The 922,746-nt window shown below is 72.2% G+C and carries 730 protein-coding genes, 9 tRNA genes, 3 rRNA genes, 114 pseudogenes, 3 CRISPR repeat arrays and 5 riboswitches (2 of these 864 cut by a window edge); of the genes and pseudogenes, 499 read left to right on the top strand and 357 right to left on the bottom strand.

The features are described from left to right. The 6 genes and pseudogenes from ACEXOX_RS12175 to ACEXOX_RS12150 form a co-directional block, all read left to right on the top strand. A protein-coding gene (locus ACEXOX_RS12175) for a CitMHS family transporter (protein ID WP_406520484.1) crosses the window boundary here: on the top strand, positions 1–528 show its final stretch. Its footprint begins 1,014 nt before the window's first position; the window shows 528 of its 1,542 coding nt (coding positions 1,015–1,542); its start codon lies beyond the left edge, outside the window; it ends in the stop codon at positions 526–528. A gap of 3 nt (positions 529–531) precedes the next feature. Beyond that, complete coding sequence (locus ACEXOX_RS12170; protein ID WP_406520482.1) at positions 532–1,917, top strand: MFS transporter; 1,386 nt, start codon at positions 532–534, stop codon at positions 1,915–1,917. A gap of 74 nt (positions 1,918–1,991) precedes the next feature. Then, the gene (locus ACEXOX_RS12165; protein WP_406520480.1) at positions 1,992–2,762 is read left to right on the top strand and encodes a class I SAM-dependent methyltransferase; all 771 of its coding nucleotides are present in this window, start codon (positions 1,992–1,994) and stop codon (positions 2,760–2,762) included. 137 nt (positions 2,763–2,899) lie between these two features. Next, positions 2,900–4,318, top strand: a complete 1,419-nt coding sequence (locus tag ACEXOX_RS12160; protein ID WP_406520478.1) for an aldehyde dehydrogenase family protein — start codon at positions 2,900–2,902, stop codon at positions 4,316–4,318. 109 nt (positions 4,319–4,427) lie between these two features. Then, positions 4,428–5,509 (top strand): annotated as a pseudogene (locus tag ACEXOX_RS12155) (Zn-dependent alcohol dehydrogenase). A 128-nt stretch (positions 5,510–5,637) separates the two neighbouring features. Further along, the gene (locus tag ACEXOX_RS12150; RefSeq protein WP_406520476.1) at positions 5,638–6,084 is read left to right on the top strand and encodes a hypothetical protein; all 447 of its coding nucleotides are present in this window, start codon (positions 5,638–5,640) and stop codon (positions 6,082–6,084) included. Here ACEXOX_RS12150 and ACEXOX_RS12145 read toward each other — a convergent pair. The 3 genes from ACEXOX_RS12145 to ACEXOX_RS12135 all read right to left on the bottom strand — a co-directional run bounded on the left by ACEXOX_RS12145 (position 5,975) and on the right by ACEXOX_RS12135 (position 8,791). Next, positions 5,975–6,898, bottom strand: a complete 924-nt coding sequence (locus tag ACEXOX_RS12145) for a hypothetical protein (protein ID WP_406520474.1) — start codon at positions 6,896–6,898, stop codon at positions 5,975–5,977. The two genes, ACEXOX_RS12150 and ACEXOX_RS12145, sit on opposite strands and share 110 nt — an antisense overlap. 112 nt (positions 6,899–7,010) lie before the next feature. Next, a complete protein-coding gene (locus ACEXOX_RS12140) occupies positions 7,011–8,078 on the bottom strand; it encodes an urea transporter (protein ID WP_406526313.1) in 1,068 nt (355 codons plus the stop codon). 65 nt (positions 8,079–8,143) lie between these two features. Then, a complete protein-coding gene (locus ACEXOX_RS12135; RefSeq protein ID WP_406520473.1) occupies positions 8,144–8,791 on the bottom strand; it encodes a TetR/AcrR family transcriptional regulator in 648 nt (215 codons plus the stop codon). Positions 8,792–8,897: 106 nt separating this feature from the next. Between ACEXOX_RS12135 and ACEXOX_RS12130 the strand changes: the two genes are divergently transcribed. From ACEXOX_RS12130 to soxR, 4 genes and pseudogenes are all read left to right on the top strand, one after another. Continuing rightward, the gene (locus ACEXOX_RS12130; protein ID WP_406520471.1) at positions 8,898–10,049 is read left to right on the top strand and encodes an acyl-CoA dehydrogenase family protein; all 1,152 of its coding nucleotides are present in this window, start codon (positions 8,898–8,900) and stop codon (positions 10,047–10,049) included. A gap of 200 nt (positions 10,050–10,249) precedes the next feature. Continuing rightward, on the top strand, positions 10,250–10,876 hold the full coding sequence (locus ACEXOX_RS12125) for a TetR/AcrR family transcriptional regulator (protein ID WP_406520469.1): 627 nt from the start codon (positions 10,250–10,252) through the stop codon (positions 10,874–10,876). A 144-nt stretch (positions 10,877–11,020) separates the two neighbouring features. Further along, positions 11,021–11,482 (top strand): MaoC family dehydratase, encoded by a 462-nt coding sequence (locus ACEXOX_RS12120; RefSeq protein ID WP_406520467.1) that lies wholly within the window; start codon positions 11,021–11,023, stop codon positions 11,480–11,482. Between the two features lie 135 nt (positions 11,483–11,617). Next, positions 11,618–12,133: pseudogene (gene soxR, locus ACEXOX_RS12115) on the top strand (redox-sensitive transcriptional activator SoxR); the annotation flags it as partial. 202 nt (positions 12,134–12,335) lie between these two features. Here the strand turns inward: soxR and ACEXOX_RS12110 are convergent. The 8 genes and pseudogenes from ACEXOX_RS12110 to ACEXOX_RS12075 form a co-directional block, all read right to left on the bottom strand. Further along, a complete protein-coding gene (locus ACEXOX_RS12110; protein ID WP_406520465.1) occupies positions 12,336–13,778 on the bottom strand; it encodes an amidase in 1,443 nt (480 codons plus the stop codon). A 187-nt stretch (positions 13,779–13,965) separates the two neighbouring features. Beyond that, positions 13,966–15,354: an OFA family MFS transporter gene (locus ACEXOX_RS12105; protein ID WP_406520463.1), complete on the bottom strand. Its 1,389-nt coding sequence runs from the start codon at positions 15,352–15,354 to the stop codon at positions 13,966–13,968. 253 nt (positions 15,355–15,607) lie between these two features. After that, positions 15,608–16,321, bottom strand: a pseudogene (locus tag ACEXOX_RS12100) (3-keto-5-aminohexanoate cleavage protein); the annotation flags it as partial. Positions 16,322–16,411: 90 nt separating this feature from the next. Further along, positions 16,412–17,029, bottom strand: coding sequence for a hypothetical protein (locus ACEXOX_RS12095; RefSeq protein WP_030023818.1), 618 nt, complete (start codon positions 17,027–17,029; stop codon positions 16,412–16,414). Between the two features lie 508 nt (positions 17,030–17,537). Continuing rightward, entirely contained in the window at positions 17,538–18,872 is a 1,335-nt protein-coding gene (locus ACEXOX_RS12090; RefSeq protein ID WP_406520461.1) for a serine-threonine protein kinase, read from the bottom strand. A 159-nt stretch (positions 18,873–19,031) separates the two neighbouring features. Next, positions 19,032–20,345 (bottom strand): MFS transporter, encoded by a 1,314-nt coding sequence (locus tag ACEXOX_RS12085; protein WP_406526312.1) that lies wholly within the window; start codon positions 20,343–20,345, stop codon positions 19,032–19,034. A gap of 156 nt (positions 20,346–20,501) precedes the next feature. Continuing rightward, a complete protein-coding gene (locus ACEXOX_RS12080) occupies positions 20,502–21,515 on the bottom strand; it encodes a methyltransferase (protein WP_406520459.1) in 1,014 nt (337 codons plus the stop codon). A 110-nt stretch (positions 21,516–21,625) separates the two neighbouring features. Next, a pseudogene (locus ACEXOX_RS12075) lies at positions 21,626–22,986 on the bottom strand (exo-beta-N-acetylmuramidase NamZ domain-containing protein). Positions 22,987–23,237: 251 nt separating this feature from the next. On the opposite strand from ACEXOX_RS12075, the gene ACEXOX_RS12070 reads away from it, so the two are divergent. The 3 genes from ACEXOX_RS12070 to ACEXOX_RS12060 all read left to right on the top strand — a co-directional run bounded on the left by ACEXOX_RS12070 (position 23,238) and on the right by ACEXOX_RS12060 (position 26,477). Further along, the gene (locus ACEXOX_RS12070; RefSeq protein WP_030021410.1) at positions 23,238–24,032 is read left to right on the top strand and encodes an SDR family oxidoreductase; all 795 of its coding nucleotides are present in this window, start codon (positions 23,238–23,240) and stop codon (positions 24,030–24,032) included. 77 nt (positions 24,033–24,109) lie between these two features. After that, positions 24,110–25,765, top strand: a complete 1,656-nt coding sequence (locus tag ACEXOX_RS12065; RefSeq protein WP_406526311.1) for a class I adenylate-forming enzyme family protein — start codon at positions 24,110–24,112, stop codon at positions 25,763–25,765. Positions 25,766–25,847: 82 nt separating this feature from the next. Beyond that, on the top strand, positions 25,848–26,477 hold the full coding sequence (locus tag ACEXOX_RS12060; protein WP_406526310.1) for a TetR/AcrR family transcriptional regulator: 630 nt from the start codon (positions 25,848–25,850) through the stop codon (positions 26,475–26,477). A gap of 30 nt (positions 26,478–26,507) precedes the next feature. Here ACEXOX_RS12060 and ACEXOX_RS12055 read toward each other — a convergent pair whose 3' ends face one another. The 9 genes from ACEXOX_RS12055 to ACEXOX_RS12015 all read right to left on the bottom strand — a co-directional run bounded on the left by ACEXOX_RS12055 (position 26,508) and on the right by ACEXOX_RS12015 (position 33,918). Beyond that, entirely contained in the window at positions 26,508–27,395 is an 888-nt protein-coding gene (locus ACEXOX_RS12055; protein ID WP_406520458.1) for a GNAT family N-acetyltransferase, read from the bottom strand. 108 nt (positions 27,396–27,503) lie between these two features. Beyond that, positions 27,504–28,718, bottom strand: coding sequence for an acyl-CoA dehydrogenase family protein (locus ACEXOX_RS12050; RefSeq protein WP_406520456.1), 1,215 nt, complete (start codon positions 28,716–28,718; stop codon positions 27,504–27,506). A 9-nt stretch (positions 28,719–28,727) separates the two neighbouring features. Further along, a complete protein-coding gene (locus ACEXOX_RS12045; protein WP_406520454.1) occupies positions 28,728–29,786 on the bottom strand; it encodes a phosphotransferase family protein in 1,059 nt (352 codons plus the stop codon). 195 nt (positions 29,787–29,981) lie between these two features. Continuing rightward, entirely contained in the window at positions 29,982–30,320 is a 339-nt protein-coding gene (locus ACEXOX_RS12040; RefSeq protein ID WP_406520453.1) for a DUF202 domain-containing protein, read from the bottom strand. A gap of 3 nt (positions 30,321–30,323) precedes the next feature. Then, on the bottom strand, positions 30,324–30,734 hold the full coding sequence (locus ACEXOX_RS12035; protein ID WP_406520452.1) for a YidH family protein: 411 nt from the start codon (positions 30,732–30,734) through the stop codon (positions 30,324–30,326). Positions 30,735–30,843: 109 nt separating this feature from the next. Next, positions 30,844–31,377 carry an NUDIX hydrolase gene (locus ACEXOX_RS12030; RefSeq protein WP_406520450.1) on the bottom strand — a complete coding sequence of 178 codons (534 nt, stop codon included), beginning with the start codon at positions 31,375–31,377 and terminating at the stop codon, positions 30,844–30,846. Positions 31,378–31,505: 128 nt separating this feature from the next. Next, positions 31,506–32,270, bottom strand: a complete 765-nt coding sequence (locus tag ACEXOX_RS12025; RefSeq protein WP_030021419.1) for a glucose 1-dehydrogenase — start codon at positions 32,268–32,270, stop codon at positions 31,506–31,508. A 32-nt stretch (positions 32,271–32,302) separates the two neighbouring features. Then, entirely contained in the window at positions 32,303–32,959 is a 657-nt protein-coding gene (locus ACEXOX_RS12020; protein WP_406520448.1) for a TetR/AcrR family transcriptional regulator, read from the bottom strand. A gap of 101 nt (positions 32,960–33,060) precedes the next feature. Continuing rightward, the gene (locus tag ACEXOX_RS12015; protein ID WP_406526309.1) at positions 33,061–33,918 is read right to left on the bottom strand and encodes an MBL fold metallo-hydrolase; all 858 of its coding nucleotides are present in this window, start codon (positions 33,916–33,918) and stop codon (positions 33,061–33,063) included. Between the two features lie 526 nt (positions 33,919–34,444). On the opposite strand from ACEXOX_RS12015, the gene ACEXOX_RS12010 reads away from it, so the two are divergent. The 4 genes from ACEXOX_RS12010 (at position 34,445) to ACEXOX_RS11995 (ending at position 40,966) form a co-directional block, all read left to right on the top strand. Beyond that, positions 34,445–36,100: an FAD-binding dehydrogenase gene (locus tag ACEXOX_RS12010; protein WP_406520446.1), complete on the top strand. Its 1,656-nt coding sequence runs from the start codon at positions 34,445–34,447 to the stop codon at positions 36,098–36,100. Between the two features lie 218 nt (positions 36,101–36,318). Further along, a complete protein-coding gene (locus tag ACEXOX_RS12005) occupies positions 36,319–37,272 on the top strand; it encodes a hypothetical protein (RefSeq protein WP_406520445.1) in 954 nt (317 codons plus the stop codon). Positions 37,273–37,387: 115 nt separating this feature from the next. Further along, complete coding sequence (locus tag ACEXOX_RS12000; protein ID WP_406520443.1) at positions 37,388–39,004, top strand: APC family permease; 1,617 nt, start codon at positions 37,388–37,390, stop codon at positions 39,002–39,004. A 3-nt stretch (positions 39,005–39,007) separates the two neighbouring features. Continuing rightward, positions 39,008–40,966 carry a primary-amine oxidase gene (locus ACEXOX_RS11995; protein ID WP_406520441.1) on the top strand — a complete coding sequence of 653 codons (1,959 nt, stop codon included), beginning with the start codon at positions 39,008–39,010 and terminating at the stop codon, positions 40,964–40,966. A 36-nt stretch (positions 40,967–41,002) separates the two neighbouring features. Here ACEXOX_RS11995 and ACEXOX_RS11990 read toward each other — a convergent pair whose 3' ends face one another. The 3 genes from ACEXOX_RS11990 to ACEXOX_RS11980 form a co-directional block, all read right to left on the bottom strand. Next, a complete protein-coding gene (locus ACEXOX_RS11990) occupies positions 41,003–41,278 on the bottom strand; it encodes a hypothetical protein (RefSeq protein ID WP_406520440.1) in 276 nt (91 codons plus the stop codon). Further along, entirely contained in the window at positions 41,254–41,898 is a 645-nt protein-coding gene (locus ACEXOX_RS11985; protein WP_406520438.1) for a phosphotransferase, read from the bottom strand. The genes ACEXOX_RS11990 and ACEXOX_RS11985 overlap by 25 nt, the downstream gene beginning before the upstream one ends. 84 nt (positions 41,899–41,982) lie before the next feature. Beyond that, positions 41,983–42,384: a hypothetical protein gene (locus tag ACEXOX_RS11980; RefSeq protein ID WP_030021429.1), complete on the bottom strand. Its 402-nt coding sequence runs from the start codon at positions 42,382–42,384 to the stop codon at positions 41,983–41,985. A 34-nt stretch (positions 42,385–42,418) separates the two neighbouring features. Between ACEXOX_RS11980 and ACEXOX_RS11975 the strand changes: the two genes are divergently transcribed. Then, positions 42,419–43,798: a cytochrome P450 gene (locus ACEXOX_RS11975; protein ID WP_406520436.1), complete on the top strand. Its 1,380-nt coding sequence runs from the start codon at positions 42,419–42,421 to the stop codon at positions 43,796–43,798. 456 nt (positions 43,799–44,254) lie between these two features. Then, positions 44,255–45,889 carry an ABC-F family ATP-binding cassette domain-containing protein gene (locus ACEXOX_RS11970; RefSeq protein ID WP_406520434.1) on the top strand — a complete coding sequence of 545 codons (1,635 nt, stop codon included), beginning with the start codon at positions 44,255–44,257 and terminating at the stop codon, positions 45,887–45,889. Positions 45,890–45,973: 84 nt separating this feature from the next. Here ACEXOX_RS11970 and ACEXOX_RS11965 read toward each other — a convergent pair whose 3' ends face one another. Further along, positions 45,974–46,684: an HAD family hydrolase gene (locus ACEXOX_RS11965; RefSeq protein ID WP_406526308.1), complete on the bottom strand. Its 711-nt coding sequence runs from the start codon at positions 46,682–46,684 to the stop codon at positions 45,974–45,976. A gap of 189 nt (positions 46,685–46,873) precedes the next feature. Here ACEXOX_RS11965 and ACEXOX_RS11960 point away from each other — a divergent pair, with 189 nt between their 5' ends. Further along, positions 46,874–48,085 (top strand): DUF6314 family protein, encoded by a 1,212-nt coding sequence (locus tag ACEXOX_RS11960; protein ID WP_406520432.1) that lies wholly within the window; start codon positions 46,874–46,876, stop codon positions 48,083–48,085. 72 nt (positions 48,086–48,157) lie between these two features. On the opposite strand, the gene ACEXOX_RS11955 is transcribed toward ACEXOX_RS11960, so the two are convergent. Continuing rightward, on the bottom strand, positions 48,158–49,051 hold the full coding sequence (locus ACEXOX_RS11955) for a DegT/DnrJ/EryC1/StrS family aminotransferase (RefSeq protein WP_406520430.1): 894 nt from the start codon (positions 49,049–49,051) through the stop codon (positions 48,158–48,160). Continuing rightward, positions 48,991–49,392 (bottom strand): annotated as a pseudogene (locus ACEXOX_RS11950) (DegT/DnrJ/EryC1/StrS family aminotransferase); the annotation flags it as partial. The gene ACEXOX_RS11955 and the pseudogene ACEXOX_RS11950, both read right to left, overlap by 61 nt. 297 nt (positions 49,393–49,689) lie before the next feature. Here ACEXOX_RS11950 and ACEXOX_RS11945 point away from each other — a divergent pair. The 5 genes from ACEXOX_RS11945 (at position 49,690) to ACEXOX_RS11925 (ending at position 55,584) form a co-directional block, all read left to right on the top strand. Beyond that, on the top strand, positions 49,690–50,514 hold the full coding sequence (locus tag ACEXOX_RS11945) for a class I SAM-dependent methyltransferase (RefSeq protein WP_406526307.1): 825 nt from the start codon (positions 49,690–49,692) through the stop codon (positions 50,512–50,514). A gap of 248 nt (positions 50,515–50,762) precedes the next feature. Then, positions 50,763–51,860 carry a phenazine biosynthesis protein gene (locus ACEXOX_RS11940; protein ID WP_406520429.1) on the top strand — a complete coding sequence of 366 codons (1,098 nt, stop codon included), beginning with the start codon at positions 50,763–50,765 and terminating at the stop codon, positions 51,858–51,860. Between the two features lie 363 nt (positions 51,861–52,223). After that, positions 52,224–53,432, top strand: a complete 1,209-nt coding sequence (locus tag ACEXOX_RS11935) for an aldehyde dehydrogenase family protein (RefSeq protein ID WP_406526306.1) — start codon at positions 52,224–52,226, stop codon at positions 53,430–53,432. Positions 53,433–53,665: 233 nt separating this feature from the next. Then, the gene (locus ACEXOX_RS11930; RefSeq protein ID WP_406520428.1) at positions 53,666–54,700 is read left to right on the top strand and encodes a DUF1611 domain-containing protein; all 1,035 of its coding nucleotides are present in this window, start codon (positions 53,666–53,668) and stop codon (positions 54,698–54,700) included. A gap of 41 nt (positions 54,701–54,741) precedes the next feature. Beyond that, positions 54,742–55,584 (top strand): SMP-30/gluconolactonase/LRE family protein, encoded by an 843-nt coding sequence (locus ACEXOX_RS11925; RefSeq protein ID WP_406520427.1) that lies wholly within the window; start codon positions 54,742–54,744, stop codon positions 55,582–55,584. 20 nt (positions 55,585–55,604) lie between these two features. Here ACEXOX_RS11925 and ACEXOX_RS11920 read toward each other — a convergent pair whose 3' ends face one another. The 3 genes from ACEXOX_RS11920 to ACEXOX_RS11910 are packed head-to-tail and all read right to left on the bottom strand — an operon-like array spanning position 55,605 to position 57,936. Continuing rightward, positions 55,605–56,927, bottom strand: a complete 1,323-nt coding sequence (locus ACEXOX_RS11920) for an MAB_1171c family putative transporter (RefSeq protein ID WP_406520425.1) — start codon at positions 56,925–56,927, stop codon at positions 55,605–55,607. After that, entirely contained in the window at positions 56,924–57,487 is a 564-nt protein-coding gene (locus ACEXOX_RS11915) for a toxin (protein ID WP_406520423.1), read from the bottom strand. Before ACEXOX_RS11915 ends, ACEXOX_RS11920 begins: the two co-directional genes overlap by 4 nt. Before the next feature lie 8 nt (positions 57,488–57,495). Then, positions 57,496–57,936, bottom strand: a complete 441-nt coding sequence (locus tag ACEXOX_RS11910) for an XRE family transcriptional regulator (protein ID WP_406520421.1) — start codon at positions 57,934–57,936, stop codon at positions 57,496–57,498. Between the two features lie 367 nt (positions 57,937–58,303). Between ACEXOX_RS11910 and ACEXOX_RS11905 the strand changes: the two genes are divergently transcribed. Then, positions 58,304–58,480 (top strand): hypothetical protein, encoded by a 177-nt coding sequence (locus ACEXOX_RS11905; RefSeq protein WP_406520420.1) that lies wholly within the window; start codon positions 58,304–58,306, stop codon positions 58,478–58,480. Between the two features lie 148 nt (positions 58,481–58,628). Here ACEXOX_RS11905 and ACEXOX_RS11900 read toward each other — a convergent pair. Beyond that, positions 58,629–58,715 (bottom strand) — tRNA-Leu (locus ACEXOX_RS11900). A gap of 234 nt (positions 58,716–58,949) precedes the next feature. On the opposite strand from ACEXOX_RS11900, the gene ACEXOX_RS11895 reads away from it, so the two are divergent. The 3 genes from ACEXOX_RS11895 to ACEXOX_RS11885 all read left to right on the top strand — a co-directional run bounded on the left by ACEXOX_RS11895 (position 58,950) and on the right by ACEXOX_RS11885 (position 61,694). Further along, positions 58,950–60,275 (top strand): M20/M25/M40 family metallo-hydrolase, encoded by a 1,326-nt coding sequence (locus ACEXOX_RS11895; protein WP_406520418.1) that lies wholly within the window; start codon positions 58,950–58,952, stop codon positions 60,273–60,275. A 189-nt stretch (positions 60,276–60,464) separates the two neighbouring features. Then, positions 60,465–60,698 (top strand): chaplin, encoded by a 234-nt coding sequence (locus tag ACEXOX_RS11890; RefSeq protein ID WP_031010739.1) that lies wholly within the window; start codon positions 60,465–60,467, stop codon positions 60,696–60,698. 144 nt (positions 60,699–60,842) lie between these two features. Continuing rightward, positions 60,843–61,694 (top strand): chaplin family protein, encoded by an 852-nt coding sequence (locus ACEXOX_RS11885; protein WP_406520416.1) that lies wholly within the window; start codon positions 60,843–60,845, stop codon positions 61,692–61,694. Positions 61,695–62,078: 384 nt separating this feature from the next. On the opposite strand, the gene ACEXOX_RS11880 is transcribed toward ACEXOX_RS11885, so the two are convergent. Beyond that, positions 62,079–62,267, bottom strand: a complete 189-nt coding sequence (locus tag ACEXOX_RS11880) for a DUF5703 family protein (RefSeq protein WP_018537156.1) — start codon at positions 62,265–62,267, stop codon at positions 62,079–62,081. Positions 62,268–62,314: 47 nt separating this feature from the next. On the opposite strand from ACEXOX_RS11880, the gene ACEXOX_RS11875 reads away from it, so the two are divergent. After that, positions 62,315–63,016 carry a hypothetical protein gene (locus ACEXOX_RS11875; RefSeq protein ID WP_406520414.1) on the top strand — a complete coding sequence of 234 codons (702 nt, stop codon included), beginning with the start codon at positions 62,315–62,317 and terminating at the stop codon, positions 63,014–63,016. A gap of 76 nt (positions 63,017–63,092) precedes the next feature. On the opposite strand, the gene ACEXOX_RS11870 is transcribed toward ACEXOX_RS11875, so the two are convergent. Together ACEXOX_RS11870 and ACEXOX_RS11865 are read right to left on the bottom strand one after the other, a co-directional pair. Beyond that, positions 63,093–65,858, bottom strand: coding sequence for a helix-hairpin-helix domain-containing protein (locus ACEXOX_RS11870; protein WP_406520413.1), 2,766 nt, complete (start codon positions 65,856–65,858; stop codon positions 63,093–63,095). After that, complete coding sequence (locus ACEXOX_RS11865) at positions 65,855–66,838, bottom strand: aldo/keto reductase (protein ID WP_406520411.1); 984 nt, start codon at positions 66,836–66,838, stop codon at positions 65,855–65,857. The genes ACEXOX_RS11870 and ACEXOX_RS11865 overlap by 4 nt, the downstream gene beginning before the upstream one ends. Before the next feature lie 197 nt (positions 66,839–67,035). Between ACEXOX_RS11865 and ACEXOX_RS11860 the strand changes: the two genes are divergently transcribed. After that, positions 67,036–68,091: an LLM class F420-dependent oxidoreductase gene (locus ACEXOX_RS11860; protein WP_406520410.1), complete on the top strand. Its 1,056-nt coding sequence runs from the start codon at positions 67,036–67,038 to the stop codon at positions 68,089–68,091. A 381-nt stretch (positions 68,092–68,472) separates the two neighbouring features. Then, on the top strand, positions 68,473–69,114 hold the full coding sequence (locus tag ACEXOX_RS11855) for a ferritin-like domain-containing protein (protein WP_406520408.1): 642 nt from the start codon (positions 68,473–68,475) through the stop codon (positions 69,112–69,114). Between the two features lie 13 nt (positions 69,115–69,127). Here ACEXOX_RS11855 and corA read toward each other — a convergent pair whose 3' ends face one another. Continuing rightward, positions 69,128–70,111 (bottom strand): magnesium/cobalt transporter CorA, encoded by a 984-nt coding sequence (corA, locus tag ACEXOX_RS11850; protein ID WP_406520407.1) that lies wholly within the window; start codon positions 70,109–70,111, stop codon positions 69,128–69,130. A 111-nt stretch (positions 70,112–70,222) separates the two neighbouring features. On the opposite strand from corA, the gene ACEXOX_RS11845 reads away from it, so the two are divergent. The 4 genes from ACEXOX_RS11845 (at position 70,223) to mshC (ending at position 74,087) form a co-directional block, all read left to right on the top strand. Continuing rightward, on the top strand, positions 70,223–70,921 hold the full coding sequence (locus ACEXOX_RS11845; protein WP_406520405.1) for a histidine phosphatase family protein: 699 nt from the start codon (positions 70,223–70,225) through the stop codon (positions 70,919–70,921). Positions 70,922–71,050: 129 nt separating this feature from the next. Continuing rightward, complete coding sequence (locus tag ACEXOX_RS11840; protein WP_406520403.1) at positions 71,051–71,641, top strand: DUF3090 domain-containing protein; 591 nt, start codon at positions 71,051–71,053, stop codon at positions 71,639–71,641. A 185-nt stretch (positions 71,642–71,826) separates the two neighbouring features. Then, positions 71,827–72,645 carry an SCO1664 family protein gene (locus ACEXOX_RS11835; RefSeq protein WP_406526305.1) on the top strand — a complete coding sequence of 273 codons (819 nt, stop codon included), beginning with the start codon at positions 71,827–71,829 and terminating at the stop codon, positions 72,643–72,645. Positions 72,646–72,857: 212 nt separating this feature from the next. Further along, positions 72,858–74,087 (top strand): cysteine--1-D-myo-inosityl 2-amino-2-deoxy-alpha-D-glucopyranoside ligase, encoded by a 1,230-nt coding sequence (gene mshC / locus ACEXOX_RS11830; RefSeq protein ID WP_406520402.1) that lies wholly within the window; start codon positions 72,858–72,860, stop codon positions 74,085–74,087. Positions 74,088–74,200: 113 nt separating this feature from the next. Here the strand turns inward: mshC and ACEXOX_RS11825 are convergent, their stop codons facing one another. Then, positions 74,201–74,812 carry a TetR/AcrR family transcriptional regulator gene (locus ACEXOX_RS11825; protein ID WP_406520400.1) on the bottom strand — a complete coding sequence of 204 codons (612 nt, stop codon included), beginning with the start codon at positions 74,810–74,812 and terminating at the stop codon, positions 74,201–74,203. Between the two features lie 129 nt (positions 74,813–74,941). Between ACEXOX_RS11825 and ACEXOX_RS11820 the strand changes: the two genes are divergently transcribed. Then, positions 74,942–75,940 (top strand): NADP-dependent oxidoreductase, encoded by a 999-nt coding sequence (locus ACEXOX_RS11820; RefSeq protein WP_406526304.1) that lies wholly within the window; start codon positions 74,942–74,944, stop codon positions 75,938–75,940. Between the two features lie 170 nt (positions 75,941–76,110). Here the strand turns inward: ACEXOX_RS11820 and ACEXOX_RS11815 are convergent. Then, positions 76,111–77,339: pseudogene (locus tag ACEXOX_RS11815) on the bottom strand (PAC2 family protein). Between the two features lie 326 nt (positions 77,340–77,665). Between ACEXOX_RS11815 and ACEXOX_RS11810 the strand changes: the two are divergent. From ACEXOX_RS11810 to ACEXOX_RS11770, 9 genes and pseudogenes are all read left to right on the top strand, one after another. Continuing rightward, positions 77,666–79,002 (top strand): annotated as a pseudogene (locus tag ACEXOX_RS11810) (enolase C-terminal domain-like protein); the annotation flags it as partial. Then, a pseudogene (locus ACEXOX_RS11805) lies at positions 78,998–79,812 on the top strand (SDR family NAD(P)-dependent oxidoreductase). The pseudogenes ACEXOX_RS11810 and ACEXOX_RS11805, both read left to right, overlap by 5 nt. A gap of 85 nt (positions 79,813–79,897) precedes the next feature. Further along, a complete protein-coding gene (locus ACEXOX_RS11800; RefSeq protein WP_406520399.1) occupies positions 79,898–80,920 on the top strand; it encodes a sugar ABC transporter substrate-binding protein in 1,023 nt (340 codons plus the stop codon). After that, positions 80,874–82,606: pseudogene (locus ACEXOX_RS11795) on the top strand (sugar ABC transporter ATP-binding protein). The gene ACEXOX_RS11800 and the pseudogene ACEXOX_RS11795 overlap by 47 nt, the downstream one beginning before the upstream one ends. Next, positions 82,603–83,636: pseudogene (locus ACEXOX_RS11790) on the top strand (ABC transporter permease). Before ACEXOX_RS11795 ends, ACEXOX_RS11790 begins: the two co-directional pseudogenes overlap by 4 nt. Before the next feature lie 104 nt (positions 83,637–83,740). Next, positions 83,741–84,757: an aldo/keto reductase gene (locus tag ACEXOX_RS11785; protein ID WP_406520397.1), complete on the top strand. Its 1,017-nt coding sequence runs from the start codon at positions 83,741–83,743 to the stop codon at positions 84,755–84,757. Positions 84,758–84,852: 95 nt separating this feature from the next. Further along, complete coding sequence (locus ACEXOX_RS11780; RefSeq protein ID WP_406526303.1) at positions 84,853–85,647, top strand: amidohydrolase family protein; 795 nt, start codon at positions 84,853–84,855, stop codon at positions 85,645–85,647. Positions 85,648–85,677: 30 nt separating this feature from the next. Continuing rightward, positions 85,678–86,070 (top strand): hypothetical protein, encoded by a 393-nt coding sequence (locus ACEXOX_RS11775; protein WP_406520396.1) that lies wholly within the window; start codon positions 85,678–85,680, stop codon positions 86,068–86,070. A 286-nt stretch (positions 86,071–86,356) separates the two neighbouring features. After that, a pseudogene (locus tag ACEXOX_RS11770) lies at positions 86,357–87,102 on the top strand (SDR family NAD(P)-dependent oxidoreductase). Positions 87,103–87,141: 39 nt separating this feature from the next. On the opposite strand, the gene ACEXOX_RS11765 reads toward ACEXOX_RS11770, so the two are convergent. The 6 genes and pseudogenes from ACEXOX_RS11765 to ACEXOX_RS11740 form a co-directional block, all read right to left on the bottom strand. Next, the gene (locus ACEXOX_RS11765; RefSeq protein ID WP_406520394.1) at positions 87,142–87,813 is read right to left on the bottom strand and encodes a FadR/GntR family transcriptional regulator; all 672 of its coding nucleotides are present in this window, start codon (positions 87,811–87,813) and stop codon (positions 87,142–87,144) included. A gap of 182 nt (positions 87,814–87,995) precedes the next feature. Continuing rightward, a pseudogene (locus ACEXOX_RS11760) lies at positions 87,996–89,338 on the bottom strand (amidohydrolase). Then, positions 89,335–90,090, bottom strand: a complete 756-nt coding sequence (locus tag ACEXOX_RS11755) for a purine-nucleoside phosphorylase (protein ID WP_406520392.1) — start codon at positions 90,088–90,090, stop codon at positions 89,335–89,337. Before ACEXOX_RS11755 ends, ACEXOX_RS11760 begins: the two are co-directional and overlap by 4 nt. Before the next feature lie 133 nt (positions 90,091–90,223). After that, entirely contained in the window at positions 90,224–90,748 is a 525-nt protein-coding gene (locus ACEXOX_RS11750) for a class II aldolase/adducin family protein (RefSeq protein WP_406526302.1), read from the bottom strand. Between the two features lie 245 nt (positions 90,749–90,993). Continuing rightward, positions 90,994–91,695, bottom strand: a pseudogene (gene mtnC, locus ACEXOX_RS11745) (acireductone synthase); the annotation flags it as partial. Further along, complete coding sequence (locus tag ACEXOX_RS11740) at positions 91,692–92,288, bottom strand: 1,2-dihydroxy-3-keto-5-methylthiopentene dioxygenase (protein WP_406520390.1); 597 nt, start codon at positions 92,286–92,288, stop codon at positions 91,692–91,694. The gene ACEXOX_RS11740 and the pseudogene mtnC, both read right to left, overlap by 4 nt. A 242-nt stretch (positions 92,289–92,530) precedes the next feature. Between ACEXOX_RS11740 and ACEXOX_RS11735 the strand changes: the two genes are divergently transcribed. Further along, positions 92,531–94,027 carry a GMC family oxidoreductase gene (locus ACEXOX_RS11735; RefSeq protein WP_406520388.1) on the top strand — a complete coding sequence of 499 codons (1,497 nt, stop codon included), beginning with the start codon at positions 92,531–92,533 and terminating at the stop codon, positions 94,025–94,027. A gap of 74 nt (positions 94,028–94,101) precedes the next feature. On the opposite strand, the pseudogene ACEXOX_RS11730 reads toward ACEXOX_RS11735, so the two are convergent. The 4 genes and pseudogenes from ACEXOX_RS11730 to ACEXOX_RS11715 all read right to left on the bottom strand — a co-directional run bounded on the left by ACEXOX_RS11730 (position 94,102) and on the right by ACEXOX_RS11715 (position 99,083). Further along, positions 94,102–95,711, bottom strand: a pseudogene (locus ACEXOX_RS11730) (FAD-dependent oxidoreductase). Positions 95,712–95,713: 2 nt separating this feature from the next. Next, the gene (gene glpK, locus ACEXOX_RS11725; RefSeq protein WP_406520386.1) at positions 95,714–97,255 is read right to left on the bottom strand and encodes a glycerol kinase GlpK; all 1,542 of its coding nucleotides are present in this window, start codon (positions 97,253–97,255) and stop codon (positions 95,714–95,716) included. Positions 97,256–97,295: 40 nt separating this feature from the next. Further along, on the bottom strand, positions 97,296–98,084 hold the full coding sequence (locus ACEXOX_RS11720; protein ID WP_406520384.1) for an MIP/aquaporin family protein: 789 nt from the start codon (positions 98,082–98,084) through the stop codon (positions 97,296–97,298). 225 nt (positions 98,085–98,309) lie between these two features. Beyond that, a complete protein-coding gene (locus ACEXOX_RS11715) occupies positions 98,310–99,083 on the bottom strand; it encodes an IclR family transcriptional regulator (protein ID WP_030021479.1) in 774 nt (257 codons plus the stop codon). 310 nt (positions 99,084–99,393) lie between these two features. On the opposite strand from ACEXOX_RS11715, the gene metH reads away from it, so the two are divergent. The 4 genes from metH (at position 99,394) to ACEXOX_RS11695 (ending at position 107,502) form a co-directional block, all read left to right on the top strand. Further along, the gene (gene metH / locus ACEXOX_RS11710; RefSeq protein ID WP_406520382.1) at positions 99,394–102,903 is read left to right on the top strand and encodes a methionine synthase; all 3,510 of its coding nucleotides are present in this window, start codon (positions 99,394–99,396) and stop codon (positions 102,901–102,903) included. 158 nt (positions 102,904–103,061) lie between these two features. After that, positions 103,062–103,763, top strand: coding sequence for an HAD family hydrolase (locus ACEXOX_RS11705; protein WP_406520380.1), 702 nt, complete (start codon positions 103,062–103,064; stop codon positions 103,761–103,763). 374 nt (positions 103,764–104,137) lie between these two features. Further along, positions 104,138–105,748, top strand: a complete 1,611-nt coding sequence (locus ACEXOX_RS11700) for an ABC transporter substrate-binding protein (RefSeq protein ID WP_406520379.1) — start codon at positions 104,138–104,140, stop codon at positions 105,746–105,748. Positions 105,749–105,912: 164 nt separating this feature from the next. Then, positions 105,913–107,502, top strand: coding sequence for an ABC transporter substrate-binding protein (locus ACEXOX_RS11695; protein ID WP_406520378.1), 1,590 nt, complete (start codon positions 105,913–105,915; stop codon positions 107,500–107,502). 111 nt (positions 107,503–107,613) lie between these two features. Here the strand turns inward: ACEXOX_RS11695 and ACEXOX_RS11690 are convergent, their stop codons facing one another. Beyond that, on the bottom strand, positions 107,614–108,285 hold the full coding sequence (locus ACEXOX_RS11690; RefSeq protein ID WP_003981597.1) for a response regulator transcription factor: 672 nt from the start codon (positions 108,283–108,285) through the stop codon (positions 107,614–107,616). A gap of 75 nt (positions 108,286–108,360) precedes the next feature. After that, positions 108,361–109,122, bottom strand: a pseudogene (locus ACEXOX_RS11685) (RecB family exonuclease); the annotation flags it as partial. Positions 109,123–109,764: 642 nt separating this feature from the next. Here ACEXOX_RS11685 and ACEXOX_RS11680 point away from each other — a divergent pair. The 3 genes from ACEXOX_RS11680 (at position 109,765) to ACEXOX_RS11670 (ending at position 113,197) form a co-directional block, all read left to right on the top strand. Beyond that, positions 109,765–111,075 carry a site-2 protease family protein gene (locus ACEXOX_RS11680; protein ID WP_406520376.1) on the top strand — a complete coding sequence of 437 codons (1,311 nt, stop codon included), beginning with the start codon at positions 109,765–109,767 and terminating at the stop codon, positions 111,073–111,075. 393 nt (positions 111,076–111,468) lie between these two features. Beyond that, positions 111,469–112,377, top strand: coding sequence for a tRNA (adenine-N1)-methyltransferase (locus ACEXOX_RS11675; protein WP_003981600.1), 909 nt, complete (start codon positions 111,469–111,471; stop codon positions 112,375–112,377). Positions 112,378–112,603: 226 nt separating this feature from the next. Further along, a complete protein-coding gene (locus ACEXOX_RS11670; RefSeq protein WP_406520374.1) occupies positions 112,604–113,197 on the top strand; it encodes a hypothetical protein in 594 nt (197 codons plus the stop codon). 15 nt (positions 113,198–113,212) lie between these two features. Here the strand turns inward: ACEXOX_RS11670 and ACEXOX_RS11665 are convergent, their stop codons facing one another. After that, entirely contained in the window at positions 113,213–113,500 is a 288-nt protein-coding gene (locus tag ACEXOX_RS11665) for a ferredoxin (protein WP_030017428.1), read from the bottom strand. A 241-nt stretch (positions 113,501–113,741) separates the two neighbouring features. On the opposite strand from ACEXOX_RS11665, the gene arc reads away from it, so the two are divergent. The 6 genes and pseudogenes from arc to prcA all read left to right on the top strand — a co-directional run bounded on the left by arc (position 113,742) and on the right by prcA (position 119,823). Continuing rightward, positions 113,742–115,508 carry a proteasome ATPase gene (gene arc, locus ACEXOX_RS11660; RefSeq protein ID WP_406520372.1) on the top strand — a complete coding sequence of 589 codons (1,767 nt, stop codon included), beginning with the start codon at positions 113,742–113,744 and terminating at the stop codon, positions 115,506–115,508. A gap of 276 nt (positions 115,509–115,784) precedes the next feature. Then, positions 115,785–117,296, top strand: a complete 1,512-nt coding sequence (gene dop / locus ACEXOX_RS11655; protein ID WP_406520371.1) for a depupylase/deamidase Dop — start codon at positions 115,785–115,787, stop codon at positions 117,294–117,296. A gap of 178 nt (positions 117,297–117,474) precedes the next feature. Continuing rightward, positions 117,475–117,693 carry a ubiquitin-like protein Pup gene (locus tag ACEXOX_RS11650; RefSeq protein WP_030017432.1) on the top strand — a complete coding sequence of 73 codons (219 nt, stop codon included), beginning with the start codon at positions 117,475–117,477 and terminating at the stop codon, positions 117,691–117,693. 304 nt (positions 117,694–117,997) lie between these two features. Continuing rightward, positions 117,998–118,177: pseudogene (locus tag ACEXOX_RS11645) on the top strand (endonuclease domain-containing protein); the annotation flags it as partial. Further along, the gene (gene prcB, locus ACEXOX_RS11640; protein WP_406520369.1) at positions 118,129–118,974 is read left to right on the top strand and encodes a proteasome subunit beta; all 846 of its coding nucleotides are present in this window, start codon (positions 118,129–118,131) and stop codon (positions 118,972–118,974) included. The pseudogene ACEXOX_RS11645 and the gene prcB, both read left to right, overlap by 49 nt. 63 nt (positions 118,975–119,037) lie before the next feature. Then, positions 119,038–119,823 (top strand): proteasome subunit alpha, encoded by a 786-nt coding sequence (gene prcA, locus ACEXOX_RS11635; protein ID WP_406520367.1) that lies wholly within the window; start codon positions 119,038–119,040, stop codon positions 119,821–119,823. 151 nt (positions 119,824–119,974) lie between these two features. On the opposite strand, the pseudogene ACEXOX_RS11630 reads toward prcA, so the two are convergent. Then, positions 119,975–121,032 (bottom strand): annotated as a pseudogene (locus ACEXOX_RS11630) (LacI family DNA-binding transcriptional regulator). A 121-nt stretch (positions 121,033–121,153) separates the two neighbouring features. Here ACEXOX_RS11630 and ACEXOX_RS11625 point away from each other — a divergent pair. From ACEXOX_RS11625 to ACEXOX_RS11575, 11 genes and pseudogenes are all read left to right on the top strand, one after another. After that, positions 121,154–122,421, top strand: a pseudogene (locus ACEXOX_RS11625) (MFS transporter). A gap of 9 nt (positions 122,422–122,430) precedes the next feature. Further along, on the top strand, positions 122,431–123,792 hold the full coding sequence (gene pafA / locus ACEXOX_RS11620) for a Pup--protein ligase (protein WP_406520365.1): 1,362 nt from the start codon (positions 122,431–122,433) through the stop codon (positions 123,790–123,792). Between the two features lie 197 nt (positions 123,793–123,989). After that, positions 123,990–124,982 carry an FKBP-type peptidyl-prolyl cis-trans isomerase gene (locus ACEXOX_RS11615; RefSeq protein ID WP_406526301.1) on the top strand — a complete coding sequence of 331 codons (993 nt, stop codon included), beginning with the start codon at positions 123,990–123,992 and terminating at the stop codon, positions 124,980–124,982. A gap of 57 nt (positions 124,983–125,039) precedes the next feature. Then, positions 125,040–125,413: pseudogene (locus tag ACEXOX_RS11610) on the top strand (FKBP-type peptidyl-prolyl cis-trans isomerase). A gap of 196 nt (positions 125,414–125,609) precedes the next feature. Beyond that, positions 125,610–126,598 (top strand): annotated as a pseudogene (locus ACEXOX_RS11605) (helix-turn-helix transcriptional regulator). Positions 126,599–126,619: 21 nt separating this feature from the next. After that, on the top strand, positions 126,620–127,570 hold the full coding sequence (locus ACEXOX_RS11600; RefSeq protein ID WP_406520363.1) for a helix-turn-helix transcriptional regulator: 951 nt from the start codon (positions 126,620–126,622) through the stop codon (positions 127,568–127,570). A gap of 21 nt (positions 127,571–127,591) precedes the next feature. Next, positions 127,592–127,852, top strand: coding sequence for a hypothetical protein (locus ACEXOX_RS11595; RefSeq protein ID WP_406520361.1), 261 nt, complete (start codon positions 127,592–127,594; stop codon positions 127,850–127,852). Positions 127,853–127,939: 87 nt separating this feature from the next. Then, complete coding sequence (locus tag ACEXOX_RS11590; protein WP_406520360.1) at positions 127,940–128,143, top strand: hypothetical protein; 204 nt, start codon at positions 127,940–127,942, stop codon at positions 128,141–128,143. A gap of 207 nt (positions 128,144–128,350) precedes the next feature. Next, entirely contained in the window at positions 128,351–128,638 is a 288-nt protein-coding gene (gene tatA / locus ACEXOX_RS11585) for a Sec-independent protein translocase subunit TatA (RefSeq protein ID WP_361154066.1), read from the top strand. Between the two features lie 68 nt (positions 128,639–128,706). Beyond that, positions 128,707–129,663, top strand: a complete 957-nt coding sequence (gene tatC, locus ACEXOX_RS11580) for a twin-arginine translocase subunit TatC (RefSeq protein WP_406520358.1) — start codon at positions 128,707–128,709, stop codon at positions 129,661–129,663. A gap of 294 nt (positions 129,664–129,957) precedes the next feature. Continuing rightward, on the top strand, positions 129,958–132,771 hold the full coding sequence (locus tag ACEXOX_RS11575; RefSeq protein WP_406520356.1) for a DEAD/DEAH box helicase: 2,814 nt from the start codon (positions 129,958–129,960) through the stop codon (positions 132,769–132,771). 62 nt (positions 132,772–132,833) lie between these two features. Here the strand turns inward: ACEXOX_RS11575 and ACEXOX_RS11570 are convergent, their stop codons facing one another. Then, complete coding sequence (locus ACEXOX_RS11570; protein ID WP_406520354.1) at positions 132,834–133,724, bottom strand: methyltransferase domain-containing protein; 891 nt, start codon at positions 133,722–133,724, stop codon at positions 132,834–132,836. 28 nt (positions 133,725–133,752) lie between these two features. On the opposite strand from ACEXOX_RS11570, the gene ACEXOX_RS11565 reads away from it, so the two are divergent. After that, complete coding sequence (locus ACEXOX_RS11565; RefSeq protein WP_406520352.1) at positions 133,753–135,246, top strand: PLP-dependent aminotransferase family protein; 1,494 nt, start codon at positions 133,753–133,755, stop codon at positions 135,244–135,246. Positions 135,247–135,567: 321 nt separating this feature from the next. Here the strand turns inward: ACEXOX_RS11565 and ACEXOX_RS11560 are convergent, their stop codons facing one another. From ACEXOX_RS11560 to ACEXOX_RS11550, 3 genes and pseudogenes are all read right to left on the bottom strand, one after another. Continuing rightward, a complete protein-coding gene (locus ACEXOX_RS11560; protein WP_406520350.1) occupies positions 135,568–136,509 on the bottom strand; it encodes an ADP-ribosylglycohydrolase family protein in 942 nt (313 codons plus the stop codon). A gap of 21 nt (positions 136,510–136,530) precedes the next feature. Next, a complete protein-coding gene (locus ACEXOX_RS11555) occupies positions 136,531–137,388 on the bottom strand; it encodes a siderophore-interacting protein (protein WP_406520349.1) in 858 nt (285 codons plus the stop codon). Between the two features lie 48 nt (positions 137,389–137,436). Further along, positions 137,437–138,349: pseudogene (locus ACEXOX_RS11550) on the bottom strand (5'-3' exonuclease H3TH domain-containing protein). Between the two features lie 255 nt (positions 138,350–138,604). Here ACEXOX_RS11550 and ACEXOX_RS11545 point away from each other — a divergent pair. From ACEXOX_RS11545 to ACEXOX_RS11535, 3 genes are all read left to right on the top strand, one after another. Beyond that, positions 138,605–139,966: a glycine betaine/L-proline ABC transporter ATP-binding protein gene (locus ACEXOX_RS11545; RefSeq protein ID WP_406520347.1), complete on the top strand. Its 1,362-nt coding sequence runs from the start codon at positions 138,605–138,607 to the stop codon at positions 139,964–139,966. Then, positions 139,959–142,556, top strand: a complete 2,598-nt coding sequence (locus tag ACEXOX_RS11540) for an ABC transporter permease/substrate binding protein (protein WP_406520345.1) — start codon at positions 139,959–139,961, stop codon at positions 142,554–142,556. Before ACEXOX_RS11545 ends, ACEXOX_RS11540 begins: the two co-directional genes overlap by 8 nt. A gap of 98 nt (positions 142,557–142,654) precedes the next feature. Continuing rightward, complete coding sequence (locus tag ACEXOX_RS11535) at positions 142,655–143,401, top strand: helical backbone metal receptor (RefSeq protein ID WP_406520343.1); 747 nt, start codon at positions 142,655–142,657, stop codon at positions 143,399–143,401. Here ACEXOX_RS11535 and ACEXOX_RS11530 read toward each other — a convergent pair. Continuing rightward, positions 143,373–144,599, bottom strand: a complete 1,227-nt coding sequence (locus ACEXOX_RS11530) for a TDT family transporter (RefSeq protein ID WP_406520341.1) — start codon at positions 144,597–144,599, stop codon at positions 143,373–143,375. The two genes, ACEXOX_RS11535 and ACEXOX_RS11530, sit on opposite strands and share 29 nt — an antisense overlap. Before the next feature lie 71 nt (positions 144,600–144,670). Here ACEXOX_RS11530 and ACEXOX_RS11525 point away from each other — a divergent pair, with 71 nt between their 5' ends. Further along, entirely contained in the window at positions 144,671–145,618 is a 948-nt protein-coding gene (locus ACEXOX_RS11525) for a LysR family transcriptional regulator (protein WP_406520339.1), read from the top strand. A gap of 27 nt (positions 145,619–145,645) precedes the next feature. On the opposite strand, the gene ACEXOX_RS11520 is transcribed toward ACEXOX_RS11525, so the two are convergent. The 5 genes from ACEXOX_RS11520 to ACEXOX_RS11500 form a co-directional block, all read right to left on the bottom strand. Next, the gene (locus ACEXOX_RS11520) at positions 145,646–145,831 is read right to left on the bottom strand and encodes a hypothetical protein (protein WP_406520338.1); all 186 of its coding nucleotides are present in this window, start codon (positions 145,829–145,831) and stop codon (positions 145,646–145,648) included. Then, positions 145,828–146,184, bottom strand: coding sequence for a hypothetical protein (locus tag ACEXOX_RS11515; protein WP_406520337.1), 357 nt, complete (start codon positions 146,182–146,184; stop codon positions 145,828–145,830). Before ACEXOX_RS11515 ends, ACEXOX_RS11520 begins: the two co-directional genes overlap by 4 nt. Positions 146,185–146,370: 186 nt before the next feature. After that, positions 146,371–147,066 (bottom strand): gamma-glutamyl-gamma-aminobutyrate hydrolase family protein, encoded by a 696-nt coding sequence (locus ACEXOX_RS11510; RefSeq protein WP_406520335.1) that lies wholly within the window; start codon positions 147,064–147,066, stop codon positions 146,371–146,373. 57 nt (positions 147,067–147,123) lie between these two features. Beyond that, positions 147,124–148,596, bottom strand: a complete 1,473-nt coding sequence (eat, locus tag ACEXOX_RS11505; protein ID WP_406520333.1) for an ethanolamine permease — start codon at positions 148,594–148,596, stop codon at positions 147,124–147,126. 113 nt (positions 148,597–148,709) lie between these two features. Next, complete coding sequence (locus ACEXOX_RS11500) at positions 148,710–149,468, bottom strand: FadR/GntR family transcriptional regulator (protein ID WP_406526300.1); 759 nt, start codon at positions 149,466–149,468, stop codon at positions 148,710–148,712. A 94-nt stretch (positions 149,469–149,562) separates the two neighbouring features. Between ACEXOX_RS11500 and ACEXOX_RS11495 the strand changes: the two genes are divergently transcribed. From ACEXOX_RS11495 to ACEXOX_RS11480, 4 genes and pseudogenes are all read left to right on the top strand, one after another. Continuing rightward, positions 149,563–150,930 (top strand): glutamine synthetase family protein, encoded by a 1,368-nt coding sequence (locus ACEXOX_RS11495; RefSeq protein ID WP_406520331.1) that lies wholly within the window; start codon positions 149,563–149,565, stop codon positions 150,928–150,930. A gap of 13 nt (positions 150,931–150,943) precedes the next feature. After that, a pseudogene (locus ACEXOX_RS11490) lies at positions 150,944–152,313 on the top strand (aldehyde dehydrogenase family protein). Next, positions 152,310–153,122, top strand: a complete 813-nt coding sequence (locus tag ACEXOX_RS11485) for a 3-oxoacyl-ACP reductase (RefSeq protein WP_406520330.1) — start codon at positions 152,310–152,312, stop codon at positions 153,120–153,122. The pseudogene ACEXOX_RS11490 and the gene ACEXOX_RS11485 overlap by 4 nt, the downstream one beginning before the upstream one ends. Before the next feature lie 129 nt (positions 153,123–153,251). Beyond that, positions 153,252–154,550, top strand: coding sequence for a haloacid dehalogenase-like hydrolase (locus ACEXOX_RS11480; RefSeq protein ID WP_406520329.1), 1,299 nt, complete (start codon positions 153,252–153,254; stop codon positions 154,548–154,550). Positions 154,551–154,589: 39 nt separating this feature from the next. Here the strand turns inward: ACEXOX_RS11480 and ACEXOX_RS11475 are convergent, their stop codons facing one another. Beyond that, positions 154,590–155,807: an amino acid deaminase/aldolase gene (locus ACEXOX_RS11475; protein WP_406520328.1), complete on the bottom strand. Its 1,218-nt coding sequence runs from the start codon at positions 155,805–155,807 to the stop codon at positions 154,590–154,592. Between the two features lie 223 nt (positions 155,808–156,030). On the opposite strand from ACEXOX_RS11475, the gene ACEXOX_RS11470 reads away from it, so the two are divergent. The 4 genes and pseudogenes from ACEXOX_RS11470 to ACEXOX_RS11455 all read left to right on the top strand — a co-directional run bounded on the left by ACEXOX_RS11470 (position 156,031) and on the right by ACEXOX_RS11455 (position 161,014). Continuing rightward, entirely contained in the window at positions 156,031–157,506 is a 1,476-nt protein-coding gene (locus tag ACEXOX_RS11470; protein WP_406520327.1) for a hypothetical protein, read from the top strand. Then, a pseudogene (gene mycP / locus ACEXOX_RS11465) lies at positions 157,503–158,668 on the top strand (type VII secretion-associated serine protease mycosin). Before ACEXOX_RS11470 ends, mycP begins: the two are co-directional and overlap by 4 nt. A gap of 764 nt (positions 158,669–159,432) precedes the next feature. Then, the gene (locus tag ACEXOX_RS11460) at positions 159,433–160,188 is read left to right on the top strand and encodes an SseB family protein (protein ID WP_406520326.1); all 756 of its coding nucleotides are present in this window, start codon (positions 159,433–159,435) and stop codon (positions 160,186–160,188) included. A gap of 98 nt (positions 160,189–160,286) precedes the next feature. After that, positions 160,287–161,014, top strand: a pseudogene (locus ACEXOX_RS11455) (MIP family channel protein). A gap of 176 nt (positions 161,015–161,190) precedes the next feature. On the opposite strand, the gene ACEXOX_RS11450 reads toward ACEXOX_RS11455, so the two are convergent. Then, positions 161,191–161,589, bottom strand: coding sequence for a DUF1844 domain-containing protein (locus ACEXOX_RS11450; protein WP_030017693.1), 399 nt, complete (start codon positions 161,587–161,589; stop codon positions 161,191–161,193). Positions 161,590–161,975: 386 nt separating this feature from the next. On the opposite strand from ACEXOX_RS11450, the gene infC reads away from it, so the two are divergent. From infC to ACEXOX_RS11400, 10 genes are all read left to right on the top strand, one after another. Beyond that, positions 161,976–162,608 (top strand): translation initiation factor IF-3, encoded by a 633-nt coding sequence (gene infC, locus ACEXOX_RS11445; RefSeq protein WP_078623950.1) that lies wholly within the window; start codon positions 161,976–161,978, stop codon positions 162,606–162,608. Positions 162,609–162,729: 121 nt separating this feature from the next. Then, positions 162,730–162,924, top strand: a complete 195-nt coding sequence (gene rpmI, locus ACEXOX_RS11440; RefSeq protein ID WP_030017691.1) for a 50S ribosomal protein L35 — start codon at positions 162,730–162,732, stop codon at positions 162,922–162,924. Between the two features lie 103 nt (positions 162,925–163,027). Then, positions 163,028–163,411, top strand: a complete 384-nt coding sequence (gene rplT / locus ACEXOX_RS11435) for a 50S ribosomal protein L20 (RefSeq protein WP_406520324.1) — start codon at positions 163,028–163,030, stop codon at positions 163,409–163,411. 102 nt (positions 163,412–163,513) lie between these two features. Next, positions 163,514–164,368: a TrmH family RNA methyltransferase gene (locus ACEXOX_RS11430; RefSeq protein WP_406520322.1), complete on the top strand. Its 855-nt coding sequence runs from the start codon at positions 163,514–163,516 to the stop codon at positions 164,366–164,368. A gap of 40 nt (positions 164,369–164,408) precedes the next feature. Further along, positions 164,409–165,542: an ATP-binding protein gene (locus ACEXOX_RS11425; protein WP_406520321.1), complete on the top strand. Its 1,134-nt coding sequence runs from the start codon at positions 164,409–164,411 to the stop codon at positions 165,540–165,542. Positions 165,543–165,683: 141 nt separating this feature from the next. Further along, positions 165,684–166,808 carry a phenylalanine--tRNA ligase subunit alpha gene (gene pheS, locus ACEXOX_RS11420; protein WP_406520319.1) on the top strand — a complete coding sequence of 375 codons (1,125 nt, stop codon included), beginning with the start codon at positions 165,684–165,686 and terminating at the stop codon, positions 166,806–166,808. After that, a complete protein-coding gene (pheT, locus tag ACEXOX_RS11415; protein ID WP_406520318.1) occupies positions 166,808–169,336 on the top strand; it encodes a phenylalanine--tRNA ligase subunit beta in 2,529 nt (842 codons plus the stop codon). The genes pheS and pheT overlap by 1 nt, the downstream gene beginning before the upstream one ends. Positions 169,337–169,642: 306 nt before the next feature. Further along, entirely contained in the window at positions 169,643–170,869 is a 1,227-nt protein-coding gene (locus tag ACEXOX_RS11410) for a PP2C family protein-serine/threonine phosphatase (protein WP_406520317.1), read from the top strand. 133 nt (positions 170,870–171,002) lie between these two features. After that, on the top strand, positions 171,003–172,340 hold the full coding sequence (locus ACEXOX_RS11405) for a transcriptional regulator (RefSeq protein ID WP_406520315.1): 1,338 nt from the start codon (positions 171,003–171,005) through the stop codon (positions 172,338–172,340). A gap of 49 nt (positions 172,341–172,389) precedes the next feature. Further along, entirely contained in the window at positions 172,390–172,920 is a 531-nt protein-coding gene (locus ACEXOX_RS11400; protein WP_030017683.1) for an NUDIX domain-containing protein, read from the top strand. Between the two features lie 33 nt (positions 172,921–172,953). Here the strand turns inward: ACEXOX_RS11400 and ACEXOX_RS11395 are convergent, their stop codons facing one another. Both ACEXOX_RS11395 and ACEXOX_RS11390 read right to left on the bottom strand, forming a co-directional pair. Beyond that, positions 172,954–173,211 carry a hypothetical protein gene (locus ACEXOX_RS11395; protein WP_406520313.1) on the bottom strand — a complete coding sequence of 86 codons (258 nt, stop codon included), beginning with the start codon at positions 173,209–173,211 and terminating at the stop codon, positions 172,954–172,956. A 584-nt stretch (positions 173,212–173,795) separates the two neighbouring features. Then, positions 173,796–174,653 (bottom strand): 3-hydroxybutyryl-CoA dehydrogenase, encoded by an 858-nt coding sequence (locus tag ACEXOX_RS11390; RefSeq protein WP_406520312.1) that lies wholly within the window; start codon positions 174,651–174,653, stop codon positions 173,796–173,798. 179 nt (positions 174,654–174,832) lie between these two features. Here ACEXOX_RS11390 and ACEXOX_RS11385 point away from each other — a divergent pair, with 179 nt between their 5' ends. Continuing rightward, the gene (locus ACEXOX_RS11385; RefSeq protein ID WP_406520311.1) at positions 174,833–176,149 is read left to right on the top strand and encodes a glycoside hydrolase family 10 protein; all 1,317 of its coding nucleotides are present in this window, start codon (positions 174,833–174,835) and stop codon (positions 176,147–176,149) included. A 14-nt stretch (positions 176,150–176,163) separates the two neighbouring features. Here ACEXOX_RS11385 and ACEXOX_RS11380 read toward each other — a convergent pair whose 3' ends face one another. Continuing rightward, complete coding sequence (locus ACEXOX_RS11380) at positions 176,164–176,364, bottom strand: DUF1918 domain-containing protein (RefSeq protein ID WP_030017679.1); 201 nt, start codon at positions 176,362–176,364, stop codon at positions 176,164–176,166. A 135-nt stretch (positions 176,365–176,499) separates the two neighbouring features. Beyond that, positions 176,500–177,381: a DMT family transporter gene (locus ACEXOX_RS11375; protein ID WP_406520310.1), complete on the bottom strand. Its 882-nt coding sequence runs from the start codon at positions 177,379–177,381 to the stop codon at positions 176,500–176,502. A 212-nt stretch (positions 177,382–177,593) separates the two neighbouring features. Here ACEXOX_RS11375 and ACEXOX_RS11370 point away from each other — a divergent pair, with 212 nt between their 5' ends. Continuing rightward, a complete protein-coding gene (locus ACEXOX_RS11370; RefSeq protein ID WP_406520309.1) occupies positions 177,594–179,063 on the top strand; it encodes a PLP-dependent aminotransferase family protein in 1,470 nt (489 codons plus the stop codon). 83 nt (positions 179,064–179,146) lie between these two features. Next, positions 179,147–179,647, top strand: coding sequence for a GNAT family N-acetyltransferase (locus ACEXOX_RS11365; RefSeq protein WP_406520308.1), 501 nt, complete (start codon positions 179,147–179,149; stop codon positions 179,645–179,647). 16 nt (positions 179,648–179,663) lie between these two features. Here ACEXOX_RS11365 and ACEXOX_RS11360 read toward each other — a convergent pair whose 3' ends face one another. The 6 genes from ACEXOX_RS11360 to ACEXOX_RS11335 all read right to left on the bottom strand — a co-directional run bounded on the left by ACEXOX_RS11360 (position 179,664) and on the right by ACEXOX_RS11335 (position 187,035). Then, the gene (locus tag ACEXOX_RS11360; protein ID WP_406520306.1) at positions 179,664–181,061 is read right to left on the bottom strand and encodes an alpha-glucosidase/alpha-galactosidase; all 1,398 of its coding nucleotides are present in this window, start codon (positions 181,059–181,061) and stop codon (positions 179,664–179,666) included. Next, entirely contained in the window at positions 181,058–182,059 is a 1,002-nt protein-coding gene (locus ACEXOX_RS11355; RefSeq protein WP_406520304.1) for a carbohydrate kinase family protein, read from the bottom strand. The genes ACEXOX_RS11360 and ACEXOX_RS11355 overlap by 4 nt, the downstream gene beginning before the upstream one ends. A gap of 95 nt (positions 182,060–182,154) precedes the next feature. Then, on the bottom strand, positions 182,155–182,964 hold the full coding sequence (locus tag ACEXOX_RS11350) for a carbohydrate ABC transporter permease (protein ID WP_406526299.1): 810 nt from the start codon (positions 182,962–182,964) through the stop codon (positions 182,155–182,157). Between the two features lie 107 nt (positions 182,965–183,071). Beyond that, entirely contained in the window at positions 183,072–184,049 is a 978-nt protein-coding gene (locus ACEXOX_RS11345) for a carbohydrate ABC transporter permease (RefSeq protein WP_406526298.1), read from the bottom strand. A gap of 320 nt (positions 184,050–184,369) precedes the next feature. Further along, a complete protein-coding gene (locus ACEXOX_RS11340) occupies positions 184,370–185,788 on the bottom strand; it encodes an extracellular solute-binding protein (RefSeq protein ID WP_406520303.1) in 1,419 nt (472 codons plus the stop codon). Positions 185,789–186,141: 353 nt separating this feature from the next. Further along, a complete protein-coding gene (locus ACEXOX_RS11335) occupies positions 186,142–187,035 on the bottom strand; it encodes a hypothetical protein (RefSeq protein WP_406520301.1) in 894 nt (297 codons plus the stop codon). A gap of 102 nt (positions 187,036–187,137) precedes the next feature. Here ACEXOX_RS11335 and ACEXOX_RS11330 point away from each other — a divergent pair, with 102 nt between their 5' ends. Further along, a complete protein-coding gene (locus ACEXOX_RS11330; protein WP_406520299.1) occupies positions 187,138–187,653 on the top strand; it encodes a GNAT family N-acetyltransferase in 516 nt (171 codons plus the stop codon). 43 nt (positions 187,654–187,696) lie between these two features. Here the strand turns inward: ACEXOX_RS11330 and ACEXOX_RS11325 are convergent, their stop codons facing one another. After that, positions 187,697–188,647, bottom strand: a complete 951-nt coding sequence (locus tag ACEXOX_RS11325; protein WP_406520297.1) for an inositol monophosphatase family protein — start codon at positions 188,645–188,647, stop codon at positions 187,697–187,699. Between the two features lie 137 nt (positions 188,648–188,784). Between ACEXOX_RS11325 and ACEXOX_RS11320 the strand changes: the two genes are divergently transcribed. Together ACEXOX_RS11320 and ACEXOX_RS11315 are read left to right on the top strand one after the other, a co-directional pair. Continuing rightward, complete coding sequence (locus ACEXOX_RS11320) at positions 188,785–189,846, top strand: AsnC family transcriptional regulator (protein WP_406520295.1); 1,062 nt, start codon at positions 188,785–188,787, stop codon at positions 189,844–189,846. A gap of 183 nt (positions 189,847–190,029) precedes the next feature. Continuing rightward, positions 190,030–190,406: pseudogene (locus tag ACEXOX_RS11315) on the top strand (VOC family protein); the annotation flags it as partial. A gap of 553 nt (positions 190,407–190,959) precedes the next feature. Here the strand turns inward: ACEXOX_RS11315 and ACEXOX_RS11310 are convergent. Both ACEXOX_RS11310 and ACEXOX_RS11305 read right to left on the bottom strand, forming a co-directional pair. Beyond that, complete coding sequence (locus ACEXOX_RS11310; protein ID WP_406520294.1) at positions 190,960–191,700, bottom strand: DUF4097 family beta strand repeat-containing protein; 741 nt, start codon at positions 191,698–191,700, stop codon at positions 190,960–190,962. 199 nt (positions 191,701–191,899) lie between these two features. Then, positions 191,900–192,823: a sigma-70 family RNA polymerase sigma factor gene (locus ACEXOX_RS11305; RefSeq protein WP_406520292.1), complete on the bottom strand. Its 924-nt coding sequence runs from the start codon at positions 192,821–192,823 to the stop codon at positions 191,900–191,902. 92 nt (positions 192,824–192,915) lie between these two features. Here ACEXOX_RS11305 and ACEXOX_RS11300 point away from each other — a divergent pair, with 92 nt between their 5' ends. Then, positions 192,916–193,491, top strand: a complete 576-nt coding sequence (locus ACEXOX_RS11300) for a carboxymuconolactone decarboxylase family protein (protein ID WP_406520290.1) — start codon at positions 192,916–192,918, stop codon at positions 193,489–193,491. Positions 193,492–193,554: 63 nt separating this feature from the next. On the opposite strand, the gene ACEXOX_RS11295 is transcribed toward ACEXOX_RS11300, so the two are convergent. Both ACEXOX_RS11295 and ACEXOX_RS11290 read right to left on the bottom strand, forming a co-directional pair. Then, entirely contained in the window at positions 193,555–194,187 is a 633-nt protein-coding gene (locus ACEXOX_RS11295) for an AAA family ATPase (protein WP_406520288.1), read from the bottom strand. A gap of 122 nt (positions 194,188–194,309) precedes the next feature. After that, the gene (locus ACEXOX_RS11290) at positions 194,310–195,533 is read right to left on the bottom strand and encodes a beta-ketoacyl-[acyl-carrier-protein] synthase family protein (protein WP_406520286.1); all 1,224 of its coding nucleotides are present in this window, start codon (positions 195,531–195,533) and stop codon (positions 194,310–194,312) included. A gap of 359 nt (positions 195,534–195,892) precedes the next feature. On the opposite strand from ACEXOX_RS11290, the gene ACEXOX_RS11285 reads away from it, so the two are divergent. After that, on the top strand, positions 195,893–198,115 hold the full coding sequence (locus tag ACEXOX_RS11285) for an NADP-dependent isocitrate dehydrogenase (RefSeq protein ID WP_406520284.1): 2,223 nt from the start codon (positions 195,893–195,895) through the stop codon (positions 198,113–198,115). Between the two features lie 147 nt (positions 198,116–198,262). Here ACEXOX_RS11285 and ACEXOX_RS11280 read toward each other — a convergent pair whose 3' ends face one another. Then, positions 198,263–199,375, bottom strand: a complete 1,113-nt coding sequence (locus ACEXOX_RS11280) for an FAD-dependent oxidoreductase (protein ID WP_406520282.1) — start codon at positions 199,373–199,375, stop codon at positions 198,263–198,265. 137 nt (positions 199,376–199,512) lie between these two features. Here ACEXOX_RS11280 and ACEXOX_RS11275 point away from each other — a divergent pair, with 137 nt between their 5' ends. Then, a complete protein-coding gene (locus tag ACEXOX_RS11275) occupies positions 199,513–200,139 on the top strand; it encodes a TetR/AcrR family transcriptional regulator (protein WP_406520280.1) in 627 nt (208 codons plus the stop codon). A gap of 58 nt (positions 200,140–200,197) precedes the next feature. Here the strand turns inward: ACEXOX_RS11275 and ACEXOX_RS11270 are convergent, their stop codons facing one another. Next, a complete protein-coding gene (locus ACEXOX_RS11270) occupies positions 200,198–200,974 on the bottom strand; it encodes a LysR family transcriptional regulator substrate-binding protein (RefSeq protein ID WP_406520279.1) in 777 nt (258 codons plus the stop codon). 58 nt (positions 200,975–201,032) lie between these two features. Between ACEXOX_RS11270 and ACEXOX_RS11265 the strand changes: the two genes are divergently transcribed. Then, positions 201,033–201,464 (top strand): DUF5997 family protein, encoded by a 432-nt coding sequence (locus tag ACEXOX_RS11265; protein WP_406520277.1) that lies wholly within the window; start codon positions 201,033–201,035, stop codon positions 201,462–201,464. Between the two features lie 147 nt (positions 201,465–201,611). On the opposite strand, the gene ACEXOX_RS11260 is transcribed toward ACEXOX_RS11265, so the two are convergent. The 3 genes from ACEXOX_RS11260 to ACEXOX_RS11250 form a co-directional block, all read right to left on the bottom strand. Then, positions 201,612–201,746: a hypothetical protein gene (locus ACEXOX_RS11260; RefSeq protein WP_406520275.1), complete on the bottom strand. Its 135-nt coding sequence runs from the start codon at positions 201,744–201,746 to the stop codon at positions 201,612–201,614. Between the two features lie 299 nt (positions 201,747–202,045). Then, positions 202,046–202,264 (bottom strand): hypothetical protein, encoded by a 219-nt coding sequence (locus ACEXOX_RS11255; RefSeq protein ID WP_406520273.1) that lies wholly within the window; start codon positions 202,262–202,264, stop codon positions 202,046–202,048. Further along, positions 202,222–202,563 carry a hypothetical protein gene (locus tag ACEXOX_RS11250; RefSeq protein WP_406520271.1) on the bottom strand — a complete coding sequence of 114 codons (342 nt, stop codon included), beginning with the start codon at positions 202,561–202,563 and terminating at the stop codon, positions 202,222–202,224. The genes ACEXOX_RS11255 and ACEXOX_RS11250 overlap by 43 nt, the downstream gene beginning before the upstream one ends. Before the next feature lie 213 nt (positions 202,564–202,776). Here ACEXOX_RS11250 and argC point away from each other — a divergent pair, with 213 nt between their 5' ends. The 6 genes and pseudogenes from argC to ACEXOX_RS11220 all read left to right on the top strand — a co-directional run bounded on the left by argC (position 202,777) and on the right by ACEXOX_RS11220 (position 209,058). Then, on the top strand, positions 202,777–203,805 hold the full coding sequence (gene argC / locus ACEXOX_RS11245) for an N-acetyl-gamma-glutamyl-phosphate reductase (protein WP_406520269.1): 1,029 nt from the start codon (positions 202,777–202,779) through the stop codon (positions 203,803–203,805). After that, positions 203,802–204,956 carry a bifunctional glutamate N-acetyltransferase/amino-acid acetyltransferase ArgJ gene (gene argJ / locus ACEXOX_RS11240; RefSeq protein WP_406520268.1) on the top strand — a complete coding sequence of 385 codons (1,155 nt, stop codon included), beginning with the start codon at positions 203,802–203,804 and terminating at the stop codon, positions 204,954–204,956. The genes argC and argJ overlap by 4 nt, the downstream gene beginning before the upstream one ends. Further along, positions 204,953–205,945 (top strand): acetylglutamate kinase, encoded by a 993-nt coding sequence (gene argB, locus ACEXOX_RS11235; RefSeq protein ID WP_406520266.1) that lies wholly within the window; start codon positions 204,953–204,955, stop codon positions 205,943–205,945. The genes argJ and argB overlap by 4 nt, the downstream gene beginning before the upstream one ends. 5 nt (positions 205,946–205,950) lie before the next feature. Next, complete coding sequence (locus ACEXOX_RS11230; RefSeq protein ID WP_406526297.1) at positions 205,951–207,207, top strand: acetylornithine transaminase; 1,257 nt, start codon at positions 205,951–205,953, stop codon at positions 207,205–207,207. 43 nt (positions 207,208–207,250) lie between these two features. Further along, positions 207,251–207,756: pseudogene (locus ACEXOX_RS11225) on the top strand (arginine repressor); the annotation flags it as partial. Between the two features lie 132 nt (positions 207,757–207,888). Further along, positions 207,889–209,058: an amidohydrolase family protein gene (locus tag ACEXOX_RS11220; RefSeq protein WP_406520264.1), complete on the top strand. Its 1,170-nt coding sequence runs from the start codon at positions 207,889–207,891 to the stop codon at positions 209,056–209,058. A gap of 28 nt (positions 209,059–209,086) precedes the next feature. Here ACEXOX_RS11220 and ACEXOX_RS11215 read toward each other — a convergent pair whose 3' ends face one another. Together ACEXOX_RS11215 and ACEXOX_RS11210 are read right to left on the bottom strand one after the other, a co-directional pair. Next, on the bottom strand, positions 209,087–209,284 hold the full coding sequence (locus ACEXOX_RS11215; protein ID WP_406520262.1) for a hypothetical protein: 198 nt from the start codon (positions 209,282–209,284) through the stop codon (positions 209,087–209,089). After that, positions 209,281–209,667, bottom strand: coding sequence for an ATP-binding protein (locus ACEXOX_RS11210; RefSeq protein WP_406520261.1), 387 nt, complete (start codon positions 209,665–209,667; stop codon positions 209,281–209,283). Before ACEXOX_RS11210 ends, ACEXOX_RS11215 begins: the two co-directional genes overlap by 4 nt. Before the next feature lie 132 nt (positions 209,668–209,799). Between ACEXOX_RS11210 and ACEXOX_RS11205 the strand changes: the two genes are divergently transcribed. Next, positions 209,800–211,035: a helix-turn-helix domain-containing protein gene (locus ACEXOX_RS11205; protein WP_406520259.1), complete on the top strand. Its 1,236-nt coding sequence runs from the start codon at positions 209,800–209,802 to the stop codon at positions 211,033–211,035. Between the two features lie 29 nt (positions 211,036–211,064). After that, positions 211,065–211,370, top strand: coding sequence for a hypothetical protein (locus ACEXOX_RS11200; RefSeq protein WP_406520258.1), 306 nt, complete (start codon positions 211,065–211,067; stop codon positions 211,368–211,370). A 93-nt stretch (positions 211,371–211,463) separates the two neighbouring features. Here ACEXOX_RS11200 and ACEXOX_RS11195 read toward each other — a convergent pair. After that, a tRNA-Pro gene (locus ACEXOX_RS11195) sits at positions 211,464–211,537 on the bottom strand. A gap of 161 nt (positions 211,538–211,698) precedes the next feature. On the opposite strand from ACEXOX_RS11195, the gene ACEXOX_RS11190 reads away from it, so the two are divergent. The 7 genes from ACEXOX_RS11190 (at position 211,699) to ACEXOX_RS11160 (ending at position 219,653) form a co-directional block, all read left to right on the top strand. Next, positions 211,699–212,070 carry a DUF488 domain-containing protein gene (locus tag ACEXOX_RS11190; RefSeq protein ID WP_406520257.1) on the top strand — a complete coding sequence of 124 codons (372 nt, stop codon included), beginning with the start codon at positions 211,699–211,701 and terminating at the stop codon, positions 212,068–212,070. A gap of 147 nt (positions 212,071–212,217) precedes the next feature. Further along, positions 212,218–213,411: an argininosuccinate synthase gene (locus ACEXOX_RS11185; RefSeq protein WP_030999539.1), complete on the top strand. Its 1,194-nt coding sequence runs from the start codon at positions 212,218–212,220 to the stop codon at positions 213,409–213,411. Positions 213,412–213,588: 177 nt separating this feature from the next. After that, complete coding sequence (gene argH / locus ACEXOX_RS11180) at positions 213,589–215,016, top strand: argininosuccinate lyase (protein ID WP_406520255.1); 1,428 nt, start codon at positions 213,589–213,591, stop codon at positions 215,014–215,016. A gap of 172 nt (positions 215,017–215,188) precedes the next feature. Next, positions 215,189–215,740 (top strand): TetR/AcrR family transcriptional regulator, encoded by a 552-nt coding sequence (locus ACEXOX_RS11175; RefSeq protein ID WP_406520254.1) that lies wholly within the window; start codon positions 215,189–215,191, stop codon positions 215,738–215,740. Next, on the top strand, positions 215,737–217,329 hold the full coding sequence (locus tag ACEXOX_RS11170) for an MFS transporter (protein ID WP_406520253.1): 1,593 nt from the start codon (positions 215,737–215,739) through the stop codon (positions 217,327–217,329). Before ACEXOX_RS11175 ends, ACEXOX_RS11170 begins: the two co-directional genes overlap by 4 nt. 363 nt (positions 217,330–217,692) lie before the next feature. Continuing rightward, positions 217,693–219,060, top strand: a complete 1,368-nt coding sequence (locus ACEXOX_RS11165; protein ID WP_406520251.1) for a bifunctional metallophosphatase/5'-nucleotidase — start codon at positions 217,693–217,695, stop codon at positions 219,058–219,060. 41 nt (positions 219,061–219,101) lie between these two features. Further along, positions 219,102–219,653, top strand: coding sequence for a 5'-nucleotidase C-terminal domain-containing protein (locus ACEXOX_RS11160; RefSeq protein WP_406526296.1), 552 nt, complete (start codon positions 219,102–219,104; stop codon positions 219,651–219,653). A 110-nt stretch (positions 219,654–219,763) separates the two neighbouring features. Here the strand turns inward: ACEXOX_RS11160 and ACEXOX_RS11155 are convergent, their stop codons facing one another. Then, positions 219,764–220,432 carry a lysophospholipid acyltransferase family protein gene (locus tag ACEXOX_RS11155; protein WP_406520249.1) on the bottom strand — a complete coding sequence of 223 codons (669 nt, stop codon included), beginning with the start codon at positions 220,430–220,432 and terminating at the stop codon, positions 219,764–219,766. Positions 220,433–220,684: 252 nt separating this feature from the next. On the opposite strand from ACEXOX_RS11155, the gene ACEXOX_RS11150 reads away from it, so the two are divergent. Together ACEXOX_RS11150 and ACEXOX_RS11145 are read left to right on the top strand one after the other, a co-directional pair. Next, positions 220,685–221,833: a glycerophosphodiester phosphodiesterase gene (locus ACEXOX_RS11150; protein ID WP_406520247.1), complete on the top strand. Its 1,149-nt coding sequence runs from the start codon at positions 220,685–220,687 to the stop codon at positions 221,831–221,833. A gap of 769 nt (positions 221,834–222,602) precedes the next feature. Continuing rightward, the gene (locus tag ACEXOX_RS11145; RefSeq protein WP_406520245.1) at positions 222,603–223,121 is read left to right on the top strand and encodes a GNAT family N-acetyltransferase; all 519 of its coding nucleotides are present in this window, start codon (positions 222,603–222,605) and stop codon (positions 223,119–223,121) included. Positions 223,122–223,161: 40 nt separating this feature from the next. On the opposite strand, the pseudogene ACEXOX_RS11140 reads toward ACEXOX_RS11145, so the two are convergent. Continuing rightward, positions 223,162–223,613: pseudogene (locus ACEXOX_RS11140) on the bottom strand (hypothetical protein). Then, positions 223,606–223,973 (bottom strand): annotated as a pseudogene (locus tag ACEXOX_RS11135) (hypothetical protein). The pseudogenes ACEXOX_RS11140 and ACEXOX_RS11135 overlap by 8 nt, the downstream one beginning before the upstream one ends. Before the next feature lie 240 nt (positions 223,974–224,213). On the opposite strand from ACEXOX_RS11135, the gene ACEXOX_RS11130 reads away from it, so the two are divergent. The 9 genes and pseudogenes from ACEXOX_RS11130 (at position 224,214) to ACEXOX_RS11090 (ending at position 237,103) form a co-directional block, all read left to right on the top strand. Next, entirely contained in the window at positions 224,214–224,861 is a 648-nt protein-coding gene (locus ACEXOX_RS11130; protein ID WP_406520244.1) for an HAD family hydrolase, read from the top strand. A gap of 398 nt (positions 224,862–225,259) precedes the next feature. After that, positions 225,260–226,321 (top strand): methionine ABC transporter ATP-binding protein, encoded by a 1,062-nt coding sequence (locus ACEXOX_RS11125; RefSeq protein WP_406520242.1) that lies wholly within the window; start codon positions 225,260–225,262, stop codon positions 226,319–226,321. Continuing rightward, complete coding sequence (locus ACEXOX_RS11120; protein WP_406520240.1) at positions 226,318–227,097, top strand: methionine ABC transporter permease; 780 nt, start codon at positions 226,318–226,320, stop codon at positions 227,095–227,097. The genes ACEXOX_RS11125 and ACEXOX_RS11120 overlap by 4 nt, the downstream gene beginning before the upstream one ends. Before the next feature lie 105 nt (positions 227,098–227,202). Next, the gene (locus ACEXOX_RS11115) at positions 227,203–228,063 is read left to right on the top strand and encodes a MetQ/NlpA family ABC transporter substrate-binding protein (protein ID WP_406520239.1); all 861 of its coding nucleotides are present in this window, start codon (positions 227,203–227,205) and stop codon (positions 228,061–228,063) included. Between the two features lie 193 nt (positions 228,064–228,256). Then, on the top strand, positions 228,257–228,892 hold the full coding sequence (locus tag ACEXOX_RS11110) for a GNAT family N-acetyltransferase (RefSeq protein ID WP_406520237.1): 636 nt from the start codon (positions 228,257–228,259) through the stop codon (positions 228,890–228,892). A 320-nt stretch (positions 228,893–229,212) separates the two neighbouring features. Further along, the gene (gene cbiE / locus ACEXOX_RS11105; RefSeq protein ID WP_406520235.1) at positions 229,213–230,427 is read left to right on the top strand and encodes a precorrin-6y C5,15-methyltransferase (decarboxylating) subunit CbiE; all 1,215 of its coding nucleotides are present in this window, start codon (positions 229,213–229,215) and stop codon (positions 230,425–230,427) included. 237 nt (positions 230,428–230,664) lie between these two features. Further along, positions 230,665–234,759, top strand: coding sequence for a nicotinate-nucleotide--dimethylbenzimidazole phosphoribosyltransferase (gene cobT, locus ACEXOX_RS11100; RefSeq protein WP_406520233.1), 4,095 nt, complete (start codon positions 230,665–230,667; stop codon positions 234,757–234,759). Positions 234,760–234,992: 233 nt separating this feature from the next. Continuing rightward, on the top strand, positions 234,993–236,216 hold the full coding sequence (cobA, locus tag ACEXOX_RS11095; RefSeq protein WP_406520231.1) for a uroporphyrinogen-III C-methyltransferase: 1,224 nt from the start codon (positions 234,993–234,995) through the stop codon (positions 236,214–236,216). Between the two features lie 45 nt (positions 236,217–236,261). After that, positions 236,262–237,103: pseudogene (locus ACEXOX_RS11090) on the top strand (TrmH family RNA methyltransferase). A gap of 166 nt (positions 237,104–237,269) precedes the next feature. Here ACEXOX_RS11090 and ACEXOX_RS11085 read toward each other — a convergent pair. Beyond that, a complete protein-coding gene (locus ACEXOX_RS11085) occupies positions 237,270–238,628 on the bottom strand; it encodes a serine/threonine-protein kinase (RefSeq protein ID WP_406520229.1) in 1,359 nt (452 codons plus the stop codon). 197 nt (positions 238,629–238,825) lie between these two features. On the opposite strand from ACEXOX_RS11085, the gene ACEXOX_RS11080 reads away from it, so the two are divergent. From ACEXOX_RS11080 to ACEXOX_RS11065, 4 genes are all read left to right on the top strand, one after another. Then, entirely contained in the window at positions 238,826–239,086 is a 261-nt protein-coding gene (locus tag ACEXOX_RS11080; RefSeq protein ID WP_030017271.1) for a hypothetical protein, read from the top strand. Positions 239,087–239,287: 201 nt separating this feature from the next. Beyond that, positions 239,288–239,494, top strand: coding sequence for a hypothetical protein (locus ACEXOX_RS11075; protein ID WP_406520227.1), 207 nt, complete (start codon positions 239,288–239,290; stop codon positions 239,492–239,494). Between the two features lie 208 nt (positions 239,495–239,702). After that, positions 239,703–240,803 (top strand): phosphotransferase family protein, encoded by a 1,101-nt coding sequence (locus ACEXOX_RS11070; protein ID WP_406520225.1) that lies wholly within the window; start codon positions 239,703–239,705, stop codon positions 240,801–240,803. Between the two features lie 64 nt (positions 240,804–240,867). Continuing rightward, entirely contained in the window at positions 240,868–241,155 is a 288-nt protein-coding gene (locus ACEXOX_RS11065; RefSeq protein WP_406520224.1) for a zf-TFIIB domain-containing protein, read from the top strand. A 79-nt stretch (positions 241,156–241,234) separates the two neighbouring features. On the opposite strand, the gene ACEXOX_RS11060 is transcribed toward ACEXOX_RS11065, so the two are convergent. The 5 genes from ACEXOX_RS11060 to ACEXOX_RS11040 form a co-directional block, all read right to left on the bottom strand. Continuing rightward, positions 241,235–241,306 (bottom strand) — tRNA-Val (locus tag ACEXOX_RS11060). A gap of 34 nt (positions 241,307–241,340) precedes the next feature. Next, a tRNA-Val gene (locus ACEXOX_RS11055) sits at positions 241,341–241,412 on the bottom strand. A gap of 47 nt (positions 241,413–241,459) precedes the next feature. Next, positions 241,460–241,531: transfer RNA gene (locus ACEXOX_RS11050), tRNA-Val, on the bottom strand. Position 241,532: 1 nt separating this feature from the next. After that, a tRNA-Cys gene (locus ACEXOX_RS11045) sits at positions 241,533–241,606 on the bottom strand. A gap of 34 nt (positions 241,607–241,640) precedes the next feature. Next, positions 241,641–241,713 (bottom strand) — tRNA-Gly (locus tag ACEXOX_RS11040). A gap of 177 nt (positions 241,714–241,890) precedes the next feature. Here ACEXOX_RS11040 and ACEXOX_RS11035 point away from each other — a divergent pair. From ACEXOX_RS11035 to ACEXOX_RS11025, 3 genes are all read left to right on the top strand, one after another. Further along, a complete protein-coding gene (locus tag ACEXOX_RS11035) occupies positions 241,891–242,895 on the top strand; it encodes a chorismate-binding protein (protein WP_406520223.1) in 1,005 nt (334 codons plus the stop codon). Between the two features lie 64 nt (positions 242,896–242,959). Then, positions 242,960–243,784, top strand: a complete 825-nt coding sequence (locus ACEXOX_RS11030) for an aminotransferase class IV (protein WP_406520222.1) — start codon at positions 242,960–242,962, stop codon at positions 243,782–243,784. Positions 243,785–243,819: 35 nt separating this feature from the next. Continuing rightward, a complete protein-coding gene (locus ACEXOX_RS11025) occupies positions 243,820–244,650 on the top strand; it encodes a GNAT family N-acetyltransferase (protein ID WP_406520220.1) in 831 nt (276 codons plus the stop codon). Between the two features lie 36 nt (positions 244,651–244,686). Here the strand turns inward: ACEXOX_RS11025 and ACEXOX_RS11020 are convergent, their stop codons facing one another. After that, positions 244,687–245,211: a DsbA family protein gene (locus ACEXOX_RS11020; protein WP_406520218.1), complete on the bottom strand. Its 525-nt coding sequence runs from the start codon at positions 245,209–245,211 to the stop codon at positions 244,687–244,689. A gap of 219 nt (positions 245,212–245,430) precedes the next feature. On the opposite strand from ACEXOX_RS11020, the gene ACEXOX_RS11015 reads away from it, so the two are divergent. Both ACEXOX_RS11015 and ACEXOX_RS11010 read left to right on the top strand, forming a co-directional pair. Further along, positions 245,431–245,895, top strand: coding sequence for a hypothetical protein (locus ACEXOX_RS11015; RefSeq protein WP_406520216.1), 465 nt, complete (start codon positions 245,431–245,433; stop codon positions 245,893–245,895). Positions 245,896–246,159: 264 nt separating this feature from the next. Continuing rightward, a complete protein-coding gene (locus tag ACEXOX_RS11010) occupies positions 246,160–246,321 on the top strand; it encodes a hypothetical protein (protein WP_406520215.1) in 162 nt (53 codons plus the stop codon). Positions 246,322–246,366: 45 nt separating this feature from the next. On the opposite strand, the gene ACEXOX_RS11005 is transcribed toward ACEXOX_RS11010, so the two are convergent. Both ACEXOX_RS11005 and ACEXOX_RS11000 read right to left on the bottom strand, forming a co-directional pair. After that, entirely contained in the window at positions 246,367–246,933 is a 567-nt protein-coding gene (locus tag ACEXOX_RS11005) for a CGNR zinc finger domain-containing protein (RefSeq protein ID WP_406520213.1), read from the bottom strand. A gap of 237 nt (positions 246,934–247,170) precedes the next feature. After that, on the bottom strand, positions 247,171–247,584 hold the full coding sequence (locus ACEXOX_RS11000) for an SsgA family sporulation/cell division regulator (protein ID WP_003987206.1): 414 nt from the start codon (positions 247,582–247,584) through the stop codon (positions 247,171–247,173). Positions 247,585–247,774: 190 nt separating this feature from the next. Here ACEXOX_RS11000 and ACEXOX_RS10995 point away from each other — a divergent pair, with 190 nt between their 5' ends. From ACEXOX_RS10995 to ACEXOX_RS10980, 4 genes and pseudogenes are all read left to right on the top strand, one after another. Next, entirely contained in the window at positions 247,775–248,242 is a 468-nt protein-coding gene (locus ACEXOX_RS10995) for a TIGR02611 family protein (protein ID WP_406520211.1), read from the top strand. Positions 248,243–248,327: 85 nt separating this feature from the next. Then, positions 248,328–248,399, top strand: a tRNA-Val gene (locus ACEXOX_RS10990). A gap of 86 nt (positions 248,400–248,485) precedes the next feature. Next, a pseudogene (locus ACEXOX_RS10985) lies at positions 248,486–248,845 on the top strand (SRPBCC family protein); the annotation flags it as partial. Between the two features lie 190 nt (positions 248,846–249,035). Continuing rightward, a tRNA-Val gene (locus tag ACEXOX_RS10980) sits at positions 249,036–249,107 on the top strand. A gap of 104 nt (positions 249,108–249,211) precedes the next feature. Here ACEXOX_RS10980 and ACEXOX_RS10975 read toward each other — a convergent pair. Beyond that, complete coding sequence (locus ACEXOX_RS10975; protein WP_406520209.1) at positions 249,212–249,937, bottom strand: exonuclease domain-containing protein; 726 nt, start codon at positions 249,935–249,937, stop codon at positions 249,212–249,214. A gap of 187 nt (positions 249,938–250,124) precedes the next feature. Between ACEXOX_RS10975 and ACEXOX_RS10970 the strand changes: the two genes are divergently transcribed. From ACEXOX_RS10970 to ACEXOX_RS10945, 6 genes are all read left to right on the top strand, one after another. Continuing rightward, the gene (locus tag ACEXOX_RS10970) at positions 250,125–250,691 is read left to right on the top strand and encodes a DUF4365 domain-containing protein (protein WP_030024204.1); all 567 of its coding nucleotides are present in this window, start codon (positions 250,125–250,127) and stop codon (positions 250,689–250,691) included. Beyond that, the gene (locus ACEXOX_RS10965; RefSeq protein ID WP_406520207.1) at positions 250,691–251,881 is read left to right on the top strand and encodes a hypothetical protein; all 1,191 of its coding nucleotides are present in this window, start codon (positions 250,691–250,693) and stop codon (positions 251,879–251,881) included. Before ACEXOX_RS10970 ends, ACEXOX_RS10965 begins: the two co-directional genes overlap by 1 nt. A 178-nt stretch (positions 251,882–252,059) precedes the next feature. Continuing rightward, positions 252,060–254,039: a threonine--tRNA ligase gene (thrS, locus tag ACEXOX_RS10960; protein ID WP_406520206.1), complete on the top strand. Its 1,980-nt coding sequence runs from the start codon at positions 252,060–252,062 to the stop codon at positions 254,037–254,039. Positions 254,040–254,114: 75 nt separating this feature from the next. Further along, entirely contained in the window at positions 254,115–254,672 is a 558-nt protein-coding gene (locus ACEXOX_RS10955; RefSeq protein ID WP_406526295.1) for an HIT family protein, read from the top strand. A gap of 87 nt (positions 254,673–254,759) precedes the next feature. Then, positions 254,760–255,584, top strand: a complete 825-nt coding sequence (locus tag ACEXOX_RS10950) for a polysaccharide deacetylase family protein (protein WP_406520204.1) — start codon at positions 254,760–254,762, stop codon at positions 255,582–255,584. Further along, positions 255,584–256,789: a YncE family protein gene (locus ACEXOX_RS10945; protein ID WP_406520202.1), complete on the top strand. Its 1,206-nt coding sequence runs from the start codon at positions 255,584–255,586 to the stop codon at positions 256,787–256,789. The genes ACEXOX_RS10950 and ACEXOX_RS10945 overlap by 1 nt, the downstream gene beginning before the upstream one ends. A gap of 192 nt (positions 256,790–256,981) precedes the next feature. On the opposite strand, the gene ACEXOX_RS10940 is transcribed toward ACEXOX_RS10945, so the two are convergent. Both ACEXOX_RS10940 and ACEXOX_RS10935 read right to left on the bottom strand, forming a co-directional pair. Beyond that, complete coding sequence (locus tag ACEXOX_RS10940; protein WP_406520200.1) at positions 256,982–258,652, bottom strand: hypothetical protein; 1,671 nt, start codon at positions 258,650–258,652, stop codon at positions 256,982–256,984. Positions 258,653–258,807: 155 nt separating this feature from the next. Further along, positions 258,808–261,005, bottom strand: a pseudogene (locus tag ACEXOX_RS10935) (elongation factor G-like protein EF-G2). A gap of 277 nt (positions 261,006–261,282) precedes the next feature. Here ACEXOX_RS10935 and pgsA point away from each other — a divergent pair. The 15 genes and pseudogenes from pgsA to ACEXOX_RS10860 all read left to right on the top strand — a co-directional run. Then, positions 261,283–261,940 (top strand): annotated as a pseudogene (pgsA, locus tag ACEXOX_RS10930) (phosphatidylinositol phosphate synthase); the annotation flags it as partial. After that, positions 261,933–262,919 carry a phosphatidylinositol mannoside acyltransferase gene (locus ACEXOX_RS10925; RefSeq protein ID WP_406520199.1) on the top strand — a complete coding sequence of 329 codons (987 nt, stop codon included), beginning with the start codon at positions 261,933–261,935 and terminating at the stop codon, positions 262,917–262,919. The pseudogene pgsA and the gene ACEXOX_RS10925, both read left to right, overlap by 8 nt. Further along, positions 262,916–264,076, top strand: coding sequence for a glycosyltransferase family 4 protein (locus ACEXOX_RS10920; protein ID WP_406520197.1), 1,161 nt, complete (start codon positions 262,916–262,918; stop codon positions 264,074–264,076). The genes ACEXOX_RS10925 and ACEXOX_RS10920 overlap by 4 nt, the downstream gene beginning before the upstream one ends. A 661-nt stretch (positions 264,077–264,737) precedes the next feature. Next, positions 264,738–265,283, top strand: a complete 546-nt coding sequence (locus ACEXOX_RS10915) for a hypothetical protein (RefSeq protein WP_406520195.1) — start codon at positions 264,738–264,740, stop codon at positions 265,281–265,283. Between the two features lie 84 nt (positions 265,284–265,367). After that, complete coding sequence (gene pdxS, locus ACEXOX_RS10910; protein WP_372498467.1) at positions 265,368–266,309, top strand: pyridoxal 5'-phosphate synthase lyase subunit PdxS; 942 nt, start codon at positions 265,368–265,370, stop codon at positions 266,307–266,309. Positions 266,310–266,364: 55 nt separating this feature from the next. After that, entirely contained in the window at positions 266,365–266,952 is a 588-nt protein-coding gene (gene pdxT / locus ACEXOX_RS10905; RefSeq protein WP_406520194.1) for a pyridoxal 5'-phosphate synthase glutaminase subunit PdxT, read from the top strand. Positions 266,953–267,054: 102 nt separating this feature from the next. Continuing rightward, entirely contained in the window at positions 267,055–267,807 is a 753-nt protein-coding gene (locus ACEXOX_RS10900) for a YebC/PmpR family DNA-binding transcriptional regulator (protein WP_030023505.1), read from the top strand. A 147-nt stretch (positions 267,808–267,954) separates the two neighbouring features. Continuing rightward, positions 267,955–268,578: a crossover junction endodeoxyribonuclease RuvC gene (ruvC, locus tag ACEXOX_RS10895; RefSeq protein WP_406520191.1), complete on the top strand. Its 624-nt coding sequence runs from the start codon at positions 267,955–267,957 to the stop codon at positions 268,576–268,578. Further along, positions 268,575–269,195 carry a Holliday junction branch migration protein RuvA gene (ruvA, locus tag ACEXOX_RS10890; protein WP_406520190.1) on the top strand — a complete coding sequence of 207 codons (621 nt, stop codon included), beginning with the start codon at positions 268,575–268,577 and terminating at the stop codon, positions 269,193–269,195. Before ruvC ends, ruvA begins: the two co-directional genes overlap by 4 nt. A 124-nt stretch (positions 269,196–269,319) precedes the next feature. After that, a pseudogene (ruvB, locus tag ACEXOX_RS10885) lies at positions 269,320–270,419 on the top strand (Holliday junction branch migration DNA helicase RuvB). A 162-nt stretch (positions 270,420–270,581) separates the two neighbouring features. Beyond that, positions 270,582–271,154, top strand: a complete 573-nt coding sequence (gene yajC, locus ACEXOX_RS10880) for a preprotein translocase subunit YajC (protein ID WP_406520188.1) — start codon at positions 270,582–270,584, stop codon at positions 271,152–271,154. Between the two features lie 149 nt (positions 271,155–271,303). Next, a complete protein-coding gene (secD, locus tag ACEXOX_RS10875; protein WP_406520186.1) occupies positions 271,304–273,076 on the top strand; it encodes a protein translocase subunit SecD in 1,773 nt (590 codons plus the stop codon). Between the two features lies 1 nt (position 273,077). Next, a complete protein-coding gene (secF, locus tag ACEXOX_RS10870) occupies positions 273,078–274,220 on the top strand; it encodes a protein translocase subunit SecF (RefSeq protein WP_406520185.1) in 1,143 nt (380 codons plus the stop codon). After that, entirely contained in the window at positions 274,217–274,765 is a 549-nt protein-coding gene (locus ACEXOX_RS10865; protein ID WP_406520183.1) for an adenine phosphoribosyltransferase, read from the top strand. The genes secF and ACEXOX_RS10865 overlap by 4 nt, the downstream gene beginning before the upstream one ends. Before the next feature lie 217 nt (positions 274,766–274,982). After that, positions 274,983–277,499, top strand: a complete 2,517-nt coding sequence (locus tag ACEXOX_RS10860) for a RelA/SpoT family protein (RefSeq protein WP_406520181.1) — start codon at positions 274,983–274,985, stop codon at positions 277,497–277,499. A gap of 57 nt (positions 277,500–277,556) precedes the next feature. Here the strand turns inward: ACEXOX_RS10860 and ACEXOX_RS10855 are convergent, their stop codons facing one another. Further along, the gene (locus ACEXOX_RS10855; RefSeq protein WP_406520180.1) at positions 277,557–278,789 is read right to left on the bottom strand and encodes a DUF349 domain-containing protein; all 1,233 of its coding nucleotides are present in this window, start codon (positions 278,787–278,789) and stop codon (positions 277,557–277,559) included. Positions 278,790–279,042: 253 nt separating this feature from the next. Further along, positions 279,043–279,867, bottom strand: a complete 825-nt coding sequence (locus ACEXOX_RS10850) for a peptidylprolyl isomerase (RefSeq protein WP_406520178.1) — start codon at positions 279,865–279,867, stop codon at positions 279,043–279,045. 155 nt (positions 279,868–280,022) lie between these two features. Here ACEXOX_RS10850 and ACEXOX_RS10845 point away from each other — a divergent pair, with 155 nt between their 5' ends. From ACEXOX_RS10845 to ACEXOX_RS10825, 5 genes are all read left to right on the top strand, one after another. Next, positions 280,023–280,760 (top strand): MBL fold metallo-hydrolase, encoded by a 738-nt coding sequence (locus tag ACEXOX_RS10845; RefSeq protein WP_406520177.1) that lies wholly within the window; start codon positions 280,023–280,025, stop codon positions 280,758–280,760. A 10-nt stretch (positions 280,761–280,770) separates the two neighbouring features. Continuing rightward, on the top strand, positions 280,771–282,033 hold the full coding sequence (gene hisS, locus ACEXOX_RS10840; protein ID WP_406520176.1) for a histidine--tRNA ligase: 1,263 nt from the start codon (positions 280,771–280,773) through the stop codon (positions 282,031–282,033). A gap of 206 nt (positions 282,034–282,239) precedes the next feature. Further along, on the top strand, positions 282,240–282,884 hold the full coding sequence (locus tag ACEXOX_RS10835; RefSeq protein ID WP_406520174.1) for a vitamin K epoxide reductase family protein: 645 nt from the start codon (positions 282,240–282,242) through the stop codon (positions 282,882–282,884). 90 nt (positions 282,885–282,974) lie between these two features. Further along, a complete protein-coding gene (locus tag ACEXOX_RS10830) occupies positions 282,975–284,330 on the top strand; it encodes a replication-associated recombination protein A (protein ID WP_030023490.1) in 1,356 nt (451 codons plus the stop codon). 270 nt (positions 284,331–284,600) lie between these two features. Further along, positions 284,601–285,116 (top strand): 2,4'-dihydroxyacetophenone dioxygenase family protein, encoded by a 516-nt coding sequence (locus ACEXOX_RS10825; RefSeq protein WP_406520172.1) that lies wholly within the window; start codon positions 284,601–284,603, stop codon positions 285,114–285,116. A gap of 86 nt (positions 285,117–285,202) precedes the next feature. Here the strand turns inward: ACEXOX_RS10825 and ACEXOX_RS10820 are convergent, their stop codons facing one another. Continuing rightward, a complete protein-coding gene (locus ACEXOX_RS10820) occupies positions 285,203–285,961 on the bottom strand; it encodes a DUF2470 domain-containing protein (RefSeq protein WP_406526294.1) in 759 nt (252 codons plus the stop codon). Between the two features lie 185 nt (positions 285,962–286,146). Here ACEXOX_RS10820 and rpsD point away from each other — a divergent pair. Continuing rightward, positions 286,147–286,757, top strand: a pseudogene (gene rpsD / locus ACEXOX_RS10815) (30S ribosomal protein S4). Between the two features lie 59 nt (positions 286,758–286,816). Here rpsD and ACEXOX_RS10810 read toward each other — a convergent pair. Then, positions 286,817–289,098: pseudogene (locus ACEXOX_RS10810) on the bottom strand (ATP-binding protein). Positions 289,099–289,266: 168 nt separating this feature from the next. On the opposite strand from ACEXOX_RS10810, the gene ACEXOX_RS10805 reads away from it, so the two are divergent. From ACEXOX_RS10805 to ruvX, 4 genes and pseudogenes are all read left to right on the top strand, one after another. Next, entirely contained in the window at positions 289,267–289,704 is a 438-nt protein-coding gene (locus tag ACEXOX_RS10805) for a DUF948 domain-containing protein (RefSeq protein ID WP_208870221.1), read from the top strand. 8 nt (positions 289,705–289,712) lie between these two features. Continuing rightward, positions 289,713–290,081 (top strand): DUF6167 family protein, encoded by a 369-nt coding sequence (locus tag ACEXOX_RS10800; protein WP_030023484.1) that lies wholly within the window; start codon positions 289,713–289,715, stop codon positions 290,079–290,081. Further along, positions 290,081–292,749: pseudogene (alaS, locus tag ACEXOX_RS10795) on the top strand (alanine--tRNA ligase). Before ACEXOX_RS10800 ends, alaS begins: the two are co-directional and overlap by 1 nt. Positions 292,750–292,762: 13 nt before the next feature. Next, positions 292,763–293,226: pseudogene (ruvX, locus tag ACEXOX_RS10790) on the top strand (Holliday junction resolvase RuvX). Between the two features lie 418 nt (positions 293,227–293,644). On the opposite strand, the gene ACEXOX_RS10785 reads toward ruvX, so the two are convergent. Next, on the bottom strand, positions 293,645–294,016 hold the full coding sequence (locus tag ACEXOX_RS10785) for a hypothetical protein (RefSeq protein ID WP_406520171.1): 372 nt from the start codon (positions 294,014–294,016) through the stop codon (positions 293,645–293,647). Here ACEXOX_RS10785 and mltG point away from each other — a divergent pair, their 5' ends adjacent. The 12 genes from mltG (at position 294,017) to nusB (ending at position 305,636) form a co-directional block, all read left to right on the top strand. Continuing rightward, positions 294,017–295,291: an endolytic transglycosylase MltG gene (mltG, locus tag ACEXOX_RS10780; protein WP_406520169.1), complete on the top strand. Its 1,275-nt coding sequence runs from the start codon at positions 294,017–294,019 to the stop codon at positions 295,289–295,291. It abuts the gene before it with no gap. Positions 295,292–295,421: 130 nt separating this feature from the next. Further along, the gene (locus ACEXOX_RS10775; protein ID WP_406520168.1) at positions 295,422–296,261 is read left to right on the top strand and encodes a shikimate dehydrogenase; all 840 of its coding nucleotides are present in this window, start codon (positions 295,422–295,424) and stop codon (positions 296,259–296,261) included. Between the two features lie 116 nt (positions 296,262–296,377). After that, positions 296,378–297,562 carry a chorismate synthase gene (aroC, locus tag ACEXOX_RS10770; RefSeq protein ID WP_406520166.1) on the top strand — a complete coding sequence of 395 codons (1,185 nt, stop codon included), beginning with the start codon at positions 296,378–296,380 and terminating at the stop codon, positions 297,560–297,562. After that, positions 297,559–298,140: a shikimate kinase gene (locus tag ACEXOX_RS10765; protein ID WP_406520164.1), complete on the top strand. Its 582-nt coding sequence runs from the start codon at positions 297,559–297,561 to the stop codon at positions 298,138–298,140. The genes aroC and ACEXOX_RS10765 overlap by 4 nt, the downstream gene beginning before the upstream one ends. Continuing rightward, positions 298,137–299,228 carry a 3-dehydroquinate synthase gene (gene aroB / locus ACEXOX_RS10760; RefSeq protein WP_406520162.1) on the top strand — a complete coding sequence of 364 codons (1,092 nt, stop codon included), beginning with the start codon at positions 298,137–298,139 and terminating at the stop codon, positions 299,226–299,228. The genes ACEXOX_RS10765 and aroB overlap by 4 nt, the downstream gene beginning before the upstream one ends. Further along, on the top strand, positions 299,225–299,662 hold the full coding sequence (aroQ, locus tag ACEXOX_RS10755) for a type II 3-dehydroquinate dehydratase (RefSeq protein ID WP_406520160.1): 438 nt from the start codon (positions 299,225–299,227) through the stop codon (positions 299,660–299,662). Before aroB ends, aroQ begins: the two co-directional genes overlap by 4 nt. A gap of 278 nt (positions 299,663–299,940) precedes the next feature. Continuing rightward, positions 299,941–300,801 (top strand): AAA family ATPase, encoded by an 861-nt coding sequence (locus ACEXOX_RS10750; RefSeq protein ID WP_406520159.1) that lies wholly within the window; start codon positions 299,941–299,943, stop codon positions 300,799–300,801. A gap of 907 nt (positions 300,802–301,708) precedes the next feature. Next, positions 301,709–302,857, top strand: coding sequence for an MFS transporter (locus tag ACEXOX_RS10745; RefSeq protein WP_406520157.1), 1,149 nt, complete (start codon positions 301,709–301,711; stop codon positions 302,855–302,857). An 11-nt stretch (positions 302,858–302,868) separates the two neighbouring features. Then, positions 302,869–303,186, top strand: a complete 318-nt coding sequence (locus ACEXOX_RS10740) for a hypothetical protein (protein ID WP_406520155.1) — start codon at positions 302,869–302,871, stop codon at positions 303,184–303,186. 272 nt (positions 303,187–303,458) lie between these two features. Next, positions 303,459–304,565, top strand: a complete 1,107-nt coding sequence (locus ACEXOX_RS10735; RefSeq protein WP_406520154.1) for an aminopeptidase P family protein — start codon at positions 303,459–303,461, stop codon at positions 304,563–304,565. A gap of 67 nt (positions 304,566–304,632) precedes the next feature. Next, the gene (gene efp, locus ACEXOX_RS10730) at positions 304,633–305,199 is read left to right on the top strand and encodes an elongation factor P (RefSeq protein WP_406520152.1); all 567 of its coding nucleotides are present in this window, start codon (positions 304,633–304,635) and stop codon (positions 305,197–305,199) included. A 2-nt stretch (positions 305,200–305,201) separates the two neighbouring features. Next, a complete protein-coding gene (gene nusB, locus ACEXOX_RS10725; RefSeq protein WP_406520150.1) occupies positions 305,202–305,636 on the top strand; it encodes a transcription antitermination factor NusB in 435 nt (144 codons plus the stop codon). A 250-nt stretch (positions 305,637–305,886) separates the two neighbouring features. Here the strand turns inward: nusB and bldD are convergent, their stop codons facing one another. Next, entirely contained in the window at positions 305,887–306,387 is a 501-nt protein-coding gene (bldD, locus tag ACEXOX_RS10720; protein ID WP_003982726.1) for a transcriptional regulator BldD, read from the bottom strand. 222 nt (positions 306,388–306,609) lie between these two features. On the opposite strand from bldD, the gene pyrR reads away from it, so the two are divergent. The 13 genes and pseudogenes from pyrR to metK all read left to right on the top strand — a co-directional run bounded on the left by pyrR (position 306,610) and on the right by metK (position 321,138). Beyond that, positions 306,610–307,185, top strand: a complete 576-nt coding sequence (gene pyrR / locus ACEXOX_RS10715; RefSeq protein ID WP_030024535.1) for a bifunctional pyr operon transcriptional regulator/uracil phosphoribosyltransferase PyrR — start codon at positions 306,610–306,612, stop codon at positions 307,183–307,185. 94 nt (positions 307,186–307,279) lie between these two features. After that, positions 307,280–308,257, top strand: a complete 978-nt coding sequence (locus ACEXOX_RS10710) for an aspartate carbamoyltransferase catalytic subunit (RefSeq protein ID WP_406520148.1) — start codon at positions 307,280–307,282, stop codon at positions 308,255–308,257. Positions 308,258–308,259: 2 nt separating this feature from the next. Then, on the top strand, positions 308,260–309,549 hold the full coding sequence (locus ACEXOX_RS10705) for a dihydroorotase (protein ID WP_406520147.1): 1,290 nt from the start codon (positions 308,260–308,262) through the stop codon (positions 309,547–309,549). Then, positions 309,546–310,127, top strand: coding sequence for a hypothetical protein (locus ACEXOX_RS10700; RefSeq protein ID WP_406520145.1), 582 nt, complete (start codon positions 309,546–309,548; stop codon positions 310,125–310,127). The genes ACEXOX_RS10705 and ACEXOX_RS10700 overlap by 4 nt, the downstream gene beginning before the upstream one ends. Beyond that, a pseudogene (gene carA / locus ACEXOX_RS10695) lies at positions 310,124–311,304 on the top strand (glutamine-hydrolyzing carbamoyl-phosphate synthase small subunit). The gene ACEXOX_RS10700 and the pseudogene carA overlap by 4 nt, the downstream one beginning before the upstream one ends. Further along, positions 311,297–314,608 (top strand): carbamoyl-phosphate synthase large subunit, encoded by a 3,312-nt coding sequence (carB, locus tag ACEXOX_RS10690; protein WP_406520144.1) that lies wholly within the window; start codon positions 311,297–311,299, stop codon positions 314,606–314,608. The pseudogene carA and the gene carB overlap by 8 nt, the downstream one beginning before the upstream one ends. A 175-nt stretch (positions 314,609–314,783) precedes the next feature. Beyond that, positions 314,784–315,895, top strand: a pseudogene (locus tag ACEXOX_RS10685) (quinone-dependent dihydroorotate dehydrogenase). A gap of 35 nt (positions 315,896–315,930) precedes the next feature. Next, a pseudogene (gene pyrF / locus ACEXOX_RS10680) lies at positions 315,931–316,768 on the top strand (orotidine-5'-phosphate decarboxylase). Positions 316,769–316,960: 192 nt separating this feature from the next. After that, positions 316,961–317,284, top strand: coding sequence for an integration host factor (locus ACEXOX_RS10675; protein ID WP_030999380.1), 324 nt, complete (start codon positions 316,961–316,963; stop codon positions 317,282–317,284). Positions 317,285–317,322: 38 nt separating this feature from the next. Next, positions 317,323–317,916: a guanylate kinase gene (gene gmk, locus ACEXOX_RS10670; protein WP_033040058.1), complete on the top strand. Its 594-nt coding sequence runs from the start codon at positions 317,323–317,325 to the stop codon at positions 317,914–317,916. A gap of 38 nt (positions 317,917–317,954) precedes the next feature. Further along, positions 317,955–318,227, top strand: a complete 273-nt coding sequence (gene rpoZ, locus ACEXOX_RS10665) for a DNA-directed RNA polymerase subunit omega (protein ID WP_003982715.1) — start codon at positions 317,955–317,957, stop codon at positions 318,225–318,227. Between the two features lie 163 nt (positions 318,228–318,390). Further along, the gene (coaBC, locus tag ACEXOX_RS10660; RefSeq protein ID WP_406520142.1) at positions 318,391–319,698 is read left to right on the top strand and encodes a bifunctional phosphopantothenoylcysteine decarboxylase/phosphopantothenate--cysteine ligase CoaBC; all 1,308 of its coding nucleotides are present in this window, start codon (positions 318,391–318,393) and stop codon (positions 319,696–319,698) included. A gap of 231 nt (positions 319,699–319,929) precedes the next feature. Beyond that, on the top strand, positions 319,930–321,138 hold the full coding sequence (metK, locus tag ACEXOX_RS10655) for a methionine adenosyltransferase (protein WP_406520140.1): 1,209 nt from the start codon (positions 319,930–319,932) through the stop codon (positions 321,136–321,138). 105 nt (positions 321,139–321,243) lie between these two features. Here metK and ACEXOX_RS10650 read toward each other — a convergent pair whose 3' ends face one another. From ACEXOX_RS10650 to ACEXOX_RS10630, 5 genes are all read right to left on the bottom strand, one after another. Then, positions 321,244–321,762 carry a Pycsar system effector family protein gene (locus ACEXOX_RS10650; protein ID WP_406520139.1) on the bottom strand — a complete coding sequence of 173 codons (519 nt, stop codon included), beginning with the start codon at positions 321,760–321,762 and terminating at the stop codon, positions 321,244–321,246. A gap of 96 nt (positions 321,763–321,858) precedes the next feature. After that, on the bottom strand, positions 321,859–324,210 hold the full coding sequence (locus ACEXOX_RS10645) for a DUF4407 domain-containing protein (RefSeq protein ID WP_406520138.1): 2,352 nt from the start codon (positions 324,208–324,210) through the stop codon (positions 321,859–321,861). 57 nt (positions 324,211–324,267) lie between these two features. Then, complete coding sequence (locus ACEXOX_RS10640) at positions 324,268–326,439, bottom strand: hypothetical protein (RefSeq protein WP_406520136.1); 2,172 nt, start codon at positions 326,437–326,439, stop codon at positions 324,268–324,270. Further along, positions 326,432–327,310 (bottom strand): hypothetical protein, encoded by an 879-nt coding sequence (locus tag ACEXOX_RS10635; RefSeq protein WP_406520134.1) that lies wholly within the window; start codon positions 327,308–327,310, stop codon positions 326,432–326,434. The genes ACEXOX_RS10640 and ACEXOX_RS10635 overlap by 8 nt, the downstream gene beginning before the upstream one ends. Before the next feature lie 91 nt (positions 327,311–327,401). Next, positions 327,402–328,169, bottom strand: a complete 768-nt coding sequence (locus ACEXOX_RS10630) for a Crp/Fnr family transcriptional regulator (RefSeq protein ID WP_406520132.1) — start codon at positions 328,167–328,169, stop codon at positions 327,402–327,404. A gap of 167 nt (positions 328,170–328,336) precedes the next feature. Here ACEXOX_RS10630 and ACEXOX_RS10625 point away from each other — a divergent pair. Further along, a pseudogene (locus ACEXOX_RS10625) lies at positions 328,337–330,458 on the top strand (primosomal protein N'). Between the two features lie 126 nt (positions 330,459–330,584). On the opposite strand, the gene ACEXOX_RS10620 reads toward ACEXOX_RS10625, so the two are convergent. Further along, a complete protein-coding gene (locus ACEXOX_RS10620) occupies positions 330,585–331,127 on the bottom strand; it encodes a hypothetical protein (RefSeq protein WP_406520130.1) in 543 nt (180 codons plus the stop codon). 245 nt (positions 331,128–331,372) lie between these two features. On the opposite strand from ACEXOX_RS10620, the pseudogene fmt reads away from it, so the two are divergent. The 11 genes and pseudogenes from fmt (at position 331,373) to ACEXOX_RS10565 (ending at position 341,367) form a co-directional block, all read left to right on the top strand. Beyond that, positions 331,373–332,303 (top strand): annotated as a pseudogene (gene fmt / locus ACEXOX_RS10615) (methionyl-tRNA formyltransferase). 148 nt (positions 332,304–332,451) lie between these two features. Next, entirely contained in the window at positions 332,452–333,882 is a 1,431-nt protein-coding gene (locus ACEXOX_RS10610; protein ID WP_406520128.1) for an RsmB/NOP family class I SAM-dependent RNA methyltransferase, read from the top strand. 370 nt (positions 333,883–334,252) lie between these two features. After that, complete coding sequence (locus ACEXOX_RS10605) at positions 334,253–334,702, top strand: RICIN domain-containing protein (protein ID WP_406520126.1); 450 nt, start codon at positions 334,253–334,255, stop codon at positions 334,700–334,702. Between the two features lie 271 nt (positions 334,703–334,973). Beyond that, a complete protein-coding gene (rpe, locus tag ACEXOX_RS10600) occupies positions 334,974–335,657 on the top strand; it encodes a ribulose-phosphate 3-epimerase (protein ID WP_406520124.1) in 684 nt (227 codons plus the stop codon). A 230-nt stretch (positions 335,658–335,887) separates the two neighbouring features. Beyond that, positions 335,888–336,877, top strand: coding sequence for a sugar-binding transcriptional regulator (locus tag ACEXOX_RS10595; RefSeq protein ID WP_030999354.1), 990 nt, complete (start codon positions 335,888–335,890; stop codon positions 336,875–336,877). A gap of 171 nt (positions 336,878–337,048) precedes the next feature. After that, entirely contained in the window at positions 337,049–337,504 is a 456-nt protein-coding gene (locus tag ACEXOX_RS10590) for a ribonuclease domain-containing protein (RefSeq protein WP_406520122.1), read from the top strand. Positions 337,505–337,562: 58 nt separating this feature from the next. Continuing rightward, positions 337,563–337,949 carry a barstar family protein gene (locus ACEXOX_RS10585; RefSeq protein ID WP_406520120.1) on the top strand — a complete coding sequence of 129 codons (387 nt, stop codon included), beginning with the start codon at positions 337,563–337,565 and terminating at the stop codon, positions 337,947–337,949. Positions 337,950–338,002: 53 nt separating this feature from the next. Next, positions 338,003–338,377, top strand: coding sequence for a DUF2809 domain-containing protein (locus tag ACEXOX_RS10580; protein ID WP_406520118.1), 375 nt, complete (start codon positions 338,003–338,005; stop codon positions 338,375–338,377). Between the two features lie 249 nt (positions 338,378–338,626). Continuing rightward, positions 338,627–339,970, top strand: a complete 1,344-nt coding sequence (locus ACEXOX_RS10575) for a hemolysin family protein (protein ID WP_406520116.1) — start codon at positions 338,627–338,629, stop codon at positions 339,968–339,970. Further along, positions 339,967–341,013, top strand: coding sequence for a hemolysin family protein (locus ACEXOX_RS10570; protein WP_406520114.1), 1,047 nt, complete (start codon positions 339,967–339,969; stop codon positions 341,011–341,013). The genes ACEXOX_RS10575 and ACEXOX_RS10570 overlap by 4 nt, the downstream gene beginning before the upstream one ends. A 222-nt stretch (positions 341,014–341,235) precedes the next feature. Then, positions 341,236–341,367 (top strand): hypothetical protein, encoded by a 132-nt coding sequence (locus ACEXOX_RS10565; RefSeq protein WP_406520113.1) that lies wholly within the window; start codon positions 341,236–341,238, stop codon positions 341,365–341,367. Here ACEXOX_RS10565 and ACEXOX_RS10560 read toward each other — a convergent pair. Beyond that, positions 341,323–342,276: pseudogene (locus ACEXOX_RS10560) on the bottom strand (PP2C family protein-serine/threonine phosphatase); the annotation flags it as partial. The gene ACEXOX_RS10565 and the pseudogene ACEXOX_RS10560 overlap by 45 nt on opposite strands. Positions 342,277–342,772: 496 nt before the next feature. Between ACEXOX_RS10560 and ACEXOX_RS10555 the strand changes: the two are divergent. The 4 genes from ACEXOX_RS10555 to ACEXOX_RS10540 all read left to right on the top strand — a co-directional run bounded on the left by ACEXOX_RS10555 (position 342,773) and on the right by ACEXOX_RS10540 (position 347,091). Continuing rightward, complete coding sequence (locus tag ACEXOX_RS10555; RefSeq protein ID WP_406520111.1) at positions 342,773–344,212, top strand: GuaB1 family IMP dehydrogenase-related protein; 1,440 nt, start codon at positions 342,773–342,775, stop codon at positions 344,210–344,212. A 439-nt stretch (positions 344,213–344,651) separates the two neighbouring features. Then, entirely contained in the window at positions 344,652–346,043 is a 1,392-nt protein-coding gene (locus ACEXOX_RS10550; protein ID WP_406520109.1) for an amino acid permease, read from the top strand. A gap of 19 nt (positions 346,044–346,062) precedes the next feature. After that, positions 346,063–346,512 carry an Lrp/AsnC family transcriptional regulator gene (locus tag ACEXOX_RS10545; protein ID WP_406520107.1) on the top strand — a complete coding sequence of 150 codons (450 nt, stop codon included), beginning with the start codon at positions 346,063–346,065 and terminating at the stop codon, positions 346,510–346,512. A gap of 123 nt (positions 346,513–346,635) precedes the next feature. Further along, on the top strand, positions 346,636–347,091 hold the full coding sequence (locus ACEXOX_RS10540) for a VOC family protein (protein ID WP_406520105.1): 456 nt from the start codon (positions 346,636–346,638) through the stop codon (positions 347,089–347,091). A gap of 25 nt (positions 347,092–347,116) precedes the next feature. Here ACEXOX_RS10540 and ACEXOX_RS10535 read toward each other — a convergent pair whose 3' ends face one another. Further along, on the bottom strand, positions 347,117–348,121 hold the full coding sequence (locus ACEXOX_RS10535) for a YdcF family protein (RefSeq protein ID WP_406520103.1): 1,005 nt from the start codon (positions 348,119–348,121) through the stop codon (positions 347,117–347,119). Positions 348,122–348,680: 559 nt separating this feature from the next. Between ACEXOX_RS10535 and ACEXOX_RS10530 the strand changes: the two genes are divergently transcribed. After that, positions 348,681–349,478 carry a carbon-nitrogen hydrolase family protein gene (locus tag ACEXOX_RS10530; protein WP_406520102.1) on the top strand — a complete coding sequence of 266 codons (798 nt, stop codon included), beginning with the start codon at positions 348,681–348,683 and terminating at the stop codon, positions 349,476–349,478. Positions 349,479–349,587: 109 nt separating this feature from the next. Beyond that, positions 349,588–351,288, top strand: coding sequence for a flavin monoamine oxidase family protein (locus ACEXOX_RS10525; RefSeq protein WP_406520100.1), 1,701 nt, complete (start codon positions 349,588–349,590; stop codon positions 351,286–351,288). A gap of 77 nt (positions 351,289–351,365) precedes the next feature. Here the strand turns inward: ACEXOX_RS10525 and ACEXOX_RS10520 are convergent, their stop codons facing one another. Beyond that, complete coding sequence (locus ACEXOX_RS10520; protein ID WP_406520098.1) at positions 351,366–352,124, bottom strand: DUF5995 family protein; 759 nt, start codon at positions 352,122–352,124, stop codon at positions 351,366–351,368. Positions 352,125–352,338: 214 nt separating this feature from the next. On the opposite strand from ACEXOX_RS10520, the gene ACEXOX_RS10515 reads away from it, so the two are divergent. Next, positions 352,339–352,791 carry a phospholipase gene (locus tag ACEXOX_RS10515; RefSeq protein ID WP_406520097.1) on the top strand — a complete coding sequence of 151 codons (453 nt, stop codon included), beginning with the start codon at positions 352,339–352,341 and terminating at the stop codon, positions 352,789–352,791. Between the two features lie 9 nt (positions 352,792–352,800). Here ACEXOX_RS10515 and ACEXOX_RS10510 read toward each other — a convergent pair. After that, positions 352,801–354,230 (bottom strand): annotated as a pseudogene (locus ACEXOX_RS10510) (uracil-xanthine permease family protein). A 289-nt stretch (positions 354,231–354,519) separates the two neighbouring features. Here ACEXOX_RS10510 and ACEXOX_RS10505 point away from each other — a divergent pair. Continuing rightward, positions 354,520–354,990 carry an acyl-CoA thioesterase gene (locus ACEXOX_RS10505; protein WP_406520096.1) on the top strand — a complete coding sequence of 157 codons (471 nt, stop codon included), beginning with the start codon at positions 354,520–354,522 and terminating at the stop codon, positions 354,988–354,990. 97 nt (positions 354,991–355,087) lie between these two features. Here ACEXOX_RS10505 and ACEXOX_RS10500 read toward each other — a convergent pair whose 3' ends face one another. Then, on the bottom strand, positions 355,088–356,266 hold the full coding sequence (locus ACEXOX_RS10500; protein ID WP_406526293.1) for an MFS transporter: 1,179 nt from the start codon (positions 356,264–356,266) through the stop codon (positions 355,088–355,090). Between the two features lie 184 nt (positions 356,267–356,450). Here ACEXOX_RS10500 and ACEXOX_RS10495 point away from each other — a divergent pair, with 184 nt between their 5' ends. Continuing rightward, positions 356,451–357,719 carry an ROK family transcriptional regulator gene (locus ACEXOX_RS10495; RefSeq protein WP_406520095.1) on the top strand — a complete coding sequence of 423 codons (1,269 nt, stop codon included), beginning with the start codon at positions 356,451–356,453 and terminating at the stop codon, positions 357,717–357,719. A gap of 123 nt (positions 357,720–357,842) precedes the next feature. On the opposite strand, the gene ACEXOX_RS10490 is transcribed toward ACEXOX_RS10495, so the two are convergent. Next, a complete protein-coding gene (locus ACEXOX_RS10490) occupies positions 357,843–358,661 on the bottom strand; it encodes an SDR family oxidoreductase (RefSeq protein ID WP_406520094.1) in 819 nt (272 codons plus the stop codon). 169 nt (positions 358,662–358,830) lie between these two features. After that, positions 358,831–358,961: riboswitch (FMN riboswitch) on the top strand. 189 nt (positions 358,962–359,150) lie between these two features. On the opposite strand from ACEXOX_RS10490, the gene ribD reads away from it, so the two are divergent. The 10 genes and pseudogenes from ribD to ACEXOX_RS10440 all read left to right on the top strand — a co-directional run. Then, complete coding sequence (ribD, locus tag ACEXOX_RS10485; protein ID WP_406526292.1) at positions 359,151–360,245, top strand: bifunctional diaminohydroxyphosphoribosylaminopyrimidine deaminase/5-amino-6-(5-phosphoribosylamino)uracil reductase RibD; 1,095 nt, start codon at positions 359,151–359,153, stop codon at positions 360,243–360,245. Between the two features lies 1 nt (position 360,246). Next, complete coding sequence (locus ACEXOX_RS10480; RefSeq protein ID WP_406520093.1) at positions 360,247–360,930, top strand: riboflavin synthase; 684 nt, start codon at positions 360,247–360,249, stop codon at positions 360,928–360,930. Positions 360,931–360,994: 64 nt separating this feature from the next. Continuing rightward, the gene (locus ACEXOX_RS10475) at positions 360,995–361,579 is read left to right on the top strand and encodes a nicotinamide riboside transporter PnuC (RefSeq protein WP_406520092.1); all 585 of its coding nucleotides are present in this window, start codon (positions 360,995–360,997) and stop codon (positions 361,577–361,579) included. After that, on the top strand, positions 361,576–362,877 hold the full coding sequence (locus tag ACEXOX_RS10470; RefSeq protein ID WP_406520091.1) for a bifunctional 3,4-dihydroxy-2-butanone-4-phosphate synthase/GTP cyclohydrolase II: 1,302 nt from the start codon (positions 361,576–361,578) through the stop codon (positions 362,875–362,877). The genes ACEXOX_RS10475 and ACEXOX_RS10470 overlap by 4 nt, the downstream gene beginning before the upstream one ends. 75 nt (positions 362,878–362,952) lie before the next feature. Further along, the gene (gene ribH, locus ACEXOX_RS10465) at positions 362,953–363,438 is read left to right on the top strand and encodes a 6,7-dimethyl-8-ribityllumazine synthase (protein ID WP_003986918.1); all 486 of its coding nucleotides are present in this window, start codon (positions 362,953–362,955) and stop codon (positions 363,436–363,438) included. 35 nt (positions 363,439–363,473) lie between these two features. After that, a complete protein-coding gene (locus ACEXOX_RS10460) occupies positions 363,474–363,746 on the top strand; it encodes a phosphoribosyl-ATP diphosphatase (protein WP_406520090.1) in 273 nt (90 codons plus the stop codon). Between the two features lie 74 nt (positions 363,747–363,820). Then, positions 363,821–364,669 carry an ATP phosphoribosyltransferase gene (hisG, locus tag ACEXOX_RS10455; RefSeq protein WP_030017416.1) on the top strand — a complete coding sequence of 283 codons (849 nt, stop codon included), beginning with the start codon at positions 363,821–363,823 and terminating at the stop codon, positions 364,667–364,669. 91 nt (positions 364,670–364,760) lie between these two features. After that, positions 364,761–365,225: a PH domain-containing protein gene (locus ACEXOX_RS10450; protein ID WP_406520089.1), complete on the top strand. Its 465-nt coding sequence runs from the start codon at positions 364,761–364,763 to the stop codon at positions 365,223–365,225. Between the two features lie 192 nt (positions 365,226–365,417). After that, positions 365,418–366,764, top strand: coding sequence for a hemolysin family protein (locus ACEXOX_RS10445; protein ID WP_406520088.1), 1,347 nt, complete (start codon positions 365,418–365,420; stop codon positions 366,762–366,764). Next, positions 366,761–367,790, top strand: a pseudogene (locus ACEXOX_RS10440) (hemolysin family protein); the annotation flags it as partial. The gene ACEXOX_RS10445 and the pseudogene ACEXOX_RS10440, both read left to right, overlap by 4 nt. A 334-nt stretch (positions 367,791–368,124) precedes the next feature. Here the strand turns inward: ACEXOX_RS10440 and ACEXOX_RS10435 are convergent. After that, positions 368,125–370,026 carry an AAA family ATPase gene (locus ACEXOX_RS10435; protein WP_406520087.1) on the bottom strand — a complete coding sequence of 634 codons (1,902 nt, stop codon included), beginning with the start codon at positions 370,024–370,026 and terminating at the stop codon, positions 368,125–368,127. Positions 370,027–370,489: 463 nt separating this feature from the next. Then, a pseudogene (locus tag ACEXOX_RS10430) lies at positions 370,490–371,097 on the bottom strand (uridine kinase). Between the two features lie 249 nt (positions 371,098–371,346). Between ACEXOX_RS10430 and ACEXOX_RS10425 the strand changes: the two are divergent. Further along, positions 371,347–372,704, top strand: a pseudogene (locus tag ACEXOX_RS10425) (peptidase C39 family protein). A gap of 86 nt (positions 372,705–372,790) precedes the next feature. On the opposite strand, the gene ACEXOX_RS10420 reads toward ACEXOX_RS10425, so the two are convergent. After that, complete coding sequence (locus ACEXOX_RS10420; protein ID WP_406520086.1) at positions 372,791–372,943, bottom strand: hypothetical protein; 153 nt, start codon at positions 372,941–372,943, stop codon at positions 372,791–372,793. A 15-nt stretch (positions 372,944–372,958) separates the two neighbouring features. Between ACEXOX_RS10420 and ACEXOX_RS10415 the strand changes: the two genes are divergently transcribed. The 3 genes and pseudogenes from ACEXOX_RS10415 (at position 372,959) to ACEXOX_RS10405 (ending at position 374,451) form a co-directional block, all read left to right on the top strand. Next, positions 372,959–373,813, top strand: a complete 855-nt coding sequence (locus tag ACEXOX_RS10415) for a hypothetical protein (protein ID WP_406520085.1) — start codon at positions 372,959–372,961, stop codon at positions 373,811–373,813. 11 nt (positions 373,814–373,824) lie between these two features. Continuing rightward, entirely contained in the window at positions 373,825–373,977 is a 153-nt protein-coding gene (locus tag ACEXOX_RS10410) for a peptide deformylase (RefSeq protein WP_406520084.1), read from the top strand. Between the two features lie 73 nt (positions 373,978–374,050). Continuing rightward, positions 374,051–374,451: pseudogene (locus ACEXOX_RS10405) on the top strand (NUDIX hydrolase). Positions 374,452–374,548: 97 nt separating this feature from the next. On the opposite strand, the gene ACEXOX_RS10400 reads toward ACEXOX_RS10405, so the two are convergent. The 4 genes from ACEXOX_RS10400 to ACEXOX_RS10385 form a co-directional block, all read right to left on the bottom strand. Next, the gene (locus ACEXOX_RS10400) at positions 374,549–374,989 is read right to left on the bottom strand and encodes a hypothetical protein (protein ID WP_406520083.1); all 441 of its coding nucleotides are present in this window, start codon (positions 374,987–374,989) and stop codon (positions 374,549–374,551) included. A 40-nt stretch (positions 374,990–375,029) separates the two neighbouring features. Beyond that, a complete protein-coding gene (locus tag ACEXOX_RS10395; RefSeq protein WP_406520082.1) occupies positions 375,030–375,200 on the bottom strand; it encodes a hypothetical protein in 171 nt (56 codons plus the stop codon). Positions 375,201–376,174: 974 nt separating this feature from the next. Beyond that, positions 376,175–376,618, bottom strand: a complete 444-nt coding sequence (locus tag ACEXOX_RS10390; protein WP_406520081.1) for a hypothetical protein — start codon at positions 376,616–376,618, stop codon at positions 376,175–376,177. A gap of 18 nt (positions 376,619–376,636) precedes the next feature. Beyond that, entirely contained in the window at positions 376,637–377,125 is a 489-nt protein-coding gene (locus ACEXOX_RS10385; protein WP_406526291.1) for a restriction endonuclease fold toxin-2 domain-containing protein, read from the bottom strand. 245 nt (positions 377,126–377,370) lie between these two features. On the opposite strand from ACEXOX_RS10385, the gene ACEXOX_RS10380 reads away from it, so the two are divergent. From ACEXOX_RS10380 to ACEXOX_RS10370, 3 genes and pseudogenes are all read left to right on the top strand, one after another. Continuing rightward, positions 377,371–377,769 carry a hypothetical protein gene (locus ACEXOX_RS10380; RefSeq protein WP_406520080.1) on the top strand — a complete coding sequence of 133 codons (399 nt, stop codon included), beginning with the start codon at positions 377,371–377,373 and terminating at the stop codon, positions 377,767–377,769. Positions 377,770–379,447: 1,678 nt separating this feature from the next. Then, positions 379,448–379,594, top strand: a pseudogene (locus tag ACEXOX_RS10375) (peptidase C39 family protein); the annotation flags it as partial. A gap of 144 nt (positions 379,595–379,738) precedes the next feature. Then, the gene (locus ACEXOX_RS10370; RefSeq protein ID WP_406520079.1) at positions 379,739–380,257 is read left to right on the top strand and encodes a hypothetical protein; all 519 of its coding nucleotides are present in this window, start codon (positions 379,739–379,741) and stop codon (positions 380,255–380,257) included. A 30-nt stretch (positions 380,258–380,287) separates the two neighbouring features. Here the strand turns inward: ACEXOX_RS10370 and ACEXOX_RS10365 are convergent, their stop codons facing one another. The 5 genes and pseudogenes from ACEXOX_RS10365 to ACEXOX_RS10345 form a co-directional block, all read right to left on the bottom strand. Beyond that, the gene (locus ACEXOX_RS10365; protein WP_406520077.1) at positions 380,288–380,983 is read right to left on the bottom strand and encodes an HAD family hydrolase; all 696 of its coding nucleotides are present in this window, start codon (positions 380,981–380,983) and stop codon (positions 380,288–380,290) included. Positions 380,984–381,014: 31 nt separating this feature from the next. Then, complete coding sequence (locus ACEXOX_RS10360) at positions 381,015–381,710, bottom strand: phosphatase PAP2 family protein (protein WP_406520076.1); 696 nt, start codon at positions 381,708–381,710, stop codon at positions 381,015–381,017. Positions 381,711–381,914: 204 nt separating this feature from the next. After that, positions 381,915–382,853 carry a M56 family metallopeptidase gene (locus ACEXOX_RS10355; RefSeq protein ID WP_406520075.1) on the bottom strand — a complete coding sequence of 313 codons (939 nt, stop codon included), beginning with the start codon at positions 382,851–382,853 and terminating at the stop codon, positions 381,915–381,917. 78 nt (positions 382,854–382,931) lie between these two features. Beyond that, positions 382,932–383,522 (bottom strand): DUF5134 domain-containing protein, encoded by a 591-nt coding sequence (locus ACEXOX_RS10350; RefSeq protein WP_406520074.1) that lies wholly within the window; start codon positions 383,520–383,522, stop codon positions 382,932–382,934. Positions 383,523–383,721: 199 nt separating this feature from the next. Beyond that, positions 383,722–384,113: pseudogene (locus tag ACEXOX_RS10345) on the bottom strand (VOC family protein). Positions 384,114–384,253: 140 nt separating this feature from the next. Here ACEXOX_RS10345 and ACEXOX_RS10340 point away from each other — a divergent pair. After that, the gene (locus ACEXOX_RS10340; protein ID WP_406520073.1) at positions 384,254–384,787 is read left to right on the top strand and encodes a GNAT family N-acetyltransferase; all 534 of its coding nucleotides are present in this window, start codon (positions 384,254–384,256) and stop codon (positions 384,785–384,787) included. 89 nt (positions 384,788–384,876) lie between these two features. Here the strand turns inward: ACEXOX_RS10340 and ACEXOX_RS10335 are convergent, their stop codons facing one another. Further along, entirely contained in the window at positions 384,877–385,560 is a 684-nt protein-coding gene (locus ACEXOX_RS10335; RefSeq protein ID WP_406520072.1) for a glycerophosphodiester phosphodiesterase, read from the bottom strand. Between the two features lie 976 nt (positions 385,561–386,536). Between ACEXOX_RS10335 and ACEXOX_RS10330 the strand changes: the two genes are divergently transcribed. The 5 genes and pseudogenes from ACEXOX_RS10330 (at position 386,537) to ACEXOX_RS10310 (ending at position 390,305) form a co-directional block, all read left to right on the top strand. After that, positions 386,537–387,877 carry a DUF6421 family protein gene (locus ACEXOX_RS10330; protein WP_406520071.1) on the top strand — a complete coding sequence of 447 codons (1,341 nt, stop codon included), beginning with the start codon at positions 386,537–386,539 and terminating at the stop codon, positions 387,875–387,877. Positions 387,878–387,924: 47 nt separating this feature from the next. Beyond that, positions 387,925–388,685, top strand: a pseudogene (locus ACEXOX_RS10325) (SDR family NAD(P)-dependent oxidoreductase). Then, complete coding sequence (locus ACEXOX_RS10320) at positions 388,682–389,752, top strand: threonine aldolase family protein (RefSeq protein WP_406520070.1); 1,071 nt, start codon at positions 388,682–388,684, stop codon at positions 389,750–389,752. Before ACEXOX_RS10325 ends, ACEXOX_RS10320 begins: the two are co-directional and overlap by 4 nt. A gap of 93 nt (positions 389,753–389,845) precedes the next feature. After that, positions 389,846–390,123 (top strand): annotated as a pseudogene (locus tag ACEXOX_RS10315) (transglutaminase); the annotation flags it as partial. Next, entirely contained in the window at positions 390,051–390,305 is a 255-nt protein-coding gene (locus ACEXOX_RS10310) for a transcriptional regulator (RefSeq protein ID WP_406526290.1), read from the top strand. The pseudogene ACEXOX_RS10315 and the gene ACEXOX_RS10310, both read left to right, overlap by 73 nt. 221 nt (positions 390,306–390,526) lie before the next feature. Here ACEXOX_RS10310 and ACEXOX_RS10305 read toward each other — a convergent pair. Further along, a pseudogene (locus tag ACEXOX_RS10305) lies at positions 390,527–391,239 on the bottom strand (lysophospholipid acyltransferase family protein). Between the two features lie 331 nt (positions 391,240–391,570). Here ACEXOX_RS10305 and ACEXOX_RS10300 point away from each other — a divergent pair. The 6 genes from ACEXOX_RS10300 (at position 391,571) to ACEXOX_RS10275 (ending at position 396,282) form a co-directional block, all read left to right on the top strand. Next, complete coding sequence (locus ACEXOX_RS10300) at positions 391,571–391,903, top strand: thioredoxin family protein (RefSeq protein WP_406520069.1); 333 nt, start codon at positions 391,571–391,573, stop codon at positions 391,901–391,903. Positions 391,904–392,113: 210 nt separating this feature from the next. Next, the gene (locus ACEXOX_RS10295; RefSeq protein ID WP_030017773.1) at positions 392,114–392,638 is read left to right on the top strand and encodes a flavin reductase family protein; all 525 of its coding nucleotides are present in this window, start codon (positions 392,114–392,116) and stop codon (positions 392,636–392,638) included. Between the two features lie 262 nt (positions 392,639–392,900). Beyond that, entirely contained in the window at positions 392,901–393,689 is a 789-nt protein-coding gene (locus ACEXOX_RS10290; protein WP_406520068.1) for an electron transfer flavoprotein subunit beta/FixA family protein, read from the top strand. 57 nt (positions 393,690–393,746) lie between these two features. Then, a complete protein-coding gene (locus tag ACEXOX_RS10285; RefSeq protein ID WP_030017771.1) occupies positions 393,747–394,709 on the top strand; it encodes an electron transfer flavoprotein subunit alpha/FixB family protein in 963 nt (320 codons plus the stop codon). Between the two features lie 203 nt (positions 394,710–394,912). Continuing rightward, positions 394,913–395,428: an ATP-binding protein gene (locus tag ACEXOX_RS10280; RefSeq protein ID WP_406520067.1), complete on the top strand. Its 516-nt coding sequence runs from the start codon at positions 394,913–394,915 to the stop codon at positions 395,426–395,428. Next, a complete protein-coding gene (locus ACEXOX_RS10275; protein WP_406520066.1) occupies positions 395,428–396,282 on the top strand; it encodes an RNA polymerase sigma factor SigF in 855 nt (284 codons plus the stop codon). Before ACEXOX_RS10280 ends, ACEXOX_RS10275 begins: the two co-directional genes overlap by 1 nt. Before the next feature lie 79 nt (positions 396,283–396,361). On the opposite strand, the gene ACEXOX_RS10270 is transcribed toward ACEXOX_RS10275, so the two are convergent. Next, on the bottom strand, positions 396,362–396,577 hold the full coding sequence (locus ACEXOX_RS10270; protein WP_406520065.1) for a DUF5133 domain-containing protein: 216 nt from the start codon (positions 396,575–396,577) through the stop codon (positions 396,362–396,364). Positions 396,578–396,837: 260 nt separating this feature from the next. On the opposite strand from ACEXOX_RS10270, the gene ACEXOX_RS10265 reads away from it, so the two are divergent. Next, positions 396,838–398,091 carry an FUSC family protein gene (locus tag ACEXOX_RS10265; protein WP_406520063.1) on the top strand — a complete coding sequence of 418 codons (1,254 nt, stop codon included), beginning with the start codon at positions 396,838–396,840 and terminating at the stop codon, positions 398,089–398,091. Beyond that, positions 398,063–399,070 carry a PP2C family protein-serine/threonine phosphatase gene (locus ACEXOX_RS10260; protein ID WP_406520062.1) on the top strand — a complete coding sequence of 336 codons (1,008 nt, stop codon included), beginning with the start codon at positions 398,063–398,065 and terminating at the stop codon, positions 399,068–399,070. Before ACEXOX_RS10265 ends, ACEXOX_RS10260 begins: the two co-directional genes overlap by 29 nt. Before the next feature lie 34 nt (positions 399,071–399,104). Here ACEXOX_RS10260 and ACEXOX_RS10255 read toward each other — a convergent pair whose 3' ends face one another. The 3 genes from ACEXOX_RS10255 to ACEXOX_RS10245 all read right to left on the bottom strand — a co-directional run bounded on the left by ACEXOX_RS10255 (position 399,105) and on the right by ACEXOX_RS10245 (position 403,652). After that, a complete protein-coding gene (locus ACEXOX_RS10255) occupies positions 399,105–399,620 on the bottom strand; it encodes a DinB family protein (protein WP_406520061.1) in 516 nt (171 codons plus the stop codon). A 142-nt stretch (positions 399,621–399,762) separates the two neighbouring features. Beyond that, on the bottom strand, positions 399,763–400,419 hold the full coding sequence (locus tag ACEXOX_RS10250) for a WD40 repeat domain-containing protein (RefSeq protein WP_406520060.1): 657 nt from the start codon (positions 400,417–400,419) through the stop codon (positions 399,763–399,765). After that, the gene (locus tag ACEXOX_RS10245) at positions 400,350–403,652 is read right to left on the bottom strand and encodes a helix-turn-helix domain-containing protein (protein ID WP_406520059.1); all 3,303 of its coding nucleotides are present in this window, start codon (positions 403,650–403,652) and stop codon (positions 400,350–400,352) included. Before ACEXOX_RS10245 ends, ACEXOX_RS10250 begins: the two co-directional genes overlap by 70 nt. A gap of 320 nt (positions 403,653–403,972) precedes the next feature. On the opposite strand from ACEXOX_RS10245, the gene ACEXOX_RS10240 reads away from it, so the two are divergent. Both ACEXOX_RS10240 and helR read left to right on the top strand, forming a co-directional pair. Continuing rightward, positions 403,973–405,256, top strand: a complete 1,284-nt coding sequence (locus ACEXOX_RS10240; protein WP_406520058.1) for a DUF6986 family protein — start codon at positions 403,973–403,975, stop codon at positions 405,254–405,256. Positions 405,257–405,575: 319 nt separating this feature from the next. Then, positions 405,576–407,753: an RNA polymerase recycling motor ATPase HelR gene (gene helR / locus ACEXOX_RS10235; protein WP_406520057.1), complete on the top strand. Its 2,178-nt coding sequence runs from the start codon at positions 405,576–405,578 to the stop codon at positions 407,751–407,753. Between the two features lie 80 nt (positions 407,754–407,833). On the opposite strand, the gene ACEXOX_RS10230 is transcribed toward helR, so the two are convergent. Continuing rightward, the gene (locus tag ACEXOX_RS10230) at positions 407,834–408,187 is read right to left on the bottom strand and encodes a hypothetical protein (protein ID WP_406520056.1); all 354 of its coding nucleotides are present in this window, start codon (positions 408,185–408,187) and stop codon (positions 407,834–407,836) included. A 42-nt stretch (positions 408,188–408,229) separates the two neighbouring features. After that, complete coding sequence (locus tag ACEXOX_RS10225) at positions 408,230–409,096, bottom strand: ALF repeat-containing protein (protein ID WP_406520055.1); 867 nt, start codon at positions 409,094–409,096, stop codon at positions 408,230–408,232. 692 nt (positions 409,097–409,788) lie between these two features. Here ACEXOX_RS10225 and ACEXOX_RS10220 point away from each other — a divergent pair. After that, complete coding sequence (locus tag ACEXOX_RS10220; RefSeq protein ID WP_406520054.1) at positions 409,789–410,529, top strand: TolB family protein; 741 nt, start codon at positions 409,789–409,791, stop codon at positions 410,527–410,529. Between the two features lie 11 nt (positions 410,530–410,540). Beyond that, positions 410,541–410,927 (top strand): hypothetical protein, encoded by a 387-nt coding sequence (locus ACEXOX_RS10215; RefSeq protein ID WP_406520053.1) that lies wholly within the window; start codon positions 410,541–410,543, stop codon positions 410,925–410,927. Positions 410,928–411,003: 76 nt separating this feature from the next. On the opposite strand, the gene ACEXOX_RS10210 is transcribed toward ACEXOX_RS10215, so the two are convergent. Beyond that, positions 411,004–412,047: a LacI family DNA-binding transcriptional regulator gene (locus ACEXOX_RS10210; protein WP_406520051.1), complete on the bottom strand. Its 1,044-nt coding sequence runs from the start codon at positions 412,045–412,047 to the stop codon at positions 411,004–411,006. Positions 412,048–412,393: 346 nt separating this feature from the next. Here ACEXOX_RS10210 and ACEXOX_RS10205 point away from each other — a divergent pair, with 346 nt between their 5' ends. Together ACEXOX_RS10205 and ACEXOX_RS10200 are read left to right on the top strand one after the other, a co-directional pair. Further along, positions 412,394–413,350 carry an ROK family protein gene (locus ACEXOX_RS10205; protein ID WP_406520050.1) on the top strand — a complete coding sequence of 319 codons (957 nt, stop codon included), beginning with the start codon at positions 412,394–412,396 and terminating at the stop codon, positions 413,348–413,350. Between the two features lie 89 nt (positions 413,351–413,439). After that, positions 413,440–415,554: a protein kinase domain-containing protein gene (locus ACEXOX_RS10200; protein WP_406520049.1), complete on the top strand. Its 2,115-nt coding sequence runs from the start codon at positions 413,440–413,442 to the stop codon at positions 415,552–415,554. A 157-nt stretch (positions 415,555–415,711) separates the two neighbouring features. On the opposite strand, the gene ACEXOX_RS10195 is transcribed toward ACEXOX_RS10200, so the two are convergent. After that, positions 415,712–417,805: an NPCBM/NEW2 domain-containing protein gene (locus ACEXOX_RS10195; RefSeq protein ID WP_406520048.1), complete on the bottom strand. Its 2,094-nt coding sequence runs from the start codon at positions 417,803–417,805 to the stop codon at positions 415,712–415,714. 270 nt (positions 417,806–418,075) lie between these two features. Here ACEXOX_RS10195 and ACEXOX_RS10190 point away from each other — a divergent pair, with 270 nt between their 5' ends. The 5 genes and pseudogenes from ACEXOX_RS10190 (at position 418,076) to ACEXOX_RS10170 (ending at position 422,764) form a co-directional block, all read left to right on the top strand. Continuing rightward, entirely contained in the window at positions 418,076–419,335 is a 1,260-nt protein-coding gene (locus ACEXOX_RS10190; protein ID WP_406520046.1) for an ABC transporter substrate-binding protein, read from the top strand. A 46-nt stretch (positions 419,336–419,381) separates the two neighbouring features. Then, a pseudogene (locus ACEXOX_RS10185) lies at positions 419,382–420,281 on the top strand (carbohydrate ABC transporter permease); the annotation flags it as partial. Between the two features lie 10 nt (positions 420,282–420,291). Continuing rightward, on the top strand, positions 420,292–421,245 hold the full coding sequence (locus ACEXOX_RS10180; RefSeq protein WP_406520045.1) for a carbohydrate ABC transporter permease: 954 nt from the start codon (positions 420,292–420,294) through the stop codon (positions 421,243–421,245). A 118-nt stretch (positions 421,246–421,363) separates the two neighbouring features. Then, on the top strand, positions 421,364–421,657 hold the full coding sequence (locus ACEXOX_RS10175) for a hypothetical protein (protein WP_030023639.1): 294 nt from the start codon (positions 421,364–421,366) through the stop codon (positions 421,655–421,657). Positions 421,658–421,730: 73 nt separating this feature from the next. Beyond that, positions 421,731–422,764 (top strand): annotated as a pseudogene (locus ACEXOX_RS10170) (NUDIX domain-containing protein). A 207-nt stretch (positions 422,765–422,971) separates the two neighbouring features. Here the strand turns inward: ACEXOX_RS10170 and ACEXOX_RS10165 are convergent. Continuing rightward, entirely contained in the window at positions 422,972–424,345 is a 1,374-nt protein-coding gene (locus ACEXOX_RS10165; RefSeq protein ID WP_406520043.1) for a dipeptidase, read from the bottom strand. A 191-nt stretch (positions 424,346–424,536) separates the two neighbouring features. On the opposite strand from ACEXOX_RS10165, the pseudogene ACEXOX_RS10160 reads away from it, so the two are divergent. From ACEXOX_RS10160 to ACEXOX_RS10150, 3 genes and pseudogenes are all read left to right on the top strand, one after another. Then, positions 424,537–425,738, top strand: a pseudogene (locus ACEXOX_RS10160) (geranylgeranyl reductase family protein). Between the two features lie 336 nt (positions 425,739–426,074). Next, a complete protein-coding gene (locus tag ACEXOX_RS10155; RefSeq protein WP_406520042.1) occupies positions 426,075–427,334 on the top strand; it encodes a sensor histidine kinase in 1,260 nt (419 codons plus the stop codon). Further along, complete coding sequence (locus ACEXOX_RS10150; RefSeq protein ID WP_406520041.1) at positions 427,331–427,996, top strand: response regulator; 666 nt, start codon at positions 427,331–427,333, stop codon at positions 427,994–427,996. Before ACEXOX_RS10155 ends, ACEXOX_RS10150 begins: the two co-directional genes overlap by 4 nt. 323 nt (positions 427,997–428,319) lie before the next feature. On the opposite strand, the gene ACEXOX_RS10145 is transcribed toward ACEXOX_RS10150, so the two are convergent. From ACEXOX_RS10145 to ACEXOX_RS10135, 3 genes are all read right to left on the bottom strand, one after another. After that, the gene (locus tag ACEXOX_RS10145; protein WP_406520040.1) at positions 428,320–428,583 is read right to left on the bottom strand and encodes a DUF6332 family protein; all 264 of its coding nucleotides are present in this window, start codon (positions 428,581–428,583) and stop codon (positions 428,320–428,322) included. Between the two features lie 148 nt (positions 428,584–428,731). Further along, the gene (locus tag ACEXOX_RS10140) at positions 428,732–429,514 is read right to left on the bottom strand and encodes a maleylpyruvate isomerase family mycothiol-dependent enzyme (protein WP_406520039.1); all 783 of its coding nucleotides are present in this window, start codon (positions 429,512–429,514) and stop codon (positions 428,732–428,734) included. Further along, positions 429,501–429,884, bottom strand: a complete 384-nt coding sequence (locus ACEXOX_RS10135; protein ID WP_406520038.1) for an SCO4225 family membrane protein — start codon at positions 429,882–429,884, stop codon at positions 429,501–429,503. Before ACEXOX_RS10135 ends, ACEXOX_RS10140 begins: the two co-directional genes overlap by 14 nt. A 342-nt stretch (positions 429,885–430,226) precedes the next feature. Between ACEXOX_RS10135 and ACEXOX_RS10130 the strand changes: the two genes are divergently transcribed. Both ACEXOX_RS10130 and ACEXOX_RS10125 read left to right on the top strand, forming a co-directional pair. Next, the gene (locus ACEXOX_RS10130) at positions 430,227–431,471 is read left to right on the top strand and encodes an ROK family protein (protein ID WP_406520037.1); all 1,245 of its coding nucleotides are present in this window, start codon (positions 430,227–430,229) and stop codon (positions 431,469–431,471) included. A gap of 1,024 nt (positions 431,472–432,495) precedes the next feature. Then, complete coding sequence (locus tag ACEXOX_RS10125) at positions 432,496–433,905, top strand: lamin tail domain-containing protein (RefSeq protein ID WP_406520036.1); 1,410 nt, start codon at positions 432,496–432,498, stop codon at positions 433,903–433,905. Here the strand turns inward: ACEXOX_RS10125 and ACEXOX_RS10120 are convergent. The 4 genes from ACEXOX_RS10120 to ACEXOX_RS10105 form a co-directional block, all read right to left on the bottom strand. Next, entirely contained in the window at positions 433,895–434,635 is a 741-nt protein-coding gene (locus tag ACEXOX_RS10120) for an aspartate/glutamate racemase family protein (RefSeq protein ID WP_406520034.1), read from the bottom strand. The two genes, ACEXOX_RS10125 and ACEXOX_RS10120, sit on opposite strands and share 11 nt — an antisense overlap. A gap of 99 nt (positions 434,636–434,734) precedes the next feature. Beyond that, the gene (locus ACEXOX_RS10115) at positions 434,735–435,763 is read right to left on the bottom strand and encodes a phosphotriesterase (RefSeq protein WP_406520033.1); all 1,029 of its coding nucleotides are present in this window, start codon (positions 435,761–435,763) and stop codon (positions 434,735–434,737) included. Further along, on the bottom strand, positions 435,760–436,344 hold the full coding sequence (locus tag ACEXOX_RS10110) for a DUF4865 family protein (protein ID WP_406520032.1): 585 nt from the start codon (positions 436,342–436,344) through the stop codon (positions 435,760–435,762). Before ACEXOX_RS10110 ends, ACEXOX_RS10115 begins: the two co-directional genes overlap by 4 nt. 116 nt (positions 436,345–436,460) lie before the next feature. Beyond that, the gene (locus ACEXOX_RS10105; RefSeq protein ID WP_406520031.1) at positions 436,461–437,042 is read right to left on the bottom strand and encodes a TetR/AcrR family transcriptional regulator; all 582 of its coding nucleotides are present in this window, start codon (positions 437,040–437,042) and stop codon (positions 436,461–436,463) included. 223 nt (positions 437,043–437,265) lie between these two features. Between ACEXOX_RS10105 and ACEXOX_RS10100 the strand changes: the two genes are divergently transcribed. Next, on the top strand, positions 437,266–437,580 hold the full coding sequence (locus tag ACEXOX_RS10100) for an SHOCT domain-containing protein (protein ID WP_406520029.1): 315 nt from the start codon (positions 437,266–437,268) through the stop codon (positions 437,578–437,580). A gap of 76 nt (positions 437,581–437,656) precedes the next feature. On the opposite strand, the gene ACEXOX_RS10095 is transcribed toward ACEXOX_RS10100, so the two are convergent. Together ACEXOX_RS10095 and ACEXOX_RS10090 are read right to left on the bottom strand one after the other, a co-directional pair. Next, positions 437,657–438,205 (bottom strand): ATP-binding protein, encoded by a 549-nt coding sequence (locus tag ACEXOX_RS10095; RefSeq protein ID WP_406520028.1) that lies wholly within the window; start codon positions 438,203–438,205, stop codon positions 437,657–437,659. Positions 438,206–438,377: 172 nt separating this feature from the next. Further along, positions 438,378–438,668 (bottom strand): hypothetical protein, encoded by a 291-nt coding sequence (locus tag ACEXOX_RS10090; RefSeq protein WP_030023665.1) that lies wholly within the window; start codon positions 438,666–438,668, stop codon positions 438,378–438,380. Positions 438,669–438,912: 244 nt separating this feature from the next. Between ACEXOX_RS10090 and ACEXOX_RS10085 the strand changes: the two genes are divergently transcribed. Next, positions 438,913–440,070 carry a PLP-dependent cysteine synthase family protein gene (locus tag ACEXOX_RS10085; RefSeq protein WP_406520026.1) on the top strand — a complete coding sequence of 386 codons (1,158 nt, stop codon included), beginning with the start codon at positions 438,913–438,915 and terminating at the stop codon, positions 440,068–440,070. A gap of 31 nt (positions 440,071–440,101) precedes the next feature. Here ACEXOX_RS10085 and ACEXOX_RS10080 read toward each other — a convergent pair whose 3' ends face one another. Beyond that, positions 440,102–440,947: a DeoR/GlpR family DNA-binding transcription regulator gene (locus ACEXOX_RS10080; protein WP_406526289.1), complete on the bottom strand. Its 846-nt coding sequence runs from the start codon at positions 440,945–440,947 to the stop codon at positions 440,102–440,104. Positions 440,948–441,436: 489 nt separating this feature from the next. On the opposite strand from ACEXOX_RS10080, the pseudogene ACEXOX_RS10075 reads away from it, so the two are divergent. Beyond that, a pseudogene (locus tag ACEXOX_RS10075) lies at positions 441,437–443,697 on the top strand (hypothetical protein). Between the two features lie 7 nt (positions 443,698–443,704). Here ACEXOX_RS10075 and ACEXOX_RS10070 read toward each other — a convergent pair. Then, complete coding sequence (locus tag ACEXOX_RS10070; protein WP_406520025.1) at positions 443,705–446,164, bottom strand: right-handed parallel beta-helix repeat-containing protein; 2,460 nt, start codon at positions 446,162–446,164, stop codon at positions 443,705–443,707. Positions 446,165–446,422: 258 nt separating this feature from the next. Then, positions 446,423–447,028, bottom strand: a complete 606-nt coding sequence (locus tag ACEXOX_RS10065; RefSeq protein ID WP_406520024.1) for a hypothetical protein — start codon at positions 447,026–447,028, stop codon at positions 446,423–446,425. A gap of 47 nt (positions 447,029–447,075) precedes the next feature. On the opposite strand from ACEXOX_RS10065, the pseudogene ACEXOX_RS10060 reads away from it, so the two are divergent. Continuing rightward, positions 447,076–447,927, top strand: a pseudogene (locus tag ACEXOX_RS10060) (CBS domain-containing protein); the annotation flags it as partial. Positions 447,928–448,127: 200 nt separating this feature from the next. Here ACEXOX_RS10060 and ACEXOX_RS10055 read toward each other — a convergent pair. The 4 genes and pseudogenes from ACEXOX_RS10055 to ACEXOX_RS10040 all read right to left on the bottom strand — a co-directional run bounded on the left by ACEXOX_RS10055 (position 448,128) and on the right by ACEXOX_RS10040 (position 451,068). Further along, on the bottom strand, positions 448,128–448,541 hold the full coding sequence (locus ACEXOX_RS10055) for an ATP-binding protein (protein WP_406526288.1): 414 nt from the start codon (positions 448,539–448,541) through the stop codon (positions 448,128–448,130). A 38-nt stretch (positions 448,542–448,579) separates the two neighbouring features. Then, positions 448,580–449,422, bottom strand: coding sequence for an MEDS domain-containing protein (locus tag ACEXOX_RS10050; protein WP_406520023.1), 843 nt, complete (start codon positions 449,420–449,422; stop codon positions 448,580–448,582). A 247-nt stretch (positions 449,423–449,669) separates the two neighbouring features. Then, positions 449,670–450,508: pseudogene (locus tag ACEXOX_RS10045) on the bottom strand (MOSC domain-containing protein). Positions 450,509–450,600: 92 nt separating this feature from the next. After that, positions 450,601–451,068, bottom strand: a complete 468-nt coding sequence (locus ACEXOX_RS10040; protein WP_406520022.1) for a DUF6643 family protein — start codon at positions 451,066–451,068, stop codon at positions 450,601–450,603. Between the two features lie 251 nt (positions 451,069–451,319). Here ACEXOX_RS10040 and ACEXOX_RS10035 point away from each other — a divergent pair, with 251 nt between their 5' ends. Further along, positions 451,320–452,708, top strand: coding sequence for a TerD family protein (locus ACEXOX_RS10035; protein WP_406520021.1), 1,389 nt, complete (start codon positions 451,320–451,322; stop codon positions 452,706–452,708). 7 nt (positions 452,709–452,715) lie between these two features. Here the strand turns inward: ACEXOX_RS10035 and ACEXOX_RS10030 are convergent, their stop codons facing one another. After that, on the bottom strand, positions 452,716–453,882 hold the full coding sequence (locus tag ACEXOX_RS10030) for a glycosyltransferase (protein WP_406520020.1): 1,167 nt from the start codon (positions 453,880–453,882) through the stop codon (positions 452,716–452,718). Between the two features lie 121 nt (positions 453,883–454,003). Here ACEXOX_RS10030 and ACEXOX_RS10025 point away from each other — a divergent pair. The 3 genes and pseudogenes from ACEXOX_RS10025 to ACEXOX_RS10015 all read left to right on the top strand — a co-directional run bounded on the left by ACEXOX_RS10025 (position 454,004) and on the right by ACEXOX_RS10015 (position 456,045). Continuing rightward, positions 454,004–454,803 (top strand): annotated as a pseudogene (locus ACEXOX_RS10025) (glutamate racemase). Positions 454,804–454,862: 59 nt separating this feature from the next. After that, positions 454,863–455,479, top strand: a pseudogene (locus tag ACEXOX_RS10020) (hypothetical protein). Between the two features lie 83 nt (positions 455,480–455,562). Further along, positions 455,563–456,045: an NUDIX hydrolase gene (locus tag ACEXOX_RS10015; RefSeq protein WP_406520019.1), complete on the top strand. Its 483-nt coding sequence runs from the start codon at positions 455,563–455,565 to the stop codon at positions 456,043–456,045. Between the two features lie 65 nt (positions 456,046–456,110). Here the strand turns inward: ACEXOX_RS10015 and ACEXOX_RS10010 are convergent, their stop codons facing one another. Continuing rightward, positions 456,111–456,731: a hypothetical protein gene (locus ACEXOX_RS10010; protein WP_406520018.1), complete on the bottom strand. Its 621-nt coding sequence runs from the start codon at positions 456,729–456,731 to the stop codon at positions 456,111–456,113. 138 nt (positions 456,732–456,869) lie between these two features. Beyond that, positions 456,870–457,973 carry a hypothetical protein gene (locus tag ACEXOX_RS10005; RefSeq protein WP_406520017.1) on the bottom strand — a complete coding sequence of 368 codons (1,104 nt, stop codon included), beginning with the start codon at positions 457,971–457,973 and terminating at the stop codon, positions 456,870–456,872. Positions 457,974–458,210: 237 nt separating this feature from the next. On the opposite strand from ACEXOX_RS10005, the gene ACEXOX_RS10000 reads away from it, so the two are divergent. Together ACEXOX_RS10000 and ACEXOX_RS09995 are read left to right on the top strand one after the other, a co-directional pair. Next, complete coding sequence (locus ACEXOX_RS10000) at positions 458,211–458,414, top strand: CsbD family protein (RefSeq protein ID WP_406520016.1); 204 nt, start codon at positions 458,211–458,213, stop codon at positions 458,412–458,414. A 101-nt stretch (positions 458,415–458,515) separates the two neighbouring features. Then, on the top strand, positions 458,516–458,716 hold the full coding sequence (locus tag ACEXOX_RS09995) for a hypothetical protein (RefSeq protein ID WP_406520014.1): 201 nt from the start codon (positions 458,516–458,518) through the stop codon (positions 458,714–458,716). A 50-nt stretch (positions 458,717–458,766) separates the two neighbouring features. On the opposite strand, the gene ACEXOX_RS09990 is transcribed toward ACEXOX_RS09995, so the two are convergent. After that, entirely contained in the window at positions 458,767–459,591 is an 825-nt protein-coding gene (locus ACEXOX_RS09990) for an SAM-dependent methyltransferase (protein ID WP_406520013.1), read from the bottom strand. A gap of 343 nt (positions 459,592–459,934) precedes the next feature. Here ACEXOX_RS09990 and ACEXOX_RS09985 point away from each other — a divergent pair, with 343 nt between their 5' ends. The 5 genes from ACEXOX_RS09985 (at position 459,935) to ACEXOX_RS09965 (ending at position 465,878) form a co-directional block, all read left to right on the top strand. Further along, positions 459,935–460,516 carry an RNA polymerase sigma factor gene (locus tag ACEXOX_RS09985; protein WP_406520012.1) on the top strand — a complete coding sequence of 194 codons (582 nt, stop codon included), beginning with the start codon at positions 459,935–459,937 and terminating at the stop codon, positions 460,514–460,516. 3 nt (positions 460,517–460,519) lie between these two features. After that, positions 460,520–461,236, top strand: coding sequence for a hypothetical protein (locus ACEXOX_RS09980; protein WP_406520011.1), 717 nt, complete (start codon positions 460,520–460,522; stop codon positions 461,234–461,236). Positions 461,237–461,604: 368 nt separating this feature from the next. Then, the gene (locus ACEXOX_RS09975; protein ID WP_406520010.1) at positions 461,605–462,753 is read left to right on the top strand and encodes an NAD(P)/FAD-dependent oxidoreductase; all 1,149 of its coding nucleotides are present in this window, start codon (positions 461,605–461,607) and stop codon (positions 462,751–462,753) included. Between the two features lie 27 nt (positions 462,754–462,780). Further along, positions 462,781–464,241: a 2-oxoadipate dioxygenase/decarboxylase family protein gene (locus ACEXOX_RS09970; protein ID WP_406520009.1), complete on the top strand. Its 1,461-nt coding sequence runs from the start codon at positions 462,781–462,783 to the stop codon at positions 464,239–464,241. A gap of 101 nt (positions 464,242–464,342) precedes the next feature. Further along, a complete protein-coding gene (locus tag ACEXOX_RS09965) occupies positions 464,343–465,878 on the top strand; it encodes an aldehyde dehydrogenase family protein (protein WP_406520008.1) in 1,536 nt (511 codons plus the stop codon). A gap of 36 nt (positions 465,879–465,914) precedes the next feature. On the opposite strand, the gene ACEXOX_RS09960 is transcribed toward ACEXOX_RS09965, so the two are convergent. From ACEXOX_RS09960 to ACEXOX_RS09950, 3 genes are all read right to left on the bottom strand, one after another. Continuing rightward, on the bottom strand, positions 465,915–466,268 hold the full coding sequence (locus ACEXOX_RS09960; RefSeq protein ID WP_406520007.1) for an STAS domain-containing protein: 354 nt from the start codon (positions 466,266–466,268) through the stop codon (positions 465,915–465,917). Positions 466,269–466,502: 234 nt separating this feature from the next. Then, positions 466,503–466,697 carry an antitoxin gene (locus ACEXOX_RS09955; RefSeq protein WP_406520006.1) on the bottom strand — a complete coding sequence of 65 codons (195 nt, stop codon included), beginning with the start codon at positions 466,695–466,697 and terminating at the stop codon, positions 466,503–466,505. A gap of 288 nt (positions 466,698–466,985) precedes the next feature. After that, positions 466,986–467,498: a DUF5949 family protein gene (locus ACEXOX_RS09950; RefSeq protein WP_406520005.1), complete on the bottom strand. Its 513-nt coding sequence runs from the start codon at positions 467,496–467,498 to the stop codon at positions 466,986–466,988. 347 nt (positions 467,499–467,845) lie between these two features. Here ACEXOX_RS09950 and ACEXOX_RS09945 point away from each other — a divergent pair, with 347 nt between their 5' ends. Continuing rightward, the gene (locus ACEXOX_RS09945; RefSeq protein WP_406520004.1) at positions 467,846–468,286 is read left to right on the top strand and encodes a hypothetical protein; all 441 of its coding nucleotides are present in this window, start codon (positions 467,846–467,848) and stop codon (positions 468,284–468,286) included. Between the two features lie 32 nt (positions 468,287–468,318). On the opposite strand, the gene ACEXOX_RS09940 is transcribed toward ACEXOX_RS09945, so the two are convergent. Together ACEXOX_RS09940 and ACEXOX_RS09935 are read right to left on the bottom strand one after the other, a co-directional pair. Next, positions 468,319–468,906, bottom strand: coding sequence for an AAA family ATPase (locus tag ACEXOX_RS09940; protein ID WP_406520002.1), 588 nt, complete (start codon positions 468,904–468,906; stop codon positions 468,319–468,321). A gap of 175 nt (positions 468,907–469,081) precedes the next feature. Then, a pseudogene (locus tag ACEXOX_RS09935) lies at positions 469,082–469,773 on the bottom strand (TetR/AcrR family transcriptional regulator). Between the two features lie 226 nt (positions 469,774–469,999). Between ACEXOX_RS09935 and ACEXOX_RS09930 the strand changes: the two are divergent. Further along, complete coding sequence (locus tag ACEXOX_RS09930) at positions 470,000–471,691, top strand: CocE/NonD family hydrolase (protein ID WP_406526287.1); 1,692 nt, start codon at positions 470,000–470,002, stop codon at positions 471,689–471,691. On the opposite strand, the gene ACEXOX_RS09925 is transcribed toward ACEXOX_RS09930, so the two are convergent. Next, positions 471,649–472,035 (bottom strand): nuclear transport factor 2 family protein, encoded by a 387-nt coding sequence (locus ACEXOX_RS09925; RefSeq protein ID WP_406520001.1) that lies wholly within the window; start codon positions 472,033–472,035, stop codon positions 471,649–471,651. The genes ACEXOX_RS09930 and ACEXOX_RS09925 overlap by 43 nt on opposite strands. Before the next feature lie 165 nt (positions 472,036–472,200). Between ACEXOX_RS09925 and ACEXOX_RS09920 the strand changes: the two genes are divergently transcribed. The 7 genes and pseudogenes from ACEXOX_RS09920 (at position 472,201) to ACEXOX_RS09890 (ending at position 476,716) form a co-directional block, all read left to right on the top strand. Beyond that, a complete protein-coding gene (locus ACEXOX_RS09920) occupies positions 472,201–472,560 on the top strand; it encodes an ArsR/SmtB family transcription factor (protein ID WP_406520000.1) in 360 nt (119 codons plus the stop codon). 110 nt (positions 472,561–472,670) lie between these two features. Then, positions 472,671–472,916, top strand: coding sequence for a hypothetical protein (locus ACEXOX_RS09915; protein WP_406519999.1), 246 nt, complete (start codon positions 472,671–472,673; stop codon positions 472,914–472,916). Continuing rightward, positions 472,913–473,398 (top strand): monovalent cation/H+ antiporter complex subunit F, encoded by a 486-nt coding sequence (locus ACEXOX_RS09910; RefSeq protein WP_406519998.1) that lies wholly within the window; start codon positions 472,913–472,915, stop codon positions 473,396–473,398. Before ACEXOX_RS09915 ends, ACEXOX_RS09910 begins: the two co-directional genes overlap by 4 nt. Further along, positions 473,391–473,684: a DUF4040 domain-containing protein gene (locus ACEXOX_RS09905; RefSeq protein WP_406519997.1), complete on the top strand. Its 294-nt coding sequence runs from the start codon at positions 473,391–473,393 to the stop codon at positions 473,682–473,684. Before ACEXOX_RS09910 ends, ACEXOX_RS09905 begins: the two co-directional genes overlap by 8 nt. Then, a pseudogene (gene mbhE, locus ACEXOX_RS09900) lies at positions 473,681–474,406 on the top strand (hydrogen gas-evolving membrane-bound hydrogenase subunit E); the annotation flags it as partial. The gene ACEXOX_RS09905 and the pseudogene mbhE, both read left to right, overlap by 4 nt. 67 nt (positions 474,407–474,473) lie before the next feature. After that, the gene (locus ACEXOX_RS09895) at positions 474,474–474,821 is read left to right on the top strand and encodes a sodium:proton antiporter (RefSeq protein ID WP_030017529.1); all 348 of its coding nucleotides are present in this window, start codon (positions 474,474–474,476) and stop codon (positions 474,819–474,821) included. Next, positions 474,818–476,716, top strand: a complete 1,899-nt coding sequence (locus tag ACEXOX_RS09890) for a complex I subunit 5 family protein (protein ID WP_406526286.1) — start codon at positions 474,818–474,820, stop codon at positions 476,714–476,716. Before ACEXOX_RS09895 ends, ACEXOX_RS09890 begins: the two co-directional genes overlap by 4 nt. A 42-nt stretch (positions 476,717–476,758) precedes the next feature. Here the strand turns inward: ACEXOX_RS09890 and ACEXOX_RS09885 are convergent, their stop codons facing one another. From ACEXOX_RS09885 to wecB, 6 genes and pseudogenes are all read right to left on the bottom strand, one after another. Continuing rightward, complete coding sequence (locus tag ACEXOX_RS09885) at positions 476,759–477,175, bottom strand: PTS-dependent dihydroxyacetone kinase phosphotransferase subunit DhaM (protein WP_406519996.1); 417 nt, start codon at positions 477,173–477,175, stop codon at positions 476,759–476,761. Positions 477,176–477,179: 4 nt separating this feature from the next. Further along, the gene (dhaL, locus tag ACEXOX_RS09880) at positions 477,180–477,752 is read right to left on the bottom strand and encodes a dihydroxyacetone kinase subunit DhaL (RefSeq protein WP_406526285.1); all 573 of its coding nucleotides are present in this window, start codon (positions 477,750–477,752) and stop codon (positions 477,180–477,182) included. Between the two features lie 183 nt (positions 477,753–477,935). Next, a pseudogene (gene dhaK / locus ACEXOX_RS09875) lies at positions 477,936–478,926 on the bottom strand (dihydroxyacetone kinase subunit DhaK). 184 nt (positions 478,927–479,110) lie between these two features. Further along, complete coding sequence (locus ACEXOX_RS09870; protein ID WP_406519995.1) at positions 479,111–481,417, bottom strand: hypothetical protein; 2,307 nt, start codon at positions 481,415–481,417, stop codon at positions 479,111–479,113. A gap of 17 nt (positions 481,418–481,434) precedes the next feature. Then, positions 481,435–483,741: a hypothetical protein gene (locus tag ACEXOX_RS09865; RefSeq protein WP_406519994.1), complete on the bottom strand. Its 2,307-nt coding sequence runs from the start codon at positions 483,739–483,741 to the stop codon at positions 481,435–481,437. Positions 483,742–483,951: 210 nt separating this feature from the next. After that, positions 483,952–485,148, bottom strand: coding sequence for a non-hydrolyzing UDP-N-acetylglucosamine 2-epimerase (wecB, locus tag ACEXOX_RS09860; protein WP_406519993.1), 1,197 nt, complete (start codon positions 485,146–485,148; stop codon positions 483,952–483,954). 828 nt (positions 485,149–485,976) lie between these two features. On the opposite strand from wecB, the gene ACEXOX_RS09855 reads away from it, so the two are divergent. Beyond that, on the top strand, positions 485,977–487,362 hold the full coding sequence (locus ACEXOX_RS09855; protein WP_406519992.1) for a glycosyltransferase: 1,386 nt from the start codon (positions 485,977–485,979) through the stop codon (positions 487,360–487,362). A 409-nt stretch (positions 487,363–487,771) separates the two neighbouring features. After that, a CRISPR array of direct repeats spans positions 487,772–488,595; the repeat unit is 29 nt; unit sequence GGGACCACCCCCGCACGCGCGGGGACCAC. Positions 488,596–489,105: 510 nt separating this feature from the next. On the opposite strand, the gene ACEXOX_RS09850 is transcribed toward ACEXOX_RS09855, so the two are convergent. Then, a complete protein-coding gene (locus ACEXOX_RS09850) occupies positions 489,106–489,912 on the bottom strand; it encodes a hypothetical protein (protein ID WP_406519991.1) in 807 nt (268 codons plus the stop codon). Positions 489,913–490,097: 185 nt separating this feature from the next. On the opposite strand from ACEXOX_RS09850, the gene ACEXOX_RS09845 reads away from it, so the two are divergent. The 12 genes and pseudogenes from ACEXOX_RS09845 to ACEXOX_RS09790 all read left to right on the top strand — a co-directional run bounded on the left by ACEXOX_RS09845 (position 490,098) and on the right by ACEXOX_RS09790 (position 510,062). Continuing rightward, entirely contained in the window at positions 490,098–495,731 is a 5,634-nt protein-coding gene (locus ACEXOX_RS09845) for an amino acid adenylation domain-containing protein (protein ID WP_406519990.1), read from the top strand. Positions 495,732–495,948: 217 nt separating this feature from the next. Next, positions 495,949–496,848, top strand: coding sequence for a hypothetical protein (locus ACEXOX_RS09840; RefSeq protein WP_406519989.1), 900 nt, complete (start codon positions 495,949–495,951; stop codon positions 496,846–496,848). Positions 496,849–496,955: 107 nt separating this feature from the next. Then, entirely contained in the window at positions 496,956–497,348 is a 393-nt protein-coding gene (locus ACEXOX_RS09835) for a cupin domain-containing protein (RefSeq protein ID WP_406519988.1), read from the top strand. 837 nt (positions 497,349–498,185) lie between these two features. Further along, positions 498,186–498,665: a B12-binding domain-containing radical SAM protein gene (locus tag ACEXOX_RS09830; protein WP_406526284.1), complete on the top strand. Its 480-nt coding sequence runs from the start codon at positions 498,186–498,188 to the stop codon at positions 498,663–498,665. Continuing rightward, the gene (locus tag ACEXOX_RS09825; protein ID WP_406519986.1) at positions 498,665–499,105 is read left to right on the top strand and encodes a hypothetical protein; all 441 of its coding nucleotides are present in this window, start codon (positions 498,665–498,667) and stop codon (positions 499,103–499,105) included. The genes ACEXOX_RS09830 and ACEXOX_RS09825 overlap by 1 nt, the downstream gene beginning before the upstream one ends. A gap of 194 nt (positions 499,106–499,299) precedes the next feature. Further along, the gene (locus ACEXOX_RS09820) at positions 499,300–501,174 is read left to right on the top strand and encodes an ABC transporter ATP-binding protein (protein ID WP_406519984.1); all 1,875 of its coding nucleotides are present in this window, start codon (positions 499,300–499,302) and stop codon (positions 501,172–501,174) included. Next, positions 501,171–502,880, top strand: a complete 1,710-nt coding sequence (locus ACEXOX_RS09815) for an ABC transporter ATP-binding protein (protein ID WP_406519983.1) — start codon at positions 501,171–501,173, stop codon at positions 502,878–502,880. The genes ACEXOX_RS09820 and ACEXOX_RS09815 overlap by 4 nt, the downstream gene beginning before the upstream one ends. 17 nt (positions 502,881–502,897) lie before the next feature. Next, a complete protein-coding gene (locus ACEXOX_RS09810; RefSeq protein WP_406519982.1) occupies positions 502,898–505,156 on the top strand; it encodes a condensation domain-containing protein in 2,259 nt (752 codons plus the stop codon). Continuing rightward, positions 505,060–505,658: pseudogene (locus ACEXOX_RS09805) on the top strand (AMP-binding protein); the annotation flags it as partial. The gene ACEXOX_RS09810 and the pseudogene ACEXOX_RS09805, both read left to right, overlap by 97 nt. A 591-nt stretch (positions 505,659–506,249) precedes the next feature. Further along, positions 506,250–507,554, top strand: coding sequence for a phosphopantetheine-binding protein (locus tag ACEXOX_RS09800; RefSeq protein WP_406526283.1), 1,305 nt, complete (start codon positions 506,250–506,252; stop codon positions 507,552–507,554). Next, on the top strand, positions 507,551–508,372 hold the full coding sequence (locus ACEXOX_RS09795) for a thioesterase II family protein (protein WP_406519981.1): 822 nt from the start codon (positions 507,551–507,553) through the stop codon (positions 508,370–508,372). The genes ACEXOX_RS09800 and ACEXOX_RS09795 overlap by 4 nt, the downstream gene beginning before the upstream one ends. Before the next feature lie 95 nt (positions 508,373–508,467). Next, positions 508,468–510,062, top strand: a pseudogene (locus ACEXOX_RS09790) ((2,3-dihydroxybenzoyl)adenylate synthase). Positions 510,063–510,160: 98 nt separating this feature from the next. Here ACEXOX_RS09790 and ACEXOX_RS09785 read toward each other — a convergent pair. Next, positions 510,161–510,826: a TetR/AcrR family transcriptional regulator gene (locus tag ACEXOX_RS09785; RefSeq protein WP_030020154.1), complete on the bottom strand. Its 666-nt coding sequence runs from the start codon at positions 510,824–510,826 to the stop codon at positions 510,161–510,163. A 182-nt stretch (positions 510,827–511,008) separates the two neighbouring features. After that, entirely contained in the window at positions 511,009–511,716 is a 708-nt protein-coding gene (locus ACEXOX_RS09780; protein WP_406519980.1) for a TetR/AcrR family transcriptional regulator, read from the bottom strand. Positions 511,717–511,851: 135 nt separating this feature from the next. Between ACEXOX_RS09780 and ACEXOX_RS09775 the strand changes: the two genes are divergently transcribed. Together ACEXOX_RS09775 and ACEXOX_RS09770 are read left to right on the top strand one after the other, a co-directional pair. Beyond that, entirely contained in the window at positions 511,852–513,393 is a 1,542-nt protein-coding gene (locus tag ACEXOX_RS09775) for an MFS transporter (protein ID WP_406519979.1), read from the top strand. Between the two features lie 811 nt (positions 513,394–514,204). Then, positions 514,205–514,945 (top strand): annotated as a pseudogene (locus ACEXOX_RS09770) (chorismate-binding protein); the annotation flags it as partial. A gap of 20 nt (positions 514,946–514,965) precedes the next feature. Here ACEXOX_RS09770 and ACEXOX_RS09765 read toward each other — a convergent pair. Continuing rightward, complete coding sequence (locus ACEXOX_RS09765; protein WP_406526282.1) at positions 514,966–515,193, bottom strand: hypothetical protein; 228 nt, start codon at positions 515,191–515,193, stop codon at positions 514,966–514,968. Between the two features lie 141 nt (positions 515,194–515,334). Next, positions 515,335–516,612: an NAD(P)/FAD-dependent oxidoreductase gene (locus ACEXOX_RS09760; protein ID WP_406519978.1), complete on the bottom strand. Its 1,278-nt coding sequence runs from the start codon at positions 516,610–516,612 to the stop codon at positions 515,335–515,337. Between the two features lie 371 nt (positions 516,613–516,983). Here ACEXOX_RS09760 and ACEXOX_RS09755 point away from each other — a divergent pair, with 371 nt between their 5' ends. From ACEXOX_RS09755 to ACEXOX_RS09705, 11 genes and pseudogenes are all read left to right on the top strand, one after another. Continuing rightward, positions 516,984–517,925, top strand: coding sequence for an SMP-30/gluconolactonase/LRE family protein (locus tag ACEXOX_RS09755; protein ID WP_406519977.1), 942 nt, complete (start codon positions 516,984–516,986; stop codon positions 517,923–517,925). A gap of 31 nt (positions 517,926–517,956) precedes the next feature. Continuing rightward, positions 517,957–518,250, top strand: a complete 294-nt coding sequence (locus tag ACEXOX_RS09750; protein WP_050502094.1) for a DUF5133 domain-containing protein — start codon at positions 517,957–517,959, stop codon at positions 518,248–518,250. A gap of 347 nt (positions 518,251–518,597) precedes the next feature. Continuing rightward, positions 518,598–521,036, top strand: coding sequence for a SpoIIE family protein phosphatase (locus ACEXOX_RS09745; RefSeq protein WP_406519976.1), 2,439 nt, complete (start codon positions 518,598–518,600; stop codon positions 521,034–521,036). 165 nt (positions 521,037–521,201) lie between these two features. Beyond that, positions 521,202–521,600, top strand: coding sequence for a hypothetical protein (locus tag ACEXOX_RS09740; RefSeq protein ID WP_406519975.1), 399 nt, complete (start codon positions 521,202–521,204; stop codon positions 521,598–521,600). Beyond that, entirely contained in the window at positions 521,597–522,031 is a 435-nt protein-coding gene (locus ACEXOX_RS09735; RefSeq protein WP_406519973.1) for a winged helix-turn-helix domain-containing protein, read from the top strand. Before ACEXOX_RS09740 ends, ACEXOX_RS09735 begins: the two co-directional genes overlap by 4 nt. Beyond that, complete coding sequence (locus ACEXOX_RS09730; protein ID WP_406519971.1) at positions 522,018–522,530, top strand: DinB family protein; 513 nt, start codon at positions 522,018–522,020, stop codon at positions 522,528–522,530. Before ACEXOX_RS09735 ends, ACEXOX_RS09730 begins: the two co-directional genes overlap by 14 nt. A gap of 255 nt (positions 522,531–522,785) precedes the next feature. Further along, positions 522,786–523,646: a hypothetical protein gene (locus ACEXOX_RS09725; protein WP_406519970.1), complete on the top strand. Its 861-nt coding sequence runs from the start codon at positions 522,786–522,788 to the stop codon at positions 523,644–523,646. Between the two features lie 420 nt (positions 523,647–524,066). Further along, a complete protein-coding gene (asnB, locus tag ACEXOX_RS09720) occupies positions 524,067–525,911 on the top strand; it encodes an asparagine synthase (glutamine-hydrolyzing) (RefSeq protein WP_406519969.1) in 1,845 nt (614 codons plus the stop codon). Positions 525,912–525,940: 29 nt separating this feature from the next. Continuing rightward, the gene (locus tag ACEXOX_RS09715) at positions 525,941–526,369 is read left to right on the top strand and encodes a MarR family winged helix-turn-helix transcriptional regulator (RefSeq protein ID WP_406519968.1); all 429 of its coding nucleotides are present in this window, start codon (positions 525,941–525,943) and stop codon (positions 526,367–526,369) included. Between the two features lie 770 nt (positions 526,370–527,139). Continuing rightward, positions 527,140–528,357 carry an acyl-CoA dehydrogenase family protein gene (locus ACEXOX_RS09710; RefSeq protein ID WP_406519967.1) on the top strand — a complete coding sequence of 406 codons (1,218 nt, stop codon included), beginning with the start codon at positions 527,140–527,142 and terminating at the stop codon, positions 528,355–528,357. 132 nt (positions 528,358–528,489) lie between these two features. After that, positions 528,490–530,732 (top strand): annotated as a pseudogene (locus ACEXOX_RS09705) (tetratricopeptide repeat protein). Between the two features lie 104 nt (positions 530,733–530,836). Here the strand turns inward: ACEXOX_RS09705 and ACEXOX_RS09700 are convergent. After that, complete coding sequence (locus tag ACEXOX_RS09700; protein ID WP_406519966.1) at positions 530,837–532,174, bottom strand: glycoside hydrolase family 27 protein; 1,338 nt, start codon at positions 532,172–532,174, stop codon at positions 530,837–530,839. 147 nt (positions 532,175–532,321) lie between these two features. Between ACEXOX_RS09700 and ACEXOX_RS09695 the strand changes: the two are divergent. Then, positions 532,322–533,913, top strand: a pseudogene (locus ACEXOX_RS09695) (phytoene desaturase family protein). A 12-nt stretch (positions 533,914–533,925) separates the two neighbouring features. Here ACEXOX_RS09695 and ACEXOX_RS09690 read toward each other — a convergent pair. Then, positions 533,926–535,104: an FAD-dependent oxidoreductase gene (locus tag ACEXOX_RS09690; RefSeq protein WP_406519965.1), complete on the bottom strand. Its 1,179-nt coding sequence runs from the start codon at positions 535,102–535,104 to the stop codon at positions 533,926–533,928. A gap of 289 nt (positions 535,105–535,393) precedes the next feature. Here ACEXOX_RS09690 and ACEXOX_RS09685 point away from each other — a divergent pair, with 289 nt between their 5' ends. The 4 genes and pseudogenes from ACEXOX_RS09685 (at position 535,394) to ACEXOX_RS09670 (ending at position 540,715) form a co-directional block, all read left to right on the top strand. Beyond that, positions 535,394–536,506: an NAD(P)H-dependent flavin oxidoreductase gene (locus tag ACEXOX_RS09685; RefSeq protein ID WP_406519964.1), complete on the top strand. Its 1,113-nt coding sequence runs from the start codon at positions 535,394–535,396 to the stop codon at positions 536,504–536,506. 42 nt (positions 536,507–536,548) lie between these two features. Beyond that, the gene (locus tag ACEXOX_RS09680; protein ID WP_406526281.1) at positions 536,549–538,102 is read left to right on the top strand and encodes an acyl-CoA synthetase; all 1,554 of its coding nucleotides are present in this window, start codon (positions 536,549–536,551) and stop codon (positions 538,100–538,102) included. Positions 538,103–538,143: 41 nt separating this feature from the next. Next, positions 538,144–539,742, top strand: a pseudogene (locus tag ACEXOX_RS09675) (fatty acyl-CoA synthetase); the annotation flags it as partial. A gap of 178 nt (positions 539,743–539,920) precedes the next feature. Further along, entirely contained in the window at positions 539,921–540,715 is a 795-nt protein-coding gene (locus tag ACEXOX_RS09670; protein WP_406519963.1) for a VOC family protein, read from the top strand. A 143-nt stretch (positions 540,716–540,858) separates the two neighbouring features. Here the strand turns inward: ACEXOX_RS09670 and ACEXOX_RS09665 are convergent, their stop codons facing one another. Next, positions 540,859–541,548, bottom strand: coding sequence for a hypothetical protein (locus ACEXOX_RS09665; protein ID WP_406519962.1), 690 nt, complete (start codon positions 541,546–541,548; stop codon positions 540,859–540,861). 666 nt (positions 541,549–542,214) lie between these two features. Between ACEXOX_RS09665 and ACEXOX_RS09660 the strand changes: the two are divergent. After that, positions 542,215–542,376: pseudogene (locus tag ACEXOX_RS09660) on the top strand (TetR/AcrR family transcriptional regulator); the annotation flags it as partial. A 381-nt stretch (positions 542,377–542,757) separates the two neighbouring features. On the opposite strand, the gene ACEXOX_RS09655 reads toward ACEXOX_RS09660, so the two are convergent. Next, positions 542,758–543,117: a DUF4240 domain-containing protein gene (locus ACEXOX_RS09655; protein WP_406526280.1), complete on the bottom strand. Its 360-nt coding sequence runs from the start codon at positions 543,115–543,117 to the stop codon at positions 542,758–542,760. A 153-nt stretch (positions 543,118–543,270) separates the two neighbouring features. Further along, positions 543,271–544,593, bottom strand: a complete 1,323-nt coding sequence (gene paaK / locus ACEXOX_RS09650; protein ID WP_406519961.1) for a phenylacetate--CoA ligase PaaK — start codon at positions 544,591–544,593, stop codon at positions 543,271–543,273. A 149-nt stretch (positions 544,594–544,742) separates the two neighbouring features. On the opposite strand from paaK, the pseudogene ACEXOX_RS09645 reads away from it, so the two are divergent. The 5 genes and pseudogenes from ACEXOX_RS09645 (at position 544,743) to ACEXOX_RS09625 (ending at position 550,351) form a co-directional block, all read left to right on the top strand. Beyond that, a pseudogene (locus ACEXOX_RS09645) lies at positions 544,743–545,440 on the top strand (alpha/beta fold hydrolase). 607 nt (positions 545,441–546,047) lie between these two features. Continuing rightward, positions 546,048–547,136, top strand: coding sequence for an RNA polymerase subunit sigma-70 (locus ACEXOX_RS09640; protein WP_406519960.1), 1,089 nt, complete (start codon positions 546,048–546,050; stop codon positions 547,134–547,136). Between the two features lie 80 nt (positions 547,137–547,216). Further along, positions 547,217–547,681, top strand: a complete 465-nt coding sequence (locus ACEXOX_RS09635) for a hypothetical protein (RefSeq protein ID WP_406519959.1) — start codon at positions 547,217–547,219, stop codon at positions 547,679–547,681. A 152-nt stretch (positions 547,682–547,833) separates the two neighbouring features. After that, on the top strand, positions 547,834–549,513 hold the full coding sequence (locus tag ACEXOX_RS09630; protein ID WP_406526279.1) for an adenosine deaminase: 1,680 nt from the start codon (positions 547,834–547,836) through the stop codon (positions 549,511–549,513). Between the two features lie 145 nt (positions 549,514–549,658). Beyond that, the gene (locus tag ACEXOX_RS09625; RefSeq protein ID WP_406519958.1) at positions 549,659–550,351 is read left to right on the top strand and encodes a chorismate mutase; all 693 of its coding nucleotides are present in this window, start codon (positions 549,659–549,661) and stop codon (positions 550,349–550,351) included. Positions 550,352–550,381: 30 nt separating this feature from the next. Here ACEXOX_RS09625 and ACEXOX_RS09620 read toward each other — a convergent pair whose 3' ends face one another. Both ACEXOX_RS09620 and ACEXOX_RS09615 read right to left on the bottom strand, forming a co-directional pair. After that, on the bottom strand, positions 550,382–551,638 hold the full coding sequence (locus tag ACEXOX_RS09620; protein ID WP_406519957.1) for a cytochrome P450: 1,257 nt from the start codon (positions 551,636–551,638) through the stop codon (positions 550,382–550,384). A 451-nt stretch (positions 551,639–552,089) separates the two neighbouring features. Then, positions 552,090–553,724 carry an acyl-CoA synthetase gene (locus ACEXOX_RS09615; RefSeq protein ID WP_406519956.1) on the bottom strand — a complete coding sequence of 545 codons (1,635 nt, stop codon included), beginning with the start codon at positions 553,722–553,724 and terminating at the stop codon, positions 552,090–552,092. Positions 553,725–553,936: 212 nt separating this feature from the next. Here ACEXOX_RS09615 and ACEXOX_RS09610 point away from each other — a divergent pair, with 212 nt between their 5' ends. From ACEXOX_RS09610 to ACEXOX_RS09590, 5 genes are all read left to right on the top strand, one after another. Next, positions 553,937–554,737 carry a crotonase/enoyl-CoA hydratase family protein gene (locus tag ACEXOX_RS09610; protein ID WP_406519955.1) on the top strand — a complete coding sequence of 267 codons (801 nt, stop codon included), beginning with the start codon at positions 553,937–553,939 and terminating at the stop codon, positions 554,735–554,737. A gap of 163 nt (positions 554,738–554,900) precedes the next feature. After that, positions 554,901–555,878, top strand: a complete 978-nt coding sequence (locus ACEXOX_RS09605; protein ID WP_406519954.1) for a Zn-ribbon domain-containing OB-fold protein — start codon at positions 554,901–554,903, stop codon at positions 555,876–555,878. Beyond that, positions 555,878–556,954, top strand: coding sequence for a thiolase domain-containing protein (locus ACEXOX_RS09600; protein ID WP_406519953.1), 1,077 nt, complete (start codon positions 555,878–555,880; stop codon positions 556,952–556,954). Before ACEXOX_RS09605 ends, ACEXOX_RS09600 begins: the two co-directional genes overlap by 1 nt. 86 nt (positions 556,955–557,040) lie before the next feature. Further along, positions 557,041–558,207, top strand: coding sequence for a thiolase domain-containing protein (locus tag ACEXOX_RS09595; protein WP_406519952.1), 1,167 nt, complete (start codon positions 557,041–557,043; stop codon positions 558,205–558,207). Between the two features lie 85 nt (positions 558,208–558,292). Further along, the gene (locus ACEXOX_RS09590; RefSeq protein WP_406526278.1) at positions 558,293–558,517 is read left to right on the top strand and encodes a DUF397 domain-containing protein; all 225 of its coding nucleotides are present in this window, start codon (positions 558,293–558,295) and stop codon (positions 558,515–558,517) included. An 87-nt stretch (positions 558,518–558,604) separates the two neighbouring features. On the opposite strand, the gene ACEXOX_RS09585 is transcribed toward ACEXOX_RS09590, so the two are convergent. From ACEXOX_RS09585 to ACEXOX_RS09570, 4 genes are all read right to left on the bottom strand, one after another. Further along, a complete protein-coding gene (locus ACEXOX_RS09585; protein ID WP_406519951.1) occupies positions 558,605–559,819 on the bottom strand; it encodes an RICIN domain-containing protein in 1,215 nt (404 codons plus the stop codon). A gap of 254 nt (positions 559,820–560,073) precedes the next feature. Then, a complete protein-coding gene (locus ACEXOX_RS09580; RefSeq protein WP_406519950.1) occupies positions 560,074–560,763 on the bottom strand; it encodes a hypothetical protein in 690 nt (229 codons plus the stop codon). 289 nt (positions 560,764–561,052) lie between these two features. Then, positions 561,053–561,856 carry a DUF2637 domain-containing protein gene (locus ACEXOX_RS09575; RefSeq protein WP_406519949.1) on the bottom strand — a complete coding sequence of 268 codons (804 nt, stop codon included), beginning with the start codon at positions 561,854–561,856 and terminating at the stop codon, positions 561,053–561,055. 65 nt (positions 561,857–561,921) lie between these two features. Next, complete coding sequence (locus tag ACEXOX_RS09570) at positions 561,922–562,167, bottom strand: hypothetical protein (protein WP_406519948.1); 246 nt, start codon at positions 562,165–562,167, stop codon at positions 561,922–561,924. A 545-nt stretch (positions 562,168–562,712) separates the two neighbouring features. Here ACEXOX_RS09570 and ACEXOX_RS09565 point away from each other — a divergent pair. The 7 genes from ACEXOX_RS09565 to ACEXOX_RS09535 all read left to right on the top strand — a co-directional run bounded on the left by ACEXOX_RS09565 (position 562,713) and on the right by ACEXOX_RS09535 (position 571,242). Further along, positions 562,713–564,290 carry a cytochrome P450 gene (locus ACEXOX_RS09565; protein WP_406519947.1) on the top strand — a complete coding sequence of 526 codons (1,578 nt, stop codon included), beginning with the start codon at positions 562,713–562,715 and terminating at the stop codon, positions 564,288–564,290. Positions 564,291–564,304: 14 nt separating this feature from the next. After that, positions 564,305–565,489 carry a terpene synthase family protein gene (locus tag ACEXOX_RS09560; RefSeq protein WP_406519946.1) on the top strand — a complete coding sequence of 395 codons (1,185 nt, stop codon included), beginning with the start codon at positions 564,305–564,307 and terminating at the stop codon, positions 565,487–565,489. Between the two features lie 157 nt (positions 565,490–565,646). Further along, on the top strand, positions 565,647–566,054 hold the full coding sequence (locus ACEXOX_RS09555; protein WP_406519945.1) for an FAD-dependent oxidoreductase: 408 nt from the start codon (positions 565,647–565,649) through the stop codon (positions 566,052–566,054). After that, a complete protein-coding gene (locus ACEXOX_RS09550; protein ID WP_406519944.1) occupies positions 566,048–567,022 on the top strand; it encodes an FAD-dependent oxidoreductase in 975 nt (324 codons plus the stop codon). Before ACEXOX_RS09555 ends, ACEXOX_RS09550 begins: the two co-directional genes overlap by 7 nt. 264 nt (positions 567,023–567,286) lie before the next feature. After that, positions 567,287–570,217 carry an ATP-binding protein gene (locus ACEXOX_RS09545; protein WP_406519943.1) on the top strand — a complete coding sequence of 977 codons (2,931 nt, stop codon included), beginning with the start codon at positions 567,287–567,289 and terminating at the stop codon, positions 570,215–570,217. Between the two features lie 42 nt (positions 570,218–570,259). Beyond that, positions 570,260–570,760 (top strand): hypothetical protein, encoded by a 501-nt coding sequence (locus ACEXOX_RS09540; RefSeq protein ID WP_030018143.1) that lies wholly within the window; start codon positions 570,260–570,262, stop codon positions 570,758–570,760. After that, on the top strand, positions 570,757–571,242 hold the full coding sequence (locus tag ACEXOX_RS09535; protein ID WP_406519942.1) for a hypothetical protein: 486 nt from the start codon (positions 570,757–570,759) through the stop codon (positions 571,240–571,242). The genes ACEXOX_RS09540 and ACEXOX_RS09535 overlap by 4 nt, the downstream gene beginning before the upstream one ends. A 68-nt stretch (positions 571,243–571,310) precedes the next feature. Here ACEXOX_RS09535 and ACEXOX_RS09530 read toward each other — a convergent pair whose 3' ends face one another. Beyond that, positions 571,311–573,302, bottom strand: coding sequence for an N-acetylmuramoyl-L-alanine amidase (locus tag ACEXOX_RS09530; protein WP_406526277.1), 1,992 nt, complete (start codon positions 573,300–573,302; stop codon positions 571,311–571,313). 253 nt (positions 573,303–573,555) lie between these two features. Then, positions 573,556–574,686: pseudogene (locus ACEXOX_RS09525) on the bottom strand (aminoglycoside phosphotransferase family protein). Between the two features lie 260 nt (positions 574,687–574,946). Between ACEXOX_RS09525 and ACEXOX_RS09520 the strand changes: the two are divergent. After that, positions 574,947–576,456, top strand: a pseudogene (locus ACEXOX_RS09520) (hypothetical protein). 168 nt (positions 576,457–576,624) lie between these two features. Here ACEXOX_RS09520 and ACEXOX_RS09515 read toward each other — a convergent pair. After that, positions 576,625–578,106 carry a PP2C family protein-serine/threonine phosphatase gene (locus tag ACEXOX_RS09515; protein ID WP_406519941.1) on the bottom strand — a complete coding sequence of 494 codons (1,482 nt, stop codon included), beginning with the start codon at positions 578,104–578,106 and terminating at the stop codon, positions 576,625–576,627. 323 nt (positions 578,107–578,429) lie between these two features. On the opposite strand from ACEXOX_RS09515, the gene ACEXOX_RS09510 reads away from it, so the two are divergent. The 3 genes and pseudogenes from ACEXOX_RS09510 to ACEXOX_RS09500 all read left to right on the top strand — a co-directional run. Next, a complete protein-coding gene (locus ACEXOX_RS09510) occupies positions 578,430–579,854 on the top strand; it encodes a hypothetical protein (protein WP_030018138.1) in 1,425 nt (474 codons plus the stop codon). Between the two features lie 168 nt (positions 579,855–580,022). Beyond that, entirely contained in the window at positions 580,023–581,150 is a 1,128-nt protein-coding gene (locus ACEXOX_RS09505) for a glycosyltransferase family 4 protein (protein WP_406519940.1), read from the top strand. Continuing rightward, positions 581,147–582,370 (top strand): annotated as a pseudogene (locus ACEXOX_RS09500) (glycosyltransferase); the annotation flags it as partial. The gene ACEXOX_RS09505 and the pseudogene ACEXOX_RS09500, both read left to right, overlap by 4 nt. A gap of 9 nt (positions 582,371–582,379) precedes the next feature. Here ACEXOX_RS09500 and ACEXOX_RS09495 read toward each other — a convergent pair. The 3 genes and pseudogenes from ACEXOX_RS09495 to ACEXOX_RS09485 form a co-directional block, all read right to left on the bottom strand. Beyond that, positions 582,380–583,435: a bile acid:sodium symporter family protein gene (locus ACEXOX_RS09495; protein ID WP_406519939.1), complete on the bottom strand. Its 1,056-nt coding sequence runs from the start codon at positions 583,433–583,435 to the stop codon at positions 582,380–582,382. After that, positions 583,428–583,877 carry a hypothetical protein gene (locus ACEXOX_RS09490; protein ID WP_406519938.1) on the bottom strand — a complete coding sequence of 150 codons (450 nt, stop codon included), beginning with the start codon at positions 583,875–583,877 and terminating at the stop codon, positions 583,428–583,430. Before ACEXOX_RS09490 ends, ACEXOX_RS09495 begins: the two co-directional genes overlap by 8 nt. Before the next feature lie 15 nt (positions 583,878–583,892). Then, positions 583,893–584,755 (bottom strand): annotated as a pseudogene (locus ACEXOX_RS09485) (oxaloacetate decarboxylase). Between the two features lie 331 nt (positions 584,756–585,086). Here ACEXOX_RS09485 and ACEXOX_RS09480 point away from each other — a divergent pair. Next, positions 585,087–588,730: pseudogene (locus tag ACEXOX_RS09480) on the top strand (hydantoinase B/oxoprolinase family protein). 66 nt (positions 588,731–588,796) lie between these two features. On the opposite strand, the pseudogene ACEXOX_RS09475 reads toward ACEXOX_RS09480, so the two are convergent. From ACEXOX_RS09475 to ACEXOX_RS09465, 3 genes and pseudogenes are all read right to left on the bottom strand, one after another. Further along, positions 588,797–589,593, bottom strand: a pseudogene (locus ACEXOX_RS09475) (biotin-dependent carboxyltransferase family protein); the annotation flags it as partial. Then, positions 589,593–590,225, bottom strand: a complete 633-nt coding sequence (pxpB, locus tag ACEXOX_RS09470; RefSeq protein WP_406526276.1) for a 5-oxoprolinase subunit PxpB — start codon at positions 590,223–590,225, stop codon at positions 589,593–589,595. The gene pxpB and the pseudogene ACEXOX_RS09475, both read right to left, overlap by 1 nt. 50 nt (positions 590,226–590,275) lie before the next feature. Beyond that, positions 590,276–591,100 (bottom strand): LamB/YcsF family protein, encoded by an 825-nt coding sequence (locus ACEXOX_RS09465; protein ID WP_406519937.1) that lies wholly within the window; start codon positions 591,098–591,100, stop codon positions 590,276–590,278. 202 nt (positions 591,101–591,302) lie between these two features. Here ACEXOX_RS09465 and ACEXOX_RS09460 point away from each other — a divergent pair, with 202 nt between their 5' ends. From ACEXOX_RS09460 to ACEXOX_RS09430, 7 genes are all read left to right on the top strand, one after another. Then, positions 591,303–592,037, top strand: a complete 735-nt coding sequence (locus tag ACEXOX_RS09460) for a GntR family transcriptional regulator (protein ID WP_406519936.1) — start codon at positions 591,303–591,305, stop codon at positions 592,035–592,037. A gap of 113 nt (positions 592,038–592,150) precedes the next feature. Then, positions 592,151–592,858: a DUF969 domain-containing protein gene (locus ACEXOX_RS09455; protein ID WP_030018127.1), complete on the top strand. Its 708-nt coding sequence runs from the start codon at positions 592,151–592,153 to the stop codon at positions 592,856–592,858. Further along, entirely contained in the window at positions 592,855–593,823 is a 969-nt protein-coding gene (locus ACEXOX_RS09450; RefSeq protein ID WP_406519935.1) for a DUF979 domain-containing protein, read from the top strand. The genes ACEXOX_RS09455 and ACEXOX_RS09450 overlap by 4 nt, the downstream gene beginning before the upstream one ends. Positions 593,824–593,940: 117 nt before the next feature. Next, positions 593,941–594,594 (top strand): pyroglutamyl-peptidase I, encoded by a 654-nt coding sequence (gene pcp / locus ACEXOX_RS09445; protein ID WP_406519934.1) that lies wholly within the window; start codon positions 593,941–593,943, stop codon positions 594,592–594,594. Positions 594,595–594,649: 55 nt separating this feature from the next. Beyond that, positions 594,650–596,191: a membrane protein gene (locus ACEXOX_RS09440; RefSeq protein ID WP_030018124.1), complete on the top strand. Its 1,542-nt coding sequence runs from the start codon at positions 594,650–594,652 to the stop codon at positions 596,189–596,191. 141 nt (positions 596,192–596,332) lie between these two features. Then, positions 596,333–597,217 (top strand): hypothetical protein, encoded by an 885-nt coding sequence (locus ACEXOX_RS09435; RefSeq protein WP_406519933.1) that lies wholly within the window; start codon positions 596,333–596,335, stop codon positions 597,215–597,217. 90 nt (positions 597,218–597,307) lie between these two features. Then, positions 597,308–602,095: a hypothetical protein gene (locus ACEXOX_RS09430; RefSeq protein WP_406519932.1), complete on the top strand. Its 4,788-nt coding sequence runs from the start codon at positions 597,308–597,310 to the stop codon at positions 602,093–602,095. On the opposite strand, the pseudogene ACEXOX_RS09425 reads toward ACEXOX_RS09430, so the two are convergent. The 5 genes and pseudogenes from ACEXOX_RS09425 to ACEXOX_RS09405 all read right to left on the bottom strand — a co-directional run. Continuing rightward, positions 602,073–603,212, bottom strand: a pseudogene (locus ACEXOX_RS09425) (aromatic ring-hydroxylating dioxygenase subunit alpha); the annotation flags it as partial. The gene ACEXOX_RS09430 and the pseudogene ACEXOX_RS09425 overlap by 23 nt on opposite strands. Next, entirely contained in the window at positions 603,209–604,420 is a 1,212-nt protein-coding gene (solA, locus tag ACEXOX_RS09420) for an N-methyl-L-tryptophan oxidase (protein ID WP_406519931.1), read from the bottom strand. The pseudogene ACEXOX_RS09425 and the gene solA, both read right to left, overlap by 4 nt. Before the next feature lie 51 nt (positions 604,421–604,471). Continuing rightward, positions 604,472–606,942 (bottom strand): annotated as a pseudogene (locus tag ACEXOX_RS09415) (FAD-dependent oxidoreductase). Further along, a complete protein-coding gene (locus tag ACEXOX_RS09410) occupies positions 606,939–608,024 on the bottom strand; it encodes an S-(hydroxymethyl)mycothiol dehydrogenase (RefSeq protein WP_406519930.1) in 1,086 nt (361 codons plus the stop codon). The pseudogene ACEXOX_RS09415 and the gene ACEXOX_RS09410 overlap by 4 nt, the downstream one beginning before the upstream one ends. A 267-nt stretch (positions 608,025–608,291) precedes the next feature. Continuing rightward, positions 608,292–609,098, bottom strand: a complete 807-nt coding sequence (locus ACEXOX_RS09405) for an IclR family transcriptional regulator (RefSeq protein ID WP_406519929.1) — start codon at positions 609,096–609,098, stop codon at positions 608,292–608,294. Between the two features lie 173 nt (positions 609,099–609,271). On the opposite strand from ACEXOX_RS09405, the gene ACEXOX_RS09400 reads away from it, so the two are divergent. Continuing rightward, positions 609,272–609,616, top strand: a complete 345-nt coding sequence (locus tag ACEXOX_RS09400; protein WP_406519928.1) for a bifunctional 3-phenylpropionate/cinnamic acid dioxygenase ferredoxin subunit — start codon at positions 609,272–609,274, stop codon at positions 609,614–609,616. Beyond that, positions 609,613–610,839 (top strand): NAD(P)/FAD-dependent oxidoreductase, encoded by a 1,227-nt coding sequence (locus tag ACEXOX_RS09395; RefSeq protein WP_406519927.1) that lies wholly within the window; start codon positions 609,613–609,615, stop codon positions 610,837–610,839. The genes ACEXOX_RS09400 and ACEXOX_RS09395 overlap by 4 nt, the downstream gene beginning before the upstream one ends. Here the strand turns inward: ACEXOX_RS09395 and ACEXOX_RS09390 are convergent. Further along, positions 610,748–611,257, bottom strand: coding sequence for a hypothetical protein (locus ACEXOX_RS09390; RefSeq protein WP_372498418.1), 510 nt, complete (start codon positions 611,255–611,257; stop codon positions 610,748–610,750). The genes ACEXOX_RS09395 and ACEXOX_RS09390 overlap by 92 nt on opposite strands. Before the next feature lie 278 nt (positions 611,258–611,535). Here ACEXOX_RS09390 and ACEXOX_RS09385 point away from each other — a divergent pair. The 4 genes and pseudogenes from ACEXOX_RS09385 to ACEXOX_RS09370 all read left to right on the top strand — a co-directional run bounded on the left by ACEXOX_RS09385 (position 611,536) and on the right by ACEXOX_RS09370 (position 615,898). Further along, positions 611,536–614,279: pseudogene (locus ACEXOX_RS09385) on the top strand (nitrate- and nitrite sensing domain-containing protein). After that, the gene (locus tag ACEXOX_RS09380) at positions 614,276–614,725 is read left to right on the top strand and encodes a roadblock/LC7 domain-containing protein (protein ID WP_385239728.1); all 450 of its coding nucleotides are present in this window, start codon (positions 614,276–614,278) and stop codon (positions 614,723–614,725) included. The pseudogene ACEXOX_RS09385 and the gene ACEXOX_RS09380 overlap by 4 nt, the downstream one beginning before the upstream one ends. 26 nt (positions 614,726–614,751) lie before the next feature. Further along, a complete protein-coding gene (locus ACEXOX_RS09375) occupies positions 614,752–615,162 on the top strand; it encodes a DUF742 domain-containing protein (RefSeq protein ID WP_030018109.1) in 411 nt (136 codons plus the stop codon). Positions 615,163–615,286: 124 nt separating this feature from the next. Next, positions 615,287–615,898, top strand: coding sequence for an ATP/GTP-binding protein (locus tag ACEXOX_RS09370; RefSeq protein WP_030018108.1), 612 nt, complete (start codon positions 615,287–615,289; stop codon positions 615,896–615,898). A gap of 124 nt (positions 615,899–616,022) precedes the next feature. Here the strand turns inward: ACEXOX_RS09370 and glpK (ACEXOX_RS09365) are convergent. The 5 genes and pseudogenes from glpK (ACEXOX_RS09365) to ACEXOX_RS09345 form a co-directional block, all read right to left on the bottom strand. Then, positions 616,023–617,551: pseudogene (gene glpK / locus ACEXOX_RS09365) on the bottom strand (glycerol kinase GlpK). Positions 617,552–617,609: 58 nt separating this feature from the next. Continuing rightward, on the bottom strand, positions 617,610–618,377 hold the full coding sequence (locus ACEXOX_RS09360) for an MIP/aquaporin family protein (protein WP_406519926.1): 768 nt from the start codon (positions 618,375–618,377) through the stop codon (positions 617,610–617,612). A gap of 248 nt (positions 618,378–618,625) precedes the next feature. Further along, a complete protein-coding gene (locus ACEXOX_RS09355) occupies positions 618,626–620,335 on the bottom strand; it encodes an EAL domain-containing protein (protein WP_406519925.1) in 1,710 nt (569 codons plus the stop codon). A 303-nt stretch (positions 620,336–620,638) separates the two neighbouring features. Further along, a complete protein-coding gene (locus ACEXOX_RS09350; RefSeq protein ID WP_406519924.1) occupies positions 620,639–621,829 on the bottom strand; it encodes a lipid-transfer protein in 1,191 nt (396 codons plus the stop codon). 70 nt (positions 621,830–621,899) lie between these two features. Then, positions 621,900–622,346, bottom strand: a pseudogene (locus ACEXOX_RS09345) (Zn-ribbon domain-containing OB-fold protein); the annotation flags it as partial. A gap of 763 nt (positions 622,347–623,109) precedes the next feature. On the opposite strand from ACEXOX_RS09345, the gene ACEXOX_RS09340 reads away from it, so the two are divergent. Next, a complete protein-coding gene (locus ACEXOX_RS09340) occupies positions 623,110–625,137 on the top strand; it encodes an FG-GAP-like repeat-containing protein (RefSeq protein WP_406519923.1) in 2,028 nt (675 codons plus the stop codon). A gap of 99 nt (positions 625,138–625,236) precedes the next feature. Here the strand turns inward: ACEXOX_RS09340 and ACEXOX_RS09335 are convergent, their stop codons facing one another. From ACEXOX_RS09335 to ACEXOX_RS09325, 3 genes are read right to left on the bottom strand one after another with little or no spacing between them, the layout of a single operon-like run. Beyond that, positions 625,237–626,085, bottom strand: coding sequence for a M15 family metallopeptidase (locus ACEXOX_RS09335; RefSeq protein ID WP_406519922.1), 849 nt, complete (start codon positions 626,083–626,085; stop codon positions 625,237–625,239). A 58-nt stretch (positions 626,086–626,143) separates the two neighbouring features. Continuing rightward, a complete protein-coding gene (locus ACEXOX_RS09330; protein ID WP_406519921.1) occupies positions 626,144–626,605 on the bottom strand; it encodes a hypothetical protein in 462 nt (153 codons plus the stop codon). Continuing rightward, complete coding sequence (locus tag ACEXOX_RS09325) at positions 626,509–628,677, bottom strand: TIM-barrel domain-containing protein (RefSeq protein WP_406519920.1); 2,169 nt, start codon at positions 628,675–628,677, stop codon at positions 626,509–626,511. Before ACEXOX_RS09325 ends, ACEXOX_RS09330 begins: the two co-directional genes overlap by 97 nt. Positions 628,678–629,139: 462 nt before the next feature. On the opposite strand from ACEXOX_RS09325, the gene ACEXOX_RS09320 reads away from it, so the two are divergent. Together ACEXOX_RS09320 and ACEXOX_RS09315 are read left to right on the top strand one after the other, a co-directional pair. Next, positions 629,140–631,179 carry an acetoacetate--CoA ligase gene (locus ACEXOX_RS09320; protein WP_406519919.1) on the top strand — a complete coding sequence of 680 codons (2,040 nt, stop codon included), beginning with the start codon at positions 629,140–629,142 and terminating at the stop codon, positions 631,177–631,179. Between the two features lie 101 nt (positions 631,180–631,280). Further along, positions 631,281–632,213, top strand: a complete 933-nt coding sequence (locus ACEXOX_RS09315) for a hypothetical protein (RefSeq protein WP_406519918.1) — start codon at positions 631,281–631,283, stop codon at positions 632,211–632,213. A 157-nt stretch (positions 632,214–632,370) separates the two neighbouring features. Here the strand turns inward: ACEXOX_RS09315 and ptsP are convergent, their stop codons facing one another. Together ptsP and ACEXOX_RS09305 are read right to left on the bottom strand one after the other, a co-directional pair. Then, positions 632,371–634,041: a phosphoenolpyruvate--protein phosphotransferase gene (ptsP, locus tag ACEXOX_RS09310; protein ID WP_406519917.1), complete on the bottom strand. Its 1,671-nt coding sequence runs from the start codon at positions 634,039–634,041 to the stop codon at positions 632,371–632,373. A gap of 78 nt (positions 634,042–634,119) precedes the next feature. Further along, positions 634,120–634,569, bottom strand: coding sequence for a PTS glucose transporter subunit IIA (locus ACEXOX_RS09305; protein ID WP_030018096.1), 450 nt, complete (start codon positions 634,567–634,569; stop codon positions 634,120–634,122). Positions 634,570–635,185: 616 nt separating this feature from the next. Between ACEXOX_RS09305 and ACEXOX_RS09300 the strand changes: the two genes are divergently transcribed. From ACEXOX_RS09300 to ACEXOX_RS09240, 13 genes and pseudogenes are all read left to right on the top strand, one after another. After that, a 16S ribosomal RNA gene (locus tag ACEXOX_RS09300) occupies positions 635,186–636,714 on the top strand. Positions 636,715–637,016: 302 nt separating this feature from the next. After that, positions 637,017–640,137 (top strand): 23S ribosomal RNA (locus tag ACEXOX_RS09295). Positions 640,138–640,213: 76 nt separating this feature from the next. Beyond that, a 5S ribosomal RNA gene (rrf, locus tag ACEXOX_RS09290) occupies positions 640,214–640,329 on the top strand. Together the 16S, 23S and 5S rRNA genes form the textbook arrangement of a ribosomal RNA operon. 268 nt (positions 640,330–640,597) lie before the next feature. Beyond that, complete coding sequence (locus ACEXOX_RS09285; protein ID WP_030019924.1) at positions 640,598–641,206, top strand: CDP-alcohol phosphatidyltransferase family protein; 609 nt, start codon at positions 640,598–640,600, stop codon at positions 641,204–641,206. Between the two features lie 117 nt (positions 641,207–641,323). Continuing rightward, positions 641,324–643,819, top strand: a complete 2,496-nt coding sequence (locus tag ACEXOX_RS09280) for a sugar phosphate nucleotidyltransferase (protein ID WP_406519916.1) — start codon at positions 641,324–641,326, stop codon at positions 643,817–643,819. Positions 643,820–643,935: 116 nt separating this feature from the next. Beyond that, positions 643,936–644,849: pseudogene (locus tag ACEXOX_RS09275) on the top strand (DUF881 domain-containing protein). After that, entirely contained in the window at positions 644,846–645,178 is a 333-nt protein-coding gene (locus ACEXOX_RS09270; RefSeq protein ID WP_003984969.1) for a small basic family protein, read from the top strand. Before ACEXOX_RS09275 ends, ACEXOX_RS09270 begins: the two are co-directional and overlap by 4 nt. Before the next feature lie 152 nt (positions 645,179–645,330). Further along, positions 645,331–646,164 carry a DUF881 domain-containing protein gene (locus ACEXOX_RS09265; protein WP_406519915.1) on the top strand — a complete coding sequence of 278 codons (834 nt, stop codon included), beginning with the start codon at positions 645,331–645,333 and terminating at the stop codon, positions 646,162–646,164. A gap of 147 nt (positions 646,165–646,311) precedes the next feature. Continuing rightward, on the top strand, positions 646,312–647,127 hold the full coding sequence (locus ACEXOX_RS09260) for an FHA domain-containing protein (protein ID WP_208870149.1): 816 nt from the start codon (positions 646,312–646,314) through the stop codon (positions 647,125–647,127). Positions 647,128–647,144: 17 nt separating this feature from the next. Then, positions 647,145–647,891 (top strand): MerR family transcriptional regulator, encoded by a 747-nt coding sequence (locus ACEXOX_RS09255; RefSeq protein WP_030019929.1) that lies wholly within the window; start codon positions 647,145–647,147, stop codon positions 647,889–647,891. Positions 647,892–647,944: 53 nt separating this feature from the next. Further along, a pseudogene (locus tag ACEXOX_RS09250) lies at positions 647,945–648,417 on the top strand (bifunctional nuclease family protein). Between the two features lie 186 nt (positions 648,418–648,603). Continuing rightward, entirely contained in the window at positions 648,604–649,206 is a 603-nt protein-coding gene (locus ACEXOX_RS09245) for a MerR family transcriptional regulator (RefSeq protein WP_030019930.1), read from the top strand. A 337-nt stretch (positions 649,207–649,543) separates the two neighbouring features. After that, the gene (locus ACEXOX_RS09240; protein ID WP_406519914.1) at positions 649,544–651,223 is read left to right on the top strand and encodes a DNA polymerase IV; all 1,680 of its coding nucleotides are present in this window, start codon (positions 649,544–649,546) and stop codon (positions 651,221–651,223) included. Here ACEXOX_RS09240 and ACEXOX_RS09235 read toward each other — a convergent pair. Beyond that, positions 651,127–651,516, bottom strand: a complete 390-nt coding sequence (locus ACEXOX_RS09235; protein ID WP_030019932.1) for a PRC-barrel domain-containing protein — start codon at positions 651,514–651,516, stop codon at positions 651,127–651,129. The genes ACEXOX_RS09240 and ACEXOX_RS09235 overlap by 97 nt on opposite strands. A 114-nt stretch (positions 651,517–651,630) precedes the next feature. After that, positions 651,631–651,728, top strand: a riboswitch (glycine riboswitch). Positions 651,729–651,915: 187 nt separating this feature from the next. Here ACEXOX_RS09235 and gcvP point away from each other — a divergent pair. After that, positions 651,916–654,801 (top strand): aminomethyl-transferring glycine dehydrogenase, encoded by a 2,886-nt coding sequence (gcvP, locus tag ACEXOX_RS09230; protein ID WP_406519913.1) that lies wholly within the window; start codon positions 651,916–651,918, stop codon positions 654,799–654,801. A gap of 160 nt (positions 654,802–654,961) precedes the next feature. On the opposite strand, the gene ACEXOX_RS09225 is transcribed toward gcvP, so the two are convergent. Beyond that, positions 654,962–655,168: a DUF5999 family protein gene (locus tag ACEXOX_RS09225; protein ID WP_030019934.1), complete on the bottom strand. Its 207-nt coding sequence runs from the start codon at positions 655,166–655,168 to the stop codon at positions 654,962–654,964. A 364-nt stretch (positions 655,169–655,532) separates the two neighbouring features. Further along, the gene (locus tag ACEXOX_RS09220) at positions 655,533–656,120 is read right to left on the bottom strand and encodes a hypothetical protein (protein WP_406519912.1); all 588 of its coding nucleotides are present in this window, start codon (positions 656,118–656,120) and stop codon (positions 655,533–655,535) included. A 620-nt stretch (positions 656,121–656,740) separates the two neighbouring features. On the opposite strand from ACEXOX_RS09220, the gene ACEXOX_RS09215 reads away from it, so the two are divergent. Both ACEXOX_RS09215 and ACEXOX_RS09210 read left to right on the top strand, forming a co-directional pair. Then, complete coding sequence (locus ACEXOX_RS09215; RefSeq protein ID WP_406519911.1) at positions 656,741–658,267, top strand: glutamate--cysteine ligase; 1,527 nt, start codon at positions 656,741–656,743, stop codon at positions 658,265–658,267. Positions 658,268–658,736: 469 nt separating this feature from the next. Next, positions 658,737–659,515, top strand: a pseudogene (locus ACEXOX_RS09210) (CPBP family intramembrane glutamic endopeptidase). 175 nt (positions 659,516–659,690) lie between these two features. On the opposite strand, the gene ACEXOX_RS09205 reads toward ACEXOX_RS09210, so the two are convergent. Together ACEXOX_RS09205 and ACEXOX_RS09200 are read right to left on the bottom strand one after the other, a co-directional pair. Further along, positions 659,691–660,515 (bottom strand): PhzF family phenazine biosynthesis protein, encoded by an 825-nt coding sequence (locus tag ACEXOX_RS09205; protein WP_406519910.1) that lies wholly within the window; start codon positions 660,513–660,515, stop codon positions 659,691–659,693. Positions 660,516–660,806: 291 nt separating this feature from the next. Then, positions 660,807–661,610: an aminotransferase class IV family protein gene (locus ACEXOX_RS09200; RefSeq protein ID WP_406519909.1), complete on the bottom strand. Its 804-nt coding sequence runs from the start codon at positions 661,608–661,610 to the stop codon at positions 660,807–660,809. 160 nt (positions 661,611–661,770) lie between these two features. Here ACEXOX_RS09200 and ACEXOX_RS09195 point away from each other — a divergent pair, with 160 nt between their 5' ends. Next, entirely contained in the window at positions 661,771–662,118 is a 348-nt protein-coding gene (locus tag ACEXOX_RS09195) for a MerR family transcriptional regulator (protein WP_030019940.1), read from the top strand. Between the two features lie 417 nt (positions 662,119–662,535). Here ACEXOX_RS09195 and ACEXOX_RS09190 read toward each other — a convergent pair whose 3' ends face one another. Together ACEXOX_RS09190 and ACEXOX_RS09185 are read right to left on the bottom strand one after the other, a co-directional pair. Continuing rightward, positions 662,536–662,697 (bottom strand): DUF2199 domain-containing protein, encoded by a 162-nt coding sequence (locus ACEXOX_RS09190; RefSeq protein WP_406526275.1) that lies wholly within the window; start codon positions 662,695–662,697, stop codon positions 662,536–662,538. An 87-nt stretch (positions 662,698–662,784) separates the two neighbouring features. Next, positions 662,785–662,842: pseudogene (locus tag ACEXOX_RS09185) on the bottom strand (hypothetical protein); the annotation flags it as partial. Positions 662,843–663,175: 333 nt separating this feature from the next. On the opposite strand from ACEXOX_RS09185, the gene ACEXOX_RS09180 reads away from it, so the two are divergent. The 4 genes and pseudogenes from ACEXOX_RS09180 (at position 663,176) to ACEXOX_RS09165 (ending at position 667,147) form a co-directional block, all read left to right on the top strand. After that, entirely contained in the window at positions 663,176–663,778 is a 603-nt protein-coding gene (locus ACEXOX_RS09180; protein WP_406519908.1) for a PadR family transcriptional regulator, read from the top strand. Between the two features lie 277 nt (positions 663,779–664,055). Further along, a pseudogene (locus ACEXOX_RS09175) lies at positions 664,056–664,585 on the top strand (Clp protease N-terminal domain-containing protein). A 303-nt stretch (positions 664,586–664,888) separates the two neighbouring features. Next, positions 664,889–665,953, top strand: a complete 1,065-nt coding sequence (locus tag ACEXOX_RS09170; RefSeq protein ID WP_406526274.1) for an EamA family transporter — start codon at positions 664,889–664,891, stop codon at positions 665,951–665,953. Positions 665,954–666,205: 252 nt separating this feature from the next. Further along, on the top strand, positions 666,206–667,147 hold the full coding sequence (locus tag ACEXOX_RS09165; protein WP_406519907.1) for a DMT family transporter: 942 nt from the start codon (positions 666,206–666,208) through the stop codon (positions 667,145–667,147). A 119-nt stretch (positions 667,148–667,266) separates the two neighbouring features. On the opposite strand, the gene ACEXOX_RS09160 is transcribed toward ACEXOX_RS09165, so the two are convergent. Both ACEXOX_RS09160 and ACEXOX_RS09155 read right to left on the bottom strand, forming a co-directional pair. Then, positions 667,267–667,908, bottom strand: a complete 642-nt coding sequence (locus ACEXOX_RS09160) for an FMN-binding negative transcriptional regulator (RefSeq protein ID WP_406519906.1) — start codon at positions 667,906–667,908, stop codon at positions 667,267–667,269. 11 nt (positions 667,909–667,919) lie between these two features. Then, positions 667,920–668,594 (bottom strand): pyridoxamine 5'-phosphate oxidase family protein, encoded by a 675-nt coding sequence (locus ACEXOX_RS09155; protein WP_406519905.1) that lies wholly within the window; start codon positions 668,592–668,594, stop codon positions 667,920–667,922. A 35-nt stretch (positions 668,595–668,629) separates the two neighbouring features. Between ACEXOX_RS09155 and ACEXOX_RS09150 the strand changes: the two are divergent. Beyond that, positions 668,630–669,960: pseudogene (locus ACEXOX_RS09150) on the top strand (aminotransferase class I/II-fold pyridoxal phosphate-dependent enzyme). A gap of 190 nt (positions 669,961–670,150) precedes the next feature. Next, positions 670,151–670,786 carry a GNAT family N-acetyltransferase gene (locus tag ACEXOX_RS09145; RefSeq protein ID WP_406519904.1) on the top strand — a complete coding sequence of 212 codons (636 nt, stop codon included), beginning with the start codon at positions 670,151–670,153 and terminating at the stop codon, positions 670,784–670,786. Here the strand turns inward: ACEXOX_RS09145 and ACEXOX_RS09140 are convergent. Next, the gene (locus ACEXOX_RS09140) at positions 670,783–671,925 is read right to left on the bottom strand and encodes a DMT family transporter (protein WP_406519903.1); all 1,143 of its coding nucleotides are present in this window, start codon (positions 671,923–671,925) and stop codon (positions 670,783–670,785) included. The two genes, ACEXOX_RS09145 and ACEXOX_RS09140, sit on opposite strands and share 4 nt — an antisense overlap. 75 nt (positions 671,926–672,000) lie before the next feature. On the opposite strand from ACEXOX_RS09140, the gene ACEXOX_RS09135 reads away from it, so the two are divergent. Next, positions 672,001–672,909 (top strand): LysR family transcriptional regulator, encoded by a 909-nt coding sequence (locus tag ACEXOX_RS09135; RefSeq protein ID WP_406519902.1) that lies wholly within the window; start codon positions 672,001–672,003, stop codon positions 672,907–672,909. Positions 672,910–672,969: 60 nt separating this feature from the next. On the opposite strand, the gene ACEXOX_RS09130 is transcribed toward ACEXOX_RS09135, so the two are convergent. The 5 genes from ACEXOX_RS09130 to ACEXOX_RS09110 form a co-directional block, all read right to left on the bottom strand. Then, entirely contained in the window at positions 672,970–673,215 is a 246-nt protein-coding gene (locus tag ACEXOX_RS09130; protein WP_406526273.1) for a GNAT family N-acetyltransferase, read from the bottom strand. Continuing rightward, on the bottom strand, positions 673,119–673,433 hold the full coding sequence (locus ACEXOX_RS09125) for a hypothetical protein (RefSeq protein ID WP_406526687.1): 315 nt from the start codon (positions 673,431–673,433) through the stop codon (positions 673,119–673,121). Before ACEXOX_RS09125 ends, ACEXOX_RS09130 begins: the two co-directional genes overlap by 97 nt. 139 nt (positions 673,434–673,572) lie before the next feature. Beyond that, positions 673,573–675,174 (bottom strand): carboxyl transferase domain-containing protein, encoded by a 1,602-nt coding sequence (locus tag ACEXOX_RS09120; protein ID WP_406526272.1) that lies wholly within the window; start codon positions 675,172–675,174, stop codon positions 673,573–673,575. Between the two features lie 247 nt (positions 675,175–675,421). After that, complete coding sequence (locus tag ACEXOX_RS09115) at positions 675,422–676,876, bottom strand: acyl-CoA synthetase (protein WP_406519901.1); 1,455 nt, start codon at positions 676,874–676,876, stop codon at positions 675,422–675,424. A gap of 168 nt (positions 676,877–677,044) precedes the next feature. Continuing rightward, the gene (locus tag ACEXOX_RS09110; RefSeq protein ID WP_406519900.1) at positions 677,045–677,518 is read right to left on the bottom strand and encodes a pyridoxamine 5'-phosphate oxidase family protein; all 474 of its coding nucleotides are present in this window, start codon (positions 677,516–677,518) and stop codon (positions 677,045–677,047) included. Between the two features lie 191 nt (positions 677,519–677,709). Between ACEXOX_RS09110 and ACEXOX_RS09105 the strand changes: the two genes are divergently transcribed. Further along, positions 677,710–678,387, top strand: coding sequence for a cysteine hydrolase (locus tag ACEXOX_RS09105; RefSeq protein ID WP_406519899.1), 678 nt, complete (start codon positions 677,710–677,712; stop codon positions 678,385–678,387). Here the strand turns inward: ACEXOX_RS09105 and ACEXOX_RS09100 are convergent. The 3 genes from ACEXOX_RS09100 to ACEXOX_RS09090 form a co-directional block, all read right to left on the bottom strand. After that, the gene (locus ACEXOX_RS09100; RefSeq protein ID WP_406519898.1) at positions 678,374–678,952 is read right to left on the bottom strand and encodes a Rieske (2Fe-2S) protein; all 579 of its coding nucleotides are present in this window, start codon (positions 678,950–678,952) and stop codon (positions 678,374–678,376) included. The two genes, ACEXOX_RS09105 and ACEXOX_RS09100, sit on opposite strands and share 14 nt — an antisense overlap. Positions 678,953–679,103: 151 nt before the next feature. Continuing rightward, a complete protein-coding gene (locus ACEXOX_RS09095; RefSeq protein WP_406519897.1) occupies positions 679,104–679,502 on the bottom strand; it encodes a prolyl oligopeptidase family serine peptidase in 399 nt (132 codons plus the stop codon). Positions 679,503–680,065: 563 nt separating this feature from the next. After that, entirely contained in the window at positions 680,066–681,016 is a 951-nt protein-coding gene (locus ACEXOX_RS09090) for a DPP IV N-terminal domain-containing protein (RefSeq protein WP_406519896.1), read from the bottom strand. Positions 681,017–681,556: 540 nt separating this feature from the next. On the opposite strand from ACEXOX_RS09090, the gene ACEXOX_RS09085 reads away from it, so the two are divergent. From ACEXOX_RS09085 to ACEXOX_RS09075, 3 genes are all read left to right on the top strand, one after another. Further along, positions 681,557–681,976 carry a helix-turn-helix domain-containing protein gene (locus ACEXOX_RS09085; protein ID WP_406519895.1) on the top strand — a complete coding sequence of 140 codons (420 nt, stop codon included), beginning with the start codon at positions 681,557–681,559 and terminating at the stop codon, positions 681,974–681,976. A 10-nt stretch (positions 681,977–681,986) separates the two neighbouring features. Further along, positions 681,987–682,403, top strand: coding sequence for a VOC family protein (locus ACEXOX_RS09080; RefSeq protein ID WP_406519894.1), 417 nt, complete (start codon positions 681,987–681,989; stop codon positions 682,401–682,403). A gap of 246 nt (positions 682,404–682,649) precedes the next feature. Further along, the gene (locus ACEXOX_RS09075) at positions 682,650–683,639 is read left to right on the top strand and encodes a ferric reductase-like transmembrane domain-containing protein (RefSeq protein WP_406519893.1); all 990 of its coding nucleotides are present in this window, start codon (positions 682,650–682,652) and stop codon (positions 683,637–683,639) included. A 126-nt stretch (positions 683,640–683,765) separates the two neighbouring features. Here the strand turns inward: ACEXOX_RS09075 and ACEXOX_RS09070 are convergent, their stop codons facing one another. The 8 genes from ACEXOX_RS09070 to ACEXOX_RS09035 form a co-directional block, all read right to left on the bottom strand. After that, on the bottom strand, positions 683,766–684,584 hold the full coding sequence (locus ACEXOX_RS09070; protein ID WP_406519892.1) for an ABC transporter ATP-binding protein: 819 nt from the start codon (positions 684,582–684,584) through the stop codon (positions 683,766–683,768). Next, positions 684,581–685,681: a FecCD family ABC transporter permease gene (locus ACEXOX_RS09065; RefSeq protein ID WP_406519891.1), complete on the bottom strand. Its 1,101-nt coding sequence runs from the start codon at positions 685,679–685,681 to the stop codon at positions 684,581–684,583. Before ACEXOX_RS09065 ends, ACEXOX_RS09070 begins: the two co-directional genes overlap by 4 nt. Continuing rightward, complete coding sequence (locus ACEXOX_RS09060) at positions 685,678–686,646, bottom strand: ABC transporter substrate-binding protein (protein ID WP_406519890.1); 969 nt, start codon at positions 686,644–686,646, stop codon at positions 685,678–685,680. The genes ACEXOX_RS09065 and ACEXOX_RS09060 overlap by 4 nt, the downstream gene beginning before the upstream one ends. 109 nt (positions 686,647–686,755) lie before the next feature. Continuing rightward, a riboswitch (cobalamin riboswitch) is annotated at positions 686,756–686,945 on the bottom strand. 89 nt (positions 686,946–687,034) lie between these two features. After that, positions 687,035–687,784: a class I SAM-dependent methyltransferase gene (locus ACEXOX_RS09055; protein WP_406519889.1), complete on the bottom strand. Its 750-nt coding sequence runs from the start codon at positions 687,782–687,784 to the stop codon at positions 687,035–687,037. Next, complete coding sequence (locus ACEXOX_RS09050) at positions 687,753–689,087, bottom strand: MFS transporter (protein WP_406519888.1); 1,335 nt, start codon at positions 689,085–689,087, stop codon at positions 687,753–687,755. Before ACEXOX_RS09050 ends, ACEXOX_RS09055 begins: the two co-directional genes overlap by 32 nt. Beyond that, entirely contained in the window at positions 689,080–690,177 is a 1,098-nt protein-coding gene (locus ACEXOX_RS09045) for an ATP-grasp domain-containing protein (RefSeq protein WP_406526271.1), read from the bottom strand. The genes ACEXOX_RS09050 and ACEXOX_RS09045 overlap by 8 nt, the downstream gene beginning before the upstream one ends. A gap of 34 nt (positions 690,178–690,211) precedes the next feature. Beyond that, complete coding sequence (locus ACEXOX_RS09040) at positions 690,212–691,441, bottom strand: cysteine synthase family protein (protein ID WP_406519887.1); 1,230 nt, start codon at positions 691,439–691,441, stop codon at positions 690,212–690,214. Then, positions 691,438–692,334: a hypothetical protein gene (locus ACEXOX_RS09035; protein WP_406519886.1), complete on the bottom strand. Its 897-nt coding sequence runs from the start codon at positions 692,332–692,334 to the stop codon at positions 691,438–691,440. Before ACEXOX_RS09035 ends, ACEXOX_RS09040 begins: the two co-directional genes overlap by 4 nt. A gap of 218 nt (positions 692,335–692,552) precedes the next feature. After that, positions 692,553–692,776: riboswitch (cobalamin riboswitch) on the bottom strand. An 811-nt stretch (positions 692,777–693,587) separates the two neighbouring features. Between ACEXOX_RS09035 and ACEXOX_RS09030 the strand changes: the two genes are divergently transcribed. The 4 genes from ACEXOX_RS09030 to ACEXOX_RS09015 all read left to right on the top strand — a co-directional run bounded on the left by ACEXOX_RS09030 (position 693,588) and on the right by ACEXOX_RS09015 (position 696,955). Then, positions 693,588–694,919 (top strand): cytochrome P450, encoded by a 1,332-nt coding sequence (locus ACEXOX_RS09030; protein WP_406519885.1) that lies wholly within the window; start codon positions 693,588–693,590, stop codon positions 694,917–694,919. Between the two features lie 97 nt (positions 694,920–695,016). Then, positions 695,017–695,949 (top strand): bacteriocin fulvocin C-related protein, encoded by a 933-nt coding sequence (locus tag ACEXOX_RS09025; RefSeq protein ID WP_406519884.1) that lies wholly within the window; start codon positions 695,017–695,019, stop codon positions 695,947–695,949. A gap of 146 nt (positions 695,950–696,095) precedes the next feature. Continuing rightward, complete coding sequence (locus ACEXOX_RS09020; protein ID WP_406519883.1) at positions 696,096–696,524, top strand: alpha/beta fold hydrolase; 429 nt, start codon at positions 696,096–696,098, stop codon at positions 696,522–696,524. Continuing rightward, entirely contained in the window at positions 696,521–696,955 is a 435-nt protein-coding gene (locus ACEXOX_RS09015) for a hypothetical protein (protein WP_406519882.1), read from the top strand. The genes ACEXOX_RS09020 and ACEXOX_RS09015 overlap by 4 nt, the downstream gene beginning before the upstream one ends. A gap of 51 nt (positions 696,956–697,006) precedes the next feature. Here the strand turns inward: ACEXOX_RS09015 and ACEXOX_RS09010 are convergent, their stop codons facing one another. Beyond that, positions 697,007–697,450 (bottom strand): hypothetical protein, encoded by a 444-nt coding sequence (locus ACEXOX_RS09010; RefSeq protein WP_406519881.1) that lies wholly within the window; start codon positions 697,448–697,450, stop codon positions 697,007–697,009. Beyond that, positions 697,447–697,947: a DUF6232 family protein gene (locus tag ACEXOX_RS09005; RefSeq protein ID WP_406519880.1), complete on the bottom strand. Its 501-nt coding sequence runs from the start codon at positions 697,945–697,947 to the stop codon at positions 697,447–697,449. Before ACEXOX_RS09005 ends, ACEXOX_RS09010 begins: the two co-directional genes overlap by 4 nt. Before the next feature lie 277 nt (positions 697,948–698,224). On the opposite strand from ACEXOX_RS09005, the gene ACEXOX_RS09000 reads away from it, so the two are divergent. Both ACEXOX_RS09000 and ACEXOX_RS08995 read left to right on the top strand, forming a co-directional pair. Beyond that, complete coding sequence (locus tag ACEXOX_RS09000; protein ID WP_406519879.1) at positions 698,225–698,620, top strand: hypothetical protein; 396 nt, start codon at positions 698,225–698,227, stop codon at positions 698,618–698,620. A gap of 146 nt (positions 698,621–698,766) precedes the next feature. Further along, the gene (locus ACEXOX_RS08995) at positions 698,767–699,933 is read left to right on the top strand and encodes a serine hydrolase domain-containing protein (RefSeq protein ID WP_406519878.1); all 1,167 of its coding nucleotides are present in this window, start codon (positions 698,767–698,769) and stop codon (positions 699,931–699,933) included. A 62-nt stretch (positions 699,934–699,995) separates the two neighbouring features. Here the strand turns inward: ACEXOX_RS08995 and ACEXOX_RS08990 are convergent, their stop codons facing one another. The 3 genes from ACEXOX_RS08990 to ACEXOX_RS08980 all read right to left on the bottom strand — a co-directional run bounded on the left by ACEXOX_RS08990 (position 699,996) and on the right by ACEXOX_RS08980 (position 707,142). Then, positions 699,996–702,485, bottom strand: a complete 2,490-nt coding sequence (locus tag ACEXOX_RS08990; RefSeq protein ID WP_406519877.1) for a SpoIIE family protein phosphatase — start codon at positions 702,483–702,485, stop codon at positions 699,996–699,998. Positions 702,486–702,563: 78 nt separating this feature from the next. After that, the gene (locus ACEXOX_RS08985) at positions 702,564–702,989 is read right to left on the bottom strand and encodes a response regulator (protein WP_406526270.1); all 426 of its coding nucleotides are present in this window, start codon (positions 702,987–702,989) and stop codon (positions 702,564–702,566) included. Positions 702,990–703,002: 13 nt separating this feature from the next. Further along, positions 703,003–707,142, bottom strand: coding sequence for a HAMP domain-containing protein (locus ACEXOX_RS08980; protein ID WP_406519876.1), 4,140 nt, complete (start codon positions 707,140–707,142; stop codon positions 703,003–703,005). Between the two features lie 831 nt (positions 707,143–707,973). Here ACEXOX_RS08980 and ACEXOX_RS08975 point away from each other — a divergent pair. From ACEXOX_RS08975 to ACEXOX_RS08960, 4 genes and pseudogenes are all read left to right on the top strand, one after another. Then, positions 707,974–710,403, top strand: a pseudogene (locus ACEXOX_RS08975) (type I polyketide synthase); the annotation flags it as partial. A gap of 117 nt (positions 710,404–710,520) precedes the next feature. Continuing rightward, positions 710,521–711,117 carry a hypothetical protein gene (locus ACEXOX_RS08970; protein ID WP_406526269.1) on the top strand — a complete coding sequence of 199 codons (597 nt, stop codon included), beginning with the start codon at positions 710,521–710,523 and terminating at the stop codon, positions 711,115–711,117. Further along, a complete protein-coding gene (locus ACEXOX_RS08965; RefSeq protein ID WP_406519875.1) occupies positions 711,108–711,833 on the top strand; it encodes an HAD family hydrolase in 726 nt (241 codons plus the stop codon). Before ACEXOX_RS08970 ends, ACEXOX_RS08965 begins: the two co-directional genes overlap by 10 nt. Positions 711,834–711,865: 32 nt before the next feature. Next, complete coding sequence (locus ACEXOX_RS08960; protein ID WP_406519874.1) at positions 711,866–712,540, top strand: LysE family translocator; 675 nt, start codon at positions 711,866–711,868, stop codon at positions 712,538–712,540. 35 nt (positions 712,541–712,575) lie between these two features. Here ACEXOX_RS08960 and ACEXOX_RS08955 read toward each other — a convergent pair whose 3' ends face one another. After that, positions 712,576–713,271: a hypothetical protein gene (locus ACEXOX_RS08955; protein WP_406519873.1), complete on the bottom strand. Its 696-nt coding sequence runs from the start codon at positions 713,269–713,271 to the stop codon at positions 712,576–712,578. Between the two features lie 680 nt (positions 713,272–713,951). Continuing rightward, a CRISPR array of direct repeats spans positions 713,952–714,408; the repeat unit is 29 nt; unit sequence GGGACCACCCCCGCGTGCGCGGGGACCAC. Positions 714,409–714,732: 324 nt separating this feature from the next. Further along, complete coding sequence (locus tag ACEXOX_RS08950) at positions 714,733–715,059, bottom strand: hypothetical protein (protein WP_406519872.1); 327 nt, start codon at positions 715,057–715,059, stop codon at positions 714,733–714,735. 229 nt (positions 715,060–715,288) lie between these two features. Between ACEXOX_RS08950 and ACEXOX_RS08945 the strand changes: the two genes are divergently transcribed. The 3 genes from ACEXOX_RS08945 (at position 715,289) to ACEXOX_RS08935 (ending at position 716,131) form a co-directional block, all read left to right on the top strand. Then, positions 715,289–715,435, top strand: a complete 147-nt coding sequence (locus ACEXOX_RS08945) for a hypothetical protein (RefSeq protein ID WP_406519871.1) — start codon at positions 715,289–715,291, stop codon at positions 715,433–715,435. A gap of 86 nt (positions 715,436–715,521) precedes the next feature. Further along, positions 715,522–715,794 (top strand): hypothetical protein, encoded by a 273-nt coding sequence (locus tag ACEXOX_RS08940; protein WP_406519870.1) that lies wholly within the window; start codon positions 715,522–715,524, stop codon positions 715,792–715,794. A 118-nt stretch (positions 715,795–715,912) separates the two neighbouring features. After that, positions 715,913–716,131, top strand: coding sequence for a hypothetical protein (locus tag ACEXOX_RS08935; protein ID WP_406519869.1), 219 nt, complete (start codon positions 715,913–715,915; stop codon positions 716,129–716,131). Positions 716,132–716,144: 13 nt separating this feature from the next. On the opposite strand, the gene ACEXOX_RS08930 is transcribed toward ACEXOX_RS08935, so the two are convergent. Continuing rightward, complete coding sequence (locus tag ACEXOX_RS08930; protein WP_406519868.1) at positions 716,145–716,807, bottom strand: restriction endonuclease; 663 nt, start codon at positions 716,805–716,807, stop codon at positions 716,145–716,147. A gap of 265 nt (positions 716,808–717,072) precedes the next feature. Between ACEXOX_RS08930 and ACEXOX_RS08925 the strand changes: the two genes are divergently transcribed. Beyond that, positions 717,073–718,176 carry a hypothetical protein gene (locus ACEXOX_RS08925; protein ID WP_406519867.1) on the top strand — a complete coding sequence of 368 codons (1,104 nt, stop codon included), beginning with the start codon at positions 717,073–717,075 and terminating at the stop codon, positions 718,174–718,176. A 604-nt stretch (positions 718,177–718,780) separates the two neighbouring features. Here ACEXOX_RS08925 and ACEXOX_RS08920 read toward each other — a convergent pair. Further along, positions 718,781–719,514, bottom strand: a pseudogene (locus ACEXOX_RS08920) (alpha/beta hydrolase). 433 nt (positions 719,515–719,947) lie between these two features. On the opposite strand from ACEXOX_RS08920, the gene ACEXOX_RS08915 reads away from it, so the two are divergent. Both ACEXOX_RS08915 and ACEXOX_RS08910 read left to right on the top strand, forming a co-directional pair. Then, the gene (locus tag ACEXOX_RS08915; protein ID WP_406519866.1) at positions 719,948–720,313 is read left to right on the top strand and encodes a hypothetical protein; all 366 of its coding nucleotides are present in this window, start codon (positions 719,948–719,950) and stop codon (positions 720,311–720,313) included. A gap of 149 nt (positions 720,314–720,462) precedes the next feature. Next, the gene (locus tag ACEXOX_RS08910; protein ID WP_406519865.1) at positions 720,463–720,789 is read left to right on the top strand and encodes a helix-turn-helix domain-containing protein; all 327 of its coding nucleotides are present in this window, start codon (positions 720,463–720,465) and stop codon (positions 720,787–720,789) included. Positions 720,790–721,452: 663 nt separating this feature from the next. Here the strand turns inward: ACEXOX_RS08910 and ACEXOX_RS08905 are convergent. The 4 genes from ACEXOX_RS08905 to ACEXOX_RS08890 form a co-directional block, all read right to left on the bottom strand. Then, positions 721,453–721,824: a toxin Doc gene (locus ACEXOX_RS08905; RefSeq protein ID WP_406519864.1), complete on the bottom strand. Its 372-nt coding sequence runs from the start codon at positions 721,822–721,824 to the stop codon at positions 721,453–721,455. Position 721,825: 1 nt separating this feature from the next. Then, positions 721,826–722,083 (bottom strand): hypothetical protein, encoded by a 258-nt coding sequence (locus ACEXOX_RS08900; RefSeq protein WP_406519863.1) that lies wholly within the window; start codon positions 722,081–722,083, stop codon positions 721,826–721,828. A 305-nt stretch (positions 722,084–722,388) separates the two neighbouring features. Beyond that, positions 722,389–723,978: a hypothetical protein gene (locus ACEXOX_RS08895; protein ID WP_406519862.1), complete on the bottom strand. Its 1,590-nt coding sequence runs from the start codon at positions 723,976–723,978 to the stop codon at positions 722,389–722,391. A 623-nt stretch (positions 723,979–724,601) separates the two neighbouring features. Further along, positions 724,602–725,075, bottom strand: a complete 474-nt coding sequence (locus ACEXOX_RS08890; protein WP_406519861.1) for a hypothetical protein — start codon at positions 725,073–725,075, stop codon at positions 724,602–724,604. Positions 725,076–725,137: 62 nt separating this feature from the next. Here ACEXOX_RS08890 and ACEXOX_RS08885 point away from each other — a divergent pair, with 62 nt between their 5' ends. The 9 genes from ACEXOX_RS08885 (at position 725,138) to ACEXOX_RS08845 (ending at position 731,558) form a co-directional block, all read left to right on the top strand. Then, a complete protein-coding gene (locus ACEXOX_RS08885; protein WP_406519860.1) occupies positions 725,138–725,281 on the top strand; it encodes a hypothetical protein in 144 nt (47 codons plus the stop codon). A 12-nt stretch (positions 725,282–725,293) separates the two neighbouring features. After that, positions 725,294–725,614: an asparagine synthase-related protein gene (locus ACEXOX_RS08880; RefSeq protein ID WP_406519859.1), complete on the top strand. Its 321-nt coding sequence runs from the start codon at positions 725,294–725,296 to the stop codon at positions 725,612–725,614. 5 nt (positions 725,615–725,619) lie between these two features. Beyond that, a complete protein-coding gene (gene sbnB / locus ACEXOX_RS08875) occupies positions 725,620–726,630 on the top strand; it encodes a 2,3-diaminopropionate biosynthesis protein SbnB (RefSeq protein WP_406519858.1) in 1,011 nt (336 codons plus the stop codon). 104 nt (positions 726,631–726,734) lie between these two features. Further along, positions 726,735–727,040 (top strand): hypothetical protein, encoded by a 306-nt coding sequence (locus ACEXOX_RS08870; protein ID WP_406519857.1) that lies wholly within the window; start codon positions 726,735–726,737, stop codon positions 727,038–727,040. Next, on the top strand, positions 727,040–728,020 hold the full coding sequence (locus ACEXOX_RS08865) for an MFS transporter (RefSeq protein WP_406519856.1): 981 nt from the start codon (positions 727,040–727,042) through the stop codon (positions 728,018–728,020). Before ACEXOX_RS08870 ends, ACEXOX_RS08865 begins: the two co-directional genes overlap by 1 nt. A gap of 758 nt (positions 728,021–728,778) precedes the next feature. After that, the gene (locus tag ACEXOX_RS08860; protein ID WP_406519855.1) at positions 728,779–729,423 is read left to right on the top strand and encodes a DUF5994 family protein; all 645 of its coding nucleotides are present in this window, start codon (positions 728,779–728,781) and stop codon (positions 729,421–729,423) included. After that, positions 729,420–729,809 carry a hypothetical protein gene (locus tag ACEXOX_RS08855; RefSeq protein WP_406519854.1) on the top strand — a complete coding sequence of 130 codons (390 nt, stop codon included), beginning with the start codon at positions 729,420–729,422 and terminating at the stop codon, positions 729,807–729,809. Before ACEXOX_RS08860 ends, ACEXOX_RS08855 begins: the two co-directional genes overlap by 4 nt. Further along, positions 729,806–730,249, top strand: a complete 444-nt coding sequence (locus tag ACEXOX_RS08850; RefSeq protein ID WP_406519853.1) for a DUF5994 family protein — start codon at positions 729,806–729,808, stop codon at positions 730,247–730,249. The genes ACEXOX_RS08855 and ACEXOX_RS08850 overlap by 4 nt, the downstream gene beginning before the upstream one ends. A gap of 991 nt (positions 730,250–731,240) precedes the next feature. Further along, on the top strand, positions 731,241–731,558 hold the full coding sequence (locus ACEXOX_RS08845; RefSeq protein WP_406519852.1) for a hypothetical protein: 318 nt from the start codon (positions 731,241–731,243) through the stop codon (positions 731,556–731,558). 433 nt (positions 731,559–731,991) lie between these two features. Here the strand turns inward: ACEXOX_RS08845 and ACEXOX_RS08840 are convergent, their stop codons facing one another. The 4 genes from ACEXOX_RS08840 to ACEXOX_RS08825 all read right to left on the bottom strand — a co-directional run bounded on the left by ACEXOX_RS08840 (position 731,992) and on the right by ACEXOX_RS08825 (position 734,149). Continuing rightward, on the bottom strand, positions 731,992–732,159 hold the full coding sequence (locus ACEXOX_RS08840; protein WP_406518927.1) for a CsbD family protein: 168 nt from the start codon (positions 732,157–732,159) through the stop codon (positions 731,992–731,994). Between the two features lie 96 nt (positions 732,160–732,255). Next, complete coding sequence (locus ACEXOX_RS08835) at positions 732,256–732,399, bottom strand: hypothetical protein (RefSeq protein ID WP_406519851.1); 144 nt, start codon at positions 732,397–732,399, stop codon at positions 732,256–732,258. Positions 732,400–732,576: 177 nt separating this feature from the next. After that, a complete protein-coding gene (locus ACEXOX_RS08830) occupies positions 732,577–732,948 on the bottom strand; it encodes an STAS domain-containing protein (protein ID WP_406519850.1) in 372 nt (123 codons plus the stop codon). Between the two features lie 469 nt (positions 732,949–733,417). Beyond that, a complete protein-coding gene (locus ACEXOX_RS08825; protein ID WP_406519849.1) occupies positions 733,418–734,149 on the bottom strand; it encodes an ANTAR domain-containing protein in 732 nt (243 codons plus the stop codon). Between the two features lie 398 nt (positions 734,150–734,547). Between ACEXOX_RS08825 and ACEXOX_RS08820 the strand changes: the two genes are divergently transcribed. The 4 genes and pseudogenes from ACEXOX_RS08820 to ACEXOX_RS08805 all read left to right on the top strand — a co-directional run bounded on the left by ACEXOX_RS08820 (position 734,548) and on the right by ACEXOX_RS08805 (position 736,828). Beyond that, on the top strand, positions 734,548–735,297 hold the full coding sequence (locus ACEXOX_RS08820; RefSeq protein WP_406518956.1) for a GAF and ANTAR domain-containing protein: 750 nt from the start codon (positions 734,548–734,550) through the stop codon (positions 735,295–735,297). Then, positions 735,287–736,015, top strand: coding sequence for an ANTAR domain-containing protein (locus ACEXOX_RS08815; protein WP_406519848.1), 729 nt, complete (start codon positions 735,287–735,289; stop codon positions 736,013–736,015). The genes ACEXOX_RS08820 and ACEXOX_RS08815 overlap by 11 nt, the downstream gene beginning before the upstream one ends. A 121-nt stretch (positions 736,016–736,136) precedes the next feature. Next, positions 736,137–736,532, top strand: a pseudogene (locus tag ACEXOX_RS08810) (GAF domain-containing protein); the annotation flags it as partial. Between the two features lie 155 nt (positions 736,533–736,687). Then, complete coding sequence (locus ACEXOX_RS08805; protein ID WP_406519847.1) at positions 736,688–736,828, top strand: ANTAR domain-containing protein; 141 nt, start codon at positions 736,688–736,690, stop codon at positions 736,826–736,828. 228 nt (positions 736,829–737,056) lie between these two features. On the opposite strand, the gene ACEXOX_RS08800 is transcribed toward ACEXOX_RS08805, so the two are convergent. Beyond that, positions 737,057–737,902 (bottom strand): GAF and ANTAR domain-containing protein, encoded by an 846-nt coding sequence (locus tag ACEXOX_RS08800; protein ID WP_406519846.1) that lies wholly within the window; start codon positions 737,900–737,902, stop codon positions 737,057–737,059. An 807-nt stretch (positions 737,903–738,709) separates the two neighbouring features. Beyond that, positions 738,710–739,222, bottom strand: a complete 513-nt coding sequence (locus ACEXOX_RS08795; protein ID WP_406519845.1) for an STAS domain-containing protein — start codon at positions 739,220–739,222, stop codon at positions 738,710–738,712. 534 nt (positions 739,223–739,756) lie between these two features. Here ACEXOX_RS08795 and ACEXOX_RS08790 point away from each other — a divergent pair. Beyond that, the gene (locus ACEXOX_RS08790) at positions 739,757–740,158 is read left to right on the top strand and encodes an STAS domain-containing protein (protein WP_406519844.1); all 402 of its coding nucleotides are present in this window, start codon (positions 739,757–739,759) and stop codon (positions 740,156–740,158) included. A 115-nt stretch (positions 740,159–740,273) separates the two neighbouring features. Here the strand turns inward: ACEXOX_RS08790 and ACEXOX_RS08785 are convergent, their stop codons facing one another. After that, positions 740,274–741,053: a chaplin family protein gene (locus ACEXOX_RS08785; RefSeq protein WP_406519843.1), complete on the bottom strand. Its 780-nt coding sequence runs from the start codon at positions 741,051–741,053 to the stop codon at positions 740,274–740,276. Positions 741,054–741,644: 591 nt separating this feature from the next. On the opposite strand from ACEXOX_RS08785, the gene ACEXOX_RS08780 reads away from it, so the two are divergent. Both ACEXOX_RS08780 and ACEXOX_RS08775 read left to right on the top strand, forming a co-directional pair. Next, positions 741,645–741,971, top strand: a complete 327-nt coding sequence (locus ACEXOX_RS08780; protein WP_406519842.1) for a lamin tail domain-containing protein — start codon at positions 741,645–741,647, stop codon at positions 741,969–741,971. Positions 741,972–742,793: 822 nt separating this feature from the next. Next, on the top strand, positions 742,794–743,126 hold the full coding sequence (locus tag ACEXOX_RS08775) for a nuclear transport factor 2 family protein (RefSeq protein ID WP_406519841.1): 333 nt from the start codon (positions 742,794–742,796) through the stop codon (positions 743,124–743,126). Between the two features lie 244 nt (positions 743,127–743,370). Here the strand turns inward: ACEXOX_RS08775 and ACEXOX_RS08770 are convergent, their stop codons facing one another. Then, entirely contained in the window at positions 743,371–743,994 is a 624-nt protein-coding gene (locus ACEXOX_RS08770) for a sigma-70 family RNA polymerase sigma factor (RefSeq protein WP_406519840.1), read from the bottom strand. On the opposite strand from ACEXOX_RS08770, the gene ACEXOX_RS08765 reads away from it, so the two are divergent. The 11 genes from ACEXOX_RS08765 (at position 743,896) to ACEXOX_RS08715 (ending at position 751,598) form a co-directional block, all read left to right on the top strand. Continuing rightward, complete coding sequence (locus tag ACEXOX_RS08765; RefSeq protein ID WP_406519839.1) at positions 743,896–744,321, top strand: ANTAR domain-containing protein; 426 nt, start codon at positions 743,896–743,898, stop codon at positions 744,319–744,321. The genes ACEXOX_RS08770 and ACEXOX_RS08765 overlap by 99 nt on opposite strands. A gap of 445 nt (positions 744,322–744,766) precedes the next feature. Beyond that, positions 744,767–745,084, top strand: coding sequence for a hypothetical protein (locus ACEXOX_RS08760; RefSeq protein ID WP_406519838.1), 318 nt, complete (start codon positions 744,767–744,769; stop codon positions 745,082–745,084). Further along, on the top strand, positions 745,084–745,257 hold the full coding sequence (locus ACEXOX_RS08755) for a hypothetical protein (protein WP_406519837.1): 174 nt from the start codon (positions 745,084–745,086) through the stop codon (positions 745,255–745,257). The genes ACEXOX_RS08760 and ACEXOX_RS08755 overlap by 1 nt, the downstream gene beginning before the upstream one ends. Further along, on the top strand, positions 745,254–745,391 hold the full coding sequence (locus ACEXOX_RS08750) for a hypothetical protein (protein ID WP_406519836.1): 138 nt from the start codon (positions 745,254–745,256) through the stop codon (positions 745,389–745,391). The genes ACEXOX_RS08755 and ACEXOX_RS08750 overlap by 4 nt, the downstream gene beginning before the upstream one ends. Before the next feature lie 429 nt (positions 745,392–745,820). Beyond that, positions 745,821–746,645: a HipA family kinase gene (locus ACEXOX_RS08745; protein ID WP_406519835.1), complete on the top strand. Its 825-nt coding sequence runs from the start codon at positions 745,821–745,823 to the stop codon at positions 746,643–746,645. After that, positions 746,642–747,037 (top strand): DUF3037 domain-containing protein, encoded by a 396-nt coding sequence (locus ACEXOX_RS08740; protein WP_406519834.1) that lies wholly within the window; start codon positions 746,642–746,644, stop codon positions 747,035–747,037. Before ACEXOX_RS08745 ends, ACEXOX_RS08740 begins: the two co-directional genes overlap by 4 nt. 220 nt (positions 747,038–747,257) lie before the next feature. Next, positions 747,258–748,019, top strand: coding sequence for a 3-oxoacyl-ACP reductase FabG (gene fabG, locus ACEXOX_RS08735; RefSeq protein WP_406519833.1), 762 nt, complete (start codon positions 747,258–747,260; stop codon positions 748,017–748,019). A 17-nt stretch (positions 748,020–748,036) separates the two neighbouring features. Further along, on the top strand, positions 748,037–748,807 hold the full coding sequence (locus ACEXOX_RS08730; protein ID WP_406519832.1) for an SDR family oxidoreductase: 771 nt from the start codon (positions 748,037–748,039) through the stop codon (positions 748,805–748,807). Positions 748,808–749,029: 222 nt separating this feature from the next. Beyond that, complete coding sequence (locus tag ACEXOX_RS08725; protein ID WP_406519831.1) at positions 749,030–749,995, top strand: aldo/keto reductase; 966 nt, start codon at positions 749,030–749,032, stop codon at positions 749,993–749,995. Positions 749,996–750,138: 143 nt separating this feature from the next. Then, the gene (locus tag ACEXOX_RS08720; RefSeq protein WP_406519830.1) at positions 750,139–750,816 is read left to right on the top strand and encodes a uracil-DNA glycosylase; all 678 of its coding nucleotides are present in this window, start codon (positions 750,139–750,141) and stop codon (positions 750,814–750,816) included. Positions 750,817–750,926: 110 nt separating this feature from the next. Then, complete coding sequence (locus ACEXOX_RS08715; protein WP_406519829.1) at positions 750,927–751,598, top strand: hypothetical protein; 672 nt, start codon at positions 750,927–750,929, stop codon at positions 751,596–751,598. A 6-nt stretch (positions 751,599–751,604) separates the two neighbouring features. On the opposite strand, the gene ACEXOX_RS08710 is transcribed toward ACEXOX_RS08715, so the two are convergent. Then, positions 751,605–751,823, bottom strand: a complete 219-nt coding sequence (locus ACEXOX_RS08710; protein WP_406519828.1) for a hypothetical protein — start codon at positions 751,821–751,823, stop codon at positions 751,605–751,607. A gap of 562 nt (positions 751,824–752,385) precedes the next feature. Between ACEXOX_RS08710 and ACEXOX_RS08705 the strand changes: the two genes are divergently transcribed. Continuing rightward, a complete protein-coding gene (locus tag ACEXOX_RS08705) occupies positions 752,386–753,291 on the top strand; it encodes a Gfo/Idh/MocA family protein (protein ID WP_406519827.1) in 906 nt (301 codons plus the stop codon). Positions 753,292–753,327: 36 nt separating this feature from the next. Here ACEXOX_RS08705 and ACEXOX_RS08700 read toward each other — a convergent pair whose 3' ends face one another. Continuing rightward, positions 753,328–753,936, bottom strand: a complete 609-nt coding sequence (locus ACEXOX_RS08700; protein WP_406519826.1) for a TetR/AcrR family transcriptional regulator — start codon at positions 753,934–753,936, stop codon at positions 753,328–753,330. 77 nt (positions 753,937–754,013) lie between these two features. Between ACEXOX_RS08700 and ACEXOX_RS08695 the strand changes: the two are divergent. Beyond that, positions 754,014–754,555, top strand: a pseudogene (locus ACEXOX_RS08695) (SDR family oxidoreductase); the annotation flags it as partial. A 20-nt stretch (positions 754,556–754,575) separates the two neighbouring features. Here the strand turns inward: ACEXOX_RS08695 and lnt are convergent. From lnt to ACEXOX_RS08675, 4 genes and pseudogenes are all read right to left on the bottom strand, one after another. Then, the gene (gene lnt / locus ACEXOX_RS08690) at positions 754,576–756,159 is read right to left on the bottom strand and encodes an apolipoprotein N-acyltransferase (RefSeq protein WP_406519825.1); all 1,584 of its coding nucleotides are present in this window, start codon (positions 756,157–756,159) and stop codon (positions 754,576–754,578) included. 141 nt (positions 756,160–756,300) lie between these two features. After that, positions 756,301–756,849, bottom strand: coding sequence for a nuclear transport factor 2 family protein (locus tag ACEXOX_RS08685; protein WP_406519824.1), 549 nt, complete (start codon positions 756,847–756,849; stop codon positions 756,301–756,303). A 263-nt stretch (positions 756,850–757,112) separates the two neighbouring features. Next, positions 757,113–759,028 (bottom strand): annotated as a pseudogene (locus ACEXOX_RS08680) (ABC transporter ATP-binding protein). A 304-nt stretch (positions 759,029–759,332) separates the two neighbouring features. Beyond that, a pseudogene (locus ACEXOX_RS08675) lies at positions 759,333–761,311 on the bottom strand (heavy metal translocating P-type ATPase). A 332-nt stretch (positions 761,312–761,643) separates the two neighbouring features. On the opposite strand from ACEXOX_RS08675, the pseudogene ACEXOX_RS08670 reads away from it, so the two are divergent. Continuing rightward, positions 761,644–761,999 (top strand): annotated as a pseudogene (locus ACEXOX_RS08670) (ArsR/SmtB family transcription factor); the annotation flags it as partial. Positions 762,000–762,206: 207 nt separating this feature from the next. On the opposite strand, the gene ACEXOX_RS08665 reads toward ACEXOX_RS08670, so the two are convergent. After that, a complete protein-coding gene (locus tag ACEXOX_RS08665; RefSeq protein WP_406519823.1) occupies positions 762,207–763,562 on the bottom strand; it encodes an NAD(P)/FAD-dependent oxidoreductase in 1,356 nt (451 codons plus the stop codon). 174 nt (positions 763,563–763,736) lie between these two features. After that, positions 763,737–764,285: a GNAT family N-acetyltransferase gene (locus tag ACEXOX_RS08660; RefSeq protein ID WP_406519822.1), complete on the bottom strand. Its 549-nt coding sequence runs from the start codon at positions 764,283–764,285 to the stop codon at positions 763,737–763,739. A gap of 104 nt (positions 764,286–764,389) precedes the next feature. On the opposite strand from ACEXOX_RS08660, the gene ACEXOX_RS08655 reads away from it, so the two are divergent. Further along, positions 764,390–765,760: an SLC13 family permease gene (locus tag ACEXOX_RS08655; RefSeq protein WP_406519821.1), complete on the top strand. Its 1,371-nt coding sequence runs from the start codon at positions 764,390–764,392 to the stop codon at positions 765,758–765,760. A 583-nt stretch (positions 765,761–766,343) separates the two neighbouring features. After that, entirely contained in the window at positions 766,344–766,802 is a 459-nt protein-coding gene (locus ACEXOX_RS08650; protein ID WP_406519820.1) for an STAS domain-containing protein, read from the top strand. Between the two features lie 7 nt (positions 766,803–766,809). On the opposite strand, the gene ACEXOX_RS08645 is transcribed toward ACEXOX_RS08650, so the two are convergent. The 5 genes from ACEXOX_RS08645 to ACEXOX_RS08625 form a co-directional block, all read right to left on the bottom strand. Beyond that, positions 766,810–767,298 carry a glutathione peroxidase gene (locus ACEXOX_RS08645; protein ID WP_406519819.1) on the bottom strand — a complete coding sequence of 163 codons (489 nt, stop codon included), beginning with the start codon at positions 767,296–767,298 and terminating at the stop codon, positions 766,810–766,812. Between the two features lie 277 nt (positions 767,299–767,575). Continuing rightward, positions 767,576–767,809, bottom strand: a complete 234-nt coding sequence (locus ACEXOX_RS08640; protein ID WP_406519818.1) for a hypothetical protein — start codon at positions 767,807–767,809, stop codon at positions 767,576–767,578. A gap of 2 nt (positions 767,810–767,811) precedes the next feature. Then, positions 767,812–769,041, bottom strand: coding sequence for a WXG100 family type VII secretion target (locus ACEXOX_RS08635; protein ID WP_406519817.1), 1,230 nt, complete (start codon positions 769,039–769,041; stop codon positions 767,812–767,814). Beyond that, entirely contained in the window at positions 769,038–769,388 is a 351-nt protein-coding gene (locus ACEXOX_RS08630) for a WXG100 family type VII secretion target (RefSeq protein WP_406519816.1), read from the bottom strand. Before ACEXOX_RS08630 ends, ACEXOX_RS08635 begins: the two co-directional genes overlap by 4 nt. Before the next feature lie 1,520 nt (positions 769,389–770,908). After that, on the bottom strand, positions 770,909–772,099 hold the full coding sequence (locus tag ACEXOX_RS08625; protein ID WP_406518466.1) for an IS110 family transposase: 1,191 nt from the start codon (positions 772,097–772,099) through the stop codon (positions 770,909–770,911). Between the two features lie 240 nt (positions 772,100–772,339). Between ACEXOX_RS08625 and ACEXOX_RS08620 the strand changes: the two genes are divergently transcribed. The 10 genes and pseudogenes from ACEXOX_RS08620 to ACEXOX_RS08575 all read left to right on the top strand — a co-directional run bounded on the left by ACEXOX_RS08620 (position 772,340) and on the right by ACEXOX_RS08575 (position 786,024). After that, the gene (locus tag ACEXOX_RS08620; protein ID WP_406519815.1) at positions 772,340–774,790 is read left to right on the top strand and encodes an ArnT family glycosyltransferase; all 2,451 of its coding nucleotides are present in this window, start codon (positions 772,340–772,342) and stop codon (positions 774,788–774,790) included. A gap of 309 nt (positions 774,791–775,099) precedes the next feature. Beyond that, the gene (locus ACEXOX_RS08615; protein WP_406519814.1) at positions 775,100–776,479 is read left to right on the top strand and encodes a M20 family metallopeptidase; all 1,380 of its coding nucleotides are present in this window, start codon (positions 775,100–775,102) and stop codon (positions 776,477–776,479) included. Then, positions 776,476–777,174 (top strand): aldehyde dehydrogenase family protein, encoded by a 699-nt coding sequence (locus ACEXOX_RS08610; protein ID WP_406519813.1) that lies wholly within the window; start codon positions 776,476–776,478, stop codon positions 777,172–777,174. The genes ACEXOX_RS08615 and ACEXOX_RS08610 overlap by 4 nt, the downstream gene beginning before the upstream one ends. Further along, positions 777,075–777,950, top strand: a complete 876-nt coding sequence (locus ACEXOX_RS08605; RefSeq protein WP_406519812.1) for an aldehyde dehydrogenase family protein — start codon at positions 777,075–777,077, stop codon at positions 777,948–777,950. The genes ACEXOX_RS08610 and ACEXOX_RS08605 overlap by 100 nt, the downstream gene beginning before the upstream one ends. Positions 777,951–778,004: 54 nt before the next feature. Then, positions 778,005–778,817, top strand: coding sequence for an SDR family NAD(P)-dependent oxidoreductase (locus ACEXOX_RS08600; protein ID WP_406519811.1), 813 nt, complete (start codon positions 778,005–778,007; stop codon positions 778,815–778,817). Between the two features lie 124 nt (positions 778,818–778,941). Next, a complete protein-coding gene (locus ACEXOX_RS08595) occupies positions 778,942–781,344 on the top strand; it encodes a penicillin acylase family protein (RefSeq protein WP_406519810.1) in 2,403 nt (800 codons plus the stop codon). Between the two features lie 149 nt (positions 781,345–781,493). Continuing rightward, positions 781,494–782,474, top strand: a pseudogene (locus ACEXOX_RS08590) (RNA polymerase sigma factor); the annotation flags it as partial. Between the two features lie 831 nt (positions 782,475–783,305). After that, entirely contained in the window at positions 783,306–784,277 is a 972-nt protein-coding gene (locus ACEXOX_RS08585; RefSeq protein ID WP_406519809.1) for a hypothetical protein, read from the top strand. A gap of 89 nt (positions 784,278–784,366) precedes the next feature. Further along, entirely contained in the window at positions 784,367–784,927 is a 561-nt protein-coding gene (locus ACEXOX_RS08580; RefSeq protein ID WP_406519808.1) for a hypothetical protein, read from the top strand. A 108-nt stretch (positions 784,928–785,035) separates the two neighbouring features. After that, positions 785,036–786,024, top strand: a pseudogene (locus ACEXOX_RS08575) (alpha/beta fold hydrolase). Positions 786,025–786,133: 109 nt separating this feature from the next. On the opposite strand, the gene ACEXOX_RS08570 reads toward ACEXOX_RS08575, so the two are convergent. Continuing rightward, a complete protein-coding gene (locus ACEXOX_RS08570) occupies positions 786,134–787,606 on the bottom strand; it encodes an amino acid permease (protein WP_406519807.1) in 1,473 nt (490 codons plus the stop codon). A 570-nt stretch (positions 787,607–788,176) separates the two neighbouring features. Between ACEXOX_RS08570 and abc-f the strand changes: the two genes are divergently transcribed. The 6 genes and pseudogenes from abc-f to ACEXOX_RS08540 all read left to right on the top strand — a co-directional run bounded on the left by abc-f (position 788,177) and on the right by ACEXOX_RS08540 (position 795,573). Further along, positions 788,177–789,847 (top strand): ribosomal protection-like ABC-F family protein, encoded by a 1,671-nt coding sequence (gene abc-f, locus ACEXOX_RS08565; RefSeq protein ID WP_406519806.1) that lies wholly within the window; start codon positions 788,177–788,179, stop codon positions 789,845–789,847. A gap of 357 nt (positions 789,848–790,204) precedes the next feature. Beyond that, a pseudogene (locus ACEXOX_RS08560) lies at positions 790,205–791,346 on the top strand (Vms1/Ankzf1 family peptidyl-tRNA hydrolase). 217 nt (positions 791,347–791,563) lie between these two features. Continuing rightward, positions 791,564–791,953 carry a GntR family transcriptional regulator gene (locus ACEXOX_RS08555; protein ID WP_406519805.1) on the top strand — a complete coding sequence of 130 codons (390 nt, stop codon included), beginning with the start codon at positions 791,564–791,566 and terminating at the stop codon, positions 791,951–791,953. Next, complete coding sequence (locus tag ACEXOX_RS08550) at positions 791,950–792,843, top strand: ABC transporter ATP-binding protein (protein ID WP_406519804.1); 894 nt, start codon at positions 791,950–791,952, stop codon at positions 792,841–792,843. Before ACEXOX_RS08555 ends, ACEXOX_RS08550 begins: the two co-directional genes overlap by 4 nt. After that, positions 792,840–793,847 (top strand): ABC transporter permease, encoded by a 1,008-nt coding sequence (locus ACEXOX_RS08545; protein ID WP_406519803.1) that lies wholly within the window; start codon positions 792,840–792,842, stop codon positions 793,845–793,847. Before ACEXOX_RS08550 ends, ACEXOX_RS08545 begins: the two co-directional genes overlap by 4 nt. A gap of 493 nt (positions 793,848–794,340) precedes the next feature. After that, the gene (locus ACEXOX_RS08540; protein ID WP_406519802.1) at positions 794,341–795,573 is read left to right on the top strand and encodes an amidohydrolase; all 1,233 of its coding nucleotides are present in this window, start codon (positions 794,341–794,343) and stop codon (positions 795,571–795,573) included. On the opposite strand, the gene ACEXOX_RS08535 is transcribed toward ACEXOX_RS08540, so the two are convergent. Next, on the bottom strand, positions 795,537–795,746 hold the full coding sequence (locus ACEXOX_RS08535) for a hypothetical protein (protein WP_406519801.1): 210 nt from the start codon (positions 795,744–795,746) through the stop codon (positions 795,537–795,539). The two genes, ACEXOX_RS08540 and ACEXOX_RS08535, sit on opposite strands and share 37 nt — an antisense overlap. A 308-nt stretch (positions 795,747–796,054) precedes the next feature. Between ACEXOX_RS08535 and ACEXOX_RS08530 the strand changes: the two genes are divergently transcribed. After that, on the top strand, positions 796,055–796,174 hold the full coding sequence (locus tag ACEXOX_RS08530) for an LPFR motif small protein (RefSeq protein WP_280526800.1): 120 nt from the start codon (positions 796,055–796,057) through the stop codon (positions 796,172–796,174). A 69-nt stretch (positions 796,175–796,243) separates the two neighbouring features. Here the strand turns inward: ACEXOX_RS08530 and ACEXOX_RS08525 are convergent, their stop codons facing one another. Then, positions 796,244–798,391, bottom strand: coding sequence for a catalase (locus tag ACEXOX_RS08525; protein WP_406519800.1), 2,148 nt, complete (start codon positions 798,389–798,391; stop codon positions 796,244–796,246). Between the two features lie 351 nt (positions 798,392–798,742). Between ACEXOX_RS08525 and ACEXOX_RS08520 the strand changes: the two genes are divergently transcribed. Further along, complete coding sequence (locus ACEXOX_RS08520; RefSeq protein ID WP_406519799.1) at positions 798,743–799,582, top strand: SigB/SigF/SigG family RNA polymerase sigma factor; 840 nt, start codon at positions 798,743–798,745, stop codon at positions 799,580–799,582. Between the two features lie 51 nt (positions 799,583–799,633). Next, positions 799,634–800,467, top strand: a complete 834-nt coding sequence (locus ACEXOX_RS08515) for a VOC family protein (RefSeq protein ID WP_406519798.1) — start codon at positions 799,634–799,636, stop codon at positions 800,465–800,467. Positions 800,468–800,538: 71 nt separating this feature from the next. Here the strand turns inward: ACEXOX_RS08515 and ACEXOX_RS08510 are convergent, their stop codons facing one another. From ACEXOX_RS08510 to ACEXOX_RS08460, 11 genes and pseudogenes are all read right to left on the bottom strand, one after another. Beyond that, on the bottom strand, positions 800,539–801,297 hold the full coding sequence (locus ACEXOX_RS08510) for a trans-aconitate 2-methyltransferase (protein ID WP_125048521.1): 759 nt from the start codon (positions 801,295–801,297) through the stop codon (positions 800,539–800,541). A gap of 127 nt (positions 801,298–801,424) precedes the next feature. Continuing rightward, positions 801,425–802,636 (bottom strand): aminotransferase class V-fold PLP-dependent enzyme, encoded by a 1,212-nt coding sequence (locus ACEXOX_RS08505; protein ID WP_406519797.1) that lies wholly within the window; start codon positions 802,634–802,636, stop codon positions 801,425–801,427. Between the two features lie 6 nt (positions 802,637–802,642). Beyond that, positions 802,643–803,995 (bottom strand): pyridoxal-phosphate dependent enzyme, encoded by a 1,353-nt coding sequence (locus tag ACEXOX_RS08500; protein ID WP_406519796.1) that lies wholly within the window; start codon positions 803,993–803,995, stop codon positions 802,643–802,645. Next, entirely contained in the window at positions 803,992–805,542 is a 1,551-nt protein-coding gene (locus ACEXOX_RS08495) for a Y4yA family PLP-dependent enzyme (protein WP_406519795.1), read from the bottom strand. The genes ACEXOX_RS08500 and ACEXOX_RS08495 overlap by 4 nt, the downstream gene beginning before the upstream one ends. Before the next feature lie 169 nt (positions 805,543–805,711). Beyond that, positions 805,712–807,282: pseudogene (locus tag ACEXOX_RS08490) on the bottom strand (APC family permease). A gap of 382 nt (positions 807,283–807,664) precedes the next feature. After that, complete coding sequence (locus ACEXOX_RS08485) at positions 807,665–809,995, bottom strand: collagenase (protein ID WP_406519794.1); 2,331 nt, start codon at positions 809,993–809,995, stop codon at positions 807,665–807,667. A gap of 260 nt (positions 809,996–810,255) precedes the next feature. Continuing rightward, a complete protein-coding gene (locus ACEXOX_RS08480; RefSeq protein ID WP_406519793.1) occupies positions 810,256–810,990 on the bottom strand; it encodes a GntR family transcriptional regulator in 735 nt (244 codons plus the stop codon). 127 nt (positions 810,991–811,117) lie between these two features. Further along, positions 811,118–812,418 (bottom strand): annotated as a pseudogene (locus tag ACEXOX_RS08475) (ATP-binding protein). 495 nt (positions 812,419–812,913) lie between these two features. Continuing rightward, entirely contained in the window at positions 812,914–813,126 is a 213-nt protein-coding gene (locus ACEXOX_RS08470) for a hypothetical protein (protein WP_406519792.1), read from the bottom strand. A 2-nt stretch (positions 813,127–813,128) separates the two neighbouring features. Next, positions 813,129–813,377 carry a hypothetical protein gene (locus tag ACEXOX_RS08465; RefSeq protein WP_030021841.1) on the bottom strand — a complete coding sequence of 83 codons (249 nt, stop codon included), beginning with the start codon at positions 813,375–813,377 and terminating at the stop codon, positions 813,129–813,131. A 461-nt stretch (positions 813,378–813,838) separates the two neighbouring features. Further along, positions 813,839–814,417 (bottom strand): TetR/AcrR family transcriptional regulator, encoded by a 579-nt coding sequence (locus tag ACEXOX_RS08460; RefSeq protein ID WP_406519791.1) that lies wholly within the window; start codon positions 814,415–814,417, stop codon positions 813,839–813,841. Between the two features lie 100 nt (positions 814,418–814,517). Here ACEXOX_RS08460 and ACEXOX_RS08455 point away from each other — a divergent pair, with 100 nt between their 5' ends. After that, positions 814,518–814,976 carry a nuclear transport factor 2 family protein gene (locus ACEXOX_RS08455; RefSeq protein ID WP_406519790.1) on the top strand — a complete coding sequence of 153 codons (459 nt, stop codon included), beginning with the start codon at positions 814,518–814,520 and terminating at the stop codon, positions 814,974–814,976. A gap of 192 nt (positions 814,977–815,168) precedes the next feature. Here the strand turns inward: ACEXOX_RS08455 and ACEXOX_RS08450 are convergent, their stop codons facing one another. The 3 genes from ACEXOX_RS08450 to ACEXOX_RS08440 form a co-directional block, all read right to left on the bottom strand. After that, positions 815,169–816,719, bottom strand: a complete 1,551-nt coding sequence (locus ACEXOX_RS08450) for a M4 family metallopeptidase (RefSeq protein ID WP_406519789.1) — start codon at positions 816,717–816,719, stop codon at positions 815,169–815,171. 489 nt (positions 816,720–817,208) lie between these two features. Beyond that, positions 817,209–817,736, bottom strand: a complete 528-nt coding sequence (locus ACEXOX_RS08445) for a DUF4232 domain-containing protein (RefSeq protein ID WP_406519788.1) — start codon at positions 817,734–817,736, stop codon at positions 817,209–817,211. Positions 817,737–817,946: 210 nt separating this feature from the next. Further along, positions 817,947–819,101: a right-handed parallel beta-helix repeat-containing protein gene (locus tag ACEXOX_RS08440; protein WP_406519787.1), complete on the bottom strand. Its 1,155-nt coding sequence runs from the start codon at positions 819,099–819,101 to the stop codon at positions 817,947–817,949. Between the two features lie 418 nt (positions 819,102–819,519). Between ACEXOX_RS08440 and ACEXOX_RS08435 the strand changes: the two genes are divergently transcribed. The 4 genes from ACEXOX_RS08435 to ACEXOX_RS08420 all read left to right on the top strand — a co-directional run bounded on the left by ACEXOX_RS08435 (position 819,520) and on the right by ACEXOX_RS08420 (position 822,498). Next, the gene (locus ACEXOX_RS08435; protein WP_406519786.1) at positions 819,520–819,834 is read left to right on the top strand and encodes a hypothetical protein; all 315 of its coding nucleotides are present in this window, start codon (positions 819,520–819,522) and stop codon (positions 819,832–819,834) included. A gap of 180 nt (positions 819,835–820,014) precedes the next feature. Continuing rightward, positions 820,015–820,560 (top strand): hypothetical protein, encoded by a 546-nt coding sequence (locus ACEXOX_RS08430; protein WP_406519785.1) that lies wholly within the window; start codon positions 820,015–820,017, stop codon positions 820,558–820,560. A gap of 149 nt (positions 820,561–820,709) precedes the next feature. After that, positions 820,710–821,327 carry a flavin reductase family protein gene (locus ACEXOX_RS08425; protein ID WP_406519784.1) on the top strand — a complete coding sequence of 206 codons (618 nt, stop codon included), beginning with the start codon at positions 820,710–820,712 and terminating at the stop codon, positions 821,325–821,327. Positions 821,328–821,508: 181 nt separating this feature from the next. After that, complete coding sequence (locus tag ACEXOX_RS08420; protein WP_406519783.1) at positions 821,509–822,498, top strand: endonuclease/exonuclease/phosphatase family protein; 990 nt, start codon at positions 821,509–821,511, stop codon at positions 822,496–822,498. Here ACEXOX_RS08420 and ACEXOX_RS08415 read toward each other — a convergent pair. Next, positions 822,447–822,746: a DUF2277 domain-containing protein gene (locus tag ACEXOX_RS08415; protein WP_406519782.1), complete on the bottom strand. Its 300-nt coding sequence runs from the start codon at positions 822,744–822,746 to the stop codon at positions 822,447–822,449. The genes ACEXOX_RS08420 and ACEXOX_RS08415 overlap by 52 nt on opposite strands. Before the next feature lie 119 nt (positions 822,747–822,865). Between ACEXOX_RS08415 and ACEXOX_RS08410 the strand changes: the two genes are divergently transcribed. Then, positions 822,866–823,351 (top strand): pyridoxamine 5'-phosphate oxidase family protein, encoded by a 486-nt coding sequence (locus tag ACEXOX_RS08410; RefSeq protein WP_406519781.1) that lies wholly within the window; start codon positions 822,866–822,868, stop codon positions 823,349–823,351. A 128-nt stretch (positions 823,352–823,479) separates the two neighbouring features. Here the strand turns inward: ACEXOX_RS08410 and ACEXOX_RS08405 are convergent, their stop codons facing one another. The 3 genes from ACEXOX_RS08405 to ACEXOX_RS08395 form a co-directional block, all read right to left on the bottom strand. Continuing rightward, entirely contained in the window at positions 823,480–824,148 is a 669-nt protein-coding gene (locus ACEXOX_RS08405; protein ID WP_406519780.1) for an alpha-ketoglutarate-dependent dioxygenase AlkB family protein, read from the bottom strand. Between the two features lie 136 nt (positions 824,149–824,284). Then, a complete protein-coding gene (locus tag ACEXOX_RS08400) occupies positions 824,285–825,253 on the bottom strand; it encodes a GNAT family N-acetyltransferase (RefSeq protein ID WP_406519779.1) in 969 nt (322 codons plus the stop codon). Between the two features lie 143 nt (positions 825,254–825,396). After that, complete coding sequence (locus ACEXOX_RS08395; protein WP_406519778.1) at positions 825,397–825,558, bottom strand: hypothetical protein; 162 nt, start codon at positions 825,556–825,558, stop codon at positions 825,397–825,399. A gap of 524 nt (positions 825,559–826,082) precedes the next feature. On the opposite strand from ACEXOX_RS08395, the gene ACEXOX_RS08390 reads away from it, so the two are divergent. The 3 genes from ACEXOX_RS08390 to ACEXOX_RS08380 all read left to right on the top strand — a co-directional run bounded on the left by ACEXOX_RS08390 (position 826,083) and on the right by ACEXOX_RS08380 (position 828,310). Beyond that, the gene (locus ACEXOX_RS08390; protein ID WP_406519777.1) at positions 826,083–826,289 is read left to right on the top strand and encodes a hypothetical protein; all 207 of its coding nucleotides are present in this window, start codon (positions 826,083–826,085) and stop codon (positions 826,287–826,289) included. Positions 826,290–826,596: 307 nt separating this feature from the next. Next, positions 826,597–827,100, top strand: a complete 504-nt coding sequence (locus tag ACEXOX_RS08385; RefSeq protein WP_406519776.1) for a hypothetical protein — start codon at positions 826,597–826,599, stop codon at positions 827,098–827,100. A 124-nt stretch (positions 827,101–827,224) separates the two neighbouring features. Next, positions 827,225–828,310, top strand: coding sequence for a VanZ family protein (locus tag ACEXOX_RS08380; RefSeq protein ID WP_406519775.1), 1,086 nt, complete (start codon positions 827,225–827,227; stop codon positions 828,308–828,310). A 466-nt stretch (positions 828,311–828,776) separates the two neighbouring features. On the opposite strand, the pseudogene ACEXOX_RS08375 reads toward ACEXOX_RS08380, so the two are convergent. Both ACEXOX_RS08375 and ACEXOX_RS08370 read right to left on the bottom strand, forming a co-directional pair. Beyond that, positions 828,777–829,663 (bottom strand): annotated as a pseudogene (locus ACEXOX_RS08375) (undecaprenyl-diphosphate phosphatase). Between the two features lie 182 nt (positions 829,664–829,845). Further along, a pseudogene (locus tag ACEXOX_RS08370) lies at positions 829,846–830,546 on the bottom strand (TVP38/TMEM64 family protein). A 219-nt stretch (positions 830,547–830,765) separates the two neighbouring features. Between ACEXOX_RS08370 and ACEXOX_RS08365 the strand changes: the two are divergent. From ACEXOX_RS08365 to ACEXOX_RS08350, 4 genes and pseudogenes are all read left to right on the top strand, one after another. Next, positions 830,766–831,068 (top strand): hypothetical protein, encoded by a 303-nt coding sequence (locus ACEXOX_RS08365; RefSeq protein WP_406519774.1) that lies wholly within the window; start codon positions 830,766–830,768, stop codon positions 831,066–831,068. Positions 831,069–831,190: 122 nt separating this feature from the next. Next, positions 831,191–832,365 (top strand): annotated as a pseudogene (tuf, locus tag ACEXOX_RS08360) (elongation factor Tu). Positions 832,366–832,638: 273 nt separating this feature from the next. Then, positions 832,639–833,169: pseudogene (locus ACEXOX_RS08355) on the top strand (patatin-like phospholipase family protein); the annotation flags it as partial. A gap of 586 nt (positions 833,170–833,755) precedes the next feature. Then, positions 833,756–834,547, top strand: coding sequence for a spermidine synthase (locus ACEXOX_RS08350; RefSeq protein WP_406526268.1), 792 nt, complete (start codon positions 833,756–833,758; stop codon positions 834,545–834,547). A 180-nt stretch (positions 834,548–834,727) separates the two neighbouring features. On the opposite strand, the gene ACEXOX_RS08345 is transcribed toward ACEXOX_RS08350, so the two are convergent. Further along, positions 834,728–836,170: an MFS transporter gene (locus ACEXOX_RS08345; protein WP_406526267.1), complete on the bottom strand. Its 1,443-nt coding sequence runs from the start codon at positions 836,168–836,170 to the stop codon at positions 834,728–834,730. A gap of 130 nt (positions 836,171–836,300) precedes the next feature. Here ACEXOX_RS08345 and ACEXOX_RS08340 point away from each other — a divergent pair, with 130 nt between their 5' ends. Next, on the top strand, positions 836,301–836,765 hold the full coding sequence (locus tag ACEXOX_RS08340; RefSeq protein WP_406519773.1) for a DUF4442 domain-containing protein: 465 nt from the start codon (positions 836,301–836,303) through the stop codon (positions 836,763–836,765). A gap of 380 nt (positions 836,766–837,145) precedes the next feature. Then, positions 837,146–837,790: a DedA family protein gene (locus ACEXOX_RS08335; protein WP_406526266.1), complete on the top strand. Its 645-nt coding sequence runs from the start codon at positions 837,146–837,148 to the stop codon at positions 837,788–837,790. 15 nt (positions 837,791–837,805) lie between these two features. Here ACEXOX_RS08335 and ACEXOX_RS08330 read toward each other — a convergent pair whose 3' ends face one another. Beyond that, the gene (locus tag ACEXOX_RS08330; RefSeq protein ID WP_406519772.1) at positions 837,806–839,536 is read right to left on the bottom strand and encodes a LuxR family transcriptional regulator; all 1,731 of its coding nucleotides are present in this window, start codon (positions 839,534–839,536) and stop codon (positions 837,806–837,808) included. Positions 839,537–839,864: 328 nt separating this feature from the next. Here ACEXOX_RS08330 and ACEXOX_RS08325 point away from each other — a divergent pair, with 328 nt between their 5' ends. Next, the gene (locus tag ACEXOX_RS08325; RefSeq protein ID WP_406519771.1) at positions 839,865–840,890 is read left to right on the top strand and encodes an alpha/beta hydrolase; all 1,026 of its coding nucleotides are present in this window, start codon (positions 839,865–839,867) and stop codon (positions 840,888–840,890) included. A 155-nt stretch (positions 840,891–841,045) separates the two neighbouring features. On the opposite strand, the gene ACEXOX_RS08320 is transcribed toward ACEXOX_RS08325, so the two are convergent. Further along, positions 841,046–841,204: a hypothetical protein gene (locus ACEXOX_RS08320; RefSeq protein ID WP_406519770.1), complete on the bottom strand. Its 159-nt coding sequence runs from the start codon at positions 841,202–841,204 to the stop codon at positions 841,046–841,048. 9 nt (positions 841,205–841,213) lie between these two features. Between ACEXOX_RS08320 and ACEXOX_RS08315 the strand changes: the two genes are divergently transcribed. The 3 genes from ACEXOX_RS08315 to ACEXOX_RS08305 all read left to right on the top strand — a co-directional run bounded on the left by ACEXOX_RS08315 (position 841,214) and on the right by ACEXOX_RS08305 (position 842,988). Further along, positions 841,214–841,366 carry a hypothetical protein gene (locus tag ACEXOX_RS08315; RefSeq protein ID WP_406519769.1) on the top strand — a complete coding sequence of 51 codons (153 nt, stop codon included), beginning with the start codon at positions 841,214–841,216 and terminating at the stop codon, positions 841,364–841,366. Between the two features lie 63 nt (positions 841,367–841,429). Beyond that, entirely contained in the window at positions 841,430–842,392 is a 963-nt protein-coding gene (gene ligD / locus ACEXOX_RS08310) for a non-homologous end-joining DNA ligase (RefSeq protein ID WP_406519768.1), read from the top strand. 296 nt (positions 842,393–842,688) lie between these two features. After that, positions 842,689–842,988, top strand: coding sequence for a hypothetical protein (locus tag ACEXOX_RS08305; protein WP_406519767.1), 300 nt, complete (start codon positions 842,689–842,691; stop codon positions 842,986–842,988). A 319-nt stretch (positions 842,989–843,307) separates the two neighbouring features. On the opposite strand, the gene ACEXOX_RS08300 is transcribed toward ACEXOX_RS08305, so the two are convergent. After that, the gene (locus ACEXOX_RS08300; protein ID WP_406519766.1) at positions 843,308–843,640 is read right to left on the bottom strand and encodes an STAS domain-containing protein; all 333 of its coding nucleotides are present in this window, start codon (positions 843,638–843,640) and stop codon (positions 843,308–843,310) included. 66 nt (positions 843,641–843,706) lie between these two features. Continuing rightward, a complete protein-coding gene (locus ACEXOX_RS08295; RefSeq protein WP_406519765.1) occupies positions 843,707–844,750 on the bottom strand; it encodes a Ppx/GppA family phosphatase in 1,044 nt (347 codons plus the stop codon). Positions 844,751–844,899: 149 nt separating this feature from the next. Between ACEXOX_RS08295 and ACEXOX_RS08290 the strand changes: the two genes are divergently transcribed. From ACEXOX_RS08290 to ACEXOX_RS08280, 3 genes and pseudogenes are all read left to right on the top strand, one after another. Then, positions 844,900–845,706 (top strand): ANTAR domain-containing protein, encoded by an 807-nt coding sequence (locus ACEXOX_RS08290; RefSeq protein WP_406519764.1) that lies wholly within the window; start codon positions 844,900–844,902, stop codon positions 845,704–845,706. A gap of 176 nt (positions 845,707–845,882) precedes the next feature. Beyond that, a complete protein-coding gene (locus tag ACEXOX_RS08285; RefSeq protein WP_030020099.1) occupies positions 845,883–846,278 on the top strand; it encodes a DUF2795 domain-containing protein in 396 nt (131 codons plus the stop codon). Between the two features lie 141 nt (positions 846,279–846,419). Then, positions 846,420–846,889 (top strand): annotated as a pseudogene (locus tag ACEXOX_RS08280) (DUF5709 domain-containing protein). 94 nt (positions 846,890–846,983) lie between these two features. Here the strand turns inward: ACEXOX_RS08280 and ACEXOX_RS08275 are convergent. After that, positions 846,984–848,036 carry a Ku protein gene (locus ACEXOX_RS08275; RefSeq protein ID WP_406519763.1) on the bottom strand — a complete coding sequence of 351 codons (1,053 nt, stop codon included), beginning with the start codon at positions 848,034–848,036 and terminating at the stop codon, positions 846,984–846,986. Positions 848,037–848,190: 154 nt separating this feature from the next. Here ACEXOX_RS08275 and ACEXOX_RS08270 point away from each other — a divergent pair, with 154 nt between their 5' ends. After that, on the top strand, positions 848,191–849,075 hold the full coding sequence (locus ACEXOX_RS08270) for an SDR family oxidoreductase (RefSeq protein ID WP_406519762.1): 885 nt from the start codon (positions 848,191–848,193) through the stop codon (positions 849,073–849,075). 33 nt (positions 849,076–849,108) lie between these two features. Then, positions 849,109–850,149: an SDR family oxidoreductase gene (locus tag ACEXOX_RS08265; RefSeq protein WP_406519761.1), complete on the top strand. Its 1,041-nt coding sequence runs from the start codon at positions 849,109–849,111 to the stop codon at positions 850,147–850,149. A gap of 24 nt (positions 850,150–850,173) precedes the next feature. Here the strand turns inward: ACEXOX_RS08265 and ACEXOX_RS08260 are convergent, their stop codons facing one another. Further along, complete coding sequence (locus ACEXOX_RS08260; protein WP_033037713.1) at positions 850,174–850,785, bottom strand: NAD(P)H-dependent oxidoreductase; 612 nt, start codon at positions 850,783–850,785, stop codon at positions 850,174–850,176. 145 nt (positions 850,786–850,930) lie between these two features. Next, positions 850,931–851,421, bottom strand: a pseudogene (locus ACEXOX_RS08255) (DUF6328 family protein). A 140-nt stretch (positions 851,422–851,561) separates the two neighbouring features. On the opposite strand from ACEXOX_RS08255, the gene ACEXOX_RS08250 reads away from it, so the two are divergent. Further along, complete coding sequence (locus tag ACEXOX_RS08250; RefSeq protein ID WP_406519760.1) at positions 851,562–852,386, top strand: acyltransferase; 825 nt, start codon at positions 851,562–851,564, stop codon at positions 852,384–852,386. Positions 852,387–852,417: 31 nt separating this feature from the next. Here ACEXOX_RS08250 and ACEXOX_RS08245 read toward each other — a convergent pair whose 3' ends face one another. After that, positions 852,418–853,197 carry a Mut7-C RNAse domain-containing protein gene (locus tag ACEXOX_RS08245; RefSeq protein ID WP_406519759.1) on the bottom strand — a complete coding sequence of 260 codons (780 nt, stop codon included), beginning with the start codon at positions 853,195–853,197 and terminating at the stop codon, positions 852,418–852,420. Positions 853,198–853,427: 230 nt separating this feature from the next. On the opposite strand from ACEXOX_RS08245, the gene ACEXOX_RS08240 reads away from it, so the two are divergent. Then, positions 853,428–854,393, top strand: coding sequence for a DUF3048 domain-containing protein (locus ACEXOX_RS08240; protein ID WP_406519758.1), 966 nt, complete (start codon positions 853,428–853,430; stop codon positions 854,391–854,393). Between the two features lie 45 nt (positions 854,394–854,438). Here the strand turns inward: ACEXOX_RS08240 and ACEXOX_RS08235 are convergent, their stop codons facing one another. The 3 genes from ACEXOX_RS08235 to ACEXOX_RS08225 form a co-directional block, all read right to left on the bottom strand. After that, a complete protein-coding gene (locus ACEXOX_RS08235; RefSeq protein WP_406526265.1) occupies positions 854,439–854,600 on the bottom strand; it encodes a hypothetical protein in 162 nt (53 codons plus the stop codon). 134 nt (positions 854,601–854,734) lie between these two features. Further along, positions 854,735–855,952, bottom strand: a complete 1,218-nt coding sequence (locus ACEXOX_RS08230) for a cytochrome P450 (RefSeq protein ID WP_406519757.1) — start codon at positions 855,950–855,952, stop codon at positions 854,735–854,737. A gap of 53 nt (positions 855,953–856,005) precedes the next feature. After that, entirely contained in the window at positions 856,006–856,332 is a 327-nt protein-coding gene (locus ACEXOX_RS08225; RefSeq protein WP_406519756.1) for an STAS domain-containing protein, read from the bottom strand. Between the two features lie 65 nt (positions 856,333–856,397). On the opposite strand from ACEXOX_RS08225, the gene ACEXOX_RS08220 reads away from it, so the two are divergent. The 3 genes from ACEXOX_RS08220 (at position 856,398) to ACEXOX_RS08210 (ending at position 858,687) form a co-directional block, all read left to right on the top strand. Continuing rightward, positions 856,398–857,081: a TetR/AcrR family transcriptional regulator gene (locus tag ACEXOX_RS08220; RefSeq protein WP_406519755.1), complete on the top strand. Its 684-nt coding sequence runs from the start codon at positions 856,398–856,400 to the stop codon at positions 857,079–857,081. Between the two features lie 90 nt (positions 857,082–857,171). Beyond that, positions 857,172–857,738, top strand: coding sequence for a YbaK/EbsC family protein (locus tag ACEXOX_RS08215; RefSeq protein ID WP_406519754.1), 567 nt, complete (start codon positions 857,172–857,174; stop codon positions 857,736–857,738). Between the two features lie 283 nt (positions 857,739–858,021). Then, complete coding sequence (locus tag ACEXOX_RS08210) at positions 858,022–858,687, top strand: RICIN domain-containing protein (protein ID WP_406519753.1); 666 nt, start codon at positions 858,022–858,024, stop codon at positions 858,685–858,687. 30 nt (positions 858,688–858,717) lie between these two features. Here the strand turns inward: ACEXOX_RS08210 and ACEXOX_RS08205 are convergent, their stop codons facing one another. The 3 genes and pseudogenes from ACEXOX_RS08205 to ACEXOX_RS08195 form a co-directional block, all read right to left on the bottom strand. After that, positions 858,718–859,215 (bottom strand): GNAT family N-acetyltransferase, encoded by a 498-nt coding sequence (locus tag ACEXOX_RS08205; RefSeq protein ID WP_406519752.1) that lies wholly within the window; start codon positions 859,213–859,215, stop codon positions 858,718–858,720. 37 nt (positions 859,216–859,252) lie between these two features. After that, a pseudogene (locus ACEXOX_RS08200) lies at positions 859,253–859,530 on the bottom strand (arsenical-resistance protein); the annotation flags it as partial. A gap of 41 nt (positions 859,531–859,571) precedes the next feature. Then, entirely contained in the window at positions 859,572–859,979 is a 408-nt protein-coding gene (locus ACEXOX_RS08195; protein ID WP_406519751.1) for a CoA-binding protein, read from the bottom strand. Positions 859,980–860,132: 153 nt separating this feature from the next. Between ACEXOX_RS08195 and ACEXOX_RS08190 the strand changes: the two are divergent. Beyond that, a pseudogene (locus ACEXOX_RS08190) lies at positions 860,133–860,752 on the top strand (YigZ family protein). Positions 860,753–860,824: 72 nt separating this feature from the next. Here the strand turns inward: ACEXOX_RS08190 and ACEXOX_RS08185 are convergent. The 4 genes from ACEXOX_RS08185 to ACEXOX_RS08170 all read right to left on the bottom strand — a co-directional run bounded on the left by ACEXOX_RS08185 (position 860,825) and on the right by ACEXOX_RS08170 (position 863,882). Further along, the gene (locus ACEXOX_RS08185; protein ID WP_406519750.1) at positions 860,825–861,916 is read right to left on the bottom strand and encodes a serine hydrolase domain-containing protein; all 1,092 of its coding nucleotides are present in this window, start codon (positions 861,914–861,916) and stop codon (positions 860,825–860,827) included. Continuing rightward, positions 861,913–862,848: a DUF6895 family protein gene (locus ACEXOX_RS08180; protein ID WP_406519749.1), complete on the bottom strand. Its 936-nt coding sequence runs from the start codon at positions 862,846–862,848 to the stop codon at positions 861,913–861,915. Before ACEXOX_RS08180 ends, ACEXOX_RS08185 begins: the two co-directional genes overlap by 4 nt. A gap of 108 nt (positions 862,849–862,956) precedes the next feature. Then, positions 862,957–863,694 (bottom strand): hypothetical protein, encoded by a 738-nt coding sequence (locus ACEXOX_RS08175; protein WP_406519748.1) that lies wholly within the window; start codon positions 863,692–863,694, stop codon positions 862,957–862,959. Further along, the gene (locus tag ACEXOX_RS08170; protein WP_073762481.1) at positions 863,691–863,882 is read right to left on the bottom strand and encodes a hypothetical protein; all 192 of its coding nucleotides are present in this window, start codon (positions 863,880–863,882) and stop codon (positions 863,691–863,693) included. Before ACEXOX_RS08170 ends, ACEXOX_RS08175 begins: the two co-directional genes overlap by 4 nt. Positions 863,883–864,122: 240 nt before the next feature. On the opposite strand from ACEXOX_RS08170, the pseudogene ACEXOX_RS08165 reads away from it, so the two are divergent. Continuing rightward, a pseudogene (locus ACEXOX_RS08165) lies at positions 864,123–865,517 on the top strand (APC family permease); the annotation flags it as partial. 100 nt (positions 865,518–865,617) lie between these two features. Here ACEXOX_RS08165 and ACEXOX_RS08160 read toward each other — a convergent pair. Further along, complete coding sequence (locus ACEXOX_RS08160) at positions 865,618–866,163, bottom strand: isochorismatase family cysteine hydrolase (protein WP_406519747.1); 546 nt, start codon at positions 866,161–866,163, stop codon at positions 865,618–865,620. 1 nt (position 866,164) lies between these two features. Next, positions 866,165–867,643 (bottom strand): aminotransferase class I/II-fold pyridoxal phosphate-dependent enzyme, encoded by a 1,479-nt coding sequence (locus tag ACEXOX_RS08155; protein ID WP_406519746.1) that lies wholly within the window; start codon positions 867,641–867,643, stop codon positions 866,165–866,167. A gap of 419 nt (positions 867,644–868,062) precedes the next feature. Here ACEXOX_RS08155 and fdh point away from each other — a divergent pair, with 419 nt between their 5' ends. From fdh to ACEXOX_RS08135, 4 genes are read left to right on the top strand one after another with little or no spacing between them, the layout of a single operon-like run. Beyond that, a complete protein-coding gene (gene fdh / locus ACEXOX_RS08150) occupies positions 868,063–871,311 on the top strand; it encodes a formate dehydrogenase (protein ID WP_406519745.1) in 3,249 nt (1,082 codons plus the stop codon). Then, positions 871,308–872,318, top strand: a complete 1,011-nt coding sequence (locus tag ACEXOX_RS08145; protein WP_406519744.1) for a 4Fe-4S dicluster domain-containing protein — start codon at positions 871,308–871,310, stop codon at positions 872,316–872,318. Before fdh ends, ACEXOX_RS08145 begins: the two co-directional genes overlap by 4 nt. Continuing rightward, positions 872,315–873,394, top strand: a complete 1,080-nt coding sequence (gene nrfD, locus ACEXOX_RS08140) for an NrfD/PsrC family molybdoenzyme membrane anchor subunit (RefSeq protein WP_406519743.1) — start codon at positions 872,315–872,317, stop codon at positions 873,392–873,394. Before ACEXOX_RS08145 ends, nrfD begins: the two co-directional genes overlap by 4 nt. Beyond that, positions 873,391–873,777, top strand: coding sequence for a hypothetical protein (locus ACEXOX_RS08135; protein ID WP_030020066.1), 387 nt, complete (start codon positions 873,391–873,393; stop codon positions 873,775–873,777). Before nrfD ends, ACEXOX_RS08135 begins: the two co-directional genes overlap by 4 nt. 556 nt (positions 873,778–874,333) lie before the next feature. Here ACEXOX_RS08135 and ACEXOX_RS08130 read toward each other — a convergent pair. The 3 genes from ACEXOX_RS08130 to metE form a co-directional block, all read right to left on the bottom strand. Further along, positions 874,334–874,888, bottom strand: a complete 555-nt coding sequence (locus ACEXOX_RS08130; protein ID WP_406526264.1) for a hypothetical protein — start codon at positions 874,886–874,888, stop codon at positions 874,334–874,336. A 91-nt stretch (positions 874,889–874,979) separates the two neighbouring features. Then, positions 874,980–875,159, bottom strand: a complete 180-nt coding sequence (locus tag ACEXOX_RS08125; protein ID WP_406519742.1) for a hypothetical protein — start codon at positions 875,157–875,159, stop codon at positions 874,980–874,982. Positions 875,160–875,165: 6 nt separating this feature from the next. After that, the gene (gene metE / locus ACEXOX_RS08120; RefSeq protein ID WP_406519741.1) at positions 875,166–877,484 is read right to left on the bottom strand and encodes a 5-methyltetrahydropteroyltriglutamate--homocysteine S-methyltransferase; all 2,319 of its coding nucleotides are present in this window, start codon (positions 877,482–877,484) and stop codon (positions 875,166–875,168) included. A gap of 163 nt (positions 877,485–877,647) precedes the next feature. After that, positions 877,648–877,877, bottom strand: a riboswitch (cobalamin riboswitch). Positions 877,878–878,263: 386 nt separating this feature from the next. Between metE and ACEXOX_RS08115 the strand changes: the two genes are divergently transcribed. The 3 genes from ACEXOX_RS08115 (at position 878,264) to ACEXOX_RS08105 (ending at position 880,147) form a co-directional block, all read left to right on the top strand. Beyond that, positions 878,264–878,686, top strand: coding sequence for a cupin domain-containing protein (locus ACEXOX_RS08115; protein WP_406519740.1), 423 nt, complete (start codon positions 878,264–878,266; stop codon positions 878,684–878,686). A 46-nt stretch (positions 878,687–878,732) separates the two neighbouring features. Then, positions 878,733–879,482: an SDR family oxidoreductase gene (locus ACEXOX_RS08110; RefSeq protein WP_406519739.1), complete on the top strand. Its 750-nt coding sequence runs from the start codon at positions 878,733–878,735 to the stop codon at positions 879,480–879,482. Between the two features lie 170 nt (positions 879,483–879,652). Then, entirely contained in the window at positions 879,653–880,147 is a 495-nt protein-coding gene (locus ACEXOX_RS08105; protein ID WP_406519738.1) for a GNAT family N-acetyltransferase, read from the top strand. A 99-nt stretch (positions 880,148–880,246) separates the two neighbouring features. Here the strand turns inward: ACEXOX_RS08105 and ACEXOX_RS08100 are convergent, their stop codons facing one another. Next, on the bottom strand, positions 880,247–881,149 hold the full coding sequence (locus ACEXOX_RS08100) for a LysR family transcriptional regulator (protein ID WP_406519737.1): 903 nt from the start codon (positions 881,147–881,149) through the stop codon (positions 880,247–880,249). A 99-nt stretch (positions 881,150–881,248) separates the two neighbouring features. Between ACEXOX_RS08100 and ACEXOX_RS08095 the strand changes: the two genes are divergently transcribed. Next, entirely contained in the window at positions 881,249–881,995 is a 747-nt protein-coding gene (locus ACEXOX_RS08095) for an SDR family oxidoreductase (RefSeq protein WP_406519736.1), read from the top strand. A gap of 70 nt (positions 881,996–882,065) precedes the next feature. Here ACEXOX_RS08095 and ACEXOX_RS08090 read toward each other — a convergent pair. Further along, positions 882,066–882,678 (bottom strand): annotated as a pseudogene (locus ACEXOX_RS08090) (helix-turn-helix domain-containing protein); the annotation flags it as partial. Positions 882,679–883,434: 756 nt separating this feature from the next. Between ACEXOX_RS08090 and ACEXOX_RS08085 the strand changes: the two are divergent. Beyond that, on the top strand, positions 883,435–884,193 hold the full coding sequence (locus ACEXOX_RS08085; protein WP_406519735.1) for a class I SAM-dependent methyltransferase: 759 nt from the start codon (positions 883,435–883,437) through the stop codon (positions 884,191–884,193). 814 nt (positions 884,194–885,007) lie between these two features. Here the strand turns inward: ACEXOX_RS08085 and ACEXOX_RS08080 are convergent. The 12 genes and pseudogenes from ACEXOX_RS08080 to ACEXOX_RS08025 form a co-directional block, all read right to left on the bottom strand. Continuing rightward, complete coding sequence (locus tag ACEXOX_RS08080) at positions 885,008–885,166, bottom strand: hypothetical protein (RefSeq protein ID WP_406519734.1); 159 nt, start codon at positions 885,164–885,166, stop codon at positions 885,008–885,010. Positions 885,167–886,061: 895 nt separating this feature from the next. Continuing rightward, the gene (locus ACEXOX_RS08075) at positions 886,062–886,685 is read right to left on the bottom strand and encodes an HNH endonuclease family protein (RefSeq protein WP_406519733.1); all 624 of its coding nucleotides are present in this window, start codon (positions 886,683–886,685) and stop codon (positions 886,062–886,064) included. A gap of 1,098 nt (positions 886,686–887,783) precedes the next feature. After that, positions 887,784–890,494: direct repeats of the CRISPR family, unit length 29 nt; unit sequence CGGAACACCCCCGCGCCTGCGGGGAGGAC. 17 nt (positions 890,495–890,511) lie between these two features. Continuing rightward, positions 890,512–890,829 (bottom strand): type I-E CRISPR-associated endoribonuclease Cas2e, encoded by a 318-nt coding sequence (gene cas2e / locus ACEXOX_RS08070; RefSeq protein WP_406519732.1) that lies wholly within the window; start codon positions 890,827–890,829, stop codon positions 890,512–890,514. After that, positions 890,829–891,755, bottom strand: coding sequence for a type I-E CRISPR-associated endonuclease Cas1e (gene cas1e, locus ACEXOX_RS08065; protein ID WP_406526263.1), 927 nt, complete (start codon positions 891,753–891,755; stop codon positions 890,829–890,831). The genes cas2e and cas1e overlap by 1 nt, the downstream gene beginning before the upstream one ends. A gap of 56 nt (positions 891,756–891,811) precedes the next feature. Further along, positions 891,812–893,233: a type I-E CRISPR-associated protein Cas5/CasD gene (gene cas5e / locus ACEXOX_RS08060; protein WP_406519731.1), complete on the bottom strand. Its 1,422-nt coding sequence runs from the start codon at positions 893,231–893,233 to the stop codon at positions 891,812–891,814. Beyond that, positions 893,230–894,356 (bottom strand): annotated as a pseudogene (gene cas7e / locus ACEXOX_RS08055) (type I-E CRISPR-associated protein Cas7/Cse4/CasC). The gene cas5e and the pseudogene cas7e overlap by 4 nt, the downstream one beginning before the upstream one ends. Continuing rightward, positions 894,353–895,009, bottom strand: a complete 657-nt coding sequence (gene casB / locus ACEXOX_RS08050) for a type I-E CRISPR-associated protein Cse2/CasB (protein WP_406519730.1) — start codon at positions 895,007–895,009, stop codon at positions 894,353–894,355. Before casB ends, cas7e begins: the two are co-directional and overlap by 4 nt. A gap of 58 nt (positions 895,010–895,067) precedes the next feature. Beyond that, entirely contained in the window at positions 895,068–896,021 is a 954-nt protein-coding gene (gene casA / locus ACEXOX_RS08045) for a type I-E CRISPR-associated protein Cse1/CasA (RefSeq protein WP_406519729.1), read from the bottom strand. A 110-nt stretch (positions 896,022–896,131) separates the two neighbouring features. Further along, positions 896,132–896,668 (bottom strand): annotated as a pseudogene (locus ACEXOX_RS08040) (type I-E CRISPR-associated protein Cse1/CasA); the annotation flags it as partial. Between the two features lie 466 nt (positions 896,669–897,134). Next, a complete protein-coding gene (gene cas3, locus ACEXOX_RS08035; protein ID WP_406519728.1) occupies positions 897,135–898,916 on the bottom strand; it encodes a CRISPR-associated helicase Cas3' in 1,782 nt (593 codons plus the stop codon). 14 nt (positions 898,917–898,930) lie between these two features. Next, positions 898,931–900,004 carry a CRISPR-associated endonuclease Cas3'' gene (locus tag ACEXOX_RS08030; protein ID WP_406519727.1) on the bottom strand — a complete coding sequence of 358 codons (1,074 nt, stop codon included), beginning with the start codon at positions 900,002–900,004 and terminating at the stop codon, positions 898,931–898,933. Between the two features lie 203 nt (positions 900,005–900,207). Next, the gene (locus ACEXOX_RS08025; RefSeq protein ID WP_406519726.1) at positions 900,208–900,375 is read right to left on the bottom strand and encodes a hypothetical protein; all 168 of its coding nucleotides are present in this window, start codon (positions 900,373–900,375) and stop codon (positions 900,208–900,210) included. Between the two features lie 330 nt (positions 900,376–900,705). On the opposite strand from ACEXOX_RS08025, the gene ACEXOX_RS08020 reads away from it, so the two are divergent. Beyond that, a complete protein-coding gene (locus tag ACEXOX_RS08020) occupies positions 900,706–902,307 on the top strand; it encodes a nucleic acid/nucleotide deaminase domain-containing protein (protein WP_406519725.1) in 1,602 nt (533 codons plus the stop codon). An 820-nt stretch (positions 902,308–903,127) separates the two neighbouring features. Here ACEXOX_RS08020 and ACEXOX_RS08015 read toward each other — a convergent pair. Next, a complete protein-coding gene (locus tag ACEXOX_RS08015) occupies positions 903,128–903,541 on the bottom strand; it encodes a hypothetical protein (protein ID WP_406519724.1) in 414 nt (137 codons plus the stop codon). A 99-nt stretch (positions 903,542–903,640) separates the two neighbouring features. Here ACEXOX_RS08015 and ACEXOX_RS08010 point away from each other — a divergent pair, with 99 nt between their 5' ends. Then, positions 903,641–904,411: a transposase gene (locus ACEXOX_RS08010; RefSeq protein ID WP_406519723.1), complete on the top strand. Its 771-nt coding sequence runs from the start codon at positions 903,641–903,643 to the stop codon at positions 904,409–904,411. Between the two features lie 125 nt (positions 904,412–904,536). After that, positions 904,537–905,817, top strand: coding sequence for an IS701 family transposase (locus tag ACEXOX_RS08005; protein WP_406519722.1), 1,281 nt, complete (start codon positions 904,537–904,539; stop codon positions 905,815–905,817). A 415-nt stretch (positions 905,818–906,232) separates the two neighbouring features. On the opposite strand, the gene ACEXOX_RS08000 is transcribed toward ACEXOX_RS08005, so the two are convergent. From ACEXOX_RS08000 to mpaB, 21 genes and pseudogenes are all read right to left on the bottom strand, one after another. After that, complete coding sequence (locus tag ACEXOX_RS08000) at positions 906,233–906,460, bottom strand: hypothetical protein (protein WP_406519721.1); 228 nt, start codon at positions 906,458–906,460, stop codon at positions 906,233–906,235. Positions 906,461–906,806: 346 nt separating this feature from the next. Then, positions 906,807–907,417 (bottom strand): annotated as a pseudogene (locus ACEXOX_RS07995) (dTDP-4-dehydrorhamnose 3,5-epimerase family protein). Further along, positions 907,405–908,310 (bottom strand): dTDP-4-dehydrorhamnose reductase, encoded by a 906-nt coding sequence (gene rfbD / locus ACEXOX_RS07990; RefSeq protein ID WP_398749938.1) that lies wholly within the window; start codon positions 908,308–908,310, stop codon positions 907,405–907,407. Before rfbD ends, ACEXOX_RS07995 begins: the two are co-directional and overlap by 13 nt. Then, the gene (gene rfbB, locus ACEXOX_RS07985) at positions 908,307–909,278 is read right to left on the bottom strand and encodes a dTDP-glucose 4,6-dehydratase (protein ID WP_406526262.1); all 972 of its coding nucleotides are present in this window, start codon (positions 909,276–909,278) and stop codon (positions 908,307–908,309) included. The genes rfbD and rfbB overlap by 4 nt, the downstream gene beginning before the upstream one ends. 45 nt (positions 909,279–909,323) lie before the next feature. Next, a complete protein-coding gene (locus ACEXOX_RS07980; protein ID WP_406519720.1) occupies positions 909,324–910,391 on the bottom strand; it encodes a glucose-1-phosphate thymidylyltransferase in 1,068 nt (355 codons plus the stop codon). Further along, positions 910,388–911,464 carry a glycosyltransferase family 2 protein gene (locus ACEXOX_RS07975; protein ID WP_406519719.1) on the bottom strand — a complete coding sequence of 359 codons (1,077 nt, stop codon included), beginning with the start codon at positions 911,462–911,464 and terminating at the stop codon, positions 910,388–910,390. The genes ACEXOX_RS07980 and ACEXOX_RS07975 overlap by 4 nt, the downstream gene beginning before the upstream one ends. Position 911,465: 1 nt before the next feature. Further along, positions 911,466–912,428 (bottom strand): lanthionine synthetase C family protein, encoded by a 963-nt coding sequence (locus tag ACEXOX_RS07970; RefSeq protein WP_406519718.1) that lies wholly within the window; start codon positions 912,426–912,428, stop codon positions 911,466–911,468. Next, positions 912,425–914,017, bottom strand: coding sequence for a class III lanthionine synthetase LanKC (gene lanKC / locus ACEXOX_RS07965; protein WP_406519717.1), 1,593 nt, complete (start codon positions 914,015–914,017; stop codon positions 912,425–912,427). Before lanKC ends, ACEXOX_RS07970 begins: the two co-directional genes overlap by 4 nt. A gap of 59 nt (positions 914,018–914,076) precedes the next feature. Continuing rightward, positions 914,077–915,735, bottom strand: coding sequence for a daptide biosynthesis intramembrane metalloprotease (gene mpaP, locus ACEXOX_RS07960; RefSeq protein WP_406519716.1), 1,659 nt, complete (start codon positions 915,733–915,735; stop codon positions 914,077–914,079). 13 nt (positions 915,736–915,748) lie between these two features. After that, positions 915,749–915,970, bottom strand: coding sequence for a hypothetical protein (locus ACEXOX_RS07955; protein WP_406519715.1), 222 nt, complete (start codon positions 915,968–915,970; stop codon positions 915,749–915,751). Next, positions 915,958–916,491 carry an ABC transporter permease subunit gene (locus ACEXOX_RS07950; RefSeq protein ID WP_406519714.1) on the bottom strand — a complete coding sequence of 178 codons (534 nt, stop codon included), beginning with the start codon at positions 916,489–916,491 and terminating at the stop codon, positions 915,958–915,960. The genes ACEXOX_RS07955 and ACEXOX_RS07950 overlap by 13 nt, the downstream gene beginning before the upstream one ends. After that, positions 916,484–917,230, bottom strand: a complete 747-nt coding sequence (locus tag ACEXOX_RS07945; protein ID WP_406519713.1) for an ABC transporter ATP-binding protein — start codon at positions 917,228–917,230, stop codon at positions 916,484–916,486. The genes ACEXOX_RS07950 and ACEXOX_RS07945 overlap by 8 nt, the downstream gene beginning before the upstream one ends. Beyond that, complete coding sequence (locus tag ACEXOX_RS07940) at positions 917,227–917,421, bottom strand: hypothetical protein (RefSeq protein WP_406519712.1); 195 nt, start codon at positions 917,419–917,421, stop codon at positions 917,227–917,229. The genes ACEXOX_RS07945 and ACEXOX_RS07940 overlap by 4 nt, the downstream gene beginning before the upstream one ends. A gap of 136 nt (positions 917,422–917,557) precedes the next feature. Continuing rightward, complete coding sequence (locus tag ACEXOX_RS07935; protein WP_406519711.1) at positions 917,558–917,710, bottom strand: daptide-type RiPP; 153 nt, start codon at positions 917,708–917,710, stop codon at positions 917,558–917,560. A 46-nt stretch (positions 917,711–917,756) separates the two neighbouring features. Next, complete coding sequence (locus ACEXOX_RS07930; protein WP_398749628.1) at positions 917,757–917,909, bottom strand: daptide-type RiPP; 153 nt, start codon at positions 917,907–917,909, stop codon at positions 917,757–917,759. A gap of 43 nt (positions 917,910–917,952) precedes the next feature. Further along, positions 917,953–918,117, bottom strand: coding sequence for a daptide-type RiPP (locus ACEXOX_RS07925; RefSeq protein WP_398749626.1), 165 nt, complete (start codon positions 918,115–918,117; stop codon positions 917,953–917,955). Positions 918,118–918,207: 90 nt separating this feature from the next. Then, complete coding sequence (locus ACEXOX_RS07920) at positions 918,208–918,387, bottom strand: daptide-type RiPP (protein ID WP_406519710.1); 180 nt, start codon at positions 918,385–918,387, stop codon at positions 918,208–918,210. Between the two features lie 67 nt (positions 918,388–918,454). Then, on the bottom strand, positions 918,455–919,654 hold the full coding sequence (gene mpaC / locus ACEXOX_RS07915) for a daptide-type RiPP biosynthesis dehydogenase (RefSeq protein WP_406519709.1): 1,200 nt from the start codon (positions 919,652–919,654) through the stop codon (positions 918,455–918,457). Next, entirely contained in the window at positions 919,651–920,931 is a 1,281-nt protein-coding gene (gene mpaD, locus ACEXOX_RS07910; RefSeq protein ID WP_406526261.1) for a daptide-type RiPP biosynthesis aminotransferase, read from the bottom strand. The genes mpaC and mpaD overlap by 4 nt, the downstream gene beginning before the upstream one ends. Positions 920,932–920,951: 20 nt before the next feature. Then, entirely contained in the window at positions 920,952–921,764 is an 813-nt protein-coding gene (gene mpaM, locus ACEXOX_RS07905; protein ID WP_406519708.1) for a daptide-type RiPP biosynthesis methyltransferase, read from the bottom strand. Between the two features lie 8 nt (positions 921,765–921,772). Further along, a protein-coding gene (mpaB, locus tag ACEXOX_RS07900; RefSeq protein ID WP_406519707.1) for a daptide biosynthesis RiPP recognition protein crosses the window boundary here: on the bottom strand, positions 921,773–922,746 show its 3' portion. The gene runs 109 nt beyond the window's last position; the window shows 974 of its 1,083 coding nt (coding positions 110–1,083); the start codon falls outside the window, past its right edge; the stop codon is at positions 921,773–921,775.

Genomic DNA, 922,746 nt, shown 5'->3' with positions numbered 1-922,746 from the left:
GTGCTCTTCCTCCTCGGCGCCGCCACCGCGCTCACCGTCAACTTCCCCCACATGCCGGACCAGAAGGCCCGTATCGCCGCACACTCCGAGAACGTCCTGAACGTCTCCGGCATGGTCTTCGCCGCCGCCGTCTTCACCGGCGTCCTCACCGGCACCGGCATGGTCGAGCACATGGCCCGCTGGCTCGTCGACAGCATCCCGGACGGGCTCGGCCCGCACATGGGCATCGTCACCGGCGTCCTGAGCATCCCGCTCACGTACTTCATGTCCAACGACGGCTTCTACTTCGGCATCGTCCCGATCCTCGCCGAGGCGGGCGCCGCGCACGGCGTCGGCGCCCTGGAGATCGCCCGCGCCTCCCTCGTCGGCCAGGCCCTTCACATGTCCAGCCCGCTGGTCCCCGCCGTCTACGTCCTCGTCGGCATGGCGAAGGTGGAGTTCGGCGACCACACCCGCTTCACCGTGAAATGGGCGGTACTGACCTCCCTGGTCGTCCTCGCGGCCGGCCTGCTGTACGGGATCATCTGACCCGTGGACGCCGCGACGCCCGGCCGGGGCTGGCTGCTGCGCCTGGTCATCACCTTCACCTTCGCCCAGGCCGCGGTGAGCATGGCCCGGCCCGCCGTCTCCTACCGGGCGCTCGCGCTCGGCGCCGACGAGCGGGCGGTCGGCGTGATCACGGCGGTGTACGCGCTGCTGCCGCTGCTGGTGGCCGTACCGCTGGGCCGCCGTACCGACCACGGCCGCTGCGCCCCGCTGCTCGTCGCCGGCGTCGCGCTGATCGCGGGCGGCTGCGCGCTCAGCGGCGTGGCGGGTTCGCTGCCCGCGATGGCCGCCTGGAGCGGGGTGATGGGCCTGGGCCACCTGTGCTTCGTCATCGGCGCCCAGTCCATCGTCGCCCGCCGCAGCGCCCCCGACGCACGCGACCGCAACTTCGGCCACTTCACCATCGGCGCCTCCCTCGGCCAGCTCGTCGGCCCGGCCGCCGCCGGACTGGTCGTCTCCGGGCACGACGGCGCGATGGCGGCCACCAGTGCCACCGCGCTCCTGGCCGCGGGCGCCCTCGCCGCCTTCGCCTACCTGTCCCTGTGGCGCCTCGAACACCGCCCGGCGGCCGCCTCCGGAGCCGCGCGTCCCGCCCGGGGACGTACGAGAACGGCGGCACGCACGCCGGTACGGAGTGCCCTGGGCACCCGGGGACGTACAACACCGGTGGCACGGACGCCCGTACGGAGCATCCTCGGTACCCGGGGCGTAGCGGCCGGCATCTTCATGAGCCTCGCGGTGCTCTCCGCGACCGACATCCTCACCGCCTACCTCCCCGTCATCGGCGAGGACCGGGGCATCGCGCCCGCCACCGTCGGACTGCTGCTCAGCCTGCGCGCGGCGGCCACGGTCGCCTGCCGGCTGGTCATGACGCCCATGATCCGGCTGCTCGGACGCACCGCCCTGATGGCGGGCAGCTGCGCGCTCGCGGGCCTGCTCTGCGCCGGGCTGACCCTGCCCGCGCCGGCCTGGACGCTGGCTGTGATGCTCGGCGTCCTCGGCTTCTGCCTCGGTGTCGGCCAGCCGCTGTCCATGACCACGGTCGTCCAGGCGGCCCCGGCGGCGGCCCGCAGTACGGCCCTCGCCCTGCGGCTGACCGGCAACCGCCTCGGCCAGGTCGCGGCGCCCGCGACGGCGGGCCTGCTGGCCGGACTGGCCGGTACCGCGGCGCCCTTCGCGCTGCTCGGCGTCCTGCTCCTGGCCGCGGCAGCCGTGGCCGCCCGCCCGCCGCGCGGGACGTCGGAGCCCGTACGTCCCGAAGGCGCTGTCAGCGCTCCAGGGAGTACGGGCGGTCCCTCGGCGCCTGCCCCCGGGAGCACCGGCGGCCCTCCGGAGCCCGCCCCCGGCAACGGGGCCCCCGCCAACCGGTGAAGGCCCCGCGCCGCCCGGCGACGGAACCCGCGCCACCCGGTGAAGACCCGCGCCCGCCGCACTATCGTGACCCCATGCCGGACCCGCCGTTGGAACGATTCTTCGACCAACTCGCCCCGACGTACGACCTGCTGTACCCGGACTGGACCACCGCCGTGTCCCAGCAGGGCCGCGCCCTCGACGGACACCTGCGCGCCGCGCTCGGCGACCGCGCGCACCGGGTCCTGGACTGCGCCTGCGGCATCGGTACGCAGGCCATCGGCCTGGCCGCGGCCGGGCACGCGGTCACCGGTACGGACCTGAGCCCGGTCGCGGCGGCCCGCGCCACGGCCGAAGCCGCCGCCCGCGGCCTGCGTCTGCCGACCGCCGCCGCCGACATGCGGAACCTCCCGTTCCGCGACGCCCTCTTCGACGCGGTGGTGTGCGCGGACAACTCCCTCGCCCTCCTCACCACCCCCGAGTCGGTACGCGCGGCCCTCGGCTCCATGTGGCGGGTGCTGCGCCCCGGCGGTCAACTCCAGCTCGGCATGCGCGCCTACGAGGAAGCGCGCCACGAACGCCGCGAAGTGCTGCCGGCTCGCGTCACCCGCCTCCCCGACGGCGGCCGGGCCGTCACGCTCCAACTGTGGGAGTGGCACGACGACGGCGAGCACTACGACTTCGACCTGGTCCAGCTGCTGCCGCGCGGCGACACCTGGGAGGTGCGCAGTCAGCGGGCGACCTCCTGGGCGCTGACCCGGGACCAGGTCACCGCCTTCGTCACGGCCGCCGGTTTCGAGCGCCCCGCCTGGCACGAGCCGGAGGAGGACGGCTATTTCCAGCCGCTGCTGACGGCCCGCCGCTGAGGGCCGGGCCGGACGCCGGCCGGCGCCTTCCCGGGTGGCCGGTACGGGGGCTGGCGCCGGAAAACTACCACCGCTAGTTTGGCCCGGCGAGTACCTTCGGGCTCACGGGACAGCAGCCGGCACGGGAGGGCGACGACGTGAAGCAGCACGACGCCATGTACATCGACGGAAGCTGGCGGCCCGCCGCCGGACCGGACACCATCGAGGTCGTCAACCCGGCCGACGAACGGGTCATCGCCACCGTCCCCGCCGGGACCGCCCAGGACGTGGACATCGCGGTACGGGCCGCCCGCGCCGCCCTGCCCGGCTGGGCCCGCACCGCGCCCGCCGAGCGCGCCGCCCGGCTGACCGCGCTGCGCGACCAGCTCGCCGGGCGCGCGCAGGAGATCGCCGAGACGATCACCGCCGAGCTGGGCGCGCCGCTGGCGTTCAGCAAGGCGGTGCAGGCCGCCGTCCCGGTCATGGTCGCCGGCTCGTACGCCGAACTGGCCGCCACGTACGCCTTCGAGGAGAAGATCGGCACCTCCACCGTCCTGCACGAACCGGTCGGTGTGGTCGGCGCCATCACCCCCTGGAACTACCCCCTGCACCAGATCGTCGCCAAGGTGGCCCCGGCGCTCGCCGCGGGCTGCACGGTCGTCCTCAAGCCCCCGGAGGACACCCCGCTGACAGCCCAGCTCTTCGCCGAGTGCGTGCACACGGCGGGCGTACCGGCCGGCGTCTTCAACCTCGTCACCGGGCGCGGCCCGGTCGCCGGCCAGGCCCTGGCCGAGCACCCGGACGTCGACCTGGTCTCCTTCACCGGATCGACCGCCGTGGGCAAGAAGGTCGGCGCCCTGGCCGGCGCCGCCGTCAAGCGCTGCGCCCTCGAACTCGGCGGCAAGTCCGCCAACGTGGTGCTGCCCAGCGCCGACCTCGGCAAAGCCGTCGGCGTTAACATCGCCAACGTCATGGCCAACTCCGGACAGACGTGCAGCGCCTGGACCCGGCTGCTGGTCCCCGCCGACCGGTACGACGAGGCCCTGGAACTGGCCGCCGCGGCCATCGCCAAGTACGTGCCGGGCGACCCGCTGGACGGCGCCAGCCGCCTCGGCCCGGTCGTCAGCGCCACCCAGCGCGACCGCGTCCGCGGCTACATCGAGCGCGGCATCGAGGAGGGCGCCCGGGTCGTCGCGGGCGGCCCGGAGGCCCCCGAAGGCCGCGAGCGGGGCTACTACGTCCGCCCGACCCTCTTCGCCGACGTCACACCCGGCATGACCATCGCCCAGGAGGAGATCTTCGGCCCGGTCGTCGCGGTCCTGCCGTACGCGGACGAGGAGGAGGCCGTACGGATCGCCAACGGCACGGTCTACGGCCTGGCCGGCGCGGTCTGGGCCGGCGACGAGGACGAGGCGGTCGCCTTCGCGCGGCGCCTGGACACCGGCCAGGTCGACATCAACGGCGGGCGCTTCAACCCGCTGGCGCCGTTCGGCGGCTACAAGCAGTCCGGCATCGGCCGGGAACTGGGCCCGCACGGCCTGAGCGAGTACCTCCAGACCAAGTCCCTCCAGCTCTGAGCCCGCCCCGGCCCGGGACGGCCGCCCCCGTAGCCGCCCCGCCCGGTGCCCGCGCCACCCCGCCCCCGTACCCGCCCCGTACGCCCACCGACCAGGGAGCCACCCCCGCATGACCCGTGCCGCCGTACTGACCGCCGTGGGCGCCCCGCTGGAGGTCGCCGAGATCGAACTGCCCGGGCCCGGCCCTGGCCAGGTGCGCGTCCGCCTGGCGGCGGCCGGCGTCTGCCACTCCGACCTGTCGCTGTCCGACGGGACCCTGCGGCAGCCCGCGCCCGCCGTCCTCGGGCACGAGGGGGCGGGCACCGTCACCGCCGTCGGCGCGGGCGTCGACACCCTCGCCCCCGGCGACCAGGTCGTCCTGAACTGGGCCCCCTCCTGCGGAAACTGCCACTTCTGCGGACTGGCCGAGCCCTGGTTGTGCGCCGACGCCGGCAAGGCGGCCGGCATCCCGTACGCCAAGCTCGCCGCCGACGGCAGCGACCTCTACCCCGGCCTCGGCACCGCGGTCTTCGCCGAGGAGACGGTCGTACCGGCCCACGCGGCGCTGCCGCTGCCGGCCGGTGTGCCGCTCACCGACGCGGCGCTGCTGGGCTGCGCCGTGCTGACCGGGTGGGGCGCCGTGCACCACAGCGCACGGGTACGGGCGGGGGAGTCGGTGGCGGTGTTCGGCGTGGGCGGCGTGGGCCTGTCCACCCTCCAGGCCGCGCGGATCGCGGGGGCGGGCACGATCGTGGCCGTCGATGTGTCCCCGGCCAAGGAAGAACTGGCACGCGCCGCGGGTGCCACCGCGTTCCTCGTCGCCTCCGACGACACCGCCAAACGCGTCCGCGGACTCACCGGCGGACACGGCGCGGACGTCGCGATCGAGTGCGTGGGCCGGGCGGAGACCATCCGTACGGCCTGGTCGTCCACCCGGCGCGGCGGGCGCACCACCGTCGTCGGCATCGGCGGCCAGGACCAGCAGGTCACCTTCTCCGCCCTGGAACTCTTCTACTTCGGCCGTACGCTCTCCGGCTGCGTCTACGGCAACAGCGACCCGGCCGCCGACCTGCCGCGCATCGCCGAACACGTCCGCAGCGGCGCGCTCGACCTGTCCGCCATGGTCACCGGACACATCACCCTCGACGACATCCCCGCCGCCTTCCAGGCGATGCGGGAAGGCAAGGAGGGCGCGCGCTGATCGTCTTCTGACCCGGCCGGCCCAGCGGACCCACCGTGCCGGGCCAGCGGTCATCACCTCCATGACCTGAGAGGTCATTGAGGCTCCGCCCCGGCCACGGCATCGTCTTCCGCACCGGCCACGCCAGGAGGAGACGCGTATGACCACCACGACGACCACCACGACCGGCACCGCGACCCGCCCCGCTCCGGCGGCCGGCCGGGAGCTGCTGCGCACGGTCCTGAGGATCGACAGCTGGAGCACCGCCGCGTTCGGCGTCGTCCTGCTCGCGGGCGGCAAGCCGCTCAGCGCACCGCTCGGCATCCCGACCACCTGGTCCCTCCCACTCGGCATCGCCATGCTCGGCGGCGCCGCAGCCCTCGCCCTGATCGCCGGCTACCCACGCATCCCGAAGGGCCCGGCCACGGCCGTCGTCGTGGGCAACGCCCTCTCCTTCGTGGCGATGCTGCTCCTGGTCGTCTCCGGTCTGCTGCCCCTCACCGGTCTGGGCAGCGTCTTCCTGCTGATCGGTGCGGTGGTGGTGGCGGTGTACGCGGTGCTGGAGTACGTGGGGCTGCGGCGGTATGCGGGTGCGGGGCAGGGCTGACGGCCTCGTGTGCCAGGACCGCGTCCCGGTAGGCCGCGAGGACCGGCTCATGACGGGCGCGGCTCTGCTGTTTCGCCTGCGTGCCGCGTCGAATCCAGTGGCTGCCGAGCAGCAGCCCGCCTGCTGCGAGGACATGCCCCAGCGTGTACGCCGACCAGTCGTCCCCCTTGGTGAAACCGCCCGGCAGCGAGCCGTTGAACCAGGCCCCGCCCACGGCGATCGCGGTGAGAACGCCGACCATGAGGGCGAAGAACGCCCCGACGACGAGCCGGTCCCGCTTGGCGCGCAGTCTGCGTACGCCGTCTTCCGCCGTCTTGAGGGTCGCTTCGTCCAGTGGGTCGAAGCCGTCGCGTTCGCGCGACCATGCGGCCACCTGGCGCGCCGCGGGGCTCTGCCGCACTTCCTCCGGGCGGGGGCCGCCCCGGACATCCAGAGCCGCTGTGGAGCCTGGCCGGGTGCCCTTCCGGTAGAAGAGCCACAGCCCCTTGGTCCCGTGTGTCTGCCGGGCGAAGCCCACCTCGCCCGCCACCCTTTCGGCTTCGGCCGTGGTGATGGCGGGAAAGTGTCCTGGGGCGACACGCACATGCCCTCGGGCATTCGGAGCCTGCGCCCGCAGCTCTCTTCTCAGCGCCTCCACCTGTTCGGCCCGCGGAATCTTCGTACGCTGCCGTCGGGTGTCCCAGGCGGCGTACAGAGCGAACACGGCGAACAGGGCGGTGACCAGCCAGACCCACCAGGGGAACCCCCACCCGATGTCGGCGCCGGGCGGAGCGGCCAGTGGAAGGTGGCAACGGTGGCCGTCGCAACGCACCATGATGTTCTCCCCGGTCGGCAGACAGAGTCCTGCTCATTCGCCGACCAGACTTCCCGGCACACCGTTCTCGAACGTACACGACGCACCGTCCGTGCCGCCCGGGGTGGTCGTGTCAGCGGCCGTCGGCGAGCGCCGGGCCGCCCGGACGTTCGTCCTGCTCCGGCCCGGCGGCTGCCGCCGGTTCCTCGGCCTTCCGCAGCCCCGGGAACGCTGGCGCCGCCGCCAGGAAGACGAGGGTGGTCAGGACGAACGGCCAGGTGAAGGTGTGGCCTCCGGACGGGGCGGTGAGTGCGGTCAGGGCCGGGGTCAGGGCCGTCGCGGTGGCCGCGCCGGCCACCGCGTACGCCGCGGTCCGGCGGCCGGACGGGAGGAACACCCCGCACAGTGCCATCGCGACCAGCACCGCGTTGTAGCCCGCCGCGCCGGACGCGATCTGGGCTGCCGGGGCGCCCAGGGCCCAGGCGGTGGCGATGCCGGTCACGCTGCCGACGACCGCCATCGTGCCCGCCGTGCGGTTCGCGACGAAGATGCCGGCGAGGAAGAGCGCGCCGACGTACCACTGCGGCATGAAGAAGATCTGGGCGACGTCGGCGAAGAGGGCGTGCCACAGGTCGGTGAAGGTCAGGGCGGTCGGTGGGCCGGCCGGCCCAGGGAGGGCGGCGGGGGACGCGGCCTGGTGCCAGACGCGCGTGAAGCCGGGGGCCGCGGTCGTCAGCGCGGTCGCCACCAGGCAGAACGGGAGGGTGAGCGTCGGGAGCCGCCAGGTGTTCAGTACGCGTGCGGTGGCTGCGGTGACGACGGTGACCACCACACTGCCGCCCACCGCGAGCAGGGCCGTGGACAGGTGCCCGGCGCCGAGGAAGACCGCGGAACCGACGGCCACCAGGCAGGCGTTGAAGCCTTCGAGTCCGGCGGTGACGCGTTCGCGGTCCACGCCCAGCAGGTGGGCCGTGGCCGTGCCCACCGCCGTGCCGAGGAGCCCGTACAGGCCGTACGCCCAGCCCGCGGCGAACAGCGCGACGGAGAAGACCGCGCCGGTGACCGCGCTGGGCAGGAAGTCGACCTGGGCCTGGCCGCGCAGGACGTGGCGCAGGTACCGGGGGCCGGGGCGCCGGGTCCAGGGGTGGTCCGGTCCCGCAGCGCGGCGATCGGGTCTCGCACGTCGTCTCCCCTCAGGCATCCGGAGCACGCCGTCGGGCCGTACGCGCTCCGCACCGGGACCACCCGGGCGGATGCACCCTACAGCTATCTGTGCGGGGGCGGGACGGATTCCGGGTGCCGCAGCGCCAGCCCGTCGACCAGCGCCAGCAGGCCCGTCTCGAACGCCCCCTCGTCGACCCGCTGCTGATGCTCGGCGAGCAGATGGGCCTGGCCCAGGTGGGGGTAGTCGGCCGGGTCGTAGGCGCTCGGGTCGGCCACGAAACCGCGGGCGAAGGAGCCCAGCGCGGAGCCCGCGACGAAGTACCGGACCATGGCGCAGATCCGGGTCGCCTGGGCCGGCGGCCAGCCGGCCTCCACCATGCCGCCGAAGGCCGCGTCGGCCATCTTCAGGCCGGCCGGGCGGCGGCCGGGGCCCTGGGCGAGGAACGGGACGATGTTCGGGTGCGCGGCGAGCGCCGCGCGGTAGGAGCGGGCCCAGGCCAGCAGGCCGGTGCGCCAGTCCGCGCCGGTGGCGAGGGCCGAGACGTCCACCTCGGCGATCACCGTGTCGGCGACCGCGTCCAGGAGGGCGTCCTTGGTCGTGAAGTGGTTGTACAGGGACGGCCCGCTGACGCCCAGTTCGGCGGCCAGCCGCCGGGTGGACAGGGCGGCCAGACCCTCCGCGTCGATGAGCGCGAGCGCGGTGGCGACGATGCGCTCCCGGCTCAGGAGGGGCTTGCGGGGTCGGGCCATGCCGCACATAGTAGAGGCTGCCGCCCGAAAACTAGCAGTGGTAGTTAATGGGTCGTCCGGCCGTTCCGGGCGGTCCGGCTGCCGCGTCCCTGCGCGAGGGGTCTTGATGAACCTGGAGTTGAGCGAGGAGCAGGCTGCCGCCCGGCGGCTCGCCGAGGACTTCGTGGACCGCGAGATCGCACCGCACGCCGCCGCCTGGGACCGCGCCGAACGCGTCGACCGGGGCATCGTGAAGAAGCTCGGCGAGGTCGGCTTCCTCGGCCTGACGGTCCCCGAGGAGTACGGCGGCTCCGGGGGCGACCACCTCACCTACGCGCTGGTGACCGAGGAACTGGGCCGCGGCGACTCCGCGGTGCGCGGCATCGTCTCGGTGTCCCTGGGCCTGGTCGCCAAGACGGTCGCGGCCTGGGGCGGCGAGGAGCAGAAGCGGCGGTGGCTGCCCCCGCTGACCTCCGGCGAGGCCATCGGCTGCTTCGGCCTGACCGAGCCCGGCACCGGCTCGGACGCCGGCAGCCTGACCACCCGCGCCGTGCGGGACGGCGACTCCTACGTCGTCAACGGCAGCAAGATGTTCATCACCAACGGCACCTGGGCCGATGTCGTGCTGCTCTTCGCGCGCACCGGCGACGCCCCCGGCCACAAGGGCGTCAGCGCCTTCCTCGTCCCCACGGACACGCCCGGTCTGGAGCGCCGCGAGATCCACGGCAAGCTGGGGCTGCGCGGCCAGGCCACCGCCGAACTGGTGCTGCGGGACGTGCGGGTGCCCGCCGACGCCCTGCTGGCCTCGGAGGGGAAAGGTTTCTCCGTCGCGATGTCGGCGCTGGCCAAGGGCCGGATGTCGGTCGCCGCCGGCTGCGTGGGCATCGCGCAGGCCGCGCTGGACGCCGCCGTCGGGTACGCCACGGAGCGCGAGCAGTTCGGCCGGGCCATCGCCCACCACCAGCTGGTGCAGGAGCTGATCACCGACATCGCCGTCGACGTGGACGCCGCGCGCCTGCTGACCTGGCGGGTCGCCGACCTGATCGACCGCGGCGAACCGTTCGCCACCGAGGCGTCCAAGGCGAAACTGTTCGCCTCCGAGGCGGCGGTACGCGCCGCGAACAACGCGCTCCAGGTCTTCGGCGGCTACGGCTACATCGACGAGTACCCGGTCGGCAAGCTGCTGCGGGACGCCCGGGTGATGACCCTGTACGAGGGCACCAGCCAGATCCAGAAGCTGCTCATCGGGCGGGCGCTCACCGGGGTGTCGGCGTTCTGACGGCGGGGACGGCGCGGGGTCGCCGCGGGGCCACTGAGAGGTCGCCGCGGAGCCGCCGGGGGGTCGCTGTGGGGTCGCTGTGGGGTCGCTGTGGGGCCCGCACGCCCCGCCCCGGCGGTTCTAAGCGCTTGCTCACCGGCGGAGTAAGGTGTTCGGTCCGTCGCGGATGGCCCGTGGCGGGCCGAGGATCGGGGTGCGCGATGGTCACGGAGGCGGAGCAGGCGGACGGCTCGGCGGAGGACTGGGCCGACGTGTCCCCGGAAGCGGCCCGCCGTCTGGTCCGTGCCGCCGTCGAGGCGTTCGCCGAGCGCGGCTACCACGCCACCACCACCCGCGACATCGCGGGCCGGGCCGGCATGAGCCCCGCCGCGCTCTACATCCACTACAGGACCAAGGAAGAGCTGCTCTTCCGGATCAGCGGCATCGGCCACGAGAAGGCCCTGCGGATCATGGAGGAGGCGGCCGGTGCCGACGGCGGCCCCGCCGAGCGGCTCGCCGCCGCCGTCCGCACCTTCGCGTGCTGGCACGCCCGGCACCACACCACCGCCCGGGTCATCCAGTACGAGCTTCAAGCGCTGAGCCAGGAGCACTACGCACACGTGGCCGGCCTGCGGCGGCGCACCGACCGTGCGCTGCGCGGCATCCTCCAGGACGGCGCGGACGCCGGGGAGTTCACGGTCGGCGACGTGCCGGGCACGACGCTCGCGGTGTTGTCGCTGTGTGTGGATGTGGCCCGTTGGTTCTCCGCCGAGGGCGCCCGTACGCCCGAGGAGGTGGGCGATCTGTATGCCGGACTGGTGCTGCGGATGGTCGGCGCGCGGGCGTAGGGCCAGGGGCGGCGGGGGCGGGCCTGTGGGGGCCGGGAGGGCATTGACACGGGAGGGCTTGCCGCACATGCTGAGCAAGCGCTTAGTCGGTGGGCGGGCCGATGGCACGGCCCGCGTCTGCGGAGCCTGAGGAGGCATACGGACATGGCAGAGCCCCGGGTGTTCGGATCGCTCGACGCACTGCGGAACGCGGTCGGCGAGGACCTCGGCACCAGTGACTGGCTGGAGATCGACCAGAAGCGGATCGATCTGTTCGCCGACGCCACCGGCGACCACCAGTGGATCCACGTCGACCCGGAGCGGGCCGCGTCCGGGCCGTTCGGCACCACCATCGCGCACGGTTACCTCACACTGGCGCTGCTGCCCGCCCTGGTACCGCAGCTGCTGCGGGTCGACAACGTCAAGATGGGCATCAACTACGGCGTCGACAAGGTCCGTTTCCCCGCCCCCGTCCCGGTCGGCTCGCGGGTGCGGGCGACGGCCCGTATCGCGGGCGTGACGGAGGTGTCCGGCGGCGTGCAGCTCGCGACGACGGTGACCGTCGAGCGCGAGGGCGGCGAGAAGCCGGTCTGCGTCGCGGAGACGCTCAGCCGCTTCTACCTGTGACCCTGGGCCGGGTGGCCGGGTGGCCGGGTGGCCGGGTGGCCGGGTGGCCGCGCTGCCGCCGGCCGGGCGCCGGCGCCGCCCGTGGCCGGGACGTCCCCCCGGCCCACCGGGCCTGCCCACGGTTAGGGTTGTCCCGTGCCCCAGCTTCCTTACAAGGTCCACGAGCTCACGGTCGGCCAGCTCTCCGCGCGTAGCGGCGCGGCGGTCTCCGCCCTGCACTTCTACGAGTCCAAGGGACTGATCAGCAGCACCCGGACCGCGGGCAACCAGCGCCGCTACACCCGCGACGCGCTGCGCCGGGTCGCCTTCGTGCGCGCCGCCCAGCGGGTCGGCATCCCGCTCGCCGTCATCCGCGACGCGCTCGCCGAGCTGCCCGACGAACGCACGCCCAACCGGGACGACTGGGCCCGGCTCTCCGAGGTCTGGCGCGAGGAGCTGGAGGAGCGCATCACCCAGCTCGTCGAGCTGCGCGACCGGCTGACCGACTGCATCGGCTGCGGCTGCCTGTCCCTGCAGAACTGCGCGCTGTCGAACCCGTACGACGAACTCGGCGAGCAGGGCCCGGGTGCGCGGCGGCTGCGGGTGGACCGGGCGGCGGGCCGACCCGGGCGCGCGGTGGCGCGTCCGGGAACGGTGGGGCCGGTGGGACCAGTGGGGCTGGCGGGCGGGAGGGGCGCCGGGGCAGCGGCCGGGAGAGTGGAACGCAAGGCTCCGGTACGGCCGGTGAGGCCGACGCGCGGGACGAGAACCGCTGCGCGCGCCGCTGACGCTCACCACATCCGGGGCCGCCGCACTCGGGGCCGCCGCACCCCGGAGCACCGCACCTCGGGCCCCCGGGCCCCCGCGCCCCGGATCACCACACCCCGGGCTTGCGCCCCGCCCACGGCCGGGCCTCCTCCAACTGCGCGGACAGCGCGACGAGCGTCGCGTCCTCTCCGTACCGCCCGCCGAGCATGACACCGATCGGCAGACCCGCCGCGTTCCAGTGCAGCGGGATGCTCACCGCGGGCTGACCGGTGGCGTTGTACAGCGGGGTGTACGGGGTGAAGGCGCCGACGGCGGCGAACTCGGCCTGCGGGTCAGCGTCGTTGCGCAGCGCGCCGACGCGCGGCGGCGGCTGGGCGACCGTCGGGGTCAGCACCACGTCGAAACCGCCGTCCCGCGGCATCACGTGGTCGGCGATCAGCTGCCCCAGCATCCGGAACGCGTACAGCGCACGCGCGTACTCGACCGCCGGGACCTCCGCGCCGCGCGCCCGCAGGTAGCGGGTCAGCGGCATCAGGTCCGCCTCGTCCTGCGCCGGCACCGGGCGGCCGGCGGCGATCACCGACCAGACGCGGGTGAAGGCGTGCCGGGAGCTGTCGTCGGCGGGCAGCGTCAGCGCGTCGACGTCGTGGCCGAGGTCCGCCAGGAGCGCGGCCGTCTCCGCGACGGCGGCCCGGCAGTCCGGGTGCACCTCGGTACCGGGGAAGGGCGCGTCGGTCAGCCAGCCGATGCGCAGCCGTCCCGGGTCGCGTCCGGCGTACGCGGTGTACGTCTCGCCCGGCGGCAGCGCGAGGGCCGCGTACGGGGCGCCGGGCATCGGGCCGGCCATCGCGTCCAGCAGCGCGGCGGCGTCCGCGACCGTACGGGCGAGCGGTCCCGAGGTGCCCACGCCCGTCACGTCGTGGAGCAGCGGCCCGGAACTGATCAGGCCGCGGCTCGGTTTGATCCCGTACAGCCCGCAGACCGAGGCGGGGATGCGGATGGAGCCGCCGCCGTCGCTGCCGTGCGCCACGGGGGCCAGCCCGCCGGCCACCGCGGCGGCGGCGCCGCCGCTCGAACCGCCCGCCGAACGCTCCAGGTCCCACGGGGTGCGGGCGGGCGGCGCGAGGAGGTTCTCCGTGTAGCAGGGCAGACCGAACTCCGGGGTGTTGGTCTTGCCGAGCAGGATCGTGCCTGCCTGGCGCAGCTTGGTGACCACATGGTCGTCCACCTGCGCCACGTTGCCGGCCAGCGTCCGCGACCCCATCGTGCAGCGCACACCGGCGACCTGGTTCAGGTCCTTGACCGGTACGGGCACGCCGTGCAGCGGTGGCAGCGCCCGGCCCTCGCGGCGTGCGGCGGTGGCCTCGGCCTCCGCGGCCGCCGCCTGCTTGCGCGCGATGTCGGGGGTGCGGGTGAGGAACGCGCCGAGTGCGGCGTCCAGTTTCTCGGCGCGGGCGAGGTAGTGCTCGGTGATCTCGACGGGGGACAGTTCGCCGGTCCGCACCCCCGCGGCCTGCTCCAGAGCGGTCAGGTCGTGCAGTTCTGCCATGGACGTCCGCCTTCGCGTGTGCCGGTGGTCAGGCCGGGACCGGAGGGACTCCGGTCCGGTGGATGTCGTGCGCGATCTCATCCCGTGAAGAGTTGTCTCAGTTTCAGGGCCAGTTCGTAAAGGCCGTATCCGAACGGCAGGCCGACCCACAGCCAGGCCAGGACGAGCAGGGCGGTGCGACGGGCGGTCACGGAGCGTCTTCCTTCGGGGCGGCGGGCGCGGTCGGTGCGGGTTTCGCGGATCGCGGCCCGGCGGACGGCGGTTCGTGGTGCCGGGGATGCACGGGTCGTACCAGCTCGTTGGCGGCGAACCCGACGACGAGCAGACCGATCATGACGAAGAAGGACGTCGTGTAGAGGTCGGAACCGGTGTGCCCGGAGGCGCGGCGCGCGTCGGCGACGGCGTTGACGATCAGCGGCCCCAGGACGCCCGCGGTGGACCAGGCGGTGAGCAGCCGGCCGTGGATCGCCCCCACCTGGTACGTGCCGAACAGGTCCCGCAGATAGGCCGGTACGGTGGCGAACCCGCCGCCGTAGAACGACAGGATGACCGCCGCACACGCGAGGAACAGCGGTGTGGAGGAGTCCCCGGCCAGCGCGATCAGCAGATACATCAGCGCGCCCACGCCCAGGTAGAGGCGGTAGACGTGCTTGCGGCCCGCCAGATCCGAGGTGGCGGACCAGACGATCCGGCCGAGCATGTTGGCGAGCGAGAGCAGCCCGACGAAGCCCGCGGCGGCCGACGCGCTCACCGGCGCGGAGCCGCGGGCGAAGAAGTCGGAGACCATCGGCGCGGCCTTCTCCAGGATGCCGATCCCCGCCGTGACATTCGTGCACAGCACCACCCACAGACACCAGAACTGCGGAGTCCGTACGGCGTTACGGGCCGAGACCTGCGCGGTGGTGACCAGCGGGCGGGGCGCGGGGGCCGCCCGGCCCGCGCCGGGGGCGTCCGGCCCGGCGGGCGGAACCCGTACCAGCAGCACGCCGAGCGTCATGAAGACGGCGTACGCCAGCCCCATGACCAGGAACGTCCGGGCGATGCCGGAGGAGTCCCGGCCCAGGGCGTCCAGCAGCCCGGCGGACCACGGAGAAGCGATCAGGGCGCCGCCCCCGAAGCCCATGATGGCGATGCCGGTGGCCGTGCCGGGCCGGTCGGGGAACCACTTCAGGAGTGTCGAGACGGGAGAGATGTACCCGATGCCCAGGCCGATGCCGCCGATGAAGCCGTAACCGAGGACGACGAGCCAGTACTGCCGGGTGGCCGCGCCGAGCGCCGCCACCAGGAAACCCGAGGAGAAGCAGACGGCCGAGACGGACATCGCCCAGCGCGGGCCGTTGCGCTCGACGAGGGTGCCGCCGAACGCGGCGGACAGCCCCAGCATCACGATGGCCAGCTGGAAGGGCAGCGCGGAGGCCGTGCCGGACAGCCCGAGCGAGGACTCCAAGGGCGGCTTGAACACGCTCCAGGCATAGACCTGGCCGATGGCGAGATGGATGGTCAGCGCCGCGGGCGGCACGAGCCAGCGGCTCCACCCCGGCGGCGCGACGGTACGGGAACGGGCGGGCGCGCGCATGACGCGGAACGTACATCGTTCACCTACCCCGGGGAAGGGCGCCACGGCCACCGCGGGGTGCGTCGCGGCCACCGCGGGGTGCGCCGTTCCCACCAGGAGGTACGCCGCTCCCACCGCAGGGTGCACCGTTCCCACCGGGAGGTGCGCTGTGGTCGTTGAGGGGTGCGCCGTCCCCACCGGGAAGCCGGCCGCCCTCTTCGCCGCGCACGCTGCCACCGCTCCCGGTCGCCGTACCGCGTTCCGACGGTCCCGGCGCCAACTCCCGCAGCGCCGCCCGCACCAGCTCCGCGTTGGAAGCGGCGGGCGACCCGTCCGGCAGCAACAAGGTGTCCTCGACGCCGATCCGGGTGGCCAGGCCCAGCTCCCCGGCGAGCCGCAGCACCGGCCAGGCCCCGCCCTCCTCGCCGTGCAGCAGCACCGGACGGCCGTGCGCACCGTACGCGTCCAGCGCGCGCAGCAGGCCGCGCGCCGTTTTGCGCGCCGAACCGGCACACGGGTCCATGACCTCGGCCAGCACCCGCAGCACCCGCGGCCCCAGCGGCGAGGCCGCGAAGCGCTCCGCGCCGTCCGTACCCGACCAGATGCCCGCCTCGACGCCGACGCCGCGCTCCAGCAGCGCGGCGGCGACCGCCTCGGCCCCCGGCTCGTGCCAGTTCACCGAGGCGTGGTCGGGCAGCACCGGCCAGGCCCGCACACAGGCCACCCGGCGCTCCGGGTCCGGCTCGGCCCACGCGCCGGTGGTGACTCCCACCGGCACGTCCACCACGGCCCGCACCGCCTCCAGCACCGGCGTCAGCACACCGGACGCCAGGGACTCCCGTCCGCACGGCGACCTGGGGTGGACGTGGATGTCCCGGGCGCCGGCCGCGACCGCCTTCCCCGCGGCATCGGCCAGCTCCGCCGGGACCCTCGGCACCACCCCGGAACCGACGGCGTCCCGGGAGCCGTTGAGACATACCTGCACCACCTGCACCATGCCCACGAGCATGACAGCAGGGTCTGACAACGGACGGCGTCGCGCGGCGGGCGCCCCGCGTCCTTCCCCGGCCCGCCCGGTTCAGGCCGCCACGTACAGCCGCCGCACGCGTGAGGACTCCCGCGCCTCCGCCAGCGCCTCACGGGTCAGCACCGAGAGCGGCGCCACGATCCCGCACTCCTGGCAGACCGGCCCGGCCACCGGGAAACGTTCGAGGTCCGTACGCCACACGAAGCGCCGCGTACCGCACACCGGACAGCCGGACCGCGGCGTGCCCGACTCCATCGCCCGGATCATGCTGCGCAGCACCGCGGCCAGCGGCGCCGCCGGATGCCGGTCGGGCGCCTCGCACGGCACGATGTCACAGCCGCCCCAGGTGCGCCGGTGCCAGTCGTCGAGCGCGCTGGGCTGCCGGATGCCGTCGTGCTTCTCGCGGCGCCGACGGGCCGCGAACTCCTTCTCGTACCCGAGCCAGACGGCGCGGGCCTCCTCCAGTTCCTCCAGTGCGGCCATCAGGCGCGCCGGGTCGGGTTCGCGGTCCTCGGTCGCGATGCCCGCCCTGGTGCACAGATGGTGCCAGGTCGCGCGATGCCCGTACGGGGCGAAGCGTTCCAGGCACTTGCGCAAGGCCGTACGCCGCTGCGTGGCGACGAGACGGGGGTTGCGCACCTGTTCTGCGAGAGCTCTGAAACCGGCCAATTCATCCCACCTCCGTGGGGAGGACCCGACTGGACAGGGAATGGACGTAGCGGACCGCCCGCCGGATCCATCGAACTGTCTTGCGGATACGTGGTGGCGACACTCGCGCCGCACCGGAAGCGCCACTCGCTCCCGATGCCCCCGCGGCGCTCGGCGCGCCTCGTGTGCATCATCCACCGTACATCTGTGGGGATTTGAGAAAGTTAAGGTCGTCCGCCTTCCGGCCGCGGCGCGCTACCGGCAGCCCGTACGAGAGATGCGCCGGTGACTGCTGGTACCCACACCACGGCCGGTCGATCCGTCCCGCGGCCGACTTGGCTTCTTCCGGTCCGATACGGTCCAGTACGGACCGGAGCCGCTCGCTACCGGGCGGAAACGGACGGCGGGGTACGTGACCGGAACCGACCGGACCGTTCCGCTGACGGCACCACTGATGGCAGCACGAACGGTTCCGCGCACGGCACCACGAACGGCTCCCCCTCCCGCCCTCCGGCCCTCCCGCCTACTTCTACTTCGTCACCACCCGCCCGGCGGTGAGAACCACGTGCGCCAGTTCCCCGTGGCAGACGTCGCTGTGCGCGCCGACGGGCGGCGAACCGTCGCGCACCACCGAGGACGCGTCGATGCTCACGCATCCCTCACCGGGCACCGCGGCGCCCAGCCGCAGCCGCCGGGCGCCGTCCACGGCCTGGATGCCGTCGTGGCCGACCGCGCCCCACCGGTCGAACAGCCCCTGGAAGCTCGCTGAGTCGCCGGAGAGCCGGGAGGCCAGCGGGTACAGCATGCTCAGCGCCGAGTCGTGCCGGGAGTAGCAGGCCACCACCGGGCCGTCCACCCGCTGCTGCACCCCCTGCAGCGCCCCGCCGCGGTCCGGGTCGTGCGGCAGCCGGGCGGCGAACGCGTAGTGGGAGAAGGCCCCTTGCAGCAGGGTCATGGACTTCACCCCGGTCACGCCGGGCGGCATGCCGCGCAGCCCGTACGCCACCAGGCGGGCACCGAAACTGTGCCCGATCAGATGGATCCGGATACCCGGCGCGCCCTTGACCAGCTTGCCGAGCGCCGGGCCCAGCCCCAGCTGGCCCACCACGCCCGCGCGCCGCTTCATGGCGTAGTAGGCCGTCTGCCGCAGGAACTCCTTGGCCCCGTTCCACAGCCGCTTCAGCCCGTCACCGAACAGCTCCTGGTGGCCGCACTTCTCCAGCGCCGCCGTGAAGATCTCGCACACCGCCATCGGGTCGTCGGTGAGCATCGCGGGCGTGCCGGCTCCCGTGTCCTCGGCCAGCCGCTGCGCCGGGCTGTTCTCGCGCACCGTCACCAGTTCGCGTCCGAGGCGCGCGAACTCGTCGAAGGCGGAGCGGGCCGCCGGCTGCTCGGCGAGCAGCTCCTGGAGGCGCCGCAACGTCAGCTCCCGGCCGGGGAAGACGCGCGCCAGCGCGCGCAGTGACGCGTCGTCCAGCAGCGGCGGCCCGGCCGTACCGGGAGATTCGGCGGCTGCGGACGGTCCCGGCGCCACCGCCGGGTCGAAGTCCGGAATCGGCTCGTCCGTGAAGCGCATCGCGGGCCAGATCACGCCCGTGTAGCCGAGCCGTACCCCGTTCCCCGCCATACCGGGGAACGGGCCGAAGAAGCGCCCGTACAGGCGCGTGGCCATCGACCGGTCGTTGTTCCAGCCGTGCGCGAACACCAGCAGGTCGGTGACGCGCTGCTGCGCCACCCCGGCCACCAGCCGGTCCCGCTGCCCGGCGTCCGGATCGCCGTCGGCGTCGAACGTCAGCTCCCAGTACGGCTGTACGCCGATGTTCCCGGCCGCCGCTGCGCCGGAACCGCTCGCTGCATCCGTCATGACGACCCCCTGAGCGGCGCGCCGGGCCACGCTGCCGGGCCGGAGTTCGCGAAGCCGCGCCGCGGTGTGCAGCGCATCGTCCTGCGGGCGGGCGGATCCGGCCATACGCCACGCATGGCCCGTTCGCGGCAGTCGGCGCCCGGCGCGGGCCGCGCCCCCTCAGCCCAGCTCCCGCTCCCGCGTCTCCGGCAGCGCCAGCACGCACACCAGCGACACCACCGCCATCGCCGTCACGTACCACCCCACCGAAGCCGACCCGAAGGCCGCCTGCAGCCGGGTCGCGACCAGCGGCGAGACCGCGCCGCCCAGCACCCCGCCCAGGTTGTACGCCAGTGAGGCGCCCGAATACCGCACGGTCGTACCGAACAGCTCCGGCAGGTACGCGCCCATCGGCCCGTACACCACACCCATGCAGAACAGCGCGCCGCCGATCGCCGCCGCGATCAGCACCGGCTGCCCGGTGTCCAGCAGCGGAAAGAGGATCAGCCCCCAGACCGCCGAGAGCACCGTCCCGATGAGGACCAGCTTGCGCCGCCCGGCGCCGTCCGAGCGGGTGGCGGCGAGCCAGGTGCCGGCCGCCAGGAAGAGGCAGGCGACGAGGGAGAGGCCGAGCATGGTGTTGCGGGAGACGCCGAGCGTGCCGGTGGCGTACGCCAGGCAGTACGTCGTCGCCGTGTAGAACAGCCCGTACGCGATGATCATGCCGCCCGCGCCGAGCAGCAGCTCGCGCGGATGCCGGCGCACGACGTCCAGCACGGGCGCCCGGCTGGCCTCGTGCGCGTCCATCACCTTCGCGAACACCGGCGTCTCGCTGATCTTCAGCCTTACGAACAGCCCCACCCCGACCAGCAGGAACGACAACAGGAACGGCACCCGCCAGCCCCACGACCGGAACGCGCCGTCGTCCAGCACCGCCGACAGCAACCAGAACACCCCGGTCGCCGCGAAGAACCCGACCGAGGGCCCGACCTGCGGGAACGCCGCGTACAGCCCGCGCCGCTGCTTCGGCGCGTGCTCCACGGCCAGCAGCGCGGCCCCGCCCCACTCACCGCCGAGCCCGATCCCCTGGAGGAACCGCAGCAGGATCAGCAGCAACGGCGCCCATGTTCCGAGCGTCCCGTACCCCGGCAGCAGCCCGACCAACGCCGTCGACAGCCCCATCAGCAGCAACGAGGCCACCAGCACCGACTTCCGCCCCACCCGGTCCCCGAAGTGCCCGAACACCACCGACCCGATCGGCCGCGCCGCGAACGCCACCGCGTAGGTGGAGAACGACGCGAGGGTGGCGTTGACCGGGTCGAGCGTCGGAAAGAACGCCTGGTTGAGGACGAGCGCGGCGGCCGTCCCGTAGATGTAGAAGTCGTAGAACTCGATGGCCGTCCCGATGAACGAGGCCACGGCCACCCGCCGGAGACTCTCCGGGCTGGTGGCAGCCCCGGACGCCGCGGCGCCCTCGCTCGGGGGCGTGTCCACCACGTCCGGATTCCCGTCCGCCGGAACGGCTGCTGATGTCGCGTCACTGTGCACGAGGCGCACTGTCACGCGGGTTGGCGGGGCAGTCAATAGGTGGGATGGACTGTCTTGATGTGTGAGACGAGGGGGAGGTGATGTGGGGCTTCCCCCGGCCCTTCACCCCGCCACCGCCTCCACGATCGAAAGCGTCGACTCCGTGGGCAGCGTGCGGGCCGGTGCGAAGCCGGCGGTGGTGAGCAGGTGGTGGAAGGCGGGTTCGTCGCGTTCGCGGCCGTTGAGGGAGGTCATCATCAGGACGTCCATGGTCTTGCCGGGATGGGCGGCGTTGCCCTGGGGGAGGACCGCGTCGACGATCAGGAGGCGGCTGCCGGGGCGGGTCATGGCGGTGCGGCAGGTGCGCAGGATGCGGAGGCAGTCGTCGTCGTGCCAGTCGTGGAGGATGCGCTTGAGGAGGTAGACGTCGGCGCCGGGCGGGACGGCGGTGAAGAAGTCGCCGGTGTGGGTCTGCCAGCGGCCGGTGAGCTCGGGGCGGTCCAAGGTGTGGTGGCGGAGGACGGCTTCCTGGTCGTGGAGGATGCCGGTCAGGCCCGGGTTGCGGAGCAGGACCTGGCGCAGCAGGCCGCCGCGTCCGCCGCCGATGTCCACGACCGTGCCGGTGGCGGGGAAGTCGTAGGCGGCGGCGACCGGGTCGTTCTCGCTCTCGGCGAGGCCGGCCATGCCGGTGTCGAAGACGGTGCCCGCTTCCGGTACGCGTTCCAGGTGGCCGAAGTACGGTGCGCCGAATATCTCCTCGAAGACGGTGCGGCCGGCCCGGACGGTGTCCGCGAGCTGTCCGGCCGGGCGCCAGAACGGCTCGTCGGTGAGCATGATGACGGCGTCCCGCATGGAGGACGGGGCGTCGGAGCGGAGGGATTCGGCCGCGGGGGTGAGGTGGAAGGTGCCGTCGGGGCCCTCGCGGAACACGTCGCGGGTGGCGAGGAGGCGCAGCGCGCGGCGCAGGTGGGCGGCGTCGGTTCCGGTGGCGGTGGCGAGTTCCCCGGCGGTGCGGGGGCCGTCGGCGAGGTGGTCGGCGACGCCGAGGAGGGCCGCGGCCCGCAGTGCGGCGGAGTGGAGGTAGGCCAGGGCGTGTTCGGTGAGCTGGACGGCGGGGGAGTGCGGCGTGGTGGCCATCGGGGCGCGGTCCTTCCACGAGCGGCGGTCGGGGATTCCGGGGTTTCCACCATGGCGGTACGTCACGGGCGTCACCAGGGCAGATTGCGTCGCCCGTGTCTCTGAGGGCGTCACCGGTAGCGGAGATACCCGCGGCGCACCCGCCGGAAGCGTGCCAGGCCGTCCTGCCAGGCCGCGGCCACCTCGGCCACGCCCGCGCCCGCGTCGATCATCGTGCGTACGCGGGGGTGCCGGTGAGCTTGTCGATCCAGTGGTCCGGGCGCCAGGCGAAGCCGGGCCAGACGCGTCGGGCGGTGATCAGGAGGGCGATGCCGGTACGGACCGGGTCGAAGGCTTCGCGGTCGTGGACGTGGAGCTGGACGCCGCCGATGGTCCTGCCCTGGAACTTGGAGAAGGTGGGGGCGAAGTACGCCTCCCGGAAGTGGACGCCGGGGAGGCCGGTGTCGGTGGCCAGCTGGGTGACGGCGGCGGCCCAGCGGCGGTCGATGCCGTCGGCGCCGAGCAGTTCGAAGGGGCGGGTGGTGCCGCGGCCCTCGGAGAGGTTGGTGCCTTCGAAGAGGCAGGTGCCCGCGTAGACGAGGGCGGTGTCGGGGGTGGGCATGTTGGGGCTGGGCGGGACCCAGGGCAGGCCCGTGGCGTCGAAGAAGTGCGGGCGGCGCCAGCCTGTCATGAGGACGGTTTCCAGGTCGGCCGGGCGGCCCGCGGCGCGGGGCAGGAACTCGGCGTTGAACAGGAGGGCGAGTTCGGCCACGGTCATGCCGTGGGCGAGGGCGATCGGTTCGCGGCCGACTCCGGACGCCAGGGCGGGGTCCAGTACGGGGCCCGTCGCGGCGCGGCCGGTCACCGGGTTGGGGCGGTCGAGGACGACGAGACGTTTGTCCGCGAGGACGGCGGCGACCATGCAGTCGTACAGCGTCCAGATGTAGGTGTAGAAGCGCGCGCCGACATCCTGGATGTCGAAGACGACCGTGTCCACGCCGGACCGCGTGAAGACGTCGGCCAGCGCGCGGCCGCTCTTGCCGTACGTGTCGTGGACCGGCAGCCCGGTCGCCGGGTCCTTGTAGCTGCCCTCCGAGCCGCCGGCCTGGGCCGTGCCGCGGAAGCCGTGCTCGGGGCCGAAGACGGCGGTCAGGTTCACCCGCTCGTCTGCGTGCATCACGTCCACGATGTGGCGTACGTCCGGGGTGACGCCGGTGGGGTTGGTGACGACGCCGACCCGGCGGCCGGACAGGAGGGTGTAGCCGTCGGCGGCGAGGCGGTCGAAGCCGGTACGGGTGCGGGGGCGGGGATGGTGGGAGCCGTACGCCGCGGCCCCTGTCGGTCCGGCCCCTGTCGGTCCGGCTCCGGTCGCTCCGGTGCCCGTGGAGCCGTGTGCCGTGTCCGCCGCCCTCGCCTCGCCCGTCATCGCCGTCGCGCCCGTCACGCTCGTGACCGCCGTCGCGGCCAGCAGATTCCGTCTGGACAGGGTCATGCGTCCACCTCCGCCGTCGGAGCGGTCTCGTGAGCCGTCTCGTGAGCTGAGTCGTGAGCCGTGTCGTGCGCACGCTAATGCCCGGAAGCCCGCGGGGGAACGCGCCGGACGGCGTGCCGCGCGCGGCTGCCGCGTCCGGCCCACGGTGCGCCGGTGCCCGTCCGCCGCGGGTCCGCGCCCTTCCGCTCCGGCATACCGACTGGTTAGTCTGCCTGGCAGTCGAGTCAGGGGCCGACCGAGGGAGACCGCAGGTGGAAGCCGTACGGGACAAGACAGTCGTGGTGACCGGGGCGGGCGGTGGCATCGGGGCCGCGCTGGCCCGCCGCTTCGCAGCCGAGGGCGCGCGGGTGGCGGTCAACGACCTGGACGCGGCGAAGGCGGAGCGGACCGCCCGGGAACTCGGCGCCGTCGCGGTCCCCGGGGACGCCTCCGACGTCGTACCGGCGGCCCGGGCGGCGCTCGGCGGGACCGTCGACATCTTCTGCGCCAACGCCGGGGTCGGCACCGGCGGCGGACCCGAGGCGCCGGACGCCGACTGGGAACTGGCCTGGGACGTCAACGTCATGGCGCACGTACGGGCCGCCCGCGCGCTGCTGCCCGAGTGGCTGGAGCGCGGCACGGGCCGGTTCGTGTCCACCGTGTCGGCGGCGGGCCTGCTCACCATGGTCGGCGCGGCCCCGTACAGCGTCACCAAGCACGGCGCGTACGCCTTCGCGGAGTGGCTGTCGCTGACGTACCGGCACCGGGGGATAGCGGTGCACGCCATCTGTCCGCAGGGGGTGCGCACCGACATGCTCGCGGGCACCGGCGCGGCCGGGGACCTGGTGCTGACGCCGACGGCGATCGAGCCGGCCGCCGTCGCCGACGCGCTCTTCGCGGCCATGGCGGAGGAACGGTTCCTGGTGCTGCCGCATCCGGAGGTCGGCGAGTACTACACCGTGCGGGCGGCCGACACCGAGCGGTGGCTGGGCGGGATGAACCACCTCCAGCGAAAGCTGGAGCAGGCCGGGAGCCGTACGCCGGAAGCCGAGGTGACGCCCCGATGACCACCCACGAGGACGGGACCCCGATGGCCACCCACGAGGACAAGGCCCGGACGACCGCCTCCGAGGACAGGCTCCCGATGTCCACCTACGAGGACAAGCCCTGGCTGGCGCAGCTCACCGACGCCCAGCGCGCTCCCGTCGACCCGCACCCCTCCGCCCTGCACGCCTTCCGGGACGCCGTCCGCCGCGCCCCGGACCGCACGGCCCTCGCCTACTTCGACGGGCGGCTGTCGTACGCCGAGGCCGACGCGCTCAGTGACGGCGTGGCCGGGCACCTGGCGGCCCGTGGCTTCCGGCCCGGTGACCGTGCCGCGATCATGCTCCAGAACACGCCGCACTTCGTGCTCGCGCTGCTCGGCGTCTGGAAGGCGGGCGGCATCGTCGTCCCCGTCAACCCCATGTACAAGTCGGCCGAGATGACGCACGTCCTCACCGACGCCGAGGTCACCGCGCTGATCTGCGCCGACCGCACCTGGGACGCCTTCCTCCGCGCGACCGCCGCCGCGGCCCTCTCCGTACGGATCGCCCTGACCGCCTGCGAACTGGACCTCCAGACGCGCGACGACGCGCGCGTGCTGCGCGGCGAGCGGCTCGGGCCGCGCGAGGGCGCCGACGACCTGCTGGCCGCGGCCCGCGCGTACGAGGGCAAGCCGCCCGGCGTGACGCTGCCGGACACCACGGACACCGCCCTCATCAGCTACACCTCCGGCACCAGCGGCACCCCCAAGGGCGCCACCAACACCCACGGCAACATCGCCTACAACGCCGAGCGGCAGCGCACCGGCCTGGCGCTGCCCGACGGCGCGACGTACTTCGCGCTGGCGCCGCTGTTCCACATCACCGGCATGGTCTGCGAACTGGCCGCCTGCCTCGCCAACGCCGGAACCCTCGCCCTCGCCTACCGCTTCGAGCCCGGCGTCGTCCTCGACGCCTTCCTGGAGCACCGGCCCGCCTACACCGTCGGCCCGTCCACCGCCTACATGGCGCTGGCGGCACAGCCCGGCGTCACCCGCGAGCACTTCGCGTCGTTCTCCTCGCTCTCCTCGGGCGGCGCGCCGCTGCCGCCCGCGCTGGTGGAGAAGTTCCGGGCGGCCTTCGGCCCGTATCTGCACAACGGCTACGGGCTGACCGAGTGCACCGCGCCGTGCGCCAGCGTCCCGCCCGGCCGCGAGGCGCCCGTGGACCCGTCCTCCGGGACGCTCGCCGTCGGCGTGCCGGGCCCCGACACGGTCGTACGGATCATCGACGGCCAGGGGCGGGCCGTGCCGTTCGGCGAGCAGGGCGAGATCGCGGTGCGCGGCCCCCAGGTGGTACCCGGCTACTGGCGCCGCCCGGACGCCACCGCCGAGACCCTGCCGGACGGTGAACTGCGCACCGGCGACATCGGCTTCATGGATGCGGACGGCTGGCTGTACGTCGTCGACCGCAAGAAGGACATGATCAACGCGTCCGGGTTCAAGGTGTGGCCGCGGGAGGTCGAGGACGTGCTGTACGGCCATCCCGCGGTGCGCGAGGCGGCGGTGGTCGGCGTGCCGGACGCCTACCGGGGCGAGTCGGTGAAAGCGTATGTGAGCCTGCGGCCGGGGCAGCGGGCCGAGCCCGCCGAGCTGGCCGGTTACTGCCGGGAGCGGCTGGCCGCGTACAAGTGTCCGCGGCAGGTGGAGATCCTGCCCGAGCTGCCGAAGACCACCAGTGGCAAGATCCTCAGGCGGGAACTGCGCGGGCGTGGCTGATCACTGCCCGCCGCCCGCGGCAGGCGGCAGGCAGCGATACGACGCACGCAACGTATGAAGTACGCAACGCATGACGCACGAGATGCACGAGATGCACGAGGGACAGGTGAGGGCGATGGCCGGCACGAAGGACGGCGGGAGCGGTAAACCCGTGGCGCAGCGGCTGCTGGCCACCGCCACCCGGCTCTTCGCCGAGCGGGGCTACGACCGCACCTCCGTACAGGAGATCGTCGAGGCCGCCGGCGTGACCAAGGGCGCCCTTTACCACTACTTCGGCTCCAAGGACGACCTGCTGCACGAGGTGTACGGGCGGGTGCTGCGGCTCCAGCAGGAGCGGCTGGACCGCTTCGCCTGCGCCGACGCGCCGGTGGAGCAGCGGCTGCGGGACGCGGCGGCGGACGTGGTGGTCACCACCATCGAGAACCTCGACGACACGAAGATCTTCTTCCGCTCGATGCACCATCTGGCGCCCGAGAAGGACAAGCAGGTACGGGCCGAGCGGCGGCGCTACCACGAGCGGTTCCGCGCGCTGGTCGAAGAGGGCCAGCGCGCCGGGGTGTTCAGCAGCGCCACCCCGGCCGACCTGGTCGTGGACTACCACTTCGGGTCGGTGCACCACCTCGGCACCTGGTACCGCGAGGACGGCCCGCTCGCCCCGCAGCAGGTCGCCGACCACCTCGCGGACCTGCTGTTGCGGGCCCTGCGGCCGTGAGAGGGATGTCGGGCGGGGGCCAGGGAGTCCTCAGGCCCCGCCGATCCGCTTCTCGAACCAGTGATGGGCGTACGGCTCGTCGTTGAACGCCCCGACCTCTGCGAAGCCGTACGAGCGGTACAGGGCGATCGCGTCGCCGAGCACCTTGTTGGTGTCCAGGCGGAGGACGCCGCGGCCGTGCTCGACGGCCCGCGCCTCCAGGCCGGCCAGCAGCCGGCGGCCGAGGCCGAGCCGCCGGGCGTGCGGGGCCACCCACATGCGTTTGATCTCGGCGGAGCCGTCCGGCAGCTTCAGGCCCGCGCAGGCGACGGGCTCGCCGTGCAGCCGGGCCACCAGGAACAGGCCCTTGGGCGCGCGCAGTTCGCCCGCGTCGGGCAGCAGGCTCCGGGTGGGGTCGAAGCCCGTCTCGAACCGTTCCCGCATCTCGGTGAAGTAGGACCGCAGGCAGTGCCGGGCGTCCGGGTGGTCCGGGTCGACGACGTCCAGCGTCACCGTCGTGGCGGTCAGCAGCCGGTCGACCTCGGCCATGGCGGCCACCAGCCGGGCGCGCTGGGCGTCGTTGAGCGGTGCCAGCAGGGAACCGGCCAGCTCGTCGCTGCGGCCGTCGAGCACGGCGTGCTCCGCGCGGCCCGCCTCGGTGAGCCGGACGGTGCGTACCCGCCGGTCCTCGGGCTGCGGTTCCACCGTCACCAGGCCGTCGGCCTCCAGGGAGCGCAGCAGCCGGCTCAGGTAACCGGAGTCGAGCCCCAGGCGCTCGCGCAGCCACCGTACGTCCTGCCCCTGCCCGCCGATCTCCCAGAGCAGCCGGGCCTCGCCGATGGGCCGGTCGAGGCCGAGGTAGTGGTCGTGGAGCACGCCCACGCGCTCGGTGACCGTGCGGTTGAACCGCCGTACCTGGCTGAGCTGTCCCGCGTCCATTCCCTGACCTTAGTCAGGGAAAACGGGGCGGGGCAAGAGCAGGGGAAGGGGCAGGGGCAGGGGCAGGGGCAGAGCGGGGGCACGGGCACGGGGCCGTACGCCGCCGTGTCACCTGTAGCGCTTCAGCTCCCGGCGCGCCAGCGACCGCTGGTGCACCTCGTCCGGGCCGTCCGCGAGCCGCAGTGTCCGGGCCGCCGCCCACAGCTCCGCCAGCGGGAAGTCCTGGCTGACGCCGCCCGCGCCGTGCAGCTGCACCGCCTGGTCGAGGATGTCCACGACCGTACGCGGCGTGGCGATCTTGATGGCCTGGATCTCCGTGTGCGCGCCCTTGTTGCCGACGGTGTCCATCAGCCACGCGGTCTTCAGCACCAGCAGCCGCAGCTGTTCGACGGCCACCCGCGCGTCCGCGATCCACCCCTGCACGACGCCCTGCTGCGCCAGCGGCTTGCCGAACGCCTCACGGGACACCGCGCGGCGGCACATCAGCTCGATGGCGCGCTCGGCCATCCCGATCAGCCGCATGCAGTGGTGGATGCGGCCGGGGCCGAGGCGGGCCTGGGCGATGGCGAAGCCGCCGCCCTCCTCGCCGATCAGGTTCGCGGCCGGCACGCGCACGTCATGGAAGACCACCTCGGCGTGGCCGCCGTGGTAGTGGTCCTCGTAGCCGTACACCTGCATGGCGCGGCGGACTTCGAGGCCGGGGGTGTCGCGCGGGACCAGCACCATCGACTGCTGGCGGCGCGGGTCGGCGCCGTCCGGGTCGGTCTTGCCCATCACGATGAAGATCTGGCACAGCGGGTTCATCGCGCCGGAGATGTACCACTTGCGGCCATTGATGACGTAGCTCTCGCCGTCCCCGTCGATGCGGGTCTCGATGTTCGTGGCGTCCGAGGAGGCCACGTCCGGCTCGGTCATCGCGAACGCCGACCGGATTTCGCCCGCCAGCAGCGGCCGCAGCCACTGCTTCTTCTGCTCCTCGGAGCCGAACTGCGCCAGCACCTCCATGTTGCCGGTGTCCGGTGCCGCGCAGTTCAGCGCGGTCGGCGCCAGTTGCGGGCTACGGCCGGTGATCTCGGCCAGTGGCGCGTACTGGAGGTTCGTCAGCCCGGCGCCGTACTCCTCGTCCGGCAGGAACAGGTTCCACAGGCCCTGCTTGCGCGCCTCGGCCTTGAGCTCCTCCACCACCGCCGGGGTGTCCCACGGCGAGGCGAGGGCCGCCCGCTGCTCGTCGGCGACCGCCTCGGCCGGGTACACGTGCTCGTCCATGAAGGCCAGCAGCCTGCCCCGCAGCTCTTCGGTGCGGGCGTCGAATGCGAAGTCCATCAGCGTGCCTCAGCCTTCCTTGGCGGTCGTCAGGGTGTGGAGGGTGGCCAGGCCGCGGTCGATGAAGACCGGCACCAGCTCGCCGATCCGGTCGAAGCCCGCGCCGACGGTCTGCCCGAGGGTGAAGCGGTAGTGGATGCCTTCGAGGATCACGGCGAGCTTGAAGTACGCGAACGCCGTGTACCAGGCGATGCCGGACACGTCCCGGCCGGACCCGGCCGCGTACCGCTCGATCAGCTCGGCCGCCTCCGGATGGCCGGGCGCGCCGCGCGTCGTGGCGATCGGGGAGCCGGGCACGTCCTCCTGCTCGCTGTACATCACCAGCAGTCCGAGATCGGTCAGCGGGTCGCCAAGGGTGGACATCTCCCAGTCCAGTACGGCCGTGATCCGGTCGTCGGCGCCGACCAGCACGTTGTCCAGCCGGTAGTCACCGTGCACGACGGCGGCCGCGGGGGAGGCGGGCAGCGCCGCGCCCAGCGCCTCGTGCAGCGCGTCGATGCCCGGCAGCTCGCGGTTCTTCGACGCCGCCAGCTGCTTGCCCCAGCGGCGCAACTGCCGCTCCAGGAAGCCGTCCGGCCGGCCGAAGTCCGCCAGGCCGACCGCCGCCGGGTCCACGGCGTGCAGCGCCACCAGCGTGTCGACGAGGGACAGCACCACACCGCGGGTCCGCTCCGGGCCCAGCCCGGCGAGCTGTTCCGCCGTGCGGTACGGCACGCCCTCGACCAGCTCCATCACGTAGAACGGCGCCCCGAGGACCTCCTCGTCCTCGCACAGCAGCAGCGCCTCGGGCACCGGCACCGCCGTCGCGTGCAGCGCGCTGATCACCCGGAACTCGCGCCGCATGTCGTGCGCGGTGGCCAGGACGTGACCGAGCGGCGGGCGGCGGACGACCCACTGGCCGGTGCCGTCGGTGACCCGGTAGGTGAGGTTGGACCGGCCGCCCTCGATCAGCTCGGCATCCAGCGGGCCCCGTACCGCGCCGGGCAGTTCCCGGTCCAGGTGGGCCCGCAGCCGCTCCAAGTCCAGACCCGGGGGTGCGGAACGCGGGGGAGGGGTGCCGTTGCTCATCGTGCTCCTCCGTACGGAAGGGACGGCCGCTCCGGACGGACGGCCGGTACGATCATGCCGACTAGTCGGTATGGCGTCCAGAGGGCGAGTATGGGGTGTGGGTCACCTGGCCGGAAAGGGCTGGTCGGCCCTCGGAGGAAGATCGCCCTCGGAAGAATGGCCCTCAAGGACGACGGCCCTCAGAGGAGGACGCCCTCAGAGGAGGATCGCCGCCCCCAGCACCGCCAGTGCACAGACGCTGCCGGCCAGGGCCAGTGCCGTACGGGTGGACAGGACCGGCGGCCGGCCCGCGCACATCGCCCGCATTCGCAGGTGCGCCGCCGCCAGGAACGCGACCCACACCAGCAGTACCAGCGCCCCCGCGACGACCACCACGGGCCCGGGGCCGTGCTGCTGCACCACCTGCCGCCCCGCGAGGATCGCGACCAGCGTGCAGGACAGGGTGGTGCGCCGCCAGGCGAGGCGGGTGCGTTCTGGCTGGAGCCCGGGGTCGCGGGCCGGGCGCGGCTGCTCCCGTGGCAAGGAACCGGCCATCGGTCAGCGCGTCCAGCCGATGACGACGAGGACGACCATCGCGGCCGCCAGCAGGCCGACCGCGACCGCCAGTACGGCCGGGAAGCGGGACGCGGGCAGGTCCTCGCCGCGGCGCATCGCCCGCTCGCAGCGCACCCAGTGGTTGACCGCCCGCACCGCGCACAGCGCGCCGCCCACCAGCAGGACCACCGTGAACGTCACCCGCAGCACGTCGTGCAGCCGGGGCAGGAACTGGTCCACCGCGAAGCCGCCGCCCACCAGGGCCAGCCCGGTCCGCAGCCAGGCCAGGAAGGTCCGTTCGTTGGCGAGGGAGAAGCGGTAGTCGGGCGTCGTGCCCTCCTCGCGGACGCGCGCCGGCATGAACCACAGCCGTACGCCCGCGCCGATCGACCGCAGTCTGTCGGTGAGGATCATGGCCAGAACCCTACGTGGTGACCGTCGGGCGGGCCCGTGCCCGGGCCGTCCGGCGGCCGCCCTCCCCGCGCCGGCCGCCGGGGCTGCCGTTCCCGTGCGGTCACCGGCGCTACCGCTTCCGCTCGGCCCGCCGTTCCAGCAGCCGCTGCCAGGCGGACATGCCGTCCGGCGTCCACTCCCACTCCGGCAGACGCCGCGTCAGCTCCTCCTCGGTGAGGAAGGCGTGCCAGTCCACCTCGGACTCCTGCGGCTTCACGGGCAGCGTGCAGCGCACCTCGTAGACCGTCGACCACCAGGTGTGCTCGGGCGTCTCGTACAGGAACTTGAACAGCGGGACCGGCCGCGGCAGACCGGTCACGCCCAGTTCCTCCTCCGCCTCGCGCAGCGCGGTCCCGTCGTACGTCTCGCCCGCGCCGACCACGCCGCCGACGAACATGTCGTAGTGCGCGGGGAAGACCAGCTTCCGCGCGGTGCGGCGGTGCACGAAGATCCGGTCCTCGGCGTCGCGGGCGAGGACGAACGCGCAGCGCGTCCGCAGCCGATGGGCGTAGGCGTCGCCCCGCCGGGCCTGTCCCACGACCTCGTCGCTCTCGCTGACGACGTCGACGATCTCGTCCGCGCTCAGTTGCTGTTGTCCGTCCATGACTCCATGCAATCAGCCCGCCGGCGCCGGTGTGGCACGGGCCCCGCGGCGCGTGTCACCGCCGCCCGCGTCACGCTCGCCGCATAGCGCCTCCTGCGTCCCGCCCTCCCCGCGTCACGCCTCCTGTGTCACTGCCCCATGACGTAGCGCACGGTCGGGCCGGAGGTCCAGCCGCCGTCCACCGCCAGTTCGGCCCCGGTGACGTAGGACGCCGCGTCGGACAGCAGGAAGACCACCGCCCCCGCGATCTCCTCGGCCTCGCCGACCCGCCCCATCGGCGTGTTGGGGTACTTGCCCTCGCCCGTCTCGATGCCGGCCTGGGCGGTCATGGGGGTGTGGGTCATGCCGGGGTGTACCGAGTTCACCCGGATCCGCGCCGTGCCCAGCTCGACCGCGCCGATCTTCGTCAGGCCGCGCACGCCCCACTTGGAGGCGCCGTAACCGCCGGTCAGGGCCAGGCCCATGAGGCCCGCCGCCGAGGAGATGTTCACGATCGACCCGGCGCCGCGCTCGCGCATCGCCGGAATCACCGTCTTCATGCCGATGAAGACGCCGGTGAGATTCACGTCCAGGACCTTGCGGAAGAAGTCGACGGAGATCGAGTCCAGCGGCTGGCCGGTGGCTATGCCCGCGTTGTTGACCAGGCCGTCGATGCCGCCGAACGTCTCGGCCGTGAAGTCCGCCGCCCGCTGCCAGTCGTCCTCCGACGTCACGTCGTGCGCGAGGAACCGGGCGCGCTCGCCGAGCCGTTCGGCCGTGGCCCGGCCCTCGTCCTCCAGGATGTCGGTGAGGACGACGTGGGCGCCGGCCGCGACCGCCTGCTCGGCGGCGGCCGCGCCCAGACCGCGCGCGCCGCCGGTGACGATGATGTTCTTGCCGTGCAGGTCGGGCATGGCCGGCTCCTTGCTTCGGGGGTGGGGTGGTCTCACGGGTACGGGACAGGGGCAGGGGCCAGCAGGAACGCCGCCGTGGTGCCGACGAGGTCGGCGAGGAACGCCTCCTCGTACGTCAGCGGCCGGACGCCGTCCAGGTACTGGCGGGCCCGGTCGGCCAGTGCCGCGCCGATCAGCGTCAGCGCCAGCTCGATCCGTTCCAGCCGCAGCGCCTCGGGCAGGCCCGCCGCGGCGAGCGCCGACTCCGCGAGTCCGATCAGCCGCCAGGTCGCGGTGCCGTCCAGCGTCGGGTGCGGCGTACGGGTCCGTACGCCGCTCTCGTGGGTCAGCTGGGCGGAGACGCGCAGACAGCGGCGGCCCCGGTCGTCGCGCAGCAGGCTCGCCTCGGCGGTGACCAGCGCGCCGACCAGCGCGGACAGACCGGGACCCGCCGCGCCGGCCTGCGCTTCGACGGCCGCCAGCCGGGGCGCGAGCACGGCCTCCGTACGGGCCAGACGCCCGGCCAGCACCGCGTCCAGCAGCCCGGCCCGTGAACCGAAGTGGTACTGCACGGCCGACGGGTTGCTCTGTCCGGCCAGCCGGACGATGTCCCGCGTCTGCGCGCCGTCGACCCCGTGCGCCGCGAACAGTTCCTCCGCGGCGCGCAGCAGCCTCTCCCTGGTCCCGGCCCCTGCCGTCGTACGTGCCATGCGGGCACTTTAATGCTGGGCATTATTAGAGTCGAGATCGCGCAGGCCCGTGTCGAGATCCGCGTCAGGAGCGATGCCGGCTCTCGGGCCCGGGACGCGTCTCACCACCGCATCGCCGTGAAGTCGACCGGCCGCGGCCGCAGCTCCCGCGCACGAGCGGCCAAGCCTCGCATCCGGGCGGCCATCTCGTCCGCGGGCAACTGCTTGCGTCCGCCGTGGCCGGGCAGCAGCCACTCGAAGCGCAGCCCGGCGACGGTACGGGCCAGGGAGGCGGCCAGCGCTTCGATGGAGTACCAGGTGACGGTGTCCGCCACCTCGACGTCGCCGGTCGTGCGCGACCAGTAGAAGCTGTCCCCGCTGAAGCAGTACCGCTCGTCGGCGACGTAGAGCACGCTGCCCTCGGTGTGGCCGGGCAGCGGATGGGCGATCACGCCTTCGGCGATCTCCGTGGCCCGGGTGCCGCGCAGTACGTGATCCGCGTCGGGCACGGCCTCCAGGTCCCCTTCGTGGATCCACAGCCGGGCCCCGAAACGGTCGGCGTAGCGGCGGCCGTGCGCCACGTGGTCCCGGTGGGTGAGCAGTACGTCGGTGACCGGCCCGAGGGCCTCGTACCGGGCGGCCAGCGGCTCGCTCCAGCGGGGCGTGTCCACCATCATCAGCGTGCCGCCGGGGCGGCGCAGGAGGTAGGAGTTGGCTCCGGCGGTGTGCGGGGAGTTGTGCCCGCACAGCAGGACGTCGGTGGCGCCGAGCCGCAGGGGGTACGGGTCCTGGGCCGGGTCGAGCCGGCGGGCGGGGTGGCGGATCGAGCGGGTGGGGCACGCGAACGCCGCGGCGTACAGCTGCCGTTCCTCGGCCGCACCGTGTGGCTGCCGTACGACCTCGGAGCGGCCGCCGGTCTCGACGATCAGGTCGGGGGCGAGCTGCCGGGCGACGTCGCAGTTGGTGCAGCGGTCGTCCACGTACCAGGCGTCGGGGGTGTGGTGGGGGCCGAGTGTGTCACGGGTGTCGTAGGTGTCCCGGGTGTCCTCCGGGACGGGTCGGGCATCGTTCACGGCATGCCTCACTCTTCGGACGTGGGATGGCTTGTACGGGATGCGTACGGATGCGGGTGCTCAGCAAGAGGTAACGCGCCGGGCCGCGGAAGGGGAAGGGGTGCCAGGTCTTGTTTCTCCTGTTCAAGGGGTATCTCGCAGAGTGCGACTGCGTGAGGTGAGCATGCCAATTTGACGTCGCGGTGGGGGAGGGACGGCCGGCTCCCGAGCCGACGGCCGCCCTCCCTCGCCTCACCCGCAGCCCTCTCACCCCACCTGCAACTCCCGCCCCCGCTCCGGCCGCCCGCCCTTCGGCACCGGGCGCGCCCGGGTACCCCGCCCGAGTGGTGCCGGAACCCGCGGTTGACGCGCGGTCCGCCCGCGCTGAGGATCGGTAGCCACGATGGCGGCCGGGCCCTCCGGCGCGCCGCGGTGCGGAGGAAGACTGGCGGTCATGGCCTACGACGCTGATGTGATCGTGATCGGAGCGGGTCTGGCGGGCCTCGCGGCCACCGCCGAGCTCGCCGAGGCGGGACGCAAGGTGATCCTCCTGGACCAGGAGCCCGCGAGCGGCCTCGGCGGCCAGGCGCACTGGTCCTTCGGCGGCCTCTTTCTCGTCGGCTCGCCCGAGCAGCGGCGGCTGCGCATCCGCGACAGCCACGAGCTGGCCTGGCAGGACTGGCTCGGCGCGGCCGGCTTCGACCGCCCCGAGGACCACTGGCCGCGCAAGTGGGCCGAGGCGTACGTCGACTTCGCGGCGGGGGAGAAGCGCCCCTGGCTGCACCGGCAGGGCGTACGGTTCTTCCCGGTCGTCGGCTGGGCCGAGCGCGGCGGCTACGAGGCCACCGGGCACGGCAACTCCGTACCGCGTTTCCACATCACCTGGGGCACCGGGCCCGGCCTGGTCGAACCCTTCGAACGGCGGGTGCGGGCCGGTGTCGCGCGCGGCCTGGTGGAGCTGCGCTTCCGGCACCGTGTCACCGGTCTGGCGCGCAGCGCGGGCGCGGTCGACACCGTCACCGGCGAGATCCTGGAGGCGTCGGACGCCGAGCGCGGCACGCCCAGCAGCCGCGAGGTGGCCGGCGCCTTCGAATTGCGCGCCCAGGCCGTGATCGTCACCTCGGGCGGCATCGGCGGCAACCACGACCTGGTGCGCGCCAACTGGCCCGCCCGCCTCGGCACACCGCCGGAGCACCTGTTGTCCGGGGTGCCCGCCCATGTGGACGGCCTGATGCTGGGCGTCACCGAGGCGGCCGGCGGCCGGATCGTCAACCGGGACCGCATGTGGCACTACACCGAGGGGATCGCCAACTGGAACCCCGTCTGGCCCCGGCACGGCATCCGCATCCTGTCCGGCCCGTCACCGCTGTGGCTGGACGCGCACGGCAAGCGGCTGCCGGTGCCGCTCTTCCCCGGCTTCGACACGCTCGGCACCCTCGCCCACATCATGCGGACCGGCCACGCCCACACCTGGTTCGTCCTCACCCAGAAGATCATCGAGAAGGAGTTCACCCTCTCCGGCTCCGAGCAGAACCCGGACCTGACCGGGCGCAGCGTCCGGGACGTGCTGAAGCGCCCGCTGCCCGGCGCCCCCGGCCCGGTGCAGGCGTTCATGGACCGGGGCACGGACTTCGTCGTCGAGCGCTCCCTCGGTGATCTCGTACGGCGGATGAACCAGCTCACCGACAAGCCGCTGCTCGACGAGGCCGCGCTGCGCCGCGAGATCGTCGCGCGCGACCGCGAGATCGCCCACTCCTTCACCAAGGACCTCCAGGTCACCGCCGTGCGCGGAGCACGCAAGTACCTGGGGGACCGGCTGATCCGCACCGCGTCCCCGCACCGGCTGCTGGACCCGAAGGCTGGCCCGCTGATCGCCGTACGGCTGAGCATCCTCACCCGCAAGACGCTCGGCGGCCTGGAGACCGACCTGTCCTCACGGGTGCTGACCGAGGGCGGCGAGCCCCTGCCGGGCGTGTACGCGGCGGGGGAGGCGGCGGGCTTCGGCGGCGGTGGCGTGCACGGCTACCGGTCGCTGGAGGGCACCTTCCTGGGCGGCTGCATCTTCTCGGGACGCACGGCGGGACGGGCGGCGGCGAAGGCGGTGGGCTGAGCACCGGGGGCCGCCGCGCCCCGGTGCTTGTTGACAAGTGTGTTGACGGGCAAGGGAGTTGGCTTTTCGGTCAATCTCCGAACCGCCTTGACGCGAAGCCGCACCGGCCGGTTTGCTGTGCGTGACCTGTTGGTGTCGATCAGTGCACCGATTCTGCACACACGCGCCCGGGATGCGGCGCGTCCGGAGGTGAAGCGCGTAGTGGAGTGTTCCTGCCCGTGACCCCTCCGCCACCTCTGCCGCTCGGCCGGTCCCGCCGCAAGGACGCGCCGGTCCTCGACCCGGCCCTGGACGACGTCCAACTCGCCGCCTCCGTCGACGCCCTGGCGCACGGACGCTGGGTCCGGGTACGGACGCTGCTGGCCGACACCGGCACGGACTGGGACCTGCGGGGCCACCGGCTCGTGGTGCTCGCCGAAGGCGCGGCCAGTGCCGCCTGGGCCGGTGACTGGCGTCTGGCCGAACCGGACAGCGCCGACGCCGCCGCCCTGCTGGCCTGCGCCCTCGTCTTCCAGACGCTGCGCGGCCGGAGCGACCGGGACGCCGCGCGCGAGGCCTGCCGGCTCGCCGCGGCCATGGCGCCCCGCGACCCGACCCCGTGGCTCGGCCTGCTGCTCCTCGCCCGCCGCACCGGCACCCCCGACGAACGCGAGCACGCCTTCGACCAGGTGCGGGCCCGGCACCCGGACCACCATCACGCCCACCACCTGATGGCCGCCTGCCTGGCCGAGCAGCAGCAGAACGGCGCCGACGACCCGCTGCACCAGGTCTACGACTTCGCGTACTGGGCCGCCGAACAGGCCCCCGCCGACTCACCGCTGGCGATCCTGCCCGTCGTCGCCCACGCGGAGCGCTACCGCGCCCTGGCCGCCGCCGGCCTCGAACCGGCGGACCCGGCCGCCTCCGGCCACTGGTCCACCCGCCGCGCCCGTCAGGTCATGAAGGCGGCCTTCGACTGGTGGCTGGAGTGGGAGGGCGAGGACCACCCGCGCCGCAAGGTGGACCTCAACTTCCTCGCGCACGCCAAGTACCACGAGGGGAGGATGGCGGAGGCCGCCGCGCTCTTCCACCGCATCGGCCCGCATGTCACCGCCGCCCCCTGGTCCTACCCCGACCGGGACGCCCGCAAGGCCTTCAAGGCGGCCCGCGCCACGGCCTTCCGTACGGCCTGACCCCGGCGCCCGCACCACGTGCACAGCACGACCGGTACGACGTACGCAGCACCACCCGCACCACGCACGACGCGCACCCCGCCTCCGCGTTCCACGGAAAGGACACCTCCGCGCCATGCTGACGAGCAGTACGGGTAACAAGAGCCATCGGGGACGCACAGGCCGCACGGGCCGAACGGGCCGTACCGGAGGTCCGGGCGGTCCCGGGGAGATCAGCACCTTCAAGGGCCAGGAACGGGCCCTGCGCGCCGGCCGCATCGGCACCGCGGGACTGCTGCTGTCCGTGCTGGCCGCCAGCGCGCCCCTGATGGTGGTGGCCGGCGTCATGGTCACCACGTACCAGGTCATGGGCATCGTCGGGCAGCCGCTGCTGTTCGTCATCCTGGGCGTGGTGATGGCGCTGTTCAGCGTCGGGTACGCGGAGATGAGCCGGCACGTGCACAACGCCGGGGCCTTCTACGCGTACATCGCGCGCGGCCTCGGCGGCACGGCGGGCGCCGGAGCCTCCTTCGTCGCGCTCGCCGCGTACAGCGCCCTGCAGTTCGGCATCTACGGCATCTTCGGCTTCGAGGTGACCGGGCTGCTCGACAAGCATCTCGGCGTCACCGTGGCCTGGTGGGTGCCCGCGCTGCTCGGCGTCGCCCTGATCGGTGCGCTCGGCGCGCTGAAGATCGACCTGAACGCCAAGGTGCTGGGCGTCCTGCTCGCGGTCGAGGTCGTCCTGATCGCCGTCTTCGACCTCGCCTTCGCCGCCGAACCGGGTCCGCAGGGCCTGTCGCTGCAGGCCTTCGACCCGGCCACGCTCGGCGGCGCGGGCCTGGGCACCGCGCTGTGCTTCGCCGTCGCCGCGTTCGTCGGTTTCGAACAGGCCCCCGTCTACGCCGAGGAGACCAGCCGGCCGCAGACGGTCGTGGCGCGGGTGATGTTCCTCGCCGTCGGCTTCGTCGCGGTCTTCTTCGCGCTCAGCTCCTGGCTGATCGGTGTCGCCACCGGCCCGGACCAGGTCGTCGCCACCGCGGGCAAGGAGGGCCCCGGCCTGATCTTCGCCCTCACCGGCCCACGGCTCGGCGGCACGTTCACCGACATCCTGCACCTCTTCTTCGTGACCGGCATCTTCGCCTCGATGCTCAGCTTCCACAACGTGGTGGCCCGCTACGCCTTCGCGATGGGCCGCGAAGGCCTGCTGCCCGCCGCGCTCGGCCGTACCGCCAGGTCCAGCGGCGCCCCGGCGCTCGGCTCGCTGCTCCAGTCCGTCATCTCGCTGCTCGTCGTGGGCGCCTTCGCGCTCACCGACCGCACCCCGGACGGCGACCCCACCACCCCCGTACTGAAGCTGTTCACCTGGGGCGGCAACGTGGGCGCGCTCGGCGTGATCGTGCTGATGGCCACCGCGTCCGTCGCCGTCATCGCGTTCTTCGTACGGCGCGGGGCGGGCCGGGCGCAGGCCGGGCGGCTGCTGGCCGCCGGGCTGGCCGCGCTGGCGCTGCTGACCGTACTGGTCTACGCGGTCAAGGACTTCGGCGTCCTGGTCAGCGCGGCGGAGGGCTCGGCGCTGTCCTGGGTGCTGCCCGGCGTCATCGGGCTGGTGGCGGTGCTCGGGCTCGGGTACGGGCGCGTGCTGCGCGCCCGGCGCCCGCAGGTGCACGCCCGTATCGGCCTGGGCAACGAGGCGTTCCAACTGGAGAAGGCGGCGAGCACGCCGTCCCCGTCGTCCCCGCGTGAGGAGAGCTGACCGATGGCACACAGCACGCCGGAACCCCAGCCGCCCGCCCCCGCCCCGCACCCCCTCGACCCGCTCACCGCCGACGAGATCACCGCGGCCCGCGACGTCCTGCACGGCGCGGGCCTGGTGGGGGACACCACCCGGTTCCCGCTCGTCCTGCCGGACGAGCCGGACCGGCACACCGTCGCCGCCCACCGCCCCGGCGACCCGGTCGTCCGCAGGCTGCGCGTGACCCTTCTGGACACCGCGACCGGCGCCGCGGCCGAAGCGGTCGTGGACGTCAGCGCCCGCGTCCTGCTCGCCCACCGCCCGCTGGACCCGGTGGCGGACGGCCAGCCGCCCGTCCTCTTCGAGGAGTACGAACGCTGCGACGAGATCGTCAAGGCCGACCCGGGCTGGCGCAAGGCCATGGCCGAGCGCGGCATCACCGACACCTCGCTCGCCGTCTGCGCGCCACTGGCCGCCGGCAACTTCGGCCGGGCCGCGGAGACCGGGCGCCGGATGCTGCGCTCGCTGACGTTCCTGCGGTGCGAGACGGCCGACAACCCCTTCGCGCACCCCGTGGGCGGTCTGGTCGCCGACGTGGACCTGACCGAGCGGCGGGTCGTCCGGCTGATCGACACCGGAGCGGTGCCGGTGCCCGCCGCATGCGGGCGCTACGAGGCCGAGTTCAACGGCCCCGCGCGCACCGACCTGAAGCCCTTGGAGATCAGCCAGCCCGACGGCCCCTCCTTCACCCTGGACGGACACCGCCTGAGCTGGCAGAACTGGTCACTGCGGCTGGACTTCAACTCCCGCGAGGGCCTGGTCCTGCACGAGCTGTCCTACCGCGACGGCGACCGCGTACGGCCCGTACTGCACCGCGCCTCGCTCGCCGAGATGGCCGTCCCGTACGCCGACCCCGGTGCGGACCGCAACTGGATCTGCTACCTGGACGTCGGCGAGTACACCCTCGGCCGCAACGCCAACGCGCTGCGGCTGGGCTGCGACTGCCTCGGCGAGATCCGGTACGTGGACGCCGTCGTCCCCGACGACCACGGGCTGCCGCAGACGCTGCCCAACGCCGTCTGCATCCACGAGGAGGACCACGGTCTCCTGTGGAAGCACACCGACATGTTCAGCGGGTTCACCGCCGAGAGCCGCCGCTCCCGCCGCCTGGTCGTCTCGTACATCGCCACGCTCGGCAACTACGACTACGGCTTCTACTGGTACCTGTACCAGGACGGCGGCATCGAGTTCGAGGTCAAGTCCACCGGCCTGGTGCAGACCTCGGCGTCCGAGCCGGGCACCGTCTCCCCGTACGCCACCGAGGTCGCCCCCGGCCTCCAGGCCCCGTACCACCAGCACCTGTTCTGCGCCCGGCTGGACCCGGCGGTGGACGGCCACGCCAACACGGTGGAGGAGGTCGACATCGTCCGGATCCCCATGGGCCCCGACAACCCCAACGGCAACGCCTTCACCGTCCGCGCCACCCCCGTCACCGACTCCGGGGAAGCGGGCCGGCTGGCCGACCCGGCCGTCGGACGCCGCTGGCGGATCACCAACCCCGCCGCCCGCAACCGCACCGGACAGCCCGTCGCGTACACCCTGACCCCGCAGCCGTCCGGCCCGCCGCTCCTCGCGCAGCCCGGCTCCGCGGTCGCCGCACGGGTCGCCTACGCCGCCAAGCACCTGTGGATCACCCGGAGCGCGGCCGGCCGCCGCTACCCGGACGGTGACTACCCCAACCAGCACCCCGGGGGCGCCGGCGTCCCCGAGTGGTCACGCCCCGGCGAGTCCCTGGAGAACACCGCCCTGACCCTCTGGCACTGCTTCGGGCCGACGCACCTGCCGCGCCTGGAGGACTGGCCGGTGATGCCGGTCGACCGCTGCGGCTTCGCCCTCCGGCCGACCGGGTTCTTCGACCGGAACCCGACCCTCGACCTGCCGCGGGAGAGCGGCGGCGGGCACTGTCACGCTCAGGAGAGGTGAGCGGTCCGCCGGGTGGAGCGGGCCGGTGCCGGGCCCTCAGGCTCCCTCCGGCCCGTCGAGCGGCGTCGGCTCCCAGGCCCGCCGCAACTGCGCGCGCAACAGCGGAAGTGGACTGTCGTCGATGCCGCGAAGCCGGTCGGAGAGGAGCGTCAGCGTGTCGCAGCGGGCCAGTTGCAGCGCGCGGGCGCACCCGCCGCGGTCGAATCCGGCGGCCTCCGCGATCCGTACGGCGGCCACCGCGCCGACCGAGATCGCCAGGCCCGCGACGTCCTCGGCGGGATCGCCGGTCACCGCGTCCGTCCAGTCCAGCACGCCGCTGATCCGGCCGTCCTCGGCGACGAGCAGGTGCTCCCCTTGAGGTCGTTGTGCACCAGCGTGCCGGGTGCGGTGGCGCTCTCCGCCCCCGGCACGTGCAGCCTCGGCAGCCGGTCGGCCGCGAACTCGCCGCGCGCGGCGACGGCCTCGGCGGCTGCCGTGGCGCGGCGCAGCAGCCCCGGCATGTTGCGCGGTGCCTCCGGCGGCACGCCCAGCGCCTCGGCGGACGCCACCGGCACCTCCGCGAGCAGGACGAGCAGCCGCGCCAGCTCGGCCTCGCCCGCCGCCGTCACCGGGCGCAGTTCGGCGGAGACCCCGCTCAGCCGGGTGTCCAGGGTGAAGGCGCGGCCGCGCGCCCACTCACCGCTCGCCACACTGACCGGCACCGGCACACCGATCCGCTCCCCGATCAGCTCACGCACCGCGACCTCCCGGCGCAGCCGCTCCGAGCCGCCCCGGTCCAGCGCGCAGCGGGCCACATGGTCCGGTCCCACCCACCAGGACGCGTGGTCGCCGCCCTCGCCGACGGGCCGGACATCGGCCGCGGTCGCGCCGGGAACGGCGTCCTGGGCCAGCCCGGCCACCTCTGCCGCCTCCGGCCAACGTTCATCCGTCATGATCGCCATCATGCCGCAGTGGGCCGCCGGCGCGTGGCGGATGTCCGGCCGACGCCACCCGCGCGCCGTTCCCCCATGCCGCCCTCAGTCCTCCAGCGCCTCCCGCACCCGGCGCGACACGGTGAACGTGTACAGGTCCAGCACCCCCGGCGGCTCCGCGACACCGGGGCCGCCGGCCTTGATCCAGGCGGCTACGTCGTCCAGCGCCCCGTCGTCGTTGACCAGGCCGAGCCATACCGGGCGCCCGCCCGCGGCCCGGCCCGCGCGCGACGGCTGGACCACGACGACGTTGGCCTGGTCGCACACGTCCAGGCAGTCCGAGGCGCGGACCTCGGCCGCGCCCGCCAGCGCGGCCCGCAGCCGGGGTATCTGCGCCGCGTGGTCCACGCCCGGGACCTTGCGCGGATCACCGCAGCAGCAGCCGCGGCAGACGGTGACGCGGCACGGGGTCTCGGCGGGCGCGCGGCCGGAACGCTTATTGATCATTCGGCCCATGCTACGCGGGGTAGGTATCGCCCCCATGACCTCCACGACGCACCCCGCCCCGCCCATACCGGGCCCCAAGGGAGTCCCGTTCCTGGGCTCGATGTTCGACCTGCGGCGGTCCACCCTCGACACGTTCACGCGCGCCCGGCGCGACCACGGCGACATCGTCCGCTTCGTGGCCGGGCCGCCCGGCCTGCGCAGCGTCTTCCACGCGGTCTTCTCACCCGAGGGCAGCCAGCGGGTCCTGGCGTCCGAGGCCGCGAACTTCCGCAAGGACCACCCGTTCTACGAAGAGGTCCGGCAGTCCTTCGGCAACGGCCTGCTGACCAGCCAGGACGCCGACTACCTGCGCCAACGCCGCATCGTGCAGCCGCTGTTCACCAAGCGCCGGGTGGACGGGTACGCGGGAGCCGTGGCGTCCGAGGCGCAGGCCGTCGCCGACCGCTGGCGCACCGCGCCCGGCGGCGCCGTCGACCTGGTGGGCGAGATGAACCGGCTCGCGCTGCGCACCGTCTCCCGCATCCTGTTCGGTACGGACGTGGAGGCCGCGGTCGCCACCGTGCACCGCTGCTTCCCGGTGATCAACAAGTATGTGGTGCGGCGCGGCTTCGCGCCCCGCAACCTGCCGCGCCACTGGCCCACCCCAGCCAACCGGAAGGCCGCCGCCGCGACGGCCGAGCTGAACGCGGTCTGCGACCGGATCGCCGCCGGCCGGCGGGCCGCCGGGGCGCCCGGGGACGGCGCGGGCGCGGACCTCCTCTCGCTCCTCACCCGCGCGGGCACCGCGGAGGACGGCGGCCTGGACGCCACCGAGATCCGCGAGCAGGTCCTGGTCTTCCTGCTGGCCGGGCACGAGACGACCGCGACCTCGCTGGCCTTCACCCTCCACCTGCTCGCCCGGCACCCCGCGGAACAGGCCCTCGTACGGGAGGAGATCGACGCCGTACTGGCGGGGCGCGACCCCGAGGCCGCCGACCTGGACCGGTTGCCGCGGCTGACCATGGCCCTCAAGGAGGCGATGCGGCTGTACCCGGCGGCGCCGGTGGTCAGCCGGCGCGGTGTCGCGGCCATCGAGATCGACGGGTACCGCATCCCGGACGGCGCCGACGTGATCGTCTCGCCCTGGGTGACCCACCGGCACCCGGATCTGTGGGAGGACCCGGAACGCTTTGATCCGCTGCGCTTCACGCCGGAGCGCGAGGCGGCGCGCCACCGCTACGCGTGGTTTCCCTTCGGCGGCGGCCCGCGGGCCTGCATCGGACAGCACTTCTCGATGCTGGAGTCCGTGCTGGCGGCGGCGGTCCTGCTGCGGTCGTACGAGCTGACGGCGGTGGACCGGGACGTGCCGCTCACCGCGGGGATCACCTTGCAGGCGACCGGCCCGGCGCGGGTGCGGCTGCGCGCGCTGGGGTGACGGGCGGGGGAGGGGCGACCGTACGGGCAGGGGCGGGGAGGGACGGACCTGCAGCCGGGGCCAGGAGGGGACGGAGTACGCCCGCCGGGGCGGTCGTGGGCCGGGCACGCGCGGCGGTGTGAGCGTGCCGCGCCGCCGAACGCGACGAAAATCGCGTTGCCGTCCCGGCGGCGCCCCTCGTACCGTTCTTCCCGTTCCCCTCCCCGTTGCCGCCGACAGGAGAAGGCCGTTGCTCGTCTGAGGTCCTGAGACACCGCGCCCACGGCGCGAGGTGCGACAGCGCGCGCAGAGCGCGCCGGCACCCGCCGTGCGCCCCTGTCCGCGACCTCGGCGATCCGTGTCACCGGCCCGCCCTCTCCGCCCTGGCGCACCGCTCGGTGCCCCCGGCTCTCGTGGACTTCCCGTGGTGTCTCCCGCGCCGTCCCCGTACCTTCGCCGCGCACCGAGGAGACCCGTATGACCACCTCTTCCCCCTCATCCGCCACTCCGGCCACCGCCGCCTCCGTCGTCTGCTCCGGCCTCGGCTTCGCCTGGCCCGACGGCACCCCCGTCCTGGAGGACCTCCACCTGACCGTCGGCCCCGGGCGCACCGGCCTGATCGGCCTGAACGGGTCCGGCAAGTCCACCCTGCTGGAGCTCTTCGCCGGCCGGCTCCAGCCGTCCGAAGGTTTCGTCAAGGTGGCCGGCGAGATCGGCTACCTGCCGCAGACCGCCGCCCTGGACACCGGACTGCGGGTGGACGCGGCCCTCGGCATCGCCGGGACCCGCGCCGCCCTGCACGCCATCGAGAACGGGGACGCCGACGAGGCCCACTTCACCGCCGTGGGCGACGACTGGGACGTGGAGGAGCGCGCCCGCGCCACCCTCGACCAGCTCGGCCTGCACTCCATCGGCCTCGACCGCACCATCGGCGAGGTGTCCGGCGGCGAATCGGTCCTGCTGCGGCTGGCCGCGCTGCTGCTGCGCCGCCCCGACGTCCTGCTGCTGGACGAGCCGACCAACAACCTCGACCTGCCCGCCCGCCAACGGCTGTACGCCGCGGTGGCGGGCTGGCCCGGCGTCATGATCGTGGTCAGCCACGACCGGGAACTGCTCGGCCTCGTGGACCGGATCGCCGATCTGCGCGGCGGCGAAGTCCACTGGTACGGCGGCAACTTCAGCGCGTACGAGGACGCTCTCGCCGTCGAGCAGGAGGCGGCCGAACGCATGCTGCGCGTCGCCGAGGCCGATGTAGCCCGCCAGAAACGCGAACTGGCCGACGCGCACGTCAAGCTGGCCCGCCGGGCCCGGTACGCCGACAAGATGTACGCCCAGAAGCGCGAGCCGAAGATCATCATGAACCAGCGCAAGGCCGCGGCCCAGGTCTCGGCCGGCAAGCACCGCATCATGCACACCGGAAAACTCAAGGAGGCCAGGGAGAAACTGGACGTGGCCGCCGAAGCGGTACGGGACGACGACATGATCCGCGTCGACCTGCCGCACACCGAAGTGCCGCCGGGACGCGCCGTACTGACCCTGCGGGGCCTGCGCGTCCGCTACGGCGCGCACGCCGGCATCGAGCTGCGCGGCCCGGAACGGGTGGCGCTCACCGGCCGCAACGGCTCCGGCAAGACCACGCTGCTGCGGACCCTGGCGGGCGAGATCCCGCCCGAGGAGGGCGAGGCGGAGATCCACGTACCGCACCGCTTCCTGCCGCAGCGGCTGGACATTCTCGACGACGGGCTGACCGTCGCCGAGAACGTCGCCCGGTTCGCCCCGGACGCCACCGTCAACCGGGTACGGGCCCGCCTGGCGCGCTTCCTGTTCAAGGGTGCCCGCGCCGACCAGCGGGCCGGCACGCTCTCCGGCGGCGAACGCTTCCGCGCGTCCCTCGCCGCCCTGATGCTGGCGGAGCCCGCGCCCCAGCTGCTGATGCTCGACGAGCCGACGAACAACCTGGACATGGCCTCGGTACGCCGGCTCGTCACGGCGCTGGAGTCGTACCGGGGCGCCCTGATCGTGGTCAGCCACGACAGGGCGTTCCTCCGCGAGATCGGCATCACCCGCTGGCTCGCCCTGGACGGCGGACTGAAGGACACCGACCCGATGTGAACCGGCACGGGCGGCGCGCGGCGCCACCGCCGCGCGCCGCCCGTGCCCGTACGCCCTTCCCCACGCCCTTCCCCGGCGTGCCGCTCAGAAGTGCCGCAGCAGCTCGGTGAACGTCTCCAGACGCAGCACCTGTTCGTCGGACGGGTCGAGGACGCCGTGCTCCAGCACCCAGGTGTGGTCGTTCGGGATGAACACCGCGTTCAGGCCCGCCTGCCGGGCCGGCAGGATGTCCGACTTGGGGGAGTTGCCGATCATCCAGGTGTCCGTCGGCGTCAGCACGCACGTCCGGATCAGCTCCTCGTACGTGCCGGTGTTCTTCTCCGGCACGATGTGCACCCCGCGGAAGTGGTGCTCCAGCCGGGACGCCGTCACCTTCGCGCGCTGCTCCTCCGTGTCCCCCTTCGTCAGCATCAGCAGCTCGTGCCGCCCGGCCAGCTCCGCCAGGGTCTCGGCCACCCCGGGGATCAGCTCCACCTCGTCCGCCTCGAACGCCCGCGCCCAGCCCGCGATCCGCGCCAGCTCGGCCTCACTGGCGTCCCGCAGCCGTACCCGCCGCACACACTCGCCGAGGCTGCGCAGGAACACCTTGCTGCCGTAACCGTGCACCACGGCGTTGGCGGCCTCGATCTCGTCCAGCAGGGCCCGTACGCCGTCCCGGCCCAGCTCCGGGTGGTCCAGCCAGGTCAGGAACTCCTCGATGACCCGCTCGAAGATCACGTTGTTCTGCCACAACGTGTCGTCGGCGTCGAAGACCAGCACCTGCCGCGCCCGGCGCGTCCCGGGCCCGCCGTCCACTGCGCTCACACCGTCTCCTCGTTCGTACATGTCGCCGCCGTCCAGGCCGGAAGACACCCCGGCCCCGCGGCACCCTACTGACCGGGTACGCGCGTACGCACCGCGATTCCGCATGCACCGCAATTCCGCGCTGCCCGGAACGCTCGGCCCGGCCGACGGGCGCGTGCCCTCGCCGGGGACAATGGCCGTATGCCCACAGAGCCCGACGCCCCGACCGTACCCGGAGGTCTGTACGGGGTCCCCGACGCCGCGGTGTACCTGGCCGGCTGGTGGACGGTCGACCGTACGGTGCTGGACGTCCGTACCGGTACGCAGGGGACCTTCCGCGGCACGGCGCACTTCCGGCCGGAAGGCACCGGAGCCGCGGACGGCCCGGAGGCAACGGACCGCTCGGAGGCAACGGACGGTCCGAAAGGCCCGGACGGCTCCGAGGGTGGGACCGCGCCCGGTGTACTGCTGCACGTGGAAGAGGGCGAGCTGACCTGGAACGGCACCACCGTCCCGGCCACCCGCACCCTGCGCCTGCGCCCGCGCCCGGACGGCACCGCCGACGTCACGTTCGCCGACGGGCGGCCCTTCCACGACCTCGACCTGCGCACCGGCCACTGGACCACCCGCCACCCCTGCGCCGCCGACCGCTACGACGGCGAGTTCACCGTCGTCTCGCCGGGGAGTGGCACCTGCGCTGGCGGGTGGGCGGCCCGGCCAAGACCCAGGTGCTGTGCTCGGTGTACCGGAAAAACGTTCGCCCGCAGCCGTGACGGTGGCCTACCGTCCGTCCCCGTGACCGAAGCCCCCAAAGACCTGGTCCGGCGCGGCTACGACGCCGTCTCGTACGCCTACCGTGCCGACGACGCCGGGGACGACACGTACGCCCCCTGGATCGCCGCCCTGCTCGACCGCCTGCCCGGCCGGGCCGACGTGCTCGACCTCGGGTGCGGGTGCGGAGTCCCCGTCGCGCGGTCCCTGAGCGCCGCGGGCCATGCCGTGACCGGTGTGGACCTGAGCGAGGTGCAGGTCCGGCGGGCCCGGGACCTCGTACCGCAGGCCACTTTCCACCGCGCCGACGCCGCCGGCCTCGATCTCGCCGACGCCTCCTTCGACGCCGTCGTCTGCCTCTACATGCTCATCCATCTGCCGCTCGACGAGCAGCCGGCCCTGCTCTCCCGTATCGCCGGCTGGCTGCGACCCGGCGGCACCCTGCTCGCCGTCGCCGGTCACGGGGCCTGGACCGGCACCGAGGAGAACTGGCTCGGGGCCGAAGCCACCATGTGGTGGAGCCACCCCGGCGCGGACACCTACCGGGAGTGGATCACCGCGGCCGGGCTCACCGTGGACGCCCAGGCGTTCGTGCCGGAAGGCGCCGGGGGCCACGCGCTGTTCTGGGCGCGGCGCCCATAGGGCCGGACAAGGCGAAGCTCCCGGGCACGGGTTTGGAGTGCTGCTTAGCGACGGCCCGCGTCCCCGCTGCCCTCACGGCCCCGGCGCGGTCTCCTCGCCCTCCGGAACGAGCGCGGCCGCCATCCGGTCCAGCGCGCGCTCCGGCATACCGGGCCGCAGCGGCAGGCACACGGCCTGGCGCACGAAGTGCGCCGCGGTCCGCGCGCCCTGCTGGCGGCCGGGCGGTGCCGGTACCGCGCCCAGCGAGGTCGGCCGTGCCGCGTCGAAGCCGGCGGACCGCAGGCGGGCGATCGTCGCAGCGGGGTCCGGGGTGGGCACGGCACACAGCCAGTACGTGTGCACGGGCGCGCCCGCGCCGTACACCAGCGACGGATCGGGCAGCCGCGCCACCAGCCGTCGTGCCGTCGCCGCCCGCAGGGCCACCGCCCGCGCCGTGTCCGTGGCGCGCAGCCGCCGGTCCAGCAGGGCCAGTAGCGCGGCGCCCGGGCGATGCCGGATCGCGGGCATGAGATCCGTACCGGCGAAGGCGCCCACGGTGTCCTGGAGGCCGCTTGTGTGGTCGCGGCCCAGCGCTCTGGCGGCAGCCACCACCCCGGTGTAGACCGGCCGCGTCGTGAGCAGCGCCAGCAGGGCGTACTTGGCGACCCGCCGGGCCCGCGCGTCCTGTCGCTGCACCGGCCACTCCCGGTGCAGCGCGCGCATGACCGTCAGCAGACCGGGATCGCGGACCACCGCGACCGCGCCGCCCAGCGCGGTCGCGGTTTTGATCGGGCCGAAGCTGAACAGGGACACGTCCGCGCCCGGATCGCCCCGAAAGTCCGGTCCGCTGTACGCCTGGGCGCAGTCCTCGACCAGCAGCCAGCCGCGCCGTGCGGCCAGCTCCGCGAGGGCCCCAGCGGCGCCTGGGTACCGAGGAGATGAGCGACGACGACGGCCTTCGTCCGTGGGGTGGCGGCTGCCTCCCACTGCCCGGCGCCGGGCAGCAGGGTGCTCGCGTCCAGGTCCACCGGAACCGGCACCAGGCCGTGTTCCGCCACGATCCGCCACATGTCGGGAATCGTGACGGCGGACATCAGCACCTCGCTGCCACGGGGCAGCGCGGCGGCGCGCAGCGCCAGGTCCAGGGCACTGCGCACGGAAAGCGTCGCCAGGCACCGGGTGCCGCCGCCTCTCGCCTCGCGCCCGCTCCCGTCCGTACCGCCGTCTCCGGCCCCGTGCGCGCTCCCGCCCGTACCGCCGTCCCCGAACCGCCGCTCCACGGTGGCCGCCCACCGCCCGGCGTCCCCGTCCCGCCCGCAGGCCGCCATCCCGTACGCGAGATCCGGCCAGCCGATGTCGAAGCCCTTCGGTGGGTACACCCCGCACCACCTCCTTCTCACCGGGACAGACGCAGGCCGCCGCCGCGCACCTGACCGGCCGGGGCCCGCGGGGACCGCTGCCGGGCATCCGGCCGCGCGCCGCCGGGTAGGGACGCCGTCGTGACTACTCAGGACAGCACACCTCATCGGACGAACGCGCCGCACCAGCACACCGCACCTCCTCAGGACACCGCACCTCCTCAAAACAGCGCCCCTCCCCAGGGCAGCGCCCCCACGACCGACGCCATGCTGCGGGCCAACCGGGAGAACTGGGACGCCCGTACCCCGGTGCACGTGGCCAGCGCCTTCTACGGACTGGACGGTTCGCGGACCGCCGACGACTGGTTCGCCCCCTTCGAATGGGACGACCTCGGACCTCTGGCGGGCCGGGACGTCCTGCACCTCCAGTGCCATCTCGGCACCGAGACGCAGGCGTTCGCCGAACGGGGCGCGGCGCACACCGTCGGCCTGGACTTCTCCGGCGCCGCGCTGGCCCAGGCACGCCGCCTGGCGGCCCGCGGCGGACGGGACATCGAGTTCGTCCAGGCCGATGTGCACCAGGCCGCCGAAGCGCTGGGCGGCCGCCGCTTCGACGTGGTCTACACGGGCAAGGGCGCGCTCTGCTACCTGCCCGACCTGTCCCGCTGGGCCCAGGTGGTCGCCGGGCTGCTGCGGCCGGGCGGCATGCTGTACGTGGTCGAGTTCCACCCGCTGCTCAACTCCCTGGGCCCCGCTCCCGACCCCGGCCAGGACCCCGAGGACACGCGGCTGCTGCTGGCCCACGACTACCTGGAGGGCCGGGGCGTGCACCGCAGCGACACGCCGCACACGTACACCGACGGGCCACCGGTGGAGGGCGCGACGACCAGCTACGAGTGGCGGCACGGCCTCGGTGAGACCGTCAACGCGCTCGTCGGCGCGGGGCTGACCGTCGACCGGCTGCGGGAGACGGACCTGCTGCCCTGGAAGCGCTTCGCGACGATGGAGCAGGCGGACAACGGCTGGTGGCGACTGCCCCCGCAGGAACCGCGCATTCCGCTGCTGTTCGCGCTGCGGGCCGTCCGGTCCTGAGGGGCACGGCGGACTATCCGGAACCCGCGGACCGGGGCCGAGGAGGCCCCACCACCACCCCGACCAGCAGCGGGGAAACGGTTTTGGCCAGCCCCCGTCCGCTTCAAGCCGGAATGCCCAGGGCCGCATTGCACGGACAAACATCCCATGATCCGGTGGATCCACCGGACGGGCCCGGCCCGGGGCACCCCCTTACGCCGGGGCCGCCCCGCGCCCGAAGGCACCCAGCCAGTAGAGAGGTGAACCAGATGCGCGACGTGGATGCCGTACTCGGCACGCCCTGGCACGAACTGCCCTCCGCCGACGCCGTCGTGGCCGCGGCCATGGAATGGCACTTCGACCCGGCCACCGGCTCCCGGTTCTGGGTGGAGCGCGCCGCGTCGCTGCCCTTCGACCCGCGCAAGGACATCACCACCCTCGCCGACCTGAACCGCTTCCCCGACGTCAGCGCCGAGTGGCGGGACGTGCCGGTCGAGGACCTGGTGCCCGCGGGACTGCGCGGCCTGGGCAGGCTGCCCGCCGTCTGGGAGAGCGGCGGCACCACCGGCGCCCCCAAACGGATCGTCGACCTCGGCCAGTGGGAACGCAACACCCGCTGGTGGTCCGAGGTCCTCGACCAGCACGGCTTCCCCTCCGGCGACGGCAACCTGCTCTTTCTCGGCCCCACCGGCCCGCACGTCGTCTCCGACGCGCTGCGCGGCCTCGCCCGGCTGCGCGGCGCGGTGTTCTTCCCGGTCGACCTCGACCCGCGCTGGGTACGGCGCTGCCTCCAGGACGGCCAGAGCGACATCGCCCGGCACTACGTCGACCACATCCTCGACCAGGCCGAGTGGGTGCTCACCTCCCAGAACGTCTCCCTGCTGTACGCGACCCCGCCCCTGCTGGAGGCCATCGCCGAACGCCCGCGCCTCGCCGGACTGGTCCGCGACAAGGTGCGCGGCATCATGTGGGGCAGCACCTCCATCGACCCCGAGACCCTGCGGCTGCTGTCCAGCGAGGTCTTCCCCGGCGCGGCCGTCAGCGGCCTGTACGGGAACACGATGATGGGCGCGGCACCCCAGCGGCCGGCCGCGCCCGGCGACACCGAACCCTGTGTCTTCCAGAGCTTCCACCCGTACGTGCACCTGTCCCTGCTCGACCCGCACGACCTGTCCCGCGAGGTGGCCTACGGCGAGCGCGGGCGGGTGTGCATGCGCCAGCTGAGCCCGGAGGTGCTGCTGCCGCACGTGCTCGAACGGGACACCGCGGTCCGCGTCGCGCCCGTGCCGGGCTTCGAGGGTGACGGGGTGGCCGACATCCAGCCGTTCACCGACGGCGGAAAGAAGATCATCGAAGGGGTGTACTGACATGGCCGGCCGTCCGGAAGCGGAAACGGCCACCGGGACCGGCCCAGGTGCCGCGACCCCCGGTACCGGCCACGCCGTCGCGACCCCCGGTACCGGCACCCCCGCCGAGGACATCACCGTCGAACGGCCCTCGGGCCCGTACCGCTCCGCCACCCGCACCGCCTTCACCGACGCCACCGGCAGCCCGGCGGGCGAGCTGTCGCTCGCGCCGCCGCTGCTGATCCGCCAGGTGATCAGCGAGATGCGCGCCGCGCCGGAACAGCCCACCGCCGAACGCCTCGCGGCCCTCGCCAGGGCGGGCGAGCTGTTCGCCACCGCCACCCTGGAGGGGAGACACCCGACGCGTACTGCCGCCGCCAGGCCCTGGTCTCCGGGCTGCCCGTCTCCGTCGCCCGCCGCACCCTCGACCGGGTGGCGCGGACCGGCCGCGCCGCGGTGGGCACCCTGGCCGCGCAGCGCCCCACGGGTGCCGTGCCCCTCGACGCGCTGTCCGCCGGCGCCACGACGGCGGTCTGGGTACGCAAGGGCGACGTCCTCGGCGTGCTGGCGCCCGGCAATCACCCCGCCACCCACCTGGAGTGGCTGGGCGCCCTCGCCCTCGGCTACCGCGTCGCCGTCCGCCCCTCCCAGCGTGACCCGTTCACCCCGCGGCGGCTGGTCCGCGCGCTGCGCGAGGCCGGGCTGGCACCGGCGTACACGGCGCTGCTGCCGACCACCCACGAGCACGCGGAGACCCTGGTCGAGCAGGCCGACCTCGGGCTGGTCTACGGCGGTGACGGCGTCGTCGCCCGCTACGCCGACAGCCGGCGGGTCCTCGCGCAGGGGCCCGGCCGCTCCAAGGTCCTGATCACTCGGGACGTGCCCTGGCGGGACCACCTGGACACCGTCGCCGACGCGGTGGCCGCCGACGCCGGGGTGCAGTGCCTCAACGCCAGCGCCGTCCTGTGCGAGGACGACTCGCGGGGCCTCGCGCGGGCGCTGGCCGACCGGCTCGGGCGCCTCCCGCTGCTGCCGCCGGACCATCCCGGCGCGGCGCTGCCCGTACGGCCGCTGGACGAGGCCCGCCGCCTCGCGGAGCAGCTGCGCGACACGGTCGGTACGCAGCTGGCGGCCGCTCCGGACACGGGCCCGGCTGAACGGTTCTTCACCGACCTGGGCGACGGCAGCGCCGTACTCCGTCCGGTCGTCGTCGCCCTCGACAGCCCGCGGGACCCGCACTTCGGCGCCGAACTGCCCTTCCCCTACGTGGCCGTGGCGCCCTGGCGGCCGGACCTGCGCCCGGCCGCGTTCGGCCGGACCCTGTCCCTCATGGTGCTGAGCGAGGACGCCGCCCTCGTACGTGAGTGCGTCGCGAGCCCGCGGATCCGCAACGTCCACCAGGGGGATGTTCCCACCCACTGGACCCGCCCCGGTCTGCCGCACGACGGTTCGCTCGCCGAGTTCCTGATGGAGTCGAAGACGTTCGCCGCCGAGCTCGCAGAATTCTCACAGTCCGCCGAGTCCGCCGAGTCCGCCGAGTCCGCCGAGTCCGCCGAGTCCGGGGCGGCGGCCGCCCGGAACCCGGCCGGATGACGGCCGGTCACCGCCGCCCGGCGGTACGGACCGGCCCCCGCCGTACCGCTCCCAGGGGAATCCGGCCGGCGAAACGCCCGGGACCGCACACCGGGCGCAGGGCCCCGGACACCGGACGCCGGGCAGGGTGCGGGCCCGTGCGGGAGCCACCTCCGGCGTTCCGCGAAAAAGATCAGGTGAGTAGGGTTCCGCTCATGGTCCTCTCCGGATTTCCGCGGCTTCCGCTCCGCGCCGTGCTCTTCGCCGACGGAGTCTTCGCCCGTCTCGAAGGCAAGACCGCCCAAGGGGTGCTGCGGCACAGCACCGTCCTCGACACCGTGGCGGTCGTCGACCGTCTGCATCCGTCCGGCAGCACGGCGTCCGTGGTGCCCGGAACCGACGTCCCGGTCGTCGCCTCACTGGAGGAGGCCCTGCCGTACGGGCCGGAGGCGCTGGTCGTGACCGTGACCGAGTCCGACCACGTGGAGGTCGTGGACGGCGAGGTGCGGCACGCGCCGCGGCCGCCGGGCGACCTCCCGGCGTTCTGGTGGGAGCAGATCGCCACCGCCGTACGCAACGGCCTGCACGTCATCTCCTGCCTCCACCTCCAGCTGCGCCACTCCGAGTTCGCCGGCAAGACCGCGAACGGCCAGCAACTGGTCGACGTCCGGCGCCCGCACGACGAACTGCCGAAGTACTCGGGCCGGCTGCGGCGCACCCGCGCCCGGCTCGTCCACGTGGCGGGCAGCGACTGCGCGGTGGGAAAACGGACCGTCGCCCTGCAACTGCACCGGGAGGCACGGGCCCGCGGCATCGCCTCCGGGTACGTCGGCACCGGCCAGACCTGCCTGCTGGCCGGCTGCACGGAGGGCGCGATCATCGACCGTACTCCCGTCTTCCAGGCGGCCGGACTCGTCGAACACCTGGTGCTGCGGGCCGACCCCCGGCACGACCTGCTGTTCATCAAGGGCCAGGCGTCCGTGCGGCACCCCGCCTTCGGCGGCCTGGCCACCGCGATCCTCCAGGGCTCGCAGCCCGACGCCGTCGTCTTCGTGCACGACCCGCGCCGCACCCACCGCTACCACTGGGAGCACCTCCCGGTGGCGGATCCGCGCAGCGAGATCCGTACGGTGGAGGAGCTGGGCGGCGCCCCTGTCGTCGCCGTCGCCACCCGGGGCCGGGACAGCGTGGCGAGCCTGCGCTCGCTGGGGCTGCCGGTCGTCGACGTCCTGGACGGGGACGGCACCGCCGCACTGATGGACGCGCTCGGCCCCGTACTGTCCCTGTGACCCCTGACCCCGCATTCCCTGTGACGAGGAGACCGTGCACCGTGAGTGTTGAAGTGGCCCTGGCCGTACGGGCGCACTTTGCCGAATGCCCGGCCTGGGACGCCGCCGACGGCACCCTGCTGTGGGTCGACATGAACGAGGGCGGGGTGCACCGCTACCGCCCCTCCGACGGCGGCGACACGGTCACCGTCGTCGACCAGCCGGTGGCGGCGGCGCTGCCCCGGGCGGGCGGCGGCCTGGTGCTGAGCCTGCGCGACGGCGTCGCGGTGACCGGACCGGACGGGGCCCGCCGGTGGCTCACCGGATGGGCGGAGGAGGGCGTGCGCGGCAACGACGCGGGCATCGACGGCCGGGGCCGCCTGTGGGTGGGCACCATCGCCGGCGAGACCTCCCCGGGCTGGCTGGCGCGCATCGACGCCGACGGCACCGCGCACACCGCGGCGACCGGCATACAGCTGAGCAACGGCATCACCTGGAGCCCCGACGCGACCCGGATGTACTACGTGGACACCCGCACCCGCCGGATCGACGTCTTCGACTACGACCTCGACACCGGCAAGGCGGCCAACCGCCGCCCGCTCACCGCCGTCACGGACACCGACGGCCTCCCGGACGGCATGTGCACCGACACCGCGGGCGGCATCTGGGTGGCCCTCTTCCGCGGCGGCGCGATCCGCCGCTACACCCCGGACGGGCGGCTGGACCGCGAGATCACCCTGCCCGCCTCGCTGACCACCTCGTGCGGCTTCGGCGGCCCGGACCTGACCGACCTCTACGTCACCTCGGCCCGCCGCGACCTCGGGGACGTGGAGCCGGAGGCCGGGAACCTCTTCGTCGTACCCGGCGTGGCCCAGGGGCTGGAAAGTGTGCCGTTCGCCGGGTGACCCGGCCGGTCCGTACGGGGTTACTGTCCGGTTCGCGCCGTCGCGGGCCGGAGGCGGGCGAACGCCCGGGACACCTTGACCAGCCACGCCACGTCGGCGGAGAAGTCCGGCCCGCCGACCGCCACGGACGCGGGCGCCCCGCCCGTACCCGCGGGGTCCTGCGTGGCGTCACCGGGACCGTCCATCATCAGGCCGCCCGTCGTCGCACCGTCCACCGCCAGACCGTCCGCCGCCGGGCCGCCCGTCGTCAGGCTGTCCGCCGCGTCCCCGTCCGGCACCGTCGCCGGCACCTGCCCTTGCCCCGGCGCCCGGGGCCCGGCCGCGAGCGCCGCCGCGATGTGCGCCGCCTCCGCCTCGGCGTGCCGCTGCTCGGCGGCTCCCTGCCCCGGCGCGAGCCCCGCGCCCGGAACGCCGTGGTGCCCGCGCAGCGCCAGACAGCCGTCCCGGATCTCGATCACCCGGCGGTGCAGATGGAACCGCAGGTCGTACAGGGCCGACAGGTCGCTGCCGGTGCTGGAGGGCAGCGAAATCTCCGGATGGGCCTGGTGCAGGGCCAGCCACAGCGGGCGCAGCAGCCGGTAACTGCGGTAGTCCGCCAGCCAGCCGCGGGCGGCGGAGACCCGCGGCCCCCACAGGGGCGCGGTCCAGCCGACGATGTTGAGGACCATGCCGATCGTCAGCGTCGTACGGGACACGTCGGACCATTGCAGCGGATTCCAGCCGTACTGCGTCAGGAAGACATCGGCGTACCGACCGGCCGGATAGACCAGCTCGACGGCCGCGCCGGCCGCCGCGATACGCAGCCCGCGGCGCACCCACGCATGGTCGGTGAGCTTGGCGAAGTGCCAGCACGCGCGGGCCACCAGGACCTTGCCGACCACGAACGCGGTCAGGTAAGCGGCCTGGTAGGCGACGAAGAACGGCTGGTCGCCCAGGTGTGTGAAGACGTTGCGCGGCGGGCCCTGGAGGGTCGCCAGGAAGAACAGCACCGCCATCGTCACCGGCACCACCGCGAGCAGCGACAGCCGCCGCCTGGCGCGCACCCGGGCCTCGTCCTGCGGGTACATCCAGTGGATCAGCAGGATCTGCTGGCTGGCGAGCACCGCGATGATCCACAGCTGGACCGAGACGTTGTACCAGGTGATGGTGCCGAACAGGGTGCCCGTCCAGCGGGCGGGGGTGGACATCGCCAGGTACATGCCCTGGCACCCGAAGGAGACGCACAGCGCCGTCAGCCCCGCGTTGCGGCGGTGCCCGCGCAGCAGCGGTACGAGGGTGTAGGCGAACGCGATCCAGCAGGCGAGCGCGGCGATCGGATAACGGATGTGGGTGATGCCGGTCATGAACCGTCCTCACGGCGCCAGTTCAGCGAACCGTGCACCCGGCCCAGCGCGCTGTCCGGGTCCGGCGCCGACGCGCCACCGCGTGGAGCCGCGCGCAGCGCCTCCCCGAGGAGAAAAGCCATGACCTCCGCTTCCTGTTCCTGGGCGTCCGAGTAGTTCTCGCGGTACAGCAGATCCTGTACGAGGGAGGGATCGAGGTCGGGGAAGAGCAGACTGCCGGGATCGGTCCCGGGGACGCCGACTCCGTGGTGACCGCAGATCATGTGGGCCAGTTCGTGGGCGATGATGTGTTCCTGGTGGTGGCGGCTGGTGTGCGCCTCGTAGACGACGTAGTCCGTACCGGGGAAGGACAGCCACAGGCCGCACGGTCCCGAGGTCTCCATCGGCATGGCCACCAGTTCGAGTTCCCGGCCCCGTACCCGGACCAGGTGGTCGCACAGTTGCGGGAGGTCGTAGCAGGCCGGAAGTCCGAACGACGCCAGTTTGTCCCGGCATCGCCGGCGCATGGCCTTCATTCCGGAAGGCCCGTTGCCGCGGCGGCCACGCCAGGGGAAGGGCATCCGGAGCACTACTCCTCGCCGTCGGCCGAACGGCTCGGCTGCCGGCCACGCGCCGCGCCGTTGGTGGCGTGCAGCAGGCTGACCTCGCGGATGATGCGGGCCAGCGACTTGCGGCCGGAGTCGTCCATGCTCATGGCGCGCAGCGCGATGTCGCGGACCTCCGCGTTGCCCATCGCCGAGGCGAGGGCGAGCTGGGAGTCGACGCGGTCGGCGGTGTCGTCGTCGAAGAAGTAGGCCACCGGTACCCGGAAGAACGCGGCGAGCGCCTCCAGATGGCGCTTGGTGGGGTTGGTGCGCTGGCCGGTGCGCAGCTGCCAGACGTAGGTCTTGGAGAACGTGCCGCCACTCAGTTCGCTGCACCCGCGTGCGACTTCCTCGTAGGTGTACTCACGGCCGTTCGCGCGGATCGTGGTGAACAGCTTGTCGACCTTCCCGGCCAGTGACGACATCAGGTCTCCTTCGTGAACGCGCCGGGGTGAGCTGCCTGGAGTGCCAACTCATCCTAGTTGACAGGACTCTTGCGTGCACTTACCGTCGGAGCGCGTTAGCGGAGATGAACAGAGCAGTTCCGATGTCCACTCACGCGGACGACGGGGGTGTCCGCCTGAGGGAGAGCTCGTCGCGACGGCGGCCGGTTGCCACGGTCGCGCGGCGCCGGCGCGATGAGCCGCTGCCACCCGGCGGCGCGGACTGCCGTTCAGCCGCCCCCCACCCACGCCGGCCCGTGACCACCGACGCGCCACGGGCCCTTCGGCCCCCGCGTCACCCCTCGGTCAGCCTGCCGCGCCACTGCTCCACCGTCGCTTCGAGCTGACGGTGAAGAGGCGTCGCCTCGGCGGCGGACGCGGCACGGAACGCATCGGCGCATCGGAGTCCGTCACGAACGGCCGGTCGAACTGGTACTGGACCTCCCGAAGTTCCCGCACCATGGGCGAGACGACCGACGCGGCACGCAGCACCGCGGACGGCAGCCGCGCGGTGGCCGGGCCGTGACCTGTGACGAGGTGAACACTCGTGCGCGCAGGGTAGTGAGTGGAGATCGGTCGGACGCCGTCGGTCCCGGTCGCATTCCGTCGACGGGTGATCGGTGGGGCCCATGCCACCGAACGCGAAAGAACCCCAGCTGAGCTGGGGTTCCTGCTGGTGTCCGAGGGGGACTTGAACCCCCACGCCCGATAAAGGGCACTAGCACCTCAAGCTAGCGCGTCTGCCATTCCGCCACCCGGACCAGGTGTTTGCCGGTGTGGGCCGCTGGGCCGTTCCGACATGGAAAACAATAGCAAACGTTCAGGGGTGGTCGATCACGGCCGTCCGGCGCCAGGGGTACGCCTGTGACCAGCGCATGTCGGGAGTATTGCGGCCTTGGGCGCAGGGCCGCCGAGAGAGAGGATGGCGGTGGACCCCCGCCGCGGTCCGGGCCCCTTCGGGAGGACGGCGCGGCCGTGAACCATGAGGAGGCAGTGTGAGCGAGTCGCAGCCGGCCCGTACGGTCACCGGCGAGGACGAGGTCGTCGACCTGTGCCGGGACCTGATCAGGATCGACACGAGCAACTACGGCGACCATTCCGGCCCCGGTGAGCGCGCCGCCGCCGAGTACGTGGCGGAGAAACTCGCCGAGGTCGGCCTGGAGCCGCAGATCATCGAGTCGCACAAGGGTCGCGCCTCGACGGTGGCCCGCATCGAGGGCACGGACCCGACGCGGCCCGCGCTGCTGATCCACGGGCACACCGACGTGGTGCCGGCGAACGCGGAGGACTGGACCCACCACCCGTTCTCCGGGGAGATCGCGGACGGGTGTGTGTGGGGCCGCGGCGCGGTCGACATGAAGGACATGGACGCGATGACGCTCGCGGTCGTCCGCGACCGGCTGCGTTCCGGGCGCAAGCCGCCGCGCGACATCGTGCTCGCCTTCCTCGCCGACGAGGAGGCCGGCGGCGTGTACGGCGCCCGGCACCTCGTCGACAAGCACCCCGGGGTCTTCGAGGGGGTGACGGAGGCCATCGGCGAGGTCGGCGGCTTCTCCTTCACCGTCAACGAGAACCTGCGGCTGTACCTGATCGAGACGGCCCAGAAGGGCATGCACTGGATGCGGCTGACCGTGGACGGCACGGCCGGTCACGGGTCGATGACCAACAGCGACAACGCGATCACCGAGCTGTGCGAGGCGGTCGGACGGCTGGGGCGGCACAAGTTCCCGGTGCGGGTGACCAAGACCGTACGGTCCTTCCTCGACGAGCTGTCGGACGCCCTGGGCACCGAGCTCGACCCGGAGGACATGGAGGAGACCCTCGCGAAGTTGGGCGGCATCGCGAAGATCATCGGTGCCACGCTGCAGAACACCGCGGCACCGACCCAACTGGGCGCCGGCTACAAGGTCAACGTCATCCCGGGCCAGGCGACCGCGGCCGTCGACGGCCGGTTCCTGCCCGGCCACGAGGAGGAATTCCTCGCCGACCTGGACCGGATTCTCGGCCCCCGGGTCAAGCGCGAGGACATTCATGCCGACAAGGCACTGGAGACCGGTTTCGACGGCCCGCTGGTGGCGGCCATGCAGTCCGCCCTGAAGGCCGAGGACCCGATCGCGCGGGCCGTTCCGTACATGCTCTCCGGCGGTACGGACGCGAAGTCCTTCGACGACCTCGGTATCCGGTGCTTCGGATTCGCGCCGCTGAAGCTGCCGCCGGAGCTGGACTTCGCCGGGATGTTCCACGGCGTGGACGAGCGGGTGCCGGTCGACGGACTGAAGTTCGGTACGCGTGTACTCGACCGGTTCATCGAGCAGAGCTGACCGGCGAACTGCCGCGGCGCGGCGCCGAAAACCGGGCTCTGACGTGGTAAGCCACCCGGACTGTCGGCCAGGTGTGCGTATGTAGCCGGAACGGGTGAATGGCGTCATAGGCTCGTAGCTTCATCACCTTCTCCTCGTTGCAGAGGGTGCGGTCCGCGGCTGGGACCGCATTGCCAACAAGGAGGAATAATGATCAAGAAGGTCGTCGCTGCCGCGGCTGCCACCGGCGGTCTGGTGCTCGCCGGCGCGGGCCTGGCCGTTGCCGACTCGGGGACGCAGGGCGCCGCCCTGAACTCCCCGGGTGTCATTTCGGGCAACGCCGTCCAGGTCCCGATCCACGTGCCGATCAACCTGTGCGGCAACACGATTGACATCATCGGGCTGCTGAACCCCGCCTTTGGCAACACCTGCGTCAACGACTGACGCGGTGCCTGAATCCGTAAGGCTGTAACCCCGGTCGGCTCCGGAGTGCGCGCCATGCACTCCGGAGCCGACGGTTGTTCCGGCCCGCGGCCGTGCGACGCGCCGCGGGTCATTCGGAAGTCAGAGGCAGGGGAGAGCGAACCTATGCGACAGGTCGCGAAAAAGGGCCTGATCACGATGGCGGCAGCGAGCGGTGTCCTGACCGTCGCGGGCAGCTACGCGCACGCGGATTCCGGTGCGCAGGGGAATGCGGCGCATTCCCCGGGGGTGTTGGCCGGCAATGCCGCCCAAATCCCCGTGGACATCCCGGTGCAGGCCTGCGGGAATTCCGCGAACGTCGTCGGACTGCTGAATCCCGCCATGGGAAACCGCTGCGAAAGCGGCGGCGGCGCGTCCGGCGGACGGAGCCACGGAGCCAACGGGCGCGGCGGCGGTGGCGCCGGCGCCCAGGGCTCGGCGCAGGGCTCGCCCGGCGTCGGATCGGGCAACCAGGTGCAGGCGCCGATCCACGCGCCCGTCAACGCCTGCGGCAACTCCGTGTCGGTCGTCGGACTCGGCAACCCCGTCAACGCCAACGGCTGCGCGGAAGAGGGCGGCAGCACCGGCGACGGCACCGGTACGGGCACCGACCACGGTTCGACGCCGGACGCCCCGGCCGGGCAGGACCCGCGGCCGTCCGACGGCCGGCCGGACCCACGGGCTCCGGGCGGTTCCGCATCCCCGGCCGAGGACCGAGCGGGCGAACCGGCCGGCCCGGCCGCCCCGGGGCACCGGCCGCACACGACGGACACGGCGGGCGCCGTACAGGAACGGGCACCGCAGCTCCGCGAAGAGGAGTCGACGCCGCGTACACGGATCGACACCCCGCCCGGGGACGGGGAGCACTTCCTCGCCCAGACCGGTGCGGGAGCGCTCGGCATCGCGCTGCCGGCGAGCGCGGGCCTGCTGATCGGCGGTGCGGTGCTGTACCGCCGCGCGCGTTCCGCACGGGCCTGACCGTCCGCGGGCGCTCCGCCCGGGACCGGCCCGGCCGCCGGGCGTACCGGACGGGCGGCGGGCGAACGGCCGGCGGCAGTGGCGGCGGTGGCGGTGTCGGCCGGTTGTTCACCGGCCCGGCCGCGCCGTCAGGCCGGCACGGCAGAGCGGGCCCCGCGCCGGCGGGGCCCGCTCTGCCGTATGCGGAGAGGCCGGGGAGGGGGCTGACGGTCGACGGCCCGGCGTTCCGGAGCCTGCCGTTCCGTAATTCGCCGTTCCGGAGCCTGTCGTTCCGGATCCTGCCGTGCGCGGGGCTGTCCGGCACCGGCGCGTGCGGATCGTGCGGAACCAGGGATTCCGGGGATGGTCATACGATCCGGACCGTGCCGCGGCGGTGGTGACCGGTCACCAGGTCGCCCGGAGCTGGCGGATGATACGGCGGCGCAGCCGCACGCGGCGGCTGCCGTCAGGGTTGAGGCGCAGGCGGTCCAACTCCCAGTGTCCGTACTCGGCATGGTCGGTCAGCAGGCGTGTGGCGGCCTTGCGGGAGACCCCTCGCGGCACATACACATCGCAGAATTCGTATTCCGGCATCGCATCTATTGTGCGGGAACGGCCCCGGTACGGATAGCGTCTGCACTATGTCTGATGCTGCGCAGCCTTCCGCTGCCGAGGTACGTGCCGCCGCCGAGGCGGTCAAAGCCGCGCTGGACCGTCACCTCGACGCGGTCGAACACCGCTCGGGCCAGGACGACCCCGCCGTCTACACCGCGTTCGACGAACTCGCCGCGGCGGCTGAGGCGTACGACGAGCTGCTGTACGACACCTATGACGAGGTCACTCCCTTCGAGATCCCCGGCAACGACACCCTGCCCGCCTACGCGGGGCCGGAGGAACCCAGCGCGCTCAGCGTGCTGATCCGGCGCGACTACGCGGTGGCCGAACCACAGCGGCTGCTGTCGCAGGCCCAGCGGATCGCCGATCTGGACCCCGAGTCGGCCGCCGACGCCGCGGCGCAGGCCAGGGCGGTCAACGGCGGCACGGGATCGGTGGCCGGCGTGGTCGGCAGCAGCGTGCACGCGGCGCTGGGGGTGCTCTTCGGGGAGTTCGAACCGGACGAGATCGCCACCCGGCACAAGGAGTTCGGTCTGGAGGAGGGCGACTCCACCCTGTGGGTCGTCGCCGCCGACGAGACGCCCGAACCAGGGGAGTGGCTGTCCGCGCCGTTCGACCAGGCCGATCCGCAGCGGGTGGTGTGCCGCTTCGACGTCAGCTCCGTCTTCGACGAGGAACTGGGCGCCGATGATGACGACGTACTGGAGACGCTCGACGGGGAGCGCTGACGGCGTACGGGCATCCGCCGGGAGGCCGTACGACGGTGCCGGGGCGGCGCGTCGCCCCGGCACCGGGCGTCCTGGGTCAGCCGGCCGACGCGTCCGCCGTGGCCTGGGCCGTGTGCAGCTGGAGCAGCGTCCGCAGGCGGGTGGTGCGCTCCTTCGCCGGAATCTCGGCGACCGCGCGCGGCAGCGCCTGGTCCACGCCCTGCACGACGGACAGATGGCGCTCGGCGCGGCTGAAGGCGGTGTACACCCAGGAGCGGGTGAGCCCTTTCGCGGCGTCGCCCGGCAGCACGGCCACCACGGCGGGCCAGCGCGCCCCGGCCGCCTGGTGGGCGGTGACGGCCCAGCCGTGCCGCACGGTCTCCGGGCTCACCCGCTCACGCGGTACGACCACGGGGGAGCCGGCGCAGTCCAGGTGCAGTCCGGCCGCGTCGGCGCCGGTGACCTGGCCGGTGACCGTACGGCCGGGGGCGGGCGAGTAGGCGACGCGGTCCCCCGGGTCGAAGCCGCCGAACCGGCCGGGCCCCGGGTTGAGCCGTTCCTTGAGGGCCGCGTTGAGCGCGCGGGTGCCCGCGGCGCCGCCGTGGCCGACGGTGACGACCTGTGTTTGCTCGGCGGGCACACCGATCGCCCGGGGCACCGAGTCGGCGACGAGCTGGACGGTACGGTGCACCGCCTCGCCGGGATCGCGCGCCGGAATGATCACCACTTCCTTGCCGGGGGCCTCGACCTGGTTCAGCTCGCCGATGCCGATGCCCGAGACCAGCTCGCCGACCGGCCCGAAGTCCGGGGTGCGGGAGGCGACCTGGGGGCAGCAGCGGGCGGCCAGCACGTCCGCGAAGAGCCGGCCGGGGCCGGCCGACCACAGCAGGGCGGGGTCACCGCTGAGCACCAGCCGGGCGCCGTCGGCCAGCGACTCCACCAGCATCGCGGCGGTCTCCAGGTCCAGTTGCGGCGCGTCCAGGACGACGAGCAGGTCCAGGGCGAGCGCGCCGTCCGCGTCCCGGCCGGGGCCTTCGCGGCCGGCCAGCAGCCCGGAGAGCGTGACGGCGGCCTCGGAGGCGTCACCGGGCGCCGGGGCCGCGGCGAGGCCGGTGTACGCGTCGGCGGCCGCGGCGAGGTGCCGGGCCAGGCGGGCACGGCCGTCCGGGGCGTGGGTGGCGCCGCACGCCCGCAGCCCGAGCGCACGGGCCGCGGCGATCAGCGCGGCGGGCTCGGCACGGGCGGCCTCGGCGCCGGTGTGCGCGATCAGGCCGCTGCGGGCGGCCGCACGGATCAGCTCCGCTGCGGAGGGCGAGGGGGCGGCCGTGGCGGCCGCTTCCCACGCGGTGGCGGAGGGCTGCCGGACGGCCTGTACGGGGAGGTCTTCCTCCTCCTGCGGGCTGTCGGACGGGGCGGAGGGGCCGGATGGGTCCGAGAGGTCGGACGGGGCCGGCGCGGCCTCCGGGGGCGACGCGTCGTCCGGGGCCGGCGTGCCGTCCGGGGCCGGTGCGTCGCCCGTGGCCTGCTGGGCGTGCGTGGAGGCGGCGGCGTCGTCCGAGGGCCGGCCGTGGTCCGTCTCGGTGGCGGCGTCCGAGGCCTGCTCCCCGTCCGTTTCGGTGGGCTCCTCGAAGGTGTTGAGCAGCCGCGCCAAGCCGTCCGCGACGCTCTCCTCGGCCATGGCGAACCGGTCGAGCCCGAGCAGGATCCGGACCGGCTGCTCCTCGTCCTCGTCGCCGGCCGGCGGCCGGGCTCCGCCGGGCGTCTCGACGGCGTCCTGGAAGACCAGCACGGCGCCCTCGGCGATGGCCGTCTGAAGGGCTTCGTCCGGGTCCGGTACGGACCGCTGGGCGAGCGCGGCGCGCAGCGCGGGCGCCTCCAGCGCGGAGTGCCCCGCCAGGGCGGCCTGCTCCAGCAGCCAGCCGACCAGGGCCTGAGCGCGCCGGTCGTCGCCCGGCCCGCAGCCCGGGCCGAGCAGCGCCCGCGCGAAGCCGTCGGCCTGCTCGGGGCGGACGCCCGGCACGGCGAGCAGTTGCCACGGGTCCTCGCGCAGCGCCTCCGCCGCGCGCTCACCCAGCGTCTCGGCGGTCTTCTCGGCCAGCGCCTCCGGGGCGCCACCCGCCGCCAGAACCTGCCGTACGCCGTCGAGGCCGGGGGCAAGATCCGCGGTCGTGGCCGGATGGGGTGTCGTGTGCGCGGCGAGGGCGGGGCGGCCGCCGCCGTCACCACCCGGGGCCGTACGGGTGTGGCCGGCGGCGCTGTCCTGGTGCGGCCCGGCGGCGGCCTGCGGCGGGGCGGCCGCCGGACCGCCGTGCTCCGGGGCACCCACCGGGCCGCCGGGCTGCGGGGTGCCCGTCGCGGGGGCCGGTACGCCCCCTTGGGGCTTCCGGGCGCCCGCCGCACCGGCACCGCCCGACCGGGGCGACCGCTCGGTGAAGAACGAGTCCGCCGACCGCTCCCCGCTCTCCACGGCCCGCACGGCCGCCGCCAGCGCGGCGGCGCTGAGCGCCCCGCCCCGCCCGGCGGCCCGGCCACCGTCCGCCGCCGCCGACTCGTGCGCACCCGCCTCCGGACCGCCCGCAGCCACGGCCGCCGTCACGTCCCCGGCCGTCGGCGCGCTCTCGGCCGCCACCGTGCCCTCGGCGCCCGCAGCGTCCCCGGACACTCCGTCCGCGTCACCGTCCGTCTCAACGTCCGGGTCACCGTCCGGGGCGCCGCTCGCGTCACCGTCCGTGCCACCGCCCGAGGCGCCCTCCCTCCCGGCTGCCTCCGGGGCAGCCGTCGTGGCGGCCTCCTCGGGGGCGGTCTCCGGGCCGGGCGCGGTGGGCTCGGGCGCGTCCTCGTCGGAGAGGCGGTCGGTACTCACAGCGTGCTCCAGTCGTGGTCGGGGTAGTGGTGCACCGGGGCCGAGACGTCGTCCAGGGCCCGGCAGATCTCGTCTGGAAGACTAAGGGTCTCCACTGACAACGCGGCTCTGAGCTGCTGTGCCGTGCGGGCGCCGACAACCGGGGCGGTGACGCCCGGCCGGTCGCGCACCCAGGCGAGCGCCACCTGCAGCGCGGTGACGGCGAGCCCGTCGGCGGCCGTGGTGACGGCCTCGACGATCCGGCCCGCCGTGTCGTCCAGGTACGGGGCGACGAACGGCGCGAGCCGCTCCGAGGCGCCGCGCGAGTCGGCCGGGGTGGCGTGCCGGTACTTGCCGGTGAGCACCCCGCGGCCCAGCGGCGACGAGGGCAGCAGGCCGACGCCCAGGTCGCGCGCCGCGGGCAGCAGCTCCCGTTCGATGCCGCGCTGGAGGAGGGAGTACTCCATCTGGGTGCCGGCCAGCCGCGTGCGCAGGGTCGGGGCGGAGAGCTGCCAGGTCGCCGCCTTGGCCAGCTGCCAGCCGGAGAAGTTCGAGACGCCGACATAGCGCGCGCGGCCGGTGGCGACGGCGATGTCGAGCGCCTGGAGGGTCTCTTCGAGCGGGGTGTGCGGGTCGAAGGCGTGCAGCTGCCAGAGGTCCACGTAGTCCGTGCCGAGACGTTCCAGCGAGGCGTCCAGCGCGTCCAGCAGATGGCGGCGGGAGCCGTCGACGCGGCGGTCCGCGTCCAGGACGCTGCCCGCCTTCGTCGCGACGACCAGGTCCCGGCGCGGCACCAGGCCCTCGCAGAGCCGGCCGAGCAGATACTCCGCGCCGCCGTCGGCATACACGTCCGCGGTGTCCACGAGGGTGCCGCCGGCCTCCCAGAACGCCTTGAGCTGCTCGGCGGCGTCGTGCTCGTCGGTGTCCCTGGCCCAGGTCAGGGTGCCGAGACCGAGACGGGACACGCGCAGACCCGTACGGCCGAGGTGCCTTTGCTCCATGGGCCCTGAGGTTACTGGCCCGTCGCCCGGCGCACGGGACCCTGTGGACAACCGGCCGCACGATGCGGCGCCGGCCTGTGGACAACCCCGCGGCCCGCCGCGCGGGCGGCCCGTGACCGGCCGGCCGGTGACGGCCGGCGCCACCCCGCGCTAGAGTCCCCGGAACACCGACGTTACTGATCAGTAAGGGGAGCGGTATGAAGCTCGGGATCAACCTCGGCTACTGGGGCGCCGGGATGGACGCGGACAATCTGGCCGTCGCGCAGGAGGCCGACCGGCTCGGCTACGCGGTGTGCTGGGCGGCCGAGGCGTACGGCTCCGACGCCCCCACCGTGCTCTCCTGGGTCGCCTCGCGGACCGAGCGCATCGACGTCGGCTCGGCGATCTTCCAGATCCCGGCCCGTACGCCCGCGATGACCGCGATGACGGCCGCCACCCTCGACTCGCTGTCCGGCGGCCGCTTCCGTCTGGGCCTCGGCGTCTCGGGGCCGCAGGTCTCCGAGGGCTGGTACGGCGTGAAGTTCGACAAGCCGCTGGCCCGCACCCGCGAGTACGTGGAGATCGTCCGCAAGGCGATGACCCGCGAACGGCTGTCCTACGAGGGCCGGCACTGGACGCTGCCGCTGCCCGGCGGCCCGGGCAAGCCGCTGAAGCTGACGGTGCACCCGCAGCGCGAGCACATTCCGCTCTACATCGCCGCGATCGGCCCCAAGAACCTCACCCAGACCGGTGAGATCGCCGACGGCGCGCTGTTGATCTTCCCGTCCGCCGACCACCTGGAGGAGACGGCGATCACCCACATCCGGGCCGGCCGGGAGAAGGCGGGCAGGACCCTGGAGGGTTTCGACGTCTGCCCGACGCTGCCGCTGGCCGTCGGCGCCGACCAGGACGTCAGCGCGCTCGCCGACACCTTCCGCCCGTACACGGCGCTGTACGTGGGCGGCATGGGCAGCCGCAAGCAGAACTTCTACAACCAGCTCGCGCAGCGGATGGGCTACGAGAAGGAGGCCGCCGAGATCCAGGACAAGTACCTCTCCGGCGACAAGCAGGGCGCGGCGGCCGCGATCCCGCAGAAGCTGATCGACCAGACCACGCTGCTGGGCTCCGTCGAGCGCATCGCGGACCGGATGCAGGCGTACGCGGCGGCCGGCGTGACCACGCTGACCCTCGCGCCCGCCGGTTTCACGCTGGAGGAGCGCATCGCCTCGCTGCGGGCGGGCACCGAGGCCCTGGAGCGCGCGGGGCTGGCGTAAGGGGCGCGGGAGGCGCGGAACGGGCCCGGGCGGCGCGGGGGCGCCGGGCCGGGCACCGGCCCCGGGAAGCCTGCGGCCGTGGTGGGGGCTCGGGGGTCTTCCCCGCCACGGCCGTCACCCGGCACAACGCGGGGACGGCCCGCCTGGTTACGCCGCGGTGCTCCGTCCGGCCGCCGGACCGTCTCCGCGTCCACCTCCGGGACCGTCTCCCGACCGACCCCACACCTGTCTTCCGGACTACCCCCTGATCCGCCTACGGGCCCGCCCCCGGCCATCCGCCTTCTCACCTGTTCGGGGGACATGGCCGACGCCATGGTTGCCACCTTCGCCGTACCGCACTTCCCTTTTCTTCTGCGGATGCGGTGTATCGGAGGTGTCCCGGTGCTCTCGGCCAGAAGCCTGTTCCAGGAGATTCTCGACCACGACGAGTCCTACCGGCTCTTCTGCTCCATCGCGGCCGGCGGCGAGGCCCAGGGCGGCTGGGAGAACGGCCGGATCGCCGCGCTGATCCCCGGGTCGCTGCGCGAGCCGGCCCCCAAGGCCGCCCGGCACGGCGCCGACGAGGACAAGCACGGACGGCTGTTCCACGCCCTGCTCCGCAAGCGCGGCCTGGACCCGGTCCCCGTCCCCGGAGCCGCCGACTACACCGTCCTGCTGGAGCACCCCGACATCGGCCGGGCGGTCCTGATGATCGCCCACGACGAGGAGAACCACCTCGCCTACTGCCACGAGGAGCTGTTGCGGCTGGCGGAGCGGGGCCACGGCCCGGCGATCCGGCGCACGCTGCGCGACGCGGCGCGCGTCGAGACCGAGGTCTACCGCGACGTCAGCCTGGCCGTGCCGGACCGCATGGGACGCATCCTGGGCCGGCCGCGGCCGAAGTCCGCCCTCCTCGCCGCAGGCATCCGCGCGGTGTACGTCTACGAGCGGCTCGCCGGGTGGCGCCGGATGGTCTCGCTGCGCCTCCCGGAGCGGCGCGACGCGCTGGGCGGCCCGGCCGCCCCGGTGCCCGGGTCCGGCTGAGGCGGGTGGCCGCTCACAGCCAGTCGCGGCGCTTGAAGAGGCGGTACAGGGACAGCTCGATGATCACCATCAGCAGCAGGATGCCGTAGTAGCCCCAGGACCATGTCAACTCGGGCATGTGCTCGAAGTTCATGCCGTAGACGCCCGCGATCAGCGTCGGTACGGCCGCCAGGGCCGCCCAGGCGGAGATCTTGCGCATGTCGTCGTTCTGGCGCACGCCCATCTGTGCCAGGTGGGCGCTGAGGATGTCGGACAGCAGCCGGTCCAGGCCCTCGACGGACTCGTTGGCACGGGCGAGGTGGTCGCTGACGTCCCGGAAGAACGGACGGGCCGCGTCGTGGACGAAGGGCACGCCGGGGTTCTGGAGCCGCAGCATCGGCTCCACCAGCGGATTGGTGGCCCGCCGGAACTCCAGCACCTCACGCTTGAACGCGTAGATCGCGGCGGCGGTGTTGCCGCTGTCCGACCGGGACGGCGCGAACACCTCCGCCTCCAACTCCTCCAGGTCCACCTGGAGTTCCGTGGCCACCTCGATGTAGTGGTCGACCACCGCGTCACTGACCGCGTACAGCACCGCGGTGGGACCGTGCCGCAGGACGTCCGGCTCGTGCTCCAGGCGGCGGCGTACGGCGGCGAGCGGGCTGGCCGCGCCGTGCCGGACGACCACGACGAAGGAGTCCCCGAGGAAGATCATCAGCTCGCTGGCGGAGACGGAGCCCGCCGCGTCGTCGTAGGTGATCGGTTTGAGCACCACGAACAGGGAGTCGTCGTACACCTCCAGCTTCGGCCGCTGATGGGCCTTGAGCGCGTCCTCCACGGCGAGCGGGTGCAACCCGAACTCCCTGCTGACATGGTCGAACTCCTCCCTGGTGGGCTCGTGCAGCCCGAGCCACAGGAAGGAGTGCCCCTCGGCGCGCGCCGCTTCGAGGGCGTCGGAGAAGTCCTCCGGCCCCTCGGTGCGGCGGCCGTCCTGGTAGATGGCGCAGTCGACGATCACACAGGGAATTGTCACTCGCCGTGCCGCGTCGTGCCAGGAGCCCGCTGCCCGCGCTCCCGGGGCGGTGGTCCCGTGTCCGGCGCCGCCGCCCTGGAACGTAGGCTGGCTGCCATGCCCACGCTGATCCTGGTGCGGCACGGCCGCTCCACCGCCAACACGTCCGGCCTGCTCGCCGGGCGAACCCCCGGGGTGACCCTCGACGAGCGGGGTGCCGCCCAGGCCGCCGCGCTCCCCGGCCGTCTCGCGGACCTGCCGCTCGTCGCCGCCGTGAGCAGCCCCCTGGAACGCTGCCTGGAGACCCTGCGACCCCTCCTGGACGCCCGGCCCGGCCTGCCGCTGCACGTCGAGAACCGCGTCAACGAGTGCGACTACGGTGACTGGTCGGGCCGCAAACTGGCCGAACTCAACGACGAGCCGCTGATGGAGGTCGTGCAGCAGCACCCGTCCGCCGCCGCCTTCCCGGGCGGCGAGTCCATGCGTGCCATGCAGGCCCGTGCCGTGGACGCGGTGCGCGACTGGAACGCCCGGATCGAGGCGGAGCACGGCCCCGAGGCGGTCTACGCGATGTGCTCGCACGGCGACATCATCAAGTCCCTCGTCGCCGAGGCCCTCGGTCTGCACTTCGACCTCTTCCAGCGGATCTCGGTCGAGCCCTGTTCGCTGACGGCGATCCGCTGGACCCGGCTGCGGCCCTACCTCGTACGCCTCGGCGACACCGGCCACTTCGGCGGGCTGGCGCCGCGGGCGGACGGCGGCACGGCGGCGGACGACCGGGACGCGGCCGTCGGCGGTGGCGCGGGCGGAGCGTGATCAGCGGGCGCAGTAGGGTGGTGCGACGGCGCTGCCTGCCACACCTCCTGCGTTCCGGACCCGGAAGCCACACCCACAGGAACCGCAGCGACCGCAAAGACCCCGCAGTCGAGAAAACGGAGCAGGACGTTGTCCCGTCAGGTGTTCTTCTACGACGCGCCGGACCGCTTCGTGGCCGGTACGGTCGGGCTGCCTGGCCGCCGTAGCTTCTTCCTCCAGGCGACGGCTTCCGGCCGTACCACCAGTGTCGCCCTGGAGAAGACCCAGGTCGCCGCGCTCGCCGAGCGCGTCGACGAGTTGCTGGACGAGGTGGTGCGCCGCAGCGGCGGCAACGCGCCCGTCCCCGCGGTGGCCCCCGCCGAACTGTCCGACACCGCTCCGCTGGAATCGCCGGTCGAGGAGGAGTTCCGGGTCGGCACGATGGCGCTCGCCTGGGACGGCGACGAACAGCGCATGATCATCGAAGCCCAGGCGCTGGTCGAGCTGGAGGCCGGCACCGACGAGGACCTCGCCGAGGCCGAGGAGCGGCTGCTCCAGGACGACGAGAACGGGCCGCCGATGCTGCGCGTGCGCCTCACCGGCACGATGGCCCGCTCCTTCGCGAAGCGGGCCCTGGAAGTCGTCAACGCGGGGCGCCCGCCCTGCCCCCTGTGCAGCCTGCCGCTCGACCCGGAGGGACACGTATGCCCGCGTCAGAACGGATACCGGCGGGACGCGTGATGCCGGGGGAGGAGACGGTGACGGCGGGCGGCGGACCGGCCGGCCGGGCGGCGGGCCAGGTGGCGGGCGGCCGTACGGGTGACGGCCGGGACGACGGCCCGGGAGGCGGCCCGGACGAGCAGGCGAACGGAGGCGGGGCACCGGACGGGACGAACGGCAGCGGGAACGGCAGTGCGGACGGCGGTATATCCGCCCGCGCCGCGAGCCGCCCGGGGCAGCTGACCGCCGACGCCCTCACCCACGGCGAGCTGACCGTACGCGGACAGGTCCGCGAGGCCTCCAACGCCGTCCTGTACTGCACGATCACCCACGAGGACGTCAGCGGCACCTGCGTCTACAAGCCCGTCGCCGGTGAGCGCCCCCTCTGGGACTTCCCCGACGGCACCCTCGCCCAGCGCGAGGTCGCCGCGTACGAGCTGTCCCGGGCCACCGGCTGGGACCTGGTCCCCACCACCGTGCTGCGCGACGGCCCGTACGGGCAGGGCATGGTCCAGGAGTGGATCGAGGCGGCGCCCGAGGGCGCGGAGCTGCTGGCGCTGGTCGAGGGCGAGGAGCCGGGGCCCGGCTGGAAACCGGTGGGTTTCGCCGAGGTCGGCGAAGGACGTACGGCACTTCTGGTACACGCCGACGACGAGCGGCTGCGGCGCCTGGCGGTCCTGGACGCCGTGATCAACAACGGCGACCGCAAGGGCGGCCATCTGCTGCCCGCCGACGGCGGCCGGCTCTACGCCATCGACCACGGTGTGACCTTCAACGCCGAGGACAAGCTGCGTACGCTCCTGTGGGGCTGGGCGGGGGAGCCGCTGACCGAGGAGGCCCGCGAGGTGCTGGGGCGGCTCGCCACGGCGCTGGAGGAGGGCGCTCCGCTCGCCGCCCGGCTCGCCGGGCTGATCACCGCCGCCGAGCTGGCGGCGCTGCGCGCCCGGGTGGCGGACCTGCTGCGCACCGGTGTGCACCCGCACCCCGGAGGGGACTGGCCGCCGATCCCTTGGCCACCGGTCTGAGACGCGGTGGCGGCGGCCCGCGGCGTCCGCCGGATGGCCGCTGCAAGCCGTCCGGGAGCCCGCTGTAGCGCGTCGTAGCAGGCCCGGGGCCTTACCCGGGCCCTGGCAGCGGCTCCGTATGCACAGATCACCCCTCGGCACAAGAGTGCCTTCTCGGCCAAGATCCGAGGTCCGGTTCGTATGCGGAACATGCATCCGGTTACGCTCAAGACATGCATGCATGGCCCGCTTCTGAGGTCCCCGCCCTGCCCGGTCAGGGCCGCGACCTGGAGATCCACGACACCGCGACCGGCGGACGGGTGACCCTCGCCCCCGGTCCCGTCGCCCGCATCTACGTCTGCGGCATCACGCCGTACGACGCCACCCACATGGGGCACGCGGCGACCTACAACGCGTTCGACCTGGTTCAGCGCGTGTGGCTCGACACGAAGCGCCAGGTGCACTACGTGCAGAACGTCACCGACGTCGACGACCCCCTCCTGGAGCGGGCGCTGGCCACCGGCGACGACTGGACCGCCCTCGCCGAGCGCGAGACCGCCCTGTTCCGCGAGGACATGACGGCCCTGCGGATGCTCCCGCCGCGCGAGTACGTCGGCGCCGTCGAGGCCATACCGTGGATCGTCCCGATGGTCGAGCGGCTGCGCGACAGCGGCGCCGCCTACGAGCTCGAAGGCGACATCTACTTCTCCGTCGAGGCCGACCGGCACTTCGGCGAGGTCTCCCGGCTCGACGCCGAGGCGATGCGGGTGCTGTCCGCCGAGCGCGGCGGCGACCCGGAGCGCCCCGGCAAGAAGAACCCGCTCGACCCGATGCTGTGGATGGCCGCCCGCGAGGGCGACCCCAGCTGGGACGGCGCCTCGCTCGGGCGCGGCCGTCCTGGCTGGCACATCGAGTGCGTCGCCATCGCCCTGCGGCACCTCGGCATGGGCTTCGACGTGCAGGGCGGCGGCTCCGACCTCGCCTTCCCGCACCACGAGATGGGCGCCTCGCACGCCCAGGCCCTGACCGGCGAGCACCCTTTCGCCCAGGCGTACGTGCACGCCGGCATGGTCGCCCTGAACGGCGAGAAGATGTCCAAGTCCAAGGGCAACCTGGTCTTCGTCTCCAAGGTGCGGCGCGACGGCACGGACCCGGCGGCGATCCGCCTGGCCCTGCTCGCGCACCACTACCGGGCCGACTGGGAGTGGACGGACGCGGTCCTGGACGAGGCCGTGGAGCGGCTGGCGCGCTGGCGCGCCGCGGTCTCCCGTCCGGACGGCCCGTCGGCCGACGCGCTGCTGGCGGAGATCCGTACGGCGCTGGCGGACGACCTGGACTCGCCGGCCGCGCTCGCCGCGGTCGACCGCTGGGCCGCCGCGCAGGCCGCGGACGGCGGCAGCGACGAGGGCGCGCCCGGCCTCGTCTCGCGGGCCGTGGACGCGCTGCTCGGCGTCGCCCTGTGACGCGCTGACGGACCGCGGCGAAACGGTTCGTCGCTCCTTTCTCCCGGGGCGTTCCCTCTCACGAGGGAGCGCCCCGGTTCGCTTGTGCGGACAGGGGTTGAGGGACACCCGTGTCAGATCGAGCGCTGAGCCTTCGTCTGCCGTGCGCTCGCACCGTCGGCGGTGCCCCGGTCGCCGCCCGCGCTCGCCAGGACGGCGCTTGCGACGATGTCGAAGAGGTGGTCGGCGCGCGATGCGAGGGCGGGCTGGTCGCCGGCCCAGGCGAGCATGGCGATCAGCGCGAACAGGTCGTCGCCGTCGATGTCGTCCCGGGCCGCACCTGCGGCCTGGGCCCGGCCGAGGAGGCGGGCACCGGCTGCGCGCAGCGTGACGCACGAGGAGTGCAGCGCGGAGTCGGGATCCTCGATGGCGGCTGCCATCAGCACCGTCACCCCGCGGTACTCGGTCGTCCAGGCAACGCAGTCGCGCACCCATGAGACGAGAGCGTCTCCGGCCGCCCGCGCTTTCTCCAGCTCGTCCGCTTTGGCCGTCAGGTCGCCGAAGCTCGTGTGCAGCAGGGCTTCCAGCAGTGCCTCGCGCGTCGGGAAGTGCCGCAGCAGCGTCGCGAGCCCGACGTCGGCCGTGCGCGCGATGTCGCGCATCGACACATCGACGCCCTGCTCGGCGACGGCGGTGCCCGCCACGGCGAGCAGATGGTCACGGTTTCTCTTGGCGTCGGCCCGCATCGGATCCCTCGGTTGACGAAACGGTTCACTGATCCATATATTCGGATCAGTGAACCGCTTATATGGTTCGCTGATCCAGATTAGCGTGTTCCGCGCTGTGGCAGGAGGAAGGCCGTGCCGATCCACACGATGAAGGCGATCCGGCTGCACGAGTTCGGCGGCCCCGAGGTGCTGCGCCACGAGGAGGTGCCGGTCCCCGCACCGGCGCCGGGCGAGGTGCTCGTCCGGGTCCGCGCGGTCGGTCTCAACCCGCCCGACTGGTACGTACGCGAGGGCATGCCCGGCATCCCTCCCGCATTCCGGCCCCCGTTCGACCTGCCCCTCGTCCCGGGAACCGACATCTCGGGCGTCGTGGAAGCCGTCGCCGCCGATGTCCAGGACTTCGCGGCCGGGGACGAGGTGATGGGCCTGCTGCGCTTCCCCGACCTGTTGCAGAGTGGCGCGTACGCCGAGTACGTCACCGCACCGGCCGCCGACCTCGCCCGTAAACCGGCCGGCGTCGACCACACGCACGCCGCCGGGCTGCCCATGTCGGGGCTGACGGCATGGCAGTACCTCATCGAGGTCGGGCACGACCACCCCTCCCCGTTCCAGGAGGCCAGGCACCGCCCCAGGGCGCTGGGCAGCGACACCACCGTGCTCGTCAACGGCGCCGGCGGCGGAGTGGGCCACCTCGCCCTGCAACTGGCCAAGTGGCGAGGGGCCCACGTCATCGCCGTGGCCTCCGGCGCCCACGAGACGCTCCTGCGCGACCTCGGCGCCGACGAGTACATCGACTACACCCGGCAGCGTCCCGAGGACATCGTCCGGGACATCGATCTCGTCCTGGACACCGTCGGAGGGCCCGCCAGCCGACGTTTCCTGCCCACCCTCAAGCGCGGCGGCGCGCTGTACCCGGTGTACTTCGGGGAGTTCGACGACCAGGAGAACGCGGAACTGGGCATCACCGTCACCGGCACCCAGGTTCGCGCCGACGGCGCCCAACTCGCCGAACTGGGGCGCCTGCTCGACACGGGCGCGATCCGCGTCACGATCGACAGCACGTTCCCGCTCGCGGACGCCCGAGCAGCGCACGAGCGCGCCGCCCGGGGGCACATCCAAGGCAAGATCGTACTCACGGTTCCTTAGGGCGCCCCGCGTCTCAGCGTCTTCCCGGCGCGAAGACCGCCTGTGCGGCTTCTCCGGCATCGGTTCACCCATGGTCACCGATGAGGAGGAGCCCGCCCCGGCCGCGCCCCGGGGACGGCCCGGAGGCCGCCCCCGGCGTCGTCAGTCCTTGGAGACGTCAGCCCTTGGAGTCACCCGTCCCCGGAGTCGTCCGCCCCCCCCGAATCGTCAGTCCTCGGAATCGTCCGCCCGGCCGTCCACCCGGTCGTCCGCCCTGTCGTCCCCTCGGCCGTCTTCCGGCCCGGAGGCGTCCGGCTTTCTGGACTCCGGCCTTCTGGACTCCGACTTGCTGGTCTCCGGCTCCGCGGTGTCCGGCCCCCGGACTCCGGCCCCGTGGCCTCCGCCGGGCTGCCGGGCTCGCCGTGCGGACCCTTGGCCTCCCGGGGCTCCTTCGGCTCCTTGGGTGCCGGTTTCGGCGGGCGGGTGCGGCCGCTCGCCGTGTCGCGCAGGTACGAGCCGTCGCGGCCGTCGGCGACCCCGCCCTCGGTCGCCAGGCCGGGCCCGGCCTGCGGGTCCCGGCGTCGCAGGTAGCGCTCGAACTCCCGGGCGATGGCCTCGCCCGACGCCTCCGGGAGGTCGGCGGTGTCCCGCGCCTCCTCCAGCGACTGGACGTACTCGGCGACCTCGCTGTCCTCGGCCGCCAGCTGGTCGACGCCCAGCTGCCAGGCGCGCGCGTCCTCGCTCAGCTCGCCCAGCGGGATGCGCAGGTCCAGCAGGTCCTCCAGGCGGTTGAGCAGGGCCAGGGTCGCCTTCGGGTTGGGCGGCTGCGAGACGTAGTGCGGGACCGCCGCCCACAGGCTGACCGCCGGGACGCCCGCGTGGGTGCACGCCTCCTGGAGGATGCCGACGATGCCGGTGGGGCCCTCGTACCGGGTCTCCTCCAGGTCCATCGTGCGGGCCAGGTCCGGGTCGGAGGTGACACCGCTGACCGGCACCGGCCGGGTGTGCGGGGTGTCGCCGAGCAGCGCGCCCAGCACCACCAGCATCTCCACGCCCAACTCGTGGGCGAAGCCCAGGATCTCGTTGCAGAACGAGCGCCAGCGCATGCTGGGTTCGATGCCGCGCACCAGTACCAGGTCACGTGGCTTGCCCTTGCCGTTCGCGTCGGCGATCCGCACGACGGAGAGCCGCGTCGTGGGCCACGTGATCTTGCGGACGCCGCCGTCCAGCCAGACCGTCGGGCGGTTGACCTGGAAGTCGTAGTAGTCCTCCGCGTCCAGCGCGGCGAACACCTCCCCTTCCACTCCCGGTCCAGGTGCGCGACCGCGGCGGAGGCGGCATCGCCGGCGTCGTTCCAGCCCTCGAACGCGGCCACCATGACCGGGTCGATCAGCTCGGGAACTCCGTCGAGCTCGATCACCCAGCGCCTCCTTCCGACCGGCGCCGCCTCCTCGGGACGGTCACCGGCAGCAGTTCCATTGCGTGCGCCCCCAGCCTACGGCGTCCGCGGGACCCCGACGCAGCCCCTGTGCACGAACGAGTGTGCATACATCCGACGTGTTCGTATTCCGTCCGGCTCGCCTCCCGTCCGCCGCCCGCGGACGGGAGAACCCCGCCCCGTGTCCGGGTTCGGACCGGAGCGGGCAACTTCGCCGCGTCCTCTGGACGGTGGTGCGAGAGCGGCGCTATACATCGGAGGTCCGGGAAAGGTCCGATGTCCGTCCGCACCTCGCCGGAGGCGTACGCATGGCCGTCACCGCACCCGCACCCGCACCCGTGCTCGTCACGGAGGTCGAGGTCCACGACGTCCGCTTCCCCACCTCGCGGCGGCGCGAGGGCTCGGACGCCATGAATCCGGACCCCGACTACTCCGCCGCCTACGTCGTCCTGCACACCGCCGACGGCGGCCGGGGGCACGGCCTGTGCTTCACCATCGGCCGCGGCAACGACCTCGCCGCCGCCGCGATCCGTGTCCTCGCCCCGTTCGTGACCGGCCGCCCGGCCCCCGCGACAGCGGCCGGCCTGGCCGCCCTGCACCGCGATCTGACCCACGACTCGCAGCTGCGCTGGCTCGGCCCGGAGAAGGGCGTGACGCACATGGCGGCCGGGGCGCTCGTCAACGCCGCCTGGGACCTGGCCGCCACCCGGGCCGGCCTGCCGCTGTGGGCGTACCTGGCCGCCATGTCGCCCGAGGAACTGGTCTCCTCGTCGACTTCCGCCACCTCACCGACGCGCTGACCCCCGACGAGGCGCTGGCGATCCTGCGGGCCGCCGAACCCGGCCGCGAAGAGCGCGCCGCCCGGCTCCGGGCCGAGGGCTATCCCGCGTACGCCACCTCGCCCGGCTGGCTCGGCCACGACGACGCCACCCTCGTACGGCTGGCCGAGCGGGCGGTGGCCGACGGGTTCGGGCAGATCAAGCTCAAGGTGGGCGCCGACCTCGACGACGACCTGCGGCGGCTGCGGCTGGTCCGGGAGGCCGTCGGGCCCGCGGTGCGCATCGCGCTCGACGCCAACCAGCGCTGGGACGTGGCCGACGCGGTGCGCTGGATGACCGCGCTCGCGCCGTACCGGCCGTACTGGATCGAGGAGCCGACCAGCCCCGACGACATCCTCGGGCACGCCGCCGTGCGGGCCGGCCAGCCGGTCAAGGTCGCCACCGGGGAGCACGCCGCCAACCGCGTCGTCTTCAAGCAGCTGCTCCAGGCCCGGGCGGTGGACTTCGTGCAGATCGACGCCGCCCGGGTGGCGGGCGTCAACGAGAACCTGGCGATCCTGCTGCTCGCCGCCAAGTACGGCGTGCCGGTGTGCCCGCACGCGGGCGGAGTCGGGCTGTGCGAGCTGGTGCAGCACCTGGCCATGTTCGACTACGTGGCGGTGTCCGGGACCCGGGAGGACCGGGTGATCGAGTACGTGGACCACCTCCACGAGCACTTCACCGACCCGGCCGTCGTCGCGCGCGGCCGCTACCGGGCGCCCACGGCCCCCGGCTTCTCGGCCCGCATGAAGCCCGCCTCGGTCGCTGCTTACCGCTTCCCGGACGGGCCGGTGTGGCGGGCAGGGGAGAGGAGGGCGCGGAATGAACGCCGCCACTGGACCGTACGCATCCCCGGCCCTTACGGAAGGACGCGACTTCGCCGGTATGGCGGCGCTCGTCACCGGAGGCGCCTCCGGCATCGGCGCCGCCACCGCCGCCCTCCTGCTGCGCCGCGGCGCCCGGGTCGCCGTACTGGACCGCGACCCGTCCGGGGCGCCGCCCGGCACCGTGCCCGTCACGGCCGACGTGACCGACGACGCCGCCGTTCGGGCAGCCGTCGCGGCGGCCGTGGACGCGCTGGGCGGTGCGCTGGACACCCTCGTCGGCAACGCGGGCATCGGCGCCGTCGGCACGGTGGAGGACAACACCGACGCGGAGTGGCGGCACGTCCTCGACGTCAACGTTCTGGGACTGATGCGCACCGCGCGGGCCGCCCTGCCGCACCTGCGGCGCACGGCCGCCGCCCGGCCCGGCCGCGCCTCGATCACCCACACCTGCTCGATCGCCGCCACGGCCGGACTGCCGCAGCGCGCCCTGTACAGCGCCAGCAAGGAGCCGTGCTCTCCCTCACCCTCGCCATGGCCGCCGACCACGTCCGCGAGGGCATCCGCGTCAACTGCGTCAACCCCGGTACGGCCGACACCCCCTGGATCGGACGGCTGCTGGACCAGGCCCCCGACCCGGTGGCCGAGCGTGCCGCGCTCGACGCCCGGCAGCCGACCGGCCGGATGGTCACCGCGGACGAAGTGGCCGCCGCCATCGCCTACTTGGCGTCCCCGGCGGCCTCCGCCATCACGGGTGCCTCGCTCGCGGTCGACGGCGGGATGCAGGGGCTGAGGCCGCGCCCCGCCACCTGAGCCGTAGGAGAGGAACGCGAGTCGTACGGAAGCGGGTGACGACGCGGCACGGCCGTACACCTCGACCAAGGACGGGACCGGAACCATGAGACTGCGTACGACCGGCGCGGCGGCCTGTGCCGTACTGCTCGCCGCCGCGCTCACCGGCTGCAACCGCGGCAGCGACGCGCGGGGCAGGATCGGCATCGACCTGCCGCGTACGGACACCGACTTCTGGAACTCCTACCAGGAGTACCTGGAGCGGGAGCTGGCCTCGGGGACGGTCCGGGCGCTGCCGCTGTCCAACTCCCAGAACGACATCGCCAAGGTCGTCTCCAACGTGCAGGCCCTGACCGGCCAGGGCGCCGAGGCGGTCGTGATCGCCCCGCAGGACACCGGCGCGATCACCGCCGAACTGCACCGCCTCGCGGCGAAGAAGATCCCGGTGGTCAGCGTCGACACCCGGCCGGACGAGGGCGCCGTCTACATGGTCGTACGGGCCGACAACCGCGCGTACGGGCAGAAGTCCTGCGACTACCTGGGCCGGAAACTGGGCGGCCGGGGCCGGGTCGCCGAACTCCAGGGCGACCTCAGCTCCGTCAACGGCCGGGACCGCTCCGAGGCGTTCGCCGACTGCATGCGGCGGAAGTACCCCGGGATCGCCGTGCACGAGCTGCCCACCGACTGGAAGGGCGAGGTCGCCTCCGCCAAGCTGCAGAGCCTGCTGGCCCAGCACCCCGACACCGACGGCGTCTACCTCCAGGCCGGCGGTGCCTTCCTCCGGCCCGTCCTGTCCCTCCTCGAACAGAAGGGACTGCTCAAACCGGCCGGTACCGCCGGGCACATCACCATCGTCTCCAACGACGGCATCCCCGAGGAGCTGGCCGCGATCCGGGCGGGGACGATCGACGCCACCCTCTCCCAGCCCGCAGACCTCTACGCGAAGTACGCGCTGTACTACGCCCGCGCCGGCCTGGAGGGACGGACCTTCCGGCCCGGTCCGACCGGTCACGGCTCGAAGATCGTGAAGATCCCGAACGGCCTGGAGGACCAGCTCCCGGCCCCGCTCGTGACCCGGGCCGATGTGGACGACCCGAAGCTGTGGGCCAATCAGCAGGCGGGGAGGTAGGGCGGTGGCGGCCGTGCGGAACGCGACGGAGGAGACGGCGGGAGAACCGCCCGCCGTACACGCCGAGGGCATCGTCAAACGCTACGGCCCGACCGTCGCCCTCGACGGCGCCACCCTGACCGTACGGCGCGGCGAGGCGCACGCCCTCGTCGGCCGCAACGGCGCCGGCAAGTCCACCCTGGTGTCCGTCCTCACCGGCCTGGCGCGGCCGGACGCGGGACAGGTCACCTTCGACGGCCTCCCGGCACCCCGCTGGGGCGACACCGCCGCCTGGCGGCGCCGGGCCGCCTGCGTCCACCAGCGGCCGATGACCGTCCCGGAGCTGACCGTCGCCGAGAACCTGTACCTCGACCGGTTCCCGGACGGCCGCGTCATCCGATGGCGGGCGCTGCGCGCGCGGGCCGCCCGCCTGCTGGCCGAGTACGGCGTCGAGGCCGACCCCGCGGCCCGGATGAAGGACCTCGGCGTCGAACAGCGGCAGTTCGTCGAGATCGCCCGCGCGCTGTCCGACGGCGCCCGCCTCGTCATCCTCGACGAGCCCACCGCCCGGCTCGACGCGGGCGGCATCGCGCGCCTCTTCACCAAGCTGCACGCCCTGCGCGCCACCGGCGCCGCGTTCCTGTTCATCTCGCACCACCTGCACGAGGTGTACGACCTGTGCGACACCGTCACCGTCCTGCGCGACGCCCGCCCGGTGCTCACCGCCCCCGTGGCCGGGCTGGCCGAGGACGACCTGGTGGCGGCGATGACGGGAGAGCAGGCGGCACCGTCCGGCCCTCCGGCGCGCTCCGCCCGGCGGCCGCCGGGGAACCGGTGCTGCGCGCCGAAGGGCTGGCCCTGCGCGGCGCGTTCGCGCCCCTGGACCTGACCGTACGGGCGGGCGAGGTGGTCGGACTGGCCGGGGCGGCGGCCGGCGGCACCACCGCCATCGGCGAGACCCTGGCCGGGGTGCGGACACCGGACCACGGGCGGATCGCGGTGCGCGGACGGCCGGTACGGACCGGCAGCGTGCGGCACGCGATCGCGGCGGGCATCGGATACGTACCGGAGGACCGGCACCGCGACGGGCTGGTACCCGGCCGCAGCGTCGCCGAGAACACGACCCTGGCCGTCACCGACCGGCTCGGCCCGCTCGGCACCGTGCTGCCCTCCCGGGCCCGCGCCGTCGCCCGGCGCATGATCAGCGCCCTGGACATCCGGACGGCCGGCCCCGGGCAGCCGGTGTCCGGGCTCTCCGGAGGCAACCAGCAGAAGGTCGTGGTCGCCCGGGCCCTGGCCCGTGGCCCGGCCGTCCTGGTCGCGGTCCGGCCCACCAACGGGGTCGACGTGAAGTCCAGGGAAACGCTGCTGGGCGTCGTACGGGAGGTGGCCGCGGCGGGCAGTGGCGTACTGATCGTCTCGGACGAGCCGGCCGACCTGCGGATCTGCGACCGGGTGCTGGCGGTGCACCGCGGACGGGTGGTCGCCCGGTTCGGACGGGACCGGGCGGAACGGGAGCTGGTGGCGGCGATGGAGGGAGTGGGGGCCGGGGAGTGCGCCGGGGAGAGTCCGGACCGCGCGCCGGGCCCGGCCGCGCCCACCGACAGGCCCACCGACAGGCTCACCGACAGGCCCACCGACAGGCCCACCGACAGGGACGTCAGGCCCCAGGCCGTGACCGAGACGGACGGAGGCCCCAGGCCATGACCGACACGGCACAGCATCGGCCCACCGGCCGGGCGGGCGCGCTCGCCACCGGCCGCCGCCCGCACCCCGCGTTCGCCCGCTGGCGCGACGTCTCCCTGGTCCCCGTGATCTTCGTTCTCGGCGTCGCCGGCTTCATCGTCTCGCCCGCCTTCCTCACCCGGGACAACCTGATCGGCGTCGTCCAGCAGTCCACCGAACTCGGCCTGCTCGTCCTCGGCGAGGCGCTGATCCTGATCAGCGGCCGGATGGACCTGTCGCTGGAATCGACCATCGGCCTGGCACCGGTCGCCGCCCTGTGGCTCGTGACCCCCGCGCACGGCGGGCGCTTCGAGGGCCTGGAACTGCTCCCCGCCTGGACGGCCGTACCCTGTGCCTGGCCGTGGGCGCCGCGATCGGCGCGGCCAACGGCTTCCTCATGCTGAAGCTGCGCGTCAACGGCTTCATCGCCACCCTCGGCATGCTGACCATGCTGCGCGGCCTGCACCTCGGTCTCTCCGAAGGCCGGTCGATCGGCGACGTCCCGGAGTCCTTCGCCTACCTGGGCAAAGCCGTCTGGCTGGGCGTCCCGGCCGCCGTCTGGCTCTGCCTGGCGCTGTTCGCCCTCGGCGGCGCGGCCCTCGGGTACCTGCGGCACGGCCGCGCGCTGTACGCGATCGGCGGCAACCCGGAAGCCGCGCGCTCGGCCGGGATCCGCGTGGACCGGATCACCTGGGCCGTCCTCGCCGTCGGCGGCCTGCTGGCCGCCTTCGCGGGCATCCTCTACACCGGCCACTACGGGGCCGTCTCCGCCAGTCAGGGCAACGGCTGGATCTTCCAGGTCTTCGCCGCCGCCGTCATCGGCGGCATCAGCCTCAAGGGCGGCCGCGGCACCCTCTTCGGCGCGCTCACCGGCGTGCTGACCCTCCAACTCGTCATCAACGTCATGACGCTGGGCGGGGTACCACCTCTGTGGACGCAGTTCCTGAACGGACTGATCATCATCATCGCGCTGGTCATCTCCCGCTTCACCGGCGGCGAAAAGCAGGACTGAGAAACAGACCTGAGAAACAGACCTGAGAAACAAACAGACCTGAGAAACAGGCAGAAGAGCAGGCCCGGGAAACGGAACCGAGCAGCAGCTCCAAGGAGGCCGACATGCCGTACACCCCGCACGGACGACGCCGGCTGGGGCGCACGCACGTGACCGTACCGCCCCTCGGACTGGGCTGCGCACCCCTCGGCAACCTCTACCGGCCCCTCACCGAGGAGCGCGCCGAGCAGACCGTGCGCGCCGCCCTCGACACCGGCGTCCACCACTTCGACACCGCACCGCACTACGGACTCGGCCTGTCCGAGGAGCGCCTCGGCCGCGTGCTGGCAGGCCGCGACCGCGCCTCGTACGTCCTGTCCACCAAGGTCGGCCTGCGGCTGCGGCCCCTCGCGCCGGGCGAGGCGGTGGACGGCCAGGGCTACACCGCCACCCCGCCGCGCGCCCGCGTACGGGACTACACCCGCGACGGCATCCGCCGCACGCTCGACGCCTCCCTGGAACGGCTCGGCGTCCCCGCCGTCGACATCGTCTACCTGCACGACGTCGAGGGGCAGGAGGCCGCGGTGTACGCATCAGGCTTCCCCGCCCTCGCCGAACTGCGCGCGCAGGGCGTGGTCGGCGCCATCGGCTTCGGCATGAACCGCAGCGGCCCGCTGGCCCGGTTCGTCGCCGATCTCGACGTGGACGTGGTGCTGTGCGCCGGGCGCTGGACCCTGCTCGACCGGTCGGCCCTCGACGACCTGCTGCCGGTCTGCGTGCGCCGCGGTACGTCGGTCGTCGTCGGCGGTGTCTACAACTCGGGGCTGCTGGCCGACCCGTCGCCCGGCGCGCCGTACGACTACACGCCGGCCCCCGCCGTGCTGGTGGAGCGGGCGCGGCGGCTCGGGGCCGTGTGCGCGGAGTTCGGCGTCCCTCTCAAGGCCGCGGCCCTGCGCTTCCCCTTCGGTCACCCCGCCGTGGCGGGAGCGCTGGTGGGCGCCGCGTCAGCGGAGGAGGCCCGGGAGAACGCGGAACTGTTCACGTACGACATTCCCGACGCCCTCTGGCACGCGCTCACCGACCGCGGACTTCTCGACACGGGCCTGCCGCTGCCCACCACCGACCCCGGAACCCCCTCGTGACCGCCCCCGCCACCGGGCCCGGTCAGCCGCCCCCGGCCGTCCGCATCGACGCCCACCACCACCTCTGGGACCTGACCCGCCGCCCGCAGCCCTGGATGGACGGTGCCTGGGCCGACCCGATCCGCCGTACCCACACCCTCGACGACCTGACCCCGCACCTCGCCAGACACGGCATCGACGGCACCCTCCTGGTCCAGTCCTCGGCCTCCGCCGCCGAGACCGCCGAACTCCTCGCGCTCGCCGCCCGCGCACCCGCCGTCAGGGGTGTCGTCGGCTGGGCCGACCTCACCGACCCCGGGCTGCCGGACCTCCTGGCGGCGATGCCCCCGCACCTGGCCGGCCTCCGCCACCAGGTGCAGGACGAGCCCGACCCCGACTGGCTGGCCCGGCCCGCCGTACGGCGCGGACTGGCCGCCGTCGCGGACGCCGGACTCGTCTACGACCTTCTGATCACCCGGCACCAACTGCCCGCCGCGACCGCCGTCGCCCACGCGCTCCCCGGCCTCCGCCTCGTCCTCGACCACGCCGCCAAGCCCGCGATCGCGGCCGGCGCGTGGCAGCCTTGGGCCGACGGCCTGGCCGCCCTGGCCCGGCTGCCGAACACCGCGTGCAAGCTCTCCGGCCTGGTCACCGAGGCCCCTTGGTCGACATGGCGCCCTGTCGACATCAGCCCGTACGCCCGGCACGTCCTGGACACCTTCGGCCCGCACCGCGTCCTGTTCGGCTCCGACTGGCCGGTCTGCACCCTGGCCGCCCCGTACGACGACGTCGTGACCCTCGCCGGGACGGCCACCGCCCACCTCACTCCGGACGAACGGGCGGCGGTCTTCGGGGGAACGCGGCGCGGGTGTACGGGGTGTGACCGCGCGGCCGTCGGACCGGTGTGGTGATGCTGTCCGCCGGGACGATCGACTGGGGTCATGAGTCTTTCGGCCGATGTGTTCATGGTCGGAGCGGACGGGAAGTGGGACGTGCTCGACGTACCGCCCGGAGTCTCGGACCTCGCGGGCTTCGAGAGCTGGCGCCGGACGGTGTGGGGCTCCCCGGCCGTACGGTCGCTGGGCGCGCGGTTCCTGCCCCGGCTGCTCGACGACTGCCGGGTACAGCCGCGGGAAGTGGGGGAGTTCACCGAAGAGTGCCTGCTGCTGCGTGATCACCTGGGGACGGTCGCCCGGGCCGTGCTGGAGGCGGACGGCAGTGCGCCGTCCACGACGTACGAGGCACTGCCGCTCGGGCTCGGACAGCGGCTGGACAACATCATCGACGCGGCTCGCCGGGCCCGGGAGGCGGGCGGCGGAGTGATCATCTGGTGAAGTGCGCGGGGCGCGGTGCGGGCTGCCGGACCGTCGCCCGCTCCGATGCGTAAGGCCGTACCGCCGCTCACCCCGACGCGTAAGGCCGTACCGCCGCCCCGGACCGAGCGGCCCCCTGATGCGCCGTCCGGATCCCGCCAGCTTCGCCGTCCGCCGCGCACGAGTATCGAGACAGGTCGTCGAGGCGACACATCACAGCATGTAAGTGGATCTCCATGTATCTCAGTGGATCCCCGTGCATCTCGGTACATCGCGCGACAGGCGCGGCGAACACGAAGGGGCGGACATGACGACCGCACAGCTCGACGGCAAGGTGGCACTGGTGACCGGCGGCAGCCGGGGATCGGGGAGGCCGTCGCGGTGCGGCTCGCCGCCGACGGGGCCGATGTGGCGTTCACCTACCGCGATGAGGAGGTCCGCGCCGCGAAGGTGGTGGTCCGGATCGAGGAGCTGGGGCGGCGCGCCTGGGCGGTGCGGGCCGACAGCGCGGACGCGGCGGCCGTACGCGCGGCCGTCGACGGCACCGTGGAGCGGTTCGGGCGGCTGGACATCCTCGTCAACAACGCGGGTGTCGGCGTGCTGGGGCCGATCGAGGAGATCGCCGAGGAGGACGTGGACCGCGTGCTGGCCGTCAACGTCCGCGGGCCGTTCCTGGCCGCGCAGGCCGCGGCCCGCCGGATGGGCGACGGCGGGCGGATCATCGGCATCGGCAGCTGCATGGCCGAGCGTGCTCCCTTCCCCGGCGGCACGCTGTACGCGACGAGCAAGGCCGCGCTCACCGGCCTGACCAAAACCCTGGCCAGGGAACTGGGCCCCCGCGGTATCACCGCCAACCTCGTCCACCCGGGCCCGGTCGACACCGACATGAACCCGGCCGACGGCGAGAGCGCGCCGGTGCAGGCCCGGTTGACCGCGCTCGGACGCTACGGGCAGCCGTCGGACATCGCGGCGGCCGTGGCGTTCCTGGCGGGGGAGGGCGGCCGGTACGTCACCGGCGCGTCGATCGCGGTGGACGGCGGGTTCGCCGTCTGACCGGGAAAGGCCGGACCGCTTTCGGGGGAGCGGCCCTCCTCACAGCGTCGAGCGCAGCCACTGCTCGACGCTGGCGATGTGCACCGTCGCCCAGGCCCGCGCCGCCTCCGCGTCCCGGTCGCGGAGGGCGCCGAGAATCGCCCGGTGCTCGGCGAGGGTGCGGCTCACGGCGTCCTTCTGCGTCAGCCCGCGCCAGACCCGGGCCCGGGTCGTCGGCCCGGACAGGCCGTCGAGCAGGGAGCACAGCACCGAGTTGCCGGCGGTGGCCACGATCCGCCGGTGGAACTCCAGGTCGCAGACGACCAGGCCCTCCACCGGCGGATGCGGGCCGAGCGCGTCCAACTGGCGCTCCAGATCGTCCAGTTCGGCGGGCCGGATGCGGCCGGCCGCCATCGCGGTGGCGGCCGGCTCCAGGATGCGCCGGACGGCCAGGAACTCCAGGACCGTGTCGTCGCGGTGAAAGTCCACCACGAAGCTCAGCGCTTCGAGGAGGAGCTGCGGGTCCAGGCTGGTGACGTAGGTGCCGTCGCCCTGGCGGACGTCCAGGATGCGGATCAGCGACAGGGCTCGTACCGCCTCGCGCAGCGAGTTGCGGGACAGGCCCAGGTCCGCGGCGAGTTCGCTCTCCTTGGGCAGCCGGTCGCCCGGCCGCAGCGCACCGGAGACGATCATCGCCTTGATCTTCTCTATGGCCTCGTCCGTGACCGCCATGCCGCAGCCTCCCGCTCGCGCCGCCGCCGGATGCCCGCAGACATCCGATGTCTGCGTCATTATGGCCACGGAAGCACGGCCTCGGGAGCCTGATGCGGACCGCGCCGGAAAGTCCGCGCCGGGTGAACTCCCGGGCCGCGTAAGGGAAGCGCGTCCCGCGGCCCGGGAGTTCACCGTCGCACTCAGACGGCCCGGACGAGCGCCTCCGCATCGGCCGACACGGCCGCCTCGTCCAGCGTCGTCAGCCGCCGGCCGCGCATCAGCACCCGGCCGTCGACGACCGTGTCCCGGACGTCACCGGCCCGCGCCGAGTACGCCAGCGTCGACCACGGGTCGTGCCGGGGCGCCAGGTGCGTACCGCCGAGGTCGAGCACCGCCAGGTCCGCGCGCTTGCCCACCTCCAGCGAGCCGAGCTGCCCGCCCAGCCCCAGGGCCCGCGCCCCTTCGATCGTCGCCATGCGTACGGCCTGCTCGGCACCGACCGCCGTGGGGTCGCCGCCCGCCTTGTGCACCAGCGCGGCCAGCCCCAACGCCCCCACCATGTCCAGGGAGTTGGAGCTGACCGCGCCGTCCGTGCCGAGTCCGACCCGGACGCCCTGCCGCAGCAGCTCCGGGACCGGGGCGATGCCGCTGCCCAGCTTGAGGTTGGAGACCGGGCAGTGCGCGACGCCCGTACCCGTCGCGGCCAGCGCGGCGATCTCGGCGGCGGTCAGCTCGACCGCGTGCGCGAGGAGCGTGTCCGGGCCCAGCAGCCCCAGGGACTCCAGCAGTTCGACGGGGCGTTTGCCGTGCCGCTCGCGCACCGTCGCCACCTCGTTGGCGTTCTCCGCGGCGTGCAGGTGCAGCAGCGCGCCGTGCTCCCTGGCCAGCGCCGCGATGTCCGTGAGCTGCGCGGCGTCCAGGGTGTAGGCGCCGTGCGCGAAGACCACCGGTCGGGTGCCGGGGGAGGGGTGCGGCCGTCGAGGTACCCGCTCGCCCATGCCATTCGGTTCCCGTACGGCATCCGGTCGGGCGGCCCCGGCACGTCCATGAACGTCGGGCCGGACAGCAGCCGCCAGCCGGCGTCCCGCGCCGCCCGTTCGGCCGCCTCGTGGAACCAGTACATGTCCAGGGCGGTGGTCACCCCGCCCCGTACGCTCTCCGCGACGGCCAGTCGCAGGCCCGCGGTCACCGCCTCCGGGGACAGCAGCGCGTTCTCCCGCGGCACCACCCGCCCCAGGAACCCCTGGAGGTCCAGGTCGTCGGCGTGGCCGCGCAGCAGCGTCATCGCCAGGTGGGTGTGGGTGTTGACGAGCCCGGGCAGGACCAGGCACCCGGCGGCGTCGATCTCCTCCGCGGCGCGGTACGCGGCGCGGAGCCCGGCGGCCGGACCCACCGCGACGATCTCCCCGTCCCGTACGGCCACCGCGCCGTCGGTCAGCACGGTGCCCGCAGCGTCGACGGTGAGCACCGTACCGCCGTGCACCAGCAGATCGGCCGCCGCCGGGACGCCTCCCGCCGCCTCCGTGTTCCGTACCGCGCTCACCGGGCCTCCTCCGCCAGCGTCCGCAGGGCCTCCAGCGCGACGACGGAGCCGCGCGCCACACCCTCGGCGACGGCGTCCCGGTGCGGGTCGTACCCGCCGGTGGCCGCGTCGTCGACCAGCTCGTCCGCGTTCACCCCGTCGATCACCAGGACCGCGCCGGCCGTCAGCCCGCGCAGCCCGGCGGTCACCAGCAGCGCGGACACCTCCATCTCGATCGCCGCCACGCCCGCCGCGGTGTACGCCGCCACCGGCAGCGGCAGCAGCCCCGGCTGGAACGCCGCACGGGTCCACACCACCCCACGGTGGTACGGCGCCCCGGCCCGCGCCGCCGCCTCGGCGAGCGCCAGCACCGCCTCCGGCGCGGCCACGGCCGGGTACTCCGGCGGCACCAGCTGCTGCGTCACCCCGTCGTCCCGCACCGCCGCCTCGGCGATCACCAGGTCGCCGTCGCCGATCCCCGGACGGACCGCCCCGGCCGTACCGAGGCGTAGGAAGGTGCGTACGCCCGCGTCGGCCAGCTCTTGGAACAGCAGCACCGCACCGGGCGCGCCCACGCCGTGCGAGGCGACGACCACCGGCAGGCCCTGCCAGCTGCCGGTGAACGTCCGGTACTCGCGGTGGTACGCGATCTCCGCGGCGTCGTCGAGCAGCTCGGCCACGGCGGCGGCACGGGCCGGGTCGCCGACCACGACGGCCTGCGGCGGCAGCCCGCCGCGCGGCAGGCGGGCAAGAGGGGACAACTCTGGGGACACGGGTCGGCTCCAAGGGCTCGGGCGCACGGCCCGGGACACGGGACAATGCGGACGGGACGGCGGTCGCCCCCAACCTACGGGCCCGCTCCGGCGCGCCCGCAACGTGGTCCTGCGGGGCCGCCCCGGCAGGCGCTCATCCCCGCCCCGACGCCACCTCCAACTCCAGCAGCCACTGCACGACTTCGGCGTGGTGCCGGGCCTGGAGCAGGTCCGCTCCCCACACGTACAGGCCGTGCCCCGCGACGACCACGGCAGGCATCCGCGGTTCCCTGGCCGCCTCCAGACGCTCTCCGAGCGCGTCCATGTCCTGGCTGTTGGCGATGACCGGCAGCCGCACCGCCGTCCCCTCGGCAGGCAGGCCGAGCCCCTTGAGCATCTCCAGGTCCCGGAAGACGATGCCGCCGGGCCGCCGCCGTCCCATCGCCACGGCGGCGACCGTGTGGACGTGCACGACCGCGCCCGCCCCGGTCAGCCGCACCACCCGCGCGTGCAGCCCGGCCTCGGCGGACGGCTTCCCGGACCCGGCCACCGTGCCCGCAGTCCCCGCAGTCCCTGCCGTCCCCGGTGTCCCTGCCGTCCCCGGTGCCCCTGCTGTCCCCAGTGTCTCTGGTGTCTCCGCTGTTTCCGCGACGGCGGCGCCCCGGCCGTCGACCAGCACCACGTCGTCCGCGGTCAGCTCCCCTTGTCCCGGCCGCTCGCGGTCACCGCGAGCCGCAGCGGATCGCGCGCCAGCACGACCGACAGGTTGCCGGACGTGCCGCGCATCCAGCCGAACCCGGCGAACCGCGCGGCCTCGGCGGCCAGCCGGGCCCCGGCCCGCCGCACCGCGTCGGCGCCGACACCCGGGCCGTCCGGCGCCGCGGCCACGGCCCCGGCCGACGCGCGGGCCCCGTCTCCCGTACGGATCTCCAGCTCCGCGAAGGACGCCACCTCGGGGTGATCGCCCACCCCGCTCTCGTAGTAAGGCTCACCCGGCCGCCGCACCCCGGCCGTGCGCCAGCCCGCCGCCCGCGCCGCGTCCAGCTCACCGGGCCGGTCGGACAGGAACAGCACCCGCCCCGGCGCGGCCCCCAGGTCCGCGGTGATCGCCTCGTACGACGCGGCCGCCAGCTTGGGCCCGGCGTTCTCCGTGTCGTAGAACTCCCCGGCCAGCGGCCGCAGATCGCCCTCCGGACTGTGCCCGAACCACGCCCGCTGCGCCGCCACCGACCCCGACGAGTACACGTGCAGCCGGACGCCCGCCGCGTGCCACTCGCGCAGCCGGGGCAGCACGTCCGGGTAGAAGTGCGAGACCAGCTCCCCGCTCGCGAAGCCCTCGGCCCACACGATGCCCTGGAGGGTCTTCAAGGGCGTGGCCTTGCGGTCCTCGTCCAGCCACGCGCCGAGCGCCCGCTCGATCCGTGCCGCGTCGGCGGCCGGTTCGTCCAGCATCGCCCGTATCTGCCCGACGGCCCGCCGCACCTCGGGTTCCGCGGCCCGCTCGGTCAGCAGCCGCCCGAACCGCTTGCGCGCATACGGGTACAGCTCGCCGACGACGAAACCCGTCGCGCTGGTGGTGCCCTCGATGTCGAGCACCACATGGTCCACGTCGAACGTGTGCGTCACACCGCACCCCGTTCCGCCCGGCCGGCCGTGAGCGTGTCGAAGTCCGGGAACCGCAGCGCGATGTCGTCGCCCGTGAACGTGCCGATCCAGCCGTCCTCCTCGTGGAAGAAGCGCAGGGCCGTGAACGACGGGCGGGTGCCCATGTCGAACCAGTGGGTGGTGCCCCGCGGCACACCCAGCAGATCGCCTTCCTCGCACAGCACGGCGTGCACCTCGCCGCCCGCGTGCAGATAGAACACCCCGGACCCGGCGACGAAGAACCGCACCTCGTCGTCGTCCTCGTGGGTGTGCTCGGCGAGGAACTTCTCCCGCGCCGCCTTCGCCTGGTCCGGCCACGCCGGGTCGTCGCAGGGGTGCAGGGACGCCACGTCCACCGTCGCGAACCCCTCCTCGGCGGTCAGCGTGCCGATCTCCGCCCGGTACGCCGCGAGGACGGCCGCGGGCTCCGCGTCCGGTGGTACGTCCGTACGCACCGGCCACCGCTCGTACCGCACCCCGATCGGCGCCAGCGCCGCGGCGATCTCCGCGGGCTCGGCCGTGCGCCGCAGCACGGTCTCCGGGCCGCTCTCCGGCCAGGTGGTCAGCAAGGTCATGAGGATCTCCAAGGTCGGTGACGGGCTGGAGAAACACGGGACGCGGGACACGCGCCGCGGGAGCGGCCGGGCCCCTGCCTGGCGATGCTAGTGCGGGCGTACGGAGCCGGACCCTCGGATACGGGCCCGTCCGCGCCCTCTTCGCGACGGCCCGCCCGGTACGTGTGCGATCTCCGCCCGGCGGGTACCTCAGGGAGCCGGAAGCGGACGACGAAACCGACAGGAGGCGGAGAGCGCAGGTCATGGACGCATGGGACGTGATCGTCGTCGGCGCGGGCTCGGCCGGAGGCGTACTGGCCGACCGGCTCACCGAGGACCCCGGACGGTCCGTACTGCTGCTGGAGGCCGGGCCCGACCACGGCAGCTCGCCCGACGGCCTGCCCGACGACGTGGCCACCAGCCCCGCCGCCACGCACAGCCACGACTGGGGGTACGTCAGCGAGCCCGGTGCCCTCGGCCGGTCCGTGGCGCTGCCCCGCGGCAGACTCGTCGGCGGCTCCTCGGCGATCAACTCCGCGATCGCCCTGCGCGGGCACCCGCGGGACTACGACGCCTGGGCCGCCCAGGGCAACGACGGCTGGTCGTTCGCGGACTTCCTGCCCAGCCTGCGCCGCGTCGAACGCGACCTGGACGCCGGGCCGCCCTGGCACGGCACGGACGGGCCGGTCCCCGTACGGCGGTACGGCAAGGACGAGACGAACCGGTGGCAGCGCGCCTTCCACCACGCCTGCACCGCTCTCGGCCACCCGCCCGTCGCCGACCACAACGCCCCAGGCTCCCGCGGCGTCGGCCCGGTCCCGGTCAACCGGGTCGGCGGCGTCCGGCAGAGCACCGCCCTCACCTACCTCGCCCGGGCCCGCGACCGGGACAACCTCACCGTGCGCGGCGACGTCCTGGTCGACCGGGTCGCCCTGCGCGACGGCCGGGCGGTGGGCGTCCAGCTCGCCGACCCTGACCGTACGGTGCTGCCCGCCCGGCAGGTCGTGCTCGCCGCCGGCGCCTACGGCAGCCCGCCGGTCCTGCTGCGCTCCGGCATCGGCCCGGCGGACCACCTGCGCGGCCTCGGTATCCCCGTGGCGGCCGACCTGCCCGGCGTGGGCGAGAACCTGCGCGACCACCCCGCCGTCACCCTCAGGTACGCCACCGACGCCCCACCGCCCGGCCCGCGCGACCCGGTGCTGCAAACCTTCCTGACCTGCGACCTCAGCGGCGGCGACGGCCCGCCCGACCTCCAGGTCTTTCCCTCGGGCCCGGAGACGGACGAGGACGGGACCACGGTGCTCACCTTCTGGGTGGCGCTGCTGCGGCCCTCCTCCTGCGGCCGACTGTGGCTGCGCTCCGCCGACCCCCGCGACGCCCCGCGCATCGACGTAGGCTTCCTGCGCGACCCGGAGGACTCACGCCGCATGCTGACGGGCATGCGGCTGGCCCGCTCCCTCGCCCGTACCGCACCCCTGTCCGGACTGCTCCGCGAGGAGCGCGCGCCGGGCCCCGCCGTCACCACCGACGCGCAACTGGCGGAAGCGCTGCGGCAGACCGTCAGCGGTTACCAGCACGCTGCCGGGACCTGCCGGATGGGCCCGGCAGCAGACCCGGGAGCGGTGGTCTCCGCCACCGGCGCCGTGCACGGAATCGAGGCCCTGTACGTCGTCGACGCCTCCGTGATGCCGACGCTGCCCGCCGCCAACACCAACCTCACCGCCATGGCCGTCGCCGAGCACTGCGTGCGGGGACTCTGAGGGTCCTCCGGCACGCCGAAGGGCGGCTCCCCGGCGGGGGAGCCGCCCTTCAGGACGACAGGGGAGGCAGCGGGTCAGCCGCGCTGCTCCAGTATCGACTTGGTCCGGGCGCGGACGTCCTCCGTGTCCAGGCCGCGGATGGTCAGCGTGGTGCGGCGGCGCAGCACGTCGTCGACCGTCTCCGCCCACTCGTGGTCACGGGCGTAGACGACCTGGGCCCAGATCTCCGGCGCGTCCGGGTGGATGCGCTCGGCCAGCGCCGCGTCCTCGTTGGCCAGCCGCGCGATGTCGAAGGACAGCGAACCGTAGTGGGTGGCCAGGTGGCGGGCGGTCTCCGGCGCCATGCGCGGGCCGGGGGCCGAGCCGTCGACCAGCAGGCGGTGGGCGACCGCGTTGGGGTTGGCGATGCCCGGCAGCGGCAGCTTCTTCGGCAGGTGCGCGATCGGCTCCATGTCCTCGGCCAGCGGCTGGCCGGGCAGCGCCGCCAGCTTGTTCATGACCGTACGGCCGATGTGGCGGAAGGTGGTCCACTTGCCGCCCGCGACGGAGAGCATGCCGCCCGCGCCCTCGGTGACGACCGTCTCGCGCTTGGCCTTGGAGGTGTCGCCGGGGCCGCCCGGCAGCACCCGCAGGCCCGCGAAGGAGTACGTGATCAGGTCACGCGAGAGCTGCTGGTCGCGGACGGAGAAGGCCGCCTCGTCCAGGATCTGCGCGGTGTCCTTCTCGGTGACGCGGACGTCCGCCGGGTCGCCCTCGAACTCCTCGTCGGTGGTACCGAGCAGCAGCATGTCCTCCCAGGGGAGGGCGAAGGTGATGCGGTACTTGTCGATCGGGGTGGCCAGCGCGGCCTTCCAGGGGAGGTGCGCTTGAGGACCAGGTGCGCGCCCTTGGACAGGCGGATGGAGGGCGCCGCGTTGGGGTTCTCCATCTTGCGCAGGTGGTCGACCCACGGGCCGGTCGCGTTGAGGACCAGGCGCGCGTTGACACCGAACTCGGAGCCGTCGGTGCCGTCCTTCAGCTCGGCACCGGTGACCCGGCCCTGGGTGAAGCGCAGGCCGGTGACCTCGGCGTGGTTGAGGACGGTCGCGCCGGCCTCGACGGCCGCGCGGACCGTCATCAGGGCCATCCGCGCGTCGTTCATCTGGTCGTCGCCGTACACCGCGACGGCCTTGAGGTTGTCCGTCCGCAGCTCCGGCACGTCGCGCTGGGCCTTGGACGGGCTGATGACGTGACCGACACCGTCACCGAAGGCGGACAGCGCGGAGTAGGCGAAGACGCCCGCGCCGAGCTTGGCCGCGCCGTGCGGGCCGCCCTTGTAGACCGGCAGGTAGAAGGTCAGCGGGTTGGCGAGGTGGGGGGCCACCTCACGCGAGACCGCACGGCGCTCGAAGTGGTTCTCCGCCACCAGCTTGACCGCGCCGGTCTGCAGGTAGCGCAGACCGCCGTGCAGCAGCTTGGAGGAGGCGGAGGAGGTGGCGCCGGCGAAGTCACCGGCGTCCACCAGCGCAACCCGCAGCCCCGACTGCGCGGCGTGCCAGGCAGTGGAGATGCCCAGGATGCCGCCGCCGATCACCAGGAGGTCGTACGTCGCCTTGGAAAGCTGCTCCCGGGTCTCGGCGCGGCTCTGGGGCGAACCGTCGGCCGGGTGCGTCCCGAGGGCCGGGACGCTCTGCAGGGTGCTCATGATTACTCCTCGTCCTCGATCCAGCCCATGGTCCGCTCGACGGCCTTGAGCCAGCTCTTGTACTCGCGGTCGCGGGTCTCCGCGTCCATGCGGGGGGTCCACTCGGCGGCCCGGCGCCAGTTGGCGCGCAGCGCGTCGGTGTCCGGCCAGAAGCCGACGGCCAGTCCGGCGGCGTAGGCGGCGCCGAGGCAGGTCGTCTCGGCCACCATCGGGCGCACCACGGGGGCGTCCAGGAAGTCCGAGATGGTCTGCATCAGCAGGTTGTTGGAGGTCATTCCGCCGTCGACCTTCAGCGAGGTCAGGTCGACGCCGGAGTCCTTGGTCATGGCGTCGGTGATCTCGCGGGTCTGCCAGGCGGTGGCCTCGAGGACGGCGCGGGCGATGTGCGCCTTGGTGACGTAGCGGGTCAGGCCCGCGATCACGCCGCGCGCGTCCGAGCGCCAGTAGGGGGCGAACAGGCCGGAGAAGGCCGGCACGAAGTACGCGCCGCCGTTGTCCTCGACGGTGCTGGCCAGCGTCTCGATCTCGGCGGCCGAGTTGATCAGGCCCATCTGGTCGCGCATCCACTGCACCAGCGAACCGGTGACGGCGATCGAGCCCTCCAGGGCGTACACCGGCGGCTCGTCGCCGATGCGGTAGCCGACCGTGGTCAGCAGCCCGTTGTAGGAGTTGACGGGCTCGTCACCGGTGTTCATCAGCATGAAGGTGCCGGTGCCGTACGTGGACTTGGCCTCGCCCTTGTCGTAGCAGGTCTGGCCGAACAGCGCGGCCTGCTGGTCGCCCAGTGCCGAGGCGACCGGCACGCCGGCCAGCGCGCCCGCGGCGGCGGTGCCGTACACCTCGGCCGACGAGCGGATCTCCGGCAGCACCGCGGCCGGGATGTCGATGGAGTGCAGGATCTTCTGGTCCCACTCCAGCTTGCGCAGGTTCATCAGCAGGGTGCGCGAGGCGTTGGTGACGTCGGTGACGTGCACGCCGCCCTCGGCGCCGCCGGTCAGGTTCCAGATGACCCAGGAGTCCATGGTGCCGAAGAGGATGTCGCCGGCCTCGGCGCGCTCGCGCAGGCCCTCGACGTTGTCCAGCAGCCAGCGGATCTTCGGGGCGGCGAAGTACGAGGCCAGCGGCAGGCCGGTCTCGCGGCGGAAGCGGTCCTTGCCGACGTTGCGGCCCAGCTCGCGGCAGAGCCCGTCGGTGCGGGTGTCCTGCCAGACGATGGCGTTGTGGACCGGCTCGCCGGTGTTCTTGTCCCACATCAGCGTGGTCTCGCGCTGATTGGTGATGCCGATCGCCTTGACGTCCTTGGCGGTGATGCCGGCCTTCTCGACGGCACCGGCCACGACCTGCTGGACGTTGGCCCAGATCTCCTTGGCGTCGTGCTCGACCCACCCCGGCTTGGGGAAAATCTGTTCGTGCTCCTTCTGGTCGACCGAGACGATCCGGCCGTCCTTGTCGAACACGATGCAGCGGCTGGACGTGGTGCCCTGGTCGATGGCCGCGATGAACGGTCCGTGGCCGTGCGAGGCGGTGCTGTGGTTGTCGCTCATGGTGTGTGTGCTCCAAAAATCTTCGGTCGGGCGGCGCGGCTCAGGCGAACGCGAGGTTGTAGATACCACCGGCGATCGCGCCGCCGATCAGCGGACCGGCGACCGGGACCCACGCGTAGCCCCAGTCCGACCCGCCCTTGTTCGGCAGCGGAAGCAGCGAGTGGACGATACGCGGACCGAGGTCGCGAACCGGGTTGATCGCGTAGCCGGTCGGGCCGCCGAGCGACAGACCGATGCCGACGACCACGAACGCGGTCAGCAGTGCTCCGATGACGCCGACGCCCTTGCCGTCGTCACTGAGGCCCTGCGTGAGGATCGCCAGCACGAGCACGATGGTGGCGATGACCTCCGTGGTCACGTTCTGCACCGCGTTGCGGATCTCGGGTCCGGTGGAGAAGACCCCGAGAACCGGGCCGGCCTTGGGAGCCGCCGCCTTGTCGACCATGCCTTCCTGGCCGCTCTGCCCGCCCACGATCTCCGGGTCGGTCAGATGGGCCTTGAAGTGGCCGTAGTACGCGAGCCACACGAGCACCGCGCCGATCATGGCGCCGAGCAGCTGCCCGGCGAAGTAGACCGGTACGTCGCCCCACGGCGTGCCGCCCTTGACGGCCAGTCCCACGGTGACCGCCGGGTTGAGGTGCGCGCCGGACTTCGACGCGATGTACGCGCCGGTGAGTACGGCGAAACCCCACCCGAAGGCGATGGCCACCCATCCCGCTTCGAATGCCTTCGAGCGCTTCAGCGTGACGGCGGCGCAGACGCCACCGCCCAGCAGGATCAGAACAGCGGTACCGATGGTCTCGCTGATGAAGATGTCGGAGCTGGACACCCGCGACTCCTTTGTCCTTCGTCCAGGGGAAGGCGGACCCCGGGTCTCTCCGAGGTCCGCGCCCTCCGAGAGGGCGTTGGTCGGCCTCCGGCACTGTCCACCATAACCAATATTGTCGTTTGGTGTTCGACAATGCCGACCGACGAACGGCAGTTTTCTTCACACGTAGGACCCCGTCAAGGGTTCTGTGACTGAAAACTTAGGTGAACATATGGGATGGAAGGGTCAGAATCGCCCTGCGCCGAGGTCCCGGGACACCGCACGCGCGCAGTCCCGCACGGCAGCGACGATTTCCGGCCGCAGCTCACCCGGCTCGCCGTCCCGGCAGACCCGCTCCACCGCACCGGTCACCCCGACCGCCCCGACCGGCATCCGGCGCCGGTCGTGGATGGGCGCGGCCACCGACGCCACGCCCTCCCAGGTCTCCTCCACGTCGGCCGCCCAGCCGCGCGCCCGGGTGAGATCCAGCACACCCTCCAGATCCTCCAGCGCGGTCACCGTGCGCGGCGTGAACGCCTGCCGCTCGGCCTCCGCCGCCTCGCTGTGCGCCACCGGGTCGTACGCCGTCAGCACCTTGCCCAGCGCCGTGCTGTGCAGCGGGTGCATCGCGCCGACCTCCAGCACCTGGCGGCTGTCGTCGGGCCGGAAGACGTGGTGCACGATCAGCACGCCCTGCTGGTGCAGCACCCCCAGGTAGACGCTCTCGCCGCTGGAGCGCGCCAGGTCGTCCGTCCACACGAGCGCGCGGGCGCGCAGCTCGTGCACGTCCAGGTAGCTGTTGCCGAGGCGCAGCAGCTCGGCGCCCAGCTGGTAGCGGCCGGACGCCGGGTCCTGCTCGACGAAGCCCTCCTGCTGGAGGGTGCGCAGGATGCCGTGCGCGGTGCCCTTGGCCAGGCCCAGCGCGGACGAGATGTCGGAGAGGCCCAGCCGCCGCTCACCGCCGGCCAGCAGCCGCAGCATCGCGGCGGCACGTTCCAGTGACTGGATGTTCCGTGCCATCGGGCAACCTCCGGTGAAGCGGTGAAGCGGGTGACATGGTGCGGTGTACGGCAGCGCGATCGGCCCAGGAGGGCGGTTCGGCAATGCTGAACGATATCGGTGAATGCCGACCCTGTGGCAGTCGACCGACACCTGTCAATGATCTTGACCAAGTCCGGAGCCGGCCCGGAACCGGGCATGACACGGCCGGTGAACCGTCCACGCCGTGGGACACCCGGGCCACCGGCAGCCACGCCCGCTACCCTGACCGGGTGCGCCTTCTACCGGAAGACGCAAAGCCGACAGCCGTCGCAACCAGGGGAGCACCTCCATGGCCTCGTACACGCCATCGTCCACCCGCACATCCCGCACCACGGCACTCCGCGAGGCCCTCGCCTCCCGCGTGGTGGTGGCCGACGGGGCGATGGGCACGATGCTCCAGGCACAGGACCCCTCGATGGAGGACTTCCAGCAGCTGGAGGGCTGCAACGAGATCCTGAACATCACCCGTCCGGACATCGTCCGTTCGGTCCACGAGGAGTACTTCGCGGTCGGTGTCGACTGCGTCGAGACCAACACCTTCGGCGCCAACCACGCCGCGCTCGCCGAGTACGACATCCCCGAGCGGGTCTTCGAACTGTCCGAATCGGGCGCCCGCATCGCCCGCGAGGCCGCCGACGCGTACACCGCCTCGACCGGGCAGCAGCGCTGGGTCCTCGGCTCGATGGGCCCCGGCACCAAGCTGCCCACCCTCGGCCACGTCGACTACGCCACCCTGCGCGACGCCTACCAGCAGAACGCCGAAGGCATGATCGCCGGCGGCGCCGACGCGCTGCTCGTCGAGACCACCCAGGACCTGCTCCAGACCAAGGCCGCCGTCCTCGGCGCCCGCCGCGCCCTGGAAGCCACCGGCACCGACCTGCCGGTGATCTGCTCGGTGACCGTCGAGACCACCGGCACCATGCTGCTCGGCTCGGAGATCGGCGCCGCGCTGACCGCGCTGGAGCCGCTCGGCATCGACATGATCGGCCTGAACTGCGCCACCGGCCCCGCCGAGATGAGCGAGCACCTGCGCTACCTCGCCCGCAACGCCCGCGTGCCGCTGTCCTGCATGCCCAACGCCGGTCTGCCCGTCCTCGGCAAGGACGGCGCCCACTACCCGCTGTCCCCGGGCGAGCTGGCCGACGCCCAGGAGACCTTCGTCGCCGAGTACGGGCTCTCGCTCGTCGGCGGCTGCTGCGGTACGACGCCGGAGCACCTGCGCCAGGTCGTCGAGCGGGTACGGGGCCTGGCCCCCACCGAGCGCAGCCCGCGCCCCGAGCCCGGCGCCGCCTCCCTCTACCAGACCGTCCCGTTCCGCCAGGACACCTCGTACCTGGCCATCGGCGAGCGCACCAACGCCAACGGCTCCAAGAAGTTCCGCGAGGCCATGCTGGAAGGCCGCTGGGACGACTGCGTGGAGATGGCCCGCGACCAGATCCGCGAGGGCGCCCACCTGCTCGACCTGTGCGTGGACTACGTCGGCCGGGACGGCGTCGCCGACATGCGGGAGCTGGCCGGCCGCTTCGCCACCGCCTCCACCCTGCCCCTGGTGCTGGACTCCACCGAGGTCCCGGTGCTCCAGGCGGGGCTGGAGAAGCTCGGCGGCCGCGCGGTCATCAACTCCGTCAACTACGAGGACGGCGACGGCCCCGAGTCGCGGTTCGCCAGGGTCGCCGCGCTGGCCCGGGAGCACGGCGCCGCCCTGATGGCGCTGACCATCGACGAGGAGGGCCAGGCCCGTACCGTCGAGCACAAGGTCGCCATCGCCGAGCGCATCATCGAGGACCTGACGACCAACTGGGGCATCCGCGAGTCGGACATCCTCATCGACTGCCTGACGTTCACGATCTGCACCGGTCAGGAGGAGTCCCGCAAGGACGGCGTCAACACCATCGAGGCCATCCGCGAGCTGAAGCGGCGGCGCCCCGACGTGCAGACCACGCTCGGCCTGTCCAACATCTCCTTCGGCCTCAACCCGGCCGCCCGCATCGTGCTCAACTCCGTCTTCCTGGACGAGTGCGTCAAGGCCGGACTGGACTCGGCGATCGTGCACGCCTCCAAGATCCTGCCGATCGCCCGCCTGGAGGAGGAGCAGGTCAAGGTCGCCCTCGACCTGATCTACGACCGGCGGGAAGAGGGCTACGACCCGCTCCAGCGGCTCCTGGAGCTGTTCGAGGGCGCCACCGCCAAGTCGCTGAAGGCCGGCAAGGCCGAGGAACTGCTCGCGCTGCCCCTGGAGGAACGGCTGCGGCGTCGCATCATCGACGGCGAGAAGAACGGCCTGGACGCCGACCTGGAGGCGGCGCTCGCCGAACGCCCGGCCCTGGACATCGTCAACGACACCCTGCTCGAAGGCATGAAGGTGGTCGGTGAGCTGTTCGGCTCCGGCCAGATGCAGCTGCCGTTCGTGCTCCAGTCCGCCGAGGTCATGAAGACCGCGGTGGCCTACCTGGAGCCGCACATGGAGAAGACCGACGCCGACGGCAAGGGCACCATCGTCCTGGCGACCGTCCGCGGCGACGTGCACGACATCGGCAAGAACCTCGTCGACATCATCCTGTCCAACAACGGCTACAACGTCGTCAACCTCGGCATCAAGCAACCGGTTTCGGCCATCCTGGAAGCCGCCGAGGAACACCGCGCCGACGTCATCGGCATGTCCGGCCTGCTGGTCAAATCCACGGTGATCATGAAGGAGAACCTGGAGGAGCTCAACCAGCGCAAGATGGCGGCCGACTTCCCCGTCATCCTCGGCGGCGCCGCCCTGACCCGCGCCTACGTCGAACAGGACCTGCACGAGATCTACGAGGGCGAGGTCCGCTACGCCCGCGACGCCTTCGAGGGCCTGCGCCTGATGGACGCGCTGATCGCCGTCAAGCGCGGCGTGCCCGGCGCCACCCTGCCCGAGCTCAAGCAGCGCCGCGTCCCCAAGCGCGACGTCGAGATCAAGGAGCCGGAGCAGGAGGAGGGCACCGTCCGCTCCGACGTGTCCACCGACAACCCCGTCCCCGCCCCGCCCTTCTGGGGCACTCGCGTCGTCAAGGGCATCCAGCTCGCCGACTACGCGTCCTGGCTGGACGAGGGCGCCCTGTTCAAGGGCCAGTGGGGCCTCAAGCAGGCCCGTACGGGGGACGGACCCTCGTACGAGGAACTGGTCGAGTCCGAGGGACGGCCCCGGCTGCGCGGCTGGCTGGACAAACTCCAGACCGAGAACCTCCTGGAGGCCGCCGTCGTCCACGGGTACTTCCCCTGCTACTCCAAGGGCGACGACCTGATCCTGCTCAACGAGGACGGCACCGAGCGCACCCGCTTCACCTTCCCGCGCCAGCGCCGCGGCCGCCGGCTGTGCCTGGCCGACTTCTTCCGCCCGGAGGAGTCCGGCGAGCGGGACGTGGTCGGCCTCCAGGTCGTCACCGTCGGCTCGAGGATCGGCGAGGCCACCGCCGAACTGTTCGCCTCCGACTCCTACCGCGACTACCTGGAGCTGCACGGCCTGTCCGTGCAGCTCGCCGAAGCCCTCGCCGAGTACTGGCACGCCCGCGTCCGCGCCGAGCTGGGCTTCTCGGGCGAGGACCCCGCGGACGTCGAGGACATGTTCGCGCTGAAGTACCGCGGCGCCCGCTTCTCGCTCGGCTACGGGGCCTGCCCCGACCTGGAGGACCGCGCCAAGATCGCCGACCTGCTGCGGCCGGAGCGGATCGGCGTGCAGCTCTCCGAGGAGTTCCAGCTGCACCCGGAGCAGTCCACCGACGCGATCGTCATCCACCACCCGGAGGCGAAGTACTTCAACGCGCGGTAGTACCGGGACCGGCGGGGCCACGGAAGTTCCCGCGGGCCACGCGCGTCCCCCGCACCGTCGTACACTGGTCGGTCCGGTAGCGGCCGGTCGCTCTCCTTCGCGGGAGAGCGGCCGGCCCTTTCGTCCCTCCGGGGACGCGCGAGTACGGAGGTGCACGGATGACCAGCAGCATCCCCGCGGTAGGTACCCGTACGGCCGACGGCGCCACCCTCCAGGCCGTCTTCCTCGACCTGGACGGCACCCTCGTCGACACCGAGGGCTTCTGGTGGGAGGCGGAGGCCCAGGTCTTCGCCGAGCTGGGCCACGTACTGGACGACCACCACCGCCAGGTCGTCGTCGGCGGGCCGATGCAGCGCAGCGCCGCCTACCTGATCGAGGTGACCGGCGCCGACATCGGCCTCGACGACCTGAGCGTGCTGCTCAACGCCCGGTTCTCCGAGCGCATCGCCCGCGGCGTGCCGCTGATGCCCGGCGCCCGCCGGCTGCTCGCGGAACTGTCCGCGCACGGCGTGCCCACCGCCCTGGTCTCCGCCTCGCACCGCACCGTCATCGACCGGATGCTGCACTCCCTGGGCCCCGAGCACTTCCGCCTGACGCTGGCCGGCGACGACCTGCCCCGTACGAAACCCCACCCGGACCCCTACCTGACCGCGGCCGCCCGGCTCGGCGTGGACCCCCGGCGCTGCGCCGTGGTGGAGGACACCGTCACCGGTGTGACGGCGGGGGAGGCGGCCGGCTGCCAGGTCGTCGCGGTGCCGTCGGTGACCCCGATCGGTCCCGGCGCGGGCCGCACCGTGGTCGGATCGCTGGAAGAAGTCGATCTCCCATTTCTCCGGTCGCTCATCACGGACGGCCGGTGAGGTGTGCACTGAGCGTGTTCCGCTGAAAACGGAAGAAACTGTAAGGAGCGGCCCGCTCATTTTCCGTGACGAATGCGGCGGCTGAATTCAGCCGGACGATCACCTCAATGGCGGAGTGACGTTTCTCACGCGCAGACCCGTCGACAGTGTGGCGCGCGGTCGTTCCAAGGGGGCTTTCGCCTGGTTTCCCTGGGGGTAAGTGTCCGGATTGATGGGGGCACGTACGGTTCGTTCCACCGTCCGGATATCGATCACCGGGCATCCGTTATCCGGGCGTGATATCCGTTCAGCTCTGTTGTGTCCCGGAGGCCCTGGCCGTTCCTACTAATGTCAACGCGAGCAACACCTCTGCGCTGATAAGGAACCTGCCGACGATGAATCGCAAGACCTTGGTGCTGCCGGCTCTGGCCGGTCTGCTCGTCCCCACACTCGCCGCCTGCGGCAGTTCGGACGGCTCCGGCGAAGGCGGCAAGCCGATCAAGGTCGGCACCACCGCCCAACTGGAGGCCACCAAGGACGCGCCCGCCCCGCTCGACCCCGCCCAGGCGTACGACGTCGACGCGTGGAACGTGCTGCGCGGAACCCTGCAGACGCTCATGCGCCTGCCCCGGAGCGGCACCGCGCCGGTTCCCGAGGCCGCCGAGTCCTGCGGTTTCCGGGACACCCAGAACGAGCAGTTCCGCTGCAAACTCCGCGACGGACTGAAGTTCTCCAACGGGCACGCCCTGACGTCCAAGGACGTGAAGTTCTCCATCGACCGGATGCTGGCCATCAAGTACGACCGCGGCCCCATCTCCCTGGTGGACAACGTCGACAAGGTCGAGACGCCCAGCGAGACCGAGGTGGTCTTCCACCTCAAGAAGCCGGACGCCACCTTCCCGCAGAAGCTCGCCACCCCGGCGGCGGCCATCGTCGACAGCGAGGTGTATCCGGCCAAGGGCCTCTACAAGGGCTTCGAAGTGTCCGGCTCCGGCCCGTACACCGTCAAGGTCGAGCACAGCGGAGAGCGCATCAGCAAGGCCGTCTTCACCAAGAACCCCGACTACCAGGGCGGGATCGAGGCGAAGAACTCCCACGTCGAGATGAAGTTCTTCGAGGACTCCGACGGCATGGAGAAGGCCCTGCGCAAGGGCGACATCGACCTGATGAACCGCAGCCTGGCCCCCGACCAGATCAAGGGCCTGGAGAACGCCCGCGACGAACACGTCGCCCTGACGGCCGTACCCGGCTCCGAGATCCGCTACCTGGCCTTCAACACCGACGACCCGTCGGTCTCCGACAAGGCCGTCCGCCAGGCCATGGCCCAGCTGGTCAACCGCTCCGCGCTGGTCCGCGACGTGTACTCCTACGCCGGCGACCCGCTGTACTCCCTGGTGCCCAAGGGCCTCACCGGCCACATCAACTCGTTCTTCACCAAGTACGGCAACCCGAGCGTCCCCGCCGCCCGCAAGATCCTCCAGCAGGCGCACATCAACACCCCGGTGAAGCTCACCCTCACCTACACCGCGAACCACTACGGCTCCAGCACCGCCAAGGAGTTCAAGGAACTCCAGTCCCAGCTCAACAAGAGCGGCCTGTTCGACGTGGAGATCAAGGGCGTCGACAACTGGACGCAGTTCCGCAAGGAGCAGTCCGAAGGCAAGTACGCCGTCTACGGCATGGGCTGGTTCGCCGACCTCCCCGACGCGGACAACTACATCGCGCCGTTCATCGGCAAGGGGAACTTCCTCAACTCCCCGTACCGCAACAACAAGATCGAGTCCCAGCTGATCCCCACCACCCGGCAGCAGACCGACCGCAACTCCGCCGCCGAGGGCTTCAAGCAGGCCCAGGACATCATCGCGGACGACGTACCGGTCCTCCCGCTGTGGCAGGGCAAACAGTACGTCGCCTCCCGCGACGACATCACCGGCGCCGAGTGGGCCCTGAACTCCTCCTCGGCCCTCCAGATCTGGGAACTGGGCCGCGGCGTGAGCAGCAACTGACGACGACTTCCGGCCGGCGCCACCGCGCGCCGGCCGGCTGCCGCATCCCCGAGACGGCGCGCACCACCACAACCGATGACGGCACCCTGCCGGCACACCGACACCGGCACCCGCCGGCGCGGACACACCGCTGAACCGCCAGGACGACTGTGAGGAACACGCACGTGAGGAAACGCGACCAGTGGCTCGCCGCACCGCTGGGGGCAGGGCTCGTCGCCGCTCTGCTCAGCGGCTGCGGAACCGGCGAGGGCCCGGACGGCGGGAGCGGGGAGCCCGTGGTGATGGGCATGACCGACAAGGTCGTGTCCACCGACCCCGCCGCCGGCTACGACCCGGTCTCCTGGCTGCTGTTCAACAACGTCTTCCAGTCGTTGCTGAGCTTCCCCAAGGGCAGCACCACCCCCGAACCCGAGGCCGCCGACTCCTGCGGCTTCGTCGAGGGCGGCAGCACCGTCTACAAGTGCACCCTCAAGGACGGCCTGAAGTTTAGCAACGGCGACAGCCTCACCTCCGAGGACGTCAAGTTCTCCTTCGACCGGATCAAGCAGATCAACGACAAGCGCGGCCCCGCCGTGATGTTCGCCGGTCTGGAGAAGGTCGAGGCCCCCGACGCCCAGACCGTCGTCTTCCGCCTCAAGACCCCCGACGCGACCTTCCCCATGAAGATCGCCTCCGGTGCCGGCTCCATCGTCGACCACCGTGAGTACGCGCCCGACAAGCTGCGCACCGACGACAAGGCCGTCGGCTCCGGCGTCTACACCCTCAACGAGTACGACGCCTCCTCCCAGGCCGTCTTCGGCGTCAACGGCTCCTACAAGGGCCCCGCCAAGGTCAAGAACTCCGGCATGACCATGAAGTTCTTCACCAGCCAGGACACGCTGAAGAAGGCGGTCCAGGACGGCTCCATCGACATCGCCTACCGCGGTCTGGCCATGAAGGACATCGCCTCGCTGGACCAGGCGTCCGACAGCCAGACGCACGGCGTCCAGGTGGTCGAAGGCAAGAGCGCCGAGGTCATGCACCTGGTGTTCAACATGCGCGACCCGGTGGCCGGCAAGCTCGGTGTCCGCAAGGCCATCGCCTACCTGCTGGACCGCTCCACGCTCGTCCGCGACGTCTACAAGCGCACCGCCGAACCGCTGTACTCGATCGTGCCCGCCGGCATCACCGGCCACAACACGGCGTTCTTCTCCACCTACGGCGACCGGCCGCAGACCGACAAGGCCCTCGCCGCCCTGCGCGACGCCGGCTACAACAACAAGAAGGTGCCGCTCACCCTCTGGGCCACCCCCGTCCGCTACGGCCCCGGCACCGTCCCGGCCTTCCAGGAGATCGCCCAGCAGCTCAACGCCAGCGGCCTCTTCGACGCCAAGGTCAAGAGCGTGCCCATCGAGGAGTTCGAGCAGGGCGTGGAAGCCGGGAAGTACGGCGCCTACGTCAAGGGCTGGGTCCCCGACTACCCGGACCCCGACAACTTCACCCAGCCGTTCTTCGGCAAGGACAACGTCCTGCGCAACAACTACGACGCCAAGCGGATCACCTCGAAGCTGCTGCCCGGCACCGCCGGCCAGCCCGACCGGCAGGCGACCAAGACCGCCTTCCGCGAGGTGCAGGATATCGTCGCCGAGGACCTGCCGGTCATACCGGTGTGGCAGGGCAAGCAGTACGCCGTCGCCCGCCAGAACGTCGACGGCCTCCAGTGGACGCTGGACGCCACCACCGTCTTCCGCTTCTGGGAGCTGAAGAAGGGCTGACGTGCCCGCTCACCACGGCAACGGCCCGGCCCGCCACCGTTCCTTCCGGGAGCGGGGCGGGCCGGGCCGTTCTCGTGGCCACCTCGGGCGGGCGGCGCCGGCGGGCCGGGACTACTGGGCCCCGGGGCGCACCAGCCCGCTCTCGTACGCGTACACCGCGGCCTGCACCCGGTCCCGCAGCCCCAGCTTCGTCAGCACGTGCCCGACGTGCGTCTTGACCGTCGTCTCGCTCACGAACAGATCCGCGGCGATCTCCGCGTTCGACAGACCGCGCGCCACCAGCTTCAGCACCTCCACCTCCCGCTCGGTGAGGGTGTGCAGCGTGTCCGGCACCGGCTCCTCACCGGACGGCAGGTGACCCGCGTACTTGTCCAGCAGACGGCGCGTGATGCTCGGCGCGAGCATCGCCTCGCCCGCCGCCACCACCCGGATCGCCTGCACCAGCTCCTGGGCCGGCGCGTCCTTCAGCAGGAAGCCGCTGGCCCCTGCGCGCAGCGCCTCGACCACGTACTCGTCCAGGTCGAAGGTGGTCAGTACCAGCACCTTCGCCGGACCGTCCTTCGCCGGCCCGGTGATCTGCCGGGTCGCCTCGACCCCGTCCATCCGCGGCATCCGGATGTCCATCAGCACCACGTCGGGCTGCAACGCCCGCACCTGCTCCAGCGCCTGCAGACCGTCCCCGGCCTCGCCGACGACCGCGAGATCCTGCTCGGCCTCCAGGATCATCCGGAAACCGGTACGCAGCAGCGGCTGGTCGTCGACCAGCAGGACGCGGATTGCCACAGGAACTCCTTCGTTAGACCAGGTCCATTCTGCCCTGCCCCGCCCCGGACGCCGCCAGGGGAGCGCCCGGCCGGGCCCCGCGACCGGCAGCGGATACGGCGGGGGAGTACCGCCGAACTCCGGGCACACCGCCTGGTGGTCGCACCACCCGCACAGCTTCGTACGGCGCGGCCGCCAGTCACCGGTCTCCGTCGCCCGCTGGATGGCGTCCCACAGCGCCAGCAGCTTGCGCTCCACACCCCGCAGGTCGGCCTCGGTCGGGTCGTACGTCAGCACGTCACCACTGCCCAGGTACACCAGCTGCAACCGCCGCGGCACCCGGCCGCGCAGCCGCCACATCACCAGCGCGTAGAACTTCATCTGGAACAGCGGACCGTCGGCGTACTCCGGGCGGGGCGCCTTGCCGGTCTTGTAGTCGACGAGCCGCACCTCGCCCGTCGGCGCCACGTCCACGCGGTCGATGAAGCCGCGCAGCCGCAGCCCCGAGTCCAGCACCGTCTCCACGTACAGCTCGCGGTCGGCGGGCTCCAGACGCGTCGGGTCCTCCAGCGTGAACCACCGCTCCACCAGCGCCTCGGCGTCCGCCAGCCACGCCGCCAGCCGCTCACCCGACGGGTCGTCCTCGAACAGCCCGGCCAGCTCGGGACGCTTCGCCAGCAGCTTCTCCCACTCACCCGGCACCATCGAGCGCGCACCGCCCGCCGTGCGCTGCGCCGCCGGAGCGTCGAAGAGGCGCTCCAGCACCGCGTGCACCACCGTGCCGCGCGTCGCCGCGGGGCTCGGCTTCTCCGGCAGCTTGTCGATCACACGGAAGCGGTACAGCAGCGGGCACTGCATGAAGTCGCCCGCCCGTGACGGTGAGAGGGCGACGGGACGGGCGGCGGGCGGGGGAGCGGGGGTGCCGGTGGCTGTGTTCGTACCGGCTGTGTCGGTGGCGGCCGTTTCCGTGCCGGTGGCGGCCGTGCCGGTGGCGGTCGTGTCCGTACCGGTGTCCGTCGTGGCTCCGGCGGCGATGGCCGGACCGGCGTCCGGCGCGGGAACGGTGACTGCGGCGGATGTCACAGCGAGGCCGGGCGCGCCGACCGCCTTCGGGTCGTCAGGCTCGCCGACCGCCGCGGGCTCACCGGGCGCTCCGCTCTCCCCGGCGGCTCCGGATGCCGGGGCTGCCCCGGACGCCCCGTCCTGTCGGCCCACCGGGCCCACCAGGCCCTGCCCGCCCTGCCCGCCCTGTTCGCCCTGACCGCCGTCCGCGGCGTCCGGCCCGGCCTCTTCGGTGCTCGTTCCCATGACACCCGACCCTACGGCCCGCCACTGACAGCTACCGCAACCCAGGGATCACAATGGGAGACCGAGGCGGGGTGCCGCGAAGCGCTCCGCATACCATCGACGCCAGACCCCTTCGCCCCGCATGATCGACATGCCGTACCGGACAGCACCCGGACGGACAGGAGCGAAGGCCGCAATCGACGAGGGGACGCCGTGGACGAGAGTGGGAAGCCGCAGGACCCTGAGGAGTCCGCGCACCACGGACCGCCCGACCCGCCCGGACCGTCCGACCCGGCCCGCGCCACCGGCCGTACGAGGCCGTCCGGGAACCGCCCCTCCCCGCAGCGCCCGGCCAAGGGCGGCCAGGGCAGGCGCACCGGCGGCGGGATCCTCATGGGCCGCCCCTTCGGGGTACCGGTCTACGTGGCCCCCAGCTGGTTCGTCGTCGCCGCCCTGATCACCTGGGTCTTCGGCGGCCAGCTCGAACGGATCCTGCCGGAGCTCGGCTCCGCCCGCTACCTCGTCTCGCTCTTCTTCGCCGTCGCCTTCTACGCCTCGGTGCTCGTCCACGAGCTGGCGCACACCGTCGCCGCGCTGCGCTTCAAGCTTCCCGTGCGCCGTATCCAGCTCCAGTTCTTCGGCGGCGTCTCCGAGATCGAGAAGGAGTCCGAGACACCCGGCCGCGAGTTCATCCTGGCCTTCGTGGGCCCGCTGCTCTCGCTGGTCCTCGCGGGCGTCTTCTACGGCGGGATGAAGGTGGTCGAGCCCGGCACCGTACCCGGTGTGCTGCTCGCCGGACTGATGATCTCCAACCTCATCGTCGCCGTCTTCAACCTGCTGCCCGGCCTGCCGCTCGACGGCGGCCGGATGCTCCGCGCCGTCGTGTGGAAGCTCACCGGCAAGCCGATGACCGGTACCGTCGCCGCCGCCTGGGTCGGCCGCGCGCTCGCCGTCTCCGTCCTGATCGGCCTGCCGCTGCTCACCCACACCGGCGCCCTGGGCAACGCCCCCACCGACTTCGGCGGCGCCGACTCGATCACCGACGCGCTGCTCGCCGCGATCCTCGCCGCGATCATCTGGACCGGCGCGGGCAACAGCCTGCGCATGGCCCGCCTGCGCGAACGCCTCCCGGCCCTCCAGGCCCGCACGCTCACCCGGCGCGCGGTCCCGGTGGAGGCCGACACCCCGCTGTCCGAGGCCCTGCGCCGCGCCAACGACGCGGGCGCCCGCGCCCTGGTCGTCGTGGACCGGGTGGGCCGGCCCACCGCCGTGGTCCGCGAGACCGCCATCGTCGGCGTCCCCGAACACCGCCGCCCCTGGGTCGCCGTCAGTGGCCTCGCCCAGGACCTCAAGGACGGCATGCGGGTCTCCGCCGAACTGGCCGGCGAGGACCTTCTGGACTACCTGCGCGCCACCCCCGCCACCGAGTACCTGGTGGTCGAGGAGACCGGCGAGATCTACGGCGTCCTGTCCACCGCCGACGTCGAGCGCGCCTTCATGGCCGCCATGGCCCGCCCGTCCTGACCCCGCCGGCCGCGGGCTTCGCGCCCCCCACCCCTGGGTAAGCCCTCGCTGGGGGACGATCGCGTTCGATTCACCCCGTAGGGCGACCGCCCGCGCCGCCCGGCCTGCCGCCCGCGCCGCCCGGGTTGCGGGCCTGTCTCTCGGGCTCCGGCCTGCCTCCCTTCCCCGGGTTCCGGCCTGCGTCCCTCCCGTAGGGTCCGGCCTGCCTAACGGGGCTCTGCCCTGGGCCCTGACCCGGCCCCGCTCGGCGGCATGTCGTCCGCCGCACTTGGGTAGACCCCCGGTGGGGGATGTTCGGGTTCTGCCCCGTATGGCGAGCGACTGCCCCGGGCTCCGCGCCCGACCCCCACCGCCTTGGTAAAGAGCACCCCCATCGCCCGGTACGCTGGTCACATGTCCGAACCGACCGGTGCCGCCCGCCGTCGCGGGCCCTTCAAGGTCGGGGACCAGGTCCAGCTCACCGATCCCAAGGGACGCCACTACACGTTCACGCTCGAAGAGGGCAAGAGCTTCCACACCCACAAGGGAGCCTTCCCCCACGACGAGCTGATCGGTGCTCCCGAGGGCAGTGTTGTCCGTACCACCGGGAACGTCGCCTACCTCGCGCTGCGCCCGCTGCTCCCCGACTATGTCCTGTCCATGCCCCGCGGTGCCGCCGTGGTCTACCCCAAGGACGCGGGGCAGATCCTGGCGATGGCCGACATCTTCCCCGGCGCCCGCGTCGTCGAGGCGGGGGTGGGGTCCGGCTCGCTCAGCAGCTTCCTGCTGCGCGCCATCGGCGACCAGGGCATGCTGCACAGCTACGAGCGGCGCGCCGACTTCGCCGAGATCGCCACGCAGAACGTGGAGCGCTACTTCGGCGGCCCGCACCCCGCGTGGACGCTGACCGTCGGTGACCTCCAGGACAACCTCTCCGACACCGACGTCGACCGGGTCATCCTGGACATGCTCGCCCCCTGGGAGTGCCTGGAGGCCGTCTCCAAGGCGCTCGTCCCGGGCGGCATCCTGTGCGCCTACGTGGCCACCACGACGCAGCTGGCCCGTACCGTCGAGGCCATCCGCGAGCACGGCACCTTCAACGAGCCGTCGGCCTGGGAGACCATGGTCCGCACCTGGCACGTCGAGGGCCTGGCCGTCCGTCCCGACCACCGCATGATCGGTCACACCGGCTTCCTGCTGACCGCCCGCCGCCTCGCGGACGGTGTCGAGCCGCCGCTGCGCCGCCGCCGCCCCGCCAAGGGCGCGTACGGCGAGGACTACTCCGGTCCCGGCAGCTCCAGCGGGGGCGCGGAGCGCGGCTGACCCGGCGCACGCCCCGGCGTAGCGCGGCCGACGCGCCTCGCACGCCCCCTCGAACCGTCCGGCGCCGCCGACCAGTTCCCGCCCCGCGGGAACCGTCGGCGGCGCCGACGCGTTCAGCGGGTGGAGGCCCGGCGGGAAACCCCGCCCGAGTGTTCCCCGGCGGCCCGGCCTGTGGAACGATGCTGGGCACTCCCACCGCCACAGCTCTTCACAGGAGTTACCCCGCGTGCAGTTCACGGCCGGCCAGGACCTTCCGCACACCCGCACCCGCGCCCTGCACTGGCTCGCCACCGCTGCCGCCCTGGCCGCGGTCGTCGCGGCCGCGTCCTTCGTCCAGCCTCCCGACGCCACGGCCACCACCGACGCCGCCTCCGCCGCCCGCGCGGCCGCCGCCCCGGCTCCCGACCCGCGCGCCGCGTCCTATCCGGTGGACTGCGGCCCGAACCGCCTCGACGTGGTCGACAGCGCCACCGGCGACCTCGACGGCGACGGCAGCCCCGAGACGGTCGCCGTGGTGCGCTGCCACACCGAGACCGGCACCCCTCCCAGCGGCGTGTACGTCCTCACCGGCCCCGCGGCGGGCAAGGCGGGCCGGGGTGCCCCGCGGGTCGTCGCGACCCTTCTCGCGCCCGCACAGCAGCGCAGCGTGGACGGTTTCGCCGTACGCGACGGTGCGGTCGCCGCGACACTCCTGGGCTACTCCTCGACCGGCGTGCCGCGCTGCTGCCCGGACGTCCGCGTGCGGACCAAGTGGCAATGGAAAGGCGGGAAGTTCGTCCAGAGCGAACTTCCCGCCTCGTCCGACACCGAGGGTGTGTGATCGGTCACACGGTGACTACTCCGCGTCCGGGCCGTAGACCTCCACCCGGTCCGCTACGCGGCGTACGTGGATACAGTCGCCCGGGCATTCCTTGGCGGAGTCCCGTACGTCATTGAGCAGCGGCAGGGGGACGGGGGTGGTGGCCCCCTTGTCCTGGAGCAGCTCGTCGTCGGCGCTTTTCACATAAGCCAGACCGTCGATGTCGAGTTCGAAGACCTCCGGCGCGTACTGCGCACAGATGCCGTCGCCGGTGCAGAGGTCCTGGTCGATCCAGACCTCCAGTGCTTCGTCCTGCGCCGTCATCTCGCCTGCCGTTCCTGCGTACGTGAATCAAATGGGGCCCACCCTGACGGGTGTTGACCGTCTCGACGATACAACCGGTCGCTTTCTGATGTTGTTGGGTGGGTATCCCCCTGAGGTGAGGACGTGCGCAAGGGTGAAGATCGGACACACCCCGACAGTCTTTTCGATCTAGGGGTTTCAACCTGCACCGGCCCAGGTAGGGTCAGGAAGCGTCCAGCTCCCCTTGGAGGAGGTGAGGACCGTGGCAGCCCACGACGACGACATCAACCGCGGCATCCGGCCGGGGCGGGGGTCTGACGACCCTGCCGGCCAGGTTGCCTATCTTGAGCAGGAGATCGCCGTCCTGCGACGCAAGCTCGCCGACTCTCCGCGTCACACGAGGATTCTCGAAGAGCGGATCGTCGAGCTGCAGACCAACCTGGCCGGTGTTTCGGCACAGAACGAGCGACTCGCCAACACACTGCGCGAGGCGCGCGACCAGATCGTGGCCCTCAAGGAAGAGGTCGACCGGCTCGCGCAGCCGCCGGCCGGTTTCGGCGTCTTCCTGAAGGCGAACGAGGACGGCACGTCCGACATCTTCACCGGAGGCCGAAAACTCCGGGTGAACGTCAGTCCCAGCGTCGACCTCGACGAGCTCCGGCGTGGCCAGGAGGTCATGCTCAACGAGGCGCTCAACGTGGTCGAGGCCATGGAGTACGAGAACGCCGGGGACATCGTCACCCTCAAGGAGATCCTTGAGGACGGCGAGCGCGCCCTGGTCATCGGGCACACCGACGAGGAGCGGGTGGTGCGGCTCGCCGAGCCGCTGCTGGACATCAACATCCGCGCCGGCGACGCCCTGCTCCTGGAGCCCCGCTCCGGCTATGTCTACGAGGTCATTCCCAAGAGCGAGGTCGAGGAGCTCGTCCTCGAAGAGGTCCCGGACATCGACTACACGAAGATCGGCGGTCTGGGCGGCCAGATCGAACTGATCCGCGACGCGGTCGAGCTCCCGTACCTCTACCCCGATCTGTTCAAGGAGCACGAACTGCGCCCGCCCAAGGGCGTCCTGCTCTACGGACCGCCCGGCTGCGGCAAGACGCTCATCGCCAAGGCGGTCGCCAACTCGCTCGCCAAGAAGGTCGCCGAGGTGACCGGCCAGCCCGCGGGGAAGAGCTTCTTCCTCAACATCAAGGGCCCCGAGCTGCTGAACAAGTACGTCGGTGAGACGGAGCGGCACATCCGCCTCGTCTTCCAGCGGGCCCGGGAGAAGGCGAGCGAGGGCACCCCCGTCATCGTCTTCTTCGACGAGATGGACTCCCTCTTCCGCACCCGCGGGTCCGGGGTCAGCTCGGACGTGGAGAACACCATCGTCCCGCAGCTGCTCTCCGAGATCGACGGCGTGGAGGGCCTGGAGAACGTCATCGTGATCGGCGCCTCCAACCGCGAGGACATGATCGACCCGGCGATCCTGCGCCCCGGCCGGCTGGACGTCAAGATCAAGATCGAGCGTCCGGACGCCGAGGCCGCCAAGGACATCTTCTCGAAGTACCTCACCGAGCGCCTGCCGCTGCACGCCGACGACCTCGGCGAGCACGGCGGCTCCCGCAAGGCCGCGGTCAGCGCGATGATCCAGTCGGTCGTCGAGCAGATGTACGCGGAATCCGAGGAGAACCGCTTCCTGGAGGTCACCTACGCCAACGGTGACAAGGAAGTCCTGTACTTCAAGGACTTCAACTCCGGCGCAATGATCGAAAACATCGTCGGACGCGCCAAGAAGATGGCCATCAAGGCATTCCTCGAACACAACCAGAAGGGTCTTCGCGTCGCCCACCTGCTCCAGGCGTGCGTGGACGAGTTCAAGGAGAACGAGGACCTGCCCAACACCACCAACCCGGACGACTGGGCCCGCATCTCCGGCAAGAAGGGCGAGCGGATCGTTTACATCCGCACCCTGGTCACCGGCAAGCAGGGCGCGGACACCGGCCGCTCCATCGACACGGTGGCGAATACCGGCCAATACCTGTAACACCGCCGACCGGCTGCGGATGTCCTGTACGGGGCGTCCGCAGCCGGACGCATTTCCGGGACTCCGCGGGTGATCCCCGGAAGGCCGCGACGGAGCAGGTGAAAACCGGACTGGAGCAATGACTGTAATGATCTCCCCAGCGCCGCAAAGGCGTTCTAGGCTCTTCGGTACCGCCGCGTCGCGCACTGCGGAAGCGGGGGCCGCACACGGACCGGAAGCGCAGCGGTACTTGAGCGCCGACCCCATCAGGGGGCGCCGCCGGGCAAGGAGGGCCGCATGACCGTACGGCGAGTAATGGGAATCGAGACGGAGTACGGGATCTCCGTCCCCGGCCACCCGAACGCCAATGCCATGCTCACCTCGTCCCAGGTCGTCAACGCCTACGCGGCGGCGATGCACCGGGCGCGACGCGCCCGCTGGGACTTCGAGGAGGAGAACCCGCTGCGGGACGCCCGAGGCTTCGACCTCGCCCGCGAGAACGCCGACGCCAGCCAGCTCACCGACGAGGACATCGGGCTGGCCAATGTGATCCTCACCAACGGGGCACGTCTGTACGTCGACCACGCGCATCCGGAGTACAGCTCGCCGGAGGTCACCAACCCGCGCGACGCGGTGCTGTGGGACAAGGCCGGGGAGCGCATCATGGCCGAGGCCGCCGAGCGCGCGGCCCAGGTCCCCGGCGCCCAGCCCATCCACCTCTACAAGAACAACACCGACAACAAGGGCGCCTCCTACGGCACGCACGAGAACTACCTGATGAAGCGGGAGACCCCGTTCTCGGACATCGTGCGGCATCTGACGCCCTTCTTCGTCTCCCGTCAGGTCTACGCCGGCGCCGGCCGGGTCGGCATCGGCCAGGACGGCCACGAGCACGGCTTCCAGATCAGTCAGCGGGCCGACTACTTCGAGGTCGAGGTCGGCCTGGAGACCACCCTCAAGCGGCCGATCATCAACACCCGCGACGAGCCGCACTCCGACGCCGAGAAGTACCGCAGGCTGCACGTGATCATCGGAGACGCGAACCTCTCCGAGATCTCCACGTATCTGAAGCTGGGCACCACCGCGCTGGTCCTGTCCATGATCGAAGACGGTTTCATCGCCGTCGATCTCGCCGTCGACCAGCCCGTACGCGCCCTCCACCAGGTCTCCCACGACCCGACGCTGCGCCACCTGATCACCCTGCGCAGCGGCCGGACCCTGACCGCCGTACAACTCCAGATGGAGTACTTCGAGCTGGCGCGCAAGTACGTGGAGGACCGGCTCGGCGCGGACGCCGACGAGCAGACCAAGGACGTCCTGGCCCGATGGGAGGACGTGCTGGGGCGCCTGGAGCACGACCCGATGAGCCTGTCCGGCGAGCTGGACTGGGTGGCCAAGCGGGAGTTGATGGAGGGCTACCGGCGCCGGGACGGCGTGGAGTGGGACGCGGCCCGCCTCCACCTCGTCGACCTCCAGTACGCCGACGTACGGGCCGACAAGGGCCTCTACAACCGTCTCGCGGCCCGCGGCAAGATGAAGCGCCTGCTGACCGACGAGGAGGTCACGCGGGCGGCCCAGGCGCCGCCGGACGACACCCGGGCGTACTTCCGCGGCCGGTGCCTGGAGCAGTACGCGGACGACGTGGCGGCGGCCTCCTGGGACTCGGTGATCTTCGATCTGCCGGGCCGTGACTCGCTGCAACGGGTGCCTACGCTGGAACCGCTGCGCGGTACGCGCAACCACGTGAAGGAACTCCTCGACCGGTGCCGTACGGCCGAGGACCTGGTGCGGGTCCTGTCCGGAGGGTGACCGCGGATTCGATCGGGCACGCGAACCGGGGCTGAAAGGTCTCCCGGCCGGGAATCATCGGGGTGACTCCCGGACGTTGTACGAAGACGACCGAGAACAGGGCCGATGTCAGACCTTCCTTGTAGGGTCTGATCTTGACAGTCACATCGAGCGGGGCGAACCGAGCGGGGTGAGGGACATGGCGACCAAGGACACCGGCGGCGGACAGCAGAAGGCGACGCGTTCGACCGAGGAGGCCGAGGAGCAGTCGCAGGACGCGCAGGCCGCGGACGATCTCAAGGAGCGGCAGGAGAAGCTGTCCGACGACGTCGACTCCGTGCTGGACGAGATCGACGACGTGCTCGAAGAGAACGCCGAGGATTTCGTGCGGTCGTTCGTGCAAAAGGGCGGACAGTAACGGATCGCCGGGTTCCGTCGGCAGCCGGTGCGCCGGAGGCACGGGCGCAGCGGGCCGCGGTCCGGGCGGTCCGTGCGCACCGCCCGGTCCGTGCGCGCCGCGCGGGCCGTGCACACGGACCGGCGTGACGGTTTCCGGCTCCGGCTCCGGGGGCGCGCGGCCGCACAGGCTGCCGCGCGCTTCCGGACTTGCCGGTACGCGCTCGGCGAGCGCGTACGCACAGGCCGTCCCGGGCGTCGGCGCACGACCGCGGGGGCGGGAGGCGAAAGGCCGCCGCTGCCGTCGTCCGGTCCGTTTCCGCGTGCATGTGGATCATGAGCGCAGGACAGGTAAGGTCCGGGGACGTACTGTGCTTCAGCTGCAACGCAGCGCTGGGCCAATTCAAGGATCGGCCGGACGTCTTGGGGCGGCGGCCGAATATCCGGAAGGAAACGTGTGGAAGCCAACACTCGTAACGCCGGGCATCTACCAGCTGCCTTCCTGACGCCCGGGTCATCGTCGTTCATGGACTTCCTCGGGGAGCACTCGCCGGAGCTGCTGCCGGGCCGGCGCCCGCCGCTGCCCGTGCAGGGTGCCGTCGAGGCGCCGCACGGCACGACGATCGTCGCGGCGTCGTTCCCCGGCGGCGCGGTGCTCGCCGGCGACCGCCGCGCGACGATGGGCAACGTCATCGCGCAGCGCGATATCGAGAAGGTCTTCCCGGCCGACGAGTACTCGGCCGTCGGCATCGCCGGCACGGCCGGTCTCGCGGTCGAGATGGTCAAGCTCTTCCAGTTGGAGCTGGAGCACTTCGAGAAGGTCGAGGGTGCCCAACTCTCCCTGGAGGGCAAGGCCAACCGTCTCTCGACGATGATCCGCAGCAACCTCGGCATGGCCATGCAGGGCCTGGCCGTGGTGCCGCTGTTCGCCGGCTGGGACGTGGACCGCGAGAAGGGCCGCATCTTCTCGTACGACGTGACCGGCGGGCGCTCGGAGGAGCACGGCTTCGCCTCGACGGGCTCCGGCTCGGTCTTCGCGCGCGGCGCTCTCAAGAAGCTCTACCGCGAGGACCTCACGGAGCACCAGGCCGCCACGGCAGTGGTCCAGGCGCTGTACGACGCCGCGGACGACGACTCGGCGACCGGCGGCCCGGACATGGCCCGCCGGATCTACCCGATCGTCACGGTGATCACCGAAGAGGGCTTCAAGCGGTACACCGAGGCGGAGGTGTCGGAGATCGCCCGTGCCATCCACGAGCGGCGGCTCGACCAGCCCGACGGCCCGCGTGCCGCGCTGCTCTGAGGGCGGGAGACCGTCATGCACGCGCCACTGAGAGAGTCATTGACAGAAAGGGACGGATAGCCGGTGTCGACGCCGTTCTATGTCTCACCCCAGCAGGCCATGGCCGACCGGGCGGAGTACGCCCGCAAGGGCATCGCGCGCGGCCGCAGCGTCGTGGTGCTGCAATACGCCGACGGCGTGGTCTTCGTCGCCGAGAATCCCTCCCGGGCCCTGCACAAGGTCAGCGAGATCTACGACCGCATCGCCTTCGCGGCGGTCGGCAAGTACAACGAGTTCGAGAACCTGCGCATCGGCGGCGTGCGCTACGCCGACCTGCGCGGCTATACCTACGACCGCGCGGACGTGACCGCGCGCGGCCTTGCCAATGTCTACGCCCAGACCCTCGGCTCGATCTTCTCCAGCGCCGCCGAGAAGCCCTACGAGGTGGAGTTGATCGTCGCGGAGGTGGGCAACGCCCCCGAGGACGACCAGATCTACCGCCTGCCGCACGACGGTTCGATCGTGGACGAGCACGGCTCGGTCGCGGTCGGCGGCAACGCCGATCAGATCAGCAGCTACCTCGATCAGCGGCACCGCGACGGCATGACGCTGGGCGAGGCACTGAAGCTGGCCGTCGAGTCACTCTCCCGTGACAACAACGGTGGCGAACGCACGCTGGCCGCCGACCAGTTGGAGGTCGCGACCCTGGACCGTACGCGTCCGCAGCAGCGGAAGTTCAAGCGGATCCTGGGCCGTCAGCTCTCCCGCCTGCTGGAGGAGAACGGCACCGCCGCCTCCGACGACGCCGCGGACGACGCCTCGGACTCCGAGGGCACTTCCGGCTCCGAGGGCGGCTCCGGCACGTCGTGACGCGACGCGGGCGGCGTACGGCGGGACCGCGGGCCGCCGCCCGGACGCGCTGCGGTCCGTACGGCCACAGGCCTTCACGCGCCCCGGTGGGTATGTACCCGCCGGGGCGCGCCGCGTTCCGGGACCGCTGTGGCCGTCTCGCCCGCGTCCCCTACGGCGGCGGCGCCGTCGAGCCGCGCACGAGCAGTTCGACGGGCAAGGTCACGGTCTCCGGCGCGCCGCCGTCCAGGGCGGTCATCAGGGCGCGCATCCCGGCCGCCCCGACGTCCTCGGCGGGCAGCCGCACCGTCGTCAGTTCCGGTTCCACGGCCGTGGCCAGAGCCAGATCGTCGAGGCCGGTGACGGAGACGTCCTCCGGCACCCGCAGGCCCAGCCGGCGAGCCGCCTTGCAGGCGCCGGCCGCCAGCAGGTCGTCGTCGCACAGGAGGGCGGTCGGGCGGGGGCCCGGCCGGGTCAGGGCCGCGTGGGCCGCGTGCAGGCCGGCTTCCACGCTGAGCGCGGCAGGCTCGCTGCGTACGTCCGCGTCCGGGACGCCGCGCAGCGCCTCGGCGAAGGCGGCGGACCGTACGTGGAAGGTCCAGGAATCGATGGCGGCGGCGAGGTGGGTGATGCGGCGGTGGCCGAGGGCGAGCAGATGCGCGGTGAGCCGCCGGACACCGTCGGCGATGTCGGGGTTGACGGTCGCGGTGGCCTGGGCGTCGTCCGGGTCGCTGTCGAGCATGACCAGCGGCAGTTCCTCGCCGCGCATGGCGGTCAGGGCGTCGGTGGCCATGGAGGAGGCGATGACGCCGTCGAGCGCCGCGCGCGCCGAGGCGAACGGGTCGCGGGCCGGGCCGATGCCCTCGGGGAGGGGTACAGGACGACGCCGAAGTCATGGTCGGCGGCGGCGCGGGCCGCGCCGGTGTAGACGCGGGCGAAGTAATCGCTGGTCAGGGCGGGGACGACGAGCAAGACGGTGCGGGTGCGGCCCATGCGCAGATTGCGCGCGGCGAGGTTGGGGCGGTAGCCGAGGTCGCGCGCGGCGGTGCGGACCGCGTCGGCCTTGTGGGGTGAGACACGGCCGCGCCATTTGCCGCCCAGCACGAGGGAGACGGCGGCCTGCGAGACGCCGGCGGCGCGGGCGACGTCGCGGCTGGTGACGCGGGGTGCGGCGGTGGCGCCGGGACGCGTCGCCGCCGGCTGCTCGTGGGTGGTTTCGTGGGCGGTCACCGGGGCCGGGCTCCTCGCGTCGTACGTCGCGGTGTGGACCCGCGGGATGGGCCCATGGTACGTATGACGCCGCACGTTATACGTAACACGTCCTGGCCGGGCCAGGGGAGATGAGGCGGGCATGGCCGCTGGGTACGCGGAACTGCTGAGGACGCGCCACGCGGCCCGGCTGCTGGCCGGAACGCTGATCGGACGGCTGCCGAACGCGACCGGACCGCTCGCCGTCGTGCTCTTCACCCGTGCGGAGGGCGGCAGCTACGTCCTCGCGGGCGTGCTGTCCGCCGTCTACGGGGTGTGCAACGCGATCGGGCAGCCGCTCCTGGGGCGCGCGGTGGACGTGTACGGGCAGCCGCGCGTGATGCTGCCCTCGGCCGTGATATCCGCCCTGGGCATGGCGCTGCTGGCGGTCGTCGGCCTCGACCCGCTGCCCGTGGCGTACGCGGCCATGGTGATCGCCGGGTTCTTCACGCCGCCGCTGGAGGGCGGACTGCGGGCGCTGTGGCCGGGCGTGCTCAAGCGCGCTGACCGGGTCCACGCCGCATACGCGCTGGACGCGGTGGCGCAGGAAGTGCTCTTCGCGGTGGGTCCGTTGCTGGTGACGACGTGTGTGGCGCTCTGGTCGGAGCGTTGGGCGCTGCTGGTGATCAACGTGATAGGGGTGCTCGGGGCGCTCTCCGTGGTCGCCTCCCCGCCCTCGCGCCGGTGGCGCAGCGCGCCGCGTGAGGCGCACTGGCTCGGGGCCCTGCGGTCCTCCGGGATGCTGGTGCTGATCGCCTCGTTCTTCTTCGTCGGGCTGGCGCTCGGGTCCATCGCGGTGGCGGCGGTCGCGTACGCCGACGAGCACGGCGGCGGCATGGTCTCCAGCTACCTGCTGTCCGCGCTCGGCGTCGGCGCCCTCCTGGGCGGGGTGGTGTACGGCGCGCGGCAGTGGCCGGGGCACCCGGAGAACCGGCTGCGGCTGCTGGTGGCCCTGCTGGCGCTGGGGTACCTGCCGCTGGCGCTGGCGCCGGGCGTGGTGGGGATGACGCTGCTGACAGGGGTGGCGGGTGTGTTCCTGGCGCCGGCGCTGGCGTGCGCGTTCGTCGTCGTGGACGGGCACGCGCCCAGGGGGACGGTCACCGAGGCGTTCTCCTGGCTGGTGACGACCTTCGGGGTCGGGTCCGCGCTGGGGATGACGGTGGTCGGGCCCGCGGTGGAGCGGGGCGGCCCGGCCGCCGGGTTCGGCGTGGCGGGGGCGGGCGGCGTCGCCGCACTGCTCGTACTCCTGTCGACAAAGCGCTTTCTTTCCCCGGCGGACGGGGCGTCGTGAGCGATGCTGTGCAGGCCACGGCGGAAAATGATCGGAACGAGGCCGCCCAACCCGGTTTCAGAGCAGGCCATCAGGCGTAATGTTCAGTCATGGACCGCCGCATTTTCGGGCTGGAGAACGAGTACGGCGTCACATGCACGTTCAGGGGACAGCGCCGACTGTCTCCTGACGAGGTGGCTCGGTACCTCTTCCGCCGTGTCGTGTCATGGGGCCGCAGCAGCAATGTCTTCCTGCGGAACGGCGCCCGCCTGTACCTGGACGTGGGATCGCACCCGGAATACGCAACCCCCGAGTGCGACAACGTGACCGAACTGGTCACCCACGACAAGGCCGGCGAGCGCATTCTCGAAGGTCTGCTGGTCGACGCCGAGCGCCGCCTGCACGAGGAAGGAATCGCGGGCGACGTCTATCTCTTCAAGAACAACACCGATTCCGCCGGAAACTCCTATGGTTGCCACGAAAACTATCTCGTGGCCCGGCACGGGGAGTTCTCCCGGCTCGCGGACATTCTCATTCCGTTCCTGGTGACCCGTCAGCTGCTCTGCGGCGCGGGCAAGGTCCTGCAGACACCGCGCGGGGCCGTCTACTGCGTGAGCCAGCGCGCCGAGCACATCTGGGAGGGCGTCTCCTCGGCGACCACCCGCTCCCGTCCGATCATCAACACCCGCGACGAACCGCACGCCGACGCCGAGCGCTACCGCCGGCTGCACGTGATCGTCGGCGACTCCAACATGTCCGAGACGACCATGCTGCTGAAGGTCGGCGCCACCGACCTCGTACTGCGCATGATCGAGGCGGGCACGGTCATGCGCGACCTGACCCTGGAGAACCCGATCCGGGCCATCCGGGAGGTCAGCCACGACATAACGGGCCGGCGCAAGGTGCGCCTGGCCAGCGGCCGGGAGGCATCGGCCCTGGAGGTCCAGCAGGAGTACTACGAGAAGGCGGTGGACTTCTGCGAACGGCGCGGTATCCGCACGGGTACGGTCGAGCGGGTCCTGGAACTGTGGGGCCGTACGCTCGAAGCCGTACGCGACGAGGACCTCGACCGGATCTCCACCGAGATCGACTGGGTGATGAAGTACCAGCTCATCGAGCGTTACCGCGCCAAGAACAACATCACCATGTCGCATCCGCGGGTGGCGCAGATAGACCTCGCCTACCACGACATCCACCGCCGCCGGGGCCTGTACTACCTCCTGGAGCGCAAGGGGCAGGCGACCCGTATCTGCAACGACTTGAAGATCTTCGAGGGCAAGTCGGTGCCGCCGCAGACCACCCGGGCCCGGCTGCGCGGTGACTTCATCCGCCGCGCGCAGGAGCAGCGCCGCGACTTCACCGTCGACTGGGTGCACCTCAAGCTCAACGACCAGGCGCAGCGCACGGTGCTGTGCAAGGACCCGTTCCGGTCCGTGGACGACCGGGTGGAGAAGCTGATCGCCGGAATGTGAGTCCGGTTCGTCACCGTTTCCGGTGTATCACCGGATACGGTGACGGCCGGCCGTGGCAGTGCCGGGAGCGCCCGCGCTCCCGGCACTTCGCCGTTCGGCGCCGCTGTGTCGTCGTGCCGCGCAGGGAAACGCACCCAGGGTCAGGTCGTAGAGTGGCGGGCATTGCCCACCCACCCCACGACCCCGAGTTGGACTTCATGAACTTCACGAAGAACACCCGCCGCGCCGCCACCGCGGCGCTGACCGTTCCCCTCCTGCTGTTCACCGCCGCCTGTGGGTCCGATGACGGCAAGGGGTCGTCGGCCGCCGCGGTCGCCAAGGTGGAGGGGAAGCCCGGGGAGCAGCCCAAGATCACCGTACCGAAGGACGCCAAGGCGCCCACGGAGGCGGTCACCCAGACGCTGCACGAGGGCTCGGGCGCGGAGGTCAAGAAGGGCGACTACGTCCGGCTGGACTTCGCGGCGCAGACCATGAAGACCGGCCAGAACCTCGGGAGCACCTGGACCAAGCAGCCCGGCGCGGACGCGAAGGCGCCGCGCACGCAGATCGTCGGCGAGGTCAGCGACCAGCCGACCCAGCAGCAGCTGCCGCAGAAGGTCATGGAGGCGGTCGCGGGCCAGAAGGTCGGCAGCCGCTTCGAGATCGAGGGCACCGCCAAGGCGCTGGTCGGCGACAACCTGAACCCGCAGTCCGGCATCAAGCCGGAGGACGGCCTGGTGTGGGTCGTGGACGTGGTCGGCGCGGGCAAGGCCGACAAGAAGGGCAAGTCCGAGGGCGAGCAGGCGGCGCCGGAGGAGGGCATGCCCGAGGTGAAGTCGGAGGGCGAGAAGGCCGCGACGATCACTATCCCCAAGGGGGAGAAGGCGCCCGGCGACCTCAAGGAGCAGGTGCTGGTCAAGGGCAAGGGCCAGAAGGTCAAGGCCGGCGACGGGCTGATCGCGCAGTACACCGGTGTGAAGTGGGAGGACGGCAAGAAGTTCGACTCCTCCTGGGACCACGGTGGCGCCACCGCCTTCCAGATCGGCACCGGTGCCGTCGTCAAGGGCTGGGACCAGGCCCTGGTCGGCAAGAACGTCGGTGACCGGGTGGAGATCGTGATCCCGCCGAAGCTGGGCTACGGCGCGAACCCGCAGAGCGAGCTGGCAAAGAACACCCTGGTGTTCTCCGTCGACATCGTCGGCACCGTCTGAGCATGATCTGCCAGACTGTGCAGGTAGCTGTGCAGTTTCTTTCGTAGGAGCACTTTCGTGAACATCGACAAGCCCGAGATCGACTTCCCTGAGGGCCCGGTCCCCTCCGACCTGGAGATCGTGGACCTGTGGGAGGGTGACGGGCCGGCCGCCAAGGCCGGGGACTTCGTCAAGGTCCACTATGTCGGAGTTTCCTACAGCTCCGGCGAGGAGTTCGACGCCAGCTGGAACCGCGGCAAGCCGCTGGAGTTCCAGCTCGGTGCCGGCCAGGTCATCTCCGGCTGGGACCAGGGCGTGCAGGGCATGAAGGTCGGCGGCCGCCGCCGGCTGACCATCCCCCGCACCTGGCCTACGGCGACGCGGGCGCCGGCGGCGGCCGTATCGCCCCGGGCGAGACGCTGATCTTCGTCTGTGACCTGATGTCCGTCTGAGGACGACGGCAGCCGGCCGCGGCACAGCGGCGGCCGGCCTGCACCAGAGGGCCCGTGCCACCCGGCACGGGCCCTCTTCCTCGCCCGCCCGGCGCCCGCCGCCCCCGCCGCCCGTCACGGTCCGGACCCTCGGCTTTGCCGCAGGTCCCCGGAGCGGTACGGTCATCGGTCGGGAGTCCGACAAGAAAGGGCGTCGATGGCCATTGCCAAGGCCGAGCGGCTGATGAATCTGGCGCTGTGCCTTCTGGGTACCCGTCGCCCGCTGACCAAACGTGAACTGCGGTCCTCCATCGAGGCGTACGTGGAATCGTTCGGCTCCGGGGACGCCGGTACGGGCAGCGACGACTCCTTCAACCGGATGTTCGAGCGCGACAAGGACGACCTGCGCGAACTCGGCCTGGTCATCGAGACCGTCGAAGGACTGGACGGGGAGACCGGCTACCTCGCGCGCCGGGACAGCAACCGCCTCCCCCGATCACCCTGGACGCGGCCGAGGCCGCCGCCCTGGGACTCGCCGCCAAGATCTGGCAGCAGGCCCGGCTGGCCGGCGCGGCCAGCGGCGCACTGCAGAAGCTGCGCGCGGCCGGCGTGCCCTTCCAGGACGACGGCAGCTTCGAGGCGCAGCAGCCGCACAGCGCCCTGGAACCCCGCATCCCCGCCCACGAGGCCGCCTTCGAGCCGCTGATGCTCGCCTGCCGCGACCGCCGGCCCGTCGTCTTCGACTACCGCAAGTCCAACGCCGCCCGCCCCGAGCAGCGGCAGGTGGAACCGTGGATACTGGAGTGCTGGCGCGGCCACTGGTACCTGGCCGGCTGGGACCGCGAACGGCAGGCCGAACGGGTCTTCCGGCTCTCCCGCATCACCGGCAAGGTCCGCTCCCGGCAGGGGAAGTTCACCGCCGAGGTGCCCGACCACGTCACCGTCCGCGAGACGGTGGAGAGCTGGGCGGGCGAGACGGCCACCGGCACCGCCCGCATCAGGCTGCGCACCGACCACGGCTACCCGCTGCGGGCCCGCGCGCTGAGCATCCGTGAGCTGGGCGACGGCTGGGACGAACTGGACATCCCCTACGGGCACGGGCTCGACGCCTGGCTGGTCGAGTTCGGCCCCGACGTGGTCGTACTGGAACCCGCCGAGCTGCGGGCGGACGTCGTGGACCGGCTGCGCGCCGTGGCCAAGGGCTGAGAGGGACGGGACGCACACTCCATGGCCACCAACGCCATCGACCAGACCCGGCGGATGCTGTCGCTGGTCACCTATCTCCGCGAGCGCCCCGGCGCCCGTGTCTCCGACGTCGCCCGCGCCTTCGGCATCACCGAGGACGAGCTGATCGGCGACCTCGACGTGCTGCCGATGTGCGGTACGAGCTTCCGCGGCGGCGACCTGCTCGACATCGACACCGACGGCGACCGCATCTGGTGGCACAACCCCGACGACGTCGCCGAGCCGCTGCGGCTGGCCGCCGACGAGGCGACCGCCCTGCTGGTCGCGGCCCGCGCCGTATCCACCCTGCCCGGCCTGCGCGAAGGCGACCGGCAGGCGCTGCTGCGCGCCACCGCGAAGCTGGAGGCCGCGGCGGGCGAGGCGGCCGGCGCCAGCTCCCGGGTGTCGGTCACCTTCGAGTCGGAGGGCGGCGTCTTCGCCGACGTCGACCGGGCCATCGCCGAGCGCCGCCGGCTGTGGCTGCGCTACTACTCGCCCGCGCGCGACGAGCTGACCGAGCGCGAGGTGGACCCGATCCGGCTGTTCGCGGTGGGCCACACCTACGTCGAGGCCTGGTGCCGCCTCTCGGAGGCCCGCCGGACCTTCCGGCTCGACCGGGTCGCCGAGATCAAACTGCTGGACGCCCCCTCCGACCCGCCGCCCGTCGAACTCCGCGACCTGTCCGAAGGGCTGGTGCAGCCCGCGGCCGAGGACCCCGAGGTCGTCATCGAGGTGGCGCCCGGCGGACGCTGGGTGGCCGAGTACTACCCGCACGACAGCGCCGAGGAGCTGCCCGACGGCGGCCTGCGCATCACCCTGCGCACCCCCGACCCCGCCTCGCTGCGGCGGCTCGCGCTGCGCCTGGGCCGGGACGGTCACATCGTCGCGCCGCAGGCCCTGGCCGACAGCGCGCGCCAGGCGTCCCGGCAGGCGCTCGCGGCGTACGGCGAATAGGACGCGGAGGGCGGCGGCAGGATGACGACGACCATGGCGGGCGCGATGCCCACGACCCTGACCGGCCCGGTGCTCTTCAAGGCGGCCTGCCCCGTCTGCCGAAGCTGCTTCGAGCTGGCGTCGGACGCGCTGCGCCTGGCCATCGGCGCCAGCAGCCGCACCACCTTCTACTCCTTCACCTGCCCGGACTGCGGCAGCGCGGTCCGCAAACCGGCGGGGGAGCGGATCATCGAGCTGCTCACGGGCGGCGGGGTCCGGACCTTGCGGCTGCACTCCGGCTGACGGGCCCGGCCGCCGAGCCCATCCGTCCGACATGACCCTCTATGTGTGTCATCTGTCACGCTCGTCCCCCTCGATAGGCTTCGCCCCATGCTCTGGCCCATGATCGCCATCGCCCTCGGCTTCCTCGGCATCGCCGTCCTCGGCGTCCTCGCCATCCGCGTCTTCGTGGAGGTACGGCGGCTGGCCCGCCAGGTCGGTCAGACCTCGGAGCGCATCCAGCGGGCCGCGCAGGACCTGGAGCGGGCGGCCGTACCGCTCGCCGCGCGGGCCCACGAATCCTCTCGGGACTGATACCGCACCCTGCTGCTACGGGTGTGCGGGCGGTACGCTGCTGTTCGCAGTCCAGACCGCGAGGCGGCGGCGGAAACCCACGGTACGCACGCCCATTGCCACCCGTTCACCGCCGAACGTTACGATCGCTGTCAGCACTGGCACGCCCGTCCGACCCCCACGGCAGGCACCGAAGTAGACGCCGCCCCGGCGAGAAGGTAGTCGCACATGCTCAGCAACCTCAGGGCCCCCGAGATCATTCTGATCCTCGTCGTCATTGTGCTGCTGTTCGGCGCGAAGAAGCTCCCGGACATGGCACGTTCGCTCGGCAAGTCGGCCCGCATCCTCAAGAGCGAGGCCAAGGCCATGAAGAAGGAAGGCGGCGACGGCGAGGCCGCCGGCAAGGACGCCTCCTCCGCCGACTCCCAGGCCGCGCCGCGCACGATCCAGGCGGCCCCGGGCGACGTGAACAGCTCGCGCCCCGTCGCCGAGCCGAACCGCACCACCCACAGCTGACCGGAGCCGACCCAGCTCCGCCGGCCCGGCCGGCCGGTGGGGGCTGATGCACGAGACGAGGACGTGGGTTGCTCAAGTCTGCCCGCAAACAGCAGAGGGATCCCGAGGGGCGGATGCCGCTCGCGGAACACCTGCGTGAGCTGCGCAACCGGCTGCTGAAGTCGGTACTGGCGATCGGTGTGGTCACGGTCGTGGCCATGTTCTATTACAAGGACATCGCCCAGTTCATCACGGGTCCGGTCATCGACTCCGTCGGCTGCCCACGCGGCACGCCCGCGGGCACTCCGACGCCGGGCCACCCCTGCGCGGAGATCACGGCGCAGGGCATGCTGGCGCCCTTCACGATCCTGCTCAAGGTGTCGCTCACCACGGGCGTCGTGGTCGCCAGCCCGGTGTGGCTCTACCAGCTCTGGGCGTTCCTCGCCCCCGGACTGCACAGCGGCGAGAAGAAGTACGCCCTCAGCTTCGTGGCGGCGGGTGTCCCGCTGTTCCTCGGCGGTGCCTACCTCGCGTACGCGGTGCTGCCGACCACGGCCGCCGCCCTGGTCGGTCTGACCCCCGAGAACTGGTCCAACCTCTTCCCGGCGGACGAGTTCCTGGACATCGTCACGCGCATGGTCGTCGTCTTCGGCCTGGGTTTCGAGCTGCCGCTGCTGCTGGTCCTGCTGAACTTCGGCGGCGTGATCACCGGACGGCGGGTGCTGAGCTGGTGGCGCTTCATGGTGCTCGGCATCACCGTCTTCGCCGCGATCGCCACGCCCACCGGCGACCCGCTGACCATGGGCCTGGTGGCCGCCCCGATCGTGATCCTGTACTTCGCCGCCGTGGGAATCTGCCTGTTCAACGACCGCCGTCGCGGACGTGCCGACCCCGACCGCGAACTGAGCGACGACGAAGCCTCCCAGCTCGACCTGACCCCCGAGAGCATCGACGGACTCGACCCGGCCACCGGCCACCGGATGCTTCCGGAACAGTCCACCGGCGGCCCGGCTCCGCGCCGGAACGGCTTCGACGACGCGACGTAGGGGTGCGACGGCGCCGCGCGGTGAGGCTGACGCCTCGTAACGGGGGCAGGGGCGCGACCTGAGGGACACGGCCAAGGGCGGCGGAGCGCAGGGCGCACGCCGCCCTTCGGCCTGTGTACAGGGCTTCGCCGTGCACTGTCCGGCCCGCCCCGCCGTGCTCACAGCGGCGTTCCCGGTGGCCCCGGCGCCCCGGTGGCCGGGCGTAGGGAAGTGGTGTGTGCGGGGGAGGGCCGGTAAAGCCCGTCCATAATGATCGGCTCGTTGTCAGAGGTGGCCGGTAGGCTCGTAAGCACGATGACCGAGGACATGTCCCCTGCTGAGCGCTACGCCGCCGCCAAGCTGCGGGCGGCCGAGCAGGCCACCGCACTCGCCCCTTTCCGTGAGATGTACGACTTCGCGCTGGACCCGTTCCAGATCGAGGCGTGCCAGGCCTTGGAGGCCGGTAAGGGCGTGCTGGTCGCGGCCCCGACCGGATCCGGCAAGACGATCGTGGGCGAGTTCGCCGTCCACCTGGCCCTGGAGCAGGGCCGTAAATGCTTCTACACCACGCCGATCAAGGCGCTGTCGAACCAGAAGTACCAGGACCTGGTGCGGCGCTACGGCGCGGACCGGGTCGGCCTGCTGACCGGTGACAACAGCGTCAACTCCGAGGCGCCGGTGGTCGTGATGACGACCGAGGTGCTGCGGAACATGCTGTACGCGGGCTCCCAGTCGCTGAACGGCCTCGGCTATGTGGTGATGGACGAGGTGCACTACCTCTCCGACCGCTTCCGCGGCGCCGTCTGGGAAGAGGTGATCATTCACCTGCCGGAGTCCGTGACGCTGGTGTCGCTGTCCGCGACGGTCTCCAACGCGGAGGAGTTCGGCGCCTGGCTGGACACGGTGCGCGGTGACACGGAAGTGATCGTCTCCGAGCACCGCCCGGTCCCGCTGTGGCAGCACGTGCTCGCCGGGCGCCGGATGTACGACCTCTTCGAGGAGCGCGAGGGCCGTTCCGGTGCCGGGCGCCGGGAGGTCAACCCGGACCTGGAGCGGCTGGCGCGGATGGAGAACAGCCGCCCGACGTTCGGCCGGGACAAGCGCCGCGGCCGCAACCTGCGGGAGGCGGACCGCGAGCGCGAGCGGCGTCAGCGCAGCCGCATCTGGACCCCGGGCCGTGCCGAGGTGATCGACCGGCTGGACAACGAGGGCCTGCTGCCGGCGATCACGTTCATCTTCAGCCGGGCGGGGTGCGAGTCCGCCGTCCAGCAGTGCCTGTATTCGGGGCTGCGGCTCAACGACCAGGAGGGTCGGGCCAAGGTCCGCGCCATCGTCGAGGAGCGTACGGCCGGCATCCCGGACGAGGACCTGCACGTCCTCGGTTACTACGAGTGGCTGGAGGGGCTGGAGCGGGGCATCGCCGCGCACCACGCCGGCATGCTGCCGACCTTCAAGGAGGTCGTGGAGGAGCTGTTCCTGAAGGGGCTGGTCAAGGCCGTCTTCGCGACGGAGACGCTGGCGCTGGGCATCAACATGCCCGCCCGTTCCGTCGTCCTGGAGAAGCTGGTCAAGTGGAACGGCGAGCAGCACGCCGACATCACCCCCGGCGAGTACACCCAGCTCACCGGCCGTGCCGGGCGCCGCGGTATCGACGTCGAGGGCCATGCGGTGGTGCTGTGGCAGCGCGGCATGGACCCGGGCGCGCTCGCCGGCCTGGCGGGTACGCGTACGTATCCGCTGCGCTCGTCCTTCAAGCCGTCGTACAACATGGCGGTCAACCTGGTCTCGCAGTTCGGGCGGCACCGTTCGCGCGAGCTGCTGGAGATGTCGTTCGCGCAGTTCCAGGCGGACAAGTCGGTCGTCGGCATCTCGCGGCAGGTGCAGAAGAACGAGGAGGGCCTGGACGGCTACAAGGAGTCCATGACCTGCCACCTCGGCGACTTCGAGGAGTACTCGCGGCTGCGCCGGGAGCTGAAGGACCGGGAGACGGAGCTGGCCAAGCAGGGCGCCGCGCAGCGCCGGGCCGCGGCCGCCGCGGCGCTGGAGAAGCTCCGGCCGGGCGACGTGATCCACGTGCCGACGGGCAAGTACGCGGGGCTGGCACTGGTGCTGGACCCGGGCATGCCGTCGGGGCGGACCAACGGCCACCGCGGCTACGACGCGCACGACGGGCCCCGGCCCTTGGTGCTGACCGCCGAGCGGCAGGTCAAGCGGCTGGCGTCGATGGACTTCCCGGTGCCGGTGGCGCCGCTGGACCGGATGCGCATCCCGAAGTCCTTCAACGCGCGCAGCCCGCAGTCGCGCCGCGACCTGGCGTCCGCGCTGCGCACGAAGGCCGGGCACATCGCGCCGGAGCGGCACCGCAAGCAGCGGTCGGAGGCGGCCGACGACCGGGAGATCGCGCGGCTGCGTACGGAGCTGCGGGCGCACCCCTGCCACGGCTGCGACGAGCGCGAGGACCACGCGCGGTGGGCCGAGCGGTACCACCGGCTGCTGCGCGACACGCGGCAGCTGGAGCGCCGTATCGAGGGCCGTACGAACACCATCGCACGCACCTTCGACCGGATCTGCGCTCTGCTGACCGGACTTGACTACCTGGAAGGTGACACGGTCACCGACGAGGGCCGGCGGCTGGGGCGGCTCTACGGCGAACTGGACCTGCTGGCGAGCGAATGCCTGCGCGCCGGCGTCTGGAACGGTCTCGGCCCCGCCGAACTGGCCGCCTGCGCCTCGGCGCTGGTCTACGAGGCCCGGCAGGCGGACGACGCGGTGGCGCCGAAGCTGCCGTCGGGCAAGGCGCGGGACGCGCTCGCCGAGATGGTGCGGATCTGGGGCCGGCTGGACGCCCTGGAGGAGGACCACAAGATCAACCAGGCGGAGGGCGTCGGCCAGCGCGAGCCGGACCTCGGCTTCGCCTGGGCCGCGTACCGCTGGGCCTGCGGCTTCGGCCTGGACGAGGTGCTGCGCGAGGCGGAGATGCCGGCCGGTGACTTCGTGCGCTGGTGCAAGCAGCTGATCGACATCCTCGGCCAGATCGCGGCCGCCGCACCGCCGGAGGTGGCGCGCAACGCCCGCAAGGCCGTGGACGCGGTGCTGCGGGGCGTGGTGGCGTACTCGTCGGTGGGGTGAGGGAGACGGGCCGGGGCTGTTCCCCGGCCCGCCCCGGACTCCGGGCGTACGGGCGCTCCGCCTCACCCGCCCGGATTGACGGCGGTGGCCTTGAAGAACGTGTAGTGGAACGTTCCGCCGTCCTCCGCCGTCCGGCGCAGCTCGCGGATGCCGCGCTCCCACTCGGCCTCGGTGGTCAGCCCGGCGGCCAGCGCGTCGTCCCGTACGGCCGCGATCATCGCGATGAACGTGCCGCGGGTGAAGCTGTCGACCAGGCCGGGCCGGGTCGCGTCGGCGCAGACCGTACGCGGCCGGACCGCCACCTCTGCGTACCCGGCGGCGGTCAGCAGCGGCTGCAGCCGTCTGCCGAGCAGGGCGTCGCCGCCGGCCGCGGCCTGCAGCCGGACCTGGTGGCCGATCACGGCGTGGGCGTGGGCACTGTCCGGGTGGAAGAACGCCGATCCGTGGTCCCCCTCGATGACCGTGATGCCGCCGCCCGGCCGCAGGACGCGCCGCAGGTCCGCCAGTGTCCGTGCGGGGTCGGGCAGGTGTTCCAGGACGAAGCAGACGAAGAGGTGGTCGAAGGAGGCGTCGGGGTACGGCAGGCCGGTCAGATCGGCCTGTTGCCAGCGCACCGTCGCCGCGTGCGGACGGGCGGCGAGGTGGGCGCGGGCCTGGTCGAGCGAGTCCGCGCGGATGTCGACCGCGGTGATGTGGGCCCCCGGGCTGGCGGCGGCCAGATGCACCGTCTGGGCGCCGACCCCGCATCCGGCCTCCAGGACCCGGCTGCCCGGCTCGTACACCGTGCCCGCGTGCAGGAGCGCTGCCAGGGTGTCCGCCTGGTCGGTGAGCCGCCGGGCCTCATGGCTCGAATATCCGTGTACGTAAGGGCGTTCGCGGGGTGTGGTGATGTGGCGCGGGCGGCTGTCCTCGTGTGTGCCGCCGGTCGTCTGCTCCGTCGCTGCTGTTCTCATGCCGCCACTCTGGGCCGACAATGGTCCGGTGCCCAGGTCCAAAGATGCGACGACCGACCGGTCCATAACGTCCGGGTCCGACTTCCTCCAGCTGAACACCGCCGACGCGCCGGCGGGCGGCCTGTCCGACTGGCTGGCACAGCGCCTGCGGCTCGCCGTCTCGGACGGCCGCCTCGCGGTGGGCGACCGGCTGCCGGCCACCCGCACGCTCGCGGCGGAACTCCGGGTCTCCCGGGGCGTCGTCACCGAGGCGTACCAGCGGCTGATCGAGGACGGGCACGCGGTCGGACGCGGCCGCGGCGGCACGGTCGTCGTGGCCGCTCCCGTCGCGGCCGCGGCAGCGGTCACAGCGCCGGCGCCCGCCCGCCCGGCCCAGGGGCCACCGGCCGGCGCGGTGTTCACCACCGAGCCCGCGGCGGACGTCTTCGACGCGGTACGAGCGGCGCCGGCCCGCATCGACCTCAGCCCCGGCACACCCGACCTGGCCTCGTTCCCGCGTACCGCGTGGTCGCGCGCGGAACGCCGGGTGCTCGGCACGCATGCCGCCCCCGGCTTCGGGTACGGGGACCCGCGCGGCGCTCCGGAGCTGCGGCGCGCCGTCGCGAAGTGGCTGGCCCGCAACCGCGGCCTGTCGGTCGCCCCGGACGAGGTGCTGATCGTCTCCGGCACCGCGCAGACGCTCGGTCTGCTGGCCCAGGTGCTGGGCCGCCGGGGCGTTCGCGAGGTGGCGGTGGAGGACCCGGGGTCGCTCGGGGCCCGCCAGCACCTTCAGTACTGGGGAATGCGCACCCCGCCGGTGCCGGTCGACGCCGACGGCATCCGCGTCCGGGAACTGCGGGCCTCCGGTGCCCCCGCCGTCCTGGTGACACCGGCGCACCAGTTCCCGACCGGGGTGGTGCTCGGCGGAGCACGGCGCCGGGAGCTGATGCGGTGGGCGGCCGACGGCGACGGCCTGATCATCGAGGACGACTACGACGCCGAGCACCGCTACGACCGGCCGCCGGTCCCCGCGCTCCGCGCCATGCTGCCCGAGCACGTCTGCTACGCCGGAAGTGTCTCGAAGCTGCTGGCACCGGCGCTGCGGACCGGATGGGTCGTCGCACCCCCGGAACTGCACGGCGCGCTGGTGGAAGCCAAGCGGTTCACCGACCTCGGCAACGCCGTGCTGCCGCAACTGGTGCTGGCCGACCTGATGGAGAGCGGCGAGCTGGAACGCCGGCTGCGGCAGCTCCGCAAGCGGCACCGGGCGCGTCGTGACGCGATGATCCGGGCCATCGGCACGCACCTGCCGGGAGCGGCCGTGCAGGGCGCGGCGGCGGGCCTGCACCTGACGATCACCTTCGACGCGGACTTCGCCGACACGGACCTGGCGGCGGCCGCGCTCGCCCGGGGCGTCAAGGTGCAGCCGCTCTCCTGGCACCGGCAGAGCCCTGGGCAGCCGGGGCTGGTGCTGGGTTACGCCGCGAGCACAGCGACCGAGATCGCTGAGGGGGCCGCGGTCATCGGGAGTGTGCTGGAGTGAGCGCGGCGCGGGCGTTCGGTTCGCGCGGAGTGCGTCGGCCCGTAGCGCGCTACAGGGGGTTCGGGCGGGCGTGTCGGCACGTGGTCGCCGTGTCGGACCGGCGTGTCGCGCGCGTCGCGGGGGCCCGTCCGACACGCCGTGCGTGACACCCGTTGCGCAGCGAGGACGCGGGGTGGCGCGGCTGGGACCGTGAGGGTCCGGCGGACGAGCACGGTCCTGGGGGCCGCGCCGCTCTTGGAACGCCAGGCGGTACGGGGTGGAGGGCACCGTTCCGTAAGGAGACGCGCCGCCTGGCCATCACCCGTACGGACCCGGCCACGGTCAGCACGGGCCGACCGCGGTGCACACCAACTCCTCGGCCAGTGCCCGCAGTTCGCCTACCCGCAGGACCCGGCTCCCGAACCCGGGCAGCGGTACGTGCAGCTCCCGCGTCCAGTGCTCGGGGATCGCGTCGGCCCCATAGACCGCTCCGGCCAGGCCTCCGGTGACCGCGGCGACGGTGTCGGTGTCACCGCCCAGGTCGACGGCGGCCCGCAGCGCGTCCTCGTACGAGCCGGTGGTGCGCAGCGCCCAGACGGCGGAGCCGAGGCAGGGCCGGACCGCGCCGTTGAACCCGGCGGCCTGGTCCGGGTGCCAGTCGGGCGTCAGGACGGAGGCGTAGCGGGCGCGGTGGGCGGGATGGACGTGGGAGAGGGCGTCCGGCAGGGCGTCGAGCGGGTCGTCGCCTCGCAGGGCGGCGTGCAGCAACGCGTGGAACAGCGCCACTTCCTCCCCGGCCGCCGGGTCCCCGTGCGTCAGCGCGGACAGCCGGCGGGCGGCGTCCATGGACACCGCCCGGCCCGCCGCGGCGAAGTACACGGCGGCGGGCGTGGCGCGCATCAGCGAGCCGTTGCCCGCGGCGCGCCGGTTGACCTGGAAGTGCCGGGCGGTGGCCCGGCCCCACGGCTCGCCGTTGCCGAGCATGTCATCGGTCCGCAGACCGATGTCCTTCGGCTCGGCCAGGGCCCGGCGCTGGAACCTGCGGAAGACGTCCGGGAGGTCGAGTCCGCCGCGTTCCAGCAGCGACTCGGCGGTCAGTACCGCCATCTGCGTGTCGTCGGTGGCTTCGCCGGGGTCCCGGCCGCCGCCTCCGCACATGGTTCCCCGGCCGTCGGGGAAACGGTCCGTGTACGCGCCCGGCACGCCGAACTCGAAGGGCGCGCCGAGGGCGTCCCCGGCGGCCGAGCCGACCACGGCACCGACCGCCCGCTGCACGGATTCCACCACCGGCCCCCCGGAAGCACGTCAGGAAGCGGCAGACCGGGTGGTCTCCTGCTCGGCCTCGACCTGCTGGTTCCACTGCTGCTTGGACGCCTGCCAGCCGTCCTCGTCGTGGCCGTTGCGCCAGTAGCCGGAGATCGACAGGTCCTCGCGCGGCACCTCCCGCTCGACGCGCAGCAACTTGCGCAACTCCTTCACGAAGCCGGCCTCGCCGTGGACAAAAGCGTGCACCCGGCCCGCGGGGAAGTCCAGCGCGCGGACGGCCTCGACCAGCCGCTCGCCGACCGGCGCGGCACCGCGGTGCAGCCAGGTGATCTCGGCACCGGCCGGAGCCTCCAGCTTCTGCTCCTCCTCCGGGCCCGCGACCTCGATGAAGGCGTGGACGGGTACGTCCTCGGGGACCCGGGCCAGGGAGGCGGCGATGGCCGGCAGGGCGCTCTCGTCGCCGGCGAGCAGGTGCCAATCGGCGTCGGGATTCGGGGCGTACGCGCCGCCGGGGCCGAGGAGCAGGGCCTCGTCCCCCGGCCGGGCGTGCGCCGCCCACGGCCCGGCGAGGCCGGAGTCGCCGTGCACCACGAAGTCGACCGCCAGTTCCCGCGTGTCCGGGTCCCAGGTGCGCACGGTGTAGGTGCGGGTCCTGGGCCACTGGTCGCGGGGGAAGGCGGCGCGGATCTCGGCGATGTCCAGCGGCCGCGGGTAGTCCACGCCGGGTACCGGGAAGACCAGCTTGACGTAATGGTCGGTGTACTCGCCCGCCGAGAACTCCGCCAGGCCGTCACCGCCCAGCACCACCCGCACCATGTGCGGCGTGAGCTGCTCGGTGCGCAGTACCTGTGCGTGAATGAGCTTGGGCTTCTTGCGGGCCGGACGCTCTGCTGCCACGACGATCTCCCCTGCCACAGTCTTGTTAGGTTTACCTAACCTAACAGTTCAGGGGCGTAGCGTCGCCAGAAGCCGCTGCAAAGAACCGCCCAGCCCCCACTGGTCGGCGAGCGCTTCCAGCCGCTCCGGGTCGGCCGGCTCGCCGGGCAGCGCGGTGTCGACGTCCGGCACCGGCACGTCGGCGGCCACCCGTACGACCTTCGGCGCGACCTCGACGTACGGGCGGGCCTCGGTCAGCCGCTTGCGCTGCGAGGGGTGAGCTTGGACGCCGGGTCGTCGGCCGCGGCCATGATCCCCGCCAGATCGCCGTACTGGGCGAGCAGCTTGGCGGCGGTCTTCTCGCCGATGCCCGGTACGCCCGGCAGACCGTCGCTGGGGTCGCCGCGCAGCAGCGCCAGATCGGCGTACCCGCTGCCGTCCACGCCGTACTTCTCCCGCAGCAGGGCCTCGTCGGTCATCTGGAGGGTGCCGACGCCCTTGAGCGGATACAGGATGCGGACGCCGCGCGCGTCGTCGGCCAGCTGGAACAGGTCGCGGTCGCCGGTGACGATGTCGACCGGCCCGGTGGCGCGGGCGGTGAGCGTGCCGATGATGTCGTCCGCCTCGTACCCGGCGGCGCCGACCCGGGCGATGCCCAGTGCGTCGAGCACCTCCTCGATCACCGGGACCTGCGGGGAGAGGGTGTCCGGAATCTCCTCGGCGTCCGGCTCGGGGAGCCGGCCGGGGCCTCCTCGGCGACGCGGTGCGCCTTGTACGAGGGGATGAGATCGACCCGCCACTGGGGGCGCCAGTCGAAGTCCATGCAGGCCACCAGGTCGTCGGGCTGGTGGTCCTGGACGAGCCGGGCGATGAAGTCCAGCAGTCCGCGCACCGCGTTGACCGGCGTGCCGTCCGGAGCCCGGACCGACTCCGGCACGCCGAAATAGGCCCGGAAGTAGAGGGAGGCGGTGTCGAGGAGCATCAGGCGTCGAGTCACACCCCGATGATGCCGTACCCCCGGCGGCGCGGCCGGGCGGTGCCGCGGAGGCGGGGCGGGCGGATGTGTGAACTGGGTCACCAATGTGTTTGTCATTTTCAAAAGGGGGCAGGCGCGCGGCCGGAGCGGAGCCGGTGGATTTTCAACATTTCCACCGGTTAACGGCGGGCCCGACCCGTACCGCGCCACGACCTGCCGACGGGGGAGGTGGGTCGTACCCAGTCAATTCGAGAGGTGTATGTGGCCAGGCTGCAAGCCGAGCACGTGTACAAAGTGTTCGGGAGACGACCCGAGGACGCCGTACGACGGCTCGAAGACGGTGCGAGCCGCGAGGAGCTACGGGCCGACGGAACGACCGCCGCGGTGATCGACGCGTCGTTCTCCGTGGACGAGGGCCAGATCTTCGTCGTCATGGGTCTGTCCGGATCCGGTAAGTCCACTCTGCTGCGGACCCTCAACGGGCTGCTGGAGCCGACCGCCGGAAGCGTCCGGTTCGACGGTCAGGACCTGACCTCGCTCAGCGACAAGGAACTGCGCAAGGTCCGCTCCGAGAAGATCTCCATGGTCTTCCAGCACTTCGCGCTCTTCCCGCACCGCAGTGTGCTGGAGAACGCCGCGTACGGGCTGGAGGTCCAGGGCGTACCGCGGGCCGAACGCGACAAGCGCGCCACCGAGGCGCTGCACCTCGCGGGCCTCGAAGGCTGGGAGAAGTCCTGGCCCGACGAGCTGTCCGGCGGCATGCAGCAGCGGGTGGGCCTGGCCCGCGCGCTGGCCACCGACGCCGACCTGCTGCTGATGGACGAGTCCTTCAGCGCGCTGGACCCGCTGATCCGCCGCGACATGCAGGACCAGCTCCTGGAGCTCCAGAAGACGCTGAAGAAGACCATCGTCTTCATCACCCACGACCTGAACGAGGCCATGCGCCTCGGCGACCGGATCGCCGTGATGCGCGACGGCCGCATCGTGCAGACCGGCAGCGCCGAGGACATCCTCCTGCGGCCCGCCAACGACTACGTGGCCTCCTTCATCCAGGACGTCGACCGCTCCCGGGTGCTCACCGCCGGAGCCATCATGGTCGACGCCGGCGAGGTGCTGGGCAGCACGGCGGACGACGGCGAGACGATCCGTACGGCCGAGGACTTCCTCGCCGCCACCCCCGCCACCGTCCACCTGGACACCCCGGTCGCGGAGCTGTTCGGCCCCTGCTCGGCCGGGACCGTACCGGTCGCCGTCGTCGACGCGGACGGCGAGCTGGCCGGCGCGGTGCCGGTGCGGCGGCTGCTGTCCGTCCTCGCCGAGGGCGGGCAGGCGGGCGGGACCGCCGGGCAGGCGGACGCCACGGACACGGAAGCCACGGACACGGAAGCCGCTCAGGCCCGTACCGAGGCCCGGGCCCCCGAAGACGCCACCCCCGAAGACGCCGCCCCCACCGGCGGCAAGAAGGCGGAGCCCGTGGGCGGGAAAGCCGACGCCGGCGGCAAGAAGACGGCCGCCGACCGCGAGGACACGGCCGCCGACGGCAAGGCGGACGTCCAGCCCGACGGCAAACCTGACGGCATGACGGGCGGCAGGCCCGAGGGCAAGGTGATCGCCGGTGCCTAGGATCGACGTCGGCTCCTGGGCCAACACCTGTGTCGAATGGCTTCGCAACCACCTCACGTGGTTCTTCGACTTCGTCTCGCACGTCCTCACGGACATGTACAACGGCATCGAGACGGTGCTCTCCGCACCGCAGCCGTTCCTGCTGATGGGCATCTTCGCGGTGCTCGCCTGGTGGCTGCGCGGCCTGCCGGCCGCCGTCCTCACCTTCGCCGGCTTCGCGCTGATCGACTCGATCGAGCAGTGGCAGGCCACCATGCAGTCCCTGTCGCTGGTGCTGGTCGCCTGCATCATCACCATCGTCGTCGCGGTGCCGCTCGGCATCTGGGCGGCCCGCAACCGCGCCGTCGGCGGCGCGCTGCGCCCGGTCCTGGACCTGATGCAGACGATGCCCGCGATGGTCTACCTGATCCCCGGCATCCTCTTCTTCGGCATCGGCGTGATGCCCGGCATGGTGGCGACCATCATCTTCTCGATGCCGCCCGCCGTCCGGATGACCGAGCTGGGCATCCGCCAGGTCGACGGTGAACTGGTCGAGGCGGCCGAGGCGTTCGGCACCCACCCGCGCCGCACCCTCTTCCGGGTGCAGCTGCCGCTGGCGCTGCCCACGATCATGGCCGGTATCAACCAGGTCATCATGCTGGCGCTGTCCATGGTCGTCATCGCCGGCATGGTCGGCGCGGAGGGCCTGGGCTCCTCGGTCTACAACGCGGTCAGCTCCGTGAACGTGGCCCTCGGCTTCGAGGCCGGTCTCGCCGTCGTCATCCTCGCCATGTACCTGGACCGGATGACCGGCGCCCTCAACGAGCGGGTCTCGCCGCTGGGCCGCCGCGCGCTGGCCAAGGCGCAGGCCGCGCTGGGCGGCGCGAAGTTCCTGTACTGGAAGCCCGCCACCTCCGTCGCGATGGTCGGCGTGGTCGTGCTCGCGCTGGTCGCGGGCGGTCTGAACGTCTTCGGCAAGGAAGGCGGGAAGACCGACGGCGGCGGCCGCCCGATCACCCTCGGGTACGTCAACTGGGACGAGGGCAAGGCCACCACGTACCTGTGGAAGGAAATCCTCGAACAGCGCGGCTTCAAGCCGAAGGCGCAGGCGCTGGAGGCCGGCGCGCTGTTCACCGGGCAGGCCCGCGGCGACATCGACGTGCAGACCAACGCCTGGCTGCCCACCACGCACGCCGAGTACTACAAGAAGTACCAGGACAAGCTGGAGGACCTGGGCGCCTGGTACGACAAGACCTCGCTGGAGATCGCGGTCCCGTCGTACATGAAGGACGTCAAGACGTTCGACGACCTCAAGGGCAGGGCGGGGGAGTTCGGCGGCAAGATCACCGGCATCGAGCCGGGCGCCGGCGAGATGAAGATCCTCAAGGACAAGGTCCTGGGGGCCTACGGCCTGGAGGACGAGTACAAGGTCGCCGAGTCCAGCACCGCGTCCATGCTGACCGAGCTGGACCGCGCGTACGCGGCGAAGAAGCCGATCGCCGTCACGCTGTGGTCGCCGCACTGGGCGTACGACAAGTACGGCCTGACCAAGCTGGAGGACCCCAAGGGCGCCTTCGGCTCCGGTGACAGCCTGCACCTGCTGGGCCGCAAGGGCTTCGCCCAGGACGAGCCCGAGGTCGCCAAGTGGATGAAGAACTTCCACCTGGACGAGAAGCAGCTCACCAGCCTGGAGAACGAGGTCAAGAGCGCCGGCGAGGGCCACGAGCAGGACGGCGTGCGCGACTGGCTGAAGAAGAACCCGGGCCTGGTCGACAGGTTCGCCCCGTCGGCGAACGCCACGTACACCAAGGGCAAGGACGCCGGCGCGGCCCCGAACATCGGCTACCCGGCGTGGGACGAGGGCATCGCCACCACGTACCTGTGGAAGAACGTCCTGGAGAAGCGCGGCTACCAGCCGAAGATCCGCAACCTGGACGTCGGCCCGATGTGGACCGGTCTGTCCAGCGGGCAGATCGACGTCGAGTTCGACGCCTGGCTGCCGGTCGCGCAGAAGCAGTACTGGGACCAGTACAAGGACGATCTCGTCGACGTCGGCGCGTGGTACGACAAGACGTCGCTGGAGATCGCGGTGCCGTCCTACGTCAAGGACGTCAAGACGCTGGACGACCTGCGCGAGCACCAGGACGAGTTCAAGGGCAAGATCATCGGCATCGAGCCGGGCACCGGTGAGATGAAGCGCCTCAAGGACACCGTCGCGCCCGCGTACGGCCTGGAGGACTTCCAGGTCACCGAGGCCGGCACCAGCTCCATGCTGGCCGAGCTGGACCGTGCCTACGCCAAGAAGGAGCCGATCGCGGTCGTGCTCTGGTCGCCGCACTGGGCGTACAGCAAGTACGACCTGACCAAGCTCGCCGACCCGAAGCACACCTGGGGCGACAACAACCAGATCAAGTCGCTGGGCCACAAGAGCTTCCCGGAGAAGTTCCCGGAGTTCAACGGCTGGCTGAAGAACTGGAAGATGTCGCCCGAGGAGCTGGGCAGCCTGGAGAAGGAGATCCAGGACGCCGGCAAGGGCCACGAGAACGACGGTGTCGAGAAGTGGATCGACGCCCACCCGGGCATCGTCGACAAGATGGCGCCGGTGAAGTGAGGCGCTGAACGCACCATACGGGCCCCGCCCCCGGCAGTACGCCGGGGGCGGGGTTTCGTCTGTACGGCCCGCTCGTCCGCCATGCCGCGTACGGTGGGATGATGACGACCGGTCAGCACCGCGCCCCGCGCGTGGTCTCCCTCGTGCCCTCGCTCACCGAGGCCGTGGCCGCCACCGCGCCCGACCTCCTGGTCGGCGCCACCGACTGGTGCAGTCACCCCGCCGGGCTGGACGTGCCGCGCGTCGGCGGCACCAAGAACCCGGACGCCGCCCGGATCGCCGCCCTCGCGCCCGGCCTCGTCCTGGCCAACGAGGAGGAGAACCGCGCGCCCGACCTCGCCGCGCTGCGGGCCGCCGGGCTGGACGTCCTGGTCACCGAGATCCGGGACCTGGATGAGGCGCTGCGCGAACTGGAACGGGTCCTGGTGCGCGGCTGCCGGCTGCCCAGGCCCGGCTGGCTGGACGACGCGGCGGACGCCTGGCGGGACGTACGGGCCGAGGCGGCGGGCGCGCGCGGCGCGGTCGTGCCGATCTGGCGGCGGCCCTGGATGGTGCTGGGCCGGGACACCTTCGCGGGGGACCTGCTCGCCCGGCTCGGTGTACGGAACCTCTACGCGGACCACGCCGAACGGTATCCGCGCGTCCCGGTCGAGGAGCTGAACGCGCGCGGCGCCGACCTGGTGGTGCTCCCGGACGAGCCGTACCGCTTCACGGCGGACGACGGCCCCGAGGCGTTCCCGGGGCTGCCGTCCGCGCTGGTCAGCGGGCGTCATCTGACGTGGTACGGGCCGTCGTTGGCAGAGGCGCCGGCGGTGCTCAGGGCCGCGCTGGAAGCGGCTCGCTGAGGGGCGCCGTCCCGGGTGCCGCCTCCGGTGCCGGCACCGGGGACATCTCCGGCGCCGTCGCCGGCTTCTCCGGCGGCGGTACGAGAAGCCGGCCGCGCGCCAGCCCCAGCGCGGTACGGGTCCCGGCCACCAGCCACGCCGCCACCAGTACGGCGAACAGTCCCACCGCGAGCCAGCCGAAGGCCGCGAGCCCGGTGTGCCGCGCCAGGCCCGCCGCGCCCGTCACGCACGTACCGACCGGGAAGGTGAACGCCCACCAGGTCATCGAGAACGTCATCCCGGCCCGGAAGGCCCGGACGACCAGGGCCGTCGCCAGCGCCAGCCACAGCAGCGCGAAGCCGGTGACCGGCACGCCGTACAGGAGCGCGAAGCCGCTCATCGCCCGCGCGTACCCGGCGCCGACCGCCCCCGGCGCGGCGTCCGCGAGGTTGTTGACCGCGGTCGTGGACTGGCCGAGCGGCCCGAGGACGAGGAACAGGGTCGGGCTCAGCGCGAGCGGCAGCGGGCCGTGGTGGATCAGCCGGGCCAGGACCAGCGGCAGTACCAGCAGGGTGGCCAGCAGCGACATGCCGAACATCGCGTAGCAGGCGAGCAGCATCGCCTCCTGCCACTGCCCGGCCGGCAGGTGCGGCACCAGGCCCGGACCGAGCGCCGCCGAGACCATCGGCGCGACCAGCGGCAGGATCCACACGGGGGAGGCGGTACCGGGCTCGATCCGGTGCCGGGCCACCATCAGGTACGGCACCGCCGCGGCCGCCGCGAGGCCCACCGCCGTACCGGCGCACCACAGGACCGCGTCGGCGGCGACGGCGGCCCGCTCGCCGAGCACGTCCGGGCCGACGGCGAGCGTCCCGCCGCCGACCGCCAGCAGGGCCATCGCCAGGCAGCCGTAGAACGGCGCCACCGCCGGGTCGAGGAGGTGGCGCCGCGCCTGGTCGGCGTGGCGGAGCCAGTGGACGGTACGGGCGGCCAGCAGGGCCGTCAGCAGGACGCCGGACAGGGCCCAGACCACGACGTACGCACCGCGCAGGCCGGGGGAGCGCAGCGGCAGGGTCGCGCCGGCGTTGGCGACGATGGCGGTGCCCATGACGGCGGCATACCAGTTGGGACCGAGGTGACACAGGGCCGGGGAAGTGGCGCGGGAACGGGCGGGGGGACGGGGGCCGGTGCGGGCGGAGGGCCGCGTCAGGGTTGCCATGTCTTCCAGGGTCGGCCCGCGCCCCGCCTTCCACCAGGGACCTCGCCCCTATGAGCCCATAAGGTGGGGTTATGGGTTCAGGAAATGCAGGACAGTCGGCGGCGGACCCGGTGGTTCCGCTCGCGCATCGGGTACCGGACCTCGGCGCGCTGGAGCTGCTGCTCGCCGTCGCCCGGCTCGGCAGCCTCGGGCGGGCGGCCCGCGAGCGGGGCATCAGCCAGCCCGCCGCCAGCAGCCGTCTGCGCTCGATGGAGCAGCAGCTGGGTGTCGCCCTCGTCGAGCGCTCACCGCGCGGCTCGCGCCTGACGGACGCGGGCGCCCTGGTCACGGACTGGGCCCGGCAGGTGGTGGAGGCCGCCGAGGCGTTCGACGCGGGCGCGCAGGCGCTGCGCGGGCGGCGGGACTCGCGGCTGCGGGTCGCCGCCAGTATGACGATCGCCGAGTATCTGCTGCCCGGCTGGCTCATCGCGCTGCGCACACAGCGTCCGGACACCGCGGTCTCCCTGCTGGCCGGGAACTCCGCCGCCGTCGCCGAGCGGCTCCTCGCGGGCGAGGCCGACCTCGGGTTCGTGGAGGGGCTCGACGTGCCCGCCGGGCTGGACGGTGCGGTCATCGGCCATGACCGTCTGGTGGTGGTCGCCGCGCCCGCCCACCCGTGGGCCCGGCGCCGCAGGGAGCTGACGGCGGCCGAACTGGCCGCGGCCCCGCTGATCCTGCGCGAGCGCGGTTCCGGTACCCGCCAGGTCCTGGACGCGGCACTGGCCGGGCACGGCGGGCTCGCCGCGCCGCTGCTGGAGCTGGCCTCCACGACGGCGGTCAAGGCCGCCGCGGTGAGCGGCGCCGGGCCGTCGGTGCTGAGCGAACTGGCCGTGGGGGAGGAGCTGGCGGCGCGGCGGCTGGTCGAGGTGCCGGTGCTGGGCACGCGCTTCGGCCGCGATCTGCGGGCGGTCTGGCCCGCCGGGCAGCGGCCCGCGGGCCCGGCCCGACACCTGCTGGGGCTGACCCGCGCCCTGCCGTGACCGGGACCGCGACCGGCCGGGACCGGGTCAGCGGTCGGCCTGGTACGCCCCGTCCGCGCCGGTGACGCTCCGGCCGTCGGGCGCGGTGTAGGTGAGGGTGCGGTCGCCGCGGATCTGGAAGACGTTGGTGGGACGCTGACGGTTCCGCGGGTTGCAGACCGACACCGGGACGGTGAAGACGGTCCGGTAGCGCGCCCCGTCGGCCGTGGTCACCCGTGTCGCGAAGGTGACCACCCCTTCTTGGCGGGGTGGCTGCCGTTCGGCGCCTCGTGGAACCAGAACCCGTCCGCGGTCGACGAGGAGTCCGTCGGCTCGACCGTGACCGAGTTGTCCGCGTTGAACCGCACGGTCCGTACCTTCGTGCCGTCCTGGGTGTACGGCTTGGACAGCTCGAACCGCGCTCTGCCGCCCTCCTGAGGGGCCTGGATGTAGTCGTTCGCGCTGCCGCCGCACTGGCCGGGGGCGGCCACGGCGGATCCGGGCTGGGTGAGGAGGGTGAGGGCCAGGGCGGCGGACAGCCCCAGGGCGGCGGACTTCAGGTGGCGTCGGTGGTGTCGGTACGTCATGGCGAAACCCACTTCCGTCGGAAGGACAGCACGCGGCCGGGCTCCGCCGAAAAGGCCGAGCCCCCGGCGTTGACGCAGGTCACCGCCGGTACAGCGAGCGTATCCAGGCTCCGGGGGAGATGGCATCGCTGAATCGGATGGGTTTGCCGCCGCAATTTGCAGCGAAGGGAGCGTGGGTCCGGGCCCTCAGGAACCGCCCGCCGCCCGCACCAGCGCGTCCATCACCCGGGTGTCGTCCCCGGCCTCCGGATGCCACTGCACGGACAGGACGAAGTGCTCGGCGCCGGGCAGTTCCAGGGCCTCGACCGTGCCGTCCGCCGCGTGGGCGGACGGGCGCAGGCCGCTGCCGAGCCGGTCCACGGCCTGGTGGTGGTACGTCGGCACGGACACCGCCTCGGGCAGGATCCCGCCGAGCAGCGTGCCCGGTTCCGGCTTGACCTCGTGGCGGCCGAAGATGCCGACCGGGCCCGCGTGCCCGTCGAGGTGCTGCACGAGGGTGCCGCCGAGGGCGACGTTCAGCAGTTGCAGGCCCCGGCAGACGCCGAGCAGCGGCACGCGTGCCTCCAGCGCCGCGTCGATCAGCGCCAGCTCCCAGACGTCCCGGTCGCGGGCCGGCGGGCCGGTGCGCGGGTCGGCGTCGGCCCCGTACCGTACGGGTTCCACGTCCGGGCCGCCCGCGATCACCAGGCCGTCCAGCCGGGCGACGGCCGCGGCCGCGGTGCCCGGGTCGCCGGGCGGCAGCAGCGCGGCAAGACCGCCGCAGCGCTGGACGAGCCGGTGGTAGCCGGCCGGGAGCACGGCGGCCGGCAATGCCCAGACGCCCCAGCGGGCGTCGTCGGCGACGTAGGTGGTGACACCGATGAGGGGCGGGGTAGTGGGCACTGGTCCTCCGGAGGATGCGGTGGCGGACGTCGAGGTGACGGTCCGGCGGGCTGCCGGTCAGTCGCGATCCAGTTCGGCCTCGGCCGCCGCGAGCGCCGCGAACTCCTCCTCCGGGGCCGCCGCGACCAGCCGGTGCCGGGAGTAGAACGCGAAGTACGCCAGGGCGACCCCGTACACGCCGAGGGCCATGAAGGCGGCCTCTTTGTCGACGAGGAACGTCGCCACCAGCGCGGCGCAGGCCAGGACGAAGGCGACGGACGAGGTGAGGGTGCCGCCGGGGGTGCGGTACGGGCGGGGCAGCCGCGGCTCGCGGCGGCGCAGCACGATGTGCGAGAGCGACATCAGGGCGTAGGAGATGGTGGCGCCGAAGACGGCGATGTTGAGCATCCGGGCGCCGTCGCCGGTCGCGGCGGCCAGCGCGAAGCCCAGCGCGCCGGGCACCAGCAGCGCCAGGTACGGGGCCTTGCGGCGGCTGGTGAGGGACAGGAAGCGGGGCAGGTAGCCGGCCCGGGAGAGGGCGAAGAGCTGCCGGGACCCGGCGAAGATGAGGGAGAAGAAGGACGCCACCAGGCCCGCCAGGCCCGCGTAGTTGACGATGCGGGAGACGGTGGTGGGCTCGCCGTGCGGCTGGAGCGCCTGCACCAGCGGGTCGCCCACCGACTGGACGGCGGCGGAACCCCGTGCGCCGGTCGCGGCGACGAAGGTGACCAGCGCGAGCAGCAGCAGGATGCCCATCGCGGCGGCCATCGCCTTCGGCAGCGTACGGGCCGGGTCCTTGGTCTCCTCGGCGGCCAGCGGCACGCCCTCGACGCCCAGGAAGAACCACATGCCGAACGGGAACGCCGCCCAGATGCCGAGAATGCCGAACGGCAGCCACGAACTCGCGCCGAACGCACCGGAGTCGACCGGGATGTCGTCCAGCGCGCCGACGTGGAAGTCGCTGAACGCGCCGACCGCGAAGACGACGACCGCGGCGACCGCGACGGCGGTGACGACCAGGCTGAAGCGCAGGGCCTCGCCCACGCCCCACAGGTGGATGCCGATGAAGACCACGAAGCAGGCGAGGTACACGGGCCAGCTGGAGGTCAGGCCGAACAGGCCGAGGGATTCGACGTAGTCGCCGATGAAGAGGGAGATCGCGGCGGGCGCGAGCACGTACTCGATGAGGATGGCCGTGCCGGTCAGGAAGCCGCCCCAGGTGCCCAGCGCGCGCCGCGCGAAGCCGTAACCGCCGCCCGCCGTCGGCAGGACGGAGGCCAGTTCGGCGAGTGCGAAGACGAGACAGGTGTACATCAGGCCCATCAGGACCGCGGCGATGGCCAGCCCGCCGAAGCCGCCCTGCGCCAGGCCGTTGTTCCAGCCGGAGAAGTCGCCGGAGACGACGTACGCGACGCCCAGGCCGGTGAGCAGGAGCGGGCCCGCGCTGCCGCGCCGCAGGGTGCGCTTTCGGAGGTAGGCGTCCTGGGGCGCGGAGCCGCCGGGTGAGGTGGCCGCGGGCGGTGCGGTACGGGGGTCCGTGCTGTCGGCCATGAGCCGCTCCTGCCTCGCCGAGGGGTGAGTGAGGGGGAAGTGCAGTAATGGTTTAGCCACGTACCTTTGCGTCGTGGTGCGGCCGAGCGCAAGCCCCCTGCGTAAAAGACTGGTTACGCCGGCGGGCCCGTCAAGAACCCCCGCAGCAGCGCCGCCGTCCCCGCGCAGTGTTCGCGCATCACCTCCCGCGCGCCGTCCGCGTCACCCTCCAGTACCGCCTCGACCAGCGCGGTGTGCTGCGCCTGGGAGTGCTCCAGGTTGCGTACCAGCAGCGGGATGCAGTCGAGCAGTTCGTTCACGCCGGCCCGCACCGCGGCGTACTGCGCCGCCAGCGACGGCGAACCGGCCAGCTCGGCCAGCGTCAGGTGCAGCAGCGTGTCGCGCCGCCGGTAGTCCGCGAGCGGCGCGTCGTGGGTGGCCGCCAGCGCCTCCCGCAGCCGCCGCGCCTGCGCGTCGTCCAGGCCGTGCGCGGCGCACAGTCCGGCGGCGCCCACCTCCAGCACCTCGCGGAACCGCAGCGCGTCCTCGACGTCCACCTTCTCGACGCGGCGCCGCAGCTCGTCCTCGCCCGCCGTCTCCGGGCGCGGCCGGACGAACGTACCGCCGTAGCGGCCGCGCCGGCTCTCCACCAGCCCCTCGTCCTGGAGCACCTTGAGGACCTCGCGCAGCGTCACCCGGCTGATGTGCAGCCGCTCCGCCAACTCCCGTTCGGCGGGCAGGCGTTCACCGCCCTGGACCAGGCCCAGCCGGACGATCTGGAGTATCTGCTCCAGCGCCTCCTCGAACCCGTTGCCCGCCCGCACCGGGCGCAGTACGGGCGCCAGCCGGTCCGCCGGGCGCCTCGCCGGACCGCTCTGCGCGGAGCCCGCCACGCCGTTGTCCGCACCGTCCACCGGAACCCCTTCCCAACCAATGGTTCGTGGGCCTACCTTATGACCTCCGGATGCAGCGACAGGAGGCACCACCGTGGCAGACCGCACGCCCCCGCTCGCCGTCGAGGAGCTGACCAGGCTCGTCGACGCCGGGGAGATCGACACCGTCGTCCTGGCCTTCACCGACATGCAGGGCAGGCTCACCGGCAAGCGGTTCGCGGCCCGCCACTTCCTCGACGAGGTGCTGGAGCACGGCACCGAGGGCTGCAACTACCTCCTCGCCGTGGACGTGGACGTCAACACCGTCCAGGGCTACGCGATGTCCTCCTGGGAGCACGGCTACGGCGACTTCGCCATGCACGGCGACACCGCCACCCTGCGCCGCACCCCGTGGAACCCCGGCACCGCCCTGCTCACCGCCGACCTCGCCTGGCACGACGGCTCGCCGGTCGCCGCCTCCCCGCGGCAGATCCTGCGCCGCCAGCTCGACCGGCTCGCCGAGCGCGGCTGGAGCGCCTACGCGGGCACCGAGCTGGAGTTCATCGTCTTCCGCGACACCTACGAGGACGCCTGGAACCGCGGCTACCGCGGCATGACCCCCGCCAACCAGTACAACACCGACTACTCCGTCCTCGGCACCGGCCGTGTCGAACCCCTGCTGCGCCGCATCCGCAACGAGATGGGCGCCGCCGGGATGACCGTGGAGTCCGCCAAGGGCGAGTGCAACCTCGGCCAGCACGAGATCGCCTTCCGCTACGACGAGGCGCTGACCACCTGCGACCAGCACTCCGTCTACAAGACCGGCGCCAAGGAGATCGCCGCCCAGGAGGGCATGGCGCTGACCTTCATGGCCAAGTACGACGAGCGCGAGGGCAACAGCTGCCACATCCACCTCTCGCTGCGCGACGAGGCCGGGCAGCCCGTGATGGCCGACGACTCGGGCCCGTACGGCATGTCGACGGTCATGCGGCACTTCCTGGCAGGACAGCTCGCCGCGCTGCGCGACTTCACCCTCTTCTACGCACCCAACATCAACTCCTACAAGCGCTTCCGGCCCGGCTCCTTCGCCCCCACAGCTGTCGCCTGGGGCCCGGACAACCGCACCTGCGCACTGCGCGTCATCGGCCACGGGCACGGCCACCGCCTGGAGAACCGCCTGCCCGGCGGCGACGTCAACCCGTACCTCGCCGTCGCCGCCATGGTCGCCGCAGGTCTGTACGGGATCGAGCACGAGCTGGAGCTGCCAGAGGCGTGCACCGGCAACGCCTACACCGGCGACGCCGCGCACGTGCCCGCCACTCTGCGCGAGGCCGCCGCCCTGTGGGAGTCCAGCCCCATCGCCCGCGAAGCGTTCGGCGACGAGGTCGTCGAGCACTACCTCCACATGGCCCGCGTCGAACAGGACGCGTACGACGCCGCCGTAACGGACTGGGAGCGCTTCCGCTCCTTCGAGCGCATGTAAGGAAAGCTGCGACGTGTTGCAAGAGCTGCGCATCATCAACCCGGCGACCGAGGAACTGGAAGCCGTCGTCCCCGTCACCACCCCCGCCGAGGTGGACGAGGCGGTCCGGCGGGCCGCCACGGCGCAGGAGAAGTGGGCCGCGCTGCCGCCCGGCGACCGGGCCCGCCTCCTGCGGCGGTTCGCCGGGGTCGTCGAGGAGAACAGCGAGGCGCTGGCCAGGCTGGAGCTGGCCGAGGCCGGCCACCCCTGGGCAACGCCCGGTGGGAGGCGAACAACGTCGTCGACCTGCTGCACTACGCCGCCGGGGGAGTGGAGCGGCTGACCGGCAGCCAGATCCCCGTCGCCGGCGGCCTGAACATCACCGTCCAGGAGCCGCTCGGCGTCGTCGCCGTCATCGCGCCCTGGAACTTCCCGATGCCGATCGCCGCCTGGGGCTCGGCCCCCGCGCTCGCCGCCGGCAACGCCGTCCTCCTCAAGCCCGCCGAGACCACCCCGCTCACCGCTTTGCGCCTCGCCGAGTACGCGCTGGAGGCGGGCCTGCCCGAGGGCCTGTTCCAGGTCCTGCCGGGCGAGGGCGCGGTCACCGGCGACGCCCTGGTGGAACACCCCGGCGTCGCCAAGGTCGTCTTCACCGGCTCCACCACCACCGGCCGCCACATCGCCGCCAAGTGCGCCGCGCGGACCAAGCGCCTGACCCTCGAACTCGGCGGCAAGAGCCCCAACATCGTCTTCGCCGACGCCGACCTCGAACGGGCCGCGGCCGCCGCCCCCGGCTCCTTCCTCGACAACACCGGCCAGGACTGCTGCGCCCGCAGCCGCATCCTGGTCCAGCGCTCGGTCTACGACCGCTTCATGGAGCTGCTGGAGCCCGCCGTGAAGGCGTTCGTCGCGGGCGACCCCGCCGACCCCGCGACACAGATGGGTCCGCTGATCTCCGCCGCCCAGCGCGAGCGCGTACGGTCGTACGTCTCCGAGGACGCGCCCGCCGCCATCCGCGGCGAGGCCCCCAAGGGCAAGGGCTTCTGGTACCCGGCCACCGTCCTGGAGGGCAGGCCGGACGACCGTACCGCCGTCGAGGAGATCTTCGGCCCGGTCGCCGTCGCGATCCCCTTCGAGGACGAGGCCGACGCCGTACGGCTCGCCAACGCCACCGACTACGGCCTCTCCGGCTCCATCTGGACCCGCGACGTCGGCCGCGCCCTGCGGGTGTCCGGCGCGGTCGCCGCCGGGAACCTCTCCGTCAACTCGCACAGCAGCGTCCGCTACTGGACCCCGTTCGGCGGCTACAAGCAGTCCGGCCTCGGCCGGGAACTGGGCCCCGGCGCGCTCGCCGCCTTCACCGAGACCAAGAACATCTTCATCAGCACCGAGGAGCAGCAGTGACCGACCAGACCACCGCGGCCGCCGACGGCAGCGCGACCCCCGTGTGCCGTCGCCTCGCCGGCCGTACCGCCGTCATCACCGGCGCCGGCAGCGGCATCGGCCTGGCCACCGCCCGCCGCCTGGCCTCCGAGGGCGCGAACGTGGTCTGCGCCGACATCGACGAGAAGGCCGGCAAGGCCGCCGCCGAGGAGGTCGGCGGCACCTTCGTCCAGGTCGACGTGACCGACTCCGACCAGGTCGAGGCGCTGTTCAAGGCGGCGTACGACACGTACGGCTCGGTGGACGTGGCGTTCAACAACGCCGGCATCTCGCCCGCCGACGACGACTCGATCCTCACCACCGGGCTGGACGCCTGGAAGCGCGTCCAGGAGGTCAACCTCACCTCCGTCTACCTGTGCTGCAAGCACGCGCTGCCCTACATGCAGCGCCAGGGCAAGGGCTCGATCATCAACACGGCGTCCTTCGTGGCCGTGATGGGCGCCGCCACCTCGCAGATCAGCTACACCGCGTCCAAGGGCGGCGTGCTGTCGATGTCCCGCGAGCTGGGCGTGCAGTTCGCCCGCGAGGGCATCCGGGTGAACGCGCTGTGCCCGGGGCCGGTGAACACGCCGCTGCTGAAGGAACTGTTCGCCAAGGACCCGGAGCGCGCCGCGCGCCGCCTGGTGCACGTCCCGGTCGGCCGGTTCGCCGAGCCGGAGGAGATCGCGGCCGCGGTCGCCTTCCTCGCCAGCGACGACGCCTCCTTCGTGAACGCCGCGGAGTTCCTGGTGGACGGCGGAATCGCAGGGGCGTACGTCACACCCGTGTAGGCCGCAGCCTTCTTCGCGGATACAGTCCGAAGATCACCACCGGGACCGGCGCCCCGGCGCGCCGGCCCCGGTGTGCTTTTGCCCGCAGGAACGTCACTGCCGACATTCCGCCCCAACCACCGGAGAACCATGCGCACCAGACACGCCCTCGCCCTGGGACTCGCCGCCGCCGCGACCGTCACCACCCTCGCGGCCACCGGCCCCGCGGTCGCCGCGCCCGCACACCCCGCGAAGGCCCCGGAGCGTACGAGCTGTCCGCAGCTCTCCAAGAACATCACGTGGTACGGCAACAACCGCGCCAAGATCCAGCGCATGATCGACGAGCGCGGCATCTGCTCCCACCCGAAGCCGGGCCCCGAGGGCCGCCCCGTCGCCGCCTTCGACTGGGACAACACCGTCGTCAAGAACGACATCACCGACGCCACGCTCGCCTGGTCCCTGAAGCACGACAAGATCCTGCGCCCCAAGAGCTGGAAGGCCACCAGCCCCTGGATGACCAAGGCCGCCGACCGCGCCCTGACCAAGGCGTGCGGCACCTCCGTGCCCGCCGGCCGCCCGCTGCGCACCTCGAAGAACGCCGCCTGCGCCGACGAGATCATGGAGATCCGCGGCACCGCCCGCACCATGGACGGCAAGGCCGCCTTCGCGGGCGAGTGGAACCACCGCCGCACCAAGCCCGAGTACGCCTGGGTCCCGCAGCTGTTCGCCGGCCTGACCCCGGCCCAGCTCACCTCGTACACCCGGCAGGCCCGCGCCGAGGCCCTCGCCGCGCCCGTCGGCGCCAAGCAGACCGTCGGCACCCACCAGCTGGCCGGCTACATCCGCTACTACGACCAGCAGAAGGACCTGATCCGCACCCTCAAGGCGGCCGGGTTCGAGGTCTACATCGTCTCCGCCTCCTCGGAGACCGTCGCCGAGGCGTGGTCCGGCGGCGTGGGCGTCGACCGCGCGCACACCATCGGCGTCCGCAGCCTGATGAAGAACGGCCGGTTCACCACCGGCATCCGCGGCTGCGGCGACGTCAAGGACGGCCACGGTGAGGTGCTGCCGTACATGGACGGCAAGCGCTGCCTGATCAACCAGGAGATCTTCAAGATCAAGGGCGCCGAGGCGTGGCGGTTCCAGGACCCCGCGCACCGCATCGCGCTCGGCGGCGGCGACGCCAACACCGACGTCACCTTCGTCAACGACGCGACCGGCATTCACCTGGCCATCAACCGCAACCAGCCGGAACTGATGTGCCGCGGCTACGACAACGCCGACGGCCGCTGGGTGGTCAACCCGATGTTCATCGAGCCGCTGCCCCATAAGTCCGACACGTACCCCTGTGCCACCAAGGGCTACACCAACACCGACGGCGGCCTCGGCGCGGTCCGCCGCCCCGACGGCACGGTGGTCCCCGACCAGAAGGACCGCATCCACGCCTGACCCGGCACACGAGGAGGGCCGCCCCGCCTACAGGAACGCCTACAGGAAGGTGCGGCCCTCCCCGCGGTACGTCGGCACCGTCGCCACCACCCGGTCCCCCTCGACCAGGTGCAGCTCGGCGAAGCGCTCGCACAGCTCACCGGCCTTCGCGTGCCGGAACCACACCTTGTCGCCGAGCCGCAGCCCGTCCGTGGCCGGCCCCAGCAGCGGCGTCTGCACCTCCCCGGCCTCCTCCTGCGGGTCGTACCGCAGCCCCTCGGGCAGATACGGCACCGGCGACCGGTCCCGCCCCGCGACCCCGGACGCCGGATACCCACCGCCCAGTACGGTCACCACACCGTCCCCCGGCCGCCGCACCACCGGCTGCGCGAACACCGCCGCCGGACGGCCCGAGAACGACCGGTAGTTGTCGAACAGCCGCGGCACGTACAGCCCCGACCCCGCCGCCACCTCGGTCACCGCGGCCTCCGCCGCCGTGTGCTGCACACTGCCCGTACCGCCGCCGTTGACGAACTCCAGGTCCGGCGCCTCGGCCCGCACCGCGCGCACCACCTCCCAGCGCCGCCGCGCGATGTCCCGGCGCGCCGCCGTCTGCATCGCCCGCACGGCCCGCGAGCGCAGCGGATGCCCGGCCACCGCGTCACCCACACCCGCCACATGACCCTCGTACGCCATCAGACCCACCACACGGAACCCCGGACGGCGCGTCACCGCACGCGCCAGCGCGGCCACCTGCTCCGGGCGGCTCAACGGTGAACGCCGCGCACCCACCCGCACCCGCCCGCCCAGCGGCCGGAAAGCGGTGTCCCACTCCAGACACACCCGCACCTCCTCGCCGCCGCCCGCGGGCCGGGCCGCGTCGATCAGCTCCAGCTGCGCCACGTCGTCGACCAGCACGGTCACCGCGCGGGCCGACTTCGGGGCGCCCGTCAGCTCCGCGAACCCCGCCCGGTCCGCCGACGGATACGCCAGCAGCACGTCCTCGAACCCCGACCGGGCCAGCCACAGCGACTCGGCCAGCGTGAAACTCATGATCCCCGCGAAGCCGTCACGCGCCAGCGCCCGCTCCAGCAGCGCCCGGCAGCGCACCGACTTGCTCGCCACCCGCACCGGCTTGCCCTGGGCCCGTCGCACCAGGTCGTCGGCATTGGCGTCGAACGCCCCCAGATCGACGACGGCCAGCGGCGCGTCGAGACCGGCGGTGGCCCGGTCGAGGCGGGCCCTGTCACCAACTGCGTCGCACGAGTACCGGGACATGGCCCGCAGCCTGCCAGAACGGGCTACGGGTGGGTAGGGGAGAGAACACGACAGACCGGGCGCCGGACGCCCGGCCACGGCGGACGAGTTGGAGCACCGGCGGCGGCAGCCCGTAGAGTGGCGGACGCCGCAACCAGCAGGTCAGCGGTGTGATGTCCGGATACGAACCACCCTGCCCCGATTGCCGGTCGGGCCGGTGGAACACAGGCGCGAGGGGAGCGCGGTGAGCACCGAAGCCGACTTCGCCGACGCGTCTCGCCTTCCCCGCACCCCGCCCCAGGCCCCGCCGGTACCGGCGCCGCCCGCCGAGGACCCGCAGACCGCCGTCCTGCGCCCGGTCCCGCCGGAACGGCCCGCCACGCCCCCCGGCCCAGGCCCCATGCCACCCACCGCGCCCACCAGGACCCCGGCGGCGGCCCCGCCCCGCCCCGCGACTCCGGCGGCCGCCCCGCCCCGCCCCGCGCCCCCGGCGGCGCCGCACGCATCCGCGGACCCCCCGCCCCCCGCCGGCGTCCCCCCGCTCCCCACCCACGCCCCGGCTCCGGCCCGTACGGAGGCCACGCCCGCACCCATCCCCGCCCCGGCCCGTACGGACGCCACAGCCACACCCGTCCCCACCCAAACCCCAGCCAGTACGGACGCCACGCCCGCACCCGGCCCCGCACCCGCAGCCGTCCCCACTCCGCCCCCGGCGGACCGTTCCGCCACCCCCCGCGACACCGCCGCCTTCCACCTCGCCAACAGCGAAGCACTCTGGAACGGCCCTGGCGTCGCCCCCGGCCCCGTAGCCGCCGAAACGCACCCGAACACCCCACCCCACCCCGCCCCGCCCCACCCCACTCCGCCCCGCCCCACCCAGCCCCCGGCCGGGGCCGCACCGCCGCCCCCCACCGGAACCCCGCTCTCCGGCCCGCCCCTGCCCCCGGCCCCGCCGTACCGCGCCAAGCCCTCCCGGCGCACCGCGCTCGCCGCCGCCGGACTCGTGCTCGGCCTCGGCCTCGTGGCGGGTGCCACCGCCGGCACCTGGCTCGCCGACGACCCGGGCGGCAGCCCCGCCGCCGAGGCGGTCTTCGCGCAGGGCCGCGAGGTCTGGCACAGCGCCCCCGTCGACACGCTCTTCCCCCGCACCCTGAACGGGGTGGGCACCGGCCCCGGCGGCGCCGACCGCACCTGGATCCGCGCCGCCGTCGCCCCCGACAGCGGCTGCGCGGGCGCCTTCGACCCGCTGCTGGCCAAGGCACTCGCCCCGGTGGGCTGCAACCGCCTGGTACGGGCCACCTACGTCGACGTCACCCGCACCAACCTCGTCACCGTCGGCGCCGTCGCCACCAAGGCCGACCGCACCGCCATGCAGGACCTGCGCCGCCGCTTCGCCAAGGAGCACCTGGACACCCGTACGGACCTGATGCCCCGCCCGTACGCCGCCAAGGGCACCCCCGCCGCCGACTTCGGGCCCGCTCAGCGCGCCAGCTGGAGCATCCGCGTCCTCGACGATTTGCCCGTCGTCGTCTACGCCGTCTCCGGCTTCGCCGACGGCCGCACTGTCGACGACCCGCAGCCCGCCGCCGAAGCCACCCGCACCGGCGCCACCACCGCCCCCGCAGAAGCCGGACTGGGCCACGACGCCAAGGCCGTCACCGAACGGATCGAGCAGACCTTCCGCAAGCAGGCCGCCCAGGGAACCACGGAGCCGCAATGACCAGGAGGCCACTGCTGCGCGCCGCGGGCGTCGCCCTGTCCGCCGCCGCGCTGACCGTGCTGCCCGTCCTGCCCGCCCATGCCGACGGCATACGCACCCAGGAGTGGGCGCTGAACGCCCTGCATGCCGAGAAGGCCTGGGAGACCACCAAGGGTGACGGCATCACCGTCGCCGTACTGGACACGGGCGTCGACGCGGACCACCCCGACCTCCAGGGCCAGGTCCTGCCCGCCAACGACCTGGTCGGCTTCGGGGCGAGCCCCGGCGACAGCTCCTGGGCCGAGCACGGCACCGCCATGTCCGGCATCATCGCGGGCCACGGCCACGGCCACGGCGCCGACCGGGCCGACGGCGTCGTCGGCGTAGCCCCCGAAGCCAAGATCCTTCCGGTCCGGGTCATCCTGGAGGACAGCGATCCGGAGCGGCAGCGCGCCCGCACCGAACGCGCCGGCGCCCTCGCCGACGGCATCCGCTGGGCCACCGACCACGGCGCCGACGTGATCAACCTGTCCCTCGGCGACGACAGCCGCTCCGCGCACCCCGAACCCCGCGAGGACGCCGCCATCCAGTACGCCCTGAGCAAGGGCGTCCCCGTCATCGCCTCGGCCGGCAACGGCGGCAAGGACGGCGACCACGTCTCCTACCCCGCCGCCTACCCCGGCGTGATCGCCGTGACCGCCGTCGACCAGTGGGGCTCCCGCGCCAACTTCTCCACCCGCCGCTGGTACGCCACGGTCTGTGCGCCCGGCGTCGGCGTCGTCATCGCCAACCCGGACCGCAAGTACTACGAGGGCTGGGGCACCAGCGCCGCGTCCGCCTTCGTCTCCGGCGCGGTGGCACTCGTCCGCTCCGCCCACCCGGACCTCAGCCCCGCCCAGATCAAGAAACTCCTCACCGACACGGCCCAGGACGCCCCCGAAGGCGGCCGCAACGACGAACTGGGCGCAGGCATGGTCGACCCGGCCGCCGCCATGGAAAAGGCCGAAACCCTCAAGCCGACCCCCAAAAGCCCGAACCAGCCACCTACGACAAGCAGTACTTCGGCACCGGCCCGACCACCCCCCAGGCCACCGACAAGACCGGCTGGCTCCCGTGGACGGCGACGATCGCAGGCATAGCCCTGATCACCACCTCCGCAATCTTCTGGCGCAACCGAACCTGATCAGCCACAACAACGCCGCACCGCCCCACACCGCACCGACCCCGGCCAAAGCGCCGCCGCACCGCCCCACCCACCGAACCGGTCCCCGGTCCCAGCCCAGACGCCGCCGCACCCAGCCCACCCACCGAACCGGTCCCAGCCCAAACGCCGCCGCACCCAGCCCCCCACCCCCGCCCTCACGAACCCCCTCCCACCCTCCCCACGGAAGGGGGCGGGCCGGAGCGGCCTGCCGCGCAGGCCCGCCCCCGAACCTTGACAGCCCCGCGCAGCGGCCACCGCCCGCCGCAGGCGCAACGGACCAGCACCCGCAAGCAACCCGCCACCAGCGATCCGAAAACCCGCGCCCAAAGGGCGCCCCGCAGCGGCCACAGCCCGCCGCAGGCGCAACGGACCAGCACCCGAAAGCGGCCCGCCACCGGCGATCCGAAGACCCGCGCCCAAAGGGCGCCCCGCCGCAGGCGCAACGGATCAGCACCCGATAGCGGCCCGCCACCGGCGATTCGAAATCCCGCGCCCAAAGGGCGCCCGCCGCAGGCGCAACGGACCAGCACCCGATAGCGGCCCGCCACCGGCGATCCGAAATCCCGCGCCCAAAGGGCGCCCCGCCGCAGGCGCAACGGGCCCGCAGCCAAAAGCGATCCGCCACCAGCGATCCGGAACCCCGCGCCCAAAGGGCGCCCCGCAACGACGCCACACCCGAAAGCGGCCCCGGACCGACCGGCCCAATCCCCGGGCCCGAAGGGCCCAGCGTTAGGCTCGAGAACGTGCTCAAAAACATCCCCACCTCGGACTTCTCCGACGACGACGGCACCGCCGACCCGGAACTCGCGGCCGCCCTGGCGGCCCACGCGACCGCCGTCGCGGCCCGTGCCCCGGACCGGGCCGCCGCCACTGAGGCCCGGCTCCTGCCCCTGCTGAGCCGGGCCCGGCTGCTCGTCCCGGTCGTCGCCGTCCTCGGCGAGGTGGAGACCGGCCCGGACGGTCTGAAGCGGGAGAAGACCAGCGACATGGCCGTGCCGACGCTCCAGGCCCCCGACGGCCGCCGCGCGCTGCCCGCCTTCACGTCCATGGAGACGCTGCACCGCTGGCGCCCGGACGCCCGCCCGGTGGCCGTACCGATGCGGCAGGCCCTGCTCGCGGCCGCGCACGAGAAGGCGGACACGATCGTCGTCGACCTGGCGGGGCCGGCGACGTACCAGCTCACCGGCGCCGCGCTGCGCGCCCTCGCGGAGGGCCGGGAGAGCAGTGACCCGCGCGAGGACCCGGCCGTCACGGACGCGCTGCGCGCCCTGCTGGCCGCGGAGCCGGACGTGCTGGCCGCCCGCCTGGACCCGTCGGCGGAGGCCGACGCGACTTTGGCCCTCGGGCTCGCCCCGGAGGCCGCGCCCGCCGCCGTCGCGCAGCGGCTGGCCGAGGCGCTGGCCGCCGACGAGACCCTGCGTTCCCGGCTCGTACGCGGCCTCGACCTGGCCCTGCTGCCGCCCGGCTCCGACACCACCGGAGCCTTCTTCACCCGCTGACGGCCCCGACCGCCTGTCGCCGCCCCCCGCCGACAGGCGGAACCCCGTGACCGGCCTCACAATGCGAAGAGAGAGCAAGATCCGCGTGAGGAGGCCCCATGGAGACGACAACGGAGACCCGCACGGTCGTATCCGAGTTCCTCGGGACGCTGCTCCTGGTGTTCTTCGCCGTCGGCTCCGCGGTGCTGGCCGGCGAGTACATCGGAACCTTCGGCATCGCCCTGGCATTCGGCTTCACCCTGTTGGCCCTGGCGTACGCGCTCGGCCCGATCTCCGGCAGCCACGTCAACCCGGCGGTGACGCTCGGCATGCTGCTGGCCCGGCGCATCACCCCCGTACGGCGATCGAGTACTGGATCGCCCAGCTGCTGGGCGGCATCGTCGGTGCCGCGCTGCTGTTCCTGGTCGCCAAGCAGGTGCCGGGCCTGAAGACCAGCGAGGCCTTCGGGTCCAACGGGTGGGGTGACCGCTCGGCCGTGCACATCAATCTCGGCGGCGCCTTCGTGGCCGAGATCGTGCTGACGTTCCTGCTGGTGTTCGTGGTGCTCGCGGTGACGCACCGGGTGGCGGTGGTCGGCTTCGACGGCCTGCCGATCGGCTTGGCGCTGGCGGTCGTGCACTTGGTCGGCATCCCGCTCACGGGGACATCGGTGAACCCGGCCCGCAGCATCGGACCGGCCCTGTTCGCGGGCGGCGGCGCGCTGTCGCAGCTGTGGCTGTTCATCGTGGCGCCCATGATCGGCGGGGCGCTGGCGGCGCTGGTGCACCAGATCACCCACCCGCCGAACGAGCCGAAGCTGGTCGCGGACGAACGGTCCGCGGTCTAGACGAACGGCAAGCGGCCCGGACGAACGACAGGCCCTCCGCAGGAACGGCCCGCCTCGGGGCGAACGCCCCGCCCTAGCGACGAACGCCCCGCCCACCGGACGAACAACCCCCTCCCCGCACGAACGCAAAGGGCCGCCCCCGACACCGGGAGCGGCCCTTCCACCTGCCCTACGTGCTACCCGTACACCGGTCCCGTGAACTTCTCCCCGGGCCCCTGCCCCGGCTCGTCCGGCACCAGCGACGCCTCGCGGAAGGCGAGCTGCAGCGACTTCAGTCCGTCCCGCAGCGGAGCGGCGTGGTACGAGCCGATCTCGGTCGCGCTGGCCGTGACCAGCCCGGCCAGCGCCTGGATGAGCTTGCGGGCCTCGTCCAGGTCCTTGTGGTCGGCGCCCTCCTCGGCGAGCCCGAGGTTGACCGCCGCCGAGGACATCAGGTGCACGGCCACCGTGGTGATCACCTCGACCGCCGGTACGTCCGCGATGTCGCGGGTCATGGCGTCGAAGTCCGGGTTCGCGGGGGCGGCGGGGCCGCCCGGTTCCGCCGGTCCGGGCTGCTGCGGGGTCTGGTCACTCATGGCTCGCGCTTCACTTCCTGCTCAGGGGTCTGCCCAACCTTAGGCCCCGCCCGCGCTCGGACCGGGCCCGCCCCCGTGCCCGTCCCGTACACGAGTGGGGTCCGGCCGTCCGCTCGTGTATTCTGGGAATCCGACCGGTCGAGTACTCATGTGCCCGACCCGCAAGTGGAGGCTCCGATCTCCCACCCGAACCGACCTCACGGTCGGCGGGTCAACGGTCTGGCTGCGCCCCGCGATGACATCGCGGCGGTGCTCCTGATCCATTGAGGAGCCCCGCCTGTGTCCCGTCCGGGGCGTTTTTCGCATTCCGGCGCGGTTGGTCACATCGAAACAGACGTTACGCGGCAGTCCGCCAGGCTGTCGCGTGGTGCTACCGAGGAGGATCCATCAGCGCCGAGCCCCGCATCAACGACCGGATTCGTGTCCCTGAGGTGCGACTCGTCGGTCCCAGTGGCGAGCAGGTCGGCATTGTGCCGCTTGCCAAGGCCCTGGAGCTTGCGCAGGAGTACGACCTCGACCTGGTCGAGGTGGCGGCGAACGCCCGTCCGCCGGTCTGCAAGCTCATGGACTACGGAAAGTTCAAGTACGAGTCGGCCATGAAGGCCCGTGAGGCGCGCAAGAACCAGGCGCACACGGTCATCAAGGAGATGAAGCTCCGGCCGAAGATCGACCCGCACGACTACGACACCAAAAAGGGTCACGTCGTCCGGTTCCTCAAGCAGGGTGACAAGGTCAAGATCACGATCATGTTCCGTGGTCGCGAGCAGTCCCGTCCCGAGCTGGGCTTCCGACTGCTGCAGCGGCTCGCGGAGGACGTTCAGGACCTGGGGTTCATCGAGTCGAACCCCAAGCAGGACGGCCGCAACATGATCATGGTCCTCGGTCCGCACAAGAAGAAGACCGAGGCGATGGCCGAGGCCCGCGAGGCGCAGGCTGCCCGTAAGGCGGAGCGCCAGGGTCTTGCTCACGAGAGCGAGCAGGACGTCGAGGAGCCCGCCGAGGAGCCCGCCGAGGCGTGATCCAGGGCGCGAGCCCCGGAGTACGCCGGGGTCCGCCCCGGTTGCCAACCGATACATCTGACGCCCCCGGGTGCCGGTCCCCGGACCGGTGGGGGCGCCATCCAAGAGGAGAGAACGGCGCATGCCGAAGAACAAGACGCACAGCGGTGCCAGCAAGCGCTTCAAGGTCACCGGCTCCGGCAAGGTGATGCGGGAGCGCGCCGGCAAGCGCCACCTGCTCGAGCACAAGTCGTCCCGCGTGACGCGTCGCCTCACCGGCAACGCCGAGATGGCCCCGGGCGACGCCGCGAAGATCAAGAAGCTTCTCGGCAAGTAAGTCCTGACCGCCCGCCCACGGCGCGGTACAGGACCCCGACCGGGACCCATTCGATTCGGGCCGTGTGACGAACACCCACGGCCCCGCTACAAGGAGTTAACAAGTGGCACGCGTCAAGCGGGCAGTCAACGCCCACAAGAAGCGCCGGGCGATCCTCGAGCAGGCCAGCGGCTACCGCGGCCAGCGTTCCCGCCTCTACCGCAAGGCGAAGGAGCAGGTCACCCACTCCCTCGTCTACAACTACAACGACCGCAAGAAGCGCAAGGGCGACTTCCGTCAGCTGTGGATCCAGCGCATCAACGCCGCTGCCCGCGCCAACGGCATGACCTACAACCGCTTCGTGCAGGGTCTGAAGGCCGCCAACGTCGAGGTGGACCGCAAGATCCTGGCCGAGCTCGCGGTCAACGACTCCAACGCGTTCGCCGCGCTGGTCGAGGTGGCCCAGAAGGCGCTGCCGAGCGACGTCAACGCCCCGAAGGCCGCCTGAACCACGGCCCGAGGCACGTTTGTCACGGACCCGCAGGCCCCGGCCTGCGGGTCCGCCGCTTTCTGCACGCCCCCACCCACCCGAAGAAGTGAGCCGCCGCCCATGGGCACCCCCGAGTTGATCTCCCCGCGTTCCGCACGCGTCGCCGCTGCCCGGCGGCTGGCCCGCCGCAACTTCCGCGGCAAGGAGCGCCGGTTCATCGCCGAGGGTCCGCAGGCCGTACGGGAAGCCGTCGAGCACCGCTCCGGCGGCGAGCGCACGCTCGTCGAGCTGTTCGCCACCCCGGAGGCCGCCGAGCGGCACACCGAGATCGTCGCCGCGGTACGGGCGGCCGGCGTACCGGTCCACTTCGCCGACGACGCGACCGTCGCCGACCTCTCCCAGACCGTCACCCCGCAGGGCCTGATCGGCGTCTGCCGGTTTCTGGACTCGCCCTTCGAGGAGATCCTGGCCGCCCGGCCGAAGCTGGTCGCGGTGCTCGCCAACGTACGCGACCCCGGCAACGCCGGTACGGTGCTGCGCTGCGCGGACGCCGCGGGCGCCGACGCGGTCGTGCTGACCGACGCCTCCGTGGACCTCTACAACCCCAAGTCCGTACGCGCCTCGGTCGGCTCGCTCTTCCACCTCCCGGTCGCCGTGGGCGTACCGGTCGAACAGGTGGTCGGCGGGCTGCGGGACGCCGGCGTACGCATCGTGGCGGCCGACGGCGCGGGCGCCGACGACCTGGACGCCGAGCTGGACGCGGGCACCATGAGCGGCCCCACGGCCTGGGTGTTCGGCAACGAGGCGTGGGGGCTGCCCGAGGAGACCCGCGCACTGGCGGACGCCGTGGTGCGCGTCCCCATCCACGGCAAGGCCGAGAGCCTCAACCTGGCCACGGCCGCCGCCGTCTGCCTGTACGCCTCGGCCCGCGCCCAGCGCACCACCGGAGGGTGCCGGTCCGCCTCCCTCGGCTAGTAGGGTTGCGTGCCCGGGGGACCGGAAGGGGGTAGCGGGGATGGGTACGAGGGCATCCGGTACGACAGTCGCCGCCGATCCCTGTCCGGACGGCGGTCCCGGGCTCTTAGGGGCCGAGGCCACCGGCGCCGGGCTGCACCCCGACGACCTGCCCGACGGCCTGGTCGTCGCCGACGAGACCGGCCGCGTCGTCTGCTTCAACGCGGCCGCGGCCCGGATCACCGCCATCGACCCGCACGACGCGCTGGGCCGCCCGCTGGAGAAGGCGCTGCCGCTCCAGGACATCGAGGGCCGCCGCTGGTGGCAGCTGACCGATCCCTACGGGGGACTGGCGATCCGCAGCGGCCAGCCGGAGCGCAACCTGCTGCTCGGCGGCCGTGAGGTGCTGGTCTCCGCGCGCTACGTCCGCAGCCACCCCACCGGCCCCGTCCGGCGGCTGGTCGTCGCGCTGCGCGGCACCGAGGCGCGGCGCCGTACCGAGCTGTCCCACGCCGAGCTGATCGCCACCGTCGCCCACGAGCTGCGCTCTCCGCTCACCTCGGTGAAGGGCTTCACCGCCACCCTGCTCCAGAAGTGGGAGCGGTTCACCGACGACCAGAAGCGCCTGATGCTGGAGACCGTGGACGCGGACGCCAACCGCGTCACCCGGCTCATCGCCGAGCTGCTGGACATCTCCCGTATCGACTCGGGCCGGCTGGAGGTGCGGCGCCAGCGGGTGGACATGGTCGCCGCCGTACGCCGGCACGTCCAGGCGCAGGCGACGGCGGGGCAGCTGCCCGACCGTTTCCTGATCCGGACGACCGGGCCGCTGCCCGATCTGTGGGCGGACCCGGACAAGGTCGACCAGGTGCTGGGCAACCTGCTGGAAAACGCGGTGCGGCACGGCGCGGGAACCGTCACCATCGAGGTAGGAACGGCATCGAGCGCCTCCGGAGCGGAAGGGACGAGCGTCACCGTGAGCGACGAGGGCCCCGGCATCCCCGAGGAGTCGATGAGCCGCGTGTTCACCCGCTTCTGGCGGGGCAGCAAACGCGGCGGCACCGGCCTGGGCCTCTACATCGTCAAGGGCATCGTCGAGGCCCACGGCGGCACGATCACGGTCGGCCGGGCGCCGGCCGGCGGCGCCCTGTTCCGATTTATCCTGCCCGTCGGGACCCCGGCCTTCATGGCCTGAGCGGCGCCCGGCGGGCCCACCCCCGTCGGGGCTCGGATGAGGCGCGGCCGCCCTGCCCCGTAGACTGCACCTTTGGCACCTTTGGCACTGCACACGTCGGGGGCAAGCCGCGCGCCAAGCCCATCGGAAGCACGGGAAGAGATGTCCGCACCCAATAAGTCGTACGACCCTGTCGAGGTCGAGGCCCTGAAACCGGAAGAGATCGCCCGCATGCGGGACGAGGCGCTCGCCGCCATCGCCGCCGCCGGTGACCTCCAGGCGCTCCACGAGGTGAAGGTCGCGCAGACCGGCGGCACCTCGCCGCTGGCGCTGGCCAACCGCGAGATCGGCGCGCTGCCGCCGCAGGCCAAGGCCGAGGCCGGCAAGCGCGTCGGCCAGGCCCGCGGCCAGGTGAGCCAGGCGCTCAAGAAGCGCCAGGAAGAGCTGGAGGCGGAGCGCGACGCCCGGGTGCTGGTCGAGGAGGCGGTGGACGTCACACTGCCGTACGACCGCGCCCAGGCCGGTGCCCGGCACCCGCTCACCACCCTCTCCGAGCGGATCGAGGACGTCTTCGTGGCCATGGGCTACGAGGTCGCCGAGGGCCCCGAGGTCGAGTCGGAGTGGCTGAACTTCGACGCCCTGAACCTCTCGCCGGACCACCCGGCCCGCACGACGCACGACACGTTCTTCGTCGAGAACGCCGCGACCGGGACCGACCAGTCCGGTGTGGTGCTGCGTACCCACACCTCGCCCGTGCAGATCCGGTCGATGCTCGACCGCGAGCCGCCGCTGTACGTGGTCTGCCCCGGCCGCGTCTACCGCACCGACGAGCTGGACGCCACCCACACCCCGGTGTTCTCCCAGGTCGAGCTGCTCGCCATCGACGAGGGCCTGACCATGGCGGACCTCAAGGGCACCCTGGACCACATGGTCAGGGCGCTCTTCGGCGAGGGCATGCAGACCCGGCTGCGGCCGAACTACTTCCCGTTCACCGAGCCGTCCGCCGAGATGGACATGGTCTGCTACGTCTGCCGCGGCGCCTCCGTCGGCGACCCGGAGCGTCCGTGCCGCACCTGCTCCAGCGAGGGCTGGATCGAGCTGGGCGGCTGCGGCATGGTCAACCCGCGGGTGCTGGTCGCCTGCGGCGTCGACCCGGAGAAGTACAGCGGATTCGCCTTCGGGTTCGGCATCGAACGGATGCTGATGTTCCGCCACAACGTCGAGGACATGCGAGACATGGTCGAGGGTGACGTCCGGTTCACCCGGCCTTTCGGGATGGAGATCTGATGCGGGTCCCGCTTTCTTGGCTGCGGGAGTACGTCGACCTGCCGGACGGCGAGTCCGGCCGGGACGTACAGGCCAAACTCGTCGCCACCGGTCTGGAGGTCGAGACCGTCGAGCAGCTGGGCGCCGGTCTGGAAGGCCCCCTGGTCGTCGGCAAGGTGCTGACCATCGAGGAGCTGGAGGGCTTCAAGAAGCCGATCCGCTTCTGCACGGTCGACGTCGGCCAGGCCAACGGCACCGGTGAGCCGCAGGAGATCGTCTGCGGCGCCCGCAACTTCGCGGTCGGCGACAAGGTCGTCGTGGTGCTCCCCGGCGCCACCCTGCCCGGCGACTTCAAGATCGCCGCGCGGAAGACGTACGGCAAGGTCTCGCACGGCATGATCTGCTCGGGCGACGAGCTGGGCATGGGCGATGACGGCAGCGGCGGCATCATCGTGCTGCCGCCCGAGTACGAGCCCGGCACCGACGCCATCGAGCTGCTCCAGCTCGTCGACGAGGTCCTGGACATCGCCGTCACCGCCAACCGCGGCGACTGCCTGTCCATGCGCGGCATCGCCCGCGAGGCCGCCATCGCCTACGGCCTGCCGCTGCGCGACCCCGCGCTGCTGGACGTGCCGCCGCCGAACTCCTTCGGCTACCCGGTCAAGGTCGCCGACCCGATGGGCTGCGACCGCTTCACGGCCCGTACGGTCGTCGGGCTGGACCCGGAGGCGCGTTCCCCGATCTGGCTGCGGCGCCGTCTCCAGAAGGCCGGGATGCGCCCGATCTCGCTCGCCGTGGACGTCACCAACTACGTGATGCTGGAGCTCGGCCAGCCGCTGCACGCCTATGACCGCTCCCGCGTGGACGGCACGATCGGTGTGCGCCGCGCGGAGCCCGGCGAGAAGCTGACGACCCTGGACGGCACGAAGCGCGTCCTGGACGCCGGTGACCTCGTCATCACCGACAACCGCGGCCCCATCGGCCTCGCGGGTGTCATGGGCGGTGCCAACACCGAGATCGCGGACGCGGTGGCCGACCCGGAGACCGGCGTGGTCGACGGCACCACCGAGGTCGTCATCGAGGCCGCGCACTTCGACGCGGTGGCCATCGCCCGTACGGCCCGCCGCCACCGGCTGACCTCCGAGGCGTCCAAGCGCTTCGAGCGCGGCGTGGACCCGCAGGCCGCGTCCGCCGCGGCGCAGCGCACCGTCGACCTGCTGGTGCTGCTCGCGGGCGGCACCGCCGAGGCCGGCGTCACCGAGGTCGTCTCGCCCAGCGGGCCGCGCACGATCACCGTGCGCGCGGACCACCCGGACCGCGTCGCGGGCGTCACGTACGGCCGCGAGACCGTCGTACGCCGCCTCCAGCAGGTGGGCTGTGACGTGTACGGCCAGGACGAGCTGGTCGTGACGGTGCCGTCCTGGCGGCCCGACCTGACCGACCCGAACGACCTGGCCGAAGAGGTCATCCGCCTGGAGGGCTACGAGAACCTGCCCTCCACGCTGCCGAAGCCGCCCGCCGGGCGGGGCCTGACCGAGCGTCAGCGGCTGCACCGCCGGGTCGGCCGCGCGCTGGCCGGCGCCGGTTACGTCGAGGCGCTGAACTACCCGTTCATCGGCGAGACGGTGCTCGACCAGCTCGGCATCGAGGACGACGACCCGCGCCGCCGGGCCGTGCGGCTGGTCAACCCGCTCTCGGACGAGGAGCCGCTGCTCCGTACGACGCTGCTCCCCGGCCTGCTCGGCGCGCTGCGCCGCAACGACGGCCGCGGCTCGCACGACCTCGCGCTCTTCGAGACCGGCCTGGTCTTCCGGCCGACCGGCGACGAGAAGCCGTCCGTACGGCTGCCCGTCGACCGCCGGCCGACCGACGAGGAGATCGCCGCGCTGGACGCCGCGCTGCCCGAGCAGCCGCGCCGCGTCGCGGCGGTGTTCGCCGGTGCCCGCGAGCAGGACGGCTGGTGGGGCAAGGGCCGCCCGGCGACCTGGGCGGACGCCGTCGAGGCGGGCCGCACCGTGGCGCGCGAGGCGGGCGTCGAGCTGATCGTGCGCCAGGACCAGCACGCGCCCTTCCACCTGGGCCGCTGCGCGGCGCTGCTCGCCGTGATCGACGGCGAGGAGGTGCTCGTCGGCAACGCCGGTGAGCTGCACCCGCGCGTCACCAAGGCGCTCGGCCTGCCGGAGCGCACCGGCGCGATGGAGATCGACCTGGACCGTGTGGAGCGGGCCGGGCCGGGTGCCGTCCAGGCCCCGCGGATCTCCACCTTCCCGGTCGCCACCCAGGACGTCGCGCTGATCGTGGACGCGTCGGTCCCGGCGGCGGAGGTCGAGACGGCGCTGCGCTCCGGCGCGGGCGAGCTGCTCGAATCGCTGCGGCTGTTCGACGTGTTCACCGGCGAACAGGTGGGCGAGGGCAAGAAGTCCCTGGCCTACGCGCTGCGCTTCCGGGCACCCGACCGCACGCTGACCGCCGACGAGGCGTCCGCCGCCCGTGACGCGGCGGTCGCGGCAGCGGTCGAGCGGACGGGCGCGGTGCTGCGCGGCGCCTGAGCCACACGCGATCCCGGCGGGGCCCGGCGACGAACCTGAGGTTCGTCGCCGGGCCCCGGTGCGTGGTGACGACGGGTGGCGTCGTGGAGACGGGCACGTGGTGGCGATGGGTGCGTCGTGGAGCCGGATGTGTCGTGGCGACCGGTGTGCCGACCTTCATCCGATCGGGTGAGATCAGAGCGCAACGTATCCGTTTGAGCACATGCGGTCGCGAGAATCGTCAGCGGACGATGCGGCTTGCTCAGACAGCGGGTCTGCCGCGGGACCGGGCCGACCGCCTCGATGGTTGCTGGGGGAAGCATCGGCATGATCCGATCCTGGGCGTGGCGGAGTGCCGCGCGGCCGCGGGCCGCGCGGGCCCGGCGGGCCTTCGTCCTCGTGCTGCCCGGCCTGTGGGTGCTCGGCGTGGTGGTCTGGGAGCTGTGCACCCCCGCCGAAGGCCAGTTCCTCCAACTCCTCGCCGCGGCCCCCGCCATAGCCTGCGCCGGCACCGGCCGGCGTCAGTGTGTCGTGCTCGGCGGCCTGTGCGCCCTGCTCGCGCTGCTGCCCCTCGGGACGGTGTCCTCCGGGGCGCATCCCCTCACCCGGATCGGCACGTGCTGCGCCGTCCTCGTGGTCGTCGCCGCCAGCTACCTGACCGCTGGCCGGCGCCTGCGCCTGCTGCGGGAGCTGGAGCGTACGAAGGAGGTGGCCACCGCGGCGCAGCAGGTGCTGCTGCGCCCGCCGCCCTCGCGGGTGGACGGCATCGTGGTCGCCGCCGACCACCTGGCGGCGGGCGAGGCCGCGACGGTCGGCGGCGATCTGTACGACGTCGTGGCGACCCGGCACGGCGTACGGGTCGTCATCGGCGACGTGCGCGGCCACGGCCTCGGGGCCCTGGGCACGGTCGCCGCGGTGCTCGGCAGCTTCCGTGAGGCCGTGCACGACGAGCCGGAACTGGGCAGCGTGCTCCGCCGTCTGGAGCGCGCGCTGCACCGGCACCTGCGGGAGCGGGCGCGCGCGGAGCACCCGTCGGCAGGCGGCGGGGAGCCGGAGAACCCGCTGTCCGAGGAGTTCGTGACGCTGCTGCTGGTGGAGATCGCCCGGGACGGCGCCGTACGGACCCTCAACTGCGGGCACCCCTGGCCGTACCGCCTCAGCCGCAGCGGCGCGCTGCCGGACGCGCCCGGCGAACCGATGCCGCCGCTCGGCCTCTTCCCGCTGCCCGCCGAACTGCCGGTGACCGACTGCCCGCCGCTGCTGCCCGGCCAGGCGATCTTCCTGCACACCGACGGGGCCACGGACGCGCGGGACGCCGACGGCACGTTCTTCCCGCTGCCGCAGGCGCTCGACGAGAGCGTCCGGTCGGTCCGGGACTGCCGCGCCTCCGCGGTCGTCGAAGGCGTACGGGCCGCGCTGCTGCGCCATTGCGGCGGGCGGCTGTCCGACGACGTGGCGCTGCTGGTGCTGTGCAACGACCGCCTGCGGGTACCCGCCGGGGCGGACCCGGCAGCCCTGGCACGCGGGCGCGTCCGGGCGGGCCGGGCGGAGTGAAGCAGGGCGCGGCCGGTTCGCACCCCGTGTGAAGCCCGCTTGATTACGCTGATCTCAAGGGTTGTTGAGTCGACAAGTCTACGAGCGGTCGTCCCGGCCGGGGAGGGCGGGGCGGCCCCGTCAGGAGGGCACCATGGAGCCCAACAGCCTGCTCGACGCGATTCTCGACGAGGCAGGCATATCGCACGCCGGGCTGGCGCTGCACGTCAACCAGCTCGGCCGGCAGCGCGGACTCGCGCTGCGCTACGAACACACGGCCGTGGCCCGGTGGCTGAAGGGCCAGCGGCCGCGGGGCCAGGTGCCCGACCTCATCTGCGAGGTGCTCAGCGAGCGGCTGCACCGCGCGGTGGGGCTCGACGACATCGGACTGAGCCGGCCGGGGGTGCGCCGCGCCCCGGACACGCCGCTCTCCGGCTTCGTGGAACGGGCCACCGCGCTGTGGCGTTCCGACGAGCAGCAGCGCCCCCATGTGCTGTCCGCCCCCGCCCTCACCGGTACCTCGGCGGTCATCCCCGTCTGGGAGTGGGAGAACCCGCCCGAGGACTCCGACGTGTCCCGGACCGGCCTGACCAGGGTCTCCATGGCGGACATCGAAATGCTCCGCGCGGCGCGTACGCACTACGAGCAGATGTACCGGAAGGCGGGTGGTATCGCGACGAGAACGCGGATCGTGGGATTCCTCAACACCGAGGCGGCGCCGCTGCTGCGCGGCAGCTACACCGACGCGACGGGCCGTCAGCTCCACCGGGCCACCGGCGGGCTGGTGGCCGTCGCGGGAATCTGTGCGTACGACTCGGACGCCCTCGGGCTGGCCCAGCGCTACTTCCATCAGGCGCTGCGGCTGGCCAAGGCGAGCGGGGACCGGGGGCTCGGCGCGTACGTCATCGCGCTGCTGGTCAACCAGTCCCTGTTCGTACGGGAGTACCGTCAGGCGGTCGCCTTCGCGGAGGCCGCCCTGCGGGCGGCGGGGCCGCAGATCACCCCGGCACTCGCGGCGGACCTCTACGCGATGCAGGCCAAGGCGTACGCGCGCCTGGGGGACGGCGCGAGCGCGCTCTCCTGCATCCGGCGTGCGGAGGCGGCGGCCGAGCGCATCCGCCCTGGTCAGGAACCCGACGAAACGGATTACGTCCAGCCGGGCCTGGTGAACGTCCAAGTGGCGGAGGCGCTGCTGAGCCTGGGGGACCTGCGGGCCGCCCGGGCCCATGCGGACGCCGCCGTCGACACCCCCGCGCACGACCGGGGCCGGGTCCACCGGCTGGCCATGCTCACCCATATCGAGCTGCGCCAAGGGGACGCGGACCAGGCTGTGGCCAACGCCGCGCAGATGACCGAACAGGCGCGGGGAATGGAGTCGCAGCGGTTACGGGACCGGCTGCGGGCGGTGCGCGAGCACCTGTCCGAAACCGGAGGGTCCGCCACCGACCGAGCTGCCGATCTGATCGACGAGGCGCTGCGCGTTCCACTGTGAGGCCGGCCCGTGTCACCTTGCCTGCTCAACGGCGGAAGGTGGCACATACGTGCGATGGAAGAATCTCAGTGAGCAGACCGTGTACGAGAACCGCTGGTTCCGGGTCAACCTCGCCGATGTCGAACTCCCCGACGGCCGCCATCTGGATCATTTCCTGATCCGGCTGCGCCCCGTCGCCGTGGCCACAGTGGTCAACGAGGCCAACGAGGTGCTGCTGCTGTGGCGGCACCGCTTCATCACCGACACCTGGGGATGGGAACTCGCCGCGGGCGTGGTCGAGGACGGCGAGGACATCGCCGCCGCGGCCGCCCGGGAGATGGAGGAGGAGACCGGGTGGCGCCCCGGCCCCCTCGAACACCTCCTCTCCGTGGAGCCGTCCAACGGCCTCACGGACGCCCGGCACCACATCTTCTGGTCCGACCAGGGCGCGTACGTGGGCCATCCCGAGGACGACTTCGAGTCGGACAAACGGGAGTGGGTCCCCCTGAAACTGGTACCCGACATGATCGCGCGAGGGGAGGTGCCGGCCGCCAACATGGCGGCCGCTCTGCTGCTGCTGCATCACATCCGGCTGGGGTGACCCGGCCCGCGGCGTGCCGCGGGCCCGCCGGCCTCAGTGCCCCATCGCCTGCCATACGGCGATCGCCAGCGCCGCGAGCCCCGTGAGTGCGGCGATGGAGGGCAACGGCCAGCGGCCGTGCTCCAACCGCGTGACGCGGGCCTGCAAGTCGCCCGCGTCACGCTCGTTCTGTTCGGAGCGCTGCGCGAGCAGCGCCAGTTGGCCGTCGACACGTGCCGTCCGCACATCGAGGCAGCGTCTCAACTCCGCCATGTCGGTGGCAACCAGCTCGGGTTCGGGGTGGGCGGTCACGGTCCGCTTCCTCTTTCCTCTCTCGGGCGGGACTTCGTTGTCCATACGGGCACCAGTCAACTACCTCGGCACGTACGGGGGGAGCGTGTGCGGGACGAATATGCGAGTCTGCCGCGCACACCCCGTGTGAAGTCACCCGCCGTGACGGCTGCCGGGGGAGTGCCCGTTTCACACGGGGTGCGAATCCCGCACCCGAAGAGGCCGCCTTCACACGCTCCCGGTCACGGCCGAAAAGGCCGACGCTGGTTTCAACGGGGGCCGCTGCCGGTGGACGGGCGCCCATCGGCCGGTTGTCCGCCCGCCGTCTTTCCCCCGAGCGGCGGGCGGACCACGACGGGGGTCGCCACTCAGGGAATCGGGGACGACGGGCGGCACGGACGGTCGCGGGCTTCGCACCGGCGACGCGGAGAAGGGCGGGACCGGGGCACCGGTCCCGCCCTTACTCCTGTGCGCGGGGTGCGCCGTGGCGCACGAGATCCGTACGGGATCAGTACGGATCAGTACGGATCAGTACCGATCGGTACGGGTCAGTACGGATCGGTACGCGTCACGTACGAGCTGCGTACGGATCAGCACCGGATGGATCAGTACGAGTAGAAGCCCGACCCGGTCTTGCGGCCGAGGCGGCCCGCGTCGACCATGCGCGCCAGCAGCGGAGGAGCGGCGTAGAGGGCTTCCTTGTACTCCTCGTACATCGAGGTGGCGACCGAGGCGACCGTGTCCAGGCCGATCAGGTCGGAGAGCTTGAGCGGGCCCATCGGGTGGGCGCAGCCCATCTCCATGCCGTTGTCGATGTCCTCGCGGCTGGCGATGCCGGACTCGAACATCCGGATCGCGGAGAGCAGGTACGGGATCAGCAGGGCGTTCACGACGAAGCCGGAACGGTCCTGGGCGCGGATGGCGTGCTTGCCCAGCACGTTCTGGACCAGCGCCTCGGCCCGCTTGATCGTTTCCTCGCCGGTGGTCAGCGCGGGGATCAGCTCCACCAGCTTCTGCACCGGCGCCGGGTTGAAGAAGTGGATGCCGATGACCTGGTCCGGGCGGGAGGTCGCGACGGCCAGCTTCACCAGCGGGATGGAGGAGGTGTTGGAGGCCAGGATCGCGTCCGGGCGGGTGACCACCTGGTCGAGGACCTGGAAGATCTCCGTCTTGACCTGCTCGTTCTCCACGACCGCCTCGATGACGAGGTCGCGGTCGGCGAACTCACCGAGGTCCGTGGTGAAGCTGAGCCGGCCGAGCGTCGCGTCGCGTTCCGCGACGGTGATCTTGCCGCGCTCCGCCGCCTTGCCGAGGGAGTTGGTCAGCCGCGTACGGCCCAGCTCCAGCGCCTCGCCGGTGGTCTCAGCGACCATCACGTCCAGGCCGGAGCGGGCGCACACCTCGGCGATACCGGCGCCCATCTGGCCGCAGCCCACCACTCCGACGCGTTCGATGTCGGTCACATCGTGCCTTTCGCTGATCTCGGGGTCCGGCGGGGCGCGCGGGACCGTCCGTACCTGCGGCAGGGACCCCGGCGTCCGCCTCGGCCCCGACGTTACTCCGCGGAATGCTGTGTGGCGGGGGCAGGGGCGGGCATTCTGGTGTCCTGAGACGGACGTTCCGGACACTTTGGGGGCGCAGCATGAGACGGATCACACGGAGAGCGTTCGCGGTCGCGGCTCTCTCGGCAGCCGCCGCGGCATCGGCACCGGGGAGCGCGGCGGCCCGCGGCCGCGGTGCGGACAGCGGCCGGCCGGAGTTCCGCGGCATGTGGCTGGCCACGGTCGCCAACCGGGACTGGCCCTCCAAGGCGGGCCTGCCCGCCGCCTCGCAACAGGCCGAACTGCGCGCGTACCTGGACGCGGCGGTGGCACGCCGCCTGAACACGGTGGTCTTCCAGGTGCGGCCGACGGCGGACGCGCTCTGGCCGTCCCCGTACGAGCCCTGGTCGGAGTACCTGACCGGCGTCCAGGGCCGGGACCCCGGCTGGGACCCGCTCGGCTTCGCCGTGCGCGAGGCCCACCGGCGCGGCCTGGAGCTGCACGCCTGGTTCAACCCGTACCGCATCGCCAACCACACCGACCCGTCGCGGCTGGTGCCGACCCATCCGGCGCGGCTGCGTCCGGACTGGGCCGTGCCGTACGGCGGCAAGCTGTACTACAACCCGGGGCTGCCCGAGGTCCGCGCCTTCGTGCAGGACGCGATCCTCGACGCGGTGGAGCGCTACGACATCGACGGCGTCCACTTCGACGACTACTTCTACCCGTACCCGGTGGCGGGCCAGACCTTCGACGACGACGCCGCGTACGCGGAGTACGGCGGGGACTTCGCGACCCGGGCGGACTGGCGGCGCGACAACATCGACCTACTGGTGCGCGAGACCGCGGAGCGGGTGCGGGACGCGCGGTCGCCGGACGGCGGCCGGTGGCCCGGCCGGAGCGGCGCAGGACGGTGGCGCAGGCCGCGCCGTACGCACCACCGGCCCGTACGGTTCGGTATCAGCCCCTTCGCCATATGGCGCAACCAGGCCACCGATCCGGCCGGTTCGGACACCCGCGCGGGTGTGCAGACCTATGACGACCTCTACGCCGACACCCGCAAGTGGGTGCGTGAGGAGTGGATCGACTACATCGTGCCGCAGGTCTACTGGAACATCGGCTTCCCCACCGCCGACTACGCCAAGCTCCTGCCCTGGTGGTCGGAGACGGTCACCGGCACCCGCGTCCAGCTGTGCGTCGGCGAGGCGCTGTACAAGGCGGGCGCGCCGGGCCAGCCGCCCGCCTGGCAGGATCCCGCCGAACTCTCCCGCCACCTCACGCTGGCCCGCGGCTACCCGCAGGTGCGCGGCCACATCTTCTTCTCCGCGAAGGAGGTGGCCGAGGACCGCACCGGCGCGATGGCGCGGGTCGTCGCCGACCACTACCACGGTCCGGTGCGGCCCCCGCGCCCCGCGTCGTGAGCGGCGGCCGGCCCCTACTCCTGGGCGTCGGCCGTGAAGTGCCGTACGACGGTGTCCGGGCCGGGCGACATCAGCGTCTCGTGGCCGTCCTCGAAACGCACCCGGTACGGCGGGGTGCCGTCCGCCCCCAGGACTTCGATGATCTCGGCGGTCCGGTCGTGCTGCCCCACGATCCTGCCGTGCACCAGCAGCCGGTCTCCCACACTCGCTCTCATCGGCTACGGCCTCCTCGTCAGTCGGTCGGAGGGTGACTGTTGCGTGGCCGTCAGTCTACGGCCGGGCTCCGCCGATGCACCTGCGGAACGCGCCACCCGCCCGAGTCCGGTACGGACTTTTGCCGCCCCCGCCGGTCAGGCGGCCGAGCGCTGGGTGACGGCGATGCACAGGAGTACGGCGACGGCGGCGACCGGGGCGGCCAGCGGCAGCTGTTCGCCGAGCAGCAGCACCGACCAGACCAGCGTGAGCAGCGGCTGGGCGAGCTGGAGCTGACTGGCCTTGGACACGCCGACGGCCGCCATGCCGCGGTACCAGACCACCAGGCCGAGGAACTGCGAGCCGAGGGCCAGCCACAGCAGGCCGGCCACCGCGTGCGCCGTCAGGTGCGGCGGTTCGGCGAGCAGGGCCAGGGCGGCACCGGGGAGGGTGATCGGCAGGGCCAGCAGCAGTGCCCAGCCGGTCACCTGCCAGCCGGGCAGGTGGCGGGCGAGCCGGCCGCCCTCGGTGTAGCCCGCCGCGCACACCAGGAGCGCCGCGAAGAGGTAGAGGTCGCCGGAGCTCAGCGCGCCGCCGCTCTGCTGGACGGCGAAGCCGATGACGACGACCGCGCCGGCCAGCGCCGCGGCCCAGAAGGTGCGTGACGGGCGGGCGCCGGTCCGTACGGCCGAGAACGCGGCGGTGGTCAGCGGCAGCAGACCGACGACGACCGCGGCGTGCGAGGTGGTGGAGGTCTCCAGCGCGAGGGTCGTCAGCAGCGGGAAGCCGAGGACGACACCGGCCGCCACGACGGCCAGGCCCGCCCAGTGGCGGCGCTCCGGCAGCCGGACGCGGAAGACGGCCATGCAGCATCCGGCGACGGCGGCGGCGAGCACGCTGCGCAAGGTCACGACCGTCCAGGCGCCCATGCCTTCCAGGGCCCAGGCGGTGGCCGGGAAGGTGAGGGAGAAGGAGGCGACACCGAGGGCGGCGAGCAGGGTGCCACGGGCGGCGGCGCGGGGTGCGGGGGCGTGCGTCACGGGTGCCGGGCGCGGGGGCGCGCCGACCGGGGCCGCGCCGGCCGGCGCGGTGGCACTGGGGGCGGGCCGGCGGCCTCGGTGGCGGGGCGGGCTTCGGCGGCCGGGGGAAGGCTCCGGTGGGCCCGGCGCCCGGGGAAGCGGCTCCTGCGGACCCGGCACCCGGGGCGTTGACCGCTATCGCGCTGCCTGGAGTAGCGCTATCGTGATCTCTCATGCATGAGCGTAGCAGCGTCGCTGAACTGGCCGCCATCCTCCGGGGCGGCCTCAACCGCTACTCTCCGGGTGAGAAGCTGCCGTCCAGCCGCGCCCTGGTCGAACGGCACCGGGTGAGCCCGGTGACGGTCTCCCGCGCCCTGGCCGAGCTGACGGCCGAGGGGCTGGTGGTCACCCGCCCCGGCGCCGGCGCCTTCCGCGCCGAGGCCCGGCCGCGAGCCCGCCCGGTGGACACCTCCTGGCAGGAGATCGCGCTGAGCGCGGAGGCCGCCGACGACCACACGCCCCGTGGCGTGGACGCCTCCGGCGTGCTGGCCACCCTGGCCGCGCCCGCCCCCGGCGTCATCGAGCTGAACGGCGGCTACCTGCACCCCGGCCTCCAGCCGGAACGCGCGCTCGCCGCCGCGCTCGCGCGGGCCGGGCGGCGCCCCGGCGCCTGGGGCCGCCCGCCCATGGAAGGCGTCACCGAACTGCGGGCCTGGTTCGCGCGTGAGATCGGCGGCCCCGGCGGCACGCTCGCCGAATCGGACGTCCTGGTGACGGCGGGCGGACAGAGCGCGCTGACCGCGGCGCTGCGCGCGCTGGCCCCGCCCGGCGCGCCGGTGCTCGTCGAGTCACCGACGTACCCGGGCATGCTGGCCGCCGCCCGCGCGTCCGGGCTGCGGCCCGTCCCCGTACCGATGGACGCGGACGGGGTGCGCACCGACCTGCTGGCCGAGGCCTTCCGTGCCAGCGGGGCCCGGCTCTTCGTCTGCCAGCCGCTCTTCCAGAACCCGACCGGGACCGTACTGGCCGCCGGCCGCCGGGCCGAGGTGCTGCGGATCGCCCGCGCGGCCGGCGCGTTCGTGGTCGAGGACGACTTCGCGCGCCGCCTCGTCCACGAGGACGCGCCGCCGCTGCCGCCCACGCTGATCGCCGACGACCCGGACGGCACGGTCGTCCACGTCTGCTCGCTGACCAAGGCCACCTCGCCGAGCCTGCGCGTGGGCGCGCTCGCCGCGCACGGGCCCGTCCTCGACCGGCTGCGCGCCATCCAGGTCGTGGACAGCTTCTTCGTGCCCAGGCCGCTTCAGGAGGCGGCCCTGGAACTGGTCGGTTCCCCGGCCTGGAGCCGCCATCTGCGCTCCATCTCCGGAAAGTTGGCGGTGCGGCGGGACGCCCTGGCCACGGCACTCCGGAAGCATTTCGGCGGTACGGAGCCGAGCGGGGCGGGCCCGGGCGTGCAGGTGGTCCCGCCGGGCGGCTACCACTTCTGGCTGCGCCTGCCCGACGGTACGGACGAGGCGGCACTGGCCGGCGCGGCACTGCGCGCGGGCGTGGCGGTCGCGCCCGGCCGCCCGTACTTCGCCGCCGAGCCCCCGGCCCCGCACCTGCGCCTGACGTTCGCCTCGGCCGCCGGAACCGCCGAACTGGTCGAGGGGGCGCGGCGGTTGCGCGCGGCGTACGAGGAAGTGGCGGGGGACGGGTGAGCCGACGGACGGAGCGAGGGGCCACGGGCGGGGCTTCGGGTAATGCGTTCGACTCCGGGCGGCTCCTCTGCGAGCCTCCGTCCATGAACGACAGCATCCCCGACGCTCCGGGCGAGCGCGCGCCCGCGGCCGTGTCCGACGGCGTTCCGGCCGGTTACGAGGTCTCCACCGACGCGGACCGGCTGGACCTGGCCCTGATCCACCACTGGCTCTCCACGGACGCCTACTGGGCGCTCGGCCGCCCGCGCGAGCGCCAGGACCGCGCGGTGGCGGGGTCGCTCAACTTCGGCCTCTACGAGAACGGGGCGGCGGACGGCGGCCCCGGCCGGGGCCGGCAGGTCGGCTACGCCCGCGTCGTCACCGACCGCACCACCTTCGCCTGGCTCTGCGACGTCTACATCGCCCCCGCCGCCCGCGGCAAGGGACTCGGCACCGCCCTCGTCACCCACATCTGCGACCACCTGACGCCGTACGGCCTGAGCCGCATCCTGCTGGCGACGGGCGACGCCCACGACGTGTACGCGCGGGTGGGCTTCGAGCCGCTGGCCGAGCCGGGCAAATGGATGGCGCTCGGCCTCCAGTAGCGGTGCCGGGCCCGGCTCAGTGCCCCAGCACCTCCCGCAGTTCCGGCTGGAGCAGGTCGGCGTGGGCGCGTACGAGGTCGTCGCAGAGGTCCCAGATCCGCTCGACGGGCAGCGCGGCCGCGGTGGCCGGGTCGGCCATCGCCGCGTGCCTGATGTGGCGCGGGTCGCCGTCCACCGCGGCCCGTACGACCAATTCGCCGGCGCTGACACAGGCCCGGTTCAGGGCCGCGCACTGCGGGGGCAGGGCGCCGACCCGGGTGGGCTGCACACCCAGTGAGTCCACCAGGCACGGCACCTCCACCACGGCGGTGCCGGGCAGGTTGTCGATCAGGCCCTGGTTGGGGACGTTGCCGTAGACCGTGCGCGGGGTGCCGGAGACGATGCTGTGGATGATCTGCGGGGCGTACTCCATCGTGCCCTCCACCGGCAGCGGTGTCCCGGCGGCGAGCGCGTCCCGGGTCCGCTCGTACTCCGCGGCGTTCTCCTTGATGATGTCCAGGTACGTGCCGATCGGCAGCCGCAGCCGCTCCACCTCGCTGTCGTGGTGGAGATACCAGGGCACGTACTCGGAGGAGTGCTCGCTGGTCTCGGTGGGGTAGTAACCGAGCCTGCGGTACATGTCCACGCGTACCCGGCGCAGCAGTTGCGGGTCCTTGGCGATCACGTCGTCGAGCAGCGGGTACAGGTCCTGCCCGTGCCGTTCGAAACGCAGCAGCCACGCCTGGTGGTTGACGCCCGCGGCCAGGTAGGAGACCTCCTCGTACGGGACGCCCAGCAGCTCGGCGAGGTCGTGCACGGTCCAGTACACCGAGTGGCACAGGCCGACGACGCGGCGCAGCGGCGTGGCCTGCGCCAGGTACATCACGTTCATCGCCATCGGGTTCGTGTAGTTCAGCAGCCACGCGTCCGGGCAGAGTTCGGTGATGTCCTCTGCGAGGGCGCGCAGCAGCGGGAAGGTCCGCAGGGCGCGGAAGATGCCGCCGACGCCGAGGGTGTCGCCGATGGTCTGGCGCAGCCCGTAGCGGGCGGGGATGCGGAAGTCCAGGCGGGTGGCCTCGTCCATGCCCACCTGGACGGTGTTGATGACGAAGTCTGCGCCTTCGAGCGCCGCCCGGCGGTCGAGGTGCGCGGTGACGACCGGCTCGGCGCCGCGGGCGGCGGCGATGTGGCGGGCCGCGCCTTCGGCGGTGGCGAGGCGTTCCGGGTCGATGTCGTGCAGGGCGACGTGCACGCGCCGCAGTTCGGGGAAGGCGAGCAGGTCGGCGAGGAGTCCCTGGGTGAAGACGACGCTGCCGGCGCCGATGAAGGCGATTTTTGTGGTGCGGGGGGCGGTGCTGCTGGTCGGGAAGGTGCTGCCGATTGGTGCGGTGCTCCTGATCGGGGCCGTGCTGCCGGTCGGTGCGGTGCTGGTCATGCGTGGCTCCCTGGTCGGGTCGTGAGGGCGGCGGCGGTACGGGCCTCGTCCCAGGTGGGCTGGGCTGCCGTACCGCCGTGGGCGCGGGTGGACAGGGCGCCGCAGGCCGCGGCGAAGGAGAGCGCCGCGGGCAGGTCCATGCCGTGCAGGACCGCGGCGACGAAACCGGCGTCGAAGCTGTCCCCGGCGCCGACGCTGTCCACCGGGTCGGCGGGAACGGCGGCCGTACGGGTCAGCGTGACGCCGTCGTGGGCGAGCGCGCCCGCCGCGCCGTCCTTGACGACGACGAGCGGGCCGAGGCGGGCGAGGGCGGCGGCAGCAGCGGCAGCGGCGGTCGGGCCGGTTTCGGGTCCGTCGCCTGTCGGCGGCCCGGGCGCCAGGGTCGCGGCCAGCGCCCGTGCTTCCGCCGCGTTCGGCAGCAGGAAGTCGGTGGACTTCAGTACGGGAGCCAGGAGTTCCGGATCCCAGCGCTGTGCCGGGTCGTCGTTGGTGTCGAGCGAGGTGGCGGCGCCGTGCCCGCGGGCCCGCGCGAAGAGGTCGCCGAGCGCCCGGGCCAGCCGCGGCATCAGGAAGAACGATCCGGCGTGTACGTGCCGGGCGTCGGCCAGCAACCGGTCCGGAACGTCCTGCGCCCCGGTGGCCACCAGGCAGCCGGGGGCGGTGAGGATGGCGCGGTCGTCACCCTGGGTGAGGACGGTGGTGAGCGGGGTGGGCCGTTCCGGGTCGGTGACCAGCGCCGAGACGTCCACGCCGCGCTCGGCCAGTGCCGTACGGACGAAGGCGCCCGCGGCGTCGTCACCGATCCGCCCGGCGAACGCCACACGCAGCCCCAGCCGCGCCGCTCCACAGGCCGTGATCGCGGCCGAACCGCCCTTCAGGAGGCTTCCCGAGGCGACGAGGCGCTCGCGTTGCCCGAATTCCAGGGTGCGTGGGACGGGTCCGACCACGACGTCGGGGTTGGCGTCGCCGATCACGAGGAGGTCGAAGGAGCGGGGCACGGGTACCTCCGGGGCGGGACGGGGCGAGGGCTGGGGTTGTGGCTGTGGTTGTGGCTGTGGCTGATTGAGGGGATCGGTACGGGCGAGGGACCGGGCTACCCCTTCAACCCGCTCGACGTCAGTGACTGGATGAAGGTCTTCTGCGCGAAGAGGAACGCCACCAGCACCGGCAGCACCGTGAGCACATTGCCCGCCATGATCGCCGACCACCGGTTGTGGTGCTGCCCCTGGAAGGTCGTCAGCCCCAACTGGAGCGTGTACTGGGTGTCGTGGTTGATGGCGATGAGCGGCCAGGTCAGGTCGTTCCAGGTGGTCAGGAAGGTCAGTACGGCGACGGTCGCCAACGCGGGGCGGGCCAGCGGCAGGACGACGGAGTACAGCACCCGCAGCCGTGAGCACCCGTCGATCCAGGCCGCCTCCTCCAGTTCCCGGGGCAGCGCCAGGAAGAACTGCCGGAAGAGGAAGACCGCGAACGGCGTGACCAGGGACGGCACGATCAGCGCCCCCAGCGTGTCGATCAGCCCCAGGTTCTTCATCACCAGGAACGTCGGGATCATGGTGAGCTGGAACGGGACGACCATGGTCGCCAGCATCAGCCCCAGCAGCAGCCGTGACCCGGCGAACCGCATCCGGGCGAAGGCGTAGCCGCCCAGCGAGCCGAGCAGCAGGTTGGAGAGGACCGCGGTGACCGCGACGATCGAGGAGTTGGCGAACCACCGCGGGAACATCGCGTTGCCCAGCACGTAGTCGTACCCGTCGAGATCGATCCCGGACGGCCACAGCGACGGCGGGAAACGGTTGATCTCCGCGTTGCTCATCACCGAACTGAGCACCAGCCACACCAGCGGCAGCGCGAAGCCCAGCGACAACGGCGCGAGCACCAGGTGCCAGGCGCTGAAGGGCAGCCGCCGGGGCCTGGCGGGACGTCGTGGCGCGGCGGTTCCGGGCGGCCCGGAGGTGCCGGACGCGCCGGACGCGCCTGCGGTCCCGGGCGGCACGGCCGCGGGCGCGCTCAACGGACCGCTCCGTCCGGCGCGGCACCCGGCCGGCGCCGCCGGTACAGGCGCAGGGCGGCCCCCACGAGGAGCAGGGCGACCGCGAGGACGTACGCGGCGGCGGCCCCGTATCCGGCGGTGAACATCTGGAACGCCTGCTCCCATACGAAGTAGACGATGACGGTGGTCGACCCGAGCGGGCCGCCCTTCGTGGTGACGTAGATCAGGTCGAACACCTGGAGCGCGGTGATCAGTTGCCACAGCAGCAGGAAGACGGTCACCGGCGTCAGCGAAGGCAGCTTGATGTGCCACAGCACCCGTATCCGGCCCGCGCCGTCCAGCCGCGCCGACTCGATCAGCTCCGGCGGAACGTCCTGGAGCGCGGCCAGATAGACGACGACACAGAAGCCGATCCCGCTCCACAGCGAGATGAGCACCAGCAGGTACAGCGCCTGCCTGGGGTCGGAGAGGAAGCCCTGCGGGGACACGCCCAGGTGGTGCAGCAGGGAGTTGGCGACCCCGAACTGCGGGTCGAGGATGAAGAAGAACAGCACACCCTGCGCCGCGGCCGAGATCACGAACGGGATGAAGAGCAACGTCCGGTAGAGGCCGATCAGCCGGATGCGGCGGTTGAGCGCCAGCGCGAGCGCCAGTCCGCCGATCAGGCTGAGCGGCACGTACAGGCCCGCGTACATCAGGGTGTTCTCCACCGCCGTACGGAAGCCCGGATCCCGCACCAGCGCGTGGTAGTTGTCCAGCCCCACCCAGCGCCCCGGCGTGACCAGGTCGTCCGCCCGGAAGGAGAGCAGCAGCGACCAGACGACGGGGACGATGCCCAGGCCGAGGATGATCAGGACGGCCGGACTGATGAAGGCCCAGGCGGCGGCGTTCTCGCGGCGGGCACGGGCGGCGAGGGTGCGGGGGCGGCGGGTGGCGCGGGAATCCGGAGGCCGGCCCGCGGGGCCTTGGCCGGCGCCGTCGCGGTGCGGATTCAGGGTGAGGGGGCGAGGGGGCGTACGGAGGGGGTGAGGGCGGGGGCGGGCTTGTGGCGTATGGCTGGGCTCCGTACGGTCCGGTCCCGTGCGGCTCGGGTTCGTACGGCTCGGGTCCGTGCGGCTCGGGTCCGTATGACCTGGCTCCGTACGGCCCGGATCCGAATGGCTCGGGTTAGTACGGCCTGGCTCCGTACCGTCCGGATCCGTACCGTCCCGTTCCGTAGGGCCCCGCGCCGCCCGGTGGTCCGCCCGAGGTTCTGACGACATGGCACCCTCTCCCGTCCGGCCGTGTCCGGCCGCCTCGTGGGCGTCGTCGGGTCTCATCGCGGGATCAGCAGGGCCGCGTCGGCTTTTTCGGCACAGGTGCGCAGCGCCTCGGCGGGCGAGCTGCGGCCCAGCAGCACCGCCACGATCGCCTCCCCGACGGCCTGCGAGATCTGCGGATAGGCCGGATGGACGGGCCGGACCCGCGCGGTGTCCAGCGCCTTGGTGAACACCGGCAGCCCGATCGTCCCCGCCGAGTGCCGCCGCCATTCCGGGCGCGCGGCCGTCGCCTTGCTCAGCGGCAGGCTGCCGCCGTCCATCGCCCACCGCACGTCCTGCGCCGGGTCGCCCAGCCAGCGCAGGAACTCGACGGCCGCCCGGGAACGTTCCGGCCCGTTGTCGAAGACGGTCCAGGTGTCCGGGCCGGAGATCGTGCAAGGCCGGCCGCTGTACGTCGGCGATGCCACCACGGCGTAGTCGACCTTGCCTTCGATGATGTCCGGCAGCTCCCACGGCCCGGTGGCCATCATGCCCATCCGGCCGCCGATGAAGACCTGGTGCATCTGCTCGCTGCCCGGCTTGGGGTCGATGTAGACGCTCTTGTCGGCGGCGAGCCGCGCCAGGGTGCCCAGCGCCTGCTCCCCGACGTCCCGGAAGCCGATGCTGTGCCCGTCCGGGGCGATGACCTCGCCGCCGAGGTCCCACACCAGCGGCCACAGCCGCCACACGGTGTCCTCGTCACCGGCGCCGGGCCAGCTCGTACCGAAGGTGCCGCGGCGCGGATCGGTCAGCAGGCGAGCCGTACGCACGAAGTCGTCCCACGTCCAGCCCGCCTCGGGGTAGGGCACCCCGGCTTGCCGGAACAGCTTGCGGTTGTAGACGACGCACAGGGAGTCCAGCAAGGCGGGCGCGGCCCGCACCTGGCCGTTGAGCTGGACCGCGGCACGGACCGAGTCCCAGAACTGCGGCCAGTACGCGGTGCCGCGCAGCGCGTCGTTGAGGTCGACGACGCGAGGGCTGCGGGCCACCCGGGCCAGGTCGGCCCCGAAGACGTACGCGATGTCCGGGTACGAGCCCGCGGCCAGCGCCGCCGTCACCTTCTGCAGCATGGCGTCGGCCACCACCCCGCCGCCCCCGGCGTCGACCCGGATGCGCGACTGCCGGCGGTTGAAGTTGTCGACGAGCGACTGCATGGCCTTGCGGCCGGTGTCGGCCTGGCCGTGCCACAGTTCGACGGTGGTCCTGCCGTCGGCCCCCACGCTGTCGACGGCCGAGGACTGACAGGCACCGAGAAGCGGCGCGCCCGCGACGCCGGCCGCCAGCGCGGCGCCGGTGTGCAGGAGACGGCGCCGGGTCGGTTCGCCGGGCTGGTGCCGGGTCGGCCCGCTGGGTCGTGGTGTGCCGCCGTCGTACTGTGAGGCCCGTAAGGCCCGTAAGTCTGCCGAGCCCGTGTCCCCGCCGGTTGCGTCGCGCATCAGCGGCCACCCCCTCGAAGAACCGGTTCAAGGTTCCGCAGAACCGTTTGCGCCCGCCCTCGCGGCCCCCGAACCGTACGGCCGGGAGCCCTCAAGAGCTAACCAGCAGGCAGCGATCAGTGCAATGGTGCTGCGGCGGCGCAGTGGTGCTGGGGCGGCGGGTGGGACACTGGCGCCCCGCCCGTACGTCAGGGGGCAGCGCCACCAGGTTCTTGCCGAGTGCGGGCGCCGAAGCCCCGTCCTGTAAAGGGCTGTTGATCCTCTTCAGGCTGGTCACCGCCGGCGCGGCGGGCGGCTCGGGCGGCTTGGGCGGCGGTCCGGTGCAGGTGCAGCTGCCCGGAGCGTTGTTCCCGTTACGTCCCTTCTGTCACCCCTGTGCGCCCACGGCCCGTATCCGGCCGGGCCGCCGCATGCCACCAGACGCGCAGCGGCCCGACCGGCCGGAACCCGTTCGCCACCGCTGCCACCAGGTCGTCGCCGGACTCGTAGCCGACGACCGGCAGACCGGGCCATCGGGCAGTCACGGCGGAGAGGCAGCCGGCCCAGGTGTCCCGAGGCTCGATGCCCGCATCCGCGGCTCCGGGGGCGGTGAAGACGTTGGACAGGCCGACCACTTCGCCGCTGAGGGTGGCGATGGCTCCGGCCAGGATGGTGCCGCTGGTGCTGGTGCTGGTGCTGGTGCTGGTGCTGGTGCTCGGGCTGGCGCTGGGATCGGTGTCGGCGGGCCGGGCGCGCAGGAAGTGGGTGGCGTCGTCCGCGAGCAGTTCCGGCTGGAACGGGCCGTAATCGCCCGGTTCCGCTCCCCACGCGGCGGCCCAGTCGGACAGGTCACCGGGCGTGGCGACCACGTCCCAAGCCATCGGGCGGACGAGGGCTGTTGCCGGTGCTTGGGCCGGCCGGTGGATCCACTGGGCCTCGAAGAGCACCTCGAAGCCCGCCGAAGTCAGATCCAGGCACGCGAAGCTGTCCTTGACCGAGCAACCGGGGGAGGCCGTGTCGATACGGGACAGGAGCTCTGCGGCGGCATCGGCGGAAGTACCGAGGCGGTGTGTCAGCGTCACGGCGTCCGGGTAGAGCGGGGGAGTACGGCGGGGGCTGGCCCAGGCGCCGCCGCCGAAGTCACTCCGTAGGCCGTGGGCGCGGCAGACCGCATCGCACCACTCGGCGTTGTTACGAGCTGCCGCACGCACCCGGGCGGCGCGCTCGGTCACGTCCGCCACGGCTGTGGTGGCCCCCGGATCGTTCATGCGCCGATCATGGCATGCGGGCAACTTTTGCTCACTACCTTCACGTTGCCCGCGGCCGCGACCTCCCGCTCCGTGTCAGAGCGGATCGCTAGCCTGTCAGGCATGAATCAGAGAAACAGTGATGTCACCGCGCACGACGGCCAGACCGACGGCATCGACGGTACCGACCGTATCGACGACACCGACGGCTACGAGGTCAGGCCCGGCGTCCCGACGGCCGACGCGTACCGGCGACTGCGCCGGGCGACCGGCCTCGGCGCCAAGTCGGCCGAGGGCGCGGCGATCGGCCTCCCGAACACCTGGTACGGCGTCACCGTGCACGCGTCGCCGGGGCTCGCGGACGACGCAGACCCCGTCGGCATGGGCCGGATCATCGGCGACGGCGGCTGCTTCTTCCAGATCGTCGACATCTGCGTACTGCCCCAGCACCAGGGCCACGGCCTGGGCAAGCGCATCATGGCCGCGCTCACCGCCGAACTGGAGCGCCGCGCACCGGCGGGCGCCTACGTGTCCCTGATCGCCGACGGTGACGCCCGCCACCTCTACGCCAAGTTCGGCTTCACCGAGACGGCCCCGGCCTCGGTAGGCATGGAGTTCACGCCCCGACCGGCCTACTGAGGCCGGCCGAGCACGGCCCCGCCGCGCCAGCCGCCGGCCCCGATTACGACTCCAACGGAGCAGGCAGCACAGGCAATTCATTCGGCGCAGACGAGCCAGACAGAGCAGACGGGGCAGGCGGGTCAAGCACGGCAGACGGGGCAGGCGGGGGAACCAGAGCGGCAGACCGGTTCAGCAGACCCAGCAACTCACCGTGCAACCCGCGTGGCGCGACGAGGAAACCGGGCGCTCCGGCCTGCCACGGCCGGCCCGTCGTGTCGGAGACGACAGCTCCCGCCTCGCGGGCAACCAGCGCACCGGGCAGCAGATTGGCATCGTCCCGGCCGTACTCCCAGAACGCGTCCAGCCGCCCTGCCGCCGTGTCGGCGATCTGCCACGAGGTGGGGCCCAGGTTCCGGACGGCCCCCACGGCGGGCAGCACGGCGGCGAGCGACCGGCCCGCCGCCGCCACGGCCGCGGGTTGCCCCGCGGCGAAGGGCGGGTGGCTGGTGCCGACGAGGGCCGCCTCCAGCCGGGTCCGGGTCGACGGGGTGATCCTCTCGCCGTTGCGGGTGGCACCGTGCCCGGCGGCGGCGAGATACGTCTCGCCGAGCAGCGGCGCGTGCAGGGCCGCGGCCACCGGCTCACCGTCCCGCACCAACGCGAGGCTGACACAGAAGTAAGGCAGATCCTGCATGAACTGCACCGCGCCGTCGATCACGTCCACCATCCACACGTCCCCTTCCGCAGGCAGCTCGGAAGCCGGGGTGGCGCCCGGGCTCCGGTCGTCGTGCAATTCCTCGGCCCAGGGGACGCCGGGCAGCAGCGCGTCCAGATGCCGTCGTATGACGCCAACGGCCGGAGCTTCCAAGGCCAGGTAAGCGGCGGCCAGTTCCTCCATGGTGTCGGCGGGCGCGGCGGCACGGCGCGGAGTGGTGAGCAGGAGCGCACCGACTTCGTGGGCGGCGGCCGCCATCGGGGCGAGCAGGGACGCGTACGTCATGAGCTTCTCCATGTGAGCAGCAGACTCTTCCCCGGCACCAAGGGCAGCGGCCCTCAGCCGACGCCGGGACTGGTTGATGCCGTCGATCCTGCGCCGAGAAGGCCACAACCGGACTCTCCACCCGACCAGAGTGAGCGAAACTGTCTCCCGTGCCCCAGAAACCGAGCGATCCCGCTCCCTCTCCCGCTTCCTCCCCCTCGCGTAGCGCCTCACCCGTCCTCGGACTCCGTGACCAGCGCCTGATCGCCGCGCTGCAGTGCGACGGGCGGCTGAGCGCCGAGCGGGCCGCCGAGGTACTGGGGGAGAACCCCCGGACGGTGCACCGCCGCTGGCAGGCACTGACTGGCGACGGCACGGTCAAGGTGATCGCCCAGCCCGTGCGCCCCGACTCGGTCGGTGCGCTGCTGCTACGCATCAAGGTGCTCAAGGGAAAACTCGACGCTCTCACCGCCGCCCTGGCCGCCCGCCCGGACATCCCTTTCATCGATTTGTCGGCCTCGGGCGACGAGATCTCCGCGGTCGCGTTCACCGAACCAGGAACCCGTGACCATCTGGTGTTCCGGCAGTTGCCGGCCACATCGGCGGTGGCGTCCGTGTCCGCGGCCACCGTGCTGCACGTGTTCTCCGAGGCTTCCGACTGGCGCCACGACGTCCTGACCGCCGAGGAACGCGCCGCCCTGACCCCGGCGCCCGCCCCTTCCGCATCCACATCCGCATCCGTACCGTCTGCCGCTTCCGGTCCTGGATCCGGCCCTGGACCCGCCCCCAGAACCGGAGGCGACTTCGATGCCGTCGACACCGACATCCTGGCCGCCTTGAGCGACGACGCCCGCACCCCGGCGGCGGCGATCGCCGCCCGGACCGGGCACCCAGCCTCCACGGTCCGGCGCCGCCTCGCCCGCCTGATGGCCGACGGCCGGCTCAGCACGCAGGTGGCGGTGGACCCCAGGCGCTTGGGCCTGTTCATCGACGCCAACGTGATGATGCAGGTGCCCCCGGATCACCTGGACGCCGTGGGCCGCACCCTGGCCCGACACCCCGCCGTACACGGCGCGTTCGCCACCAGCGGCACCGCGAACCTGCACGCCGCCGTCTGGCTGCCGGACCTGGCCGCCCTGTACCGGCTGATCACCGACGACCTGACGGGCCTGGGCATCGCCGGCGTCGAAACCGTCATCGTCGGCCACGCGGTCAAACGTCCCGGCAGATGACCCGACCCCCGAACAGCATCAGCCGACATCGGACCGCAGGGGTCGGCACCGGCCGGCACCGAAAGGTCGCTCGACGAAATCAGAGGCGCGGCTTACCATCGGCGGCGACGGCATCGCGTGTCGGTCACCGACCGGGTGAGGCATGGAGGTGTCCGTGAGTTTGCCTTACGGAGGCATTCCACAGTGTCAGTGCAGTTGAACCACATCATCATCCACTCCCGGGACAACCGGGAATCCGCCACCTTCCTGGCGTACATCCTCGGGCTCGACATCGGTACGGAGTGGGGCCCCTTCCTCCCGGTGGACACCGCGAACGGTGTCACTCTGGACTTCGCCACGATCCCGGCGGAGTCGATCACCATGCAGCACTACGCGTTCCTCATCAGCGAGGACGAATTCGACACCGCCTTCGCGCGGATCCAGCAGGCCGGCCTCACCTACTACGCCGACCCGCACGGGAAGCAGCCGGGGAGATCAATCACAACGACGGCGGACGCGGCGTCTACTTCTTCGACCCGGCGGGCCACGCGATGGAGATCATCACCCGCCCGTACGGAGGCGGCGCCCCGGAAGAAACATCGGGCGCCCCGGAAGAGACGTCCGGCGTCCCGGAAGCGGTACAGGGCAGGGCGGTAGAGGTATCGGGCGGCGCCGAAGTGGACTCGTCAGCCTGAGCAGCACCCGGCCGCAGCCCCGCCGGGGGGAGCATTGATCCACCCAGGCACCTGAGCCCGTGACGGGGGCGGGCGCCCGCGAAATCAATCCGCGGGCGCCCGCACGACGGCCCCGCACGACGGCCCCGCACCTTCCCCCTTTCCCCTCCCCCCCGCCCCACCCACCCCCGTGCCGAGTGCGTCCAACCGTGTGCGTCAGTAGGACAGCTCCGTGCCCTGCCTCCGCCTCATGCCGGCCCGTACGAAAGTCCCCGTGTCCCGCATCCGTACGACAGCCCTGTCTGACCCCGTCTCATGCACGTCCGCAGGGCAGTCCCATGCCCCACCCCATCTCGTGCGCGTCCGCACGGCAGCCCCGCGCCCCTCCTCACTCACGCGCTTCCGCCGCGATGGCTCCGTGCCCCGCCTCCTCCTGCCGGGTGTCATGCGGTTCGGGTGGTCAGCCTTGCTTGACCGTGATGGCTCCGTTCGTCGTGGTGAGGTCGAGTCGGTAGGCACCGGCCGGGTCGTTGGGCACGGCCAGGCTTTTGTGGCCGTTGTCGGTCTCGGCGGCTATTCGGTAGCGGTGGGGCTGCCCGCCTGGCACGGTGAGGCTGATCGCGCCGTTCGACGTCTCGGCCCGGACGTTCTGCGGGGACTCCGTGACGAGGTCGATGGCACCGTTGCTGGTCCGTGCCCGTGTTCCGTCCCCCTTCAAGCCGCGCCCGTAGATCCGGCCGTTGGAGGTACGGACGTCCACCGCGCCACTCACACCGTTCAAGTTCACCGCGCCGGAACTGGTGGTTACGTGTACCGAACCGACCTCCGAGAGGTTCACCGCGCCGGACGAGGTTTCCCCTGTCACCGGGAGGCCCGCCGGCACGACGACCGTGTAATGCACCGAGCAGTCGTCCCCGCAGCCGCCGAGCAGCAGCACACCGTTCTCCACGCGATGGCTCGCCTTCTCGGGCCGCTCGCCCCGATACCGCAGCTCGCGGTGGACCGACACCGTGTCGAGGGACTTCTTGCCGCGCAGGGTGAGGCCACCCGAACCGCTGCCCAGGCGTATGGACTTGATGTCGGTGGAGTGCTCGGCATCGTCCTCGTACGTGGAGCGGTCCGTGAGCTCGCATGCGCCGAGCCCGGTCACAGTGATACCGGCCAGCGCGACGGCTGCGAGGACTCGGAGATGACGACGCACGGTTTCCCCTTGGTTCAGTGCACGGCGTGCCGCGCACAGGTCGCGTGCGCGGTGCGGTCGCCGCGCCTTTCGGTGCAACGGTCTTCAGGTTAGAGCGCTGTCCACAGCCGCGACCATGAGGAAAACCCCCGCTTTCACCTGCGGAACTCCACAGTGCCGCGGGGAGACGTTCCTGCCGCCTGCCGCCTGCCGCCTGCCGTCAGCCGTCCGCGCCGAGCGCCGTCAGGTCCAGCCCCCGCAGCCGTTCCGGATCCGCGAGGATGTCGATCGCGACGATCTTCCCGCCCACGACGGTCAGGCCCATCACCGACAACGGCGCTCCGTCCACGACCGTGACCACCCCCGCGGCCCCGTTCACCAGCGCGTACCGCGCACCGTGCGCAGTACGCCGGAAAGCGAGCGCCCGTCCCGCCACCTCGTGCGCCCCGCGAACGGTCCTGGCCAGCCCCGGGAACCCGGCGCCCGTGTCGGCACGGAGCACCACGTCCGGATCGAGGACCGCGAGCAACGCCTCGAAATCACCGTCCCGTGCGGCGGCGAGGAAAGCGTCGACCACCTCGCGCTGCCGGACGAGACCCGAGTCGGGCACGGCAGCCGTGTTCCGCACCCGGCGGCGGGCCCGGCTGGCGAGCTGGCGGGCCGCGGCCGGAGTGCGCCCGACGACGGGCCCGATCTCGTCGAACGGCACTCCGAACATGTCATGCAGGACGAACGCGAGACGTTCGGCAGGTGCCAGTGTTTGGAGCACCACCAGCAGGGCGAGCCCGACGGCGTCGGCCAGCAGCGCCTGTTGCTCCGGATCGGTCCCGTCCGTACCGCTGCCGCCACTCCCGCCGCCGACGGTGGCGCTGCTGATGACGGGGTCGGGCACCCGTACGTCGAAAGGCTCCTCGCCGCGCGCCGTACGCGTCCGCAGCAGATCCAGGCACACCCGGCCGACGACGGTCGTCAGCCAGCCACCGAGGTTCGCCACGTCGCTGACGTCGGAGCGGCTGAGCCGCAACCAGGCTTCCTGCACGGCGTCGTCCGCCTCGCTCAGCGAACCGAGCATCCGGTACGCCACCGCCCGCAGATGCGCCCGGTGTTCCTCGAAGCGCTTCGCCAGGAATTCTTTCTCGTCCACCTGTCACATTCTCCCGTCGTGTTCCGTCAGAACGATGACGGACCGTTTCCCCTCGATGTGACGGACCGCCCCGCAGGACAGGAGACATGATCATGCAGAGCACACAGAGCACACAGAGCACACAGAGCACACAGAGCACACAAAGCACACAGGACGCGCAGGGCGCACAGGACACGAAGACTGCACAGGACCCGCAGGGCTCGCAAACTCCCGTACAAGCGCGGATCTCGAACCCGGCCCTGCTCCTCCCCGGCGTCATGGAACCCGTCCTCGCCGTCCTCAAGTCGGTCAAGAAAGCCGGTGTCCCGCAGACCACGCTCGATCTGGTCCACCTGCGGGCGAGCCAGATCAACGGATGCAGCTACTGCGTGCACGGCGGCACGCTGCAGGCCCAGAAGGCCGGTGAGCGTGACGAGCGGCTGCACACCGTGGCGGCGTGGGCCGACGCGCCCTTCTTCACCCCGGCCGAGCGCGCCGCGCTGGCGCTCACCGAGGCCGTGACCCGGCTCAGCGACCGTACCGACCCGGTGCCGGACGCGGTCTGGAACGAGGCCGTGGCGCACTACGACGAACGGCAGCTCGCCGCTCTGGTCCTCATGATCGGTATGACGAATTTCTTCAACAGGGTCAACGTCAGCACCCGGCAGATCGCGGGCGCTGCCTGGTAAGGGCCCGACCGACCCGCCGACCGGGCTCGCCGACCGAACTGATCGGGCGGGCCGGCGGCCGGGTCAGCCGAAGCGGATGTGCTTGACGCTCGTCCACGTACGGCGCAGCCGCCCGCGGAGCGCGCTGTCGGTGTCGGGGGCCAGCTCCAGCCCGGCCGAGGCGGCGATACGGTCGGCGACCTGCGCGACCGTACGCCGGTCGGTCCACACGTGCTCGCTGAACTCCGGCCCGCTCAGCCGCTCCAGACAGTGGTCCAGCTTCGATACGGCGAAGCTCTCCCGCCGCAACGGGGTGTCCTTGCCGGCGACGAACCCCACGACATGCCCGAAGCCGCGCTCCCGCAGCCGCCGCAGCACCGTCCGCCGGTCGGCGAGCAGTGCGAAGTGCCGGACATCGTGGCCGCGGGCGCGCAGTCGGCCGACGATCTCGTCGAAGTAGGACGTTTCCACGAGCGTCATCGGGGCGATCACTGTGCCCGGGTGCTTGGTCAGGGCCAGGTCCAGTACCTCGTGGACGCCCTGCCGCCAGGCCGGGAGGTCCTGGAAGTCGCCGCGCAGGGCCGGCGGCGTCATCCGGTGCAGGCCGAAGCCGACGTGCTCGGGGTCGCAGATGACGCTGCCGGGGAGCCGGCGCTGGATCTCGTGTGCGGTCTGCGTCTTGCCGCCGCCGAACGGGCCGTTGATCCACAGGAGCATGGGCGGCACTCTACGAGCACGGGCTCCCGTAGAGCGAGGGCACTCCGCTCCCCATATCCCGCTCCCCGCTCCCCATGCCCCGCTCCCCGCTCCCCATGCCCCGCTCCCCGTACCCCGCCCCCTCAGGTCGCCGCCGTGAACACCAGGCACGCGTTGTGCCCCCCGAAGCCGAAGGAGTTCGTGAGGGCGGCGGACACGGCGCCCTCACGCGGCTCTCCCGTGACGACGTCGAGGCCGACCTCCGGGTCGAGGGTGTCGACGTTCTGCGTCGCGGGGACGACACCATCGCGTACGGCGAGGATCGCGGCGAGCGCGCCTGCCGCTCCGGCCGCCCCGAAGAGGTGGCCGGTCATCGACTTGGTCGCGGTGACGGACGGGTGGGTACCGATGGCCTCCGTGATCGACCGGGCCTCCGCGAGGTCGCCCAGGGGCGTGGACGTCGCATGGGCGTGCACATGCTCGATGTCGCGCGGGGACAGCCCGGCGGCGGACAGGGCCAGCCGCATCGCGCGGACCTGCCCCTCGGGGTGCGCGGCCGTGATGTGGTGGGCGTCCGAGGTGACGCCCGCGCCCGCGAGGGTGGCGTGCGCGCGGGCCGCGCGGGCGGCGGCGAAACCGGCACGTTCCAGAACGACCACGGCCGAACCTTCGCCGATCACGAAACCGTCCCGGTCGACGTCGAACGGGCGCGACGCCAGCTCCGGCTCGTCGTTGCGCGTCGAATGCGCCTTGGCCTGGGCGAAGCCCGCCAGCGGCAGCGGGTGGACGCACGCCTCGGTCCCGCCCGCCACCACCACGTCCGCCCGGCCGAGCCGGATCAGGTCCAGACCCATGGCTATGGCCTCGGCCCCGGAGGCACAGGCGCTGACCGGGGTGTGGGCGCCGCCGCGCGCTCCCAGTTCGATGCTGACCCAGGCGGCGGGTCCGTTCGCCATCAGCATGGGAACGGTGTGCGGGGACACCTTCCGTACGCCGGACGTTTCGAGTACGTCGTCCTGGCCGAGCAGGGTGAGCGCGCCGCCCGTACCCGTACCGATCACCACGGCCAGCCGTTCCGGATCGACGGCCGGCGCGCCCGCGTCGGCCCAGGCCTCGCGGGCCGCCACGAGCGCGACCTGTTCACACCGGTCCATGCGCCGGGCCTGCACCCGGTCCAGGACCGTACCGGGCTCGACCGCGAGCCGGCCCGCGATCCGTACCGGCAGCCCGGCCGCCCACTCCTCCTCGATGGCGCTGATGCCGGACCGCCCGGCCAGCATGGCGTCCCAGGTGGAGGCGGCGTCTCCGCCCAGTGGCGTGGTGGCGCCGAGCCCGGTGACCACCACGTCCTCGGTGACGGTACGCATGAGATGAACCCCCTGTGTCATCAGATGAACCCCCTTTGTCGTATGGAGACAACTTCCCGGACCGCGTCGGGCCGGGAAATGATCAACTCGATGTTCACTCTGCCAGGGGATTACTAAGGTGGCAGGTGGCAGCTTCCACGGAGTTCGCGGGTGGGGGGTTGTGGGAACCATGCAAAGCAGTCGCGGTGAAACGGCGCGTTCGCGTCGGCTGCCGGGCGAGCGGTGACGAGGAAGATCCGCCGGGAACCCGATCCATGACCCCGCCCGGAACCCCGACAGCCCAGGGCCCTTCCTGTGGATACCCGATCACGAGATATCTTGATGTCGAGCAATGTTGCAGACGTGGAGCGGAGCACCCGGTGACTGACTCGACCATCATCTACACACACACTGACGAGGCCCCGGCCCTGGCGACGTATTCGTTCCTGCCGGTGATCGAGGCCTACGCCTCGACGGCCGGGGTCACGGTGGAGAGCCGTGACATCTCCCTGGCGGGCCGCATCATCGCCGGTTTCCCGGAGTGGCTCCAGGAGGAACAGCGCATCGACGACGCCCTCGCCGAGCTCGGTGAGCTGGCGAAGACGCCCGAGGCCAACATCATCAAGCTGCCGAACATCTCGGCCTCCATCCCGCAGCTCAAGGCGGCCGTCGCCGAGCTGCAGGAGCAGGGTTACGCGCTGCCGGACTACCCGGACGACCCCAAGACCGACGAGGAGCGCGACATCCGCGCCCGCTACGACAAGGTCAAGGGCAGCGCCGTCAACCCGGTGCTGCGCGAGGGCAACTCCGACCGCCGCGCCCCCGCCTCGGTGAAGAACTACGCCAAGGCCAACCCGCACCGGATGGGTGCCTGGTCGGCGGAGTCGAAGACCGAGGTCGCGCACATGAGCGGCGACGACTTCCGCTCCACCGAGAAGTCCGCGGTCATCGCCGAGGACGGCACGCTGCGCATCGAGCTGGCCGGTGACGACGGTTCGACCACCGTCCTGCGCGAGTCGGTACCGGTGCTCGCGGGCGAGGTCGTGGACGCCTCCGTCATGCGCGTCGCCGTGCTGCGCGAGTTCCTCAAGGAGCAGGTCGCCCGCGCCAAGGCCGAGGGCGTGCTGTTCTCGGTGCACCTCAAGGCCACGATGATGAAGGTCTCTGACCCGATCATCTTCGGTCACGTGGTGCGCGCCTTCTTCCCGAAGACCTTCGCCGCGTACGGTGACGTGCTCGCCCAGGCCGGCCTGACCCCGAACGACGGTCTGGGCGGCATCTGGAAGGGCCTGGAGTCGCTGCCCCAGGGCGAGGAGATCAAGGCCTCCTTCGATGCCGAGCTGGCCGAGGGCCCGGACCTGGCCATGGTCGACTCCCACCGGGGCATCACCAACCTGCACGTCCCCAGCGACGTCATCGTGGACGCCTCCATGCCGGCCATGATCCGCACCTCCGGCCACATGTGGAACAAGGACGACCAGGAGCAGGACGCCCTCGCCGTCATCCCGGACAGCAGCTACGCCGGCGTCTACCAGGCCGTCATCGAGGACTGCAAGGCCAACGGCGCGTACGACCCGTCGACCATGGGCTCGGTGCCCAACGTCGGTCTGATGGCGCAGAAGGCCGAGGAGTACGGCAGCCACGACAAGACCTTCGAGATCGCCACCACCGGTACGGTGCGGGTCCTCGACCAGGACGGCAACGCGGTCCTGGAGCAGACGGTCGCCACCGGCGACATCTTCCGCATGTGCCAGACCAAGGACGTGCCGATCCGCGACTGGGTCAAGCTGGCCGTCACCCGCGCCCGCGCGAGCGGCGACCCGGCCGTGTTCTGGCTGGACGAGGGCCGCGCGCACGACGCGAACCTCATCGCCAAGGTGAAGCAGTACCTCCCGGAGCACGACACCGAGGGCCTGCAGATCGAGATCATGTCGCCGGTCGAGGCCACGAAGTTCTCGGTCGAGCGCATCCGCCGCGGCGAGAACACCATCTCCGTCACCGGCAACGTGCTGCGCGACTACCTCACCGACCTGTTCCCGATCCTGGAGCTCGGCACGAGCGCCAAGATGCTGTCGGTGGTGCCGCTCATCAACGGCGGTGGCCTCTTCGAGACCGGCGCCGGCGGCTCCGCGCCCAAGCACGTCCAGCAGCTGGTCAAGGAGAACTACCTGCGCTGGGACAGCCTGGGTGAGTTCCTCGCGCTCGCGGTGAGCTTCGAGCACCTCGCGCAGAAGACGGGCAACGCGCGCGCCCAGGTGCTCGCCGACACCCTCGACCGCGCGACCGGCTCGTTCCTCGCCGAGAACAAGTCGCCCAGCCGCAAGCTCGGCGGCATCGACAACCGCGGCAGCCACTTCTACCTGGCCCTGTACTGGGCCCAGGAGCTGGCCAAGCAGACCGAGGACGCGCAGCTCGCGGAGTCCTTCGCGGCCCTCGCGGCGACGCTGGCCGAGCAGGAGCAGACGATCGTCGACGAGCTGATCGCCGTCCAGGGCTCGCCGGCCGACATCGGCGGCTACTACCAGCCCTCGGTGGCCAAGGCCGCGGCCGTCATGCGCCCGTCGCAGACGTTCAACCAGGCGCTCGCCACTCTCGGCAGCTGATACGGCGCCGGGCGGCACCGGCGGGCGGGCGCTCCCGTCCGCCGGCCGCCCGGCACCTGTGCGACGGGTCCGCCCCGGCCAGCAGTACTGCTGTCGGCCGGGGCGGACCCGTTTCCGTACGGCCCGCTCGGGCGGGCCGGAGTTCCCTCACGGCACCAAGTGCCTCAGGCCCTCCTCGCACTTCTTCGCCAAGTCGGCGGACCGGGGCAGCATCAGCTCCTCGTACGCACGCACCGCGTCGTCCACCCGCTCCGCGTCGACCAGCGCCTGCGCCAGGTCGGCGCCGTCGAGCAGCGCGTGGTTGACGCCCACACCGAGCGGCGGCATCAGGTGCGCCGCGTCACCCAGCAGCGTGACGCCCGGCACGTGCTCCCAGATGTGCGGTACGGGCAGCGCGTACAGCGGCCGGTTGGCGAAGCCGTGGTCACCGTTGAGCATGGCGTACCGCAGTCCCTCGGCCCATCCGTCGAGCCGCTCCCCGAGGTACGCGCGCATCGCCGCCGTGTCGTCCACGTCCAGCCCGGCGGCCGTCAGCCAGTCCTGCGGGGCCCGGAAGGCCACGTAGACGCGGATGTGGCCGTTGCTGTTCCGCTGGGCGAACATGATCGTCGCGCCGGACTCCGCCACCAGCGTGCCCGGGCCGACCAGCTGCGCGAGGTCGGGATGGCGTACGTCGCTGTCGTCGAAGCCGGTTTCGAGGAAGGCGACGCCCGTGTAGGCGGGAAGGGCGTCCGAGACGGCCGGGCGGACCCGCGACCACGCGCCGTCGGCACCGACGACCAGGTCGAAGTCCTCGAAGCCGCCGTCCGCGAACTCCAGACGGCAGGTGCCGTCACCGAGCGGCGTGGCGCCGCTGACGGCGCTTGCCCAGCGGACCGTCCCCGGCGCGAGCGAGTCCAGCAGCAGCTTCCGCAGATGTCCCCGGTCGATCTCCGGCCGGTACTCGACGCCCGCGCCCTCGTCCCCCGGAGGCCACTCCTGTTCCATGGCCGCCGCGGTGACATGGTCCACCTTCCGCCACTCCTGGCCCTCGGGGCGGGACAGGGCGTGGAACCGGTCGAGCAGCCCCGCCGCGCGCAGCGCCGCCTGGCCCGTATCCGGGTGCAGGTCGAGACTGCCGCCCTGGGAACGGGCGTCCGCGGACGCCTCGCGCTCGAAGACGGTGACGGAACGGCCGTGACGTTGCAGGACACGGGCACAGGTCAGGCCGCCGGGGCCGGCGCCGACGATCGCGACGCGGGCCGCACGGGTGGAATTCATGGGTCCCCCTCCAGGGGTGTGCGGAGCGCCGGACCGCACGTCCGGCGTCTCTCTCCAACTAAAAAAGCACACCCAATAAATAAGTGCAACGACTTAACCTTCTTACTCGATGCACCGCGCGGTAGTAAGCTGCACCCGTGACCCAACCCGTTCCCCGCATCGAGCCCCCGCCGCCCACCCAGGGCGCCGCTCCCGTCGGCCGCCGCGAACGCAAGAAGGCACAGACCCGCAAGGCGCTGGCCGACGCCGCCCTGCGGCTCTTCCTGGAGCGTGGCTACGAGCAGGTCGGCGTCAAGGAGATCGCCGATGCCGCCGACGTGTCGGTGACGACTCTGTTCAAGCACTTCGCCGGCAAGGAAGCGCTCGTCTTCGACCAGGAGGACGACATCGAGGCCGCCCTCGTCGCGGCCGTACGCGACCGGGCCCCCGGCCAGTCGGTTCTGCGGGCTCTGCGCGAGTACGTCCTGCTCTCCGAGAAGGACACCGCGCACCCGGAAATCGCCACGTTCGTCCGCCTGGTGTCCGAGACCCCGGCGCTACGCGACTACGCCCAGCGCATGTGGATGCGCCACGAATCGGCCCTGGCCCGCGCCATCGCCGAGGAGGTCGGCGCCCCCGAGGACGACGTCACCTGCGCCGCCCTGGCCCACTTCGCCCTCGCCTCCCGCACCCTCAACGGGCAGTACCCCGCCCCCCGCCGGGCCACCGAAGAAATCTTCGACCTGCTGGAGCGGGGGTGGGAGGCGGTCCGGCCGGGAAGCTGACCGGTCGGGCACGTCCGGGGAGGGCTGACCGGCCCGGCCCGTCCGGGAAGCTGACCGGTCAGCGGCGGGGCTTGCCCCGCTTGGCGCCCTTCGGAGCGCCGGAGCCGCCGCGCGGGCCGCGGGAGCCCTTGCCGACGGGCTTGCGCGCGGCGGGCTTCTGACGGGCGCCGCCCTTGGCCGGCTGCTTGGACTGCGACTTCGACGGGGCCGGGGCCGGAGCCTGGGCACGGCCGCGAGAGCTGTTGACGGTACGGCCGCGGACGATGCCGATGAAGTCCTCGACCTGGTCGGTGGTCCGCTCCTCCGGCCAGGCCAGCGCGACCTGGGACTGGGGGGCGTCCGTCAGCGTCCGGTACTTGAGGTCCTTGCGGTGGTGCAGCCGGGCCAGCGACTGCGGGACGACCAGCAGGCCGATGCCTGCCGCGACCAGCTCGATCGCGTCCGCCGTCGTCGCGGGCCGCTCGAACGCGGGCCGGCCCGGAGGGCGCTCCCAGTCGAGGGTGTCGTCGAGGGGATGCAGCACGATCTCGTCGGCCAGATCCTCGGTGGAGACCTCGTCGGCCGCCGTGAAGAGGTGGTCCTTCGGGACCACGACCACCGTCGTCTCCGTATAGAGGGGGATCGCGCTGAAGAACGTCCGGTCGGCCGGCAGCCGTACGAAACCCGCGTCGGCGCCGCCGTCCCGCAGCACGTCGTACGCCGCGCCCGCGGACGCCGCGACGAGTTCCAGCGGGATGCCGGGCAGCCGCTCGTTCCAGATACGCACCCACTTCGCGGGCGTCACCCCCGGGACGTACGCGAGCCGGAACGAGAGGGTTTCTTCCGAGCCTGTCACTCTGCCAGGTTACCGGTCGTGGTCAGCGGTAGCGCACACGATCGATACCCTTGACACCATGACGTCGCACCAGAACACCCAGACGATGAAGCCCGCGACCGCGGCGAAGAAGCTGGGTGTGTACCTCGAAGCCACCCCCGCCGCATTCCAGGAGGGTGTCGTCTCTCGCGCCGAGCTGAACGCGCTGCAGACCGACCCGCCCGAGTGGCTCCGGGAACTGCGGCTCAACGGCCCGCACCCGCGGCCCGTCGTGGCGGCGAAGCTCGGCGTCTCCATCTCGGGCCTCGCCCGCGGCGGAGTCACCGAGGCGCTCACCACGGAGCAGATCGACGCGCTGAAGGCGGAATCCCCCGAGTGGCTGCAGAAGGAACGCGCCACCCAGGCCGAGGTCCGCAAGGAAACCGTGCGGATCAAGGAGAAGCACAAGACGGAGCAGGCGAAGCGCGAGCAGCAGGATCAGCAGGACGGGCAAGACCAGCGGGACCGGTAGGAACGCAGATCAAGTAACGGGGCGCCGATACCGGCAGAAGAGGGGCGCGGGCGAGGGACAGAGCCCGCGCTCCCCTCACCCGCCCCGACGGGCCCCGGGCCCCGCCCCTCCGGCGCCCCGCTCCACCCCAACCGGCCCCGTCGCACGTCACCGTTCCCCGACCGGTGGCTGCCGGGCCAGGAACTCTTCGAACGCCGCCGCCTGCTCGGGGTCCATGAACCCCTGGCGCCCGTACTTGGCCTGTTCCTCAAGCCACTCCATCTCGGCGGCAGCCAGTTGCACGGTCACGACCGTCCCGCCCCGTTGGCGTGGGCGCGGGGTGGTCGGCGGTGCGGCGTGGGCGCAGGACCGTGAACTCGATTTCGACCGTGAGCTGTTGTTCGTCTCGGCGCTGTCGCACGACTTGGGACTCACCGACTCACCCCGCCGTTCGACAGTCACACGGTCCCCTTCGAGGAGGCCGACGGCCGGATCGCACCATGGCCAATTCGCTGGAACGTGCCTGATGGCTCGTGCGGTCGAACGGCGCCGGCGACGCGTCCGAAGACCACGCCCGGAAGCAGCCTGGTCCAGCAGCCGTCTCAGTCGTCGGCGGCCACGAGGAGGGTGAGGGTGCCCAGGCGGCGGTCGATGAGCACGAGTTCATGGAATTCGATGTGGATGGGGCCGTAGTCGTGCTGCGCGTCCTTGGGGAGAGCTCCGAGCGCGTACCGGCTCGTTGACTGGCGGATCGGGGTGCAGACCGTCTCGCGAAGCTTCAGGTCCAGGTCCGGGGGAGCGGGGCGCCGCTGGTGGCCCACGTGTGAATCGTGGCGGCCGCGCCCGACCGGTCGACGGCCGTGTAGGTGCCGGGCGTGATCCGGTTCGCCCACCACTGTCCGTGGCGTGGTTCGAGCCAGACGCCGGCTCCGTCGTAGGTGTCCCGGAACTCCGGGTGGGCGATCAGGGCGGCCAGCAAGTCCTGGTCGGTCGGCGAGCCGGACGGCAGGTGGAAGCGCTTGATGTGCACCCACCGGAATCCGTGGCCCCGCCCGTCCGGGAAGTCGTAGTCCTTGAAGTTGACGAAAGGGCTGTCCCAGTGGGTGAGCGCATGGTGCATACCGATCAGGATCACGCAGTGACCCGGGCGGTCAAAATCGTGGATGAGGCGCACCACCGCTGCCGCGGGGCCGCTTGCGACGCTCACCCCGGCCGGCTCGAGCACCCAGGAGCCGCCTCGGCGCTCACGCGCACCGTCCCCCGCACCACCCCCACCCGCCATTGCATAAACCTGCCACTATCCGTATAGTCATGCTCCCAAGGAGGAGGGTCCATGCCAGTACGAGCAGCAGTGGCCGGAGCGAGTGGCTATGCCGGGGGAGAGGTTCTGCGGCTGCTTCTGGGGCATCCGGAGGTCGAGATCGGCGCGGTGACCGCGCACGGCAACGCCGGGCAGCGCCTCGGGGCGGTGCAGCCGCACCTGGTGCCGTTGGCCGGGCGGGAGCTGGTGGCCACCACGGCCGAGGCGCTGGCCGGGCACGACGTCGTCTTTCTGGCGCTGCCGCACGGGCAGTCCGCCGCGGTGGCCGAGGCCCTGGGGCCCGAGGTGCTCGTCGTGGACTGCGGCGCGGACTTCCGCCTGGCGGACGCCGGTGACTGGGAGAAGTTCTACGGTTCGCCGCACGCCGGCACCTGGCCGTACGGGCTCCCCGAGCTGCCGGGCGCGCGGGAGGCGCTGCGCGGTTCGCGGCGCATCGCGGTGCCGGGCTGCTACCCGACGGCCGTCTCACTGGCCCTCTTCCCCGCGTACGCGGCGGGGCTCGCCGAGCCGGAGGCCGTCGTGGTCGCCGCCTCGGGTGCCTCCGGCGCGGGCAAGGCGCCCAAGCCGCACCTGCTGGGCAGCGAGGTGATGGGCTCGATGAGTCCGTACGGCGTGGGCGGGGTGCACCGGCACACGCCGGAGATGGCGCAGAATCTGGGCGCCGCGGCGGGGGAGCCGGTCACCGTCTCCTTCACGCCGACCCTCGCGCCCATGTCCCGCGGCATCCTCGCCACCTGCTCCGCCAAGGCCCGGCCCGGCGTGGACGGCGCCGACCTGCGGGCCGCGTACGAGAAGGCGCTGGGGGACGAACCGTTCGTCCAGCTGCTCCCGGAGGGGCAGTGGCCGTCCACCGCGGCCGTGTACGGGTCGAACACCGCGCTGGTACAGGTCGCGCTCGACGCGGCGGCCGGCCGGATCGTCGTGGTCAGCGCCATCGACAACCTGACGAAGGGCACCGCCGGCGGCGCGGTGCAGAGCATGAACATCGCCCTGGGCCTCGACGAGGCCACCGGGCTCTCTACGATCGGAGTCGCACCGTGAGCGTCACGGCAGCCAAGGGTTTCTCGGCGGCGGGCATCGCCGCCGGGATCAAGGAGAACGGGAACCCGGACCTCGCCCTGGTGGTGAACAACGGTCCGCGACTGGCCGCCGCCGGCGTCTTCACCGCCAACCGCGTCAAGGCCGCCCCGGTCCTCTGGTCGGAGCAGGTCCTCAAGGGCGGCCGGGTCTCGGCCGTGGTGCTGAATTCCGGCGGGGCCAACGCCTGCACCGGTCCCGAGGGCTTCCAGGACACCCACGCCACCGCGGAGAAGGCCGCCGAGGTTCTCAAGGGGCACAGCGCGGGCGAGGTGGCCATCGCCTCGACGGGGCTCATCGGCGTACGGCTGCCGATGGACAAGCTGCTGCCGGGGATCGAGAAGGCCGCCGTCGACCTGAGCGTGCACGGCGGGGAGAAGGCGGCCATCGCGATCAAGACGACCGACAGTGTGCACAAGACCGCAGTGGCCGGCGGGGACGGCTGGACGGTCGGCGGGATGGCCAAGGGCGCGGGGATGCTCGCGCCGGGGCTGGCCACCATGCTCGTCGTGCTGACCACCGACGCGGACCTGGAGCCGCCGGTCCTGGACCGGGCGCTGCGCGACGCGACCCGCACCACCTTCGACCGGGTCGACTCCGACGGCTGCATGTCCACGAACGACACGGTGCTGCTGCTGGCCTCGGGGGCGTCCGGGGTGGTTCCGGAGTACGACGCGTTCGCCGACGCGGTCCGCACGGTCTGCGACGACCTCGCGCGGCAGCTCATCGGGGACGCGGAGGGCGCGAGCAAGGACATCCGTATCGAGGTCGTCGGCGCGGCGAGCGAGGACGACGCGGTCGAGGTGGGCCGGTCCATCGCCCGGAACAACCTGCTGAAGTGCGCCATTCATGGTGAGGACCCGAACTGGGGGCGGGTACTGTCCGCCATCGGTACCACCTCGGCCGTCTTCGACCCGGACCGGCTGAACGTCGCCATCAACGACGTCTGGGTCTGCAAGAACGGTTCGGTGGGCGAGGACCGGGACCTGGTCGACATGCGCTACCGGGAGGTACGGATCACCGCCGATCTCAGCGCGGGCACCGAGTCCGCGGTGATCTGGGCGAACGACCTCACCGCCGATTACGTCCACGAGAACAGCGCGTACTCCTCATGAGCACCCGCAAGCACACCGCGCTGCCCAAGGCCCGCACCCTCATCGAGGCGCTGCCCTGGCTCACCCGCCACCACGGCAAGACCGTCGTCATCAAGTTCGGCGGCAACGCCATGGTCGACGAGGAGCTGAAGGCCGCCTTCGCGCAGGACGTCGTCTTCCTGCGGCACGCCGGGCTGCGGCCCGTCGTCGTACACGGCGGCGGCCCCCAGATCAGCGCCCAGCTGGACCGGCTGGGCCTGAAGTCGGAGTTCAAGGCGGGCCTGCGCGTCACCACGCCCGAGGCCATGGACGTCGTACGGATGGTGCTCGCCGGACAGGTGCAGCGCGAACTGGTCGGGCTGCTCAACCAGCACGGCCCGCTCGCCGTCGGCATGACCGGCGAGGACGCCCACCTGATGACCGCCACCCAGCACTACGCCGAGGTGGACGGCGAGCGGGTGGACATCGGGCGGGTCGGCGAGGTCACCGCGATCGACCCCGGCGCCGTGAAGGCCCTGCTGGACGACGGCCGCATTCCGGTCATCTCCTCCGTCGCCCGCAGCGCCGACGAGGGCGACGAAACCGGCGTCTTCAACGTCAACGCCGACACCGCCGCGGCGGCCCTGGCCGCGGCCCTCGGCGCCGAGACGCTGATGGTCCTGACGGACGTGGAGGGCCTGTACGAGGACTGGCCGCACAGCGACGAGGTGATCTCCCGGCTCACCGCCACCGAGCTGGAGAAGCTGCTGCCCGACCTGGCCAGCGGCATGGTGCCGAAGATGCGGGGCTGCCTGCACGCCGTACGCAACGGGGTGCACACCGCCCGGGTCATCGACGGGCGGGTGCAGCACTCGATCCTGCTGGAGATCTTCACCGACGAGGGGATCGGCACGATGGTCGTGCCGGACGGGCCGGCGGATGCCGCAGGCATCGCGGACATCAAGGGCAGCAGCGGGGCGGACATCGGCGCGGCGAACATGGGCGAGAGCGAGAAGGCGGGAGCGGCATGACCGGCATGAGCGACACGGCCACGGGGACGACGACCCGCACCACGTCCGATACGGCGGTGTCCAACACCGCACTCACCGAGCGCTGGCAGGGCGCCATGATGGACAACTTCGGCACCCCGCGCGTCCCCCTCGTACGCGGCGAAGGCGTCCGCGTCCAGGACGCCGACGGCAACGACTACCTCGACTTCCTCGGCGGCATCGCCGTCAACGCCCTCGGCCACGCGCACCCCGCCGTCGTGCGCGCCGTCTCCGAGCAGATCGCCACGCTCGGGCACGTCTCCAACTTCTTCGTCGCCGAACCGACCGTCGCGCTGGCCGAACGGCTGCTGCGGATCGCCGGCCGCCCCGGCCGGGTCTACTTCTCCAACTCCGGTGCCGAGGCCAACGAGGCCGCCTTCAAGATCGGGCGGCTGACCGGGCGTCCGCACATGGTCTCCACGACCGGCGGCTTTCACGGCCGCACCATGGGCGCCCTCGCGCTCACCGGCCAGCCCGCCAAGCAGGGCCCCTTCCGGCCGCTCCCCGGCGATGTCGACTTCGTGCCGTACGGGGACGCCGAAGCCCTGCGCGCGGCCGTCACCACCGACACCGCCCTGGTGATCATCGAACCGGTCCAGGGCGAGAACGGTGTCGTCGTACCACCCTCCGGCTACCTCGCCGCCGCCCGTGAGATCACCGCCGCCACCGGCACCCTGCTCGTCCTGGACGAGATCCAGACCGGCATCGGCCGTACGGGCCACTGGCTGGCCTCGCAGGCCCAGGGTGTCGAGGCCGACGTGATCACCCTCGCCAAGGGCCTCGGCGGCGGCCTGCCCATCGGCGCCACCCTCGCCTTCGGCCCCGCCGCCGGCCTGCTGACCCCCGGCTCGCACGGCTCGACGTTCAGCGGCAACCCGGTCGTGTGCGCGGGCGCGCTCGCCGTCCTCGACACCATCGAGGCCGACGGACTCCTCGACCACGTCAAGCGGGTCGGCGAGCGGCTGCGTGGCGGGATCGAGGCGTCGGCGCACCCGCTCGTCGGCCAGGTCCGCGGCGCGGGTCTCCTCCTGGGTATCGTCTTGTCCGAGCCCGTCGCACCGCAGGTGCAGCGAGCGGCTCAGGACGCGGGCCTCCTGGTGAACGCGGTCGCGCCGGACGTCGTCCGGCTCGCCCCGCCGCTGATCGTCTCGGACGACGAAGCGGATACGTTCCTCCGGAAGCTCCCCGCCGTCCTCGACGCGGCCCTCGCTGGGGCACACGGGGTACAACGATCCGGAGACTGACGACAACGATGACCGAGGCGCAGGACAACGAGACGCCGCACGGGGGCCTGCCGTACCGCAGACCCGCACCGCACGCCACCGCCGGATCGTGGACATCCTCAACCGGCAGGCCGTCCGCTCCCAGAGCCAGCTCGCCAAGCTGCTCGCCGACGACGGCCTGTCCGTCACCCAGGCCACCCTCTCCCGTGACCTGGACGAACTGGGCGCGGTGAAGATCCGCAACACCGGTGGTGAGCTGATCTACGCGGTACCGAGCGAGGGCGGCGACCGCAAGCCGCGGGCGCCGCTGGGGAGTCCGCCAAGGAGGAGCGGATGCGCCGCCTCTCCGGGGAACTCCTCATCTCCGCCGAGGCGTCCGCCAACCTCGTGGTCCTGCGCACCCCGCCCGGCGCCGCCCAGTTCCTCGCCTCCGCCATCGACCAGGCGGAACTGCACGACATCCTCGGCACCATCGCCGGCGACGACACCCTGATGCTCATCAGCCGTGACCCGGCCGGCGGCCAGGCCCTCGCCGACCACCTGCTGCACCTGGCGCAAAAGGCACGCTGAGCCGCGCGGTCCTCGCCAGGCCGCCCGCCCGGCCGCTGTACTGGGGCTTCGCCCGGGCCGCCGCGGCCGGGCGGCACGGGAGCCCGCCTCGGGCGGCCGGGTGGCCGGGCGGCACGCGGCGCGGGAGGACCGATGCTGGCAGTACGCGCACGAGCACTGTTCGACGGAGTGGGACCAGGGCTGGTCGAGCGGCCCACCGTACTGATCGAAAACGGCCGGATCGCCGCCGTCCACCCCGGCGGGCTACCGCTGGTCGGGACCGACGTCCTCGACCTGGGCGCCGCCACCCTCCTCCCCGGCTTCATCGACACCCACACCCACCTGGCGTTCGACGCGAGCGACGACGTCATCGGCAGGCTCACCGCCGCCGACGACAGCACCCTCCTGCAACGCGTCCGGACCGCCGCGCGGGCCTCGCTCGCCGCCGGAGTGACGACCGTACGAGACCTCGGCGACCGCGCCTACCTCACCCTCCGCCTCCGCACGGAAACCGCACAGGACCCGGCCGCCGGCCCGCACGTCGTCGCCTCCGGCCCGCCCCTGACCACCATCCGCGGCCACTGCTGGTTCCTCGGCGGCCAAGCGGAGGGCGTCGACGGCGTCCGCGCGGCCGTACGCGAACGGGCCGAACGCGGCGCCGACCTCGTCAAAGTCATGGTCACCGGCGGCGACCTCACCCCCGGCTCCGACCCGTACAGCGTCCAGTACAGCCGCGACGAACTGCGCGCCATCGTCGACGAGGCCCACCACCACGGCCTCCGCACGACCGCCCACGCCCACGCCACCACCGGCATCCGCGAAGCGGTCGCCACTGGCTTCGACACCGTCGAACACTGCTTCTTCCTCACCGAAACCGGCGTCGACTTCGACCGCCAGGTGATCGAGGAAATGGCCCACCGCGGCACCACCGCCTCCCTCACCCTCGGCGCCCTCCCGGGTGGGCCTCCGCCCCCGGCCCACATCGCCCGCCGCATCCCGTCCCTCGTCACCGGCCTCGCCACCCTCCGCGAAGCCGGCGTGACCATGGCCCTCGGCAGCGACTCCGGCATCTTCCCGGTCAAGGCCCACGGCAGCTACCCGCACGGCATCACCGCCATGACCGACTTCGGCTTCACCCCGGTGGAGGCCCTCCGGGCGGCAACGTCGACGGCGGCACTGGTGTGCGGCCTGGCCGGCCGGAAGGGACGGATCGCGGCGGGGTACGACGCGGATCTGGTCGCGGTGGGCGGGGATCCGGTGGCGGACGTGAGGGCTGTGCTTGATGTGGTGGCGGTGGTTCGGGGTGGGCAGCGGGTGGGGTGAGGGGCGTGCGGAGAGGGGAGGCGTGCCCCTACAACTGGTCCCGCACATCCTCGCGCGGCATGATCAACGTCAGGCGGTCGGGGCGGCGGGAGTCCCACTGCCCTTGCCCCCACTCCGGCCGCAGTACCCACACGGTCCCGCCGCGCACGTCCGTGACGATCCCGCGCCGGCGGGTGTCCTCGTCATGGATGAGGTCGCCCACCCACGGGAGCTGCTCGTCGCTCATCCTCGTTCCTTCCCGTGCAGCTCCGCCCACACCCGCTTGCCCCACGGCAACGGATCGGCGCCCCAGGCCGCCGCCAGTCCGGCCACGAGCGCGAGACCACGCCCGTCCTCGTCCCCACCGCCCGGCTCCCGGAGTTCCGGCAGCTCCAGCGACTTGTCCACGACACTGATACGCACTCGGGCCGCTCCCGGCCGGGTGACCGAGACTCGGATGCAACGGCTCCGCGCGTGCTGAACGGCGTTGCACACCAGCTCGGAGACGATCAGGGCGCCGTCATCGGCCAGCTCGTCCAGCCCCCAGGCGGAAAGGGCGTCGCGCACCAGGCGTCTGGCGGTTGCTGCGCTCTCGGAAGCGCGGGGCAGGGTTCCGGCAACTCGTGCCATGCCGATTCGCCCTTTCAGGTTGGTCGCGTCCCGCAGCCGTCCGTACAGCCGCCGGGGCTTACGGACCGATCATCGGGACGAGCGCCCGCCAGACCCATCCCACCGCCCTATAGGCCGCCCTATATTCGCGGTATGACGGCACCCGGCCTCGGCATCTGGTCCCACCCGGAGCTTCGTTCGGCGCTCGCCGCCGAGGACTGGGGTGCCGTCCTGCGCACTTACCGCAGGCTCGCGGGGCTCTCGCAGACCAAGGTCGGCGAACTCGTCGGTCTGGTGCAGCCGGACGTGTCCGACATCGAGCGCGGGCGCCGTCGGGTGACGTCCAGCGAGGTACGGCAGCGCATCGCGAACGGGCTCGGAGCGCCGGCGCACGTGGCGGGGAGAGACCAGCAGCCGGTAGCGGGACTCGTGTTGCCCGGCCTGGAGCCCGACGGTGACCTGCTCGCACGCATCACGGGTGCGACCGACGCGACACACAAGGCGGACGCCGCCACCCTGGACTGGCTGGACAGGCTGCTCGCCGAACACCGTTCCGCCGAGGACCTGATCGGTTCGCGGCCGCTGGTGAGCCTGATGCGGCAGCAACTCCGGGCCGTCGTGGACCTGTTCGCGGGCGCCCGGGGCCCGCTCGCGGGGCGGGTGGTCCGGCTCGCCTCCGAACACGCCCAGTTCCTCGCATGGATGGCACAGGACCAGGGGCAGACCGCCGCCGCTCTCGCCTGGTACGACCGCAGCCACGACTGGGCCCTGGAAGCCGGGGACGCGGACATGGCCGCCACGACGCTGAGCATGAAGGCGCACCTGGCGTGGTCCGGAGGCCAGGGTGGCCGCGCCGTACGTCTCGCCGAAGCGGCACGCCGATCGGCACCGGACGCGTCGCCCGGCGTACGGGGCATGGCGGCCCAGATGGCCGCGCGGGGTCACGCCCTCATCGGCGCCGGCGGCGACGCCCACCGTCTGCTTGACGAGGCCCAGGCGCTGATCACCCGGGCGTCCGAGCGTCCGGAGGACGAACCCGCGTGGATGTACTTCTACGGCGAGACGTGGTTCACGCTCCAGCGCGGGATGATCGCCATGCACCTGCGGGACTGGAGCGGCGCCGTCCAGGATCTGCGTACCGGGCTGGCAGGGCTGGGGGACAGCTACCGGCGTGACCGGACCTGGTACGGATGCTGCCTGGCCCACGCGCACGCCGGTACCGGAGAGGCCGCCGAGGCCCTGGCCACAGCACTCCCACTCGTCCCCGACGCCGCCACGATCGGCCGCCCCCACTCCTGGAACGAGCTGCATGTCACGGCTGCGGCTCTGATGCGCGGCGGAGCGAAGGAGGGGCGTCTGCTCGCGGATGCGCTGGGGCAGTACGACTGACTGCCAACCGCTCAGAACGGACCTGCTTGATGTCTTCCACGGCTGAACTGCACCACTTCTCCCACTACGACCTGCCCGATATCCGTCAGACACTGATCGACGTACATGCCGATGTGCACGCCGCCCGGATGGCGGACGAAGAGTTCCGGCGGGAGTTTCCCTGGTTCGTGGACCACTGGGGCGACAACCCCGGGTTCTCCTGCGTGATCGCGTACGACGGAGGCGAGGCCGTGGGCTTCGCGTACGGCGCTCCCGGTGCGCCGGGGCGTGAGTGGTGGTGCGGCCACCCGAGCCCGTACCCGGGAAGGATCGGACGTCCCACTTGTACGCGGTGATGGTCACGCGCCTGCCGCCGAAACGGCCCGAGAAATGATCAAGAGGCCGTCCGGATGTCTCCGATACGGCCTCTGACCTGCGACTCTCACGAGTCGGGACGACAGGATTTGAACCTGCGACCCCTTGACCCCCAGTCAAGTGCGCTACCAAGCTGCGCCACGTCCCGGTGCTCGCTTCGGCCGGGTTTTCCCGGTCGCGGCGTGCACAAGAAAAATACCCTGTTCGGGGCTCGGAATCCAAAGCGGGGGCCATGGGGTGGTGCATAACGGCCGAAAAGGGGCGTGGGAGTGCCGCGCGGGCCCCGCGGGGGCGTGCTTGCATGGCGCCATGGGTGATCGACAGGGGCAGGGAGAGGTCCGGCGGCGGCGTGTGTACGAGGCGCCTGAGGCCGGGGACGGGGTGCGGGTGCTCGTGGATCGGTTGTGGCCGCGGGGGCTGGCGAAGGATGTCGCGCGGCTAGACGAGTGGTGCAAGGACGTGGCGCCGTCGAAGGAACTGCGTACTTGGTACGGGCACCGGGCCGAGCGGTACGAGGAGTTTGCCGAGCGGTATCGGGCGGAGCTGGCCACCTCGCCGGCCGCGGAGGCGTTGGAGCGGCTGCGGGGCTATGCGGCGGACGGGCCACTGACGCTGCTCACCGCGACCAAGAGCCTGGAGCTGAGCCATGTGACGGTGCTGGCGGAGGTGCTGGGGGAGTAGGGGCGCGGGCATGGTGGGGTGCGGTTGACCTGCGGGAATGGGGTGTTCGGGGGTCGCGGTTGCGCCATTCGCGTGAAGCGCGTTGACGAATCATGCGGTGGAGTGCATAGTTATACCCATCAGCGTATGCACCGTAAGGAGAAACCCGTGACCGAGCGCGTCGTACTCGCCTACTCGGGCGGCCTGGACACCTCCGTCGCCATCGGCTGGATCGCCGAGGAGACGGGCGCCGAGGTCATCGCCGTGGCTGTGGATGTCGGCCAGGGCGGCGAGGACCTGGATGTCATCCGTAAGCGCGCGCTCGCCTGTGGCGCGGTCGAGGCGGAGGTCGCGGACGCCAAGGACGAGTTCGCCGACGAGTACTGCCTGCCGGCGATCAAGGCCAACGCGCTGTACATGGACCGGTACCCGCTGGTCTCCGCGCTGTCCCGGCCGACGATCGTCAAGCACCTGGTCGCCGCGGCCAAGAAGCACGGCGCGAGCACCGTGGCGCACGGCTGCACCGGCAAGGGGAACGACCAGGTGCGGTTCGAGGCGGGAATCTCCTCGCTGGCGCCGGACCTGAAGTGCATCGCTCCGGTGCGGGACTACGCGATGACGCGGGACAAGGCGATCGCGTTCTGCGAGAGCAAGAACCTGCCGATCACGACGACCAAGAAGTCGCCGTACTCGATCGACCAGAACGTCTTCGGGCGGGCCGTGGAGACCGGCTTCCTGGAGGACATCTGGAACGCGCCGATCGAGGACGTGTACGAGTACACGCAGAACCCGGCGCTGCCCCGGGAGGCCGATGAGCTGGTCATCACCTTCAAGGAGGGCGTGCCGGTCGCGATCGACGGCAAGCCCGTGTCGGTGCTCCAGGCCATTCAGCAGCTCAACGAACGGGCCGGAGCGCACGGCATCGGCCGGATCGACATGGTCGAGGACCGGCTCGTCGGTATCAAGTCGCGTGAGGTCTACGAGGCGCCCGGCGCGATCGCGCTGATCACCGCCCACCAGGAGCTGGAGAGCGTCACCGTCGAGCGTGAGCTGGCCCGCTACAAGCGGCAGGTCGAGCAGCGCTGGGGCGAGCTGGTCTACGACGGCCTGTGGTTCTCGCCGCTGAAGCGGGCCCTGGACGGGTTCATCGAGGAGGCCAACCAGGCCGTGTCCGGTGACATCCGGATGACGTTGCACGGTGGGCGCGCGGTGGTCACCGGGCGGCGGTCGGAGCAGTCGCTGTACGACTTCAACCTGGCGACGTACGACACGGGTGACACCTTCGACCAGTCGCTGTCGAAGGGCTTCATCGAAATCTTCGGGATGTCGTCGAAGATCGCCGCCAAGCGGGATCTGGCGTAAGGGCGCGAAGCCCGGGGGCGGGAAGTCCAGGGGCGAAAAGCCCAGGGGCGGAGAGCCCTGGGGCGGGAAGCCGTCACGGCCGGGGTGTTTCCGCTTCCCCGGCTCCGTCCCCGGTGGCCGGTTCTTCGCCGGCCGCCGGGGATCCGTACATCTCACCATCCACGAGGAGCTGAGCAAGTGAGCAGCAACAGCGGTGACGTCCGGCTCTGGGGCGGCCGGTTCGCCGACGGGCCCGCCGAGGCCCTGGCGAAGCTGTCCGCCTCCGTCCACTTCGACTGGCGGCTGGCGCCGTACGACATCGCCGGTTCCCGTGCCCACGCGCGTGTGCTGCACAAGGCGGGGCTGCTCACCGAGGACGAGCTGACGCGGATGCTGGGGGGACTGGATCAGCTGGAGGCGGATGTCGCCGACGGCGGTTTTGTCGGGACCATCGCCGACGAGGACGTGCACACCGCGCTGGAGCGGGGGCTGCTGGAGCGGCTCGGTCCGGACCTCGGCGGCAAGCTGCGGGCCGGGCGGTCCCGTAACGACCAGGTCGCCACGCTGTTCCGGATGTATCTGCGGGACCACGCCCGGATCATCGGCGGGCTGATCGCCGATCTCCAGGAGGCGCTGGTCGGTCTCGCGGAGGCGCATCCGGAGGTGGCGATGCCGGGCCGTACGCACCTCCAGCACGCGCAGCCGGTGCTCTTCGCGCACCACGTCCTCGCGCACGTCCAGGCGCTGTCGCGGAACGCGGAGCGGCTGCGGCAGTGGGACGCGCGGACGGCGGTCTCGCCGTACGGATCGGGCGCGCTGGCGGGTTCCTCGCTGGGCCTGGACCCGGAGGCGGTCGCCGCCGACCTCGGGTTCGAGGGTGGCAGTGCGGCCAACTCCATCGACGGGACGGCCTCGCGGGACTTCGTCGCCGAGTTCGCCTTCATCACCGCGATGATCGGTGTGGACCTGTCCCGGATCGCCGAGGAGATCATCATCTGGAACACGAAGGAGTTCTCCTTCGTGACCCTGCACGACGCCTTCTCCACCGGCTCCTCGATCATGCCGCAGAAGAAGAACCCGGACATCGCCGAGCTGGCGCGCGGCAAGTCCGGACGGCTGGTCGGCAACCTGACCGGCCTGATGGCCACGCTGAAGGCGCTGCCGCTCGCGTACAACCGGGACCTCCAGGAGGACAAGGAGCCGGTCTTCGACTCCTGTGACCAGCTGGAGATCCTGCTGCCGGCGTTCACCGGGATGATGGCGACGCTGACCGTCAACCGGGAGCGCATGGCGGAGCTGGCCCCGGCCGGGTTCTCGCTGGCCACCGACATCGCCGAGTGGCTCGTACGGCAGGGTGTGCCGTTCCGGGTGGCGCACGAGGTCGCGGGGGAGTGCGTCAAGGAGTGCGAGCGGCACGGCATCGAGCTGGACGAGCTGAGCGACGAGCAGTTCGCCGCGATCTCGCCGCATCTGACGCCTGAGGTGCGGACGGTGCTGAACGTGGCCGGCGCACTCGCCTCGCGCAGTGGCCGGGGCGGCACGGCCCCGTCCGCCGTCGCCGTCCAGCTGGCGGAGGTCAAGACGGACCTGGCCGCGCAGCGGGAGTGGGCGGACGCCAAGCGCTGAGCGCCGTTCACCTGCGTGAAATCGGCGGGTGCGAGCACCGGGCGGCGGTGTTCGCGCTCGGGCCGCGGCCCCTTCGGAGTTGTCCGGAGGGGCCGCGGCCGTTGCGGGGTGGGGAAGGGGCGGGACGGAAAGCCGTGAGACGTTCGTGTCTCATTCGGGTACCCTACGTCTCATGGCCGTTGATCGAGAACACGTACTGAAAGAAGCCGCCGGCCTGCTCACCCGCAAGGCGACCGCCGGCATGGACGAGATCGCCAGGGCCGCCGGCATCAGCCGCGCCACCCTCCACCGCCACTTCGCGGGCCGGGACGCCCTGATCAAGGCGCTGGAGGAGCTGGGCATCGCGCAGTTCGGCGGAGCGCTGGACGCCGCTCGCCTCGACGAGGACGACGCGGTGACCGCACTGCGCCGGCTGATCACCGAGTCCGAGCCGATCGCCGGTTTCCTGTCCTTCCTCTACACCGAGAACCAGCTCTTCGAGGGCGAGGAGGTCAACGACGGCTGGGCACGGCTGGACGCCCGTATCCACGCCCTGTTCCGGCGCGGCCAGGAGGAAGGCGACTTCCGGATCGACCTGACGCCCGTCTGGCTCACCGAGGCGCTGTACGGACTGATCGGCGCCGGCGCGTGGGCCGTGCACGAAGGGCGTGTCGCCCGCAGAGACCTCGACCACTCGATCGCCGAGCTGCTGCTCGGCGGCATCCGACGGAGCATGGAGAAATGAGCAAGCCCGCCAAGGAGACCGCGGAGCGCACCGGCGCCACCGCGGAGCACCAGCCCCGCCCCGGACGCTGGCTCGCGCTCGCCGTCCTGGTCCTCGCCGTCCTGCTGGTCGGCGTGGACGCCACCGTCCTGGGCCTGGCCACCCCGTTCCTCAGCGAGGACCTGCGCCCGTCCGGCACCCAACTGCTGTGGATCGGCGACGTCTACTCGTTCGTCATCGCCGGTCTGCTGGTCTCCATGGGCAGCCTCGGTGACCGCGTCGGACGCAAGAAGCTGCTGCTGACCGGATCGGTCGTGTTCGGCGCCATGTCGGTGCTGGCCGCGTACGCGGGCAGCCCGGCCATGATGATCGTGGCGCGGGCGCTGCTGGGCGTGGCGGGCGCGACGCTGATGCCGTCCACCCTCGCGCTGATCCGCAACCTCTTCCACGACCCCAAGGAACGCAGTCTGGCCATCGGCATCTGGGGTGCCATGGCCTCGGCGGGCGCGGCCGTCGGCCCGGTGCTCGGCGGCTTCCTGCTGGGCCACTTCTGGTGGGGCTCGGTCTTCCTGATCAACCTGCCGGTGATGGCGCTGCTGGTGATCATCGGCGTCAAGGTGCTGCCGGAGTCCCGCAACCCGAACCTGGGCCCGTGGGACCTGCCCAGCGTGGGCCTGTCCCTGGTGGGCATGGTCGGCGTCGTCTACGCGGTCAAGGAAGCAGCGGTGCACGGCTTCCGCTGGGACATCGCGGCGGCCGCCGTCCTCGGGCTGCTCGCGCTGGTCACCTTCGTCCGCCGGCAGCGGTCCCTGAAGTCGCCGCTGCTGGACATGAAGCTCTTCCAGCATCGCGGCTTCTCCGGTGCCGTACTGGCCGACCTGCTGACCATCCTGGGCCTGTCCGGCCTGGTCTTCTTCCTCTCGCAGTTCCTCCAGATGGTGCAGCTGCGCTCGCCGCTCAACGCGGGCCTGGTCGAGCTGCCCGCCGCGATCGGCGCGGTGGGCGCGGGGCTGGCCGCCGGATACGTCGCGCGGCGGCTGTCCGTACGGCTCGTCGTCGCCGGCGGCCTGGGCGTGGTCGGCCTGGCCCTGGCCGGCTGCATCGGCCTGGGCCAGGACACCAGCACCTTCACCCTCGGTGCGATCCTGTTCGCCGTCGGCGTCGGGGCGGGCTTCGCCTTCACCGTCACCGCCGACGTGATTCTCTCCAGCGTGCCCAAGGAGCAGGCGGGCGCCGCGTCCGCGGTCTCGGAGACGGCGTACGAACTGGGCGCCGCCCTCGGTATCGCCCTGCTCGGCTCCATCGTCACCAGCATCTACCGGGATTTCGCCACGCCGCACGGCGTGCCCGAGACGACCGCGGACGCCGCCAGGGAGTCGCTCGGCGGCGCCGTCGAGGCGTCCGGCACCCTTCCGGCCGACGCCGGGGACAGTCTGCTGAAGGCCGCCCAGCACGCGTTCGTGGACGGTCTGGACACCGCGGCGGGGGTCGGCGCGGCCGTCCTGATCACCGCTGCCTGCGCCGCGTGGTTCCTGCTGCGCGGGCAGCGGCTGGAGGACGGTTCCGCCGGAGTGGAGCCGGAGCCCGAGGCCGAGGCCGCGCGTCGCTGATCCGGGGGCTCGGAAGGCGGTGTGGCGTTGATCCGGGGGCTCGGAAGGTGGTGCGTCGTCGGTCCGGGTGCTCGGAAGGCCGGGTGTCACCGGTCCGGGTGGTTCGGGAGGCCGTGCGTCGCTGATTCGGGTGGTGCGGGAGGTGGAGCGTCACCGGTCCGGGTGATCCGTGACAACGCGCATCACCGATCCGGGTGATTCACGAGAGCGTGCCTCACCGATCCGTGTGTCCCGTGGTACCGGGCAGGGGACGGCAGTTGTCCCCTGTCCGTTCACATTCCGGCCGTCTCGTGTGGGCCGGAAGGCCCCCATGGCTCGTTTGACTCTCCAGTCGTTCCCCCGCACTCGGGCACTCTCTGGAGGGTGACGACCTTGGCAGAGCTCGGCAGACGCATGTTCCTCACCGCGGCGGGGGCTCTGGCCACCGCCAGCGCGGTCGGCACCCACGCCTTCGCCTCGGGCCACGCGCGCGACGCGCGGTCCGCCGACGAGTACGTGGACGTGCAACTGCTCAACATCACCGATCTCCACGGGTATCTCCAGGCGGCTCCGGGCAGCACCTCGGTGATCACCGGCGCCGGTGGCAGGAAGTACACCGTGGGCGGCGTGGCCTACATGGCCGCGCACCTCGAACGGCTGCGGGCGGACCGCGCCAACTCCCTCTTCTTCGCGCCCGGAGACCTCTTCTCCGGCTGGGAGTTCGCCTCCGAGTCGCTCGCCGACGAACCGACCATCGAAGCCCTCAACCGGATGGGCCTGGACTTCGCCTCGGCCGGCAACCACGAGTTCGACAAGTCGCCCGCCTTCCTCTCCCAGCACATGGTGGACGGCATCTCCTACCCGACGGTCGACTGGGACAACTCCTTCGTCGACTCCTCCGGACAGCGTTTCCACGGCGCCGACTTCGCGTACTACGGCGCCAACACGGTCTGGGCCCGCAACGGCGAACGGGTCCTGCCGCCGTACAACATCGAGTGGGTGGACGCCGGACAGGGACGTCGGCTGCCGGTCGGCTTCATCCACCTGACCGCCCTCGGCACCGAGACCATGCCGGCCTCCTACCAGCCGGGGCTGCGCACGCTGGACCCGCTGGCCACCGCCGACCGCTGCGCCGCAGAGCTGAAGTCCCGCGGCGTCAACGCGATCGTGCTCAGCCTGCACGACGGCGCGGTGGCCGGCGGCGACTTCAACAGCGGCACCAACCCCTCGGGCCCCGCCTACGAACTGGCGCTGCGCTGCTCGCCGGACATCGACGCCATCGTGTGCGGCCACTGGCACACCGCCTTCAACATGATGGTTCCCGACCCCGGCGGCGTGCCCCGCCCGTTCGTCGAGGCCGGCTGCCACGGCCAGATCGTCAACGAGATCAGTCTCCGGCTGGACCCGGGCACCGGCAAGGTCGTCCGGGAGCTGACCACCTCCACCAACCACCCCAATACCCGCGACGTGGCGCCCCATCCGGAGCTGTCGGACGTCGTCAAGTACTGGGCCGGGTACGGGACCCGGCGCGCCGCGGTGCCCCTGGGCAAGCAGTCCGCCTCCTTCACCCGGACCCGCAACGCGGCGGGCGAGTCCACCATGGGCGACCTGGTGGCCGACTGGGCGCTGTGGGCCGGGCGGCAGCCGCAGGGCCCGATGAACGACGCCAACCTCGACCCCCGGTCCCCGCCGACCTGGCCCTCATCGCCATCGCGCCGCGCATCGGGCAGGCCATCATCGCCGGGGACCTGACGTACGACGCCGCGACGAACGGCACGGTCGCCTTCGGCAAGGTGTGGAACGCGGTCGGCTTCGGCGACCCGATCGTCACGGCCACCGTCACCGGGCAGCAGCTCCACGACGCGCTGGAGCAGCAGTGGACCGTGCCCGCCGGCGGCGGTCTGAAGTACGCGCCGCTGGCCGTCTCCGCCAACGTCCGCTACAGCTTCGACGCCACGGGCCCGGCGGGCGACCGGGTCGACCCGGTCGACGTGTTCATCGACGGCACCGCGCTGGACGTGTCCCGCACGTACCGCGTCGCGGCGCCGTCGTACACGCTGCTCAACCAGGACGGGTATCCGGCGTTCACCGGCTTCACCCGGCCCTTCCGGCACAACCGCGACTTCGAGAGCTTCGTGACGTACGTCAAGGAGCGCGGCCGCATCGAACCCGCGCCGCTGGACCGGGTGACGGTGAAGAACAGCAGCGCACCGGGCGCGCGGATCGGCGCGACCACGGTCCCGCCGCGGCTGCGCAGCGCGGACGGCAAGGTGCTGCCCCGGGCGGAGGCCGCGGTGCTCGCCGCCGGGCGGCCCTCGGCGGAAGGATTCCGCGTGCCCTGCTAACCGCACGGGACGGGCGAAGGACGGCCGTACGGAAGAAGTGCCGCGGCAGCAGCACGCAGGCCCCGTCCGGGACCGGACGGGGCCTGCGCGATGCGGGTTCTCGGCGGTGGTCAGGCCGCGCGGGCCTTGGTGGCGTACATGTCCACGTACTCCTGGCCGGACAGCTCCATGACGTCGCTCATCACCTCGTCGGTGACGGCGCGCAGCACGTAGCGGTCCCGGTCCATGCCCTCGTAGCGGGAGAAGTCCAGCGGCTCACCGAAGCGGCAGGTCACCGGCGCCACGTGCGGGCGGCCCTTGCCGCCGGGCTGCACCTTGTCGGTGCCGATCATCGCGAACGGCACGACGGGCGCGCCGGTCATCAGGGCGAGGCGGGCGATGCCGGTACGGCCGCGGTACAGCCGGCCGTCGGGGGAGCGGGTGCCCTCGGGGTAGATGCCGAAGATCTTGCCCTCGTCCAGGATGCGGCGGCCGGTCATCAGCGCGGCGACACCGCCGTGCCCGCCGTCCCGGTCCACCGGGATCATGCCGGCGGTGGTGAAGAACCAGGCCATCAGCCGGCCCTTGAAGCCCTTGCCGTTCACATACTCGTCCTTGCCGATGAAGAACACCTGGCGCTTGACGATGAGGGAGAGGAAGAGCGAGTCGATGAAGGTGACGTGGTTGCCGGCCAGGATCACCGGTCCACTGCCCGGGATGCGCTCCGCGCCCTCGACCTTCGGGCGGAACAGGACACGCATGACGAATCCGAGGAACGCCTTCAGCAGAATGCGGGACAACGGGCCCTCCGGTCGTGGATGGTCTGCGGCGGCCGCCGCGAGCGTGCACGAGTATGCAGCCCAGGACGATACTCGTCGGCCGGCCTCGATCGCACATCGGGTTCACGGGAGCGATACGCAGAGTTGACATGGGTTTCCCGCGCGTTGGGGGGCAGGTCTCCCGTTCGAAAGGTGTACGTGCCTAGGATCGCCCCGACCCCATTGTCAGGTGCCGGACACCCTCACCGGTGCCCTGGAGCAAGGAGCGCGATCATGCAGGAACGGCAGCAGCCGGGACGCCGGACGGTACTGGGCGCGGCGGCCCTCGGCGCGGGCGCGGCGGTCTGGGGCGGCACCGGCACGGCGAGCGCCGCGAGTTCCCGCGGGCGCGGCCACGGCGCGCACGGCGAGCTGCCCGTACCGCTGATCGTCGGCCACCGCGGCGCCAGCGGCTACCGGCCCGAGCACACCTTCGGCTCCTACCAGCTCGCGCTGGACATGGGCGCGGACGTCATCGAGCAGGACGTCGTGCCCACCAAGGACGGCCACCTCGTCTGCCGGCACGAGAACGACATCACGGCCACCACGGACGTTTCCGCGCACCCGGAGTTCGCGGCCCGCAAGACGACGAAGACGGTCGACGGGGCCAAGCTCACCGGCTGGTTCACCGAGGACTTCACCCTCGCCGAGCTGAAGACGCTCCGGGCGAAGGAGCGCATTCCGGGCACCCGGCAGCACAACACCCTTTATGACGGCGTGTGGGACGTACCCACCTTCGAAGAGGTGCTGAAGTGGGCCGACCGCGAGGGCCGCAAGCGCGGCCGCCGCATCTGGCTGCACATCGAGACCAAGCACCCCACCTACTTCCGCAAGCTCGGCCTGGGCCTGGAGGAACGTCTCGCCCGGCTGCTGCGCAAGTACGGACGGCACAAGAAGCACTCGCCCAACTTCCTGCAGTCCTTCGAGCCCAGCAGCATCCAGCGGCTCGACAAGCTCGTCGCCTGCCCCAAGGTCGTCCTGCTGGGCACCCTCAAGGACCGCCCCTGGGACTTCGAGGTGGCGGGCGACCCGCGCACCACCGCAGACCTGGTCAAGCCCGCCGGCCTGAAGTGGATCTCCGGCTTCGCGCAGGGCATCGGCCCGGACCTGACCGTCATCCTCCCGCGCACCGAGGACGACAAGCTGGGCAAGCCCTCCTCCGTGGTCAAGGACGCGCACGCCGCCGGACTGGTCCTGCACCCCTACACCGGCCGCAACGAGAACACCTTCCTGCCCGCCGACTTCCGCCGCGGCACCGACCCGAACGCGTACGGCGACGCGCTGGGCTACTTCAAGAAGTGCCTGGCCACCGGCATCGACGGCCTCTTCTCCGACAACTGCGACACGGCGCTGCTGGCCGCCGCGGAGTTCCGCAAGCACTGACCGGCGGGGCGCCGCACGGCGTCACCCCACGACCGCCGGTGCCACGGACGAGTGAGGCCGTGGCACCGGTGAAACCACCCGGCCCGCCGCCACGTCTCGTACGCCATGCGGCACGCCACCCCGGACGACGACCTCATTCGTACGCTGCGCCCCCTGCTCGCCGCCGAAGTCGCGGCCGAAGCGGCCGCCGCGGGAGCCGACGCCGAAGACCTCGAACAGGGCGTGTGGGCCCGGCTGCTGGAACACACCCGCGCGGCCGGACCACCCGCCGAACCCGCCCGGTGGCTACGCCGCGCGGTCCGCGCCGAGGCCCGCGGCGCACGGCGGGTGGCGCTGTGGGAGATCCCGTACGACCCCACCGGACCGCAGCCCCGGATCGCCGCCGTCGCCGAACGCGCGGCCCTGGAGGCCGAGGCGCGGCGGGCGCTGCTCGCCACCGTCGAACGGCTCCCCGGACGCTGTCCCGCCCTGGTGCGTGTCCTGTTGTCGCGCTCCGACCTCACCTACCGCGAAATCTCCGCCGCGTTGGGAATGTCACAGGGGAGCTTGGGGCCGGTCCGTTCCCGTTGCCTGGAATGCCTGCGCAGAATGCTCACGGCGGAGGTTGCCGCTGCGCGAAACCGGGGACTCCGGAAGCAGCAGCGTCAGTCACGCCACGACGGCGGCGTGCACCCCACGGAGCCGTCGGTCAGGGCAACCGGTCCGGGCGTACCCTCGCACCCTCTGCGCGCCCGGGCGCACCGAACCGAACAAGGGGAGGCAAACGCGCATGGGCATGAGCGTGACCGTATCGGCAGCGACCGACCAGGACGCCGAGCAGATCCTCAAACTCCAGTACCTCTGCTACCAGCCGGAGGCCGCGCTGTACGACGACTACTCGATCCAGCCGCTCACCCAGACCCTGGATGACCTGCGTGCCGAACTGAGCGACGCCTGCGTGGTGGTGGCCCGGCTCGGCACGGAGGTCGTCGGGGCGGTACGCGGCACGGTCGACGCCGACGGCACCGCCGCCATCGGCACGCTCGTCGTCCACCCGCGGATGCAGCGGCACGGACTCGGCGGGCGGCTGCTGACCGCCGTCGAGGAGCGGCTGACCACGGAGCGCTCGGCCAAGCGTTACCGGCTGACCGCCGGGCACCGCAGCGAGGGCAACCTGCGCCTGTACCGCGGCCACGGTTACGTCCCCGTCGGCACCGAGCAGGTCAGCCCCCGGCTCAGCCGGGTCACGCTGGAGAAGGAGGCGGCCGTCGCGGAAGGCACGCCGCAGGACTACGTGGCGAGCGCCTGACCGGCCGGCCCCGTACCGCGAGGGTCCGCCGGGGAGCGCGTCACGCCCGGCGGGCCCGCCGCAGCCAGAGCAGACCGGTCACCGGCAGGAAGATCGGGATGAAGAGGTAGCCCATGCCGAAGTTCGACCAGACCGTGGCGTCCGGGAAGGCGGAGCGGTCCACCAGCGTCCACGTGCCGACGCCGAGCACGCCGAGCAGCTCCAGCGCGCAGCACACGACCGCCGCCCTGCGGGCCCCTCCCCGCCGCGTACCAGCGAGAACAGGATGAAGGCGTAGACCACCGCGGAGACCGCGGACAGGATGTACGCCAGCGGCGCCCGGTCGAACTGCGCGATCAGCTGGTAGGCCGCGCGCGACGCGGCGGCGACGGTGAAGACGCCGTACAGGGCCACCAGCAGCCGCCCGGGGCCGGTGCCCAGGGAGCGCCGCTCCCCGGCAGTGTCGTCGGGCGCGGGCCCGGAGGACCGGGCTCCCGTGGATGTCTCAGCCATGGCCGCCTCCCCAGATGTCGAACAGCCGCACTTCCAGTACGGCGAGCACCACCGCGCCCGCGGCGACGGTGGCCGAGCCCCAGCGCGTCCGCTCCGAGAGGGACAGGAAGCCGGTGGCCGGTACGCAGGCCGCCGCCCCGATCAGATAGGCGACGAAGATCGCCGTACCGTCCCGCGGTGTCTGGCCGCCCCCAACCGCACCAGCCCGACGACCAGTTGGACCACGCCCAGCAGCGAGACCACGGCCATGCCGATGAAGTGCCAGTCCTTCGTCGGCTCGTCGCGGTACGCGGCGAAGCCGCACCAGGCGGCCAGGGCGAGAGCGGTCGCGCCGATCACGGCCGTCAGCGCGTCGATCACCGGGACCTCCGCGCGGCGCGGCTGCGCGCAGTGGAGAAAAGGGGCATGAGGTGATGCTAATCGGCGGCCGGGGGCGGGAGCGCGCGGCCCCGCCGGTCGCCCGTGGACGATCTCCGCCGGCCGGGCGCGGCCGCTCCGGCAGGCCGCCTGCGACCGCTCCGGCGGCCGTCCGCGGTGCCTCCGGCCGGCCGTCCGCTGTCCTTCCGGCCGATCACCCCGCGTCACGTACCCTGGCGCAGCATGAAGATCTCCGCGGCCGCACTGCTTTTCGACAACGACGGCACCCTCGTCTCCTCCATGGACTCGGTGAACCGCTGCTGGGCCAGGTGGGCCGAGGAGTACGGCATCACACCCGAGGAGTTCGCCCGGGTCGAGCTGCACGGCCGGCCGGCCGCCGAGATCATCGGCGATCTGCTGCCTGCCGCCCGGGTGCCGGAGGCGCTGGCCCGGATCGAGCAGCTGGAGGTCGCGGACGTCGCGGGCGGCGTGGTCGCGCTGCCCGGCACCCTCGCGCTGCTGGCGCAGCTGCCGCCGGAGCGCTGGGCGGTCGTCACCTCCGCCACGGCCCGCCTGGCGGAGGCCCGCCTCGCCGAGGTCGGCATCCACCCGAAGGCCCTGATAGCCGCCGACGACATCACCCGCGGCAAGCCCGACCCCGAGCCGTTCCTGCTGGCCGCCCGGCGGCTGGGCGTGGACCCGGCCGACTGCGTGGTCTTCGAGGACGCGCCCGCCGGGCTGCGGTCCGGCCGCGCGGCCGGAATGACCACCGTGGCATTGACCACAACGCACCGGGCCGACGAGCTGTCCGCCGACGTGATCGTCGAGGATCTGTCGGCGGTGTCCGTGCAGGCCACGGCGGACGGCCTGGAGATCGTCACGGCGGACTGACCGGCCGTCCACCCCTCGGTCGGGCCTGTCCGCCATACGGACAGGCTTGATCCGGCCGTACGCCTGTCTGGTTTACTGGCGAACATGACCACGACGAGCAACCGCACCCCTGCGACCGAGGCGCCCCTGACGCCCGGTGCTCGTTGCATGTGTCGAATGTGTGACCGCTGAGGGCCCCCGCCGAGCCTCGCGCCCCGAAGCGAGACCCGCCGCCTTGCGCCGTGCGAACCGTACGCCCGTCCGTACGCCACGGCCCCGGCCGCCCCGCGTCACCGGACCTCGAAGCCGGGCCACCGTGCCCACAGCGCCCCCTCTCGGTCCTCCATGCCGCACTCCGCAATGAATGCCCCGTGCCCGGCGGGCGAGCCGCCCGGCACACGACAGTGACGGAATTCCCAGTGATCACCACAACGGGCCTGACCAAGGTCTACCGCTCAGGAGACCGCGAAGTCACCGCCCTGGACGGCGTCGATCTGCACGTCCGCGAGGGCGAGGTGTACGGCGTCATCGGCCAGAGCGGCGCCGGAAAATCCACCCTCATCCGCTGCGTCAACCTCCTGGAGCGCCCCACCTCCGGCACGGTCACCGTCGCCGGGCAGGAGCTGACTTCGCTGGCCGGGAACGGACAGCGCGCCAACGCCGCGCTGCGTGCCGCGCGCAGCCACATCGGCATGGTCTTCCAGCACTTCAACCTGCTGTCCTCGCGCACCGTCCAGGACAACATCGAGCTGCCGCTGGAGATCCTCAAGGTCGACCGCCGCGAGCGCTCCCGCAAGGCGCTGGAACTGCTCGACCTGGTTGGCCTCGCCGACAAGGCCAAGGCGTACCCCGCCCAGCTCTCCGGCGGCCAGAAGCAGCGCGTCGGCATCGCCCGCGCCCTGGCCGGCGACCCCAAGGTGCTGCTCTCCGACGAGGCCACCAGCGCCCTGGACCCGGAGACCACCCGCTCCATCCTCCAGCTGCTGCGCGACCTCAACCGCCAGCTCGGCCTGACCGTGCTGCTGATCACGCACGAGATGGACGTCGTCAAGACGATCTGCGACTCGGCCGCGCTGATGAAGAACGGCCGCGTCATCGAGCAGGGCACCGTCTCGGAACTGCTCGCCACCCCCGGCTCCGAACTGGCCCGCGAGCTGTTCCCGGTCGGCGGCGAGCCCTCCGGCCCGGACCGTACCGTCGTGGACGTCACCTTCCACGGCGAGGCCGCCACCCGCCCGGTGATCTCCGAGCTGTCCCGTACGTACAACGTGGACATCTCCATCCTGGGCGCCGCCATGGACACCGTCGGCGGCAAGCAGATCGGCCGGATGCGCATCGAGCTGCCCGGCCGCTTCGAGGACAACGTCGTGCCCATCGGCTTCCTGCGCGAGCAGGGCCTCCAGGTGGACGTGGCCGGCGACCCGGCCGAGTCCGCGACGACGGCGCCCGCCGGCGCGCTGGTGAAGGAAGGTGCCAAGTGACCTGGTCGCAGATGCAGCCGCTGCTGTACAACAACACGCTCGACACACTCTTCATGGTGTGGTGGTCGACGTTCTACGCCGTCCTGTTCGGCGTCCCGCTCGGCGTCCTGCTGATCCTGACCGACCGCGGCGGCATCCTGCAGAACGTCGTGGTCAACAAGATCATCGGCGCGGTGGTGAACATCGGCCGGTCCTTCCCCTTCCTGATCCTGATGGTCGCGCTGATCCCCTTCACGCGCCTGCTCGTCGGCGTCTCGATCGGCCCCACGGGCGCGGTCGTGCCCCTGGTCATCGCCGCCATCCCGTTCTTCGCCCGGCTCGTCGAGGCCGCGCTGCGCGAGGTCGACCACGGGCTGGTCGAGGCCGCCCAGTCGATGGGCGGCGGCACCTGGACCATCGTCTTCAAGGTGCTGCTGCCGCAGGCCCTGCCCGCGCTGGTCGCGGCCGTGACCACCACCGTCATCACGCTGATCGGCTACTCCGCCATCGCCGGCGCGGTGGGCGGCGGCGGCCTGGGCAACCTGGCCTACACCTACGGCTACCTCCAGTACGAGACCAACCTCATGGTCATCACCATCGTGCTGCTGATCGTCCTGGTCATCGCCGTCCAGCTGCTCGGCGACCTGATCGTGCGCAGGCTGGCCCGCCGCGGCAGCCGCGGCTCCTCCGCCGTACGCGTCGGACTGCGCAAGGCGCCCGCCCCGGCCACCGCGGCCGGGGAGCCCGCCGGGACCGCACCCGCCACCGACGCCCCGCAGGAGCGCGTCGGCGCCTGAGACCGGGTCCAGCGGACCCTCTTGAGCCCGGACCCTTTGCCGGGCGCACCCCGCGCGGAGCCGCCGGCCCCGCGCGACCGAGAAACCGAGATAGGGGCACTCTTCGTGCGTACCACCCGCAACATCACCGTGGCCGTCGTCGCCGCGGCAGCCGTCGCCCTCGGCGCCGGCGCCTGCAGCGCGCCATCCGACGTCTCCTCCTCCGGAGGCAAGAAGGCGGACAGCAGCGCGCCGCTGACCGTCGCCGCCAGCCCCACCCCGCACGGGGCGATCCTCAACTTCGTCCGCGACAAGCTCGCGGCGAAGGAAGGGCTCAAGCTGGAGGTGAAGGAGTTCAACGACTACAACCTGCCGAACAAGGTCACCGAGGACGGCCAGGTCGACGCGAACTTCTTCCAGCACAAGCCGTTCCTGGACACCTACAACAAGAAGAACGGCACCCACGTCGTGCCGGTCGTCAACGTCGCCATAGAGCCGCTCGGCGTGTACTCGAAGAAGGTCGAGAAGCTCTCCGAGCTGCAGCCCGGCAACACCGTCTCGGTGCCCAACGACCCGTCCAACGAGGGCCGCGCGCTCAAGCTGCTCGCCGACAACGGCGTCATCACCCTCAAGAAGGGCGTCGGCTCCGACGCGAAGCTGACCGACGTCGAGGACGCCAAGGGCATCAAGCTCACCGAGCTGGAGGCCGGCCAGGTCGCGCCGCGCCTGGCCGACGTGGACGCCGCCGTCATCAACGGCAACTTCGCCATCGGCGCCCAGCTCAAGCCCTCCACCGACGCGCTCGCCCTGGAGAAGGCCGACGGCAACCCGTACGCCAACTTCCTGGCCGTCAAGAAGGGCAACGAGGACGACCCGCGGATCAAGAAGCTGGCGAAGTTGCTGAACTCGCCCGAGGTCAAGAAGTTCATCGAGGACAAGTACACGGACGGCTCGGTGATCCCGGCCTTCGGCGCGCCCCAGAGCTGATCGCCGTCACCGCAGGTCAGCACCGTAGGGACGGTCGAGTCCGGCAGACGACGGGCCCCGGAGGCGCTCCGTGCGCCACCGGGGCCCGCGTGCGTGGCACATCCCCGGTCGGATGCTGCATCCTGGTGCACTCAAGACGGTCAACAGGGCCCGAACTTCGGAGCAGCACGGTCAACGGCGTTGGAGCAGCGGCATGACATCCACCTTTCCGGACATCTCCATCAGCACGGATCGGTTGGTGCTTCGCCCTTTCGAAGAGGCCGACGTGCCCGCGCTCACCGAGATGATGAACGACGAGCTGACCGCCGCCTGGACGGCGCGGCCGCAGCCGTACACCACCGACACCGCCCGTGACTGGGCCACCCGCCGGTCCGCCGCGGTCCGCACCGAAGGCCGCGGCATCGCCTTCGCCGTCACCGAGTTCCTCACCCAGCGCCTCGTCGGCACGGTCGAACTCGACCGCACCGACTGGCGGATCCTGAGCACCGAGATCGCCTACATCACCGCCCCCTGGGCGCGCGGCGAGGGCTACGCCTCCGAATCCGTCCTCGCCGTCGCGCAGTGGCTCTTCAGGGACCAGAAGTTCGAACGGGTCGAGCTGCGCACCGCCGCCGACAACACCGCCGCCCAGCAGGTGGCCCAGAAGGTCGGCTGCATCAGCGAGGGCGTGCTGCGCAACGCCTGGATAGCCCGCTCGCGCACCGAGGACGGCGGCTGGGCGGACATCCGTACGGATCTGATCGTGTGGAGCCTGCTGCCCGAGGACCTCGACGGCGTACCGGGCCGGATGGCCGACGCCAACGGCTTCGCCTATCCCGAGTGGCACTGAGACGGTCCGCGGGGGCCGTTCGCCTTGTGCCGGGGCCCGTCCGCCGGGGTCCGTCCGGCGGGGTCCGTGCGGCGGGAACGGCCCGGCGCCCGCGCCGGCGGCCCGCGCGACCGGGCGGTTCCGGCCACCGGCGCCCCGGCCCGCTTCCCTGTGGTCCGGACCTCTCGGGGTAGTCTCGGCCTGCCCACAGGACGCCGTGACCGGCTGACCGCCGCCGCGCGAGGCGCCCGGCGGGTGCGCGGGAGTTCCGCGTCCCGCGGCTCCGCCCCGTAGTGCCCCGCCCTGTTCCGTAGCAAGCGAAGTTCAGGAGACTGACGACGATGGCCGACCGGGTCACGGTGATCGGGTGGGACGGTTCGCCGTTGACCGCCGCCGCCCGCTCCGCCCTCGGCGCGGCCACCCTCGTGGCCGGCGCCGCCCACCACCTCGCCCTGCCCGAAGTGCCCCCGCACGCCGAACACGTCCGGCTGGGCAGTGTGGGCCTGGCCGCCCGCCGCATCGCCCAGCACCGCGGCACCGCCGTGGTGCTCGCCGACGGCGACCCCGGGTTCTTCGGTGTCGTACGGACCCTGCGGGCACCCGAGCACGGCCTGGAGGTCGAGGTGGTGCCCGCGGTCTCCTCCGTCGCGACCGCCTTCGCCCGCGCGGGGATGCCCTGGGACGACGCCCAGATCGTCGTCGCCCACAGCCGCGACCTGCGACGGGCGGTCAACGTCTGCCGCGCGCACACCAAGGTCGCGGTGCTCACCGCGCCGGGCGCCGGGCCCGCCGAACTCGCCCTGCTGCTGGACGGCGTCCACCGCACCTTCGTCATCTGCGAGGAACTGGGCACCGCGCGCGAGCAGGTGACGGTCCTCACCTCCGACAAGGCCGCCGACCACGTCTGGCGCGACCCCAACGTCGTCATCGTCGTCGGCGGGGCCAACGCCGCCACCCAGGGCAGCGGCTGGCTGGCGGGGCGCGACGTCGCCTACCCGGCACCGCCGCGCGGCTGGGGACTGCCCGCACAGGCGTACGGCGGCGTCCTGGACGAGGGGGAATCCGTCCAGCTGCGCAGCGCCCAGCTCGCCCGCCTCGGACCCCGGCCCGGAGACCTCCTCTGGGACATCGGCGCGGGCAGCGGCGCCGCGGCCGTCGAGGCCGCGCGCTTCGGCGCCGCCGTCATCGCCGTCGACGCCGACCCGGACGCCTGCGAACGCACCGCGGCGGTCGCCCGCCGGTACGGCGTTCAGCTCCAGGTCGTCCAGGGGCAGGCGCCCCAGGTGCTGGAGGACCTCCCGGAACCGGACGTCGTACGGGTCGGCGGCGGGGGAGCGGCCGTGGTCACCGCCTGCGCCGCCCGCCGCCCCGAGCGCATCGTGACGCACGCGTCGACCCGCGACGAGGCCGAGGCGATCGGCCGTGCGCTGGCCGACGGCGGCTACGAGACCGAGTGCGCGCTGCTCCAGTCCGTCGAACTGGACACCTCCGCCTGGGTCGAGCGGGAACGTGCCGTCGTCTTCCTGCTCAGCGGCTACCGGGTTGCTCACCCGTGACCCGGCCCGCGACCGGCGCGGGGTAGGCTGGCGGATCGTTGCGCCGCCGCCCCACGTTCGGTTTCGTACGCCAATATCCGGAACATGCTGTGACTTTGGCCGTAAATGAAGCACTCAAGGGCGGACGTGCCGCGAGGCGCGCTCGCTCGTTCTAGCTATAGGGGCGGTCGGCGCGCCGCGGTGGAGCGCGTCGCACGAGCGGTTGGAAGGAGCACTACCAATGGGCGAGGGGTACGCATGACCGACACCGGCCAGGTCCCGGGCGAGGGACTGCCGGAGAACGCAGGCGGACAGCCCGGACAGCCGCAGCCGGCGGCCGTTCCCCCGCCTGCCGAGGCCGGCCCGACGCAGCCGCCGGGGACGCCCCAGGCGCCCGACGCGTACACCTTCCCCGACCCCGCCGACGCGGGCACCGAGGACGACGACCTGCTGCTGATGCCGGGCGCCCAGGGCGCGTGGGGCAGCGAGCAGCAGCACCACCAGCCGCAGTACCCGCAGCAGGCCCAGCCGTCGCAGGCGGCGCCTCAGCAGACCGTGCCCGAGCAGGCCGGTCCGTACGACTCCGCGCCGCTCGGCGCCATGGCGTACGAGCCGGTGCCGCCGGAAGCCGGCGACCACGAGAGCGGTGGCCGCGACTCGGGCTCCGTCGACCTGGGCGGCGTACGCGTACCGCCGCCCGCCGCGCCGCAGCAGGCCCCCGCGTCGCCGCGCCGCCCCCTGCACATGGGCCCGCCGGTCCCCGACGCGAGCGGCGGCGTGGTCCGCTCGCTCGCCGACCGCGGCCCGGCCGGCGTGCCGCCGAGCATTCCGGTGCGCGGCAACCCCGGCCCGCCGACGACCGGCCCCGAATACCTGGACGTCGAGGAGGGCGCGCGGCAGCCGGAAGCCCCTGCCGCCGCTGCCGCTCCCGCCGCGCAGCAGGCGCCCGCCGAGGCCTACGCGGCCCCCGGCTCGGCACCGCTGCCCGGACCGCAGCTCGGCGAGATCCCCGTACAGATGCCCGCGCAGGTTCCCTCCTGGGACAGCGCTCCGGCGCAGGCGGCCCCGGTGGCGCCGGTCGCCGCTCAGGCCGCCGCCGCGGTCCAGGCCGTTCCGGACGCGGCCACGGCCGCCGGGGTGGCGCCGGCTCCGGAAGCAGGCGAGGCGCCGGTCGAGACGCCGGTCGAGACGCCGGTCGAGACGCCCGTCCTGGATGCCGCCGTGGCTGCAGAATCGGTCGATCGCGGTGCTGAGGAGGCTGCGGGGGCTGGTGTGGTGTCGGCTGAGGTGACGGCGGAGACGGCTGATGTGACGGCTGAGGTTCAGTCCGAGGTGGCCGGAGCCGTCGCCCCGGCAGCGCAGCCGGAGGCCGTACGGGAAGGCGCCGAGGGCGAGCCGGAGGCCGCTTCGGAGGAGGCTGCCCCAGAGAGGGCTGCCCCGGAGGCGGACGCCGACGGCAGCGAGCAGGCGGCGGAGGCCGCGGCGGGGGAGCCCGTGGCGGCGGAAGCCGTGACGGCCGAGCCCGTGGTGGCGGAGCAGCAGGCACCGGCCGACCAGGTCGCGCCTGCTGACCGGACCGCGCCTGCCGACCAGGCCGCCCCCGCCGAGCAGCCCGTACCGGCCGAGCAGTCGGTCCCGGAAGCCGAGGGCGCGCAGCCGGTGGAGCCGGTCCAGGACGTGACCGCCGCCGGCGGGACGACGCACGCCACAGGCACGGCCGACGGCGCGCAGCCCGCGGAGCCGGCCCAGGTGCCGCAGCCCATACAGGTCGCCGAAGAGGCACCGGCCGCCCAGGCCGGGACGCCCGCGGCAGCCCAGGAGACGGCCGCCCCGGCCGCCGGGCCGGCGGAGAGCGCCGCCGAGGCCGAGGACACCCCGGCCGTGACGGCCACCGACGCACCCGGCGCGGAACAGCCCGCAGCCCCCGTGGAGGCCGAGGCCGAACCGGCCGAGGGCCCGAACGCGGTGGAGCAGGCCCCGGCCGTAACGGAGCAGAACCAGGCCGTGGCGGAGCAGAACCAGGCCGTCGCCCCCGCGTCCGACGTACCGCGGGCGACCGCTGCCCCGGCCGAGGAGCCGCAGGCCGCCGACGCGGCACCGGTCGTGCCGGAGGCGGTCGCCGAACAGCAGTCGGCCGACGGGACCGAGACGGCTCCCGTCGCCGACGCGCAGGCCCCGGCCGCCGAGGCCGTCCCCACCGACGCCGAGCAGGCCCCGGCCGTACCGGAGCAGCAGGCCCCCGAGGCTCACGCCCCCGAGGCCCGGAGCCCCGAGGAGACGGCCCGGGCCGCCGAGCAGGCTCCGGCCGCTCCGGTGGTGGAGGAGGCCCAGGCGACCGAGGCCGTCCAGGCCGGAGCGCCGGAAGGCGACGACCAGCCGGCCCCGGAGCAGGACGCCTCCGAACTCGTCCAGCTCGGCGACGACCAGGACGGCGACGACCAGGACGGTCCGAACACAGTGCACGCTTCCGACGCCATGCCCGCCCCCGCGGACGCTCCCCAGGAGCAGCCCACCGAGGCACCCGCCGCGGAAACCGGCACGGACACCGGCCCGGCAGCCGGCACGGAAACCGCCGCGGAGCCCGGGGCCGCCCCCGCCGCACCGGCCGCGCCCACCACCCCTCCGGCCACCGGCTACGACGACGCCGAGCGGGCCGCCGTGCACCGCGTCATGCGCGAACGCCGCGACATCCGCAACGGCTTCCGCCCCGACCCCATCCCCAACGAGGTGCTGCTGCGCGTCCTGGAGGCGGCCCACACCGCCCCCAGCGTCGGTCACTCCCAGCCCTGGGACTTCGTCGTCATCCGCTCGCAGGAGACCCGGGAGCGGATGCACCAGCTCGCCTCGGCGCAGCGCGAGGCGTACGCGAAGTCGCTGCCCAAGGCCCGCGCCAAGCAGTTCCGCGAGCTGAAGATCGAGGCCATCCTCGAAACTCCGGTCAACATCGTGGTGACCGCCGACTCGACCCGCGGCGGCCGTCACACCCTCGGCCGTCACACCCAGCCCCAGATGGCCCCGTACAGCTCCGCCCTCGCGGTGGAGAACCTGTGGCTGGCGGCCCGCGCCGAGGGCCTGGGCGTCGGCTGGGTCAGCTTCTTCGACGAGCGCGAGATGGTCCGCGAGCTGGGCCTGCCCGACCACCTGGAGGTCGTCGCGTACCTCTGCGTCGGATTCGTCGACGAATTCCCCGACGAGCCCGAGCTGATGCAGGCCGGCTGGGCCAAGCGCCGCCCGCTGTCCTGGGTCGTCCACGAGGAGACGTACGGCCGCCGCGCCCTGCCCGGCGAGGCGCCCGCCGACCTCCTCCAGGAGACTCTCCAGGGCATCCGCCCGCTGGACGCCAAGGCGCTCGGCGAGGCGTGGGAGCGCCAGAAGCGGATGACCAAGCCCGCGGGCGCCCTCGGCATGCTGGAGATCATCTCCGCGCAGCTGTGCGGCCTGTCCCGCAAGTGCCCGCCGCCGATCCCGGAGCCGGCCGCCGTCGCCGTCTTCGCGGGCGACCACGGTGTGCACGCCCAGGGCGTCACCCCCTGGCCCCAGGAGGTGACCGCGCAGATGGTCGCCAACTTCCTGGGCGGCGGCGCGGTCTGCAACGCCTTCGCCAACCAGGTGGGCGCCGAGGTCTGCGTCGTGGACGTGGGCGTGGCCGCCGACCTGCCGACCACCCCGGGCCTGCTGCCGCGCAAGATCCGGCCGGGCACCGCCGACTTCACCGTCGGGCCCGCGATGAGCCACGAAGAGGTGCTGCGCGCCCTCGAAGTGGGCATCGAGACCGCCCGCGACCTGGTGGCCGCCGGCAACAAGGCGCTGATCACCGGCGAGATGGGCATCGCCAACACCACCACCTCGGCCGCCCTGATCTCGGTCTACACCGAGACCGACCCCGGCGAGGTCACCGGCCGCGGCACCGGCATCAACGACGAGACGCACGCCCGCAAGGTCGACGTGGTCCGCCGCGGCCTGGAACTGCACCGCCCCGACCCCGCCGATCCCATCGGCGTCCTCGCCGCGGTCGGCGGCCTGGAGCACGCGGCGATGGCCGGCCTGATCCTCGGCGGCGCCTCGCTGCGTACGCCGGTCATCCTGGACGGCGTCAGCGCCGGAGCGGCCGCCCTGGTGGCCCGCGCCATCGCCCCCGAGGCGCTGGCCGCCTGCATCGCCGGGCACCGCAGCGCCGAGCCCGGCCACGTCGCCGCGCTCAACAAGCTCGGACTGCGCCCGCTGGTCGACCTCGACCTGCGGCTCGGCGAGGGCACCGGCGCCCTGCTGGCGCTGCCCGTCGTGCAGAGCGCCGCCCGCGCCATGCACGAGGTCGCCACCTTCGACTCCGCCGGAGTCACCGAGAAGAGCTGACCGCCCCGGCCACCGGCCCGTTCCGGTGCCCGCGCATGACCCCCGGCCCGCAGCCACATAGGCTGTGGGCCGGGCCCGTACCCTCTCACCAGGTACGGGACCCCGGGGCGGCAGCCGCCCCGCACGCCAGCCGCTCCAGCGCCGCAGCGGCGAACGCGTCCCCGTTCCCCCGCCCGCGAGCGCTGCCCCGCACCACCAGCGCCCCGCGCCACCCCACAAGGAGCCGTACCGCCATGGCCGAGCATGCCGAACACGCCGCCTACCCCGTCGGACTGCGCCTGTCCGGCCGCCGCGTGGTCGTCCTCGGCGGCGGCCAGGTCGCCCAGCGGCGCCTGCCCTCCCTGGTCGCCGCCGGCGCCGACGTCCTGCTGATCTCGCCGTCCGCCAAGCCGTCCGTCGAGGCGATGGCCGACACCGGCGAGATCCGCTGGGAGCGCCGCCGGTACGCGCCCGGGGACCTCGCCGAAGCCTGGTACGCGCTCATCTCCACCGACGACCCCGAGGCCAACACGGCCGCCTCCCAGGAGGCCGAGGACCGCCGGGTGTGGTGCGTCCGCTCCGACGACGCCGAGGCCGCCACCGCCTGGACCCCGGCCACCGGCCGCAGCGAGGGCGTCACCGTCGCGGTGCTCACCGGCCGCGACCCGCGCCGCTCCGCCGCCGTACGGGACGCCATCGTCGAGGGCCTGCGCGACGGCACCCTCGCCGCCCCGCACCACCGTGCCCGCGCCACCGGCGTCGCCCTGGTCGGCGGCGGCCCCGGCGACCCCGACCTGATCACCGTGCGCGGCCGTCGGCTGCTCGCCGAGGCCGACGTGGTCATCGCCGACCGGCTCGGCCCCCGCGATCTGCTCGCCGAACTCCCGCCGCACGTCGAGGTCATCGACGCGGCGAAGATCCCGTACGGCCGGTTCATGGCCCAGGAAGCGATCAACAACGCCCTGATCGAGCACGCCCGCGCCGGCAAGTCCGTGGTCCGCCTCAAGGGCGGCGACCCGTACGTCTTCGGCCGCGGCATGGAAGAGCTCCAGGCCCTCGCCGAGGCCGGCATCCCCTGCACCGTCGTGCCCGGCATCTCCAGCTCCATCAGCGTGCCCTCCGCCGCCGGCATCCCCGTCACCCACCGCGGCGTCGCCCAGGAGTTCACCGTCGTCAGCGGCCATGTCGCGCCCGACGACGAGCGCTCCACCGTCGACTGGCCGGCCCTGGCCCGCCTGCGCGGCACCGTCGTCGTCCTCATGGGTGTCGAGAACAGCGGCGCCATCGCCGCCACCCTCATCGCCCACGGACGCGGCGCCGACACCCCCGTGGCCGTCGTCCAGGAAGGCACCACCGCGGCCCAGCGCCGGGTGGACGCCACCCTCGCCACCCTCGGCGAGACGGTACGGGCCGAGGGCATCCGCCCGCCCGCCGTCATCGTCATCGGCGATGTCGTGGCCGTGAACCCCGCGCACTGACCCGCGAAACCTCTCGCCGAACCTCACCGACAAGGCACCCATCCCGTGGCTGAGATCATCACCGTCGACGACCCGGACGACCCGCGGCTGAGCGACTACACCGGTCTGACCGACGTCGAACTGCGCCGCCGCCGCGAACCGGCCGAGGGCCTGTTCATCGCGGAGGGCGAGAAGGTCGTCCGACGCGCCGAGCACGCCGGTTACGCGATGCGCTCGATGCTGCTGTCCGCCAAGTGGGTCGACGTCATGCGCGATGTCATCGACGATGCCGCGGCCCCCGTGTACGTGGTCAGCCCCGCCCTCGCCGAACGCGTGACGGGCTATCACGTCCACCGCGGAGCCCTGGCGTCCATGGCCCGCAAACCCCTGCCGACGGCGGCCGAACTCCTGGCCCGTCCCGGCACCCGCCGCATCGCGGTCATGGAAGCCGTCAACGACCACACCAACATCGGCGCCATCTTCCGTAGCGCCGCCGCCCTCGGCATGGACGCCGTCCTGCTCTCCCCGGACTGCGCCGACCCCCTCTACCGGCGCTCGGTGAAGGTCTCCATGGGCGCGGTCTTCGCCGTTCCGTACGCCCGCCTGGAGAACTGGCCCCGCGACCTCGACGCGGTCCGCGCGGCGGGCTTCCCCTCCTGGCCCTCACCCCGGACGCCGAGGCCGTCCCCCTGGACGAGGTGGCTCCGCACCGCCTGGACCGCGCGGCCCTGCTGCTCGGCGCCGAGGGCGACGGCCTCACCCCTCAGGCGCTACGGGCCGCCGACACCTGGGTCCGCATTCCGATGGCCCACGACGTCGACTCCCTCAATGTGGGGGCGGCGGCAGCGGTGGCGTTCTACGCGGTGACGGCGGGGCGGGGGGATACGGGCGGCGCATCCACCCGGTAAGCCCCGACAGGTCCTGGTGGACGAGGTCAACCCCGCCAGGGCCCAGCCGACGGCCCCGCCGTCGGCGCCACGGCCGAGGAGGTCACCACGGACCGCTCGGCCCCCAGCCCCCGGGCCGGCCCCTGACACCCCTGCGCCGCCGCGATGCCCAACGCGACCAGCAGCGTCACCGTGATGAACACGGTGATCCGCTGGCGCAGCAACCGCCGGTCCGGCCCGGGCCTGCGCCCGCCGGGCGACGTCCGCGCGCCCGTACGAGGCGCCCGCGACGGACGAGAACCGTTACGTCCCGAGGTACGCGCCCCCGGTACGGACGGCCGCCTGACGCCACGGGGCTTCGGCGCGGCATCCCCGGGAGCGGCGGCTGCCGGCGCCTGCTGAGGCCGGCCCGGCGCGTTTCCGCGCCCCGCCGCACCCGCGCGGGGCGCCTGCGGACGCGGCGTCGGTGTGCCGGCCGGGCGCCGCTCCGTCCGCTGCCGCGCGTACTCCTCCGCGCGCTGGCCGGTCGGCCGGTCCGCCTGCGGCCGTACGGGTCTGGCCCGGGCCGGAGTGCTCCGCTCGGACGCGGCACCCCGCTCCGACGGCACCCCCGGTCCGGGGACGCGCCACGCTCGGACGACGGACCACGGCCGGCCCGCCCGCGCCCGGCCCCGCCGGGCATCCCCTCGCCGCCGGACCCGCCCGGCAGCGACAGCCCCTGCGCCTCCCGCGCGGCGATCTCCTTCAGCCGCAGCGACAGCGACAGCGTGGAGGGCCGGTCCGCCGGGTCCTTGGCCAGACAGGCCGCCAGCAGCGGCGCCAACGCGTCCGGGACGCCGCCCAGGTGCGCCTCCTCGTGGACGACGCGGTAGAGCATGACCTCCGAACTGCCCTGGCCGAAGGGAGAGTCCGCCGTGCAGGCGTACGCGAGCGTGGCGCCGAGCGCGAAGATGTCCGTCGCCGGGGTCACGGCCGCGCCGCGCACCTGCTCCGGCGCCAGGAACCCGGGCGAGCCGACCGCCGTACCGACGTGGGTGAGCGTGCTCGCGCCGGTGGCCCACGCGATGCCGAAGTCGATGATGCGCGGGCCCTTGGGGGAGAGCAGGATGTTGGACGGCTTCAGGTCGCGGTGGACCACGCCCGCGTCGTGCACCGCCAGCAGGCCCTCGGAGAGGGCGGCGCCGATCGAGGCGACCTGCGCCGGGTACAGCGGGCCCTCGTCGTTGACCTTGTCGTGCAGCGAGGGCCCGGGGACGTACTGCGTGGCGAACCACGGCCGGTCCGCGTCGAGGTCGGCGGCCACCAGCCGCGCCGTACAGCCGCCGCGGATCCGCCGCGCGGCCGACACCTCGCGGGCGAACCGCGAACGGAACTCCTGGTCCTCGGCCAGGTCCGGCCGGATGACCTTCAGAGCCACCCGCTGCCCGCGCTTGTCGGAGCCGAGATAGACCACACCCATCCCGCCCGCGCCGAGCCGCCGGTGCAGCCGGTACGAACCGACGACACGCGGGTCCTCGCGCCGGAGCCGCATCATCGCCATGTCCATCCCCGCTGCCCGGTCCCGTCTGACGAGGCACAGCTTACGGATTGACGGCTCGCTGTGCTGATAGGCCGCGCATGAGTCGGCAGCCGGATTGTCAGTGCACGGTGGGATCCTGAAAGAGCGGCAGGAATCCGGGCCCGGCGCGGCCCGGCCTGTCGCGCGTGCTCCCAATGATCCGTCGCGGAAGGGGGATTGGCGCGGTGAAAGGTGACCGAGTCGAGATCGTCGTGGACGCCGGGGACACGACCCGGACGTACGAAGTGGTGGCGAGCAGGGCGGGCCGCAGGGTCGAGACGGCGGTGCGCAGGGGAGTGGTGGAAGTGAGCGAAGTCACCCGCAGCGGCTCGGTGGTGCGGACGGCCCGGTTCATGGCCAGCCGGGTGCTGGCCCTGGTCGAGCACCCCGTGCCGCGGGCCGAGGAGTCCGAGACCGCCGCCGGGCGTGCGTCCCCTCCGGGATGACCCGGGGATCCGGGCCGGTGTCTCCACCCAGGGGAGTACGCGGCGCGGCGTACCGTCATCCTCCCGGAGGCCGTCCAATCGGTACGACGGCATGACGCCCCGGGCCCGCCGGTTCCCTAATGTTGGGTGCAAGCGGCGGGCGAACGCACTCGTCCCCCGAGGTCAGACGCCCGCCGCCCCAATTCGACGGGGAGCGGGACGATGGCAGACAGCTTCGGGCGCACGGCCGTCCGCACGCAAGGGCGCAAGGCCGCCTCGGCGTTCGGCGGGCAGCGTTCAGGTACCCGCCATCCACTCGTCGCGGTGGCCATGGTGCTGCCGCTGGCGGTCCTGCTCGCCGTGGTGTTCGGCGGCTGGGAAGCCGTCATGACACAGGCGTCGTCCGTGGCCGGAATGCTGGGGCGCTGAGGCGCCCCGGTCCTGGGAGAGCGGCCCGGGACGGGGGATCTTCCGGTCTACAACCCCGTGGGGACGGGGGTGCGGCGGACGGCACGAGTGGCCGGGCATCTGGGGAGATGCCCGGCCATCGGCCTGTCCGGGGCCCGGCCCCGCCCGGCGGCGTACGATCCCCGGCGAACCACTCCGTCCCGGCGAACCACTCCGTCCCGGGGGAACGATGTCCGCGACCGCGCCACGCCTCGCCTGCCTGGCCGCCCTGGCGGCCGAGGCCGATCCCGATTCCGAAGCTGATCCCGATCCCGATCCCGAACCCGATCCCGGTCCCGAAGCCGATCGCGGCCCCGAACCCGATCCCGGCCCCGTTCACCGCCCCACCCTCCTCGCCGACCGCCCCGACGCCACCCTCGTCCGCTGCGGGCGTGTCGTGGCCAAGGCGCACGCTCCCGACTGCGACCCGGACCGGCTGGCCGTCCGGCTCCGTATCGCCGCACACCCCGCGCTGCACGGCATCCTGCTGCCACCCCTGCCCCTCCCGCCCCTGCCGTCGCCAACAGTGGCCGGCTCCGGCGGCCTCCTCACGCTGTTCCCCGACGGCCGCCCCGCGACGCGCTGGCCGTACGGTCTGCCGGTCTCGCCGGACGCACCGGACGCCGCCCCCTGGGAGGAGACGGCCCGGCTGCTCGCCCGGCTGCACACCGTCGCGCCGGCCCGGCTGCCCGGCCCGGTCCCGCCGATGCGCGGCCCGGCGAAGGTCGCCTGTGCCCTGGCCCGTATGCGCGCCGCGACCACGCAGCCGGCTCCCGGAGCCGCCCCGCCCGCTCCGGCCCTCCGGCGCGCCGCCGCCACCGTCGAACGCGCCTGGACACGGCTGCCCCCATGGGCCCGGGACGCGGCCCCGCCGCCCCGCGCGACCGCCCTCTGCCACGGCGACCTCCACCTCGGACAGCTCGTCAGGCACCCCGTCCCCGACGGCCCCTGGCTCCTCATAGACATCGACGACCTGGGGCTCGGCGACCCGGCGTGGGACCTGGCCCGCCCCGCCGCCTGGTTCGCCACCGGGCTGCTGGTCCCCGCCGTCTGGTCCCGTTTCCTCGGCGCCTACCGGGCCGCCGGCGGACCCGCCGTACGCCCCCGCGGTGACCCCTGGCCGGAACTGGACACCCCGGCCCGCGCCCTGACGGTCCAGACCGCGGCGCTCGCCGTCGCCAAGGCCGTCGCGGAGGGCCGGCCGCTGGACGAGGACGAGTGGGCCGTCGTGGACGCCTGCGGCCGGATGGCTTGCGCCGGAACCGAGTTGGCGGACCGGGCGGAGCCGTAGGCTGAAAACGTCACCGCCGGACGGACGTTCCGGAGAGCCGTCCTCCTGACAGGAGATGAGCGCCATGCACTGTCCCAAGTGTCATGCACCGATGCAGACGTACAACCGCAACGGTGTGCAGATCGAGCAGTGCGCCGGCTGCCGGGGGATCTTCCTGGACTACGGGGAGCTGGAGGCGCTGTCCCGTATGGAGACGCAGTGGGCCCAGCAGGCCCCGCCGCCCCCGCCCGGCCCCCAGGCGTACCCGCCCGCCCCCGCGTGGGGCGCACCGCACCAGGGGCACTACGGCCACCACGGACACCACGGCCGTCACGGACAGCGCGGCTTCGGCCGGATGCTCTTCTCCTCCTGAGGCCCCGCGACGCGCCGGCCACGAGACGCCACAACGACCGAGGGCCGGAGCAAGAAGCTCCGGCCCTCGGCCTTCGGTGTGGACGATACTGGGATTGAACCAGTGACCTCTTCCGTGTCAGGGAAGCGCTCTCCCGCTGAGCTAATCGTCCTCGGGACCGCGGCCAGGGGCCGCGGGGTGCTGCGTGCGCGATACTGGGATTGAACCAGTGACCTCTTCCGTGTCAGGGAAGCGCTCTCCCGCTGAGCTAATCGCGCGGGTTCCGCCCTGCCCGAAGGCCGGGGGATCGGTCCTTGCGGACCAGTGGACGATACTGGGATTGAACCAGTGACCTCTTCCGTGTCAGGGAAGCGCTCTCCCGCTGAGCTAATCGTCCTTGGAGGTGGAGACGGGATTTGAACCCGTGTAGACGGCTTTGCAGGCCGTTGCCTCGCCTCTCGGCCACTCCACCAGGAGTGCGGGGGTCGGGAAGATCCCCCACTTCGAGCGGACGACGAGACTCGAACTCGCGACATCCACCTTGGCAAGGTGGTGCTCTACCAACTGAGCTACGTCCGCAGGTGCCTTTCCGGACCAGGTCCGGGGAGGAACCGCGTCTCCGTTTCGCTTCCGCGTCCCGGCGACGTGTTGAACTCTAGCGGATTCCTGGGCCAGTACAAAAACGCGTTTGTGCAGCGTGCTGCGCTGCGCGCCCGATCGGGGCGGGTGCCGGGCCCCAGCCATAGACTCGGTGGCGTGAACGACCTCCCTCCGCTGGCCCGTTTCGGCGGCCGTACAGCCACTGACCTGCGCGATGTCACCCGTGATCCGGAGGCCCTGGACTCGGCGGGGTGGTGGGCCGTGGTCGCCGACTACGAGGGCGGTCTGCTCTGCGCGCGCTTCGGGGACGTACGGGAGACCGGGGCGGCGCCCCCGCCCGACCCCGCCCGCTGGCGGGGCCCGGCCCCCGGGGACTGGCGCAGTTCGCTGGACCGCGCCGCCTACATCGAGGGCGTACGGCGCATACGCGCCCACATAGCCGCCGGCGAGGTCTACCAGGTGAACCTCTGCCGGATTCTCAGTGCGCCGCTGCCGGACCCCGCGCGCGCCGACGTCGACGCGCTGTCCGCCGTCCTGGCCCGCGGCAACCCGGCCCCGTACGCGGGCACGGTCCGCCTCCCCGCGCACGGTACCGAGGTCGCCACCGCCTCCCCCGAACTGTTCCTGCGCCGCGACGGACGCACCGTCGAGTCCGGCCCGATCAAGGGCACCGGCCGGGTGCCCGAGGACCTGCGGGACAAGGACCGGGCGGAGAACGTGATGATCGTGGACCTGGTCCGCAACGACCTCGGCCAGGTCTGCCGCACCGGCTCCGTCACCGTCCCGGCACTCTGCGCCATCGAGGCGCACCCCGGCCTGGTCCACCTCGTCTCCACCGTGCGCGGGGAGCTGGCGGAGGAGCACGAGAAGACCGGCTGGGCGGACCTCTTCGACGCCACCTTCCCGGCGGGCTCCATCACCGGCGCCCCGAAGCTCGCGTCGCAGCGCGTCATCGAGGAACTGGAGACCGCGCCCCGGGGTCCGTACTGCGGCGGCATCGGCTGGGTGGACGCCGACCGCGGCACCGGCGAGCTGGCGGTGGGCATCCGTACGTTCTGGATCGACCGCGCGGCCCCCGAGGCGCCGATGCTGCGCTTCGGCGCCGGAGCGGGCATCACCTGGGGCTCCGACCCCGAGGGGAGTGGGACGAGACCGAGCTGAAGGCCCGCAGACTGCTGGCGGTAGCGTCGGGCCTGCACGAGCCGAGCGGCGGAGGGACACGACCATGAAGATCTGGCTCGACGGAGAGCTGCGCGACGCCGAGGGCGCCCGGGTCTCGGTCCTCGACCACGGCCTGACGGTCGGCGACGGCGTCTTCGAGACGCTGCGGACCGTCGACGGGCGGGCCTTCGCCCTCACCCGCCACCTGGACCGGCTCACCTCCTCAGCCCGCGGCCTCGGCCTTCCCGCCCCCGACCTCGACGAGGTACGGCGCGGCTGCGCGGCCGTCCTGGAGGCCAACCCCGTACCGCTCGGGCGGCTGCGCGTCACCTACACCGGCGGCCTCTCGCCCCTCGGCTCGGACCGTGGCGAGGCGACCCCCACGCTGGTCGTCGCGCTCGGCGAGGCGCCGCGCCGCCCCGACACCACGGCCGTCGTCACCGTCCCCTGGACCCGTAACGAGCGCGGCGCGCTGGCGGGCCTGAAGAGCACCTCCTACGGGGAGAACGTCGTCGCGCTCGCCCGTGCCCGGGCGGCGGGCGCCTCCGAGGCGCTCTTCGGCAACACCGTCGGCCGGCTCTGCGAGGGCACCGGCTCCAACGTCTTCGTCGCCCTGGACGGCGTGCTGCACACCCCGCCGCTGTCCTCCGGCTGCCTGGCGGGCATCACCCGCGCCCTGGCCGTCGAGTGGACCGGCGCCAAGGAGACCGACCTGCCGCTGGACGTCCTGGAGTACGCCGACGAGGTCTTCCTGACCTCCACGCTCCGCGACGTGCAGGCCGTCACCCGGGTCGACGGACGCCAACTGGGTGACACGCCCGGACCGTTGACCGCCGAAACGATGCGGGTCTTCGCGGAGCGCGCCGCCGCCGACTTCGACCCGCGCTGATGACGTACGCCCGGAAAACCGGGTAGAAAGCCAGCGTGACCACTACGCTGCGCCCCGCCGGCCCCGAAGAACGTCGCGACGACGGCGGCCGGGCCCGTACGTACGAAGTCTGCGTCAACAGCCGCCCGGTGGGCCGGATAACTCTGGCCACCGACGCCCGCCTGGGCCTGTCCGCCGGGCGCATCGCGGACCTGCACATCGACGAACGCGACCGGCACCGCGGCCGGGGCACCGTCGCGGCCCTCGCCGCCGAGGAGGTGCTGCGCGGCTGGGGCTGCCGGCGGATCTCGGTGGACGTGCCGGCCGACGGGGAGCCGGCCCTGCGGCTGGCCGCCGCCCTCGGCTACACGGAGCACAGCCGCCGGATGCTCAAGGAGCTGACCTCGCCGCCCGGGCTCCCCGCGGGCAGCGCCGTCCGGCCGCTCGGCGCGGAGGAGTACCCGGCCTGGCTGGCCGCCGCGGTCACCACCTTCGTCGAGGCGTGGGTGGCCAACGGGATGCCGCGCGAGCGCGCGGCGGACAAGGCGGCGCGGGACCACGCGGCGCTGCTCCCGGACGGGCCGGCCAGCCCGCACCAGTCGCTGCGGGTGCTGACCCACGAAGGCACGGACGTCGGGACCGTCTGGACCACGACGTACCACCCGGCCCGGCCCGGCGGCTATGTCATGGACATCCGGGTGGTGCCGGAGCACCGCGGGCGCGGTCACGGCCGCTCGCTCATGCTGATCGCCGAGCGGGAGACCCTCGAAGCGGGCCGCACCGTCCTGGGGCTCAACGTCTTCGTGGACAACCCGCGGGCCCGCGGCCTCTACGAGACCCTGGGCTACCGGCCGACCGAGTACTCCCTGCACAAGCTCCTGCTCTGAGAGCGGGCAGCCGGGCGGGCCGGGCCAGGGGGCGGGTCAGCCCTGCTCGGCCAGCAGCCGGCCGGCGATCTCCGCGATGCGCTCGCGCAGGCCGTCCTGGCTCTTGCCGCCGTCCAGCAGCTCCCCGCCGATCGTGTACGTGGGCGTGCCGGTCACCCCGATCGCCTTGCCCTCCGCCTGATCCGCGTCGACGGTCAGCAGGTGCCGTCCGTCGATGAGCGCGGTGTCCATCTCCTCCGCGTCCAGGCCCAGTTCACCGGCGACCGTCAGCAGCAGCTGCTCACCCTTGGCGCCCAGCGCCTCCGTACGGGCCAGGACGGCCTCCACGAACGGCCAGCCCTCGCCCTGCTCCATGGCCTCCTCGGCGGCCTGGGCCGCGGCGTAGGCGTGCTTGTGCTTGGCCAGCGGGAAGTGGCGCAACCGGATGTCCAGCCGGTCCCCGAAGCGCTCGCGCAGGGCCCGCAGGTCGTCGAGCGCGGCGGTGCAGTCCGGGCACTGCAGCTCGCACCACACGTCGAGGACGACGGGGCGGGCGGAACCGGAGGTCGTGGCGTCGTTCATACGCCCAGTCTCCCAGCCCGCGGCGGCCCGGCCGAACCGGTACCCGCGGAGGAGCCGGACCCCTAGATGTCCCTGAGCCTGCTCCGGATCGTGGCACCGGGCGCCCGGGAGGAGGCAGGATGGAGGCAGAGCAGGGCAAGAGGGGCGTCGCGCTGCCGCCTCGCGGGAAAGCGGGCCGGGCGTGGCGGAGGACGAGAATCGATCGGCAGGAGGACCGGGATGCTGAGCTCGACCATCTGTACCGTGGTGTCGGTGGCGGGCCTGGGCATCGCCGCGCTGACCGCCTACCGCAAGCGCTTCCTGGCCGCGACCCGGATCGCGGCCGTCTCGCTGGTGCCCGTCGGCCTGGCGATGACCGGCGTGATCGACTGGCTGACCGGGGTGGTCTTCAAGCCCGTGGTCTGGGCGGGCTTCGGGGTGCTGGCCCTCTCCGTGGTCCTGTTCATGATCGCCAGGGTGGCCGAGCGGCACTCCCTCAAGGCCGGCGGCAGCCGCAAGGAGCGGCGCGCCGCGGCCCGGCAGCAGGGCCCGGCGGCGGTGGCGCCGAAGGCGTCCGCACCGTCGCTCGGCGCGGGAGCGCGGGCCGCGCAGCCCGCATCCCAGGCCCAGGGCCGGAGCAGGAGCGGCGCTCCGCAGGAGGACTTCTCCGACATCGAGGCCATCCTCAAGAAGCACGGCATCTGAGCAGTGCGCGGCATCATCCACAGAAGCGCGGCGACCGAGCCCCGAAGGGCGGGCCGCCGGAGCCGCTGAGCAGGCCACCGGGCCTGCCGGGAGAGCTGCCGGGGCCGCCGTACGGCAAGCGCCGCGCGGCCCGAGCGGGTGACCTCTCGGACACCGTAGCGATCACGGAAGTGCACGGGATCTGGTGAACTCGCGCCTCTGAGGGGTGATCCGGGCTTTTCCGCCTGATCATCTGCGTCATCATCGGCGCGAGATGAACGACGAGTGCGCCCTTGCCCGGGACCCCGCCGTCACAGCGGCGGACCCCCGGCCCCCGAACCGCGTGGCTGTCTTTACGCGTTGTCCCAGCCGCCGCTGATGCTCTTCCTCACCTTCATCGCCGTCCTGCTGCTCATCGGCGCCCTGCACGACCTCCTCGTCCTGTGAGGCCGGGCGAGGGGGCGACGGACCGGGCGGGCCCCGGCCGCACCGTCAGCGGGTGGCTTCGCGGCGGCGCGCACGGTACGCGGCGACGTGCAGCCGGTTGCCGCACGTACGGCTGTCGCAGTAGCGGCGTGAACGGTTGCGGGACAGGTCCACGAAGGCGAACCGGCAGTCCGGCGCCTCGCAGTGCCGCAGCCGTTCCCGCTCCCCGGCGACCACCAGGAACGCCAGCGCCATGCCGCCGTCCGCCGCCAGGTGCTCGGCGAGCGAGGCGCCCGGCGCGAAGTAGTGCACGTGCCAGTCGTAGCCGTCGTGGTCGGTCAGCCGCGGTGTGGTGCCGGCCGCCGCGACCAGGTCGTTGAGCCGCTCGGCGGCCGTACGGTCGTCCGGCGCCGCGAAGACTTCGGCGAAGCGGGCCCGTGCGGCCCGTACGGAGGCCAGGTCACGGTCGCCGAGCGTGCCCACGTCGCTGATCGCGTTCCGCGTGACGAACGCCTGGAGCGCCGCGAGGTCGGTCAGGCTGTCGGTGGCGCCGGGGGCGTCGCCCTCCGGGGCGGTGTTCAACAGGTCGACGACCGCGTCGAGCGCACACCGGGTGTCGTGGGTGATCATCACGGTTTCGCTCCCTGGCCGGGTGGGGTCGGACGGCGCCGCCCCGGTGTCCTTGCCGAATGGTCGCCGACTCTAGCGCGTCCAACAAGCCTCGGCGCCGTCTCCGCGGTGGGTCCGCGGCGACGGCGCCGGCTCGTGCCGTATGAACTTGTCGGTCCTGTGCCGTCGCCCCGAGTCGGACGGTGCAGGTGTGAGCGGTTCGGTGCGGTGGATGGCTGCGATGGGTTGCTGCGCCGCCTTTCAGTTCTCCGCGAGGATGTGGGAGAGCTCCGTGTCGAGATCGAAGTGCCGGTGCTCCGTACCGGGTGGAACCGCCGCGTCGGTCCTCTTCAGGAACGACTCCAGGGCCCGCGCCGGGGCTTCCAGGAGGGCCTCGCCTTCCGGGGAACTCAGGGCGATGCAGACAACGCCCTGTCCGTGGCTCCGGGACGGCCATACGCGGACGTCTCCGGTGCCCGTGGGCCGGTGCAGGCCCTCGGCGAGGAGGTCGCGGGCGAAGACCCACTCGACGGTTTCCTCGGCTCCGGTGTGGAAGGTCGCGTGCACGGCATAGGGATCCGCCGTGTCGTACCGCAGGCCCGCGGGTACAGGCAGTGACGACTCGCTCGACACAACGAGGCGCAGGTGCAGCTCGCAGCTGACCGTGGTGTTCATAAGCGCCAGGGCCTTTCGCTCAGTGTGCGCTCGGGGATTCGCACGTCGGCGAAATCGACATGCCACCTACGGTGCCGTTGTAAACCCCTCTGAGGGTTTTGGGTGACTTCCGGTACCTCTTACGGCGGAGTTGCCAATCCTCCTCGGCGGCCATTCCGGTGACCGTCATCCGTCGGGTAGGTTGGGCCGTATGAATACGGAGAGTGACGGGGGAGTCGGGATCACCGCCGCGGCGGCGGCCCCGGCTGCGCGAGAGGACGCCGCGGGAGAGACTGCGAACGTGGAACAGCGACTCGGCTCACGGGCGCCGCACTTCATCAAGCGTTCCCGGCCCCTCCATCTGAGCTGGCAGGTCGGCATCTTCGTCGTCGGCCTCGCGGTGGTCGTCGGCGGCATCATCATGCTGCCGCTGCCCGGGCCGGGCTGGCTGGTGATCTTCGCGGGCATGGCGATCTGGGCGACCGAGTTCGTCTGGGCCCAGCTGGTGCTGCGCTGGACCAAGCGCAAGGTCACCGAGGCCACGCAGAAGGCCCTGGACCCGAAGGTGCGGCGCCGCAACATCATCCTGACCAGCATCGGCGCCGTGATCATCGTGGCCGGCCTGGCCGTGTACCTGTGGAAGTTCGGCTTCGTCATGCCGTGGAACGCGGGTGAGTGACGGGCGCGCGGCCGGATGAGTGCCGCCCGTCCCCGCGGGTGGTCACGACACCCCTGCGACGTGCGGTAATGTTGGCGCTGCGCCCGGGCGATTAGCTCAGCGGGAGAGCGCTTCGTTCACACCGAAGAGGTCACTGGTTCGAACCCAGTATCGCCCACACCGGACGACGGCCCGGAGGTCCCAGACCTCCGGGCCGTCGTCGTTTTCCGGCCCGCGGCGCCGCCGGGGCGGCAGACTGGGGCCATGGCCGACTGGCAGCACGTCCTGCACCGGTACCGCTTCCGCAGCGAATGGCGGCTGTCCGCGCCGCCCCCGGCGGTCTACGCCGTCCTGGAGGACGCCGAGGCCTATCCGCAGTGGTGGCCGCAAGTGCGCCGGGTGACCCGCGTCGGTGAGCGCAGCGGCACCGCCAGCTTCCGGTCCCTGCTCCCCTACGTCCTCACCGTGACCGCGACCGAGACGCTCCGCGACCCGGGGAGCGGCGTCCTGGAGATAGCGATGCGCGGCGACCTGGAGGGCTTCGCGCGCTGGACCGTGGACGCGTCCGGCCGCGGGACGCGTGCCGTCTTCGAGCAGGAGGTCGAGGTGTGCAAGCCGTCGTTACGCCGGTTCGCGCTGCCGGGACGGCCGTTCTTCCTCGCCAATCACACGCTGATGATGCGCGCCGGACGCCGGGGTCTGGCCTCCAGGCTGCGGGGGCGGGAATGCGTGGGCGGGGAATTTGATGAAAAGGCTCGACGGCCTGTATTGTTCAGGTCGTTCGCGGGGGAAACCCCGGGAGCGGAAAACACCCGGGCGATTAGCTCAGTGGGAGAGCGCTTCGTTCACACCGAAGAGGTCACTGGTTCGAACCCAGTATCGCCCACCGGGACCGAGGGCCGGGCTGCCAACAGGCAGCCCGGCCCTCGGCGTTGGCGCACTGGTACCCGGCAGGGTCCTGCCGTACGTGTGGGTGTCCTACGACGTCGTTCAGGCGGCGGCCGGCAGGTCCGGGCGCATCGGCCAGTGCGGATCCACCGCCTCCTCCGTGCCGTTACGGGCGAACCACGCCTCCAGGCCGCGTGCCTGCGCGGCGTGCCACACGGCCTGCCGGGTGTGCAGCTGCGCCGGGCTCAGTGACTCCAGCCGCTCCGCGTACCGGTGCCCCAGCGCCCGTACGACCTGGAGAGCGGCGAGGGCGTCCGCGGCGGCCTCGTGCGCGCCGGTCAGCTCGACCCCGTACTCCGCGCACAGGTCCGTGAGTGTGCGGCGGCCCTTGCGGTAGCGGTCCAGGTGCTTGTCCAGCACCCGCGGGTCCAGCACGGACAGCGGGTGGGCGCCCAGGTAGTGGGTGAGCGAGGCGGCGCGGTGCCTCCGCAGTTCACGGTCCAGGAGGGTCAGGTCGAACGGCGCGTTCATCACGATGAGCGGCCGCCCGGCGAGCGACTGGTCGGTCAGCGCGCGGGCCATCTCCTCCATGACGGGCGCCGGCCAGCGGCCGTACAGGGCGAGGTGCCCGTCCGTCAGGCCGTGGACGGCGGTGGCCGCTTCGGGGACCGGCACGCCCGGGTTGATCAGCCACCGGGTGACGCGGGGGACGCTGCGCGGGGTTTCCTGGACGACCAGGGCGGCGGACACGATGCGATCTCGCTCCACGTCGATCCCGGTGGTCTCGGTGTCGAAGGAAGCGAGCGGACCGTCGTACCAGCACGGCATCTTCACAACTCCTCGCGCTCGTGCGGCGGGTGACCCGACGCGGCCACCCGACCAGGTGATACCCGAGGGTTCCGGTTGTCGAACCGTCCTGGTTTGTTGACCACTTGGGGCGGACAAGAACACCACGACGGGCCGTCGCCACGACGACGGCCCCTTCGAACGACCCGGCCCGGAAGGCACTTGAGCGATGACGCTCGCGCAGCCCGATCCCGGGGGACTGGTGCCCGCGTGCACGGCTTCGCTGCGCGGCGCGCTCGCCACCACGGCCTGTATGGAGACGCTCCAGGTGGGCTATCTTCACGCGGTGGCCGCCGCGTCGGGCTGCTCGCTGGCCCAGCCCTTCCCGGACAACGGCATCGACTGGCACGTCAGCCACGGCGCGCCCGGCCATGCCGTCGACGACGAAGTGACCATCAAGGTGCAGTTGAAGTGCACGTACCAGGTCGGCCCCCGGCCGCCCGGCACGAGCTTCGCCTTCACCCTGGACAACGCCCATCTGGTGAAGCTCGCCCGGACGCCCGTGGCGGTGCACAAGATCCTGGTCGTGATGCTGGTGCCGCGGACCCAGGAGGACTGGCTGCGGGCGGACCACGACCGGCTCGAACTGCGGCACAGCTGCTACTGGATCAACCTGGCCGGCCATGAGGTGACCGGGCGGCGCAGGACCAACGTGCGGATCCCGACCACGCGGATCTTCGACGACCGCGCACTCTGCGAGATCATGACGCGGGTCGGGGCGGGAGGGAGACCCTGATGCACCGGCCGACCGACGAGTACGCGTTCCGGCTTCCGGACCCGGCACAGCTGGATCCGGCGGTGCTCGGCGCCCTGCTGGCGCGGCACGGCTGGCGGCGGCGGGGAGGCGCCGCCGGCCACTACGCCCGCTGGACGCCGCCCGGCGGAGCCGCCGGGGGCACCAGCCTGCTCGTGCCGCAGACCCGGACGTTCCCGGACAGCACCGACCTGATCGCGGAGGCGCTGGCCGCCCTCGCGCACAGCGCCGCGCCGTCGGCCCGCGAGGTCCTGGCGGCGCTCGCGGTGCCCAGCGACGAGGTGCGCTGGGAGCGTGAGGTCCCGGAGGACGGCATCGGCGGCACTCCGTGGGTCGCGCAGGAGCAGCTGCGGACGGCGGCCCGCTCGATGCTGATGGCCGGTGTGCTCGGCATGTACGGGAGGGCGGGCTTCTACGGCGCCCGGCACAAGCGCAAGGCCGAAGCCTTCATGACGGACGTGCTGGTCGGGCCCGCGCCGGCCGGGCGGCGGTTGACCGCGTACGTGCCGGTGGCGGCGGGCCGCGCGGCCGTCGCCGGGCTCCAGCGCGCGCTGCACGCGACCCGCGACGCCACCGACTACCAGCGGGCGACCGGCGGCATGGAGGCGTTCGACGCCGCCGTGGAGCTGGGGGTGTGCCATGAGCTGGCGGAAGCGCTGATCTCGCTGGTGCGGGACGCGGAAGGGGTGCGGATCTCGGTGGAGTGGTCGCCGGGGGCGGGCCCGCCCCCGGGTTTCGCCGCCCGGCCCGAACCGGTCGAGTTCTCACCCGGCGACCTACCCGCGCTCCAGCAGGCCGCCCAGCGCTACGTCCGCGACGAGCCGTCCCTGCCGGTGCGGGTCACCGGCGCGGTGGTACGGCTGCGGCGCGAGCGCCCCGGCGGCCCCGGCGTGGTGCGGCTGCGGGTGCTGTCCGGGGCCGACGTGCTCCAGGTACGGGTCGCGCTGGACGAGGAGGACTACCGGATCGCCGGGCACGCCCACCTGGTCGGCCTGCCGATCCGGGTCAGCGGGCGGCTGGAGAGCCGGGGCGGTTTCCGCCGGATCACCGGCGCGTCGGACGTCACGCCCGTCCAGGTGGACGAGGCGGAGCGTGATCGGCTGCTGAAGTCGCTCCAGGAGAATCTGGACTTTTTCGAGGAGGCGTGCGGGGGGCCGTTGCCGGGGGAGTGACCGGCAGGCGGGCGCACGGCCGGACGGGCTCCGGCCGTGCGCCCGCCGCTGCCCGCGGAACCGGGGGAGCGGGCGCGTCGCCGGGATCGCCGTAACCGTTTCGCGAGGAAGACCGGTCGCTCGGTACGATTCGCCTGCGCAGCAAACGCTGACGTGCCCGAGAAGTCAGGAGAGACCGGTGTCAGACGTCCGTGTGACCATCCAACGCGATTCCGAGCGGGAAGAACGCGTGGTGACCACGGGCACTACGGCCGCCGACCTCTTCCAGGGCGAGCGCTCCGTCGTCGCCGCCCGCGTCGCCGGGCAGCTCAGGGACCTGGCGTACGAGCCGGCCGACGGCGACGAGGTCGAGCCCGTCGACATCTCCAGCGAGGACGGCCTGAACATCCTGCGGCACTCCACCGCGCACGTGATGGCGCAGGCCGTGCAGGAGCTGTTCCCGGACGCGAAGCTGGGCATCGGCCCGCCCGTCAAGGACGGCTTCTACTACGACTTCGACGTCGAGACCCCGTTCACCCCCGAGGACCTCAAGCGCATCGAGAAGAAGATGCAGGAGATCCAGAAGCGCGGGCAGAAGTTCGCCCGGCGCGCGGTGAGCGACGACGACGCCCGCGCGGAGCTGGCCGACGAGCCGTACAAGCTGGAGCTGATCGGCCTCAAGGGCTCCGCCGCGGAGGCCGCCGAGGGCGCGTCCGCCGAGGTCGGCGCCGGTGAGCTGACCATCTACGACAACCTCGACGCCAAGAGCGGCGACCTGTGCTGGAAGGACCTGTGCCGCGGCCCGCACCTGCCCAGCACCCGGGTCATCCCGGCCTTCAAGCTGATGCGCTCGGCCGCCGCGTACTGGCGCGGCAGCGAGAAGAACAAGCAGCTCCAGCGCATCTACGGCACCGCGTGGCCGACCAAGGACGAGCTGAAGGCGTACCTGGAGTTCCTCGCCGAGGCCGAGAAGCGCGACCACCGCAAGCTGGGCGCGGAGCTGGACCTGTTCTCCATCCCGGAGGACATCGGTTCGGGTCTGGCGGTCTTCCACCCCAAGGGCGGCATCATCCGCCGGGTCATGGAGGACTACTCGCGGCGGCGCCACGAGGAGGCGGACTACGAGTTCGTCTACACCCCGCACGCCACCAAGGGGAAGCTGTTCGAGAAGTCGGGCCACCTGGACTGGTACGCCGACGGCATGTACCCGCCCATGCAGCTCGACGAGGGCGTGGACTACTACCTCAAGCCCATGAACTGCCCGATGCACAACCTGGTCTTCGACGCGCGCGGCCGCTCGTACCGCGAACTGCCGCTGCGTCTGTTCGAGTTCGGGACCGTGTACCGGTACGAGAAGTCCGGTGTGGTGCACGGCCTGACCCGCGCCCGCGGCTTCACCCAGGACGACGCGCACATCTACTGCACCAAGGAGCAGATGGCGGACGAGCTGGACGCCACGCTCACCTTCGTCCTGGACCTGCTGCGGGACTACGGCCTGACCGACTTCTACCTGGAGCTGTCCACCAAGGACCCGGAGAAGTTCGTCGGCTCGGACGAGGTCTGGGAAGAGGCCACCGAGACGCTGCGCAAGGTCGCCGAGAAGCAGGGCCTGCCGCTGGTCCCGGACCCGGGCGGCGCCGCGTTCTACGGCCCGAAGATCTCGGTGCAGACCAAGGACGCCATCGGCCGTACCTGGCAGATGTCGACCGTCCAGCTGGACTTCAACCTGCCGGAGCGCTTCGACCTGGAGTACACCGCGCCGGACGGCTCCAAGCAGCGCCCGGTGATGATCCACCGCGCTCTCTTCGGCTCCATCGAGCGGTTCTTCGCGGTGCTGCTGGAGCACTACGCGGGCGCGTTCCCGGTCTGGCTGGCCCCCGTGCAGGCGACCGGCATCCCGATCGGCGACGACCACGTCCCGTACCTTCAGGAGTTCGCGGCCGAGGCCAAGAAGAAGGGCCTCCGGGTCGACGTGGACGCCTCCTCGGACCGGATGCAGAAGAAGATCAGGAACGCGCAGCGCAGCAAGGTGCCGTACATGATCATCGCGGGGGACGAGGACGTGGCCAACGGCGCGGTGTCCTTCCGCTACCGCGACGGGTCGCAGAAGAACGGCATCCCGAAGGCGCAGGCGATCGCCGAGATCCTGGACGCGGTGGAGCGCCGGGTCCAGGTGTGAGGTCCCGGCTCTGAGCGAGGGGCGGTCCCGGAGCCCGGGGCCGCCCCTCGCCGCATGCCCGCGCGACCGGGGAATATGCTGGCCCGCATGACGAGTGAGCCGGAGCAGCAGATCGGAGTCGGGACACAGGACGCCTTCCAGCGACTGTGGACGCCCCACCGGATGGCGTACATCCAGGGGGAGAACAAACCGTCCGGACCGGGCGCCGAGGACGGCTGCCCCTTCTGCACGATTCCGGCCAAGTCGGACGAGGACGGGCTGGTGATCGCCCGCGGCGAGCACGTGTACGCGGTGCTCAACCTCTACCCGTACAACGGCGGCCACCTGATGTCGGTCCCGTACCGCCACGTGGCCGACTACACCAAGCTGGACCGGGCCGAGACCCTGGAGCTGGCCGAGTTCACCAAGCGGGCGATGACCACGCTGCGGGCCGCCTCCGGCGCGCACGGCTTCAACGTCGGCCTCAACCAGGGTGCCGTGGCCGGCGCCGGGATCGCCGCCCACCTGCACCAGCACGTCGTGCCGCGCTGGGGCGGCGACACCAACTTCATGCCCGTGGTGGGCCAGACGAAGGTGCTGCCGCAGCTGCTGGCCGACACCCGCAAGATGCTGGCCGACGCCTGGCCGCAGTAGCCCGGACGTCGCAGCGGCGGCCGGGACACGCGCTGCGATAAATCCGACAAAGCGACAAATGCGGACGGGGTGCCCTCTAATGGTGAGGTGACTTCCCTGCCTCGTCGCTCCGTGCTGCGCACCGCCACGGCCGCGGCCGCCGGTGCGCTCGCACCGGGGTGCGCGACAGCCCGTACGGACACCGCGTCCGTACGGGCCTCCGGCTCCCCGCCACCGGGCGGGACCGGCCCACCGGGCCCCGGGGCGCGCCCCTCGGGGACGGCCGCCTCGGGCGCCGCCCGGAGGGCCCGCCCGCCGACCCGCGCGCCCGGTCTGCCCGTACAGATCCAGCACGGCCCGCAGCGCGGTGACGCGGTCGCCCTCACCTTCCACGGCCAGGGCGACGCGAAGACGGCCACCGCGCTCCTCGGCGAGGCCGAGCGGGCCGGCGCCCGGGTGACCGTACTGGCCGTCGGCAGCTGGCTCGACGAGCAGCCGCTGATGGCCCGCCGCATCCTCGACGGCGGCCACGAACTGGGCAATCACACCCAGCGCCACCTCGACATCTGCGCCCTCCCGGCGGACGAGGCATACGCCGAGATCAGCGGATGCGCCGAACGGCTGCGGAGACTGACCGGCACGATCGGCAGCTGGTTCCGCCCCTCCCGTACGCAGTACGCCACCGCCCTGGTGACCCGGCTGGCCCGAAAGGCCGGCTATCCGCACGTCCTCTCCTACGACGTCGACTCCCTCGACGCGGACGACCCCGGCGCCCCCGCCGTCCAGCGCACCGTGCTGGACCGGGCCCGCGCGGGATCCATCGTGAGCCTCCACCTCGGGCACGCCGGCACGGTTGCCGCGCTGCCCCCGATCCTCGACGGCCTGCACCGGCGCGGACTGCGCGCGGTGACGACAACGGAGCTTGTGACCTGATGGCTGACCGGACCCCCACCCAAGATCGGAAACGTGCCCGTACCGGCCGGCGGGCCGCGCTGCTGGCCGTCGCCTGCGCACTGACGGCGGCGGGGTGCGGCGGCAGCGGGCCGGAGGCCGCCGACAGCAGCCCCGGGGCGTCGACCCCGGCCTCGCCCGCGCAGGCCGCCAAGTCGCTGCTGCCGGGCATGCCGCCGCCGCTGGACGAGCACGACGTGTACGCGGCCGACCGCCCGAACCAGCTCGCGCCGCAGGTCAAGAACTTCCCCTCGCGCGTGTACGTGCCCAACACCGGCTCCGACACGGTCAGCGTCATCGACCCCGAGACGTACAAGGTCATCGAGACCATCCCGGTCGGGGTGCAGCCGCAGCACGTCGTGCCGTCGTGGGACATGAAGACGCTGTGGGTGAACAACAACCGAGGCCACGACCTGACGCCGATCGACCCGGCGACCGGCAGGTCCGGCCGGCCGGTGGACGTGCACGACCCGTACAACCTCTACTTCACGCCGAACGGCAAGTACGCCGTCGTGATGGCCTCCATGGACAAGGAGCTGGTCTTCCGCGACCCGAAGTCGATGGAGGTGCGCAAGACCGTCCCGGTCAGCTGCGCGGGCGTCAACCACGCGGACTTCTCGGCGGACGGGAAGTACTTCATCGTCTCCTGCGAGTTCTCGGGCGAACTGCTGAAGGTCGACACCGAGCGGATGAAGGTCGTCGGACAGCAGAAACTGCCGTTCCGGGGCGCCATGCCGCAGGACGTGAAGATGTCACCGGACGGCCGGACCTGGTACGTCGCGGACATGATGGCCGACGGCATGTGGGTGCTGGACGGCGACACGTTCGAACAGCCGAAGCTGATGCCCACCGGAAAGGGCACCCACGGCCTCTACGTCAGCCGCGACTCCCGGAAGATGTACATCTCCAACCGGGGCGAGGGCTCCGTGTCCCTGCTCGACTTCAAGAGCGGCAAGCTCGTGGACAAGTGGCACATCCCCGGCGGCGGCAGCCCCGACATGGGCGGGGTGTCCGCCGACGGCAAGGTGCTGTGGCTGTCCGGCCGCTACAACTCCGAGGTCTACGCGATGGACACCAGGACCGGGAAGACCCTCGCCAAGATCCCGGTGGGCGAGGGGCCGCACGGCCTGGCGGTCTACCCGCAGCCGGGGCGGTACTCGCTGGGACATACGGGGATCTTCCGGTAGAGGGTTCCACGGCCGGCGGGCCCGGCGAGACCGCGGGCCTGCCTACGGCCCGGCGCCGCTCCGGCAGAAAATCCCGCCGCGACGGCGCGCGGCCACGACGGTGCGGGCTCGGCGGCACTCATGAGCGCCCCGATCCGGGAATGCCGGCCGCCAGGCCGCCCAGGGCCTCCGGCCGGCCGCCGCGACGAGCGGCTACGCGTTGTACTCGTCGGCCTTCCGCGGCTCCGCGGCCTGCACCTGGCCGCTCAGCACCAGCGAACGGCTGTCGAAGCGCGAGATGTCCACACCGTTGTCCTTCAGTACGCTCAGGGCGGCGGAGTGCACCACGCGCAGCACCGGGGTCGCCGCCCGCAGCGCGTCGTCGGCCATGAAGCGGTGCCGCCACGGCTTGTCGGCCCAGGCGTGCCGCAGGCCGAACGGCTCCGGCAGGGTCAGCTTCCCGCCCAGGAACTCCAGGAAACCGGGGAACCAGGTCAGCGGGGCGCGGGCGGCGAGCCGCACCACCTCGCTCGCGTCGACCAGCGGCAGGCTCACGGACTTGGTCTCCCAGAACTTGACCGTCTTGGAGACGCTCTTGCTCTTCGGCGCGGGCTTGGAGGTGAACAGCGGGTTGACCGGACCGAGGGCGTGGCCGGTGACCTCCACCCGCAGCGTCTCGTGCAGCACGGTGACCGTGATCAGCAGGGTTATCACCAGCTGGCCGTCCCACAGCACGAACTGCACGCCGAGGTAGTGCCGGCTGCCGCTGCCGAACTGCTGCTCGTTGCAGATCCGCTCTATCTCGTGGTGGCGGACCTGGAACGCCTCCACCTCGGTGCCCTCGGGACGGGAGACGGAACCGGCCTTCTCGCCGACCGGCACCACGACCCAGTGGCGTACGGAGGGGGCGTCCTTGAAGCCGCCGGTGTGCAGCGGGCTGCGCTCCAGCAGACGCAGCCGGTCGTGGATGACACGGATCACGTCGTAGCTGCGGAAGGGGTTGATCTCGCCGCCCTCCACGGCGGGCCGCAGCTCCTCGGCCATCTGCCAGCTGCCCCAGCGGGTGCCCATGCCGAGTATGCCGCTGGGGCCCGCGTAGAAGGCGACGTTGCTGTGCTGCTCGGCGGTGAGCTTCGCCAGGCTCTGGCGCATCTGCTCGGCGGCGGTCTCGTTCGGGTCCTTGGGGACCGCCTCGGGGATCTTGGCGCCCACACCGCCGCCTTCGAGCAGGCCCTTCCACGCCCCGCGCAGGTCCTTCGCGGTGGCCTCACTGATCCGCTTCGCCCACCACCAGCCGATCACCGGCACCACCACCATGGCGCGCAGGTACACCGACCAGAAACCGGTGAACGGCAGCTTCACCAGGAAGAGCACCGCGATGGCGCCGACGGCGAGCATCAACGCCACACCGAGCGCCGAGGTGCCGGTGCCCTGTGCCTTCGACAGCAGCTTCTTGAGCTGGAACGCGCCCAGCCACAGCAGCACGCCGGGCAGGAAGAGCAGCCCGAAACCCAGCATCAGAACGGTCAGCTTCACATCGCGGATCTTGCGGATGCGGATGGCCGCCAGGCAGTGCTCGACGACCGTCTGCGGTTCGATGCCGAAGGACTGGATGAGCGCGCCGCGGGCACCGCCGAGCATCCGCAGCTGGAGCGCGCGGGAGAACGCCTCGCCCAGATTCGGTTCGAACAGGGAGAGTTTGGGTGGTTTGATCGTCGACTTCGCGGTGGCGGAGTCGGCCTTGGAGATGTCGGTGAGCGGATTGTCCCGGTACGCCGCCGAGGCCAACGCCTGGGTGGCCGCGGTCTGTCCGGCACCGCCGGACAACGGGACCTGTGCCCCGGGACTGAAGTCGAAGCCGTCTGCTGCCACTACCGCCCCCATCGCCCGCACGCATTCGCTGCTGCGGCCTTCTGCCCAACTACCGTCGGTCGCACACCTTCTGAGCTGCGATCACAGCGTACCGCCGCCGTCCACCCCGGAGATGCCGAGGCGGACGGCCGGCGACGTGACGTGCGGCGCAGCCGGTGTGCCGGCTCTCACGAGCCGTTCTCCTCCTGTTCGCGGAGCTTCGCGGCGAGCTGCGGCGGCATCGGCTCGTGCCGCGCGTAGGACCGGTGGAAACGGCCGGTACCGTGCGAGAGGGAGCGCAGGTCCACGGCGTACCGGCTGATCTCGATCTCCGGCACCTCGGCCCGTACGAGGGTGCGCCCGTGCCCGGCCTGATCGGTGCCCACCACCCGGCCGCGCCGCCCGGACAGATCGCTCATCACCGCCCCGACGAAATCGTCCGGAACCAGTACGGTCACCTCGGCCACCGGCTCCAGCAGATGGATACGGGCGTCACCGGCGGCCTCGCGCAGCGCCAGCGAACCCGCCATCTGGAACGCGGCGTCGGAGGAGTCCACCGAGTGCGCCTTGCCGTCCAGCAGCGTGACCCGGATGTCGACCAGCGGATACCCGGCCGCGACACCGCGCGCCGCCTGCGCCCGTACGCCCTTCTCCACGGACGGGATGAACTGCCGGGGCACCGCGCCGCCCACGACCTTGTCCACGAACTCGATACCGCTGCCGCCCGGCAGCGGCTCCACCTCGATCTCACAGATCGCGTACTGGCCGTGCCCGCCGGACTGCTTCACATGCCGCCCGCGGCCCGCCGCCTTGCCGCCGAAGGTCTCCCGCAGCGAGACCTTGTACGGCACGGTGTCGACCTGCACGCCGTACCGGGACCGCAGCCGCTCCAGGGCCACGTCGACGTGCGCCTCGCCCAGGCACCACAGCACCACCTGGTGGGTGCCCTGATTGTGCTCCAGGCGCATCGTCGGATCCTCGGCGACCAGCCGGGACAGGCCCTGGGAGAGCTTGTCCTCGTCCGCCTTGCTGTGCGCCTGGATGGCCACCGGCAGCAGCGGGTCCGGCATCGTCCACGGCTCCATCAGGAGCGGCGCGTCCTTGTCGGAGAGCGTGTCACCGGTCTCGGCACGGGTCAGCTTCGCCACACAGGCCAGATCGCCGGCGATCGCCTGCGACAGGGAGCGCTGGACCTTGCCGAACGGGGCGGACAGGGCGCCGATCCGCTCGTCCACGTCGTGGTCCTCGTGGCCGCGGTCCTCCAGGCCGTGCCCGGACACGTGCACCGTCTCGTCCGGACGCAGCGTGCCCGAGAAGACCCGGACCAGCGAGAGCCGGCCGACGTACGGGTCGGAGGAGGTCTTGACCACCTCGGCGACCAGCGGGCCCGCCGGGTCGCAGGTCAGCGGCGGACGCGGCTTGCCGTCGGGGGTGGTGACGGCGGGTGCCTCGCGTTCGGCGGGGGTGGGGAAGCCGCGGGCGATCAGATCCAGCAGCTCGACGGTGCCGAGCCCCTGCCGGGCGCCCTCCGCGGCCGGAGCGGCGGCCAGCACCGGGTGGAAGGTGCCGCGGGCGACCGCCGTCTCCAGGTCGCCGATGAGCGTCTTCACGTCGATGTCCTCACCCGCGAGGTAGCGGTCCATGAGGGACTCGTCCTCGCTCTCGGAGATGATGCCCTCGATCAGCCGGTTGCGGGCCTCCTCAATCAGCGGCAGCTCGTCGGCCTCCGGCGCGCGCTCGACGCGTTCGCCGGAGGAGTAGTCGAAGACCCGCTGGGTGAGCAGGCCGATCAGACCGTGCACCGGCGCGTGGCCGTCGGCGCCCGCCGTGCCGTACAGCGGCAGGTACAGGGGAGGACGGCGTCCGGGTCGTCGCCGCCCAGAGCGGCGCCGCACAGCCGCGTCATCTGGTCGAAGTCGGCGCGCGCCGCCTCCAGGTGCGTGATGACCAGCGCGCGCGGCATCCGGACCGCGGCGCACTCGTCCCACACCATGCGGGTCGCGCCGTCCACGCCGTCCGCCGCCGAAACGACGAAGAGGGCCGCGTCCGCTGCCCGCAGACCGGCCCTCAGCTCTCCGACGAAGTCGGCGTACCCGGGTGTGTCCAATACGTTGATCTTGATTCCGCCGTAGTCGACGGGAACCAGGGAGAGCTGCACCGACCGCTGCTGCCGGTGCTCGATCTCGTCGTAGTCCGACAGGCAGCCGCCGTCCTCGACCCGGCCCGCCCGGTTGACCGCGCCGGTCGCCAGCGCCAGCGCCTCCACCAGCGTCGTCTTCCCCGCACCACTGTGGCCGACCAGCACCACATTCCTCAGGGACGTGGGCCGGCCGGCCGATGTCGCCCTGCCGGCGGCTCCCGGATGTGTCCTCGTCTTCTCGCCCATGTGTCTCGCCTCCCGGTCGACACTTTGCGGTGGTTCGAGCTTTCCACCCTGGTCATGGCACGTCCATACATCGCACAAGGGACGATCAGGGATCTTGCGGTCCGCCCCGCCGGCGCGGGCCCGCGCCGGTGTGACAGCTGCCGCGCGCACGTCTTGGCCGGTCACAGGTCGTGCCCCGGGCCGTGGTGCGTTCGCGGTACGCGGGTGCCGCCTGGCTACGATGGGCCAGCCGGTGGCCCCATTGACCGCGCGGCCCGTATCGACCTCCGGGAAGGCCATGCTGAACACGTACGCGCGTGCTTTCTTCACGCGTGTCCTCACGCCATTCGCCGCCCTGCTCATCCGTCTCGGGGTCAGCCCGGACGCGGTCACCCTCGTCGGCACGGGGGTGTGGTGGCGGGTGCCCTGGTCTTCTTCCCGCTCGGCGAGTTCTTCTGGGGCACGATCGTCATCACGCTGTTCGTGTTCTCGGACCTGGTGGACGGCAACATGGCCCGGCAACTGGGCCGCTCCAGCCGCTGGGGGCCTTCCTCGACTCCACGCTCGACCGGGTCGCCGACTCGGCGATCTTCGGCGGGCTGGCGCTCTGGTACGCCGGGGCCGGCGACAGCCTCTGGCTCTGCGCGGTGGCGATCTTCTGCCTGGCCAGCGGCCAGGTGGTCTCGTACACCAAGGCCAGGGGCGAGAGCATCGGGCTGCCGGTGAACGTCAACGGACTGGTGGAACGGGCCGAGCGGCTCGTCATCACGCTGGTCGCCGCCGGCCTCGCCGGACTGCACGCCTTCGGCGTCCCCGGTGTCCAGTACCTGCTGCCGGTCGCCCTGTGGGTGGTCGCCGTCGGCAGCGCGGTCACCCTCGCCCAGCGCGTGGTGACCGTACGCCGGGAGTCCGCCGAGGCCGACGCCGTCGCACAAGGGGGAACAGCGCGTGAAGCGCCCGACCATCGACCGCGAGAAGCTGACCGACGGGGCGTACGCCCTGGGGTGGAGCGCGGTCAAGAGACTGCCCGAACCGGCCGCGAAGGCCCTGGGACGCCGGATCGCCGACGCGGTCTGGAAACGCCGCGGCAAGGGCGTCCTGCGCCTGGAGGCCAACCTCGCGCGCGTCGTCCCGGACGCCACGCCGCAGCGCCTCGCGCAGCTGTCCCGGGCCGGGATGCGGTCCTACCTGCGCTACTGGATGGAATCCTTCCGGCTGCCCGCCTGGAGCAAGGAGCGCATAAGGGGCGGCTTCGCGCCGGCCGACGTGCACCACCTGGAAGAGGGCCTCAAGAGCGGTCGCGGCGTGGTCCTCGCCCTGCCGCACATGGGCAACTACGACCTCGCGGGCGCCTGGGTCACCACCAAACTGGGCGTGCCCTTCACCACCGTCGCCGAACGCCTCAAGCCCGAATCGCTCTACGACCGGTTCGTCGCCTACCGAGAGGGCCTGGGCATGGAGGTGCTGCCGCACACCGGCGGCGCCGCGTTCGGCATTCTCGCCCGGCGGCTGCGGGCCGGCGGCCTGGTCTGCCTCGTCGCCGACCGGGACCTGTCCGCCTCCGGCATCGAGGTGAAATTCTTCGGCGAGGCGGCCAAGATGCCGGCCGGGCCCGCGATGCTTGCGGTGCAGACCGGGGCGATGCTCCTGCCGGTCACCCTGTGGTACGACGAAAGCTCCGTCATGCGCGGGCGGGTGCACCCGGAGATCGAAGTGCCGCAGACCGGCACCCGCGCCGAGAAGGCCGCCACGATGACGCAGGAGATGGCCGACGCCTTCGCCTCCGGCATCGCCGACCACCCGGAGGACTGGCACATGCTGCAACGACTGTGGCTCGGTGACCTGGAACCACGGGAGGCGGAGCGCCCGGGGGGCGCGGAGGCGGTGGGTGCCGACGGGGCGCGTACCGACGCCCGGCGGACGGAGCGGTCTTGAGGATCGGCATCGTCTGCCCGTACTCGTGGGACGTCCCGGGCGGCGTCCAGTTCCACGTCCGCGACCTCGCCGAGCACCTGATCCGGCTGGGCCACGAGGTGTCCGTACTCGCGCCGGCGGACGACGAGACACCACTGCCGGCGTACGTCGTCTCCGCCGGACGTGCCGTCCCCGTGCCGTACAACGGTTCGGTTGCCCGGCTCAACTTCGGCTTCCTGTCGGCGGCCCGCGTCCGCCGCTGGCTGCACGACGGCGCCTTCGACGTCATCCACATCCACGAACCCGGCACTCCGTCCGTCGGGCTGCTCGCCTGCTGGGCGGCGCAGGGCCCGATCGTGGCGACCTTCCACACCTCCAACCCGCGCTCCCGCGTCATGATCGCGGCGTACCCGATCCTGCAGCCCGCGCTGGAGAAGATCAGCGCACGGATCGCGGTCAGCGAGTACGCCCGGCGCACCCTGGTCGAACACCTCGGCGGGGACGCGGTCGTCATCCCCAACGGCGTCGACGTCGACTTCTTCGCCGACGCCGCGCCGAAGGAGGAGTGGCAGGGCCGGACGATCGGCTTCATAGGCCGCATCGACGAACCCCGCAAGGGCCTGCCCGTCCTGATGCGGGCCCTGCCGGAGATCCTCGCCGCCGTACCCGACGCCCGGCTCCTGGTCGCGGGCCGCGGCGACGAGGAGGAAGCCGTCGCGGAACTGCCCGCCGACCTGCGCTCGCGGGTGGAGTTCCTCGGCATGGTCAGCGACGAGGACAAGGCGAGGCTGCTGCGCAGCGTGGATCTGTACGTCGCGCCCAACACCGGCGGCGAGTCGTTCGGCATCATCCTCGTCGAGGCGATGTCCGCCGGGGCGCCGGTCCTGGCCAGCGACCTCGACGCGTTCGCCCAGGTACTGGACCAGGGCGAGGCGGGCGAGCTCTTCGCCAACGAGGACGCGGAGGCGCTCGCCGCTGCGGCTGTACGGCTCCTCGGTGACCCCGCGCGGCTCGCGGAGCTGCGGGAACGTGGCAGCCGGCACGTGCGGCGGTTCGACTGGTCGACGGTCGGGGCGGACATTCTCGCCGTGTACGAGACGGTTGCCGCGGGGGCGGCGATGGTGGCGACGGACGAGCGGACGGGGTTGCGGGCGCGGTGGGGGTTGGCGCGGGACTGAGGCGGCCTTTGGCCGCCGAAGTCCCGGGGTGTCCTCTGCGGTGCGCGCTTTGCGCGCGGTTTGTGTGTTGACGTGTGGCTCGCATTGCTTGCGTTGTGGGGGCGGGGGCGCGCAGGGGGCCAACTCCTCGGCACCGTGCACGACCACGTCAGGGACATTGGGGACGCAGATACCCGGCTGCCTGCGGGGATGGCCCCCTACACGCCCCCTCCGGCCGGTTCGGCGAGCCGAGGTCGGTGGGGGGAGTTTTTCGATCACCCTGGTGCCCTCCCACCTGGGGGTGAGGCGCACGGGGTGGAGGCGGTGAAGCTGGCGGCTGTACGGCGGTGGGACGCGCGCGTCGGGTCGGCGGGTGGCAGTGCGCGGCAGAGCCGCGCTGCGCGGGTGCTCGGCTTGTGAATGTGCCCAGCCCGATCGCTTCTGATAGTCGCCGTACGGCCAGGGCTCGGGGACACGTAGGGGGCTCCCCGCAGGCAGCCGGGTATCTGCGTTCCCTTATGTTTCTGACTTGGTCGTGCACGGTGCCGAGGAGTGACCACTGCGGGGCCCCGAGCCCCCCACCACCGGACCCAACGCGTAAACGCGCACCCACACCAGGCGCACGAACGCCCGGCGGAGCCATCGGTGTAGGGATTGGCGGTGGCCGGTACTGTGACCCGGCGTGACCACTTTGATCTGGATCGCGGCCGTGCTCGTCGTCATCGGCGTCTACCTGAGCTGGACCGCGGGGCGGCTGGACCGTTTGCACGCCCGTATCGATGCCGCCCGCGCGGCGCTGGACGCGCAGTTGCTGCGGCGGGCTTCGGTGGCTCAGGAGCTGGGGACGTCCGGGATTCTCGATCCGGCCGCGTCGATCGTGCTCTACGAGGTGGCGCACGAGGCGCGGCAGGCGGCCGAGGAGCAGCGGGAGGTTGCCGAGAGCGGGCTGAGCCAGGCGTTGCGTGCGGTCTTCGACGGCGAGGGGCAGCTCGACGCCGTGCGGGAGGCGCCCGGTGGTGAGCAGACGGTCACCGAGCTGACGGCGGCGGTGCGCCGGGTGCCGATGGCGCGGCGGTTCCACAACGACGCCGTGCGCGCGGCCCGTGCCGTGCGCCGGCACCGGGTGGTGCGCTGGTTCCGGCTGGCGGGGCATGCTCCGTTTCCGATGGCCTTCGAGATGGACGACGAGCCTCCGGTGGTGCTCGGCGACCGTGCGGTCGGCCGCTGACGAGCCACTGCCTTCCGATTGGCCCTTTTCAGTGGCGCGGGGCAAACGGTTGTGTGAGCGGCGGAGTCCATCCGCCCGCACTTAGTGAGGTCTACCGTGTCCAGCACGCCGAACGCCACGTCTGCCACCGCTCCCGCCGGGAACCCCGAGACGGGTACCGCCCGCGTCAAGCGCGGCATGGCCGAGCAGCTCAAGGGCGGTGTGATCATGGATGTCGTCACGCCGGAGGAAGCGAAGATCGCCGAGGACGCCGGTGCCGTCGCGGTGATGGCCCTGGAGCGGGTGCCCGCGGACATCCGCAAGGACGGCGGGGTGGCCCGGATGTCCGACCCGGACATGATCGACGGGATCATCGAGGCGGTTTCCATCCCGGTCATGGCCAAGTCGCGGATCGGTCACTTCGTCGAGGCGCAGGTGCTGCAGTCCCTCGGCGTCGACTACATCGACGAGTCCGAGGTGCTGACCCCGGCCGACGAGGTCAACCACTCCGACAAGTGGGCGTTCACCACGCCGTTCGTGTGCGGTGCCACCAACCTGGGCGAGGCTCTGCGCCGTATCGCCGAGGGCGCGGCCATGATCCGCTCGAAGGGCGAGGCCGGCACCGGCAACGTCGTCGAGGCGGTGCGTCACCTGCGGCAGATCAAGGGCGAGATCGCCAAGCTGCGCGGCTGTGACAACAACGAGCTGTTCGCCGCCGCGAAGGAGCTGCGCGCGCCTTACGAGCTGGTCAAGGAGGTCGCCGAGCTGGGCAAGCTGCCGGTCGTGCTGTTCTCCGCCGGTGGTGTGGCGACCCCGGCCGACGCCGCGCTGATGCGCCAGCTCGGTGCCGAGGGTGTCTTCGTGGGGTCCGGCATCTTCAAGTCCGGCGACCCGGCCAAGCGCGCCGCCGCCATCGTCAAGGCCACCACCTTCTACGACGACCCGAAGGTCGTCGCGGACGTCTCGCGCAACCTGGGCGAGGCCATGGTCGGCATCAACTGCGACACCCTGCCCGAGGCGGAGCGCTACGCCAACCGCGGCTGGTGAGCGGGCGGACGGGCGCCGAGGGCGCGAAGACGGCGAGCGGGAGAACGACGGACGGATGAGTACCCCCACCATCGGCGTGCTGGCCCTCCAGGGCGACGTGCGCGAGCATCTGACGGCGCTGGCGACGGCGAACGCCCTGGCCAGGCCGGTGCGCCGGCCCGAAGAGCTGGATGATCTGGACGGTCTGGTCATACCGGGCGGCGAGTCCACGACCATGTCGAAGCTGGCGGTGGTCTTCGGGATGCTGGAGCCGCTGAGGGAGTTCGTCGGGTCGGGCAAGCCGGTCTACGGGACCTGCGCGGGCATGATCATGCTGGCCGACAAGTTGCTGGACGGCCGCGCCGACCAGGAGACGCTGGGCGGCATCGACATGATCGTGCGCCGTAACGCCTTCGGGCGGCAGAACGAGTCGTTCGAGGCGGCGGTCGAGATGGCCGGGATCGGGGGCGGCGCGGTGCAGGGCGTCTTCATCCGGGCGCCCTGGGTGGAGTCGACGGGTGCCGCCGTCGAGGTGCTGGCGTCGTACGGCGGGCACACGGTGGCGGTCCGGCAGGGTAACGTCCTTGCCACGTCCTTCCATCCGGAGCTCACCGGCGATCATCGGGTGCACGCGTACTTCGTCGACATGGTGCGCGGCGCGTAGTGGTGCCGGGGGCCGGCCGCCGTGTGTGCGGCGGCCCGGCCCCGTCCCGGTAGGATCTGGGGCGTTCGTTTCTCAACCTGGTTACGCGAAGGAGACAGGCGGATGTCCGGCCACTCTAAATGGGCTACGACGAAGCACAAGAAGGCCGTGATCGACGCCAAGCGCGGCAAGCTCTTCGCGAAGCTGATCAAGAACATCGAGGTCGCGGCGCGCACCGGCGGCGCCGACGTCGAGGGCAACCCGACCCTCTTCGACGCCATCCAGAAGGCGAAGAAGAGCTCGGTGCCGAACAAGAACATCGACTCCGCGGTCAAGCGCGGGGCCGGCCTTGAGGCGGGCGGCGCCGACTACGAGACGATCATGTACGAGGGTTACGGCCCCAACGGTGTCGCGGTGCTCATCGAGTGCCTCACCGACAACCGCAACCGCGCCGCCTCGGACGTGCGGGTCGCCATGACCCGCAACGGCGGCTCGATGGCCGACCCCGGCTCGGTCTCGTACCTGTTCCACCGCAAGGGCGTGGTGATCGTCCCCAAGGGCGAGCTGTCCGAGGACGACGTGCTCGGCGCGGTCCTGGACGCGGGTGCCGAGGAGGTCAACGACCTCGGTGAGTCCTTCGAGGTGCTCAGCGAGGCCACCGACCTGGTCGCGGTCCGCACCGCTCTCCAGAAGGAGGGCATCGACTACGACTCGGCCGACACCAACTTCGTGCCGACCATGCAGGTCGAGCTGGACGAAGAGGGCGCCCGCAAGATCTTCAAGCTGGTCGACGCGCTGGAGGACAGCGACGACGTGCAGAACGTCTTCGCCAACTTCGACGTGTCCGACGAGGTCATGGCGAAGGTCGACGCCTGACCGGCGGTCAGCTGCGGCGGTGACGGGCCGGCGGGGACACACCCCGCCGGCCCGTCCTGCGTTGTCAGTGGCAGCGGATACTGTGCTGATCAGCGGGTCGAGGCCCGTGGAGACGGTTGGACCAAGGGGAGAAGTGGGGGAGCGGCGATGAAGGTGCTGGGTGTGGACCCGGGGCTGACACGCTGCGGTGTCGGTGTGGTCGACGGCGTCGCGGGCCGCCCGCTGACGATGGCCGGCGTCGGCGTCGTACGGACGCCCGCCGACGCGGACATCGCGCACCGCCTGGTGCTCATCGAGCGCGGTATCGAGGAGTGGCTCGACGAGCAGCGGCCCGACTGCGTCGCCGTCGAGCGCGTCTTCAGCCAGCACAACGTCCGTACGGTCATGGGAACCGCCCAGGCCAGCGCGGTCGCCATGCTGTGCGCCGCGCGCCGCGGACTGCCCGTCGCGCTGCACACCCCCAGCGAGGTCAAGGCCGCCGTGACCGGGTCGGGCCGTGCCGACAAGGCACAGGTCGGCGCGATGGTCACCCGGCTGCTGCGGCTGGACGCCCCGCCCAAGCCGGCGGACGCGGCCGACGCGCTGGCGCTGGCCATCTGTCACATATGGCGCGCGCCCGCCGTCAACCGCCTCCAGCAGGCACACGTCGCCAACCGGCTCCAGCAGGCGCAGGCGGCCGCCCGTGCCCGCCCGGCGCCCGCCGCCACCCGACGCACTCCCGTACGCGCTCTCGGACCGCGCTCCGAGGCACCCCAGAAGGGCACCCGATGATCGCCTTCGTCTCCGGCCCGGTCGCGGCCCTGGCCCCGGACACCGCCGTCGTGGAGGTGGGCGGCATCGGCATGGCCGTGCAGTGCACGCCGGGCACCCTGTCCGGGCTGCGCATCGGCCAGCAGGCCAAACTGGCCACCTCCCTCGTCGTACGGGAGGACTCGCTCACCCTGTACGGCTTCGCCGACGACGACGAGCGGCAGACGTTCGAGCTGCTGCAGACCGCCAGCGGGGTGGGACCGCGGCTGGCGCAGGCCATGCTCGCGGTGCACTCCCCGGACACGCTGCGGCTCGCCGTCGCCAACGGTGACGAGAAGACGCTCACGGCCGTGCCCGGCATCGGCAAGAAGGGCGCCCAGAAGCTTTTGCTGGAGCTGAAGGACCGGCTCGGGGCACCCGTCGGCACGGGCGGCGCGGGCGTCGGCAGTGCCGTGACGGCCGGGTGGGGCGACCAGCTGCACGCCGCGCTGATCGGCCTCGGGTACGCGACCCGGGAGGCCGACGAGGCGGTGTCCGCGGTCGCGCCGCAGGCCGAGGCGGCGGTCGCCGAGGGCGGCACACCGCAGGTGTCGCAGCTGCTCAGGGCCGCCCTCCAGACGCTGAACCGGACACGGTGAGCCCGGTGCGGCGGGAAGCGGCCCCCGGCCGCCCGGCCCGGGCCCGTACGGCAGGCCACCCCCGTAAGAAGCGCGACGCGAAGCCGGCCGACCTGGCCGGTACGACCACGTGAGGCAGGACGCAGTGAACTGGGACGAGCCCACCGAGACCGCGGCCGGACCGCCCCCGGGCGGCACGGCCGAGTGGCCCGACCGGCTGGTGGGGTCCGACGCGGACGGCGAGGACACCGCGGTCGAGGCCGCGCTGCGCCCCAAGGACCTTGAGGAGTTCGTCGGCCAGGAGCGGGTGCGCGAGCAGCTCGACCTGGTCCTGCGCGCGGCCCGCGCCCGGGGCGCCACCGCCGACCACGTCCTGCTCTCCGGCGCCCCCGGCCTCGGCAAGACCACCCTCTCCATGATCATCGCCGCCGAGATGGGCGCCCCGATCCGCATCACCTCGGGCCCCGCCATCCAGCACGCCGGCGATCTGGCCGCGATCCTGTCCTCCCTCCAGGAGGGCGAGGTGCTCTTCCTCGACGAGATCCACCGGATGTCCCGGCCCGCCGAGGAGATGCTCTACATGGCCATGGAGGACTTCCGCGTCGACGTCATCGTCGGCAAGGGCCCCGGCGCCACCGCCATCCCCCTGGAGCTGCCGCCCTTCACCCTGGTCGGCGCCACCACCCGGGCCGGCCTGCTGCCCCCGCCGCTGCGCGACCGCTTCGGCTTCACCGGTCACATGGAGTTCTACGCCCCCGGCGAACTGGAGCGCGTCATCCACCGCTCCGCCGGGCTGCTCGACGTGCACATAGAGACCGAGGGCGCCGCGGAGATCGCCGGGCGCTCCCGCGGCACCCCGCGCATCGCCAACCGCCTGCTGCGCCGCGTCCGCGACTACGCGCAGGTCAAGGCGGACGGTGTGATCACCAGGGAGATCGCGGCGCAGGCCCTGGACGTCTACGAGGTCGACGCCCGCGGCCTCGACCGCCTGGACCGCGCGGTCCTCACCGCGCTGCTCAAGCTGTTCGGCGGCGGGCCGGTGGGCCTGTCCACCCTGGCGGTCGCCGTGGGGGAGGAGCGTGAGACCGTCGAGGAGGTCGCCGAGCCGTTCCTCGTACGCGAGGGCCTGCTCGCCCGTACGCCCCGCGGCCGGATCGCCACCCCCGCCGCATGGACCCACATGGGCTTGACACCGCCTCAGCAGCGGGCGGGGGAGCCGGACAGCAGGGGCTCTTCGGGACGTGACGGCGCGGGGACTCGCCGGGTCAGGAACTGCGGTGCCATGCTGGGCGTTGTTCCACCGGTGCGGACTCGCTTAGACTCCGCCGATGCCGACCGTATGGTCCGGCATTCCCACCCCCGTATATCAGACCGCGGACTTGCGGTCGTGCGAAGGATTTCCGTCCCGTGAGTATCGTGACTCTCCTCCCCTTCATCGTCCTCATCGGGGCCATGTTCCTGATGACCCGGTCCGCCAAGAAGAAGCAGCAGGCGGCCGCGCGGATGCGCGACGATATGCAGCCCGGCACCGGCGTCCGGACGATTGGGGGCATGTATGCCACCGTCAAGGAGATCCACGACGACACCGTCCTCCTGGAGGTGGCCCCCGGCGTGCACGCCCTCTACGCCAAGAACGCGGTCGGCGCGGTCCTCCCGGACGAGGAGTACAACCGCATCCTCGACGGCGCCGAGGCGGGCAAGGACGGCGCGGTCGTGCCGGACGACGCCTCCTCGCTGACCGAGGGCACCCCGGCCGTGGCCGCCGCGGACGAGCAGGCCGACGCCGCCGGCAAGCCCGCGAACCTGGACAAGTCGCCGAAGGCCGACCTCGCCAAGAGCGAGCCCGCCGCCGGCACGAAGGACGCCGGGAAGGCCGAGGACGCGGCCGGTGCCGAGGCCGCCGAGGGCGCCAAGAGCGGTGCGCAGGCCGACCAGGCCGACCAGGCCGAGAAGAAGGACGGCGGCGCCGACGCGAAGTAGCCCCGCCCCGACGGAACCGCGGAGCACCCTTCGAGCGGTGCACCGCGGTTCCGGGACGGTTTAGGCTCCGGCGGGGGCACGTCCCCACTACACTTCGTGGCCGCTCGGCAGGCACCGAGCCGGGCGGTTGGACAGGGAGATACGAGAAGGTGGCAGCACCGAAAAAGGGCCGCAGGTCTCCTGGGGGCCAGGGAAGGCCGGGGCGCACCCTGGTCCTGATCTTGATCGCCATGGTGGCGCTGGTCGGCGGGATGTTCCTCTCCGGCACCTCGACGCCCCGGCTGGGCATCGACCTCGCCGGCGGTACGAGCTTCACGCTGGAAGCCCGTAACCAGCCCGGCAAGCCCAACGCGATCAACGAGACCAACATGAACACCGCCGCGGGCATCATGGAGCGGCGTGTCAACGGGCTCGGTGTGTCCGAGGCCGAGGTCCAGACCCAGGGCACCAACCACATCGTCGTCAACATCCCCAAGGGGACGGACGCGAAACAGGCCCGCCAGCAGGTCGGTACCACCGCTCAGCTCGGCTTCCGGCCGGTGCTGACCACCACCGCCGGTACGAAGACACCGTCGACCAGCCCGAGCCCCACCCCCTCCGCGAGCGGCAAGGGTGACGACGGCAAGAAGGACGGGAAGGACGACGGCAAGGAGGGCGACAAGCCCTCCACGAAGCCGACGCCCACCTCCACGGCCCAGGGCCGCGCCGTCACCAGCGCGCTGAAGAAGGGTCCGTCCGACCCGCCGAAGGCGTCCGGCAGCAGCACGCCCGCGCCGAACGACACCCCGCAGCCGTCCACCGGCGCCGACGAGATCCCGGCCGCGCTGCAGAAGCAGCTCGCCGACCTGGACTGCTCCACCGACAAGCTGCGTGCGCAGGCCGGTGAGAAGGCGGCCGGCATCAAGCCGACCGACCCGGTCGTGGCCTGCAAGGACGACGGCTCGCAGAAGTACGTGCTGGGCCCGGTCGCGGTCGAGGGCACGGACGTCAAGGACGCCTCCGCGGTCTTCGACAGCCAGCAGGGCCAGGGCTGGATCGTCCAGATGGACTTCACCGGCACCGGCGGCAAGAAGTTCGCCGACATCACCGGCAAGCTGGCCGCCAAGACCCAGCCGCAGAACCAGTTCGCCATCGTGCTGGACGGCGCGGTCGTCTCCGACCCGCGGGTCAGCCAGCAGCTCAACGGCGGCAGCGCCACCATCTCCGGCGGCTTCACCCAGCAGACCGCCGAGGACCTGGCGAACATGCTGTCCTACGGCGCCCTGCCGCTCTCCTTCAAGATCGCCGACGAGACCACGGTCACCGCGGCGCTCGGCGGCGAGCAGCTCCAGGCCGGCCTGATCGCGGGCGCCATCGGCCTCGCGCTGGTCATCGTCTACCTGGTCGCCTACTACCGCGGTCTGGCGCTGGTCGCGCTGGCGAGCCTCGCGGTCTCCGCGATCCTCACGTACGCGATCATGACGTTGCTGGGCCCGGCCATCGGCTTCGCGCTGAACCTGCCCGCCGTCTGCGGCGCCATCGTCGCCATCGGCATCACGGCCGACTCCTTCATCGTCTACTTCGAACGCATCCGGGACGAGATCCGCGAGGGCCGCACGCTGCGCCCGGCCGTCGAGCGCGGCTGGCCGCGCGCCCGGCGCACGATCCTGGTCTCCGACTTCGTGTCGTTCCTGGCCGCGTTCGTGCTGTTCATCGTCACCGTCGGCAAGGTGAAGGGTTTCGCGTTCACGCTGGGCCTGACCACCCTCCTCGACGTCGTGGTGGTCTTCTTCTTCACCAAGCCGCTGATGACGCTGCTGGCCAGGCGCAAGTTCTTCGCCAACGGCCACCCGTGGTCCGGTCTGGACCCCAAGCGCCTGGGTGCCAAGCCGCCGCTGCGCCGCCGTCGTACCACCGCCCCCATCGAGACGAAGGAGGCGTGAGATGTCGAAGCTCGGAAACATCGGCGCCCGGCTCTACCGCGGCGAGGTCGGTTACGACTTCATCGGCAAGCGGAAGATCTGGTACGGCATCTCGATCCTGATCACCATCACGGCCATCGTCGGCCTGGCGGTGCGCGGCCTGAACATGGGCATCGAGTTCTCCGGCGGCGCGGTCTTCACCACCCCGAAGACGTCCGTCTCCGCGACGGAGGCGGAGCACAGGGCCGAGGCCGCGGCGGAGGGCCACCAGGCCACCGTCCAGAAGCTCGGCAACGGCGGTCTGCGCATCCAGATCAGCGAGCTGGACACCCAGCAGTCGGTGCCGGTGCAGGAGGCCCTGGCCAAGGACCTGGACGTCCCGGTCAAGGACATCAACACCCAGCTCGTCGGCCCCAGCTGGGGTGAGGAGATCGCCAACAAGGCCTGGCTCGGCCTGGGGATCTTCATGATCCTGGTGGTGATCTACCTCGCCATCGCCTTCGAGTGGAGAATGGCGCTGGCGGCCCTGATCGCGCTGATCCACGACCTCACGATCACGGTCGGCGTGTACGCGCTGGTCGGCTTCGAGGTCACCCCGGGCACCGTCATCGGTCTGCTGACGATCCTCGGTTACTCCCTCTACGACACCGTCGTGGTCTTCGACAGCCTCAAGGAAGCGTCGAAGGACATCGGGAAGCAGACCCGCTTCACCTACGGCGAGCTGGCCAACCGCAGCATCAACTCAACCCTGGTGCGCTCCATCAACACCACGGTCGTGGCGCTGCTGCCGGTCGCCGGACTGCTCTTCGTCGGTGGCGGTGTGCTCGGCGCCGGGATGCTCAACGACATCTCGCTCGCCCTGTTCGTCGGCCTCGCGGCCGGTGCGTACTCCTCGATCTTCATCGCGACCCCGCTGGTCGCCGACTTCAAGGAGCGCGACCCGGCGATGAAGGCGCTGGCCAAGCGGGTGCACGCGAAGCGCGCCGCGGCCGCCGCCAAGGCCGACGCGCCCGAGCAGCAGGAGACCGCGCGGGACGCCGGGGACGACGACCTGCCGCAGGACGCGGAGACCGACGAGGACGCGGCCGGCAGCATGGTCGGCCAGCGCAACCAGCCCGCGTCCCGCAACCGCGGCCGCGGCCGTCCGTCGGGCAAGCGCCGATGAGCGCCCCCGACGGCCTGCGGGAGCTGCTGCTCAGCCGGATCGCGGACGTGCCGGACTACCCGAAGCCGGGCGTGGTGTTCAAGGACATCACGCCGCTGCTGGCGGACCCGGCCGCGTTCGGCGCGCTGACCGACGCGTTCGTGGCGCTGTGCGAGCGGTACGGGGCCGACAAGGTCGTGGGCCTGGAGGCGCGCGGGTTCATCCTGGCCGCTCCGGTGGCCGTACGGGCCGGCATCGGCTTCGTGCCCGTACGCAAGGCGGGCAAGCTGCCCGGGGCGACACTCCGCCAGGCGTACGACCTGGAGTACGGCGCGGCCGAGATCGAGATACACGCGGACGCCGTCGCGCCCGGCGACCGGGTGCTGGTGATCGACGACGTGCTGGCCACCGGTGGTACCGCCGAGGCGTCGCTCCAGCTCATCCGCCGCGCCGGGGCCGAGGTCGCGGGCGTCGCGGTGCTGATGGAGCTGGGCTTCCTGGCCGGGCGGCAGCGGCTGGAGCCGGGGCTGAAGGGCGCTCCGCTGGAGTCGCTGATCACGGTCTGACGGGCCTGCGGAACGGCTGGACGGGGGTGGCCGTGCCACCCCCGTACGCACGGAATTCCGCAAAAATCGAGCAAAAGGGCATCCGGAACAAACCCGGATGCCCTTTGCTGTCATGTACGGACCCGGCGGCCGCGGAAGAGCCGGAGCGCCGAGGTCGATACCATGGCAGCCCGACCCGTTCGTGGTCTTGTGGTCCGTACCCCCTTGAGGAGTGCTCTTGCCAGACGAGGCCCAGCCGCTTTCTCCCGGACTCCGCCCGGGGGCGTCGCAGTCCGCCCATCCGGACCAGCCCGGCCCCGCGGACGCGGCCGCCTCGGGTGAGCGGAACTCGGGTGGGCAGAAGAACAGCGAGGGCTCCGGCGTGCCCAGGTCGCAGCCGCCCGCCGTCCGGCCCGCCGCGTCCCCCGTACCGGCCGCCAAGCCCACGCCGCCCGTCTACACCGGCCGTACCGGCTCCTCCAACCGGGTACGGGCCCGCCTGGCGCGCCTGGGCGTGCAGCGGCAGAGCCCGTACAACCCGGTCCTCGAACCGCTGCTGCGGATCGTGCGCAGCAACGACCCGAAGATCGAGACCGCCACCCTGCGGCAGGTGGAACACGCCTACCAGGTCGCCGAGCGCTGGCACCGCGGCCAGAAGCGCAAGAGCGGCGACCCGTACATCACCCACCCCCTCGCGGTGACCACGATCCTCGCCGAGCTGGGCATGGACCCGGCCACCCTGATGGCGGGCCTGCTGCACGACACCGTCGAGGACACCGAGTACGGCCTGGACACCCTGCGCCGCGACTTCGGCGACCAGGTCGCGCTGCTCGTCGACGGCGTCACCAAGCTGGACAAGGTCAAGTTCGGCGAGGCCGCGCAGGCCGAGACCGTGCGCAAGATGGTCGTGGCGATGGCCAAGGACCCGCGCGTCCTGGTCATCAAGCTCGCCGACCGCCTGCACAACATGCGCACCATGCGCTACCTCAAGCGCGAGAAGCAGGAGAAGAAGGCCCGCGAGACGCTGGAGATCTACGCTCCGCTGGCGCACCGCCTGGGCATGAACACCATCAAGTGGGAGCTGGAGGACCTCGCCTTCGCGATCCTCTACCCCAAGATGTACGACGAGATCGTGCGGCTCGTCGCCGAGCGCGCACCCAAGCGCGACGAGTACCTGGCCATAGTGACCGACGAGGTCCAGGCCGACCTGCGCGCGGCACGCATCAAGGCCACCGTCACCGGGCGGCCCAAGCACTACTACAGCGTCTACCAGAAGATGATCGTGCGAGGCCGCGACTTCGCCGAGATCTACGACCTGGTGGGCATCCGCGTCCTCGTCGACACCGTCCGCGACTGCTACGCGGCGCTCGGCACCGTCCACGCCCGGTGGAACCCGGTCCCGGGGCGGTTCAAGGACTACATCGCGATGCCCAAGTTCAACATGTACCAGTCGCTGCACACGACCGTGATCGGTCCCAGCGGCAAGCCCGTCGAGCTCCAGATCCGTACGTTCGACATGCACCGGCGCGCGGAGTACGGCATCGCCGCGCACTGGAAGTACAAGCAGGAGGCCGTCGCCGGGGCGTCCAAGGTGCGCACCGACGTGCCGAAGAACAAGGACGATGCCGTCAACGACATGGCGTGGCTGCGCCAGTTGCTGGACTGGCAGAAGGAGACCGAGGACCCGGGCGAGTTCCTGGAGTCGCTGCGCTTCGACCTCTCCCGCAACGAGGTCTTCGTCTTCACGCCCAAGGGTGACGTCATAGCGCTGCCCGCCGGCGCCACTCCCGTGGACTTCGCCTACGCGGTGCACACCGAGGTCGGCCACCGGACCATAGGCGCCCGCGTCAACGGACGGCTCGTCCCGCTCGAATCGACCCTCGACAACGGCGACCTCGTGGAGGTCTTCACCTCCAAGGCGCCCGGCGCCGGACCCTCCCGGGACTGGCTCGGCTTCGTGAAGTCGCCGCGCGCCCGCAACAAGATCCGCGCCTGGTTCTCCAAGGAACGCCGCGACGAGGCCATCGAGCAGGGCAAGGACGCCATCGCCCGCGCGATGCGCAAGCAGAACCTGCCGATCCAGCGCATCCTCACCGGCGACTCGCTGGTCACCCTCGCCCACGAGATGCGCTACCCGGACATCTCGTCCCTGTACGCCGCCATCGGCGAGGGCCACGTCACGGCGCAGAGCGTCGTGCAGAAGCTGGTCCAGGCGCTCGGCGGGCAGGACGAGGCGACCGAGGACATCGCCGAGTCCACGCCGATCCGGCCGCGCTCCAAGCGGCGCTCCAGCGCCGACCCGGGCGTGGTGGTCAAGGGCGTCGACGACGTGTGGGTCAAACTGGCCCGCTGCTGTACGCCGGTGCCGGGCGACCCGATCATCGGCTTCGTCACCCGCGGCAACGGCGTCTCGGTGCACCGCGCCGACTGCGTCAACGTCGACTCGCTGTCCAAGCAGCCGGAGCGCATCCTGGACGTCGAGTGGGCACCCACCCAGTCCTCGGTCTTCCTGGTCGCCATCCAGGTCGAGGCGCTGGACCGGTCCCGGCTGCTGTCGGACGTCACCCGCATCCTGTCCGACCAGCACGTCAACATCCTGTCCGCGGCCGTCCAGACGTCCCGCGACCGGGTGGCGACCTCCCGCTTCACCTTCGAGATGGGCGACCCGAAGCATCTTGGGCACGTCCTGAAGGCCGTACGGAGCGTGGAGGGCGTGTACGACGTGTACCGGGTGACGTCGGCGAGGCGCCCATAAGGACCATGCGCGAGGGCCCCGGTACGGGATTCCGTACCGGGGCCCTCTCGCTGCGGCCTACTTGCCGCCGAACTCCTCAAGCCCCTTCAGCGCCTGGTCCAGCAGCGCCTGGCGGCCCTCCAGCTCGCGGCCGAGCTTGTCGGCCTTGGCGTCGTTGCCGGCCGCCCGGGCCGCGTCGATCTGCTTCTGCAGCTTGTCGACCGCGTCCTGGAGCTGCCCGGTCAGACCCGCCGCGCGCGCCCGCGCCTCCGGGTTCGTCCGGCGCCACTCGGTTTCCTCGGACTCCTGGATGGCGCGCTCGACCGCGTGCATCCGGCCCTCGATCTTCGGGCGGGCGTCCCGCGGCACATGGCCGATGGCCTCCCACCGCTCGTTGATCGAACGGAACGCGGCCCGCGCCGCCTTCAGGTCCGAGACCGGGAGCAGCTTCTCGGCCTCGACGACCAGTTCCTCCTTGCGCGTCAGGTTCTCCCGCTGTTCGGCGTCGCGCTCGGCGAACACCTCGCTGCGCGCCTGGAAGAAGACGTCCTGGGCCCCGCGGAAGCGGTTCCACAGGTCGTCCTCGTGCTCGCGCTGGGCGCGGCCCGCGGCCTTCCAGTCCGCCATCAGCTCGCGGTAACGGGCCGCGGTGGGCCCCCAGTCCGTCGAGCCGGACAGCGCCTCGGCCTCCGAGACCAGCCGCTCCTTGGTCTTACGGGCCTCCTCGCGCTGGGCGTCCAGCGACGCGAAGTGCGCCTTGCGCCGCTTGGAGAACGCCGAGCGGGCGTGCGAGAAGCGGTGCCACAGCTCGTCGTCCGCCTTGCGGTCCAGCCGGGGCAGCCCCTTCCAGGTGTCCACCAGGGCCCGCAGCCGCTCGCCGGCCGACCGCCACTGCTCGCTGGCCGCCAGCTCCTCGGCCTCGGCGACCAGCTTCTCCTTGGCCTGCCGGGCCTCGTCGCTCTGCCGCGCCTTCTGCGCCTTGCGCTCCTCGCGGCGCGCCTCCACGTCGGTGACGAGCTGGTCCAGCCGCTTGCGCAGCGCTTCCAGGTCGCCCACCGCGTGGTGCTCGTCCACCTGCTGCCGCAGATGGTCGATCGCGGCCGTCGCGTCCTTGGCCGACAGGTCGGTGGTCCTGACCCGCCGTTCGAGGAGGCCGATCTCGACGACCAGGCCCTCATACTTGCGCTCGAAGTAGGCGAGGGCCTCTTCGGGAGTTCCCGCCTGCCACGATCCGACGACCTGCTCGCCGTCGGCGGTACGCACGTACACGGTCCCCGTCTCGTCGACGCGGCCCCATGGGTCGCTGCTCACAGCGCCTCCTCCACATGATGCCGACGAGAGCGCGTCGCCCCCCGGCATCGTCCACAGTTTCTGTCCGGCGGGGCAGCGCCCCGGCCGGTCCGACGGGTGTCTTGCGGGTGCGGGTGGCAGCCGTCGGAGCAGGCACCCTACACAACGCCAATCTAGGCGACCGGCGGGCCGGCTGTCCGCATCCAGCACGACCGAGATTTCGCGGTTCGCCCACCGCGGCGGCGCCTCCGGCGTGCCCGGGGGCGTACCCGGGTCAGGTTTTGGTGACGGTCGCCCGGTCGATCACCACCGTCGCGTTGGGGGCGGTGTTGCCCGTCGCCTGGTCGGGGGTGGAGCCCGCCGCCGCGATCTTCTTCAGGACGTCCATGCCCTCGGTGACGGTCCCGAAGGGCGTGTAGTTCGGGGGCAGCTTGCTGTCCTGGTAGACCAGGAAGAACTGGCTGCCGCCGCTGTTCCGGGTCTTGTCGCTCTTGCCGTCGTAGCGGTTGGCCATCGCGACCGTGCCCGCCGGGTAGATGTCGCCCTTGAGCCTCGGGTCCTTCAGGTTCTCGTCCGGGATGGTGTAGCCGGGGGTGCCCGCACCGGTGCCGGTCGGGTCGCCGCACTGCAGGACGAAGATGCCCTGGTCGACCAGCCGGTGGCACTTGCTGTGGTCGAGGAACTTCTTGTCCGCGAGGAACGCGAAGGAGTTGACGGTGTGCGGCGCCTTCGCGGCGTCCAGCTCGATACCGATGTCGCCACAGGTCGTCTGCAGCTTCATCGCGTACGCCGCCGAGGTGTCCACGGACATCGCCGGCTCCTTCTTCCAGCGCTCCTTGGACGGCGCCCCCGGCGCCGGCTTGCCGCATGGATCGGCGGGCTTGCTCGGGCTCGGCGCCGCGGCGTCCGTCGTGTCGCCGCCGCCCGCCAGCCCGACCGAGGCGTACGCGGCCGCCCCCGCGGCCAGGGCGACCGCCACGGCCGCCGCGACGATCACGTTGCGGCGCTTGTGCTTGCGCCGGGCCGCGGCACGCCGCTGCTGCTGGCGCTCGTACTTCTCGCGGGCGAGCTGCCGCCGCCGCTGATCGCTGCTGACCACCGGTCGTCTCCTAGGTGTGCGCTGAGGTCTGCCGTGGGCCGTACCGTATACGGGTTCGCCGGGGCGGGAGTCCCGCCGGTAGGCTCTTCAACAGCCGAAATCTTCCGGATCGCCGCCGGTGATCCGTCCGCCGCTGTCGAATGTTGAGGACGAACGTGCTCATTGCCGGGTTCCCCGCCGGGGCCTGGGGGACCAACTGTTACCTGGTCGCCCCCGCCGCGGGTGAGGAGTGCGTGATCATCGACCCGGGCCACCAGGCCGCCCAGGGCGTCGAGGAAGCGCTGAACAAGCATCGGCTCAAGCCCGTCGCCGTCGTCCTCACGCACGGCCACATCGACCACGTCGCCTCGGTCGTCCCGGTGTGCGGCGCGCACGACGTGCCCGCCTGGATCCACCCCGCCGACCGCTACATGATGAGCGACCCGGAGAAGGCCCTCGGCCGCTCCATCGGGCAGCAGCTCATGGGCGAGCTGACCGTGGGGGAGCCGGACGACGTCAAGGAGCTGGCCGACGGCGCGCGGCTGGAGCTGGCCGGGATGGAGTTCTCCATCGCGCACGCCCCGGGCCATACCAAGGGGTCGGTGACCTTCCGGATGCCCGAGCAGGCGGCCACTTCTGGAAATCAGGGGTGCCCGCCGGTCTTCTTCTCGGGCGACCTGCTGTTCGCCGGCTCCATCGGACGTACCGACCTGCCGGGCGGCGACCACGCCGAGATACTGCGGTCGCTGGAGCGGGTGTGCCTGCCCCTCCAGGACGAGACCGTCGTACTGTCCGGCCACGGCCCCCAGACCACCATCGGCCGCGAGCGCGCCACCAACCCGTTCCTGCGGGAGGTGGCCGCCGGCCTCGGAGACGGCGCACCGCACAGCCCGGCTCCGCGACGAGGAATGTGACGAGAACTTCGTGAGCACCTTCAAGGCCCCCAAGGGCACCTACGACCTGATCCCGCCGCAGTCCGCGGTCTTCCTCGCGGTGCGCGAGGCCATCTCCGGGCCGCTCAAGCGGTCGGGCTACGGATACATCGAGACGCCCGGCTTCGAGAACGTCGAGCTGTTCGCGCGCGGCGTCGGTGAGTCCACCGACATCGTGACCAAGGAGATGTACGCCTTCGAGACCAAGGGCGGCGACCAGCTCGCGCTGCGCCCCGAAGGCACCGCCTCGGTGCTGCGCGCCGCGCTGGAGGCCAACCTCCACAAGGCGGGCAATCTCCCCGTCAAGCTCTGGTACTCCGGCTCGTACTACCGCTACGAGCGCCCGCAGAAGGGCCGCTACCGCCACTTCTCCCAGGTCGGCGCCGAGGCCATCGGTGCCGAGGACCCGGCGCTGGACGCCGAGCTGATCATTCTGGCCAACGACGCCTACCGGTCGCTGGGCCTGAAGAACTTCCGCATCCTGCTCAACTCGCTCGGCGACAAGGAGTGCCGCCCCGTCTACCGGGCGGCCCTCCAGGAGTTCCTGTACGGGCTCGACCTGGACGAGGACACCCGGCGCCGCGCCGAGATCAACCCGCTGCGGGTGCTCGACGACAAGCGCCCCGACGTGCAGAAGCAGCTGGTGGGCGCGCCGCTGCTGCGCGACCACCTGTGCGAGGCCTGCAAGGCGTACCACGAGCAGGTGCGCGAGCTGCTGACCGCGGCGGGCGTCGCCTACGAGGACGACCCGAAGCTGGTGCGCGGGCTGGACTACTACACCCGTACCACCTTCGAGTTCGTCCACGACGGCCTCGGCTCGCAGTCCGCGGTCGGCGGCGGCGGGCGCTACGACGGCCTGTCCGAGATGATCGGCGGCCCCGCGCTGCCCTCGGTGGGCTGGGCGCTCGGCGTGGACCGCACGGTGCTGGCCCTGGAGGCCGAGGGCGTCGAGCTGGAGCTGCCCGCGAGCACGGCCGTCTTCGCCGTGCCGCTCGGCGAGGAGGCCCGGCGGACCCTGTTCGCCACGGTCACCGAGCTGCGCCGGGCCGGGGTCGCCACCGACTTCGCGTACGGCGGCAAGGGCCTGAAGAACGCCATGAAGTCGGCGAACCGCTCGGGCGCCCGCCTCGCGGTCGTCGCCGGCGAGCGGGATCTGGCCGAAGGCGTCGTCCAGCTCAAGGACCTGGAGAGCGGCGAGCAGACCCCGGTCGCACTGGACTCGGTCGTCGAAGAGGTCCGCCGCAGGATCGGCTGACCCCGGCCGCCTCTTGCGAGGCGCCCGCCGTCGTGCAGAGGCCCCCTTCCGGCCGTCCACCGCGCTGTGCGCGCGGTGGCTCGGAAGGGGTCTTTATGCGCATCGAACAGTGGTCGGGTGTCCGGTTGGGGCAGAATGAGGGCCCGGCGCGCGCCAGTTGGAACGCGCCGCCCGCTCACTCCCCACGGCACCGACGGAACGGCGATATGACGACGACAGCGCTTGACGACGTGTCCACCGGCGACGATCACCCGGGCCGCCGTGGCGGCCCGACCGGCTCGGGGCGGGGGCTGGCCTGGCTGCTGGTGGTCACCAGTGCCCTGGGCCTGCTCGCGTCCTGGGTGATCACCATGGACAAGATCGAGCTGCTGAAGGACCCGAACTTCAAGCCGGCCTGCAGCCTGAGCCCGATCGTCTCCTGCGGCAGCGTGATGCAGAGCCCGCAGGCCGAGGTCTTCGGCTTCCCCAACCCGGTCGCCGGCCTGATCGCGTTCGGCGCGGTCATCGGGATCGGCGTCGGCCTGCTCGCCGGGGCCCGCTACCGCGCCTGGTACTGGATCGGCCTGAACATCGGCACCCTCGCCGGCTCGGTCTTCTGCATGTGGCTGATGTCGCAGTCGCTGTACGTCATCAACTCGCTGTGCCTGTGGTGCACGCTGACCTGGTGCGTCACCATCCTGATGTTCTGGTACACCACCGTGCACAACCTCAAGCACGGGATCATCCCCGCGCCGGCCGGCCTGCGCAAGGCCGTGCTGGAGTTCCACTGGGTCGTGCCGGTGCTCTGGTACGGCGTGATCGCGCTGCTGATCCTCACCAAGTGGTGGTCGTACTGGAGCTCGCTGATCTGAGGCCGGTCCGGGCTTCGGACGACGCCGCCGGGCGGCCGGGGAACCGGCTCCCCGGCGGCGTTGTCAGTGCGGTGAACTAGGCTCTGGAGCGTGGAGCCCGACCTGTTCACCGCCGCTGCCGAAGACCGCCAGGAGAAAGACCCCACGGGGTCGCCCCTCGCCGTGCGGATGCGTCCGCGCACCCTCGACGAGGTGGTCGGCCAGCAGCATCTGCTCAAGCCCGGATCACCGCTGCGCCGCCTGGTCGGCGAGGGCAACGGCGGCCCGGCGGGCCCGTCCTCCGTCTTCCTGTGGGGCCCGCCCGGCATCGGCAAGACCACCCTCGCGTACGTGGTCAGCCAGGCGACGAACAAGCGCTTCGTGGAGCTCTCCGCGATCACCGCAGGCGTCAAGGAGGTCCGCGCCGTCATCGACGGCGCGCGCCGCGCCTCCGGCGGCTACGGCAAGGAGACCGTCCTCTTCCTCGACGAGATCCACCGCTTCAGCAAGGCCCAGCAGGACTCCCTGCTGCCCGCCGTCGAGAACCGCTGGGTCACGCTGATCGCCGCGACGACCGAGAACCCGTACTTCTCGGTGATCTCCCCGCTGCTCTCCCGCTCCCTCCTGCTGACGCTCGAACCGCTCACCGACGACGACCTGCGCGGCCTGCTCAAGCGCGCGCTGACGGACGCGCGGGGGCTGGCGGGCGCGGTCACCCTGCCCGAGGACACCGAGGCACACCTGCTGCGCATCGCGGGCGGCGACGCGCGCCGCGCGCTCACGGCCCTGGAGGCGGGCGCCGGGTCGGCCATCTCCAAGGGCGAGAAGGAGATCACCCTCCAGACGCTGGAGGAGTCCGTCGACCGGGCCGCGGTGAAGTACGACCGGGCCGGTGATCAGCACTACGACGTCGCCAGCGCCCTGATCAAGTCCATCCGGGGCTCGGATGTGGACGCGGCGCTGCACTACCTCGCGCGGATGATCGAGGCGGGCGAGGACCCGCGGTTCATCGCGCGGCGGCTGATGATCTCGGCGAGCGAGGACATCGGGCTGGCCGACCCGTCCGCCCTGCAGACCGCGGTGGCCGCGGCCCAGGCCGTGGCGCTGATCGGCTTCCCGGAGGCCCGCATCACGCTCAGCCAGGCCACGATCGCGCTGGCGCTGGCCCCGAAGTCCAACGCGGCCTATCTGGCCATCGACGCGGCCCTCGCGGACGTACGGGCCGGACTGGCGGGCCCCGTGCCGTCGCATCTGCGCGACAGCCACTACAAGGGCGCCGAGAAACTGGGACACGGCAAGGGCTACCAGTACCCGCACGACCTGCCCGGCGGGATCGCCGCCCAGCAGTACGCACCGGACGAGGTGCACGGCAAGCGGTATTACGCGCCTACGCGGTATGGCGCCGAGGCGCGGTACGCGGATGTGACGGACCGCGTGCGCGGCCGGCTTCGCGGCGAGGAACCGTAGACGCGGGTGTGTGGACGGTCGCGGTTGCGTGCCGGGTGCGGGTCGCTCGTGACCGAGGGTCGTCCTCAAGCGCCGGACGGGCTGGTTCTTGCCGGGGCCGGTCGCCCGGTGCGGGTCTCGTGTCTCACGGCCTTCCTGAAACGCCGGACGGGCCGAATGTGTGCTGTCCCGGCCGTCCGGGAAGCCACTGTTGTCCCGGGGCGGGGGAGTCGACCATGGCTGTGCTCGCGCGTTCGCTCAGGACCCAGTACCGACAGGAAGGGTTCCGCCATGACGATCAGCCCGAATCCGGATGCGGACAGCCTCGCCGCGATCGAAGCGCGGATCGACCGGCGCCGGGACCAGTACGCGCTGCCCGAAGGGCACATCGCGGAGGCGGACTCGCCGTGGCTCCCGTTCGTCCCGCAGGTCATGATCAAGCATCTGACGTTCGACGTCCGCAGCAGTTCGGCCGCGAACGTCCTGTGGGTGCGGGCGGGCGGCGTGCTGGGCCGGCACCGCCACCGCGGTCCGGTCTCGGGCTATGTGCTCGACGGCAGCTGGCGCTACCTGGAGTACGACTGGGTCGGGCGCCCCGGTGACTTCGTCCGGGAGAGTCCGGGCCGTACCCACACCCTGGTCTCCGACGAGGGCATGAAGACCGTCTTCTGGCTGAACGGGCCGGTGGAGTTCCTCGACGAGCGGGACCGGGTGACGGAGGTGATCGACGTCTTCTGGTTCATCGACCACTACGAGCGGGGCTGCGCGGAGCAGGGCATTCCGGTCAACCGGGCGCTCTACCTGTGACGCTGTGACGCAAGGGGTTCCGTACGGCTTCTCGACCGCCGGACGGGCCGGGTGCCGGCCCGTCCGGCGAGGAGCGGCTCCGGTGGTCATCCGGACGCGGCCGCGTCGAAGAGGGTGTGCATGGCGCGGCGGAGTTCGACGACGTCGCGGACGGGTTCCGGGAAGTCGAAGCGGGCGTCGAAGGAGCGGTGTGCGGCGTCGGTGAAGCGCACCCGCAGGCCGAAGCGGTCCAGGGCCACCGGTACGGCCCGGTCGCGGAAGTCGCACGCGCGCTGCGAGCGGTCCCCGAGCAGTGTGCACAGACCGCGGACCTGGTCGCTGTGGGCCGAGTGGAGATGCTGGAGCAGCTCCGCCTCGTGAGCGGACAGCGGGTCGGGTTCGGCCCGGGCGAACTCGTCCGGCTCGATGGCCTGGGCGCCCCACAGGTCGTCCACGGCCGCCTCGCCGACCTCCATGCGCAGCATCATCCACGCGGACCGCCCGAACATGCCCGGCGGCGGGTCCGGCTGGAGGGCCTCACCGATGCCGAGCAGTTCGCCGACCGGGTGCCGTTCGGCGAGCAGCATGGCCGCGTGGGCGCGCTCCTCGTTGCGTACGGGAGTGAGCCAGCCCGCCACCCAGGCCCGGCCGCGGATGCGGTGGGGCACCGAGACGGGGGCCACGTCGGTGATCTCCATCACGGCGGTCAGGTCGTCGTCCTGGGCGTGGGCGGCGGCCCTGGCGGCCGCGGAGTCCCCGGGGACCAGGAGGAGCACGTCACCAGCATTGGTGACCGTACGGCATACTGGTGCGGAGAGTCCTGCGTCGTCGGGGTCCTCGATTCCGGGGATGCTCAGCGAGGCCATACCATTGGACTCGACGAGGGTGCGTACGCGCTCGGCGGCGGCTGGCTGCTGGGCGTCTTCCACGGGACGCGGCTGACCCGTCCCGGTGCTCTGACCAGCACCGGGCAGGGGGATCCCAGGTCGAAACATGCGTTCTCCTCGAAGTAAGGTAAGCCTAACCTAACCTACACGGAGGTCCGTTCCACGTGAACCAGTCGCGTCCCAAGGTCAAGAAGTCGCGCGCTCTCGGCATCGCCCTGACGCCGAAGGCCGTCAAGTACTTCGAGGCCCGTCCCTACCCGCCCGGCGAGCACGGCCGTGGCCGCAAGCAGAACAGTGACTACAAGGTCCGTCTGCTGGAGAAGCAGCGCCTGCGTGCGCAGTACGACATCAGCGAGCGCCAGATGGCGCGTGCCTACGACCGCGCTCGGAAGGTCGAAGGCAAGACGGGCGAGGCCCTGATCATCGAGCTTGAGCGCCGTCTGGACGCGCTCGTCCTGCGTTCGGGCATCGCCCGGACGATCTACCAGGCCCGCCAGATGGTCGTCCACGGCCACATCTCGGTGAACGACCGCAAGGTCGACAAGCCGTCCTTCCGCGTCCGTCCCGACGACGTCGTGATGGTCCGCGAGCGCAGCCGCGAGAAGCACCCCTTCCAGGTCGCGCGTGAGGGTGGCTACGCCCCCGACGGCGAGACCCCCGCTACCTGCAGGTCAACCTGAAGGCCCTGGCGTTCCGCCTGGACCGTGACCCGCAGCGCAAGGAGATCCCGGTGATCTGCGACGAGCAGCTCGTCGTCGAGTACTACGCCCGTTGATCCAGGCGTAGACACCGCACGGATCGGTCCGCGCGCCCCGCGCGCGGACAGCCGCGTGCTCAGCCCGTCGTCTCCCCGCCGCTCGCGGTGGGGGAGGCGGCGGGTTCGCTGCTTTCCGGGCGCGGTCCCGGTGCCGTGGGCCGCGGGACCGGCGCGGCGCCGTCCGGTCGGTCGTTTCCGCTGCTGCCGCTCCCGCCGTCGCTGCTGTCGCTCAGGATCCGGGCGACCGTCGCGTCCAGGCCGAGCCGGGCGCCGGCCCGCACACAGTGCTCGTACCGCTCCGCCCCGAGCAGCTCCCGCGCCTGCTCCTCGCACAGCTGATGCGGCTGGTTGTAGTAGCGGGAGCCGAACAGCGGCAGCCCGACCGAGGGCCAGATCCGCCCGGCGGCCCCCTGGAGCAGCGCCGCCTCCGCCGGATCGCCTTCGCCGAGGGTGACCAGCGCCAGCAGTTCGACGGCCAGCACGGCGCCCAGCAGGTCGTGGAAGGCGTGGTCGATGGCGAGGCACTCCTCCAGCAGCGCGCGCGCCCGTGCCGCCTCGCCACGGTTCCAGGCCGCGTAGGCCAGTACGAACAGCGCGTACGCCAGGGCCCACCGCTCCCCGTGGTCGTCGCAGATGTCCCGTACGTCCTCGCACAGCCGCACCGCCTCCGCGATGTCGCCCTGGAAGGCCACCGCCATCGCCAGCTCGACCTGTGCCATCAGTACGTTGCTGTTGAGTTCGCCGATGTCCCGGTAGCGGGTGAGCGCGTCGCGCAGCAGGCTTTCGGCGCGCGGCATGTCGTCGCGGACCAGTGCGAGGCAGCCGGTGCGGTGTACGGCGTACGCGGCCGCGGTGGCGTTGCCGGCGCGCTCCGCTTCCTCGCCGCACTCCCGTAGCGCGCCCATCGCGCCCGCTGCGTCGCCTTGGAGCACCGCCACGTACCCGGCCACCCACAGAGCTTTGAGGCGTGCGTCGTCGTGCTCGCTGTCCAGCTCCAGCGAACGGTCGAGCCAGTGCCGCCCTTCCGAGAGCCGACCGCAGCCGACCCAGTAGAACCACAGCGTGCCCGCCAGGTACTGGCCCAGGTGCGTGTCTCCGGAACTGTCGAGGCTGTATTCCAGGGCGATCCGCAGGTTGGGCAGCTCGCACTCGATACGGGTGGCGACCTCGGCCTGCCGCGGACTGAACCAGTCCAGCTCGCACCAGGTGGCCAGGCCCACGTACCAGTCGCGGTGCCTGCGGCGCAGCCGCTCGACGTCGCCCAGCGCTTCCAGCCAGCCGGCCCCGTACTCCCGAACGGTGTCCAGCATCCGGTAGCGCAGGCCCGCCGGGGTCTCCTCCCGTACGGCGACGGACTGGGCCACCAGTTCACTGAGGACGTCGAGCAGTTCGTCCGCGGGCAGGTCGGGGCCGGAGCAGATGTACTCCGCGGCGTCCAGGTCGAACTGCCCGGCGAAGACGGAGAGCCGCGCCCACAGCAGGCGTTCCGCGGGGGTGCACAGCTCGTGGCTCCAGCCGATCGTCGTCCGCAGGGTCTGATGGCGCGCCGGGGGCGCCACCGGCTCCTCCGTGGACGCGGAGAAGTCCGGGGAGGGGTGCGGGTGCCCCCGGTCAGCAGCCGGAAGCGGTCGTCGATCCGGTGCAGCAGCTGCTCCACCGACAGGGCCCGCAGCCGCCCGGCCGCCAGTTCCAGGGCCAGCGGAAGGCCGTCCAGCCGCCGGCACAGCTCGGCGACGGCGGCCTCGCCGTCCGCGTCGGTGCGGAAGCCGGGGACCACGGCCGATGCGCGGTCGTGGAAGAGGGCGGCCGCGTCGGTGACGTCCATCGGCGGCAGCGGCAGGTTCTGCTCGCCGGGCAGCCCGAGCGGGCGCCGGCCCGCCGCCAGGACGCGCAGGCCGGGCGCCCGGCGCAGCAGGTCGGCGGCGAGCGCGGCGCAGTCGTCGACCAGGTGCTCGTACCCGTCCAGGACGAGCAGCAGCTCGCGTCCGGCGAGGTGGTCGCGGAGCGCGGCGCGCGGCGGCCGGCCGGTGTGGTCGGCGAGGCCCAGCGCTTCGGCGACGGCGTGGTCCAGCAGGCCGCCGTGGCGCAGGGTGGCCAGTTCGACCAGCCACACCCCGTCGCAGAAGCGATCCTGCAAGATCGTCGCGGCTTGGGTGGCGAGCCGGGTCTTCCCGGCCCCGCCGACACCGGTGAGCGTCACCAGCCGGGCGGACTCCAGGTGACCGGCGAGCGCGGCGAGTTCACCGTCGCGGCCGACGAACCGGCTGAGCTCCGCGGGCAGGTTCCCGGGCACCCGCGGGCGCGCGGCGAAGGGGCGGGGAACCCGGGGGAGGGGATCGGGGCGCATGGAGCGTCGCATGGAACACGGAGCGTACTCGCAGGTGTGCGCACCGTACAATCGCGCGTCGGCGGGCCCCGCGCCGCACGGGGAACGCGGTACGGGCCGACGGCCGCGGCGCGATAGGCTCGGGCTCTGCCGTTCGAGCAGGACGGGACCAGAACAAGTCAGTCGGAGAGTGGTGCCAACGTGTCCGGTGGAGAGGTGGCCGGGATCCTCGTGGCCGTCTTCTGGGCGATCCTCGTGTCCTTCCTCGCCCTGGTGCTGGTGAGGCTCGCACAGACGCTCAAGGCGACGACCAAGATGGTCGCCGAGGTGTCCGAACAGGCCGTACCGCTCCTGGCCGACGCGTCCGCGACCGTCCGCTCCGCGCACACCCAGCTCGCCCGCGTCGACGCGATCGCCTCCGACGTCCAGGAGGTCACCGCCAACGCCTCCGCGCTCTCCTCGACCGTCTCCTCCGCCTTCGGCGGACCGCTGGTCAAGGTCGCGGCGTTCGGCTACGGCGTGCGCCGCGCGATCGGCAAGAAGGGCGCGCCGCCGCCCGAGCCGAAGCGCACCGTCGTCGGCCGTACCCTGCCCGCAGCCCGCCGAGGCGGGCGCCGCAACCGTCGCTCCAAGGACTGATCGCCGCGATGTTCCGCCGCGCATTCTGGTTCACCACCGGCGCCGCCGCCGGAGTGTGGGCCACCACCAAGGTCAACCGCAAGCTCCGCAAGCTCCAGCCCGACAGCCTCGCGGCCCAGGCCGCCGACAAGGCCGTCGAGACCGGGCAGCGGCTGCGCCAATTCGCGTTGGACGTCCGGACGGGAATGGCGGACCGTGAAGGGCAGCTCCACGAAGCGCTGGGCCTGACGGACCAGGGCGACGCCCGCGAGCTGCCGCCGGCGCGCTCCCGCGCCGCACTCGAAACGACGCAGTACCCGATCACTCAGCACCAGATCACGCAGCACCGAACGAGAACCCCCGGCCCGACCGGACCGACCGGAAATGAGGACCACTGATGGAGTCGGCTGAAATCCGCCGCCGCTGGCTGCGCTTCTTCGAGGAGCGCGGGCACACCGTAGTGCCGTCGGCGTCGCTCATCGCGGACGACCCGACCCTGCTGCTGGTCCCCGCGGGCATGGTGCCCTTCAAGCCGTACTTCCTCGGCGAGGTCAAGCCGCCCTTCGACCGCGCCACCAGCGTCCAGAAGTGCGTGCGCACGCCGGACATCGAAGAGGTCGGCAAGACCACCCGGCACGGCACGTTCTTCCAGATGTGCGGCAACTTCTCCTTCGGCGACTACTTCAAGGAAGGCGCCATCAAGTACGCCTGGGAGCTGCTGACCAGCTCGCAGGCGGACGGCGGCTACGGCCTGGACCCGGAGAAGCTCTGGGTCACGGTCTACCTGGACGACGACGAGGCCGAGCGCATCTGGCACGAGGTCGTCGGCGTGCCCAAGGAGCGCATCCAGCGCCTGGGCAAGTCGGAGAACTACTGGTCCATGGGCGTCCCGGGCCCGTGCGGCCCGTGCTCCGAGATCAACTATGACCGCGGCCCCGAGTTCGGCGTCGAGGGCGGCCCGGCCGTCAACGACGAGCGGTACGTGGAGATCTGGAACCTGGTCTTCATGCAGTACGAGCGCGGCGCCGGCACCTCGAAGGAGGACTTCGAGATCCTCGGCGACCTGCCGAGCCAGAACATCGACACCGGCCTCGGCCTGGAACGCCTGGCGATGATCCTCCAGGGCGTCCACAACATGTACGAGACCGACACCCTGCGGGTCGTCATCGACAAGGCCGGCGAGCTGACCGGCGTGCGCTACGGCGCCGGCGCGGACAGCGACGTGTCGCTGCGCGTGGTCGCCGACCACATGCGCACCTCCACCATGCTCATCGGCGACGGCGTCACCCCCGGCAACGAGGGCCGCGGCTACGTGCTCCGCCGCATCATGCGCCGCGCCATCCGCAACATGCGCCTGCTCGGCGCCACCGGCCCGGTCGTCGCCGACCTGCTGGACGTCGTCATCAAGACGATGGGACAGCAGTACCCGGAGCTGCTGGAGGACCGCAAGCGCATCGAGACGGTCGCCCTCGCCGAAGAGGCCGCCTTCCTCAAGACGCTCAAGGCCGGCACCACCATCCTGGACACCGCCGTCAGCGAGACCAAGGCCGCCGGCGGTACGGTCCTCGCCGGCGACAAGGCGTTCCTGCTCCACGACACCTGGGGCTTCCCGATCGACCTCACCCTCGAAATGGCCGCCGAACAGGGCCTTTCGGTGGACGAGAACGGCTTCCGCCGCCTGATGAAGGAACAGCGGGAACGCGCCAAGGCCGACGCCCAGGCCAAGAAGCACGGCCACGCCGACCTGTCCGCCTACCGCGAGGTCGCCGACCGCGCCGGCGCCACCGTCTTCACCGGCTACGCCCACACCGAGGGCGAGTCCACCGTCGTGGGCCTGCTGGCCAACGGCACGGCCGCCCCCGCCGCCCACGAGGGCGACGAGGTCGAGATCGTCCTGGACCGCACCCCTTCTACGCCGAGGGCGGCGGCCAGCTCGCCGACACCGGCCGCATCCGGCTGGAGTCGGGCGCCGTCGTCGAGGTCCGCGACGTGCAGCGGCCGGTCCCCGGCGTCACGGTGCACAAGGGCGTCGTCCAGGTCGGCGAGGTCGTGGTCGGCTCGGCCGCGTACGCCACCATCGACGTCAAGCGCCGCCGGGCCATCGCCCGCGCCCACAGCGCCACCCACCTCACCCACCAGGCGCTGCGCGACGCGCTCGGCCCGACCGCCGCCCAGGCCGGTTCGGAGAACTCCCCGGGCCGCTTCCGCTTCGACTTCGGCTCGCCGGCCGCCGTGCCCGGCACGGTCCTGACCGACGTCGAGCAGCGGATCAACGAGGTGCTCTCCCGCGAGCTGGACGTCCAGGCCGAGGTCATGAGCATGGAGGACGCCAAGAAGCAGGGCGCCATCGCCGAGTTCGGCGAGAAGTACGGCGACCAGGTGCGCGTGGTGACCATCGGTGACTTCTCCAAGGAGCTGTGCGGCGGCACGCACGTCGCCAACACCGCCCAGCTGGGTCTGGTCAAGCTGCTCGGCGAGTCCTCCATCGGCTCCGGCGTGCGCCGCGTGGAGGCCCTGGTCGGCGCCGACGCGTACCACTTCCTGGCCCGGGAGCACACCGTCGTCTCGCAGCTGACCGAGCTGGTCAAGGGCCGTCCCGAGGAGCTGCCCGAGAAGGTCTCCGGGATGCTGGCCAAGCTGCGGGAAGCCGAGAAGGAGATCGAGCGCTACCGCGCGGAGAAGGTCCTCCAGGCCGCCGCCGGGCTGGCGCAAGAGGCCAAGGACGTACGGGGCGTCGCGCTGGCCGCCGCCCAGGTCGCCGACGGCACCTCCGCCGACGACCTGCGCAAGCTGGTACTGGACGTGCGCGGCCGCATCCCGGGCGACCGTCCGGCCGTGGTCGCCCTGTTCACGGTGGCCAACGGCCGCCCGCTGACCGTCATCGCCACCAACGAGGCCGCCCGCGAGCGCGGCATCAAGGCCGGCGACCTGGTCCGTACGGCCGCCAAGACGCTCGGCGGCGGTGGCGGCGGCAAGCCGGACGTCGCCCAGGGCGGCGGCCAGAACGCCGCCGCGGTGCCCGAGGCGATCGAGGCCGTCGAGCGTCTCGTGGCCGAGGCGGCCTGAGCGCGTGAGTGAGATGCGGCGCGGCAGGCGCCTCGCCATCGATGTCGGTGACGCCCGGATCGGGGTCGCCTCGTGCGACCCCGACGGGGTCCTCGCGACCCCCGTGGAGACGGTGCCGGGCCGGGACGTCCCGGCGGCGCACCGGCGGCTCAAGGCGATCGTCGAGGAGTACGAGCCCATCGAGGTCGTCGTCGGCCTGCCCCGCTCCCTGAACGGGGAGAGGGGCCGGCCGCGGCCAAGGTGCGGGCCTTCGCGCAGGAGATGGCGCGCGGGATCGCTCCGGTGGCGGTACGCCTCGTCGATGAGCGCATGACAACCGTCACAGCCACCCAGGGGCTGCGGGCGTCGGGAGTACGGAGCAAGAAGGGCCGTTCGGTGGTGGATCAGGCCGCTGCCGTGGTGATTCTGCAGAGCGCGCTGGAGACCGAACGGGTGTCTGGACAGCCACCCGGAGAGAGCGTCGAAGTGGTCATCTGATCGCGGTACGGTAACGTTCCGCGCGACGTAGCGGCGGATCGAACAACCGCACGTGCAGAAAGAGGCGGTCGGTACCGCAGGCGCTGCCACTCAGGAGCGCACCGCCTCGCGGCTCTAGGGGATCGATGACTGAGTATGGCCGGGGCTACGGCTCCGAACCGTGGCATCCGGACGACCCTCTCTACGAAGACCAGGGTCGTTACGGGGGCCAGCCGCAACAACCTCAGCAAGGTCCCTACGGGGAGCAGTACGGCGGCCCGCAGCAGCAGAACGCTTACGGCGGGCAGCAGCAGGGGGGCCAGCAGCACGGTGGCCACGGCGGGCAGCATGGTGGTCAGCAGCACAGTGGCCACGGCGGGCAGCAGCAGCCTTACGGGCAGCAGCCGCAGGACCGGCAGTGGGACGAGCTTTCCGGCCCCTACCCTCCGGTCCAGCAGCAGTACGGCGGCGGGTGGGACGCCTCCCAGGGGGTGCCCCGTACGACCCGTACGGACAGCAGCCGCCGGTCGACCCGTACAGCGGCCAGAGCCCGGACTACTACGGGACGCAGGACGCCTACCCGCCGCCGCAGCCCCAGCACCTCCGGCAGCAGCAGGCCGGACAGCCGGGGCCGCACGGGCAGGCCGGACAGGCGGGGCCTTACGGGCAGGCCGGACAGCACGAGCAGCCCGGTCCTCATGGGCAGCCGGGACCGCACGGCCGGCCCGGCCCGCACGGACCGCAGGGGCAGGGCGAACAGGGTGACCAGGTCGCCCAGACCGCCCAGTTCGAGGCGGTGCGGCCGGAGCACTTGAGCCAGCCGCCGCACCCGTCCCCGCCCGGCGACGACTTCCGGGCCGGCCCCGGTCCGGAGCAGGACGAGCAGGTACGCGACCCGGCGCACTCCTTCTTCCAGGACGACCGGGACGACCGCGACCACCGGGACGGCGACGGTTACGACGACTCCGGCACCGACCCGCGCGAGGAACGCCGCGCCGGCCGCGAGCGCCGCGGCCGCAAGGGCAAACAGCGCAGCCGGATGGCCTGCCTGATCGTCGCCGGTGTCTTCGTCGTCGGCGGCGGCGGTGTCGCCTACTTCGGCTACGACTTCTGGCAGAGCCACTTCGGCTCGGCCCCCGACTTCGAGGGCGAGGGCAGCGGGGACGTCCAGGTCGAGATCCCGTCCGGCGCCTCCCTCCTGAAGATGGGCCTGCTCCTCAAGCAGGCGGGCGTCGTCAAGAGCGCGGACGCCTTCACGGAGGCGGCCAGTGACAAGCAGCTCCAGGCCGGCGCCTACTCGCTGCGCAAGCAGATGTCGGCGGCGTCCGCGGTGCAGCTCATGCTCGACCCCAAGAGCCGTAACGGCCTGACCGTCCGCGAGGGCCTGCGCAACGGTGCCGTCTACGACCTGATCGACAAGAAGCTCCACCTGAAGTCCGGCACGACCAAGGACGTCGCCGCCGCCCAGGCCAAGAACCTCGGGCTGCCCTCCTGGGCGAACAGCAATCCGAAGATCAAGGATCCGCTGGAAGGGTTCCTCTATCCGTCCACCTACAGCGTCAGCGGCAAGGCGAAGCCGGAGGACGTCCTCAAGGAGATGGTGGCGCGGGCCGACCGGGAGTACGCCAAGTACGACCTGGAGGAGAACGCCAGGAAGCTGGACCTGAAGTCGCCGCTGGACCTGATCACGGTCGCCAGCCTCACCCAGGCCGAGGGCATCACCCACGACGACTTCCGGAAGATGGCCGCGGTCGTCTACAACCGGCTGGCGCCGAGCAACACGATCACCAACCAGAAGCTCGAATTCGACTCCACGTACAACTACCTGAAGAACCAGAGCAAGATCGACATCGGTACGCGGGAGATCCGCAACTATGACGATCCGTACAACACGTACTTCTACAAGGGCCTGCCGCCCGGCCCGATCGGCAATCCGGGAGCGGACGCGCTGAAGGCGTCGATCGACCCGGACAACAGCGCGAAGTGGCTGTTCTTCATCTCGATCGACGGCAAGAAGACGGACTTCACGACGAACCTCAAGGACCACGAGAAGCTGGTCCAGGAGTTCAACAAGCGGAAGCGGTAGTAGGCGCGGGCCGGTAGCCGGTAGCCGGTCCGCCCGCTGCCCGACGGGAGCCGGGCGGCCGGGGCCGGGGGCGCCTCGGCCCTCGCACACGGTTCGTCTATCGTGTCGCGGGTCCGAGCTGAGGAGCAGCATGTCCAGTGAAGTCCAGGGCCGTCACCGTGCGGCGGTCCTCGGGTCGCCGATCGCCCATTCCCTCTCCCCGGTCCTGCACCGGGCCGCCTACGCCGAGCTGGGCCTGACCGGCTGGGAGTACGGCCGGCACGAGATCGACGAGGCCGCGCTGCCCGGTTTCCTGGCCGGGCTGGACGGCGCCTGGGCGGGGCTCTCCCTGACCATGCCGCTCAAGCGCGCGGTGATCCCGCTGCTGGACAAGATCAGCGACACCGCGGCCTCCGTGGAGGCCGTGAACACCGTCGTCTTCACCGAGGACGGGCAGCGCACGGGCGACAACACCGACATCCCCGGCATGCTGGCCGCCCTGCGCGAGCGCGGGGTGCAGCAGGTCGAACAGGCCGCGATCCTGGGCGCCGGCGCCACCGCCTCTTCCGCGCTCGCGGCCCTGTCCCGTATCTGCGCGGGCGAGGTGACCGCCTACGTACGCAGCGAGGCGCGGGCCGCGGAGATGCGCGGCTGGGGCGAGCGGCTGGGCGTCGACGTCCGTACGGCCGACTGGTCGCAGGCCGCCGCGGCCTTCGAGGCGCCGCTGGTGATCGCCACCACCCCGGCCGGGACCACCGACGCGCTCGCCGCCGCCGTACCCGACCAGCCCGGCACCCTCTTCGACGTTCTGTACGAGCCCTGGCCGACCACCCTGGCCACCGCGTGGGGCGCGCGTGGCGGAGCGGTCGTGGGCGGCCTCGACCTCCTCGTCCACCAGGCCGTACTGCAGGTGGAGCAGATGACGGGACGGTCCCCGGCGCCCCTGGAGGCGATGCGCGCGGCGGGGGAGGCGGCGCTCGCGGGGCGGTGACCCGTCCGGCCTGTCCGGCCGGTGGTCCGGTTCCTGGACGGGCGGCGGTCCACCGGCGCGGACGTGGGAGGATCAGGGGAGACTGTTCGCGCAGTAGCAGGACATGAGGAGCATCGTTGAGCAGGTTGCGCTGGCTGACGGCGGGGGAGTCGCACGGCCCCGCACTCGTGGCGACGCTGGAGGGCCTTCCGGCCGGCGTCCCGATCACCACGGACATGGTGGCGGACGCCCTGGCCCGTCGCCGGCTCGGCTATGGCCGCGGTGCCCGCATGAAGTTCGAGCGTGACGAGGTCACCTTCCTCGGCGGTGTCCGGCACGGACTCTCCCTGGGTTCGCCCGTCGCGATCATGGTCGGGAACACCGAGTGGCCCAAGTGGGAGAAGGTCATGGCGGCCGACCCGGTGGACCCGGCGGAGTTGGCCGAACTGGCCCGTAACGCCCCGCTGACCCGGCCCCGCCCCGGCCACGCCGACCTGGCCGGCATGCAGAAGTACGGTTTCGACGAGGCCCGCCCGATCCTGGAGCGCGCCTCCGCCCGCGAGACCGCGGCCCGCGTCGCGCTCGGCACGGTCGCCCGCTCCTTCCTCAAGGAGACGGCCGGCATCGAGATCGTCTCGCACGTGGTCGAGCTGGCCGCGGCCAAGGCCCCGTACGGCGTGCTGCCCAGGCCCTCCGACGTCGAGAAGCTGGACGCGGACCCGGTGCGCTGCCTGGACTCCGCGGCGAGCGAGGCGATGGTCGCCGAGATCGACCAGGCCCACAAGGACGGCGACACCCTCGGCGGTGTCGTCGAGGTGCTGGCGTACGGCGTGCCCGTGGGCCTCGGCTCGCACGTCCACTGGGACCGGCGGCTGGACGCGCGGCTGGCCGGTGCCCTCATGGGCATCCAGGCCATCAAGGGCGTCGAGGTCGGCGACGGCTTCGACCTGGCCCGGGTGCCCGGCTCCAAGGCGCACGACGAGATCGTCTCGACGGACGAGGGCATCCGCCGTACGACAGGCCGCTCGGGCGGTACCGAGGGCGGCCTGACCACCGGCGAGCTGCTGCGCGTACGGGCCGCGATGAAGCCCATCGCGACCGTCCCGCGCGCCCTGGCCACCGTCGACGTCGCCACCGGCGAGGCCACGCAGGCGCACCACCAGCGCTCCGACGTGTGCGCGGTCCCCGCGGCCGGCATCGTCGCCGAGGCGATGGTCGCGCTGGTGCTGGCCGACGCGGTGGTGGAGAAGTTCGGCGGCGACAGCGTGCCGGAGACCCGCCGCAACGTGCGGTCCTTCCTCGACGGCCTGGCGATCAAGTGACGCCGCCGCTCGTGGTGCTGGTGGGCCCCCCGGGCGCGGGGAAGTCCACCGTCGGGGCCCTGCTGGCCGAGCGGCTCGGCGCCGGGTACCGCGACACCGACGCGGACATCGAGGCGGGCGCGGGCAAGCCCATCCCGGACATCTTCATCGACCACGGCGAGCCGCACTTCCGTGACCTGGAGCGCCGCGCCGTGCGCGCCGCGGTCGAGAGCCACCCCGGGGTGCTCTCGCTCGGCGGCGGCGCGATCATGGACGAGGGCACCCGCGCCCTGCTCGCCGGCCTGCCGGTCGTCTTCCTGGACGTCCAACTGGCCGACGCCGTACGGCGGGTGGGGCTGGACGCGCCGCGCCCGCTGCTCGCCGTCAACCCGCGCCAGCGGTGGCGCGAGCTGATGGAGGTGCGCCGCCCGCTGTACACGGAGGTCGCGCGCGCCGTGGTCGCCACGGACAGCCGGACGCCCGAAGAGGTCGCCGCGGCCGTACTGGACGCATTGCAGCTACACACATCACCGGAGGCCGGGACGCCGGCGGCGGACGCCGCGGCCCACGGCACACCCGGGAGGAAGGAACACCCGTGACGGAGCAGGCCACCCGCATCCAGGTCGGCGGCACCGCGGGCACCGACCCGTACGAGGTCCTGGTCGGCCGGCAGCTGCTGGGCGAGCTGGCGGGCCTGATCGGCCGGAAGGCCAAGCGCGTCGCCGTGCTGCACCCGGAGGCGCTGGCCGCCACCGGCGAGGCGCTGCGCGAGGACCTGGCGGGCCAGGGGTACGAGGCCATCGCCATCCAGCTGCCCAACGCCGAGGAGGCCAAGACCGCCGAGGTCGCCGCGTACTGCTGGAAGGCGCTCGGCCAGACCGGCTTCACCCGCACCGACGTGATCGTGGGCGTCGGCGGCGGCGCCACCACCGACGTCGCGGGCTTCGTCGCCGCGACCTGGCTGCGCGGGGTGCGCTGGATCGCCGTACCGACCACCGTGCTCGGCATGGTGGACGCCGCGGTCGGCGGCAAGACCGGCATCAACACCGCCGAGGGCAAGAACCTGGTCGGCGCCTTCCACCCGCCGGCCGGGGTGCTGTGCGACCTGGCCGCGCTGGACTCCCTCCCGGTGCACGACTACGTGTCCGGGCTCGCCGAGGTCATCAAGGCGGGCTTCATCGCCGACCCGGCGATCCTGGAGCTGATCGAGTCCGACCCCGAGGGCGCCAAGCGTCCCGACGGCCCGCACACCGCCGAGCTGATCGAGCGCGCCATCCGGGTCAAGGCCGAGGTGGTCTCCGCCGACCTCAAGGAGTCCGGGCTGCGCGAGATCCTCAACTACGGGCACACCCTGGCGCACGCCATCGAGAAGAACGAGCGCTACAACTGGCGGCACGGCGCCGCCGTCTCCGTCGGCATGGTCTTCGCCGCCGAGCTGGGCCGGATCGCCGGCCGGCTGGACGACGCGACCGCCGACCGGCACCGCGCCGTACTGGGCTCGGTCGGCCTGCCGCTGACCTACCGCGGCGACCAGTGGCCCAAGCTGCTGGAGACGATGAAGGTCGACAAGAAGTCGCGCGGCGACCTGCTGCGCTTCATCGTCCTGGACGGCCTGGCCAGGCCCACCGTCCTGGAGGGCCCCGACCCGGCGATGCTGCTCGCCGCGCACGCGGAGATCGCCGCGTGAGGCGCGTCCTGGTCCTCAACGGCCCCAACCTCGGCCGCCTCGGCTCCCGCGAGCCCGACGTGTACGGCGCCACGTCGTACGCCGGACTGGTGGAGCGGTGCACCGCGCTCGGCAAAGAGCTGGGCTTCGAGGCGGAGGTCCGGGAGACCAACGACGAGGGCGAGCTGGTCCGCTGGCTGCACGAGGCGGCGGACGGCTCGATTCCGGTCGTCATCAACCCGGGCGCGTTCACGCACTACTCGTACGCCATGCGGGACGCCGCCGCCCAGCGCACGGCGCCCCTCGTCGAGGTGCACATCTCCAACCCGTACGCCCGCGAGGAGTTCCGCCACAACTCGGTGATCGCGGCGGTGGCCAGCGGTACGATCGCCGGCTTCGGCATCGGCTCCTACGAACTCGCGCTGCGCGCGCTGGCCGCCGAACTCACCGCCTGAGCGCGGCCCGCCCCGCACACGCCGTCGAACACCGCGCCGCCCCCGGCCGTCGCACAGCCGACGGCCGGGGGACACCGGCTGCCTCCGGCGGGGGAGGACTGCGGCCATGTTCTGCGGGTACCGTTCGCCGGACAACCACCTCGGCCCACCCGGGCCGGACGCCCGGCGCGCCGGACACGCGAGCACCGTACGGACGGGACCCCCGCTCGTACCGCGGACTCCGCGCACACCCCAGGCGGCCCTCGGACATTCGACCGCACGAGACGGAGAGCCACCGGATGCAGCACGCAGGGGGGACTCCGCTGCCACCGCCTCACGGGCCGGTGCCGGGCCAGGGGGCCGCGATGCCCCCGCATCCCGGCCCGGGCCACCCCATACCGCCACACCAGCATCAGCAGCACCAGCCGCAGGCCGCGCCGCCCGCGCCCGGCTGGCCCGCGCCTCCGCCGCCCACCACTCCGCCGCACGGCGCACCGACCGCGCCGCCGCCCGCCGAGGCCACCGGGCACATCCAGCTCCCGCCCGGCGCCCCCGTGGCGCTGCCCAGCCCGCCCGCCGGCGCCTCCGCGCCGGACGCCGCGCACGCCGCCGTGGCCGTACTGCTCATCGGCCCGGCCGGCGCCGGCAAGACCAGCGTCGCCCGGCACTGGGCCGACACCCGCCGGGTGCCCACCGCGCACATCAGCCTCGACGACGTCCGCGAATGGGTACGGTCCGGCTTCGCCGACCCCCAGTCGGGCTGGAACGACCACTCCGAGGCGCAGTACCGCCTGGCCCGCCGCACCTGCGGCTTCGCGGCCCGCAACTTCCTCGCCAACGGCATCTCCTGCATCCTCGACGACGCGGTCTTCCCGGACCGCCCGGTGATCGGCCTCGGCGGCTGGAAGCGCCACGTGGGCCCCGGCCTGCTGCCGATCGTGCTGCTGCCGGGCCTGGAGATCGTCCTGGAGCGCAACGCCCGCCGCACGGGCAACCGGCGCCTCTCCGACGAGGAGGTCGCCCGCATCCACGGCCGGATGGCAGGCTGGTACGGCTCCGGCCTGCCCATCATCGACAACTCGGCACACGACGTGCCCACCACGGCCCGCCTCCTGGACGACGTGGTCGCCCGCAGCATCGCGAGTCCGCCGAGTTGGTAGGGGTGGGGTGTAGGCCGGGGGCTGAGGGGCCGGGGCACGATTTCCAGGGCTCACGAAGCCCTCCGGGGCCACGAGGCTCCGGGGCCACGAAGCCCCGATCAACGAAGCCCTCCGGGTCCACGAAGCCCCGGGTGCACGATGCCCTCCAGGGGCACGAGGCCCCTTGGGCTCACCAAGCCCTCCGGGCGTACGGTGCCTCTCGGGCGCACGATGCCCCTCGGGCTCACGAAGCCCCGAGCGCACGAAAGGCGCCGGGTTCCCGGGGTTCCCGCCGCCCCCTCCGGGTATTCCCCCGTCGGGGGGACGAGCCTGTTCGATTCGCCCCGTAGGAACTGCGCGACCCGCCGCCGTACTGGGAGATGTTCCGCCACCAGCCGCAGAGCGGCTGCCACCTCTTCGACGCTCACCACCCCGGCCGGGTGGTACGGCTTGACGGACGCCCGGGACCGTCCGGCACCTGGACACCTGGGACGATCCCCTCGACATCCCGATCCCACGGGCCGAACCCGGCTCGTCGTGCCGCTCGCGCTCCGGCGCCATCGTCGGCACCGGCCACACCGGCCGCTTCAGCGGGGGCTTGGTGCTGTACGCGGGTCCGGGAGTGTCGTACTGTGTACGGGTTCCTGTGCCGAGGTGTCGGTGACAGTGACCGGATTCTCCGTTCCCGCTGTGTCGATCTTGAGGTGACGTCCTATCCACCAGGCCATGTAGTCGTCCGCGTTCCCCACGTGCTGTTGTGTCGCACGTGTCCGGGGGCGGACGTCGCGCTGGCCTGAGTTGCGTCACCCTTCCCCACAGTTTTCTTTCCCGGGTGCAGCTCTGCCGTCTGCCCCGGGTTTCGTGTATCCGGTCCCGGTGCGGCTGTCGGCAGGGCTCCCCGATTCCTTTGGATCAGGAGTTTCCCGTCGTGTCTTCCTCCGCGCTCGACAACGAGCCGCAGCAGACCACCCCGCCCCCGAATCACCCCGCACCCGGCCTGTCGAAGATGGGCCTGGCTGCCTGGATCGCCCTCCTGGTGCTGCTGGGCGCCGAGCTGATGGACATGATCGACCAGTCGGTCGTCCTGACCGCCCTGCCCGCGATCCAGGAGTCGACCGGCGCCGGACCGGACGCGGTGCAGTGGCTGACCACCGGCTATTCCCTGCCCGTCGCCGTCGGGCTGATCACCGGCGGGCGCCTCGGCGACCGCTACGGCCGGCGCAAAATCCTCCTCATCGGCACCGTCGTGTTCACCACGGCCTCGCTGCTGTGCGGTCTGGCTGCCGGGCCGGGCATACTGATCAGCGCCCGCGCCCTCCAAGGCATGGGAGTGGCCATCATGATTCCGCAGATCCTCGCCACCCTCCATGTCACCTTCGAGGGGCAGAACCGCGGCAAGGTGTTCGGTCTGTACGGGGCCGTCATGTCGCTCGCCAATGTCCTGGGCCCGGTGATGGGCGGCCTCCTCACCGAGGCCGACCTGTTCGGGCTGTCCTGGCGGCCGATCTTCCTGGTCAACGTACCCGTCGGGCTCGCCGTGCTCCTCCTGGGACGCCGGTACATCCCCGAGTCGACCGTGAAGAAGGCCGGCCGGCTCGACCTCACCGGCATGCTGCTGTCCGCACTGGCCATCGTCCTGATCGTCTTCCCGCTCACCGAGGGGCACCACCACCACTGGCCGCTGTGGTGCTTCGCCCTGCTCGCCACCGGCCTCCTCGTGTGGGGCGCCTTCCTGCGCCACCAGCGGCGCAAGCAGAACAACGCACCCCTCGTAGCCCTGTCCCTCTTCCGAGGCAGGCAGTTCTCCGGAGGCATGGCCGCACAGCTGATGCACGGCCTGCTGTGCGGGCTGTTCTTCATGACCTGGACCCTCTACCTCCAGCACGGACTGGGCATGAGCCCCTTCCACGCGGCCCTGGCCTTCGTGCTGCTCTCCATCGGAGAGCTGGCCGGCGCGACCATCACGGCGAAGAGCGGCGGACGCTTCGCCCGCCGCCTTCCCCAGGCCGGAGCCCTCATCACGCTCGCTGCGATGGCTGCCTACGGGCTCCAGGCCGACGCAGGCCAGGGGGCCTGACCCTGCTGGCGATGACCGCTCCGGTGGTGTTGATCGGGTTCGGCCTCGGCATGGTCAGCGGCCCGCTCGCCGACATGTCGCTGGCCAGGGTGCCGCACGAGGACGCCGGGTCCGCCTCGGGCCTGTTCAATACCGTCATGCACCTGGGCATCGCCCTCGGTACCGCGCTGACCGCCCTGGTGTTCTTCGCCACCACCGGCGGCTCGCCTGACGCCGGACTCAACCGCGACGCGTTCATCTCCGTGCTGTGGTGGGTCGGCAGCCTGCTCGCCCTGATGTGGGCCCTGATGTTCTGCCTGCCCCGGCACACGAAGAGCCACGCCGGGTGAACCAGTCCTCCGGGAGGCGGCACCCGCCCCGGTGCCGCCTCCTCCTCTCCCTGTACCGCGAAGGGGGAAGCCTCATGGTCAGGTCCGACAATGAGACCTTGCGGCCTCTGGGGGTACGGGGGCGGAAGGGCGGCCGATCCGCCCGAACCGGCCTCCACCCGGCCAGCCCCGCTCACTCGGTGACCCCCGACCGCCCCTCGGCTCCGCCGGACGATCCCCCACCCGGACCCGCCCGACCGGCCGGGCCTGACCGGGGCCCGTACGCTCGGTGCATGTCCGAGCTCTACTCGGCCCGGCGTACGCGGCTGCGCGACCGCTGCGTCGCCGCCGGAAGCGCCGCGGCGCTGATCTCGCGTCCCGCCAATGTCCGCTACCTCACCGGCTGTGCGCCGCCCGGCGCGGCCCTGCTGGTCGGCCCCGCCGACGACCTCCTGCTCACCGAGGGGCCGCTCAGCGGTGATCCTTCGGAGGGGCGGCCCGCCGAGGAGCTGCGGGTCAGCGAGCTGCCCACCCGGGACGGCGACCCGGTGGTGGCCGCCGCCGACCAGGCCGCGCGGGCCGGGGCGGGTTCGCTCGCCGTCGAGGAGCACCACCTCACGGTCGCCCGGCACCGCGCGCTGACCCAGGTGGCGCCCCGGCTGCGGCTCGCCGACCTCGCCCGCGCCGTCGAGGCGCAGCGGGTCGTCAAGGACGACGAGGAGATCTCCTGCCTGCGGATCGCCGCCGAGATCACCGACCAGGCCCTCGGCGAGTTGCTGGAGTCGATCCTGGTGGGCCGTACGGAGCGGCACCTCGCCCTGGAGCTGGAGCGCCGTCTGGTCGACCACGGCGCGGACGGCCCCGCCTTCGCCACCTCGGTCGCCGCGGGGCCGCATTCGGGACGGTCCGGACATCTGCCCACCGACCGGCGGGTCGAGGAAGGTGACTTCCTGACCGTCAACCTGGGCGCGAACTACCGTGGTTACCGCTGCGAGATCGGCCGTACCTTCGTCATCGGCACCACGCCGGCGGACTGGCAGATCGAGCTGTACGACCTTGTTTTCGCAGCCCAGCGGGCCGGACGGGAGACACTGGCACCGGGGGTGGAATGCCGCGAGGTGGACCGGGCGGCACGGCAGGTGCTGGTCGGCGCGGGCCACGGCGAGAGCCTGGGAGCGGGTACCGGACACGGCGTGGGACTCGAAATCGACGAGGACCCTCGGCTGTCACCTGCGGCCATGGGTAAACTGGACGCTTGCGTGCCGGTCACCGTCGATCCGGGGGTTCACATCCCGGGCCGCGGCGGCGTCCGGATCGACGACACACTCGTCGTCCGCCCCGAGGCGGACGGCGGGCCCGAGCTACTCACGATCACGACCAAGGAGCTGCTCGCGCTCTGAGCCGGAACCGGTTCGACGCGCGGGTGCCCGGGGTCCCACCACCCGCAGTCCAGGAGATTCCGCAACCGTGGCTTCCACGAACGACCTCAAGAACGGCCTGGTGCTCAAGCTCGAAGGCGGCCAGCTCTGGTCCGTCGTCGAGTTCCAGCACGTCAAGCCCGGCAAGGGCCCGGCCTTCGTCCGCACCAAGCTCAAGAACGTGCTGTCCGGCAAGGTGGTGGACAAGACCTTCAACGCCGGTGTGAAGGTCGAGACGGCCAACGTCGACAAGCGCGGCATGCAGTTCTCGTACATGGACGGCGAGTACTTCGTCTTCATGGACATGGACACCTACGACCAGCTGCACATCGACCGCAAGACCGTCGGTGACGCCGCCAACTACCTGCTCGAAGGCTTCGAGGCCGTCGTGGCGCAGCACGACGGCGAGGTGCTCTACGTCGAGCTGCCGGCCGCCGTCGAGCTGGTCATCAAGGAGACCGAGCCGGGCGTCCAGGGTGACCGTTCCACCGGTGGCACCAAGCCCGCGACCCTGGAGACCGACTACCAGATCCAGGTGCCGCTCTTCATCACGACCGGCGAGAAGATCAAGGTCGACACCCGCTCCGGCGAGTACCTCGGCCGGGTGAACAGCTAACCGTGGCCGCCCGTAACAAGGCCCGTAAGCGCGCCTTCCAGATTCTCTTCGAGGCCGACCAGCGCGGTGCCGACGTGCAGACCGTGCTGGCGGACTGGATGCGGCACGCCCGGACCGATTCGCGGCAGCCGCCGGTCAACGAGTACACCCTGCAACTGGTCGAGGGGTACGCGGAGTACGTCGACCGGATCGACGACCTGCTCTCCGACTACTCCGTCGACTGGCCGCTCGACCGGATGCCGGTGGTCGACCGGAACATTCTGCGGCTCGGTGCGTACGAGCTGATCTGGGAGGACGAGATCCCGGACGCCGTGGCGATCGACGAAGCGGTGCAGCTGGCCAAGGAGTTCTCCACGGACGATTCCCCGGCCTTCGTCAACGGCCTGCTGGCCCGCCTGAAGGAACTGAAGCCCGGCCTGCGGCGCGAGGCGCGCTGAGGCGGCGGTGGATCCATCCCGTGAAGGGGCCCGGAGCGGATCGACGCTCCGGGCCCCTTCACATGGGCGGGGAGGGTCCGGGCGGGGAGGGCCGGTGACAGCGGTACGGGGACACCGGGCACACCGGCCCGGAGACTCCGGAGGCACCGGCCCGAAGACACCGGAGACACCGGCCCGGTGACACAGAAAACCGCCGCCCCGACGGAGTCGGAAGCGGCGGTACGTTTCTGCAGGTGACGCCCGTACGGGGTCAGATGTCCTCGTGCTGCACGGCGCGGCGCGCGTCGGCGTCCAGCACGCCCCAGCTGATCAGCTGCTCGGTCAGCACGGAGGGCGACTGGTCGTAGATCACCGCGAGGGTGCGCAGGTCGTCCTGGCGGATCGAGAGGACCTTGCCGTTGTAGTCGCCGCGCTGGCTCTGGATCGTGGCGGCGTAGCGCTGGAGCGGGCCGGCCTTCTCGGCCGGGACGTGGGCGAGGCGCTCCAGGTCCAGGACCAGCTTCGGCGGCGGCTCGGCCGCGCCGCCCGGGGTCGTGCCCGGCAGCAGTTCCTGCACCGGAACACCGTAGAAGTCGGCCAGCTCGGCCAGGCGCTGCACGGTCACGGCACGGTCGCCGCGCTCGTACGAACCCACCACGACGGCCTTCCAGCGGCCCTGGGACTTCTCCTCGACACCGTGGAGAGAGAGGCCCTGCTGGGTGCGGATGGCGCGGAGCTTGGCCCCGAGCTGTTTGGCGTATTCGCTGGACATAAAGCTCCCCGGACGCTGTGTAGACGTGCGGCGCGGGCCGCGCGGCTGGTAACTCACTGTGAGGTTACGCAGCGTAATTCGGCATCGTCAAGCCGAATGAGTCACACGGTGGCCCCGAAGGGGTGCGCTCGGACCCCGTCGCGGCTCCTGGTACCGTGAACGGCGTAACCCCGACGTCCTTTAAAGTCCGTCCTGTGAGGCGGAGAAGGAGGTCCGTTCGTCATGGACGCCCCCAGTTCCAACGCTGCGCGCCCGGTCCTCGAAGGCCCGGACATCACGCGCATGCTCACTCGCATCGCCCACGAGATCGTCGAACGCGCCAAGGGCGCCGACGACGTTGTGCTCCTCGGCATCCCCACCCGCGGGGTCTTCCTCGCCCGCCGGCTGGCCGCCAAGCTCGAAGAGATCACCGGCCGCGCGGTACCGGTCGGCTCGCTCGACATCACGATGTACCGCGACGACCTGCGCCTCGGTCCGGCCCGTGCCCTCGCGCGCACCGACATCCCCGGTGACGGCATCGAGAACCGCGTGGTCCTCCTCGTCGACGACGTGCTCTTCTCCGGCCGGACCATCCGCGCCGCGCTCGACGCCCTCAACGACATCGGCCGGCCGCGCGCCGTGCAGCTGGCGGTCCTGGTCGACCGCGGCCACCGCGAGCTGCCGATCCGCGCCGACTACGTCGGCAAGAACCTCCCCACGTCGCTGCGGGAGACGGTCAAGGTCCAGCTCACCGAGGAGGACGGCCGCGACGCCGTGCTGCTCGGCGTGAAGCGGACCGCCCCGGCCGGCGAGCAGTAGCACCCCGCTGGACGGACCCGGTACGGCCGGGCCGCCCGTCATGCCTGCTCGCCGGACATACCCGTACACCTCCACCACTCACGGAGAAAACCGGATGAAGCGTCACCTCATCTCGGCCGCCGACCTCACCCGCGACGACGCCGTCCTGATCCTCGACACCGCCGAGGAGATGGCCCGGGTGGCGGACCGGCCGATCAAGAAACTCCCGACCCTGCGCGGACGCACCGTCGTCAACCTCTTCTTCGAGGACTCCACGCGCACCCGCATCTCCTTCGAGGCCGCCGCCAAGCGGCTGTCGGCGGACGTCATCAACTTCTCCGCGAAGGGCTCGTCCGTCTCCAAGGGCGAATCCCTCAAGGACACCGCGCTGACCCTGGAGGCGATGGGCGCGGACGCCGTCGTCATCCGGCACGGCGACTCCGGCGCCCCGCACCGCCTGGCCACCTCCGACTGGATCGGCGGCTCGGTCGTCAACGCGGGCGACGGTACGCACGAGCACCCTACCCAGGCCCTGCTGGACGCCTTCACCATGCGCCGGCACCTGACCGACGGCGCGGGCCAGGACCTCTCCGGCCGCCACATCACCATCGTCGGCGACATCCTGCACAGCCGCGTCGCCCGCTCCAACGTCCACCTGCTGACCACCCTGGGCGCCGAGGTGACGCTGGTCGCCCCGCCCACGCTGGTGCCGGTCGGCGTCGAGCGGTGGCCGTGCGAGGTCAGCTACGACCTGGACGCGGTGCTGACCAAGTCGGACGCGGTGATGATGCTGCGCGTCCAGCGCGAGCGGATGAACGCCGCCTTCTTCCCCACCGAGCGGGAGTACGCCCGGCGCTACGGCCTGGACGGCGACCGGATGGGCCGGATGCCCGACCACGCGATCGTGATGCACCCCGGCCCGATGAACCGCGGCATGGAGATCACCGCCGAGGTCGCCGACTCGCCGCGCTGCACCGCCGTCGAGCAGGTGACCAACGGTGTCAGCATCCGGATGGCCGTCCTGTACCTGCTGCTGGGCGGCAACGAGCCCGCCGTCACCACGTCCCCCGCGCGCACCGAGGAGAACAAGTAATCATGAGCAAGACCCTGATCCGCGGGGCGAAGGTCCTGGGTGGCGAGGCACAGGACGTCCTCATCACGGACGGCGTGATCGCCGCCGTGGGCGACGAACTGCCCGGCACCGAGGACGCCACCGTCGTCGAGGCCGCGGGCCAGATCCTGCTGCCGGGCCTGGTCGACCTCCACACCCACCTGCGCGAGCCGGGCCGCGAGGACTCCGAGACCGTCCTGACCGGCACCAAGGCCGCCGCCGTCGGCGGCTTCACCGCCGTGCACGCCATGGCCAACACCTTCCCCGTCGCCGACACCGCGGGCGTCGTCGAGCAGGTCTGGCGGCTGGGCAAGGAGTCCGGCTACTGCGACGTGCAGCCGGTCGGCGCGGTGACCGTGGGCCTGGAGGGCAAGAAGCTCGCCGAGCTGGGCGCCATGCACGACTCGGCCGCGGGCGTGCGGGTCTTCTCCGACGACGGCAAGTGCGTGGACGACGCGGTGATCATGCGCCGCGCGCTGGAGTACGTGAAGGCCTTCGACGGCGTGATCGCCCAGCACGCCCAGGAGCCCCGGCTGACCGAGGGCGCCCAGATGAACGAGGGCATCGTCTCCGCCGAGCTGGGGCTGGCCGGCTGGCCCGCGGTGGCCGAGGAGTCGATCATCGCGCGGGACGTGCTGCTCGCCGCGCACGTCGGTTCGCGGGTGCACATCTGCCACCTGTCCACCGCCGGGTCCGTCGAGATCGTCCGCTGGGCCAAGTCCAAGGGCTGGAACGTCACCGCCGAGGTCACCCCGCACCACCTGCTGCTCACCGACGAGCTCGTACGGTCCTACAACCCCGTCTACAAGGTGAACCCGCCGCTGCGTACCGAGGCCGACGTGCTCGCGCTCCGCGAGGCGCTGGCCGACGGCACCATCGACTGCGTCGCCACCGACCACGCCCCGCACCCGCACGAGGACAAGGACTGCGAGTGGGGCGCGGCCGCCATGGGCATGGTCGGCCTGGAGACGGCCCTGTCGGTCGTCCAGCACACGATGGTCGACACCGGCCTGCTGGACTGGGCCGGCGTCGCCGACCGGATGTCCGTCCGCCCCGCGGAGATCGGCCGTCTCAAGGGACACGGCCGCCCGGTCTCGCCTGGCGAGCCCGCCAACCTCACGCTGCTCGATCCGGCATACCGTGGACCCGTGGACCCCGCGGGCTTCGCCTCCCGCAGCCGTAACACGCCCTACGAGGGCCGTGAGCTGCCGGGGCGCGTGAGCCACACCTTCCTGCGGGGCCGGGCAACGGTCGTGGACGGGAAACTCGCGTGACATCTTCAATCATCCATCTGGCAGCCGAGCAGAAGTCCGCCGAGGTCACCGACTGGGCGGCCCGGATCGGCTGGGTCGTCGGACTGCTCCTGTTCGTCGCGCTCCTGTACTGGCTGATGCGCGAGGGCTGGAAGTGGCGCGGCACCCTCCAGGGCGACCTGCCCGAGCTGCCCACGGCCCCCGAGGACGCCGGAGAGCCGCGGCTGACGATGACCGGCCGCTACCACGGCTCCACCACCGCCGGACAGTGGCTGGACCGCGTCGTCGCACGCGGCCTGGGCACCCGCAGCCGCGCCGAGCTGACCCTGACGGACGCCGGCCTGGACGTCGTACGGCCCGGTGCCCAGGACTTCTTCGTCCCGGCCGCCGCGCTGCGCGGCGCCCGCCTGGACAAGGGCATCGCCGGCAAGGTCCTGCCCGAGGGCGGCCTGCTGGTGATCACCTGGGTCCTCGGCGACAAGGAGCTGGACTCCGGCTTCCGCTCCGACCGGGCCGCCGAGCACACCGCATGGATCACCGCTCTCACCGAGCTGACCGGCAAGAACAGCAAGACCACCGAAACGGAAGGCGCACGATGACGACCTCCACCCAGGGGAACCCCTCGCAGAGGAGGGCGGCGGCTCCCGCCATACTCGTCCTGGAGGACGGCCGCAGCTTCCGCGGCCGCGCTTACGGGGCCGTGGGGGAGACCTACGGCGAGGCGGTGTTCTCCACCGGCATGACCGGCTACCAGGAGACCCTGACCGACCCCTCGTACCACCGCCAGGTCGTCGTCATGACCGCCCCGCACATCGGCAACACGGGCGTCAACGACGAGGACCCGGAGTCCGCCCGCATCTGGGTGTCCGGCTTCGTCGTACGCGACCCCGCCCGCACCCCGTCCAACTGGCGCTCGGCCCGCACCCTCGACGACGAACTGGCCGCCCAGGGCGTCGTCGGCATCAGCGGCATCGACACCCGCGCGCTCACCCGCCACCTGCGCGAGCGCGGCGCGATGCGGGTCGGCATCTTCTCCGGCCCCGGCCTCGACGGCCCGTCCGGCACCGGTCTCGCCGACGAGGCGGCGCTGCTCGCCAAGGTGCAGGCGGCCCCGCAGATGAAGGGCGCCGACCTCTCCGCCGAGGTGGCCACCAAGGAGGCGTACGTCGTGCCCGCGCAGGGCACCAAGCGCTTCACCGTCGCCGCGGTCGACCTGGGCATCAAGGGCATGACCCCGTACCGCATGGCCGAGCGCGGCATCGAGGTGCACGTGCTGCCCGCCACCGCCACCGCCGAGGACGTGTACGCCGTCAACCCCGACGGTGTCTTCTTCTCCAACGGCCCGGGCGACCCGTCCACCGCCGACCACCCGGTCTCCGTCATGCGGGCGGTCTTGGAGCGCGGCACGCCGCTGTTCGGCATCTGCTTCGGCAACCAGATCCTCGGCCGCGCGCTGGGCTTCGGCACGTACAAGCTGAAGTACGGGCACCGCGGCATCAACCAGCCGGTGCAGGACCGTACGACCGGCAAGGTCGAGGTCACCGCGCACAACCACGGCTTCGCCGTCGACGCGCCGCTCGACCAGGTCTCCGAGACCCCTACGGCCGCGCCGAGGTCTCCCACGTCTGCCTCAACGACAACGTGGTGGAGGGGCTCCAGCTCCTCGACCGGCCGGCCTTCAGCGTCCAGTACCACCCCGAGGCCGCCGCGGGTCCGCACGACGCGGCCTACCTGTTCGACCGCTTCGTCCAGCTCATGGAGGGCCAGCGTGCCTAAGCGCACCGATATCCAGTCCGTCCTGGTCATCGGCTCCGGCCCGATCGTCATCGGCCAGGCAGCGGAGTTCGACTACTCCGGTACGCAGGCGTGCCGGGTCCTGAAGGCCGAGGGCCTGCGGGTCATCCTGGTCAACTCCAACCCGGCCACGATCATGACCGACCCGGAGATCGCCGACGCCACCTACGTCGAGCCGATCACCCCGGAGTTCGTCGAGAAGATCATCGCCCAGGAGCGCCCGGACGCCCTGCTGCCCACCCTGGGCGGCCAGACCGCGCTGAACACCGCGATCTCGCTGCACGAGTCCGGCACCCTGGAGCAGTACGGCGTCGAGCTGATCGGCGCCAACGTCGAGGCGATCAACAAGGGCGAGGACCGCGACCTGTTCAAGGAGGTCGTGGAGGCCGTCCGCCGCAAGATCGGCCACGGCGAGTCCGCCCGCTCCTACATCTGCCACACCATGGACGACGTCCTGAAGGGCGTCGAGGAGCTGGGCGGCTACCCGGTCGTCGTCCGCCCCTCCTTCACCATGGGCGGCGCCGGCTCCGGCTTCGCCCACGACGAGGAGGAGCTGCGCCGCATCGCCGGCCAGGGCCTGGCCCTGTCGCCGACCACCGAGGTCCTCCTGGAGGAGTCCATCCTCGGCTGGAAGGAGTACGAGCTGGAGCTGATGCGCGACAAGAACGACAACGTCGTGGTCGTCTGCTCCATCGAGAACTTCGACCCGATGGGCGTGCACACCGGTGACTCCATCACCGTGGCGCCGGCGATGACGCTCACCGACCGCGAGTACCAGACCCTGCGGGACGTCGGCATCGCCGTGATCCGCGAGGTCGGCGTGGACACCGGCGGCTGCAACATCCAGTTCGCCGTCAACCCCGTCGACGGCCGGGTCATCGTCATCGAGATGAACCCGCGCGTCTCGCGCTCCTCCGCGCTCGCCTCCAAGGCCACCGGCTTCCCGATCGCGAAGATCGCCGCCCGGCTCGCGGTGGGTTACACGCTCGACGAGATCCCCAACGACATCACCGAGCAGACCCCGGCGTCCTTCGAGCCGACCCTCGACTACGTCGTGGTCAAGGTGCCGCGCTTCGCCTTCGAGAAGTTCCCGGCGGCGGACGCCCGGCTGACCACCACCATGAAGTCGGTCGGCGAGGCCATGGCCATCGGCCGCAACTTCACCGAGGCGCTCAACAAGGCGCTGCGCTCGCTGGAGAAGAAGGGCAGCCAGTTCGACTTCGCCGGCGACCCCGGCGACAAGGCGGAGCTGCTGGTCAAGGCCGAGATCCCCACGGACGGCCGGATCAACACCGTCATGCAGGCGATCCGCGCCGGCGCCACCCCGGAGGAGGTCTTCGACGCCACGAAGATCGACCCGTGGTTCGTGGACCAGCTGTTCCTGGTCAAGGAGACCGCCGACGAGATCGCCGCCGCCGACCAGCTCGGCCCCGAGGTCCTGGCGTACGCCAAGCGGCACGGCTTCTCCGACAGCCAGATCGCCGCGATCCGCGGCCTGACCGAGGACGTCGTCCGCGAGGTCCGGCACGCGCTCGGCGTCCGCCCCGTCTACAAGACGGTGGACACCTGCGCCGCCGAGTTCGCCGCCAAGACCCCGTACTTCTACTCGTCCTACGACGAGGAGAGCGAGGTCGCGCCGCGCGAGAAGCCCGCCGTGATCATCCTGGGCTCCGGCCCCAACCGCATCGGCCAGGGCATCGAGTTCGACTACTCCTGCGTCCACGCCTCCTTCGCGCTGAGCGACGCGGGCTACGAGACCGTCATGGTCAACTGCAACCCGGAGACCGTCTCCACCGACTACGACACCTCCGACCGGCTCTACTTCGAGCCGCTCACCCTGGAGGACGTCCTGGAGATCGTGCACGCCGAGCAGCAGGCGGGCCCGGTCGCCGGCGTCATCGTCCAGCTCGGCGGCCAGACCCCGCTGGGCCTGGCGCAGGCGCTCAAGGACAACGGCGTACCGATCGTCGGCACCTCGCCCGAGGCCATCGACCTGGCCGAGGAGCGCGGCGCGTTCGGCCAGGTGCTGACCGACGCGGGCCTGCCCGCCCCCAAGTACGGCACCGCCTACTCCTTCGCCGAGGCCAAGGGCATCGCCGCCGAGATCGGCTACCCGGTCATGGTCCGGCCGTCCTACGTCCTGGGCGGCCGCGGCATGGAGATCGTCTACGACGAGCCGTCGCTGGGCGAGTACCTGGAGCGGCACGCCGGCCTCATCGACCAGCACCCGGTCCTCATCGACCGCTTCCTGGACGACGCCATCGAGATCGACGTGGACGCCCTCTACGACGGCCACGAGCTCTACCTCGGCGGCGTCATGGAGCACATCGAGGAAGCCGGCATCCACTCCGGCGACTCCGCGTGCGCGCTGCCGCCCATCACGCTCGGCGGCTACGACATCAAGCGGCTGCGCGCCTCCACCGAGGCCATCGCCAAGGGCGTCGGCGTACGCGGCCTGATCAACATCCAGTTCGCGATGGCCGGCGACATCCTGTACGTGCTGGAGGCCAACCCGCGCGCCTCGCGCACCGTGCCCTTCACCTCGAAGGCCACCGCGGTACCGCTGGCCAAGGCCGCCGCGCGCATCTCGCTGGGCGCCACCGTCGCCGAGCTGCGCGCCGAGGGCATGCTGCCCAGGAACGGCGACGGCGGCACGCTGCCGCTGGACTCGCCGATCTCCGTCAAGGAGGCCGTGATGCCCTGGTCGCGCTTCCGCGACGCCGCGGGGCACGGCGTGGACACCGTGCTGGGCCCGGAGATGCGCTCCACCGGCGAGGTCATGGGCATCGACTCGGTCTTCGGCACGGCGTACGCCAAGTCGCAGGCCGGCGCGTACGGCGCGCTGCCCACCAAGGGCCGCGCGTTCGTCTCCGTCGCCAACCGCGACAAGCGCTCGATGATCTTCCCGGCGCGGGAACTGGTCGCCCACGGCTTCGAGCTGCTCGCCACCTCCGGCACCGCCGAGGTGCTGCGCCGCAACGGCATCAACGCCACCGTGGTGCGCAAGAAGAGCGAAGGCGAGGGCCCCAACGGGGAGAAGACCATCGTCCAGCTCATCCACGACGGCGAGGTCGACCTCATCGTCAACACGCCCTACGGCACCGGCGGCCGCCTGGACGGCTACGACATCCGCACCGCGGCCGTCGCCCGCGCCGTCCCGTGCCTGACCACGGTCCAGGCGCTGGCCGCCGCCGTCCAGGGCATCGAGGCGCTGTCCCGCGGTGACGTGGGCGTGCGCTCCCTCCAGGAACACGCGCGGCAGCTGACCGCGGCCCGCGAGGAGTAGGGCCACCGGAGGGGGACACCGGCCGCGGTGTCCCCCTCTTCATGAGCCCCGTCCCCCGGACCGCTCATGAGCCCGTCCCGTCCTGGACCGTTCACGAGCCCCGTCCACTCCGGACGACCGCTCCTGAGCCCCGTCTCCTCCGACCTCCTCGACCCGCGGAAGGCCCCGCCCGCTCGTGTACTCCCTCTTCTTCAAACTCATCTTCCAGCGCATGGACCCCGAGAAGGCCCACCACCTGGCCTTCCGCTGGATCCGGCTGGCCGCGCGCGTCCCGGTGCTGCGCACCTTCGCCGCGGCCGTCCTGGCCCCCGCTACAAGGAGCTGCGCACCGAGGCCCTGGGCCGCCGGATGCACGGCCCCTTCAGGCTGGCCGCCGGCTTCGACAAGAACGCCGTCGCGATCGACGGCATGGCCATGCTGGGCTTCGACCACGTCGAGATCGGCACGGTCACCGCCGAGCCGCAGCCGGGCAACCCCAAGAAGCGCCTGTTCCGCCTCGTACCGGACCGCGCGCTCATCAACCGCATGGGCTTCAACAACGACGGTTCGGCGGCCGTGGCGGCCCGTCTGGCGGCCCGCAACCCGGTCTTCCGCACGACGCTGGGCGTCAACATCGGCAAGACCAAGGTCGTCCCGGAGGACGCGGCGATCGCCGACTACGTGACCTCCACGGAGCGCCTCGCCGGCCACGCCGACTACCTGGTCGTCAACGTCTCCTCACCGAACACCCCCGGCCTGCGCGACCTCCAGGCCGTCGACCACCTGCGGCCGCTGCTCGCCGCGGTCCGCGAGGCGGCCGACCGCACCGTCACCGGGCGCCGCGTCCCGCTGCTGGTCAAGATCGCCCCGGACCTCGCCGACGAGGACGTGGACGCGGTCGCCGACCTCGCGGTGGAACTGGGCCTGGACGGCATCATCGCCACCAACACCACCATCGCCCGCGAGAGTCTCGGCCTGGCCTCCGACCCGGCCCTGGTCCAGGAGACCGGCGGCCTGTCCGGCGCCCCGGTCAAGGCGCGCTCCCTGGAGGTGCTGCGCCGCCTGTACGCCCGCGTCGGCGACCGCGTCACCCTGGTCGGCGTCGGCGGCGTCGAGAACGCCGAGGACGCTTGGCAGCGCATCCTCGCCGGTGCCACGCTCGTACAGGGCTACAGCGCCTTCATCTACGAGGGCCCGTTCTACGCCCGCGCGATCCACAAGGGCCTGGCCGCCCGCCTGCGCAACAGCCCGTACGCCACCCTCGCCGACGCCGTCGGCGCCGAGCACAAGAAGGTGACCTCCTCGTGAGCCCCGTACCCTTCGGCGCCCGTCTGCGGGCCGCCATGGACGCACGCGGCCCGCTCTGCGTCGGCATCGACCCGCACGCCTCCCTGCTGGCCGACTGGGGCCTGAGCGACGACGTGGCGGGCCTGGCGGCCTTCTCGCGGACTGTCGTCGAGGCGCTGGCCGACCGCGTCGCCGTCCTCAAGCCGCAGTCCGCCTTCTTCGAGCGCTTCGGGTCGCGCGGCATCGCCGTCCTGGAGGAGACCGTCGCGGCGGCCCGGCAGGCCGGTGCCCTCGTGCTGATGGACGCCAAGCGCGGTGACATCGGTTCCACCATGGCCGCGTACGCCGCCACCTACCTGGATCCGGCCTCCCCGCTGTTCTCCGACGCCGTCACGGTCAGCCCGTACCTGGGCTACGGGTCGCTGCGCCCGGCCGTCGAGCTGGCCCGGGAGAACGGCTGCGGCCTGTTCGCCCTCGCGCTGACCTCGAACCCCGAGGGGCAGGAGGTGCAGCACGCCGTACGGGCCGACGGCCGTACCGTCGCCGCGACCGTACTGGGCCACCTGAAGGCGGAGAACGCCGATGCCGCCGCCCGGGGGAGCTGGGCTCGTACGGGGCCGTCGTCGGCGCCACGCTCGGCGACCTGTCCTCGTACGACCTGGCGACCGGCGGGCCGCTGCTCGCGCCCGGCATCGGCGCGCAGGGCGCGACTCCGGCGGACCTCCCGCGGGTCTTCGGGGCGGCGGTCCGCAATGTCGTGCCGAGCGTCAGCCGGGGGTGCTGCGGCACGGTCCGGACGTCGCGGCACTTCGCGCGGCCGCCCTCGGATGCGCCGACGAAGTACGCGCAGCGGTCGACGAGGTGCGTACAGCGGTCGAACGGCAGGGACTTTAGTCCCGATATGTCCTGGTCAGCAGAGTCTGACCAGGACTTTTCGTCTGTTCTCGCTGACTCCGAGCGCCTTGGCCGCTAGTCTCCGACGAGAGCAGTGCACGTAAGCGCGTTGCTCGTTGCTCCGCAGATGCGGGGCGACTAGGTTCCACACCGGTCCTTATCCGACAGTTCGACATCCGAGGTGACGTAGGCGTGGCTCTTCCGCCCCTTACCCCTGAACAGCGCGCAGCCGCGCTCGAGAAGGCCGCCGCGGCTCGCCGGGAGCGCGCCGAGGTCAAGAATCGGCTCAAAAACTCCGGCGCTTCCCTCCATGACGTCATCAAGCAGGGCCAGGAGAACGACGTCATCGGCAAGATGAAGGTCTCCGCCCTCCTGGAGTCCATGCCCGGCGTGGGCAAGGTCCGCGCCAAGCAGATCATGGAGCGGCTCGGCATTTCCGAGAGCCGCCGGGTCCGCGGTCTGGGCACCAACCAGATCGCTGCCCTGGAGCGGGAATTCGGCAGCAAGGCCGGCTGAGTTTTCTGGCACCGCCGGGGAACTGGAATAATCGCCGCATGGCTGCAACACCCCGGGGCTCATCCCCCGCATCCCCGGACTCCCGTCCGCGGCTGACCGTGCTCTCCGGCCCCTCCGGGGTCGGGAAGAGCACGGTCGTCGCCCATATGCGCAAGGTCCACCCCGAGGTCTGGCTCTCGGTGTCGGCCACCACCCGCAAGCCGCGCCCCGGGGAGCGGCACGGCGTCCAGTACTTCTTCGTGGACGACGAGGAATTCGACAAGCTCGTCGCCAACGGCGAACTGCTGGAGTGGGCCGAATTCGCGGGCAACCGCTACGGCACGCCGCGCAAGGCCGTCCAGGACCGCCTGGAGGCCGGCGAGCCCGTCCTGCTGGAGATCGACCTCCAGGGCGCGCGGCAGGTCCGCGAGTCCATGACGGAGGCCCAGCTGGTCTTCCTGGCTCCGCCGAGCTGGGAGGAACTGGTCCGCCGGCTCACCGGCCGGGGTACGGAGGCGCCCGAGGTCATCGAGCGCCGCCTGACGGCCGCCAAGGTCGAGCTCGCGGCCGAGACCGAGTTCGACGTCACCCTGGTCAACACCTCCGTCGAGGCCGTCAGCCGCGAGCTGCTAGCCTTGATGAAGGTTCTTTGATCTTTACACCGGTTTTCACCCCCTTCGGAAGGCAGAGAGTGTCCTCTTCCATCACCGCGCCCGAGGGCATCATCAACCCGCCGATTGATGAGCTTCTCGAGGCAACCGACTCGAAGTACAGCCTCGTGATCTACGCCGCCAAGCGCGCCCGTCAGATCAACGCGTACTACTCGCAGCTCGGCGAGGGCCTGCTGGAGTACGTCGGCCCGCTGGTCGACACCCACGTCCATGAGAAGCCCCTGTCCATCGCGCTCCGTGAGATCAACGCGGGCCTGCTGACCTCCGAGGCCGTCGAGGGCCCGGCTCAGTGAGCAGTACGGCGTCGAGCGGTACGGCGTCCTGAGGATTCCGCCCCGATGCCTTCACCAAGGGCCCGGCAGCGCCGCTGCCGGGCCCTTGGTGTGTCATGGGAGAGATGACCAACCGGGTCCGCACCCCACGGGGACGGAACCCACGGCGTGGGGAGAGAACGCGATGGACAAGCCGACACAGCCGCGGCCGGCCGCCGGACCGGTGCACGCGACGGGCGTGGCGGACGGGACCGGCGCGGTGGACGGGAGCGGCCCGGACCGCCGCCCCAAGGTCGTCCTGGGGGTCAGCGGCGGCATCGCCGCGTACAAGGCGTGCGAGCTGCTGCGCCGGCTCACCGAGTCCGGGCACGACGTCCGGGTCGTGCCGACCGCGGCCTCCCTGCACTTCGTCGGCGAGGCCACGTGGGCCGCGCTCTCCGGCAACCCGGCCTCCACCGAGGTCTGGGAGTCGGTCCACGAGGTGCCGCACGTCCGTATCGGCCAGTCCGCCGACCTGGTCGTGGTGGCCCCCTGTACGGCCGACATGCTGGCCAAGGCCGCCCACGGCCTGGCCGATGACCTGCTGACCAACACCCTCCTCACCGCGCGCTGTCCGGTGATCTTCGCCCCGGCGATGCACACCGAGATGTGGGAGCACCCGGCCACCCAGGAGAACGTCGCCACACTGCGCCGCCGCGGCGCGGTCGTCATCGAGCCCGCCGTCGGCCGCCTGACCGGCGTGGACACCGGCAAGGGCCGCTTCCCGGACCCCGCCGAGATCTTCGAGACGTGCCGCCGCGTCCTGGCCCGCGGTCCGCTCGGTCTCACCCAGGACCTCGCCGGCCGGCACGTCGTCGTCAGCGCCGGCGGCACCCGCGAGCCCCTGGACCCGGTCCGCTTCCTGGGCAACCGTTCCTCCGGCAAGCAGGGGTACGCGCTCGCCCGTACCGCCGTGGCCCGCGGCGCCCGCGTCACCCTCGTCGCCGGCAACAGCGAGCTGCCCGACCCGGCCGGGGTGGACGTCGTGCACATCGGTACGGCCGTCCAGCTCCGCGAGGCCGTACTGAAGGCCGTGGCGGACGCCGACGCGGTGGTCATGGCGGCCGCCGTGGCCGACTTCCGCCCCGCCGCGTACGCCACCGGCAAGATCAAGAAGCAGGACGGCCAGGAGCCCGAGCCGGTGGCCCTCGTCCGCAATCCGGACATCCTCGCCGAGATCTCCGCGGACCGTCCCCGTCCCGGCCAGGTGGTGGTCGGCTTCGCCGCCGAGACCGACGACGTCCTCGCCAACGGCCGGGCCAAACTCGCCCGAAAGGGGTGCGACCTGCTGGTCGTCAACGAGGTCGGCGACCACAAGGCGTTCGGATCGGCCGCGAACGAGGCGGTGATCCTGGCCGCCGACGGCGCCGAGACCCCCGTACCGTACGGCCCGAAGGAAGCCCTCTCGGACCGGATCTGGGACCTCGTGGTCCCCCGCCTGACCGCCTCGTAGCCCCCTCCTTCCCCGCCTATTCCGTGATCGGCGACCCTCTTCCGGGCCGCTGTCGGAACGAGAACTTCCTCTTTCCGGCGAGGTGTCCCAGGTCACGGTGGGTCCAGAAATCGAGACTACGTGCCCGAACGCGGCTCATGACCGATAAACTGGCCCCGGATCGCGCCGAGCGCAGCTCTCGGCCTTTCCACCAATGATCAGCCAGCAGCCGCTGCAACCCCAGGGAGCGATGTGTCCCGCCGCCTGTTCACCTCGGAGTCCGTCACCGAGGGTCACCCCGACAAGATCGCTGACCAGATCAGCGACACCATTCTCGACGCCCTCCTGAAGGAGGACCCGACCTCCCGGGTCGCCGTCGAGACGTTGATCACCACCGGCCTGGTCCACGTGGCCGGCGAGGTGACGACGAAGGCGTACGCCGACATCCCCAACCTCGTGCGCAACAAGGTTCTGGAGATCGGCTACGACTCGTCGAAGAAGGGCTTCGACGGCGCCTCCTGTGGCGTCTCCGTCTCGATCGGCGCACAGTCCCCCGACATCGCCCAGGGCGTCGACACCGCTTACGAGAAGCGTGTCGAGGGCGACGAGGACGAGCTGGACAAGCAGGGCGCGGGCGACCAGGGCCTGATGTTCGGCTACGCCTGCGACGAGACCCCGGAGCTGATGCCGCTCCCGATCAACCTCGCGCACCGCCTCTCCAAGCGCCTGTCCGAGGTCCGCAAGAACGGGACCATCCCGTACCTGCGCCCCGACGGCAAGACCCAGGTCACCATCGAGTACGACGGCCACAAGGCCGTCCGCCTCGACACCGTCGTCGTCTCCTCCCAGCACGCCTCGGACATCGACCTCGACTCGCTGCTCGCCCCCGACATCCGCGAATTCGTCGTCGAGCACGTCCTCAACCAGCTCGTCGAGGACGGCATCAAGCTGGACACCGACGGCTACCGCCTGCTGGTCAACCCCACCGGCCGCTTCGAGATCGGCGGCCCGATGGGCGACGCCGGCCTGACCGGCCGCAAGATCATCATCGACACGTACGGCGGCATGTCCCGCCACGGCGGCGGCGCCTTCTCCGGCAAGGACCCGTCCAAGGTCGACCGCTCGGCCGCCTACGCCATGCGCTGGGTCGCCAAGAACGTCGTAGCGGCCGGGCTGGCCGCCCGCTGCGAGGTCCAGGTCGCCTACGCCATCGGCAAGGCCGAGCCGGTGGGCCTGTTCGTCGAGACCTTCGGCACCGCCACCGTCGACGTCGACAAGATCGAGAACGCCATCGCCGAGGTCTTCGACCTCCGCCCGGCCGCCATCATCCGCGACCTCGACCTGCTCCGCCCGATCTACGCCCAGACCGCCGCCTACGGCCACTTCGGCCGCGAACTGGACGAGTTCACGTGGGAGCGCACGGACCGCGTGGAGGCGCTGCGGGGGGCTGTGGGGCTGTAAGGCTTCGCACTCAAGACCCCGGCTCCGGCCCGCTTCGGCGGGTCGGAGCCGGGGTTTTCGCTTGGTTCGGACGGGTTCTCGGTCGCTTGAAGCTGCCGTGCGCCGTCAGCGCAGGGAGATTCCCAGCAGGACGCCTGCCGAGGTGAGGAGCAAGAACAGGCCGATCCAGATCATGGCGCGACGGATGCACCGGTATTTAACGGTGACAAGCACGGACAGGACCGCGAACTGGCTCACATCCCGGTCTCTGAGGTCCGTCTGCTGCATCCTGGCTTTCAGCTGACGTACAGGAGTACCGGCAGCTGCGTCGCCGAAGTAGTGGGTACGGTCCCCGTGACTGGCTCCTGTGCGCGGGACGATGGCAAGCCCCAACAGCAGGAATGACGGCACGACAGCCGTGCAGCCGGCCCAGAACAGCGCTTGGGCGATCGGGGCATAGGCCAGAGGCTTCACTCCGCCGGCACCGACGGCACCGACCAGCGCGGTCAGCGCCATGCCGAAGATGGTCAGTGCGACGTTGGCCTTGTGGTCCGCTTTCAGCATTTCCTCGCGTGTTTCGGACAGGAGGATCCGGGCGAGACGCGCCCCGCTGTCCGGCCTCTCGTCTCCGGTATGGCCGTGCACACCGTTCCCCTTCCTGTGAGCGTTCGGAATCGGACTGCGAGCAAGGCGTGAGGACCGGCTGCGGTCGGAGCGACTGTCGTGAGCCCGGGGGCAGCTTCACACCGTGGAGGCGCGTCGCATCTCGTCCTCCAGGGTGTTCACTGCTTGACTGACCCGGATGTGCATCGCGGCCACATGTTCGCGGCGATCGGCGTCGATCTCGGCCTTGCGCCGTTTCACCCGGTCTTCGCATTCCGCATGCACGATCTCGGCGTCCGCCATGGCTTGTCGCTCGACTGTCCGCACGGCTTCCTCGTGAACCCGTACCGCGCTGTTGCTCCGGGCGGCGAGCAGACGATCGTAACTGTTCTCACTGCCCGCCAGTTTCGCGAGAACCGGCAGCACGTCGACGAGGACGAACAGCAGCCGTACCACCCAGACACCTGTCAGCAGGGTGGCGTTCTTGCCGGCCAGTTCTTCCAGTGCCTGCATCCGTTCCAAGATGCCGATACCGCGTTGCTTCGCACGCTCCTCTGCGACACGTTTGGCGATCTCCTGGTCCCGGGCTTTGAGAAATGCGTCCCGAGAACCGGCCAGCCTGCTCCCACCGTCCCTGATGCGCTCGTTCATCTCGGCCAGCCGTCGTTCGTTGGCGGCGGTGTGATGAGTGCGCCGGTAGTCCTTGGCCTTCTCACGCAGCCTCAGACATTCCGACGTCCGCTGAAGGAGCCCGGAGCGCACGTCCCGGACCAGCTGCTCGCACTCACCCCGTACTTGGGCATCGAGAACCTCCAACCGGTTGCTGTCCCGGTCGACCTGTTGCTGGAGCGCGGCCGCGTCCTTGCGAAGTGTGCTGAGTGCGTCGTACCCACTCGCAGGAGAAGCATCGAATGAGAGCAGATGGTCCGCGCAGTCCGTCGGCCGGTCGCTCGTCGGCTGTGACGGATCGGTGTTGCAGCGCAGAAGATTGCTGCGCAAACGGTCCACCACTGCGTGCCGCTGGTCTCGTACATGCTCTTCCACGGCGGTTTGAAACACGCGTAGAACGAGCGGCTCAGCGACCACGATTCCCAAGAAGAAGGCGATGAGAAGTCGCAACAGCAGGGGAGCCGCACGCCGCTTGAGATTCGGCTGAGGGGCGATCAGCCACCGGTCCAAGTTAAGTACGAACAGCATCCACAGTGCCGCAGGGAACAGCGACAGAAAGGTGTTTTCGCCGACTGCCTCGTTCGCGAAGTTCCACATCGAGAAGGCTGCGACGATGGAGGTCCCCAGTACGACACCCCCGAGCGCCGTGTACTTGCTGCGCTCGTGCCAGACCCAGGACAGCAGATCCTCGTCCACGCCGGTCAGTGATCGCAGCCGACGAGCCGGGGACATACGGTCGTGCGACCGGTGGGGTTCGGCCCGGCCGATCCCGTCCGGGGGTTCGGAGAAGTCAGTCAAGATCGTCCTCGTCCTTGATGAAGCCGCGGCGATCGTCGTGTGTGCCGTCACCGACGGCCCGCGGGGAAATGCCGGACGAGGGAGGGCACCCGCGGCCTGGGACCGTTTTTCCGGTTCCCTGTTGCCAAGGTTCAACAGTTGCTGGAGCAGCTCGTGGTCGACGTAGCCGGATTCCCGTGACTGGTTCAGCACGGCGAGTATCAGGGACCGGCGCATTTCCCGTTCGGCCGATTCGCGCTCGTGAGCGCGTTGTTTGTCATCCGCCGTGGCCTGCCTGACGTGCGCCTTGTCGTCCGCTGCCACTTGGTGGACGCGCGAGGCAATGGCGTGTGGGTTGATGTCGTTCCGGGCCACGCCGAACGCATCCGCAAAATGACTGCCTTGAGAGAGCAGCTCCGCGATGCGGTGTACGTCATCCGTTTCGAAATCCCGTTGGCCCCGCACGAGTTCCTGCATTCTGCGCTCGTCCCGTACTTCCTGCTCCCAGGTACGGAGGTCATCCGGTGTGAGCACCTCGATTCCGACGAACTCCACGCTCATTCCGATGATGCGAGGGGGGATGATGGTGGTGTAGGCGGCCATCCTGCGAGTCACCTGCTCACGCACCGCGTTGACTTCCTCGATACGGTGCGCAGCGCTCGCACGGGCCAGCTCGTTGTCGCCGGCAAGGTACGCGCGCAGTGGCACCGCCGCGTCGATGACGCCTTGCCGGGCGACGGTGGCGGCGTCCGTCACCTGGCAGGTGAAGGACGCTCTGACGGTGAAGGAGTCCGCCTCGCTCACCGAGGGGATGGTTCGTTCGGCCTCCACCAGCCTGGCACGAGTGTCGACCAGACTGACGGAAGTGGCATCGACCGCGTCCAGATGCGTGGGGTCGAATGAGATTCCTTCCGGGTAAACGCTGTACCGGCCGCTGACCTGGAATACGTACACCGCTCCGGGCGGGAGCTGGGGGACATCGACGCGTCGTCGTCGCCGGGAGAAGAATCCGCGCTGGACGGGATTCAGAATCTGTTCTGTCACAACGGGAAATGTCACTTCGTCAGCCTCCTGGAGTGACCGGCATGAGGGCATGAGGCATCATGCGGAATCGGTGGAGCCGAGCAACAGGCGAGCCAACTGCTGGATGCCCGGCAGGGCGTACTGGGGATGGTGCAGAGCGGCCGGCAGATCGTGGAGCAAGGCGGCTCGCTGTCGGCTGTTCATGTGGGATTGCATCGCTTCGCCGAGAAGTCGCACCGTGCGGGAAGCCGTTTCTTCCTTCCGTAGGGCGACCAATGTCCGGCACAGTTCAGCAACGGCAGCCGCCCGGAATGGGCTGTGCAGTACCGTTGCCCACAGTGAGCCGAACTGATCCGTGACACCCGTGTCGTTGCGCAGCAGAAACGCGGCGAGAGGCTCATCGGAATTCAATCGCCTGGCTCCCAGCACCTGGACGATGATGGAGAAGACAGTGAGCCGGCCTCTGCCTCGCGGTGTGCACCGAGCTTGCGTACGGAGATATCGCAGGACGAGTCGCGCCCGCTCCGGTTCCCGCTCAGTGGTGGCCAGGAGCAGTACCAGTGAGCGCCGGGCCGCGCTCGCGACGCGCTCGCCGCGTGAGGCGAGCAGCCACAGCCAATTGAGGGTGTCGAGCCGATAGATCGTTCCGAGTTCGCCTGCGAATGCCATGGCTGCGGTGATGGCACGCTGCTGTCCATGTCCCTCTGTCCAGCTCGATGCCAAGCTCAGAGCTTGCCGCGCGAGCTGTTCGTCGGCGCACATGAACTGCAGGGCCAAGGCCGCTGTGACGCGCTGGCTGCTGAGGCCGTCCGCCCACACCTCCAACAGCTTCTCTTCCACCTCGGCGAGCGCATGACGAGCAAGAAGAGCCACACCACGCGCCACCTCTTGGCGGACGGCCAGGCTGCCTTCCAGACTGAGTTGCTCCAGCCACTGACGTAACGGGTACCAGAGTTCGTACCCGTACAGGCCGTGCAGCTCGCTGATCACGAGGTCACGGACGCGCGGAGAGGTGAAGACGACGTGTCGTTCGCTACGGCAGTAATCCGCGCTGCCGTCAACGCACTGCACTGCTTCGGCAATGCCCACGGCGCGCTTGTTCCACCGGACACGCGCCTGATCGATCCTTGTGGTCGGCTGGCGTGGGGCTTCTTCCTCTGCCGGAAAATCGCCGGACGGCTTCTCGGCGTTTTGGACACACTTTTCGAGAGAGACCAGGAGTTCCTCGAAGGTCCGTTCCGGAAGCCCGTTGGCGAAGGCGAGGGCCGCCACCGGCAACAGGTCCTCAAGAGTGGGAGCGTTTCCGAACCATCTCTCCACCGTTTCTTTCGCGCTGTCGCGCAAGGCGTCCAGCGCCGCTTCCGGGCCTTCGCCGAGCTTCTCCGCCACCGCCACGACGTCGGCGGGCCGCCGGAGCTCGCTCACGCGTGTTCGAAGCTCGGTCATCCCCGATGTCGGTGCGTCGGGGGAGCCCAGGTCTTCGACGCAGTGGTCGAAGAGACGGAGCGATTCCGGCGCGCGCCAGGTGACCGCAAAATCTTTGAACGCCAGACGATGTCGTGTGGCCGGCGAGGACGTGATCACCAAGAAGGATCGCTTCCGCCGCAGCTCGGCACGTAGCGCCTTGATCTCGTATTCTTGTACGGCATCCGTTCCGGTTTCGCCCAGGTAGTCGAGGATGACGTAGCCAGCGTCCTTTCTCAGCTGGCCTGGTGATGCCAATTGCGCGAGGGAGTTGATCGGAGAGAGGCTGCGCAACCCACACTGTGCGCCCAGCAGATCGCGGAGCAGGGAGAAGGCTGCTGCACGTCGCCCACACCCCTCTTCACCGACTACGACCAGTAGGTGTTGTGTCTGCAGTTTCCCGGCCGCGGTGTCGTAATCGTCAGGGTGCAGGAAGTTGCGCAATACCAGGTCGATCTCTTCTGGCTCCACCAATCCGGGAATGTGTCCTGGAGTGGCGGGGGACCCGAAGCCGAAAGTCGCATCGGCGGCGTTCACCTGGCTGTAGAAGTAGTTGTTGACGCGCTGCCCCAGCGCGTTGTCGAGATCGCGGTAACCCTGTTCGTCCTGCTCCCGTTCCAGGTCGGCGCGCTGTGCTGCTTCCCGCTTGCCGGGGGTGTCCGTCTGGCCGGGCTCGACGGTGTCCGATTCGGCTGCCGGCCTCTCCTGCGCCGAATGGTCAGGTGCCGGCCGTTCGTCCGCGTTCGCTTCCGCGATGGAGGGAGTGCCAACCTCCGGCTCAGCCACGTGGTCCACCGAACCCGAACACGCTGCCGGGTGCGTTCACCGTGTCGTTGAAGTTGTTCTGATTGACATGGTGGCCATGGACAGCCGGAGGAACGTGGTGGCTCCTTGTGGCCTCGCCGTCAGGCTTGCCTGTCGGTGGTGCTTCCTGCGTGTTGTGTGACGGTTGCGAGGCTCCTGCGTGGTTGCCGTCCTGGCGGCTCATCTCCGGCCGTTGTGTGCTGTGAGGCGCGGGCTCGTTGCCTTCCAGGAGCGGCCCACCGTCACCGCCGAGGTCCAAACGGTGGACGTCGTCTCCGGGAACCCACAACCAGGCCACGGATCGATATTCCTTTTCGTGGATCTTCACGGGCCGGAAAGCATCAGGGGAAAGCGTGGTGTGGCCGCCGACGACGGTGGTGTTGTACACCTGGTCGGACAGGGCCAGCACGAGGTCGGCCTTGTCGGTGGCCCGCAGAGCGCGGTACAAGGCGGTACAAGCCAGCAGACGGGAGGTGACCACTACGGTGCTCCCGGCATACCCGTTGTCCGCGACCTCCACAGGGCCGTGGTGGACGGAGGCCCGCAGTCGCAGCCAAGCCTCGCTGACGCGAACCCGGTTGTACTGGTGAAGTCCTGAAGCGATGTGCCGCATGTAGTCGTCGATGACGCGTGGCTCCGCGCGCCCGTCCATGGGCAGGACGGCCAGCTGTTCGTCTCCCTTGGCCTGGAAATGCCAGTGCGAGCGATCCAGCCCGGCGTTGTGAGCCGCCTGTTCGAGCAGCCGCGGCAGGTCGTGCTGGATCTCCGATTGCCGACGGTCGTTGTTGCCTCCGTAGGCCTGTACGTCCAGGGCGAGGCATGTGCTGAAGCGGTAACCGGTCCGTCCGGACACGTGTCAATTCCTCTCATCCTCGGCGTCGCGCGGATGTTCCGGCGAAGCGCTGACGGCGAGATTAGGAGGAACGCGGGCAGGCGATTCCGTATCAGTACGGGTTCTCGGCACTAATTTTTGCGAACGCGCGTAGTCGCGGGATGTCACTGATCGTAATTTTGCGGTACCTGCGTTCCACCAGGCCCATCTGGGCCAGGGCGGCGAGCGCCTTCTCCGCTGTGGGCAGCGCAACGGCGGCGAGTGAGGCAAGTTCCGCCTGGGTGAGCGTCACCCCGAGATCGCTGCGCCGGACGTCACCCTGTGACGCGCATCCGTACGTCTGAGCTGTTTCCACGAGAACCCGGGCCAGCCGGACCGGGGACTCGTAGGCCCGGAAGTCCAGCCGGCGCCGGTTCGCCCAACGCAGTCGAGAGCTGAGCATCCCCAGCAGCGCCACCATCGATGTCTGGTGCTGCGACAAATGTGCAGTCAGGGATTTCAAGTGGATGATGCGGGCCGATACGTCACCACAGGCAATCACAGAGCCGGAACGCGGTCGGTTCTCAAAGGCAGCCATCTCTCCCACCAGGTCCCCGGCGACGCGGACGGCGAGGAGCATCGTGTAGCCGTCCTCCGAGTGTGATTCCACCTTGACCACGCCTCGGGTGATCAACAGAACGTGTCTGCCGTCGTCGCCTTGTCTCAGAAGGGTGCGGTGGGCCGGATATTGCATGACCGTTCCCAGACGCAGAAGGTCTCTCTGGGAGTCTTCCGGCAGTCGGCCGAGCAGGGTTGCCTCCGGCCAGTGTTGCTCTGTAAGGCCGTAGTCGTCCGCCGGTGGCGTGTTCTTGCGTCGGTGCGCTGAGTTTCCGGGATGCACGGATACATGGTGCCGCGAGCCGGTGGCGCGTGACAGGTTGCGTAACGGGGGCGGGAACGTGCTGGGCAGGGCAGCTTCGGCCCGGGGCGGCCGGGGGCGAGGTGAGGATCAGGTGCGGGCCTTCGCGCGGGTGAGCGCTGTCAGTCCCGTCTGCTAAGACTGATGCTGTGAGCAGGGAAGACGACGGGCCGGGTGTGGAGCCGGAGCAGCTTGCGTTGATTCGGGAGGCGGTGCGGGGGACGAAGGCGGCGCGGGCGAAGCCGCGGACGTGGCGGGGGGCCGAGCTGGCGGAGCGGTTGCCGGTGGCGCGGGTGCTGGTGGACAAGGGGCTGGTGCATCTCGACCGGTATTTCGACTACGCGGTGCCGGCGGCGATGGACGAGGAGGCGCAGCCCGGGGTGCGGGTGCGGGTGCGGTTCGGGGCCGGGGAGAAGGGGGCCGGCGGGAAGGGGGGAAGCTGGTCAGCGGGTTCGTGGTGGAGCGGGTGGCGGAGAGTGAGTACCGGGGGTGCTCGCGCCGATCGCGCAGGTGCTGTCGCCGGAGCGGGTGCTGACGCCGGAGTTGCTGGGGCTGTGCCGGGCCGTCGCCGACCGGTATGCGGGGACGCTCGCGGACGTGGTGCAGCTGGCGGTGCCGCCGCGGCGGGCGCGGGTGGAGGGGCGGGGGAGCGGGGAGCTGCTGCCGGTCGACGCGCCTCCGGAGGCGGGGAGTTGGAGCAGGTATCCGGCGGGTCCCGGGTTCTTGGCGGCGTTGGGGCGGGGGGACACGCCGCGTGCCGTGTGGACGGCGTTGCCGGGGCCGCACTGGCCGCAGGAGCTGGCGCGGGCGATGGCCGCGACGCTGGCCTCGGGGCGTGGGGCGCTGGCCGTGCTGCCGGACGGGCGGGCCGCGGCGCGGGTGGATGCGGCGCTGGGGGAGCTGATCGGGGAGGGGCGGCATGTGGTGCTGAGTGCCGATGCCGGGCCCGAGGAGCGGTACCGCCGGTGGCTGGCGGTGAGCCGGGGCGCGGTGCGGGCGGTGGTCGGGACGCGGGCGGCGATGTTCGCGCCGGTGCGGGATGTCGGGTTGGTCGCCATTTGGGATGACGGGGACGGTAGTCACAGTGATCCGCACGCGCCGCAGCCGCATGCGCGGGAAGTGCTGTTGCAGCGGTCGGTGACGGAGCGGGCGGGCTTCCTGCTGGGCGGCCTGAGCTGCACGGTCGAGGCGGCGCAGCTGGTGGAGACGGGCTGGGCGCGGCCGCTGACGGCCGAGCGGGAGCAGGTGCGGGCCGCGGCGCCGCTGGTCCGTACGGTCGGTGACGCCGACGAGGCGCGGGACGCGGCGGCGCGGGCCGCGCGGCTGCCGACGCTGGCGTGGCAGGTGGTGCGCGAAGGGCTGCAGCGCGGGCCGGTGCTGGTGCAGGTGCCGCGGCGGGGGTACGTACCGCGGCTGGCGTGCGAGCGGTGCCGGGAGCCCGCGCGCTGCCGGGCCTGCGCCGGGCCGCTGGAGGCGCGGGCCGCAGGTGAGCTGCGGTGCGGCTGGTGCGGGCGTGAGGAGGGGGACTGGCGCTGCGGGGAGTGCGGAGGTGTGCGGCTGCGCGCCCAGATCGTGGGGGCGCGGCGGACGGCGGAGGAGCTGGGGCGCGCGTTTCCGGCCGTGCCGGTGCGCACGTCGGGGCGCGACCATGTGCTGGACACGGTGCCCGGCGTCCCGTCCCTGGTGGTGAGCACGCCGGGCGCGGAGCCGGTCGCCGAGGGCGGTTACGCCGCCGCGTTGCTGCTGGACGGGTGGGCGCTGCTGAGCCGTCCCGACCTGCGGGCGGGCGAGGAGGCGCTGCGGCGCTGGCTCCAGGCCGCGGCGCTGGTCCGGGGCCATGCGGAGGGCGGCACGGTCGCGGTCATCGCGGAGGCGACGCTGCGCCCCGTACAGGCGCTGGTGCGCTGGGACCCGGCCGGGCACGCGGTGCGCGAGCTGGCGGAGCGGGCCGAGCTGGGCTTCCCGCCGGTGTCCCGGATGGCGTCGGTGACGGGCCGTCCCGAGGACGTGGCGGAGATGCTCGCGGCGGCCGGTCTGCCGGAGGGCGCCGAGGTGCTGGGCCCCGTACCGGTGCCGGTTCCCGAAGCGGGGCGACCGCGCCGGCCGGGGGACCCGCCGCCCGGGGAGGAATGGGAACGGGCGCTGGTACGGGTACGCCCCGGCCAGGGTGCCGCGCTGGCGGCGGCGTTGAAGACGGCGCAGGCGGCGCGGCTGGTCAAACGGGAGGGGGAGGCGGTGCGGGTGCGGATCGATCCGCCCGATCTCGGGTAGCCGGGCAAGGGTTCTGCTGGTGCTGGTGCTGGTGCTGGTGCTGGTGCTGGTGCTGGTGCGGCGGGTGCGGCTGGGGTGGGAGGCAAGGAGGGCCGCCCCGGGGGCGGGCCGGGGCGGTGGGCGCGGTCAGCCGTTGCGGGGGCCGGGGAAGACGCCGGGGCGCGCCTCTTCCCGCGCGGGGACGGAGGCCTGGCCCGGCAGCGTACGTGCGGCGGGGACGGCCGGTGCGCTCGGCATACCGGGGGAGACGGCCAGGCCGCGGGCCGCGGACGGCTCGGGCGTACGGACCGCCTCGCCGGTCTCCGGGCCGGGCTGGGAGGTGGAGCGACGGGCGCCGTAACGGCGGTGCACGGCCTGTTTGGTGACGCCCAGGGCGGAACCCACCGCGTCCCAGGAGAAGCCCAGCGAACGGTCGAAGTCCACCGCCGCCGTGACGAGGGTCTCGACGCTGTCGCGCAGTTCCTGGGCGAGACGTACGGTCGGGGCAGGGGCGCGCCCGTAGACGACGAAGCCGGCGGACGGGCCGGTGCGCCGCGGCCGGTAGACGTTGCCGAGCTGAGCTGTCAGGGTGCGCAGGGCGTCCACCTGCCGGCGGACCCGCTCGATGTCCCGTACCAGAAGGTGCAGGCTGGCGCGTGCCTGGGCGTCGTGGGTTGCGTGGTCGGCCATGAACAAGCCTCTCGAACCGGCGTTGAATGTGCAGAGAATCGTGACAAGAAGGTGAAAACGAGCGGGCCGCGAGGGCGGCCCGGTCGGTCAATGCTGCTTGACCAACGCGACAGACGCGGCTTCGGTCACGGTATGGGGGCGTACGGGTTCCAATGAGGGGCGCGCGTCTGTTCGCACGCCCCCCGAAGGTGTGGCCCATAGACTGGTGCGCCGTTCCGCAGCGTGTGAGAGGTAGTACGCCACCCATGAGGCTCGTCTTCGCCGGCACCCCCGAGGTCGCCGTACCCGCCCTGGATGCCCTGATCGCCTCGGACCGGCACGAGGTCGTCGCCGTCGTCACCCGGCCCGACGCCCCGGCCGGCCGCGGCCGGCGGCTGGTCGCCAGCCCGGTCGCCGAGCGCGCGGAGGAGGCCGGCATCGAGGTGCTCAAGCCCGCCAGACCGCGTGACGAGGACTTCCTCGCCCGGCTGCGGGAGATCGCGCCGGACTGCTGCCCGGTGGTGGCCTACGGGGCACTGCTGCCGAAGGTGGCCCTGGACGTCCCCACGCGCGGCTGGGTCAACCTGCACTTCTCGCTGCTCCCCGCATGGCGCGGCGCCGCCCCGGTGCAGCACGCGGTACTGGCGGGCGACGAGGTGACCGGCGCCTCCACCTTCCTCATCGAGGAAGGGCTGGACTCCGGGCCGGTGTTCGGGGTGGTGACGGAGGAGGTACGGGCGACCGACACCAGCGGCGACCTGCTGACCCGGCTGGCCCTCGCCGGGGCCGGGCTGCTCGCCGCCACCATGGACGGCATCGAGGACGGCACGCTCACGCCGGTGCCGCAGCCGGCCGACGGCGTCACCCTCGCGCCCAAACTGGAGGTCGAGGACGCGAAGGCGGACTGGACGGCGCCCGCGCTGCGCGTGGACCGGGTCGTGCGCGGGTGCGCGCCGCGCCCGGCGCGTGGACTGTCTTCCGGGGGAGCGGCTGAAGCTGATGACGGTCGGGCTGGTGACCGACCGTACGGACCTGGCCCCCGGCGAACTCGCCGTCACCAAGAAGGCGGTGTACGCCGGCACGGGCAGCCACGCGGTGGAACTGCTGTGGGTGCAGCCGCAGGGCAAGAAGCCGATGCGCGGCGCGGACTGGGCGCGCGGGGTGCGGATCGGTGAAGGGGAGCGGTTGGGGGAGTGAGGCGGGGAGTGGGCGGGGGTGAGGCGAGTATGTGAGCCGGGAGCGGGCCGGAGGCGGCGGCCCCGACCGGCACCGCCCCGTGGCGCGCACCGCCGTGCCACGTAGGCTGGGGGCGAACCTCGTCTCGTATCAGCGGAGCACATTTCTCGTGAGTGGTCAGTCGCGTCGTCCCAGCAAGCCCTACCGCCGGCCCAAGAAGGACCCGGTCCGGATACTCGCCTTCGAGGCGCTGCGGGCCGTCGACGAGCGGGACGCGTACGCCAACCTGGTGCTGCCCCCGATGCTGCGCAAGGCGCGCGAGAACGAGGACTTCGACGGGCGGGACGCGGCGCTGGCGACCGAGCTGGTGTACGGCACGCTGCGGCGGCAGGGCACCTACGACGCGATCATCACGCGCTGCGTGGACCGGCCGCTGCGGGAGGTGGACCCGCCGGTCCTGGACGTCCTGTCGCTCGGCGCGCACCAGCTGCTCGGTACGCGCATCCCGACGCACGCCGCGGTGAGCGCGACCGTCGAACTGGCTCGTGTGGTGCTGGGCGACGGGCGGGCCAAGTTCGTCAACGCCGTGCTGCGCAAGATCGCCGCGGACGACATGGACGGCTGGCTGGAGCGCGTCGCGCCCGAGTACGACGACGACCCCGAGGAGCACCTGGGGATCGTGCACGCGCACCCGCGCTGGGTCGTCTCGGCGCTCTGGGACGCGCTCGGCGGTGGCCGCGCCGGCATGGAGGACCTGCTGGAGGCCGACAACGAGCGGCCCGAGGTCACGCTGGTGGCCCGGCCGGGACGGTCCACCACCGAGGAACTCATCGAGGCCGTGGGCGAGGAGAGCGCCCTGCCGGGACGCTGGTCCCCGTATGCGGTACGGCTTGCCGAGGGCGGTGAGCCCGGCGCCCTGGACGCGGTGCGCGAGGGCCGGGCCGGTGTGCAGGACGAAGGCAGCCAGCTGGTCGCGGCGGCGCTGGCCAACGCGCCTGTCGAGGGCTCCGACCGCAGCTGGCTGGACGGCTGCGCGGGGCCGGGCGGCAAGGCGGCCCTGCTGGGCGCGCTCGCCGCGCAGCGCGGTGCCAAGCTGCTCGCTTCCGAGAAGCAGCCGCACCGCGCGCGCCTGGTGGCCCGTTCGCTGGCCGGCAACCCCGGCCCGTACGAGGTCATCGCGGCAGACGGCACCCGCCCGCCGTGGCGGCCCGGCTCCTTCGACCGGGTGCTGATGGACGTCCCGTGCACCGGTCTCGGCGCGCTGCGCCGCCGCCCCGAAGCGCGCTGGCGGCGCCGCCCGGAGGACCTGGACAGCTTCGCGCCGTTGCAGCGGGAGCTGCTGCGTCAGGCACTGGTGTCGGTACGGGTCGGCGGCGTCGTCGGCTACGCGACCTGCTCGCCCCACCCGGCCGAGACGCGCGCCGTGGTGGAGGACGTCCTCAAGGGGCGGGCCGGAGCGGACGTGACGGCGGAGTGGATCGACGCCCGCCCGCTGATCCCGGGCGTGCCCGCACTGGGCGACGGACCGGACGTGCAGCTGTGGCCGCACCTGCACGGTACGGACGCGATGTACCTGGCGCTGCTGCGGCGGACGGCGTGACGCCCGGGGTGTGCACCGCTGCCCGGGACCTGCACCGCTGCTGCCCCAGGACGCTTTGCCTGACGTGATCATGCCGGGATAAGCTGCCGGTGACAACGGGGATCACGGCCGCAGGGGTGTCGGACAGGCACCGGACAAAAACCTCGCGGAGACGTGAGTGGGGAGACGGCGAACAGGCCGGGGACGGAACGCTGGTCAAGCGCTCCTGAGGCTTGTCGGGCCCCACACCACCATGTGTACGGACAAGGCGCCGACCGCGCTTGTCCACGTACGCGTCGACGGGGATCACATACCGGCCGTCATCGGTCCGCCAGATGGACGGCCACTGCTGCCGGGGTCGTCATTCGGCCCTCGGAACGGGGAAAAAACTATGAAGAAGCGTCTGATCGGTACGGTCGCGGCCACCGCGGTGCTCGCGCCGGCCCTGATGTTCAGCGCCTCGGGGCAGGCGTTCGCCGCCACCAAGACGGTCACCTGGAAGAACAAGGGCAACGGCAAGTGCCTGGTCGCCCGGGGTTACTGGGTCGGCGTGGGTGACTGCGGGCCTGCCGCGAAGTGGAAGGAGACCAAACAGTCCGACGGAACCTTCGTGCTGAAGTCCGCCGACCACGGTTTCTGCCTCGACAGCAAGAAGGACGGCACCGTCCGCGCCAACCCCTGCAACGGCGGCAAGAACCAGAAGTGGCGCGAGCTCAAGGACTCCCTGGGCTGGCGTCTGCAGAACAAGGCCACCGGGCTCACCCTCGGCTCGAAGACCAGCTCCGGCTCGCCCGTCTACGCGGGATTCGACGGCGGTATCAAGCACCAGCGCTGGAGCTGAGCCCCGAAGGCGCCCGGCGCCCGGCGTTGGAGTCCGGCGCCCGGTAGGGACGTGACCCCCTGACATGGTGACGGGTCATTCATCGCGCATCGGCCGCCGGCCTTGCGTTCGCCCTGGGGCGGACGGAGGGCCGGCGGCTTGCTGCTGCGCGGCCCGGGTGAAGGCGGCGGGCTCGTTCCCGTACGCCCAGTGGCCCCCTCGGCACCGCCTCCGGCCGGCGGCCCGGCCCACCCGCTTAGGCGCGTCCGGGGCGGCAGGACATACTGGAGGTATGGCCTTGATCAACCCCAGCATCCTGTCCGCAGACTTCGCCCGGCTCGCCGAGGAGGCGAAGGCCGTCGAGGGCGCCGACTGGCTGCATGTCGATGTGATGGACAACCACTTCGTACCGAACCTGACGCTGGGCGCTCCGGTCGTCGAGGCGCTGAGCAAGGCGACGGACACCCCGCTCGACCTGCACCTGATGATCGAGGACCCGGACCGCTGGGCGCCGCAGTACATCGAGGCGGGCGCCGGTTCGGTCACCTTCCACGCGGAGGCGGCGGCCGCGCCCGTACGCCTGGCGCGGGAGATCCGGGCCAAGGGCGCGCGGGCCTCGATGGCGCTCAAGCCGGCCACGCCGATCGAGCCGTACGAGGGCCTGCTGCCCGAGCTGGACATGCTGCTGATCATGACCGTGGAGCCCGGTTTCGGCGGTCAGGCCTTCCTGGACATCATGCTGCCGAAGATCCGCCGGACCCGGGAGCTGATCTCCAAGCACGGACTGGAGCTGTGGCTCCAGGTGGACGGCGGGGTGTCGGCGTCCACGATCGAGCGGTGTGCCGAGGCCGGCGCGGACGTGTTCGTGGCGGGTTCGGCGGTCTACGGCGCGGACGACCCGGCGAAGGCGGTGCGCGAACTGCGCGCGCAGGCCGAGTCCGCGACGGCCGCGGCCGGCTGGGGCTGCGCCCACTGACACAGGGGCGCCCGCCGGACCGCGCGGGCGCCGGCGCCGCACGTGGTGTGCGGGGAGCGCGCACCGATCCCCGCACGCCGGTGTTTCTTGGTGTCGCCGCTACCGGGTGTTCACGACGGCCGGGCGGTGATGGTCCCCGACCACCTCGGGTTTCTGCAAGGATGAGCAAAGACTCGATCAGGTGCGCACAAGGGGAGAATCTCGTGGTTGCCAGCCGCCCGCAGTCCGCAATGGGCCCCGCCGAGCTGGTGCAGGCCGCGGCCATGGCCCGCCGCTTCTACCTGGAGGGCAAGTCCAAGATCCAGATCGCCGAGGAGTTCGGCGTCAGCCGCTTCAAGGTCGCCCGGGTGCTGGAGACGGCGCTGGAGCGTGACCTCGTACGGATCGAGATCCGGGTCCCGGCGGAGCTGGACGCCGAGCGTTCGGACGCGCTGCGGGCCCGCTACGGCCTGCGGCACGCGGTCGTGGTGGAGTCGCCCGCCGACGCCACCGACGACGCCCCCGACCCGGAGAACCTCGGCGAGGTCGCGGCCGACCTGCTCGGCGAACTGGTCACCGAGGGCGATGTGCTGGGCCTGGCCTGGGGCCGGTCCACCATCCACATGGCGGCCGCGCTGCACCGCCTCCCGCCGTGCACGGTCGTCCAGCTCACCGGCGTGTACGACGCGGGCACCGCGGACCGCGGCTCGGTCGAGGCGGTACGCCGGGCGGCCGACGTCTCCGGCGGCGAGGCGCACCCGATCTACGCGCCGATGCTGCTGCCCGACTCGGCGACGGCCGCCGCGCTGCGCGGCCAGACCGGCATCGCCCGCGCGTTCGAGTACTTCGACAAGGTCACCGTCGCCTGCGTCTCCATCGGCTCCTGGGCGCCGGGCATCTCGACCGTCTACGACATGCTCTCGGAGCAGGAGCGGGAGCACTACGCCTCGCTGGGCGCCGCCGCCGAGATGTCCGCGCACCTCTTCGACGCCGACGGCCGCCGTATCGGGCGGGACCTAGGCGAGCGGTGCATCACGGTCGAGGCGGACCGGCTGCGGCGCATCCCCGAGGTCGTGGCCATCGCGGGCGGCCGGCAGAAGGCGGCCGCGATCGGCGCGGTGCTGCGGTCCGGGCTGGTGACCAGCCTGGTCACGGACACGGCCGCCGCCGACCACCTGCTGCTGGAGACCGGGCCCGGCCCGCGTCCGGCGCTGGAGCGGGCGGATCCGGACGGGGCCTGAGCGGGCGGGTCCGGAGGCGGCCTGAGCGGGCGATCCGGACGGGGCTCGGGCCCTGGTGCGGAGGGTGGTCCGCTCCCGTGTCAGCCGCCGTCCGCCCGGTACCGGCCAGCTAAGTGATCTTGTACGGGGTGCGGGCGCGCACCCCGTGCCGGGCTGTGACAGCATCGGCGCATGGTGATCCGCTCCGCTCCCCGCGCGGCCGTCGGCGTACTCGCTGCGCTGCTGGCCTGCCTGCTGTTGTTGGTGTCCGGCTGCTCCGGAAGCGGCGGCGGACAGGGGAGCGCGAAGCCTACGCACGGGGCGCCCTCGGCGGGTGCCACGAACGCCACCACGCCGGACTGGGCCAAGGGCATGGCGACCGTACCGGCCGGCGAGCTGCCCGCACAGGCCCGCGACACGCTGCGGCTGATCGACGCGCGCGGCCCGTTCCCGTACCCGAAGGACGGCACGGTCTTCGGCAACCACGAGCGGCAGCTGCCCAAGCAGAAGCGCGGCTACTACCACGAGTACACGGTCCGCACCCCGGGGTCGAAGGACCGCGGCGCGCGGCGGATCGTCACCGGCGACAGCCACGAGACGTACTACACCGACGACCACTACCGGACCTTCAAGGCGGTGCTCCGATGACGACTCCCGTGCCCCGGCCGCTCGCGGCGGTGCTCGACGGCAGTACGCCCCCGGGGTCGTGCCCTGGCCGCACGACCGGCCCGCGCAGGAAGCGCTGGACGCGGCGCGCGCGGCCGGCTGGCACGGTGCGCTGCTCGACCTCGAAGGAGTCTCCGACAAGGCGGAGTTCATGGACCGCTGCGCGGGGGCCCTGCGGCTGCCGTCCTGGTTCGGCCGCAACTGGGACGCACTCGCGGACTGCCTCACCGACCTGTCGTGGTGCCCTGCCGACCGCGGCCGGGTGCTGGTGGTGTGCGGCTGGCAGCAGTACGCGTCCGCCGCGCCCGACGACTGGAGCTTCGCGGAGGAAGTCATCGCGGACGCGGTGGGTTTCTGGCGCGACACGGACACCGGGCTGGTCGTCGTGATGGCGCGGGGCCGGGAGCCGGGGGCACGGACGGCGTGACGTACGGGGGCGGGGAGCCCGGCGGGAGGGCGCGAACGCGCCTGGTGGCGGGCGTGGCGGCGTTGCTGACCGTCGCCGCCGGGCTCGGTGTCCGGGCCGGTGCGGCGCGCGTGGGGCTGGGTCCCGAGGTGGCCAAGTACGCGGGCGACGCGCTGTACACCGTGCTGATCCAGACGCTGGTGGTGCTGGCCGTGCCGCGCATCCGGCCGCCGGCCGCGGCCGCCGTGGCGCTGGCCTTCAGCTGGGCGGTGGAGTTCGCGCAGCTCAGCGACGTACCGGCGGAGCTTTCCCGGCGCAGCACGGTGGCCCGCCTGGTGCTCGGTTCGACCTTCAACGCGCCGGACCTGCTCTGGTACGCGGTGGGTGCCGCGGCCGCGTGGGCGGTGCACGGGTGGCTGTGGGCCCGGCGCCGTACCGGGGCGTACTGAGCCGGAGGCCGCGCTCCGCCGCCACGAACCGGCGCCCGCCATCACGAACCGGCGCCCGCTTCCGCGCCCACTCCGGCGCCCGCTCCCGCTCCCGAGCCCACCCCCGCGCCCGCTTTCGAGCCCGCGCCTGCGTCCACTCCCACGCCCGCGCGCGAGCCGCCTCCCACGCCCGCTCCCCCGTCCGCTCCCGCCCCCGCAAGGTTTCACCCGCCCACCGCCGGGCACCGAGGTGCGGCGGGAGGTGACGCGGTGGCCGAGGTGCTGCTCCTACTGGTGGCGTTGGCGCTCACGCTGGCCTGTGCCGTGTTCGTCGCGGCGGAGTTCTCGCTGACGACGGTCGAGCGCAGTGCGGTGGAGCGCGCGGTGGAGGAGGGGGAACGGGGAGCGGAAGGGGTGCTGAGCGCCGTCCGCGCGCTCGCCTTCCAACTGTCCGGCGCCCAGCTGGGCATCACGGTGACCTCCCTGGTCATCGGCATGCTCGCGGAACCGTCCCTGGCGGCGCTGCTGCGCGGGCCGCTCGCGGCGGCCGGGCTGCCCGGCACGGTGGCCCCGGGCGTCGCGTCCGCTCTCGGTGTCGGTGTGTCCACGGTGGTGCTGATGGTCGTCGGCGAACTGGTGCCCAAGAACTGGGCGATCTCCCGGCCGCTGGTCGTGGCCCGGATCGTGACCGGACCACTGCGCGCGTTCAGCGCGGTGTTCGCCCCGTTCATCCGCCACCTGAACCAGTCCGCCAACCGGCTCGTACGTCGTTTCGGGCTGGAGCCCACCGAGGAGCTGGAGTCCTCCCGCGGCCCGGCCGAACTGGTGTCCCTGGCCCGCTACTCGGCGCAGGAGGGCGCGCTGCCCGCCGACTCGGCCGAGCTGTTCGTCCGGACCCTGCACCTGAGCGAGCTGACCGCGCAGAACGTCATGACGCCGCGGGTGGACGTACGGGCCCTGGAGGCCCACGCCACGGCCGCCGACGCGGCCACGCTGACCCTGGCCACCGGACTGTCCCGGTTCCCCGTGTACCGCGGCGGCCTGGACGAGGTCGCCGGCACCGTGCACATCCGCGACGTCCTCGCCCTCACCCCGGAACAGCGGACCGCCACCTCCGTCGCGGAGCTGGCCACCGAGCCCGTGCTCGTACCGGAGTCGCTGCCCGTCGACCGGCTGCTGGACCGGCTGCGCACGGTCCGCACCATGGCCGTGGTGATCGACGAGTACGGCGGTACGGCCGGGATCGTCACCCTGGAGGACATCGTCGAGGAGATCGTCGGCGACGTACGGGACGAGCACGACCCGGCGGCGGGCCCGGACCTGCTGCGGACCGGGGCGCGTACCTGGGAGGCGGACGGCGGGGTGCGCCTGGACGGGCTGGCCGGGATCGGCCTGGAGGCGCCCGAAGGCCCGTACGAGACGCTAGCGGGCCTGCTGGCCACCCGGCTGGGCCGGATCCCGGAGAACGGCGACGAGGTGGGGGTGGCGGACGGCTGGCGACTGACGGTGCTCGCGGCACGCCGGCACCGGGCGGAGCGGGTACGGGTGACGGCGCCCGCGGGCGCGTCCTCGTCCGGCGCCCGGGCCGCGGACGGGGGAAGGGAGCGGGCGTGACCGCCGTGCAACTGGCCGTCGCCGTACTGACGTTGTTCAGCAACGCCTTCTTCGTCGGCGGTGAATTCGCGATGATCTCCGTACGGCGCAGCCAGGTCGAACCGCGCGCCAGGGCCGGTGACCGGCGGGCCGGCCGGGTGCTGTGGGGCCTGGAACACCTCTCCGAGATGCTCGCCACCGCCCAACTGGGCGTGACCGCCTCCTCGCTGCTCCTCGGCGCGATGGCGGAACCGGCCATCGCCCACCTCGCCGAGCCCGCCTTCGAGGCGCTGCACGTCCCGCACGGGCTGGTCCACCCGATCGCGTTCGTCCTGGCGCTGACCCTGGCGACGTATCTGCACATGCTCGTCGGTGAGATGGTCCCCAAGAACGTCGCCCTGGCCGCGCCGGAGCGCGCCGCGCTGCTGCTGGGGCCGCCGCTGGTGGCTCTCACCCGCGCGCTGCGGCCCGTCGTCGTGAGCATCAACGCCCTCGCCAACGCCCTGCTGCGGCTCTTCAGGACCGAGCCCAAGAACGAGGTCGCCGCCGCGTTCACCGACGAGGAACTCGCCCGTATCGTCCAGGAGTCCCATCACGCCGGGCTGCTCTCGGACACCGGCGGCGAGCGCCTGCGGGACGCGCTGGCGCTGGGGCGGCGGCCGGTCGGCAAGCTGCTCGTCCCGCTGGCGGAGATGGTCACCGTCGACCGGTCCGTCACCCCCGACGAGCTGGAACGCACCGCGGCCCGCGCCGGTTTCTCCCGGCTGCCGGTCACCGGAGCGGCCGGCACCGTCCTCGGCTACCTCCACATCAAGGACACCCTCGGCGTCACCGACCGGGACCGGCCGTTCCCCCGCGACGCGCTGCGCCCGATGCCGCGGGTCGGCTGCGGCACGCCGCTGGACGACACCCTGAGCGCGATGCGGACGGCCGGCACCCAGCTGGCCGCCGTCAGCGGCGAGCAGGGCGTGGTGCTCGGCTTCGTCACCATGACGGACGTGCTGGACGAGCTGGTGGGCCCGCCGGAACGGGCCCGGCGCCGGCCGGCGGACCGGGAGCCGTGACGGGGACGCGCACCGGGAACCAGGACAGGCAGGACAGGCAGGACACGACCGAGAGCCGGGACGGAGCTGGGAGCCGCGACAGGGCCGGCACGCCCCCGCCCGAATCCGGACACCGCGGCGATCAGTCGGAGACCGCCGCGGAAGACGGGGACGGACGGCCGGCCGCCGCGGACCGCCGGGAGGCTCGGCACTCGTACGGGTGACAGCGGGCGGAGTGCGGCTGTGGTGCTGCCGGGGCATGCTCGGTTCCAGCTCGACCAGGACGAGCGCGACGTCGTCGTCCTGGGCGCCGTGGGTGTGCCGGCACATCGTCGACAGCACCGCCTCGATCGCGTCGTTGAGATCGGGCAGTGAGCAGGCCGGCAGCAGACCGGCCAGGTCGAGCATCGTGCCGTCGGGGTCGCGGGCCTCGGCGAGGCCGTCGGTGTAGAGCAGCAGCCGGTCGCCGGGGGACAGCTCCACCTCCTGCACGCGCGGCAGCGGCAGGAGCCCGATGGGGGTGGTCGGCTCGGACGGGGTGAGCAGGACGGGCGGGCCGGCGGCGGGCAGGTGCAGGGGCGGGTGGTGGCCGCAGTTGACCAGCCGGAGCCGGCCGGGGGATATCTCGGCTATCACGGCGGTGATGAAGTCCTCGGGCCCGAGGTCGTCGATCAGCCGCCGGTCGACCTCCTCGGCCACCTCGGCGAGATTGCTGCGGGTGTAGGCGCAGTCGCGGAAGTGCCCTATGGCCGCGGCGGACAGGCGTACGGCCTCCAGACCCTTGCCGCGGACGTCGCCGATCAGCACCCGCAGTCCGCTGGGGGTGTCGGCGAAGGCGTACAGGTCACCGCCGATGACGGCGCGGGGCGCGGCGGAGCGGTAGCGGGCGCAGACCGAGGCCCCGCTGACCCGGAACGAGGTCGGCCGCAGGATGGCGCGCTGGGCCGCGGCCGCGACCCCGGCGAGCTGGTTGTCCAGGGCGGCCTGCCGGTCCGAGGCCCAGGTCGCGTAGGCCGCGGCGGCGGCGAGCACGGTCAGGGACAGCAGCTGGTCGGTGCGGGCCAAGGTGTGTTCGCGTCCGGCGACGGCTATGCCCAGGAGCAGGGCGGTGAACGAGACCACGGCCGTGCACGCGCCTTCGAGTCTCGTCGCCGCCACCAGTGGGCCCACCAGCAGCAGCCCGGCCAGGCTGACGTCGGGGCCCAGTGCCAGGTCGCAGGCCGCCACGGCGGCCCCCGCCACGGCCGTGAGCAGCAGCAGGGCGCCCTGTCGGACTTCGCGCATGTCCTCCCCTTCCCCCACGGCCGATGCGGCTGCGCCCGGCCCGGCCGGGCACCGCCGCGTGTCGCGGTTACTGTACGTGTCCATCTGCGAAGTGCTCGCCCAGGCTTTCGGTGGCCCGGCGGTCGCGGCGGATCAACACCCGAAGCGGCCTGTACACGGTTCTACCCACCTGCTGGCCAGCAAGAACCTCTCGGGCCGTCATATGGTCACATCAATGTCGAACCGCAGGTGACCGGCCGTCCGTACCGTCGAAGACCAGCCATTTCGATTACGCATAGTAACGAAGTGGCGTTCCGTGAAAGGTCGCCGCACGGTGTCCGGCGCCGTCCCGGGAGGGGCGCGCGGCGGGGGTGGCGGCGGGGGTAAGGGAACACCGGTTCGCCCCCGGGTGGATTCATCAGGGATGATGTCCTAGGAGCCGCATCCTGACCGGTGCCGGTTCGGAAGCTGACTCCCCACCCGCCCGAGCAGTGAACCCGCAGGTGAGAGAGCCAGTATGAAGTTTCTGAACGATGCCAAGCCGCCGTACGACCTGACGTACGACGATGTGTTCATGGTGCCCGGCCGCTCCGCGGTGGGCTCCCGTCAGGGCGTGGACCTGTCCGCGCCGGACGGCACCGGGACGACCATCCCGTTGGTGGTCGCCAACATGACCGCCATCGCCGGCCGCCGGATGGCCGAGACCGTGGCCCGCCGCGGCGGTCTGGTCGTCATTCCGCAGGACATCCCGATCGAGGTCGTCACCGACGTCGTCAGCTGGGTCAAGCGCCGCCACCTGGTCCTGGACACGCCGATCGTGCTGTCCCCGGTCGCCACCGTCGCCGACGCCCTGTCGCTGCTGCCCAAGCGGGCGCACGGCGCCGGGATCGTCGTCGAGGGCGGCCGCCCCGTCGGCATCGTCACCGAGCACGACCTGACCGGCGTGGACCGCTTCACCCAGGTCTCCGAGGTCATGTCCAAGGACCTGCTGGTCCTGGACGCGGACATCGACCCCCGCGAGGCGTTCAACCAGCTCGACGCGGCCAACCGCAAGCTGGCCCCGGCGGTCGACGCCGACGGCATGCTGGCGGGCATCCTGACCCGCAAGGGCGCCCTCCGCGCAACCCTCTACACGCCCGCCACGGACGCCGACGGCAAGCTGCGCATCGCCGCCGCCGTGGGCATCAACGGTGACGTGGCCGGCAAGGCCAAGGCGCTGCTGGCGGCCGGTGTGGACACCCTCGTGGTGGACACCGCGCACGGCCACCAGGAGTCGATGATCAGCGCGGTCAAGGCCGTCCGGGCGCTCGACCCGCGGGTGCCGATCGTGGCCGGCAACATCGTCGCCGCCTCGGGCGTGCGCGACCTGATCGAGGCCGGCGCGGACATCATCAAGGTCGGTGTGGGCCCGGGCGCCATGTGCACCACCCGCATGATGACCGGCGTGGGCCGCCCGCAGTTCTCCGCTGTCCTGGAGTGCGCCGCCGAGGCGAAGAAGTTCGGCAAGCACGTCTGGGCGGACGGCGGCGTGCGCCACCCGCGCGACGTGGCGATGGCGCTGGCCGCCGGCGCGTCCAACGTCATGATCGGCTCCTGGTTCGCCGGTACGTACGAGTCGCCCGGCGACCTCCAGCACACCGCCGACGGCCGCCCGTACAAGGAGAGCTTCGGCATGGCCTCGGCGCGCGCGGTCCGCAACCGTACGAGTGAGGAGTCGGCGTACGACCGGGCGCGCAAGGGCCTGTTCGAGGAGGGCATCTCCACCTCGCGGATGTTCGTCGACCCGGCCCGCCCCGGCGTCGAGGACCTGATCGACTCGATCATCGCGGGCGTCCGCAGCTCATGCACGTACGCGGGCGCGGCCTCCCTGGAGGAGTTCGCCGAGAAGGCCGTCGTCGGCGTGCAGAGCGCCGCGGGCTACGCGGAGGGCAAGCCGCTGCACGCCAGCTGGAGCTGATCCGCCGCCCGTCAGGGCACCGGCCGTCCGGCCCCGCACCGAGTGCTTCGGTGCGGGGCCGGACGCGTTTACGGGGTGGACGGTCCGGGAACGTCCGACCGGTGAGATTTGTCGTTTGTGCGCAACGAACGACCGTTCCGCGACAAGGTGCGCAACGAAAGTTCACGGTTGCGCAAGGATCCTGCATTACGGCAGCTCACGCGCGCCCCGTACAGTCATGCGCTGTACGTGGAGTGGCGGGGACCGCCTGCTCGGCGGTTCCCCCTTTCTGACACGGGTCGTCTCGGCGTACCCGCACCCGGGAACCGCTGTCGGTCGTCCGCCACCCTGACCGGCAGCGATAAGGAGCCACCCCAGTGTTGGAGCACGGCGCAGCCCCGCCCTCGGCGGGCAGCGATTCCCGGCCCCCTCTCCTTCCGGAGGTCTCGGCACCCGGCTGATGCGGCGCAAGCCCGTCGAGCGGCTGGTGGCCGAGGGCGGCCAGGGCGAGGGCGGCACCCTGCGCCGCTCGCTGGGCATGTGGCAGCTGACCATGATCAGCATCGGGGCGACGCTGGGCACCGGCATCTTCGTCGTGCTCGGCGAAGCGGTGCCCAAGGCCGGTCCGGCCGTCATCATCTCGTTCGTCATCGCCGGCGTCACCGCGCTGTTCTCCGCGCTGTCCTACGCGGAGCTGGCGGGCTCCATCCCGGTCTCCGGCTCGTCGTACTCCTACGCCTACGCCACCCTCGGTGAGCTGGTCGCCTGGGTCTGCGGCTGGTGCCTGATCCTGGAGTACGGCGTCTCCGTCGCGGCCGTCGCCGTCGGCTGGGGCGAGTACCTCAACGAGCTGCTGTCCGGCACGATCGGCGTCACCATCCCCGCCGCGCTGTCCGCGCCGCCGGGCGACGGCGGCATCTTCAACCTGCCGGCGCTGATCGTCGTGATGCTCGCCATGGTCTTCCTGCTGGGCGGCGCCAAGGAGAGCGCCCGCGCCAACACGATCATGGTGACCATCAAGATCATCGCGCTGCTGCTGTTCTGCGGCGTCGCCGTCCAGGGCATCTCCTCCGGCAACTACTCCAACTTCATGCCGCTGGGCATCGCGGGCGTCAGCGGCGCCGGAGCCACCCTCTTCTTCTCCTACATCGGCTTCGACGCCGCCTCCACCGCGGGCGAGGAGGCCAAGAACCCGCAGCGCGACCTGCCGCGCGCGATCATGCTGTCGCTGATCATCGTCACCACGCTGTACTGCCTGGTCGCGGCGGTCGCCGTGGGCGCCAAGTCCTGGAAGGGCTTCGAGGGCTCGGAGGCCGCCCTCGCGGGGATCATGAAGGAGGTCACCGGACAGAGCTTCTGGTCCGTGCTGCTGGCCGCCGGTGCCGTCATCGCCATCGCCAGCGTCGTCCTGACGGTGCTCTACGGACAGACCCGCATCCTGTTCGCGATGTCCCGCGACGGCCTGGTGCCGAAGGTGTTCTCCAAGGTCCACCCCAAGACCGGAGCCCCGCGCGCCAACACCGTCATCGTCTCGCTGTTCTGCGGCATCCTGGCCGCCGCCGTTCCGCTCGGCCAGCTCGCCGACGCCACCAGCATCGGCACCCTCTTCGCCTTCGCGCTGGTCAACATCGCGGTGATCGTGCTGCGCTTCACCAAGCCGGACATGCCGCGCACCTTCCGTACGCCGCTGGCGCCGGTCTTCCCGGCGATCGGCTTCCTGCTGTGCCTGTACATGATGGGCAGCCTCGGACCGGTCACCTGGGTGGTCTTCGGTGTCTGGATGGCCGTCGGGCTCGTGGTCTACTTCGTCTACGGCATCCGCCGCTCCCGATTGGCCACCGCAGAGAAGTGATCCACCCGCAGTGCGACAGATGAACGAACTCGACCAGCGCATCGTCCATGCCCTGGCGGAGGACGCCCGCCGCTCCTACGCCGACATCGGGGCGGAGGTCGGGCTCTCCGCCCCGGCGGTCAAACGCCGGGTGGACCGGCTGCGCGCCGAAGGCGCCATCACCGGGTTCACGGTACGGGTCGACCCGGTGGCGCTGGGCTGGGAGACCGAGGGGTTCATCGAGCTGTTCTGCCGCCGCAACACCTCACCGGACTCCATCCACCGGGGTCTGTCGCGCTACCCGGAAGTGGCGTCCGCCTCCACCGTCACCGGTGAGGCGGACGCCATCGTCCAGGTCTTCGCCTCCGACATGCGGCACTTCGAACGGGTGCTGGAACGCATCGCGGGCGAACCGTTCGTGGAACGCACCAAGTCGGTCCTGGTCCTCTCCCCGCTGCTGCGCCGCTTCAGCTCGGGGTCGCCGGGCTGAGACGGGTCACCGGGCCGGGACGGGGCAGCGGGCCGGTACGGTCCACCGGGCCGGTACCGGGCTCCGCACCGGCCCGGCCCGCCCGGTCAGCCGGCCGCGGACGGCGTACCCGATCATGGCGGGATGACGTCCTTCTACCATGTGTGCTTCGTGGTCCCCGACATTGAGCGGGCCATGTGCGAATTCCGGCGGGCGGCCGGGACCGGATGGAGCGAGCCGGTGTCCGACCGGCTCGGCGACTGGGACTACCGCATCGTGTTCACCACCGGTGGCCCGCCCTTCATCGAACTCATCGAGGGGCCCCCGGGCAGCCCCTGGGACGCGTCCGGGGGAGCCAGGTTCGACCACATCGGATTCTGGAGCAGCGATGTGCGCGACGGGTCCCGGCGCCTGGCGGAGCAGGGCCTGCCCGAGGACTTCTCCGGCTGCCCCTACGGCAGGCCGTTCGCCTACCACCGCATGGACAGCATCGGCGCCCGGGTCGAACTCGTCGACGTCGGCAGGCAGGCCGCGTTCCTCGACGCGTGGCACCCGGGCGGCGGGCCGATGCCCGCCGTGGACGAGACGTGCCAGGGCTGATCCCGGCGCTGCCGGGCCCGGACTCTCAGACGCTCAGCAGGGCGAGCGTGCCGCCCAGGGCGAGCAGTCCGCAGATGCCGAGGTTGACGAGCTTGTAGGAGAGGAAGACCGCGGCGAACTCCCGGATGGTGGCGCTCGGCCAGAAGTAGGCGGCGGTGGGGGCCCCGACGACCTGGCCGTTGACGCCGGCGCGGCGGGCGAGGATGGCGGCGCGCAGGACGTGGTAGTTGTTCGTGACGATCACGCACCGGTGGTCCGGCACCGTCTGCTCCATGATCTTCTTGCTGAACGCCAGGTTCTCCTCCGTGGTCCTGGACTCCTCCTCGCACACGATCCGGTCCGCGGGGAAGCCGCGCTCGACCAGATAGGCGGCCATCGCCCGGGCCTCCGGGAGCTGTTCGTCGGGGCCCTGGCCGCCGGAGGCCAGCAGCATCGGCGGGTTGCCGCGCCGCGCCTGGCGCTCGTACACCGCACGGGCCCGCTCCAGCCGGCTCGCCAGCAGCGGCGGTACGCGCGTGCCGCCGATCAGCCCGGAGCCCAGGACCACCACGAAGTCGGCGTTGCGGCGCACCCGCAGCCGCCCGTAGAGGAAGGCGTAGCCGACGAAGCACAGGAAGAGGAAGGACACGTAGCCGACGACCAGCAGGGTGGTGCCGGCGAGCGCCACCAGGGTGCGCGACCCGGTGGCGACGGCCGTGATCAGCAGCGCGATGACGCCGAAGATGCCGAGTCCGGCCAGCAGCGACAGCAGGTTGGCCAGGCTCCGGCCCTCCTTGCGGATCATCTTCACGCCGTTGAGGATCAGGAACACCCCGAGGACGAGGACGCCGAGCGACGGCAGCAGCAGGATGAGCACGGTGACCGCCACGGCCGCCACCGTGGGCATCCGCGGCACTTGCAGGAGCAGGGCCGGCACCAGGAACACGACGGTCAGACCCAGGTAGACGGCGTTGCTGAAGCGGCGCCGGTCGCGCAGCACACCGATCGCGAACAGGACGAAGAACAGGGCCGGTAGGGCGTACGCGAGCATGAGCACATCGTAGACAGCACGATCATGTGTTCGGAGCCGATTGCGTCATGGACCGACGACGGATCGCGGAGATCGCCGGTGACCGCGCGGGACTCCGCCACGGACGGTGCCGAACGAACCGGCCCACCGGGGGAGCCGTTGCGGGCCGCCGCGGCCGGAGCGCCGGCTCAGCCGGTCGTCGCCGCACCGGCCGCCGGCGTCGAGGAGGGATGACCCGTCCCGCCTGCCGCCGCGGCCGGGGACGCCGGTCGTGGTGACGATGCCGCTGGTGACGGTGTCGGGGGCCGCGGTACGACCGGGGGAGGAGAAGGCCCCGGACACCGGACGGCGTGGCCTCACGGGCCCCCGCAGCACCTGTCGCACCGTACGGCGCAACGAATCGCCGTCCCGGCCGTACAACACGCAACGAAACACCCGGCTGCACGCAATGGTGACGCCTTGTACGGGTGGTTCGCCGAACCGTACCGTCTAGGCGTCCCGCCGATCGCCGGGCCGCCGCGGCGCCGAAGCGCCCGCACCGGCCGGCCGGTCCGGCCAGTCGTGTCCTCCGAGGGGTCCCATGTCGTCGCTGCGCACCGCCCTGCTCCAGAGTTCGGGACGGCCCGGCGACGTCGCGTACAACCTGAGGGCCGTCGAGGACGCGGCGCGCGAGGCGGCGGCGGGCGGCGCCGGACTCCTGGTCTGCCCGGAGCTGTTCCTGACCGGATACGCCATCGGCGAGGACCTGCACCGGCTCGCCGAACCCGTGGACGGCCCGGCCGCCCGGACGGTGGCCCGAATAGCCGCCGAGCACGGCATCGCGGTGCTCTACGGCTACCCCGAGCGCGACGGCGCGGCCGTCCACAACTCGGCACAGCTCATCGGCCCCGAGGGGCGTAGCATGGTGAACTACCGTAAAACGCACCTTTTTGGCTGTTTCGAGCGGGATTGGTTCACCCCCGGGAACGGCCCGGTCGTCCAGGCCGAACTGGGCGGTCTGCGCCTCGGCGTGATGATCTGCTACGACGTGGAGTTCCCGGAGAACGTCCGCGCCCACGCGCTGGCCGGCACCGACCTGCTGCTGGTCCCCACCGCCCAGCTGCACCCCTTCCAGTTCGTCGCCGAGTCGCTCGTGCCGGTCCGGGCCTTCGAGAGCCAGCTCTACATCGCCTACGTCAACCGGGTAGGCCCGGAGGGCGATTTCGAGTTCGTCGGCCTGAGCTGCCTGGCCGGACCGGACGGGACCGTACGGGCCCGCGCCGGACGCGGCGAGGAGCTGCTGTTCGGCGACGTCGACGCCGGTCTGCTCAAGCGCTCGCGCGAGGACAACCCGTACCTCGCCGACCGCCGCCCCGGCCTCTACGGCTCGCTCACCTGACCCCGCCACCCGCCTGAAGGACCCCCGCAGCGGCGCCACCGCGCCGCTCGCACGCCTGCCCGCGCGCACCGCACCCCCTCATGTACCTGCCTGCAAGGAGCCCGAACCGATGACCGTGCCCACCGCCGCTCACCACGCGGACGCCCAGCCGCCCATCACCATGTTCGGGCCGGACTTCCCGTACGCCTACGACGACTTCCTCGCCCACCCGGCGGGCCTCGGCCAGGTGCCCGCGACCGAGCACGGCAAGGAGGTCGCCGTCATCGGCGGCGGCCTGTCCGGCATCGTCACCGCCTACGAGCTGATGAAGATGGGCCTCAAGCCCGTCGTCTACGAGGCGGACCAGATAGGCGGCCGGCTGCGCACCGTCGGCTTCGAGGGCTGCGACCCGGGGCTGACGGCGGAGATGGGCGCGATGCGCTTCCCGCCGTCCTCCACCGCCCTCCAGCACTACATCGACCTGGTGGGCCTGGAGACCAAGCCGTTCCCCAACCCGCTCGCGCCCGACACCCCGTCGACCGTCGTCGACCTCAAGGGCGAGTCGCACTACGCGCGCACCGTCGAGGACCTGCCCGAGGTCTACACCCAGGTCATGGACGCCTGGAACGCCTGCCTGGAGGAGGGCGCGGACTTCTCCGACATGAACCGCGCCATCCGTGAGCGCGACGTCCCGCGCATCCGGGAGATCTGGGCGCGGCTGGTCGAGAAGCTCGACAACCAGACCTTCTACGGCTACCTCTGCGACTCCAGCGCCTTCACGTCCTTCCGGCACCGCGAGATCTTCGGCCAGGTCGGCTTCGGCACCGGCGGCTGGGACACCGACTTCCCCAACTCCATCCTGGAGATCCTGCGCGTCGTCTACACCGAGGCCGACGACCACCACCGCGGCATCGTCGGCGGCAGCCAGCAGCTCCCGCTGCGCCTGTGGGAGCGCGAGCCGGAGAAGATCGTCCACTGGGCGCCGGGCACCTCGCTGTCCGCCCTGCACGACGGCACCCCGCGCCCGGCGGTCACCCGGCTGCACCGTACGGCCGGCAACCGCATCACCGTCACCGACGCGAGCGGCGACATCCGTACGTACGAGGCGGCCGTGTTCACCGCGCAGTCCTGGATGCTGCTGTCGAAGATCGCCTGCGACGACGCGCTGTTCCCCATCGACCACTGGACGGCGATGGAGCGGACCCACTACATGGAGTCCTCCAAGCTGTTCGTGCCGGTGGACCGGCCGTTCTGGCTGGACAAGGCCGTCGACGACGAAGGCAACGAGACCGGGCGGGACGTGATGAGCATGACGCTCACCGACCGGATGACCCGCGGCACCTACCTGCTGGACGACGGCCCGGACAAGCCGGCCGTCATCTGCCTCTCCTACACCTGGTGCGACGACAGCCTGAAGTGGCTGCCGCTGAACGCCAACGACCGTATGGAGGTCATGCTCAAGTCGCTCTCGGAGATCTACCCGAAGGTCGACATCCGGAAGCACATCATCGGCAACCCGGTGACCGTCTCCTGGGAGAACGAGCCGTACTTCATGGGCGCGTTCAAGGCCAACCTGCCGGGCCACTACCGCTACCAGCGGCGCCTGTTCACCCACTTCATGCAGGACCGGCTGCCCGAGGACAAGCGCGGCCTCTTCCTCGCGGGGGACGACATCTCCTGGACGGCGGGCTGGGCCGAGGGCGCCGTGCAGACCGCGCTGAACGCGGTCTGGGGCGTGATGACGCAGTTCGGCGGCAGCACGGACGCGGCCAACCCCGGGCCGGGCGACGTGTACGACGAGATCGCGCCGGTCGAGCTGCCGGAGGACTGAGAGCCGACGGGGGCCGCGTACGGCACGGGGGCCACGTACGGCGTTTCGTGCGCGGGCCAGCCCGTACGCGGCCCCCGTCAGCCCAGCGGTGTCAGCAGACAGCGGCCCACCAGGCCCACACCCGACCCGAGCTGTCCGGCGAACTCCTGCGCCGTCCCGGGCAGCCCGCGCAGGCTCCACAGCACCCGCGCCGCCGCCCACGCGCCGTCCCGGGCCATCTCCAGGCTCCAGGAACCGGCGAGATGGGTGAGCGGGTCGGTGACGTCCAGCAGGTCGGGGCCGGGCATCAGGCTCTCCCGGATGCGTTCCTCCATGCCCGTCAGCAGGTCGCCGATCCGGTCGAAGTCCGCTGCCAGGGCGGTCGGTTCGCACTCCAGGGCGCGGCAGGTGTCCACGACGGCCAGTGCCAGGTCGTGGCCGATGTGGGCGTTGATGCCCGCCAGCGCGAACTGCAGCGGCCGTACGCCGGGATGGCGGCGCAGCTGGAACACCGGGCGCCAGCAGGCCGGTACGGTCAGGCCGGCGCCGGCCGCGTCCACCGCGGCGAGATAGCGCCGGGCGAAGACCGCGTCCAGTTCGCCCGCCGCCGACGGGTCCTGGAAGCCGCCCGTGCCGAGCCGCCGGGCGACCTCCTCGGTGACGGACAGGTAGACCCGGTTGAACACCGCGATGCCGTCGGCGGGCGGGAGGGTGGCCTCCAGCGCCCGCATCCGCGCCAGGACCGCGGCCACCGAGGCCGGGGGCGCGGTGGCCTGCGGGGGAACCCTGCCCGGCCGGGCCGCGCGGGTGGCCGCTCCGGTCTCCGGGCCGCCCGGGACCTGCTGAGTCGTCGTCATGCGCACAGCGTGGCAGCCGGGCGTGCGCCGGGGAGGCGGCCCGTGGGCGGATGACCGGATCGGGGTAATCCGCGGCGTCCTCTTGCCCGTACGGCGCCGGTTCGCCGATCACTGTTCAACCAAAACCCCACCGGGGCTCGTCCGAAGTGATTATTTTCGGCCTTCGACACAGCGGTCCGTCCTGCCAAGGGACCGCTCCCCTCGGAGGTTGCAGATGTCCCGAAGATTCGCCGCCGCCCTGTCCGCCTCGGCCATGACCGTGACCGCTCTGGTGGCGGCCGCGGCCCCGGCGCAGGCCGTCCCAGCCGACAAGTCCAAGGTGCTGGCGGCCTGGACCCAGACCGACGCCGGCAGCTACAGCGGCTGGCTCGCGGCCCGCGGCAACCAGGAGAAGTGGGCGGCGTACGAGTTCGACTGGAGCACCGACTACTGCTCCAAGTCGCCCGACAACCCGTTCGGCTTCCCGTTCGAAACGTCCTGCGCGCGCCACGACTTCGGCTACCGCAACTACAAGAAGGCCGGCACCTTCCCGGCGAACAAGCCGCGCCTGGACAGTGCGCTGTACGAGGACCTCAAGCGGGTCTGCACCAAGTACAGCGGCGCGAAGAAGACCTCGTGCAATGCGCTGGCCTGGACGTACTACGAGGCGGTCAAGAACCTCGGCTGAGCCGGGCCCTCACTCCGTCGGCTTCGGCTTCCGCGGCTCGTCCGGGGCCGACGGCTCGTGGGGCGCGTCCTCCTCGTCGTACGCGCTGGTGCCCTCGTCGAGCAGCGGACCCTGCTGTTTCAGGTGGGCGGGGGCCAGCGCGCGCAGCACGTGGTAGCCGGAGAGCACCACGATCGTGCCGAGCGCGATGCCGCCCAGCTCGAAGTTGTCGCTGATCTTCAGGCTGACGCCGCCGATGCCGATGATGACGCCCGCGGCGACCGGCACCAGGTTCAGCGGATTGCGCAGGTCCACCTTGTTGTGCACCCAGATCTGCGCGCCGAGCAGGCCGATCATGCCGTACAGGATGACGGTGATGCCGCCCAGCACGCCGCCGGGGATCGCGGCGACCACGGCGCCGAACTTCGGGCACAGGCCGAAGAGCAGCGCGAAACCGGCCGCCGCCCAGTAGGCCGCGGTGGAGTAGACCCGGGTCGCCGCCATCACGCCGATGTTCTCGGAGTACGTGGTGTTGGGCGGGCCGCCGAGCGCGGTGGACAGCACCGAGCCGACGCCGTCGGCGGAGATCGCGGTGCCCAGCTTGTCGTCGAGCGGGTCGCCGGTCATCTCGCCGACCGCCTTGACGTGCCCGGCGTTCTCGGCAACCAGCGCGATCACCACCGGCAGCGCGACCAGGATCGCCGACCACTGGAAGGACGGCGCGTGGAAGGACGGCAGGCCGATCCACTCGGCCTTGCCGACGCCCGACAGGTCCAGGCGCCAGTGGTCGGTGAGCTGTCCGGCGCCGTTCACCGAGTGGATCTTGCCGAAGACCAGGTCGAGGAGCCAGGAGACGCCGTACCCGAAGACCAGCCCGAGGAAGATCGCGACGCGCGACCAGAAGCCGCGCAGACAGACCACGGCCAGCCCGGTGAAGAGCATGGTCAGCAGCGCCACCCACTGGTCCTGCGGCCAGTACGTGCTCGCCGTCACCGGCGCCAGGTTGAAGCCGATGAGCATGACGACGGCGCCGGTGACCACCGGCGGCATCGCCGCGTGGATGATCCGCGCGCCGAACCGCTGCACCGCCACGCCGACCAGGAAGAGCGCGACGCCGACGACGAGGACCGCGCCGGTCACGGTGGCGCTGGTGCCGCCCTGCGCGCGGATCACGGCGGCCACACCGACGAAGGAGAGCGAGCAGCCGAGGTAGGACGGCACCCGGCCGCGCGTCGCCAGCAGGAAGATGACGGTCGAGACGCCCGACATCATGATGGCGAGGTTCGGGTCCAGGCCCATGAGGACCGGGGCGACGAAGCTGGCGCCGAACATGGCGACCACGTGCTGCGCGCCGAGGCCGGCGGTCCGCGGCCAGGACAGCCGTTCGTCCGGTCTGACGACGGCTCCGGGGGCGGGGTGCGCCCGTCGCCGTGCACGGTCCAGCGCACACCGAGGCCCATGAATGCTCCACTTCTTCACGTACGTCGCGGGGGTCGGCCGGGCGAGACACCGGCCGGGTCATGTTAAGGCGGCACCGGGCCGACCTGGGGCGACCGGGCGGGCCGGCCCGTCGAGCGGTGCGCCCCGCCCCGGCGGCCGGAGCATTTTAAGCAGGCGCTTACGATGGCTGGGTTCACTTCTTGAACAGTCAACAGCATCGGGCGGAGTCCGCCGTACCCCCGTACGGCCGTGTCCCCGCCCCGCGTACGCCGGCGGCACGGCCCGCCGCAGAGCCAGGAGCACCAACCCGTGAGCGTCGAAGCCCTTGAGGCAGCCCCCGCCGTCCCGTACGGCCAGCTGGTCCCCGTCACCGTGCACTTCGACGACCTCGACGCGCTCGGCATGCTCCACAACTCGCGCTACCCGCTGCTCGTCGAGCGCGCCTGGGCCGAGTTCTGGCACGGCCGCGGCTTCGGTTTCGACGGGGACTGGGCGGCGGCCGGCGACATGTGCAACGTCATCAAGGAGATGAAGGTCTCGTACGAGCAGCCGGTCACCCGGCCCGGGTACTACGCCGCCCACCTGTGGGTCGAGCGCCTGGGCCGCACCGGCCTGACGTACGGCTTCCGCCTCTGCTCCGCCGACGGCGAGCAGACCTACGCGCGCGGCCACCGCGTCCTGGTGCGCGTCGACCCGCAGGCGCTGCGGCCCACCCCGTGGTCGGACCACGCGCGCGGGATAGCGGCGGAGCTGCTGCACCCGGAGGCGCAGACCGCCTGAGCCGAGGTGGTCCCCCTGCCTAGCAAGGGGGCCGCGGTCGGCGCGGAAGCGCTCCAGGTCTCCCGTCGCCTCGGGACCGTTCCAGGTCCCCGTCGGCTCACGGCCGCTTCAGATCCCCCGTCGGCACCGCGTCGCGCCCCGCGGTGCCCCGGCCCGGCGCCCGCAGCACCCCGGCACCCGCGATCAGCCCGCCCGCCAGCACCGTGACCAGCAGGAACGAGCCGGTCAGCGAGGTCGCCTGGGCGATGGAGCCGATGGCCGACGGGGCGATCAGCCCGGAGGTGTACGTGATGGTGGCGACGCCCGCGATGGCCTGGCTGGGGGCCGGGCCGCTGCGGCCCGCCGCCGCGAACGCCAGCGGCACCACGACGGCGATGCCCAGGCCGATCAGCGCGAAGCCCGTCAGCGCCATGGCCGGGTGCCGCGCCAGCACGATCAGGACGCCGCCCGCCGTCGCCAGCACCCCGCTGACCCGTACGGTGCGCACCGGCCCGAAGCGCGCCACCACCCGGTCGCCCGCCAGCCGGGCGACGGCCATGGTGCACGAGAAGGCCGTGGTCGAGGCGGCCGCCAGACCCGCGTCGGTGCCCAGGACGTCCCGCAGGTAGACCGCCGACCAGTCCAGGCTGGCGCCTTCCGCGAAGACCGCGCAGAACCCGATCGCGCCGATGACCAGCGCGGACTTCGGCGGCAGCGCGAAGCGCGGCGGCGGGTGCTCGTCGGGGGTGCTGCGCAGATCCAGTACGCCCTGGCAGGCGACGGCGCCCAGGACGGTCGTCACGGCGGCGGCGACGGCCAGGTGCAGCCGGGCGTCGGTGGCGGCGTGCGCCGCGGCGGTGCCGGCCGCCGAGCCGAGCAGGGCGCCCACGCTCCACATGCCGTGCAGCCCCGACATGATCGGTTTGCCGAGCCGGTCCTCGGTCTCCACGCCCAGCGCGTTCATCGCCACGTCCGCCATGCCGGCCGTCGCGCCGTACACCAGCAGGGCGCCGCACAGCCCGTACAGGTTGGGGGAGAGGGCGGGCAGGGCGAGCGAGAGCGTCCACAGGGCGAGCAGCGTGCGCAGCGCGGCGCGGGCACCGAGGTGGTGGCTGATCCGGCCGGCCAGCGGCATGGCGAGGGACGCGCCGATCGCGGGGAAGGCGAGGGCGAGGCCCAGCTGTCCCGCGCTGAGCTGGGCGTGATCCTGGATCCAGGGGACGCGGGTGGCGAAGCCGCCGGTCACCGAGCCGTGCACGAGGAAGACCACCGCGACGGACCAGCGGGCACGCCGCAGCCGGGCGGGGAGCAGGTCCGGCCTGACGGCTTCACGGGGGGTGCGGCGGGCGGGGGAGCCGGATCGGGAACGCCTGTGCCATCCATGGGCGGCAAACTATCAGGAAGCCTGCCTGATAATAAGGAAAATTCACCGGCCGTCACCGCAGCGACCCCCGCACCAGGGGGTCTGGAAGGATCCGGGCATGGATGAGCCGCGCGGACCCGCCCCCGCCCGTACCACCTCGGCCGCCGTACGCACCGCCCCGCGCACCGCCTCACCGAGCACCGCGCGCGCCATCAACGACCGCCTGGCCCTCCGGCTCCTCCAGAGCGAGGGCCCGCTGACCGCCGGAGAGCTGAAGACGGGCACCGGACTGTCCCGGCCGACCGTCGCCGACCTCGTCGAACGCCTCCAGGCCGCCGGGCTGATCGCGGTCGTCGGCGAGTCGGGCGCCCGGCGGCGCGGGCCCAACGCCCGGGTGTACGGCATCGTCGCCGGCCGCGCCCACCTCGCCGCCGTCGACCTGCGGACGCACAGCGCCACCCTCGCGGTCGCCGACCTGCTCGGCCGGGTACTGGCCGAGGCTGCCGTCCCGGTCGGCCCGGACGCCGACCCCGGCCGGGCGGCGGCGCACGGTGTGGCCACCCTGGAGAAGCTGCTCGGCGAGGCCGGGGCGGGCCGGCCGCACGTCGTCGCGGTCGGCGCGCCCGGCCTGGTCGACCCGGCCACCGGGCGGTTCGGCGGTACGGAGTGGGTGCCCGCCTGGCACGCCGCGCTCGTCACGGCGTTCGGCGACCGGCCGGCCGCGCCGGTCCTGCTGGAGAACGAGGTCAACCTCGCCGCCGTCGCCGAGCAGCGGGACGGCGCCGCGCGCGACCGGGACACCTTCGTCCTGCTCTGGCTGGGCCACGGCACCGGCGCCGCCGTCGTCCTGGACGGCCGGCTGCGCCGCGGCGCCTCCGGCGGCACCGGCGAGATCGGCTTCCTGCCCGTACCGGGCACCGGAGCGCTGCCCACGGCCGCGGGCTGCGACGGTGGCTTCCACTCGCTGGCGGGCTCCGCGGCGGTGTGCCGGCTGGCCGCCGAGCACGGCATCCAGGCGGGCCCGGGGGAGAGCGGCTCCGAGGGTACGGACGTGACCGGCGCACCGGCCGCCGAGGCGCTGGTACGTGCCGCCGTCGGCGCGGGCGAGTCCGGCGCCGCCTTCCTCGACGCGCTGGCCGCCCGGGTCGCCATCGGGGCGGCCGCCGTCTGCGCCGTACTGGACCCCGGCTGTGTCGTGCTCGGCGGCGAGACCGGCCGCGCGGGCGGTGACGCGCTGGCCGGCCGGGTCGCCGAGCACCTCGCGCGGATGTCCCCGCTGCGGACCGAGGTACGCGCGGGGACGGTCGGCGGACGGGCCGTGCTGCGCGGCGCGGTGCTCGCGGCGATGGACGCTGCCCAGGACGACCTGTTCGGGCCTGCGGCCTGAACCAGGCGGCCGGAGGGTGCGTGCGGGCGCCCGAATCCTGACCACGGCCCTGACAGCCCTTGCAGCCCTTGCAGCCCTTGCAGCTCTGACGGTCCGCCTTCAGTCAGCCCTACAGTCCGCCTCCTACCGCCCGGCCTTCACCCCACCATCCGCCTCCACCCCGCCACCCGCCTCCACCCCGCCACCGCTCCGCTCCGCCAGGAAGTCCCCGTAGCTCCTCGTGCCGTCGGCGTGCCGGAGGGTCAGGTTCTCGCCCCGCCGCAGCGCCCCGAACACCTTGCCGGGCACCCACACCGGCACGAGCACCCGCCGCCGCCCGCCGGCGCGCAAGGTGTCCCGTACGAGGTCGCGGGCGTCCCGCACCTCGGGCCCGCCCAGGTCCGCCACCCGGCCGGCCGGCGCTCCGGACGCCAGCTCGGCCAGTCGGGCGGCGACCTCGCGGACGTCCACCGGCTGGAGCCGCACACCGGCCGGCACCGGCAGCACCGGCAGCCGCGCCCCGGCCTTGACCAGCCGCAGCACCAGGTCGTGGAACTGCGTGGTGCGCAGCACGGTCCAGCCGACCCCCGAGTCCGCGATCAGCCGCTCCACGTCGAGCTTCGCGCGGTAGTAGCCCAGCGGGATCCGGTCCACGCCGACGATGGAGATGTACACCAGGTGCCGTACCCCGGCCGCCCGTGCCGCCTCGACGAGCCGGCCGGCCGCCTCGGTGTCACCGCTCGGCGACGAGGCGCAGTGCACCACGGTCTCCACGCCCGCCACCGCGGGGGCCAGTCCCGAGCCGTCGCGCAGGTCGACCGCGTACGAGCGCAGCCGGGGCCGTTCGGCGCCGGCGGGCGGTCGGCGGCTGAGGCTGCGTACGTCGTGCCCGGCGGCGAGCAGCCGGGCGACCACGGCCCGGCCGAGCGTGCCCGTGCCGCCGGTCACCAGAATCGTCGTCATCGCGATCAGTCCTCGGGGTGGGAAGCGGGGGCGGTCCGGGCCGGGGGTCCGGCGGCGGGGCGGGGCGGCGCGGCGTCCGTGCCGCTCCCTGTGAGCCACTCCACAGGTCGCTGCCCGCATGGCCGACGATCAGACGTGGCAGACTGAAGCCGTACTGAATTGACATACGCAGCGCACTCCGGGGTCGGTGAAAGTCCGAACCGGCGGTAACAGTCCGCGACCCGGCCGCCTCCAGCGGCCGGTTGAGCAGGTGGAATTCCTGCACCGACGGTTAAAGTCCGGATGGGAGGCAGTGCGCGGCGGGCGAGCAGCGGTACCCCGCCGTCGGCGGCGGTCGTCCTCGTGTCCACGAGTGGCGTCCCCTTTCCGGCCTCGGTGTCCCCGTTGTCCCGTTCCCGTTTTTCCTGTCCTTCGTGACAGCCCCGGAGTCCGTGCCCTGAGTGGCAGGAGGACCCGGTGGCCACACCAGCCCCCGCGCAGACCGCGGCGATGCGCCGAGCCATCCAGCTTGCCGCCCGCGGCCTCGGGCACACCAGCCCCAATCCCGTCGTCGGCTGTGTCGTCCTGGACGCCGCCGGGAACGTCGCGGGAGAGGGCTGGCACCAGCGGGCCGGCGGCCCGCACGCCGAGGTCGACGCGCTGCGCGAGGCCGGCGAGCGGGCCCGCGGCGGCACCGCCTTCGTCACGCTGGAACCCTGCAACCACACCGGCCGCACCGGCCCCTGCGCCCAGGCCCTCATCGAGGCGGGCGTCGCCCGGGTGTACTACGCAGTCCCGGACCCGAACCCCGCCGCCACCGGCGGCTCCACCACCCTCGCCGCGGCCGGCGTCGAGGTCGAGGGCGGCCTGCTCGCCGACGAGGCCGCCGCCGGCAACGAGGCCTGGCTCACCGCCGTACTGCGCCGCCGCCCCTTCGTGCTGTGGAAGTACGCCGCCACCCTCGACGGCCGGATCGCCGCCGCCGACGGCACCAGCCGCTGGATCACCTCGGCCGAGTCCCGCGCCGACGTCCACCGGCTGCGCGCCCAGGCCGACGCGGTGATCGTCGGGTCCGGCACCGCCCGCGCGGACGACCCGCACCTCGGCGCGCGTGTCGCGGGCCTGACCGGCACCGAGGTCAGCCAGCCGCTGCGGGTCGTGATCGACACCGGTGCCGCCGTCGTCAAGCCCGGCGCCCGCGTCCTGGACGGCACCGCGCCCACCCTGATCGCGGTCGCCGAGGACGCCGACACCGGCCACCTCGACGGACTCGCCCCGATCGTCCGGCTGCCGCGCTCGGCGGGCGGCACCGGGGTGCACCTGCCCGCCCTGCTCGCCGCCCTGTACGAGCGCGACGTCCGGTCGGTGCTCCTGGAGGGCGGTCCGACCCTGGCCGGCGCCTTCCTCGCCGCGCACGCCGTCGACAAGGTCGTCGGTTATCTCGCGCCCGTCCTGCTGGGTGCCGGTCCCGCCGCCCTCGGCGACGCCGGAATCGCCACGATCGACCAGGCGTTGCGCCTGGAGGTGACCGACACCGTCCGGCTCGGGCCCGACCTGCGCATCACCGCCACCCCCGCCCGCCACACCCTGAACGAGGAGAACTGACGTGTTCACCGGAATCGTCGAAGAACTGGGTGAGGTCGCCGCCGTCGAGAACCTCGGGGACAGCTCCCGGTTCACCCTGCGTGGCCCGCTCGTCACCGAGGACGCGAAGCACGGCGACTCGATCGCCGTCAACGGCGTCTGCCTGACCGTCGTGGAGACCGGCGCGGGGACCTTCACCGCCGATGTGATGGCCGAGACGCTCGGCCGCTCCAGCCTGGGCGCGCTCGTCCCCGGCTCGCGGGTCAACCTCGAACGCCCGATGGCGCTGGGCGGCCGCCTCGGCGGGCACCTCGTCCAGGGTCACGTGGACGGCACCGGCACCATCGTCTCGCGGACGCCCGGGGAGCACTGGGAGATCGTCGAGGTCGCGCTGCCCGCCGGACTCGCCCGTTACGTCGTGGAGAAAGGCTCCGTCACCGTCGACGGCGTGAGCCTCACCGTGGTGGACGCGGGCGACGACTTCTTCACCATCAGCCTCATCCCCACCACCCTCGCCCTGACCACCCTCGGCATCAAGCAGCCCGGCGACCCGGTCAACCTGGAGGTCGACGTCCTGGCCAAGTACGTCGAACGGCTGCTGGGCCAGGGCGCGGGCCGGAACCAGGACCGGGGCCAGGACCGGGGCCAGGACCAGTCCCGGGGCACCGCGGCGGCCGTCGCGGCCGGGGAAGAGAGCCTGCGATGAACCCCTCGGCTGGCTGAACGGCCCGGCCTTCACCGCCTTCGGCCAGCAGGTCATCTGGTCCGACATGATCGGCAACAGCATCGGCCTGGCCGCCCTCGCCTTCGGCTGGCGGCGCTCCATATGGACCTGGCCCGCGCAGTTCCTGTCCGGCCTGATCCTGGTCTCCGCCTACGCCTACGCCCACCTCAGCGGCGGTATCGGCAAGCAGCTGCTGGTCATCGGCGTGGCGCTGTGGGGCTGGCGGCAGTGGCAGCGCGGCCGGCAGCAGGCCCAGGACGGCTCCATCGCGGTACGCTTCGCCACCTGGCGCGAACGCGGGCTGCTGCTCGCCGGCACGGCCGTCGGCACCGTTGCCGTCGGCTCGCTGTTCGCCCTGCTGCCCCAGCTGTCCTGGAACCCCTGGCCCGACGCGTACATCTTCGTCGGCACCCTGGCGGCGATGGTCGCCCAGGCCCGCGGCCTGGTCGAGTTCTGGTTCGCCTGGCTGCTCGTCGACATCGTCGGCGTCCCCCTCGCCTTCAGCAGCGGCCTGGCCTTCTCCGGCCTGGTCTACGTCGTCTACCTCGGCCTCGTCCTGTGGGGTATGCGCGACTGGTGGCTGCGCTCCCGCACGAACCCGCAGCCCGTCCTGGAAGGAGCGGCGGCATGACCGCACTGCAGAGCTGGTACGACCCCGAGGGTGCCGTCGAGCGTGACGCCCTCCTCGCCCTGGACCCCGTCGAGCAGGCCGTCGCCGACATCGCCGCCGGCCGCCCGGTGGTGGTCGTGGACGACGAGAACCGCGAGAACGAGGGCGACCTCATCGTCGCCGCCGAACGGGCCACCCCCGAGATCCTCGCCTTCATGATGAGCGAGTGCCGCGGCCTGATCTGCGCCCCCATGGAGGGCGCCGAACTGGACCGCCTCGCGCTGCCGCAGATGGTCGAGCACAACACCGAGTCGATGCGCACCGCGTTCACCGTCTCCGTCGACGCCACCTCGGCGCACGGCGTCAGCACCGGCATCTCCGCCGCCGACCGCGCCGCCACCCTGCGCCTGCTGGCCTCCGGCGAGGCCGGTCCCGCCGACTTCGTCCGGCCCGGCCACATCTTCCCGCTGCGCGCCCGCGAGGGCGGCGTGCTGGCCCGCAACGGCCACACCGAGGCCGGTGTGGACCTCGCCCGGCTGGCCGGGCTGCGGCCCGCCGCAGCCATCGTCGAGATCGCCGGCGAGGACGGCACGATGCTCCGGCTGCCGGAGCTGGTGCCGTTCGCCCGCAAGCACGGACTGTCGATCATCTCCATCGAGGATCTGATCGCGTACCGCCGCAGCGCGGAGCCGACCGTCCGGCGCGAGGCCGAGACCCGGCTGCCCACCCGCTACGGCGAGTTCACCGCGTACGGCTACCGCTCCACCGTCGACGGCGTCGAGCACATCGCGCTGGTCGCCGGCGAGGTCGGCGACGGCGAGGACGTCCTCGTACGCGTCCACTCCGAGTGCTTGACCGGCGACATCTTCCACTCGCTGCGCTGCGACTGCGGCCCCCAGCTGGAGGAGTCGCTGCGGCGCGTCTCGGAGGCGGGCCGCGGCGTGGTGATCTACCTGCGCGGACACGAGGGACGCGGCATCGGGCTGCTGTCCAAGCTGCGCGCGTACGAGCTGCAAGAGCGCGGCCGCGACACCCTCGACGCCAACCTGGAGCTGGGCCTGCCCGCCGACGCCCGGGACTACGGTGCCGGGGCCCAGGTGCTCGCCGACCTCGGCGTGCGCTCGCTGCGGCTGATGACCAACAACCCGGAGAAGACCGAAGCACTGGTCCGGCACGGCCTCAAGGTCATCGGCCGGGAGCCGATGCCTGTACAGGCGGGCGAACACAACCTGCGGTACCTGCGCACCAAGCGGGACCGGATGGGGCACGACCTGCCCTGGCTCGACGCGGACCGCGCGTCGGCCTGCGGCAACCAGTAAGCACCGCGGCCGGACCCGGCCGTCCCACCCACGTACGTACGTGCACGAGCACCGGACCCCGAGGAGACCAGAACCGTGAGCGGCAAGGGCGCACCCGAACTGTCCGTGAAGAACTGTGGCGACCTGCGGGTGGCCGTCATCGCCGCCCAGTGGCACGAGAAGGTGATGGACGGTCTGGTGGACGGCGCCCTGCGCGCCCTGTCCGAGCTGGGCATCGACGAGCCGACGCTGCTGCGCGTGCCCGGCAGCTTCGAGCTGCCGGTGGTAGCCAAGGTCCTGGCGGGCCGCGGCTACGACGCGATCGTGGCGCTCGGCGTCGTCATCCGCGGCGGCACCCCGCACTTCGACTACGTGTGCCAGGGCGTCACCCAGGGCCTGACGCAGGTCAGCGTCGACACCGGCGTACCGATCGGGTTCGGCGTGCTGACCTGCGACACCGAGGAGCAGGCCCTGGACCGGGCCGGAATCTTCGGGTCCACCGAGGACAAGGGCCACGAGGCGGTGACCGCGGCCGTCGCCACCGCCGCGACGCTGCGCACCGTCGCCGAGCCCTGGCGCTGAGCGCGGCCGGGCGACCGCGTAGGGTGGGTCACATCATGTCCAAGAAGACGTTCGAGGAGCTCTTCGCCGAGCTCCAGCAGAAGGCCGCCACCGGCGACCCCGCCACCTCCCGCACCGCCGAGCTGGTCGGCTCCGGCGTCCATGCGATCGGCAAGAAGGTCGTCGAGGAGGCCGCCGAGGTCTGGATGGCCGCGGAGTACGAGTCCGACGAGGCCGCCGCCGAGGAGATCTCCCAGCTCCTGTACCACCTTCAGGTGATGATGGTCGCCAAGGGCATCTCCCTCGACGACGTGTACGCCCATCTCTGAGCCGTCGCCCGGCCCCGCACCACCCCCCCCCTTTTTTCTCTCACCCCTCCTCCCGCACGAAGGAAGTCGTTCTCATGCTGCGCATCGCCGTCCCGAACAAGGGTTCACTGTCCGAGCCTGCGTCGGCGATGCTCCATGAGGCCGGCTACCGCCAGCGCAAGGACCGCAGGGAGCTGGTCCTGGTCGACGCGGAGAACGAGGTCGAGTTCTTCTTCCTGCGCCCGCGTGACATCGCGGTCTACGTCGGCTCCGGCAAGCTGGACATCGGCATCACCGGCCGCGACCTGCTGCTCGACTCCGGCGCGCAGGCCGAGGAGATCATGCAGCTCGGCTTCGCCGGCTCGACCTTCCGCTACGCCACCCGCCCGGGCACGGCCCGGGAGGTCACCGACTTCGGCGGCATGACGGTCGCCACGTCCTTCTCCGGACTGGTCACCCAGCACCTCGCCGACCACGGCGTGAACGCCTCCGTCGTCCACCTGGACGGCGCCGTGGAGACCGCCATCCAGCTGGGCGTCGCCGAGATCATCGCCGATGTCGTGGAGACCGGCACCACCCTGCGCAACGCCGGACTGGAGATCATCGGCGAGCCGATCCTGAAGTCCGAGGCGGTCGTCATCCGCGGCAAGGGCGCGCCCGAGGACGACCCGAAGGTCCGCCAGTTCCTCCGCCGCATGCAGGGCGTCCTGGTCGCCCGGCGCTACGTGATGATGGACTACGACATCCGCGTCGAGCACGTCGAGAAGGCCGTCGCCCTCACCCCCGGCCTGGAGTCGCCCACCGTCTCCCCGCTGCACCACGAGGGCTGGGTCGCGGTCCGCTCGATGGTCCCCTCCAAGGACGCCCAGCGCATCATGGACGAGCTGTACGAGCTGGGCGCCCGCGCCATCCTGACCACCGGCATCCACGCCTGCCGCCTCTGACCCAGGCCAGGCGGCCCGGCCGCCGCCGACGGGCGGCGGCCACACCTGCCGCCGGCCCGCGCCGGCGGCCCGTACGAAAGAGCCCAGCGACGTGTCCGCGCCCGCATCCGCGCCCCTGCCCGCCCTCCCGGTGACCTTCCGGCCGGGCCGCACCCGTGCCGTCCTGTACGGCGTCGGCATCGCCCAGCTCGCCGTGCTGACGGTGATCGCCGTCCTGCTGCCGAACCTGGGCGGCGGCGAGCGGGTCAGCTTCGTCTTCACCGGGCTGGTCATCCTCGGCGTGCTGCTGCTGCTCGCGCGGCCCAAGGTCGTCGCCCGGCAGGACGGCGTCACGGTCGTCAACCTGACCACCAAGCGCGAGCTGGCCTGGGCCCAGGTGCTGCGGGTCAACCTGCGCCAGGGCGACCCCTGGGTCCACCTCGACCTGGCCGACGGCACCAGCCTGCCCGCGATGGGCATCCAGCCCGGCATCGCGCGCGACCAGGCCGTCCGCGACGCCCGTACGCTGCGGGCGCTCGCCGAGAACCACGGCACCGGGGACCAGCCGGCCCGGTGACCCTGCCCGCACCCCGGCCCTGCTGATTACCCTGGTGCCCAGGGCGCGCTCCGCGCCCCGCCCCGCCAGCGGGCCCCTGCAACATGAGGAGTGACTCCCTCCAGCAATGGACGGATCGTCCGGTAGTACCTGCGCCGCCCCTCCACCGGAACCCCCGCATCCACGGGAGTTCCCCCTCACGGAGGCGGCGGCATGACCGCCACACTGCTGCTGCTCGCGGCGGCACTCGTCCTGATCCTCGCCAACGGCTTCTTCGTCGCCGCCGAGTTCGGCCTGGTCACCGTGGAGAAGGCGGAGGCCGAACGGGCCGCCGCCGAAGGGGACCGGCGCGCCCGCACCGTCGTCGGCGCACTGCGCGAACTCTCCTTCCAGCTCTCCGGCACCCAGCTCGGCATCACCATCACCTCCCTGGTGGTCGGCATGCTCGCCGAGCCCGCCCTGGCCCGTCTGCTGTCCGGGCCGCTGACCGCCACCGGGCTGCCGGCCGGTGCCGTACCCGGCATCGCCGTCGTCATCGGGATGCTGCTGGCCTCCGCCGTGCAGATGGTCCTCGGCGAACTGGTGCCCAAGAACTGGGCGGTCTCCAAGCCGCTCCAGGTCGCCCGGTTCGTTGCGGGCCCGCAGGGCGCCTTCTCGCGGTTCTTCCGCCCGGTGATCTCCCTGCTGAACACCGTCGCCAACCGGCTCGTACGGGCCCTGGGCGTGGAGCCGACCGACGAGCTGGCCTCCGCCCGCACCCCCGGCGAACTGGTCTCGCTCGCCCACCACTCGGCCCGCGCCGGGGTGATCGAGCAGGACACCGCCGACCTGTTCGTGCGCACCCTCTCCCTCGGCGGGCTGACCGCCGAGAACGTGATGACCCCGCGGGTACGGGTCAGCGCCCTTCAGGCCTCCGCGACCGCCGAGGACATCCTCAACCTCACCCGCGCCACCGGCCTGTCCCGCTTCCCCGTCTACCGCACCCGGCTCGACGAGGTGGTGGGCATGGTGCACCTCAAGGACGCCCTCGCGGTGCCCGAGCACGACCGGCTGCGCACCCCGGCCGCCCGGATCGCCGTACCGCCGCTCCTGGTCCCGGCGACGCTGCCGGTGCAGCCGCTGCTGGAGCGGCTGCGCAGCGAGCAGCCGATCGCCGTGGTGGTCGACGAGTACGGCGGCACGGCGGGCGTCGTCACCCTGGAGGACATCGTCGAGGAACTGGTCGGCGAGGTACGGGACGAGCACGACCGGATCGACCTGCCCGAGCTGGCCCAGGCACCGCCCGAGGACGGCCGCCCCGCCTGGGACGCCGACGGCGGCTGCCGGGTGGACACCCTGCGGCGGATCGGCCTGGACACGCCCGACGGCCCGTACGAGACCGTGGCGGGCCTGGTGGCCCAGATACTCGGGCGGGTGCCCGCGCCCGGCGACACCGCCGAGCTGGACGGCTGGCGGCTGCGGGTGCGGCTGGTGTCCCACCACCGCGCCGAGCGGGTCCGGATCATACGGACCGCGGGCGCCGCGGCACCCGCCCCGACGCCGGCGGAGGTGGCCCGGTGAGCTTTCTGCAACTCCTCTTCGCCGTCTTCCTGGTCCTGGTCAACGGCTTCTTCGTGGGCGCCGAGTTCGCACTCGTCTCGGTGCGCCGCAGCCAGATCGAACCGCTGGCCACCGCGGGCTCCAAGCGGGCCCGCAAGGTGCTGCACGGCCTGGAGAACCTGCCGCAGATGATGGCGGCGGCCCAGTTCGGCATCACCGTCTGCTCCCTGACGCTCGGCGCGGTCGCCGAACCGACCGTCGCCCGCCTCCTGGAGCCCCTCTTCCACGCGGCCCGGCTGCCCGGGCCGTTGATCCACCCTCTCGGTTACGTCATAGCCCTGGCCGTGGTGGTCTTCCTGCACCTCGTCATCGGCGAGATGGTCCCGAAGAACCTGGCGATGGCCGCCCCGGAGAAGACCGCGCTGTGGTTCAGCCCCGGCCTGGTCGCCTTCGCCCGGCTGTGCCGCCCGGTCACCGCGCTGCTCGGCGCGTGCGCCCGCGGCGTGCTGCGGCTGTTCCGCGTCGAGCCGAAGGACGAGGTCGAGGCGGTCTTCACGAGCCAGCAGCTCACCGACCTCGTCGAGGACTCCAAGCAGGCCGGCCTGCTGGCCCCCGCCGAGCAGGAACGCCTCTCCGACGCGCTGGAACTGGGCAGCCGGCCCGTCACCGACGTCCTCCTGGACCCGGCCGGACTGGTGACGGTCGACCCGGCCGTCACCCCGCGCCGGGTCCAGGAGCTGACCGTCAAGACCGGCTACTCCCGCTTCCCGGTGTCCGCGCCCGGCGGCGCCTACATGGGCTACCTGCACGTCAAGGACGTACTGGACCTGGAGGAGGGCGACCGCGCGGTGCCGCAGCACATCTGGCACCCGATGACGACGCTGCGCGCCGAACTCCCCCTGGACGACGCCCTGACCGCCATGCGCCGCTCCGCCTCCCACCTGGCCGCCGTCGCGGACGCGACCGGGCGGGTGCTGGGGCTGGTCGCCCTGGAGGACGTACTGGAAAAGCTGGTGGGAGAGGTACGCGACCCGGCACACCGCCAGGAACTGCCGACCGCACCCCCTTCAACGGCGCGCAGGGCGCCCGCGTCCCCGAAGTCCCCGGCGACCGCCTCTCCGGCCCGCGCCCCGCCCCGGGGCCGGCCACCAGGGAGGACCGGGCGCTGGCGGGGTGATCCTGACCATGGTGGAGGTGTGAGCCCGCGGGGGTTTCTGCGGGCTCACGTCGTTTCTGCGGGCGGCCCTCGTTTCTGCGGGCGGCCCGTGCCGGAGGCGGCGGCCGCGCGCGTGCACGGGCAGGGCGCGCCCGGCTCAACGGTGCAGCTTGCGCAGTTGGACACCTGCCGCTTCGTGTTAGAGCGGCGGTGTTCCGCTTCGTGTCAGAGCGGCGGCGCCTCCGGGCCCGGTCCGGTGACCGGGCCGCGGCCGGAGAGGACCTCGCCGTACGCCTGCATCAGGTCCGGCAGCCGCAGGGTGGCCAGGTCGTCGCGGGACGGGGCGCCGGACCAGGTGGACAGCCGCAAGTCGCGGTAGGCACAGCTCTTCTCGTACAGCGTGCGCAGGAAGCGGCCGTTGCCGAGTTCGTCGATCCAGCCCTGGCCGACGACGTGCGCGCTGACGCTGCGCAGTTCCTCCAGCGACTCCTCGTCCCAATGGTCGCCGTTCTCGGCGGCCAGCACCTCGCCGATGGCGGTCAGCTCCGGCGGCCGGTAGCTCGGGAAGTCGACGCGTGAGGTGAAGCGCGAGGACAGGCCGGGGTTGGCGGCCAGCAGGCGGTCCATGCCCTCCGGGTAGCCGGCCAGGATGACGACGAGGCGGTCGCGGTTGTCCTCGGCCCGTTTGAGGAGGACCTGCAAGGCCTCGTCGCCGTACGCGTCGCCCTTGCTGTACGCGGAGTTCGAGAGGCTGTACGCCTCGTCCACGAACAGCACCCCGCCCAGCGCCGAGTCGATCAGCTCGTTGGCCTTCACGGCGGTCTGCCCCAGGAACTCGCCGACCAGGTCGGCCCGTTGTGCCTCGACCAGATGATCGCCGCCGAGCAGGCCGAGGGCGTAGAACACCCGGCCGAGTATCCGGGCCACGGTGGTCTTGCCCGTCCCGGACGGGCCGGAGAAGACGAAGTGTCGTTTCGGCGGCTGCACCGGAAGGCCCTGGCCCGCCCGCAGCCGCGCCATCCGCAACTGCGCCGACAGCGCCCTGACCTGACGCTTCACCGGCTCCAGACCGACCATCCGCTCCAGTTCGGCGAGCGCCTTCTCCAGCAGCACGGGGTCGGACGGGCCGGCCGGCAGCCGTTCCGAGCGGCGCGGGCCGCCGAGCATCGCCTTCTCCCGTACGGCCGGCCCCGCGTCCCCGAGCGAACCGCCCGTCAGGTCGCCGTCCGGGACCTCCGGGTCGGCCGTGGCCAGCAGTTCCCGCCCGTCCACCGGGTCGAACGGGGAGAGCGGGTCCAGATCGCCGCCCGCCTCCTGGCCGAAGCCGGCGGTCACGGCCGCGAGGTCGGTGCCTTCCTCCAGGCCGTCCCCGTCGGCGATGGCCGCGAGCCGCGCCGCGGTGTCCATGAACGCCGGGTCGACCCGGTGCACCGAGCGGTACAGCGGCAGCGCGGCGGCGCTGCGGCCGGTGCCCTCGTGGGCCCGGGCGAGCCAGTACCGCAGCTCCTTGCGCTGCGGCTGCTCGCTGCGGCAGCGCATCAGGGCGGCCGACAGCAGCGGCTCGGCCTGCCCGAACATCTCCTGGCGCACCCGCGCCATGCCGCCGAACAGTCCGGCCTCGATGCCGAGCAGCGGATCGTCGAGCAGTGGTTCGGTGTGCCGTACGAGCTGGTCCCAGTCCTTGACGAGGTAGGCGCGGCAGGCGTGCAGGAAGCGCACCTGCGGATCGGTGTCCACCGGCGGGCAGCCCGCCAAGGCCTGGTCCAGCTCGGCGACATGGCGGCCGTCGAGCCAGTGCGAGGCGTACGCCAGCAGCAGGTCGCGGCCGGTCTCCAGCACCGGCTGGACCCACCAGCCCAGCCAGTACCAGGAATTGAGTGTGCGTCGGTGCCGGGCCCGCTGTTCCCCGAACCGGTCGCGGTGCCGGTGCATGTGCAGCAGCGCGGTCGAGGTGTCCGCACGCAGTGCGTGCAGGCCGAGCCAGCCGTCGGCCATCGTCGGGTCCATCCGCACCGCGGCCCGGAACTCCTCCTCGGCCTGCGGGTACGCGCCTACCGTGTAGGCGTCCACCGCGCGCAGCCAGGCGAGTTCGGCCGGGGCGTGTGTGCCCTGGGTGCCGAAATCCATCACGTCCCCCACAAAACGTCCCCCGTGGTGTGCCGCCGGGCGAGTGCCAGGCCACAGCGTGTTCGAACGAACCGGCGTGCTCGGGGCGGCAGTTGCAGGTCGCCCCCGGCTGCTCTTCGACTGCGTCCTTCGGTGGCACGGACTCGCATCGTACCTGCGGTATCGGTGCAGGCCGAAGAGGGCGGTGCGGGGGAAGGCGAGGCTCCGCGGCGCGAAGGGAGCGGTGACACAGGGTGAGGAGGCGAACGGCGCGCGGCGGGCGCCGAGCGCCCGGGCACAGAACGAAGCCCCCGATCACGGGGGAACAACCGGGGGCTTCGCGTCTGCGGGCGGTCCGTCAGAACCGCACATTGAGAACGTAAGTCCTGTACGCCCCCCAGGTCAAGCCGAGTTGAGGCAGTCGGCGGTACGCGTAGGGCGACGATCTGCGTACCGCCCGTGGTCCGTCACGTACGGTGATGATTCAGGGGGTACCGCACGCCTCACCAGGCCCCGGCAGCACCTCGTAACCCTCGGTGCACCCCCGTACCAGCAGGGCGGCGTGCGGACGCGAGGGGTCCGCCGCGAAATGGGCGCGCTCCGCCGGGATCCAGTCATCCCAGAACGCAGCCTGGGCTGGTCCGTCCCGCCGTCGTCCACGGTCCCAGGAATGACACGCCGTCAGTTCCATCCACAGCAGGCACGCCAGATACGGGCGCAGCGCGCGGCGTCCCGCACCGACGCCCTCCACGACGACGGCGTGCGCCGGTGCAAGCTCCCGGCGCGCGGTGAACTCCCTGCGCTCCCAGTCGTACACCCCGTAACGCGCGCGCTCCCCCGGGACAGCGGTTCCAGGACCTGGAGACGGAACCGCTCCGTCCATTCGAACAGCTCGTCGTGGGTCGCGATGTCGTCCAGACGGACGACCGGAGCGTCGCCGAGCGCCGTGGCCAGATGCCGCGCGAAGGTGCTCTTGCCGGACCCGGCGTGCCCGTCCACCGCGATCAGCCGGACGGGGCCGCAGGACGGGGGCAGCGCGCGCAGCCGGCCGGCGAGGCCGGGCGGGATCGGCCGGATCGGCTCTTGACGCACGCTGCTGCCTGTCTGCTGTGACGGGTGAGACGCTGCCAGATTACCGGTACGCAGGGTGCGGACCCGCGGCTGCACGGGCGCCTTCGCGCAGGGGGCTGCCCGGGCCCCGTACGGCCTTCCCCTGTCGCAAATTGCTGATCCCTGCGGCGACGCGCGACGAACGGCTGGCCGAAGGGGGTGTGCGGGGGAATAGTTGAGCTCCACTGTTCTCCTGGCTCAATCCTTCGCATCCGACTGGGGGACTCCACCATGAGCAGACCCACGCCCCGGCGTACCGTTCTGGCCGCCGCCCTCGCCGTCGCGGCGGGCACGGCCACCCCTTGGCGCACGCCGCCTCCCCTTCCGCACCGTCCGCCGCACCGAAGGCGAAGCGTCTCGTGGACTACCGAGCCTGGCACACCGCAGCCGACTGGAACCAGGGCGTCGCGAACGGCACCCGCGTGGTCGACGGGCGCCGCCCCGGCGTGGCGATCGACCGCCCGGCCGGCACCGCCGACTACCGTGATCCGCACACCGGTACGACCGCGGCCTGGGAGTACGCCGTCTGGACGTCCCCGGCCCGCACACTCAAGGTCCCGTCCACCGAAGCCGTCGTCTCCTGGAACGCCCAGACGCCCGCCGGCACCTGGATCGCCGTCGAGCTGCGCGGCACGTACGGCGACGGCGTACGGACCCCGTGGTACGTCATGGGCCGCTGGGCCGCCGGGGACGGCGACATCCGCCGTACCTCCGTCGACGGCCAGAAGGACGGCCGGAGCAGCATCTCCACCGACACCTTCGCGATCGACACCCCGGCGAGCGGCGTGCGGCTGGCCTCGTACGAACTGCGCGTCACGCTGTACCGGAAGCCCGGCACCACCCAGACCCCCACGGTGTGGCGCCTGGGCCTGATGGGCTCCGACATCCCCGACCGCTTCGACGTACCGGCCTCCAAGCCGGGCGTCGCGACCGGCCGCGAGCTGGCCGTGCCGCGCTACTCGCAGGAGACCCACAAGGGTCAGTACCCCGAGTACGACAACGGGGGCGAGGCCTGGTGCAGCCCCACCTCCTCCCAGATGATCATCGAGTACTGGGGCCGCAAACCCACCGCCGCGGACCTGGCCTGGGTCAACCCCGCCTACGCCGACCCCCAGGTCTGCCACGCCGCCCGCTACACCTTCGACTACCAGTACGAGGGCTGCGGCAACTGGCCGTTCAACACCGCGTACGCGGCCACGTACCGGGACATGGAGGCCGTCGTCACCCGGCTGCGCACCCTCTCCGACGCCGAGACCCTCGTCCAGGCGGGCATCCCCGTAATCACCTCACAGTCCTTCCTGGCCGCCGAACTGACCGGCGCGGGCTACGGCACGGCCGGCCACCTGATGACCGTCATCGGCTTCACCCGCACCGGCGACGTCGTCGCCAACGACCCCAACTCACCGACCAACACCGCCGTCCGCCGCGTCTACAAGCGCCGCGAGTTCGAGAACATCTGGCTCCGGACCAAGCGCAAGAACGCCGAGGGCAAGGTCGTCAGCGGCACCGGCGGCATCTGTTACGTCTACTTCCCCATCGAGGTTTCTGCAGTTCAAAGGGCCGCGCTGGGAGCCGTGGGTATCTGCTGACGGGACACGCAAGAGCCCCCGATGCGCTTCACTCGGGGGCTCTTGCGAGGGGCTCCAACCGTTCAGGAAGCAGATAAGGAGATCTTTCAGGAATCCGCCTCGAACCAGCGCTGCATCGCGGCCCGGCCCCGACCGTCAGCCTCCGGCATCATGTGCGCGTACACGCGCAGCGTGGTCGATGGGTCGGCGTGCCCCAGCCACTTAGGAGAGCCTCCGGCCACGTCGGGGGCTCTCTGCATGCCCGGGGAGGTGCCGTGCGGCCCCACGACCTGTTCCCCGACGACCTCGTCTACGCCCACGACGCCGAACGCCTCACCGGCGTACCCCAGACCGTCATTCGCAAATGGGCCTCACGCGGCCGCATCCAACGCTTCCAGGGCGACGGCCGGCCTACCGGCCCGTCCCTCAACGTGTACCCCGCGCCGCCTGACGCGAAGGGTGCTCATGGAAGACGTCGCCTCCCTGCCCGCCTCTACAACGACAGCTGCGACCCGATCGCCCGCTACCTGATCCGCGTCTCCGTCGACCGCTACCCTGGCAACCCCGAGCGGTCGAATCAGCACTACCGCGAGAACCCGCTCATCTGGGAAGAGATGGGCCTGAGCGCCAGCATGGGCGGGGAGCCGATCGGTTGGCGCGTGCAGCACGACTGCGATGCGTTCAAGGAGCTGTGGGCGCTGTTCGAGAACGAGAACGGGTGCTACCCGCTGTACCCGGGCGAGTCGGCATGGCTGGAGTACAGCTACACGGTCTCCGACGAGAAGTGGGGTACGTGGTTCCGGCGGGCGGTGCGGCTGCCGGCCCAACGGCTCGGTGTGCGCCTGGACTTCCCGGCCGAACTTGACCCGATCGTATGGGGCACGGAAACCACCATGACGGCCGCGGCGTTCCCCTTCGAGAACCCGATCCGATCCGCAGCCGAAGGCGACCGCCGGGTGTTCTCCTGGAGTACCGAAGACCCGCCGCTGCATGCCTGGTACCGCCTGGAGTGGAAGTTCCGTGCCCGCCCGACCGAGGAGCCCGCCCTGACCGCCACCGAAGACACCGCCAGCGCCCGGATGGCCGCGAGGAGTCGCCGCAGTTCGACGAGCAATACGAGGGTTGCCTGAGCTTCCTCAACGTGCGCGGCATGGTACCTCGCCCACTGTCCATCAGCGTCGAGCACACCGACGTCGACGGTCAGCAGCGCATCACCATCTTCGAGCGGGGACACGCCCGGCTCGTCGCCCACGAGGTCGACCACCTGCACGGGGGCTGTACCGCGCGAAGATGAGGCCCGGCGTCGAGCCCATCCCCGTATCCGAATACCGTGGCGCAGGCCGCAGTTGGCGGTACGGATCGGCTCGGTGACCATCACCGAGCCCGGCGTTGCTACCGCAGTCATCGTCAGCGACGGCCGTGTGCTGCTGATCCGCCGCCGGGTGCCCGAGGGAGACTCCCTCTGGCAGTTCCCTGCGGGCGCCATCGAGCCTGGCGAGTCCGCCGAGCAGGCCGCCGTGCGCGAGACACTGGAGGAGACCGGGCTGACCGTCGAGGCGGTCAAGCTGATCGGTGAGCGGGCTCACCCGAAGACCGGCCGGTCGATGTCGTACCCGCCTGCGCGGTGGTCTCAGGAGAGGCGCGCGTAGCAGACGACGAGGAGCTGTCCGAGGTCGCATGGGTGACCCACAATGAGATCCCGAAGTACGTGCGCTACGGCGTGTACGGGCCGGTGCAGGAGTACCTGGACGCGCCCCTGACGCACTGAGCGCAGTACAGCACACCCCCGGTCGGCACATCCGGCCTGGGCGTGCCGTGTCCAGCGCGCCTGTCGGCCGCCGCCGCGGGGCCGTGTGGTCCGGGCGCTACGGGTTCTGCTCACGCTCGTGCCAGCGCCTGCGGACGATCAGGAACACGAACAGGCCGACGATGGGGCAGGACGCGACGACCGTGGGGAGACCCGTCGGCCATCCCTCACCGATAGGCATGGGGATGGCCAATGCGGTGATCAGTGGAACACCGCACAGGAGAATGGCCACGCCCCACGACCAGGCCTTTGCGAAACTGTTCCACCAGCTCTGGGACTGCACCCACGGTTCGATATACAGAATTCCGGCTGAAACCGGCCACACGACGGCCAGGGCAATGACCGGGGAAAGAGCGAGTCCCCTACTGCCGTTCAGCTCGCGGATGAAGGACACCCCTGGGTAAGTCAGAGCGAACCCCAGAGTCACGCCGACGGTGCTGTAGCCAAAGGCTTGCTTCGCGCTTGCCTGCTCGCTGTCTTCGGACGTTTCCCCCAGCATGGCTGCTCCTGGCTGTCGTGTGGCCGGTTCTTTCTTGCCGTCAGGCGCAGGCGCTGGCTACTCCGTCGGGACCGCTCACGGCCATGACGAAGCCGGCGAATTCCTGGCCGGCCTCCGGCGGGACGTGTCCTTCCTTGATGTACCTCCAGGCGTACTTGGCGAACTTCGCGTACCCGCCGAGCTTGCCGATGGTTCGGGCGACCTTCGCCACGGGGAAGAGGGCATAGCGGAGTGATCGGTGAATAGCCTGCAAGCATAGACCGGTTGCCCCCAGCCTTCTTCCCCGTTCTTCTTCCTTGGGTTGCAGCCGCCAGGGTCAGCGCCGCGTTGACGGGAAGCTAACACGCCAAAAGGCATGCCCCAAGCGATCTTTCGCGTTAAGCAACATGCCGCCCGACGCGGCGTTCAACAAAAGCTGTCTCACGACTGGCCTCGCCGGTGCGGGTTTCCGGGATAGCGCCCGTCCGCGCCAGATGAGGCACCTGTGCCAGCGGCAGTACCGAACCAGCGCCTATCAGTAGGCGGTGCTCGCCGGCCAGCAGCCCAAGGGACACGCCCCGCCCGGAAGGGCGAAGACCTTGTATTGGTCGACTGCAAGAGCCGCATGACCAGCGGCACAACTCACCGGCATGCGGTGGAGCGCGCGGCGGTGCGCGCTCATCTCCAGCTCACCGCGTGGACCTGCCTTCCTGTCTTCTATGTGTTCGACGATCTGGGCGTGCTCAGCGCTCATGACGTGCTGGCACACGGCCGGAACGGACCACGGACGGTACGGGGGCGGGCACGGCCTACTACCTGATCAGTACTGCGGTCGCTGTGCCGTTTCGATGCCGTCTTCGGCGTACACGAACACCGTGACCACCTGAGCACTGCTGCTTGACGAGCAGTGCTCATTCGTCTCACCGGCCCCGGGTGCCTGCCGTGAAAGGGAAGCGCATCGCCTGCTGAAGGGCTTCGATGCGGGCACGCCGTAGATAGCACAGCCCTCCCGCAAGGCTTCTGCGGGAGGAGGGAAGTGGGCGGCGCTTCAGTGAGTCGCGAGACGGGAGGAAGAGCCGCGTACCCCGGAGCTGGGGTGGCGGAAAGCGTACACGATGCCGCAGGCCGTGCTGCATCGCTCGGCTTCATACACGGGGGCGATACGCGCGTCCCGGGATGCGGCACGCAAGCGGTTCCGGATCTTTCTTACTCGACGGCTGCCAGATGCTCGCGCAGTGCTGCTTCGATGGCCGCGATGTCGCCGGCTGCTGGGAGCTCCCAGTGGGATTCATCTCCGGCTTCCAGTGCGGCTTCGCTGCTGAAGCGGATGAGGTCCGGGGAAGGGATGAAGGTGTCGCGCAGCCAGTGGGCGATGTGGGCGGCGTCGGTGGGTGATGCGTCAGTGAGGGTGATGCAGCCGCACTCTTCGACGGGGAGGGTGGCGATTCCGCGCAGTCCGGCGTTGTCCGGGGTCGCTACTTCGAATTCGAGGTAGCTGCCTCCCCGGAAGCTGGTGGGCATGAGACGTGTGAAGGCGTCGGGGAAGGCTCGTTCCAGGGCGGACCGGAAGCCGTCGAAGGTCATGTGCCAGGCGTTGGCCCGGTCGGTGGGCGGGTAGAAGAGGAAGGTGGCGCGGCGGTCGTTGCTCATCTTCAAGTCCCTGCGGTCTTACGGTACGTACCGTGTGGTTCCCTTCACGCCGCTCATGGCCATCATGCTCTGCCAGTACGCGGATGATTCCCGGTCGTTCGTAATGATCTCAAGGCCGCGCAGCTGGGTGTTGCGCGGGTCATTCATGGCTTCGTGGTAGCGGACCAGCTCGTTCTCGTCCTTGGGATACATGGCGTCGCGGCGCGGATCGAACTTGACGTTACCGCGGTCGTCGGTCTTCACGGGGGTGCCGAGGGTGGCGTCGACCGCGTCCAGGCTGCGGAAGGTCTTCTTGCAGTCGGGTTCCCGGACGTACTTGGCTTCCACCGCGTAGCCGTCGGCGGGGCGCAGGCCGTCGACCATGAGGCCCTTGCCGCTCCTGCCGGTTGCCTCGGGCGGCAAGGGAACTTCCCGTTCGGGATAGCCGGCGACGCGAAGCTGGTAGGCGTTGTCCGAGTTGCTGGCGTTCCCGCCGCCGGCGAAGCCTCCGGCAGGCAGCGAGTGCATCCACGAGCGGAAGTTCGCTTGTTCGGCCGGGGTGAGCAGGTTGGGGTGTGCCGGGGGGATGGGGTCGCGATAGGGGATGCCGGGGTCGGTGCCCTGCGCCATGATTTGCTGGATCGAGCCTGTTCCGGAGGCCGAGGCGAGCAGCACCGGTACCGGCAGCCTGATGCCTCCGCCGGGCAGCAGAGGCGGTCGGGGGCGTCGTCCCCGCCCGGGAGGCGTACTCGGGCCTGGGCGGCGTCCAGGCTGTGGGCGACGGCGCCGAGCTGATGTATCCGGGGGTCGCCGAGTACAGCGTCGTTGAGCCCTCCGTCGTAGCCGTTGCCGCCCAGGATCGGCTGCTCCCAGGGCAGGTCGATACGGAAGAAGTCCGCATTGTGGGCGGCGATGTCGGCAAGCGCGTTCTTGATGTGCCCGGAGTAGGCTTCGCACGCATTGGCCAGCTGGGTGCACGCACCGACCAGGTTCGCGACCAGAGGCTCGTCCGCCTGTGCCTGGGAAGGCGGGGAGCCTGTCCCGATGCAGCGCTTGAAGTAGCGCTGGAAGCTGTCGGCAGCTGCCCCGGTGTGGCTGGCCCGTACCGTGGTCGCACACGCCTGGGCCTCGCCGAGGAACCGTTCCATCAGTTTTGCGGCGTGCCGCCATGAGGCGGCAGCGCCCTGGGCCTTTTCGGCGGAACCCCGGTAGCGGTCGCCGCCACCGGGCGCGAACTGGTCATACCACGCGGTGTCGCCGACGACCTCGGGCAGTTCCTGGCCCAGGCCCAGGAAGCGGGAGGTGCAGCCCTTGGACGGGTCGCCCATGCCGTTGGTCGCGTCCCCCTGCTTCCCGAGCAGTTCGGCACTGATCCGGCTTTCGGTGGCCATGTAGGCGCGGGCGCTGCGCATCAGGCCGGCACCGGTGGCGCCCATGACGTAGGAGCTGTAGCCGATCTGGTCCAGGGTGGTGGCTGCGGCCGGCTTGTAGACCGTGGCGAAGGCGTGGCCGGCGTCGTCGTCTCCGGCCATCCCCTGCTGGTCCTGCAGTTCACCGGCGAGGCCGATGGCGGTATCGCGGACGCCCCGCATGACGTCCATCATCGCCATCGACGCCTTGATCATGTCCCCGGTGTGCACTTCGAAGCTACCCACACCTGCTCCCGGGCCCGTAGTTGCTGAGCAGACTCAGTTCTATCGCAGGTGATCAAGAGAGACGCGTCTGGGGGGCGCTGATCGGCCACTACGGCGACGGCCGCTCCCGCATCTGCTCGCGTTCTTCGAGGAGACGTCGAGTCATGTTCAGGAGCCGCCCGTACCGGCCGTCGCGCTGCAGTACCGGAATCCACTGCGCGTCCACCCAGCCCATAACGCCTGCCTCCCGGAACCCGCCGCCAGCCGTGCCGTCCTCGTCCACCCGCCGGCGGGCGCGGCGCCATCACTCGAAGGGGCCGGACCGTCGTAACGGAGTCCCGGCGCGAAGTTGTGACGCTGCCGGTCGGAGCCGCAAGCCGTGCGCCCGTCGTTCTGACGGACGCACCGGGGGTATGAGGGGGACAGCCTGTCACCCTCAAGCGCCGCGGCATCCTGATGAGCCACCTGCCGATACCCATGGCCACGATCCCCCAGGGCATGAGGATGCTCCGGCTACCAGCCGATCTTCGAGGTGTCGCGAAAATCTCCAGGCGATCCCCTGAAGTAGCCGTGGCTAGCCTCTTTGTCAGTCCCGACAAGTAGCCGGGGAAGGGCAGGGGGTTTCGTTCTTCGGTGAAGGATGCGGGGCGAGACATGGCGGAGATCAAGCAGGTCACGCTGAAGAACGTCATTGCCGCGCCGTGGTACGACTCCCGCAGTCACAGAGGAGCGCATGGCCCGTAGCGCCCACATCCTCAGCCACTACCGATGGGCCAGCGGCGACTGCTTCCGGTACGCCTCCTGCGACGTGCCCGCGACGCCCCTGGAAGAGGTGTCCACGCCATCGGTGACATCTACCGCATCAAGGCGTGTCAGCCGTGCGTCCTTGAGAGGGAAGAGGAGCGCCGCCGCCATGCCCAGCGTCACGGCCTGCCGTACCGCCCGGGCGCGTTGGGCGGGCCATACTCGCCGTAGACGCGACGCCCGCCGCCCCCGGCCTCTCGGCGGGGGCGGTTTCGTTGCGTAGAGGCGCTGGTGGCGACGCAGTTTTCCAGGGAGCACACAGGGAGATCCGCAGTCCAGGGAGCACCCAGGGAGGCGTAGAGATCTCACCGCGTCTCAATGCGTCTCTCTGGTTCGCACGCCGTCACCGCAGGTGAGAAGTGCGTGATGATTGAGGACAGGCATAACCCCTGGTGCACATCAAGCATGTAGCGAGTTCGAGAAGATCTGGCTCCGGACCAAGCGCAAGAACGCCGAGGGCAAGGTCGTCAGCGGCACCGGCGGCATCTGTTACGTCTACTTCCCCACCGAGGTCACCGCCGTCCAGCGGCACGCCTTGGCCACGGCCGGCATCTGCTGAACCCGCCCCTCCGTCCCCCGTCCGGCTCCCGAACGCCGATCCGGAGCCCGCCCGCGGTCTACCGGCCGGGCGACTCCTGTGGCGCAATGGACCGGGCGGGGCCGAAGGGGCCCCTGATATCGAGAGTTGGGGGAGTGGCAGCATATGTCCGTCGTGGTGTGTTCACTGCTCTGGGACGCGGAGAAGCACGGGGCCGGATCGCAGAAGATCTCGTACGACAGCGACGGGTACCACCTCGTGCGCTTTCCGTACGGGGCGGGCGACGAGTCGTACGACCCGTGGAAGATGCACGACCCGGCCAACGGGGGCGGTACGCCGTCAACGTTCCCGGACGCCAGGTCGGGCCTGATCTGGCCCAGCCACGAGGGCTGGGCAATGCTGTCCGCGATGGTCTTCTGGGCCGCGGACGACCGTCCGAACGAATACCGGGCACGCTTCGTCCGCGACCCGCTCGGCCCCGGCTACGACTCGACGGGAACCACGGACACGTGGAAGACCGGGGGAGGCCAGTACAAGACGTACCTGTGGCAGATGTTCGTGCACCCGGGAACCCCCGTCGGCCTGAAAATCTCCGCCCGCGGCTCCGGCGACACCAAGGTGCCCGCCGCGATCACACACGCCCAGTTCAAGCTGGCGATTCATACGGAGGTGCTGCGGCCGTAGGTGGGAGCCGGGGCGGCGGGTGTCCGGCGGTCAGCCGGCGAGGGTCAGGGTGGGGCGGAGGCCGTCGGGGCGTTCGGTTACCGGGATGTGGTCTACGGGGAGGTAGGTGCAGCCCAGGGCCGTGGCTCCGCCGTCCGCTGTGCGGTCGTCGCCCACCATCAGGACGTTCGTGGGGGTCAGGCCCAGTTCCTCGCAGGCGATCTCGAACAGTCGTGGGTCGGGCTTCTGGATGCCGTGTTCGTACGACAGGACGTAGCTGTCGACGAAGCGGTCGAGGCCGTATGCGCGGAGCACCGGACGCAGGTCCCAGCCGATGTTGCTGACTACGCCGGTGCGGATGCCGCGCCGCCGTAGTTCGGACAGGACCTCGGCGGCGTCCGGGTACGGTGCCCACGCGGCAGGTGTCATGTGGCGTTCGTACAGTGCGTCGTACAACGCGTCGTCGGGCAGGGGTACTTGCCGGGCCAACCCGGTGTAGAGCTCGCGGTGCCGGTCGGCGCTGCGGTCCCGTACTTCCCAGAGGGCGGTCAGGCCGGGCGGCATGTGCTCCGGCGATGAACCGCCGGGCAGGGCGCCGGCTCGGCTCAGCTCCGCCGCGAGGCGGGCCACCTCCTCCTCCGCGAGGTCCGTCCCGGTCTCGTCCAGCACCGCCCGCAGCCAGCTCTCCGGCGATTCGATGCGCAGCAGCGTTCCGGAGAAGTCGAAGAGCACACCCTTGATCGTCATAGGACCATCCTGTCGCGTCGGCGGCCCGCCGTCATCGCGGCGTCCCGTATCGGTGGGCGTACCCGGCCGCCGCGGCCGCCACCAGTGCCCCGCCCAGCAGCCAGCCGCCGAGCACGTCGGTGGCCCAGTGGACCCCCAGGTAGACGCGGGTGAGCCCGACACCGGCCACGGAGACGCCGACCAGCACCGCGGCCGCCCACAACCACCGCCGACGGGCCCCGGACAGCCGCAACAGCCACAGTGCCAGACCGCCTGCCACCGCCGCCGTCATGGCGTGGCCGGAGGGGAAGGCCGCGTAGTGCGCGGAATCGACGGGGTCCGGCCACTCGGGGCGCTGTCGGCCCACGAGAGCCTTCAACACCTGCTGCAACGCCGTCCCCACGGCTGCTGTGACGGCCACCCAGCAGCCCAGTACCCACTGCCTGCGGCGCAGCAGCGCGATGACCGCGACGGCCAGGAGAGTCCGCAGGGTCCACGGGTCCCACACCCAGTCGGAGAAGACCTTGTTGACGGAGGTCAGACCGGGCGCCGTGACGGCCGTGCGGTGCAGGGACGTGGCGATGCCGTGGTCGAGGGCGAGCAGCGGGCTCCAGCGGGCGGCCACCAGGGTGAGGAGGGTGATGAAGGGGAGGAGAAGGAGGAGGGTGAGGAGAGTGAGGCGGATGGGGCGGTGTGGGGAGGAGGGCGGCTTGTTGGGGGCGGGGCGATTGGCGGGAGTGGGGGGCATGGGGGAATCCTCGCGGAGGCGCGCGGGGTGGGGCCAGGGAGTCTCCGTACGGGGGTGTGTTCGTACGGCAGCGCGTGCCCGGTCGCGTACGCCCGAACCGCCTCGGTACGCCGGTGCGCTCACGCCCCCGCGCTCACGCCCCCGCGCCCGTACCCCCTCGGCGCGCTCCTCGACCCTCGCGCCTCGACCCTCGCGCCGAGCCCCTCAGTACGTCAGCGCGCTCAGCCCCGGTACGAAGGTCACTAGGACCGGGAGCACCGGGACGAGGGCCGCGACGGCCGTCATGCGCAGACGGCGGCCGGGGGTGAAGCGCGGAGCCGGGGCGAGGAGGCGGTGGACGCGGTGGGGGAGCTGGGCGCACTGGGCGGGGCAAGGGCCGAACACCCCGCGGTCCTCGTTGAGTCCGACCAGGGCCAGGGCGATCGTCAGCCGGCCGAAGCGGCGCGACGCCACGTCGTCGGCGGCCAGTTCGACCAGCCGGTGCACCTGGTCGCGGAACGCGGCGAAGACCGGGACCTGCGGGAATCCGACGGCGAGCGCCGAGGCGCAGTACAGCAGCACGTCGTGGCGGGCCCGTGCGTGGCCCTGCTCGTGGGCGATCAGCGCGTCGAGCTGACGGCCTTTCAGGCGGCGCAACGCCGAGGTGGTGACGACCAGTTGAGGCGTCGCGCCGTGCAGCCGCCACGCTTCGGGCCGGTCGCCTTCGAGGACCACGAGCCGGTCGCCCGAGGGCTCCTCGCCGGGCAGCAGCGGGGAGCGCCGCAGCAGGTCGGCGCGCCGCAGCCGCCGCCGTGCGCGGGCGCCGCGCACCTCGCGGGTGAGCATGACGGCCGTCCACGCGCCGCCGCCCGCCAGTATCGCGGCCAGTACGCCGGACCACGGGCCGTACTCCTTGAGGGCGTACGCCTCGACGACGACACGCGGCGCATGGCCGAAGAGGTGGCTGCGTACGGCTTCCCACGCGGCGGCGCCGAAGAGGGACATGGCGAGGGCGCAGCACAGCAGTACGGTGGCGACCACGCACTGCCACACCCACAGGGCGAGCACCGGTTCGCGGTCGGGCCAGTCGGCGCGGGCCATCAGGCGCGGCGCCGTCGCCGCGACCAGCGCGCCGAGCATCATCAGCGCGAGAGGGACCATCATGGCGTCAGCCTATGAGCGCGCGGTCCGCGCGAGGTGCGATACCGCCCCGGAAGTGACGTATACCACGACGTCCGGGACTCAGAGGGTCAGCAGCATCGCGAACATACCGATGCCCATCGCGACCCGGCACGCTCCCACGACCTCCGGCCAGGAGGCTCGCGCCGGGGCTTTCGTGGCGCTGTCCGCCGCGCCGGGAGCGGCTGCCGGTGCCAGCCGTACGCCGGCGGCGACGACGTACACGGCGTAGTACGCCAGTAGCAGCACCGTGAACAGCGGAAGGCCGCCAGGGCCCGTCGATCCCATGTGCCCCACGGGCCCCGCGTGCGCCGCGTGTCCACCGCCGCCGGGCCCGCCGCCGGGGGCGGACACCATCGCCAGGGACATGTAGACCATCGCCGCCGCGCCCACCGCGTGGTGCGGATGCCTGCGCAGCAGCGCCCACAGGCCGGCGGCGCCGAAGACGGCCGCGAACACCCAGGGGGTCCAGGGCGGCTGCACCACGGCCGTGGCGGGCACGGCCATCGCCGCCATGCCCAGCCCCATCAGCGCCTCCCCGCGCGCTTCCCGTCGCTGCACGGCCGTACCGCGCCGTACGCTCGACAGGCAGTACGCGCCTGCCCCGGCACACAGCAGCACCAGCAGCCAGCCGACCCATGGCGGTCCGTGCACGGCGTCCTCCCCGAGAGCCCGTACGGCGGTCGCACGCGGGAGACGCGCGCGGCGCGGCGTCGTGCGGCCCGGTACAGCGGCATCGTGCCCCGGGGGCGGCTCGCGGACGCCCGCAGGAAACCCGGCATCGGGAGCGCACGGGCGCACAGCGGGGAGCATGCGCGGGGAGGGCCGCGGCGGCAGGCCGGGGCCGCCTGGGTCAGATGCCGGGCCGGTACCGCAGCGGGTGATCCGCCGGAACCTCGGTCAGCACGATGCGGTGGCCGTCCGGGTCCGCGATCCACATCTCGATCAGGCCCCACGGCTCCTTCACCGGAGGACGCAGGATCTGCACTCCACGGGCCGCCAGCTCCTCGTGTGCCGCGGCGGCGTCGGCGACCTGGAGCCAGAGTTGGAGCGTGGCCGTAGGGGGCTCGGGGAGCGGCCGGAGACCTCCAGGAAGCCGCCGCCGAGGAAGTAGACCGTTCCGCGCTCGGGGCCGGTACCGAATTCGCGGTAGACCTCCAGGCCCAGCGCGCTGCCGTAGAACTCCCGCGACCGCTCGGGGTCGGACGGCCGCACCAGCACCCTGCTGCTCAGTACATGCACCATGCTGCGGACCCTACGCCTCAGGGCGGGCTGGGTGGTGGCCCGGTGCCTCTTGTTAGCCTCCGGTACGGCCGTACCGTGCGGCGCCCCGGCGCCGGCGCCCGTACGCCGCGCCGCACGCCACCCTGAGAGGACACCCGCCGATGCCGACCGTCGAGCTGACCTACAGAACCGCCACCGAAGCCGACGTCCCGGCGGTCGTCGAGCTGATCGAGTCCGCCTACCGCGGCGACGCGAGCCGGGCCGGCTGGACCACCGAGGCGGACCTGCTGGAAGGCCAGCGCACCGACCCGGAGGGGGTCACGGCCGTCGTGCGCGACGCGGGCAGCCGGCTGCTGCTCGCCGAGAACGCGGGGGAGATCGTCGCCTGCTGCCAGCTCGAACACCGCGGCGACCACGTGTACTTCGGAATGTTCGCGGTCCGGCCCGGGCTCCAGGGCGGCGGCTTCGGCAAGGTCATCATGGCCGAGGCGGAGCGCACCGCACGCGCCGAGTGGGACGCGGCCGAGATGCGGATGACGGTCATCCGGCAGCGGGACGAGCTGATCGCCTGGTACGAGCGGCGCGGTTACCGGCGTACCGGCACGATGTTCCCGTTCCCGTACGGCGACGAGCGGTTCGGCATCCCGCAGCGCGCGGACCTGGAGTTCGAGCTGCTGGTCAAGACGCTCGACTGAGGCGCCGGGCGGGCCGCCCGTACCGCGACAGCCCGCCCGTACCGCCCACCCTGCGGCGGCCCGCCCGCGCCGCGCCGCCGCCCCGGGCCTCAGGCCGTGAACCGCACCGCCCGCCGGATCTCGGGGAAGTCGGTCACCACGCCGTCCAGCCCCAGGCCGCGGCTGAGCCGGAGCTGGTCGTGGGTGTTGACGGTCCAGCCGAGCACGCGCAGCCCCGCGGTGTGGGCCCGTTCCACCAGCTCCAGGGTCAGCCTGCGGATGTCGAGGGAGAGCGCCGAGGCGCCCACGGCCCGCGCGCGGTCCACCACGTCGATGCCGTAGTCCTCGGCGACCAGCGCGGTCCGTACGCCGGGCAGCAGCCGGGCGACCGTGGCCAGCGCCTCGTCGTGGAAGGAGATCACCTCGACCCGGGCGGTCAGGTCGCGGGCGCGCAGCACGTCGGCGAGCGCCCGGGCGGCGGCCGCGTCCTTGATCTCGGCCTGGAGCGGCGCCCGTACCGCGTCCACGATCTCCTCGAACACCGGGACCCGCTCGCCGTCGCCGGCGTCCAGTTCGCGCAGCTCGGCCAGGGTGCGGTCGGCGACCGGCCCGGTCCCGTCGGTCGTGCGGTCCACGTCCGCGTCGTGCATGACCACGAGCGCGCCGTCCTTGCTCAGGTGCAGGTCCAGCTCGATGACGTCGAGACCCTCGCGTTCGGCCCGGACGAACGAGCGCAGGGTGTTCTCCGGTTCGACGCCCATCATCCCGCGGTGTCCGATGGTGAGAAAGGACAAGGCTGCCTCGTTTCTGTCGGGGGTGCCGGCAGACCGGTACCGGCCGTGGGCCCCGGCTGCCGGACCGGTGCCGAGCGCGGGCCCACCGGCTGCGCTTTCGAAACGGCGCACAGCCTAACGGGCGCCCGGAACGCCGGAATCGATGTCGGACAGCGCTCCGACGTGGCCGGAACGGGGACTTGTCAGGTCTGCCGCCGCACCCGACGGCGGCGGGAAACCGGGGTGGCGTCGGGGCTCGCGGCGGCCGGCGGCGTGGCGAGGGGCGTGCGCCGGGGTGTCGCGCCCCTCCGGCCGGGGACTTCCGCCCGGAATGCGGCTCACTCGTGCGTGGGCGAGTCCTCCGTACGCTGACGCGGTGGGCCGACGGGACGCTTCGGAAGGGTGCGGGGCGGCCGGGACGGCCCGTACGGCGGGCCGTGGCGACAGGGGAGTGGCAGGAACCGGTCAAGCCCGCGCCGTGGGCGCCGCGGTGCGGGGGAGGTGCCGTATCGCAGCCCTTCGGCACCGAGGCCCAGTTGGCGGGCCCGGGCGCCGGGCGTGCGCGGTGGTCCGTACGGGACGGAGCCGTACGGGAGCGGCGCGGCGGGCGGACGGGAATCGGCCGGATCCACCCGCTCGCCATAGGGCGGCCACCGCGCCCGCCGGCCCGCCCGGGGCGTCGGGCGAACGTTCCAGCGGGCGCGCTGTTCCGGATGGGGCGAGTGTTGAGGGGTACGTACTGATACGTGTTGCTACGCACTGGAGGAAGCACGGCAGGCACACGTCAGACAGGCAGAAAGTCCAGCCTCCTCCCGAGTGGACAGGAAAAAGAAGCGTGACCATGGGGGTTTAGCGAAAGATTTTTTCCTGCGGCTCTTGAGGTCATGGAGGGGCCGTGGATACCGTGTCCGCACAACAGGATCTCCTGCCGGAGGGTAGTCATGACGGAAATTCTTTCGCCTGTGGGTGCCCCGGGGGCATCGGGACCGCAGAGCGTGTGGTCGCGCATCCGGCGTGGCCGGTGCTCAAGGACGCCATCGAGGCCATCCGCCCGTGGCAGTCCAAGGATGGCTCGGTCGACCTCGACGCCGAGGGCGCGCCCGCCGCCGACGAGGTCCGGCGTGAGGTCGAGCGCGCCATCTCGGCCATCGAGGAGCTGGCGCCGCTGCTCCCGCACGACGCCGCCTACCACCTGGCGCTCGTGTCCGACCTGCGCCGCTGGGCCGACGGCGGCTTCGCCGTGCCCGACTTCCTGGACTCGCTGCTGGCCTTCCAGCCCGCGCGGGAGCGCGTCGACGGCCTCCAGCACCTGGTCGTTTTCCCCATGTACACGCAGAACGGCAATCCGGACCGCAACTTCGAGGCGGTCGTGCTGCGCATGGTCTGGCCCGAGTGGCTGGCGGAGCTGGAGCGCACCCGTTATGACAACCCGCTGTTCTGCGGCATCACCTTCGAGGACTTCACCGCCGGGTACGACACCAACTCCGCCGTCCTCTTCCCGGAGACCATCGCCGTGCGCGAGGCGCCCGAGCGCTTCACCTGGGGCGGCATCTTCTGCGACCGGGAGGCCGCCCGCTTCCGCCGGGTCAGCGAGGCCGCCGTCGAGACGCTGGGCGTCGAACTGCCCGCCGACATCCGCGAGATGCTCGCCGACCAGGACCGCTGCCAGCAGGCGTTCGTGCTCTGGGACATGGTGCACGACCGCACCCACAGCCACGGCGACCTGCCGTTCGACCCCTTCATGATCAAGCAGCGGCAGCCGTTCTGGATGTACGGCCTGGAGGAGCTGCGCTGCGACCTGACCGCCTTCAAGGAGGCCGTCAAGCTGGAGGCCGAGGGCTTCCGCCAGGCCCGCGACGTGCAGTACGCGGTGATCTTCGACCGGATGTTCCGCTTCCCCGTCACCGGTGACCGGGTGCGCAACTACGACGGCCTCGGCGGCCAGCTGCTCTTCGCCTACCTGCACAGGCACGACGTCGTACGCTGGACGGACAACACCCTCCACATCGACTGGGAGCGCGCCCCGCAGGTCACCAACCAGCTGTGCGGCGAGATCGAGAAGCTCTACCGGGACGGCATCGACCGCCCCAAGCTGGTCCACTGGTTCGCCGCCTACGACCTCGTCTCCACCTACCTCGCCCCGCACCCCGGCTCCGTCTGGGCCAAGGGCCCCGACGCGCTCGACCTCGACAAGCCGCCGCGCAAGCTGGTCGACGACGTCCTGCCGGACGAGTTTCCGCTGAGCATGTTCTACGAGGCCCTCGCCAAGAAACTGCGCGGCGTGATCGCCTCCACCAAGGGCATCACGGCCGACAGCGACGTACTGGCGGCAGTGTGAGCGCCGGCGGTACACAGGGCACGCCGGAGCACGAGGAGACGAGGAACATGAGTACTGCGACGAACGGCCAGGGACCACTGGAAGGCGCGGTCATCGCGGTGGCCGGGGCGGCGGGTCCCGCGGGGCGGGCGACGCTGCTGCGGCTCGCCGAGGCGGGGGCGACCGTGGTCGCCGCCGACGCGGACGCCGCGCGGCTGGCGGAGGCCGTGGACGCCGCGCGGTACGCGCACGGCGGCGCCACCGTCACCGGCGACACCGTGGACCTGCTGGACCTGGACGCGACCCGCGGCTGGGCCGACCGTACGGAGAAGGAGTTCCGCCGGATCGACGGCCTGGTGCACCTGGTCGGCGGCTGGCGCGGCTCCGCGTCCTTCGCGGAGACCGACCTCGCGGACTGGGACCTGCTGGAGAAGCTGCTCATCCGTACGGTCCAGCACACCTCGCTGGCCTTCCAGGGCCCGCTGGAGCGGTCCGGGAACGGCCGGTATCTGCTGGTCAGCGCGGCGGGCGCGAGCAAGCCGACCGCCGGGAACGCCGCGTACGCCGCCTCCAAGGCGGCCGCCGAGGCGTGGACGCTGGCCCTCGGCGACGCCTTCCGCAAGGCGGGGGAGAGGACGGCCCCAAGGCGGCGGCTGCCATCTTGGTGGTCAAGGCGCTCGTCAACGAACAGATGCGCGCCGAGCGCCCGAATGCCAAGTTCGCGGGCTTCACGGACGTCAAGGACCTGGCCCAGGCCGTCAGTGGCGTCTGGGAGCGGCCCGCCCAGGAAGTGAATGGACAGCGTCTGTGGCTGACCCCCGAAGCGTGACCGCACGGCAGACCGACGCCCGGCGGCGCCACGACCCGGCGGTACGCGGCTTCGCCAGCGACAACTACGCCGGCGCCCACCCGGAGGTGCTGGCGGCGATCGCCCTCGCCAACGGCGGCCACCAGGTCGCCTACGGCGAGGACGAGTACACCGAAGCCCTCCAGCGGACGGTCCGCAGCCACTTCGGGCAGACCGCCGAGGCGTTCCCGGTCTTCAACGGCACCGGCGCCAACGTCGTCGCCCTCCAGGCGATGACCGACCGCTGGGGCGCGGTGATCTGCGCGGACACCGCGCACATCCACGTGGACGAGTGCGGCGCCCCGGAGCGGGTCGGCGGCCTGAAGCTGCTGACCGTACCGACCGAGGACGGCAAGCTCACCCCGGAGCTGATCGACCGCGAGGCGTACGGCTGGGACGACGAGCACCGCGCGATGCCGCAGATCGTCTCGATCGCCCAGAACACCGAGCTGGGCACGGTCTACACCCCCGACGAGGTGCGGGCCATCTGCGAGCACGCCCACGAGCGCGACATGCTGGTGCACATGGACGGGGCGCGGATAGCCAACGCGGCCGCGTCGCTGGACGTGCCGATGCGGGCGTTCACGAACGCGGTCGGCGTGGACGTGCTCTCCCTGGGCGGCACGAAGAACGGGGCGCTGTTCGGCGAGGCCGTGGTGGTCGTCAATCCGGACGCGGTGCGGGCGATGAAGCACGTACGCAAGATGTCCATGCAGCTCGCCTCCAAGATGCGTTTCATATCCGTGCAGTTGGAAGCGCTGCTCACGCGTGACCTCTGGCTGCGCAACGCCCGGCACGCCAACAGCATGGCCCAGCGGCTCGCCGCCGGCGTCCGTGAGGTGGACGGCGTGGAGATCCTCTATCCCGTCCAGGCCAACGCCGTCTTCGCGCGTCTGCCGCACGACGTCACCGAACGGCTCCAGAAGCGCTACCGCTTCTACTTCTGGGACGAGGCCGCGGGCGACGTCCGCTGGATGTGCTCCTTCGACACGACGGAGGAGGACGTGGACGGCCTGCTGACCGCCCTGCGCGAGGAGATGGGCCGCTAGCCCACGCGCGCCATGTGGCTGTAGTCGTATAACCATGCGCTCGACCGGAAAGATACTGCTGTCCGGCCGGGCGCATGGCTACGCTCGCGGTTCATGGCGCTGATCCAGTACGACCCCGACATCTCCGCTTACCTGGCAGCCGACGCGGCCATCGATCACGAGCACGCGATCGTCCGCGACACCGCGCGGCGGCTGCGCGCTTCGACCCCGGGCGACGCATCTCATACGCCGAGGCGGCGTTCACGTACGTCCGCGACGCGATCCCGCACAGCGCGGACTCCGGTGACCCGCGGGTCACCTGGCGCGCCTCCGACGTCCCGGAACAGCGCACCGGCATCTGCTTCGCCAAAGCACACGCCCTGGCGGCCCTGACCTGTCGGCCCCCGAACTCTCCCGTCAGATCGCCATCCTGGAGAAGGAGGGCATGGTCGAGGTCGCCAAACTCCGCGTCCGGCGCGTCGCCGTCACCCATGTCCGCCTCTCCGACAGCGGCCGGGAACGCTTCGCCGCATACCTGGGGCATCTGCACGCGATCGTGCACGGCGAGAACTGACCGTCGCGGGTCCCGGCCGACGGATATGCGAACGGGGCCTTCGGCGTCGAAGGCCCCGCTGCGCTCACTGACTCTGGGGAAGGTCCTGGCCGGGTCGGCCGGCCAGGACGAACGCGGCCGCGTCACGGTCGGCGAAGTACAGGGGTACGACGTCCGGCCGAGCCCGCCTGGACCGCCGGGCGCTCCGGGCGGCCTTCGACGGTGGTGACAGGGGCGGCTTCCTAGACGGTCGCCCCCGGCGCAGGAGCCGTGCCGCCGAGGTGGGCCGGGACCCACCAGGTGTCTTCCGGGCCCTTGGGGCGGACCGGGTACGCGCGCTGTGCTGCTTCCAGGAGGTCCTGCACGCGGGAGCGCAGCCGGTCGGTGATCTTCTCGGTCTGCTCGTCCGGGGAGGCCTCGACCGGCTCGCCGACCCGGATGGTGATGGGGAAGTGGTTGCGGCCCAGGTCACGCTTGTGGCCCTTGGTCCACAGGCGCTGGGTGCCCCACAGGGCCATCGGCAGCAGCGGTACGCCCGCCTCCTGCGCCAGCCGGGCCGCGCCCGACTTGAAGGTCTTCAGGGTGAAGGACTCCGAGATCGTCGCTTCCGGGAAGACGCCGATGATCTCGCCGCCGCGCAGGGCGGTCAGCGCGTGCTTGTAGGCGTGCACGCCCTGCGTGCGGTCCACCGGGATGTGCTTCATCGCGCGCATCAGCGGGCCCGACACCTTGTGCCGGAAGACCGACTCCTTGGCCATGAAGCGCACCAGGCGCTTGGCGGGGCGGGCGGCCAGCCCGCAGAAGATGAAATCCAGGTATCCGATGTGGTTGCTCACCAGGACCGCGCCGCCGCGCCGGGGATGTTGTCGGCCCCGGCGATGTCGAACTTCAGGTCGAGCGCCTTGAACGCCGCGCGGGCGGCGCCGATGACGGGCGGGTAGACGAGCTCTGCCATGTCGGGGACCCCTTTTCTGTGCCTGGGGAGGGTTCTCCCGGCGAAGAAGTTACGCAGCCGTAAGTATGCGGCTTTCGGGAGATCGTGCCCGATCGGCGGCCCAGGGGCTACCGTACGGGACCCCGCTGCCGGGAGATTCTCGTCACGTGGCGGTCACCACATGCGGTTGCCCCGTGCGGCAGAAGGTACACCTCGCCCGCGCGGACGACGGGAATGAATCCGGCCCCGCGGGCGCTGCACCGGTCGACGACAGGACCGATGGTGCGCGGCGCCGCGCCCGTGCGACGGGCATCGCGGTGTGCCGCGCACCGCCGCTACGAGAGGGTGACGGGTGCGAGGGCAGGACGTGGGGACGCGGCTGGGCGCCGCCGAGGTCGGCGCCGGACTGGGGGAGCGGGCCACGCTCGTCCAGTTCTCCAGCGCCTTCTGCCAGCCCTGCCGGGCCACCCGGCGCACCCTGGCCGAGGTGGCCGCCATGGTGGACGGCGTGGCGCACGTCGAGATCGACGCGGAGGCGCACCTGGACCTGGTGCGGACGCTGCGGATCGAGCGCACGCCCACGGTGCTGGTGCTCGACGGGGACGGCGCGGTGGTGTGCCGGGCCGCCGGACAGCCTCGCAAGGCCGATGTCATCGCCGCTCTGGGGGCCGCGGTCCGTGATTGATCTCCCAGATGCCCGGCGTCACTTGACTGCCCGGCACACGCATCGTCAGGGTGACGTCATGCGGTCAGGCACCCTCCTTCGCGCACGCGCGTACGCGGACCTCCGGCGCACCGTTCGGGTGCGCTGTCCCGGCGCGTGAGCAGCGACGACTTCGGCCGCGCCGGCGACGGCGCCGCTCCGGCCCGTACACCACGGCAGAAGGACACCTCCATGACGGCATCAGCCGCCCTCGGTACGCCCCGTTCCGCCACTCCCGACCTGCTGCGCTCCGTCTTCCGGCAGCACGCGGCGGGTGTCGCCGTGATCACCGCGCCGGGTGCCCGCCCGGTCGGCTTCACCGCCACCTCCGTGACCTCGGTGGCCGCCGACCCGCCGCTGCTGTCCTTCGGTATCAGCACCGGTTCCTCCAGCTGGGCCACGGTCGCCGAGGCCGAGCACGTCGGCGTGCACATACTGGGCGAGCACCAGCGGGAGCTGGCCGCCACCTTCGCGCGGAGCGGCGCCGACCGCTTCGCCGCGCCGACTTCCTGGCGCCCCGGCCCGTACGGCGTGCCGTTGCTGGACGGTGTGCTGGCCTGGCTGGTCTGCGAGGTGGTGGCCCGGGTGCCCGCCGGCGACCACCGGATCGTGCTCGGCCAGGTCGTCGAGGGCGACCCCGAGGGGTACGCCGGCACGGCGGGCCGCAGCCGCCCGCTCCTCTACCACGAGGGCCGCTTCAACGCCCTGCGCGACTGAGCCCGCGCCGGTGCGCGCCGGGCGGTCGTCTCAACGCTCCGCGCACCCTGCCGGTTCCGACCGCGCGCCTCGTCCACCCCATCGGTGTCCGTTGGCAACGTCACAGTTCAACGGCCTTGCTTCCGGGGAATGGGGTGGATGTACTGGCGAGTAATATTTCGGTGGGCGCGGGAGACCCGTCCGACCGGAAGCCGCCCCAACAGGCGCCTATGCTGCCAGCACAAGGCAGTTCGGAAGAGTCGAAGCAGGTAGGAGAGCCGGCGTGAGCCTGAGGATCGTTGTCTGTGTGAAGTACGTGCCCGACGCCACCGGCGACCGGCACTTCGCCGAGGACCTGACCGTCGACCGCGACGACGTGGACGGCCTGCTCTCGGAGCTCGACGAGTACGCGGTCGAGCAGGCCCTGCAGATCAAGGAAGCCGCCGACGGCGACGCGGAGATCACGGTCCTGACCGTCGGCCCCGAGGACGCCAACGACGCGCTGCGCAAGGCCCTGTCCATGGGTGCCGACAAGGGCGTGCACGTCGAGGACGACGACCTGCACGGCACCGACGCGCTCGGCACCTCCCTGGTCCTTGCCAAGGCCGTCGAGAAGACCGGCTACGACCTGGTCGTCTGCGGCATGGCCTCCACCGACGGCACCATGGGCGTACTGCCCGCGCTGCTCGCCGAGCGCCTGGGCGTGCCGCAGGTGACCCAGCTGTCCGAGGTCTCCGTCGACGGCGGTGTCGTCAAGGGCCGCCGGGACGGGGACACCGCCACCGAGCACCTGGAGGCGTCGCTGCCGGCCGTCGTGTCGGTCACCGACCAGTCGGGCGAGGCCCGTTACCCCTCCTTCAAGGGCATCATGGCCGCCAAGAAGAAGCCGGTGGAGTCCCTGGAGCTGGACGACCTGGACATCGAGGCGGACGAGGTCGGCCTGGCGGGCGCCTGGACCAAGGTCGAGGAAGCGGCCGAGCGTCCCGCCCGTACCGCGGGCACGATCGTCAAGGACGAGGGCGAGGGCGGCAAGCAGCTCGCCGAGTTCCTCGCGGGCCAGAAGTTCATCTGAGCCCCCGGAAACCCGTCCGCACCACCGCCCTCACTTTTCCCGCAGGAGAGCAATCCCATGGCTGAAGTCCTTGTCTACGTCGACCACGTGGACGGCGCCGTCCGCAAGCCCACCCTCGAACTGCTCACCCTCGCCCGCCGCATCGGCGAGCCGGTCGCCGTGCACCTCGGCCCCGGCGCCGACACCGCCGCCGCGACGCTCGCCGAGCACGGCGCGGTCAAGGTCCTGACCGCCGACGCGCCGGAGTTCGCCGACTACCTGGTCGCGCCGAAGGTCGACGCGCTCCAGGCCGCGTACGAGGCCGTCTCCCCGGCCGCGGTGCTGCTGCCGTCCTCCACCGAGGGCAAGGAGATCGGTGCCCGCCTCGCGGTCCGCATCGGCTCCGGCATCATCACCGACGCCGTCGACCTGGAGGCCGGCGACGAGGGCCCGGTGGCCACCCAGTCCGTCTTCGCGGCCTCGTACACCACCAAGTCCCGCATCACCAAGGGCACCCCGGTCATCACCGTCAAGCCCAACTCCGCCGCCCCGGAGGCCGCGCCGGCCGCCGGTACGGTCGAGCAGCTCGCGGTGACCGTCGCCGACGCCTCCAAGGGCACCAAGGTCGTCTCGCGCACCCCGCGCGAGTCCACCGGCCGCCCGGACCTGACCGAGGCCGCGATCGTGGTCTCCGGTGGCCGCGGCGTCAACGGCGCCGAGAACTTCCCGGTCATCGAGGCGCTCGCCGACTCGCTCGGCGCGGCCGTCGGCGCCTCGCGCGCCGCGGTGGACGCGGGCTGGTACCCGCACACCAACCAGGTCGGCCAGACCGGCAAGTCGGTCTCGCCGCAGCTGTACATCGCGGCGGGCATCTCCGGCGCGATCCAGCACCGCGCCGGTATGCAGACCTCGAAGACCATCGTCGCCATCAACAAGGACGCCGAGGCGCCGATCTTCGACCTGGTCGACTACGGCGTGGTCGGCGACCTGTTCGAGGTCGTTCCGGCCCTCACCGACGAGGTCAAGACCCGCAAGGGCTGACCCCGCGGGGCGCGGCGGGTCCGTGCCGCGCCGCCCGTGCCGAACCGAGGGCCCGTACGCAGCCGCGTACGGGCCCTCGGCCTGTCACGGCGCCGGGGCCAACGTCCCCGCGTGCGGGACGTAAGCCCCGGGTTCCGGGCCGTGGGGCGGGCACACCCAGGGTGCCGGAACCCGATCGCGGCACCGAAGGGAAGACCCGTACGATGCCCCTGCCCCACACCCCGGCCGACGCCCCTGCCGGCGCCTCGGCCGATGCCCCCGCCGACGCCTCGCCCGGCGCTTCGCCCGGCGCCCCGACCGACAAGTGCGTCCGCGCCCTGCGGATGCGGCTGCCGACCGGCCCGCAGGCCCCCCGCCTGGCCCGGGAGTCGGTCTGCGCCGTCCTGGACCCCGACCGCTACGCGCTCGGCGACGGCCGGACCTGCCTGTCCGAGGTGGTCGCCAACGCCGTACGGCACTCCACCGCGCCCGAGATCCCGCTGATGCTGATCGGGGAGGCGGACGGCAGCCTCTTCGCGGCGGTCCGGGACACCGCCCGTACGGTGCCGATGGCCACCGGCACCGCGGACGAACCGCTGGCCGAGGACGGCCGCGGCCTGGAACTCCTGGGGGCCCTCGCGGACGGCTGGGGCTTCGACCGGACGTGCTCCGGGAAGTGGGTGTGGTTCCGTGTGCGCCACCCGCGCACGGCCGCGGCCGGCGGGCAGGTGACCGCGTGATGAGCGACCTCGCGCCCGTACGGGACAGACCCGCGACCGGATCGGCCGGGCTGCCCCGGCTGGAGGACGCCGGAGCCGTCACCCCGCAGGACGCCCGTGAGGTGTCCCAGATCTTCTTCGAGCGGCTGGCCGGGCTGCCCGAGGGCGATCCCGCCCACCGGTACGCGCGGGACTGCCTGGTGGAGATGAACCTGTCCTTGGTGCACTACGCGGTCCGCAGGTTCCGCAGCCGTGCCGAGGAGACCGAGGACATGGTGCAGGTGGGGACCATCGGGCTGATCAAGGCGATCGACCGGTTCGACCTCGCGCGCGGGGCGCCGTTCAGCGCTTTCGCCGTGCCGTACATCGTCGGGGAGATCAAACGGTACTTCCGGGACACCAGCTGGGCCGTCCATGTGCCGCGCCGGCTCCAGGAACTCCGCATCGACCTGGCCAGGGCCCGGGAGAAACTCGCGCACGACCTGAATCGCGCGCCCACCACCACGGAGCTGGCCCGGCACCTCGACATGGACCAGGAAGAGGTCATCGAGGGGCTGTACGCCGGCAACGGGTATTCCGCCGATTCCCTCGACGCCCCGCCGGAGGACGGTGACGCGCATTCCGCGGGCGGGACGCTCGCTGCATACCTGGGGAGTGAGGATCCCGCCCTGGAAAAGGCGGAGAACGTGCAGGCGCTCAAACCGCTGCTGGACGGTCTCGAAGAACGGGAACGGCGGATTCTGCATCTGCGGTTCGGCGCCGAACTCACCCAGACGGAGATCGGCAAGGAGCTCGGAATCTCCCAGATGCAGGTGTCCCGGCTGCTGACCCGCGTTCTCGCGAGGCTGCGGGAGGGAATGCTGGAAGCGAACTGAGAGATACCGGCCGGCGACGAGTCCCCACGTGCTTCGGCCCGCCTCCTGCTCCGGGCAGGAGGCGGGCCGACGTGCGTCCTCAGGCTGCTCGCCGGTACTCGGCGTCGTGCGCGCGGAGCAGGCGACGGGCCTCGCGGAGGGCGGCGGCGGGGTCGCGGTGGCCGGTGTAGACGCCGAGGGTGTAGGACACGTCCTCCAGACGGCACTGTCTTTCGCGTACCGGGAAGCCGTCCCCGGTGAGGCGCTGGTGTTCGTGGACGAGGTCCCGCAGTACGTCGTAATTGATCAGTCGCATGGTGTGCCCTTCGCAGCGCGGTGGGGATTCGGAAGCTGCTTTTCCAGTGCCCCGGGGAGAAGGCGAGCGGCGGGACTTTGTTCCCGGATGCGCGGGACCTTTTTCTGCCCGGTGCAGTCGAACGGCACCTTTTCCTGCCGCTGCCGCAATTCTTCGTCAAGGTCCGCATGACCGGCAGACGCACCGGACAAGACAAGGTGTGGCAATCGCCGTCGACGGCTGGTTCTGCCGATCCCGGAGCGCGGACGGAAGGGGTGCACGTGCGGGAGGAGAAAACGGCGCCGCCCGGGTGCCGGGCGGGCGCCGCGCACGCGGTGTCGGGGCTGGCGCGGATCCGCGACGGGCCCTGGGCGGTCCGGTGGCTGGTCGCCGTCCGGGCCGCCGTGGCGGCGGCACTGGCCTGGCAGCTGTGCCGCAGCATGTGGGAGACACCGCAGCCGGGCCCGGCGGTCGTCGCCGCGCTGCTGGTCGTCCACCCGACGGTCTTCCGCTCGTGCACGGCGGGGCTCCAGTACGCGGCCGGGTGCACGCTCGGCGCCCTGATCGCCCTGCCCGCGGCGATCCTCGTGGGACCGACGTGGCTGAGCATGAGCGCCGTCCTGCTGCTGTCCCTGCTGGCCGCCGGGAACGGACGCCTCGGCGCACACGGGCTGCACGTACCGATCACCGCGGTGTTCGTCCTCCTGCTCGGTCCTGGCCACGCCGGACAGATCCTGCCGCACCTGCTGGAGATCGGGGTGGGCATCGCCGTCGCGGTGCTCTTCAACGCCCTGCTCCCACCGCCGCTGCGGCTGCGGGCCGCGGAGTCCGCTCTCGACCGCCTCCGGGACGAACTGGCCGGCGTGCTGAACGGCATGGCCACCGCCGCACGGGAAGCGCGGCATCCCGACGACGTCCTCGACGCACAGTGGCCCGCCCGCGTCGCGGACACCGCTGCCAGGGCCCGCAGCGCCCTCGGTCAGGCGCACGAGAGCTTGCGCTGGAACGTTCGCGCGCGGAACCGGAACGCCGTCTGGCACCTGGACCACGAGGTCCTGAAAAGCCTGGAGCGTGTGGCGTACGACGCGGAGGCCTGCGTCGGCGCGCTCGACGCACTCGCGGCGGAGCGCCCTGCCGCGTCGGAACACCTGGCCGCTGCGGAGGCCGGTCCGGGCGCGGCGGCACGGCCGGACGCGTGGGACCGGGAGTTCCGGGCCGGCTGCGCCCGGCTGCTGACCTGCCTCGCCCTGTGCGTCCGCGGCTGCCGGGGCGGCAGCCCGCACCCGGTGCTGCCCGCGACCCGCCGGGTGTGGCGGGAACTGGCCGAGCGTTGCGGCGACCGGCACGACAGCCTGGACGTCCGGATGGCCGAGTACCGACTCCTGATGCTTCTCGACCGGGCCCTGTACGACGTGGCGGGCGGCCGCCGCCGCACGGCGCGTCCGGCGCACAGTCGTACCGCCCACACCACCACTGAACTCGCCATCACCACCAGGGACGAAGCCCATGTCCAAGCAGCCGCCGAACGCCGCTGAGCGCCCTGCCGGGGGAGCGCGGCACCGGTTCACCGCCCTGCTGCCGCGCGCGCTGTCCGGCCTCGCCTTCGTACTGATCGTGCTGGCCGTCGTGGCGGTGTCGACCGGTGCGCCGGAGTCCCGTCGGCTCGCGGCCGGACCGGTGTCCGAAGCGGCGATGTGCACGGTACTGGCCGCCGCACCGGTGGCCCTCGTATGCAGCGCGGTTCGACGGCGGCGACAGCGTGCGCTGGACCGGGCCGACACCTCGGCAGCGACCGCGCAGCGGGTCCTGCTGCGGCCGCTGCCCGGGCGGATCGGGGACCTGCGGCTGCGCGGTACGTACCTTCCGGCGCGGACCGCGCCCCGCAGCGGCGGCGACCTCTACGACGCGGTACGCAGCCCGTACGGCACCCGCCTGCTCATCGGCGACGTGCGGGCCAAGGGGATGCTCGCGGTGCAGGCGTCGGCGCTGCTGCTGCGCTCCTTCCGCGAAGCGGCGTACGAGGAGGAGCAGTTGACGGAGGTGGCCCGGCGGCTGGAGCGCGACGCGCGGCAGCACATCGCGCGGCTGCCGGGTGCCGAGACGCCTGAACGGTTCGCCACCGCCCTGCTGGTGGAGATCCCCGAGGGGCCGGTGGCCCGGGTGGTCCACTGCGGGCACCCCGAGCCCCTGCTCGTTGCCGAGGGCCGGGTCCGCCCCTGCCCGCCGGAGCGGCCCGGCGCCCCGGTCGGCATGGCCGATCTGGCGGGGGCCGGGCACACGGTCCAGACGCTGCGGTTCCGGGCGGGGGAGCGGCTGGTGCTGCTCACCGACGGGTTCACCGAGGCCCGGGACGCGGCGGGGCGCTTCCACCCGTTCGCCGAGCGGGTCGCCGAACGGGCCGCCGCGCCGCTGGACGACCTGGTGGACGGGCTCGGCGCGGATCTGGTCCGGCACACGGGCGGGGACCTGCGGGACGATGCCGCGCTGCTGGTCGTCGAGCGCGTAGCCGCGTAGCCGGTCCGCCGGCCGTGTACCGCCTAGTCGCCCGTCACCCCGTCACCCCGTCGATCCGCTCCCGCAGCAGATCCGCGTGTCCGTTGTGCCGCGCGTACTCCTCGATCATGTGGATGTACACCCACCGGAGGCTGATGACCCGGCCGTCCGCCATGGTGAACGTGTCGTCCAGGGCGCGGTGTGCCACGGCCTGGTCGGCGGCGGCGCACTCGGCGCGCAGCACCGCGAACGCCTCCTCGGCACCGGCGGTGTCGAGGTTCTCGAAGTCGCTGTCCGGCTGCTCGTCGGTGAAGTAGAGATCGCCGATCTTCTGGCCCGCGACGCGGGTCCGGAACCACGAGCGCTCCACCTCCGCCATGTGCCGGACCAGACCGAGCAGCGTCAGGTTCGACGGCTCGGCGCTCGCCCGGACGAGCTGTTCCGGGGTGAGCCCGGCGCACTTGGTCAGCAGGGTGTCACGGTGCCGGTCCAGCCAGCCCTGGAGCATGCTGCGTTCATCCGCCACGTACGGCTCGGTACGGCGGTCCACCTCGGGTGCGATCCATGTCATGCGGGAGAGTGTCGCCCGGCAAGATCGAATGCGCCACACGTTAAAACCGTGCCTGCCCCGGAAAACCGTGACATTCCCGAGACTTCGCGACAGTGGCGGCTCCAGGCTCCCGCGACAGCCGCGGATCCGGAACTTCGTCAAGTCAGCGGCCGCAGAGCGGGTCGTACGGTACGTCGGGCAGCAGCTCCCGCCAGCGTGCGGGCCCGGTCCTGCCGACCAGCGGGCAGATGCGCCCGGCCACCCGGCGCGCGTCCAGGTCCCACAGGCGTACGGAGCCGTCCGCGCCGGTACTGGCGAGGGTCCTGCCGTCCGGCGCGTAGGCCACCGACCACACCACGTCGGTGTGGCCGGTGAGCGTGGCGGCCTGCGTACGGGCGGCGGTGTCCCAGACGCGTACGGTGCCGTCGAACCCGACCGTGGCCAACTGCCGCCCGCGCGGCGCGAACGCGATGTCGCGCACCGACCCGGTGTGGCCGCGCAGTACTCCTGTGGCGCGGTGCCGCCGCAGGTCCCACAGGCGCACCGTGCGGTCGTTGCCCGCCGAGGCGAGCACGTGCCCGTCCGCGCTGAAGGCCACCGCCCACACCGCACCCGTGTGTCCGCGCAGGACGGCGACCGGGCGGCGCGTGGCGGCGTCCCACAGCCGTACCGTGCGGTCGTCGCTCGCGCTGGCCAGCAGCCGCCCGTCCGGGCTGAACGCCACGCCGTTGACGAAGTCGTCGTGCTGGGTCAGGACGGCCGAGCCGCCCCGCGCCAGGTCCCACAGCCGTACCGTGCCGTCCTCGCTGGCTCCCGCCACCTGCCGCCCGCCGGGGAGAACGCGACCGCGAACACCGCCCCGCGCGCCCCGGTCAGGACGCGTTCGAGTGCGCCGCTCGCCGCGTCCCACAGCCGTACGGTCCCGTCGGCCCCGGCGGTCGCGAACGTACGGCCGTCCCGGCTGTAGGCCAGTCCCCGCACCGGGCCGTGGTGGCCGCCCAGCGGCGGCCCCAGCTGCGTACGGGACCGTACGTCCCATCGCTGGACCGAGCCGTCGGTGCCCGCGGCGGCCAGTCGCCGCCCGTCGGGCGCGAAGGCGACGGCGGACCGGCCGGACACCGGCCGGGCGGTCAGCGCCGCGCCGGACGGGTTCCACAGGGCGAGGGTGCGGTCGAAGCTGCCGGTGGCCAGGGTGCGGCCGTCCGGGGCGAAGGCGACGGTGAGCACGTAGTCGCTGTGCCCGGTGAAGGCGGCGACGGTACGGCGGGTGGCGACCTCCCACAGGCGCGCGGAGCCGTCGCCGGAGGCGGACGCGAGGGTGTCGCCGTCGGGGCTGAACGCGAGCGCGTTGATGTCGTCGTTGTGGCCGGTGAGCCGCCCCGTGACGGTCATGTCGCGGGTGTCGTACAGCGTCACCGTGCGGTCCGTGCCGCCGACGGCGAGTGTCGCGCTGTCCGGGCTGAAGGCCACGGCGACGACTCCGCTGCCGTGCCCGGCGCGGTCGGCCAGGACGGTGGGGGAGGCGGGGCGGTCGGCGCCGGACAGGGCGCTGCCGGGCGCGGAAGCGGTCAGGGAGCGCGGCAGCCGCCACACCCGGACCCGGCCGTTGGCGTCGCCGCGGGCCAGCAGGCGCCCGTCCGGGGTGAACGCCACCTTGCCGCTCGCGCCGCCTCCGAGGCCGGGCAGGCGGGCCGTCCGCCGCATGTCGGGCGCGTTCCACAGGGTCACGCTGCCGTTGGGGCCGGTGGCGGCGAGGACTTGTGTACGGGCTGGTCGGGAAGTGGCGGGTGTGCCGGATGCGCCGGATGTTCTGGGTGCGCTGCCCGTGCCGGTCGTGCCGGTCGTGCCGGTCGTACCGGTCGTACTGGCCGTGCCGGCCGCCTCACCCCCTACGCCAGGACCGGCCGGCGCGAAGGCCACCTCCCCGCCCGCGCCCGTGCCGGGCCCGGTGGTGACCGGGGCCCGGCGGCCGGTGTCCCGTACCCGTACCGAGCCGTCCGCGGTGCCCGCCGCGAGCAGCCGGCCGTCCGGGCTGAAGGCGACACCGCGGATCCGCTTCCCGCCCGCGCGGATCGCGGTGCCCAGCGGGCGGCGGGTACGGGGATCCCAGAGCCGTACCGTGCCGTCCGACGCCCCGCCCGCCAGTAGGCCCCCGTCCGGGCTGAACGCGACGGCGTTGACCGGTCCCTGATGCCCCGTCAGGCGGCCCGCGAACGGTCGCGCCTGGGTGCTCAGCAGCGCGCTGCGGGAGGCGGGGGACGGGCGCAGCCGGTACGCCTCGGCGGCGAGCAGTATGGCCGCCTCGGGCTGCCCGGCGGCCACCTGGCCCGAGCGGGCGGCCAGTTCACCGGCGTACGCGTCGAGGCGGCCGGTCTCCGCCGTACGCCACTGCTGGACCGCCAGTACCCCGGCGCACACGGCGAGGACGAGCAGTACGGCCAGGGTGCCCGCGAGCCTGCGGCGGCGGCGCACCCGGCGGCGTCCGGCCCGGGCCGCGGCCGCCTCGCGTTCCTGCGACGCTTGCAAGAACTCCTCCTCCAGCGGGCTGAGTCCGGCGTCCTCACCCCGCTGCCCGGCCCATTCGCGGGCCACCGCCAGCCGGGTGCCCCGGTACAGCCCCGCGGCCTCCCGCCCCTCCCGCTTCCACGCCCCGGCCGCCTCCGAGAGCCGCTGGTGGACGACGAGCCCGGCGCGGTCGGCCCGGATCCAGCCGCGCAGCCTCGGCCAGGCCCGCAGCAGCGCCTCGTGGGTGATCTCCACGGTGTCCGCGTCCAGGGTCAGCAGGCGGGCGCGTACGAAGACGTCGATCACGGCGGCGATCTTCTCCGGGTCCGGCAGGTGCTCCAGCAGACGCTCGCGCGGCACCCGGCGACGGGTCTCGCCCGCGATCTCGCCGACCTGCACCAGCCGCAGCAGCACCTGTCGCGCCGCCCGCCGCTCGGCCGGGTCCAGGGCGGCGTGCACCTGCTCGGCGGTGGTGGCGACGGCGCCGTGCAGGCCGCCGGTCAGGCGGTATCCGGCGACGGTGAGGGTGCGGCCGGTGCGCTGCTGCCAGGTGCCGAGCAGGGCGTGCGCCAGCAGGGGCAGCGTGCCGCCGGCCACCGGGCCGTCGTCCTCGTGGATGCCCAGGTCGGACAGGAGCAGCTCTTCGAGGCCCGGTTCCAGCTCCAGCGCGGCCTCCCGGGCGGGCCGCACGATCGCCGCGCGCACCTCCGGTACGGACATGGGCCGCAGCGCGAAGATCCCGGCGGACAGGGCCGGGGCGAGCGGCGGGTGGTCCAGGCACTGGCCGTAGAAGTCGGCGCGTACGCAGAGGATCACGGCGCAGGGGGCGTCCCGCGCGGCCGCGCAGAGCGCCGCGATGAACGCGCGCCGCTCACGCGGGTCCTCGCAGGCGGTGAAGACCTCCTCGAACTGGTCGACGACGAGGACCAGGCGCGGGCAGGCGCCGAGGGCGGCGCGGACGGCGGCGGGGCATTGTTCGGGGGCGTCGGCCAGGGTTTCGGCGACGGTCGCGGTGGACACCGTGGTGGCCTCGGCCCCCAGCCCGGCCAGCGCCCCGGCCAGCCCGGTGAGCGGATGCGCGCCGGGCGTCAGCACGCGCACCGCCCAGTGCCGGGAGCCGGGCAGGGCGCCGGCGCGCAGGGCGGGCAGCAGACCGGCCCTGAGCAGGGAGGACTTCCCGGCGCCGGAAGGGGCTGCCACGACGAGCGGGCCCGCGGCCGCCAGGCGTTCGGCGAGGCGGCCGACCAGGGCGGCGGTGGCGCGTTCCCGGCCGAAGAACCAGGGGGCGTCCTCAGCGGTGTAGGCGGCCAGTCCCGGGTACGGGCAGCGGTCGCCGGGCGTGCGGGCGGACAGCAGCCGGGTGAGCGTGCCGTCCGCGGCCAGCGCCGTGTCACAGCGGCGGGCGACGTCGCCGGTCGGCGGCTTCTCGCCGTTCTCGATCTTGCTGAGATAACCCTTGCTGTAGTGCACCAGCTGCGCCAGGGTCCGGAGGGAGACCTCCCGCTCCCGCCGCAGCCGCCGCAGCGCGTCCCCGAACTCCTCCGGCATACAGGCCCCCACGCCTCGTGCGGGCGGCCGGGCGCCCGGGCCGCCCGCACCGCGCCGGTGATGTTACGCACGGGGGTTCCGGTCGGGCCGGGGAAGGCGGAAGAAGCACTGAAAGGGGTGAAACGGGGTGCGTCGCGCGCGGGCGCACGGCGCACGCCACGGAGAACGCTCCCCATGGCGCGCTCAGCCGATCCCGTCGCTGGAGGGTGTTGACCTGCGAACTCGGCCCGGATAGCTTCGCTCTACGGATTGTTGATTCCGTACAGCGGAAAAGTGAAGAGACGCCTACGCGGTGGGCGCGAGCACAGGGAGGGTGCCGGATGGGGCAGCACGAGACGGTGGCGACGAGTCTCGCGGACACCGTACGCGAGGAGATCGGAGCCGCTCTCGCGGAGGTCGACGCGGACCTCGCGCGGCGCTACCCGGGCGACCCCGGCACCCGGCAGCCGGTCCACACGGTCTACGTCCCCGGCGACGTGTTCACCGCCGGCACCGTCCGCGACTGGGGTGCCGCCGCCCTCGCCGCGCTCGACGAGCACGCCCCGGACGCGGAGGCGTTCGCGGGTGTCCTCGGCATCCCCGGAGACCTCGCCGAGCCCGTGTACGAGCGGGTGCGGGCCAAGCTGGAACGCGAGCCCGTCGAGGATCTGCGCATCGACTTCGAGGACGGCTACGGCGCCCGCCCGGACGCCGAGGAGGACGCGGCCGCCGCCCGTGCCGCCGCCCTCGTCGCGGCCGCCTACCAGGACGGCACCGCCGCGCCCTCCATGGGCATCCGCATGAAGTGCCTGGAGGCCGCCGTCCGCGACCGCGGCATCCGCACCCTGGACATCTTCCTCACCGGCCTGATGGCGGCCGGCGGCCTCCCGGACGGCCTGGTGCTGACCCTGCCCAAGGTCGGCTACCCGGAACAGGTCACCGCGATGGCGCGGCTGCTGGCGGCGTTCGAGAAGACCCACGGCCTGCCGTCCGGCCGGCTCGGGTTCGAGATCCAGATCGAGACCACCCAGTCCATCCTGGGAGCCGACGGCCGCGCCACCGTCGCCCGCCTGATCGAGGCCGCCGAGGGCCGGGCCACCTCCCTGCACTACGGCACCTTCGACTACAGCGCCTCCTGCGGCGTCAGCGCCGCCCACCAGGCGCTGGACCACCCGGTGGCCGACCACGCCAAGGCCGTGATGCAGGTCGCCGCCGCGGGCACCGGCGTCCGCCTCTCCGACGGCTCGACCAACGTCCTCCCGGTGGGCGCGACCACCCAGGTCCACGACGCCTGGCGGCTGCACCACGGTCTGGTGCGCCGCTCGCTGGCCCGCGCGTACTACCAGGGCTGGGACATGCACCCCGCGCACCTGCCCACCCGTTACGCCGCCGTCTACACCTTCTACCGCGAGGGTCTGGAGCAGGCCGCGGCCCGGCTCGCCGTGTACGTGGCCAAGGCGGGCGGCGACGTGATGGACGAGCCCGCGACCGCCAAGGCGCTCAGCGGCTACCTGCTGCGCGGCCTGGACTGCGGCGCCGTCGACATCGCCGAGGTCGCCCGCCTGACCGGGCTCACCCGCGCCGACCTCGACGGTCTCGCCGGCCGGCCGGCGCCGAACGCCTGACGGCTCCGCGGGGGCCGGGCCTCATCAGCGGCGTACGAAACCGTCGTACGCCGCTCAGGTGTGTCCGGACCCCGACCATCCGCGGGCAAAAACAACAAAGGCAAGGAGTCTCGCACTCCTTGCCACTCTTAACTTATAGCGCACAGGGGGCTTGCGGCAAGGCCCCGGTCGTACCGCAGAATCCCTGGCCTAGGCCAGAACCCGCGGACCTGGGGGATACGCGAAGTGCGTGTGTTCTTGCCGGTGTACGGGGTGCGCGAGGTGCGGTCCGCCGCCCGGCAGACCTCCGCGGGTGCGGCCCAGGATCGGAGCTGACACCATGAATTCCCTGACCACCACCAGCGTGTTCGCCCTCCCCGCCCGCCTCGCCGCCAAGGCCGACCCGCAGCTGACGGCGGCCGACGAGCGGCACTTCGCGGCCATAGCGGAGAGCCTGGAAGCGACCATCGGCGAACTGTCCGCCCGCCTCGACGCCGAACTCAAGGCCCCTGGCGGCACCGGCCGGCAGGCGATGGACCGCGACGCCGAGGTTCACCGGCTGACCGCGCGCCTGCGCACCCTGCGCCGCTTCGGCCTCGACCTGTGCCTCGGCCGCATGGTCGGCGAGGACGGCCGCGAACCCGTGTACGTCGGACGGCTCGGCCTCACCGACAGCGCGGGCCGCCGGCTGCTGGTCGACTGGCGCTCCCCGGCGGCCGAACCGTTCTTCGGAGCCACCCACGCCGACCCGATGGGCCTGACGAGCCGCCGCCGGTACCGCTGGACCCGCGGCCGGATCAGCGACTACTGGGACGAGGTCTTCACCGCCGACGGGCTCGAAGGGCACGCCGCGCTCGACGACCACTCCGCCTTCGTCGCCAGCCTGGGCAGCAACCGTTCGGCCCGGATGCGCGACGTGCTCGGCACCATCCAGGCCGACCAGGACGCCATCATCCGGGCGGGCTCCCGCGGCGCCCTCGTCGTCGACGGCGGCCCGGGCACCGGCAAGACCGTCGTCGCCCTGCATCGCTCCGCCTACCTCCTCTACTCCGACCCCCGCCTAGGGCACCGCCGCGGCGGCGTGCTGTTCGTCGGCCCCCACCAGCCCTACCTGTCGTACGTCGCCGACGTCCTCCCCAGCCTCGGGGAGGAGGGCGTACAGACCTGCACCCTGCGCGACCTCGTAGCCGAAGGCGCCGCGGCGACAGTCGAGACCGACCCGCAGGCGGCAGCGCTGAAGGCGTCCGCGCGCATGGTGCAGGCGATCGAGACGGCCGTCAGGTTCTACGAGGAGCCGCCCGCCGAGGGCATGACGGTCTCGACTCCGTGGGCCGACGTACGGCTGACCGCCGACGACTGGGCCGAGGCGTTCGAGGCACCGGAACCAGGCACCCCGCACAACGAGGCACGCGAGCAGATATGGGAGGAACTGCTCACGATCCTGACGGACAAGCACGGCGGCGAGGCCCCGCCCGACCAGCTCCGTGCGGCGCTCCAGCACGACAAAGAGCTGCTGAGGGCCCTCTACCGCGCCTGGCCCCTGCTCGAAGCCACCGACCTCGTCTCGGACCTGTGGACGGTCCCCGCCTACCTTCGGCTGTGCGCTCCCTGGCTCGGCCGCGACGACATCCGTACCCTGCAACGCGCGGACGCCCAGGCCTGGACGGTCTCCGACCTGCCGCTCCTGGACGCGGCACGGCAGCGGCTCGGCGACCCGGAAGCGTCGTTGCGCGCACGCCGGCACGCCGCCGCCCTGGCCGCCCAGCGCGAGACCATGGCGCAGGTCGTCGACAACCTGATCGGGGCCGCGGCCGCCTCCGGCGCCGACGGTGACGACGGCGAAGGGCTGGTGGTGATGTTGCGCGGCGAGGACGCCCAGGTCAGCCTGGTCGACGAGACCGCTCTGCCCACCGCCGAACCGGACCTGCTCGCCGGCCCGTTCGCGCACGTCGTCGTCGACGAGGCCCAGGAACTGACCGACGCGGAATGGCAGATGCTGCTGCTCCGCTGCCCGTCCCGGAGCTTCACCATCGTCGGCGACCGCGCCCAGGCCCGGCACGGATTCACCGAGTCCTGGCAGGAACGGCTCGCGCGGATCGGACTGGACCGGATCGACGTGGCCTCCCTGAACATCAACTACCGCACACCGGAAGAGGTGATGACGGAGGCGGAACCCGTCATCCGGGCCGCCCTCCCCGACGCCAACGTCCCCACCTCCATCCGCGGCACCGGCATCCCCGTCACCCACGCCCCCGTCACGGACCGCGACGCGATCCTCGACGCCTGGCTCACCACCCACGACGACGGCATCGCCTGCGTCATCGGCGACCCCTCCTTCCCGGCCACACCCCGCGTCCGGTCGCTGACCCCGGAGCTGGCGAAGGGGCTGGAGTTCGACCTGGTGGTCCTCGTCGACCCGGAGAAGTTCGGCGAGGGCGTCCAGGGAGCGGTGGACCGGTACGTGGCGATGTCCCGGGCGACGCAGCGGCTGGTCATTCTGCGGAGTTCGGCCGTTTGACTTCCCCAGAATGGCCAGGGGCCCTGTCGGAATCATCTCCGACAGGGCCCCGTCACCTCAGGTCTCTTTCTTTCCCAGCGCTACGGACTTGTTGCTTCCGGCTCGATCGCGCCATCGGCCTCCAGCATCAACAGAGAGCTGTCGATGGCGTAGCGGAGAAAGGATCGTGCGTCGCCCCGGTCGGCCTTTTCGAGGAGTATCGGGAGGAACTCGGCATCCGGATAACCGGCCACCTTTTCATCTCTTGTCGCCCATACCTGAGACCAGATGGCGATGTTCATCTCGTTGCAGGCTTTGGCGTACTGAGTCCCCTGAGCGGCGTCCTGGAGGAGGGCGTCACGCGTGAAGATCCCCATGCGGTGCCCCAAAGCCAGCAGGAAAATCTCCCGGGAGTCCGAGTTCAGGATCTCCAGGATTCGTCTTCTGATGTTCATTGCTCCATGGCCCAGTACTCTTCGTCCGTCGTCGGCTGGCGTTTACCGTAGGATTCTCGCGGCAATGAGTCGGCGTCGTATCCTCGCGACTTGAGGACCGTGACTCTGGTGTTTCCGTCCAAGATTGTTCCGTCCGGCTTCACAGTCAACGGTCGTCTCGCCTGCGGGTACAAGGAGGCGACGATGTCCTCGGTCTTCTGCTTGCGCCAGTGATCCAGCGAGGCTTTGTCGAGCGAACCGGTGTGCGGCAGAATCAGCGGCGGATCGCACGGTTAGGCATTGTGCACCAGAACCGGGGTCCGGCCTGCCACGGCCATGGCGGCGATACGCGCCGCGCGGTTGGCGGCGTTGGCCGCGCTGATGGCGTGCTGGGCTGCCGCGGCAGCTCCGCGGGCGGCGTCGGCGGCCTGCTTGGCCTTGACGGCCGCGCGCGGTGAACTGCCCGATCTCCAGGAACTCGGCGATGTCCTCCGCCGTGCCCCGCAGGGCGGCCTTCCCGGCGGCCTTGACGGCCGGACCGCCGGAGTTGATCAGCGCCGAGACCTCGACCTCGTTGTCCTGCCGCAGCGGCGCCTGCCAACCGTCTTGCAGGAAGGTACTCAGCGGCTCGGGGTTGTCCCGCTTGCCGGCCTTGAGGGCGGTCTTGGCCGCCTCACGGACCGCTGGGCCCCCGGCGCCGATCATCCGGCTGGCCACGACGTGGTTGTCGTCGTACGCCAGGCTGCCCTTCTCGGCGAAGAACCTGTCGACGTCCTCGTCCGAGCCGGTCAGCGCCTGCTCGGCCGCCGCCTTGACGCCGGCACCGCCGACTGTCCAGTAGTTGAGGACCAGGCTGCGTGTGCGTGCCGCGTCGCCGGGATCGGCGGATTCGGCCGCGATGGCTGGTCCGGCTCCCAGGAGCCCTGCCACCAGAGAGGCGAACAGGAGCGTGGCGCAGGTGCCACGCCGGAACGTGTCCTTCCCGGGGCGGGGTCTGCCGGTGAAATGCCGTGCGGTGCTGATCGGTAACGGTCTCCGCTTCACCCGGACAACCCTTTCTTGATGTCCCATCAGTTCGGGTACGCCGGGTACACGGCTCTCCCCTTCCGGGCAGCCTGGCCGTAGCGCTGGTGAGGAGAGCGAGAACGGCCGCGTGTCCGGCGGTCGGCGAGTGCGCGACAGGAGTGCTTCACGTGCTGTGCGAGCTTCATGTGAACTCTGCCGAGATGAGGCCACAAAGGCTACATGTGCTCGACTTCGGCGCACGGGGGTGAGCTGCCGTCCAGCGCGGTTCCGGAGGGGCTGCGGACGCTGTCCCGTACTTCAAAACCACTGATCAGCACCCTCGTCGGCAGGGTGTTCCGGTGGCGGCGGGAGGCGGGCCGACGGGCCGCGCCGCAGCTGGCTACTTCGCCAACTGCGGCCGCCGCGGCCCGTCGTCGCGGACGCTTCGCGCGGGCCGGGCGTTGTACGGAGATCGGCTGATTGCCGTGGTACCGCCGGGCGCGCTTGTATGCGCGTATCCCGCACGGGCGGGGTGGTGGAGGCCAGGGGGAGACATGGTGAAGCGGGTACGTACGGGGCTGAGAGCGGTTGTCGCGGTGGCTTGTGCGGGTGGGGTGTTGCTGCCGGGGCAGGTGGCGCTGGCGGATGGTGGCGAGGCGGAATCCACCGTCGCCCGGGTGAGTACGGCGGCGGACGGCGGCGAGTTGGACGGGCCGTCGCACATCGCCTCGATCAGTGCGGGTGGCCGGTATGTCGTCTTCTGGACCGGTGCGCCACTGCTGGGCGGCGGGGGCGACCACACCCACGTGCCGGCGGTCAAGGATCTGCGGACCGGGCGCGTCGAGCGGATACCGGGCGCCCGTCGTGACGACGGGGCGGGCATCGACAACACCCCGCGCATCAGTGCCGACGGGCGCTTCGTCGCGTACTCCACCGGGACCGTGGGGAATCGGTCCGCCCACCTCCACGACCGCCGGACCGGCCGGACCGCTCACCTGACCCCGCCGCCCGGTTCACCGGCCGCCGGAGGGACCGGTGAGGTCACGTCGCTGAGCGCGGACGGCCGTTCGGTCGCCTTCCGGGCCATCGGTCCGGCTCCGGGAGGCCCGGTGCTCGATTACGTCCAGGACACGGTCACCGGGCGGATGGAGTTGGTCACCCCCAGGGCGCCGGGGGAGAACGCGACTTACGGTGTCGTCCGGGGGTCTCGCTCAGCGGTACGGGGCGATGGGTCGCGTACGTGCTCGACGAGGCGGAGGGCACCGGGCAGGACCTCTTCGTCCGGGACCGCCGGACCGGTGCCGCGCGCCAGGCCGACGTGGACCCGGACGGCACACCGATGGCCGACCGGGCCCTGAGGCTGGGGGAGTTGAGTGACAACGGGCGCGCCGTGACGTTCAGCGCGCGCGTCCGCCGGGCGCCGGTCCGGTCGGAGCCGCCCGGTTCGTACGGCTATGTGCGTGACCTGCGGGACGGGCGCACGCGACAGCTGGGACGGGAGCGCGGCTTCCCCGCCGCGGTCAGCGGCGACGGGCGGCGCGTGCTGGAGAACTACGACGGCAAGCTCACCCTGCACGACCTGCGCACCGGCGAGCAGCACCTGGTCGCGGCCGGCTGGCTGAACCACTCCGGCCCGCACGCGCTGAGCCGGGACGGCCGGAGCGTGGTCTTCGGCTCGGTCGCGCCGGATCTGGTGCCGGGGGACACCAATGGGACGTACGACGTGTTCGTGCGGAGGTTCGGGGCCGGCGCGTAGTAGCGGGTGTGCTGCAACAGGGGGCGGCGTGGCAGGGCGTGCCGTGGTACGGGGTGTTCCGGCCGGGGCGTGGCGCTCAGCCGTCGGCGGGCGGGGGCAGTTCGCCCGAGCCGCGCGGGACGAGGCGGGTGGGGATCTCCTCGCGCTGCGGCGGGATTCCGGCGCCTTCCAGGCGGCGGAAGAGCATCGTGGCGGCGGTACGGCCCAGGCGCGCGGCGTCCTGCGCCACGACCGTGATCGCGGGGGACACCAGATCGGCCAGCTCGAAGTCGTCGAAGCCCACCAGGGCGACCGGGCGCGGGCGTTCGGCGAGCACCCGCACCGCGGTGACCGTGACCCGGTTGTTGCCCGCGAACAGCGCGGTGACCGGGCGCGGCCCGTCCAGCATGGCGGTGGCCGCGAACCGTACCCGGTCGGGCGCGGTCGACCCGAGGGAGACCCACGACTCGTCGACGGCCAGCCCGGCCTCGGCCATCGCCGTACGGTAGCCGCGCAGCCGCTCCCCGGCGGTGTGGATGCGCGGCTGGTCGCCTATGAAGCCGATCCGGCGGTGGCCGTGCGCGATCAGGTGCGCGACCGCGGCGCGGGCGCCGCCGAAGCTGTCGGAGAGCACCGTGTCCGCCTCGATCCGGCCCGCCGGGCGGTCCACGAAGACGGTGGCCACCCCCGCCGCGATCTCCGGCTCCAGATAGCGGTGGTCGTCGGCGGCCGGGATGATCACCAGACCGTCCACCCGGCGCGCGCACAGCGCCAGCACCAGCTCCTGCTCGCGCGCCGGGTCCTCGGCGCTGGACCCGTTGATCAGCAGCGCGCCGTGGTCCCTGGCGACCTCCTCGACGGCGCGGCTGAGCGGCCCGTAGAACGGGTCGGCGAGGTCCTCCAGGACCAGGCCGATGCTGGCGGTGCGGCCCTTGCGCAGGATGCGCGCGGAGTCGTTGCGGCGGAAGCCGAGGGCGGTGATGGCGTCCTGGACGCGGCGCTCGGTCTCGGGGGTGACGCCGGGCTCGCCGTTGACCACCCGGGAGACCGTCTTCAGGCCGACGCCGGCCCGGGCCGCGACGTCCTTCATCGTGGGCCGGCTGCCGTAGCGGCGGGAGGTGCCCCGGGCGGTGTCGGTCACGTGCGCGGTCCTGATTCTGTCGGCGGTGGGTGGTGGCGGCGGGAGCGGCGGTGGGGCGGCCCCGAGGGGGCCACGGCTCCGCTGCTCGTTCCGGCTGTTGCTGGAGAGACGGGCGGGACGGGTGTGGCGGTTCCCCCTCCGGTACGCCGATGATGGCGGTGACGGTGTCCGGAGGGCCGGTGCGTGCGGCCGACCGGGCGGGACCGTCCGGCGGCACCGCACGACGACGTGCGGCACGGCGTCGAGCATAACCTCTGGACAACGTTGTCAATCAGCACGAGACTGGCGTTCCCCTGCCGGGTCCACGCACCCCGGCCCAGGCGCCCCACCAGGAGATTCGACACCGATGCAGACGGACCTGAGCGCAGCGCTGGACATCGGCGGCACCAAGATCGCCGGCGCGCTGGTGGACGAGCACGGCAGGCTGCTCGTCCGTACCACCCGGCCCACGACCGCCGACCGGGACGGCGCGACCGTCCTGCGCGCCCTGGCCGAGGTGGTGGGCGAGCTGACCGCACACCCCGAGTGGGCCAGGGTGGCCGCCGTCGGCATCGGCAGCGCGGGGCCGGTGGACGCCCGGCGTGGCACGGTCAGCCCGGTCAACATCCCTGGCTGGCGGGACTTCCCGGTCGTCGCCGAAGTGCAGGACCTGGTCGGTGCGCGCCCCGTCGTCCTGGTGGGCGACGGCGTGGCCATGACCGCCGCCGAACACTGGCAGGGCGCCGCCCGCGGGTACGCGAACGCCCTGTGCATGGTGGTCTCCACCGGGGTCGGCGGGGGCCTGGTCCTGAACGGCCGGCTGCACCCGGGCCCCACCGGGAACGCCGGTCACATCGGCCACATCAGCGTCGACCTCGACGGCGACCCCTGCCCGTGCGGCGCCCGCGGCTGCGTCGAACGCATCGCCAGCGGCCCGAACATCGCCCGCCGTGCCCTCGAACGCGGCTGGCGGCCGGGCCCCGACGGCGCCACCACCGCGGCCGCCGTGGCCGCCGCGGCCCGGGCGGGTGACCCGGTGGCCCGTCACTCGTTCGAGCGGGCCGCCCAGGCCCTGGCCGCCGGCGTCGCGGCCACCGCCGCGCTCGTCGAGATCGAGATCGTGGTCGTCGGCGGCGGCGTCGCGGGCGCCGGGGACCTCCTCTTCGTCCCCTTGCGCCGCGCCCTGCGCGACTACGCCACGCTCTCCTTCGTCCGTGGCGTCACGGTCGTACCGGCCCAGACGGGCACGGACGCCGGCGTGGTGGGCGCCGCGGCCGCCGCCGCACAACAGTCCCGTCTCGATGCCTTCGCCCCGACCGCCTGAGAGGGAGTGCGGCGCCCCACGGCCCTCTAGGCTGGTGCCGACCATGACAGGGGACGAGTGGGGCGAACGGGGCGAGTGGCGTGAATGGCGTGAACGGGCCGGGGGACGAGGGACGCGGCGGCGACGAGGGTGGCGGAGAGAGCGGCGGCAGCGCCCGTGAAGGGGGCGGGGCCGCCGGGGAGTTGACCGGGCGGCTGCTCGGCGGGCGGTACCGGGTCACCGGGCAGATCGGGCGCGGCGGCATGGGCGTCGTCTGCCGGGCGGTGGACGAGGTGCTGGGCCGCGAAGTCGCCGTGAAGGTGCTGCGCGCCTACACCGACGCGTCCGCGCCGGAGCTGGCCGACCTGCGGACCCGGATGCAGCGTGAGGCACGGGCCGCGGCCCGCATCCGGCACTCCGGCGTGGTCACCGTGCACGACGTGATCGACGAGGACGGGCGCCCGGTCATCGTCATGGAACTGGTCGACGGCCCGTCCCTGGACGACGCGCTCGACCGGGGCGGCGCCCTGGACCCGCGCGAGATCGCCGCCGTCGGCGCCAAGGTGATGGACGCGCTGGACGCCGCCCACCAGGTCGGCGTGCTGCACCGGGACGTCAAGCCCGGCAACGTACTGCTGGAGCGCTGGGAGCAGCGCGCGGGCCGCCCGGACGCCGGGGTGGGCCGCGTGGTGCTCACCGACTTCGGCATCGCGAGCATCGAGGCGCCCGACGACGGGGCGACCACCCACCTCACCCGCAGCGGCGAACTCGTCGGCTCGCTCGACTACCTGCCGCCCGAGCGCGCCCAGGGGCAGCCGCCCTCGCCCGCCTCGGACATCTGGTCGCTGGGCATGACGCTGTACGCGGCCGTGGAGGGCAGCGGCGCGCCCTTCCGCCGTACGTCGGTCTGGTCGACCCTGACGGCGATCGTCTCCGAACCGCTGCCCGAGCCGCGCCGGGCCGGGCCGCTGACGCCCGTACTGCACGCGCTGATGGCCAAGGACCCGGCCGCTCGGCCGAGCGCGGCCGAGGCACGGGCCCTGCTGACGGCGGTTGCCGACGGGCGCGACACGGTGCGGTTGGGGAGGGCGCCGGGGGTGGGAGCGGGATCGGGTACGCACACGGGGACAGATACGGGTGCGGGTACGGAGCCGGGTACAGGCCCGGGTACAGGTACGGGTACAACGCCGGGTACAGGTACAGGTACAGGTACAGGTACAGGTACAGGCCCGGGTACGCCGTGGACGCCGACCGCGGCGGACATCCCGGCGGCGGCGTTGCCGTCGCCGCCCGGCGGTCAGGCACCGACGGGGCCGGTCAGTGGCCAGTCGCCGACCGGGCCGGTCAGTGGCCAGTCGCCCACTGGCCCGGTCAGCGGCCGAGCACCCACCGGCCCGGTCCCCGCCGGAAACCCGGGGGAGCGGGAGACGAGCACCGTGGCGGCCACCGGCGCCGCCGCCCCTCCGTCCGGGCGGGGGCGCCGTGCCTGCATGCTCGCCGCCGCCGTGGCCGCCGTCCTGGTGGCGGGCGGCGGAGTGACGTACGGGCTGATGGCCCGGGACTCCGGCGGTACGGTCGCGGAGCGGCGGCCCGGCGCCCCTTCGCAGGAACAGGAACCGGCCGCGCGGGCGGGCGCGTCGGGCACCCCGAAGGAGACCGGGGGCGCCGAGCCGGGTGACCGGGCGACCGGGAAGGACGAGGGCGGGCGGAGCGCGGGGCCCGCCACCTCCGGCGAGCCGTCGAAGGGTGCCGCGTCCGGGCAGCCGAAGCCCGGCGGCGGCCCCGGCAACGGGAAGGGCGGCGACGGGGGAGTGGCGGCCGGCGGTACGGGAGGCGGGGGCGACGGCGGGCCGGGCGGCAGTGGCGGTTCCGCGTCCGGGGGAGAGGCGGCCGCTGTGGGCGGCGGCGGCGCCGCCGGTGGGACCGGTGGCGTGCCGGAGCCCAGCTCGTGCGCGCCGATCGGCGGCGGCAAGGTCAACTGCCAGGTGTGGCGCGCCGCCGCCTCGTACACCGGCTCCTTCCAGCAGGTCGGCAAGTTGAACGCGGGCACCAACTACTTCTACTGCCAGGCGAACCTGGGCCGCCGGGAGACGTACGGCCGGTGGACCAACACCTGGTGGGCGAAGACGGACGACGACAGCGGCAACAGCGGCGTGTACGTCAGCGCCGTCTACCTCAAGGGCGGCCGGAACGACGCGCCGGTACCCGGCCTGCCGACCTGCTGATCCGGGCCGTACGGAAGGGGCCGGGCCGGTACATGACGCCGAGTACCGGCCCGGCCCCGGACGCCGAGGCCGGTCGGACCCGGACGGCGCCGTGAGCCGGGCGGGCCGTACGGCCCGCCCGGCCGGTGCGCGGTGCACCACCAGGTGAACGCGCCCGTCAGCAGGTGAACTTGGCGTCGGCCCAGTCGCCGTGGTCGTAGAAGAAGCCGTCACCGGCGTCCTGCACGACCAGCCGTACGGTGCCCGCCCCGGTGACCGCCGCGCTGATCGCCTTCGCCGGGTCGGTGCCGGTCAGCTTGCCGCTCTCGGCGACCTTCTGACCGTCGGCCCACACCTCGAAGGTGACCGTCCCCTGGTCACCGGTCTCGTCGTCCACGCCGACCTGCGCGCTGAACGTCGAGCACTTGCCGCCCGTGTAGTACGTGATCTCGCTGGGCGCGTGGGTGCCCAGTCCCTTGGCGTACGGCACGCCGCCGATGGTGATCGGTGTCCCGTCACCGGGCCGCTGCCCGCCCACGCTCATGTCCTTCTCCACCGGCCCGTAGCCGTTGGTGGCGGAGAGCCAGGTCAGGTCGCTGGCGTAGGAGGTGCCGGCGGGCGGCGCCTGGACGGCGGTGACCGCGAACGGCAGCGTCAGGGTCACGTGTTGCCCGCGCGTGGAGCGGTAGTCGGTGGTCAGCGTCAGCTCGTACGGGCCGGGCTTGGTCCCCGTGAGCGGCGAGATCTTCCAGGCGGTGGCCAGTTCCTTGCCCGGGGGCAGGACCTGGGTGCCGGTGGACGTGACCGGCTCGACGCGCCAGCCCTGCGGGCCCTTGAGGTCGACCTTGACGTCCAGCGCGGGGGTGCGGCCCAGGTTGCGGGTGAGGGTGGCGGTCCGGACCTCCTTGCCGACCTCGATCGGCGCGACGCCGTCCGCCGCGGTGTCGAGGGCCGGCGGGTACTGCGCCCAGTGGCGGTCGGCGGCGACGCGGTACAGCAGTGTGCCGTGCGCCGGTACGGTCCCGGCGATCTCACCCGCGGTGTGGGTGTTCTCGTCCTTCCACAGGTCGCGCAGCCGGTAACCGCTGGCCTGCGGCAGACCCGCCTCCTTGGCCGTGGTGGTGATGTGCTGCGGGCGGTCGGTCTCGTTGAACAGGGCCACCGCCCGGTCGCCGTTGGCCAGCGGCTTGCTCAGGACCCAGCGGCCGCCCTCGGACTTCAGCACCTGGGCCTGCTTGCCCAGCGGGTCCTGGTCGAGCGCGATCACCTCGCGGTTGTCGAGGATGTCGAACGTCGCCTGGGAGGCCTTGCGCAGATCGGCGCCGATCAGCAGCGGCGCGGCCATCATCGACCACAGCGAGAAGTGGCTGCGGTACTCGGCGTCCGTCATGCCGCCGTTGCCGACCTCCAGCATGTCCGGGTCGTTCCAGTGACCGGGGCCGGCGTACGGCGCCAGCGGCGCGTTCGCCTTGAAGATCGAAACCATGCTGTCCCACACGTCACTGATGTCACCGGTGGTGCGCCACAGGTGCCCGACGTCCGCCGCCCACTCCCACGGCTTGTTCTCGCCCCACTCGCAAATGCTGTAGACGATGGGGCGGCCCGTCGCCTTCAGGGCGTCGCGCATGGTGATGTAGCGCTTCTTCGCGTCCACCCCCTGGTTGTTGCAGTTGTCGTATTTCAGGTAGTCCACTCCCCAGTCGGCGAACTGCTGGGCGTCGGAGTACTCATGGCCCAGCGCGCCGGGCATCGCCTGGGCACACGTCGTGGTGCCGGCGCTGGTGTAGATGCCGAGCTTCAGGCCCTTGGAGTGGACGTAGTCGGCCAGGGCCTTGATGCCGTTGGGGAAGCGGGTGGTGTCCGGGACCAGTTTTCCGTTCGCGTCCCGCTCCTTCTTGGCCCAGCAGTCGTCCAGGTTCACGTACTCGTAACCGGCGGCCTTGAGCCCCTTCGCGACGAAGATGTCGGCGATTCCTTTGATCATCGCCTCGTTGAAGTCGGCTCCGCAGTGGGTGGAGTTCCAGTTGTTGAAGCCCATGGGAGGCGTCCTGGCCAGGCCGTCGGGCAGTCGCGGGGCGGCGGACGCGGCTGCTTCGGCGGGGACGGCCGTGGTGGCCGCGGTGGACGGGGAACCGGGTGGGCCGTCGGCGTCGGCCGTGCGGGCCGCGGCGGGCAGGGCCGTCACCCCGGTCGAGCACAGGAACGCCGCGGACAGCACCGCGACGACTCTTCGCCGGGCGCGGCGGGTGGTGAGAGGGGTGTGCGGGCGCATGATTCGCGTCCTCCGTTCGGGGAGAGAGCAGTAAGTCATGTACCAGTCAATTGCGGGTGTTTACGGTAAGGCTTGTTGGACTGTGTTGGAAGGCGACCGGGGAAAATACGGGAAGGGGCCGCCGAAAGCCTTGACCGATGCCCGAGTTGGGAGTGAGATCCCAGCACTCGCGTTCGGTTCTGTTCGGTTCCATCGCCGAGGAGGGGAGAGGACATGGTCCGGTCATGGGGGGACGGCCCAGGTGAAAGCGCGCACCGGCCGGTACACGCGGTGCCCCGGCGGTCGGTGCTGCGGGGCGTGGCGGCCGGTGCGGGGGCGGTCGCGCTGCCGTCGCTGCTCGCCGCCTGCGGCAACGGTTCCGGTGACGGCGTCACCCTGGGGTCCAACGCCTCGGACACGGTGCCGAAGCGCGCGTACGCCGACGCCTTCGCGGCGTACGAGAAGAAGTCGAAGAAAACGGTGAAGGTCAACACGGTCAACCACGAGAACTTCCAGGAGAACATCAACCGTTACCTCCAGGGCACGCCCGATGACGTCTTCACGTGGTTCGCCGGTTACCGCATGCAGTACTTCGCGCGAAAGGGCCTGCTCGCCGACATCAGTGATCTCTGGAGGAAGTTCGACGGGTTCTCCGACGCGGTGAAGAAACAGTCCACGGGCGAGGACGGCAAGCAGTACTTCGTGCCGTACTACTACTACCCGTGGGCGGTCTTCCACCGGAAGAGCGTTTTCCGGACGCGGGGTTACGAGATCCCGCAGAACTTCGATCAGTACCGCGCGCTCGCCCGGCAGATGCAGAAGGACGGCCTCACCCCATTCGCCTTCGGCGACAAGGAAGGCTGGCCCGCGATGGGCACCTTCGACTACCTCGACATGCGGGCCAACGGTTACGACTTCCACATCGCCCTGATGCGCGGGGAGAAATCCTGGACGAGCCCGCAGGTACGGCAGGTCTTCGACCTGTGGCGGAGCCTGCTGCCGTACCACCAGAAAGGCGCCAACGGCCGGACCTGGCAGGAGGCGGCCCAGTCCCTCCAGGGCGGGAAGGCCGGCATGGCGGTGCTCGGACTCCAGCACCCCGGCCAGCAGTTCACCGCGGAGAACCGCGCGGACCTGGACCTCTTCCCGTTCCCCGAGATCGACCCGGCCTTCGGGCAGGAGGCGGTCGAGGCGCCGATGGACGGGTTCCTGATGGCGAAGAAGGCGCGGCACCGGGAAGCCGCCCGCGACCTGCTCGCCTTCCTCGCCACACCCCAGGCCGAGCTGGCCTACCTGAAGCGGGACCCGAACAATGTCGCGGCCAACGGCGGGGCCGGCACCCGGACGTACGACGCCCTGCAGAAGAAGGCGGTCCGGCTGGTGTCCGGCGCCCGGCAGATAGCGCAGTTCATGGACCGCGACACCCGCCCCGATTTCGCCTCGACCGTACTGATCCAGGCCCTCCAGCAGTTCATCGGCGACCCGGACGACATCGACGGCCTGGTCAACAGCATCGAACGGCAGAAAGCGCGGATATTCGCCGCGGACTGACGCCGTGACCGCCACCGACCGTACGACCGACGGGGGACCGGGAGCCATGCCGAAGACCGCGGCGCGCCGCGCCGGACGCCGGAGGCCGCGGCGCCACACCCGCCGCGACCTCGCTGTCCTGTGCGTCCTGCTGGGCCTGCCGATCCTGCTCGACCTCGTCCTCGTCTGGGGCCCGACGTTGGCCTCCATCGGCCTGTCCTTCACCGACTGGGACGGCGTCGGTGACATCGAATGGGCCGGCCTCGGCAATTACGCGCACCTCTTCGCCGATTACCCGCAATTCTGGCCGGCGGTCCGCAACAATTTGCTGTGGCTCGCCGCCCTCGGCCTGCTCGCCACACCGTTCGGCCTGCTGCTCGCCGTGCTCGTCGACCGCGGCGTGCGGTTCAGCCGCTTCTACCAGTCCACCCTCTACATGCCGGTGGTGCTCTCGCTCGCCGTCGTCGGCTTCATCGCCCAGCTGATCCTCTCCCGGGACCAGGGCGCCCTGAACGCCCTGCTGGGCAGCGAGCGGGACCCGGTCGACTGGCTCGGCGACCCGGACCTCAACATCTGGATGATCCTGCTGGCCGCCTGCTGGCGCCACACCGGGTACGTCATGATCCTGTACCTCGCCGGGCTGAAGTCGGTGGACCCGACGCTCAAGGAGGCCGCGGCCGTCGACGGGGCCACCGAGCGGCAGACGTTCTTCCGGGTCGTGCTGCCGGCCCTGCGTCCGGTCAACGTCATCGTCGGCGTCATCACCGTCATCGAGGCCCTGCGCGCCTTCGACATCGTCTACGCGGTCAACAAGGGACGCAACGGCCTGGAACTGCTGTCCGTCCTGGTGACCGACAACATCGTCGGCGAGGCGAGCCGGATCGGCTTCGGCTCGGCCATCGCGGTCGTCCTGCTGCTGGTCTCCCTCGGGTTCATCATCACCTATCTCGTCCAGGAACTGAGGGGGAGGAGCGCCGATGACCGTGCCCGCCGTACGGGCCGCGCGCCCGGCACGCCCCGCCGGGCCGCCCGGTGGCGCACCGGGCCGCCGCCGGGGTGGCCAGGGTGGCCGGGCCGGTCGCCGGGGCGGCCGCTGGGGTGTGCACGCCTTTCTGCTCGCCGTCTCGCTCGCCTTCCTCGCGCCGCTGCTGCTGGCCGTCTACGCGTCGCTGCGCCCGTACGAGGAGACCGCCAGGGACGGATACTTCTCCCTGCCGAGCCGGCTCTCGTTCGACTATTACCGGCAGGCGTTCACCGATTCCGGCATGGGCCGGTATTTCCTGAACACCCTCCTGATCGCGGTGCCGGGCGTGCTGATCACGCTCTTCCTCGCGTCCTTCACCGCCTTCGCCGTGGCCCGGCTGCGGCTGCGCGGTTCGCTGCTCCTGCTGATGTTCTTCACGGCCGGCAACCTGCTGCCGCAACAGGTCATCGTCACGCCGCTCTACGTGCTCTTCACCAAGGTGCCGCTGCCGTACTGGATGTCCGACTCGCTGACGCTCTACGATTCCCTGTGGGCCGTGCTCGCCGTGCAGATCGCCTTCCAACTCGGCTTCTGCGTCTTCGTGCTGGCGAATTTCATGCGGACCCTGCCGCGGGAAATCCTGGAGGCCGCGGTCGTCGACGGCGCCGGGGTGTGGACGCGTTACCGGCACGTGACACTGCCACTGTGCCGGCCCGCTCTCGCCGCGCTGGGCACCCTGGAATTCACCTGGATGTACAACGACTTCCTGTGGGGCCTGGTCTTCCTCTCCGACGGCGACAAACTCCCGGTCACCTCGGCCCTGAACAACCTGCGCGGCCAGTTCTTCACGGACTACAACCTGCTGGCGGCGGGCTCGGTCATCGTCGCCCTGCCCACGATCGTGGTCTTCCTGCTCCTGCAACGGCACTTCATCGCGGGTCTGACCCTGGGCGCGAACAAGGGGTGACGGGCCGGGCGGCGCCCCCGTACGCCCCGCGCGCGGGAAATGCGGTGCGTGGCCCCTTGCCGGGGCGGCCGGGGACGGCGACGCTCCGGCTACCGCACGAGCGGGAAAGGGGAGCGTCATGACGAACGCACAGATGTGGGCGCTGATCGTGGGATTCGCGTCGCCGGTGCTCATCTCCGTCGTCAATCAGCCGCAGTGGTCGCACGCCACCAGAACTCTGGTGCAGGTGATGGTCTCGGTGCTGGTGGGACTGGGGAGCGCGCTCTTCGCCGGGGATTTCGCCGGAAAGGACGTGGTGACCAGCATCCTCGTCGCCGCGGTGGCCGCGATCAGCGCGTACAAGGGGGTCTTCAAACCTTCCGGTATCGCGCCACGGGTGGAAAAGGCCACGTCCGTGGCAGCACGCCGATAGCCCCGGCCCCGCGAAAGTTTCCGTGGCAGGGTGTAACGGGCAACTCACAGGGGTCTAGGGACAAGGGGGCAATGTGATCGTCTGGCTGAACGGCGCGTCCGGTGCGGGGAAGTCCACCGCGGCCCGGCACCTGCTGGACCTGCTTCCCGGAAGCACGCTCTACGACCCCGAACTGGTCGGCAGCGAGCTGCGACTGTTGCTGCCCGCCGCACGGCTGGAGCAGATCGGCGGCTACCAGGACCTGCCGTCCTGGCGCCGGCTCGTCGTGGACACGGCCGCCGCGCTGCTCAACGAGGTGCCGGGGCCGCTCATCACACCCATGCCGCTGCTGCGCCAGGAGTACCGGGACGAGATATTCGGCGGCCTCGCCTCGCGCCGGGTGCCCGTACGCCATGTTCTGCTGCATGCGGAGGAAACGATCCTCCGGGAGCGTGCGGACCGGCGCGCGGGCCGTGCCGGGGGCGCGCCGGCCGACGCGGCGGCGCGGGACCGGTGCCGGGCGCACCTGGAGGCGTACGAGGACGCGCTCGGCTGGCTCAAGCAGGACGCGCATGTCATCGACACGGCCCGGCTGACCCCCGGGAGACCGCCGAACGGGTCGCCGAAGCGGTCCGCGCCGGTGCCGGGGCCTGCGACATCGTGCAGACACCGGAGCCCACGGCGGAGACCCTCGCGGCCGGTGTGCTGCTCTTCGACGACGCCGACCGGGTCCTGCTGGTGGATCCGACGTACAAGCCGGGCTGGGAGTTCCCGGGCGGCGTCGTGGAGCCGGGCGAGCCGCCGGCCCGCGCGGGACTGCGCGAGGTCACCGAGGAACTGGGCATCCGGCTGCGGAGCGCGCCCCGGCTGCTGGTGCTGGACTGGGAACCGCCGAAGCCGCCCGGCTTCGGCGGACTGCGGATGCTCTTCGACGGCGGACGGCTGGCGGGCGAGCAGATCCGGGACCTGCTGCTGCCGGGGCCCGAACTGCGGGACTGGCGGTTCGCCACCGAGGCCGAGGCGGCGGACATGCTGCCCCCGGTGCGCTGGAACCGGCTGCGCTGGGCCCTGCGCGCACGCGAACAGGGACGTCCGCTGAATCTTGAGGCGGGCGTCCCTGTGGAGTGAGGGGCCGTACGGCGGTCCTGGGCGGCGGTCCTGGGCGGCGGCCCGGGACGGCGGTCCGAGGTGGCGGTCCGGAGTGGCGGTCCGGAGTGGCGGTCCGGGGCGGCGGGAGAGTCCCGGACCGGCCGTCGCGGGTGTCCTACGGGCGGAGCGGTTCAGCTGTCGCCCCAAGGAGCGGGCGGTTCAGCCGCCGCCCCGGGGACGGGCGGCTCAGCTGCCGGCGGCCTCGTACTGGCGCGCGTACCGCTGGAGGAACAGCGCCTCGGCCAGCGAGAGGCGCTCCAGCTCCTCCGGCGAGACGCTCTCATTGACCGCGTGGATCTGCGCCTCCGGCTCGCTGAGGCCGATGAGCAGGATCTCGGCCTGCGGGTAGAGCGCGGCCAGCGTGTTGCACAGCGGGATCGAGCCGCCCATACCGGACGTCTGCATCTCGGTGCCGTCGTACGCCTCCCGCATCGCCTCGGCCATCGACGCGTACGCCGGGCTGTCGGTGTCCGCGCGGAACGGCTGGCCCTGCCCGATCTGCTCGACGGTGACCCGCGCGCCCCACGGGGCGGCCTTCTCCAGGTGCGCGGTGAGCAGCTCGGATGCCTTCACGGCGTCCGTGCCCGGCGGGATCCGCAGGCTCACCAGCGCCCGCGCGCCCGCCTGCACGGACGGCGTGGCGCCGACCACCGGCGGGCAGTCGATGCCGAGGACGGTGACGGCGGGGCGGGCCCAGACGCGGTCGGCGACCGTACCGCTGCCGGTCAGCTCCACACCGTCCAGCACCTTGGCGTCCTTGCGGAACTCCTCCTCCGCGTACTGCAGGCCCTCCCAGCTCGCGTCCGCCTCCAGGCCGTCGACGACCGCCGAGCCGTCCTCCGCGCGCAGCGAGTCCAGGATGCGGATCAGCGCCGCCAGCGCGTCCGGCGCCGCCCCGCCGAACTGGCCGGAGTGGAGGTTGCCCTCCAGGGTTTCCACCTGGACCCGGACCAGCGTCATGCCGCGCAGGGTCGCCGTCACCGTCGGCAGGCCGACCCGGAAGTTGCCCGTGTCACCGATCACGATGGTGTCGGCGGTCAGCAGCTCGGGGTGGGCCTCGGCGTACTGCTCCAGCCCGCCGGTGCCCTGCTCCTCGGAGCCCTCCACGATCACCTTGACGTTGACCGGGACGCCGCCGTGCTCCTTGAGGGCCCGCAGCGCCGTCAGGTGCATGATCAGACCGCCCTTGCAGTCGGCCGCGCCGCGCCCGTACCAGCGGCCGTCCCGCTCGGTCAGCTCGAACGGCGGCGATATCCAGGCCGACTCGTCCAGCGGCGGCTGCACGTCGTAGTGCGCGTACAGCAGGACGGTCGGCGCGCCGGCCGGTCCCGGCAGGAAGCCGTACACGGACCGGGTGCCGTCCGGGGTGTCCAGCAGGGCCACGTCCGTGAAGCCCTCGGACCGCAGCGCGCCCGCCACCCACTCGGCGGCGGCCTCGCACTCGCTCCGGGGGAACTGCGCCGGGTCGGCGACCGACTTGAAGGCCACCAGTTCGGCCAGCTCGGTCCTGGCCCGGGGCTGCAGCGAGGCGACGGTGTGCGCGAGCGGGCTGTCAGGCATGGAACGCTCCTTGTGGGCGCGGCGTTGTACACGTGGGGTCACGTGCCGGTCCGTCCGGTTCTACCGCACCGGACCAACCGTACGTACGGGCGATTGTGGGGCCGATCTTCCCACAGGAAGGGCCTCCGACGACGCGCCGTAGGATGCGGGCGGTACGCGCAGCAAGGCATCGAACGGGAGCAGAAGCACAGGTGAGCAGCGACAGCGCAGCCGAGGGGAACCAGCAGGTGTGGGATGTCGTGGTGGTGGGCGCGGGGCCCGCCGGAGCCTCGGCCGCCTACGCAGCGGCGTGTACGGGACGCCGGGTGCTGCTCTTGGAGAAGGCCGAACTCCCCCGCTACAAGACCTGCGGCGGCGGCATCATCGGACCGTCCCGCGACGCGCTGCCGCCCGGCTTCGACCTGCCGCTGCGCGACCGGGTGTACGCGGTGACGTTCTCCCTCAACGGGAAGCTGACCCGCACCCGCCGCTCGAAGAACATGCTGTTCGGGCTCGTCAACCGTCCCGACTTCGACGCCCAGCTGGTCAAGACGGCCCAGGACGCCGGCGCCGAGCTGCGCACCGGTGCCACGGTCTCGCGCGTCGAACAGCACGGCTCGGCCGTGCCGGACCGGCGGACCGTCGCCGTGGTGCTGGGCGACGGCGAGGTGGTGCTGGCCCGCGCGGTGGTCGGCGCGGACGGCAGCGCCAGCCGGATAGGCGCCCACGTCGGCGTGAAGATGGACCAGGTCGACCTGGGCCTGGAGGCCGAGATTCCGGTACCGCCGACGGTCGCCGAGGACTGGGCCGGACGGGTGCTGGTCGACTGGGGCCCGATCCCGGGCAGCTACGGCTGGGTCTTCCCCAAGGGCGACACCCTCACCGTCGGGGTGATCTCGGCCCGCGGGGAGGGCGCCGCGACCAAGCGCTACCTGGACGACTTCATCGGCCGGCTCGGCCTCGCGGGCTTCGAGCCGAGCATCTCCTCCGGCCATCTGACCCGCTGCCGCGCCGAGGACTCGCCGCTCTCCCGCGGCCGCGTCCTGGTGTGCGGCGACGCCGCCGGGCTGCTGGAGCCGTGGACCCGCGAAGGCATCTCCTTCGCGCTGCGCTCCGGGCGGCTCGCGGGGAGTGGGCCGCCCGCGTCGCGGAGGCGCACGACGCGGTGGACGCCCGCCGCCAGGCCCTGAACTACGCCTTCGCGATCAAGGCCGGGCTCGGCGTGGAGATGGGCGTCGGCCGCCGTATGCTCACCCTCTTCTCCCGCCGCCCCGGCCTGATCCACGCCGCCCTGACCGGCTTCCGCCCGGCCTGGCACGCCTTCGCGAAGATCGTCCGGGGGACGACCACGCTGGCCGAGATCGTCCGTACGCATCCGGTCGCGCGGCGGGCGATGGGGGCGGTGGACAAGTAGGGGGCGGGGGCCGGAACAGGGGCCGTCGGTCGGCGGCTACTCCCGGGGAGTACGCCTGATCACCGCGCCGGGCGGACGCCCCGGTCCGGTGTGCCGGTCTAGCGTGACGGCATGGACAACGTACGGCCGCGGTGGGCGCGGCTCCGCAGCCCGCGTCCGGAGAACCCGCGTGCGTCCGGTCCGCTTCCGGGCGGGTGGCGGGTGCGCGGCCGGCGCCCGGGCCGGTGGTGGGCGCGCGGCTCACGCCGGTACCGGTGGCGGGCGCCGGAGGACGGCGGGCCCGGGGGCTCGTGGCGGGCCGTGGACGACGGCGGGCTCGGGGGCCGGGGGCGGGCCGTGGACGACGGCGGACCGGTGGGCCGGGCCGGCGGGCGGCTGCCCTGGGTCTCGACGGTCTGGTTCACCGTGTTCGTTTTCGTCGGCACCCGGTTCGCCGCGAAGGGTCAGCCGGGCCGCGTCGATCTCGACCTGCCGGCGTACCTGCTGGTGATCGCGGGCGCGGCCCTGCTGCTCCTGCGGCACCGCCACCCGCGCACCGTCGCCCTCGGCACCGCGCTCACCACCACCGTCTACCTCGCCGCCGGGTACCCGTACGGCCCGGTCCTGTTCCTCTCCGCCTTCGGCTGCTTCGCGGCCGTCGTCGCCGGGCACCGCGCCGCCGCCTGGTCCGCCGTCGGCCTGGTCTGGGGAAGTCACCTCCTGGTCGGCCACTTCCTCTACCGCTGGCTGCCGCCGCGGGGCGACGGGCCCGCGGCCTGGGGAGAGCAGCTGTTCGTCACGGTCCTGGTGGTGGCGGTCGTGGCGGTCTCCGAGCTGGCGCGCGTACGCCGTGAGCAGTTCGCACGGGTACGTGCCGAGCAGCGGGCCGCGGCGCGGCGGCGGGCCGACGAGGAACGGCTGCGGATCGCCCGGGAACTGCACGACGTGCTGGCCCACAGCATCTCCGTCATCAACGTCCAGGCGGGCGTCGGCCTCGCTCTGCTGGACGACGACCCCGAGCAGGCCCGCACCGCCCTGACCACCATCAAGGCCGCCAGCAGGGAAGCGCTGGGCGAGGTCCGGCAGGTCCTGGACACCCTGCGGGCACCGGGCGCCGCACCGCGCGCCCCGGCACCCGGCCTGGACCGGCTGCCCGAATTGTGCGAGCAGGCCGAGGACGCCGGCCTGGCGGTCGAGGTCACCGTGGACGGCACGCCCGCAGACCTCGCTCCGGGCACCGACCTCGCCGCCTTCCGCATCGTCCAGGAGGCGCTCACCAACGTCGTACGCCACTCCGGGTCCCGCACCGCCCGCGTCCGCCTCGGCCACCTCCCCGGCACGCTGGAGATCACGGTGGACGACGACGGCCCGGCGACCGCCGCCGGGCGCGCCGGAGACGTCACCGGGGGCGGCAACGGCCTGGTCGGCATGGGCGAACGCGCCGCCGCACTCGGCGGCACCGTCGAGGCGGGACCACGCCCGGACGGCGGCTTCCGGGTGCGCGCCCGCATCCCGCCGCGCCCCGCGACACCCGCCGGGCCGCCGGAGCCGGAGCGGCCCGGTGCCGCGCACCCTCCGGATACGGTGAGGGGTCAGACCACCGAGGAGGAGTCGTGATCCGGGTACTGCTCGCCGACGACCAGCTGCTGGTCCGCGCCGGCTTCCGGGCGCTGCTGGACGCCCAGCCCGACATCGAGGTCGTCGGCGAGGCGGCGGACGGCGCGGAGGCGCTGCTCGCCCTGCGCGACCTGTGCCCCGACACGGTCCTGATGGACATCCGGATGCCGGTGCTGGACGGGCTGGCCGCCACCCGCCAGATCACCGAGGATCCCCGGCTGTCCGCCGTGAAGGTCGTCATGCTCACCACCTTCGAGCTGGACGAGTACGTCTTCGAGGCGATCCGCTGCGGCGCCTCCGGCTTTCTGGTCAAGGACACCGAACCGGAGGAACTGGTGCGGGCGGTACGCGCCGTGGTCGAGGGCGACGCGCTGCTCTCGCCGGGGGTCACCCGCCGGCTGATCGCCGAGTTCGCCGCGCGTTCCAAGGAACCGGCGGCGGACGGCGCCCTGGCCGCGCTCACCGAGCGGGAGCGGGAGGTGATGGCGCTGGTCGGCCTCGGGATGTCGAACGAGGAGATCGCCCGCCGCCTGGTCGTCAGCCCGCTGACCGCCAAGACGCACGTCAGCCGCACGATGGTCAAGCTGGGCGCCCGCGACCGGGCCCAACTCGTCGTGCTGGCCTATGAGTCCGGGCTCGTACGGCCCGGGTGGCTCGGGTAGCGGCCCACCGGGACGGCCTGGGCGGTCCGGGGCGGCACCGCATGGCACCACACGGCACAGTACGGGGCGGGGTGGCCCGGGACGGCTCGGGTGGCCCAAGGCGGTCCGGGGCGGGCCGGGACGGCTCGGGTGGTCCAAGGCGGTCCGGGGCGGGCCGGGACGGCTCGGGAGGTCCAAGGCGGTCCGGGGGGACCGGGACGGCTCGGGTGGTCCAAGGCGGTCCGGGGCGGGCCGGGACGGCTCGGGAGGTCCAAGGCGGTCCGGGGGGACCGGGACGGCTCAGGGCGACGCGGAACGTCCCCGGTCCCCTCCCCGACCGGAGATCATTCCGCCAGGGCCCCCGGCCCGGAGCGCCGGCCGGCGGAGCGGCGCAGCACCCGTACCACCCGCCAGACGAAGGCGATCCCCGCCACGCTCGCGGCCGCCGCCACGAGCGCTCCCGTCGCGTTCCGGCTCAGCTGGAGGAACAGCAAGGGGCTCACGACCGCACCGAAGGTGAGGGCGGCCACGAACACGCCGGTCAGCAGCGCGAATCCGATCTCGACGGTCATCGCGTCGCGTTCGGCCTGGGAACGGGTCGGTGACATGGAGACAGGCTGTCATATGCCGCCCCGCATTTCGGGGTTGCGTGATCGAGCACCGCTCCCTGCCGCTCCTCCCTCCGTCGCCGCCCGACCGGCCCGTCGCCGGTCGAGTCTTCCGCGAACCCCGGCCCCCTCCGTCGTACGGCGACCGTCAGATACCCGAGCGCTCCTGCCACAGCCGGGCCAGCCCGGCATCACCCGTGACGCTGATGTCGTCCAGCGAACGGCGGTTCCACAGGGCGAGATACAGGTCGGAAGCCGGGCCCTCGATCACGCAGTCCGCGGCGGCAGCGCCGGACGGCGCGGTGTCTCCCGGCGCCGCGGCGCCCGGTATGCGCTCGGCGTGCGGCGGCGCGTCCGACAGCCGGACCGTCCAGGCCGCGCCGGGGCTGCCGGCTTCTCCGGCGGCCCGTATCAGCAGCGTCTTCGGCAACTCCGTACGCATCGTGCTGCGCTCGCGCGCCTGTATGCCGACGAGCAGCTCGTCGATGCCGTCGACGGCGAAGGCGGGCGCGCAGGCCGTGATGTCCGCGCCGAGCGCCGCCTCCGCGTCGGCGCGGTGCACCGCCGTCTCGTGCGCCTGGCGGCGCGTCCAGAAGGCCAGCGGGGACGGCGCGGGCAGGAAGGTCCAGCACGACAGGTCCGCCGGGGCCGAACGCAGCGCCCGCACCAGGGTCCGGCAGCCGTCGCGCAGCCAGCCGGCGAGCTGCTCGTCGGGCAGGCCCGGGTCCTCGGGGAACGGGACCGGCTGCTGGAGGCCTTGCGCCACGAAGCCTGTCGCCCAGCGGTGCACCCGACCCGTGTGGGAGAGCAGGTCGCGCACCCGCCACTCCGGGCAGGTGGGGACCGGCGCGTCGGCTCCGGCCTTCTCGGCGGCGTCCGCGAGGAGTTGCCCGTCCCGCTCCAGGGACTCGGTGAAGTCAGTGTTCTCCATGCCGCTGAGTGTGCCAGCTACCACTGACAACGGACCCGCGCGCGCCCGGCCGTCCGCGCAGCGCCCGGTGGACCAGCCCGAGCAGCAGCGCGTTGACCAGCGCGGCGACGGCCAGCGTCAGGATCAGGTACCACTGCGGCGAGCCGGCTTCGCCCCACAGCGCGTCCCCGGCGAGCCACAGCGGGAAGACCGTGGGGGCGGTGAGCAGCGCCACCCAGACGCCGGAGAAGGAGGCGTCCTCGTGCTGCACGAAGGCCAGGTCCACCACGGCGAAGAGCGCCGCGGCGAGCACCAGTGCGAGGTAGCCGAGCGAGACCGGATTGCCGAACATCAACCGCGCGGGTCCGCGCAGTCGAGGTGTGACGTTCATGCAGCCCCCCAGGTGTCGGGGTGGCCGGGTGGCTCCGGGGTGCGCGTCCCGCGCGCCGGTGCCCGCCGGCCGGATGCCCTGGACGAATCCGTGACCAAGCAGACAATTATGGTCCGCATCCGGTCCCTTCCGACAGGTCGGGTACCCGGTATCGGTGTATCGACTCCCGCGTATGCACTCGTACGCGCCGCGCGGTAGGCGTACGGGACACGGCCGGCCGGACGGGATGCGACCCGCCGGACGGGATGCGCGCAGCGCTTACCGGAGGGCGGCCCGCGCTCTTCCCGCGCGGAAGGGTGGCCCGTATTTTGTTTACTGCCGGCACAAAGCAAGAATGGGGACGTGACCCACACTCGGACAACCAGGCTGGAGCGGGGCCGCAGCGCTCTCGGACCCGCACTGGAGCTCGTACACACCGGGCGCGCACCCACCCGTGCCGTCCTGACCTCGGAACTCGGCGTGACCCGGGCGACCGCGGGCGCGGTGGCGGCGGAGTTGGAAGCGCTCGGGCTGATCGTCGTCGACTCCCGCCCGACCTCCTCGGCCGGGTCCCAGGGCCGCCCCTCCCACCGGCTGTTCCTGGACGAGAACGGTCCCGTCGTCCTCGCCGGACAGATCCACGCCGACGGGTACCGCGTCGCGCTGGTCGGCCTCGGCGGCCGGATCGTGGCCACCGTGAGCGGCTGCGGCACTATCCCCGCCGACCCGGCGCACGTGCTGGCCGAAGCGGTGGCGGCGGGCTCCGGGCTGCTCGAACGGACCGGACGGCGCTGCCTGGGCGCCGCGCTCGCCATCCCGTCGGCCGTCGCCGAACCCGACGGCGAGGCGCTCAACCCGCTCCACCTGGCCTGGCCTTCGGGCGCTCCCGTACGCCGCCTGTTCCGGCGTGCCCTCGCCGAGGCCGGCATCCCCGGGGTCACCACCGCGGTCGGCTTCACCGGCAACGACGTCAACCTCGCCGCACTGGCCGAACACCGGCACGGCGCCGGACGCGGCGCCCGCGACCTGCTGTGCGTCGCCTCCGGGCACCGGGGCGTCGGCGGCGCGCTGGTCCTGGACGGCCGGTTGCACAGCGGCAGTTCGGGCCTGGCCCTGGAGGTCGGCCACCTGACCGTCAACCCGGAGGGCGCGCCCTGTCACTGCGGCAGCCGCGGCTGCCTGGACGTCGAGGCGGACCCGCTCGCCTTCCTCGGCGCCGCGGGCCGCACGCCCGGCCCCGAGGGCTCGCTGCTCCGGCAGGCCACCGACCTGCTCCGCGAGGAGTACCAGGACCCGTCCGTACGGGCCGCCGCCAACCTGCTGATCGACCGGCTGGGCCTCGGGATCGCCGGACTCGTCAACATCCTCAACCCCGACCGCATCATCCTCGGCGGCCTGCACCGCGAACTATTGGGCGCCGACCCGGAACGGCTGCGGGCCGTGGTCGCCGAGCGCAGCCTGTGGGGGCGCAGCGGCGGCGTACCGATCCTGCCGTGCACGCTCGACCACAACAGCCTGGTCGGCGCGGCGGAGCTGGCGTGGCAGCCGGTGCTGGACGATCCGCTGGTCGTCCTGGAGGGAGAGGGCCAGGAAGCGGGCCCCGCCTGAACGGCCCGGGCGCGGACGCCTGTTCGACGGTTTTCCTCGAAATCCCTTGTGGTCCATGCCACCTGGGATGGACGTGATGTGAGCCACAAGGGTTCCGGCGGCACTGCCTGAACAGTGTGTATGACACTCGGTTGGTCGCCGCTCACGCAAGAAGGGGCCTGCGCGCCGCTCGAAATGCCCAGCCGGGCAGGGCAAGATAGGTGCGACAACCGCTTGTCCGGTGGTGCGGTCCGGGAAGTCCACGGTCCGCGACTCCGGGCGGCGCGCAGGCATGAAGGGCCCTGCCCCCATGGCGGTCAACCAGGCGGAGGCAGGACCCAGCTGCAGGGGCCCCGGTGTTCAGCCGGGGCCTTACTGCTGTTCAGTGGAAGTGCTGAAAGGTTTCACGCAGGAATTTCAACGCCGCGTACAGCGGGCTGAACCAGCGCGCCTTCCGAAAGAAGCCCTCCCACGAACAGCGAGTACAGCAGCACCCCTTCGGACACGAGTCCATCGGGTATCACCTCCGGTCCGGGGCCGGTGTCATCGCGACCCCGCGGGAGCCGCGAGCTGGTCCGCCAGGGCCGGAGGTGAGGCAACAGATTAGCTCGGTGTGACCGTCCTCATAGCCCTCTCGGGTAACAGCAGGTGCCGCGGCATCGGAGTCCGGCCCGGCACCGCGGGCCGCAGGGCGCTTCTCCGCCGACCGCCCGGGTGCCCTTCAGGTCCGGGACCTGCGGGAATTCACTTACTTTGCGGTAGCGCCCAGTGTCAGTTCCCGTTCCGGCCGTTGCCTAAATCACATGCGTGAGAGAGGTGTTGGGGGTCCGCGTCCCCAAGAAGGTCGTTGCTTCCGCAAATACTGTTTCCTCGTCGGCGTCGGCGGAACGCCTGTCGAGCAAGCCTGGCGGCCCGTCAGCAGCGAGCCACCGCGCCCCACCCTTCACCTTCCGTTCACACGTCGTCCGCCTGGCAGGTGGCTTCTCGTCCGGTCCGCGTCGGACCGTCGTGCCGCCCCTTCCTCCGCGACCTCTGGACGGACACCGTGACCGCGATACGTACGCGCCGCCGGCCCCGTATTTTCACTCTTGCCCTCGTCACCGGATCGGTCCTGGCCGGTACGGCGGTCGTTTCCCCTGCTCACGCGGTTCCGGCCGGTGACGTCCGGATCAACGAAGTGGTGACCACCGGGAGCGTCGAGGACTCGGTCGAGCTGTACAACAAGGGCCCCGCGACGATCGACATCTCGGGCTGGGTCCTCAAGGACGACAAGGACGGCTCGAAGTACACGATCGCTGCCGGGACCGAGCTGGCCGCGGGCGCCTTCCGTGCCTTCGACGTCCACGACGACTTCGGGCTGGGCGCGGACGACACGGCCCGCCTGTATCTGCCGGACGGCAAGACCCTGGTCGACAGCTTCTCCTGGCGCAAACATTCCGCCCCCTCCTGGTCACGCTGTCCCGACGGCACCGGTGCCTTCAAGGCCGCCGAGGTGACCCTGGGCGCCGCCAACGGCTGCGGTGGCAGCGGCTCCACCCCGACGGCGTGGCCCGGCGGCGGCGCCGTGCAGAACGCCGATGCCGCCGATGTCTTCGGCGAGGACCTCAGCGGTCTCCACCAGGACGGCGACGTCATGTGGGCCGCCCAGAACAGCGGCAAGCTGTGGCGCCTGATCCGTGACGCCTCCGGCGGCTGGACGCCCGACACCGGCCGCGGCTGGGCCTCCGGCAAGACCCTGCGCTTCCCCGGCGGTTCCGGACGCCCCGACAGCGAGGGCGTGACCGTGACCGGCGGCGGAGCCGCCGCAGGTGTCTTCGTGGCCAGTGAGCGCAATGGCGACGCCTCCGGCACCAGCCGGCTGTCCGTCCTGAAATACGGCGTCTCCGGGACCGGTTCCACCCTGACCGCCGCCAAGGAGTGGAACCTCACCTCCGACCTGCCGTCCGTCGGCTCCAACCTCGGCTTCGAGGGCATCACCTGGGTCCCCGACGCCTACCTGACGGGAGCTGCCTTCAAGGACGCCTCCACCGGCGCCGCGTACGCCCCGGCACGGTACGGCGCCCACAGCGGCGGCGTGTTCTTCACCGGCGTCGAAGGCACCGGCATGATCCACGGCTACGTCCTGGAGGACTCCGGCGCCTTCACCCGCGTCGCGTCCTTCAGCAGCGGCATGAGCGGCGTCATGGAACTCCAGTGGGAACCCCGGGCCGCCCGCCTGTGGGCCGTCTGTGACGACACATGCAAGGGACAGCACCGCACTTTGCAGGTCACCCCCAACGGCACCTTCACCACCACCGCCGTCTACAACCGCCCCGCCGGCATGCCCAACTACAACAACGAGGGCTTCACCCTGGCAGGCGCCGATGAGTGCACCGCCGGATCCAAGCCCGTCTACTGGTCCGACGACAGCAACGACGACGGCCACGCCCTGCGCAAGGGCGGTATCACCTGCTGACCTCTGCCCCGGCCGCCCCTCCCCGCCACCGCGGTGCGGCCCGCCGGCCGACGGCGGTCTCGAAGGCCGCGTGGGCCAGCAGCCGCGTCGAGTCCAGCGTCGGCAGCGGGGAAACCTCCGGCGTCACCAGGAGCGGAATCTCCGTGCACACGAGGGCGACCGCCTCGCAGCCGCGTGCGGCCAGCCGCTCGATGACGCGTAGGTACTCCTGGCGGGCGGATTCGGAGAAGACGCCGTTCACCAGCTCGTCGAAGATGATCCGGTGGACGGTACGGCGGTCGTCCTCGTCCGGTACGTCGGCCGCGATGCCCCGGGAGCCCAGCGCGCGCCCGTAGAGCGGACCGTCCATCGTGTACGCGGTGCCCAGGACGCCGACGCGCCGGTACCCGTCACGGGCGGCGCGTTCGGCGACCACCTCGGCTATGTGCAGGCCGGGCAGCGGCAGTTCGTCGCCGGGCAGTTCGAGGGCCAGGTGGGCGGTGTTGTCCGGGCAGACGAAGAAGTCCGCGCCCGCGCGGGCGAGCCGGGCCACGCTCCCGGCGAGCGTCGCCCGGATCGAGTGATGATCACCGGCCTCCCAGGCGGGCATGGACCGCGCCATGCTGACGCAGTCCAGCGTCACGTCGGGATGGTCGTACGCCCCCAGCTCGGCGGACGCCTCCTGGCAGAAGGCCCGGAAGCACAGCGCCGCTCCTTCGGCGCTGTGCGCGAGGATGCCCAGGTGTTCCACGGTCCCTCCAGTGGCCGGCGGTTCACGATGCCGCCATTGTCGCCCACCCCACTGACAGCGGCCGTCCGCCCACCGGCTTCAGGCGTCCGCCCACCGGCTTCAGACGCCTCCCGCCGCCCCCCACGCCACCGCGAACGCGCGGGCCGGATTCTCCGTGAAGATCCGCCGCACCAGCTCGGCCCCCAGGGTGAGTTCGAGCCGCGGCCGCAGGCGGCGCAGCAGGTGAGGCATACCTGGCCCGCCGTTGACCGACCGGGCCGCCGCCGTCGTCGTGTCGCCGCCGAGGAGCAGCCGGTCCCCGTACCCGGCGTCGGCGAGCGCGGCCAGCGCGTCGGGCAGCCGCCAGTCCGTGGCGTGGTGGGCCCGCGACGGGCCGTCGAACGCCAGATAGGCCCCGGCAGCGGCGGCCGACCGGTGGGCCACCGGGTCGGGGGAGCGGTTGAGGTGGCCCAGCACGACCCGCTGCGGCGGCACCGCCAGCCTCCCGCACAGCAGGTCCAGTACATCCTGGGCCCCGGTGCCCAGCTCCAGGTGGACGCCGATGGAGGCGCCGGTGGCGTGGTGGGCCTCGGCCGCGGCGGTCATGGTGTACCGGGCGTGCGCGTCCAGGCCGTGGAAGCCGCCGGCGACTTTGACCATCCCGGCCCGTGGGCGGGCGCCGGCGTCGTCGGCCGCATCGGTACGGCCGTCACCACGCCTCCCGGGCCGGCTCCCGATCCCCGTCGTCAGCTCCGCCACGAACAGCTCCGCCAGTTCCGCCGAGCCCCCGCCGGAGCCGGTCGCACCGCCCGTCGCCCCTACCCGTTCCAGTACCTCGGGCGCGTAATGCACCGCCTGGTGCAGACCTGTCGCCGCGACGATCCGCACCCCGGACTCCTCGGCGAGCCGCCGCAGTTCACCGGCGCGCCGCCCCATCCCGTACGGCGTCCACTGGATCACCGTGCCACCGCCCGCCTCCCGGAAGGCCCGCAGCTCGGCCGCCGCCGCGCCGGTGTCGTCGAGTTCCTGTCCGGGCAGCTGCGGGCTGCGCAGGAACAGGTGGTCGTGGGCGTCGCAGAGGCCCAGCGAGGCGGGGGAGACGTCTCCCGACACCGTACGGACGGTGGGTTCTTCCGGTCGCGCGTTCACCACTGTGCCCCGGTCGGCAGCTGCCCGGCCTCCGGCGCGGACAGGTGCGGCACCTGGAAGCGTTCCCCGTCCGACTCGGGCGCGGTGCCTTCCCAGAGGGTGAAGTGCACCAGCTCCCAGTGCCGTGGGTCGAGCGCGAGCGCGGTGGTGTGCACCCCGTCGGTACGGGCCAGCCGCCGCTGACCGGCCACTGCCTCCGCCACGGCGGTGGCCGGATCCGTCGTCTCGGCGAGCGCCTGGGTACGGCGGACGAAGGAGCCCGGCACCGCTCCGGCGGACGGCCCCCGCTCGTGGTGGACGCCGGTCCAGTGCCGCACCTCCGGGCGGCCGAAGTCGCGGATCACGCCGCGGAAGCCGTCACCGAGCAGGAAACGGTTCATCGCCAGGGGGTCGGCCCAGAGGTAGAACGGCGCATATTGATTGACGGGCGAACCGTCGACACCGCGTTCCCGGACGCCGTACGCCTTGATCCCGAGTCCCGCGCAGGTGTCGAGGAGGTGCCCCCGGGTCCGGACCCGGTCACGGATGATGCCCATGTCGTAGTCGGCGGGGAGAGTGACGGTGTACTGCATGGCGTGCACGGGTGCTCCGAGTGGGTGGACGAAACGGTGGGGCGCGGGCTCACGGGGCCCGCTCGGCGTCTTTCCGGTACGCATGCGGATGCGCATGCGGGTGGGCGTGGCCCGGTGACGGGGCGTCAGGCGGTCGGCGCCGGATGGGTGGTGCGGGCCGTGAGCAGGGCGAGCACACCGTGCACCGCGGTGTCGAAGGGGGCGGGCGACTCGGCGGCGCGGGCCAGTACGTAGCCGCCCTGCACGGTCGCGACGACAGCGGCCGCGGTCCCCTCCGGGTCCAGTTCCGCGTCGAACTCGCCGCGCTCGCACCCCTCGCGGAGGATTCCGGCGATCCGGCCGCGCAGCCAGTCGAGCGTCTCGAAGACGGGCTGCCGCAGCGCCGGGTCGGCGATGACGTCCGGGTCCATGGTCAGCCGGCCCACCGGGCAGCCGCGCAGCACGTCGCGCTCGCGCAGCAGGTAGGCCCGCACCCGTTCCAGGGCGCTGCCGTCCCCGGAGAGGGCGGTGTCGGCGGTGGTCCGCATGACCTCGGCGGTACGGCGGATGGCGGCGAGCGCGAGGTCGGACTTGCCCGCGAAGTGGTGGTACATACTCCCTTGCCCGACACCGGCGCGCTGCAGGATCGCCTTCGGGCTGGTGCCGGTGAAGCCGCGCTCCCAGAGGAGCTCCCTGGTGCTCTCGACGAGCCGTTCGGAAGTGGTCATGCGGCGACTGTACATACCAGTAGTTACAGAGATCAACTTCGGGTGTGCGGTGCGGGTGGACGGACCAGTGCGGAGTGCCTGCCCCCGCATCGCCTGCTCCCCTCGCCGTACGCACGGTGTCGTCGGCCGTACGACGACCGGCGGCCCCCGGCGGGCCAGGCTCGGAAGGGCGGACCACGCAGTCGCGCCGCGACGGTGCCCGACGACAAGGAGCTGATCTGACATGTACGAGCTTGCGCACCCCTGGGCCGGAGGCGGCCCCGGCCCTTGGTTCCTGCTCTTCCCGCTGTTCTGGGCGGCCGTCGTGTTCGGGGTGGTCGCCCTGCTGCGGCGCACCGTGTGGCGCGGCCGCCGGAAGCCGTTCGGCGGCCCCCGGGGCGGGGGCGGCTCCGCCCCGGCAGGCCGTGCCGACCCGTCGCCCATCGACCTGCTCGCCCGGCGCTTCGCGAGCGGGGAGATCGACGAGGACGAGTACTGGCGCCGGCTCTCCGTCCTGGACGAGCGGTTCGGCGCCGGGGCGAAGGGCGGAGCGGCATGAGCGGGCGGGGGCGGGCACCGTCGGCGCTCAACGCCGTGCACCGCGGGCGTACATGCCGCGCGCCCGCCCCGGCCCTTCAAGCGACTCCGGCGCCCCGCACCCGCGGCCGGGTGTCCACCGCTGTGCGCAGCGGCGGTTCGGCCGACGTGAGCGACGGTTCGCGTGCCGCCATGCCGCGGGCGCACGACGAGCGCCCCACGGACGTACGGCGTACCGCTTCCTCCGGAGCGAGCGAGAGCGCGGGGAGCGTGAACCAGACGACCTTGCCGCCGCCGTCCGGGCGCACGCCCCAGCTCTCGCTCAGCGCGTCGATCAGCGACAGTCCGCGGCCCTCGGTGTCGAGGGCTCCGGCCGTCCGTACCCGGGGCAGCCGCGGGTCCAGGTCGCGCACCGACACCGTCAGCTGGTCCAGGAGGACGAGCAGTTCCACGGTGCACTGCTTGCTGGGCACGGCGTGCTGGTGCACGTTGGCCAGCAGCTCGGTCACGCCGAGCGCCGCCGGGTCTATCAAGGCGTCGAGGCGCCAGTACCGGAGCTGTGCCGATACGATCCTGCGCACCTGGCCGATCCGGGCCGGAAGGGCCTGGAGCTCCACCGTGCAGTGTCTGCTGGGCTGCCTGATCACGACCGCGACTCCCTGATGAGGTCGGGCGCCCTCGTACGACGGGGGCGAAGATCGGATCCAGCGATGCCGCACTTCCACCACAGTGTCACCGCTGGTGAACCCTCAGTGATACGAGTCCAGGGTCGTCCCACCAGTGCGCTCCCGCAACCGCACCGTCCCCCGAGAGACCCTGTCAAGCGCGCGCGGAGCGTGCCGCGCGTACGGCGTCCAGGAAGCGGTCAGGGGTGCCCAGCGTCAGCGAGTAACGATGTCCGTTCAAGGTCGCCAGTGCCCGGTCGCGGGCCGCGAACAGGGGCTTGTGCGCCTGTACGGCCTGCACCGGCGCGCTGTCTATCTCGGTGCCGTAACTCGTCAGCAGGGCCAGCCTGCCGTCCTTGATCACTACCTGGCCCGCCCGGGTGAGCGACCGGAGCAGCCATTTCTCTATGCGCACCCCGGTCGCGTTGAACTCGGGCTCCGCCATGGCGATCACCTCCTCAGCACGTCGGGCGTGCGCTCTCCACCCGCCCCCTTGGTGCGCAGTCTGCCTGCGTCGTGCCGTGTGCACCAGTACCCCTTGGCCAAAGCTCGCCCCCGGTTCGGTCCCAGGTGCTGCTTGGGGTTGCCCAAAGGGTTGTTTATGCAGGTGAGAAGCGTGTGGCGGGTGGTTATAGTCGGAACCGGCCCGGCGTTCCGCGCGGGCTCCGTACGACGTCGGGGAGCGCGCCATGAGCACCGCACAGTCACCACACAGCCCCGCCGGCCGGGTGTCCGGGAGCGGCTGTCCGATGCCGACGGTGGACGTCGACCGCAGCGATCCGGACTACCGGAGCTGGCTCAAGGAGGCCGTCCGCAAGGTGCAGGCGGACGCCAACCGGACGGCCGACACCCATCTGCTGCGCTTCCCGCTGCCGGAGGAGTGGGGCATCGACCTGTACCTCAAGGACGAGTCGACCCACCCCACCGGCAGCCTCAAGCACCGGCTGGCCCGTTCGCTGTTCCTCTACGGGCTGTGCAACGGCTGGATCCGGCCCGGCAAGCCCGTCATCGAGTCCTCCAGCGGCTCCACCGCGGTCTCCGAGGCGTACTTCGCGAGCCTGATCGGTGTGCCGTTCATCGCGGTGATGCCCGCCACCACCAGCCGGGAGAAGACCCGGCTGATCGAGTTCCACGGCGGCACCTGCCACCTCGTGGACGACCCGCGGACCGTCTACGCGGTCTCCGCCCGCCTCGCCGCCGAGTCCGGCGGCCACTACATGGATCAGTTCACCTACGCCGAACGGGCGACGGACTGGCGGGGCAACAACAACATCGCCGAGTCGATCTACCAGCAGCTCCGCCTGGAGCGGTACCCGGAACCCGCCTGGATCGTCGCCACGGCCGGTACCGGCGGCACCTCGGCGACCATCGCCCGCTATGTGCACTACATGCAGTACGACACCCGCATCTGCGTGCCCGACCCGGAGAACTCCTGCTTCTTCGACGGCTGGCGCACCGGCGACGCGAAGACGGACTGCGCCACCGCCTCCCGCATCGAGGGCATCGGACGGCCGCGCATGGAGCCCAGCTTCGTGCCCGGCGCCGTCGACCGGATGATGAAGGTCCCGGACGCGGCGAGCGTGGCGGCCGTACGGGCCCTGGAGCGGGCCATCGGCCGCAAGGCGGGCGGCTCGACGGGCACCGGACTGTGGAGCGCGCTGAAGATCGTCGCGGAGATGGTCGCCGCGGGGCGCACCGGCTCCGTCGTCACCCTGCTCTGCGACCCGGGCGACCGCTACCTGGACAAGTACTACTCGGACAGCTGGCTGGAGGAGCAGGGGCTGGACATCGCGCCGTACGCGGCGACGATCGACAGGTTCCTGGAGACCGGCAGCTGGCCGGGCTGAGCCGCGGGGCACGCCGGGGCGCCCCGGCCCCTCAGAGGTCCGTACCGTCGCCCGGCTCGCCCGCGACGACCAGTTCCGGCGGCAGCTCCGCGATCTCCGTACGGGCCTGCGCCGACAGGCCGCGGTCGGTCACCAGGACGTCCACGTCCTCCAGCGAGGCGAAGGAACTGAGCCCCACCGTGCCCCACTTGGTGTGGTCGGCCACCACCACGACCCGGCGGGCGGAGCGGACGAAGTGGCGGTTGGTCTCCGCCTCGGCCAGGTTGGGCGTGGACAGTCCGGCTTCCACCGATATGCCGTGCACCCCGAGGAAGAGCACGTCGAAGTGGAGGGAGCGGATCGCGGCGTCCGCCACCGGGCCCACCAGGGTGTCCGAGGGCGTACGGACCCCGCCGGTCAGCACCACGGTCGCCGCGCCCGCCCGGGGCGTCTGGCTGCCGCCGGCCGCCGCCCGCTGCGCGTTGTAGAACACGTCGGCCACCCGAACGGAGTTGGTGACGACCGTCAGGTCCGGCACCTCCAGCAGCTGCTGGGCCAGCGCGAACGCGGTGGTGCCGCCCGCCAGGGCGATGGCGCCGCCCGGCGCCGCCATCCGGGCCGCCGCCTTGGCGATGTCCTCCTTGGCGCTCAGCTCCAGCCCCGACTTGGCCTCGAAGCCCGGCTCGTGGCTGCTCGGCTCGCTGACCGGGACCGCGCCGCCGTGCACCTTCTCGACCATGCCCTGCCGGGCGAGGGCGTCCAGGTCGCGCCGGACCGTCATGTCCGAGACGTTGAGCCTGCGGGTCAGCTCGTTGACGCGGACGCCGCCGCGCCGTCTGACCTCGTCGAGGATCAGAGCGCGCCGCTGCTCCGCGAGCAGGTTCTGATTGTCGCTCACCCCGGCCTGTCCCTTCTCCGCCCAGCTGCCGTCGCGCACACATCCTCGCACGCGGCAACGGGCGCATCCGCCCCGCCGGGGTGGGGTGTGCGCCCGCGGAACCGGGAAGAAGGCAGGCGCGGGGCGGGCGCCCGGAGCCGCGGGCGTCTGTTGAGCATGACATGACAGCAGAAGGTGGCGCCGGGTACCGTGCGGCGCCGACCGGCACGTACGGCATCGGGGGACAGACCAGTGGACAGCGCACGCAGCACGCATCGAACGGCACCGGACCGTCCGGACGCCGCACCGGACGAGCCGGACGGCTCCCCGGACGAACCGGGCACAGTCCCGGACGGGCACGGTTCGGGCACCGTCCCGGACGGCGACGGTCCGGACACCGATCCGGACGGACACGCGCCGGGCACCGCCCCGCCCGGCGCACCACCCGGCGAGCGGCAACTCGCCCTGGAACTGCTCGTGCACGGCGTCGGCGGCACGACTCCCGAGCGGATGCTCGGCGACCCGCGCACCGTCCTGATCACCGGCGACGACACCGCCGCCGTGTACCGCAGGGCCGTCGACGCCGACGCCGAACAGCGCCCCGGTGACTACCGCGACGAACCGATCCGCGAGGCGTACTGCTGGTGCAACCTCACCTCCGGCAACGGAGCCCGCGCCCTGTGGCTGATCCTGCTGCCCTTCATGGTCGCCAACCTCGCCCACTGGATGCGCCCCGCCGCCCCCTCGCACCACAAGGGGCACCGCGTGTACGACGTCCTCGTCCGCCTCCTCGCCCTCAGCCTCACCGTCCTGCTGGTCGCCGCGGCCTGCGAAGTGGCCCTGGATCTGACCGCCTGGCAGTGCGCGGGCAGCGCCGCCTGCGCGGCCGGGAAGTCCTGGATGGGCTTCATGAGCCCTGAGAAGGGCGGCACCTGGAGCGGGCCCGGCCGCCGCGTCGTGATCGCCGCGCTGATGCCGCTGCTGCTCGTCGGCTTCCTGTGGTGGCTCTCCCGCCGTACGTGGAGCGCGTACGAGTCCGCCTCGCCGCCGCCGCGCCGCCCCGGCACCTCCCGTGACGTGCCGCCCGCCCAGCGCCCCGCGCTGACCCGCCGCGGCTTCTGGTACGGCCGCCGGGTGGTGGCCAGGCTGCGCGCCGCGCACACCGCGGCCGGACTGCTGACCATCGCCGCCGCGCTGCTCGTGGCCGGGCTGGACTTCGACCGGCGTACGGGGCACGGCGGGGCGCTGTCTTTCCTCGGCCGGGTCCTGCTCGCGCTGGTCCTGGTGCTGGCGGTGCTCACCGTCCGGGTCGTCTGCCGCACCGCGCGCTGCGAGGCCGAACCGGACGAGCACCACGACCGTTTCGTGGTCAAGGTGCTGCCGTTCGCCGCGCTCGTCGCCCTCGCCCTGACCGCCGTCCACACGGCCTGGTCCCGGCCCGGCTGGGTCAGCGACGACCGGCTGCCCGGCAGCGGCGCCTTCGGCGGCATCGCCGTCTTCCAGGGCCTGCTGGTCCTCGGCCTCGTCGTCACCGCGGGCTTCCTGCAGAACGCCGCACGCCGCCATGGGCAGGGAGACGGACGCGCCGCCCTGAAAGGATTCCACGGCGCGGCCGTCGCCCTGCTGGGGTGCGCGCTGGGCGGTGTGCTCACCGGGGGAGCGGCCCAGCGGCTGGCCGACTGGATGGACGGCGGCGCGATCCCCGGCCGGCCGGACGCCCCGATCGCCGGACCGGCCGTCGTGCTGTCCTGGCAGGCGTCGGTGCTGCCGGTGCTCCTGGTGGTCGTCGCGGCCTTCGCCGTCCTGGGCGGGGTCCAGGTGATGCTGGTGCGCCGCAAGGTGGAACCGGACATCCCGGGTTTGTACGACAAGCAGGAGCGCCCCGACGAGCAGCGGATACGCCGGATCGCCGGGACCATCGCACGGGCCGGACTCACGGACTCCGCCCCGGTCCTGATCGGCGCGGTCTGCCTGGTCACGCTGGTGCTGGGCGCGGGCGCCGTGGCCGGCGCCTGGCTCACCGACCGGGCGCCGGGACGCGCCACGGAGCAGACGCCGCTGCTGGTGCACACGGCCGCGGCGACGGCGGAGTCGCTCGGCTCCTGGCTGATGGGCGCCGGCGTCCTGCTGCTCGCCGTCATGGGCTGGCGGGCCTACCGCGACCGCTCCACCCGCCGTACCGTCGGCATCCTGTGGGACGTCGGCACGTTCTGGCCGCGCGCGGCGCACCCTTCGCGCCGCCCTGCTACGCCGAGCGCGCCGTCCCCGACCTGACGTGGCGGATGGCCACCTGGACCGAGAACAACGACGGCCGCCTGGTCATCTCCGGCCACTCCCAGGGCAGTGTGCTGGCGGCGGCGGCCGTCTGGCAGCTCGACCTGGTCACCCGCAGCCGGGTCGCGCTGCTCACCTACGGGTCGCCGCTGGAGCGCCTGTACGGGCGGTGGTTCCCCGCCTGCTTCGGGCCGGAGGCGCTGACCGGGCTGCACCGGGAGATGGACGACTGGCGCAACCTGTGGCGGCTGACCGATCCCATCGGCGGTCCCGTGCGGCTCACCTGCGCGGACGGCCCGGACATCGACCTCGGGCCGCTGCGCGATCCGCTGGCCTTCGGACGGACCCTCCAGCATCCGCTGCCCGCCCAGATCCTGGGACACGGTGACTACCAGTCCGACCCGGCGTTCGAGGAGACCCGCGCCGAACTGATCGCCCGGCTCGGGGCGGGCGTACCGCGTCAGCGCGATACCACCGGGACGGGCGGCGGCTGCTGACGGCTCGTCAGGGCAGGTCGGGCAGATCCTCCGCGTACAGCAGCGTGAGGTCGTCGTGGTCCGGGTCGGTCAGCAGGGCGACCCGGCCCGCGTGCCGCTCGACCATCGACTCGAACGTCTGCCGGGCGGTCCGCCCGTTGCCGAACGAAGGGCCCTTGGGGAGCGTGGTGAAGTACTTCAGCAGCGCCTCGCCCGCCCCCTCGGCCAGCCGGTACTCATGCTCCTCGCCCTGCTGCTCGACGATCCGCAGCAGATCGTCCGGCGCGTAGTCGCCGAAGGTGATGGTCCGTGAGAAGCGGGACGCCACCCCCGGGTTGACGGCCAGGAAGCGCTCCATCTCGGCCGTGTACCCGGCCACGATCACCACCACCGCCTCCCGGTGGTCCTCCATCAGCTTCACCAGCGTGTCGATCGCCTCGCGCCCGAAGTCCCGCCCGGAGTCCTCCGGCGAGAGCGCGTACGCCTCGTCGATGAAGAGCACCCCGCCGCGCGCCCGGTCGAACGCCTCCTGCGTACGGATCGCCGTGGACCCGATGTGCTCGCCGACCAGGTCCACCCGGGACACCTCCACCAGGTGCCCGCGCTCCAGCACGTCCAGCGCGGCCAGGATCTCGCCGTAGAGCCGCGCGACCGTGGTCTTGCCGGTGCCGGGGGAGCCGGTGAAGACCAGATGGCGGCGGACGGAGGCGGCCTTGAGGCCGGCCTCCTGCCGCCGGCGGCCCACCTCGATCATGTTGATCAGACTGCGTACTTCGCGCTTGACGCTCTCCAGACCGACCAGCTTGTCCAGTTCGCCGAGCACCTCCTCGGAGGGCCGGCTCGCCGCGGCGGCCCCGGCGGGCTCCGGCGCGGGCGGCGCCGGCAGGACGGTCTGTGCCGGTACGGCACCGAGCAGCCCGGCCGTCTGCGTCGCCGGTACGCCGGCCGGCGCCCGTACCGCAGGGGCCGGCACCGCCGGTTCCCCGGCCGCCCGGCTCTCGTCGCTGGTGCAGTCCCGTACGGCCGGTCCGCCCGCGTACCCCTCGCCGTGAGCGGCGGCGCTGTCCGCGAACTCGTACCCGCCGCGCGCGCACCGCTCGGTGCGGCAGTGCGTCAGCGTCGTACGGCAGCCGTCGATGATGTGGAACCCGTACCCGGAACTCCCGGTCACCCGGCAGCCGTTGAACGTACCGCGGCCCTCCGCCGAGACGTAGAAACCCGCCTCGGCCGGGGAGCTGACCACACAGCGCTCGACGGTGGGATCGGCGCCCTTGGTCACGATCACGCCGGTCTGTACCGCGTCGATGGCGCAGTTGGCGAGCGTGCCGCCGCTGCCGTGGTCGCGGAACCACGCGCCGGTCGCCGCCTCCCGGATGCGGCAGTCGTCGAGCTGGACGGTCGCGCCGTCGCTCACCGACACCGCCGTGTTGCGCACCTGGGACAGGTCGGAGTCCACCACGTCCGCGCGCGAGCCCCGGTCCAGCACGAACAGCGCGTCCGGCACGTCGTGCACCCGCGTCGAGTCCAGGACGGCGGTCGCGCCGTCGCTGACCCACACCGCCGGGTAGTCGCCCGTACTGTCGTGGATCTCGCACTGGTTGGCGTCCACCCGGGTGCCCGGGTCCCACACGGACAGCCCGTTGCGGCCGAAGCGCCGCACGGTGCTGCGGGTCAGCGTCAGCACCGACCGGGACCGCAGGTCCACGGCGTTCTCCGGGATGTCGTGGATGTCGCAGTCGGCGAGCGTGAGCACCGCGTCGGTGTCCAGGGTGATGCCGTCGGCCGAGGTGCGGTGCACCGAGCAGTCGGTCAGCTGGCCGCTCGCCCGCGAGGCGACCTGCACCCCCGCACCCTTGATCTCGTACAGCTCGCAGCCGAACGCCTCCACGCCGCTGCCCTCGCCGTCGACCGACAGGCCCGCGCCGGAGGCGTTGCGCACCCGGCAGTTCTCCAGCCGCGGGTGCGCGCCGCCGCGCACCGCGATCCCGGACTGCCCGGCGGCCACCACCTCGCACTCCTCGAAGATCCCGCCGGCGCCGTCCAGCACACTGATGCCCGCGCCGCCCGGATTGTCGACCGTGCAGCGTCGTACGGTCGGGCGCGCACCGCCGCGCACCTCGATGCCGGACGCCGAACGCGTCACCACCCGCAGCCCGTCCAGCTCCGGCGCGCCGTCCTCCACCAGGATCGCGGGCGCCGTCGAGTCCTGCCCCTCCACCTGGAGGTCCTGGACCGTCGCGGAGGCCCGTACGGTCAGCGCGACACCGTCGGCGGGCGCGATCCGCACCGACCCGCGCGCCCCTTCGGGACCGCGCAGCGTCACCGCGCGCAGCAGCACGAGGTTCTCGCGGTACGTACCGGCGCCCACGGTCAGGACGTCACCGTCCCCGGCGGCTTCCAGGGCCGCGGCCAGCGAACTGTATTCGCCCGTGCGGCGCCGCCACCGCGATGTGCCCGTGTGCGTCACCTGGACCGAGCCCTGTGCCATGGCGCTGTCGTGCCCCCACCTCGTGCGGCTGTTACCGGCCCGGCAGTTGTACGTCCGCGTATGTCCGCGTACGTGTGCCCGGGACCCCCAGCCGGGAGGCTGGCCGCTCCACCGTAGCGCGCCCGGCGGGCACCGGATGACATGGTCAGCCTGTATGCGCGGGAGTTCGTGCGCGCCACGGACGCCCCCACCGTACGGGCGTCCGGCAGCGTTTTCGGGGACCGTGCCGCGGCCCTTTCCGCAGCCCGCGGCCTCTGGTCAGCTGCCCGCTCCGGCGCGCCCCCAGTCCTGGCCCACGCGCTCCCACTCCCGTTCCCAGCGCCGGTCCCGGAGGTGCAGCATCCGGCGTGTCACCAGCTGCCGGCCGCCCACGGTCACGGCTCCCACGAGGGCCGCCGCACCGAGCCCCGCGAGCACCGCGTGGGCCCGGGCCGTGCTCGCGTCCAGCGGCCGCGTCACCACCCGGCCGTGCGCGTCGGTCCAGATCCGGAACCGCTCGCCCGCCCGTACGGCACCCGGCGCGGCGACCGGGCCGCTGTGCTCGCTGCCGTCCGGCGCGGTCCAGCGGGCGTCCACCCGGCGGTGCGTCTCCCGGCCTGCGGCGGCCTCGGGGTCGGTGGCCGCGGACGGACGCGCGGCGGCCCGGTCCGGCGTCGCCCAGACCTGGTGCCGCTGCTGTGCCTGGATCCGCACGGAGCGTTGCAGCGCGTCGTGGGCGGCGCTGCCCGCGGCAAACCCGGCGAAGCCGCCGCCCAGCACGATCACCAGGGCGGCGGCCAGCGCCACCCACGCCTCCAGGAGGTCGGTCGTCCGGCGCAGCGGGTTGCGCCGCCAGCGCCACAGCCCCGCGATGACTCGTAGCACGTCGTGCCCCCTCTCCGGGTCCGCAGGTACCTCGTCCGGCGCGCGTCATGCACGGACGGGGTGAACGGAGGGGAAAATCACCGGCGGTGCGCCGCGCGGCCGGGCGACCGGGCGGGGCGGACGGGGGCACCGGAGCGCGTACGGCACGGAGCTCGCACGGGGCTCCCTCACCTGCGGGGCGCGCACCGTATCGCCGCGTGCGCGGCCTTCAGCCGTACCCGGCGGCGGCCGACACTGTATCCCTGCGTGAGGGAGGTCCCGCGATGGATCACCGACAGGTCGGCCGGCTCATGAGCACCGAGGTCGTCAAGGCCCGGTACACCACGTCGTTCAGGGAAGTGGCCAGTCTGCTGAGCCGGCACCGCAAGACGGGCCTGCCCGTCGTCGACGGTGACGGCAAGGTCGTGGGCGTCATCTCCGAGACGGACCTGATGTACCGCCAGGCCGCCCAGGACATGCTGCAGAACCGCTGGTACAACCGGCGCCGGCTGACCGGCAGGGCCCGCGCGGACCGGGCCAGGAAGCGCGGCCTGCGGGCGGGCGAGCTGATGACCTCGCCGCCGGTGACGATCGGCTCCCACCAGACCGTCACCGAGGCCGCCCGGTTGATGGTGACCGGGAAGCTGGACCGGCTGCCGGTCGTCGACGCGGAGGGCCGGCTGTGCGGGCTGGTGACCCGCAGCGACCTGCTGAAGGTCTTCCTGCGCCCGGACGAGGAGATCCGCGAGGAGCTGATCACCGAGGTGCTGGTGCGCACCCTCGGACTCAAGCCCGGCGCGCTCGGCGTGACCGTACGGGCGGGCGTGGTCACGCTGTCGGGGCGGCTGGGGCGCAGCAGCGAGGTGCCGGTGGCGCTGCGGCTGGCGGGGCGCGTCGACGGGGTGGTCGCGGTGGTGGACCAGCTGGAGTACGAGCACCACGACGCCGCCGAACAACACGGTGAGCAGACCGTGCGCGACCGGGCACAGGAGTGGCTGCGGGCTCCGGAGGAGGGGCGCGCTGAGACGGCGGGACGGGAGGACGGCAGGACCGGAAGGACCGGCGGGGCTGGTGGTACGAGCAGGACAGCAGGGCCTGCTCTCCGTCCCGTCCGCCCGCCTCACCGCACCCGTACCGCCAGGGTGACCTCGGCCCCCCGCGCACCGGACACCTCCGCGTCGCCCGGCCGGACCGCGAACCGGTCCGCCACCAGGCGCGCGAGCCACAGCCCGCGCCCGTGATGTGCTCCGTCGAGCCCCGGCAGCAGTTCGGGAATCACCGTTTCGCTGAAGCCCGGGCCCGAGTCGCTGATACGGCACTCCAGTTCGTCACCGATGCGCCGCAGCACCAGGCGGCCCGAGCCGCCCGCGTGCTCCACGGCGTTGCCCGCGATCTCGTCCACGGCGAGCACGAACTCTCCGCGCCGCGGTTCCGCCAGGCCCTCGCGCAGGGCGCACTCCTCCACCAGCAGCCGCAGCTGCGGCAGCAGCCGCGCGGTGAAGCGGCGCCGCAGCAGGCAGGTGGCGGTCCTCATGTCGACCGGCCCGTCCGCGGACATGGCCGGGTCCGGGGTCAGCACGGCCGTATCACCTCCGTCATGGCCAGCCGGGGCACCGAGCCCGCGCCGAGCCGGTGCAGTGTGCGGGCGTGTACGCGGTCGCAGCGGACCTCGACCAGATCGTGACCGGTGGCCCGGTCGGCCAGCGCGATCAGTGCGGTGGCGCAGCCCACCGACAGCAGGTGCAGCCGCGTCAGGTCGACGGTGAGCCGGCGGGTGCCCGCGCTGCCGGACAGGGCCAGCTCCAGCGCGGTGCTGAAGGGCCGGCGGGCGGTGGTGTCCGCGTCGCCGATGAAGTGCACACTGCCGTCCCCGCCACGCACCGACCGCAGACTGCCGAGCCGTTCCAGGAGGCTGCGCGGATGGGCCCGGTCCATCGCGTGCAGCACCTCGCGGCTGAACCAGCGGCGGTCGTAGGCGCAGATCTCGCTGTACGGACGGCCGTCGAACAGCGCGTCCGCATGCGTCTCCCGGTGCATCATCACCCGCACATCGGCATTCAAATCGGGCACCCACCGCATGTCGATGAAGGCCCGCAGGCCGGTGAACCCCTCGGCGGCGGCCCGCGCCGTCGCCGTGTGCAGCCGCCCGAGCTGCCGCTCGGGCGTGAACCGGAGGTCCGGGCGGATCAGCCCGCGCATGCTGCTCAGCACCAACTGTCCCTGCTCGCGGGCCGCCACGGTGCTGCGGCCGGTGAAGTCGAGCCGGGCCAGCACCTCGGCCTCCGGAAGCCACGGGTCGGGGAAGAGCACGACCTTCTCGCCCTGGGCGAGTCCGAGCCGTACGAAGGCGGTCATGACCTCCCAGCGCACCTCGTCGTCGTCGTAGCTCACAAAGGCGTGGTCCCCGGGACGCATGTGCTGCACCGGAATGAGATGGTCCCCGGGCGGTTCCCAGGTCGGCATCGGCACCTAGACACTCCCCACGGCTCCCGCTGTCGGTATCGCCGTGCGCTCACTGTAGGCAGCCGGACACGCGCCCGCAATGCGGCCGTCCGCTCCGTGCCCGAGGCGTGCGCCGGTGCGGACGGGGCGTCAGGCGCCCGCCGGGCAGGGCGTGGGGTGTGGAGACGTGCGGGGAGCGCGGCGCGGAGACGGGCGGGACTCAGGCGTCCGGACGGCGGGTGAGCACTTCGAAGGGGTCGCCGACGCGGAGGGTGCCGGTGCCCTCCGGGATCAGGTTCTGGCCGAAGAGGAGCTGGTCACCGACGCGGCGGTGGCGGGCCAGGGTGCGCAGCGGCTCCTTGCCGCGCTGCCCGGTCCGCTGGTCGGTGGTGGTCATCACGCACCGGCCGCACGGCTTGACCACGCGGAAGACGATCTCGCCGATACGTATCCGCTGCCAGGCGTCCTCGTCCCAGGGCGCGGTGCCGTCCACCACGACGTTCGGGCGGAAACGGTTCATCGGCAGGGGGCCCTCGTGGGCGTGGCCGCCCTCGGCGACGAGCGCGTTGAGGGCGTCGAGCGAGGCGGTGGTGGTGAGGAGCAGGGGAAGCCGTCGGCGAAGCTGACGGTGTCACCCGGCCGCGAGTAGGCCGGGTCGGTGGGGCGCCGCCGGCCCGGCTCGTCCATGTGCACCAGTCGCACGGGTACGTCCAGGTAGGTGCTGAACCACTCGGCGGCGGCGCCGGACGCGGGCACCGCCTCGACCTTGTCCCCCCACACCTCGACGGTGACCGTCGTCCCGGGCTCCGGTACCTCTACGGTCAGCGGCGGCATGTCCGGCGCCGTCAGCCGCACGCCGCCGTCCGGGAGTTCCGCCGCGGCGGCCGTGGCCAGCCGGGGCCGGGCGCGCTGGGAGATGAAGCGGAGCTCGCTGTCGACGAGCATCCAGCGACGGTCCCCGGCGAGCCCCCACGGTTCCACGACCGCCTCGCCGGGTCCCGACCCCGCCACGGACTTGACCGGATACCGGTGGATGGCCTGGAGGAAAGGGTTCGGCATGCCCTCATCCTGCCAGGCCCCGCGGCGGCCCCGGCATCGGTGCCGCCCGGTCGTGCAGGACCGGCTTCCCCGCCCGCGTACGGCCCGTCCGGTCAGTACCCGCGCGGATACTGCTGACGGCCGCCGTACGGATCGTCGTACGGGGACGGCGCGGGGCGCGGGGCGACCGGGCCGGCCGGGCGCATCGCGTCGTAGCCGGTGCCGCCGTTGCCGGCGGGGCGCTGGGGCTGTTGCTGCTGGGCGGGGTAGCCGCGAGGGCCCGTCTGCTGCGGGATGTACGGCGCCGGGGTGCTCTGCAGCGGGGCGACCGGCTGGGCCGCGGCACCCTGATGACCCTGGCCGGAATACGGCTGGGAGGGGGCGGCGGGAAGGGCGGGCAGCGCCGACGGGAGGGCCGGCATGTACGACGAGCCCGTGTCATAGGGCAACTCGACCCGGATCGGGGCAATCTGCGGGGTGCCGCGCTCGGCGACGAGGGAGTCGTAGATCGGGGTGTCCGGGAAGGACGGCGAAGCGTAGTAGCCGCCGCCGTAGGTAGAGCGGGGGAGGTCATACCTCATAAGTTAAGCCCACGATGTGCCGGTTGGGGAGCCTGAAAAGAGGGTTGTTTCACGTGTCGTGTGAAGCCTGCGGTCCACAATGTGAGCGAACTTGGCAAAATCGGTCGCGAACGCCCGTAGGGATCGTGTAAAGGCCGTGTCCACATCAGATGAACGGCGGACATTTTTCGGCAAGTAGGTTGGAACCTGTCATCGTGCAGGAGGGGCACCGCACCGGAGCCCGGCGAGCGAAGCGAGAGAGAGGCGCCACGATGCCGATGCCCAAGGGGAGCAACGTCGCGGTACCGGCCACGTCGGTACGGCTGGAACTGGGATGGCGCACCGGCCCCGGCACCCCGGACGTGGACGCGTCCGCGCTGCTGCTGACCGCCGCGGGAAAGGTCCGCGACGACGCGGACTTCGTCTTCTACAACCAGCCCGCGCACGCCTCGGGCGCCGTCCGCCACGAGGGCAAGCGGCCCGCCGGGGACGCCGCGGCCGACAGCCTGTCCGTCGACCTGGCCCGGCTGGAGCCCGCCGTGGAGAAGGTGGTGCTCGCCGCCTCGGCCGACGGGGGCGCCTTCGGGCAGGTGGCCGGACTGCACATCCGGGTGCTCGACGCGGGCAGCGGCGCCGAACTGGCCCGCTTCGACAGTCAGGACGCCACCGCCGAGACCGCCTTCGTCCTGGGGGAGCTCTACCGGCGGCAGGGCGCCTGGAAGTTCCGTGCGGTCGGCCAGGGGTACGCCACCGGGCTGGCCGGGCTGGCCATGGACTTCGGCATCAGCGTGGAAGAGGAGCCCCCGACCGCCGCCCCGGCCCCGACCGCCGCCCTGGCCCCGGCCGCCGCTCCGGCCCCACCCGTCGCAGCCCCTCCGGCAGCCCCCACCGCCCCGCCCGCCCAGCAGTACGGCGCGTACCCGCCGCCCCCGGCCCCGCCCGCCCAGCCGTACGGCACGCCCCCGGTGCCCGCCCCCGCCCCGCCCGTGAGCCTGTCGAAGGTCACCCTCACGAAGGAGGCGCCCGCCGTCTCCTTGACGAAGCAGGGCGGCACCTCGGGCACGATGCGGGTCAACCTGAACTGGCAGCAGGCCGGCAAACCCGCCTCCCGCCTGGGCAGGAAGCTGGGCCGCAAGACCATGGAGGCGCTCGGCGCCCGCGGCGCGCTGCTGCCGCAGTCCGGCGACCTGGATCTCGACCTGTGCGCGCTGTACGAACTCACCGACGGCAGCGCGGGCGTGATCCACCCCATCGGCGGCAACTTCGGCGCCCTGCACACCCCGCCGTACATCCAGCTCGACCAGGACGACCGCACCGGCGCCGCCGCGTCCGGCGAGAACCTGACCGTCAACCTCGACCACCAGAACAGCGTCAAACGCATCCTCGTCTTCGTGACCGTCTACGCGGGCGCCGGCAGCTTCGCCGGACTGCACGCCACGGTCACCCTCCAGCCGCAGTACGGCGCCCCCGTGGACTTCTCGCTCGACGAGTGCACCGTCCCGTCGAACGTCTGCGCCCTCGCCCTCATCACCAACACCGGCAGTGAGCTGGTCGTCCAGCGCGAGGCCCGCTACCTGGTGCCCGCGCCGGGCGTCAGCCCGCAGCGCACCGTCGACGAGGCGTACGGCTGGGGGCTGAACTGGTCTCCGGCCAGCAAGTGAGGGCTTTTCAGGACGCGCCCGGCGCCCCGTACGTCCGGCCCTTCCAGGCGGCTCCACGCCCCCGGTAGTGCTGGACTGCGGAGTCGACCGTCATCAGGAGGTAGAGCAGAGCGGTGCACGGCAGCAGTGGCGCGAGCCAGAGCGGCTGCCGGTAGTAGCGCAGCATCGGCAGGTACGTCCCGGCCATCACGGCCCACGTCACGCCGCCCAGCGCCGCGGTCGTCACGCTCCCGGCCGCCAGACCGGCGGCCAGCGCGGCGGGCGGCGCCAGGTAGACCAGCGCGAGCCCGGCCACCGTCCCCGCCAGCAGCAGCGGGTTGTGCCGCAGCTGCGCGTACGCGCTGCGCGAGACCATCCGCCACAGCGTGCCCAGCCCCGCGTACGGGCGCACGCTCTCCACCCGGTCGCCCAGCCCCAGCCAGATCCGGCCGCCGGCCCGCCGCACGGCCCTGGCCAGCGTCACGTCGTCGATCACCGCGTGCCGGATGCTGTCCGGCAGACCGGCCCGCTCGGCCACCGCGCGCCGCAGCAGCACACAGCCGCCGGCCGCCGCGGCGGTACGCGCCCCCGGCCGGTTGACCCACCGGAAGGGATACAGCTGCGCGAAGAAGTACACGAAGGCCGGGACGATCAGCCGCTCCCAGGCCGAGACCACCCGCAGCCGCGCCATCTGCGACACCAGGTCCAGTTCCGCCGAGCGCGCCGCGGCCACCAGCTCGCGCAGGCTGTCCGGGGAGTGCGCGATGTCCGCGTCCGTCAGCAGCACGTACTCCGCGTCGCCGCGCTCCCGGACCAGCGCCATGCCGTGCCGTACCGCCCACAGCTTGCCCGTCCAGCCCCGCTCCGGCTCGCCGGGGGCGGTGACCGTCAGCGGCAGTCCGCCCTGCCCGGCGGCCAGCTCCCGGGCCAGCTCGCCCGTCCCGTCCGTACTGCCGTCGTCGACGAGGACCACCTCGGCCCGCCCCGGATACTTCTGCGCCAGCAGGGACGGCAGGCTCACCGGCAGCACCGCGGCCTCGTCCCGGGCCGGGACCACGACGGCGACCGGCGGCCACCGCTCCGGATCGGCGCGCGCGGGCAGCCTTACGTCCGTACGCCAGAAGAAGCCCTGCCCCAGCGCCAGCCACACCCAGGCCGCCAGCGACCCGGCACCGATCCACTCCGTCGCTCCCACGCCCGCAGTCTGCCGCACCGGCAGCCGCTGTGGCCGGAACCCGGCGGGCGGCCCCCGGAGGCGAGGCGGACCGGCGTCACCGGTATGACAAGTACCGGGCGGCCCGGCGTAAAGTGTCCGGGTGAAGATCGCGCTCATGGACTCCGGTACCGGCCTGCTCGCGGCGGCCGCCGCGGTACGGCGGCTGCGGCCCGACGCCGACCTGGTCATTTCCTCCGATCCGGACGGCATGCCCTGGGGACCGCGCCCGCCGCACGACATCGCGGCGCACGCGCTCGCCGTCGCCCGCGCCGCCGCCGCGCACGGCCCGGACGCCCTGATCGTCGCCTGCAACACCGCCTCCGTGCACGCGCTGCCCGCCCTGCGGGCCGAGCTGGAACCCGGACTGCCGGTCATCGGCACCGTCCCGGCCATCAAGCCCGCCGCGGCCACCGGCGGCCCGGTCGCCATCTGGGCCACTCCGGCCACCACCGGCAGCCCGTACCAGCGCGACCTGATCGAGCAGTTCGCCTCCGGCGTCGAGGTCACCGGCGTGCCCTGCCCCGGCCTGGCCGACGCCGTCGAGGCCGCCGACGAGGCCGCGATCGACGCCGCCGTGGCGGCCGCCGCCGCGAACACCCCGCGTGACGTACGGACCGTCGTCCTCGGCTGCACCCACTACGAACTGGTCGCCGAGCGCATCCGCACCGCCCTCCAGCAGCCCGGCGCCCCCGTGCTCGTCCTGCTCGGCTCCGCCGAGGCGGTCGCCGCCCAGGCGCTGCGCCGCATCGGCGCGGAGCCGGCCCCTCGGCGGCCCCCACCGGCACCGTCACCGTCCTCCTCAGCGGCCGCCCGGGGCAGCTTCCCGAGGCGGCTCTCGCCTATGACGAGGGACGACTCCTGTCCGGCGCGGCGCGGGCCGGGGAACCCGTCCGTCACTGAAATCCCGCGGGGCGCGCGACACGCTGCCAGGGCGGGCAAAGACGCGTACGCTGCGACTCATGAGGGACCACCCCCACGAGGGGGCAGCAGCCCCCGGCGAGCACGGCGGCCCGGTCGGCGACGACGGAGGTGCCTCCGGCAGCCACCGAGACCCCGCGGACGTCCCCGAGGAGTGGCACGGACGCGCCACCAACCGGGTGCAGTGGCTTCTGGCCGGCATCGGTGCGGCCTGCCTGGCGCTGGGCATCGAGCTGGCCGTCGACAGCGCCTGGACGACGGGTCTGGCGCCGCTGCTGATGTCGGTGGTCGGCTGTGTCCTGGCCGGACTGCTGGTCCTCTTCGGCACCCTCGCCTTCGTCCATGTGGCCGTACGGGTCGACAAGGACTGCCTGGAGGTGCGGTGCGGCCACATGGGCCTGCCCCGCCGCCGCATCCCCTCGAACAGGTCGTCGGCGCCGACTTCGCGCCCCGCGTCACCCCGCGCCACTGGGGCGGCTGGGGCTACCGCTGGCGCCCCGAGCAGGGCACGGCCGTGGTCGTACGGCGCGGTGAGGCGGTGGTGCTCCGGCTCGGCGACGGCCGTAACTTCACGATCACGGTGGACGACGCGGAGAACGCGGTGCGCTGCATCCGCGGCAGATGCGGGATCGACAAGGGCCGGAGCACCGGCGCCTGAGGCCCGTGCCGGGGACCGTACGAACGCCCGCCCGATTGCGTGGACGACGCACCGGTCACCCGGCTCTCGTTAGGGTGCGCGGTATGGCGACACCCGACTTCATCCGTGACCTCCGGGCCGGCATCGGCCACCAGCTCCTGTGGCTCCCCGGCGTGAGCGCCGTGGTCTTCGACGACCGCGGCCGCGTCCTGCTCGGCCGCAGAGCGGACAACGGCATGTGGTCGATCATCGGCGGCATCCCGGAGCCGGGGGAGCAGCCGGCCGAGACGGCGGTGCGCGAGGTGTTCGAGGAGACCGCGGTGCACGTGGTCCCCGAACGGGTGATCCTCGTCGAGGCGCTCCAGCGGGTCCGCTACCCGAACGGCGACGCGTGCCAGTTCATGGACGTCTCGCTGCGCTGCCGCGCCGTCGGCGGGGAGGCCGCCGTCAACGACGACGAGTCGCTGGAGGTGGGCTGGTTCGCGCTGGACGCCCTGCCGCGGCTGGAGGAGTTCTCGGTGGCGCGGATCAAGATGGCCATGGACGACGGGCCCGCCTGGTTCGCGGGCATCGAACAGGAGCGGTAGCCGGAGCGGCCGGCTCGGGTTCCGGCTCCGGCTCCGGCGGGGGCCGCCCGGCCTGGCGGCCGCCGTCAGACGTGCATGCGGGGCAGACGGATCGAGGTCTGCGACTCCTCGCCCCCGCCGGGCAGCTCGGGCCCTCCGGGCCCTTCCGGCATCTCGGACTGCCCCGGGTCGCCCGGCGACTGCCCGGGGGCGTCCGGCGACGAGGACCGGCCCGCCTCCTCGGTGTGCATCTGCTGCCGGCCGCCGTCCTTGCGGCAGCTGCTCAGCCAGGTGCCGGTGGGCCCGTTCTCGTACTGGCACTCCCAGCCCCGTACCGTCAGCGACGGCTGGTCCGCGCCCGCCTTGCGGAAGAACTCCGCCATCACGCTCCGGGCCTCGGCGCAGCCCGCGGTCGGCTCGGCGCCGGGGCCCGAGAAGAGCTGCGCGGTCAGGCCCTCGCCCATGGCGTCGGGCAGCGCGCCGCAGTCCAGCGGCTGGCCGGGCACGCCGGAGGCGGAGCCGCCGGGCTCCGACGGGCGCGCGCTTGCACTGCCTTCCGGGGCGCCCTTCAGGCTCTTCGTGGGACTCGCGCCCGGGACCGAGCCGGAGGCGGCGGGTGACGCCGCGGTGTCGTCCGGTCCGCCGCTGCCGCACGCGGCGACGGTGAGGGCCAGCAGGGCGGTCGGTACGGCGATGAGCCGGCGCATGTCGAACTCCTTCGGCCGCGGGTGACGCAGGCGGGACGCTCCGCCGTACGGACGCTAGGAGCCTGCTGCGCGCGCTGCGATCCGGAACGGGCGAACGGGTGAACGCCGGACCCGCCGCCCGCCCGTCCGCCGCCGCGCTCACCCGAGGCGTTCGACGTGCATCCGGGCCGTGGTGCCCGCGTAGAAGGACGTGGTGCCTACGGACCAGTAGGCGGAAGTGCCGGGGATCCGCGTCAGGTCCGTCATGAGGGCCGTCTCGGGCATCTCGGGACCGCGCTCGCTCACCCAGGAGGCGCCGTCCCACCGCAGGTAGTGGGAGCGCTTCTGGTCCCAGAAGTCCCAGCCGGTGATCCGGTCGGGCCGGCCCAGCGGGTCCCCGCCGACGGAACTGAGCAGGCCGACACCGTACGGCGCCTTCACCGGCGACCACCGGGTGCCGTCCCAGCGCTCGAAGACGACGCCGGGCGGCTTGCCGGGCGGGCCGCCGATGCCGTAGCCGTAACCGGTCAGCCAGATGTCGTCGTGGGCCACCGGGAGCAGCCCGGAGACGGTCGAGCGGATGCCGGTGGTGCGCGGAATCACCGTCCAGGCGCCGTCCCAGCGCGCGATGACGTCGCCGTAGACCCACACCTCGCCGCCGGGCGTCACATGGACGTGCCCCGGAGTGGGGGCCGCCGCGTCCGGCAGCGGGGCGCACCAGCGCCAGTGGCGGCCGTCCCAGTGCAGCAGCCCGGCGCGCCCGTCGTGCCGGCCACTGGCCCACGCCCGGCCGTCGGAGGCGGCCGCGACGTCGGTGACCGTGGTGCCGCTGCCGCCCTGGCCCGGGTACGGCGTCTTCTGCCAGGTCGTGCCGTCCCAGGCCAGCAGCAGACCGCCGGCGCCGACCGCCCAGGCGGCACGGCTGCCGGCGGACGTGACCGCGGTCAGCGGGCCGGTGGAGGCGAGCTGTCCCAGGTCCGTACGTGACCAGGCGGCGCCGTCCCAGCGGAGCGCGACCGCCGTGCCCTCGCCGACATTGCCCAGGCCCTCCACGCCGACGGCCCAGGCGAGACCGGGCCCGGCGGCGGCGACGCCGTACAGCCGGGCGCCCGGCCGCGCGTCGGGCACCGGGACGGCGGACCAGCCGGGCGCGGAGGCGGCGGCCGCGGAGGCCGCCACGGCGGTCGCGGGGGCCGCGGTGCCGGCCAGGCCGAGGCCCGCGGCCGTGCCCGCGAGGCCGCTGACGAAGCTGCGTCTTCGCATGGGAGCGTCCTTGGAGTCGAAGAGGAGCGGTCCGGGGCTGCGGGGGACACCTTGGCCCCGGCTGCCGGAGAGGTCAATGGAGGCGGCGCGGGGCGGCCCCGGGAGGACCGGAGACGGCCGCTTCCCTCGTACGGGCGGCCTGGAGCGACGCGCTACCGGTAGCCGCCTCCGGATGCGGCCGGTGCCCGCCTGCGGCAGCGTGGTGCTGTCCCACCAACCGGACCGAGGGAGCAGGGCATGGGCGAGGACAAGAGCGCCATGGACAAGGCCAAGGGCAAGGCCAAGGAGATGATGGGCAAGGCCACCGGTGACGACCGGATGAAGGGCGAGGGCCGCACCGACCAGGCCAAGGGCAAGGCCAAGGACGCGGTGGACGATGCCAAGGGCCAGGCCAAGGGCGTGCGGGACTCCCTCAAGAACAAGGGTGACGGCAGCACCTGACCGGGACGGCGGCCCACCGGGCCCCGTCCGCCACCCCGCCGTCCGTACACCGGTACGGGCGGCGGGGTGACCCGTGCGCCGGGGCGCTCGTTGTGCACGGCATGATCAAAAAGATTGCCGCCGCGGCCCTGCTGGCGGGCTCGGTCACCGCCACCGCCCAGACCACCGCAGAGGCCGTGGAGGTCCCCCAGGCCCTCGGTGCGACAGCCGTCCTGACGACGCAACTGATCTCGCAGCTCCCGCACATCCACGACGTGCAGCCACCGCCCGCGTTCACGGCCCAGAAGGGCGGCGGCGCGTAGCCGGTGTCCTGCTCCGCGGCCGGGTCCCGCGGCCGCTGCGGCCGGTGGCGTCAGGGCCGGCGCGCCACCGCGGCGTAGGAGACGGCCACGGCGTCCGTGACCTGCGTCGCCTCGCCCGGACCGGCCGGGCGCCAGTGGTGCGCCAGGGTGATGCCGGGCTCCAGCAGTTCCCAGCCGTCGAAGAAGCGGGCGAAACCGGCCCGCGTACGGAACGTCACGGACGTGCCCGCCGCCGCGTAGATGTCCGAGATCCGGGCCATCGCCTCCGGGGCGAAGTCGGCGGTGGCATGGGTCATGGTCAGCGTGCTGCCGCTGGGCAGGGCCGCCTTGAGGTGCTCGACGACCTGATGCGCCCGGCCCTGCCCGCCGTCCGGCACGAAGTGCATCAGGGCGTTCAGGCTCAGCGCGACCGGGCGGCCGAGGTCGAGGGTCTGCCGGACCTGCGGCGCCGTGACGATCCCGGCCGGCTCGGTGACGTCCGCCTGGAGGTAGGCGGTACGCCCCTCCGGTGTGCTGCGCAACAGGGCGGCGGCGTGCGCCAGCACGATCGGGTCGTTGTCCGTGTAGACCACACGGGCGTCCGGCGCGATGCTCTGGGCGATCTCGTGCAGATTGGGCGAGGTGGGGATGCCGGTACCGATGTCCAGGAACTGGCGCAGCCCCGCCCGCGCCAGGGCACGGGTGGCGCGGTGCATGAACTCACGGTTGACCCGCGCGGCGACCGCCGCCGACGGGAAGACCGAGAGCACGCTCGCGGCGGCCGTGCGGTCGGCGAGGAAGTTGGTCCTGCCGCCGAGGAAGTAGTCGTAGATGCGCGCCGAGTGGGCGCGGTCGAGTTGCAGGTCCACCACCGGTTCGCCGTGCTGCTCGCTCATCAGAGGACCGCCTCCCTGTACGGCTGCCGGACCGACGCCGGAGCACTACCCCGCTGACGCGGCCTCGCACCGGCGCGTGGCGGGGACCGGGCGCCCCCGCTCCGAATCATCACATCATCGCTTCCGGAAGATTTCTTCGGGGCGTTGCCACAACCGGGCCTGTTTTCCGGTTCATTGGAAGGGAGGGCCGCCGCCCTCCCGCTGATGCCGGGGCCTGCCGGCCTCCCGGACCGCGGCGAACGGAACGAGGACCGCACGTGAGCACGTACCGGGACAGCCCCCTGCCGCCGTGCGCCCCCGCACACGGGCCCGGCGCCGGGCGGCACGGCCGGCGGGAGCGGCCGTGACCCGCGACCGGCCGCCGTGTCCGGCCGGCGATCCGCTGCGACAGGCCGGCCGGCGGCTGGCCATCGCCTTCGAGGCGTTCCACGAGACGCATTACCGCAAATGGCTGGCCTACGCCTATCTGCACACCGGCAGCGAGGACGCCGCTCTGGAGGTGACCGGCTCCGCCTACCAGCGGTTACGGCTGTGCTGGCCGTACGCGCTCAAACAGTCCTCGGTGGACTCCTACGCCTGGGCCGTCCTCAAGGAGTCCGTGGTCGACTGGCTCTGCCGGCACCGCCGCGCCACGGCCCTGACCGAGAGCGCCGCCTTCGCCGTCGTCACCCGCGCCCTGCTGCGCGAGTGCCAGCAGCAGTTCGCGCTGCTGGAGAGCCAGTTGGGGCTGTACGAGGCGATCGCGCGGCTGCCCGAGCGGCAGTGCGACGTGATCGTGCTGCGCCATGTCATCGGGTACTCCGACACCCAGATAGCCGCCCTGCTCGGCGTCGACGAAGCCACCGTCCGCTCCCACGCGAGCCGGGGCAAGCGCCGGATCGCCGCCGCGCTGGGCATCGAACCAGGCCCCACGAAGGGTAAGTGACCCATGCCGCACACCCACCGGGCCGGCCGGGACACCATCGAGTCCCTGCTGGCAGCAGCCGCCGACGTCCTCGCCGAGTCCTACGGCGCCTACGACACCGTCGCGGCCCGTGACCGGCTCACCGGCGACACCTACGAGGACACCGGGGCCGCGTACCCGGCCGGACCCCGCCCGGACGCCCCGGCGCCCACCGCCTACCCCAGCGCCCACGACGAGGCCACCCACGAACTCGACCTGGCCTGCGCCCTGGTGGTGAACGCCGCGGCGGCGGCGGACAGCCTGGCCCGGCTGGTCGACGACCACCGCATCGACCCCGAGGGCGCCCTGGTCTTCGCCTGCCTGCTGCACATCACCGGGCGGGCGGAGGCCGCCGACTTCTGGTGGCGGTTCGGCGCCGGCGGCGGCAGCCGGACGGCCGCCTACTGCCTGTACCTCTCCCACCGCCGGCACGGCGAGTTCCGCGACGCGGCCTACTGGCGGATGCAGGCCGCCCACGACCCGGACGAGGAACTGCCGGCACCGGTCGCCTTCGACGCCGGGCGGCTGCTGCCGGACGCCGCCCGGCACGCCCTGCTCGTCCAGTGGCACAGCGGCCTCGCGCCCACCCTGCCCGCGGCCCTGGAGCGCGTCATCGACCGCCTCGCCGTCGCGGGCGACGACGAGGACTTCGGCGCGATCCCCTGCCCGTCACCGACGCTCGTGGACGACCTGCGGCAGTGACCGGCGACCGGAAAGGACCGGCCGGGCGGACGCCGCATGGACGCGGCGGGCCGTGGCCGTCACCATCGGTATCAACGGCACCACACGTACCGGACCCGGCAGCGCGTCCGCCGCCGGAGGACGGCACCCGCAGCGCACCGAGCGAGCCGACGGAGAGGCGTCCGCATGGAGCGACGTACGGCCCAGGACCGCAGGACGGGCACGGGGCACGGAGAGTCCGTGGTCCCCGGCGGGGCCACGGGCCTCGGCAGGGCCACGGATCGCCGTACGGCCGCGGACCGCCGCGCCGCCCCGGGCCCCGGCGCCGCCTCTGCCTCCTCCTCCGCCCCCTCCCCGAACGCGCCGAGGTCGTCATCGTCGGCGGTGGCGTGCTCGGGGCGAGCATCGCGTTCCACCTGGCGGAGGCCGGGGTGGGCGGCGTCCTGCTGCTGGAGCGGGACCGGCCCGCCGCCGGATCCTCGGGCAAGCCCATCGGCGGCGTACGCGCCCAGTTCTCCGACCCGCTCAACATCCGCATCGGCCGGCGCAGCCTGGAGGCGTGGCGGGCGTTCGGGGAACGGCCGGGCGCCGACATCGGTTTCGAGAGCGTGGGGTACCTCTTCCTGCTCGGCGACGCCACCGAACGCACGCTGTTCGAGGAGGGGGTGGCGGCACAGAACGCGCTCGGGGTGCCCAGCCGGATCATCGGCCCGGCCGCGGCCGCCGCGCTGTGCCCGTACCTCGATCCGGACGGCTTCGTCGCCGCCGCGCACTGCCCGACCGACGGGTACGCGCTGCCGCGGGAGGCGGTGACCGGCTACCTGCGCGCGGCCGTCCGGCACGGCGCGGACATCCGTACACACTGCCCCGTCACCGCGATCGACACCCGTGACGGCGCCCTCGACGCGGTACGGACCCCGCGCGGCACGGTCCGTACCACCACGGTCGTCTGTTGCGCGGGCGCCTGGTCCGCCGAGGTCGGCGCGATGGCCGGGGTACGGCTGCCCGTGACCCCGCTACGCCGCCAGATCGCCTTCACCGGCCCGCTGGACACCCCGCCGCCCCGCATCCCGTTCACCCTCGACTTCGCCTCCACGGCCTACTTCCACAACGACGGTGCGGGCGGACTGCTGCTCGGCATGTCGGACCCGCGCCAGGAGCCGGGCTTCGGCCGGGAGTTCAGCCGGGAGTGGCTGGAACCTTTCCGCGCGGCCGTGGGCCGCCGGGCCCCCGCCCTGGCCGCGATGCCGGCCGGCCGCGGCTGGGCCGGCCTCTACGAGACCACCCCCGACAACAACGCCCTCATCGGCGAGGCCGCGGACGTCCCCCGCTTCCTGTACGCCACCGGTTTCTCCGGCCACGGCTTCCTCCAGGCGCCCGCCGTGGGGGAGCTGGTCCGCGATCTCTACCTGGGCCGGGAGCCGTTCCTCGACGTCGGCCCGCTGGCCGCCGCGCGGTTCGACGGCCGGCCCGCCGGTACGGGGGAGGAGGGGGACGTACGGCACCACGGTGCCCGCTCGGAAGCACACATCATCTGACGCCCGGCCCACGCCGAGGAGGACCGTTTGATTCCCACCTGGCGGCTGCGCGCCGCCTTCGCCCGCCGGCTGTCCGTCATGTACGGCGCCGAGGTCCCCGCGTACACCACCCTCCTGGAGGTGACGGGCGAGGTGAACGACGAGGTCGCGCGCCGCGACCCGGACGCCGGGCGGCTGGGCGGCATCGAACGGGTCGCCGCGGAGCGGCACGGCGCGATCCGCGTCGGCACACCCCGCGAACTGCGCCAGGCGGGCCAGGTGTTCGCCGCCCTGGGGATGCGTCCGGTGGGCTTCTACGACCTGCGGGACGCCACCACGAGCGCGGTCCCGGTGGTCTCCACCGCCTTCCGCCCCGTCGAGCCCGAGGAACTCGACCGCAACCCCTTCCGCGTCTTCACCTCGATGCTCACCACCGCCGACCGCCGGTTCTTCGACGCCGGACTCCAGGCCCGGCTGGAGACCTTCCTGGACCGCCGCACCCTCTTCCCGCCCGAACTGCTCACCCTCGCCGAGCGCGCCGATCGCGAGCACGGCCTCGCCCCGGAGCAGGCGGAACGCTTCCTCACGCTGGCGGTCGCCGCCTTCGAACTGTCCCCCGAGCCGGTGGACCGCACCTGGTACCGCGAACTCGCCCGCATCTCCGCCGTCGCCGCCGACATCGGCGGCGTCACCAGCACCCACGTCAACCACCTCACCCCACGCGTCCTGGACATCGACGCGCTCTACCGGCGGATGGCGGACCGCGGCATCACCATGATCGACGAGATCCAGGGGCCGCCCCGCTGGGACGGCCCCGACGTCCTGCTGCGGCAGACCTCCTTCCGCGCGCTGGACGAGCCACGCACCTTCCGCGAACCGGACGGCAGCGTGACCACCGGCGCGCTGCGGGTGCGGTTCGGCGAGGTCGAGGCACGCGGCATCGCCCTGAGCCGTACGGGCCGGGCCCGCTACGACGCGCTCACCGCGGAGACGGACCGGCGGTTCGCCGAGGAGAGGGAACGGCGGCCCGCCACGGAGACGGACCCGCCGAGCGCCCGCGAAGGGAACAGAGGCGGCCCCACCCGGCAGGACGTGGCCCGCCCCCTCTGGGAGGCCGGTTTCCCGCGCTCGGAACAGCAGCTCGCCGCCGAAGGGCTGGGCTACTTCACGTACGCCCCGGCAGCCGCCCGCCCGCGCGACGGGCAGCACCCGCCCGCCGGCCTGGCCGGGCTGCTGGAACACGGCTGGCTGACCGCCCGCCCGATCGTCTACGAGGACTTCCTGCCCCGCTCGGCCGCCGGTATCTTCACCTCCAACCTGACCGGCCACGGCACCCGGGACACCGCCCGCACCGGAACGCCCTACGACGAACACCGGCTCGCCGAAGCCGTCGGCCGTCCCGTGCACGACCCCTTCCAGATCTACGCCGCACAGCAGGACACCTCCCTGCGGCGGGCCCTGGAGACGCTGGGAGCGGACGACGCCCTTCGCAAACTCTTCCCCTCCTGAGGGCCGCTCCCGAGGGCTGCGCCCGACTTCCGATCCGTACCGGCCCCCCCGCCGGGCCGCCCCGCCCGTCACCTCCCCTCGCGCCGAAGGAGCCACCCGCCGTGAGCACCCGCACCCAGCTCCCCAGCACCGCAGAACTCCGCGACCTGGCCGCCGACCGGCTGCGCCGCTGCGGCGTCGCGACCCTCCCCGAGGGCACCGGGATCACCGCCCGTACGCCGCTCACCGGCGGCGTCCTGTACCGGCTGCCCGCCGCCACCGCCGAGGAGGCCGACGCGGCCGTCGCCGCGGCCGAAGCCGCGTTCCACGAGTGGCGCACCGTCCCCGCACCGCAGCGGGGCGCCCTGGTCAAACGGTTCGGCGAACTGCTCACCGAGCACCAGGACGCGCTCGCCGACCTGGTCACCGTCGAGGCCGGCAAGATCCGTTCCGAGGCGCTCGGCGAGGTACGGGAGATGACCGACGTCTGCGACTTCGCCGTCGGACTGTCCCGCCAGCTCTACGGACGCACGATGGCCTGTGAACGCCCCGGCCACCGCCTCGCGGAGACCTGGCACCCGCTCGGCGTGACCGGTGTCCTGTCCGCCTTCAACTTCCCGGTCGCCGTCTGGTCCTGGAACACCGCGATCGCCCTGGTCTGCGGCGACCCGGTCGTGTGGAAGCCCTCCGAGCTGACTCCGCTGACCGCGCTGGCCTGCGACGCCCTGCTGGCCCGCGCGATCGCCGACACGGGCGCGCCGGCCGCGCTGCACCGGCTGCTCCTCGGCGACCGGGAGACCGGCGCGCTGCTCGCCGACGACCCGCGCATCGCGCTGCTCAGCGCGACCGGCTCGGTCCGGATGGGGCGTGCGGTGGCCCCGCGGGTGGCCGCCCGCTTCGGCCGCTGCCTGCTGGAACTCGGCGGCAACAACGCCGCCGTGGTCACCCCGTCCGCCGACCTCGACCTCGCGGTCCGCGGCATCGTCTTCTCCGCCGCCGGGACCGCGGGCCAGCGCTGTACGACCCTGCGCCGGCTGATCGTGCACGAGGACGTCGCGGACCGTCTGACCGAGAAGATCACGAACGCCTACGGGCAACTGCCGGTCGGCAACCCCTTCGACGCCGCCACGCTCGTCGGTCCGCTGATCAGCCCCGCTGCCCACGCGGCCATGGCCAAGGCGCTGGACGCGGCGCGGGACGACGGCGGCACCGTCCTGACCGGGGGCGAAGCGCACCTCACCGACCAGGCACCGGACGCCGCCTACGTGAGTCCGGCGCTCGTGCGGATGCCGGCGCAGACCGCCGTCGTCCGCACCGAGACCTTCGCGCCCATCCTGTACGTGCTGACCTACCGCACCTTCGAGGAGGCCGTCGCCCTGCACAACGGTGTGCCGCAGGGCCTGTCGTCCAGCGTCTTCACCCGGGACCAGCGGGAGGCCGAGCGCTTCCTGGCCGCCGACGGCTCCGACTGCGGCATCGCCAACGTCAATATCGGTACGTCGGGCGCGGAGATCGGCGGCGCCTTCGGCGGGGAGAAGGAGACCGGCGGCGGCCGGGAGTCCGGCTCGGACGCCTGGCGCGCGTACATGCGCCGGGTCACCACCACCGTCAACTACTCGGACGACCTGCCGCTGGCGCAGGGCGTCAACTTCCTCTAGAGCCGCGGGTCCGTGCGTGACGTGCCCGCCCGGCGGTCAGTTGAGGGCCCGGGCGGGCAGCAGCCGTTCGATGACGACGAAACGCTCGTCGAGCGGTGCCAGGCGCAACAGCCTGCGGACCACGGGATGCGGTCCGAGCAGCATCAGACGGCCGCCGCGGTCGACCACCCGCTCACGGATCCGGCACAGCAGGGTCAGGCCGCTGCAGTCCATGAACGTGACCTGACCCAGGTTCACGACCACCGTGCCGGGCCGGGGCGGCAACGCCTCACCGAGGAGGGGTTGCAAGGTCAGCGCCAAGGCGAGATCGAGTTCTCCCTTGAGCGCGAGCACGAACTGGTCCCCGACCACGTATGTGAGCAAGGCCGTGTCGGCGGTACGTTCGGTCATGGCGCCCCCCACCGGATGCGCAGGCCGCGAGAGCGCGGCTTCTGGCTGATGGCACCGGGGGCCGGGGTGCAGAAAGACCGTAGCGGGACGTTTACGGGGAGAATCGATCAGCCAAGGTCGCATCCCTCGAACGGGTGAAGCCTTGCGCTATCTCTTGACGTGTGTGCCGCGATACGGAACACGCTCCGGGCCGGGCGCCTCGACCACCGGCGCCCGGCCCGGAACGGCACGCGATCAGGACTGCGGCGGCTGGTTCCGGTCCTGATCCTGGCCGAGCTGGTCCCTGAGCTTGTCCTGGGCCGTGTCGACCTGGCTGCTGTACTTGCCCTGGGTCTTTTCGTCGACGAAGTCGCCGGCCTTGTCGACGCCCTTGCCGGCCTGGTCCTCGTGACCCTTCAGCATCTGCTTGAGCTTGTCCATCACGGACATGAGTCGTCCTCCTCGCCACTGACGCCCCCACCTCTCCAGGGTCGCCGGGTCCGGCCGGATCCGCATCCGGGGTGCCGTGCGCCCGTACGCGGCGGGCCGGTGCCCAAGGGACGAAAGGCTGCCAGGGCGCTTCTGACGGATCTCCGCGGCATCGCGACGCCCGGCACCCACTCTCGCCGCACGGCGCGAAGGGACAGGTGGCTCCGCCACACGGCCCTTCACACCGCGCACCGAGAGCACGCACCGAACGCCGCTCAGTGTGCTCCACGGAGATCCATCAGAAACGCCCTAGGACGGGCGGCCCTGCAAGGCGCGCACGGGAATCAGACAGTGCGCGGAGCTCTTGATCACGCCCTCGTCGCCCGCGAAGGCCCGCAGCATCTCCTCGCTGACCGGCCCGCCCGGCTTCGCCTCCGGCCACGGCCGGGTGGCGAACATGCCGTACACCTGGCCCCGGTGGTCCGCCGCCGCCAGCCACTCCGGCGGCACCGGGCACTGCGCGCTGAAGATCGGCATCGTCAGCACCGCCCGCCCGGCCTCGACGATCAGCGTCAGCGGGAGCGAGGGGGTGCGGGAGGCGTCCTGGAGTTCGCCGCCGACCAGCAGCCCGGCCTGGCTGAGCATGGTGCCCATGACCTCGGTCCCGGTCTCCGGGCCGTCCTTGCCGTCGCCGAGGGAGTAGGTGAGCAGGAAGGGTACGTCGTGACCGTCCTCGGGGTGCGCGCCGCTCCAGCCGATCATCATGAGCGTGCCCAGCTGGCTGTACGGAGGGTTGCCGGTGGTGGCCTGGGATGTGGTCATGGCGGGCACCTTAGTGACCTTCACGCGCCGTGGTCCGCGCGCTTCACCCGGTTGGCGGAGCCGCGCCGGCATCCCAGCCGAACGAGGTCCGGAGGGTCACCCGTACCGGCGATCCCGAGGGGTCCGTACGCCGCGGGTACGGCACTGTACGGCCGCGGGTACGGGGCACTGTACGGCCGCGGTACGGCACCGTACGGCCGCGGTCCAGCGGCGGCCGGGCCCCGGCGGCCGGTTCGCGCGTCCCGGGCGCGGGCACCATGACGGCAGGCCCGGCAGCGGCACGGGACACGGTGCTCCCGGCGGCGGGCCCGGTGCCGCGACCCGGTGTCGGAGGGGAGTGGGGCCCGATGGACCTTTCCGAGGTGGAGTACCACGACCCCGACGACGCGTCGGGCGAGGAGGCGATGGCCGGTTTCGCCCGGCTGGCCTGCGAACTGACCGGCATGAACCCCCGGTATGGCATACCGGCGCTGGTCACGATCGCGCGGCGGGAGTCCGCGTACAACCATCCGCGCTGGCGGGTGAACACCACCGACGGCAACGCCTGGGGCCCGGTCATGCCCGACGGGCACCCGCGCAACTGCTCACGCGGCGCCACCCAGTGCGTTCCGCCGACCTTCGCCGCGTACCACCGGTGCGGCACCGCCCGCACGCCGTACGACGTGGTGGCCTGCATGACCTCGACCATCGGGTACGTCCGCGACCGCTACGGCGTCGACGAGTCCGGCTCGAACTTCGCGGAGCGGGTGCAGCAGGCCGACCCGACCCGGCCGCCGAAGGGGTACTGAAGCGGGGGCCGGTGAGCCGTGCCACGGGCGGCTCAGGCGATGGCGCCTTCCGGCCAGGCCCGGGTGAGGATCTCGTCCACGGTCTGCTCGACGGTCTGGTGCGTGGTGTCCAGCCACAGCCCGATCGGCGGGGTGTGCTCACGCAGCGCCGTGTCGAGGTCGCGCACGCTCCAGTCGGGCCCGTACGCCGTCTTGGCCCGGGCCGCCTCCCGCCGCTCGACCGCCGACGGGTCAGGGGCCAGCACCACGACCGCCAGCGGACGGGTCCTGATGTGCTCGGCCATCTCGGTCAGATGCTCGCCGAGCAGGATGTCCTGGGCGATCACGGTGAACCCGGCCTGGGCGTACTGGTCGGCGCAGGCGGCGGTCAGCCGGTGCCGCAGCCGCAGCTGCGCGAGGGCCGACGCGCCGGCGTCGGGCGTCATCTCCTCCCGGCCCCGGACGACCATGCGCCGGAACGTGTCACCGCGCAGGTGCACCGACCGCGTCAGCCGCTCGGCGAGCGCCTGCGCCACGGAGGACTTGCCGGCGGCCTGAATGCCCGTCAGGACGACGACGCCCGGGCCGAGCCACGGTCCCTGGGGCGTGGCGGGCGCGCTGTCGGTGGAGTGTGCCGTCATGGGTTCGGCTGCCTTTCCGCGCGGGGTTCCGGCCGGTCGCGGAGCCGTCGGGGCCGCTCCGCCGGGGCATCGTAACGCCCGCGCCGTGCACGGCGGATGCCTGTCGGTGCGGTACGGGCGGCGGCGGGGCGGTGCCCGCCTCTGGCCGTCGGCCCCTCGCCGCCCGTCCTCGCCGTCAGCCGGTCGCCGTCAGCCCGTCGATCATGCGGTTGAGGAGCCGGTCGAAGGTCGCGTCGGGGGAGGGCGCGCTGCCCGGCGCGGTCAGCGCCTCGGCGACCTTCGGGCAGGCGTCCGTGACGGCGGCGGAGCGCAGATAGCGGGCCTGCGCGTCGTGGAAGGCGCGGCCGGTGGCGTCGGCCGCCGCCTCCTGGGCCAGCTCATGGGTGACATGGCTCGCCACGAAACCGGAGAGCAGGCTGAAGATCTCGAGTGCCGCCGGGGCGCCGAGCCCCACGGGAGCGAGGACGGCGAGGGCGTGCTCCAGGGTGGCGAGGGTGTTCGGGCCGAACGTCTGCCGTGCGGGCAGCGCCGCGGGCAGCCACGGGTGACGCCGCATCAGGTCGCGCTGCTCGTGGAAGAGGCGGCGCAGATCCGCGCGCCAGTCGCCGGACGGCCCGGGGGCAGCCGGTGCTCCCCGGCGGCCTGGTCGATCATCAGCTCCAGCAGCGTCTCCTTGTCGGGCACGTAGCTGTAGAGCGACATGGTGCCGGCCCCGATCCGGGCCGCGACCGCGCGCATGGTGACGGCGCCGAGCCCTTCGGCGTCGGCGAGGGCGACGGCCGCGGCGGTGATCTCGGCACGGCTGTGTGCCGGGGGACGGCCGCGCCGGGGGCGTTCGGCCGGTGCCCAGAGCGCCTCCGGGTCCACTCCGGCGGTACGGCCGGATGTGCCTGTACGGGTCACGGCAACCTCTCTCTGCTGTCCGCCGCCATCCAATCATCCGCTATTCTCGTACGAAGTACGGGAATGGTGTTCCGTGCCAGGCAGCGCAGTCCGCACGAGGAATTGAGGCACCGTGACGACGGAGACGTACCACTCCACCGCGAAGAAGCCGCCCCGGTCGGCCCGGGCGCTGCGGCGCACCCTGCGCGGCATGCCCGAGCGGCGCCACGACGTCGCTTACGAAGGCGGACTCGTGGTGCCCGCCGCCGACGGCAGCCCGCTGCTGACCGACCACTACTTCCCCCGCGCCGACGGCGACTTCCCCACCCTGCTGGTCCGCTCGCCGTACGGCCGCGGCATCCCGTGGGCCCCGATATTCGGCATGCTCTTCGCCGAACAGGGCTTCCACGTCGTGCTGCAGAGCAGCCGCGGCACCGGAGGGTCCGGCGGCACCTACGCCCCGTGGCAGCACGAGGCCGCAGACGGCCGGGCGGCCGTCGCGTGGCTGCGCCGGCAGCCCTGGTTCACCGGCGTCCTCGGCACGCTGGGGCCCAGCGCCCTCGGGTACGCCCAATGGGCCCTCGCCACCGACCCGCCTCCGGAGCTGCGGGCGATGGTGATCCAGGTCGGCATGCACGACGTGCACGGCTTCTTCTACCCCTCGGGCTGCGCTTCGGGCCCGTTCGCCCTGGAGAACGCCCTGGTCTCGGTCGTCGGCCGGATGCACTACGGCCGGGGCACCCTGGCCTTCGCACGGGCCGCGCTGCGCTTGCGACGCCATTTCCGGAGCATCACCCGGACGCTGCCGCTCGGCGAGACGTACGTGCCCGGTCTCGGTGGCCGGGCGCCGCTCCTCGACGAGGCGATGACCCGGCCCGATCCGGAGGACGCCCACTGGCAGGGCGCGGACGTCGGCGCGGCGGCCGCGCGGGCGGCCGTACCGACCAGCCTGATCACCGGCTGGCACGACGTCTGCCTCGACCAGACGCTCCAGCAGTACGACCGGCTGCGCCGCGCCGGGTGTGAGACCTCCCTGCTCGTCGGCCCCTGGACCCACAACTCCGCCATGCAGCAGGGCTGGCCGGACGTCTTCGCCGAGACCCTGGCCTGGCTCCGGGCCCACCTGTGCGACGACGCGTCGGGCCTGCGGGAAACGCCGGTGCGCGTCCATGTGGGAGGGCGTCAGGAGTGGCGTGACCTGGCCGACTGGCCGCCGGCGGCGACCGGCCGCCGCTGGTACCTCGACGGCGCGGGCGACGGCACGCTGAGCCCCCGGGCCCCCGAGGGCACGCCCCCGCTGACCTTCCGTCACGACCCGGCCGACCCGACGCCCTCGGTCGGCGGTCCCCTGCTGAGCCGGACCGCCGGGCCCCGGGACAACGCCGTCCTGGAGGCCCGCGACGACGTGCTGACCTTCACCACCCCGCCGCTGACCGAGCCGCTCGACGTCCTCGGTACGGTCACCGTGGAGCTGCGGGTCGCGACGGACACCGGGTACGCCGACGTCTTCGCCCGGCTCTGCGACGTCGACGAGCGGGGGCGTTCGGTCAACGTCTGCGACGGGATCCGGCGCCTGGACCCTGCCACGGCCGGGAGTGCGTCCGGCCCGGCGGAGGTGACGGTGGCGATGAGCCCCACCGCCCACTCCTTCGCCGTCGGACACCGCGTCCGCCTCCAGATCAGCGGCGGCGCCCACCCCCGCTTCGCCCGCAACACCGGGACGGGAGAGCCGCTGGCGACGGCCACCCGGCTGGTGCCCGTGGAGATCTCGCTGCATCACCCGTCGGCGCTGGTGCTGCCGCAGGCCGGTCCTGAGGCGGAGGGGGTGGAGCAGGCGGAGCGGGCAGTGCGGGCACCGTCTCAGACGAAGAAGGCGTTCATGCCGTCCACGTCGGACAGGTAGGTCTCGATGGCCGCGATCTTCCCGTCCCGCACGGTGCACACCGTGGACAGGTGCTCGTCCAGGACCAGGTCACCGCGCTGAGCGGTGTTGTGCAGGGACAGCGCCATGTTGCGGGGACTGACGAGGATGTGCAGCAGGGCGAAGTTCAGGCCGTACCCGGCGATCTTGCGGGCACGTTCGACCACGCCGTCCGCTCCGTGCGCCATCCCGGAGATCGTGTTGTCGCCGGGCAGCTCCCAGGTCGCGTCCTCGTGGAGCAGGGAGCGGATGGCGTCCCAGTCGGCGGTGGCGAGCGCGGCGTGGAACTGCTTGCCGAGGGAGTAGTTGTCCTCGTAGACGGTCATGCGGGCTCCTTCACGCGAGAGGGGACGGGCGCGCCGGTCCGGACGAACCTGCCGACCCGTCAGTTCGTATGTTCTAGAACAGTAGCAAAGTGGCGGTGGGGAAGGTGGTGACGGGGGGCGGAGGGAGGCGGGCCGCGTGTCGGTGCGTCCGCGTACGCTCGGGGCATGGCCGTACTGAGTCACCCCGACCGTGCCGAACTACGCATCGCGGACGTCCTGGAGGCATTCGCGCACCCGATCCGGCTGCGCATCGTGCACCGGCTCGCCCACGGGGCCGAGCGCTCCTGCGGCGAGCTGCTGCCCGAAGTGTCCAAGTCCACCGCCAGTCACCACTGGCGTGTGCTGCGCGAGAGCGGCGTGCTCCATCAGCGGCGGGAGGGCCGCCGCCTGATCATGCATCTGCGGCGCGACGACCTGGAGGCGCGTTTCCCGGGGTTGCTGGACGTGGTGCTGGCGGCCGCCGGGGGTGATCCCGAGGTGGTCGAGGGCGAGGGCGCGAAGGCCGCCGGGGCGCTGCGCTCCTGACGGGCGCGGTGGCGCTGCCGCGAATCAGCCCGTTCGGCGCGGTTTGTCCGTAAGGGGAGCGCTGCATGAGAGCCTGACGGCCGGGTACGGGCGAGGCCGGAGGTGAGCGCATGTCCGGTGCAGCAAGGCCGTCCGGGACGACGGCGGCCGTCGTCGAACTGGCCGTCTGGTGGGCCGTGCTGACCGCGCTGTGGCTGGTGCTGGTCAGCAGCCTCGACCTGCTGGAGTGCCTGGTCGGCGCGGCGGCCGCCCTGCTCGGCGCGTGCGCCGCCCGCGCGGCCCGCAGAGCCGCCGTCGGCGGTACCGCCGCCGACGGGCCCGCGCGCACCGGCCCGGAGGAAGGCCGGCCGCGGTGAACGGCTGGCTGCTCGCCGCCGCGCTGCTGCTCCTCGTCGGCTTCGCCCCCACCGTGTGGGGCGCGGCGAGCGGGCCCGTACGGCGTCGGATCATGGCGCAGAATCTCGCGACGCTCGTCGCCTGCCTGGCTGTACTGCTGCTCGCACAGGGCTACGCGCGGCCCTCGTACGTCGACCTCGGCCTGGTCCTCGCCGTCCTCGGTCCCGCCGGAACGCTCGTCTACGCCCGGCTGCTCGCCGACGAACTGGCCGGACAGCCGGTGCGCGACCGGGTCGCCCGCGCCCTCGACCGCGCCATGACACCGCTCGCCGCTCTCTCCGTACCTCTGGTGGTGGTGCCGCTGTGCGTCGCTGCCGGGCCGGGGCGGGCGATGGTGAAGCTGCTGGTCATCGGGGTGCTGCTGGTCGGCGGGAACATCGTGTCCTCGCGGGCGCTGTCCGGGCGGCGGGCCGGGGAGAAAGCCGGTGCGGCCGATGAATGACGTCCTGATCGTGCTGGCCCTGGCGCTGGTGGCGGCGGCCGCGACCGCTGCCGTACTGGCCCGCGATCCGGTCCGGCAGTCGACCGTGCTGGCCCTCCTCGGCCTGGCCCTCGCCCTCCTCTTCGCCATCCTCCAGGCGCCGGACGTCGCGCTCTCCCAGCTCGCGGTCGGCTCCGTCCTCACCCCGCTGATGCTGCTGCTCTCGGTGCGGAAGGTGCGGCGCAAGGGCCGGGCGGACGGCCGCGGCCGGGAATCCGGAAGCGCGGGGGAGGAGGAGCGGCGGTGAGCCGACGGGTCCGGATGTGGGTGCTGGTCCTCGGCGGCCTGGGCGTGGCCGTCCTGCTGTTCGCCGCGAGTCTGGACCTGCCGGAGTTCGGCGGCGACCGGCACCCGTACGGCGCGCGGGCCGTCGAGGCCGCCCTCGCCCGGCACACCGCCAACGTCGTCGCGGCGGTCAACTTCGACCAGCGGGCGTTCGACACCCTCGGCGAGGAATCGATCCTCTTCTGCGCGGCGCTCGGCACCGTCGTCCTGCTCCGCCAGACGCGCGACGAGCACCGGGTGCGCCCCGAACCGGCGCGCGTCGCCCCGCCCGTACGCCGCTACGCGCTCGTCGCGCTCCCGGTCTCCCTGCTCATCGGCCTCTACGTCGTCGCCCACGGCCAGCTCAGCCCCGGCGGCGGTTTCCAGGGCGGGGTGGTCGTCGCCACCGCCCTGCACCTGCTCTACATCGCCGTGGACTACCGTGCGCTGGAGCGGATCAGACCGGTCGGCCTGTACACGACGGCGGACGCGGCGGGGGAGGCCGCCTATCTCCTGCTGGGCGCCGCCGGCCTGGTCGCCGGTACCGCCTACCTGACCAACTTCCTCCCGTACGGCACCTTCGGCACGCTCGCCTCGGGCGGCACGGTCCCGCTGCTCAACGCGGCCGTCGGGGTGGAGGTGGCCGGCGGGGTCGTGGTGCTGCTGGCCTCCTTCCTCGACCAGGCGGTGGAGATCGAGGACGCGGCGGAGCACACCGCCTCCGGACCGGCCCGTCACCCCGCCCTTCCACCCCTTCCGAGGAGAAGCCGACATGAGCGTGCTGCCGTATCTCGTCGCCGGCTGGATCTTCCTGATCGGCTGTTACGGGCTGGCCACCAGCCGCAACCTCATCCACGCCGTCGGCTGCCTCGCCGTCTGCCAGGCGTCCACGTACGTCCTGCTGCTCGCCGTCGGCTACCGGGACGGCGGCACCGCGCCGGTCTTCTCCGACCTGCGGCCCGGCGCCCGTCCGGTCGTCGATCCCGTCGTCCAGGCCCTGACCCTCACCGACGTGGTGGTGGGCGCGACGGTCACCGCGCTGCTGCTGGCCCTCGTCGTCCAGGTGGGCAAACGGCACGGCACCGTGAACCCGGACGAACTCTCGGAGCTGCGCGGGTGACCCCGGCCGGCACGCTCGTCCCCGCCGCCGCGACGACCCTCACGCCCGCCGCCACCCTCCCGCTGATCGTGGCCACCCCGCTGCTCGGTGCCGCGTTCCTGGTGGCCGCCGGGCGCCGGATGCCGCGCCGGGCCGCCGAGACCGCGGGCACCGTCTTCGCCGCGGCCACCGCCGTACTCGCCCTCTCCGTCCTGCTGCGCGACACGTCCGGGGACGTACCGGGCGCACGCGCCGTCGAATGGCTCGGCGGCCGGCACCCGCACGGCGGCGTGGGCGTCGGCATCGTCCTGGTCGGCGACCGGATCGGCGTCGGTCTGGCCGCCGTCACCTCGCTGCTCGTCGTCGCCGTCCTCGCCTACTCCTGGCGCTACTTCGACGAGCCGCCGCACCGCCAGGCGGGCACCTTCCCCGCCCTCGTCCTGATCTTCCAGGCGGGCATGTGCGGCTTCGCGCTCACCGGCGACCTCTTCAACGCGTTCGTCTTCTTCGAGCTGATGGGCGTCGTCGCGTACGCGCTCACCGGCTACCGCGTCGAGGAGAAGCGCGCCGTCCAGGGCGCCCTCACCTTCGGCGTCGTCAACTCCCTCGGCGGCTACGCGACACTGCTCGGCGTCGGCCTGCTGTACGGACGTACCGGCGAACTCGGCTTCGCCCAGATCGGCGCCCGGCTGGCCGCCCACCCGGCCGAGCCCTCCGGCGGCGGCCCCGACGTCCTCGTCCTGACCGCCTTCGTCCTCGTCCTGACCGGCCTGCTCGTCAAGGCCGCGGCCGTCCCCTTCCACTTCTGGCTCCCGGACGCCCACGCGGTGGCCCCCACCCCGGTGTGCATGCTGCTGTCCGGCGTCATGGTCGAACTGGGCGTCTACGGCACGGCCCGCGTCCACTGGACCGTCTTCGCGGGCCCCGGCGGCATCCCCACCGCCGACGCGCACCGCATGCTGCTGACCCTCGGCACGCTCACCGCCGTCGTCGGCGCGCTCATGTGCTGGCAGCAGCGCCACCTCAAGCGGATGCTGGCCTTCTCCACCGTCGCGCACACCGGCCTGTTCCTGGTCGGGCTGGCCGTCATGACCCCCGAGGGCACGGGCGGTACGGCGCTGTACGTCCTCGCGCACGCGGGCGTCAAGGCCGCGCTGTTCGCCGCCGTGGGCGTCCTCCTCGACCGCTTCCGCAGCGTCGACGAACACGAACTCCACGGCCGGGGCCGGGAACTGCCCCTGGTCGGTGTGGTCTGCGCCGTCGGCGGGCTGGCCCTGGCCGGGCTGCCGCCCTTCGGTACGGGACTGGGCAAGGCCGTCACCGAGGAAGCGGCGGGCGGCTGGCAGGCGGCCCTGTTCGTGGTGGTGTCGGCGGTCACCGGGGGAGCGGTGCTGCGCGCCGTCGCCCGGGTCTTCCTGGGGCTGGGGGCACGTCCCGGAGCCGCCGGTCAGGCGGAGGCCCGCGCGGACGAGACCAGCGGCAAGGACGAGGAACCCGAGACCGCCGGCCCGCTGAGCCGCATCCCGGACACCATGCTGGCGGTCCCGGTCGTGCTGCTGGCGGGCGCCCTGGCCGTCGGCGTCGTACCGGCGCTGCACGCGGCGGTCGGCCGGGCCGCCGACGCCTTCCTCGACCGGGCGGGCTACACGGCCGCCGTCCTGCACACGCCCCCGGCCGCGCACGTACCGACGCCCGGACCGCACTGGTCCGTGGCAGGCGTGGCCCTCGGCCTGCTGTCCGCCGCCCTGGCCTGCCTCCTCGCCCGCTGGGCCGTACGCCGCACGGGCCCGACCCGGCAAACCCGCTGGGCCGCGCCCGTACGCCGCCTGCACTCCGGGCACATCGGCGATTACGTCGCCTTCATCCTGGCTGGCATGGCCCTGGTGGCGGCGCTCCTGTTGCCGTCCCTCCACTGAGGCCCCGACCGTCGCTGCCGGGGCCTCGGCAGCACCCGCCTCTCAGTCCTTCCGGTACGCGTACGCCTCCCCGGCGGCCGCCGCGACCGCGTCCAGATCCGCCCCCGTCGAAGCGGTGACCACGGCGGCCACCGCGCCCTCGACGAACGGCGCGTCCACCAGCCGCGTGCCCTCGGGCAGTTCGTCCCCCTCGGCCAGCAGCGCCTTGACGGTCAGTACGGCGCTCCCGAGGTCCACCAGGACCGCGACACCCGCGCCCTGGTCGACCGTCCGCGCCGCTTCCGTGATCAGCTCCGCGCTGGTCCCGAGGCCGCCGTCCGGAGTGCCGCCCGCCGCCGCGACCGGCGCCTTGACGTCACCGCCCGCCAGGCCGACGGCCAGCCGCGCCACCGACTCGGCCACCGGCCCGCTGTGCGACACCAGCACGACGCCCACGTACGCAGTCTCCGCGCCGCTCACCCGGTCACCCCTGGCCTGCGGCCTCCGCCAGCGCCGCGAACAGCAGCGCGGACGAGGCCGCCCCCGGATCCTGGTGGCCGACGCTGCGCGCACCGAGATAGCTCGCCCTGCCCTTGCGGGCCTGGAGCGGCACGGTCGCCTGCGCCCCCTGCCCGGCCGCCTCGGCGGCGGCCGCGAAGGACGTGGTCAGCGCCTCGACGCCGGGGTCCAGCGCGTCGAGCATCGTCGCGTCACCGAGCGCGGACCCGCCCAGCTGGGCCACCGCGTCCACCCCGGCACGCAGCGCCGTCCGCAGCTCGTCGACGGTCACACGGTCCGCCTCGCCGAGCTCCTTGCCCGTACGCCGCAGCAGCGTCCCGTACAGCGGGCCCGACGCGCCGCCCACCGTCGAGATCAACTGCCGCCCGGCGGCCGTCAGCACGGCACCGGGCGTCTGCGGCGGCTCGGCTTCGAGGGTCTTGACGACGGCCGCGAAGCCGCGCTGGAGGTTGCTGCCGTGGTCGGCGTCGCCGATGGCGGAATCCAGGTCGGTCAGGCGGGACGCTTCCCGGTCGACGGAGGCGGCGGCCGCCGTCATCCAGCGCAGGAAGAACCCGGCATCCAGTGCCGTTTCGGACACGAACTGCTCCTCTGGTCGTACGTGCGTGCGACGTCATGGCACAGACTCACCGGTACGGGTGAACGTCTCCACCAGTGTGTACGTCTCCACCAGTCTCTCCGCTACACCGGCGCCTCCGCGATCCGCACCACCCGCGCGCCCTCAGCGTCCCCACCGCAGCCCCGCCGTCTGCACCGGCGCGTCCCACAGCCGCAGGAGTTCCTCGTCGGCCTGGCACAGCGTCACCGAGCAGCCGGCCATGTCCAGCGAGGTGACGTAATTCCCGAGCAGCGTACGGGCGACCGGCACACCCCGCTCGCCGAGCACCCGGTGCACCTCGGCACCGAACCCGTACAGCTCCAGCAGCGGCGTACCGCCCATCCCGTTGACCAGCGCCAGCACCGGCTGCCGGGGTCCAGGTCGGCCAGCACCGCGTCCACCGCGTAGTCCGCGATCTCGCGCGCCGTCATCATCGGCCGCCGCTCCCGCCCCGGCTCACCGTGGATCCCCACGCCCAGCTCCAGCTCACCGGCGGGCAGGTCGAACATCGGGCCGCCCTTGGCCGGCGTGGCGCACGCGCTGAGCGCGACCCCGAAGCTGCGCGAGCACTCGACGACCCGGCGCGCCAGCTCCGTCACCCGCTCCAGCGGCGCGCCTTCCTCGGCCGCCGCCCCCGCGATCTTCTCCACGAACAGGGTGGCCCCGGTACCCCGGCGGCCGGCCGTGTGCAGCGAGTCCGTCACCGCCACGTCGTCGTTGACGAGCACACTGGCGACCCGTACCCCCTCTTCCTCCGCCAGCTCGGCGGCCATCTGGAAGTTCAGCACGTCACCGGTGTAGTTCTTCACGACGAACAGCACACCCTCGCCACTGTCCACGGCCGCGGCGGCCCGCACCATCTGATCGGGCACGGGCGAGGTGAAGACCTCACCGGGACAGGCGGCGTCCAGCATCCCCGGCCCGACATACCCCCGTGCAGCGGCTCGTGCCCACTGCCCCCACCCGAAACCAGCGCCACCTTCCCGGCAACCGGCGCGTCCCGCCGTACCACCACCCGGTTGTCGACGTCCACCACCAGGTCGGGGTGGGCCGCGGCCATCCCGCGCAGTGCGTCGGAGACGACGGTTTCGGGGACGTTCATGAGCATCTTCATGGGGCCTCCTCGGCAGCTGCAAGGAATGGGACTGACGGCGCGATAACTCGGTGTGTATTACTCAGCGTGACGGACTCAGGATATGCGGCAGGGCCCGAGGCGACGCAAGGTCAGTCTGTCCCGTGCCAGCCCGAAGGCCCCGACCGCGCTGCGGTCGGGGCCCTGGCCTGCGGTGCGGGGACGGTCAGCTGACGCGGGCGCTCAGCGGTACGGGTGTCAGGCGGCCGATGGCGGCCGAGCCGTCGTCGGACTGGGTACCCGGCTCGGCGTCGGCCAAGGCACGGATGCCGATGGTGTAGATCAGTGCGGTCTTGTCCGTCGTGCCGGTGTTGACGTGCGGGTTGGAGGAGATGACCAGTGTCCGGCCGTTGTCCTCCAGGGTGGTGTCGAGGTTCCCCGTGACGGCGGGCTGGACGTAGTAGTAGCCGTAGGAGGCGCCGCCGGTGAAGGCGAAGCCGGTGGGGGCGGTGAAGCGCTGCTCGATGGTGCCGGGGTTGACCGGCTGGTCGTTGAGCGAGCGGATCTCCAGGTTGAAGGTGGTGGGCTGGCCGGGGGCGGCCTGCGGCACGCTCTCCTGGTGGGCCCGCAGCGCGGTCTCGTTCTGCGCGGAGCCGCTGACGATGCCGGTGAGCTGGACGGGCGTGTGCCTGCCGATGCTGGCCGAGCCGTTCTGGTAGGTCCCGGCCGTGGCGTCGGGCCGGGCCTGGACGGGGATGGTGTAGTACAGCGGGCCGGTGTCACTGCTGGTGGTGTTGACGTGCGGGTTGGCGGTGACGATCAGGGCGCGGCCGCCGTCCTCGATCCGGTAGTCGAGGTTGCCCGAGATCACGCCCTGGGCGGTGTTGTAGTACGCGTAGGTGGGCTGGCCGGGGAAGGTGAAACCGGTCGGCGCGGTGAAGCGCTGGACGATGTCCCCGGGGTTGACGGGCTGGCTGCCGGCCGAGTCGAACTTCACGTTGAACGCGGTGCGCTGGCCAGGTGCCACCTGGGGGACGGTGTCCTGGGTGATGGCCAGTGCCCGTTCGTCGGTGGGCGGCGGCGGGACGACGACGATGACCGGCAGCGTGTAGGTGTTGTCCTTGAGGTTGAGATCGCCGCTGTACTGGATCTCCAGGGTGGAGGTGTACTGGCCGGGAGGCGCGTCGCCGGGGACGGCGATGCGGAACACGCCGTCGAGCGAACCTTGCTGGGGCTGGAGCTGCTGCCCGGAGAAGGTGCGGGAGAGGCGCTGGCCGGTGGAGCCGGCCGGGCCGCGCAGTCCGTCGGCGAGGGTGAGGACGACGGTCACGTACTGGCCGTCGGCCGGCTGGGGGCCGCGGTTCTTGATCCGGGCGCCGAGGTCGAACTCCTGGCCGGTCTGGACCGAGGGCGAGCTGACGACCTCGCCGTACAGGTCGGCGGTGGGCGGGGGCGGTGGGGTCATGGTGGCGACCGAGGTGACCCCGCGGACGCGGTTGTTGCTCGCGTCGGCGATGTAGAGGTTCCCCGCGCGGTCCAGCGCGATCGACCGGGGCTGGTAGAGCCGGGTGGCGATGGCGGGCCCGCCGTCGTCGACGTAGCCGGCGGTGCCGTTGCCCGCGACGGTGCCGATGCTCCCGTCCGTAGCGACCTTGCGTACCCGCTGGTTGAGGGTGTCCGCGATGTAAAGGTTGCCCGCGTCGTCGAGGCTCACGTCCAGCGGGTAGCTGATCTGGGTGGCGGTGGCGGGCCCGCCGTCGGAGACGTATCCGGCCTGGCCGTTGCCCGCGACGGTGGTGATGATGCCGCGGGTGTCCACCTTGCGGACGCGGTTGTTGTTGCAGTCCGCGATGTAGAGGTTCCCGTTGCTGTCCACCTCCACCCCCGCGGGCTGGTAGAGCTTGGTCGCGGTGGCGGGCCCGCCGTCGGAGACGTATCCGGCCTGGCCGTTCCCTGCGACGGTGGTGATGATGCCGCGGGTGTCCACCTTGCGGACGCGGTGGTTGCCCCACTCACCGATGTAGAGGTTCCCCTGGGGGTCGACCGCCACCCCGGTCGGCGTGTTGAGCTGGGTGGCGGTGGCGGGTCCGCCGTCGGAGACGTATCCGGCCTGGCCGTTGCCCGCGACGGTGGTGATGATGCCGCGGGTGTCCACCTTGCGGATCCGGTGGTTGTTGATGTCCGCGATGTAGAGGTTGCCCGCGTCGTCGACCGCCACGGCCGAGGGGCCGTTGAGCTGGGTGGCGGTGGCGGGCCCGCCGTCGGAGGTGTAACCGGCCTGCCCGTTGCCCGCGACGGTGGTGATGATGCCCTGCGGGGTCACCCTGCGGACCCGGTGGTTGCTCCGCTCGGCGATGTAGAGGTTGCCGTCCTTGTCCAGGGCCACACCGTGCGGCCAGTTGAGCTGAGTGAGGGTCGCGGGCCCGCCGTCGGACACGTAGCCGGCCTGCCCGTTGCCCGCCACCGTGGCGATGGCCCCCTGTGCGAGGCCCGCGGGCTGCGGGCCGCTTCCAGGACTGTTCGCGGTTGTCATGGGAACTTCTCCCGTGGTCAGAGAACGCGGGCGGACAGCGGTACGGGCGCGAGGCGGCCGATGACGGCCTGGCCGTCGTCGTGCTGGGTGCCCGGTGTCGCGTTGGGCAGGGCGCGGATGCCGAGGGTGTAGATCAGCGCCGTCTTGTCGGTGGTCCCGGTGTTCAGATGCGGGTTGGAGCTGATGACGAGGGTCTTGCCGCCGTCCTCCAGCCGGGCGTCGAGGTTTCCGGTCACGTACGGCGTCACGAAGTAGTAGCCGTAGGAGGCGTTGCCGGTGAACGCGAAGCCGGTGGGGGCGGTGAAGCGCTGCTCGACGGTGCCGGGGTTGACCGGCTGGTTGCCCAGCGACCGCAGTTCCAGGTTGAACGTGGTGTGCTGGCCCGGCGCGGCCGCGGGCACGGACTCCTGCACCAGCCGCAGCGCCGTCTCGTCCTGTGCGGTTCCCGAGATCACGCCGGAGAGCTGGACCGGGGTGTGCCGGCCGATGCTCGCCGAGCCGTTGTCGTGCCGTCCGGGCACGGCGTCGGCGCGGGCCTGCACCGGGATGGTGTAGATCACCGAGCCGGTGTCGCTGGTGGTGGTGTTGACATGGGGGTTGGCGGTGATGAGCAGCGTCCGCCCCTCGTCCAGGATGCGGTGGCTCAGGTTCCCCGAGATGACGCCGTGGATGGTCTCGTAGTACGCGTAGGTGGGCTGGCCGGTGAAGATGAACCCGGTCGGCGCGGTGAAGCGCTGGACGATCGTGCCGGGGTTGACCGGCTGCCCGGCGGGCGAGGTGTACCGCAGGTCGAAGGCGGTGCGCTGGCCCGGCGCGACCTGCGGGACGGTGTCCTGGAAGATCGTCAGTGCTGTCTCGTCCGCCACGGGGTCGGGCACCACGATCGTGACGGGCAGGGTGTACGCGTTGTCCTTGAGGTTGAGGTCACCGCCGTACTGGACCTCCAGCGTGGAGAGGTACGTGCCGGGCGGGGTGCTCGCCGGCGCGCTGATCCGGAACACGCCGTCCAGCGTGCCCTGCTGGGGCAGCAACTGCTGACCGGTGAAGGTGCGGGTGAGCCGCCGGCCGCTGGTGCCGGGGCCGCCGATGAGACCGTCGGCCAGGTTCAGCACCACGGTCACGTACTGCCCGTCGGCAGGGTTGGGGCCGCGGTTGCGGATCCGCGCGCCGAGGTCGAATTCCTGGTCGCGCTGTACGCGGTAGGGGCTGACGACCTCGCCGTACAGGTCGGCGGCCGGCGGGGGCGGCGGCGTCATCTGCGCCACGGCCGTCACTCCGCGCACGCGGTGGTTGTTGCAGTCCGCGATGAACAGGTTGCCGCCCCGGTCCAGGGCGATGCCGTAGGGGTAGAACAGCCGGGTGCCGGCGGCGGGCCCGCCGTCGTCCACGTACCCGGCCTGTCCGTTGCCCGCGACGGTGGTGATGATGCCGTCCGAGGTGACCTTGCGGATGCGGTGGTTGTGCCCGTCGCCGATGTAGAGGCTCCCGGCCTCGTCCAGCGCCAGGCCCCACGGGTAGTGGAGCCGGGTGCCGAGGGCGGGCCCGCCGTCGGAGATGTATCCGGCGGTGCCGTTGCCCGCGACGGTGGTGATGATGCCGCTCGGGGTCACCTTGCGCACGCGGTGGTTGTACCGGTCGGCGATGTACAGGCTGCCTTCGCCGTCCACCACCAGCCCCATGGGGTGGTAGAGCCGGGTCGAGATCGCGGGCCCGCCGTCGGAGACGTATCCGGCCTCGCCGTTGCCCGCGACGGTGGTGATGATGCCGTTCGGGGTCACCTTGCGCACGCGGTGGTTGTGGTGGTCCGCGATGAAGAGGTTGCCCGAGCGGTCGACGGTCAGGGCGTGCGGGTAGTGGAGACGGGTGGCGATGGCCGGTCCGCCGTCGGAGACGTATCCGGCCTCGCCGTTGCCCGCGACGGTGGTGATGATGCCGTTCGGCGTGACCTTGCGGATGCGGTGGTTGTTGGTGTCCGCGATGTAGAGGTTGCCCGCGTCGTCCACGGCCACGTCCGCGGGGTAGTGGAGCCGGGTGGCGAGGGCGGGCCCGCCGTCGGAGATGTATCCGGCGGTGCCGTCCCCGGCGACCGTGGTGATGTTCCCGTTCGGCGTGACCTTGCGGATCCGGTGGTTGTACCGGTCCGCGATGTACAGGTTGCCGTTCTTGTCGACGGTCACCCCTTGGGGGTAGTGGACCCGGGTCAGCGCGCCGTGCCCGCCGTCGGAGATGAATCCGGCCACGCCGTTGCCCGCGACGGTGGCTATCGATCCGTCGAGCAGGCCCGCGGGCTGCGGACCGGCGCCTGTGCTGGATGCGGTGGTCATGATTGTTGCTCCTGTCGTGGATCGGAGGACGTGCGGGAACAGCGGTACGGGGGCCGGGGGCCGGTGGCGGTCCGGCCGTCGCGGGGCGGGGGGTCGCCGGGCCGGGTATGGCTGGGGCGGACGTCGCCGGTCCGGGCGTCGTTCGGCCGGGTGTCGTGTCCGGCAGGGCGCGGACACCGGCCGTGCGGACCGGCGCGGTGGCGGCAGGGATCATCGCGTCTCCTCGGCCGGGATGTCGGACGGCCTGGGGGCCCGGCCCAGGAGCCAGCCGCAGGCGGCGGCGCACCGTCGGGCGGCCCGCCCGTCGCCGTACGGGTTGGGCCGGGGAAAAGGCGGGTCCGGCTTCTTGACGTCCAGCACGCCTTCGCGGGCGAATTCCTTTTCCGCCGCCGCCACGATCTCCGTCTCGTCCGTACCGACGAGCCGGGCCAGACCGGAATCGATCCCTTCGCTCCGCTCGGTGTTGTCCCGGGTCACCAGAATCGGCAGGCCGAAGGCCGCCGCCTCCTCCTGAATTCCGCCGGAGTCGGTGATGGCCAGAACGGACCGGGACAGGAGACGGGCGAAGGCGTCGTACGGAATCGGGCCCGGCAGAAGAACATTGGGCCGGCCCCGCAGGGATTCCTCGATCGCGTTCCGGACCGAGGGATTCATGTGCGCGGCGACGACGAACGTCACGTCGGGATATTGACGGCTCAATGTGGCCACCGCCCGGCCGACCCGCCGGATCGGCTCGCCCCAGTTCTCCCGGCGGTGCGCGGTCACGACGACGAGCGGAGCGGAATCCTGATCGATTCCGCGGAGCCCGGGTACGGCGCGGGGGAGCGGTCTCCGGCTCGCGGCGACGACGGCGTCGATCACGGTGTTCCCCGTGACCACGATCCGCTCGGCCGCCACCCCCTGGGCGAGCAGGTTGCGGCGGGCGGCCCGCGTGGGCGCCAGGTGGAGATCGCTCAGCTCGGCGATCATCCGGCGGTGGGCCTCCTCCGGGAACGGGCTGCGCGCGTCCCCGGAGCGCAGCCCCGCCTCCACGTGCACGACAGGGATCTTGGCGAAGAAGGCGGCCATCGCCCCGGCCAGCGCGGACGAGGTGTCTCCCTGGACGAGCACCGCGTGCACGGCGGGTGCGCGCAGCCGGCTGCCGAGCCCGCTGAGCAGACCGGCCGTCAGCTCGGCGACCGGCCCGGCTCCGGCCGTGCGGCCCGTGACGAGCGGTGGGTCGAGTTCGGCCTCGGGGCGCAGCCCGAAACAGGCCAGGGTGTCCCGTACCACCGCGCCGTGCTGGCCGGTGGCGAGAACGGCCGGCTCGGCCCAGCGCGTCCGCTGCAATTCCCGGACGACCGGACCGAGTTTGATGGCTTCCGGGCGGGTGCCCACGACAATGACGACGCGCTGTCGGCCGCTCAATGCCGAGTCGATTTCGTGTGGGGACGGGGAGAAGAGATCGGGCACATAGAGACACCGTTCATCGCGTCGGTTGACGACAAGTGCGCGTAAGGGCGCGGCAACTCATGGACGTTGAACGTGTGACGTGTTACACCTGTGGCAGGCGATGGCGAGGAATACAGGTGTTGTCCGGCAACCCTTCGCGTCCGCTGACGCTAAGCGTGGGGGCATAACGTGGGCAATGGTTCCCGAGTCATGGGATTGGCCGGATCGTACCAAAATGCCTGCTGAGCTGACGGAAAAGCCCAGGTACCCACGGCCGCCCGTGTTTTCCCGTGCCCGGCCCATCGACGCAAAACCGCCTCCACCCGTCACCGGGCAGCGCCCGAGCGCCACGGCAGGGTCTGGCCATCGCCTGCCCGGTGATTCACAGTGGTCACTACCCGCCCAGCCACTCGCCCTGTTGTTCGTCCCGGTGCCCGATCCGCCGCTCGCCCCGCTGTCCGGTTCGCGTACCCGCCGGCCCGCGCACACCCCGTCCTGCCGCCCGGAGGTGCCGTCCTTCCATGTACCTGGGAACCACCTGGCCGTTGGCGGGTGGCGTGGCGGCGGCACGCGCCGGCACGTCCGGTGGGCGCGGAGCCCTCACCGCCGCCATCGGCGCGGCCGTGGTACCGCTGGGTTTCGTCCTGGGCCGGGAGATCCAGCGCAGACTGGGGCGCGACGGCCGGCCGGTTCCCGCACACCTGCCCCGGCCCGGCCGCCCGGACGCGCCGAACCGCCCCCGGCCAACTCCCCGCACGCCCGCCAGAGCCGCCGGGGCCCGACGCGACAAAGGGAGGCACCCAGGTGAAAAACGTCCTGCTCAAGACCGTTGACGCCATCGGCAGCACCGTCATCGGGCTGTCCGCCGGCTACCTCGCCCTGGCCATGGGCGCGGGCCTCCTCGAACTGCGCCGCCAGCGAGCCAAGTTACGGGTCCAGGGCGACACCTCCTACGGCAGCCCGCACCTCGGCCGGCGTGACCGCCACCACCTCTACGTCCTCGTTCCCTGCCTCAACGAGGAGTCGGTGATCGGCACCACGGTCAGCGGCCTCCTCGGCCCGCGAACGACCGTCGTGGTCGTCGACGACGGCTCGGACGACGCCACGGGGGCCGTCGCTGAGCAGGCGGGCGCGGCGGCCCGCGCGGCCGGCCACCAGGGCGAAGTGACCGTACTGCGACGGGAGCCGCCCAACGCCCGGCAAGGCAAGGGCGAGGCCCTCAACCACGCCATCCGCGTGGTGCGCGAGCGCGTCGCGGCGCGCGGCCAGGACCCCGCGCGGACCGTGGTGTGCGTCATGGACGCCGACGGCCGCCTCTCGGACCGTGCGCTGTCCCACGTCCTGCCGCTCTTCGACGACCCACGGGTCGGCGGGGTCCAGCTCGGCGTCCGTATCCGCAACCGCCGCGCCAACTTCCTGACCTGGTTCCAGGACTACCAGTTCTGGGCGATGGCCGCCGTCACGCAGTTCGGCCGCAACCTCACCCAGACCGTCAGCCTCGGCGGCAACGGCCAGTTCACCCGCCTCTCCGCCCTCGACGCCCTCGGCGAACGCCCCTGGTCCCAGTCCCTCACCGAAGACCTCGACCTGGCCATCAGCCTCGCCGTACGCGGCTGGAAACTGCGCACCACCGCCCACGCCTCCGTCGACCAACAGGGCGTCAGCGACCTGCGCCGCCTCGTCCGCCAGCGCACCCGCTGGTACCAGGGCCACATGACCGCGATCGGCCGCATGCCCGAAATCTGGCGCGCGCCGCGCATGGGGCACTTGGCGGCCCTGGAAATGTTCGCCTACCTACTGGTGCCATGGGCCCTGGACCTGCCCTGGTCCCTGCTCTTCCAATACTGCCTGTACTGGTTCATCCGCAGCCCCGACGTCCTGGTCCTACGCGGCAGACCAGCCGCCGCCGTGAACAGAACCTGTCTGCGCCTCCCCTTGAACCTCCTGGCCTGGTACCTACTAACCTTCGCCCCCGCCCTGATCACCTCCTGCACCTACCTACGCCGCGACAAAACCGTCGGCCTGCCCCGCGCCCTGCTCCTGGGCCACTCCTTCGTCGTCATGAACTACATGTCCTTCCTCTGCGCCTGGAGAGCCCTGTTCCGTATGCTGCGCGGCCAGACAGGCTGGACCAAGACGAGCCGGGAGGTGGAGGGGGCGGGGGTTGGGGGCGTGGCTTCGGCTGCGTGAGGGGGTGGGAATGGCGGTACGGCCGGGTGCGGAGATGGCGTTGATCAGTCAGGATCAACCCCGCAGGGGACCACGGCCCGATGACTTCCTGGCTGCACCGCCACTGGGGAGCACCCCCGCACTCGCGGGGACCACGGGCCTTGACGCGCTTGACGGTGGCCGGAGACGGGACCACCCCCGCACGCACGCGGACCACATCGTCTTCAAGGTGCGCCGCGGCGTCTACCACGGGCCACCCCCGCACGCGCGGGGACCACACGATGACGAGGGCGATGGCGCCCATCCCGACGGGACCACCCCCGCACGCGCGGGGACCACCTACCGCGCCGACGACTTCCCCGCGCCGGTCAGGGACCACCCCGCTCGCGCGGGGACCACACAAGGGAGGCACGGGCAAGACGACTGCGACGGGGACCACCCCCGCACGCGCGGGGACCACCAGGGACTCGCCGACTTCCTTCTCCAACGGGAAGGACCACCCCCGCACGCGCGGGGACCACTGCTCATGCGGCACTCCCGGCGTCGGCGGCGAGGGACCACCCCCGCACGCGCCGGGACCACCCATGCGACGTTCGAGGACTTCGCCCGCGATGTGGGACCACCCCCGCACGCGCAGGGACCACCGCCCCACCGGGGTGCCTGCGGTGGAGGCGGAGGGACCACCCCCGCACGCGCGGGGACCACAACCCGCTCCGGCGGCCCCATGCAAGCAGGGCGGGACCACCCCCGCACGCGCGGGGACCACCACGTTCGGGGTGACGGTGAACTGCACGTCCAGGGACCACCCCCGCACGCGCGGGGACCACGAGGTCGAGTGGCTCATGACCAACGTGGTGCCGGGACCACCCCCGCACGCGCGGGGACCACGTAGCAGCAGATCAATTAGCTATCCTCCGGGCGGGACCACCCCCGCACGCGCGGGGACCACGAATCCGGTACCACTGAAGCGTCTCTTCGTCAGGGACCACCCCCGCACGCGCGGGGACCACCTCGCCAGGGAGACGCCGAGCGGGTACCGGGGGGACCACCCCCGCACGCGCGGGGACCACGTCGTTCTCCCAGCGGTCCCGCTCCGCCTGCCGGGACCACCCCCGCACGCGCGGGGACCACCTCGTGCCTGCCTGCGATCAGTGAGGTCGCCTGGGGACCACCCCCGCACGCGCGGGGACCACCTCAGAGGCAGCGGGGAACGTGCCTCCGTCGCGGGACCACCCCCGCACGCGCGGGGACCACAGGCCGTGACCAGCGTGTTTTTCAGGGGTGGCGGCGGTTTTTACTTACTTTCGTGGAATCCGGCATATCCGGCATACCTTCAGTCATCGACTGGCTCCGCTCGCGCAGGTCTCGTATGGGGACTGTCAGGCATCAGGGCCCAGGCTAGGGCGAATTGCCAGAGTAGCGGCGACGCAAACCCGTTGACCCCGGCTGGCTCCACTAGGCAGCAGGAGTCCCTAGCCTCGATCGGCGTCGTGGGGGATTCGGCGGAACGGCCACACCACGGCTCCAGTTGACGGGCGGAGACACTTCCGGTGGCAGAAGCCTTGTGTCCTCCGGAGGGTGTGCGTTCATCGTCAGTTCTTCCGGTGCGACTTCATGGCTGGGGCTCGTGAGACGGTTCGGTTCCGCTGCTTTCTCCTTCTCACGCCACTGTGTCGATCTTGGATGCGCACGCCGCGCGTATCACGGTCAACCGTGCGGTCGCCTCACGGTGCGCCGGCCCACCGGGGTTGCTGATCGCCTCCGTCACCAACGCCTCCATCGTCGCGAGTCTTGCGGGCGGGAGGACGAAGGTTCCGTACAGGTGGAAGCCGGTCTCCACCTTGTTGCGGAGGGTTCGGTGCAGGTCGTTCCAGGCGTCTTCGGCGGCATCCCGAAGGGGTTGCGGTTTGCTACCGCACCTCGTGACAGTCGGGTCAGGCACTGCTCCAGCTTCTGCGCGCGGTCGTCCAGTTGTGTGGCCAGCTTTCGGACGCGTTCGAAAACCTTCTTCGATGAGACCACGAGTCCGATCACCACGCTGAGGCAGGTCGCGAAGATCGCGGGCGCGTAGCGTCCCGGAACGGGCAGTGTGCGTATCAAGCAGACGGCCCCCACCGTGCCGCAGCTCATCGCGGCCACCTGGAGGGCCGCCGCCCACGTGAGACGTCCCCGCAGGCGCTCGTAGGCGAACGATGTCGGTTCCCGTACTCCGCCGCCTATGTGGAAGATCCAGATCATCAGCAAGGCCGACCCGGCCACCACGGGTTGGTCCGGCAGGAAGCTGGCCGCCGCTGCCACGACCAGGCCGACGGCCGTCACGTAGGCCGTCATCGGCAGGAAGGTGATGACTCGGTGCCAGGTCTCCGAGCGGGTGATGAACCACGGCGCCGCTATCCGGTACGAGCCGAGCAGCAGGAGAGCCGAGAGGGTGGCCAGTCCTCGGAACAGGGGTAGTGAGGTGGTGTTGAGGGCCACCGCCGTCAGGGCGAGGACGGTTCCGATGGCGGTCGCCCCGGCCCACGGCCGCCAGAGGGCAGGGCGAGGGCCGGAGGGAGCGGGCTCAGGTGTCATGGGTGGTCTCCTCACGTCGGTAGGCCTCGGTTCTCCTGGCGCCTGGTGACGAGGAAACCACCTGCCACTGACAATCCACGCGCAGCATCGGCATCCAGATTCTCGCCAGCCGGGGCTGCCACGCTGGGCGTTCTCCGTACATCGGTGCCGGGACCCGGCACGAAGGGCGCAGGAGGGGCAGCGGTATGAATGCCGGCGAGTACGTGGACGGGCTCACCGCACTGGGTGTCACGCTCTACGAGGAGGACGGCAGACTGCGGTACCGGGCCCCGAAGGGAATCCTCACCGAGGAGCGGCTGCGGGAGCTGAAGGACCGGAAGGACGCCGTACTGGCGCACCTGCGGGCCCAGGAGTTCGGGCCGGGGCTGGTGGTGGACGCGGCGGCGCGGCACGAGCCGTTCCCGCTGACGGATGTCCAGTCGGCGTACCTGCTCGGGCGCAGTGAGGCGTTCGATTACGGGGGCGTGGCCTGTCACGGGTATCTGGAACTGGCGTTGCCGGACGGGGACGAGCAGCGGCTGGAGGACGCTTGGAACGTCCTGGTCCGGCGGCACGACATGCTGCGGGCGGTGGTCTCGTCCGACGGGTACCAGCGGGTGCTGGCCGAGGTGCCGCGTTATGCGATACGCCGTACGGATACGCGGCAGGTGGACGGCGAGCAGGCGCGGCGGGTCGTCGAGGAGATCCGTACGGAGATGTCCCACCAGGTGCGGGCGACCGACCAGTGGCCGCTGTTCGAAGTGCGTACCAGCCGTACTGCCGGTGGGCTGCTCCTGCACATCGCGATTGATCTGCTCATTTGTGACTACGGCAGTATTCGGATGTTGCTCGGTGAGTTGCGTGAGCTGTGGGTCGGTCCGGGATCCGCGAGCACGGATTCCGACGGGGGTGGGGGAGAGGTCCCGACGTTCCGGGATTATGTGCTGGCGGCGCGGGCCGCGCGTGAGGGCACCCGTTATCAGCGGGACCGTGAGTATTGGTGGAGGCGTATCGATGCCCTGCCTCCGGCGCCTGAACTGCCGCTGCGCACCGATTCCCTGGCGGCTCCGCCCAGGTTCCGGCGGCACGGTATCCGGTTGACGGCCGAGCAGTGGCGGGCCTTGGACCGGCGTGCGGCCCACGCGGGTGTGACGGCCTCGGTGGTGCTGCTTCAGGCGTTCGCGGAGGCTGTGGGGCGGTGGAGTCGTAAGCCGTGTTTCTCGCTGAGTCTGACTTTGCAGAATCGGTTGCCCCTGCACCCCGGGGTCGATCGGGTGATCGGTGACTTCAGCTCCACCAGTCTGCTCGCGGTGGACCTCACCGAAGGCGACACGCTGCTGGACCGGGTGCGCGTTTCCCAGGCGCGGCTCTGGGACGACATGGACCACAAGCTGTGCTCCGGGGTGGAGGTGCTGCGCGAACTCGCCCGGCGCCGGGGCCGGGCCGATGCACTGATGCCGGTCACTTTCACCAGTACGGTCAGCGGGTCCCGTAACACGGCGTCCGCCGGGGGCGATGCGTCCGAACCGGCTTCTCTGATGCGCGGTGCGGAACTGGTGCACGGGATCACCCAGACCCCCCAGGTGTGGATCGACTGCCAGGTCATGGAGGACACGGGCGGCCTCCTGGTGCACTGGGACGTCCGGGAGGGGCTGTTCCCTGATGGTGTGGTCGAGGACATGTTCGGCGCGTTCGCCACGCTGGTTGCCGGGTTGGCTGATGGGGACGGTGACTGGCAGCGGGCCGTTCCTGTGGAGTTGCCCGCCCAGCAGCGCGAGCGACTGGCGCGCATCAACGCCACCGAGGCGCCCCGTTCGGCCGAACCGCTGCACGCCGAGGTCATGGCCCAGGCGCGGCGCACCCCCGGCCGCCCGGCCGTCGTCACGCCCGGCCGCACCCTGGACTACGCGGAACTGGCCGCCCGCGCCCGGGCCGTCGCGGCGGCGCTGACCGCCTCCGGCAGCGCCCGCGGGGAACGGGTGGCGGTCGTCATGGACAAGGGCTGGGAGCAGGTCGTCGCCGTCCTCGGTGTGCTCCTCGCCCGGGGCGCCTACCTGCCCGTCGACACCACCCAGCCGCCGCTGCGCCGCGACACGGTGCTGAAGGATGCCGGGGTGCGGCGGGTGCTCACTCAGTCCTGGCTGGCGCCTGCTCTTGGCCTGCCGGCGGGGATGTCGGCTCTGGCGGTGGACACGATGGAGCCGGAGGGCGCGGAGGGCGCGGAGGGCGAGGAGGGCGAGGAGGGCGAGGAGGGCGCGGAAGGTTCGGAAGACCCGGTAGGTGCGGAAGTTGCGGGAGGCCCGGGCGACGCACCGGCGGCCGCCGGGGCCGTGACCGACCCGGACGACCTCGCCTACGTCATCTACACCTCCGGCTCCACCGGCACCCCGAAGGGCGTGATGATCAGCCACGACGCCGCCCGCAACACCGTGGACGACATCAACTCCCGCTTCGGCGTGGGCCCGGACGACCGGGTGCTGGGGCTGGCCCAACTGGGCTTCGACCTGTCGGTGTACGACATCTTCGGCCCCCTGGCGGTGGGCGGCGCCCTCGTGCTGCCCGACGCCGCGCGCCGCGGTGACCCCGTGCACTGGGCGGAGCTGGTGCGCGAACACGGTGTCAGCGTGTGGAACTCCGTGCCCGCGCAACTGGTGATGTTCCACGAGTACCTGCGTGCCGAGCCCGCCGCTGGTACGGGCCGGCTGCGGCTCGCGATGCTGTCCGGTGACTGGATCCCGGTGACGCTGCCGGATGCCGTACGGGACCGGGTGCCGGGGCTGAGCGTGGTCAGTCTGGGAGGGGCCACCGAGGCTGCGATCTGGTCCATCCATCATCCTATTGGTGCGGTTGATCCCAGCTTGGGCAGCATTCCGTACGGGCGGCCGCTGGCCAACCAGACTTTCCGGGTGCTGGACCCGCTGATGCGGGACTGTCCGGAACATGTCACCGGCGAGCTGTACATCGGGGGCGCCGGGCTGGCGCTGGGTTACTTCGGCGACGAGCAACGCACCGCCGAGCGCTTCGTCAAGCATCCGCACGACGGTGAACGGCTGTACCGCACCGGCGACATGGGCCGCCGCCTGGCCGACGGCGAGATCGAGTTCCTGGGCCGGGTGGACGGGCAGGTGAAGCTGAACGGGCACCGCGTCGAACTGGCCGAGGTGGAGGCGGCGCTCCAGGGGCACCCTGCCGTTCATCTGGCCGCGGCCGTCGTCCATGGCGAGGGCGGCAGCCGTCGGCTGGTGGCCTTCGCGGAGACCGCCCGTACGGAGCCGGGCCCGCTGCCTGCCGGCTGGCCGGTCGCGGTGACCGAACAGGCCGCGCGCGCCGCGAAGGGCGTCCGGGACGCCGACGTACGGGCGATGTGTGCCGCCCTGGACGAGTCCGCGCTGCTGTCCATGGCCCGGCTGCTGCGTTCCCGTGGGCTGTTCACCGCGTCGGGCGACGGGCATTCCACGGACGAGGTCGTTGCCGCTTCCGGTGCTTCGCGAGGTCATCATTACCTCGTACGGCGTTGGCTTGCCGCACTGGCCGCTGAAGGGCGCCTGACGCACGATCCGTCGGCGGACCGCTGGTACGGGCTGACGCCGGCCGACGAAGCGCACGTGCGCGCCGTACACGAGCGCATCGACGCCCTGGAGCCGCTGACCGGCTGGGGCGCCGCCCTCGTCCGCTTCCACCGTGACTGCGAACGGCGGCTGGGGGAACTGCTCAGCGGCGACCTCCCGCTGCGCGATCTGCTCTTCCCCGAGGGTGGTTTGGAGACGGCGGCGGCCGCTTACCGGGACAATCTGATCAGCCGGTACAACAACGCGGCCACCGTCGCCGCGGTCCGCACGATCGTGGCCGGGCACGGCGGCCCGGGGCCCGTGCGGGTACTGGAGATCGGTGCCGGGATCGGCGGGACCAGCGCCGAGCTGATCCCGGCCCTGGCGGACCTGCCCGTCGACTACCACTTCACGGACGTGTCGCACTTCTTCCTCAACGCGGCGCAGGAAGCTTTCGCCGCGTATCCGTGGGTGCGCTACGGGCTGTACGACCTCAACGCGGACCCGTACCCCCAGGGGCTCCGGTCGAACCGCGCGGACATCGTGGTCGCCGCGAACGTGCTGCACAACGCCGTCCACGCGGGGGAGATGTTCGACCGGCTGCGCGAGCTGGTGGCGCCGGGCGGCTGGCTGGTGTTCATCGACGCGACCCGCGACACCTGCCGCGGCATGACGTCCATGGAGTTCAACGACGGGCTGACCGGCTTCACCGACGAACGCGCCCGTACCGGCGCCACGTTCTTCACCCGTCGGCAGTGGCTGGGCCTGCTGGACGCGGCCGGCGCCACCGACGTGCTGTGCCTGCCGGCGCCGGGCAGCGCGCTCGCCGAGATCGGCCAGCAGGTCCTCGCGGCCCGCTTCAAGGCCGACCGCGCCGCCGTCACCCCGGCCGAGCTGCACGCCCGGCTCGCCGAGCGCCTGCCCGCCTACATGATCCCGGCGGACCTCCAGGTGATCGACGCGATCCCGCTGACGGGCAACGGCAAGGTGGACCGGAACCGGCTGACCGCCCTGGCCGGACCGGCCGCGCCCGGCGCCGCCGCCGACGGCGGAGCGGCCCCGCGCGACGAGCTGGAGCGTGCCCTGGCCGCGCTGTGGGCCGAGGTGCTGCACGTGCCTTCCGTCGGACGGGACGCCGACTTGTTCGCCCTCGGCGGTGACTCGCTGCTGGTGGCCCAGCTCGTCGGCCGGATGCGCCGGGAGCTGCCGCAGGCGGCCGCGGTGACCTGGGACGATCTGCTGCGCATGGTGCTGAACCGGCCCAGTGTGGCGGCGCTCGCCGACCGGCTGCGGGCCGCCCGGACACCTGGGGGAGCGGAAGCCTCGCCCCTGGTGGAACTCGCCCCGCGGCCCGCGGACGCGGCCGGCGCGCCGGTGCTCGTCCTGGTCCACGACGGCACCGGGACGGTGGCGCCGTACCGCGCGCTCGTACAGGAACTGGCCGGGCGGCTGCCGTTGGCGGGGCTCGTCGTGGACGATCTCGACTCCTATCTCGCCGCCGAGCCCGGCACGCTGGTCGGTGATCTGGCAGACCGGTACGCGCGGGTGCTGCTCGACGAGGGGTACGCCAGGGTCCACCTTGTCGGCTACTGCATGGGTGGTCTGCTGGTCACCGAGCTGGCCGACCGGCTCGCCGGGGCGGGTACCGAGGTGACCGATGTGACGGTCATCAGCAGTTATCGGGTGCCTTATCTGGTGGAGGACGATCTGCTGGCCGAGTACGTGTTCGCCCGCATGATGCGCGCCGACACCGTACGGCTCGGCTACCCGGAGGACGAGACGACGACCCGCGCCCTCGTCGAGGCGGTCACCGCCGAGCACGGCGGCCGGGTGCCGCACGGCAGCCTCACCGGACACTCCGCCGAAGGGCTGGGGCCGGACGCTGCGGCGGCCCAGCGTGCCCTGCGGACACTGGCCGAACGGCCGCAGGAGGAACGGCTGCGGGCCATCGGCGCCCACATGTCCCAGGACGAGGCGGAATTCAGCTCGCTGGAACGGCTCACCCGCCTCTACCGCACGGTCCGGCACAGCCTGGTGACGGTGGCCCTGCACGAGGCGACCCCGTACAAGGGACGCGCCAAGCTGGTCCGGCAGGTCGGTGAGGCCGAGGTCTTCCCCGGCATGCACCGGGACATGGGGGAGTACTGGCAGAAGGTGTGCACCGGCGATCTGCGGACCGTGGACGTGCCGGGGGACCACTTCACGTGTGTGCGTCCGCCGCATGCCCAGGCGGTGGCGGCCCTGCTCGCAGGAGAGCCGGAGGCGGCTCGGGGTGCGCGGGGGCGGGGCTGATGGCCGCGCCGCTGATCGGCATCCTCGGGGCGTACGGCGCGGTGGGTTCGGCCGCGGCCCGCCGGCTGGCCTCCGAGGGCCGCTACCGGCTGCGTCTGGGGGCCGCGCCCTGGATCCCGCTCGGCGGCTGGCTGCCGAGCTGGGCCCGTCGGCGGGGGCGCAGGTGGTGGATGCCCGGGACGGGCACGGGCTTGCGGCGTTCGCCGAGGGGTGCCGCGTGGTGCTCAACTGTGCCGGTCCTGCCTATCTGCTGCTGGACCGGGTCCGGCGGGCGGCGTTCGCTGCGGGCGCCGATTACGTGGACGTGATGGACGACGGCACGGCCTCCGCGTCGGGCGGGCCCCGTACCGCCGTACTGTCGGCGGGCCTGGTGCCCGGTCTGTCCGGGCTGCTGCCTGGACTGCTCGCCGGGCCGATGGCCCGTCCGCTGCGGTTCACCGGCGGCTACGCGGGGCTGGGCGCCCTCACCCACACGGGCGCCGTCGACTACCTGCTGAGCCTGGACCGCGGATTCGGCGTGCCGACGGGGCTCTGGCGAGGCCGTACGGTGCCCGGGGCGCTGCGTACCGAAGACGGTCTCCGGGTGCCGGGCCTGCCCCGGCCGGTGACGGCGGTTCCCTTCCTCACCGCCGAAGTGGTGGAGCGGGCCGAGGCGCTGGGGCTGGCGGAGGCGCGTTGGTACAACGCCTTCGACGGCGGATTTCTGTACGACGCCCTGAACCGGGCGCGGATGGGCGACAGCCCGGACCTCGACTCCCGCGCGGCCGAGCTGGTGCGGGCGTCCGCCCTGGACGCGGCCGGGCGGACGCCGTACCACGCCCTGTGGGGCAGCCTGGACGGCATCGGGTACGAGGGGACCGAGGTGCGCCGGACCGTACTGATCCGTGGTGCGGACGGGGCCGGACTGACCGGTGAGGTCGGTGCGTTCGCGGTGTCCGAGGTGTGTGACGGGCGGGTGCCCGCCGGGGTGCACCGGGCGGCCGAGGTGCTTGCGCCCCGGCGTGCGGTGGACAGGCTGCGCGCGGTCGTCGGCGGTCTCGTGGTGGCGGAGCGGGACGCGGACCCGGCATCCGTCGCGGATCTCGCGTACGAGGCGGAGGAAGAGGGCGCCCTGTGACGCGGCGGGCGCCCGGCGGCGGGTCCAGATTCCGTCCAGTCGGCCCTGCCATCATCCGGTGAGCCCGGGCGGCCCGGTCGCCGCGCACTGCCCCGAGAGGATTCGCCATGTCCGCCGTAGACCTCTATTCCTCCATGTTCCGGCTGCGCCACAACGGCACGGTCGACGCCGAGGAGTTCACCATGCGGCCCGACCTGGACGGCTGGACGGCCGTGACCATGCGCGCCGAGACGACGGCGGACCTGAAGTCCGCGGCCAACTGGATGCGGCATCCGGACGGCGACGAGGTGATGTGCGTCCTGTCGGGCGCGATGCGGATCTACTACCGCACGGGCGGCCCCGAGGACACCGACGGTGAACTGCGGGTCCGTGTCGGCGCGGGCGAGGCGTTCGTCGTGCCGTCGGACGCCTGGCACCGGGTTGAGCTGGAGGCGCCCACCGAGATGCTGGTGGTGCTACGGGCCGAGGGAACGCTGATCGAACAGCGTCCCGGGCACTGAGCCGGACACGGCGGCCCGCCGCGGCAGACGGCGGCCAGATTTCGTGCAGAGGAGCCTGCCACGCTCTTTTCCCGGCGGGGGATTCCGGTACGGCCGGCCCTCGTCTTCGCTTCCGGTGTCCTCACAGGAATGGGATCTCCATGCGTTTCCTCCTTTTGAGCGGGCTCGGCCCCGGAGAACTCGGCCCGACGCATTTCAACTCCCCGTACATGGCCGGGACGCTCTTCGGGGACAACCCGAGCGAGCTCGGCCGGGAGATGCTGCGCCGCGCCGGACACGAGGAACTGCGGCTCGACCGGCTGAGTTTCGCGTCGTCGGGCCGCCCTTACGCCCTGCTGCGCCCGCGTGCGGCGGCGGGGCCGCACCTGACCACGGTGACGCTGCATTCGATCCTGGAGACCGGTGACTACGACTTCGCCCGGGTGGACCTGGCGGACGTGTGGACCGGTGCGGCGCAGGTACCGGCCGGGGACTTCGACGTGGTGCTGCTGTCGACGACGTACATCTGGAACGAACCGATCCTCCGGCAGGCGGTCGCCTGGATCCGGGAGAACCTGCCCGGCGCCGGCATCGTGGCCGGCGGGCAGTTCACCAACCTCAAATTCATGATGGCCCTGCGCGACCACCCGGAGATCATCGCGGTCGTGCGCGGTGACGGGGAGGTCTCGCTGCCCATGACGCTGGACATGCTCGCCGCGGGCAAGAGCCTGGAGTCGGTCCCCAACGTCGTCTGGCGCGACGGGGACCGTCCGGATCAACCCGGTGGAGTACGTGGACCTCGACGGGTTCCCCTCGCCCAGCGTCTCCGGGCGGGCCGCGGTGGTGCCGTACGAGTCGATGCGGGGCTGTCCCTTCGACTGCAAGTTCTGTTCCTTCCCAGCGGCTTCGCCGAAATGGCGGTACAAGTCGGCGGAGAAGATCCGGGACGACTGGGCCGGGTACGCCGCGGACAACGGCACCGAGATGATGTACGCGATGGACTCCACGTTCACCATTCCGCCGGTCCGTTTCCGTAAGCTGCTGGAGATCCTGCCGGGTTCCGGCATACCGGTCTGGGAGGGGTTCAGCCGGGCCAACACGCTGAACTCCGAAGCGGTGGTGGCGGGTCTGGAAGCGGCGCACTGTTTCCAGATCCATGTGGGCTTCGAGTCGATGAACGACCAGACGCTGAAGAACATGAGCAAGCGGGTGTCGGTGAAGCAGAACCTCACGGCCCACGAACTGCTCAGCCGCAGCGAGATCAACACCTACGGCCTGTTCATCGTCGGCTATCCGGGGAGAGCCCCGAGACGTTCCAGGACACCCAGGACTTCCTGATGGAGGAGTACATCGGCCACTTCTCCATGGCGCGTTTCACCATCACGGACGAGAACATGCCGATGTGGCAGGACCGGGAGAAGTTCCGGATCGAGGCCGAGGACCCCAACGACCCGGGCTCGCCGTGGTCGCACATCGGCATGGACAGCGACCGGGCGGGCCAGTTGCTCACCGAGACCCTGGACAAGGTGCGGCGGACCAACGACCGCGCGGTGCTGAAGTTCTGGCAGCACAACTACCAGCACTGGCTGCTGCCGCAGCACGACCGCAAGACCAATCTCGCGGTCGAGAAGAGCCTGGAGCTGCTGGCCATGACGCCGCGTGACTTCACCGACCCGGACGAGGGGGCGCACGCCATGCGGACCCAGCTGGGCCAGTTGCGTTCGGTCGGGATCGAACCGGCTCCCGAGGGCCGGGAGCTGTGCCTCGATCCGCTGTGACGGGCGGTTCCGGGCCGGGATTCCGGCTGCGGCCGTGCGCCGGGACCCCGGCGCCGCCGGTGGGCGCGGGGCGGGTTGCCACCCTAGTTCTTATACGCGTATAGTTTCTGGGTGGAGCCCAGTCATGAGCGGTTGTCGACGCGGCCGTACGCCGCGCGAGCCGCCGACCCGGCCTTGGAGGGCGGGACTTTTCTATGGCCACGACAGAACAGGTGAGCACGCTCACCGACGGAACCGGCGGCCGCGCGGCCGACGACCCCACCGCGGCGGGTGAGCCGCCCGGCGCGGCGCGCGGCGGCCCGGGGGAACAGGCCCCGCAGGGACGCCGGATGCTCGTCCGGTTGTTACGCCCGTACCGGGGGCGGCTCCTCGCCGTCCTGGTACTACAGACGGTGGGCGCCCTGGCGGGTCTCGCCCCGCTGCTCGCCCTGGCCGAGATCGGCCGGGAACTGCTCGCCCCCGGGCCGGCCGACCGCGCCGCCGTGTGGACCGCCGTCGTCCTCGGTGCCGCGGGCCTGCTGGTACGGGTCCTGTTCACCGCGGCCGCCGGCGGGTGCGGCCACCTCGTCGACGGGGACCTGCACCTGTCGCTGCGCAAGTCACTGGCTCAGCGCCTCGGGCGGGTGCCCCTGGGCTGGTTCGCACGCCGCAGCTCGGGCGAGGTGAACGGCGTGGTGCAGGGCGACGTCGACACGCTGCACCACCTGATCGCCCATACGCCCGGCGAGTTCACCTCCGCCGTCGTCGTCCCCGTCGCCTCGCTGGCCTACCTGGCCTGGGTGGACTGGCGGCTGACGCTCGTCGCACTCGTCCCGGTCCTGTTCGGCGTGGCGGTGCACCGCCTGCTGGCGACCGAGGAACGGCGCCGCCAGGGCATGGCCGTGGGCCAGGCCATGGGGCGTATCGGGGTGTCGTCCGTGGAGTTCGTCCAGGGCATCTCCGTCGTGAAGACCTTCGGCGGCGCGGGCCGGGTCCACCAGCGCTACCGGCGCGCCGCCGACGACTTCGCCGACTTCTTCCTCGGCTACGTCGCCGGAAGCGCGGGCCTGGCGTCGCTGTCCGCCCTCGTCCTGGCACCGCCGTTCGTGCTGCTGCTCATCCTGGCGGGCGGCACGCTGCTGATCACCCAGGGCGCCATGCCGCCCGCCGAACTGCTGCCTTTCCTGCTGCTGTCCGTGGCGCTGACGACCCCGGTCGCGGCGCTGGGCCACGGCATGGACAACATCCACGCCGCCGAGCGGTCCGCCGACCGCATCCACGAGATGCTCAGCGCCCGGCCGCTGCCGGCCCCGGACCGGCCCGCCCTCCCGCAGGGGGACCGCGTGGAGTACCGCGGTGTCGGCTTCGCCTACGACGACGGACACCCGGTGCTGCACGACATCGACCTCGTCCTGGAGCCCGGCACCACCACCGCCCTCGTCGGCCCTTCCGGCGCGGGCAAGTCCACCCTCGCCCAGATGCTGCCCCGGTTCTTCGACCCGACGCGCGGTGCGGTCCTGCTCGGCGGGGTCGACGTCCGCGACATCGGCGACGAACAGCTCTACCAGCGGGTTGCGTTCATCTTCCAGGACGTCCGGGTGCTGCGCGCCACGGTCGCCGAGAACATCGCGCTGGCGGTGCCGGACGCCGATCGCTCCGCGGTCGTCGCCGCCGCCTGCGCGGCAGGCCTGCACGAGCGCGTCACAGCCCTTCCGTACGGCTACGACTCCGTGCTCGGCGAGGACATCGGCCTGTCCGGCGGCGAGGCACAGCGGCTCGGCATCGCCCGCGCGCTGCTCATCGACGCCCCGGTGCTCGTCCTCGACGAGGCCATGTCCTTCGCCGACGCCAAGACCCAGGCGGAACTCAGGCGCGCCCTGGACGTGCTGCGCGCGGGACGCACCCAGCTCGTCATCGCGCACCGGCTGGAGACCGTCACCCGCGCCGACCGCATCGTCGTCATGGAGGGCGGCCGCATCGTGGAGAGCGGAACGTACCAGGAACTCATGGGCACGGGCGGGAAGCTCGCCCAGATGTGGTGGGCCCAGCACCGCCACGGGAACGGCTCGCGGGAAGGGACCGACCGATGATCCGACTGCTCCTGCGGGTCATGGGCGAGACACACGGCCGCCCCGTACGCCGCACGCTCGTCCTGATGTCGACGCGGGCCGTCGTGGAGGGCCTGTCCTACGCGCTGCTCGTTCCGCTGCTGCGTGCCCTGCTCGGCCCCCGGCCCACCGACGCCTGGCCGTGGCTCGGCGCCTTCGCCGCCGCGTTCCTGCTGTGCGCCGTCCTCGGCTACCGCAGCGTCCTGACGGGGTTCCGTACGGGCGGTGAGCTGTCCCGCGGACTGCACCACCGCCTCGGCGACCAGCTCGCCGGGCTGCCCCTGGGCTGGTTCACGTCCTCGCGCATCGGGGACGTCTCCGGGCTGACCAGCCGCAGCGTGATGGAAGTGATGTCGGTGCCCGCGCACCGGCTCGGCCCGCTCGTCGACGCCACCTTCGTCCCCCTGACGATCGTCGCGGTCATGTTCTTCTTCGACTGGCGGCTGGCGCTGGCGGCGCTGCTCGCCGCACCCCTGATCGCCGCGGTGCAGTACGCCACCGGGCGGGCCACCGCACGCGAGGACGCCGAGCGCGCGCGGCGCAGTGACGACGCCTCCGCCCGGGTGGTGGAGTACGTCCGCGCCCAGCCGGTGCTGCGGGCCGGCGGCCGTACCGGCGAGCGGTTCCAGCAGTTGGACGAGGCGCTGCACGCGCAGTGGCGCAGCGAGCGGCGCGCCGCCGTGAAAGGGCTGCCCGGTGTCCTTGGCCTGAGTCTCACGGTGCAGGCCGTGTTCACGCTGGTCCTCGCGCTGGGCGCTTACCTCGTCCTGGACGGCTCCGCCGACGCGGCGTCCGTACTCGCCCTGCTCGTGCTGAGCGCGCGCTGCGTCGACCCGCTGCTGTCGCTGGCGGACCTGGGCGGCGTCATGCGGGCCTCGCGCGGCGAGCTGGAACGCATCGACGCGGTGCTGCGGGAGAAGCCGCTGCCCCTGCCCGAGCGGCCGAAAACACCCGTCGGCAACAGCCTCGAACTGGACGGTGCCACCTTCCGCCGCGGCGGCCGCACCGTACTGGACGGACTGAGCCTGAAGGCGGAGGACGGCCGGCGGCTGGCGCTCGTCGGCTCCTCCGGGGCCGGCAAGACCACGCTGCTCCAGCTCGCCGCGCGGTTCCACGACGTGGACGCCGGCGCGGTGCGGCTCGGCGGGGTGGACGTGCGCGACATCGACGGCGACGAGCTGATGTCCCGGCTGTCCATCGTCTTCCAGGACGTCTACCTGTTCGAGGGCACCATCGAGGAGAACGTACGGCTCGGCCGCCCCGGCGCCACCAAGGACGAAGTGCGCCGGGCGGCCGCCGCGGCCCGCCTGGACGAGGTGGTCGCCCGGCTGCCGCAGGGCTGGGACACCGAGGTCGGCGAGGGCGGCGCGGCCCTCTCCGGTGGTGAGCGCCAGCGGGTGTCGATCGCCCGCGCCCTGCTCAAGGACGCCCCCGTACTGCTGCTCGACGAGGCCACCTCCGCCCTGGACCCGGAGAGTGAACAGGCCGTCCAGGAGGGCCTGGACCGGCTGATGAGCGGCCGCACCGTCGTCATGGTCGCGCACCGGCTGCACACCGTCCGGGACGCCGACACCATCGCCTTCCTGGAGGACGGCCGCATCGTCGAGTCCGGCACCCACCAGGAACTCCTCGAACGCGACGGGAAGTACGCCGCGTTCTGGAAGATCGCCGCACACCAGCCGGCCTGAGAGGAACCGAGGTAGGGATGGCACGCAAGGGCACGTCGACGGACCCGTCCGGCTGTACCGGTACGGCCGCTCCCGCATGGACCCTGGAAGCACTCCGCGCCGAGGTCGCCGCGCTGCTCGGCGCCGAACCGGCCGAGGTGGACGACGACGGCGACCTGTTCGCCCTGGGGTTGCAGTCGCTCCAGCTGATGCAGTTCACCAACCGGGTCAACCGCGCGGGCGGGCGGGCCGGCTTCACGGAGCTGGCCAGGGATCCGCGGGTCGGCTCCTGGTACCGGTTGCTGAGCAGCCGTACGGGGGCGGCCGGCGCACGGTCCGGACCGGCGCGCCCGCCTGCCGAGGCGCCGTCCACCGCTGTGCGGCCGTCCACCGCCGTGCCGCCGTCCGCCGCCCCGGGGCGGGAACCGTTCCCGCTCACCCCGGTCCAGCAGGCGTACTGGATCGGCCGGGGTGACGACCGGCCGCTGGGCGGCGTCGGCTGCCACGCCTACCTGGAGATCGACGCGGCGGAGGTGCACCCCGGCCGCCTCGAACAAGCCGTACGGGCCTTGACCCGTCGCCATCCGATGCTGCGGGCCCGCTGCGACGACGACGGCACCCAGCGCGTCCTGGACGCCTCGCCCTGGCCGGGCCTGACCGTCCACGACCACACGGCCGGGACGCGGGCCGACGCCGACACGGCGGTGGCCGGGCTGCGAGAGCGCCTGTCCCACCGCAGATTACGGGTGGGCGAGGGCGAGGTCTTCGACGTCCAGCTGAGCCGTCTGCCGGCCGCCGCGGACTCCCGCCGCGTCGACCGCATCCACCTCGGCGTCGACCTGCTCGTCGCCGACGTGCACAGCATCCGGCTGCTCCTCGCCGACCTCGCGGAGCTGTACGACGACCCCGACGCACTCGGGGAGCTGGCCTACGACTTCCCGAGCCACCTCGCCGCACGGGGCACGGCACGCGCGGACGAGCGGGAGCGCGCCAAGGAGTACTGGAGCGACCGCCTGGTCGGCCTTCCCGGCGGCCCTCGGCTGCCGCTGGCCACCGACCCCGAGGACGTCGTCCGGCCGCGCTTCGTGCGCCGTACGCACACACTGGCCCCGCACACCTGGGAGCGGCTGCGCGCGCGGGCCGGCGAGCACGGCGTCACGCCCTCCGTGCTGCTCGCCACCGCCTTCGCCGAGGTGCTCGCCCGGTTCAGCGGTGAGCGGCACTTCCTGCTCAACGTGCCGCTGTTCGACCGCGAGCACGACGCCCACCCCGACCTGGACCGGATCGTCGCCGACTTCACCAGCCTCGTCCTGCTGGAGATCGACCTCGGCCGGGGCACGGGCTTCGCCGGGCGCGCCCGGGCCGTACAGCAGCGCCTGCACGACGACGTGGGCCACGCCGCCTACACCGGCGTCGACGTCCTGCGCGACATGGCGCGCGCCGACGCGGACCACCCGCGCACCGCACCGGTGGTCTTCGCCTGCAACATCGACGCCCCGCTCGTCCCCGACGCCTTCGCCGACCGCTTCGGCGAGCTGTCCTGGATGGTGTCCCAGACACCGCAGGTCTGGCTGGAACACCAGATCTACCGCACCCGCGACGGCGGCCTGCTGCTCGCCTGGGACGCGGTGGAGGAACTGTTCCCGGACGGTCTGCTGGACGGCCTGACCGCCGCCTGCGCCGCCCTGCTGGACCATCTCGTCATGGCCGACTGGACCGCGGTACCGGACCTTCCGCTGCCTGCGGGGCAACTGCGGCGGCGGCACGAGGTGAACGCCACGCACCGCCCGGAGAGCGGCCGGGCGCTGCATGAGGAGTTCTTCACCCACGCCGGGACACGGGCGGACGCTCCGGCACTGCTGTGGGGCGCGGAAGGAGTCCTCACCCACGACGAACTGGCGGAGCGCGCGCTGCGCATCGCGGGCGCCCTCGCCGACCGGGGCATCCGCGACGGCGCCCCCGTACTCGTCACGGCGCCCAAGGGCCCGGACCAGATCGCCGCCGTCCTGGGCGTGCTGGCGGCAGGCGGGAGTTACGTACCCGTCGGCGTCGACCAGCCCGCCGAGCGGCGCGCGCGGATCCTCGCGGTCAGCGGGGCCCGGCTCGTCCTGGACGGCACCGGGACACCCGCCCCGGCCGCATCCCCGGCCGAAGTGCTGCCGTTGGCCGAGGCGTTACGGTTCCGCCCCTGGCCGCGCCGGTGCCCGTGGGCCCGGACGACCCGGCGTACACGATCTTCACCTCGGGATCCACCGGCATCCCGAAGGGGGTCGAGATCAGCCACCGGGCCGCGGTGAACACCGTCGAGGACATCGGCGAACGCTTCGGCATCGGCCCGGCGGACCGCGTACTCGCCGTCTCCGCGCTGGACTTCGACCTGTCCGTGTGGGACATCTTCGGGCTGCTCGGCGTGGGCGGCGCGCTCGTGCTGGTGGCCGAGAGGACCGGCGCGACGCCCACCGCTGGCTCGACCTGTGCCGCCGGCACGCCGTGACGGTGTGGAACTCGGTGCCCGCCCTCCTCGACATGCTGCTGACCGCGGCCGAGCCCGAGCCGCTTCCGGATTCCGTGCGCCTCGCGCTGCTCTCGGGTGACTGGATCGGTCTGGACCTGCCGGGGCGGCTGGCCCGGGCGGGGGCCGGACGGTGCCGGTTCGTCGCGCTGGGCGGTGCCACCGAGGCGTCGATCTGGTCCAACGTCCACGAGGTCGGCGCCGTACCGCCGCACTGGCGGTCCATCCCGTACGGGACCCCGCTGGGCAACCAGAAGTTCCGGGCCGTCGACCCGCAGGGGCGGGACTGCCCCGACTGGGTGCCAGGCGAGCTGTGGATCGGCGGTACGGGGGTCGCGCTCGGCTACCGAGGTGACCCCGCGCTGACGGCGGAACGTTTCCCCACGGTGGTGGGCGAGCGCTGGTACCGCACCGGGGACCTCGGCCGCTACTGGCCCGACGGCACGCTGGAGTTCCTCGGGCGCGCCGACCAGCAGGTGAAGATCAACGGCTTCCGGGTGGAACTGGGCGAGGTCGAGGCGGCGTTGCAGAGCCACCCCGCCGTGGCCCACGCGGTCGCCGCGGTGGTGGGCGAGCCGCGCAAGGAACTCGCCGTCGCCGTCGTACCGGCGCGGCCTGGAGCCGCCGTCGTCGTACCGGCTCCGCCGGGAGCCGGGGAGAAGCCGGTCCCGGCCCGCGCTGACGGCATCGGCCGCGACACAGCGGAGCAAACGCCCGCCGAGGTGGAGTGCGAATGCGCCCTCACCGAAACCGTGCTCGCCGCGCTCCTGGCCGCCCTGGACCCGGGGCTGTCCGACGGCACCAGCGGGCAGACCGGCCTCCCCGGCACCCGGGACGCGTCGGGCCTGCCCGAGCCGAACCGGCGGCTGCTGGAAGCGATGGCCGGCGAACTGGCCGAGCGCGACGTCCTGGTGCGCACGGCAGGCACCTACGCACCCGGCCGGCGCTGGGCCGAGGTCCGCGACGGAGACCGCGCGGCCGGGCTGCGCGCGAGCATCAGCGACGGCCGGCTGGAGAGCGTGGTCGAGGCATGGACCCGGGCCATGCCGGTGCTGCTCGCGGTACTGCGCGGCGAAACGTCCGCCACCGTCCTGCTCGACGACCCGGAGCTGTCCCCCGAATCCCTGACCGACGCCCTGCCCGGGGCCCGCGCCTGCCTGGAGCGGACCGCCCAGGCGCTGCAAGAACTCGCCCAGGGGCGTCCCGAACCGCTCGCCGTCGCCGAATGGGGCACCGGCAGCGGCCGCACCGCCGTACGCCTGCTCGACGCCCTCAAGCCCGGCACCGTCGACTACCTCCTGCTGACGGAGTCGGCTTCCCGGCGTACGGCGGCCGACGCGCGGCTGTCCGCGGCGGGCCACCCGGCACGGACCGCGCTCCAGACCGCGCCGGGCATCCCCGAGGCGCGCCTGCACCGGTTCGACGCGGTGGCTGTCAACGACGCGCTGCACGGCCTGCCCGACCCGTACGCGGTCGCGGCCGCACTGCCGCTACTGCTGGCTCCGGGCGGTCACCTCTTCCTGGTCGCCCGCGTCGCCGTCTCCCCGCTGGGCCTGCCCGCGGGCCGTACCGGCGACCGACTCGACGCCGGACAGTGGGCGGACCTGCTGGCCCGCGAGGGCCTGACCGACGTCCGCCGGGCGCACACCGAACCGGACGGCGCGGTGCTGCTCACCGCCCGGCGCCCTCCGGACGCGCCCCGCCTGGACGCTGCCACCCTGCGCCAACAGCTCGCCGAGCGGCTTCCCGCGCACATGATCCCGGGCACGCTGGTCGCCCTGCCCGAGCTGTCGCTGAACGCCAACGGCAAGGTCGACCGGCGCCGGGTGCAGGAACTGCTCACGTCCGGCGCCGAGCAGCCCGGCGCCAGCTGCGACCCGCCGCGCGGCGCCGTCGAGGAGACCGTGGCGGAACTCTGGGCCGAGGTGCTGGGCGTGCCCGCCGCCGGACGCGACGCCAACTTCTTCGTACAGGGCGGGGACAGCGTCCTCGCGACGCGCCTGGTCACCGGCGTCCGCCGTCGGCTGGGCGTCGAACTGCCGATGCGTCAGGTGCTGCGGGCGCCGACGGTGGCCGCCATGGGCGCGCTGATCGAGCGGCTGCGTCCGGGGGCCGGGGTACCGGACGCCGACGGCCGGGCGTCCGAGGGGTACTCCGAGGAGTACGAGGAAGGTGCGCTGTGAGCGCCGTGCACCCCGCCGCCGGACACGGCGCCGCCGCTCACCGGTCCAGCCTGCGGACCTTCGCCGTACGGGCGCAGTCCCTGGCCCGGCTGGTGTGCTTCCCGCACGCGGGTGGCGGGGCGGGCGCCTACCGGCTGTGGGGCTTCGACGCGCCCTGGGACGTCGAGGTCGCCGCGGTGCAGTACCCGGGGCGCGAGGACCGGTACGCGGAACCGCCGGTGTCCGTCATGAGCGAGCTGGCCGACGCGATCGGCACCGATCTGGTCCGCGAGGCGACGGCCCGCCCCGAACGCGTCACCGTCCTGTTCGGCCACAGCATGGGAGCCTCCGTGGCCTACGAGACGGCCCGCCGGCTGACCGCGGCCGGGCATCCGCCGGCCGCCCTCGTCGTCTCGGGCCAGCCCGCACCGCACCGCACGCGCGGCGGCGCCCTGCACCGCGCGGACGATGCCGAACTGCTGGCGGACGTACGGAGGTTGGGCGGCACGTCGGCAGGTGTGCTGGGTCACGACGCCCTGCTGCGGGCGCTGCTGCCGACGATCCGGAGCGACTACCGGCTCATCGAGACCTACCGCCCGCGGCCCGGCCGCCGCCTCGACGCGCCGGTGACCGTCCTCTACGCCGACGACGACCCCGAGGTCGACGCCGCCGAGGCACAGGCCTGGCGCGAGGTCACCGACGGGCCCTGCGACGTCGGTGTGTTCACCGGCGGCCACTTCTACCTGGAACAGCGGCGGGAGGCCGTCCTCGCCCGCGTCGTGGCCCGTGTCCGCGCGGCGCTGCCCGCCGCGGGCGCGGCCTGGCCGTCGCTGCCCTGATCCCGCCGCCCGCTGTCCGCCGCACCGTCCGCTTCAGAGAACACGTCCGTCCCACCGTCCGCTTCAGAGAACCGCACAGAAACGGGGGCCCTCCCATGCTCGACGGCTGTACTCCCTGGCCCGAAACCCTTGCGGCGCGGTACCGGGCCGAGGGGTACTGGACCGGCGAACTGCTGGGCCGCCGGTCCGACGACGCGGCCCGGGCCGCCCGGACCGCGGTCGTCACCCCGGACCGCACCCTGACGTACGGCCGGCTCGACCTGGCCGCCGACCGGATGGCCGCGGGGCTGAGCGCCCTCGGCATCGCGCCACGGGACCGGATCGTCGTCCAGCTGCCCAACGACGCCGAGCTGGTCGTGGTGTGCCTGGCCCTGTTCCGGCTCGGGGCGCTGCCCGTCTTCGCGCTGCCCGCGCACCGCGCCGCGGAGATCACCCATCTCGTGGAGTCCTCCGAGGCGGTGGCCTACATCTGCGCGGACCGGGACCTGGACTGCGACCACCGGGAGCTGGCCCGGCAGGTCCTGGCCCGCACCGGCTCCCTCAAGCACGTCCTGGTGGCCGGGGACCCCGGCCCGTACACCGCGCTGGCGGACGCCGACGCGGACCCGGTGCGGCTGCCGCTGCCCGACCCGGAGGACGTGGCGCTGTTCCTGCTCTCCGGGGAACCTCGGGGCCGCCCAAGCTGATCCCGCGCACGCACGCCGACTACACCTACCAACTGCGGGCCAGTGCGGCACTGTGCGGGGTCGGCCCGCACAGCCGGTACCTGTGCGCGCTGCCCATGGGCCACAACTTCGCCCTGGCCTGTCCCGGCGTGCTCGGCACGCTGCGGGCCGGCGGTACGGTGGTGCTGGCGCCGGCGCCCACCCCGGAGGAGTGCTTCCCGCTCGTCGAGCGTGCCGGGGTGACCGTCACCTCGCTCGTGCCGCCGCTGGTGCCGCTGTGGCTGGACGCCGCCGAGTGGACCGACAGCGACCTGTCCTCCCTCGCGCTCCTCCAGGTCGGCGGCTCCCGGCTCGACCCCGCCACCGCCGAGCGCGTGCCGGACGGGCTCGGGTGCGCCCTCCAGCAGGTGTACGGCATGGCCGAGGGCCTGCTCAACTTCACCCGGCCCGACGACCCGCGGGAGGCGGTGCTGCGCACCCAGGGGCGCCCGCTGTCGCCCGCCGACGAGGTGCGGGTGGTCCGGGAGGACGGCGCGGACGCCGCGCCCGGCGAGGTGGGGGAGCTGTACACCCGGGGCCCGTACACGCTGCGCGGCTACTACCGGGCCGACGAGCTGAACCGGCTGCGGTTCACCGCGGAGGGCTATTACCGCAGCGGTGACCTCGTGCGCCGTACGGCCGCCGGTGACTTCGAGGTGGTGGGCCGGACGAACGACGTGGTCAACCGCGGCGGGGAGAAGGTGCCCTGCCAGGAGGTGGAGGAGCATCTGCTGGCGGATCCGCGGATCGTCTCCGCCGCGGTCGTGGCGCTGCCGCATCCGCTCATGGGTGAGCAGACCTGTGCCTGTGTGGTGGTCGGCGACACCGGGCCTGAGGTGACGCTGCGTCAGGTGCAGGCCGCGCTCCGGGAGCGCGGGGCCGCCGCGTACAAGCTGCCGGACCGTCTCGTCGTCCTGCCGCGGATGCCGCTCACCGGCGTCGGCAAGATCGACAAGAGGGCGCTGCGGGACGGTCTGGCGGGCTGAGGTCCGTACGGCGCGAAGGGCCCGAGGCGTCGGCTCCGGGCCCTTTTCACGGGTATGTACGGGGATGTCGCGTGGGCGTACGGGGACGGGGCGAGGCGTCAGGTCGCCTGGGCCAGCAGCCCCTCGACGACCGCCTCCAGTCCCCGGCGGTGGGTGTCCCGGACGGTCAGCTCGTTCCAGCGGGGGCCCAGCGAGGTGATGAGGGGGAACTCCCCGGGGTCCAGGCCGGTGATCTGGTCGCGGTGCGGCGGCCGGTCCAGGTGCGCCAGGCGGCGCTCGCGGTTGAAGCGGACGGTCAGTTCACCGGCGGTGTAGTACCAGATGACGCGGTAGGCGTAGACGGCGTCCTCGGGGGTCATCCCGCACTCGATGGCGGCGTCCAGGATGTTCTCGACGATCCACATGGCCGAGACGGCGAAGAGGTCGTCGGAGGCGAGGACTTCGACGATCCACGGGCAGTCCACCAGGATGTCGTGCAGGACCTGGGCGGCGGCGAGGAGCCGGGCGCGCGGCTCGGCCGGCAGCTCGGGCCGGGGGAACTTCGCGGCGTGCTCCTCCAGGAGGAGCAGCAGCAGCTCGTCCTTGTCCCGTACGTAGTGGTACAGGGCCATGGGCGTGCTGGACATCTCCTTGGCGAGACGGCGCATGGAGAGGTTCTCCGCGCCCTCCTCGTCCAGGATGCGCTGGGCGGCGGACAGGATCGCTTCGCGCGCCAGCCGGGGCGGGCGGCCGGTCCTGCCGGCACGTCGGGTTCGGTGCTGCATCCGTCCATCTTCCGTCACGTCCGGGTGCGCGCGTACGGGGCTTCGTGCCGCGCACGCGGGGCACCGGGGCGCCCGGCGCACCGGCCGCGCGGTCGTCCCGTCCGGCCCGTTCACTGTCCCGTACCCGTCTGGGCGGATTCTGGACGCCTTCCGGGCCGGTACGGGAGGCGTCGGCGGCCGCGTCAGGAGGGCGCGGGGGTCTGCGGCCCGCCCCGGCCGGCGGTGCGGAAGAACCCGTCGAGCAGCGCTTCGAGGCCGGTCGCGTGCGTGTCGCGTGCGGTGAGCGCGGGCCAGCGGTCGGCGAGGGCGGACAGCCGGGGGTGGGTCGCCGACCGGAGCGCGGCCATGGCGTGCGACCGGTAGGGCGGGTGGTCGAGGTGGGCGAGATGCCGCTCCCGGGTGAGGCGGATCAGCAGTTCGCCGCCGGTGTAGTGGGCGACGGCGCGGTAGAGGGCGACGGCCTCCTCAAGGGTGAAGCCGCAGCCGATCGCCGCCTCCAGGACCGCCTCGGTGACCCACCGGCTGGAGGCGTTCAGCAACTCCTCGGAGGTCAGGATCTCGCCGAGGAACGGGCATTCGGCCAGGACGTCGTAGAGGAGCTGCGCCGCGGCCGTCAGCCGTTCGCGGGGATCGTCGGGCAGTGCGGGCCGTGGCTGGTGCCGGGCCTTGGTCTCCAGCAGCAGCCGCAGCAACTGGTCGCGGTCGCGTACGTGGTGGTAGAGCGCCATGGGCGTGATGGACAGCTCCCGCGCCAGCCGCCGCATCGAGAGGCTGCCGTCGCCCTCGGTGTCCACGATCCGCTGGGCCGCCTCGACGATCGCCGGCTGGGAGAGCCGGGAGGGGCGTCCGACCTTCTTCCGGCCCGTGGTGGCCGGTTGGTCCGACTGCATCGGTCCCCGCCTTCCGTGCGTGTCCTGCGGCCGGGGCGCAGCGCCTGCGACCAGTACCGGGTGACAACCCAGCGGGTCCCGGCTAGAGTTATCTTACGCGTATTGAATACAAGTAAGAAAACTCTGGAGGGGCGGATGTCCGAAACGGCCTTGAACAGGGGACAGGCGTTGGTGGCCGTCGCCCTCGCCCAGTTCATGGTGACCCTCGACATGACGGTCGTGAACGTGGCGTTACCCGACATGGGCGTCGGCCTGGGCTTCGACCCGGCGCAGCTGCCCTGGGTGGTCAACATCTACGCCCTGTTCTTCGGCGGCTTCCTCCTCCTGGGGGGCCGGGCGGCGGACCTGTTCGGTCAGCGGCGCGTCCTGCTGTGGGGGACCTGGTCCTTCGCCGTCGCCTCGCTCGCGGGCGGTCTGGCCCAGGAACCGTGGCACATGATCGCCGCCCGCGCGGTCCAGGGCGTGGGCGCCGCGGTGATGGCACCGGCCGCGCTGGCCGTCCTCACCCTCACCCAGCGCGAGGGTGAGGAGCGCACCCGGGCGCTCGGCGTGTACGCGGCCGTCGCCGCGGTCGGCGGCGGCGCCGGCGTGCTGGTCGGCGGTCTGCTCACCGAGTACGCCGGCTGGCGCTGGGTGATGCTGGTGAACCTGCCGATGGCGCTCGTGGTCGTCCTGCTGGCCCTGCGCAGCGTCCCGGCCGGCACCTTCGGCAACCGCCGGGGCAAGCTCGACGTGCTCGGCGCCATCCTCGCCACCGGCGGCGTCGGCCTGCTGATCCTCGGCATGGTGCGTACCGAGGAGCTGTCGTGGGCGTCGCCCACCACCGTCGTCACGCTGGCGGCCGCCGTCGTCCTGCTCGTCGCCTTCGTGCTGTGGGAGAAGTACGGCCCGATGACCGACCCGCTGATCCGGCTCGGTCTGCTGGCCAAGCGCAACGTCGCCGGTGCCAACCTCTACATGGCCCTGCTGGCGGCCGGACAGCTGGCGGTGTTCTACTTCCTGTCGCTGTATCTCCAGCGCATCCTGAAGCTGGGCCCGGCCGAGGCGGGCGCCGCCTTCCTGCCCCTGTGCGTGACCGCGATGGTCGCGATCCAGGTCACCACCCGCGTCCTGCGCCGGCAACTGGCCGGAATCAAGACCCTGTTGGTGCCGGCCGGTCTGATCGCCGCCGCCGGGTTCGCCTGGAGCGGCATGGCCGACCCCTCGGGCAGCTACCTGGGTGACGTACTGCTGCCGTCCCTGCTGGCCGGTCTCGGGGTGGGCATCGCCTTCGTCCCGCTGACGGCCGCGGCCACCGTCGGGCTGCCCCCGCAGGAGGCCGGTACGGCCTCGGCCTTGCTGAACGCCTCGCGTCAGGTGGGCAGCGCGCTCGGCCTCGCGGTGCTGGTGACCGCGGCGACCACGCGCACCGACAGCCGTCTGGCCGCCGGTGTCTCCCCGGACGAGGCGGCGGTCGACGGGTACTCCCTCGGCTTCGTGCTGGCGGGCTGCTTCCTGGTGCTGGCCGTCCTGGTGGCGCTCTTCGTGCTCCCGCGCCGTCCCCGGCCGGCCGCCGCGCCGGCTGCCGCCCCGGCCGCGGACGCGCAGGGCTCCGGCGTCCGGACTCCGGCCGCGGCCGGTGGCGCCGTCGCCCCGGCTCCGGACGTCGCCGCCGGCGACATCGCCCCGAAGGGGTGACCGGATGTCGGCTCCGGGAAGCGCCCGGCGCACCGGAGCCGATGGACGCGGTGGCGGGGGTTCGAATCCCCCGTGCGGCCTCCGCCACCGCGCGTTCATCCGGCCGGCCCTGAGTTTTCGGCCGTGTGCCGAGTTGGCCGGAAGACTTTTCAGGACGCCGCCGACGGTGCGCAAGAACGGTTGCGTGGTTTCTCGGCCGATTGCTTACGCTAAACGTTTCCGTGCGGCGTGCGCGCCAGGACGGAGAGTGAGGGAAACTTTACTCACGGCAATTCTTTCGAACCCTTCCCCGGTACTTGTTGCTGCCGTCACATTCACTGGGTAGATTGAGCCTCGGTCACTCGGCCTGACAATTCAGGCCGATACGCGCATCTTCAAATCCGAGGTTTGCGATGTTGCCAGAGCGTGCACCACGAGGGATGCCCGACCCCAGGTCAGACGGTCGGTCGTGGCAGGTGTCCGTGTGATGATGGCCCGTTCCTTGAGGGCTTTACCGGAATTGCGTATTCCGGATTACTGATGCCTATTGTCGGCAGCCTTCGGCTGCTTTCTCGCAGGGTGTCGTCTCCCTGTGTCGCCCTCTTTGTGCCGCGCATCAGCCAGTAGGTGGCCTCCGCGTCATTCCTTTGCTGTGCGCGCTTTTCTGCAGGTGTGATCGCGTAGTTCTACGCCTGCTGTCCGCGGTTCGGTGCTGCCGTCCGCGGCATTCTCGGCAGCGTTTCTCCTCGGCTGGCATCCGCTTTTTCGATCAAGCGAGAGCGGCCGAAACTCATGGGTTGCCGTCCTGTGCGGTCGCCCCTGCCTCAGAGGGATGAGGAAAATGATCCATTACCGAACCGCTGTGCGGGAAACCGGCCACGCCCCGCTGGACACCGCCGTGGCCCTGGCGCAATCCGGTCTGTTCGGCACCTACGTGGTCTACGAGAACCCCGGCGGGTGGTGCGTCGCCGGGGGCGCCGTCGCGGAGGTCGTCGTCACCGCCGACAGCGTCCGATGTACGTGGCAGGGCAGCACGACCGAGGAGCCCTGGTACGGCGACCCGCTCGCCAAGGTGCAGCAGTTCCTGGACACGCTGCCGGTCGACGGCTGGGCCGCGTACGGCTGGTGCGCCTTCGAACTCGCCTACGCCGTCTCGGGCATGCCCCTGGCCGGCGGTGTCCTGCTGCACCTCGTGGTGCCCGAGACCGAAGTCGTCCTCGATGGTGGCCGCGCCCTGGTGCGCAGCACCCACAGCGGCACCCTGTCCGCCGTCGAGAACGTCATCGACCGCGTCCAGGCCCCGGCCGGCCCCGCCCCGCGGACCGTCGACGTCGATCTCGACGCGAACGCCGGCGCCTACCGCAGCGCCGTGACCTCCGTCGTGTCCGACATCCGCGCGGGTGCCCTGCACAAGGCGGTGCTCTCCCGTGTGGTCCCCGTCGACGCCGAGCTGGACTTCCCGGCGAGCTACGCGGCCGGCCGGCGGGCCAACACCCCGGCCCGGTCCTTCCTGCTGCGCATGGGGGACCTCCAGTGCCTCGGCTTCAGCCCGGAGACGGTGGTGGAGGTGGACGCCACGGGCCGCGTCGCCAGTCAGCCGCTGGCCGGTACCCGTGCGCTGACCGGGGACGCCGACCCGCCCCCGCCCCCGCAGGGACGAGGTGTCGATCTCCAGCCCACGATGAACACGAAGAGGGCGACACCCACGTCCGCCAGGCCGGTCAGCGGAGCGCGGACGTCGGCGGGGAACAGGGTCCCGGAGACCGCGCCGTCGAACAGGGTGGGCCCGAGCAGGATGCCCGCGAGAATCTCGCCGACCACCGGCGGCTGGCCCACCCGGGCGAGGAGCCAGCCGAGGCCGCGGGCCAGCAGCAGGATCAGCGCGAGGCCCACGAACAGCAGTTGCACCTGATGGCTGGTCACCTTCGGTCTCCCCCACTCGCCGTCGCCCGCGGCCGCTGCTCAGACGCCGGTGGCGCCGGGCGCCGTGGCGTCGGCTATCAGGTCGTCGAGGCTGATCTGGAACAGCGGGTGCCGGCCGCTGAGTCCGGAGATCAGGGTCACGAAGTCCGCCGACGGTTCGTTCTTGCGCTCGGGGTCGACCATCTCCTGGGCGAGGCTGTAGTAGAACTCCTTGTACTTCGACTGGTCGTAGAAGCGCTCCACGAAGGTCCGGATCTCGTCGAAGAAACCGGAGTACGCGGTGGCGTACCGGTCCAGCGCCTTCTCCTCGATCCGCGGGTGCTCCACGATCCGGTCCACGATCTTGGCCAGGGTGCTGCCGGCGAGCGTGGCGAGCGCGACCCCGGTGGAGAACAGCGGGTCCACGAAGGCCGCCGAGTCCCCGACCAGCACCCAGCCGTCGCCGTAGAAGCGGTCGCTGTGGTACGACCAGTCGCGCGCCGTACGGAATCCGGCGGACTGCTGGGCGCCGGCCAGCATCTTCGCCAGTTTCGTGGTGCGCTGCCGCTCGGCGTGGAACAGGTCCTCCAGCGACTGGCCGTTCTCACCGGCGGTGGCCGAGCGCGTCACATAGCCGACGCTGATCGTGCCCTTGTCGATGGGGATGGCCCAGAACCAGCCGCCGTCCAGGCCCTCGATGAGGATGTTGGTGTACTCGTCGCCGGGCAGCCGCTCGCAGTTGTCGAAGTACGTCCACACCGCGACGTTGCGCAGCTCGTCGTGCCACTCCACCTCGGTGAGCCGGCGCCCGAGCACCCGCGCCTGCCCCGAGGCGTCGACGACCAGCTGCGCCCGCACCTCGTGCAGCCCGTCCAGGCCGCGCAGCGCGAAGCGCACCCCGCTGACCCGGCCGTCCACCAGGACGGGCTCCTTGACGGTGGCGTCCTCGATCACGACCGCCCCCAGCTCCCTGGCCCGGTCCAGGATCAGCGAGTCCAGGTCGGCGCGGCGGGTGTGGAAGGCGTACGCGTGCCCACCGCCCTCGATGAACGAGAAATTCCACGGCACCTGTTTGTTTCCCCAGACGAGCGTGCCGCCGTACTTCCGCTCGAATCCCCGTGCGTCCATGCGTTCGGTGATGCCCATTTCCTGCATGGGCCGCATGAAAGCCGGTATGAGGGATTCTCCGACGTGATATCGGGGAAAGCGCTCCCGGTCCAGCACGAGCACCCGTCGGCCACGCTGTGCGAGAAGTCCGGCGGTGGTCGCCCCGGCCGGCCCTCCACCGATGACGATCACGTCGTACTCGTCAGGGACCCCGAAAAGAGCGGACGGCATTCTGGACCTCCCTAGTGACTTTGTGGTCGCGCCCCCGCCGGAATATGGTGACGTCGTGTCCGGCCGGAACGCGCAGCCAGTTTGCAGGAGCCGTTCTGCAAAGGGTCTACATATTGTCTGGACCCTTTCTGGGGTGGGGGAGACGTGGGCGCGGAAACGGCGGGCATCGGCAGACGCGTCGCGGGTGGCGTTGTCCCGATGCCGATGCCGATGCCGATGCCGATGCGCCGATGCCGTTGCGGTGCCCTGTTGCCGGAACCGCGCTGTTGCCCGGGCCCTGTCCGTGATATTCGGTAAGTGACCGGTGTGCCGAACCGCCGGTGGGGCCGGGCGGTCCGGACGGACGAAGGGCATGAGCGCATGGAGCAGCCGTGACCAGGGCCTGGGAGGTGGCCGTCGCCGCGCCGGCCCGGCTCGGCGAAGGGCCCACGTGGGACGCCCGCGCCGGGCGGCTGATCTGGGTGGACATCCTCTCCGCCCGCGTCCACACCTTCGACCCGGCCACCGGGCGCCGTACCGTGCTGGCCACCGAGCAGCACGTCGGCGCGGCCAAACCCCGGGTTGGGGGCGGGCTGGTGGTCAACCTGCGGGACGGCGTGGGCGCGTACGACGCGGCGGGCGCCTTCACCTGGCTGTACCGCGACCCCGTACCGGGGTGCCGGGGCAACGACGCGGCCGTGGCGCCCGACGGCGCGCTGTGGGCGGGCACGATGGCGTACGACGAGGCGCCAGGCCGCGGCACGCTGACCAGGATTGCGCCGGACGGCCACGCCACCCGCGTCCTGTCGGACGTCACGGTGAGCAACGGCACCGGCTGGAGCCCGGACGGCCGCCTGATGTACTACATCGACACCCCGACCCGGCGCGTCGACGTCTTCGACGTCACGGACGACGGGCTGGTGACCGGCCGTCGTCCGTTCGTGGAGATCGAGGACCCGGCGGACCAGGCGGGTTACCCGGACGGGCTGACGGTGGACGCCGACGGCGGTGTGTGGGTGGCGATGTTCAAGGGCGCGCAGGTGCGGCACTACAGCGCCGACGGCGTACTGGAACGGGTCGTGCCGATGCCGGTCGGCCGTCCCACGGCCTGCGCGTTCGGCGGCGCCGCGTGCACCGACCTGTACGTCACCACGGCGCGCGGCGGGCCGGGCCGGTCACCGCTCGGCGGCTCATTGCTGGTGGTGCCGGACGCCGGGCAGGGGCGGCGCAGCCCGAGTTCGCGGGGTGAGGCGGGGGCCCCGGAGGCGTCCGCGCCTGCGGAGAAAAGTGAGGGGCGTACGGGTGGACCGGCCGGGTACACGGACCGCAGTTGATCCTGGACGGTGGCGAACGAGGAGGCCCCTGATGTTGCTGGCTCACCCTGCTGTACTGCGTGACCTGGTCGAGCAGTACGAGACGCTGCGGGTACTGAACGCGGCGGACGGGAGCCCGGAGGTCCGGCAGCGTATGGACGACGTCGCTTACACCCTGTGCGTCTCCACCGGGACCCGCGATGTCGACACGGCCCTGATCGCGGCCCGGCACCGGCTGCCGGGAGCCCGGGTGGAGGACGACTCCGTGCTCTCCGAAGCACCGGTCCCGGGAGGCGCGGTGGCTCCGCTCGCCACCGGCGGCGGGGCCGTACTTCCCGCCGCGTGACCGGCCTACGGGCGCGCAGCGCGGGACCGGCCGCCGGGCCGGAGCGCCCGCCGTGCGCGCCACCATCACCCGACACACCGGGGCCCTGCCGTCGAACGGCAGGGCCCCGGTGTGCCGTCGGCTGTGTGCAACCCTTCGGAGTACGTGTGGGGTGCCGTGCGGCTGCCCTGCCGCCCCACCCACTCGGCCGAGCCGGCCGGCGTCCCGCCCTCCGCCCGGGGCGCGGCGCGGGCGGCCCGAAACGATACTGGGCTCAGCTGCTCAATCCATGATCTCGGGGTCACCCTGGGGAGTCGCCGTAGGGACGACGGCGCAGGGCCCGGTCGGCGAGTCGAAGGGGCGAAGCGATGGACGCACCGGTGCCGGAGTTCACCGAGCGGCCGGAGGACCCGTTCGCGCTGAGCCGGGCCGCTTCGGCGGTGGTCGACGACGAGGGCACCGTCGTGGGCTGGAGCGAGCGCGCCGAGGCCCTGCTCGGCCATCCGGCGCGCGAGGCGCTCGGACAGCGGGCGGACACGTTCCTGCTTCCCGTGGACGGCCGGGCCGCCGCCGCGGAAGCCGTCGCGACGGCCCGGCGCGAGGCGGGCTGGTCCGGCATCCTGCCGGTGCTGCACCGCGGCGGGCAGCGCGTCGAGCTGGGCCTGCGGGTCCGCCCCGTCGTCCGGGACCGCGGACACGAGTGGTTCGTCGTCGCCGCGCCCGCCGCGGAGGTCGTCCAGTGGGAGATCGACCGCTCGGTCCTGGACGGCCTGTTCCGGCGCTCACCGATCGGGCTGGCCGTGCACGCCCCCGACCTGAGCATCCTCCGCATCAACCGGGCCATCGCGGGCATCAGCCGGCGCCCGGCCGTGGCGCACCGGGGGCTGCGCATGGAGGACTTCCTGATCGGCCCGGACGTGGCCACCATCGAGGAGCGGCTGCGCAGGGTGCTGGAGACGGGCGAGCCGCTGATCTTCACCGAGCAGTCGTGCCGTCTGCGGGCCGACCCCGGACACGAACGGGTGGTGTCCGTGTCCGCGTTCCGGATGCGGGACTCCTCCGGCGCGGTGCTCGGCGTCACCCAAATGGTGGAAGACGTCACCGACCGGCACCGGGCTCAGCACCGGCTCGCGGTGCTCAACCGGGCGAGCGCCCGCATCGGGACCACCCTGGACGTGTCCCAGACCGCCAGGGAACTCGCCGAGGTCGCGGTCCCCGACCTCGCCGACGCGGTCTCCGTGGACCTGCTGGAGCCGGTCACCCGGGGCCAGGACCCCACCCGGGGGACGTACGTGCCGGTGCACCGTACGGCCGTACGGTCCGTGGTGCCGGAAGGGCTGGACGTGATGTACCCGGTGGGCGAGGTGTTCCGCTTCGCCCCGGGCACGCCGCAGGCCCGGTGCCTGACCGCGCAGCAGCCGATCCTCGAACCCGAACTGGCCGCCAGCCCCGGCTGGTACATCCAGGACCCCGAACGTTCGGAGCGGGCCCTGAGCCTGGGCGCCCACTCGCTGATCGTGGTGCCGCTGGCCGCCCGCGGCCTGGTGCTGGGCCTGGTGAGCCTGTGGCGGGCGGAACGGCCGCAGGCGTTCGAGCAGGACGACCTCGTCCTGGCCCAGGAATTCGTCTCCCGCGCCGCCATCTGCATCGACAACGCCCGCCGCTACACCCAGGAGCACTACGGGGCGCTGACCCTCCAGCGCAGCCTGCTGCCGCGTGAACTGCCCGAGCAACTGGCCGTCGAGGTCGCCCACCGCTACCTGCCCGCCGACCCGGCGGCGGGTGTCGGCGGCGACTGGTTCGACGTCATCCCGGTCTCCAGCGCCCGGGTCGCCCTGGTCGTCGGCGACGTCGTCGGGCACGGGCTGCACGCAGCGGCCACGATGGGCCGGCTCCGTACGGCGGTGCACACCCTGGCCAACCTCGACCTCGCGCCCGACGAAGTGCTCTCCCACCTGGACGACCTCGTCAACCGGCTGGCCGAGGAGCAGGAGTCGGCCGACGGCGGGCCGCAGAGCCCACAGGTCATCGGTGCGACCTGCCTGTACGCGGTGTACGACCCGGTCTCCCGCCGCTGCAACATCGCCCGCGCGGGCCACCTGCCGCCCGCCGTGGTCGCTCCCGACGGCCGGATGACCCTGCCCGACCTGCCCGCGGGGCCGCCACTCGGGCTGGGCGGCCTGCCGTTCGAGTCCGTCGAGCTCGAACTCGCCGAGGGCAGCCTGCTGGCCCTCTACACCGACGGGCTGCTGGAGGTGCGCGGGCGGGACCTTGACGAGGGGCTGACACTGCTCCGCGAAGCGCTGGAGCGGCCTGCGCGCGGCCTGGAGGACTGCTGCAAGGCGGCGGTTGACGCGCTGCTGCCCGAACACCCCCGGGACGACGTCGCACTGCTCATCGCCCGTACGCGTGCGCTGCCTCCGGAGAGCGTCGCCTCGTGGGAACTGCCCGCCGAGCCGACCGCCGCGGCGGAGGCACGTGAGCTGACGGCCGCCAAGCTGACCGAATGGGGCCTGGAGGAACTGGCGTTCACCGCCGAGCTGGTGGTGAGCGAACTGGTCACCAACGCCTACCGGTACGGCGGTACGCCGATCACCCTGCGGCTCATCCGCGACCGCTCGCTGATCTGCGAAGTCTCCGACCCCAGCAGCACCGCCCCGCACCTCCGGCGCGCGCACAGCACGGACGAGGGCGGACGCGGCCTCCTCCTGGTCGCCCAGCTCACGGACCGCTGGGGCGCCCGGCACACCCGTGAGGGGAAGACCGTGTGGACCGAACTGCCGCTGCCGTCGCCCGAGGATGACTGAAATACGTCTGTTCTAACGGGCGGGCGGAGGGAAGTGTCGTTCTTGTACTTGCCGTAATGGAAAGTACTTGGTCGTGCGGTAAGTGAGCGGGTGGGCGCGGGCGGCGAGCCTGGGCCCGTAGCGCGTGACGGAGACGGGGGAAGCGTGCACGGAGTCGGTGACAGCATGGGGGCCTTGGACCGGGCCGCCGCGATGGAGAGAGCCGCGCGGGCACGAAGCGGCTGGTACGCGCGCTATCTGTGGATCTTCGCCGCGGCACAGGCGGTGCTCGTCCCGATGGCGCTGCTGTGGCACGGGCCTGTCGCCGCGCTGGCCTTCACGCTGGCCATGACCATCCTGGTCGCCGGGCTTTCGCTGTACGCCGCCCGGCAGCGGATCGTGCGCCGCGGGTTCGGGGTCCGGCACGGTGTGCTGATCGGCCTGTGGGCCGCGGTCTACTCCGCTTCGCTCCTGTTCGGTCTACTGGTGTTCGTGGACAGTCGTACGTTCGCGGCCGTGGCGGCGTCGGCGTGTGCCCTGCCGCTCGTCGCAGGCGCCGTCCTCGAAAAGCGACGGGCGTCGTGACGGAGGGGAACGCCCAGGCCGGCCCGGGCGGCAGCCACCCACGGCACGCCCTCGTACCGCTGCTCAACTCTCCCGTACGACTGTCCGTGGTGGCGGCCCTGTCGCCGGTGGACCGGGCCGGGTTCGCCGTGGTGCGGGATCTGGTCGAGGTCACCGACTCCGCCCTCTCCAAGCAGGTCGCGGCGCTGGAGGCGGCGGGCTGGGTGGCCGTGTCCAAGGACCGGATCGGCCGCCGCCCCCTGACCTGGCTGGCGCTGACCGCCGAGGGACGCGCCGTGTACCGGCGGCACCTGGCGGCGCTGCGGGCGATCGCCGAGGGCGACGGAGCGGGACTCGATCCGGGCCCGGCCGGAGCCGCCCCGGGCGGTGACACCGGGCTCGACGGCGTTGTCAGTGCCTCGTGTCACGATGACGGACATGAGCACACCTGAACGCATGTTCCCGCCCATGGCCGCCGACGAGCGGACCACCTTGGAAGCCTGGCTCGACTTCTACCGCGCCACCCTCGCCCAGAAGTGCGACGGCCTGACGGAGGAGCAGCTCCGTACGGCGTCGGCGGAGCCCTCCTCGCTCACCCTGCTCGGTCTCGTCCAGCACCTGACAGAGGTCGAGCGGACCTGGTTCCGCAGGGTGCTGACCGGAGAGGACGTCCCGACGGTCGTCAGCGCCGACGCCGACGTCCAGCCCGCCGACCGCGGGTTCGGGCTCGGCGACGACGCCACCTACGCGAAGTCCCGCGCCCTCTGGCAGGCCGAGACGGAGCACGCCCGGAAGAACTGCGCCGCCCACGCGCTGGACGACACCGGCCTGTGGCGGGACAACGAGGTCAGCCTCCGCTGGATCTACTCCCACATGATCGCCGAGTACGCCCGCCACTGCGGTCCCGCCGATCTCATACGGGAGCGCATCGACGGGAGTACGGGCGTCTGACCGCTACGGGGCACCGGGACACCGGGGCATCGGAGCGCCGGGACGCCGGAGCGCCGGGACCTGAGGCTTCTGGGGTGGGGGTGAGGGCAGGGACGGGCGGTGAGGCGGGTTTACGTATACCGCGCGGCGGCCGGGACTCAGCAGACTGGCGCGCAGGCACGTGACACCGCGCCACCGGTGCGGTGCGACGGCAGCGGCACCGCACGCCGGCGCGGCCGCCCACCGCACCCCAGGTCACACCGAGCGGAGGGTACCGTGGCGGACGACTCGACGGCACAGGACCGGCAGCTGCTGCACGACTACTCCCGGGAGACCCGCGACCCGTACGTCCAGCGGCTGCTCGGGGAACTGCTCGGCCACGTCAACCGGGCGGAGTTCGAGCGGACGTCGGGCGCGGGCGGCGGCAACACCCGCGACCTCGGCCAGGGGCGGTACACCATCTCGTACGCCCACGCACCGGGCATGTCGCGCAGCGACCACCTGGCGGTGATGGTCCACGAACTGACCCATGTCGCGGTCAACCAGGCGTACGACTCCCGGATGCTGAACTTCCGGGTGCCGAGGCTCTCCGCGGCGGAGGAGGCCCGGGTGCGGAACGAGACACCCGGCCGCGAGGAGGACCACCAGAACGCCCGCCTGGGGCGGGTGGAGGCGCGGCGCCGCGGCGCCTTCGTGGACCTGGTGGTCGGCAATGTGCAGCGGCTGCTGGACGAACTGCCCACGTCCCGGCTGACGCCCGAGCGGCAGCAGGCGATACGGACCAAGCTCACCGACCACATGCGGGCCCGCCCGTACCACGAGTACGACGGCGTCCTCTCGCACATCCTGACGTGGACCGACCTGGACGGGGCCGACCGTTCCTCGGCCTTCTACCGGAGCCTGACCGCGATGGTGGCCCAGGCAGCCGACTGGCGGGCCGCCGGCGACATCACCCCGCCCCGGCGCCGACGCGGCCTCATCCGCCGGATGGGCAGTGCGCTGGGCCGGTCGCTGCACATCTCCGGCGCTAGGTTCGCCGGATCCTGCCGCCGCCGAACTCCCGGCGTCCGTCCGGCTCCGTCCGGCCACTGCCGGCCATCGGCTCGCCCGGGTAAAGCCTTGCCCACGTTCTCGTAAGGGACGAGCCGTCCGACGCGCCCTCCCCTCCTGCCACCATCCGCCGAACCCGCAGCTCAGGGCCGCCGACCGCCTCTCAAACCTGCCCTTGGAGCGGAGCGTTGGGCGGTTGCGTCCGTGTCACGGCCAGGTTGACGGTGCGGCACCGCGAGGAACACCCTCGTTATATAGGTGCTCGATACAACTGAACCTGGGGAGTGCCGGGCCGCCGGGCAGCGCCATGCCCGCGAACGGCACACGCGCCGCCGCCGGAAGGACCACCGCTGCACGGACTGCCGCTGCACGGAACGCCGTTGAACAGGCCGTCACCGTACGGGCGATACGGGCGTCACCGTGCAGGCCGTCGCCGGACGGAACCTCACCGGACGGGCCGTCGCCGGACGCCCCCGCCTCCCCGGGCCGGACACAGGAGGACATGGCATGTGTGGCATCACCGGCTGGATTTCCTTCGATCGTGACCTGCGCTCCGAGCAGGAGACCGTCGACGCGATGACGGAGACGATGTCCTGCCGCGGGCCCGACGACCGCGGCACGTGGGTGCAGGGGCCGGCCGCCCTCGGACACCGCCGCCTCGCGATCATCGACCTGCCGGGCGGCCGCCAGCCGATGACCGCGCAGCAGGCGGACGGCAGCCCGGTGGTCATCGTCTACTCGGGCGAGGCGTACAACTTCCGCGAGCTGCGCGGGGAACTCGTCTCCCGGGGGCACCGGTTCACCACCGAATCCGACACCGAGGTCGTGCTGCGCGGCTACCTCGAATGGGGCGAGGCGGTCGCCGAGCGGCTCAACGGCATGTACGCGTTCGCCGTCTGGGACGAGCGGCGGCAACGGCTCGTCATGGTCCGCGACCGCATGGGCATCAAGCCGTTCTACTACTACGAGACCTCGGACGGCGTGCTGTTCGGGTCCGAGCCCAAGGCGATCCTCGCCAACCCGCTCGCCGAGCGCCGCGTCGGCCTCGACGGCGTCCGCGAACTGTTCGCCTTCGTCAAGACGCCCGGCCACGCCGTGTGGGACGGCATGCACGAGGTCGAGCCCGGCACGGTCGTCACCGTCGACCGCGGCGGCCTGCGCCGCCACGTGTACTGGTCGCTGGAGACCCGCGCCCACGAGGACGACCGCGACACCTCCGTGGCCCACGTCCGTACGCTGCTCGACGACATCGTCCGCCGCCAGCTCGTCTCCGACGTCCCGCGCTGCACCCTGCTCTCCGGCGGCCTCGACTCCTCCGCCATGACCGCGCTCGCGGCCCGGCAGCTGGGCGAGACGGGGGAGACCGTACGCAGCTTCGCCGTCGACTTCGTCGGCCAGACCGAACACTTCGTGGCCGACGACCTGCGCGCCACCCCGGACACGCCGTACGTCCACGACGTCGCCCGCCTCTCCGGCACCGACCACCAGGACATCGTCCTGGACTCGGACGCGCTGGCCGACCCCGAGGTGCGCGCGAAGGTCATACGGGCGCGCGACATCCCCATGGGCTTCGGCGACATGGACGCCTCGCTCTACCTCCTCTTCAAGGCGATCCGGCAGCACTCCACCGTCGCCCTCTCCGGAGAGTCCGCCGACGAGGTGTTCGGCGGCTACAAGCAGTTCTTCGACGAGGAGGCGCGCCAGGCCGACACCTTCCCCTGGCTGGTGCGCGTCGCCGAGCACTTCGGCGACGACGGCGACATCCTCGTCCCCGCGCTCGCCGACTCCCTCGACCTGCCCGCGTACGTACGGGACGGCTACCGGACCGCGATCAAGGACGTGCGGCGGCTCGACGGGGAGAGCGACTTCGAGTACCGGATGCGCAAGATCAGCTACCTGCACCTGACCCGCTTCGTGCGCATCCTGCTCGACCGCAAGGACCGCGCGAGCATGGCCGTGGGCCTGGAGGTGCGGGTGCCGTTCTGCGACCACCGGCTGGTCGAGTACGTCTACAACGCGCCGTGGGCGCTGAAGTCCTTCGACGGACGCGAGAAGAGCCTGCTGCGCGAGGCCACCGCCGACGTCCTGCCGAAGTCGGTCTACGACCGGGTCAAGAGCCCCTACCCGTCGACGCAGGACCCCAAGTACGCGGTCGCGCTCCAGCAGCACGCCAAGGAACTGCTGGCGCGCTCCTCGCACCCGGTCTTCGAGATCGTCGACCGCAGCTGGCTCAAGCGCGCCGCCGAACACGCCGCACCGCAGAGCACCCAGGCGTCCCGGAAGGGCCTCGAAAAGACCCTCGACCTGGCCCAGTGGTTGGACATCTACCAGCCCCGGCTTACCCTTTCCTGACCCGGACCGGGCGCGCGATGGGCTGAGCGATGACAATCGATGACGATGCGGCACTCCAGCTGGTGATCTCCCTGAACCGGCTGACCCGCAGCCTGCGCAGGGCCGCAGCCGCGGGCGCCATCCAGCCGACCCAGCTCGCCGTCCTCGCCATGCTGACCCAGCTTGGCCCCTCCCGGATCGGCGAGATCGCGGCCTGGGTCCCCTGCTCCCAGCCGACCGCCACCGCGGCCGTGCTGGGACTGGAGGCCGAGGGCCTGATCCGCCGCGAACCGGACCCCACGGACGGCCGGGCCAGCCGCGTCCTGGCCACCGGCCGCGGCACGGCCGCACTCGCCGAGGTCGCGCGCGGCGAGGCCGAGGTGCTGGCCAAGCGCCTCGCCTCGCTGCGGCCCGACGAGGTCCGCCGGCTCGCCGGGATCGAGCCGCTGCTGCGGCGCCTGGCCGAGGCGGCGGACTGACCGGCCGGCGGGCGGGCGGACCGGGTGACAGGCCCGGCCGCCGGGGCGCGCTTTCGGCGGCGCCCGTAGGGCCGGTCGGAGTAGGAAGGATGACCTGCCGTGCGGACCGTCGTTCTCAGGCCATGACCACTCATAGGACAGTCACAACCCTTGCGGCCACGGCTGCGGCAGCAGCGGCATCGCTCGCCGGCGCGGCCCCCGCATCGGCCGGCGGCCTCGTCGTCATCGGGTCTCCGTCCCACGACAACACCTGTAGGAACGGGGCGGGCGCGGTTACGCGCGGGGCCGCCACGTACGGCACCGGGAGCGCGGCCGGCCTGCTCGGGCAGATTCCTTTCGGCAGCCCGCTCAACCACTGTGGCGGTGCCGACCTGCCCGGCAACAAGCAGGGCAACGAAGCGCCGGACGACGACCCAGGGCTTGAGCACGTGTCGAATCAGCCCCCTCCGAAACCAGGTACCCCGGCGCGGGCCAGACGGACGTCCTCAAGCTGTTCAGGTAGCCACGCCGTCTGTTCAGGTAGCCACGCCGACTGTCCGGGCAGCCGCTGCCTGCTGTCCGGCCGTCCACCGCCGAACCGGCCGGGGCGCCCCCGTGGCCCGCCCCCGCCCGCACCCTTCCGTATCGGTGGAACACGTTCTACTGTGCCCACGACCCGATACCCGACGGCCCGTCAGAAACCCACGATTCCGCGCGCCGTGCCGCGCCCGCGTGCGCCGGAGTGCGGACGTTTCACCGTGCGATCCGGGCCGGTCAGACCAGGAGGGGCCGTGCACCTCGAATACACCCCGGAGCAGCAGCGGCTGCGGTCCGAACTGCGGGAGTACTTCGCCGCCTTGACCCCTGACGACGCGTCCGCACGGTTCCACGGCGCCGGGACCGGGGCGCGGGACGCCGCCGGCCCCGGCCCGCAGAAGCGGTTCTACCGTGAGACGATCCGGCGGCTCGGTACGGACGGGTGGCTCGGGGTCGGCTGGCCCGAGGAGTACGGCGGCCGGGGCCTGACGCCGATGGAGCAGTTCATCTTCTTCGACGAGGCCGCGCAGGCGGGTGTGCCGCTGCCGCTGATGGCGCTGAACACCGTCGGCCCGACGATCATGCGGTACGGCACCGACGAGCAGAAGGCGTACTTCCTGCCCAGGATCCTGGCCGGGGAGATCGACTTCGCGATCGGCTACAGCGAACCCGACGCCGGTACGGACCTCGCGTCACTGAAGACCCGGGCCGTGCGCGACGGCGACGCCTACCTCGTCAACGGACAGAAGATCTGGACCACCAACGGCGACACGGCCGACTGGGTCTGGCTCGCCGTGCGCACCGCGCCCGCCGAGGACGGCGTGCCGCCCCACAAGGGCATCAGCCTGCTCCTCGTACCCACCTCCGACCCCGGCTACTCCTGCACCCGCATCAACACCCTCGCCTCGCACGACACCACCGCCAGCTACTACGAGAACATCCGCGTCCCCCTCACCCGCCGCGTCGGCGAGGAGAACCAGGGCTGGCGCATCATCACCAACCAGCTCAACCACGAACGCGTCACCCTGGCCGCCCACGGCACGATGGCCGTCCGCGCTCTGCACGACGTACAGCGCTGGGCCGCCGAGACCAAGCTGGCCGATGGACGGCGCGTCATCGACCTCGGGTGGGTACGCGGCCGCCTGGCCCGTACACACACCAAGCTCGACGCCATGAAGCTGCTCAACTGGCAGATGGTGGACGCCCTCCAGCACGGCACACTCACCCCGCAGGACGCCTCCGCGGTCAAGGTCCACGGCTCGGAGGCACGCCGCGACGCGTACGCCTGGCTGATGGAGGTCGTGGGCGCGGCGGGCCCCCTGAAGGACGGCTCGGCCGGCGCCGTCCTGCACGGCGAACTGGAACGCGGCTACCGCTCCGCGGTCATCTTCACCTTCGGCGGCGGCAACAACGAGATCCAGCGCGAGATCATCGCGTGGATCGGACTGGGGATGCCGCGGGTACGGCGGTAGCGCGGGCCCGGCCCGCCCCCACGGTGCCTCCTCAGCGCCCTACACCCCACGCCCCCGTCCCGCCATACTGAACGGGCGGGGCACCGAGGGGGATCGCGGCGGACGCGGTGGGGACGGGGGCGCGGGCGGGCGATGGTGGAGAGCAGGCTGGTCCAGAGGCGTTACCGGTTGCTCGACCTGATCGGGCGCGGCGGGATGGGGGAGGTGTGGCGGGCGCGGGACGAGTCGCTGGGGCGGCAGGTCGCGGTCAAGTGCCTCAAGCCGCTCGGGCCGCAGCACGATCCGTCGTTCCTGCGGGTGCTGCGGGAGCGCTTCCGGCGGGAGGCGCGGGTGGCGGCGGCCCTCCAGCACCGCGGGATCACGGTCGTGCACGACTTCGGTGAGGACGACGGGATCCTGTTCCTCGTGATGGAGCTGCTCGACGGGCGGAACCTGAGCCAGTTGCTGGAGGACAACCGGCACGATCCGCTGCCCGTACCGGATTTCGCCGACATCGCCGAGCAGGTCGCGGCGGCCCTCGCGTACACCCACGAGCAGTCGATCGTGCACCGTGACCTCAAGCCCGCGAACATCGTGCGGATCGCCGACGGGACGGTGAAGATCTGCGACTTCGGCATCGCCCGGCTGGGGCACGACATCGGGTTCACCGCCCGGCTGACCGGTACCGGCATCGCGATGGGCACGCCGCACTACATGTCGCCGGAGCAGATCGGTGCCGGGACGGTCGATCATCGCAGTGACCTGTATTCGCTGGGGTGTGTGCTGTACGAGCTGGCTACGGGGGCGCCGCCGTTCGATCTCGACGACGCCTGGGCGGTGCTCGTCGGGCACCGTGACACGCCGCCGGAGCCGCCGCGCGGGCACCGCCCCGACCTGCCGGAGGCGTACGAGCGGATCGTGCTGGACCTGCTGGCGAAGGATCCGGAGGACCGGCCCCGGGACGCTTCGGAGCTGGTGAAGCGGCTCGTCTCGGCCCGCAGGCCGCCGGAGTACCCCACGGTGGGGGCGACGCTCCCGGCGTGGCCGGACGGGCGCACGCCGACGCGCGCCGCGTACCGCCTGCCGTCCTGGACGCAGGGCATGCGGGGCGGGTCCCAGGCCGGTCCCCGCGCGCCGCGGGCGTCCGGTGCCGAGGGCGCCGCGGGGCTCACCGGCTCGTGGACGAGCGGCCTGCCGCCGCTCAGCCGCGACACCCCGGCGCCGTACGTCCCCGAGCGCCCCGCGCCCTCGCCCGCGCACCTCGCCGCGCTGGCCGCCCGCCACAACGCCGGGCTCAGCCTCGGGCGGCTCGGCCGGTGGGCGGAGGCGGGGAGGTGCACCGCTCGGTCGCCGCCGAACGGGAGCACGCGCTCGGACCCGACCACCCCGACACCCTCGCCAGCCGGTTCGAGGTGGCCTTCACCCTCGCCCGGTCGGGCCGGCCCGCCGACGCGCTGCGCGAGTACGAGCGGGTGGCCGCCGGGCGCGAACGGAGTCTGGGCCCCGACCACGTGGACACCCTGGCCGCCCGCCAGGAGACCGCGTACGCGCTGGGCCGGCTCGGGCGGCACTTCGAGGCCCACCAGGTGTACGTGTCCGTCCTCGCGGCCCGGGAGCGCACGATGGGCCCCGAGCACCCGGACGCGCTGCGCTGCCGGCACAACCTCGCCTTCAACCTCAGCCGTCTCGGCCGGCTGGAGGACGCGTACCGGATGGCGCGCGACGTGGCGTCGGCCCGCGCCCGGGTGCTGGGGGCGCAGCACCCGGACACGCTCGTGACGCGGTACGAGGTGGCGTACCTGCTCGGCCAGTTGGGGCGCTGGGCGGAGGCGTTGCGGACGTACCGGGAGGTGGCCGCCGACCGGGCCCAGGCGCTGGGGCCCGGCCATCCGGACACGCTCGCCGCCCGCTACGAGGTCGGCATAAGCCTGGGCCGCCTCGGACGCAGCGCCGAGGCGCTGGAGCTGTACCGGGACCTCGTCGTCGCCCGTACGGCCGCGCAGGGCCCGGCCGACCCCGAGACGCTGCGCGCCCGGCACGGCCTCGGCGTCAACCTCGGCCGCCTCGGCCGCTGGGAGGAGGCGCTGACCGAGGCCCGGTCGGTGGCCGCGCTCCGCGAGCAGGTGCTGGGCGCCGACCACCCCGACACCCTGGTCAGCCGCCGGGAGATCGCCATCGCCCTGGGGTGGCTGGGCCGCTGGCCCGACGCGCTGGCCGTCTACCGGCAGGTCGCGGCGGCCCGCGAACGGGTGCTGGGCGCCGACCACCCGGACACCCTCGCGAGCCGCGGCGACGAGGCCCAGTGCCTGGAGCAGCTGGGGCGCTCCGCCGAGGCGGTGGCACTGTACCGCCGGGTCGCCGCGTTGCGGCAGCGGCGCACGCCGGGCCGGGGGTGAAGGAGGGCTGCGCCTTCGGTCCCGGCCCGGTGGCCCGCCGGTGCCCTGGGACACCGGCGCCCCGGCGGCCGTTCGGCGCCCTGAGGCACCGGCCCGGCGGCCGCTCAGCGCACGGGGCGCACCCGGTAGAGCACCGTCGCGTGCGCCGGTACCCGTACGGAGATCTTCCCGGCGGTGCGGGAGGTGCGCCGGGTGACCAGGTCGCGCAGCTCGTACTGGCCCGTCGCCGCCCTCGGCAGACCGGCCGTCTTCGCCGTGGTGGACAGCGTCCGCGGCGCGTCGCCCGAGTTGAAGAGCGCGACCGCCCGGTCACCGTTCCGCAGCGGCTTGGACAGCACGTCGTACCCCGGCCCCTGCTGGACGACGCGCCCCTGGACGCCCTTCGGGTCCTGGTCCACGGCGATGACGTCCCGGTTGCCGAGGACCCGCAGCGCGGCCGGTGAGATCTTCGTCAGGTCCGTGCTGGAGATCAGCGGTGCGGCCATCATCGCCCACAGCGCCATCTGGCTCTGGATCTGCCGGGTGGACAGCCCGGAGTCGCCGGCCAGCAGGAAGTCTGGGTCGTTCCAGCGGCCCGGCCGCTGGAACGGCGCCAGCTTGGCGTTGTACGCGTAGTTGTACTTGATCGACGACCACTTCCTGGCGCCGCCGTGCTTCTCCACCGCGATGTCGCGGCCCTCCCGCCACAAGTTGCCGACCTGCGACGACCAGCGGATGACGTGGTGCCAGACCCGGTCGCCGTCGTACTGGAAGTAGGCGGGCGCCGACACCGAGAAGACGATGTCGCGGCCGGTCTTGCGCAGGGCCCGGCTGACCGCCCGGTAGGCGTCCTGGTAGGTCCGCTCCTTCGTCTTGCCGGGGGCGGTGGGCAGGTTGCACCCGTCCATCTTCAGGTAGTCGACCTTCCACTTCGCGAAGAGGTCGGCGTCCTGCTGGTAGTGGCCGAGGCTGCCCGGGTACTTCTCGCAGGTCAGCTTGCCGACGTCCTCGTAGATGCCGAACTTCAGCCCCATCCGGTGCAGTTCACGCCCCACGTACGCCATGCCGCGCGGGAAGCGGGCCGGGTCCGGGACGAGGTTGCCCTTGGCGTCGCGCTGCTTGAGCATCCAGCAGTCGTCGACGGTGACCGTGTCGTAGCCCTTGGCCGCGAGGCCGGTCTTCACCAGGGCCCGTGCGTTGCCGAGGATCACCTTCTCGTCGATGTCGCACATGTAGTACGACCAGTTGTTCCAGCCCATCGGGGGTCTCGGGGTGAGGTTCGGGTAGTCCGCCGCGGCCCGCGCGCCGCCCGGGCGCCCGGCCGGGCCGGGAGCGGCGGGGAGGCCGCCGCCGGGAGGGCGGCGGCCGCGGACAGGACACCCGCCGCGCACAGGGCGGCGGCGCTCAGGCGGGTCGGGGTGCGCCTCGGGGGACGCGTTGCCGACGAAACGTGCACAGGTCACCTCACGGGGGGACGGAGCAGGCCGATACAACGCATCGTCGGACGTTAGGAACGTAGGAGGAGGACGGGCAAGGCGCCGCGCTGCGGGGCTCGCGGAATTCAGCCGTCCGTACCTGGCGGCGCCGATCACCGCGTGCTACCAAGAGACATGCCGCAACGGACTTCGTACGACGTGGCCATCGTCGGAGGCGGGCACAACGGCCTGGTCGCCGCCGCCTACCTCGCCCGCGCCGGGCGCCGCGTGCTGGTCCTGGAGCGCCTCGGTCACACCGGCGGCGCCGCGGTCTCCGAGCGCGCCTTCCGCGGCGTGGACGCGCGGCTGTCCCGCTACTCCTACCTCGTCAGCCTGCTGCCGACGAAGATCGTGGACGATCTGGGGCTGCGCTTCGCGGTCCGCCGGCGCTCGGTCTCCTCCTACACGCCCGCGGTCCGCGGCGGCCGCCCCACCGGCCTGTACGTGAGCACCGACGAGGCCGCCACCCGCGCCTCGTTCGCCCGGATCACCGGCTCGGACCGGGAGTACGCGGCCTGGCGGCGGTTCTACGGCATGACCCGGCGGGTCGCGGAACGGGTCTTCCCCACCCTCACCGAACCGCTGCCGACCCGCGCCACGCTGCGCGCCCGGGTCGGCGACGACGCGGCCTGGGAGGCCCTGTTCGAACGGCCGCTCGGCGAGACGGTCGAGTTGGTGTTCGACGACGACCTGATACGGGGCGTGGTGCTCACGGACGGGCTGATCGGCACCTTCGCGCACGCCCACGACCCGGGGCTGGCACCGAACCGCTGCTTCCTCTACCACGTCATCGGCGGCGGCACCGGCGACTGGGACGTGCCGATCGGCGGTATGGGCGCCCTGACCGACGCGCTCGCCGACGCCGCCCGCGAGGCCGGCGCGGAGATCGTCACCGACTGCCCGGTGACCGGCATCGCCACCGACGGCCGCACGGCCGAGGTGACCAGCGAACAGGGCACGGTCGGCGCGCGGCACGTCCTGGTCAACGCCGCCCCGCAGGTCCTCGCCGGGCTCCTCGGCGAACCGTCCCCGGGGTCCGCCGAGGGCGCCCAGCTCAAGGTCAACATGCTGCTCACCCGGCTGCCCCGGCTGCGGGACACCGGCGTCGACCCGCGGCTGGCCTTCTCCGGGACCTTCCACGTCGCCGAGGGCTACCAGCAGTTGGAGACCGCCTACCGGCAGGCGGCCGCCGGTGGACTCCCCGCCGCGCCGCCCTCGGAGATCTACTGCCACTCCCTGACGGACCCCTCCATCCTCGGCTCCGACCTGGTACGCCAGGGCTACCAGACGCTGACCCTCTTCGGTCTGCACACCCCGGCCCGGCTCTTCGCCGACGACCACGACGCCACCCGGGAGCGCCTGCTCGCGGCGACCCTCGCCCAGCTCGACGCCGTACTGGCCGAACCGCTCACCGACTGCCTGGCCACCGACGCGGACGGCCGCCCGTGCGTCGAGGCCCGCAGCCCGCTCGACCTGGAACGCGACCTCGGGCTGCCGGGCGGCAACATCTTCCATCGCGAGCTGGCCTTTCCGTACCGGGCGGAGGGCGGTGCGGGGGGTGCTGCGGAGAACGGCACGGCGAACGGTGCGGACGACGCGGCTGCCCGGTGGGGGTGCGGACCGCGCACGCCAACGTGCTGCTGTGCGGGGCGGGGGCGATCCGGGGCGGCGGGGTGAGCGGCATTCCGGGCCACAACGCCGCCATGGCCGTTCTGGGGCGGCGGTGACGCTCGGGGCGCTCACGCGGCGCCCGCGGTCCCACGGCCGGTGAGCCCTGCCGCCCGTACCGCCCCCGCGGCGGCCCGTAGAGCGCTGTTGATCGCGATCTCGCCGCGCATCCCGGGCGCCGCGACCATGTCCCCGGCCAGGAAGACCCCGTCCCCGCGGTCGATCGCCGGACGGTCCCGCCAGGTCAGCCCCGGCAGGTCGAGGGCGCCGGTGCGGCCGCGCGCGGTGCCCTGGCGGCGCCACACCGCGCGGTCGCGCCATCCGGGTACGGTCAGCCAGGCGAAACGTTCCAGCCGCTGCCGGGCCCCGGCTGGGCTCTCCCCGCCGCGTACGGGCATGTCCAGTTGGAACAGCGACGTGCCGGGCGGCGCGGTGCTCGGGTCCTGCATCGAGTAGCTCTCGTGGAAACCGCCCGCGTCGAGGTCGAAGGCGAGGAACCGATCCCGCTCCCCGCGGGGAACCGCGAGGTCCAGCAACACGCAGTGGCCGCTCTCCCAGCGCAGCGAAGCGTCGCCCAGCAGGGCGCGGGCGGAGGACAGCTCCGTGGCGACGACGGTGGGACGGTCCGGGAGCGCGGTGACCCGGGAGCCCAGCTCGACGCGTACGCCGAGCAGCCGGGCGCGGGCCGCCAGCCGGTCCACGACCGCCTGCCAGCCGCCCGCCACCCACCGCACGGTCGGCACACCGGGCGCGAACACCCGGCGGAGCAGCCCCCACACGAATGCGGCCGAGAGCCGCCCGGTGTCCGCGTCGTACGTCACGGCGGCGATCGCGTTGGCCGCTGCGCGCGCCGCCTCCTCGCCGAAGTGCCGGGACGCCCAGCCGCTGAAGTCCTCGTCGACGGGGGCGGTACGGGACCGGCCCACCGAGATCATCCGCAGGAACCCGGCCGGCGGCCGGAGGGTGCGCCGCCCGTCCCGTACGAAGGAGACCCGCAGCAGATCGCGCGCGGGCGGCCGGACCGGCCGGCCCGTCAGGCCGCGCTCCGCGAGCCAGGTCCAGTGCGGACCGTCGCAGTAGAAGACGTGCGGCCCCTCGTGGGCGACGTAGGGGGCGGGCGTGGCGCGCCCGCGCCCGCCCAGTGAGGCGTGCGCCTCGTGGAGCGTCACGGCCGCTCCGGCCTCCGCGCAGGCGATGGCGGCCACCAGCCCCGCCGTACCGCCGCCGATGACGGTGATGTCCGTCCGCAAGATGTGCCTCCCGGGTCCGCTGGGCGGATGCCCGCCCCGCTGTGCAGATGTCCGTCCTCCTGGACGGATCGCGCCCCGGAGGATGTGACACGGGAGCCGCCCCGGCCTTACGGGGGCCGCCCCGCTCTTACGGGAGCCGCCCCGGCCTTACGGGGGCCGCCCCGCTCTTACGGGGGCCGCCCCGCTCTTACGGGAGCCACCCCGCCCCTACGGGCCCCACCCCGCCCTTTCCTGACGAGGCATCAGGAACCCTCTTCCCTCGGAAGCGTCCCTGCGGCATCCTGCGGCCATGCAGACGGAGCTGAGCAACCGCCTGGGAGTCGAGCACGCCGTCTTCGGGTTCACCCCGTTCCCGGCGGTGGCCGCCGCGATCACCCGTGCCGGGGGCTTCGGCGTGCTCGGCGCGGTCCGCTACACGGACGCCGGCGAACTGGCCCGCGACCTGGACTGGATCGAGCGGCACACCGACGGCGGACCGTACGGCCTCGACGTCGTGATGCCCGCGAAAAAGGTGGAGGGCGTCACGGAGGCGGACATCGAGGAGATGATCCCGCCCGAGCACCGCCGCTTCGTCGCGCGGACCCTGGCCGCGCACCAGGTGCCCGAACTGCCCCCGGGCGAGGCGTCCGGCTGGCGCATCACCGGCTGGCTGGAAGAGGTGGCCCGCTCCCAGCTCGACGTGGCCTTCGAGTACCCGATCAAGCTGCTGGCCAACGCGCTCGGTTCGCCGCCCGCCGACGTGGTCGAACGCGCCCACGCGCACGGCGTCCTCGTCGCCGCCCTGGCGGGCAGCCCCCATCACGCGCGGCACCACCGGGACGCCGGCATCGACATCGTCGTCGCCCAGGGCTACGAGGCCGGCGGCCACACCGGCGAGATCGCCACCATGGTCCTCACCCCCGAAGTCGTCCGCGCGGTGGACCCGCTGCCCGTGCTCGCGGCCGGCGGCATCGGTACGGGCGAACAGGTCGCCGCCGGGCTGGCCCTGGGTGCCCAGGGCGTCTGGCTCGGCTCCGTCTGGCTGACCACCGAGGAGGCCGGGCTGCACTCCCGGCGGCTCACCGAGAAGCTGCTCGCGGCGGGCTCCGGCGACACCGTCCGCTCGCGCGCGCTGACCGGCAAGCCCGCCCGGCAGCTCCGTACGGCGTGGACGGACGCCTGGGACGACCCGTCCAGTCCCGCACCGCTGCCCATGCCCCTCCAGGGGCTGCTGGTCGCCGAGGCCGTCTCCCGTATCCAGAAGTACGAGGTCGAGCCGCTGCTCGGCACACCGGTCGGCCAGATCGTCGGCCAGATGAACTCCGAGCGCAGTGTGCAGGCCGTCTTCGACGAGCTGACCCGCGGCTTCGAGCGGGCCGTCGACCGCATCGACCGCATCGCCGGGCGCACGACCGGGTTCTGAACACCGACTTCGAGCCGAGGAGGGACACGTATGTCGGCATCCATGGCGTCACCCACCCCGAACGGCTTCTGGGCGCAGGCCGCCGCCGATCCGGGGCGTACGGTCCTGATCGCCCCGGACGGCGAGGAGTGGACCGCCGCCCGGCTGCACGCCGCCTGCAACCGCCTGGTGCACGGCCTGCGCGCCGCGGGCCTGGAGCGGGGCGACGCGTTCGCGGTGGTGCTGCCCAACGGCGTGGAGCTGTTCACCGCCTATCTCGCCGCCACCCAGGCGGGCTTCTACCTCGTACCGGTCAACCACCACGCGGTCGGCCCGGAGATCGCCTGGATCGCCGGTGACGCGGAAGCCAAGGCACTGATCGCGCACGAACGGTTCGCCGATGCGGCCCGCGCCGCCGCCGACGAGGTGGGGCTGCCGCCGCGACACCGCTACTGCGTCGGCGAGGTGCCCGGCTTCCGCCCGTACTCCGCCCTCCTCGACGGACAGCCGGAGACCGCGCCCGAGGACCGCGCCCTCGGCTGGGTCATGAACTACACCTCCGGCACCACCGGCCGTCCCCGCGGCATCCGCCGCCCGCTCTCCGGGAGGCTGCCCGAGGAGTCCCCGCTCGGCGGCTTCCTCGGCATCTTCGGCATCCGCCCCTTCGGCGGCAACGTGCACCTGGTGTGCTCACCGCTCTACCACACGGCCGTACTCCAATTCGCTGGCGCCTCCCTGCACATCGGGCACCAGGTCGTCCTGATGGACAAGTGGACGCCCGAGGAGATGCTGCGCCTGATCGACACGTACCGCTGCACCCACACGCACATGGTGCCGACCCAGTTCCACCGCCTGCTCGCCCTCCCGGAAGAGGTACGGGCGCGCTACGACGTGACGTCCATGCGGCACGCGATCCACGGCGCCGCGCCCTGCCCCGACCACGTCAAACGGGCCATGATCGACTGGTGGGGGAACTGCGTCGAGGAGTACTACGCGGCGAGCGAGGGCGGCGGCGCCTTCGCCACGGCCGAGGACTGGCTCAAGAAACCCGGTACGGTCGGGAAAGCCTGGCCGATCAGCGAACTGGCGGTCTTCGACGACGACGGCGAGCGCCTGCCGCCCGGCGAACTGGGCACCGTCTACCTGAAGATGACCACCGGCGGCTTCAGCTACCACAAGGACGAGGGCAAGACCCGCGCGAACCGCATCGGCGACTTCTTCACCGTCGGCGACCTCGGACACCTGGACGAGGACGGCTACCTCTTCCTCCGGGACCGCAAGATCGACATGATCATCTCGGGCGGGGTCAACATTTACCCCGCCGAGATCGAGGCCGCCCTGCTCGCCCACCCCGCCGTGGCCGACGCGGCGGCCTTCGGCATCCCGCACGACGACTGGGGCGAGCAGGTCAAGGCCGTCGTCGAGCCCGCCGACGGGTACGTGCCGGAGCCGGCCCTCGCGGACGCCATCCTGGCCCACTGCGCGGAGCGGCTGGCCGGCTACAAGTGCCCGCGGTCGGTCGATTTCATCGCGACCCTGCCCCGCGACCCGAACGGCAAGCTCTACAAGCGGCGGCTCCGCGACCCGTACTGGGCGGGGCGGGGACGCGCCGTGTAGCCGGCGCAGCGGCGCCCCGGTGCCCTTGACCCGTCGCGGGCCTGGGCACAGGATCGCGCCATGACGGGAGCGCGGACGAACACGGTGGACGGAGTTCTGCGGCGGAGCGCGCGTCGGACGCCCGAGCGCACGGCGGTGATCCACGGCGACCGGTCCTGGACCTACCGCGCACTGGACGACGCGGTGACGGCCGCCGCGTACGCCCTGCTGGCCACCGGGCCCCGGCCCGGCGACCGGGTCGCCGCGTACGGGCACAACTCCGACGCGTACGTGATCGGCTTCCTGGCCTGTGCCCGCGCGGGCCTGGTGCACGTACCCGTCAACCACCACCTCACCGGCGACGAACTGCGCTACATCGTCGAGCAGTCGGGCAGCGCCCTCGTCCTCACCGACCCCGCGCTGGAGCACCGGCTGCCGTCCGGCGTGCGCACCATGCCGCTGCGCGACGCCGCCGGGTCGCTGCTGGAACGCGCTCGGGAGGAGCTGCCGGAGGGGGCTGTGGCTGTGGTCCCGCCTGCGGCCGGAGCGGAGGGAGCGGCCGGAGCGGGGGAACGGGTGACCCGTACGGCTCGGGCTCCGACGACCTGGTCCAGCTCCTCTACACCTCCGGCACGACCGGGCTCCCCAAGGGCGCGATGATGACGCACGGAGCGCTGGTGCACGCGTACGCGTCGGCCGTCGCCGCCCTGGACCTCAAGGCCGCCGACCGGCCCGTGCACTGCCTGCCGCTCTACCATTCGGCGCAACTGCACGTCTTCCTGATGCCGTACCTGGCCGTCGGCGCCGAGAACGTCATCCTCGACACCCCGGACCCGCACCGGATCTTCGAACTGGTGGAGGCGGGCCGGGCCGACAGCCTCTTCGCCCCGCCCACCGTGTGGATCGGCCTCTCCCAGCACCCCGAATTCGGCACCCGGGACCTCCGCGGCCTGCGCAAGGCGTACTACGGGGCCTCCATCATGCCGGTGCCCGTGCTGGAACGGCTGCGCGCCCGGCTGCCCGGCCTCGCCTTCTACAACTGCTTCGGACAGAGCGAGATCGGCCCGCTGGCCACCGTCCTGGGGCCGGACGAGCACGAGGGCCGGATGGACTCGTGCGGCCGCCCGGTGCTGTTCGTGGAGGCCCGGGTGGTGGACGAGGGCGGCACCGAGGTACCGGACGGCACGCCCGGGGAGATCGTCTACCGCTCGCCCCAGTTGTGCTCGGGTTACTGGGACAAGCCGGAGGAGACGGCGGCGGCGTTCCGGGACGGCTGGTTCCGCTCGGGGGACCTGGCGACGCGCGACGCGGCGGGCTGCTTCACCATCGTCGACCGGGTCAAGGACGTCATCAACTCGGGCGGTGTACTGGTCGCCTCGCGGCAGGTCGAGGACGCGCTGTACGCGCATCCGGCGGTCGCCGAGGTGGCGGTGATCGGGCTGCCGGACGAGCGCTGGATCGAGGCGGTGACCGCCGTGGTCGTACCGCGGGCGGCGGCCGGGGTGCCGCGGGAGGCGGAGCTGATCGCGGTCGCGCGGGAGCGGCTGGCCGGGTTCCAGGTCCCCAAGCGGGTGCTGTTCGTCGAGGCGCTGCCGCGCAACGCCAGCGGCAAGATCCTCAAGCGGGAACTCCGGGACCGGTTCCGCTCCGGCGCGGACTGAGTGATCTTGTTCTGGGCGTCCGCCGAGGGCGATTGTCAGACCCCCTGCCATGCTGAGAAGTGCCGGGGGGAAAGGCACCGACCGACACCGCGTGTTCCCCGGTGACGAGGGCGTGCGTGCTCGTTCGGCAGCCGCCCGCGTCGCGCGCCGTGACGATCGGACGCCGGAGGAGATCAGCATGCTCACGACCCAGTACGTCCCAGGTGCGCCCAACTGGCTCGACCTCGGGGCTCCCGACATGGACGCGGCCGTCGCGTTCTACGGCGGCGTCTTCGGCTGGACCTTCCGGTCGGCCGGCCCCGACGCCGGCGGGTACGGCTTCTTCCAGCTCGACGGGAAGACCGTCGCCGGGGCCGGACCGCTGACCGAGGAGGGCGCGAGCGCGGCCTGGACCGTCCACTTCCACAGCACCGACGTGGACGCCCTGGCCAAGACGGTGGAGCAGGCCGGCGGCGCGGTCCGCTTCGGCCCGTGCGACGTCTTCACCGCCGGCCGGCTGGCCGGGTTCACCGACCCGGCCGGCGCCGAGTTCGCGGTCTGGCAGCCCCTCGACGTCCAGGGAATGGACGTGGTCGGCGCCTCGAACGCCGTGTGCTGGACCGAGCTCTACACGACCGACGCGCCCGCCGCGAAGGACTTCTACCGCAGGGTCTTCGGGTGGGAGACGGTCGACAACGCGATGGGCGAGAACCTCGTCTACACGGTCGCCTCGCCCGCCGGCACCGACCCGAACGGCGACGCGGGCCACGCCGGCATCATGCAGCTGCCGCCCGAGAACCTCGCGGCGGGCTCCACGCCGGAGTGGCACCCGTACTTCGCCGTGGAGGACTGCGGCGCGACGGCCGCCGCGTCCACGGAACGCGGCGCGACGGTCGTCATCCCGCCGGAGGACGCCGAAGGCATAGGCAGGCTGGCCATGCTGCTGGATCCGTTCGGCGCTCCGTATGCGCTGATCACACCGAGCCCGAGGTAGGGAGGCCGGAGGGAGACGTCGGAGAGAGGCCGGGGGAGGCATCGGCGGGAGGCCGTCGGAAGGCCGTCGAGAGGCCGTCGGAGGGCTGAGGGGAGGCGGGAGGTCGGAGGACGGCTGGAGGGAGACAGCGGGGCGGTATCCCGTCAGTCGGGGTCCTGCCCCTCGGTCCCGCTGACCTCACTCGCGTGGGACGGCCCGATGCCCGGGACGTCGTGGACCACTTCGACGCAGGGGCGCTCTGGAGCCACCGGGGCGGGGACTTCGCCGACGACCAGGCGTCCCAGCGCGGTGAGGGGCCGTGGCCGGGGGACCGCGGGCCGAAGGACGGCCGGCCGCCGGGCCGGCGGCCAGCCCTGGCCACCTCTCCGTACGTCTCCCCGCGCTCCTCCCGGAACACCTCCGGGCTCCTGCCGTGGTGCGCTGTCCCAAAACAGACAGAAGTGCCCGGACGGAAGCTCAGAGGGCGTGGGCAGGAACTGCCGGAAGGGGGCGCCCGTCTCCAGGCTGGTGCTCAGTTCTTCGAACAGCTCGGCCAGGCTGGACGCCCAGGCGACCGCACCGCAGCCCGAGCCGATACCCATCTCGTAGACATGTCCGTAGGTGGGGCCGGGGCAGTGGTCCACGAAGGCGAGCCCTCCGTCGTTGGGCAGCGCGAACGGCACCCACCGGACGGCATGGGCGTAGAGATCGTCCCCTCCGCAGCCGGCGATCATCTCCGCCTCGCTCACCAGCCACGCATGCTGGGAGGCGATCTGGTCGATCGAGCTGAGCCGGTGCCCCAGCGGCAGGAACGCCCCCGCGTGGTAATTGTCCTCCTCCGGGTGGGCCAGCACACCGTCGTGCCGCTCCAGAAGAGCCCGCAGCTGCGGATGGAGGGAAAGCCGAGCCGGTGCTCCAGCGAGGTGATCTTTTCGGCGGTGGCGGGCGGTCGCAGGGCGGCATGATCGATGGGCGAATGCGCGGACAGCCATGCCGCGCAGCGGCCCCACGCGGCATCGAACGCCGTATGGTCTCGAACGGTCATGCGGTGACTCTATGGCCCGGCACTGACACGAGACCCCGACGCGTCCAGGCTCGCCTGTCCGCATCCAGCCCCGGGGCGGGAGGTGCGCTCAACTGCCATGCTCCGGGCCGTGGTTCCGCGTGGGGTGCTGCCCTCGGTCAGTCGTCCTTCAGAGCCGCCCTCGTAGGCGCGGTGGGTATTGGTGGTCGGTCGGCCCGGGCCTGCACCTGAGGCAGGACCGTCGCGGCTCGTGGAATGAGCGGAGTGAGTAACTACCGCCCCCGTAGGTGAGTTCGTGGCAGCGTGCCACGTCACCATGATCCGCCATCGGACGACCTGCGAAGAACGGACCCTAGATGGCGGCCCAGGTTCCGGTCCTGGCCCCGGCCCCGGTCCTGGCCCCGGCCCCGGCCCCGGGCCCGGTCCCGGCTTCGAGGTCGAAGGGGACACCTGTGAGCTGTTCGCTTGCCGCCCACAACCGCCTGCCATCCGCGGGGTCGTCGGCGCCGTGTGGACCCACGCACGGCCCTCCCCGGCGATGCTCGCCGCCTAGGAAGCCGACCCCTCACTCACTGCTTTCAAACTGGACTTCGTGACCGCCCTGCGGGAGATGCTGGCCACGCTCACCGCGGGCACCATCGCCCGCGCCCCCGCCTGAGCCAGGTTCTGGCCCACTCGCCTTGGAACATCCGCGCGCGGCGTCATCAAGGTTCGGCAAACGGCACGTCCAGGCAGTAGCCGCGGACCGGGCCGCAGCGGTCGGCGCGCGGTGGCGCGTCGCGACCAGGTACGACAAGACCGTCACCGCATGCGAAGCAGCGGTCTTTTTCGCCTCGTTCCTGCTCCGGGCGAGACCTGTTCGAAGACGGACCCTAGTCACCTTCGGCGAGTGTCAGGCTGGGCCAGGGGCCGTCGAGGGTGGCGTCGTCCAGGGCGATCAGGTCCGTGTCCGTCAGGTCCGTGCCTGTCAGGCCCGCGTCCGTCTTCATGACGTCTTGCCTCCGTCGTTCACTCCGGGCACGGATCGCCGCCCCGGAGATCAGCGCCCCGGAGACCGGGCGGCCCAGCCGGCGGTGTTCGCGTACGAATCGTAGGAGTAGCGGGTGTCGCGGTCCCATTCTTCGCCGGTGATGCGTTCATAGGCCTGGTCCGGTGCGCAGAGCAGGCTCTCGGCCCAGATGAAGCCGGCGGCGAACGGGGTGAAGGCGCCCGGGTCCCGGAGGACAGCGTCGAACACCTCGCGGCCGGCGGCCACGACGGCGCAGCGTGTGTAGAGGAACGAGTCACCGGAGAGGCCCAGGCCGAGTTCTCTGCGGTCCAGGCGGTAGAGCGCCCAGGACAGCTGCTCGGCGAAGCCGGTGACCATGTGGACCGGGGACCGGGCAAGGTGCTCGGTCAGCGCGGCCGCCAGCCGTTCGGAGTCGGGGTCCGTCCTTCGGGTCTGTGTTCCTCGATGAGCCGCCAGAAAGTGTCTTCGTCCATACCGTGAGCATGACGCAGGGGTCTGACACTCCGCGGCCGCGGCCGTGGCGGACGGCCTGCCGCCCGCCCCTCAGTCGCGGGCGTCCACGATGCGTTTGAGTTTGCCGACGGAGCGTTCCAGGGTGTCCGGGTCGACGATGTCCACGGCGACCGAGACGCCGATGCCGTCCTTGACGCCGCGGGCGATCCGGCCGACGGCGGCCGTACGGTCCTCCGGGGTCGCGTCCGGGCGGGCTTCCGCCCGTACGGTCAAGTGGTCCATCCGGCCTTCCCGGGTCAGCCGCAGCTGGAAGTGCGGCGCGACGCCCGGGGTGCGCAGCACGATCTCCTCGATCTGGGCGGGGAAGAGGTTCACGCCGCGCAGGATGATCATGTCGTCGCAGCGGCCGGTGATCTTCTCCATCCGGCGGAAGGCGGGCCAGGCCGTGCCGGGCAGCAGCCGGGTCAGGTCCCGGGTGCGGTAGCGGACCACCGGCAGGGCCTCCTTGGTCAGCGAGGTGAACACCAGCTCGCCGTGCTCACCGTCCGGCAGCGGGTCACCGGTGACCGGATCCACCACCTCCGGATAGAAGTGGTCCTCCCAGATGTGCAGCCCGTCCTTGGTCTCCACGCACTCCTGCGCGACACCGGGGCCCATCACCTCCGAGAGGCCGTAGATGTCCACCGCGTCGATCGCGAAGCGCTCCTCGATCTCGCGGCGCATCTCCTCCGTCCACGGCTCCGCGCCGAACAGCCCCGTCCGGAGGGAGGTGGTCCGCGGGTCGACGCCCTGCCGTTCGAACTCGTCGAGGAGGGTGAGCAGGTAGGACGGCGTCACCATGATGATCTCGGGGCGGAAGTCCTGGATGAGCCGTACCTGCCGCGCGGTCATGCCTCCGGAGGCCGGGACGACCGTGCAGCCGAGCCGTTCGGCGCCGTAGTGCGCGCCGAGGCCGCCGGTGAAGAGCCCGTACCCGTACGCGATGTGGACCGTGTGGCCGGGCCGGCCGCCCGCCGCGTGGATCGAACGGGCCACGACGTCGGCCCAGACGGCCAGGTCCTGCCCGGTGTAGCCGACGACCGTCGGACGGCCCGTCGTCCCGCTGGAGGCGTGGATACGGCGGATCCGGTCCTGCGGCACGGCGAACATCCCGAAGGGGTAGTGGGCCCGCAGATCGTCCTTGACGGTGAAGGGGAATCGGGAGAGGTCCGCGAGCGACCGGCAGTCCTCGGGGCGGAGTCCGGCCCGGTCGAAGGACTGCCGGTAGAAGGGCACGTTCTCGTACGCGTGCCGCAACGAGGCGCGCAGCCGTTCCAGTTGCCGGGCCCGCAGCTCGTCGGCGGACAGCCGTCGCACGGCGTCGACCGCGCCCGCGTCCGCGTACGGGCCGAATGCGCCCGTACCGCTGCTCATCGCGTACCCGATCTTGGCGCAACCGGCATGTGCCTCACCGTTCCGTGTCCCGACCGATCATTCGGTGGCTGAGTGCGCTCCAAGTAATCAGCGGACGGCGGAACGCGTCAAGGGGCGTGACGAACTCCTGTGCGGGTAGCTTCGAGCGCATGAGTGACGTTCAGAAAGTGCAGGTCGGTGACGTCCGCCTGGCGTACCGGCGCTGGGGGACGCGGACGCGCCTCCGGCGGTGCTGCTGCACTGCCTCGGCGAGGACGGTGAGGACTGGCGCGGCGTGGTCGGCCAGCTCGCGGCCACCCACCGGGTGTACGCGCTGGATCTCCGGGGGCACGGGCACAGCGACTGGCCGGGGGAGTACGGCTTCGAGCGGTGGCGCGACGACGTGGCCGGGTTCCTCCGGGAACTGCGGCTGGGGCCCGTGGCGCTCGTCGGCCACTCCGTCGGTGCGGTCGTCGCGCTGCTGCTGGCCGCCGACCGCCCGCAGCTGGTGGAGCGGCTCGTGCTGGAGGAGGTCGCCCCACCCCTCCCGGCGTCCCCGCCGCAGGAGATCCCGGACCCGCCGCCAGGGCCGCCGGCCTTCGACTGGCAGGCCAAGGTGGCCGTGGTGGCCCAGCGCAACGCGCCGGACCCCGTGTGGTGGGAAGACCTGGCGAAGATCACCGCGCCGACCCTGGTGATCGCCGGCGGCACCACCAGCCACATCCCGCAGCAGCAGCTCCAGGACATGGCCGAGCGCATCCCGGACTGCCGTCTGGTGACGGTCGAGGGGGCGGGCCATCTCGTGCACGAGGAGCGTCCGCTGGAGTACCTCGACGCGGTACGGACGTTCCTGGTGCCCAATCCCTGAGGTTTCCCGGGCGCGGACCGCCGTACGCGCCCACGGACGGACCAATGCCGCGACGGTGTCCCTCTCCCGTGGTGCGCTGACCGCGCAACCCTCGAAAGGAACATCATGCGTACATCACTTCGTACGACCATCCGTGCGGCGTTCGGTCTGCTGGCCGCCGTGGCCCTGTCCGGCGTGGTGCTGCCCGCCGCGGCGCACGCCGACTCGGACGACGGGGCGGGCTCCGCCCCGCCTCCGGCAGCCACGGCACGTTCGGATCGCCGTCGAAGAGCGGGTTCCTGTTCCCGGTCGACGGCCTCGCCCAGAACGCCAATGTGGGCGTCACCAGCGTGTCGGATCGTGACTGATCGGAGCCGATCGGGGCTGATCGGAGCTGTTCGGGGGTGATTGGGGCCGATCAGCCGTAGTCGGGTGTGATCGGGGGCGATCGGGGCCGGCTGTGGCTGACCGAGCCTGACCGGGGCCGGGCCGGGGCCGAGGCCCGTCGGACCCGGTCGGACCCCGGCCCGGTCCGACCCGGCCGGCCTCCGCACCGCCGCCACCGCCCGCCCAGCCGTATCGTGATCGCCCGGGCGGGCGGTGGCGGCGGCGCGAGGAGGGGGCGGACATGGGTGCGCAAAGGCGTTCGGGCCAGGACGGGCGCGGGGAGGACGAGCGGGCGGAGGCCGCGGTCCTGGCAGGGGACGAGGCGGCGTTCGCGCAGCTCGCCGAGCGCTACCGGCACGAACTGCGCGTGCACTGCTACCGGATGCTCGGATCGTTCGCCGATGCGGAGGACCTCGTACAGGAAGCGCTGCTGCGCGCCTGGCGCAGAAGGGCGGGCTTCGAGGGGCGGGGGACCTTCCGTGCCTGGCTGTATCGGATCGCGACGCATGCTTGTCTGGACGCGCTGTCCAGCCCGGCCCGCAGCAGGGAGATCGCGGTGGCGGTCGACGGCGCGGGCATGCCGAAACGTTCCGCCCCGGCCGAGGTGACCTGGCTCCAGCCCTACCCCGACGCGCTGCTGGACCTGGCCGCGCCGGACGGCAGCGGCCCGGAGGCCGCGGCGATCGCCAGGGAAACCGTCGAACTGGCCTTCCTGGCGGCGATCCAGCACCTGCCGCCACGGCAGCGGGCCGTGCTGATCCTGCGCGACGTCGTGGGCCTGCCCACAGTGGAGACGGCCGGAATGCTCGAACTGAGCGTCGCCGCGGTCAAGAGCGCGCTGCAACGCGCCCGCGCCACGCTGCGCGAGCAGTTGCCCGAGCGGCGCGCCGACTGGGGACGGGGTGCCACCGGCCCCACCGAGGCCGAGCGCGCGCTCCTCCAACGCTTCGTCGCCGCTTCGCGGGCCGCCGACGTCCCGGCGCTGGCCGCCCTGTTGCGTGCGGACGTCCGGCAGAACATGCCGCCCGCCCACCTGGTGTTCGACGGCCGGGCGGCCGTCATCGGCATGTGGCGCGCGGTTCTGGAGGGGGACCAGGCGTGGGGCGACTGGTTCGCCGTACCGCTCGCCGTGAACCGGCAGCCGGCCGTCGCGAACTACGTACGGCGGACCGGCGCGCCGTCGTACACCGCGGTGAACATCGACGTACTGCGTGTGGAAGGCGGCCGGATCGCCGAGATCACCACCTTCGCGCCGGACCTGCTGCCCGCCCTCGGCCTCGCCTCCGTCCTGACACCCGCCGACGTCGAGGACGGTCCGGCCGGGCAGTGACGCGGGTCACATCTACCCTCCGATTCCTTTCCGGGGTTCCGCCGGTCGTACGAGCCGTGACGCCAAGGAAAGGAACGGTTGTGACGGAGCGGCAGGCAGGAAACGGCGAAGCGGCGGGGACGGACGAACGGGACGAGGAGATCAGGGCGCTGGAGCGGCGGCTCCTGGGCCGTTGGCGGGTCGACGGCGGGGCGACCGGTACCGTCACCTACCGCCGCCTCGACGGCGGGTTCTTCCTGGTGCAGGAGGTCGAGCTGGAGCAGCACGGCCGGCGGATCACCGGCATCGAGGTGATCGGCAGGGAGAACCCCTTCGGCGCTCGGGCTCCGGGGGAGGACATCGCGTCGCGCTTCTACGACAACGAAGGGCACACCTTCGACTACGTGTACGAGTTGGTGGGGGACACCTTGACCATCTGGGGCGGCGCGAAGGGCTCACCCGCGTACTTCAGGGGCACCTTCGCCGCGGACGGCGACACCCTCGACGGCGCCTGGGTCTATCCGGGTGGCGGGGGTTACGAGTCCACGATGACCTGGATCGGCTGACCGACCGCCGTGGCCGGGGAGAAGTCCACGCCTCTCCGGACACGGCGCCGCGCGGCCCTCCCGCACCTGGGCGGGATCTTGTTCACCCAAGGGGACGCACACCCGCCTGCCGTCGCCGTCCGGGCCGCCGAACTCGCCAGGATGAGCGCGTGATCTCTATCTCTCGCCATCGCGGACGGCGCCGCCGGTCCGCCCCGCTCGTCCTCGGTACGGGCGTCCTGGCTGTGCTGTCGCTGCTGCCGTCCTCCGCGCTCGCCGCGCCGCCGGCCCTCGACACGACCGCCGCCCCGGGCCCGGCCCTCTCGGATCCGGCCGCGCCCGCCGCGCACGCGGCTCTCCCGGGCGCGTCCTCCGCGCCCACCGGCGCCGAACGCCGGGTCTCCGCCTACCTCGACGGGATCCGGAATCGGCCGGCCGCGCTGCGCGCCTTCTTCCGCGGCCTGCCCAAGGGCGCCGACCTGCACAACCACCTGTCCGGCGCGGCCTCGACCGAGCTGCTGATCAAACTGGCCGGGGACGACGGCCTGTGCATCGAGACGAAGACCATGACCGCCAGGCCCGCCCCGTGCGGCCCGGGCACCCGTCCGGCGGTGCAGGCCCGTAAGGACCGGGCCTTCCACCGGCAGATCCTGCGGGCCTGGTCGATGCAGGACTTCTCGTCGGCGTCCGGCGAGTCGGGACACGACCACTTCTTCGCCGCCTTCGGGAAGTTCGGCGAGGTCAGCTGGCGCCACGGCGGGGAGCTGCTGGCCGACGTGGCGAACACGGCGGCCCGGCAGAACCAGTTCCACCTGGAGACGATGCTGACGCCCGCCTCCGGTGGCGGCAAGAAGCTGGCCGAACAGGTCGGCTACCACGCGGACCTGCGCCGGATGCACCAACTGCTGGTGGCGGGCGGCAAGCTGGACCGGCTCGTACGCGAGGCGGGCCGGGAGATCGACAAGGGCACCGCGCAGTTCCGCAAGGCGGCCGGCTGCGACACCCGCAGACCGGGCCCCGGCTGCCGGCTGACCATCCGCTACATCTCGCAGGTGTCGCGCAGCGGTACGCATGAGCGGGTCTTCACCCAGATGGCGCTCGCCATGCGCCTCGCCGAACGCGACCACCGGTACGTCGCGGTGAACCTCGTACAGCCGGAGGACGAGCGGAACGCGCTGCGCAACTACCGCCTCCACATGCGGATGCTGGACTACCTGCACGGCGTCTACCCGCGCGCCCACATCACCCTGCACGCCGGTGAACTCGTCCCCGGCCTGGTCAAGCCCGAAGACCTGCGCTTCCACATCAATGAGGCGGTGCGCACCGGGCACGCGGAGCGCATCGGTCACGGCGTCGACGTGGCGCACGAGGACGGTGCCCCCGCCCTCCTGCGCACCATGGCGCGGCGCGGCATCGCGGTGGAAGTGCCCTTCACGAGCAACCGGCAGATCCTCGGGGTCTCCGGTGCCGACCACCCGTTCCCGCTGTACCGGCGCTACGGCGTACCGGTCGTGCTCGCCACCGACGACCCGGGCATCTCGCGCAGCGACATCAGTACCGAGTACCGGTACGCGTTCGGCACCTACGGTCTGCGGTACCGGGAACTGAAGGACCTGGCGCGGGCATCCCTGGAGCACGCCTTCCTCCCGGGCCGCAGTCTGTGGGGCGACCGGAACAACGGGAAGCGCGCGTACGAACCGGCGCGCCCGTGCCGCATGGAGCGTCCGGGCGGGCATCGGCCACGCGCGGCCTGCACGCGGTTCCTCGCCAAGAACCTGAAGGCCGCCCTCGAATGGCGACAGGAGGTCGCTTTCGCCCGCTTCGAGCACCGCGTTCTGCACGCGCGGCGCTGAGCGCGGCGCAGCGACGAAGGGCGGGAGCGGGGATGTTTCCTCGCTCCCGTGCCGCCGTCAGTAGGATCGCCGGGGCAGGCCCGAGTCCGTGCCGGTGTCCGGGAGGCCGACGGTGGTACTGAACGCGCGAACGTCCCCGCGCCGGATGTTGATCGCGGGCGGCGTCGCGACCGTCCTCCTCACCGCCGTATCTGCCCCGGCGTCGGCGGATGCCGGGACTGCCCCGCCCGGCACCCGGCCCCGGCCCGCGTCGGCGCACTCCGATCCCGCCGCGGCACTCCGGGAGGCCGCGGCGCTGCGGCAGGCCGACGGGCCCCAGGAAGCCACCACGCTGCGCCCCCTCGCCGTCCTGTCCGCCCAACGCCTCGCCACCGCCGACCTGGTGGCCGCGGCGAAGTGGGGCACCGGCAGCCCCGTCGACGATCCGGTGCGTGAGCAGCAGGTGCTGGACGCGGTGGCCCGGCAGGCGGCGGAACTCGGCACCGACCCGCGGCGGACCGCGCGGATCTTCCGGGACCAGATCGAGGCGAACAAGACCGTGCAGCGCGGCCTGCACCGCCGGTGGACCGCGGACCCGGCGCAGGTGCCGGGCGAGCGGCCGGACCTCGGCGAGGTGCGCGAGGAGATCAACCGCGTCAACGACGCGCTGGTACGGGCGATCGCCGCGTCCGGTGCGGCGCGCACCTCGCCGCGCTGCGTTCCCTCGCTGGTGGGCGCCGCCGCTCACGTACGCCGCGAACAGCGCCTGGACGCCCTGCACACGGTGGCACTGGCCCGCTCCGTACGGTCCGTGTGCGGCGGCGAGGTCCCGGCGACGGCACCGGCTCGGGCGTCCTGACGGCTCCGCCGCCAGGCGCCGTCGCGAACGTCACGAACCGGGCGCGAGGCGCACCGGCAGTTCCCCGAACCCGTTGAAGACCAGCGACGGACGGCGGACGGGCGGCCGCTCCGGATCGTGCGGGCACAGGTCAGGGAAGCGGACGAAGAGCGCGGGCAGGGCGACGGCCGCTTCCAGCCGGGCGAGCGGCGCGCCGAGGCAGTGGTGGATGCCGTGCCCGAAAGTGAGATGCCGGGTAGGGGCCCGGGCGATGTCGAAGCGCCCGGCCCCGGGCCCGTGCTGCCGCGGATCGCGGCCGAAGGCGGTGTACGTGAGCATCACCGGATCGCCTGCGCGAACGGTCCGGCCGGCCACGTCCAGATCGCACAGCGCGTGGCGGAACGGGAAGTGGGGGACCGGCGGGTCCCAGCGCAGTGTCTCCTCGACCACGGCGCTCCAGGCCACCTGCCCGCTGCGTACGAGGGCGAGCCGCCCAGGGTGGGTCAGCAGCGCGTGCACGGCGTTGACCAGCAGGTTCACGGTGGTTTCATGTCCAGCGACCAGCATCAGCAACAGCGTGTCGACGAGTTCGGTGCCGCTCAGCGGGTGGGGGTCGGGTGCCACCAGCGCACTCGTCAGGTCGTCCCCGGGACGGTCCCGTTTCTCGGCGAGGAGACCGGCGAGCGCGGTGCGCAGCTCGCGGTGGGCCGCATGCGCCCCGGGCGGGTCCGAGGGGGCGCCGAACAGGGCCCCGCACAGCGACCGGAGCCGGTCGCGGCGGTCGCCGGGCACGCCGAACAGCTCGCAGACGACCCGTATGGGCAGCGGGTGGGTGTAGCGGGCCCGCAGTTCGACCGGCTCCCCGGGCCGGACGGCGGCGAGCCCGTCCAGCAGCTCTCCGGCCGACTCCTCGACGCGCGGTCCGAGCCGCTCCACGCGGCGCACGGTGAACGCGCGGGCCGGCGGTGCCCGGAGCCGGGTGTGGTCGCCTGCCGTCGCGGTGGTCATGTTGGCGACGGTCAGCAGCGGCGTCGGCGGCCAGGAGCGCGGGACCTCGCCGCTGCGGCAGGCGCGCCAGGCGCCGATGTCCTTGACGAAGCGGCTGTCGGCCAGCACCGCCCGCCCGGCCTGATGGTGGGTCACCAGCCAGGCGGACACCCCGCCGGGCAGCAGGACGGGCACCACCGGCCCAGCCGCGCACAGCGCGGCCGTACCGGAGCGGGGATCGTGCTCAGCGGGGTCGAGCCGTACCGGAATGCCGTACGTGCCGGAGAGGGCGTCTGCGGGCTCCACGCCGTCGAAACCCATGCTTCAGGTCAGAACCGCCACCGAGTCCCTTCCCACCCTCGGCGTGGGCCACGGCTTGCTGCATTCGCGGGTCCCGCGCTGCTGCATTCGGGGGGCGCGGCGTGTGCCAAGCGGGTGAAGGGCGGGGACCGGTTGTCGACCTGGCGCGGGGTGCGGGCAACCGTGCGGGTGTCCCCTTCTTCCCACTCAGGAGAACCCCCTCATGTCGAAGATTCTCGCCGTCATACCCCGGCCCGGCGCGGCGCACACCGGTTCCCGGTCGTGTGGGCCGCGCCGCCACCACCGCCGTACCGCCTGAACCAGCCGGTCAGGGGCTCCGGCCGCCGTCGGGGCGGCGGCCGGAGCCCGGTCCGTTCGGGGCGGGGGCGTGTCCCGCCGGGACCGCGCCCGCCGGTGCCGGCGGAAGGCCGCACCTCGCGGGCCCCGGAGCGCCCGCGGACCGCGCTCCCTTCTAGGAAGCGCCCGCTCCGGAAGCCACCGCCTTCGCCCACCGGTAGTCCGCCTTGCCGCTCGGGGAGCGCCGGATGTGTTCGGTGAAGACCACCGAACGCGGGATCTTGTAACCGGCCAGCCGCGTCCGGCAATGGTCCCGCACCGCTGCCAGATCCAGCGGCGCGGCGCCGTCGCGGAGTTGCACGACCGCGGCCACCCGGCTGCCCCACCGCTCGTCCGGCACTCCGGCCACCAGCGCGTCGTAGACGTCCGGATGCGCCTTCAGCGCCTGCTCGACCTCCTCCGGGTACACCTTCTCGCCGCCGGAGTTGATGCACTGCGAGCCCCGCCCGAGGACGGTGACGATGCCCGCCTCGTCGACGGTCGCCATGTCGCCGAGCAGCACCCACCGCTCGCCGTCCGCCTCGAAGAACGTCTCGGCGGTCTTGCGCGGGTCGTTGTAGTAGCCGAGCGGTACATGTCCGCGCAGCGCGAGCCGCCCCACCTCGCCCGCCGCCACCCGGGCGTGTGCGGGGGAGGCCGGGTCGACCACCGCCGTGTGCGCGTTGACGCGCAACCGGAAGCCCCGGCCGGGGCCCGAGTCCTCGGTGGCGGTGCCGTTGAAGCCGGACTCGGAGGAACCGAAGTTGTTGAGCAGCAGGGCGCCCGGCACCAGCGCGGCGAACTGCTCCCGTACGGTCTCCGAGAGGACCGCCCCGGAGCTGCTGACGCTGAACAGCGAGGAGCAGTCCGTGCCCTTCAGCGGACCGGCCAGCGCGTCCGCGAGCGGGCGCAGCATCGCGTCACCGACCAGCGAGATGCTGGTGACCTTCTCCCGTTCGACGGTACGCAGCACTTCCTCCGGGACGAACTTGCGGTGCAGGACCACCTTCTGGCCGAAGTGGAAGGCGATGAACGCGGTGAGGGTGGAGGTGCCGTGCATCAGCGGGGGAGTGGGGAAGAAGACCAGCCCCTCGCCGCCGGCGGCGACGCGTTCGGCCAGCTCCTCGGGGCGCCGTACCGGCTCGCCGGTGGGCGCGCCGCCGCCCATGCCGGAGAAGAAGATGTCCTCGTGCCGCCACAGCACACCCTTCGGCATGCCGGTGGTGCCGCCGGTGTAGATGACGAGCCGGTCGCCGCCGGAGCGCGGAGCGAAGTCGCGCTCGGGCGAGCCGGAGGCCTCGGCGTCCGTGAACGGCACCGGCGCGACGGCGGGTTCCGGGGCGCCGGCGGGCGGCGTGCCCACCCGTACGAGGTGGCGCAGCCGGTCCGCGTGCGGCAGGGCGGCCGCGACCCGGCCGGTGAACTCCGCGTCGAAGACCAGGGCGACGAGGTCGGCGTCCCGGTAGAGGTAGGTCAGCTCGTCCTCGACATAGCGGTAGTTGACGTTGACCGGTACGGCGCGGATCTTCAGGCAGGCGTAGAGGGCCTGGAGGTACTCGACGCCGTTGTAGAGGTGCAGGCCGACGTGCGCGCCGGGGGTGACGCCGTGGTCGCGCAGGTGGTGGGCGAGGCGGTTGGCGGCGCGGTCCAGCTCCGCGTACGTGAGACGGCGCTGCGCGCCGGTGCCGGGGTGGTCGAGGAACACCAGCGCCTCACGTCCGGGGACCGTGTCGACCACCGACTCGAACAGATCGGCGAGGTTGTATTCCACGTCTCCTCCAGAACGGGCGGCGGCGTCGGCTCGCGGTCATTAGAGCGCCGCACGCCGTACGGGGGAAGGGGCGCGGCGCCGGAAACTGACTGCCTGTCAGAAAACTCTTGAAGTCGGCCCCCGGCTCCTGCAACCTGTTCTACGTTCCGGGGCGGACGGGCGGCTCTCGGCGGCGGCGGGCACGGCCCGCGGCCGCCCGGACAGGAGGACGCATGGGCGGGACCGAACATCTGACCGTGACGCGCGAGGGCGCGACCCTGGTGCTCACCCTCGACCGGCCGGAGGCGAAGAACGCGCTGTCGCTGCCGATGCTGGTGGGCCTGTACGACGGCTGGGTCGCCGCCGACGAGGACGACTCGGTGCGCTCGGTGGTGCTCACCGGCGCGGGCGGCGCCTTCTGCGCCGGTATGGACCTCAAGGCGCTGGCCGGCCGGGGCATGGACGGCGAGCCGTACCGCGAGCGCTTGAAAGCCGACCCCGACCTGCACTGGAAGGCCATGCTGCGCCACCACCGCCCGCGCAAGCCGGTCGTCGCTGCCGTCGAAGGACCCTGCGTCGCCGGTGGTACGGAGATCCTCCAGGGCACCGACATCCGGGTGGCCGGGCGGAGCGCCACGTTCGGGCTCTTCGAGGTACGGCGCGGCCTGTTCCCCATCGGGGGGTCCACCGTCCGCCTCGCCCGCCAGATCCCGCGCACCCACGCCCTGGAGATGCTGCTCACCGGGCGCCCCTACAGCGCGGGGGAGGCCGCGCGCATCGGGCTGATCGGCCACGTCGTGCCGGACGGTTCCGCGCTCGGCAAGGCCCTGGAGATCGCCGCGCTGATCAACGACTGCGGCCCGCTCGCCGTCGAGGCGGTCAAGGCGTCCGTGTACGAGACCGCCGCGATGACCGAGGAGGACGGCCTGAAGGCCGAACTCGCCCGTGGCTGGCCGGTCTTCGACACGGCCGACGCCAAGGAAGGCGCCCGGGCCTTCGCCGAGAAGCGCCCGCCCGTCTTCCGGCGCGCCTGACCCGGCCGTGCCTGCCCTGGCCGTGCCCGACCCGGCTGTGCCTGGCCCGGCGCGCCGGCCCAGACCGTGCCCGACCCGGCACGCCGGGCCCGACCGTGCCTGTCCCGGTGTTGCCGGGCCCCCGGCCGTGCCCGCCGCCCCCGTACGGAAGCGAGGAGCCCGTATGCCCCCGACCTCCCGCACCCCCGACGCCGACGCCCCAGAGGTGCTGTCGGCCCCGCTCGTCGTCGAGTTCCCCTTCACCCGGTCCCTCGGGCCCGTGCAGAGCGCCTTCCTCACCGGGCTGCGCGAGCGCGTCGTGCTGGGGGTCCGGACCGGGGACGGACGGGTGCTGGTGCCGCCCGTCGAGTACGACCCGGCCACCGCCGAGGAGATACGTGACCTCGTCGAGGTCGGCGCCACGGGGACCGTCACCACCTGGGCCTGGAACCCGGCCCCGCGCCGCCACCAGCCGCTGGACACGCCGTTCGCCTGGGTGCTCGTCCGGCTCGACGGCGCCGACACGGCCCTCCTGCACGCCCTGGACGCACCCGGCCCCGACGCCGTACGCACCGGGATGCGGGTCCGGGTGCGCTGGGCGGCGGAACGTACCGGCGCCATCACCGACATCGCGTGCTTCGAGCCGTACGAGGGTGACGGGAGGGGAGACGCCACACCGCACGACGGCGAGTTCACCGACCCCGTCACCGGCATCACCGCCCCCGCCCGCCTCGACTACACCTACTCTCCCGGCCGCGCCCAGTCCCGCTACCTCGCCGCCCTCGCCGGGCACCGGACCGTCGGGGAGCGCTGCCCGTCCTGCCGCAAGGTGTACGTACCGCCCCGCGGCGCCTGCCCCACCTGCGGCGTGGCCACCCGGGAGCAGGTCGAGGTCGGTCCCAGGGGCACCGTCACCACCTTCTGCATCGTGAACATCAAGGCGAAGAACCTCGGCATCGACGTGCCGTACGTCTACGCGCACATCGCCCTGGACGGCGCCGACCTGGCCCTGCACGCCCGCATCGGCGGCATTCCGTACGACGAGGTACGCATGGGCCTGCGGGTGGAGCCGGTGTGGCGCGGCGACGGCCGCTACCCGGACCACTACCGGCCCACCGGCGAACCCGACGCCGACTACGACAGCTACAAGGAGCTGGTCTGATGTCCGCGACACCCGGCCCGGCCGCGGAGCGACGTGAGGTCGCGGTCGTCGCCTTCGCGCAGAGCGACCATGCCCGCGACACCGCCGAGGTCTCCGAGGCCGAACTCCTGCTGCCGGTGCTCCAGGACGCCCTGAGCCAGGCCGGGTTGCGGGCCGGGGAGATCGACTTCACCTGCTCGGGGTCGTCGGACTACCTGGCCGGGCGGGCCTTCTCCTTCACCATGGCACTGGACAGCGTCGGCGCCTGGCCGCCCATCGCCGAGTCGCACGTCGAGACGGACGGCGCCTGGGCGCTGTACGAGGCGTGGGTCAAGCTGCTGACCGGCGCCGCCGAGACCGCGCTCGTGTACGCGTACGGCAAGTCCTCGTCCGGCGCGGTCCGCGACGTGCTCACCCGCCAGCTCGACCCGTACTACCTCGCGCCCCTGTGGCCCGACTCCGTCTCCCTGGCCGCCCTCCAGGCCCAGGCCCTCATCGACGCGGGCGACACGGACGAGGCGGCGCTCGCCGGAATCGCGGCACGCGCCCGCGCCGACGCGGCTGCCAACCCGCACGCCCGGCACAGCGGCCCGGTGCCGCCCGGCGAGTACGTCGTCCAGCCCCTGCGCACCGCCGACTGCCCGCCCGTCACCGACGGCGCCGCCGCCGTCGTCCTCGCGGCCGGCGACACCGCGCGGCGGCTGTGCGACCGGCCCGCCTGGATCCGCGGCATGGACCACCGCGTCGAGGCCCACGCACTCGGCGTACGGGACCTCACCGACTCGCCGTCCACCCGGCTGGCCGCGGAGCGCGCCGGAGCCTTCGAGCAGCCGGTGGACACCGCCGAACTGCACGCCCCCTTCACCGCGCAGGAGGTCGTCCTCCGCAAGGCGCTGCGGCTGGACGGCCGGGTACGGGTCAACCCGTCCGGCGGCGCGCTCGCCGCCAACCCCATGATGGCCACCGGACTGATCCGGATCGGCGAGGCGGCGCAGGCCGTCCGGCGCGGTGTGTCCCGGCGGGCGCTGGCGCACGCCACCTCGGGGCCCTGCCTTCAGCAGAACCTGGTCGCCGTACTGGAAGGGGAGCCGCGATGAGCGAGGGTGGAGCGTCCAACGCCGTTGGGACCAGGGCCGATGGGACCAGGACCGGTGGGTCCAGGACCGGTGGGTCCAGGCCCGCCGTGGCCAAAGAGCCGGTCGCCGTCGTCGGCATCGGCCAGACCCGGCACGTCGCCGCGCGCCGCGACGTCTCCCTGGCCGGGCTCGTCCGCGAGGCGGCCCGGCGCGCCCTCGACGACGCCGAACTGTCCTGGCAGGACATCGACGCCGTGGTCATCGGCAAGGCCCCCGACTTCTTCGAGGGCGTCATGATGCCCGAGCTGTACCTCGCCGACGCGCTCGGCGCGGTCGGCAAACCGATCCTGCGGGTGCACACCGCCGGCTCGGTCGGCGGCTCCACCGCCCTGGTCGCGGCCGACCTCGTCGCCGCCCGCGTGCACCGCACCGTCCTGACCCTGGCCTTCGAGAAACAGTCCGAGTCCAACGCCATGTGGGGCCTGTCGCTCCCGGTCCCCTTCCAGCAGCCGCTGCTGGCCGGCGCGGGCGGCTTCTTCGCGCCGCACGTCCGCGCCTACATGCGGCGTACGGGCGCACCCGCCACGGTCGGCTCCCTGGTCGCGTACAAGGACCGCCGCAACGCGCTGAAGAACCCGTACGCCCACCTCCACGAACACGACATCACCCTGGAGAAGGTCCAGGCGTCCCCGATGCTCTGGGACCCGGTCCGCTACTCCGAGACCTGCCCATCCTCCGACGGAGCCTGCGCGATGGTCCTGACCGACCGCGCGGGCGCGCGGCGGGCGCCCCGGCCCGCCGCCTGGATGCACGGCGGGGCGATGCGCAGCGAACCGACTCTCTTCGCGGGCAAGGACTTCGTCTCCCCGCAGGCGGGCAAGGACTGCGCCGCGGCCGTGTACCGGCAGGCCGGGATCGCCGACCCGCGCCGGGAGATCGACGTGGTGGAGATGTACGTCCCCTTCAGCTGGTACGAGCCGATGTGGCTGGAGAACCTGGGCTTCGCCGCGCCCGGCGAGGGCTGGAAGCTCACCGAGTCCGGGGTGACGGAGCTCGACGGCGACCTGCCCGTCAACCCCTCCGGAGGGGTGCTCTCCGCCAACCCCATCGGCGCCTCCGGCATGATCCGCTTCGCCGAGGCGGCCCTCCAGGTGCGCGGCCAGGCGGGGGAACACCAGGTCCCCGGCGCGCGCCGGGCCCTGGGCCACGCCTACGGAGGCGGGTCCCAGTTCTTCTCGATGTGGCTGGTGGGCGCCGAGCCGCCCGCCACCTGAAGCGCGCCCTGTCCGACACCGGGCGGGGTGACTAGGCTGACCGCCACGCCGAACCGGGAGGAGCAGCGACGTGGCCGAGGGCATCATGGAACAGCGGCTCGCGGACGGGACCAGGCCGGAACCCGACCTGACCGGCGCCGCCTGGCAGTCCAGCAGCCAGGGGACGGGGGATGTGCAGGTCGCCTTCGTGGAAGGCTGGATCGCGATGCGCAACCGGCGCACTCCGGACGTACCCGCGCTGGTCTTCACACCGGCCGAGTGGCGTGGCTTCGTCCTCGGCGCCCGGGACGGCGAGTTCGACCTCACCTGACGCGCCGCGGCCCGCGCCCCGGACCCGGCGGACCGGATGACCGGACGGAGACGGCCGCCGGTCATCCGGCCGCGCGCGGCCGCCGCGTTACGCCCACAGCCCCAGCAGGAACGGGTAGGCGTGCAGGACCGGCGCGGGCCCCTGGACGAGATCGCGCAGGGTGAAGACGATGTACTCGGTGCCCTTGGTGGCGAAGAAGTGCACCTCGTCGCCCACGGTGGTGGAGGCCACCGCGTCCGGGGCGGTCCACCCCTTGGGCAGCTGGCCCAGCGGCACCGGCTGCACCTCGCGGAGGTCCGGCGCGCGGAACCGGCCGTCGATCAGCACCGTCTGCTGCTCGCAGAACAGCAGGTACTGCGAGTCGTCGGGCCGCGCGGGCGTCGCCTCCAGGACCCGGCCGTACGGCTCCAGCTCCCGGGACGGGAAGTACTCCTCGGTCCGGTCGATGCCGTCGTTGTCCTTGTCGGAGAAGGCGACCGTCAGGTCGCCCTTGACCCCGAGGTAGGTCCGGCCGCTGCGCCGCGGGGCCCGGGTGACGAAGTCGAAGCCGCCGTGGAACTCCTTGGGCAGGTGCGGGAAGCGCGCACTGATCTTCCGCGGCCCCTCCTCGACACGGTTGCGCGAGGAGAACCGGATGACCTCGTCACCACGGAAGCCCTCGAACCGTACGAACGGCGTGGTGTCGCCCGGCACGTACTTGGCGACGGTGCCGAAGACGCCCCCGGCGGCCTCCAGCGACGCCTTGAAGACGTGCGTGACGGTGGAGATGATGCCGCCGCCCGGCTCCACCAGCAGCCCGGACAGCGCGTCGAAGACCGGGTCGCCGCCGCGCGCCTCGACCGGCTCGAAGGTCCACTGCTCGGCGGTGCGGTAGGCACCGGTGTTCTCCGTCGACTGGTCGACGACCGCGCCCACCGCGGCCGCGTTGTCGCGCACGTTCATCCACAGGCCGCTGTGCAGGTTGGCGACCCGGTACGGGTCCTCATCGACCAGCTGCCACGACTGGCTGCGGTACGCCGGGGTGTTCTCCTCCAGATGCTCCTGGACCAGGGGCGTGCCCTTGTCCTTGCCGCACCTGCGGACCTGGAGGTAGCCGCCGCTGTGCTGGTTCTGCATCCGGAAGGTGCGCTCGCCGCCCGGCGCGGACTCCAGCCGCCATGCCTGGGCGGCCCGCTGCGGCCAGTCGTACAGCCGCTCCTGGACGATGTCCGCGGGGGACTGTTTGGTGTGGCCCTTGACGGTCAGATACAGGCCGCTGCTCACGTTCTTGATCAGGTACGTGCCCTTGGCGCTGACGCTCACGGGACCTCCTGGGAGCGGACGGAAAGAGTTCCGGTTCCGGCGTCCCACCCTAGGAGCCCGCTCCCTGGGACGCGACGGTACGGCCACCAGACCCGGCCAAGGTCAGGTCCCGGCCCCCGCCCGGGTACGCACCGCCCACAAGGCCCGATTCCCGGCGGGCGCGCTCCGCCGCTCCGGCGGGCACACCAGCAACGACCGGAACAGCACGCAGGAAAACGGACCAGGGCCCGCGCGATCCGGCGACGGGCCGCGGATCAGGGCTGGTTGGGGATGGAACGCGCCCGCTCCAGCGAGTTCGCGACGGCGGGGGCCGGGGCGGGATCGGCGCGCGGAGCCGGGTCGGCCGCGCGGGACGCGTACGCGGTGGGCGGCTCCGGCGGCTGGGCCTGCTGGGTGTCCGCGAGGACCGTGGTGGCCAGGTGCCGCAGCACGTCCGCGTGCGCGTGCAGCATCTGGTGCGTACGGGTGTCCCCCGGATCGGCCAGCAGGATGCGGGCGGCGGTGTTCACGGCACGCAGCCGCGGCTTCTGGGCCGTACGGTGCGCCCGGGGCAGCGACCGCCAGGCCGTGTTGGCGACGGTGATCAGCCGCCACAGGTCGTTGGTGGCCGGGTCGATGTCGTAGAACCGCAGACCGTACCGGCCGACGAGCCAGTACGAGAGGGACAGCGCCACGACCACCAGGAGGTCGAACGTCACCCAGGCGCGCGCCATGTGGCCGCGGTCCACGGCCATGTCGACCAGCAGTGCCACCCCCGCGCCGCCCGCGCCGAAGAGGACCGAGGCGAGCACGCCGAAGAACGCGACGGCCGGCACGATGCCGATGCCGTTCTCACTGTCCACCCGGAGCAGCCCCTGCCAGTGCGGGGCCAGATAGCGGGCGTAGCGGACGGGCTTCGGGGCGGGTTCGGTGACAGCGATTCTCTTCGCCCAGCTCACTGCCATCGCTGCACACTCCTTCGTCGGGCACTGACGCACGGCTTCACGCCTCAACCAACGAATAACGGAATTGCCGGATACGCTCAGTCGGCTCAAACAACGTTTCTGCTGCGGAGTTTCCTCCGGACAGCCGGGCGCATGGGGGGCGTGGGCGCGGAGTGGTTCCGGGGCACCCGCACGCGGCCGCACCACAAAAGAAGAAATGACCGGAAAACAAAAACCGAAAAACAATGACCGTCCGCGCCCCGGCGGCCCTCCGCACGGAGGGCGCCGGGACGCGGACGGCTGCCGGATCTCAGCGGCCGGAACGGTGCCGGTGGGCGCCGCGGTTGGAGTACGCGTGCCGGGTGGCCGCCGCCGGGGTGCCGGGATCGAGCTGACGGATCAGCTGGTGGAAGCAGAGCAGCACGGTCACCGGCGGAAGCCCCGCCACGGTGATCCCCGCCGGGGTGGTGGGGGCCTTGGCGATGCACAGCACCGTGGCCACTGCCGCGAAGAAGATCACGACGCACCACGAGTGCGCGGTGCGTCGCCGGTGGGTGCGGGCACGCAGGATGGACAGGATGGCGGCCATCCACGGCCCGTAGACCAGCAGCGGCCACAGCTGGGCGATGCGCGGTGACGTGGCCTCGCCCGCCAGGGCCCGCAGCGGCGGGTAGGACGCCACCGCGGCGAGCAGGGCGACCGCCATCACGATCACGGACGTCAGGGTGACGGTGACCAGGCTCAGGGTGCGCCGCCACGACCGGGTGCCGCCCTCCCGGCCGGCGCGGGCGGCGCGCAGGAAGGACGGCTTGCGGTGGCTGTGCCGCTCGGACCCCGGCAGACCGGCGGTGACCGGGGGCTGTTCGGCGGTGTCCAGCAGCTGCGCCAGCTCGGCGTCGAGGTCGTCGGGGACGACCATCGGCTCCGCGCCGTAAGTGTCGTAGGCGTCGTAGGCGTCGGCCAGGCTCTCGTGGGCCGGCTGGTCACGGAAGAGGGGGCCGTCGGCGAGGCCGAAGGCGGCCGTCAGATCGGGCTCGGAGGTGACTTGGGCGGGGATCCGGTACCCGTCGGCGGTGGACGGCATCAGCAGGTGGAGGGTGGGGGGATCGTACACGGCAACTTCCCTGCGGGCTGGGCGGCGGCGTCGAGGCCCGGGCTGTCAGGCGGCGCTGGCCGCCCTCAGCACCGCCGGGGCCCGGCGCCGCACTCGGCTTCGGCGGGTTGCGACCACATCGCCTTGATCCGGTCGAGTTCCGCGCCGAGGCGGTCCAGCAGATCGGCGGAGAGTTCCGGCCGGAAGTATTCCCTCTCGCATTCCGCTTCGGCCGGCGGCCGGTCGGTTGCGGGGGAGTCGGAGATGCCAACGGGCTTGAAGAAGCGCCGGCCGAGACGTCGGGCCGGCTGATCCACAGGAGTGTCAGGCATACATGCGGAACGAAAAGGGCCGACACAAAGGGACGGGTATCCGGTCCGGAGCGGCCCAAGTGAACTCAAGCAGACGTGGAGGGTACGAAGAGGAGGTGATCGGAAAGGTGGATGATTCGCTTGGGGCGCGCCGTCGGTCCGCCGCCGCAGGGCCGCGCGGGGCCGGTCGCCGGCTGCCGGGGCGGGCTCCTATACCACTCACCCCCTTGCGCGTCACCACAGCGTGGAAGGGCGCGTTTGGGCGGACGGCCCCGGCGCGTCACGGCGCCCGCACGAACGGTTGTGCGCCCAAGAGCGCCCACCTCGGAAGTGAAAGGTTTCTGCCGACGTCGGAGCGGCTCCGGCGCGCGCCGTACCGTTTCAGCGTATGCCGCTCCGGTGAGCTGACCCCCACTCCGACGCGCCCCCCACAGAAAGTATGTCCAGGGGACCGGCGGGGCGCCCCGGGTAGGTAATGGTGCGTCACATCCACCTGTCCTTCCGTCCCCGGGCCCGCTCGACGGCAGCCCGGGACACCGGCCGATCAACCAACGAGGTGGTCCCCGATGGGAATACGTGGAGAGGCGGGCGTCCGCGCACCGCACGGCCCCGCGGCCGCCGCACCCGGCACCTGGGTCGTCTCGGCCGCGCCCGGCGGCGTCCCGCTGCTCGGGCACGCGCTCCGCCTGTGGCGGCGCCCGCTCGAATTCCTCGCCGCGATGCCCGCCCACGGCGACCTGGTCGCGATCCGTCTCGGCCCGCAGCGCGTGTGGCTGGCCTGCGACCCGGACCTGGTGCAGCAGATCCTCATGGACCCCCGCACGTACGACAAAGGCGGGCCGCTGTACGACACGATGCGCATGGTGCTCGGCAACGGCCTGGTCACCTGCCCGCAGAACGTGCACCGCCGGCAGCGCCGGCTCGCCCAGCCCTGCTTCCGCCCCTCCCGGATCGCCGACTACGCCGCGGTGATGAGCGCCGAGATCGGCGCGGCCGTCGAGGAGTGGCGGCCGGGCCGGGAACTGGACGTCACCGACGCGATGATGGACCTCTCCGCCCGGGTGACCACCGGCGTGCTGATGTCCACCTCCCTCGACCCGGGCCTCGCCGCCGAGGTCCGGGCATGTCTGGCCACCGCCATGCGCGGCGTGCTGCTGCGCGCGGTCGTCCCGCTCGGCCCGCTCTACAAGCTCCCGACCCCCGGCAACCGCCGCTTCGACCGGGCCCTGGCCCGGCTGCACCACCTCATCGACCAGATCATCGCCGAGCGCCGCGCCCGCCCCACCGAGCACGACGACTTGCTGGCCACGCTCCTCGGAGCCACGGACGACAGCGGCAACGCCACCGGCGACGACCCGCCCCCGTACGACACTTCCGCACCGGACACGTGCCCCGCCGGCCCGGCGCCCGGCCGCCCCGCCCCTTCGCCCACCGCCCGGGAGACACTCCACGACAAGGAACCGCTCACCGACCAGAAGGAACCCCTCACCGACCAAGAGGCCCACGACCAGCTGATGACCTTCCTGGTGGCCGGGATCGAGACCACCGCGCTGGCCCTCGCCTGGACCTTCCACCTCCTGGCGGCCCACCCCGAGGAGGAACGCCGGCTGCACGCGGAAGTCGACACCGTGCTCGCCGGCCGCCAGCCGGCCCCCGCGGACCTGCCCCGGCTCGCCCACGCCCGGCGCGTGGTCACCGAAGCCCTGCGCATGTATCCGCCCGGCTGGGCCCTGACCCGCGTCACCACCACCGAGACCACGCTGGCCGGTCACCGGCTGGCACCGGGAAGCACCGTCCTGTACAGCGCGTACGTGCTGCACCAGGACCCGGCGGCCTTCCCCGACCCCCAACGGTTCGACCCCGACCGATGGTTGCCGGAACGCGCGGGGAGCATCCCGAGCGGTGCGATGCTCCCGTTCGCCGCCGGCAACCGCAAGTGCATCGGCGACCACTTCGCGATGACCGAAGCCGTGCTCGCCCTTGCCGCCATCGCCGCGCGCTGGCGCCTGCGCCCGCCGTCCGCCAGGACCGTACGACCGGTCCCGGCGGCCGTGCTGAGCCCGGGCCCGCTGCCCATGGTCTGCGAGCTCCGCGGCAGGCCGGACGGCGGCGCAGCACAGGCAGTGCCGTCTCAAGCACCGTGAACATGGAGAGAACCATGCAGGCAACAGGCTACGGCGCCCCGGAACACGAGATTCCCGCCGCCCGTTCGGCCGCGGTCCCGTTACCGGGGACCGGGCCGGAGCACGACCCGGACGCGACGGCGCCGCACGCCGCCGCCGTCGTCCCGCGGCTCTTCTGCCCCATCCCGGCGGCGCCGCACCACGAGACCGCCGGCATCGAGGCGCGGGTGGTGGACTGGATGGCGCGGTTCGGGTTCTGCGACGACGACTTCCACCACGCACAGGTGCTGGCCAACCGCACCGCCGAGTGGGCGTGCCGGATCGCGCCCGACGGCGCCACCGACCCGCTGCAGATCGGGGCCGACTGGTCCTGCCTGGGCCTGCTGCTGGACGACGTCTACCTGGACGGCGGGCTCTTCAGCCGGAACCCGGAACGTTTCCTGCCGATGGCCGTCCAGGTGATCCACGGGGCCGACCATCCCGAGACCACCGACGACAAGACGGTCGACCCGTACACCGCCGCCTTCGGCGAGGTCTCGCACCGCTACCGGCGGCACGCCACCGGCACGGTCGTACGGCGCTGGGTCGACGGCGTCGCCGAATGGTTTCTCGCCGCCTGCGTCGGTATGGGCCAGCGGGCCTCGGGCTCCGTACCGAGCCTGGAGGAGTACCTCGTGATCGGCCCACGGGACCGCGGCACCAAGGCGTCCATCGCCGTCATCGAGATGGCGGAGGGCACCTCGCTGCCCAGCGAGGCGGCCGAGACACCCCGAATACGAGCCCTGACCCAGATCGCCTCGGCGCTGGTGACCTTCGCCAACGACGTCTACTCCTACCACCGCGAGGTCAAGGAGCAGTCTTTGGAGTCCAACCTCGTCGGCATCCTGGAACACGCGCTGCGCGTGCCGCCCCAGGAGGCCATGGTCCAGGCGGCCGCGCTGCACGACCGCCTGATGTGCCTGTACGTCACCCTGCGGGACCAGACCGCCGTACGGGCCACTCCCGAGGTGCGCTGCTACCTCGGCCAACTGGACCACTTCATCCGGGGCAACCTGGACTACAGCGCCGTGACCCCGCGCTACCGGTCCGACCCGGGTGCCGCCCCCGATCCGGCGCCCGCGTTCGGTGTCTGGGCGGACTCGCCCAGTGATGGGAGTCTCGAACCGCTGCCGCTGCGCCCGGTCGCGTGGTGGTGGGACCAGCTGAGTCCCGCGATGTGAGCCCGGGGGACACCGCTGTCCCCCGGTTCCGCGGTCCACGGGGCCGGCCCGTTCCCGGCGGCCCCTTCGGACCCCCAGGCCCTGTCGCAACGTCCCGGTATCCGGACCGGCGCCCCGGGCGGGCGCGGCCGGGCACCGGCAGGAAGGGTGAACCGTTGTGCGTGCAAAGCCCCGTGTCCTCGTGGTCGGCGGCGGGATCGCCGGCCTGTCCGCGGCCTTCCGGCTCCAGCAGGCCGGCTGCGAGACCGTCGTCCTGGAGAGCGCCGGTCCGGAGCTGGCCGGCGGCCGGATGGCCACCGTCAACGTCTCGGGATTCGCCGTCAACCGGGCGGCGACCATCCTCATCCACAGCTACCGCGAACTGATCCGCCTCGTCGCCGCGGCCGGCCTGGCCGACGAGGTCGTCCCCGGGAGCGACCTGTTCGGCCTGGTCCGCGGCGGCCGGGTGGACCGGGTCCGCCTCGGCTCCCGCCGGCAGCTCGCCACCGGCGGGCTGCTGACCAGCTTCCCCTCGGCGACATCGCCAAGCTGCTGCGCGACTACCGCCGCGTACGCCCGTTGCTGACACCGCACGACATGTCCCCGATGGCCGCGGCCGACTTCGAGTCCGTCCATCAGTACGCCACCCGCCGCGGCCTGCGGCCCGAGACCCTGGAGTACCTGCTCGACCCGCTCGTCTCCGGGCTGTGCCTGGGCGAGCCGGAAGCGGTCTCGGCCGCGATGCCGTTCGTCTTCATCGACGTCATCCTGTGCGGCGGCGGCTTCTTCACCTCCAAGGAAGGCGTCGGCTTCCTGCCCAAGGGGCTGGCCCGGCAGCTCACCGTCGAGTACCACGCCCAGGCCACCTCGGTCGAGGACCGCGGCGAGGAGGTGGCGGTCACCTGGCACCGGCCGGGCGAGGCGGAGCACCTGGAGACCGCCGCCGCCTGCGTCCTGGCCGTACCGCCGCCGCAGATACCGCCGCTGTACGGCCAACTCACGCCCGAACAGCGCGAGTTCCTGGACGACGCCCCGTACGCCCGCAGCATCCACGTCGCCTTCGGACTGGACCGCCCGACGGCGGAACGGGCCATGCTGGTACAGGCGTCCCGTGTCGAACACCCGGACCTCTGCGCCTTCGTGCTGGAGCACAACCTCTCCCCGCGGCGCGTACCGGAAGGGGCGGGGCTGGTCATGACCCATCTGCGCGGCGCGTGGTCGGACCGCAACTGGGACCTGGGGGACGACAAGGTGGTGGACCACGTCCTGGCGGGCGTCCGGCGGATGGGCATCCTGCCCGAACTGGAGCGCCACACCGTCATGACGCACATCTGGCGCGTCGCGCCGTGCCTGATCGGCCGGCGGCCGGGGGACTACCGGGCCATCGCCCGTTTCGCGGCCGGATTCGACCCGCGCGGCCGGGTCCAGCCGGCCGGCGGCGACATCCTGGGCCACTCCACCACCAACAGCAGTGTGGCCTCCGGAGAGCGGGCCGCCCGTAATCTTGTGGCCCGGCTGCGTACCGAGGGGGCGCTCACGCAGGGACGCCACTGACCCGCGCCCCTGGCTGCTCAACTTCCCCCGAAGCAACGCCGATTCACCCGTAAGAGTGGCTGCTTACGGGTGTCTCGGACGGCCCGGAACGGGTAGACGCGTGCGCTTATAGCACGGCCCGGCCCCCGTCGTGCAGCATGTCACTCATCCTGGTTACCGCGGGTCCGTATGGGCGTACGCTCTGCGCTATCGCAGGCAGAGTGCGGCCGGACGGGCCCGCACTCGCGGCGGGCGGGAGCACCCACGCGGCGAACGGATTCAGTCATGGCCAACGGATGGGAGCAGGTGCGCGACGCACGGCGTGTCCTGCTCGAACGGAACGCCGAACTCGAAGCCCTGGAAACGGCCTTGGACCGGCTCTGCGGCCCTGGCGGCGGCCCCGTCGCCGCCAGGCGCGGCGGACTGCTCTCCTTCGCCGCACCCGCCGGCATGGGCAAGACCGCACTGCTCGCCGAGGTCCGCGCCCGTGCCGCCGCGCACGGCTGCACCGTGCTCTCCGCGCGCGGCGGCGAGCAGGAGCACGGCATGGCCTTCCACGTCGTACGCCAGCTCGTGCAGCCCGTCCTGGCCGCATACGACGAGGCCGCCTCCCGCACCGTCCTGGGCACCTGGTACGACATCGTCGCCCCGGCCCTCGGCCTGGTGGCCGACGCGGGCGGCAGCGTGCCCGACCCGACCGGTGTCCGCGACGGCTTGGACTGGCTGGTGACCCGCCTCGCCGTGCAACAGGCGCCCACCGTGCTGGTCCTGGACGACGCGCACTGGGCCGACCAGGAGTCCCTGAGCTGGCTCACCGCGTTCGCGCCCCGGGCCGAGGACCTCCCGATGCTCGTGGTGGTCGCCTACCGCCCCGAAGAACTGCCGCGCGACGCCGCCCCCTTCCGCAAGCTCGCCGAACGCCACGCCACCCGCCCCTTCACCCTCACCCCGTTCACCTGCGAGGCGGTCACCAGCATCGTCCGCGAGGCGATCGGCGCGGCGGCCGAGGACAAGTTCTGCACCGAATGCTGGGCGGTCACCGACGGCAACCCCTTCGAAGCCGTGGAACTCGCCGCCGGACTCCGCGAGCGCGGCCTCCAGGGCGGCCGGGACGACCTGCCCGCCCTGCGCGAGATCGCCTCCGCCGTCAAGGGCAAGGGCCTGATCGACCGGATGGACAAGCTCGGCGGCGCCGCCGTCCGGCTCGCCTGGGCGGTCGCCGTCCTGGGCACCTCGGCCACGCCCGACATCACCGCCGGTGTCGCCGCGCTCGGCACCGGGTCCGCGGCCGAGGCCGTCACCCAGCTGCGCGAGGCACGCATCCTGGCCCAGGCCGAGGCGCCCGACGGCAACCTGCGGTTCGCCCACCCGCTGATCGCCACCGCCGTCCACCGGGCGATCCCGGCCTCCCTGCGCGTCGGCATGCACAACGTGGCCGCCGAAGCGGTGGTGGAAGCCGGGCTGGGACCGACGGTCGCCGCACGGCACCTGCTGGAGGTGCCCTGCCAGGGCGACGACTGGGTGGTCCACCGGCTGCGCCAGGCCGCGCGGGAGTACGTACGGGCCGGCGCGCCCGACGCCGCCCGCCGCTTCCTGGCCCGCGCCCTGCGCGAGCCGCCCTCGCCCGAGAACCGCGCCGCCGTCCTGTTCGAACTGGGCGCCGCCACCTTCCTCTCCGCCCCCGAGGTCACCGTCAACTACCTGCGCGAGGCCCTGGAGGAACCGGACATCGCCCCCGAACTGCGCGAAGCCGTCACCTACCGGCTCGCCCAGGCACTCGCCCACACCGACAAGGTCGCCGAGGCCGCGGCACTCGCCGCCGACGAGGCCCGCCGCACCAGCCTCCCCGGCACCCGGCTGCGGATGCAGGCCGAGAACTTCGTCTGGAGCGCCTTCCGCGCCGACGAACCGGACTCCGCGGCCCGCTCCCGCAGGCTGAGCCGGCTCGCCGACCACCTCACCGGCGACGGCCTCGCCGAGCGCTACATCCTCGGCCTGCGCGCCTGGGACTGCGTGGTGCACGGCGAGCCCGCCACCACCGCCCTGCGCTACGCCGAGGCGGCCCTGGTCGGCGGGCTGAGCTGGACCGAGGACAACCGCGGCTTCGAGGTGCCGGTCGCCGTCGCCATGGTCTTCATGTACTGCGACCAGCCCGGCCGCGCCGAGGAACTGTTCACCCGCGGCATGGCCGAGTGCGAGCGCAAGGGCTGGCGCGGCGCCCACCTGGCCTTCGGCCACGCCCTGCTCGGCTACATCCGTTACCGCCGCGGCGCGCTGGCCGAGGCCGAGACCCTGGTACGCGAAGGGCTGCGGATCGCCGAGCGGGTCGGCGGCGCGGTACCGGCCCGGTGGTACGCCATCGGCATCCTCATCGAGATCCTGCTCGCCCGCGGCCGCGTCGACGACGCCCAGGAACTCGCCGACCACTTCAGCTACGGCGACATCGTGCCCAACGCCGTCGTCTACCCCGACTCCCGCACCGTCTACAGCGAACTGCTGCTGGCCCGCGGCCTGCACCGGCACGCCGAACACCACCTCAAGGCGGTCGGCAGGCGGCTGGAGGCCCGCGGCATGCGCAACCCCGCCTGGTGCCCCTGGCAGCTGCACCTCGCCCGCGCCACGGCGCTCACCGACAGTCCGCGCGCCGTCCAGCTGGCCGAGGAAGGCGTACGCCGGGCCCGCAGGTTCGGCACCGCCACGGCCGTCGGCGAGGCCCTGCACTGTGCCGCCACCGTGATCGGCGGCGGCCGGGCCCTCAAACTGCTCGCCGAGGCCGTACGTGAACTGGAGCACTCACCCGCCGGCTACGCGCTGGCTGAAGCCCTGGTCGACCACGGAGCGGCGCTGCGCCGGGCCGGCCTGCCGCAGGACGCGGCCGAGCGCCTCTACCGCGGGCTGGAGGGCGCGGTCCACTGCGGAGCCGACGGCCTCGCGGAACGCGCCCGCGACGAGCTGTCCGCGGCCGGCCTGCGCCCGCTCCAGCTGCACAGCACCGGCACCGAGACCCTCACCGCCCAGGAGCGGGCGGCCGCCGAACGGCTCGCCCTGGGCTGGCCCACCAGCCGCATCGCCGAGGAACTGGCCACCCCGGAGACGGTCGTCACCCGTCTGCTGTCCAGTGTCTGCCGCAAGATGGGCACGGACTACGCGGGTCTGCCGCGGCTGCTGGAGACGGCCGCCCCGGGCGTCGCGCCGGCCGAGCTGCCGCTGCGTTGACGCCGGGCCCGCCGGCCGCCGGCGGCCACGTACGATGGCGGTATGTCCTTCCTCCGCCGCCGCAGCGCAGCCACGCCCGCCGGGCCTGACTTCGACGTCCTCGCCATGGACCCCGGGGACTGGCCCGGCAATCTCGGAGCGGGACTGCTGCCCGCCCCCGACGGCAGCTGCCAGGGAGTCTTCCTGCGCTACGACCTGTTCGGCGGCCGCGGCCCCGCGATGATCATCGGCAACCTCCCGGAGGGCTCCCCGGCGCGCGACCTCGCCGACGGCCAGGTGCCGTTCGAGGTGGCGCAGCTCCTCGCGGCGCTGGAGAACGACGAGCCGGTCACCGTCGTCGAGACCGAGGACACTCCGGTCATGCACGACGACAACCTGCTGATCGTCAAGCGCGTCAAGTGCTCCGAGGGCCGGATCTCCTGTGCCCAGTTCGACCGTAGCGACGGCGTCCTGGTCACCATCGCCAGCTGGGACCGGCCGATCACCGACGACCTGTACGCCCTCCTGAAGCCGCTGCCGGCGGAGATGTTCCAGCAGGGGTGAGCACGGTGTTCAGCGACGGCGGCGCCGGACGCGTGCTGCCACGGGGAGCGACGGGCTTCTTCCGGCCGAAGGACGGGCCGCTGCCGGAGACCGGTCTCCGGAAGTTCCGCACCGCTCTGTACGCCGCCGCCCGTCTCGCCGGAGGGACCGTCGGCGAGGTGCGGGAACAGGCGTACCCGCGGACCTTCCACACCGCGACGGTCACCGGCCGCGCAGGCGTGCACATCGTCCTGTGCCACGCCCGTCACCCTTGGATCGCCTTCTCCCCGGAACGCCGGCACTGGTACGGGGAGGAATTCCTCGCGCCCCCGGCCTGGGCCGGGCCTTTCACCGCCGCGGGCTTCGAGGTCCTGCGCAGTGAGCAGCTCGCCACACCGCTCACCAGCCTGGCCCCTTCGGCGCTCACCGAGGGCGAATGGCGTGAGGTGCGTTTTTACGGCATCACCACGGTGGGCGGGGTCCTCTTCAACACATGGGACTGACGGGCGAGCGCAGTGGTTGAACGGCGAGTGGTGCACGGCGTCCAACCCGGACGCCGTGCCCGCCCGTGTCACCGTTGCGAAGAAGACCGTACATCCACATCGGCCGCCCGCACGTAGCCCACCCGGTGCCCCACCTGGATCTCGTAGTAGACATCCTCGCCGCGCACGACCGCGTGCCGGGACAGGTCGTACGTCGGGGCGTAGAAGTACTCGCCGCGCACCCGGTTGCCGACGGCGTAGCGCTGGCCGGACAGCAGCTTGTACGGGAGCGGGGTGACCGCCTGCACCGGCACGCCCGCCGGGTAGGCCGCCGCCTCCGGGTACGCCCGGCCGTAGACCGGGATGTCCGCCCGGCCCGCCTTCGGCGTGATCACCAGCCCCTTCGCGTCGACCGCGGTGGTCTGCTTCGGCGGGTTGTGGAACCACGCCTTCTGGCCCAGGTACCAGATGGCCGTCCACTCGCCCCGGCGCTCCGCGACCGCGTACCGCTGGCCGGTGGTGGCACGGGCGCCGGTGTCGTTCACCCCGGTCGTCGAAGGGCTGCCGTCCGGGCGCAGCCCGATGTCCTCGACCAGGGGCGCGCTCGCACTCGGTTCGGTGTGCAGGCGCACCGCGGCCGAGCCGTGCGGCGCGCACGGCTGACCCGGCTTCTCACAGTCGGTGTAGACGGGCCGGTGCCGGTCGTAGTCGGGGCGGACGGTGACCAGGCCGCCGCCGGGGCCCGCCGTGCGTACGAAGGGCTTGCCCAGCAGCCGGAAGTAGTGCGCCCAGTCCCAGTACGGGCCCGGGTCGGTGTGCATGCCCTTGATCGTGGCGGGGGTGGTGCCCGGCACGTTGTCGTGGCCGATGATGTGCTGCCGGTCCAGCGGAAGGTCGTACTTGCGCGCCAGGTAGCGCACCAGGCGTGCCGAGGCCCGGTACATCGTCTCGGTGTACCAGGCGTCCGGGGCCGCGAGGAACCCTTCGTGCTCGATGCCCACGGAGTGCGCGTTGACGTACCAGTTCCCCGCGTGCCAGGCGACGTCCTTCGTCGGCACGTGCTGGGCGATCAGCCCGTCCGCCGACCGGATCGTGTAGTGCCAGGAGACGTACGTCGGGTCCTTGATGAGCTTCAGCGTCGTCTCCCACGACCCTTCGGTGTCGTGCACGACGATGGCGTCGACCCGCTGGTCCCGCGGCCGGTCCGCCTTGTCGTGGTTGCCGTAGTCCCCGTCGCCGAACTCCTCGTACGGCGCGGGCACGGACACGCAGGAGACCGTACGCGGGCATTCGAGGCGGCCGCCCGCCGGCGCGGCGGCGGACCGCGGACCGAGGCGTCCGAGCTGCGCCCGGTCCGGCGTCAGCCCCGGCGTGGCGGGCAGCGTCACCCGCTGGCCGGAGTCGGTCGTACGGGACTGGCCCTGCCGCAGGACCTCGTACACGTCGTCGGCGAAGCCCGCCGCCGTCCGGGCGTCGTCCGCGCCCGGGTAGCGGGCGACGGCCCCGTACCAGCGGGCCGGATCGGCGGAGCGCGGCCCCAGGCGGCGCTGCTCCTCGGCCAGCAGCGCCGCACCGCCGCGGATGTTGGCCGCCGGATCCCGGCGCAGCCGTTCTGCGGGCAGCCCGGTCAGCCGCGCCGCCCGCTCCAGGGTGCGCAGCCGGGCGGGCAGCGCGGTGGCGGCCGGGAGCTGCGCGGAGGCGCGCTTGCGGGCGCGGGAGTCGTCGCCGCGCGGGTCCTCGTCACCGTCGCTGTGGTGCGGCCGCTCGGCCAGCGCCGTACGGGCGTCGGTCAGGTGCATCGGGCCGTAGCCCCCGGACACGCTGGGCGCGCCGCCGTGCCCGTCCCAGCGGGACTCCATGTAGGCGACGGCCAGCAGCACGTCCCGCGGGACGCCGTGGCGCGCGGCGGCGTCCGCGAACGCCTGCTGGAGGGAGCCCGCGGCGGGCCGGGCCGCCGCGGCGCGGGGCTGCCCGTCCGGGGCGGACGGCGCGGCGGAGACCAGGGGCAGCACCAAGGCCGCCGCCGCGACGGCGGTGGCGGCCCTGCGCGCTCTGGAGCGGGGGTTCTCTTCTCGTCGGATCCTCGCAACGCAGCCTCCTGTGGCCGACCGGGACGAGCCGGGGCGTCTGACGGATGGTGAGCGTACGGCCGTGCGCGGAACGGGGTTCTTACAGCTATCGCCTGGCCGACGATCCGTCAATCACCGTGCGCCCCAAGGGTTTCGTATGTCAGCGCGCTCCCCGGAACCCCGTACGAGAACGGCGGCGGCCCCCGGCCCGCACGAGTGAGCGGCACGCCTCTACGGCGTGCCGCTCACATGCCCCCTGGGCGGATCAGCGGGTGCCGACCGCCGCCCGTACCGCACGGCGTGCCATCTGGCAGTCGTCGTGCAGCCGACGCAGCAGCAGCCGCTGCTCCTCGCCCGCGGCCAGCGCACCGGGGTGTCCCGCCCCCGGCGTGCCCGTCGGCGTGGGCTCGCGCATGGTGCGCTGCACGGCGGTTTCGTAACGCCGTATTTCGCGGGTGAGCACCAGCATCAGATTGACCAGGAAGGCGTCCCGCGCGGCCGGTCCCGCGGCCTGCGCGAGCTGGCTGATCTGGCGGCGCGCCACAGGGGCGTCACCGAGCACCGACCACAGGGTGGCGAGGTCGTAGCCCGGCAGGTACCAGCCGGCGTAGTCCCAGTCGAGCAGCACCGGCCCGGCGGGGGAGAGCAGGACGTTGTTCAGCAGCGCGTCGCCGTGGCAGAACTGGCCCTGGGTGTGGGCCAGGCCGTGCAGCAGTTTCTGCAGGTCGCCCAGGTCCCGGTCGGTCAGCAGACCGAGGTCGTGGAAGCGCCCGATGCGGCCCGCGTAGTCCAGCGGCGCGTCGAACATCCCGGCCGGCGGCCGCCAGAGGTTGACCCGGCAGATCGCGCCGAGCGCGGCCCGTACGTCGGCGCGCGGCGGTGCTTCGGTCGGATGCCGTTGGAGGGAGGCGACCCGGCCGGGCATCCGCTCGACGACCAGGGTGCAGTTGTCAGGATCCGCGGCGACCAGCCTCGGTACGCGCACCGGCGGACGGTGGCGTACGAAGGACCGATACGCAGCTATTTCGTGCCGGAACCGCTCGGCCCACGCGGGGAGTGGTCCAGTAAACACTTGGCGACCGCGGTCGTACGGCCGGTGGTGCCCACCAGGAGGACGGACTTGCCGCTCCGGCGCAGCACCTGGACCGGGTGGAACTCGGGACAGATACGGTGCACGGAGGCGACCGCGGCGCGCAGCTGGGCACCCTGGGGGCCGGACAAGTCGAGTCTCCCGCTGAGCGGTTGGGTGCCCCCCTTGCACCCGCCGGTTGCGGCCGCCGGTGAGGCCGGAAACCGCCCCCGTCGACTGGGAGGGATCGAGATACGGCCCGCTTCCCGGAGGCTGCGGACGGTACGGCCGGTTCGGGGCGCTCACGGCGGGCGATGCTGCGTACATGGGTGAGACAGATCCCTTCGTGCGCCGACGAGTTGCAGTGCGGCTCCCGGCCCGGCGACCCGGGGCCCGAAGGCCCCGGATCCGGTGTCCGCACCCTGGGGAATGCGGTACCGACACCGGGCCGGGGGCTGCACTTCTACAGAACACGCGGGCGCGGGTGGCAGACCATCTGGCGGACCCTGGCGAACCCTGGCGAATGCTCGCGGGCGTCCTCGGCGGCCCATTACTGTCAAGTCAGTCGAGGAACCTGGGGGCTTGACGTGGACAGGGAGCCGAACACCCGTCTCGCGGACCTTTTCGGCCTGGCCGGCTGGTCCAAGGGCGAGCTGGCGAGACTGGTCAACCGGCAGGCGGCCGCCATGGGGCATCCGCAGCTGGCGACCGACACCTCGCGGGTACGGCGCTGGATCGACACGGGGGAGACCCCGCGCGACCCGGTGCCCAAGGTGCTCGCCGCCCTGTTCACCGAGCGTCTCGGCCGTGTCGTAACCATCGAGGACCTCGGGTTCGGTCGTTCCGGGCGCGCGGGGAGGAAACAGGCCACGGACGGTCTCCCGTGGCCGCCCGAGCGAACGGCGGCGGTCCTCACGGAATTCACGGGAATGGACCTCATGCTCAACCGACGCGGCTTGGTGGGCGCGGGCGCGGCGCTCGCCGCGGGCTCCGCACTCAGCAGCGCCATGCACGACTGGCTGCACACCGACCCGGCGCTGGCAGCCGACGCCCCCGATTCGACGACCCGTTCGACTACCACTCCATCGACCAGATCGGCTACGACCGCTACGAGGCGGCCCCCGTGGGGTCGCAGGAGATCGACGCCCTGGAGCGCTCGGTCGAGGTCTTCCGCGCCTGGGACGCGGCCCGCGGCGGCGGGCTGCAGCGCAAGGCCGTGGTGGGCCAGCTCAACGAGGTGGGCGGGATGCTCGCCTACCACCACCCCGACCACCTCCAGCGCAGGCTGTGGGGGTGGCGGCCAACCTCGCCGTCCTGGCGGGCTGGATGTCCCACGACGTGGGTCTGGAGCCCACCGCCCAGAAGTACTTCGTCATCGCCGCCCACGCGGCGCGCGAGGGCGGCGACCGGCCGCGCGCGGGCGAGGCGCTCTCCCGGGCGGCCCGCCAGATGGTGCACCTGGGCCGTCCCGACGACGCCCTGGACCTGATGAAGCTGGCCAAGTCCGGCTCCGGCGCCGAGACGCTGCCGCGGACCCGCGCGATGCTCTGCACCATCGAGGCGTGGGCCCAGGCGAGCAAGGGACAGGGCCAGGCCATGCGGCGCACCCTGGGCGAGGCGGAGGAACTCTTCGTCGCCGACCGGGGCGACGTGCCGCCGCCGAGCTGGATGCAGATGTTCGACGAGGCGGACATGCACGGTATGCAGGCGCTGGCCTTCCGTACGCTGGCCGAACACGACCCGCGGGCGGCGAAGATCGCCCAGGCGCACGCCAAGCAGGCGCTGCGGCTGCGGGACGCGGGCCGGCAGCGGTCGACCATCTTCGACTACCTCTCGATGGCCTCGGCCTGCTTCATCGGCAACGACCCGGAAGAGGCCGACCGCTACGCCCGGCTGGCCCTGGTGTCCATCAAGGAGAACTCCTCCCACCGCACCTGGGACCGGTTGCGCGAGATGTACCGGCTCACCAACCAGTACACGAACTACACCAAGATCCAGGACCTGCGGGAGGAGATCCAGCGGGTGATGCCGAAGGCCAAGAACAACAAGGGGCTGGGCCCGGGGATCGGCCCGATGGGCAGCAATCTGCGGGTCTGACGCCGGCTGCCGCCGGCGGGACCTGAACCGGACGAGAACCAGGGAACCGGACGAGAACAAGGCGAGCCAAGACCCGTGACCCCGGTCCTGGCCGTGCGAAACATCGCGACATACGGACAGCGCTTCCTACAGACACCGCTTCCTACAGACACCGCGCAAGGGTTTCCGCTACCCGCTCACCCTGGCGATCAGTACACACGCGTCGTCCTCGCGCTCGGCACCGCCGAACTCCTCGGCGACGACGCGGACACAGTCCTGCGCGTTACGCGCGGCGGCGAACCGTGGTGCCAGCGACAGGAGGCGCGCGGCACCCTCGTGGGGCGCGAGCGCGCCGTGCGACCGGCGTGGCACCAGGCCGTCCGTGTGCAGCACCAGCAGGTCGCCGGGCTCCAGCTGCTCGCACCGCTGCGTGTAGGCGGCTCCGGTGGTGGCGCCGAGCAGGACGCCCTCCGGAGGGCTCAGCGGGCTTCCCGTGCCGTCGCGGAACAGCAGCGGGGCGGGGTGCCCGGCCTGGGCCCAGACGAGCTGACGGGAGGCGGGGTCGAAACGGCAGCAGACCGCGCTGCCGAGGGCGGGCTGCGCGGAGGTGTCCAGCAGCTGGTTCAGATAGCCCATCAGCGGGCCCGGCTCCTGACCGGCCACCGCCATGCCGCGCAGCGCGCCGAGGACCATGGCCATGCCGGACGTGGCGGTGGCGCCGTGGCCGGTCAGGTCGCCGACGCTCAGCAGGGTCCGGCCGTCCGGAAGCTGCAACGCGTCGTACCAGTCGCCGCCGATCAGGGCGCTGGTGCCGGAAGGGAGATAGCGGGCGGCGAGGTCGAGTGCGACGGGTCCGCCCTGCGGGAACCGCAGGGAGCCGCGCCACGGCGGCAGCACGGCTTCCTGCAGCTCTACCGCAAGCCGGTGCTCGGTCTGCGCCATGTGCCGTTGACGCTGCAGCGAGTCACGGGTCTCGCGCACCGCCCGCTGGCTGCGGCGCAGCTCGCTGACGTCGCGCAGTACGGCCCACATGCAGGCCGTGCTGCCGTCGGCTTCGAGCACCGGCTCGCCCACCATGTGCACCGTACGGACGCTCTGGTCGCTCCGTACGATGCGGAACTCGTCGTCGATCGGCCGGCCGTCCACCAGGCAGTCGGTGACCATCGTGGTCAGCAGCTGCTGGTCCTCGGAGAAGACCAGGGAGGGCAGCTCGTCCAGCGTCAGGGGCCCTTCGGCCGGGTCCCTGCCGAAGATCCCGAACAGCTCCTCGGACCAGCTCACCTCGTCGGTGAGGAGGTTCCACTCGGCGCTGCCGACCCGGCTGAGCAGCGAGCCGCGCGGATGCCCCGCGGGCTCGGGCGGCGCCACCGGCAGCCGGTCGTCGTCCGTCGCCTCCGCCGTGTCCGGGGCCGCGCCGGGGTCGGCGGGCAGGCCCTCCCGGAGCTGGTCCAGGTGTCCGCCGAGGTCGTCGAGGTGATGGACGGCGAGGTCGCACAGCGCCCGCTGCCAGCGCAGCCGGGCGTCCTCGGGCTCGTCGCCGCCGGCCGAGGTCTCCCGGCGTACGGCGTCCAGGCCGCCCCGCAGCCGGCGTGCCTGGGTGATCAGGGCCTCGACCACGTCGCGCTCGGGCGGCTGGGCGGCTGGTCGGTCCGCGAACAGATGGGACGGCATGACGTTCTCCGATATCAGGCGGCGCCGGGGCCTGGTCTGACGGAAGGGCCGGTAACGACTGTTGCACAGGCTGCGACCGCCCGTAAGGGATTTGGCATTACCCGATACGGTGGTGCATTTGGCATATGCCCCCGGCCTTCCTGGGGCAACCTTCGGCCGAATCAGCGGAACCTGGCGTTCCAGGCTAGGCTTCGGCCGCCGTAGCGCGCTCGGTCCCACCGATCCATGGTGGGAACGACGCATACGACCCGTGGTCACCGGCAAGAATGCCGGTCAGCGGAAATCCCGTTGCCAGCCTGTCCCCCGCACCGGATGCTGACCTCATGTTCGATCCAGACATAGCGCCCAGTGGCACCCTGCTCGGCCTCCTGCAGCGAGGCCGCGGCGACGGGACCCTGCACGCCCTCGCGGCGCCGCGGGCCGAGGCGCTCGCGGCACTGAACGACAGCGTGCTGCGCGACCCCCGCCGCGACTGGCAGGTCGAGAACCGCTCCCTGTACTACGCGCGCCTCTACATGCAGCTCGACGGCGGACTCGAAGAGATCGAACGGCATCTTTTCCACCCCGACGACCTCACCGACCCCGGCGAGGAGCGCACGGGCCTCGCCCTCGCCGTGCTCGGCCACCTCGCCGCGTACGGCCGGGACGCCGCCCTCCTCCTGCTGCGCAGCTACGCCGCCGCCGGCACGAACTGGCGCTGGGCCCTGGACGAGCTCGCGCTGCGGGACGACGACGCGGGACTGGCGACCCTCGCCCCCGCGGTCCTCGCCCGCTTCCCGCACACCCCCGAGGGCGACGCCGAGCTGGCCGCCGCCGTCCGCGACGCCTTCGAGCCCCGCCCGTGGCGGCTGTGGGCCGAGGACCCCCGCTACGGCGAACGCATCCGCGCCGCCCAGGAACAGGGCTGCTTCGACCGGTGGCAGCGTCAGATGCGGCCGAGCGGGCCGCGCCCCGGCTGGAGCGTCACCGAAGTACTGGACTGGGCCCAGCAGGGCCTGGAGCTGCACCCGGAGGAGTGGCGTCAGGTCCCGGCCGCGCGCTGCCTGGCCGCTGTCGCGGGCCCCGAGGACCGCCCTGAGCTGTTGCGCGCCGCGCGCACCGGCCCGGACGCCGCCCGTGCCGCCGCCCTGCGCCACCTCGCCGAGCGCGGCGACCCGGAGGCCCTCGACCTCATCGAGGCCGCGGCCGCCGACCCCTTCTCCAGCCGCCCGCTCGCCGAGGCCGCGCTCGCCGCCTTCGAGCGGATGCGCGCCGTGGCCGCCGTCGAACGGGCCCGCCGGTGGGCCCCGCGCCCCGACCCCCTCGGCGCGGCCGGCGCCACGATGCTGGCCCGCCGCGGCAGCCGGGGCGACGCCGATCTGGTGCTGGCGGCCCTGCGCCGTACGGTGCGGACCGAGGGACCGGACGCGGGCGGCCTGTGGGAGCTGGTCGACGGGGCCGGCCGCCTGGGCGTGGCCTGCGCGGCACCGGTGCTGCGCCACATCTACCGCGAGACCTCCTCCTCCCACCTCAGAGGCCGCGCCGCGGGCGCGCTGGCCGTCACCGACCCCGGGTTCCCGGCGGGCTTCGCCGTCGAGTGCCTGTGGGACTGCGAGGAGAGCACCCGCGAGCTGGCCGCCCGGCACGCGGCGACCGGTGACGACCGGGTCGTGGAGCAGTTGCGCAGACTGGCCGCCGATCCGGCCGAGGAGGCCGAGGTGCAGACGGCGGTACGCAGCCGGTTCGGGCCGGACGCGCCGGCGCTCTGAGCGGCGGAGAGCGCAAGGGGGCGCACGGGGCGCACGGGGCGTGAGGGCGCGCGGGCCCTCCGCGCCGGGCGCCCGAGCCCCGGCGCGGGCGCCAACGCTCATGGGACGTTCCCCGGCTGGAAAGATCCCCGTGGCCCGGCCCACGCCCGGTGGGCCGACAACAGCCGTATGCGTGTTGTCATCGTCACCGAGTCCTTTCCGCCCGACGTCAACGGCGTCGCCCTCGGCGCCCTCGAAACCGCCCGGCACCTGGTCCGGCGCGGGCATGACGTGCTCGTCGTCGCCCCGACGGGCGCCGACGGGACACCGGACGGCGGACCGGGCGCCCCCTGCCCCGTCGTCCGGGTGCCCTCGGTGCCGTTCCCGGGTCACCCGCAGGTCCGGGTCGCCCTGCCCGGCCGCCGACTGGCCGCCGCGCTGGACGGGCACGACCCGGACGTGGTGCACCTGGCCGGGCCCTTCGTCCTCGGGGCCCGCGCGATGGCCCTCGCCGCGCGGCGACGCGTGCCCGCCGTCGCCGTCTACCAGACCGACCTGGGCCGCTACGCCCATGCCTACCTGCGCACCGGGGGCGCCGCGGCCTGGCGGCGCCTGCGGACGGTGCACGCCGCGGCCGACCGGACGCTCGCGCCGTCCACCTCCGCCCTGCACGACCTGGCCGCGCACGGCGTGCCCCGGCTGCGGCTGTGGCCGAGCGGCGTGGACTCCACGCGGTTCCACCCCGCCCGCCGCGACCAGGTGCTGCGCAGCTCGCTCGCCGCGGGACGTGACCTGCTCGTCGGGTACGTCGGGCGGCTCGCGCCCGAGAAGGAGGTGCGGCTGCTGGCCCCGGTCTCGCGGCTGCCCGGCGTACGGACCGTGGTGATCGGGGACGGGCCGAGCGCCCCGGGCCTGCGCGCCGCCCTGCCCGGTGTGCGCTTCCTGGGCAGCCGTACGGGCGACGAACTGGCGCGGCTCGTCGCCTCTCTGGACGTCTTCGTGCACACCGGCCGCTACGGCACCTTCTGCCAGACCGTCCTGGAGGCGATGGCGGGCGGCGTACCCGTGGTGGCGCCTGACGCCGGCGGCCCGCTGGACCTCGTCGAGCACGGCCGTACGGGGCTGCTGGTGCCGCCGGGGGACGGGGAGGCGCTGCGTGACGGGGTCCTGCTGCTGGCCGGTGACCCGGCCTCGCGCGCACGCCTGGGCGCCGCGGGCCGCGCGGCGGTGGAGCACCGTACCTGGGAGGTGGCCGGCGACGAGCTGCTGGGCCATTACGAGGACGTGCTCGCCGGCCGGACGGCGGTGGCCGTATGACGGCGGGAACGGGCAGGTCCGCGCGGTTCGTCCTCGACGAGACCCGGTACGTCGGAGCCGGGCTGCGCATCGTACGGCTCGCGAACTTCGTGACGCCGGAGCCGGGCGGGCTGCGTTCCGCCCTGGAGGCCCTGGGCGCCGGATACCGCGCTGCCGGGCACGATCCGGTCCTGATCGTGCCCGGGCCGGTCGCAGACGACGAGGACACCGTCCAGGGGCGGGTGATCACGCTGCCCGGCCCGGTGCTGCCCGGCACGGGCGGGTACCGCGTGCTGGCCGACCGGCGCCAAGTCCGGCGCCTCCTGGAGACGCTGGCCCCCGACCGTCTGGAGGTCTCCGACCGGACGACGCTGCGGTGGACCGGCGCATGGGCGCGGCGGGCCCGCGTCCCGGCGGTGGCGGTGGCGCACGAGAGCGTGGACGGCGTGCTCCGTACCTGGGGCGTACCGTGCGGACCGGCGCGCGCCGCCGCCGACCGGATCAACGCCCGGACCGCACATACGTACAGCCGGGTGGTGTGCACGACGGAATGGGCGGCGGCCGAGTTCGCCCGGGTCGGCGCGCGCAACGTCGTACGGGCGCCGCTGGGCGTCGACCTGGCGGCCCGGCACCCTGCCCTGCGCAGCCCGCTACTGCGGCGCCGGTGCGCGGGCGGCGCCGATGTGCTCCTGCTCCTGTGCTCGCGGCTGTCACCGGAGAAGCGGCCGGGGCGCGCGCTGGACGCGCTGGCGGAGCTGCGGTGGCGCGGTGTCGACGCGGTGCTGGTGGTCGCGGGGGAGGGGCCGCTGCGGTCCCGTCTGACGGCCCGGGCCCGTACGGAACGGCTGCCCGTGGCGTTCCTCGGGCATGTCGCCGACCCGGGTGAGCTGGCCGACCTCCAGGCCGGCGCGGACGTGGCGCTGGCGCCCGGCCCGGCGGAGACGGTCGCACTGGCGGCCCTGGAGGCGCTCGCCTGCGGGACGCCGGTCGTGGCGAGTGCCGCGTCGGCCCTCGCGGGGCTGGTCGGGCCCGGTGGTGACACCGCCCTCGACGACGGTCCCTCCTTCGCGGACGCGGTGCTGCGGGTGCTGGGGCGTCCCGAAGCGCAGCGCCGTGCGGCGGCCCGGCAGCGCGCGGAGGGCTACGGGTGGCAGCCGGCGGTGGCAGCGTTCCTCGCGGCCCACGACGCCGCCGTGCCGCCCGTACACGCGTCCGTACCTACGCCCGAACGCCCACCCGTAACGGGGGTTTCAGGCCGACGGTTCCCCCTCGACCGTCCTCGGCCCCAGCCGCAACGACGGCTCCGGAGTGGCCGGGGTGCCCTCCGGCTGACGGGCCCAGCGGGCGGCGACGACCGCGCAGACCATCAACTGGAGCTGGTGGTAGAGCATCAGCGGCAGGATGACCAGGCCGGCCGCGCCGCCGAAGAGCACCGCGGCCATCGGCAGCCCGGTGGCGAGGCTCTTGTTCGCACCGCAGAACACGATCGTGATGCGGTCCGCCCGGCAGAAGCCCAGCCGCCGGGCGGCCAGCGAGGTCGTGAGCAGCGCGGTGGCCAGCAGGCCCGCGGCCAGGAGCAGCAGGGCGAGCAGCCGGGCGGGGGTGACCTGGTGCCAGATCCCCTGCTCCATGCCCTTGCTGAAGGCGGTGTAGACGACGAGGAGGATCGAGGCGCGGTCCAGGAGGGCGAGTGGTCTCTTGTGACGGCCGAGGAGGCCGCCGAGCCAGCGGCGCAGCACCTGCCCGGCGAGGAAGGGCAGCAGCAGATGGGTGGCGATGGAGAGCAGGCCCGCCACCGAGAAGCTGAGGGCGGAGCCGATCAGCCAGGCCGCAAGCAGCGGGGTGGCGGCCATGCCGAACAGGCTGGAGTACGTGCCGGCGCAGATGGCGGCCGGGACGTTGCCGCGGGCCGTGGAGGTGAGGGCGATCGAGGACTGGACGGTCGAGGGGACGACGCACAGGAACAGCAGTCCCGTGTACAGCCGGTCGGAGAGCAGGAACGGGACGAGGCCGCCGGCCGCCAGGCCGAGCAGCGGGAACAGGACGAAGGTGCTGGCCCCGGTGAGCAGGTGGAGCTTCCACTGCCGGAGTCCGTGCAGCGCCTCGCGGGTGGACAGCCGCGCTCCGTAGAGGAAGAAGAGCAGGCCGATGGCGAGGTCGGCGGCGGTGTCCACGGCCACGGCGCCCGCTCCGGTCGCGGGCAGCACGGTGGCGAACAGGACGGTGCCGAGCAGGGCCGCCACATAGGGATCGACCGTTCGTAGCAGCCGGCGCGCCGTGCGGGCGGCCGGCGTCGGGTCACTCATCGTCACCGGTCTGCCAGGGCGGGTGGCCGACGCGGGACGGGTCGGCGCCGGGGCCGTTGGCGTCCCGGGTCCGTACGTCGATGGCGCCGCCGCCTCCGTCGTGGTCGCTGCCCGCCGTCCCCTTGCCGGCCAGCAGGGTGTTGAGCGTCCGGTCGACCTCCAGCCAGGAGTCCGCCGAGGAGTTGTCGACGACGAGCAGGCCGACGGACGTTCCCGCGCGGGGCGGCGGCGGGGTCTCGTCCTCGTCGTCCTGGGAGTCGCACGGCGGGGCCGGCGGCGGGACCGTCGGCCCCGGTGCCGCGGCCTGGGCGGCGCCGCCGCCCCACAGCACGCTCAGTACGGTCGCGACGGCGAGGGACAGCGTGGACGGGCGCACGGTCCGGGACCGCGTGCCGCGGTCCCGGAGCCGCCCGGCGCCGCCCCGGAAGGGGTTCGGTGCCATACGGTCAGCCTCTTCTCAGACGGGGGCCGGTGCGCGGTGGGCGTGATGCCTGCTGATGTTCTTCTCCAGCAGCTCGGTGGCGCACCGCAGTTCGACGCTGCCCGTCTGGCCCGTGACGGGCAGCCGGCCGTCGGCGTTCTTCAGGTCGGCCAGCGCTCCGTCGATGGCGCCGTGCGCGGCGAACAGGCAGGGGGTGCTGTAGATCGCCACGTCCACACCGAGATCGGTGAGTTCGGTCAGCGACAGGCGGGGCGACTTGCCGCCCGCGATCTGGTTGAAGAGCAGCGGTTTGCCGCCCACGACGGTCCGGATGCGTTCGATCCACTCCACGCTGCGCACCCCGTCCACGAGGACCACGTCCGCGTCCGTCTCGGCGAGCGCCGCGGCCCGCCGGAGGATCTCCGCCTCCTCCGTGGCGTCCGTACGGGCCACCACGACCAGGTCCGTGCGGCTGCTCAGCACCAGGTTGAGCTTGTCCAGGTACTCCTCCAGGGGAGGATCAGCTTGCCGTCCGCGTGACCGCAGCGGCGGGGGCGCTTCTGGTCCTCCAGGATCACGCCGGAGGCCCCGGCGCGCTCCAGGCTCTGGACGACGTGGCAGGCGACCTCGGGGTCCACGTAGCCGTCGTCGATGTCCACCAGCAGGTGGTGGGACGGAAAGGCCAGGCGCAGCCGTTCGGTGAACTGCACCATGTCCGGCCAGGCGATGAATCCGATGTCGGGCAGGCCGTAATAGGATGCCGCGAAACCGAATCCGGAGACGAACATGCCGTCGTAGTGCTGGGCCGCGATGGACGCCGAATACATGTCGTAGATACCGATGAGCGGTGTGGTGCGAGGCGAGCCGACCGCCTCGCGCAGGGCGCTGCCGTGCTGCATGGTTCTCCTGCCTCTCGGGCCCGCAGGGCGCGGGTCCTTGGGGTGTTCTTGACCCGACGGTCCCAGGAAACCAAGAGCTAGTAAAAGGATTCCGGGAAGCAACACCCGTTTGAGTAGAAGCCGCAGGTCGTGGGGGTTGTTCGGGAACTATTACGAGCTGATGGACGTACCGCGGAAGTGACGTTTCCGCGGGGGGAACGCGGGGGCGTAAAGGCGATGAGCTGAATTGCGCCGGAGGCCGCCGGCCGTTTCCGGACGGCCCGCGGTGCCCGCCCGGCGGACCGGCGGCCGGAAACGCCGGTGTCGCCCGGCCCGCTGCCACAATGGCGGCATGACGGGACGCTGGGAGTTCTGGATCGACCGGGGCGGCACGTTCACGGACGTGGTGGGGCGGCGTCCGGACGGGCGGCTGGTCACCGGCAAGCTGCTCTCGCACCGCCCCGGGAGCACCGAGGACGCCGCCGTCGCCGGCATCCGGGCGATGCTGGGGCTCGCCCCCGGCGCACCGGTGCCCGCCGAGCGGATCGCCGTCGTCAAGATGGGCACGACCGTGGCGACCAACGCCCTGCTGGAGCGCACGGGCGAGCCGACCGTCCTGGTCACCACCGTGGGCTTCCGGGACGCGCTGCGCATCGCCTACCAGAACCGGCCGCGGATCTTCGACCGGCGGATCGTGCTGCCCGAGGCGCTGTACGAGCGGGTGATCGAGGTCCCGGAACGGGTGGACGCGCGGGGCGCGGTCGTCAAGCCGCCGGAGACGGACGCGGTACGGGCGGAGCTGGCGCGGGCGTACGGGGACGGGCTGCGCGCCGCGGCGGTCGTCCTGCTGCACGGCTACCGCCGCGCCGACCACGAGAAGGCCGTCGCCGCCCTGGCGAGGGAGGCCGGGTTCACACAGGTCAGCTGCTCGCACGAGGTCAGCCCGCTGATGAAACTGGTGCCGCGCGGCGACACCACCGTCGTGGACGCCTATCTGTCGCCGGTCCTCGGCCGGTACGTGACCGAGGTGGCCCGCCAACTCCCGGGCGTCCGGCTGATGTTCATGCAGTCCAACGGCGGGCTGCGGGAGGCCGCGCACTTCCGCGGCAAGGACGCGGTGCTCTCCGGCCCGGCGGGCGGCGTCGTCGGGATGGCCCGCTCCTCGGCCGAGGCGGGCGACGGGTACGACCGGGTGATCGGCTTCGACATGGGCGGCACCTCCACCGACGTGTCGCACTACGCGGGGTCCTTCGAGCGGATCTTCGGCAACGAGGTCGCGGGCGTACGGATGCGGGCGCCCATGATGAACATCCACACCGTGGCGGCGGGCGGCGGCTCGGTGCTGCACTTCGACGGGCGGCGCTACCGCGTCGGCCCGGACTCGGCCGGCGCGGTCCCCGGCCCGGCCTGCTACCGGCGCGGCGGCCCGCTGACCGTCACGGACGCCAATGTGATGCTGGGACGCGTCCAGCCGGCGCACTTCCCCGCGGTGTTCGGGCCCGGCGGCGACCAGCCGCTGGACGACGCGACGGTACGGGAGCGTTTCGTCCGGCTGGCCGAGGAGGCGGCCGAGGCCACCGGCGACCGGCGCGGACCCGAGGAGGTCGCGGCCGGCTTCCTGGACATCGCCGTGCTGAACATGGCCAACGCGGTCAAGAAGATCTCCGTCCAGCGCGGTTACGACGTCACACGCTACGCGCTCACCAGCTTCGGCGGCGCGGGCGGCCAGCACGCCTGCGCGGTCGCCGACGCGCTGGGCATCGGCACGGTCGTCGTACCGCCGCTGGCCGGGGTGCTGTCCGCGTACGGCATCGGGGTCGCCGACGCGACGGCCATGCGGGAACAGGCCGTCGAGGCGGAGATCGACCCGGAGTCGGACGCGACGGACCTCGCCGAGGTGCACGGTGTCTGCGGCCGGCTGGCCGCCCGTACCCGCCGCGAACTGCTCGACGACGGTGTCCCGGAGGAGAGCGTCACCACCCGGGGGCGGGTGATGCTCCGTTACGCCGGGACGGACTCCGCGATCGGCGTGGCGCTGGACACGCCGCGGGCGATGGCCGCCGCGTTCGTCCGGGCGCACCGCGCGCGGTACGGGTTCACGATGGACAAGCCGCTGATCGCCGAGGCCGTGTCGGTGGAGGCGGTGGGCGCCGCGGGCGGCACGGCCGGGCACGAGGTGCCGACGGGGGAGCGGGCGGGGGCGCTGCGGCCGGTCGCGACGGTACGGATGTTCGCGCAGGGGCGCCGGCAGGACACCGGCGTGTTCGCCCGCGGCGGCCTGCGTCCCGGTGACACGCTCACCGGTCCCGCGATCATCGCCGAGGACGACGCCACGACGGTCCTGGACCCCGGCTGGCAGGCCCGCGCGGGGGAGCGCGGTCATCTGCTGCTGACCCGGGCGCGGCCCCGCGCGGGCGCTCCGGCGGTCGGCACGGACGCCGATCCGGTGATGCTGGAAGTGTTCAACAGTCTCTTCATGGCGATCGCCGAGCAGATGGGCGTCCGTCTGGAGAACACCGCCCACTCGGTCAACATCAAGGAGCGGCTGGACTTCTCCTGTGCCCTCTTCGATCACGAAGGCAACCTCATCGCCAACGCCCCGCACATTCCCGTGCATCTCGGGTCGATGGGGGAGTCCATCAAGGAGGTGCTCAGGCGGCGGCGCGGCCCGGACGGAGACCTGCGGCCCGGTGATGTGTACGCGGTCAACGACCCGTACCACGGGGGACGCACCTGCCGGACGTCACCGTCGTCACCCCGGTCTTCGACGAGGCCGGTGAGGAGCTGCTGTTCCTGGTGGCCTCGCGCGGCCACCACGCCGAGATCGGCGGCATCACCCCGGGCTCGATGCCAGCCTTCAGCCGCACCATCCAGGAGGAGGGCGTCCTCTTCGACAACTGGCTGCTGGTACGGGACGGCAGGCTCCGCGAGGAGGAGACGCGCGCACTGCTGGCCGCCGGGCCGTATCCGTCACGGGCGCCGGACGCCAACATCGCGGACCTGCGGGCCCAGATCGCCGCCAACGAGAAGGGCATCCGCGAACTGCGGAAGACGATCGAGCAGTTCGGGCTGGACGTGGTGCGCGCCTACATGGGACACGTCCAGGACAACGCCGAGGAATCGGTACGCCGGATCATCGCGCACCTGGCGGACGGCTCGTACCGCTACGAGACCGACGGCGGCGCGGTGATCCAGGTCGCGCTGACCGTGGACCGTACGGCCCGCAGTGCCGTACTGGACTTCGCCGGGACCTCGGCGCAGCTGCCCGGCAACGCCAACGCGCCCAGCTCGGTGGTGATGGCGGCGGTGCTCTACGTCTTCCGTACGCTCGTCGCCGAGGACATCCCCCTCAACAGCGGCTGCCTGAAACCCGTCGAGGTACGCATCCCGCCCGGCTCGATGCTCGCGCCGGAATTCCCCGCCGCCACGGTCGCGGGCAACGTGGAGACCTCGCAGGCCGTCACCGGCGCGCTCTACGCGGCGCTCGGCGTGCAGGCCGAGGGCTCGGGCACGATGAACAACCTCACCTTCGGCAACGACCGGGTGCAGTACTACGAGACCGTCGCCAGCGGCGCGGGTGCGGGTGACGGCTTCGACGGCGCGGACGCCGTGCAGACCCACATGACCAACTCCCGGCTGACCGACCCCGAGGTCCTGGAGTGGCGCTACCCCGTGCGGGTGGAGAGCTTCTCCGTGCGCGAGGGCAGCGGTGGCGACGGCCGCTGGCGGGGTGGCCGGGGCGTCGAACGCCGCCTGCGCTTCCTGGAACCGGTGACGGTGGCGCTGCTCACGGGCCACCGCCGGGTGCCGCCCTACGGGATGGCGGGCGGCGGGCCCGGCGCGACGGGCGCCAACCTGGTCCGCCGCGCCGACGGCACGGAGGAAGCCCTGGAGGGCTGCGACGTGGCGGAGATCGGCGCGGGGGACGTGCTGGTGATCCGTACGCCGGGCGGCGGCGGTTACGGCAAGCCGGACGGATCAGCCGGAGGCGCGTGAGCGCCGGGGGACGAAACGGACGGATGTGCCCGGTGCGGCCTGGGCCGCCGCGGCGAGGAAACGCTCCGGCACGACGCCGACGACCGGATAACCGCCCGTCGTCGGATGGTCGTTGAGGAAGAGCACGGGCAGGCCGTTCGGGGGACCTGAAGCGCTCCCAGCGGCATGCCCTCACTGGGCAGTTCCCCGTCCTTGCGGCGTTCCAGGGACGGCCCTTCGGTGCGCAGGCCGATGCGGTTGCTCGCCGAGGAGACGCGGAAACGGCCGGTGGTGAGCGTGCGCAGGCCCGCCTCGGTGAACCAGTCCTCGCGCGGACCCAGTACGCAGGGCAGCACCAGTTCCTTGAGCGGCAGCCCCGAGCGCGGTACGGCGTCCACGGAGGCGGGCGGGCCGTACGGGGTGCCGAGCGGCAGCACGCCGCCGTCGGACAGCGGCGCGGGTCCGAGACCGGAGAGCAGGTCGGCGGCGCGGCTGCCGAGCACCGGCTCCGCGTCGACGCCGCCGGCGAAGGCGAGGTACGAGCGGAGTCCGGCGGTGGCCGGTCCGGCGTCCAGCACCGCGCCCGCCGGGACGCGTACCGGCGCGCCCCAGGCGGCGGGGCGGCCGTCGACCGTGACCGGGCAGGGCGCGCCGGTCACCGCGGCGACGGTGTCCGTGCGGACCCGTACGGCGCAGCCGGTAAGGGTCGTCTCCAGGGTGGCGGACGTCTCCGGATTTCCCACGAGGCGGTTGGCGAACCGGTGGGCGGGCTCGTCCAAGGCGCCCGCGCGCGGCACGCCGAGGTGGGCGTGGCCCGCGCGGCCGAGGTCCTGAACGGTGGTGAGGGCTCCGGCGCGTACGACGCAGAAGGCACGGTCGGTCATCAGGCCTCCTGGGATTCCGTCGAAACCGGGATGAAGCGGACGCGGGTGCCCGGGGAGAACAGGGCCGCCGGATCGCGGTCCGGGTTCCACAGTTCGACGTCGCTGGTACCGATGAGCTGCCAGCCGCCGGGCGACGAGCGCGGGTAGACGCCGGTGTACGGACCCGCCAGGGCGACCGAGCCGACCGGGACCTTGGTGCGCGGGGTGGCGCGGCGCGGCACGTGGTGGCGCTCCGGCAGACCCGTCAGATAGCCGAAGCCGGGCGCGAACCCGCAGAACGCGACGTGGAATTCGGTGCCGGAGTGGATACGGACCACGTCCTCGGGCGTGGTGCCCCACAAGGCGGCCACGTCGGCGAGGTCGGGGCCGTCGTAGCGCACCGGGATCTCGATGGCGGGCCGGTCGCCGGCGGTGACCGGCGGAATGTCCCAGCCGGCCAGTTCGGCGGCCAGCCGTCCCGGGTCGGCCAGCCCGTCGAGCAGGACCGTACGGGCGGCCGGGACGATCTCGCGGACCGCGGGCAGGGTGCCCGCCGCGGCGCGGCGCAGCAGCTCGGCGTGGAAGGCCTCGACGGCCGCGGCGTCGTCCAGTTCGACCAGCAGCCCGTGGTCGCCGACCGGCAGCGGGCGCAGGGGCAGCGGCGACCGGCCGGCCGGGGCACGGCCGCCGGTGGTGCCGGTGCTCACGCGAAGCTGCCGATCCGCACGCCGGCCGCGGTCAGCTCGTCGCGCACCCGTCGCGCGAGGTCCGCGGCACCCGGCGTGTCGCCGTGCAGGCACAGCGAGCGCGCCTCGATCTTCACGGTGCTGCCGTCGACGGCGGTCACGGTGCCTTCCGTGGCCATGCCCAGAGCGCGCTTGACGACCTCGTCGGGGTCGTGGACGACGGCGCCCGGCTCGCGGCGGGAGACCAGGGTGCCTTCGGGGGTGTAGGCGCGGTCGGCGAACGCCTCGCCGACGACGGGCAGGCCGACGCGGCGGGCCGCCTCGTGCAGCTGGGAGCCGGGCAGGCCGAGGATGGGCAGCGGGGTGCCGGCGGTCCGTACACCCTCCAGGACGGCGGCGGACTGGGCCTCGTCGTGGACGCAGCGGTTGTAGAGCGCGCCGTGCGGCTTGACGTAGGCGACCCGGGTGCCGGCGGCGCGGGCGAAGACCTCCAGCGCGCCGATCTGGTACGCGATCTCGTCGGCCAGTTCGCGCGGCGGTACGTCCATGGCGCGGCGCCCGAAGCCCGCCAGGTCGCGGTAGGAGACCTGGGCGCCGACGACCACGCCGCGCTCGGCGGCCAGCTCGCAGACCCGGCGCATGGTGCTGGGGTCCCCGGCGTGGAAACCGCAGGCCACGTTGGCGCTCGTGACGACGGACAGCAGGGCCTCGTCGTCGGTGAGCTCCCAGCGTCCGAAGCCTTCCCCGAGGTCGGCGTTGAGGTCGACGAGGGGGTGGTCACCGGGTCGCTCATAGAAGTCGCAAGTCCGTTCCGGAGGTGGCCGCCGCGCGGGCCGGCGCACAGTTCGCAGAGGTTTCGGGACCGGCCGGCCCGTATCCGTAGTGGCTCTCCCCCTGAGGGCACTCGGGCCGGCCGGTGGTCAGGCCAACGTAAGCGATCGTTCAACGATCCGACAAGAGGTGTGTTGTCTCGTTCTGCCATCTGGGATTGACTGCCGCTCACAGCACACGGGGTGCACGTACGGGGCGAAAGCGGGGACGACGATGGCGGGCGGGATGACACGGGGCGACCGGCACAGGCTCGCCGAGGTCTCGGAGCTGGCGGGCGACCGGGTGCTGCTCGGGCGCTCCAGCACCGCGGAGCGGGTCGCCGACATTCTCCGGGACCGCATCACCGAGGGCTACTTCCCGCCCGGCGCGCGGCTGTCCGAGGAGAGCATCGGCGGGGCCCTGGGGGTCTCGCGCAACACCCTGCGGGAGGCGTTCCGCCTGCTCACGCACGAGCGGCTGCTGGTGCACCAGCTCAACCGCGGGGTTTTCGTGCGCATCGTGACGGTGGCGGACCTGGACGACATCTACCGGGTCCGTACGCTCGTGGAGTGCGCCGCGGTACGCGGCCTGGGCGAGCCGCCGCACCCGGTGGGGGCGATGGAGGCGGCCGTGGTGGCCGGCGAGTCCGCCTTCGAGGAGCGCGCCTGGCGTGATCTGGGCACCGCGAACCTCCGCTTCCACCAGGCGGTGGCGGGCCTGGCGGGCAGTCCGCGCACCGACGAGCTGATGCGCGGGGTGCTCGCGGAACTGCGGCTGGTCTTCCACGTGATGGACGATCCGCGCCGGTTCCACGCGCCGTACCTGACCCGCAACCGGCAGATTCTGGAAGAGCTCCAGGCCGGGAACGGGGCCGCCGCGGAGCTGCTGCTGGAGGCCTATCTGGAGGATTCCCGGGTGCAGCTCTCCGGGGCGTACGCCCAGCGCATGGCGGCGCAGGAGGGCGTGTAGGGACACGGGGGTTTCGCTCCCGTCAACCCCTTGTCGGATCGTTGAACAATCGCCTAACCTCCTCGCATCCTCCTCACGGTCCGCGTGGGGTCCCGTATGCGGAAGGCGGACCCATGATCGTGCTTCTCGGCGTGCTCGTGGTCGTGGTCGGCTTCGCCACCAAACGCAATGCCCTGCTGGTCGTGGGCGTGGCGGGCATCGTCACCGGCCTCCTCGGCGGCCTGTCGCCGCAGGAGGTCCTGGCGGCCTTCGGCACCGGCTTCGCGAGCAGCCGGGCGGTGACGATCTTCGCGATCACCCTCCCGGTGATCGGCCTGTTGGAGCGCTACGGCCTCCAGGAGCAGGCCCGCCGGCTGATCGCCCGCTTCGCCAAGCTGACCACCGGCCGCTTCCTCGCCCTCTACCTGGGCATGCGGCAGATCGGCGCGGCCGTCGGGCTGACGCACGTCTTCGGACACGCGCAGACCGTGCGCCCGCTGGCCGTGCCGATGGCCGAGGGCGCAGCCGAGCGCAAGCACGGGCGGCTGACCGAGAAGGGCCGGGAGAAGGTCCGCTCGTTCTCCGCGAGCGCCGACAACGTGGGGCTGTTCTTCGGCGAGGACGTCTTCCTCGCGGTCGGCTCGATCCTGCTGATCACCAGCTTCGTCAACACCACGTACAACACCCACCTGGAGCCGCTGCACCTGGCGCTGTGGGCGATCCCCTCCGCGCTGTGCGCCTTCGCCGTGCACGGCTGGCGGCTGCTGCGCCTGGACCGGTACCTGGAACGCGAACTGGTCGCCGCCAACATCGAGCCCGTCGCCGAGGGAGCAGCCAAGTGATCAAAGCAGAGTGGTTCTACTGGCTGGTCGGCCTGAGCTTTCTGGTGATGGCCTCCCAGATGCTCACCGACCGCAGCAACCCCAAGCGGCTGGGCACCACCGCCTTCTGGGGCCTGCTCGGCGCCGGCTTCGTCTACAGCAGCTGGGTCGTCGACAAGAAGGCCCCGGCCGAACCGCTGGGCGCGGCCGTCCTGATCATGGTCCTGCTGGCCGGCTTCGGCTTCACCGGACGCGGTACGCCGCGCACCACCACGCCCGAACAGCGCGAGGCCAGCGCCCTGAAGCTGGGTAACAAGCTGTTCGTGCCCGCGCTGGCCATCCCGGTCGTCGCGCTGGTGTGCGCGGTCCTCGTCAAGAAGCTCTCGATCGGCGGCGAACCGATCCTCCAGGAGGGCAGCGAGACCATCCTGGGGCTCGGCATCGGCGCCGTCGTCGCCCTCGTCGTCGGCATGATCATGCTGCGCGAGAAGCGGATAGCGGTCCCCGTGCAGGCCGGGCGCTCCATGCTGGAGTCGATGGGCTGGGCGATGCTGCTGCCGCAGCTGCTCGCCACCCTGGGCACCATCTTCCAGCTCTCCGGCGTCGGCACCCAGGTCGGCAAGCTCGCCACCTCGGTCCTGCCGGAGGACTCCCTGTACGTCGCGGTCGTCGTCTACTGCATCGGCATGGCGCTGTTCACCGTGATCATGGGCAACGCGTTCGCCGCCTTCCCCGTGATGACCGCGGCGGTCGGCTGGCCGGTGCTCATCGAGCACTTCCACGGCGACGCGCCCGCCGTCCTGGCCATCGGCATGCTCGCCGGGTTCTGCGGGACGCTGGTCACCCCGATGGCGGCCAACTTCAACATCGTCCCGTCGGCGCTGCTGGAGCTGAAGGACCAGTACGGGCCGATCAAGGCCCAACTGCCCACGGCCGGCGTGCTGCTCGGCTGCAACATCGTGGTCATGGCCCTGTTCGCCTTCTGACCGCGCCCACCCGCCCCGCTCACCACTTCACGACACGTACCGCACCACACGCACCGCACGACACGAACCGCACACGGACCGGGGGCACCGCGCGGCTCACGAACCACAGGGAACGCCATGACGCGGACGACCCGCATCCTGCTCACCGGATTCGAGCCCTTCGACGGCGAGAGCTCCAACCCCTCCTGGGAGGCGGTGCGGGCCGCCGCCGCTGAGCCGCCCGCCGGGCTGGAGATCACCGCCGTCGAACTGCCCTGCGTCTACGGGCGCTCGCGCACCGCCCTGCGTGAGGCCGTCGCGGCGCACGACCCCGACATCGTGCTCTGCGTCGGCCAGGCGGGCGGCCGGCCCGACCTGACGGTGGAGCGGGTCGCCGTCAACATCGACGACGCCCGCATCCCGGACGTCGCGGGCGCCCAGCCCATCGACGAGCCGATCGTCCCCGGCGGCCCCGCGGCGTACTTCGCCGCGCTGCCGGTCAAGGCGTGCGTGGCCGCCGTACGGGAGGCGGGGGTGCCGGCCTCCGTCTCCAACACCGCGGGCACCTTCGTCTGCAACCACGTCTTCTACGACCTGATGCACCTGATCGCGACCGAGCGGCCCGCGCTGCGCGGCGGCTTCGTGCACGTGCCGTACGCTCCCCATCAGGTCGCCGGCCGGTCGCTGCCCTCACTCGCGGTGAGCGCCGTCGCCGAGGGGCTGGGTGTGATCGCCGCCACCGCCGTGCGTACAAATACGGACATCAAGGCCGTCGGAGGCGCCACGCACTGACCTCGGCCCCGTGCCGTTTCGTCCGTTGTCAGTGCGAGCGCCTACGCTGTGCGACGTGACTTTTCCTGCCCCGGGGACCGCTGCGTCCCAGCTCAACGGCGTGGCCCGGTCCGAAGGACCCTCCCGGCCCGCGCCGGGCCCGGCCGCCGACGAGGGCCTGGCCCGCCGGCTGCGCGCCCTCGCGTGCACCGCGCCGCTGCACGACCTGGACGCGCGCAAGGCCAACCTCGCCGGTGAGTACGGGGTGTACGCGATGGCGGAGGTGGCGCTCGCCGCCATCGACCTGGTCACCCTCCACATGGACTTCGACACCGGCGCCGACCACGAGCAGATAGTGGCCAGGCTGCTCCCGCGCATCGCCGCGCAGACCCCGCGCCGCCCCGCGGCCGAGCACGAGCGCGTCGCCCGCTGGGTGCTGGAGAACCTGATCAACGTCGGCAGCGTCGACCGCGGCTTCCGCGCCGTGTACGGCACGTTCGGCCCCGAGGGCGAGTACGTCCGCCGGGACTACGACTTCAAGCTCATCGAGGAGGTCCCGGGGCCGGGCGGCGGGGTCTACCTCCGGACGACCGACGAAGCCGTCAACGTCCTGGTCGGCGCCCTCGACACGGACGTGACGAGCGCCCAGATCGCCGCCGAGGTCAAGCTGGAGGTGCTCATCAGCCGCGGCCGGCTGGCGGACGCCCAGCTCGCCGCCGAGCAGGCCCGCTACCGCACCGTGCAGTACGCCGAGACGCTGCGCCGCACCCTGGACGCCACCCGCCGCAACGTCCGCGCGGTGGACTGGCTGCGCGCCGTCCCCGACATGATCGCCGAAGCCCTCGACCACGTGGCCGACCGCTACCGCCACGAGAACGCGATCCTCACCAACATCCGCAAGGCCCGCGACGAGACCGAGGACCAGGAGAACAAGCGGCGCGCCGCCGAGCTGGTCGACATCGTCAGGGACTGCATCCGCCGGCACACCCAGCTCCAGTCCCGGCTGCTGGAGGCGGGCCCGCTCTTCCGCGCCGAGCAGGACCGCCAGGCGTTCGCGCCGCCCGCCGGCCGCTCCGGCCTCGACCTGTACGGCCAGCTGGTCGCCCCGGTCCTGCCGCTCCCCGTCGAGCAGGCGATCCGGGTCACCGACGCCTTCTTCGCGCGCGGCACGGGCTTCCGTACGGGCACCTCCGTACGGCTCGGCGACCTGGTCGGCCTGCTGTTCCAGCCGCCCGTCGAGCGCGAGCACCTCGGCGCCGAGATGCCCGAGCCGGACCTGATCGCCACCCCGGACGACAGCCGCTTCTCCGAGGAACAGCTGGAAGCCGCCCAGGCCCTGCTCGACCTGCCCGCCGACGCGCCCCGCCGGCTGTCCGGACTGCTCGCCGAGGCCCGCCGCAGCGACCCGGACCTGCCGTACCTGGTCGCCCTGCTGGCGGTGCACGCGGCCAGCCCGCCGGTCGGCACGGCCTACCGCCAGGGCGAACAGCAGCTGCTCTTCGCCGTCGACGACGGCACCGTGCTGGAGGACGAGGAGTTCGGCGGCGCCGACCTCATCGTCGGCAAGGCCCTGCTGGACGCGGCGGGCATGGCCGCCGACCGCTCGGAGGTGGCGTGATGCCGGCGGCCGGACAGGACGCGCGCAGGACGCCGACAGCACGGCGGCACAAGGAAGTTCGCATGGAGGTACGGGCGTGAGTGAGTACGGAACGGGCGTCGAGGACGGCGCCGAAGCCCCGGCGCAGGGGACCCGACCGCCGTGGCGGAGCACCCGGGGTGGTCCGCGCCCGGCCCCGCCGCCGCGCCTTCGGGCCCCGCGCCCGTGACGCCCGCCGACGCCGCGGACGCCGCGCGCCTGGTCTCCTTCGGGCTCCAGCCCAAGCTGCTGCCCGCCCGGGACGCCGAGTACGGCGAACTGCTCCGCCGCTACCGCGACGAGCCCGCCTTCGCGCGCCTGGCCGACGCCGTCGCGACCGGCCTCGGCCTGGTCGTCCTGGAGGTCTCCCCGCGCGCCGGCATGGCCGTCACCGCCGACGAGGACTCCGTCTTCGCCGTACGCATGGGTGACTACGCCCGCCGCGCGTCCGCCGACTCCGCCGACCGCTTCCTGCACGGCCTCGCCCACCTCGCCGTCGCCGCCATGGCCTTCCCCCGCCCCGAGGACCTCGCCGACGACGGCTACATCGGCCGTATCACCGTCAACGGCGTGGACGCGTTCGTCCGGCAGGCGTGCCGCCGCCTGGAGGAGCGCGCCGAGGAGCAGGGCGAGAACACCGACCCGGCCACCGACGCGCCCGGCCTCGAAGCCGCCTGGCGGACCTACGCACGGCGCAGCGCCACCGGCGCCACCAAGGACGCGCGGCGGCTCGCCGGTTCGACCACCGGCATCATCGCCAAGGCCGTCGCCTTCCTCGTCGACTCCGGCTTCCTCCAGCGCACCGGCGACGACTCCGGCGGCGCGTACCGCACCACCGCCCGCTACCAGCTCCAGGTGCGCGACATGGCGGGCAGCGCCGCCATGGCCGAACTGCTGGAGCTGGGTGTCGTCCCGGTCGGCGACGGCAGCGCCAGCCTGCTGCCCGCCGAGGACACCGACGACCTCGACCTGGTCTCCGACGCGGGACTGCCCTTCCACTCCTCCTGACCGCCCGGCGCCGGGCACCACCCGGCCACCGGACACACCGACCGCAGGTCCACCGACCACCGACCGCCCACACAACGAGAGTCCGCCGCCATGTACGAGCTGTCCCGGGTCCGCCTCTACTCCATCGGGCCCGCCGGTGCGCGCTACGCCGACACCGTGCTGGACCTGCGCGGAGTCGGCGCGCCCGTGCCCGACCCGGCGCCGGCGCAGGCGGACTTCTTCGAGGACGAACCGGTCGGCCCGCCGCGCCGCCCCGCCCCCGCCGGCGTCCTCTTCCTGGAGAACGGCGGCGGCAAGTCCGTCCTGCTCAAGCTCATCTTCTCGGTGATGCTGCCCGGCCACCGCAACACCCTGGGCGGCGCCAGCTCCGGCGTGCTGCGCAAGTTCCTGCTCGCCGACGACTGCGGCCACGTCGCCCTGGAGTGGCAGCACACCCTCACCGGCGAGTCCATCGTCGTCGGCAAGGTCAGCGAGTGGCGCGGGCGGCAGGTCTCCAACGACCCGCGCAAGTTCGCCGAGGCCTGGTACAGCTTCCGTCCGGGGCCCGGGATGAGCCTGGACTCGCTGCCGGTCGCCGAGGCCACCGTCGTCCGGCCGCGCGGCGAGCCCGCCGAGGGCTTCTCCGGGGCCCGGGGCCGCCGCCGTACGATGAAGGGCTTCCGCGACGCCCTGGTCGAGGCCGGCAAGAACTACCCCAACCTGGACGTCTCCTGGGTCGAGATCCACGAGCGGTGGAACGAGCACCTCGGCGAACTGGGCCTGGACCCCGAACTCTTCCGCTACCAGCGGGAGATGAACGCCGACGAGGGCGAGGCCGCCGGCCTCTTCGCCGTCAAGAACGACTCCGACTTCACCGACCTGCTGCTGCGCGCCGTCACCGACACCCGCGACACCGACGGGCTCGCCGACCTCGTGCACGGCTTCGCGCACAAGCTCGGCCGCCGCGCCGAACTGACCGCCGAACGCGACTTCACCGCCGGTTCGCTGGACCTGCTGTCGCGCATCGCGGACGCCGCCGAGCAGCGCGAGACCGCCCGTGACGTCCACGCCGGCGCCGAACGCCGTACCCGCACCCTCGCCCGGCGGCTGCACGCCCGCGGCACCGAGGAGCGCGGCCGCGCCGCCGAGTTCGCCGAGCAGGTCGCCACCGCCGCGCACGCGGTCACCGACGCCGAGCGGGTCCGCGAGCGCCGCGCGCTGATCTCCGCCGAGATCTCCTACCGGCATGCGTCGCTGGCGCTCGCCGCCGCCGAGAAGGGCGCCGCCGCCCAGCGCCGCGAGCTGAACGACGCCCGTACCCTGCACTCCGCCTGGCAGGCCGCCGAGACCGTGCTGCGCCACCGCGCCGCCGCCGACCGGGCCACCCGCGTCGCCGCCGCGATCCGCGAGGCCGAACGGGACGCCGCGCCCGCGCTCGCCGCCCGTACGAAGGCCGCCACCGAGCTGGTGCGCGCCCTCCAGGGCGCCGCCGACGTCAGCGAAGGCATCGCCAACGAGCAGGAGGAGCGCTCCGCCGCCCTCCAGGACACCAGCGACACCGCGCACCGCGACGCCACCGCCGCCGCCACTCACGCCCAGCGCGCCCGCAGCGAGGCCGAACACCTCAAGCAGCGCCTCGCCGAGGTCGAGCAGGAGACCGCCGAGGCCGTACGGGCCGGCTGGCTCGACGACTCCGCGCCGGACGCCGACCCGGCCCGCGCCGCGCTCGCCGCGTCGGACGCGGAGAAGGCCACGGTCGAGGGCTGGGACGCGGCCCGCGAGGCCGCCACCCGCTCCGCCGACCGGGCCCGCGAGGCCGCCACCCGCCTCGCCGCCGCCGAACTGGCCGCGGCCCGCGCCGAGGACGCCGCCCAGGCGGCGGAGCGCGCGTACGACGCCGAGCGGCAGGCCGCCGAGTCGATCGGCGCCGAGCAACGGCTGGCCGACCTGCTCGGACTGCCGCAGGCAGCGCCCAGGGCGGGCGTGCCCGGGCAGCGCGCCGGGGACGGAACGGACGAAGGCGACGGCCCCCGCCGCGTCCCGCGCCCTGCCTCCGAAGGCCCCCTGACCGCCGAAGAACTCGACCGCAACGCCGACGACCTGCGAGAACTCCTCGACGAGAGCGTCGCCTCCGCCGAACGCCAGCTCTTCGACCTGCGCACCGCCGCCGCCGACGACGCCCGCATCCTCGGCGCGCTGGGCGACGGCGGCCTGCTGCCGCCGGGCCCCGACGTGCTCGCCGCCGTCGAGTATCTGGGCGAGCACGGCGTCCCCGCGCTGCCCGGCTGGCGCTACCTCGCCCAGTCCGTCGACCCCGCCGACCACACCCGGGTGCTGGCCGCCCGCCCCGAGCTGGTCGACGGCGTCATCATCACCGACCCGGAGACCCACGCCCGCGCCCGCGACGTGCTCGCACAGGCCGCGCTGCTGCCGCGCTCCACCGTCGCCGTCGGCACCGCCGCCGCCCTGCTCGCGCCCACCCCCGTGCCCGACGCCCAGGACAGCGGCGTCTTCCTCGTCCCGCCGAACCCGGCCATGCACGACGAGTCCGCCGCCGACGAGGAGCGCCAGGCGCTGCGGGCGCGCGCCATAGAGCGGGACGACGAGATCCGCGTTCTCGCCGCCCGGCTGGCCGGCGACCGCGCGCTGGCCGCCCGTCTCTCCTCCTGGCGCACCGGCTGCCCGCCCGGCCGCCTCGCCGAACTGGCCACCGCCGCCGAGGAAGCCCGTACGGCAGCCGACACCGCCGCCGGGGAACTGGCCGAGGTCCGCACGGTACGGGCCGAGGCTGACGAGGAGGCCGCCGAGACCGCCCGGGTGCGCGACGAACGGCAGGAGGCCGCGCAGCGCGCCCGCCGCGTCGCCGACGCCCTCGCCGGGCTCGCCCACCGGCTGCGCGAGCGCGCCTCCTGGCAGGTCAGGCTGCGTGAACTGGCCGACGAATCCGCCGAGTTGGAGGCCCGCGCCGAGGAGTGCGTGGACCGGGCGCGCGCCGCCGACGAGGACCGCCGCACCGCCCAGCGCGCCGCCGACGACGCCCGGCGCACCGCCCACGCGCTGCGCGCCGAGCGCGCCGAGATCGCGGGCGTGCCGGACGACATGGGCGAGGACGGCGCCGAGCCCGCGGCCGGTTCGCTGCCCTCCCTGCGCGAGGCGTACCGCGCGGCCTCCCAGCTCTACGAGAAGGTCGGCGTCGGCGCCGACCTGCGCGCCGAACAGGCCCGCGCCGAAGGTGACGAGAGCGCCGCGCTCGCCGAGCTGAACCGCCTCACCAACAAGGTCCGCACCCGCGCCGAACAGCTCCTGGACAGCCCCGACGCCGCCGACGGCCCCTCCCGGCAGGCCGCGTCCGCCCGCGCCGAAGCCCTGGTCGCCCGGCTGGAGGCCCGCGCCTCCGCCGCCAGCGAGCAGCTCGGCCGCCTGCGCGGCGAGGCCGAACGGCTCGCCCCGGCCGACGGCGAGGCGCACACCGAGCTGCCCGAGGAGCTGATCCCCGCCGACGCGGAGCGCGCGAAGGAACTGCTGCGCACCGCCAACGCCGAGCTGACCACCGCCGACGACGCGCTGGAGACCGCCCGCGCCACCCACACCGAGCTGCTGCGCGCCCACCGCGCCGCCGAGGACGCCGCCGCGGGCTTCGACGAGACCGCCGCCATGCTGCGCGACCTGCTGCGCGACACCCAGGAGGACGAGGGCGAGCGCCCCGAGGCGTACGCGGGCCGCCTGGAGGACGCGCGGCAGGCCGCCGCGGAGTCCCGCCGTTCGCTGCGCGGCTGCGCGAGCGACCTGTCGGCGGCCGAGTCCGCGGTCCGCGAGGCCAGCGACGTCCTCGTACGGCACGCCAACTCCACCAAGTACGAACAGGTGCGCACGCCCGCCCGGCAGCAGATCCGCGAACTGCCCGCCGCGGCACTGCCCGACCACGCCGCCAAGTGGGCCGACGCCTTCGCGCCCCGGCTGCGGGTGCTCACCGACGAACTGGCCCAGCTGGAACGCAACCGCGACAGCATCGTGGACCGACTGCGCGGCCTGGTCGACTCGTCGCTGACCACGCTGCGCTCCGCCCAGCGGCTGTCCCGGCTCCCCGAGGGGCTGGGGGAGTGGTCGGGTCAGGAGTTCCTGCGCATCCGCTTCGACGACCCGGACCAGGCCACGCTCACCGAGCGGCTGGGCGAGGTGATCGACGAGGCGACGCGCTCGGCGGTCAAGAAGAACAGCGACCTGCGGCGGGACGGCATGTCCCTGCTGCTGCGCGGCGTCAGCGCGGCGCTCCAGCCGCGCGGCGTGGCCGTGGAGATCCTCAAGCCGGACGCGGTGCTGCGCGCCGAGCGCGTCCCGGTCGGTCAGATGGGCGACGTGTTCTCCGGCGGCCAGCTGCTGACCGCGGCCATCGCCCTGTACTGCACCATGGCCGCGCTGCGCAGCAACGACCGCGGCCGCGACAAGCAGCGGCACGCGGGCACGCTGTTCCTGGACAACCCCATCGGCCGCGCCAACGCGACGTACCTGCTGGAGCTCCAGCGCGCCGTCGCCGACGCGCTGGGCGTGCAGCTCCTGTACACCACCGGCCTCTTCGACACCACCGCGCTCGCTGAGTTCCCGCTGGTCATCCGCCTGCGCAACGACGCCGACCTGCGGGCCGGGCTGAAGTACATCAGCGTCGAGGAGCACCTGCGGCCCGGCCTGCCGCAGCAGGACCCCGGGTCGGAGCCGGTGCACGGGCAGATCACGGCGACGCGGATGTACCGGCGTCCGGAGGACGAGCAGCCGCAGAGCCGGACCCAGGACCGGCCGCAGGCTCAGCCGGAGCCGGAGCCGGAGAGCCGGCCGGAGCCTCAGGAGACCCAGGCTGCCCCTCAGGATCAGGCCCCCCAGGGCTCCCCGGCAGCAGCCGAGTGACCCACCGATGGAAGTCGCCGATGTGGTGCTCGCTGGGGACGAGCACCCCGCCGGCCCGGTAGGCCCGCGAGTCCATCGCGGGCTGGGTCCGCTCGCAGGCGGCGAAGTCCTGCGTGTTGACCCGGTGGAACAGCCCCACCGACCGGGACAGGTCGGCCCCCGAGGCCACCACCTCGGGGGCGTACAGCCAGTCGCACTCCACCACGGTGCGGTCCGCGGCCAGCGGGAACATCCGGTGCACGATGACATGGTCCGGCACGAGGTTGAGGAAGACCTGCGGGCGGACGGTGATGGCGTAGTAGCGGCGGTCCTGGCTCTCCTCGATGCCCGGGATCCGGGCGAAGCCGCCACTGCCGTCGACGGTGAACCCCTCGGCCTCCGCCGCGAACGCCGCGCCGTGCCCGACGTAGTACTGCGCGGCGTACCCCTCCGCGAACTCCGGGAGCACGTCGGTCAGTTCGGGGTGGATGGTGGCGCAGTGGTAGCACTCCATGAAGTTCTCGACGATCAGCTTCCAGTTGGCGCGTACGTCGTAGGTGATGCGCCGCCCGAGGTCCAGCCCGGCCATGCCGTACCGCTCGATCGCCTCCGTGCCGCCCAGCCGTTCGCCGACCGTGCCGGTCACCGTCTCCTCGAACGACGGCGGCTCGTCGGCCAGGCACACCCACACATAGCCCAGCCACTCGCGCAGCCGGACCGGCAGCAGCCCGCGTTCGGAGCGGTCCACGTCCGGCATCCGCTGGAGGTTGGGCGCGGCCACCAGCCGCCCGTCCAGGTCGTACGTCCAGGCGTGGTACGGGCACTGGAGGTTGCGCCGTACCTCGCCGGACGCGTCGGTGCACAGCCGGGCGCCCCGGTGGCGGCACACGTTGAGGTAGGCGCCGAAGCCGCCGCGCCGGTTGCGGACGATCAGCACGCTCTCCCGGCCGACCTGCACCGTACGGAAGGCGCCCGGCCGTGGCAGGTCGGCGGCGCGCACCGCGCAGTACCAGAGGGACTCGAAGATGTGCTGCTGTTCCTGGCGGAAGACGGCGGGGTCGGTGTAGAGGGAGCCGGGCAGGGTGCTGGTGAGGCTGGCGCCCGTGGTGGTCCCGGCGGTCTCGGGAGCGAGGGTCATCGGACGCCTCCTGGGGCGGACGGGGCGGACGGGGCAGGCAGGGCGGGCGAGGCCGCGGCCATGAGCAGGCGGCCGGGCGCGAACAGCCCGACGGGATGCGCGGTCCCGCCGGTCAGCGCCAGGTCGGCGAGGATTTCGCCCACCACCGGTACGAACTTGAAGCCGTGCCCGGAGAAGCCGCAGGCCACGGTCACGGCGTCGGGGTGCGCCGGATGCCGCGCGAGGACGAAGTGCTCGTCGGGGGTGTTGGTGTACAGGCAGGTGACGGACGTCAGATGGCGGCCGGGCAGGGACGGCAGGAGCCGGGCCGCCTGACCGGCCATGGCCCGTACCTCGTCCTCGTGCACGGTCCGGTCGACGGTCTCCGGCGTGCAGACGGCGCCCCGGCGGAAGAACGCCACCTTCGCGCCGCCTCCCGGCCCGTCGATCGCGGGGAAGCCGTAGATCTGGACGCCGTCGGTGTCCTCCCAGATGTAGATGGGGTGCCGCTCCGGCACGTACGGGCCGATGCCACCGGCGGGCTCGAACCAGTGCATGATCTGGCGCTCGACGGTGAACGCCACCCCCAGGTCGGACAGCAGCGCGGGCGCCCACGCGCCGGGGCAGATCACCAGCTGCCCGGCGGTGTAGGTGTCCTCGGGTGTGTGTACCCGCACGCCGCGGCCGCCGGGCAGCGCTTCCCAGCGGGTGACCGGCTCCTGGAAGTGGAGGTCGGCGCCGGACTGGGTGGCGAGCTGGAGCTGCGCGGCGACGGTGTTCTCCGGGCGCAGGAACCCGGCTCTGGCCTCGTACAGGGCGATCTCGTCGGCGGCCGGGGTGAGCGTCGGGAAGCGGCGCCGGACCTCCCGCGCGTCGAGCATCTCGTGCGGCAGGTCCCAGGTACGGGCCGAGCGCAGCGACCCGGCGACGGTACGGCTCTCTGGCCGGCCGAGCATCACCCCGCCGCACAGCGTGGCGATCCGCCGCCCGGTGGCACGTTCCAGCTCCTCGTACAGCTCGTAGGCGCGCAGCAGCAGCGGCACGTACGCCGGATCCTCGAAGTACGACTGGCGGGTGACGCGCGAACCGCCGTGGCTGGAGCCGTGGGCATGCACGGGCCCGAACTTCTCCAAGCCGAGCACACGGGCGCCGCGCGCTGCCAGTTGGTGGGCCGCGGCGCTGCCCATGCCGCCGAGGCCGAGCACGATCACGTCGTAGGTGGGGGACAAGCGGACCTCCCGGTTCGGCGGGGACACCCGACTGGTGCGGGCAGAAGCGCCCTAGCTGCGGATACGTTCCATCGCGGGGTCGAACAGCGGCTCGGCGGCGACGGTCGCCGCGGCCTTCTCCCCGAAGTACTCGATGTGCACGGCCGTCCCGGGCACCGCGGCCCGCGCCGGCAGCCACGCGTACGCGACCGTCCGCCCGACGGAGCAGCCGTACGCCGCGCTGGTCACATAACCCGCGGGCGCTCCGTCCACGTACACCGGCTCCTTGCCCAGGACGACCGCCGCCGGATCGTCGAGCGTCAGGCACGCCAGCCTGCGCCGCGCGGTGTCGGCCGACCGTCCCTCCAGGGCCGCGCGCCCGACGAAGTCGCCCTTGTCCATCCGGACGGCCCAGCCCAGCCCCGCCTCGTACGGGTCGTGCTCGGTGGTCATGTCCTGCCCCCAGGCGCGGTACCCCTTCTCCAGACGGAGGCTGGTGAACGCACTGCGCCCGGCCGCGAGCACGCCGTACGGCTGCCCGGCCGCCCAGAGCGTGTCCCACAGACGCAGTCCGAGGTCCGCGCTCGTGTACAGCTCCCAGCCCAGCTCGCCGACGTACGACAGCCGCAGCGCGGTCACCGGCACCTCGCCGACGTACGCCTGCCTCGCCTTGAAGTAGCCGAACGCGCGGTGCCCGAAGTCGGTGCGGGCCAGCGGCTGTACGAGGTCCCGGGCGCGCGGTCCCCAGACGCCGACGCAGCAGGTGCCGGGCGTGATGTCACGGACCTGCACGCCGGCGGGCGCATGCCGGGTCAGGTGGTCGAGGTCCATGCCGCTGTTGACGCCGACCTGGAAGCGGTCGGCCGCCAGGCGGGCCACGGTCAGGTCGCTGCGGATGCCGCCCGCGTCGTCCAGCAGCAGCGTGTACGTCACCGAGCCCGGCTTCTTCGCGAGCTGGTTGGTCGTCATGTACTGGAGGAAATCCAGCGCGCCCGGGCCGCTGACCTCCAGGCGCTTCAGCGGTGTCATGTCGTACAGCGCGACCCGCTCCCGGGTGGCGCGTGCCTCGGCCGCGGCGACCGGCGACCAGTGGCGGGCGGACCAGGCGTCCCGCTCCGGCAGTGCGATGCCGTCGGCCAGCGGGGCGTTGGCCTCGTACCAGTGCGGGCGCTCCCAGCCGGTGCCTTCGAGGAAGTACGCGCCGAGTTCCCGCTGCCGCTCGTGGAAGGGGCTGACGCGCAGCGGGCGCGGGCGGCGCAGCGGCTGGAGCGGGTGGACGACGTCGTACACCTCGGCGAACTGCTGCCGGCCGCGCTCGGCCACGTAGGCGGGGGAGAGCTGTGCCTCCTCGAAGCGGGAGATCTCGCACTCGTGCACATCGGTGGCGGGACGGCCTTCGGTGAGCCATTCGGCGACCGCCTTGGCGACGCCTGCCGCGTGCGTCACCCACACCGCCTCGGCCAGCCAGAAGCCGCGCAGCCCGGGCGCCTCGCCGAGCAGCGGCATGCCGTCGGGGGTGAAGGAGAAGACGCCGTTGAAGCCCTCCTCGACCCGGGTGCCGTCCAGGGCGGGCAGCAGCCAGCGGCTGTCGTCCCAGCTCGGGGCGAAGTCCTCGGCGGTGAAGGGGAGCGAGGAGGGCATCACGGGCGCGTCGTCGAAGGCGGGCAGGGCGGCCGGGTCGACGGGCATCGGGCGGTGCGCGTACGAGCCGATGCCGATCCGGCCCGTACCGTCCGCGCGGCCCTCCACATGCTCGCGGAAGTACAGGTCGCGTTCCTGGAAGCGCAGGACCGGCCGGCGGCCGTCCGGCCCGGCGAACGCCGACGTCTTCACGTACTGGTGCGCCAGCGGCAGCAGCGGTACGGACACGCCCGCCATGGCGCCGATCACCGGCCCCCAGAAGCCGGCCGCCGACACCACGGCGTCCGCGGGGAAGGCGCCCCGGTCGGTGACGACGGCCGTGACCCGGCCCGCGTCCTGCTCGATGCCCGTGACGGTGTGCCGGTCCAGGAAGCGGGCGCCGCGGGCCCGCGCCCGTACGGTCTGCGCGCGGGCGGCGGGCAGCGCCCTGGCCAGCCCGTCGCCGGGCGTGTGGAAGCCGCCCAGCACCTTTGTGGCGTCCAGCATCGGCCACAGCCCGGCGCACCGGCGGGCGTCGACGATCTCCCCTCGATGCCCCAGGACGCCGCGAGTCCGGCCTTCCGGTGCAGTTCGGCCCACTGTTCCTCGGTGGCGGCGATCTCCAGTCCGCCGACGGCGTCGAAGCACGGCCGCCCGTTCTCCGTCAGGGCGGAGAACTTCTCCACGGTGTACTTGGCGAAGTCGCTCAGTGTCTTGGACGCATTGGTACGGAAGACGAGTCCGGGGGCGTGCGAGGTGGAGCCGCCGGGCGCGTGCAGCGGACCCTGTTCCAGCACGGTGACGTCGCGCGCGCCGCGTGCCGTCAGCTCGTCGGCGAGGGAGCAGCCGACGATGCCCGCGCCGATGATCACGATGCGGGCCGGCGCCGGGCCGCTGCCGCCCGTACCGGGCCGGGCGTTCACAGGACCACCGCCGAACGCAGCACCTCACCGCGCCGCATCCGCGCGAAGGCCGCCTCCACGTCCGAGAGGCCGACCGTCTCCGAGATGAACGCCTCCAGGTCCAGCTTGCCGCTCAGATGCAGGTCGATCAGGACGGGGAAGTCCCGGCTGGGCAGGCAGTCGCCGTACCAGGACGACTTCAGGGAGCCGCCGCGCGCGAACACGTCCAGCAGCGGCAGCTCGATGCGCATGTCCGGCTCCGGGACGCCGACCTGCACCAGCGTGCCGGCGAGGTCACGCATGTAGAAGCCCTGCCGGAACGTTTCGGGGCGGCCCACCGCGTCGATCACGACATCGGCGCCGTGCCCGCCGGTCAGGGCCCGCACCGCCTCGACGGGGTCGGTGCCGCGGGAGTTGACGGTGTCGGTGGCGCCGAAGCGCTCGGCGGCGTCCAGCTTGCCGTCGTCGATGTCCACGGCGATGACCCGGCGCGCACCGGCCCGCGAGGCCCCGGCGATGGCGGCGTTGCCCACGCCGCCGCAGCCGATCACCGCCACCGTGTCGCCGCTGCCCACACCCCCGGTGTGCACCGCGGCCCCGTACCCGGCCATCACCCCGCAGCCGATCAGCCCCGCGGCCTCGGGGCGGGCCGCCGGGTCGGCGCGCACCGCCTGCCCGGCGGCGACCAGCGTCTTCTCGGCGAAGGCGCCGATGCCCAGGGCGGCGGTCAGCAGGGTGCCGTCCAGCAGGGTCATCGGCCGGGCGGCGTTGCGGGAGTCGAAGCAGTACCAGGGGCGGCCGCGGCGGCAGGAGCGGCACCGTCCGCAGGGGGCGCGCCAGGCGAGCACCACGTAGTCGCCCGGCGCCAGCCCGGTGACGCCCGGGCCGGTGGCCTCGACGACGCCGGCGGCCTCGTGGCCGAGCAGGTAGGGGAAGGCGTCGCCGACCGCGCCCTCGCGGTAGTGCAGATCGGTGTGGCACACCCCGCAGGCCTGCACGGTGACGAGGACTTCGTCCGGACCGGGATCGGGGACGAGGATCGGCAGCACCTCGACGGGGGCGCCCTTCTTGACGGCGACGACGGCGCGGGCTTCGTGCGGCATGACTCACTCCTAAACAGCGCCTGCGCGGGCAGGGGCGGGTGCGTGGAGCTGGCACGGATGCCGTTATGGGGATTGCTGGGGCGTACGGGGTCCACGGGACGCGGGCGACCGCACGGGTATGGGGGAGCCGGAGGAGGCACAGGGAACCGTGGAGACGGGGAACGCCCGGTGGAATCCCTTGTGTTGCCCATGGCGCGCAATGTTGCGCCATGAGAGACATGCTGGAAGTCCGTGGGCGATCCGTCAAGGGGGCTGGGCGGCCGCCGCTCAGCCCGCGAAACCCATCCGTCGGGACAGCTCGGCGGCCGCCTTCACCGCCTGCCCGGCCAGCCCGACGAGCAGCGGCTCCGCCATCCGGTACGCCGGTCCCGAGACGCCGATCGCGCCGATCACGGCACCGTCGTGGGCCCGCACCGGCGCCGCCACCGCGTTCAGCCCGATCTCCAGCTCCTCGCTGGAGCAGGCGTACCCCTCCGTGGCCGCGGCGGCCAGCTGCTGCCGCAACGCACCGGGGGTGGTCAGGGAGTTGGCGGTGAACCGGGCGAGCTTGCGCTCCAGCAGGCGCTCGCGCCGCTCCCGGGGCAGATGTGCCAGCAGCACCTTGCCGCTCGCGGTCGCGTGCAACGGCGTACGCCGGCCCAGCCAGTTGTACGCGGTGACCGCCGCGGAGCCGCGCGCCTGCATGATGTTGACCGCCGCGTCCCCGTCCAGCACGGCGATGTTGGCGGTCTCCCCGGTCTCGTCGGCGAGCGCCCGGCACACCGGCTGGCCCTCCTGCGAGATGTCCAGCCGGATGGCGGCGGCCCCGGCCAGCCGCAACACCCCCGCGCCCAGGTGGTACTTGCCGCGCTCGTGCTCCTGCTCCACGAGGCCGCGGTGCTCCAGGACGCCCAGGATGCGGAAGGCGGTGGACTTGTGCACCCCCAGCTCCTCGGCGATCTCGGTGACCCCGGCCTCGCCGAGCCGGGCCAGGATCTCCAGCACACTCACCGCGCGGTCCACGGACTGGACGGAGCCGGCCGCACCCCGCTTCTCCTCGGACCGGTCACCGGCCGCATCGGTCGTCTTCGCCATGGGGTCTGACGTCACCACCCGTCGGCCCCGGCGGGGCACGTCGAAAGGGGCCCGGCCGAGAAGCGTCGGCAGCCCCTTGACGGCACACTCACCGGACTGGATTCTGTTGCGCAATGCGCTATGCGATGCGTCATTCAGAACGTCATGATACCGATCAGCGCTGAGGGGGCCAGATGATTCCCGTCTGCCGCACCGAGGACCTGCCCGAAGGCGGGGCCGTACGGATCGAGATCGACGCCACCACACCCGCCATCGCCGTCTTCCGCAGCGAAGGCGCGCTCTACGCCCTCGACGACCGGTGCAGTCACCAGGACGCCTCCCTCTCCGAAGGCTGGGTGGAGGGCTGCCAGGTCGAATGCCCGCTGCACGCCGCGCTGTTCGACCTGCGCACCGGAAGGCCCAGCTGTCTCCCGGCCCGCCGTCCCGTCCGTACGCACGAGGTCACCGAGGTGGACGGGATGATCCATGTCCGGCCCGCCGCCCGGGAGTCGGCCGTACGGGAAGACGCCTACGCATGAGGACCGTCACCGTCGTCGGCGCCTCACTGGCAGGACTGTACGCGGCGCGGGCCCTGCGCGCGGAAGGGTTCGACGGGCGGCTGGTGATCGTCGGCGCCGAGCACCACCGCCCGTACGACCGGCCGCCCCTGTCCAAGGTGTTCCTCACCCGACGTCCGCCTGATCCGGTGAGTCTGGCGGATCTGCGGCTGTCCGACCGGGAAGAGGAGGACGAGCTGGCCGCCGAGTGGCATCTCGGCACCCGGGCCTCCGCACTGGACACCGCGGGACGCACGGTGACCCTCGACGACGGCCGCACGACCCGCACCCTGCGCACCGACGGCGTCGTCATCGCCACCGGAGCCGCCCCGCGCACCCTGCCGGGCCCGCCTCTCACCGGAGTGCACGTACTGCGCACCTACGACGACGCCCGCACGCTACGCGCCGCCCTCCATGACGGAACACCGCGCGTGGTCGTCATCGGCGGTGGCTTCATCGGCGCCGAGGTGGCGTCCTCCTGTGCCGCACTCGGACTTCCGGTGACGGTCGTGGAGGCCGCGCCGCTGCCGCTGGTGCCCCAGCTCGGCCCGGACCTGGCGCGGATCTGCGCGGAACTGCACGCGGATCACGGGGTGCGGCTGCTGTGCGGTACGGGAGTCCAAGGGCTGCGCGACGACGGGACGGGCCGGGTACGGGCGGTGGAGCTCGCCGACGGGCGGCTGCTGGACGCGGACCTCGTGATCGTCGGGATCGGGGTGCGCCCCGCCACCGGCTGGCTGACCGGGTCCGGGCTGCGCCTGGACGACGGGGTGGTGTGCGACGCGGGCGGTGTGACGTCCGTGCCGCAGGTCGTCGCCGCGGGCGACGTGGCCCGCTGCGCGGGCGTGCGCACCGAACACTGGACCAGCGCCACCGAACAGCCCGGCACCGCCGTGCGCAACCTGCTCGCCGGCGCCACCGTCGCTCGGCACACCGCGCTGCCCTACTTCTGGTCGGACCAGTACGGAACGCGCGTCCAGCTGGCCGGCCGGCGCGGGCCGCAGGACACCGTACGCATCGTCGAGGGCGACCCCGGCGACCGCAGCTTCCTGGCCGTCTACGAACGCGACGGGCGTATCACCGCCGCCCTCGCCGTCGACCGCCCCCGGCCGTTCATGCGGCTGCGCCGCCGACTCGTGGCGGACGCCGCCGCGCCTTGCGGGCCTCCCGTCGCGCCTGCCGCCGCTCCCGGCGCAGACTCCTAGCCGTACTGCTCGGCTGCGAGCGCACCCCGTTGCGCTGCACCCAGACCTGGCGCGTCACCCAGACGTCCAGTACCGCCCAGGTCGCGACCACCGTGCTCGCGACCGTGCAGAGCACGGCGGGGAACGCGAACCAGGCGCCCGCCATCGTGCAGAAGAACGCCACCATGGCCTGAACGAGGGTCAGCGCCGCGATGATGACCGCGCGCACCGCGGCCGTGCGCACCGGATCCGCCATCCGCGGCCTGGCCGCCGGCTCCTCCTGCCACAAGGCGCGCCTGCCGCCGCTCAGGCCGATGCCTCCGTCTTCGTGAACCATCTCCGGCGTCACTCTCCCCCTGCCCGCATGGACCCGCCTGCCCCGCCATCCGGGTCCCTGCCCGGCTTCACCCCGTCGCATGTCCCTGCCCGGACACACCATCGCCCACCATGGTCACGAACGGGGCCGCCGGCCGGTTCCCGGCCGAGGTGATTTTCGGCCGACCGCCCCGGCGTGCGGGCGGGTGCGGCAGAGGTGTTCGAGGCCACATGTGTGGGCGGGTTGTCCGGTAATCAGCCGACAACTGCGGACGATCTGCCCCTGACCTGCGGATCCGGTGTCCGGGCGGGGCTTCGGTCAGGTCCCTCGTCAGTAGTAGGCTCGCGCCGTTTGTTGACGGAACACCATCCCCGTGCGCCGGGGTTGACGTAGGGGAGGCCATGCGCTTTCGAGGGAAGACGATCACTCGGAAGATCGCAGCGCTGCTGCTGGTGCCACTGGTGTCCCTCACGGCCATGTGGGCGTTCGCCACGTACATCACCGGACGCGAGGCCAACCAGCTGCTCGGCGTCGGCAACGTCGTCGCCAAACTCGGCTACCCCGCCGAGGACGCCGTCCAGGCGCTCCAGCAGGAACGGCGGCAGAGCCTGCTCTTCCTGGCCGACCGGCGCGGCGCCGACTCGCTGGCCGAACTGCGCGACCGCACCCGCGAGACTGACAAGATCGTCAACAAGCTGCGCGACAACGCCGCCGACTCCGCCGTGCGCGACGACCTCAACGGCGTCGCCGGCGAACGCATGGACGACATCCTCAAGGGCCTCGGCCGGCTGACCTCGCTGCGCACCCAGGTCGAGGACAACACCATCTCCCGCGACGCGGCCTTCGAGGCGTACAACGACCTCGTCGACCCGAACTACGAGTTCCTCGCGGCGCTGCACGCGCTGGAGAACGTCGAGATGGACAAGCAGGGCCGCGCCCTGGTCAACGTCACCCGCGCCCGCGAGGCCCTCTCCCGCGAGGACGCGCTGATGTCGGCGGCGCTCGTCTCCGGCACCATGACCAAGCACGACCTGCGCGGCTTCGCCGACCGCGTCGCCGAGCGCCGCGTCCTGTACGCGACCAGCCTGCCCGTCCTGCCCGGCGACGACCGCGCCCTCTTCACCGACTACCGGCGCTCCGCGCCCACCCGCGAACTGACCTCCTTCGAGGACCGCGTCATCGACGGCGGCGCCTCCGCCGCCCCCCGCGCCGTCAACGCCGAACGCTGGAACGCCACCGCCGGCAAGGTCCTCGGCGACCTCCAGCGGATGGGCCGGGAGGCCGGCGACCGCTACAAGGAACGCGTCGAGCCGGTCGCCATGGCCGTCCTCCTCAAGGCCGGCGTCGCGGGCGTCCTCGGCTTCGTCGCCCTGCTGGTCTCGGTCATCGTCTCCGTCCGCATCGGCAGCAAGCACGTCAGGGACCTGATCCGGCTGCGCAAGGACGCCCACGAGGTCTCCGGCGTCCGGCTGCCCAGCGTCATGCGGCGGCTGGCCGCGGGCGAGCGGGTCGACGTGGAGACCGAGGCGCCCCGCCTGGACTTCGGCCAGAGCGAGACCGAGCAGGTCGGGCAGGCGCTGAACACCCTCCAGCGGGCCGCCGTCGAGGCCGCCGTCAAACAGGCCGACATGCGCCGCGGCGTCTCCGAGGTCTTCGTCAACCTCGCCCGCCGCAGCCAGGTCCTGCTGCACCGCCAGCTGACCCTCCTGGACGCGATGGAGCGGCGTACCGAGAACGCCGACGAACTCGCCGACCTCTTCCGCCTGGACCACCTCACCACCCGTATGCGCCGGCACGCCGAGGGCCTGGTGATCCTCTCCGGCGCGGCCCCTCCCGGCAGTGGCGCAAGCCCATCCAGCTGATGGACGTGGTGCGCGCCGCGGTCGCCGAGGTCGAGGACTACGAGCGCATCGAGGTGCGCCGGCTGCCGCGGCTGGCCGTCCAGGGCCCGGCGGTCTCCGACCTCACCCACCTGATCGCCGAACTCCTGGAGAACGCCACCGTCTTCTCGCCCCCGCACACCGCGGTCCAGGTGGTCGGCGAGCGGGTCTCCAACGGCTTCACCCTGGAGATCCACGACCGGGGCCTGGGCATGGCCCCCGACGTCCTCCTCGACGCCAACCTGCGGCTCGCCGAGACCCCCGAGTTCGAGCTGTCCGACACCGACCGGCTCGGCCTGTTCGTGGTCAGCCGCCTCGCCCAGCGCCAGGGCGTCCGCGTCTCGCTCCAGCCCTCCCCGTACGGCGGCACCACCGCCGTCGTCTTCCTGCCCGCCGCGCTGCTCACCGAGGACACCGGCCGCGACGACGACACCGGCGGCCGGCGGATCGACGGGGCGCGCACCGGGGAGCTGGAGGCGCCCGGCGGCAAGCTGGCCGCCCTGGCCCAGGTGCCCGTACCGCTGCCCGAGCAGCGGGACCGCACCCCGGACGTCATCGACGGACCGGTCGAACTGGAACCCCCGCTGACCCGAGCGGAACTCGCACAACGGACGGAAACGGACGACGAGGGAAGCCTCTTCCGCGGCCGCCCCGCGCCCCGCGCCCCGCGCGACTCGGCACGTGGCGCCGAGCGGGAGCCGGGCACCCTGCACCGCGCACGGACCCGCCGCGACGGCAGCGCGCCGCCCGTCGCCCCCGTACGGTTCGCCGGCACCCCCGAACAGCACCGGCAGATCCGCGACCAGGCACCGGCCGGCGACGGCCCCGCACCGCTGCCGCGCCGTCACCGGCCGCCCGTGCTGGTCTCCGACCACGGCCGGCCGGTCGACGGAGCGGCCCGCGCCGACGTACGCTCCGACGCGGAAACCGACGGCGACACGGATGCGGACATGGACACCGGTACGACGACGGACACGGGCCCTGCCCCGTCCGGCCGGCCCGCCACGACGGCAGGAGGGCTGCCCCGCCGCGTACGGCAGGCCAGCCTCGCCCCTCAGCTCAAGGCGGAGCCCGCCGCACAGGACGAACCGGGCGGCGCACCCGCCGGCGCCGCGGACGACCGCGACGCCGAGGAGGTCCGCGCCCGGATGGCCTCGCTCCAGCGCGGCTGGCAGCGCGGCCGCCGGGACAACGGCGAGGACGACGGGCGGGACGGCAGCCCGGACACAGCACCAGGAACCACATCGGGAGGGGACGGTCGATGACCGCACCGAAGGCAGCAGCGGCCAGTGCCGAGTCGAAGGGCCCGCAGGGGTCGGGCGAGCTGAGCTGGCTCCTCGACGAGCTGGTCGACCGGGTGGGCAGCATCCGCAAGGCGCTCATCCTCTCCAGCGACGGCCTGGCCACCGGCGCGTCCGCCGACCTCACACGGGAGGACAGCGAACACCTCGCGGCGGTCGCCTCCGGCTTCCACAGCCTCGCCAAGGGCGTCGGCCGGCACTTCGAGGCGGGCCGGGTCCGGCAGACCCTGGTGGAACTGGAGGAAGCGTTTCTCTTCGTCAGTGCCGCGGGCGACGGCAGTTGCCTGGCCGTCCTCGCCGACGCCGACTCCGACGTGGGGCTGGTCGCGTACGAGATGACGCTGCTCGTCAAGCGGGTGGGCGCCCACCTGGGCACCGCGCCCAGGGCCGGGCAGCCCACCGGCGGCTGACCGGGGGATGACGGCACGGTGACGCCATGACCACAGACGGCCCGACCGGGCCCGGGCAGGGGCACGCCAGGTGGTACGACGACGAGGCGGGCCCCGTGGTGCGCCCCTACGCGATGACCCGCGGCCGGACCAGCACCGAGGCCGAACCGCGACTCGACCTGATCGCCCTGGTGATCGCCGAGGACCGGCACGGCGAACCGCTCGACGACCAGACCCTGTCGCCGGAGCACGTGGACATCGTCGGCCTGTGCCGCGACGCGCCGCTGTCCGTCGCGGAACTGGCAGCCGAACTGGACCTGCCGCTCGGCGTCGTACGGGTCCTGATCGGTGACCTGCTGGACGCGGAGCTGGTCCATGTGAGCCGGCCCGTGCCCCCGGCGGAACTGCCCGACGAGCAGATCCTCCGCGAGGTGATCGACGGGCTCCGGGCGCTGTGACCGCGCGGGGGCACGGCGGCGACACTTCGCCGGCACACCGCCCCCGCGGGCAGCACCCCCACGAACTGCGAGGACCGAGGAATGCGAGAGAACAGCACCAGCGGCGAACCGGGAGAAGACGGCCATGGTCTTCGGGCGCTCTGAACGACGCCGCAAACAGGACGCCCCCGACCCCGTCACCCTCAAGATCCTGGTGGCGGGCGGCTTCGGGGTGGGCAAGACGACCCTGGTGGGCGCGGTCAGCGAGATCAAGCCGCTGCGCACCGAGGAACGGCTGACCGAGGCGGGCCGGCCGGTCGACGACCTCGCCGGGGTGGAGGGCAAGAAGACCACCACCGTCGCCATGGACTTCGGGCGCATCACGCTCCGCGAGGACCTGGTGCTCTACCTCTTCGGCACGCCCGGCCAGGACCGCTTCTGGTTCCTGTGGGACGAGCTGGCCCGCGGCGCGCTCGGCTCGGTCGTACTGGCCGACACCCGCCGCCTGGAGGACTCCTTCGCCGCCATCGACTACTTCGAGCGCCGCGGCATCCCGTTCATGGTGGCCGTCAACTGCTTCGACGGCGCCGAACGCTACCCGGCGGAAACGGTTCGCGACGCACTGGACCTGGACCCCGAGGTACCCGTGATGCTCTGCGACGCCCGCGAGAAGGACTCCGCCAAGGACGTACTGATCGCGGTCGTGGAACACGCGATGCACGTCAGCGCCCGGCGGCGCGAGCCGGCGCTGCCCTGAGGCGCGCGAGCCCGCGCTCGCCGAGCCGCCCGCGCTCCCTGAGGCACCCGCGCTCCCCGAGGCGCGCGGAAGCACGGCCCGCACCCCGCCGTCCGGGGTGCGGGCCGTACGCCTGCCGGGACGGCTACGAGCCCGCGCCACCCGCCTCGTGCCACCCGAAGCTCCGCTCCACCGCCCGGCGCCAGTTGCCGTACTCACGCTCCCGCGTCGGCCCGTCCATCCGCGGCGTCCACTCGGTGTCCCGCTTCCAGTGCGCCGCCAGCTCGTCCAGGTCCTGCCACACCCCGGTCGCCAGCCCGGCCGCGTACGCCGCGCCCAGGCACGTCGTCTCCGCGACCACCGGCCGGATCACCGGCACCCCCAGCACGTCCGCCTGGTGCTGCATCAGCAGGTTGTTGACGGTCATGCCGCCGTCCACCTTCAGCGCGGTGAGCTGCACCCCGGAGTCCTGGTACATGGCGTCCACCACCTCGCGCGTCTGCCAGCTGGTGGCCTCCAGCACCGCACGCGCCAGGTGCGCCTTGGTGACGTAACCCGTCAGACCCGTGATCACACCGCGCGCGTCCGACCGCCAGTACGGCGCGAACAGCCCGGAGAACGCCGGGACGATGTAGGCACCGCCGTTGTCCGGCACCCGCGCCGCCAGGTCCTCGATCTCGTCGGCCGAGTCGATGATCCCCAGCTGGTCCCGGAACCACTGCACCAGCGCACCGGTGATCGCGATCGAGCCCTCCAGGCAGTAGACCGGCGCCTCACCGCCCAGCTGGTACCCCAGCGTCGTCAGCAGCCCGCTCTTGGAGGGCACCGGCCGCTGCCCGGTGTTCAGCAGCAGGAACGAGCCCGTGCCGTACGTGTTCTTGGCCTCGCCGACCCGGTAGCAGGCCTGCCCGAACACCGCCGCCTGCTGGTCGCCCAGCGCCGCCGCCACCGGCACCCCTGCAACTGGCCCACCGCCGTCCCGTACACCTCCGCCGAGGACCGGATCTCCGGCAGCACCGCCTCCGGCACCCGCATCGCGGACAGGATCGCGGTGTCCCACTGGAGCGTGTGCAGATTCATCAGCATCGTGCGCCCGGCATTGGTGACGTCCGTGACGTGCACCCCGCCGTCCGTCCCGCCGGTCAGCTTCCAGATCAGCCAGGAGTCGACCGTACCGAAGGCGATCTCACCGCCCTCCGCCCGCGCCCGCAGCCCCGGCACGTTGTCCAGCAGCCAGGCCACCTTCGGCCCGGAGAAGTAACTGGCCAGCGGCAGCCCGGTGGCCTCACGGAAGCGGTCCTGGCCGTCCGCGCCGCCCAACTCGTGGCAGAGCTGCGCCGTACGGGTGTCCTGCCAGACGACCGCGTTGTGCACCGGCTTGCCCGTGGAGCGGTCCCACAGCACCGTGGTCTCGCGCTGGTTGGTGATGCCTAGCGCGGCGAGCTGGCCGGCGCGCAGTCCCGCCTTGGCCAGCGCGCCCGCCACCACCGCCTGCACCTTGGCCCAGATCTCCTCGGCGTCGTGCTCCACCCAGCCGGGCTTGGGGAAGATCTGCCGGTGTTCGCGCTGGTCCACGGCGACGGTCGCGCCGTCCTGGTTGAAGATGATGCAGCGGCTGGAGGTGGTGCCCTGGTCGATCGCGGCGACGTACCTGTCCGTGCTGCCGTCCGTCATGACGTCTCCTGATTCCTCGTAGCGGGGTCGGGCCGGGTGCCGTGCCGTGCGCGGACGGTCAGAAGACCGCGGTGAACACCAGGCCGGAGAGCACCGCGCCGATCAGCGGGCCGGCCACCGGAATCCAGGCGTAGGACCAGTCCGAGGTGCCCTTGTTGGGGATGGGGAGCAGTGCGTGGGCGATCCGCGGCCCCAGGTCACGGGCCGGGTTGATGGCGTAGCCGGTGGGCCCGCCGAGCGAGAGGCCGATGCCGACGACCAGCAGGGCGACGAGCAGGACGTTGATCCCGGACCCGTAGACACCGGCGTCCGCACCGGGCACCCGCCCGATCCCGATGCCCTCGTTCTTGCCGAAGAACAGCAGCGGCAGCACCAGTGCCACGGTCGCGATGATCTCGGTCACGAGGTTGGCGGCAGGGTTGCGGACCTCGGGGGCGGTGGAGAAGATCCCCAGCGTCGGCTGCGCCGTGTCCGCCTCCTTGTTGGCCGCGAACTGCGCGTAGTACAGCGCCCACGCCAGTACGGCGCCGAGCACCGCCCCCACCAGCTGGGCGGCGACGTACAGCGGCACCTTCGACCACGGCGTACCGTCCGCGACCGCCGACCCCAGCGTCACCGCCGGATTCAGGTGCCCGCCGGACAGCGGCGCCGCGGTGTAGGCCCCGGCGAGCACGCCGAGACCCCAGCCGAACGCGATGGCGACCCAGCCCGCGGCCTTCGCCTTGGAGCGGTGCAGGGTGACGGCGGCGCACACGCCGGCACCGAAGAGGATCAGAAGGGCGGTACCGATGACCTCACCGACGAAGATGTCCCCGTTGGCATACATGGCGGCTCCTTGTCCCTGGCCCGGGGCCGTGGCCCCGGTCCTCCGTGCAGGGTGCGTGTTTCCCGGGCCACGGGAGGACGGCGGGCGCTCGGCCGCCGCGCCCCGCGCGGCGTCCGCGTCGAGCGTGCCGGTGCGCCGGAACCGCCCCTGGGGAGCCGGGCAGCGCGTACCGCTGCCACGCGGCCGGGTCACCCGGCTGTGGCGGTGCCGACGGACACCCGGCAGTGTTCACCGCAGGTGACGGGGCGTCAAGGGACCGGGTGGGGCGGCGTCCCGTCCCCGCGACGGCGGCCCCGGCGCACCTCGTGCCCCGGTGCGCCGGGCTGCCCCAGCACCCAACTGCTCACCCCGGCCAGGGACTTCGCCGCCTTCTTCAGCGGTGCCAGCGCCGCGGCGGCCTGCGCGTGCCCCGTCACGCTGCCCGGCGCGCACACCACCGTCGCCAGTGACAGTGTCACCGGCAGCCCGCCCGCCGACCACGCCGCGTCCAGCACGGCCGCCGCGAACGGCTCCAGCTCGTCCGGCGCGGCCAGCACCAGGAAGTCGTCCCCGCCGATGTGCCCCACCCGCGCCGTCGGCAGCTCCGCCGCCGTCCGGGCCAGCGCCTGCCCCACGGCCCGGATCAGCGCGTCCCCCGCCGCGAACCCGGCCCCGTCGTTGACCTGCTTGAACCGGTCCACGTCCAGCCAGCTCAGCGCGAACCCCCGGCCGCCCGCGATCCGCCGGTCCACCTCCGCGTTCACCGCGTCCGAACCCGGCAGCCGGGTCAGCGGATTGAGCCGCGCCGCCTCCTCCACCCGGCTCTCCGCCAGCGCCCGCAGGATGTCGGCGAGCTGCACCACGCCCATGCAGCGGCCCTGCTCGTCCACCACCGCCACGTCGTCACCGGTCCGGTCACGGTCGCCGTCCGCCGCCACGTCCAGCACCTCCCAGGCGGTGGCGTCGGCGCCGACCGTCCGCGGCCGGTCGGCCAGCCGCAGCGCCGGACGGTCGGCGTACAGCGCGTGCCCGTAGCGGCCGGACAGCGACAGCAGGAAGCGGTCCCGGTCGATGGCCCGTACGGGTACGCCGTCGGGGTCCACCAGCAGCACCCCCGAGACCCCGGGGAAACCCGTCAGATGACTGCGTACCGCGCCCGCCGAGGCGGACATCGGCAGCAGCGCGGCGGGCTGCAGGAACTGCGTCACCGGCGGCCCGGCCGGCGGCAGGACCGCCCCGGACGCGCCGCCCCCGGCATAACCGCTGGCCACCGGCCCGTACCCGTCGCGCAGCTCCGGCAGGTACACGTCGGTCGCCGGCCGCCGGGCGGGCGGCGCGAACAGGAACCCCTGAGCGAGCTGCGCGCCCGCCGCACGCACCGCCGCGTACTGCCGCTCCGTCTCCACCCCCTCCACCGCCAGCACACTGCCCAGCACCTCGCACAGCTGCCGCATCGCGGCCACGGCGGCCCGCCCGCCCCGGTCGCCGTCCAGCTCCGCGCAGAGCGAGGCGTCCAGCTTCACCAGGTCGGGGGCGAGATCACCGAGCAGCCGCAGCGGCAGGTCCCCGTCGCCGACCCCGTCGGCGCAGACGCGGTACCCGTCCTGCCGAAGCCCCGCCACCGCCTCCAGCAGCGCCCGCCGCGGTACGTGCGTGAACGGCCCGCCGACATCGACGGTGACCTCCCACGGGCGACGGCCCACGTCGTGCACGGCCTTGCGCAGCGCGGTCAGCCCCGGCTGCTCGGCGAGGGTCGTCGCGAACACGTTGACGTGCAGCGGCAGCAGGGTCTCCTGCCGCGCGGCGGACCGTACGGCGAGCCCGGCCAGCTCGGCGTCCAGGTCGGCGGAGCGCCGCGCCGCCGTCAGCACGTCGCCGCGTTCGGGGCGGGCGAGGATCTCCAGGGCGGCGACCGAACCGGTCGACAGGTTGACGACGGGCTGGAAGGCGAATCGGAGCTGGTCCGTCCAGGCAGGCACGGCAGCAGAATGCCCACCGGGAACGCGAACGGTGCGTGGTTCACGCACTGTTCACGCATCCTTCCGGCGCACTCGAACGGGTGTCCTCGCGCTTCTCGGGTTCCTGCCGGTCCTCGGGTTCCTGCGGCTTCTCTTGCTTCCCGCGCTCCTGCGGCTCCTCGCCGTCCTCACGGGCCCGTGTGGCGGCACGGGGCTCGGCGGTACGGACTTCCTCCCAGCCGCGTCATCGGTCGCGCCTCCCTGCGCTTTACCGGGCGTCGTCGGGCGCCGCTCCCCGCGTTTTCCCGGCGCTCCCCCGGAGCGTCATCGCACCGCGACCACCGCCGAACCGTGCCCGAACAGCCCCTGGTTCGCCGTGATCCCGGCCCGTGCGTCCGGCACCTGCCGTGCCCCGGCCCGTCCGCGCAGCTGCCAGGTCAGCTCGCAGACCTGCGCGATCGCCTGCGCGGGCACCGCCTCCCCGAACGAGGCCAGACCGCCGCTGGGGTTCACCGGCAGCCGCCCGCCGAGCGCCGTCGCCCCGTCGCGCAGCAGCTTCGCGCCCCCGCCCTCGGCACACAGGCCGAGATCCTCGTACCACTGGAGCTCCAGCGCGGTGGACAGGTCGTACACCTCCGCCAGCGACAGGTCGTCCGGCCCGAGCCCCGCCTCCTCGTAAGCGGCTTCGGCGAGGGAGGGCCGGAAAGCGGCCGGCGGTTCCGGGACGGACGCAGCCGAGTCGGTCGCGATGTCCGGCAGGTCCAGCTCCGTACGGGGATAGCGGGGCGTCGCGGTGGAGACGGCCCGGATGCGGACGGGGGCCGGCACGCCACGCCGCCGTGCGTAGTCCAGCCCGCACAGGACCAGCGCCGCGGCGCCGTCCGACGTGGCGCAGATGTCCAGCAGCCGCAGCGGATCGGCGACCACGGGCGACGCGGCGACCTCCGCCGCCGTCACCGGCTTGCGGTACCGCGCGTATGGGTTGAGCGCGCCCGCCGCCGCGTTCTTCACCTTGACCTGTGCGAAGTCGTCGGCCGTGTCCCCGTAGAGGGCCATCCGGCGCCGGGCGTACAGTCCGAAATAGGCGGGGTTGGTCGCGCCCAGCAGCCGGAAGCGCAGCCAGTCCGGATCGTCGGGCCGGTCGCCGCCCGCCGGGGCGAAGAAACCTTTGGGCGCCGCGTCCGCACCCACCACCAGCACCACGTCCGCCAGGCCCGCGAGGATCTGCGCCCGCGCGGTGGCGACGGCCTGCGCCCCGGAGGCACAGGCCGCGTAGACGCTCGTCACCCGTGCGCCCTGCCAGCCCAGCGCCCGCGCGAACGTCGCGCCCGCCACGTACCCCGGATAGCCGCCGCGCACGGTGTCCGCACCGACCACCGACCGCACGTCGGCCCACGCCAGCCCCGCGTCGGCCAGGGCCGCCCGCGCCGCCACCGTCCCGTACTCGGCGAAGCCACGGCCCCACTTGCCCCAGGCGTGCATCCCCGCCCCGAGCACGGCGATGTCATCGGTCACGGCCGCCTCCCGCTCCGTCGGCTTGCCTCGTCCCGTTCGGCCCGTCGGTTCCGTCCGCCTCGCCCGCCCAGCCCGTCTCCACCGGCCGCCACCACCACGTCGTCCACACGGTCTCCGCGTCCTCGCCGAGCACCCCGGGGACCAGTTCGACCTCCATGCCGACCCGCAAGGCGGCCACGGACACGTCCGGCGCGGCCTGCCCCAGCACCACCATCCGCTCCGCCGCCAGCTCCACCGCGACCAGGGCGCGCGGCTGCCACGGCACCTCGGGGTCCGAGACGTAGGGCGGCGGCGGCCGGTAGCGGCCGTCCGTGTACGACCAGACCGTGCCGCGCCGGGAGAGCGGCACCTCCGTCAGGTCGGTCCCGTCGCAGCCGGGGTCACGGCAGAAGAAGTCCTCGCGCGGAAAGAACACGGCGCCGCAGGCACCGCACCGGGTGCCCAGGAGCCGGAAGCCCGCCGGGCCCGGCCCGTCCCTGGCCTCGGTGTCGGTCTCGGTGAACCAACCCGGTACCACCGGCTTACGCGTACGTGCCACGACCACTCCCGGAACGGACAACGGGCGCGTCACACCCGTGATCTGATGGGCCGTCAGGAGTCTGGCACGCGACGAGCCCCCGACGGAACCCCGTACGGCACGGCCGCCCCCACCGACCGGAAAGGATCATGCGGCTCTCCGTGGTACCGGCTGAACCGGACACCTCCGTACGGCGTCCACCAAGGCAGGGCCGAGGCGGGCCGGGGCAAGGCAGGGCCGGGGCGCGGGATCCACGGGGGTGGTTCCGGGCTCCGGCCCCGCCGCGGCCTCGCCCGGCCCGCGTTGAGGGCCCCGTACCGCCCCCGCTCCTTGACCGGGCGGGGCCGCACGCCGGCCGACTTGCCGAGATCTTCGCGTCCGGCCGAACGAAACCGCCCGCCGGCGGGCCGCAATTCCTGCGGGCGTCCGCCTCCGCCCGCCTCCCCACCGCCCCGCGCTCGCCAGGAAATACCGAGCTACGCGCCTACGAAGTGCCGGATGTCCCCATGGTCCTGTTACCGGACTCCCTGGGCCTTTACCGTCTGACATGTACTGCTTCCGTTGCTATATTCCTCCGCCGAGATCATCCGAGGCGCGCAGGGCAGATGAACGGCACCCCACGCACCCGGAGACGCCCGGCGACGCGGTGCCGGTACGGGCCGGGCCGGCCTCATCGCACGTGACGACGTCACCGGCACGCCTGACCCGGCTGTCGCCCACCCCGTACGCGCCCCCGTACACGACACGACGAGGAAGAACTCCCATGACAAGAACGGCGCGGCTGCTCCGCAGAGCCACGCGTACGGCAGCCGTGGCGCTCACCTCCAGCGCGATGGTCGCCACCCTGAGCCACACCACGTGGGCGCGGCCCGCTGACGGCCGGGAGGCCGGGGCGGACACGGGCTGGACCAGGACCTGGGGGACCGCACTGGGCACGGCGGCCCCCGCGGCCAAGTCCGGGGTGACCGGCCGCCAGACGCTGCGCATGGTCGTGCACACCAGCACCGGCGGCGACACCGTCCGCATCCAGCTCGCCAACTCCTTCGCCAGAACCCCCGTCCTCATCGGGCACGCCACCATCGCCCGCCGGTCCGCGGGAGCCGGCGCCGCCGGAACACCGGTCACCCTGACGTTCGGCGGCAGCCGGCAGACCGTCATCGGGGCGGGGGAGAAGGTACGCAGCGACCAGGCGGCCTTCCCCGTCAAGGCCGACGAGGACCTGCTGGTCAGCGTTCACCTGCCCGAGCCCGTGGCCGAAGCGCCGTACCACGACTACACGCTGACCACTTCCTACACCTCGGCCCCGGGGGACGGCGCCGACCGGGCGGGGGAGGCGGCGGGCGGCCGGTTCCCGGCCCGCTTCACGCAGTGGGCCTACCTCGACGGGGTGGACGTGACGGCGTCCGGCGGCGACGGGACCGTCGTCGCCTTCGGCGACTCGCAGACCGACGGCGGGCACACCACCCCGGACACCAACCGCCGCTGGTCCGACCGGTACGGCCGGGCCTTGCAGGTCTCGGGACGGCACACCAGAGTCGTCAACGCCGGCATATCGGGCAACCGGCTGCTCACCGACTCGACCGGAACCCGCGCCGCCTACGGACAGAGCGGCCTGAACCGCTTCACCCGTGACGTCCTCGAACAGCCCGGCGTCCGCTCCGTCATCCTCTACGAGGGCATCAACGACATCGCGCTGGACGGCGCCGACAGCACCTCCCTCATCGAGGCGATCCGGCACCTCGCCGCCCGCGCCCACGCCGCCGGCCTCACCTTCATCGCGGCCACCATCCCGCCCTTCGCGGGATACGGCGCGTACACCCCCGCCAAGGAACAGACCCGGCAAGAGGTCAACCAGTACATCCGGACCAGCCCGGACCTCGACGCCCGTGTCGACTTCGACCAGGTGTCCCGGGACCCGCGGGAGCCCACCCGCCTCTTCCCCGGGTACTACGACCGCGGTGACGACCGGCTGCACCTGAACGACAACGGCAACCAGGCCCTCGCGAACGCCGTCATGCCCGCACCGCCGACCCGCCCCGCTCCGCGGTTCACCCAGACCGTGGCGGCCGATTTCACCGGTGACGGCATCGTGGACCTCGTCGCCCGTAAGGACGGCGGGGACCTCATGCTGTGGCCCGGCAATCCGGACGCCGACCGGCCCGGCCGGGGGGACGGCACCTTCGCGCGTCCGGTGAGAGCCCTCCGTGGCTGGGACATCACGGAGACGGTGGCCGGTGACTTCACGGGGGACGGCAAGGCGGACCTCATCGGGAAGGACACCGGGAACGTGCTGAAACTCTGGGCGGGGAAGGGGGACGGCACGTTCGCGGATCCGGTGCGGGTCACCGGGGGCTGGTACTTCACCCAGACCGCGGCGGCCGATTTCACCGGCGACGGCAAGCTGGACCTCGTCGCCCGTATGGACAACGGAGACCTGCTGCTGTGGCCCGGCCGAGGAGACGGCACCTTCGCGACACGGAGGACGGTCACCGGTGGCTGGCACGTCACGCAGGTGGTGGCCGGCGATTTCACGGGGGACGGGAAGGCGGACCTCGTCGGGAAGGAGGGGAACGTCCTGCGTCTCTGGCCCGGCAAGGGGAACGGGCTCTTCGGTCCGGTCAGGGACCAGCTGAGCGACTGGAGCCGTACGCAGACCACCGCCGGCGATTTCTCCGGCGACGGTGTCGCCGACCTCGTCGCCCGGGACGACGCGACCGGCGATCTCAACGAGTGGATCAACACCGAGCACGCCGTCTCCGGCCGGCCGCTCCTGCTGACCGGAGACTGGTGATCCGTCCCTCGGCCCCTCCGCTCCTCCGCCACTCGGCGGCGGTCACCGAGCGGTCACCGAGCGGTCGTCGCTCAGTGACCGCCGTTCAGTGACCGCCGTTCAGCGACTGTTGTTCAGTGACCGTCGCGTCACCGGGAAGTCGAAGTACGTGTCGGGGAACGTCTCCGGCGTGAAGGTGTAGTGCCACCACTCCTTGTCGTAGTTGCGAAACCCCGCGCGCTCCAGCCCCTGCTTCAACAGCAGCCGGTTCGCCCGCTGCCGGCCCCGCACCCGCGGGTCGAGGGTGTGCGCGAGCGTGTCGAAGCAGTCGAAGCCGGTCCCCATGTCGAGCGAGTTGTCGGGGAAGCGTTCCTTCTTGGGCGCGTAGCACCGCGTCAGCGGCTCCCCGGGGACGTACGGCCGGGTGGGCGGGCCCGGCAGCCGTACCAGCGTCAGATCGACGGTGCTGCCCCGGCTGTGCCCCGACTTCTCGGCGATGTAGCCGTCACGGAAGAGGGTCGACTTGTCGATACGCGGATAGAACTCGCCCTTCATCCGCTGGTCGCCCAGGTCTTCGGCCCAGTCCACGAAGTGGTTCACGGCGCGCTGCGGCCGGTAGCAGTCATACACCTTGAGCGTGTAGCCGCGCCGCAGGAAGGAGAGCTGGGCCCGGTGCAGTGCCCGCGCCGCGTCCCGGGTCAGGACGCACAGGGGCTGCCGGTAGCCGGTGACCGGTACGCCCATGAAGTTGTGCGGCGTGAAGTACCGCATCTCCTGGCGGATCGTCGGGTCCACGTCGCGCAGTGCGACGAATTCCTTGGGCGCGGGCGTGGTCGCCGTCGTACCTCTGGCGGTGCCTTCGGACGGTCGCGGCTCCGCGGCCCCTCCTGGCGGCACGGCCGCGGTGGTCAGGGCGAGGGCGGTGGCGGCCACGGCGAGGCCGCGCAGCGCGGCAGCGAGTCTCGGCATGGCACCCGTCTACCACCGGCACCGCGCCACACGGAAGGTATCCGGCGCCGCCGGCCGCCTACCCATCGTCGCCCGCCACCCCGCGCACCCGCACCCGGTACCCGACCTCGCCCCCGCCCTGGCGCTCGACGACCACCTCCCCGTCCTCCAGCCGCGTCCCGAAACGCTCGACCGCCGGCCGCTGCCAGCCGTCACCTGCGTCCGGCACGACCAGGCCGCCACCCTCACGGCCCGCCTTCGGGGCCCACACCTCCAGCTCCGTCGTACCGTCGGCGCCCGCCACCGGCAGCACCGAACCGGCCAGCGCCAGCACCGGAATCCGGGACAGCGGCGCGTCCAGCAGCACCTGCCCGGGCCCGTCGTACGCCCGCCCGTCCGCCGTGTCGTACCAGCGCCCGCGCGGCAGCCGCACCGCCCGCCGCGTCACCCCGGGCCCCAGCACGGGCGCCACCAGCAACGCGTCCCCCAGCAGGAAGGCGTCCTCGCAGTCGCGCAGCTTCCGGTCGCGGGGGTGTTCCACCAGATGGGGCGTACGTACGGCGCTCCCGAGAGGCGCGCCAGCTGCGCGAGCGTCACGAAGTACGGCAGCAGCCGCGCCCGCTCCAGCAGCGCCGCCCGCGCGTGCTCCAGCACCTCGGGCCCGTACTCCCAAGGCTCCCGCCTACCCGCGTACTTCGCCGAATGCGTACGGAACAGCGGCAGGTACGCGGCCGCCTGGAACCACCGCAGATACAGCTCGGGCGACGGCACCCCGGAGAACCCGCCGACGTCCGGCCCGCTGTACGGCACCCCGCACAGCCCCATCCCCAGCACCAGCGACAACGAGGCCCGCAGGCCCGGCCACCCGGTCGCCACGTCCCCCGACCAGGTGCCGCCGTACCGCTGCATCCCCGCCCAGCCCGAGCGCGAGAACAGGAAGGGACGCTCGTCGGGACGCAGTTCCAGCAGCCCGTCGTACCCGGCGCGCGCCATCGCCAGCCCGTACACGTTGTGTGCCTCCCGGTGGTCACCGCCCCGGCCCTCCAGCGCGTGCCGCGCCGAACGCGGCAGCGAAGGATCGCCGAACGCCGCGAACGACACCGGCTCGTTCATGTCGTGCCACACCCCGGAGAACCCCTGGGCCAGCCGCTCCGCGTACAGCCCGCCCCACCACTTGCGCACCCGCGCGTCCGTGAAGTCCGGGAACACCGCCTCGCCCGGCCACACCACTCCGCGTACTTCCCGGCCGCGCGCGTCCCGTACGTACGCGTCGGCCGCCGCCCCGCCCTCGTACACCGCGTTGCCCGGCTCGGCCTTCACCCCCGGATCGACGATCGACACCAGGCGTACCCCCTCCTCGCGCAACTCCCGCGCGAGGCCGGGCAGATCGGGGAAGGCCGTACGGTCGACGGTGAAGACCCGATGGCCGTCGTAGTGGTCGATGTCCAGATGCACGGCGGACAGCGGCAGCCCCCGTTCCCGGTAGCCGGAGACGATCCGCCGCACCTCCGCCTGACTGCCGAAACCCCACCGGGCGTGCTGCGGGCCCAGTGCCCAGCGGGGCGGCAGCGCGGGTGCCCCGGTCAGCGCCGTCCAGCCGAGCAGGACGCGCGCGGGCGTGCCGGCCAGGACCCAGTAGCGCAACGGGCCGCCGTCCATCCGCAGTTCCGAACAGCCTGGCCGGTCGTGCCCGGAGCCCGCGCCCTCCGCCCCTTCGCGCAGCGTCACCGTGCCGTCCCAGGAGTTGTCGTGGAAGACCAGGTGCGTACCGGCGTCCGCCACCACGAGCTGCACCGGCATCGTCACGGAGAGCGGGTCGTCGCCCGGTACGAACGCGCCGCCCGGGTCGGTGTTCCACAGCCGGTACGTGCCCGCCCGCAGTCGCGGTCCCGCCGACCGGCCGCCCAGCCCGAAGAACCGGGCGTCTGCGGCGACCTCGGAGCGCTGCACCCAGCGCGACTCCCCGGACCGCTCACCGGCCACGCCAGCCCGGTCTTCAGACGCGCCGCCCCCGTCCTCAGAGGCACTGCCCTCAGACGTACCGCCCTCAGACGTACCGCCCTCAGCCGCACCGTCCCCGGACTCACCGTCGTCCTCGGTACCGGGAGCGCGGTCCCACCACCGCGGCGGCAGCTCCCGCCGCAGCACCACCCCGCCCGGCGTCCGCACCTCCACCGTGCCGTGCCGCGACACCGTCACCGTCACCCGCTCCGACACCACCCGCCAGCCGCCCTCCGTACCGGGCTCCAGCACCGCCCGCGCGTCCGGCTCCGGACACGCCCCGGCCAGCGCGTACGACGGCTCCGGCGCCGCGTCGTCCCAGCCGCAGAAGACCGCGCCGCCCGACGCCACCCGCACCCGCAGCGACGAGCGCGCGAAATGCACCACGCCGCCCCCCGGCTGCGGCTCCGCGCGCACCGCCGTCCCCGGCACCCGCGCCCGCTCCCGGCCGTTCCGCGGCAGCCCCAGCGCGTCCGCACGACGACGCCGCCACGCCGACCGCCACGTCCGCAGCCCCCGTACCGACCCCAGTGCCCTGACGGCCCGGACCGCGCCGGCCGTCCCGTCCCAGCGCGGCCACCGCTCCGACCGCTCTTGATCACGCCCGTCCATGCTGCTCAGCCTGCCATCGACGGCCCGCGACGGGGGCGTCGTTCAGCCCCCGTTCACCTGGGATGAACCAGGACCTCACACACGGCACACCGGTGACGGCCGCGCAGCCGGATCCGGCCACCGGCCGCACCGGAGACCGCTCCCGCGCCCGGGTACGCGCCTGTTCCCGCCCACCGGTACGCGCCTGCTCCTCGCCACGGGAAGAGTCCCCGCCCGCCCAAGGGGTGAGAGCCCGCCCCCGCTCCCGCATACGAGCCCGCCCCGACCCCCGCCCGCCCCGAATGTGAGGTCGACCCTGGCGCACAAGTCGATCACGTGGCATCGTCCTGCCCAGCCGTGTCACACGCACGCGCCCCCGCGCTGCGCCGGGGCGATCCTCCGGGCCGTACGGGGACCACGCACACCGCGTACCGCACGCCCACACCGCGTCCACGCAACGCCGCGTACAGCCGGGAGCCGATCATGACCACCGCACCGCAGTCCGTCCCGCAGCCGGAACCCCTGTGGCAGCCCGGCCCGGACCGCATCGCCGGCGCCCAGCTCACCCGGTTCCACGACTGGGCCGCCGCCCACCACGGAGCCCCCGCCCGCGCCGCCGGCGACCCGGTGGCGGACTACGCCGCGCTGCACCACTGGTCCGTGACCGATCTGTCCCGCTTCTGGCAGGCCGTCGCCGCCTGGTTCGACGTCCGCTTCAGCACGCCGTACGAGACCGTCCTCGCCGACCCCGCGATGCCCGGCGCCCGCTGGTTCCCCGGCGCCACCCTCAACTACGCGGAACACGCGCTGCGCGCCGCCGAGGACCCGGCCCGCGCCGACGCGCCCGCCCTGCTGCACGTGGACGAGACCCACGACCCCGCTCCCGTCACCTGGGCCGAGCTGCGCGCCCAGGTCGGCTCCCTGGCCGCCGAACTGCGCCGCCTCGGAGTCCGCCCCGGCGACCGGGTCAGCGGCTACCTCCCCAACATCCCGCAGGCCGTCGTCGCCCTCCTGGCCACCGCCGCCGTCGGCGCCGTCTGGACCTCCTGCGCCCCCGACTTCGGCGCCCGCAGCGTCCTGGACCGCTTCCAGCAGGTCGAGCCCGTCGTCCTGTTCACGGTCGACGGCTACCGCTACGGCGGCAAGGAACACGACCGCCGCGACACCGTCGCCGAACTCCGCCGCGAACTGCCCACCCTCCGCGCCGTCGTCCACGTCCCCCTCCTGGGAACCCCCGCCCCCGAAGGCGCCCTGGAGTGGACCGACCTGACCTCCACCGCCACCGAACCGGTCTTCGAGCAGGTCCCCTTCGACCACCCTCTGTGGGTCCTGTACTCCTCCGGCACGACCGGCCTGCCCAAGGCCATCGTCCAGTCCCAGGGCGGCATCCTCCTCGAACACCTCAAGCAGACCGGCCTGCACTGCGACCTCGGGCCCGGCGACCGCTTCTTCTGGTACACCTCCACCGGCTGGATGATGTGGAACTTCCTCGTCGCCGGCCTCCTCGCGGGCTCCACGATCGTGCTCTACGACGGCAGCCCGGGCCACCCGGACACCGCCGCCCAGTGGCGGATCGCCGAGCGCACCGGCACCACGCTCTTCGGCACCTCCGCCGCATACGTGATGGCCTGCCGCAAGGCCGGCGTGCGCCCCGGCCGCGACTTCGACCTGACCACCGTCAAGTGCGTCGCGACCACCGGCTCCCCGCTGCCGCCCGACGGCTTCCGCTGGCTGCACGACGAGGTCGCCGCCGACCTGTGGATCGCCTCCGTCAGCGGCGGCACGGACGTCTGCAGCTGCTTCGCGGGGGCCGCGCCCACCCTGCCCGTCCACATCGGCGAACTCCAGGCCCCGTGCCTCGGCACCGACCTCCAGGCCTGGGACCCGCACGGCAAGCCGCTGACCGACGAGGTCGGCGAACTCGTCGTCACCAACCCCATGCCGTCCATGCCCCTCCACTTCTGGAACGACCCCGAGGGCACCCGCTACCACGAGAGCTACTTCGACACCTACCCCGGCGTCTGGCGGCACGGCGACTGGATCACCCGCACCGCGCGCGGCACCGTCGTCATCCACGGCCGCTCCGACTCCACCCTCAACCGCCAGGGTGTACGGATGGGCTCGGCGGACATCTACGAGGCCGTCGAACGCCTCCCCGAGATCCGCGAATCCCTCGTCATCGGCCTCGAACTGCCCGACGGCGGCTACTGGATGCCGCTCTTCGTCCACCTCGCGCCCGGCGCAGTCCTGGACGACGCGCTGCGCGACCGCGTCAAGCGGACCATCCGCGCGCAGTGCTCGCCGCGCCACGTCCCCGACGAAATCATCGAGGCTCCCGGCGTGCCGCACACCCTCACGGGAAAACGGATCGAGGTGCCGGTCAAACGGCTCCTCCAGGGCACTCCGCTGGAGAAGGCCGTCAACCCCGGCTCGGTCGACAACCTCGAACTCCTGCGGTTCTACGAGCGGATCGCCGCCGAGCGCGCCGCGGCCGAGGGCGCCGCGACCGAGCGCGGACGGTAGCGGGGCAGGCGTCGCGGACGGCCGTTGTCAGACCCTCCGATTACTCTCAGTCACAAGTGAGGCTCGCCGAGCGAGCAGCACACACCGACCGAGGGGGAGTCATGACCACACCGTCCCGACGCACCGCACGCACCGCTCTGGGCGGCCCCGCCGCCGCACGCCGCATGCTGCGCCGCGAGATCCCGAGCACCGCCGCCGTCCTGGCGGACGCCCAGGACTTCGCGGCCATGCGCCGCTACCGCACCTTCCCGTTCGACGACCACACCGCCTACCTCCAGCAGATGGAGACCCTGCTGCGCTCACTGACCGCCCAGGGCATCCACACCACCGTCGCCCTCTTCGACCCCGTCGCGTACGAGACCTTCTGCACGGACGCGGACCTGGACCCCGACCGCCCCGACAGCCGCTCCCGCTACACCGCCGAACTGGCCTGCACCGGCGCCACTCTGCCGTACACCGGCGAATCCCTGTCCCGACTGCTGCCCGTCCTCGTCGACGAAGCGGAACGCCAGGCGACCTGGGACCGCGCCACGGCGCTCCTCGCCCGCACGGGAACCTGTGCGGACTGCGGCGAGGACCTGGCGCGGGCCGCCTTCGCCCGCGCCTCCCGCGCGCTCACCAGCCTGCTGGACACCCTCGGCGACGGCACCCACCACCTGGTGTGCAGCGTCCCCGCGAGCGGCGCCCCGCTGCTCGCCGTGCTGCACGCCGACTCCCGCGACGACGGGCGGCTGGAGCTGTCCGAAGCCGCGACGCTCGTCTTCTGCACGGTCCTCGCCGCCGGCGTCGCCCTGCGCAGCCCCGGCGGCATCGTGTCCCGTACGGACGAGACCGCCGGGCGCGACACGGTCCGCGGCTGGGTCCTGCGCGACGCCTGGCTGCACCCGCTCAGCGCCGCCGAGGTCTTCACGGCCTACTGCACGGACGCCGACACCGGCGAACCCGTCCCGCCCGAGCCCGGCGTCGACTACCACGCGGGCCTCACCCTCCCCGACCCGCCACCGACCGACGGACACGACCACAGCCACCACTGACACGGCGGCCGGACAACCCGCCGCAAACGCCGGACGGCCGCCCCGCCACAAGGGCGGGACGGCCGTCCGTACCAGCGTTGTTCTGCCTGCCCGGCAAGGGCCGGAGGTCCGGCAAGTCACTGCCGGGCCGCTCCCGCCGGGGAGCACGCCCCGGGGATCACTCCCCGGAGAGCACCGCCTGCGCGGCGGCGCGCGCGTCCTCGGCGGTGTCCGCGGCCCGCGCCGCGGAGGCGGCCCGCTCACACTGGGCCAGCGTGTGCTTCGCCAGCGTCGCGCGCACGTAGGGAATCGACGCCGCGCCCATGGACAGGCTCGTCACGCCCAGACCCGTCAGCACACACGCCAGCAGCGGATCGGAGGCCGCCTCGCCACAGACACCACAGCTCTTGCCCTCGGCCTTCGCCGACTCGGCCGACAGCGCCACCAGGTCGAGCAGCGCCGGCTGCCACGGGTCCTGCAGACGCGAGACCGCACCGACCTGACGGTCGGCGGCGAAGGTGTACTGCGCCAGGTCGTTGGTGCCCAGCGAGAGGAACTCGACCTCTTGCAGGATCGACCGGGCGCGCAGCGCCGCGGACGGGATCTCCACCATCGCGCCGAACTTGGCCTGAAGCCCGGCCTCCCGGCACGCGTCCGCGAACGCCTTGGCGTCGGTCCGGTCGGCCACCATCGGCGCCATGACCTCAAGGTAGACCGGCAGCCCCTCGGCGGCCTGGGCCAGCGCGGCCAGCTGCGTACGGAGCACCTCGGGGTGGTCCAGCAGCGTCCGCAGACCCCGCACGCCCAGCGCCGGGTTCGGCTCGTCGCCCGGCGTCAGGAAGTCCAGCGGCTTGTCCGCGCCCGCGTCCAGCACCCGCACCACGACCCGGCCCTCGGGGAAGGCCTCCAGCACCTTGCGGTACGCCTCGGCCTGCTTCTCCTGCGACGGCGCCTGCTTGCTGTCGTCCAGGAAGAGGAACTCGGTACGGAACAGCCCGACACCCTCGGCGCCCGCCTCCACGGCCGCCGGCACGTCCGACGGACCGCCCACGTTGGCCAGCAGCGGCACCTTGTGCCCGTCCGACGTGGCACCCGGGCCGGTCGAGGCCGCCAGCGCGGCCCTGCGGGCCGCGGCGGCCTGCTCCAGCTCCGCGCGCTTCTCGGCGCTCGGGTCCACGAAGATCTCGCCCGTGCTGCCGTCGACGGCGACGACGGTGCCCTCGACCAGCTCACCCGCGCCCGGCAGCGCGACCACGGCCGGCACCCCCAGCGCCCGCGCGAGGATCGCGCTGTGGCTGGTCGGCCCGCCCTCCTCGGTCACGAACCCGAGCACCAGCGTCGGGTCGAGCAGCGCGGTGTCGGCCGGCGCCAGGTCCCGCGCGATCAGTACGTACGGCTCGTCGCTGTCCGGCACACCCGGCATCGGCACGCCGAGCAGCCGCGCGACGATACGGTTCCGCACGTCGTCGAGGTCCGCGACCCGCCCGGCCAGGTACTCGCCGGCACCCGCCAGCAGCGCCCGGTAGGCGGCGAACGCGTCGTACACACCGCGCTCGGCGGTGCTGCCCACGGCGATGCGCCGCTCGACGTCTGCCATCAGCTCGGGGTCCTGGGCCATCATGGCCTGGGCTTCCAGTACGGCCTGGGCCTCGCCGCCCGCCAGGTTGCCCCGCGCGATCAGGTCGGCGGCCACAGCTTCCACGGCCTTGCGGGCACGCCCCTGTTCGCGCTCCGCTTCCTCGGCGGGAATCTGCTTGGCCGGCGGTTCGAGGACCGCCGTGCCCATGTGCCGCACCTCGCCGATCGCCACACCGTGGCTCACGCCGACGCCTCGCAGCGTTGTCTCCATCTCACCCGTCTCCGGTTGGTGCGGCGGTCACTGCCGCCGCGGTGGTTGTCGTACCTGCCGTCACGACGGCAGCAGGGGCTACTGCCAGCTGAAGAGCTGCTCGCCGGCCTTGACGTCGCCGTCCTCGACGACCTCGCCGAGGGAGTCGGCGGTCGCCTCCAGCGCGACGACCGGGCAGACCGGCGACTTGCCGGCCTCTTCGACGGCGGCCGGGTTCCAGCGCACGACGGCCTGGCCGCGGGTGACGGTGTCACCCTTGTTGACGAGCAGGTCGAAGCCCTCGCCATTCAGCTGCACGGTGTCGATACCGAGGTGCGTGAGCACGCCGTGGCCCTCGCTGTCGACGACGACGAACGCGTGCGGGTGCAGCGAGACGACGACGCCGTCAACGGGCGACACGGCCTCGGAAGGCTCGCGCACGGGGTCGATGGCGGTACCGGGACCCACCATCGCGCCGGAGAACACCGGGTCGGGCACGGCCGCGAGTCCGATGGCGCGTCCAGCGAGCGGGGACGTCACGGTGGTCATGGGAGTCCTCCCAGGGGTGGAGATCTTTCAGGCCGCCGTCACTACCTGTCCTGGACGGCGCACCGATCAGAGCGTAAGTCATAAGAAGTGACGGTTCCGCACGCGCGACACCACCCTCGGAGCAGCGCCCCCGGACCCCCGGAGCAGCACCCCCGGGGAATCGATTTGCCCCGCCCGACGCGGCCCTGTACTGTCTGACACCTGCCCCGGTCCGACAGAACGCGATCACCTCGCGGAACGGACGGCGGGCAGCACTCCTTCAGAACTGATCGAGATTTTCGACCTCTTTTCTGCATGCTTGCGGAAAACATGGTGGTCTGAAAGCCCGAAACGGCCTGATAGAGTGGTGGAACACCGAAGGGAAGCGCCCGGAGAGCCTGGTGAAACAGGCACAAAGGAAGCGTCCGTTTCTTGAGAACTCAACAGCGTGCCAAAAGTCAACGCCAGATATGTTGATACCCCGTCCACCGGCAGCAGCCGGAGGATGAGGTTCCTTTGAAAAGCCCACCAGCACTTAACGGTGCGGGTGGCACACACAGCGAGGACGCTGTGAACGGGAAGCCTATTCCGCTTCCTGTTCCGCTCTCGTGTGTGTTGACCCGATTACGGGTAAACATTCACGGAGAGTTTGATCCTGGCTCAGGACGAACGCTGGCGGCGTGCTTAACACATGCAAGTCGAACGATGAACCTCCTTCGGGAGGGGATTAGTGGCGAACGGGTGAGTAACACGTGGGCAATCTGCCCTGCACTCTGGGACAAGCCCTGGAAACGGGGTCTAATACCGGATATGACACACGACCGCATGGTCTGTGTGTGGAAAGCTCCGGCGGTGCAGGATGAGCCCGCGGCCTATCAGCTTGTTGGTGGGGTAATGGCCTACCAAGGCGACGACGGGTAGCCGGCCTGAGAGGGCGACCGGCCACACTGGGACTGAGACACGGCCCAGACTCCTACGGGAGGCAGCAGTGGGGAATATTGCACAATGGGCGAAAGCCTGATGCAGCGACGCCGCGTGAGGGATGACGGCCTTCGGGTTGTAAACCTCTTTCAGCAGGGAAGAAGCGCAAGTGACGGTACCTGCAGAAGAAGCGCCGGCTAACTACGTGCCAGCAGCCGCGGTAATACGTAGGGCGCAAGCGTTGTCCGGAATTATTGGGCGTAAAGAGCTCGTAGGCGGCTTGTCACGTCGGATGTGAAAGCCCGGGGCTTAACCCCGGGTCTGCATTCGATACGGGCAGGCTAGAGTTCGGTAGGGGAGATCGGAATTCCTGGTGTAGCGGTGAAATGCGCAGATATCAGGAGGAACACCGGTGGCGAAGGCGGATCTCTGGGCCGATACTGACGCTGAGGAGCGAAAGCGTGGGGAGCGAACAGGATTAGATACCCTGGTAGTCCACGCCGTAAACGTTGGGAACTAGGTGTGGGCGACATTCCACGTCGTCCGTGCCGCAGCTAACGCATTAAGTTCCCCGCCTGGGGAGTACGACCGCAAGGCTAAAACTCAAAGGAATTGACGGGGGCCCGCACAAGCAGCGGAGCATGTGGCTTAATTCGACGCAACGCGAAGAACCTTACCAAGGCTTGACATACACCGGAAACGTCTGGAGACAGGCGCCCCCTTGTGGTCGGTGTACAGGTGGTGCATGGCTGTCGTCAGCTCGTGTCGTGAGATGTTGGGTTAAGTCCCGCAACGAGCGCAACCCTTGTTCTGTGTTGCCAGCATGCCCTTCGGGGTGATGGGGACTCACAGGAGACTGCCGGGGTCAACTCGGAGGAAGGTGGGGACGACGTCAAGTCATCATGCCCCTTATGTCTTGGGCTGCACACGTGCTACAATGGTCGGTACAATGAGCTGCGATACCGCGAGGTGGAGCGAATCTCAAAAAGCCGATCTCAGTTCGGATTGGGGTCTGCAACTCGACCCCATGAAGTTGGAGTTGCTAGTAATCGCAGATCAGCATTGCTGCGGTGAATACGTTCCCGGGCCTTGTACACACCGCCCGTCACGTCACGAAAGTCGGTAACACCCGAAGCCGGTGGCCCAACCCCTTGTGGGAGGGAATCGTCGAAGGTGGGACTGGCGATTGGGACGAAGTCGTAACAAGGTAGCCGTACCGGAAGGTGCGGCTGGATCACCTCCTTTCTAAGGAGCACTTCTTACCGAGTTCGCTCGGTCAGGGGCCAGTACATCGGCGAATGTCCGGTGCTGGTTGCTCATGGGTGGAACGTTGACTACTCGGCACACTTGGCTCACTGGTCACTAGTACTGCTTCGGCGTGGAACGTGTCAGGGGGGCGAGGGTGTCGGGCACGCTGTTGGGTGTCTGAGGGCACGGACGGAGACGTCTGTACCTTCAACGCCGGCCCCAGTGAACTCGCCGAGTGTGGCGGGGTGGTGGGTGGCTGGTCGTTGCTTGAGAACTGCACAGTGGACGCGAGCATCTGTGGCCAAGTTTTTAAGGGCGCACGGTGGATGCCTTGGCACCAGGAACCGATGAAGGACGTGGGAGGCCACGATAGGCCCCGGGGAGCTGTCAACCAAGCTTTGATCCGGGGGTGTCCGAATGGGGAAACCCGGCAGTCGTCATGGGCTGTCACCCGCTGCTGAACACATAGGCAGTGTGGAGGGAACGCGGGGAAGTGAAACATCTCAGTACCCGCAGGAAGAGAAAACAACCGTGATTCCGGGAGTAGTGGCGAGCGAAACCGGATGAGGCCAAACCAGTCACGTGTGATACCCGGCAGGGGTTGCGTGGTTGGGGTTGTGGGAGTTCTCTTGACCGGTCTGCCGGCCGGTCGGCGAGTCAGAAACCGTTGGTGTAGGCGAAGGACATGCGAAAGGTCCGGCGTAGAGGGTAAGACCCCCGTAGCTGAAACATCAACGGCTCGTTTGAGAACCACCCAAGTAGCACGGGGCCCGTGAAATCCCGTGTGAATCTGGCGGGACCACCCGCTAAGCCTAAATATTCCCTGGTGACCGATAGCGGATAGTACCGTGAGGGAATGGTGAAAAGTACCGCGGGAGCGGAGTGAAATAGTACCTGAAACCGTGTGCCTACAAGCCGTGGGAGCGTCGCTATGCAGCTTGCTGCATAGTCGTGACTGCGTGCCTTTTGAAGAATGAGCCTGCGAGTTTGCGGTATGTTGCGAGGTTAACCCGTGTGGGGAAGCCGTAGCGAAAGCGAGTCCGAAGAGGGCGTTGAGTAGCGTGCCCAAGACCCGAAGCGGAGTGATCTAGCCATGGGCAGGTTGAAGCGGAGGTAAGACTTCGTGGAGGACCGAACCCACCAGGGTTGAAAACCTGGGGGATGACCTGTGGTTAGGGGTGAAAGGCCAATCAAACTCCGTGATAGCTGGTTCTCCCCGAAATGCATTTAGGTGCAGCGTCGTGTGTTTCTTGCCGGAGGTAGAGCACTGGATAGGCGATGGGCCCTACCGGGTTACTGACCTTAGCCAAACTCCGAATGCCGGTAAGTGAGAGCGCGGCAGTGAGACTGTGGGGGATAAGCTCCATGGTCGAGAGGGAAACAGCCCAGAGCATCGACTAAGGCCCCTAAGCGTGTGCTAAGTGGGAAAGGATGTGGAGTCGCAGAGACAACCAGGAGGTTGGCTTAGAAGCAGCCACCCTTGAAAGAGTGCGTAATAGCTCACTGGTCAAGTGATTCCGCGCCGACAATGTAGCGGGGCTCAAGCACACCGCCGAAGTCGTGTCATTGCAGTACATACCCCTAACGGGGACTGTGATGGGTAGGGGAGCGTCGTGTGCCGGGTGAAGCAGCACCGGAAGGTAGTTGTGGACGGTTCACGAGTGAGAATGCAGGCATGAGTAGCGATACACACGTGGGAAACGTGTGCGCCGATTGACTAAGGGTTCCTGGGTCAAGCTGATCTGCCCAGGGTAAGTCGGGACCTAAGGCGAGGCCGACAGGCGTAGTCGATGGACAACCGGTTGATATTCCGGTACCCGCTTTGAAGCGCCAAACATCGAATCCATTAATGCTAAGGCCGTGAAGCCGCCCTGGAGTCTTCGGACGAAGGGGAGTGGTGGAGCCGCTGATCCAAGGTGGTAGTAGGTGAGTGATGGGGTGACGCAGGAAGGTAGTCCAGCCCGGGCGGTGGTTGTCCCGGGGTAAGGGTGTAGCCCGTGCGGTAGGCAAATCCGTCGCACGTTAAGGGTGAGACCTGATGCCGAGCCGATTGTGGTGAAGTGGATGATCCTATGCTGTCGAGAAAAGCCTCTAGCGAGTTTCATGGCGGCCCGTACCCTAAACCGACTCAGGTGGTCAGGTAGAGAATACCGAGGCGTTCGGGTGAACTATGGTTAAGGAACTCGGCAAAATGCCCCCGTAACTTCGGGAGAAGGGGGGCCATTGCTGGTGATGAGTTTTGCACTCTGAGCTGGTGGTGGCCGCAGAGACCAGCGAGAAGCGACTGTTTACTAAAAACACAGGTCCGTGCGAAGCCGTAAGGCGATGTATACGGACTGACGCCTGCCCGGTGCTGGAACGTTAAGGGGACCGGTTAGCTCCATTTCGGTGGGGCGAGGCTGAGAACTTAAGCGCCAGTAAACGGCGGTGGTAACTATAACCATCCTAAGGTAGCGAAATTCCTTGTCGGGTAAGTTCCGACCTGCACGAATGGCGTAACGACTTCTCGACTGTCTCAACCATAGGCCCGGTGAAATTGCACTACGAGTAAAGATGCTCGTTTCGCGCAGCAGGACGGAAAGACCCCGGGACCTTTACTATAGCTTGATATTGGTGTTCGGTTCGGCTTGTGTAGGATAGGTGGGAGACTGTGAACTCGTCACGCCAGTGGCAGGGGAGTCGTTGTTGAAATACCACTCTGGTCGTGCTGGATGTCTAACCTGGGTCCGTGATCCGGATCAGGGACAGTGTCTGGTGGGTAGTTTAACTGGGGCGGTTGCCTCCTAAAGAGTAACGGAGGCGCCCAAAGGTTCCCTCAGCCTGGTTGGCAATCAGGTGTTGAGTGTAAGTGCACAAGGGAGCTTGACTGTGAGACTGACGGGTCGAGCAGGTACGAAAGTAGGGACTAGTGATCCGGCGGTGGCTTGTGGAAGCGCCGTCGCTCAACGGATAAAAGGTACCCCGGGGATAACAGGCTGATCTTCCCCAAGAGTCCATATCGACGGGATGGTTTGGCACCTCGATGTCGGCTCGTCGCATCCTGGGGCTGGAGTCGGTCCCAAGGGTTGGGCTGTTCGCCCATTAAAGCGGTACGCGAGCTGGGTTTAGAACGTCGTGAGACAGTTCGGTCCCTATCCGCTGTGCGCGTAGGAGTCTTGAGAAGGGCTGTCCCTAGTACGAGAGGACCGGGACGGACGAACCTCTGGTGTGCCAGTTGTCCTGCCAAGGGCATGGCTGGTTGGCTACGTTCGGAAAGGATAACCGCTGAAAGCATCTAAGCGGGAAGCCTGCTTCGAGATGAGGGCTCCCACCCCCTGGAGGGGTTAAGGCTCCCAGTAGACGACTGGGTTGATAGGCCAGATATGGAAGCCCGGTAACGGGTGGAGTTGACTGGTACTAATAGGCCGAGGGCTTGTCCTCAGTTGCTCGCGTCCACTGTGTTAGTTCTGAAGTAACGAACTCGCCTTGCCGGCTGGAGTTGTTATCTTCATAGTGTTTCGGTGGTCATAGCGTTAGGGAAACGCCCGGTTACATTTCGAACCCGGAAGCTAAGCCTTTCAGCGCCGATGGTACTGCAGGGGGACCCTGTGGGAGAGTAGGACGCCGCCGAACTCCTTTTGATAGTGGGAAGCCCCGCACCGTATGGTGCGGGGCTTTCTGCGTTGTGCGCCCAGGCCCCGGCCGGCGGCGTGGCCGGAAGGCAGCAAGTCCCGGTAGGCAGCACGCCCCGGAAGGCGCCCGGCGGCCCCGGCGAACCGCTCACCGGTTATGTGGGATGTTGTCGGGCGGTATCCGGACAGGGCACCCGCGGTGTGCCGGGCCGGAGCGGCCAGGTAAGGTCAGGGGGCATCGTCGGTACGTTCCCACAGGAGGCCCCCGGGTGGAGGTCCAGGAGACGCGCGTCCAGACGGATCGTGTCCTCACCATCCCGAATATTTTGAGCATGGCTCGTCTCGTCGGCGTGCCGGTGTTCCTGTGGTTGATCCTGTGGAAGGAGTTCGGCGGCCCGGACACCAAGTACTGGGCGCTGCTGGTCCTGGCGCTGAGCGGCGTCAGTGACTACCTCGACGGCAAGCTGGCCCGCCGCTGGAACCAGATCAGCAGCCTGGGCCGGATCCTCGACCCGGCCGCCGACCGGCTGTACATCCTCTCCACCCTGGTCGGCCTGACCTGGCGCGGAATCCTTCCGCTCTGGGTCACCGCGGCCCTGCTGGCACGTGAACTGATGCTGCTGATCGCGGTCGCGGCCCTGGCCCGCCACAAGTACGGACCTCCCCAGGTGAACTTCCTGGGGAAGGCGGCTACATTCAACTTGATGTACGCCTTCCCGTTGCTGCTGCTCAGCGACGGAGAAGGCTGGCTCCACACGCTCGCTGAAATTTTCGGATGGGCGTTCGCCGGATGGGGTACAGCACTGTATTGGTGGGCAGGGATCCTCTATGTGGTCCAGGTCCGCCGGCTCATCAAGGCGGACACCAAGGCCGACTGAACTCGCCGTATGTTTTCGCACCCGGCTCGACCGGGTGCCGAAGGCGGAGAACGGTAACTCTCCCGGACGGGCGAAGTCGGCAGGACCGTCGTCTGTTTCGAGGAGGACGCTTCCGACATGAAGGCCGTTGTGATGGCCGGTGGTGAAGGCACCCGCCTTCGCCCCATGACGTCGAGTATGCCCAAGCCGCTGCTGCCCGTGGCCAACAGGCCGATCATGGAGCATGTGCTGCGGCTGTTGAAGCGGCATGGGCTCAGCGAGACCGTAGTGACCGTGCAATTCCTGGCGTCGCTCGTCCGGAACTACTTCGGTGACGGGGAAGAGCTCGGTATGGAGCTCACCTACGCCAACGAGGAGAAACCGCTCGGGACGGCGGGCAGCGTGAAGAACGCCGAGGAGGCGCTCCGCGACGACGCTTTCCTCGTGATCTCCGGAGACGCGCTCACCGACTTCGATCTCACCGACCTGATCCGTTTCCACAAGGAGAAGGGCGCGCTCGTCACCGTCTGCCTCACGAGGGTCCCCAATCCTCTGGAATTCGGTATCACGATCGTCGACGAGGAAGGCAAGGTCGAGCGTTTCCTGGAGAAGCCGACCTGGGGTCAGGTCTTCTCCGACACGGTGAACACGGGCATCTACGTCATGGAGCCCGAAGTATTCGACTATGTGGAACCCGACGTCCCGGTGGACTGGTCGGGTGATGTCTTCCCGCAGCTCATGAAGGAGGGCAAGCCGGTCTACGGCTATGTCGCCGAGGGCTACTGGGAGGACGTCGGTACCCACGAGAGCTATGTGAAGGCCCAGGCCGACGTCCTCGAGGGCAAGGTCGACGTGGACATCGACGGCTTCGAGATCTCGCCGGGGGTCTGGGTCGCCGAGGGCGCCGAGGTGCACCCGGACGCGGTACTGCGCGGCCCGCTGTACATCGGCGACTACGCCAAGGTGGAAGCCGGCGCGGAGCTGCGCGAGCACACCATCGTCGGGTCGAACGTCGTCGTCAAGAGCGGCGCCTTCCTGCACAAGGCCGTGGTGCACGACAACGTGTACATCGGGCAGCAGAGCAACCTGCGTGGCTGTGTGATCGGCAAGAACACCGACATCATGCGGGCGGCCCGGATCGAGGACGGAGCCGTCATCGGCGACGAGTGCCTCGTCGGTGAGGAATCGATTGTTCAGGGCAACGTCCGGGTCTATCCGTTCAAGACCGTCGAGGCCGGTGCCTTCGTCAACACCTCGGTGATCTGGGAGTCCCGCGGCCAGGCGCACCTGTTCGGTGCCCGCGGCGTCTCCGGCATCCTGAACGTCGAGATCACCCCCGAGGTCGCGGTCCGGCTCGCCGGCGCGTACGCCACAACCCTGAAGAAGGGGTCCACGGTCACCATCGCCCGGGACCACTCCCGGGGCGCGCGGGCGCTGAAACGCGCGATGATCTCCGCGCTTCAGACCAGCGCCATCGACGTACGGGACGTGGAGAACGTGCCGATGCCGGTCGCCCGGCAGCAGACGGCCCGGGGCAGCGCCGGCGGCATCATGATCCGTACGACACCGGGCGTACCGGACTCCGTCGACATCGTGTTCCTCGACGAGCGCGGTGCCGACCTCTCGCTGGCGCGCCAGCGCAAGCTGGACCGGGTCTACGCGCGCCAGGAGTACCGCCGGGCCTTCCCCGGCGAGATCGGTGACCTGCACTTCCCGTCCAGCGTCTACGACTCCTACACCGGGTCGCTGCTCAGGTCGCTGGACACCGAGGGCATCGGCGAGGCGGGGCTGAAGGTGGTCGTCGACGCCTCCAACGGCAGCGCCGGCCTGGTGCTGCCCAGCCTCCTGGGGCGGCTCGGCGTCGACTCGCTGACCATCAATCCCGGTCTGGACGAGTCCCGGCCGACGGAGACCGCCGACGCCCGGCGCGCCGGGCTGGTCCGGCTGGGGGAGATCGTGGCCTCCGCGCGGGCGGCCTTCGGGGTGCGGTTCGACCCGGTCGGCGAGCGGCTGTCACTGGTGGACGAGCGCGGCCGGATCATCGAGGACGACCGGGCGCTGCTGGTCATGCTCGACCTGGTGGCCGCCGAACGGCGCAGCGGCCGGGTGGCGCTGCCGGTGACCACGACCCGTATCGCCGAGCAGGTGGCGGCGTACCACGGCACGCAGGTGGAGTGGACGACCACTTCGCCCGACGACCTGACCCGGGTGGGGCGCGCGGACGACACCATTTTCGGTGGTGACGGCCGCGGCGGGTTCATCATTCCGGAATTCAGCAGCGTCTTCGACGGCGCGGCGGCGTTCGTCCGGCTGATCGGGCTGGTGGCCCGTACCCAGCTCACGCTCAGCCAGATCGACGCGCGGATCCCGCGGGCGCATGTGCTCAAGCGGGACCTTGCGACGCCGTGGGCGGTCAAGGGCCTGGTCATGCGCCATGTGGTGGAGGCCGCCGGCGACCGGTCGGTGGACACCACCGACGGCGTACGGGTGGTCGAGGCCGACGGGCGGTGGGTGCTGGTGCTGCCGGACCCGGCGGAGGCCGTCACCCATCTGTGGGCGGAAGGCCCGGACGACGCCTCGGCCCAGCAGCTGCTGGACGAGTGGTCGGCGGTGGTGGACAGCGCGGGCCGCTGACCCCCGGCGGGCGTGAACGCGTCCGTACCGTCCCGTGACGCCACCGGCGTGCCGCGATTCGGCGCGCCGGTGGGGCCATTGGGTGACTGCGGCGCCGACGTGCGACGATGTGCGGCATGTCGCAGCAGCGCCCCGATCGGAGCACCCCTCACCAGGCCTCGCGCCCCGACGCCTCGATGTCGCTGCTGACCAACGTCATGGACCACGCCCTGGACGACGGGTACGCGGAAGCGGCGGAGCGCAAGGCCGCGGCAGGGGTGCGGGGCCTGCCCCGTACCCTGCGGGCCAAGTTGGGGCTGGCGGCGGGCCTGGTGCTCGCCGCGGTGGTAGTGACGGTCGGCGCCGCCCAGGCGCGGATATCGGCTCCCACCCTGGCGAAGGAACGCGAAGAGCTGATCAACCGTATCGAGCACGGCACGGCCGACGCCGACGCGGTGCAGAAGCGGGTCGACGCGCTCCGCGACGATGTGGGGGCGATGCAGCGCGAGGCGCTGAAGAAGCACGGCGGCGACCGGGCCGAGCTGCTGGCGCTGCTGGCCGGCTCGACGCAGGTGACCGGCCCCGGGGTGAAACTCGTCGTCGACGACGCCAAGTCGGCCAAGTCGAGCGGCGGGGGGCCGCGGAGAGCACCGGCTTCTCGGACACCGGGCGGCTGCGCGACCGGGACCTGCAACGGGTCGTCAACGGTCTCTGGGCGTCCGGCGCCGAGGCGGTCTCCGTCAACGAGCAGCGGCTGACGTCCCTCTCGGCGATCAGAGCCGCGGGAGACGCCATACTGGTCGACAACAAACCGCTGGTGCCGCCGTACACGGTGCTGGCGGTGGGGGACGGGCACAAGCTCGCGACCGCGTTCCAGGACAGTGCGGACGGCCAGTACTTGGACGTGCTGCGCAAGAACTACGGGATTCGTACGAAGATTTCCGCGGAGAACGAGGTCAGGCTGCCGCCCGCGCCCAGTTTGATCGTACGTACAGCACAGCCGAAGGCCGGTGCCCCGGGTGGCGCCGACACAGGGAAGGGCACATCGTGATCGCCGTACTGGGCCTCATCGTGGGAGTCGTGGTCGGGCTTGTGGTCCGACCCGTGGTGCCGACGGTGGTCGAGCCCTACCTGCCGATCGCTGTCGTCGCGGCGCTGGACGCCGTCTTCGGCGGTCTGCGCGCGATGCTGGACGGCATCTTCGACGACAAGGTCTTCGTCGTCTCGTTCCTGTCCAACGTGGTGGTCGCCGCGCTCATCGTCTTCCTCGGCGACAAGCTCGGCGTCGGCGCCCAACTGTCCACCGGTGTGGTCGTCGTACTGGGCATCCGCATCTTCTCCAACGCCGCGGCCATCCGCCGGCACGTCTTCAGGGCCTGATGCCGATGGCTACGGACGACACCCCCGAGCGGGACGGCACGCCGCCGCGACCGGGCGGGGACCCGCGGGAGCCGCGGCAGAAGCCGCCCGGCGGGTCCGGCGGTGCGGACCGCGGGCCCGGTGGAGCGGACCGGCCGGCCGATCGGCGGCCGATGCCGCCCGAGAGCCGGTCGCAGGAGCCGCAGGAGGGCGCGGGACGCGCCGCTGACGAGGCGCCGGCGGCAGGTACGGACCAGGTGGCCGGGCCCGGCGCGGCAAAGCCGGAGATGACCGGACGGCAGCGTCTGGCGGCCGGTCTGTGGCCGCCGCGGGTGACCCGGGCCCAACTGATCGTGGCTCTGCTGCTGTTCATTCTCGGTCTCGGCCTGGCAATTCAGGTACGTTCCACGAGTGACAACAGCGCACTACGGGGCGCGCGGCAGGAGGACCTGGTGCGCATCCTGGATGAATTGGACAACCGTTCGCAACGCCTGACGGATGAACAGCGCAGGCTGGAGGGCCAGAAGACCGAGCTGGAGAACAGCTCGGACCAGGCCGAGGAGGCCCGGAAGCAGACCGTGGAGAAGGAGCAGCAGCTCGGCGTGCTGGCGGGGACGGTGGCGGCCCAGGGGCCGGGCATCAACCTGACCATCAACGATCCGACGCACTCCGTCGAGGCGGACAAACTGCTGGACACCGTCCAGGAGCTGCGGGCGGCCGGGGCCGAGGCCATTCAGATCAACGACGTACGGATCGTGGCCGGTTCGTACCTGTCGGACGTCCGCGGCGGCGTGGAGGTCGACGGCAGACGCGTCACCCAGCCGTACCGTTTCAAGGTGATCGGCAAGCCCGAGGACCTGGAACCGGCGCTGAACATCCCTGGCGGTGTGGTGCAGACTTTGGAGAAGGAGCAGGCCACTGTGTCGGTGAGCCGTGACGGGAAGATCATCGTGGACGCCTTGCGGGAGGCGAAGCGGCCTGACTACGCTCGGTCGTCATCGCGGTGAGCCGGCGACGAATGCGGACGCTTCGGGTCGGGCATGAGGGAGCGGGGGTCGGCGCACCGTACGGGTGGTGCGTGGTGGAAACTGTGTGAAGGCCACGGACGTTAACAAGATGTCCGGATCGGCCGGTGTGTGCATCGAGGGTTCGTCCTGCCCCACGGGCGGGTCTGTTTCGTTCAAGGGGAATCGCCCGTGAAGTTGTTTGCAAAGCTGTTCGGCAAGAGCGCACGCCAGGAGGGCGGCAGCGGCTCGGCCAAGCACCGTGCCTCGCGCCAGCCCGAGGAGAGCGGTGCCGGCGGAGAGCGTCCGCTCTTCCGCGACCAGGTCGGTGGCCCCGGAGCGCCGGGTGCTCATTCTGTTGACCCCTCCGTGCCCGGCCGCATAGGTTCCCAGGGACCGTCGGCCGCGAACACGGGTGGAGGGGTTGCCTTGCCGGTCTGTACGAGGTGCGGTCACCGCAACGCCGAGGCGAGCCGGTTCTGCTCCAACTGCGGAGCGCCGCTGCGCCCCGGGGCGCAGGCCGAGCGTGCTTCCGAGACGACCTCCACCATCTCCATCTCGGGGCTGGAGGCGTACGACGCGGAGACGACGGGGCAGACGGCGGTGCCGTCGCTGTCCCCCGAGGCGCAGGCGGCCGTCGAGGCGCTGCCCATGGGCTCGGCCCTGCTGGTCGTGCGCCGCGGCCCGAACTCGGGCAGCCGCTTCCTGCTGGACGGTGACCTGACGACGGCCGGGCGGCACCCGCAGAGCGACATCTTCCTGGACGACGTGACGGTCTCGCGCCGACACGTGGAGTTCCGCCGCGGTCAGGACGGCGGCTTCACCGTCGCCGACGTCGGCAGCCTGAACGGCACGTACGTCAACCGTGAGCGCATCGACTCGGTGCCGCTCGCCAACGGTGACGAGGTCCAGATCGGCAAGTTCCGGCTGGTCTTCTACGCGAGCCAGCGGGGCGTCGGCTTCTGACCGGCCAAGGAAGGTATATGCACCGCACTGCGCCGGGTGGTGCCGGGTCCGCCGGCACCACCTCGGACGGCAAGCTGATGAGCATCGGTACGGTGCTCAACGCGCTGCGCGACGAGTTCCCCGAGGTCACCATCTCCAAGATCCGTTTCTTGGAGGCCGAGGGGCTCGTCGAGCCGCGGCGCACCCCGTCCGGGTACCGCAAGTTCAGCGCGGACGACGTCGCCCGGCTGGCGGCCGTCCTGCGGATGCAGCGTGACCACTATCTTCCGCTGAAAGTGATCCGCGAGCACCTGGACGCCCTCGCCCGGGGCGAACAGGTGCCGCTGCCGGCGCCCGCCGCGCCCGCGGGGGAGCTGTTCGAAGGTCTCGGCGAGTCGGCCGGTGACCTGCCCACGGCCGCCCGCATCGGCCGGGCGGAGCTGCTGGCCACCGCGGAGGTCGAGGAGGCCGAGCTCGCCGACTGGGAGGCGTACGGACTCATCGTCCCGGACGCCGACGGCGGGTACGACATCGAGGCCGTGACGGTCGCCAGGCTCGTCGCCGAACTGGGACGATTCGGTCTGGAACCCCGCCATCTGCGGGCGGTCAAGGCGGCCGCCGAACGGGAGGCCAACCTCGTCGAGCAGGTCGTCGCGCCGCTGCGCCGGCACCGCAATCCGCAGACCAGGCAGCACGCCGAGGCCACGGCCAGAGAGCTGGCCACGCTGTCCGTACGGCTGCACGCGGCCCTGGTCCAGTCCGCCCTGCGGGTCCGGCCGACGTGAGCAATGGGTGGCCCGACTACCCAAACCGCCCGGGCACGTCCTAGGGTTGCTGTGTGAACGAGCTCGATGTCGTGGGTGTCCGGGTGGAAATGCCTTCCAACCAACCGATCGTGCTCCTACGGGAGGTAGGAGGCGACCGTTACCTGCCCATTTGGATCGGGCCGGGGAGGCCACCGCCATCGCCTTCGCCCAGCAGGGGATGGCCCCTGCCAGGCCGCTGACGCACGACCTCTTCAAGGACGTGCTGGAAGCGGTGGGCCAGGAACTGACCCAGGTCCGCATCACGGACCTGCGCGAGGGGGTCTTCTATGCCGAACTGGTCTTCGCCAGTGGTGTCGAGGTCAGCGCCCGTCCGTCCGACGCCATAGCGCTGGCGCTGCGCACCGGTACGCCGATCTACGGGACCGACGGGGTCCTCGACGACGCGGGCATCGCCATCCCGGACGAGCAGGAGGACGAGGTGGAGAAGTTCCGCGAGTTCCTCGACCAGATCTCGCCCGAGGACTTCGGCACCAACAGCCAGTGAGCCGGGTGCGCGGAGGGCCGTCTTCCGCGCATTCGAGTAGCCTTTCCCCGTCCTGGGGCACGAGAAACCACTCGCAGGGTGATTATCACTCGGCGTGGCGAGCGCGGCGATCGTTGACGCACCCCGAGTGACTGCATACCGTCGATAAGGCAGGTCCCGTCCGGGACGTGGAGGACGGAGGTCGGCGTGGCAATCACCGGCGACGGTACGGCGGCGGAAGGGGCGTTGCCGCTCCACCCCGGGGCTGTTGACCGCACCCCGGCACAGGCCGCCGAAGTGCCGGCGGACCGCGGGGCGGAAACCATCGGCTACCGAGGCCCGACGGCGTGCGCGGCCGCGGGGATCACCTACCGCCAGCTCGACTACTGGGCCCGTACGGGGCTCGTCGAGCCGAGCGTACGGCCCGCCTACGGGTCGGGCACCCAGCGGCTCTACAACTTCCGGGACGTCGTCGTCCTGAAGATCGTCAAGCGGCTGCTGGACACCGGGGTGTCCCTGCAGAACATTCGCACCGCCGTCCGGCACCTGCGCTCGCGCGGGCTGTCCGACCTGGCGAGGATGACCCTGATGAGCGACGGCGCGACGGTCTACGAATGCACCTCGCCCGACGAGGTCGTCGACCTGCTCCAGGGCGGGCAGGGTGTCTTCGGCATCGCGGTGGGCGTGGTGTGGCGCGACGTGGAGGGCGCGTTGTCGCAGCTCCACGGCGAGCGGGTGGACACCGGCGAGACGCTGGTCCGGCACAACCCGCACGACGAACTGGCGCGGCGGCGCAACCGGGCGGGCTGAGCGGCCGTACGGGGCGGCGTGGCGTTCCAGGTGCCGGAGCCGGCGCGACGTTTTGAGGCCGGGCCCCTGGCGGGTCGATTTCGGCTCGCCGGGGCGGGACCGGGTGTGACGGCGCGGGCCTCCGGGTGAGGTGATCGAATCCCGCCGTCGGGCGCCGGCCGCCTCGTACGCCCGTCACGGCGGCCCGGCGCGCCTCTGCCGCAACAGGAGCACCCCTGACGCCCCCGGGCCCCAGAAGGCTTTTCCAGTGCCTCGAAGGGTGCCTCAAGGCCCTTCCGGACTCGTCCGGCGAGGCCGGGCGGCGCGATTGTCAGTGGTGTGGGGGAGCATCAGTCGTGTGAGACGTGCGCCGACGATCCTGCATCTGGACATGGATGCGTTCTTCGCGGCCGCCGAGCAGGCGGCCAAGCCGAGCCTGCGCGGAAAGCCCGTGGTGGTCGGCGGGATCGGCCCGCGCGGCGTGGTCTCCACGGCCTCGTACGAGGCCCGGGTCTTCGGGGTCCGCTCGGCCATGCCCACCGCGCAGGCCCGCCGCCGCTGTCCGAACGCGGCGTACCTGACCCCGCGCTTCACCCTGTATCGCCAGGTCAGCGACGTGGTGATGGAGCTGCTCCACGAGCTGTCGCCGCTGGTGGAGCCGCTCAGCCTGGACGAGGCGTTCGTGGACCTGGAAGCGGGCGGCGTCGCGGCGGACACCGCGGCGGTGCGGGCGGTGGGGGAGCGGCTGCGACGGGACATCCGCCGCCGGACGGGACTGACCGGGTCGGTGGGGCTGGCCGGAGCCAAGATGCTGGCCAAGATCGCCTCGGAGCAGGCCAAGCCGGACGGCCTGGTGGTCATCGAGCCCGGCACCGAGCGGGAGCTGCTCGGCCCCATGACGGTGCGTACGCTGCCCGGCGTCGGCCCGGCCACGGCGGAGGCCCTGCGCCGGGCGGGCATCCACACGGTCGCCGAGACGGCGGAGGCGGGTGAGGCGGAGCTCGTACGGCTGCTGGGCAAGGCACACGGCGCCGGGCTGTACGCGATGGCGCTGGGCCGCGACGAGCGGCCCGTGGTGGCCGAGCGGGACGCGAAGTCCATATCGGTCGAGGACACCTTCGAGGTGGACCTGACGGACCGGACGCGGGTGCGCGCCGAGCTGACGCGCCTGGCGGACCGGTGCGTGCAGCGGCTGCGGTCGGCCGGGCGGTCCGGCCGGACCGTCGTGATCAAGGTGCGTAACTACGACTTCTCGACGCTGACCAGGTCCGAGACGCTGCGCGGGCCCACGGACGACCCGGGGGTGGTGCGGGAGGCCGCGGCCCGGCTGCTGGACCTGGTGGACACGACGGGCGGCGTACGGCTGCTGGGCGTGGGGGTGACCGGCCTCGCGGATTACACGCAGGAGGACCTGTTCGCCCAGGTGGCGACGGAGAAGGCGGCCGAGGAGGAGGCCGAGCGGGAGCGCCGGGCGGCCGACGAGGCCGCGCGCATGGCTGTCGACGAGCCCGAGCGGCCCCGGCGCTGGCTCCCGGGGCTCGACGTGATCCACGACGAGCACGGGGCGGGCTGGGTGCAGGGCAGCGGCGTGGGCCGGGTGACCGTCCGGTTCGAACAACCGTGGTCCGGGCCCGGGCGGGTGCGCACGTTCCCGGTCGAGGATCCCGCGCTGCGGCCCGGCGAGCCGCTGCCGCTGGTGGGCGGTCCGCCGGACGGGTGGCGTGACGGTCTGCCCGGTGGGGCGGGCGGCTCCGGCGGCCGTGGGGACCGCGAGGCCGGGAGGCTGGACGGGCCTGCTCCGGAGAGCGGCGGTCCCGCGGGGCCCGGGCCGGCCGTCGGGCCGGGACAGGCCGGTGGTCCCGCCGCCCTCGGGAAGACCACCGCGCCCGGCGACGGCGAATCGGAGGAGTCCGGCACCCACGAAGCTGCTCCGCCCGGCGTTCAGTCCTCCGCGCCGGCCACTCTTCCGAACTCCGTGTCGGCCGGTGCGGCGTCCGACCCGGGCACGGGATCGGGGGCCGGGATGTCCAGACGGTAGTGGTGATAGAGCTGTAGTTCCTGCTCCGGCGAGAGGTGGCGGCCCACCCCGAAGTCCGGCGCGTCCCTGATCAGCTTGCGGTCGTAGGGGACGTGCAGCGCCTCGTCGACCAGATCGCTGGGCTCCAGGGGTACGAACGCGTCCCGGCTGAAGATCCCGGTGCGTACGGCCGCCCATTCCGGTTCACCGGTCGCGTCGTCCAGGTACACCTCGTCGACGGTGCCGATCTTGGTCCCGTTCTTGTCGAACGCCTTGCGGCCGATCAAGCTGCGGGGATCGATATCGGTCTGCACGGTCCCTCCAAGTGGTCGCAACTGCCTTGTGACAACTACCAAACGGCACAATTCATGCCCCGGCCACTCGAAGGAACGCCCGTTCGCCGCGCTGGTAGGCTGGCGAACGGCTGTCGACCCCATGCGGGAGAGTCCTTCGTCGATCTTGGCGTAGGCGCCGAAGGAGCAACTCCTCCCCGGAATCTCTCAGGCTCACGTACCGCATGGACGAGGTCACTCTGGAAAGCAGGGCGGGCCACGGACGGGCACAGCGCCGGAACCCTTCCTCACCGACGGTGAAAGCCGGTACCGCGTGCGGGACCGGTGAAGCTCTCAGGTTGAGATGACAGAGGGGAGGCCGTCCGGGCACCAGCGCCGTGGTGCCCCGCGCAGGTCGAAACGACCAGGAGGCCCCCGCAGATGACCACCACCCGCAGCTCCCTGACCGAGCTGGAACGAGGCACCCCGTTCGAGCAGCGGCATATCGGCCCCGGCCCGGAGGCCCAGGCCAAGATGCTGGCGCAGGTCGGGTTCGGATCGCTGGACGAACTGACCGCGGCCGCCGTACCGGACGTGATCAAGAGCGCGGAGGCGCTGGGCCTGCCCCAGGGCCGTACGGAGGCCGAGGTCCTCGCCGAGCTGCGGGCGCTCGCGGACCGCAACCAGGTGCTCGCCCCGATGATCGGGCTCGGTTACCACGGCACGTTCACCCCGCCGGTGATCCTGCGCAACGTGATGGAGAACCCCGCCTGGTACACGGCCTACACCCCGTACCAGCCGGAGATCTCCCAGGGCCGGCTCGAAGCGCTGCTCAATTTCCAGACCATGGTCGCCGACCTGACCGGACTGCCGACCTCCGGCGCCTCGCTGCTGGACGAGGGCACGGCCGCCGCCGAGGCGATGTCTCTTTCGCGGCGGGTGGGCAAGGTCAAGCAGGGCGTCTTCCTGGTCGACGCCGACTGTCTGCCGCAGACCGTCGCCGTGATCGAGACCCGCGCCGAGCCGACCGGCGTCGAGGTCGTGGTGGCCGACCTGTCCGAGGGTATCCCGGCGGAGGTGGCCGAGCGCGGTGTCTTCGGCGTGCTGCTCCAGTACCCCGGTGCCTCCGGCGCCGTACGGGACCCGCGTGCCGTCATCGAGCAGGCGCACGAGCTGGGCGCGATCGTGACGGTCGCCGCCGACCTGCTGGCGCTGACGCTGCTGACCTCGCCGGGCGAGCTGGGCGCCGACATCGCCGTCGGCACCACGCAGCGGTTCGGCGTCCCGATGGGCTTCGGCGGCCCGCACGCCGGATTCATGGCCGTACGGGAGAAGTTCGCCCGCAGCCTGCCCGGCCGGCTGGTGGGTGTCTCGGTGGACGCCGACGGTGACAAGGCGTACCGGCTCGCCCTCCAGACGCGCGAGCAGCACATCCGCCGGGAGAAGGCCACCAGCAACATCTGCACCGCGCAGGTGCTGCTCGCGGTGATGGCGGGCATGTACGCCGTCTACCACGGCCCGGACGGCCTCGCGGCCATCGCGCGCCGTACCCACCGCTACGCGTCCATACTCGCGGCGGGCCTGCGGGCCGGCGGGGTGGAGGTCGTGCACGGCGGCTACTTCGACACGCTGACCGTACGGGTGCCGGGCCGGGCCGCCGAGGCCGTCGCCGCGGCCCGCGAGGCCGGCGTCAACCTGCGGCTCGTCGACGCCGACCTGGTGGGCGTCGCCTGCGACGAGACCACCGGACGCGCGCAGGTGCACGCGGTGTGGAGGGCCTTCGGAGTCGAGGCCGACATCGAGCAGCTCGACGCGACCGTGGCCGACGCGCTGCCCCAGGGGCTGCTGCGCGGCGACGCGTACCTGACGCACCCGGTCTTCCACCAGCACCGTTCCGAAACCGCCATGCTGCGCTACCTGCGCCGCCTGTCGGACAAGGACTACGCGCTGGACCGCGGCATGATCCCGCTCGGCTCCTGCACCATGAAGCTGAACGCGACGACCGAGATGGAGCCGGTCACCTGGCCCGAGTTCGGGCAGCTGCACCCGTTCGCGCCGGTCGAGCAGGCGCATGGCTACCTCACCCTCATCGCGGAGCTGGAGGAACGTCTCGCCACGGTCACCGGCTACGACAAGGTCTCCATCCAGCCGAACGCCGGCTCGCAGGGTGAACTGGCCGGCCTGCTGGCCGTACGGGCGTACCACCGCGCCAACGGTGACGACCAGCGCACCGTCTGCCTGATCCCGTCCTCCGCGCACGGCACCAACGCCGCCAGCGCCGTGATGGCCGGCATGAAGGTCGTCGTCGTCAAGACCGGCGAGGACGGCGAGGTGGACACCGACGACCTGCACGCCAAGATCGAGCAGTACCGGGACCAGCTCGCGGTGCTGATGGTGACCTACCCGTCCACGCACGGCGTGTTCGAGGCGCACATCACGCAGATCTGCGCGGCCGTGCACGACGCGGGCGGTCAGGTGTACGTGGACGGCGCCAACCTCAACGCGCTGGTCGGCCTCGCCGAGCCCGGCAAGTTCGGCGGCGACGTCTCGCACCTGAACCTGCACAAGACCTTCTGCATCCCGCACGGCGGCGGCGGCCCCGGCGTCGGCCCGGTCGGCGTGCGCGCCCACCTCGCGCCGTACCTGCCCAACCACCCGTTGCAGCCCACCGCGGGCCCGGAGACGGGTGTCGGGCCCATTTCGGCGGCGCCGTGGGGTTCCGCGGGCATCCTCCCCATCTCCTGGGCGTACGTCCGGCTGATGGGCGGCGAAGGCCTCAAGCGCGCCACCCAGGTCGCGGTGCTCGGCGCCAACTACATCGCCAAGCGCCTGGAGCCGCACTACCCCGTGCTCTACACCGGCCCCGGCGGCCTGGTCGCGCACGAGTGCATCATCGACGTACGGCCGCTGACCAAGGCGACCGGGGTGAGCATCGACGACGTAGCCAAGCGGCTGATCGACTACGGCTTCCACGCGCCGACGATGTCCTTCCCGGTGGCCGGCACGCTGATGATCGAGCCGACCGAGAGCGAGGACCTGCACGAGCTGGACCGCTTCTGCGACGCGATGATCGCGATCCGCGCGGAGATCGAGAAGGTCGGCTCGGGGGAGTGGGACAAGGACGACAACCCGCTGCGCAACGCCCCGCACACCGCGGCGGCGCTCGGCGACGCGTGGACGCACCCGTACACCCGGGAGGAAGCGGTCTTCCCGGCCGGCGTCGAGGCGGCGGAGAAGTACTGGCCGCCGGTACGCCGGATCGACGGTGCGTTCGGTGACCGCAACCTTGTGTGCTCCTGCCCGCCCATGGAGGAGTACGACGGCTGATCCGCCGTCGGCGCGCACCGCTCACGGTCGCGCGCCACCCGAAGGGCCCTCGGCGTCGACGCCGGGGGCCCTGTTGTCCGTTGTGCTCAATTGTCGGCCGGCCGTCGGTCCGTACCGTGCCGTGCTGTGCGGTTCCGCGCGGTGCCGTGTGCCGATGTGATCAGGCGGCGGTGGCCACGTGCGGCGTGCCCAGGACCCGGTGCGGTGCGATGACCTGGCCGTCCGGCAGCAGTTCGCCGGTGTCCTCGAACAGGAGGACACCGTTGCACAGCAGGCTCCAGCCCTGCTCCGGGTGGTGCGCCACCAGATGGGCGGCCTCCCGGTCGGCGGAGTCTGCGGTCGGGCACGGCGGTTGGTGCTGGCACATGGATGATGTCTTTCGCTGCGATGTGGTCTGATTCGTCCTGCGGCTCGACGAGATACTCATGGCCGCTCCCCCGTTTCAGTAGGTCGATACCAGTGTTGCCCCACGGGCCGGATTCCGCAGGGATTTGGCTGCAGCGGCACTCACTAGATAATGACGCATCACCCGTGCGGTCGGTTCATTTCAAGTGCGTCCCCCTCACGGGGCGTTGGGAGCTGGGCGGCCGCGTACTCTGCGCGGGTGAGCGCAGCGGAGCGCCCCGCGTCCGTGAGGGGCGCGGGGCGCGTTCCTGTGGGGCGGTGTGCTCCTGTGCGCGGTTGCGTCGTACGGCCGCGGCCGGTCGCCGTGGAGGACCCCCTGCCGGGTCTCAGGCCGGCGACCCCAGCAGGGGTACCGGCGCGAGGCGCAGGGTCAGCCGGGGCAGCAGGTCCGCCACCCGGTGCGGCCGGTGGGCGGCGATGCCCGGCGGGGCCGGCGCCAAGGGGACGAGGACGTCACCCGGGGCGGGCACCCCCTCGGCGCCGTCCGCCGAGACGTCGTGGTGCAGCCACAAAGTGAGCATGTACAACTCCGGCACGGACAGCAGCCGCGGCTGGTACGGGGTCGGTACGGACTCCGCCTGTCGCAGTGCCCGTTCGGTCGATGTGACGTAGGGGCCCTCGCAGAAATGCGAGAAGGTCCAGCCGTCGGCCGTGAGCATGGCTTCCGCGGTCGCCACCGACCGTTCGCCGCTGCGGATCAGGAAACGCCAGCCGGTGAGCCGGGTGCGGGGCGGCCCGGCGGGGTGGCTGACATCGTCCAACACGTATACGGGAAGGGGGAGTTCGGGGCTCAGCGGGCCCTGGTGGGCACGGAGGGCGGGGGTGCGGGCCTCGCGCACGGCGGTGGGGGAACCGAGGGCGGCGAGGACGCTGCGGAGGGCAGGCGCGGGGGCAGGGGGAACATGCAGCGGCATGGTGGGTCGCCTCTCACTTGGGAGACACGGTGGTGCTGGGCATGGTGCGGACGGCGTCGTCAGCGTGCGGGGTCAGAGCGCCGGTACTTGGCCGACCGGGGATGTCGGCCCGGCGGGGTCAGCCGCTTTGCCACAGCCCCGGTGGAACACCGCAACGCTGGGCGCCAACTCTCTGCCTCGTCAGCGAAGTTTATACGACGTGTGTTCACCAAGTGTTTCGGCTAGCCTTTCAGTGGATTGTCGGCAAGGCGAAATCCAGACCCCTTCGAACGGGGTTTTCGGTGCCTTTGTGCGGTGTCCGGCGCCGCGGCCTGGTATTCCGCCGTGAACACGGTAGGCCGGATCCGGACGGTCATTTTGCGGATCTCGACGATATTCGCCACGAAACCCCGAGCCGGCCTCCGGTCCCGACGGTATGCCCTCGGAATGTGCCAGCCCGTACGTCTCCCGCAGCCTACCGGTTCCGGCGCACGTCCGAGGCGTTGTCGATCGGATTGCCGGGCATCATCGACCGTAGCGCGATCGCCGGGCCCGCCGGGGAGCCCGGCGGACCGGGCGCTGCCGGCAGGCCCCGGGCGGCCTGCCGGGCCGGGCCCGTCGACACGAGGAGGGACGCTCCGATGGGGGAGAAGGTTGCGGCGGGCGGCACCGGTCTCACCGACCGGCAACACTATCGGAGAAAGCTGCACGAGTGTCTGACGGGATTGCAGAGGCTCCTGAAGGACAAGCGCTTCGACCGCCCCAAGAATCTGATGGGGCTGGAGATCGAGTTGAATCTCGCCGGTCCCGACGGTATGCCGCGGATGATGAACTCGCAGGTGCTGGAGCGCATCGCGAGCCGCGATTTCCAGACCGAACTGGCCCAGTGCAACCTTGAAGTAAATATTCTTCCGCACCGGCTCTCCGGACGCGTCCTCGACCAGCTCGCCGAGGAACTGCGCACGGGTCTGGCCTATGCCGACCGCAAGGCCGCCGAAGTGGCCGCCCGTATCGTGATGATCGGCATTCTGCCGACCCTGGCCGCCGAGGACCTGGTCGCCTCCAACCTTTCGGAGATCGACCGTTACGTCCTGCTCAACGACCAGATGCGGGCCGCGCGCGGCGAGGACTTCGAGATCGACCTGGAGGGCGTCGAGCGGCTGGTCTCCTCCTCGGCCTCCATCGCGCCCGAGGCCGCGTGCACCTCGGTGCAACTCCACCTCCAGGTCACCCCGAACCGCTTCCCCGCCGTGTGGAACGCGGCCCAGGCCATCGCCGCCGTCCAGATCGCGGTCGGCGCCAACTCGCCGTTCGTCTTCGGCCGCGAACTGTGGCGCGAGTCGCGCCCGCCGGTCTTCCAGCAGGCCACCGACGTCCGGCCGCCCGAGCTGCGGGCCCAGGGCGTGCGTCCGCGCACCTGGTTCGGCGAACGCTGGATCGGCGCCCCGTCCGACCTGTTCGAGGAGAACCTGCGCTTCTTCCCGCCCCTCCTGCCCATCCACGCGGACGAGGACCCCCTCGCCGTCCTGGACCAGGGCGGCATCCCGAGCCTGGCGGAACTGGTGCTGCACAACGGCACCGTCTACCGCTGGAACCGCCCGGTGTACGGCGTCGCGGACGGCGTCCCGCACCTCAGGGTCGAGAACCGGGTCCTGCCGGCGGGCCCCACCGTCACCGACGTCATCGCCAACACGGCCTTCTACTACGGGCTGGTGCGGACGCTGGCCGAGGAGCCGCGGCCGGTGTGGACCCGTATGCCGTTCGCCGTGGCCGCCGAGAACTTCGACACCGCGTGCCGCCGCGGCATCGACGCCGTACTGAAGTGGCCCCGCCCCGGCCGCTCCGGCGGCCTCGGCGAGGTCGCCGCCGTACGCCTGGTACGCCAGGACCTGCTGCCGATGGCCGCGGCGGGCCTGGACGCCTGGGGCGTCGAACCGGTCGACCGCGACCACTACCTCGGCGTGATCGAAGCGCGCTGCCGACGCCGCGTCAACGGAGCGTCCTGGCAGGCCGCCGCCTACCACCACGCGCTCGGCCGCGGCCTGGACCGGGGCGCGGCGCTGGCGGCGATGACCCAGCGCTACAGCGAACTGATGCACTCGGGGGAGCCGGTCCACGCCTGGCCCGTCGAGTGGACCGCTGCGCCGGTGGCGGCGGGGCGGGGGTGAGGAGGCGGGGCGTTCGGCCTCGACGTCGTGGGTCAGGGCGGTAGGCGGCGACGGTCTTCATGGCGTCGGGCTCGTCCGGGACGGTGCTGCGGTCGGCGACGGCCGGGTGCTTTCCGGCGGGCTCGACGCCGTACTCGTTCCGCGGACGCACGGGGCTGCCGCCGACGTGTTTCAGGCGGGCCGGGCGGTCCGTCGGGGGCGGCGTCGGGCAAGCTATGACGTTCTACTCGTGGCGTTTCATGTATGACGCCGCTCATGGCGTTTCACGGCAGTGGAGTGGCAGTGGAGTGGCAGTGCGGAACTGGAGGCAGCTGTGCAGTCGGACGCGCGTCCCGTGGCGGGGGCGGAATCCCCTGGCCCGAAGCGGCAGGGCCCGGGCGACGGGCGGGACGACGGCGTGGACGGCGGTCCGGGTGGGGGACCGGGCGGGGAACTGGGCAGGGAGCCGGGCGAGGGGCCGGACAGGGGCCTGGGTAGAGGCCTGGACGGCGGGCTCTCGCAACGGCTCCTGCGCGGCGAGCTGGTGTTGGTCCTGGCGCTCTCGCTAGGCGCGAGCGGTGTCTCCGCGCTCATCAGCTTCATCGGGTCGCTGACCAAACCCGGCGGTCTCAAGGACCAGGCCGCGATGCTGAACTCCTCGCACGCGCCGGGACGCCCGTGGCTCGACCTCGCCTGGCAGCTGTTCGGTATCGCCACCGCGCTCGTCCCCGTCGCGCTGGTGGCGCATCTGCTGATCCGGGAGCGGGTCGGCGGCCTCCGGGCGGTGGGCTTCGACGGACGCAGGCCCGGGTTCGACGTGGGCCGCGGCGTCGGTGTGGCGGCGGTCATCGGGGGCAGCGGCCTGCTGCTCTACCTCGGCGCGCGGGCGGCGGCTTCAACCTGACGGTGGTGCCGGAGGGACTGCCCGACGTGTGGTGGAAGTTCCCGGTGCTGATCGCCTCGGCGGTGCAGAACGCGGTCGTCGAGGAGATCATCGTCGTCGGCTATCTGCTGCGGCGGCTGGGACAGCTGAAGTGGACCCCGGTGGCCGCGCTGGCGGCGAGCGCTTTGCTGCGTGGCTCGTACCACCTCTACCAGGGCATCGGGGGGTTCGTCGGGAACATGATCATGGGCGTGATCTTCGTCCTGCTGTACCGGCGCTGGGGACGCGTCGGCCCGCTGGTCGCCGCGCACGCGCTGATCGACATCGTGGCGTTCCTCGGGTACGCGCTGCTGGCGGGGAAGGTGGGGTGGCTGCCTACGGTGTGACGGGCGCTGGCGAGGCCGGGTGGGAGCGGGCGGGGGCGGATGGTGTTGGGGGATGGTGACGGGCAGGGGTGAATGGCGACGGACGACGGTCGTCGGCTTCGCCGCCGTGCGCCGAGGGGCAGGCCCGGCCGGATGCCGTGGCCGAGCCCGCCCGCGGCGGGGCTCAGGGCGCGGCTCAGGGGGCGGTGAGCAGCTCGCCGTCGATGACGGTGACGGCCGAGCCGGTCAGCAGCGTACGGTCGTCGCGCAGTGCGGTCCGTACGAGGCCGGTGCGGCGGGCGGGGCCCTGGAGGCCGGTGAGTTCGTCGCGGCCCAGCCTGGCCGACCAGAACGGCGCCAGCGCGGTGTGCGCGCTGCCCGTCACCGGGTCCTCGTCGATGCCCACGGCCGGGAAGAAGCAGCGGCTGACGAAGTCGTAACCGCCGTCGGGGGCTTCGGCCGCCGCGGTCGCGATCACCCCGCGGCCCCCGGGCGAGGCGAGGGTCCGCAGGTCCGGCTCCAGAGCCTGTACGGCCTTCTCGTCGGCCAGTTCGACGAGGAGGTCCCCGAGCTGTTCGCCGGTGTCGTACGCGCCGCGGATCTCCACGCCCAGCGACGCGGTGACAGCCGGCGGCACCTCGACCGCCGTCAGCGGGGCCGTCGGGAAGTCCATGGTGACCGCGCCGCTGCCGTCGGCCGTCGTGGTCAGCACGCCGCTGCGGGTGGCGAAGCGGACCGTGCCGGTGGCGGTCCCGGTGGTGTGCAGGACGTGTGCAGTGGCCAGAGTGGCGTGACCGCACATGTTCACCTCGGCGGCCGGGGTGAGCCAGCGCAGCGCCCAGTCGGCGTCACCACCCGCGGGCAGCGGGTGGGCGAAGGCGGTCTCGGAGAGGTTGACCTCGGCGGCGACCCGCTGGAGCCAGGCGTCGTCGGGGAAGCCGCCGGCGTCGAACAGGACGACGCCGGCGGGATTGCCGCCGAAGGGGCGGTCGGTGAAGGCGTCAACGATACGAATCCTCATGGTCTGTAGCTTAGGAGTCCACATTTGGCACGACCAAGGCCAATCAAATTCATGTGGACTGGTTTTTGGTCCGTGACGGGCTCGCAGCAGAAGAAGTGGCCGCCTGTTGGGAGGGCGTGACGGGAGCCAGTCAGGGGGCGACACGTTGCCGAGCTCCGGCAGTCAAGGCCCTGCGCCCTCCCGCCCCCTCTCCCTGCTTCAAGACGCGACTCCCTGCCTCGGGTCCCTGCCTCGGGGCGCGACCCCCTGCCTCAGGATGTGGTTCCGTGCCTCAGTGCGTGACTCCCTGCCTCAGGGTGCGACGAGCGGCTCGGCCTCGTACGCGCGGTGCAGCAGTGCCAGGAAGCCGGGAGCGTCCGGCAAGGGTGCGGAGCCGATCCGGTGGACGGCCACGCCCGGCGTCCACGAGTTCATGACCACCCCGCCGGCCAGTGCGGGCAGGTCGGCGAGAGTGACCTCCTGGACGCGCTGGGGGACACCGAGTCCGTCCAGCTGCCGCCGGACGATGCCCATCGTGGTGCCGCCCAGCATCTCGGCCTCGGGCCACACCACCGAGGTGCCGTCCCAGAAGGCGAGGTTCCAGATGGACGCCTCGCTGAGCCGGCCGTGGCGGTCGACGAAGGCGGCGTCGTCGAAGCCGCGCCCCACGGCCTGCCGGAGGAAGTACGTCTTGCCCACCTCGCCCACGTGCTTCACGGCCGGGAGGGTCCGCTCGTGCTCGACCGGCGCCAGCGCCAACGGTCCCTGTGGTCCCGACGCGGCCGGGCCCGTACGGACCAGCACCTCGGGCTCCACCTCGGCCTCGGCCACGGTGAATTCACCTGCCGGCGAGTACACGGTGGCCGTCAGCGACAGGTCGGCCGGCCCAGCCTCCAGCGCCGTCCTCAGGTAGCCCCGTATCCGGTCGTCGGCCACCACCCTGCCGAACATGACCTCCGAGGCGGTCCGCAGCCGCTCCAGGTGGAGGTCGAGGCCCCGGACCCGGCCCCCGCGCACCTGCATGGCGGTGAAATGGGCGTAACCCGCGAACGCGAGCGGTGCCAGATCCTCGGCCGACGCCGCCCGGCCGTCACGGTGCACAACGAAAGAGGTCACGACATCACTCCAGCTCGTACGGGAAGAGGGGGTGGCGGCAGCGGCCCGTCTTCCGGATCATGGACGGCGGGCGCGGAACGTTCGTTCCGTGGGCGACGTTAAGGCTTCACACCGATGGAAAGGTCAAACTCGGATGGGACGGGGCAGTGGGGCGGGGCACATGCTGATCGGGGAGTTGTCCCGGCGTACCGGAGTCAGTACGCGGCTGCTGCGGTACTACGAGGAGCAGGGCCTGCTGAACGCGGAGCGCGGCCCGAACGGCTACCGCTGCTACGACGACGACACGGAGCTCACCGTGCGCCAGGTCCGGGCCCTCCTGGACGCGGGGCTGACCACCGAGGCGATCCGCGCGGTGCTGCCGTGCGCCCGGGGTGAGCAGCCGGAGCTCGAAATGTGCGTGGACGTTCGAACCGTCCTGAACCGGGTACTTGCGGACACCGACGCACGCATCGGCGACCTCCAGCGCAGCCGTAGCGCCCTCGTGGGCTACTTGGAGGCGAAGTCCTGACCCGTCGGGTCACCAGCGGAGCGGCGCTTCCTGGGGCGTGACGGGGCCGGGGACGCTCGGGGCCGTTCACGGTGCTGCGACACCTGCGGCAAACCGGGAGGTCGTACGGATGCGGAAGCGGAGACGGCCGCAGTGGCGTACGCAATATCCCCTGTCCGACCGGATGGTCAGGCATCTCCGCCGGACACGGTGGGCCTTGGCGGCCTTCTTCCTGTTTGAACTGACCGCGTTCTCCCTGGCCCTGACAGAAGATCAGCCGAGCACCTGGACCCTGATTGGGACAGGATTCAGCACGGTCTACTTGCCTCTCATACTCCTCATGACCCACCGGCTCCTGCGCAAGGACAGCAGGGCACGAGCGTCACCAGAGGACTGACGCCGCCCTGCGACCCGGCTCCGCCCCTGGACCGGTGCGGATCAGGCGCCATCGCCGGCGGGGTGGAGAACAGCCGCCTCGATGTCGCGCACGCGGTCCAGCGTGATGCCGTGGCGCTGTTCAACGGCGAGGGGGTGGTCGGTGGGCTCCAGCTCGATGAAGGGGAGCTGACCGACGGGACGAGTGTGAACGTGGGTCTTCAGGTTGACGGTGCTGGGCGAGTACGACCAGCCCCTTGACGAAGTAGTGCGCAGCCTTGGTGACGCACTGATCGGAGGAGAGCAGGCTGTCGTCGGTGCCGGCGAAGCTCGGGTCCCAGTAGCAGGGGGCCGTGGTCGAGTAGTGCATCGGCAGCTCCGCGTGGTGCTGGCCGCAGCATGAGCAGGTGAATCCGGGGGCGCTGGTCATGAACGAGCGATTAATGACCGGCTCCGGCGCAACGAGGTCAGTCGCCTTCCCAACTCAGCATCGAGTGCGCTGAAACAGAGCCCCGCACGACTCAGTTCGCTGAGGCTTCGCTGAGACAACGACTCGGTTGAGGGAAGCAGGTCCAGGTCCAAGACTCGCCGACCTCGGGCGTTGCCATCCGAACAGTTCCGATATATCGTTGAAGCATCGCGAACGATCACGGTGATGTCGCGATGGATCACAGATGCAGTCACGACACGGAAGGAGCGCCTTATGCGTTCCCATGGACACGAGCACCACGGACACGGCCGGCGCGGTGGCCGCGGAGACTACGAAGGGCGGTTCGAGGAGCGGCGAGCCGCGTTCGGGCCGTTCGGGCCGCCCTTCGGCGGGCCGTCGTTCGGCGGCCGGGGCCGCGGTGGCGGGCCGCGTGGCCGGGCGCGGCGCGGTGACGTACGGGCCTCGATCCTGGCCCTGCTGAAGGACCGGCCGATGCACGGTTACGAGATGATCCAGGAGATCGCCGAGCGCAGTGGCGGAGCCTGGAAGCCGAGCCCCGGCTCGGTGTACCCCACCCTTCAGCTCCTGGAGGACGAGGGGCTGATCAGCAGCGCGAGCGAGGGTGGCAAGAAGCTCTTCTCGCTGACCGAGGCCGGACGTACGGAGGTGGAGAACGTCGCCGACGCGCCCTGGGAGGAAGCCGGCCGAGGCGTCGACTGGGAGGCCATGAACGAGATCCGCAAGGCGGGCGGCGGCCTGGTCGACGCGTTCCGGCAGGTGTGGGCCACCGGTACGCCCGAGCAGCGGGAGAAGGCCATCTCGGTGGTCAACAAGGCCCGCAAGGAGCTGTATCTGATCCTCGCCGAGGACGAGTGAGCCGCTCGCCGTCGCACGCGCGGAGCTGAGGCGCGAAGATGACACGTGAGTTCGGCAGGGGCCGTGACCGGGGGACCGGGTCACGGCCCTTTTGTGTCCGGACGGGCCTGCGGAGGTTTGAGGTGGTGGTGTGCGTCCCACTCGGGCCCCTGGGGTGGCGCGTCGTCTCTCCTTCGCAAGGATGAGATTCCGGAAAGGCGTGCCCAACCACGGGCGGATGCGCAAATGCTTCCCGCCGGGGATGTTCCGGACGTCAGCTGCTGGTGGGGTGGGGACTGTGCAAAACCGTACTGCGTACAACAGTGGAGGGGCTCGCCCCGCGAGGACCTCGAGACGCGGCTCACCGCGGAGCTCGCGTCGGTGATCTCCGCTGCCCGCAGGCGTGCCACGCGGGACGGTGACCGTCAGGTGGACACGGCCCACCTGCTGCACGGGCTTCTGGAGTCGGACCCGTCGGTACGGGCGGCGTTCGACGGCGGGGCACAGATCGCCCGGCTGCTCGGCTATCTCGTCCAGCGCAGCATCGGGTACGGCCTCCAGTGGCACGGCACCGTCGAGGATTCCGGCGCGGTGCCGATGGTGACCGAGGGCATCGCGCCGGGCTGGTCGCCTGCCGCGGCCGCCGCCCTGGACGGCGCACTCGACCGCGCGCACGCCCGGTACGCGACCCATGCCGCCTGTCTGGACCTGCTCGCGGCTCTCGTGGACGACTCCGAGTCGCGCGCGGTCGAGGTGCTGCGCAGGGCCTCGGTCGACACGGAACGGCTGGCGGCCCGGCTGGACGGGGACCGTTCCGGCCAGGAATGACAGGCGTCACTGGGGTGACGCTGCTGACGGCTCCTGTCATGATGTGCCGATGCGTGCGTCTACGGGGAGTGGAGCGGCTCCGGGGGCCGGCGGGAACCTGGGGGAGCCGGGGGCGTCGGGGAAGCCGGGGGCGTCGCAGGTCTTGACGGTCTCACAGGCCTCACAGGCCTCACAGGCCTCGCCGGTCTCGAAGGCATCGCGAGTCTTGCGGGCTTCGGGAGGGCCGAGGGGGCGTCGGGCGCGGAGCGTCCGGAGAGCGGTGGTCCGACCGGCCGGAGCCGGAGCGTCGGGCTCACGCTGGCGCTGATCTCCGCATGCGCCTTCGGCGGTTCGGGAGTGGCCGCGAAACCCCTGATCACCGCCGGTCTCGACCCCTTGCACGTCACCTGGCTGCGGGTCGCGGGCGCCGCGCTCGTCATGCTGCCCGTCGCCTGGCGTCACCGGCGGCTGCCGCTGCGCCGCCCCGCCCTTCTCGCGGGTTTCGGCCTGCTCGCCGTCGCCGGCGTCCAGGCGTGCTACTTCGCGGCGCTCTCACGCATCCCCGTCGGCGTCGCGCTGCTCATCGAATACCTCGCGCCCGCGCTGGTGCTCGGCTGGGTGCGGTTCGTCCAGCGGAAGCCGGTCACGCGGGCCGCGGCGGTCGGTGTCGTCCTGGCGGTCGGCGGGCTGGCCTGCGTGGTGGAGGTGTGGGCCGGTCTCCGTCTCGATCCGGTCGGGCTCGCTCTGGCGCTCGGCGCCGCCTGCTGCCAGGTCGGTTACTTCGTCCTCTCCGACCACGGCAGCGACGGTGCGGACGCGGCGGATCCGCTGGGTGTGATCGCCTACGGGATGCTGGTCGGCGCGGCCGTGCTGACCGTGGTCGCGCGCCCATGGGAGATGGACTGGCCGGTACTCGGGGGCAGCGCCTACCTGGACGGCACCCGGGTGCCCGCCGTACTGCTGCTCGTGTGGATCGTGCTGATCGCCACCGTGCTGGCGTACGTCACCGGCGTCCTGTCGGTGCGCAGGCTGTCTCCGCAGGTGGCGGGGGTGGTGGCGTGCCTGGAGGCGGTGATCGCGACGGTACTGGCGTGGGTGCTGCTCGGCGAACACCTCACCGCGCCGCAGGTCGTGGGGGGACTGGTGGTGCTGGCCGGCGCGTTCGTCGCGCAGTCGGCGACGCCGAAGGCGGGCCGGACGGACGAGAGGGGTGGGAGAGACACGGCGCCTGTACGGACGGGCGGGGCCGGATCGGGTGAGGACGTACCCGGCGAGGCCGCCCCGGACGAGGAAGCACCGCGCCGGGCCGACACGGACGAGGCCGCGGAAGGCGACACTCCGGGTCTCGAAGACGGGCAGGGCTTGTCGGCTGGCCGGCGCACCTCCTAAGGTGCCGATCATGCGCCTGACCGTGCTGCCCCCTCCCGCCGCGTAGCGCGGGCGGCGGTCTCCGAACGAGTATCCGCCCCGGGCCTGACGTGATCCGCAGGACGCGTTCCGCCCCGGGCCGGTCGCTGCTGCCCGTACACGGGACCACGCGACCACTCCACGGCGCTCGACGCCGTCCCGGATCGCCCGGAGAAGCACAGCCACGCATGGTGTCTCTTCCCCCGCCCTGCCTGTGGGCCGGGGCTGTTGTACGTGACCGTCGCCGTGACCGCCTGGGGCACAGCGGGCGCGGCCGCCTCCCTCCTCTACGGCAGTAGTGGCCTGGGCCCCCTCGCTCTCACCTTCTGGCGCACCGTCGGCGGCCTTGTGCTGCTGTCGGCCGTACGGGCGGTACTGCGCCGTCGGGCGGCGCACGCGCCGGATTCCGCCGTACGTCCGAAGCAGCCGCTGCGGCGCCGCGTCGTACGGATGGCCGTCACGGGGAGCGCGCCGGCTGTCTTCCAAGCCACGTACTTGGCGGCGGTGGGGAGCACGGGACTGGCTGTCGGCACCGTCGTGGCCATGGGGGCCGGGCCCGTCCTCGTCACGCTCGGCGCGCGGTTGACCATGGGCGCACGGCTCGGCGCCGGAGGAGTTCCAGCGGTCGTGGGCGCACTGGCCGGGCTGGCCGTGCTGGTGCTCGGAGGTGGTGATTCCGGTACCGTACGGCCCTCCGGTGTCGCCTTGGCGCTGCTGTCCGCCGCGGGCTGCGCCGTGACGACGCTGACGACCCGCAGTCTGGAGCAGGCCGGTGACGCCGCCGATGCGTACGGTTCCACGATCAGCGCCTTCGCCGTCGGAGCCGGGTGTCTGCTGCCGTTCGCCGCGGCCGAAGGGCTGTGGCCGCAGGCAGACGAACTGGGCCGCAGCCTCTGGCTCATGGGCTACATCGCCGCCGTACCGACGGCCCTCGGCTACGGCCTGTACTTCGCGGGCCTGGCGGCCGTGCGTGCGGCCACGGCGTCGGTGATCTCGCTGGTCGAACCGGTGCCCGCGGCGGTGATCGCGGTGCTCTTCCTGGGCGAGGAGCTGACGGCGGGCACGGTTGTCGGTACGTGTGTGCTGCTCGTGGCCGTCGCGGGACTGGCCGTGGCCGAGGCGCGGGAAGCGGCGGCGGCCCGTACGGGCAGGGCGCGGGCGGCGACGGTGCGCTGACCGGCGGGTGGAGCCGGGGCCGATTCGGGGCGGTCCCGGCTCCACCGTCTGCCACCCACCACCGGGCGCCCGGCCGGGTTGCGGACAGGGGCCCTTGGCTGCGGTCGGCCGTCGGACGGTCAGCCGCTGCCGGCCGTCAACCGTCGCAGCTGATGGGTACGGGCCTGGGCGTCACGGGGCGCGGCCCGCTCGGCCAGGCGCTCGGAGATGCGCCGCTGCACGGTCCCGCTCCGCTTGCCCGCGTACTTGAACTTGGCGCGGACGTCCGTGACTTCCAGCCGCAGCCCCCGAATGCCGGGCAGTTGGCGCCCGTACGGCGGGCCGTCGGCGGTGACGGGCGCCGACCCGCCTTCGGGCTGGAAGTGCCCCATCTGCCGTGCCAGCAGCGCGGCCTTCTCCTGCGGGGCGTCCACGACATGGGGCGTGCACGTGAGCTGGACGGCGGCGTAGAAGCTGGTGGGGACGCCGTGCTCGGGCGGCTCCTCCTCGGCGGCCTGCCACGGCCCCGGTATGAACACGTAGTCGTCCACGACGCTGAGCAGGACGGCAGGGGCGGTCTCCAGCGCGCGCCATATCGGGTTGGGGCGGGCGAGATGGGTGACGGCCTCCCGGCGGGCCGGGTCGTAGGCGAAGTGCAGGGGCTGGACGAGGGGCGGGGAGCCGGGCGGGCCGTTGACGGCGAGCTGGCCGAAGTCGTGGCCGGCCAGCCAGTCCTGCCACTCGGCGTCGTCGGTGGGCGCGTCCCAGGGGTGGATCAGCATGCGCTCCTCCTTCAGCGTGCCGAGAGGTAGGCGGGCTCGGTGATGTCCGGGGCGAGGTCGTCGGCCGGGACGGGTGTTCCGTAAGCGGGGGCGACCGGCAGGACGCCGCTCCAGTGGGGGAGCGGGAGGTCCTCGGGCTCGTCACTCGGGCCGCCGGCCCGGATCTTGGCGGAGACCTCGTCGAGGTCGAGGCGGAGGACGGCGGTGGCGGCCAGCTCCTTGGCGTTCGCCGGCCGGGAGTCGGCGGCCCGGCCGGGCACGACCTGGTCGACCAGGGCGTCGAGCGCGGCCGTCTTCTCGTCGTGGTCGATGACCTGGCGGGCGGTGCCGTGGACGACGACGCTGCGGTAGTTGATCGAGTGGTGGAAGGCGGACTTGGCCAGGACCAGGCCGTCGACGTGGGTGACCGTGACGCACACGGGCAGGCCGGGGTCGGCCGTCTCCCCGGCCATGCGCAGCGGGCGCGAGCCGGTCGAGCCGTGCAGGTAGAGGCGGTGGCCGGCCCGGGCGTAGAGCGTGGGCAGGACGACGGGGGCGCCGTCGCGGACGAAGCCGAGGTGGCACAGGTAGCCGGCGTCGAGGATGGCGTGCACGGTCTCGTGGTCGTAGGCGGCGCGCTCGCGGGCGCGGGTCGGTACGGTGCGCTCCGTCCGGGTGAAGGACAGCTCCTGGGGCGCCTGGGGCATTGCGTTCTCCATTGCACTAGTGCATAATTGGTTTTGTGCTAGGAGAGTATCGGATCGAAGGGCGGCGCGCATCGGAGATTGCCGCCAGTGTCGAGCGAGCCGTCGGTGCGGGTGAGCTCCAACCGGGCGAAGTCCTGCCCCCCATGCGAGAGTTGGCCGTCTATCTGGAGGTCAATCCCAATACGGTGGCGTCCGCGTACCGGACACTGCGGGACCGGGGTGTGATCGAGACCGCGGGCCGCCGCGGTAGCCGGGTGCGCCCGCGGCCGGCCAGCACGGCCCGTGAGGCGGCGCTCGGGCCCCTGCCGCCCGGCGTGCGCGACGCGTCCGCCGGGAATCCCGACCCCGCGCTGCTGCCCGCCCTCGGGCAGGCGCTGGCCGAGGCCGCCGCCCGCAGCGCGGAGCGCCCGACGCTGTACGGGGCCCCTGCGGTCGGCACGGAGCTGGAGCGGATGGCTCGCGCCGCCTTCGAGGCCGACGGGGTGCCGAGCGGCTCGATCGCCGTCACCTCGGGGGCGCTGGACGCGATGGAGCGGGTGCTCGCTGTGCATCTGCGCCCCGGTGACACGGTCGCGGTCGAGGACCCGGGCTGGGGGAGCCTGCTCGATCTGATTCCCGGCCTCGGGCTGCGGGCCGTTCCGGTCGCGGTGGACGACGAAGGGCCGCTGCCCGAGCAGGTCGGCCGGGCGGTGCGCGACGGCGCCCGGGCCCTGGTCGTCACGGATCGGGCGCAGAACCCGACAGGTGCGGTGCTCAGCGCCACCCGGTCCCGGGAGCTGCGCGAGGTGCTGGCGAGCCATCCGGACGTGCTGCTGGTCGAAGACGATCACGGCCACGACATGGTCGACCTCCCCTGCACCCGCTCGCGGGCGCCACGGACCACTGGGCGCTGGTCCGCTCCACGGCCAAGGCGTACGGCCCCGACCTGCGGCTCGCCGTGCTGACCGGCGACGCCGTGACGGTGGACCGGGTGCGCGGCCGCCAGCGGCTCGGTCCCGGCTGGGTGAGCCATCTCCTGCAAGACGCGGTGGTGCACCTGTGGCGTACGGGAGCGGTCGACCCGAAGGCCGTCGCGGACGCGTACGGCAGACGCCGGAACACCTTGATCGATGCCTTGGCGGCCCGCGGCGTCCGGGCGCGGGGGCGCAGCGGGATGAACGTATGGATTCCGGTGCCCGACGAAACCGGCGCGGTCGCCCGGCTGTTGCACGCGGGCTGGGCCGTAGCGCCCGGAGCGCGCTTCCGCATGGATTCGCCGCCCGGCATACGCATCACCATCGCGGGCCTCGCGGAGGACGAACTGCCGGCACTGGCGGACGTCGTCGCGTCCGCCGTCGAAACGAAGGAGGCGCGCCGTTACGACTGAGGTGAGCACGGAAGCGTGGGCGCTGCGGCTGCGGGCGGGCCATGAGGCCGGCCGGTGAGATGCCACATCCTGACAGGCGCTCACAAACTGCGTGGCCCACTGAACGACTGGCTGACCGGTTGGCCGACTGGTTGACCGACCGGCCGGCTGATCGAGGATTGAGGGGGACGATGCTGGTTACGATCGCACGATGTCTGATCAGAGCTTTCTTGTGCGTGGTCCGCGGGTGGCCGTCCGGCGGATCTCCTTCCAGGACCGGGAGGAGATCGCTGTCCTGGACCGTGAGAGCGCCGCACTGCACCACCCGTGGATCCCCGCGCGGGACACCACGGAGGAGGCGTTTCGCGCGTACGTCGCCAAGTTCGACCAGCCCACCCATGAGGGCTTCGTGGTGTGCCTCCGGGAGAGCGGTGCGATCGTCGGGGGCGTCAACATCAACAACATCGTCCGGGGCGGCATCCAGAGCGGAGCTCTCGGCTACGTCGCCTACGCGTCGACCACCGGGCACGGCTATATGACCGAGGGGGTCCGTCTCGTCGTCCGGTACGCCTTCACCGAGCTGGGGCTGCACCGGCTGGAAGCCAACATCCAGCCCGGCAACGCCTCCTCCGTCCGGCTCGTCGAGCGGCTGGGGTTCCGGCTGGAGGGCTACTCCCCGCGCTTCCAGTATGTGGACGGTGCGTGGCGCGACCACGAACGGTGGGCGGTGACGGCCGAGATGACCGAGACGGCGGAGACGCCGGAGAGGGCTGAGGCGGCGGAGACGACCGAGGTGGCCGAGACGGCGGAGACGACCGAGCATGCCGCCGGGCCGGACCCTCGCTAGGCGGTGCGGCGGGGGCGGCTCTGGGTCAGGGCGGCACCGGCCAGGACGATCAGCGCGCCGACGGGAGTGTTCCAGCTGAGTGACTCGCCGAGCAGGGCGACACCGGCCGTGGTGGCGATAACCGGGACGAAGTAGGTGACCATCTGGGCGGTGGTGGGACCCACCTCCGCCACCAGCCCGTACTGCAACAGGAAGGCGAGCCCGGTGCCCAGGGCGCCGAGCGCGACGACGGCGAGAAGGGGGACGACGGGGTAGGCCGCCGGAGCGGAGGTGAAGAGAGCGGTCACCAGGCCGACCTGGGCCGTGGCGAGGAGCATCTGGGCCCCGGAGAGGGCGACGTGGGAGACCTTGGCGCCGGCCAGGGTCCGCCGGACGTAGATCCAGCCGATGGGGTAGCTCAGCGACGCACCCAGGGCCATCACCGTGCCCGTCGGGTCCGTTCCGGAGAACCCCTGCCAGGCGCCGAGCACGGTCAGTACCCCTAGGAAACCGAGGCCGAGCCCCGCGACGCGGCGGCGGGTGGGCCGGTCCTCGGAGAGGGCGACAAGGGAGAGGGCCATGCCCCACAGCGGGGAGCTGGCGTTGCAGATGCTGGCCAGGGTGGAGGGGATGGTCAACTCGGCGTAGGCGAAGAGGGAGAAGGGGAGGGCATTGAGGAAGAACGCGGCGACCGTCAGATGACCCCAGGTCCGCGCGGAGCGGGGCAGCCGCTCCCGCTTGACGGCCAGTACGGCGATGAGCACCGCCGAACCGAATGCCAGGCGACCGAAGGTGACGTGCAGGGGAGTGTATCCCTGGGTGCCGACCTTGATGAAGAGGAAACTGAAGCCCCAGACCAGGCTCAGGATCGCGAACCGCAGGCGCCAGTCGAGGGCGCGGTGTGGCCTGCCCCGGCGGGCGGTGGAGCGGTCCGAGGTGGCGGAGCGAGGTGGGGGTGGAGGCGCGGCGGGTGCGGTGGGCCCGGGTGGAGCGGAGTGCGCGACGGCTGGGTTGGCTGCGTCGGACGTGCCGGCTTCGGAGACGGGCGACGTGGCTGTCGGAGGAGTGGGTGCTGGGTCGGCTTCGGCTTCGGAGAGGGGTGGTGCGGCTGCCGGGGGAGCGGGTGCGGTGTCGGTTCCGGAAGGGGTGGCGGAGCTCATGGGGACTACGATGCGGTTCCATGATCTTGTAGCACAAGCGAGTTTTCGTAGGGGGTACCGCTTAGCATTGCTTAGATGTTGAACCTTGATCGCCTGCGGACGCTGAGTGCGGTGGCCCGGCACGGCTCGGTGAGTGCGGCGGCGGACGGGCTGCATGTGACCACCTCCGCCGTCTCGCAGCAACTCGCCAAGCTGGAGCGGGAGACGGGCCAGCAGCTCCTGGCCAAGAACGGCCGCGGCGTGCGGTTGACCGACGCCGGCCGGCTGCTGGCCGACCATGCCGTACGGATCCTCTCGCAGGTCGAGCTGGCCCAGGCGGAGCTGGAGGCCCACCGCGGTCAGGCCGTCGGTGAGCTGCGGCTCGGAGCCTTCCCCACCGCGGCGCGTGGACTGTTCCCTGCCGCGCTGGCCGGGCTGCGTGCCGAGCACCCGCAACTCCGGCCGCGACTGCGGGAGATGGAGCCCGACGCCTCGGTGCGGTGCGTGGTGCGCGGTGACATCGACCTGGGTGTCGTGCTGGACTGGCACAATCGGCCGCTCTCGCTGCCCGAAGGGCTGGCGAAGGTGCCGATCCTGAACGACCCCGCCGACGTCGCCCTGCCGGCCGGCCACCCGCTGGCGCACCGCGACTCGGTGGACTTGGCGGAGCTGGCCGACGACGAGTGGGTCTCCTGGCCGCAGGGCGAGTTCTGCCACGACTGGCTGATGTTCACCCTGCGCGGCCAGGGCATCGAGCCGCGCATCTCGCACATGGTGGACGAGCACCACACCCAACTGGCGCTGATCGAAGCCGGGCTGGGGGTCGCGGTGGCACCCCGGCTGGGGCGTGGGCCGGTGCCGGCGGGGGTGCGGGTGGTGCCCGTACGCCACACGATGCAGCGACACGTCTACGCGATCTGGCGTGCCGACGCCGACCGGAGACCGTCCATCCGTGCCGCGGTCGCCGCGTTGCGCGCGGCGGGTGAGGAGATCGAGGGCCGCTGAAGGATCCAGGGGTGAGGTGCCTCTGCGGGGTCCGGCCGTGTCCGGGCCCAGCGGGCGGGGCTACCCGTGGTCGCCGTCCGGGAGCAGGGCCGGGGGAACAGCCGCTGACCCGTTGGCCGGCGGTGGTACATCGGTCTGCAACAGAAGGGGCGACGTGCCGAAACCCTGCCGTGTGTAAGCCCGGACCGCTCGGACGCTGGAGTGCACCGTCACGCGTTCGAGTCCCTGCTCGCGGGCCCTTTCCAGCACCGCGTCGATGAGCCGTCCGCCCAGCCCGCCGTCCCGCTCGTACGGAACGACGTACACACACTGCACATCACCTGATGCCCGGTCCAGCGCGTACGGGCTCGGTACGCGCCGAGTGACTGCCAGCCACGCCACGCCATGCCGATGACGGTGTCGCCACAGGCCATGACCGGGCAGTGCTGCGGGGACGCGTTCTCCCGCGACCGCGACCACGCCACGAAACGGCGCACGAACGCGTCGCACGTGGTGACGGGCGGCGCCCCGTCGGCCTCCTGCACCCACTGCCATCGGAGGGCGGCGACGGCGGCCAGGTCGATCGGGCGGGCAGGTCGTCCGGATGAGCGGGGCGGATGCGGAGGACGGGGCGGATGCGGAGGGTGTCTATGGGGGCATGGCGAAGCGAGGGGAGCCGTCGCGTCACTGGGATGCGGGAGGCGGGACGACGCCCCGGATCAGGCCCAGGTCCAACAAGTCCTGGGGACGTAGCCGGAGCTGGTCGGCGGTGTCGCGTACCGCGTCCGGGTCGCGCTTGAGGATGGCGGCGGCGGCTTCCGGGGCGATGACGGAGAAGTAGCTGTCCGGTGTCGCCCACAGCCGGCCCGGTGCGGCCAGCGCCAGCGCTCCGCCGGATCCGCCCTCCCCGATCAGCAGCGAGGTGACGGGCGTACGGACCGAGGCCAGCGCGGCGAAGACGTCCGCGATGGCGGCGCCCGCGCCGGCGCGTTCCGCTGCCGGGTCGTTGGCCGCCCCCGGGGTGTCGATGAGGGTGAGCACCGGTATGCCGAGCCGGTCCGCCATCCGGATCAGCCGGGCGGCCGTACGGAACCCCGCGGGGCGCACGGCCGTACCGCATTGGGCGGCGAACGCGATCGTGCGCCCTTCGCGTCGGCCGAATCCGCAGCGTATGCCCGGGTCGGTGCCGCCGCAGCGGTCGCCGCTGATCTCCTCGCGCCAGTCGAAGTACGCCTCCAGATACGCCGCGGCGCGCGGCCGCCGCGCGTCGCGGGCGGAACACACCGCCTCCCATCCGGACGCGGGGAGTTCGGAGGTACCGAGAGCGTTCGGGGGCGGGGCGGCCGTTGTGGCGGGGTTCGCTTCGGCGGGGTCTGTAGTGGCGGGGGCGGCTTCGGGTGGAGCGGTTCCGGCTGGGGATGCTTCGGGTGGGGCTGCTTCGGCAGCTTCGTCCTGGCTTGCCGTCGCGTCCGGTCTCACGACCGGTGCCGCGTCCGCCGCTGGTGCCCCGTCGCCTCCTGGTGACAGCAGTCGCAGCCAGCGGCAGAGTACCGTGCGCAGCTTGTCCGGCGGGACGACGGCGTCGGCCTGGCCGGCCGCTACCTGGCCCTCGGCGCTGTACGCATACGGGTCGGCACCCGCCGGGCGCACACGTGAGCCTGCGAAGCCGACCTGCGCGCCCGGCAGCGCGAGCACGACATCCGCACCCGCGCCGAGTGTCGCCCAGCCGCCGCCGGTCGTCGGATCGCGCAGCACGGCAACCTGAGGGAGCCGCGCCGCCCGGTTCAGCGCGGACCGGCCGGCCACCCGCTGGAGCTGGGTCAGGGCCCGCATGCCCTCCTGCATCCGGCTGCCACCCGTGGCGATCAGCGTCACGACCGGCAGGCGCAGCTCCCGGGCGCGGTCCCAGGCGGCCACCAGTCGATCACCCGTACGTTCCCCCAGGGAGCCGCCGAGAAAGCCGAACTCAAAGGAGACCAGGACGGTTTTCACGCCGGCGACACGGGCGAGGCCGCAGACCACCGATTCGCTCTCACCGGTCCGTTCCTGCGCCCGCTGCCGTGCGGAGCCGTAGCCGTCCCAGCCGAGCGGCCCGTCGTCGTACGGGGCAACGGCCGCAGGCTCGACCGCCGGGCCGATACCCGCTCCGACCGTTGGACCGTCCGCCGGGCACGTTGCCGGTGCAGCCGGTGCCCCGGCGGAGTCACCAGCGCCCGCCCCCACCGTCGCACGCCGCTCCGCCTCCGGTGCGGCGAACTCCGCGAAGTCGTCCGTCACGACGGAGATCGCCTCGCGCGCGGACCAGCGCGGCGACGGCCCGGCAGGCGCGGGCCCGGCAGACGGGGGCCCGGCAGACGGGGGCCCGGCAGGTGGGGGCCCGGCAGGCGCGGGCCTGGCGGACGCGGAGCATCCCCCTGCGGTTCCGCTGCCCGCGTCCCCGCTGCCCGCGTTCCTGCTGCTGGTGCTCCCGCTGCTGGGGCCCCCGCCGCTGCTCCCGCCACCCGGGTCGCCGGAACCGCTCCCCGGGCCCTCGCTACGCACGGAGGTCCCGTTTCAGCACCTTGCCCATGTCGTTGCGGGGCAGGGCTTCGAGGAAGTGCACCACGCGGGGGCGCTTGTGCGGTGCCAGTTGCCGGGCCACGTGGTCGGCCAGCTCGGCGTCGGAGGGCACGGCGACGCCCTCGGCCGCCGGCGCCGGCACGATCCAGGCGACGATCCGCTCGCCCAGGTCCTCGTCCGGCTCACCCGTCACAGCGGCCTCACTGACACCCGGGTGCTCCAGCAGGGCGTTCTCGATCTCGCCGGCGCCGATCTTGTAGCCGCCGCTCTTGATGAGGTCGGTGGCCTTGCGCCCCACGATGCGGTAGTTGCCCGCCGCGTCGCGGGTGGCCATGTCGCCGGTACGGAACCAGCCGCCGTCGAAGGCCGCGGCGGTGGCGTCCGGGCGGTTGAGGTACTCGACGAACAAGTTGGGACCGCGGACCTGGATCTCGCCGACCGTCTCGCCGTCACTGGCCTCGACGGCTTGGCCGGACTCGTCGACAAGCCGGACGTACACGCCGGGCAGCGGCACGCCGACGCTGCCGGGCGCGGGCTCGCCGTCGGCCCGCACACTGGTGTTCATCAGCGTCTCGGTCATGCCGTACCGCTCGATGACGCGGCAGCCGGCCGCCGCGGCGAGCCGCTCGTGGTCGGCGCGCGGCAGGGCCGCCGAGCCGGACACCAGGAGGCGGGCCCGGCCCAGGGCCTTGGCGAGCGCGGGGTTCTCGCCCGCTTCGACGGCCAGGCGGTGGTACATCGTCGGTACGCCGAACAGCATCGTGCCGTCCGCGGTCAACTCCCGGACGACGCCCTCGGTGCTGAACCGGCCCAGGTGGTGCACGCTGCCACCGCGCCGCAGCGGCCCGAGGACGCCCAGCACGAGACCGTGGACGTGGAACAGCGGCAGACCGTGCACCAGAACGTCGTCGGCGGTCCACTGCCACACCTCCGCCAGCGCGTCCAGCGTGTGCGCGAGCGCCCGGCGGGGGAGCACGACGCCCTTGGGCGGGCCCGTCGTGCCGGAGGTGTAGACGACGAGGGCGGCGGACTCGGCGCCCGGCTCGTACGGAAGGGGCGGCACCTCCTCGACGTCGGTGGCGGCGTCGACATCGAGGCGGGGGAGGGCGGCCAGCGCGCCGGGCAGCTCGGCGTCCGGCTCGGCCAGTACGAGCGTCGGTCCGCTGTCCGACACGATGTGCGCCAGCTCGCTCTCGCCGATCTTCGGATTGACGGGCACGGCGGGCACCCCGGCGAGCAGCGCGGCCACCACGGCGACCGCGGTCTCCAGGGTGGGCGTGGCCCACACGGCCACCCGGATCTCGCCGTCGAGGCGCTCGGCGAGCCGGCCCGCGACCGCGGCCAACTGGCGGTAACTGAGCGCACGCTCGCCGAAGCGCAGCGCCGGCTGCGGCGACGCGTCGCTCAGCGCCGGAAAGAGCACGTTCACCAGGTCTCCCTCGTTCTGTTCGTCGCACGTCGGTGCCGCCCCGGACCTGCTGGAACGGGCCGACCCCACCACTGTGTCAGAGACCACCGACAACGCGATCAGGCGGCGCCGCGTGGGAGCGCGACCGGCTCGCCGCCTCGGGCACGGCGGGCGTCCGGCGGGGCCCGCTCAGCCCGGCATCTTGCGGAAGTCCCAGGACACGACGGCTTCCGGGACCAGCCGCAGCCAGGCGTGCCGGCCGTCGTACGGCATCTGTTCCAGGCCGAGCCCGCCGAAGTACTTGGTGGTGAAAAGCCGCTCCGGCACGTCCAGTTCCGCGCAGGCGTCACCCGTTCGTGGTACTTCGCCGACGAAGGCCGCGCTGCCGGTCAGCTCCACCCCGCGCAGCTCCCCGTAGTCGTGCCCGTCGTCGACGACCACCGCGATCCGCGGGTTCTCGCGCAGCTGGGCCCAGCGCTTGCTGCGGGTGATCGAGTACAGCCAGAGGGCCGTGCCGTCCCAGGCGAACCAGAGGGCGCCGACGTGCGGCGTGCCGTCCGTGCCCACGGTGGCCACCCGGCACGTGCGCTGCTCCGCCAGGAAGGTGTCCCGTTCGTGCGGCGTCATCATGATGCGGCGCCCGCGCCGCTGTGTGCCGGTCATCCGTCGTCCACCTCCGCCGTACGGCCTGACTGATGGTCAGCGTCAAGTGCCAGGCATCATCCGGTCTCTTCCGTGCCGGCGCAATGGCGGCTACGCTCGCGCGGCCCGGGCGCAGCGCGGCACGGTCCGCGCTGCCACGGGGACGACACGGCTCCGGCTTGCGACGACCCACCCCAGGAAGGGACGAGACGATGGCATCGGACGCCCGCCTCTTGGCACAGACCGATCCGGCGACGACGGCCCTGCTCACCGTCGAGTGCCAGCGCGGCGTCGTCGGACCGGACGGCGCGTTGCCGGAACTGGCGGAAGCGGCGCGCGCGTCCGGGGCGCTCGGCCGGGTGGCGCGGCTGGTCGGAGCGGCGCACGACGCGGGCGTGCAGGTGCTGCACGCCGTCGCCGAGCGCCGCCCGGACGGCCGCGGCGCCAACCGCAACGCGCGCCTGTTCGCCGCCGCCGAGCGCCTGCCCGTACAGCAGATCGCCGGGACGACCGCGGTACGGGTCGCCGAGCCGGTGCCCGTCTCCGAGAGCGACCTGATCGTCCGCAGGCTGCACGGGCTGTCGCCGCTCTCCGGTACGGACGTGGACCCGCTGCTGCGCAATCTCGACTGCCGCACCCTCGTCATCGTCGGGGTGTCGGCGAACGTGGCGATCCCGAACGCCGTCTTCGACGCGGTCAACCTCGGGTACACGGCGGTGGTGCCCGCCGACGCCATCGCCAGTGTGCCGGCCGACTACACCAGGGCGATGGTCCGGCACACCCTCGCTCTCGTCGCCACGGTCACCACCACCGGCGATCTGCTCGCGTGCTGGAGCGGGGCGCGGAGCCGGACGCCAGGCCCTCGGACCGGCCCGGTCACCCCAGCTTGATCGCGTCGCCTTCCACGCTCACCTTGGCCGCGACGAGCCCCTGAGTGGCGGGCCCGTTGCGTACGCTGCCGTCGGCGATGGCGTAGGCGCTGCCGTGGCAAGGACAGTTGATCGTGCCGTCCGCGACCTCGTTCACCAGGCACCCCTGATGCCGGCACACCGCAGAGAACGCCCTGAACTCGCCCTTGGCGGGCTGGGTCACCACGACCTTGCGGTCCTTGAAGACCTTGCCGCCGCCCTCGGGGATGTCCGCGGTCCTGGCCAGCACGCCCCCGGCCGCGCCGGTGCCCGCGCTCCCCGGGTCCTTGCCGCCGGGCTCCGTGTCGCCGTTCTTCGCCCCGTCGCCCGCGTTGCCCCCGCCGCCTCCGTCGCTCTTCGACGCGTCGGGCGGCGCGGACGAGGCGCTGTCACCGTACCCGTCCGAGCCGTTCCCGCACGCCGCGAGCGCGGCGGCCAGTCCCGCCGCGCCGGCCGCCGCGACGACCGTACGGCGGGCCGTGCGCCCGTCCGTCCGCAGTCCTGGCGACCGCCCTGCCGATCGCCCGGTCGATGTCCGCTGAGTCATGGGATGCCTCCAACTGTCGGTGTCCCGGGGCCGCCGGGTGCCGTGAGCGGTGCGTGTCACGTGGCGCGTGCGTCCCCTGGGCGTTGTGGAAGTTCCATACGGGCGGGCGGGCGCGCGCGTTCAGCTTCGGTCGAGTGCCGAACGCAGGAAATCACGTTGGCGGCGCAGCAGATGCCCGTGTCCCACCAGGGAGGAACGGGCGTAGTTCTCCGGTGTTCTCCCGGGGGTGGCCGAGGTAACGTTCCTTCCAGTGGGTGTCGTACAGCCGCTGGTCCGTGGGCGCGGCGCCGGCGACCGCCGCGTGGAAGACGTCGGGGCGGTGCAGGACGGCAGCGGCGGCCAGGAAGCCGCCGAACGACCAGCCGCGGATCGCCACCCGGGACAGATCCAGGTCCGCGAAGCGCGCGGCGGCAGCGTGCAACGCGTCGGTCTGGTCCTCCAGGGCGGGGGTGAGCTGATCGCCGTGGATGGTCCTCTTCCAGGCCGGACCCCGGCCGGGGTCCCGCGGCCGTCGGCTACCAGTACGGCGAAACCCTCCTCGGCGAACCACTGCGCCTCACAGGCGAACCAGGTGCGGGCCCGTACGGCGAACTGGACGCTCGGGCCTCCGTACGGGGAGAGGAGCACCGGCAGCGAGCCCGAACCGGGCTCGTACCAGCAGGGGAGATACAGCGCACCGCGCAGCTCCCGCCGCCCCAGGAGGAGGTGTTGCGGGCGTGGGGTGACGACCGGGTCCTCGCCGAGCGAGGCGATGGTCCCGACGGTTCCGAGGACTTCGACGGACGCCGACGGCTCCGACGGCGGTGTCCCGCCCGGGGGCGCGTGCGCCGGTCACCGGCCCGGCCGGCCCGAGGCCGCGTACCTCGACAACCGGGCCCTCCGGCGTGAGCCCGCTGTCGACCACCGTGCCGCCCCCGGCGGCAGCCGTGAACAGCCCCGGCCCTTCGCTCAGCCGGGTCGGCCGGGTCGGCCGGGTCGGCCGGGGCGGCCGGGTCGAGCCGTCCGCCGGACCCCACCGCCACACATGCACCTCAGTCGGCTCCTCGCCGGCGGTGAACCACACCTGCTCGCCTTCCACGGCGACGACCTCCCGCACCTGTAATCCGGGCGGTGTCACGGTGGCGCCCCCACGCTCAGATGGCGGGTGCCGGACGTGTCCTCGGGCAGGACCAGGGCCCCTGATGCCGTACGGGCCGGGATGCCGCGCACGATCTCGGTCCAGGCGGGGTCGGTGCGTTCGTGCAGCATCCGGGTCGCACCGGTGCCGGGGTCGACCGCCAGGGTGCGCAGTGTCCGCTGGTCGCGGCTCTGTACGCCGATGAGCGGCCCGTGGCCGTCCCACCCGGCGCTGACGAGGTAGACGTACGCGGCCCGGTCCCACGCCACCTCGACGCGCCGCTCCCCGGAGGCGGCCACGGGTACGGGAGCGGCCGCCGCCCCCGAGGCGGTCACCGGCACGATGTGCAGCGACACGTCCGCGTTGGCCGTCCCCGCCGAGGGGTAGGCCACCGTGCGCGGCGGCTGATCGGGGTGTGCCGGATCGCTGATGTGGCGCCGTTCCACGCCGGACGTGTCCACCCTGGCCACCAGGATGTGGCGACTGTCCGGGGCCCACCAGTAGCCGCGCGTGCGTCCCATCGACTCGGCTGCCACGTACTCGGGCAGGCCGTAGGTGACGTCCGGGCCTTCGGGGGCCGCCAGTTGCCGGTCCTTCCCGTCCTCCAGGGCGACGACGTGCGATCCACCGGTGACATAGGCGACCAGCCGCCCGTCCGGAGAGGGCCGGGGGTCGACGACCGGCCCGGCGGTCCGTACGCGGACGGGGGCGCCTTCGCCTGTACGCACCACCCACAGTGCTCCCGAGAGCGCGCAGGCCAACACGCGCGCCGCCGCGTCGGTCGCATACGCCACGACACCGGTGGAATACTCCCGTGCCCGCTCCCGCCGCACCCGCTCCGCCTCGGGCAGTTGCCCCTCTGTGGTCTCTCTCGTCTCTCCGCTGTCCGCGGTCTCCGAGGGCGGGCCGGTTCCCGGCGCCTCCGGATCGATCCACACCCGCTGCACGCCGCCTCGTACGCCCACAGCCGCCCTACGGGGTCGCTGCCCCCGCCCGTACGGACGAAGAGCACGCGGCGGCCGTCCGCGGAGACGCCGAACTGACGCGGCACGCCGAGGGAGAAGCGCAGGGTGGGGGCGAATTGTTCGGGGAAGGCAGCGGAATCGCCTTTGCTGGTGGGGGACTTGGGGCGGCGGGCGCCTCGGGGGCGGCAGCAGCCGAACGGAAGGGGCCTTCAGCGGGAATCATGACGGGATGCTGGCACCGAGTCGTCCCGGCTTCCACTGTCCATGGCCACGTCTCTGCCCATATCCATGGGCACATGGATATGGGCACGCGGATATGGGCACGCGGATATGACGAAGCCCCGCGGACGGGGGAACCGCGGGGCTTCGTTCGACAAGTGTACATGTGTTCAGGTGTTATGTCTTTTCTGTAGGGCTTGTGGACTCCGTGTGGCTACGCCTCTGCGGGGCTGTGCCCTTCCGTGCCTGGACGGCCCGCTGCCCCCAAGCGCGCTCCGCCCTCCACCGTGGGACGATGGGCCCGTGACCTTGGAGGACCTCGTCCGGCTCCGCCGGGCCCGTGACCTGATGGACCGCGAGTACGCGAAGCCGCTCGACGTCCCCGCGCTGGCGCGTACCGCGCACATGTCCGCGGGCCACTTCTCCCGCAGCTTCCGCGCCGCCTTCGGGGAGACGCCGTACAGCTACCTCATGACGCGCCGCATCGAGCGGGCCAAGGCGCTGCTGCGGCGGGGCGACCTGTCGGTGACGGAGGTCTGTTTCGAGGTCGGCTGTACCTCGCTGGGGTCGTTCAGCTCGCGGTTCACCGAGCTGGTGGGCGAGAGCCCGAGCGCGTACCGGGCGCGCCGCCACGACGAGGGCGCCGCCATCCCCGCCTGCTACGCCAAGATCTACACGAGACCGGTCAGGAACGGAGAAGCGCCGCCCGCTCCCCGCCCGTAGCGTTGGCCGTATGGATATCAGCCTTTCGACCTGCTTCATCGCCGTCGACGACCACGACAAGGCGCTCGCCTTCTACCGGGATGTGCTCGGCCTGGAGGTGCGCAACGACGTCAGCTTCGAGGGGATGCGCTGGGTGACCGTCGGTGCGCCGTCGCAGCCCGACGTGGACATCGTCCTCGAACCGCCCCTCGCGGACCCGAACGCCTCGCCCGCCGACCGTGAGGCCATGGCGGAACTCCTGGCCAAGGGCCTGCTGCGGGCCGTCATCTTCACGACCGGCGACTGCGACGCCACCTTCGAGCGCATCCGCGCCGCGGGTGGCGAGGTGCTCCAGGAGCCGGTCGACCAGCCGTACGGCGTCCGCGACTGCGCCTTCCGCGACCCGGCCGGCAACATGCTGCGCTTCAACCAGGCCCGCAAGCGGTGAGCGCGGCGCTCGACTCCTGAGGACGGACCGGCCGCTTCCCCGTACATGCACAGGGGGAGCGGCCGGTCCGTGGACGGCAAGTCGGCGGAGGAGTCAGAACGGCAGGGGCGGCAGGGGCGGGAGAGGTGGCCGCTCGACCGGGTGACGCCTGCTCTGGCTGGATATTTCCTCAACAACGCCCGCCTCTCCAGCCACACTTGTACGGCACGTACGACGCGTTGGCGACAGCTGTCCGAAGGGCCCCGCATGCACCCCGAAACAACAGGCCGCGACAGCACGCCGCCGGCGTCGGCGCCGACGCGGGACAGCCGTACCGGTGGCCGTGTCCCGCTGCGCGCCGACCTCAAGGCGGCCCTGCCCGACGCCGGTGCCGCGGTGGTGGTCACCGTCGCCGTGTTCGTGTTCCTGTATCTGCGGATGCGGTCCGGCGCGTCCGCGACGGTCTCGGTCATGCCCTTCATGGACGACCCCCGCACCTACTGGATGTACCTGCTCAGCCAGGCGTTCGGCTGGTCGGGGCTGCTCTGGTCGTGGGGGACGGTCATGCTCGGGCTGCTGCTGTCCGGCCCCCGGCCCGGCCGGCTGCCGGTCTCCCGGACCGTGCTGGAGCGCTGGCACCGCACCACCAGTCTGACGACGATGGCGCTGATGTTCGCGCACGCGCTGATGTTCGCCGCCGAACTGGTGCGTGACGCGGGCGGGACGGCCTGGATGGCGCGCCTGTGGTCGGCGTTCGCCGACACGTTCGTGCCGGGCTGGTACGACTCGGGTACCGGCAAGCTGGCCATCCCCATCGGGCAGGGCGCCCTGTACCTCGCCGTCCCTTTGGGGCTGCTCTTCTACGTCCGGCACCGCATCGGCGCGTCCGCCTGGCGCCGGCTGCACCGCTTCGTCCTCGTCGTGTACGTGCTGAGCGTCTGGCACACCCTGCTGTACGGCACCAACGTCTGGTACGACGAGTGGCCGCGTACCGTCGTGTGGCTGCTGCAACTGCCCGTCGCGGTGCTGCTCCTGCTCCGGCTGCTGCGTCCGGCGCGGCGGGCCGAGCGCCTGGGGGCGCCCGTGCGGCAGGCGGAGGCCGCGCCGCTGCGCTGGACGGCCCGGGCCGCGGGCCGCGCCGCTGCCGCCGCGGTGATCGTCGGACTGCTGGCCGTGGTCCTCTCCGGTCACGACGGCGGGCGGCCCCGGCCGGACGAGCCGTCCGTGACCGCCCCGGCCGGCCCGGAGCCGGAGTGACCTGGCACCGCGACAGCCGGTCAGGCACCGGAGTGACCCGCGACCACCCCGGCCGCGCAGAACCTGAGTGACCCGGCGTCGCCCCGGCCACTCAGGAAGCGGAGCGACCCGTACCGCCCCAGCCGCTCAGCAACCCGAGTGCCCCGGCACCGCGACAGCCGGCCGATCGCGTTCCCCGGGCAGGAATGACACCTGCGGCGCCCCCGTACGCGGGCTGACGGCGACCTCGGCCGTCACGCCGTACACCTCGGCCAGCAGTTCCTCGGTCAGCACCTCGGCGGGCGGCCCCGACGCCGTGACCTGCCCCTCGCACAGGACGTACAGGCGGTCGCAGTAGTACGCGGCGAGGTTCAGGTCGTGCAGCGCCACCAGGACCGTGGCGGGCAGCCGGCGCAGGATGCCGAGCACCGTCAGCTGGTGCCGTACGTCCAGGTGGTTGGTCGGCTCGTCGAGGACCAGCAGGGAGGGCCGCTGGGCCAGGGCGCGGGCGATGAGCACCCGCTGGCGCTCGCCGCCGGAGAGCCGGTCGAAGGACCGGTCCGCCAGCCCGGCCGCGTCCACCGACTCCAGAGCCCACGCCACCAGGGAGGCGTCCTCGGCGCTGTCGCCGTCGAGCAGCCGCTTGTGCGGTGTACGGCCCATCGCGACGACCTCGCGCACGGCCAGGTCGAAGTCGGCGGCCGACTCCTGCACCACGGCCGCCACCGTGCGGGCCAGCCGCCGTACCGGCAGCGACCAGGCGTCCGTGCCGTCCACCCGGACCTGCCCCGCGGCGGGCCGCAGCACCCGGTAGACGGCGCGCAGCAGGCTGGACTTGCCGCTGCCGTTGGGCCCGACCAGGCCGATCACCTCACCGGGCCGGGCGGTCAGGGAGACGTCGTGCACCAGACAATGGGCCCCGGCGGTGAGCGTGAGGCCGTCGACGGTCAGTTCGGTCGCGTTCATGCCACTCCTCGGTGCACGGTGCGGCGGGCGTCCCGGCGCATCAGCCACAGGAAGAACGGCCCGCCGCACAGCGCGGTCAGCACGCCGACGGGGATCTCCATGGGCGCGGCGACGGTACGCGCCGCGATGTCGGCCCAGATCAGGAACACCGCGCCGGCCAGTGCGGCGGCGGGCAGCACCCGGCGGTGGTCACCGCCCACGAACAGCCGCACCACGTGCGGCAGCATCAGCCCCACGAAGCCGATCGGCCCGGCCGCGGCCACCAGGACGCCGGTGACGAGCGAGAGCAGGACGAACATCCGGGCCCGGAACCGGGCCACGTCCAGCCCCATCGTGGTGGCGGCCTCCTCGCCCGCCAGCAGCAGGTTCAGCGACCGGGCCTGGACCAGCAGGACCGCGATGCCCAGCAGCAGCGCCAGTCCCGGCAGCCACAGCGTGCCCCACTGGACCCCGCCGAGGCCCCCGAGGGTCCAGGCGAGGACCGCCCGGGCCTCGTTGCCCCGGTCGGAGGTCAGCAGCAGGACGTCCATCACCGCCGTGAGCACCGCCGCCATCGCCACTCCCGACAGCACCAGCCGTACCGAGGTGATGCGCCCGCCGGTACGGGCCGTCGTGTAGACGAGCAGCAGGGTCAGCAGCGCTCCGGCGAAGGCGGCGGCCGGCAGCGACAGCGGGCCGAACAGGCTCACCCCGAAGACGATCACCATGACGGCGCCCAGGGACGCACCCGAGGAGACGCCCAGCAGGTACGGTTCCGCCAACGGGTTGCGGACCAGCGCCTGCATGGCCGTACCGATCACCGCGAGCCCCGCGCCCGTCACCGCGCCGAGCGCCACCCGCGGCGCCCGTACGTCCAGCACGATGGTCTCGCGCGCCCGGGACCACCCCGGGTCCGGCAGGTCGGCGCCCAGCGCGTGGGTCACGATGCCCCACACCTCGCCGGGCGGTACGTGCACCGACCCGATCGCCATCCCCGCCGTGGCGGAGACCAGCAGCAGCACGCCGAGGACGACGAGGGTGACGGCGAAGGACCGGCGGCGCGGCGGCGCCTCGTGCCGGTGCTCGCGGACGACCGCCGTCCCGGCGGCGGCGGTCACCGGAACCGCTCGGGGTGCAGGGCGCGGGCCAGCTCCTGCACCGCGTACGGCGGCCGCACCCCCACCAGGGTCGCGGTCAGCGGCAGGACGACGAACCGTTTGTTCTTGACAGCGGGCACGTCGGCGAGAGCGGGCTGCGACAGCAGGAACTTCTTCTTCTGCTCGACGCTCCCGGCCCCCGCGTAGTCGTAGATCGCGATGACCTCGGGCTTCCGGTCGACGACCTGCTCCCAGGACGCGTCACCGAAGACCTTGTCCAGGTCGGCGAACACATTGCGGCCGCCCGCGAGCTGGATGATCTCGGTGCCGAGGCTCTTGCCGCCGGCGGTGAAGGCCGCCTTGTCGCCGCTGTCGTACACGAAGACCGGTACGGCCGGGGCGCCCTTGACCGCTCGGGCGGCCCGGTCCACCCGCCCCTTGAGGCCGGCGGCCAGCTCGTCGGCCCGTTCCCGTATGCCGAAGATGCTGCCGACGGTGCGGACCTCGTCGTACGCGTCCTGCATGGACACCTGCTTCTTCCCGCAGTACTCGCGGTTGAGGTAGGTGTTGATCCCGGCATCGGCGAACGCCTTGCGCGAGCGGCCCTCGTTCTCGGCGAAGGCGCTGGCGTACCCGCCGTAGACGAGGTCCGGATCGGCTTCCAGAACGGTCTCGAAGGACGGTTCCTTCTTCGCCAGCTGCGGCAGCGCCTTGTAGTCCGCGCGCAGCTCCGGCAGGACGGCCGAGTCGGGGAAGGCGGTGCCGATCATGCGGTCCTTGAGCCCCAGCGCCAGCATCAGTTCGGCGGGGTGCTGGTGGATGGTGAGGACCCGGGAGGGCGGCTTCCGGTAGGTGGTACGGATGCCGCAGTTGTCGATGGTGACCGGGAAACCTTTCGCCGCGGTGGCCGCGGGCCCCGCGTCGTCCGCGGTGCCCCGCGATGTGCCGCAGCCGCCCAGCAGGACGGCGGACAGGGCGAGGGCCACCGCCGGTGCCGTGGCGCGCCGCAACCGGCGCCGCCGGGCGGTGGGGGAGAAAGAGGGGGACGGGTCGTGCCGTCGTACACGTAAAGCCTCCTGCGGAGTCCGCGCTCCTCGGAACGGGCCCGCGACAGGCCAGTGTCCTGACTCCCGGATCGACGCTCCCCCGGCCTTCCCGCGCCGCGCGCGGTGGCCCGATCTGCCTGATGAAGGGTCACTCCCCGGTCACAGTGGCGGGACCGCGCCGGACTCGCACCGGCTTCCTGTCTCCCGTCGCGGTGATGACCAGGTGATATTACGGTCGGTCGGACCGGGGGCAAAGGGCGCGCGTACGGTTCCGCGCGCCGCCTACGATGTGCGGGCGCCGGGCCCGCCGTGCGGCCCGGCGCCCCGGTCACGCCGCGCGGACCGCCCGCAGCACCAGCCGCTCGGCGTCCTGGTCGTACGGGCGGCCGTCGAAGCCGCCGAAGATCTCGACCTCCTGGAAGCCGGCCTCCCCGGCCATCCGCCGCAACTCCACGGCGCTGTAGACGAACCAGACCAGGCTGGTACGCGTCACCCGGTCGCCCCGTACGAGCACCCAGTCGCTGCGCAGCCGCGCCCAGTCGTCCAGCACCGTGTCGGTCTGCACCAGCAGGTCGGCACCGCGCTGCACCACCTTCGGCGGTGTGACCTTACGGGCCAGCAGTTCCTTTCCGGCCATGTCCAGAAGCAGGGTCCCGCCGGGCGCCAGGCAGTCGTGCATCGTGCGCAGCACACGGGCGTTGTCGGCGGGGTCCTCGAAATAGCCGAACGACGTGAACAGGTTGAGGGCGACGTCGAAGGCCCCGGGCTCGACGAACTCCCGCATGTCGGCCTGGACGTACCGGGCGGTGACCCCGGCGTCGGCGGCCCGCTTCCGGGCGCGGTCCAGCATCACCGGGCTGCGGTCGACACCCGTCACGCCGAAGCCCCGGCGGGCGAGCGGAACGGTGAACACCCCCGGACCGCAGCACAGGTCCAGCACCCGGGCCCCGGCCGGGAAGGACAGCAGGGGAGAGGTGTCGAGCAGCTCCTCGGCCTGGGCGTAGCGCCCGTCGGAGAAGAGGAAGTCGTAGAACTCGGTCCAGAAATCATCGTCCTGGAATCCGCCCGTGTGCGTCATCGGGTACCGGTTTTCCTTCCGTGAGGTCCGTGGGGTCTATGGGGTCGGTGAGAGGGGTGACGGGGGTGAGGTCATCGGCGGTGACGGGAGCGGCCGGAGCCGTACCGCGCCCGCGCCCGCGCCGCAGGGTCAGCAGGAGCGGCGGCAGCAGGACGCACTGGGCCGCGGCGAACAGCCAGAACCAGCCCGCGTGCCCGGCGCGTTCGCCGAAGCCGTAGAGCTGCCCGCCCAGCACACCGCTGGCACAGGCGCCCAGCCCCGCGGCGAGCCGCTGCTGTCCGAAGACCACGGCGTCCGAGCGCGGACTGCGGCGCAGGGCCTCCAGGTCGTTCTTGAGGAAGAGCACGATGTCGCCGAGCGTGATCAGGACACCGCCCGCCAGCAGGGCGGTCCGCGTCCCGGCCGCCAGGACCGCCATCCCGGCGGCCAGTCCCGTGAACCCGATCGCCAGGGCGAGGGGGTAGCTCATCCGCCGGATGGCGCCCGACGCGAGCGGCTGGACGACGATGACCAGCACGAAGCAGGTCAGCAGCACCAGGCTGTAGAACTCGCTGGACGCCCGCTCCACGGCGTACACGGCGAGGTAGTGCTGGAAGTGGAAGTAGAGGTAGAACGCCAGGCCGTTGGCGACGAAGGGGAGGACGGCGATGCCGGTGAGCAGGCCCTGGCCCGCCACCGGCGCGCTGCCGGGCCGGTCCTTCTCCGGACCCACCGCCGGCAGGCGCGCATGCCCCACGGCGACCACGGCGAACAGCGCCGTCACGACGAGGAACAGCGGGCCGGGGGACGACAGCACGAACGGCCCCGCGACGAGCGGGCCCACGGCCATCCCCGCGTTGAGCGCCGCGTTGCCCGCGGACAGGAACGCGGGCCGGCGCTCCTCCGCCACCCCGTGTACCAGGTACGCCTTGTTGGCCGGCAGGTACAGCGCGGCGCCGCAGCAGGTCAGGATCAGCGCGGCCACCGCCACCGGCGGCCACCGCAGTGCCGCCAGGAACGCCGCGAACCCCGCCGTACGCACCACCAGCGCCCAGAGCATCGTGCGCCGCAGCCCCACCCGGTCGGCGAGCGCACCGCCGAGGACTCCTCCCGAGAACTGCACGAGGGACGCGACGGCCAGCACCACGCCGACCGCCCCCAGCCCCATCCCCAGCCGCTCGTGCAGGAAGACCGACATGAACGGCAGGACCATGAAACTGCCGAGCGGAATCAGGAAGGAACTGAGCAGCAGGAAGCGCAGCGGCCCGGTGAGGGTGGACAGCGCGGTGCGCAACCCCGGGCCGCCGCCGACGTGTTCAGCCACCGGAGCCCTGGCCTGCCCGGCTCACCGTCGCCCCAGCCGCCGTACCGGCCGCGTCCGCCGATCCCGTCGCATCCCCCGATCCTGCCGCGCCCCGCGGTCCCGTCGCGTCCGCTGCCCGGAACGGCTCCGTCCGCACCCGTACGGCGTTGGCCGCCGCGACGGCGCAGTGGGTGGCCAGTTCGGCCGTCTCCGCCTCCGCGTAGACGATGCCCGCGTAACCGCGGCTGTCGCCCAAGTGCTCGACGGGGTCGCCGATCCGCTTGACCGGGTACCAGGCGGGGGAGCCCGGCATGTCCGGCAGCCGGTCGAGTCCGTCGACGCCGGTGAACACCCCCGGTTCCTCGGGGTATCCGAGGACGAAGGCCGAGGCGGGGCCGCCGGGCAGCTCCGCGTCCATGAGTCCGGGGCGGCTGCCGAGAGCCGCTTCCACCATCGCCTCGTACACATTGACGCCGAGGGCGCGGCACAGCCCTTCACCGACGAGCGCGCCGCCGATCCGAGGGTTGATCTCCACCACTTCCGGGCCGGCGGTGGTCAGGGCGAACTCCACGTGGGCGAACCGGTCGGTGTAGCCGACGGCGGCCAGCACCCGGTCCAGCCACCGCTCCAGAGCGTCCCGGCGCGGCTGCGGGAAGGCCACGGGGAACGCGGTGATCTCCTCCCGGAAGTGCGGCTCGGGCGACATCAGCCGGCTGGAGACGCCGAGCAGCCGGGTCCGCCCCGCCCAGGTGAGGGTCTCCGCGCTGTACACGGGTCCGGAGAAGTACGGTTCGGCGAACAGGCGGCCTTTGAGCTGCCGCCCGGCGGCCTCGGCCAGCGCCGCGTCCAGCTCCCGCTCGTCCCGTACGAGCCAGACGTTCTGGCTTCCGGTGCCCGCGGTGTCCTTCAGGATCGCGGGCAGGCCCACCGTCTTCACCAGCAGCGCGGCCGTCGCCGGGTCGCCGCTGTCCGCCTCGGCGGCGCGGGCCCGGGTCAGCCCGGCCTCGAACAGCCGGTCGCGTACGGCGGCCTTGTCCCGGGTCAGCCGCAGCACCGCCGGGGCGAGGCCGGGCAGCCCGAAGCGGGCGGTGAGTTCGGCGCCGACCAGCATCCAGGTGTCGGTCGAGCTGATCAGCCCCCGCAGGTCAGGGGTACGGCCGAGCTGCTCCGCCACCAGTTCCGTGTCGAAGGTCTCGGTCTCCACCACGTCGACGGCGCCCGCGGGCAGCCGCTCCAACTCGTGCGCGTAGTAGGCGGGATCGCGGGTCAGCAGCCGCAGCGGCTCGCCCAGCCGGGCGGCGGCGCGCGTCAGGTGGCCCAGCCCGAAGGTGAGCGATTCCAGGCAGACCACGGTCATGCGCGGGCCTCCTTCCGGGGGACGGCCAGGGGGCGCGGTTCCACGCCGTCGTCGACCAGGGCATGGTCATCTCCTCGGGGCTGCCGACCTCCGTCGGCTTCAGTGCGGCCAGGTCCGCGGCCTCCCGGTGGCGGGCGTACACCCGTTCCACGTAGCGGTGGCCGGTGTCGGCACCGATCACCAGGTGGAGCCGGTCGGGGTGGCGGCGGGACTCGTAGGTGGCGGTCAGGTACGCGGCGCCGGTGGACAGCCCGGCGAAGACGGCGTGCTCGCGCAGCAGGGCGACGGCGCCGGACATGGCGTGGGTGAAGTCCATCCAGTGGACCGCGTCGTACAGGTGGTGGCGGACGTTGTCGAAGGGGATCGAGGAGCCGATGCCGGCGATGATGGCTTCCGGGTCGTGATGGTCCTGGCTCCCGAAGGTGACGCTGCCGAACGGCTGCACTCCGACCAGCCGGACGCCGGGATCACGGCGGCGCAGATGCCTCACGAGGCCGCCGGTCGAGGCGCCCGACCCGACGCCGCCGACGACGGTCAGGCTGTGGTCCGGCAGGGCCGTGGTCACCAGGTCCGCGACCTCCTGGTAGCCCAGGTAGTGGATGGCGTCGTGGTACTGGCGCATCCAGTGCACGTCGGGCCGTTCGGCGAGGATCTCCCGTACCCGCCGTACCCGCATCTCCTGGTCGAGCTTGAGGTTCTGCGACGGTCTGACCTGCTCGACCGTCGCGCCGAGTATCTCCAGTTGGGCGAGGGTGGTGGCGTCCACGGTGGTCGAGCCCACGATGTGGCAGCGCAGTCCGTAGCGGTGGCAGGCCAGCGCCAGGGCGTAGGCGTAGATGCCGCTGGAGCTGTCGATCAGGGTCTGTCCGGTTCGGATGGTGCCCTGGTCGAGCAGGTGGCGGACGGCCGCCAGCGCGGAGTAGATCTTCATCGACTCGAACCGCAGCAGCACCATGCCGTCCGTGAGCCGGACGAGGTCCGGGATCTTGAGGGCGTCGGCTATGTGGGGATGTGTCACGCGTAGCCTCCTTGGGCGAAAGAGCACTGGTGACCGAGCGAACGGAAGAAGGCGGACAGCTCGCCCTTCAGGGACGGCGCCGGCCGGCAGCTGAAGAGGTAACCCACCAGCGATCCGGTGTGGGCGACGAAGACGCCGTCCGCGCCGAACTCCTCGCGGTGGGCCAGCACGGTTTCGAAGGTGTCCTTGGGCAGCACCTCCTGGGAGAGCACACTGCTGAAGGTCGCGGCCCGGGCCACGGCCGCCGGGTCGCCCGAGGCGAAGCCCTTCAGGAGGTCGGTCAGACACCGCTCGTACTCCGTGGCACAGCGCCGGTAGTGCCGCCGCAGCACCGGCGTGACCGCGGCGGTGTCCACCGTGCCCGGCTCCATGACGAAGGCGGTGTGGAAACCGACGCCGGTGCCCAGCCGCCGTACGACCCGGTGCCGTCCGCTCAGATAGAGCGCGAACTCGTCGAGGAACACGCTGTCGGCCCGCTCTATCGCCGCCAGGACGCGAAGGACGGCCCCGGTGTCGTACGGCAGCGAGAAGATCCGGAACAGGCAGCGCACGGTCGCCACGATGTCCGCCGTCGAACTGGCCATGCCCACTCCGACGTGCAGGTCCGAGTGGGTGCTCCAGCGGCCCGGCGGCAGCGTCAGGCCGAAGTGCTCCAGGAAGAGCCGCGCGGCCGTCGCCGCCTTCGCGCCGAGGGGCGGTTCGCCGGGCGGTGCGTCGCCGGAGCCGGCGCCCGGCGCGAAGTACACCCAGGAGTGGCGGTCCACGGGGAACGAGACGATGGCGATGTCCGCGTCGCCGCCGGGACGCAGCGGGCCCTGGAACAGCTCGCCCAGCGTGCCCTGGCAGACGCCGGAGACCCAACGCGCCGGGTCGCCGCCGGGGGTGGTCAGCATCGCGCACCGTACAACGGCCGTGCCGGACCGGGCCGTCGGCCGCCCCGGAGACTTTCCCTACGGTATTCCTCGGTCACGAACACGCCCTCTCTCGCCGCACCCGGTCCGAGGATTTCGACCGGTGAGTGAGAGGGCGGCCGCGCCGGTACGCGCGTGGCTCCGCCTGCACCGCCGACCCAGCCCTCGAGGTCACCGTGGACAACGCGTACGTCCGTCCTCGCTCGCACGCGCGCAGTGGCAGGTATCCGGACTCATGGGCACGTCGGCCGGGCCTTCCGGCAACAGCTACCGGCCACCGTTTCCCGCACCCTTCGTCCGGGTCCGGTGCTGTATCGGTGGCTTTCGCTCCCACTCACCGCTGCGGGACAGTCCCGGACTTCCACCGGGTTCCTCTTACGACGCCCCACGGAGAGTGGCGCGAACCGACTGCGCACATCAGCGTAGAGGCGTTCCCGCCACCGCAACAGGGAGGCCCGGGTGGTTGTCCGGATTGGTGCCGCTGACAGGCGCGGGCGGTGTGCAGTACGGGGCCGCGGCCCGCGGGAGCCTGTCACCAGGGATCCTGCCGTGCAGCACACCGCCCGTGCCCCGGTTCGAACATGCCGGACGGGGCGGGCTCGTCACGGCCCTGCGACAGATCCACTCGCCAGGCCCGGTGGCCGGTTTGAGCCTCCGCGCCGTCGGCCGGAGGTGCCGCTGGGAGCCCTGGGGCCGATGTGGCCCGCCAACGGGCTCCTTCCCCTCACCGCCAGCCGGCTCGTCCGGCACCCAGGAGGAACGAGTACACACGAGCAGGAGCGCGGAGCCCTCGGACGTCCGGAAGTCGCTGAGCAGCAAGCGGCGGCTCGCCTTCGGACTGTGCGGCGGCGTGGCCGCCCTCGCGGTGACGGCGACAGCGGTGGCCGCCACCGGCGGGGCCGGCACGGAACGGCACACCTCGCCGCAGCCCGGGAAGGCCGCGCAGGCCCTGAAGGTGATGAGCCTGAACACATGGAGGCGAGCTGGAAGACCCAGACCGAGGCCATGGCGAAGTGGACCGGCTCCTCACCGGCCATCGTGGCGGGGGACATCAACAACGTTCGGCGGCGGCCCGGACCGGCCCTCCGACCACCTGACCGTCGTGACCACCTTCCGCCTCTGATCGGCCACCGGCGCCTCCCCGCCGCCCCGAACGGACGATGATGGAGGCTCACTCCCGCCGTGCGGGCCACTCCGCGCGGCGGGGCCGGGCTGTCAGTCAGGAGGCGTTGGCCATGCGGATCCCTGGACCCGAGCCCCGGCCGGACGGCGGGGTGGGGGCGGTCGCCGCGGCGGGCGGGCTGCACACCTATCAGCTGCGGCTGCACGCCGAGTACGGGCCCGTCGTACGGTTCCAGCTGCCGGGCGCCGAGACGGCCGTGTCGGTCGCCGACCCCGTACTGCTGGAAGCCACGGCCCACATCGACAAACGTCCGGAGCGGCTGTTCGAGTTCCTGGCTCCGCTGTGCGAGGCGGGGAACTTGCAGGTGCTGCCGGCCGAGGAGCACATCCCCTGGCGCCGCGTGCTGCTGTCGGTGCTGGCCGGACGCCCCTCCCACGAGCGGCACTTCGCACGGTTCACCGCACTCGCGGCCGGACTCGCGGACCACTGGGGCGAGCGGGCAGGCCACGGGCCCGTCGCCTTGCAGAAGGACCTCACCGCGCTGTCGCTGCGGATGATCTGCGCTTACGCGCTGGAAGGCGAGGCCGCGGACCCGGACGGCGTCGTCGCCGCCTTCGAGGAGGTGCTCACCGAGTACCTGGGACGGCTCTACCAGGTGCCGGTACCGGGCACGGAAGAGGAACGTGCCGAGCGGGCGGCCCGGGCCCTCGCCTACCTGCGCGCCACAGTGGACCGGGTCGTCGCGGCGCACCGCTCCGGAGGCCGCGCGGACCGCAGCGATCTCATCGGGGCGCTCGTCGAGGCCGGTGAGCGGCCCGCGCGCATCCGCGACACCGTCATGGTGACGCTGCTCGCCGCCCACCACACCACCGGGGTCGCGGTCTCCTGGACCCTGCACCTCCTGGGCCGCCACCCCGAGGCGGCCGAACGGGTCGCCGCCGAACTGGACCGCGTACTCGGTGACCGCGCGGTGCCCGAGTACGCCGACCTGCGGCACCTCACCTACCTGGACATGGTTCTGAAGGAAGCGATGCGGCTCTACCCGCCCGGCCCGTACGGCGCGCGGGAGACGACCGAGCCGCTCGTCCTGGGCGCCTACGAACTCCCGGCGGGGACCACGGTCTTCTACCCGTTCTGGGCCGTGCACATGAACCCCGACCACTGGCCCGAGCCCGAGAAGTTCGTCCCCGAACGGTTCACCCCGCAGGAGGTGGCCGGGCGGCCGAGGCTGGCCTACGTCCCGTTCGGCATCGGACCGCGCAGTTGCGAGGGCGCCGGTCTCGCCATGGTCGAGGCCGAACTGGTCCTGGCCGTCCTGCTCAAACGCTTCCGCTTCCGGCCCGAGCCCGGGCACCGGGTGACACCGGTCGAACGCTTCGTGCTGTGGGCGCGTGACGACATCCGGATGCTCCTGACACCGCGGGACACCGCGCCGCATGCCTGAACCCGATACCTGAATCCTGCGCGTGCTGCCGGGGCTGGTGTGCGGGGAAGCCGGGTATGCATCGGGCGGCAGTGCCGGTGCGAGCAGGGGAGTGGCCATGACGGAGTGGTTATTGGCGTTCGACGCGGGCTGTGGCACGTGCAGCGAGGTGGCCGGGGAGATCGGCGGCCTGGTGGACGACCGGCTGACGATGGTGGGGCTCGGGGACGCACCCGTACGCGCCCTGCGGCGCCAGGCGCTGGGCGACGACCCGCCGTTCGTCCCCACGCTGCTGGCCGTGGAGGGTGACCGGGTACGGGCGTGGACGGGCCCGGCGCTGTCGGTACGGCTGTGCCGCCTGCTGGGGCCGGTCGGCTCCCTGCGGGTGGTGCGGGCCCTGAACCGGACCGACGTGCTCGTGCACGGCGACCGGCGCAGGCTGCTCAAGGCCGTGCCGGGCCTGGCGCTGGGCGCGTTCCTCGTCTCCGGCGGTCTCGCCGCCCCGGCCATGGCCTCGCCCGGGCGCCGGATGACGGCTGCCGGCGCCGAGGAATGGGCCGCCGGGCTCGAACGGCTCCCCACCGGCTACCGCGAAGTGACCGCGCTGCCGATGCCGCAGCGCAGGGCCGTGTACGCCCGTATCCCGGACCGCGCGAAGGCCGGCCTGTGGCTGGAGCACGTACAGCGGTACCGGGCGGCACACCCCGAGCTGTCCGGGCCGCGGACGGCGATGCTGGAGAAGGTTGCCGCGGCGGTCCCGGCCCTCTTCGCCGGGACCGGCACCTGGTCGGCGGCGGACGCCGAACGGCTGCGGGAAGAGTCGGTGGCGGTCCTGGGCCCCGACGTGTCGTTCGCCGCGCTCGGGGTGCTCGGCCCGGCCGAGTCGTCCGCCCCCGCCGCCTCCGAGGGCTCCCGCCTGCTGATGAACTGCGACTGCCACAAGGGGGCCAGCGGTTGCAGCTCCTGCGGCAACTCCGTGCCCTGCACCCCGCAGGCATCGGGCTGCGGGTGGCTGTGGCAGCAGAACTGCGACGGAGTGTGCGGGGGCTGAGGAAGCGCCGTACGGGCAGCCGTCCGCGCCCGTGAGGTGGCCTCCGGAAGCGGGCGCGGACGCGCGAACGTAGGGTGGGCGCGACAGGCGGCTCCTGGCCGGCCTGCCCCGCGCGTGCAGGCGCCCCGCGTACCGGGAGGTCCGCCATGCCACAGTCCCGCGACGCCGGCGTACCGACGTTCGTCCTGGTCCACGGCGGCAACGGCTCGTCCGCAGACTGGGCGGGAGTCGTACGGGAGCTGGCCCTGCGTGGCCACCGGGCCCTCGCCGTGGACCTCCCCGGCCACGGCCCGGAGGCGTTCTTCCCGCAGTGCTACCAGGCCCCGCAGGATCTGGACGCGTTGCGCACCGTACCGTCCCCGCTGGGGGCGATCACCCTGGACGACTACACCGATCGTGTGGTGGACGTGGTGCGCCGCGTTCACCCGTACGGCCCGGTCGTGCTGGTCGGTACGAGCCAGGGCGGCGTCACCCTCAACCGGGTCGGCAACGCGGTGCCCGAGCTGCTGGCGCGCCTGGTCTACGTCTCGGCCTTCTGCTGCGTGACGCTCCCTCCGCCGTCGACTACGTCATGAAGACGCCGGAGGGACAGGAGAGCCTGTTGTCGGAGATGCCGGCCGTGGAGACGCCGGAGGAGCTGGGCGTCATGCGGGTCAACTGGCGCACCGCCGACCGGCGGGCCCAGGCGGCGGTACGCGCGGCGTACGCGGCGAGCTACCCGGAGGCCGCGTTCCTCGCCCTGCTGAACTCCTACGAGCCGGACGAGACCGCCGCCATCGGCCGGTCCGACGCCCGCTGCGACGCCGGGACATGGGGCAGCGTGCCGCGGACCTACGTACGTTTCAGCGCGGACCGCGCCATTCCGCCGGCCCTCCAGGACCGCATGATCGCCGAGGCCGACGCGCTCGCCCCGCACCACCCCTTCGACGTCGTCACCCTGGATGCGCCGCACGTCGGTCCACAGGATCCGGGCGAACTGGCGACGGTGCTCACGAACCTGCTCTGACGCGCACCGGCGCACCTGGTGGGCCCCCGGCGCGGCACGTCCGCAACGTCCTCAGAACGCACCACCGAGGCGCTCGATCAGCACCCGCGCCGTCTCGTCACCGCCCGCGGCGGCCCCGGCCGCTACCGCTCCGGCGGCGATCGGGGCCAGGTACCCCTTGAGCGCCGCCACCGCGCGCCGTACCGCGCCGCGGTCCGGACGGTCCCGGCCGGCCTCGTCTAGGATGGCCGCTTCGATGGCCGCGGCATCGTCCAGGACCTCTTCCGCGACGGCCAGGGAACGCAACTGGCGCAGAGTGTCGGCGACGGCTTCGATCAGGGCCTCGAATTCCGGGGCGACCTTCCGCCCGTCCGTACGGGCGGAGTTCTCCGAGCCGTCACCCCAGGCCAGTGACGACCCCACGACATTGCCGTACGTCACCGGTCCCTGCACCTTGCCCGTATTGCCGTTGCCAGTCTGGAATATCTTGTCGCCGAAGTGCGGGGATTCACTCATCGGGTCACCTTGCCCGTGTTCTGATTGCCGAACTGCTTGATGGTGTCACCGACATGGAAGTTCTCCACCTGGAATTGGAACTCCGCCTGCGGATTGTCGATCGCATCCGTGATCGCGTGCGATATCTGGGCCACCAGATTCTTGTCGGGACTCGTCAGTACGGCGTACGGCGCGCCCGCCGTCTCGATGTTGAGCCGGTGCAGCCCGCTCCGCGTCGCTGCCATGATCAGCCGTACGAGGACGGAGACGACCAGCACGGCCACGCCGGCGAGCACGGGCGGGGCGACGAGCTCGACGAGAGCGACGCGCCCGCCGCTGCTGAACAGCAGTACGGCCATGAACGCGGCGCACGCGGCGAAGCCCCAGGGCCCCACGCGCTTGAGGATCAGCCAAAGCCTGGGCTTCAGCTTGACCGTCGTCACACAGGCGATGTTGTGCAACGGGTACGCCGCGGCGCCGACCCACAGGACCCGTCGGCTGACCTGGACATTGATCACTTCGCGTTTGTAGAACACGTTTCCCCCGAGGTGGCGCGCTGCCTGAAAAGCCACGGCCGGACCAGCATTGCCGAAAGGCCGCCGGGTGAACAGTGGTTACGCGAGAACCGGCGATCGAATGCTGTGCGTGAACGTTTCCTCAGAGATTCGGTCCCGGGCTTCCAGTGATTCGAGGCAAGCAACCCCGCGCGCCGGAAAGCCCGCACGGCGAACACCGCCGACGGCACACCGCCGCGCCGGGGAACTGCACGAGGCCGACCGTCAACTGGACCGGACGGTGGCGATCGGCCGTGCGGCCTGCCTGCCCGACGAGGCGGTGGCGGACTGGGCCGTGCCCGCGCGGTTGGCGAACTTCTTGGCGGCCGGCGACGCCGTACGGGCACGGGAGCTGCTGCCCAGGGCCGTACAGGCTGCCTTCGCGCACCGGGACGTCGCGCAGGCGGCGCAGCAACTGGTCAAGTTGCTGCTGGCGGAGGGAGACACGACGGGCGCGGCCACCGCGCTCGGCACCAGCCGGGCCGTCCGGGGCGCCTTCGGCGAGGGCGACCCCGAGCTGCGCGAACTCGCCGCCGAACTCGTGCGGCGGCTCGGCCGCGCGGCGTACGGCCTGGGCGCCGCCACGCCGCGGCAGGAGGCGCTCGACCGCCTGCGGTCGGTGACCGACAGCGGCTGACAGCCCCTGACAGCCGCCCGGACGCGCTGTCAGCGGACGGCCAGAGCCCTGTCATCGCCGGGCGGCACCGTCTTCCCCGTACCGAGAAGCGGGCGGACAGCCGGGCCCCAGGAGGGGACCGCGGCGCCCGCGGAGAAGGAACCGACATGACGCACTCCGTGAACATCCGGCGCGAGCAGGTCCAGCAGGTGCTCGACCGGCTGGTGGCCGAGGTGGACGTGCCCGGCATCGTCGCCGAGGTCCGCGACGCGGACGGGACCTGGTTCGGATCGGCCGGCGTCGCGGACATCGAGTCCGGCCGTCCGCGCCAGGAGGGCGAGCACCTGCACGTCGGCAGCGCCGCCAAGGCGTTCACGGCCGCCACGGTGCTCCAGCTGGAGGTCGAGGGCCGGCTGAGCATCGAGGACACGGTCGAGAAGTGGCTTCCCGGCGCGCTGGATGTGAACGGCTACGACGGCAACAAGATCACCATCAGGCAGTTGCTCAGCAACACCGGCGGTCTGTTCATCACCGGGCTCGCGCCCGAACTGTCGGAGCGCTACGCCACCCGCTCCACGTTCGCCGAGCACCGCTTCGACTCCTGGGCCGTGGACGAACTGCTGGCGCTGACGGTGTCCCGGCCTCCCATCCACGAACCGGGCACCGCCTTCGCCTACTCCAACGGCGGCTTCTACCTCGCCGGCATGATCACCGAGAAGGTCACCGGCAACACCTACGCGGAAGAGGTCGCCCGCACCATCGCCGATCCCCGCGGCCTGACCCACACCTATGTGCGCCCCGCCGACGAGACCGGCTACCCGGAGCCGCACCCGCGGGCGTACTCCAGCCTGTTCCTGAAGGACGGCGTCGACCCCGCCGACGTCACCGCGGAGAACTGGGAGTCGATGTTCGAGGAACCCGGCCTGCCGCTCCTGGACACCACCGAGTACAACAGCTCCTGGGCCTGGTCGGCCGGCAACGTCATCTCCACGACCAGCGAGATGATCAAGGTGTGCGACGCCTTCGTCTCCGGCAGCCTGCTGCCGGAACCCCAGCACCGCGCGATGTGGTCCCTGGTCTCCACCGAGGGCGGCCACTGGATGCCGCACGCCGCGTACGGCCTGGGCGTGTTCGAACTGGACCCCGCGGTGACCGGCGGCCACACACTCCGCGGCCTGGGCGGCAGCATGCAGGGCTCCCACTTCGCCGTCGTCGGCACGCCCGACGGCGCACAGACGATCGCCCTGCACACCAACATCGAGTTCAAGACCTGGCAAGTCCTCTTCCGGACCCTGGAGGCCCAGTTCGGCCTGCCGGCCGTCGAAGGGGTGTGACAGCGCGGACCGGCCCGCCCCGGCCGACGGGGTGGGTCGACCCGCGCCACGCCGGAACCGCCTCAGACCACTTGTACGCCGATGAGGCAGGTGTCGTCGTCCGTGTCGGACTTGCTGTGGGTCAGCAGGCGGTCGAGCCGGTGCTCCAGAGAGGCCGCGGGGGCCTGCGCGGTGGCGAGCAGCTGGGCCAGCGACTCGTGGATGGCGGTGTCCCGCCGCTCGACCAGGCCGTCCGTGTACATCAGCAGGGTGTCGTCTGCCTCCAGCTGGAGCACCGTCTCCTCGTACGTGGCTTCCGGAAGCGCTCCCAGGAGCAGCCCGCGGACCAGCGGCAGCCTGCTCGCCTCGTGACCGCGGACCAGCACCGGCGGCAGATGCCCGGCCCGCGCCCAGCGCAGGGTGCGGGTCCCGGGGTCGTACACGCCGCAGACGGCCGTGGCGGACACCTGGTCGGTGAGGTGGTGGGCCACGATGTTCAGCCAGGACAGCAGTTGGCCCGGGCCGGCTCCGGTGACGGCGAGGCCGCGCAGGGCGTTGCGCAGCACCACCATGCCGGTGGCGGCCTCGATGCCGTGCCCCGCGATGTCACCGACGCACAGCAGGACGCGCCGGGAGGGCAGGACGACGGCGTCGTACCAGTCGCCGCCCACCAGGGACTCGGTCTCCGCGGGCCGGTAGCGTACGGCGATCTGCAGGCCGGGAGCGCGCATGGGGCCGCGGCTCGGCGGCATGATGGCCTGCTGGAGCTGGAGCGCGAGGCGGTTGCGCTCGGCGGACTGCTGCTCGGTGTGGGCGAGCTGGTCGCGGGTGGCGGCGAGCGCCACCTCGGTCCAGTGCTGGGAGGAGATGTCCTGGTAGGCGCCGCGGACGGACAGCAGCCTGCCGTCGGCGTCGAGGACCGGCTCGGCGATCACCCGGATGTGCCGGGTGACGCCGTCGGGCCGCCGCAGGCGGAAGGCGGCCGAGGCCGGGCGCCGGTGGTGCAGCACGGCGCGCTGGAAGCGGCCGATGGCGATGCTGTCGTCCGGGTGCGCGTGGGCGGCCAGGTCGTGCAGGGACACGGGGGTGTCGGTGGCCGGCCGGCCGTAGAGGGCGAAGAGCTGCCTGTTCCAGGTGATCTCACCGGTCAGCAGGTTCTCCTCGAAGCCGCCGATACGGCCGAGGCGCTGGGCGTGCTGGAGGAGGCTGGCGAGCCGGGCGGTCTCGTCCTCGATACGCCAGATGAGCAGCACGCTGTTCCCGTGCCGGCTGACGCTGATGTCGGCGACGGCGGCCAGCGGCACCTGGTCCACCAGCGCGGTCAGGGTCGTCCGCCGGGCGCGGAAGGGCTCTCCGGTGGCGTAGACGCGCTGGACCTTGTCGAAGAGTTCGCTCTCGTCGGCGGCCATCGGGTACGCCTCCAGCAGCAGCGCGCCGTTGACGAAACCGCGGGGGCGGCCCGCCGGGTCCATGAAGCGGTCGTTGACGTGGTGGATGCGGAAGTCGGTCAGGTGACCGTCGGTCCCGAGATGCGGGGTGAGGACGAGCGCCGGGTCGTGGAGGCCGTCCGCCAGGTCCACCAGCTCGGCCACGGCGGGGGAGTGCCGGGCGGCGGACGGGCCGTGCCCCTGAGGGGCCGGGGTGTCTTCGAGGGTGTGGGCGCACAGCTGGGCCAGCGCCTCGATCTGGCGCATGATCACGGGCGGCTGCGCGGGGAGCGGCTGCTGCCAGCAGATCTCCAGGACACCGTGGATACGGCCGCCGGTGCCGGCGGGCAGCGCCACCCGGCCGCCGTGCGGGTGGTGGGTGTGGCCGATCGACGGGATGCCTGCCTCGGCCAGGGAGACGTACCGGACGGTGTCCCGTTCGGTCAGCGCCTGGCGGGCGACGGTGACCACTCCGGGAGGTACGTAGCGCCAGCGCACCGCCTCGTCGGCGGGGAACCCCGCGTGGCCGGCCAGGGTCAGTGACATGTCCGAGCCCGCCGCCCAGATGGCGACGGCCGTCGCGCCCAGCGGAGCCAGCGCGTGCTGCAACAGAGAGTCGGCGACGGCCTGGGTGTCGTCGGCGGCCAGTGCGGCGCTCTCGGCCGTCCGCAGCCGCACCGCGACGGCCGGATCCGTCCCGTCCCGCCCGGTCCGGGTGCGCCGCAGGAAGGCGTCGGCGATGTCCGCCACGCGGTCGTGGGCCGCCTGGTTGATGATGTCCACGGCCAGCTCCAGCTGGGAGACACCGGCCTGCTCCGCGAGCTCGGCGAGCTGCCGGACCGCCTGGGCCGGCCCGCAGCGCAGCCGCTCGATCAGGACGCCCTTGGCGAGTTCGATCAGGGCACGCCCGTCGGCCGCCGCGTGCGCCGCCTGGACTTCGCTGCGCAGCCGCTCGACCGTGGCGGCCAGGCGGCCGACGGCGGATATCCGACCGGGCCGGGCGCCTGCCGGGGCGGGGTCGGCCGCCGGCGACGCCTGCGGGGGCAGGGCGTCGGCGGACACCGGCGGTACCTGGTCCCGGCCGGACCCGGACCCCGGCGAGACGTCGTCCCCGGACGGAGTGCCGACGTGCTCATAAGTGCTCATGATGCTGTCGATTCTTCGAAGCGAGAGGTGCGTTCCGTGAGCGGGTCGAGGAGGTGCCCGGCCGTCCGGACACCTCCCTCAGGAGGTCAGCCACCTGCGGACACAGGCGATCAGATCGTTGGTGTCCACCGGCTTGGTGACGTAGTCGGTGGCGCCGGAGGCGAGGCTCTTCTCCCGGTCCCCGGGCATGGCCTTGGCCGTGACGGCGATGATGGGCAGATGGGCGTGGGCCGGCATCTGCCGGATCCGCGCGGTCGCGGTGTAGCCGTCCATCTCGGGCATCATCACGTCCATCAGGATCAGGTCGATGTCCGGATGCTCGATCAGCATCTCGATCCCCTTGCGCCCGTCCTCCGCGTGGCGGACGGTCAGGCCGTGCAGTTCGAGGATGCTGCTGAGCGCGTACAGGTTGCGGGCGTCGTCGTCGACGACGAGGACCGTACGGCCGCTGAGGCTGTCGTCGACGGGCTGGGGAGCCTGCTGTACGGGTTCCTCCGGCCGCACCAGCGGCAGGACGTCACCGGGCTGCTCGGCCGACAGGTGCAGGGCGATGCGCTCCCGCAGCTCGTCGAGGCTTGAGAGCAGCTCCAGCGGCTGGGTGCTGGCGCGCGCCTGTAGGACGCGTTCCTGCTCCGCCTCCAGGCGCCTGCTGTTGTGCGCGAGGACGGCGACGGTCCGTACGGCCGCGTCTCCGTCCATCGCGTCGAGGAACCGCAGCGCCTCGCCGTCGGTCATGTCCAGGTCGAGCACCACGCAGTGGAAACGGCCCGGCGGCCAGCGCCCCGGCGGCTTCCTGGGCACCGACCGCGGAGACGACCTCGATGTTCTCCTGACGGTCGCCCAGATCCTGGCCGCCGGCGAACTCGGCGACCGCGCTGTCGGCCACATGGGAGAGCAGCCCGCGGGCCCGCTCCTCGATCACCAGCAGCCGGCGCGGCTGCGCGGGGGCCGCGACGGGGGTGCGCGCCTGGCTCTCGCGCGCCTCGTCCCGCGCGTCCGCCGCCGCCTCCAGGGCAGGGACCGCGCCGGTCTGCTCCTGGAAGTCGGCGCGCGCGACCGGCAGATAGAGGGTGAAGGCGCTGCCCTGCCCGGGCGTGCTCTCGGCGGTCACGGCACCGCCCAGGAGGTGCGCGATCTCCCGGCTGATGGACAGTCCGAGGCCGGTGCCCCCGTACTTGCGGCTGGTGGTGCCGTCCGCCTGCTGGAACGCCCCGAAGATCACGTCCAGCTGCTGCTCGGCGATGCCGATACCGGTGTCCTGGACCCGGAAGGCGACCACGGGGCCGCCGCGCAGGACGGTGTCGGGCAGCTCCCGGTCGGCGGCGGGCTCGATCCGCAGCTCGACGCTGCCCTGCTCGGTGAACTTGACCGCGTTGGACAGCAGGTTGCGCAGGACCTGACGCAGCCGCGCGTCGTCGGTCAGCAGGTCCACCGGCACCCCGGCCGCGGCGCTGATGCTGAAATCGAGGCTCTTCTGCGTGGTCAGCGGCCGGAACGTCGCCTCGACGTAGTCCAGGAGCTGCCGCAGTGCCACCCGCTCCGGGGTGATGTCCATCTTGCCCGCCTCGACCTTCGACAGGTCGAGGATGTCGTTGATGAGCTGGAGCAGGTCCGAGCCCGCCGAGTGGATGATGCCCGCGTACTCGACCTGCTTGGGCGTGAGGTTGCGCGTCGGGTTCTGCGCCAGCAACTGCGCCAGGATGAGCAGGCTGTTGAGCGGCGTCCGCAGCTCGTGGCTCATGTTGGCCAGGAACTCCGACTTGTACTTCGACGCCAGCGACAGCTGCCGCGCCCGGTCCTCCAGCTCCTGCCGCGCCTGCTCGATCTCCAGGTTCTTGGTCTCGATGTCGCGGTTCTGCGAGGCGAGCAGCTCCGCCTTCTCCTCCAGCTCGGCGTTGGAACGCTGAAGCTCCTCCTGCTGCCGGGTCAGCTCCCCGGAGCGGGCCTGCAGCTCCCCGGCCAGCCGCTGCGACTCGCCCAGCAGCTCGTCGGTACGGGCGTTGGCGACGATGGTGTTGACGTTGACGCCCACCATTTCCATGAGCTGTTCGAGGAAGTCCTGGTGCACCGGTGTGAAGAGGGTGAAGGACGCCAGCTCGATGACGCCGAGGATCTGGTCCTCGACGATGATCGGCAGCACGATCAGACTGCCCGGCGCCGTCTGTCCCAGGCCGCAGGAGATGCTGATGTAGTCGGCCGGCACGCCGTCGGCGACGATCGTCCGGCGGCTGCGGGCGGCCTGGCCGACCAGGGACTCGCCCAGCCCGAAGCGGTCGTGCCCCGCGCTGTCGGCGGGCCGGCCGTAGGCGCCGACGAGCCGGAGCACGGTGCCCTGCCCGTTCTCCTCGGCCAGGTAGAAGGCGCCGTACTGGGCCGAGACGAGCGGCGTCAGTTCGTCCATGACCAGCTCGGCGACGACCGCGAGGTCCCGGTGGCCCTGCATCAGCCCGGAGATGCGGGCCAGGTTGCTCTTGAGCCAGTCCTGTTCCTGGTTGGCGCGGGTGGTCTCGCGCAGGGACCGCACCATGGAGTTGATGTTGTCCTTCAGCTCGGCGACCTCGCCGGAGGCGTCCACCGTGATGGAGCGGGTCAGGTCGCCCTCGGCGACCGCGCTGGTCACCTCGGCGATGGCCCGTACCTGCCGGGTGAGGTTGCCGGCCAGCTCGTTGACGTTCTCCGTCAGGCGCTTCCAGGTGCCCGACACGCCCTCGACCTCGGCCTGGCCGCCGAGCCGCCCCTCGCTGCCGACCTCGCGTGCCACGCGGGTGACTTCGGAGGCGAAGGAGGACAGCTGGTCGACCATCGTGTTGATGGTCGTCTTCAGTTCCAGGATCTCGCCGCGGGCATCGACGTCGATCTTCTTGGACAGGTCACCGTTGGCCACGGCCGTGGTGACCTGGGCGATGTTGCGCACCTGGCCGGTCAGGTTGTTGGCCATCGAGTTGACGTTGTCGGTCAGGTCCTTCCACGTACCGGCGACGTTCGGTACGCGGGCCTGGCCGCCGAGCATCCCTTCGGTGCCGACCTCGCGGGCCACCCGCGTCACCTCGTCGGCGAAGGCGGACAGCGTGTCGACCATCGTGTTGATCACGCCGGCCAGCGCGGCGACCTCGCCCTTCGCCTCCACCATGATCTTCTGCGACAGGTCGCCCTTGGCGACCGCGGCGGCCACCTGGGCGATCGAACGCACCTGGCCGGTCAGGTTGGACGCCATCACGTTGACGTTGTCGGTCAGGTCCTTCCAGGTGCCCGACACGCCCCGTACGGTGGCCTGCCCGCCGAGATTGCCTTCGGTGCCGACCTCGCGGGCCACCCGCGTCACCTCGTCGGCGAAGGCCGACAGCTGGTCGACCATCGTGTTGATGGTGCTCTTCAGCTCCAGGATCTCGCCCCGGGCGTCCACCCGGATCTTCTGCGACAGGTCGCCCTGCGCCACGGCGGTGGTGACCTCGGCGATGGAGCGCACCTGCGCCGTGAGGTTGTCCGCCATCACGTTGACGGACTCGGTCAGGTCCTTCCACGTACCGGAGACGCCCTTGACGTCGGCCTGGCCGCCGAGCCGGCCTTCGGTGCCGACCTCGCGTGCGACGCGGGTGACTTCGTCGGCGAAGGCGGAGAGCTGGTCGACCATCGTGTTGATGGTGTTCTTCAGCTTCAGGATCTCGCCGCGGGCGTCCACGGTGATCTTCTGCGACAGGTCGCCCTGGGCCACCGAGGTCGCGACCGCCGCGATCGAACGCACCTGGGACGTGAGGTTTCCGGCCATGAAGTTGACCGAGTCGGTCAGGTCCCGCCAGGTGCCGCCCACCCCGGGCACCTGAGCCTGCCCGCCGAGCCGGCCTTCGGTGCCGACTTCCCGGGCGACGCGGGTGACTTCGTCGGCGAAGGCGGAGAGCTGGTCGACCATCGTGTTGATGGTCGTCTTCAGTTCCAGGATCTCGCCGCGGGCGTCCACGGTGATCTTCTGCGACAGGTCGCCCCGGGCGACCGCCGTGGTCACCTGAGCGATGTTGCGCACCTGGGACGTGAGGTTTCCGGCCATGAAGTTGACCGAGTCGGTCAGGTCCCGCCAGGTCCCGCCCACCCCGGGCACCTGAGCCTGCCCGCCGAGCCGCCCCTCGCTGCCGACCTCGCGGGCGACGCGGGTGACTTCGTCGGCGAAGGCGGAGAGCTGGTCGACCATCGTGTTGACGGTGTTCTTCAGCTCCAGGATCTCGCCCTGCGCGTCGACGTCGATCTTCTGCGACAGGTCGCCCCGGGCGACCGCGGTGGCCACCTGCGCGATGTCGCGTACCTGGGTGGTCAGGTTGCCGGCCATGACGTTCACCGAGTCGGTCAGATCGGCCCAGGTGCCGGAGACCCCCGGGACCTCGGCCTGGCCGCCGAGCCGGCCCTCGCTGCCGACCTCACGTGCCACCCGGGTCACTTCCGAGGTGAACTGGGACAGCTGGTCGACCATGCCGTTGAAGACGGTCGCGATCTCGCCGAGCAGCCCGTCGTCCTCCTCCGGAAGACGCGTCCCGAAGTTCCCGTCGCGTACGGCCGTCAGCCCCGCGAGCAACTGCCGCAGCTCCGGCTCGCCGACTCTTCCTCCCGTACGCCCCGGCCTCGTCCGCGACACCGGACGCGCGTTGCCGCTCGCCGTCTCTGCAGTCATGCCCCGACCTCGTTCCACTTACCGGACCCCAGGCGCAGGGCACGACGGAGCTGTGGACCCTGCCTCAAAGGCGCGCACACCTGTGCCTCACACCGACACCTCGTGACCTTGCCGCACGGCAAGTACCCGAAGAATAGCGCGCGGTGTCACATCGGAAGACATGACAAGCTCATTTTTGTCCCGGCCCGGTGCTGGACTCGTGCGCTGATTCTGTGCACCTGCCGCGGTGTTCGCGCCGGTGCGCAGGACGTGCCCGCCGAGCCCGCCGCGCCTGCCACCACACCCGCACGTCCTGCGCCTTCCTGAGTACGGTCAGGGCAATCACCAGGAAGACGGCGGAGAAAGACCGGCGCAACGGGACCTCATTCCGGTTCCCTGAGAACGAGATGTCACGGCTCAACGAGCCCACGGCGAACAGGTGACGGCCCGGCGTGATGATATTTCGGCGGCGCGGTAATCACGGAAAACCGCGCGAACGCCGCCGCGGCCGGTGATCCTGGCAGGCAATCCGAAAATATGTTGTGCCGCACAGTCGGTGTAGCCCGTTAGGGTTACCGCCGCTTGTGCTGCGGTGGCGTGCTGGTCAGGATGCGCTGACGTCGGCCGAAGAAGCCCAGCGGGGACCCGGCACGCGACGGGCCCTCTCGCTGTCCGGCCACGGGACCGTGCCGTCCTCGCATTTCCGCGCAGCGAGAGGCACATGTCAGTCAACTCCACCAAGGTCCCGTCCCCCGACCGGGACATCGCGGTCGTCGGGACGGCCTGCCGCCTGCCGGCGGCATCACCGACCTCGACGGTCTCTGGGCCGCCCTGTCGGCCGGCGCGGACCAGGTGACGGAGGTCCCGGAAACCCGCTTCGAGGTGGCACGGTTCGTCGACCCGGCCATGCCGCGGCCCGGAAAGAGCTACACCAAGGCCGGCGGCTTCCTGGCGGACGTCAGCGGTTTCGACGCCGCCTATTTCGGCATCTCCCCGAAAGAAGCGGCGCAGATGGACCCCCAGCACCGGCTGCTGCTGGAGCTGGCCGTCGAAGCCTGCGACGACGCCGGGGTGGCCCCCGCCGCGCTGGCGGGAACGGACACGGCCGTGTACGTGGGAGTGTCGGACCACTCCTACGGCGCGCTGCGGATGATGGTGCCGGAGCACGTCAACGCGTACACCATGTCCGGGGTCGCGTCGTCGATCGCCGCCAACCGGCTCTCGCACTTCCTCGACCTGCACGGCCCCAGCATGATCATCGATGCGGCCTGTTCGTCGTCGCTGGTGGCGCTGGCGGAGGCGTGCCGGGCCCTGCGGGACGGCACCAGCCGCACCGCCCTGGTCGGCGGCGTCAACCTGCTGCTCAGCCCACAGCACTTCGTGGGCTTCTCGCAGGCGTCGATGCTCTCGCCCAGCGGACGGTGCCGCTCCTTCTCGGCGGACGCCGACGGCTACGTACGGGCCGAAGGCGGGGACCGGGTGGACGCGGGCGTCGTCGACTGCGCCGCCAACAGCGACGGGCGCACACCCGGGCTGGCCCTGCCCCGCATGGAAGCGCAACGGGCCCTGCTGGCGGATGTCTACGCCCGCGCCGGGCTGACCGCGGACGACATCGCCTACCTGGAGGCGCACGGTACGGGCACGCCGGTGGGGGACCCCGTCGAGGCCGAGGCGATCGGACAGGCGCTGGGCGTCCACCGCACCACGGGCGCCCTGCCGATCGGTTCGGTGAAGACCAACATCGGCCACCTGGAACCGGCTTCGGGCATGGCCGGGCTGCTCAAGGCCCTGCTGGTGCTCCGGCACGGCGTCATCCCGGCGTCGCTGCACGCGGGCGCCCGCAGTCCGCACATCGACTTCGACCGGCTGCGGCTGCGCCTGGTGGACCGTGCCTGCCCGGTCGGTATCGGCGAACGGTCGGTGGTCGGTGTCAACTCCTTCGGGTTCGGCGGCGCCCACGCGCACGCGATCCTGGCACCAGGCCCCGCCGCCCGGGCCGTCACGAAGAGCGCCCCACCGACTGCGGGGCCGCTGCCCGTGGTGGTCTCGGCGCGTTCCGCGGCCGCCCTCGACGAAGCACTGCGGCGAACGGCGCGGCACCTGTCGGCCGCCGACGCGGAAACGTTCCACGACCTGGCGTGGACCATGAGCGAGCGGCGCGGCGGGCATCCCCGGCGGGCGGCGGTGCTGGCTGCTTCGCCGGGGGAGGCGGCGGCGTTGTCGGCTCGGTTGGCCGGGGCGTCCGAGCCTTCCGAGTCCTCTGAGTCCTCTGAATCTTCCGAGTCCTCCGAGTCTTCGGAGGCTGGGCGCCCCGTTGAGAAGACCGTCGCTTCGGACCCGCCGCCGGACCCGTTCCAGCCGACCCCGCCCCAGTCGCCTCCTCCCCAGCCGCCCCCGCACCCGGCCCCGCCACCGGCGCGCCGGGCCGAAGCGGTCCGCGACGGGCGTCCGGTCTTCGTCTTCTCCGGCAACGGGGCCCAATGGGCGGGCATGGGCGCCGACCTGCTGCGCGAGGACGCGACGTTCCGCCGCGCGTTCGCCGCCGCGGACGCCGCCCTGGCGGGCGAGCTGGGCTGGTCCGTACGCAGTGAACTGGAGCGGCCGGCCGGCCGGTGGCGGCTGGCACGGACCGAGATCGCCCAGCCGCTGATGTTCGCTCTCCAGGTCGCCTTGACGGCGATGCTGCGCCGCCAGGGCGTCGAACCGGCCGCCGTGCTCGGGCACAGCGTCGGCGAGATCGCGGCGGCGCAAACGGCGGGAGCCCTGACCCTGGCGGACGCGGCGCGCATCATCGCCGCTCGCGGCCGGGCCCAGGCCGCCACCGCGGGCGCGGGCCGGATGGCGGCGCTCACCCTGCCCCTCGGGTAGGTCCAGGAACTGCTGGAGCGCTACCCGCAGGTGGAGCTCGCCTGTGTGAACACCGCGCGCGACGTGACGGTGGCCGGTCCGGTCGCGGCCGTACGGGACCTGGTGGAGTACTGCACCGGCCAGGGCGTGGCCTGCGTCCTGCTCGACCTGGACTACGCGTTCCACAGCCGCGCGATGGATCCCGTCCGTGGCCGACTGCTCGCCGACCTGGCCGGGCTGCGGCCGCGGGACGGCACCGTCCCGATGGTCTCCGCGGTGACCGGGCGGCCGGTGACGGGCCGGGAACTGGACGCCGCCTACTGGTGGCGCAATGTGCGCGACACCGTCCAGTTCGCACCGGCGGTGACCGCCCGGCGGGACGAGGGCTTCGACGTCTTCGTCGACATCGGACCGCACCCGGTCGTCCGCCCGTACCTGAGGCGTACGGTGGCGGCTTCGCCCGCCCCGGTGGCCGTCGTGCCGACGCTCTTCCGCGCTGACGACGGCGACGGGGACAGCGGTGGCGACAACGACGGCGACGGCGTACGGCGGATGCGGGACGCGACGGCCCACCTGATCGCCGCGGGAGCCCGTATCGACTGGCGCGCGCACTTCCCGCAGCCGGGTCGGGTCGCCCGGCTGCCCGCCTATCCCTGGCAGCGCGAGCGGCACTGGAACGGCGAGCGCCACACCTGGTCCGGCGACATCGGCACGTACGACCACCCCTTGCTGGGCGTGCGCACGGCCCACTGCGAACCGACCTGGACCGGCCCGGTGCAGCCGCCCCTCGTCCCGTGGCTGGCGGACCACCGCGTCGCGGGCGCGGTCATCCTGCCCGCGTCCGGCTACGTGGAAATGGCGCCGGCGGCCGGGCGGCGGGTCCTCGACGCCGCCTGCGAGGCGGAGAACCTGGAGCTGACCAGGCCCGTCGTCGTCCCGTGGGACGATCCCGGCCAGGTGCGCCTGGAGCTGACCTGGTCCCCGCACCGACCAGCATGTTCACGCCAATCTGTCGGCGGTGGCGCGGACCTGGCCGGGCGACGGCGCCCGCGCGGGCATACGCGGAACAGCGGCCCGGCCGCGGACACCGACAGGGAAGGCGGCACCACGCTGATGACGCCGACACGGAAGGCGGCACGATGCCGATGACGCCGGACTCCCCAGCGGCAGTGATCTTCGACCTGGACGGCACCCTGGTCGACAGCGGGCGCGCGTACCTCGCGGCGGAGCAACAGGCCCTCGCCCACCTCGGGTCCCACCACTTCACCGCCGCCGACCACGCGGAGTTCGTCGGGGTGGGCATGCGGGAGATGTGGCAGCGCGTCGTGGCGACGCGCCCGGTGGCGGCCGGAGCCGACGAGCTGCTGGAACTGGGCAACCGGCTGTACCTCGCCGGGATACGGCGCTCGGTGCCGCTGCACCGGGGGACGGTGCACCTCGCCGAACTGCTGCACGAAGCCGGTGTGCCGCTGGCGGTGGCGTCGGGCTCCTCGCCCCAGGTGATCGGCGCGGCGCTGGTTTCCGGCCGTCTGGACCGGCTCTTCACCGTATGCGTCTCGGCCGAGGACGTCCCCAGGGAGAAGCCGGATCCGGCCGTTTTCCTGGAGGCCGCACGGCGGCTGTCGTTTCCAGCGGAAGCGTGCGTGGTCGTGGAAGACGCCGACACGGGGGTCCTCGCGGCGCTGCGGGCCGCGATGCGCTACGTCGCGGGCACCCGCGAGGCCGCCCGCGGGTGCCCGCGTGCCGTCCGTTCGGGGCGGGTGCTGATCGCTGAACACACGGATTTCGACGCGCACGACGTCGTACGCCGGATCGGTGCGGCAGGAAATGTGGCGCCGCCGCGCACCACAAAAGCACCGGGGTGAGAGATGCGAGAAGGCGCGGGTATACGTCCTCCATGTTTTCCGATGTGTCCTGGACGGCATTCTTTCCCTCCGCGTTGCTGCTGGCCGCGACGCCCGGAGCCAATCAGCTGTTGGCACTGCGCAACGGCGTCCGGCACGGGTTACGTCCGGCGCTCGGCGCCTCGCTCGGCCGGTTCACCGCGTTCACCCTGATGGTGATCGCCGTGGCCGCCGGGCTGGGCGCCGTCCTGACCAGGTCGGCGGTGGCTTTCAACGTCGTCAAGTGGTGCGGGGTGGCCTACCTGCTGTGGCTGGGGCTGCAAACCCTGCGTACGGCACTGCGCGCGAAGAACCACCCGGAACCCGAGCCGGGCGACGAAGAAACAAAAAGTCCCGAAGGGGAACAGGACGCGCCCCGTAAGAAGCCGGGATGGCGGCTGGCACGGCAGGAGTTCATCGTGGCGGTGACGAATCCCAAAGCGCTGATCCTGTTCGCCGTTTTCCTGCCGCAGTTCCTGTCCCACGACGCCCACCGGGTCACCGCGCCGCTGCTGGCCCTGGGCCTCGCCTATATCGCGGTGGAATTCTGCTGCGCCTGGGGATATGCCGCCCTCGGCGGCCGGCTGAAGAAGGCGGGGATCGGCAGCGGCACCCGGCGGCGCCTGGACGTGGTCACCGCCTTCGCGATGTGGGGCCTGGCGGGCTGGCTGGTGACGGAGAACCGGTGAGCGGCCCGCTCGCGCGGCCGCTCGAACGGCGGGGGTCAGCCGCGCGCCGCGGAACGGCGTGCGAGCGGCCGGATCGGTATGCCCTCGCGGCGGCAGTAGGACGCCGGGCGGCGGACGGCGCGCCGCAGCGCGTTCCAGTTGTTCAGCGTGCGGACCAGCCCGTCGTCCGGGGCGCTGTGCCAGAACCGGTTCTCGTCCTGGTCACCGAGGAGCGGGCAGAACAGCGAGACGGCGAGCGTGATGCGACGGTCGCGGGTGACGGGGGTGACGGCGTGGTAGACCCTGCTGCCCCGGGTGAACATCGTGTCGCCGACGTGCTGGAACGGCGCGATGTGCACATCGGGGTGCCGGGGTCCTTGGTCCGGGCCGCCCTGTTGATCGTGGCCACCGAGCTGCTGCAGTCCGCCTCCCGCGGCGACCGTCCAGCGCTGGTGGCCCCGCTGCGGGGCCTCGTCAGGAACGTCACCGGCCCCTGAGCCGCAGGCCCCCAGGGCCGGCAGCCCGGAGGCGCGGCCCCGTGCTCCCGGCTCGTCAGGGCCAGACAGTGGCGGTCTCGGGGCGAGGCCCAGCCAGTCCCAGTCGGACAGGCATCGGATGATCTTGGCCGCAGGCACGGTGACGTCAGGCGCCAGCATCAGGAGACGCACGTAGTCGATGTCCTCGACAACCGCAGCGACCCGTTCGCCCATGTGATCGCCGGCAACCAACAACAGGCCGTAGCACGTCTCCATACGGTTCGCCGTGGGCGGCTCTCTGCGCAAGTGGAGGTGAGCAGTTGACCACGTGGTTTTGCGCGGCCCCGTCAAGGCTTAGGAGCCGCTGGCGTCGGTGCTGGGTGAGCGGGTCGATGAGACCGGCCAGTGGTGTGGTCCGGGGCCAGGGCAGCAGTTCCTGGTGGCCGTTCCAGGCCAGATGTACTACTGCCCAAGGCCAGAAGCGCTCAGAGACAGTGAATAGGACGTCGTCGCATGCTTCGCACCGTGCCGCCGCGCGAACCCGGGCACCGTACAGCGGGTGGCCCGGCGGCAGTTCGCGGTGCAGCGCCCGCTCCAGGTCGTGCAGGCCGCCGTCGGGCACCCACCAAGGGGCGGGGAACTGGCCGGGCTCGTCCGGGGTGAGCAGCACCGTCACACGGTGGCGGGTGCCTCGCGGAGCCTCCTCCGCAGCCTGCCCCGTATGCCGGTAGATCGCAGCTCATGCACCAGCGTTCCTCGTATCACGAAACGTAGCCCTTGGCCGGACCTCGAAGTGCCCCCGCGCAGGCGGAGGTGAGCCGACCCGGAAGAGTGACACGCGCCGTCGCGGTGTGTGCTCTCCGCGCGCGGAGAGCACACGTGACTGCACGAAACAGGGTCTGCTCTGACATGCGCGGGGGCCACCACGGCATCGGTGAGGGCCTGCCGGTCCGGCTGGGACTACCCCCGCGTGCGCGGGGACCACCCACGCCCGGCCCCGGGGAGCTCCGGAGGCGGCGGGACCACCCCCGCGTGCGCGGGGACCACGGGACGTCATCCAATGCCACAGGCAAGATTCGGGGACCACCCCCGCGTGCGCGGGGACCACCTGCTCAAGTGCATCTTCCTGCGCGAGGACCTGGGACCACCCCCGCGTGCGCGGGGACCACTTCGCTCCACACGGGAAGATGCTCGGCGCCCCGGGACCATCCCCGCGTGCGCGGGGACCACCCTGTCATCTGGAGCCACAACTGGGGCGATCCGGGACCACCCCCGCGTGCGCGGGGACCACCGGGAAGGGCCTGTTGGTGCTGCCGTCTCCCAGGGACCACCCCCGCGTGCGCGGGGACCACGGCGATTGCCCCGGTGGGCAACTGCCGATACAGGGACCACCCCCGCGTGCGCGGGGACCACAGGGCACGACCAGTGGTTTACCCGGCGGGGTGCGGGGTTTTACTTACTTGCGAGAACTCCGGCATTTCCACCTGAAGGGTTCATTCGAGACGGTAGTACGGTGACCCGCTCACGCTACTCCTTGCAGGCGACAGCAGGCACGCGTCGTCGCCGGGGCAGCTCGCGGCCGAGCGTCCAGCCGGCCGCACGAGCCCTCCGCCCTGGGCCGCCAGACGCTGCGTCAGCTGCTCCGCCAGAACCCCGACGGCGCGTCATTCCCTGCCGCTGCGTGCTCTCCGCGCGGGCGAAGGTGCCCGGTGCTGCTTGCTGCGGCGGTTCGCCGGATCAGGAATCGCTGGTGCCGTCGTGAGGGGAGTGCTGGGTGAGCAGGTCGTTGAGGTGGACCAGGGGTGTAGTCCTGGGCCAGGGCGGCTGCTCTTGGCGGCCGCTCCAGGTCAGATGTACCACTGACCAGCGGAAGGGGCGGTCGATGACAGCGAACAGAACGTCGTCGCAGGCTTCGCACCGTGCCACCGCGCGAACCCGGAGACCGTACAGCGGATGGCCCGGCGGCAATTCACGGTGCAGTTCCCGCTCCAGGCCGTGCAGGCCGCCGTCGGGCACCCACCATGGGGCGGGGAGCAGGCCGGGATCGTCTGGGCTGGGCAGCACCGTCCCATGATGCAGGCGCCTCATGGACCCTCCCGCAGCCTGCTCCGTGTGCTGGGTAGATTGCACCTCATGCACCATCGTCCCTCACGTCACGAAACGGCAAAACCCCGCTAACGCCCCAGGTCGCGAAGGAATGCTCTCCGTGCAGGCGGAGGCGAGCCGACCGCACGGGTCGCACGGGTCGCGCGCTCTCCGCGCAGGCGGAGGTGAGCCGCTGCGTGACGCCTGCATGGCGCAGGTCTTCACCGCCGTCGACCACCTCGCCGCCGACCCGAGGCCCGAGGGAGCGTTCGGCAGCACCGACGTCCTGCGCATCCACGTGGGGGCTACCGGGTGCTGTACGAGATCAGCGACCGGCAGGTCCGCGTCAACGTGATCCATCTCGGTCGCTTGCGCTGATACCTCGAAGACAGCTGCGCAGTGAGCGGTTGGGGTAAGGGGCTGGGGGAGGGGAGCCGCTCCATGGGGGCAGTGATGTTGTGCGCGGCGTTCTGGGCGGGCGCGTCCGTGGCGGTGCTGCGGTGCGTCAAACAGTGGCGCAGCGGTCTCGACCAGGTCTGGTCGTCGAAGTGGAAGGCGCTGGCTGGGGCCTTGATCGTGGCGGCCTTCCCGGTGATGGCGACGGCCCGGTTGGTGTCGCCCGGTGCGCGGTTCCTCCTCGAGGATCTCGCCGGAGCGCTGGTTGTGGGCTCCGCTGGCTCCAGGTGGCGGGATGGGGGCGGCACGCCGCAGTGATGCCCAGGCGCGGGGGGTGCGAAGGGGGCTCGGGCTGGCCGTCGAGCGGAAGCTGTGGAGTCCGTGGGTTCTGGTGGGCTTGTGGAGCGCCGCTGGGATTCCCTTCACGGTCGCCGTGATGGTCATCGCCACCGGGTACATCGAGGCGCGTTCCGAGCCTGCTGCTGACGGTACCTGGGCAGAGGCGGACACGGTCGCCTGGCTGTCGGTCCTGACCATCGTCGCCTTCGTTGTCATCGGCGCGCTGCACGGCCTTGTCCAGCACCGGCGCCGTGCCCGGGAGCAGCGGCGCGTACGTCACGCCGACCAGCAGTACCTTTCCACCGGCCCCGGCTGATGGTTGCCACCTCTCACGGTGCGGGCGGGCGTCGTGTGCCGCCGCCGCTGCCGTTCAGCGGGATGAGCGTCTCCAGGCGGGCGCCCTTGGCCCAGGATCCCAGCAGGTCGCGGTGCAGGGCCACGATGTCCTGGCGCACCGCCAGGCCGAGGGCGTCCCTGGTGAAGGCGCGGCAGGTGGTGACGAACAGGGCGACGTCCGCGCCGTGCTCAAGGCGGGCGGTGCCGACGAACTTCTGCATGTCCTGCGAAGAGACGCTGCGGTGCGGCGCGTACTTCTTGCACTGGATCACGAGTTTGCGGCCGTCGGGGAGATAGCCGACGACGTCGGCGCCCAGGTCGCCGCTCTTGCCGCTGACAATGACCTTCGTGCAGCCGTCCCGGCGGCACAGACCGGCGATGTACTTCTCGAAGTCCTGCCAGGAGAGCGCGTCGACCTCCGTCATCGTCAGCTCCCGTGCCTTGGCTTCGTCCTGCTCCCGCCACTGCCGGTCCTGGCCGACCGCGCGCCGGTGCGCGCGCAGGAGAAACCAGCCGGCCCCGCCCGCAACGGAGACGGCGAGCACCGTCACCAGGACGGGCCACACTGCCGCCCAGTTCCCGGCCATCCACACCACGGCGATGACCGCCGCCGCAGTCCCTCCGCCCTGCAGCTGCCTGCGCGTGCGCTTCCTCATACGCCGGCGCCGTCGTCGTGCTGCCATCACTCCCCCACTCGCCATGCTCGTGACCGCAGTGTGAGAGCCGTGCCCGGCCCCGGCAAGAGGGCCTGGGCCCCGGGGCCGTCGTGGTCATCGCGTCTCGGAACCGCCGCGCCGAGTTGCGTCCAGCCAAGTTCAGGAAGCCGCCATACGAACACCTGCCGCCAAGCCAGACCACACAGTGCAGTTATCCGACTACGTGCTTCGGGTGGGGGCTTTCTTGCCGCGCAGGGACGACATCGTGACGATCGTGATCGACACGAAGAACGAGATGAAGAGGTCGATCGACGGCCTGGGCACCAGGGTCAACGACCTGGAGCGGGACCTTCGGGCCGCCTTCGCCACCGAGATCGCAGGGCTGCGTGAGACCACCCTCGCCGACGTGAAAGCGTCGCAGCACGAGACCCGGACCAGCTCCCACAACGCGGGCAGGCGGGCCAGTGAAGCCGCTGCTGCGGTGGCCGAGCTGCGCCGGGACGTCGACCGGCTGCACCACGGGCTCGAAGGTCTGCGTGAGGACGTCGTCACGATCCTGGAGACTCTGCAGGCCATGGCACCGGCACAGGTGCCGGCGGCCGCCGCTTCGGCAGAAGACCCGTGCCCGGGGCAGACCGGTACCAGCACCGGGCACGAGCCGGAGTCTGTTGTCCTGTCCGAGCAGCAGCAGGCACCGGCCCATGAGCCGGCACCGCAGACGGAACCTGCTGCCGCGAAGCTTTCTGCGGACACCTCATCTGGAGGCGACGAGCCGGGAGTCTCCACGGGCTCCGACGCCCCCTCGGCCGACGAGGACAAAGCCGATCAGCTCCCACCTGAAGCTGAGCAGTCCGCGCCCGAAGCCGATGGCCGCGAAGAAGGAGACTACGACGTTGCCCACGCGGCACTGGAGGCCAGCGAGCAGGGTGCCAGCGATTCGGTGAAGGAGCCGAGTCCGCTCACCCGGGCGGGCAGGGTCTGGGCGATCATGCGGGCCGGCAGGGTCGCGTCGGCCACCCTGGTCTGCCACCGGGACACCTGGGAATTCGTGGCGGCACAGGTGGGCAGCCACCCGCACTTTCGCACCCCCACCCTCGAAGAACGCGCGAACGGCCTGGTGGCCGCGGTTCTCTCCGGCCGGTCGCTGGTCGCCATGCTCCTGGCTCTCTACCGCGTGGCGAAGGTATCCGTGCACAGGCCGGACGGCGAGGTCAGCGAGGAACTGGCCGCCTACGCCGACTGGGCCATGGCCGCCCAGGTCTACTACGCGACCGCCCGGGTCCTCAGCAGCGCCTACCACGATGAAGGGGATCCCGTCGTGATCACGATCGACAGCCGGTTGTCCGGGCAAACACGCGTGAAGGGGTAAGACGGAAAGGCTGCCGGCCCCGGGCATCGGTGAACCGGCCGGCCCGGCTCCTGGCCCTGTACACCGCCGCCCACACCCGCCCCGACGTCTCGGGCACGCCGTACGCCCCAGCTGTGACGCCCGCCGCCCTGCCGATCACGCCATCCGCGCTCTGCCCCTTCCGGGCAGCGCGCGCGGCTGCCGTACTCTGCCCGTGTGGACGGTACGGGTGAGTTGAGGAGTCTTCCCGACTGGCGGGTGCTCGTCGTCGGGGATGGGGAAGACCGGTGTCGGGCGGGCACTGGCGCGACGGTACGACGTCCCCGTCGTGGAGGTCGACGACATCGTGGAGGCCCTCCTTGCGGTGACACTGCCCGAGCACCTGCCCGAGGTCCACTACAGCGCCATCGCGCACGCGTCAGCGTGCTGTACGGCCGGTGGCTCGCCGCGCAGGCACGCGAAGCTCTGCAGACGTCGAGCAGTTCATGGCTTCGGGCAGCGCGGGCCCCTGCCGAGAGTCTGGCAGGGGCCCGCGCTGCAGAGAGCCGGGCCAAGGGACCTGGACCTGGATGCAGCATCCAGGTCGGTACGGCTTACCGTCTGCTGATGGCTTGACGGCCCGGCGTCACTTCAGGTGCCGGGCGAGAAATCGCCCCGCTTCATCCCCTGCGAACTGCGGGACGCCGGTGTGCCCGCCCATGTTGGCGTGCAGGGTCTTCTCCTCGGAGCCGAAGGCGTCGAACAGGTCCAGGGCCGCCTGCCGGTCGTTCCCCTCGTCGTCCCACTGCAGCAGGACGTGCAGCGGAATGGTGACCTGGCGGGCCTCCGCGAACATGGCCCGGGGGACGAAGCTCCCGGCGAACAGAACGGCGGCCGAGATGCGCGGCTCGACCACCGCCAGCCGGGTGCCGATGGAGATCACTCCCCCGAGTACCCGACCGGGCCGCCGATCTCGGGCAGCGCGAGCAGGGCGTCCAGGGCGGCCTGCCATTCCGGGACCGACTTGTCGACCAGGGGGAGGATGAGAGCGCCGATGATCTCGTCGGTGACCGGCCCGCCGGCCTCCATCGCCCGGCGCAGGCCGGCGAGGGCCTGCTCGGCGGCGGGCCACCGGGGCCGGTCGCCGCTTCCGGGGAGTTCGATGGTGGCCGTGGCGAAGCCGGCCGCCGCGGCATGACGGGCCCGGGCCACCAGTCGGGGATACGCCTTGCGCAGCCCGAGAGGAGGAGGACTGAGCAGGATCAGCGGCGCCGGTGCGGACGCGGATGCGGCCGTCCACAGGATGCCGGGGATCTCACCGAGGGTGAATTCGCGCTCGAGGACACTGCCGTCGAGACGTTGTTCAGAAGTGAATTGCATGGTCGTGCCTTTCGGGAGGGCTCAGAGCGGCGCTCCCGGACGACCTATCGCCCGACCGTGACCCCGGAGGGAAGCACCCATGTCGTTACTGCGTTCACGGGTACCACCTCCTCGTTCTCTCGCACGGCCTCCGGAAAAGTAGCAGTGACCGCCGTGGTTCCGCCAACAGGTTTTCGCGGAGGCTCCGTGGCCGGACACCACGGCATCGGAGTCACGCCTGCCACTGGTCGTGACCATGGCGAAGGCTGCTGACCGGCATCTTCGGCGCGCCGGCCGCCACCACCCGGGTCGCCGGCGCCTCCCGCATCAGCGCCGTCCTGGTCCGCCGGCCCTGATGAAATGGCAGAGAGCCGCCGCCGGCGACTGGGTCACCTACGCAGCCGACGTCAGTCGACGGCTGGCAGATCAGAACTGAAGACAGAGGGAACGACTCATGGGCGTGTACGTCTCAATCAGAGGATGGCTGGAGTGCGACGAGACACAACTCGCCGCCATCCGCGAAGTCATCACGTCTCATGAAGACCACCACTACTCCAACGGTTGGGGCTCACCGCGCCAGCACACCAACTGGACCCACTACATCTTCTACGGAGCTGACATCCACGAGTCGGCCCTGGACTGGTTCATCGATCAGGTCAAGGAGATCGCTCGGATCCCCGCTTCCGACGACGACGGAGACCTCGTCCAAGGACTGTTCCTCGTCAGCCACGAAGGCGACGGAACGAGCGAATGGCAGGTCCGTGAAGGCCAGCTCTTCACGTCACCAGCCGACACCAGACACCGATACCTCGACGGGTAAGCCCACCCATTCCGAGAGTTCCGATACCCGACCCCACCATTAGCGACCGCGCAGGCCGATCCGGAGGCGGTGAACCTGGCCGCCAGCTCGCGGGCGGCGCAACGACTGGTGATGGACAAGGGGAGTCTGAGGTGAAGTGGAATTTGAGGATGGTGGCTGCCCAGCGGGACCTGTGGCGACCGACCGAGGTGCTGGCCGCGTTCCAGCAGGTCGGGTTCTGTCCCTCGCTGAGCAAGGTCGCCGCGCTGTGGGGCGGCAAGCCGGTCACGGTCCGCCTGGAGGACCTGGACATGATCTGCGCGGCGTCGCAGTGCACGGTCGCCGACCTGCTCCAGGCCGAACCGCTCGCCGGCGCGCAGGGGATGCCGGAGTCGACCGAACGGGCAGTCGGCGCCACGGAGGCGGGCTCGGGGCCGGTGCGGCCCGTGCCGCGTACCCGCGGGGCCGGCGGTCCGCGCTCGCTGCCGCCGAGCTGATGACAGGAGCGGGTGATGACAGTGTCGGGCGAGAGCGCACGCAGCTGCGAGCTGTGTCTGGTGTGGGCGGTGATGCGCTGGAGCCGCATCTGCGCGGCCCGCAAGGCGTGGAAGAGAAGTTGCCGTGAGCGGGGTGTGTGCCCGAGGTGCCGCCACGAGGCAATTCCGTGCCCGCCGGCGGCATGGCGTCGGATAGGCCTCTCCTTACCCGACGCGATAGAGCGGCAGGTCGGTGACGTGAACCGGCCCCTTCCTGCGGATATGAGCCGGCGCTTTCGAGGGCGGTGTCCTCCCAGAAAGATCGTGCAGGGCCCGCGTGGGCTGCAAGGGGCGGCCTTGTGCGACCTTCCTCCACCCGAGGCTGGCAGCGGTGGTGATCAACAAGTGCTCGGTCATCATCATGCCGATCGCCGCACCGAGCCCGAGCGGTTCACGGCCGTCACGGCGTACGACGGTGTCGGCGCGCCGCGGCGCGGTTGCCCGTCCGGGCACCCGGCAGGGGCGGGCCGCCCACCTCGACCAGTTTCCGGTGTCCTTCCCCAGAGTCACTACTGCTACCAAGGGGAACGCCTGTGGCCCGTACGGGTCGGGGAAGGGAAGCTCGTGAACTTCTCTGAGCGTCGCTCAGTGACCGCCAGGGTTGCGGGCCGCATGGGCCGGTGGTCAGAGGCGCCAGGTGCGGAGGCGATCGGCCGCATCGTAGCCGTCGGCACGGCCGGCCTCGATGTCCCGGGCGAGGTCGATCAGCGCGCCGTACGGCGGGTCGATGCCCTCGCCCGCGGCGTCCATGTAGGCCACGGCGACGGCGGCACCGTACAGGGCGTTGCGGGCCGGCAGGGGGCGCAGCCGGATGATGGCATGCATGAGGGTGGCCGCGCGCCAGGCATTGTCGGCTACGGCGCCGATCTGCGGCGTGTTGACGCGGTGGCGGGCGACCGCGGCCACCAGGCCGGAGAAGTCGTGGACCGAGGGGTGCTTGGGCAGCACCTCCGCCTGCCGCTCCAGCAGCCAGCGGATGTCGATGTGCAACCCCACCTCAGGCCGCCCGCCCCGGAATGCCGGTGGTGTCCGGACGACCGGGAGCGTCGCCGGGGAACGCGGCGTCGAAGGCGTCGGCGGCCCGGGCGACGAAATGCCGGAAGGCTTCCGCGGCGCCTTCCAGGCGCGGGTCACGGACCGAGTGGCTTGCGGCCTCGGCGATCAGCGCGGTCACCGTGGTGTCCTTGGCCTCGGCCCGCTCCCGCAACTGGGCATGGAGTTCTTCAGGGACCTGGACGGTCACTGGCTTCGACATGCTCCGACCGTACAGCAGGGTGTACAGCACAGGTGTGGATCCGGCCGCCCCGGCCCCGTACTGGTGCCGCTCCACCGGGTGTCACCGTCGCGGAACCCGTCCCGACGCGGGACGGCCCGGACGCCGACCCGGCCGACTCGGCCCGGGGCCACCGTGCCTTGCCTGCCCCACATCGCCGGCCTTGGTATCTCCGCCTGTGCCAGACAAAATGTGCCAGACAAAAAGGGGTCCAACCGGAGCCACGGCAGTTCGTATCCCTCGATGAGCCGCGTACAGACTCGATGAGCCGCGTACTGAACCGCGTCTCAGCCCGCGTGCGGCTGCCTGGCGGCGGTCGAGAGACGGCCGGCGGCGAGCTGCCACTCCCGGTGCAGGGTGCCCAGGGGAATGCGCTTCTGGAAGAGCGGGGTGCCGAAGACCGTCAGCTGGGTCTGGAGCGAGCCCGACAGGTCCAGCCCTCCGAAGACCTTCCAGTCGGCCGTCGCGGAGCCCTTCCCGTCGGACGAACCGGTGATGACGGCGCTGCCTTCGCCGCGCAGGTACGGAGCGAGGTCGGCGCTCACACCGGCCATGCCGTACAGGCCGACGCTTGCTTCGGCTCCGAGTGCGGCCTTGACCTGGCCCGATGCCGTCACGGTGGCCTGCACCGGGGTGGAGGTCAGACTGGATTCGTTGACCGGCTTCCAGCCCTTGGCCCATGTGTAGCTGCCGCCGACCCGGAAGCCGCCCTTGAGGTCCTGCCTGACGTCGACACTGACCCTGCCGTCGGCCTCCACCGCGAGGTAGCAGGTGAGGTCGAGGTTGACGACGACGGGTACCGGGCCGACCTGGATGACGGGATCCGCGTGCAGCTTGGCGAACGGCAGCCGCAGCGGCTTGTCCTTCCCGGTCGACGCGGCGGCCTGGCCCTTGAACTGCCACTGGGAGGACCAGTCACCGGACAGCCCGACGTGCGCGCCCTCGGGAGCCGTACCGGTGCCGGCGACGTCGGAGTCCGCGTGCGTGCGGTGGCCGTTGTAGCCGAACTCCACCTGCGGGGAGAGCTGGACGAAGCCGGAGACCGAGGCGGCGGCACCGGCTGGAGCCCCTTCGGCGGTGGCCACCGACGCGCCGACGTCCAGGCGCAGACTGCCCAGGGGCAACGTGGCGCCGTGCGGACCGAACCGGTGCCCACCGTTTTTCGCCCAGGACACCTTCACGCCCTTGACCAGAGGTTTGACCGAAATGCCTGCCGGATCGACGGGCACCTTCCCGTCTGCCTCGCCTTTTCCCAGCAGCGCGTCGAGCGTGGCCGGGGCGGTGTTGACCTCCGTGCCCTCGCGCGTCGTGCTCAGCACCTTGGTGACCTTGGCCAGCACGCCGCTGGGAGCGCCGGGAGCAGGCGCGCCGGCGATGACGTCACCAACGGCCACCGCCGAGTTCTTCCCGGGAGCTTCGGACTTGGCGGTCTGCCCGGGCCCCTCGGAACCGGAGGAGGGGGCAGGGGAGGAAGGCGTCGGGGAGGAGGGGGCGGGAGAGGATGGAGAGGGGGCGGCCGGGGGCTTCTTCGGGGAATCCGCCAGTCCGGCGATGACCGCGCGCCCGCTGCGCCGGTCGTACGAGGCGATCCGGAGCGAGGACTTGTGCGCCGCGCGCCCGTCGCGGGACGGGCGCGCCACGGCGGTGGCCCCGGCCGAAGCGGACGGCGCCGGAGCCGGGGTGACCGGCAGTCGCCGCCGGTCGCCGGCGCTGCTGCCGTTGGTCCGGTCGGGTGCGGCGTCCAGCTCGACGGCCGGGGTGGCGGCTGTTCCGCTGCTGCTGCCGGGACCGGCGGCGTCGGCGGGACCGGCAGCACTGTCGGCGCTGCCGGCGCCGGCCGACGAACAGCCCGCTGCCAGCAGGGAGATGGTGGTCATCGCAGGTATGAGTGCCTGCTTGGTGAGCTTGCGCAAGGTGGGCCCTGGGGGACGTGAGGTGGGGAGGCGCGCTACGACGGAGTTGACTTCGTGAGCGGCGCCTCACGCCAACGGGACGGTCGCGATGATTCGCGGAAACGGATCTGCGTGATCATGCCATGACTTACGCACCCGGGGAAACGCCACCGATGATGTCGGACGGTTGGACCGGACCAATGAAATTGTTACTCGATAAACAATTGCCGCCGCGTCATGGCTCGGCTTGTCCGATCCGGTGTCGGGTCGGTATCTTCGCAACCGGCCGCAGGTGAGAGTTGGTTGGCGGGGCGCCCGGCAGGGCTGCGTGCCGTACCGCCGCCCCCTGCTGCTACAAACGGCGCCCCAGCCTCATTACACAAGGCGCTCTTCGAAAGTGCGGCAATTGACCTCGGTGAGCTTCTACGAGGAGATGCCGGAATTTCGTGGACGTTTCAGTTCCGCTCTTCCGGCAGGAACTGTTGCGCGCCTTGTGGTTGTGCCCGCGTTCGTCGTTCGCGAATTGCGGGGGCATTCCGAGAAGTGTTCTGTGGCAGGGGCCCGGTACGTCATCCGCGATCGGTCCGGAGCTTGACGTCCGTGACATGTCATCGCCCGCCCGCTCGCGGAACTGGCTGCCCGGGGGAGTAGCGGCCGGCCATCAAGGGGACGCCGAGCAGCGGTTCCAGGCGCCTGAGCAAGTGCTCGGAGGTGCGCTCCAGGGCCGCCTGGTCGGCTTCCTGGACGATGAACCGGGCAAGGGCCTGGCCCCGGGCCACCTCGCTGCCGGGGCCGGTGTGGTTCTCGCCGAAGCCGATGATCTCTTTGACGGAGGGGTGCTGGACCAGGGGTGCGAGGGTGGCGTCGGGGCTGAGCCGGCCGGCCTCGCGGGGTATGACGACGCGGACCGCCGTGCAGTCGACCCGTGGGGGCGGCGCGGGGAAGTCGTCGGACCCGGCAAGGATGGCCAGCAGGGCGGCGTAGACCTCCTGCCCGGTGGCGAGGTGGTACGCGGTGGGCAGACCGCCACCCATGACGCGGGGGTTGAACTCGACGAGGACAGGGTCCCGTTCGGTGACCATGATCTCAAGGTGGAAGCGCCGGAGGCGGTGAGTGGCCCGACTTCATGGGCAACCTCCAGCGCATGGCGGTCCGCCGCGACCAGTACCGCAGCCCCGAACTGGGTGCTTGGTGGGATGTGCCGAGCCCGTCGCTGGTGAGGCCCGAGGTGCTGCGCGAGACCGCCGGGCACCCGGCGCACGAGCCGTACGGGGCGCTGTTCCGCTGAAAGTGCCGTGACGTGCAGCAGTACGACTACTGGCACGAAGACCGGTCGGCCGCGGGTAACGGCATCGAGGCCCGGGTTCCCTTCCTGGACCACCGCCTCATCGAGCTGGTGGCCGCGGTCCCCGAGGCACTGCGCCCCCGTCTGATCTGGGACGTCCCGGCCGCCGTGGCGCACGCGGCCCCGGAAATACCCGAGGGTTCCCGGGTGGTGGCGCTCTCGCCGGACTTCGGGGACCGTTATACGCATACCGTCTACAACGATGACTGGGTAACCCGCAAGTTCGGCCCGGAAACTGTTTCCATCGGCGAACTCGCCGACCAGACAGGGAGATGAGCTAGATGTTTTCTTTTCATGTGGTGACCGGCTCGGAGGCCCGTCGCATCATTTCCCGTTCCAGGGTGGACATCATCCGGCAGGTACGGCACACCTATCTGCTGCACTATGAGGGACGGACAGTCAATCCCAACAGTTACTTCCTGCGGTTCCCCGAGAAGCCGAACTCCCGCATCATCGCCCTTCCCGCGTACGTGGGGGGCGAGCAGGGTGTGGCGGGTATCAAGTGGATCGCCAGCTTCCCGGACAACGTCTCCCGCAATGTGCCGCGCGCCTCTGCCGCGTTGCTGTTGAACGACTACGAGACCGGCTATCCCTTCGCCTGCCTCGAAGCGTCGCAGATCAGCGCCGCACGGACGGCTGCCTCGGCGGTCCTCGGTGCCGAGGCGCTGCAGGGCGGAACCACGGCCAGGAAGATCGCCGTCGTCGGCGCGGGCATCATCGCCCGCAACATCGTCGAGTTCTTCCAGGCTGCCGGGTGGGACACCGGCCAGTTCGCCGTCCACGACACGGTCCTCGACTACGCGGCCAAGCTGGCCGGCTACATCGGGGAACTCGGCATGACCGCTTCCGTGGAGACGGAGCTGGCCAAGGCGGTCGACGGCGCGGACGTCGTGGTCTTCGCCACCACGGCCGCGGAGCCCTATGTCGTCGAGGAGGCCGCCTTCGCGCCGGGGCAGAACGTCCTCAACGTATCGCTGCGCGACATCGGTCCGGACGTCATAGCGAGTTCCCACAACATACTGGACGATATCGACCACTGCCTCACCGCGAACACCTCACCGCATCTTGCGCAGCAGAAGTTCGGACATCACGATTTCGTCGACGGCACGCTCGCCGGTGTGCTGACCGGCGAGGTACGGCTCGGGCGCGACAAGCCCCGGATCTTCTCGCCGTTCGGCCTCGGGGTCCTCGACCTCGCGGTGGGCATGCATGTGTACACCTCGGCGAAGGACGGCTGCACGGCAGTGGAGATTCCGGATTTCTTCGGCGAGACCGAACGCTGGTCCCGGTAGCCGGATGAGTACCCTAGACCGTCGACGTACCGCCAGGAGGCAACACGAATGCGCGAGTTCGGCCGGTCGCGCCGCAGGCCCCCGGGTACGGAAGCGGGCATACGATGACGGCGCAGCGGGAGGACGCCGAGCCGGCGGACGTGACGGCTCCGCCCGCGCCCGCCGGCACCGCCGCCGCCAGCCGCGGCAACGCTTCCGTCTTCTGGCGCTACTGGACAGCGTCCACGGTCAGTCAGGTCGGTGACGCGGTCACCACGGTCGCCCTGCCGCTGCTGGCCGTCAGTGTGCTGCACGCCTCGGCGTTCGAGGTGAGCCTGCTGCCGGCCGCCCAGTACGCCGCCTGGATCGCGATCGGCCTGCCCGCCGGCGTCATCGTGCAGCGCCTCCGCTGCGCGGCACCCAGTTGGTGATGGACCTCGTCAGGGCAGCCGCCATCGTCTCGGTGCCGGTGGCCTACGCGCTGGGCGTGCTGCATCTGGCCCAACTCGTGGTCGTCGCGCTGATCGTCGGCCTGGCGACCGTGGTGTTCGACGTCGGCAACTCGACGTTCCTGCCCGCGATCGTCAGCAAGGGCGAGCTGACGGTACGCAACAGCCTCACCTCCGCCTCCACTTCGGCGACTCAGCTCGGCGGGCCGTCCATCGGCGGCGTGCTCGTACAGTTTTGCGGCTCGGCGCTCAGCCTTCTCCTCGACGCCGTCAGCTACGTCGTCTCCGCGCTCCTCCTGTGGAGCCTGCCCAGACCCGCCTGCACGACCGCGCCGGTGAAGCGCGAGTCGACGCTGGAACTCATCAAGGAGGGCTGGCATTTCATCGCCCACCATGCGGTGATCCGCCCCTGCGTGGCAGCCGCGACCCTGGTCAACTTCATCCTGGGCGGCCTGATGGCACTCACGCCCATCTTCCTCGTACGAACGCTGCACGCCCCCGCGAGCCTCGTCGGCCTCCTGATCGCCACCGAAGGCCTGGGCAGCCTGTTCGGAGCGGCCCTCACCACGCGCATGGCGAACCGGCTGGGCAGCGCCCGGACTCTTCTGTACGTCACGGCCGCCGGGCCCGTGTTCGTTCTGTTCCTGCCGCTCGCACAAGGTGGTTGGGGCCTGCTGCTCTTCGCCGCGGGCAACCTGGGCTTCGGGGCCGCGGCAGTGGTCATGAGCATCCTCACCCGTACACACCGACAGACAGTGACCAGCATGGAACTGCTGCCCCGCGTCATGGCCACCGTACGCTTCGTCTCCTGGGGAGCCATCCCCGTCGGCGCCCTGACGGCCGGAGCCATGGCCACCGCACTGGGCAACCGAGGCGCCATGTGGACGATGTTCGCCTTCGCCTTCCTGGCCCCGCTGGCCCTGTGGAGCAGCCGCGTCCGGAAGATGCGGGATCTGATCTGAGGGCGGGCGGAGGAGCCGATGCCCCCAGATTCTCCTCAGGAGCGCACTAGCTATGAGGGGCAGGGGTACGGGTGGCCAGTCCTCACGGAGACTTCCGTTGAGTAGGCTGAGTGACGCGGGTGAGCCGGGCGGAAAGGGTGAAACTACTCGCAAATTCTTCGGCTGTTGGTGGACGAGCACACCAACAGCCGACTGCGGAACTCGCCGGCTGCACCGCCGCCACGAGCGAGCACCAGAGCACTTCCTCACCGCATCACCATCGGCTGCTCCCTCATCCGCTATCGACGCATCACCTGACGGAACCCCTTCTGGCTGGCCCGGCGAGCGGACGCGTTGTTCGAACTGACCGATGCCCCGCTGGCGACCGTCCCGGTCAACTCGCTGTCATATCTGTCCCTGGACGGGCTGCATCGGTGGTCCATGACAGCACGTACGCGGCCCTGGACCAGGTCGCGTGGACACCGAAGCGACGCTTGACTGCCCGGCGTTGTGATACAGGACGTAGTCCTTGGCGAGCCGGCGCAGGGCCTTGGGGGCCATCCTCGCGGCGTTGGCGAGGCGGCGGGGCTCTTGCGGCTTGCGACGACGGCCCGTTCCCACGGCTCTTGCGCCGGACCGGCGCGAGAGGCGTGGGAACGGGGGTGTGAGCAAGGCGATGCACGCCGCTCAGGCCGCTCGTCCACCGCACGGAGTAAACTGGGTACCACCGAGAGTATTTCGTACACCGGCCCAGATGCCGACGTCGTTCTCGGAGAACGATGACCTGTGGCGGACGACGCAGGCGAACTGCCCGTCGTGGTGCCTCTCAGGTGGACCGAGCCATGACGGTGCTCGCCGAACCGACGACCCTCTCTTCCGGCCGGCGAACGGTCAGGCTTTCCCTGACGCCGGCGGACCGCTGCGATGGCCCGCTGGACGGTGCCTGGTGGTCCTGTTCCCGTGACCTGGGAAGTGAACTGCCCGCTCTGGCCGCGCCATTGGGCCCACTGTGGGGCCGGATCACCCGCATCACGGTGAATCCCTCCCACTGGCCGGTGATTTCGAGCAAGGTGCCCGTCGACGGCCATGTGGTGAGGGTCGGCATGTTCGCGGCCGAACAGGACCCGCACGAGCTGTTCCTCGCCTCCTGCACCGTGGGGCGCTGGGACCTGCTGATCGTGCCGCCCGCGACCGCCTCTGACCGGGCGGCGGAGCTGATGCGGGCCGCGGCCGACCCGCACAACACACGTACGGCGAGCGGTCTGATGGAAACGGTCGGGCCGTCAGCGGTTCCGGCCGCCCGCCGGGCGGGTACGTGGAACACGCTGTCCGGCCCCGCCGACGACGCGGCCGGGCGGGAGAGCGAGGCCGGAGCCGCCCGCACGGCTCCGGCCCCCCGCGCGGCCCGGAAGGACCACTCATGACATACCGACGCCCGCTGTCCGGCCGCCCCGAGCGCACCACCCCTCGGCCGGGGGCCGCCGCGGCGGCCGGGGAGCCGTTGCCCGGGCCGGGCCTCGCCGAGGTCCGCATCGTGGCGGCGTCGCCCGAGGCGGCCCGGCTGGTTGCCCAGACGCTGCGCGACCGCTATGGCGCCGCGGAGCAGCGCAGTTACCCCGCCGACGCGTCCGACGGCGGTACCAGGCTCCACCTCACGCTCGACACCACCCGTACCCCTGGTGCCGGGGAGCCGCCCCGGCCGTGGCCGGCCGCCGGCCGGCCCCACCACGACGAACTCGCGAACGCCGTTCCGCGGCGGTCCGTACCCACCACCCCGGACGGACCGTCCGGAGACATGCCGACCCGATGACCATCATCAGTGTGCCCCCGAGCGCCCCGCAACGGTCTCTTCCTGCCCGGTTCGCCCTGCTCCCTCAGGGCACCGGCTTGCACCGCATCGACGGCGCGTGGTGGCCGCGCACCCGCCACCTGGCCGCCGAACTGCCGCCCCTGCTGGATGCGTTGGCCTCCCGCTGGGGCCGTATCACGCGGGTCACCGTCGACGCCTCGATGTGGAACGCCGGCCCCCACCGTCTGGTGCTCGGCCGCCGGGTGATCCACATCAGCCGGTCCGCCGGGATGGGGCACCGGCACACCGTATGCCTGCTCTCCCTCGGCACCGGCCGGTGTGACCTGCTGGTCATACCGCCCGACACCCCGGCGGAGCGGGCCGGCCGCCTCATGGCGGATGCCTCCCGCACGGGCGGCGGAGGCGGGCGGGGCCTCGGCACACACACCACGGCCGGCTGACGGCCCCGCGGCGGCACGGAACGCCGCCTCCCGCCATTCTGAACCCCCGGTCTTGCAGGCCCGAGCCCCCGGCCGCACCGGACCCCTCCGATCCGACCAGGCCGAGGAACCCCTCACCGTTCCGCTACGGCACCAGCCTGCGCGGGCAGCTGCGCGGTCTGGCCCACGCCCACGTCGGCTGGCTCTTCCACCGCGAAACCAGCCTCACGGTCCCCGCCGAACGCTACGCCCCCGACCTGCTCGCCGACCGCGGGCTGCGCGCCGTCTCCCGTGCCTTCCCCGCCCTGTGCGTCCTCAGCCTCGCCCTGCCCTTCGCCGCCGGCTGGGGCGTCGGCGGCACCCTGCACGGCGCGCTGACCTTCGAACGCCTTGGCTGGGCCACCGACGTCCGCTGGCCCAGCCCCGCCCGCCTCGACCACTGCCGCAAGTGACCCACGCGGCGCGCGGTGTCCGGGCGCCGGCGTCATCGGCCGCTCCGGCCGGACAGGCGGGGCGGCGCGGGGCACGACGCCCGGTCCGCCCGCGGAGCAATCTCCGTACAGGGCGCGTCGGTGGTGGTGCCGGAGCGGGGCCCGGCGTGCCCGTGGAGGGTCGGCCGCGGGCTCCGGCGCCCTTTCCTTTCGGGTGCCCTGCCGGTGTCTGCCCCGCCGGGCAGCTGTTGCAGGCGCCGGAGAGGGATGAACGGTGTCAACGGCCGGACGCGGAACAGCACACGGACACCGATCGGTACGGGTGGCGAGGCGCCGGTCGTGCGCCGCGGCGCTGGGGGAGCGGCGGCCGGCACGGTAACGACATTCGCCCGTCCGCTCTCCCGGCTGCAGCCGAGGTGGTCGTGTGGGCCGCGTCGTGCTGGGTACGGTGGTCCGAACCGGTCGGGTACCGGAGTACGGTGGCAGTACCGGGCGTATCTCGTATGCCGTCATCCCTTTCGGTGTCGCTCTCGGCGAACGGCAAGCCCGGGGGCCCGTCGGCTCCCGAGGACGTGGGAGCGATGTATTCGCAGTCCTCCATCTACAGCCGCTGCAACAGCCGTTCGGCACCGACCGAAGAGATGCTCTTCGGTCTGACCTGCGTCATCTGCGGCATCGACTACCGGAGCGCACCGACCGCGGACGCCCTGGTGGTCTCCCGCAGCGCTGAGGGGTCCACCCTGGCCTGCCGGGGCGTGTGCGCCCGCCTGGCCAGCGGGTCCGCCAGCGGCCTGGACGAGAGCCCGCCGCCCCTGACCGAGCGCGTACGCCGGTACGAGGCGCACGCCCGGAAGCACGCCGGTCAGACGCAGGACGACCAGCGGGGGAGTGCCGCATGAGCCTGATGACTCCTCGTCGCTGGACGGAGCCGCGGACCGCAGCGGCGCCGACCCGGCGTCTCCCCTGTGCACAACTCACGCCTGCTCAGCAATGCCGTGGCCTGGGCAGGAAACGACCGCACCGGCAGCCCACACCGGAGCGAACCCAGGCGCCGTCCTGCTCCCGTGGGGTCTCCGCTGTTTCCCGGGCATCGCGTCATGCGGGCAGAGGACTCGTGTCGGCCACCGGACTTTCGATGCGATACGGGAGAAGGCCCCGGTGACGGGTCGAGCACGGGCCGTGGGGGCGAGAACGAGGTCGGTAGGCGCCGGGCCTCTGTGGACCTGGGGGTGGCCGTCGAGTACGGAGTGAACATTCCCGTGCCTGCCGCCGGTGCACGCGACAACGGGACCGCGGCGCGGGAGCGGTTTCCCCGGGGCAACTCCGTACCGGTTAACGCTTGAATGCTTTCCTGGCCTTGGCCGCGGCTTGCTTCAGGCTCCCCATCGAGCGATCCGTCCTGCCTTCGCGCTGTGTCTGCCTGTTCTGGGTGGTTCGGCCGAGAGCCTCCTTGATCCTGCCTTTGGCTGTCTGTGCTGTGTTCCTGATGGCTCGTCCCATGGTCATGGTGGTCCTCGTCTCGTGGTGTGGCGACTGTCGCTTCGGGGGGGGGCGCGGGTTGCGGGAGGCGGTCCGCGGCCTCGTCCGGTGACGAGATCATGCGTGCTCTTGTGGACGGGGGCCGCTGGTGTGGGGGTGCCCGACGCCGCCGACGGGAAAAGTCGCCAGCAGGGCGGTGAGGTCGTAGATGAGGGCGGCTGCGCGGGGCGCCGTACTGGTGGCTGCGTGGTCGCAGCCCACCAGGGGGATCGTCTCGGCGACCACTTTGGAGCAGCCCGGGCGCCGGACGGAGTTCGCGTGGCGGCGAAGGAGGGCCGTCCCGCGGGGGTGCGTCTCGCCGGTCGCGGAGCCCGAGCGCCAGGTCTTCCCGGAGTGCCTCGGCCTGTCGAGGTTGCAGGCGGACCGGCCCGGGGCCCGTCACGGTGCACCAGGGGGCCATGATGGCGCCGGTGTGCTCTCGCGGTGACTTGCAGGAATGCCGCTCAGCAGCAGGGCGGTGTCACTGGGCGTGAGGATGCGTCGCAGCGCGAGCGGCGGGTGATGCAGTCGCAGGGTTCCGCCTCTCCGGGTGGCCTGCGCGGCGGCGTGCAGGAAGGCGTTGAGGCCGCTCACATCACAGAAGGTGACGGCGGTCAGGTCGACGTCGATGGTGCGTATCCCCCCGTACAGGCACTCCCGCAGGGACGCGCTGACCAGAGGCGCCGTCGCCAGGTCGATCTCACCGGACAGAGTGATCAGCGCACGGCTTCGCTTGTCGTGCCGGTAAACGTTCAGATCGGGCAGGGGCATGGCGCCTCCGGTTCCGGGCGACCGGGCCGGGACGGGGGCGGTGCGGGCCGGGGCCCCGGCAGGGATGTGCGCTCAGCAGCAACGCGCCGTCGGGGTCTGGAACGTCGACGTCCTGATGTGAGGGTAGCCCCGGGCCCAGCGGACCGGGAGCGGAGAGAGGCATCAAAATCCGTACGGCTGAAAGGAGTTCGGCTACGACCAGGGCGGGAAGCTCACGTGCGAGGTCGCGCGAGCGTGGCCACCGATATGCATGAGATCCAGCGTGCCCAGTTCAGCGCAGACGCACAGCACGCCGTGCCGTTGCAGAAGCGGCCAACGGTCACATGAGGCAACGGCCAAACCGTCTGTGCCAGGTGAAAGAAAAAGTCCCGCCCGAGTTCGGGCGGGACTGGGTCCGAGAGCAGCCAGCAGCTCGGACGGCTGGACACCACTCACGCTGCGACAGCCGAGCTCACGGCCAGCCGGGCACTCATGCCGGTGGGGGGTCGGGGGTGTCGGGGAGGGTGAGGTGGTCGTGGACGATGGCGTGGGCGAGGGTGGTCAGGTCTGTTTCCTGGGTGTAAGCGTGGGCGCGGAGCAGGGCCAGGGCCTGGCCGGTGGTGAGGGTGTGGCGGTAGCTGATCATGCCGGTGGCCTGGTGGACGACGGCTTCGGTGGGCAGGAGCCAGGCGTGGGCGAGGTCGTCCTCGGTGGGCACGGGGGTGGTCAGGAGCAGGAGGTCGGCGGCGTCCGTGTGGTCCTGGGCGGTGCGCAGGTCCGCCTCGGAGATCGGGCCGGGCCGGTCGCGGTAGAGCGAGAGGACGAGTCCGGCCTGCCGTGCCGGGGCGGGCCCGTTGAGGACGGGCAGGGCGAAGACCGCGCGGATATCGTGAGCCATCGCCTGCTGGGCATAGACGGGCCAGTGCCGTGTGATGCCGGGGTCGTCGAGGGTGTCGGCGCGTACTTGCGCGCGCTGGCTCAGGGCCTGGACGCAGGGGCCTTCTCCGAGGTTGATCTGCAGTGCTTCGCCGCGGGCGGCCAGCGGGCCGGCGGCGCACAGTGAGACGCGTTGGGCCAGGGCGGCGTCCGCCGCCAGTGTGAGTCCCACCGAATACGCGCCGCGCAGCGCTGTCCGGCATGCTTCGCCGATGTGCCGGGCCGGGTGGGTCTGGCCCGCGAAGCGGGAGGCGAGGGCGACGGCTTCCGGCCGCGGGGCCGTCATCGCAAGCTCGGTGCAGAAAGGGGCGGGCTCGCGGCCCTGCGGTGCGTGGGCATCGGGTGTTCCGATCTCCGGCATTCACCGCCGACGCTGCCCCGATCGGAAGCCAATGTCAGCCTGGGTGGACGAGGTCGTCACCTGCGGGCAGCCGTACTTTCACCCTACGCCTCGCTGCGGCGCTCCACAGGGCCCGCGCGCATCCGGCGGCAGTTTCTTCGCCCGGCCGGGCTCCGCACGAAGGTTTCGGAGCCGTTATGCCGGCCTCTGCTGCGCGGAGCACTTGAGCGGTCAGAGCGGAGCACTGGAGCGGTCAGAACTGCATAGACTGAGACCGTCCCTGCGCCGCGCCGCAGGGGCTGGCCTCCCGAGCCAGAGGGCGGCTGGGACAGGAGGTGTGGAGCGTGGGTGCCGACAATGACCTGGCTGCCGTGCTGGAGGGCCTGCCCCCGTCTGCCGGTGATACGGGCCTGGTCGGTGCCGCTCCGGACCGGTGCGCCCGGGCCCTGGGGGTGGACGGTGTCGCCGCCTCGGTGACCACGGACAGCGGCCCGAGTGAGGTGGTGTGGTGCTCCGCCGGCGCGAGTGCGCGGCTGGAGGACCTGCAGTACGAGCTGGGGCAGGGGCCGGGCCCGGAGGTGGCGGCCTGCTGTGCGCCGGTGCTGGTGCCGGATCTGGCGCGGGTGCCGGCCGGCCGCTGGCCCGCGCTGCTGCCCGAGGCCGCGGCCCTGGGCATCGGGGCGCTCTTCTGCTTCCCGCTGCATGTCGGGTCCGCCTGTCTGGGCACCCTGACCCTGCAGCGCGCGGCGCCCGGCCCGCTGCCGGATGCCGCGATGACCGACGCGTGGGTGGTGGCCAACGCGCTGACCGCCGTGCTGCTCAAGGGCGGCCCGCAGCAGGGCGCGTTCGCCTGCGGGGAAGAGGGCTCGGAGTTCTACCGGGCCGCCGTCCACCAGGCCAGCGGCATGGTCAGCGTGCAGGCCGGCGTGCCCTTGGCGCAGGCGCTGCTGCGGCTGCGGGCCCACGCCTTTCGCCACGGCCGCCCGGTGACGGAGGTCGCCGAGGACGTGGTGGCCCGGCGGCTGCACTTCAGAGATGATGAAAACGGGCCGGACGCAGGTGCCGGCGAAGGGACTGACGGGCATGACACGTGAAGAGCAGCTGCTGGCGGCCATGGTCGATGCCGTGGACACCCTCGTCGACGACTTCGACCTGATCGACTTCCTGCACCAGCTGTGCGACCGCTGCAACGACCTGCTGGACGTGACGGCCGTGGGAGTGATGCTCACCGACCCCGACGGCAGGCTGCAGCTGATCGCCGCCTCCGACGAGCACACCCGGCTGCTGGAACTGTTCGCCCTGCAGACCGACCAGGGCCCCTGCGTGGAGTGCCACCGCAGCGGCACCGCCCGCCTCAACATCAGCCTCCTCTGCCCCGAGCACACCGCCGCCTTCCCGCAGTTCGCCGAACGCGCCCGCCAGACCGGCTTCGCCACCACCCACGCCCTGCCCATGCGGCTGCGCCAGCAGACCGTGGGCGCCCTGAACCTCTTCGACGCCCGCGAGCAGAGCCTGAGCACAGCCGATGTCCGGGTCGCGCAGGCGCTGGCGGACGTGGCGACCATCGCCATCCTGCAGCAGCGCACCATCATGTTCGGCAACGTCGAGCGGGCCCAGCTGCGGGCCGCCCTGTCCAGCCGCATCGTCATCGAGCAGGCCAAGGGTGTCCTGGCCGAACGCTGGAACACCACCCTCGACGACGCCTTCGACGCCCTGCGCCGCTACGCCCGCAGCCACCAGCTGGCCCTGACCGGACTGTGCCGCCAGCTCATCGACGGCGCCCTCGACACCGACGCCATCCCCCGCCCCTGACCAGGCAAGACCGCCCGCCCCGCCCCGGCCCGTACCCTGGGCCCATCCCGCCCCGGACCCCGGCGGAAGGACGTGTCCCTCCCGCCCCTGCCCGGCACGTACCCCGCTCAAGGGACACCCCGTGGACCACGACCACCACGCCGCGGCGTGGCAGCGCATCAGCACCGCCGTGTTCACCGACGGCCTGACGCTCACCACCGCCTGCCGGGCCTGCGCCGACGACCTGCACGCCGACTTCGCCGGCGCCACCCTGGTCGTCGCCGGGGAACTGCGGCTGCTGGCCGCGGCCACCGACGAACGCGCCCGGGCGCTCGAAGACGCCCAGCTGGTCACCGGGGAAGGCCCGTGCACCGACGCCTACACCCACCGCGAACCCGCCGAAGCAGCCGACCTGCACCACACGGCCGCCCGCTGGCCCGCCTACACCCCCATCGCCCGCGAACACGGCGCCCGCAGCGTCCTGGCCCTGCCCCTGACCATCGGCACCCTCCCCGTCGGCGCCATGGACCTCTACCGCAGCCAGCCCACCCCTTCACCCCCGACCAGAAGACCCGGGCCGCCGCCTACGCCCGCATCCTCGCCCTGCTCGCCCTGGACGAACACCCCCACCTCCTCAACGCCCCCTCCCGCCCCGCCCAGCGCGGCCCCCAGGGCTACCCGCCCACCGTCCACATGGCCGCCGGCGTCCTCGCCGAAAAATACGACCTCACCCCCGACGACGCCCTCGCCCGCCTGCGCGCCCACTCCTTCCACCACAACCAACCCCTCCTCCACACCGCCCAACACGTCCTCAACCACCACCGCCTCGGCTAGGTCGTGTCTTTCGGATCATCCTGGGCCCGCGGCGTCTGGCACGGCGCCTTGCGGCGTTGTCGCATCACCCACGGACACCCGGTCCGAGGGCAATGCTCCGCCTTGCGATGCACCGCACCAGACGCCGCGGGCTGCTCCACGCTGATCCGAAAGCCACGGCCCAGAACGCCAACGCGGCCGGCCCCGAGCCAAGCCGTGACCGGCCCGGGCCGATGCCGGCCCCAGGTTTCAGGGCTGGACGGGTGTTTTGTCCGTGTCCGGGGGTGGGGGCAGGGTGGTGGTGCTGTTGACGATGTCGCGGGCGAGGTCGACCAGGCGCAGGTGGTGGTGGCGGGCGTGGGTGCGCAGGCGGTGGAAGGCGGTGTCGGGGTCGGTTTCGTGGCGGGCGGTCAGAAAGCCTTTGGCCTGTTCGATGATGGTGCGGGTGTCCAGGGCTTTTTCGAGCTGGGCGCGGACGGTGCGGTGCTGGTCGAGGGTGCTCTGCTGGAGCAGGGAGATGGCGGTGGCGTCCGCCAGGGCGCGGGCCAGGTGCCGGTCGGCTGCCGGCAGCGAACCGGGGACGCGGCGGAAGAGGTTGAGCACGCCGATGGTGTCGCCGCGCAGCCGGATCGGGGTGGCGTGCACGGAGGTGTAACCAGCACTGTGGGCGCGGGTGCTGAAGCGCGGCCAGCGCGGTGAGGGTGTGGCGTTGAGGGTGTGGTCGACGGGGACGGCCTGGTCGAAGGCGGTGCAGCAGGGGCCTTCGCTGGCGTCGAGTTCGAAGAGTTCGACCAGGCGTACGCGTTCGGAGGAGGCGGCGACCAGGCGCAGCGGCCCGCCGGGCACGGCGAGCATGACGCCCGCGTCGCCGATGTCGAGCAGGTCCATGCAGTGTTCGGCGACGCGGTAGAGGAATTCGGCCGGGTCGAAGTCGTCGACCAGGGTGTCGGCCAGGTCGATCAGCGCGGCGGTGATCCGCGCCTCACGCGGCAGCCCAGGCGGCCCGTTCGACGAGGGCGGACCCGGCAGGGGAAGGACGAACTGGGCATGGCAGCCTCCGGTCGGAACGGTGCCAGCAACCGGGGCCGGAAGCACACTACGGGGTCTGGGTGGAATACCACCCGGACGAGGGCTGACCTACGGCCAAACTACCCCCCTCCAGAAGCGCGAACCAGCCACACGGCGCCTTCATGCCATACAGACAGGCTTCACGTGCCTGGTCCGTGCCGTCGCCCAGAGGGACACACCAGCTCTGTCTTCGCCCTCGGGAGCAGACCGGACATCCACACTGCCGTCCCCCCACACGAGCGACTTCACATCTCGCCGACATCCCGCGTTCCCGAACCGCCAACGGGACGGGATGAATGCGCGCGTCCGCTGCGAAGGTGCATGTTCCACCCGTACACACCGTGGCTCCCAGCCCTTCACCCCCGTGTGCTCAGGATGGCGGCGGAGGCGAAACGGCGTAGGGGAAATGCGCAGCGCAGGCCGGTTGTGAGCCCTATGGGGCGAGGAGAGTAGAGGCAGGATGCACCGCTCGCTCTCAGCCCTCCCCGGCCGGTGCAGTCCTGATCATGGGCGCCGGGGCGAGAGATTACGCCTCGGTGCCCATGGCAGCACACGCTCCCGACATCCGTGCCGCCGGGCATCCGGTGCTCGTGAGGCTCACTGGCAGCACCAGCGCCCTTGACCCCGTGCTCCCGGCGCTGAGCAGCAGGCATTCTCGGGGCTCATCGTCACGGCTGGGCAAGTCAACCGCTCGTGGGCGCAGCCGGTGGCGGTGGTACCGGACCGGTGCGGTCAGTTCCCGCGGGGCAGCCGGTCATGCTGTCTGCGGCCCCGGCCGAAGGCATCTCCCTCACGGCCGGGGAGGCTGTGCGCACAGTGGCCTCTTTTGCTCGTTCATGCGGGTTTTGGCCATTCTTCCTGTCGGTCACCAGACGTCTGTGGCTGCGGTGGGCACCCGGTGGGCTCGCGGCGTCCTGCTGAGGCCTGGGACCGGGCTGATGGCAGGCACCCGTCGGCGTAGGCGACCGGTCCTGCGGGTGCGGCAGCGGGCCGGACGGCTATGGACTGGGCCGGACGGGCGGCGCAGGCGTCCTGGACGGTGGCGTAGCAGGGAAAGGCCCGGGTCAGTCCGGTCAGGCGCAGGAGCCGGCCGATGGCGGGCTGGTGGTAGACCAGGCGCAGCCAGCCGCCGGCGGCCTCGCTGCGGCAGTGGGCGGTTTCGAGTTCGGTCAGGGCGCTGGTGTCCATGAAGGTCACGGCGGTGAGGTCGGCGATGAGGCGGGCTTCGGGTGCCGCATCGTTTCCGCGCAAGAGGTCGCGCAGCGCCGGTGCCGTCGACAGGTCGAGTTCGCCGGCTGGCCGTACCGTGCGGCAGTTCCCCTGTGGCTCGGGGGTACGAGTGCTCAAATGGGCCAGCTCCTTGCGGGAAGAGGGGCGCCCGCGACACGTGTTCTGCCGTCGGTGGGGCGCCACCTTACGGGCCGCGCGAGTGCCACTGGGGCAAAAAGTTTCCCGTTCAAAGGAATGCTCGATTCCGTCTCTTCCCGGCCAGCTGATGACCACAACTGATTCAATTTTGTGGCTTTCTGGCCGTCTCCTTCGAGTAGGGGGCAGTACCGGGTACAGGCTTTCGGTACTGCGCTGTCGGCTCCGGTCTTCCTCACCCGGCGTCGCGTTCTTCGGACGACGCCGGGTTGCCGGGCCGAGGTGCACTGCCGCCCGCCGCCGCGCAGATACTCCGCAGCTCGGGACTGGCGGCACGTGCCGGCACCGCGCCGGCAACGTCTACCGGTAGCAGGGGGCAGCGTAGGGGATTTGCTGCTGACGGGGCGGAATGGTGCTGGGGTGGCCGGGTACGTCGGTGGCACGGTTGGCGCGTTGTGCCGTTGGGGCTGCACGCTCCTGGGCCCGGGACGTTCCACTTCGCGGATACGAGCTTCCATGACGGTCACCGGGCCTGCCCAGTACCACCTGCTGTGTCTTCCTGAGGGGTCGTGCGAGACGGTCAGCTGTCTGGCTTCGGTCATCCGGTGCCGCGCGACGGTGCCCACCGTGATCGTCGATGTGACGGCGGCGCGGCGGCTGAGTATCGATGCTCTGGCCGTGCTGGTCCGCAAGGCGATGCGCCTGCACGCGGCCGACGACCAGCTGCTGCTCGCCGGGCCCTGCCCCGCCGTACGCAAGGTCATCGAACGGACGGGTACCGGTCCGCTGCTGCCCGTCTTCACCGACAGCACTGCCGCTCTGCGTGTGCTGGCCGAAGACGGCCATGCCTGGCACCACGTGGAACTGCCGGCCGGGCGCAGTGCCCTCTTTGCCGAACCACCGCCACCGCCGCGGTGACAGCACCGGGCGTGACCATCGGGTGAAGGAATCGCAACGGTAGGTGACCGGCCGCCGTGGCCCTTCGTCGCTCCGTCCAGAAGACCGCCCGGACCACGAAGGGACAGTCGGTGCATCACGGCGCACCATTTGGAGACAGGGGGCGAGCTGCCCGCCGCGAGCTGGCCCGGCGCCGGCCGGGCGCCGCGCCTGGGCCACGGTGCCCGACTGGCGGCACCCGGTTCGGAAGCCGCCAGGTGCGACCGGTCACGCAGTACTGAAGGGGCGGATGCCAGGCGCGCGAGTTGCGGCTGCGGTGCACCAGTGCCACGGCACCGAGCAGCAGCGCGCCGCTCATGGCAGCCGCAGCACCGAGGCGATCGCTGCCGGTGCGTGCCAGGGCTGGGCCCTGCGCGGCCTGCCCGGTCTCCCGGCTCTTGCCGCCGGCCGGGGATGCGGCCGGCGGGGTGCGGATGTCCACGTTTCCGGCGACGTCGGCCCGTGGCCGATGCCCCGGCACCGGAGATCCGGGGACCTCATGCCCCGGCGGCCGGTGGCCGGGCGGCTTGTGCCCAGGAGGTTTCTGACCCGGCGGCTTGTGGCCAGGGGGCTCGTGCCCGGGCGGGTGATGATGGCTGCCAGGGTTGGCGCAGTGGTCGACGAAGGCGGGGTTGAGCAGGCCGATGACGTTGACGGTGTCCCCGCACACGTTCACCGGCACATGGGCCGGGGCCTGGAGCAGGTCGCCCGCGAGCACGCCGGGGGAGGCCGCGGTGCGTCCCACGGCCCCGGAGTCGGCGTGCGCGCCTGGCGTCGGCCAGGTGCCCGTATCCCGAAGGGATATCGCCCAGCCCCGGGCCGAGGAGCGCCACCTGACGGCGAACCCTCGCTTCGCTCGCACTCGTTGGGGAGCCATGACAGAAACGGACAGGGTGCTGAGCGCGTCGCATCGGATTGAACGAGCGTTCCGCTGACAGGAAACGCACGGCTTTCCGGGCGCACCGCTGCCTGAATGGTTCTTCTTCCTGCCCACTGCCCCTGACGCGTTTCTTTCGGCATGGACACGCGTTCGCAGCGGTCGACGCCGTGCGGCACGCCCGTACGGGTCGTCATCCCCAGGAGAACCAGGCCCAGCGAACCACCAGGTTTGTAGCCTGCGCGGTGTGGTGTGCCGGGGCGTGTGTTCGATGTCGGGGCGCGGGGGCGTGCACTGCGGGCACGGACGGGTTGTCCGAATGTCCGGGTTCTGTAATGGACCGTCCCATCTTCAATCACTGCTTGCCGGACGGGCTCACAGTGAGGTCCGCCCGGCAGCTCCGGGCCTCTCGTCCTTCCGGCACCGGCCCAGGCGGGCTGGCCGCAGGAGGTTTGCCATGTCCCGTTCCGTCCGTCTCACGGCCGTCGCACTCGGCTCGGCCGCCCTGGCCACCGCCGTGGTCCTGCCCGCTGCCGCCACCGGCGCGCACACCCTCCCGGCCCACCACCACTCCCCGTCGTCATCGGCGCGGTGCGGGCCGACAGCCCCGGCCGCGACGACGGTTCCCACCGCAGCCTCAACGCGGAACGGATCGCCGTCAAGAACGCCGGCCGCCGCCCGGTCAACCTCAAGGGCTGGACGCTGACCAGCCGCAGCACCCACAAGACCTACCGCTTCAACAGCCTGCGCCTGAGCGGCCGCCAGGAGGTCCGCGTGTACACCGGCCACGGGCTTGGCACCTGGCGCGACGTCTACCAGGACCGCCGCAATTACGTCTGGGACAACCGCCGCGACACCGCCACCCTGCGCAACGACCACCGCCGCGTGGTCGACACCAAGCGCTGGGGCCGCCGCTGACCGCTGCTCCGGGGCCGCCCGCCACGGCCCCCGGACATCCAGGTGCGCCGCGGTCCCTGGGGCCGCGGCGCACCGCCCTGCTGTGGAGAGGCAGGACCGCCTGGAGCGGCCGGTTCCCGGGCCTTGGCCCCGTCATCCGGCACCGGCAGAATGTCCGTGCCCCCGGCCTGTGACCGGTCCGGCCGCAGTGCGGCAGGAGGGGAAGACATGCTCCCGACCATGGCCACGCACGGATGCGCACCGCAGCACCACCGCGTCCGCCTGCGGGACGGCGTCGTGGTCCGCGAGGAGTGCATGCGGTGCGCATACCGGATTTCCTACGAAGCCGCAGGCCGTGAGCGTCTCTTTCCACCGCCGCGCCCGGCAGCCCCGACAACGGTGGCTGAGCCGAGACCGTTGACAGTGGCCAGCTCGCCTTCCCCGCGTACAGCCGGTTCCACGTTCACGGGCGGTAGTCGGTAAGAGAACGGGGATGCGTTCCGTGGGACGGACGCCCCCCTGTGTTCGTAGTGAACGGTGCGCGGGCGGGGAGTCAGCCCGTCTCGTCGACGCGGTGTTGCGCCAGGCGATGTCGTCCACCGCCAGCCCGGGGTCACCGGCCAGGGCGGTCGGAGTCATTCCGGTGAACGCCATGATCTCCCGGTGCAGGTGGGTCTGGTCGGCGGGGCTTATGAGCACCGTCATTCAGAACGGCTTCCAGACGATCGCCAGCGGCGACCCTGACCGGATCGCACCGCGGTCCTCACCGAGGACACCGAATGGCTCAACGCCACTGCCGTCGCGCTCGCGACGACCCACCACATGGTTGACAGGAAGGCGACCGTGCGCTTCTTCGCCGAGGGCTTCCCCCGTCTGTTCGCGCGTGATGTCATCGTCACCTTCCACCGGTTCCACGCCGCCGGCGAGCGGGGAGTGGAGGCGACCATGACGGCGACGCTCGCCAACGGCAACCACTACGGCAACGACTACTGCTTCGTCTTGGAACTTCAAGGCGAGCTGATCCACCGGGTCCGCGAGTACACGGACACCGCCCGCGGGCACCGCATGGCCTTTGGCGAAGTTCGACAGCAGCCATCCCCGGCCCGGGCCCGGCTAAGGGTGGATAGCCGAATACACGTCGCACAACTGCCGTGCCCGGGTCCTTTCACCGGGTGACGCTCCGGGTCCGGGCGAAACCGCCCGGGCCCGGAGCCCGGCGCCAGCGGGACCGCCGCAGGCAGCCGAACTGTCACAGGCTGCCCTATCGCTACCGCACGAGGTCTGGACGGCGGCGACCGCCCGCCGGAGCCTGCCAGCCGGCCCCGGCGCACATGCCCTGACCGGGCCGCCGGACACCTACCGGCCAAGGTGCAGACCGGGTAACCGCACCCTCCGGACCCAAACCGAAGGACCCGGTCGGTCACGCTGCGGCCCGGTCCTCCCGCCCCGTGTCCTGCCCGGCCTGGTGCTGCTCGACCTCGGTCCGTACCCGGGCCAGGGCCCGGCTGATCAGCCGCGAGACGTGCATCTGGGACAGGCCCAGTTCGGCGGCAATGGCGCTCTGCGTCACGTCCTTGAAAAACCGCCAGTACAGGATGCGGCGTTCGCGTTCGGGGAGCTTGGCCAGGGCGGGCTTGACCGTTTCACGGTTCTCGACGAGCCCGAAGCGGTCGTCGGCCGCGCCGAGGGTGTCCAGGAGGGTGTAGTCGTCGTGGTGGACGCTGCGGTCCAGGGCCACGTCCAGCGACAGCGGCCGGTAATTTTCCAGCGCCTCCGGCTCCCGCGCGACCTCCTCCTCGGTCAGGCAGGCATGTTCAACAATCTGCGCCACGGTCGGAGGCCGGCCGTCCAGGGCCGTGCTCGGCTCCCGTATGGCCTTGCGGACCTTGTTACGCAGCTCCTGGGTGCGCCGGGGCACGTGCACGTCCCAGGGGTGGTCACGGAAGTGCCGCTTGAGCTCGCCCGTGATGGCGGGAATGGCGAACGGGCCCTGGCCGACGGCATCCGGGCGGTCTTCGCCCTGCCCGTCTGGGCCGACCCCCACTCCCCGGACGGCGCCGGCTTGGTGTGGTCCCTCTACCGCGATGCGCCCGGGCCGCTGTCCCGCACGGATCTGCACACCGCCCGCGACCACGCGGACGCCGCCGCCCTGCTCACCACTGCCGCTGTGCACACCAGCCGGGGCGCAGGGGTGCGCCTGCCGCCGCACGAAGCCGTCGTCCACCAGGCCACCGGCATGATCAGCTACCGCCACGAGGTCACCCCCGACCAGGCCCTGGACCTGCTGCGGGGCCACGCCTACGCCCGCGGCATCGACCTCGCCGAACTCGCCCACCACATCGTCCACGGCCACCGAACCCTGCCCCACTGACCTTTCATCCCAACGGCAGACCGCACACGCAGTCGGCGCGTCACATACACCTAGACTCCCAATCATGAGCATGTCCTAGGAGCAGCGCCATGTCCGCATCGTGGCCACCCGGCGGCTGCCCGGCCCACCGTGTCGACGGGTGCTCAGGTCGCTCTCCCGCGCCCGACGGGACAGTACGTGCCCGGCCGGGAGATCCTGCACCTCGTCGACCAGGACCGGCCCGACCCGTGGGTTCCGGCGTCGGGCCCCCGCCAGTTGATGTTGTCGATGTACTACCCCGCCAAGGAGAGAACGGGCAGCCCGGCCCCGTACATGACCCCCGAGGCTGCCAGACTCATGCTGGACGTGAAGTTGCCGGGCAACACTGTCTCCACCGAGGTGATCAGGGACGCCCGGACGTGGGCCAGGGCCAACGCGCGTCCGCAGCCCGGCCGGGTTCCCGCTCGTGGTGCTCTCTCCCGGCTTCACCATGCCGCGCACCGAACTGACCGCCCTCGCCGAGGACCTGACCAGCCGCGGATACATCATCGTGCTCGTCGACCCCACCTACGAGAACACCGGGACGACCTTTTCCGACGGACAGACGCTCACCCGCGTCATGTGCGGCAAGCTGACGACCCCGGAGCAATGGGCGGCGCTGAACGAGAGCCGGGCGACGGACATCTCCTTCGTCATCGATCAGTTGACCATCCACCGGCACCCGGCCTGGCGCTACGCCCGCATGATCGACCGTGACCGGACCTCAAGGGCAAGCCGTTCCTGATGATCGGCCACCCACTGGGCGACGGCGAGGAGGACCCCAGCTGGACGAAGAGCTGGGCCCACCTCGACGGCTGGAAGCGCTGGCTGACCGTGGCCGGCTCCCACCACGCCGCTTTCACGGACCTCCCGCTGTTCTTCGAGAAGATCGGCTTCCTGAGCCGCCCGGCACCATGATCGGCGCCGAGCGCGGGGTACAGCTCACCCGGGAGTACGTGGCGGCCTTCTTCGCTCTGCAGCTGAAGGGGATCGACCAGCCGATCCTTGACGGGCCGACCCCCGAGAACCCGGAAATCAGCTTCCACCCGTAGCCGTTGCCGTCACTCGTCACGGTGCGGGGTCGGTGGAGTACCGCGCCGCGGCCCCGTCGGCGTTCGGGCTTAGGTCGTTTCTGATGGCTCTTGTCGGCGGGGGCAGGTTGTGGGCTGGGCAGGCGTCGGGCAAGGTGCGACGACACGAGCTGACCGATGCGCATCAGTCACTATGCTCACTTCATGCCGGAGGCTGGCGGGTGAGGGCGTAGGGCTGTCGACGGGCTGCTCGGCGACCCGGTGGGAGCTCTGGTTGAAGGTGGAAACTCCCCAAATTCTCCCCAGCTCCTTCGGTAGCCCTCCCGGGCGAAGGCGGTGACCGGAGCGGATTCGATGCGGCTGCACCGATATGATTGCATCGAAACCAGCGCGCTGTCCCACCCGCACGTCGCTGACCTGCGACGAAGCCCAGGAAGTAGCCTGATCCGCATGTTGTCCGAAGTCATCGCGACCCGCTATGTCACGCCCTTGCGTGAAGGCGGGTCGCTTCCGGGGATCGTCGAGGCCGACGATCTCGGTACGTATGTCATGAAGTTCACCGGGGCGGGGCAGGGGCGTAAGACTCTGGTCGCCGAGGTTGTCTGTGGGGAGCTGGGACGCCGGCTGGGGCTGCGGGTGCCGGAGTTGGTGCGGATGCAGCTGGATCCGGTGATCGGGCTGAGCGAGCCCGACCAGGAGGTGCAGGAGCTGCTGAAGGCCAGTGGCGGGCTGAACCTGGGGATGGACTATCTGCCGGGGTCGCTCGGGTTCGATCCGCTGGCCTTCGAGGTGTCCGCGCGGGAGGCGGGCCGGGTGGTGTGGTTCGACGCGCTGATCAACAACGTGGACCGGTCGTGGCGCAACCCGAATCTGCTGGTCTGGCACGGTGAGCTGTGGCTGATCGACCATGGCGCCACGATGATCTGGCAGCACAACTGGCCCACCGCCGAGAAGTCGGCGGCCAAGCCGTACGACGCATCCGACCATGTGCTGGCGAGCTTCGGGCCGGACGTCGAGGCCGCGGCGGCCGAGCTCGCGCCGCTGGTCACCGAGGAGCTGCTGACCGAGGTCGCGGCCGCGGTGCCGGACGAGTGGCTGGCGGGGGAGCCCGGTTTCGACTCGCCGGACGAGCTGCGCCGGGCCTATGTGCGGGCGCTGCTGGGCCGTGCCCCGGTGATCGGCGAGCGGATCAACATCGGGGAACCCTCGAAGGACGGGCCCTCGCGGGTGCCGGGCTGGCTGGCGACCGAGTTGCCGCGGAGGGCAGTGAAGTGAGCGGCCTGCACAACGGACGTGACGTGTTCGAGTACGCCCTGCTCAAGGTCGTACCGCGGGTCGAACGCGGCGAGATGATCAATGCGGGGGTGGTCGTGTACTGCCGCGCCCGGCGCTTCGTCGAGGCGCGTACGCATCTGGACGAGGGGCGGCTGCGGGCGCTCGACGCGACGGCCGACGTCGAGGGCGTCAAGGCGGCGCTGCGCGCCGTCGAGGGGATCTGCTTGGGCGGCGAGCGGGCCGGGCAGGCCGCGGGTGACGACGCGGGGCGGCGCTTCCGGTGGCTGATCGCGCCGCGCAGCACCGTGGTCCAGCCCGGGCCGGTGCACACCGGGCTGACCGTGGACCCGTCCGTGGAGGCGGAGCGGCTGCTCGATCTGTTGGTGAGGTGAGGGGGAGGGGGCGGCCGCGGGGCGGTACGGGGCCCGGTGGCCGTCGGCCCGTACAGAGGTCGGCGGCCGCCCTGAAGTGCGCGGGCGTGCCGGGGAGGCGTTGACAGGGGGTGGCCGGGCTTCTAGCGTCACCCCTGCTGAAGCTACTAAGCGGTTGCTCACCTGTGGTTGCGGTGCGGCGGACCGCTCGTCGAGGTTTCGAGGGTGAGGAGAACCCCGCATGTCCACCACCGAGCAGCGCGTAGCCATCGTGACGGGCGCGGCCCGCGGCATCGGCGCGGCGACCGCCGTGCGCCTGGCCGCCGAGGGCCGCGCCGTCGCCGTCCTCGACCTGGACGAGGCGGCCTGCAAGGGCACCGTCGAGAAGATCACCGCGGCCGGCGGCAAGGCGCTGGCCGTGGGCTGCGACGTCTCGGACGCGGAGCAGGTGGAGGCGGCGGTCGCGCGGGTCACGGCGGAGCTGGGCGCGCCGACCGTGCTGGTCAACAACGCGGGCGTACTCCGTGACAACCTGCTGTTCAAGATGAGCGACAGCGACTGGGACACCGTCATGAACGTGCACCTGCGGGGCGCGTTCCTGATGTCACGCGCCTGTCAGAAGCACATGGTGGATGCCAAGTTCGGCCGCATCGTCAACCTCTCCTCCAGCTCGGCGCTCGGCAACCGCGGACAGGTCAACTATTCGGCCGCCAAGGCCGGCCTCCAGGGCTTCACCAAGACCCTCGCCATCGAACTGGGCAAGTTCGGCGTCACCGCCAACGCCGTCGCCCCCGGCTTCATCGTCACCGACATGACCGCCGCCACCGCCGAGCGGGTCGGCATGGGCTTCGAGGACTTCCAGGCCGCGGCCGCCACCCAGATCCCCGTAAAGCGCGTCGGCCGGCCCGAGGACATCGCCAACGCCATCGCCTTCTTCACGGGCGAGGCGGCCGGCTTCGTCTCCGGCCAGGTCATGTACGTGGCCGGCGGACCGCTCAACTGACTCCGAAGGTGGCGAACATGACCGCACAGGACACCCCACCGCCCCCGCTCTCCGGCAAGGCGGCACTGGTCACCGGCGCCAGCCGGGGCATCGGGTACGGCATCGCGCGGGCGCTCGTCGCGCGCGGCGACAAGGTCTGCATCACCGGCCGCAACGAGGACGCCCTCAAGGAGGCCGTCGAGACGCTGGGCGCCGACCGCGTCATCGGCGTCGCGGGCAAGGCGCACGACGAGGCCCACCAGGGTGTCGCCGTCGAGCGCGCCATGGAGGCGTTCGGCCGCGTCGACTACCTCGTCAACAACGCCGGTACGAACCCGGTCTTCGGGCCGATCGCGGACCTGGACCTGAACGTCGCCCGCAAGGTGTTCGAGACCAACGTCGTCTCCGCGCTGGGCTTCGCGCAGCGCACCTGGCACGCGTGGCAGAAGGACAACGGCGGCGCGATCGTCAACATCGCCTCCATCGCCGGTGTCTCCGCCTCGCCCTTCATCGGCGCGTACGGCATGAGCAAGGCCGCGATGATCAACCTGACGTTCCAGCTGGCGCACGAGTTCGCGCCGGTGGTGCGGGTCAACTCCATCGCCCCCGCGGTGGTCAAGACCAAGTTCGCGGCCGCGCTGTACGAGAACCGCGAGGAAGAGGCGGCGGCGGGCTACCCGATGGGCCGCCTCGGCGTCCCGGAGGACATCGGGGGCGCGGCGGCGTTCCTGCTGTCCGACGCCGCCGGCTGGGTCACGGGGCAGACGCTCCAGGTCGACGGCGGGCTGTTCCTCAACGCGGGCGTGTGAGGGCGGCGCGAGGGTAGGCGGGGGCGCGAACAGCACGCGCGTGCGGGTGTGCGCGCCCGCGCGCGAAAGCTCCGGCAGCGCTTGCGTTGATGTGCACTCCAAGAGGCAGGGTCTGCGGTGCCGGTCCGGAGGGGACCGGCACCGCAGCCGTTCCGGGCCGTGTGTACGTGTACGGGGCGTACGTGTACGGGCTCGCGACGCGCCTCTCGAAGGAGACCCACCATGCGCTACCGCACCCTCGGCGGCGGTACGGGGCCCACGGTCAGCGCCCTGTGCCTGGGCACCCTGCCGTTCGGCACCACCGTCGACGAACCGACCTCGTTCGCCATCCTCGACCGCTTCGCCGAGGCGGGCGGCACCTTCCTGGACACCGCCGACAACTACGCCTGCTGGGTGCCGGGCGCGACCGGCGGCGAGAGCGAGCTGCTGCTCGGGCGCTGGCTGCGCAGCCGGGGCGCCAGGGACCGTACGGTGCTGGCCACCAAGGTCGGTGCCCGCCCCGATCCGTCCCGCGGTCCCGAATGGCCCGCCAACCTGGAAGGGCTGGGCGAGAAGACCGTACGGGCCGCGGTCGACGGCAGTCTGCGGCGGCTCGGCACCGACCGGGTGGACCTGTACTACGCCCACGTCGAGGACCGGACCGTGCCGCTGGAGGAGACCGTCGAGGCGCTCGCCGGTCTGGTGCGGGACGGTGCCGTGGGCGTCCTCGGGGCCAGCAACCACGCCACGTGGCGGCTCGCCGAGGCCCGCCACATCGCCGGCGCGCGGAACCTGCCCGGCTTCCGCGCCGTACAGCAGCGGCACACCTACCTGCGGCCCCGGCCCGACGCCGAGTCCGGCCTCCAACGGGAGACCGACGAAGAACTGCTCGACTACGCCGCCGCGCACGACGACCTGACGCTGCTCGGCTACTCGACGCTGATGCACGGCGGGTACGCGCGGCCGGAGAAGCCGCTGCCCGAACGGTACGACCACCCCGGGTCGGTGGCGCGGCTGCGGGTCGTCCAGGAGGTCGCGGCGGAGGCCGGGGCCACCGTGAACCAGGTGGTGCTGGCCTGGCTGGCCGGCGGCCGGGTGCCGGTCGTACCCGTCCTCGGTGTGAGCTCGGTGACACAGCTGGACGAGTGTCTGGCGGCGCTGGATCTGCGACTGGACGTGGCGCAGCGGGCGCGGCTCGACACGGCGTGAGCGGGTGCGGGTCGGTCGCGGGGCGGGCTCGTGGCCGGCGGGGGCCGGGCGTGGGGCGTGCGGGGGCGGGCGTGCGGGCGTTGTCAGTGGTCGCCGGTAAGTTCGTTGCCGAGAACGGATCGCACACCGGAGGTTGCCCTGTGATGACCGACATGCTGCCCGAGTCCTGGCGCGGCGTCCTCGGCGAGGAGTTGGAGAAGCCCTACTTCAGGGAGCTCACCGAGTTCGTCGAGCAGGAGCGGGCGAAGGGGCCGGTCTACCCGCCCCGCGAGGAGGTCTTCGCGGCCCTCGACGCCACCCCTTACGACCAGGTCAAGGTGATGGTCCTGGGACAGGACCCGTATCACGGCGAGGGCCAGGGGCACGGGCTGTGCTTCTCCGTGCGGCCCGGCGTCAAGACGCCGCCGTCGCTGCGCAACATCTACAAGGAGATGAAGGAGGAGCTGGGCCACCCGGTCCCGGACAACGGGTATCTGATGCCCTGGGCCCGCCAGGGCGTCCTGCTGCTGAACGCGGTGCTGACGGTGCGGGCCGGCGAGGCCAACTCGCACAAAGGCAAGGGGTGGGAGAAGTTCACCGACGCGGTGATCAGGGCGGTCGTCTCCCGTCCCGACCCGGTGGTGTTCGTGCTCTGGGGCAACTACGCGAAGAAGAAGCTGCCGCTGATCGACACGGCGCGGCACGCGGTGGTGGAGGGCGCGCACCCCTCCCCGCTGTCCGCGAAGAAGTTCTTCGGCTCCCAGCCCTTCACCCGGATAAACGAGGCCGTCGCCGTGCAGGGCCACACCCCGATCGACTGGCGGATCCCCGACCTGGGCTGAGCCGGGCGGCCGCGGCGTGCCGCGCACACCGCGCGGTACCGCCGGGCGCCGGTTAGCGTCGGGGAAGGCAGACCGGACGTGGCGGCGGACCAGGGCGGGAGAGTGCGGCGGTGGACGATCAGCGTGCGAGAGCCGGCGGCGACGTCGTCCTGACCCGCATCGGGCAGGCGGTCATGCTGCACCGGGGCGGTGACCGGGAGGAGGCCCGCAACCGCCTGGCGCGGCTCTGGGCCGAGATCGGGCCGGACGGTGACCCGTTCCACCGCTGCACGCTCGCCCACTACCTCGCCGACACGCAGGACGACCCGGCCGACGAGCTGGACTGGGATCTCACCGCGCTCGAAACGGCCCGGCAGGCGAAGGCCGCTCCGGCGGCGGGCCGGGACGCGGAGCGGCAGGCACCGGCCTGCCGGCCCGTCCCGGCGGTGGCGGCGCTGCTGCCCTCGCTCCATCTGAGCCTCGCCGCCGACTACGCCGCCCTGGCCCGCTTCGGCGAGGCCCGCACCGAGCTCGACCGGGCCCGCCGGACGGCGGTGCCGCTGGCCGACGACGAGTACGGCCGAAGCGTGCGGCAGGCGATCGAACGACTGGGGGTTCGGATCGCCGGTTCGGGCGGTGGCGGTGGGGGAGGGGATGGCGACGGGACAGGTGGTGACGGGGGTGCCGACGGGGCGGGTGGTGGGGGCGGTACAGGTGGCCCGGGTAGCGGGGGCGGCCCGGGCAGCAAGGGTGGCCCGGGTGATCCGGGTGTGTCAGGGGGAACGGGCGGGGTGGAGGGGTAGGAAAGATCAGTCGCCGTAGACGTCGCGGCAGAGGGTGTCGGCCCGGTCGTCGTCCTGCCAGCGTCCGTATTCGCGCGCCAGCTTGCAGAGGCCGGGTGCCGGGGCGGCCGGGCGCCGGTTCTCGGTGCGCGGCCACAGCGGACCGTACCGACGCGAGCCGGGAGCCTTGGGCTTGCCCCGTACGCCCCGGCCGACGCCCTTACCCTTCTTCTTGCCCGTCGCCACGGGCCCCGGTCGCTGCGGCCGCTGGGCTCCTGTCGCAGGGGGAGCGCGGGCGCCGACCGCTGCGCGGCGGCCCCGGACGGCGTCGTCGGCCGCTTGCGCGCCGGAGGCCGGCTGACCTCCGGACCGTTGGGCTCGACGGAGGGGGCGGGCAGTGCGGGGCGCGGCAGGAGACTCTCGGGGGCCGGGCGGTGGGCGACGGTGACACAGCCGGTGGTGACGGCCGCCGTCGTCAGCATGAGGACCGCTGCTGCGGGAATACGGAGCACCGGCCAACTTTGCCGACCTCGGCGGCGGTTGGGAAGGCCCCGCAGGGGTGAACGCGCCGGAGGGCGTTGACCCGGTGTCGGCTGCGGCCGAGCTGTCGGACTGCGGCGGCCGGGCGCCGCGGACCGTGGAGGCCGCCGTGTGCCGGGCGGCACGTATGCTTCCGGGGCGCCGGGCACACCGCCGGCGTGCCCGGCGTGATGACCGTACGGCATCTAGGCGGGCGGCATCATCGGCACGCCCGGCGCGCCGGTCCGCGCAGGCGGCCCGCGGCGGCGGCGCAACCCAGGGAGTACGCGTGAAGGTCGGCTGCATCGGACTCGGCGACATCGCACAGAAGGCGTATCTGCCGGTGCTCGGCGCGCAGCCCGGTGTCGAGCTGCACCTCCAGACCCGTACCCCGGCCACCCTGGAGCGGGTCGCCGGAACGTATCGCCTGCCCGCCGGCCAGTGCCACACCGACCTGGACGGGCTGCTCGCCGCCGGCCTGGACGCGGCGTTCGTGCACGCGCCCACCACCGCGCACCCGGAGATCGTCGGCCGCCTCGTCGAGGCCGGGGTGCCGACCTATGTCGACAAGCCGATCGCCTACGAGCTGGCCGAGACCGAGCGCATCGTACGGCTCTCCGAGGAGCGCGGCGTCAGCCTGGCGGTGGGCTTCAACCGCCGCTTCGCGCCGGGTTACGCGCAGTGCCTGGAACACCCCCGCGACCTGATCCTGATGCAGAAGAACCGGATCGGCCTGCCGGAGGACCCGCGTTCGCTGGTGCTGGACGACTTCATCCATGTGGTCGACACGCTGCGTTTCCTGGCGCCCGGGACCGTCGACCACGTGGACGTGCGGGCGAAGATCCAGGACGGTCTGATGCACCACGTGGTGCTGCACCTGTCCGGCGACGGCTTCAGCGCCATCGGCAGCATGAACCGCCTCAGCGGTTCCGCGGAGGAGATCCTCGACGTGTCGGGTCAGGACACCAAGCGTCAGGTCGTCAACCTCGCCGAGGTCATCGACCACAAGGGGCAGCCGAGCGTGCGGCGGCGCGGCGACTGGGTGCCGGTGGCCCGGCAGCGCGGCATCGAGCAGATCGTGCTCGCGTTCCTGGCCGACGTGCGAGCGGGCAGGTTCGTCTCGGCCGAGGACGCGCTCCGTACGCATGAGCTGTGCGAGCGGGTGATCCGGGAGGCACTGGCGCAGGGGGCGTGAGGCCGCGCGCCCGTACGTCACGGGCGCTTTCCTTCCTTAGGCAGGCGGCCAGGTGCGCAGAGCCATGTCGGCCACCTGCTGGAGTTCGTCGCGGGTGGCGCCGCCGACGGCCTGTACGGCGATGCCGTTGGCCACGGTCATGATGTAGCGGGCGAGCAGGCCGGGATCGGTGCCGGGCGGCAGGTCGCCTTCGGCGACGGCCTGCCGGAACCGGTCGCGGAGCTGGGAAGTGCCCTCCTCGCGCCAGGCGACAAGGGCGTCGCGGGCGGCGCGTCCCGGGTCGCCGGCGGCGAGGGAGCCCTGGACGCCCAGGCATCCGGCGGGGCAGTCGGGCTGGGTCGTGGTCCGGACGGAGCCGTTGAGGAACGCGGTGGCCACCTGCCGGGCGGTCGGCTCCTGCAAAGCCCGGGCTCCGTACGAGGCGGGGCCTTCGGAGTAGCGCTCCAAGGCCTTGCGGAACAGGTCCTCCTTGTTGCCGAAGGCCGCGTACATGCTGGTACGGGTGATGCCCATGGCGTTGGTCAGGTCGGTGAGGCTGGCGCCCTCGTATCCCTGTTCCCAGAAGACCCGCATGGCCTGTTCGAGGGCCGCGTCGGCGTCGAAGCCTCTCGGCCGGCCGATCGGCCCCTTCTGCCGCGTCTCCATGGACGCGATCCTACCTCTTCCGTACCGGACGGTGCAGATGTGCTACGTTCCGGTTCCTCATCGATCGGTACGGAACTAGGTGGACCGACGCGGTCCGCGCCCGGGACGGGGCCTGGACGTGGCCTTCGACAACGCGGCGACCGCCTCGCTCGCGACGCTGGAGCAGGTCACCGAGGAGCAGCTCGACCAGACGTTCGCGGTCAACGTACGGGGCACGCTGTTCACCGTGCAGAAGGCGCTGCCGCTGCTCAACGACGGCGCCTCGGTGATCCTGAACGTCTCCACCGCGGCCGACAACGGCGCGGAGACGTTCGGCGTGTTCGCCGCGTCCAAGGCTGCCGTCCGGTCCTCCGTCCGCACCTGGGCCAACGAACTGAAGGATCGCGGCATCCGGGTCGACGCCGTCTCGCCGGGCCCGATCGACACCACCGGGATCACGGACCTGTTCGGTGGGGAGGCTGCGCCCGGCGTGCGGGCGCAGCTCGCCGCGGACGTCGCGATGGGCCGGGTGGGGCACCCGGAAGAGGTCGCCGCCGCGGTCGCCTTCCTCGCTTCCGAGCAGAGCAGTTACGTCCTCGGCGCCAACCTCTGTGTCGAAGGCGGGGAGAACCGGATCTGACCCCTGCCTTCCCACCGGCCTCAGTCGTCCCGGTGCGCGCCCCGGCGTGAAGAGAGCGCACGCGGCCCCTTCGCCCCCGCGTGCGCGCCGCGCGTCACGACCACGTACACGCCGAGCGTTGCGATCAGGTACGCGCCGAGCGCCAGCATCGCGCCGTACAACGCCCAGTCACCGAAACGTACGTACGGACTGGTGCCCTCGGCCAGCGGGACGTCGTACACGGCTGCCGCGCCGCGCTCGGTGCCGAGCCGGTTTCCCACCGGTTCGCCGCGCGGCCCGTACACCGCGCTGACCCCGGTCAACGTGGCGTGCGCCATCGGCCGCCAGGTCTCGGCGGCACGCAGCGCGGCCAGCGAAGCGTGCTGCGCGGGCGCCCAGCTGTCCTGGAAGGTCGACGTGGAGGACTGCGCGACCAGCAGCTGCGCGCCGTCGCGTGCCAGTTGGCGACTCATGTCCGGGAACGCCGACTCGAAGCACACCAGCGGTCCCACGCGCAGCCCGCCCGCCGAGCCGACGGGCATCAGGACCTGCCGGGTGCCGCGCATGCGGTTCTGGTCGGCGGCCTTGCCGACGTGCGTCGCCCAGCCCAGTACGGAGCGGAGCGGGATGTACTCGCCGAAGGGGACCAGCCGCATCTTGTCGTAGCGGTGGCCGGTCGCGCCCTGCGGACCGACCAGGACGGAACTCTTGTAGATGCCGGGTTGGCCGGCGTGCCGTCCGTCGACGTTCACCAGGAGGTCGGCGCCCACGTCCCGGGAGAGCGCGGCGAGCCGGGCCGCCATGTCGGGGCTGCGGGTCAGGTCCCGGTTGACGCTGCTCTCGCCCCAGACCACCAGTTGGACGCCGCGTCCCGCGAGCGAGCGGGTCAGCGTCTCGCCGCGCGCTATCCGCGCTTCGGCGCCCGCGACTTCGCCCGGCTGGACGAGGCCGATACGGACGGTGCCCGCCGCCCGCGGCACCGGCGCCCACAGCCATGCCGCGCCGCCGCCGACCGCGCAGACGAGGAGGCCCGCCACGGCCGGGACCCGGGCGCGCGGCAGGGCGACGAGCACGGCTAGCGCGGTGTTGACGGCCACGATGACCAGGCTCAGCAGCCACACCCCGCCGATGGAGGCGAGCCGCAGGGCAGGCGGCACCTGCCACTGGCTGGCTCCCAGCAGTCCCCAAGGGCCGCCCAAGTACTCCCAGGACCTGACCAGTTCGACCATCAGCCAGCCGGACGGTACGAGGACGAGGGCTGCCGCACACCGGCGTACGCCCGGCGCGTCGTGCAGCAGGTTCCGTACGAGTACGCCCCAGGGTGCCCACAACAGACCGAGCAGCGCCGCCAGGACGAGGATGAAGACGTGCAGACTCGGCAGCAGCCAGTGGTGCACCGCCAGCATGAAGCCGGCGCCGCCGAGCCAGCCGTCCAGCGCCGCCCGGCGGTTCGTCCGGGCCGAACGCGCCAGCAGGAGCCACGGGACGAGGGCGACGTACGCCAGCCACCACAGGGCGGGCGCCGGAAACGCCAGCGCGGGCAGCGCCCCAACCGCGACCGCGGCGGCACCCCGCCCCCAAGGCGACGCGAGCGCCTTCTCCCACCAGCCGGCCGCCTCCCGCATACCGCTCCCTTCCCTCCGTCGGACGTTGGTTCGCAGCACCCAGTGTGCGCGCGTCGGCCGATCATGGACAGCAGGCGGGCGCGACCCGTCAGCCCCGCGCCGGGGCCAACTGCCGCCACTTCTCGTGGACGACGACCTCACTCAGCCGCCAGCCCTCGGTGTCGCGGCGGGCGGCGAAGGCGTAGCGGCCCGCGCAGGTGTAGTTCGGGGCGGCGGACGCGCCGGTGAGCGCGCCGGCGCGCTCGTGGTGCAGGTCGGCTGGCGCGCCGGGGTGCAGGGCGGCCGGCGCGCCGGGGTGCGGGTTGGCTGCCGCGCCGGGGTGTACTCCGGCGCCCGTGCCGGGGGCGCGTCCTCCGGGCCCGCGAGGTGCATCGGGTTGAGGTAGTCCGCCTGCACGGTGGCCATGTCGCCGGGCGCGCCGCCGTCGCGCAGTTCGATGCCGATCCGCCGGTTGACGATCAGATGCTGGCGTACCGGGAAGCGTCGCATCATCTCGGCCAGCCAGTCCGCGACGTCGGTGACGCTGCCCGCGATGCCGCCCGCCGAGCGGTAGTCGACGCGCCCCTCGGGGACGAACAGGGCCCGGTAGGCGGTCCAGTCGCCGTCGTCCACGGCGATCGCGTAGCCGGTTACCAGGTCGTCGATGGCGAGGCGGTCCATGACAGTGGTGTGTTCCACACGCTGGGTCATCGCCTCAGTGTTCGGCATGTGTGGGCCCCCGCCAAGAGCCTCGGCACGCGAGGCCCAGAGCCGGGGCGCGGTATCCCATGAGCCGGGCGCGGTATGCGAAGGATCCGGGCACGGTACGCCGAGGGCCGGGCCCCGGTACGGCCGCGGGCCCCGGTACTGCCGCAGGCCCCAATACGGCCGCGGGCCCCGGTACGGCCGCAGGCCCCAATACGGCCGCGGGCCCCGCTCGGAAGCGGGGCCCGCGGGGGCGAACGGGGGAGCGGTCAGCGGGCCGAGGCCGGTTCCCCCGCGTCGTGCGCCGCCCGTTCGGTCGAGGTCCGCGCCTGATCGAACTGCGTGTGGTACAGCTCTTCGTACCGCCCGCCCGCCGCGAGCAGCGCGTCGTGCGTGCCGCGCTCCACGATCCGGCCGTCCTCGACCACCAGGATCAGGTCGGCGGCCCGTACGGTCGACAGGCGGTGCGCGATGACCACGGACGTACGGCCTTCCAGTGCCTCGGCCAGTGCCTCCTGCACCGCCGCCTCGGAGGTGTTGTCCAGATGCGCGGTGGCCTCGTCCAGGATCACCACGCGCGGCCGGGCCAGCAGCAGACGGGCGATGGTCAGCCGCTGCCGTTCACCGCCGGAGAGCCGGTAGCCGCGCTCGCCGACCACCGTGTCCAGGCCGTCGGGCAGCGAGGCGATCAGGCCGTCCAGGCGGGAGCGGCGCAGCGCGTCCCACAGCTCCTCCTCGTCCGCCGCCGGCCTGGCCAGCAGCAGGTTCTCGCGGATGGTGTCGTGGAAGAGGTGCCCGTCCTGGGTCACCATGCCGAGGGTGTCGCGGATCGAGTCGGCCGCCAGGTCGCGTACGTCCACGCCGCCCAGCCGCACCGCGCCGGTGTCCGTGTCGTACAGCCGCGGCAGCAGCTGCGCGATCGTCGACTTGCCCGCGCCCGAGGAGCCGACCAGGGCGACCATCTGGCCCGGTTCCGCGCGGAAGGAGACGTCGTGCAGCACCTCGGCGCCGCCCCGGGTGTCGAGGGTCGCCACCTCTTCGAGGGAGGCGAGGGAGACCTTGTCGGCGGACGGGTAACCGAAGCGTACGGAGTCGAACTCGACCGCGACCGGCCCGTCCGGCACCGTGCGGGCGTCCGGCTTCTGCTCGATCAGCGGCTTCAGGTCGAGCACCTCGAAGACCCGCTCGAAGCTGACCAGCGCGCTCATCACCTCGGTGTGCGCGCCGGACAGGGCCGTCAGCGGCGCGTACAGGCGGGTGAGCAGCAGGGCCAGCGAGACGATCGCGCCGGTTTCGAGGTGGCCGCGCAGCGCCAGGAAGCCGCCGAGGCCGTAGACGACGGCCAGGGCGAGGGCGGAGACGAGGGTGAGCGCGGTAACGAAGTACGTCTGGACCATGGCGGTACGGACCCCGATGTCCCGCACCCGGCGCGCCCGCGCGGCGAACTCGGCGGACTCCTGGCCGGGCGGCCGAACAGCTTGACGAGGGTGGCGCCCGGCGCGGAGAACCGCTCGGTCATCTGCGTCCCCATCGCGGCGTTGTGGTCGGACGCCTCCCGGCGCAGCCCGGCCAGCCGCCGGCCGACGCGGCGCGCGGGCAGCACGAACACCGGCAGCAGCACCAGCGCGATCAGCGTGATCTGCCACGACAGACTCAGCATCACCACGAGCGTCAGCAGCAGCGTCACGATGTTGCCGACCACACTGGACAGTGTGTCGCTGAACGCCCGCTGCGCGCCGATGACATCGTTGTTCAGGCGGCTGACCAGCGCACCTGTCCGTGTACGGGTGAAGAAGGCGACCGGCATCCGCTGCACGTGGTCGTAGACGGTGGTCCGCAGGTCGAGGATCAGCCCCTCGCCCAGGCTCGCCGACAGCCTCCGGGCCAGCAGGCCGAGTCCCGCCTCCGCCAGGGCGATGGCGGCGATCAGGCCGGCGAGTTCCAGTACGGTACCGGCCGCCTCGCCGCCGTCGATGGCGTCGATCACCCGGCCGGCGAGCAGCGGGGTGGCGACCGCCAGTACGGCGGTCACCGTGCTCAGCACCAGGAACCAGGTCAGCGAGCGCCGGTGCGGCCGGGCGAAGGCGGCGACGCGCCGCAGGGTGGAGCGGGAGAACGGGCGTCTGTCCTGCTGCGCGTTGAGGGCACTGTGCAGCGAATGCCAGGCGGTGACTTCCATGTCCATCGTGGTCCTCCGGAGCGGCGTGGTCGGCACGGGATCGATCGCGGGCCGTGGCGACCGGCGACATGCCTGAAGCTATGACCTCAACCAATGTTGAGGTCAAGGGATTCCCTTGTCGGCGCGCCGGGAGCCGGGGGAGGTGGTGTGCCGCCCGGCGTACGGGGTGGTGCGTACGCCGGGCGTACGGGCTCATGCGCACCCGGATGTACGGGCTGATGTGCACGCCGGGCGTACGGGGTGATCCTGTACGCCCGGTGTACGGGTTGATTGATGTGTACGCCGGGCGTGCGCCGGGCCGTTTGAGTCCTCAGGCGTCCGTGGCGCGCCGCCAAGCCGTGGAACGCAGCAGCCGCAGCCCGTTGAGGCCGACCAGGACGGTCGACCCCTCGTGCCCGAGCACGCCCAGCGGCAGCGGCAGGTGCCCGGCCAGGTCCCAGACGACCAGCGTGCCGATGCACACGGACGCGACGACGAGGTTCTGCACCACCAGCCGGCGCGCCCGGCGGGAGAGCGCGACGACCGTCGGCACTGCCCCGACCTCGTCGCGTACCACCACCGCGTCGGCCGTCTCCAGCGCCAGGTCGGAACCCACCCGGCCCATGGCGATGCCACTGTGCGCCGCGGCCAGCGCGGGCGCGTCGTTCACCCCGTCGCCGACCATGAGCACCTTCGCCCCGTCCGCCTGCCAGGCGCGGATCGCGGCCACCTTGTCCTGCGGCAGCAGTCCGGCCCGTACGTCCGTGATGCCGCACTCCTCGGCCGTACGGTGGGCGGCGCGTGCGTTGTCGCCGGTCAGCAGAGTCACGCCGGTGGCGGGGACGGGCCGGGCCCCGCCCCCGGCTCCCGTCAGGCGGGCGGACGCGGGCCCGGCCCCGCCCCCGCCCCCAGCTTCCGTCAGGCGGTGCAGCCGGGCCACGGCTTCGGGGGCGCCGGGGCGCAGCCGGTCGGTGACGGCGAGGACGGCGACGGGTGCGCCGTCCACCAGAACGGCTGCCGCCGTCTGTCCGGCGGCCTCGATCTCCGCCGCGGCAGCGCACGCCTCGCGCAGTCGTCCCTCCGCGAGCCCATCGCCGCTCCCGGCCGCCCCAGCGCTCAGCAGCGCTACCGGGCTGCCAACTCGTACGGTGCGCCCCTCGACGACGGCGTGCACGCCCTGCCCCGGCGCGGACGAGAACTCGCACGCGCCGGGCACCCGCAGGCCCCGCTCCCGCGCGGCCGCGACCACCGCGCGGGCGATCGGGTGTTCGCCGGGCTGCTCCGCCGCGGCGGCGAGTGCGAGGGCCCACGCCTCGTCCGTGCCGCCCAGCGGACGCACCCCGGCGACGCGTGGCGCGCCCTCGGTGAGCGTGCCGGTCTTGTCCGACGCGACCCGTGTCACCGCCCCCAGGCGCTCCATCGCCGCGGCCGACTTGACCAGGACGCCGTGCCGCCCGGCAGTGGCGATCGCGGACAGCAGCGGGGGCATGGTGGCCAGCACGACCGCGCACGGCGATGCCACGATCATGAAGGTCATGGCCCGCAGCAGGGTGGTGGTGAAGTCCGCCCCGAAGAGCAGCGGCAGCGCGAAGAGGGTGAGGGTCACGGCCACCACCGCGGCGGAGTACCGCTGTTCCACCTTCTCGATGAACACCTGGGTGGGCGCCTTCGTCCGGCCCGCTTCCTCGACCATGGCCACGATGCGGGCGATCGCCCACTCGGTGGCGTCCTTGCCGACCCGTACCCGCAGCGCGCCGGTGCCGTTCAGCGTCCCCGCGAACACCTCGTCGTCCGGGCCCTTGTCCACCGGCAGCGGCTCGCCGGTGATGGTGGCCTGGTCCACCTCGCTCGCGCCGGTCAGTACCGTGCCGTCGGCGGGCAGCCGCTCTCCGGGGCGTACGAGCACCGTGTCGCCCACCCGTAGTGCGGCCGCCTCGACGGTTTCTTCCCGGCCGTCGGCCGTCAGCCGTACGGCGGTGGAGGGCGCGAGGTCGAGCAGGCCGCGCACGGAGTCCTCGGTGCGCCGGGTGGCCAGGGCCTCCAGAGAGCCGGAGACCGCGAAGATCACGATCAGCAGACCACCGTCGAGGAACTGCCCGATCGCCGCCGCGCCGACCGCCGCGACGATCATCAGCAGGTCGACGTCGAGGGTGCGTTCGCGCAGCGCCCGGAGGCCCGCGAGGCCGGGTTCCCAGCCGCCGGCCGCGTAACACACCGCGTAGAGCGGCCCCCACGCCCACGCCGGGGCGCCCGCCAGGTCCAGGGGAAGGCGAGCAGGAAGGCGAGCGCGGAGAGGGCCGCCCAGCGCACCTCCGGGAGGGCGGAGAGGCGGGTGCGGCGCGGGCGGGGTGGGGGAGTGAGGGCCGTCGGAGCTGTCGGAACTGCCGAGGTCGTCGTGGCCTCGGTCGGATCAGGGTGGACGGCGGCAGCGGGAACGGTGGACGGCGCGGCGGGGGTCGCCGTGGCGGGGGTCGGCCGGTCGGCCGATGGCGCGGCGGTGGCCGGTGGCTGCTGCGTACGGCCGTGACTGGACGTGGACGTCATCGGTACCTCGGTGCGGGGAGGGGTGGGGATGGAACCCGGACACCATAACCGAACACATGAAGACGTCTTCAAGTATTGCTGAATATACGATGAGGCATATGGGACACGGAGTCGACGGCAGGACCACACCGGCAGCACACCTGGACGCGGATGCGGCCGCGACCATCGCCGCCACGCTCCAGGCGCTGGCCACCCCTCGCGGCTGATGATCCTCACCCGCCTGCGGCAGGGGCCCTGCCCGGTGGGCGAGCTGGCCGAGGCGGTCGGCATGGAGCAGTCGGCGGTCTCCCACCAGCTACGGCTGCTCCGGGCGCTCGGCCTGGTCACCGGGTCGCGGCAGGGCCGCCGGATCGTCTACAGCCTGTACGACACACACGTCGCCCAGCTCCTCGACGAGGCCGTCTACCACATCGAGCACCTGCGGCTCGGCGCGCGGGACCTGCCGGACACGGCGGAAACGGAGGACACCGACGACTCCGAGGCCGAGGACGAGGCCGAAACCGAGGCTGGAACCGGAACTGGTGCCGGAGCCGTGGGGAGGCGCGTCAGCCGCTGACCAGGCCCCTGATTCAGCCGCAGACTCCGTCCGCGACCCGGCGCGCACTCCCGCGCGCACCCTCGCGTGCAAGCCCGGACCGCGCCCCCGCGCCCACCCCCGCGCTCACCCGGCCTTGTGCGCCGCCAGCCGCTCCCGTACATCCTCCGCCGAGAGATAGACATCGGTCCGTTCGAAATCGCGCAGCGTCGCGGGCTTCTCGGCCTGGAAGCCGGTGCGCACGAAGTCGTCCCCGGCGGTGGCGTTGATCAGCCAGTTCGCCACGGTACGGAATCTGGCGACACCGGTACGCAGTGCCATCAGGTGGTAGCCGCGCGCCGCCACCTGGGCGGGCAGCCCGGTCAGCTCGTACCCCAGCGGTTTGGACACCGCATCGATGCCGCCGAGGTCCACGACCAGGCCCAGGTCCTTGTGCCGGTACGGCGTCCGCGGCGCTCCGCGCAGCCCGGCGATGATGTTGCGCGCGGCGTGCTTGCCCTGCCGCTGGGCGTGCTGCGCGGTGGGCGGGCAGACCGCGCCGGCACCCTTCGTCAGGTCCGGGACGGCCGCGGCGTCACCGCAGGCCAGCACGTCCGGCGTGCCCGGCACGGTCAGGTCGGCGTCGACGACGAGCCGGCCCCGTACGGTCTCCGCCCCGAGCGTGCCGATGAGCGGGCTGGCCGCCACGCCCGCCGTCCAGATCAGCGTCCGGCACGGCAGTACCCGTCCATCCGTGAACTGCACGCAGTCCTCGGTCACTTCGGCGACCGAGACGCCGAGCGACACCTCCGTACCGCGCTGCCGCATCAGTTCCAGCGCCTTCTGGCCCAGCCGGTCGCCCAGCTCGGGCATCAGCTTCGGCGCGATGTCGATGAGGTGCCACTTGATCTGAGTGGGGTCCAGCCGCGGGTAGCGCCGGGCGGCGGCGTTGGTGAGCCGCTGAAGGTAGGCGACCGTCTCCGTGCCCGCGTAGCCGCCGCCGACGACGACGAACTGGAGCCGCGCCGCGCGCTCTTCCGGGTCGGTCGAGGCCGCGGCGATGTCGAGCTGCGCGATGACGTGATCCCGGATGTACGCGGCCTCGGCCAGCGTCTTCATGCCCCGCGCGTACGTCGTCAGGCCGGGGATGTCGAAGGTACGGGTGATGCTGCCGGGCGTCAGCACCAGACGGTCGTAACGGATGTCGGTCGTCTCACCCGTGATCAGCCGTACGACGCAGACCTTCGCCGCGGTGTCGATGCCGATCACCCCGCCGGGCACCAGACGCGTCCGGCGCAGGATCCGCCGCAAGGAGGGCGCGATCGACTGCGGGGTGACCACTCCGGCGGCGACGTGCGGCAGCAGCGGCAGGTACAGCTCGTAGTTGTTGGGCGTGACCAGCATGATCTCGGCCGTCTCGGCGGACAGCCCGTGCTCCAGGCCCCGGGCGCACTCCACCCCGGCGAAGCCGCCGCCCACGATCAGGACTCTGGGTCGTTCCATGACGCGTCCTCGCCTCTGTCAGCAGCTGTGTCGGCTCCCGGCCACGCTGGCACGGGGCGGCGGGGCCCGCCACCGCGCCCGCCGGGTACCTCCTGCGACCGGGTGAGAAACAGGCGGCCCCGCCGCCACATGTGTCACGGGCCCCGGCCCTGGGCCCGGGCTCCGGCGCCCGGCTCAGCGGCCGTCGCGATGGGTGGGCCGGGGACGGCCGGTACGGGCGAAGTGCGGCAGGGAGATGCCGCCGCGGTGCGCCGTCTCGCCGGCGCCGGGCCGGACGAAGAGGGTGACGGTGACGCCCTCGGTGAAGCCGTTACGGCGCATCAGCGTCGCCGACGCCGTGTTGTTCACCTCGACGTCGGTCACCACGGACGAGGCGCCGGCCTCCGTCAGCGCGGCGCAGCAGTCCTGCACCAGCCGCCCGGCCACGCCGCGCCCCTGGAAGTCCGGATCCACCGCGATCCACTCCAGATACCCCCAGTCCTCCCGCTGCTCGAAGGTCATCGAGCCGAGCACGAACCCGGCGAGCCGGTCACCGGCCATGGCGACCCGGCAAGCGGGCACGGAGGCGTCGAGGTGCGTGGCGACGGCGGTCAGCGACCAGCCGGTGTACGGCATGGCGTCGGTGTCGTAGACCCGTTCGCCCAGCTCCAGGACGGCCGGGAGGTGCTTGGGCCGCAGCGGGTGCAGGGTGATCTCAGTGTCGTGCGCGTCCGGTGTGGCCATGACCGGCGCTCCTTTCGCTAGGACGGTGGCGGCTAGGGAAAACCGCAAATCCACCCTAATCAGCGCAATGACCCTCCGTAGATCCACCCCTGTAGTTTGCGGGGGTGAGCACCGCCGTCGCCGAAATCCTCTCTCTCCTGCTGCTGGTCTGCGTCCTGGTCTTCGCCGTACGGAGGCCGGGCGGCGCCCCCGAGGCGGTGGCGGCCGTACCGGCGGCGGGTCTGCTCGTGCTGGTCGGCGCGGTGTCGCCGGGCGCCGCGTGGGAACAGGTGCACAAACTGCTGCCGGTCGTCGGCTTCCTGGCCGCCGTGCTGGTACTGGCGCACCTGTGCGCCCGGGAAGGGCTGTTCGAGGCGGCTGGCGCGGCGCTGGCGCGGCGCTGCGCGGGACGGCCACGGCTCCTGCTGGCCGGAGTCTTCGTACTCGCCGCTGCCGTCACGGCGGTGCTCAGCCTGGACGCGACGGTGGTGCTGCTGACGCCGGTGATCGTGGCCACCGCCACGCATGCCGGCGTACGCGCCCGCCCGCACCTGTACGCGTGCGCCCACCTGTCGAACTCCGCCTCGCTGCTGCTGCCCGTCTCCAACCTCACCAACCTGCTGGCTCTCGGCGCGGCCGGGCTGTCCTTCACCCGGTTCGCCGCCCTGATGGCGCTTCCGTGGGGCGTGGCGGTGCTCTTCGAGTACGTGGTGTTCCGGCGGTTCTTCGGCCGGGAACTGGCGGACGACGAACGGCGCGTGGACGCGCGGGGGCCTCGTGCGGGCGGGGCGCACGAACAGCAGGCAGCTCCGCCACCGCTCCCGGCCTTCGCACTCGTGGTCCTCTCGCTGACACTCGCCGGGTTCGTCGTGACCCCCTTCGCCGGGATCGCTCCGGTCTGGGCGGCGCTGGGCGGCGTGCTGGCCCTCGGGATACGCGAGATGGCGCGCCGGGGGAGGACCGGGACCGACACCGCGGCCGGCCCGGCGACCAGTTCCAGGACCGCGACCAGGACCGGTATCCCGACCGCGACCGGCGCCGTGACCGGGATGCTGAAAGCGGCCAACCCCTTCTTCTGCCTCTTCGTGCTGGCCCTCGGCGTCGTGGTGGAGGCGGTCGTCGCCAACGGTCTCGGCGGCGCCGTCGACCGACTGCTGCCCGAAGGCGCTTCGCTGCCGGCGCTCCTCGGGGTGGCCGTGTTCGCCGCCCTCCTCGCCAACGTCATCAACAACCTGCCGGCCGTGCTGACGTTGCTGCCGGTCGCGGCCCACGGCGGTGCCGGCCCCGTCCTCGCGGTGCTGATCGGCGTGAATCTCGGCCCGAACCTGACGTACGTGGGCTCGCTGGCCACGCTCCTGTGGCGACGCATCCTCCAGGAACGGGGCGACGCGCCAAAACTGGGCACGTTCACCCGGCTCGGGCTCCTGACCGTCCCGGGAGGCCTGGTCCTGTCCACGCTGGCCCTGTGGGGAGCCATGCAGATCATCGGCACATGACGGCCCGCCACCCCCGACGACCGATCGGCGAAATCACTTACAGCCCGTCCGAACGAGTGAACTGAGTGAACTTGTGACCGATTGGCGAGAAGGGTGCGCAGACGCCGCGTAAGCCAAATGTGCGTACGGGATAAGCACTGACCGGAAACAGCTCGGTCCTTCAGCCGAAGCACGGCGCCGGGAAGGGCCCACATGACGCCTTTCCCACCCCGGTCGGCACTCCTCCCCGCCCCGTCCCGCCCGGCAACCACCCCACCGCACCGGCTCCGCCCACCGTGACCGCCGTCACATTCACGGCCTCCGGCGGGCGGGCGTCCACCGCCCAGGCTCATGGCATGAGTTTCGGACAACTTCATTACGTATGAGCCGTCCGGACTGACGGTGGGGCCAGCGGGTAAGCCGTAGACACGTAGGGCGCAGCCGACGACCCGGACCCCGCCGGAGGCTGGCACCGCGCGGATGCCGAACGCCGACGGTGGTCATCTCCGCCTGGGCCGCAACGGGCGACTCCCCAAACTTCCGTACGTCTCCACCGCCAGCATGCGGCGGCATCACGCGCACCGGCACGGAGGTGGGGACGGGCATGGTGGAACAGGGGCGGAGCTACGCGAGCAAGGAACACGTGGTGGGCGCGACCACAGTGGTGGAACTGAGCGGAGAAGTGGACATCCTCGCGACGACCGCGTTGACCGCGCGTCTCGACGAGATCACCGGAGCGCGCTGCCCCGATCTCGTCCTCGACATGCGGCACGTGACCTTCATCGACTGCTGCGGCATCTCGATGCTGTGCCGCACCCGGCGCCGGGTCGAGGCCAAGGCAGGCCGCCTGCGCCTGGCCGGCGTCGCCGACAGCCCCAGCGTGCTGCGACTGCTGCGCCTGACAGGCCTGCTGCCCGCCTTCGACCTCTGCCTCGACCCGGACCCCGACGCCGTACCCGGACTCACCGGTGGGACCCGACCGGACGACGACTGCCGCCCAGGCCCCGAAGGCGCAGGCCGCCCGGTCGCCCCGGACGCCCCCTCGGACACCGCCGTCGCTTGAGCAGACGTCAGGCCGGCAGATGGGCCTCGATGGCCTCCGTCAACTCCGCCGCCTCGGGCTCGGTTCGGGGCCGGAACCGCCCCACGACCTTCCCCTCCGCGTCGATGAGGAACTTCTCGAAGTTCCACTGCACGTCACCGGCCTCGCCCGCGCCGTCCTCGGTGCGGGCGAGCTCCGCGTACAGCGGGTGCCGGTCCGGTCCGTTGACGTCCGTCTTCTCGAACAGCGGGAAGCTGACCCCGTAGGTGGCCGAGCAGAACGTGGCGATCTCCTCGGCGCTGCCCGGCTCCTGGCCCGCGAACTGGTTGCTGGGGAAGCCGAGCACGCTGAAGCCGCGGTCGCCGTACTGCTGCTGGAGCCGCTCCAGCCCCGAGTATTGCGGCGTCAGGCCGCACTTGGACGCCACGTTGACCACCAGCAGGGCGCGACCGCGGTAGTCGGCCAGCGAGGCGGGCTCACCGTTCAGGGTGCGCAGGGGGATGTCGTACAGGCTCACGTTCAGGCTCCTCGCTACGGGACCGCTGGTGCGGATGGACTTCCTCGGTGAGAACAGTGCTTGCCCGCGTGTTCTTCCCTGGCCGCTGCTCCCGTGCTCGGCAACTGGCGGAGCGGCTGCACCAGCCGCCCTGCCTTGCCGGCTTCAGATAGGGAGGCGCGCTCGGGTGCAGAAGCGAGAGGCGAGAGGCGAGAGGCGCGGGGCGCGTTGGAGCGGGTGTCCAGGTGGACAGCGACGCCGTCCGTCAACGGGCGTTGCACGGGTGCTGGTCAGCAGATCAACTGGCACTCATCCCGCGCTCAGGCCATTCCCCTCGCTCGTCGTACACGGCATTGATCCTTCGCGATGCCTTGAGGAACAAGTAGTCAATATGCCCGTCATCTGGCTGTGCTCGGCGGGTCGTTCTGTCCATCGACAGGCGCCTTGTCATCTCGGGAGGGTCTTCGCCGAATGAGTAGGTGATGGTATCGGGGTCCTCGGAGATTTTCTTGAAGTAGACCAAGGCGGCCACGGCTACCACTCCTTCTCGAAGTCTTCGCGCTTGTTCAGTGGGACTTTGTTCTGCCAATTGTACGTTTCGTTGGCGACCCGGTGCGCCTCTTGGTAGGTGGCGTCGGGATGCTCGCGAAGGTACTTGAGTTCCGTCAGTTCGTGCTCCAGCAGAATGTGGTCCTCGGGCAAGGCGTTCCCGGACCGCAGGCGGATCCAGGCGTCGGCGATCTCGGGGTCGGAGTCGAACTTCCGGGTGACCACCCGGCCGGTCTCGTAGTCTTCGATCGGGTGCTCGGTATCGAAGACATGCTTCTTGATGGTGCCGACTTCCGTCTCGGAAAACCCTGTGGATCCGTCGGCCCGCACCACGTCCCGGGTGTGCTTGCTGATGGTTCCGACATCGCGGGAGTCTTGCATGAAATGGGCGTATGCGTCATCGGCCCACTTTGTCTGCGCGGGGTCGTCCAGCAGATCCCGAGGACGTCTGCGAGCGCCGGTGAGCCATTCATCGTTGAAGGCCAAGCGGAGCCGCGGCGTCGAAACGTCGGGAAGACGGGCCTCCCGGATGGCTCTCGCTCCACGGACTGCACCCCCGAAGGCACCTCCAAGGGCGCCGCCGGCCAGACCGGCTTCGGCGGCTTCGTGCAGGCTGATGCCCTTCTGTTCACCGAGCAGGTTGCGGCCGCCCTGCGCCACCACCACGTCCACCGTGATGGCTTCGACGCCGCCGATGGCCGCGGTGGCCAGGACCGTTCCGGCGATCTCGGCCACAGTGGCGGAGACGGCCACGCCTGCGGTGCCGGCCGCGGCGACGATCGCCTCGGTGGCGCCTGCTGCTGCTATCTCGCTGATGCCGCCGGTGAACAGGGCCAGGGCCGCCCCGGCGACCAGCACTGCTCCCGCGATCTCCAGTTCGTGCTCGATCTTCTTCTTGGCCTCGGCGATCTGGTCGGCGAACTTGTCCAGTGCCTTGGCCATGTCCCGGGCGGCGGAGGCCACGTCGTCCAGGTAGCCCTTGCTGCCGCCGTGGTACTTGCGCCAGAAGTCGCCGAACGCCTCGATGCCCGGGCCCTTGTTGTTGTCGATGACGTCCTGGGCGGGCTTGTGTGCGGCGGCGGTGACGTCTTCCACGTCGTCGGCGAAGGTCCGCCACGCGCGGGCGGCTTCCCGCAGTTCGTCCTCGTCGCCCTCCGGCCACCACATGCCGGTCAGGTCCTGGACGATCTCCTTGGCCTTGTCGGCGGCGCTCACTGTGCACTGCCCTTGCTGAATCCGGAGGACGAGGAGCGGTCTGCTTCCTCGTGGTTGTCCGCCATGTCTTTCATGGCCTGGGAGATGCTTTCCAGTCCCTTGACCAAGGCTTGGGCGGCCTTTTCTATGTGTTCGCGGTGCGGGGCGTACATGTGCTGGAACTTCTGTCCCTGCTCGTCGTCTCCCCATGGCGAGCCGAGGCCGTCCAGCGAGCCTTTGAGTTTGCTCGTCGCCTTCGCCAGTGCGTCCGCTTCCCGGTGGAAACGCGGCGCCGCGGACTTGAGCTGGTCCGTGTCGATGTCGAAGCCGTCACCGGCCATAGGTCCCCCCAGGAACTGTGCTTTCACGTGTTCCCACAACCTATCGCGAGCCACTGACAACGCTTCAGTCGGTTTCGCGGCCGTAGCTGTTCACCGGTCAAGTAGTTTGCCGTGTGTAGAGAAGAAGCCGTGGAAGCGGCGTAGCGGCTCATCGGAAGCCATGCGGGTCCTCATAGCCCGCCGCTCGCGATCGATTATGAGCGTGTGTGCGAAAGGCGTGGGACCCTTGTCGTTCCCTACGGCTCCATCGTGTATCTGGAGACCCGAGACCTGGACAAGCAGATGGTTGGCTGCTGGCCCGCGAACTGATTGCCGGGGGTGTTGAACACGCTGAAGCCGCGGTTGTCGTACTGCTGCTGGGGGTGTCGGCCGGCGGGCGCGGGCTCATCGGTCAGGGGGTGCAGGGGTATGCCGTACAGGCTCGCGCTCAGGTTCCTCGTTGTGGGGCCGCTGTTGTGGACGGGCTTCTTCGGGAGTCGTGGTGTTCGTATGTGGGTTCTCTTCCGGCTGTCGCTCCTCCAGCGGCCAGGATGGCCACGGTCGGAGCGTGCCGGTGCGCCATTCTCTGAGTAGTTGGTCGAAGATCGGGGTGCTTTCGGCTGGTGGTTGGTGGGGCTGTTGGGGTGTGGGGCAGGGGCGGTGTGGATGGTGTTGGTAGTGGGGTGTTTGGTGTGGGGGAGGTGGCTGGGGTGTGTTGTATGGGTGGGGGGCTGGGGGCGGAGGGTTCTGTGCGGCGTTCATGTCCAGGGCCAACAGGGAGCCGGTGTCCTGGGTTGCGGTTCGCCACCGGGACCGAGTCGAGAAGCCCCCGAGTCGGTGATGGGCAGAAGATACGTTCCCGCGCGGGTGGCGCGTTCCGTGTGAGCCGGACAAGCCGCGGGCTGGGGGCAGCGGGCAGATGGGGTGTCAGGTCGCCGGTAATAACTTGGCTGTGTAATTGCTGTGTGGAGACTATCTCCTTTCTGTGAGGGGTCGGTATCGGCCAAGCTTTGTTCCGTCATTCGTGGAGGGGAGTGAAGGGAGGAGGTCGGAAAGTAGCAGGCTGGGGGCTGATCGAGTTCGGGTGCGGTGGCGGGCGCGGGTGGAGCGGGGAGCGGAAGCGCAGGCCGGCTGGGTGGCGTTGGGCGTCGGGGGGACTCAGGGGAAGCGTTACTGCGGGGCGGGGATTTTTGGTGGTGGCAACCGGAAGGCCGGCTCCGCGGGGTTGTCCGGAAAGGTGCTGGACGGAGCAGGATTCATCATTCCGCTTCTGTGGCTCATGTTTCTCTCATGTTCACGTGGCACGGTGAAGTGGCGTGTTCGAGGCGGCATCGGAACCCACGTACGGCCGTGCCCTTTTCCTGTGACGGGGCATCCCGCTATTCCGGTGCCGTCGCCGCCGGTAATGCACTTCCCCCGAAACCCGGCCTCGGCGCGAGGCCGTCGGCCTCCGAAGGTGCCGTCCGCGGCGGCGCCTTCGGACGGTCGCGCCCGCGCCGGAAAGATCACCGTCGCCCTGCGGTGCCCCGACCCCCTCCGCTTCCGGGAGAGACATCCCAATGGTGAAGTCAAGCCGCTGCCGTGACAGGTGGTGTGGCTTGGTAGCACACTCCGTCACGGAGTATGGCCCACAAAACGTTCAGTCTCCGGCGCGCGAGGGCCAGCACCGCTTGCTTGTGCGCCTTGCCCTCGCTCCTCTTGCGGTCGTAGAACGCACGCGATGCTGGACAGCACCGCAAACTCACCTGGGCAGCCAGATACATGCTCCGCAGGAGCCCGCGGTGATAGCGCCGAGGCCGGCGCAGGTTGCCACTGACGCGGCCGGAGTCGCGGGGTTGAGGGGCCAGGCCGGCGAAGCCGGCCAGGCGGTCCGCGGTCCCGAAAGAGGCCATGTCGCCGCCGGTGGCGGCAATGAACTCGGCACCGAGACGAGGGCCCATGCCGGGCAGGCTGGTGATCACCTCGGCGTGTGGATGCTCGCGAAACCGCGCCTCGATGAGAGCGTCAAGCTCGGCGATCTCCTCATCGAGAGCCATCACCCCCTTCGCCAGCCGGAGGACCATGGCGGCAGCCAGCCTCTCACCAGGCAGCGCCGTGTGCTGGGCTTCGGCCGCCTCCACGGCCGTCTTGGCGAGTGTGGCGGCGCCGCGGACCTTGCGGTTCTTCAGCCACGTTTCGATCCGCTTGGCGCCTGTGCGGCGGATGGCGGCGGGGGCCTGGTATCCGGTCAGCAGCATGACCGGGCCGTGGTTGGTGAGGTCCAGCGACCTCTCCAGGGCGGGGAAGATCTCCAGCAGTTGGGCTCGCAGGCGGTTGATCTGCCGGGTTCGGTCGAAGACCACATCCAGTCGCCTGGACGTGAGGATGCGCAGGTCGACGGCGATGTCGTCGCCGGGTCGCAGCAGCCCGACATCGCGGCGGACGCGGGCCTGGTCGGCGATGACGAAGGCGTCCTTCGCGTCCGTCTTTCCCTCGCCCCGGTAGGTGCCCGACGCTCGATGAACGGCGAACCCGGTGAGGTAGGCGACGGGCTGGTCGTGGTTGAGCAGCAGGCCAATCAGCAGTGCGGCACCGCCTCGGTTGAGGTCGATGGCCCACAGCACGTCGCTGGATATCTCCAGGACGTCTCCGATCAGCGTCAGCAGCTCGGTTTCGTCGTTGGATACGCGGCGGGACAGCAGCCGTTTGCCTTCCGCGTCGATCACCACCGCGTGGTGGTGCGTCTTGCCGATGTCCACCCCGGCCCAGATCTGGGGCACGGGTCACCTCCGCCGCTTCGTGGTCGTCATCGATTCCCGCAGACGACCTCGCCGGCGTGGTCTTACAGCAGCGATCAACGTCGCAAATCCCAATTGGCGGTCGAGTCGTCGCGGGGCTCCGGGCGGCCATGTCTCTCAAGCCGTCGAGCGGCACCAACATGACAGCCATACCCGGAGCCCCTGGGCCCTCCGATCTTACGAATGACCAGATCAGACCCACGACTGAAAGGTAAGACCACCATGTCCGCCACCACCTTCGTGGACCGGCCCGTCCTCGCTGAACGGCCGCACGGCCGCTGGCAGTTCTGGCACACGCCCGCGGGCCGGCCGCGCTGGGACCGGCCCGCCCTCCTGGGCATCGCCGCGCTCGCCGCGGTGCTGTACGCCTGGAACATCACCAGCAGCGACTACGCGGGTTATTACGCCGCCGCCGTCCGCAGCATGTCGGAGAGCTGGAAGGCGTTCCTCTTCACGGCCTTCGACCCGGCGTCCACCGTCACCCTGGACAAGATCGGCGGCTTCCTGTGGCCGCAGGCGCTGTCCGCGCGGATCTTCGGGTTCAGCAACTGGGCCCTGACGCTCCCGCAGTGCGTCGAGGGCGTCGTCTGCGTGCTGGTGATCCACCGCACGGTACGGCGCTGGCGCGGCCCGGCGGCCGGTCTGCTCGCCGCCGGAGCGCTGACCCTCACTCCGGTGGCGGCGTCGATGTTCGGGCACGCGCTGCTGGAGGCGCCGCTGACCATGTGCCTGGTGCTGGCCGCCGACCAGTGCGCGAAGGCGATGACAGAGGGGCGGTTGCGGCCCCTGTTGCTGGCGGCGGTCTGGGTGGGGCTGGCCTTCCAGGCGGCGATGATGCAGGCGTGGATCATCGTGCCGGCCCTCGCCGTCGCGTACTTCGTCGTGTCACCGGCCGCGCCGCGCAAACGGCTCGGCCATCTGCTGACCGCGGGCGCGGTGCTGCTCGCCGTCTCGTTCTCCTGGGTCCTGCTGATGACCGTCGTCCCGAAGGACGCGCGGCCGTACGTGGACGGGTCGCGCGACAACAGCGCCCTGTCGATGGTGTTCGGCTACAACGGCTTCGACCGGCTGAAGTCCGGATGGAACATCGATGCCGCCAACAGCACGCCGCCGGGGGCGGCCAAGGGAGTGTCCGGAGCGGGCGGCGGGGCCGGGGCTGACGAGGGGAGCAGGACTTCTTCCAAGACATCGGCCAAGACCGGTTCTGGGCGGCACGCGCCCGGGCAGGCCGGCTCGGGGGCGAAATCCGCGCCCGGAACCAGCCTGGCGAAGGGTGGCGGGCAGGCCCAAGGCGGCGGTGGATCGCACGTGGCGGTGGGCGCACCCACCAGCGGCTGGTTCAAGCTCTTCCGCGCACCCCTGGCCCAGCAGATCGGCTGGCTGTTCCCGCTGGCCCTGTCCGCTCTCGTGCTCGGCTTCGTCACCCGCCGCACACAGCCCCGTACGGACCCGGTCCGCGGCGGCTACCTGCTGTGGGGCGGCTGGCTGCTGACGGCGGTGGCGGTCATGAGCGCCATCAACGTTCCGCACGCCACGTACATGGCCGCCCTCGCTCCTGGCCTCGCCGCGCTGTCCGCCGCCGGAGTCGTCACCCTGTGGCGCGCCCATCGTCGGGAGATGGGAGTGCAGGGAAAGTGGGGAGAGCGGGGAGCGCAAGGGGAGCGGGGAGTGCAGGGGGAGTCGGGGGAGCAGGTGGTGGGGCGTCCGGCAGCTGGGCGTCGCGTCGGGGGAGGCGTAGGGGCGGTTTTGCGTGCGTGGCTGCTGCCGGCCGTCGTCGCGGCGCAGGCGGCATGGGCGGTGTATCTCGTCTCCAGTCACTCCGACTGGGTGCCGTGGCTGATCCCCGTCATCGTCGTGACGGCGCTCGCCGCCCTCGGCCTGTTTGCCTACGGCATTCTTCGCGCCCGGCGCGCCGATGACGGATCGCACGCCCGGAGTGCACCGGACACGCAGCACGCCCCGGCGCACGCCCGCGCGCAGCAGTACACCCGCGCCCGGCAGCGCGCCCGCGCTCGGCGCGTCGCCACCGCCGGACTGATCGCCGGCTGCGTCACGATGACGGCGGCCCCCGCCACCTGGTCGCTGTCCGTCCTGAACCTCCGGTACACCGGCTCCGCGCACTCGGCGTCCGCCGGTCCGCAGGACTTCACGCTCGGTACGCCCACCCGGCTGACGGACACCCAGCGCAAGATCCTCGACTACGTCGAGCGCCGCCGTGGCACCGCCGACTACGCCTTCTCCGCCGGGCTGCTCACGGCAGAGCCGTACATCCGCCTCGGCGCGTCCGTCGTGCTGCCGCTCGGTGGCTTCGCGGCGGGGACCGAGCCGGTCACCCTCAGCGAGTACCAACGGCTGGTGGCGGCCGGGAAACTGCGCTTCGCGCTCGTCGGCGCGGGGGACGACGTGGGGACCTCGGAGACGGCGCGGATCAGCCGGTGGGTCCGGTCGGCTTGCGAGAAGGTCGATCCGTCCGCGTACGGGGGCGAGACGCGCGCCGGGAGCGGAGGCGGGAGCGGGAGTGGAACCGGAAGCGAGAGTGGGAGCGGAGGCGGAAGTGGGCAGCAAGGTGGTGCCGGGGCCAAAGCCGGAGCGGGCGCCGGTGCGGGTGCCAGTGGCGGTTCCGGTGCCGGCCAGAGCCTCTACCGCTGCTCCGCCGCGAGCCCGCGTGGCTGACGACGTATGCGGCTGACGGCCTGTGCGGCTTCCGGCGTGTGCGGTTGACGACGTACGCGCCTGATGACGTACGCGCCTGACGGCATCTCCCCTGACGCCACACGCTTCTGATGACACACGCCCCTGACAGCCCCCCGGCGAGGAGGCGGCGGAGCGCCGCCGTGGCCCCTCTTCCGCCCCCTCGCCGTCTATAACCCTCTTGGCCCGTCGTGCCCCTCTTGACCCGTGAGCGAGCGGGCCAGCACAGTACGGGGGACCGTCTGGTCCGACCGGTCTCCTGGCCCCGCGTCAGGGGAGGTGGAGGGTGCCGTGCACAGCAGCCCGAGCGTCGTGCCGTCCGGTCCGGGCATCGGCGCGACAGGGGCGGGCGGTGAGCCGCAGGGCGCGGACCTCACCGACGCCGTAGCCGTGCCGCCGGTCGAGGAAGCGGCCGCCGTGGCCCTCACGCAGGCCCTGGTCCGGCTGCGGACCGTCAACGCCGCGGGCGCCACCAGCGTGGAGCAGCCCGCCGCCGATCTCCTCTCCCGGCTCTTCACCGACTTCGGCTGGCCGCACGACGTCGTCGAGGTCGCCCCCGGGCGGCCCAACGTCGTCGCGGTCGTCGAGGGCGGTGGCGGGACGGGCCGTACGCTGATGTTCGAAGGGCACACGGACGTCGTGACGGAGGGCGACGCCGCCGTGTGGAGCGTCGACCCGTACGGCGCGGAGATCCGTGACGGGCGGCTGTGGGGGCGTGGCGCCGCGGACATGAAGTCCGGGGTGGCGGCCATGATCTACGGGGTGCGGGCGCTCCAGCAGGCCGGTCCGTTCCCCGGCCGGGTCGTCGTCGGCGTGCTGTGCGACGAGGAGGGGCTGATGCTCGGCGCCAAGGCGTTCGCCGCCTCGCCGTCGGCCGCCGAGGTGGACGGTGTCGTCGTCTGCGAGCCGGAGGGGTACGAGGTGTGCGCCTCGGCCCGCGGCGGCATCCGCCTCCGGCTGGGTCTGCACGGGGTGATGGCGCACGGCGCGATGCCGCAGGAGGGCCGCAATCCCCTCGTCGCGGGTGCGCGCGTCGTCGCCGCGCTCGCGGAGGCCGAGGAGTGGGCGGCCGGGCGGTACGGCACCCACCCGCACGCCGGGACGGTGACCGTCACCCCGACGGTGCTGCGCGCCGGCGACCCCGACCAGCTCAACGTCATCCCCGGCCACGGCGTGCTCGGCATCGACGTACGGACCGTGCCCGGTACCGACCACGCCGAGATCGTCGAGCGGCTGCGGCGGACGGCCGTGGCCGCCGCGGCCGGTGTGGGGGTCACGGTCGAGCTGACCGTCGTCGACGACCGCCCGGCCGTCGAACTCGCCGTCGGCCACCCGCTCGTCCGGAGCCTGGTGGCCGGTCACCGGCGGGTGCACGGCGTCGAGCCGGAGTTCGGCGCGGTCCCCGGTACGACCGACGGGACGATCCTGACCCGCGACGCGGGCCTGCCGACCGTCGTCTACGGGCCGGGCGGCAAGTGGATCGCCCACCAGAAGGACGAGTACGTGGAGGTACGGGAGATCGCCGAGTACGCGCGGGTGTACGCGGTCGCGGCCCGGCACTTCCTCGACGGGAGCGACACCGGCTCCGCACCCGCCTCCGGAACCACCAGCTCCGAAGACGGCGAAGACGTCGAAGAGGGCGAGAGCGGCGAAGGTGGCGACACGGCATGAGCCCTCCCGCCGGCCGCGACGACGCGCCGCCCCTCCCGCCCGTGCCCCCGGCCCGCCTCCCCGTAGGCGACAGCTGGGTGCCCGCCCCGCGTACCGGGCCGGTGATCTTCCCGTACGACCGGGCGGAGTTCGCCACGGCGCCCGTGGGGGACGCGGACCTCGCCCGGCGCGCCGTCGAGCACGCCGTGGCCGTCCGCCCCCGGGTCGCGAAGCTGGCCTCGCGCGTACGGCGTCAGGTGCTGGGCGGCGTGGCGGCGGACCTGGAGGACGTCGCCGGGCCGATGGAGGATCTGCTCGTACGGGAGACCGGCAAGCCGCGTACCGACTGCCGTACCGAGGTACGGCGGGCCGTGGCCACCTGGCAGGCTGCCGCCGACGAAGTGGCGCACATCCACGGTGAGACGGTGCCGCTGGACCTGCTGCCCACGGGGGACGGCATGTTCGGGTTCTGGACCCGGCGCCCGGTCGGCGTCGTGGTCGGCATCGCGGGCTTCAACTACCCGATGATGCTGGCCTCCCACAAGATCGCCCCGGCGCTGGCGGCCGGCTGCCCGGTGATCGTCAAACCGGCCCCGGCCACCCCGCTGGCCACCCTGTGGCTGGTCCACCTCGTACGCGAACGCCTCACCGCGGCCGGCGCCCCGCCGGCGCCGTCCAACTGGTCACCGGCGACACCGAGGTCGGCCGCGCGCTGACCACGCACCCCGGGGTCGCCGCGGTCTCCTTCACCGGCTCCGCCGCCGTCGGCCACCGCATCGCCCGGGACGCCGCGCCCCGCAAGGTGGTGCTCGAACTCGGCTCCAACGCGGCGCTCGTGGTCGCCGCCGACGCCGACCTGGACGCCGCAGCGGACGCGGTGGCCCGCGGCGGCTACTACGCCTCCGGCCAGGCGTGCATCGCCGTGCAACGCGTGATCGCCGTCGCGGAGATCGCCGCCGAGCTGGAGCGGCGGATCACCGAACGGCTGCCAGGCGTCGTCGTCGGCGACCCGCGCGAGGAGGACACCCGGGTCGCCGCCCTCATCGACGAGGCCGCCACCGAACGCGTGCTGACCTGGATCGACCAGGCCCGCGCCGCCGGGGCGCGGCTGGTGGCGGGCGGCACCCGCGTCGGCCGGTGCGTGGCACCGACCCTGCTGGCGGAGGTGCCGGACGGCCAGCCCGCCTGGGACGAGGAGATCTTCGGGCCGGTCGTCGCGCTGCGTACGGTCCCGGATCTGGACGCGGCCTACGACCTGGTCAACGCCGGGCGGTACGGGCTGCACGCGGCGGTCTTCACCCGCGGTCTGGACGCCGCCTTCCGGGCGCTGGACGCGCTCGACGTCGGCGGCGTGGTGATCAACGAGGTGCCGGGCTACCGCAGCGACGTGGCTCCGTACGGCGGCGTGAAGGACTCGGGGCTGGGGCGTGAGGGCCCGCGCTTCGCGATCGAGGAACTGACGGTGACGCGGATGGCGGTGATCCGTCCGTGAGCGCCGCGGACGGCGACGGCACGGGCCCGTACCCCTACGACCCCGGAGCACACCATGGACCAGGTGATCGAGTACGCGAAGCTGTTCCGCCTGGACGGGCGGCGGGTCGCGGTCGTCGGCGGGGCCGGCGGCATCGGCCGGGAGGCGGTACGGGCGCTGGCCGCCCACGGGGCCGAGGTGATCGTCGCCGACCTGGACGCGGCCGGCGCCGCCCGCGCCGCGGAGGCCGCTGCGGCCGAGACACCGGCCCCCGGCAGCCGTACCGGTACGGCGACGGCCTGCGCCCTCGACGTGCTGGACGCGGACGCCGTACGGGCCGCGGTGGCGCGTTGGGGCGCTCTGGACGGGCTGGTCGTCACCGTCGGCGTCAACGTGCGCAAACGGATCGCCGACTACACCGCCGCCGAGTTCGACCGGGTGGTCTCCCTCAACCTGCGGGCCGTCTTCACCCTCGTACAGGCTGCCGCGCCCGCCATGGCGGAGCGCGGCCGGGGCAGCGTGGTCGGCCTGGCTTCGATGCGCGCCTTCCAGGTCGAGCCGGGGCAGAGCGTGTACGCGGCGTCCAAGGCCGGGCTGGTGCAGTTCCTGCGGACAGCCGCGGCGGAGTGGGGGCCGCGCGGCGTCCGGTTCAACGCGGTGGCGCCCGGCGTGGTCCGTACGCCGCTCACCGATCAGATCGCCGCCGATCCGCAGTGGTACGACGCCTACGCGCAGGCGTCCGCGCTGGGGCGCTGGGCCCGCGCCGACGAGATCGCGGGCGCCGTCACCTATCTCGTCTCGGACGCGTCCACGTTCGTCACCGGCAGCGTCCTGGCGGTCGACGGCGGCTGGACGGCGGTCGACGGCCGGTACGAGCCGTCGCTCTGAGCCCGCCCGTACGGCCGGGCCGGCGTACCCACCGGGCCGGCCTACCCACCGGCGTACCGGAACACGGAACTCGGACGCGGAGTACAGAACACAGAACAAGATCACGGACTCCCCATGGAGATACATGCCACCCCGCACCACCACCACCTTCCCCCTCCCAGGCCTCACCGCCCCCGTCGAGATCCGCGTCGACCGCTGGGGCGTGCCCCACCTGTACGCCGCCTCCCAGGACGACCTCTTCCTCGCGCAGGGCTTCAACGCCGCCCGGGACCGGCTCTTCCAGATCGACCTGTGGCGGCGCCGCGGACTCGGACTGCTCTCCGAGGTGTTCGGGGAGAGCTGTCTCGAACACGACCGGGCGGCCCGGCTCTTCTTGTACCGCGGTGACATGTCCGCCGAGTGGTCCGCCTACGCGCCCGGCACGGAGCGCATCGCCGCGGCCTTCGTGCGCGGCGTCAACGCGTACGTCGCGCTCTGCCGGGCCGATCCCGCGCACCTGCCACACGAGTTCGCGCTGCTCGGCCACCAGCCCGCCTACTGGGACCCCGCAGACGTCGCCCGCATCCGCAGCCACGGCCTCTTCTACAACCTGGAGCAGGAGGTCGCCCGCGCGCTGACCCTGCGCGATTACGGCCCCGCGGTCGAGGACCTGCGCCGGGTACGGGAGCCCGCGCACGGCCTTCGTGTACCGGAGGGCCTGGACCTGTCCGTCATCCCCGACGACGTGCTCCGCGTCTACCGGCTGGCCACCACGCCGCCCTGGGAGAACGGCGGGCCGCCCCAAGGGCCGGACGGCAGCAACAACTGGGTGATCGCCCCGTCCCGTACCGCCACCGGCCGCCCGCTGCTCGCCAACGACCCGCACCGGGCCGTCACCCTGCCCGCGCTGCGCTACCTCGCGCACCTGTCGGCCCCCGGCATCGACGCGGTCGGCGCCGGGGAACCCGCGCTGCCCGGCATCTCCATCGGCCACAACGGCCGGATCGCCTTCGGGCTGACGATCTTCCCGATCGACCAGGAGGACCTGTACGTCTACCGCACCAACCCCGCCGACCCGCGGGAGTACTGGTACGACGGCCACTGGGAGCCGATGCGCCGCGTCACCGAGACGGTACCGGTACGCGATGCCGGGCAGCCGGCCACCGTGGACCTGTGGTTCACCTGGCACGGCCCGGTGATCCACGACGACCCGGAGCGCGGCACCGCGTTCGCCGTACGGGCGGCCTGGCTCGATCCCGGCATGGCCCCCTACCTGGGCAGCACCGGATACATGACGGCGGACGGCCCGGACGCCTTCGTCACCGCGATGGACCGGTGGGGCGCCCCCGGCGAGAACCAGGTGTACGCCGCGCCCGACGGGACCATCGGCTGGCAGCCCGCCGGCCGGGTCCCCGGCCGCCCGAACTGGGACGGCACGCTGCCGGTGCCCGGCGACGGCCGCTACGAGTGGGCGGGGTGCCACCCCGTGGCTTCGCTGCCGTCCGTACGCGACCCCGCGCAGGGCTGGTTCGCCACGGCCAACCAGATGAACCTGCCGCCCGGCTACCCCAACGCCGACCGGACCGTCACCTACGACTGGCACGCGCCCGTCCGTCACGACCGGATCGCCGCGGAACTGGCCGCGCGCACCGGCTGGACGGTCGCGGACTGCGTACGCCTGCAGACCGACCACACCAGCCTGACCGCGCGCCGCGTCCAGCCGCTGCTGGCCGGCGTCAGCAGCGACGACCCGGACGTGGCATGGGCGCTGGAGCAACTGCGCACCTGGGACGCCGACCTGGCGCCCGACTCCCTTCCCGCAGCGCTCTTCGAGGTCTGGTTCCGGCGGCACCTGCGTCCGGCCGTACGGGAACGGGCACTGGCCCGCCTGCTGCCCCCGGACCGGCGGGCCGCCGCTCTGGCCCGCGTCCTGCCGGTCGGAGACGCCGCCACCAGCGACCCCCGGGTGGACCTGGAGCTTCTGCTCACACCGGGGGACCGGCTCGGCCCGGACCCGGACGGCGCCCTGCGTACGGCCGTCCTCGAAACCCTCCCCGCCGCACTCGCCGACCTCGGGCGGCTGCTCGGACCGGACCGCGCCCGCTGGACCTGGGGAGCGCTGCACCAGGCGGAACCTCGGCATCCGCTCGCCGCGTGGCTGGGAAAGCAGGCCCCGCTCTGGACCCGGGCCGGGCCCGCGCCGCGCGGCGGCAGCGGCGACACGGTCGATGCCACCGCGTACGGCACGGACTTCCGGCAGATCACCGGAGCGACCTTCCGGCTGGTGATCGACGTCGGCGACTGGGACGCCTCGGTGGCCATGAACGCGCCCGGCCAGTCCGGCGACCCGGACAGCCCGCACTACCGTGATCTCTTCGCGGACTGGGCGGCGGACGGCGCCTTTCCCCTCCTGTACACCCGTGCCGGGATCGAACGGAACACCACCCACGTGATCATGCTGAGGCCGCCGGACGCGCCGGGTGAGGACGCCCTGCCGGACCACCGTGATTCAGATCACGGGAATGGTGGTGTAACAAACCACCGGTAAGAGCGCGATGAATAAGGAGGTGCTCGCCGTGCACCGTGCCTATGTGTATCGAGAGGTTCCTCGTGTCACTCACCTCGCCCGTCATGCGACCGCAGGAGACAACCGAATCCCCGGCCCCGGAAGCCGTGCCGTCCGACGGTACGGCCATCGAGGCGGCGGGCGGATTCACCCTGTCCCACGGTGACGAGGGGGACGCGCCGGCGCAGCAGGTCGCCGGCGCCGGAGCCTCCGCCGACCCGGTCAAGGACTATCTGAAGCTGATCGGCAAGGTGCCGCTGCTCAACGCCGAGCAGGAGGTGGAGCTGGCCAAGCGCGTCGAGGCCGGGCTGTTCGCCCAGGAGAAGCTGGACACCGGCGAGCCCGCCGGGAAGCTCCGGCGCGAGCTGGAGATCCTGGTCGCGGACGGCGCCCGAGCCAAGGAGCACCTGGTCGAGGCCAACCTCCGGCTCGTCGTCTCGCTCGCCAAGCGCTACACCGGCCGCGGCATGCTCTTCCTGGACCTGATCCAGGAGGGCAACCTCGGTCTGATCCGCGCGGTCGAGAAGTTCGACTACGTCAAGGGATTCAAATTCTCGACGTACGCGACGTGGTGGATTCGCCAGGCCATCACCCGGGCGATGGCCGACCAGGCCCGGACGATCCGTATTCCCGTCCACATGGTGGAGATCATCAACAAGGTGGCGCGGATTCAGCGCCAGCTGCTCCAGGACACCGGCCGCGAACCCACTCCGGAAGAACTGGCCAAGGAACTCGACATGGCCCCGGAAAAGGTCATCGAAGTACAGAAATACGGCCGTGAACCGATATCCCTGCACACCCCGCTGGGGGAGGAGGGCGACAGTGAGTTCGGCGACCTGATCGAGGACACCGAAGCTGTCGTCCCGGCGGAGGCCGTCGGTTTCTCCTTCCTCCAGCAGCAGCTGCGCTCCATCCTGGAGACCCTCGCCGACCGCGAGGCCGGTGTCGTCTCCATGCGCTACGGCCTCAAGGACGGACAGCCCAAGACGCTCGACGAGATCGGCAAGGTCTACGGCGTCACGCGTGAGCGGATCCGCCAGATCGAGAACAAGACCATGTCGAAGCTCCGCCACCCGTCGCGGTCCCAGTTGCTGCGCGATTACCTGGACTAGGGGAGCCGGTACCCGGGCTAGGGGTGTCGGTACCTGGACCAGGAAAGCCGGAGGGCTCGCGGGAGCGGAGCGTCGGACGCGTCGGACGGCTCGCGGGGAGCGGCGCAGGGGGCGCGCGGCCCGCTCAATGCGCCCTCCGCCGGCCGGTGACCGGCCGGCGGACCGCTGCTAGCCTCGCTGGCAGCGGCTCGCGGGGGACGGGGGTCCGGGATGAGGTCCGCAGCAGCGAAAGCCGGTCGTGCCACCGTGACGGTGGTGCTGATCCTCGTCGCCACCACCACGGCTTGTGGCCGGTCCGCCGGGCCAGGCCCCGGTGGCGTCCCGACCGGCGCGGGATCCGGCGGCGCCATGTCGTCGGTGTCCGGGAGCGGCGCGGCGGACAGCGGGGGTCAGGCGCGCACGGGTCGAGCGCGGGTGGGCCCGGCGGCCGGGACGGCTCGTACAGCGCCGGAGACGGTTCGCACGGCGCCGGAGAGGGCTCGGCCGCGTACAGCCAGGGTGGCGACCCGGTCGCACCGGTGTCACAGCCGCCGGAGGACACCGGCAGCCCGGAGACGTTCGGCGTCGGCGACACGCCCAGCCAAGGCCACGAGTCGCCCGCGCCGTCGTGCACCGACTCCACGGGTCGGAAGATCTCGTGCCGGGCGGACGATTCCTCCCCGCCGACGGAGGAGAGTGGCCCCAGCCCTTCGCAGACGGACACCGGGCAGTACGGGCGGAACGGGGACGGCGGCCCGACTGGCGAGACCCGGCAGTCCCCGCGGTCGGCGGACGCCGGGAACACCCGGCCAGGCCCCAGCCCGGCCGCCACCGACGTGCCCTGACCCGGCGATGAGCGCCCCGCCTGCCGTACCGGACGATCCGGCCCCCGCCGCGGCCCGTGCCCGTGCCCGCGCCCGGCGCCGCAGACAGCTCCGCCGTGCTGCCCCGCTCTCCCGTGCCTCCGGCCCCGACACGCCGCCGCAGCCCGGCCAGCGGTTCGAGTGGGCCAACACCGTCCTGGGCGCCGGATCGCTCGTCGGCGGCCTGATGTTCTACGCGGGCGTCATGCACAGCAGCGCCTACTTCGCCTACTTCCACGTCCGAGCGTCGATCCTCGGCTTCGGCTTCCCCCAGATGATCATCTGGAGTCTGCGCCTGGTGACTCTGCCGGTCCTCGTCAGCCTCGCCCTCCTGGCCGTGACGCCGCGCCTGCCGGAACTGCTCGTCTCGCTCCGTGTCCCGCACCGCGTCACCCTCGGGATGCGCCGCGCGAGCCGGGCCGTCGCCCGCCAGTACGTACTGTTCGTGGCCGCCGGTGTCGTGCTGATGCTGCTGTGGCAGCACATCCAGCCGTACGGGTGGGCGGCGCCGCTGCTCGTGGCCACCGGCCTCGTACTGGGCCAGAGCGACGCGGCGAACCCGGTACGCCCGGCGCGTGGCCTGTGGCGCAGGGGCTTTCCCATCGCGGCGGCAGCGCTGTTCCTCGTATGGGTGATCGCCCTGGTCGCGGGCCGCCTGGGTACGCAGGACGCCCGGTCGACCGCCGCCCACCTCGTCCGCCGTCCCGCCGTCGTCGTGCTGAGCGTCGAACGCCTCAGCCTGACCGGCCCCGGCCTGATGACCGAGACCCTCCCGGGCATGCACTACCGCTACCGCTACACCGGGCTGCGCCTGATCCTGGAGCGCGACCGCCGCTACTACGTCCTCCCCGTCGGCTGGCGTGCCCGTACCGACCCCGCCTTCGTCATCGAGGACGACGACACGATCCTGGTCCAGCTCATGCCGGGCACCCAGCCCCGGGACGGGACGGACATGCGGTGAGAGGCCGGTGCCCCGCGGAGCCGCCCAATTCTGGTCAAGCGTGCAACCATCTTGCATCCGCGCCGGTCTGGCCTCGTATGAACGGATCGATGACCGGGACACGGTCGCAGCGCGTGGCGGGGACCGCCGCGGCCGTGGTGCTGGTGACGCTGGCCGTGACGGTGACGGCCGGCGGCAAGGCTCCGGTGGCCGCGGTCGCGGACGAAGCGCCCGCCGCGGGGCCGCGGCTGACGCTCACCGGCCTGACGGACACCTACTCCATCCCCCCGTACCGCCTCCCGCTCCGGGACCACCTTCCCGAGGAGTACCGGATCACCCTGGAGGTCCGGGAGGCGCGCGTCGTCAAGGATGTCGAGGTACGGATCGACCTGCCCGTCCTCGCGGGCCGGGCGGACATCACCCGGGTCGACGAGGGGCACGGGTGCGCTCTGGCGGGCCAGATCGTGACCTGCGCGCTGGGGGACGTCGAACGGGGTGTGGCCTTCGCCCCGTTCACCCTCGCCCCGCGGCAGGGGGCCGCCCCGGGACCGGCCGGAGCCCTGACGATCACCGTGACCAGCGCCGGCACGCCCGCCGCCCGGCACACCACCCAGGTGGCCGTCGGCGCGCCCGCGGCACAGCCCGCCGGCGCCCCCGTCGGGCGGGAGTGAAGCCCGTCCGACGCCGTTCCGCTGCGCGGCCGTTGGCCGTACCGTTCGGTGCGTTACGTGAGACCCCGCACCGAACGGTGCGCCCGGCAGACGACCGCAGGAGGACATGTGACCAGCGCAGTCGAGCACAGCTCCGTCGAGGTGAACGGCGTCCGGCTGCACATCGCCGAACAGGGGAGGGGCCGCTGGTCCTGCTCCTGCACGGCTTCCCGGAGTGCTGGTACTCCTGGCGCCACCAGTTCGCGCCGCTGGCGGCGGCCGGGTACCGGGTCGTGGCGCCGGACCAGCGCGGGTACGCGCGCAGCGACCAGCCGGCCGACATCGCCTCGTACACCATGCTGCACCTGACCGGTGACGTGATCGGACTGATCCACGCGCTGGGGGAGGAGCAGGCGGTCGTCGTCGGCCACGACTGGGGCGCCCCGGTGGCCTGGACGACGGCACTGCTGCGTCCGGACGTGGTGCGCGGTGTCGTCGGGCTGAGCGTGCCGCCCGCGCCGCGCTCTCCCGTGGCGCCCCTGGCCCACCTGCGGGAACTCCTCGGGGACGGCTTCTACCAGGTCTACTTCCAGGAACCGGGCGTCGCCGACGCCGAGCTGGCCCGGAACCCGACCGCCACCTTCCGCGCCATACTGTCCAACGGCTCCGGCGACAGCCCGTTCACCGACCCGCCGCGCCCGTGGGTCGTTCCGGAGGGCGCCAAGCTGCTGGACACGATGGAGGAGCCGGCGGAACTGCCCGGCTGGCTGACCGAGGAGGACATCCAGACCTTCGTCGGCGAGTACGTCCGGCACGGCGCCCGTGCCTTCACCGGCGGTCTGAACTGGTACCGCAACATCGACCGCAGCTGGGAACTGCTCGCGCCGTTCCAGGGCCGCGGTATCGACGTTCCCGCCCTGTACATGGCGGGCGACCGCGACCTGGTCCGCGCCTTCCCGGGCGTCGACCAGCTACTGCCCGCCCTGGAACGGGTGATGCCGAACCTGCGGCAGGCCCCGGCCCTGCCCGGCTGCGGCCACTGGACGCAGCAGGAGCGGCCGGCGGAGGTCACCGCCGCGCTGCTGGAGTTCCTGGCGGAACTGCCCGCGGCGAAGTGAGGGGAGGGGACCGGCGCACGCTGTGGGGGACCGACGCCGTACGCCCGGCTCAGTCCCGGTCCGGCCCAGACCGGTCCCGGTCCCGGTCCAGTCCGGAACCCCCGTACCGCTACACCGCGGTCTGCGCCTCCTCCGTCGTGTCCCGCGTCCGCTCGTTGAGCTTGCTGTGCCGCCGGCCGTAGCCGAAGTACAGCGCGAGGCCGACCGCGAGCCAGACCAGGAAGCCGACCCAGGTGATGAGCTGGAGGTTGAGCATCAGGTAGAGGCAGCACAGCAGCGAGACCAGCGGGATGAACGGCACCCACGGCGTACGGAAGGCGCGGGGCAGGTCGGGGGCCGTGCGCCGCATGATCAGCACACTGGCGGACACCGCCGCGAAGGCGAACAGCGTGCCGATGTTGACCATTTCGGCGAGCAGGTCGAACTTCAGGAACGCCGCCAGCGCCGCCATGATCACGGCGAGCACGACCAGGTTGGCCTTCGGGGTGCCGTGCCGCGGGTCCACCTTGCACAGCGCCTTCGGCAGCAGCCCGTCCCGGGCCATCGCGAAGATGACGCGGCTCTGCGACCGGAAACAGATCAGACTCACCGCAGCGAGGCCGACCACCGCGCCGAGACTGATGACTGTGGCGAAGAAGGGATGGCCCTTCGCGGTGAAGGCGTCGGCCAGCGGAGCCTTGACCGACAACTGTGAATAGTGCTGCATTCCGGTGACCACCAGGCACACCGCCACGTACAGCACGGTGACGATGATCAGCGAGGCGATGATGCCGATGGGCAGATCGCGCTGGGGGCGGCGTGTCTCCTCGGCGGAGGTCGCCACCATGTCGAAACCGATGTAGGCGAAGAAGACCATGGCGGCGGCGCTGAGAATTCCCGCGACGCCGAATGCCGTCGGGGTGATGCCCGTCAGAAGCTGCAACAGCGGAGCCTGTAGTCCGGACACCTTGGCGGTGTGCTGCGCCTCGGGAACGAAGGGCTGGTAATTCGCGGTGTCGATGAAGAACAGCCCGGCGACGATGACCAGCAGCACGATCGCCAGCTTGATGCCGACCAGCACGTTGGTGACGCCCTTGGACAGCTTTCCGCCGACGACGAGCACCACGCCCAGAACGAGCACGAGAAGCGCCGCGGGAAGGTTCACCACGGCGTCGTCACCCCCGCTCAGCGCGGCGGGAAGGTGCAGTCCGAGGCTGTTGAGCATCGATTGCAGATAACCGGACCAGCCGACCGCCACCACCGCGGTGGCCAGGGTCAGTTCCAGGCTCAGCGCCCAGCCGATGATCCAGGCCGGCAGTTCGCCGAGCGAGGTGTACGAATACGAGTACGCGGAGCCCGCGACCGGGACCGAGGAGGCGAATTCGGCGTAGCACAGCGCGGCGCAGGCGCAGACCGCGGCGGCGACGACGAAGGAGAGCGCCACGGCCGGTCCGGCCATGTTCCGGGCCACCGTACCGGTCAGCACGAAGATTCCGGTGCCGAGAATGACACCGACCCCGAGGATGGTCAGATCGAGCGCGGAAAGATCCCGGCGAAGTTGTTGTTCGCCCTCTCCACGAGCCTCCTTGACGGCTCGCTCCAAAGGCTTTTGCGCAGCAGACTCACGGTGGGTGTTCCGAACTCTCTCAGGGATACGGGAAACGGACGTACGCGTTCCCGGTCGGAGTCTCCGTCAGGCGTCCGCGTCCTCGCAACGTAACGCTCCGGCATCTCAAATACTGGGACCGGCGCCGGGACGCGGCGCACCGCGTGCGGGAATGGGACCGGCCCGGCGCGGCCCGGTACGGGCGTGTCCCGCGCCGTTATTTCCGTTCGTCGTCCGAGCCTGTCGGCTACAGTGGAGGACATGGCTTCCTGGTACTACTTCATCTGAGACCGGGCGTGACCGCGGCCGGCTGAGGCTTCGCCGCTCCGCCGTACGACCGGCAGCGTTGCCGCCCGCGCAGGATCACTTGCCGCCGGGCCGCCGCGCCGATTCCGCGGTCACCTTCTTTCCGCAGCCGCAGCCGGAGACGCATCCGTACCCGCATTTCGCATTCTCCTGCGCGCTGCCTTCCCGGCCTCCATCGGAATCCGGCCCCCGTGCGCAGCGCGCCCGGCGCGGCCACGACGTACCCAGGGAATACCCGTGCGCCATCGCGCCCAATTGACCATGAAAGACGTCTCCCGCGGCTACGGTGACCGCACCGTGCTGGAGCAGGTGTCGCTGACCGTGCGCCCCGGCGAGAAGGCCGGCGTCATCGGCGAGAACGGCGCCGGCAAATCCACGCTGCTGCGGCTGCTGGCCGGTGCCGAGGCGCCGGACACGGGCGAGATCACCGTGTCCTTCCCCGGCGGCACCGGCCATCTCGGCCAGACCTCCGCACTCGACCCGCGCGGCACCGTCCAGGACGCCGTCGACGCGGCGCTCGCCGAACTGCGTGACCTCGAAGCCCGGATACGCGCCGCGGAAGCCGCGCTGGCCACCGCGACGCCGGACGAACTCGACGCGTACGGCGAGCTGTTGACCACGTACGAGGAGCGTGGCGGCTACCAGGCCGACGCCCGTGTGGACGCCGCCCTGTACGGCCTCGGCCTGGGCCACCTCACCCGCGACCGGGTGCTCGGCTCGCTCTCCGGCGGCGAGCGGTCGCGCCTGTCGCTCGCCTGCGTACTGGCCGCCGCACCCGAACTGCTCCTGCTCGACGAGCCCACCAACCACCTAGACCAGCAGGCCATCGCCTGGCTGACGGCACACCTCGCGGCGCACCGCGGCACGCTCGTCGTCGTCACCCACGACCGTGACCTGCTCGAAACGGTCACCTCGGCCATCCTTGAGGTCGACCGCGACCTGCGGACCGTCACGCGGTACGGCGACGGCTGGCAGGGCTACCGTACGGCGAAGGCCGCGGCCCGCCGCCGCTGGGCGCGGGACCGTGAGGAGTGGCTGGCGGAGGTCGCCAGGACCGCCGATCTGGCGGAGTCGGCCGGCCGGCGGCTGGCCGGGACCGGCAAGGACCCGCACGAGGGCTTCGGCAAGCACCGCCGCTCGCACGAGGCGAAACTGTCCGGCCAGGTCAGGGCGGCCCGGCAGCGGCTGGCCCGGCTCCGGCGCCATCCGGTGCCGCCGCCTCCCGTACCGCTCCGGTTCACGGCCGAACTGGCCACGGCCACCCCTTCCGCCACCCCGTACGCCACCACGGCTGCGACACGGCCCGCCGCTACAGCCGCCACCACACCTGGCCCGCTCGCCGAACTCACCGACATCACCGTCGGCGACCGGCTCCGCATCGCCGAGCTGACCGTGCGGCCGGGCGGCCGCCTGCTGGTGACCGGCCCCAACGGCGCGGGCAAGTCGACGCTGCTGCGCGTCCTGGCCGGTGACCTGCGCCCCGACACGGGCACCGTGCGCCGACCGGCCCGTACCGGATATCTGGCGCAGGAACTGTCCACCGCACCGCCCCGGCAGTCCCTGCTCGCCGCCTTCGCCGCCGGCCTCCCCGGCCCGCCCGAGGAGCACGCGCCCGGGCTGCTGTCCCTCGGGCTGTTCCGGGAGGAGGACCTGGCGGTCCCGGTGGCGGCCCTGTCCGTCGGCCAGCGGCGCCGGCTGGAGCTGGCGCGCCTGGTGACGCGCCCCGCCGACCTGCTGGTCCTGGACGAGCCGACCAACCATGTCTCGCTCGCCCTGGTCGAGGAGCTGGAGGAGGCGCTGTCCGCCTACCGCGGCGCGGTGGTCGTGGTCTCCCACGACCGACGCTTCCGCAGCGGGTTCAGCGGACGTGAGCTGGAGCTCGACGGCGGTCGGGCTGTGCGGGAGCGGGAGGGTGCCGAGGGGAGCCGCTGAACGGGCGGACGGCGGGCGCGCTCCGGGTGCGCCCGCCGCGCCGAGGGCCGAGAGTGGAGGAGGAGCCCGCGAGGAAAGGGTGAAGCGACAACCAGTCCGGTGATGGAGGGGCATGGCGGCGCGGTGAACGGGCACGCGTGCGGACAGGCCGGACGGCGGCGTACGGCCGGGGAGCGGTGTACGGCACACGAGCACGTGTCCGGCACACGGGACCCACCGGCCGCGAGCGCCACACAGAAACCGTCCGCACACGTTGTAACCATCGAAAACCGGGCACCCGGAACACCGTCAAGACATCACCGTCAAGGCTGTCACGCCTGTCAGTCGGTGACCCGCGCACCCTGAGGAGGAAGCGCCATGCACCTCTCGCTCCTTCAACCGATCATCGACCGGCCGGGCCCCTGGGCCTCCGTGTACGCCGAGGTGCCGCACAGCACCGAGGACGCGGCCAAGCAGCGGGAGCTGTCGGCGGACGCGGCGGCCCGGCAGCTCGCGGAGCAAGGGGCGGACCGGGCCACGTGCGACGCCGTGCGCGAGGCCCTGGCCGGATTCCGCGCCGACGGTGACACCGCGGCCCTCTCCGGGCGGGCGGTCTTCGCCACGGACGGCGAGGTCGTCCTGGACACGCCGCTCGCCGGGCGTCCCGCCCAGTCGTTCGCGGCCTGGTCGCCGCTGCCCAGGATCACTCCGTGGGCCGAGGCCGCGGCGGACAACGCCGGCTGCCTCGTGGTCTACGTGGACCGCCAGGGCGCCGACTTCGAGCTGCACGACGACCGGGGCGGCGAGGCGGTCGGCAAGGTCGACGGCGTGGACTGGCCGATCCACCGTACCGCTACGGCGGACTGGTCCGAACGGCACTTCCAGACCGCGGTCGAGAACACCTGGGAGCAGAACGCCGGCGAGATCGCCGAGGCCGCGCAGCGCGTCTTCCACAGCTGCGGCGCCAAGCTCATGCTGCTGGCGGGCGACCCCGCGAACGCCGCTCGGTCCACGACAAGCTCCCCGAGCAGCTGCGCTCGGTGACCTACGAGAGCGACCACGGCGGCCGGGCCGCGGGCTCCGACAGCACCGCGCTGGCACGCGACATCGCCCACGTACGCGCCGCCCATGAGCGCGACCACGTGGCCGACGTCCTCGACCGCTTCCGGGCGGGCGCCGGAGTGGGCGGCACGGACCCCGCGTACGCCGCGACCGGCGTACCGGCCCTCGTCGAGGCGGCGCGCGAGCACCGCATCGACACCCTGATCATCACCCCCGGCGGCGCCGACGCCGGCCGCGAGGTCTGGGTGGGCCCCGGCGCCGACCAGCTGGCGGTCCGCAACTCCGAACTGCAGTACCTGGGGGAGACCAACCCGTCAGCGGCCCGCGCGGACGATGCCCTGCTCCGCTCGGCCGCCGCGAACGGGGCCGAGGCCGTGGTCGTCCGCGACCCCGCCGAAGCCCCGGCCGGCGGCCTCGGCGCCATCCTCCGCTGGAGCACACCGACCCAGCACGAGTAGGCCCACAGACGCACCGGACCGGTGCCCGGACAGTCTCCGCACTGTCCGGGCACCGGTCTTTCGCGTGTACGGGAGCGGCACGTCAGCGACGGCAACGGACGCGAACCGGCCGCGACCGTCCGGGATCCGGCCAACTCCGTTACGGGACACCAGGATGCGGGCCGTCATACAGCTAGAGTCCTAAAGTGCTAGGAGCCTAGATGAATAGAGTTGGTCCGTGATGGAGTTCCACCTCGACACCCGCTCCGGTGTCGCGCCGTACCTGCAACTGGTCCAGCAGGTACGCCAGGCCCTGCGCCTCGGCCTGCTCTCCGAGGGGGACCGCCTGCCCACGGTCAAGGACGTCGCGGCCCAGGTGGCGGTCAACCCCAACACCGTCCTCAAGGCGTACCGGGAACTCGAACACCAGGGCCTCGCCGCGCCCAAACCCGGGGTCGGCACCTTCGTGACCGGCACTCTCGGCGACCTCTCGCCCGCCCAACACGAGCCGCTGCGCCGGGAGTTGCGGCGCTGGCTCGGCAGGGCGCGGGCCGCCGGGCTGGACGAGGAGGGCATCGAGGCGCTGTTCCGGACCACGTTCCGTACGCACATCGAAGAGGAGACATGACCGCGATTCTGGAAACCGCAGGCCTGGGCAAGCGGTACGGGCGCCGCCGGGCGCTGTCCGACTGCACCCTGAGCGTGCCGCGCGGGCGGGTGGTCGGGCTGGTCGGCCCCAACGGCGCCGGGAAATCGACCCTGTTACAACTGGCCTGCGGGCTGATCTCGCCGACCTCGGGCACCGTCACGGTCCTCGGCGAGCCGCCCGCGTCCGGCCCGGAACAGCTGGCGAGGGTCGGCTTCGTCGCCCAGGACGCACCGGCCTACGCCGCCCTGACCGTCGCCGACCACCTGCGCCTGGGCGCCCGCCTCAACCCGGGCTGGGACGCCCGGCTCGCGGCGGACCGCATCCGCCGGCTCGGCATCGACCCCGCGCAGCGGGCCGGCGCCCTCTCCGGCGGGCAGCGCGCCCAGCTCGCGCTGACCCTCGCGGTCGCCAAACGGCCCGAACTGCTCCTCCTGGACGAACCGGTGGCCGCCCTCGACCCGCTGGCGCGACGCGAATTCCTGCGCGGCCTCATGGAGTTCGTGGCGGAGCACGAAGCCACCGTCATCCTCTCCTCGCACCTCGTCTCCGACCTGGAACGGGTCTGCGACCACCTGATCGCCCTCGTCGCCTCCCGCGTCCGGCTCGCCGGCGACGTCGAGGAACTGCTCGCCACCCACTTCCGCCTCACCACGGCACGCCGCGACGGCGACAGCCTGCCGGACGGCCTGGAGGTCGTCCGGGCCGTCCACACCGGCCGGCAGAGCACCTTCGTCGTCCGTGCCGAGACCGCCGTCCACGACCCGGCCTGGGTCATGGAACCGCTCGACCTGGAGGACCTCGTGCTCACCTACCTGGACCCGGCCGGAGCCACGCCCGGCGCCCGACCCGTACCGGAGAGGCTGAGATGATCTGGCTGACCTGGCGCCAGTTACGCGTCCACGTCCTCGTCGCCCTCGCAGCCCTGGCCGCGATCGCCCTCCTCCTGCTGGTCACCGGCCTGCGAATGCGGCACTCCTATGCCACCGCCGTCGCCGGCTGCGCGAGTGGCTGTGCCGCCGCCGAGGCGGACTTCCTCTCCCGGTACACCGGCTTGTCCCACCTCGCCACGGGCCTGGTGATCGCCGCACCCGGCCTGCTCGGCGTCTTCTGGGGCGCGCCGCTCATCGCCCGCGAAGTGGAGACGGGTACCCACCGGCTGGTCTGGAACCAGAGTGTGACGCGCGCCCGCTGGCTCGCGGTCAAGCTCGCCACCGTCGGCCTGGCCGCCGTCACCGTCACCGGCCTGCTCAGCCTCCTGGTGACGTGGTGGGCGGGTCCCCTCGACCAGGTCGCCATGGACCGCTTCTCGCCCCTGCTGTTCAGCGCCCGTGGCATCGCGCCACTCGGCTACGCGGCCTTCGCGTTCACCGTCGGCGCCTGCGCCGGGCTGCTGATCCGCCGGACCGTACCCGCCATGGCCGTCACCCTCGCGGTCTTCGCCGCCGTCCAGATCCTGATGCCGGTCGCGGTCCGCCCGTACCTCCAGGAACCGGTGCACACCGATGTCGCGCTGGACCTCTCGCAGAGCACGTCGGGCCGCTTCACGCTCCTCAGGTCGGGCTCCGGCGCCGAGGCCCGCGTGGACGTACAGGTGTCCAGGCCCGGTGACTGGGTCGTCTCCGGGGCGAGCCCGGTCCTCGACCGGTCCGGCCGGGACACCGGCCGCAGCCTGGAATGCGGGCAGAGCGCGGCGCCGGCCGGCGACGGGGGAGCCGAGGGCTGCACCGTCCCGACGGACCTGCACACGCGGATCGCCTACCAGCCCGCCGACCGCTACTGGGCCTTCCAGTGGTCCGAAACCGCCGTCTACCTCGCCCTGGCCGTCCTGGCGGGCGGCTTCTGCTCCTGGTGGCTGCGCCGCCGCAGGAGCTGAGCGGGCCGGGGCCGTGCGGGCCGGGGCCGTGCGGCGGACTCCTTCCGCCGGGGCCGGCCGTCGGGTCCAGGGCCGCCCCGGCAGGCAGGGCCGAGCTGGTCAGGCGAAGCCGTAGGAACCGGCTGAAGTCGCCGTGACCTGCTTGCTCACGGTCTTGGTGAAGACCGTCACCGTCAACTCGACCTTCCTTTCGCTCTTCCTCCTGTGACCCACGCTCGCAGGCTAGGAGCGGGCGCACCGGCCGGACAGGGCGCACGTTCCGCGCCCGGTCGCGGATTCCGGGCGCACACCGGGGGGAACGGCGCGTCCGTCCCACGAAGCGCGAGCGCACCAGCACCGCCTGCCGGAGCGGACGGAACGGCAGGCACACTCTGGGCCTGGCGGCGGCCGCCGCGTTACGGTCCATGACCATGGACCGCTGAACCGCACCCCACCCGGGCGCGCTCCGGCCGCACCGGCCGCTACGGGATGCCCACCGACGAGGAGGCCGACCTTGGCCCGTACCGCCCCCGCCGCCACCCCTGACGCCGCGATCCGCGCCCGGCTCGGCGCCGTGCGCGACCCGCTGCTCTCGCTCGCCCGCGACCTCCACGCGCACCCCGAGACGGCCTTCGCCGAACACCACGCGGCCGACGCCCTCACCCGCCTGCTGGCGGACGCGGGCTTCGCCGTCGAGCGCGGTACGGCCGGGCTGCCGACCGCCTTCACCGCCACCGCGGGACCGGCCGACGCCGACCTGACCGTGGGGCTGTGCCTGGAGTACGACGCGCTGCCGGACCTCGGCCATGCCTGCGGGCACCATCTGATCGCCGCCGCCGGGGCAGGCGCGGCCATCGCGCTGGCGGCGGCCGCCGGTGACCTCGCGGTGCGGGTGAAGGCGCTGGGCACGCCCGCGGAGGAGGGCGGCGGCGGCAAGATCCTCATGCTGGACGCGGGGGCGTTCGACGACGTGTCGTGCGCGCTGATGGTCCACCCGGGGCCGGCGGACGACTTCGGCGGTACGTCCCGGGCCTCACGCGGTGTGCGGGCGGAGTACCAGGGCCGCGCCGCGCACGCGGCCATCGCGCCGTACGACGGCCTGAACGCCGCCGACGCGTGCGTGGTCGCGCAGACCGCGCTGGCCCTGCTGCGCCAGCAACTGCCCGACGGCGTACGGATGCACGGCATCGTCACCCACGGCGGTGACCGCACCAACATCATCCCGGCGCGCGCCCGGATGAGCTGGCAGCTGCGCGCGGACACCCTGGACGAACTGGAGACGCTGTGGCCCCGCGTACGGGCCTGCTTCGAGGCGGGCGCCGTGGCCACCGGCTGCGAGCTGACGCTGACCGAACCGTCCCCCGCCTACGCCGACCTGCGCCAGGACGCGTGGCTCGGCGACACCTACGCACGGCACGTACGGGCCCTGGGCCGGGACCCCGAGCCCGCGGTGTTCATCGGAGCCTCCACCGACATGGGCAACATCAGCCAGGCGCTGCCCGCCGTCCACCCCACCATCGGCCTGTCCTGCCACGCCCGGCCGCACACGGCCGAGTTCGCCGAGGCGACCACCGGCGAGCACGCCGACCGCGCGGTGCTGGACGGCGCCCTGGCGATGGCCCTGACAGCCGCTGACCTGGCCGCCGATCCCGAGCAGCGGGCCCGGGTCACGGCGGCGCACCGTGCCCGGGCCCGTTCCGCCGGTACGCGTCAGGGGCGCTCGTCGGCCGGCTCGCCTCTCGGGTGACCCGCCGCGTTCTGCTGCTCCTCCAGGTTGGTGGAGAACGTGTCCCCTTCCTTGCCGACCCGCTCGTCCTCGTCCGTCTCGCCCGTGACATCCAGCTCCGCGTCCTCGAACTCCTTGACCAGCTCGTCGGCGGCGGAGTCGGTGTGCTCGCGGTCGTTTCCCTTGGTTCCCATGGAGCAGTCCTTCCTGTGGGCCCGCCGGCCGTGCGGCCCGGCGGGCCGGTCGTCCGGCGCGCGCCGTGGCCCGGGGCTCGCGGGGTGGTGCGGTCGCCGGGCACCCGGTGTGCGCCGGGCGCCCCACGCACCAGCGGGTTCCCTGCCGTGCGGTGATCATGCCCGGGCGGGTGGTGGCCCGTCCGCCCGTACGGGTTTCCCGCGCCGTACGGGGGCTACCCGGTGCTGCGGCCGTTCGCGGCGGGCCGGGGACGGGCGTCCGGCCGGTTCCGGCCCGCCGCGACCACCGAGACCAGGAGGTGCGTGGGATGTTCCGAGCGATCGCGGACGTGCTGAGGGCCGTGGGCAGCACGCTCGCGGCAGTCGTCACCTTGCCGTTCAGGGCGCTGGCCCGGCTGTTCGGCGGCGCCTCACGCTCGGCCCGCTGACCCGGCCGGGCCGGGAAGGCGACAACAAGAGCAAGAAGGCGGACGGCCGTCTCTCGGTCGTCCGCCTTCTTACCGCCTGCGGCTTACCGCCTGCGGCTTACCGCCTGCGGCCCGGTGGCAGCCGGGCAGCGCCGGGCGGTTCCAGTGCCGGTGTGCCGCGACCGCCTCGGCGAACGCGCCCGTGAAGTCCTGGGCCGTCGTCCCGCCCGCGAGCCGGTCGGTGACGATGCCCGCCTCGGAGACGGTCGCGTCCCCGTCGGCCGCCGTACGCAGCTCGCCCGGCAGCTGGTCCGCCAGCTTGTCCACGCTCGCGCCCAGGGCGCCGATCGGCTTGCCGTGCCGGTAGGCGCTGCGGACGAACCGCAGGGCCGCGTCGTCGGCGGCCGCGTTGCCGGAGTCCAGACCGCCCGGGGGCAGCAGCACCGCGTCGTAGAGCACCGAGGCGACGGTGGGCAGCGCCCGGTCCACGGCGAGCGTGCTGCCGTCCTTGTCCTGCACGGTGCCGTCCTGCGGGGCGAGCAGTTCCACGATCGCGCCCTGCTCGGTCAGCGCGTCGCGGACCGCGATGGTCTGCGCCGCGTCCACGCCGTCGGAGACCAGCACGGCGATCTGCCGGGTGCTGATCGAGCCGTCGCCGCGGTTGTTCTCGAAGCTCAGCGCGGGGGAGGGGGCCGGCTGCGGCGTGTTCGGGCGCTCCGGCGGCGCGGGGACGCCGATGCCCTCGGCGACCGCGACGGCCAGCGCGTGGTCCACGTACGAGAGCTGCTCGACGGTACGGGCGCGGACCTCCTTGGTGCCCACCTTGCCCAGCTCGAAGCGGAACGCGTCGACGATGTGCTTCTGCTCCCAGTCGGCCATGCTGTGCCAGAACATCGCCGCCTGCGTGTAGTGGTCCTCGAAGCTGGGGCTGCGGCGCCGGATCTTCCGGCCGTCCACGCGCTCGGTGTAGTGCCGGAACGCCGGGTCGTCCGGGTCGGCCAGCGCGGGGCAGCCGCCGCCGAGCGAGTTCGGGTGGTAGTTGGCGCCCCGGTGGATCTCGTTCTGGTGGTACCCGTCGCGCTGGTGGTTGCGGACCGGGGTGACCGGCCGGTTCACCGGGATCTGCGAGAAGTTCGGCCCGCCGAGGCGGATCAGCTGGGTGTCCAGGTAGGAGAAGTTGCGGGCCTGGAGCAGCGGGTCGTTGGTGAAGTCGATGCCCGGTACGACGTTCGCCGTGTGGAACGCGACCTGCTCGGTCTCGGCGAAGAAGTTGTCGGGGTTGCGGTTGAGCACCATCCGGCCGATGGGCTCCACCGGGACCTGCTCCTCCGGAATGATCTTGGTGGCGTCCAGCAGGTCGAAGTCGAACTCGTGCTCGTCCGACTCCGGTACCAGCTGCACGCCCAGCTCCCACTCGGGGTACGCGCCGGCCTCGATGGTGTCCCACAGGTCCCGGCGGTTGAAGTCGGGGTCCCGGCCCTGGGCCTCCTGGGCCTCGTCCCACACCAGGGAGTGCACGCCCAGCTTCGGCTTCCAGTGGAATTTCACGAAGGTGCCTTGACCCTGCGCGTTGACGAACCGGAAGGTGTGCACGCCGAAGCCCTGCATCATCCGGTAGCTGCGCGGGATGGCCCGGTCGGACATCAGCCACATGATCGTGTGCAGCGTCTCGGGCTGCAGCGAGACGAAGTCCCACAGGGTGTCGTGCGCGGAGGCGCCCGTCGGGATGTCGTTGTGCGGCTCCGGTTTCACCGCGTGCACGAAGTCCGGGAACTTGATGCCGTCCTGGATGAAGAAGACCGGGAAATTGTTCCCCACCAGGTCGTAATTGCCCTCCGAGGTGTAGAACTTCGTCGCGAATCCCCGCACGTCACGCACGGTGTCGGCGGAGCCGCGCGGGCCCTGCACGGTGGAGAACCGGACGAACACCGGGGTCTTCACGGACGGGTCCTGGAGAAAGGCGGCCCGGGTGAATTCCGCACACGAGCGGTACGGCTGGAAATACCCGTACGCACCGGCTCCGCGCGCGTGCACCACCCGCTCCGGGATCCGCTCGTGGTCGAAGCGGGTGATCTTCTCCCGGAAGTGGAAGTCCTCCATCAGTGTAGGGCCGCGCTCGCCGACCTGGAGGGAATCGTCGGTGTGGTCGACCGGCACGCCCTGGTCGGTTGTCATGGGCCCGGAGGCCGGGTCTTCGGCGCGGAAGCGGTCACGCTGTTCTTGCTTCGGGTCGGCCATCGGATTCTCGCTCCTTGTCTGCCCTGTCCACACGTGTGCGGGAGCCCGTACGGTCAATGGCACGCCGATTCCGGCGGCCCGTCGCGACGGCACTCCGCCGGGCTGGGTATCCGGCATTACGGGATGCCAAACATGCATTTCGGGCCGGTCGGATGACGGGGTGCAGCGGCGCGTGAGCGCTCCGCAGGCGAGCCGCTCCGGATCGACCTATGCTCGGGTGTGCAGACGTTGGGCGTACGCCGCGTACCTGGTCGGACCCGGTGTGCGGGCAGCCGGAGGCTGTCTCGAAGGTGTGCCTCCGCCGTCTCGGAGACGACGCCCAGATCCCGCGTCCGTTGGGAGAGTGGTCCCGTGAGCACAGCTGTCACGGCTCCGTCGCGCCGCCGACGAGCTTTTCCGGACACCCCGGACGCGGCCGAGACGAACGCCGTTTTCACACGCCTGGCAGAACTGCCCGAAGGCCCGGAGAAGAGGCGGCTGCGCGATGAACTGACACGCGCCTGGCTGCCGATGGCGGTACGTCTCGCGCTGCGGTTCCGGGACCGAGGCGAAAGCATGGACGATCTGAAACAGGTGGCCGCGCTGGGCTTGGTGAAGGCCATCGGCGGGTACCGGCCCGAGCGTGGCAGCGCATTCGAGAGTTACGCGATCCCCACCATCGTCGGTGAGGTCAAGCGGCATTTCCGGGACTGCACCTGGGGCGTGCACGTACCCCGTCGCGTCCAGGAACTCCGCAACACCGTACGGCTCGCCGTACGCGAACTGGCCGCGGCCTCCGACAGCCGTTTCCCGACCGTCTCGGAGATCGCCGAACGCACCCGGCTCTCCGCCGACGACGTCATCCTCGGCCTGGAAGCCATCGAAAGCTACAAAACCCTTTCGCTGGACGCCGAGCGGCCGGGCGCCGACGACGATTTCGCCCTCCGTGACAGTATCGGTTTCACCGAGTCGCAGTACGAGCTGGTGCTCGCCCGGGAAACGGTGCGCGACGGTCTGCGCGGCCTGCCGGAACGTGAGCGCCGCATCCTGTACATGCGGTTCTTCTGCGACATGACGCAGAGCCGCATCGGCGAGGAACTGGGACTGTCCCAGATGCATGTATGCCGTCTCATCAAGCGGACCTGCGCCCGCATTCGCGAGCAGGCCGACGGGACCGGCCCGGAGGCGCCCGCCAGTTCGGTTGCGGCTTGACCCGGTGAAATAGCATGCGGTCCCGCCTTTCCTGGTAGGACCGCAGTAGCAGTGCTGGAGACAATGGTGGAGAAGGGCCGGCTTTACATGGGCGAGTGCCAGATGACGTTTGTTCCCGGGGTGCCGTCGTGGGCCACCCTCCTGACGGGGGACCTCGACGTCGCGACGCGTTTCTACGGGCCGCTGCTGGGCTGGCGGTTCGAGGCCGGACCGGACCGGTGGGGCCCGTACGTACGGGCGATGGCCGGGGACACGGCGGTGGCGGGGCTGAGCGCGGCCGCCCGCCACACCGAACTGCCCAACGCGTGGACGACGTACTTCGGTACGCACAACGCGGACGAGGCGGCGAACGGGGTGCGGGAGCGCGGCGGCACGGTCGCCATCGGCCCGCTGGACTTCGACGCGGGCCGGCTGGCGCTGGCCGCCGACCCGGCCGGGGCCAACTTCGGCCTGTGGGAGTGCCGGGAGAGCGACCCGGGGGCCAACCGGCAGCCGGTCGGCACCGGCGCGCCGGTCTGGGTGGAGCTGCGCACCCGGGACGCGTTCGACGCCGCGCGGTTCTACGGCGACCTCTTCGGCTGGTACAGCGAGGCGGACGGCAGCCCCTTCGACGTGCGCTGGGAGGACGAGCGGGTGGTGCTCAGCGCCGACGACCGGGACGTGGTGGGCCTCTACGGCGGTGCCATCGAGGCGGCGGCCGACCCGCAGGTGCGGCCGCGCTGGAACATCCACTTCCAGGTGCCGAGCGTCGAGGAGGCCGTGGAGACCGCGAAGAAGCTGGGCGGCCAGGTGGAGTCCCAGGCCGAACGCACCCCACACGGTCCCGTGGCCGAGCTGCGCGACCCGGAGGGCACCCTGTTCCACATCATCGGCGCCGTCACCTGAGCCCGCCGGGCGGGACGACGGCGACGCCACGCCCGAGCCCGCCGGAACCACCGCCCCCGGGCCCGCCGGACCTACCGCACCGCCACCAGCACCGCGTCCTCGCCGAACTGCCAGACCGGCGCCGCGTGCCGGAATCCGGCCCGGCGCAGCAGCCGTACGTGATGGGACAGCGGCAGCCCGTTGTGCACGCTGTGCGCCGTGTGCCGGGCGCGGCGGGCGGTGAACGGGCCGGCCAGCTCCGGGTCGGCGGCGGCAGCGGCCCACCAGGCCGCCCAGTCCTCGCGGCCGGGCGGCCGCTGCCGTTCGGCCCGCCGCAGCCCCACCTGGGCGGCCACCTCCGCCGCCCGGTCCCCCCGCGGGCTGCGGAACCGGTCGCTGTTGACGAGCACGCCGCCGGGCCGGACCAGGCCGGCGAGGTCCTCGTACGCCCGGCGCAGCGCGTCCGGCGCCAGGCAGTGCAGCGCCGTCGAGGAGACCGCCGCGTCCAGCGGGCGGTCCAGCCCCAGGGCGCCGGTCCAGCCGGCCGCGCCGACCGGCGCCTCGACGAACCGCACGGCGTCGCCGTGGTGGGCCCGGCCCAGCGCCAGCAGGACGGGGTCCTTGTCCACGGCCACGACGTCCGCGCCGGGCAGCCGCCGGGCCAGGCGCGCGGCCAGCGACCCGGGCCCGCAGCCCAGGTCCAGGACCAGCGACCGCTCCTGCTGCGCGGTCACCTTCTCCACGGCGTCGGCGACGACCGTGAAGCGTTCCTCACGGTCGATCGCGTACCGCTGCTGCTGTCGTTCCCACCGCCGCACCCACAGGGCGGCCGTAGCCGTGCTCAGTCCCATCCGGTTCGCGCCACCTCAGCCGTCTCGCACCTGTCCGCCGGTGGTCCTCAACCTACAGGTGAAAACGGTTTCCAATGGCGTGCTGTCACTCCAAAGGGGTCACTCCCCAGGGGCGGGCCCCCAGGAGTCAGGCACACGCGCCCAGCACGTCCAGCAGCCGGTCGATCTCTGCCGGGGAGTTGTACGCGTGCAGGCTCACCCGCACCGAGTGCTGCCGCTCGCCCCCGCTGCCCTGGCAGAGACTGTCGGAACGGACCATGAAGCCGTGGTCGAACAGCGCGAAGCCGAGATCGCCCGAGTCGATGCCGCGGTGCCGGAAGGTCACGATCCCCTGCCGCCGCTGGATGTCCGCATCGGCCGCCAGACTGCGCCCGCAGCCCAGGACCTGGTACGCGGGCAGGTGGCGCAGCCCTTCGGTCAGCCGGGCGGCCAGCGCCGACGCCCACCGCTCGACGCGTCCGGTGCCCACCGCGTCCAGCCAGTCGAACGCGGCGAGCAGGCTCCGGATGCCGGTGGTGTTGGGGCTGCCGTCCCACCCGCCGGGCACGAACGCCGGGCCCCGCGCGTTACGGGACCACACGGCACCGGAACCAGGCAGCGCCAGGGCCTTGTGCCCGGAGAAGACGGCGAAATCCACGTCCAGGTCCGCCAGCGACACCGGGATGTGGCCCACGCTCTGCGCCGCGTCCAGGCAGATCGGCACGTCCGGGCCCACCGCCTGCCGGATGCGGTGCACGTTCATGTCGCCGCCGTAGACGTGATGGACGTGTGTGACCGCGACGAAGCGGGTCCGCGGCCCGGCCAGCGAGGCCAGGGCCGCCGGGTCGTAGTCGCCGGACCCCGCCTGGTACGGCATCGGGCGGACCCGTATGCGCAGACCCTGCCGGGCGAGCAGGTCCCGTACCTCCAGCCACGGGACGATGTTCGCCTGATGGTCGGCGAGCGGGACCACGATCTCGTCGCCGTCGGACAGCTGACCGGCCAGCCAGTCGTGCGCGACGGCACGCAGCCCCGCCGTCGCCCCGCTGACGAAGTGCACCCCGGAACGCTCCGGCTCCGGATCGCCGAGGAACTCCTTGACGCGCTGCCGGGTCTCCTCGACCAGCGCCGTGGTCCGGTTGGCCCAGGTGTAGGTGCCGCGCCCGGCGTTGGCGTTGCCGGTGGTGAGGTAGTGCTGCACGGCGTCCAGCACGGCCTGCGGCTTCTGCGTCGTGGCGGCGTTGTCCAGGTAGGCGAGCTGCGGGGCGCCCGTGATGATGGGGAACTGGGCGCGTACACCGGTGTGCCAGGCGTGCAGTTCGTCCAGTGCCGCGGTGGCGGGCGGGTTCGTCGTGGTCATCGGCTGTCACTCCCGTACCAGCGGAGCGCCCGCGTCACGCCAGGCGATGATTCCGCCGCGCAGACTGCGGACGTCGGGGTGGCCCATGCGCGCCAGCAGCGCGGCGTACTTGGCGGACTGCTCGCCCACCGGACAGGCCAGCAGCACGGGCCGGCTCTTGCTGAACGGCAGCCCGCCGCGCACCAGTTCGCCGAAGAGCTCGTCGACGATGTTGACCGAACCGGCGATGTGCAGCGCGGTGTAGGCGAACGGGCTGCGCAGGTCCACGACGAGCGGCCGGTCGTGCTCGATCCACCGGCGGGCCTCCTCGACGTCGATGTCCGGCGCCCCGCGCACCTCGGCGTCGGAGAGGGTGGCGACGGAGTTCGGCTGCGGCGGCCGGCCCAGCAGCTCGGGCCGCCGCTGCCGTACGTACCCGAGATAGCTCTCGATGCGGTCGCACACGATGAACACGGCGGTCCGGCGCCCCGCCGGGCGGTCCGGATCCGAGTCGGGGCCCGGCGCCGGGCCGTCGTCCAGCTCCCGCAGGTGGCGTACGGCACCGAAGTACGCGGCCCCGCTGGTCGGCCCGGCCAGGATGCCGCACCGCCGGGCCAGCGTCAGCATCCCGTCGATCGCCTCGTCGGCGGTGACGGAGGCGATCGTGCCGTACGTACCCGGGTCGAACAGACCGACCTCCTGCACCTCGTCGATGGTGCGGATGCCCGGCACGAAGTCCGCCTTGTGCGAGACCAGCCCGACCACCTCCACCCGGGGATCGTGCTCCCGCAGTACCCGGGCCACCCCGGTGGACGAGCCGGCCGTGCCCACACAGGCGATGAACCAGTCCGGCGCCCGGCCGTCCAGATCCTTGACGATCTCCGGGCCGGTGCCCTCCACATGGGCCTGGGTGTTGCGGTCGTTGTAATACTGGTCCGTGTACAGGTAGGCGCTGCCCGGTTCGGTGAGCGTCTGATGGAAGTGGGTCAGCGGATCGTCGGTGTTGGTCGGATCGAGACACTCGGTCTGCCCCGGCAGCTCCTCGACCTCCGCGCCCAGCAGCAGGAGGAGATCCTTGATCTCCGGTATGCGCATCCGGTTCGTGACCGTCTTGAACGGCACCCCGTGCATACCGGCGAGGACGGCCAGCGCCTTGGCCGTGTTGCCGCTCGACAGCTCGATGACCGTACGGTCCTCGGCAGCGGCGGCGGGCAGCCCCGCGCGCACCATGTTCCAGGCCGCCCGGTCCTTGACCGAACCGAACGGGTTGAGCATCTCCAGCTTCGCGTACAGATCGATGGTGCGCAGGCCGTGCACGGACGGATCGATGCGTACGAGCGGGGTGTTTCCGATGGCGTCGGTGATGCGCTCGAACCTCATGCAGACCCTTTCCTCCGGCGGTTCACGTGCGGCCAGTACTGTTCGTCCAGGCACCAGTGCCAGGAGGCGTCCTCCCGGCCGGCGCCGTCGGCCGGCCCGTCCTGCCATACGGCGACCTTGCGGGCGACGGGCTGCTGCTGGGCCTCGTCCGCGCTGAAGTCCATGCAGTATCCGGCGGTGTTCGCGAAAGCCAGCAGGTCCCCGGGGTGCGGTGCGCTCGGCAGATGGACCGCGCGCCGCGTGATCATGTCGGCCTCCAGGCAGAGGTTGCCCGCGAGGTAGCAGGTCACCGGCCCGGCGTCCGGGGCGCCGCCCGGCGCGGCACGCGGGACGAGGATCGGGTCGACGAGGACGCCGTGCTCCTCCAGGCCGATGTCGTCGGCGTTCGCGTCCAGACGCACCAGGAGGTGGCCGGGGCCCGTACGGCCGGCGGCTTCTGCGCGGTCGGCGGTGTCCGTCCGCTCGGCGGTGTCCGTACGGCGTACCTCCAGCACCCGCGCCAGCGTGACCCCGCACTGGTCCACCAGCGCGCGCCCGGGCTCCGTGTGCAGCTCGTACAGGTTCTCCAGCAGCAGCGTGGCCAGCGGGCGGCCCAGGGAGGGGGCGGGGAGCGAGAGGAGCGCGTCCAGGTACTGGGCACCGGCGGTCGGCCGGTGGGCCGGGTACAGCGCGAGGGCGCCGCGCAGTGTGCCGTTCTCGTTGCGCAGCCCGTAGGTGTGGCGGCGCCAGGTCATGGGCGGGCGGGTGCCGAGCGCGGCGTTGGTCAGTTCCGTCGTGTACCGCTGCCACTGCGCGCCGTCGGCGAGGTAGTCGGTGCCGAAGCCGCCGCCGATGTCGACGGCGCGCGGGGTGAAGCCCCGGGCCCGGCAGGTGTCCAGGGCCTTGACGCACCCTTCGAGGGCCACCGCCTTCTCGGCCGGGCTGGTCGTGTCGAGGTGGTAGCCCACACCGGTCAGCTCCACCGCGTCACGGTGGCGTTCCACCGACTTCAGCAGGCCGTCCAGCTCCGCCTCGGCCGTGCCGAAACGGCTCTGCCGGGTCAGCAGCCGGACACCGGGGGTGCAAAAGCCGGAGAGCCGCAGCAGGATGCGGGTGCGGGGGAGGCGGTAATCCCGTACCAGGGCGGCGAGTTCGGCCAGTTCCCCCGGGCTGTCGATGTTCACGGTGGTGCCCGAACGGGCCGCCAGCCAGAGGAACTCCGGATTCTTCGGCCCGGTCGCCATGACGCGGTCCGGTACGAATCCGGAGCCCAGGGCGTGCTGGAGTTCGCCGAGGGAGGCGACGTCCACGGCGGCTTCCGTGGCGGCGAGCCGCCGTACCAGGGCGCTGGAACGGTTCGCCTTGTGTGCGAAGAAGATGCCGCCGCTCAGGTGGTGCCGGCGGTAGACCGCCCGGAAGGCGGCCAGGTTCTCGGCCATGCGGTCCGGTAACACGACGTTCAGCGGCGACCCGAGCCCGCCCGCGAGGGTATGCAGAAACGTCCTTGCGCGCAGCAGGGACGCCAGCCGGGACTCCAACCGCGGTTCGAGGTACAAGGGAACGTCCATACGCAATACTTCCCCCGGTACGGACCCCAGGCCACCTCATCCGCCGAACCGGCCGGGGCGGACCGGCCGCGGGCACCGGCTCCCCGCCGCCTGCCCGCCGCCTCCCCGACATCTTGCCGCTGCCGGTCCGCTGCCGGTCCGTCCCGGCCCGCGGCCGTTCCGTCGCCGGTCACCCGGTGGCGGTACGTGACTCCGTCAGATGCCGGACGCCGGACCGCACGGCCCAGAAGAAGACCACGACCGCGAAGGCCGCCACGACCAGCGAGTCGTAGGGGGCCGGCAGCCGGTCGGCGCCCCCGAAGCCGCCCAGCCACGACAGCACGGTCAGCACCGCCAGATACGTCACCAGCCAGGCGCCGGTGCGCAGTTCGGCGAGCAGCGGCAGCCGCCGTCCGGCGCCGTCCCGGTCGCCGACGGCGTCCGCCGGGCCGTTCCCGGAGCGCCGCATGGCCAGGAAGATCAGCAGTCCGGCGAGAACCAGCGGCAGGGCCAGACGCAGGGTGTGCCAGCCCGACCAGTACACGAACTCGGTGGCCACCACGAAGCTGACGGGTGCGATCCAGCGCAGGCCCGGCACCCAGCCGGTCGTGCTGCTCCCCGGATCGGCGAGGAAGACCGCGGCCGCGACCGCGGAGGCGCCGTAGATCAGCAGATACATGTTGCCCATCACGCTCACGATGTCCTGCCAGCCGCCGAACGGCAGCAGGAAGATCACGATGACCGCGAGGTTGATCGCCAGCGCACGGCGCGGCACGCCGAACCGCTCGTTGACCTTCATGAAGAACCGGGGGATCGTGCGGTTCTTGGCGAGCGCGTAGGTGTGCCGGGCGTTGATGGCCACGCCCACGTACGCCGAGCCGCCGGGGAGATCACCGCGTCCGCGTACAGCAGGCTGGACAGCCAGTGCAGGTTGAGGATCAACGCCAGCTGCCCGAACGGGGACTCGAAGGAGACGCCCTTCCAGCCGCCGCCGAGCACACTCTCGGGGACGGTGAACAGGAACGCCACCTGGAGGGCCAGGTACATGGCGACGGCCAGGCCGATGCCGGTCAGGACGGCCGCGGGGATGGTCTTGCGCGGGTTGCGGGCCTCGCCGGAGAAGTCCAGCGGCGCCTGGAAGCCGTTGACCGAGTAGACGATGCCGCCGCCGGCGAGCGCGGTCAGGCAGGCGGCGTACCCGTACGGTGCGAAGCCGCCGTGGTCGGTCAGGCGCCCGTCGTGCCAGCCGGAGGCGATCAGCGCGACGACGGTGATCACCGGCACCGCGATCTTGAACACCGAGATCAGGTTGTTCAGCCGGGCGAACAGCCGCACCGCGTACCAGTTCAGCGCCGTCAGCACCACACTGAGCGCGGCGGCGACGCTCACCCCGGTCAGGGTCAGGGTGTGGCCGCTGTAGAGCCCCGGCACATAGTGCGCGGCGTACTGCATGATCGCGCTGATCTCGGCCGCGGTGCCGCCCACCGAGAGCAGCACCGACCAGCCCACCAGGGTGCCGACCAGCCGGCCACTGGCGAACAGCGGCCAGCGGACCGTACCGCCGCCCTCGGGCCGCGACGCGCCCAGTTCGATCATGACCAGGGCGACCAGGCCGCACAGCAGACCCGCGCCGATCCAGGACAGCAGGGACGCGGGGCCCGCCGTCTGGGCCGCGTACAGGGCGGCGAACAGCCAGCCGGACCCCACGATGTTCGAGAATCCGATCGCGGTCAGCCCCCAGAACCCCAGGTCGCGGCGCAATCGGCGCTCCTGTGCCACCACGGGCGCACCGGCCTCGTCGACCTCACCCGTCACCTGCCGTTCCGACACCGAACTTCCTCCCTGACGTCCCTACCGACGGCGCACGCCGCACGGGCGCGGGGCGCACCCGCGGTTGCGTGCCCCTGCGGATTCTGCCGTTCCGACGCGGTGCGGACGCACGTCACCACGCACGGCCGGACCTCGGGTGTCCGAAATGCCCGGTCGGGAGGGGAGGGCTCCGGCGGCAACCTCGGTGGCACGCCTGCCGGGAGAAAGGGAGATTACGGCTGTGTGAAATCTACGTGCGGTTGTTCGAAACACCCCCTGATCGGGGGCGTGGGACGGGGCGCGGACCGCCTTTCCGCGCCCCGCCGCCCGCCGGTCAGCTGCGCAACGGGCCCTCGCACGTGAAGGACGCGCTCCCGGCCCGGCCGTCGGACCAGACGTCCACGGCCCCGAAGAAGCAGTCCATGTCGGCGAGGTTGTCGGCCGCGGCACCGGCGCGGTCCAGCAGGAAGTAGTCGACGGTCTCCGACATGTCGGCGAACACCCGGTCGGGGTCGCGGGCGGCGGAGAGGTTGGCGGTGATCCGGCCGGTGCAGGTGAAGCGGGCCCGGCCGGCCGTCTCGCCGCTGCCCGTGCAGGCCGGGGTGAGGGACGTGGCCGTGGCGAGGGCCGCCCGGACCTCGGACGCCTCGGCGAAGCGCAGCGAGGCGACCGGGTGGAAGGTGGTGCGGGGCACGTACAGGCCGTCGACCTCGGCGATCCGCGCGTCGAGGAACGCGTCGTAGGCCCGCTGGAGCGCGCCGTCCGCTCCCAGCCTGCTCCGCCAGGCGTCGAACCCCTTCGGGTCGTCGGCGCGCTGGTAGCCGTACATCTCCCGGATCAGCGACGGGCGCTGCTGCCACAGGAACTCGAAGAAGGTGCCGGCGTAGTGGTAGAAGCGGAAGCCGTCGCCGGCGTACGTGGCGTGCAGCAACCGGTCGACACTCATCCGCGGGCCGCCGCCGGCCGTGTCCGCGATGACGCCCGCGACCAGCGATTTGCGCACCCGGACCCCGTCGTCGCGGGTGCCCCCGGCGAAGAACTCGGCCGTCCCCTCGTCCATGGCCGTGGTGAGGTCGCCGGTGTACCAGGGCGCGTCACCGAAGCTGCCCGGTACGGCCCAGCGGCCGTTGAGGTAGTGGGTGTACTCGTGCCGGAACAGCTCTTCGAGGGTGAGGGTGGAGTCCTGCGGCACGCGCCGCTGGTACGTGTAGAAGGTCGCCCCGTTCTCGATGTAGACACCGCCGTTGTCGGTACCCATGCCGGTCAGCAGCGGGTGCATGATCTCGTACTCGGACCGGGACGCGTACAGGTGGACGTGCAGCGCGGCGTTGGTGTCACCGGCCAGCGGCGTGTCCGTGCCGAGCACCCGGAAGAACTGGGATCTGACCTTCTTGCTCGCGTAGTAGAGCTGGTCGACGGTGGTCCGGTCGAGCGCGGTACGGACTTCGAGGGCGCCCCGGTCGTAGGTGTACGTGTGCGGGAAGATCTCGCGCTCGATCTGCGGGAGGCAGATGGCGTACCGCGCGCAGACGCCGTAGTAGTTCAGCCAGCCCGCCACACCGGCCCAAGGCGCGCTGCGGCGGCCGAAGTTGGTCTCCGCGTCGGTCAGCAGCGCGCCGAGGTCGCTGACGACGGCGGGCTTGAGTTCCTCGATCTGCCCGAAGCGGCCGTACTCGCCCAGGGCGTCGCGCACCACCCAGGCGTTCGCCGTCCCCTTCAGGTGCGTGTGTCCGGAGAAGGCGCGGAAGGCGGCGCGGTACGCGGCGTCGGCGGTGACGGCCGCCCGGAAGGCGGTGTCGTTGTTGCCGGGGTACACGCCGAGGTAGTTGACGGTGAGAGCGGCAAGGGCTGCGCCGCCCCACACCGGGTCCGTGGCGGTCGGCTTGCCGGGCCCCATGGTGCCGAGAACCCTGGTGATCAGCGGGAGTTGGTGCTGGCGCAGCCCGGGCGCGCTCGCCGTCGTGAGGGCTTCCCGCAGCGTCTCGGCGTTGTGCCGGGTGGGCTCGAAGGTGCGGGCTGCGGTCCCGTACGCGGCGACGGCCGCCCGCATCGCCCCGACCGTGGGCGCGTCCGTCACATCGATCTCGCCGCGCGAGAAGTCGTGGTAGACGACGGCGTGCAGGTAGGTGAACAGCTCGTACAGGTGGGTGGCGTCCGTCGCGTCATGCCCCGGCGCGAGCGCACTGATCCGGCGGGACACGGCCTGTACGTGCGCCCGCGACATCACGGGGGCGAGCCGCGCGTCCCAGGTCCAGATCAGGCCGCGCAGACAGCCCTCGACGGTGACGGCCGGGTCGGTGAGGAAGCCGGCGAGGGCGTCCGGGCCGAGGCGGGTCAGCGCGTCCAGGGTGCAGGGGGCCGTGGTGCTCGGGCGGTGGGGCGCGTCGGAAGTGTCCCGCAGCAGGTCGCCGGGGGGACGGCCTCGGGGGACGCGGCCGTTGCCGGGCGGGAGGTCCCGCGCTGCCGGATCGGGGGCGTCGGCGAATCGGTCGGCCCGGTCGGTGCCACTGCCGTCCGGTCCGTGGGGGAGGCCACCGTCGGGGAGGCCGCCACCGGGGAGGCCGTCGCGGCGGCCGGCGGCCGGGCGGGTGCCGCTCCTTGGGCGGCCTGGGCCGCGGGGAGGGCGAGTCCCACCGACAGGACGGCGCTGAGCAGGCCCTTGCACACAGTGCGTAACGGAAACACCGGCTGCTCCTGTGGAGAGGCGTGTACGGCACGTACGCGCACGCGCGGCCGGGCAACTAGCGTCCCACATAAGGGGGTTGACGCTATGCCGGGCCGCTGTGCGCCCCGTAACCTAGTAATGTGACATTGCACTGACAACCCGTCGGATCCGTCTTTCGGCCCCCGGCTGCTCAGCGCTCCCGGCCCGTCGCCCCCGGACGCCCCGCCCCTGCCAGCCCGGGGCCTCGTCCGCAGCCGCTCTTAGGACCCCGAAGCCGTACGGGCCCGGGCCGTGGCCGCCCTCCGGCCGCCCCGCACGGCGCGTCGCCCGGCGGTCTCGTCCCCGGGCCGCGCCCACAGTGACCTCACATGCCCCAGATGGCGCGCCATGCACGCCTCCGCCCCCGCGGCGTCGCCCGCCAGCGCCAGGTCCAGCAGCTCCAGGTGCTCCTGCGCCGAAGGCAGCAGCTCGCCGCGCTCGTCGAGGCCGGTCAGCCCGTACAGGCGGGAGCGCTTGCGCAGGTCGCCGACGGTCTCCACGAGCCGCGCGTTGCCCGAGAGCGCCAGAAAGCCCAGGTGGAAGCGGCGGTCGGCTTCCAGATAGCCGATGAGTTCGTGGCCGCGCGCGGCGCGGACGATCTCCTCGGCGAGCGGACGCAGCGCGGCCAGCTGGTCGCGGCCGGCCAGCCGGACCACCCGGCCCACGGTCGGCACCTCGATCAGGGCACGGATCTCCGCGAACTGGTCGAGATCGCGCTCGCTCACCTCGGTGACCCGGAACCCCTTGTTGCGTACCGGCTCGACCAGCCCCTCCCGTGCCAGGTCGAGCATCGCTTCCCGTACGGGCGTCGCCGAGATGCCGAATCCGGCGGCGAGGGCCGGTGCGGAGTGCACGGTGCCGGGGCGCAGTTCGCCGGCGATCAGCGCGGCGCGCAGGGCGTGCGCCGCACGGTCGCGCAGCCGCTCCTGGCCGGTGATCGGTCCGAGGTGCTTCACATCGCCCCCTGGGTGGGCCCCTCGCGGGGGCTCCGTACCGGCGTCGGACAGGTGACCAGCGTACCGGTGACGTTACGTCAAGGTGCGTCCGGGCGGGGCTCGTTGGGCCGATTCGTCCGCAGCCCCCTCAGTGCTCCTGCGGGCCTTGCGGAGCGTCCGTCCCCGGAGCCACCGGTGTGTCGCCGTGCTGATCGTCCTCCGCCGGAGAAGTGCTGTCCGTCGCGGGACGCCGGTCCGTGTCCGGCAGGCGGACGGTGAGTTCGGCCACGGCGCCGCCGTCGGGCGCGTTGGAGAAGCGCAGGGTCGTACCGAGGACGCGGGCCTGCCCGACGGCGATCGTCAGTCCGAGGCCATGGCCGCCGCCCTTCCGGCCCTTCCCGGGCCGGGTGCGGAAGCGCTGGGGCCTTCGGCGAGCAGCTCGTCGGGGTAGCCGTCCCCGTGGTCGCGCACCGTGACCACCGGCCCGTCGACGGTCAGGACCACCGGCGGGCGGCCGTGCTTGTGCGCGTTGGCGACGAGATTGCCCAGGACGCGCTCCAGCCGCCGCTGGTCGGTCTCCACCCGGCAGTCCCGTACCACCCGGACCTCCGCCGTGCGTCCGGTGGCCCGTACCGCGCGCTCGGCCAGCGGCCCGAGCCGGTGCACGTCGAGATCGGCGCGCTCCACCTCCGCGTCCAGCCGGGAGATCTCCAGCAGGTCCTCGGTCAGCCGCCGCATGGCCTGGACACGCTCCTGCACCATCTCGGTGGGCCGCCCGGCGGGCAGCAGCTCGGCGGCGGCGTGCAGACCGGTGAGCGGGGTGCGCAGCTCATGGGCGACATCGGCGGTGAACCGCTGCTCGCTGTGCAGCTTGCTCTGCAGGCTCGCGGCCATCGCGTCGAGCGCGGCGGCCACGGCGGCGGTCTCGTCCCGCGCGTACCCGGGGCACCGCGCGCGAGGATCGTCCACCCGCGCGTCGAGATCGCCGTCGCTGATCCGGCGCGCCACCTGCGCGGTGCGGTGCAGACGCCGGGTGACGCTCCTGGTGGCGTAGAGGCCGACGACGAGCGTCAGGGTGATGGCGACGGCCGACGACCCGATGATGGCCTGGTCCAGCCCGCTGATGACCGCCGCCCGCTGGCTGTAGTCCTGGCCGACGGCCAGAACCCTGCCGTCGGCGGGCGTCACCGCCCACATCGTGGGGCGGCCGCCGCGCTCGCCGAGCTGGGTGCCGCGCTCGCCCCGCCGTGCCATGTCGCGCAGCGCGGGCGGCAGGCCCGGCGGGTCCAGGCGCGCGTCATGGCTGAGCGGTTCCCCGGCCACGTACGTCTCGACCACCGAGTCCAGCCGGTCCAGGGCCGCGTTCCGTGCCTGCTCCTCGCTCTGTCGGCTGACCAGGACGTGGACCAGCACGCCGAGGACCGCGGCCAGGAAGCAGCACATCACCATGATGAACAGCGCGGCCTTCCACCGCAGAGTCGCCGTCCAGGAAGGCAGCCGCCGCCACCGGTGCGTGCCGGCCCCCGGCTGGCCGGCGCTCACCGTGCGGCCTGCGGGGGCGGGGCGGTCGCGGGCACCTCTGCGGGCACAGACGTACGAGCCCGTGTCTGCCCGGGGAACGGCCGGGAGCGGGGGAGGCGCACAGTGTTTCCAGTCGATGGTTCGGGGCGCGGGCCAGGAGGAAAACCCTACGTCGAATGATGTTGGCTCCCCTCTATTGCGGCAATCCGGCGATCGCGTAACGACTGCTCATAAGAGGGTGAACGGTGTCGTCACTGCCTGTGGCGACGGCGGCCGACCGCCTGTCGCGACGATGGCCGACCGCCTGAGGGGCCCGCCCCGCCTGTCTCGCCCGCCCCGCCCGACGGACCGCAGCGGAACGCGGCCCCCGGTCCGAGCCGGGGGCCGCGCTTGCTTTTCCTACCGGTTGTCCGGTTTCGTGCCTCAGCCGAGCAGGTTGGTCCTGAGGTGGGTGTGGAGCTCCGCCGGAGAGCCCTCCAGCAGCGCGTCGGCGACCTCGACCTCGACCAGCTGCTGGCCCGGCCCGGCCACGAGGCCCACCTGTTCCGGGGCGGATTCGCCGGAGGCGGAGTCGGGGCCCTGCGCGGTGCCCACGATCGCGCCCGATGCGTCGAGCAGTACCTGAATCGTGGCCATGGCTACACGCTCCCGCCGCGCCATTGGAAGGTGACAGTCAGGGGTCCGGCATTACGGACCCGGGCCCGGTAGGAAAGGTGGTTGTTGCCGTCCAGCACTTCACCGATCTCCGTGGTGAACAAGAGCCCGTTGGGGTTGAGTGGGCGAGCCTGAATCAATTGCGGGCCGACGTCCCCGTTGCCGCCCCAGTCGAATGTCCATTCCTGTGTGGCACCTGGTGCGATGGTGCCACCTCCAGCGGTCCACGCCATACCGTGCTCCTCGGTTCGTAGAACTCGTGCTCGGATTTCCCGTCCGTACGCACGGGGAGAACCCCGCAGGTGGGGGCAGGACGGCAAGCGTCACGGGTGCCTGGCGGCCGGACAAGAGGAAGGCCGAATTCATCGCGCACTTCACCGAGGAATTGGCGCAGCCGCGTGGACGCGGCGAATGCGGCGGGCTGCCCGGCTACGCCCGACGAAGGAATCCGCGGCTGTCGCGCGTGACGCAGTACCGGGCGTGAGGTAGTACCGGGCGCGACGCGGTACCGGGCGTGATGCGGTACCGAACGCGACGGAGGCCGAAGTTCGGGTGTCGGGAAATGCGGTGTTCCGTTTCCGTTTCCGGATGAGCACGGCGCGCTGAGGCTTTCCCCAAAGCATTGCCCGAGGAGTGCGTTGTCCCTACTTCGGGGGCATGACTCAGGGCCTCAGGACCCCAAGGCCTCATGTGCTTAGTTCCCTCCCGGCCCCGTCGCCGCCCTCACCAGTGTCACGGCGGCATCGCGGGCGCGCAGAGCCGTGTCCGGGTCGCCGTTGATGGTGGCCGTCGTGATGGCGCCGTCGATCAGCAGCGTCAACTGCTCGGCCAGCGCGGCCGGATCGCCGGCCGGCAGCTCCCGTACGAGGCCGAAGACGTACGCGTACACGGCGTCCTTGTGATCGCGCGCGGCGCGGGTCACCCCTTCGGAGACCGCGCCCAGCTCGCCGAAGGCGTTGATGAAGGCGCAGCCCCGGAAGCCCGGCGTGGTGAACCAGGCGTGCAGCCAGTCGAAGACGGCCGCCGGCGCGTCCTCGGGCGTGGTGGCGTGCTCCTTCACGTGGCCGGCCAGGGCCGCGCGCCAGCGCTCGTCGCGGTGCCGGAGGTAGGACTCCACCAGCTCGTGCTTGGAGGGGAAGGACTGGTAGAGCCGCTTGAGGGACACGCCGGACGCGGCGCGGATCTCGTCCATGCCCACGGCCTGGATGCCGCGGGCGTAGAACAGTTCCTCGGCGGCGTCGAGCAGCCGTACCCGGGCTTCTTCCTGGTGCACGAGGGCCTCCCGCTTTCGCCGAGAACGATCGTTCTCTAGAGTAGCGGAGGACGCGGAGAACGGCCGTTCTCCGTGTGGTTCCTCCTGCAAGGAGTCCGTCATGTCGCCACGCCCCCCGCTCCCGCCGTTCGACCGGGAGAGCGCCCTGCGGAAGGTCCAGGCCGCCGAGGACGCCTGGAACACCCGCGACCCCGAACAGGTGGCCCTCGCCTACACCGAGGACACGGTCTGGCGGAACCGGGACACTTTTCTCACCGGCCGCGCCGAGATCACGGCCTTCCTCCGCGAGAAGTGGTCCCGGGAGCTCGGCTACGCCCTGCGCAAGGAACTGTGGTCCTTCCAGGACGACCGGATCGCGGTGCGCTTCCAGTACGAGTGCCACGACGCCACCGGCCAGTGGTGGCGCGGCTACGGCAACGAACTGTGGGAGTTCACCGGCGAGGGCCTGATGCGGCGCCGCGAGGCGAGCATCAACGACGTACGGATCAGCGAGGCGGAGCGGCGCATCTTCGGCCCGCGGCCGGCCGAGGAGGCCCGGACCCTGATCCCGGTCCGGTGAGTCCGGTGGGTCCGGTGGGTCCGGTGAGTCCGGTGACCTGAGCCCACGCGGTCTCCGGCACCGCAACGCGCTCCGCCGGGCCGGGAGCCCGGCGTGCCGGAGTCCCGGCCCGGCGGAGCCGTGCGGTGGCCCCGGCGCGCCGCTGACGACGACGGGCGCGCCGGGACCGGTGTCACATGACGTTCACGGGGTTCACTTGACGTTGATCGCGGTCCACGCGGCCGCGACCGTCTTGTACTCGGTGCTGGAGGCGCCGTACAGGTCGGCGGCGGCCTTCAGCGTGCCGGTGCGGGCGCCCGCGTACTTCGTGGTCGAGGTGAAGTACGTGGACAGCGCGCGGTACCAGATCTTCTCGGCCTTGCCGCGGCCGATGCCGGTGACCTTCGAGTTGTCGTAGGTCGGGCTGTTGTAGGTCACGCCGTTGATCGTCTTGCTGCCGCTGCCCTCGGACAGCAGGTAGAACCAGTGGTTCGCCGGGCCCGAGGAGTAGTGCACGTCGACGCCGCCCAGCGACGAGGACCAGTAGTCCTTGGACGCGCCGTCCTTGGAGGGCTTGTCCATGTAGCGCAGCGGCGTGCCGTCGCCGTTGATGTTGATCTTCTCGCCGATGAGGTAGTCGCCCTTGTCGGTCGCGTTGTTGGCGTAGAACTCGGTCGCCGTGCCGAAGATGTCGGACGTGGCCTCGTTCAGACCGCCGGACTCGCCGCTGTAGTTGAGCTTGGCGGTGGCGGCGGTGACGCCGTGGCTCATCTCGTGGGCGGCCACGTCCAGCGCGGTCAGCGGGTTGCTGTTGTTCTGGCCGTCGCCGTACGTCATGCAGAAGCAGGAGTCCTGCCAGAAGGCGTTGACGTAGCCGTTGCCGTAGTGGACGCGGGAGTAGGCGCCCTTTCCGTCGTTGCGGATGCCGTTGCGGCCGAGGACGTTCTTGTAGTAGTCCCAGGTCACCGCCGCACCGTAGTGCGCGTCGACGGCCGCGGTCTGGCGGCCGCCGCCCCACTTGTCGTCCGCGTCGGTGAAGAGCGTGCCGGTGCCGGACGTGCCCTGGCGCAGGTCGTACGTCTTGTGCTGGCCGCGGGCACCGTCGGTGAGGTTGTAGGTGCTGCCGCTCTTGGTGGTGGTGAGCGGGACGGTGCCGCTGTACGAACTGGTGCCCGTACCGGTCTCGATCGTCTCGTCCTGGAAGAGTTTGGCCCCGGTCTTCGCGTCGGTGATGACGTGCAGCTCGCTGGGCGTGCCGTCCTTCTGGACGCCGGTCACCACGGTCTCGTACGCCAGGACGGGCTTGCCGGAGGCGGCCCAGATCACCTTGCGCGGCGCGTCCTTGGCCTCGGCCTTGGTGTTCTTCTCGGCGGCGGAGGCGGACAGCGCGCTCTTCTTGGCGGTGGCGGCCGGCTGGGCGGCGTCCGTGGTGGACACGGCTATCTTGGCCTGCGTCGCCTTGTCGACCGTGCGGGTGCCGTTCTTCTTCTCGTGGACGACCAGGTCCCCGCCGAGGACCGGCAGGCCCTCGTACGTGCGCTCGTAGCGCGTGTGCACCGTGCCGTCCGCGTCCTTGATGACATCGCGGGCGACGAGCTTCTCCTGCCCGCCGAGGCCGATCCGCTGCGCGGTGCCGGCGGCTTCGGCCTGCGCGCTCTTGATCGCGGTCACGCGCTGCTGCGCGGACAGTGCGACGGCCTCGGCGCCGGTCACGGCGTCGGGCTGCGCGGTCGCCGACCCGGTCTGGACGGTGACCGCGACCATCGCGGCGGAGGCGACCAGGGCTGCGGCACGGAGGGTGTACTTGCGGGGGTGGAGGTCATGCGTCTCAACTCAGTCTCCTAGCGCGGACCGTACGGTTGCGGCCCGAATGAGGGGAGGGCAGCCCTGTCGGGCCGCCCGGTGGTGCAGGAGTGAATCGAGAGGAGAGTGCCATCACCTGACCGCCGTTGTCAGGTCTTCAACAAGGATTTCACAGGGGGTTTGCCGAAATGCGGTTGTTTGTCACCGATTTCTGGTCGGTTGCGGACCGCTTTTGTGAACAGTCTGTTGCGTGTGGGGTGAACGGTCAGTTGCGTACGGAGGAGACGGCAACGGTCCGCCGCTTCGCCACTCGGCCGTTCCGACGTTCCGTCGGTCCGCCGCCCGGACCGGCGCGGCGTACGTCAACACCGCACGCCGGCCCGCACCGCACGCCGGAAGCCCGGCGCCACCATCGGGCGCCGGGCCTCCGTACCGCTACGAAATCCTGCCTCAGGGAGTGGGCAGCTTCGCCGACCAGGCCGTCACGGACAGCGTGCCGTTGTCCACTTCCCGATCGAACGGGAGCACATTGTGTCCATTGCCGCCCCGCGGCGAGACCTGAAGGTACTTGGCGTGCGCGGTGTTCGCGCCGGTGTGCGTCCACACCAGGTCGGCGTAGGCGCTCTTGCCCGGCTTCAGCGTGACCGGGTGCTCGCCCGGATCCTTGGCGAAGTACGTGTCACCGTGCCGCGCCGTGGTCTTGATCGCCGTGTGCCCCGCGCCCTCCAGCGCCAGGCCCGGGTAGCCGGATATCGTGCAGGTGCTCTTGCCGACGTTCTCCATCCGCAGGTAGGTGCCCGCGTGGTTCATGCCGGCCTGGCTCTCGCCCGCGTCCGTCGTGGTGACCTTCAGTGTCCCGGGCTGGCAGGCCCCGGCGCCGGACGTCCCCGTGCCGGCGGCGGAGGCGACGCCCGCGCTCGCTCCGGCGGCCAGGGCGGCGGCAGCGGCAACGGCGGCTGCGGTACGCAGACCACGCATGTTCGATCAACTCCCTCTTCCCCGGCATCCCGGGGAAAACGCTCGTGATGCACCCACCCGCCTGCCCCCTACACGCAATGCGACACGTGCCCCGACGGGGCGGCGGGCCGGTACGGTCTTCCTTGTTCCCGTGCACTCCACCCTGCGTGCGAGCGCTGATGAACGGCTAACACGCGGCTAACGTCCGGGGCGGGGCGGGCGCCGTCCCGGTCAGTTCATGGTCGACCCGATGGGCGCGTTCCCGGTGGTCAGGAAGGTGGTCGCCGGGAGCGAGCCGTCCGCCCGGCGGGGCCCGTACGCGGTACGGGCATCGGTGGACCGGAACGCGGGCGTCGCCACGCCGCGGTCCCAGTTGTTCCCCGCCGACACGGCGGAGGAGCCCACCTTGGCGGGCCGGTCGCCGTTGGCGGCGGCCAGGTTCTTCGCCAGTCGCGCCGTGCCCGTGGCGAAGTAGAACCCCACCTTCTTGTTGGCGTACGCGGTGTTGCGCTGGAGGGTGGTGGCGCCGGGGTTGCTGTTCTCGGTGAAGCCGTGGAGCGTGTTGTCCCAGGCCGCGTTGTCGACCACCGTGTGGGCGGCGACCGTACCGCCGCCGCCCAGCTTGAATCCGTTGCCGTTCCCTTCGAAGGCGGGGTCGTGCCAGCGGTTCTTGCCGTTGCCGTAGGCCCAGGTGTGCTCGATGGTGACCGGGCCGGCGAACTTCCAGAGGTCCAGCCCGTCGTCGGCGTTGTCGGACAGCCGCGCCCCCGTGATCCGGTTGCCGCTGCCCGAACCGAACTTCACGGCGATGCCGTCGGCGTTCTGGCCGTGCGTGGCCCGGTCGTAGTTGCCGTGACTGTCCAGGTTCCGTACGAGGTTGTCGTGGGTTCCCTCGCCGCGCAGGGTGAAGCCGGAGTCGCCGTTGTCGGCGGTCACCAGGTTCTCGAAGACGCCGCCGGTGGAGGACGTGACGACGAAACCGTGCGCGGGCGACTTCTGGAAGGTGAGGTTCCGGACGGTCCAGTAATCGCCGGATATCCCGGCCAGCCAGGACCCGGCGGGCAGCTTCGAACCGTCGATGCGCACCTTCTCGCTGCCGTACGCGGCGAGGGTGATATGGGCCGTGGGCCTGCCGTCGGCCGAACTCTTGAGGCTGCGCGTCGGGTGGTACGTACCGCCGCGCACCTGGATGGTGGTGCCGGCCGCGGCCCGCGCGACGGCGTCCTGGAGGGCCGCGGTGGTCGAGACCACGACGGTCTGGGAGGCCGCCCCGGCCGTACCGGGGGCGAGCGCGAGCCAGGCACCTCCCGCGCCGGCGGTCACGGCGACGGCGGTGGCGACGGCCAGGGTGCGGGTCCTGCGGTGACGGCCGGTATTGCTGCTCACGGCAGTTGATCCTCTCGTGGGGGACGGAAGCGGCGGCCGGCCGGGCTTGCTGCCCAGGGCCGCACATGTCCTTGTCGCCGCTGCGGAGGGAAAGGTTGCCGTGGTGGGGGAGGAGGGGCGGCGGCGGGTGTGGCGCGTGTGACGGGACTGGGGGTACGGCCGGGGCTGCGGGCGCGTGCGGACGCGTGATGTCGTCTCACATTGAGACAGGGAGATTATGCCGACGAATTTCCGATCCCGAGCATTTTCCGTTACGTACGGAACCCGCGTCCGCCGTGTTCGGCGCACCGGAATTAAATAACACCGGAGCGGCGGCAAACTCGCTCTTTTGGCGACGCCCGGACGTCTTGCCGGTGTCACCGTCGGCCCAATTTAATTACTGCGGCAGGCAGTTCACCCCCGTAGTAGGAGACTTCGCATGAAGCGCATTCCCCGCATTCTCGTCGGCCTGGGTATCGCGACGGCGGTCGCTCTCGGCGCCACCACACCCGCTCTCAGTACAACGGGCTTCTTCCTGTACACCGCACCTACGGGTCAGCAGGAACAGCTCGACAATCCGCGGAGCAATACCTGCCACACGATCGAAGGGAACGGACGGGCCTACAACGGCACCAACAAGGTGGTCGCCCTCTATGCGTCGAGGGACGACTGCGAGGGGACCGCGACCCAGTTCCTGAGGCCGCGACAGCACGGCGCGGACGTGGAGTTCCGAAGCGTCGAATTCATCCGCTAACCACCCCCGTCGAGCCCGCCGCCCCGGCCACCGCCGCGTCGGCCCTGTCCTTCCACCGAGTGCCGGGTGGTCGGGCGGGCGGCGCGGCCCGGCCGGGCGGTGTGGCCTCGTAGACAGCCCTCGCGGGCACCCTCACGGGCACGCGGAACCGTGCCCGTTCCGGAAGAAGGAGGCGGTGCAGTGGTGCACCGATGGTGGAACACCCTCGCGGTGGCGGTCGCGGCATTCCTGCTCACCATGGTGGCAGCGCCGCCTGCCGCTACGACGACCGGTTATTTCGAATACACCGAACCCGGCCCCGCCCAGACCATCAGAGATTTCTCGGGCGGTACCTGCCACACCTATTTGCAGGCCTCGGGGCGCGTCTGGAACATGACCGACGTCGAGGCGGAAATCTATGCCTCGAAGAACTGCTCGGGGAATATTCTGCGCAAGCTGCAGCCCGGTCAGGAAACGCGGGCGACGTTCGGCAGCGTAAATTTCAGAACGCGACCGAGCTCGGGCTATTTCCGGTTCCGGGAAGCCGGCCGTACGCTGACGCTGCACAATCCCCGTAGTAATGTGTGTTTCACGGTCCGGAGTGACGGATTCGTCTACAACGCGACGAATAAGACGGTGGAGACGTGGACCAGCGATGAAGCGTGCCAAGGCACCGCTGACCATTTTCTCCGCAAGGAGGAACATGCGGACGCGATGTCATTCGAGAGCGTTCAATTCATCAGGTAGCCGCACGGGCGGATGCAACTGGCTCCGCCGGCTGACGCGCGGTGCCCGCCCCCGACACCCGGCACCCGACACCTGGCGCCCGAGTCCGTACCCGGACTGTCCCACGGAGGCGCTGGGCCCCGGTTCGGCAGGGATGGATACTGATCTTCATGCGTATCGACTTCGACCCCGCACAGTTCGGCCGGCAGGGCTTCTACCGGCTGCTCACGGCGACCGTGGTGCCGCGGCCCATCGCCTGGGTGTCCACCATCTCCGGCGAGGGCGTGGCCAACCTGGCCCCGCACTCGTTCTTCAACATCGCCTGCGTCGCGCCGCCCGTCCTGCAGTTCTCGGCCGTCGGACGGAAGGACTCCCTCCGCAACATCGAGGAGACCGGCCAGTTCGTGGTGAACTTCGCACCGGAGGAACTCGCCGGGCAGATCAACGAGACGGCGACCGACTTCCCGCACGGAGTCAGCGAGTTCGACGCGGTGGGGGTGGCTCCCGAACCGAGTCTGCGGGTCAAGGCGCCGCGGGTCGCCGCCTCGCCGGTGGCCTTCGAATGCGAGCTGCACAGCACGCTGCGGTTCGGTGACTCGACCGTCGTCTTCGGCCGGGTGGTGCACGCCGCGGTGGCGGAAGAAGTCATGACCGACGGCCACCCGGAAATCCGGAAGATGCGGCCGCTGTCCCGGCTCGGCAAGGACGAGTGGGGGACGACCGGCGACGTACGGGAAGTCTCCCGCATCCGGTACGCCGACTGGCAGGGACCGGCAGCGGGAGCCTGACCGGAGACGGAGACGGAGACGGGGGCGGGGGCGGAAGCGGAAGCCGGAGGCGGAGCCCGGTGCGAAATTAGCGCGTTTCGGCCCCCTCCCCCTTCTGTCCACTTCCGCATCACCCTGGTCTCCGAGACTCTTCAGTGACCCGGCCCGCAGCCGTAGCGGGCCACCGGCCACTGGAGATGCGATGACGAGATCGACGGGCTGCTCCGCCGCGGTGCCGGAACCCCTGGCCGGCACGGCGTCGGAGCCCGCGGGCGCCGCTCGCGCCTCCGTGGGGCCCTTCAGCCGCCGTACGGCACTGCGCGCCGTCGCGGCGACGGCGGTCGGTACGCCGGCGCTGGCCTACGGAGGCGGCACCGCGCACGCGGCCCGAGGCGACCGGCGGCTGCGCGCCATGACGTTCAATCTCCGGTACGCCTCGGACCAGCGGCCCAACTCGTGGCCCGAACGCCGCCCGGTCATGCGCAAGTTGCTGCGCCGGGCCGCACCGCACCTGATCGGTACGCAGGAGGGGCTGTACCACCAGCTGCAGGACATCGCGGAAGACCTCGGTGACGACTACGCCTGGCTGGGCACGGGCCGGGCCGGCGGTAGCCGCGACGAGTTCGCCACCCTGTTCTACGACATCCACCGGCTGGCCCCGGTCGAATACGACCACTTCTGGCTCTCCGACACCCCGTACCTGATCGGTTCGGCGACGTGGGGCAACACGGTCATCCGGATGGCGACCTGGGTGCGCTTCCGGGACCTCCGTACCGGCGGGGAGTTCTACGCCCTCAACACCCACCTCGACCACCTCAACCAGTACTCGCGCGAGCGCTCCGCCACCCTGATCACCGACCGGCTGCGCGCGCTGGACCCGGCGATTCCGCGCATCGTCACCGGCGACTTCAACGTCCCCGCCCACAACAACCCCGTGTACGACACGATGCTCAGCCGGGGCGCGCTCGTGGACAGCTGGGACACGGCCGACTCGCGCAGCACCCTGTACGCCACCTACCACGGCTACCGGCCGCTGGTGCGGGACGGCGAACGGATCGACTGGATCCTCACGTCACCGTCGATCCGGACCCACCGCGCCGTGATCGACACGTTCTCCGACGACGGACAGTTCCCCAGCGATCACCTGCCGGTGCGCGCGCTGCTGGAGTTGCCCGAGGCTCCCAAGGCCTGAGCGGCACCGCCACCGTCGCCGTTGCTGCTGCCGCCCCCACTGCGGCCCCGCACCTGGAGTCCGGCCAGCAGGTCGTGCGTCGCGGCCGTCACCGCGTCCACGGCCTGCTCGAACACCTCCCGGTTGTGTCCGGCGGGCGCGCGGAACCCGGAGACCTTGCGGACGTACTGGAGGGCGGCGGCCCGTATGTCGTCCTCGGTCACGTCGGGCGTGGCAGGGGGCCTGAGCGTTTTGATGCTGCGGCACATGTATCCAGTGTGCCTCCCCGACCCGGTCCAGGCAGGCGTTTCACCCCACTCAATCAAACATGCGCTCGAAATGATGACCCGCCGTCCTCGCCCCTTCCCCGCTCTGCTGGAATGCCGACATGAATGATCAGGAACGCGCGCGGCCCTCCGCTCCGTCCGCCGGCGCCAAGCGCTCCCAGGCCCTCGACCCGGCCGTCCGCGACCGCCTGGCCACCGAGCGGATCGTCTGGCTGTGCACACTCCGGCCGAACGGTTCGCCGCATGTCACGCCCGTCTGGTTCGTCTTCGTCCACGGCACGTGGTGGATCGGCGCGGACCGCGCCTCGGTGAAGCTGCGCAACATCGAGAACGACCCGCGGGTCTCGCTCGCCCTGGAGGACGGCGAGGCCCCCGTCGTAGCGGAAGGACGTGCCCGGACATGGCACGTGCCGCCACGCGCCGAGGCGGATCCCGGCGCCGCCGTGCCGTCCGAGGTCGTCGCCGCCTTCCTCGCGAAGTACGACTGGGACGTGACCGCCACGCCCCCGTCGGCGTCGGAACGGTCGGGCCGGGTGCTTTTCGAGGTGCCGGTCGACCGCTGGCTGCTGGCAGGCGTGGCCCAGTAGGCAGCCGACGGCTCCAGTAGCCGACGGTCCCAGCCAACCGACGGCTCCAGTAGCCGACGGGCCTGGTGGCCCATCGCGCCCGGTAGCCAACGGTCGGGGCCCAGCGGCCGGCGGGTCCCGCCCCTCCCCTATTCCAGCCCGGTGACCCGGAGCGTGATGTTGAGGCGCCCGCCCGCCAGCCCCGTCGCGGGGTCGCCGGTCCCCGGACGCACCTTCGTCACTCCGTGGTAGGCGAACCGCGACGGTCCGCCGAAGACGAACAGATCGCCGGAAGCCAGCTCGATGTCGGTGTAGGGGCGGCCGCGGGACTCGGGGTTCCCGAACCGGAAGACGCAGGTGTCGCCGATACTGAGCGAGACGACCGGGGCGCCGGACCGCTCGTCCTTGTCCTGGTGCATCCCCATCGTGGCCCGGCCGTCGTAGAAATTGATCAGAGCGGTGTCCGGCGTGTACCCGTCCCCGGCGGCCGCGTCCTCGTACGCCTCGACGAGCGCCGCCCGCCCCAGCTCCACCAGCCAGTCCGGGAACGCGGCGACGGGGGCACCGTTGACGTCGTCGGCGGTGCGCCGGTACGTGTACGGCTGCCAGTGCCAGCCGAGGCACACCGTCTGTACGGACATGACGCCGCCGCGCGGCAGCCGGGTGTGCCGGAGCGGAACCGGCCCCCGCGCCCAGCCGCGGCAGGCGGCGACCAGCTCCCGCTGCCGCTCCAGGGACAGCCAGCCCGGCACGTGCACCGCGCCGGGCGCGGGCCGGGACCGTACCTGCTCCGAACCGTCGAAGCCGGGCAAGGGCATGTCCACAACAACCTCACTCCCGGGCCTGGAGCCGGACCCGGTGTCCTTTCCAACCCCGGCCCGGTCCCGGCTTCAAACCTGGCCCGTTCCCCGGCCTGCTCCTTCACGCCCCATTTTCCCCCACCGGCGCTCTGGACTACTCCGCGGGCTCCCCGCCCTCCGCAGGGTTTGCGACCTCCGCGGACTCCCCAGCCCTCGCAGGCTCCCCACCCTCCGCGGGCTCAGCGATCAGCGCGGTGGCGACCCGCCGGAAACCGAGCCGCTCGTAGATCCGTGCCACGTCGTCGTTGTTCGCCGACAGGAACACCGTACGGACGCCCCGCTCACGGGCGTCGGCCACCAGCGCGGCGGTTACCGCGAGCCCCAGGCCGCGGCGGCGGGCGCTGGGCAGCGTCCCCACGCCGACGATCTCGCTGACCGCGCCGACCGGCTGGTGCTGGCCGGCGCACAGCGCGATGCCGTCCTCCTCCGCCACCGCCACCGCGGTGTACCCGTCCCGTATGCGCTTCGCCACGACGTCCACCGACCCGTCCTCGACGAGCTGCTGGACCGCATCCGCCAGCTCGCGGGTGCCCGCCGCGCCCACCTGGGTGTCGGGCTGTCCGAAGGCGATGTACGGCACGGCGACGGCGTACGGCAGCGCCGGGTCACCGTCCTCGATCACCCGGACGCACATCGCCTCCCCGGCCCCGCCCACACCTTCCGCCCCGGCTGACGCTCCGCCACCTGCCGTCCGGTCCGCGCTCAGATCCAGGGCGAGCAGCGGGTGCTCGTGCACCACCAGCCCCGCTTCCTCCACCGCGGCGCGCAGGTGCGGTGAGTTCTCGGCCACCCATTCGAAGTTCTCCGGCACACTCAGCTCCCGCTGCCGGTCCCGGACCCGCTCCACCTCGGCGGCGCTCACCTCGTCACCCGTCCGCCCGAGGGCGGGCCGCGCGTAGTACGGCCAGCCCCGGCCGTCGCGTACGAAGAGGGTCAACGCCCCGAAGTCCTCGGCACGGGCGGCACTGCGCGGAACGGCGTCGTAGTACTCCTCGATCCGGCCGAGCAACTGCTCCAGCAGCAGGTCGGCGTGGCGGTTCTCGTCCATCTCGGCAGCGTTCACGCCCGCATCCAAGCAGCGGTACGCCCCTCACCGCCATCGTTTTCCGATCACGCGCCGTCGCGACTTTCCCTTTCGCCGTCCTCGGCCGTCGCGACTCTCCGTTCCGCCGTCCTCGGCTCTCGCGCTCGCGGTCCGCGGTCGGCTCAGACGGCCTCGACGACGGCTCTGCGGGCCGCGAGCGTCCATATCTCCAGCAGCCGCGCATACTCCGCACGGTCCTCAGCCGTCCACGACCGGCCGCGGCGGGCACGCACGAACCGCCGGATCGCTTCGTTCGCGTCGGCCGCAGCAAGGGGCGCGCCCATGCAGGGGGAGGAGTTGGGAACATGCCGTCCATGCTAGGGGCGGCCACTGACAACGTCCCCTCGCCGAAGTGTCCCCGTCCGGCGCGGAGCTGCGCCGGCCCGGCCATGTGCACCGTACGCACGCGGCTGACCTGCCATGACCGTTACGCACCCGGCGTGCGGGATGCTCCATATGTGTCCAGACCCACACGCTCTGACCACGCTCCGTCCACGCCCGCCATGCCCATACGCCGATCGGGTGATCCGAACGGCCCCCACGTCAGGGCCATTGCGCCCCTTGAGCCTCCAACGGCCACGGGGCACCTGTGGCCCCTGCGGCCCTGGCGACCTCCGACGCTCTCTCCGTAGCTGCCCGCCCCCGGTCCACACCCGCCCCTCGCCCATCCCTCCTCCCAGCTCTCCCTCGCTTAGGCCAACTGGGTAAATCGGGAGAAAAGGCGCGTTTCTCCTTTCATATGACCGAAGGCCGAGGGTTGAATCGAGGCGTCAGTCACTCTCAGCACGCCTCAAAGGAGGATGTTGGTATGCGTTCTGTCATGCGTCCGCTCTTCGTCGGCCTCGCGGTGGTGGGCCTGTCCGCCGCCGGCGCCGTCGCGGCCCAGGCCCACGGTCACGACGACGACCTCGTCAACATCAGCAAGTACACCAACGCGCCGAGCTACGCCTCGCACAACTGGGGAAGCGGCAACTGGAACTCGGCGGCCCGATTCGGGGACCTGGAGCAGGACTGATTGCCCCAGCGCCTTGATGGCGGGCACATCCGGCTTCCCACCGGGTGTGCCTGCCGGCACGCGAAAGGTCCGGGCGAGGCGCCTCTCCCGCCTCGCCCGCCGATCCGTGCCCGAGGACGCCGACGCGCTGAACCAGCCCCGGTCCCGGCCCCGACACCGGCAACTGCCCCACCGCCACCTCAGATTCCGCCACCGCCCTTGCCGCAGGCGGCAGTTCAAGGGGAATTCCCGCGACCCACCTCCTTTCAACGGCTCCGGAACGGGTATCACACAGAAAACCCACCCACTGTGTGCCTCGGAGCCGCGGATGCAGCATGCCCTGCCCATGCCCGGAGACATAGGTCTCACCCGAATCAGCGGCAATGTGGGCCGCTTGATCCGTATCGGCCAGTGGCTGAACGGAAACGGTTTCGGGGATTACCAGCACGCCTTCCTCGTCCTGCCCGGCGAAATGCTGATCGAAGCCGAGCCCGGCGGTGCGACCATCCGATCCCTGTCGGCCTACGACGGCGTGGATGTCCTGTACGTGTGCCCGGAAGGACTCACCGACGCCCGGCGCGACGCGATATGCGCGGCCGGCCGCCGTTACGAGGGTGTTCCGTACAGCTTCCTCGACTTCCTGGCCATCGCCGTGCACCGGCTACGCCTGCCCTTCCCGGGGCTCCGGCGCTACGTCGCCGCCACGGGCCACATGATCTGCTCCCAACTCGTGGACCAGAGCCACCAGGACGCCGGAGTCCATCTCTTCGAGGACGGCCGCTGGCCCGGCTACGTGACCCCCATGGCCTTGTACCAGCGCCTGGCTCATTGATCCCTCACCGCACCACCGAAAGCGTCGTCCGGTAACGTCACTCCGCGTCCGCCCTCCCCACCGATTCCGGTGCAGGTTCGCGGGGTGATGCTCCATCGCCCCATCTCGACGAAAGACGTCATCGGTGATTGAAGCATCGGTCGGTGCGGTGCCCGGCCTTGTTCCGGCATTCGTCATCATCGGCCTCTTACTGGCCGTTCCGGTCGGCCTCATCGCCAAGTTACGTGGTCATTCCGTCGTTCTGCCGACGTTGTTCACCACGGCGCTGGCCGGTGTACTCACCGTGACTCTGTTGCCGAGCTCTTTCGGAAGCGAAGCGCCCGGCACATGCGATCAGGGACTTCCCGGCGCTGCCTTCCTGGCCTCCGAATCAGCCCAGTTGAACGTCCTGCTGTTCGTCCCGCTGTGCTTTCTGGCCGTTCTCCTCTTCCGGCGACCGGTACTCGTACTCGCCGGGACGGTGACGCTGACCAGCGCGATAGAACTCGCCCAGGGGCACCTGCCGCTGGGCCGAGCGTGCAGCTACGACGACATCAAAGCGAATGCCCTGGGCGGCATCATCGGCCTGTCCCTGGGATGCCTCAGCCTCTGCCTCTTCCCAAGGCGCAGCCGACGCCGCTCGCCCTTCACCCGGCGGGACACGCTCTGGGGCTCCGGCGCTGTCATCGCGAGCGCCTGTGCCGTCGCGACGGCGTTTTCCGCCACCCTCACCATCGAGGACTACGAGGCGACGACCTACCGTTCGACAGCCGAATTCGGCAGCACCGAAGCCATGCAGGAGTGGTTCGCCGGCACGGTCACCCAACTGCTGGGAGAACAAGCCAACGGCACGACAGAGATGCGCAAACCGCAGGACGGGCAGCGACGGTGGGTCCTGCGCGCCGATACCAGCCACGGATCCGTCGTGGCCACGTGGCCGGACCGCAAGCTCGTAGAACTCAGAACAGTCAGCCACCAGCACGCAGCAGGCGCCTCCTCCCGCTCCCTCCCCGACGCGGAGATACGGAAGTCGGCGGAACGATTCGCCCGCACCTGGTTCCCGAAGGAAACGGCCGACGCCGTAGCCCGGTTCGAACATCCGAGGAACGATCCGCACACCCGCCTGCTCAGCTACCGCCGCTACGACCACGGCGTCATGACACGGATGCGGCTCGACATCGTCGTATCGACGACCGGACGCGTCACGGGCTTGACCAACAAGGTTCTTTAGGAGCGCGGCGCGCGCCGGGCTACCCCGCGCACGCGGGGACCACGGGTCGCGGTCAAGGCGCACGTGGTGCACGCGGGGAACACCCCCGCGCGCGCGGGGACCACTTGCGCAGCACCGCCTCGTAGCCGTCGACGTCGGGAACACCCCCGCGCGCGCGGGGACCACGGACAGCACCACCGCGCGCAGGGACAGGCCCGGGGAACACCCCCGCGCACGCGGGGACCACCTAAACCACGCCGCCCTCCACGACGCCGATGCGGGAACACCCCCGCGCACGCGGGGACCACGGGTCTGCCGGGACGGCCTTGTTGACCGTGTCGGGAACACCCCCGCGCACGCGGGGACCACAGGCCACGACCAGCAGCTTTGTCAGCCGGCCTAGCCGTTTTTCCTTACTTTCGGGAATTCCGGCAAAACCGTCATACGTTCACGCCTCGCGCAGCTCCTCCTTCTCGGGACCCGCCCCTCACCCCGCCGATTCCCCCGCATGCGGGCTCAGTACCCCAGCCCCCACCAGCGCGAACAGCGCGATGCCCAGCAGGATGCGGTAGACGACGAACGGCATGAAGCTTCTGGTGGTGATGAATCGCATGAACCATGCGATGACCGCGTAGCCGACGACGAAGGCGATGACCGTGGCGAGGATGGTCGGGCCCCAGGAGACGTGGCTTGCGGTGGCGTCGCTGCCGAAGGCGTCCTTGAGTTCGTAGACGCCGGAGGCCAGTACGGCGGGGATGGCGAGGAGGAAGGAGTAGCGGGCCGCCGCTTCGCGGGTGTAGCCCATCAGGAGGCCGCCGCTGATGGTGGCGCCGGAGCGGGAGACGCCGGGGATCAGGGCCATGGCCTGGCAGATGCCGTAGATCAGACCGTCCTTGACGTTCAGGTCGGTGAGGGTCTTGCGCTGTTTGACGGCGCGGTGGCGGCCGCCGGACTCGTCGCGGGCGGCCAGGCGGTCCGCGATGCCCAGGACGACGCCCATGACGATGAGGGTGGTCGCGATCAGGCGCAGATCGCGGAAGGGGCCCTCGATGGCGTCCTTCAGGGTGATGCCCAGGACGCCGATCGGGATGGACCCGACGATGACCAGCCACCCCATCTGGGCGTCGTGGTCGTGGCGCAGGTCGCGGTTGACGAGGAGCGGGCCCACGTCGAGACGATCCGCGCGATGTCCTTGCGGAAGTAGATCAGTACGGCGGCCTCGGTGCCGATCTGTGTGATCGCGGTGAAGGCGGCGCCGGGGTCGTGCCAGCCCGCGAACGCCGCGGTCAGCCGCAGGTGTGCGCTGGAGGAGATGGGCAGGAACTCGGTCAACCCTTGGACCAGGCCGAGGATGAAGGATTCAAACCAATGCATCGAAGCTACGCTATCCAGAGGGTGATCAAGCGCTTACCCAGCAGAGACCCGGGTCAGGCGACACGAGGGCGGAAGGGACGGGAATGCGTGCGTGCGGTCGGCGGGATCGGTGACCGGTCGAGGGCAGCGTAGCGCCCGAAAGTGTCCGAGTGCTCAAAGGGCTCTTTCCGGACGCCCGCGGGTCAACGCCCCCGGAGTGACGCGCGCTTGCGCCACGCCACGAGCACCGCGGCCAGACCGGAGACCGCGATGAAGGCCGTGGAGATCAGGAAGGCGGGCGAGGTGGGCGTCGAGGCCTGCGCGCCGGCGATGACGTACGCGGCCGTGTTCGGCACGCTGCCGACCGTGGTGGCCAGCAGGAACGCGCCCCAGCCCATGCGGGAGACCGCGGCGCAGTAATTGGTGGCGCAGAACGGCAGGCCGGGGAAGAGCCGGATCGCCAGCATGGAGCGGAAGCCGTGTTCGCTGAGCTGCCGGTCGGCGGCGGCCAGCCAGCGGGCGCGCAGGAAGGGCCGCAGGGCGTCCTGCCCGAGCAGCCGGCCGAGGGCGAAGGCCAGGCCCGCGCCGAGGATCGTACCGGCGAGGGCCGACAGGAAGCCGGACAGGCTGCCGAAGATGGCACCGGCCGCGAGGTTCAGGACCGGCCGGGGGACGAAGGCGGTGGTGCACACCCCGTACGCGAGGCCGAAGATCACTACGGCGCCGCCGCCGGCCCACTCGGGCGGCCAGCCGTGCGCCAGCAGCCGCTGCGGCTGCCAGACGATCATCGCGGCCGCGGCGCCGGCGAGCAGGACGAGGAGTACGGCGAGGCGGGCCCAGGGGAGAAGAGCACACGCGTGCAGCGCGCGGCGAGGCCGTCGGGCGTTGCGGCGGGTTCGAGCATCCCGGGAGCGTAACCGACAAGCGTGGCGAGCAGGTGTATTCGCGACCGCTGCGGGGTGAAGTGGGGTGGAGGGGAGATGGAGAGGAGGAAGGGAGGAGGGGAGGAGAGGGAGTAAGGGGGTGAGGGAGGGAGAGGAGGGGAGGGTGTGGGGGAGGCGGGCGGTTTCGGGGCGCTGATAAATCGTTCGACGTGGCGTGTCCCGCACGAGATCCTTGGCGCATGTTCCGGCAGCCGTACTTCGCGCTCACGTCCGCAGTCGCGGACGCGCCGAAGGCTGCCGTCGACTCGCTCGCGGTTTTGATCATCGCGCTCAAGGCCGAGGCCGAGGCCCAGGCCCAGGCCCAGGCCGAGACTGGCACGGTGCCGTCTCCCGGCACCGCAGCAGCAGACACCGCCACCGCTACGGCCACCGCCGCAGCAGACACCGCCACCGACACCGTCGCAGCAGGCACCGCCGCCCCCGCCGCATCCGCGGCCTCGGCAGGCACTGCCGCCACCGCGACCGGCGGCGCGCGAAGCTGACCCTCTCCGGATCGACCGGCGAACCCCGCAGGGGAGGGTCGGTGGGGCTCAGGGGTTCCCACGGCGGCATGTCATGCCGACGCCGCCGTATTCACCGCAGTGCTTCGCGAGGAAGAACAGCCATGCCCAAGACGGCATACGTGCGGACCAAGCCGCACCTGAACATCGGCACCATGGGCCACGTCGACCACGGCAAGACCACCCTGACCGCCGCGATCACCAAGGTGCTCAGCGAGCGGGGCAGCGGCACCTTCGTGCCCTTCGACCGGATCGACCGGGCCCCGGAGGAGGCCGCGCGCGGCATCACCATCAACATCTCGCACGTCGAGTACGAGACGGACACCCGGCACTACGCCCACGTCGACATGCCGGGCCACGCCGACTTCATCAAGAACATGGTCACCGGCGCGGCGCAGCTCGACGGCGCGATCCTCGTCGTCTCCGCGCTCGACGGGATCATGCCGCAGACCGCCGAGCACGTCCTGCTCGCCAAGCAGGTCGGCGTCCGGTACATCGTCGTCGCGCTGAACAAGGCGGACGCGGGCGACCCCCAGCTGACCGACCTGGTGGAGCTGGAGGTCCGTGAGCTGCTGACGGCGCACGGGTACGACGGGGAGCACGTACCCGTCGTACGGGTCTCGGGGCTGCGCGCCCTGGAGGGCGACCCGCGCTGGAGCCAGGCCATCGAGGCGCTGCTCGACGCGGTGGACACGTACGTGCCGACGCCGGAGCGGTACCTCGACGCGCCGTTCCTGCTGCCGGTGGAGAACGTCCTGACCATCACCGGCCGCGGCACCGTCGTCACCGGCGCCGTCGAGCGCGGCACGGTACGCGTCGGCGACCGGGTGGCGGTACTGGGTGCCGACACGGAGACGACCGTGACCGGCGTGGAGACCTTCGGGAAACCGATGGAGTCGGCCCAGGCCGGTGACAATGTCGCGCTGCTGTTGCGCGGCCTGCACCGGGACGAGGTGCGCAGGGGCACGTCGTCGCGGCGCCGGGCAGCGTGACGCCGCGCCGGCGCTTCACCGCCGAGGTGTACGTGCTGTCCACGGAGGAGGGCGGCCGCCGCACACCGCTGTCCACGGGGTACCGCCCGCAGTTCTACATCCGTACGGCTGACGTGGTCGGCGACATCGACCTCGGCGAACGCGGCATCGCCCGGCCCGGCGAGACGGTGACGATGACCGTCGAGCTGGGGCGCGACACCCCGCTGGAGCCCGGGCTGGGCTTCGCCGTCCGCGAGGGCGGCAGGACGGTGGCGGCGGGCACGGTCCGTACGGTCGCCGAGGTGTAGCCGCAGCCGCCGGCCGGGCAGGGCCGTAGTCGGGGCGGGTGCGGTGGAACGGGCGCGGTAGTCAGGTGTGGTGGACGGGCGCGGTAGTCGGGCGCGGTAGGCGGGCCGGGTCCGTACCGCACCCGTACGGCACCCACGTCGCGCCCGTATCGCACCCGTACAGCCCCGCTCGGGCCCGTCGGTGCGCCCGATACCGGAACAGTGCGGCTGCCACACTGCCGTACGAGACCGCTGCACCGGGGCGGCCCGGACGCAACCGGAGAGGGGACCGCGATGACGGGTACGGCGCTGGTACTGGGCGGCGGAGGCTACACCGGCATCGGGTGGGAAATCGGCATGCTCGCCGGATTCGCCCAGGCGGGCGTCGACCTCGCGACGGCCGACGCGGTCATCGGGACCTCGGCCGGTTCGATCGTGGGCGCCCAGCTCACATCGGGCCGGCTGACCCCGGACGAGCTCTTCACACGGCAGCTGGCCCCGGTCACGGGCGAGACCGCGGCGCGCATGGGCACGCGGGAACTGGCGCGGTTCGCCTGCCTGGCGCTGCGTTCGCGCGACGCCGTGGACTTCGGCGCACGGATGGGACGTCTCGCGCTGGGCTCCCGCGCGGCCGCGGGCCCCAGCCGCCGCGACGCCGTCGCCCAGCGTCTGATCAGCCATGATTGGCCGGCGCGACGGCTGATGATCACTGCGGTGGACGCGGAGACCGGACAGCGGACGGCCTTCGACGACACGCGCGGGGCGGACCTGGTCGACGCGGTGAGCGCGAGCTGCGCCGTGCCCGGTGTGTGGCCGCCGGTGCGGATCGGCGAGAAGTGGTGGATCGACGGCGGGGTGCACTCCAGCGCCAACGCGGACCTCGCCGCCGGATACGGCCGGGTCGTCGTCCTGGCGCCCGTGGCGGCCGGCGGCGGGCCCATCGCCACCGCACGGGCGCAGGGGGCGGCCCTGGCGCGGCGGGGCGCACGGGTGTGCGTACTGGTGCCCGACCGCGCGGCCCGCGCCGCCTTCGGCCGTAACGTCCTGAATCCGGCGAAACGTGCCGACGCGGCCCACGCCGGACGCCGCCAGGCAGCGGCTCATCTGAAGGAGGTCCTGTCGGTGTGGGGGAGTGAGGAGGGACGAGTGAGGAGGGAGAGGGAAGGGACGGGTGAAGCTGGGGTCGCGAGCGGTTTCAGGCGGCCGGTTCGAGGTGGGGCGCCGCGCGTCGCCGTACCGGCACAATGGGACGGTGGACGAAGCAGCCGAGCAGATAGCGGGAACGCCGGTCGAGGGCCGGGCGGCCGCGCCGGTCACGGATCGGGACCCTGGCCCCGGGGGCCCCGACGTCGGCTCCGACCCCACCCCCGTCCCCGTCACCCGCATCGTCGACTGTGGCACCGCCAAGCTGATGCCGGACGTGGACCGGCCGCGCGCCTGGCTGCTGACCGTGGACGGTGCTCCGCAGTCGTACGTGGACCTCGACGCGCCGACCGACCTGGAATTCGAGTACGCGCGCCGGCTCGCGGCCGTGCTGGACGCGGCCGCCGCCCCGGCCGAGCCGCTCGACGTACTGCACCTCGGCGGTGGAGCGCTGACCCTGCCGCGCTATCTCACCGTGACCCGCCCCGGCTCCCGCCAGGACGTCGTCGAGGCCGACCGGGGGCTGCTCGCGCTGGTCGCCGAACAACTGCCGCTGCCTCCGGACTGCGGAATCACGGTGCGGGCCGAGGACGCCCGTACGGCGCTGGAGGCGGCGCCCGAGCACAGCGCGGACGTGATCGTGGCGGACGTCTTCGGCGGCTCTCGGGTCCCCGCGCACCTGGCCTCGGTCGAGTACGCGCGTGCTGCCGCCCGCGTACTGCGTCCGGACGGGATCTACGCGGCGAACCTCGCCGACAGCGCGCCCTTCGACTTCCTGCGGGCCCAGCTGGCGAACTACGCGTCCGTCTTCGACCACCTCTGCGTGATCGCGGAACCGGCCGTGCTCCGCGGCCGCCGCTTCGGCAACATCGTGCTGGCCGCGTCCCGTGTCGAGCTGCCGCTCACGCAGGTGGCCCGGCGCGTGGCCGCCGACGTGTTCCCCGCGCGGGTCGAGCACGGCGCCGCGCTACGGCGGCTGATCGGCGACGCCGCGCCCGTGCAGGACGCGCGGGCCGTACCGTCCCCTCGTCCGCCGGACGGCGCTTTCAGTATCGGATGAGCCCGCATCGGATGAGCCCGCATCGGATGAACCCGCATCGGGTGAACCCGCATCGGTTGAAGCCGCACGGGGGAACTTGTATCGGCTGAGTCGGCACCGGCCGAGTCGGTGACAACTGATCCGACATCGGCTGATCCGGCACTGACCGACCAGCCGAAGCCGGATCAGCGCACGGCGCCCCTACCGAGCAGACGTGCCCGCCCCGCCCCCGCCGGCCGGCGCGACCGTATCGCCGACCGGGGCCGCCGTATCGCCGACCGGGGCCGCCGGCCCGTCCCCCTCCGTCTCCGTCTCCGCGCCCGCGGAACCGGAGAGTCCGGAAGAAGCGGCGGGGTGGCGGCGCGTCAGCCGCCGGACGTCCGGTACGCACAGCACGGCCGCCGTCAGCAGCGCGATCAGCGCGGAGCAGCCCCACAGTGCGGCGGTCCGCCCGATGAGGTCCTGTACGGGCCCGGCCAGCGCGGTGGCCACCGGAGTGATCGCCAGTGAGCCGAACCAGTCGTACGAAGAGACCCGGGAGAACTTCTCCTCCGGTATCTCCTGGTGCAGCGCCACCATCCACATCACGCCGAACACTTCGAGCGCGATACCGGTGCCGAACATCACCAGGAGGAGGACGGTCACCGGCACCGGCACGGCGAGCGCGGCCGAGGGGAGGGCGAGCGGGAAGACGCACAGGATGCCGGTGAGCAGGATGCGGCGCGGCTTGAGCCGCATCATGAGCAGCGCGCCGCCGACCGTGCCCGCACCGAAGGCGGCCAGGGCCAGCCCCCACGGGCGGGGGCCACCCAGGTGTTCCTCGGCGACCATCGGTCCGTACACCGCCTCGGCCGCCACGACGACGGCGTTGACGACGGCGAACTGTCCGACGACGGCCCACAGCCAGGGCCGGGAGACCACCTCGCGCCAGCCGTCGCGGAGGTCCTTGAGGAGCCCGGCGGTGGGGGCGCGCCCAGGGACGTGGTGGACGTCGAGGAAGGCGCGCAGTGCGCCCGCGACGGCGAAGGCGGCGGCGTCGACGGCCAGCACCCAGCCGGGCCCGACGGCGGCGACCAGGGCTCCGCCGAGCGCGGCGCCGCCGATGTTCGCGCCGTTCATGCTCATACGGAAGAAGGCGAAGGCCCGGCTCGCGTGCTCGCCGGAGACGGTGGAGAGGACCATCCCCTCGGAGGCCGGCGCGAAGAACGCCTGACCGGTTCCGCCGAGGGCGGCCAGCACCGCCATCTGCCACAGCCGCGCCTCGCCGGTCAGGACCAGGACGGCGAAGAGGCCCTGCGAGACGCAGTTGAGCGCGTTCGCGGCGACCATGACGCGGTGGCGCGGCAGCCGGTCGGCGACCGCGCCGCCGATCAGCAGGAAGACGACGAGCGGGATCGTACGGGCGGTGGCCACCAGGCCGACGTCGGTGGCCGAACCGCCCGTACTGAGCACCGCGAACGCCGCCGCGATCAGCGAACCGGCGCTGCCGAGGTTGGCGACCACGGCGGCGCTGGTCAGCAGGGTGTAGTTGCGTCCGGCCCAGGCGGGGCGGCGGAAGCGGCGGCGGGCGCCGTCGCGGTCGTCCGCGGGGGAGTCAGCACGGCCGCTCCCGGGTCCGCCACGGGACCGCGTGCCGCGCGGGATTCGGGTTCTGCTCGCCTCCGGGCGGCTGCTGACCTGGCCACATGAGCCACCACGATAAGCGCCCGGGGCTGTGGGACGGAACGCCGGGCAGGGCTTCCCCCAGCAAGCTACTCGTAGGTAACATGCTGCCATGTCCTCCGAGACCACGCCGTCGATCGGCGAAATGATGGCGGCCACCGTGCCGATGGCCCGTACGCTCCACCTGGAGTTCGGCGAGACCAGCCCCGAGCGGGCCGTGGTCCGGCTGCCCGACCAGGCGGATTACCACAACCACGTCGGCGGCCCGCACGCCGGCGCGATGTTCACGCTCGCCGAGTCGGCCAGCGGCGCGATCGTGCTCGCGGCCTTCGGCGACCAGCTCTCCCGCGCCGTGCCGCTCGCCGTACGGGCCGAGATCGGCTACAAGAAGCTCGCCATGGGCCCGGTCACCGCCACCGCCGAGCTCGGCCGGCCGATCGCCGAGATCGTCGCCCAGCTGGACGCGGGGGAGCGGCCGGAGTTCCCGGTGAACGTCGCCATCACCAGGGAGGACGGCGCGGTCACCGGTGAGATGACCATCGTGTGGACGCTGCGTCCGAACGCTCCCGCCGCGTAGGACCGCCGCGCCTTCCGGCCGTGTAGGGGGTCGGAACGCTTCCGCCGCGTGAGGATCGGACCGTTTCCGGCTTCCCGCGGCGGGGCCCGCGCAATTTCCTCCGGGCCCGAGGCAACTCCATGCCTCGGAGGCGCGTCTCGTACGGAGACAAGGCCCGGTCAGCGTTCCGCCGGCCGAAGCGTCACCCCGGCCCGTCGCGCACGCCGCGGCGGGCCGGGGCCGTGACGCCGGTCAGCGGGGCGGCCCGAAGGGATCGAGTAGGCTTCCCGGGCGCGCCACGGCGCGCGGACACGGGGGAATCACGATCATCGACGGCGTCGTCGGACGCCGGGCGGCGGCCCACGGGGGCCCTACACCTAGTGGAGGATGCGGCGTTGCAGATGGAGTGGCTGGAGACGGTACCGGCCGTGAGCGTGTACCTCCTGGTGGGGTTGGTCATCGGCCTGGAGAGCCTCGGCATTCCGCTGCCCGGTGAGATCGTCCTGGTGAGCTCGGCGCTCCTGGCCGCGACGACGGACCACATCAATCCGCTGGTGCTGGGCGCCTGTGCGTCCGCCGGCGCGATCATCGGGGATTCCATCGGCTATCTGATCGGCCGCAAGGGCGGACAGCCGCTGGTCAACTGGGCCGGACGGAAGTTCCCGAAGCACTTCGGGCCCGACCAGGTGGCGATGGCCGAGGAGAAGTTCGACAAGTGGGGCATGTGGGCGGTCTTCTTCGGCCGCTTCATCGCCCTGCTGCGGATCTTCGCCGGCCCGCTCTCGGGTGTGCTGAAGATGCCGTACTGGAAGTTCCTCATCGCCAACGTGCTCGGCGGCATCGTCTGGGCCGGTGGCACCACCGCGCTGATCTACTACGTCGGTGTCGTCGCCGAGTCCTGGCTCAAGCGGTTCTCCTGGGTGGGCCTGGTGGCCGCGGTGCTGTTCGGCATCGGTTCGTTCGTCGTGATGAAGCGGCGCGCGGCGAAGGCGGCGGCCCGGCGCGAGGCGGCCGCGGCCCAGCCGTCCGAAGCGATGGCGGAGTGACGGGCGGACGTTCCGTCAGGTGAGGTGGAGCCCGCGGCGGGCCCCTGGACAGGGGCTGCTGCGGGCTCTGTCGTGTGCGGCAGGCGGCGTGACGGTGCCGCGGCCCGTGGTGGTGGCGCCCGTCGCGGCAACGGGCGCCAAGGCGGGAAGGGGGAGGGGATCGGGAAGGGGAGCGGGGGCGGAGACGGGAAGAGGGACGGGAGCGGGGAAGGCCGTCGGGTCGGGCGCGGCCAGTGTGATGGCGAGCAGGACCTGGCTGTGGGCCGGCCCGGGCCCGTACCAGGCGTCCTGATACGTGTGCTCGGCCGCCCGGCGCAGGCAGGCGGCGGCGGTACGGGTGTCGGAGCGGCGGAGCGCGAGGATGCCACGGGCGTGCGCGACGCGGGCCAGCGTGTCCGGGTCGGCGTGCCGGGCGGCCGCCCGGCCGGCCCGGTCCAGCAGCGACTCGGCGGTGCGGTGCGCGTGGTCCTGCGCGGCGAGCCAGCCCGCCAGCCACAGGGCCCGGGCCCGTACGGCGGTGTCGTCCCGGGACTGCCGCAGCAGCCGGGCCAAGTGGGCGCGCCCCTCGCCCCGGCCGCCGCAGACGGCCCACCGGAACCACAGGGAGACGGCGATGTCCAGCGCGGTGAGGGCGTCCTCCGCGTCCTGCGGGGGCAGGGTCAGCGCCGCGCGCAGATGGTGCCGCTCGGCCTCGGCCAGGTGGACGGCCACCCGGCGGTCGGAACCCTGCCAGGCGATCTGCGCCTCGGCGGCGAGCGCCGCGCACGCCGTCCGGAAGGCGCGCAGCGTCGCGGCCTCCTCACCGGCCGCCCGGAGGTGCGCGCGGCCCATGGCGCGGGCGGCGGCGGGCAGGCGGTAGCGGGGCGGGTGCGGTGGCCGGGCCGGGGGTGGCGGCTGGGGCGGATGCGGCGGCCGGGGCGGGGTGGTGTCCGGTGCCTGCCGTACCAGGGCGAGTACGGAAGCCCTGAGCAGGCGGCCGAGCGCGGCCTCGACCTCGTACGCAGAAACGTCACTGCGACCGGCTACGCACCCCGCCAGCCAACCGTCGAAGTCCCCGGGGAGGACGGACAGCCGCGCCCACACCAGACGGTCCGCGGGGGAGCAGGAACCGAGTGCGGCGGCCGGGGCACGGACCGCCATGTCGTACGGCGCGGTCGGCGGACCGTCGGCGGGGGCACGGACGGCCGTGCCGTACGGTGCGGATGGCGCGGCCAAGGGCCCGCCACCACCCCGCGCCACGGGAAGCGGCCGCACAGCGAGGACACGCTCCGCACCGAGCCCTAACGGCTGCCGCGCCGTGGCCAGGATCCGCAGCCCGGCCGATGCGACCGCCCCACCGCCGGCCCCCGCCCCAGCGCGCAGCAACTGCCGCACCAGCCACGCACACGCGCCGGCCAGCGGATCGCAGTCGTCCAGCAGGACGGTCAGGCCCCGCCGGGCGCAGTGGGCGGCCAGGGTCTGCGGTGGTGCGTCGTACGGCAGGCCCGCCGCCCGGTTGAGGGCGGCGGCGATATCCGAAGCGTCCACGCCCTCCCGGCACCCGACCCGGACGAAGCCGCCACCGGGACGGCCGTCACCCCACGTGTCCTCTCCCAGAACGGCACGGGCGAGTGTGCTCTTGCCCACGTTCGCGGGGCCGGTCACGGTCACCAGCGGCGTACGGGCGAGCAGGCCGCGTAGTGCCCTGCGCTCCGCCGTGCGTCCCGAGCCCCCGGGCGGCGGCGGATTTCCGGCTCCCGCGCTCATCGATCACCCCGTCCGTGGCACCGCCTCGTGCCGCACCGTCGCCCGTCGACAGTCGGAAAAACACGATGCCCAGAGCCGGTGCGCGAATCAACCACAACCCGGCATACCGATCGAGGGAACCTGAACCCGCCTGTTCGACATCCATACCCCTGGAGACGCACGACGGTGTGCGCGCCCTGCCGCCGTGCCACGGGGGCGGCCGGACCGGTCTCCCTGGGGAGCCGCGATACGGCCGGCCGGCGGATCTTATTCTGGTGTCTTTCGCCTGAAGCGGCGGAGGCGGAACCGCTGCCCCCGCCGGACACGAGTCTGCGAGGAGTTCGTCCCGATGAAGCGCCTGCGTACCAGTACCGCGGCCGTCGCCGCGGTGAGCCTGATGGCGATGGGGCTCGCGGCCGGCTGCGGCAGCAAGGACCGGGACGAGGTCGACGCCTCCCATGTGCCGCAGCTGCGGCAGCAGGCGCGCGAGGCGAGCAACGGGACCGCCAAGGTCCTCCGGCCCACGGGGCCGCGATCGCACTTCGTGACGCAGCGCACCACGGGCGACGACGGGACGAAGATAGTCAAGACCCGGTGGCACGGCGCGAAATCCGGGTTCAGCGGCGACATATGGTCCTGGGTGCCACCGCAGTACAACCAGCCCCAGTACGCCAAGAGCGCCTTCCCGGTCCTGATAGCCCTGCCCGGCTCGTACGGCTATCCGGACAACTACTGGATCGGCGGTGACTTCAAGCTGGAGGAGAAGATCGCCGAATGGTCGCAGTCGGGCAAGACGCTGCCGTTCATCCTGGTGATGCCGGTCCTGAACCCGAAGAAGAAGTACCACGACGGCAGTGACATACCCGGGCAGCCGAAGATGGGCACCTGGCTGACCGAGGACGTCCCGGCCTTCGCCCGCGCCAATTACCGCACGTACGACAGCCGCGACGGATGGGCGTTCATGGGCTCCTCCTCGGGCGGCTTCGCGGGGCTGAAGGCCGTGCTGAAGCATCCGGCGAAGTTCAAGGCGGCCATCGCGAACGGCCCGGACACGGTGCCGGACTCGCCGATGTGGAACGGGCACCCCGCCGAGAAGCGTGCCAACGACCCGCGCCGGCTGGCCGAGCAGCTCAAGACCCGCGGCGGCCCGGACGTCTACCTCGCCTTCGAGCTGGGCTCGAAGGAGGAGGCGGTGCCGTACGTGAAGAAGTTCATCCGGGAGCACACCGGCGGCCCGATCCACCACACGCTGTTCGAGATCCCCGACGGCAAGCACAGCGGCCACACGTACATCCAGCGGATGCCGGAGTCGCTCCACTGGATCAGTGAGCAGATGCTCGGCCCCGTGCCGATGGAGACCCGGCCGAAGTCCTGAACCGGGCCGGCCCCGTCCGACGACGGCTTGGCGTACACCCCTCGCTTTCCCTCCCTTCTGTACCGGGTTGATCCGGGGATTCCGGGCGCCGTGTCCAGCGGACGCCCGGTTCCGTCGCCGTATTTGTACGGAGGGAATTCGGGGCGGCGTGACGGTCAGTCGGACACGGCGACGACCGTGATGATGAAGGCCAAGGCGAGCAGCGGAATTCCGCCCACGACGGCGGCCATGAGGAGCACGCCCTTCATCGCCTTCTCCGTCGCTTTCCGGTGAGGAGGGGCGGGGGCCGGGGAAAACTCTTTGTCGAGGGTCACGAATTCATCGTGTCGGTCACGGGGGCGCCAGGCCATCCGTATGCGTACTCATGTGGGAACACGGTCTTCCTGAGCGAGGAGGAGCGGGACGGCATCCGGCTCAACGCCACGATGTACGTCGAACCGGCGAAGAGCCACCGTGCGGCGGCCGAGGACCGGTAGCGGCCCTCGGGAGGCCTCCGCGTCCGGTGGCCGGGTGCGGAGGTGCCGCCGATCATCGGGGGCATGGCTCCGTCCTCCGCGCTGTCCGTTCTGCGGCCCATGCTGGCCACCCCCGGGCCGCTGCCCGCTCCCGGGGAGGAGCGGGAGTGGGCGTTCGAGGCGAAGTGGGACGGGGCGCGGTGCCTGGCCGACGCGCCGGGCGACGGGACGTTGCGGCTGATCACCCGGGCGGGCAACGACGCGACCGCGACCTATCCCGAGCTGGCGCCGCTCGGCGAACGGCTGCGGGACCGGCCGGCGGTCCTCGACGGCGAGGTGGTGGTCCTGGACGCCGGTGGGCGGCCGGACTTCGGGCTGCTCCAGCGCCGGATGGGCGTCACGAGCCGGCGCCGCGCGGCCGCGCTGGCCGGGGACCATCCGGTCCACCTCGTCCTGTTCGACGTGCTGCGTCTCGACGGGCGGCCGTTGCTGGGACTCCCGTACGTGGACCGCCGCGACGTCCTGACCGGGCTCGGGCTCGGCGACGGGCCGCACTGGTCGGTCCCCTCGTACGTGACGGGCCACGCGCGGGCGACCTGGGAGGCGACCCTGGACGCCGGCTTCGAGGGGGTCGTCGCCAAACGGCTGACGTCCCGCTACGCCCCCGGTGTCCGCTCGTCCGAGTGGCGCAAGACGAAACACCTGGTCACCCTTGACGTGGTCATCGGCGGCTGGACGGAGGGGCGCGGCGGCCTCGCCGGGCTGCCCGGCGCCGTACTGGCGGGGGTGGACGAGCCCGGCGGGCTGCGGTACGTCGGCTCCGTGGGGTCGGGGCTCTCCGGCCGTGAGCGACGGGAACTCGCCGGATACCTGGATGTCGTACGGCGGGACACCTCACCCTTCGAGAACGCGGTCGACGTGCCGGGCGCCCACTGGGCGGAACCGCGGCTCGTCGCCGAGGTCACCTTCTCCGGCTGGACCTCGGCCGACCGCCTCCGGCAGCCGACCTGGCACCGGCTGCGTCCGGATCTCACCCGGCTGGACTGACGAGGGCCGGCTGCCCGCGTACCGGGGAAGTCAGCACGGCACGGGGAGCGCGTCCGCGCAAGTTTTCGCAAGGGTTTTCGGGTTGGGGCGGAAGCGGGTCGGCGATCGGGGCACCGCGCTGGCCTGGCGTTTTTCCGTCCGGCGGGCGCCGGGGACGGCGGACGCGAAAGTTGCCGCGCGGGGGACCGGTGGAGTGGTCACCCTTGGCCGGTGGTTTGCCGTGTCGCCGTGGGGTGACCCGACAGACGACGTGAAGCTCCAGCCAGCGTGTACGACCGGCAAGGAAGGGAGCGGCCATGCCCTTGCTCGCCGCCCTCTGGCCTCTGGCGATGCTCGGACTCGTGATCGCCCTGGGCCGGTACGAAGACGCCCTGCTCCGACCCCGTAGGCCGCACCGGCCGCCCCCGGCCGAGTCGCCGGACGCGGCCACCCGCGGTCGGCAGCACCGCAGGCCGGGCCCGTACGGCCGGGCCGCCTCCATCGACCGTTACCGGCACTCCTCACCCCTGAACAGGCTGCCCGCCCATCCGCTGGTCCTCCGGACCGGCGCGCCCCATCGGCTTCCTCGGCGCCACGGGCACGGGCCGTCCTCCTGACCTCCCCTGACCGGGGAGCCGGTGGGCGGGGTCAGGGGGACGGGGGAGTCCCGGCGGGTGGCCGGGAGCGGGGAGCGGCGCCGGCGGCTGTGGTCTCAACCGGTCCGGCGCCTGCCTTCCGGCGGCCGCTTGCGGAAGGCTGGGGGACGGGTAACTCACCGCACCAGTCGGTAAACACCCCTTTTGTGTGACGGCCGGGACGAGGGGGTCGTACCGTCACACGACGGAGGCAGAGGACGCACCGCGGTAGAGGGCACACCGCGGTAGGGCCAGGGCGGGCGCGCCGCGAAAGGGCGAGGGCGGGCGTACCGCGAAAGGGCTACGCCGCGGCGAGCGCGTCCGCCAGCGAGCTGTGCAGCGGGATGGTGCGGTGCACCCCGGTGAGCCGGAACGCTTTGTGGACCATGGGGCGGTCCGCGGCCACGCTCAGCGTCACGCCGCGCTCCCGCGCGGTCCGCTGGCAGCGCAGCAGGGTCTGCAGTCCGGCCACGGTGATGATGGGCGCGCGCAGGTCGATGACGACCCCGGTGGCCTCGGGTTCGCGCAGCAGACCCTGGAGGCCGGCGGCGACCTGGCCGGTGTTGGCGATGTCGATGATCTCGGGGACCTCGATCACGAGGCGGTCGGCGATGCGGTAGTTCGACAAATACATGATGACTCCGGCACGGGGCGCGGACGCCCGGTGGGGTTCGAGAACGGATGGTACGGACGTCTGCGGTCAGCCTCCCGACGCCCGGCCGAGCGGCAGCCGGCGCGGCACGTGCGGCGAGGTCGCGCTCCCGGGCAGCGGGCCGGACCCGGTGCCCTCGCGCCGTGGCACGGGGTCCGGCCACCAGTCCTGACCGCCCTGTTCCAGATGGCGCAGCAGTACGCCTTCGCGCAGCGCCCACGGGCAGACGGTGACCTGGTCGATCCCCATGCTCTTCATCGCCTGGTACGCGACGACGGCGCCGGCCGGTGCCTGGCGGCAGCGGGCGGCCGAGATGCCCGGCAGCTCCGCCCGCTCGGCGGCGGTCAGCCGGGACAGCTGCCGCACCGCTTCCCTCAGGTCCGTACGGGACAGCGTGCGCGTGACGAACGGGCCGTCGCGGCCGGGCGCGGCCCCGCACAGGCGGGCCAGCTGCTGGAACATCCGGGACGTGGCCACCACGGTGTGGGGCTCCTCCCAGCGGACCCGGGCCGCCACGTCCTTGAGCGAGGCGCGCACGTAGCGGCGCAGCTCGCGCAGCGCCTCGCGGCCGGGTCTGCCTCTGCCGGGCAGGAATTCGCGGGTCAGCCGTCCGGCCCCCAGCGGCAGGGAGAAGGCGAAGTCCGGCAGGGCGCCGCGGCCGGAAGCGACCTCCAGCGAACCCCCGCCGATGTCCAACAACGCCATCGGACCGGCCTGTAACCCGACCCAGCGCCGCGCCGCCCGGAACGTCAGCTCCGCCTCCACCTCGCCGGGAAGCACGGCCAGCCGCATCCCGCTCCCGGCACGCACCGTCTCCAGCACCTCGTCGCGGTTGGCGGCGTCCCGTACCACCGCCGTGGCGTACGCGAACAGCCGGTCGCAGCGCCACCGGCCCGCCTGCTCCCGGGCCTGCGCCACCGCCTCCGCCAGCCGCCGTGCCGCCTTCGGGGGCACCGTTCCGTCCACGGCCACCTGCTCGGCCAGGTGGACCGGGCCCTTGAGGGAGTGCGCGGGCAACGGCACGCCGCCGACGACTTCGCTGATGAGCAGATGTACGGAGTTCGACCCGGCGTCGAGGACGGCTAAGCGCATGTCGGTGCGGGTACCCCTCTCGGCCTGTTTCAGCGCCCTGGTCCCAGCCAGATGACGGCGCCCCGGCGCGGGGCACGGATCCCGCGCCTCGGTGCACGCCCGCGCTCCTGCCGGGAGCTTGTACGGCCGGTTCCGGGATACCCGGGGGCATGTCCGGGGTGGCCCATTCGCCCCATGAGCGACGGCCGCCTGAGTGGCCTGTCGAAGGGAGCGTCCGCCATGTCAGCGTCCGACCGGGAAGAAGCGCTGCTCGCCGCCTTGCTCGAACTGGCCGACCCGGCCGCGGGCCAGGACACGACCGGGCCCGTGGAACGGCTCGCCGAGTTCTGCGTAGGGCTCCCGGGAGTGCAGGCGGGCGGTGTACTGATGGCGCGCGACCGGCAGCCCGCGCTGACGGTGGGCTTCGGAGCCGGGGCCGCACGGCTGGAGCGCGTCGAGGTCGCGCTCGACGAGGGCCCTGCCGGGACGCCTGGCGTACGGGACGGAGGCTCACCGACGTACCGCTGGGCCACCCGGACTACCGGGCCCGCTGGCCGCGCTTCACCACGCAGGCGCTGGACGAGGGCTTCAGCGCGGCCACCGCCCTGCCGGTGCGCTACCGGAGCCGGCGGCTGGGTTCGCTCAACTTCTTCCACGAGCACCGGGCGCTGTCGCGCCGGGAGGTCATGACGGGGCAGGCGCTGGCCGACGCGGTGGCCATCGGGCTGGCGTACCGCAAGGACGTGCGCGAGCTCAAGGCCTTGGCCGGGCAGCTCCAGACCGCCCTGGACAGCAGGGTGCTCATCGAACAGGCCAAGGGCGCGCTGGCCGAGCGCCAGGGCCGTACCCTCGACGACGCGTTCCGGGTGATGCGCAGCTACGCCCGCTCGCACCAGCGCAAGCTGACCGAGGTCGCCCGGCAGGTCATCGGCGGGCCGGCCGAATCCGGCCCGTTCGCCCGGACCGCACCCCGCTGACCGGCACCTTCGTACTCGGGCCGGCCTCCCGGGTACCGGCCCGCCCCCGTTCGCTCTTGGCTTCGGGCTGTTTCGCGAAAGGGCCAACGGGCACTCCGTACCGCATGGCACGGACGGGGTGGGACGTGCGGGGCGGGAACGGAAAGAAATCGGTGAGTCCTGGAGGCAGAAAAGCAATGGATCACGGTACGAACAAGGCCGGCCCGGCCCGGGACGACATGATGAAGAAAGAACTCCAGGGTGAATTGAAGGCCGACCGCGCGCTGCGCGCCGAAGAGGACCACGAACTGGAGCCTTCGGGAGAGGACCAGCCCGAGGTGAGCCGGACCGCCGGCGGCCCCGCGCCGGGCAGCGTCCCGGACGGAATGACGCCGGAGGCCGTGGAAATCCGTACCGAAATGGCCCAGCACCTGCGCCGGAGTCTGTATCCGGCCGACCGCGACACCATCGTCAGCACGCTACGGGAGAACAACGCCCCGGACCGTCTGGTCGCACTGGCCCAGCGCCTTCCGGAGAACGAGCGGTACGAGAACGCACAGCGCATCGTGGAATCACTGGGGCTCGGCAGGTAACGGGACACCGCGACCACGAGAGAACCCGAACAGCCGTCACCGACGGTTACCGACGTCGCCGGAGAACGCCCGGCGCGGCGGGCCGTGACGAGAGGCCCGCCGCGGGCGAGAAACCGGCACTGCGCTGGAAAGAGAGCTGACATGTCCGATGAAGCGATGATGGGCGACGAGGTGTATCAGCCGTCCGCGTCCGACAACCAGGGAACGTCCGACGAACTCGACATGGAAGACGCTCTCGACGAGCCGGACTACGACGACATGCTGGACCAGGGCTACTCGCCCCCGAAAAGCCGCTGGCGGTGAATCACAAAGGCACCACTGCCAACGAGCAGCGCGAGGGCGAGAGCCTCGACGAACGGCTCGCCGAGGAGGTGCCGGACGTCGAACCGCCGGCCGGCGACGGCATCGGCGACCAGCAGGACGCCGAGGGCGAACCGATGGACGGCCAGGTGGGTGACGAGCGCGCCGGCCGGATGACCGGCACCGACGAGGGCGACGCGCTGCGGCTGCGCAACGACGAGATCGGCCGTGACGTGGGGATCGACGGCGGGGCGGCGTCGGCGGAGGAGGCCGCGGTGCACATCGTCGACGATCCCGACCTTTCGCGCTGACGGTCCCGGCCGCTCGTGCCGAAGGACTGCGGACGGCCCACGGCGGGAGCGGCCGCGTTCGGCCCGCCGCCGGGCACCAAGCCGCCGCCGCGGGTCACGACGCCTTTGCGTGACTTCGGCCGCCGCCGTTGCCGGAGAGCGCTTCGACGAGATCGGCACGCGTCATCGAGGACCGGCCCTGAATGCCGGCCTCGGTGGCGCGTTCGTACAGTTCGGCCTTGCTGAGCTGTGACAGCTCGGCGGTGGGTTTCCGGCCGCCGTTTCCTCCCCGGGAACGGCGTTCGCCGGTACGGCCCTTCGCCGCCACCGCCTTCTTCGCCCCGGCCTGCTGTCCCTTTCCCTTTCCCTTCCCCTTCTGCCGTCGCGCCGAGCCCTTGGCCGAGTCCACGCTGGCCTGCAAAGCGCTCATCAGATCCACGACATTGGTGGATTCGGGCGCTTCCTGGGCCTTCTCCACCGTTTCGCCCTTGCGCTTGGCCTCGATGAGCCGGCGCACCTGTTCCTGGTACGTGTCGTGGTATTCCTCGGGACGCCATGCCGTGCTCAGGGCCTCGACGAGCTGCACCGCGGTCTTCAGTTCCCGGTCCGGGATCTTCGTGCGGCCGGGCAGGTCACCGATCTCGTCGCGCGGATCCCGGATCTCGTCCGCCCAGTGCAGGGTCTGCAGCACGAGAATGTCGCCCTCCGCCCGCACCGCGACCAGATAGGCGCGGTTGCGCATGACGAAGGTCGCGACACCGGCCTTGTTGGACTCCTTCAGTGCCTTGTGCAGCAAGGCATAGACCTTGCCGTGGTCCTTGCCGCGCGGACCGAGGTAGTAGGTGGTGTCGAAATACACCGGATCCACCTCGTCGAGGTCGACGAATCCGCTGATCTCGACCGCTCTGGACCGGCCGGGCGCGATGTCGTCCAGTTCCTCGGGCTCGACCAGGACGTACGCGTCGCCCGCGTCGAGCCCTTTGACGATGTCCTCGGCTGGCACCTCTTCGCCGGTGCGTTCATTGACCCGCTTGTTGCGGATCCGATCGGACGTACCGCGCTGGATCTGGTGGAAATGCACAGTGTGGCTCTCCGTCGCCGCGTACATCCGCACCGGCAGATTGACCAGCCCGAAGGACAGGGACCCGCTCCAAATGGCTCGCGCCATGGCCTGCACCACCTCCGAAACCATCGCACGCCGGATACCGGACCGCCGCATCCCGGCGGCGGCACACGGGCCGGAAAAGGGCGAAAGGCGGCACGTGTTCGCGGCGGCAGGACGGGTACCGGCGTAGACACATCAGCACGTGGAGGTATCGACAATGACCGGGAACGACCAGCGCAATCCCGTGGACGAGCACCCGAAGCCGGAATTCCCCCAGCAGAACCAGCCGCATCCCGGCGCGACGGACGACATGACGCCGCGGCCCGACCACGGCGAGACGTCGTACGAGGGCTCCGGGCGGCTGCGGGACCGCCGTACGCTGATCACCGGCGGTGACTCGGGCATCGGACGTGCGGTCGCGCTCGCCTTCGCCCGTGAAGGGGCGGACGTCGCCTTCACCTACCTGGAGGAAGAGGAGAAGGACGCGAAGGAAACCGTCCGGCTGGTCGAAGAAGCGGGACAGCGGGCGCTCGCGGTCTCGTGCGACATCCGCGCGGAGGAGCAGTGCCGCGCTCTGGTGGACCGGGTGGTGAAGGAATTCGGCCGTATCGACGTCCTGGTCAACAACGCGGCTTACCAGATGGCGCAGTCCGAGGGAATCGAGGGCATTTCCACGGAGCAGTTCGACCGGGTGCTGCGCACCAATGTCTACGGCATGTTCTGGCTCTCCAAGATGTCGCTGCCGCACATTCCCGAGGGCGGCAGCATCATCAACACGACGTCCGTGCAGGCGTACCAGCCGAGCCCGCAACTGCTCGACTACGCGACCACCAAGGGCGCCATCGTCACCTTCACCCACGCGCTGGCCGGCGACCTCGCCCAGCGCGGCATCCGCGTCAACGCGGTGGCCCCGGGGCCGGTGTGGACCCCACTGATCCCCTCGACGCTGCCGGACACCACCGAGTTCGGCAAGCAGAGCCCGCTGGGGCGGGCGGCTCAGCCCGTGGAGATGGCGCCCGCGTACGTCTTCCTCGCGTCCCAGCAGGCCAGTTACATCACTTCGGAGATCGTCAACGCGACCGGCGGCACGCCGCTGCCGTAGCCGTGTCCGGCTCGCATCCCCAAGGAGGTTCCCATGTCCGGCGCCGTCGGACCGCAGACCGTCGTCATCACCGGCGCCAGCGCGGGGATCGGCCGCGCCACCGCCCGGCTCTTCGCCGCGCAGGGCGCGAACGTCGCCCTGGTCGCCCGCGGCCGTACCGGACTCGACGCCGCGGCGGCCGAGGTCGAGGAGCGGGGCGGCCGGGCGCTGGTGCTGCCCACCGACGTGGCCGACGCGGACCAGGTCGAAGCGGCGGCCCAGGCCGCGGAGGACGCGTTCGGGCCGATCGACGTATGGGTCAACGACGCCTTCAGTACGGTGTTCGCGCCGTTCGCCGAGGTCGACGCGGAGGAGTACCGGCGCGCCACCGAGGTGACGTACCTCGGATTCGTCAACGGCACCCGGGCCGCGCTGCGGCGGATGCTGCCGCGGGACGCGGGCGCGATCGTGCAGGTCGGCTCCGCCCTCGGCTTCCGCTCCGTACCGCTCCAGTCGGTGTACTGCGGCGCCAAGCACGCCATCAACGGCTTCACGTCCAGCGTCCGCACCGAACTGCTGCACCAGGGCAGCCGGGTCGCGGTCACCGTCGTCCAGATGCCGGCCGTCAACACGCCGCAGTTCGACTGGGTGCTGTCCCGGCTGCCGAAGACTCCCCGGCCGGTCGCTCCGGTCTACCAGCCGGAGGTCGCCGCCCGGGCCGTGCTGCACGCGGCGGCCCACCCGCGGCGCAAGCAGTACTACGTCGGTCTTTCCACGGTGGCGACCATCCTGGGCAACCGGATCGCGCCCGCCCTCCTGGACCGCTATCTCGCCCGTACGGGGTACGCCTCGCAGCAGACGGACCAGCGGGCGCCGGCGCACCGGCCGGCGAACCTGTGGCAGCCGGCCGACGGCCCCGACGGCGTCGATCACGGTGCGCACGGTGTCTTCGACGACAGCTCCCATCCGCACTCGCCCCAGGCGGCCCTCGCGCGGCATCCTGTACTCGTGGCGGCCGCCTCGGCCGCGGCGGGAGTGGCGGTGGGCGCGGTACTGGGGCCCGTACGACGAGGCACGCGGGGCAGGCAGGGGTAGAAATGGCGGGGCGGCCACCGGTCCTCAGGAGGACGAGGACGGCGGGTAGGAGTACTGGCGCAGCAGGCGCACCAGGTGTACGGCGTTCACGGCGAGCGTGCGCGTCGTGGCGGCCACGTTCTCGGGCCGCTCGTCCAGGTCCTGGTAGTCCGTGCCGTGCTGCGCCTCGCCCACCCAGTACGTGACCGCGTTGGGCGCCAGGGAGACGCCGAGGTCGTTGAGGCCCTGGAAGAGGTCGGCGCTGACCTTGTGCGCGCCGTCCTCGTTGCCGACGACGGCCACGGCGCCGACCTTGCCGTACATCAGCTGCCGCCCCTGCTCGTCCGTCTCGGCGATGTCGGCGTTCATCCGCTCCAGCACCCGCTGGCACAGGCTGGACGGGTGACCGAGCCAGATCGGGGTGGCCAGCAGCACGATGTCGGCCGCCAGCAGCTTCTCGCGCAAGCCCGGCCAGGCGTCACCGTCGCCCATGTCGGTGGCGACGCCGGGACGGATGTCGTGGTCGGCGACGCGTACCGACTCGCACTGCACCCCGAGGCCGCCCAGTTCGGCCAGCACCTGGTCCGCCAGCAGCTGGCTGCTGGAGTCGGTGGGGGACGGGTTCAGGGTGCAGACGAACGCCAGGGCGCGGATCATGGCAGCTCCTCGGGGATCGGCAGGGTGCGAGCACACCGTGATGCTCCTGTCACCTGTGGTGTGGACCGTACCCCGGGTGCCCGTGCCCCGCCGTTCGACACGGAGCGGACATCCGGCGCGGAGCGGACGTACGGCGCGGCCGCGTTCACCTGTCGCTCGCGTACCGGCGCCGTGCCCAGGCGGGCAGCGCGAACCAGCACAGCAGGAACCACGCGACCAGGCCCGAGACGATCCACGGTACGGCGCTGTCGTGCAGCGCGATGCGCAGGATGAGGAGGAACGCCGAGATGACCGTGGCGAGCAGCAGCACGATGCCGATGATGGTCAGCCGCGACGCCCAGACGACCGTCTGCGCCTTCAGGTGCAGCCCGGTGACGAGCCGGTGGAAGGCGACCGGTCCGATGAGGGCGCCGTTGGCGGCCGCGCCCAGGCAGAGCGTCACCACGTAGATCGCCCTGTCCACCGGTTCGAGGGAGGCGAAGCGGGGGTGAAGACGACGGTGAGCAGGAAGCCGAAGAGGATCTGCACGCCGGTCTGGGCCACCCGGACCTCTTGCAGCAGCTCGCTCCACCGTCGGTCGGCCCGTTCCTCGGCGGACTCGCGACGGCCGTCGACAGCCTGCGCGGCGGGTTCCATGTCCCAACGATAGGCGGGCCGCCGGGCGCTGTCCCGCCGGCGCCCGGGCGACGGCGGGCCGAGGCACCGCCCCGCCGGTGGGGTGAAGATCACAGGGCGTGGCAGGGCGGCCGGCGCACCGGCCTGAGTACGGTGAGCGGGTGCCGAAGAAGAACGTGTTCTCATCCGTGGCGGCGTGGCGCCGCCGGACGGTGTCCCGCGCGGTGCACCGCGGGGCGCGCTGGGTACGGGAGGCGGGCGCCGTCACCGCCGAGCGCCCGGGGCCGTACCGTTTCCGCAGCCTGGGCGCGGGGGCCCGGCTGGCCTTCCCGCAGGGCACCGTCTTCGGCGACCCGTGGATCGAGATCGGCGCGTACTGCATCATCGCCCAGGACGTGACGCTGACCGCAGGGATGATGCCCGACCTCGACCTAGGCGCCGACCCGATCCTCACCCTCGGCAACGGCGTGGTCCTGGGCCGCGGCAGCCATGTGATCGCCGACGTCCGGCTGACCATCGGCGACGACTGCTTCTTCGGGCCCGGCGTGTACGTCACGACCACCAACCACAGCTACGACGACCCCGAACTGCCGGTCGGCAAGCAGTGGCCGCGCAGCGAACCCGTCTCGATCGGCCCGGGCAGCTGGGTGGGGACCGGGGCGGTGATACTGCCGGGCGCCCGGCTGGGCCGCAACGTGGTGGTCGCGGCCGGAGCGGTCGTACGGGGCGAGGTGCCCGACCACGCGGTGGTGGCCGGGGCGCCCGCCAAGGTGGTCCGCTCCTGGGACCCGGAGGCGGGGTGGCAGCCGCCGCTGCGCACCCCGGCGCCGGTACCGGTGCCGGAGGGGGTGACCTCCAGGGAACTGATGGCCCTGGCCGCGCTGGAGGCCGGGGCGGACGGCGTGCTGCCGGAGGAGCCGGGGCACGGCGCGGCGGTGACCCGGCACGGCGCGTCGGTGCCGGGGGCGGCCGCCGACGCTTCTTGAGGGGCGTGGGGGCGGCTCGCGTCGCCCCGTTTCACCCCTTGGCGGCAGAACCGTCCCGGGGCACGGCGGTGCCGCGAGCGGCCGCCGCGCCGCCGAACTCACGCACCGCCGCGTCGACCACGGCCTCCAGGCGCGCGTGGTGCGCGCCGTGCCAGTACACGCGGTCGCAGACGGTGCACTGGGCGAACACGTCGTACGTACGCCGCGTACCGCCCTCCAGGCGCTCCTCGACGGTGCCCTTCTCGGCCTCCTTCAGCAGGCCGTTGCAGGCGGTGCACCGGGTCCACGGCGCGAGCTCCGGCGCGAACCGGCCCAGCACGTCGCGCAGTTGTTCGTCGGGGCGGTCGCTGTAGACGTACGCCCCCGCCCAGTTCTCGCGCCGCCGCAGCAGACCGCGGTCCCGGGACAGCAGCACCCGCCGCTCGGCGGCCGACCGCGCGGCCAGGGCCGGGTCGCCGATGTCCTCGCTCTCGTACGCCGCGTCCACACCCAGCAGCCGCAGCCGCCGCGCGAGGGTTCCCAGGTGCACGTCGAGCAGGAACCGCAGCGGGGCGCCCGGCACTTCCTGCGGCCGTCCGACCGCGCACACCTCGACCGACTCACCGTCCCGCGGGACGTGCGACACCGGCACCTCCTGCCCGTCCACGAGCAGGCGGCCCACCTCGGTGAGCGGGACACCGAGCGATTCCACGACGTGTCCGAGGGTGGAGGTCCCGTCGGTGCGCAGGGCGGCAGGGCCCCGGCGCCGGTCGGCGGGGACGAAGAGCCGCAGCTCGGGAGCGACGGTGCAGTGGATCTCGGGTCGGTTCACGCCGCCAGGATGCCATCGCGTGGCCGCGGGGTGCGTACCGGGCTGCCCGGGGCGTCCGGGGCCGCACCGGGCCCCAGCCATCCGGTGCCGCGCCGGGCCCCCGGGGCGCCTGCGCCCTCTCGCCACGCGGCCGTTCCTGTGGTGTCCTCGACGGGCGGGGTGGCACTGACGGGAGGACGGCGGTGCGAGCGAGGAAGCGTGTGGTGCCTGCGGGGAGACGTACGGTGCCCGTGGGGAAGCGTGCGGTGCCTGCGGGAGCGGCGTTGGTCTGCCTCCTGCTGGCGGGCGTGTCGAGCGGCTGTCAGCAGAGCTCAACGCCCGACGGGCGCTCGCCGTTCACGGGAAAGGCGGCACGGGCCGCCCCGGTGATCGCCGTGAAGATCGACAACGTACGTGCCGCGCGCCCCCAGACGGGCCTCGACGCCGCCGACATCGTCTACGTGGAACGGGTCGAGTCGGGACTGTCGCGGCTGCTGGCCGTCTACTCCTCCCGGCTGCCGCAGGCCGTCGGCCCCGTACGCAGCGCCCGCGAGTCGGACCTGGAACTGCTGCGCCAGTTCGGCAGCCCCGCCTTCGCCTACTCCGGCACGCAGGCGAAACTGGAGCCCGTCGTCGAGGCGGCCCCGCTGTACCCGCGGCCTCCGAGGAAGACCTCCGAAGCGTATTTCCGGGGCCGCGACCGCGCGGCGCCGCACAATCTCTACCTGCGCCCCGAACGCGCCCTCAAGGCGGCTTCCGGCGCCAGCACCGCGCACGACATCGGCTTCCGCTTCGGCGCCGCGCCCTCAGGTGGGCGCGACACGCCCTCGTACACGGCCCGTTACCCGGCCGCCCGCTTCTCCTTCGACTGGTCGGCGCAGCGGCGGAGCTGGCTGGTGTCCATGGACGGCACACCGGCCGAGACCGCCTCCGGGCAGCGGCTCGCGGCGCCCACCGTCGTCGTCCAGGGCGTACGGATCCGTCCCTCGCGCTACCACGACCGCTGGGGCGCCTACTCCCCGTACACCGAGACCACCGGTTCCGGGCCCGCGCGGGTGCTGCGGGACGGCAAGGCGTACGAGGCCCACTGGTCGCGGCCGTCCCCCGACAGCGGCACGGACTTCACCACGGCGTCCGGCACACCGCTCAACTTCGCGGCGGGCCAGGTGTGGGTGGTGTACGTACCGGAGGAGGCGGTGAGCGGCGGAGCCGGGTAGGGCGGCAGGCCAGGTACGGACGCCGGTTCCGGTACAGCCCTCCGGTCACCGCGGCCGGTCGCCCGGAGCCCGCGGCGGCCATGGCCCGTCGGGCTCTTCGGCGAAGGCGGGGGCGAGGTCGGGCACGGGGGAGCGGTGCAGCGGGGCCTGGGCGGTCAGCACCTGGAAGGCGGCGTCCGGGAACAGGCCGAGGCGCTGGGCGAGGATGCCCTTGGCCCGCTCGGTGACGACACGGGCGGTGAGGTTCCGTCGCAGGCGCTCGGCCCGTAGCCGCCGGGCCCAGAACAGCAGCAGACCGATGGTGGCCGCGTGGGCCAGTTTCCGGGCACGTTCCCGTTCCGTCAGACCTCGACCTGTAAGCCGCGCAACCCCCTGATCACGAAGTTCGGCTTGCGTTCCGGTACGGCGGCCAGCCGTAGCGACGGCGCCCTGCGCAGCAACGCCGCGAGCGAGGCGGCCAGTTCGAGACGGGCCAGGGGAGCACCGATGCAGTAGTGGACACCGGCGCTGAAGGAGATGTGCGGGTTGTCCTTGCGGGCGAGGTCCAGTTCGTCCGGCCGGGCGAAGACCGCCGGATCGCGGTTGGCCGACCCGAAGAGCAGCGCCACCTCGCTGCCACGCGGGACGACCGTGCCGTCGATCTCGATGTCGTCCAGCACCCAGCGCTCGAAGAGCTGAAGCGGTGTGTCGTAGCGCAGCAGCTCCTCCACAGCCGTGGGCAGCAGCCCGCCCGGGTCCGCGCGCAGGGCCGCCAGCTGCGCCGGGTGGCGGAACAGCGCGTACCAGCCGTTGACCGTGGCGTTGACGCTCGCCTCGTGACCGGCGTTCAGCAACAGGGCACAGGTGGAGACCATCTCCTGCTCGCTCAGCGAGTCGCCCTCGTCATACGCGGCGATCAGCCCGGAGACCAGGTCGTCCCCCGGCACCGCCCGCCGGGCGGCGATCAACTTGCGCAGGTAGCCGGAGAACTCACGGGAAGCGGCGACCGCCCGCCGTGCCGTACCGGCGGACGGGTTCAGCTCGTACATGCCGCAGATCGCGGCCGACCACGGCCGCAGCAGATGCCGGTCCGCTTCGGGCACCCCCAGCATCTCGGCGATCACCGCGACCGGCAGCGGCTCGGCGACCCGCGCCGCGAGGTCCCCGCCGCCGTCCGCGACCAGGCCCCGGACCAGCCGGTCCGCCAGGTCCTCGACGTACGGCCGCAGCCGCTCGACCGTACGGGGCGTGAACGCCTTCGCGACCAGGCGGCGGACACGGGTGTGGGCGGGCGCCTCCAGGTCGAGCATCCCGTGGTCGTTGAGGACGTGGAACGGCTCGTGTTCCGGCGGCGGCGCGGTGCGCCCGAACTCCTCGTGGGTGAAGCGGTGCCGGTAGGTGCGGCCCAGACGGCGGTCGCGGAGCAGGGCCGAGACGTCCGTGTGGTGCGGGACGAGCCACTGGTCGGAGGGTGCGAAGTGCCGCACCCGGCCACGGGCCCGCAGTTCGGCGTAGGCGGGGTACGGGTCGGCGACGAAATCCGGCGACCAGGGATCGAAGACTGCCTGGGCTCCTGCCATGCGCGGACGCTAGCCGCCGGCGACGGCCGTGGCCACCCCTGCCGTACGGTGTGTCAGGAGCGGCGGGCGGCCTCACGCAGCCGGGTCGGCTGGCTGCCCCAGTTGCGGGTGTGGGCCAGGATGCGGCGCCGGTGGCCGAAGGCGTGCAGGCGCTCCACGAAGTGCAGACCCGCGGAGTCCATGAAGGTGACCTCCGCGATGTTCAGGGTGACACTGCTGGTCATCGGCGGCAGACCGGCCAGGGCCTGGTCGAGCAGGCGTACCGAAACGCAGTCGATCTCTCCTCTCGGGCTGAGCACGGCCCGGTCACCGTGCAGACGGGCGCGGACCGTCAAGATGTTCAGGAAGTCCGGGCCAGACAGATCTGTCTCAGGGGCCATGCCCTTACCGTGTCAGGGTCGGACGAGCCTGTCCACAATCATCAGTACGTTGTCAGGGGGACACGATGGCTCCAAGGGACGCGACGGCCGCCGGAGCGACGGTGCCGGGGGTCCGTCCGCCCGCCCAGGCGCGCGAGCGCATCCTTGAGACGGCCTACGAGCTGTTCTCCCGGCGCGGGATCCGCGCGGTCGGCGTCGACGAGGTGATCGCCCGCTCCCGTGTGGCCAAGGCCACGCTGTACCGCAACTTCCCCTCGAAGGACATCCTGGTGCTGGCGTTCCTCGAACGCCGTGAGGAGCGCTGGACCCGGGGCTACGTGGAGGCCGGGGCGCGGCGGCTGGGCACGGGCCCTGAAGAGCGGCTCCTGGCCATCTTCGATGTGTTCGACGAGTGGTTCCACCGCTCCGACTTCGATGCCTGCACCTTCGTCAACGTCCTGCTGGAGATGGGCCGGGAACACCCGCTGGGGAAGGCGAGCATCACGTACCTGGAGAACATCCGCGCCATCGTGCGCTCCCTGGCCGAGGACGCCGGACTCCGGGACACCGAGAACTTCGCCCGCTCCTGGCACATCCTCATGAAGGGGTCGGTCATCTCGGCGGCCGAGGGCGACACGGAGGCCGCCCGGCGGGCCCAGGACATGGCCCGCGCGCTCATCGAACGGCACCGCCCGGCCGCCGGTGAGGAGGTCCCGGCCGTCGGCGAGGACGCCCCGGTCGTCGGTGACGGCGGCCCGGCCGCTCGGTGACGACGGCGTTCCGGCCCCTCCCGGTTCCGCCCCGCTCGCCCGCTGAGACGGCACGCCGTACGGTCCGGCCGGACTGTTAGCTTGGGCGCCATGCCCGAGCCCATGGACGCCTTCGACGACGTACGCCCCGCCCTCGACTGCCTGGACCTGCTGCCCGGCCCGGTCGCCGCCGCGATCCGCGACTGGCGCGGGACCGTGCCCGTCGAACAGTTCCACTACGTGGACACCGACCCCGCGATCGCGGACACCGCCGTCCTCGTCGGGCAGCACGGCTCCTGGCTCCTGGAGCAGTCGGCGAACTGCGTCGTCGTGGCGGGCAAGCGCGGCGGTACCGTCACGCTCGCCGCCTGCGTGGTCCTCTCGCACACCCGGGTCGACGTGAACGGAGCCGTACGGCGCGAGCTCGGCGCCCGTAAGGCGTCCTTCGCGCCCATGGACACCGCGGTCGGCGAGAGCGGCATGGAGTACGGCGGCATCACCCCGATCGGGCTCCCCGAAAGCTGGCCGCTGCTCCTGGACGCGGCCGTGGCGGACACGCCGTATGCGCTGATCGGCAGCGGCAGCCGGCGCGGCAAGCTCATCGTGCCGGGCAAGGCGTTGGCGGAACTGCCCGGAGTGACCGTTCTGGACGGGCTGGGGACGGTGCCGGGGGCGTAGGGCGGCTGGGCGCTGTCCGAAATTGCGCTTGGGGTGGCGGTGCGGCCGGGGGTTCGGAGCGGCCGGGGTGTCCGGGCGGCAGGGGGCGATGTCGGGTGGCCGGGGCGTCTGGGGCGTCCGGGGTTCCGGGGGCGATGTCGGGTGTCCGGGCTGGTCGGCGAGCTGTTCGGAAGGTTCCGGGTGCGTCTGGTTCGTGGCCGGTCGTTGTCCGGTTTCTGCCCGGTCGCCGCCCGGAAGTGCGCAGTCTTGGCGGAATCTCCTAACCGGAACCGACTCCCGGCCCTTGCCGCTGCGTAACGCCCTCGGCGGGCTCAGCGCCCGGCGCACGCCGGTCCTGATCGCGGCGGCGGTCGTTCTCGCCTTGGCCGCCACCACCGCCTGGATGGCGACCGCCGGCAACCCGCCCGCCGATCCGGCTCCGAAGCCCGAAGTCCGGTCCCAGGGCGCCGCGGTCCCCGCCGGCTGGATCCGGATCCGCCCGGCCGCGGCACCCGCCCTGTGCGTGACCGACGGGCGTGTCCAGGACGGCCGCTACACCTCACTGGTGGCGGTCCAGCGGCCGTGCGGGGGCGTCGCACCGCAGCGCACCGAACTCGACCCGGTGGGTACGGACACCTACCGCATCGCGTGGGTACACCCGGAGCACGGGAAGAGCTGCCTGAAGGCCCTGTCGGGCGGAGCGGCGGACGGTCTGCTCGAACCGTGGGAGTCCTGCGCCCAGGCCAGCAGTTTCCGTGTCGAACCCGAACCTGATCCGTGCCCAGGCTCCGAACCCTCCGGACCGACCCGGCAGGCGAACGGCGGGAAGTCCGGCCGCTACATCTTCCGCACCGACGGCGAGCAGTGCCTCGGCGTGCGCGGCGACGGTACGGCCGCCGGGGCCGAGGTGACCCTGCAACGGTGCACCGGACGCGAGAACCAGACCTTCCTCATCGACCCCGCACCCTGACCCGGCCCCTGACCCGGAACCCACCGGATCTCACCCGCGCCCGTCGTCCTGCCCACCCCGGGCACGCACATCCAGGGACAGCGGCGTGGAGTGCTCCGCGAACCCGAGGCTCCGGTACAGCCGTTCAGCGTCGGGCGTGGCGTGCAGATCCACCCGCGAGACGCCCCGTTCCGCGAAACACTCCAGCAGTGCCTCGGTCGTGGCCCTCGCATACCCGCGCCCCTGGTACGCCGGGTCGGTGCAGACGGTGAACACGAACCCGAACAGCCCTGAAGGGTGTCCAGGAGCCGGCAGCCGCTCCTCGACCCGCCCCACCGCACACGCCGCCAACCCGGCGCCGTCCCCGGTCTCCACGACGAACCCGACGAGACACGGCACCTCTTCGGAGAGCTGCCGCCGCGCACTCTCGACCGCGTTCCGCTCCCATGCCCCGCCTTCGTCCCGCCCGTTCATGGCCCGGAACATCAACCGGCGCAGCCGGACGATCTCTTCGGCGTCCCCGGGCCTTGCAGCACGTATTGCGATCATGCCCGGACGCTAACCCACGCACCGCACGCCGGGCACCTCAGCCTGGGGCGGGGGCGGCGGCGGCGAGGGCGACATGAACCAGGCCGATCAGGACGGGGGCTTCGATGAGGGGGCCGACGAGACCGGCGAGGGCCTGGCCGCTGGTGGCGTGAACAGCGGTCCGTACAGGGCGAACGGTCCGTTCCGGGAAACCAGCTTCGTCTCGTACCAGGTGCGGCCCTTGGCCCGCTCACCCAAGCGGCGGGTGAGGAACCCGGCGGCGAGCGGGACACCCGGGAAGATCAGCACGGAGCGGGCGATCCCCCACACCGACACAGACGCGGTGGGCGACAGCCGGATCGCCCAACGCCCGGGTGTCAGCCCAGCCTGGGTATCTCGATGGCGGGGCAGCGGTCCATCACCATGTCCAGGCCGGCGGACGTGACCTTTTCGTAGGCCGCTTCGTCGATCACGCCGAGCTGGAACCAGACCGCCTTGGCTCCGATCTCGACCGCTTCGTCGGCGATGCCGCCCGCGGCGTCGCTGTTGACGAAGACGTCCACGACGTCCACGGGGAACGGGACGGCGGCCAGGGACGGATAGCCCTGCTCGCCGTGGACCGCTTCGGCTTTCGGGTGGACCGGGACGACGCGTTTGCCGAAGCGCTGGAGGACCTCGGCGACGCCGTACGCGGCGCGGTCCCGGTTGGTGGACAGGCCCACGACGGCCCAGGTGTCGCCGGAGTCCCGAAGGATCCTGCGGATTGTCGCCGGATCGCCGTACACAGCTGCCTCCCGTGGGTCGGACCGGAGCCCGTCGGATGCGACCGCGCGGCGGCGGCCGTCTGGTCGGAAGAACGTGTGCGGGGGAGCGAAGATTCCCGCGTTGCCCTCGGGCGGGCTGCGCGGGGCGCTTCCGGTGGCGCATAGGGTGGCCTGATGCAGGAGCAGTACCGGACTCTCGCGCGCGAGGGTGTTCACGAGATCGAGATCAACAAGTCCCGCTTCATCTGCGCGCTCGCCCCCGTAGCGACCGAGACCGAGGCCCAGGACTTCATCGCGCGTATCCGCAAGGAGCACCCCACGGCGCGGCACAACTGCTTCGCGTACGTCCTGGGGGCCGACGGCGGGGTGCAGAAGGCCAGCGACGACGGCGAGCCCGGCGGGACCGCGGGGGTGCCGATGCTGCAGATGCTGGTGCGCCGCGAGGTCAGGTACGTCGTCGCCGTCGTCACCCGTTACTTCGGTGGCGTCAAGCTCGGTGCGGGCGGTCTGATCCGCGCCTACGGGGGCGTCGTGGGGAGGCCCTGGACACTCTCGGTACGGTCACCCGGCAGCGCTTCCGTCTGGTCACGGTCACCGTCGACCACCAGCGCGCGGGGCGGGTGGAGAACGACCTGCGGACCACGGGCCGGGCGGTGCGCGAGGTGACCTACGGGTCCGACGTACGGATCGAGGTCGGGCTGCCGGAGTCGGACCTGGACGCCTTCCGTGCCTGGCTGGCGGATGCGACGGCGGGCACGGCGGTGCTGGAGCTGGGCGGCGAGGCGTACGGGTAGAACTCGGGGGTGGGTCGGGGCAGGCCGGGCCAGGCTGGGATCAGCCGGGAACAGGCCGGAGCCAGGTCGGGATCACTGCGGGGCGCGGAGCAGGCCTGACATGGTGTCGTACGCCTGCTGGACGAAGGGGGCGTGAAGCCCCGGCGAGCTGTTGGCCAGGGCGACCAGCGCGGTGTCGTGCCGCGGGCTGAAGGCGACGAAGGCCGTGCAGCCGCGGGTGCCGCCCGAGTGGTGATAGAGACCGGAGCCGTCGGCCCGTAGGCGGATGTTCCAGATCAGGGCGAGCTGGGACGTGCTGCGGGGCAGGACGAGACGCGGGCGCGTGACGTCCTCCAGGGCGGTACGCAAGGGCGCCGACGGCGCGCCGGTGACGGCCGCGTCTCCCGGGCTGATCAGCGCCTCGGCGAGCGTCAGCAGGTCGCGCGCGCTGGAACGGACGGCGCCGGCTCCGGGCAGGCCCGGGATGCCGAACGGCGGCCGGGCGCGGCCGTGTCCGTAGCCGGTGACCTGGGTGCCGCCGGGAGGCGGGGCGGCGGTGGCGCTCGTGTCGTGCAGGCCGAGTGGCCGCAGGACGCGGGCCGCGAGCAGGTCCTCGTACGGGAGCCCGCCGGCCGCCCCGCACAGGGCGTGCCCCAGGAGGCCGACACCGAAGTTGGAGTACCGCACCCGGGTGCCGGGCCGGGAGCGCAGCCGGGTACGGGCCAGGGCGCGCAGCACGTCCGCGCGCGTGAATCCCGCGTAGGGGTTGGTCGGGAGACGGCGGATGTCGGAGCGCAGCAGCCCCGGAGGCAGGCGGGGCAGGCCCGAGGTGTGGGTGGCCAGGTGGGTGAGGGTGATGTCCGTACCGCGTACGGGGACGTATGTACCCGCCGGCAGGTGGCGGGCGGCCGGATCGTGGTGGCCCACCACGCCCCGGGCGGCGTGCTCGGCGAAGAGCAGCGCGGTGAACGTCTTGCTGAGCGAACCGACTTCGAAGCGGGTGGCGGGCTCCACCGGCACCCCTCCCTCGCGTGCGGTGCTGCCCCGGACGAGGAAGGACCGCTGCCCGCGCCGGTACAGGCCGACGGCGACGGCACTCGCGCCAGGGGCGGCCGACAGCAGCGCTCCCGGCAGCAACTCGGGCAGGTGGGGCGCTGCCGCGGCCGGTGCCCCCGGCGGGGTCATGGGCCGGGCTGCCCCGTGCCGCCCAGCGCCCGGGTGAGGGCGACGGTGCCCGCGACGACGGCCACGACGGTGGGGTGCTGGTGGGCGTCGAAGAGTTCGGCCGGGTCGCCCTCGACGGGCTGGTCGTCGCGGGGGACGAGCCCGTCCTCGTGCTGGAGGCCGGCCAGCCGCTGCCAGTCGTCGGTCTCCACCCAGGGTTCCGGCAGGCAGGCGCCGACGATCATCAGCTCGGCCATCAGGTCCCACTGGCCGCTCTCCGCCCAGATCTCGGTCCATACCGGGAGCCACCGCGTGACGTACTCCGCGAGTTCGGCCGGGAACGCGGCGGGCAGCCGGCCCCAGTCGGTGAGATGGAAGGCGACGTGGGTGACGCTGTAGCCGGTCAGCCAGTCGATGTGCCAAGGTTCGGGCGTGGCGCCGAGCCAGGTCGCCCGGGTCAGCGACGCCCAGTCGTAGGCCGACGGGCCGTGGTCGAGGCCGACGACGCGCGCGGAGTTGGCGACCGCGAGCCGCCGGTTCGGTACGTGTTCCACGGCGTGCGTCGAACGCAGGGTGACGGTGTGGGCGGCCAGCCGCTCGAACTGCGGGTGGCAGTAACCGCCGCGGGCGAAGTGCGCGTAAGTCTCCAGCGGGTCGGTCTTGAGCGGATGGCGAAGCAGCCGCTCGTACAGCAGCGCGCCGTCGCCCACCTGCTGCCAGCAGAACTCCAGCAGCTCGCGGGCCAGGGCCAGTTCGGTGGTTCCGGCCACACCGCCGCGCAGGACCAGGGAGGCCGCGAGCGCCGATTCGCCCAGGGCCTTGTACGCGTCGGCGTCGTCGAGGAGTTCGGCCCGGGGGCAGTCGGAGAGCTTGCCGTGCTCGCGGTTGGCGTGCAGCCAGGCCAGGGCACGGGAGCCGATGGCGTGTGCGGTCTGTGCCGGGGCCGGGCTCATACGTCCTCACTCATGCGGCTCATACGTCCTCCAGGCCGAGCAGCCGGCGGGCGACGGCGGTGTCCAGTGCGGGGCGGTCGCCGCCGCCGAGCAGCCCGATGTGCTCGGTCAGGGGGCGGGGTCCAGCGGGAGCTGTACCCCGTCGGCGTGCAGCCAGGCCAGCCAGCGGGTGATCCGGGCGGCGGTGGGGTGGTCCCGTCGCAATGCGGCACGGGTGGCACCGCGGGCCAGTCCCAGGGCTCCGGCCCGGGCGGCGTCGTGCACCGGACCGTCCAGCCCCGGCAGGGCGAGTGAGGCCAGTTTTCCCATCCGTACGGACCAGGAGACCCAGCCCTCCTCGGCGGGGGTGCCGGGCTCGCCCGGTCGGTCGCCGTCGTGCGCGGCGGTGGTCGGCGGCAGATCGCGGGGCGTGGCATCGTCGCACCGCGGCGGGCCCTGGGGGAGGGGCGCTGCCCGTACCGGCGAGCCGGCGGGGTCGAGGCGGGCCAGCACGGTGGCGAGGCCCCAGTCGATCCAGGCCATGGTCCACGCTTCCTCGGTGCCCGCGGGAGGTGCCGGAGGCGGCGTCTCGTCGGGTGGCAGGGCACTGAGTGCCAGGCCGACGGCGGCCGTATCGCCCGCGGGAGGGGCCTGGCCGGTCAGTACGTACGGTGCGAGAACGTCCGCCCCCAGGATGCGGACGGCGCCCAGCGCCACCCCCGGGTCGCCCCCGGACTCCGCCGCCGCGGCCTCCACGTGGCTCGCGGCCACGGCGGCGCCCCCGGTGCCCCGGAGGGCATCGAGGGCGCGACGGGCCAACTGGTCGGCCGATTCGCTGTGGGCGGTCCGTGAACGCTCGGAGATCACCGGCGCTTCGTTTCCTTCGGCTCCTTGGGCGAGATCAGGAGGCCCAGAAGCAGAACACCCCAGGCGGCGCCGTGCGGTGCGGGGACCGGTGCGTCGCTCAGCGGGGCTTCGGGCTGGGCCGCGACCCACCCCAGTGCTTCCTTGTCGAGTGTGAGGCCAGTGGGCTGAAGGGTCTGGGCAAGCATCATTCGCTCCCTCGAAGAGATGTCACCACCAAGGTCGGTGATGCCCCCGATGCCACCTCCCAAAGTACCCCTAAATCGACATATCGACCATTGGAGGGAGGAGCGGCGAACGGGGAGGCGGGAGCGGCCATGTGCGGGACAATCCACGCCGTACCGGGGACGGCGGGTGGGGTGTCCGCCCGTTGCCGTACGCGCCGGCCCGGCGGTGCCCACGCCAATCCGCCCGAGAGAGGGGCCCACCGCATGCCCGAACTCCCCGCCGACACCGCCGGGTTCACCCGCCGCATCGGCCCGTTCCAGGCCACCGCACTCAACATGAGCCAGATGTGCGGCATCGGGCCCTTCGTGACCATCCCGCTCATGGTGGCCGCGTTCGGCGGACCGCAGGCCGTGACGGGCTTTCTCGCGGGAGCGGTGCTGGCCCTCGCCGACGGGCTGGTATGGGCGGAGTTGGGCGCCGCGCTGCCAGGAGCGGGCGGCAGTTACCTGTATCTGCGGCGGGCGTTCGGACCCCGTACCGGCAAGCTGATGCCCTTCCTTTTCGTGTGGACGGCGATGCTCTTCGTCCCGCTCGCCATGTCGACCGGCGTCATCGGTTTTGTGCAGTATCTCGGCTACCTGTGGCCGGACATGACCCCGGGCCAGGGCGACCTCGTCGGTCTCGCCCTCACCGGGCTCGTGGTCGTGGTGCTGTGGCGGCGGGTGGAGAGCGTGGCCCGGCTCTCCGTCGTGCTGTGGGCGGTGATGGTCGCGGCCGTGCTGCTCGTGCTCGTGGCCGCGTTCACCCACTTCGACGCGGAGCGGGCCTTCTCCTACCCGCCGCACGCGTTCGACCTGACGACGGGCCACTTCTGGGCGGGCTTCGGCGCGGGCCTGACCATCGGCATCTACGACTACCTCGGCTACAACACCGCCGCCTACCTCGGTGCCGAACTCAAGGACCCCGGCCGCACCCTCCCGCGGTCCGTCATCCGCTCCGTCCTCGGCATCATGGCGGTCTACCTGCTGCTCCAGATAGGCACCCTCGGCGTCATCGACTGGCGCGACATGCTCGATCCGCGGAACCCCGCCGCCACTTCCGTCGCCTCCGCCGTCCTGGAGACGGCGTGGGGGCGCGGTCCCGCCGTCGCCGTCACGGTGCTCATCCTGGTCACCGCCGTCGCCTCGGTCCTGGTCGGCTTGCTCGGGGGCTCCCGCATACCGTACGACGCCGCCCGGGACCGGGTCTTCTTCCGCCCGTACGGCAGGCTGCACCCGCGCCACCGCTTTCCGGCGCTGAGCCTGCTCACCCTGGGCGGCATCACGGCGGCCGGGTTCCTCATCGGCCGGCACACGGATCTGGCCACCCTGATCCAGCTGCTGACCTCCGTGATGGTGCTCGTGCAGGCGCTGGCGCAGATCGTGGCCTTGACGGTGCTGCGCCGCCGGGAACCGGAGCTGCGGCGCCCGTACCGGATGTGGTGCTACCCGCTGCCCAGCGTCGTCGCGTTCGCCGGCTGGCTGGTGGTCTACGGCGGCGCGGACCGCAACGCGCCCGGACGGCACGCTGTCGCGTGGTCGTCGGCCTGGGTCGCGTCGGGTGTGGTGGCGTATCTGCTGTGGGCGCGGGCGGGGAGGGAGTGGCCGTTCGGGTCGAAGGGGAACGGTCCGGGCCGAAGCGGTCCGTCAGCGGGGACTGAGAGTCGCTGTACGGCGCTGCCCGGCGTCCGGGATCACCCGTACGGTTCCTCCGCCGTGATCACCCGTACAGTTCCTCCGCCGTCGAGTCGGTCACGTTCGCGTTCATGTTGCGTTCCATCATGCGCAGGGCGGCGTCGGCGAGATCGGCGTGGATGTGGGCCACCGCGTCACGCGGGACCGTGACCTCCAGGTGGCGGATGTGCGCGTCGAGGGCCGAGTACAGCACGCACTGTTCGGTCACCTGGCCGCACAGCACTATGCGGCCGATGCCGTGCTGGCTGAGGAGGTACTCCAGCGGCGTCTCGTAGAAGATCGAGTGCCGGGCCTTGACCACGAACAGCGAGGATTCGTCGGGGCGCAGGGGCTCCACCAGGTCGGAGTGGGGTCCGTCCAGCGCCGTACGGAGGATCTCGTCGTGGTGCGAGCGCCACCGGCCGAAGTTGTCGTTGACGTAGATGACTTCGACGTCCGACTCCTTCGCACGGGCCCGCTCCAGGACGCGCAGCATGCCGGGCAGGGCGTCGCGCACCGACGGCAGCAGCCGCTCGGCGTCCGCGTGCTCGTACGTGTTGATCATGTCGATGACGATGAGCGCCGTCCGCATGTCAGTCCTTCCCTTCGACGAGCACCCGGACCGTCTTGAGCTCGGGATCGGCCGCGTCGGGCACGTTCATCCCGGCCCGTACCCCGCTCGTCAGATAGCGCACCACCGGACCGTCGAGGCGTTCCCCGGGGAGCGCGGCCGGGATGCCCGGCGGGTAGGGCGTCAGCATCTCGGCCACGACGCGGCCCGCGGCCGCGTGCACCGGTACGTCCTCGACCTCGCCGAAGTAGGCGTCGCGTGGCAGGCACACCTGCTCCAGGCGCAGCTCGCCCGGTGCGGGCACCTCGACCTCCGGGGCCGGGCGCAGGTCAGCGGCGTGCCGCGACAGGTCGCGCAGGGCGTCGAGCAGTATCCCGGTGGTCGCCTCGTCGTCGGCGTGGGTGAGCTGGGCGCTGATCCGCCGGTGGTCGGCGAGGTGGGCGTCGACGGAACGGTGTTCGCGCAGCCAGTCGGCCGCGCGATAGCCGGACGTGCCGAGTCCGCTCACGTCGATCACCACGGGCAGCGGGTCGAAGTCCTCGGCCAGCCCCGGACCGCAGAAGTCGGACCGGTCGTTGACGTGCAGGCCGTCGATCTCCTCGATGGCGCCCCGGACCCGCGCGGCCAGGTCCAGGGCCCGGCCGAGGAGGTCCCGGCCCCGCAGGGCCATCTGCCGCCGCCAGCCGTCCAGGCCCGCGTACAGCAGCACCGAAGGGCTGGTCGTGCCGAAGAGGTCCGCCCGTGACTTCAGTACGGTCGGCTGTACCAGGTCGCCCCGCAGGTGGAACACCGAGCCCTGTTCCAGGCCGCTGCCCATCTTGTGGATGCTCGTCACGCAGACGTCGGCGCCGGCGTCCATCGCCCAGGACGGCAGGTCCGGATGGAAGGGCAGATGCGCTCCCCACGCCTCGTCCACGACCAGCGGGCGTCCGCGCCGGTGGCACACGCGCGCCAGCGCGTCGAGGTTCGCGCAGGCGCCGTACGGTGTCGGGCTGGTCACCAGCGCGCCGCGGGCGTCGGGGTGCTCGTCGAATGCCTGCTCGAACGCCTCGACCGACGGCGGATGGGCGATCCGGCGCTCCTCGTCCCACTGCGGGTCCACCCAGATCGGCCGCACGCCGGACAGGATCAGACCCGACACCACCGACTTGTGCGCGTCCCGCCCGACGATCAGCTTCTCGTGCGGGCCGGCGACGGACAGCATCGCCGCCTTGACGGACAGGGAGCTGCCGCAGGTGGAGAAGAACGTGTGCGAGGCGTGCACCGCGTCCGCCATGAGGGCTTCGGCCCGGTCGAGCACTTGGGCGGTGCCGAGGCGGTCGTCCAGGCCGCCGGAGGCCAGGAGGTCGCCGTGGAAGACGGCGTCGCCCAAGACCTCCCTCACCAGGGGGTCGGCGCCGCGGACCTGCTTGTGGCCCGGTGGGGTGAAGGAGAGCTCGCCGGCCTGTCGGTAGCGGGCCAGTGCGTCCAGAACCGGTGCCTGTGTGTGATCGACAGCCATGCGGCAGGGGTTCCCCGGGGGTGGGTGGGTCAATCACCGGGGGTTGGCTCTGGCCGTCGTGGCTGCGGGGTGAGGCGCGCTTCGCGCGGGGGTTTGCGCTGACGCGCGGCTCGCATCGCGTTCCTCCTGGCGAAGAGGCGGGCGGTCCTCACCCGTACGGAGACGGAACGAAGCCTCTGGAGCGTCCGCGATGGCTTCGCCGGGCCTCCCCAGCCCTCCTGGATCTTTGCCCCTCCGTACGGGTTTTCCCTGGCCAGTGCGGGGAACCCGCCCTCGCGTCGCCGGTCGGGCGCCGGTGGCACCGGCCTGCCGCCGTCGGGGACCGCTTGCCGTTCCCCGCTCGCCGCTGGGGCTCCGGCGGGTGAGCCTTTGAGCAGGTGGCCGCCGTGGCAGACCGCAGACCCGCTGGAGGAGAAGCGATGGGCGTGCGCAAACGGGTTCGCGACTGGCCCGTGTACCGGCAGCTGACCGGAGGTGACCCGCTGGGCCGGGGGCGTGCCGCCATGTCGCCGTACACGGAGCGGCTGCGTCCGCGTACGGACTCCGCCGACCGGATGGTGCGCTCGGTCTGCCCGTACTGCGCGGTCGGCTGCGGTCAGCAGGTGTACGTCAAGGACGAGAAGGTCGTCCAGATCGAGGGGGACCCCGACTCGCCGGTCAGTCGTGGCCGGCTCTGTCCCAAGGGCTCGGCGACGCTCCAGCTCACCACCGGGTCGTCCCGCCGCCATCAGGTGCTCTACCGGCGTCCGTACGGGACGGACTGGGAGCCGCTGGACCTGGAGACGGCCATGGACATGGTCGCCGACCGGGTTGTCGAGACCCGCCGCCGTACCTGGGAGTGGGAGTCCGACGAGGGGCTCTACACGGCTCGCACCCTGGGGATCGCCAGTCTGGGCGGCGCCACCCTCGACAACGAGGAGAACTACCTCATCAAGAAGCTGCTGACCGGCCTCGGCGTGGTCCAGGTGGAGAACCAGGCCCGGGTCTGCCACAGCTCCACCGTCGCGGGCCTCGGCACCTCCTTCGGGCGCGGCGGCGCGACCACTTTCATGCAGGACCTCCAGCACGCGGACTGCATTGTTATTCAGGGCTCCAATTTCGCCGAGGCGCATCCCGTCGGCTTTCAGTGGGTGATGGAGGCCAAGGCCCGTGGTGCCCGCGTCATCCACGTCGACCCGCGGTACACGCGTACCAGTGCCTTGGCCGACCTGCACGTACCGCTGCGGGCGGGCAGTGACATCGCCTTTCTGGGCGGGATCATTCGCCACGTTCTGGAGGAGGAGAAGGATTTCCGCGAGTACGTCCTGAACTACACCAACGCCGCCACCCTGGTCGGTGAGGACTTCCGGGACACCGAGGACCTGGCCGGGATCTTCTCCGGCCTGGGTGCGGACGGTGCTCATTACGACACTCTGACCTGGCAATACGAAGGTGTCGACGTCCAGGCGCCGTCGGGTGAGGTGGACGAGCTGTACGAGTCCCGGGTGCAGGAGGCCGGCGGGCCGGAGCAGCATGGTTCGGGCGGAGCGCGTACCGGAGGGGAGCCGCCGCGCGACGAGACGCTCCAGCACCCGCGCTGCGTCTACCAGATCCTCAAGCGGCACTATGCCCGCTACACCCCCGAGATGGTCGAGCGGATCTGCGGAGTGCCGCAGGAAACGTTCCTGCGGGTGTGCGAGGACCTGACCGCCAACTCGGGCCGCGAGCGCACCAGCGCCTTCTGCTACGCGGTCGGCTGGACCCAGCACTCGGTCGGCGCGCAGTACATCCGGGCCGCGAGCGTCCTGCAACTGCTCCTCGGCAACATCGGCCGCCCCGGCGGCGGCATCCAGGCCCTGCGTGGCCACGCCTCCATCCAGGGCTCCAGCGACATCCCCACCCTCTTCAACCTGCTGCCCGGCTACCTGCCGATGCCGCACGCCCACGCGCACCAGGACCTGGACACCTTCATCCGGTCGAGCCGCACCGAAAAGGGCTTCTGGGGCAACATGCGGGCCTACTTCGTCAGCCTGCTCAAGGCCTATTACGGCGACGCGGCCACCGCCGACAACGACTACTGCTTCGGCCACCTGCCGCGCCTGACCGGCGCGCACGCCACCTACGAGACCGTCCTGGCGCAGCTCGACGGCACCTGCAAGGGCTACTTCCTGATGGGGGAGAACCCGGCCGTCGGCTCCGCCAACACCCGGCTGCAACGCCTGGGGATGGCCAACCTGGAGTGGCTGGTCGTCCGGGACTTCTCGCTCATCGAGTCGGCGACCTGGTGGCAGGACGGCCCGGAGACCGAGACGGGCGAACTGCGCACCGAGGACATCGGCACCGAGGTGTTCTTCTTCCCGGCCGCCGCGCACACCGAGAAGTCCGGCTCCTTCACCAACACCAACCGCTGGGTGCAGTGGCACCACACGGCCGTCGAACCCGAGGGCGACGCCCGCAGCGACCTGTGGTTCATGTACCACCTCGGCCGGCGCATCAAGGCGAAACTGGCCGCCTCCACCGATCCCATGGACCGGCCCGTACAGGACCTGACCTGGGACTACCCGGTGCAGGGGCCGTTGGAGGAGCCGGTTGCCGCCGCCGTCCTGGCGGAGATCAACGGGCAGGGCCCGGACGGCGCGCCGCTGAGCGCGTACACGGAGCTGAAGGACGACGGTTCGACGAAGTGCGGCTGCTGGATCTACTGCGGCGTCTACGCGGACGGCGTCAACCAGGCGGCCCGCAAGAAGCCGCACACCGAACAGGACTGGGTGGCCGAGGAATGGGCCTGGGCCTGGCCCGCCAACCGCCGCATCCTCTACAACCGCGCCTCGGCCGCCCCGGACGGCTCCCCCTGGAGCGAGCGCAAGGCGTACGTGTGGTGGGACGCGGAGGAAGGGAAGTGGACCGGACACGACGTGCCGGACTTCATTCCCGACCGTGCTCCTGACTACGAGCCGCCGGACGGCGCGACCGGACCCGACGCCCTGCGCGGCGACGACCCGTTCATCATGCAGGCGGACGGCAAGGGCTGGCTGTACGTGCCGGCCGGCCTCGTGGACGGGCCGCTGCCCACCCACTACGAGCCGCAGGACTCCCCGTTCGGCAACGCCCTGTACCCGTCCACGCCGCGCTCACCGGTCCGCCGCCTGCACCCCCACGAGGGCAACCGCTACCACCCCAGCGGCGACGAGCCGGGCGCCGACGTCTACCCGTACATCGTCACCACCCACCGGCTGACCGAGCACTTCACCGCGGGCGGTATGAGCCGCTGGTCTCCCTACCTCGCCGAACTCCAGCCGGAACTCTTCTGCGAGATCTCCCCGCAGCTCGCCGCCGAGCGCGGCCTGGAGCACATGGGCTGGGCCACCATCATCACCGCGCGCAACGCCATCGAGGCGCGTGTCATGGTCACCCGGCGGATCTCCTCCCTGACCGTCGAGGGCCGTACCGTCCACCAGATCGGGCTGCCCTTCCACTGGGGGCCCAACGGAGTGGTCACCGGTGACGCCGCCAACGAACTGGTGGCCATCGCCCTCGACCCCAACGCCCACATCCAGGAGGACAAGGCGCTCACCGCCGACATCCGGCCGGGCCGCCGGCCCCGCGGGCCCGGCCTGCCGGACCTGGTCGCGGCCTACCGGCAGCGCGCCGGCATCGACGAGACCACCGGAACGGAGCCCCGCCCGTGACCGACCACCTGCTCGGCGACCACCTGCTCAGCGGCATCGAACCGGACCCGGCCGGGGACGCCGGCCACACCGGTGCGCCACTCCGAACGGGCTTCTTCACCGACACCTCCGTGTGCATCGGCTGCAAGGCGTGCGAGGTGGCCTGCAAGGAGTGGAACGCCCTGCCCGAGGACGGGCTGTCCCTGTCCGGGATGAGCTACGACAACACGCAGGGGCTCGGGGCCTCGACGTGGCGGCATGTGGCCTTCATCGAACAGGAGATGCCGGCGCGTGGCGGACCGGAAGGGTCGGCGCGTGGCGGGCCGCCCACCGCTGAAGGGCGTACGCGACTGCCGTTGGCCGAGACGAGCGACGGCACCGGCGGCGGTCTTGACGAGGATACTGGCGGCGGTACCGGTGGTGACCTGCGCTGGCTGATGGCCTCCGACGTCTGTAAACACTGCACGCACGCCGCGTGCCTGGACGTCTGCCCCACCGGCTCGCTCTTCCGCACCGAGTTCGGCACGGTCGTCGTCCAGGAGGACATCTGCAACGGTTGCGGCTACTGCGTACCCGCCTGCCCGTACGGCGTCATCGAGCAACGACCGTCCGACGGCCGTGCCTTCAAGTGCACGATGTGCTACGACCGGCTCGGCGCCGGACAGGAACCGGCCTGCGCCAAGGCGTGCCCGACCGAGTCCATCCAGTACGGGCCGCTGGACGAACTCCGTGAACGGGCGGCGCTCCGCGTCGACCAGCTGCACGCGGCAGGCGTCACCGACGCGCGCCTGTACGGGCACGAGCCGGACGACGGCGTCGGCGGGGACGGCGCGTTCTTCCTCCTCCTCGACGAGCCCGAGGTCTACGGACTGCCACCGGACCCCGTCGTCACCACCCGCGACCTGCCCGCCATGTGGAGACACGCGGGCACCGCGGCGCTCACGCTGGCCGGCGGCATCGCGCTGGCGTTCACCGGGCCCGCGCTGAAGCAGCTCGGCGCTGCCACCGTAAGGAAGGGAAGGCGATGAACGGTTCCGACGTCACCCGTGAGGGCTCCGAGGGCGGGCGGCCGGGCCGCGCCGCCGCACCGGAGATGCTGCGGGGCGGACCGGGCGCCGACGGGCGAGGGCGGCGCAAGGGCGGCAAGCGCGGCCGCGGTGAACAGCTCATGGCGCCCCCGGCGGAGTTCGAGTCGTACTACGGCCGGCCGGTCATCAAAGCCCCCGCCTGGCATGCCCGGGACATCGCCGGGTACTTCTTTCTCGGCGGCCTGGCCGGCGCCGGATCGGTGCTGGCCGCCGGGGCCCACGCGACGGGCCGCACCACCACCGCGACCGCGATGAAGGTCTCCTCCGTCGTGGCGGTCTCCCTGTCCACCGCGGCACTCGTCAACGACCTCGGCAGACCCGGCCGTTTCGCGAACATGCTCCGGGTCGTCAAGCCGACCTCTCCGATGAGCGTCGGCTCCTGGCTGCTGGCCGCCTACGGGCCCGCCGCGGGCGCAGCGGCCGCTTCCGCGCTCACCGGGAGACTGCCCCGGGCAGGCGCCGTGGCGACCGGCACCGCGGCGCTCCTCGGGCCGGCCGTCGCCACCTACACCGCGGTGCTCGCGGCGGACACCGCCGTCCCCGCGTGGCACGGCGCGCACCGCGAACTCCCGTACCTGTTCGCGGCCTCGGCGACGGCCGCCGCCTCCGGAATGGCCCTGGTCGTGGCTCCCGTACGGGAGACCGCGCCCGCCCGGTGCGCCGCGGTACTGGCCGCGGCTGCCGACGAAGCGGTCACCAAGGCCGCCGAACGGCGCCTCGGCATGGTCGCGGAGACCTGGCACCAGGGGCGGGCCGGCACCCTGCTCCGCACGGCGCGGACACTCACCGCGGCCGGAGCCGCCGTCGGTGCCGTCTTCGGAGGCCGTTCCCGCACGCTGGCCGCCGCGAGCGGGCTGGCCCTGCTCGCCGGTTCCGCGTGCACCCGCTTCGGGGTCTTCGCGGCAGGCATCGCCTCCGCCGAGGACCCGAAGTACACCGTCGTACCCCAACGGGCGGCCAAGGAAGCCCGCCGCACCACACCGACGCACAGCGCGGAGAGGACACAGCCCACATGACCCGCACACCCCACACCGACGAGCCTGCCCAGGTCGTGCTCAGCGCCCAGTCTCCGGCCGACGCCGAGGCCGTCTTCAGCACGCTGCGCAGCTGCTTCGCTTCCGACCGCGCCGACGGCGACACCGCACACGACCAGCCGCACCAGCCCGGACACCCGACCGTCTGGACCGAGACCTTCGAGACCTCGGAGGTCCGCGGCGACGTCCGGCCGAACGCCGACCTGTCCGCCGCCGTCACCGCCGACCTCCAGGGCAGTCACCTGGCGGTGGACCGGTTGCGGGACGTGCTGACGCGCGCGTTCTCCGTCCGTACGGAGGGCACGGTGTCGGGCGATCAGGAGGTCGAGCTTCAGATCGTGCTGGAGAGCACGGGGCAGAGCTGACCCCTTCCGGAAAGCACGTGTGCCGCGGGCGGGCGCGGAGCAGCCTCAGTTCCGCTCCGCGCCCGCCCGGCGGGCGACCGGGGCCCTCACCCCGGCGTCTGCGTGCCCCGTACCAGGTACTGCGCATACGCGTCGACGGCGAAGACCGCCGGCAGTTCGCGCGTCAGGGCCGTACGTTCGAGGAGCGCGCGGGCTTCGGCGGCCAGGGCCCGCGGGTCCTCCTTCGCCCACGCGGCGCACTCCTCGTCGAGCAGCGGGCGTGAGGATCTCGTCGAAGCGGTGGCCCGGTATGCCGAGCACCTGGACGCGGCTGGTCAGTGCGATGGTGGACATGTGCGTCTTCCGGATCGTGTGCGGGGCGTCGTACAGGCGAAGGGTGCGAACGGCATGGCACGTGGTGCCGTACCGTCCGGACGCGGCCGCCGCCCCCAGGGCCGTACGGGGCCGTCCGTGGCCGTACGGAGACTCTGGCAGCGGCACTGAGTGCCAGCAAGCGTGGAGCGATGCCAACTTCTGCGCATCTTTCCCCGTCGATGTGCCAAGGATGCCAAGCCGCCTACAGTGCGGCCTGCTCCCTCCGCCACGCCACCACGTCGGCCGGCAACGGCGCTTGGATGTTGTCGACGTCACCGACCCGCAGGTTGCTCGGTGTGCTGTATTCACCGTGACAGTTGATGACGGAGACGGCGACCTCGGAATCCGGCTGCCAGAACGTCCGGTAGTACGGCGCGTTCGCCGGATCCGGGATTTCCAGCAGCGGAACGCCGCGCCGCTCCAGCAGACGCCGCAGCTTCTCGAACCGCAGCCGGGGAGCGAAGCGCCCGTACCGGGCCCGCAGCACCTCGTCGACGACCTTGTTCTTCCGGTGCGCCAGTCTGTGCACCTGCAAGGTGAAGTGGTGCCCCGACCAAGGGGCGTGCGCGGATTCGCGATCCCAGAAGAACTCGGGCAGGGCGTAGGAATAGCCCAGGCTGCTGTGACCGAATGCGTTCTCGCCGAAGTCCGGCCCCAGGACTTCGGCGACGCGCTCGGGAGAATCGGTGTGACGAAGGCCGAGCACGGTGCCGGTGGTCACGACGTCCACGTAGAACGCCAGGGAGTGCGGAGTCAATTGCTTTTCCTCGATGAGTCGCGGGAAGAGCAGTTTACGGGCCACCCGCCGGCCTCCATCGGCCGATGGGCGCCCCGCCCCCGTCGGCTCGTCAGAATTCCCAGTCGTCGTCCGCCGTGTCCTCGGCCTTGCCCATGAGGTACGAGGAGCCGGAACCGGAGAAGAAGTCGAGGGCGTGGTAGGTGACAGTGTCGGACCGGTCGGACCGGTCCGACACCGAGGTCAGGTCCCGTACGGCGGTCGACGCACCCTCCCGGCCGTCACCGGACACACCGGATCACGCCGTGGGCAGCTCCGCCCGGACCGTCCGCGCGGCCGTGACGAGGTTCTCCAGCGAAGCGCGGGTCTCGGGCCAGCCCCGGGTCTTCAGACCACAGTCGGGATTGACCCACAGCCGCTCGGCCGGGATCGCACCGAGGCCCTTGCGCAGCAGGATCGCCGCCTCCTCGGCGCTCGGCACGCGGGGCGAGTGGATGTCGTACACGCCCGGACCGGCCTCCCGCGGATAGCCGTGCTCGGCCAGCTCACGGGCCACCTGCATGTGCGAGCGCGCGGCCTCCAGGCTGATCACGTCGGCGTCGAGATCGTCGATGGCCTGCACGATGTCACCGAACTCGGCGTAGCACATGTGCGTATGGATCTGCGTCCGGTCCCGCACCCCGCTGGTGGTGAGGCGGAACGCCTCGGTGGCCCAGGCGAGGTAGGCGGGACGGCCGGCGGCACGCAGCGGCAGCGTCTCGCGCAGCGCCGGCTCGTCGACCTGGATGACCGAGGTGCCGGCCGCCTCCAGGTCGCCGACCTCGTCGCGCAGGGCCAGCGCCACCTGCCGGGCGGTGTCGCCGAGCGGCTGGTCGTCCCGGACGAACGACCAGGCGAGCATGGTGACCGGGCCGGTCAGCATCCCCTTGACCGGCCGGTCGGTGAGCGACTGCGCGTACCGTGTCCACCGCACCGTCATCGGCTCGGGCCGCGAGATGTCACCCGCGAGGACCGGCGGACGGACGTACCGCGTGCCGTACGACTGGACCCAGCCGTGCTGTGTGGCGAGATACCCCGTCAGCTGCTCGGCGAAGTACTGCACCATGTCGTTGCGTTCGGGCTCGCCGTGCACGAGGACGTCGATGCCCGCCTCCTCCTGGAAGGAGAGCACCGCGCGGATCTCGCTCTCGATGCGCTCCTCGTACCCGGCCGTGCCGATCCGGCCCGCCCGCAGGTCGGCGCGGGCGGTGCGCAGTTCGGCGGTCTGCGGGAAGGAGCCGATGGTGGTCGTCGGCAGCAGCGGCAGGCCGAGGTGGGCCCGCTGGGCGACGGTCCGCTCCCCGTACGGCGCCAAGCGGCGGCCGTCGGCGTCGGTGACGGCGGCGGTACGGGCCCGTACGGCGGGGTCGTGGGTGATCGCGGAACCGGCGCGGGACGCCAGGTCGGCGCGGTTGGCGGCCAGTTCGGCGGCGATGGTGTGGGTGCCCTGCGCGAGGCCGCGGGCGAGCGTGGCGATCTCGGCGGTCTTCTGCCGGGCGAACGCGAGCCAGCGCAGGACCTGCGGGTCGATGTCCCGTTCGGCGGTGGCGTCCAGCGGGACGTGCAGCAGGGAGCAGGAGGCGGCCACGTCGACCCGCTCGGCCAGGCCCAGCAGCGTACCGAGCGTGGCCAGTGACTTCTCGTAGTCGTTGATCCAGATGTTGCGGCCGTTGACGACACCGGCGACCAGCCGCTTGCCCGGCAGGCCGCCCGCGGCGGCGAGCGCGTCCAGGTTGCCCGCCGCGGCCTCGGTGAAGTCCAGCGCGAGACCGTCGACAGGGGCCTTGGCGAGCACCGGCAGAGCCTCGCCGAGCTGGTCGAAGTACGAGGCCACCAGCAGCTTCGGGCGGTCGGTAAGGGCGCCGAGGACGCGGTAGGCACGCTCGGCGGCGTTGAGGTCGGCCGGGGTGCGGTCCTGGACCAGAGCGGGCTCGTCCAGCTGCGCCCACTCGGCACCGGCCGCACGCAGGTCCGCCAGCACCTCCGCGTAGACGGGCAGAAGCCGGTCGAGCAGGGTCAGCGGGTCGAAGTCGGTGGCGACACCGGGGGCCGGCTTGGACAGCAGGAGGTAGGTGACCGGTCCGACGAGGACCGGGCGCGGCGTGTGGCCGAGCGCGAGCGCCTCCCGCACCTCGCCGACCTGCTTGGCGGAGTCGGTGGCGAAGACCGTGTCGGGCCCCAACTCGGGTACGAGGTAGTGGTAGTTCGTGTCGAACCACTTGGTCATCTCCAGTGGCGCCACGTCCTGTGTGCCGCGTGCCATCGCGAAGTAGCCGTCCAGGGCGTCGGCCTCGACGGCGGCGCGGTGCCGTTCCGGGACAGCTCCGACCATGACGCTGGTGTCCAGTACGTGGTCGTAGTACGAGAAGTCACCGGTCGGCACCTCGTGGAGGCCGGCGTCGGCCAGCTGCTGCCAGTTCGACCGGCGCAGGTCCCGCGCGGTCTCCTGGAGGGCGTCCGCGGTGACGCGGCCCTTCCAGTACCCCTCGACGGCCTTCTTCAGTTCCCGGTGCTGTCCCTGGCGGGGGTAGCCGTACACGGTGGCCCGTGCTGCCGCGGCTGCGGGCTTCGCTGTCACGGAACTCTCCTTCGCGAGCGTGATCTTCTTCCGAGCTCGGTGACGGGACGAGAACGCGAAGGAATGACGCACCCGACGGGTCACGCGGCGCCGAACGGCACCCATGCCCGTCTGCTGTGGTCGCCGACCCGCCCTCGAGGTCACCGGAAGGCCGCGCACGCATGGACGCACGCGGGCAACGGGCAGGTCTTCGGACTTGCGGGCACGCCTGCCGGAACGTCGTCCGGCGGGCACCTACTGGCCGTCGCTTCCCGGATCCGCGGCCCGGATCCAGTGCGTATGACGGCGGTCGTTCCCGCTCACCGCTGCGGGGCAGTCCCGGATTCCCACCGGGTTCCCTCTTACGACGCGTCTGCCTGGCGGGCAGGGCGAACCAGTTGCACGCGACAGCGTAGATCGGTCATGCCCGGTACGGACACCCCTGTTCACATGGTGGTACGTGAGATGAGACACGGGTGGTGGAGAGGGGGTGCGGCGGTGGGCGGGCCCGGGCCTCCGTACGGCACCCTCGACGTGTCCCTGCGACGGGCTCCCGTGATGTGCCCCTGCGACGTGCCCTCGTGATGCGTCCCCTTGATGTGTCCGGATCGGCGCTCACCGGGCATGGCGGGGGTCTGAACAATGGGGCACCCCCGGTCGTACCGTGCGCCGCCGTCCCGTCCGCCCTCCGCCCTCCGAGGTCCGCTGCCGTACACCGGGGCGGCACCGCGTTCCAGGGCGGCACCGTTCACCGGTGCGGCAGCCTTGCCGCTACCGGCACTCCAGAGGGAGGACCCGCCATGCCCGGTACCGACGAGCAGCCCCACTCGGAGGCATGGAAGACCGCGCTCACCGTGCTGCAAGAGGTCGCCCCGCCCGCCATCCCGGAGGGCGCGCACGTGTCGACCGTCCAGATCGAGTACCCGCCCGGCGACCAGGGCGCCCCGCCGCACCGCCACCCCGGGCCGGCCTTCGGCTACGTGCTGGAGGGCGAGATGCGCTTCGAACTGGAAGGCGAGCCGGAGCGGATCGTCCGCGCCGGGGAAGCGTTCTGGGAGCCGGGCGGCGACGTCATCCACTACCAGGACGGCAACGCTCTCGCCGACACGCGCCTGCGCTTCGTCGTCACCATGCTCTGCGTACCAGGGCAGCCCATGCTCATCCTGGTCGACGACGACGAACTCAAACAGCGCGCCCACCTGCGCGCGCCCCGGCAGTCCTGACGCCTCTGCGCCCCAGCGGGCGCCACCAGCGCGAGGAGCGTACGAAGTGAAGATCGTGGTCATCGGAGGCACCGGCCTCATCGGCGGCAAAGTGGTCGGCAAACTCACCGAACGCGGGCACGAGGCAGTACCCGCCGCGCCCAGCACGGGCGTCAACACCCTCACCGGCGAGGGCCTCGACGCCGCACTGGCCGGAGCCCAGGTGGTCGTGGACGTGGCCAACTCGCCCTCCTTCGAGGAGTCGGCGGTCCTGGAGTTCTTCACCACCTCCACCCGCAACCTGCTGGCCGCCGAGGCGACGGCGGGCGTCACGCACCACCTGGCGCTGTCGATCGTCGGCATCGACGACCTGCCCGACAACGGCTACTTCCGGGCGAAGGTGGCCCAGGAGCGGCTGATCAAACAGGGCCCGGTCCCCTACTCGATCCTCCGGGCGACGCAGTTCTACGAGTTCGTCAAGGGCATCGCCGACACCGCGACCGACGGCGACACCGTGCGCGTACCACCCGTACTCTTCCAGCCCATGGCGGCCGAGGACGTCGCCGAGGCGGTGACCAAGGCCGCCGTGGGAATCCCGCAGAAAGCCACCACCGAAGTGGCCGGCCCCGAAGTCTCCCGCTTCGACGAACTCGTCGCCCGAGCCCTGCGCGCCTGGCACGACCCGCGCGCGGTCGTCCCCGACCCGCACGCCCGCTACTTCGGCTCCGAACTCTCCGAACGCAGCCTCGTCCCCGACGAGGGCAGCGCCCGGCTGGCCACCATCCGCTTCGAGGACTGGCTGCGTACTTCTTCTTGAATACGGCGAGGGGAGGGGCAGGCCCTCGCCTGTCGCCCGCATGTTCAAGGTTGGCGCTAGTTGAGATTAGCGGGACTGCCCTCAACAGCAGCAACACCGACGCCAGTTACCGCGAGTAGCTGAGCGACCCCCTGTCGACCACACACCCCTCCCCGACCGAAAGGCAGGGCATGCAAGACGTACGCCGGGCCCGTACGACCGATCACACCACACTCGTGGAGTGCGTCCAGCGGTGGTGGGGCGACTCGCGCACCCCGGAACAAGCGCGGGAACTCTCCCTGCTGCTGCCCCGGCTGTTCCTCCAGCACTTCGCGGACACCAGCCTGATACTGGAGGACGAGCAGGGCATCCGGGCGTTCCTCGTCGGCTTCCACTCCGCCGACCACGCGAACGAGGCATACATCCACTTCGTCGGCGTGGACCCCGGACTGCGCAAGCAGGGCGTGGCCCGCCGCCTCTACACCGCCTTCTTCGAACGCGCGGCAACGGCCGGCCGCACCGAGGTACGCGCCGTCACCTCGCCGCACAACACCGGATCCATCGCCTTCCACCAGGCCATGGGCTTCGAGCCAGAACCGGGCGACCGAGAGGTGGACGGCGTCCCGGTCCATGCCGACTACGACGGGCCGACGCTGGACCGGGTGACTTTCCGACGCGCGCTGTGAAGGGGCGGAGTGTTGGCCGGGCGTTGATCGTCCAGCTGGTGCAGGCCGACGAGGGCAGCGCGCCGACAGCCCTATGAACATCTCGCAGAGGCAAGTCGGTCAGTTGACCGGCAGTTCGTTGTTCTCCCGTCGGGAGGCTGTGCCGAGCACTGTACGTGCGACGTCTTCGAGTGATCCGAACAGCGGGTTGGGGTCGTCAGCGCGCGTGACGAGCACGACTTCGCAGGGATCGATGTCGATGACGGGCACCAGGGCGATGTCCTCACGCACAGCGGCGCGTCGATCGCTGGCAGGAAAGATCGCGACACAGTGGCCGGTGGCGATGAGTTCCAGCTTGTCCTCGTAGCTGTCGTCGATTGCGGGCGGGGGTGGTGCCGGCCGGTCGCCGACCGGCTTGGGCGTGCTCCAGACGACCGGAGTGCTGACGCAGGTCACCAGTCCTTCGTCCGACAGAGCCCGCAGGCTGACGGGTTTCTCGTTCGCCAGATGATGGCTCGCCGACGTGACGAGCACCCGCGGCTCCTCGTGGAGCTTGGTCACCCGGAGGCCGTCCAGGGGCAAGGGCAGGGGTTTGTATACGACGAGGGCGTCGACCCGACGCTCGGCGAGGGCGTGCGTGTCCCGCCAGTCGAGGTGCCGGGTGCGGACCTGGCTGTCGGGGTGCCGGCGGCGCAATTCCTGCATGCAGGAGGTGATGACCAGTCCTTCGGCGCAGCCGACAGTGATGGTACGGGGCTGGACGGCGGCTCTGGCCGTGTAAGCGGCTTGCTCGGCCTCGTGGAGCAGTATCCGGGCTCCGGGAAGAAAGGCCTGACCGGCGTCGGTGAGGCTGCTGCCCTGCGGCGAGCGGTCGAAAAGCCGGACACCGAGCTGGGCTTCCAGTCGCTGGATCTGGCGGCTCAGCGACGGCTGCGCCAGGTGCAGCTTGGTGGCGGCCCGACCGAAATTGCCGTACTCCGCCACGACCGTGAAATAGCGCACGAGCCGCAGATCGATGTCCATTCGCTCAGGGTACGCCGCGCGTCGTCATACGCCTGGAGCATGACGGCATACGGAACAGGTCTTGGACATGGTGTGCGGGCGGGTATTTGGCTTGGGGGCATGACCACTTATGACGGCAAGAAGATCGTGATCACGGGCGGTAGCAGCGGTATCGGCCTGGCTACGGCCCAGTTGTTCGCGGACGGTGGGGCGCACGTACTGATCACAGGCCGTACCCGCTCCTCCCTGGACACCGCGTTGGAACAGTTGGGGAACAAGGCGATCGCCGTCCGTAGCGACGCCGCGTCCCTGAAGGACATCAAGGCGCTGGCCGATACGGTCCAGGAGCGGTTCGGCGCAGTGGACGCGCTGTTCGTCAACGCTGGCGTCACCGCGTCCGCGCCGTTCGACTCGACGACGGAGGAGATGTACGACGAGCTGTTCGGCATCAACGCCAAGGGCCCGTACTTCACGGTGCAGGCGTTGGCGCCGCTGTTGCGCGAGGGAAGCGGCGTGGTTCTCACGACGTCGGTGGTGAACGTCCTGGGCCTCGACGCGCTCAGTGCCTACTCGGCGAGCAAGGCAGCCCTGCGGTCGATGACGCGCACCCTGGCCCGCGAGCTGTTGCCTCGCAAGGTGCGCGTCAATGCCGTGAGCCCCGGACCGATCGACTCGGGCATCCTTGACCGCTCCTCGCTGCCCGCCGATGTCGTGGAGGCGACGAAGGACACCTACCGGAACACCATCCCGATGCAGCGGCTGGGGTCGTCCGAGGAGGTGGCTGCCGCGGTGGCGTACTTGGCGTTCGGTGCGACCTTCTCGACGGGAACGGAGTTCCCTGTCGACGGAGGGGCTTCGCAACTCTAGTGCTGTGACCGCACAGGCTCAGCCAGTTGAGCGCGCTCAGTCGGGCAGTGCCGCCTTCCACCCACGACGTCCGGCGGGTGGACAGGTTGTCCAGGAGGACGTAGATCGGGGCGCCGTCCGGGCGGGCCGCGCGGATTGATCTGAGCGCGGTCAGGGTGTTCGCGGCGCCCTTCTTGCGGCGGTTGACGCCCCACAAGGTGTCGTCGCCGACCGAGTAGCAGCCGTGGACATAGCGAACTCCGTGGCTGCGGTGGTAGGCCGCGAGATGGCGCTCTGGGTGACCGGCAGGAGCCCAACACGAACCAGCGGTGGGCCGGTTGCCGAGCGGACCGAACTCATCAAATGCGAACATGCGGTCCGGGAAGCGCTCCAGTACCACCTCGATGCGGTCGAGCTCGGCGTCGCGCTCGGGGTCGGGCGACTCCTTCCACGTCTCGGTGCACTGGAAGGTGACGCCGCGGCGGGGTGAGCATGCACCGTAACGCCTCTCGGTCGATCCGGATCACGCGTCCGTGCGCTTTCCTCAGGTAAGCGGCGAGTTTGCGGATCGACCAGCGGGTGAAGGGCTGGCCGAGCTCGGTCGGGCGGGTGGTGGCCGTCTGGACGACGAAGTCCTCGTCGTCAGGGCTGAGCAGGCGGGGACGGCCTCCCGCCCACCGAGGGCCCAGACAGGCCAGGCCGACTGCTGCGGCTTCTGCCCCTCCTGGTCGGTCAACCTGCGCACACGGGCAGGCTCAGCCACCATCCCCCAGCAGTCGGATCGAACGTCACCGCACATCCAACCGGCCGGACCACCGATCCGGCGAACTTATGCGCAGAGCACCAGCTGGTGTGGCGGTTTTTCCATACTTCTGAAAGTTCCGTCATATGCTGCCAAAGCGTTGCAATTTTAGTCACCAAGCTGCTCCGTCCGCAGGAGTCGCTGTGTCGAAGGTGAATTGTTTCGTCGCTTTGTCTTGGTGGCTGCCCCTTGGGGAGGGGGCTGCTGGTCTGCTCGGGATGTCAATCGGGCGGGGCTGTTCGGGTGGTGTTGGCTCTGCGCTTCAACTGCGCTCTGACCTGCTGGGTTGCTGCCTCGGCCAGGTGGGTGGGGGTCTCGTTCGGAGTAGTGGTACCCGCGGGTACGGGGCGGTGCCCGGCGGGGTGGGGTGTCCTTGAGGTGTGGGTACGAACTCCAGGACGTGGGTGAACACCCCCGGCTTCGACAGCCAGCTGTGCAACCTTCCGGCAGTTCCGTGCTCATCGACGGTGGCCCGTGGGAAGTCGGCGTACTGCTGCACGCCGCACTGGCCCAGAACCCCAGCTGACGTCAGGGAAATCGGGCAGAGCCGTGGTTGTCCACCGGCTCCGGTGCTATGCCATGGTCGGCCTGGCTGGTGGCTTCCGTCGCGTGAGTTCGCCGGCGCAAGTGCCTCCGAGTCGAGGCGCCGGGTGACGACATGACCGGCCACCCCTGCATCTGGCAGGAACTCGACCCCGCTCACCCTCGCTACTCGGACATCCTGCACGCGTACCGTACCTACTCCGACGAGGCAGAGCACCTGAAGAGCTACCTGAGCGGCATCGTCGATCACCTGCCCCGGCGCGACGTCTTCATCGACGCGGGCGCGGGAACGGGGGAGTACACCGCCCTCCTCGCCGACAGGTTCGCCACCACCCTCGCCATCGAGCCCGACGCGGCGCTCCACGCCGAGCTGCGTACCACCTGTCCAGGCGCCGAAACCCTGCCCGTACCCATCCTGTCCGCCGCACCGCGCGAGCCCGCTGACTTCGTGCTCTGCTCGCACGTCCTCTACTACGTCCCCGAAGCCAAGTGGCCCGGCCACCTGTCCGCCATGCTGTCCTGGCTGCGTGCGGGCGGCGAACTCGCCATCGTGCTCCAGCACCCCGAATCCGGCTGCATGCGCATCGCCCGCCACTTCGGAGCCCCCACCCGCACCCTGACCTCGCTCCTTCCTCACGTGAAGAGCGCGACGGGCCGGCCGTACCACGGCGATGTCGTCCGTCGACCGGCATCTCTGCACATGCCGGACCTTGCCACCGCGTTGGACATCTGCCAGTTGGTGCTCGGTCCGCTGGACACTTCGTCTGCCCGTACGCAGGTTGCCGCGTACTTGCATGCGCATGCCGCGCGTCCGGGTGGAGGTTTCGTCCTCAGCTGTGACCAGGAGATCCTCAGGGTTCGATCGGCATCTTGAGTCGACCGGCTGTCAGCGGCTACGCGGTCTGTCCGTGTGTACCTCGGCCGATGCGCGAATTACCGGAAAGCCCTGGGGGTGTCGTCGCCGGTTGAACTGCCTGACGCTTCCGCAGGCCGGACAGCTTTCTGCCGGCCCCTCAAGGGATACGACGCCACTTTCGTCAACTCCATCGGCGCTTACTGAGGCCCGGAGCATTCGCGCGCCGCATCAGAACCTGAATCCACTGCCGTACAGCCGCCGTTCGCGTCCGCCCCGGCGGAGGGTCAGAGGTGCGGGGTGATCAGCTCGACCACGTTGGACCCGCAGCGCTGGGACCGCCCCGAGCTGTTCCGGCCCGAACGCTGGAACGAACCATGCTCGCCAAGGACTCCGCGGTCAAGCAAGGGCATACCCGGCGTCAGGGGCCGTTCATTCGATGCGCTTCAGGATGCCAAAACGTGGCTTTTTCAATCTCAGACGGACGCTGGGCGTGGCGAATTCGTTGACCCGCGAGACGGTGCCCTTTCCCTCAAGGACTACATCGACAGCCGCTGGTGACCTACGCAGAGCGGGGACCCGTCCAACTTAGGATTTTGGTCCGACCGATACGGCTGGTCTGGGGCGTCGCTCTCCGGCACTCTGCAAAACGCCGTTGCAGACCGTCGTCTCGTACGCCATCCGTGCCGCTCCGGCACGATCGGCCCGCCGGCGGTTACGCCAGGCAGGGGCGAGATCGGCTTGGGGCGCGCCGAGCCCGGCCTTGGCTCGGGGAGAGCCTGCGGTCTCGGACGGTGCGCGAAGTCCCAGAGACGTCCCACGGCTTCGTCGCCCCTCAAGCTGCCTGGCGTTTCCGCGGGCCGGACAGTTTGCGGCGTTCCTCCTCGTCCGTGCCGCCCCAGATGCCGTAGAAGAGACCGGACGGGTCTGTGACCTGCTGGGATGGGTGGTCGAAGGACGCTGACCAGGCGGATTGAGCTTTCACGTCTTTCACGCCGATGCTCGTTGATCTGGCCGAAAGTCCCAGAGGAATCCCAGGGGGCGCTGGCCCACGACCACCGGCGGCTGTGTACATGGTGCCGGAAGCAGCCCATGGAAGATGCGGAGGAGACGCTGCAGCCCAAGCGACTGGCGCCGTCCGCCTACGGCTCTCGCCCCGTGTCATCGGTCGCCTACGTTCCACGAAGATGTCTGGTGTCAGCTCTGATCGGGCCGGCCTACTCGCATCTGCGTCGTGGGCGGGCAGCGGAGTTTGGTCCTTATGCCTATGGTCCTGTTGTTCCGCCGCCTGTCCCGTCAACAAGTGGTGCCTGCGTCCCCCTCGTGAGTCGCAGCGGCTTAATCGGCGCAGCATTGCCGGTTGAGGTCGGCGGCGATGTCTCCACGTGTTTTCGGTTACGCATCATGTGGAGTGCGTGGTGATCCTTGAGAAGGCCGCTAAGGGGCTCTGAACTGCGGTTTTGTGCGTGCGCATTATGTGCGGTGTGGGCGTTACGGGCGGTATCTTGACGCTGAAATGACGCTCGTGACGCTCATTTGACGCTCGTCCTGATGGGGCGTCAGGCCCGGTGCGCCACTGGTCAGACGGTCTGCTGACTGCGCGGACGTGGCGGGTTGCCGGGAAGGCCGTGACTACAGGCAGCCTTGCTGGTGTGGGCGACCTCGATGGGTGCTGGCCGTGCACGATCACCCGCGTTGGCTCGTCGCGGCTGGGGCAGGCTGCCCCGTCACCGAGCCGACACTGCCGCTCTCGAGCGTGGCAGACGGCCGCTTCGGCCGGACGGCCAAGAGCGGCATCCGGAATCGGGCCGTGCTGCTGTGCGCCGCCGTCTGGCCGAAGAGGCCCGCCCGGGACGGCGGGGCTGGCGCTGTGCCCTGCGGACTCGGGGTCAGCGGGCGTAGGCCACGGTGATTCGGAGATCGGCGCAGCCGGCGGCGATCTTTTTGACGGCGGCGTGTTCGGTGGTGTCGGTGCTCAGGCGCCACCGGGTCTTCACGGTGACCCAGTCGGCGAGGTAGCGGCACCTCGCCGAGGCGGCGGGCGGCGTCCACTCGGCGGGGTCGCGGTCGGCTTTGGACTGGTTGGCGCTGTCGTGGACGGCCAGCAGGGAGCGTTCATCGTCGAGGTCGTTGGCGTACGCCTGGCGCTCGGCCGCGGTCCAGGTGCGGGCTCCGGAGTCCCAGGCTTCCCCGAGCGGGACCATGTGGTCAATATCGACGTCGTCTTTGGTGGTCAGAGTCGCCTCGTCGTACCAGGACCACCAGGTTCCGGTCCCCTTGGTGATTTTGCAGCGGCCGGTTACCTCGGGGGCGACGGTGGCCTCGTGCAGCAGGATCTCGTTGCGGGTGTTGCAGCCGTCGTGGTCGGCGTCGATCCAGTGCTTGAACTGCTCGCGGCTGTAGCCTTCCCGGCTCCCTTCGGCCTGGACGGGCAGGCAGCGATCAGCCGGGACAGGGGAGCGGTGACGCTTTGCCGCAGTACTGCCGCCGCCGGGGAGACGGGAAGAGCCCACGTCACCGCGGGCAAAGCCGCCACGGTGACCAGTGCGGTCCAAATGCGGTTCATGCTCCTGGAATAGCGGTCACGGCGGTCGGGTGCCTGCAAGCCGGGCGGGGTTCATCCGTTCGGGGCAGATCGAAGGGGGAGGGCGGTGTCCGGCAGCCGGCTGGGAGAAGAGTGGTGTTGTTCCTGCGGCCATGGGTCCGGCGGAGGCCGAGCGCGGGGAGAGCTTCCGCCGCACCTGGTCGTCTCCTGCCCTCAAGCTGAACGCAGAATCGCGGTCAGTTTGCCAGGGGTAGGGAGGCTACTGCGGAGCTGGCAACGAATGCCGTCGTTGTCGCATGCAAGCGGCGGCAGAACGGCCCGTCCTCGGCTTCCACTCCTGAGAGCCTGACCGTGCGCATGGGAACCGTTCTACCGCGGTCGGGGTTCACCTAAGCAACATCTGGGGCCGCAGAGCCCTCACGCGAATGTGGCGCCCGGCGGCCCCTCCGCCCGTCGGTACGCCGACAGCATGCGACTGCGCCATGACAAAGCCCCACCAACTCGCCCTTCCATTCTAGCGGTCGTCGCAACACCCCCGCGCCTGCGGGGACACAACGGCACAGCGGCCAGGGCGGCCGCCTCCGGAACACCCCCGCGCCTGCGGGGAGGACCGCGGCGGCGGTGTCGTCTTCGTCGGCGGCGCCGGAACACCCCCGCGCCTGCGGGGAGGACCCGCGCGGTGCGGCTACTCGGATCGCACACAGCGGAACACCCCCGCGCCTGCGGGGAGGACTCAATCCTGAGCTGCTGCCGAAGCACAGCGTCCGGAACACCCCCGCGCCTGCGGGGAGGACTCGCCGATCCGGCGTGAGCAGCGACCACACGTCGGAACACCCCCGCGCCTGCGAGGAGGACGTGAGTGCGCAGTTCCTGCAGTTCGTTGCCGGCGGAACACCTCCGCGCCTGCGGGGAGGGCGCCATCGCCCTCGCCCACCAGGGCGTCGACAGCGGAACATCCCCGCACCTTGGAGGAGGACGCCCGGCGTCGCCCCGAGGATGACATGGGGCCGGAACACCCCCGCACCCAGGGAGGACTCGTACGACGGCATGAACCCGTCCCTGGAGGGCGAAACACCCCCGCACCTGCGGGGAGGGCCTGTACTCCTCGGCGAGGTCCCGCTCGCCGGAACACCCCCGCGCCTGCGGGGAAGCCCCGTCACTCCGCTGCTCTCCGCGATCATTCAGCGAAACACCCCCGCGCCTGCGGGGAGGACACCATGGGCCTGTGCCAGTACAACGTACGGGCCGGAACACCCCCGCGCCTGCGGGGAGGACCGCAGCTGGCAGCGCGCTACGCCGGACCGCATCGGAACACCCCCGCGCCTGCGGGGAGGACGGAGCGATCAGCGACGACGGCTTGACCTACGGCGGAACACCCCCGCGCCTGCGGGGAGGACCTGGCTGTCCACGTAGGCCACAGGTGGGTCCTCGGAACACCCCCGCGCCTGCGGGGAGGACCAACACCTCCATCCCTATCCCGGCAGGGAGGACGGAACACCCCCGCGCCTGCGGGGAGGACCGGTTTGGGTTGATTCACACGGGCTCCCGTGGCGGAATACCCCCGCGCCTGCGGGGAGGACCAGTGCGGGCCCCGTCATCGGGGAGTCGGTCGCGGAACACCCCCGCGCCTGCGGGGAGGACGCACATTGAGAGGAGCCCGCCATGGGCCGACACGGAACACCCCCGCGCCTGCGGGGAGGACGCCCCAGCAGTCCGGATACGCGAGCGTGCTGGCGGAACACCCCCGCGCCTGCGGGGAGGACGCAAGGGCGGTGTCCAACGGTCCGTTGCCAGACGGAACACCCCCGCGCCTGCGGGGAGGACGGCCTGGCACTCAGAAGCCGTCCCGCAACCTACGGAACACCCCCGCGCCTGCGGGGAGGACATCGCCGAGCACACTCGGGACACCGGACACGATGGAACACCCCCGCGCCTGCGGGGAGGACGCTAGTCCAATCTCTACATCACACTCGGAGCGCGGAACACCCCCGCGCCTGCGGGGAGGACCAACCCGCACTGGATGCCCCCCGGCGTGTCCGCGGAACACCCCCGCGCCTGCGGGAAGGACGCCTGCACGACGCACACGCCATCCCCGGGGCCCGGAACACCCCCGCGCCTGCGGGGAGGACTGCACAACCTGTCCCAGCGCCCCAACATCACGCGGAACACCCCCGCGCCTGCGGGGAGGACCCAAGGGTGTCGCGCAAGGCGGTGCGCGCTGCCGGAACACCCCCGCGCCTGCGGGGAGGACAGCCGGAGGCCAGGACATGACGCGCCACTGCCTGGAACACCCCCGCGCCTGCGGGGAGGACAGGGACACGGTGCCCTCCTGGTTGAAGTCCACCGGAACACCCCCGCGCCTGCGGGGAGGACGAAGCCTTCCCGAAGTTCACCGAGCGCGAGATCGGAACACCCCCGCGCCTGCGGGGAGGACCTGGACAGCGACGCGAGCCAGACCACCTTCGTCGGAACACCCCCGCGCCTGCGGGGAGGACAGCATATGCAGGGCCGGAACAGGGCCGGGTGACGGAACACCCCCGCGCCTGCGGGGAGGACGTCAACAGGAGAAACGGGCTCGGGCCGGGTTTCGCAACACCCCCGCGCCTGCGGGGAGGACCCAGTAGGTGGGGGTGCGCTCGCCGACCATCAGCGGAACACCCCCGCGCCTGCGGGGAGGACAGAGGTGGCGGTCGTGAGCACTGATCTTGCGGCGGAACACCCCCGCGCCTGCGGGGAGGACTAGGACAGGAACCGCTCGAACTCGGGGCTGCCCGGAACACCCCCGCGCCTGCGGGGAGGACTATCCGGTCACCCCGGGGACGATCTACCACACCGGAACACCCCCGCGCCTGCGGGGAGGACTTGACGAGGCCGTCCTGCCGTCCACCAACAGCCGGAACACCCCCGCGCCTGCGGGGAGGACGCCGACGGTGGGCACCGTGGCTGCGTCGTCGGCGGAACACCCCCGCGCCTGCGGGGAGGACCGGCAGGTCCTCATCGAGCTGGTCACCCACGCCGGAACACCCCCGCGCCTGCGGGGAGGACTCCGGGATCGTCAGGATGCTGGCGGCGAGAGCCGGAACACCCCCGCGCCTGCGGGGAGGACGTCTTCTGGTCGTTGAAGACCTGGACGGTCAGCGGAACACCCCCGCGCCTGCGGGGAGGACGCCTTGGGCTGCCAGTCGAGTTCGCCGGTCTCCGGAACACCCCCGCGCCTGCGGGGAGGACCTGCTGGCTACCTTCACCCTGGTCGACCCCGCCGGAACACCCCCGCGCCTGCGGGGAGGACCGCTGGACGCGCCGGTTCTCGTCGGCCTCCATCGGAACACCCCCGCGCCTGCGGGGAGGACATCACGGCGCCCCTGGTCGCCTCGAACGCCAGCGGAACACCCCCGCGCCTGCGGGGAGGACATGACGGCTAGGGGGTTACCCGAGTCTGCGGCTGGAACACCCCCGCGCCTGCGGGGAGGACGCCGTCGTAGCGGGGCTTCTCTGTTCGGATGGCGGAACACCCCCGCGCCTGCGGGGAGGACCACGCCGCGGGCAGCGAGCGAATCGGGGGGAACGGAACACCCCCGCGCCTGCGGGGAGGACCTTGCGCCCGGCCTTGATGTAAGGGCCTACCGCGGAACACCCCCGCGCCTGCGGGGAGGACTCCCGGTCGCATGGCGAAGAGGGCATCGAGGTCGGAACACCCCCGCGCCTGCGGGGAGGACTGCCGGATGGCGCCGCCGCACCAGGCGCACACCGGAACACCCCCGCGCCTGCGGGGAGGACCCTTCCTGACCTGCGACTCAAGGAAGGCTTTGCTCGTTCTTTGCCTTGTGTGTGCCGGTCATGCGGATGAGAGTGAGGCCGTCGAAGTCGATGGGGGCGCGGCGGCGGGTGCCTGCGGTGCGGAGGGCGTAGCCCTGTTCGGTGTCGGCAGGGTGGACGAGGAGGGCGGCGCCGTCTCCGACGGTTTCGGTGACGGCTTGCCAGAGTTGGTCGCGGACGCGGGCGGATACGGCGCCGACGAAGATGCCTGGGACGACTTCGCTGGTCCAGCGGCTGAGGGCGCCTCGGAGGTGGTCGGGGACGGCTGTGGTGGCGATGACGAGCAGGGAAGGCATCAGCGGTCGCCGCCGGCGTAGTTGACTCCGGCGGGCAGGATGCCCTTTTTGGGGTCCCAGAGGTGGACCATGTCGACGTCGTGGCGTTCGCTGTGGTCGGTAGCGGTGTTGGCTTTTGGGGTGAGGAGGTGCTGGGTATCGCGGACGATGCGGGGCAGCAGGCGCAGTAGGCGGAGGTTGTCGCGAAAGCGGCGGCGGGCTTCCTGCTCCGGGTGGGGCGACTGGTGCAGGGCGAAGGCCAGGGGAAGGGTGGTTTCGGCTTTGTAGAGGTCGGCGATGTCGTAGACGAAGGCGTGCTGGGTGCCGGCGTGGACGAAGCCGAGGGCAGGGGAGAGGCCGAGAGCGAGCAGGGCGGCGTGCACGATGCCGTAGAGGCAGCTGTTGGCGGCGGACAGGGCGAGGTTGACAGGGTCCTGGGTGTCCCATTGGTCGGGGTGGTAGTTGCGGCGGAAGCGCCCGATGCCGTGCTGCTGGGCGAGGATCTTGTAGAGGGCCTTCATGCGCTGTCCCTCCATGCCGCGCAGTTGGTCGAGGTCGACGGTGGTGGGCAGGTCGGCGTCGGCAAAGCGCATCTCGTACATGCGGCGGGCGATGTGCAGGCGGCGGTCGGGGTCGGCCCAGGCTGTGGTCTGGAGTTCGAGCCAGTGAGTGGTCAGGGAGTCGGGCAGGATGCCGGCGTACGTGCGAACGCCTGCCGCGCCGACGCACACGACGGTGGTGCCGTGGCGGGCGAGGGTGGTCAGGGCGGGTGTGGTGATGGAGACGCCGGGGCCGAGGAGGAGGCAGGAAAGGGCGGCGGTGGGGAGATAGACGAGGTCGGTGCGGTCACCGGCCTGAATCTGCGCGCAGACACCGGTGTCGTCCTGGACGACGCGGACCATGTCCAGGTACAGGAAGGACAGGGAGTCGGCGACGCGCGGCAGCATGGCCAGGGTGGGGGCGGCGAGCCGTCTGCGGGCGTCGCCGCCTTTGCGGGGTGTGCTCATCGGGTGGTGGCGGGGGCGAGGCTGAGGAGGCCGGCGCCGTAGGGTTTGGCTCGGCCGATGCCGGTGGTCAGGGCGTGGGTGAGGGCGGTGGGGTCGGTGATGGTGGCGGTGCCGTCGTAGCGCAGAAGGCTGTGGCGCATGGAGGACGCGTCTTTGCCGTGCGGGCGCACGGGCTGCAGCGGGGTGGGGATGAGGGTGTTCAGGTGGAGGCCGGCGTCGGCGGCGCGGCGGGTCCACCACTGGTCAGCGTCGGCTCCGGCGAGGGGGATGATGCGGCCGCGTTTGCTGCCGGCGGACTTCGGCAGGAGTTCGCGTTTGGAGGGGTTGACGACGATGCGGTAGCGGACGGTGACGCCTTCGCGCAGCGCCTGGAACATGGGGGCGAGGCTTTTGACCTCGCCGTGTCCGTAGCCGTCGCGGAGGCGGGTGAGGTCGAGGTGGCGGGCCTGGACGAGCAGGGTGCTGGCGGTGTCGCTCTCGTCGACGCGGTAGAGGAGGCCGGCCTGGTGGCGGGCGCTTTGGCCGAGATGGTCCGGGACCAGGCGCATGGCGGTGCGGTGCATTTCGGTGGCGTCGCGCAAATCGCGCTGGACGTCGCGGCTGTGGGGGTTGAGCCGGATGCGCGCGAGCAGGGGGTGGTCGGTCATGCGTGATCCCGGGCGTAGTCGATCAGTCGGGGGAGCAGGGTGTGCCGGGGGCCGGCGAGGGCGGCGGGGAGCTGTTCGGTGGTGCGGTGCAGGGTGCGCGAGCCGTAGGCGCGGGCCTGGGGGAGAAGCTGAGCGGGATGTCGTTGACGCTGACGGTGTCGGCCTCGGCGCCGGGCTGCCCGTCGGTGGGCGGGTGTTCGTAGAGGAACGGGACGGCGAGGGTGGTGGCGGTATCGGGGTTGGCCGGCTGGGGGTGCGGCTGAGCGGGACACGGGTGAGCAGTTCGGCCTCGGGGTCGGCGGCGCGGGCGTGCAGCAGGAGCGGCTCGTCGGGCACGCAGGAGCGGCGGCCGAGGTAGGGGGCCCAGCAGGGGCGGCGCAGGGCGCGGGCCAGGCGGTCGATGGTGGGCTCGGGCCCGGAGACCGCGACGACGAACACCGCGTCGGCCAGGTAGTGGCGGCGGGTGATGACGGCGGCGCCCTTGTTGCTGCCGCCGCTGGTGGCCGCCGTACGGGAGGTGGGCCGGCCGCCGCCGGCGGTGTGGTAGTCGATCAGCGGGGTGCCGGGCCGGTCGATGCGGATGGTGAACCGCAGCGGCCGGAAGCGTTCCAGGGCGCCGGTGTCGTCGCGGCTGATGCCTTCGGCGGCGGCGAACATGCCGGTCAGGGCGGAGCGGGTGGGAAACGGCGCCGTGTCGCGCACCGGGGCGAACGCGGAGCGTTCTCCCCAGGACTGCAAGGGTCCGGCCAGGCGCAGGATCAGTGCGCTCATGCCGGCTGCCCGGTGGCGGGAAGGGCGCTGTCCACCGCGGCTTGGGTGAGCTGGTCGAAGGAGTCGAGGGCGTCACCGATCCCGGCCAGCTGCTCGTGGGGGGCGATGGTGGTGTGGCCGTGGAAGCGGCGGCGGCGCTGGCCGGTCAGCCGGTTGATCTGCGTGGTGTAGGAGGCCAGCGCGGTGCGGGAGACGGGGGAGAACCCGCCGCGGCCATCGGCGGTCACGGGGGTTTCGAAGGCGGCGGCCAGCGAGATGGGACGGTGCTCGCGCACGGCGAGGTAGGCCAGGTCGGGCAGGGTGTGCGGGGCGGTGCTGGTGCGCTTGGCCTGGGGCAGGGAGAACAGGAAATGCTCGACGAAGGACTGCAGCACGGTACGGGCCGCCTGGGCGTCGCCTTCCAGGTTCTTGACCAGGTCGGTGACGTTGACGGTGGCGTAGCGGTAGAAGACCCCGGCGCTGAACTCCGCGGTGTCCAGGTGGCCGCTGCCGGTTTCCGTCTCGCCGGTCCAGTCGTCGACGGCGGTGAAGTAGTCGCGCTGGGGCTCGGCGGCGTGCGTGGTGAAGGCATGGGCGACCTGCGCCGCCCCGTCGACGTTGGCGCCGGGCACCTCCGCCAGCATGCGGCCGAGCAGGCTGATGGACGAGGTGCGCTGCTTGAGGATGTCCTCGAGCCGCTCCGCGGGCAGCAGCCGTCCCGGCTTCTTGGCCGTCTGGCCCTTCTCCAGCGCCGCACGGTGATCTGAGCACACCGCGGCCAGGTCCTCGATCGCCGCAGCGGGCACGAACAGCAGCACGGAGGTGTGCCCCTCCTTCTCCGTGCCGATGCCCTTCTTCCCGACGCTGGCGACCACCTGCTCTCCCGCGAACTCCGCCAGCGGCTGCGGCCAGCCCGCGGCCTCCAGCGCCTGACGGACCTTGACGGGCACCATCCGGGTCCGCACGGCCTTCTCGCCGAGGTCCCTCTCCACGCCGTCGCGGATCACCCGCTTCCATGACTGGCTGGAAACCCGGATGCGGGGGCGTTGCCGTACCTGACCTGCTTGGGCGAGCCCAGGTCGTCCCGGTTGAGGTTGGCGACCGGGACCGACTGCAGGACGCTGAGATCCAGGTAGAGGCTCATGACTCGTTCTCCTCGGTGCTGTCGTTGAGTGCGTTCGGTACGGTCAGGCTGGCCGGGTCTTCGGCGTGCAGGACCCGGAAATAGCTCTCCAGCCAGCGGGTGGCGATGCGGTCCCGGTCGCGGTCCCAGCGGGCGAGGTCCTCCAGCAGCACAGCCCAGTCCACCGCCACGCCCCCGTTGGCCAGCTGCCGGGTGAGCGCCGGCAGCCCGGGGTGGATGCTCTCGGCGCTCTGCCGGCACATCAGGTGCAGGACGCCCTCGGCCGACCGGGCCTTCAGGGCGCCCGCGGCCGCGGCATATCCCAGGCAGGCGCCCAGGTTCGCGCGCGCGAACCAGTTCTCCGGCGGCCGCCCCTGATGCCAGCCCGCCGGCTCGGCGTCGCGTACGGAACGGGGGCGGGCCGCGATGAGGGCGGCCACCGCGTAGTACGCGCGCCGCTGCCCGCGGAGAGCCTGCTCGCCGTGGGCAGCGGCGAGGAAGGGCACCAGGTAGCGGTGGAGATAGTTGCAGCGGTCGACGGGCAGGCCGAGCCCGCGGCGCAGCTCGGCGCGCGTGCGGTTGGAGGCGCACAGCTGTTGGACGTAGGCGATGAACCGGTCGGAGGCACGCTGCTGGCTCGGCCGCGCCGCGGGCGCGGGGGATGTACTGCTCATGGCACTTCCCTCCAGGGGTGAGAGGTGGTGGAGCGAAGAACGGTGCGGATGGGCCGGGTCAGTCGGCCATGGTCGTGGCCGGGCGCAGGAGCGCCAGCAGCAGGCCGCGGGCCCGGCTGCGGGCCCGGGCCACGCGGATGTCGGCCCTGCTGACCCCGCCGATGGCCGCATCGAGCGCGGTCAACGCCGCCTCCACGAAGGGCCGCACGACCTCCGCCCCGGCCTGCTCCGGAACGGCCAGGCGCCAGAACGTGTCCTCGGCAGCCGGCCAGAACCGGTGCAGCGCCGCGGACGCCCACGGTCCGGGCTTGCGGCGATCGAGGCGGACCCTGGCCGTCGGCGAGGCGTCCGCGGCCGAGTCGGCTGACAGCTTCCAGCCGACCATGGCGGCAAGCTCCAGCCGTTTCCCGGTGCGCTCGGCCGCCTCGTGGCAGCGGGCGATGTGGTGGGCCATGGACCGGTCGTTCTCCTCCTGCCACTGCAGCACCGGAGGAGTCGTCGCCTGGAACCAGACGCTGTCCTTTTGCTGACCGTCCTGGTCGAAGCCGTACGCCCGCACCCGCAAAGCCGGCCGCAGGGCCTTGGGCAGCTCCTCCAGGCAGGGCGGGCGCTGAGCGTCGGTGCGGCTGGTCTTCAGCAGCAGCGAGTCCACATCGCGCCACAGCGCCCGGGCCCCGTCCGCCTCCCGGGGCTGGAAGTCACCGTCCGCGCGCCGGTCCAGAATCTGGTACGGGTCGCGCACCCGGTGTGGCCGTTCGTGGGTGGCCCAGGTGAGGTAGGCGTCGGTGACCGCGCGGTGGTCCTCGGACGGCACCAGGAGGGCAGCGTGCCGAAACCGGCCGGTCAGCAGCCGCCCCGGCCAGGTCAAGGGCTCAAGCGGCGCCAGCGGAGAGCGGAGGTCCTCCTCCCACGGACACGCATCCTGCCCTCCTTCGTCCGGGGCCGTATCGGGGCGGGGCACGGCCAGCACCAGCGTGGTGAACAGCTCGGGCCCCCACGGGAAGTACGACACGGACTTGCGCAAAGGGGCCGCGTCGGTGCTGCCGGTGCGCTGGTCGGTGATGCGCCGGGGGTGCACTGGCCCGACGGGCCGAAGAACAGCTGCGCGATCAGATGCCAGGCGGCCTCGGCCGCGGGAACCGGCGCCGGCGCGGCGTCGGTGAAGTGCCCGAACAGGACCGCGCCGTTGACGCCGGTCGGACGCCCGAAGACAAGCTTGTTGACCCCCGACGGATTCGGCTCGCCCTTCGCCGTGACGCACTCCGTCGCCAGCCGCGGATCCTGCAGGAACGGCCGCGCGGCATCGAAAAGGTCGAACCGGCCCGACGGCACCGCCTCATCGAGATAGGCATCCACCGCATCGGGCTCGAACCTGCCGTGGCGCAGGACATTGCGTCGCAGCCGCAGCCAGTCCTGAATGTTCTCCGCCGGCCCCGGATCGCCGAGCGTGACCCCGTGCTCGCCCGCAACCCGGGCCGTCACCGCAGCCAGAATGCGCAGCAGACCCGCCGCGGCCGGCGCCACCGGCAACTCCAGGTCGGTGATCTCGTGCGCCCGCTTGAAGACCCCACGCAGCCCCAGCCGCAGCGGCGCACCGTCTGCTAAGCGCACCGGAATCCACAGCTCGTCCCGCAGATCGAACCCCCCACCCACCGCCATCACCTCTCACCAGCGAAACGCAGCACAGCACACCCCGGACCAGGGCACGCCGTCATCAACGGCATGGCTGCCGCGACGTGTTGCACATCCAAGCACCCGCCACTGACAACGGGCGTTCGGGGCCGGGCCCCACGGCCGAGTGAACCAGACCCGGTGATCGTCCGCAGCACAATCAAGCTGAAAGACCGGGGAGTTCAAGAGGGGTGGGCCCGTGGAAATGGTGTCCGCGGCGGACCGGTCGGGGAACGAGCCGACCGCTGCCCGGTGGAGGCCGGTGCTGATAAGTGCCCACGCTGCGCGCCGCGTCGGCCGCGACGTATGGTGCAGTCGGACGATGCCCAGCCCGCGTCCTCGCATCACCGTTCCTCACCACCGTGGGGGTGCTCCGCTGAACGAGCGCGGACCGGTCCCCTCCGGGGCTCTCTCCCCGCCACCGTGGGGGTGCGCACCACACAGCCGACGCTGCCTACTGCCGTACCAGCCCCAGGTCCTCGTCCAGGTGAAGCCTCTTGCCGCCCACCGCCACCGGCTGCGGCGCTCCCGCCACCACCGCCTGGCGCAGGACCAGAACCTCGCTGAGCAGCGGATGCTGCCCCCACGCGCCGGGCGGCGCGAGCCGCTCACGGTCCTCCCCCGAAAACCAGGTCCCGCGCACCGGCACGGTGCGGCGCATCACGGCACGCACCGCAGCCACCGTGACCGCAGCGTCGTCGGGGCCAGCCGCAGGAAGCGGCTCCTGGCCATCGAGGTCGAGGGTCGTGCGGCCGTCCGGATGCAGGTACGCGCACAGCAGCCGCACCGATGCGGCACCCAGCCGGGTGGCGGCCTCCCACTCGTCCTCCTCACCGGGCAGGCTGTGCAGCGCATGCAGCCCGCCCACCTGCTGCGCCCGGGGAATGGTCACCAGGCCCGCCTGCCCGCGCTCGGCCAGCTCCTTGCCGCGATGCGCGCTCCAGGCCGTACGGCGCCGGGCATCAAGAGCCTCCCAGTCGACGGGCTCCGCGGCCGTACCGTGCACGGACTCCACCAGCGCCTGCACCTCGCCGGGAACCGCGACGGTACGCCCGTCCAGCGCAGCGACGGCCGCGGACGTCGTCGCCAGAAGGTGTTCCGTGTACACCTCGCCCCAGTGCCGCGGCACGCTACCGCCCCCGGCCAGCGGATCCAGGACCACCAGTGCCGGTTCCCTGGCCCAGGCCGGGCGACCGGGTCCGTCGGCCCGCGCGTGGCGGGCCCACCAGTTCTCGTGCCGCCAGCACCGCCCGGCCCGCTGCAACAACAGCGCCAGCGGTGCCAGATCGCTGATCACCAGGTCGGCATCCAGGTCCAGCGACTGCTCGACCACCTGGGTGGCCACGACGATCCGGCACATCGGCCGCGGCCCGGTGCGCCCCAGCCCGCCGGTGACCGACGCGGTGCGCCGCTCCCGCACCTCCCCGGGAAAACGGGCGTGCAGGAGCTGGACGTCACCCCCGTCCTGGTGGGAGCGGTCATCGAAGCGTGCCCGCAACGCTTGATAGGTCTCCTGGGCGTCGGCCACTGTATTGCAGACCACCAGGGCGACACCGCTCTGTCCTTCGGCGACCGGGGCCAGCAGTCGCTCGATCACCGTCAGCCGGCGGCGCGCCGCGCACCGCGTCGGCCCGTGGGTGACCGGCTCGATCTGCACCCGCAGCGCCATGCACCGCTCAACGGCCTGCGCCCCCATGGCCTCTTTCGAGATCGCCGTGGCCCGCGAGGACCCGGCACCTGGCGCCCCGGCGGCATCGACGTACAGCCAACCCGGGTATGGCGCCGGGAAGGAAAGCGCCGCTCGGCGATCCGTGCGGTGGCCGGCACCCCGCAGATACTCCTTGATCAGCCGATCACTCACGGAGGCGGGCAGAGTCGCCGACAGCAACACGACCGGAACCCCATAGGCCCCCAGCCAGTTCAGCAGCCGCGCCAACAGCACCTGCATATAAGGGTCGTAGGCATGCGCCTCGTCCACGATGAACGTCTTGTTCGACAGCGCCAGCAGCCGCAGAGCGTTGTGCCGGACCGGAAGCACCGCCATCAGCGCCTGATCCACCGTGCCCACCGTGAACTGGGCCAGCAGCGGGCGCTTCGCCCCCCGCAGCCACTGCCGCGGCCGCATGTCCGCCTTCGCACGCTCCCGCCCCGCGGCCCGCTCGTCGCCGTCACAGGTCACCACCGGCGCCCCCGCGGCCAGATCCTCGTCGCTGTAGGCGTCGTTGAGCCAGGCCATGCTGTGCACGAGCGTCAGCCCGGCGCCGCCCCTGCCTGCCGACGCAGCGCACCCGCCACCCGCCCGTACATCTGGTCGCTCGTCGCCATCGTCGGCAGCAGGAAAGCCAGCCCCCGGGTCCCGAACGCGGCCGACAACACGCGCTCGGCTTCCAAAGCCGCCTCGCTCTTGCCGTCCCCTGGAGCCGCAGTGATCAGCAGAATTCCGCCCCGCCCGCCACCTCCCACCGCGCCGGGCAGCTCTTCCATGACGGATCGCTGCAACGGGTTGGGCTCCCCGGCGATCCCGTACGCCTCCGAAAAGCCCCGCCGGGACAGCCTCACCGGCGTCAGTCCGGCCTGGTCCAGCAGCCCGGCCGCATCCGCACAGGACTGCACGAAGTGCTCCTCCAGCGATGCCTCCAGGCTCTGCTGCCGACGCCGCAGATAGTCCGCCTGGCTGACCAGCCAGTCCGCCAGAATCACCACCCCCGTCACCAGCACGGCCGGGGCCGCATCGAAGGACTTCGGCTCCTCCGGCGCTCCCAGCAGACAGTGCACCGCCCGCACATGGGCCACCCGCTGCCGCTGCCACACGCCGGTCCCCAGAAAAGGGTCGTCGCCCCCGGTGTCATCGGGGCGGTGGAACCGGCCGTGATGACCACCGATGATCTCCGCGATCCGCGCCGCAGCGCCGTACTCGTCCTGCGTATCGAAGCCCAGGGCGGCCAAGGCGTCCTCGGCCGCCTTCAAGCCGGCCACGTCATGCCCCATCCGGGCCGACGTCATCGCACCGACGTCCTCGCAGAACACCGGATCAAGGTGCTCACGCCCGTGCCGGGAACAGAACTGGAAGCCGGACAGCTTGCCCAGATCGTGCAGCCCGGCACACAGAGCCACTGCCGCCCGCGCTGCCGCCTCGTCGTCGCCCGCGTCCAGCCCAGCCGCGATACTGCGCCGTTGGTTCACCGACAGGTACACGTCCCACAGGTGCAACGCCATGGCCGCCGCGTCCAGCAGATGCCGCACCAGCGGATAGGGCGGCAACTGCGGATCCAGCCCCCGCGACTTCCCCCACAACGACTCGTCCGGCACGTCTTCCGCACCCATGGAACCCCAACCCCTCCACTGCTTGCGTCACCGCCCCAGCACAACTGGGTGTGCTGGAGAGCCAAGCACACCCCACTGACACCGCCCCGCCCGACGTGTCGCATGCGGCTGCCAACATGATCAAGCCCTCCATGCAACCACCCCCGCTCGGAAGAGGAAGCGGCGCACGACACTGGGCCAGCACCCGCCACAGTCCCTGGCGGTCAGGACGCTCCAGCAGAGAGGTGCTTGAGCTTGGCCCGGGCGTTTTCGACGCGGTGGTTATCGGACCTGGCCCCCAGTGCCTCGCAGTCCTCCTTGGTGTGCAGGCCCTGCTCGGTGTCCTCGAACACGGCGAGGATCTGCTGGTGGTCGGAGTGCAGCGTCTCCAAAGAGCCGGGATCGCTGTCTGCGGCGAGTTCCAGCAGATCGGGCGTGTGATGTCGGGCCGTTCCATCTGCCGTTCGGTGCGGACAACTGCTCGGTGAGCTGAGTGATCGGCTCGCGCAGGCAGTCGGCCTCCTCATGTGCGTTCGCCCGGCGTGCATCGATCCTGGCCAGCAGGTCACGCATGGCGCGCACCGTTTGCCGGGGTGCGCCAGGTCGGTGCGGTGGTTCCGGCCAGCCGCGGTCATGACGTTGGCCATCGACCAGAGGATCATCGATGCCGCGCTGGCCGGCAGCGCCTCGTAGTCGCGGGCCGGGCGGCGGTGGACCTCAGGGTGTCGAAGGCATCCGAGCAGCAGCTCGCGGTGGCCGAGGCGCACGCCAAGAACGCGAAGAAGGAAGCAGCACTCGCCCAGGCCCTCGCCGACAAGGCTGCCGCGGACGCGAAGGCTGCCTCGCAGAGCGCCGCGAATGCTGCTGGCTACGCATCAGAGGCCCGTGGTTATGCCAATGAGGCGCTCGGTTACGCCGCGGATGCCGCCGTGGCGGCGTCCAAGGCCGCGCAATCGCTGGCCCGGACCATCGAGTACGACCGGCAGGCCACGGAGGACGCGGCCGCGGCCGACGCGGCCGCAGGGAGGGCCGAGGGTTACGCCAAGGACGCCCGCGCTTCCGCCGACGAGGCAGCCCTCGATGCCGAAGCGGCACGCAAGGCCGCCGACGCGGCGGAACAGGCCGCCCACGAAGCCCGTGAAGCCGCCAACCGCGCGGACGCCGACGCCACCGCCGCCGAAGAAGCAGCCAAGGAAGCCAAGAGCTACGCGGAGAGCGCCCAAAAGGCCGCAGACGAGGCCGGACGGAAGCAAGCCAACCAGCAGGTCTCCACAGGAGCCGGTACCGGTGTTGGTGGCGTGTTCTATGTCATCGATGAGAGCGCGTCCAAGCTCATCAGTGCCGACCAGGTCGGCGAGTGCCCGGCCAATGCACCCCTGGTCGGCTGCAATGCCACCTACACGCTGCACATGGACGTTGTTGCCGACTTCTACCTGTGCACGGACACCAGCGCCCTGGCCACTGCCGAGGGTTGTCCCAAGAATGCCTGGCGCTACCTTGACAGGCAAACATTCAAGAACCAGACCAGCCAGTGGAGCCATCACTTCAGTGGCACCGACATCCTCCGCCTGGGCTGGCAAAACCTCTTCGGCGACGTGCTGGGCACCGTCCTCTACGAAGTCATCCTCGGTGACTTCGTTAGATGCCTTCATGGCAGCACGTCCAGCTGCGCCTGGGCCGCGGCTATGTTCGCGCCCGTCGGCAAGCCACTTGCCGCCATCGCCGACGGCATCCGAGCCCTCGACGCGTCGGCCAAGACCGGCATCGGGTTCATGGATGCATGGAAGGGGCTACGCGCGCTCGGTGTCTCGGAGGAAGTCCTCCTGGGCACCGGGATCAAGGCTGTCGACAACCTGCTCAAGACCTGCACCAGGCGCTTCCGCGTAGCCGCATTCGCTGCTTACCAATCAGGGAACGCCTGTGAAGGAATCATTGCCTACAACAGCGATGGACTCAGTCACGCGGCCTACCGGGGCAGAATCGCGAGCGGAGTAGGCGTTTTGCGAAATGTTGCAGCCGCGAAAGTGCCAGGGTGGAACGACCCCAAGACTGGCGACATCGTGGTCGGATTCAGCAAGGGTAACGGATATCACTCGGAGAATGATATCCTGGATAAGTTGGCGGCTCGGAATTTCAAGCCGATGCAAATCACGGCATTTTACAGTGAACGCCAACCCTGCGGAGTGTGTGCGCCCATGCTCGAAGATGCCCTTAAGCCGGGTACGCCCATCAGCTACTCTGTCCTTTGGCCGGAGGGTGATAGGGTTATGAGAGATGTATCCCAGGAAATGCTTGAGGGGTACATTCGCAAGGTTGCAAGGTAGGCTCAGAACCTCAACTCGGGGGGTCTGGTGGGATGTTGGATGCGTCAGCCAGACCCCTCAAAGAAGCGTGATCGGTAATTACCCGGAGAGGGGTCAAAGGTGTCTGAGTATGACCAAATTTCTGGTGATGTTCTAGTCAAGAGGAAAGAGGTGGCCAGTCGGGTACTTCATGAGTTGGAGCTGGCTGGGATCACCTCCTTCCTGCATGAAGATGCGAAGGGGCCACCAGGGGCGGAAGTAGTAGTTGACCTTGGTGACGATGCGGCAGGAGGGGTTTATGTGACTTGGAAACCCCACCCAACCCTAACTCGTTCCGCAATTGAAAGTGCGCAAAGGGAGACTCCCGGGCGCGATCGGTCCAACATTTCGGAGCCGTGCGCATGAGTATGCAGGAAGCGATGATGCGCATCCTCGCTTCTGCAGGATTTCGCGTCGAGGCTGCAAGTGACGATATAAGTCCGATGTCGGTGCGAATTTTTGATGCTGCGAACGAGGGTTAGTGCGTGTTCGTTTGCAAGTGGCGTCGTCATCCAAGAGATATAGCTATCGGGATATACGGCCTTCGGCACCGGGGACGACCCTCTCGGAATCGCCGCTCTTGCCCATGAGGGCTCTCGGCTCGCATGGATGCGTGCGGATGATCAGTGCTGGGGCGGGAGCCGCCGGGATACCGGACACATCGAGAATGACCGCGATACGCATCGGTCCGGTGGCCCCGCCTTCTGAACGTCAGAGCCCTGTCGGCTCCGACTCTACGCCCGCCACCGCTTCAGGATTGATCTCAACTAAGCGCTGTCCCGTAATCCCACGAGGCTGAGGGTCATATCGTGTCCGGGTCGGCGCCGACGGCGCCGGCCGAGCGAAGCGAACGCCCGAGGTCTCCGGTGAGGATCCAGGGGTGGCGCCGCCACCACCACAGGTCGGGGCCGGGCAGCCTGTGGAACTGATCGAGTGCTTGGCCGTCGTCGTCGCTGGTCACGGCCTTGTACCGGTCGTCCAGAGCTTTGACCTGCGGGGTCCAGAGCTGGACGACGGGTTCGTCCAGCAGGAGCCACGCCTCGTGCAGCCAGTTTCGGCAGTAGAGGTCGTTGGTGTACTCGTAGATGTCGTCGCCGTAGCCGCGCTCGATGGCGCTCACCAAGGCAGCCCACGCGTTCACCCTTTCAGCGACCGTGAATGCCGTCCGCCAGCCGCGCTGGTGCAACAGCTCTCCCACCTCGGTTTCAGTAGCCACGGGCGTGAGGCTCTCATGCCGAATCCGTCTGGGCGACCGAGATGTGTCCCGTCAGAGGCTGGTGGCCCCACGGCGTGATCAAGATGGGACGATCTCGCCGTGGCTGGTGTGATCACGGCGTCGGAGCCGTCCTGGATAGCCCCGTTCAGCGGGCTTAGCCCGAGGCAGTTCGGGAAGCTGGTGACCGTTCTGCGGCGCCAGGGTGCGGACGCCGTCCGCAAGGGCCGGCCGTGGAGCCTTCCGCTGGAAGACCGGTCACTCCTGGTCGCGGCGTACTGGCGCACGAACCTGACCATGCGGCAACCCGCCCCGCTGTTCGGGGTCTCCAAGTCGGCGGCGGACCGCATCATTGACCACCTCGGGCCGATGCTGGCACTTCAGCCCCGCAAAAGGTTCGCCAAGGACACCGTGCTCATTGTGGACGGCACCCTGGTCCCCACCCGCGACCACACCATCGCCGAACGGTCGAAGAACTACCGGTACTCCACCAACCACCAGGTCGTCATCGACGCCGACACCCGCCTGGTCGTCGTGGTCGGCCGGCCACTCACCGGAAACCGCAACGACTGCAAGGCATGGGAGGAGTCCGGCGCCAAGGCCGCCGTCGGCAAGACTCTCACGATCGCCGACGGCGGCTACCCGGGCACCGGACTTCTCATCCCGCACCGCCGCGAGCGCGGCCAGGCCGGACTCCCGGACTGGAAAGAGAAACACAACAAGTCCCACAAGCAGGTCCGAGCCCGCGTCGAGCACGCCTTCGCCCGCATGAAGACCTGGAAGATCCTCCGCGACTGCCGCCTCAAAGGCGACGGGGTCCACCACGCCATGCTCGGCATCGCCCGGATGCACAACCTCGCCCTCGCCGGATAAGCGAGCGGGCCACACAGCGGCCAACCAACCATGCCCGAGGCCACCCGGAGATCATTTACGGGACATCGCTTAGTAGGACTCCGTTAGGTCTTCCTATCAGCGCTGATCACGAGCATGTTGGGTGTGTGGATGCACCTGAAGTGAAACGTGTCCGGGCCACGTTGGCGTTGTACGTGGCTGATGTGTTCGCGTCGGTGCCGCGCAAGGACCAGCGTGCCAAAGGCGACTGTTACCTGCGGGGACTCATGCTGGACGGCCGCCGCAAATCGATCCAGGCGATGGCCGCGCGCCTGCCGGACGGCAACGAGCAGAACTTGCAGCAGTTCGTGAACCAGTCGACGTGGGATCCGGTGCCGGTGCAGCGGCGGATCGTCGAGCGGACGCTGCCGCTCATCAACCCGACGGCCTGGGTGATCGACGACGTGTCGGTACCCAAAGACGGACAGATGTCGGTCGCCGTGGCTCCGCTGTACTGCGGAGCGTTGGGCAAACGGGCGAACTGCCAGGTCGCGGTCAGCGTCCATGCCGCGACCGACACGGCTTCCTGCCCGCTGCAGTGGCGGCTGTTCCTGCCCGAGGAGTGGGCGTCGGACACCGGCCGCCGGGCCATCACCCGCGTTCCGCCCGAGGTCACGCACCGCGAGAAGTGGCGGCTGGCTCTGGACATGCTCGACACGCTGGCCCACTGGGGCATGAGGCCCCCGGTCGTGGTGGCCGACGCCGCCTACGGCACCAACGCCCGCCTGCGGACGGCGCTGTCCGAGCGTGGGCTGGCCTACGTCCTGGCCATCCGCTCGGATGCGAGCGCCCATCCCTTCGAGGCAGAGCCTGTCGCCCCGGCGCGCAACGGGCCGGTCGGATGCTGGCCCCAGCCGCGGTACCGGCAGGCCGCACCATCGGTGGCTGCCCTGGCCGTCGGCCTCGGGCAGGAGGCGTTCGCCCCTCTCACCTGGCGAGGCGGCTCCCGAGGAGAGTTGCGTTCCCGCTTCGCCGCCGTGCGCGTCCGCCCGGCCGGCAAGGCTGTCGAGCGTCCGGTCAAGGCCGCGGCCTCGGCCGAACATGGCTGGTGGGACGGGATCCTGCCCGACTGCTGGCTGCTGATCGAGTGGCCCGCCGATGCCGAGGCGCCGGCCAATTACTGGCTGTCCAACCTGCCGGCCGACACCCCGATCGCCAACCTGGTACGTCTGGCCAAGGTCCGCTGGCGCATCGAGCACGACTATCGCGAACTCAAGCACGGCCTGGGCCTGGACCACTTCGAAGGCCGCTCCTGGCCGGGCTGGCACCACCACGTCACCCTCGTGACCGCCGCCCATGCCTTCCTCACCGAACAGCGCCTGGCCCCAAAAGTGCCCGCACCGGGCGCACCCTCTACCAGGTCCTCGACACCCTCCAGAATCTCCTGAGGTGCTGGACCGGCATCTGCACCACCTGCCATCAACCCCTACCCAACAGGACACACACGGCACCAAGACCGAGACAGACCTAACGGAGTCCTATTAGTCGAAGCTAAAGGGTCTTGAGGGATGTGTGACCCGTCAGAACACAGATTCGTCAGGTACCGCGGGCCCGGGACCGAAAGCCTGTGGGGAATACCTACTCCTCCGGCACCGGGTGGGCCCGGGACCAGAAGCTGCCCAACCACCTCAGCGGCAGCCATCGTCTACCGGGACAAGAACGGCACCACGGACCAGCTCATGGCCGTCCACCGCGGCTGGGCCGGCAAGCCGACCGCCACGGGCACCGACGACGCGCAGCCCCAAACTGCCGCCGAGCGAAACGACCTCCGCCAGGAAGCAGTTTGTCTGGGACCGTGTCCGGTCACTGGCGGCGGCGCGGGCACAACTGCATGGCGCTCAGCTGGTCCGGGTCGGCGACCGTGGGGTCGTCGGGGGCGGGCTCGTCGGCGAGCTGGACGATGGTGCGTTCGAAGGCGGTGGCATTGGCGGGAGGTCTGCAGCACTTCGAGGGCGACAGCGCGCGCGGAATGCAGGCGCTCGTAGCGGGCGGTGAGGTCGGTGGTGTCGGTGTCGGGGCCGAGCTGGGCAAGGAGCCAGCGCAGGACAGCAGCGGGCACGAGAGGCGTTCCTGAAGAGAGAAGTAGGGGCGGGGAGCAGCGGCGGCTGTTCCCCACCGTGGGATCAGCCTTGGGTGGTCTTGGCCTTGCGGCCCGGAGTGGCCGGGGCTGTCGACGGGCTGGCCCAGCACGCCGCGTTGGTGATCTGCTCAGCGATCACGGGATCGGTCCTGACGCCCCGTGTGCTCGCTGCGCTGGCGGGACCATTGCTCGGACGCCGTATCCGTCAGGTTTGCGGGCGCGTACCCGGCCGTGTCCAGGCCAGCCGCCTCTCCTCACACCAACAAGGCTCCCTCCGAGAGCCAGAGCGTCCTCACCTCAGAACCTACCTGCCCGCCGCAGCTGCCCCGCCATGGCCCGGCAAGCCGTGAACAGGGGCAGGATGCCTGCCCGGCGCGCTTCCTCCAGTGTGGGCGCTGCCGCGTCCTTGGCGGACAACAGCACGGGGGTGTCCAGGTCGTCGGGCCAGGCGATGTTCAGGGCCGGGTCCAGCGGGTGCACTCCGTGCTCCCGCTCGGGCTGGTAGCCCGTGGAACAGAGGTAGACGATGGTAGCGTCGTCTGTCAGGGCCAGGAAGGCGTGGCCGAGGCCCGGCGACAGGTAGACCGCGCGCCGCGAGGCGTCATCGAGGCGTATGGTCTCGTGCCGGCCGAAGGTGGGCGACCCGATGCGGACATCGATGACGACATCCAGGACAGCCCCGCGCAGGCACGTGACGTACTTGGCCTGACCTGGTGGTACGTCCGCGAAATGGATGCCGCGCAGGGCGCCACGGCGGGAGACGGAACAGTTGGCCTGGGCGAGTTCCAGGGGGATCCCGTGGCGGTGAGGAAGTCCGGTGCGCGGAACCACTCGTGAAACGCTCCACGGTCGTCGCGGTGGATGACGGGTTCGTGGAGCCATGCTCCGTCGATGCTCAGCGGACGCATGCCGGGCTCCTTGGACCGATCGGGGTATGGACGGGGCTGCGGAAGCCGGGGACGGTACGGAAGGCGTCGTGCAGCGCGGCACGCCAGTGCCGCAGCGGATCGAGACCGGTCGCATGCCAGCCCTCGTGGCCGAGGACACTCCAGGCAGGGCGGGGCGCCGGTCGGTTCAGGGCGGCGCTGCAGGTGGGCGTCACAAGCGCGGGGTCGGCGCCCGTCAGCTGGTACACCTCACGGGCCAGTTCATACCAGGTGGTGTGGCCGCCCGCGGTTGCGTGGAAGATTCCGGGGCGGGCCGGGCCCGTCCCGAGGGTCCGCAGGCGTTCGGCAACGTCCCGGCCCCAGGTGGGTTGACCGTGCTGGTCGTCGACGACCGTCACGGGTTCGTCTTTTCGAGCCCGCTCGGTCATGGTGTGCACGAAGTTACGGCCGCCGGAGCCGTAGAGCCATGCAGTCCTGATGATGGTGGTGCCGTCGGGATGTTCGGCGAGTGCCTCCCGCTCGCCGACCAGTTTGGTGCGGCCGTAGGCGGTGCAAGGATCCGGTTGGTCACCTTCGGCGTAGGGAGTGTGGCCGGTGCCGTCGAAGACGTAGTCGGTGGAGATGTGCAGCAGCCGGATGCGCCCGCGCCTGCAGGCTCGGGCGAGGCCACGCACCGCAGTGGCGTTGACAGCTCGGGCCACGGATTCGTGTGCTTCGGCGCTGTCGACATCGGTCCAGGCGGCACAGTTGACGACTACGGACGGGCGCAGCAGGGCGATGGCGTCGGCGGTCGCGGTTGCATCGGTGATGTCCAGCACCTCGCGGCTGAGGGCGGTCGTGGAGTGCGCGGGCAGCAGGGTGCACAACTCGGTTCCGAGCAGGCCACCCGCGCCAGTGATCAGCCAACCGCTCATGCGCGCGCCTCGCCCGTCGGCTGCCACCACGAGCGGTGGTTCCGGTACCAAGCGACCGTTTCGGCGAGCCCTTCGTCGAAGGAGCGCTCAGGCGTGTAGCCGAGCTCGTGGTGGATCTTCGACCAGTCGACGGAGTAGCGCGAGTCGTGGCCCCTGCGGTCCGGGACGTGTTCCACGCTGTCCCAGTGGGCGCCGCAGGCAGCCAGAAGCCGACCGGTGAGTTCTATGTTGGTGAGTTCTGTGCCGCCGCCGATGTTGTAGACCTCGCCCGGCCGCCCACCATCGAGGACGAGGCGAATGGCACGGCAGTGGTCTTCAACGTGCAGCCAGTCGCGGACGTGGCCCCCGCCGCCGTAGAGGGGCACGGTCTGCCCGTCGAGGATACGGCTGGTGAAGAGGGGAATTAGCTTCTCCGGGTACTGACGGGGTCCGTAGTTGTTGGAGCAGCGGGTGATCCGTACGTCCAGGCCGTGAGTACGGTGATAGGCCAGTGCCATCAGATCGGCCGCCGCCTTGGATGCCGAATAAGGGGAGCTAGGGGCGAGAGGCTGTTCCTCGGTCCACGACCCGGCAGCGATCGAGCCGTACACCTCGTCAGTGGATACCTGCACAAAAGGGCTGATACCGGCTCGCAGCGCCGCTTCCAACAGTGTCTGAGTGCCCAGGACATTGGTGGAGACGAACTCGGTGCCGTCAAGGATGGACCGGTCGACGTGCGACTCGGCGGCGAAGTGCACGACGGCGTCGTGTCGGGCCATCAACTGCCGGACGAGTGTCGCGTTACGGATGTCGCCGTGAATGAACTCAAGGCGTGGTTCCTGCCCTGGCCCGGGAAGGTTGGCGCGATTGCCGGCGTAGGTCAAAGCGTCCAGGACCGTGACGGTAGCGAGGCCAGCCGGGTCGGCCAGCAGCCCGTGGACGAAGTGGGAGCCGATGAATCCGGCACCACCGGTAACAAGCAGTCTCATCGAGGTCTTCCGGGTATTGCGCAGGGGCATGGCGTAGGCAAAAGTTCAGGCAGCGATACGGATCTGACTGTGGTCGCCGAGGACCAGACGGTGTCCGTGGGGTGCCTCGTCTGAACCCGTGATCCGCACGGACCGGCCGATGAGGGAGTCCTCGATCCGCCCTGCCCGCACGATGCTGGCACCCTGCAGGATGATCGACGATTCCACTTCGCTCCGGTCGATCGTGCAGTCTTCGTCAATCGAGGTGAAGGGGCCGACCCGGGAGTCGCGGACGACTGTACCGGCGCCGATGATCGCGGGGCCCACGATGCGGGACCGCTCGACGCGTGCGCCGCGCTCGATACGGACCCTGCCGACGATGTGGCTGGTCTCGTCGGCCTCGCCCTCGACGGCCTGCTCCAGCATCTCCAGCACCGAACGGTTGACCTCCAGCATGTCGTGGACGTTGCCGGTGTCCTTCCAGTAGCCGGTGATCGTTGTGGCGCGGACGGTCCGCCCCTCGTCGATCAGTCTTTGGATTGCTTCGGTGATCTCCAGTTCGCCGCGTGCCGAAGGATTGAGGCCGGCCACGGCGGTGTGCACGGTGCTGGTGAAGAAGTACACCCCTACGAGAGCCAGGTTGCTGCGGGGTGCGCTCGGCTTCTCCTCCAGCCGCACCACCTCGCCGTCCGGGCTGAGTTCGGCGACTCCGAAGGCGCCGGGGTTGTCCACCATCGTCAGAAGCAAACCTGCGGTCGGGCGCCGCTTGCGGAAGCTTTCGACGAAGCCGGTGATCCCGCCGACGATGAAGTTGTCGCCGAGGTACATCACGAAGTCGTCCTCCCCCAGCCAATCGCGGGCCACCGAAACGGCGTGCGCCAGCCCTAGGGGGCGTTCCTGGTGCAGGTATGTGACACGGGCGCCGAAACGCGTCCCGTCGCCGAGTGCGGCACGAATCTCGGCGGCGGTGTCGCCGACGATCACACCGATGTCGGTGATGCCCGCTTCCACGATCGACTCGATGGCGTAGAACAGCACCGGTTTGTTGGCGACCGGAACGAGTTGCTTGGCGGCGGTGTGGGTGATGGGCCGTAGTCGGCTGCCGGTGCCGCCGGCCAGGACGAGGGCCTTCACCGCGCGCCGCTTCCCGAAGGCACGGCGGCGGTTCCACCCGACGTGCGCACGATGGCTTCCACTAGTGCGAACTGCTCACGCTGGGTGCGCCGCGTCAGTTCCGTGATGCGTTCGGCGTGTTCGGCGGTGGAGCACCACAGTCGCTGTGCCACTAGGTAGCGGCCGCTGTCCGGGACGAGCACCAGGTCGGGCCACGGTGGCGGCGCCTTGGCCGCAGCCTTCGTGATGGCCGCGTCGAGGTCGCCGTCCCAGCCTCTCGGCATAGTGAACTGATCGGTCGTACGCAATCGAGCGATCCAGGCGCGCGTGTCCGCTTCCGCCGCGGCGCGGAAGGCAGCCTCGTGTCGTTCGTCCCGCAGTTCCGCCAGGACGGCGTGGGCCCGGCGCGGATCGTCGAAGGCTGCCACCGGCATCCGATGCCGCAACGGCGTGGCGAAGCGGCGGGTGCCGGGGTCGTCGAAGAGCTCGGTGGTGCGGTCCTGCGCTGTGGTGAAGATGGCGCCGGCGTCGGCCAGGCGGAGCCACAGGTCCCAGTCTTCCAGGCCGTAGCCGACCCGCCAGCCACCGACCCGCTCGGCCAGCCCGCTGCGGTGGGCCACGCGCGACGGCTCGAATATGGGACCGAACAGCTGTAGTTCGGGGTGCCAGCACAGCCCGAACGCGTCGGAGGATGAGGTCACCTCGCCTTGCCGGTTGCGGCACCGGAAACCGGTCGCGACGATCTCGCCACCCTCCTCGAAGAGGGAGAGCACCACGTCGAGGTGGTTCTCGCGCCACACGTCGTCGTGATCGATGTAGGCGATGTACTCGCCCCGCGCCTGGGCGAGGCCCTCGTTGCGAGGACCGCTGGGATGCCCGTACCGCGCGGTGCCCACGAGGCGGATACGCCCGTCCTCGCTCGCCGCGGCGCGCACCCAGTCCTCCGTGTCGTCCGTGCAGCCATCCGACATGACCAGGAGCTCCCAGTCGGTCACCGACTGGTTCCGGACCGAGGCGAGGGTGCGCACAATGGCGTCGGAACGGTTGTAGGTGGGACAGATCACCGTCACCAGGGGTGAGGAGGGCCGCGCCATGTCAGCACTCCCTGGTCGGGCGGAAGAAGGGCAGGCCCGCAGTCCCGTCCGCCTGCACTGCGCAGGTGGCGAGCAGGACGCCGGCGGCGCCGGTGGCGAGGTCGGCGGACAGCCGCAACGACTGGTCGCCGAGGAAGGTGAGGTGTCCGTCGAGCATGTGGGAGTGCCACGAGAAGGCGCTTGTGTGCCGCATCAGTGCGGCGTCGGTCTCCGGGTCGCCGTTGCGCATGTGCGCGAGGGCGAGGGCCGTACCGGCCCGGCCGTGAAAGAGGCCGACGTGCTGCGTGAAGCGCGGCTGCAGCACGCGGCGGATCGCGTCACGGGCCGCTGCAAGCTCAGGATCGGACCGGTGGCCGAGGACGTCGTGCAGAACCATGCCCAAGCCTGCGCTGCCCGCAGCGAGCAACGGTGAGCGCCAGGGCGCATCATCGCCGGAGGGCCGGCCCGGGTGACCGATGTCGGCGAGGTCACGCCGCAGCGCCTCCACGGCGTGGTGCAGTTGCTTGTCGTCCCTCGTCTTCTCGTACAGGCGCAGCAGGAGGAGGGCAGCGCCCGCGCGGCCGTGCAGCAAGCCGGGCCGGGGCCGTCCGGACGTGGCCGGGCCGTCCTGGTCGACGAGACGGTCGGCGATGCCGACGGCTTTGTCCAGCAGCGTCTGGTCACCGGTGCGGGTGGCGAAATGCAGCAGAGTGAGGCCGATGCCGGGCAATCCGCTGTGGAAGGTGGCGTCGGCCGCGTCGAGATCCGTGCCGGATATTCGGCCAAGCAGTTCGCGTGCCTGCTCTGTACGGCCGAGGCGGTCCAGGGCGTACGCGATGCCGGCCAGGCCGTCATGGAAGCCCGGCCGAGGCTCGTTGAGGTTGCTGGCGGCCCGCAGCAGCCAGCCGGTGTGCTCGGCCGGGGCCTGCGTACCGGCCTCAGCCAGTGCCCACAGCACGCCCGCCGCACCGTACGCGAAGGTCACGCCGCCCTGGGGTACGAGAAACTGCTGGATGTCACCGGGGTAGAGACGGTCCTTACGGTCTGGGGTGGCGCAGGCCACGATGCCGTCGGCGATCGAACGGCGCACAGCCGGCAGACGTGACGGAGTCCAGGGCTGCTGCGGGGGCAGGGCGGATGCAGAGGCTGAGCTCTTCCGGCGGACACCGGGGCCGAGGTCGTCCCAGACGCGGTCGGCGAAGTCTTCGGGCAGGGGAAGTGGCGGCGGGCGACATCGATGAGCTGGTCGATTTTCCGTGTCGACCAAGGGAACATGACTGTCATCGGTACGAACAGTGCCAGGCGCAGGCAGCCCAGGGCGTAGCGGTCGACGGCAGGTCCGCAGTAGTCGGTGGGGGCGCGGAAGCCGGGTGCGCCGATGGACTGCCGAGCGTCGGCCCGCGCCTCGCTGCTCGCTTCGTAATCGATGAATGCGATGCTGTCGTCATCGCGGACCAGCACGTTGCTCGGATGCAGGTCTCCGAAGACGACGCCGCGTTCATGCATCTCCTGTACGCCGGCTTCGATCTCGTCCAGGATGCGCAGGGCCCACCGCGCGTAGGGGGTGGCCTCGTCAGCCGGTAGGTCTTGGTTGAGCAGCGGGTTGCGCTTTTCCATCTCCTTGAACAGCCCGCTGCCCGCCACGTATTCGCGCGTCAGGAAGTAGTGCTCGCTGCCGATGCGGTAATCGATGAGGCGGGGGGTGCGGGGCAGGCCGGCGAGGCGCTCCAGCGCCCAGTGCTCGCGCTCCAGTCGCGCCACAGCGTCCGCGCCGGTGTCGTCCAGGCCGGCCAGCGGGCGGGCTTCTTTGAGCAGCACGGTAGAGCCGTCGCGGGTGTCGGTCGCCTCGTACACGCCGCCGCCGTTGGAGAAGTGCAGTGCCCTGGTGGCGCGGAAGGGGAAATCGCGCAGTGTGCCCGCGTTGCGGGCGGCGAGGGAATCAGTGAGGCATGCGGGCATCGGTGCCCAGGCGGGCGGTCGGAAACCCGGGCCGCGGTGGTCGGGCACGAGATTGCCGTCGGGGTCGCTGATGCAGTGCACCAGCGCGCCGGCCTCGTTGCGGACGGTCCGCTCGACGAACCCGCCGTAGCGTACGTACAGCGGGCAGCCGGCACGCCAACGCAGGTCGCTGAGGATGTACGGGCCCTTGCTGCCGTCAAGCAGGTCGCCCAGTTCCTGCAGCAGCGTCGCCAGGTGCTCGTCGTCGAGGGGGTAGACGGTGATGAACTTTCCGCTTGCGCTGCGGTCGCCGTACTTGTTGTTGCGGCGGAACATCACCCGGGTGTCGCGTAGGTACTTGAAGGTCACTTCGCGCGGGACGCAGTAGTTCCACACGGCCTCCAGGACCGCCCTGGCGTTCTCCATGGTGGCGGAGACGTGGATCTTCCAGCCCTGGAGGGGAAGGTCCACGGCCGGGGGCATCATGACGGTCCAGTCAGCGTTGGTTTCGCGCCGCCAGTGCTCCGGCACGGTGGCAAAGGCCGCGCCGAAGGCATCGGTGGCGGAGTCTTCGCTGACAGCGGGCTTGTCGTAGAACAGCCCATCGGGCTGGCAGTAGGTCAGGTACTGAAGCATGGTGATGGAGTTCCCTGGTCGAGCAGTGGCCGCAGGCGGTGGGCAGATGTGCGGCTAGGTCACCAGCGCCAGGCCGGTGCTACGTACTTGCTGTAGAGCCAGTTCCACAGCGGCAACTCCCCAGCATTCACAACGGCCGTGCCCACCCGGTCGACCGGGTCATCGGTCCCGGTGAGCCGGTAGCCCACAACCAGCTGCGGCAGGCCGTCGGTTTGTACGGGCAGGAAGGCAGACAACGGTGCGGTGGTGTTCCTCCCCTGGGCGTTGGCCACCACGGCGGTGCCCGTTTTCACTTTGGCGGCCAATCCTGAGCGGAACAGCTCCACGGTTGTGCCCTTGGTGATAACAGAACGGTCGGCGGAGGAGGGCAACACCAGGTTGGCCTCGCCCCGGGAGTCGCGGACGTAACCGCCGGAGACGGCGTAAGGCAGCCTTACCCACAACAGCAACGCAGTCACGGTGGCGAGGGTGAGCACCGTAGCGACGCACATGCGCCACGTGCGGGCGCCCGCCGCGCGTGCCTCGCCGAGCAGCCGCTTGTAGCCGCGGCCGAGGTGGTACAGGAAGTAGCCGATGCCGAACATCACGAGCGAGGCGCCGATCGGACCGAGGCGCTGCACGGTGTCGGCCCACAGACGCATGGCGCTGGTGACGATGTAGAACGGAAAGGCCAGGCAAGCCAGGCCATAGATGACCGACCAGGGCAGCTGAGGCAGTTCACGGCTGTAGCGGCCACCGAAGAGAACCTCGGCGACGAAGCGGCGACCGTCGGTCATGGCGCGATCCCGCAGATGCGGCAGGTCCAGGTGGCTCATCAATGCGATGTAGCCGTCGAGTTTGATGAAGGGCAGCAAGTTCAACAGGCCGGACACATACGTGGACACGGTGAAAACGAGCAGGCCGGCGTGGACCGAGGCATCATCCACGAACAAAGTCGCGATACCCGTACCACCCGCAATTACCGCCTGTGTAGTGATGCCGGCCAGTGCCACGCGCACACGATGCGCCTTGTCCGGCAGCCGCCATCCGTCGGAGACGTCGCAGAAGAAGGCTGGCGAGAGGTAGAAGAGCATCACGCCCATGCGGCTCGGGCGGCCACCGTAGTAGGTGAGCACCGCGCCGTGGCCCATCTCGTGCACACACGTGGTGGCAAGCATCGCGCAAGCCACGGCGAGGTAGACGGTGAGCGGGAGCGGCTGGCTGAGGGCGCTATGCAGCTCGCTGCCCTGGGCGGCCAAGGCCAGCAAGCCGCCCAGGACGGCCACCGTCGCCCCCACGGCTGCGGTCCGGTGGGCCAGAGCCCTGATCAGGGGCGTCAGCTGGCGCAGGACACGCTCCGGCTTGAGAATGGTGAACTGCAATGTCAGGGGCGGGACGAAGCGGATCCAGGTACCCCGCTCTTTCCGCTTGCGTCCCGTACCCCCGTCGTCCAGTAGCCGGGAGCCCGCCAGTTTCCGCACCGCGAGGCCCACGGCATCCGGGGTCCACGGTGGCCCCAGAACCTCGGCCAGCCCCGCATGGTCGCGCGTGCCGTCCACGGTGCGCGCGAGCCGTGCCAAGTCGGCCTGGACCCGGAAGTACTGGTGCCGGCCGCGCTGGATGACCCAGGGCGCGCCTTCCTTGTCCGGCGTGTGGACGGTCACGTCTTCGGCGATGCGTGGCCGGGCCAGCGCGCCGGGGGACGGCTCGCGGGTCGCGGTTGCGTTTCTGAAGGACATGGCTGGGCCGGCCTTACGTGATGTCGCGGGTGAGGAACAGCTTGCGGGCGCCGAACCAGGCGATGGCCAGCCAGCCGCCGATGACCAGGAAGGCAACGGGCTCCGAGAGCAGTTCTGGCTTGCCATCGCGGTAGACCGAACTCATGGCGATGGTCATCAGAAACTTGCCGACTTCGGGAATCAGCCGCACCAGGGCTGGATCGACGAGCAGCGTGAGAGCGATCAGCGCCACCACCGCACCGATCTGGTGCCGGATGATCCAGCCGAGGAAGACCCCCAGGGCCCGGCGAGCACATTGCAGGCGAAGACGCCTGCAGCGATCAGCCACGTCTCCCGGGTGATCTCCGGACTGTGACTGGAAGTGGCCAGCGTGCCCCAGGTGACGCCGAACGCCAAGGCGACGGCGAGCAGCCCTGACACGGCACCGATCGCCGTGCCCACCAGCGCCTTGGCGGCGAACAGGTGGGAGCGGGTGCCGCCGAGCAGGACCGAACGGCCGATGGTGCCGGAAGTGTACTCGCGGGTGACGAAGATCGCGCCGAAGAGCGCCGCGAAGAGAAACGTCATCATCCACGCACGCACCGAGTCATTGGTGATGGTGGTGAGGTCCATGTGCTGCTCGGTGATCTTTTTGTCGGGCTCACTGGCGTATCCGAGGGACGCGAGCAGCGACATGAAAGCCCCGGCGCCGGCGAGAACGAGCCAGGTGCGGCCAACCCATGCCTTCGTCCACTCGGCGGAAAGCAGGTCACGCATCGACCCGCCCCCTTGCCGTCGTGCCGGTCGTGGTGCCGACCAGCGAGAAGAAACGATCCTCCAGGCTCTCTGCGCCGTCAGAGGTGAGCTCGTTCAAGGAGCCCGCGTACCGCACAGTGCGCTGCACGATGACCACGTCGTCCACGGTCTGCTCAATCTCGGCCAGCAGGTGGCTCGAGACCAGAACGGTACGCCCTTCTTCCGCCAGCGAGCGCAACGTCGTGCGCAGCCAGCGGATGCCGTCCGGGTCCAGGCCATTGGCGGGCTCGTCGAGCACCAGCAGCTCGGGGTCGGGCAGCAGTGCGGTGGCCAGGGAGAGGCGCTGCTTCATGCCCGTCGAGTATCCCTTGATCGCGCGGTCGGCCCGGTCGTCCAGTCCGACCCGGCCGAGCACCTCGTCCGCGCGTGAAGCCGACAGCCCCAGAGCGCGGGCCCAGATATGCAGTTCGCGGCGGGCAGTGGTGCCCGGCAGCGGATTGATGCCATCCATGCTGACGCCGATGCGGTGTGCGGCGCGCGGCAGGTCCTGATAACGATGGCCGAAGACGGTGGCCGTGCCCGATGTGGGCCGCATCAGGCCCAGCAGCATGCGCAGCGTGGTCGTCTTCCCCGCACCATTGCGGCCGAGCAGGCCCACGACCCGCCCGGAACGAACGTCGAGGGAGACGTCCTCCACCGCCGTCACGGCACCGAACTGCTTGGTCAGGCCCCGGAGTTCTATTACGTTGTCGCCGCTCATCGGTGCTCAGCGTGAATATTCGCGACAATGCGAGCGGAGCAGCCGATGATGGCCGCGGCAATCACGCCCAGGAAAATCCACTGGGCAAGGCCGCTGAATACAGCGTTGCCGGCCACAAGCACCAACACGAGGATCATGGACGCAATGGAGAGTTTCACGTTGGTTTGCTGGAGATTCTGGTTTTCGCTCATTTCGAGTCCTTGCTTCTCGCGTTCAGTGCTTGCTGGGTTCCGCGGCAACGAACGTCGTTGCCGCGGAACCCGGTATCAAACTTCAATCGCACAGGCCCTCAGGAGGGGCCGGCACGCTGCACCGTGTGGGAACGGCTCAGGTGGCTACAGAGATGGCACTGTAGAGCGCGATGGAGCCGAGGCTGATCGTGGCTCCCTCCTTGAAACCGGACCAGAAGTCGGGGGCCTCCATGGCCTCCAGCTCCTGCAGGCCCAGTTCCAGCTCCTGCTCGAACTTGTTTTCCTGCATGTCTCACTCCTCTTCTGCTTCAATTTTCAACGGGGGGCGGTACCGGTCAGGTAGCGATGCTGACCGAGATGCCCAGGGCGGCGCTGCCCACAGCGCTCGCGGCGGCCGACCACCAGCCGGGGGCCTCCATGGCCTCCAGTTCCTGAAGGCCCAGCTCCAGCACCGGGTCAGTCGCCTCCTGGAGAGAGCTCTCCTGCATGTCACACCTCCTCTTCTGCACTTCGCGGTCCGGCTTGCACATCTCAGGTGAGGACGCTCACCGTGCTCGCGACGAAACTGCCGACCGCGCTGGCCACAACGCCGGCGCCGCTCCAGAAACCAGGAGCCTCCATGGCTTCCAGCTCTTGCAGGCCAAGCTCCAGCGAGGGATTGAAGCCTGCGGTCTCTTCAAGGGTGTTCTCCTGCATGTCACACCTCCTTTCCTAGCGTTTTGCCCTGTCCGGTCGACCGGGCCGCGATGTCACTCAGCAGGTCGCGGCCCAGTCGACTGTGGGACATCAGGTGGCGATGGAAACCGCGCTGTAGCCGACGAGCGACACGACGCCCATGCCCGCTCCGACTCCCAGAGCGGTGGACCACCAGTCCGGGGCTTCCATGGCCTCCAGCTCCTGAAGGCCCAGTTCCAGGTCGACCGAGGCCAACTGCTCCGTCGCCGTGGCGGCGTACCCGTTCTGCATAGTCTTCTCCTTTCCGTGTTTCAGTGGACTTGCATGTCATCCGCGCCCTGCAAAGGGTTTGGAAGCTCTATTTGCCGGATTCGGGCACGGCGTTGGACAGCAGGCGGCGGACATCGCCGGCTCCCAGACCGCCGAGCATCGGCAGCCCGGTGCCCCAGGCACGTACCGTCCGCTGCGCGACGGTGTCCAGCAGGGCCGTGTCCGCGGTGAGCCGACGCTCGATGCGCCAGGCGTCGACCAGGGCAGATACGCCCGCGCTCGGATCGGCCGGGAGCCGCTGGGGCCCTACCATGCGCAGGCGTTCCCACATCTGCCGCAACCGCGCTGCCGAACCGAGGCGGCTCTCGCCGTCCGCGATCGCCTGCCACAAAGGCGGAAGGAGGGCCGCGACCGCGGTCATCTTGCGCACTCTCAGACTCCACGACAGCTCGTTGGCGAGGAGCCAGCCCTTGACCGCATAGGGGTCGCGGCCGTGGTGCAGCCAAGCGTTGTGGCTGAAACCACTGACCTTGGCGATCTCCAACCGCAGCGCGTCGTCGGCCACGACGCCGGATGGATCAGCAGACCGGACGGCTGCCAGCGCATGCCCGAGCCCCACCAGGCGCTCGGCAACGGCCTCGACCAGCATGTCCTCGGTCGGCGCAGCCCGGTGGTCGCCGATGTAGGGGCTGGCAACTCGAAATAGCGCCTCCAGGACGCCTTCCGCCAGCAGTTCGCCGGGCAGGGTGGCCGTTGCCGCCGCGTCCAGCACCGCCACCTCGGGCTGCAGGGCCATGCCCAGTACCAGCCGTTTGCCGCCGGGGTGGGCGAGACATGCCGCGCCGCTGACCTCCGTGCCGGTGCCCAGCGTGGTGGGGATCGACACGAGTGGTGCCTTGCGGCCGGTGAACTCCGGCAGGAAGATCAGGCCGCTGCGCTGCGACACCGTCAGCCGGGTGCGGGCATCCCGGTCGTCACGCGCCACGGTCGCCAGTTTCACCTGGTCCAGCAGCGAGCCGCCCCCGATACCGATCACGAGCTCGCTGTCCGCAAGCTGGTCGGCCAGCGCGATGACGCTCTGTACATCGCCCGCCCCGGTTAGCGCCAAGAAGTCGACCTGCCGTCCCGGCGACTCCACCAGCCCACGCGCCGTTGTGACGATGTCCGAGTCCTTCAGCGTGGAGTCCACGAGCACGGTGATTCTGCGCTCTGCCCGTCTCCCGAGCCAGCGACCGAATGTCGCGCAACCATGCAACACGGAGGTGGCTGCACCGGTGTCGTTGCTCACTGTCTCATCCCAGTATCCGCGACATGCGCGTCCAGGCCGGCCTGGACGCACTCCAGCAGCTCAGCAAGGTCTTGCTCGGTGTAGGTCAGAGCCGGAAAGAGCTGGACACCGTTCACACCGGGGTGCACGATGGCCCCCGCCCGACGGATCGCCGCCACCAGGCCCGGCACCTCGGACTGCGGCAGCGGTGAGCCGTCAGCTTGCAAGAATCGCAGCGAGCGGAAGCAGCCGAGCCCGGTCGTAGCTGTGACCAGCGGGTGAGTAGCGAGGAGCTCGGCCAGCGCTGCGTCCAAGCGGGCGGCGAGCCGCTTGCCCATCGCGACCGCGTCCAGCCGCCGCATCTCGGAGATGGTGGCGAGGATCGTCGCGCACGTGACGGGCGTGCCCGCCTGCGTCTCCCCATGGGTGAGGACCGCACTGTCGTCCTCAAACGCGGCTGCCACCGAGCGGGCGGCGACCACGACAGCGGCCGCGCTCGTGCCGTTGGTCAGGCCCTTGGACGCGATCAGGAGGTCCGGGTGCCCGGCCCACTCCTGAGAAGCGAAGAAGGAACCCGTCCTGCCGAAGCCGGTCGCCACCTCATCGGCCACCAGCAGGAAGCCGTGCTCACGGCGCAGCCGGAGCAGCTCGGCCACGTACTCCCGCGTCAGTGGCACCGCGCCGCTGCCCAGCACCGGTTCGACGACAACCGCCGCCACCTGCGGTCCCTGGCGCCGCATCAACTCGGCAACGTCGCCGGGGTCGTTCGGCGTCACGTGGCGAATCAAACGCTGGTCCGCGCAGTAAAGTTGCTGCCCCAGGTTCTCCCCGGTCAGCCCGAAGCTGCCGTAGGTCAGACCGTGATAGCTGCCGCGCAGGCCGACGACGACCTTGCGACGCCCCTCGCCGCGCAGAGCGTGGTAGTGCCGGGCGACCTTCATCGCTAGGTCGTTGGCGGCGCCTCCGGACGTCGAGAACAACACGCGCCCGTAGTGGTCCGCGCCACAGACATCAAGCAGGGCAGCCGCGGCCCGGCGGGCGTAGACATTCTCGTAGCGGAAGACACTCAGGTACGAGGCGTCCCGCAGGGCTTGGGCGGCCGCATCGGCGATGGCGGCGTTGCCATAACCGATGTTGGTGTTCCACAGCCCGCTGGAGCCGTCCAGCAGCTCCCGGCCATCGGCGAAGCGGACCCGGACGCCTGCCGCCGCGACCGCGCACAGCTCATCGCGGCCCTGCAGTCCAGGGGCCAGGAGGGAGGGCCACAGCGGGTACGTCGTGCCTTCCTCGGCACCCATGTCATTCACGAAAGTCTCCGTCATGCCGCAGCCTCGGCTTCCAGCAGCACGCTCGGGTGCCGAGCGCCCGCCATCGGCAGCGGGTGCCGGGCCCGTACGGCGAAGCCCGCCCCGACAAGCTCGGCCTCCAATTGGTTGGCCGACAGCACGCCGATGGTGGTGGTGCAGACGTGCACCACCTTCTCACCGGCTACGTCGAACCCGTCGGGGAAGATCGTGACGGTGCGCGCAGCATCGCCGGGCGCCCAGTACTCGTACATGCGATACGTGGCCGCACCCGTGGGGACGGTCAGCTCGACCTCGATGTCGCTGGATCGTGCCGCGTCCATCTCCACGGTCGACAGCAGGAACCGGCCGCCTTCCGCGAGGTGTTCTCGTACGCAGCGGTACAGGCCAGGGCGCCCGGCCTCGTCCAAGAGAGAAACGGAGGTGGTACCGAGTACTACTGCTGCGAAGCGCTGCTCGAGCGAGAAGTCGCTCATGTCGCCCCGGACCACCGTGCAGCGCTCGCGCAGCGCAGCAGGGCCAGTGGCGAGACGCTCCGTGAGCAGACCCAGCATGGTAGGCGACAGCTCCAGCGCCGTCACCTCGCGGCCCAGGGCCAGGATGGGCATGGTCAGCCTGCCGGAGCCAGCCGCCAGGTCCAGGACGGGGCCGGGCAGCTGCCAGATGACGCCCAGAAGCTCGCGGACCTCATGGTCGCCCTGGGTTGCCAGGTGGTGGTAGACCGACGAGCCGTAGGCGTCGTACATGCCATGCAGGACGGCGCGGTCACCGAGGGCTGCGAGCAGCTCACCGGCGCGACCGGGAGGGGCCGTAGTGGTCGCGGACATAGTGCCTCTCACCGCCCCGCCCGGGAGCGCTCGCGGGGCTGGACGCGCAGGGGCACACTCATGTCGGCGAGGGCTCGCTCCATCTGAAGGAGCTTCTTTCGGTCGGCGTGCGCTGCGGCGGCCTCGACGGAACCGCAGACCAGCAGCGCTTCGACGAGCGCTGCAGCCTCCCGGCGCAGCTGCATCATCCGGTTGGTGTTCGGTACGTATACGTAGGCTGCTTCGTCGGTCCACAGCAGCAGCGGCACCTCGGTGCCCATAGCGTCGGCAGGACTGGAGATCTTGGCCAGCGCTGGTAGGAACCGGCCACCGAAGCCTGAGACCGACGCGCCGGTCGTCGCTCGGCCGGCGAGGTTTCGCAGCGCGTCGAGCGCCGCAAGGTAGCGGCCCAGCCAGGGCCGTTCCGCGAGCCCGGTGGTACGGACCTCCTCGGGTACAGCCGCGCCGAGGCTGACTGCACAGGGCCGGACAGCCTCGCCGTTGACACGGTTCCATTCGGCTTCGAGTACTGCCAGGCTCTCACCGGCCACACCCAAAGGGCGGCCGCCAGGAGAGGTCGAAACAGCGCCCGTTGCTGCGACGTACAGCCGCAGCGCGGGGCCGGTGTCGGCATGCGCGGCGCCGAGCGCCGGCAGATCGGCGAGTTGGACTACTGGGGAAGCGAGAAATTCCGGGAACGTGCCGTCCTGGCGGGCCTGGTCGGCATCTGCGACGTAGGCTTCGAAGTCCGCCGTGTCGGCGATGCGCACCAAGGTGGGGCCGATCACCGACATGTAGCCGCTGATTCCGTAGCTCTGCACCTGCAGGTAGAAGTCGGTGCCAAGAGAGAACTCGGCGCCGGTCTCGCCGGCCGAACCGCCGTAGACGGCTACGTCGGGGCTGCTGCCGTCCGCGGTGTCGGCCTGGGAGAATGCGGGCGCGAAGACCAGAGTGTGCGCACCGACGACATCCGAGGCGAGGACTTGTGCGAGGTGCTCGGAGC

Source organism: Streptomyces sp. Ac-502 (assembly GCF_045222935.1).
GTDB classification, from domain to species: domain Bacteria; phylum Actinomycetota; class Actinomycetes; order Streptomycetales; family Streptomycetaceae; genus Streptomyces; species Streptomyces monomycini.
Note: the sequence above shows the minus strand (reverse complement) of the source record. Positions and strands in the feature narration are given on the sequence as shown.

What these genes read in the sequence shown, in the direction of transcription:
- cas3 (WP_406519728.1), bottom strand. Translation starts at nt 898,916, where the DNA reads ATGGCCTGGCTCAACGACGCCTACAGCGACGAGGATCTGGCCGCGGGG.
- ACEXOX_RS10825 (WP_406520172.1), top strand. Translation starts at nt 284,601, where the DNA reads ATGACGATCAGCCCGAATCCGGATGCGGACAGCCTCGCCGCGATCGAA.
- ACEXOX_RS08885 (WP_406519860.1), top strand. Translation starts at nt 725,138, where the DNA reads ATGGCGGTCCGCCGCGACCAGTACCGCAGCCCCGAACTGGGTGCTTGG.
- ACEXOX_RS11865 (WP_406520411.1), bottom strand. Translation starts at nt 66,838, where the DNA reads ATGGAGCAAAGGCACCTCGGCCGTACGGGTCTGCGCGTGTCCCGTCTC.
- ACEXOX_RS11250 (WP_406520271.1), bottom strand. Translation starts at nt 202,563, where the DNA reads ATGCACCATGCGCTCACCCACTGGGACAGCCCTTTCGTCAACTTCAAG.
- ACEXOX_RS08870 (WP_406519857.1), top strand. Translation starts at nt 726,735, where the DNA reads ATGACGGCGCAGCGGGAGGACGCCGAGCCGGCGGACGTGACGGCTCCG.
- ACEXOX_RS11480 (WP_406520329.1), top strand. Translation starts at nt 153,252, where the DNA reads ATGCGCACCAGACACGCCCTCGCCCTGGGACTCGCCGCCGCCGCGACC.
- ACEXOX_RS08990 (WP_406519877.1), bottom strand. Translation starts at nt 702,485, where the DNA reads ATGAGCACTTATGAGCACGTCGGCACTCCGTCCGGGGACGACGTCTCG.
- ACEXOX_RS07925 (WP_398749626.1), bottom strand. Translation starts at nt 918,117, where the DNA reads ATGCAGGAGAACACCCTTGAAGAGACCGCAGGCTTCAATCCCTCGCTG.
- ACEXOX_RS09545 (WP_406519943.1), top strand. Translation starts at nt 567,287, where the DNA reads ATGGCCAACGGATGGGAGCAGGTGCGCGACGCACGGCGTGTCCTGCTC.
- ACEXOX_RS08750 (WP_406519836.1), top strand. Translation starts at nt 745,254, where the DNA reads ATGATCGGCGCCGAGCGCGGGGTACAGCTCACCCGGGAGTACGTGGCG.
- ACEXOX_RS08535 (WP_406519801.1), bottom strand. Translation starts at nt 795,746, where the DNA reads ATGGGAACCAAGGGAAACGACCGCGAGCACACCGACTCCGCCGCCGAC.
- ACEXOX_RS11570 (WP_406520354.1), bottom strand. Translation starts at nt 133,724, where the DNA reads ATGAGAACAGCAGCGACGGAGCAGACGACCGGCGGCACACACGAGGAC.
- dop (WP_406520371.1), top strand. Translation starts at nt 115,785, where the DNA reads ATGACCGTACGGCGAGTAATGGGAATCGAGACGGAGTACGGGATCTCC.
- ACEXOX_RS09820 (WP_406519984.1), top strand. Translation starts at nt 499,300, where the DNA reads ATGGCCACGACAGAACAGGTGAGCACGCTCACCGACGGAACCGGCGGC.
- ACEXOX_RS11535 (WP_406520343.1), top strand. Translation starts at nt 142,655, where the DNA reads ATGATGACGACCGGTCAGCACCGCGCCCCGCGCGTGGTCTCCCTCGTG.
- pafA (WP_406520365.1), top strand. Translation starts at nt 122,431, where the DNA reads ATGGACCGCCGCATTTTCGGGCTGGAGAACGAGTACGGCGTCACATGC.
- ACEXOX_RS08995 (WP_406519878.1), top strand. Translation starts at nt 698,767, where the DNA reads ATGACGCACTCCGTGAACATCCGGCGCGAGCAGGTCCAGCAGGTGCTC.
- ACEXOX_RS11290 (WP_406520286.1), bottom strand. Translation starts at nt 195,533, where the DNA reads ATGCGTACCGTCACCGAGGACGTGGTGGTCACCGGGCTCGGCGCCACC.
- ACEXOX_RS08935 (WP_406519869.1), top strand. Translation starts at nt 715,913, where the DNA reads ATGGTCATCGCCACCGGGTACATCGAGGCGCGTTCCGAGCCTGCTGCT.
- ACEXOX_RS12120 (WP_406520467.1), top strand. Translation starts at nt 11,021, where the DNA reads ATGGCAGAGCCCCGGGTGTTCGGATCGCTCGACGCACTGCGGAACGCG.
- ACEXOX_RS11775 (WP_406520396.1), top strand. Translation starts at nt 85,678, where the DNA reads ATGAGTCTTTCGGCCGATGTGTTCATGGTCGGAGCGGACGGGAAGTGG.
- ACEXOX_RS08545 (WP_406519803.1), top strand. Translation starts at nt 792,840, where the DNA reads ATGATCTGGCTGACCTGGCGCCAGTTACGCGTCCACGTCCTCGTCGCC.
- metH (WP_406520382.1), top strand. Translation starts at nt 99,394, where the DNA reads ATGGCCTCGTACACGCCATCGTCCACCCGCACATCCCGCACCACGGCA.
- ACEXOX_RS08965 (WP_406519875.1), top strand. Translation starts at nt 711,108, where the DNA reads ATGCCGATGACGCCGGACTCCCCAGCGGCAGTGATCTTCGACCTGGAC.
- ACEXOX_RS08385 (WP_406519776.1), top strand. Translation starts at nt 826,597, where the DNA reads ATGCAGCATGCCCTGCCCATGCCCGGAGACATAGGTCTCACCCGAATC.
- ACEXOX_RS09895 (WP_030017529.1), top strand. Translation starts at nt 474,474, where the DNA reads ATGAGCGTGCTGCCGTATCTCGTCGCCGGCTGGATCTTCCTGATCGGC.
- ACEXOX_RS09490 (WP_406519938.1), bottom strand. Translation starts at nt 583,877, where the DNA reads ATGGCACCGAACCCCTTCCGGGGCGGCGCCGGGCGGCTCCGGGACCGC.
- ACEXOX_RS11960 (WP_406520432.1), top strand. Translation starts at nt 46,874, where the DNA reads ATGCCCACAGAGCCCGACGCCCCGACCGTACCCGGAGGTCTGTACGGG.
- ACEXOX_RS08220 (WP_406519755.1), top strand. Translation starts at nt 856,398, where the DNA reads ATGGCTCCAAGGGACGCGACGGCCGCCGGAGCGACGGTGCCGGGGGTC.
- ACEXOX_RS08945 (WP_406519871.1), top strand. Translation starts at nt 715,289, where the DNA reads ATGGCGCAGGTCTTCACCGCCGTCGACCACCTCGCCGCCGACCCGAGG.
- ACEXOX_RS10460 (WP_406520090.1), top strand. Translation starts at nt 363,474, where the DNA reads ATGTCCAAGAAGACGTTCGAGGAGCTCTTCGCCGAGCTCCAGCAGAAG.
- ACEXOX_RS08700 (WP_406519826.1), bottom strand. Translation starts at nt 753,936, where the DNA reads ATGGAGACGCGGCAGAAGGGGCCGATCGGCCGGCCGAGAGGCTTCGAC.
- ACEXOX_RS08095 (WP_406519736.1), top strand. Translation starts at nt 881,249, where the DNA reads ATGACCACTTATGACGGCAAGAAGATCGTGATCACGGGCGGTAGCAGC.
- ACEXOX_RS10015 (WP_406520019.1), top strand. Translation starts at nt 455,563, where the DNA reads ATGGCGACACCCGACTTCATCCGTGACCTCCGGGCCGGCATCGGCCAC.
- ACEXOX_RS09160 (WP_406519906.1), bottom strand. Translation starts at nt 667,908, where the DNA reads ATGCTGATCCACCCCTGGGACGCGCCCACCGACGACGCCGAGTGGCAG.
- rfbB (WP_406526262.1), bottom strand. Translation starts at nt 909,278, where the DNA reads ATGAGACTGCTTGTTACCGGTGGTGCCGGATTCATCGGCTCCCACTTC.
- ACEXOX_RS09075 (WP_406519893.1), top strand. Translation starts at nt 682,650, where the DNA reads ATGCACCCCGAAACAACAGGCCGCGACAGCACGCCGCCGGCGTCGGCG.
- ACEXOX_RS10420 (WP_406520086.1), bottom strand. Translation starts at nt 372,943, where the DNA reads ATGCAGAGAGCCCCCGACGTGGCCGGAGGCTCTCCTAAGTGGCTGGGG.
- ACEXOX_RS09580 (WP_406519950.1), bottom strand. Translation starts at nt 560,763, where the DNA reads ATGGCAGTGAGCTGGGCGAAGAGAATCGCTGTCACCGAACCCGCCCCG.
- ACEXOX_RS11980 (WP_030021429.1), bottom strand. Translation starts at nt 42,384, where the DNA reads ATGATCAATAAGCGTTCCGGCCGCGCGCCCGCCGAGACCCCGTGCCGC.
- casB (WP_406519730.1), bottom strand. Translation starts at nt 895,009, where the DNA reads ATGAGCAGTACATCCCCCGCGCCCGCGGCGCGGCCGAGCCAGCAGCGT.
- ACEXOX_RS12035 (WP_406520452.1), bottom strand. Translation starts at nt 30,734, where the DNA reads ATGATCCTCACCGACAGACTGCGGTCGATCGGCGCGGGCGTACGGCTG.
- gcvP (WP_406519913.1), top strand. Translation starts at nt 651,916, where the DNA reads ATGACCACCACCCGCAGCTCCCTGACCGAGCTGGAACGAGGCACCCCG.
- ACEXOX_RS11385 (WP_406520311.1), top strand. Translation starts at nt 174,833, where the DNA reads ATGAGACGGATCACACGGAGAGCGTTCGCGGTCGCGGCTCTCTCGGCA.
- ACEXOX_RS11940 (WP_406520429.1), top strand. Translation starts at nt 50,763, where the DNA reads ATGCGCGACGTGGATGCCGTACTCGGCACGCCCTGGCACGAACTGCCC.
- ACEXOX_RS08500 (WP_406519796.1), bottom strand. Translation starts at nt 803,995, where the DNA reads ATGAGGTTCGAGCGCATCACCGACGCCATCGGAAACACCCCGCTCGTA.
- ACEXOX_RS11590 (WP_406520360.1), top strand. Translation starts at nt 127,940, where the DNA reads ATGCTCTGGCCCATGATCGCCATCGCCCTCGGCTTCCTCGGCATCGCC.
- ACEXOX_RS10040 (WP_406520022.1), bottom strand. Translation starts at nt 451,068, where the DNA reads ATGAGGTATGACCTCCCCCGCTCTACCTACGGCGGCGGCTACTACGCT.
- ACEXOX_RS11215 (WP_406520262.1), bottom strand. Translation starts at nt 209,284, where the DNA reads ATGAGCGACGAGCAGCTCCCGTGGGTGGGCGACCTCATCCATGACGAG.
- ACEXOX_RS09055 (WP_406519889.1), bottom strand. Translation starts at nt 687,784, where the DNA reads ATGACGCACACGGGCGGATTCCAGGACGATGATTTCTGGACCGAGTTC.
- ACEXOX_RS07945 (WP_406519713.1), bottom strand. Translation starts at nt 917,230, where the DNA reads ATGAGCGGCGACAACGTAATAGAACTCCGGGGCCTGACCAAGCAGTTC.
- pheT (WP_406520318.1), top strand. Translation starts at nt 166,808, where the DNA reads ATGCGGGTCCCGCTTTCTTGGCTGCGGGAGTACGTCGACCTGCCGGAC.
- ACEXOX_RS08550 (WP_406519804.1), top strand. Translation starts at nt 791,950, where the DNA reads ATGACCGCGATTCTGGAAACCGCAGGCCTGGGCAAGCGGTACGGGCGC.
- ACEXOX_RS08580 (WP_406519808.1), top strand. Translation starts at nt 784,367, where the DNA reads ATGACCGGGACACGGTCGCAGCGCGTGGCGGGGACCGCCGCGGCCGTG.
- ACEXOX_RS11600 (WP_406520363.1), top strand. Translation starts at nt 126,620, where the DNA reads ATGGCCACCAACGCCATCGACCAGACCCGGCGGATGCTGTCGCTGGTC.
- ACEXOX_RS12065 (WP_406526311.1), top strand. Translation starts at nt 24,110, where the DNA reads ATGTCCACCTACGAGGACAAGCCCTGGCTGGCGCAGCTCACCGACGCC.
- ACEXOX_RS08910 (WP_406519865.1), top strand. Translation starts at nt 720,463, where the DNA reads ATGGTGGCTGCCCAGCGGGACCTGTGGCGACCGACCGAGGTGCTGGCC.
- ACEXOX_RS08850 (WP_406519853.1), top strand. Translation starts at nt 729,806, where the DNA reads ATGACCATCATCAGTGTGCCCCCGAGCGCCCCGCAACGGTCTCTTCCT.
- pdxT (WP_406520194.1), top strand. Translation starts at nt 266,365, where the DNA reads ATGAGTACCCCCACCATCGGCGTGCTGGCCCTCCAGGGCGACGTGCGC.
- ACEXOX_RS12165 (WP_406520480.1), top strand. Translation starts at nt 1,992, where the DNA reads ATGCCGGACCCGCCGTTGGAACGATTCTTCGACCAACTCGCCCCGACG.
- ACEXOX_RS11000 (WP_003987206.1), bottom strand. Translation starts at nt 247,584, where the DNA reads ATGAACACCACGGTCAGCTGCGAGCTGCACCTGCGCCTCGTTGTGTCG.
- ACEXOX_RS10590 (WP_406520122.1), top strand. Translation starts at nt 337,049, where the DNA reads ATGGTGATCCGCTCCGCTCCCCGCGCGGCCGTCGGCGTACTCGCTGCG.
- ribD (WP_406526292.1), top strand. Translation starts at nt 359,151, where the DNA reads ATGCGCCGAGCCATCCAGCTTGCCGCCCGCGGCCTCGGGCACACCAGC.
- ACEXOX_RS11220 (WP_406520264.1), top strand. Translation starts at nt 207,889, where the DNA reads ATGCTGGCAGTACGCGCACGAGCACTGTTCGACGGAGTGGGACCAGGG.
- fabG (WP_406519833.1), top strand. Translation starts at nt 747,258, where the DNA reads ATGTCCACCACCGAGCAGCGCGTAGCCATCGTGACGGGCGCGGCCCGC.
- ACEXOX_RS09620 (WP_406519957.1), bottom strand. Translation starts at nt 551,638, where the DNA reads ATGGGTTTCGACGGCGTGGAGCCCGCAGACGCCCTCTCCGGCACGTAC.
- ACEXOX_RS09955 (WP_406520006.1), bottom strand. Translation starts at nt 466,697, where the DNA reads ATGTCCGTGATGGACAAGCTCAAGCAGATGCTGAAGGGTCACGAGGAC.
- mpaM (WP_406519708.1), bottom strand. Translation starts at nt 921,764, where the DNA reads ATGTCCGCGACCACTACGGCCCCTCCCGGTCGCGCCGGTGAGCTGCTC.
- ACEXOX_RS12105 (WP_406520463.1), bottom strand. Translation starts at nt 15,354, where the DNA reads ATGCGCGCGCCCGCCCGTTCCCGTACCGTCGCGCCGCCGGGGTGGAGC.
- ACEXOX_RS10360 (WP_406520076.1), bottom strand. Translation starts at nt 381,710, where the DNA reads ATGCCCCCCACTCCCGCCAATCGCCCCGCCCCCAACAAGCCGCCCTCC.
- ACEXOX_RS11910 (WP_406520421.1), bottom strand. Translation starts at nt 57,936, where the DNA reads ATGTCGTCACTGGCCGGGAAGGTCGACAAGCTGTTCACCACGATCCGC.
- ACEXOX_RS11130 (WP_406520244.1), top strand. Translation starts at nt 224,214, where the DNA reads ATGAAGATCTCCGCGGCCGCACTGCTTTTCGACAACGACGGCACCCTC.
- ACEXOX_RS09030 (WP_406519885.1), top strand. Translation starts at nt 693,588, where the DNA reads ATGCGGATCCCTGGACCCGAGCCCCGGCCGGACGGCGGGGTGGGGGCG.
- ACEXOX_RS09945 (WP_406520004.1), top strand. Translation starts at nt 467,846, where the DNA reads ATGGACCTTTCCGAGGTGGAGTACCACGACCCCGACGACGCGTCGGGC.
- ACEXOX_RS11280 (WP_406520282.1), bottom strand. Translation starts at nt 199,375, where the DNA reads ATGAATTCCACCCGTGCGGCCCGCGTCGCGATCGTCGGCGCCGGCCCC.
- ACEXOX_RS07975 (WP_406519719.1), bottom strand. Translation starts at nt 911,464, where the DNA reads ATGGCGCGGCCCTCCTCACCCCTGGTGACGGTGATCTGTCCCACCTAC.
- ACEXOX_RS08205 (WP_406519752.1), bottom strand. Translation starts at nt 859,215, where the DNA reads ATGATCGCAATACGTGCTGCAAGGCCCGGGGACGCCGAAGAGATCGTC.
- ACEXOX_RS10710 (WP_406520148.1), top strand. Translation starts at nt 307,280, where the DNA reads ATGAAGCGTCACCTCATCTCGGCCGCCGACCTCACCCGCGACGACGCC.
- ACEXOX_RS11380 (WP_030017679.1), bottom strand. Translation starts at nt 176,364, where the DNA reads ATGAGAGCGAGTGTGGGAGACCGGCTGCTGGTGCACGGCAGGATCGTG.
- ACEXOX_RS10370 (WP_406520079.1), top strand. Translation starts at nt 379,739, where the DNA reads ATGTCCGTCGTGGTGTGTTCACTGCTCTGGGACGCGGAGAAGCACGGG.
- ACEXOX_RS11765 (WP_406520394.1), bottom strand. Translation starts at nt 87,813, where the DNA reads ATGGCGGTCACGGACGAGGCCATAGAGAAGATCAAGGCGATGATCGTC.
- ACEXOX_RS08335 (WP_406526266.1), top strand. Translation starts at nt 837,146, where the DNA reads ATGGAGTGGCTGGAGACGGTACCGGCCGTGAGCGTGTACCTCCTGGTG.
- ACEXOX_RS10355 (WP_406520075.1), bottom strand. Translation starts at nt 382,853, where the DNA reads ATGATGGTCCCTCTCGCGCTGATGATGCTCGGCGCGCTGGTCGCGGCG.
- ACEXOX_RS08330 (WP_406519772.1), bottom strand. Translation starts at nt 839,536, where the DNA reads ATGAGCGCGGGAGCCGGAAATCCGCCGCCGCCCGGGGGCTCGGGACGC.
- ACEXOX_RS11265 (WP_406520277.1), top strand. Translation starts at nt 201,033, where the DNA reads ATGACGTCGCACCAGAACACCCAGACGATGAAGCCCGCGACCGCGGCG.
- ACEXOX_RS09995 (WP_406520014.1), top strand. Translation starts at nt 458,516, where the DNA reads ATGATCAAAAAGATTGCCGCCGCGGCCCTGCTGGCGGGCTCGGTCACC.
- ACEXOX_RS09785 (WP_030020154.1), bottom strand. Translation starts at nt 510,826, where the DNA reads ATGCAGCACCGAACCCGACGTGCCGGCAGGACCGGCCGCCCGCCCCGG.
- ACEXOX_RS10205 (WP_406520050.1), top strand. Translation starts at nt 412,394, where the DNA reads ATGCAGACGGACCTGAGCGCAGCGCTGGACATCGGCGGCACCAAGATC.
- ACEXOX_RS11845 (WP_406520405.1), top strand. Translation starts at nt 70,223, where the DNA reads ATGCCCACGCTGATCCTGGTGCGGCACGGCCGCTCCACCGCCAACACG.
- ACEXOX_RS08115 (WP_406519740.1), top strand. Translation starts at nt 878,264, where the DNA reads ATGCCCGGTACCGACGAGCAGCCCCACTCGGAGGCATGGAAGACCGCG.
- ACEXOX_RS10520 (WP_406520098.1), bottom strand. Translation starts at nt 352,124, where the DNA reads ATGACGACGACTCAGCAGGTCCCGGGCGGCCCGGAGACCGGAGCGGCC.
- ACEXOX_RS10050 (WP_406520023.1), bottom strand. Translation starts at nt 449,422, where the DNA reads ATGCGTCCCGGGGACCACGCCTTTGTGAGCTACGACGACGACGAGGTG.
- ACEXOX_RS08730 (WP_406519832.1), top strand. Translation starts at nt 748,037, where the DNA reads ATGACCGCACAGGACACCCCACCGCCCCCGCTCTCCGGCAAGGCGGCA.
- ACEXOX_RS11595 (WP_406520361.1), top strand. Translation starts at nt 127,592, where the DNA reads ATGACGACGACCATGGCGGGCGCGATGCCCACGACCCTGACCGGCCCG.
- ACEXOX_RS10620 (WP_406520130.1), bottom strand. Translation starts at nt 331,127, where the DNA reads ATGGCCGACCACGCAACCCACGACGCCCAGGCACGCGCCAGCCTGCAC.
- ACEXOX_RS09325 (WP_406519920.1), bottom strand. Translation starts at nt 628,677, where the DNA reads ATGGACGGGCGTGATCAAGAGCGGTCGGAGCGGTGGCCGCGCTGGGAC.
- ACEXOX_RS10535 (WP_406520103.1), bottom strand. Translation starts at nt 348,121, where the DNA reads ATGCTCGCGTACGCCCTACCGGCCCTGTTCTTCGTCCTGTTCGCGATC.
- ACEXOX_RS08100 (WP_406519737.1), bottom strand. Translation starts at nt 881,149, where the DNA reads ATGGACATCGATCTGCGGCTCGTGCGCTATTTCACGGTCGTGGCGGAG.
- ACEXOX_RS08325 (WP_406519771.1), top strand. Translation starts at nt 839,865, where the DNA reads ATGAAGCGCCTGCGTACCAGTACCGCGGCCGTCGCCGCGGTGAGCCTG.
- ACEXOX_RS09265 (WP_406519915.1), top strand. Translation starts at nt 645,331, where the DNA reads ATGCCGCCCGAGAGCCGGTCGCAGGAGCCGCAGGAGGGCGCGGGACGC.
- ACEXOX_RS08785 (WP_406519843.1), bottom strand. Translation starts at nt 741,053, where the DNA reads ATGGCTCCCCAACGAGTGCGAGCGAAGCGAGGGTTCGCCGTCAGGTGG.
- ACEXOX_RS09305 (WP_030018096.1), bottom strand. Translation starts at nt 634,569, where the DNA reads ATGACCACCGTGACGTCCCCGCTCGCTGGACGCGCCATCGGACTCGCG.
- ACEXOX_RS08085 (WP_406519735.1), top strand. Translation starts at nt 883,435, where the DNA reads ATGACCGGCCACCCCTGCATCTGGCAGGAACTCGACCCCGCTCACCCT.
- ACEXOX_RS08225 (WP_406519756.1), bottom strand. Translation starts at nt 856,332, where the DNA reads ATGGCCCCTGAGACAGATCTGTCTGGCCCGGACTTCCTGAACATCTTG.
- ACEXOX_RS09565 (WP_406519947.1), top strand. Translation starts at nt 562,713, where the DNA reads ATGGGAATACGTGGAGAGGCGGGCGTCCGCGCACCGCACGGCCCCGCG.
- ACEXOX_RS10445 (WP_406520088.1), top strand. Translation starts at nt 365,418, where the DNA reads ATGACCGCCACACTGCTGCTGCTCGCGGCGGCACTCGTCCTGATCCTC.
- ACEXOX_RS09195 (WP_030019940.1), top strand. Translation starts at nt 661,771, where the DNA reads ATGCTGATCGGGGAGTTGTCCCGGCGTACCGGAGTCAGTACGCGGCTG.
- ACEXOX_RS11230 (WP_406526297.1), top strand. Translation starts at nt 205,951, where the DNA reads ATGAGCGACACGGCCACGGGGACGACGACCCGCACCACGTCCGATACG.
- ACEXOX_RS11335 (WP_406520301.1), bottom strand. Translation starts at nt 187,035, where the DNA reads ATGAACGATCCGGGGGCCACCACAGCCGTGGCGGACGTGACCGAGCGC.
- ACEXOX_RS10705 (WP_406520147.1), top strand. Translation starts at nt 308,260, where the DNA reads ATGAGCAAGACCCTGATCCGCGGGGCGAAGGTCCTGGGTGGCGAGGCA.
- ACEXOX_RS09950 (WP_406520005.1), bottom strand. Translation starts at nt 467,498, where the DNA reads ATGACCACATCCCAGGCCACCACCGGCAACCCTCCGTACAGCCAGCTG.
- ACEXOX_RS10940 (WP_406520200.1), bottom strand. Translation starts at nt 258,652, where the DNA reads ATGGGGGCGGTAGTGGCAGCAGACGGCTTCGACTTCAGTCCCGGGGCA.
- ACEXOX_RS09730 (WP_406519971.1), top strand. Translation starts at nt 522,018, where the DNA reads ATGAGCACACCTGAACGCATGTTCCCGCCCATGGCCGCCGACGAGCGG.
- ACEXOX_RS08450 (WP_406519789.1), bottom strand. Translation starts at nt 816,719, where the DNA reads ATGGTCGCGGTCACCGTCCAGACCGGGTCGGCGACCGCGCAGCCCGAC.
- helR (WP_406520057.1), top strand. Translation starts at nt 405,576, where the DNA reads ATGAATTCCCTGACCACCACCAGCGTGTTCGCCCTCCCCGCCCGCCTC.
- ACEXOX_RS09600 (WP_406519953.1), top strand. Translation starts at nt 555,878, where the DNA reads ATGTCCGCGACACCCGGCCCGGCCGCGGAGCGACGTGAGGTCGCGGTC.
- ACEXOX_RS09745 (WP_406519976.1), top strand. Translation starts at nt 518,598, where the DNA reads ATGGACGCACCGGTGCCGGAGTTCACCGAGCGGCCGGAGGACCCGTTC.
- ACEXOX_RS09715 (WP_406519968.1), top strand. Translation starts at nt 525,941, where the DNA reads ATGACAATCGATGACGATGCGGCACTCCAGCTGGTGATCTCCCTGAAC.
- ACEXOX_RS09225 (WP_030019934.1), bottom strand. Translation starts at nt 655,168, where the DNA reads ATGTGCCAGCACCAACCGCCGTGCCCGACCGCAGACTCCGCCGACCGG.
- ACEXOX_RS09220 (WP_406519912.1), bottom strand. Translation starts at nt 656,120, where the DNA reads ATGCCGCTGCATGTTCCCCCTGCCCCCGCGCCTGCCCTCCGCAGCGTC.
- ACEXOX_RS09560 (WP_406519946.1), top strand. Translation starts at nt 564,305, where the DNA reads ATGCAGGCAACAGGCTACGGCGCCCCGGAACACGAGATTCCCGCCGCC.
- ACEXOX_RS10165 (WP_406520043.1), bottom strand. Translation starts at nt 424,345, where the DNA reads ATGCCTGACAGCCCGCTCGCGCACACCGTCGCCTCGCTGCAGCCCCGG.
- ACEXOX_RS11650 (WP_030017432.1), top strand. Translation starts at nt 117,475, where the DNA reads ATGGCGACCAAGGACACCGGCGGCGGACAGCAGAAGGCGACGCGTTCG.
- mshC (WP_406520402.1), top strand. Translation starts at nt 72,858, where the DNA reads ATGCATGCATGGCCCGCTTCTGAGGTCCCCGCCCTGCCCGGTCAGGGC.
- ACEXOX_RS10400 (WP_406520083.1), bottom strand. Translation starts at nt 374,989, where the DNA reads ATGCTGGGGGAAACGTCCGAAGACAGCGAGCAGGCAAGCGCGAAGCAA.
- ACEXOX_RS10865 (WP_406520183.1), top strand. Translation starts at nt 274,217, where the DNA reads ATGAGCGCCCCCGACGGCCTGCGGGAGCTGCTGCTCAGCCGGATCGCG.
- ACEXOX_RS10005 (WP_406520017.1), bottom strand. Translation starts at nt 457,973, where the DNA reads ATGCGAAGACGCAGCTTCGTCAGCGGCCTCGCGGGCACGGCCGCGGGC.
- ACEXOX_RS10970 (WP_030024204.1), top strand. Translation starts at nt 250,125, where the DNA reads ATGACGCTCGCGCAGCCCGATCCCGGGGGACTGGTGCCCGCGTGCACG.
- ACEXOX_RS09360 (WP_406519926.1), bottom strand. Translation starts at nt 618,377, where the DNA reads ATGTATGCCAACGGGGACATCTTCGTCGGTGAGGTCATCGGTACCGCC.
- ACEXOX_RS11410 (WP_406520317.1), top strand. Translation starts at nt 169,643, where the DNA reads ATGATCCGATCCTGGGCGTGGCGGAGTGCCGCGCGGCCGCGGGCCGCG.
- ACEXOX_RS10975 (WP_406520209.1), bottom strand. Translation starts at nt 249,937, where the DNA reads ATGCCGTGCTGGTACGACGGTCCGCTCGCTTCCTTCGACACCGAGACC.
- ACEXOX_RS10800 (WP_030023484.1), top strand. Translation starts at nt 289,713, where the DNA reads ATGTTCCGCCGCGCATTCTGGTTCACCACCGGCGCCGCCGCCGGAGTG.
- ACEXOX_RS08495 (WP_406519795.1), bottom strand. Translation starts at nt 805,542, where the DNA reads ATGGACGTTCCCTTGTACCTCGAACCGCGGTTGGAGTCCCGGCTGGCG.
- ACEXOX_RS08915 (WP_406519866.1), top strand. Translation starts at nt 719,948, where the DNA reads ATGGGCGTGTACGTCTCAATCAGAGGATGGCTGGAGTGCGACGAGACA.
- ACEXOX_RS08595 (WP_406519810.1), top strand. Translation starts at nt 778,942, where the DNA reads ATGCCACCCCGCACCACCACCACCTTCCCCCTCCCAGGCCTCACCGCC.
- ACEXOX_RS10195 (WP_406520048.1), bottom strand. Translation starts at nt 417,805, where the DNA reads ATGCGCCCGCACACCCCTCTCACCACCCGCCGCGCCCGGCGAAGAGTC.
- nrfD (WP_406519743.1), top strand. Translation starts at nt 872,315, where the DNA reads ATGAACGGTTCCGACGTCACCCGTGAGGGCTCCGAGGGCGGGCGGCCG.
- ACEXOX_RS12140 (WP_406526313.1), bottom strand. Translation starts at nt 8,078, where the DNA reads ATGCCTGAGGGGAGACGACGTGCGAGACCCGATCGCCGCGCTGCGGGA.
- ACEXOX_RS08970 (WP_406526269.1), top strand. Translation starts at nt 710,521, where the DNA reads ATGCGGGACGCGACGGCCCACCTGATCGCCGCGGGAGCCCGTATCGAC.
- ACEXOX_RS11705 (WP_406520380.1), top strand. Translation starts at nt 103,062, where the DNA reads ATGACCAGCAGCATCCCCGCGGTAGGTACCCGTACGGCCGACGGCGCC.
- ACEXOX_RS11875 (WP_406520414.1), top strand. Translation starts at nt 62,315, where the DNA reads ATGTCTGATGCTGCGCAGCCTTCCGCTGCCGAGGTACGTGCCGCCGCC.
- ACEXOX_RS10525 (WP_406520100.1), top strand. Translation starts at nt 349,588, where the DNA reads ATGACCGTGCCCACCGCCGCTCACCACGCGGACGCCCAGCCGCCCATC.
- ACEXOX_RS10820 (WP_406526294.1), bottom strand. Translation starts at nt 285,961, where the DNA reads ATGGCCTCGCTGAGCATCCCCGGAATCGAGGACCCCGACGACGCAGGA.
- ACEXOX_RS11785 (WP_406520397.1), top strand. Translation starts at nt 83,741, where the DNA reads ATGCCGTACACCCCGCACGGACGACGCCGGCTGGGGCGCACGCACGTG.
- ACEXOX_RS08900 (WP_406519863.1), bottom strand. Translation starts at nt 722,083, where the DNA reads ATGTCGAAGCCAGTGACCGTCCAGGTCCCTGAAGAACTCCATGCCCAG.
- ACEXOX_RS08405 (WP_406519780.1), bottom strand. Translation starts at nt 824,148, where the DNA reads ATGCCCTTGCCCGGCTTCGACGGTTCGGAGCAGGTACGGTCCCGGCCC.
- ACEXOX_RS10995 (WP_406520211.1), top strand. Translation starts at nt 247,775, where the DNA reads ATGAATACGGAGAGTGACGGGGGAGTCGGGATCACCGCCGCGGCGGCG.
- ACEXOX_RS10285 (WP_030017771.1), top strand. Translation starts at nt 393,747, where the DNA reads ATGGCTGAAGTCCTTGTCTACGTCGACCACGTGGACGGCGCCGTCCGC.
- ACEXOX_RS11300 (WP_406520290.1), top strand. Translation starts at nt 192,916, where the DNA reads ATGCAGAGCACACAGAGCACACAGAGCACACAGAGCACACAGAGCACA.
- ACEXOX_RS10740 (WP_406520155.1), top strand. Translation starts at nt 302,869, where the DNA reads ATGACCGCTCCGGTGGTGTTGATCGGGTTCGGCCTCGGCATGGTCAGC.
- ACEXOX_RS08390 (WP_406519777.1), top strand. Translation starts at nt 826,083, where the DNA reads ATGCGTTCTGTCATGCGTCCGCTCTTCGTCGGCCTCGCGGTGGTGGGC.
- ACEXOX_RS09590 (WP_406526278.1), top strand. Translation starts at nt 558,293, where the DNA reads ATGGAACAGCGGCTCGCGGACGGGACCAGGCCGGAACCCGACCTGACC.
- ACEXOX_RS12060 (WP_406526310.1), top strand. Translation starts at nt 25,848, where the DNA reads ATGCACGAGATGCACGAGGGACAGGTGAGGGCGATGGCCGGCACGAAG.
- ACEXOX_RS09870 (WP_406519995.1), bottom strand. Translation starts at nt 481,417, where the DNA reads ATGACAACCGCGAACAGTCCTGGAAGCGGCCCGCAGCCCGCGGGCCTC.
- ACEXOX_RS08890 (WP_406519861.1), bottom strand. Translation starts at nt 725,075, where the DNA reads ATGGTCACCGAACGGGACCCTGTCCTCGTCGAGTTCAACCCCCGCGTC.
- ACEXOX_RS10545 (WP_406520107.1), top strand. Translation starts at nt 346,063, where the DNA reads ATGAACGAACTCGACCAGCGCATCGTCCATGCCCTGGCGGAGGACGCC.
- ACEXOX_RS08980 (WP_406519876.1), bottom strand. Translation starts at nt 707,142, where the DNA reads ATGACTGCAGAGACGGCGAGCGGCAACGCGCGTCCGGTGTCGCGGACG.
- ACEXOX_RS09405 (WP_406519929.1), bottom strand. Translation starts at nt 609,098, where the DNA reads ATGGCGAAGACGACCGATGCGGCCGGTGACCGGTCCGAGGAGAAGCGG.
- ACEXOX_RS08295 (WP_406519765.1), bottom strand. Translation starts at nt 844,750, where the DNA reads ATGCGCTTAGCCGTCCTCGACGCCGGGTCGAACTCCGTACATCTGCTC.
- ACEXOX_RS09625 (WP_406519958.1), top strand. Translation starts at nt 549,659, where the DNA reads ATGTTGATCGCGGGCGGCGTCGCGACCGTCCTCCTCACCGCCGTATCT.
- ruvC (WP_406520191.1), top strand. Translation starts at nt 267,955, where the DNA reads ATGAAGGTGCTGGGTGTGGACCCGGGGCTGACACGCTGCGGTGTCGGT.
- ACEXOX_RS08180 (WP_406519749.1), bottom strand. Translation starts at nt 862,848, where the DNA reads ATGAGCCCGGCCCCGGCACAGACCGCACACGCCATCGGCTCCCGTGCC.
- ACEXOX_RS08865 (WP_406519856.1), top strand. Translation starts at nt 727,040, where the DNA reads ATGGACCTCGTCAGGGCAGCCGCCATCGTCTCGGTGCCGGTGGCCTAC.
- ACEXOX_RS08290 (WP_406519764.1), top strand. Translation starts at nt 844,900, where the DNA reads ATGTCCGGGGTGGCCCATTCGCCCCATGAGCGACGGCCGCCTGAGTGG.
- ACEXOX_RS09505 (WP_406519940.1), top strand. Translation starts at nt 580,023, where the DNA reads ATGCGTGTTGTCATCGTCACCGAGTCCTTTCCGCCCGACGTCAACGGC.
- ACEXOX_RS08505 (WP_406519797.1), bottom strand. Translation starts at nt 802,636, where the DNA reads ATGACCACGACGAACCCGCCCGCCACCGCGGCACTGGACGAACTGCAC.
- glpK (WP_406520386.1), bottom strand. Translation starts at nt 97,255, where the DNA reads ATGAGCGACAACCACAGCACCGCCTCGCACGGCCACGGACCGTTCATC.
- ruvA (WP_406520190.1), top strand. Translation starts at nt 268,575, where the DNA reads ATGATCGCCTTCGTCTCCGGCCCGGTCGCGGCCCTGGCCCCGGACACC.
- argB (WP_406520266.1), top strand. Translation starts at nt 204,953, where the DNA reads ATGAGCACCCGCAAGCACACCGCGCTGCCCAAGGCCCGCACCCTCATC.
- ACEXOX_RS12045 (WP_406520454.1), bottom strand. Translation starts at nt 29,786, where the DNA reads ATGAGCAACGGCACCCCTCCCCCGCGTTCCGCACCCCCGGGTCTGGAC.
- ACEXOX_RS08305 (WP_406519767.1), top strand. Translation starts at nt 842,689, where the DNA reads ATGCCCTTGCTCGCCGCCCTCTGGCCTCTGGCGATGCTCGGACTCGTG.
- ACEXOX_RS08030 (WP_406519727.1), bottom strand. Translation starts at nt 900,004, where the DNA reads ATGGGTGCGGAAGACGTGCCGGACGAGTCGTTGTGGGGGAAGTCGCGG.
- ACEXOX_RS10175 (WP_030023639.1), top strand. Translation starts at nt 421,364, where the DNA reads ATGACGAACGCACAGATGTGGGCGCTGATCGTGGGATTCGCGTCGCCG.
- ACEXOX_RS09640 (WP_406519960.1), top strand. Translation starts at nt 546,048, where the DNA reads ATGGGTGCGCAAAGGCGTTCGGGCCAGGACGGGCGCGGGGAGGACGAG.
- ACEXOX_RS09865 (WP_406519994.1), bottom strand. Translation starts at nt 483,741, where the DNA reads ATGACCACCGCATCCAGCACAGGCGCCGGTCCGCAGCCCGCGGGCCTG.
- ACEXOX_RS11430 (WP_406520322.1), top strand. Translation starts at nt 163,514, where the DNA reads ATGGGCACCCCCGAGTTGATCTCCCCGCGTTCCGCACGCGTCGCCGCT.
- ACEXOX_RS12025 (WP_030021419.1), bottom strand. Translation starts at nt 32,270, where the DNA reads ATGCCCGACCTGCACGGCAAGAACATCATCGTCACCGGCGGCGCGCGC.
- ACEXOX_RS11675 (WP_003981600.1), top strand. Translation starts at nt 111,469, where the DNA reads ATGTCCGAACCGACCGGTGCCGCCCGCCGTCGCGGGCCCTTCAAGGTC.
- ACEXOX_RS10280 (WP_406520067.1), top strand. Translation starts at nt 394,913, where the DNA reads ATGCCCCTGCCCCACACCCCGGCCGACGCCCCTGCCGGCGCCTCGGCC.
- ACEXOX_RS09045 (WP_406526271.1), bottom strand. Translation starts at nt 690,177, where the DNA reads ATGCTGGTCGGCGCCGAACTCACCGCCCGCTTCGGGCTGCCCGGCCTC.
- ACEXOX_RS09515 (WP_406519941.1), bottom strand. Translation starts at nt 578,106, where the DNA reads ATGCCGTCCCATCTGTTCGCGGACCGACCAGCCGCCCAGCCGCCCGAG.
- rpmI (WP_030017691.1), top strand. Translation starts at nt 162,730, where the DNA reads ATGCCGAAGAACAAGACGCACAGCGGTGCCAGCAAGCGCTTCAAGGTC.
- ACEXOX_RS09835 (WP_406519988.1), top strand. Translation starts at nt 496,956, where the DNA reads ATGTCCGCCGTAGACCTCTATTCCTCCATGTTCCGGCTGCGCCACAAC.
- ACEXOX_RS08105 (WP_406519738.1), top strand. Translation starts at nt 879,653, where the DNA reads ATGCAAGACGTACGCCGGGCCCGTACGACCGATCACACCACACTCGTG.
- ACEXOX_RS08135 (WP_030020066.1), top strand. Translation starts at nt 873,391, where the DNA reads ATGACCCGCACACCCCACACCGACGAGCCTGCCCAGGTCGTGCTCAGC.
- ACEXOX_RS10340 (WP_406520073.1), top strand. Translation starts at nt 384,254, where the DNA reads ATGCCGACCGTCGAGCTGACCTACAGAACCGCCACCGAAGCCGACGTC.
- ACEXOX_RS11200 (WP_406520258.1), top strand. Translation starts at nt 211,065, where the DNA reads ATGTCTTCCACGGCTGAACTGCACCACTTCTCCCACTACGACCTGCCC.
- ACEXOX_RS09800 (WP_406526283.1), top strand. Translation starts at nt 506,250, where the DNA reads ATGGCCGGCGAACTGGCCGAGCGCGACGTCCTGGTGCGCACGGCAGGC.
- ACEXOX_RS11340 (WP_406520303.1), bottom strand. Translation starts at nt 185,788, where the DNA reads ATGCGCGACGCAACCGGCGGGGACACGGGCTCGGCAGACTTACGGGCC.
- ACEXOX_RS10295 (WP_030017773.1), top strand. Translation starts at nt 392,114, where the DNA reads ATGACGGCATCAGCCGCCCTCGGTACGCCCCGTTCCGCCACTCCCGAC.
- ACEXOX_RS09510 (WP_030018138.1), top strand. Translation starts at nt 578,430, where the DNA reads ATGTTCGATCCAGACATAGCGCCCAGTGGCACCCTGCTCGGCCTCCTG.
- ACEXOX_RS08425 (WP_406519784.1), top strand. Translation starts at nt 820,710, where the DNA reads ATGCGTATCGACTTCGACCCCGCACAGTTCGGCCGGCAGGGCTTCTAC.
- gmk (WP_033040058.1), top strand. Translation starts at nt 317,323, where the DNA reads ATGGCTGCAACACCCCGGGGCTCATCCCCCGCATCCCCGGACTCCCGT.
- ACEXOX_RS12040 (WP_406520453.1), bottom strand. Translation starts at nt 30,320, where the DNA reads ATGGCCGGTTCCTTGCCACGGGAGCAGCCGCGCCCGGCCCGCGACCCC.
- ACEXOX_RS09020 (WP_406519883.1), top strand. Translation starts at nt 696,096, where the DNA reads ATGCCACAGTCCCGCGACGCCGGCGTACCGACGTTCGTCCTGGTCCAC.
- ACEXOX_RS09395 (WP_406519927.1), top strand. Translation starts at nt 609,613, where the DNA reads ATGAGGACCGTCACCGTCGTCGGCGCCTCACTGGCAGGACTGTACGCG.
- ACEXOX_RS10900 (WP_030023505.1), top strand. Translation starts at nt 267,055, where the DNA reads ATGTCCGGCCACTCTAAATGGGCTACGACGAAGCACAAGAAGGCCGTG.
- bldD (WP_003982726.1), bottom strand. Translation starts at nt 306,387, where the DNA reads ATGTCCAGCGAATACGCCAAACAGCTCGGGGCCAAGCTCCGCGCCATC.
- ACEXOX_RS10260 (WP_406520062.1), top strand. Translation starts at nt 398,063, where the DNA reads ATGTCCAAGCAGCCGCCGAACGCCGCTGAGCGCCCTGCCGGGGGAGCG.
- ACEXOX_RS10530 (WP_406520102.1), top strand. Translation starts at nt 348,681, where the DNA reads ATGTCGTCGCTGCGCACCGCCCTGCTCCAGAGTTCGGGACGGCCCGGC.
- ACEXOX_RS11665 (WP_030017428.1), bottom strand. Translation starts at nt 113,500, where the DNA reads ATGACGGCGCAGGACGAAGCACTGGAGGTCTGGATCGACCAGGACCTC.
- ACEXOX_RS09315 (WP_406519918.1), top strand. Translation starts at nt 631,281, where the DNA reads ATGACCACACCGTCCCGACGCACCGCACGCACCGCTCTGGGCGGCCCC.
- ACEXOX_RS08420 (WP_406519783.1), top strand. Translation starts at nt 821,509, where the DNA reads ATGACGAGATCGACGGGCTGCTCCGCCGCGGTGCCGGAACCCCTGGCC.
- ACEXOX_RS08435 (WP_406519786.1), top strand. Translation starts at nt 819,520, where the DNA reads ATGAAGCGCATTCCCCGCATTCTCGTCGGCCTGGGTATCGCGACGGCG.
- hisG (WP_030017416.1), top strand. Translation starts at nt 363,821, where the DNA reads ATGCTGCGCATCGCCGTCCCGAACAAGGGTTCACTGTCCGAGCCTGCG.
- ACEXOX_RS11885 (WP_406520416.1), top strand. Translation starts at nt 60,843, where the DNA reads ATGCGACAGGTCGCGAAAAAGGGCCTGATCACGATGGCGGCAGCGAGC.
- ACEXOX_RS11525 (WP_406520339.1), top strand. Translation starts at nt 144,671, where the DNA reads ATGGGTTCAGGAAATGCAGGACAGTCGGCGGCGGACCCGGTGGTTCCG.
- ACEXOX_RS07930 (WP_398749628.1), bottom strand. Translation starts at nt 917,909, where the DNA reads ATGCAGGAGAGCTCTCTCCAGGAGGCGACTGACCCGGTGCTGGAGCTG.
- ACEXOX_RS08465 (WP_030021841.1), bottom strand. Translation starts at nt 813,377, where the DNA reads ATGGCGTGGACCGCTGGAGGTGGCACCATCGCACCAGGTGCCACACAG.
- ACEXOX_RS08215 (WP_406519754.1), top strand. Translation starts at nt 857,172, where the DNA reads ATGCCCGAGCCCATGGACGCCTTCGACGACGTACGCCCCGCCCTCGAC.
- ACEXOX_RS08260 (WP_033037713.1), bottom strand. Translation starts at nt 850,785, where the DNA reads ATGATCCGCGCCCTGGCGTTCGTCTGCACCCTGAACCCGTCCCCCACC.
- ACEXOX_RS08350 (WP_406526268.1), top strand. Translation starts at nt 833,756, where the DNA reads ATGCCGGACGTGGACCGGCCGCGCGCCTGGCTGCTGACCGTGGACGGT.
- ACEXOX_RS11715 (WP_030021479.1), bottom strand. Translation starts at nt 99,083, where the DNA reads ATGGCACGGAACATCCAGTCACTGGAACGTGCCGCCGCGATGCTGCGG.
- cobA (WP_406520231.1), top strand. Translation starts at nt 234,993, where the DNA reads ATGGCCGAGCATGCCGAACACGCCGCCTACCCCGTCGGACTGCGCCTG.
- ACEXOX_RS10100 (WP_406520029.1), top strand. Translation starts at nt 437,266, where the DNA reads ATGTACGAGCTTGCGCACCCCTGGGCCGGAGGCGGCCCCGGCCCTTGG.
- ACEXOX_RS10105 (WP_406520031.1), bottom strand. Translation starts at nt 437,042, where the DNA reads ATGACCACTTCCGAACGGCTCGTCGAGAGCACCAGGGAGCTCCTCTGG.
- ACEXOX_RS08685 (WP_406519824.1), bottom strand. Translation starts at nt 756,849, where the DNA reads ATGACCCAGCGTGTGGAACACACCACTGTCATGGACCGCCTCGCCATC.
- ACEXOX_RS08395 (WP_406519778.1), bottom strand. Translation starts at nt 825,558, where the DNA reads ATGGGCGCGCCCCTTGCTGCGGCCGACGCGAACGAAGCGATCCGGCGG.
- ACEXOX_RS10135 (WP_406520038.1), bottom strand. Translation starts at nt 429,884, where the DNA reads ATGAACGTCACACCTCGACTGCGCGGACCCGCGCGGTTGATGTTCGGC.
- ACEXOX_RS08660 (WP_406519822.1), bottom strand. Translation starts at nt 764,285, where the DNA reads ATGGCCACACCGGACGCGCACGACACTGAGATCACCCTGCACCCGCTG.
- ACEXOX_RS08845 (WP_406519852.1), top strand. Translation starts at nt 731,241, where the DNA reads ATGTATTCGCAGTCCTCCATCTACAGCCGCTGCAACAGCCGTTCGGCA.
- ACEXOX_RS11890 (WP_031010739.1), top strand. Translation starts at nt 60,465, where the DNA reads ATGATCAAGAAGGTCGTCGCTGCCGCGGCTGCCACCGGCGGTCTGGTG.
- ACEXOX_RS09850 (WP_406519991.1), bottom strand. Translation starts at nt 489,912, where the DNA reads ATGACACCTGAGCCCGCTCCCTCCGGCCCTCGCCCTGCCCTCTGGCGG.
- ACEXOX_RS12080 (WP_406520459.1), bottom strand. Translation starts at nt 21,515, where the DNA reads ATGGCCACCACGCCGCACTCCCCCGCCGTCCAGCTCACCGAACACGCC.
- ACEXOX_RS09605 (WP_406519954.1), top strand. Translation starts at nt 554,901, where the DNA reads ATGCCCCCGACCTCCCGCACCCCCGACGCCGACGCCCCAGAGGTGCTG.
- pheS (WP_406520319.1), top strand. Translation starts at nt 165,684, where the DNA reads ATGTCCGCACCCAATAAGTCGTACGACCCTGTCGAGGTCGAGGCCCTG.
- rpe (WP_406520124.1), top strand. Translation starts at nt 334,974, where the DNA reads ATGGCCTTGATCAACCCCAGCATCCTGTCCGCAGACTTCGCCCGGCTC.
- ACEXOX_RS09155 (WP_406519905.1), bottom strand. Translation starts at nt 668,594, where the DNA reads ATGCCCCAGGCGCCCCAGGAGCTGTCCTTCACCCGGACGGAGCGCACC.
- ACEXOX_RS09960 (WP_406520007.1), bottom strand. Translation starts at nt 466,268, where the DNA reads ATGACCGAACGTACCGCCGACACGGCCTTGCTCACATACGTGGTCGGG.
- ligD (WP_406519768.1), top strand. Translation starts at nt 841,430, where the DNA reads ATGGCTCCGTCCTCCGCGCTGTCCGTTCTGCGGCCCATGCTGGCCACC.
- ACEXOX_RS09390 (WP_372498418.1), bottom strand. Translation starts at nt 611,257, where the DNA reads ATGGTGTGTCCGGGCAGGGACATGCGACGGGGTGAAGCCGGGCAGGGA.
- ACEXOX_RS10735 (WP_406520154.1), top strand. Translation starts at nt 303,459, where the DNA reads ATGTCCGAGCTCTACTCGGCCCGGCGTACGCGGCTGCGCGACCGCTGC.
- ACEXOX_RS09980 (WP_406520011.1), top strand. Translation starts at nt 460,520, where the DNA reads ATGCCGCACACCCACCGGGCCGGCCGGGACACCATCGAGTCCCTGCTG.
- ACEXOX_RS11530 (WP_406520341.1), bottom strand. Translation starts at nt 144,599, where the DNA reads ATGGCAACCCTGACGCGGCCCTCCGCCCGCACCGGCCCCCGTCCCCCC.
- ACEXOX_RS08230 (WP_406519757.1), bottom strand. Translation starts at nt 855,952, where the DNA reads ATGGCAGGAGCCCAGGCAGTCTTCGATCCCTGGTCGCCGGATTTCGTC.
- ACEXOX_RS11740 (WP_406520390.1), bottom strand. Translation starts at nt 92,288, where the DNA reads ATGACCTTGCTGACCACCTGGCCGGAGAGCGGCCCGGAGACCGTGCTG.
- ACEXOX_RS11615 (WP_406526301.1), top strand. Translation starts at nt 123,990, where the DNA reads ATGAACTTCACGAAGAACACCCGCCGCGCCGCCACCGCGGCGCTGACC.
- ACEXOX_RS10275 (WP_406520066.1), top strand. Translation starts at nt 395,428, where the DNA reads ATGAGCGACCTCGCGCCCGTACGGGACAGACCCGCGACCGGATCGGCC.
- ACEXOX_RS09780 (WP_406519980.1), bottom strand. Translation starts at nt 511,716, where the DNA reads ATGCAGTCGGACCAACCGGCCACCACGGGCCGGAAGAAGGTCGGACGC.
- ACEXOX_RS09400 (WP_406519928.1), top strand. Translation starts at nt 609,272, where the DNA reads ATGATTCCCGTCTGCCGCACCGAGGACCTGCCCGAAGGCGGGGCCGTA.
- ACEXOX_RS10495 (WP_406520095.1), top strand. Translation starts at nt 356,451, where the DNA reads ATGGATGAGCCGCGCGGACCCGCCCCCGCCCGTACCACCTCGGCCGCC.
- ACEXOX_RS11175 (WP_406520254.1), top strand. Translation starts at nt 215,189, where the DNA reads ATGGCCGTTGATCGAGAACACGTACTGAAAGAAGCCGCCGGCCTGCTC.
- ACEXOX_RS12050 (WP_406520456.1), bottom strand. Translation starts at nt 28,718, where the DNA reads ATGGACTTCGCATTCGACGCCCGCACCGAAGAGCTGCGGGGCAGGCTG.
- ACEXOX_RS11945 (WP_406526307.1), top strand. Translation starts at nt 49,690, where the DNA reads ATGCTGCGGGCCAACCGGGAGAACTGGGACGCCCGTACCCCGGTGCAC.
- ACEXOX_RS09495 (WP_406519939.1), bottom strand. Translation starts at nt 583,435, where the DNA reads ATGAGTGACCCGACGCCGGCCGCCCGCACGGCGCGCCGGCTGCTACGA.
- ACEXOX_RS09540 (WP_030018143.1), top strand. Translation starts at nt 570,260, where the DNA reads ATGTCCTTCCTCCGCCGCCGCAGCGCAGCCACGCCCGCCGGGCCTGAC.
- ACEXOX_RS09335 (WP_406519922.1), bottom strand. Translation starts at nt 626,085, where the DNA reads ATGCCGAGACTCGCTGCCGCGCTGCGCGGCCTCGCCGTGGCCGCCACC.
- ACEXOX_RS09775 (WP_406519979.1), top strand. Translation starts at nt 511,852, where the DNA reads ATGTCCGAAACGGCCTTGAACAGGGGACAGGCGTTGGTGGCCGTCGCC.
- lnt (WP_406519825.1), bottom strand. Translation starts at nt 756,159, where the DNA reads ATGCGGGAGGCGGCCGGCTGGTGGGAGAAGGCGCTCGCGTCGCCTTGG.
- cas1e (WP_406526263.1), bottom strand. Translation starts at nt 891,755, where the DNA reads ATGCTGCCGCGCGTCGCCGACTCCCTGTCCTTCCTGTACCTGGACATG.
- ACEXOX_RS08840 (WP_406518927.1), bottom strand. Translation starts at nt 732,159, where the DNA reads ATGGGACGAGCCATCAGGAACACAGCACAGACAGCCAAAGGCAGGATC.
- ACEXOX_RS11475 (WP_406520328.1), bottom strand. Translation starts at nt 155,807, where the DNA reads ATGTCCCGGTACTCGTGCGACGCAGTTGGTGACAGGGCCCGCCTCGAC.
- ACEXOX_RS11295 (WP_406520288.1), bottom strand. Translation starts at nt 194,187, where the DNA reads ATGCTCCTGTGGATCAACGGCCCGTTCGGCGGCGGCAAGACGCAGACC.
- ACEXOX_RS08185 (WP_406519750.1), bottom strand. Translation starts at nt 861,916, where the DNA reads ATGACCCCGCCGGGGGCACCGGCCGCGGCAGCGCCCCACCTGCCCGAG.
- ACEXOX_RS12055 (WP_406520458.1), bottom strand. Translation starts at nt 27,395, where the DNA reads ATGGACGCGGGACAGCTCAGCCAGGTACGGCGGTTCAACCGCACGGTC.
- ACEXOX_RS12145 (WP_406520474.1), bottom strand. Translation starts at nt 6,898, where the DNA reads ATGGTGCGTTGCGACGGCCACCGTTGCCACCTTCCACTGGCCGCTCCG.
- ACEXOX_RS08265 (WP_406519761.1), top strand. Translation starts at nt 849,109, where the DNA reads ATGTCCGGCGCCGTCGGACCGCAGACCGTCGTCATCACCGGCGCCAGC.
- ACEXOX_RS10605 (WP_406520126.1), top strand. Translation starts at nt 334,253, where the DNA reads ATGAAGAAGCGTCTGATCGGTACGGTCGCGGCCACCGCGGTGCTCGCG.
- ACEXOX_RS07935 (WP_406519711.1), bottom strand. Translation starts at nt 917,710, where the DNA reads ATGCAGGAAAACAAGTTCGAGCAGGAGCTGGAACTGGGCCTGCAGGAG.
- ACEXOX_RS08930 (WP_406519868.1), bottom strand. Translation starts at nt 716,807, where the DNA reads ATGAGGAAGCGCACGCGCAGGCAGCTGCAGGGCGGAGGGACTGCGGCG.
- ACEXOX_RS08285 (WP_030020099.1), top strand. Translation starts at nt 845,883, where the DNA reads ATGGATCACGGTACGAACAAGGCCGGCCCGGCCCGGGACGACATGATG.
- ACEXOX_RS09685 (WP_406519964.1), top strand. Translation starts at nt 535,394, where the DNA reads ATGCAGACGGAGCTGAGCAACCGCCTGGGAGTCGAGCACGCCGTCTTC.
- ACEXOX_RS11030 (WP_406520222.1), top strand. Translation starts at nt 242,960, where the DNA reads ATGAAGATCTGGCTCGACGGAGAGCTGCGCGACGCCGAGGGCGCCCGG.
- ACEXOX_RS09810 (WP_406519982.1), top strand. Translation starts at nt 502,898, where the DNA reads ATGGCACGCAAGGGCACGTCGACGGACCCGTCCGGCTGTACCGGTACG.
- ACEXOX_RS10550 (WP_406520109.1), top strand. Translation starts at nt 344,652, where the DNA reads ATGCGGCGCAAGCCCGTCGAGCGGCTGGTGGCCGAGGGCGGCCAGGGC.
- ACEXOX_RS10140 (WP_406520039.1), bottom strand. Translation starts at nt 429,514, where the DNA reads ATGGAGAACACTGACTTCACCGAGTCCCTGGAGCGGGACGGGCAACTC.
- ACEXOX_RS11825 (WP_406520400.1), bottom strand. Translation starts at nt 74,812, where the DNA reads ATGCGGGCCGACGCCAAGAGAAACCGTGACCATCTGCTCGCCGTGGCG.
- ACEXOX_RS11015 (WP_406520216.1), top strand. Translation starts at nt 245,431, where the DNA reads ATGCTGAGCTCGACCATCTGTACCGTGGTGTCGGTGGCGGGCCTGGGC.
- ACEXOX_RS09110 (WP_406519900.1), bottom strand. Translation starts at nt 677,518, where the DNA reads ATGACCGGCACACAGCGGCGCGGGCGCCGCATCATGATGACGCCGCAC.
- mpaD (WP_406526261.1), bottom strand. Translation starts at nt 920,931, where the DNA reads ATGGGTGCCGAGGAAGGCACGACGTACCCGCTGTGGCCCTCCCTCCTG.
- ACEXOX_RS12000 (WP_406520443.1), top strand. Translation starts at nt 37,388, where the DNA reads ATGCTGACGAGCAGTACGGGTAACAAGAGCCATCGGGGACGCACAGGC.
- ACEXOX_RS09410 (WP_406519930.1), bottom strand. Translation starts at nt 608,024, where the DNA reads ATGCCGCACGAAGCCCGCGCCGTCGTCGCCGTCAAGAAGGGCGCCCCC.
- asnB (WP_406519969.1), top strand. Translation starts at nt 524,067, where the DNA reads ATGTGTGGCATCACCGGCTGGATTTCCTTCGATCGTGACCTGCGCTCC.
- ACEXOX_RS10245 (WP_406520059.1), bottom strand. Translation starts at nt 403,652, where the DNA reads ATGCCGGAGGAGTTCGGGGACGCGCTGCGGCGGCTGCGGCGGGAGCGG.
- ACEXOX_RS08720 (WP_406519830.1), top strand. Translation starts at nt 750,139, where the DNA reads ATGACCGACATGCTGCCCGAGTCCTGGCGCGGCGTCCTCGGCGAGGAG.
- ACEXOX_RS08790 (WP_406519844.1), top strand. Translation starts at nt 739,757, where the DNA reads ATGACGGTCACCGGGCCTGCCCAGTACCACCTGCTGTGTCTTCCTGAG.
- ACEXOX_RS08455 (WP_406519790.1), top strand. Translation starts at nt 814,518, where the DNA reads ATGTCGCCACGCCCCCCGCTCCCGCCGTTCGACCGGGAGAGCGCCCTG.
- ACEXOX_RS11425 (WP_406520321.1), top strand. Translation starts at nt 164,409, where the DNA reads ATGGGTACGAGGGCATCCGGTACGACAGTCGCCGCCGATCCCTGTCCG.
- ACEXOX_RS08805 (WP_406519847.1), top strand. Translation starts at nt 736,688, where the DNA reads ATGGCCGCCGGCGTCCTCGCCGAAAAATACGACCTCACCCCCGACGAC.
- ACEXOX_RS09340 (WP_406519923.1), top strand. Translation starts at nt 623,110, where the DNA reads ATGACAAGAACGGCGCGGCTGCTCCGCAGAGCCACGCGTACGGCAGCC.
- ACEXOX_RS11515 (WP_406520337.1), bottom strand. Translation starts at nt 146,184, where the DNA reads ATGACGTACCGACACCACCGACGCCACCTGAAGTCCGCCGCCCTGGGG.
- mpaP (WP_406519716.1), bottom strand. Translation starts at nt 915,735, where the DNA reads ATGTCCTTCAGAAACGCAACCGCGACCCGCGAGCCGTCCCCCGGCGCG.
- ACEXOX_RS10055 (WP_406526288.1), bottom strand. Translation starts at nt 448,541, where the DNA reads ATGAGGACCGCCACCTGCCTGCTGCGGCGCCGCTTCACCGCGCGGCTG.
- ACEXOX_RS09815 (WP_406519983.1), top strand. Translation starts at nt 501,171, where the DNA reads ATGATCCGACTGCTCCTGCGGGTCATGGGCGAGACACACGGCCGCCCC.
- ACEXOX_RS09100 (WP_406519898.1), bottom strand. Translation starts at nt 678,952, where the DNA reads ATGACTCAGCGGACATCGACCGGGCGATCGGCAGGGCGGTCGCCAGGA.
- ptsP (WP_406519917.1), bottom strand. Translation starts at nt 634,041, where the DNA reads ATGGAGACAACGCTGCGAGGCGTCGGCGTGAGCCACGGTGTGGCGATC.
- ACEXOX_RS10490 (WP_406520094.1), bottom strand. Translation starts at nt 358,661, where the DNA reads ATGACGACGATTCTGGTGACCGGCGGCACGGGCACGCTCGGCCGGGCC.
- cbiE (WP_406520235.1), top strand. Translation starts at nt 229,213, where the DNA reads ATGGCCGACCGGGTCACGGTGATCGGGTGGGACGGTTCGCCGTTGACC.
- ACEXOX_RS08410 (WP_406519781.1), top strand. Translation starts at nt 822,866, where the DNA reads ATGAATGATCAGGAACGCGCGCGGCCCTCCGCTCCGTCCGCCGGCGCC.
- ACEXOX_RS09670 (WP_406519963.1), top strand. Translation starts at nt 539,921, where the DNA reads ATGCTCACGACCCAGTACGTCCCAGGTGCGCCCAACTGGCTCGACCTC.
- ACEXOX_RS12130 (WP_406520471.1), top strand. Translation starts at nt 8,898, where the DNA reads ATGAACCTGGAGTTGAGCGAGGAGCAGGCTGCCGCCCGGCGGCTCGCC.
- ACEXOX_RS11700 (WP_406520379.1), top strand. Translation starts at nt 104,138, where the DNA reads ATGAATCGCAAGACCTTGGTGCTGCCGGCTCTGGCCGGTCTGCTCGTC.
- ACEXOX_RS12135 (WP_406520473.1), bottom strand. Translation starts at nt 8,791, where the DNA reads ATGGCCCGACCCCGCAAGCCCCTCCTGAGCCGGGAGCGCATCGTCGCC.
- ACEXOX_RS09940 (WP_406520002.1), bottom strand. Translation starts at nt 468,906, where the DNA reads ATGACGGCACACTCCACCGACAGCGCGCCCGCCACGCCCCAGGGACCG.
- ACEXOX_RS09035 (WP_406519886.1), bottom strand. Translation starts at nt 692,334, where the DNA reads ATGCTGACCACCCCCGGCGGCGACCCGGCGCGTTGGGTCTCCGGCGTC.
- ACEXOX_RS08650 (WP_406519820.1), top strand. Translation starts at nt 766,344, where the DNA reads ATGGTGGAACAGGGGCGGAGCTACGCGAGCAAGGAACACGTGGTGGGC.
- ACEXOX_RS09760 (WP_406519978.1), bottom strand. Translation starts at nt 516,612, where the DNA reads ATGCCGTCCGCTCTTTTCGGGGTCCCTGACGAGTACGACGTGATCGTC.
- ACEXOX_RS10270 (WP_406520065.1), bottom strand. Translation starts at nt 396,577, where the DNA reads ATGCGACTGATCAATTACGACGTACTGCGGGACCTCGTCCACGAACAC.
- ACEXOX_RS10390 (WP_406520081.1), bottom strand. Translation starts at nt 376,618, where the DNA reads ATGAGCAACGACCGCCGCGCCACCTTCCTCTTCTACCCGCCCACCGAC.
- ACEXOX_RS11085 (WP_406520229.1), bottom strand. Translation starts at nt 238,628, where the DNA reads ATGGACATGGCGATGATGCGGCTCCGGCGCGAGGACCCGCGTGTCGTC.
- ACEXOX_RS12090 (WP_406520461.1), bottom strand. Translation starts at nt 18,872, where the DNA reads ATGACGGATGCAGCGAGCGGTTCCGGCGCAGCGGCGGCCGGGAACATC.
- ACEXOX_RS10385 (WP_406526291.1), bottom strand. Translation starts at nt 377,125, where the DNA reads ATGCACTCGCTGCCTGCCGGAGGCTTCGCCGGCGGCGGGAACGCCAGC.
- ACEXOX_RS09990 (WP_406520013.1), bottom strand. Translation starts at nt 459,591, where the DNA reads ATGAGCGAGCAGCACGGCGAACCGGTGGTGGACCTGCAACTCGACCGC.
- ACEXOX_RS08155 (WP_406519746.1), bottom strand. Translation starts at nt 867,643, where the DNA reads ATGGCTGTCGATCACACACAGGCACCGGTTCTGGACGCACTGGCCCGC.
- ACEXOX_RS10010 (WP_406520018.1), bottom strand. Translation starts at nt 456,731, where the DNA reads ATGCGCCGGCTCATCGCCGTACCGACCGCCCTGCTGGCCCTCACCGTC.
- ACEXOX_RS09025 (WP_406519884.1), top strand. Translation starts at nt 695,017, where the DNA reads ATGACGGAGTGGTTATTGGCGTTCGACGCGGGCTGTGGCACGTGCAGC.
- ACEXOX_RS10070 (WP_406520025.1), bottom strand. Translation starts at nt 446,164, where the DNA reads ATGGCACAGGGCTCGGTCCAGGTGACGCACACGGGCACATCGCGGTGG.
- ACEXOX_RS08895 (WP_406519862.1), bottom strand. Translation starts at nt 723,978, where the DNA reads ATGACCACCATCTCCCTGCTGGCAGCGGGCTGTTCGTCGGCCGGCGCC.
- ACEXOX_RS08815 (WP_406519848.1), top strand. Translation starts at nt 735,287, where the DNA reads ATGACACGTGAAGAGCAGCTGCTGGCGGCCATGGTCGATGCCGTGGAC.
- coaBC (WP_406520142.1), top strand. Translation starts at nt 318,391, where the DNA reads ATGGACAAGCCGACACAGCCGCGGCCGGCCGCCGGACCGGTGCACGCG.
- ACEXOX_RS08445 (WP_406519788.1), bottom strand. Translation starts at nt 817,736, where the DNA reads ATGCGTGGTCTGCGTACCGCAGCCGCCGTTGCCGCTGCCGCCGCCCTG.
- ACEXOX_RS08855 (WP_406519854.1), top strand. Translation starts at nt 729,420, where the DNA reads ATGACATACCGACGCCCGCTGTCCGGCCGCCCCGAGCGCACCACCCCT.
- ACEXOX_RS09135 (WP_406519902.1), top strand. Translation starts at nt 672,001, where the DNA reads ATGTTGAACCTTGATCGCCTGCGGACGCTGAGTGCGGTGGCCCGGCAC.
- ACEXOX_RS09830 (WP_406526284.1), top strand. Translation starts at nt 498,186, where the DNA reads ATGCGGGGCTGTCCCTTCGACTGCAAGTTCTGTTCCTTCCCAGCGGCT.
- ACEXOX_RS09255 (WP_030019929.1), top strand. Translation starts at nt 647,145, where the DNA reads ATGCACCGCACTGCGCCGGGTGGTGCCGGGTCCGCCGGCACCACCTCG.
- ACEXOX_RS08585 (WP_406519809.1), top strand. Translation starts at nt 783,306, where the DNA reads ATGAGCGCCCCGCCTGCCGTACCGGACGATCCGGCCCCCGCCGCGGCC.
- ACEXOX_RS07920 (WP_406519710.1), bottom strand. Translation starts at nt 918,387, where the DNA reads ATGCAGAACGGGTACGCCGCCACGGCGACGGAGCAGTTGGCCTCGGTC.
- ACEXOX_RS09460 (WP_406519936.1), top strand. Translation starts at nt 591,303, where the DNA reads ATGGCGGGCGGGATGACACGGGGCGACCGGCACAGGCTCGCCGAGGTC.
- pcp (WP_406519934.1), top strand. Translation starts at nt 593,941, where the DNA reads ATGACGCGGACGACCCGCATCCTGCTCACCGGATTCGAGCCCTTCGAC.
- ACEXOX_RS11075 (WP_406520227.1), top strand. Translation starts at nt 239,288, where the DNA reads ATGGCAGACAGCTTCGGGCGCACGGCCGTCCGCACGCAAGGGCGCAAG.
- ACEXOX_RS08860 (WP_406519855.1), top strand. Translation starts at nt 728,779, where the DNA reads ATGACCTGTGGCGGACGACGCAGGCGAACTGCCCGTCGTGGTGCCTCT.
- eat (WP_406520333.1), bottom strand. Translation starts at nt 148,596, where the DNA reads ATGGCCGACAGCACGGACCCCCGTACCGCACCGCCCGCGGCCACCTCA.
- ACEXOX_RS09825 (WP_406519986.1), top strand. Translation starts at nt 498,665, where the DNA reads ATGGAGGAGTACATCGGCCACTTCTCCATGGCGCGTTTCACCATCACG.
- ACEXOX_RS12125 (WP_406520469.1), top strand. Translation starts at nt 10,250, where the DNA reads ATGGTCACGGAGGCGGAGCAGGCGGACGGCTCGGCGGAGGACTGGGCC.
- ACEXOX_RS10085 (WP_406520026.1), top strand. Translation starts at nt 438,913, where the DNA reads ATGAGCACCGCACAGTCACCACACAGCCCCGCCGGCCGGGTGTCCGGG.
- ACEXOX_RS08745 (WP_406519835.1), top strand. Translation starts at nt 745,821, where the DNA reads ATGTTGTCCGAAGTCATCGCGACCCGCTATGTCACGCCCTTGCGTGAA.
- ACEXOX_RS09145 (WP_406519904.1), top strand. Translation starts at nt 670,151, where the DNA reads ATGTCTGATCAGAGCTTTCTTGTGCGTGGTCCGCGGGTGGCCGTCCGG.
- ACEXOX_RS11190 (WP_406520257.1), top strand. Translation starts at nt 211,699, where the DNA reads ATGGGTGATCGACAGGGGCAGGGAGAGGTCCGGCGGCGGCGTGTGTAC.
- cas2e (WP_406519732.1), bottom strand. Translation starts at nt 890,829, where the DNA reads ATGCCTTCCCTGCTCGTCATCGCCACCACAGCCGTCCCCGACCACCTC.
- ACEXOX_RS08755 (WP_406519837.1), top strand. Translation starts at nt 745,084, where the DNA reads ATGATCGGCCACCCACTGGGCGACGGCGAGGAGGACCCCAGCTGGACG.
- ACEXOX_RS09915 (WP_406519999.1), top strand. Translation starts at nt 472,671, where the DNA reads ATGTCCGGTGCAGCAAGGCCGTCCGGGACGACGGCGGCCGTCGTCGAA.
- ACEXOX_RS11070 (WP_406520225.1), top strand. Translation starts at nt 239,703, where the DNA reads ATGTCCGCGACCGCGCCACGCCTCGCCTGCCTGGCCGCCCTGGCGGCC.
- ACEXOX_RS10255 (WP_406520061.1), bottom strand. Translation starts at nt 399,620, where the DNA reads ATGACATGGATCGCACCCGAGGTGGACCGCCGTACCGAGCCGTACGTG.
- ACEXOX_RS11995 (WP_406520441.1), top strand. Translation starts at nt 39,008, where the DNA reads ATGGCACACAGCACGCCGGAACCCCAGCCGCCCGCCCCCGCCCCGCAC.
- ACEXOX_RS10365 (WP_406520077.1), bottom strand. Translation starts at nt 380,983, where the DNA reads ATGACGATCAAGGGTGTGCTCTTCGACTTCTCCGGAACGCTGCTGCGC.
- ACEXOX_RS09180 (WP_406519908.1), top strand. Translation starts at nt 663,176, where the DNA reads ATGCGTTCCCATGGACACGAGCACCACGGACACGGCCGGCGCGGTGGC.
- ACEXOX_RS08470 (WP_406519792.1), bottom strand. Translation starts at nt 813,126, where the DNA reads ATGGCCACGATTCAGGTACTGCTCGACGCATCGGGCGCGATCGTGGGC.
- ACEXOX_RS11110 (WP_406520237.1), top strand. Translation starts at nt 228,257, where the DNA reads ATGACATCCACCTTTCCGGACATCTCCATCAGCACGGATCGGTTGGTG.
- sbnB (WP_406519858.1), top strand. Translation starts at nt 725,620, where the DNA reads ATGTTTTCTTTTCATGTGGTGACCGGCTCGGAGGCCCGTCGCATCATT.
- ACEXOX_RS08300 (WP_406519766.1), bottom strand. Translation starts at nt 843,640, where the DNA reads ATGTATTTGTCGAACTACCGCATCGCCGACCGCCTCGTGATCGAGGTC.
- ACEXOX_RS11020 (WP_406520218.1), bottom strand. Translation starts at nt 245,211, where the DNA reads ATGAACGACGCCACGACCTCCGGTTCCGCCCGCCCCGTCGTCCTCGAC.
- ACEXOX_RS11880 (WP_018537156.1), bottom strand. Translation starts at nt 62,267, where the DNA reads ATGCCGGAATACGAATTCTGCGATGTGTATGTGCCGCGAGGGGTCTCC.
- ACEXOX_RS07940 (WP_406519712.1), bottom strand. Translation starts at nt 917,421, where the DNA reads ATGAGCGAAAACCAGAATCTCCAGCAAACCAACGTGAAACTCTCCATT.
- ACEXOX_RS10835 (WP_406520174.1), top strand. Translation starts at nt 282,240, where the DNA reads ATGACGACGACAGCGCTTGACGACGTGTCCACCGGCGACGATCACCCG.
- ACEXOX_RS11325 (WP_406520297.1), bottom strand. Translation starts at nt 188,647, where the DNA reads ATGGAGAAGCTCATGACGTACGCGTCCCTGCTCGCCCCGATGGCGGCC.
- ACEXOX_RS09930 (WP_406526287.1), top strand. Translation starts at nt 470,000, where the DNA reads ATGCCCGAGCGGCGCCACGACGTCGCTTACGAAGGCGGACTCGTGGTG.
- ACEXOX_RS11800 (WP_406520399.1), top strand. Translation starts at nt 79,898, where the DNA reads ATGAGACTGCGTACGACCGGCGCGGCGGCCTGTGCCGTACTGCTCGCC.
- ACEXOX_RS09455 (WP_030018127.1), top strand. Translation starts at nt 592,151, where the DNA reads ATGATCGTGCTTCTCGGCGTGCTCGTGGTCGTGGTCGGCTTCGCCACC.
- ACEXOX_RS11150 (WP_406520247.1), top strand. Translation starts at nt 220,685, where the DNA reads ATGCAGGAACGGCAGCAGCCGGGACGCCGGACGGTACTGGGCGCGGCG.
- ACEXOX_RS08340 (WP_406519773.1), top strand. Translation starts at nt 836,301, where the DNA reads ATGTCCTCCGAGACCACGCCGTCGATCGGCGAAATGATGGCGGCCACC.
- ACEXOX_RS09750 (WP_050502094.1), top strand. Translation starts at nt 517,957, where the DNA reads ATGTTGCTGGCTCACCCTGCTGTACTGCGTGACCTGGTCGAGCAGTAC.
- ACEXOX_RS09015 (WP_406519882.1), top strand. Translation starts at nt 696,521, where the DNA reads ATGAAGACGCCGGAGGGACAGGAGAGCCTGTTGTCGGAGATGCCGGCC.
- ACEXOX_RS10555 (WP_406520111.1), top strand. Translation starts at nt 342,773, where the DNA reads ATGAAGTTTCTGAACGATGCCAAGCCGCCGTACGACCTGACGTACGAC.
- ACEXOX_RS09070 (WP_406519892.1), bottom strand. Translation starts at nt 684,584, where the DNA reads ATGAACGCGACCGAACTGACCGTCGACGGCCTCACGCTCACCGCCGGG.
- pyrR (WP_030024535.1), top strand. Translation starts at nt 306,610, where the DNA reads ATGGACGCCCCCAGTTCCAACGCTGCGCGCCCGGTCCTCGAAGGCCCG.
- ACEXOX_RS08620 (WP_406519815.1), top strand. Translation starts at nt 772,340, where the DNA reads ATGTCCGCCACCACCTTCGTGGACCGGCCCGTCCTCGCTGAACGGCCG.
- ACEXOX_RS09010 (WP_406519881.1), bottom strand. Translation starts at nt 697,450, where the DNA reads ATGAGTGAATCCCCGCACTTCGGCGACAAGATATTCCAGACTGGCAAC.
- ACEXOX_RS11975 (WP_406520436.1), top strand. Translation starts at nt 42,419, where the DNA reads ATGACCTCCACGACGCACCCCGCCCCGCCCATACCGGGCCCCAAGGGA.
- ACEXOX_RS09920 (WP_406520000.1), top strand. Translation starts at nt 472,201, where the DNA reads ATGGCCGTACTGAGTCACCCCGACCGTGCCGAACTACGCATCGCGGAC.
- abc-f (WP_406519806.1), top strand. Translation starts at nt 788,177, where the DNA reads ATGAAAGACGTCTCCCGCGGCTACGGTGACCGCACCGTGCTGGAGCAG.
- ACEXOX_RS11065 (WP_406520224.1), top strand. Translation starts at nt 240,868, where the DNA reads ATGCACTGTCCCAAGTGTCATGCACCGATGCAGACGTACAACCGCAAC.
- ACEXOX_RS11365 (WP_406520308.1), top strand. Translation starts at nt 179,147, where the DNA reads ATGAACGACAGCATCCCCGACGCTCCGGGCGAGCGCGCGCCCGCGGCC.
- ACEXOX_RS10090 (WP_030023665.1), bottom strand. Translation starts at nt 438,668, where the DNA reads ATGGCGGAGCCCGAGTTCAACGCGACCGGGGTGCGCATAGAGAAATGG.
- ACEXOX_RS09570 (WP_406519948.1), bottom strand. Translation starts at nt 562,167, where the DNA reads ATGCCTGACACTCCTGTGGATCAGCCGGCCCGACGTCTCGGCCGGCGC.
- ACEXOX_RS11985 (WP_406520438.1), bottom strand. Translation starts at nt 41,898, where the DNA reads ATGACGGATGAACGTTGGCCGGAGGCGGCAGAGGTGGCCGGGCTGGCC.
- ACEXOX_RS08160 (WP_406519747.1), bottom strand. Translation starts at nt 866,163, where the DNA reads ATGCGGACGGCGCTCATCGTCATCGACATGATCAACACGTACGAGCAC.
- ACEXOX_RS09680 (WP_406526281.1), top strand. Translation starts at nt 536,549, where the DNA reads ATGGCGTCACCCACCCCGAACGGCTTCTGGGCGCAGGCCGCCGCCGAT.
- ACEXOX_RS11920 (WP_406520425.1), bottom strand. Translation starts at nt 56,927, where the DNA reads ATGACCGGCATCACCCACATCCGTTATCCGATCGCCGCGCTCGCCTGC.
- ACEXOX_RS10965 (WP_406520207.1), top strand. Translation starts at nt 250,691, where the DNA reads ATGCACCGGCCGACCGACGAGTACGCGTTCCGGCTTCCGGACCCGGCA.
- ACEXOX_RS11820 (WP_406526304.1), top strand. Translation starts at nt 74,942, where the DNA reads ATGAAGGCGATCCGGCTGCACGAGTTCGGCGGCCCCGAGGTGCTGCGC.
- ACEXOX_RS12010 (WP_406520446.1), top strand. Translation starts at nt 34,445, where the DNA reads ATGGCCTACGACGCTGATGTGATCGTGATCGGAGCGGGTCTGGCGGGC.
- ACEXOX_RS10515 (WP_406520097.1), top strand. Translation starts at nt 352,339, where the DNA reads ATGTCCCGAAGATTCGCCGCCGCCCTGTCCGCCTCGGCCATGACCGTG.
- ACEXOX_RS09845 (WP_406519990.1), top strand. Translation starts at nt 490,098, where the DNA reads ATGAATGCCGGCGAGTACGTGGACGGGCTCACCGCACTGGGTGTCACG.
- cas5e (WP_406519731.1), bottom strand. Translation starts at nt 893,233, where the DNA reads ATGAGCGCACTGATCCTGCGCCTGGCCGGACCCTTGCAGTCCTGGGGA.
- ACEXOX_RS11735 (WP_406520388.1), top strand. Translation starts at nt 92,531, where the DNA reads ATGGACGCATGGGACGTGATCGTCGTCGGCGCGGGCTCGGCCGGAGGC.
- ACEXOX_RS10595 (WP_030999354.1), top strand. Translation starts at nt 335,888, where the DNA reads ATGGGCCCCGCCGAGCTGGTGCAGGCCGCGGCCATGGCCCGCCGCTTC.
- tatA (WP_361154066.1), top strand. Translation starts at nt 128,351, where the DNA reads ATGCTCAGCAACCTCAGGGCCCCCGAGATCATTCTGATCCTCGTCGTC.
- ACEXOX_RS10775 (WP_406520168.1), top strand. Translation starts at nt 295,422, where the DNA reads ATGTCCAGTGAAGTCCAGGGCCGTCACCGTGCGGCGGTCCTCGGGTCG.
- ACEXOX_RS10240 (WP_406520058.1), top strand. Translation starts at nt 403,973, where the DNA reads ATGGGGCAGCACGAGACGGTGGCGACGAGTCTCGCGGACACCGTACGC.
- ACEXOX_RS08275 (WP_406519763.1), bottom strand. Translation starts at nt 848,036, where the DNA reads ATGGCGCGAGCCATTTGGAGCGGGTCCCTGTCCTTCGGGCTGGTCAAT.
- ACEXOX_RS08610 (WP_406519813.1), top strand. Translation starts at nt 776,476, where the DNA reads ATGAGCCCTCCCGCCGGCCGCGACGACGCGCCGCCCCTCCCGCCCGTG.
- ACEXOX_RS12020 (WP_406520448.1), bottom strand. Translation starts at nt 32,959, where the DNA reads ATGGCACGTACGACGGCAGGGGCCGGGACCAGGGAGAGGCTGCTGCGC.
- argC (WP_406520269.1), top strand. Translation starts at nt 202,777, where the DNA reads ATGCCAGTACGAGCAGCAGTGGCCGGAGCGAGTGGCTATGCCGGGGGA.
- ACEXOX_RS10955 (WP_406526295.1), top strand. Translation starts at nt 254,115, where the DNA reads ATGCTGGCCCGCATGACGAGTGAGCCGGAGCAGCAGATCGGAGTCGGG.
- ACEXOX_RS11915 (WP_406520423.1), bottom strand. Translation starts at nt 57,487, where the DNA reads ATGCCCTTCCCCTGGCGTGGCCGCCGCGGCAACGGGCCTTCCGGAATG.
- ACEXOX_RS09215 (WP_406519911.1), top strand. Translation starts at nt 656,741, where the DNA reads ATGGGGGAGAAGGTTGCGGCGGGCGGCACCGGTCTCACCGACCGGCAA.
- ACEXOX_RS10945 (WP_406520202.1), top strand. Translation starts at nt 255,584, where the DNA reads ATGGCTGACCGGACCCCCACCCAAGATCGGAAACGTGCCCGTACCGGC.
- ACEXOX_RS08725 (WP_406519831.1), top strand. Translation starts at nt 749,030, where the DNA reads ATGCGCTACCGCACCCTCGGCGGCGGTACGGGGCCCACGGTCAGCGCC.
- lanKC (WP_406519717.1), bottom strand. Translation starts at nt 914,017, where the DNA reads ATGCTTCAGTACCTGACCTACTGCCAGCCCGATGGGCTGTTCTACGAC.
- cobT (WP_406520233.1), top strand. Translation starts at nt 230,665, where the DNA reads ATGACCGACACCGGCCAGGTCCCGGGCGAGGGACTGCCGGAGAACGCA.
- ACEXOX_RS10435 (WP_406520087.1), bottom strand. Translation starts at nt 370,026, where the DNA reads ATGGATTTCGGCACCCAGGGCACACACGCCCCGGCCGAACTCGCCTGG.
- ACEXOX_RS11170 (WP_406520253.1), top strand. Translation starts at nt 215,737, where the DNA reads ATGAGCAAGCCCGCCAAGGAGACCGCGGAGCGCACCGGCGCCACCGCG.
- ACEXOX_RS11970 (WP_406520434.1), top strand. Translation starts at nt 44,255, where the DNA reads ATGACCACCTCTTCCCCCTCATCCGCCACTCCGGCCACCGCCGCCTCC.
- ACEXOX_RS10230 (WP_406520056.1), bottom strand. Translation starts at nt 408,187, where the DNA reads ATGAACATCAGAAGACGAATCCTGGAGATCCTGAACTCGGACTCCCGG.
- fdh (WP_406519745.1), top strand. Translation starts at nt 868,063, where the DNA reads ATGGGCGTGCGCAAACGGGTTCGCGACTGGCCCGTGTACCGGCAGCTG.
- ACEXOX_RS08270 (WP_406519762.1), top strand. Translation starts at nt 848,191, where the DNA reads ATGACCGGGAACGACCAGCGCAATCCCGTGGACGAGCACCCGAAGCCG.
- paaK (WP_406519961.1), bottom strand. Translation starts at nt 544,593, where the DNA reads ATGAGCAGCGGTACGGGCGCATTCGGCCCGTACGCGGACGCGGGCGCG.
- ACEXOX_RS12110 (WP_406520465.1), bottom strand. Translation starts at nt 13,778, where the DNA reads ATGGCAGAACTGCACGACCTGACCGCTCTGGAGCAGGCCGCGGGGGTG.
- ACEXOX_RS11205 (WP_406520259.1), top strand. Translation starts at nt 209,800, where the DNA reads ATGACGGCACCCGGCCTCGGCATCTGGTCCCACCCGGAGCTTCGTTCG.
- ACEXOX_RS09140 (WP_406519903.1), bottom strand. Translation starts at nt 671,925, where the DNA reads ATGAGCTCCGCCACCCCTTCCGGAACCGACACCGCACCCGCTCCCCCG.
- secF (WP_406520185.1), top strand. Translation starts at nt 273,078, where the DNA reads ATGTCGAAGCTCGGAAACATCGGCGCCCGGCTCTACCGCGGCGAGGTC.
- ACEXOX_RS08525 (WP_406519800.1), bottom strand. Translation starts at nt 798,391, where the DNA reads ATGGCCGACCCGAAGCAAGAACAGCGTGACCGCTTCCGCGCCGAAGAC.
- ACEXOX_RS11330 (WP_406520299.1), top strand. Translation starts at nt 187,138, where the DNA reads ATGAATCAGAGAAACAGTGATGTCACCGCGCACGACGGCCAGACCGAC.
- ACEXOX_RS10180 (WP_406520045.1), top strand. Translation starts at nt 420,292, where the DNA reads ATGACCGTGCCCGCCGTACGGGCCGCGCGCCCGGCACGCCCCGCCGGG.
- ACEXOX_RS08665 (WP_406519823.1), bottom strand. Translation starts at nt 763,562, where the DNA reads ATGGAACGACCCAGAGTCCTGATCGTGGGCGGCGGCTTCGCCGGGGTG.
- ACEXOX_RS10035 (WP_406520021.1), top strand. Translation starts at nt 451,320, where the DNA reads ATGCCGATGCCCAAGGGGAGCAACGTCGCGGTACCGGCCACGTCGGTA.
- ACEXOX_RS08365 (WP_406519774.1), top strand. Translation starts at nt 830,766, where the DNA reads ATGTTCCGGCAGCCGTACTTCGCGCTCACGTCCGCAGTCGCGGACGCG.
- ACEXOX_RS08510 (WP_125048521.1), bottom strand. Translation starts at nt 801,297, where the DNA reads ATGGGACTGAGCACGGCTACGGCCGCCCTGTGGGTGCGGCGGTGGGAA.
- ACEXOX_RS08830 (WP_406519850.1), bottom strand. Translation starts at nt 732,948, where the DNA reads ATGCCCCTGCCCGATCTGAACGTTTACCGGCACGACAAGCGAAGCCGT.
- ACEXOX_RS10475 (WP_406520092.1), top strand. Translation starts at nt 360,995, where the DNA reads ATGATCGGCAACAGCATCGGCCTGGCCGCCCTCGCCTTCGGCTGGCGG.
- ACEXOX_RS09375 (WP_030018109.1), top strand. Translation starts at nt 614,752, where the DNA reads ATGACCACAGACGGCCCGACCGGGCCCGGGCAGGGGCACGCCAGGTGG.
- ACEXOX_RS08825 (WP_406519849.1), bottom strand. Translation starts at nt 734,149, where the DNA reads ATGACGGCCCCGCGGCCGGAAGCCGTCGCCCTCGCCTCCCGCTTCGCG.
- ACEXOX_RS09430 (WP_406519932.1), top strand. Translation starts at nt 597,308, where the DNA reads ATGTACGAGCTGTCCCGGGTCCGCCTCTACTCCATCGGGCCCGCCGGT.
- dhaL (WP_406526285.1), bottom strand. Translation starts at nt 477,752, where the DNA reads ATGACGGCGGCCGCCGCCTCCGTCGACCGGGAAGCGTCCCGCCTGACC.
- ACEXOX_RS09280 (WP_406519916.1), top strand. Translation starts at nt 641,324, where the DNA reads ATGAAGGCCGTTGTGATGGCCGGTGGTGAAGGCACCCGCCTTCGCCCC.
- ACEXOX_RS10470 (WP_406520091.1), top strand. Translation starts at nt 361,576, where the DNA reads ATGACCGCACTGCAGAGCTGGTACGACCCCGAGGGTGCCGTCGAGCGT.
- ACEXOX_RS08960 (WP_406519874.1), top strand. Translation starts at nt 711,866, where the DNA reads ATGTTTTCCGATGTGTCCTGGACGGCATTCTTTCCCTCCGCGTTGCTG.
- ACEXOX_RS09080 (WP_406519894.1), top strand. Translation starts at nt 681,987, where the DNA reads ATGGATATCAGCCTTTCGACCTGCTTCATCGCCGTCGACGACCACGAC.
- ACEXOX_RS11370 (WP_406520309.1), top strand. Translation starts at nt 177,594, where the DNA reads ATGCATGAGCGTAGCAGCGTCGCTGAACTGGCCGCCATCCTCCGGGGC.
- ACEXOX_RS08600 (WP_406519811.1), top strand. Translation starts at nt 778,005, where the DNA reads ATGGACCAGGTGATCGAGTACGCGAAGCTGTTCCGCCTGGACGGGCGG.
- ACEXOX_RS11780 (WP_406526303.1), top strand. Translation starts at nt 84,853, where the DNA reads ATGGACGGTGCCTGGGCCGACCCGATCCGCCGTACCCACACCCTCGAC.
- ACEXOX_RS11405 (WP_406520315.1), top strand. Translation starts at nt 171,003, where the DNA reads ATGGAGCCCAACAGCCTGCTCGACGCGATTCTCGACGAGGCAGGCATA.
- ACEXOX_RS10750 (WP_406520159.1), top strand. Translation starts at nt 299,941, where the DNA reads ATGCAGCACGCAGGGGGGACTCCGCTGCCACCGCCTCACGGGCCGGTG.
- ACEXOX_RS09320 (WP_406519919.1), top strand. Translation starts at nt 629,140, where the DNA reads ATGACCACCGCACCGCAGTCCGTCCCGCAGCCGGAACCCCTGTGGCAG.
- ACEXOX_RS09205 (WP_406519910.1), bottom strand. Translation starts at nt 660,515, where the DNA reads ATGAGGATTCGTATCGTTGACGCCTTCACCGACCGCCCCTTCGGCGGC.
- ACEXOX_RS08170 (WP_073762481.1), bottom strand. Translation starts at nt 863,882, where the DNA reads ATGATGCTTGCCCAGACCCTTCAGCCCACTGGCCTCACACTCGACAAG.
- ACEXOX_RS10000 (WP_406520016.1), top strand. Translation starts at nt 458,211, where the DNA reads ATGGGCGAGGACAAGAGCGCCATGGACAAGGCCAAGGGCAAGGCCAAG.
- ACEXOX_RS09610 (WP_406519955.1), top strand. Translation starts at nt 553,937, where the DNA reads ATGGGCGGGACCGAACATCTGACCGTGACGCGCGAGGGCGCGACCCTG.
- ACEXOX_RS09380 (WP_385239728.1), top strand. Translation starts at nt 614,276, where the DNA reads ATGACCGCACCGAAGGCAGCAGCGGCCAGTGCCGAGTCGAAGGGCCCG.
- ACEXOX_RS11145 (WP_406520245.1), top strand. Translation starts at nt 222,603, where the DNA reads ATGGGCATGAGCGTGACCGTATCGGCAGCGACCGACCAGGACGCCGAG.
- ACEXOX_RS11360 (WP_406520306.1), bottom strand. Translation starts at nt 181,061, where the DNA reads ATGACCAGCACCGCACCGACCGGCAGCACGGCCCCGATCAGGAGCACC.
- ACEXOX_RS12030 (WP_406520450.1), bottom strand. Translation starts at nt 31,377, where the DNA reads ATGGACGGACAACAGCAACTGAGCGCGGACGAGATCGTCGACGTCGTC.
- rfbD (WP_398749938.1), bottom strand. Translation starts at nt 908,310, where the DNA reads ATGAGCGGTTGGCTGATCACTGGCGCGGGTGGCCTGCTCGGAACCGAG.
- ACEXOX_RS09740 (WP_406519975.1), top strand. Translation starts at nt 521,202, where the DNA reads ATGGGGGCCTTGGACCGGGCCGCCGCGATGGAGAGAGCCGCGCGGGCA.
- ACEXOX_RS10145 (WP_406520040.1), bottom strand. Translation starts at nt 428,583, where the DNA reads ATGTCACCGACCCGTTCCCAGGCCGAACGCGACGCGATGACCGTCGAG.
- ACEXOX_RS11860 (WP_406520410.1), top strand. Translation starts at nt 67,036, where the DNA reads ATGAAGCTCGGGATCAACCTCGGCTACTGGGGCGCCGGGATGGACGCG.
- ACEXOX_RS08415 (WP_406519782.1), bottom strand. Translation starts at nt 822,746, where the DNA reads ATGTGCCGCAGCATCAAAACGCTCAGGCCCCCTGCCACGCCCGACGTG.
- ACEXOX_RS10540 (WP_406520105.1), top strand. Translation starts at nt 346,636, where the DNA reads ATGACGTCCTTCTACCATGTGTGCTTCGTGGTCCCCGACATTGAGCGG.
- ACEXOX_RS09905 (WP_406519997.1), top strand. Translation starts at nt 473,391, where the DNA reads ATGAATGACGTCCTGATCGTGCTGGCCCTGGCGCTGGTGGCGGCGGCC.
- ACEXOX_RS08530 (WP_280526800.1), top strand. Translation starts at nt 796,055, where the DNA reads ATGTTCCGAGCGATCGCGGACGTGCTGAGGGCCGTGGGCAGCACGCTC.
- ACEXOX_RS09370 (WP_030018108.1), top strand. Translation starts at nt 615,287, where the DNA reads ATGGTCTTCGGGCGCTCTGAACGACGCCGCAAACAGGACGCCCCCGAC.
- ACEXOX_RS11210 (WP_406520261.1), bottom strand. Translation starts at nt 209,667, where the DNA reads ATGGCACGAGTTGCCGGAACCCTGCCCCGCGCTTCCGAGAGCGCAGCA.
- ACEXOX_RS11575 (WP_406520356.1), top strand. Translation starts at nt 129,958, where the DNA reads ATGACCGAGGACATGTCCCCTGCTGAGCGCTACGCCGCCGCCAAGCTG.
- ACEXOX_RS08955 (WP_406519873.1), bottom strand. Translation starts at nt 713,271, where the DNA reads ATGGAGACGTGCTACGGCCTGTTGTTGGTTGCCGGCGATCACATGGGC.
- ACEXOX_RS11450 (WP_030017693.1), bottom strand. Translation starts at nt 161,589, where the DNA reads ATGAGTGACCAGACCCCGCAGCAGCCCGGACCGGCGGAACCGGGCGGC.
- ACEXOX_RS09105 (WP_406519899.1), top strand. Translation starts at nt 677,710, where the DNA reads ATGGCATCGGACGCCCGCCTCTTGGCACAGACCGATCCGGCGACGACG.
- ACEXOX_RS09925 (WP_406520001.1), bottom strand. Translation starts at nt 472,035, where the DNA reads ATGACCGTCTACGAGGACAACTACTCCCTCGGCAAGCAGTTCCACGCC.
- ACEXOX_RS12150 (WP_406520476.1), top strand. Translation starts at nt 5,638, where the DNA reads ATGACCACCACGACGACCACCACGACCGGCACCGCGACCCGCCCCGCT.
- ACEXOX_RS08940 (WP_406519870.1), top strand. Translation starts at nt 715,522, where the DNA reads ATGGGGGCAGTGATGTTGTGCGCGGCGTTCTGGGCGGGCGCGTCCGTG.
- ACEXOX_RS07950 (WP_406519714.1), bottom strand. Translation starts at nt 916,491, where the DNA reads ATGCGTGACCTGCTTTCCGCCGAGTGGACGAAGGCATGGGTTGGCCGC.